At 73.6% G+C, this 904,639-nt stretch carries 782 protein-coding genes, 3 tRNA genes, 3 rRNA genes, 35 pseudogenes and 3 riboswitches (1 of these 826 only partly in view); of the genes and pseudogenes, 376 read left to right on the forward strand and 447 right to left on the reverse strand.

The features are described from left to right. From ACGRHY_RS00440 to ACGRHY_RS00470, 7 genes and pseudogenes are all read right to left on the reverse strand, one after another. Window positions 1-6,559: pseudogene (locus ACGRHY_RS00440) on the reverse strand (amino acid adenylation domain-containing protein); its annotated part reaches 749 nt to the left of the window's first position; the annotation flags it as partial. A gap of 66 nt (window positions 6,560-6,625) precedes the next feature. Then, on the reverse strand, window positions 6,626-13,000 hold the full coding sequence (locus ACGRHY_RS00445) for an amino acid adenylation domain-containing protein (RefSeq protein WP_394633379.1): 6,375 nt from the start codon (window positions 12,998-13,000) through the stop codon (window positions 6,626-6,628). A gap of 196 nt (window positions 13,001-13,196) precedes the next feature. Beyond that, window positions 13,197-15,485 carry a lantibiotic dehydratase gene (locus ACGRHY_RS00450; RefSeq protein ID WP_394633380.1) on the reverse strand — a complete coding sequence of 763 codons (2,289 nt, stop codon included), beginning with the start codon at window positions 15,483-15,485 and terminating at the stop codon, window positions 13,197-13,199. A gap of 10 nt (window positions 15,486-15,495) precedes the next feature. Further along, on the reverse strand, window positions 15,496-15,768 hold the full coding sequence (locus tag ACGRHY_RS00455; protein ID WP_394633381.1) for an acyl carrier protein: 273 nt from the start codon (window positions 15,766-15,768) through the stop codon (window positions 15,496-15,498). Further along, window positions 15,765-16,709 carry a threonine ammonia-lyase gene (locus ACGRHY_RS00460; protein ID WP_394633382.1) on the reverse strand — a complete coding sequence of 315 codons (945 nt, stop codon included), beginning with the start codon at window positions 16,707-16,709 and terminating at the stop codon, window positions 15,765-15,767. Before ACGRHY_RS00460 ends, ACGRHY_RS00455 begins: the two co-directional genes overlap by 4 nt. Further along, on the reverse strand, window positions 16,706-18,235 hold the full coding sequence (locus tag ACGRHY_RS00465) for an amino acid adenylation domain-containing protein (protein ID WP_394633383.1): 1,530 nt from the start codon (window positions 18,233-18,235) through the stop codon (window positions 16,706-16,708). Before ACGRHY_RS00465 ends, ACGRHY_RS00460 begins: the two co-directional genes overlap by 4 nt. Then, window positions 18,235-20,601 carry a lantibiotic dehydratase gene (locus ACGRHY_RS00470; RefSeq protein ID WP_394633384.1) on the reverse strand — a complete coding sequence of 789 codons (2,367 nt, stop codon included), beginning with the start codon at window positions 20,599-20,601 and terminating at the stop codon, window positions 18,235-18,237. The genes ACGRHY_RS00465 and ACGRHY_RS00470 overlap by 1 nt, the downstream gene beginning before the upstream one ends. Before the next feature lie 210 nt (window positions 20,602-20,811). On the opposite strand from ACGRHY_RS00470, the gene ACGRHY_RS00475 reads away from it, so the two are divergent. The 7 genes from ACGRHY_RS00475 to ACGRHY_RS00505 all read left to right on the forward strand — a co-directional run bounded on the left by ACGRHY_RS00475 (window position 20,812) and on the right by ACGRHY_RS00505 (window position 28,350). Then, entirely contained in the window at window positions 20,812-21,012 is a 201-nt protein-coding gene (locus ACGRHY_RS00475; RefSeq protein WP_394633385.1) for an MbtH family protein, read from the forward strand. A 1,240-nt stretch (window positions 21,013-22,252) separates the two neighbouring features. Continuing rightward, entirely contained in the window at window positions 22,253-23,806 is a 1,554-nt protein-coding gene (locus ACGRHY_RS00480) for a pectate lyase family protein (RefSeq protein WP_394633386.1), read from the forward strand. 264 nt (window positions 23,807-24,070) lie between these two features. After that, window positions 24,071-24,670 (forward strand): transcriptional regulator, encoded by a 600-nt coding sequence (locus ACGRHY_RS00485; RefSeq protein WP_394633387.1) that lies wholly within the window; start codon window positions 24,071-24,073, stop codon window positions 24,668-24,670. Between the two features lie 50 nt (window positions 24,671-24,720). Then, the gene (locus ACGRHY_RS00490) at window positions 24,721-25,272 is read left to right on the forward strand and encodes a toxin-antitoxin system, toxin component (protein ID WP_394633388.1); all 552 of its coding nucleotides are present in this window, start codon (window positions 24,721-24,723) and stop codon (window positions 25,270-25,272) included. Between the two features lie 16 nt (window positions 25,273-25,288). Then, window positions 25,289-26,536, forward strand: coding sequence for an MAB_1171c family putative transporter (locus ACGRHY_RS00495; RefSeq protein ID WP_394633389.1), 1,248 nt, complete (start codon window positions 25,289-25,291; stop codon window positions 26,534-26,536). Next, the gene (locus tag ACGRHY_RS00500) at window positions 26,533-27,948 is read left to right on the forward strand and encodes an FAD-dependent oxidoreductase (protein ID WP_394633390.1); all 1,416 of its coding nucleotides are present in this window, start codon (window positions 26,533-26,535) and stop codon (window positions 27,946-27,948) included. Before ACGRHY_RS00495 ends, ACGRHY_RS00500 begins: the two co-directional genes overlap by 4 nt. A 177-nt stretch (window positions 27,949-28,125) precedes the next feature. After that, a complete protein-coding gene (locus ACGRHY_RS00505; RefSeq protein WP_394633391.1) occupies window positions 28,126-28,350 on the forward strand; it encodes a hypothetical protein in 225 nt (74 codons plus the stop codon). Window positions 28,351-28,611: 261 nt separating this feature from the next. Here the strand turns inward: ACGRHY_RS00505 and ACGRHY_RS00510 are convergent, their stop codons facing one another. The 5 genes from ACGRHY_RS00510 to ACGRHY_RS00530 all read right to left on the reverse strand — a co-directional run bounded on the left by ACGRHY_RS00510 (window position 28,612) and on the right by ACGRHY_RS00530 (window position 36,916). Continuing rightward, on the reverse strand, window positions 28,612-30,201 hold the full coding sequence (locus tag ACGRHY_RS00510; protein ID WP_394633392.1) for a right-handed parallel beta-helix repeat-containing protein: 1,590 nt from the start codon (window positions 30,199-30,201) through the stop codon (window positions 28,612-28,614). 151 nt (window positions 30,202-30,352) lie between these two features. Further along, the gene (locus ACGRHY_RS00515; RefSeq protein ID WP_394633393.1) at window positions 30,353-31,009 is read right to left on the reverse strand and encodes an FHA domain-containing protein; all 657 of its coding nucleotides are present in this window, start codon (window positions 31,007-31,009) and stop codon (window positions 30,353-30,355) included. After that, entirely contained in the window at window positions 30,999-32,993 is a 1,995-nt protein-coding gene (locus ACGRHY_RS00520) for an AAA family ATPase (protein WP_394633394.1), read from the reverse strand. Before ACGRHY_RS00520 ends, ACGRHY_RS00515 begins: the two co-directional genes overlap by 11 nt. A 33-nt stretch (window positions 32,994-33,026) precedes the next feature. Then, window positions 33,027-34,607: a hypothetical protein gene (locus tag ACGRHY_RS00525; protein WP_394633395.1), complete on the reverse strand. Its 1,581-nt coding sequence runs from the start codon at window positions 34,605-34,607 to the stop codon at window positions 33,027-33,029. Continuing rightward, on the reverse strand, window positions 34,604-36,916 hold the full coding sequence (locus ACGRHY_RS00530; protein WP_394633396.1) for a serine/threonine protein kinase: 2,313 nt from the start codon (window positions 36,914-36,916) through the stop codon (window positions 34,604-34,606). Before ACGRHY_RS00530 ends, ACGRHY_RS00525 begins: the two co-directional genes overlap by 4 nt. A gap of 189 nt (window positions 36,917-37,105) precedes the next feature. On the opposite strand from ACGRHY_RS00530, the gene ACGRHY_RS00535 reads away from it, so the two are divergent. Beyond that, window positions 37,106-38,251, forward strand: coding sequence for a macro domain-containing protein (locus ACGRHY_RS00535; RefSeq protein WP_394633397.1), 1,146 nt, complete (start codon window positions 37,106-37,108; stop codon window positions 38,249-38,251). Here the strand turns inward: ACGRHY_RS00535 and ACGRHY_RS00540 are convergent. After that, complete coding sequence (locus tag ACGRHY_RS00540; RefSeq protein ID WP_394633398.1) at window positions 38,226-38,906, reverse strand: 4Fe-4S single cluster domain-containing protein; 681 nt, start codon at window positions 38,904-38,906, stop codon at window positions 38,226-38,228. The genes ACGRHY_RS00535 and ACGRHY_RS00540 overlap by 26 nt on opposite strands. 239 nt (window positions 38,907-39,145) lie before the next feature. On the opposite strand from ACGRHY_RS00540, the gene ACGRHY_RS00545 reads away from it, so the two are divergent. From ACGRHY_RS00545 to ACGRHY_RS00555, 3 genes are read left to right on the forward strand one after another with little or no spacing between them, the layout of a single operon-like run. After that, the gene (locus tag ACGRHY_RS00545; RefSeq protein WP_394633399.1) at window positions 39,146-39,850 is read left to right on the forward strand and encodes a hypothetical protein; all 705 of its coding nucleotides are present in this window, start codon (window positions 39,146-39,148) and stop codon (window positions 39,848-39,850) included. Then, window positions 39,847-40,632, forward strand: coding sequence for a hypothetical protein (locus ACGRHY_RS00550; protein ID WP_394633400.1), 786 nt, complete (start codon window positions 39,847-39,849; stop codon window positions 40,630-40,632). The genes ACGRHY_RS00545 and ACGRHY_RS00550 overlap by 4 nt, the downstream gene beginning before the upstream one ends. Further along, on the forward strand, window positions 40,610-42,172 hold the full coding sequence (locus ACGRHY_RS00555; RefSeq protein WP_394633401.1) for a hypothetical protein: 1,563 nt from the start codon (window positions 40,610-40,612) through the stop codon (window positions 42,170-42,172). Before ACGRHY_RS00550 ends, ACGRHY_RS00555 begins: the two co-directional genes overlap by 23 nt. A 104-nt stretch (window positions 42,173-42,276) precedes the next feature. Here the strand turns inward: ACGRHY_RS00555 and ACGRHY_RS00560 are convergent, their stop codons facing one another. Genes ACGRHY_RS00560 through ACGRHY_RS00570 form a run of 3 tightly spaced genes read right to left on the reverse strand, consistent with a single transcriptional unit; the run spans window position 42,277 to window position 47,170 of the window. Then, entirely contained in the window at window positions 42,277-42,945 is a 669-nt protein-coding gene (locus ACGRHY_RS00560) for an RES family NAD+ phosphorylase (protein WP_394633402.1), read from the reverse strand. Beyond that, window positions 42,945-43,622 (reverse strand): hypothetical protein, encoded by a 678-nt coding sequence (locus ACGRHY_RS00565; RefSeq protein WP_394633403.1) that lies wholly within the window; start codon window positions 43,620-43,622, stop codon window positions 42,945-42,947. Before ACGRHY_RS00565 ends, ACGRHY_RS00560 begins: the two co-directional genes overlap by 1 nt. Further along, the gene (locus tag ACGRHY_RS00570) at window positions 43,619-47,170 is read right to left on the reverse strand and encodes a CHAT domain-containing protein (protein ID WP_394633404.1); all 3,552 of its coding nucleotides are present in this window, start codon (window positions 47,168-47,170) and stop codon (window positions 43,619-43,621) included. Before ACGRHY_RS00570 ends, ACGRHY_RS00565 begins: the two co-directional genes overlap by 4 nt. 247 nt (window positions 47,171-47,417) lie before the next feature. Here ACGRHY_RS00570 and ACGRHY_RS00575 point away from each other — a divergent pair, with 247 nt between their 5' ends. After that, window positions 47,418-47,750 carry a hypothetical protein gene (locus ACGRHY_RS00575; RefSeq protein WP_394633405.1) on the forward strand — a complete coding sequence of 111 codons (333 nt, stop codon included), beginning with the start codon at window positions 47,418-47,420 and terminating at the stop codon, window positions 47,748-47,750. After that, on the forward strand, window positions 47,747-48,394 hold the full coding sequence (locus ACGRHY_RS00580) for a hypothetical protein (RefSeq protein ID WP_394633406.1): 648 nt from the start codon (window positions 47,747-47,749) through the stop codon (window positions 48,392-48,394). Before ACGRHY_RS00575 ends, ACGRHY_RS00580 begins: the two co-directional genes overlap by 4 nt. Window positions 48,395-48,491: 97 nt before the next feature. Here ACGRHY_RS00580 and ACGRHY_RS00585 read toward each other — a convergent pair whose 3' ends face one another. The 6 genes from ACGRHY_RS00585 to ACGRHY_RS00610 all read right to left on the reverse strand — a co-directional run bounded on the left by ACGRHY_RS00585 (window position 48,492) and on the right by ACGRHY_RS00610 (window position 57,447). Continuing rightward, a complete protein-coding gene (locus ACGRHY_RS00585; protein WP_394633407.1) occupies window positions 48,492-49,937 on the reverse strand; it encodes a glyceraldehyde-3-phosphate dehydrogenase in 1,446 nt (481 codons plus the stop codon). A gap of 153 nt (window positions 49,938-50,090) precedes the next feature. Continuing rightward, window positions 50,091-52,937: a hypothetical protein gene (locus ACGRHY_RS00590; protein ID WP_394637868.1), complete on the reverse strand. Its 2,847-nt coding sequence runs from the start codon at window positions 52,935-52,937 to the stop codon at window positions 50,091-50,093. 44 nt (window positions 52,938-52,981) lie between these two features. After that, entirely contained in the window at window positions 52,982-54,094 is a 1,113-nt protein-coding gene (locus tag ACGRHY_RS00595; protein ID WP_394633408.1) for an ATP-binding protein, read from the reverse strand. A gap of 13 nt (window positions 54,095-54,107) precedes the next feature. Then, window positions 54,108-55,544 carry a VWA domain-containing protein gene (locus ACGRHY_RS00600; RefSeq protein WP_394633409.1) on the reverse strand — a complete coding sequence of 479 codons (1,437 nt, stop codon included), beginning with the start codon at window positions 55,542-55,544 and terminating at the stop codon, window positions 54,108-54,110. After that, window positions 55,541-56,959, reverse strand: coding sequence for a hypothetical protein (locus ACGRHY_RS00605; RefSeq protein WP_394637869.1), 1,419 nt, complete (start codon window positions 56,957-56,959; stop codon window positions 55,541-55,543). The genes ACGRHY_RS00600 and ACGRHY_RS00605 overlap by 4 nt, the downstream gene beginning before the upstream one ends. Next, window positions 56,929-57,447, reverse strand: coding sequence for a hypothetical protein (locus tag ACGRHY_RS00610; protein ID WP_394633410.1), 519 nt, complete (start codon window positions 57,445-57,447; stop codon window positions 56,929-56,931). Before ACGRHY_RS00610 ends, ACGRHY_RS00605 begins: the two co-directional genes overlap by 31 nt. 358 nt (window positions 57,448-57,805) lie before the next feature. Here ACGRHY_RS00610 and ACGRHY_RS00615 point away from each other — a divergent pair, with 358 nt between their 5' ends. After that, window positions 57,806-58,009: a cold-shock protein gene (locus ACGRHY_RS00615; RefSeq protein WP_394633411.1), complete on the forward strand. Its 204-nt coding sequence runs from the start codon at window positions 57,806-57,808 to the stop codon at window positions 58,007-58,009. A 77-nt stretch (window positions 58,010-58,086) separates the two neighbouring features. Here ACGRHY_RS00615 and glgC read toward each other — a convergent pair whose 3' ends face one another. Both glgC and ACGRHY_RS00625 read right to left on the reverse strand, forming a co-directional pair. Next, entirely contained in the window at window positions 58,087-59,307 is a 1,221-nt protein-coding gene (gene glgC, locus ACGRHY_RS00620) for a glucose-1-phosphate adenylyltransferase (protein WP_394633412.1), read from the reverse strand. Window positions 59,308-59,595: 288 nt separating this feature from the next. Continuing rightward, window positions 59,596-59,973 (reverse strand): ASCH domain-containing protein, encoded by a 378-nt coding sequence (locus ACGRHY_RS00625; protein WP_394633413.1) that lies wholly within the window; start codon window positions 59,971-59,973, stop codon window positions 59,596-59,598. Window positions 59,974-60,475: 502 nt separating this feature from the next. Between ACGRHY_RS00625 and ACGRHY_RS00630 the strand changes: the two genes are divergently transcribed. Then, complete coding sequence (locus ACGRHY_RS00630; protein WP_394633414.1) at window positions 60,476-61,156, forward strand: hypothetical protein; 681 nt, start codon at window positions 60,476-60,478, stop codon at window positions 61,154-61,156. 31 nt (window positions 61,157-61,187) lie between these two features. Here the strand turns inward: ACGRHY_RS00630 and bla are convergent, their stop codons facing one another. After that, window positions 61,188-62,129 (reverse strand): class A beta-lactamase, encoded by a 942-nt coding sequence (gene bla / locus ACGRHY_RS00635; RefSeq protein ID WP_394633415.1) that lies wholly within the window; start codon window positions 62,127-62,129, stop codon window positions 61,188-61,190. A gap of 185 nt (window positions 62,130-62,314) precedes the next feature. Beyond that, entirely contained in the window at window positions 62,315-63,367 is a 1,053-nt protein-coding gene (locus ACGRHY_RS00640) for a sodium:calcium antiporter (RefSeq protein ID WP_394633416.1), read from the reverse strand. A 508-nt stretch (window positions 63,368-63,875) separates the two neighbouring features. On the opposite strand from ACGRHY_RS00640, the gene ACGRHY_RS00645 reads away from it, so the two are divergent. Further along, complete coding sequence (locus ACGRHY_RS00645) at window positions 63,876-64,097, forward strand: hypothetical protein (RefSeq protein WP_394633417.1); 222 nt, start codon at window positions 63,876-63,878, stop codon at window positions 64,095-64,097. A gap of 127 nt (window positions 64,098-64,224) precedes the next feature. After that, complete coding sequence (locus tag ACGRHY_RS00650; protein ID WP_394633418.1) at window positions 64,225-65,220, forward strand: sporulation protein; 996 nt, start codon at window positions 64,225-64,227, stop codon at window positions 65,218-65,220. A gap of 101 nt (window positions 65,221-65,321) precedes the next feature. On the opposite strand, the gene ACGRHY_RS00655 is transcribed toward ACGRHY_RS00650, so the two are convergent. Both ACGRHY_RS00655 and ACGRHY_RS00660 read right to left on the reverse strand, forming a co-directional pair. Beyond that, window positions 65,322-66,263, reverse strand: a complete 942-nt coding sequence (locus ACGRHY_RS00655; RefSeq protein ID WP_394633419.1) for a M56 family metallopeptidase — start codon at window positions 66,261-66,263, stop codon at window positions 65,322-65,324. Window positions 66,264-66,270: 7 nt separating this feature from the next. Next, window positions 66,271-66,675 carry a BlaI/MecI/CopY family transcriptional regulator gene (locus ACGRHY_RS00660; RefSeq protein WP_394633420.1) on the reverse strand — a complete coding sequence of 135 codons (405 nt, stop codon included), beginning with the start codon at window positions 66,673-66,675 and terminating at the stop codon, window positions 66,271-66,273. Window positions 66,676-67,135: 460 nt separating this feature from the next. Between ACGRHY_RS00660 and ACGRHY_RS00665 the strand changes: the two genes are divergently transcribed. Together ACGRHY_RS00665 and ACGRHY_RS00670 are read left to right on the forward strand one after the other, a co-directional pair. Then, window positions 67,136-67,780, forward strand: a complete 645-nt coding sequence (locus ACGRHY_RS00665) for a helix-turn-helix domain-containing protein (protein ID WP_394633421.1) — start codon at window positions 67,136-67,138, stop codon at window positions 67,778-67,780. Beyond that, the gene (locus ACGRHY_RS00670) at window positions 67,770-67,910 is read left to right on the forward strand and encodes a DUF6126 family protein (protein ID WP_394633422.1); all 141 of its coding nucleotides are present in this window, start codon (window positions 67,770-67,772) and stop codon (window positions 67,908-67,910) included. The genes ACGRHY_RS00665 and ACGRHY_RS00670 overlap by 11 nt, the downstream gene beginning before the upstream one ends. Before the next feature lie 81 nt (window positions 67,911-67,991). Here the strand turns inward: ACGRHY_RS00670 and ACGRHY_RS00675 are convergent, their stop codons facing one another. Further along, window positions 67,992-68,801 (reverse strand): ABC transporter permease, encoded by an 810-nt coding sequence (locus ACGRHY_RS00675; protein ID WP_394633423.1) that lies wholly within the window; start codon window positions 68,799-68,801, stop codon window positions 67,992-67,994. Then, on the reverse strand, window positions 68,798-69,808 hold the full coding sequence (locus ACGRHY_RS00680) for an ATP-binding cassette domain-containing protein (protein ID WP_394633424.1): 1,011 nt from the start codon (window positions 69,806-69,808) through the stop codon (window positions 68,798-68,800). Before ACGRHY_RS00680 ends, ACGRHY_RS00675 begins: the two co-directional genes overlap by 4 nt. Window positions 69,809-69,940: 132 nt before the next feature. Between ACGRHY_RS00680 and ACGRHY_RS00685 the strand changes: the two genes are divergently transcribed. Together ACGRHY_RS00685 and ACGRHY_RS00690 are read left to right on the forward strand one after the other, a co-directional pair. Beyond that, entirely contained in the window at window positions 69,941-70,561 is a 621-nt protein-coding gene (locus tag ACGRHY_RS00685) for an L-threonylcarbamoyladenylate synthase (RefSeq protein WP_394633425.1), read from the forward strand. 54 nt (window positions 70,562-70,615) lie between these two features. Next, complete coding sequence (locus ACGRHY_RS00690) at window positions 70,616-71,584, forward strand: pyridoxal-phosphate dependent enzyme (RefSeq protein WP_394633426.1); 969 nt, start codon at window positions 70,616-70,618, stop codon at window positions 71,582-71,584. Window positions 71,585-72,509: 925 nt separating this feature from the next. Here the strand turns inward: ACGRHY_RS00690 and ACGRHY_RS00695 are convergent. Together ACGRHY_RS00695 and ACGRHY_RS00700 are read right to left on the reverse strand one after the other, a co-directional pair. Continuing rightward, window positions 72,510-72,854: an STAS domain-containing protein gene (locus tag ACGRHY_RS00695; protein WP_394633427.1), complete on the reverse strand. Its 345-nt coding sequence runs from the start codon at window positions 72,852-72,854 to the stop codon at window positions 72,510-72,512. A 148-nt stretch (window positions 72,855-73,002) separates the two neighbouring features. After that, a pseudogene (locus ACGRHY_RS00700) lies at window positions 73,003-73,234 on the reverse strand (arsenic resistance protein); the annotation flags it as partial. On the opposite strand from ACGRHY_RS00700, the gene ACGRHY_RS00705 reads away from it, so the two are divergent. Further along, window positions 73,215-73,409: a hypothetical protein gene (locus ACGRHY_RS00705; protein ID WP_394638209.1), complete on the forward strand. Its 195-nt coding sequence runs from the start codon at window positions 73,215-73,217 to the stop codon at window positions 73,407-73,409. The pseudogene ACGRHY_RS00700 and the gene ACGRHY_RS00705 sit on opposite strands and share 20 nt — an antisense overlap. 20 nt (window positions 73,410-73,429) lie before the next feature. Here the strand turns inward: ACGRHY_RS00705 and ACGRHY_RS00710 are convergent, their stop codons facing one another. Then, complete coding sequence (locus tag ACGRHY_RS00710) at window positions 73,430-74,491, reverse strand: Ppx/GppA family phosphatase (protein WP_394633428.1); 1,062 nt, start codon at window positions 74,489-74,491, stop codon at window positions 73,430-73,432. Between the two features lie 164 nt (window positions 74,492-74,655). Between ACGRHY_RS00710 and ACGRHY_RS00715 the strand changes: the two genes are divergently transcribed. Further along, entirely contained in the window at window positions 74,656-75,072 is a 417-nt protein-coding gene (locus ACGRHY_RS00715; protein WP_394633429.1) for an ATP-binding protein, read from the forward strand. A gap of 45 nt (window positions 75,073-75,117) precedes the next feature. Here ACGRHY_RS00715 and ACGRHY_RS00720 read toward each other — a convergent pair whose 3' ends face one another. Next, the gene (locus ACGRHY_RS00720) at window positions 75,118-76,758 is read right to left on the reverse strand and encodes an FAD-dependent oxidoreductase (protein WP_394633430.1); all 1,641 of its coding nucleotides are present in this window, start codon (window positions 76,756-76,758) and stop codon (window positions 75,118-75,120) included. Between the two features lie 218 nt (window positions 76,759-76,976). Between ACGRHY_RS00720 and ACGRHY_RS00725 the strand changes: the two genes are divergently transcribed. The 10 genes and pseudogenes from ACGRHY_RS00725 to ACGRHY_RS00770 all read left to right on the forward strand — a co-directional run bounded on the left by ACGRHY_RS00725 (window position 76,977) and on the right by ACGRHY_RS00770 (window position 84,344). After that, window positions 76,977-78,119: a SchA/CurD-like domain-containing protein gene (locus ACGRHY_RS00725; protein WP_394633431.1), complete on the forward strand. Its 1,143-nt coding sequence runs from the start codon at window positions 76,977-76,979 to the stop codon at window positions 78,117-78,119. 77 nt (window positions 78,120-78,196) lie between these two features. Then, window positions 78,197-78,637 carry a cupin domain-containing protein gene (locus tag ACGRHY_RS00730; protein WP_394633432.1) on the forward strand — a complete coding sequence of 147 codons (441 nt, stop codon included), beginning with the start codon at window positions 78,197-78,199 and terminating at the stop codon, window positions 78,635-78,637. Beyond that, window positions 78,634-79,902, forward strand: coding sequence for a beta-ketoacyl-[acyl-carrier-protein] synthase family protein (locus ACGRHY_RS00735; RefSeq protein WP_394633433.1), 1,269 nt, complete (start codon window positions 78,634-78,636; stop codon window positions 79,900-79,902). Before ACGRHY_RS00730 ends, ACGRHY_RS00735 begins: the two co-directional genes overlap by 4 nt. Further along, window positions 79,899-81,167 carry a beta-ketoacyl synthase N-terminal-like domain-containing protein gene (locus ACGRHY_RS00740; protein ID WP_394633434.1) on the forward strand — a complete coding sequence of 423 codons (1,269 nt, stop codon included), beginning with the start codon at window positions 79,899-79,901 and terminating at the stop codon, window positions 81,165-81,167. Before ACGRHY_RS00735 ends, ACGRHY_RS00740 begins: the two co-directional genes overlap by 4 nt. Beyond that, entirely contained in the window at window positions 81,164-81,433 is a 270-nt protein-coding gene (locus ACGRHY_RS00745) for an acyl carrier protein (RefSeq protein ID WP_394633435.1), read from the forward strand. The genes ACGRHY_RS00740 and ACGRHY_RS00745 overlap by 4 nt, the downstream gene beginning before the upstream one ends. Before the next feature lies 1 nt (window position 81,434). After that, window positions 81,435-81,914, forward strand: a complete 480-nt coding sequence (locus ACGRHY_RS00750; RefSeq protein ID WP_394633436.1) for an SRPBCC family protein — start codon at window positions 81,435-81,437, stop codon at window positions 81,912-81,914. Window positions 81,915-81,929: 15 nt separating this feature from the next. Next, a complete protein-coding gene (locus ACGRHY_RS00755; protein ID WP_394633437.1) occupies window positions 81,930-82,274 on the forward strand; it encodes a TcmI family type II polyketide cyclase in 345 nt (114 codons plus the stop codon). Window positions 82,275-83,100: 826 nt separating this feature from the next. After that, complete coding sequence (locus tag ACGRHY_RS00760; RefSeq protein ID WP_394633438.1) at window positions 83,101-83,295, forward strand: hypothetical protein; 195 nt, start codon at window positions 83,101-83,103, stop codon at window positions 83,293-83,295. 43 nt (window positions 83,296-83,338) lie between these two features. Beyond that, window positions 83,339-83,482: pseudogene (locus ACGRHY_RS00765) on the forward strand (CstA-like transporter-associated (seleno)protein); the annotation flags it as partial. Window positions 83,483-83,612: 130 nt separating this feature from the next. Next, on the forward strand, window positions 83,613-84,344 hold the full coding sequence (locus ACGRHY_RS00770) for a hypothetical protein (protein WP_394633439.1): 732 nt from the start codon (window positions 83,613-83,615) through the stop codon (window positions 84,342-84,344). A 144-nt stretch (window positions 84,345-84,488) separates the two neighbouring features. Here the strand turns inward: ACGRHY_RS00770 and ACGRHY_RS00775 are convergent, their stop codons facing one another. The 6 genes from ACGRHY_RS00775 to ACGRHY_RS00800 all read right to left on the reverse strand — a co-directional run bounded on the left by ACGRHY_RS00775 (window position 84,489) and on the right by ACGRHY_RS00800 (window position 91,693). Beyond that, a complete protein-coding gene (locus tag ACGRHY_RS00775) occupies window positions 84,489-84,911 on the reverse strand; it encodes a DUF3662 domain-containing protein (RefSeq protein ID WP_394633440.1) in 423 nt (140 codons plus the stop codon). A gap of 400 nt (window positions 84,912-85,311) precedes the next feature. After that, the gene (locus ACGRHY_RS00780) at window positions 85,312-85,518 is read right to left on the reverse strand and encodes a hypothetical protein (protein ID WP_394633441.1); all 207 of its coding nucleotides are present in this window, start codon (window positions 85,516-85,518) and stop codon (window positions 85,312-85,314) included. 108 nt (window positions 85,519-85,626) lie between these two features. Further along, window positions 85,627-86,634: a magnesium and cobalt transport protein CorA gene (locus ACGRHY_RS00785; protein ID WP_394633442.1), complete on the reverse strand. Its 1,008-nt coding sequence runs from the start codon at window positions 86,632-86,634 to the stop codon at window positions 85,627-85,629. A gap of 1 nt (window position 86,635) precedes the next feature. After that, window positions 86,636-88,966 carry a terpene synthase family protein gene (locus ACGRHY_RS00790; protein WP_394633443.1) on the reverse strand — a complete coding sequence of 777 codons (2,331 nt, stop codon included), beginning with the start codon at window positions 88,964-88,966 and terminating at the stop codon, window positions 86,636-86,638. A gap of 38 nt (window positions 88,967-89,004) precedes the next feature. Beyond that, complete coding sequence (locus tag ACGRHY_RS00795) at window positions 89,005-90,411, reverse strand: family 2B encapsulin nanocompartment shell protein (RefSeq protein WP_394633444.1); 1,407 nt, start codon at window positions 90,409-90,411, stop codon at window positions 89,005-89,007. A 376-nt stretch (window positions 90,412-90,787) separates the two neighbouring features. Continuing rightward, a complete protein-coding gene (locus tag ACGRHY_RS00800; RefSeq protein ID WP_394633445.1) occupies window positions 90,788-91,693 on the reverse strand; it encodes an SCO6745 family protein in 906 nt (301 codons plus the stop codon). Window positions 91,694-92,183: 490 nt separating this feature from the next. On the opposite strand from ACGRHY_RS00800, the gene ACGRHY_RS00805 reads away from it, so the two are divergent. The 3 genes from ACGRHY_RS00805 (at window position 92,184) to ACGRHY_RS00815 (ending at window position 95,362) form a co-directional block, all read left to right on the forward strand. Next, window positions 92,184-93,344: a DUF6421 family protein gene (locus ACGRHY_RS00805; protein ID WP_394633446.1), complete on the forward strand. Its 1,161-nt coding sequence runs from the start codon at window positions 92,184-92,186 to the stop codon at window positions 93,342-93,344. A gap of 128 nt (window positions 93,345-93,472) precedes the next feature. Then, on the forward strand, window positions 93,473-94,291 hold the full coding sequence (locus ACGRHY_RS00810; RefSeq protein ID WP_394633447.1) for a DUF6202 family protein: 819 nt from the start codon (window positions 93,473-93,475) through the stop codon (window positions 94,289-94,291). Between the two features lie 99 nt (window positions 94,292-94,390). After that, window positions 94,391-95,362, forward strand: coding sequence for a GNAT family N-acetyltransferase (locus ACGRHY_RS00815; protein WP_394633448.1), 972 nt, complete (start codon window positions 94,391-94,393; stop codon window positions 95,360-95,362). 25 nt (window positions 95,363-95,387) lie between these two features. On the opposite strand, the gene ACGRHY_RS00820 is transcribed toward ACGRHY_RS00815, so the two are convergent. Then, entirely contained in the window at window positions 95,388-96,485 is a 1,098-nt protein-coding gene (locus ACGRHY_RS00820) for an aldo/keto reductase (protein ID WP_394633449.1), read from the reverse strand. Between the two features lie 73 nt (window positions 96,486-96,558). Beyond that, on the reverse strand, window positions 96,559-97,458 hold the full coding sequence (locus tag ACGRHY_RS00825; RefSeq protein ID WP_394633450.1) for an ATP-grasp domain-containing protein: 900 nt from the start codon (window positions 97,456-97,458) through the stop codon (window positions 96,559-96,561). A 281-nt stretch (window positions 97,459-97,739) separates the two neighbouring features. Between ACGRHY_RS00825 and ACGRHY_RS00830 the strand changes: the two genes are divergently transcribed. From ACGRHY_RS00830 to ACGRHY_RS00860, 7 genes are all read left to right on the forward strand, one after another. Beyond that, window positions 97,740-99,398 carry an AMP-binding protein gene (locus ACGRHY_RS00830; protein ID WP_394633451.1) on the forward strand — a complete coding sequence of 553 codons (1,659 nt, stop codon included), beginning with the start codon at window positions 97,740-97,742 and terminating at the stop codon, window positions 99,396-99,398. Beyond that, entirely contained in the window at window positions 99,395-100,873 is a 1,479-nt protein-coding gene (locus tag ACGRHY_RS00835) for an MFS transporter (protein ID WP_394633452.1), read from the forward strand. The genes ACGRHY_RS00830 and ACGRHY_RS00835 overlap by 4 nt, the downstream gene beginning before the upstream one ends. After that, window positions 100,870-101,982 carry an NAD(P)/FAD-dependent oxidoreductase gene (locus ACGRHY_RS00840; protein WP_394633453.1) on the forward strand — a complete coding sequence of 371 codons (1,113 nt, stop codon included), beginning with the start codon at window positions 100,870-100,872 and terminating at the stop codon, window positions 101,980-101,982. The genes ACGRHY_RS00835 and ACGRHY_RS00840 overlap by 4 nt, the downstream gene beginning before the upstream one ends. 55 nt (window positions 101,983-102,037) lie before the next feature. After that, window positions 102,038-105,118, forward strand: coding sequence for a non-ribosomal peptide synthetase (locus tag ACGRHY_RS00845; RefSeq protein ID WP_394633454.1), 3,081 nt, complete (start codon window positions 102,038-102,040; stop codon window positions 105,116-105,118). Window positions 105,119-105,198: 80 nt separating this feature from the next. Continuing rightward, entirely contained in the window at window positions 105,199-106,182 is a 984-nt protein-coding gene (locus ACGRHY_RS00850) for an aldo/keto reductase (RefSeq protein WP_394633455.1), read from the forward strand. Then, window positions 106,179-106,898, forward strand: coding sequence for a sulfotransferase-like domain-containing protein (locus ACGRHY_RS00855; RefSeq protein ID WP_394633456.1), 720 nt, complete (start codon window positions 106,179-106,181; stop codon window positions 106,896-106,898). Before ACGRHY_RS00850 ends, ACGRHY_RS00855 begins: the two co-directional genes overlap by 4 nt. A 58-nt stretch (window positions 106,899-106,956) precedes the next feature. Continuing rightward, window positions 106,957-107,826: a family 3 encapsulin nanocompartment shell protein gene (locus ACGRHY_RS00860; RefSeq protein ID WP_394633457.1), complete on the forward strand. Its 870-nt coding sequence runs from the start codon at window positions 106,957-106,959 to the stop codon at window positions 107,824-107,826. A gap of 47 nt (window positions 107,827-107,873) precedes the next feature. On the opposite strand, the pseudogene ACGRHY_RS00865 reads toward ACGRHY_RS00860, so the two are convergent. Further along, a pseudogene (locus ACGRHY_RS00865) lies at window positions 107,874-108,316 on the reverse strand (TspO/MBR family protein). Between the two features lie 291 nt (window positions 108,317-108,607). Here ACGRHY_RS00865 and ACGRHY_RS00870 point away from each other — a divergent pair. The 3 genes from ACGRHY_RS00870 to ACGRHY_RS00880 all read left to right on the forward strand — a co-directional run bounded on the left by ACGRHY_RS00870 (window position 108,608) and on the right by ACGRHY_RS00880 (window position 110,469). Continuing rightward, complete coding sequence (locus ACGRHY_RS00870; RefSeq protein ID WP_394633458.1) at window positions 108,608-108,832, forward strand: hypothetical protein; 225 nt, start codon at window positions 108,608-108,610, stop codon at window positions 108,830-108,832. A gap of 107 nt (window positions 108,833-108,939) precedes the next feature. Then, window positions 108,940-109,830, forward strand: a complete 891-nt coding sequence (locus ACGRHY_RS00875; RefSeq protein ID WP_394633459.1) for a universal stress protein — start codon at window positions 108,940-108,942, stop codon at window positions 109,828-109,830. Between the two features lie 213 nt (window positions 109,831-110,043). Further along, window positions 110,044-110,469, forward strand: coding sequence for a CBS domain-containing protein (locus tag ACGRHY_RS00880; protein ID WP_394633460.1), 426 nt, complete (start codon window positions 110,044-110,046; stop codon window positions 110,467-110,469). A 110-nt stretch (window positions 110,470-110,579) separates the two neighbouring features. Here ACGRHY_RS00880 and ACGRHY_RS00885 read toward each other — a convergent pair whose 3' ends face one another. Next, a complete protein-coding gene (locus ACGRHY_RS00885) occupies window positions 110,580-111,344 on the reverse strand; it encodes a YqjF family protein (protein WP_394633461.1) in 765 nt (254 codons plus the stop codon). A gap of 93 nt (window positions 111,345-111,437) precedes the next feature. On the opposite strand from ACGRHY_RS00885, the gene ACGRHY_RS00890 reads away from it, so the two are divergent. Next, window positions 111,438-111,968, forward strand: coding sequence for a 2'-5' RNA ligase family protein (locus ACGRHY_RS00890; protein WP_394633462.1), 531 nt, complete (start codon window positions 111,438-111,440; stop codon window positions 111,966-111,968). A gap of 26 nt (window positions 111,969-111,994) precedes the next feature. Here ACGRHY_RS00890 and ACGRHY_RS00895 read toward each other — a convergent pair whose 3' ends face one another. Beyond that, on the reverse strand, window positions 111,995-112,390 hold the full coding sequence (locus ACGRHY_RS00895) for a VOC family protein (protein WP_394633463.1): 396 nt from the start codon (window positions 112,388-112,390) through the stop codon (window positions 111,995-111,997). A gap of 255 nt (window positions 112,391-112,645) precedes the next feature. Between ACGRHY_RS00895 and ACGRHY_RS00900 the strand changes: the two genes are divergently transcribed. The 3 genes from ACGRHY_RS00900 (at window position 112,646) to ACGRHY_RS00910 (ending at window position 113,675) form a co-directional block, all read left to right on the forward strand. Next, window positions 112,646-112,861: a hypothetical protein gene (locus ACGRHY_RS00900; protein ID WP_394633464.1), complete on the forward strand. Its 216-nt coding sequence runs from the start codon at window positions 112,646-112,648 to the stop codon at window positions 112,859-112,861. Window positions 112,862-113,104: 243 nt separating this feature from the next. Further along, a complete protein-coding gene (locus ACGRHY_RS00905; protein WP_394633465.1) occupies window positions 113,105-113,338 on the forward strand; it encodes a hypervirulence associated TUDOR domain-containing protein in 234 nt (77 codons plus the stop codon). Beyond that, a complete protein-coding gene (locus ACGRHY_RS00910) occupies window positions 113,331-113,675 on the forward strand; it encodes a DUF3140 domain-containing protein (RefSeq protein ID WP_394633466.1) in 345 nt (114 codons plus the stop codon). Before ACGRHY_RS00905 ends, ACGRHY_RS00910 begins: the two co-directional genes overlap by 8 nt. Before the next feature lie 18 nt (window positions 113,676-113,693). Here the strand turns inward: ACGRHY_RS00910 and ACGRHY_RS00915 are convergent, their stop codons facing one another. Together ACGRHY_RS00915 and ACGRHY_RS00920 are read right to left on the reverse strand one after the other, a co-directional pair. After that, on the reverse strand, window positions 113,694-113,834 hold the full coding sequence (locus ACGRHY_RS00915) for a hypothetical protein (RefSeq protein ID WP_175540920.1): 141 nt from the start codon (window positions 113,832-113,834) through the stop codon (window positions 113,694-113,696). Window positions 113,835-114,085: 251 nt separating this feature from the next. Further along, window positions 114,086-115,321 (reverse strand): MFS transporter, encoded by a 1,236-nt coding sequence (locus tag ACGRHY_RS00920; RefSeq protein WP_394633467.1) that lies wholly within the window; start codon window positions 115,319-115,321, stop codon window positions 114,086-114,088. A gap of 74 nt (window positions 115,322-115,395) precedes the next feature. On the opposite strand from ACGRHY_RS00920, the gene ACGRHY_RS00925 reads away from it, so the two are divergent. Further along, entirely contained in the window at window positions 115,396-116,154 is a 759-nt protein-coding gene (locus tag ACGRHY_RS00925; RefSeq protein WP_394633468.1) for a DeoR/GlpR family DNA-binding transcription regulator, read from the forward strand. Window positions 116,155-116,195: 41 nt separating this feature from the next. Here ACGRHY_RS00925 and ACGRHY_RS00930 read toward each other — a convergent pair whose 3' ends face one another. From ACGRHY_RS00930 to hypA, 8 genes are all read right to left on the reverse strand, one after another. Continuing rightward, window positions 116,196-116,633 carry an SRPBCC family protein gene (locus tag ACGRHY_RS00930; RefSeq protein ID WP_394633469.1) on the reverse strand — a complete coding sequence of 146 codons (438 nt, stop codon included), beginning with the start codon at window positions 116,631-116,633 and terminating at the stop codon, window positions 116,196-116,198. A 107-nt stretch (window positions 116,634-116,740) separates the two neighbouring features. Beyond that, window positions 116,741-117,520 carry a sigma 54 modulation/S30EA ribosomal C-terminal domain-containing protein gene (locus ACGRHY_RS00935; protein ID WP_394633470.1) on the reverse strand — a complete coding sequence of 260 codons (780 nt, stop codon included), beginning with the start codon at window positions 117,518-117,520 and terminating at the stop codon, window positions 116,741-116,743. 187 nt (window positions 117,521-117,707) lie between these two features. Next, window positions 117,708-118,787, reverse strand: a complete 1,080-nt coding sequence (gene hypE, locus ACGRHY_RS00940) for a hydrogenase expression/formation protein HypE (RefSeq protein WP_394633471.1) — start codon at window positions 118,785-118,787, stop codon at window positions 117,708-117,710. After that, the gene (gene hypD, locus ACGRHY_RS00945) at window positions 118,780-119,916 is read right to left on the reverse strand and encodes a hydrogenase formation protein HypD (RefSeq protein WP_394633472.1); all 1,137 of its coding nucleotides are present in this window, start codon (window positions 119,914-119,916) and stop codon (window positions 118,780-118,782) included. The genes hypE and hypD overlap by 8 nt, the downstream gene beginning before the upstream one ends. Next, on the reverse strand, window positions 119,913-120,224 hold the full coding sequence (locus ACGRHY_RS00950) for a HypC/HybG/HupF family hydrogenase formation chaperone (protein ID WP_394633473.1): 312 nt from the start codon (window positions 120,222-120,224) through the stop codon (window positions 119,913-119,915). Before ACGRHY_RS00950 ends, hypD begins: the two co-directional genes overlap by 4 nt. Beyond that, window positions 120,197-122,698, reverse strand: coding sequence for a carbamoyltransferase HypF (gene hypF / locus ACGRHY_RS00955; RefSeq protein ID WP_394633474.1), 2,502 nt, complete (start codon window positions 122,696-122,698; stop codon window positions 120,197-120,199). The genes ACGRHY_RS00950 and hypF overlap by 28 nt, the downstream gene beginning before the upstream one ends. Window positions 122,699-122,729: 31 nt before the next feature. Next, window positions 122,730-123,545 (reverse strand): hydrogenase nickel incorporation protein HypB, encoded by an 816-nt coding sequence (gene hypB, locus ACGRHY_RS00960; protein WP_394633475.1) that lies wholly within the window; start codon window positions 123,543-123,545, stop codon window positions 122,730-122,732. Next, a complete protein-coding gene (gene hypA / locus ACGRHY_RS00965) occupies window positions 123,545-123,952 on the reverse strand; it encodes a hydrogenase maturation nickel metallochaperone HypA (RefSeq protein WP_394633476.1) in 408 nt (135 codons plus the stop codon). The genes hypB and hypA overlap by 1 nt, the downstream gene beginning before the upstream one ends. A gap of 278 nt (window positions 123,953-124,230) precedes the next feature. Between hypA and ACGRHY_RS00970 the strand changes: the two genes are divergently transcribed. The 10 genes from ACGRHY_RS00970 (at window position 124,231) to ACGRHY_RS01015 (ending at window position 132,509) form a co-directional block, all read left to right on the forward strand. Next, window positions 124,231-125,283: an NADH-quinone oxidoreductase subunit B family protein gene (locus ACGRHY_RS00970; protein WP_394633477.1), complete on the forward strand. Its 1,053-nt coding sequence runs from the start codon at window positions 124,231-124,233 to the stop codon at window positions 125,281-125,283. 55 nt (window positions 125,284-125,338) lie between these two features. Then, the gene (locus tag ACGRHY_RS00975; protein ID WP_394633478.1) at window positions 125,339-127,126 is read left to right on the forward strand and encodes a nickel-dependent hydrogenase large subunit; all 1,788 of its coding nucleotides are present in this window, start codon (window positions 125,339-125,341) and stop codon (window positions 127,124-127,126) included. A gap of 13 nt (window positions 127,127-127,139) precedes the next feature. Continuing rightward, window positions 127,140-127,715 carry a NifU-related iron-sulfur-binding protein gene (locus ACGRHY_RS00980; protein WP_394633479.1) on the forward strand — a complete coding sequence of 192 codons (576 nt, stop codon included), beginning with the start codon at window positions 127,140-127,142 and terminating at the stop codon, window positions 127,713-127,715. Window positions 127,716-127,721: 6 nt separating this feature from the next. Further along, window positions 127,722-128,432 carry a DUF5947 family protein gene (locus ACGRHY_RS00985; protein WP_394633480.1) on the forward strand — a complete coding sequence of 237 codons (711 nt, stop codon included), beginning with the start codon at window positions 127,722-127,724 and terminating at the stop codon, window positions 128,430-128,432. A gap of 10 nt (window positions 128,433-128,442) precedes the next feature. Further along, window positions 128,443-128,652, forward strand: coding sequence for a hypothetical protein (locus ACGRHY_RS00990; protein WP_394633481.1), 210 nt, complete (start codon window positions 128,443-128,445; stop codon window positions 128,650-128,652). Further along, window positions 128,649-129,413, forward strand: a complete 765-nt coding sequence (locus ACGRHY_RS00995; protein WP_394633482.1) for a DUF6084 family protein — start codon at window positions 128,649-128,651, stop codon at window positions 129,411-129,413. Before ACGRHY_RS00990 ends, ACGRHY_RS00995 begins: the two co-directional genes overlap by 4 nt. Next, window positions 129,401-130,531: a hypothetical protein gene (locus tag ACGRHY_RS01000; protein ID WP_394633483.1), complete on the forward strand. Its 1,131-nt coding sequence runs from the start codon at window positions 129,401-129,403 to the stop codon at window positions 130,529-130,531. The genes ACGRHY_RS00995 and ACGRHY_RS01000 overlap by 13 nt, the downstream gene beginning before the upstream one ends. After that, a complete protein-coding gene (locus ACGRHY_RS01005; RefSeq protein WP_394633484.1) occupies window positions 130,528-131,328 on the forward strand; it encodes a hydrogenase maturation protease in 801 nt (266 codons plus the stop codon). The genes ACGRHY_RS01000 and ACGRHY_RS01005 overlap by 4 nt, the downstream gene beginning before the upstream one ends. Beyond that, window positions 131,325-131,456, forward strand: coding sequence for a DUF6893 family small protein (locus tag ACGRHY_RS01010; protein ID WP_394633485.1), 132 nt, complete (start codon window positions 131,325-131,327; stop codon window positions 131,454-131,456). Before ACGRHY_RS01005 ends, ACGRHY_RS01010 begins: the two co-directional genes overlap by 4 nt. A gap of 123 nt (window positions 131,457-131,579) precedes the next feature. Next, a complete protein-coding gene (locus ACGRHY_RS01015; RefSeq protein ID WP_394633486.1) occupies window positions 131,580-132,509 on the forward strand; it encodes a pentapeptide repeat-containing protein in 930 nt (309 codons plus the stop codon). Window positions 132,510-132,777: 268 nt separating this feature from the next. Here the strand turns inward: ACGRHY_RS01015 and ACGRHY_RS30235 are convergent. Together ACGRHY_RS30235 and ACGRHY_RS01025 are read right to left on the reverse strand one after the other, a co-directional pair. Beyond that, window positions 132,778-132,931, reverse strand: a pseudogene (locus tag ACGRHY_RS30235) (GNAT family N-acetyltransferase); the annotation flags it as partial. Between the two features lie 112 nt (window positions 132,932-133,043). Further along, window positions 133,044-133,979 (reverse strand): PP2C family protein-serine/threonine phosphatase, encoded by a 936-nt coding sequence (locus ACGRHY_RS01025; RefSeq protein WP_394633488.1) that lies wholly within the window; start codon window positions 133,977-133,979, stop codon window positions 133,044-133,046. A 524-nt stretch (window positions 133,980-134,503) separates the two neighbouring features. On the opposite strand from ACGRHY_RS01025, the gene ACGRHY_RS01030 reads away from it, so the two are divergent. From ACGRHY_RS01030 to ACGRHY_RS01040, 3 genes are all read left to right on the forward strand, one after another. Further along, complete coding sequence (locus ACGRHY_RS01030; RefSeq protein WP_394633489.1) at window positions 134,504-135,565, forward strand: P1 family peptidase; 1,062 nt, start codon at window positions 134,504-134,506, stop codon at window positions 135,563-135,565. Between the two features lie 683 nt (window positions 135,566-136,248). Then, entirely contained in the window at window positions 136,249-136,464 is a 216-nt protein-coding gene (locus tag ACGRHY_RS01035) for a hypothetical protein (RefSeq protein ID WP_394633490.1), read from the forward strand. Between the two features lie 146 nt (window positions 136,465-136,610). Further along, complete coding sequence (locus ACGRHY_RS01040; RefSeq protein ID WP_394633491.1) at window positions 136,611-137,240, forward strand: acetoacetate decarboxylase family protein; 630 nt, start codon at window positions 136,611-136,613, stop codon at window positions 137,238-137,240. A gap of 367 nt (window positions 137,241-137,607) precedes the next feature. On the opposite strand, the gene ACGRHY_RS01045 is transcribed toward ACGRHY_RS01040, so the two are convergent. Further along, complete coding sequence (locus ACGRHY_RS01045) at window positions 137,608-138,297, reverse strand: HAD family hydrolase (RefSeq protein WP_394633492.1); 690 nt, start codon at window positions 138,295-138,297, stop codon at window positions 137,608-137,610. A gap of 80 nt (window positions 138,298-138,377) precedes the next feature. Beyond that, entirely contained in the window at window positions 138,378-139,358 is a 981-nt protein-coding gene (locus ACGRHY_RS01050; RefSeq protein ID WP_394633493.1) for an RluA family pseudouridine synthase, read from the reverse strand. Window positions 139,359-139,485: 127 nt separating this feature from the next. On the opposite strand from ACGRHY_RS01050, the gene ACGRHY_RS01055 reads away from it, so the two are divergent. After that, window positions 139,486-140,037, forward strand: coding sequence for a cupin domain-containing protein (locus ACGRHY_RS01055; RefSeq protein ID WP_394633494.1), 552 nt, complete (start codon window positions 139,486-139,488; stop codon window positions 140,035-140,037). 233 nt (window positions 140,038-140,270) lie between these two features. Here ACGRHY_RS01055 and ACGRHY_RS01060 read toward each other — a convergent pair whose 3' ends face one another. Together ACGRHY_RS01060 and ACGRHY_RS01065 are read right to left on the reverse strand one after the other, a co-directional pair. Further along, entirely contained in the window at window positions 140,271-140,681 is a 411-nt protein-coding gene (locus tag ACGRHY_RS01060) for a DUF2267 domain-containing protein (protein ID WP_394637870.1), read from the reverse strand. 135 nt (window positions 140,682-140,816) lie between these two features. Continuing rightward, complete coding sequence (locus tag ACGRHY_RS01065) at window positions 140,817-142,970, reverse strand: glycoside hydrolase family 3 N-terminal domain-containing protein (protein WP_394637871.1); 2,154 nt, start codon at window positions 142,968-142,970, stop codon at window positions 140,817-140,819. 564 nt (window positions 142,971-143,534) lie between these two features. On the opposite strand from ACGRHY_RS01065, the gene ACGRHY_RS01070 reads away from it, so the two are divergent. The 9 genes from ACGRHY_RS01070 to ACGRHY_RS01110 all read left to right on the forward strand — a co-directional run bounded on the left by ACGRHY_RS01070 (window position 143,535) and on the right by ACGRHY_RS01110 (window position 151,941). Then, a complete protein-coding gene (locus ACGRHY_RS01070; RefSeq protein WP_394633495.1) occupies window positions 143,535-143,909 on the forward strand; it encodes an RNA-binding S4 domain-containing protein in 375 nt (124 codons plus the stop codon). Between the two features lie 321 nt (window positions 143,910-144,230). Then, on the forward strand, window positions 144,231-146,798 hold the full coding sequence (locus tag ACGRHY_RS01075) for a sensor histidine kinase (protein ID WP_394633496.1): 2,568 nt from the start codon (window positions 144,231-144,233) through the stop codon (window positions 146,796-146,798). Beyond that, window positions 146,795-147,229: a roadblock/LC7 domain-containing protein gene (locus ACGRHY_RS01080; RefSeq protein WP_394633497.1), complete on the forward strand. Its 435-nt coding sequence runs from the start codon at window positions 146,795-146,797 to the stop codon at window positions 147,227-147,229. The genes ACGRHY_RS01075 and ACGRHY_RS01080 overlap by 4 nt, the downstream gene beginning before the upstream one ends. Continuing rightward, the gene (locus ACGRHY_RS01085) at window positions 147,226-147,618 is read left to right on the forward strand and encodes a DUF742 domain-containing protein (RefSeq protein WP_394633498.1); all 393 of its coding nucleotides are present in this window, start codon (window positions 147,226-147,228) and stop codon (window positions 147,616-147,618) included. Before ACGRHY_RS01080 ends, ACGRHY_RS01085 begins: the two co-directional genes overlap by 4 nt. Beyond that, window positions 147,599-148,192 (forward strand): GTP-binding protein, encoded by a 594-nt coding sequence (locus ACGRHY_RS01090; protein WP_394633499.1) that lies wholly within the window; start codon window positions 147,599-147,601, stop codon window positions 148,190-148,192. Before ACGRHY_RS01085 ends, ACGRHY_RS01090 begins: the two co-directional genes overlap by 20 nt. A 419-nt stretch (window positions 148,193-148,611) precedes the next feature. Beyond that, on the forward strand, window positions 148,612-149,517 hold the full coding sequence (locus tag ACGRHY_RS01095) for a LysR family transcriptional regulator (protein ID WP_394633500.1): 906 nt from the start codon (window positions 148,612-148,614) through the stop codon (window positions 149,515-149,517). A gap of 120 nt (window positions 149,518-149,637) precedes the next feature. After that, on the forward strand, window positions 149,638-150,243 hold the full coding sequence (locus ACGRHY_RS01100; protein ID WP_394633501.1) for a cysteine dioxygenase family protein: 606 nt from the start codon (window positions 149,638-149,640) through the stop codon (window positions 150,241-150,243). Further along, window positions 150,243-151,352 (forward strand): YeiH family protein, encoded by a 1,110-nt coding sequence (locus ACGRHY_RS01105; protein WP_394633502.1) that lies wholly within the window; start codon window positions 150,243-150,245, stop codon window positions 151,350-151,352. The genes ACGRHY_RS01100 and ACGRHY_RS01105 overlap by 1 nt, the downstream gene beginning before the upstream one ends. A gap of 97 nt (window positions 151,353-151,449) precedes the next feature. Next, window positions 151,450-151,941 carry a YflT domain-containing protein gene (locus tag ACGRHY_RS01110; protein WP_394633503.1) on the forward strand — a complete coding sequence of 164 codons (492 nt, stop codon included), beginning with the start codon at window positions 151,450-151,452 and terminating at the stop codon, window positions 151,939-151,941. Between the two features lie 324 nt (window positions 151,942-152,265). Here ACGRHY_RS01110 and ACGRHY_RS01115 read toward each other — a convergent pair whose 3' ends face one another. Beyond that, window positions 152,266-152,862 carry a TIGR03086 family metal-binding protein gene (locus ACGRHY_RS01115; protein ID WP_394633504.1) on the reverse strand — a complete coding sequence of 199 codons (597 nt, stop codon included), beginning with the start codon at window positions 152,860-152,862 and terminating at the stop codon, window positions 152,266-152,268. A 297-nt stretch (window positions 152,863-153,159) separates the two neighbouring features. Between ACGRHY_RS01115 and ACGRHY_RS01120 the strand changes: the two genes are divergently transcribed. Beyond that, window positions 153,160-153,330: a hypothetical protein gene (locus tag ACGRHY_RS01120; protein ID WP_394633505.1), complete on the forward strand. Its 171-nt coding sequence runs from the start codon at window positions 153,160-153,162 to the stop codon at window positions 153,328-153,330. A 53-nt stretch (window positions 153,331-153,383) separates the two neighbouring features. Here the strand turns inward: ACGRHY_RS01120 and ACGRHY_RS01125 are convergent, their stop codons facing one another. Next, complete coding sequence (locus ACGRHY_RS01125; protein ID WP_394633506.1) at window positions 153,384-153,749, reverse strand: hypothetical protein; 366 nt, start codon at window positions 153,747-153,749, stop codon at window positions 153,384-153,386. Window positions 153,750-154,136: 387 nt separating this feature from the next. Here ACGRHY_RS01125 and ACGRHY_RS01130 point away from each other — a divergent pair, with 387 nt between their 5' ends. Then, the gene (locus tag ACGRHY_RS01130) at window positions 154,137-155,504 is read left to right on the forward strand and encodes a hypothetical protein (protein WP_394633507.1); all 1,368 of its coding nucleotides are present in this window, start codon (window positions 154,137-154,139) and stop codon (window positions 155,502-155,504) included. A gap of 116 nt (window positions 155,505-155,620) precedes the next feature. Here ACGRHY_RS01130 and ACGRHY_RS01135 read toward each other — a convergent pair whose 3' ends face one another. After that, window positions 155,621-157,276, reverse strand: coding sequence for a glycoside hydrolase family 13 protein (locus ACGRHY_RS01135; protein WP_394633508.1), 1,656 nt, complete (start codon window positions 157,274-157,276; stop codon window positions 155,621-155,623). 233 nt (window positions 157,277-157,509) lie between these two features. On the opposite strand from ACGRHY_RS01135, the gene ACGRHY_RS01140 reads away from it, so the two are divergent. After that, on the forward strand, window positions 157,510-158,142 hold the full coding sequence (locus tag ACGRHY_RS01140; protein WP_394633509.1) for a DedA family protein: 633 nt from the start codon (window positions 157,510-157,512) through the stop codon (window positions 158,140-158,142). Window positions 158,143-158,148: 6 nt separating this feature from the next. Here ACGRHY_RS01140 and ACGRHY_RS01145 read toward each other — a convergent pair whose 3' ends face one another. The 3 genes from ACGRHY_RS01145 to ACGRHY_RS01155 form a co-directional block, all read right to left on the reverse strand. Further along, complete coding sequence (locus tag ACGRHY_RS01145; protein WP_394633510.1) at window positions 158,149-158,631, reverse strand: phosphatase domain-containing protein; 483 nt, start codon at window positions 158,629-158,631, stop codon at window positions 158,149-158,151. A gap of 57 nt (window positions 158,632-158,688) precedes the next feature. After that, window positions 158,689-159,507 (reverse strand): ArsR/SmtB family transcription factor, encoded by an 819-nt coding sequence (locus tag ACGRHY_RS01150; protein WP_394633511.1) that lies wholly within the window; start codon window positions 159,505-159,507, stop codon window positions 158,689-158,691. Between the two features lie 91 nt (window positions 159,508-159,598). After that, on the reverse strand, window positions 159,599-160,372 hold the full coding sequence (locus tag ACGRHY_RS01155) for an alpha/beta hydrolase (RefSeq protein WP_394633512.1): 774 nt from the start codon (window positions 160,370-160,372) through the stop codon (window positions 159,599-159,601). Between the two features lie 111 nt (window positions 160,373-160,483). On the opposite strand from ACGRHY_RS01155, the gene ACGRHY_RS01160 reads away from it, so the two are divergent. Beyond that, entirely contained in the window at window positions 160,484-161,725 is a 1,242-nt protein-coding gene (locus ACGRHY_RS01160; protein ID WP_394633513.1) for a cytochrome P450, read from the forward strand. 37 nt (window positions 161,726-161,762) lie between these two features. Here the strand turns inward: ACGRHY_RS01160 and ACGRHY_RS01165 are convergent, their stop codons facing one another. From ACGRHY_RS01165 to ACGRHY_RS01185, 5 genes are all read right to left on the reverse strand, one after another. After that, window positions 161,763-162,239: an AAA family ATPase gene (locus tag ACGRHY_RS01165; RefSeq protein WP_394633514.1), complete on the reverse strand. Its 477-nt coding sequence runs from the start codon at window positions 162,237-162,239 to the stop codon at window positions 161,763-161,765. 72 nt (window positions 162,240-162,311) lie between these two features. Further along, window positions 162,312-162,848, reverse strand: coding sequence for a DUF1360 domain-containing protein (locus ACGRHY_RS01170; protein ID WP_394633515.1), 537 nt, complete (start codon window positions 162,846-162,848; stop codon window positions 162,312-162,314). A 74-nt stretch (window positions 162,849-162,922) separates the two neighbouring features. After that, window positions 162,923-163,228, reverse strand: coding sequence for a hypothetical protein (locus tag ACGRHY_RS01175; protein ID WP_394633516.1), 306 nt, complete (start codon window positions 163,226-163,228; stop codon window positions 162,923-162,925). Window positions 163,229-163,371: 143 nt separating this feature from the next. Beyond that, window positions 163,372-163,785, reverse strand: coding sequence for a site-specific integrase (locus ACGRHY_RS01180; protein WP_394633517.1), 414 nt, complete (start codon window positions 163,783-163,785; stop codon window positions 163,372-163,374). A gap of 160 nt (window positions 163,786-163,945) precedes the next feature. Then, on the reverse strand, window positions 163,946-164,842 hold the full coding sequence (locus tag ACGRHY_RS01185; protein ID WP_394637872.1) for a glycoside hydrolase family 19 protein: 897 nt from the start codon (window positions 164,840-164,842) through the stop codon (window positions 163,946-163,948). 360 nt (window positions 164,843-165,202) lie between these two features. Between ACGRHY_RS01185 and ACGRHY_RS01190 the strand changes: the two genes are divergently transcribed. Continuing rightward, on the forward strand, window positions 165,203-166,183 hold the full coding sequence (locus tag ACGRHY_RS01190) for a DUF2637 domain-containing protein (RefSeq protein WP_394633518.1): 981 nt from the start codon (window positions 165,203-165,205) through the stop codon (window positions 166,181-166,183). A gap of 75 nt (window positions 166,184-166,258) precedes the next feature. On the opposite strand, the pseudogene ACGRHY_RS01195 reads toward ACGRHY_RS01190, so the two are convergent. The 4 genes and pseudogenes from ACGRHY_RS01195 to ACGRHY_RS01210 all read right to left on the reverse strand — a co-directional run. Further along, window positions 166,259-166,678: pseudogene (locus ACGRHY_RS01195) on the reverse strand (glycosyl hydrolase 115 family protein); the annotation flags it as partial. A 356-nt stretch (window positions 166,679-167,034) separates the two neighbouring features. Continuing rightward, window positions 167,035-167,307, reverse strand: a complete 273-nt coding sequence (locus tag ACGRHY_RS01200) for a DUF4235 domain-containing protein (protein WP_394633519.1) — start codon at window positions 167,305-167,307, stop codon at window positions 167,035-167,037. Window positions 167,308-167,422: 115 nt separating this feature from the next. Beyond that, complete coding sequence (locus tag ACGRHY_RS01205) at window positions 167,423-169,066, reverse strand: catalase (RefSeq protein WP_394633520.1); 1,644 nt, start codon at window positions 169,064-169,066, stop codon at window positions 167,423-167,425. A 224-nt stretch (window positions 169,067-169,290) separates the two neighbouring features. Next, window positions 169,291-169,929 carry a hypothetical protein gene (locus tag ACGRHY_RS01210; protein ID WP_394633521.1) on the reverse strand — a complete coding sequence of 213 codons (639 nt, stop codon included), beginning with the start codon at window positions 169,927-169,929 and terminating at the stop codon, window positions 169,291-169,293. Window positions 169,930-170,152: 223 nt separating this feature from the next. On the opposite strand from ACGRHY_RS01210, the gene ACGRHY_RS01215 reads away from it, so the two are divergent. Further along, window positions 170,153-170,593, forward strand: coding sequence for a hypothetical protein (locus ACGRHY_RS01215; RefSeq protein WP_394633522.1), 441 nt, complete (start codon window positions 170,153-170,155; stop codon window positions 170,591-170,593). Between the two features lie 29 nt (window positions 170,594-170,622). Here ACGRHY_RS01215 and ACGRHY_RS01220 read toward each other — a convergent pair whose 3' ends face one another. After that, window positions 170,623-171,702 (reverse strand): glutamate--cysteine ligase, encoded by a 1,080-nt coding sequence (locus tag ACGRHY_RS01220; RefSeq protein ID WP_394633523.1) that lies wholly within the window; start codon window positions 171,700-171,702, stop codon window positions 170,623-170,625. A 334-nt stretch (window positions 171,703-172,036) separates the two neighbouring features. Between ACGRHY_RS01220 and ACGRHY_RS01225 the strand changes: the two genes are divergently transcribed. After that, window positions 172,037-172,345 carry a hypothetical protein gene (locus ACGRHY_RS01225; RefSeq protein ID WP_394637873.1) on the forward strand — a complete coding sequence of 103 codons (309 nt, stop codon included), beginning with the start codon at window positions 172,037-172,039 and terminating at the stop codon, window positions 172,343-172,345. A gap of 27 nt (window positions 172,346-172,372) precedes the next feature. Here ACGRHY_RS01225 and ACGRHY_RS01230 read toward each other — a convergent pair whose 3' ends face one another. After that, the gene (locus tag ACGRHY_RS01230; RefSeq protein WP_394633524.1) at window positions 172,373-173,596 is read right to left on the reverse strand and encodes a hypothetical protein; all 1,224 of its coding nucleotides are present in this window, start codon (window positions 173,594-173,596) and stop codon (window positions 172,373-172,375) included. A 161-nt stretch (window positions 173,597-173,757) separates the two neighbouring features. Beyond that, complete coding sequence (locus tag ACGRHY_RS01235) at window positions 173,758-174,615, reverse strand: Sco1979 family transcriptional regulator (protein WP_394633525.1); 858 nt, start codon at window positions 174,613-174,615, stop codon at window positions 173,758-173,760. Between the two features lie 393 nt (window positions 174,616-175,008). Between ACGRHY_RS01235 and ACGRHY_RS01240 the strand changes: the two genes are divergently transcribed. After that, window positions 175,009-175,443: an ATP-binding protein gene (locus ACGRHY_RS01240; protein WP_394633526.1), complete on the forward strand. Its 435-nt coding sequence runs from the start codon at window positions 175,009-175,011 to the stop codon at window positions 175,441-175,443. A gap of 31 nt (window positions 175,444-175,474) precedes the next feature. Here ACGRHY_RS01240 and ACGRHY_RS01245 read toward each other — a convergent pair whose 3' ends face one another. From ACGRHY_RS01245 to ACGRHY_RS01265, 5 genes are all read right to left on the reverse strand, one after another. Further along, complete coding sequence (locus ACGRHY_RS01245) at window positions 175,475-176,890, reverse strand: NADP-dependent succinic semialdehyde dehydrogenase (RefSeq protein WP_394633527.1); 1,416 nt, start codon at window positions 176,888-176,890, stop codon at window positions 175,475-175,477. A 164-nt stretch (window positions 176,891-177,054) separates the two neighbouring features. After that, window positions 177,055-177,450, reverse strand: coding sequence for a hypothetical protein (locus tag ACGRHY_RS01250; protein ID WP_394633528.1), 396 nt, complete (start codon window positions 177,448-177,450; stop codon window positions 177,055-177,057). Window positions 177,451-177,744: 294 nt separating this feature from the next. After that, window positions 177,745-178,746: an NAD-dependent epimerase/dehydratase family protein gene (locus ACGRHY_RS01255; protein WP_394633529.1), complete on the reverse strand. Its 1,002-nt coding sequence runs from the start codon at window positions 178,744-178,746 to the stop codon at window positions 177,745-177,747. Between the two features lie 119 nt (window positions 178,747-178,865). Continuing rightward, window positions 178,866-179,339 (reverse strand): C40 family peptidase, encoded by a 474-nt coding sequence (locus tag ACGRHY_RS01260; RefSeq protein ID WP_394633530.1) that lies wholly within the window; start codon window positions 179,337-179,339, stop codon window positions 178,866-178,868. Window positions 179,340-179,342: 3 nt separating this feature from the next. Beyond that, window positions 179,343-179,499, reverse strand: a riboswitch (cyclic di-AMP (ydaO/yuaA leader). A gap of 403 nt (window positions 179,500-179,902) precedes the next feature. Continuing rightward, window positions 179,903-181,138 (reverse strand): acyl-CoA dehydrogenase family protein, encoded by a 1,236-nt coding sequence (locus ACGRHY_RS01265; RefSeq protein ID WP_394633531.1) that lies wholly within the window; start codon window positions 181,136-181,138, stop codon window positions 179,903-179,905. Between the two features lie 161 nt (window positions 181,139-181,299). Between ACGRHY_RS01265 and ACGRHY_RS01270 the strand changes: the two genes are divergently transcribed. Next, window positions 181,300-181,941, forward strand: a complete 642-nt coding sequence (locus ACGRHY_RS01270; protein ID WP_394633532.1) for a TetR/AcrR family transcriptional regulator — start codon at window positions 181,300-181,302, stop codon at window positions 181,939-181,941. A gap of 45 nt (window positions 181,942-181,986) precedes the next feature. On the opposite strand, the gene def is transcribed toward ACGRHY_RS01270, so the two are convergent. Next, complete coding sequence (gene def, locus ACGRHY_RS01275; RefSeq protein WP_394633533.1) at window positions 181,987-182,544, reverse strand: peptide deformylase; 558 nt, start codon at window positions 182,542-182,544, stop codon at window positions 181,987-181,989. A 108-nt stretch (window positions 182,545-182,652) separates the two neighbouring features. On the opposite strand from def, the gene ACGRHY_RS01280 reads away from it, so the two are divergent. From ACGRHY_RS01280 to ACGRHY_RS01295, 4 genes are all read left to right on the forward strand, one after another. Beyond that, window positions 182,653-183,891 carry a MurT ligase domain-containing protein gene (locus ACGRHY_RS01280; protein WP_394633534.1) on the forward strand — a complete coding sequence of 413 codons (1,239 nt, stop codon included), beginning with the start codon at window positions 182,653-182,655 and terminating at the stop codon, window positions 183,889-183,891. A gap of 92 nt (window positions 183,892-183,983) precedes the next feature. Beyond that, window positions 183,984-184,712: a type 1 glutamine amidotransferase gene (locus ACGRHY_RS01285; RefSeq protein WP_394633535.1), complete on the forward strand. Its 729-nt coding sequence runs from the start codon at window positions 183,984-183,986 to the stop codon at window positions 184,710-184,712. 125 nt (window positions 184,713-184,837) lie between these two features. Then, the gene (locus tag ACGRHY_RS01290) at window positions 184,838-185,788 is read left to right on the forward strand and encodes a cytochrome c oxidase assembly protein (RefSeq protein ID WP_394633536.1); all 951 of its coding nucleotides are present in this window, start codon (window positions 184,838-184,840) and stop codon (window positions 185,786-185,788) included. 104 nt (window positions 185,789-185,892) lie between these two features. After that, a complete protein-coding gene (locus ACGRHY_RS01295; protein WP_394633537.1) occupies window positions 185,893-186,051 on the forward strand; it encodes a hypothetical protein in 159 nt (52 codons plus the stop codon). 85 nt (window positions 186,052-186,136) lie between these two features. Here the strand turns inward: ACGRHY_RS01295 and ACGRHY_RS01300 are convergent, their stop codons facing one another. Next, window positions 186,137-186,553, reverse strand: coding sequence for an SSI family serine proteinase inhibitor (locus ACGRHY_RS01300; protein ID WP_394633538.1), 417 nt, complete (start codon window positions 186,551-186,553; stop codon window positions 186,137-186,139). A gap of 206 nt (window positions 186,554-186,759) precedes the next feature. On the opposite strand from ACGRHY_RS01300, the gene argG reads away from it, so the two are divergent. From argG to ACGRHY_RS01315, 3 genes are all read left to right on the forward strand, one after another. Beyond that, on the forward strand, window positions 186,760-188,184 hold the full coding sequence (gene argG / locus ACGRHY_RS01305) for an argininosuccinate synthase (RefSeq protein WP_394633539.1): 1,425 nt from the start codon (window positions 186,760-186,762) through the stop codon (window positions 188,182-188,184). A 265-nt stretch (window positions 188,185-188,449) separates the two neighbouring features. Further along, window positions 188,450-189,181, forward strand: coding sequence for a lysophospholipid acyltransferase family protein (locus tag ACGRHY_RS01310; RefSeq protein WP_394633540.1), 732 nt, complete (start codon window positions 188,450-188,452; stop codon window positions 189,179-189,181). A 129-nt stretch (window positions 189,182-189,310) separates the two neighbouring features. After that, window positions 189,311-189,829 (forward strand): DUF6328 family protein, encoded by a 519-nt coding sequence (locus ACGRHY_RS01315; RefSeq protein WP_394633541.1) that lies wholly within the window; start codon window positions 189,311-189,313, stop codon window positions 189,827-189,829. A gap of 48 nt (window positions 189,830-189,877) precedes the next feature. Here the strand turns inward: ACGRHY_RS01315 and ACGRHY_RS01320 are convergent, their stop codons facing one another. Continuing rightward, window positions 189,878-191,050: an 8-amino-7-oxononanoate synthase gene (locus tag ACGRHY_RS01320; protein WP_394633542.1), complete on the reverse strand. Its 1,173-nt coding sequence runs from the start codon at window positions 191,048-191,050 to the stop codon at window positions 189,878-189,880. 150 nt (window positions 191,051-191,200) lie between these two features. Here ACGRHY_RS01320 and bioB point away from each other — a divergent pair, with 150 nt between their 5' ends. From bioB to ACGRHY_RS01350, 6 genes and pseudogenes are all read left to right on the forward strand, one after another. Continuing rightward, window positions 191,201-192,412 carry a biotin synthase BioB gene (gene bioB, locus ACGRHY_RS01325; RefSeq protein ID WP_394633543.1) on the forward strand — a complete coding sequence of 404 codons (1,212 nt, stop codon included), beginning with the start codon at window positions 191,201-191,203 and terminating at the stop codon, window positions 192,410-192,412. Next, entirely contained in the window at window positions 192,405-193,760 is a 1,356-nt protein-coding gene (locus ACGRHY_RS01330; protein ID WP_394633544.1) for an adenosylmethionine--8-amino-7-oxononanoate transaminase, read from the forward strand. Before bioB ends, ACGRHY_RS01330 begins: the two co-directional genes overlap by 8 nt. Window positions 193,761-193,824: 64 nt before the next feature. Further along, window positions 193,825-194,559 (forward strand): dethiobiotin synthase, encoded by a 735-nt coding sequence (gene bioD / locus ACGRHY_RS01335; RefSeq protein WP_394633545.1) that lies wholly within the window; start codon window positions 193,825-193,827, stop codon window positions 194,557-194,559. A 22-nt stretch (window positions 194,560-194,581) separates the two neighbouring features. Next, the gene (locus ACGRHY_RS01340) at window positions 194,582-195,244 is read left to right on the forward strand and encodes a class I SAM-dependent methyltransferase (protein WP_394633546.1); all 663 of its coding nucleotides are present in this window, start codon (window positions 194,582-194,584) and stop codon (window positions 195,242-195,244) included. 144 nt (window positions 195,245-195,388) lie between these two features. After that, the gene (locus ACGRHY_RS01345) at window positions 195,389-196,168 is read left to right on the forward strand and encodes an ABC transporter ATP-binding protein (protein ID WP_394633547.1); all 780 of its coding nucleotides are present in this window, start codon (window positions 195,389-195,391) and stop codon (window positions 196,166-196,168) included. A 286-nt stretch (window positions 196,169-196,454) separates the two neighbouring features. Next, a pseudogene (locus ACGRHY_RS01350) lies at window positions 196,455-196,664 on the forward strand (GNAT family N-acetyltransferase); the annotation flags it as partial. 163 nt (window positions 196,665-196,827) lie between these two features. Here ACGRHY_RS01350 and ACGRHY_RS01355 read toward each other — a convergent pair. Next, window positions 196,828-197,976 carry an RNA-guided endonuclease InsQ/TnpB family protein gene (locus ACGRHY_RS01355; RefSeq protein ID WP_394637874.1) on the reverse strand — a complete coding sequence of 383 codons (1,149 nt, stop codon included), beginning with the start codon at window positions 197,974-197,976 and terminating at the stop codon, window positions 196,828-196,830. Window positions 197,977-198,013: 37 nt separating this feature from the next. On the opposite strand from ACGRHY_RS01355, the gene ACGRHY_RS01360 reads away from it, so the two are divergent. The 8 genes and pseudogenes from ACGRHY_RS01360 (at window position 198,014) to ACGRHY_RS01395 (ending at window position 205,523) form a co-directional block, all read left to right on the forward strand. Continuing rightward, window positions 198,014-198,163, forward strand: coding sequence for an Arc family DNA-binding protein (locus ACGRHY_RS01360; RefSeq protein ID WP_394633548.1), 150 nt, complete (start codon window positions 198,014-198,016; stop codon window positions 198,161-198,163). Window positions 198,164-198,248: 85 nt separating this feature from the next. Continuing rightward, a pseudogene (locus tag ACGRHY_RS01365) lies at window positions 198,249-198,488 on the forward strand (GNAT family N-acetyltransferase); the annotation flags it as partial. A 273-nt stretch (window positions 198,489-198,761) separates the two neighbouring features. Beyond that, on the forward strand, window positions 198,762-200,216 hold the full coding sequence (locus tag ACGRHY_RS01370) for a hemolysin family protein (RefSeq protein ID WP_394633549.1): 1,455 nt from the start codon (window positions 198,762-198,764) through the stop codon (window positions 200,214-200,216). Continuing rightward, the gene (locus ACGRHY_RS01375; protein ID WP_394633550.1) at window positions 200,213-201,220 is read left to right on the forward strand and encodes a hemolysin family protein; all 1,008 of its coding nucleotides are present in this window, start codon (window positions 200,213-200,215) and stop codon (window positions 201,218-201,220) included. The genes ACGRHY_RS01370 and ACGRHY_RS01375 overlap by 4 nt, the downstream gene beginning before the upstream one ends. Before the next feature lie 80 nt (window positions 201,221-201,300). Then, entirely contained in the window at window positions 201,301-202,152 is an 852-nt protein-coding gene (locus ACGRHY_RS01380) for an SGNH/GDSL hydrolase family protein (RefSeq protein ID WP_394633551.1), read from the forward strand. Window positions 202,153-202,163: 11 nt separating this feature from the next. After that, window positions 202,164-203,594 carry an adenylosuccinate lyase gene (gene purB / locus ACGRHY_RS01385; protein ID WP_394633552.1) on the forward strand — a complete coding sequence of 477 codons (1,431 nt, stop codon included), beginning with the start codon at window positions 202,164-202,166 and terminating at the stop codon, window positions 203,592-203,594. A gap of 138 nt (window positions 203,595-203,732) precedes the next feature. After that, a complete protein-coding gene (mug, locus tag ACGRHY_RS01390; RefSeq protein ID WP_394637875.1) occupies window positions 203,733-204,263 on the forward strand; it encodes a G/U mismatch-specific DNA glycosylase in 531 nt (176 codons plus the stop codon). 105 nt (window positions 204,264-204,368) lie between these two features. Then, the gene (locus ACGRHY_RS01395) at window positions 204,369-205,523 is read left to right on the forward strand and encodes an ROK family transcriptional regulator (RefSeq protein ID WP_394633553.1); all 1,155 of its coding nucleotides are present in this window, start codon (window positions 204,369-204,371) and stop codon (window positions 205,521-205,523) included. Between the two features lie 33 nt (window positions 205,524-205,556). On the opposite strand, the gene ACGRHY_RS01400 is transcribed toward ACGRHY_RS01395, so the two are convergent. Further along, on the reverse strand, window positions 205,557-206,300 hold the full coding sequence (locus ACGRHY_RS01400; RefSeq protein ID WP_394633554.1) for a GntR family transcriptional regulator: 744 nt from the start codon (window positions 206,298-206,300) through the stop codon (window positions 205,557-205,559). A 188-nt stretch (window positions 206,301-206,488) separates the two neighbouring features. On the opposite strand from ACGRHY_RS01400, the gene ACGRHY_RS01405 reads away from it, so the two are divergent. Continuing rightward, window positions 206,489-207,238: an SDR family NAD(P)-dependent oxidoreductase gene (locus ACGRHY_RS01405; protein ID WP_394633555.1), complete on the forward strand. Its 750-nt coding sequence runs from the start codon at window positions 206,489-206,491 to the stop codon at window positions 207,236-207,238. Here ACGRHY_RS01405 and ACGRHY_RS01410 read toward each other — a convergent pair. Next, window positions 207,235-208,278 (reverse strand): EamA family transporter, encoded by a 1,044-nt coding sequence (locus tag ACGRHY_RS01410; RefSeq protein WP_394633556.1) that lies wholly within the window; start codon window positions 208,276-208,278, stop codon window positions 207,235-207,237. The two genes, ACGRHY_RS01405 and ACGRHY_RS01410, sit on opposite strands and share 4 nt — an antisense overlap. Before the next feature lie 47 nt (window positions 208,279-208,325). Here ACGRHY_RS01410 and pdxR point away from each other — a divergent pair, with 47 nt between their 5' ends. Then, complete coding sequence (gene pdxR, locus ACGRHY_RS01415) at window positions 208,326-209,873, forward strand: MocR-like pyridoxine biosynthesis transcription factor PdxR (RefSeq protein WP_394633557.1); 1,548 nt, start codon at window positions 208,326-208,328, stop codon at window positions 209,871-209,873. A 27-nt stretch (window positions 209,874-209,900) separates the two neighbouring features. Here the strand turns inward: pdxR and ACGRHY_RS01420 are convergent, their stop codons facing one another. The 4 genes from ACGRHY_RS01420 to ACGRHY_RS01435 form a co-directional block, all read right to left on the reverse strand. Then, a complete protein-coding gene (locus ACGRHY_RS01420; protein ID WP_394633558.1) occupies window positions 209,901-210,275 on the reverse strand; it encodes a hypothetical protein in 375 nt (124 codons plus the stop codon). Between the two features lie 136 nt (window positions 210,276-210,411). After that, on the reverse strand, window positions 210,412-210,846 hold the full coding sequence (locus ACGRHY_RS01425; protein WP_394633559.1) for a roadblock/LC7 domain-containing protein: 435 nt from the start codon (window positions 210,844-210,846) through the stop codon (window positions 210,412-210,414). 37 nt (window positions 210,847-210,883) lie between these two features. Then, window positions 210,884-211,681 carry a transcriptional regulator gene (locus tag ACGRHY_RS01430; protein ID WP_394637876.1) on the reverse strand — a complete coding sequence of 266 codons (798 nt, stop codon included), beginning with the start codon at window positions 211,679-211,681 and terminating at the stop codon, window positions 210,884-210,886. A gap of 17 nt (window positions 211,682-211,698) precedes the next feature. Then, the gene (locus ACGRHY_RS01435; protein ID WP_394633560.1) at window positions 211,699-212,133 is read right to left on the reverse strand and encodes a roadblock/LC7 domain-containing protein; all 435 of its coding nucleotides are present in this window, start codon (window positions 212,131-212,133) and stop codon (window positions 211,699-211,701) included. Window positions 212,134-212,481: 348 nt separating this feature from the next. On the opposite strand from ACGRHY_RS01435, the gene ACGRHY_RS01440 reads away from it, so the two are divergent. After that, window positions 212,482-213,048, forward strand: coding sequence for a DUF1990 domain-containing protein (locus ACGRHY_RS01440; RefSeq protein ID WP_394633561.1), 567 nt, complete (start codon window positions 212,482-212,484; stop codon window positions 213,046-213,048). A gap of 116 nt (window positions 213,049-213,164) precedes the next feature. Beyond that, complete coding sequence (locus ACGRHY_RS01445; RefSeq protein WP_394633562.1) at window positions 213,165-214,634, forward strand: GNAT family N-acetyltransferase; 1,470 nt, start codon at window positions 213,165-213,167, stop codon at window positions 214,632-214,634. Here the strand turns inward: ACGRHY_RS01445 and ACGRHY_RS01450 are convergent. Continuing rightward, complete coding sequence (locus ACGRHY_RS01450) at window positions 214,582-215,853, reverse strand: trans-sulfuration enzyme family protein (protein WP_394633563.1); 1,272 nt, start codon at window positions 215,851-215,853, stop codon at window positions 214,582-214,584. The two genes, ACGRHY_RS01445 and ACGRHY_RS01450, sit on opposite strands and share 53 nt — an antisense overlap. Before the next feature lie 59 nt (window positions 215,854-215,912). On the opposite strand from ACGRHY_RS01450, the gene ACGRHY_RS01455 reads away from it, so the two are divergent. Further along, window positions 215,913-216,395, forward strand: a complete 483-nt coding sequence (locus tag ACGRHY_RS01455) for an Lrp/AsnC family transcriptional regulator (RefSeq protein ID WP_394633564.1) — start codon at window positions 215,913-215,915, stop codon at window positions 216,393-216,395. Between the two features lie 63 nt (window positions 216,396-216,458). After that, window positions 216,459-218,177, forward strand: a complete 1,719-nt coding sequence (locus ACGRHY_RS01460) for a DUF885 domain-containing protein (protein ID WP_394633565.1) — start codon at window positions 216,459-216,461, stop codon at window positions 218,175-218,177. 161 nt (window positions 218,178-218,338) lie between these two features. Here ACGRHY_RS01460 and ACGRHY_RS01465 read toward each other — a convergent pair whose 3' ends face one another. The 3 genes and pseudogenes from ACGRHY_RS01465 to ACGRHY_RS01475 all read right to left on the reverse strand — a co-directional run. Then, on the reverse strand, window positions 218,339-221,389 hold the full coding sequence (locus tag ACGRHY_RS01465) for an AAA family ATPase (RefSeq protein ID WP_394633566.1): 3,051 nt from the start codon (window positions 221,387-221,389) through the stop codon (window positions 218,339-218,341). Next, complete coding sequence (locus ACGRHY_RS01470; protein ID WP_394637877.1) at window positions 221,386-222,552, reverse strand: exonuclease SbcCD subunit D; 1,167 nt, start codon at window positions 222,550-222,552, stop codon at window positions 221,386-221,388. The genes ACGRHY_RS01465 and ACGRHY_RS01470 overlap by 4 nt, the downstream gene beginning before the upstream one ends. A 105-nt stretch (window positions 222,553-222,657) precedes the next feature. Then, window positions 222,658-223,851, reverse strand: a pseudogene (locus ACGRHY_RS01475) (RNA-guided endonuclease InsQ/TnpB family protein); the annotation flags it as partial. Between the two features lie 343 nt (window positions 223,852-224,194). Here ACGRHY_RS01475 and ACGRHY_RS01480 point away from each other — a divergent pair. Next, complete coding sequence (locus tag ACGRHY_RS01480; RefSeq protein ID WP_394633567.1) at window positions 224,195-224,926, forward strand: CDP-alcohol phosphatidyltransferase family protein; 732 nt, start codon at window positions 224,195-224,197, stop codon at window positions 224,924-224,926. Window positions 224,927-224,987: 61 nt separating this feature from the next. Here ACGRHY_RS01480 and ACGRHY_RS01485 read toward each other — a convergent pair whose 3' ends face one another. From ACGRHY_RS01485 to ACGRHY_RS01505, 5 genes are all read right to left on the reverse strand, one after another. After that, a complete protein-coding gene (locus ACGRHY_RS01485) occupies window positions 224,988-225,416 on the reverse strand; it encodes an FAD synthase family protein (RefSeq protein ID WP_394633568.1) in 429 nt (142 codons plus the stop codon). 25 nt (window positions 225,417-225,441) lie between these two features. Further along, entirely contained in the window at window positions 225,442-226,980 is a 1,539-nt protein-coding gene (locus ACGRHY_RS01490) for a fibronectin type III domain-containing protein (protein WP_394633569.1), read from the reverse strand. A gap of 93 nt (window positions 226,981-227,073) precedes the next feature. Beyond that, window positions 227,074-228,672 carry a lipopolysaccharide biosynthesis protein gene (locus ACGRHY_RS01495; protein WP_394633570.1) on the reverse strand — a complete coding sequence of 533 codons (1,599 nt, stop codon included), beginning with the start codon at window positions 228,670-228,672 and terminating at the stop codon, window positions 227,074-227,076. Next, window positions 228,669-230,420: a lipopolysaccharide biosynthesis protein gene (locus ACGRHY_RS01500; protein ID WP_394633571.1), complete on the reverse strand. Its 1,752-nt coding sequence runs from the start codon at window positions 230,418-230,420 to the stop codon at window positions 228,669-228,671. Before ACGRHY_RS01500 ends, ACGRHY_RS01495 begins: the two co-directional genes overlap by 4 nt. Continuing rightward, window positions 230,417-231,970: a hypothetical protein gene (locus ACGRHY_RS01505; protein ID WP_394633572.1), complete on the reverse strand. Its 1,554-nt coding sequence runs from the start codon at window positions 231,968-231,970 to the stop codon at window positions 230,417-230,419. Before ACGRHY_RS01505 ends, ACGRHY_RS01500 begins: the two co-directional genes overlap by 4 nt. 183 nt (window positions 231,971-232,153) lie before the next feature. Here ACGRHY_RS01505 and ACGRHY_RS01510 point away from each other — a divergent pair, with 183 nt between their 5' ends. Continuing rightward, window positions 232,154-233,407, forward strand: coding sequence for a glycosyltransferase (locus ACGRHY_RS01510; RefSeq protein WP_394637878.1), 1,254 nt, complete (start codon window positions 232,154-232,156; stop codon window positions 233,405-233,407). A 56-nt stretch (window positions 233,408-233,463) separates the two neighbouring features. Here ACGRHY_RS01510 and ACGRHY_RS01515 read toward each other — a convergent pair whose 3' ends face one another. The 3 genes from ACGRHY_RS01515 to gmd are packed head-to-tail and all read right to left on the reverse strand — an operon-like array spanning window position 233,464 to window position 236,167. Further along, window positions 233,464-234,624 (reverse strand): glycosyltransferase, encoded by a 1,161-nt coding sequence (locus ACGRHY_RS01515; RefSeq protein ID WP_394633573.1) that lies wholly within the window; start codon window positions 234,622-234,624, stop codon window positions 233,464-233,466. Next, window positions 234,621-235,157 (reverse strand): LbetaH domain-containing protein, encoded by a 537-nt coding sequence (locus ACGRHY_RS01520; RefSeq protein WP_394633574.1) that lies wholly within the window; start codon window positions 235,155-235,157, stop codon window positions 234,621-234,623. The genes ACGRHY_RS01515 and ACGRHY_RS01520 overlap by 4 nt, the downstream gene beginning before the upstream one ends. Next, entirely contained in the window at window positions 235,154-236,167 is a 1,014-nt protein-coding gene (gmd, locus tag ACGRHY_RS01525; RefSeq protein WP_394633575.1) for a GDP-mannose 4,6-dehydratase, read from the reverse strand. The genes ACGRHY_RS01520 and gmd overlap by 4 nt, the downstream gene beginning before the upstream one ends. A gap of 137 nt (window positions 236,168-236,304) precedes the next feature. Between gmd and ACGRHY_RS01530 the strand changes: the two genes are divergently transcribed. Further along, window positions 236,305-237,249 carry a GDP-L-fucose synthase family protein gene (locus tag ACGRHY_RS01530; protein ID WP_394633576.1) on the forward strand — a complete coding sequence of 315 codons (945 nt, stop codon included), beginning with the start codon at window positions 236,305-236,307 and terminating at the stop codon, window positions 237,247-237,249. 40 nt (window positions 237,250-237,289) lie between these two features. Here the strand turns inward: ACGRHY_RS01530 and ACGRHY_RS01535 are convergent, their stop codons facing one another. Together ACGRHY_RS01535 and ACGRHY_RS01540 are read right to left on the reverse strand one after the other, a co-directional pair. Beyond that, window positions 237,290-238,531, reverse strand: coding sequence for a sugar transferase (locus tag ACGRHY_RS01535; protein WP_394633577.1), 1,242 nt, complete (start codon window positions 238,529-238,531; stop codon window positions 237,290-237,292). Between the two features lie 376 nt (window positions 238,532-238,907). Further along, window positions 238,908-239,561 carry a YigZ family protein gene (locus ACGRHY_RS01540; protein ID WP_394633578.1) on the reverse strand — a complete coding sequence of 218 codons (654 nt, stop codon included), beginning with the start codon at window positions 239,559-239,561 and terminating at the stop codon, window positions 238,908-238,910. Between the two features lie 61 nt (window positions 239,562-239,622). Between ACGRHY_RS01540 and ACGRHY_RS01545 the strand changes: the two genes are divergently transcribed. Next, window positions 239,623-240,030, forward strand: a complete 408-nt coding sequence (locus ACGRHY_RS01545) for a CoA-binding protein (protein ID WP_394633579.1) — start codon at window positions 239,623-239,625, stop codon at window positions 240,028-240,030. Between the two features lie 67 nt (window positions 240,031-240,097). Here the strand turns inward: ACGRHY_RS01545 and ACGRHY_RS01550 are convergent, their stop codons facing one another. The 6 genes from ACGRHY_RS01550 to ACGRHY_RS01575 form a co-directional block, all read right to left on the reverse strand. Continuing rightward, window positions 240,098-241,105 (reverse strand): NADP-dependent oxidoreductase, encoded by a 1,008-nt coding sequence (locus tag ACGRHY_RS01550; RefSeq protein WP_394633580.1) that lies wholly within the window; start codon window positions 241,103-241,105, stop codon window positions 240,098-240,100. 117 nt (window positions 241,106-241,222) lie between these two features. Then, window positions 241,223-241,471: a WhiB family transcriptional regulator gene (locus tag ACGRHY_RS01555; protein WP_394633581.1), complete on the reverse strand. Its 249-nt coding sequence runs from the start codon at window positions 241,469-241,471 to the stop codon at window positions 241,223-241,225. Window positions 241,472-241,682: 211 nt separating this feature from the next. Further along, window positions 241,683-242,084: an SRPBCC family protein gene (locus ACGRHY_RS01560; protein ID WP_394633582.1), complete on the reverse strand. Its 402-nt coding sequence runs from the start codon at window positions 242,082-242,084 to the stop codon at window positions 241,683-241,685. Between the two features lie 60 nt (window positions 242,085-242,144). Next, window positions 242,145-242,516 (reverse strand): GvpU-like protein, encoded by a 372-nt coding sequence (locus ACGRHY_RS01565; protein ID WP_394633583.1) that lies wholly within the window; start codon window positions 242,514-242,516, stop codon window positions 242,145-242,147. Between the two features lie 28 nt (window positions 242,517-242,544). Next, window positions 242,545-243,108, reverse strand: a complete 564-nt coding sequence (locus ACGRHY_RS01570) for a YbaK/EbsC family protein (RefSeq protein ID WP_394633584.1) — start codon at window positions 243,106-243,108, stop codon at window positions 242,545-242,547. Window positions 243,109-243,277: 169 nt separating this feature from the next. Continuing rightward, window positions 243,278-244,129: an acyltransferase gene (locus ACGRHY_RS01575; protein ID WP_394633585.1), complete on the reverse strand. Its 852-nt coding sequence runs from the start codon at window positions 244,127-244,129 to the stop codon at window positions 243,278-243,280. Between the two features lie 139 nt (window positions 244,130-244,268). On the opposite strand from ACGRHY_RS01575, the gene ACGRHY_RS01580 reads away from it, so the two are divergent. The 3 genes and pseudogenes from ACGRHY_RS01580 to ACGRHY_RS01590 form a co-directional block, all read left to right on the forward strand. Beyond that, a complete protein-coding gene (locus tag ACGRHY_RS01580) occupies window positions 244,269-244,817 on the forward strand; it encodes a gamma carbonic anhydrase family protein (protein ID WP_394633586.1) in 549 nt (182 codons plus the stop codon). A gap of 112 nt (window positions 244,818-244,929) precedes the next feature. Continuing rightward, window positions 244,930-245,997 (forward strand): DUF8017 domain-containing protein, encoded by a 1,068-nt coding sequence (locus ACGRHY_RS01585; protein ID WP_394633587.1) that lies wholly within the window; start codon window positions 244,930-244,932, stop codon window positions 245,995-245,997. Next, window positions 245,994-246,149: pseudogene (locus ACGRHY_RS01590) on the forward strand (MFS transporter); the annotation flags it as partial. The gene ACGRHY_RS01585 and the pseudogene ACGRHY_RS01590, both read left to right, overlap by 4 nt. Window positions 246,150-246,270: 121 nt before the next feature. On the opposite strand, the gene ACGRHY_RS01595 reads toward ACGRHY_RS01590, so the two are convergent. Beyond that, entirely contained in the window at window positions 246,271-247,170 is a 900-nt protein-coding gene (locus ACGRHY_RS01595) for a spermidine synthase (RefSeq protein ID WP_394633588.1), read from the reverse strand. Here ACGRHY_RS01595 and ACGRHY_RS01600 point away from each other — a divergent pair. Together ACGRHY_RS01600 and ACGRHY_RS01605 are read left to right on the forward strand one after the other, a co-directional pair. Beyond that, window positions 247,169-248,137: a TVP38/TMEM64 family protein gene (locus tag ACGRHY_RS01600; RefSeq protein WP_394633589.1), complete on the forward strand. Its 969-nt coding sequence runs from the start codon at window positions 247,169-247,171 to the stop codon at window positions 248,135-248,137. The genes ACGRHY_RS01595 and ACGRHY_RS01600 overlap by 2 nt on opposite strands. A gap of 52 nt (window positions 248,138-248,189) precedes the next feature. After that, complete coding sequence (locus ACGRHY_RS01605) at window positions 248,190-249,062, forward strand: undecaprenyl-diphosphate phosphatase (RefSeq protein WP_394633590.1); 873 nt, start codon at window positions 248,190-248,192, stop codon at window positions 249,060-249,062. A gap of 36 nt (window positions 249,063-249,098) precedes the next feature. Here ACGRHY_RS01605 and ACGRHY_RS01610 read toward each other — a convergent pair whose 3' ends face one another. Then, on the reverse strand, window positions 249,099-250,235 hold the full coding sequence (locus tag ACGRHY_RS01610) for a CapA family protein (protein ID WP_394637879.1): 1,137 nt from the start codon (window positions 250,233-250,235) through the stop codon (window positions 249,099-249,101). A 539-nt stretch (window positions 250,236-250,774) separates the two neighbouring features. Here ACGRHY_RS01610 and ACGRHY_RS01615 point away from each other — a divergent pair. Next, window positions 250,775-251,773, forward strand: a complete 999-nt coding sequence (locus tag ACGRHY_RS01615; RefSeq protein WP_394637880.1) for a PP2C family protein-serine/threonine phosphatase — start codon at window positions 250,775-250,777, stop codon at window positions 251,771-251,773. 122 nt (window positions 251,774-251,895) lie between these two features. Continuing rightward, a complete protein-coding gene (locus tag ACGRHY_RS01620; protein ID WP_394633591.1) occupies window positions 251,896-252,216 on the forward strand; it encodes a hypothetical protein in 321 nt (106 codons plus the stop codon). A gap of 16 nt (window positions 252,217-252,232) precedes the next feature. Here ACGRHY_RS01620 and ACGRHY_RS01625 read toward each other — a convergent pair whose 3' ends face one another. From ACGRHY_RS01625 to ACGRHY_RS01635, 3 genes are read right to left on the reverse strand one after another with little or no spacing between them, the layout of a single operon-like run. Continuing rightward, complete coding sequence (locus ACGRHY_RS01625) at window positions 252,233-254,710, reverse strand: glycoside hydrolase family 65 protein (RefSeq protein ID WP_491630968.1); 2,478 nt, start codon at window positions 254,708-254,710, stop codon at window positions 252,233-252,235. 5 nt (window positions 254,711-254,715) lie between these two features. Beyond that, complete coding sequence (locus tag ACGRHY_RS01630) at window positions 254,716-255,579, reverse strand: HAD family hydrolase (protein WP_394633592.1); 864 nt, start codon at window positions 255,577-255,579, stop codon at window positions 254,716-254,718. Window positions 255,580-255,617: 38 nt separating this feature from the next. After that, window positions 255,618-256,454: a universal stress protein gene (locus ACGRHY_RS01635; protein WP_394633593.1), complete on the reverse strand. Its 837-nt coding sequence runs from the start codon at window positions 256,452-256,454 to the stop codon at window positions 255,618-255,620. Between the two features lie 254 nt (window positions 256,455-256,708). On the opposite strand from ACGRHY_RS01635, the gene lnt reads away from it, so the two are divergent. Continuing rightward, window positions 256,709-258,256: an apolipoprotein N-acyltransferase gene (gene lnt, locus ACGRHY_RS01640; protein ID WP_394633594.1), complete on the forward strand. Its 1,548-nt coding sequence runs from the start codon at window positions 256,709-256,711 to the stop codon at window positions 258,254-258,256. Here the strand turns inward: lnt and ACGRHY_RS01645 are convergent. Next, window positions 258,228-259,133 carry a Gfo/Idh/MocA family protein gene (locus tag ACGRHY_RS01645; protein ID WP_394633595.1) on the reverse strand — a complete coding sequence of 302 codons (906 nt, stop codon included), beginning with the start codon at window positions 259,131-259,133 and terminating at the stop codon, window positions 258,228-258,230. The two genes, lnt and ACGRHY_RS01645, sit on opposite strands and share 29 nt — an antisense overlap. A 335-nt stretch (window positions 259,134-259,468) precedes the next feature. Between ACGRHY_RS01645 and ACGRHY_RS01650 the strand changes: the two genes are divergently transcribed. Beyond that, a complete protein-coding gene (locus ACGRHY_RS01650; protein WP_394633596.1) occupies window positions 259,469-259,933 on the forward strand; it encodes a hypothetical protein in 465 nt (154 codons plus the stop codon). Here ACGRHY_RS01650 and ACGRHY_RS01655 read toward each other — a convergent pair. Then, a complete protein-coding gene (locus ACGRHY_RS01655) occupies window positions 259,921-260,427 on the reverse strand; it encodes a hypothetical protein (RefSeq protein WP_394633597.1) in 507 nt (168 codons plus the stop codon). The genes ACGRHY_RS01650 and ACGRHY_RS01655 overlap by 13 nt on opposite strands. A 92-nt stretch (window positions 260,428-260,519) precedes the next feature. After that, window positions 260,520-261,539: a helix-turn-helix transcriptional regulator gene (locus tag ACGRHY_RS01660; RefSeq protein WP_394633598.1), complete on the reverse strand. Its 1,020-nt coding sequence runs from the start codon at window positions 261,537-261,539 to the stop codon at window positions 260,520-260,522. A 105-nt stretch (window positions 261,540-261,644) separates the two neighbouring features. Here ACGRHY_RS01660 and ACGRHY_RS01665 point away from each other — a divergent pair, with 105 nt between their 5' ends. Continuing rightward, a complete protein-coding gene (locus ACGRHY_RS01665; RefSeq protein WP_394633599.1) occupies window positions 261,645-262,085 on the forward strand; it encodes a DUF3224 domain-containing protein in 441 nt (146 codons plus the stop codon). A 40-nt stretch (window positions 262,086-262,125) separates the two neighbouring features. Here ACGRHY_RS01665 and ACGRHY_RS01670 read toward each other — a convergent pair whose 3' ends face one another. The 10 genes from ACGRHY_RS01670 to ACGRHY_RS01715 all read right to left on the reverse strand — a co-directional run bounded on the left by ACGRHY_RS01670 (window position 262,126) and on the right by ACGRHY_RS01715 (window position 275,071). Beyond that, complete coding sequence (locus ACGRHY_RS01670; RefSeq protein WP_394637882.1) at window positions 262,126-262,797, reverse strand: uracil-DNA glycosylase; 672 nt, start codon at window positions 262,795-262,797, stop codon at window positions 262,126-262,128. Window positions 262,798-262,947: 150 nt separating this feature from the next. Then, entirely contained in the window at window positions 262,948-264,528 is a 1,581-nt protein-coding gene (locus tag ACGRHY_RS01675; RefSeq protein ID WP_394633600.1) for an ABC transporter substrate-binding protein, read from the reverse strand. A gap of 376 nt (window positions 264,529-264,904) precedes the next feature. Further along, window positions 264,905-265,660, reverse strand: a complete 756-nt coding sequence (locus ACGRHY_RS01680; RefSeq protein ID WP_394633601.1) for an SDR family oxidoreductase — start codon at window positions 265,658-265,660, stop codon at window positions 264,905-264,907. Between the two features lie 49 nt (window positions 265,661-265,709). Next, entirely contained in the window at window positions 265,710-266,471 is a 762-nt protein-coding gene (fabG, locus tag ACGRHY_RS01685; protein WP_394633602.1) for a 3-oxoacyl-ACP reductase FabG, read from the reverse strand. Window positions 266,472-266,644: 173 nt separating this feature from the next. After that, window positions 266,645-267,040 carry a DUF3037 domain-containing protein gene (locus tag ACGRHY_RS01690; protein ID WP_394633603.1) on the reverse strand — a complete coding sequence of 132 codons (396 nt, stop codon included), beginning with the start codon at window positions 267,038-267,040 and terminating at the stop codon, window positions 266,645-266,647. Further along, window positions 267,037-267,882 carry a HipA family kinase gene (locus ACGRHY_RS01695; RefSeq protein WP_394633604.1) on the reverse strand — a complete coding sequence of 282 codons (846 nt, stop codon included), beginning with the start codon at window positions 267,880-267,882 and terminating at the stop codon, window positions 267,037-267,039. The genes ACGRHY_RS01690 and ACGRHY_RS01695 overlap by 4 nt, the downstream gene beginning before the upstream one ends. Before the next feature lie 116 nt (window positions 267,883-267,998). Continuing rightward, window positions 267,999-269,039 carry a tyrosine-type recombinase/integrase gene (locus ACGRHY_RS01700; RefSeq protein ID WP_394633605.1) on the reverse strand — a complete coding sequence of 347 codons (1,041 nt, stop codon included), beginning with the start codon at window positions 269,037-269,039 and terminating at the stop codon, window positions 267,999-268,001. A 254-nt stretch (window positions 269,040-269,293) separates the two neighbouring features. Next, window positions 269,294-269,602, reverse strand: a complete 309-nt coding sequence (locus ACGRHY_RS01705; protein WP_394633606.1) for a helix-turn-helix domain-containing protein — start codon at window positions 269,600-269,602, stop codon at window positions 269,294-269,296. Window positions 269,603-270,184: 582 nt separating this feature from the next. Next, window positions 270,185-271,426 carry an IS701 family transposase gene (locus ACGRHY_RS01710; RefSeq protein WP_394633607.1) on the reverse strand — a complete coding sequence of 414 codons (1,242 nt, stop codon included), beginning with the start codon at window positions 271,424-271,426 and terminating at the stop codon, window positions 270,185-270,187. 513 nt (window positions 271,427-271,939) lie between these two features. After that, window positions 271,940-275,071 (reverse strand): FG-GAP-like repeat-containing protein, encoded by a 3,132-nt coding sequence (locus tag ACGRHY_RS01715; RefSeq protein ID WP_394637883.1) that lies wholly within the window; start codon window positions 275,069-275,071, stop codon window positions 271,940-271,942. Between the two features lie 458 nt (window positions 275,072-275,529). On the opposite strand from ACGRHY_RS01715, the gene ACGRHY_RS01720 reads away from it, so the two are divergent. From ACGRHY_RS01720 to ACGRHY_RS01730, 3 genes and pseudogenes are all read left to right on the forward strand, one after another. After that, the gene (locus ACGRHY_RS01720) at window positions 275,530-281,805 is read left to right on the forward strand and encodes an RHS repeat domain-containing protein (protein WP_394633608.1); all 6,276 of its coding nucleotides are present in this window, start codon (window positions 275,530-275,532) and stop codon (window positions 281,803-281,805) included. Between the two features lie 961 nt (window positions 281,806-282,766). Continuing rightward, a pseudogene (locus ACGRHY_RS01725) lies at window positions 282,767-282,958 on the forward strand (helix-turn-helix domain-containing protein); the annotation flags it as partial. Between the two features lie 217 nt (window positions 282,959-283,175). After that, window positions 283,176-283,475 (forward strand): transposase, encoded by a 300-nt coding sequence (locus ACGRHY_RS01730; RefSeq protein WP_394633609.1) that lies wholly within the window; start codon window positions 283,176-283,178, stop codon window positions 283,473-283,475. 181 nt (window positions 283,476-283,656) lie between these two features. On the opposite strand, the gene ACGRHY_RS01735 is transcribed toward ACGRHY_RS01730, so the two are convergent. The 4 genes and pseudogenes from ACGRHY_RS01735 to ACGRHY_RS01750 form a co-directional block, all read right to left on the reverse strand. Continuing rightward, window positions 283,657-285,189, reverse strand: coding sequence for an ISL3 family transposase (locus ACGRHY_RS01735; RefSeq protein WP_491630950.1), 1,533 nt, complete (start codon window positions 285,187-285,189; stop codon window positions 283,657-283,659). A 1,246-nt stretch (window positions 285,190-286,435) separates the two neighbouring features. After that, a pseudogene (locus tag ACGRHY_RS01740) lies at window positions 286,436-286,540 on the reverse strand (HipA family kinase); the annotation flags it as partial. Window positions 286,541-286,828: 288 nt separating this feature from the next. Next, window positions 286,829-287,539, reverse strand: a complete 711-nt coding sequence (locus tag ACGRHY_RS01745; RefSeq protein ID WP_394633611.1) for a GntR family transcriptional regulator — start codon at window positions 287,537-287,539, stop codon at window positions 286,829-286,831. A gap of 127 nt (window positions 287,540-287,666) precedes the next feature. Further along, on the reverse strand, window positions 287,667-288,551 hold the full coding sequence (locus tag ACGRHY_RS01750; RefSeq protein ID WP_394633612.1) for an IS5 family transposase: 885 nt from the start codon (window positions 288,549-288,551) through the stop codon (window positions 287,667-287,669). 234 nt (window positions 288,552-288,785) lie between these two features. Between ACGRHY_RS01750 and ACGRHY_RS01755 the strand changes: the two genes are divergently transcribed. Further along, window positions 288,786-290,915 (forward strand): prolyl oligopeptidase family serine peptidase, encoded by a 2,130-nt coding sequence (locus ACGRHY_RS01755; RefSeq protein ID WP_394633613.1) that lies wholly within the window; start codon window positions 288,786-288,788, stop codon window positions 290,913-290,915. Window positions 290,916-290,938: 23 nt separating this feature from the next. Here ACGRHY_RS01755 and ACGRHY_RS01760 read toward each other — a convergent pair whose 3' ends face one another. Continuing rightward, the gene (locus ACGRHY_RS01760; protein WP_394633614.1) at window positions 290,939-291,844 is read right to left on the reverse strand and encodes a LysR family transcriptional regulator; all 906 of its coding nucleotides are present in this window, start codon (window positions 291,842-291,844) and stop codon (window positions 290,939-290,941) included. A 73-nt stretch (window positions 291,845-291,917) separates the two neighbouring features. Between ACGRHY_RS01760 and ACGRHY_RS01765 the strand changes: the two genes are divergently transcribed. Further along, entirely contained in the window at window positions 291,918-292,907 is a 990-nt protein-coding gene (locus ACGRHY_RS01765; RefSeq protein ID WP_394633615.1) for a DMT family transporter, read from the forward strand. A gap of 13 nt (window positions 292,908-292,920) precedes the next feature. Here ACGRHY_RS01765 and ACGRHY_RS01770 read toward each other — a convergent pair whose 3' ends face one another. Then, complete coding sequence (locus tag ACGRHY_RS01770) at window positions 292,921-294,261, reverse strand: aminotransferase class I/II-fold pyridoxal phosphate-dependent enzyme (RefSeq protein WP_394633616.1); 1,341 nt, start codon at window positions 294,259-294,261, stop codon at window positions 292,921-292,923. A 77-nt stretch (window positions 294,262-294,338) separates the two neighbouring features. Here ACGRHY_RS01770 and ACGRHY_RS01775 point away from each other — a divergent pair, with 77 nt between their 5' ends. After that, window positions 294,339-295,019: a pyridoxamine 5'-phosphate oxidase family protein gene (locus ACGRHY_RS01775; protein WP_394633617.1), complete on the forward strand. Its 681-nt coding sequence runs from the start codon at window positions 294,339-294,341 to the stop codon at window positions 295,017-295,019. A 90-nt stretch (window positions 295,020-295,109) separates the two neighbouring features. On the opposite strand, the gene ACGRHY_RS01780 is transcribed toward ACGRHY_RS01775, so the two are convergent. Further along, window positions 295,110-296,132, reverse strand: coding sequence for a DMT family transporter (locus ACGRHY_RS01780; protein WP_394637884.1), 1,023 nt, complete (start codon window positions 296,130-296,132; stop codon window positions 295,110-295,112). A gap of 523 nt (window positions 296,133-296,655) precedes the next feature. On the opposite strand from ACGRHY_RS01780, the gene ACGRHY_RS01785 reads away from it, so the two are divergent. The 3 genes from ACGRHY_RS01785 (at window position 296,656) to fdh (ending at window position 302,257) form a co-directional block, all read left to right on the forward strand. Beyond that, on the forward strand, window positions 296,656-297,714 hold the full coding sequence (locus ACGRHY_RS01785; RefSeq protein WP_394633618.1) for a 4Fe-4S dicluster domain-containing protein: 1,059 nt from the start codon (window positions 296,656-296,658) through the stop codon (window positions 297,712-297,714). Then, complete coding sequence (gene nrfD / locus ACGRHY_RS01790) at window positions 297,711-298,838, forward strand: NrfD/PsrC family molybdoenzyme membrane anchor subunit (protein WP_394633619.1); 1,128 nt, start codon at window positions 297,711-297,713, stop codon at window positions 298,836-298,838. Before ACGRHY_RS01785 ends, nrfD begins: the two co-directional genes overlap by 4 nt. A gap of 134 nt (window positions 298,839-298,972) precedes the next feature. Further along, complete coding sequence (gene fdh, locus ACGRHY_RS01795; protein ID WP_394633620.1) at window positions 298,973-302,257, forward strand: formate dehydrogenase; 3,285 nt, start codon at window positions 298,973-298,975, stop codon at window positions 302,255-302,257. A 72-nt stretch (window positions 302,258-302,329) separates the two neighbouring features. Here the strand turns inward: fdh and selD are convergent, their stop codons facing one another. Continuing rightward, complete coding sequence (gene selD, locus ACGRHY_RS01800; protein WP_394637885.1) at window positions 302,330-303,340, reverse strand: selenide, water dikinase SelD; 1,011 nt, start codon at window positions 303,338-303,340, stop codon at window positions 302,330-302,332. 194 nt (window positions 303,341-303,534) lie between these two features. On the opposite strand from selD, the gene ACGRHY_RS01805 reads away from it, so the two are divergent. After that, window positions 303,535-303,627, forward strand: a tRNA-Sec gene (locus tag ACGRHY_RS01805). A gap of 52 nt (window positions 303,628-303,679) precedes the next feature. On the opposite strand, the gene ACGRHY_RS01810 is transcribed toward ACGRHY_RS01805, so the two are convergent. The 4 genes from ACGRHY_RS01810 to selA form a co-directional block, all read right to left on the reverse strand. Next, a complete protein-coding gene (locus ACGRHY_RS01810) occupies window positions 303,680-304,234 on the reverse strand; it encodes a DoxX family protein (protein WP_394637886.1) in 555 nt (184 codons plus the stop codon). Between the two features lie 109 nt (window positions 304,235-304,343). Further along, a complete protein-coding gene (locus ACGRHY_RS01815; protein ID WP_394633621.1) occupies window positions 304,344-304,763 on the reverse strand; it encodes a hypothetical protein in 420 nt (139 codons plus the stop codon). A 78-nt stretch (window positions 304,764-304,841) separates the two neighbouring features. Continuing rightward, the gene (gene selB, locus ACGRHY_RS01820; protein WP_394637887.1) at window positions 304,842-306,647 is read right to left on the reverse strand and encodes a selenocysteine-specific translation elongation factor; all 1,806 of its coding nucleotides are present in this window, start codon (window positions 306,645-306,647) and stop codon (window positions 304,842-304,844) included. An 8-nt stretch (window positions 306,648-306,655) separates the two neighbouring features. Beyond that, window positions 306,656-308,047, reverse strand: a complete 1,392-nt coding sequence (gene selA, locus ACGRHY_RS01825) for an L-seryl-tRNA(Sec) selenium transferase (RefSeq protein WP_394633622.1) — start codon at window positions 308,045-308,047, stop codon at window positions 306,656-306,658. Between the two features lie 294 nt (window positions 308,048-308,341). Between selA and ACGRHY_RS01830 the strand changes: the two genes are divergently transcribed. Continuing rightward, window positions 308,342-309,172 carry a PhzF family phenazine biosynthesis protein gene (locus tag ACGRHY_RS01830; RefSeq protein ID WP_394633623.1) on the forward strand — a complete coding sequence of 277 codons (831 nt, stop codon included), beginning with the start codon at window positions 308,342-308,344 and terminating at the stop codon, window positions 309,170-309,172. 50 nt (window positions 309,173-309,222) lie between these two features. On the opposite strand, the gene ACGRHY_RS01835 is transcribed toward ACGRHY_RS01830, so the two are convergent. Both ACGRHY_RS01835 and ACGRHY_RS01840 read right to left on the reverse strand, forming a co-directional pair. Beyond that, window positions 309,223-309,993 (reverse strand): CPBP family intramembrane glutamic endopeptidase, encoded by a 771-nt coding sequence (locus ACGRHY_RS01835; RefSeq protein WP_394637888.1) that lies wholly within the window; start codon window positions 309,991-309,993, stop codon window positions 309,223-309,225. A gap of 269 nt (window positions 309,994-310,262) precedes the next feature. Beyond that, a complete protein-coding gene (locus tag ACGRHY_RS01840; RefSeq protein WP_394633624.1) occupies window positions 310,263-311,759 on the reverse strand; it encodes a glutamate-cysteine ligase family protein in 1,497 nt (498 codons plus the stop codon). Window positions 311,760-312,288: 529 nt separating this feature from the next. On the opposite strand from ACGRHY_RS01840, the gene ACGRHY_RS01845 reads away from it, so the two are divergent. Both ACGRHY_RS01845 and ACGRHY_RS01850 read left to right on the forward strand, forming a co-directional pair. Then, window positions 312,289-312,879, forward strand: a complete 591-nt coding sequence (locus tag ACGRHY_RS01845) for a hypothetical protein (RefSeq protein ID WP_394633625.1) — start codon at window positions 312,289-312,291, stop codon at window positions 312,877-312,879. A gap of 322 nt (window positions 312,880-313,201) precedes the next feature. Then, window positions 313,202-313,408, forward strand: a complete 207-nt coding sequence (locus ACGRHY_RS01850) for a DUF5999 family protein (protein ID WP_394637889.1) — start codon at window positions 313,202-313,204, stop codon at window positions 313,406-313,408. A gap of 87 nt (window positions 313,409-313,495) precedes the next feature. Here the strand turns inward: ACGRHY_RS01850 and gcvP are convergent, their stop codons facing one another. Next, window positions 313,496-316,402 carry an aminomethyl-transferring glycine dehydrogenase gene (gene gcvP / locus ACGRHY_RS01855; protein ID WP_394633626.1) on the reverse strand — a complete coding sequence of 969 codons (2,907 nt, stop codon included), beginning with the start codon at window positions 316,400-316,402 and terminating at the stop codon, window positions 313,496-313,498. 183 nt (window positions 316,403-316,585) lie between these two features. Further along, window positions 316,586-316,683: riboswitch (glycine riboswitch) on the reverse strand. Window positions 316,684-316,842: 159 nt separating this feature from the next. On the opposite strand from gcvP, the gene ACGRHY_RS01860 reads away from it, so the two are divergent. Continuing rightward, complete coding sequence (locus tag ACGRHY_RS01860) at window positions 316,843-317,220, forward strand: PRC-barrel domain-containing protein (RefSeq protein ID WP_394633627.1); 378 nt, start codon at window positions 316,843-316,845, stop codon at window positions 317,218-317,220. Here the strand turns inward: ACGRHY_RS01860 and ACGRHY_RS01865 are convergent. The 13 genes from ACGRHY_RS01865 to ACGRHY_RS01925 form a co-directional block, all read right to left on the reverse strand. Beyond that, a complete protein-coding gene (locus ACGRHY_RS01865) occupies window positions 317,136-318,587 on the reverse strand; it encodes a DNA polymerase IV (protein WP_394633628.1) in 1,452 nt (483 codons plus the stop codon). The genes ACGRHY_RS01860 and ACGRHY_RS01865 overlap by 85 nt on opposite strands. Window positions 318,588-318,684: 97 nt before the next feature. Beyond that, window positions 318,685-319,284, reverse strand: coding sequence for a MerR family transcriptional regulator (locus ACGRHY_RS01870; RefSeq protein WP_394633629.1), 600 nt, complete (start codon window positions 319,282-319,284; stop codon window positions 318,685-318,687). A gap of 184 nt (window positions 319,285-319,468) precedes the next feature. Next, window positions 319,469-319,942 (reverse strand): bifunctional nuclease family protein, encoded by a 474-nt coding sequence (locus ACGRHY_RS01875; protein WP_093658537.1) that lies wholly within the window; start codon window positions 319,940-319,942, stop codon window positions 319,469-319,471. A 75-nt stretch (window positions 319,943-320,017) separates the two neighbouring features. Then, window positions 320,018-320,818 carry a transcriptional regulator FtsR gene (ftsR, locus tag ACGRHY_RS01880; protein ID WP_394633630.1) on the reverse strand — a complete coding sequence of 267 codons (801 nt, stop codon included), beginning with the start codon at window positions 320,816-320,818 and terminating at the stop codon, window positions 320,018-320,020. A gap of 21 nt (window positions 320,819-320,839) precedes the next feature. Further along, window positions 320,840-321,649: a double zinc ribbon and FHA domain-containing protein gene (locus ACGRHY_RS01885; RefSeq protein ID WP_394637890.1), complete on the reverse strand. Its 810-nt coding sequence runs from the start codon at window positions 321,647-321,649 to the stop codon at window positions 320,840-320,842. Between the two features lie 123 nt (window positions 321,650-321,772). Beyond that, window positions 321,773-322,609 carry a DUF881 domain-containing protein gene (locus ACGRHY_RS01890; RefSeq protein ID WP_394633631.1) on the reverse strand — a complete coding sequence of 279 codons (837 nt, stop codon included), beginning with the start codon at window positions 322,607-322,609 and terminating at the stop codon, window positions 321,773-321,775. 7 nt (window positions 322,610-322,616) lie between these two features. Beyond that, entirely contained in the window at window positions 322,617-322,949 is a 333-nt protein-coding gene (locus ACGRHY_RS01895) for a small basic family protein (RefSeq protein ID WP_093658545.1), read from the reverse strand. Further along, window positions 322,946-323,854: a DUF881 domain-containing protein gene (locus ACGRHY_RS01900; protein ID WP_394633632.1), complete on the reverse strand. Its 909-nt coding sequence runs from the start codon at window positions 323,852-323,854 to the stop codon at window positions 322,946-322,948. Before ACGRHY_RS01900 ends, ACGRHY_RS01895 begins: the two co-directional genes overlap by 4 nt. Window positions 323,855-323,974: 120 nt before the next feature. Beyond that, a complete protein-coding gene (locus tag ACGRHY_RS01905) occupies window positions 323,975-326,470 on the reverse strand; it encodes a sugar phosphate nucleotidyltransferase (protein WP_394633633.1) in 2,496 nt (831 codons plus the stop codon). A gap of 115 nt (window positions 326,471-326,585) precedes the next feature. Continuing rightward, complete coding sequence (gene clsA, locus ACGRHY_RS01910) at window positions 326,586-327,194, reverse strand: cardiolipin synthase ClsA (protein ID WP_394637891.1); 609 nt, start codon at window positions 327,192-327,194, stop codon at window positions 326,586-326,588. 142 nt (window positions 327,195-327,336) lie between these two features. Further along, window positions 327,337-327,453, reverse strand: a 5S ribosomal RNA gene (rrf, locus tag ACGRHY_RS01915). A 74-nt stretch (window positions 327,454-327,527) separates the two neighbouring features. Continuing rightward, window positions 327,528-330,646, reverse strand: a 23S ribosomal RNA gene (locus ACGRHY_RS01920). Window positions 330,647-330,974: 328 nt separating this feature from the next. Next, a 16S ribosomal RNA gene (locus ACGRHY_RS01925) occupies window positions 330,975-332,502 on the reverse strand. Together the 16S, 23S and 5S rRNA genes form the textbook arrangement of a ribosomal RNA operon. Before the next feature lie 560 nt (window positions 332,503-333,062). On the opposite strand from ACGRHY_RS01925, the gene ACGRHY_RS01930 reads away from it, so the two are divergent. After that, a complete protein-coding gene (locus tag ACGRHY_RS01930; RefSeq protein ID WP_394633634.1) occupies window positions 333,063-333,512 on the forward strand; it encodes a PTS sugar transporter subunit IIA in 450 nt (149 codons plus the stop codon). A gap of 110 nt (window positions 333,513-333,622) precedes the next feature. Then, the gene (ptsP, locus tag ACGRHY_RS01935) at window positions 333,623-335,293 is read left to right on the forward strand and encodes a phosphoenolpyruvate--protein phosphotransferase (RefSeq protein WP_394633635.1); all 1,671 of its coding nucleotides are present in this window, start codon (window positions 333,623-333,625) and stop codon (window positions 335,291-335,293) included. Between the two features lie 68 nt (window positions 335,294-335,361). Here the strand turns inward: ptsP and ACGRHY_RS01940 are convergent, their stop codons facing one another. Then, the gene (locus tag ACGRHY_RS01940) at window positions 335,362-336,288 is read right to left on the reverse strand and encodes a DUF8829 domain-containing protein (RefSeq protein ID WP_394633636.1); all 927 of its coding nucleotides are present in this window, start codon (window positions 336,286-336,288) and stop codon (window positions 335,362-335,364) included. Between the two features lie 77 nt (window positions 336,289-336,365). Further along, on the reverse strand, window positions 336,366-338,399 hold the full coding sequence (locus ACGRHY_RS01945) for an acetoacetate--CoA ligase (RefSeq protein WP_394633637.1): 2,034 nt from the start codon (window positions 338,397-338,399) through the stop codon (window positions 336,366-336,368). Window positions 338,400-338,651: 252 nt separating this feature from the next. Between ACGRHY_RS01945 and ACGRHY_RS01950 the strand changes: the two genes are divergently transcribed. The 5 genes from ACGRHY_RS01950 to glpK all read left to right on the forward strand — a co-directional run bounded on the left by ACGRHY_RS01950 (window position 338,652) and on the right by glpK (window position 345,325). Beyond that, on the forward strand, window positions 338,652-341,033 hold the full coding sequence (locus ACGRHY_RS01950; RefSeq protein ID WP_394633638.1) for a glycoside hydrolase family 31 protein: 2,382 nt from the start codon (window positions 338,652-338,654) through the stop codon (window positions 341,031-341,033). A 90-nt stretch (window positions 341,034-341,123) separates the two neighbouring features. Then, on the forward strand, window positions 341,124-341,984 hold the full coding sequence (locus ACGRHY_RS01955; RefSeq protein ID WP_394633639.1) for a M15 family metallopeptidase: 861 nt from the start codon (window positions 341,124-341,126) through the stop codon (window positions 341,982-341,984). A gap of 344 nt (window positions 341,985-342,328) precedes the next feature. Continuing rightward, on the forward strand, window positions 342,329-342,601 hold the full coding sequence (locus ACGRHY_RS01960; protein WP_394633640.1) for a hypothetical protein: 273 nt from the start codon (window positions 342,329-342,331) through the stop codon (window positions 342,599-342,601). A gap of 360 nt (window positions 342,602-342,961) precedes the next feature. Then, window positions 342,962-343,696 (forward strand): MIP/aquaporin family protein, encoded by a 735-nt coding sequence (locus tag ACGRHY_RS01965; RefSeq protein ID WP_394633641.1) that lies wholly within the window; start codon window positions 342,962-342,964, stop codon window positions 343,694-343,696. 108 nt (window positions 343,697-343,804) lie between these two features. After that, on the forward strand, window positions 343,805-345,325 hold the full coding sequence (gene glpK / locus ACGRHY_RS01970; RefSeq protein ID WP_394633642.1) for a glycerol kinase GlpK: 1,521 nt from the start codon (window positions 343,805-343,807) through the stop codon (window positions 345,323-345,325). A 62-nt stretch (window positions 345,326-345,387) separates the two neighbouring features. On the opposite strand, the gene ACGRHY_RS01975 is transcribed toward glpK, so the two are convergent. Then, on the reverse strand, window positions 345,388-346,038 hold the full coding sequence (locus ACGRHY_RS01975; RefSeq protein ID WP_394633643.1) for a GTP-binding protein: 651 nt from the start codon (window positions 346,036-346,038) through the stop codon (window positions 345,388-345,390). Window positions 346,039-346,246: 208 nt separating this feature from the next. Between ACGRHY_RS01975 and ACGRHY_RS01980 the strand changes: the two genes are divergently transcribed. Continuing rightward, window positions 346,247-347,227: a Rieske (2Fe-2S) protein gene (locus tag ACGRHY_RS01980; protein ID WP_394633644.1), complete on the forward strand. Its 981-nt coding sequence runs from the start codon at window positions 346,247-346,249 to the stop codon at window positions 347,225-347,227. 61 nt (window positions 347,228-347,288) lie between these two features. On the opposite strand, the gene ACGRHY_RS01985 is transcribed toward ACGRHY_RS01980, so the two are convergent. Together ACGRHY_RS01985 and ACGRHY_RS01990 are read right to left on the reverse strand one after the other, a co-directional pair. After that, on the reverse strand, window positions 347,289-347,765 hold the full coding sequence (locus ACGRHY_RS01985; protein ID WP_394633645.1) for a DUF742 domain-containing protein: 477 nt from the start codon (window positions 347,763-347,765) through the stop codon (window positions 347,289-347,291). Between the two features lie 62 nt (window positions 347,766-347,827). Continuing rightward, window positions 347,828-350,380: a sensor histidine kinase gene (locus ACGRHY_RS01990; protein WP_394633646.1), complete on the reverse strand. Its 2,553-nt coding sequence runs from the start codon at window positions 350,378-350,380 to the stop codon at window positions 347,828-347,830. Window positions 350,381-350,616: 236 nt separating this feature from the next. On the opposite strand from ACGRHY_RS01990, the gene ACGRHY_RS01995 reads away from it, so the two are divergent. After that, a complete protein-coding gene (locus ACGRHY_RS01995; RefSeq protein ID WP_394633647.1) occupies window positions 350,617-350,931 on the forward strand; it encodes a hypothetical protein in 315 nt (104 codons plus the stop codon). 35 nt (window positions 350,932-350,966) lie between these two features. Here the strand turns inward: ACGRHY_RS01995 and ACGRHY_RS02000 are convergent, their stop codons facing one another. From ACGRHY_RS02000 to ACGRHY_RS02025, 6 genes are all read right to left on the reverse strand, one after another. Beyond that, window positions 350,967-355,709, reverse strand: a complete 4,743-nt coding sequence (locus ACGRHY_RS02000) for a coiled-coil domain-containing protein (RefSeq protein ID WP_394633648.1) — start codon at window positions 355,707-355,709, stop codon at window positions 350,967-350,969. 43 nt (window positions 355,710-355,752) lie between these two features. Then, complete coding sequence (locus ACGRHY_RS02005) at window positions 355,753-356,733, reverse strand: hypothetical protein (protein ID WP_394633649.1); 981 nt, start codon at window positions 356,731-356,733, stop codon at window positions 355,753-355,755. Then, window positions 356,730-358,253, reverse strand: a complete 1,524-nt coding sequence (locus tag ACGRHY_RS02010; RefSeq protein WP_394633650.1) for a hypothetical protein — start codon at window positions 358,251-358,253, stop codon at window positions 356,730-356,732. The genes ACGRHY_RS02005 and ACGRHY_RS02010 overlap by 4 nt, the downstream gene beginning before the upstream one ends. A gap of 372 nt (window positions 358,254-358,625) precedes the next feature. Further along, window positions 358,626-359,759 (reverse strand): glycosyltransferase family 4 protein, encoded by a 1,134-nt coding sequence (locus tag ACGRHY_RS02015; RefSeq protein WP_394637892.1) that lies wholly within the window; start codon window positions 359,757-359,759, stop codon window positions 358,626-358,628. 140 nt (window positions 359,760-359,899) lie between these two features. Next, complete coding sequence (locus tag ACGRHY_RS02020; RefSeq protein WP_394633651.1) at window positions 359,900-361,429, reverse strand: HEAT repeat domain-containing protein; 1,530 nt, start codon at window positions 361,427-361,429, stop codon at window positions 359,900-359,902. Window positions 361,430-361,693: 264 nt separating this feature from the next. Then, a complete protein-coding gene (locus ACGRHY_RS02025; RefSeq protein ID WP_394633652.1) occupies window positions 361,694-363,202 on the reverse strand; it encodes a DNA-binding protein NsdB in 1,509 nt (502 codons plus the stop codon). Window positions 363,203-363,448: 246 nt separating this feature from the next. On the opposite strand from ACGRHY_RS02025, the gene ACGRHY_RS02030 reads away from it, so the two are divergent. After that, window positions 363,449-364,564: an aminoglycoside phosphotransferase family protein gene (locus tag ACGRHY_RS02030; protein ID WP_394633653.1), complete on the forward strand. Its 1,116-nt coding sequence runs from the start codon at window positions 363,449-363,451 to the stop codon at window positions 364,562-364,564. Window positions 364,565-364,909: 345 nt separating this feature from the next. Beyond that, a complete protein-coding gene (locus tag ACGRHY_RS02035; RefSeq protein ID WP_394637893.1) occupies window positions 364,910-366,847 on the forward strand; it encodes an N-acetylmuramoyl-L-alanine amidase in 1,938 nt (645 codons plus the stop codon). 104 nt (window positions 366,848-366,951) lie between these two features. Here the strand turns inward: ACGRHY_RS02035 and ACGRHY_RS02040 are convergent, their stop codons facing one another. Continuing rightward, a complete protein-coding gene (locus tag ACGRHY_RS02040) occupies window positions 366,952-367,449 on the reverse strand; it encodes a glycosyltransferase family protein (RefSeq protein WP_394633654.1) in 498 nt (165 codons plus the stop codon). Window positions 367,450-367,580: 131 nt separating this feature from the next. Continuing rightward, window positions 367,581-368,309: a hypothetical protein gene (locus ACGRHY_RS02045; protein WP_394633655.1), complete on the reverse strand. Its 729-nt coding sequence runs from the start codon at window positions 368,307-368,309 to the stop codon at window positions 367,581-367,583. 265 nt (window positions 368,310-368,574) lie between these two features. Between ACGRHY_RS02045 and ACGRHY_RS02050 the strand changes: the two genes are divergently transcribed. Both ACGRHY_RS02050 and ACGRHY_RS02055 read left to right on the forward strand, forming a co-directional pair. After that, window positions 368,575-369,315 carry a leucine-rich repeat domain-containing protein gene (locus tag ACGRHY_RS02050; protein WP_394633656.1) on the forward strand — a complete coding sequence of 247 codons (741 nt, stop codon included), beginning with the start codon at window positions 368,575-368,577 and terminating at the stop codon, window positions 369,313-369,315. A gap of 109 nt (window positions 369,316-369,424) precedes the next feature. Then, window positions 369,425-371,317 carry a serine hydrolase domain-containing protein gene (locus tag ACGRHY_RS02055; protein WP_394633657.1) on the forward strand — a complete coding sequence of 631 codons (1,893 nt, stop codon included), beginning with the start codon at window positions 369,425-369,427 and terminating at the stop codon, window positions 371,315-371,317. A gap of 60 nt (window positions 371,318-371,377) precedes the next feature. On the opposite strand, the gene ACGRHY_RS02060 is transcribed toward ACGRHY_RS02055, so the two are convergent. Then, window positions 371,378-371,677, reverse strand: a complete 300-nt coding sequence (locus ACGRHY_RS02060) for an STAS domain-containing protein (protein ID WP_394633658.1) — start codon at window positions 371,675-371,677, stop codon at window positions 371,378-371,380. Next, the gene (locus tag ACGRHY_RS02065) at window positions 371,674-375,819 is read right to left on the reverse strand and encodes a SpoIIE family protein phosphatase (protein ID WP_394633659.1); all 4,146 of its coding nucleotides are present in this window, start codon (window positions 375,817-375,819) and stop codon (window positions 371,674-371,676) included. Before ACGRHY_RS02065 ends, ACGRHY_RS02060 begins: the two co-directional genes overlap by 4 nt. 294 nt (window positions 375,820-376,113) lie before the next feature. On the opposite strand from ACGRHY_RS02065, the gene ACGRHY_RS02070 reads away from it, so the two are divergent. Further along, window positions 376,114-376,470 (forward strand): STAS domain-containing protein, encoded by a 357-nt coding sequence (locus ACGRHY_RS02070; protein ID WP_394633660.1) that lies wholly within the window; start codon window positions 376,114-376,116, stop codon window positions 376,468-376,470. On the opposite strand, the pseudogene ACGRHY_RS02075 reads toward ACGRHY_RS02070, so the two are convergent. Continuing rightward, window positions 376,467-377,525: pseudogene (locus tag ACGRHY_RS02075) on the reverse strand (serine/threonine-protein kinase); the annotation flags it as partial. The gene ACGRHY_RS02070 and the pseudogene ACGRHY_RS02075 sit on opposite strands and share 4 nt — an antisense overlap. Window positions 377,526-377,769: 244 nt before the next feature. On the opposite strand from ACGRHY_RS02075, the gene ACGRHY_RS02080 reads away from it, so the two are divergent. The 4 genes from ACGRHY_RS02080 to ACGRHY_RS02095 all read left to right on the forward strand — a co-directional run bounded on the left by ACGRHY_RS02080 (window position 377,770) and on the right by ACGRHY_RS02095 (window position 380,296). Further along, complete coding sequence (locus ACGRHY_RS02080; protein ID WP_394633661.1) at window positions 377,770-378,471, forward strand: phosphodiesterase; 702 nt, start codon at window positions 377,770-377,772, stop codon at window positions 378,469-378,471. An 84-nt stretch (window positions 378,472-378,555) separates the two neighbouring features. Continuing rightward, window positions 378,556-379,011, forward strand: coding sequence for a DUF4383 domain-containing protein (locus ACGRHY_RS02085; protein ID WP_394633662.1), 456 nt, complete (start codon window positions 378,556-378,558; stop codon window positions 379,009-379,011). Between the two features lie 44 nt (window positions 379,012-379,055). Next, window positions 379,056-379,910, forward strand: a complete 855-nt coding sequence (locus ACGRHY_RS02090) for an MBL fold metallo-hydrolase (protein ID WP_394633663.1) — start codon at window positions 379,056-379,058, stop codon at window positions 379,908-379,910. 122 nt (window positions 379,911-380,032) lie between these two features. Beyond that, entirely contained in the window at window positions 380,033-380,296 is a 264-nt protein-coding gene (locus tag ACGRHY_RS02095; RefSeq protein WP_394633664.1) for a hypothetical protein, read from the forward strand. A 32-nt stretch (window positions 380,297-380,328) separates the two neighbouring features. On the opposite strand, the gene ACGRHY_RS02100 is transcribed toward ACGRHY_RS02095, so the two are convergent. From ACGRHY_RS02100 to ACGRHY_RS02125, 6 genes are all read right to left on the reverse strand, one after another. Further along, window positions 380,329-381,618 (reverse strand): PP2C family protein-serine/threonine phosphatase, encoded by a 1,290-nt coding sequence (locus ACGRHY_RS02100; RefSeq protein WP_394633665.1) that lies wholly within the window; start codon window positions 381,616-381,618, stop codon window positions 380,329-380,331. Window positions 381,619-381,625: 7 nt separating this feature from the next. Beyond that, a complete protein-coding gene (locus tag ACGRHY_RS02105; RefSeq protein ID WP_394633666.1) occupies window positions 381,626-382,648 on the reverse strand; it encodes a SpoIIE family protein phosphatase in 1,023 nt (340 codons plus the stop codon). After that, complete coding sequence (locus tag ACGRHY_RS02110) at window positions 382,633-383,076, reverse strand: anti-sigma regulatory factor (protein ID WP_394633667.1); 444 nt, start codon at window positions 383,074-383,076, stop codon at window positions 382,633-382,635. Before ACGRHY_RS02110 ends, ACGRHY_RS02105 begins: the two co-directional genes overlap by 16 nt. 7 nt (window positions 383,077-383,083) lie before the next feature. Further along, a complete protein-coding gene (locus ACGRHY_RS02115; RefSeq protein WP_394633668.1) occupies window positions 383,084-383,497 on the reverse strand; it encodes an STAS domain-containing protein in 414 nt (137 codons plus the stop codon). After that, the gene (locus tag ACGRHY_RS02120) at window positions 383,494-384,366 is read right to left on the reverse strand and encodes an STAS domain-containing protein (protein WP_394633669.1); all 873 of its coding nucleotides are present in this window, start codon (window positions 384,364-384,366) and stop codon (window positions 383,494-383,496) included. The genes ACGRHY_RS02115 and ACGRHY_RS02120 overlap by 4 nt, the downstream gene beginning before the upstream one ends. Window positions 384,367-384,774: 408 nt before the next feature. Next, window positions 384,775-385,281, reverse strand: coding sequence for a MarR family winged helix-turn-helix transcriptional regulator (locus ACGRHY_RS02125; RefSeq protein WP_394633670.1), 507 nt, complete (start codon window positions 385,279-385,281; stop codon window positions 384,775-384,777). A gap of 101 nt (window positions 385,282-385,382) precedes the next feature. On the opposite strand from ACGRHY_RS02125, the gene ACGRHY_RS02130 reads away from it, so the two are divergent. The 8 genes from ACGRHY_RS02130 to ACGRHY_RS02165 all read left to right on the forward strand — a co-directional run bounded on the left by ACGRHY_RS02130 (window position 385,383) and on the right by ACGRHY_RS02165 (window position 392,343). Next, window positions 385,383-386,552, forward strand: a complete 1,170-nt coding sequence (locus ACGRHY_RS02130) for a PP2C family protein-serine/threonine phosphatase (RefSeq protein WP_394633671.1) — start codon at window positions 385,383-385,385, stop codon at window positions 386,550-386,552. A 386-nt stretch (window positions 386,553-386,938) separates the two neighbouring features. Beyond that, window positions 386,939-387,907, forward strand: coding sequence for an anti-sigma factor RsbA family regulatory protein (locus ACGRHY_RS02135; protein ID WP_394633672.1), 969 nt, complete (start codon window positions 386,939-386,941; stop codon window positions 387,905-387,907). Between the two features lie 319 nt (window positions 387,908-388,226). Then, on the forward strand, window positions 388,227-388,583 hold the full coding sequence (locus tag ACGRHY_RS02140; RefSeq protein ID WP_394633673.1) for a rhodanese-like domain-containing protein: 357 nt from the start codon (window positions 388,227-388,229) through the stop codon (window positions 388,581-388,583). After that, on the forward strand, window positions 388,580-389,959 hold the full coding sequence (locus tag ACGRHY_RS02145; protein ID WP_394633674.1) for an MBL fold metallo-hydrolase: 1,380 nt from the start codon (window positions 388,580-388,582) through the stop codon (window positions 389,957-389,959). The genes ACGRHY_RS02140 and ACGRHY_RS02145 overlap by 4 nt, the downstream gene beginning before the upstream one ends. 46 nt (window positions 389,960-390,005) lie before the next feature. Further along, window positions 390,006-390,587, forward strand: coding sequence for a rhodanese-like domain-containing protein (locus ACGRHY_RS02150; protein ID WP_394633675.1), 582 nt, complete (start codon window positions 390,006-390,008; stop codon window positions 390,585-390,587). Between the two features lie 5 nt (window positions 390,588-390,592). Next, on the forward strand, window positions 390,593-391,453 hold the full coding sequence (locus ACGRHY_RS02155) for a sulfite exporter TauE/SafE family protein (protein ID WP_394633676.1): 861 nt from the start codon (window positions 390,593-390,595) through the stop codon (window positions 391,451-391,453). Window positions 391,454-391,657: 204 nt separating this feature from the next. Next, the gene (gene trxA, locus ACGRHY_RS02160; protein ID WP_394633677.1) at window positions 391,658-392,038 is read left to right on the forward strand and encodes a thioredoxin; all 381 of its coding nucleotides are present in this window, start codon (window positions 391,658-391,660) and stop codon (window positions 392,036-392,038) included. Between the two features lie 38 nt (window positions 392,039-392,076). Next, a complete protein-coding gene (locus ACGRHY_RS02165; protein ID WP_394633678.1) occupies window positions 392,077-392,343 on the forward strand; it encodes a metal-sensitive transcriptional regulator in 267 nt (88 codons plus the stop codon). Window positions 392,344-392,525: 182 nt separating this feature from the next. Here ACGRHY_RS02165 and mnhG (ACGRHY_RS02170) read toward each other — a convergent pair whose 3' ends face one another. From mnhG (ACGRHY_RS02170) to ACGRHY_RS02200, 7 genes are read right to left on the reverse strand one after another with little or no spacing between them, the layout of a single operon-like run. Then, on the reverse strand, window positions 392,526-392,879 hold the full coding sequence (gene mnhG / locus ACGRHY_RS02170; RefSeq protein ID WP_394633679.1) for a monovalent cation/H(+) antiporter subunit G: 354 nt from the start codon (window positions 392,877-392,879) through the stop codon (window positions 392,526-392,528). Then, on the reverse strand, window positions 392,867-393,124 hold the full coding sequence (locus ACGRHY_RS02175) for an MrpF/PhaF family protein (protein WP_394633680.1): 258 nt from the start codon (window positions 393,122-393,124) through the stop codon (window positions 392,867-392,869). Before ACGRHY_RS02175 ends, mnhG (ACGRHY_RS02170) begins: the two co-directional genes overlap by 13 nt. Beyond that, entirely contained in the window at window positions 393,121-393,531 is a 411-nt protein-coding gene (locus tag ACGRHY_RS02180) for a Na+/H+ antiporter subunit E (protein ID WP_394633681.1), read from the reverse strand. Before ACGRHY_RS02180 ends, ACGRHY_RS02175 begins: the two co-directional genes overlap by 4 nt. Beyond that, the gene (locus ACGRHY_RS02185) at window positions 393,528-395,000 is read right to left on the reverse strand and encodes a monovalent cation/H+ antiporter subunit D family protein (RefSeq protein ID WP_394633682.1); all 1,473 of its coding nucleotides are present in this window, start codon (window positions 394,998-395,000) and stop codon (window positions 393,528-393,530) included. Before ACGRHY_RS02185 ends, ACGRHY_RS02180 begins: the two co-directional genes overlap by 4 nt. After that, the gene (locus ACGRHY_RS02190; protein ID WP_394633683.1) at window positions 394,997-395,341 is read right to left on the reverse strand and encodes a sodium:proton antiporter; all 345 of its coding nucleotides are present in this window, start codon (window positions 395,339-395,341) and stop codon (window positions 394,997-394,999) included. Before ACGRHY_RS02190 ends, ACGRHY_RS02185 begins: the two co-directional genes overlap by 4 nt. After that, complete coding sequence (mbhE, locus tag ACGRHY_RS02195) at window positions 395,338-398,058, reverse strand: hydrogen gas-evolving membrane-bound hydrogenase subunit E (protein ID WP_394633684.1); 2,721 nt, start codon at window positions 398,056-398,058, stop codon at window positions 395,338-395,340. The genes ACGRHY_RS02190 and mbhE overlap by 4 nt, the downstream gene beginning before the upstream one ends. Then, window positions 398,055-398,681, reverse strand: a complete 627-nt coding sequence (locus ACGRHY_RS02200) for a universal stress protein (protein WP_394633685.1) — start codon at window positions 398,679-398,681, stop codon at window positions 398,055-398,057. Before ACGRHY_RS02200 ends, mbhE begins: the two co-directional genes overlap by 4 nt. A gap of 90 nt (window positions 398,682-398,771) precedes the next feature. Between ACGRHY_RS02200 and ACGRHY_RS02205 the strand changes: the two genes are divergently transcribed. After that, the gene (locus ACGRHY_RS02205) at window positions 398,772-399,449 is read left to right on the forward strand and encodes a CBS domain-containing protein (protein WP_394633686.1); all 678 of its coding nucleotides are present in this window, start codon (window positions 398,772-398,774) and stop codon (window positions 399,447-399,449) included. A 52-nt stretch (window positions 399,450-399,501) separates the two neighbouring features. Here the strand turns inward: ACGRHY_RS02205 and ACGRHY_RS02210 are convergent, their stop codons facing one another. Together ACGRHY_RS02210 and ACGRHY_RS02215 are read right to left on the reverse strand one after the other, a co-directional pair. Continuing rightward, the gene (locus ACGRHY_RS02210) at window positions 399,502-402,246 is read right to left on the reverse strand and encodes an HAD-IC family P-type ATPase (protein ID WP_394633687.1); all 2,745 of its coding nucleotides are present in this window, start codon (window positions 402,244-402,246) and stop codon (window positions 399,502-399,504) included. A gap of 4 nt (window positions 402,247-402,250) precedes the next feature. Continuing rightward, complete coding sequence (locus ACGRHY_RS02215) at window positions 402,251-403,144, reverse strand: universal stress protein (protein WP_394633688.1); 894 nt, start codon at window positions 403,142-403,144, stop codon at window positions 402,251-402,253. A gap of 441 nt (window positions 403,145-403,585) precedes the next feature. Here ACGRHY_RS02215 and ACGRHY_RS02220 point away from each other — a divergent pair, with 441 nt between their 5' ends. The 7 genes from ACGRHY_RS02220 to ACGRHY_RS02250 all read left to right on the forward strand — a co-directional run bounded on the left by ACGRHY_RS02220 (window position 403,586) and on the right by ACGRHY_RS02250 (window position 413,057). Continuing rightward, entirely contained in the window at window positions 403,586-403,834 is a 249-nt protein-coding gene (locus ACGRHY_RS02220) for an SHOCT domain-containing protein (protein ID WP_394633689.1), read from the forward strand. Further along, window positions 403,834-405,339, forward strand: coding sequence for a multicopper oxidase family protein (locus ACGRHY_RS02225; RefSeq protein WP_394633690.1), 1,506 nt, complete (start codon window positions 403,834-403,836; stop codon window positions 405,337-405,339). The genes ACGRHY_RS02220 and ACGRHY_RS02225 overlap by 1 nt, the downstream gene beginning before the upstream one ends. 558 nt (window positions 405,340-405,897) lie before the next feature. After that, a complete protein-coding gene (locus ACGRHY_RS02230; RefSeq protein WP_394633691.1) occupies window positions 405,898-408,741 on the forward strand; it encodes a heavy metal translocating P-type ATPase in 2,844 nt (947 codons plus the stop codon). 772 nt (window positions 408,742-409,513) lie between these two features. After that, complete coding sequence (dhaK, locus tag ACGRHY_RS02235; RefSeq protein ID WP_394633692.1) at window positions 409,514-410,506, forward strand: dihydroxyacetone kinase subunit DhaK; 993 nt, start codon at window positions 409,514-409,516, stop codon at window positions 410,504-410,506. A 107-nt stretch (window positions 410,507-410,613) separates the two neighbouring features. Then, a complete protein-coding gene (gene dhaL, locus ACGRHY_RS02240) occupies window positions 410,614-411,213 on the forward strand; it encodes a dihydroxyacetone kinase subunit DhaL (protein ID WP_394637894.1) in 600 nt (199 codons plus the stop codon). Beyond that, window positions 411,210-411,620 carry a PTS-dependent dihydroxyacetone kinase phosphotransferase subunit DhaM gene (locus ACGRHY_RS02245; protein WP_394633693.1) on the forward strand — a complete coding sequence of 137 codons (411 nt, stop codon included), beginning with the start codon at window positions 411,210-411,212 and terminating at the stop codon, window positions 411,618-411,620. The genes dhaL and ACGRHY_RS02245 overlap by 4 nt, the downstream gene beginning before the upstream one ends. 279 nt (window positions 411,621-411,899) lie before the next feature. After that, complete coding sequence (locus ACGRHY_RS02250) at window positions 411,900-413,057, forward strand: 1-acyl-sn-glycerol-3-phosphate acyltransferase (RefSeq protein WP_394633694.1); 1,158 nt, start codon at window positions 411,900-411,902, stop codon at window positions 413,055-413,057. Window positions 413,058-413,551: 494 nt separating this feature from the next. Here the strand turns inward: ACGRHY_RS02250 and ACGRHY_RS02255 are convergent, their stop codons facing one another. The 3 genes from ACGRHY_RS02255 to ACGRHY_RS02265 form a co-directional block, all read right to left on the reverse strand. Further along, window positions 413,552-413,833 (reverse strand): GlsB/YeaQ/YmgE family stress response membrane protein, encoded by a 282-nt coding sequence (locus ACGRHY_RS02255; protein ID WP_394633695.1) that lies wholly within the window; start codon window positions 413,831-413,833, stop codon window positions 413,552-413,554. Window positions 413,834-414,013: 180 nt separating this feature from the next. After that, on the reverse strand, window positions 414,014-415,480 hold the full coding sequence (locus ACGRHY_RS02260; protein ID WP_394633696.1) for an MFS transporter: 1,467 nt from the start codon (window positions 415,478-415,480) through the stop codon (window positions 414,014-414,016). Between the two features lie 42 nt (window positions 415,481-415,522). Further along, window positions 415,523-415,924 carry a DUF3291 domain-containing protein gene (locus ACGRHY_RS02265; protein WP_394633697.1) on the reverse strand — a complete coding sequence of 134 codons (402 nt, stop codon included), beginning with the start codon at window positions 415,922-415,924 and terminating at the stop codon, window positions 415,523-415,525. 152 nt (window positions 415,925-416,076) lie between these two features. On the opposite strand from ACGRHY_RS02265, the gene ACGRHY_RS02270 reads away from it, so the two are divergent. Beyond that, window positions 416,077-416,721, forward strand: a complete 645-nt coding sequence (locus tag ACGRHY_RS02270) for a MerR family transcriptional regulator (protein WP_394633698.1) — start codon at window positions 416,077-416,079, stop codon at window positions 416,719-416,721. Between the two features lies 1 nt (window position 416,722). On the opposite strand, the gene ACGRHY_RS02275 is transcribed toward ACGRHY_RS02270, so the two are convergent. The 10 genes from ACGRHY_RS02275 to ACGRHY_RS02320 form a co-directional block, all read right to left on the reverse strand. Further along, complete coding sequence (locus ACGRHY_RS02275; protein WP_394633699.1) at window positions 416,723-417,469, reverse strand: 4'-phosphopantetheinyl transferase family protein; 747 nt, start codon at window positions 417,467-417,469, stop codon at window positions 416,723-416,725. Next, on the reverse strand, window positions 417,466-419,250 hold the full coding sequence (locus ACGRHY_RS02280; RefSeq protein WP_394633700.1) for an acyl-CoA dehydrogenase family protein: 1,785 nt from the start codon (window positions 419,248-419,250) through the stop codon (window positions 417,466-417,468). Before ACGRHY_RS02280 ends, ACGRHY_RS02275 begins: the two co-directional genes overlap by 4 nt. 25 nt (window positions 419,251-419,275) lie before the next feature. Continuing rightward, window positions 419,276-421,042 (reverse strand): acyl-CoA dehydrogenase family protein, encoded by a 1,767-nt coding sequence (locus ACGRHY_RS02285; RefSeq protein ID WP_394633701.1) that lies wholly within the window; start codon window positions 421,040-421,042, stop codon window positions 419,276-419,278. Then, window positions 421,039-422,646: a PfaD family polyunsaturated fatty acid/polyketide biosynthesis protein gene (locus ACGRHY_RS02290; RefSeq protein WP_394633702.1), complete on the reverse strand. Its 1,608-nt coding sequence runs from the start codon at window positions 422,644-422,646 to the stop codon at window positions 421,039-421,041. Before ACGRHY_RS02290 ends, ACGRHY_RS02285 begins: the two co-directional genes overlap by 4 nt. After that, window positions 422,643-429,932: a beta-ketoacyl synthase N-terminal-like domain-containing protein gene (locus ACGRHY_RS02295; RefSeq protein ID WP_394633703.1), complete on the reverse strand. Its 7,290-nt coding sequence runs from the start codon at window positions 429,930-429,932 to the stop codon at window positions 422,643-422,645. The genes ACGRHY_RS02290 and ACGRHY_RS02295 overlap by 4 nt, the downstream gene beginning before the upstream one ends. Window positions 429,933-430,052: 120 nt before the next feature. Then, entirely contained in the window at window positions 430,053-432,155 is a 2,103-nt protein-coding gene (locus ACGRHY_RS02300) for an SDR family NAD(P)-dependent oxidoreductase (protein ID WP_394633704.1), read from the reverse strand. A 209-nt stretch (window positions 432,156-432,364) separates the two neighbouring features. After that, window positions 432,365-436,183 (reverse strand): beta-ketoacyl synthase N-terminal-like domain-containing protein, encoded by a 3,819-nt coding sequence (locus ACGRHY_RS02305; protein ID WP_394633705.1) that lies wholly within the window; start codon window positions 436,181-436,183, stop codon window positions 432,365-432,367. A gap of 59 nt (window positions 436,184-436,242) precedes the next feature. Next, window positions 436,243-437,142: a thioesterase domain-containing protein gene (locus ACGRHY_RS02310; RefSeq protein ID WP_394633706.1), complete on the reverse strand. Its 900-nt coding sequence runs from the start codon at window positions 437,140-437,142 to the stop codon at window positions 436,243-436,245. Continuing rightward, the gene (locus ACGRHY_RS02315) at window positions 437,132-437,431 is read right to left on the reverse strand and encodes an acyl carrier protein (RefSeq protein ID WP_394633707.1); all 300 of its coding nucleotides are present in this window, start codon (window positions 437,429-437,431) and stop codon (window positions 437,132-437,134) included. The genes ACGRHY_RS02310 and ACGRHY_RS02315 overlap by 11 nt, the downstream gene beginning before the upstream one ends. Before the next feature lie 151 nt (window positions 437,432-437,582). Further along, a complete protein-coding gene (locus ACGRHY_RS02320; protein WP_394633708.1) occupies window positions 437,583-438,893 on the reverse strand; it encodes an NAD(P)/FAD-dependent oxidoreductase in 1,311 nt (436 codons plus the stop codon). A gap of 1,245 nt (window positions 438,894-440,138) precedes the next feature. Here ACGRHY_RS02320 and ACGRHY_RS02325 point away from each other — a divergent pair. The 5 genes from ACGRHY_RS02325 (at window position 440,139) to ACGRHY_RS02345 (ending at window position 444,511) form a co-directional block, all read left to right on the forward strand. Next, window positions 440,139-441,518: an FAD-binding oxidoreductase gene (locus ACGRHY_RS02325; RefSeq protein ID WP_394633709.1), complete on the forward strand. Its 1,380-nt coding sequence runs from the start codon at window positions 440,139-440,141 to the stop codon at window positions 441,516-441,518. Between the two features lie 175 nt (window positions 441,519-441,693). Then, window positions 441,694-442,137 carry a DUF6153 family protein gene (locus tag ACGRHY_RS02330; RefSeq protein WP_394633710.1) on the forward strand — a complete coding sequence of 148 codons (444 nt, stop codon included), beginning with the start codon at window positions 441,694-441,696 and terminating at the stop codon, window positions 442,135-442,137. A gap of 110 nt (window positions 442,138-442,247) precedes the next feature. Beyond that, entirely contained in the window at window positions 442,248-442,898 is a 651-nt protein-coding gene (locus ACGRHY_RS02335; protein ID WP_394633711.1) for a DUF305 domain-containing protein, read from the forward strand. Between the two features lie 166 nt (window positions 442,899-443,064). Next, on the forward strand, window positions 443,065-443,463 hold the full coding sequence (locus tag ACGRHY_RS02340; RefSeq protein ID WP_394637895.1) for a four-helix bundle copper-binding protein: 399 nt from the start codon (window positions 443,065-443,067) through the stop codon (window positions 443,461-443,463). Between the two features lie 157 nt (window positions 443,464-443,620). Continuing rightward, window positions 443,621-444,511 carry a F510_1955 family glycosylhydrolase gene (locus tag ACGRHY_RS02345; protein WP_394633712.1) on the forward strand — a complete coding sequence of 297 codons (891 nt, stop codon included), beginning with the start codon at window positions 443,621-443,623 and terminating at the stop codon, window positions 444,509-444,511. A gap of 250 nt (window positions 444,512-444,761) precedes the next feature. On the opposite strand, the gene ACGRHY_RS02350 is transcribed toward ACGRHY_RS02345, so the two are convergent. Continuing rightward, on the reverse strand, window positions 444,762-445,769 hold the full coding sequence (locus ACGRHY_RS02350) for an ion channel (protein WP_394633713.1): 1,008 nt from the start codon (window positions 445,767-445,769) through the stop codon (window positions 444,762-444,764). Further along, entirely contained in the window at window positions 445,766-447,031 is a 1,266-nt protein-coding gene (locus tag ACGRHY_RS02355) for a cation:proton antiporter domain-containing protein (RefSeq protein ID WP_394633714.1), read from the reverse strand. The genes ACGRHY_RS02350 and ACGRHY_RS02355 overlap by 4 nt, the downstream gene beginning before the upstream one ends. Window positions 447,032-447,998: 967 nt before the next feature. On the opposite strand from ACGRHY_RS02355, the gene ACGRHY_RS02360 reads away from it, so the two are divergent. After that, a complete protein-coding gene (locus ACGRHY_RS02360; protein ID WP_394633715.1) occupies window positions 447,999-448,709 on the forward strand; it encodes a hypothetical protein in 711 nt (236 codons plus the stop codon). A gap of 163 nt (window positions 448,710-448,872) precedes the next feature. Here the strand turns inward: ACGRHY_RS02360 and ACGRHY_RS02365 are convergent, their stop codons facing one another. The 4 genes from ACGRHY_RS02365 to ACGRHY_RS02380 form a co-directional block, all read right to left on the reverse strand. Further along, a complete protein-coding gene (locus ACGRHY_RS02365; protein WP_394633716.1) occupies window positions 448,873-449,325 on the reverse strand; it encodes an SPW repeat domain-containing protein in 453 nt (150 codons plus the stop codon). A 104-nt stretch (window positions 449,326-449,429) separates the two neighbouring features. Continuing rightward, complete coding sequence (locus ACGRHY_RS02370) at window positions 449,430-449,960, reverse strand: DUF421 domain-containing protein (protein WP_394633717.1); 531 nt, start codon at window positions 449,958-449,960, stop codon at window positions 449,430-449,432. A gap of 74 nt (window positions 449,961-450,034) precedes the next feature. After that, complete coding sequence (locus ACGRHY_RS02375) at window positions 450,035-450,280, reverse strand: hypothetical protein (RefSeq protein WP_394633718.1); 246 nt, start codon at window positions 450,278-450,280, stop codon at window positions 450,035-450,037. Further along, the gene (locus tag ACGRHY_RS02380) at window positions 450,277-450,693 is read right to left on the reverse strand and encodes a DUF1622 domain-containing protein (protein WP_394633719.1); all 417 of its coding nucleotides are present in this window, start codon (window positions 450,691-450,693) and stop codon (window positions 450,277-450,279) included. Before ACGRHY_RS02380 ends, ACGRHY_RS02375 begins: the two co-directional genes overlap by 4 nt. 355 nt (window positions 450,694-451,048) lie before the next feature. On the opposite strand from ACGRHY_RS02380, the gene ACGRHY_RS02385 reads away from it, so the two are divergent. From ACGRHY_RS02385 to ACGRHY_RS02395, 3 genes are all read left to right on the forward strand, one after another. After that, window positions 451,049-451,654: a TetR/AcrR family transcriptional regulator gene (locus ACGRHY_RS02385; protein ID WP_394633720.1), complete on the forward strand. Its 606-nt coding sequence runs from the start codon at window positions 451,049-451,051 to the stop codon at window positions 451,652-451,654. Window positions 451,655-452,022: 368 nt separating this feature from the next. Beyond that, the gene (locus tag ACGRHY_RS02390) at window positions 452,023-452,775 is read left to right on the forward strand and encodes an SDR family oxidoreductase (protein ID WP_394633721.1); all 753 of its coding nucleotides are present in this window, start codon (window positions 452,023-452,025) and stop codon (window positions 452,773-452,775) included. A 125-nt stretch (window positions 452,776-452,900) separates the two neighbouring features. Then, entirely contained in the window at window positions 452,901-453,587 is a 687-nt protein-coding gene (locus tag ACGRHY_RS02395) for a histidine phosphatase family protein (protein ID WP_394633722.1), read from the forward strand. A 168-nt stretch (window positions 453,588-453,755) separates the two neighbouring features. Here the strand turns inward: ACGRHY_RS02395 and ACGRHY_RS02400 are convergent, their stop codons facing one another. The 4 genes and pseudogenes from ACGRHY_RS02400 to ACGRHY_RS02410 all read right to left on the reverse strand — a co-directional run bounded on the left by ACGRHY_RS02400 (window position 453,756) and on the right by ACGRHY_RS02410 (window position 458,508). Then, complete coding sequence (locus ACGRHY_RS02400) at window positions 453,756-455,975, reverse strand: NADP-dependent isocitrate dehydrogenase (protein ID WP_394633723.1); 2,220 nt, start codon at window positions 455,973-455,975, stop codon at window positions 453,756-453,758. 145 nt (window positions 455,976-456,120) lie between these two features. Then, window positions 456,121-456,870, reverse strand: a complete 750-nt coding sequence (locus ACGRHY_RS02405; protein WP_491630969.1) for a transglycosylase SLT domain-containing protein — start codon at window positions 456,868-456,870, stop codon at window positions 456,121-456,123. A gap of 3 nt (window positions 456,871-456,873) precedes the next feature. Then, a pseudogene (locus ACGRHY_RS30240) lies at window positions 456,874-457,173 on the reverse strand (transglycosylase family protein); the annotation flags it as partial. 4 nt (window positions 457,174-457,177) lie between these two features. Next, window positions 457,178-457,355: riboswitch (cyclic di-AMP (ydaO/yuaA leader) on the reverse strand. Between the two features lie 577 nt (window positions 457,356-457,932). Continuing rightward, complete coding sequence (locus tag ACGRHY_RS02410) at window positions 457,933-458,508, reverse strand: DM13 domain-containing protein (RefSeq protein WP_394633725.1); 576 nt, start codon at window positions 458,506-458,508, stop codon at window positions 457,933-457,935. A gap of 153 nt (window positions 458,509-458,661) precedes the next feature. On the opposite strand from ACGRHY_RS02410, the pseudogene ACGRHY_RS02415 reads away from it, so the two are divergent. Then, window positions 458,662-459,234 (forward strand): annotated as a pseudogene (locus tag ACGRHY_RS02415) (site-specific integrase); the annotation flags it as partial. Window positions 459,235-459,736: 502 nt separating this feature from the next. Here the strand turns inward: ACGRHY_RS02415 and ACGRHY_RS02420 are convergent. The 3 genes from ACGRHY_RS02420 to ACGRHY_RS02430 all read right to left on the reverse strand — a co-directional run bounded on the left by ACGRHY_RS02420 (window position 459,737) and on the right by ACGRHY_RS02430 (window position 460,887). Continuing rightward, complete coding sequence (locus tag ACGRHY_RS02420; protein ID WP_394633726.1) at window positions 459,737-460,099, reverse strand: hypothetical protein; 363 nt, start codon at window positions 460,097-460,099, stop codon at window positions 459,737-459,739. A gap of 122 nt (window positions 460,100-460,221) precedes the next feature. Further along, the gene (locus tag ACGRHY_RS02425; protein ID WP_394633727.1) at window positions 460,222-460,638 is read right to left on the reverse strand and encodes a type II toxin-antitoxin system VapC family toxin; all 417 of its coding nucleotides are present in this window, start codon (window positions 460,636-460,638) and stop codon (window positions 460,222-460,224) included. Window positions 460,639-460,647: 9 nt separating this feature from the next. After that, window positions 460,648-460,887: a hypothetical protein gene (locus ACGRHY_RS02430; protein WP_394633728.1), complete on the reverse strand. Its 240-nt coding sequence runs from the start codon at window positions 460,885-460,887 to the stop codon at window positions 460,648-460,650. Window positions 460,888-461,151: 264 nt separating this feature from the next. Here ACGRHY_RS02430 and ACGRHY_RS02435 point away from each other — a divergent pair. Further along, a pseudogene (locus ACGRHY_RS02435) lies at window positions 461,152-461,424 on the forward strand (tyrosine-type recombinase/integrase); the annotation flags it as partial. A gap of 98 nt (window positions 461,425-461,522) precedes the next feature. Here ACGRHY_RS02435 and ACGRHY_RS02440 read toward each other — a convergent pair. Further along, on the reverse strand, window positions 461,523-461,864 hold the full coding sequence (locus ACGRHY_RS02440; RefSeq protein ID WP_394633729.1) for a hypothetical protein: 342 nt from the start codon (window positions 461,862-461,864) through the stop codon (window positions 461,523-461,525). Between the two features lie 425 nt (window positions 461,865-462,289). On the opposite strand from ACGRHY_RS02440, the gene ACGRHY_RS02445 reads away from it, so the two are divergent. Then, complete coding sequence (locus tag ACGRHY_RS02445) at window positions 462,290-463,057, forward strand: IS5 family transposase (RefSeq protein ID WP_394633730.1); 768 nt, start codon at window positions 462,290-462,292, stop codon at window positions 463,055-463,057. Between the two features lie 150 nt (window positions 463,058-463,207). Here ACGRHY_RS02445 and ACGRHY_RS02450 read toward each other — a convergent pair whose 3' ends face one another. Next, window positions 463,208-463,771 carry a Uma2 family endonuclease gene (locus ACGRHY_RS02450; RefSeq protein ID WP_394633731.1) on the reverse strand — a complete coding sequence of 188 codons (564 nt, stop codon included), beginning with the start codon at window positions 463,769-463,771 and terminating at the stop codon, window positions 463,208-463,210. 315 nt (window positions 463,772-464,086) lie between these two features. On the opposite strand from ACGRHY_RS02450, the pseudogene ACGRHY_RS02455 reads away from it, so the two are divergent. Continuing rightward, a pseudogene (locus tag ACGRHY_RS02455) lies at window positions 464,087-464,338 on the forward strand (tyrosine-type recombinase/integrase); the annotation flags it as partial. 742 nt (window positions 464,339-465,080) lie between these two features. On the opposite strand, the pseudogene ACGRHY_RS02460 reads toward ACGRHY_RS02455, so the two are convergent. The 10 genes and pseudogenes from ACGRHY_RS02460 to ACGRHY_RS02505 all read right to left on the reverse strand — a co-directional run. Next, a pseudogene (locus ACGRHY_RS02460) lies at window positions 465,081-465,551 on the reverse strand (polymorphic toxin-type HINT domain-containing protein); the annotation flags it as partial. Window positions 465,552-465,874: 323 nt separating this feature from the next. Further along, window positions 465,875-466,054, reverse strand: a complete 180-nt coding sequence (locus ACGRHY_RS02465; protein WP_394633732.1) for a hypothetical protein — start codon at window positions 466,052-466,054, stop codon at window positions 465,875-465,877. A 172-nt stretch (window positions 466,055-466,226) separates the two neighbouring features. Further along, a complete protein-coding gene (locus ACGRHY_RS02470) occupies window positions 466,227-467,654 on the reverse strand; it encodes an IS1380 family transposase (protein ID WP_394633733.1) in 1,428 nt (475 codons plus the stop codon). 270 nt (window positions 467,655-467,924) lie between these two features. Beyond that, complete coding sequence (locus tag ACGRHY_RS02475; protein ID WP_394633734.1) at window positions 467,925-468,125, reverse strand: hypothetical protein; 201 nt, start codon at window positions 468,123-468,125, stop codon at window positions 467,925-467,927. A 260-nt stretch (window positions 468,126-468,385) separates the two neighbouring features. Further along, entirely contained in the window at window positions 468,386-469,750 is a 1,365-nt protein-coding gene (locus ACGRHY_RS02480; protein WP_394633735.1) for a dihydrolipoyl dehydrogenase family protein, read from the reverse strand. 143 nt (window positions 469,751-469,893) lie between these two features. Next, the gene (locus ACGRHY_RS02485) at window positions 469,894-471,762 is read right to left on the reverse strand and encodes a glycoside hydrolase family 15 protein (RefSeq protein ID WP_394633736.1); all 1,869 of its coding nucleotides are present in this window, start codon (window positions 471,760-471,762) and stop codon (window positions 469,894-469,896) included. Between the two features lie 218 nt (window positions 471,763-471,980). Then, window positions 471,981-472,658, reverse strand: a complete 678-nt coding sequence (locus tag ACGRHY_RS02490) for a haloacid dehalogenase type II (RefSeq protein WP_394633737.1) — start codon at window positions 472,656-472,658, stop codon at window positions 471,981-471,983. Window positions 472,659-472,793: 135 nt separating this feature from the next. After that, complete coding sequence (locus ACGRHY_RS02495) at window positions 472,794-472,931, reverse strand: hypothetical protein (protein WP_394633738.1); 138 nt, start codon at window positions 472,929-472,931, stop codon at window positions 472,794-472,796. Window positions 472,932-473,446: 515 nt separating this feature from the next. Next, entirely contained in the window at window positions 473,447-473,725 is a 279-nt protein-coding gene (locus ACGRHY_RS02500) for an anti-sigma factor family protein (RefSeq protein WP_394633739.1), read from the reverse strand. A gap of 38 nt (window positions 473,726-473,763) precedes the next feature. Then, entirely contained in the window at window positions 473,764-474,321 is a 558-nt protein-coding gene (locus tag ACGRHY_RS02505; protein ID WP_394633740.1) for an RNA polymerase sigma factor, read from the reverse strand. A 145-nt stretch (window positions 474,322-474,466) separates the two neighbouring features. Here ACGRHY_RS02505 and ACGRHY_RS30245 point away from each other — a divergent pair, with 145 nt between their 5' ends. After that, window positions 474,467-474,778 (forward strand): anti-sigma factor family protein, encoded by a 312-nt coding sequence (locus ACGRHY_RS30245; RefSeq protein WP_491630951.1) that lies wholly within the window; start codon window positions 474,467-474,469, stop codon window positions 474,776-474,778. Window positions 474,779-474,827: 49 nt separating this feature from the next. Here ACGRHY_RS30245 and ACGRHY_RS02510 read toward each other — a convergent pair whose 3' ends face one another. Then, window positions 474,828-475,907 (reverse strand): methyltransferase domain-containing protein, encoded by a 1,080-nt coding sequence (locus tag ACGRHY_RS02510; protein WP_394633741.1) that lies wholly within the window; start codon window positions 475,905-475,907, stop codon window positions 474,828-474,830. Window positions 475,908-476,265: 358 nt separating this feature from the next. Then, window positions 476,266-476,457, reverse strand: coding sequence for a hypothetical protein (locus tag ACGRHY_RS02515; protein ID WP_394633742.1), 192 nt, complete (start codon window positions 476,455-476,457; stop codon window positions 476,266-476,268). Between the two features lie 184 nt (window positions 476,458-476,641). Between ACGRHY_RS02515 and ACGRHY_RS02520 the strand changes: the two genes are divergently transcribed. Further along, the gene (locus ACGRHY_RS02520) at window positions 476,642-478,060 is read left to right on the forward strand and encodes an MFS transporter (protein ID WP_394633743.1); all 1,419 of its coding nucleotides are present in this window, start codon (window positions 476,642-476,644) and stop codon (window positions 478,058-478,060) included. A 48-nt stretch (window positions 478,061-478,108) separates the two neighbouring features. Here the strand turns inward: ACGRHY_RS02520 and ACGRHY_RS02525 are convergent, their stop codons facing one another. The 3 genes from ACGRHY_RS02525 to ACGRHY_RS02535 all read right to left on the reverse strand — a co-directional run bounded on the left by ACGRHY_RS02525 (window position 478,109) and on the right by ACGRHY_RS02535 (window position 481,530). After that, window positions 478,109-480,055 (reverse strand): helix-turn-helix domain-containing protein, encoded by a 1,947-nt coding sequence (locus tag ACGRHY_RS02525; protein ID WP_394633744.1) that lies wholly within the window; start codon window positions 480,053-480,055, stop codon window positions 478,109-478,111. Between the two features lie 103 nt (window positions 480,056-480,158). Further along, window positions 480,159-480,995 carry a 3-hydroxybutyrate dehydrogenase gene (locus ACGRHY_RS02530; RefSeq protein WP_394633745.1) on the reverse strand — a complete coding sequence of 279 codons (837 nt, stop codon included), beginning with the start codon at window positions 480,993-480,995 and terminating at the stop codon, window positions 480,159-480,161. Between the two features lie 55 nt (window positions 480,996-481,050). Next, window positions 481,051-481,530: an NUDIX hydrolase gene (locus ACGRHY_RS02535; protein WP_394633746.1), complete on the reverse strand. Its 480-nt coding sequence runs from the start codon at window positions 481,528-481,530 to the stop codon at window positions 481,051-481,053. Window positions 481,531-481,774: 244 nt separating this feature from the next. On the opposite strand from ACGRHY_RS02535, the gene ACGRHY_RS02540 reads away from it, so the two are divergent. Continuing rightward, window positions 481,775-482,752, forward strand: a complete 978-nt coding sequence (locus tag ACGRHY_RS02540) for an O-antigen ligase family protein (RefSeq protein WP_394633747.1) — start codon at window positions 481,775-481,777, stop codon at window positions 482,750-482,752. Between the two features lie 48 nt (window positions 482,753-482,800). On the opposite strand, the gene ACGRHY_RS02545 is transcribed toward ACGRHY_RS02540, so the two are convergent. Both ACGRHY_RS02545 and ACGRHY_RS02550 read right to left on the reverse strand, forming a co-directional pair. Next, window positions 482,801-483,592 (reverse strand): glutamate racemase, encoded by a 792-nt coding sequence (locus ACGRHY_RS02545; protein WP_394633748.1) that lies wholly within the window; start codon window positions 483,590-483,592, stop codon window positions 482,801-482,803. A gap of 85 nt (window positions 483,593-483,677) precedes the next feature. After that, entirely contained in the window at window positions 483,678-484,928 is a 1,251-nt protein-coding gene (locus ACGRHY_RS02550; protein WP_394637896.1) for a TerD family protein, read from the reverse strand. A 192-nt stretch (window positions 484,929-485,120) separates the two neighbouring features. On the opposite strand from ACGRHY_RS02550, the gene ACGRHY_RS02555 reads away from it, so the two are divergent. Beyond that, window positions 485,121-485,585 (forward strand): DUF6643 family protein, encoded by a 465-nt coding sequence (locus tag ACGRHY_RS02555; protein ID WP_394633749.1) that lies wholly within the window; start codon window positions 485,121-485,123, stop codon window positions 485,583-485,585. A gap of 37 nt (window positions 485,586-485,622) precedes the next feature. Beyond that, complete coding sequence (locus tag ACGRHY_RS02560) at window positions 485,623-486,450, forward strand: MOSC domain-containing protein (protein ID WP_394633750.1); 828 nt, start codon at window positions 485,623-485,625, stop codon at window positions 486,448-486,450. Window positions 486,451-486,795: 345 nt separating this feature from the next. Here the strand turns inward: ACGRHY_RS02560 and ACGRHY_RS02565 are convergent, their stop codons facing one another. Beyond that, window positions 486,796-488,115, reverse strand: coding sequence for a helix-turn-helix domain-containing protein (locus tag ACGRHY_RS02565; RefSeq protein ID WP_394633751.1), 1,320 nt, complete (start codon window positions 488,113-488,115; stop codon window positions 486,796-486,798). Window positions 488,116-488,372: 257 nt separating this feature from the next. On the opposite strand from ACGRHY_RS02565, the gene ACGRHY_RS02570 reads away from it, so the two are divergent. Beyond that, complete coding sequence (locus ACGRHY_RS02570; protein WP_394633752.1) at window positions 488,373-490,751, forward strand: phosphoketolase family protein; 2,379 nt, start codon at window positions 488,373-488,375, stop codon at window positions 490,749-490,751. A 32-nt stretch (window positions 490,752-490,783) separates the two neighbouring features. Here the strand turns inward: ACGRHY_RS02570 and ACGRHY_RS02575 are convergent, their stop codons facing one another. After that, a complete protein-coding gene (locus ACGRHY_RS02575; protein WP_394633753.1) occupies window positions 490,784-491,704 on the reverse strand; it encodes a universal stress protein in 921 nt (306 codons plus the stop codon). Between the two features lie 350 nt (window positions 491,705-492,054). On the opposite strand from ACGRHY_RS02575, the gene ACGRHY_RS02580 reads away from it, so the two are divergent. Both ACGRHY_RS02580 and ACGRHY_RS02585 read left to right on the forward strand, forming a co-directional pair. Further along, window positions 492,055-492,639, forward strand: a complete 585-nt coding sequence (locus tag ACGRHY_RS02580; RefSeq protein WP_394633754.1) for an Rv1733c family protein — start codon at window positions 492,055-492,057, stop codon at window positions 492,637-492,639. A gap of 165 nt (window positions 492,640-492,804) precedes the next feature. Beyond that, window positions 492,805-495,267, forward strand: a complete 2,463-nt coding sequence (locus tag ACGRHY_RS02585; protein ID WP_394633755.1) for a right-handed parallel beta-helix repeat-containing protein — start codon at window positions 492,805-492,807, stop codon at window positions 495,265-495,267. Between the two features lie 33 nt (window positions 495,268-495,300). Here the strand turns inward: ACGRHY_RS02585 and ACGRHY_RS02590 are convergent, their stop codons facing one another. Next, a complete protein-coding gene (locus ACGRHY_RS02590; protein WP_394633756.1) occupies window positions 495,301-497,766 on the reverse strand; it encodes a hypothetical protein in 2,466 nt (821 codons plus the stop codon). A 247-nt stretch (window positions 497,767-498,013) separates the two neighbouring features. Between ACGRHY_RS02590 and ACGRHY_RS02595 the strand changes: the two genes are divergently transcribed. The 4 genes from ACGRHY_RS02595 to ACGRHY_RS02610 all read left to right on the forward strand — a co-directional run bounded on the left by ACGRHY_RS02595 (window position 498,014) and on the right by ACGRHY_RS02610 (window position 500,545). Then, entirely contained in the window at window positions 498,014-498,892 is an 879-nt protein-coding gene (locus ACGRHY_RS02595; RefSeq protein ID WP_394637897.1) for a DeoR/GlpR family DNA-binding transcription regulator, read from the forward strand. Then, complete coding sequence (locus tag ACGRHY_RS02600; RefSeq protein WP_394633757.1) at window positions 498,889-499,359, forward strand: SRPBCC family protein; 471 nt, start codon at window positions 498,889-498,891, stop codon at window positions 499,357-499,359. Before ACGRHY_RS02595 ends, ACGRHY_RS02600 begins: the two co-directional genes overlap by 4 nt. A gap of 199 nt (window positions 499,360-499,558) precedes the next feature. Next, window positions 499,559-499,918, forward strand: a complete 360-nt coding sequence (locus ACGRHY_RS02605) for a hypothetical protein (protein WP_394633758.1) — start codon at window positions 499,559-499,561, stop codon at window positions 499,916-499,918. A 177-nt stretch (window positions 499,919-500,095) separates the two neighbouring features. After that, window positions 500,096-500,545 (forward strand): ATP-binding protein, encoded by a 450-nt coding sequence (locus tag ACGRHY_RS02610; protein WP_394633759.1) that lies wholly within the window; start codon window positions 500,096-500,098, stop codon window positions 500,543-500,545. A 42-nt stretch (window positions 500,546-500,587) separates the two neighbouring features. Here the strand turns inward: ACGRHY_RS02610 and ACGRHY_RS02615 are convergent, their stop codons facing one another. After that, the gene (locus ACGRHY_RS02615; RefSeq protein ID WP_394633760.1) at window positions 500,588-501,820 is read right to left on the reverse strand and encodes an ROK family protein; all 1,233 of its coding nucleotides are present in this window, start codon (window positions 501,818-501,820) and stop codon (window positions 500,588-500,590) included. Window positions 501,821-502,176: 356 nt separating this feature from the next. Between ACGRHY_RS02615 and ACGRHY_RS02620 the strand changes: the two genes are divergently transcribed. Beyond that, window positions 502,177-502,965 carry an AfsR/SARP family transcriptional regulator gene (locus ACGRHY_RS02620; protein ID WP_394633761.1) on the forward strand — a complete coding sequence of 263 codons (789 nt, stop codon included), beginning with the start codon at window positions 502,177-502,179 and terminating at the stop codon, window positions 502,963-502,965. 109 nt (window positions 502,966-503,074) lie between these two features. On the opposite strand, the gene ACGRHY_RS02625 is transcribed toward ACGRHY_RS02620, so the two are convergent. Then, the gene (locus ACGRHY_RS02625; RefSeq protein ID WP_394637898.1) at window positions 503,075-504,241 is read right to left on the reverse strand and encodes a geranylgeranyl reductase family protein; all 1,167 of its coding nucleotides are present in this window, start codon (window positions 504,239-504,241) and stop codon (window positions 503,075-503,077) included. A gap of 211 nt (window positions 504,242-504,452) precedes the next feature. Here ACGRHY_RS02625 and ACGRHY_RS02630 point away from each other — a divergent pair, with 211 nt between their 5' ends. Continuing rightward, the gene (locus ACGRHY_RS02630; RefSeq protein WP_394633762.1) at window positions 504,453-505,817 is read left to right on the forward strand and encodes a dipeptidase; all 1,365 of its coding nucleotides are present in this window, start codon (window positions 504,453-504,455) and stop codon (window positions 505,815-505,817) included. A 7-nt stretch (window positions 505,818-505,824) separates the two neighbouring features. Here the strand turns inward: ACGRHY_RS02630 and ACGRHY_RS02635 are convergent, their stop codons facing one another. Further along, window positions 505,825-506,880: an NUDIX hydrolase gene (locus tag ACGRHY_RS02635; protein ID WP_394637899.1), complete on the reverse strand. Its 1,056-nt coding sequence runs from the start codon at window positions 506,878-506,880 to the stop codon at window positions 505,825-505,827. 92 nt (window positions 506,881-506,972) lie between these two features. Next, complete coding sequence (locus tag ACGRHY_RS02640) at window positions 506,973-507,914, reverse strand: ROK family protein (RefSeq protein WP_394633763.1); 942 nt, start codon at window positions 507,912-507,914, stop codon at window positions 506,973-506,975. A gap of 195 nt (window positions 507,915-508,109) precedes the next feature. Between ACGRHY_RS02640 and ACGRHY_RS02645 the strand changes: the two genes are divergently transcribed. Next, window positions 508,110-509,108: a LacI family DNA-binding transcriptional regulator gene (locus tag ACGRHY_RS02645; RefSeq protein WP_394637900.1), complete on the forward strand. Its 999-nt coding sequence runs from the start codon at window positions 508,110-508,112 to the stop codon at window positions 509,106-509,108. Between the two features lie 93 nt (window positions 509,109-509,201). On the opposite strand, the gene ACGRHY_RS02650 is transcribed toward ACGRHY_RS02645, so the two are convergent. The 4 genes from ACGRHY_RS02650 to ACGRHY_RS02665 form a co-directional block, all read right to left on the reverse strand. Beyond that, window positions 509,202-510,164, reverse strand: a complete 963-nt coding sequence (locus tag ACGRHY_RS02650) for an electron transfer flavoprotein subunit alpha/FixB family protein (RefSeq protein WP_394633764.1) — start codon at window positions 510,162-510,164, stop codon at window positions 509,202-509,204. A gap of 66 nt (window positions 510,165-510,230) precedes the next feature. Beyond that, the gene (locus ACGRHY_RS02655) at window positions 510,231-511,028 is read right to left on the reverse strand and encodes an electron transfer flavoprotein subunit beta/FixA family protein (RefSeq protein WP_394633765.1); all 798 of its coding nucleotides are present in this window, start codon (window positions 511,026-511,028) and stop codon (window positions 510,231-510,233) included. 177 nt (window positions 511,029-511,205) lie between these two features. After that, entirely contained in the window at window positions 511,206-511,721 is a 516-nt protein-coding gene (locus ACGRHY_RS02660) for a flavin reductase family protein (protein WP_394637901.1), read from the reverse strand. A gap of 145 nt (window positions 511,722-511,866) precedes the next feature. Continuing rightward, window positions 511,867-512,283 (reverse strand): TlpA family protein disulfide reductase, encoded by a 417-nt coding sequence (locus tag ACGRHY_RS02665; protein WP_394637902.1) that lies wholly within the window; start codon window positions 512,281-512,283, stop codon window positions 511,867-511,869. Between the two features lie 143 nt (window positions 512,284-512,426). Between ACGRHY_RS02665 and ACGRHY_RS02670 the strand changes: the two genes are divergently transcribed. Further along, on the forward strand, window positions 512,427-512,858 hold the full coding sequence (locus ACGRHY_RS02670; RefSeq protein WP_394633766.1) for a DUF4395 domain-containing protein: 432 nt from the start codon (window positions 512,427-512,429) through the stop codon (window positions 512,856-512,858). Window positions 512,859-512,967: 109 nt separating this feature from the next. Beyond that, complete coding sequence (locus ACGRHY_RS02675; protein WP_394633767.1) at window positions 512,968-513,687, forward strand: lysophospholipid acyltransferase family protein; 720 nt, start codon at window positions 512,968-512,970, stop codon at window positions 513,685-513,687. A gap of 166 nt (window positions 513,688-513,853) precedes the next feature. Here ACGRHY_RS02675 and ACGRHY_RS02680 read toward each other — a convergent pair whose 3' ends face one another. From ACGRHY_RS02680 to ACGRHY_RS02690, 3 genes are read right to left on the reverse strand one after another with little or no spacing between them, the layout of a single operon-like run. Next, window positions 513,854-514,978 (reverse strand): threonine aldolase family protein, encoded by a 1,125-nt coding sequence (locus tag ACGRHY_RS02680; protein WP_394633768.1) that lies wholly within the window; start codon window positions 514,976-514,978, stop codon window positions 513,854-513,856. Next, window positions 514,957-515,727 carry an SDR family NAD(P)-dependent oxidoreductase gene (locus tag ACGRHY_RS02685; RefSeq protein WP_394633769.1) on the reverse strand — a complete coding sequence of 257 codons (771 nt, stop codon included), beginning with the start codon at window positions 515,725-515,727 and terminating at the stop codon, window positions 514,957-514,959. Before ACGRHY_RS02685 ends, ACGRHY_RS02680 begins: the two co-directional genes overlap by 22 nt. 29 nt (window positions 515,728-515,756) lie before the next feature. After that, on the reverse strand, window positions 515,757-517,169 hold the full coding sequence (locus ACGRHY_RS02690; RefSeq protein ID WP_394633770.1) for a DUF6421 family protein: 1,413 nt from the start codon (window positions 517,167-517,169) through the stop codon (window positions 515,757-515,759). 300 nt (window positions 517,170-517,469) lie between these two features. Between ACGRHY_RS02690 and ACGRHY_RS02695 the strand changes: the two genes are divergently transcribed. Further along, window positions 517,470-518,153, forward strand: a complete 684-nt coding sequence (locus ACGRHY_RS02695) for a glycerophosphodiester phosphodiesterase (RefSeq protein WP_394633771.1) — start codon at window positions 517,470-517,472, stop codon at window positions 518,151-518,153. Here the strand turns inward: ACGRHY_RS02695 and ACGRHY_RS02700 are convergent. Next, window positions 518,125-518,742, reverse strand: coding sequence for a GNAT family N-acetyltransferase (locus tag ACGRHY_RS02700; RefSeq protein ID WP_394633772.1), 618 nt, complete (start codon window positions 518,740-518,742; stop codon window positions 518,125-518,127). The two genes, ACGRHY_RS02695 and ACGRHY_RS02700, sit on opposite strands and share 29 nt — an antisense overlap. Window positions 518,743-518,830: 88 nt before the next feature. Between ACGRHY_RS02700 and ACGRHY_RS02705 the strand changes: the two genes are divergently transcribed. From ACGRHY_RS02705 to ACGRHY_RS02730, 6 genes are all read left to right on the forward strand, one after another. After that, a complete protein-coding gene (locus ACGRHY_RS02705) occupies window positions 518,831-519,223 on the forward strand; it encodes a VOC family protein (protein ID WP_394633773.1) in 393 nt (130 codons plus the stop codon). A 165-nt stretch (window positions 519,224-519,388) separates the two neighbouring features. Then, entirely contained in the window at window positions 519,389-519,982 is a 594-nt protein-coding gene (locus ACGRHY_RS02710; RefSeq protein ID WP_394633774.1) for a DUF5134 domain-containing protein, read from the forward strand. Window positions 519,983-520,094: 112 nt separating this feature from the next. After that, entirely contained in the window at window positions 520,095-521,039 is a 945-nt protein-coding gene (locus tag ACGRHY_RS02715; RefSeq protein WP_394633775.1) for a M56 family metallopeptidase, read from the forward strand. 88 nt (window positions 521,040-521,127) lie between these two features. Then, window positions 521,128-521,844, forward strand: coding sequence for a phosphatase PAP2 family protein (locus ACGRHY_RS02720; protein WP_394633776.1), 717 nt, complete (start codon window positions 521,128-521,130; stop codon window positions 521,842-521,844). Then, window positions 521,838-521,963 carry a hypothetical protein gene (locus ACGRHY_RS02725; RefSeq protein ID WP_394633777.1) on the forward strand — a complete coding sequence of 42 codons (126 nt, stop codon included), beginning with the start codon at window positions 521,838-521,840 and terminating at the stop codon, window positions 521,961-521,963. Before ACGRHY_RS02720 ends, ACGRHY_RS02725 begins: the two co-directional genes overlap by 7 nt. Before the next feature lie 171 nt (window positions 521,964-522,134). Further along, window positions 522,135-522,794, forward strand: coding sequence for a TetR/AcrR family transcriptional regulator (locus ACGRHY_RS02730; RefSeq protein ID WP_394633778.1), 660 nt, complete (start codon window positions 522,135-522,137; stop codon window positions 522,792-522,794). Window positions 522,795-522,885: 91 nt separating this feature from the next. Here ACGRHY_RS02730 and ACGRHY_RS02735 read toward each other — a convergent pair whose 3' ends face one another. After that, a complete protein-coding gene (locus ACGRHY_RS02735; protein ID WP_394633779.1) occupies window positions 522,886-524,370 on the reverse strand; it encodes an LVIVD repeat-containing protein in 1,485 nt (494 codons plus the stop codon). Window positions 524,371-524,569: 199 nt separating this feature from the next. On the opposite strand from ACGRHY_RS02735, the gene ACGRHY_RS02740 reads away from it, so the two are divergent. Beyond that, window positions 524,570-525,256, forward strand: coding sequence for a DUF305 domain-containing protein (locus tag ACGRHY_RS02740; RefSeq protein ID WP_394633780.1), 687 nt, complete (start codon window positions 524,570-524,572; stop codon window positions 525,254-525,256). Window positions 525,257-525,355: 99 nt separating this feature from the next. Here the strand turns inward: ACGRHY_RS02740 and ACGRHY_RS02745 are convergent, their stop codons facing one another. Next, window positions 525,356-525,715: an ArsR/SmtB family transcription factor gene (locus ACGRHY_RS02745; protein ID WP_394633781.1), complete on the reverse strand. Its 360-nt coding sequence runs from the start codon at window positions 525,713-525,715 to the stop codon at window positions 525,356-525,358. A gap of 138 nt (window positions 525,716-525,853) precedes the next feature. Between ACGRHY_RS02745 and ACGRHY_RS02750 the strand changes: the two genes are divergently transcribed. From ACGRHY_RS02750 to ACGRHY_RS02785, 8 genes are all read left to right on the forward strand, one after another. Further along, window positions 525,854-526,942, forward strand: a complete 1,089-nt coding sequence (locus ACGRHY_RS02750; RefSeq protein WP_394633782.1) for an NADH:flavin oxidoreductase/NADH oxidase — start codon at window positions 525,854-525,856, stop codon at window positions 526,940-526,942. 141 nt (window positions 526,943-527,083) lie between these two features. Continuing rightward, entirely contained in the window at window positions 527,084-527,425 is a 342-nt protein-coding gene (locus ACGRHY_RS02755) for a GntR family transcriptional regulator (protein ID WP_394637903.1), read from the forward strand. Between the two features lie 121 nt (window positions 527,426-527,546). Then, a complete protein-coding gene (locus tag ACGRHY_RS02760) occupies window positions 527,547-527,798 on the forward strand; it encodes a hypothetical protein (RefSeq protein ID WP_394633783.1) in 252 nt (83 codons plus the stop codon). A gap of 15 nt (window positions 527,799-527,813) precedes the next feature. Continuing rightward, window positions 527,814-527,993 (forward strand): hypothetical protein, encoded by a 180-nt coding sequence (locus ACGRHY_RS02765; protein WP_394633784.1) that lies wholly within the window; start codon window positions 527,814-527,816, stop codon window positions 527,991-527,993. Window positions 527,994-528,071: 78 nt separating this feature from the next. Continuing rightward, window positions 528,072-529,556 (forward strand): transposase, encoded by a 1,485-nt coding sequence (locus ACGRHY_RS02770; RefSeq protein ID WP_394633785.1) that lies wholly within the window; start codon window positions 528,072-528,074, stop codon window positions 529,554-529,556. Next, window positions 529,553-530,230, forward strand: a complete 678-nt coding sequence (locus tag ACGRHY_RS02775; protein ID WP_394633786.1) for a uracil-DNA glycosylase — start codon at window positions 529,553-529,555, stop codon at window positions 530,228-530,230. The genes ACGRHY_RS02770 and ACGRHY_RS02775 overlap by 4 nt, the downstream gene beginning before the upstream one ends. Continuing rightward, the gene (locus ACGRHY_RS02780) at window positions 530,227-531,228 is read left to right on the forward strand and encodes an N-acetylglucosamine kinase (RefSeq protein WP_394633787.1); all 1,002 of its coding nucleotides are present in this window, start codon (window positions 530,227-530,229) and stop codon (window positions 531,226-531,228) included. Before ACGRHY_RS02775 ends, ACGRHY_RS02780 begins: the two co-directional genes overlap by 4 nt. 153 nt (window positions 531,229-531,381) lie before the next feature. Continuing rightward, on the forward strand, window positions 531,382-532,374 hold the full coding sequence (locus tag ACGRHY_RS02785; RefSeq protein WP_394633788.1) for a sirohydrochlorin chelatase family protein: 993 nt from the start codon (window positions 531,382-531,384) through the stop codon (window positions 532,372-532,374). An 82-nt stretch (window positions 532,375-532,456) separates the two neighbouring features. On the opposite strand, the gene ACGRHY_RS02790 is transcribed toward ACGRHY_RS02785, so the two are convergent. Then, window positions 532,457-533,512 carry a lactonase family protein gene (locus ACGRHY_RS02790; RefSeq protein WP_394633789.1) on the reverse strand — a complete coding sequence of 352 codons (1,056 nt, stop codon included), beginning with the start codon at window positions 533,510-533,512 and terminating at the stop codon, window positions 532,457-532,459. A gap of 155 nt (window positions 533,513-533,667) precedes the next feature. Further along, window positions 533,668-534,090 (reverse strand): secondary thiamine-phosphate synthase enzyme YjbQ, encoded by a 423-nt coding sequence (locus tag ACGRHY_RS02795; protein WP_394633790.1) that lies wholly within the window; start codon window positions 534,088-534,090, stop codon window positions 533,668-533,670. A gap of 64 nt (window positions 534,091-534,154) precedes the next feature. Here ACGRHY_RS02795 and ACGRHY_RS02800 point away from each other — a divergent pair, with 64 nt between their 5' ends. Then, entirely contained in the window at window positions 534,155-535,282 is a 1,128-nt protein-coding gene (locus ACGRHY_RS02800) for an FAD-dependent oxidoreductase (protein ID WP_394633791.1), read from the forward strand. A gap of 228 nt (window positions 535,283-535,510) precedes the next feature. On the opposite strand, the pseudogene ACGRHY_RS02805 reads toward ACGRHY_RS02800, so the two are convergent. After that, window positions 535,511-536,532: pseudogene (locus ACGRHY_RS02805) on the reverse strand (LacI family DNA-binding transcriptional regulator). 159 nt (window positions 536,533-536,691) lie between these two features. Here ACGRHY_RS02805 and ACGRHY_RS02810 point away from each other — a divergent pair. The 3 genes and pseudogenes from ACGRHY_RS02810 to ACGRHY_RS02820 form a co-directional block, all read left to right on the forward strand. After that, a pseudogene (locus tag ACGRHY_RS02810) lies at window positions 536,692-537,362 on the forward strand (SDR family oxidoreductase); the annotation flags it as partial. 95 nt (window positions 537,363-537,457) lie between these two features. After that, window positions 537,458-538,954, forward strand: coding sequence for a rhamnulokinase (locus ACGRHY_RS02815; protein ID WP_394633792.1), 1,497 nt, complete (start codon window positions 537,458-537,460; stop codon window positions 538,952-538,954). Between the two features lie 385 nt (window positions 538,955-539,339). Then, a complete protein-coding gene (locus ACGRHY_RS02820) occupies window positions 539,340-540,629 on the forward strand; it encodes an exo-beta-N-acetylmuramidase NamZ family protein (RefSeq protein ID WP_394633793.1) in 1,290 nt (429 codons plus the stop codon). 56 nt (window positions 540,630-540,685) lie between these two features. On the opposite strand, the gene ACGRHY_RS02825 is transcribed toward ACGRHY_RS02820, so the two are convergent. Together ACGRHY_RS02825 and ACGRHY_RS02830 are read right to left on the reverse strand one after the other, a co-directional pair. Beyond that, window positions 540,686-541,195 carry an O-acetyl-ADP-ribose deacetylase gene (locus ACGRHY_RS02825; protein WP_394633794.1) on the reverse strand — a complete coding sequence of 170 codons (510 nt, stop codon included), beginning with the start codon at window positions 541,193-541,195 and terminating at the stop codon, window positions 540,686-540,688. Window positions 541,196-541,230: 35 nt separating this feature from the next. Next, entirely contained in the window at window positions 541,231-541,896 is a 666-nt protein-coding gene (locus ACGRHY_RS02830) for a ThuA domain-containing protein (protein ID WP_394633795.1), read from the reverse strand. Between the two features lie 49 nt (window positions 541,897-541,945). On the opposite strand from ACGRHY_RS02830, the gene ACGRHY_RS02835 reads away from it, so the two are divergent. The 3 genes from ACGRHY_RS02835 (at window position 541,946) to ACGRHY_RS02845 (ending at window position 543,245) form a co-directional block, all read left to right on the forward strand. Next, window positions 541,946-542,329, forward strand: coding sequence for a VOC family protein (locus ACGRHY_RS02835; RefSeq protein WP_394633796.1), 384 nt, complete (start codon window positions 541,946-541,948; stop codon window positions 542,327-542,329). An 86-nt stretch (window positions 542,330-542,415) separates the two neighbouring features. Next, entirely contained in the window at window positions 542,416-542,769 is a 354-nt protein-coding gene (locus ACGRHY_RS02840) for an NUDIX hydrolase (protein WP_394637904.1), read from the forward strand. Next, entirely contained in the window at window positions 542,766-543,245 is a 480-nt protein-coding gene (locus ACGRHY_RS02845; RefSeq protein WP_394633797.1) for a GNAT family N-acetyltransferase, read from the forward strand. Before ACGRHY_RS02840 ends, ACGRHY_RS02845 begins: the two co-directional genes overlap by 4 nt. A gap of 7 nt (window positions 543,246-543,252) precedes the next feature. On the opposite strand, the gene ACGRHY_RS02850 is transcribed toward ACGRHY_RS02845, so the two are convergent. Both ACGRHY_RS02850 and ACGRHY_RS02855 read right to left on the reverse strand, forming a co-directional pair. Next, window positions 543,253-545,199 carry an ABC transporter ATP-binding protein gene (locus ACGRHY_RS02850; RefSeq protein WP_394633798.1) on the reverse strand — a complete coding sequence of 649 codons (1,947 nt, stop codon included), beginning with the start codon at window positions 545,197-545,199 and terminating at the stop codon, window positions 543,253-543,255. 197 nt (window positions 545,200-545,396) lie between these two features. Further along, window positions 545,397-546,164 (reverse strand): L,D-transpeptidase family protein, encoded by a 768-nt coding sequence (locus ACGRHY_RS02855; protein WP_394633799.1) that lies wholly within the window; start codon window positions 546,162-546,164, stop codon window positions 545,397-545,399. Window positions 546,165-546,278: 114 nt separating this feature from the next. On the opposite strand from ACGRHY_RS02855, the gene ACGRHY_RS02860 reads away from it, so the two are divergent. Further along, window positions 546,279-548,126 carry an ABC transporter transmembrane domain-containing protein gene (locus tag ACGRHY_RS02860; protein ID WP_394633800.1) on the forward strand — a complete coding sequence of 616 codons (1,848 nt, stop codon included), beginning with the start codon at window positions 546,279-546,281 and terminating at the stop codon, window positions 548,124-548,126. Continuing rightward, a complete protein-coding gene (locus ACGRHY_RS02865; protein WP_394633801.1) occupies window positions 548,123-549,904 on the forward strand; it encodes an ABC transporter ATP-binding protein in 1,782 nt (593 codons plus the stop codon). The genes ACGRHY_RS02860 and ACGRHY_RS02865 overlap by 4 nt, the downstream gene beginning before the upstream one ends. A 92-nt stretch (window positions 549,905-549,996) precedes the next feature. Here the strand turns inward: ACGRHY_RS02865 and ACGRHY_RS02870 are convergent, their stop codons facing one another. Continuing rightward, a complete protein-coding gene (locus ACGRHY_RS02870; protein WP_394633802.1) occupies window positions 549,997-550,791 on the reverse strand; it encodes a metal-dependent hydrolase in 795 nt (264 codons plus the stop codon). A 121-nt stretch (window positions 550,792-550,912) separates the two neighbouring features. Between ACGRHY_RS02870 and ACGRHY_RS02875 the strand changes: the two genes are divergently transcribed. Then, window positions 550,913-553,426 carry a DEAD/DEAH box helicase gene (locus ACGRHY_RS02875; RefSeq protein WP_394633803.1) on the forward strand — a complete coding sequence of 838 codons (2,514 nt, stop codon included), beginning with the start codon at window positions 550,913-550,915 and terminating at the stop codon, window positions 553,424-553,426. Here ACGRHY_RS02875 and ACGRHY_RS02880 read toward each other — a convergent pair. Both ACGRHY_RS02880 and ACGRHY_RS02885 read right to left on the reverse strand, forming a co-directional pair. Further along, window positions 553,404-554,384, reverse strand: a complete 981-nt coding sequence (locus ACGRHY_RS02880; RefSeq protein WP_394633804.1) for a DUF6397 family protein — start codon at window positions 554,382-554,384, stop codon at window positions 553,404-553,406. The two genes, ACGRHY_RS02875 and ACGRHY_RS02880, sit on opposite strands and share 23 nt — an antisense overlap. 166 nt (window positions 554,385-554,550) lie before the next feature. Next, window positions 554,551-554,943, reverse strand: a complete 393-nt coding sequence (locus ACGRHY_RS02885) for a roadblock/LC7 domain-containing protein (protein WP_394633805.1) — start codon at window positions 554,941-554,943, stop codon at window positions 554,551-554,553. Window positions 554,944-555,115: 172 nt separating this feature from the next. On the opposite strand from ACGRHY_RS02885, the gene ACGRHY_RS02890 reads away from it, so the two are divergent. Both ACGRHY_RS02890 and ACGRHY_RS02895 read left to right on the forward strand, forming a co-directional pair. Continuing rightward, on the forward strand, window positions 555,116-555,715 hold the full coding sequence (locus ACGRHY_RS02890; protein WP_394633806.1) for a class I SAM-dependent methyltransferase: 600 nt from the start codon (window positions 555,116-555,118) through the stop codon (window positions 555,713-555,715). A gap of 102 nt (window positions 555,716-555,817) precedes the next feature. After that, window positions 555,818-556,657 (forward strand): hypothetical protein, encoded by an 840-nt coding sequence (locus tag ACGRHY_RS02895; RefSeq protein ID WP_394633807.1) that lies wholly within the window; start codon window positions 555,818-555,820, stop codon window positions 556,655-556,657. A gap of 39 nt (window positions 556,658-556,696) precedes the next feature. Here ACGRHY_RS02895 and ACGRHY_RS02900 read toward each other — a convergent pair whose 3' ends face one another. The 3 genes from ACGRHY_RS02900 to ACGRHY_RS02910 all read right to left on the reverse strand — a co-directional run bounded on the left by ACGRHY_RS02900 (window position 556,697) and on the right by ACGRHY_RS02910 (window position 558,803). Next, entirely contained in the window at window positions 556,697-556,882 is a 186-nt protein-coding gene (locus tag ACGRHY_RS02900) for a tail-anchor membrane protein (protein ID WP_394633808.1), read from the reverse strand. A gap of 188 nt (window positions 556,883-557,070) precedes the next feature. Beyond that, entirely contained in the window at window positions 557,071-557,877 is an 807-nt protein-coding gene (locus ACGRHY_RS02905; RefSeq protein ID WP_394633809.1) for an SGNH/GDSL hydrolase family protein, read from the reverse strand. A gap of 161 nt (window positions 557,878-558,038) precedes the next feature. Then, window positions 558,039-558,803, reverse strand: coding sequence for a DUF6745 domain-containing protein (locus ACGRHY_RS02910; protein ID WP_394633810.1), 765 nt, complete (start codon window positions 558,801-558,803; stop codon window positions 558,039-558,041). A 217-nt stretch (window positions 558,804-559,020) separates the two neighbouring features. On the opposite strand from ACGRHY_RS02910, the gene ACGRHY_RS02915 reads away from it, so the two are divergent. The 5 genes from ACGRHY_RS02915 to ACGRHY_RS02935 are packed head-to-tail and all read left to right on the forward strand — an operon-like array spanning window position 559,021 to window position 564,345. Beyond that, window positions 559,021-559,992 carry an STM4015 family protein gene (locus tag ACGRHY_RS02915; protein WP_394633811.1) on the forward strand — a complete coding sequence of 324 codons (972 nt, stop codon included), beginning with the start codon at window positions 559,021-559,023 and terminating at the stop codon, window positions 559,990-559,992. Next, the gene (locus tag ACGRHY_RS02920; protein ID WP_394633812.1) at window positions 559,973-561,193 is read left to right on the forward strand and encodes an STM4014 family protein; all 1,221 of its coding nucleotides are present in this window, start codon (window positions 559,973-559,975) and stop codon (window positions 561,191-561,193) included. Before ACGRHY_RS02915 ends, ACGRHY_RS02920 begins: the two co-directional genes overlap by 20 nt. A 31-nt stretch (window positions 561,194-561,224) precedes the next feature. After that, entirely contained in the window at window positions 561,225-562,037 is an 813-nt protein-coding gene (locus tag ACGRHY_RS02925; protein WP_394637905.1) for an STM4013/SEN3800 family hydrolase, read from the forward strand. Further along, window positions 562,034-563,443: an STM4012 family radical SAM protein gene (locus ACGRHY_RS02930; RefSeq protein ID WP_394633813.1), complete on the forward strand. Its 1,410-nt coding sequence runs from the start codon at window positions 562,034-562,036 to the stop codon at window positions 563,441-563,443. The genes ACGRHY_RS02925 and ACGRHY_RS02930 overlap by 4 nt, the downstream gene beginning before the upstream one ends. Window positions 563,444-563,454: 11 nt before the next feature. After that, window positions 563,455-564,345, forward strand: a complete 891-nt coding sequence (locus tag ACGRHY_RS02935; protein WP_394633814.1) for an STM4011 family radical SAM protein — start codon at window positions 563,455-563,457, stop codon at window positions 564,343-564,345. Here ACGRHY_RS02935 and ACGRHY_RS02940 read toward each other — a convergent pair. The 3 genes from ACGRHY_RS02940 to ACGRHY_RS02950 are packed head-to-tail and all read right to left on the reverse strand — an operon-like array spanning window position 564,318 to window position 566,369. Beyond that, window positions 564,318-565,157 (reverse strand): SAM-dependent methyltransferase, encoded by an 840-nt coding sequence (locus ACGRHY_RS02940; RefSeq protein WP_394633815.1) that lies wholly within the window; start codon window positions 565,155-565,157, stop codon window positions 564,318-564,320. The genes ACGRHY_RS02935 and ACGRHY_RS02940 overlap by 28 nt on opposite strands. Before the next feature lie 34 nt (window positions 565,158-565,191). Next, complete coding sequence (locus ACGRHY_RS02945) at window positions 565,192-565,494, reverse strand: DUF397 domain-containing protein (RefSeq protein WP_394633816.1); 303 nt, start codon at window positions 565,492-565,494, stop codon at window positions 565,192-565,194. Window positions 565,495-565,502: 8 nt separating this feature from the next. After that, a complete protein-coding gene (locus ACGRHY_RS02950) occupies window positions 565,503-566,369 on the reverse strand; it encodes a Sco1979 family transcriptional regulator (protein ID WP_394633817.1) in 867 nt (288 codons plus the stop codon). A 143-nt stretch (window positions 566,370-566,512) separates the two neighbouring features. Here ACGRHY_RS02950 and ACGRHY_RS02955 point away from each other — a divergent pair, with 143 nt between their 5' ends. From ACGRHY_RS02955 to ACGRHY_RS02965, 3 genes are all read left to right on the forward strand, one after another. Beyond that, window positions 566,513-566,992, forward strand: a complete 480-nt coding sequence (locus tag ACGRHY_RS02955; protein WP_394633818.1) for an ATP-binding protein — start codon at window positions 566,513-566,515, stop codon at window positions 566,990-566,992. Between the two features lie 225 nt (window positions 566,993-567,217). Then, window positions 567,218-569,551, forward strand: coding sequence for a glycoside hydrolase family 95 protein (locus tag ACGRHY_RS02960; RefSeq protein WP_394633819.1), 2,334 nt, complete (start codon window positions 567,218-567,220; stop codon window positions 569,549-569,551). A gap of 88 nt (window positions 569,552-569,639) precedes the next feature. Continuing rightward, window positions 569,640-569,909 carry an SGM_3592 family protein gene (locus tag ACGRHY_RS02965; RefSeq protein ID WP_394633820.1) on the forward strand — a complete coding sequence of 90 codons (270 nt, stop codon included), beginning with the start codon at window positions 569,640-569,642 and terminating at the stop codon, window positions 569,907-569,909. A gap of 102 nt (window positions 569,910-570,011) precedes the next feature. Here ACGRHY_RS02965 and xylA read toward each other — a convergent pair whose 3' ends face one another. After that, window positions 570,012-571,184 carry a xylose isomerase gene (xylA, locus tag ACGRHY_RS02970; RefSeq protein ID WP_394633821.1) on the reverse strand — a complete coding sequence of 391 codons (1,173 nt, stop codon included), beginning with the start codon at window positions 571,182-571,184 and terminating at the stop codon, window positions 570,012-570,014. Window positions 571,185-571,262: 78 nt separating this feature from the next. Between xylA and xylB the strand changes: the two genes are divergently transcribed. The 5 genes from xylB (at window position 571,263) to ACGRHY_RS02995 (ending at window position 578,548) form a co-directional block, all read left to right on the forward strand. Further along, on the forward strand, window positions 571,263-572,690 hold the full coding sequence (gene xylB / locus ACGRHY_RS02975) for a xylulokinase (RefSeq protein ID WP_394633822.1): 1,428 nt from the start codon (window positions 571,263-571,265) through the stop codon (window positions 572,688-572,690). Between the two features lie 112 nt (window positions 572,691-572,802). Then, a complete protein-coding gene (locus tag ACGRHY_RS02980) occupies window positions 572,803-574,023 on the forward strand; it encodes an ROK family protein (RefSeq protein WP_394633823.1) in 1,221 nt (406 codons plus the stop codon). A gap of 844 nt (window positions 574,024-574,867) precedes the next feature. Then, the gene (locus tag ACGRHY_RS02985) at window positions 574,868-575,635 is read left to right on the forward strand and encodes a bestrophin-like domain (RefSeq protein WP_394633824.1); all 768 of its coding nucleotides are present in this window, start codon (window positions 574,868-574,870) and stop codon (window positions 575,633-575,635) included. A gap of 92 nt (window positions 575,636-575,727) precedes the next feature. Further along, the gene (locus ACGRHY_RS02990) at window positions 575,728-577,188 is read left to right on the forward strand and encodes an acyl-CoA synthetase (protein WP_394633825.1); all 1,461 of its coding nucleotides are present in this window, start codon (window positions 575,728-575,730) and stop codon (window positions 577,186-577,188) included. Beyond that, complete coding sequence (locus ACGRHY_RS02995) at window positions 577,181-578,548, forward strand: carboxyl transferase domain-containing protein (protein WP_394633826.1); 1,368 nt, start codon at window positions 577,181-577,183, stop codon at window positions 578,546-578,548. The genes ACGRHY_RS02990 and ACGRHY_RS02995 overlap by 8 nt, the downstream gene beginning before the upstream one ends. Window positions 578,549-578,690: 142 nt before the next feature. Here ACGRHY_RS02995 and ACGRHY_RS03000 read toward each other — a convergent pair whose 3' ends face one another. Both ACGRHY_RS03000 and ACGRHY_RS03005 read right to left on the reverse strand, forming a co-directional pair. Next, complete coding sequence (locus tag ACGRHY_RS03000) at window positions 578,691-578,855, reverse strand: hypothetical protein (protein WP_394633827.1); 165 nt, start codon at window positions 578,853-578,855, stop codon at window positions 578,691-578,693. A gap of 2 nt (window positions 578,856-578,857) precedes the next feature. Then, entirely contained in the window at window positions 578,858-578,959 is a 102-nt protein-coding gene (locus ACGRHY_RS03005) for a LysR family transcriptional regulator (protein ID WP_394633828.1), read from the reverse strand. 70 nt (window positions 578,960-579,029) lie between these two features. Here ACGRHY_RS03005 and ACGRHY_RS03010 point away from each other — a divergent pair, with 70 nt between their 5' ends. Then, window positions 579,030-579,626, forward strand: coding sequence for a LysE/ArgO family amino acid transporter (locus ACGRHY_RS03010; protein WP_394633829.1), 597 nt, complete (start codon window positions 579,030-579,032; stop codon window positions 579,624-579,626). Window positions 579,627-579,680: 54 nt separating this feature from the next. On the opposite strand, the gene ACGRHY_RS03015 is transcribed toward ACGRHY_RS03010, so the two are convergent. The 3 genes and pseudogenes from ACGRHY_RS03015 to ACGRHY_RS03025 all read right to left on the reverse strand — a co-directional run bounded on the left by ACGRHY_RS03015 (window position 579,681) and on the right by ACGRHY_RS03025 (window position 581,535). Further along, on the reverse strand, window positions 579,681-580,190 hold the full coding sequence (locus ACGRHY_RS03015; protein ID WP_394633830.1) for an ATP-binding cassette domain-containing protein: 510 nt from the start codon (window positions 580,188-580,190) through the stop codon (window positions 579,681-579,683). After that, the gene (locus ACGRHY_RS03020) at window positions 580,183-580,341 is read right to left on the reverse strand and encodes a hypothetical protein (RefSeq protein WP_394633831.1); all 159 of its coding nucleotides are present in this window, start codon (window positions 580,339-580,341) and stop codon (window positions 580,183-580,185) included. Before ACGRHY_RS03020 ends, ACGRHY_RS03015 begins: the two co-directional genes overlap by 8 nt. Next, window positions 580,338-581,535 (reverse strand): annotated as a pseudogene (locus tag ACGRHY_RS03025) (ABC transporter substrate-binding protein). Before ACGRHY_RS03025 ends, ACGRHY_RS03020 begins: the two are co-directional and overlap by 4 nt. 231 nt (window positions 581,536-581,766) lie before the next feature. Here ACGRHY_RS03025 and ACGRHY_RS03030 point away from each other — a divergent pair. Continuing rightward, on the forward strand, window positions 581,767-583,032 hold the full coding sequence (locus ACGRHY_RS03030) for a sugar ABC transporter substrate-binding protein (RefSeq protein WP_394633832.1): 1,266 nt from the start codon (window positions 581,767-581,769) through the stop codon (window positions 583,030-583,032). 48 nt (window positions 583,033-583,080) lie between these two features. Here ACGRHY_RS03030 and ACGRHY_RS03035 read toward each other — a convergent pair whose 3' ends face one another. Further along, window positions 583,081-584,061: an acetylxylan esterase gene (locus ACGRHY_RS03035; protein WP_394633833.1), complete on the reverse strand. Its 981-nt coding sequence runs from the start codon at window positions 584,059-584,061 to the stop codon at window positions 583,081-583,083. Window positions 584,062-584,240: 179 nt separating this feature from the next. On the opposite strand from ACGRHY_RS03035, the gene ACGRHY_RS03040 reads away from it, so the two are divergent. Beyond that, a complete protein-coding gene (locus ACGRHY_RS03040) occupies window positions 584,241-585,641 on the forward strand; it encodes a hypothetical protein (protein ID WP_394633834.1) in 1,401 nt (466 codons plus the stop codon). Between the two features lie 55 nt (window positions 585,642-585,696). Here the strand turns inward: ACGRHY_RS03040 and ACGRHY_RS03045 are convergent, their stop codons facing one another. From ACGRHY_RS03045 to ACGRHY_RS03060, 4 genes are all read right to left on the reverse strand, one after another. Then, on the reverse strand, window positions 585,697-586,533 hold the full coding sequence (locus ACGRHY_RS03045; protein ID WP_394633835.1) for a methyltransferase domain-containing protein: 837 nt from the start codon (window positions 586,531-586,533) through the stop codon (window positions 585,697-585,699). Next, window positions 586,530-587,150 (reverse strand): TIGR04282 family arsenosugar biosynthesis glycosyltransferase, encoded by a 621-nt coding sequence (locus ACGRHY_RS03050; protein ID WP_394637906.1) that lies wholly within the window; start codon window positions 587,148-587,150, stop codon window positions 586,530-586,532. Before ACGRHY_RS03050 ends, ACGRHY_RS03045 begins: the two co-directional genes overlap by 4 nt. Before the next feature lie 62 nt (window positions 587,151-587,212). After that, window positions 587,213-587,878 carry a glycosyltransferase family 2 protein gene (locus ACGRHY_RS03055; RefSeq protein WP_394633836.1) on the reverse strand — a complete coding sequence of 222 codons (666 nt, stop codon included), beginning with the start codon at window positions 587,876-587,878 and terminating at the stop codon, window positions 587,213-587,215. 120 nt (window positions 587,879-587,998) lie between these two features. Further along, window positions 587,999-589,075 (reverse strand): NAD-dependent epimerase/dehydratase family protein, encoded by a 1,077-nt coding sequence (locus tag ACGRHY_RS03060; RefSeq protein ID WP_394633837.1) that lies wholly within the window; start codon window positions 589,073-589,075, stop codon window positions 587,999-588,001. Between the two features lie 172 nt (window positions 589,076-589,247). Between ACGRHY_RS03060 and ACGRHY_RS03065 the strand changes: the two genes are divergently transcribed. Beyond that, window positions 589,248-590,444 (forward strand): thiolase family protein, encoded by a 1,197-nt coding sequence (locus ACGRHY_RS03065; protein ID WP_394633838.1) that lies wholly within the window; start codon window positions 589,248-589,250, stop codon window positions 590,442-590,444. Window positions 590,445-590,540: 96 nt separating this feature from the next. Next, a complete protein-coding gene (locus ACGRHY_RS03070) occupies window positions 590,541-591,992 on the forward strand; it encodes a lipase maturation factor family protein (protein ID WP_394633839.1) in 1,452 nt (483 codons plus the stop codon). Window positions 591,993-592,001: 9 nt separating this feature from the next. Here ACGRHY_RS03070 and ACGRHY_RS03075 read toward each other — a convergent pair whose 3' ends face one another. Continuing rightward, window positions 592,002-593,321, reverse strand: coding sequence for an NAD(P)/FAD-dependent oxidoreductase (locus ACGRHY_RS03075; protein WP_394633840.1), 1,320 nt, complete (start codon window positions 593,319-593,321; stop codon window positions 592,002-592,004). Between the two features lie 334 nt (window positions 593,322-593,655). On the opposite strand from ACGRHY_RS03075, the gene ACGRHY_RS03080 reads away from it, so the two are divergent. Next, window positions 593,656-593,729 (forward strand) — tRNA-Pro (locus ACGRHY_RS03080). Between the two features lie 103 nt (window positions 593,730-593,832). Here ACGRHY_RS03080 and ACGRHY_RS03085 read toward each other — a convergent pair. The 8 genes from ACGRHY_RS03085 to ACGRHY_RS03120 form a co-directional block, all read right to left on the reverse strand. Next, window positions 593,833-594,126 (reverse strand): tyrosine-type recombinase/integrase, encoded by a 294-nt coding sequence (locus ACGRHY_RS03085; RefSeq protein WP_394633841.1) that lies wholly within the window; start codon window positions 594,124-594,126, stop codon window positions 593,833-593,835. Between the two features lie 23 nt (window positions 594,127-594,149). Next, entirely contained in the window at window positions 594,150-594,842 is a 693-nt protein-coding gene (locus ACGRHY_RS03090; protein WP_394633842.1) for a formyltransferase family protein, read from the reverse strand. Window positions 594,843-594,958: 116 nt separating this feature from the next. Continuing rightward, on the reverse strand, window positions 594,959-595,156 hold the full coding sequence (locus tag ACGRHY_RS03095) for an MbtH family NRPS accessory protein (protein WP_394633843.1): 198 nt from the start codon (window positions 595,154-595,156) through the stop codon (window positions 594,959-594,961). Further along, window positions 595,156-596,394, reverse strand: a complete 1,239-nt coding sequence (locus ACGRHY_RS03100) for a cytochrome P450 (protein WP_394633844.1) — start codon at window positions 596,392-596,394, stop codon at window positions 595,156-595,158. Before ACGRHY_RS03100 ends, ACGRHY_RS03095 begins: the two co-directional genes overlap by 1 nt. Beyond that, window positions 596,391-598,175: a beta-ketoacyl synthase N-terminal-like domain-containing protein gene (locus tag ACGRHY_RS03105; protein WP_394633845.1), complete on the reverse strand. Its 1,785-nt coding sequence runs from the start codon at window positions 598,173-598,175 to the stop codon at window positions 596,391-596,393. Before ACGRHY_RS03105 ends, ACGRHY_RS03100 begins: the two co-directional genes overlap by 4 nt. Window positions 598,176-598,209: 34 nt before the next feature. Further along, complete coding sequence (locus ACGRHY_RS03110) at window positions 598,210-600,039, reverse strand: non-ribosomal peptide synthetase (RefSeq protein ID WP_394633846.1); 1,830 nt, start codon at window positions 600,037-600,039, stop codon at window positions 598,210-598,212. Beyond that, on the reverse strand, window positions 600,036-606,014 hold the full coding sequence (locus ACGRHY_RS03115; RefSeq protein WP_394633847.1) for an acyltransferase domain-containing protein: 5,979 nt from the start codon (window positions 606,012-606,014) through the stop codon (window positions 600,036-600,038). The genes ACGRHY_RS03110 and ACGRHY_RS03115 overlap by 4 nt, the downstream gene beginning before the upstream one ends. A 462-nt stretch (window positions 606,015-606,476) precedes the next feature. Further along, window positions 606,477-606,635, reverse strand: a complete 159-nt coding sequence (locus ACGRHY_RS03120; RefSeq protein WP_394633848.1) for a hypothetical protein — start codon at window positions 606,633-606,635, stop codon at window positions 606,477-606,479. Window positions 606,636-607,436: 801 nt separating this feature from the next. On the opposite strand from ACGRHY_RS03120, the gene ACGRHY_RS03125 reads away from it, so the two are divergent. Beyond that, complete coding sequence (locus tag ACGRHY_RS03125) at window positions 607,437-608,795, forward strand: MFS transporter (protein WP_394633849.1); 1,359 nt, start codon at window positions 607,437-607,439, stop codon at window positions 608,793-608,795. A 260-nt stretch (window positions 608,796-609,055) separates the two neighbouring features. On the opposite strand, the pseudogene ACGRHY_RS03130 reads toward ACGRHY_RS03125, so the two are convergent. From ACGRHY_RS03130 to ACGRHY_RS03145, 4 genes and pseudogenes are all read right to left on the reverse strand, one after another. After that, a pseudogene (locus ACGRHY_RS03130) lies at window positions 609,056-609,463 on the reverse strand (transposase family protein); the annotation flags it as partial. A gap of 759 nt (window positions 609,464-610,222) precedes the next feature. Beyond that, window positions 610,223-610,552, reverse strand: a complete 330-nt coding sequence (trxA, locus tag ACGRHY_RS03135) for a thioredoxin (protein ID WP_394637907.1) — start codon at window positions 610,550-610,552, stop codon at window positions 610,223-610,225. Between the two features lie 31 nt (window positions 610,553-610,583). After that, a complete protein-coding gene (trxB, locus tag ACGRHY_RS03140) occupies window positions 610,584-611,591 on the reverse strand; it encodes a thioredoxin-disulfide reductase (RefSeq protein WP_394633850.1) in 1,008 nt (335 codons plus the stop codon). A 5-nt stretch (window positions 611,592-611,596) separates the two neighbouring features. Next, the gene (locus ACGRHY_RS03145; protein WP_394633851.1) at window positions 611,597-612,010 is read right to left on the reverse strand and encodes an arsenate reductase ArsC; all 414 of its coding nucleotides are present in this window, start codon (window positions 612,008-612,010) and stop codon (window positions 611,597-611,599) included. A 69-nt stretch (window positions 612,011-612,079) separates the two neighbouring features. On the opposite strand from ACGRHY_RS03145, the gene ACGRHY_RS03150 reads away from it, so the two are divergent. From ACGRHY_RS03150 to ACGRHY_RS03160, 3 genes are read left to right on the forward strand one after another with little or no spacing between them, the layout of a single operon-like run. Continuing rightward, window positions 612,080-612,394, forward strand: a complete 315-nt coding sequence (locus ACGRHY_RS03150; protein ID WP_093658086.1) for an ArsR/SmtB family transcription factor — start codon at window positions 612,080-612,082, stop codon at window positions 612,392-612,394. Continuing rightward, on the forward strand, window positions 612,391-613,503 hold the full coding sequence (arsB, locus tag ACGRHY_RS03155; RefSeq protein WP_394633852.1) for an ACR3 family arsenite efflux transporter: 1,113 nt from the start codon (window positions 612,391-612,393) through the stop codon (window positions 613,501-613,503). Before ACGRHY_RS03150 ends, arsB begins: the two co-directional genes overlap by 4 nt. Next, a complete protein-coding gene (locus ACGRHY_RS03160; protein ID WP_394633853.1) occupies window positions 613,500-614,558 on the forward strand; it encodes an ArsO family NAD(P)H-dependent flavin-containing monooxygenase in 1,059 nt (352 codons plus the stop codon). Before arsB ends, ACGRHY_RS03160 begins: the two co-directional genes overlap by 4 nt. Window positions 614,559-614,840: 282 nt before the next feature. On the opposite strand, the gene ACGRHY_RS03165 is transcribed toward ACGRHY_RS03160, so the two are convergent. Further along, window positions 614,841-615,356 (reverse strand): GNAT family N-acetyltransferase, encoded by a 516-nt coding sequence (locus ACGRHY_RS03165; RefSeq protein WP_394633854.1) that lies wholly within the window; start codon window positions 615,354-615,356, stop codon window positions 614,841-614,843. A 28-nt stretch (window positions 615,357-615,384) separates the two neighbouring features. After that, the gene (locus ACGRHY_RS03170) at window positions 615,385-615,753 is read right to left on the reverse strand and encodes an ArsR/SmtB family transcription factor (RefSeq protein ID WP_394633855.1); all 369 of its coding nucleotides are present in this window, start codon (window positions 615,751-615,753) and stop codon (window positions 615,385-615,387) included. Between the two features lie 480 nt (window positions 615,754-616,233). On the opposite strand from ACGRHY_RS03170, the gene ACGRHY_RS03175 reads away from it, so the two are divergent. The 3 genes and pseudogenes from ACGRHY_RS03175 to ACGRHY_RS03185 all read left to right on the forward strand — a co-directional run bounded on the left by ACGRHY_RS03175 (window position 616,234) and on the right by ACGRHY_RS03185 (window position 620,635). Continuing rightward, window positions 616,234-617,757 (forward strand): FAD-dependent oxidoreductase, encoded by a 1,524-nt coding sequence (locus ACGRHY_RS03175; protein WP_394633856.1) that lies wholly within the window; start codon window positions 616,234-616,236, stop codon window positions 617,755-617,757. Further along, window positions 617,754-618,994, forward strand: a pseudogene (locus tag ACGRHY_RS03180) (MFS transporter). Before ACGRHY_RS03175 ends, ACGRHY_RS03180 begins: the two are co-directional and overlap by 4 nt. An 882-nt stretch (window positions 618,995-619,876) precedes the next feature. Further along, complete coding sequence (locus ACGRHY_RS03185) at window positions 619,877-620,635, forward strand: class I SAM-dependent methyltransferase (RefSeq protein ID WP_394633857.1); 759 nt, start codon at window positions 619,877-619,879, stop codon at window positions 620,633-620,635. 231 nt (window positions 620,636-620,866) lie between these two features. Here the strand turns inward: ACGRHY_RS03185 and ACGRHY_RS03190 are convergent, their stop codons facing one another. The 7 genes from ACGRHY_RS03190 to ACGRHY_RS03220 are packed head-to-tail and all read right to left on the reverse strand — an operon-like array spanning window position 620,867 to window position 628,889. Further along, complete coding sequence (locus ACGRHY_RS03190) at window positions 620,867-622,072, reverse strand: Rossmann-fold NAD(P)-binding domain-containing protein (RefSeq protein WP_394633858.1); 1,206 nt, start codon at window positions 622,070-622,072, stop codon at window positions 620,867-620,869. 23 nt (window positions 622,073-622,095) lie between these two features. After that, entirely contained in the window at window positions 622,096-623,772 is a 1,677-nt protein-coding gene (locus tag ACGRHY_RS03195; RefSeq protein WP_394633859.1) for a radical SAM protein, read from the reverse strand. Between the two features lie 36 nt (window positions 623,773-623,808). Further along, window positions 623,809-624,534, reverse strand: a complete 726-nt coding sequence (locus tag ACGRHY_RS03200) for a TIGR04283 family arsenosugar biosynthesis glycosyltransferase (protein WP_394633860.1) — start codon at window positions 624,532-624,534, stop codon at window positions 623,809-623,811. After that, a complete protein-coding gene (locus ACGRHY_RS03205; protein ID WP_394633861.1) occupies window positions 624,531-625,193 on the reverse strand; it encodes a TIGR04282 family arsenosugar biosynthesis glycosyltransferase in 663 nt (220 codons plus the stop codon). Before ACGRHY_RS03205 ends, ACGRHY_RS03200 begins: the two co-directional genes overlap by 4 nt. Further along, window positions 625,190-625,984, reverse strand: a complete 795-nt coding sequence (locus tag ACGRHY_RS03210) for an MTAP family purine nucleoside phosphorylase (RefSeq protein ID WP_394633862.1) — start codon at window positions 625,982-625,984, stop codon at window positions 625,190-625,192. The genes ACGRHY_RS03205 and ACGRHY_RS03210 overlap by 4 nt, the downstream gene beginning before the upstream one ends. A gap of 3 nt (window positions 625,985-625,987) precedes the next feature. Then, window positions 625,988-627,430: a radical SAM protein gene (locus tag ACGRHY_RS03215; protein WP_394633863.1), complete on the reverse strand. Its 1,443-nt coding sequence runs from the start codon at window positions 627,428-627,430 to the stop codon at window positions 625,988-625,990. 49 nt (window positions 627,431-627,479) lie between these two features. After that, window positions 627,480-628,889 carry a dihydrolipoyl dehydrogenase family protein gene (locus tag ACGRHY_RS03220; RefSeq protein ID WP_394633864.1) on the reverse strand — a complete coding sequence of 470 codons (1,410 nt, stop codon included), beginning with the start codon at window positions 628,887-628,889 and terminating at the stop codon, window positions 627,480-627,482. Between the two features lie 479 nt (window positions 628,890-629,368). On the opposite strand from ACGRHY_RS03220, the gene ACGRHY_RS03225 reads away from it, so the two are divergent. Beyond that, window positions 629,369-630,274, forward strand: coding sequence for a TVP38/TMEM64 family protein (locus ACGRHY_RS03225; RefSeq protein WP_394633865.1), 906 nt, complete (start codon window positions 629,369-629,371; stop codon window positions 630,272-630,274). 105 nt (window positions 630,275-630,379) lie between these two features. Continuing rightward, window positions 630,380-630,994 (forward strand): annotated as a pseudogene (locus tag ACGRHY_RS03230) (cytochrome c oxidase subunit I); the annotation flags it as partial. Here the strand turns inward: ACGRHY_RS03230 and ACGRHY_RS03235 are convergent. The 4 genes and pseudogenes from ACGRHY_RS03235 to ACGRHY_RS03250 all read right to left on the reverse strand — a co-directional run. After that, window positions 630,937-631,710 (reverse strand): annotated as a pseudogene (locus ACGRHY_RS03235) (cytochrome b); the annotation flags it as partial. The pseudogenes ACGRHY_RS03230 and ACGRHY_RS03235 overlap by 58 nt on opposite strands. A gap of 172 nt (window positions 631,711-631,882) precedes the next feature. Then, window positions 631,883-633,742 (reverse strand): thiamine pyrophosphate-requiring protein, encoded by a 1,860-nt coding sequence (locus ACGRHY_RS03240; RefSeq protein ID WP_394633866.1) that lies wholly within the window; start codon window positions 633,740-633,742, stop codon window positions 631,883-631,885. Between the two features lie 253 nt (window positions 633,743-633,995). Further along, window positions 633,996-634,817: a hypothetical protein gene (locus tag ACGRHY_RS03245; RefSeq protein WP_394633867.1), complete on the reverse strand. Its 822-nt coding sequence runs from the start codon at window positions 634,815-634,817 to the stop codon at window positions 633,996-633,998. Beyond that, window positions 634,817-636,088: a VWA domain-containing protein gene (locus ACGRHY_RS03250; RefSeq protein WP_394633868.1), complete on the reverse strand. Its 1,272-nt coding sequence runs from the start codon at window positions 636,086-636,088 to the stop codon at window positions 634,817-634,819. Before ACGRHY_RS03250 ends, ACGRHY_RS03245 begins: the two co-directional genes overlap by 1 nt. Window positions 636,089-636,475: 387 nt before the next feature. On the opposite strand from ACGRHY_RS03250, the gene ACGRHY_RS03255 reads away from it, so the two are divergent. Then, on the forward strand, window positions 636,476-637,813 hold the full coding sequence (locus tag ACGRHY_RS03255; protein ID WP_394633869.1) for a hemolysin family protein: 1,338 nt from the start codon (window positions 636,476-636,478) through the stop codon (window positions 637,811-637,813). 68 nt (window positions 637,814-637,881) lie between these two features. Here ACGRHY_RS03255 and ACGRHY_RS03260 read toward each other — a convergent pair whose 3' ends face one another. The 3 genes from ACGRHY_RS03260 to ACGRHY_RS03270 all read right to left on the reverse strand — a co-directional run bounded on the left by ACGRHY_RS03260 (window position 637,882) and on the right by ACGRHY_RS03270 (window position 640,671). After that, a complete protein-coding gene (locus ACGRHY_RS03260; protein WP_394633870.1) occupies window positions 637,882-638,895 on the reverse strand; it encodes a hemolysin family protein in 1,014 nt (337 codons plus the stop codon). After that, window positions 638,892-640,238, reverse strand: coding sequence for a hemolysin family protein (locus ACGRHY_RS03265; RefSeq protein ID WP_394633871.1), 1,347 nt, complete (start codon window positions 640,236-640,238; stop codon window positions 638,892-638,894). The genes ACGRHY_RS03260 and ACGRHY_RS03265 overlap by 4 nt, the downstream gene beginning before the upstream one ends. Before the next feature lie 289 nt (window positions 640,239-640,527). Then, window positions 640,528-640,671, reverse strand: a complete 144-nt coding sequence (locus tag ACGRHY_RS03270) for a hypothetical protein (RefSeq protein ID WP_394633872.1) — start codon at window positions 640,669-640,671, stop codon at window positions 640,528-640,530. A gap of 209 nt (window positions 640,672-640,880) precedes the next feature. On the opposite strand from ACGRHY_RS03270, the gene ACGRHY_RS03275 reads away from it, so the two are divergent. From ACGRHY_RS03275 to tatA, 3 genes and pseudogenes are all read left to right on the forward strand, one after another. Beyond that, window positions 640,881-641,336, forward strand: coding sequence for a tellurite resistance TerB family protein (locus tag ACGRHY_RS03275; protein ID WP_394633873.1), 456 nt, complete (start codon window positions 640,881-640,883; stop codon window positions 641,334-641,336). Between the two features lie 82 nt (window positions 641,337-641,418). Continuing rightward, a pseudogene (locus ACGRHY_RS03280) lies at window positions 641,419-641,678 on the forward strand (GlsB/YeaQ/YmgE family stress response membrane protein). Between the two features lie 312 nt (window positions 641,679-641,990). Further along, entirely contained in the window at window positions 641,991-642,242 is a 252-nt protein-coding gene (gene tatA / locus ACGRHY_RS03285) for a Sec-independent protein translocase subunit TatA (RefSeq protein WP_394633874.1), read from the forward strand. 66 nt (window positions 642,243-642,308) lie between these two features. Here the strand turns inward: tatA and ACGRHY_RS03290 are convergent, their stop codons facing one another. The 12 genes from ACGRHY_RS03290 to ACGRHY_RS03345 all read right to left on the reverse strand — a co-directional run bounded on the left by ACGRHY_RS03290 (window position 642,309) and on the right by ACGRHY_RS03345 (window position 654,417). Then, complete coding sequence (locus ACGRHY_RS03290; protein WP_491630970.1) at window positions 642,309-643,061, reverse strand: cation efflux transmembrane domain-containing protein; 753 nt, start codon at window positions 643,059-643,061, stop codon at window positions 642,309-642,311. Continuing rightward, entirely contained in the window at window positions 643,055-643,390 is a 336-nt protein-coding gene (locus ACGRHY_RS03295; RefSeq protein ID WP_394633875.1) for an ArsR/SmtB family transcription factor, read from the reverse strand. Before ACGRHY_RS03295 ends, ACGRHY_RS03290 begins: the two co-directional genes overlap by 7 nt. Before the next feature lie 211 nt (window positions 643,391-643,601). Continuing rightward, entirely contained in the window at window positions 643,602-645,065 is a 1,464-nt protein-coding gene (locus tag ACGRHY_RS03300) for an NADH-quinone oxidoreductase subunit N (RefSeq protein WP_394637909.1), read from the reverse strand. 60 nt (window positions 645,066-645,125) lie between these two features. After that, entirely contained in the window at window positions 645,126-646,613 is a 1,488-nt protein-coding gene (locus ACGRHY_RS03305; RefSeq protein ID WP_394633876.1) for a complex I subunit 4 family protein, read from the reverse strand. Between the two features lie 2 nt (window positions 646,614-646,615). Continuing rightward, window positions 646,616-648,580 (reverse strand): proton-conducting transporter transmembrane domain-containing protein, encoded by a 1,965-nt coding sequence (locus ACGRHY_RS03310; protein WP_394633877.1) that lies wholly within the window; start codon window positions 648,578-648,580, stop codon window positions 646,616-646,618. After that, a complete protein-coding gene (locus ACGRHY_RS03315; RefSeq protein WP_394633878.1) occupies window positions 648,577-648,882 on the reverse strand; it encodes an NADH-quinone oxidoreductase subunit NuoK in 306 nt (101 codons plus the stop codon). Before ACGRHY_RS03315 ends, ACGRHY_RS03310 begins: the two co-directional genes overlap by 4 nt. Then, window positions 648,879-649,520: an NADH-quinone oxidoreductase subunit J gene (locus ACGRHY_RS03320; protein ID WP_394633879.1), complete on the reverse strand. Its 642-nt coding sequence runs from the start codon at window positions 649,518-649,520 to the stop codon at window positions 648,879-648,881. Before ACGRHY_RS03320 ends, ACGRHY_RS03315 begins: the two co-directional genes overlap by 4 nt. 6 nt (window positions 649,521-649,526) lie before the next feature. Continuing rightward, window positions 649,527-650,474, reverse strand: coding sequence for a complex I subunit 1 family protein (locus ACGRHY_RS03325; protein WP_394633880.1), 948 nt, complete (start codon window positions 650,472-650,474; stop codon window positions 649,527-649,529). Beyond that, the gene (locus tag ACGRHY_RS03330; protein ID WP_394633881.1) at window positions 650,471-651,814 is read right to left on the reverse strand and encodes a hypothetical protein; all 1,344 of its coding nucleotides are present in this window, start codon (window positions 651,812-651,814) and stop codon (window positions 650,471-650,473) included. The genes ACGRHY_RS03325 and ACGRHY_RS03330 overlap by 4 nt, the downstream gene beginning before the upstream one ends. Continuing rightward, window positions 651,805-652,155, reverse strand: coding sequence for an NADH-quinone oxidoreductase subunit A (locus tag ACGRHY_RS03335; RefSeq protein WP_394633882.1), 351 nt, complete (start codon window positions 652,153-652,155; stop codon window positions 651,805-651,807). The genes ACGRHY_RS03330 and ACGRHY_RS03335 overlap by 10 nt, the downstream gene beginning before the upstream one ends. Before the next feature lie 344 nt (window positions 652,156-652,499). Continuing rightward, window positions 652,500-652,784: an SHOCT domain-containing protein gene (locus tag ACGRHY_RS03340; protein ID WP_394633883.1), complete on the reverse strand. Its 285-nt coding sequence runs from the start codon at window positions 652,782-652,784 to the stop codon at window positions 652,500-652,502. Between the two features lie 649 nt (window positions 652,785-653,433). Next, window positions 653,434-654,417, reverse strand: a complete 984-nt coding sequence (locus tag ACGRHY_RS03345) for a DUF8832 domain-containing protein (protein ID WP_394633884.1) — start codon at window positions 654,415-654,417, stop codon at window positions 653,434-653,436. A 180-nt stretch (window positions 654,418-654,597) separates the two neighbouring features. Here ACGRHY_RS03345 and ACGRHY_RS03350 point away from each other — a divergent pair, with 180 nt between their 5' ends. Together ACGRHY_RS03350 and ACGRHY_RS03355 are read left to right on the forward strand one after the other, a co-directional pair. After that, window positions 654,598-654,879 (forward strand): heavy-metal-associated domain-containing protein, encoded by a 282-nt coding sequence (locus ACGRHY_RS03350; protein ID WP_394633885.1) that lies wholly within the window; start codon window positions 654,598-654,600, stop codon window positions 654,877-654,879. 199 nt (window positions 654,880-655,078) lie between these two features. Further along, on the forward strand, window positions 655,079-657,343 hold the full coding sequence (locus ACGRHY_RS03355) for a heavy metal translocating P-type ATPase (RefSeq protein ID WP_394633886.1): 2,265 nt from the start codon (window positions 655,079-655,081) through the stop codon (window positions 657,341-657,343). A gap of 272 nt (window positions 657,344-657,615) precedes the next feature. On the opposite strand, the gene ACGRHY_RS03360 is transcribed toward ACGRHY_RS03355, so the two are convergent. Beyond that, complete coding sequence (locus ACGRHY_RS03360) at window positions 657,616-658,278, reverse strand: flavodoxin family protein (RefSeq protein ID WP_394633887.1); 663 nt, start codon at window positions 658,276-658,278, stop codon at window positions 657,616-657,618. Between the two features lie 77 nt (window positions 658,279-658,355). Here ACGRHY_RS03360 and ACGRHY_RS03365 point away from each other — a divergent pair. Beyond that, window positions 658,356-659,426, forward strand: a pseudogene (locus tag ACGRHY_RS03365) (HAD-IC family P-type ATPase); the annotation flags it as partial. 170 nt (window positions 659,427-659,596) lie between these two features. On the opposite strand, the gene rpsN reads toward ACGRHY_RS03365, so the two are convergent. Both rpsN and rpmB read right to left on the reverse strand, forming a co-directional pair. Further along, entirely contained in the window at window positions 659,597-659,902 is a 306-nt protein-coding gene (rpsN, locus tag ACGRHY_RS03370; protein WP_394633888.1) for a 30S ribosomal protein S14, read from the reverse strand. 2 nt (window positions 659,903-659,904) lie between these two features. Next, window positions 659,905-660,138 (reverse strand): annotated as a pseudogene (gene rpmB, locus ACGRHY_RS03375) (50S ribosomal protein L28); the annotation flags it as partial. Window positions 660,139-660,208: 70 nt separating this feature from the next. Between rpmB and rpmG the strand changes: the two are divergent. The 4 genes and pseudogenes from rpmG to rpsR all read left to right on the forward strand — a co-directional run bounded on the left by rpmG (window position 660,209) and on the right by rpsR (window position 662,105). Continuing rightward, on the forward strand, window positions 660,209-660,373 hold the full coding sequence (gene rpmG, locus ACGRHY_RS03380; protein WP_093655888.1) for a 50S ribosomal protein L33: 165 nt from the start codon (window positions 660,209-660,211) through the stop codon (window positions 660,371-660,373). A gap of 45 nt (window positions 660,374-660,418) precedes the next feature. Then, window positions 660,419-660,673: a type B 50S ribosomal protein L31 gene (locus tag ACGRHY_RS03385; RefSeq protein ID WP_394633889.1), complete on the forward strand. Its 255-nt coding sequence runs from the start codon at window positions 660,419-660,421 to the stop codon at window positions 660,671-660,673. Continuing rightward, window positions 660,670-661,823: pseudogene (locus ACGRHY_RS03390) on the forward strand (CobW family GTP-binding protein). The gene ACGRHY_RS03385 and the pseudogene ACGRHY_RS03390 overlap by 4 nt, the downstream one beginning before the upstream one ends. 45 nt (window positions 661,824-661,868) lie before the next feature. Next, window positions 661,869-662,105 (forward strand): 30S ribosomal protein S18, encoded by a 237-nt coding sequence (rpsR, locus tag ACGRHY_RS03395; protein WP_394633890.1) that lies wholly within the window; start codon window positions 661,869-661,871, stop codon window positions 662,103-662,105. A gap of 167 nt (window positions 662,106-662,272) precedes the next feature. Here the strand turns inward: rpsR and ACGRHY_RS03400 are convergent, their stop codons facing one another. The 11 genes from ACGRHY_RS03400 to ACGRHY_RS03450 all read right to left on the reverse strand — a co-directional run bounded on the left by ACGRHY_RS03400 (window position 662,273) and on the right by ACGRHY_RS03450 (window position 674,912). After that, window positions 662,273-664,042: an ABC transporter ATP-binding protein gene (locus tag ACGRHY_RS03400; RefSeq protein WP_394633891.1), complete on the reverse strand. Its 1,770-nt coding sequence runs from the start codon at window positions 664,040-664,042 to the stop codon at window positions 662,273-662,275. Continuing rightward, a complete protein-coding gene (locus ACGRHY_RS03405; RefSeq protein ID WP_394633892.1) occupies window positions 664,039-665,805 on the reverse strand; it encodes an ABC transporter ATP-binding protein/permease in 1,767 nt (588 codons plus the stop codon). The genes ACGRHY_RS03400 and ACGRHY_RS03405 overlap by 4 nt, the downstream gene beginning before the upstream one ends. Then, window positions 665,802-666,917, reverse strand: a complete 1,116-nt coding sequence (locus ACGRHY_RS03410; RefSeq protein WP_394633893.1) for a SagB/ThcOx family dehydrogenase — start codon at window positions 666,915-666,917, stop codon at window positions 665,802-665,804. The genes ACGRHY_RS03405 and ACGRHY_RS03410 overlap by 4 nt, the downstream gene beginning before the upstream one ends. A 26-nt stretch (window positions 666,918-666,943) precedes the next feature. Beyond that, entirely contained in the window at window positions 666,944-668,323 is a 1,380-nt protein-coding gene (locus ACGRHY_RS03415; protein ID WP_394633894.1) for a YcaO-like family protein, read from the reverse strand. Next, the gene (locus tag ACGRHY_RS03420; RefSeq protein WP_394633895.1) at window positions 668,320-669,801 is read right to left on the reverse strand and encodes a CocE/NonD family hydrolase; all 1,482 of its coding nucleotides are present in this window, start codon (window positions 669,799-669,801) and stop codon (window positions 668,320-668,322) included. Before ACGRHY_RS03420 ends, ACGRHY_RS03415 begins: the two co-directional genes overlap by 4 nt. Further along, window positions 669,798-670,667 (reverse strand): hypothetical protein, encoded by an 870-nt coding sequence (locus ACGRHY_RS03425; RefSeq protein ID WP_394633896.1) that lies wholly within the window; start codon window positions 670,665-670,667, stop codon window positions 669,798-669,800. Before ACGRHY_RS03425 ends, ACGRHY_RS03420 begins: the two co-directional genes overlap by 4 nt. Before the next feature lie 125 nt (window positions 670,668-670,792). Beyond that, on the reverse strand, window positions 670,793-670,906 hold the full coding sequence (amiA, locus tag ACGRHY_RS03430) for a streptamidine family RiPP (RefSeq protein ID WP_240958231.1): 114 nt from the start codon (window positions 670,904-670,906) through the stop codon (window positions 670,793-670,795). A gap of 57 nt (window positions 670,907-670,963) precedes the next feature. Further along, entirely contained in the window at window positions 670,964-671,791 is an 828-nt protein-coding gene (locus tag ACGRHY_RS03435) for an ABC transporter ATP-binding protein (protein WP_394633897.1), read from the reverse strand. An 18-nt stretch (window positions 671,792-671,809) separates the two neighbouring features. Next, window positions 671,810-672,817, reverse strand: coding sequence for a FecCD family ABC transporter permease (locus ACGRHY_RS03440; RefSeq protein ID WP_394637910.1), 1,008 nt, complete (start codon window positions 672,815-672,817; stop codon window positions 671,810-671,812). After that, window positions 672,814-673,830: an iron ABC transporter permease gene (locus ACGRHY_RS03445; RefSeq protein ID WP_394633898.1), complete on the reverse strand. Its 1,017-nt coding sequence runs from the start codon at window positions 673,828-673,830 to the stop codon at window positions 672,814-672,816. Before ACGRHY_RS03445 ends, ACGRHY_RS03440 begins: the two co-directional genes overlap by 4 nt. Before the next feature lie 104 nt (window positions 673,831-673,934). Further along, on the reverse strand, window positions 673,935-674,912 hold the full coding sequence (locus ACGRHY_RS03450) for an ABC transporter substrate-binding protein (RefSeq protein WP_394633899.1): 978 nt from the start codon (window positions 674,910-674,912) through the stop codon (window positions 673,935-673,937). Between the two features lie 89 nt (window positions 674,913-675,001). On the opposite strand from ACGRHY_RS03450, the gene ACGRHY_RS03455 reads away from it, so the two are divergent. Then, a complete protein-coding gene (locus tag ACGRHY_RS03455) occupies window positions 675,002-676,210 on the forward strand; it encodes a hypothetical protein (protein ID WP_394633900.1) in 1,209 nt (402 codons plus the stop codon). 250 nt (window positions 676,211-676,460) lie between these two features. Here ACGRHY_RS03455 and ACGRHY_RS03460 read toward each other — a convergent pair whose 3' ends face one another. From ACGRHY_RS03460 to ectA, 3 genes are all read right to left on the reverse strand, one after another. After that, on the reverse strand, window positions 676,461-678,587 hold the full coding sequence (locus tag ACGRHY_RS03460; RefSeq protein ID WP_394633901.1) for a SpoIIE family protein phosphatase: 2,127 nt from the start codon (window positions 678,585-678,587) through the stop codon (window positions 676,461-676,463). 307 nt (window positions 678,588-678,894) lie between these two features. Then, a complete protein-coding gene (ectB, locus tag ACGRHY_RS03465; protein WP_394633902.1) occupies window positions 678,895-680,160 on the reverse strand; it encodes a diaminobutyrate--2-oxoglutarate transaminase in 1,266 nt (421 codons plus the stop codon). An 82-nt stretch (window positions 680,161-680,242) separates the two neighbouring features. After that, window positions 680,243-680,752, reverse strand: a complete 510-nt coding sequence (gene ectA / locus ACGRHY_RS03470) for a diaminobutyrate acetyltransferase (protein ID WP_394633903.1) — start codon at window positions 680,750-680,752, stop codon at window positions 680,243-680,245. A 671-nt stretch (window positions 680,753-681,423) separates the two neighbouring features. On the opposite strand from ectA, the gene ACGRHY_RS03475 reads away from it, so the two are divergent. Continuing rightward, window positions 681,424-682,302: a lysozyme gene (locus ACGRHY_RS03475; protein ID WP_394633904.1), complete on the forward strand. Its 879-nt coding sequence runs from the start codon at window positions 681,424-681,426 to the stop codon at window positions 682,300-682,302. A 79-nt stretch (window positions 682,303-682,381) separates the two neighbouring features. After that, window positions 682,382-683,035, forward strand: a complete 654-nt coding sequence (locus ACGRHY_RS03480) for a peptidoglycan recognition protein family protein (protein WP_394633905.1) — start codon at window positions 682,382-682,384, stop codon at window positions 683,033-683,035. Window positions 683,036-683,130: 95 nt separating this feature from the next. On the opposite strand, the gene ACGRHY_RS03485 is transcribed toward ACGRHY_RS03480, so the two are convergent. After that, window positions 683,131-684,288, reverse strand: a complete 1,158-nt coding sequence (locus ACGRHY_RS03485; protein ID WP_394633906.1) for a glycoside hydrolase family 12 protein — start codon at window positions 684,286-684,288, stop codon at window positions 683,131-683,133. A gap of 573 nt (window positions 684,289-684,861) precedes the next feature. On the opposite strand from ACGRHY_RS03485, the gene ACGRHY_RS03490 reads away from it, so the two are divergent. The 5 genes and pseudogenes from ACGRHY_RS03490 to ACGRHY_RS03510 all read left to right on the forward strand — a co-directional run bounded on the left by ACGRHY_RS03490 (window position 684,862) and on the right by ACGRHY_RS03510 (window position 688,601). Next, window positions 684,862-685,173: an STAS domain-containing protein gene (locus tag ACGRHY_RS03490; RefSeq protein ID WP_394633907.1), complete on the forward strand. Its 312-nt coding sequence runs from the start codon at window positions 684,862-684,864 to the stop codon at window positions 685,171-685,173. A 137-nt stretch (window positions 685,174-685,310) separates the two neighbouring features. Continuing rightward, window positions 685,311-685,727 carry an ATP-binding protein gene (locus ACGRHY_RS03495; protein WP_394633908.1) on the forward strand — a complete coding sequence of 139 codons (417 nt, stop codon included), beginning with the start codon at window positions 685,311-685,313 and terminating at the stop codon, window positions 685,725-685,727. Between the two features lie 194 nt (window positions 685,728-685,921). Continuing rightward, window positions 685,922-686,300 (forward strand): annotated as a pseudogene (locus ACGRHY_RS03500) (cupin domain-containing protein). Window positions 686,301-686,319: 19 nt separating this feature from the next. After that, window positions 686,320-686,613 carry a hypothetical protein gene (locus ACGRHY_RS03505; RefSeq protein WP_394633909.1) on the forward strand — a complete coding sequence of 98 codons (294 nt, stop codon included), beginning with the start codon at window positions 686,320-686,322 and terminating at the stop codon, window positions 686,611-686,613. A 203-nt stretch (window positions 686,614-686,816) separates the two neighbouring features. Further along, window positions 686,817-688,601, forward strand: a complete 1,785-nt coding sequence (locus ACGRHY_RS03510) for a multicopper oxidase family protein (RefSeq protein ID WP_394633910.1) — start codon at window positions 686,817-686,819, stop codon at window positions 688,599-688,601. Between the two features lie 76 nt (window positions 688,602-688,677). Here the strand turns inward: ACGRHY_RS03510 and ACGRHY_RS03515 are convergent, their stop codons facing one another. After that, a complete protein-coding gene (locus tag ACGRHY_RS03515) occupies window positions 688,678-689,238 on the reverse strand; it encodes an NAD(P)H-dependent oxidoreductase (protein ID WP_394633911.1) in 561 nt (186 codons plus the stop codon). 115 nt (window positions 689,239-689,353) lie between these two features. Between ACGRHY_RS03515 and ACGRHY_RS03520 the strand changes: the two genes are divergently transcribed. Continuing rightward, window positions 689,354-690,004, forward strand: coding sequence for a TetR/AcrR family transcriptional regulator (locus tag ACGRHY_RS03520; RefSeq protein ID WP_394633912.1), 651 nt, complete (start codon window positions 689,354-689,356; stop codon window positions 690,002-690,004). A gap of 50 nt (window positions 690,005-690,054) precedes the next feature. On the opposite strand, the gene ACGRHY_RS03525 is transcribed toward ACGRHY_RS03520, so the two are convergent. Beyond that, window positions 690,055-690,687 (reverse strand): MBL fold metallo-hydrolase, encoded by a 633-nt coding sequence (locus tag ACGRHY_RS03525; protein ID WP_394633913.1) that lies wholly within the window; start codon window positions 690,685-690,687, stop codon window positions 690,055-690,057. Continuing rightward, window positions 690,684-691,769 (reverse strand): S-(hydroxymethyl)mycothiol dehydrogenase, encoded by a 1,086-nt coding sequence (locus ACGRHY_RS03530; protein WP_394633914.1) that lies wholly within the window; start codon window positions 691,767-691,769, stop codon window positions 690,684-690,686. The genes ACGRHY_RS03525 and ACGRHY_RS03530 overlap by 4 nt, the downstream gene beginning before the upstream one ends. A 223-nt stretch (window positions 691,770-691,992) precedes the next feature. On the opposite strand from ACGRHY_RS03530, the gene ACGRHY_RS03535 reads away from it, so the two are divergent. Together ACGRHY_RS03535 and ACGRHY_RS03540 are read left to right on the forward strand one after the other, a co-directional pair. After that, entirely contained in the window at window positions 691,993-692,139 is a 147-nt protein-coding gene (locus tag ACGRHY_RS03535) for a hypothetical protein (RefSeq protein ID WP_394633915.1), read from the forward strand. A 152-nt stretch (window positions 692,140-692,291) separates the two neighbouring features. Next, window positions 692,292-693,128 (forward strand): putative protein N(5)-glutamine methyltransferase, encoded by an 837-nt coding sequence (locus ACGRHY_RS03540; protein WP_394633916.1) that lies wholly within the window; start codon window positions 692,292-692,294, stop codon window positions 693,126-693,128. A gap of 78 nt (window positions 693,129-693,206) precedes the next feature. Here ACGRHY_RS03540 and ACGRHY_RS03545 read toward each other — a convergent pair whose 3' ends face one another. The 3 genes from ACGRHY_RS03545 to ACGRHY_RS03555 form a co-directional block, all read right to left on the reverse strand. After that, window positions 693,207-695,816, reverse strand: a complete 2,610-nt coding sequence (locus tag ACGRHY_RS03545; protein WP_394633917.1) for a glycoside hydrolase family 9 protein — start codon at window positions 695,814-695,816, stop codon at window positions 693,207-693,209. Between the two features lie 286 nt (window positions 695,817-696,102). Continuing rightward, on the reverse strand, window positions 696,103-697,365 hold the full coding sequence (locus ACGRHY_RS03550; protein ID WP_394633918.1) for an FAD-dependent oxidoreductase: 1,263 nt from the start codon (window positions 697,363-697,365) through the stop codon (window positions 696,103-696,105). Between the two features lie 31 nt (window positions 697,366-697,396). Then, window positions 697,397-698,866: a carboxylate--amine ligase gene (locus ACGRHY_RS03555; protein ID WP_394633919.1), complete on the reverse strand. Its 1,470-nt coding sequence runs from the start codon at window positions 698,864-698,866 to the stop codon at window positions 697,397-697,399. A gap of 293 nt (window positions 698,867-699,159) precedes the next feature. Here ACGRHY_RS03555 and ACGRHY_RS03560 point away from each other — a divergent pair, with 293 nt between their 5' ends. Beyond that, window positions 699,160-700,329: a glycoside hydrolase family 26 protein gene (locus ACGRHY_RS03560; protein WP_394633920.1), complete on the forward strand. Its 1,170-nt coding sequence runs from the start codon at window positions 699,160-699,162 to the stop codon at window positions 700,327-700,329. Window positions 700,330-700,430: 101 nt separating this feature from the next. On the opposite strand, the gene ACGRHY_RS03565 is transcribed toward ACGRHY_RS03560, so the two are convergent. The 8 genes from ACGRHY_RS03565 to ACGRHY_RS03600 form a co-directional block, all read right to left on the reverse strand. Beyond that, window positions 700,431-701,348 (reverse strand): YveK family protein, encoded by a 918-nt coding sequence (locus ACGRHY_RS03565; protein WP_394633921.1) that lies wholly within the window; start codon window positions 701,346-701,348, stop codon window positions 700,431-700,433. Window positions 701,349-701,354: 6 nt separating this feature from the next. Beyond that, window positions 701,355-702,581, reverse strand: a complete 1,227-nt coding sequence (locus ACGRHY_RS03570; protein WP_394633922.1) for a glycosyltransferase — start codon at window positions 702,579-702,581, stop codon at window positions 701,355-701,357. A gap of 76 nt (window positions 702,582-702,657) precedes the next feature. After that, window positions 702,658-703,485, reverse strand: coding sequence for a polysaccharide deacetylase family protein (locus ACGRHY_RS03575; RefSeq protein ID WP_394633923.1), 828 nt, complete (start codon window positions 703,483-703,485; stop codon window positions 702,658-702,660). Next, window positions 703,475-705,178: a lipid II flippase MurJ gene (locus ACGRHY_RS03580; protein ID WP_394633924.1), complete on the reverse strand. Its 1,704-nt coding sequence runs from the start codon at window positions 705,176-705,178 to the stop codon at window positions 703,475-703,477. Before ACGRHY_RS03580 ends, ACGRHY_RS03575 begins: the two co-directional genes overlap by 11 nt. Next, window positions 705,175-706,551, reverse strand: a complete 1,377-nt coding sequence (locus ACGRHY_RS03585; protein ID WP_394637911.1) for an O-antigen ligase family protein — start codon at window positions 706,549-706,551, stop codon at window positions 705,175-705,177. Before ACGRHY_RS03585 ends, ACGRHY_RS03580 begins: the two co-directional genes overlap by 4 nt. Before the next feature lie 85 nt (window positions 706,552-706,636). Further along, complete coding sequence (locus ACGRHY_RS03590; protein ID WP_394633925.1) at window positions 706,637-708,196, reverse strand: exopolysaccharide biosynthesis polyprenyl glycosylphosphotransferase; 1,560 nt, start codon at window positions 708,194-708,196, stop codon at window positions 706,637-706,639. Next, window positions 708,193-709,476 carry a glycosyltransferase gene (locus ACGRHY_RS03595; RefSeq protein ID WP_394633926.1) on the reverse strand — a complete coding sequence of 428 codons (1,284 nt, stop codon included), beginning with the start codon at window positions 709,474-709,476 and terminating at the stop codon, window positions 708,193-708,195. Before ACGRHY_RS03595 ends, ACGRHY_RS03590 begins: the two co-directional genes overlap by 4 nt. 62 nt (window positions 709,477-709,538) lie before the next feature. Further along, entirely contained in the window at window positions 709,539-710,591 is a 1,053-nt protein-coding gene (locus ACGRHY_RS03600) for a DUF3344 domain-containing protein (protein ID WP_394633927.1), read from the reverse strand. Window positions 710,592-710,930: 339 nt separating this feature from the next. Here ACGRHY_RS03600 and ACGRHY_RS03605 point away from each other — a divergent pair, with 339 nt between their 5' ends. After that, a complete protein-coding gene (locus ACGRHY_RS03605) occupies window positions 710,931-711,344 on the forward strand; it encodes a chaplin (protein WP_394633928.1) in 414 nt (137 codons plus the stop codon). 81 nt (window positions 711,345-711,425) lie between these two features. Here ACGRHY_RS03605 and ACGRHY_RS03610 read toward each other — a convergent pair whose 3' ends face one another. Continuing rightward, the gene (locus tag ACGRHY_RS03610; protein ID WP_394633929.1) at window positions 711,426-711,836 is read right to left on the reverse strand and encodes a hypothetical protein; all 411 of its coding nucleotides are present in this window, start codon (window positions 711,834-711,836) and stop codon (window positions 711,426-711,428) included. Between the two features lie 123 nt (window positions 711,837-711,959). On the opposite strand from ACGRHY_RS03610, the gene ACGRHY_RS03615 reads away from it, so the two are divergent. From ACGRHY_RS03615 to ACGRHY_RS03625, 3 genes are all read left to right on the forward strand, one after another. Further along, window positions 711,960-712,841, forward strand: coding sequence for a DUF72 domain-containing protein (locus ACGRHY_RS03615; protein WP_394633930.1), 882 nt, complete (start codon window positions 711,960-711,962; stop codon window positions 712,839-712,841). Window positions 712,842-712,847: 6 nt separating this feature from the next. Beyond that, complete coding sequence (locus tag ACGRHY_RS03620) at window positions 712,848-713,537, forward strand: HhH-GDP family DNA glycosylase (RefSeq protein ID WP_394633931.1); 690 nt, start codon at window positions 712,848-712,850, stop codon at window positions 713,535-713,537. A gap of 187 nt (window positions 713,538-713,724) precedes the next feature. Then, window positions 713,725-715,059: a transglycosylase family protein gene (locus tag ACGRHY_RS03625; protein WP_394633932.1), complete on the forward strand. Its 1,335-nt coding sequence runs from the start codon at window positions 713,725-713,727 to the stop codon at window positions 715,057-715,059. 84 nt (window positions 715,060-715,143) lie between these two features. On the opposite strand, the gene ACGRHY_RS03630 is transcribed toward ACGRHY_RS03625, so the two are convergent. Then, window positions 715,144-716,685, reverse strand: coding sequence for an FAD-dependent oxidoreductase (locus ACGRHY_RS03630; RefSeq protein WP_394633933.1), 1,542 nt, complete (start codon window positions 716,683-716,685; stop codon window positions 715,144-715,146). Then, window positions 716,682-717,344: a hypothetical protein gene (locus tag ACGRHY_RS03635; RefSeq protein ID WP_394633934.1), complete on the reverse strand. Its 663-nt coding sequence runs from the start codon at window positions 717,342-717,344 to the stop codon at window positions 716,682-716,684. The genes ACGRHY_RS03630 and ACGRHY_RS03635 overlap by 4 nt, the downstream gene beginning before the upstream one ends. A 318-nt stretch (window positions 717,345-717,662) precedes the next feature. Between ACGRHY_RS03635 and ACGRHY_RS03640 the strand changes: the two genes are divergently transcribed. Both ACGRHY_RS03640 and ACGRHY_RS03645 read left to right on the forward strand, forming a co-directional pair. Next, complete coding sequence (locus ACGRHY_RS03640; RefSeq protein WP_394633935.1) at window positions 717,663-718,799, forward strand: carboxylate-amine ligase; 1,137 nt, start codon at window positions 717,663-717,665, stop codon at window positions 718,797-718,799. After that, window positions 718,796-719,866 (forward strand): iron-containing redox enzyme family protein, encoded by a 1,071-nt coding sequence (locus ACGRHY_RS03645; RefSeq protein ID WP_394633936.1) that lies wholly within the window; start codon window positions 718,796-718,798, stop codon window positions 719,864-719,866. Before ACGRHY_RS03640 ends, ACGRHY_RS03645 begins: the two co-directional genes overlap by 4 nt. A gap of 56 nt (window positions 719,867-719,922) precedes the next feature. Here the strand turns inward: ACGRHY_RS03645 and ACGRHY_RS03650 are convergent, their stop codons facing one another. Then, window positions 719,923-720,150, reverse strand: a complete 228-nt coding sequence (locus ACGRHY_RS03650; protein WP_394633937.1) for a CDGSH iron-sulfur domain-containing protein — start codon at window positions 720,148-720,150, stop codon at window positions 719,923-719,925. 28 nt (window positions 720,151-720,178) lie between these two features. Beyond that, window positions 720,179-720,844, reverse strand: coding sequence for a HemK2/MTQ2 family protein methyltransferase (locus ACGRHY_RS03655; protein WP_394633938.1), 666 nt, complete (start codon window positions 720,842-720,844; stop codon window positions 720,179-720,181). Between the two features lie 118 nt (window positions 720,845-720,962). On the opposite strand from ACGRHY_RS03655, the gene ACGRHY_RS03660 reads away from it, so the two are divergent. Then, window positions 720,963-722,144: a zinc-dependent alcohol dehydrogenase gene (locus tag ACGRHY_RS03660; RefSeq protein WP_394633939.1), complete on the forward strand. Its 1,182-nt coding sequence runs from the start codon at window positions 720,963-720,965 to the stop codon at window positions 722,142-722,144. 64 nt (window positions 722,145-722,208) lie between these two features. Here ACGRHY_RS03660 and ACGRHY_RS03665 read toward each other — a convergent pair whose 3' ends face one another. Then, window positions 722,209-722,508 carry a DUF6343 family protein gene (locus ACGRHY_RS03665; protein WP_394633940.1) on the reverse strand — a complete coding sequence of 100 codons (300 nt, stop codon included), beginning with the start codon at window positions 722,506-722,508 and terminating at the stop codon, window positions 722,209-722,211. 476 nt (window positions 722,509-722,984) lie between these two features. On the opposite strand from ACGRHY_RS03665, the pseudogene ACGRHY_RS03670 reads away from it, so the two are divergent. Then, window positions 722,985-723,752, forward strand: a pseudogene (locus tag ACGRHY_RS03670) (gamma-glutamyltransferase); the annotation flags it as partial. Window positions 723,753-723,767: 15 nt separating this feature from the next. Here the strand turns inward: ACGRHY_RS03670 and mnhG (ACGRHY_RS03675) are convergent. From mnhG (ACGRHY_RS03675) to ACGRHY_RS03710, 8 genes are all read right to left on the reverse strand, one after another. Further along, window positions 723,768-724,166 (reverse strand): monovalent cation/H(+) antiporter subunit G, encoded by a 399-nt coding sequence (mnhG, locus tag ACGRHY_RS03675; protein ID WP_394633941.1) that lies wholly within the window; start codon window positions 724,164-724,166, stop codon window positions 723,768-723,770. Beyond that, window positions 724,163-724,429, reverse strand: a complete 267-nt coding sequence (locus tag ACGRHY_RS03680) for an MrpF/PhaF family protein (RefSeq protein WP_394633942.1) — start codon at window positions 724,427-724,429, stop codon at window positions 724,163-724,165. The genes mnhG (ACGRHY_RS03675) and ACGRHY_RS03680 overlap by 4 nt, the downstream gene beginning before the upstream one ends. Further along, window positions 724,426-725,046, reverse strand: a complete 621-nt coding sequence (locus tag ACGRHY_RS03685) for a Na+/H+ antiporter subunit E (protein WP_394633943.1) — start codon at window positions 725,044-725,046, stop codon at window positions 724,426-724,428. The genes ACGRHY_RS03680 and ACGRHY_RS03685 overlap by 4 nt, the downstream gene beginning before the upstream one ends. Next, a complete protein-coding gene (locus tag ACGRHY_RS03690; RefSeq protein WP_394633944.1) occupies window positions 725,043-726,557 on the reverse strand; it encodes a Na+/H+ antiporter subunit D in 1,515 nt (504 codons plus the stop codon). Before ACGRHY_RS03690 ends, ACGRHY_RS03685 begins: the two co-directional genes overlap by 4 nt. Beyond that, window positions 726,554-726,925: a Na(+)/H(+) antiporter subunit C gene (locus ACGRHY_RS03695; RefSeq protein WP_394633945.1), complete on the reverse strand. Its 372-nt coding sequence runs from the start codon at window positions 726,923-726,925 to the stop codon at window positions 726,554-726,556. Before ACGRHY_RS03695 ends, ACGRHY_RS03690 begins: the two co-directional genes overlap by 4 nt. Next, on the reverse strand, window positions 726,925-729,816 hold the full coding sequence (locus tag ACGRHY_RS03700; protein ID WP_394633946.1) for a Na+/H+ antiporter subunit A: 2,892 nt from the start codon (window positions 729,814-729,816) through the stop codon (window positions 726,925-726,927). Before ACGRHY_RS03700 ends, ACGRHY_RS03695 begins: the two co-directional genes overlap by 1 nt. Window positions 729,817-729,951: 135 nt before the next feature. Then, a complete protein-coding gene (locus ACGRHY_RS03705) occupies window positions 729,952-730,152 on the reverse strand; it encodes a DUF2180 family protein (protein ID WP_394633947.1) in 201 nt (66 codons plus the stop codon). Next, window positions 730,149-730,532, reverse strand: a complete 384-nt coding sequence (locus tag ACGRHY_RS03710) for a hypothetical protein (protein ID WP_394633948.1) — start codon at window positions 730,530-730,532, stop codon at window positions 730,149-730,151. The genes ACGRHY_RS03705 and ACGRHY_RS03710 overlap by 4 nt, the downstream gene beginning before the upstream one ends. A gap of 182 nt (window positions 730,533-730,714) precedes the next feature. Between ACGRHY_RS03710 and ACGRHY_RS03715 the strand changes: the two genes are divergently transcribed. Both ACGRHY_RS03715 and ACGRHY_RS03720 read left to right on the forward strand, forming a co-directional pair. Beyond that, the gene (locus ACGRHY_RS03715) at window positions 730,715-731,314 is read left to right on the forward strand and encodes a hemerythrin domain-containing protein (RefSeq protein WP_394633949.1); all 600 of its coding nucleotides are present in this window, start codon (window positions 730,715-730,717) and stop codon (window positions 731,312-731,314) included. After that, window positions 731,311-732,462 carry an NAD-dependent epimerase/dehydratase family protein gene (locus tag ACGRHY_RS03720; protein ID WP_394633950.1) on the forward strand — a complete coding sequence of 384 codons (1,152 nt, stop codon included), beginning with the start codon at window positions 731,311-731,313 and terminating at the stop codon, window positions 732,460-732,462. Before ACGRHY_RS03715 ends, ACGRHY_RS03720 begins: the two co-directional genes overlap by 4 nt. A 39-nt stretch (window positions 732,463-732,501) precedes the next feature. On the opposite strand, the gene ACGRHY_RS03725 is transcribed toward ACGRHY_RS03720, so the two are convergent. Then, window positions 732,502-733,530, reverse strand: a complete 1,029-nt coding sequence (locus tag ACGRHY_RS03725) for a polysaccharide pyruvyl transferase family protein (RefSeq protein WP_394633951.1) — start codon at window positions 733,528-733,530, stop codon at window positions 732,502-732,504. Window positions 733,531-733,544: 14 nt separating this feature from the next. Further along, on the reverse strand, window positions 733,545-733,772 hold the full coding sequence (locus ACGRHY_RS03730) for a DUF6480 family protein (RefSeq protein WP_394633952.1): 228 nt from the start codon (window positions 733,770-733,772) through the stop codon (window positions 733,545-733,547). Between the two features lie 83 nt (window positions 733,773-733,855). On the opposite strand from ACGRHY_RS03730, the gene ACGRHY_RS03735 reads away from it, so the two are divergent. The 12 genes from ACGRHY_RS03735 (at window position 733,856) to ACGRHY_RS03790 (ending at window position 746,869) form a co-directional block, all read left to right on the forward strand. Then, window positions 733,856-734,821: an NAD-dependent epimerase/dehydratase family protein gene (locus ACGRHY_RS03735; RefSeq protein WP_394637912.1), complete on the forward strand. Its 966-nt coding sequence runs from the start codon at window positions 733,856-733,858 to the stop codon at window positions 734,819-734,821. Between the two features lie 252 nt (window positions 734,822-735,073). Continuing rightward, entirely contained in the window at window positions 735,074-736,711 is a 1,638-nt protein-coding gene (locus ACGRHY_RS03740) for a carbamoyltransferase family protein (protein WP_394633953.1), read from the forward strand. Continuing rightward, window positions 736,708-737,754: a glycosyltransferase family 2 protein gene (locus tag ACGRHY_RS03745; RefSeq protein WP_394633954.1), complete on the forward strand. Its 1,047-nt coding sequence runs from the start codon at window positions 736,708-736,710 to the stop codon at window positions 737,752-737,754. The genes ACGRHY_RS03740 and ACGRHY_RS03745 overlap by 4 nt, the downstream gene beginning before the upstream one ends. Continuing rightward, entirely contained in the window at window positions 737,751-738,464 is a 714-nt protein-coding gene (locus ACGRHY_RS03750; protein ID WP_394633955.1) for a D-glycero-alpha-D-manno-heptose-1,7-bisphosphate 7-phosphatase, read from the forward strand. The genes ACGRHY_RS03745 and ACGRHY_RS03750 overlap by 4 nt, the downstream gene beginning before the upstream one ends. After that, window positions 738,461-739,510, forward strand: a complete 1,050-nt coding sequence (locus tag ACGRHY_RS03755) for a glycosyltransferase family 9 protein (protein WP_394633956.1) — start codon at window positions 738,461-738,463, stop codon at window positions 739,508-739,510. Before ACGRHY_RS03750 ends, ACGRHY_RS03755 begins: the two co-directional genes overlap by 4 nt. Further along, window positions 739,507-740,472, forward strand: coding sequence for a glycosyltransferase (locus tag ACGRHY_RS03760; RefSeq protein WP_394633957.1), 966 nt, complete (start codon window positions 739,507-739,509; stop codon window positions 740,470-740,472). Before ACGRHY_RS03755 ends, ACGRHY_RS03760 begins: the two co-directional genes overlap by 4 nt. After that, window positions 740,469-741,689, forward strand: a complete 1,221-nt coding sequence (locus ACGRHY_RS03765) for a glycosyltransferase (RefSeq protein ID WP_394633958.1) — start codon at window positions 740,469-740,471, stop codon at window positions 741,687-741,689. The genes ACGRHY_RS03760 and ACGRHY_RS03765 overlap by 4 nt, the downstream gene beginning before the upstream one ends. Window positions 741,690-741,847: 158 nt before the next feature. Beyond that, window positions 741,848-742,420 (forward strand): D-sedoheptulose-7-phosphate isomerase, encoded by a 573-nt coding sequence (locus ACGRHY_RS03770; protein WP_394637913.1) that lies wholly within the window; start codon window positions 741,848-741,850, stop codon window positions 742,418-742,420. Beyond that, the gene (gene rfaE2, locus ACGRHY_RS03775; RefSeq protein WP_394633959.1) at window positions 742,413-744,020 is read left to right on the forward strand and encodes a D-glycero-beta-D-manno-heptose 1-phosphate adenylyltransferase; all 1,608 of its coding nucleotides are present in this window, start codon (window positions 742,413-742,415) and stop codon (window positions 744,018-744,020) included. The genes ACGRHY_RS03770 and rfaE2 overlap by 8 nt, the downstream gene beginning before the upstream one ends. 44 nt (window positions 744,021-744,064) lie before the next feature. After that, complete coding sequence (locus ACGRHY_RS03780; protein WP_394637914.1) at window positions 744,065-745,024, forward strand: glycosyltransferase family 9 protein; 960 nt, start codon at window positions 744,065-744,067, stop codon at window positions 745,022-745,024. Then, a complete protein-coding gene (locus ACGRHY_RS03785; protein WP_394633960.1) occupies window positions 745,021-745,893 on the forward strand; it encodes a glycosyltransferase family 2 protein in 873 nt (290 codons plus the stop codon). Before ACGRHY_RS03780 ends, ACGRHY_RS03785 begins: the two co-directional genes overlap by 4 nt. Before the next feature lie 103 nt (window positions 745,894-745,996). Beyond that, window positions 745,997-746,869 carry a glycosyltransferase family 2 protein gene (locus tag ACGRHY_RS03790; RefSeq protein ID WP_394637915.1) on the forward strand — a complete coding sequence of 291 codons (873 nt, stop codon included), beginning with the start codon at window positions 745,997-745,999 and terminating at the stop codon, window positions 746,867-746,869. A 58-nt stretch (window positions 746,870-746,927) separates the two neighbouring features. Here ACGRHY_RS03790 and ACGRHY_RS03795 read toward each other — a convergent pair whose 3' ends face one another. After that, a complete protein-coding gene (locus ACGRHY_RS03795; RefSeq protein ID WP_394633961.1) occupies window positions 746,928-747,329 on the reverse strand; it encodes a ChaB family protein in 402 nt (133 codons plus the stop codon). A 154-nt stretch (window positions 747,330-747,483) separates the two neighbouring features. On the opposite strand from ACGRHY_RS03795, the gene ACGRHY_RS03800 reads away from it, so the two are divergent. Beyond that, window positions 747,484-747,918: a DUF2267 domain-containing protein gene (locus ACGRHY_RS03800; protein ID WP_394633962.1), complete on the forward strand. Its 435-nt coding sequence runs from the start codon at window positions 747,484-747,486 to the stop codon at window positions 747,916-747,918. Between the two features lie 144 nt (window positions 747,919-748,062). On the opposite strand, the gene ACGRHY_RS03805 is transcribed toward ACGRHY_RS03800, so the two are convergent. Beyond that, window positions 748,063-748,413 carry a DUF8129 domain-containing protein gene (locus ACGRHY_RS03805; protein ID WP_394633963.1) on the reverse strand — a complete coding sequence of 117 codons (351 nt, stop codon included), beginning with the start codon at window positions 748,411-748,413 and terminating at the stop codon, window positions 748,063-748,065. 192 nt (window positions 748,414-748,605) lie between these two features. Between ACGRHY_RS03805 and ACGRHY_RS03810 the strand changes: the two genes are divergently transcribed. Further along, window positions 748,606-749,421, forward strand: coding sequence for an SAM-dependent methyltransferase (locus ACGRHY_RS03810; RefSeq protein WP_394633964.1), 816 nt, complete (start codon window positions 748,606-748,608; stop codon window positions 749,419-749,421). Further along, on the forward strand, window positions 749,418-751,613 hold the full coding sequence (locus tag ACGRHY_RS03815) for a putative bifunctional diguanylate cyclase/phosphodiesterase (protein ID WP_394633965.1): 2,196 nt from the start codon (window positions 749,418-749,420) through the stop codon (window positions 751,611-751,613). The genes ACGRHY_RS03810 and ACGRHY_RS03815 overlap by 4 nt, the downstream gene beginning before the upstream one ends. Window positions 751,614-751,697: 84 nt before the next feature. Here the strand turns inward: ACGRHY_RS03815 and ACGRHY_RS03820 are convergent, their stop codons facing one another. Both ACGRHY_RS03820 and soxR read right to left on the reverse strand, forming a co-directional pair. Then, window positions 751,698-752,042: a DUF3140 domain-containing protein gene (locus ACGRHY_RS03820; RefSeq protein WP_394633966.1), complete on the reverse strand. Its 345-nt coding sequence runs from the start codon at window positions 752,040-752,042 to the stop codon at window positions 751,698-751,700. A 133-nt stretch (window positions 752,043-752,175) separates the two neighbouring features. Further along, window positions 752,176-752,637: a redox-sensitive transcriptional activator SoxR gene (gene soxR / locus ACGRHY_RS03825; protein WP_394633967.1), complete on the reverse strand. Its 462-nt coding sequence runs from the start codon at window positions 752,635-752,637 to the stop codon at window positions 752,176-752,178. A 54-nt stretch (window positions 752,638-752,691) separates the two neighbouring features. Between soxR and ACGRHY_RS03830 the strand changes: the two genes are divergently transcribed. Together ACGRHY_RS03830 and ACGRHY_RS03835 are read left to right on the forward strand one after the other, a co-directional pair. Then, a complete protein-coding gene (locus ACGRHY_RS03830; RefSeq protein WP_394633968.1) occupies window positions 752,692-753,432 on the forward strand; it encodes a thiamine pyrophosphate-binding protein in 741 nt (246 codons plus the stop codon). Between the two features lie 31 nt (window positions 753,433-753,463). After that, entirely contained in the window at window positions 753,464-754,393 is a 930-nt protein-coding gene (locus tag ACGRHY_RS03835) for a transketolase family protein (RefSeq protein ID WP_394633969.1), read from the forward strand. Window positions 754,394-754,454: 61 nt separating this feature from the next. On the opposite strand, the gene ACGRHY_RS03840 is transcribed toward ACGRHY_RS03835, so the two are convergent. Continuing rightward, window positions 754,455-755,375 (reverse strand): alpha/beta fold hydrolase, encoded by a 921-nt coding sequence (locus tag ACGRHY_RS03840; RefSeq protein WP_394633970.1) that lies wholly within the window; start codon window positions 755,373-755,375, stop codon window positions 754,455-754,457. Between the two features lie 423 nt (window positions 755,376-755,798). On the opposite strand from ACGRHY_RS03840, the gene ACGRHY_RS03845 reads away from it, so the two are divergent. Then, window positions 755,799-757,148, forward strand: a complete 1,350-nt coding sequence (locus tag ACGRHY_RS03845) for an acyl-CoA dehydrogenase family protein (protein WP_394633971.1) — start codon at window positions 755,799-755,801, stop codon at window positions 757,146-757,148. A gap of 86 nt (window positions 757,149-757,234) precedes the next feature. Here ACGRHY_RS03845 and ACGRHY_RS03850 read toward each other — a convergent pair whose 3' ends face one another. The 6 genes from ACGRHY_RS03850 to ACGRHY_RS03875 form a co-directional block, all read right to left on the reverse strand. Continuing rightward, window positions 757,235-757,807: a GAF domain-containing protein gene (locus ACGRHY_RS03850; protein WP_394633972.1), complete on the reverse strand. Its 573-nt coding sequence runs from the start codon at window positions 757,805-757,807 to the stop codon at window positions 757,235-757,237. After that, window positions 757,788-758,378, reverse strand: coding sequence for a GTP-binding protein (locus ACGRHY_RS03855; protein ID WP_394633973.1), 591 nt, complete (start codon window positions 758,376-758,378; stop codon window positions 757,788-757,790). Before ACGRHY_RS03855 ends, ACGRHY_RS03850 begins: the two co-directional genes overlap by 20 nt. After that, window positions 758,356-758,730, reverse strand: coding sequence for a DUF742 domain-containing protein (locus tag ACGRHY_RS03860; protein ID WP_394633974.1), 375 nt, complete (start codon window positions 758,728-758,730; stop codon window positions 758,356-758,358). The genes ACGRHY_RS03855 and ACGRHY_RS03860 overlap by 23 nt, the downstream gene beginning before the upstream one ends. Window positions 758,731-758,733: 3 nt before the next feature. Further along, window positions 758,734-759,150, reverse strand: coding sequence for a roadblock/LC7 domain-containing protein (locus ACGRHY_RS03865; RefSeq protein ID WP_394633975.1), 417 nt, complete (start codon window positions 759,148-759,150; stop codon window positions 758,734-758,736). 41 nt (window positions 759,151-759,191) lie between these two features. Beyond that, the gene (locus ACGRHY_RS03870) at window positions 759,192-761,102 is read right to left on the reverse strand and encodes a sensor histidine kinase (RefSeq protein WP_491630952.1); all 1,911 of its coding nucleotides are present in this window, start codon (window positions 761,100-761,102) and stop codon (window positions 759,192-759,194) included. 262 nt (window positions 761,103-761,364) lie between these two features. Then, entirely contained in the window at window positions 761,365-762,006 is a 642-nt protein-coding gene (locus ACGRHY_RS03875) for an alpha-ketoglutarate-dependent dioxygenase AlkB (RefSeq protein ID WP_394633977.1), read from the reverse strand. A gap of 213 nt (window positions 762,007-762,219) precedes the next feature. On the opposite strand from ACGRHY_RS03875, the gene ACGRHY_RS03880 reads away from it, so the two are divergent. Beyond that, window positions 762,220-763,014 carry a tyrosine-protein phosphatase gene (locus ACGRHY_RS03880; protein WP_394633978.1) on the forward strand — a complete coding sequence of 265 codons (795 nt, stop codon included), beginning with the start codon at window positions 762,220-762,222 and terminating at the stop codon, window positions 763,012-763,014. Between the two features lie 78 nt (window positions 763,015-763,092). Here ACGRHY_RS03880 and ACGRHY_RS03885 read toward each other — a convergent pair whose 3' ends face one another. From ACGRHY_RS03885 to ACGRHY_RS03905, 5 genes are all read right to left on the reverse strand, one after another. Further along, window positions 763,093-764,175, reverse strand: coding sequence for a polyprenyl synthetase family protein (locus ACGRHY_RS03885; protein WP_394633979.1), 1,083 nt, complete (start codon window positions 764,173-764,175; stop codon window positions 763,093-763,095). Window positions 764,176-764,203: 28 nt separating this feature from the next. Continuing rightward, window positions 764,204-765,667 carry a hydroxysqualene dehydroxylase HpnE gene (hpnE, locus tag ACGRHY_RS03890; protein WP_394633980.1) on the reverse strand — a complete coding sequence of 488 codons (1,464 nt, stop codon included), beginning with the start codon at window positions 765,665-765,667 and terminating at the stop codon, window positions 764,204-764,206. After that, entirely contained in the window at window positions 765,664-766,635 is a 972-nt protein-coding gene (gene hpnD, locus ACGRHY_RS03895) for a presqualene diphosphate synthase HpnD (RefSeq protein WP_394633981.1), read from the reverse strand. The genes hpnE and hpnD overlap by 4 nt, the downstream gene beginning before the upstream one ends. A 5-nt stretch (window positions 766,636-766,640) precedes the next feature. Next, entirely contained in the window at window positions 766,641-767,564 is a 924-nt protein-coding gene (gene hpnC, locus ACGRHY_RS03900; protein WP_394633982.1) for a squalene synthase HpnC, read from the reverse strand. Window positions 767,565-767,831: 267 nt separating this feature from the next. Next, window positions 767,832-768,494 (reverse strand): TetR/AcrR family transcriptional regulator, encoded by a 663-nt coding sequence (locus ACGRHY_RS03905; RefSeq protein WP_394633983.1) that lies wholly within the window; start codon window positions 768,492-768,494, stop codon window positions 767,832-767,834. A gap of 106 nt (window positions 768,495-768,600) precedes the next feature. Between ACGRHY_RS03905 and ACGRHY_RS03910 the strand changes: the two genes are divergently transcribed. Beyond that, window positions 768,601-770,817, forward strand: a complete 2,217-nt coding sequence (locus ACGRHY_RS03910) for an MMPL family transporter (protein WP_394633984.1) — start codon at window positions 768,601-768,603, stop codon at window positions 770,815-770,817. Between the two features lie 93 nt (window positions 770,818-770,910). On the opposite strand, the gene ACGRHY_RS03915 is transcribed toward ACGRHY_RS03910, so the two are convergent. From ACGRHY_RS03915 to ACGRHY_RS03945, 7 genes are all read right to left on the reverse strand, one after another. Beyond that, a complete protein-coding gene (locus ACGRHY_RS03915; protein ID WP_394633985.1) occupies window positions 770,911-771,732 on the reverse strand; it encodes an ABC transporter ATP-binding protein in 822 nt (273 codons plus the stop codon). After that, a complete protein-coding gene (locus ACGRHY_RS03920; protein WP_394633986.1) occupies window positions 771,719-772,666 on the reverse strand; it encodes an ABC transporter permease in 948 nt (315 codons plus the stop codon). The genes ACGRHY_RS03915 and ACGRHY_RS03920 overlap by 14 nt, the downstream gene beginning before the upstream one ends. Window positions 772,667-772,765: 99 nt before the next feature. Further along, the gene (locus ACGRHY_RS03925) at window positions 772,766-773,674 is read right to left on the reverse strand and encodes a glycosyltransferase family 2 protein (RefSeq protein ID WP_394637916.1); all 909 of its coding nucleotides are present in this window, start codon (window positions 773,672-773,674) and stop codon (window positions 772,766-772,768) included. Between the two features lie 14 nt (window positions 773,675-773,688). Continuing rightward, complete coding sequence (locus ACGRHY_RS03930) at window positions 773,689-774,474, reverse strand: CDP-alcohol phosphatidyltransferase family protein (protein ID WP_394633987.1); 786 nt, start codon at window positions 774,472-774,474, stop codon at window positions 773,689-773,691. Then, on the reverse strand, window positions 774,452-775,513 hold the full coding sequence (locus tag ACGRHY_RS03935; RefSeq protein ID WP_394633988.1) for an iron-containing alcohol dehydrogenase family protein: 1,062 nt from the start codon (window positions 775,511-775,513) through the stop codon (window positions 774,452-774,454). Before ACGRHY_RS03935 ends, ACGRHY_RS03930 begins: the two co-directional genes overlap by 23 nt. Continuing rightward, on the reverse strand, window positions 775,501-776,250 hold the full coding sequence (locus tag ACGRHY_RS03940; protein ID WP_394633989.1) for a phosphocholine cytidylyltransferase family protein: 750 nt from the start codon (window positions 776,248-776,250) through the stop codon (window positions 775,501-775,503). The genes ACGRHY_RS03935 and ACGRHY_RS03940 overlap by 13 nt, the downstream gene beginning before the upstream one ends. Next, window positions 776,247-778,157 (reverse strand): DUF5941 domain-containing protein, encoded by a 1,911-nt coding sequence (locus ACGRHY_RS03945; RefSeq protein ID WP_394633990.1) that lies wholly within the window; start codon window positions 778,155-778,157, stop codon window positions 776,247-776,249. Before ACGRHY_RS03945 ends, ACGRHY_RS03940 begins: the two co-directional genes overlap by 4 nt. A gap of 288 nt (window positions 778,158-778,445) precedes the next feature. Here ACGRHY_RS03945 and galE point away from each other — a divergent pair, with 288 nt between their 5' ends. The 3 genes from galE to idi all read left to right on the forward strand — a co-directional run bounded on the left by galE (window position 778,446) and on the right by idi (window position 781,272). Beyond that, the gene (gene galE, locus ACGRHY_RS03950; RefSeq protein ID WP_394633991.1) at window positions 778,446-779,453 is read left to right on the forward strand and encodes a UDP-glucose 4-epimerase GalE; all 1,008 of its coding nucleotides are present in this window, start codon (window positions 778,446-778,448) and stop codon (window positions 779,451-779,453) included. 177 nt (window positions 779,454-779,630) lie between these two features. After that, entirely contained in the window at window positions 779,631-780,569 is a 939-nt protein-coding gene (locus ACGRHY_RS03955) for a cation diffusion facilitator family transporter (RefSeq protein ID WP_394633992.1), read from the forward strand. Window positions 780,570-780,711: 142 nt separating this feature from the next. Beyond that, on the forward strand, window positions 780,712-781,272 hold the full coding sequence (gene idi / locus ACGRHY_RS03960) for an isopentenyl-diphosphate Delta-isomerase (protein ID WP_394633993.1): 561 nt from the start codon (window positions 780,712-780,714) through the stop codon (window positions 781,270-781,272). Between the two features lie 18 nt (window positions 781,273-781,290). Here idi and ACGRHY_RS03965 read toward each other — a convergent pair whose 3' ends face one another. Continuing rightward, window positions 781,291-781,863, reverse strand: coding sequence for an ATP-binding protein (locus ACGRHY_RS03965; protein WP_394633994.1), 573 nt, complete (start codon window positions 781,861-781,863; stop codon window positions 781,291-781,293). A 251-nt stretch (window positions 781,864-782,114) separates the two neighbouring features. On the opposite strand from ACGRHY_RS03965, the gene ACGRHY_RS03970 reads away from it, so the two are divergent. The 5 genes from ACGRHY_RS03970 (at window position 782,115) to ACGRHY_RS03990 (ending at window position 787,749) form a co-directional block, all read left to right on the forward strand. After that, window positions 782,115-782,909: an enoyl-CoA hydratase/isomerase family protein gene (locus ACGRHY_RS03970; protein ID WP_394633995.1), complete on the forward strand. Its 795-nt coding sequence runs from the start codon at window positions 782,115-782,117 to the stop codon at window positions 782,907-782,909. Window positions 782,910-782,918: 9 nt separating this feature from the next. Continuing rightward, window positions 782,919-783,782, forward strand: coding sequence for an SCO6745 family protein (locus ACGRHY_RS03975; RefSeq protein WP_394633996.1), 864 nt, complete (start codon window positions 782,919-782,921; stop codon window positions 783,780-783,782). Window positions 783,783-783,885: 103 nt separating this feature from the next. Then, entirely contained in the window at window positions 783,886-784,011 is a 126-nt protein-coding gene (locus ACGRHY_RS03980; RefSeq protein ID WP_394633997.1) for an LPFR motif small protein, read from the forward strand. A gap of 90 nt (window positions 784,012-784,101) precedes the next feature. Further along, entirely contained in the window at window positions 784,102-786,546 is a 2,445-nt protein-coding gene (locus ACGRHY_RS03985; RefSeq protein WP_394637917.1) for a Tex family protein, read from the forward strand. Window positions 786,547-786,768: 222 nt separating this feature from the next. Beyond that, on the forward strand, window positions 786,769-787,749 hold the full coding sequence (locus ACGRHY_RS03990) for an acyl-ACP desaturase (RefSeq protein ID WP_394633998.1): 981 nt from the start codon (window positions 786,769-786,771) through the stop codon (window positions 787,747-787,749). Window positions 787,750-787,921: 172 nt separating this feature from the next. Here ACGRHY_RS03990 and ACGRHY_RS03995 read toward each other — a convergent pair whose 3' ends face one another. Then, entirely contained in the window at window positions 787,922-788,617 is a 696-nt protein-coding gene (locus ACGRHY_RS03995) for an ester cyclase (RefSeq protein WP_394633999.1), read from the reverse strand. A gap of 59 nt (window positions 788,618-788,676) precedes the next feature. Then, window positions 788,677-789,195, reverse strand: coding sequence for a DUF2199 domain-containing protein (locus ACGRHY_RS04000; RefSeq protein WP_394637918.1), 519 nt, complete (start codon window positions 789,193-789,195; stop codon window positions 788,677-788,679). A gap of 314 nt (window positions 789,196-789,509) precedes the next feature. On the opposite strand from ACGRHY_RS04000, the gene ACGRHY_RS04005 reads away from it, so the two are divergent. The 5 genes from ACGRHY_RS04005 to ACGRHY_RS04025 all read left to right on the forward strand — a co-directional run bounded on the left by ACGRHY_RS04005 (window position 789,510) and on the right by ACGRHY_RS04025 (window position 793,858). Further along, window positions 789,510-790,271, forward strand: coding sequence for a DUF1206 domain-containing protein (locus tag ACGRHY_RS04005; protein WP_394634000.1), 762 nt, complete (start codon window positions 789,510-789,512; stop codon window positions 790,269-790,271). 94 nt (window positions 790,272-790,365) lie between these two features. Then, window positions 790,366-790,740: a glycosyl hydrolase family 18 protein gene (locus tag ACGRHY_RS04010; protein ID WP_394634001.1), complete on the forward strand. Its 375-nt coding sequence runs from the start codon at window positions 790,366-790,368 to the stop codon at window positions 790,738-790,740. Window positions 790,741-791,004: 264 nt separating this feature from the next. Beyond that, a complete protein-coding gene (locus tag ACGRHY_RS04015) occupies window positions 791,005-791,448 on the forward strand; it encodes a hypothetical protein (RefSeq protein ID WP_394634002.1) in 444 nt (147 codons plus the stop codon). A gap of 2 nt (window positions 791,449-791,450) precedes the next feature. Further along, entirely contained in the window at window positions 791,451-793,250 is a 1,800-nt protein-coding gene (locus tag ACGRHY_RS04020) for an alpha/beta hydrolase (RefSeq protein WP_394634003.1), read from the forward strand. Between the two features lie 26 nt (window positions 793,251-793,276). Next, window positions 793,277-793,858 carry a hypothetical protein gene (locus ACGRHY_RS04025; RefSeq protein WP_394634004.1) on the forward strand — a complete coding sequence of 194 codons (582 nt, stop codon included), beginning with the start codon at window positions 793,277-793,279 and terminating at the stop codon, window positions 793,856-793,858. 33 nt (window positions 793,859-793,891) lie between these two features. On the opposite strand, the gene ACGRHY_RS04030 is transcribed toward ACGRHY_RS04025, so the two are convergent. Both ACGRHY_RS04030 and ACGRHY_RS04035 read right to left on the reverse strand, forming a co-directional pair. After that, window positions 793,892-794,542, reverse strand: coding sequence for a nucleoside/nucleotide kinase family protein (locus tag ACGRHY_RS04030; RefSeq protein ID WP_394634005.1), 651 nt, complete (start codon window positions 794,540-794,542; stop codon window positions 793,892-793,894). Then, the gene (locus tag ACGRHY_RS04035) at window positions 794,539-795,225 is read right to left on the reverse strand and encodes a nitroreductase family protein (protein WP_394634006.1); all 687 of its coding nucleotides are present in this window, start codon (window positions 795,223-795,225) and stop codon (window positions 794,539-794,541) included. Before ACGRHY_RS04035 ends, ACGRHY_RS04030 begins: the two co-directional genes overlap by 4 nt. Window positions 795,226-795,643: 418 nt before the next feature. Here ACGRHY_RS04035 and ACGRHY_RS04040 point away from each other — a divergent pair, with 418 nt between their 5' ends. Beyond that, the gene (locus ACGRHY_RS04040) at window positions 795,644-797,275 is read left to right on the forward strand and encodes an ABC-F family ATP-binding cassette domain-containing protein (protein WP_394634007.1); all 1,632 of its coding nucleotides are present in this window, start codon (window positions 795,644-795,646) and stop codon (window positions 797,273-797,275) included. 86 nt (window positions 797,276-797,361) lie between these two features. Further along, window positions 797,362-798,084 carry a MerR family transcriptional regulator gene (locus tag ACGRHY_RS04045; protein WP_394634008.1) on the forward strand — a complete coding sequence of 241 codons (723 nt, stop codon included), beginning with the start codon at window positions 797,362-797,364 and terminating at the stop codon, window positions 798,082-798,084. 196 nt (window positions 798,085-798,280) lie between these two features. Here ACGRHY_RS04045 and ACGRHY_RS04050 read toward each other — a convergent pair whose 3' ends face one another. The 4 genes from ACGRHY_RS04050 to ACGRHY_RS04065 all read right to left on the reverse strand — a co-directional run bounded on the left by ACGRHY_RS04050 (window position 798,281) and on the right by ACGRHY_RS04065 (window position 804,086). Next, window positions 798,281-800,464 carry a 3-hydroxyacyl-CoA dehydrogenase NAD-binding domain-containing protein gene (locus ACGRHY_RS04050; protein ID WP_394634009.1) on the reverse strand — a complete coding sequence of 728 codons (2,184 nt, stop codon included), beginning with the start codon at window positions 800,462-800,464 and terminating at the stop codon, window positions 798,281-798,283. Between the two features lie 72 nt (window positions 800,465-800,536). Next, window positions 800,537-801,763, reverse strand: a complete 1,227-nt coding sequence (locus ACGRHY_RS04055; protein ID WP_394634010.1) for an acetyl-CoA C-acetyltransferase — start codon at window positions 801,761-801,763, stop codon at window positions 800,537-800,539. Between the two features lie 29 nt (window positions 801,764-801,792). Beyond that, window positions 801,793-802,935 (reverse strand): acyl-CoA dehydrogenase family protein, encoded by a 1,143-nt coding sequence (locus tag ACGRHY_RS04060; RefSeq protein WP_394634011.1) that lies wholly within the window; start codon window positions 802,933-802,935, stop codon window positions 801,793-801,795. After that, window positions 802,932-804,086: a CaiB/BaiF CoA transferase family protein gene (locus ACGRHY_RS04065; RefSeq protein ID WP_394634012.1), complete on the reverse strand. Its 1,155-nt coding sequence runs from the start codon at window positions 804,084-804,086 to the stop codon at window positions 802,932-802,934. Before ACGRHY_RS04065 ends, ACGRHY_RS04060 begins: the two co-directional genes overlap by 4 nt. Before the next feature lie 331 nt (window positions 804,087-804,417). Here ACGRHY_RS04065 and ACGRHY_RS04070 point away from each other — a divergent pair, with 331 nt between their 5' ends. The 3 genes from ACGRHY_RS04070 (at window position 804,418) to ACGRHY_RS04080 (ending at window position 806,595) form a co-directional block, all read left to right on the forward strand. Next, window positions 804,418-805,062, forward strand: a complete 645-nt coding sequence (locus ACGRHY_RS04070; RefSeq protein WP_394634013.1) for a dihydrofolate reductase family protein — start codon at window positions 804,418-804,420, stop codon at window positions 805,060-805,062. A gap of 415 nt (window positions 805,063-805,477) precedes the next feature. Next, on the forward strand, window positions 805,478-806,353 hold the full coding sequence (locus ACGRHY_RS04075; RefSeq protein ID WP_394634014.1) for a helix-turn-helix domain-containing protein: 876 nt from the start codon (window positions 805,478-805,480) through the stop codon (window positions 806,351-806,353). After that, window positions 806,350-806,595, forward strand: coding sequence for a DUF397 domain-containing protein (locus ACGRHY_RS04080; protein ID WP_394634015.1), 246 nt, complete (start codon window positions 806,350-806,352; stop codon window positions 806,593-806,595). The genes ACGRHY_RS04075 and ACGRHY_RS04080 overlap by 4 nt, the downstream gene beginning before the upstream one ends. Before the next feature lie 75 nt (window positions 806,596-806,670). Here ACGRHY_RS04080 and ACGRHY_RS04085 read toward each other — a convergent pair whose 3' ends face one another. Beyond that, complete coding sequence (locus ACGRHY_RS04085) at window positions 806,671-807,087, reverse strand: MmcQ/YjbR family DNA-binding protein (protein WP_394634016.1); 417 nt, start codon at window positions 807,085-807,087, stop codon at window positions 806,671-806,673. A gap of 29 nt (window positions 807,088-807,116) precedes the next feature. Here ACGRHY_RS04085 and ACGRHY_RS04090 point away from each other — a divergent pair, with 29 nt between their 5' ends. Further along, window positions 807,117-808,349, forward strand: a complete 1,233-nt coding sequence (locus ACGRHY_RS04090) for a saccharopine dehydrogenase family protein (protein ID WP_394634017.1) — start codon at window positions 807,117-807,119, stop codon at window positions 808,347-808,349. Window positions 808,350-808,401: 52 nt separating this feature from the next. Here the strand turns inward: ACGRHY_RS04090 and mmpA are convergent, their stop codons facing one another. Then, window positions 808,402-808,566, reverse strand: a complete 165-nt coding sequence (mmpA, locus tag ACGRHY_RS04095) for a morphogenic membrane protein MmpA (RefSeq protein WP_394634018.1) — start codon at window positions 808,564-808,566, stop codon at window positions 808,402-808,404. Window positions 808,567-808,702: 136 nt separating this feature from the next. Here mmpA and ACGRHY_RS04100 point away from each other — a divergent pair, with 136 nt between their 5' ends. Next, window positions 808,703-810,154 (forward strand): CoA transferase, encoded by a 1,452-nt coding sequence (locus tag ACGRHY_RS04100; protein ID WP_394634019.1) that lies wholly within the window; start codon window positions 808,703-808,705, stop codon window positions 810,152-810,154. Window positions 810,155-810,166: 12 nt separating this feature from the next. Here ACGRHY_RS04100 and ACGRHY_RS04105 read toward each other — a convergent pair whose 3' ends face one another. After that, on the reverse strand, window positions 810,167-810,868 hold the full coding sequence (locus ACGRHY_RS04105; protein ID WP_394634020.1) for a DUF1707 SHOCT-like domain-containing protein: 702 nt from the start codon (window positions 810,866-810,868) through the stop codon (window positions 810,167-810,169). Window positions 810,869-810,901: 33 nt separating this feature from the next. Further along, window positions 810,902-812,401 carry a glycine hydroxymethyltransferase gene (locus ACGRHY_RS04110; protein ID WP_394634021.1) on the reverse strand — a complete coding sequence of 500 codons (1,500 nt, stop codon included), beginning with the start codon at window positions 812,399-812,401 and terminating at the stop codon, window positions 810,902-810,904. A gap of 221 nt (window positions 812,402-812,622) precedes the next feature. Between ACGRHY_RS04110 and ACGRHY_RS04115 the strand changes: the two genes are divergently transcribed. Together ACGRHY_RS04115 and ACGRHY_RS04120 are read left to right on the forward strand one after the other, a co-directional pair. Beyond that, window positions 812,623-812,838, forward strand: coding sequence for a dodecin (locus ACGRHY_RS04115; protein WP_394634022.1), 216 nt, complete (start codon window positions 812,623-812,625; stop codon window positions 812,836-812,838). 178 nt (window positions 812,839-813,016) lie between these two features. After that, entirely contained in the window at window positions 813,017-813,385 is a 369-nt protein-coding gene (locus tag ACGRHY_RS04120) for a GNAT family N-acetyltransferase (protein WP_394634023.1), read from the forward strand. A 51-nt stretch (window positions 813,386-813,436) separates the two neighbouring features. On the opposite strand, the gene ACGRHY_RS04125 is transcribed toward ACGRHY_RS04120, so the two are convergent. After that, on the reverse strand, window positions 813,437-814,768 hold the full coding sequence (locus tag ACGRHY_RS04125; protein ID WP_394634024.1) for a ricin-type beta-trefoil lectin domain protein: 1,332 nt from the start codon (window positions 814,766-814,768) through the stop codon (window positions 813,437-813,439). A gap of 419 nt (window positions 814,769-815,187) precedes the next feature. Here ACGRHY_RS04125 and ACGRHY_RS04130 point away from each other — a divergent pair, with 419 nt between their 5' ends. From ACGRHY_RS04130 to ACGRHY_RS04160, 7 genes are all read left to right on the forward strand, one after another. Beyond that, window positions 815,188-815,427, forward strand: coding sequence for a LacI family DNA-binding transcriptional regulator (locus ACGRHY_RS04130; protein WP_394634025.1), 240 nt, complete (start codon window positions 815,188-815,190; stop codon window positions 815,425-815,427). Window positions 815,428-815,563: 136 nt separating this feature from the next. Next, entirely contained in the window at window positions 815,564-817,240 is a 1,677-nt protein-coding gene (locus ACGRHY_RS04135) for an ABC transporter substrate-binding protein (protein ID WP_394634026.1), read from the forward strand. Window positions 817,241-817,413: 173 nt separating this feature from the next. Next, on the forward strand, window positions 817,414-818,556 hold the full coding sequence (locus ACGRHY_RS04140; protein WP_394634027.1) for an ABC transporter ATP-binding protein: 1,143 nt from the start codon (window positions 817,414-817,416) through the stop codon (window positions 818,554-818,556). Then, on the forward strand, window positions 818,553-819,533 hold the full coding sequence (locus ACGRHY_RS04145; RefSeq protein WP_394634028.1) for an ABC transporter permease: 981 nt from the start codon (window positions 818,553-818,555) through the stop codon (window positions 819,531-819,533). The genes ACGRHY_RS04140 and ACGRHY_RS04145 overlap by 4 nt, the downstream gene beginning before the upstream one ends. Before the next feature lie 3 nt (window positions 819,534-819,536). Next, on the forward strand, window positions 819,537-820,556 hold the full coding sequence (locus tag ACGRHY_RS04150; protein WP_394634029.1) for an ABC transporter permease: 1,020 nt from the start codon (window positions 819,537-819,539) through the stop codon (window positions 820,554-820,556). Continuing rightward, window positions 820,553-821,656, forward strand: coding sequence for an ABC transporter ATP-binding protein (locus ACGRHY_RS04155; protein ID WP_394634030.1), 1,104 nt, complete (start codon window positions 820,553-820,555; stop codon window positions 821,654-821,656). Before ACGRHY_RS04150 ends, ACGRHY_RS04155 begins: the two co-directional genes overlap by 4 nt. Next, window positions 821,653-823,119: a GH1 family beta-glucosidase gene (locus ACGRHY_RS04160; protein WP_394634031.1), complete on the forward strand. Its 1,467-nt coding sequence runs from the start codon at window positions 821,653-821,655 to the stop codon at window positions 823,117-823,119. Before ACGRHY_RS04155 ends, ACGRHY_RS04160 begins: the two co-directional genes overlap by 4 nt. On the opposite strand, the gene ACGRHY_RS04165 is transcribed toward ACGRHY_RS04160, so the two are convergent. Together ACGRHY_RS04165 and ACGRHY_RS04170 are read right to left on the reverse strand one after the other, a co-directional pair. Next, the gene (locus ACGRHY_RS04165; RefSeq protein WP_394634032.1) at window positions 823,101-824,069 is read right to left on the reverse strand and encodes a lysophospholipid acyltransferase family protein; all 969 of its coding nucleotides are present in this window, start codon (window positions 824,067-824,069) and stop codon (window positions 823,101-823,103) included. The genes ACGRHY_RS04160 and ACGRHY_RS04165 overlap by 19 nt on opposite strands. Window positions 824,070-824,133: 64 nt before the next feature. Continuing rightward, window positions 824,134-825,006, reverse strand: a complete 873-nt coding sequence (locus tag ACGRHY_RS04170) for a GNAT family N-acetyltransferase (RefSeq protein ID WP_394634033.1) — start codon at window positions 825,004-825,006, stop codon at window positions 824,134-824,136. Between the two features lie 297 nt (window positions 825,007-825,303). Here ACGRHY_RS04170 and ACGRHY_RS04175 point away from each other — a divergent pair, with 297 nt between their 5' ends. After that, window positions 825,304-826,332, forward strand: a complete 1,029-nt coding sequence (locus tag ACGRHY_RS04175; RefSeq protein ID WP_394634034.1) for a DUF3048 domain-containing protein — start codon at window positions 825,304-825,306, stop codon at window positions 826,330-826,332. Between the two features lie 450 nt (window positions 826,333-826,782). On the opposite strand, the gene ACGRHY_RS04180 is transcribed toward ACGRHY_RS04175, so the two are convergent. Continuing rightward, the gene (locus ACGRHY_RS04180) at window positions 826,783-827,592 is read right to left on the reverse strand and encodes a PaaX family transcriptional regulator C-terminal domain-containing protein (RefSeq protein ID WP_394634035.1); all 810 of its coding nucleotides are present in this window, start codon (window positions 827,590-827,592) and stop codon (window positions 826,783-826,785) included. 113 nt (window positions 827,593-827,705) lie between these two features. Here ACGRHY_RS04180 and ACGRHY_RS04185 point away from each other — a divergent pair, with 113 nt between their 5' ends. From ACGRHY_RS04185 to ACGRHY_RS04195, 3 genes are all read left to right on the forward strand, one after another. After that, window positions 827,706-829,343, forward strand: coding sequence for an acyl-CoA dehydrogenase family protein (locus ACGRHY_RS04185; RefSeq protein WP_394634036.1), 1,638 nt, complete (start codon window positions 827,706-827,708; stop codon window positions 829,341-829,343). Window positions 829,344-829,592: 249 nt separating this feature from the next. Then, complete coding sequence (locus ACGRHY_RS04190) at window positions 829,593-830,168, forward strand: hypothetical protein (protein ID WP_394634037.1); 576 nt, start codon at window positions 829,593-829,595, stop codon at window positions 830,166-830,168. After that, entirely contained in the window at window positions 830,165-831,355 is a 1,191-nt protein-coding gene (locus tag ACGRHY_RS04195) for an MAB_1171c family putative transporter (protein ID WP_394634038.1), read from the forward strand. The genes ACGRHY_RS04190 and ACGRHY_RS04195 overlap by 4 nt, the downstream gene beginning before the upstream one ends. Before the next feature lie 202 nt (window positions 831,356-831,557). Here ACGRHY_RS04195 and ACGRHY_RS04200 read toward each other — a convergent pair whose 3' ends face one another. The 4 genes from ACGRHY_RS04200 to ACGRHY_RS04215 all read right to left on the reverse strand — a co-directional run bounded on the left by ACGRHY_RS04200 (window position 831,558) and on the right by ACGRHY_RS04215 (window position 834,689). Continuing rightward, a complete protein-coding gene (locus ACGRHY_RS04200) occupies window positions 831,558-831,806 on the reverse strand; it encodes a WhiB family transcriptional regulator (protein ID WP_093656188.1) in 249 nt (82 codons plus the stop codon). A gap of 432 nt (window positions 831,807-832,238) precedes the next feature. Continuing rightward, window positions 832,239-832,754 carry a hemerythrin domain-containing protein gene (locus ACGRHY_RS04205; RefSeq protein ID WP_394634039.1) on the reverse strand — a complete coding sequence of 172 codons (516 nt, stop codon included), beginning with the start codon at window positions 832,752-832,754 and terminating at the stop codon, window positions 832,239-832,241. A gap of 112 nt (window positions 832,755-832,866) precedes the next feature. Further along, window positions 832,867-833,718 (reverse strand): ABC transporter permease, encoded by an 852-nt coding sequence (locus ACGRHY_RS04210; protein ID WP_394634040.1) that lies wholly within the window; start codon window positions 833,716-833,718, stop codon window positions 832,867-832,869. Beyond that, complete coding sequence (locus ACGRHY_RS04215; RefSeq protein WP_394634041.1) at window positions 833,715-834,689, reverse strand: ABC transporter ATP-binding protein; 975 nt, start codon at window positions 834,687-834,689, stop codon at window positions 833,715-833,717. The genes ACGRHY_RS04210 and ACGRHY_RS04215 overlap by 4 nt, the downstream gene beginning before the upstream one ends. Before the next feature lie 314 nt (window positions 834,690-835,003). On the opposite strand from ACGRHY_RS04215, the gene ACGRHY_RS04220 reads away from it, so the two are divergent. Next, window positions 835,004-836,098 carry a calcium/sodium antiporter gene (locus ACGRHY_RS04220; protein WP_394634042.1) on the forward strand — a complete coding sequence of 365 codons (1,095 nt, stop codon included), beginning with the start codon at window positions 835,004-835,006 and terminating at the stop codon, window positions 836,096-836,098. A 26-nt stretch (window positions 836,099-836,124) separates the two neighbouring features. On the opposite strand, the gene ACGRHY_RS04225 is transcribed toward ACGRHY_RS04220, so the two are convergent. Then, window positions 836,125-837,159 carry a saccharopine dehydrogenase family protein gene (locus ACGRHY_RS04225; RefSeq protein WP_394634043.1) on the reverse strand — a complete coding sequence of 345 codons (1,035 nt, stop codon included), beginning with the start codon at window positions 837,157-837,159 and terminating at the stop codon, window positions 836,125-836,127. 111 nt (window positions 837,160-837,270) lie between these two features. On the opposite strand from ACGRHY_RS04225, the pseudogene ACGRHY_RS04230 reads away from it, so the two are divergent. Further along, a pseudogene (locus ACGRHY_RS04230) lies at window positions 837,271-838,116 on the forward strand (DJ-1/PfpI family protein); the annotation flags it as partial. Here the strand turns inward: ACGRHY_RS04230 and ACGRHY_RS04235 are convergent. The 3 genes and pseudogenes from ACGRHY_RS04235 to ACGRHY_RS04245 form a co-directional block, all read right to left on the reverse strand. Next, window positions 838,107-838,430 (reverse strand): annotated as a pseudogene (locus tag ACGRHY_RS04235) (GNAT family N-acetyltransferase); the annotation flags it as partial. The pseudogenes ACGRHY_RS04230 and ACGRHY_RS04235 overlap by 10 nt on opposite strands. Window positions 838,431-838,499: 69 nt before the next feature. After that, window positions 838,500-838,916 (reverse strand): hypothetical protein, encoded by a 417-nt coding sequence (locus ACGRHY_RS04240; protein ID WP_394634045.1) that lies wholly within the window; start codon window positions 838,914-838,916, stop codon window positions 838,500-838,502. 72 nt (window positions 838,917-838,988) lie between these two features. Then, window positions 838,989-841,121: a tetratricopeptide repeat protein gene (locus ACGRHY_RS04245; protein ID WP_394634046.1), complete on the reverse strand. Its 2,133-nt coding sequence runs from the start codon at window positions 841,119-841,121 to the stop codon at window positions 838,989-838,991. Window positions 841,122-841,558: 437 nt separating this feature from the next. Here ACGRHY_RS04245 and ACGRHY_RS04250 point away from each other — a divergent pair, with 437 nt between their 5' ends. Together ACGRHY_RS04250 and ACGRHY_RS04255 are read left to right on the forward strand one after the other, a co-directional pair. Then, on the forward strand, window positions 841,559-841,828 hold the full coding sequence (locus tag ACGRHY_RS04250) for a hypothetical protein (RefSeq protein WP_093656776.1): 270 nt from the start codon (window positions 841,559-841,561) through the stop codon (window positions 841,826-841,828). Beyond that, window positions 841,821-842,462 (forward strand): DUF6879 family protein, encoded by a 642-nt coding sequence (locus tag ACGRHY_RS04255; protein ID WP_394634047.1) that lies wholly within the window; start codon window positions 841,821-841,823, stop codon window positions 842,460-842,462. The genes ACGRHY_RS04250 and ACGRHY_RS04255 overlap by 8 nt, the downstream gene beginning before the upstream one ends. Here the strand turns inward: ACGRHY_RS04255 and ACGRHY_RS04260 are convergent. Beyond that, window positions 842,431-842,731 (reverse strand): annotated as a pseudogene (locus ACGRHY_RS04260) (hypothetical protein); the annotation flags it as partial. The gene ACGRHY_RS04255 and the pseudogene ACGRHY_RS04260 sit on opposite strands and share 32 nt — an antisense overlap. A gap of 209 nt (window positions 842,732-842,940) precedes the next feature. Here ACGRHY_RS04260 and ACGRHY_RS04265 point away from each other — a divergent pair. Both ACGRHY_RS04265 and ACGRHY_RS04270 read left to right on the forward strand, forming a co-directional pair. Beyond that, window positions 842,941-843,867 carry a carbohydrate kinase family protein gene (locus ACGRHY_RS04265; protein WP_394634048.1) on the forward strand — a complete coding sequence of 309 codons (927 nt, stop codon included), beginning with the start codon at window positions 842,941-842,943 and terminating at the stop codon, window positions 843,865-843,867. Between the two features lie 300 nt (window positions 843,868-844,167). Then, window positions 844,168-846,255, forward strand: coding sequence for an N-6 DNA methylase (locus tag ACGRHY_RS04270; protein WP_394634049.1), 2,088 nt, complete (start codon window positions 844,168-844,170; stop codon window positions 846,253-846,255). 52 nt (window positions 846,256-846,307) lie between these two features. Here the strand turns inward: ACGRHY_RS04270 and ACGRHY_RS04275 are convergent, their stop codons facing one another. Further along, complete coding sequence (locus ACGRHY_RS04275) at window positions 846,308-847,063, reverse strand: ThuA domain-containing protein (protein WP_394634050.1); 756 nt, start codon at window positions 847,061-847,063, stop codon at window positions 846,308-846,310. An 83-nt stretch (window positions 847,064-847,146) separates the two neighbouring features. Beyond that, window positions 847,147-848,139 (reverse strand): L-glyceraldehyde 3-phosphate reductase, encoded by a 993-nt coding sequence (gene mgrA / locus ACGRHY_RS04280; protein ID WP_394634051.1) that lies wholly within the window; start codon window positions 848,137-848,139, stop codon window positions 847,147-847,149. Window positions 848,140-849,489: 1,350 nt separating this feature from the next. On the opposite strand from mgrA, the gene ACGRHY_RS04285 reads away from it, so the two are divergent. Continuing rightward, the gene (locus ACGRHY_RS04285; protein ID WP_394634052.1) at window positions 849,490-850,764 is read left to right on the forward strand and encodes a cellulase family glycosylhydrolase; all 1,275 of its coding nucleotides are present in this window, start codon (window positions 849,490-849,492) and stop codon (window positions 850,762-850,764) included. A gap of 105 nt (window positions 850,765-850,869) precedes the next feature. Here the strand turns inward: ACGRHY_RS04285 and ACGRHY_RS04290 are convergent, their stop codons facing one another. Further along, a complete protein-coding gene (locus ACGRHY_RS04290; RefSeq protein WP_394634053.1) occupies window positions 850,870-852,129 on the reverse strand; it encodes a right-handed parallel beta-helix repeat-containing protein in 1,260 nt (419 codons plus the stop codon). Window positions 852,130-852,595: 466 nt separating this feature from the next. On the opposite strand from ACGRHY_RS04290, the gene ACGRHY_RS04295 reads away from it, so the two are divergent. Both ACGRHY_RS04295 and ACGRHY_RS04300 read left to right on the forward strand, forming a co-directional pair. Beyond that, window positions 852,596-853,363, forward strand: a complete 768-nt coding sequence (locus ACGRHY_RS04295; protein ID WP_394633730.1) for an IS5 family transposase — start codon at window positions 852,596-852,598, stop codon at window positions 853,361-853,363. A 326-nt stretch (window positions 853,364-853,689) separates the two neighbouring features. Continuing rightward, window positions 853,690-856,089 carry an AAA family ATPase gene (locus tag ACGRHY_RS04300; protein WP_394634054.1) on the forward strand — a complete coding sequence of 800 codons (2,400 nt, stop codon included), beginning with the start codon at window positions 853,690-853,692 and terminating at the stop codon, window positions 856,087-856,089. Between the two features lie 64 nt (window positions 856,090-856,153). Here ACGRHY_RS04300 and htpG read toward each other — a convergent pair whose 3' ends face one another. Further along, the gene (htpG, locus tag ACGRHY_RS04305) at window positions 856,154-858,109 is read right to left on the reverse strand and encodes a molecular chaperone HtpG (protein WP_394634055.1); all 1,956 of its coding nucleotides are present in this window, start codon (window positions 858,107-858,109) and stop codon (window positions 856,154-856,156) included. A 204-nt stretch (window positions 858,110-858,313) separates the two neighbouring features. Beyond that, window positions 858,314-858,712 (reverse strand): annotated as a pseudogene (locus ACGRHY_RS04310) (methyltransferase domain-containing protein); the annotation flags it as partial. Between the two features lie 241 nt (window positions 858,713-858,953). On the opposite strand from ACGRHY_RS04310, the gene ACGRHY_RS04315 reads away from it, so the two are divergent. Then, complete coding sequence (locus tag ACGRHY_RS04315; protein ID WP_394634056.1) at window positions 858,954-859,844, forward strand: Scr1 family TA system antitoxin-like transcriptional regulator; 891 nt, start codon at window positions 858,954-858,956, stop codon at window positions 859,842-859,844. A 154-nt stretch (window positions 859,845-859,998) separates the two neighbouring features. Here ACGRHY_RS04315 and ACGRHY_RS04320 read toward each other — a convergent pair whose 3' ends face one another. The 3 genes from ACGRHY_RS04320 to ACGRHY_RS04330 all read right to left on the reverse strand — a co-directional run bounded on the left by ACGRHY_RS04320 (window position 859,999) and on the right by ACGRHY_RS04330 (window position 862,109). Next, window positions 859,999-860,559 (reverse strand): mycothiol transferase, encoded by a 561-nt coding sequence (locus ACGRHY_RS04320; RefSeq protein ID WP_394634057.1) that lies wholly within the window; start codon window positions 860,557-860,559, stop codon window positions 859,999-860,001. A gap of 113 nt (window positions 860,560-860,672) precedes the next feature. Next, window positions 860,673-861,065 (reverse strand): restriction endonuclease, encoded by a 393-nt coding sequence (locus ACGRHY_RS04325; protein ID WP_394634058.1) that lies wholly within the window; start codon window positions 861,063-861,065, stop codon window positions 860,673-860,675. Between the two features lie 156 nt (window positions 861,066-861,221). Beyond that, window positions 861,222-862,109 carry a sigma-70 family RNA polymerase sigma factor gene (locus tag ACGRHY_RS04330; RefSeq protein WP_394634059.1) on the reverse strand — a complete coding sequence of 296 codons (888 nt, stop codon included), beginning with the start codon at window positions 862,107-862,109 and terminating at the stop codon, window positions 861,222-861,224. Between the two features lie 83 nt (window positions 862,110-862,192). Here ACGRHY_RS04330 and ACGRHY_RS04335 point away from each other — a divergent pair, with 83 nt between their 5' ends. The 3 genes from ACGRHY_RS04335 to ACGRHY_RS04345 all read left to right on the forward strand — a co-directional run bounded on the left by ACGRHY_RS04335 (window position 862,193) and on the right by ACGRHY_RS04345 (window position 866,684). Beyond that, window positions 862,193-862,642 carry a carboxymuconolactone decarboxylase family protein gene (locus ACGRHY_RS04335; RefSeq protein WP_394634060.1) on the forward strand — a complete coding sequence of 150 codons (450 nt, stop codon included), beginning with the start codon at window positions 862,193-862,195 and terminating at the stop codon, window positions 862,640-862,642. Window positions 862,643-862,968: 326 nt separating this feature from the next. After that, window positions 862,969-866,061 carry a glycosyl hydrolase gene (locus tag ACGRHY_RS04340; RefSeq protein WP_394634061.1) on the forward strand — a complete coding sequence of 1,031 codons (3,093 nt, stop codon included), beginning with the start codon at window positions 862,969-862,971 and terminating at the stop codon, window positions 866,059-866,061. Window positions 866,062-866,333: 272 nt separating this feature from the next. Beyond that, a complete protein-coding gene (locus ACGRHY_RS04345) occupies window positions 866,334-866,684 on the forward strand; it encodes a hypothetical protein (protein WP_394634062.1) in 351 nt (116 codons plus the stop codon). A gap of 306 nt (window positions 866,685-866,990) precedes the next feature. Here ACGRHY_RS04345 and ACGRHY_RS04350 read toward each other — a convergent pair. Both ACGRHY_RS04350 and ACGRHY_RS04355 read right to left on the reverse strand, forming a co-directional pair. Next, a tRNA-Leu gene (locus ACGRHY_RS04350) sits at window positions 866,991-867,075 on the reverse strand. 135 nt (window positions 867,076-867,210) lie between these two features. After that, window positions 867,211-867,891: an SDR family NAD(P)-dependent oxidoreductase gene (locus ACGRHY_RS04355; protein ID WP_394634063.1), complete on the reverse strand. Its 681-nt coding sequence runs from the start codon at window positions 867,889-867,891 to the stop codon at window positions 867,211-867,213. Window positions 867,892-868,070: 179 nt separating this feature from the next. Here ACGRHY_RS04355 and fdhD point away from each other — a divergent pair, with 179 nt between their 5' ends. The 8 genes from fdhD to ACGRHY_RS04395 all read left to right on the forward strand — a co-directional run bounded on the left by fdhD (window position 868,071) and on the right by ACGRHY_RS04395 (window position 877,682). Further along, window positions 868,071-868,946, forward strand: coding sequence for a formate dehydrogenase accessory sulfurtransferase FdhD (gene fdhD, locus ACGRHY_RS04360; protein ID WP_394634064.1), 876 nt, complete (start codon window positions 868,071-868,073; stop codon window positions 868,944-868,946). Window positions 868,947-869,205: 259 nt separating this feature from the next. Continuing rightward, window positions 869,206-871,032: an AMP-dependent synthetase/ligase gene (locus tag ACGRHY_RS04365; protein ID WP_394637919.1), complete on the forward strand. Its 1,827-nt coding sequence runs from the start codon at window positions 869,206-869,208 to the stop codon at window positions 871,030-871,032. A gap of 128 nt (window positions 871,033-871,160) precedes the next feature. Then, window positions 871,161-871,988 carry an aldo/keto reductase gene (locus ACGRHY_RS04370; RefSeq protein ID WP_394634065.1) on the forward strand — a complete coding sequence of 276 codons (828 nt, stop codon included), beginning with the start codon at window positions 871,161-871,163 and terminating at the stop codon, window positions 871,986-871,988. A gap of 278 nt (window positions 871,989-872,266) precedes the next feature. Continuing rightward, complete coding sequence (locus tag ACGRHY_RS04375) at window positions 872,267-872,854, forward strand: sigma-70 family RNA polymerase sigma factor (protein WP_394634066.1); 588 nt, start codon at window positions 872,267-872,269, stop codon at window positions 872,852-872,854. Further along, entirely contained in the window at window positions 872,851-873,624 is a 774-nt protein-coding gene (locus tag ACGRHY_RS04380; protein ID WP_394634067.1) for an anti-sigma factor, read from the forward strand. The genes ACGRHY_RS04375 and ACGRHY_RS04380 overlap by 4 nt, the downstream gene beginning before the upstream one ends. A gap of 16 nt (window positions 873,625-873,640) precedes the next feature. Then, window positions 873,641-875,047: a cryptochrome/photolyase family protein gene (locus tag ACGRHY_RS04385; RefSeq protein ID WP_394634068.1), complete on the forward strand. Its 1,407-nt coding sequence runs from the start codon at window positions 873,641-873,643 to the stop codon at window positions 875,045-875,047. Between the two features lie 271 nt (window positions 875,048-875,318). Next, complete coding sequence (locus ACGRHY_RS04390; RefSeq protein WP_491630971.1) at window positions 875,319-876,881, forward strand: molybdopterin-dependent oxidoreductase; 1,563 nt, start codon at window positions 875,319-875,321, stop codon at window positions 876,879-876,881. Window positions 876,882-877,007: 126 nt separating this feature from the next. Next, on the forward strand, window positions 877,008-877,682 hold the full coding sequence (locus ACGRHY_RS04395) for a fasciclin domain-containing protein (protein WP_394634070.1): 675 nt from the start codon (window positions 877,008-877,010) through the stop codon (window positions 877,680-877,682). Between the two features lie 56 nt (window positions 877,683-877,738). Here ACGRHY_RS04395 and ACGRHY_RS04400 read toward each other — a convergent pair whose 3' ends face one another. Further along, window positions 877,739-878,047, reverse strand: a complete 309-nt coding sequence (locus ACGRHY_RS04400; protein WP_394634071.1) for a 4a-hydroxytetrahydrobiopterin dehydratase — start codon at window positions 878,045-878,047, stop codon at window positions 877,739-877,741. A 51-nt stretch (window positions 878,048-878,098) separates the two neighbouring features. Here ACGRHY_RS04400 and ACGRHY_RS04405 point away from each other — a divergent pair, with 51 nt between their 5' ends. Continuing rightward, window positions 878,099-878,983 carry a helix-turn-helix domain-containing protein gene (locus ACGRHY_RS04405; RefSeq protein WP_394634072.1) on the forward strand — a complete coding sequence of 295 codons (885 nt, stop codon included), beginning with the start codon at window positions 878,099-878,101 and terminating at the stop codon, window positions 878,981-878,983. Window positions 878,984-879,102: 119 nt separating this feature from the next. Here the strand turns inward: ACGRHY_RS04405 and ACGRHY_RS04410 are convergent, their stop codons facing one another. After that, entirely contained in the window at window positions 879,103-881,181 is a 2,079-nt protein-coding gene (locus ACGRHY_RS04410) for a phage holin family protein (protein ID WP_394637920.1), read from the reverse strand. 306 nt (window positions 881,182-881,487) lie between these two features. Between ACGRHY_RS04410 and ACGRHY_RS04415 the strand changes: the two genes are divergently transcribed. Both ACGRHY_RS04415 and ACGRHY_RS04420 read left to right on the forward strand, forming a co-directional pair. Further along, a complete protein-coding gene (locus ACGRHY_RS04415; RefSeq protein WP_394634073.1) occupies window positions 881,488-882,264 on the forward strand; it encodes an MBL fold metallo-hydrolase in 777 nt (258 codons plus the stop codon). Then, window positions 882,264-882,896, forward strand: a complete 633-nt coding sequence (locus ACGRHY_RS04420; RefSeq protein WP_394637921.1) for a DedA family protein — start codon at window positions 882,264-882,266, stop codon at window positions 882,894-882,896. The genes ACGRHY_RS04415 and ACGRHY_RS04420 overlap by 1 nt, the downstream gene beginning before the upstream one ends. Here ACGRHY_RS04420 and ACGRHY_RS04425 read toward each other — a convergent pair. From ACGRHY_RS04425 to ACGRHY_RS04435, 3 genes are all read right to left on the reverse strand, one after another. Then, window positions 882,893-883,987, reverse strand: a complete 1,095-nt coding sequence (locus tag ACGRHY_RS04425; protein WP_394634074.1) for an MBL fold metallo-hydrolase — start codon at window positions 883,985-883,987, stop codon at window positions 882,893-882,895. The two genes, ACGRHY_RS04420 and ACGRHY_RS04425, sit on opposite strands and share 4 nt — an antisense overlap. Continuing rightward, window positions 883,984-885,363, reverse strand: a complete 1,380-nt coding sequence (locus tag ACGRHY_RS04430; protein WP_394634075.1) for a hypothetical protein — start codon at window positions 885,361-885,363, stop codon at window positions 883,984-883,986. The genes ACGRHY_RS04425 and ACGRHY_RS04430 overlap by 4 nt, the downstream gene beginning before the upstream one ends. Window positions 885,364-885,448: 85 nt before the next feature. Further along, on the reverse strand, window positions 885,449-886,204 hold the full coding sequence (locus ACGRHY_RS04435) for an ANTAR domain-containing response regulator (protein ID WP_394634076.1): 756 nt from the start codon (window positions 886,202-886,204) through the stop codon (window positions 885,449-885,451). Between the two features lie 256 nt (window positions 886,205-886,460). On the opposite strand from ACGRHY_RS04435, the gene ACGRHY_RS04440 reads away from it, so the two are divergent. Further along, on the forward strand, window positions 886,461-887,618 hold the full coding sequence (locus ACGRHY_RS04440) for a PAS domain-containing protein (protein ID WP_394634077.1): 1,158 nt from the start codon (window positions 886,461-886,463) through the stop codon (window positions 887,616-887,618). Window positions 887,619-887,646: 28 nt separating this feature from the next. Here the strand turns inward: ACGRHY_RS04440 and ACGRHY_RS04445 are convergent, their stop codons facing one another. Then, window positions 887,647-888,510: a SigB/SigF/SigG family RNA polymerase sigma factor gene (locus ACGRHY_RS04445; RefSeq protein ID WP_394634078.1), complete on the reverse strand. Its 864-nt coding sequence runs from the start codon at window positions 888,508-888,510 to the stop codon at window positions 887,647-887,649. Between the two features lie 236 nt (window positions 888,511-888,746). Here ACGRHY_RS04445 and ACGRHY_RS04450 point away from each other — a divergent pair, with 236 nt between their 5' ends. Then, window positions 888,747-889,718 (forward strand): TIGR03557 family F420-dependent LLM class oxidoreductase, encoded by a 972-nt coding sequence (locus ACGRHY_RS04450; protein WP_394634079.1) that lies wholly within the window; start codon window positions 888,747-888,749, stop codon window positions 889,716-889,718. A gap of 92 nt (window positions 889,719-889,810) precedes the next feature. Here the strand turns inward: ACGRHY_RS04450 and ACGRHY_RS04455 are convergent, their stop codons facing one another. Next, the gene (locus tag ACGRHY_RS04455) at window positions 889,811-890,329 is read right to left on the reverse strand and encodes a ribonuclease FAU-1 family protein (RefSeq protein WP_394634080.1); all 519 of its coding nucleotides are present in this window, start codon (window positions 890,327-890,329) and stop codon (window positions 889,811-889,813) included. Window positions 890,330-890,717: 388 nt separating this feature from the next. Further along, complete coding sequence (locus ACGRHY_RS04460; protein ID WP_241715065.1) at window positions 890,718-890,945, reverse strand: DUF6158 family protein; 228 nt, start codon at window positions 890,943-890,945, stop codon at window positions 890,718-890,720. A 98-nt stretch (window positions 890,946-891,043) separates the two neighbouring features. On the opposite strand from ACGRHY_RS04460, the gene ACGRHY_RS04465 reads away from it, so the two are divergent. From ACGRHY_RS04465 to ACGRHY_RS04475, 3 genes are all read left to right on the forward strand, one after another. After that, complete coding sequence (locus tag ACGRHY_RS04465) at window positions 891,044-892,243, forward strand: baeRF2 domain-containing protein (RefSeq protein WP_394634081.1); 1,200 nt, start codon at window positions 891,044-891,046, stop codon at window positions 892,241-892,243. Window positions 892,244-892,334: 91 nt separating this feature from the next. Next, entirely contained in the window at window positions 892,335-893,144 is an 810-nt protein-coding gene (locus ACGRHY_RS04470) for a methyltransferase domain-containing protein (protein WP_394634082.1), read from the forward strand. 89 nt (window positions 893,145-893,233) lie between these two features. After that, window positions 893,234-893,596, forward strand: coding sequence for a VOC family protein (locus ACGRHY_RS04475; RefSeq protein ID WP_394634083.1), 363 nt, complete (start codon window positions 893,234-893,236; stop codon window positions 893,594-893,596). A gap of 82 nt (window positions 893,597-893,678) precedes the next feature. Here the strand turns inward: ACGRHY_RS04475 and ACGRHY_RS04480 are convergent, their stop codons facing one another. The 4 genes from ACGRHY_RS04480 to ACGRHY_RS04495 form a co-directional block, all read right to left on the reverse strand. Beyond that, entirely contained in the window at window positions 893,679-894,602 is a 924-nt protein-coding gene (locus tag ACGRHY_RS04480; RefSeq protein ID WP_394634084.1) for an NADP-dependent oxidoreductase, read from the reverse strand. 81 nt (window positions 894,603-894,683) lie between these two features. Continuing rightward, window positions 894,684-894,914, reverse strand: coding sequence for a LapA family protein (locus ACGRHY_RS04485; RefSeq protein WP_394634085.1), 231 nt, complete (start codon window positions 894,912-894,914; stop codon window positions 894,684-894,686). A gap of 47 nt (window positions 894,915-894,961) precedes the next feature. Next, a complete protein-coding gene (locus tag ACGRHY_RS04490) occupies window positions 894,962-895,606 on the reverse strand; it encodes a 4'-phosphopantetheinyl transferase family protein (RefSeq protein WP_394634086.1) in 645 nt (214 codons plus the stop codon). Between the two features lie 28 nt (window positions 895,607-895,634). After that, entirely contained in the window at window positions 895,635-896,342 is a 708-nt protein-coding gene (locus ACGRHY_RS04495) for a class I SAM-dependent methyltransferase (RefSeq protein ID WP_394634087.1), read from the reverse strand. 64 nt (window positions 896,343-896,406) lie between these two features. Between ACGRHY_RS04495 and ACGRHY_RS04500 the strand changes: the two genes are divergently transcribed. Then, window positions 896,407-896,571, forward strand: a complete 165-nt coding sequence (locus ACGRHY_RS04500; RefSeq protein WP_394634088.1) for a hypothetical protein — start codon at window positions 896,407-896,409, stop codon at window positions 896,569-896,571. Between the two features lie 20 nt (window positions 896,572-896,591). Here the strand turns inward: ACGRHY_RS04500 and ACGRHY_RS04505 are convergent, their stop codons facing one another. The 7 genes from ACGRHY_RS04505 to ACGRHY_RS04535 form a co-directional block, all read right to left on the reverse strand. Then, on the reverse strand, window positions 896,592-897,119 hold the full coding sequence (locus ACGRHY_RS04505) for a DinB family protein (protein ID WP_394634089.1): 528 nt from the start codon (window positions 897,117-897,119) through the stop codon (window positions 896,592-896,594). Then, window positions 897,116-898,066: a S66 peptidase family protein gene (locus ACGRHY_RS04510; RefSeq protein ID WP_394634090.1), complete on the reverse strand. Its 951-nt coding sequence runs from the start codon at window positions 898,064-898,066 to the stop codon at window positions 897,116-897,118. The genes ACGRHY_RS04505 and ACGRHY_RS04510 overlap by 4 nt, the downstream gene beginning before the upstream one ends. After that, window positions 898,063-900,102, reverse strand: a complete 2,040-nt coding sequence (locus ACGRHY_RS04515) for a S9 family peptidase (protein WP_394634091.1) — start codon at window positions 900,100-900,102, stop codon at window positions 898,063-898,065. Before ACGRHY_RS04515 ends, ACGRHY_RS04510 begins: the two co-directional genes overlap by 4 nt. A 65-nt stretch (window positions 900,103-900,167) precedes the next feature. After that, the gene (locus ACGRHY_RS04520) at window positions 900,168-901,496 is read right to left on the reverse strand and encodes a M20/M25/M40 family metallo-hydrolase (RefSeq protein ID WP_394634092.1); all 1,329 of its coding nucleotides are present in this window, start codon (window positions 901,494-901,496) and stop codon (window positions 900,168-900,170) included. Next, window positions 901,489-902,325 carry a M55 family metallopeptidase gene (locus ACGRHY_RS04525; RefSeq protein ID WP_394634093.1) on the reverse strand — a complete coding sequence of 279 codons (837 nt, stop codon included), beginning with the start codon at window positions 902,323-902,325 and terminating at the stop codon, window positions 901,489-901,491. Before ACGRHY_RS04525 ends, ACGRHY_RS04520 begins: the two co-directional genes overlap by 8 nt. Window positions 902,326-902,410: 85 nt before the next feature. Beyond that, a complete protein-coding gene (locus ACGRHY_RS04530; RefSeq protein ID WP_394634094.1) occupies window positions 902,411-903,184 on the reverse strand; it encodes an SAM-dependent methyltransferase in 774 nt (257 codons plus the stop codon). A 151-nt stretch (window positions 903,185-903,335) separates the two neighbouring features. Beyond that, window positions 903,336-903,794: an SRPBCC family protein gene (locus ACGRHY_RS04535; RefSeq protein WP_394634095.1), complete on the reverse strand. Its 459-nt coding sequence runs from the start codon at window positions 903,792-903,794 to the stop codon at window positions 903,336-903,338. Between the two features lie 518 nt (window positions 903,795-904,312). On the opposite strand from ACGRHY_RS04535, the gene ACGRHY_RS04540 reads away from it, so the two are divergent. Next, window positions 904,313-904,552 carry a hypothetical protein gene (locus tag ACGRHY_RS04540; RefSeq protein WP_394634096.1) on the forward strand — a complete coding sequence of 80 codons (240 nt, stop codon included), beginning with the start codon at window positions 904,313-904,315 and terminating at the stop codon, window positions 904,550-904,552. Window positions 904,553-904,639: the final 87 nt, after the last annotated feature.

Here is a 904,639-nt window from a genome sequence, read left to right on the forward strand (position 1 = left end):
CGCTGCCGCCGGTGGGATGCACGCACCACAGCGGGGCTCCGGCGCCCTCCCGCAGTGTGACCTCGGAGCGGACGGCGGCGGCCACCGTGCCCGCCTTCCCGGCCGACTCCTCGGCCCGGACGGCGAGCTGGGCGAGGGTGGGCCGCTCGATCAGGTCGCGCACCGAGACCGGCAGGCCGCGCTCGGCGGCCAGGGCGGCCACCCGCACGGTGGACAGCGAACTGCCGCCGATACGGAAGAAGTCGTCGTGCACGCCGATCAGGGACAGGCCCAGTACCTCGCGCCACACCTCGGCGAGCAGTCTCTCGGCGTCGGTGGCGGGCGCGACGTAGCCGGTGCCGTTCTCGGCGCGTTCGGCCGAAGGCAGCGGCAGCGCCCGTTTGTCGATCTTTCCGCTGCGGTTGACGGGCATCTCGTCGAGGAAGACGAACCGGGCGGGCACCATGTAGGCGGGCATGCCGGCACGCAGTGCCCGCGCCAGTTCCCCGACGGAGGTCCGAGCGCCGTCGCGCAGGACCAGATAGGCGACCAGTGCCGCCTCGCCCGGCAGGTCGGTGCGGTGCAGCACCACCGCCTGCCGCACCTGGGGCAGCGCGCGCAGGGCGTGCTCGACCTCGCCCAGCTCGATCCGGAAGCCGCGCAGCTTGACCTGGGTGTCGCGGCGGCCCAGCCACTCCAGCGCGCCGTCGGGCCGGTGGGTGCCCAGGTCACCGGTGCGGCAGGTGCGGGAGCCGGGCGGGCCGTACGGGTCGGGGACGAAGGTGGCGGCGGTCAGCGCGGGCCGGTTCAGGTAGCAGCGGCCGACGGCCCGCCCGCCCAGGTGGATCTCGCCGGGCACCCCGGTGGGCACGGGTTGCATGTCCTCGTCGAGCACCCGGGCGCTGGTGTTGCGCATCGGGACGCCGATCGGCGGGCGCCCCGCACCGGGATCCAGTTCGGCGGCGACGGACCACACCGACGTCTCGGTCAGACCGTAGACGTTGTGGAAGCGGCGCCCGCGCGACCAGGTCCGGGCCAGCTCGGCGGGACACGCCTCTCCGGCCACCTGCAGCACCCTCAGTTCGGGGAAGCGGTCCTCGCCCAGGACCGCCAGGGCGCTGGGCGGCAGCATGGCGCCGGTGACACGGTGGGTGAGCAGGGTGCGGGCCAGGTCGGGGCCGGGACGCAGCGCCTCCCGGGGTGCGGTGACCAGCCGTCCGCCGTTCGCCAGCGACCAGGTCAGCTCCAGGACGGAGGCGTCGAAGCCGAAGGAGGCGAACTGGAGGATCCGGTCGCCGGGGGCCGGGCGGATCAGGTCGCGCTGCCCTTCCAGCATGTTGATCAGACCGTCGTGGGGGACCGCGACGCCCTTGGGGGTGCCGGTGGAGCCGGAGGTGTAGATGATGTACGCCAGGTTGCCGGCGCTCACCACGGCGTCCGGCGGCGTGCGGGGAGCGGTGGGTCCGTTCGGCGCGCCGGGCTCGTCCAGGGCCAGGACCGGGCCGTCGAAGGGCACCGCCGAAGCAAGCGCGGTCTGGGTCAGCAGGACCCGCATGCCGCTGTCGGACGCCATGAACTCCAGTCGTGCGGTGGGGTGCTGGGGGTCCAGGGGAAGGAACGCGCCTCCGGCCCGCAGGACGCCGAGGGTGGCGCGCACCATGTCCGGGCCCCGGTCGACACAGATGCCGACCACCGTCTCGGGACCGACGCCCAGCGCGTGCAGCCGAGCGGCGATCCGGGCCGCGTCCGCGTCCAGTTCGGCGTAGGTGACCTCCTGCCCGCCGTGGACGACGGCGATCGCGTCCGGGGTCCGCTCGGCGTGCGCGGCGACCAGTTCGTGGAACATCAGGGGGCCGTTGTCCCGGTCCGGGCCGCTTCCCCACTCCTTCAGTGCCGTGGTGCGGGCGGCTCCGGTCAACGCCGGACGGGTCACCGGGGCGTGCGGGTCGGCGACCATCGCCTCGATCCGCTCGCACAGCACGTCGGCGAGCTGCTCGGCGGTGGCCTCGGCGACGTACTCGGGGTCCGCGTCGAGGGTGAAGCCGTTCACGCTCGCGTTGACCAGCAGCGGGAACATGGTCCTGGCGATCTCCAGGGACTCGTCCCAGGTGTCGTGGGAGAGCCGGTGGAAGTTGACGTAGTTGAAGACCGCCTCGACCGGGTTCGGCTCACCGGGCCTCAGCTGCGCCATCCTCGCCAGCGGCATCCGGCGGTGGGGCAGCATCTCCTGTTCCGCGGCGAACACCGCGCGCAGGTACTCCAGCCAGCTCCCCCGCGGGCGTTCGACGCCGAAGGGCACGGTGTTGAGGAACAGCCCGCGCATCCGGTCCGCGCCGGGCACCTCGGGCCGGCCGTTGGTGACCAGGCCGACCGAGTGTCCCGCGGCGGCCTCGTCCCGTTCGGCGAACAGGCTCATGGTGTGGTGGAAGGCCGTGATCAGGACGGTGCGCCGGGGCACCCCGGCCGCCTGGGCCAGCCGTCCGATCGGCTCGGCCAGCGCCGCCCAGGAGCGCCGCACCTCGTGGACGGGCCTCCCCCCGTGCCCGTCTCCGTCGCCGCCTCCGTCGCCGCGCCGGGGGAAGCGGACGGGGCGGAGTTCGGCCAGCGCCGAGCGCCAGTAGTCCAGCGCCTCCTCGCCGCGCAGCGCGGCCCGCTCCAGGGCCACGTACTCGGCGAAGGCGGGCGCGGGCGGAAGTTCGGGGGGCCGGCCGTCGGCCACCGCGCGTCGGTGCAGGTCGAGCAGGTCCGCCACGAGGGAGGTCAGGCTCCAGCCGTCCAGTACGACATGGCAGTCGGTGAGGACCAGCCGCAGCTCGTGGTCGCCCGTGTGGTGCAGGTGGATGCGGACCAGCGGCGCGGCGGCCAGGTCGAAACGGCGCTCGAACTCCTCGGCCACGAAGCGGCGGACGGCGTCGCGCCGCTCCTGGCGGGACAGTCCGCGCAGATCGGTGTAGCCGACCGGAAGCTTGGCGGTGCGGTGCACCAGCTGGAGTGGTTCACGGTAGGAGGTCAGGTCGATGGAGGAGCGGAGGATGCCGTGGCCGCGCACCACGGTGTCCACGGCGGCCTGGAAGGCGCCGAGGTCGAAGCCCTCCGGGACGGTGATCTTCAGATCGGTGACGTTGTGGTACGCGCCGCGCCGCGGGTCGGCGAGCATCTCGTGGAGCATGCCGGCCTGGAGCATGGTGAGCGGGTAGGCGTCCTCCAGTCCGTCGGGCAGCCGGGCCGCGTCGGCCGCGTCCAGCTGGGAGAACGGCTCGACGGGGGCGGGCGCGTGGCCGGCCTTGCCGGCACGGCGGGCGAGGTCGGCCAGGGTGCGGGCCCGGAAGAGATCGGCCACGGTCAGGGCGAGGCCTGCCGAGCGGGCCAGACCGATCACCCGCAGGGCCAGGATGGAATCGCCTCCGAGGTCGAAGAATCCGGCCGTACGGCCGACTCGTTCGACGCCCAGGACCTCCGCCCAGATGCGGGCCAGGGCCACCTCGGTCGCGCCGGAGGGCGGGACGTGGCCGGCCGGGTCCGGTGCGCCCTCGTCCGCGACCGCCGTCAGGGCGGCGCGGTCGACCTTGCCGTTGGCGGTGACCGGCAGCCTGGGGTGGCGTGTGAACAGTGCCGGCACCATGTAGTCGGGCAGTGTCAGGCGCAGCCTCTCGCGCAGCGCCGGCGCGTCCAGCGGACGGCCCTCGGTCATGACGACGTGGGCGACCAGCCGGGCGCCGCCGTGCGGCCCGGGGCGGGCCACCACCGCGGCGTCGGTCACTCCGGGCTGGGCGCGCAGGGCGGTCTCGATCTCGCCGGGCTCGATGCGGTAGCCGCGGATCTTGACCTGGTGGTCGGCGCGGCCGACGTAGGCGAGCTGCCCGTCGGGCAGGACGCGCACCAGGTCGCCGGTGCGGTACATCCGGGCGCCGGGCGGGCCGAAGGGGTCGGTGGGGAAGCGTTCGGCGGTCAGTTCGGGGCGGCCCCGGTAGCCGCGCGCGACGCCGCCGCCGGCGACGTACAGCTCGCCCACCGTGCCCTGCGGCACCAGGCGCCCGCGCCCGTACCGGTCCAGGACGTAGCCGTGCTGGCCGGTCAGCGGCCGGCCGATCGGCGAGCGTGCCGGGGCGTGGGTGTCGGCGGCGGTCAGCGGCCGGTGGGTGACGTGCACGGTGGTCTCGGTGATGCCGTACATGTTCACCAGCTCGGGCCGGCGGTCGGCGGGCGTGTCGAACCAGTCGCGGTAGTCGCGCACGTCGAGGGCGTCGCCGCCGAAGACGACGGTGCGCAGCGCGAGGTCCGCGAAGTCCCGCCCGCTGTGGTCCAGATGGGTGCGCAGTCCCTTGAATGCGGCGGGTGTCTGGCTGAGGACGGTGACCTTCTCGTCGCGCAGGACGGCCAGGATCGCGGCGGGGTCGCGGACCTGCTCCTCGGTGAGCACCACGACGCGGCCGCCGCTGGTGAGCGGCCCCCACAGTTCCCACACGGAGAAGTCGAAGGCCGGTGAGTGCGCCAGGGTCCACACGTCGCGCGGGCCGAAGTCGAAGTGGCGGTCGGCCGCGCCGAGCAGCCAGGCGAGGTTGGCGTGGGTGATCTCCACGCCCTTGGGGCGGCCGGTGGAGCCGGAGGTGTAGATGACGTAGGCGAGGTCCTCCGGCGCGGGGCGGGCGTCACCGGTGTCGGAGACCGGTCCGGCGGCGGAGACGGCCGCGTCGGCGGCGCCGTCGAGGGGGATCACGTCGACCGGCAGTCCCTGGACCGCAGCGCGGCCGGTGGCGTCGGCGACGACGAAGGAGACGCCGGCGTCGGTGAGGGTGAACTCGCGGCGGGCGCGCGGATGGGAGGGGTCCAGCGGCAGGTAGGCCGCACCGGCCCGCCACACCCCGAGCAGTGCCACGGCCAGGTCGGCCGAGCGGTCGAGGCAGACCCCGACCAGCGACTCGCGCCCGATGCCGGCCGCGCGCAGCCGGCGGGCCAGGGCGGAGGCCGCGGCGTCGAGCCGCGCGTAGGTCAGCGTCCGGCCGCCGCCGACGGCGGCAGGTGCGTCCGGGGTACGCGCGATGTGCTCCGCCAGGCGCTCGGGCGCGGTGCGCGGGGCGGTCCCGCCCGGCCGTACGGGGCAGGCCGGACCGCCTGGGCCGAGCAGGGCGGCGCGCTCGGCGCCGGTCAGCGGGTCGGCGGTGCTCAGCGGGGCGTCGGGCGTCTCGGTGAAGGTGCGCAGCAGGGCAACGGTGTGCGCGGCCAGCCGGGCCACGGACTCCTCTTCGAACAGGTCGGGGCGGTAGACGAAGACCAGTTCGCGGCGGGCGCCGTCCTCGCGCAGCTCCAGGGCCAGGTCGAACTTGGCGGTGGTGTGGTCGATGCGGAAGGGCGTGCCCGTGGCCCCGCCGAGCCCGAAGGCCCCCTGCCCCGCCGGGGCCTGGGTGAACAGCACCTGGAACAGCGGGTTGCGGGTCAGGTCGCGCTCCGGGCTCAGCTCGTCGACGACGCGCTCGAAGGGCAGGCCCTGGTGGGACAGCGCGCCCAGGACGCTCTCGCGGGTGCGGGCGAGCAGCAGGTCCGGGGTGGGATCGTCGGAGAGGTCGGCGCGCATGACGAGGGTGTTGACGAAGAACCCGGCCAGTTGCTCGGTCTCGGGCCGCTCCCGGTTGGCGACGACCGTGCCGATGGCGATGTCGTCCTGGCCGCTGTGCAGGGCCAGCGCCGCCTGGAACGCCGCCATCACCGCCATGTACGAGGTGGTGTCGGTGCGCCGCCCCAGTTCGTTCAGCGCCGCCGACAGCCTGCCGGGCAGCTCGGCGGTGTACACGGCACCGGTGTGGCGGGGGGTACCGGTGCGCGGGTGGTCGGCGGGCAGCTCCAGCGGGGTCAGGCCGGCCAGCCGGGTGCGCCAGTAGCCGAGGTCGGCGGCCTCGTCGGCGCCACGCTGCCAGACCGCGTAGTCGGTGTAGTCGATCGGCAGTTCGGGCAGTTCGGCCGGGCCGCCCTCGACCCTGGCGCGGTACAGTTCGCGCAGGTCGCGCACGAGGATCTCCAGCGACCAGCCGTCGGAGACGATGTGGTGCATGGCGAGGACCAGGACGTGGTCGTCGTCGGCGGCCCTCAGCAGGGTGGCCCGGAAGGGCGTCTCGGCCGCCAGGTCGAAGGGGCGCGTCGCCACCTCCCGTACGGCCTCGTCCAGGGTCCGCCCGGGGAAGGCCGCCAGGTCCGCCGTCTCCAGACGGGACCGGCCCGCGGGGTGGACGCGCTGGTGCGGGACGCCGTCGTGGGCGGGGAAGGTCACCCGCAGCTGCTCGTGGCGGGCGACGAGGTCGCGGACGGCCGCGTCGAGCGCGGCGGTGTCCACCGGACCGGTCAGCCGCCAGGCGGCGGGCATCAGGTAGGTGGTGGCGCCGGGATCGAGCTGGTCGAGGAAGTACAGGCGCTGCTGCGCGGCGGACAGGGGCGCGCGGTCGGGGCGCGGGGAGAGCCGGGGTATGGCGGCCGGGGCGGTTCCGGCCAGTCCGCGCAGCCGCTGCTCCAGCAGCCGCCGGGCGGCGGGCGACAGTGCGGGGCGCGCTGTCCGGGGCCGGGACTCGGGGCGGGCGCCGGTCCGGGCATCGGGCCGGATCTCGGGCTGGATCTCGGGCTGGATCTCCGAAGTGGTCATGGCGCGTTCCGTCCAATCTCAGTCTTGGTGGTCCACCGTCAGGGACAGGTCGATCTCGTCGTCGCTCATCGCGGAGATCAGTTCGACGAGCTGCCGCTCCACCTCGGCGGCGAGCAACTCGACGGTGGGGTGCTCGAACAGGTCGCGGACCTGGACGGGGCAGTCGAAGGCGGCCCGCAGGCGGGACGCGGCGGCCACGGCGCGCAGCGAGTGCCCTCCCAGTGCGAAGAAGTCGTCGTGCACGCCGACCCTGGGCACCCCCAGCACCTCGGCCCAGATCTGCGCCGTCACCGTCTCGGTGGGGGTCCTCGGCGGTGCGAACCGGATGGGGGCGGGGAGTTCGGGCTCGGGCAGGGCGGCGGTGTCGAGCTTGCCCTGCACGGTCAGCGGCAGGGCGTCGAGCAAGGCGAAGGCGGCCGGCACCTGATAGGCGGGCAGATGGGCGCGGCAGTGGGCGGCCAGGGCCTCGGCACTGAGGCCTCGGCCCGCGGCGTAGCCCACCAGGGAGCGTTCGCCGCGCAGATCGCGGACCACGACGGCGGCCGAGTGGACGCCGGGGTGGCGGCGCAGCACGGCCTCGGTCTCGCCCGGCTCGACGCGGAAGCCGCGGATCTTGACCTGGTCGTCGCTCCGGCCGGTGAACTCCAGTTCGCCCGAGGGCAGTCGGCGCACCATGTCGCCGGTGCGGTAGAGCCGGCCGCCGCCGGAGGCGAAGGAGTCGGGCACGAACCGCTCCGCGGTCAGCGCCGGCCGCCCCAGATAGCCGCGCGCCAGCTCCGGCCCGCCGACGAGCAGTTCGCCGGGGACACCGAGCGGGGCGAGGTTCCCGTGGGGATCCACCACGTAGACCCGGCGCGAGCCCAGCGGGCGGCCGATCGGCACCCGGCCCTCCACCGGTCCGGTGACCGGGTGGGCCGTGGCGGAGACGACCGACTCGGTGGGCCCGTAGGTGTTGACGACGGGGACACCGGGCAGATGGGCGAACCATCGCTCCAGCGGCCCCGAGGGCAGCTCCTCTCCCCCGGTGACCAGCAGGCGCAGGCTCGCGAGGTCGTCCGCGACCGTCTCCAGCCCGGCGACCACCTCCTCCCAGTAGGAGGGGGTGAGTTCCATGACGGTGATCCCCCCGTCGCGTACCCGTGCGGCCAGCTCCTCCACCGACCACACCTCGTCGGGGCGGACGACCACGGTCGCGCCGCACGTCAGCGCGGGCAGGATCTGCTCCAGGGAGGCGTCGAAGGAGAAGGAGGCGAAGGCCAGCACCCGGTCCTCTGCGGTGATCGCGAACAGTTCGCGGGCGGCGGCGACATGGGCGGCCAGGGCGTGGTGCTCCACACCGACCGCCTTGGGCCGGCCGGTGGAACCGGAGGTGAAGATGGTGTACGCCAGGTCGCGCGGGTCCGGGACGCGGCGCGGACCACCGGGATCGGGGCGTACCTCGTCGGCCGGTACGGCGGGGAGTGCGAGCGCGTCGCAGACACCCGCGGTCGCCGCGTCCGCGACGACGCAGTCCACCCCCGCCTCGGCCGCCATGAACCGCAGCCGCTCAAGCGGAAGATCGGGATCGAGGGGCACATACACCCCACCGGCCCGCCACACCGCCGCCATCGCCACCACCGAACCGATCCCGCGCCGCAGCAGGACACCCACCGCACTCCCCCGGCCCACCCCGGCCTCCACCAGCGCCACCGCCAGCCCACCGGACAACCCGTCCAGCTCGCCATAGGTCACCGACCGCCCCCCGCACACCAGCGCCACCGCACCCGGCTCACCCCCCACAGCGACAGCGGCGAACGAATCCGGCCCGGCCTCGGGCCCGTCCGCCCCCGCGGTGGCGACCAGGTGCGCGTGTTCGGCGGGGGAGAGCAGGTCCACCCGGTGGACGGGGATGTCCGGGTCGGCCGTGACGGCGGCCAGTACCCGTCCCACGTGTTCGGCCAGCCGGGTGACGGTGGCGGCGTCGAAGAGGTCGGCCGCGTACTCGACGTTGAGTGCGAACCGGTCGGGATAGAGGAGGAAGGTGGTGGTCAGGTCGAACTTGGCCGACGCCCACGGCAGGTCGAAGCCGGTCGCCTCCAGGCCCTCGATGTCCGGCCCCGCCGCGGGACTCTCCTGGACGTCGACCATCACCTGGAACAGGGGGTTGCGGGACAGGTCGCGCTCGGGCCGCAGCCGTTCCACCAGCTTCTCGAAGGGCACGTCCTGGTGGTCGAAGGCGCCCAGCACGGTCGCGCGGACCCTTCCGAGCAGTTCGGCGAAGGTGGGGGAGCCGGACAGGTCGGTGCGCAGGACGACGGTGTTGACGAAGAATCCGACCAGCCGCTCCAGCTCCGTCCGGCCGCGGCCGGCGACGGGGGTGCCCACCGGCACGTCGTCCTGCCCGGACCAGCGGGCCAGCACCGTCTGCACCGCGGCCAGGAGCACCATGAAGCGCGTCGCCCCCTGCTCGCGGGCGAAGGCGTCCAGCCGGGCGGCCAGTTCGGACGGCAGTCCCACCTCGACCGCGCCGCCCCGGCCCGACCAGGCCGCGGGGCGGGGGCGGTCGGTGGGCAGCCGCAGCGCCGGGAGGCCCTTGAGCTCCTCCTCCCAGTAGTCCAGCCGGCCCTCCAGCGTCCCGTCCCCGGCCCGGTCGCGCTGCCACACCGCGAAGTCGCCGTACTGCACGGGCGGTTCGGGCAGCGTCGGGGCCCGGCCCGCCAGGCGCGCCCGGTAGCAGGCCGCCAGTTCCTCGGTGAAGACGTCCTTGGACCAGCCGTCGGTGGCCACGTGGTGGAAGGCGAGGACGGCGACGTGGTCGCGCGGTTCCAGCTCCCACACCCCGGCGCGCAGCATCGGCGGGCGGTCCAGGTCGAAGCGGCGGGTGGCGAGCGCGTGGGCCTGCTCCCGCACCGCTTCCAGCCGGGCCGCCTCGTCCTCGCCACCGGGGGCGTGCCGCCACTCCAGCGGTACGCCCGCCGGGTCGCAGACCTGCTGTGCGGGACGGCCGTCCACCTCGACCAGCGCGGTGCGCAGCACCTCGTGCCGGGCCGTCATGTCGTCCAGTGCGGTCTGCCAGGCATCGCGGTCCAGGCCGCCGCGCAGGCGCCAGGAGAACCACAGGACGTACTCGTCGCCCGCCTCGGAGGTGCGGTCCAGGAACCACAGCCGCTCCTGGGCGAAGGACATCGGCAGCGGGCCGGAGCGGTCCACGGGGGTGACGGCGTTCCCGGCGGCCCGCCGCGCGGCGGCCACCGCCGGACCGAACTCCCGGATGCGGGGGTTCTCGAACAGGGTGCGCAGCTCGATGTCGCGGCCCAGGCGCTCGGCGACGCGGGAGACCGCCATCGTGGCGAGCAGTGAGTGACCGCCCAGGTCGAAGAAGCCGTCGTCGATGCCGACCCGTTCGGCACCGAGGACGTCCGCCCAGACGGACGCGATGATCCGCTCGCTCTCGTCGCGGGGCGCGGTGTAGGCGACACGGCCGGTGGCCCGGTCGGGGCGGGCGTCGGGCAGCGCGGCCCGGTCGAGCTTGCCCGAGGCGTTGGCGGGGAGCGCGTCGAGGAGCACGAAGTCGGAGGGCACCGCGTAGTGCGGCAACCGCTCGGTGCACCAGGCCCGCAGCGCGGCCGGCTCGGCGGCGCCGCCGGTGCCGTCCGTCACGACGTAGCCGATCAGGGTCTGGCCGGTACCGGTGTCGGGTCGCACGGCGGCTGCGGCCACCCGGGGGCACTCGCGCAGGACCGCCTCGACCTCGCCGAGCTCGACGCGGAAGCCGCGGATCTTGACCTGGTCGTCGCTCCGGCCGAGGAACTCCAGGTCCCCGGACGGCAGCCACCGGACGACGTCGCCGGTGCGGTAGAGCCGGCCGCCGCCGGAGGCGAAGGGATCGGGCACGAACCGTTCCGCGGTCAGCGCCGGCCGCCCCAGATAGCCGCGCGCCAGCTCCGGCCCGCCGACGAGCAGTTCGCCGGGGACACCGACGTCCACGGGCCGGTCGTGCGCGTCCACCACGTACACCCGGCGCGAGCCCAGCGGGCGGCCGATCGGCACCCGGCCCTCCACCGGTCCGGTGACCTCGTACGTGGTGGAGGTGACGGTCGTCTCGGTCGGCCCGTAGGCGTTGCAGACCCGCACGTGGGGCACCTCGGCCCGCCAGGCGGCCAGCGCGCCGGCCGGTACGGACTCACCGCCCAGGATCAGCAGCCGCAGACCGGCCAGTTTCGCGGCGGCACGGCGGTCGAGGGAGAACGCCAGCTCGGTCCAGTAGGTGGGCGGGAGGTTCACGACGGTGACGCCGTGCCGCTCGACCACCTCGGGCACCTGGGTCGGCAGCCAGGGTTCGTCCGGGCGGACGACCACCTGTGCGCCGCACGTCAGCGCGGGCAGCACCTGGTCCAGGGAGGCGTCGAAGGAGAAGGAGGCGAAGGCCAGCACCCGGTCCTCTGCGGTGATGCCGTAGCGGTCGCGGGCGGCGGCGACATGGGCGGCCAGGGCGTGGTGCTCCACACCGACCGCCTTGGGCCGGCCGGTGGAACCGGAGGTGAAGATGACATGCGCCAGGTCGCGCGGGTCCGGGACGCGGCGCGGACCACCGGGATCGGGGGCAGCGGTGTCGGCCCGTACCACGACCGCACCCAGCCCGGCGGCCGTATCCGCGGTCGCCGCGTCCGCGACGACGCAGTCCACCCCCGCCTCGGCCGCCATGAACCGCAGCCGCTCAAGCGGAAGATCGGGATCGAGGGGCACATACACCCCACCGGCCCGCCACACCGCCGCCATCGCCACCACCGAACCGATCCCGCGCCGCAGCAGGACACCCACCGCACTCCCCCGGCCCACCCCGGCCTCCACCAGCGCCACCGCCAGCCCACCGGACAACCCGTCCAGCTCGCCATAGGTCACCGACCGCCCCCCGCACACCAGCGCCACCGCACCCGGCTCACCCCCCACAGCGACAGCGGGCGCGGGACCGGCCGGACGGTCGGGGGCGGTGCTCCACCGCGCCTGGGGCCGGACGCCCGCCGTGTGCGGTGCGGACCCGTCCGGCACGGACCCGTCCGGCAGTGGCTCGCCGTGCGGGGACTCGCCCCGCAGGGGCTCCAGCCGCCGGGCGAGCTCTGCCACCGGGGTCCGCGGCTCGTCCAGGACCGCGCGCAGCAGCCCTGTGTAGGCGGAGGCGAACCGGCGCATGGTCCCGGCGTCGAACAGGGCGGTGGCGTACTGCAGCCGGGCGGCGATGCCGCCGTCCGCGCGCAGACCGAGGTCGAGGAAGACGTCCATCGTGGTGCCGGTGAGTGGCGGCGCCACCAGCTCCGCCTCCAGCCCCGGCAGGAGGACGGGCCGGTGGGCGGTGTTGAGCAGGGTGAACGACGCCTGGGCCAGCGGGTGGCGGGACAGGTCGCGTTCGCCGCCCACCGCGCGCACCACGTGGTCGAACGGAGCGTCGGCGTGCGAGAGGTCCTTCAGGACGCCGGTGCGGACCCGCTCCAGGAGGGCTCCGAAGGCGGGCTCGCCGGACAGGTCGGTGCGCAGGACGACGGTGTTGACGAACGGGCCGATCAGATCCGCCGTTCCCGCGTGGCCGCGGTCGGCCATCGTGGTGCACACCGCGATGTCGGTACGGTCCGTGCATCGGGCCAGCAGGGCCTGGTAGACGGCGAGCAGCAGCATGTAGCGGGTCGAGCGGTGCTCGCGGGCGACCCTGTCGACGTCGGCCACCAGGTCGGCGGGCAGGGTGAAGCGGACGACGTCGCCGGAGCCGTCCCAGAACCGGGGGCGCGGCCGGTCGGTCGGCAGGTCCAGGGGGGTGGTGCCGCGCAGCCGGTCGCGCCAGTAGCCGAGCAGGCGTTCCATGCGCGGACCGCTCAGCCGCTCGGCCTGGGCACGGGCGAAATCGGCGTACCGCAGGGCCGGCGGGGCCACGGCCTCACCCCGGTAGCCCGCGGCCAGCTCGCGCAGCAGCACGTCCCACGACCAGCCGTCGACGGCGATGTGGTGCACCACCAGGAGCAGCAGGTGGTCGTCGGGTGCCAGACGGGCGAGGACCGCCCGCATCGGGTGCTGCGTCGCCAGGTCCAGCGGACGGCCCAGCTCGCGGGCGAACAGTTCCTCGGCGCTGCCGGCCTCGGTCCGCTCCAGCACCGCACCGCCCGGGCCGTCCACCCGCGGGACGGGCTCGCCGTCGACGGCGGTGAACCGGGTGCGCAGCACCTCGTGCCGGTCCACGACGCCCGCCAGCGACCTCTCCAGCGCCGGCACGTCGAGCGGGCCCCGGACGCGCAGCGCCAGGGGGAGCAGGGAGTCGGAGGAGTCTCGGGCGAGCTGGTCCAGGAACCACAGCCGCCGCTGAGCGAAGGATGCCGTGCGGTCGTCGTCACCGTGCCTCGCCCCGTGGGGGGCAGTTCCTGTTGTCACTGTGGCCTCCATGCGGTGTTTTCCCGAAGACTGCCGCCGCCGGGAGGCCTCCCGACAGGGAAGAAGGCGCAGCCCCGTGCGCAGCGCGGCCTGCGCGTCCGTCCCTTCGCGCGGACACGGGCGCGCGGCGGTCCGTCCGGATGGTCCGGAGGGACCGCCGCACGGCCCGGGTTCGGAGCCGGGAGCGGGGCCGGGGCTACACCTCCCCCGTGTCGGCCACGGCGACGAAGCGCAGCTCGGAGGTGTAGGAGCGGCCCTCGTCATCGGTCAGCCAGGTCTGCTCGGGAGTGGGCAGCATCTCGGTGACGACGATCTGCCCGTCCGGGTCCTTGCGGGCCAGCCGGCGCAGCGCCTTGGCCAGGACGTTCACGTAGACCGGGCTGTCGAAGTCGACGTAGAACGGGCGGGGTTCGGCCGGCGAGGTGACGAACACGAAACGCGGCAGACCGGTTTCCCCCCGCCAGTGGCGGGCCCGCAGGAATCTGCGCGCCTCGCCCTTCTCGGCGGCGAAGTCCGCCGCGCCCGCGGGGATCCGCCAGGTCTCCCTGGCCACCACGAGCCGGTCGACCGTGATCCGCGGCGAGTGGGCGGTCTCGGGCAGGACCCGGAACAGATCCATCGCCAGGGTGGTCAGGACGTGCGAGAACACGTCCACGGCCGCGAACTGCGCGCCGTCGGGCAGGACGACCGCCAGTTCTCCGTCGTCCCGCTCGCGCACCGCGACGTCCGCGCTGTTGACGGTGCGCGGCCGGCCGGGGTCGGCGGTGAAGTCGAGCAGGGCGACCTGGTGGTCCCGCGGCCGGACCAGGGCGTGCCGGATGCGGGCCGACAGGCGGGACCGGTGCTCCTTGGGCAGCAGCGGCATCAGGCGCGGACCGGGGTGGTCGCGGTCGGTGAGCGCGGTCAGTTCGCCGGGGTCGGGGTGCTGGTGGACGAAGAGGGAGGCGCCCAGGGTGTTGGCCGCCAGGTGCAGCTCCCCCAGGACGAGTTCGAAGTCGCCGCGTGCGACGGCCTCCGCCCCGTCGGCGGCGATCATGATGTCGGGGCTGATGTAGCGTGCCGCCGTCCAGCCGCCGCCCGGCCCGCCGAACCGCTCGCGCACCGGGCCCGCGACGCTCTCCAGCGGCAGCCGCACCCGGCGGGCTCCCGTCGGGGGTCGGAGGATCTCCTTCCAGCGGTTCTGGAAGTCGCGCTGGATCCCGGCCGCCGCCGCGGGTGCGTCGCCGTGCAGGACCGGCATGCAGGCGAACCAGAACGCGGCCAGATCGACCGGCCCGTGCGCGGCCAGGCCGCGGTACACCTCCTTGGCCCGCTTCATCACCTCGTCGGCCAGCCGGGCGGTGAGCCAGCCGGCGCTGGTCAGCAGCGGTTCCAGCGGAGCGAGGGCGTCGCGCACGGCGGGGCCGAGGCGGGCGGTGGCGGCGCGACGGCAGTCGGAGTACACCAGGGCGCGGCACGGTGCCGTCCCGGCCGACTTCTCCCGCACGGCGGCGGTCTCGGTCAGAGCGGTGAACTCCTCCTCCAGCTCCGTCAGAGCCTTCACCAGCGCGTCCGCGCCCCTCGCGTCCCGTACCCGGGCGCGGTGCCGTTCCAGGGCATCCAGCGCGCCCAGCGAGCGCCTTCGCGCCTCCGTGTCGCCCACCCGTTCCAGCCAGGCCCGCAGGGAGCGTTCGGGGTGGGCACCGGCGGGCACCTCCACGCGCCACACCGCCCAGCGCCGCGCGACCAGGTCCTCCAGCACGGCGGGCACGTCGGTGCGGGGCAGGGCGGCGGCGATCTCCCGCGCGGTCCGCACGCCGTCGCACCGCGCCAGGACGGCGGCGGTGGCCTCGCCGACGGTCTGCGGCGGCCGGCCCGGCACCGTGACCCGGGTGCCGTCCAGGCGGACGAAGGGAACGCGCCGGGGGGCCGTCCACTCCCGCAGCGCGGGGTCGGCGCCGATCGTCGCGGCGAGGGCGTCGACGGCCCAGCCGGCCCAGTAGACCTCGGAGTCGGCGACCAGGCCGCGGCCGGTGTCCACCTCCACCCCGTCGGTGTGCGGATCCCAGCGGCCCCAGCCGACGGGGCCGAAGAAGCCGATGGTGTCGTTCTTGACGCAGAAGCGCTGCCAGTAGTGCGCCACCAGCTCCTCGCGCTGGCGCGGCATGCTGGTACGTCCGGCCGCGGTCGGCGTCCAGTTCAAGAACGGTTTGAGGCCCGAGTCGAGCACCGGCCGGTTCTGCCAGGCCACGGCCTCGCGGAAGGCCGGGGTGCGGGCGATGTCCTGGAGGGCGCGGGCGGTCTCCACCGCGGCATCGGCGCACAGGCGGGCGAAGTCGTCCCACCGCTCACCGGTCGGCAGCTCTCCGGGGGAGAACTTGTCGGCGGCGGCGGCCAGTCCGGGCGGGGCCAGTCTCAGCACTCCCCCGGCGGGGAACCCGGGGCCGCGCAGCGCGAACTGCTCCCACAGCCGCCAGCGTCCGCCGGGCAGACGGGTGTCGGTCACGGTCTTCTCCTCACACCTGGACGAAGTCGGAGTCGACGACGGACGCGAGGTCGGCGGGCGTGGGGTAGGCGAAGACGAGCGAGACCGGTACCTCCACCCCCAGGGCCTCCTGGATCCTGCCGGTGATCTGGAAGGCGGTCAGGGAGTCGCCGCCGACCTCGTAGAAGTCGCTGTCGCGGTCGAGGCCGGCCACGCCGAGGGTCTCCCGGTAGACGGCGACCAGCAGATCGACGGTGGCGGTGGCAGTGGCGGTGGGGGTGGTGGTGTGATCGGTGGCGGTCATGGGATCTCCTCCAGGTGGTGTCGGGCGGTGGCGGCCCTCAGGGCCGCGGTGGTGTTGCCGCCGGAGACGACGGCGACGGATCTGCCGCGCCTGCGCTCGCGCAGCGCGCCGGCCAGTGCGACTGCTCCGCTGGGTTCGGCCCTGATCCCGCGGCGGTTGAGCAGGTCCACCGCGGCCAGGACGTCGGTGTCGGACACCGTGACCATGTCGTCGACGCGGTCGCGGACGATCGGGTAGGGCACCGCACCCGGCCGCTGGCACCGCAGCCCGTCGGCGACGGTGTCGCGGGATGGCAGGCACAGGGGGCGGCCGGCCGCCAGGGAGCGGGCGTAGCGGGGCATGGTGGCGGGTTCGACGCCGACCACCCGTACCGGGTGGTCCCGGGCGGCCAGGCAGACCCCGGCCAGCAGTCCGCCGCCGCCGGTGGGGACGTAGAGGGCGACGGCGTCGGGCACATCGGCGAGGATCTCGGCCCCGACCGTCCCCTGGCCCGCGACGACGAGCGGATGGTCGGAGGAGGGCACGAACACCGCGCCGGTCTCCGCGGCCAGGGCGCGGGCCGCCGCGTCCCGTTCGCCGACCCCTCCCGCCGCACCGATCGTGTCGGCGCCCAGGGAGCGGATCAGGGCGGCCTTGGCCTGGTTCGCGCCGGCCGCGAGCACCACGGTCAAACGGATGCCCAGTTGTGCGGCGAGCCCGGCCAGCGCGATCCCGTGGTTGCCGGAGGAACCGGTGACGATGCGGCGGGCCTGCAGTCCGAGGACGGCGTTGGCGGCCCCGCGCATCTTGAAAGAGCCTCCGTACTGGAGGTGTTCGGCCTTCAGCAGCACCTCCGGCGCCACAGCCGGCATCCGCAGCAGCGGAGTGCGCCGGATGTGCGCGGCGATACGCCGGGCGGCGAGGTACAGGTCGATGGGTCCCGGTTCGACGGCGGTGGTCACGGGGCGCCTCCCGCACGGGATCCCGTGCCCGGCCCCGTTCCCGCCAGAGTGCGGCGGTCGGCCTTGCCGCCGCGGGTGGTGGGCAGCTCGTCGAGCCGTACGAACCGGCGGGGCATCAGATGCGGCGGCAGGGTGCGCCCGAGGTGCACGCGCAGCGCCGCGTCGGTGACGTCCGCCAGATCACCCGTGATGTGGGCGGTGAGGTGGCCGCGTCCGAGGTCGTCGGTGCCGGCGGTGACCACCGCCTGTGCCACCCGGGCGTGGGCCAGCAGGGCGCCCTCGACCTCGGCGGGATCGACGCGGTGGCCGCGGATCTTGACCTGACGGTCGTTCCGGCCGAGATAGCGCAGCCCGCCGGGCCCCGCCTCGGCCAGGTCTCCGGTGCGGTACAGCCGGGCGCCGGGCGGGCCGAAGGGGTCGGGGACGAAGCGTTCGGCGGTGCGGGCGGGCAGGCCGCGGTAACCGCGGGCCACGCCGACTCCGCCGATGCACACCTCGCCCACGGCCCCTCGGGGCACCGGCTCCAGAGCGTCGTCGAGCAGCCGCACCACGACGCCGTCGATGGGTGTGCCCACGATGTCGGCGGTGATGTCGGGCTCGGCGGGGACGGCGTGGCGGGTGGAGGTCATGGTGCACTCCGTCGGGCCGTACTGGTTGACCAGGGTGCCCCGGATCAGGGCGCGCCCTCCGGCGGCGAGGAAGGGCCGCAGCGACTCGCCGCTGGAGACGACCAGTTCGAGCCCGGCGAACAGCCGCCGCGCGTCGGGCCTCCCGGCCAGGAAGGTCAGGAAGGAGGGGGTCACACTCAGCAACGTGGTCACCGAATGGGCGCGTACGGCGGCGCCGAACGACTCGGGCCGCAGCAGCTCCGCGCGGGGCAGCAGGACCAGTCGGCCGCCGGCCAGCAGCGGCGCGAAGGTGTCGCGGATGGAGGCGTCGTAGCCCGGCGGCGCGGTCTGGAGCGCCACGGTGGCGGGTCCCAGTCCGTAGTCGCGGGCGATGAAGCGCAGGTAGGAGTCCAGGCTCCCGTGCTCGACCAGCACGGCGCCGGGCTCGCCGGTGGTCCCGGAGGTGTGGCTGACGTAGGCGAGCGCGCGGGGATCGGGCGGTGCCGCCCGGGTGGCGGCGGTCGCGGCGTCGGCGGTGAGGCGATCCGTCAGCACCGGCCGGCCGGGCACGGGCAGGTCGAGGCGACCGGCCAGGTCGGAGGTGGTCAGCAACAGGTCGGCGCCGCCGCTGCGGACGAGCGCGGCCAGCCGCGCGGAGGGCTGTTCGACGTCGAGGGTGAGGAAGGCCGCCCCGCAGCGTACGGCTGCGGCCACGGCCACCACGGCGTCCGCGCCGCGCGGCACGGCCACCGCGCAGACCGTCTCCGCACCGGCGCCCCGCTCCAGCAGGACGGAGGCCAGCGCGTCGATCCGGTGGGCGAGTCGGGCGTAGGTCAGATCACCGCCGGGGGTGGTGAGCGCGATCCGTCGGGGGGCGCGGGCGGCGTGCCCGGCGATGTCGTCGACGAAGGTGCGCATCACGCCCCCCCGCCCGTGCGGGCGGCCGCCGGGTCGGTGACCGTGCGGTCGACGGCGACGAAGCGCAGTTCGGACGTGTAGGCGTTGCCCTCGTCGTCGGTCAGCCAGGCCTGTTCGGGGGTGGGCAGCATCTCGCTCACCTTCACCCGGGCCCCGGGGTCCTTGCGGGCCAGCCGGCGCAGCGCCTTGGCCAGGATGGTCACGTAGACCGGGCTGTCGAAGTCGACGTAGAACGGACGGGGTTCGGCCGGGGAGACCACGAACACGAAGCGGGGCAGGTCGTGTTCGCGCCGCCACTGCCTGGCCCGTACGAAGCGTCCGGCCTCGGTCTTCTCCTCGGCGAAGGCGAGGGAGGCCACCGGGAACGCCCACGTCTCACGGGCCACGATCATCCTGTCGATGGTGACCCGCGGGGTGTGCTCCCCATCGGGACGCAGGGTGAAGCGGTCCATCACGCGCTGTGTGAGGGTGTTGGCGAAGACGTCCAGGAGGGGGAACTCGGCGCCGTCCGGCAGTACGGCGACCAGCCGGCCGCCACGCTCCTCGACCGCGACGTCGGCGCCGAGGACCGTGCGCGGCCGGTGCGGGTCGCCGGTCTGGTCGACCAGGGCGACGCAGTAGTCCTCGGGCCGTTCCAGGGAGGGTCTGCTGCGCGCGGACCACTTCAGCGGCAGCTCCTTGGCCAGCATCGGCAGCAGCCTCGGCCCGGGGAAGTCGCGTGTGGTCTCGGCCACCAGTTCGGCCGGATCGGGGTGCTGGTGCACGAAGAGCGAGGCGCCCATCGTGTTGAGGGCGCAGTGCATCTCGCCCAGGACCAGTTCGAAGTCCCCGCGCCCGAGCGCCTCGCGGTCCTCGGCCAGGATCAGTACGTCGGGGCTGACGTAGCGTGCCAGCGACCATCCCGCGCCCGGCTCACCGAACTCCTCGCGCACCCGCGCGGCGATGTCCTCGCCGGCCAGCCGCACCCGGCGCGCGCCCCGCGGCGCCTCCAGGACGCGGGCCCACTTCGCCCGCAGCTCGGCCTGGATCGCGTCGATGTCACCGGCCGCCTTCGGATGCGGTGAGGGCAGGCACTCCAGCCACAGCGTGCCCAGGTCCACCACTCCCCCGCTCCCCCCGGCGTCTTTGTCCGCCGCCTGTGCCCTCAGCCGGTCGTACACCTCCCGGATACGGGCGCCGACCGCCTCGGCGAAGCGGTTGGTCATCCAGCGCGCCGCGGTCAGGCACAGTTCCAGCGGCGCCAGCTCCGCCAGCAGGGCCGCACCGGCGGTGGCGGTGGCCGCGCGCCGGGCGTCGGAGTAGACCAGGCCCCGGCAGGGCGCGGTCCGCTCGCCCTTGGCGCGCTGGGCGGCGGTGGCGGTCAGTGCGGCGAAGTCGGCTTCCAGGGCCCCGATGGCGGTGGTGAGGGCGTCGGCGTCCGTCCCCGCGGCCTGCACCGCGTCGCGTCCGCGCTCCAGCACGGCCAGCTTCTCCAGGGCCCGCTCACGCGCCCGCCGGTCTCCGACGCGCTCGAGCACGGCACGCAGCGCACGTTCCGGGTGGGTGCTCGAGGGCACGTCCAGCCGCCAGTGCGCCCACCGCTTCCCGGTGAGCAGGCGCACGGTCCCGGCCGCCTCCCTCTCCCCGATCCCCGCCTCCGCGGCGATCTCGGCGACCGTCCGTCTGCCGTCGCACAGGTCCAGTACGGTGCGCTCGGTCTCGGTGATCCGCTGGGGTGGCCGGCCCGGCAGCCGCACGGCCCCGTCCGCGACGCGTACGAACGACACCCGGCACGGGGGTATCCACGCCATCAGGGCGGGGTCCTCTCCGAGCGACCTGGCCAGTGCGTCGACGGCCCAGCTCGCGAAGTACACCCGTGAGCCGGCCAGGAACCCCTCGCCGGGATCGACGGTGACGCCCCGTGCCGAGAGGTCCCAGCGGCCCCAGCCGACGGGGCCGAAGAAGCCGATGGTGTCGTTCTTGACGCAGAAGCGCTGCCAGTAGTGCGCCACCAGCTCCTCGCGCTGGCGCGGCATGCTGGTACGTCCGGCCGCGGTCGGCGTCCAGTTCAGAAACGGTGCGATACCGGTGCGCAGCACGGCCGGGTTCTGCCAGGCCACCGCCGCTCTGAATCGGGGCATGGCGGCGATCCGCTGGAGCAGCTCGGCGGTGTGCACGGCGGCGGCGGAGAACGCCTCGGTGAAGGCCTCCCACTCGGACCCGTCGCGTTCCTGCCCGGGGCCGAACTTGTCTGCCGCCAGGGCCAGTCCGGGCGGGGCCAGTCTCAGTACTCCCCCGGCGGGGAATCCGGGGCCGCGCAGCGCGAAGTGCTCCCACAGCCGCCATCCCCCGGCGGGGAGACGCACGTTCTCCGGGACGTCCGACATGGCGGAGCTCCTTCCAGGGGGTTCGGCGGGCTCGGGAGGGTTCGGCCCTGTCCGGCCGTCCAGCACACTGCCGGGGTGCACGGCGGGGGCACCAGAGAAGAACCGGCGGCGACGCGTGCGGACACCGCCGCGCGTTCGTCCCTGTGGAGGTTCCGCGGCTCCGGGCACGCTGTGCCCGTGGACCGAGCGAGTGCGAGAGGACGTGACGCGATGAGCGACAGCCACGAGGCCGGCTATCTGGTCGTCCGCAACCACGAGGAGCAGTACTCCATCTGGCGGGCGGACCGCGAACTGCCCGACGGGTGGTCCGCCGAGGGCACCGGTGGGACCAGGCAGCAGTGCCTGGACCACATCGACCGCGTGTGGACGGACATGCGGCCTCTGAGCCTGCGGCAGGCGGCCGGAGTCTGAAGGGCATGCGGGCGGGGCGGGGTGTGGGACACCCCGCCCCGCCCGCACTGATACCGGAAACCCGCTCGACGGGATCCGGACGGCGTCCTCCACCGCCCGGGGCCCCCGCGGCGCGTACCGGGACGCTTCTCCCGCGGGCCTCGCCACGCCCCCGCCCCCCGTACGCCGGGCGCGGTGGTCACCACCCGGTCCGGCCCGCCCGGCCGCTTCCATGACCGGCGCACGGCAGACGGCCGCCGGCGAATCGACGCGGACCGGCGCGGCCGGGGGCGCCCGTACCGACCTCGCCGGCGAACGCCCGGGCGGTCACGCACCGGACGTCACGGCCCCCTCCGCGTCTGCCCCCCCTGACACGCGGTCGCCGCACGGAGGATCCACGCCGGGTCCGCCCACCGGACACGCCCCGGCCCGGAACGAGCACGCCGGTTCCCTCCCGCCCCTCAGGGAGTACGCGGCAGCGGTGTGACGGCACGCCGCCCCCACCGCCTCACGGTGATCCCTCCCACGGGGGCGGAACTCGCGGATGCGGGCCCGTACGCCGGGACCGGCGTACGGCTGAAGCCCCTGACCCCCTTGCTCCGCAAAGCGGTTGGCGGCCCCGGCGCCGCACCCGCGCCCGCGGGTCGCGCCACGTACAAGATCCCGGCCGGCCCTTCGGCGGTGGCCACGGGCGACGGCCGCCGGATGAGACGGAAGGGTGTACTCCGCAACCTTCCGGAGCCTTGCCATTCCAGCGGACGTCACCCTATTCTCACCGAAAGAAAGCGCTTTCCCGCCCGTGAGGACTGCTCCACCGGAAGGCGGCCACCACGGCACCTGCCGCGACCTCGCATGCAGGCCGCCGCCGGTCCGCCGCGAAGGCTTTACCCGGGATGTCGACGTGCAACGAATCGAAAGGGCATACGCCACAATGAAGACGCATCGCGCCGTTCACGGCGACTTCGACGGCGACGGCCTCACGTAACGGATGGCGGACCACACCGCCGGCTCGGACAGCCACCCCGCGGGCGGCGGCACCGCGCCCGCGCCCTCCGGCGGGGCGGGCGGAAGCCCGGCCACGGCGACCCCCAAGGCCCACCGCCCGCGGCGAACCACCGAAACCACCCACACCAAGGAGAGGATCCGCTCCCGGGCCGATCACCGGCCTGCCCGGCGGCAGGCCGACAGACCGACAGTTGAATGTCATGCGCACGACATTAAGTAACACCGCTCAGTGTTCGAAGAGGAAATGGGAGACGAGATGAGACGAGCAGTCGCACTGCGGCTCTACGCGGGATTGGCCACGATGGCACTCGCGACCGCGACCGGTGTGGTCCTGACGATGCCCGCGGCATCGGCGGCGCCCAGCGGTCCCACCGGCTACGCGACCCAGAACGGCGGAACCACCGGCGGCGCGGGCGGGCAGACCGTCCGTGCCACCACGGGGACAGCGATCCACCAGGCCCTGTGCAGCCGGGCCAGCAGCAGCACCCCGATCACCATCCAGGTCGAGGGCACCATCAACCACGGCAACACCAGCAAGGTGTCGGGCGACAGCTGCAACACCGACGACGACAGGATCGAACTCAAGCAGATCAGCAACGTCACGATCGTCGGGGTCGGCGGTGGAGCCGTCTTCGACCAGGTGGGCATCCACATCCGCGAGGCCAGCAACATCGTCATCCAGAACGTGACGGTCAAGAACGTCAAGAAGTCGGGCTCGCCCACGTCCAACGGCGGTGACGCCATCGGCATGGAGAGCGGCGTCCGCAACATCTGGGTCGACCACGTCACCCTGGAGGCGTCGGGTGGCGAGTCGGAGGGGTTCGACGGCCTCTTCGACATGAAGGACGACACCAAGTACGTGACCCTGTCCTACAGCATCCTGCGCAACTCCGGCCGCGGCGGCCTGGTCGGCTCCAGCGAGAGCGACCGCTCCAACGGCTTCATCACCTACCACCACAACCTGTACGAGAACATCGACTCCCGCGTCCCCCTGCTGCGCGGCGGCATAGCCCACATCTACAACAACCACTACGTGGACATCCACAAGTCCGGCATCAACTCCCGTGCCGGAGCCCGCGCAAAGGTGGACAACAACTACTTCGAGGACTCCAAGGACGTCCTGGGCACCTTCTACACCGACGAGGCCGGCTACTGGCAGGTCGGCGGCAACGTCTTCGACAACGTGACCTGGTCCAGCCGCAGCAGCGAGAACAACCCCGCCGGGCCGAACCCGCAGTCCAACACCACCGTCGGCATCCCCTACTCCTACGACCTCGACGGCGCCGACTGCGTGCCGAGTGTCGTGAGCCAGACGGCGGGGGCGGGCAAGGGCCTGAAGGTGTCGGACGGAAGCTGCTCGCCGCAGACGCCGGACCCGACCCCGACGCCGACCGACCCCACGCCGACCCCGACCGACCCCACGCCGACGCCGTCCCAGCCCAGCGGAACCAACCTCAGCATCGGGGCCGGCTCCGACGGTTCCAGCAAGGCCAGCGGAACGAGCTACGGCAACGTGCGCGACGGTGACATGAGTTCCTACTGGTCGCCCACCGGATCGACCGGATCGATCTCGATCAAGTGGGGCTCCGCCACCACAGTATCCAAGATCAACATCCGGGAGGCGGCGGGCTCCGAGGGCAACATCGGTTCCTGGCGGGTCCTCGACCACGACACCGGCGCCGTCCTGAAGTCGGGCAGCGGAGCGGGTGTCATCACCTTCCCGCAGATCTCGCTGCGCAAGATCACCTTCGAGATCACCGGTTCGTCCGGCACGCCGAAGGTCGCCGAGTACGAGACCTACGCCGGATAACGGCACGACCCGCCGCCCGTCCGGCACCGGTATTCTCCGGGCCCGGACGGGCGGCGGCACGTCCGGGCCCGGTTCGCCCCGGTCGCCGTCCGCCGAGGCGTCCGCCCACCCGCGCGGACGGCGGCACGGACGCCAACGTCAGTTCTCCGTCCGGCAACGATCGTTCCGGAGAATGGCCCTGGCCGCGACACAGGCCGTAGTCTCGGCTTACCATCGGGTGACGACCGTTCGGAGGGTATGGTGACCGAGGCCTCTCACAACTCCTTGAACGAGGTTCTGGAGCGCCTGGACGCTCTGTCGGAGAGCAGGGGACTCACCCGCGACGACGTCCTGGACCTCGGTGAGCTGTCGGCCGCCACCGGCCTCGGTACGAGAGAGATCCGCACCCTGCTGAGGGGCGGGAGGGTGCGGGAGCGCAAGGTGGGGGAGACCGCTCCCCGGCGGGTGAACTTCCTGTACGAGCGGCGCCTGAGGCAGAGCGGAAGGAGACCGGCCGACATCGTCGGCGAGGTGGCGGCCCGCCTGGGAGTGACCGGCGCCTGGGCGCGCAGTCTCCTCCAGGGCGGGAAGTGCCCCAATGTGCCGCATCTCGCCGCGCTGGCCGACTACTTCGGGGTACCGCTGACGTTCTTCACCGACCCTCCCCACGACGCGCTGACCCGTGAACTCCGCCCGTTCGTGGGCCGGTTGGAGTCGGAACCGGCCGGGAAGAGGCACGACGACCCCCTGGCCGCTCTCGTCGGGGAGCACGGCGCCAGGGCGATCGCCGCCCGCGGCGGCGGGCCCGCCCTCACCCGTGCTCAGCGGGAGGCCATCGCCAGGTTCGTCGTCGATTTCGTCACGGACTCGGAGCCCGGACGATGATGAGGGAGGGCCGAGGACGCAGGGGCATCGGCAGGAGCACCCGGAAGGCCATGGACGAGCTCGTCCGCCGGCTCATGGACGGTCTCAGCCGCGACCCCGGACTGCAGGTGCCGACGGACGCGGAGTCACTGTGCCGGGCGCTGTGCCGGGAGATGAGTGCGCTCCGGGGCCGCCCTCTCGAGCTGAGGGTCGAGGAACTGCCGCGCGAGGCGGGCGGCATCACCGGACTGATGCTGTCCCTGGAGGAGCGGGACGTGATCCTCGTCGAACGCAGGGTGGAGGCCCCGCAGAAACCGATCATCGTGGGCCACGAGCTGTGGCACCTGCACCAGGGCCACAGCAGTTACCTGAGCCATGTGGAAGGCGGCACCGCCGCCGCCCGCATGCTGTCCCCCGCGGACGGCCCCGGCGACGGCGCGGTGCTGTACGCCGCGGCGCGCAGCCACTGCGACGCCCGGGAGGAGGGGGAGGCCGAGGCGTTCGGCGTGCGCCTGTACAGGGATTTCCGCAGATGGCTCGTGGACGACCCGCTGGCCGTCCCCCGCCCTGCCCGTACCGACGCGGTGGTGACCCGGCTGCGGACCACTCTCGGTCCCCGGTGAGACGGCCGGACCGCCCATGGACGCCTCCGAAGACGTCATCCCCCACATCTACTACCTCGCGGCGGTCGTGGCGCTGCTGCCCCTGTTCCTCAAGATGCGGTCCACCATCCGCGCGCGGCGCGAATCGCTGCTCCGCGTGGCGAGTCTCCTGCTGGTCATGGCCTTTCTCGTCCTCGCCTCCGCGGCCCCCCAGAGCATCGCACTGATCAACCGGACCACGGGCGTGACCAACATCGCGGCGCCCTGGGTCTACAGCCTGCTCACCGCGTTCAGCGCCTGCTGCCTGCTGATGCTCACCGCGTGGCGGGACGGGATCACTCCGTCGGCCAGCCGCGTGATGCGATGGGTCATCGCCGTGTACTCGCTGGTCATCGTCGCGCTGTGGGTGCTCTTCGCCCTCGGTGATCCCGCCGTCGAGCGCCTGCGCGACTTCGACACGTACTACGCCGACGAGCCGTACCTGCGCGAGATGATCACGCTCTACATCGTGGCCCACACCGTCGCCAACACCGTCAACTTCGTGCTGCTGTGGTCATGGGAACGCCGGGTGCGCCGCGTCGACGCATGGCTCCGTACCGGACTGCTGCTCATGGGCACCGGTTACATCGCCACCCTCTCCTTCAACGGCTTCAAGCTCACCGCGGTCGTCGGCCGGTGGAGCGGCCATGATCTGGACTGGCTCAGCACCCAGGCCGCCCCGCTGGCCGGCGCCATCGGTTCCATCCTGGTCGGCGCGGGCTTCCTGGTCCCTCACGCGGGCCAGGCGGCCTACGAGTTCTGGCGGGCCGGCCTGCGCCACCGCAGGCTCCTGCCCCTGTGCCGGCTGCTGAAGGAGCACGTCCCGGCCGGGCCCTCCACGCTCGTCGGCAAGCCGGACATCCACACGTCCCTGACGATCCGGGAGAAGGAGATACGGGACAGCCTCTACACCCTGGCCCCGTATCTGGACCGCGAGCTGCACCGCCGGGCCCGCCGGGCGGTCCTCGACCCCGGTCCCGTGCTCGGTGAGGTGCTGGGCCGGCGGCTCACCCCCCGGGAGGCCGAGGGCGTCGCCGGTGCCGTGGCCGTCGCCGCCGCCATCGCCGCCCGCGCGGAGGACCCGGGCAGGGGCGCCGAGTGGAGGAGTCCCGACAGCCTGCTCCGCGACGTCGAGGCCGTCTCCGTGGCACTGCGCCACCCCGGCATCGTCGAGGCGGTCCGCCGCAGTTCGGCCGTCAGGCCGGAGAGCACACCCGCCGCACGGAACGACACCCCCGCCCCATGAGATCCGCGAGGTCCGCGATAGTCCTCGGCGGCAGCCTGGCCGGCATGCTCGCGGCCCGCGCCCTGGCCGACTTCGCGACCGTCACCGTCGTGGAGCGCGACACCCTGCCCGAAGGGCCCGGGCCCCGCAGGGGGCTGCCCCAGGCGCAGCACACCCACGTGCTGTGGTCCGGCGGCGCCAGGGCCGTCGAGGAATTGCTGCCCGGCACCGCCGGTCTGCTCAGGGGGCGCGGAGCGCACTACGTGCCGGTGCCCACCGACATGGTCGTCCTCAGCCCGCGGGGGTGGTTCCGCCGCTGGGAGGAGTCCCACCACACACTTCTGTGCAGCCGTGAGCTGCTCGACTGGACCGTTCGCCGGCAGGTCCTCGGCCATGAAAGGGTCACCGTCCTGGAGAACACCACGGCCGGCGGTCTGCTCGGCGACGCGACCGCAGTCACCGGCGTCCGCGTCCGCCGGACCGACGGCACCGAGGACCGGCTCGCCGCGGACCTGGTCCTCGACGCCACCGGCCGCGCCTCGCGCGCGTCCTCCTGGCTGCGGGACCTGGGGCTGCCCGCTCCGGCCGAGCGGAGGATCGACCCGGGCCTCGTCTACGCCAGCCGTGTCTTCCGGGCCCCCGCCGCCGTGCGTGCCCTGGGGCGTTTCCCCACCGTCATCGTCCAGGCCGACCCCCGGCAGGCCCCCGGACGGGGCGCCTCGCTCATCATGATCGAGGACGGGCGCTGGATCGTGACCCTCTTCGGAACCCGCGGAGGCGAACCGGCCGAGGACGGCGGCGCTTTCATGGACTTCGCCCTGGAAGCACCCCGGCATCCGGTCGTCGGCAGGCTCATCGCGGACGCCGAACCCCTGACCGAGGTCACCCGCACCCGAAGTACCGCCAACTACCGCCGCTACTACGAGCGGATGCGCCGCTGGCCCGAGGGGTTCGCCGTCCTCGGCGACGCCCTGGCGGCCTACAACCCCAGTTACGGGCACGGGATGTCCACCGCGGCCCAGAGCGCCGTCGCCCTGCGGAACACGGTCGGGCGCCGCGGATGGGACACCCCGGGACTGGCGCGGCACGTCCAGAGGGCCGTGGCCGGGCCGGTGGACGCCGCGTGGATCCTGGCGGTCGGTCAGGACGTGCTCTACCCGGGCGCCACCGAGCACGGTCCCACCCTCCGGGACAAGGTCGCGTCCGCCTATGTCAACAGGCTGCTCCACACCGCGACCGGCAACGGCTGGGTGGCCCGCCGCATCACCGATGTCACCTCCCTCGAACGCCCGGCGTCCGTCCTGGGCGACCCCCGCCTGTCCCTCGCCGCGCTCCGCGGGCCCCGCCGTCCGAAACTCGACGGACCTCCCCTCACCAGGGAGGAGATGGCCGCCGCCGGTCTGTCCGCCTCGTCCGTCACCGCCTCGGACTGACCGGTCGCCGAACGCCCCGGCCCGGAACCGGGCGCGGATCTCGCGGATGGCCGCCCGCGAGGGCCCGGGCCGCACTGGGACTCCAGGTGGCGCGTCGGCAGCCACGACGCCCACCGGCCCACCGCCCTGGCCTGCGGGCACGGCGGGCCGGCCTCGCAGGACGCCGCGGCCGAAGGCGTGACGCACGCGAACTTGGTCGAGGGCCCGGGCATCGGCGACCGGGCGGTCATCGGCGAGGTGGCCGCGGCGGGCCGGCCTCCCCTCGGCGCGGAGTTGCTGGACGGCGACGCGGGCGAGGTCCTCGTGCACGAGCCGCTGTTCCGGGGCGAGGCCCGGGTGTGCGCACCTCGCCCACCGTCGCCGTGGGCGGCCGGGCGCCCAGTCGCCGGAGGCGATCGCTGACTTCCTGCGAGGCGGCGAGCGCGAGCGCTCCGTCCCCGCCGAGGTCGGGCGGATGCGGTGGACCGAGTCTCTGAGGATCAGCGCGACCCGCCGGCAGCCGTGGTGATACCGCTTCCGCTGTTGGAGGAGTTCGGCGAGGACCGCGGGGTCCGGCCGCCGGCCGCCCGGAGAGGCAGGTCCTGCGGCCGGCCGTGCGCCCACGGCCGGCCGCAGGGCTCCGCCGGCGGGGGCTACGCCCTCATCCCGGCCGACTGGCAGCGGTCACGGCGTCGCCGTCCTGCCGCCGAAGGACACGACGAGGCGTCCGTCGGAGGCGAAGGACCAGCTCATGGCACCGGCGTACGAGGAGCACCGGGAGCCGTTCGAGCCGGACCAGAACTGGTTCGAGCCGTCGGCGTCGCCGACGGTCTTGTCGTTGGACCCGCTGCCGCTGCGGCACGAGACGTTGTTCCGGAACACCGAGGTGCCGGCGTCGAAGGAGTAGTTGCGCTGGGCGTTGTCGATGCTGATGTTGTCCGACATCGTCATCCTGCCGGGGTTCCTGTTGTAGGTGAACCCGTGCTTGCCGTTGTCATAGGCGATGCTGCGCCGGATGACGTGGTCGACCCCGATGTCCTCGCCGCCGAGCTTGTAGCCGTTGCGGTCGCCGCTGGGGTTCTGGGTGCCGTCGCTGAGGGTGCCGTTCTCGTAGGCGAGGGAGTCCTCGATGGTCACCGCGCCGATGGGCCCGGTCTCGTCCTTGGTGTAGAGGTCCCAGCCGTCGTCGATGTTGTTGTGGGCCACCGCGTGACGGAAGACGTTCCCGGGGCCGGAGGTGAGCTTGGCGGCGAAGCCGTCGGCGTCCTCGCCGTCGGAGTCGGCGTTGTCGTACGACTCCGCGCTCAGGATGAGGTTGTGGGAGGGCCACCGGTCGCGGGGGGTGGAGGAGGACATCCGCGAAAGCTGCAGACCCGTGTCGCGGTTGAAGCGCGTCACCGTGCGCTCGATGACGTTGTTGCTGCCGCCGACGAAGATCCCGTTGTCACCGGCCCGCTCGACGACGATGCCCTTGACGTGCCAGTACGACCCGTTGACGGCGAGTCCGCGGTTCGACGAACCCTCGCTCTGCGCCGAGAAGTCCAGCACCGGCCTCTCGCCCGGGTAGGCGGACAGCTCCGTACGGTCGCCCGGTGTGCCGTCGTTGCCCTGCGGGATGGTGACCGTCTGCGAGAAGCGGTAGGTGCCGCCGCGCAGATGGATCGTCCCGCCGGGGGTGACGCGGCTGATCGCCGAGGTGAGCGTCGTCGGATCGGACTCCGTCCCGGAAGCGCCGGCGCTGCCGTTCGGCGCCACGTACAGCGCGGAGCCGGAGGGCGGCGGTGTGGTGCCGCCGCCGTCCACCTCGGCGTCGAGGTGGTCGACGTTGGGCAGGCCACCCGTGCCGGTGGGGCTGAACCGGATGGTGTTGGCACCCTGCCTCACCGGCACCGTGAGCGTCTTCGTCTTCCATCCGGTCCACACGCCGGTGCTCTCGAACGAAGCCGACGCGGCCGCCGAGCCGTTCACCGCGACGTCCGCGGACCGTGCGGCGGTGGTTCCGTTGGCGAAGCGGACCGACAGCGTCGCGGTGCCGGTCTGCGGGGCGTCCACCGTGAACTGGGCGGCCGCGCCCACGGCGTTCCGGCCGTTGCAGAAGCCCGTTCCGGAGTAGCCGGCGTGTTCGGAGTCGATGGTGCCGTCGCAGGTGGCGGGGGCGCGCTCGGCTTCGTAGCGGACCGGCGCGGCCGTCGCCGTGGCACCCGGCATGGCCACGGCGGCGCCGGCCGCCAGGGTGGCACAGGCCAGTAAGGACAGCGGGGTTCTCGACCTCATCGGGACATCGCCCTTCTGTGGGGGGTGCCTGCGCGGCAGGCATGGCGGTGTGACTTTCGGCACGAGAGGCAGAAAGCGCTTGCCACGCTAAGAGCACGTCACCGACAGGTCAATAGAAGGAACAAGGGGAGGACATTCGACAAACGATTGCTCAGAACCGGATCCATCCGTCGGAGTCGGGCTCGGTGTGGGTGTGCGCCGTGTTGTGCACCGCGCCGGAAGACCGGGCATCCGCCGGGTCTCCCCCTGGAGCGCCAGGATCCCGCGGCTGTTCCTCCCCGGCGGTGCCGCGCCGCGGGGCCGGCCCCCGGACCAGGAAGCCGGCCCGGGGGCCGAGCCCCACCGTGTCCCCCTCGCTCAGCCGCTCCCGGACCCCCGGGACCAGTACCCGGCCGTTGACCAGGGTGCCGTTGCTGGCTCCCTCCCGCACCTCGGTCACCCAGGCGGTGCCGTCCCCGGCGTGTTCGACGTACGCGTGCCGCCCCGAGACCGTGGTCTCCTCCGCGAGGATGCCGGACGCCCTCGGCGCCCACTCCTCGCTGCGGCCCAGACGCACCGTCTCCCCCCTCTCGACGTCCAGGTACCGTCCCATCTCCTGGAAGACCAGCCGCAGTCCGCCACCGGCCGGCTGCGCCGGGGCGGGACGGGGGCCGCCGTCGGCGCGGGCGCCGCACGACGGGCAGGCGGAGAGCCCGGAGGGCTGGGGCTTGGCGCAGTGCGGGCAGGGAGGGAGGACGGGACCGGTACACAGGGGCGCAGCCCCGTCGGGCGGGACGGGAATCCAGTCCCGGTCCCCATCAGAGTGCACGTCCAACGCCCGTCTCCCCCTTCTCGAAGTCGACGGCGAGTTCGACCCGGCCGTCCGCTGCCTGCTTGACGCCAGAGACCAGGACGGTCGTGCCCGCAGCGAGGTCGGGCGCGGCGAACAGGACCCGGGCCAGCGGGTTGATCAGATGGGTCTCCAGGACCATGCCGATGCCCCGTCCTCCGTTCCACTGGTCCGCCGTGCAGTGGCCCAGGAGGACGGCGCGCGCGTCCTGTGTGAGTTCGAGGTCGACGCGGTGCCCGGCCGCCAACTGCCGCCGGATGTTCCGCAGCTGCAGATCGAAGATCTTCTCCGCCACCTCGGGGGAGATGAAGTCGAAGACGACCACGTTGCCGCCGATGCGGTTCATCAGCTCCGGACGGCCGATGACCTGCTCGAAGTGCTCCTTGACGTTCTTCCTGACCGTCGCTTCGAGTTCGGGGTAGGGCGTGCTGGGGGTGACGATCCACTGCCGCGCCTGGGTCCCCGGATCGGTGCGCTGGACACCCAGGTTGGAGGTGAAGATCAGGACGCACTCGCTGAAGTAGGTGGTGACGCCCTGGCCATCCGTGAGCCGACCGTCCTCCAGGACCTGGAGGAACTTGTCGAGCACTCCCTTGTCCGCCTTCTCGATCTCGTCGAAGAGGATGACCCGGAACGGGTTCTGCCGCACCGCCGCGGTCAGCTCTCCACCCGCCTCGTATCCGACGTAGCCCGGCGGCGCCCCGACGAGCCGGTCGGCCGCGTGCGCGGAGGAGAACTCGCTCATGTCGAAGCGCAGGTAGGCCTGGTCGCTGTCGAAGAGGACGGAGGCGACCGCCTTGGCCAGTTCGGTCTTGCCCGTGCCGGTGGGACCCGCGAAGAAGAGCACCCCACGGGGACGGTGCCCGGGGCTGGTCGCCTGGGCGCCGGACAGTCCCAGCGCGGCGCGTTTGAGAATGTCCAGGGTCATCGACACGGCGGCCTCCTGGCCGAGCACCCGCCGGGAGACGGATCTCTCGTCGTCCGGGTCCTCGCCCTTCAGGACACGCTGCCGGATCTCCTGACGGCTCCAGGGGTTCTTCTCCACTCCGAGCCGGTAGATCCGGACCGCGTCGGGCATCGAGCCGAAGGGGATTCCGCGCGCCGCCGCCAGGCCGGCGCTCTCGCGCATGGCCATCAGCGTCATGCCCGCGGCCGCCCGGGCGAAGGCGCTCACGGCCTCCTCGTCCTTCGGTGTCACCACTCCGGCCTGGAGGGATGTGGGGGCGGCCCGCTCCCGGTCGTCCCGCAGGAGCCGGCGGGCCATCCGCCGCCGCTCGTCCGCATCGGGTTCCGGGACGGCCACCGCGCGGATCCGTTCACTGCCGGCGACCAGCCAGCCGGGAAGGTCCCGCTCCCCCTCGGCCAGCCAGATCACCGGGTTGAACAGAGCGGTGGCGTGCCGGGCCCTGGGTGCGGCCCCGGGCTTCGGCACCGGCTGCGCCCGGTCGGCCAGTTGCAGGCAGGCCAGAAAGAAGTCCCGTTCGTCGGTGGTGAGCCGGGTGACGTCCTGCACCAGACGCGAGGCATGCTCGACCACCAGCGCCACACGCAGCGGCGGCGGTTCGGCATGGTCGGGACGGGCCTTGCGGCGTTTCTCCGCCCAGCCCGAGGTGATGTCCCACAACTGCTCGGTCGCCTTCCGCTGCTGGGCGGGGCTCACTCCGGGGAACCCGCAGGGCTGCAACAGGGTCTGCGCCGCCTCCGCCACCTCGGGGTCCGCGTACATCAGGCGGAAGCCGTGGATCTGGTCGCAGGCCACGAGTACCTGGTAGCCCAGCCGGTGAAGCGGGTTCCACAGCACCTCCAGGAGCGGGCGGTAGTGGTCCCGGCCGTTCCTGTGCACCAGATGGAGGTCGTGGATGTTGCCGTGCAGCACATACTGCGAGTGCACGCTGAGTGTGCCGGTCAGTTCCTCGACGAACAGCGGATGCCGGTCGCCCTCGTGCGGTTCCGCGGGTGCCATCACAGGTCCTTGTCCTCATCGGGGCACAGGCGGTCAGCGCCGGCCGTCGCCGTCGACCGTCCGGTGCCCGGGGCGGGCGTGGTCGTCGGGACGGGCGCGTTCACCGAAGCGGGCGGCGAGCGGGGTTCCGGCCACCGCGCCGTGGGTGCGCTCCATCTCGAACCGCACGGTGAGACCGAGTTCCCGGGCCAGTTCTCCGAACCGCGCCAGCCGTTCCTGGGCCTGGGCGCACCTGAGGTCGTCCAGCGCCTTCTCCTCGGGGAGCCGTTCCGTGCCCGTCCCGGCGTGCATGGTGACCACCCGGAAGGCGTCTCCCGTCAGGGTCGCCCTCAGCCAGTGCTCCGGGCTCCAGTCCTCGGGGGCCCACTCCAGCGTCACAGTGCCGTTTCTCGTGCGGTCGACATGGACTTCCCCATCCGCGTCCCGGGCCAGCCGGTTCAGAACGTCGGCGCACCGGTCGCGTACGTAGAGGGCTTCGAGGGCGCTGTGCCGCTCCGCGACCCGCTGCCGCACTCTCTCCTGCTGCCGGGGGCTGAGCGGGACACCCTCCTCCAGGAACCCCCGAAGGGCGTCCTCCGCCTCCGGGTCCCGGCCGGGCAGGTGCTGGTCCTCGGGCAGGGACATGGTCAGGAAGCCGAGCTGTACGGCAGCGCGTTCCCCGTCCTGCCGTAGCCTCCAGGCCTTCTGGTTCGCGCGTTCGGCGAACCTGCGGGCCTCCTTGAGATGGAGGCGGGCGCGGCGCGGGTTGGTGGCGGCGTGGCGGGTGGCGTTCCCCACCGCCTCCGCGGCCAGCTCGGCGATCCGCGGATCGGCCCGCGGGTCCAGAGCGGCCAGGATTCCGGCGCCCCGCTCCAGGAAGGCCGCCGTGTCCGCCTCGTCGCCGAGCCGGGCGGACCGGGGCACCGGGGGCGGCGAGTCCCGTCGGCCGACCGCCGCGGCACGTTCGCGGTGCTCCCGCAGCATGGCGTCCCGGCGGACCCGCATGGCGTCCTGCCAGTCGTCCGCGCCGTCCGTGCGGCGCAGCGAGGCCGTGAGCGCTTCGGCCTCCCATGCCTCCTGCGCCGCCTCGGCACTCTCCAACGCCCTCTCGAAGCAGGCCAGTTCGCCGCGGAAGTCGCCGAGGGCGGAGCCGGCCGGATTCAGCGGCGGCGGCAGGCCGGGACGAGGTGGAGGGTCGCCCGGCGCGGTCCGGGCGACCCGTGAGGCACGGGCCAGCAGTGCGGTCCTGCGGGCGTTGGCCCGGGCGGCGGCGAACGCCGCGTCCCGCCACTGCTCCGCGGCCAGCGCGGAGAGTTCCTCCTGGCGCTCCAGGCAGCGCTGCTCCCCGGCCGCCCGTACCGCGGCGGAGGCCAGCACCCGGGTGGTCGCGAGCGCGGCGCGGCCGGCCAGCAGCGCCCCGCTGAGCGTGCCGAGTACGGTCAGGGCCGCGTCGGCCGCCTGCTGCAGCGCCTCGCCGGCCGCTTCCGCCAGCTGCGCGGACGCCTCGTCGGCCGTTTCGTTCAGATGGACCGCCCCGGTGTGTGGGGTGGCGCCCAGTTCCACCGACGGTGGCGGGGCGAAGGCCGCATCGGGCGCCACCAGATCCACCATGGGCAGGGCGAGGCCCGCGCTCATACATCGGCTCCTGTCGTATGTGTCGTGTGTGCCGTGCCGACCGTTCCCCTCCGGCCCGGGGTCCGAAGTCCCGGGACCGGGCGGCGCCGGCGCTCCCGCCTCTCCACGCGCCACCGGTGGCACCGGTACAGGCTCCAGCCGGCGAGCGCCGCCACCGTCGCCGCCGGCCAGAGCCACGGAACGGCGGTGAGCGCCTCGAATCCGAGCAGGAAGAGGGCGGTCAGGCACAGGGCGGCCAGGATGCGGGCACGCCATCCTCCGAGGGCGGCGGTCGCGGGCCGTTCGGCGGTACGGACGAGCAGGCCCGCCAGGGACCGGTGGGGATGGTAGGCGGGCGGGCCGATGTAGACCGCGGTGAGCAGTTCCGCGGCGAAGACGGCCGCGGCTCCGGGGAGCGCGAGAAGCCAGCCGATGACGACCGCCTCCTGCGGAGCCCGGCCGAGTACGTCCGCCAGTCCGATGAGGAAGCACCACGGGGCGGTGAGCAGCGTCGCTCCCACCAGCGCCCAGCCCAGGGTGGGCAGCCGGTCCAGGCGCCGCATGACGGCGATCACCCCGTCCTGGTCCTCCTCCATCAGCCGCTCGGCCTCCTCCTCCAGGATCCGGGCGTGGCGGGCGTTCGCCTCCCGGACGGCCGCCGGCGCGAGGAGCCGGGCGGCGAGCAGCCGCAGGGGGTCGCCGGGGACGGTCAGCAGCCGCTGGAACCAGGGGACGACCACCGGAAGACCGTCCCGCAGCGCAAGGGTCTCGGTGGCCAGCCGGGCGGCCGTCCGCTCGGGCTCGCGGGCAAGCTCCAGGAGTCCGGCGTCGAGGGCGGCCGTCTGCCTCAGGACGTGCCGGACCCTGTGCAGGCGGTTGACCTCCTGGTCACGGCGGATCTCCCGGACCAGGTGCGGCCAGCGGCGCCGATGGGTCAGCCAGCGTTCGGCGACCGCGTCCAGCCCCTGGCCAGAGGGGCGTTCGGCCAAAGCGGTCAGGATCTCCGGGTGATCGCGCAGGTGCTCGACCAGTTCCAGGGCGCCCGAGTCGCCCCGCTGGGCCAGTTCGCTCAGCTCCCGTATGCCGCGGACGGTCAGCGGCATGCTCCAGCAGGTGGCTTCGAGCCGGGGTCCCAGCCAGTTGACCAGACGGACGACGAGTTCGGGCGTGGGCGGGCCGGCCAGCCTCTCCCGCAGTGCCGCGAGGGCGCCGCGCCCGGAGTCGTGCGCACCGGCAGTCTCGAACTGCCCCAGCCACCGCGCCAGTACCGCGCGGTTCTCCGGTTCGGCCAGCATCCGGCGGGTGGCCTCGTGATAGAGGTCGAGTGCCCGTGCCAGGTCCTCCCGCCGGGTGAACTCCTCGCCGACGAAGGTGAACGGGCGGACGTCGGGCCCGGGCCTGGACGCGGACGGCGTGCCGAAGCCGCGCGGCGCGGTCGCCGGTGATCCGCCGTCCAGCCAGTCCGCCACCTCCACCGCTCCCCAGCGGTGTTCCGGGTCGCGGGTCAGCAGTCCTTCGCAGAGCATGCGGACACGCCGGTCCCCGATTCCCCTCAGGTCGACGTCACGGGTGGCGAGCGCGTTGAGCACCGCCTCGTCCTCGCGCTCGTCCATCGGGTGCCGTCCCAGGGCGAGTTGCGCGGTGACCATGCCCACCGACCACCAGTCCATGGCCTCCGAGACGCTCTGGAGGCGCGACCCGGCCTCCGGAGCCAGGTAGAGCGGCTTGCCTCTCCAGTCGATCCACCGTATCCCGTCGTCGGGCCGGTGCACTGCCGCCCCGAAGTCGATCAGCACGACTTCGACGGTGTCCGCGTGGCCCTCGGCCATGATGTTGTCCGGCGTGATGTCCCGGTGCACGATCTCCCGCTCGTGCAGGAACGACACGGCGGCATGCAACTGGCGCACGAGCCGCGTCAGCCGGCGGGCCGGCATGGCGCCGGGGTGCTGTCGCTGATGGTCGCCGAGGTGGGTCTCCCCGTGTGAACGGCAGAGCTGGTACGGATGCCCGTCACTGCTGCCAGCCTCCAGAACCCTCTCGATGTGCGGCCACTCCCCCTCCCGCAGCGCCCGGCTCACCTCCCGGTCCGGCGCGTGCATGCGGTGGTACCACTTGAGCACCAGCGGCACATCGGGCGTGGCGCTCTCCAGATCCTTGACCCGCAGCACCACGGCCTGGGCGGGCGTCTCCGCCTCCCGGAGAACCCGCAGCAGGGAGAACCTGCGCGCCAGTCCCGGGGGAACGGCGGCGGTGAAATCCCTGGTCTCCTTCAGGCGGGCATCGGTGAAACCACCGTCCTCGGAGGACAGGAAATCAGTGGGAAGGGTCATCGACACCGTCCCCCTTCCGGGAATTCCGCCCGTTCTCCGATCGCTGATCGGCACGGAGCGCCAGAGCGTATCCGAGGTTCCCACCCCTCTGCACCCTCTTTCGAATTGCGTGCGAACAAAGGGAACAGACATTCTTTACTTCCAAGCCGGCCCTCCCCCCGTTTCCACCGCCGGATTACCATGCACCCCATGCATCCCACACCCGCCCTGCCGCCGCACCGGGACCTGGTCGACGAACTGAGGCACCTCAGACAGCGCGGACTGCCCCGGCTTCGCCACTGCCCCCGGCAGGCCCTGCGCCGGGTCGCGGCCGCGGCCGGCCTCTGCACCGGGGCGGACGACGAACTCGAGGGTGTGGAGATGCTGCTGGGCGCGGCCGTCCGGCGGCTTGCGGGCGGAGGGCCGCTGCGCGACACCGCCGAGTGCGACCCGCTGGCCCGTGCCGCCGCGCACTCCTTCGGCCTGTTCGCCGAGCGCCGGGGCGTGGCGGCGGCCGACCGGCGGAAGGCCGCCGCGGCCGTCTACGGCGTGAGCACCGAGCGCTTCCGCAAGAGCCAGGAGCGCGAGGTGGTGGACGGACTCGCCTCGGCCCTGCTCGCCCTGGCCCGCGAAGTCGGCCGGCCCGCGGGGCCCGGCACCACGGCGGGCATCGCACCGCCGGCTCCCGCCGCCGGTGCGATGCCGCCCGAGCCACCTTCCTCTCCCGGCCTCCCGCGCGGTGTGCAGGAGCGGATCACGGTTCTGGCGAGCCCGATCGAACTCGCCGGCGACATCGACATCCTCGTCTCCTCGGAGAACGTGTACCTGGAGATGTCGAAGACCTTCCGGCCCACGGTGTCCGGGGCTCTCCGCAGGGCCGCCGCGATCCGGGACTCCTCCGGGGAGATCGTGGACGACGTCCTCACCCGGGAACTGGCCGTATGGCTGCGAATAAACGGCCGGACCGGGCTGCCCGTACGGCCGGGCACGGTGGTGGGCACCTCGGCGGGCGCGCTCGCCCGGCGCGGGATACGCCGTGTCCACCACGCGGCCGTGGCGACACCGGTCGAGGGCAGCGATCACTACCATGTCGCCCCCGCCACGGTCGCGGAAGCGGTACGGGCCTCGTTCACCCTGGCCAGACAGGAGAGCCAGACCCTGGGGCTGTCCCTGTCCAGCATCTGCTTCCCCCTGCTGGGCTCCGGACGCGGCGGGCTGCCCGCCGGTACGGCCGCGCGCTGGCTGCTCTGGGCGGTGCGGGAGGAACTGCGGCGCGATCCGGGCTGGTCGGTGTACCTGGCGGCCCCGCACCCCGAGCACGCCACGCTGCTCACGGCCGCCAACTCGGCCTCCTGAGCGTCACTCCGGCCTCCTTCAGACCGCGCTCCACCCTCCGCAGCTCCCCTCTCAGCGGCACGCCGTAGAGCCGCACCCCGCAGCCCTCCCCGGCGTTCACCACCGCCTGAAGCCGTGCTCCGGTGCTCTCCCTGGTCAGGTGAGGCGCGTAGCGCGCCTTTCCCAGGGGCGTCAGCGGCCTCAGCCGTTGGTTGGCCGAGCCCCGCCAGACCAGCCGGGTCGGTTGCCCGGCCCGGTACCGCCCGGTGATCAGCGCGTCGGCATGGCGCAGCGCGCGCCGACGGCCGGACGTCAGCTCCGCGGGTTCGTAACCGGTGTAGACGAGCAGGTCCGGCATGTCCCCGGATCCGTTCCTCCTCCGGCAGGCCAGGTCCCGCAACCGGGAAGCGCCGGACAGCAGTTCGGCCAGCGCACCGGCCTGCTCCAGGGGCTCGCCTCCGCTGACGGTGAGCCCCCCGGCCCCTCCACCGAGCGCCGCCTCCCACAGTTCCAGCAGGTCGGGGATCCTCTCCGCCCGCCCCCCGCCGGCATCCCAGGTGTGCCGCGACATGCACCCCGCACAGGCCAGCGAACACCCCTGGAACCAGATACCGAGGCGCCGTCCGGGGCCGAGGGTCTCCAGGGGGAAATGCGTTGCGCTGATCCTGGCCTCCATCACATCTCCTCAGTCGCTTCGGGAAGGAGTATCGAGGGCGCGGCCGTCCCGCCGCAATCGCGGTAACGCCGATAACCGGGCGCCGCCCGGGCGAAGTCCGGGCGTTTTCCGGGAACACCCCCTGGAACGATCTGTTCCGCCCCTCTTCCACCCTCGCGCCCCGCCTCCCCTGGGCTACTCTCTCCACCATCACAACGGATCTCATCCGAACTCCCCGCATGGATAGGGAGGTTTCTCGCGTGAAAGAATCCGGCCGGATAGCAGGCCGCATCCGCGGAACGGGAATCGGGCCCCTCTCCGCGCCTCTCGCCCGCCACCACGGCAGACGGGATGCCGCGGACCTGGAGACCGTCCTGGCCGAGGCCCGGGCGGCAGACACCCCGCCCGAACCGCCCCTGCCTCCGTACGTACTGGGCCTCCGGGCCCGGGCCGACCGCGGCAACGCACGGCTGCGGGCACGCATGCTGGCTGCCAACCGCGGTCTGAGCACACGCATCCAGGCCGAATCGGTGTGCATCGTCATCCAGTACTCCGAGCGCGGCCGGCCGGCCCCCGCCGCACTGGCGCGGTACGGCGAGATGGTAGCCCGCTGGCGCAGTACGGCGGCCGTCCACCGCGTCATGGCACAGGAACTCGTCGACCGGGCCAACTGGCTGCTCGCCTGCTACTGGGACTCCGCCTGGCAGCGGGCCCGCAGACAGGCGCAGGAGGGCGTGACGGCCGGTTCGGCGGAGCGCCGCCCCACCCGGTGGCTTCCCGGCCGGATCCGTCTGGACCCCACCTGGCACCGGGTCGACGACTGGCTGGACACCGACTGCTGGTACGAGCAGCCCGAAAGCGCCCCGGCCGCACAGCGGCCGGCCCTCCGGCAGGCGCTGGCCATCCTCGACGGCCAGAAGGCCGGCGCCGACCGCACCCGCACGCATCGAGACAGGCGGGGATGACAGCCCCGCCGAACAGTGAGGTCACCGTGCACAGCTCAGTCCACGCCGGCCGGCGCCGGCACCGCGCCCGCCGCACGGCCGCCCTGGTTCCCGCGCTGGGGCTGCTCACCGTCCTGGTCTCCTGCACCTCCCAGCCCGATCCCCTCACCACCCCGTGCGGAGTGGTGATCGACGGGTCGGGATCGGGCGCCTCGAACGAGAAGGGGTTCGACGCGGAGGCCAAGCTGAAGAGCACCCTTCTGCCCTTCCTCGAGGAACAGGGCTGCGGCGCCGTCGAGTTCGCCCCCATCACACGGTCGTCGCAGAGTTCATCCTGCCGGGTGGAGCGCGTCGATCTCGACCCTCCGCGCAAGGAGACCACCGACCGGGAGAGCCGGCGCGGCCGCGCACGCACCACGGCGGCGAGCCGTGCCCTCGAAGAGCTCCAGTGCGCGCGTACGCAGGGCGGGTCCGATGTGTGGGGCGCTCTGGACCGCATCGGCGAGGAGATGCCCACGAAGGGGCCCGCGGCCAAGCTGCTGGTGGTGAGCGACTTCGCCCAGACCGACCCCGACTTCAGGATCTCGCAGGCGGATCTCTCCACCGCCCGGCGGCGGGAGGAGACCATCGACTCCCTGGTGGAGGAGCGGGGGATGCCCGCCATAAAGGGCATGGACGTCTACCCGGTCGGCCTCGGCATGCATTACGACTCCCGCCCGGGCGAGGCCGAGGACTTCCAGGCCTTCTGGACGGAGGTTCTCGAAGGGAGGGCCAAGGCCCGTGTCCACTACGACTACAAGTGAGCCGCCCCGGCCGAGGAGGCGGCGGCTTCCGGCCCTGTCCGCCGCCGGCCGCCGGAACCAGTCCCGCACCCCGCACTTCCGCGGCGCCCCCTCGGCGCCGAGCTCCGGGCGCCCCCTGGTGCTGGACGGCCGCGCCGAGCAGAAGCTCCTGGAAGCCTCCCGCCGACGTGGCCGCAAGGCCGCCGGGCACGGAGCGCTGGACCCCCTGGTGCTCCACGGCGACGACCGAATCCCCCACTTCGCCGAACTGGCGTCGGTGCGGGACCGGGTCATCCGGGAGATCGCCGAAAAGGCGCACCATGCCGAGGAACAAGGCAGGTTCGACGACGCACACGCGCAGGCCGAGGCCGAGCGGTTGCGCCGGGAGACCGAGCTGATCGACCGGCGGCTGGCCGAGACACAGGAACAGATCGCCACCACCACGAGGCAGCTGGACCTGCTGGCGATGCGCGCGTCCCGGTGGAGCCGCTTCCGGGACTCCGTCCGCACCCGGCTCGAGGAGCGGTGGATCCGCGCCCGTTTCCCCGACCCCTCCACACAGGTCCCCGCCCCCCAGGGGTCCGGCGACGGCGCCGCACCGGACCCCGGTGAAGCCCGGCAGGCGAACACCGATCCCGACTGGGTCACCCTGCACGGAGCGCCCGAACCGCCACGGCGCTCCGATCCCCCGGGGAACACCCCGGACACGGACGAGGCGGGCCTGGCCCGCGCCTGGGAGGGCCTTCACAAGCGGCCCGGCATCCCAGGCTGGATGACCTGGGCCCTGCTCGGCGTGATCCTCGCGGTCGAGGTGCCCATCTACTGGGTCGCCTACCAGCCCTTCCACGGCATCGGCAGCATCAGCGCGGACGCCCAGACGGGCATGCTCGCCGTCTCCTCCGCGATCCTGATGGTGCTCCTGCCGCATCTGGCGGGACACGTCCTGCGGCGGCGCCCGGAGACCGGGGCCGTCCGGCAGGCCTGGGTTCCGGCGTTCCTCCTGCTGGCCGTGTGGGCCGCGCTGGCCTCCCTGCTGGGCACGGTTCGCGCCAGGTACGTGATGCAGACCGAGGAGGACACCGAGGCACCCCGGGTTCCCGAGGGCTTCACCGCTCCCGGCGCCGACGGCGCGGCGTCCACCAGCCTGATCGACCGGCTGGACCTGGCGCCGCAGACCGTCACCTGGCTCTTCGTCGCCCTGCTCCTGCTCTCGGGCGGTATCGGCTTCCTGCTGGGGCTGTGCAGGGAACACCCCCACCTCAACGCGTACCGCACCGCGGTGGAACGCCGTGCCGGACTGCTGCGGGAGCGCGAACTGAGCGTGGTGGAGGCGGAGCTGGCGCAGAGCACGGCGGACACGGCCGAGGCCCGGCGGGAGGAGCGCAGAGCCGCGGCCGAGGACCGCGCCCGGGCGGTCCGCGACCTCTACGAGGCCGCCGCGCACGCCTATCTGGACGGGGTGAGCCTGGAAGCCGCGGATCCCGCGGTGACCGAGGCGGCCATGCGCCTGTCCGGCATGTGGCCTCTGCTGCCGGCGACCCGGCAGGAGCCGGCCTTCTAGAGAAGGCTCCCCCGGGGAGAGGGAGAGGACGAGACGACCGGCACCCGCCCCACCGCGCCCCGGATCCGAAGGGGCGCGGCGGAGCGGGTGCCGCGCCACGCCCGTCAGCCTCCGAGGCCCTCGGGCACGGAGACCTGCGCGCGCAGCGGCCCCAGCAGCCGGTTGACCTCCTTGAGGTCGGTGGCGGAGTCCAGGCGGTAGCTCTCCTCCGGGGCCCGGGTCAGTGCCCCGGGTACGCAGCGGTCACCGAACAACTGCAGGGCCCTGCGGGGCCGACAGCGCTTGGAGGTCCAGCACAGGCCCTGGGCCGCGGCGCTGTGCCCGCGGATCAGCTGCACCCAGTAGCGCGTCTTGCCGTACTCCCGCTCCTCGCAGTCCACCAGCCACTCGTCCTGCCACACCGCGGCCAGCCCCTCGGCCGTGGTGAGGTCGACAAGGGTGATGTCGGCCGCGGTGCGTACGGCCGAGAGGCGGTACTGCGACGCCTGCGCCCAGGGGATCATCCGGACGGCGGTCCGGTTCTCGAATTCCCTGGACCGCAGGAAGACCTCGGCCAGGGCGGCCACCGGTTCGAGGGCCGCGTAGAGGTAGGGGTATCCGTCCGGCTCCATGGCATCGAAGCGGTTGCCCTTGAAGTAGCCGTGCGCGAGGCGGGGGTTGAACTCGGCGGGACCGTAACGGCCGCTGTGGAGGCGCCACAGGGGGGTGCCGGCCGGCAGCACGGTGAGGACCGGCTCCATGGTGACTCCGTCGGGCGGGATCTGCAGCGCCATCAGCCGGCCTCCACCAGTTCGGTGGCGGCGAGTTCGATCTCCGCGTCGGGCAGATCCCCCAGCAGTTCGGCCGGGACGCCCCGGAGCCAGCTGTTTCCGCCCAGCCACCAGTCAGCGGCCCCCCAGGGATCCACGTCGGCGCGCAGGATCCCGTTGACGCGCAGCACGACGGGCAGTGGTTCGAGCGTGCCGGGCCGGAACTGGAAACGCGGGTAGCGCGGGCCGGAGCGTGGATCGGGCAGCCGGATCAGGCCGGCGTCGCCCCGCTCTCCGGTGAGGAGTCCGCGGCGCTCCCGCCCGGTGAGGGCGGGAGCCGCGAGCAGGCGCTCCCTGGCCAGTCTCAGCAGTTGTTCGGGGCCCGAATCCGCGGGAGGGCCGTCGAGCAGGTCCAGCAGCGTGTCGACGGCGGCGGGGGCGGGCAGCTCCCGGCCGCCGGCGCCGCCGGCGTAGCGGTGGCCCACCAGCACTTCGCAGAGCGGGTGTTCGGGTGGGAGGGCGGACAGCGCCCTGCGCAGCCGGCGGGCGGCGCGGGCCGCCCGGGCGGCGTGGCCGTCGCCCGCCGCCGCCCGCAGTTCGCGCAGAGCGCCGGCGACCTCCTCCCGTTCGTCGTACCGGAGTACCGCGGCCACGGACTCGCCATGGGCCAGCAGCAGCGCGATCAGTTCCTTCGGTGTCACGGCCTGGCTCCTCCCGCCGGGTTGCCGTGGTGGACGAACGCGGCCCAGGTGTCCGTGTCCCGGAAGTCCCTGGTCCACCGGGTGGGGCGGACCTTCTCCAGGGCGCGGACGGGGAACCGGCAGCCGGGCTCGGTGAGCATCCAGCGCTGGGCGGCACGCAGCGCGTCCGGCGGCGCCAGCCCCGCGGTGATCCGGTCGTGCAGCACCAGCATCAGGATCTCCGACTCCCCGTCGTCCACCGCCCAGCGGGCACCGACGGCATCGGCCGCGAGCCGGTGGACCAGGACGGAGGTGACGGTGAGGGCCTCGTCGTGGTCACGGGTGGTGAGGTCGGTCTCGCAGGCCCCGCACACCACCAGGGGGCCGCGGGAGCGGTAGGCCTCACCGTCGTGCGGGGCCTCCAGCAGGGTGGCCAGGGTGAGTGGCCGGTCCGTCTCCCCGCTCTCCTCGGCGGGGGCCAGTCTCAGCGCCGAGGTCGTCGGGTCCGGGCCGGCGACGCCGTGGCAGGAGAGGTGGACCATGGAGGCGGGCGCCTCGGCACGGCCGCCGAGCAGCGACAGAACCGCTTCGGGCGTCGCCGGCCCGGCAGCGCCGTCCTCGTCCAGGTAGCGGTCCGCCCGGGAGTAGTAGACCTGGTGCAGAAGCCCGACCTCCTCCTCGGCCCAGGCCAGCCTGTCGTCGCCGTGGTAGACCAGCGCGGGCCGCTCTCCCGGACTCATGCGGCTCCTGGCCGAGGAGCGGAGGAACTCGCGGCCGGAGGCGGCATGGGAGATCACGGCGATCTCGCACGCCCGCACCGTGTCCGGGCCGGCGAGTCCGGACGGCGGGCGCAGCACCGCCGCCGGCCAGGGCACCACGCCGAGGTCCCCGCACGGGACCAGGACGAGGCGCACCGCTTCGGGCTCCGTCCCGCCGCCGCCCGGTTCCGCGCCCAGTCCCGATTCGGCCAGAGCGCGCTCCCACAGCCCGAGGGCGTCCAGCAGGGGGGACAGCACCTCCCCCGCCCACCGGCACACCTCCTCGAATGCCTGGTGACGGCGTCTGTCGGCCCGCTTCCGTTCCTGCGGCGACACCGCATCGAACGGCGTGTCGAGCAGACGCTGCCGCTCCGCTCCGGTCCGGACGAAGACGTCGACCACTTCGCGCCCCTCTTCCGAGAGCGCGGGCAGGGACACGGCCCGGACGGGCCCGGCGGCGGTGGTGACGACAAGCGCGCCGTTCTCCGTGCCGGTTCCCGGAAGCAGGTGCACGAGGGCGTCGACGCCCGTCCGCGCCAGACCGGCGCGCAGCCCGGCGACCGTTTCGGACGGCGGCTGCTCGTCGGCGAGGCCCTCCCGCCCGCGCAGCAGTTCCAGGGCGCGGGCGCGGACGTCGCCGGGGAGCCCCGGGGCGCCGCCGGTGAGCGCGTACAGGACATCCAGGGGCGACTCGGTCTCCTCCCGCCGGACGGACTGCGGCGGAGCGGCATCGCGCCACTGCGCGGCGAGGTCGGCCGCGCCGAGGGCGTCGAGCCGGTCGGCGACCCCCCTGGACTCGGCTGCGGCTCCCAGCACCAGCGAACGGCCGGCCTCCAGGCAGGCGACCGCCTCGTCCACCTGGCCCGCGCGCAGCGCCCAGGAGGCGGCGGTGCAGCCGTGGTCGGCACCCTGGCGTGCCACGCGCAGTCCGTGCCGCACGCCCAGCTGCAGCAGCACGTCGGCGGCGGTCGCACGCAGCGAGTCGCGGGCGGCGGCCACGGCGGCCAGCAGATCCCCGTCCGCCTCCGGTGCGCCGGGGCGGGTGGCCGCCCGGTCGGCGTGCAGTGACGCGAGGTCCCAGTACAGGGACGCGCTGCCGGGCGCGCCCTCGGGCGGGAGGACGGCCAGGGCCTTGCGCAGCTCCCCGGCGGCCTCGTCGAGGGCCGCGGTGTCGCCGGTGAGGCGGTACAGCGAGTTCAGTCCGATCGCCACCGCGCTACGGGTTCTGGCCTCGAAGTCGAAGGTGATCCCGGCTCTTCCCAGCACGGACCGGGTACGCCGGACCCCCTCGGCGATCCGGCCGGGATCGGACTCGAGTGCGCCGCTGAGGGAGAACGCCGCCGCCCAGCCCGAGTCCAGCAGATCGCGGAGGGCCGGGACCTCCACCGGGGCCTCCAGGGCTTCCTCCATGTGAACCCCGGCCTTGCGGGCGTCGTACACGTCCCCGGTGAGGAAGGCACGGGTCAGATGGGCCAATCCCAGCATGAACGGGATGAGGGCGCCGCCCCAGACCGACCGCTCGGGAAGCTCGTGTTCCAGATCGAGGAGTTCCTCGATCAGCGTGTCCACGGCCCCGACGTCCCGGCTCTCCTGCGCGGCGGTCAGACCGTTCCTGATTCGCAGACAGGCGGCCCCGACCCTCATCTGGGTCAGCTCGGGGCTGTCCGGAGCGGCCCGGGAGAGCATCCTCTCCATGAGGGCCATGGCGGCTTCCTCGTCCTGGAGGCTGCCGCCCGTCGCCGCGGCCACCTCCAATGTGCCCGCGGTGACGGCCCGGAGCCACTCCCTGTCGGCCGGCTCCCGCAGTTCGCCCGCCTCGTCGAGCTGCCGCAGGATGCGCAGCGACGAGCGGAACGCGTCCCTGTCACGGGTGCGCATCCCCTCCGCGATGTGGAGCATGGCGGCGAGCATGCGCGAGGACGGCGGAGCCTCCGGTCCGCCGCCCAGTTGCTCGATGACCTTCCGCAGTTCCCCACTGCCGACCGATCCGGGGTCCGACACCCCGACCGTCGCCATGAGCTGCAGCGCGGTCTGCGCAAGGTCGCCGGACAGGCTCCCGGGTCGCTCGGGCACATCCGGCTCCGCCGGGTGGCCGGAGAAGACGTCCAGCATCGAGAGGGCCCCATCCAGCAGAGGACGCAGCGGCTGCGGAAGCAGACCGGCGCTCCTGCGCACCACCTCCGCCGCTTCGGCCACCGCGCCGGGGTCTTCGACTTTCTCCGGATCCGTGACGAAACCGGCGAGCTGCAGGATGTCCTCCTGGGGAAACGGGGCTTCGGCCAGCAGGCCGCCCTCGGCCCCCAACCGCAGCAGCAGCTGCATGTCCTCCAGCGTCCCGTCGCCTCCCCGGTCTTCCGGAAGACCCGCTCCCGCCATCGCCCTGACCAGGTCCACGGTCAGTCCCCCGCCTCCGTCCATGGCCTGCTTCAGGGGGGCCGCCCGGAAGGCGAGCAGCAGCATCAGACTCCTGGAGGCGGCCGTGCGCTCCTCGGTAGAGAGCCGTTCCGAGACCCGGGCCTCCTGCAGCAGGGCCAGGGCGGACTCCCGGTCCTCCGGGGCTCCCTCCAGGACGAATCTGACGGACCGGAGCGTCCCGAGTCTGGCCCTCAGGCGGGCCCCGGTCGCGCCGGACTCCGGCAGCTCCTCCAGGAGGGACTCCAACCCGGCCACCTCGGCGTCGAGTTCGGCGTCCCGTATGCCCTGGTAAGGGGTTTTCCGGAAGGCTTGCGGCGGCGGGACCGCGCAGTCGGCGGTGCGGGCCAGGGCGGCCGCGGCCCGGACGGACGGTGATTCGGCGTCGGCATCGCTCATGAGTCATCCCTCCTCGGTCATCATGCCCACCTCCCGGCCGCCGCACGGGCCGATGCGCGGATGCGGGCGGCGACGTCCGGAATCCGCCCCGTTTCCGCCCGGAACACGCCCGGCCGGGGTGTCGCGAGCGCGCGGCCGGGCGTGTTCCGGGCACGGTACGCCGCACCGGCCGAACCCCCGTGCGCCGCAGCGGTTCCGCGGGCATGCTGGTGGCTCCCGCCGGACGGACCGGCTCAAGGGGGTGGGCATGGCCGACGGAACACCGGGCCCGGACGGAACGGGCTCGGACGGACCGGTGCCGTACCGCGAGGAGACCGAGGACCGTTATGCGGACGACTACGCGAGCGGCCTGCGGGTCCTGTCCGCGGACAACGAGTCGGTGGTGCTCAGCGGGCGCTGCCCCCGGTGCGGGTGTGCCTGCACCTATCTGCACGTCCGCCGCGTCTTCCGTCGGATACGGAGGGAGCCGCGCGAGCGGTGGGTCCCGGTGATGTGCACCTGCGCCGCCGACCACCCCGGGCGCCCGGCCGGCGAAGAGGGCTGCGGCGCCTACTGGAACGTGGTACTGGAATGGCGGTGACCGCCGGGGTCCCGCAGGTCTCGCCCGGCCCTCCTGCGGCCCCGGCGGACCGCGAGGCAGCACGCCGGGCACGGCATTCGCTGGCCGAGGAGCTGCCGCGGGTGCGGGAGGCGGCCCTGGCGTGGCGCAACGGTCTGGCCGGGCTGTTCGTGGGGCTACTGAGCTTCGGGCTGGTCAAGGGCCGCACGGACGTGGGCGAGCTGGCCTCCCCTTATGACGCGATGGTGGGCGGACTGCTGCTGCTCTCACTGGTGTGCGGCGCGATGGGCGCGCTGTTCCTGCTGCGTGCCGCGCACGGTGCGCCGGTGGCCCGGCCGCTGGTCCCGAGGACGGGCGATGCCGCTGCGGCACTGTACGCCGCGGACCACCTGGAGACGATGCGGGCGGTACGGTCGCTGCGCCACGGGGTGGCGCTGACCATGGTGTGCGCCGTACTGCTGATCACGGGCGTGGCACTCACCTGGTACGGGCCCGGCAAGGAGAAACCGCGGCTGCTGGTCCGGACTCCCTCGGGAACGGAGTGCGGTGAGCCGCGGCGTGCCGGGGACGGGGTGCTGGTGCTGAGGACGCGGACCGGCGAGGTGCGGGTGCCGTTGTCCGATGTCACGGGTCTCGGCGCAGTGGATTCCTGTCCGGCGCCGTAGGCGCGTCCGGTCCCTCTTTCCGTACGGAGAGGACCGGCACCGCGCCCCGCCCGCCGGGAGACCGGATCGGACGGGGCGCGAAGGCCGGACCACCGGGTCAGACCGCCGGGGCGGGGTAGGTGGGGTACTCGACCCCGGAGACGTGCTGGACGACGCGGACGACCTGACAGGAGTAGCCGAACTCGTTGTCGTACCACAGGTAGAGGATCGCGTTGTCGCCCTCGACCTTGGTGGCGCCGGCGTCGACGATCGAGGCGTTGCGCGAGCCGATGAAGTCGCTGGAGACCGCGTCGGGGGCGCTGATGAAGTCGATCTGGCGCTTGAGCGGCGAGGTCAGCGACACGTTGCGGAGGTGGTCGAGGACCTCCTCGCGGGTGGTCTCGCGGGCGAGCTGCAAGTTGAGGATCGCGATCGAGACGTCCGGCACGGGGACGCGGATCGAGCTGCCGGTGATCTTCGCCTCGAGGCCGGGCAGCGCCTTGGCGACGGCGGACGCGGCGCCGGTCTCGGTGATGACCATGTTGAGTGGCGCCGAGCGGCCGCGACGGTCGGACTTGTGGTAGTTGTCCAGCAGATTCTGGTCGTTGGTGAACGAGTGGACGGTCTCGACGTGGCCGCGCAGGACGCCGTACTCGTCGGCCATCGCCTTCAGCGGCGGCACGATCGCGTTGGTGGTGCAGGACGCACAGGACAGGATCCGCTCGTCCGGCTTGATCGTCTCGTGGTTGACGCCGTGGACGATGTTGGGGACGTCGCCCTTGCCCGGCGCGGTCAGGACGACCTTGTCGACGCCGGGGCGCAGGTGCTTGGACAGGCCCTCCCGGTCGCGCCACCTGCCGGTGTTGTCGATGAGGATGGCGTTCTTGATGCCGTACGCCGTGTAGTCCACCGCCGTCGGGTCGTCGGAGTAGATCACCTGGATCTCGTTGCCGTTGGCGATGATCTTGTTGTTCGCCTCGTCGACGGTGATCGTGCCCTGGAACTGGCCGTGGATGGAGTCGCGGCGCAGCAGGGACGCGCGCTTGACGAGGTCCGGGCCGGCGGCCTTGCGAACGACGATGGCGCGCAGCCGCAGCCCGTTCCCGGAGCCGGTCTTCTCTATGAGCAGACGGGCGAGGAGGCGGCCGATGCGGCCGAAGCCGTAGAGGACCACATCGCGCGGTTCGCGGCACTTGATCTTGTTGTCGCCCGTGGCACCGGCGACGGCCTCGGCGGTGAACTCCTCCACCGACAAGCCGCGGTCGTCGGCCCTGTACGTCGCGGCGAGCATGCCGATGTCGATCTGGGAGGGACCGAGGTCGAGCGTGGCGAGAGCCCGCAGGAACGGCAGCGTCTCGGTGACCGAGAGCTCCTCACCGGCGATCTGCCGGGCGAACCGGTGGGTCTTGAGGATGCTGACCACCGACTTGTTCACCAGGGAGCGGCTGTGGAGCAGGATCGTGACGTCCCGCTCCCGGTGCAGCTTCCCGATGATCGGGATCATCGACTCCGCGATCTCCTCGCGGTTCTTCCAGTTGGTGAACGAGTCCACGGTGGTAGTCACAAGTTCATCTTTCGAGCTAGGCGGTGCTCATATGTTAAACACCCCCTATTTTGATCACCCACGCGGTACCGCCCTAACCGGGGTGCGACGACGGCGTCCGGAAGCACGGCCGCCACGGGAGCCGGCACTGGTGAGGAGCCGGCTCCCGTGGCGTCATGAACCGGCCAGCAGCGCCTCCAGCGCCGCCGCCGTCCGCGGGTGGCGGCCGGCCGGTGCCACGCCCGGCGGGGCGGGCTCCGCACTCTGCCATGTGCCGTCGCAGCCCAGCAGGCCGGCCACCGCGTCGCACGTCGCGGGGTGGGCGGTGAGCAGCGCTGCGCCGTGCCCGCCGCCCGCTCGCCGCACCGGACGTACGGCTTCCGGCTCCGGTCGCGCCCGCCACGGCGGCACCCACTCATCCAGCGCCGCGAGCCGCCCGGGGAAGGTCCGCCCGGCCTCGCGGACCAGCAGCGGGGCCAGTTCGGCGCCGTCCGAGCGCAAGGTGGTGATCAGGGTCGGCAGCCACGGCAGGAGCACCCGGTCCGGCAGCCGCGCGAACGCGTTCGACACCGCCTCCACCACGAAGTCGGCCAGACCGGGGACGGGTTCCAGCGCGTGCAGGAAGCCGCTGAGATAGCGCGGGTAGGCGGGAACCACCATGGGATTGCCGAGCATCTCGTCGCACCTGGCCCGCAGCTCCGCACGGGTCAGTTGCCCGAGCCGCGTGCGGGCCGCCCACAGCAGCGCCGTCTTCGGCGGGTCCTTCGGGTGCGACTGGGCGAGGGCCAGTTCCAGTTGGGTGCGGTCGCACCCCAGCGACAGCGCCAGGCCCTCCATGTCGAACAGGAAGCCCAGCATCGCCGCCACCTGGCGGACGCCCGCGTCGTCATCGGTGAACGCCGTGGGCAGCAGGGTGCAGTAGTGGGCGTAACCCGTTTTGACGAAGGACTCGATCCAGGGCGGCAGCACCGGTTCACCGGTGCGGTAGTACGCCAGCAGCCGCCGCACCCGGCGCAGCACCTCCGGAGCGCCGTCCACGCCGCGCTCGGCCGACAACACCTTCAGTGCGTGGTCGCCCAGCTCACCGGCGAGGCGGCGGCTGCGCAGATACAGCGTCGCGTCCTCGACGGTCTCAAGGACGGCCGCCGCGGTGGCCCGCGGGTCGTACGCGGTGCGGCGCAGGCGCTGCTCCAGCACCTGCTCGATGCTGACGCCCTCGTAGCCCAGCTCGATGAGAGCGCGCTGGTGGGTGCCCAGCGCCAGGTCCCAGGACTCCTGGATCGGGCGCTCCCCCAGCTTCCGCTCCCCCATGATCGGCCGTGCGGCGCCGTGCGGCATCAGGTACCGCAGCATCCACAGCACGTCGGAGCAGCTCTCCAGTTCCGGCCGGGCGGCTATGTCCAGCAGTGCTCGCCGCACGCCGCGCTGCTGGAGCTTCAGACCCAGCGGCGCGAGCCGGTCGTGGACGTCGCGGGCCAGGGGCGGCAGCGCGTCGTAGCCGACCCGGCCGACCCGGTCGCCGCCCATCATGGTCTCCACCAGGCGGCGCACATCGCGCCGGCCGGGCACGGTGTCCTTCTCGATGCAGGTGACGGCCGCGTCCTGGAAGTCGTACGGCGTCGGCCTGGCCCGGTCGCGCATCCCGGCCAACAGGATCGACGTCTCGAACACCGCGATGGCGTCGGCGGTGGAGGCCAGGTAGCCGCTCCGGCGCGCGGCGCGCACGATCTCCACCGACCAGCCCAGCAGTTCGGCCTCGTCCAGCCGGTCCAGCGCGGGCGGCTGCTCCAGGAAGCCGGTCAGCCTGTCCGGGGGCGGGCTCTGAGCCGTGGGGGCCGCCGCTGCCGCGGTCCCCGGCATCTTCGGCTGCCCCGTCCCCGCCTGCCCCGTCTGCCCCGCCAGGCGGTACGGCTTCACACGGGTGCGTTTGAGGTTCTTCGCCCAGAGCGTCGCGGCGATCGACACCGAGCCGGCGGCCAGGCCGAACTGAGACTCGATCGCCGCGTGGCTGGAGGGGATCAGCCCGTACTGCCACCTGGTGGCGGTGCGCGGGCCGATCTCGAAGGTGTCGGCGCCCAGGAGGCCGAACTCGACCACGCGGCTGGCCGCGTGGAAGGCACCGCAGACGTAGAGGCAGTCCGCGGGGTCGGCGCCGGTCTCGGCGAGGTGCCGGCGCATCCTGGTCCACATGTGGCGCTCGCGGTCCTCGTCCACACGCACCCGGTGGGGATCGCCGGGGGCCAGGCGCCTGAAGAGGCTGCCGATCAGGAACATGACCTGGCGATAGGTGTCGTGGTCGCCGTCCCCGAGCGGCAGTTCGACGTACTGGTGCCACCATTCCGACCAGTGCCGCACCCTGCCGTGGCGCAGCAGGTGCTCCTCCAGTTCGGCGAAGCGGGGACGCAGGTCGCCGATCTCCACGCCGACCGCGTCGCCGTGCAGCGCGGCATCCTCCTCCCCGGCCGGCGCTCCGTCCGGTACCGCGTCGGGCACCCCGGGTCCGGAGCCGGGTGCGGGGAAGCGCTCCCCTCGCGCGTCCCACTGGAAGACGTGATCGCTGGAGCGGTCGACGAGGACCAGTTCGACGCCCGGCGTCTCCAGCGCGTAGGCGATCACCTGGTACTCGGCGGAGGCCTCGGTGACCGGCGCGACCACCGACAGCGGCGACCACTGGGCGGGAAAGCCGTCGGCCTCGGCCGCGAACGCCTGGAGTGCCACGGGGAGCCGGCAGTTGCGCAGCTCGGTCAGCAGTGGTGCCATGTCCTCGCACAGCTCCAGGTACACCACCTTCGGCCGCTTCTCGCGCAGGCGGCGTGCCATCGCGGTGGCCGAGGCGGGCGAGTGGTGGCAGACGGGGAAGATCTCCAGCGGCTCACGTATCGCGCGGTCGACGTCGTCGACGATGCCCAGCAGGATGTCCTCCAGGGCGTCTGGCCCGCCGGCGAACGCCGCGGCGGCTTCCCGCAGTTGTGTGCGCAGCGCGGTGAAGGTACTGCCGTCCGCGGCGCCGTCGGCGGTGATCCCGTCCACGGCGTTCTCGTCCGGGGTGTCCCTGTTCACGGCCCTCATGACAGGGTGGCGATGGCGTCGCGGCCGCCCTCGAGGAACTCCGGCCAGGATCCGCCCTCTTCCCTGCCGCGCGGCTCGACGACGCCGTGCAGGTACTTGTTGAGGATGGCCAGGTCCTCCGGCTCGCGCCGGGCCAGCGACCCGACCAGCGAGGAGGCCAGGGTACGGGCGGTCAGGGCGTGCTCGCCGAAGAAGTTGCCGTGCAGGATCGCGTCCTCGAGCACACCGATCTGCTCGGCGGTGGACAGCGCCGACTCCAGCCTCTCGTCGTCGCTGCCGGCCGCCGCCGAGGAGGCGCGCAGATCCGCGAAGCTCCGCAGCAGCACGTCCAGGAGCGTGGGCGGCACGTCCAGCTCGATCCGGTGGCGGCGCAGCAGTTCCTCGGTGCGGAAGCGGACGATCTCCGCCTCGCTCCTCTTGTTCGTCACCACCGGGACGCGGACGAAGTTGAAGCGGCGCTTGAGCGCGGAGGACAGGTCGTTGACACCCCGGTCGCGGCTGTTGGCGGTGGCGATGACCGAGAAGCCGGGTTTGGCGAAGACGATGCCCTCGTCGTCCAGTTCGGGGACCGAGACGTACTTCTCCGACAGGATCGAGATGAGCGCGTCCTGGACATCGCTGGTGGCGCGGGTGAGTTCCTCGAAACGGCCGATCGCACCGGTCTCCATAGCGGTCATGATCGGGGAGGGGATCATCGACTCGCGCGACTGGCCCTTGGCGATGACCATCGACACGTTCCAGGAGTACTTGATGTGGTCCTCGGTGGTGCCGGCGGTGCCCTGGACGACCAGGGTGGAGTTGCGGCAGATCGCGGCGGACAGCAGCTCTGCCAGCCAGCTCTTGCCGGTGCCCGGATCGCCGATGAGCAGCAGACCGCGGTCGGAGGCGAGCGTGACGATCGACCGCTCGACGAAGCTCCGGTCACCGAACCACTTCTGCGGGATCTCCCTGTCCAGGCCGTCGGACCGCTCGGAGCCGAGGATGAACAGGCGGACCATCTTCGGTGACAGGCGCCAGGAGAACGGCTTGGGGTTGTCGTCGACGGACTCCAGCCAGTCGAGCTCCTCGGCGTACTTGATCTCGGCGGGGGCGCGCAGCAGGTCGGACATGTCGGTGGCCTTTCTAGGCGAGGAAGGTCTTGAGTTCGTGGACGAGCTTGCGGATGTGGCCGGAGACCACCGGTGTGCCGAGATCCTTGAACCGCTCCCGGAACCACGGGTTGACGCTGCCGCGTCCGGAGCTGGTCACCGATCCGACCGGGATGAACCTGGCTCCCGAGCGGTGCACGGCGGCCATGGACTCGAACAGTTGCTCGTGCCGCCATTCGTAGAAGTCGGAGATCCACACCACGACGGTGTTGCGGGGCTCGGCGATCTTCGGCTGGGCCAGCGCCATCGCGACCGTGCCGTCGGTGCCGCCTCCGAGAGTGGTGCGCAGCAGGGTCTCGAAGGGGTCGTGCACCCAGGGCGTGAGGTCGAGTGCCTGCGTGTCGTACGCGATCAGGTGGACGTCCACCTTCGGCAGTCCGGCGAAGATCGACGCGAGGATGGTGCAGTTGACCATGGAGTCGACCATGGAGCCGGACTGGTCCACCACCACGACCAGCCGCTGGGGCGTGGTCCTGCGGGCGGTGTGCCGGTAGTAGAGGCGGTCGACGTACAGCCGCTCCTCCTCCGGGTCCCAGTTGGTGAGGTTCTTCCAGACCGTGCGGTCGAGATCGAGGTTGCGGAACACCCTCTTGGGCGGGACGGAGCGGTCCAGGACTCCGGCCGCCGCCTTGGCCACCTGGGTACGCAGCACTTCGGCGACCTCGTCGACGAAGCGGCGGATGAGCGCCTTGGCATTGGCCAGGGCCACGCCCGAGAGGTTGTTCTTGTCACGCAGCAACTGCTCGATCAGGGACATGCTGGGAGTCAGCCGCGCGGCGAGCCGAGGGTCCGCCAGCACCTCGCGCAGATGCATCCGCCTGACCAGGTCGGCCTCGATGGCCCCGAGTTCCGGGCCGATCTCCGGGATCAGCCGGCCGAGGCCGGGGGCCGTGCCCCGGCCGCCGGTACCGGCCGGACCGGCGGCCGCACCGGGGCGGCCGCCGCGCAGTCCGCCGGGCTCGCAGCCGAGCGCGCGTTCCAGCCAGCCCGCGTCGGACTGCCATCGCGCCAGTTGCCCGGCGGTGACCGTGCCGGAGCCCGCGGCGAAGACGCCCAGCAGCAGCTTCGACGCCAGCGCCGCGCGCCGTACCTCGGCGGCCCGGTCGCGTGCGCCGCCGTCGGTTCCGGGATCGGGATCGGGTGCCATCAGGCCGTCGAACTCGGCGGCCAGCTCCGGGTGTCGCTGCACGACCGAGTCGACGGAGGCGTGCGGATCCAGCAGCGCGGGCGGCAGGCCGATGTCCTCGACCACGGCGAGGCTCGCCGATTCCAGCGCGGTCTGTTCCTCGTGGTCGAACAGACGGGCCAGAAGCCGCCAGTACAGCACCTGCCTGCGGTTGGCGAGGGGGTCCGTCCCGGTGTCCGGTACGGGCGCGTGCCCGGGCGGGGGCGTGGTGGTGTGTTCGGTCATGTCCGCAGCAGCCTCCCGGCCCGCTCCCGCAGCACGGCCACGGCTGCGGTGGCTGCCTTCTCGGCCCTGATCCCGGCCTTGTCCGTCGTGCCCGCGGCCCACCCTCCGGCGTGGAGCGGGACGGTCTTCTTCCGCAGGGTCGTCTCGACGGCCAGGGGCTGGACGCGGTACGTCCCGGCGTCCCAGCGCAGGAGTCCGATGCACGCGCCGGACGCCGCGACGGCCTCGGGGGTGAGGGGGCCCGCGGCCGGGATGCGGTCGGTGTCGACGGCCAGCGGATGCCCGGCGACGGTGAACGTCAGTGTGCCCCCGTCCTCCCGCGCGGTGTAGCCCTCCAGGAAGACGGGGACGGCGATGCGCGCCGGGTGCCGGTCCAGCGGCGCGGTCTCCGCGTCGGCCGCGGCCTGCAGGGCGACGCGGGCGGTGGCGAAGGCGTCGGCGGGCTCGCCCGGGCGGGCGTGCCCGTCGTCCCAGACCAGGTCGCCGCCGGCGGTGACCGGCATGTCGGTGAGATCCATCGAGCGGCCTTCCCCGGTGGCGGCCAGCAGCGACATGTGGGGGCGCAGCAGCTGCCACAGACCGGCCCCGACGACCGTGTCGGGCTTGGGCGCCGACACACCGGCCCGCACCAGGCGGGACGTGGAGCCGTCCGCCGGCTCGAACACGGCGTGGACCTGTGCCTGCACGGCGGTCGCGTGCTCGTGCACGTCGACGCCGAGCGGCAGCAGGCGGCCCGTGGCCGTACCGGCCGCGGGCGTGTCCGCCGCGCCGGGCAGTGTCAGCAGCGTCGCGCGCGACCACAGATCGGCCCAGCGCCTCGCCGGGACGCGCTCCAGGGCCGCGCCGGGACAGGACGCGGCGAGCTCGGCGGCGAAGCCGTCCAGGAGTACGGCCAACCGGCGCAGGGACGGATCCGGGAGCATCGCGGAGACCACCTGAGCCGATGCGGAGACCAGCTCGTGGCCGATGCCCTGCCACCCCGCGCGGGCCAGATCGGCCAGCCAAGAGCGGGCGGCGGCCGGCAGGTTCGTCTCCTGCCGGACACCGGGCGCGGGCGCCGTCTCCTCGGCGCGGGCCCGGCCGGTCGCCTCCCGCAGACGGGCCGTCAGCGCGTCGTGGACGGACCCGAGCAGCGCGGCGCGGGCGGCGGCGAGCGCGGTGAGGTGCTCCTCGCCCGCGGCCCCGGCCGTCGTCTTCTCGGCCGCCTCCGCGACCCTGGCGGCCAGCGGGGTCCCCGCGACCGCGTCGGCGAGCCCGGCCAGACCCGCGGCCTGGGCGGGCCGGGGCCGGAGCAGACCGGCCACGAGGGTCCGGTCGAAGGCGTCGACCGCCGCCAGGGCTTCGCCGAGCCCGTCGACGGGCTCGGCGAGCAGGTCGGCGCGCATCACGCCACCGCCCTGGTCGGCGGGAACCAGTGCATCTCCGGCAGCGGCACGGTGGTCGGGGCGAGCTCCAGATAGGCCAGGTGGCGCAGGAACCGGCTGAAGACGGGTGCGGCGGTCCCTGTGTCACCCTGCGGCGGACGCGTGCCCGCCATGGCGGTGGTGATGGCCGGTGCGTCCGGCCCCTCCTCCGCGGTCTCGACCCTCAGGTAGCGGGCGACGCGCTCGGCTCCGTACTGCAGCACCGCCTCGCCGACCAGGGCGCGGATGTGGTTGCAGAACGAGCCCCGCGCGCCGCCGCACGGCCGGTTGTTGTTGGTGCTGCAGGCGAACGCGTAGTCGCCGGCCGCGACCGACGAGACGTAGACCCGTGCGACGTCCGAACCGCTGGACACCACTCCCTGCAGCCGTCCGTCGGCCAGTTCGACGAACGGGACCTTGGCGAGTTTGCGCGGCCGTGCGGGTGGCACCACCCGTGCCGTACTCGATCTCTCCCAGTCTGACAACGCACCGTCTCCCATGCCTCAGAGGACCGTCCACGCCGCGGCGGCGGGACACGGCTGAAACATAGGTGCGATCACTGACAACGCCCCGCCGGCGGACGCCGGACGCCGCGGACGCCGGGGCCGGGCGACCGGGCCGTGAGTCCCCAGGCGGCCGGGCCGGTCCGTGCGGCCCATCGGGGCACGCCCGGCCGCGTCGGTAGCGGCCGCCGACCGTGCGGTGTAGCGTCGTGAACAGCAGTCGTGGTTCCGAAGTCTCGTTCGCCCGTGGTCACGATCACGGGCGTTCTCGCTGTTCAGCTCATCTCCGGACCAGGGCGATCACCTCCCGGGCCCACAGGGTGGGCCCGGTCCCCCAAAGGAGAAGGAGACGGTCATGGCCAAGGGCACCGTGAAGTGGTTCAACAGTGAGAAGGGCTTCGGCTTCATCGAGCAGGAGGGCGGCGGCCCCGACGTCTTCGCCCACTACTCCAACATCGCGGCACAGGGTTACCGCGAGCTGCACGAGGGCCAGGAGGTCGAGTTCGACGTCACCCAGGGCCAGAAGGGCCCGCAGGCGGAGAACATCCGCCCGGCCTGACCCCGGCGCGTCCACGGGTCCGGTACCCCGCCTCGGTCGGGTGCCGGGCCCGGGCCGGGGGCGGGGCGCCGCACGTCTCACAGGACGCGCTGCCCCTTGCCCAGCGCCACCACACCGTTCTCCGAGACGGAGTACAGCTCCCGGTCGCGCTGCTCGTTGACCCCGACCGCGGCGCCGGGCGGCACCTCTATGTGCTTGTCCAGGATCGCGCCCCTGACGATCGCGCCGCGCCCCACGCGCACGTTGTCGTGGAGGACGGAGTCCTGCACCACCGCTCCCTCCTCGACCACCACACCGGGTGAGAGGACCGACCGGGTCACCTGGCCGCGGATCAGGCAGCCCGCGCTGACGATGGACTCCCCCGCGATGCCCCCGGCGTTGAACCGGGCGGGCGACAGCTGGGAGGAGTGGGTGTAGACCGGCCAGTCGCGGTTGTACAGGTTGAAGGCCGGGCGCTCGGCGATCAGATCCATGTGGGCGTCGTAGTACGCGTCGAGGGTGCCCACGTCACGCCAGTACCCCTGGTCGCGGGCGGTCTCGCCGGGCACGTGGTTGGTGTTGAAGTCGTACAGCTGCGCCTCGCCGCTCTCGGTGAGGATGGGGAGGATGGAGCCGCCCATGTCGTGCGCGGAGTTCTCGTCCTCGGCGTCCTTGAACAGGGACTCCACCAGCGCCCTGGTGGTGAAGACGTAGTTACCCATGGAGGCGAGGACGGAGTCGGGGTCGTCCTCCAGGCCGGGCGGGTCGGTGGGCTTCTCCAGGAAGCCCTCGACCGTCCGGCCGTCCGGACCGGGTTTGATGACGCCGAAGGCGGAGGACTCCGCGCGCGGCACCCGGATGCCTGCGACGGTGACCCCGGCGCCGCCGTCGATGTGCTGCCGAAGCATCTGCCGCGGGTCCATGCGGTAGACGTGATCGGCGCCGAAGACCGCGATGTGGTCGGGGCGCTCGTCCTGGACCAGGTTCAGCGACTGGAGGATGGCGTCGGCGCTGCCCAGGTACCAGTGGGGACCGAGGCGCTGCTGGGCGGGCACGGGCGTGACGTAGTTGCCCAGCAGGCTCGACATCCGCCAGGTGGTGGTGATGTGCCGGTCCAGCGAGTGCGACTTGTACTGGGTCAGGACGCAGATCCGCAGGATGTCGCCGTTGACCAGGTTGGACAGCACGAAGTCGACCAGGCGGTACGTCCCGCCGAAGACGACCGCGGGCTTGGCCCGGTCGGCCGTGAGCGGCATCAGCCGCTTGCCCGCTCCGCCGGCCAGCACGATTCCCAGTACCGAAGGTCCGCCGCGTCGCATCGCAGCTCCTCTCTCGCCTCCGCGCCGCCCCGGCCGCGTGCGCCGGAGCGGGTGAGCCGCTTCGGCTCGCGGGCGAGGGGCTCGGCACGGGCGCCCGCACCGCCATGGGCGCCGGCGGAAACTCCACGGCGGTCGGGCCCGCCCTCACGCGGCCCCGTCCCTCGAACGTCCTGTTCCAGGGTCGCTCACCCGTCGCGGTTGCGAAAGTCGATCTCCCGGGACGCCCGCGGCTCCGCCCTCCCGCGGCGTTCGGCCAAGCGGGCGGCCGGGAGCCGTACACCGGGCCCGTCAGCCCTCCTCCGCGAGCCGGAAGGCCAGGCAGGCCACGAGGGTGCGGTCGGTGACCGGGGTGCCGATGCGCTCCCAGAACCGGCGGTGGCCCTCGCGCCACTCCTCGGGGGAGGCGTCCCCCTCCCCCTCGGCGGCGGCGTGCTCCCAGGTCACCTCACCGAAGGGCCTGACCTCGACACCGGTGATCTCGACGGTGGCCACGCGTCGGCCGTGGTCGTCCAGCAGCGCCAGCCTCTCACCCGCGTACTCCAGGCCCTCCGCCTCCTGCGCGTACTCCTGGAGCAGACCGGTCGTGGTGGTCTTCGTCCCCGCGAGGACGAGCGCGTTCAGCCTGGTCCGTAGGCTCCCCGGCGTGCCCAGTTCCAGAGCGCGCATGCCGTCCACCCGGGGCCACATCGGTCCACCACCTCGTCCCTCCATCGCCTGGCACGTCCGCTGTTCCGTGCGGCGTCCTCGCGTGATCGTACGCCCCCGGGCGGGCCGGACCCGGTGTCGGTGCGGCGTGGCATTCTGGCACCGGACCGATCACAGCCAACCGGAGCGGGAGCACGGCATGATCTTTCGCCGTACCGAAGAGCGCGTCGCCGTGCGTTGCGGCACCTGCCCCGGCATGCCCCTCCTCCCCACTCCCTGCGACATCGACACCGGAAAGTGCCTGCGCTGCCAGGACAGGAGCCGTCCCCTGCCCGTCCCCCATCCCGAAGACCACCTGTGCGACGTGTGCCGCCGCGAGTGCCCCGGCTGCAGCGCTCCCTCCGCGCAGGGCGGCCGGTGCCGGTCCTGCCGCGGCCTGTGCCGCACCTGCCACGCACCGCTCCCCGCCCGTCCGGGGGACGGAGCGGGGAGCGGGAAGTCCGGGCCGCGGAGTCCGGAGAAGGTGAGCAGGCCGGGCGAGGGGGCCGCGCGGCGGGAACGGGTCTACTTCCCCAGGACCTGGCTGGACGGCCAGTGCGACGCCTGCCGGAACGCCCCGGGTTCCGCCGACCCGGTCCGCGCGGTCCTCGCCGCCCTGCCGGACAAGGTCGTCCGTGCCTGCGGGGGCACCGCTCCTCCCGCTGTCATCGACACCATCCGCGCCGAACTGCGGTACCACACCGTCGCCCAGCTCACCGCCCGCATCGACCGCCGCTGGTGGGGAGGCTGGGCCTCCCGCCCCCTGAGCAGAGAGGCGGACGAGCACGGGGGCGGCCACCGGCCCGACCACGTCGCCGTATGGCTGCTGGCGCCCGGCGGCTGCCCGGCCCGCTGCGACGACGGCTGGACCCCCGGCGACCCCGACCTGCCCTGCCCCCACTGCGGCAGTCGGCCCCGGACCCGGCCCGTCGAGGACGGCGACGACCGGGAGGCTCCCGCCGCCACACCCGCGGACCGCACCCCGGCCGAAGCCGTCACCCACCGGCCCATGCCCGAATGCGAGGGGCGCAACGGCACCTGCGGCGTTCCCGTCGCCGCCCCGTACACCATGTGCCCGTCCTGCCTGGACTGGCCCCGGTGCGCGTGCGGCCGCCGCTACGATCCGCAGCGTGCCACCGCGTGCACCGCCTGCGCGACGGGCTGAGACCCCTGTCGGGGCACCCGTTCACCCGCCGTCACGCCAGCGTGTCGGCGACCACCGACGCCGCTTTCGCGATCAGTTCGTCGTCGTGGCCTGCGTCCTCCTCGCCTCGGTTCGACATGATCGCCACGACGATGGGAGCGGCGTCGGGCGGCCACACCACGGCGATGTCGTTGCGTACCCCGTAGCCGCTGCCGGTCCCGGTCTTGTCGCCGACCACCCAGTCCTCGGGCATGCCGGCCCTGATGAGCCCGGCTCCGGTGACGTTGGTCCGCAGCCACTTCGCCAGCTGTGCGCGTTCGCCCTCGCCGAGGACGTCTCCGAGGACGAACGCGCGCAGGTTCGCGGCGAACGCGCGCGGCGTGCTCGTGTCCCGTGTGTCGCCCGGGGCCCACCGGCTCAGCTCCGGCTCCCGGCGTTCCATCCGGGTGACGTCGTCACCGGTCTCCTCCAGCACGGCGTCCAGCCCCCTGGGGCCGCCCACCGCGTCGAACAACAGGTTGGCCGCGGTGTTGTCGCTGAAGCGGACGGCGGCCTCGCACAGTTCACGCAGGGTCATCCCGGTCCGGACGTGCTTCTCGGTCACCGGGGAGTGGGCGATCAGGTCGTCCTCGGAGTACTCGATCACCTTCTCCATTCCGTCCGGCGAGTGCTTCCGCAGCACGGCGCCGGCGGCCAGCACCTTGAACGTGGAGGCGTACGCGAAGCGTTCGCCGTCGTTGTAGGCCACCTCGTGTCCGGTGCCGGTGTCCACGGCGTAGACGCCCAGCCGCGCGTCGAACTCGCGCTCCAGCTTCCCCAGGTCACGGACGAACGGCTTCGCGGCCGCGGTCGGTTCCGCCGGCGCGTCCGGCTCCGCGTCGGTGACCGACGGGGACGGCACGGCCGGGGGTGCGTCCGGTCCGCACGCGACGAGCGGAACGAGGGTGAGCGCGGTGAGCGCGCCGAGGGCGCGCCGGACACGGATGCGCCGCATGGGCTGGACCTCCTGTGCGTCCCGTCCACGGGGCGTGTGACGGAAGGGGGCGGTGCGGCGCCCTATTGTGGTGCACGGCCCTGCGGCCCGGTGCGCTGACGCGCCGTCCTGCGCCGAACCGGCACAGGGGCAGGTCTTGGCGCGGAAGGCCGCGCGGGCGGTCCGCCGCGCCCGGGGCCACTCTGTCAGAGGGCGAGGACGGCCGCGCTTCCCAGATAGACGGAGAGCAGCATTATGCCGTCGAATCCGAGCCGCAGCCAGCCACGCTTCTGCCGCACCAGCATGCCTCCCAGCAGCACGGTGGTCATCAGCAGAGCGGCGCCGGTGAGGAAGAGCTGGTCGGAGCCGGCCGCGTGGTAGAGGGAGCCACCGCGGAAGAAGAGGTCGCCGATGGCGAGGTTGAGCACGTCCAGGCAGTTGCCGCCCACGATGGCCGCTATCGCCAGGGTCACCGCCCCGCGCCGTACCGCCGCGACCGCCGTCACCGTCTCCGGCAGCGCGTTGACCCCGCCCATCAGGACCGCGCCGACGAAGCCCGCGTTCATGCCGGTCACGTCCAGCAGGCTGCCGGCCGCCCGCGCCACGGCCCAGCCGCCCAGCGCGACCAGGGCCGCGACCGCCAGGAACTCCCCCCACAGACCGCGGCTGCCCCGTCCGGCGAAACGTTCCTCGTCGGGCGTGTCGGGGACGGTCTCGCGGGTGCGGACCGCCCGCCACATCGGCTCCTCCTGATCACGGATCAGCCGGATCCCGCCCCAGTAGAAGGCCGCCAGCACCAGCGAGGCCGGGTGCACTCCCAGCACCGTGGCCTCGGGGCCGAAGGAGGCCATCAGCGCCAGGCCGAGCAGTGCGATGAGCAGGCAGCCGAACAGCACGTTGGGCAGAGACGCCGCGGCGTGTTCCAGATTGACCCGCCGGTAGGAGGCGTCGGCGACCACCACCGCCAGGGTCTGCGCCGCGATACCGCCCACCGCGTTGCCGTACGCCAGGGTGGGTTGGCCGTCCGCCGCGCTGACCGCGGTCATCACGATGCCCGACAGGGAGGTGATCAGCCCGAAGAAGACCGCGCCGAACAGCGCCTCGCCCCAGCCCGTCCGGTCGGCGAGGGTGTCGCCCAGCGCCGCGAGCCGGACACTGCACACCACGGTGACGGCCGCGGCCACCAGAAAGATCGCGGTGCTCCAGCCCAGGCTCCACGATCCGGTCCAGGCTGCGAGCATCCGCACTCTCCTCGTCATGCGCGTCGGGGTCCTCTGCCGCATGCCCAGACCACCGGCGAACAGACCACCGGAGGTGGCCGAATGCGAGGGTGACACTCATCTCCTCATCACTCGCTCCCGCCGGCCCGCTCCCTCCCGGAACGGCACCGGCCAGGGACGAACGGTGGGCGGACAGGGAGGTGACGCCCGTTCAGGGGCCTGTTTCCGGCCTTTCCCGCTCCGATCGCCTCGGTGCGCCCCGATCAGGTGCCGGCACCCCCTATCCTTCTACAGTCATGTAGAAAACACGAGGAGGTCGTGTGCGCCACCCGCTGCCCGCGCGCATTCCGCCAGGGCGCAGTGCGGCGATCCACGGCCCGCGGGACCGGGCAGCGGGACCGGTCGGTCAACGCACGGACCGGCCGGTGTGGTTCCGGCGAAGGATGTGGCGCTCCGCGTCCGGTGGCGCGCCTTTGGACGCCGTTCCGCTCGCACCGCGGTCCGCTCCCGAACCTCACTCACACACCGTCAGCCTGGGAGGGCGCAAGTGGCTTCGATCGACCTGGACAAGGTGCTGGACAAGGCGTGGGCGGACAAGGCCCTGCCGGAGATACTCCAGGCGCCGGTCTCCGCCCTGAAGGGTGTCTCCGACCGTGACGGCGAGCTGCTGGACGAGGCGTTCGGCGTGAGGACCGTGGCCGACCTGGCCGGGTTGAAGTACGTCCGCTGGGCCCAGGCCCTGGCCGCGCTGGACACCACCGCCAAGTAACCCCCGAGGGCCGCTCGGCGCCGTACGCGGCACGGCCTCCGCTCCTCCGCCGCGGCGCCGAGCGCCTCCACACGCACAGACACACGCACACGCACACGCACACGCACACGCAAGGGAGGACGCCGCGATGGTGTTCAAACGGCTGCTCGGCTCGCTCGGTGTGGGCGGCCCCACGGTGGACACGGTCCTGGACCCGGGCGCGGCCCTGCCGGGCGGCCCTCTGTCCGGGCAGGTCCATCTCAAGGGCGGCAACGCCGACTTCGACATCGAGCACATCACCCTGGAGCTGATCGCCCGCGTCGAGGCCGAGCACGAGGAGGGCGAGTCCGAGGGCGGGATCGCCTTCGAGCGCTTCACCGTCGCCGGCGGTTTCCGCCTGGCCGAGGGCGAGGAGCGCGCCGTTCCGTTCACGGTGACGCTGCCGTGGGAGACTCCGGTCACAGAGCTGTACGGCCAGCCCCTGGGCATCGTCCTCGGAGTGCGCACCGAACTGTCCGTGGCCGGCGCGAAGGACAAGGGCGACCTCGACCCGCTGTCGGTGCGTCCGCTGCCCGTGCAGGAGGCGATCCTGCAGGCTCTGGGACAGCTCGGGTTCGGCTTCAAGTCCGCCGACCTGGAGTACGGTCGCATCCACGGCACCGGCCAGACCCTGCCCTTCTACCAGGAGATCGAGCTCACCCCCGCTGCGCAGTACGCGCACGCGGTCAACGAGATCGAGGTGACCTTCCTGGCCCACCCCGGCGGCGTGGAGGTGGTGCTGGAGGCCGACAAGCGCGGCGGCCTGCTCTCCGGCGGGCACGACGTCCTCACCCGTTTCACCGTCGGCCACCAGGACGTCCGCGACTGGAACACCGAGGTCGACGGCTGGGTCCGGCAGCTCGTCGAGCACCGCGCCGCACACACCGCGCACGTCGGGTACGGCCATGCCGACCCCTACGGCGGCCACCACCACGTCGAACATCACGACGGCCACCGCTCCGGCCCCGGCATGGGGACCGCCGTCGCCGCGGGCGCGGCCGGACTCGCGGTGGGCGTCGCCGGCGGAATGGTCGCGGCCGAGGTCGTCGACGAGATCGGCGACGCCTTCGAGGACGATGACGAGGGCGGCGAGGACGAAGGCTGACCCGCACGATCCCTGTCCGGGCCGCGGTGGTGCGGCCCGGACACCTCCCCCACCGCCCCCGCGGTGCGGGAGGTGTCCGCGAGGTCCGCCGCGCCCTGGGCCTACAGCGGGGTGGCCGCCTTCAGCACGAGGAACAGGGTGACGGCGGAGTTCGCCGACGACAGCGCCGAGACGGTCGTTCCCGCCGCGGCCGTCCAGACCGCCAGCCCTGCCGTGGTGAACACCGGCGGCCAGCTGCGCACCACCGGAGCCGGCTCCAGCAGGGCGGCCACCCGCCGCGGCACCGGTCCGGCCGCGGCGAAGTGGGCGAGTACCGCGGCCGGACCGGTGCCGCGGGAGACCAGCGCGGCCTTGCCCACCGCCCGGGCCACCGCCCGCCGGCTGCCGACCGCCTCCGCCGCCTCCTCGTCCGCCCACCGCTCCGCCGTGTAGGACACCGCCTCCCGCAGCGGCCGCAGGAAGGGGTTCGCCCGCGCGGCCAGGTGCACCGCCAGCAGGTACCGGTGGTGCCGGCCGGCCAGATGCGCCCGCTCGTGCGCGAACAGCGCCCGCCGCTCGCCGCCTTCCAGGCACGACAGCATCGCCGTGGACACCACCACCCGTCCCCGCCGGCCCGCGCCGGCGGGCAGGGCGTACGCGTACGGCTCGCCGTCGGGCAGCACCGCCACCGAGCGGCCGCGTGCGCCCGTCAGCGCCCGCGCCGCCCGGTGCCGCACCCGGTGGTGCACCCACACCGTCCGCGCGCAGGCCGCCACGACCGCCAGGAGTGCGGGGATGGCCACCCGGCCCGCGACCTCGTCGTAGGGGACGGCCTCACGCACTTCCTCGTCGGACCAGCCGTCCGGCAGCGGGTTGCCCGGCAGTTGCGCGGTGCCCACCACCATCAGCAGCACCAGGCACACCGTGCTGCACACCGCCAGCACACCGGCCGCCACCGACAGCAGCACCGTGGCGGTGCGCGGGTGCAGATGCTGCTCGGCCAGGCGCGCGATCGGCCAGGCCGTCAGCGGCAGCACCAGGGGCAGGAAGACGAAGACCCCCACAACCGCCTCATTCCCCCGGCTCTTCGGCCCGTTCCAGCAGCTCCCGCAGCAGCCGCTCGTCCCCCGGCGGCAACGAGGTCACGAAGCTCGCCAGCACCGCCTGACGGTCGCTCTCCCCGTCCAGCACCCGCCGCATGCGCAGCGCCGCCAGCCCCGCCTCGTCCGCCGTCGGCGACCACACGAACGAGCGTCCGGTCTTCTCCCGCGCCACCGCGCCCTTGGCCAGCAGCCGGGTCAGAATGGTGATCACGGTGGTGTACGCCAGATCACCGCCGAGCCGTTCCCGCACCCAGGCGGTGTCCACCGGCCCCGGGGCCTGGCGCAGCGCCGCCAGCACCTGCACCTCCAGCTCTCCCTGGCCGCGCCGGCGCGCACGGGGCCGCCGGTGCTGCCCGGTCCTCTCCTGGTCCACCCTGCCGTCTCCTTCCAGCCATGCCCCCGTCACCCCGGCCGGGTCGGCCGTACATCGTAGGCGAGCGGTGGCCGGACCAGCACTCCGAAACGTCCGCACTTCCGTAGATCCGTAGGTTCCCGGCGGGACGCGAAACCCCCGCCCCGGCTCCGGGCCACCGCACCGGGGCGGGACCGTGCGGCAGGCAGGGGCCGGGGCAGAACACGGCAGGGCGACCGCGTACGACGTCCGGGAGGCCGGCCGCCCCTTGCCGGCCCGACCCGACGGCCGCCCGGGGTTCACGGCGTCGGCAGGATCCTCGTGGAATCCCCCGGGGTGGCGCGATCCGCCTCCTCGCGCTGAAATCAGGATGGAAAGCGGCTTTCGCCCCATTCGGCCTTGCCTTCAAGGCAAAAAACTTGCCCGACAGGAAAGAGCATGGCTCAATGGGTGCATGGGCCGAAGAACTCCCGATACGGGCATGGGCCTGCCCAGTGTCGCGCCCCGCCTGCGCGACCTTCGCAGGCGGGGTGGACTCACCCTGGAGGCCGCCGCCGAGCGGCTCGACCTGTCCCCCGCGCACCTGTCCCGTCTGGAAACCGGGCAGCGCCAGCCGTCGCTGCCGCTCCTCCTGGCCCTCGCCCGGACCTACGGCACCACGGTCGCGGACCTGCTGGGCGAGACTCCCCCCGACCGGGACCCGGTCATCCGGGCCGGGCGGGTGGAACCGGTCGAGGCCGGCGGCTGGGTCTACCGGCAGGCCGGCGGGTCACGACGGGCCATGCAGGCGCTGCGCGTGCACATCCCCCCGGACACCCAGAACGACCTGGTCCGGACCCACGCCGGAGAGGAGTGGCTGTACGTCCTCACCGGCCGCCTCCGCCTCGTCCTGGGAAGCGACGAACACCTTCTCGGCCCCGGCGACTCGGCCCACTACGACAGTGGGACCCCCCACCGGATCACCGCCGTCCCCCCGGCGGGGGCCGACCTGCTCTTCGTCCACACGCTGCTGCAGAGCCACATCGGCGATCTGTGTCCGGGCGGCGGGGAACGACCCGTCCGGCAAGGTGCCCGGCGACACACCGACTCATCGCGATCTTCGGAAGGTGGCACCCATGCAGAGTGAAGACACCGGCGTCGAGCGCGGCGAAGGCCGCTTCCCCCGCGGGCTCGTCCTCCGCCTGTTCGCCTACATAGTCGCGGGCCACCTCTTCGCGTTCTTCCTCTACCTGCTGTTCACGCTCGGAGGAGAGTAACCCCGTCCCGGTCCACGCGGCGCCGGTGACGGCCCAAAACGGCCGTGCACCGGCGCCGGGCGGGAAGGGCAGCCCGTCTCCTCAGGCCTTGGCCCGGTAGGCCCTCATCGCCAGCGGATAGAAGACCGCCGCTATCCCCGCCGCCCAGACCAGCGACCACAGCAGCGGCGGACCCACCTCGCCGCCCAGCAGCAGACCGCGGTACGCGTCCGACAGATGGGTGACCGGGTTGACGTCCGCCCAGGCCTGGAGCCAGCCGGGCATGGTGTCGACGAGGACGAAGGCGCTGCTGGTGAAGGTGATGGGGAAGATCAGGGTGAAGCCGAACGCCTGGACCTTCTCCGCGTCACCCGCCAGCATGCCGATCAGCACCGCGCACCAGGACACCGCCGCCGCGAAGACGACGAGCAGCAGCGCACCCGCCAGGAAACCGCCGAAGCCGCCGGTGATGCGGAAACCGAGCGCCAGGCCGAGGGCGATCATCAGGAGCATCGCCCACACGTGCTTGGCCAGGTCGGCGGTGATCCGGCCGATCAGCGGGGCGGAACGGGCTATCGGCAGGCTGCGCAGCCGGTCGAAGACGCCCTTGGTGAGGTCGGTGTTGAGGGCCAGCGCCGTGTAGGTGGTCATGAACAGGGTGTTCTGGACGATGATCCCCGGCAGGGCGTACGTCAGGTAGACATCGGGCGACCCGGCCATCTGGCCACCGAGCACATAGGTGAAGAGGAAGACGAACATGATCGGCGTGATGCTGTAGTCGACGAGTTCGAGCGGGTTGTGCTTGATGGCGACGAGGCTCCGCCACGCCATGGTGGCGGTCTGCCGCAGCCCGGCGTCCGGGCGGACCCTGCCGCCGGCCGTGACGGGGGTGCCGGCTGTCGTGTCGGTCATGACGCGCTCACCGCCCTCTCCTCGCTCTGCTCACCGGAGCGGGCGTCCGCCCCCCGCCGTCCTCCGTCCGGCCCGGCACGGTGGCCGGTCAGCGCGAGGAAGACCTCGTCCAGCGACGAGCGGCGCAGGGTCAGCTCGCCGACCGCGATACCGGCTCCGTCCAGACTGCGGACCACCGCGGGCATCAGCTCCGGACCGCCGACCGGCGCCGTGACCGCCTCCCCCTCGATCCGGGTCTGCGGCCCGGCCGCCCGCGCCACCAGGGAGTGCGCGGCCGCCAGGTCGTGCTCCCGCACCGGCCTCACCTGGAGCACCTGGCCGCCCACCTGCGATTTCAGATCGTCGGGGGTTCCCTCGGCGATGACCCTGCCCTTGTCGATCACAACGATCCGGTCGGCGAGCAGATCCGCCTCGTTCAGGTACTGCGTGGTCAGCAGTGCGGTCACGCCCTCGGCGACCAGGCCGCGCAGCATGTCCCACAGTTCCCCCCGGCTGCGCGGGTCGAGGCCGGTCGTCGGCTCGTCCAGGAAGAGGATGCTGGGCCGGCCCACCAGGCTGGCCGCCAGGTCCAGCCTGCGCCTCATGCCTCCCGAGAACGTCTTCACCGCGCGCCCGGACGCCCCCGTCAGCCCGAAGCGTTCCAGCAGCTCGGCCGCCCGGGCCTTGGCCTGGCGCCTCGGTGTCCCCAGCAGCCGTCCGATCAGCAGCAGGTTCTCCGTGCCGGTGAGGTTCTCGTCGACCGCCGCGTACTGGCCGGTCAGACCGACCAGGGAGCGCACGACTCCCGCCTCCCGCACCACGTCGTGGCCGGCGACCTCGGCCCGCCCCGCGTCCGGCTGGAGCAGGGTGGCGAAGATCCGCACGGCGGTGGTCTTGCCCGCTCCGTTCGGCCCGAGCAGTCCCAGTACCGTCCCGGTGCGGGCCTCCAGATCCACACCGTCCAGCGCCCGGGTGTCCTTGAAGTGTTTGGCCAGGCCCTCGGCCTGGATCGCGTACGCGCGTGCCATGGGACCGCCTCCTCGAACCGAGGTCGCGCTCGGATGCCGCCTCCGGCCCCGGCCCGGGAGCGGCCCTATGGACAACTGTGACGCACACCACTGACAGCCGCAGCGGTGGCCCGATCACGTAGGGTCGGCGGGATGGCGAGGTATTTCGACGTGCACCCCGACAACCCCCAGCAGCGCACCATCGGCACCGTGGTGGACGGCATCCGCTCCGACGGGCTCGTCGCGTACCCCACGGACTCCTGCTTCGCGCTGGGGTGCCGGCTGGGCAACCGCGACGGCATCGCCCGGATCAGGTCGATCAGGAACCTCGACGACCGTCACCACTTCACCCTGGTGTGCCGGGACTTCGCGCAGATGAGCCGGTTCGTGCGCATCGACAACGACGTGTTCCGCGCGATCAAGGCGGCCACGCCCGGCAGCTACACCTTCATCCTTCCCGCGACGAAGGAGGTGCCGCGCCAGCTGCTGCACCCGAGGAAGAAGACGGTCGGGGTCCGGATCCCCGACCATGCCGTCACCCGTGCCCTGCTCGACGAGCTCGGCGAGCCGCTGCTGTCCAGCACCCTGCTCCTGCCCGGCGAGGAGGAGCCCCTGACGCAGGGCTGGGAGATCAAGGAGCGGCTCGACCACGTGGTCGACGCCGTGCTGGACTCGGGCGACTGCGGCACCGAGCCGACCACGGTCGTCGACTTCTCCGGGGGCGGGGTGGAGATCGTACGCCGGGGAGCGGGCGACACCTCACGGTTCGAGTAGACGCGCCGACGCCCCGGCACCCCCTTGCCCCGAAACCCCTGAGGGAGCATCGACATGACGAGCACACCGCCGGTCACGCTGGAGGACGTCCGCGACGCCGCCGCGCGGATCGAGGGCGTCGCCCACCGCACTCCCGTGCTGCGCTCACGCACCCTGGACTCCCTCGTCGGCGCGGAGGTCTTCCTCAAGTGCGAGAACCTCCAGCGCGTCGGGGCCTTCAAGTTCCGCGGCGCCTACAACGCCGCCTCGCGCCTGTCGTCCGAGCAGCTGGCCCGGGGCATCGCCGCCTACTCCTCGGGCAACCACGCACAGGCCGTCGCCCTGGCAGCGCGGGAGCTGGGCACCACCGCGGTGATCCTGATGCCCGAGGACACCCCCCGCTCCAAGCTGGAGGCCACCGCCGGATACGGCGCGGAGATCGCCACCTACGACCGCTACACCGGCGACCGGGTCGCCCTGGGCGGGGCGCTGGCCGCCGAGCGCGGGCTGACTCTGATCCCGCCCTACGAACACCCGCACATCATCGCCGGCCAGGGCACCGCCGCGCTGGAACTGATCGAGGAGGTGGGCGAGCTCGACGCCCTGGTGGCTCCGGTCGGCGGCGGCGGACTGATCGCCGGCAGCGCCACGGCCGCCAAGGGCCTGCTGCCCGGGATCCGGGTGATCGGCGTCGAGCCTGAGGCCGGGGACGACACCCGGCGGTCGCTGGAGGCGGGAGGGCGTGTCTCGATCCCCGTGCCGCGCACCATCGCCGACGGTCTGGCCGCGGAGACGCCCGGGGAGCTGACCTTCTCCGTCAACCGCAGGCTGGTCGACGAGATCGTCCTGGTCGACGACGGCCGGATCCGCGACGCGATGCGGCTGGCCTTCGAACGGCTGAAAACGGTCGTCGAGCCCAGTGGCGCCGCCGCCCTGGCGGCCGTGCTCACCGGACGCCTGGCCCCCCTCCCGCCCCGCATCGGCGTCATCGTCTCCGGCGGCAACGTCGGCGCGCAGCGCTTCGCCGAGCTCCTCGGAAGCTGATCCGCCCCGGGGACACCGCCCACCGCGCTCCAGGCCCGCCGTGCACCGCCCGGCCGGCGTACGGCGGGGCCCTGCGTGCCCTGGTGGCCGGAGTGGCCGTGGTCGTCGCCCTGCGGTGGGCGGAGGGAAGCGCCCCGCACGGTGCCGGAGAACTGCCCGGCCGCGCCGTTCCGGGCTCTCTCGGGCCACACGAGCACCTGGTAGCCGACGGCCACGATGTCGGGCACGGCCCAGGCGCTCAGTTCCGTCGCGCTCCCGCCCGGCGCCAGCTCGCCCTCGAACCCGCCGTCGTCGGCGGCCTTCCGGGCCATGCCGCCGATCTCGACCCCCACCCACTGGACCTCGACCGCGTCCAGGTCGAGGGACGCGTCGCCGTCGTTGGTCAGCTTCACGCGCAGCCCCGGCGGTTCGCCGCTCCGCCCCAGCAGCTTCTCGCGGGCCCCGGCCAGCCGCTTGCCGTCCACCGTGCCGCCCCGGACGTCCGCCGTGTGGCCGGCCGGACGCAGCCTTCCCAGCACCGTCGCCGTCGCCTTCAGGCCGTCCGGCCAGGCGAAGGTCTTCCCCGTCGGTACCGCCGACGGCCCGGCGGACGCCGCCTTCGAGGGGTGCGCGGTTCCCGAGGCGGAGGGGTCGGGGGCGGCCGACGGGGCCGGCTCACCGCCCGCACCGCATCCGGTGAGGGTCAGGGACAAGGACATCGGAACCGCTGCGAGCACGGTTCGGCGCGTGGGGGCTCCAGCGGGCGGCGTCGGGCTGACAACGGCGAGGCCGCCGGTAGCGTCCCGCCCGCGGCCCGTAAAGATCGGCGGCCCTGCCGGCACGAGGGGGAGCGGGCCCGCCTCGGCCGCCCCGTCCGCTTCGCAGCCCGCGTGCGCTTCCTGGTCCGGGCGCCGGTGCGGGGCGCGTCCGGGCGGGACGCACGCTGTCACTCCTCGATCACCGCGACCGCGTCCAGGCCGACGTCGTGCAGGGTCCGCCGGAGGGTCCGGCCGGCTCCGCGGACGGTCAGTACGGCGTTCTCCGGCCGTCCGGTGGCCGCGCGGAGCAGGGCGTAGGCACACGCCAGGTCGAGGTGGTCCAGATCGCCCATCTCCAGCACCACTTCGTGGGCACCGAGCAGCCGCGGGTCAACGAGCCGCTCCTCCAGCTCACCGAGTGTTCCGGAGTCCAGTCGGCCGGAGAAGGCGAGTACGGCGCGGCTGCGCCCGGCCTCGGTGATCGCCATGGCCGGGCGGTGTGCCCGTGCGGTGGGTTGCGGCTCGGGTGCCATGGCGACCTCCTCCGTATGCCGGCCGGCGGTGGTTGCGCGTTTGTGTTCGTCCTCTCCCTCCAGCCTCTCACCCTGCCCGGACCGGCGGCCGCCGGTCCGGGCAGGGTGAGAGGCCCTTCTCCATGGCCGGAGAAGGGCGCGTGTGGCGTCAGACCCCCGTGTCCCGCGCGCCGGGGCCGGGCTGTCCGGCGGTGGACTCCTTGCGCAGGGTGAGGGCGACGTGGACCAGGGCGATGAGGACGGGGACCTCGATGAGGGGGCCGACGACGCCGGCCAGGGCCTGGCCGGAGGTGACGCCGAAGGTGGCGACGGCGACGGCCGGTTCGAAGTCGTCGCCGGCGGGCGGTGAAGGTCAGGGTGGTGGTGCGCTCGCAGGCCAGGGCGGACGTCACGGCCGGACAGGGAGTGGCGGCCGTCCGCCCCGTCCGGGACGAGATCCGCGAGCGGATCGGGAACCTGATCACCGAGATCGAGACATCCTGGGGGCCGGCGGGCCCGGTCCCCGGGATCACGGACCCTCCGTCGTCAGTGTGGTGCCGACTGCCCTCCCCGTGAGCCCGGCCGGAGACCGGCCCTCAACCTTCCCGGACCACAACGTCCTTGACCACCCGTTCACCGGGCCGGCCGCGGCGGCCGGACGGAGACCGGGTCGGGGACGGCGCCGCGCCGGACGGGTCCCTCCGGCGCACGTCCGCCGGGGCCTCGTGCCACAGCGGGGCCTGCTCCCGGATCTGCCTGAGCATGACACCCTCGCGCAGACCCCACGGGGAGAGCGTGACGGTCTCCATCTCCATGCACCGCATGGCCGTGTGCGCTATCACGGCTCCGGCCAGGGACTGCCGGGCGCGGGCGGGGGAGATACCGGGCAGCTCCGCGCGGGCGGCCGCGGGCAGCGAGGCCAGCCGCTCCACGGCCGCCTTGAGGTCCCCGCGCTCGATGCGGCGTGTGACGAAGGGCCCCAGCTTCCCGGGTGGGGCCCCGCACAGCCGGGCCAACTGCTGGAAGGTGCGCGAGACGGCCACGGCGGTACGGGGGCGCTCCCAGTGGATCCGGACCGCCACGTCCCGCAGCTCGTGGCGTACGCGGCGTCTCAGCGCCCTGATCGCGCCGGCCGGCGGAGGGTCCGCCTCCCCGAAGTACTCGCGCGTCATCCGTCCCGCGCCCAGTGGAAGGGAGGCCACGAAGCCGGGGGTCCTGTCCCGGCCGAAGGCCACCTCCAGCGAGCCGCCGCCGATGTCCAGCAGCACCATCGGGCCGGCCTGCCAGCCCATCCACTGCCGGGCCGCCAGGAACGACAACTCCCCTTCCGTCACACCCGACATGACGCACAGGGGCACCCCGGCCCCGCTGTGGACGGCCTCCAGGACCTGGTGGCGGTTGGGCGCGTCCCGGATGACCGCGGTGGCGAAGGCGGAGGGCTGCTCCACCCCCCAGCGGGCGGACTCCTCCCTCGCCTCGGCGACCGCGGCCACCACGGCGTCCACCGCCCGCTCGCCGAGCCGTCCGTCCGGCTCCACGTGCTCGGCCAGCCTCAGGCGCCGCTTGGCCGTGTGCACCGGCAGCGGTATGTCACCGCCGCAGTCGGCCACCACCAGCCGCACCGTCTTGGATCCCACGTCCACAACCGCCAAACGCATGGAGGGCTCGTGCCCCCCGGCACCGCGCGACATGCCATCACCTCCCGGGCGCAGGCGCAGACCGGCCATGTCCCGCCGATGTACCGCCGGTGCCGCGCGCACCGCGCCATTGCACCGGCCCGCCGGGGGTAGAAGTCCCGCAGCGAGCAGGGAGGTGGGCCGTCGTGTGCGAGTCGTCGCTGCGGGCCGTTGGGTGGGCGCGGTCACTGCCGGTGGCCAGCGGGGTGAAGGCCGCGCGGGAATGGGCGCGCGGTCATCTGGAGTCGCTGGGATGGACGGAATCGGCTCCGGAGACGGTGGACGCGGTGCTGCTGACCGTCTCGGAACTGGTGACCAACGCGCACGTGCACGCGCACAGCACCGCCCAGTTGGTGCTGACGTGGGACAACCGGTGCCTGCACGTGAGCGTGCGCGACTCCTGCGCCGCCCTCCCCGCGCCCCGCTCCCCCAGTGCCGAACGGACGTCGGGGCGCGGCATGTTCCTCGTCGACGCTCTGGCCGACGAGTGGGAGGCCCGCACCTGCACGGGCGGCAAGGCCGTCACCGCCTGCTTCCGCCGGCCCGGCCGGCCCACCGGGTGATCCCCGCGGGCCGGCCGGGCGGAGGAGCCCAGCGGCCGGGGGCCGTCAGTCCAGCGCCAGCACCGTCGAGACGGCCCGGCGCAGCATCTCCTCCGGTTCCGGGACCGGCCCGGCCGAACGCCACGCCACGAACCCGTCGGGACGCACCAGTACCGCGCCGTCCGGCTCCGTGCCGTGGGTACGCGCCCAGTCCGCGCCCTCCTCGGGTACGAGGTCGGCATCCGCCCCGGCTCCGATCCGGTACGGCGTCAGCGGCACGGACAGCTTCTCGGCGACCCGGCCGGCCGCCTCGTACCACCCGGCCGCCGTACCGGCTCCGGTGATCAGGACCAGGGAACGCTCGTACAGGTCCAGGGTCGAGATCCGCTCCCCGGCGCGGCTCAGCCACATGTGGGGTGCCCGGCTGCCCGGCTCGCCCGTCAGCCGCAGGTCCCCGGGGACGGGTGGCGCGTCGGGTTCGGCGCCCACGACGGCGCCCCGCGGGTAGCGGTATCCGACGGCCACGGCGAGGATGCCGCCCTGCGGACCGCGGCCCTCCGTGCCGGGGGCCGGGGTGTAGCCGGGGTGCTTGTGCTCCGCGGAACGCGCCGAGGCGCGGGCGGCGGTGGCCTGTGCGACCGGGCGGCGCTCGGCGTCGTAGGTCTCCAGCAGGCCCGGTCCGGCCCAGCCCCCGAGCACGGCGGCCAGCTTCCACGCCAGGTTGTGCGCGTCCTGGATGCCGGTGTTGGAGCCGAAGGCGCCGGTGGGGGACATCTCGTGGGCCGAGTCGCCGGCCAGGAGGACGCGGCCGGCTCCGTACCGCAGGGCCACCCGTTCCGCCGCGTGCCACGGCGCCCTTCCGGTGATCTCCACGTCGAGCCCGGGCACGCCGACCGCGCGGCGGATGTGCTCGGCGCACCGCTCGTCGGTGAACTCCTCCAGCGTCTCGCCGTTCTCGGGGTGCCAGGGCGTGTGGAAGACCCAGTGCTCCCGGTTGTCGACCGGCAGCAGCGCCCCGTCCGCGCCGGGGCCGGTCAGGTAGCACATGACGAAGCGCCGGTCGCCCACCACGTCGGCGAGCCCGCGGGAGCGGAAGGTGACGCTGACGTTGTGGAACAGGTCGCCGGGGCCGCTGTGGCCGATGCCGAGGCTCTCGCGCACCGGGCTGCGCGGGCCGTCCGCGGCGACGAGGTAGTCGGCGCGGACGGTGGTGTGCTCCCCGGTCTCCCTGCTCCTGACCACGGCCGTGACTCCGTCCGGGTCCGGCTCGAACGTCATCAGCTCGGTGGAGAATCGCAGGTCACCGCCGAGTTCGCGGGCGCGCTCCAGCAGGACCGGTTCGAGGTCGTTCTGGCTGCACAGGCACCACGCGCTGGGGCTGACGCGGGCGAGCGCGCCGTCCGGATCGATCTCCTGGAAGAGCCACCGGCCCTCGTCCCCGGTCAGCGAGGGGGTCTGGAGGATGCCGTGGTTGCCGGACAGGGCCGACGCCGCCTCCTTGATCCCCGGCTCGACGCCCGCCACCCGGAACAGTTCCATCGTCCGTACGTTGTTGCCGCGTCCCCGCGGGTGGGTCGAGGTCCCCGCATGCCGTTCGACAAGTGTGTGCCGCACACCGAGGCGGCCGAGGAACAGCGAGGCGGACAGGCCCACCAGGGAACCACCGACGATGAGGACGGGAGTCCTGTGGTCGGCTTCTTCGTTCATGTCTTTCCTCCAGCACATCGATTCCACCGGTACGCGCACACGCACGCCCCGGACGGTTATGGATGCCACCGAGGTGTCCCTTTCGCCCGCCCTTCACCCGGTTGATTCCGACGGTTTGCGAGTCCGGAAAGGGCATCACATGATCAGTTCTCATGACGACTGACGCCGAGTCAACGCTCTCGGCAGTCCCATCGTTCGCCAACGGAAAGGTTCACAGGATGGCGGTCTCGGATCGCGCGCCCCAGGTGCCGGGCCGTGTCTCCCAGTCGGTGTTCGACGGCTCCCGGCTCCGGGCCGTCCTGCTGGTGGACCTTCAGGAGGGAGCCCAGCAGCGCTTCCTCGACGCCTACGAACGCATGTGCGCCCAGGTGGCCTCCGTGCCCGGTCACATCAGCGACCAGCTCTGCCAGTCCATCGAGAACCCGTCCCAGTGGCTCATCACCAGCGAGTGGGAGAGCGCACCGCCCTTCCTCGCCTGGGTGAACAGCGAGGAGCACCTGGAGACGGTCAGACCGCTGCGCGCCTGCGTCCGCACCATGCGGCCGCTGCGTTTCGGCATCCTCAGGGAAACCCGCGGCGGGCACACCGCGGCCGCTCCGGGCGGGGAGCGGCCGCGGCCGCCCGTCCGCCTGGGCGACGGCACGGTGCACCACGCCCTGACCTACACCGTCCGGCCCGGCAGCGAGTCCAAGGTCGCGGAGATCCTGTCCGGCTTCGCCCCGCCCGGCCCCGGGGTGGACGACGCCACCCGGCTGCTGCGCACCTCGGTGTTCCTGTACGGCAACAGGGTCGTGCAGACCGTCGAGGTGCGAGGCGACCTGTCGGCCGCGCTCGGCCACGCCATCGGCCGGCCCGAGGTCCGTGCGGTCGAGGAGGCCCTCGCCCCCCACCTGGAGCGGGAGCGGGACCTCGGCGATCCGCAGTCCGCCCGGGTCTTCCTCACCCGTGCGGCGATGCCGGCCGTGCACCGCACCGCGTCCGGCGGGCCGGGATCGCCCCGGGCGCGGCGGCACGCTCTGTGCTACCCGGCCCGGGAGGGCCGCGGCACGGACCTGGCGCGGCTGATCGCCCGGCAGGAGGAGACAGCCGCGGACGACCCGCACGACCCGGTCCGCGCCGTCACCGTCTTCCAGCGCGACGACATCGTCGTACGGATGGTCGAGGCGGATGCCGAACCGGACTCCGCTCCCGCCCGGGTCCTCGGTCTCGGGGAACCCGGCGCCCTCACCGAGGCCGCCGGCCTGCTCGACCTCGGGGCGCTCGGCCTCGACCACCCCCCGGCGGACGAGCGCGACCTCCTGCGCCTGCTGGCGCACGCCGGCATGCGCCTGCTCGCCGACCGGAGAGCACCGCACTCCTGACCCCCGCCGGCCGCAGCGCCGGCCGGTCCCGCCCGCACACCGCCCGCCCCCTTTCCACTCCCACGGAGCGAACGACCATGACCCAGCAGTCCCCACGCATCGTCGACCTCTCGGAGACCACGCCCAACCGCAGGCGCGGAGGCGACCTGCGCGCCATGCTCACCCCCACCACCGTCGGCTCCACCAGCGGCTTCATGGGCCTGGCCATCGTGGAGCCCGGCGACCGCATCGGCGAGCACTACCACCCGTACTCCGAGGAGTTCGTGTACGTCGTCAGCGGCCGCCTCGAGGTGGATCTGGACGGGGAACCCCACCCTCTCGCCCCCGACCAGGGCCTGATGATCCCCGCGTACACGCGGCACCGGTTCCGCAACGTCGGCGACACCGAGGCCCGCCTCGTCTTCCACCTGGGACCGCTGGCCCCCCGTCCGGAGCTCGGACATGTCGACACCGAGGAGACCGCGGCCGGCCAGGCCGCCGGCGACCGGGCGGCGCAGCCCACCGGAGCGTCCTCGTGACGCGACGCGTGGCCGTCACCGGCCTGGGCGTGGTGGCACCGGGCGGTATCGGCGTCCCGGCGTTCTGGGACCTCCTGGCGAACGGTCGTACCGCGACCCGGGGCATCACCCTCTTCGACCCCGCGGGCCTGCGCTCACGGATCGCCGCGGAGTGCGATTTCGAGCCACTGGCGCACGGCCTGACGGTGGAGCAGGCCGAGCGCTGCGACCGCTACGCGCAGTTCGCGCTGGTCGCCGCGGCGGAGGCGGTCGGCGACGCCGGTCTGGAGACGGAGCGCGAGGACCCCTGGCGTCTGGGTGTCAGCCTGGGCACCGCGGTCGGCGGCACCACCCGTCTGGAGCACGACTACGTCCTGGTCAGCGAGCGCGGTTCCCGCTGGGACGTCGGCCACCGGCAGGCCGGCCCGCATCTGCACCGCGCGTTCTCGCCCAGCACGCTCGCCTCGGCGGTCGCCGAGGAGTTCGGCGCACGCGGCCCGGTGCAGACCGTCTCCACCGGCTGCACCTCCGGGCTGGACGCCCTCGGTTACGCCTTCCACGCCATCGGGGAGGGCCGCATGGACGTCTGCCTCGCCGGCGCGGCGGACTCCCCGATCTCGCCGATCAGCATGGCCTGCTTCGACGCCATCAAGGCCACCTCCCCGAACAACGACGACCCCGCGCACGCGTCCCGGCCGTTCGACGCCGACCGCGACGGCTTCGTGATGGGAGAGGGCGGCGCGGTGCTGGTGCTGGAGGAACTGGAGCACGCCCGGGCCCGCGGCGCGCGCGTGTACTGCGAGGTCATCGGCTACGCCACCTACGGCAACGCCTACCACATGACCGGGCTGACCAGCGAAGGTCTGGAGATGGCGAGGGCGATCGACACCGCTCTGGACCACGCCCGCCTGGACGGCTCGGACATCGACTACGTCAACGCGCACGGCTCGGGCACCCGGCAGAACGACCGCCACGAGACCGCGGCGGTCAAGCGGTCCCTGGGCTCCCACGCCTACGACACACCCATGAGCTCGATCAAATCCATGGTGGGCCACTCCCTCGGCGCCATCGGCTCCATCGAGGTGGCCGCCTGCGTCCTGGCCCTGGACCGCCAGGTGGTACCGCCCACCGCGAACTACGAGACCCCGGACCCCGAGTGCGACCTGGACTACGTGCCGCGCGCGGCACGTGAGCGGAGGCTGCGGAACGTGCTGTCGGTGGGCAGCGGCTTCGGCGGCTTCCAGTCCGCGGTGGTACTGAGCGGGCCGGGCGGGAGGGCATCATGAAACCGCGAGGCGTCCGGCACGCGGTCGTCACCGGCATCGGAGTCGTGTCACCGGGCGGAGTCGGCGCGGAGGCCTTCTGGAAGTCGGCCGCGGAGGGCCACAGCCTCCTGGACCGCGTCTCCCGGGAGGGCTGCGGCCATCTGCCGCTTAAGGTCGCGGGCGAGGTCCGGGGCTTCGATCCGGCCGCCGTGATCGAGGGCAGCCACCTCGTCCAGACCGACCGGTTCACCCACTTCGCGATGGCCGCCACCTCGCTCGCCCTGGAGGACGCCCGGCTCGGCCGCGCCGACATCGGCTCCCCGTACTCGGTGGGCGTGGTCACCGCCGCGGGTTCCGGCGGTGGCGAGTTCGGGCAGCGCGAGCTGCAGAAGCTGTGGGGGCGGGGATCTCGCCACGTCGGCCCGTACCAGTCCATCGCCTGGTTCTACGCGGCCAGCACCGGCCAGATCTCCATCCGCGGCGGCTTCAAGGGGCCCTGCGGCGTGGTGGCCGCCGACGAGTCGGGCGGTCTGGACGCCCTGGCGCACGCCGCCCGCGCCGTGGCGCGCGGCACCGACACCGTCGTCGCCGGTGCGGCCGAGGCGCCGCTGGCCCCGTACTCGATGGTCTGCCAGCTGGGCTACCCCGAGCTCAGCACCGAGGGCGACCCCGAACGCGCCTACCGCCCCTTCACCGCGGCCGCCCGCGGCTTCGTTCCCGCCGAGGGCGGGGCGATGCTCGTGCTGGAGGAGGAGGGCGCGGCCCTCGACCGCGGTGCCGAGCCCCGGGCCGCGGTGGCCGGCCACGCCGCCACCTTCACCGGAGCGTCACGCTGGGGGGAGTCCCGCGAGGGGCTGGCCCGGGCGATCGGCGCCGCGCTGGCGGAGGCGGGCTGCGCGCCCGAGGAGGTCGACGTCGTGTTCGCCGACGCCCTCGGTACGGCCGAGGCCGACCGGGCCGAGGCACTGGCGATCACCGACGCCCTGGGCCCGCACGGCCGGCGCGTGCCCGTCACCGCTCCGAAGACGGGGACCGGCCGCGCCTACTGCGGGGCGCCCGTGCTGGACGCCGCGGCGGCCGTGCTCGCCATGGAGCACGGCCTGGTACCCCCCACACCCAACGTCCTCGACGTCTGCCATGACCTGGATCTGGTGACCGGCCGGGCGCGCTCCGCGGAGCTGCGCACCGCCCTGGTCCTCAGCCGGGGGCTCATGGGATCGAACGCGGCGCTCGTGCTGCGGCGCGGCGCCGGACACCCCACCGATCGAAGGAGTGCATCCGCATGACCGACCAGATGACGGGCCAGGTGACCGTCGAAGAACTGACCGCGCTGATGAAGCAGACGGCGGGCGTCGCCGTCGACCCCGATGACCTGCGGCAACGGGCCGGCTCCGGTTTCGACGCCTTCGGTCTCGACTCGCTCGGGCTGCTGGGCGTCGTGGGCGAGCTGGAGAAGCGCTACGGCCGGGACATGCCGGAGCGGGCCGAGCAGTGCAGGACTCCCCGCGAGTTCCTCGACTTCGTCAACGGCGTCCTGACAGCGGAGGCGTGAGATGGCCGGGCACACCGAGAACGAGATCGTCATCGCCGCGCCCCTGGACCTCGTCTGGGACATGACCAACGACATCGAGAACTGGCCGCGGCTGTTCAGCGAGTACGCCTCCGTCGAGATCCTCTCCCGCGACGGCGACACCACCACCTTCCGCCTGACCATGCACCCGGACGAGAACGGCACGGTGTGGAGCTGGGTGTCGGAGCGGACCGCCGACCGCGACGCCCTCACCGTGCGGGCCCACCGCGTGGAGACGGGCCCCTTCCAGTACATGGACATCCGCTGGGAGTACACGCAGGTCCCCGAGGGAGTGCGCATGCGCTGGACGCAGGACTTCGCGATGAAGCCGGACGCACCGGTCGACGACACGTGGATGACGCGGAACATCAACCGCAACTCCCGCGTCCAGATGGCCCTCATCCGGGACCGGATCGAGCAGCGCGCCCGGCAAGCAGGCGAACCCGCGGCGATGGCCGACTGAGAAGGGACCCCTTTCGTGCACCACACCCTGATCGTCGCCCGGATGGAACCGGGGGCGGCGCCGGACATCGCGAAGGTGTTCGACGAGTCCGACCGCGGCGAGCTGCCGCACCTGGTGGGCGTCGCCCGGCGCAGCCTCTTCCAGTTCGGCGACGTGTACATGCACCTCATCGAGAGCGAGCGGGATCCCGGACCGGCCATCGCCCGGGCCGTGGACCATCCGGAGTTCCGCGCCGTCAGCGAGCGGCTGACGGCGTACGTCCGGCCGTACGACCCGGAGACCTGGCGTGGCCCGAAGGACGCCATGGCGCGGTGCTTCTACCGCTGGGAGCGTGACGGCGCGCCTGTGGCGCCGCGCTGACCGGCCTGCCCCGCCGCAGGAACCGAGTCGGTGCGTGAACCGGTGGAACCGCTCCCCGCCGCCCGTGCGGCGGCGGGAGGGCGGCGCCGGGAACCTCCCGGGGCGGAACGGCGACGGCACCCGCAGGACACCGTCGGCGACCTCCTCGACGCGGTTCACCGCAGCGACGGACCCGGCGCTCCTCTTCTCGGCACCGGAGGTGCCGGGCACACCGGGCGCAGCATGGCCGAGCGGCTGACCGGAGTCTGTCCGGCCACCGGTCCCGTCCGCCCGGTCGACCCGTATCCGCACTCCTTCGAATGCGCCGTCCCCGGAGACGGGCCGGCCCGCGCCGCCGGGGCGTGACGGCCCGGTGCCGCCCGCCCGTTGCGGGCCGGCCGGGGGCGGTGACGGACGCGGTGGAGGACGGCCTGTGAGCCGTCCCCCGCCGCGTACCGGTCCGCCCCCGCCCGGACGGGGGGGCGGAGGAGGTCGGGAGGCGATCTCCAGCCCGCCGCACTCCACGGGGAACATCACGGCCACGCGCCGCAGGGAGTGCGGCGGACGGTGCAGGATCAGCCGGCGGCCCCGCCCGCGCCGCGACGGCCGCGGTGTCCAGGAAGTCGGTGCCGGACAGGTCCAGGCGCACCACCGGACCGGGCAGGCGGGCCAGGGCCCTCAGTGCCGCCTCCAGGACGGCGCGGGTGTCGGTGTCGGCTCCGCTGCGGCCGTCGCCGTCGCCGAAGACCGTCCCGCGTTCGGCGGGTGCCTGGTTGAGGAGCCACACGCCGATCGGGTCGGCCACCGCGACGGCCAGGTTCTGGCTCCGGCCAAGAACATGGACGGCGTGATCACAGCGCTGTTCCTGCTGGTGGTCGCCACGGTGATGGCCAACGCGGCCGTGGTGTGCGTGCGGTCCGCCGGACCGCTGCCGACCGCCGAGGCGCCCTGCGTCGAGTCCCGGATCGAGGCCCCGGCCTCGTGGTCGTCGGGCGCGGGGAGGGAGAAGGGCAGGGAGCCGGTGGGGGCGGGCGAGCGATGACGGCCACGATGCTCGGCGGGGTGGCCCGGCTGCTGCGGGTGTCCGCCGGTATCTGCGCGAGTTCTCCGGTGAGGCGGACTACGGGCGTTTCCGCCTCAGGCACCTGCGCGAGCACCCGGACGAGCCGGTCTCCTCCCGGCGCGACTACGAGCGGCGGCGCGCCCGGCACCGGGAGGAGCACCCGCACAGCCGCTGCTGCCGACGCCTCCGGGCCGCCCTCCGCCGACGCCGGCGGAGGGCTTCCGCGGCGTCTGCCCGGATACTGGTCCCCACGGGCTCACCCGCGCCGGGCGGGGAAGCCCGCGGGGAGGTGTGCGGTGTCGCAGCGGTCGACGGCGAAGTCCCTCACCCCCGCGCAGCGGCGGGCGGTCCTGGCCTCCGATCCCACGACGGGAGAGCTGGCGGGGAGTCCGGCGACGGGTGCCGCGCTGCGGGGCAGGGGCCTGGCCGTGTCGTACGGCCCGGCGGGCAGGTACTACCTGACCGAGGCGGGGCGGGCGGTGCGCGAGGAGTTGCGCGAGGAGTCGGTTCCGGCCGTGTCCGAGCCTCCGGCCGCCCCGCCCGCTCCCGCCGGGCAGGCCGGGCCCGCGGGTTCCGGCGCGTTCGCCGCGGCGACCGGCGACGGACCGCCGGAGGAGGAGGCCCCCGGGCGGCGCGCCGCCGCCGTGGCCCGCGCCTGGGCCGGGGTGCTGGAGATACGCCGTGTCACGGACGGCTCCGCCGGTACCGGTCCGGGCGCCCCGGCGCCCTGGGAGCGGACGCGGATGGTCTGGGCGGTGTCCCTGGCCCTGGAGGCCGCGGGCGTAACGCCGTCGGCGGTGGACGCGGGCGGACGCCGAACCCGGGCGGGGTACCGCGTCATCGACTCCGGTGAACCGGGCGCGGTACGCGTGGAATGGCGGGGCCCCGCCGCCTGCGCCGGACGCGAGCGGGCCGAAAGGGAGCTGAGGGTGTGTGCGGAGCATCTGACCGGGTGCGGCTGGGAGGCACTGCTCTACTGGGGGGCTCGCCGCACCCCTTTCCTGCTTGTCACACCCGGCGTGCCGTGAGGTTCAGGGCGTGCGGGGACGCCTCACCGCGAGGCCGTCCGACCACCGTCCTCCCATACGCGGTTGCGCCGGTAGTCCGGTTCCGGTGCCGGTGAACGGCCGGGGAGCGCAGGCTCTGTGCCGGGAGGCGCGACGGGTACGCGGTCAGCGTGCCGGGGCGGAGGCCGGATCTCCGTGCCCGGTGAACGCGTCGGCGCGGACGTTGGGCGTGGGGCTGCCGGTCACGCGGTAGCGGCCGTTGGGCAGGTCGTCGCAGACGGTGACGCGGACGGTGAGCGGGCCGGCCCACTCGTATCCCTTCCTCTCCCCGTGGCGTGCCAGACTGTCCGCCAGGAGCTGGCCTATCTGGCCGCCACGCCGGACCAGTTTCCCGTGCGCCGCGACGGAGAGCTCGACCTCGTAGGCGTTGGGAACCACCACACGGCTGTGGCTGCACACCACGGCGTGGCCGTCGCACTCGCGCCGCAGTGCGTCGAGGAGCTCGACCGGTTCCCTGCGGAACATCCTGGCCAGCAGTGAGTGCTCCCAGGTCTCGACCTTGCGTTCCCAACGGTTCAGTGTTCCCATGACAGACCGCGTGCCCGGGGCGGATCGCCACATGCGCCCCGAACGACCGGATCCTTCCGCCTCGGGCCTCCGCACGCCCACTGCCCGCCGCTGCCCCGGCCTCCCGGCGCTCCTTCGGCGTCCGCTCGCGGACGCCGCGGGGCTCGACACACGGCCCAACCTGAGCGTATGACCGCCCGCACGCGCGGGAAACGGCGTCTCCCCGGTCCGCGGCGGTCGCCCGGGGGATCCGGGGCCGGGGCCGGGGCCGAGAGGCGCGCCGCGGAACGGAACAAGGCCGCCGCTTCCCGGGAAGCGGCGGCCTTGTTCCGGCACGGATCGCCCGGCGGTTCGGCCGGCCGGCTCGCGCCGGTACGGGGGCGGGGTCCGGCAGGGTTCCCGGTCCCGCAGTGGCCGCGTCTCACGCGGCGCGCTCGTCCTCGCGCGGGGCGGCGGAACGCGACGGCTCGCGTTCCGGAAAGTCCGGCACGGCCCGCAGGTGGCGTTCGCGCGGGGCCCCGGCGGCGAGCTCCGGATCGGCCTCGCCCAGCATGCGCTCCTCGTACCGCCCGAGGGCCAGCATCACGCACAGCAGCAGAGGAGGTATCACAAAGGCGGTGACAGCCACGGGGACTCCTTTTGGGGAAGGGTTCGACTCTGTTCCGCGTTGCCTCCCTCACTGGACGAAAACCCTGCAAGACCCCTTTCGGGGCGTTCGGGTGGCCCGTACCGGCCGTCACAGCCATCCGTTGCGGCGGAAGGCCCGGTACAGGAAGCCGGAGGCGGCGGCCATCGCGGCCACGGCCAGCGGATAGCCGAAGTCCCATTCCAGTTCCGGCATGTGCTCGAAGTTCATGCCGTACAGGCCGGCGACCATGGTGGGGATCGCGAGGATCGCCGCCCATGCCGAGATGCGGCGCATGTCGTCGTTCTGCCAGGTGCCCACCCTGGCCAAGTGGGCGTCGAGCACGGAGTTGAGCAGCTCGTCCAGGGACCGGACCTCGGTGTCGGTGCGGTGCAGGTGGTCGGCCACGTCCCGGAAGTAGGGCAGCGCCCCCTGCGGCCACCGCGACCGCGGCTCGGCGGCGAACTCCTGCGCCACCGGGACCAGGGGCCGGACGGCGTCGCGGAACTCCAGGACCTCCCGTTTGAGCGAGTAGATCTCCTCGGTCAGGTCGTCGCGGGAGGGGGAGAAGACGCAGCGCTCCAACCGGGTGAGGTCGTTGCGCACCCTGCCGGCGGCGTCGCCGTAGGCGTCCACCACCACGTCCAGGACGGCGTGCAGGACCGAGGCGGGGCCGAAACGCAGCGTCGCCGGGCCGGCGGCCAGCCGGCGGGCGGCCTCGGCGGCCGGGTCGGCCGGCCCGTGGCGGACGGTCATCACGAAGCGGGGGCCGAGGAAGACCATCACCTCCCCCGTCTCCACTTCCCCCGTCTCCGCCTCCGGCCCCTTCCCGATGTACCACAGCGTCCTCAGCGCCACCGCGTGCACATCACCGTACCGCTCGTGCTTGGGGCGCTGGCGCGCGTGGACCGCGTCCTCCACCGCCAGCGGGTGCAGCCCCAGCTCGGCGGTCAGCTCGGCCACCTCGCGCCCGGTGGGGGAGTCAAGGCGCACCCAGCCGAACTCCCCCTCACCCAGATCGCGCAGGTGCTTGAGCACCTTCCGCCCCGCTTCGTCGGGCCGCTCGCAGCCGACCCGCCGGGCCGTGCCGTCCTCTTCCCGGTAAATCACGCACTCCATGTCACACGGATGCTTCACCCGCCTCGTTCCATGCGTGGCCGCCCCACGGCTCCGGCACCCGCACCGCCTCGCGGGCCCTGCCGAACACCGCCGCGACACGGGCGGCCGAGGTGCCCGGGCCGGTGGGCCCGTGAGGGAGGCGCGGCGGCCCTCCCACCGGGCGGCGCAGCTCGGACTCCGTGTAGCGTCGGCATCCCTGGTGCCAGACGAGGATGCCAGCCATCCAGTGCTGGAGCTCCCGCGCGTAGCCTGTGAGCGTGGCGCGGACCTCGGCGTCGAGGGCGAGGTCCTCGAACATCCGGGGCAGCTCGGTGGAGACGACGCGCTCGAACTCCCGCATCCGGGAGTCGACCAGATCCCCGACGATCTTCAGGGCCTCGGCGGTGCCGCAGTCGAAGAAGTTCCGCACGACGAACACGCAGTTGTGGATCTCGCCCTCGAACTCGATCTCCTTCCGGTAGGAGAACAGGTCGTTGAGCAGGCCCGCGTAGTCCCCCGCCGCGTGCTCCATCGCCATGACCGGACGGGTCCGGTAGATCTCGGCCGGCACCGTTCTGCCGTGGGAGAGCCTGGACAGGCTCATCGTGAACTCCGCGCCGAACGTCTTCCTGCGCATCTCCACGTAGTCGACCGGGTCCGGGACCCGGTGCGCCGCCTGGTTGGCGAGCTCCCACAGCCAGCTGCCGGTCATCTCCTCGATGGTGCCGCGGAAGGCGTGGCGGGCGTCCACGGCCATCGGGCCCGTCGTTCGGGCCCACAGGTCGGCCAGGCCCCGTTCCAGCGCGTTCTCCGGCGCCGGGATGTCACCGGAATCCACCGGCATGAAGGAAGACAGACGCGCGGTGCACACCTTGGCGCCCGCCATGTCGCCGGTGCGTCCGAAGACGACCGGGTAGTAGTCGTCGCCGTAGGTGCCCCAGGTGAGCCAGCCCGTGGTCAGGTCCAGTTGCACGGGCGAGGCGTCGGGGTGGATCCCGGCCGAGCAGAGGGCGAAATCGAAGGCCCGCAGCTTGTGCTCGTCCCAGATGCCGGAGAAGGGGACACCGGGCACGGCGTCCAGCATCCCCATCCGGTCCGCCCAGCCCACGACGTTCTCACGGGAAGCCTCCAGATGAGGGCTGAGCCGGGCGGTGTACGGCATGCGCGGCTTGGGCACGCGCACCGGCCCGACCCTCTCGTACGGAGGGTACGCATGGCTTCTGAGTCTGGCCGGCAGGGTGGACGCCACCGAGGCTGCGATGCGGGCGGCCGAGGTGCCCGGGCCGGTGGGCCCGTGAGGGAGGCCCGCCCCGCCCGGCAAGGGGGCGCCGCGCTCACCGGCCGGGCCGTCGTTCATGTAACGACTGGAGCGCATGTGCCACTCGTGGCCGCCCGCCTGCCAGTCCTGGAGGCCCTTGGCGTACGCGAGTACGCAGGCGCGGGACGTGTGGTCCAGACCGTGTTCGGCGAACAACGGCGGCAGTTCGGTGAGGACCGTGTGCTCGAACTGGTGGAGCCGGGAGGTGATCAGGTCGTTGACGGCGTCGGCGGCCTGCTGGGTGCCGCAGCCGAGGAACGTCTCGAAGACCAGGACGCCGTTGGAGAGTTCGCCCTCGTCCTCGACCTCACGCCGGTAGGAGAACAGGTCGTTGCGCAGGTGCACCGCGTCGGAGAAGGCGTCCCTGAGCACCCGGACCGGGCGGCTCGCCGCGACCGCCCCGGGCACCTCGGCTTCCGCCGCGAACTCCACCAGGCCCGCCGACCAGGGAGCACCGCCGACCTTGCGGCGCATCTCGATGTACTCCAGGGGGTTGGCGATCCGCCCCTCGCTGATGTTGGCCAGCTCCCACATGCTCTCCTCGAGCAGATGGCGGGTGGCCTGCGCGAACCGGCGGCGCCAGCCTTCCGACATGGCCGGGACCGTACGGGTCCACAGGTCGGCCAGCCCCCGCCCCACCGCGTTCTCCGGCGCGCCGGGGATGTCGGCGCCCCGGGCCGTCCCGCCGGGGCCGACCGGCATGAAGGCCCGCAGCCTCTCCAGGTACTCCCTGGCACCCGCGGTGTCCCGGTCGCGTTTGAAGCTCTCCAGGAAGTGGTCGTCGAAGAAGAACACCCATACATACCAGTCGGTCACCGTGGCCAGCCGATCGGCGGACGCGTCCGGGTGGGTGTACGCGCACAGCAGGGCGTAGTCATGGGAGTCGTAGTCGTCCTCGTCCCAGATCCCGGAGCCCTCGATCATCCCCATCCGCCGGGCCCACTGCTTGGAGTGTGTCCTGGCCGACTCCAGGTGGGGGTTCAGCCGCGCCGGGTACGGCTCGTAGAAGTCCGGCAGTTCGAAGGGCCGCGGCATGCGCGCCTCGCTCTCCCCGTGTCGTCCCGGAACGCCCCTCACTCCCCTTCGCGGGCGATCTCGACGTTCTCCAGGACGCCGAGCGCGTCGGGCACGAGCACCGCGGCGGAGTAGTAGGCCGTGACGAGGTAGGAGATGATCGCCTTCTCGTCGATGCCCATGAACCTCACCGACAGGCCGGGCTCGTACTCGTCGGGGATCCCGGTCTGGTGCAGGCCGATGACGCCCTGGTCGTCCTCCCCCGTACGCATGACGATGACGGAGCTGGTGCGCTCTTTGGTCACGGGGATCTTGTTGCACGGCAGGATCGGCACGCCCCGCCAGGCCGGGACGTGGTTGCCCATCAGGTCCACGTGGTCGGGATAGAGGCCGCGGGCGTTCATCTCGCGGCCGATGGCGGCGATGGTTCGCGGGTGGGCCAGGAGGAATTTCGAGCCGCGGCGGCGGCTGAGCAGCTCGTCCAGGTCGTCCGGGGTCGGCGGTCCGGAGTGGGTCTGGATCCGCTGGCTGTACTCGGCGTTGTGCAGCAGGCCGAACTCGGGGTTGTTGATCAGCTCGTGCTCCTGCCGCTCGCGCAGCGCCTCGACGGTGAGCCGCAACTGCTGTTCGGTCTGGTTCATCGGCTTGTTGTAGAGGTCCGCCACGCGGGTGTGGACGCGCAGCACGGTCTGGGCGACGCTGAGTTCGTACTCGCGCGGACGGAGTTCGTAGTCCACGAACGTACCGGGCAGTTCGGGCTCTCCGCTGTGGCCGGACGCCACGGCGATCTCGGCCTCGCCCCGTTCGTTCTGCCGCTGCCGGGGGAGGGCGGCGAACTGCGCGACGTGGTCACGCAGGGCGGTCGAGCTCTCCATGACGGAGGTGAACTCCCGCCGCTGCAGGGTGAGGAGGGTGCCACCGGTCACGGCCTTGGCGGTGTACTCCCAGACCGCCTCGCCGTCGAGCAGGCCCTGCTCGCCGAAACGGTCCCCGTCGCCGAGCACGCCCAGGCGGGTGGGCTCGCCGTACGGGCCGCTGCCGGTCTTCAGCACCTTGCCGTGCGCGATCAGGCAGATGTGGTCGGCCGCGGCGCCCTCCTCCGCGAGCACCTCGCCCGCCTCGAATTCGCGCTGGACGAAGCGGTTGGCCAGGGCCGTCAGCACACCCACGTCCCCGAAGCCGCGCAGTACCGCGAGTTCGCCCAGCTCCCGCGGGATGACCTGGACTCGGGAGCCGGTCTTCACGAACTCGATGCGGCCGTCACCGACTGTGTAGGTCAGGCGGCGGTTGACACGGTAGACACCGCCCTCGGTCTGCACCCAGGGGAGTACCTTGAGCAGCCAGCGCGAGGTGATCCCCTGCATCTGGGGGACGGACTTGGTGGTGGTGGCGAGGTTCCGCGCGGCGGCGGTGCCGAGGCTGTGGCTCTGGTCCTGCCGCGCTTCACCGGCTGCTTCTACCGACATCGGCCGTGTCTCCTTCGGGTGGGCGTGTGCGGGGTACGGCATACGGCGAGGGCCCGGCTCCCCGGCGTGGGGACGCGGGACCCTCGGTGGTCGAGCAGCACGCTAGGCGGGCACCGGGGGCGGGGACCATGGCGGTCCGGTTCTTCCCACACCATCGGATGCTCTTGACCGCCAGGTGTTTAGCGATCTTGAATCCGGGGCCGCGGTCTCGCCCCGGTCGGGTCTCCAGACCCGTCCCCGGTGTCCTGCGCCGAGATCGGTGGTGCACCACCGGCCGTCGTACGGCGGGGCCGGAAAGGGACCTGGCCGGGGCCGGGAGGAAGGCCGTGGAGCGCCTGCGCGAGCCGACCGCGCACAGCGCGCCCGGCCGTGCGCGCTATGCGCCCCGGCCCCTTCCGGGCACTTCGGGGCCGGAGGCGTCCGTCATCTCCCCTTCCGGCGCCGGAAGCCCCATCGGGTTGGGGAACCGCAGCGCCGCGGCGCTCGCGCGGGCCAGGGGGGTGAGCAGCCGGCGCAGCCGGTCCCGCGCGGCCCCGTCCAGCCCCTGCCAGGGACGCGCGGCGGCACGGTCGGTCGCCTCCTCGACGGCGCGGTGGGCCCGCCGCCCCTCCGTCGTCGCCCCGCCCCCGGGGTCCAGCAGACCCCGGGCGGCCAGCCGGCGCCCGGCGGCCAGCCACGCGTCGTCGCTCCAGCCCCGGTAGGGCTGGAGCTCGGCGCGGGGGAGGTCGATGCCCGCCCGCAGGACGAGGATCTCGCAGCCGTCGAACCCCGCGGCGACCAGGGCTGCGGCATGTCCGTCACCGCGGTGCTCGCGCAGTACGGTCGCCACGTGCCACAGGCGCTCCACCGGGTCCGGCGGGACGGACAGCGCCCGGTTGGCCGCGGCCAGCACCCGCCCGGCGCAGTCCAGATCCCGGACCACGGGCAGCAGGAGGCCGGCTGCCTCCTGCGCCTCACGGCCGTACCCGGACAGCAGGCGCCGCAGCGCCGCACCGGCTCCGGTCCGCCGCGCCTCCAGGGCTCGTTCGGGCGTCACCGCCCCCCAGAGACCGGGCAGGGCCCGGGCGACCATGGCCGGGGCGAAGCCGAAGAACGCGGCCGTGGCCGGTTCCGGCCCGGTCTCCCCCAGCGGCGCGGCGCGTCCGGCGAAGTAGCCGCGCCAGAAGCCGCGCAGCCCCGCGTCCTCGAATGCCTGCCGGGCCTCCGGCGCGAAGTAGGTCACCGCGTGGAGCGGTTCGAGCAGGGCCCACAGCGCGCGTGCGGTGTGCGGCGGGTCCTCCACCCCCCTCCTCTCCCCTCCCCTTCCACGGCCCACCGGGTGTTGCTTCCCGCCCGGCGGCCGGTTCATCGGGCACCCCGGTGCCCTGTTCCGCCTTGCCCGGCCCGGAAACCGACTCCTTGTCATGGTTACCCGCCATGGGCTCCCCGTCCCGGGAAGAACGCCCGCACTCACGGGATCGAACGTCTGGTCAGGCCACATGATCGTGGCTACGCTCCTGCGTGGCCACCGGCCCCCGGTGGCCAACGCGGCCCCGTGTCCTGCTCGGGCGCCGTACCGTGCATGTACCCGAACACCCGAACACCTGAACACCTGCGAGGAAAGGAATCGGCGGCGCCGGAGCGCCCCCGGTTCAATTCAACGCGCGTCGACCGGCGTCGTCACCCGACGGTCCGGTCGGCCGGACCGTCCCCCGGCCGGACCCCACCGGTCCGCCTCGGGAGTTCGATCAGCGACTCGTGCCGGCTTCGATCGTCGGCGCCCGGGAGGCTGTGTGAGGCACGACAACGGCAGGAACGAGGAGAGCGGCGGGAGGATCCCGGACGACGGGACGGGGGCGGTGTTCACGGAGGTGGACGCGATCCGCCGGGAGCTGCCGGACCGCTCGTCGTTCCGCGAGAGGGACACGCTCAAGGTCCTGGCCGAACGGATCGAGGGATCCCCGGAACTGTCCCGCAGGCCCGTGGTGCGGGCCCTCCTGGAGGACATCGGCTCCTTCGCCCCCGGCGACCGGCTGGACGCCGTCAAGGGCCACATCAACGGCCGCCGCGACAACCACCTCTTCTCACTCTTCGACGCCTCGTACTTCCCCAAGCTGTCGCTGGACTACCTCACCTACGAGGAACTGCCCGCCGATCCCCACCTGGCCGAGCGCTACGCCAGTCCGACTGCACCGGTCGTCATCACCGGTCGGTCGCAGGGCTTCACCTCGCGCGTGGTGGTGGCGCTCTTCCCGGAGAACCACATCGACGGCCTCCAGCGGCCGGACGACCTGATCTTCTACTTCATCGACAAGTTCGTCGAACGGCACAACCGCATCACCCGGAAGATGATCGACGCCGTGATGGCCGAGAACAGCTTCCCGCGCCTCCGGGGCGCGCCGGACGGGCGGATACGGCAGGCCTCGTCCTGGTGGGTTCGGCTGCACGAGTACCACCACCGGCAGGGCGACATGCCCATCCCCGAGTTCCTCCCGGCCAAGAAGTACAAGCCGCTGGCGGGCCTGGAGGAGCTGCGCGTGGACGTCTCCGCCATGCTGGCCCTGCTGAACGACCGCGCACTGCCGCGCGAGGAGGCGCACACCGCCTACGAGTACATCCTGGCGGAGCGGCTGCTGCGCTACGCCGTGGAGGGCATCCCGCGTCCCAACTACGACGCGGTGGCCTCCCAGTTGCTCTTCGGCTACCTGAGCGAGCACGGCGGCATCCGCCTCAGGGACGGCGTGATCGAACTCGGTGCGGCGGTCCCCACGGCCCTGGCCGAGTTCCTCGGCGAGATCCAGCGCATCGAGGCCGCGATCCACCGGGAGCCGGTGGAGGCCGTCCGCAAGCGGCTGCTGGAGTTCACCAACCGGTACACCGACTACGACCCGGTGGCCCGGGACTACCGGTACGTGCCGTTCTTCTCCGAGGTGAAGAAGCGGCTGGGCGTCTAGGCCCGGCCCCGGCCACCGAGACCCGGCTCCCCCGGCGGGCCCTGCGGTGGGACCCTGCGCCGTCCGTGTCCGAGCACCCCCTCCCGTGCACCACTCGTACACCACCCGTCGGACCCCCTGGAGTGATCGTGACCATTGCCCCGGAGTTCTCGCCCGCCGACCGCGGCACGCTCGACGAGCGGATCGAGGAGGAGATCGACAAGGCGCGCCTGCGGCGCGCGGACAACGGCTTCTTCGGCACCGCGCGGAGCGTCGAGGCCGTCAGCCCGCAGGCCGGGCTCGCCGTCGCCGAGTGGTGGCGCGCGATGACCAAGGGCTTCATGTTCACCACCCTGGCCGGGCTGGGGGTGATGGCCCGCTCCTTCGCGGGCGAGAACCCCTCCCGCGAGGTCCTGGGCGCCTTCCAGACGGTGTACCAGGTCATCGGCGACGACCTGGACAACGCGGCCCCGGAGTTCCGTGCGGTGGCGCCGCGCGGGCCGGCCGGCATCCACTACGTGTGGTGGGAGGACACCGTCATCGCCCCGCTGCTGCCGCATGTGTCCGAGGACGGGCGGCGGGCCGCCGCCGAGCTCCCCGCCCCCGTGCGGGATCTGCTGGAGAACATGGACCGCCTGGCGGCCTCGCCGCTGGGCGCGGCGGTGCAACTGCGGGTCGTGGAGACCATCGCCCTGGACATCGCGGTGGGCTTCCGCCGCATGTACGCCAAGGTCCTGGCCGACGGCCAGCAGATCTTCACCGAGAAGGACCAGTTCGCCTGGATCGACGCCCACATCAAGGCGGAGACCGTCCACGCCCAGCAGGTCAGCGACGACGAGACCGGTATGACGAGCCTGGTCGACGACGGCGCGCGGGCGGCCGAGTTCGTGGAGCTGGTCAGCGAGTACGCGGGCAACTGGTCCCGCGCGCTGGAGTGCTTCGGGGACCGCGTGGCCCAGGGGGCCTGAGCGGCCCGGAGAGGGGCAGTGCGCCGTGCCGGTCCCCCGGACCCGGGAGGACCGGCACGGCGCCCGGCAGCAGCCAACCGTCCGGCCCGGGAGTGGTGCATGGAGATCGTGGACAGATACGGCCTGTCGCTCGCTCTGATCGAGCCGCACGAGCTGGCCGCCGAGCCCTGGACCGCGGCGGCCGGGCGGGCCGCGGACGCAGGCGTGGATGTGGATGTGGATGTGGTCAGGATGGAGTGCCCGCCCGCCGGGCTGTGGGACGAGCTGGCCGGGCGGGGCTTCCTGCGCAAGCCCGCCACCATCACCTGGGTGGCCGAACTGGGCTCCGGAGAGGAGGAGTTCCTGGCCCGGCTGGACACCAAGGCGCGGCAGGACGTACGGCGCGCCCGGCGCCGGGCTCAGGCGGCCGGGCTGCGCGAGGTGGTCGAGGAACCGGTGTCGGAGCGGACTCTGGAGGCGTTCCTCGCCCTCTACGAGGAACGTGTGGCCCGGATGCGCTTCGGCGTCCCCTTCGCCCTCGGGTACCGGGACGCCGTGCTGCACGGACCGGAGAAGTTCTGCGGGGTCTTCGCGTACGCCGGGGACGAGCTGGCCGGCGGCTGCCTGGTACTGGAGCCGCCCGGGAGGGACGCCGCGGTGGTGCGCTTCTCCGCGGTCAGTGCCGAGTGGCGCAGGCACAGTCTGGCCCGCGCCCTGTACTTCTCCGCGATGCGGGTCGCGCGAGCCAAGGGCTACACCCGGGTGACGCTGGGGAACGAGCCGAACCTGCTGGGCCACCTCACCCGGCCGGGCCTTTTCCACTTCAAGACCGGTATGGGTTTCAGGGCTGTCCCCTCCCAGCAGTTCGGCGACCCGGACGGCCACGACGAGGCGGACCTCGTGCGCTCCCTGCGCACCCTGGGCGACCCCGCCCTCGTCCTGGCCTACGCCGGCCCCGGAACGGACCCGGAGCATCCGCTCGCGGCACGTCTGATCAGCGGCTCCCCGGTTTCCACCGCGCCGTACCGGGCGCCGTTCCTGGCGGAGGTGACCCGGTCCGCCCCCCGCTCCGGGAGGCGGACCGGTGCCTGAGCCGACACCTCCGCCGGGCTCGTCCCTAGGCCACGGGGACGGCGCGGGCGGTCACCCGGTCCGGGTCTCCGCCGAGCACGGACTCGCGCACCAGTGCGTTGATCTCGTGCGGCGTGCCGAGCGGTATCTCGCCGGCCTCGTCCAGGCGGCGCGTCTGCCCGTCGGTGAGCGCGATGTCGAGCGCCGCGAGGTAGTCCTCGAGCTGGGCGGCGCTGCGCGGGCCGATGACGGGGACGAGCGCGGTGGTGGAGCGCGCGGCGCGGGCACGCAGCCAGGCGAGCGCGATCCGGGCGGGCGGGGTGCCCGCCTCGTCGGCCACCTCCCGTACGGCGCCGACGACGGCCGCGATCCGGTCGGTGTTGTTCCGGGGGTGGCGGCGCTTCTCGTCACTGACCCAGCCGGCCTCGGTGCGGCGGTACTTGCCGGTCAGAAGCCCGCCGCCCAGCGGCGACCACAGGGCCGCCCCGAGGCCGAGCCCCTCGGCCATGGGCAGCAGCTCACGCTCGGCGGTGCGGTTGACCAGGCTGTACTCGGTCTGGATGCCGATGACCGGCGACCAGCCGCGCAGTTCGGCGATGGTGACGGCGCGGGAGGTGCGCCAGGCGGGGAAGTTCGACAGCCCGGCGTAGAGGATCTTGCCGCTGCGCACCAGGTGGTCGACGGCGGCCAGGATCTCCTCGGTGGGGGTGAGGGTGTCGGGGAAGTGGGCCCAGTACAGGTCGATGTGGTCGGTGTTCAGGCGGCGCAGGCTGCCCTCGACCGAGCGGATCATGTTCTTGCGGCTGTTGCCGGTGTCGGAGATCCCCGGATTCCGGGAGTCCCCACCGCTGTACTTCGAGGCCAGGACGAAGTGGTCCCGGTCGGTGGCGAGGAACTCGCCCAGCAGGCGTTCGGCCTGGCCGAAGTGGTAGCAGTCGGCGGTGTCTACCAGGGTGCCGCCGGCCTCGGCGAAGCGCTCGAAGATCTCGCGGGCCTCCTCCCGCTCGGCGCCGTCGCCCCGTCTGCTCCACATCAGGTCGGCGCCGCCGGGGTTGCTGCCGTAGGCGGCGCCGAAGTTGGCGGTGCCAAGGGCGAACTCCGAGACCCGCAGTCCCGTGTTCCGTCCGAAGGTCGTGTAGCGCATGACTCTCCCGGTGCTCGGTGTCGTACGGCCGGCGCTCCGGACGGCGGCCGGAGCGGGGTTCGGCGGTCCGCCGTCAGACGGAGGGGCCCTCCTGGACCTTCCGCTCCACCCAGTCGTAGACGCCGCCCAGCACCTGTCGGTGCTGTTCCGCGCCCAGGACGCTCAGAAAACCGGGAACGGGATTGACCTCGAGAATCATGTAACCGCCCTCATGGGGAAGTACGTCGAGTCCCGAGAGGGTCATTCCCAGGGTCCGGGCGGCGCGGACCGACAGGTCGACCAGTTCGTCCGGCGCGTCGATCCTCTCGAAACTCGCGCCTTCCAACGTCTTGCAGCGCCAGGAACCGACGGGAGGGAGCTTGAGCATGTTTATCGGCGTGACATCGCCTGCCACGCTGATACGGTATTCACCGCCCTCGGTCGGGTAGTACGGCTGGCAGAGGACGGTGGGGGAGCGCGTCAGCAGGCCCTCTGCCAATTCTTTCTGCTTCCCGAAATCACGGATGCGTTCGACATCCTGCCCTCGGTATCCGTAGGAGGGTTTGATGATGATGTCGCCCCACTCCTCGAAAGCTGTCTCCACATCCGTGAGCGACACCGCCGAGCGCATCGGCGGGACAGGCAGTCCGGCGGCGGCCAGTTTCTGCGCCATAAGGAACTTGCTGTAGCCCGTCAGCCATACGCCCACAGGGTCGAACAGCATCGGACCTGGGACGTTGCTCAACATGGCCAGTCGCTCGACCCGGTCGCGCCAATCGTCTCCGTAGAGTTTCGAGCGGTTGATCACCGCGTCGAAAGAAGCGGCCGGCTCCCCCTTCAGCGTCAACTCGACCCCCTGCGGGCCGGGGCGGTACGTAATTTCCTCGAGCGTGAAGAAGAAGGTCTCATGACCGCGCTCCCGCCCGTATTCGACCAGACTCGTTCCATCAGGGTCGATCCCGGAATAGTCCCACCCGAGCAGGCCAATTTTCACGGTGCCTCCAGAAGCGCTCGTGTGCGCTGCGGACAGTATCGGACGCACGGCGCAGCCTGACTCTGCCACTTCCCATCCGTCAAGGCAACAAATCCTCTGACACAGGGAAAGCCCGTTGCTCCCCGATAGGCCGCCATGCCCGCTCCTGTCGCTTTTGCGGCACGTTTAAGCGAATTACGTGACCGCCGAACAGAATGTTATTCGAAGGGGGTACCGCGACCCCTGCCCGGTCCTCTAGGCTCGGCGGCCGGATTCGTGCTCGAGTACGAGAGGGACCACTTGTGGGCGACTGGGAGACGCTGGTCAGGCCGAAACCCGAGCAGGCCGCCGGGTACCGGGCCGCGGGCTGGTGGCGCGAGGAGACGTTCCTCGACGACCTCGACGAGGCGGCGCGCCTCAGGGGCGAGCACCCCGCGATCATCGCCTACGAGGGCCGGGACCACTCGCGCACCATCGGCTACGCCGAGCTCCGGCGCCTGGTCGAGCGCTTCGCCGCCGCCCTGGCCGAACTCGGCGTGGGACGCGGGGACGTGGTCGCCCTCTACCTGCCGAACCGCTGGATGCTCACCCCCCTGTACCTGGCGTGCCACCGTGTCGGTGCCGTCGGCTGCCCGGTCATCCCCGCGCTCGACGTACGGGAGCTGTCGGACGTGCTCACCCGCAGCGCGGCGAAGGTCTGCGTGACCGCCGACCGCATCGACGGGACTGACTACGGCGCCCGTCTGGCCGAGGCCGCGCCCGGCTCCCTCAAGCACCGGGTGGTCGTCGGCGACGCCGCCGCGACCGGCGCGGTCGACTTCGAGGAATTCTTCGTCCGCACGCCCTGGGAGGAGCGCCGCACCGTCGGGGAGGCCGACCGGCTGGGGCCCGACGACCCGTCGCTGCTGCTGTACACCTCGGGCACCACCGGCCGGATGAAGGGCGTGGTGCACAGTCAGAACACCCTGTACGCGGCCGTGCTGGCGGTCTCCGTACCGCACCGGCTCACCACGGACGACGTCATCTCCATCCCCAACTACGCCACCCACATGGCCGGGCTGACCTACGCCTGCTACATGCCGCTGCTGCTGCGCGCCACCTGCGTGATGCAGGAGGCGGGCCGCGACATGGAGCTGCTGCTGGACCTGACGTCCAGGCACCGGGTCACCTGGGCGTACGTGCCGCCGGCGTTCCTGGTGTCGATGCTGGAGGCGCAGCGCGAGAAGCCGCGCGACACCTCCAGCGTGAGGCAGGTCGTCTCCGGCTCGGCGCCGATCGCGCCCCGGCTGATCGCCGAGATGCGGGAGGTCTTCGGCATCCCGGTGCGCGCCCTGTGGGGCATGACGGAGAACGGCGCGGTCACCGTCACCCGTGCGGACGACCCGGAGGGCTGGGCGGCGCACAGCGACGGGCGCCCCGAGCCGTCGATGGAGATACGCGTCGACACCGGGCCCGGCGACGACACCGGCCGGCTGCTGGTGCGCGGCGCCTCCCAGTGCCTGGGCTACCTCGGCCAGCGCGAGGTCTACGAGGCATGCCTGGACGAGGAGGGCTGGTTCGACACCACCGACCTGGCCCGCGACGACGGGCGCGGCGGCATCCGCATCACCGGCCGCACCGTCGACCAGATCATCCGGGCCAACGGTATGAAGGTCTCCACCCTGTACGTGGAGTCCGTGCTGGTGCGGCACCCCCTGGTCAAGGAGGCCGCCCTGGTGGGCTACCCGGACCCGGAGGTGCCCGGCGCGGAACTGGTGTGCGCCGTGGTGGTGCCGGGCGAGGAGCCGCCCACCCTCGGGGCGCTGCACGCACTGCTGGCCGAGGAGAAGGTGGCCGAGGTCCTGTGGCCGGACCGGGTGCAGTTCGTGTGGGAGCTGCCCAGGAACTCGCTGGGCAAGATCCTGCGCCACCCGCTGCGCCGCCGTCTGGAGATCGAGCACGAACGCGCCGCGCGCCGATGACCGCGCCCCCGCAGGCCGCGGCGGACACCCCGGAGCGCGGGCGGACACCCCGCCGACGGCCGGCCGCGCTGGCGGTGATCTCCGCGGCGCAGCTGATGTTCCTGCTGGACGCCACCATCGTCAACGTCGCGCTGCCGAGCATCCAGCGCTCCCTGGAACTGGACGGCGCGGGGCTGGAGTGGGTCGTCGCCTCGTACTCCATCGCCTTCGGCGGTCTGCTGATGCTGGGCGGGCGGGCCGGGGACATCCTGGGTCGGCGGCGGATGTTCGCGGCCGGACTGACGCTGTTCACCTGTGCTTCGCTGCTGGGCGGCCTCGCCTCCGAACCGTGGCTGCTGGTGGCGTGCCGCGCAGCGCAGGGCGCGGGCGCCGCCGCGGCCTCGCCCGCCGCGCTGTCGCTGATCGCCGTGACGTTCCCGCAGGGGCCGGAACGCGACCGGGCGATCGGCTGGTACACGGCCGTCGCCACGGCCGGCGGCGGCCTCGGTCTGCTGGCGGGCGGCGTGATCACCGCCTGGCTCTCCTGGCGCTGGGTGATGTTCGTCAACGTGCCGATCGGGGTGGTGCTCCTGGCCGTCACCCGCTGGGTGCTGCCCGGGACGCCCCGGCGACACGGGGTGTTCGACGCCTCCGGCGCCGTCACCGGCACCCTGGCGGCGCTGCTGCTGGTGTACGGACTGGTCTCCGCCTCCTCCGGGCACGGCGGCCGGACGCGGCCGGAGGTGCTCGTCGCACTGGGCGCCGCGGCCGTGCTGCTGGCGATCTTCGTGGCGGTCGAGCGGCGCGGGACGCAACCGCTGGTCCCGCTGCGGCTGTTCACCGGCGGGCGGCGGGCGGGCGTCCACGCGGTGCTGGCGCTGACCAGCACCGCCATGTTCGGCGTATTCTTCTTCCTCACCCTCTTCCTCAGCCGGGTGTGGGGGTACAGCGCCCTGCGGATCGCGGTCGTCTACCTCCCGCTGACCTGCCTGCTGGTCGCCGGGGCCAGGGTCGGCCCGCGTCTGGTGGCCCTGCTGGGGGCCCGTGCGCTGGTGTGCTGCGGTCTGCTGACCGCCGCGGCCGGAATGGCGTGGCTGTCGCGCATCGGGGAGTCCGGCGGCTACGCCGCCGGGATGCTCGTGCCGACCGTGCTGGTCTACGCGGGGCTCGGAGTCACCGGCGTCCCCCTGACCCTGGCCGCCCTGGCGGACGTGGCCGACGAGGACTCCGGCGCCGCGTCGGGCCTGCTCACCATGGCACGGCAGATCGGCGGTGCGACGGGGCTGGCCGTACTCGGCGCCGTCGTCTGGGGGGCGGCCGGCGCCGCCGGGCACACGGGAGCCAAGGCCTCGGGCGCGGCGCTGTCCTCGGGGATCGCCCACGGCTTCCTCGCGGCGGCCGCGGTCACCGCGCTGTCGCTGCTGCCGGCGGCCGTCTCCGTGCCCGGGAAACCGTCCTCGAACACCCCGAGCGCCGCAGGACCGGACGAGGGGTGATCGGTGTGGACGACTTCCTGGTGATCGGCGGCGGCATCGCGGGCGCCGCGGCCGGCTGGTTCCTCGCCCGGCACGGCCGGGTGACGCTGCTGGAGGCCGAAGGCGTACCGGGTGCGCACTCGACCGGGCGGTCCGCCGCGGTGTTCTCCGAGTACTACGGCGGCCCGGCGGTGCGGGCCCTGACCGCGGCCGCCCGCGCCTTCTACACCGGGCCCCCCGAGGGCTTCTCCCCCACCGCCTTGCTGCGCCCGCGCGGCGTCCTGGCCCTGGAGACCCCGGGGGGCCCCGGCCTGTTCGAGCAGGCCCTGGCGGCGGGGGCGGACGCTCCCGAACCGGCCGTCGAGATCGACCGGTCCCGTGCCCTGGGGCTGTGTCCGGTGCTGCGTCCGGAGTCCTTCGGCCGGGTCCTGTACCGGCCGGGGGTGTGCGACATCGACGTGGACGCCGCTCACCAGGGCTTCCTGCGCGGTCTGCGCGCGGCGGGCGGAACCGTCGTGACCGGGGCCCGGGCCGGCTCCCTGGAGCGGCGGCGGGGCCGCTGGTACGCGGCCACGACGGCCGGGGAGTTCTCCGCTCCGGTCGTGGTCGACGCCGCCGGGGCCTGGGCCGACGAGGTGGCCCGGCTGGCGGGCGCGGCACCGGCGGGACTGGTGCCGCGCCGCCGCACCGCCGCCGTCGCCGAGCTGCCGCCCGGTCTCGACGTGTCGGGCTGGCCGATGGTCTGCGACGTGGCGGACACCTTCTACGCCAGACCGGAGTCGGGTGGGCTGCTGCTGTCCCCGGTGGACTCGGCCCCCGCCCCGCCCGGCGACGTACGGCCCGACGACCTCGACGTGGCCGTCGCCGTCCACCGCTTCGAGGCGGTGGCCGCCCTCCGCGTCCGGCGCATCAGGCACGCCTGGGCCGGACTGCGGACCTCGCCCGGCGACGACGTGCCCGTCATCGGCCCGGACCCCGGCGTACCCGGATTCCACTGGCTCGCCGGGCTGGGCGGATACGGGATCCAGACAGCCCCCGCGGCGGGCTCCCTGCTCGCCGCCCTCGCCGTGGGGGACAGGCCGCCACCCGCGCTCGCCCCCCTGGTCCCGGACCTGACCCCCCGTCCGTGACCCGCACGGCTCCCCTCCAGCGCGCCGTCCCGTCACCAGCAGGGAGTGCACAGATATGTCGACAGATACGTCGGACAACCTCCGGCTTTCCGCCGGCGACAGCGTCGACCACGGTCCCTACCGGCCCGTGACCGCGCTCATCGAGGAACAGACCGACCGGACCCCCGACCGCCCCGCCCTGATCTGGCGGGGGGCGCGGGAGGAGAGGACCCTGACGTACGCGGAGTTCGACGCGCTCGCCAACGGGCTCGCCGAGCGGTTGTCGGCGGCCGGTGCGGGCCCCGGCTCGGTGGTGCCCGTGGTGGTGGGCAACAGCGTCGAACTTCCCCTGTGCATGATGGCGTTGATGAAGACCGGCGCGGCGTTCGCGCTGTGCGACCCGGTGTGGCCGGAGGAGCGGCTGCGCTCGGTGCTGAGGACGCTGGACCCGCCGCTCGTCCTGACCTCCGGGCCGCCGGTGTGCGCCGGCCGGCCGGCGACGGTCGTACGTGCGGCCGGGATCGCGCCGAGCACCGAGCGTCCCGGCGTCCCGCCCGGCCCCGGCGACATCGCCTACGGGGTGTTCACCTCCGGCACGACCGGCGACCCCAAGTGCGCCCTCAACCTGCACGGCGGCCTGGCCAACCGGTTCCGCTTCATGACCCGCCACTTCCGCGCCACCGGGCGGGAGGTGGTGCTCCAGAACAGCCGCCACACCTTCGACTCGGCCATCTGGCAGTTGCTGTGGCCGCTGACCACCGGCGGGCGGGCGGTCGTCCCCGAGCAAGGCGAGTTCCTCGACCTGGAGCGGACGGTGGAGACCATCGACCGCCACCGGGTCACGGTCACCGACTTCGTCCCGGCGATCCTGGGCATGCTCGTGGCCCTGCTGGAGTCCGACCCCGCGGCCGTGCGCGGGGTCTCCTCCCTGCGGCATCTGGTGGTCGGCGGCGAGGAGATCGTGCCGCGCGCCGTCCACCGGCTGCGGGAGATGGTCCCCGGCCTGGAGATCGACAACGGGTACGGGCCCTCGGAGACCGCCATCGGCATGGTCTTCCACCGCGTCCGGGGCGACGAGGGCGACCACATACCGCTCGGACGTCCCATCGACAACTGCCACGCCCTCGTCGTCGACGACACGCTGCGGCCCCTGCCCGCGGGCGCCACCGGCGAGATCCTGGTCGGCGGCGCCTGTGTGGGGGCGGGCTATCTGGGCGATCCGGGGCGCACCGAGCGCGCGTTCGTGCCCAATCCCTTTCCCTCCGTCCCCGGCGAGCGGCTGTACCGCACCGGTGATCTGGGCTGGTACGACGAGCGGGGGCTGCTGCGCTTCGCCGGGCGGCGCGACCGGCAGGCCAAGGTGGACGGGGTTCGCGTCGAGCCGGCCGAGATCGAGACCGCCGCCGAGGGCTGCCGCGGTGTCGTCCAGGCCAAGGCCATGACGGTGCGGCGGGCCGGGCGCACCCGGCTGGTGGTCGCGGCGGCGGCCGAGCCGGGCACCACTCCGGCGGCGCTCCGCGCCCATCTGTCGTCCGTGCTGCCCCGCATCCAGGTGCCGCGCCACTGCTTCGTGCTCCAGGCCCTGCCGCTGACGGACAACGGCAAGGTGGACCTGTGCGCGCTGCGCGCGATCGTGGAGGACAAGCTGGAGTCCGGGGCGAGACCGGCCGTGCGCGGGCGGGCGGACGCACGGACCCCCGCCCAGCGCATCGCGTACGTGATGGGCTCGGTGCTCGGCCTGCCCGACTTCCGGACCGGCGACGACTTCCTGGCGCGCGGCGGCGACTCGCTGTCCGCCATGAGCGCGACGCTGCGCATCCGGGAGTCCGTGGGCGCCTCTGTGAGCCTGTCCGACGTCTACGAGCACCGCACGCCCGAGCGGCTCGCCGCGATCCTGGGCGGACCCGGCGCACACGGCGGCGGAAAGCCCGGGGCGCCCACCGGGAACGAGGCACGCTCGATGGAGCGCGACGCACGGCTCCCGGCGGACCTGACCCGCCTGGCGCGGGGGGCGGCGGGCGCGGACCCGGCCGCGCCGCCGCGCACCGTCCTGGTCACCGGGGCCACCGGCTTCGTCGGGACCCGGACCGTGCACCGGCTGGTGACGTCGACCGGGGCGCGCGCGGTGTGCCTGGTACGCGCCCGCGACGACGCGCACGCCCGGGAGCGGCTGGCGCGCGCCCTGCGCTCGCAGGGGTTGTGGGACGCGGACGTCGCCGCGCGTGTCGAGGCCCGCCGCGGCGACCTGGAACGGCCCCGCTTCGGCTGGCCGCGCCCGGAGTGGGAGCCCCTCACCGCCGAGTGCGACGCCGTGCTGCACATCGGAGGGCTGGTCAACTTCCTGCTGGACTACCGCTCCCACTGCCCGGCCAATGTCGCCGGCACGGCCGAGGTGCTGCGTTTCGCCCTGTCGGGGCGGCCCAAGCCGCTGCACCACATCTCCACCCTCGGCGTCCTGGACCGGCATGCGGCCGGTGCGGCGGAGCCGGTGGGCGAGGACTTCGACCCCCGTGACGCGGCCCTGCCGGCCAGCGGCTACAGCCGGTCCAAGTGGGTGGCCGAGCGCATGGTGCTCGCGGCGCGGAGGCTGGGCGCGCCGGTGGTGGTGCACCGGCTGGGCGAGGTGATGCCGGCGGCCGACAACGGCGTGCCCAATCCCGCGGCGCTCACCCACCTGCTGCTGTCCGCCTTCCTCCAGCTGGGCGTGCGGCCCGGTGTGCCGATGGTCTCCGACTACACACCCGTGGACGAGACGGCCGCCCGGCTGGTCGCCGCGCTCACCGAGCCGCCGCCCGGGCCGTCCGGCCACGGCGTTTACCACGTCTTCCGCCCCGGCGGTGTGGACTTCGCCGCACTCGATCTGGCCGCTCCGGGCGGTGCGCGCGCCCTGCGCACGGTGTCCGGGGAGGAGTTCGCGGCGGCACTGCGGGACGCGGCGGACCGCGACAGGGACTCGGCCGCGGCCGTGCTGCACGCCCTGCTGACGGCCCTGCCGTCGGCCGCGCCCGGCGGACCACCGGACTTCCGGCACCTGCTGTCGGACAATCCCGGCCTGTTCACCAGGGACGCGTGCGCCGCCCTCGACGCCCGCCACGGTCTGCGCCAGGGGCCGCTGGAGGCGGCGGTCGCCGCCTACCGCACCACGCTCACCGCCTGAACGGCGCGGCGGGCGGTCAGGCACCCGACACACACCGAAACACACCGAGAGATCCGAGAGAACGAACCGAAAGGACGACAGTGCACTACAGGAGCATGGGCCGGCTCGGCTGGGACGTCAGCGAGATCGGCTACGGCATGTGGGGCATCGGAGGCGGCCCCGGGGGCTTCACCGGCTGGGACTACGACACGGCGCCGGACTGCCTGGACCTGGCGGTCGAGCTCGGCTGCACGTTCTTCGACACCGCCTGGGTCTACGGCCGCGGTGTCAGCGAGCGGATGCTGGGCGACCTGCTGCGCAGGCACCCCGGCCGCCGGCTGTACGTCGCCACCAAGGTCCCGCCGCTGAACCGGCAGTGGCCGCCACGCCCCGGCGACACCCTCGACGACGTCTTCCCGCCCGGCCATGTGCGCGAGTACGTCCACCGCAGCCTGGAGAACCTCGGCACCGACCGCATCGACCTGCTGCAGTTCCACGTCTGGGAGGACCGGTGGAGCGATGACGAGCGCTGGCAGCGGGTGATCTCCGATCTCAAGGCCGAGGGCGTGGTCGAGGGGTTCGGCATCAGCGTCAACCGCTGGGAGCCGGAGAACTGCCTGCGGGCGATCGACACCGGCCTGGTCGACGTCGTCCAGGTCATCCACAACATCTTCGACCAGGCCCCCGAGGACGAGCTGTTCGAACGCGCGCTGCTCGACGACATCGGCATCATCGCCCGCGTCCCCTTCGACGAGGGCGGTCTCACCGGAAAGCTCACCCACGACACCGTCTTCCCCGAGGAGGACTGGCGGGCGGTCTACTTCGGCCCCGAGAACCTGGGCCGGACGGTCGAACGCGCCGAGCGGCTGAAGAAGGTGCTGCCCGAGGGCATGACACTGCCCGAGCTGTCGCTGCGCTTCATCCTCCATCACCCGGCCGTCAGCACCGTCATCCCCGGCATGCGCAGACCGGAGCACGTCCGCGCCAACCTGGCCGTCTCCGACGGCCGGCGGCTGGACCGCGCCCTGCTCGACGAGTTGCGCGGCCACCGCTGGGACCGCCGCCCGACGGAGTGGTCGATGTGACCGTCATAGCCATGTGGGCGCACCCCCGGGCGGTCTCCACCGCCTTCCTGCGCATGATGGCCGAACGCGGCGACGTGACCGTGGTGCACGAGCCGCTGGTGCTGCTCACCGACCACGGCGAGGTGTCCGTACCCGCCCCGGACGGGGGCACGGTCGTGCTCCGCTCCCCCGGCGATCTGCTGGCCCACCTCGCGGCGCTGGGCGAGGAGCGGCCGGTGTTCTTCAAGGACACCCTGGAGTACCACCACCAGTACCTGTTCGACCATCCGGAACGGATCGCAGACTTCCGGCACACCTTCATCGTCCGCGATCCGGCGCGCGCCATCGCCTCGCACCACGCGGTCAAACCCGAGGTGACCTGCTCCGAGATCGGCTACGAGCACCAGTGGGGCCTGTTCGAACTCGCCTGGAAGACCACCGGCGAGCGCCCGGTGGTGATCCGCGCCGAACGGCTGCTGGCCGATCCGGCGGAGGTGGTCTCGGCGTACTGCGAGCGGGTCGGACTGCCCCACGTCCCCGAGGCCCTGAACTGGCGGCCGGGCGAGCGCGCCGAGTGGCGGCCGAACCGGCGCTGGCACCTGGACGTCATGGCCAGCTCGGCCTTCCGGGCGCCGGAGCGGGAGTACGCCGTCACCGTCGACAACGACGAGCGGCTGCGCTCCTTCCACGAGCACCACCTGCCGTACTACGAACGGCTGATCGAGCACGCCCTGTGAGACGACCTGTGACACGCCCCGTGAACCCGGCGGACCCAGTAGCAGGAAGGACCGGACCATGAACGCCACCGCGACCGCCACCGAGCCGGGCGGCCCGCCGCCCGCCGCGACCGCGCCGGCCGCCGCACCCTCGCCGGGCGAGGAGTTCGCCCGGGCCTTCACCGAGTCGCCGGACAGGGCCGAGGTCCGCTTCGGCTTCACCGTCACCGACGCCTTCCGGCCGGGGAAGGAGAGGCACCGGCTGACGGCCCGCCACCTGTTCCGCAGGCAGCGGGCCGGCTCCGGCACGGTGCGCACCTGGTTCGAGACCAGGCCGCCCGGGGAGGCGCCGGTCCGCGAGGGCCGACTGCGCGAGGACTCGTTCCTGTTCGCCCAGGCCGACCACCACGTCGCACCGGTCACCGCCTGGGTGCAGATCCCCGACGGGCTCGCCGGGGACCCGGCGGCGCTGGCCGCCTTCGTGGACCGGCGGCTGATGGTCCGGCTGGGCACCGCGGAGAACCGGGCGCTCACCCATGACGTGCTGCGCCATCCGGACGTGGCGTCCCTGCCCTACCGGGGCTCGTACACCGCCGGTCTGCTCACCGCCTTCGACGAGATCGAGCAGACCGGCGGGACCGGGCACGCGGTGATGGTCAACCCCCGTGACTACTACGGGCAGTTGGTCGGCTCCGGCAGCCTGCTGGCCGACCTCGCCCGCGAGGGCGTCATGGTCTGCCGCCACCGGCAGGTGGCGCCCGGCTGCGCGCTGGTCGGCGACTTCGCCATGGCCGCCGTGCTCCTGGACGCCGAGCACTCGGTGATCAAGGTCGCGGAGCCGCCGCCGGGGATCTTCGACGAGCCCGGGGGCACGGCGGTGTGCGCGGTGGTCCACGAGTCCGTCGCCGTCCAGCTCCCGACCCACTTCTTCCACGTGGTGCCGGGCTGACCCGCGCAGGTGCGGGCAACTGACGGGCCGGCGCGTGCGCCGGCCCGTCAGGTCTCGGCCAGCCAGATGCTCAGGTTGAGCGCGGCGGCGAACGCCGTCCACAGCGGATAGGGCGCCAGCAGGTATCCCGCCACCGGGCGGACGCGGTGGAACGCCACCGCCGTCGCACCGGCGGCGGCGAGCAGCAGGCGGATGTCGGCGAAGGCGAGCCCGTACCGCCGGGCGCCGAAGAACGGCGGGATCCACACCGCGTCGAGCAGCAGTTGGACGCCCCACAGCCCCGGCTCGGCACGGGCCCGCACTCCCCCGGCGCACCAGACCGGCCAGGCGGAGACGCCGATGGGCGCGTGGAGCACCCCCACACCGGGCCGAAGAGCCAGGGCGGCGGCGCCCGGGCGGGACGGTCCAGGGACTCGTAGACGCTGCCGGCGTTCGCGGAGGCGACGGCTCCCACCGCCGCGGCGGTGGAGGCGAGACCGGTGAACAGCACCAGGGACGGCCAGGACGCCCGCTCCCCGCGTCGCGGTCCTCCTCACGGGTCGCCCGCCCCTTCCCGCACCGCCTACCCCCTCGGTGCCGGTTCACCGGACCGGCTCACCGGACCGGCTCACCGGACCGGCCGGAGTCCTCCGCCGGCGCGCGGGCCGGAGCAGACTGGAAGAGGATGGCCCGGAGGAGGCGGCCACGGGCCGACCGGTGCCCCGGGAGGCCCGCGCCGGTCCGGACGCCGGCGGTCGGCCGCCGGACGATCCTCGGGGTCCGACGGACGAAAGGTGCCGACATGACCGCGAACAGCCCGTACGAGCAGCCCTCGGGCCACGGCCCGCAGAGTTCGCAGGAGGCCCGGGTGCAGGCGCTGGAGACACAGGTGCAGGCACTGGCCGAGGCGGTCCGGGCACTCGCCCGGGGCCTGGAGCAGCCCCCTTCCCGGGACACCTCGCTGCCCGAGGAGGCGGCCCGCGGGGCCAGGCTGGCGCACGAGATCCTGCTGGCCCAGGGCTTGTAGGGGACGTCTTCGGCAGTTCGCGGCCCGCCCCGCCCGGCGGGCGCGGCCGGCGGGGCGCTGACAGACTGGGGCTGCGAGGGGGGCGAGAGACTACCCCGGAGGCGGCTATGACGAGTTCACAGGGTCGTCGGCCGATCGTGGTGGGCGTGGATCCCGATCCCTCCCGGCGGTCGGCCCTCGCCTGGGCCGCGGACGAGGCCGCCCGGCGAGGGCTGCCGCTGCGCGTGGTGCACGCCCAGGGCGTGCCCACCGGCGGCTACTGGTCGTCGGAGCTGCGGCCGTCCTGGGAGCAGTGGAACGAGGCACTGCACGAGACCGGCGAGCGGGTACTCGGGGGCGCGGTCGCCTTCGCCGAGGAGCGGCAGCCGCGGGTGGAGGTCTCCTGGCTGCTGGCGGAGGGGCATCCCGCCTGGGTGCTGCGTGAGGAGACGCGGAACGCGGCGATGGCCGTGGTGGGCTCCTGGCACCTGTCCTCCGCGCAGGAGCTGTTCGGCTCCACCGCGGTGGGCCTGCCGCTCACCGCCCACGCCACGTGCCCGGTGGTGGTCCTGCGGGAGCCGGAGCACCTCACCCGGCAGCCGCCGTACCTCGTGGTGGGGGTCGACGGCAGTCCGGACTCCGCCGCGGCCGTCGACTTCGCCTTCGAGGAGGCCTCGCTGCGCGGCGCCGCGCTGCGGGCGCTGTACGTGTGGCATCCGCCGCTGCTGGGTTCCCTGGACGAGGGCGCGGCGGAGCAGGAGGCCCGCCGGCTGCTGTCGGAGTCGGTCGCGGGCCGTACCGCCGCGTATCCGGAGGTGGACCTGCGCCACGAGTTCGTGCGGGGGCATCCGGTACAGGTCCTGGCCGAGGCGTCCGAGCAGGCTCTCGGCCTGGTCGTGGGCACCCGGGGCCGCGGGGGCTTCACCGGGATGCTGCTGGGTTCGGTGAGCCAGGGCGTGCTACACCACGCGCACTGCCCGGTCTTCACCGTCCCCGCCGCGGGCGGGCGCACCGCCTGACGCGGCGTACCCGCCGTCCGGATGCGGGACGGGGCGGAGCGGACCAGAATGGACTACCGGTCCAGGCGTCCGGAGACGCCCAGGTCCCCAGGCGCCCGGGGCATCTCCGCGGAGCCGGGTTCACCGCGTTCACCGGATCGGCCGGACTCGCCGAACCCACCGGACCCGCCGAATCCACGGCATTCACCGCATTTCTGACGCGAGGAGACTGTCATGACCACTGCCCGGGACATCATGCACACCGGCGCGGAGTGCGTCGGGGAGCACGAGACACTGGACGCCGCGGCACGGCGTATGCGCGACCTCGACGTGGGCGCGCTGCCGATATGCGGCGACGACGACAAGCTGCACGGAATCATCACCGACCGCGACATCGTGGTGAAGTGCCTGGCCGCAGGCGGCGACCCGACCAGGACGACCGCCGGAGAGCTGGCCCAGGGGCGGATGTTCACGGTGGCCGCCGACACGGACGTCGGGAAGGTGCTGGACACGATGGAGAAGCACCAGATCCGCCGGGTGCCGATCATCGACGAGGAGAAGCGGCTGGTCGGCATGGTCAGCGAAGCCGACCTGGCGCGCAACCTCCCCGAGGCCGAGGTCGGCCGGTTCGTCGAGGCCGTGGTGGCCAACCAGACGTGACCACCGTCCTCGCGGGGCCGGGGCCCCGGCCCCGCGAGGACGCCGCCCGGCGGCGCGGGGCCCGGGCGGGGGCGGCGCGAAGGAGGCCGGCGCGAGGGACCGCGGGCGCGTCAGCGGCCGCCCACCAGGGGCGGGCCGAAGCGGACGTCCACGCGCGGCGCGTACAGCACGCTGAGCGGCGCTCCCCCGGGGGCGGGCAGCCCGCAGGCGGCGACGAGGTCCTCCTCGCACTCCAGGAGCTCGGCGCGGTGCAGGGGCCAGGTCTCGTGGACGTTGGGCAGGTACACCGTCCTGCCGCCGTACCAGGCCGTGTGCAGACCCCAGCGGGCCGTCAGGAAGTGTTCCAGGGCGGTGGGCCCGGCGATCCGCTCCCGCACCCGCACCCGGATCCGGGTGACCGGGCGGCCCCGGCCGCGCGACCCGAACCTGGTACTGGTCCACAGCAGGTCGCCGCCGCTCCCGGTGCGGCGGCGCATGGAGGCCCAGCGGTAAGGCAGGCGCACCGCGGCCCGTGCCCCGAGCACCGGCAGCAGCCGCGCGCACTCCAGCGTCAGGAACACCACCCCGCGCCGCCCGCGCCGGTCCACGCCGTACACGCGCACGTTCGTCTCCGGGAAGCTCCCCAGGTACGGCAGCCCCGGCCCGCGGCCGAAGCCCAGGCCGTGCATCCGGAAGGGCACCAGCCCCACATGGGCGGTACCGTCGTGGACATCGGGGCGGACCCCGGCGGGCAGCAGCGGGGCGACCGCCGCCGGGGCCACCGGCCAGTGCAGGAAGGTCACATCGCGCCAGGACTGGGTCAGCAGCGCCCGCCGGACCGGGCGCGGGCTGACCGCCGTGACGGGCTCGGCCGCCCTGTGTCCCCGCTGGCTCATGGGCGCTTCCCCTCACTCCCGGCCGTCCGCGTGGTCCGCGCGGTTCACCGCACAGTACTGCGGTGGGCCCGGCCTCGCCGTAGGCTGGCCCGTGTGCGCACCGTGGAGCTGCTTTTGGACGGCGCCGCCGACCTGGCCGTGCTCCGGGCGTGGCGTCATCTGGCCGAGGCGGGGATGCCCAGCCAGGAGGCGCACGCCCATCCGACCAACCGCCCCCACCTCACCCTGGCCGCCGTCGGCGCGCTCCCGGACACGGCGCGCGACGGGGTGGCCGAGGCCCTGGCCGCCCTGCCGCTGGAGCTGTGTCTGGACGGGCTGCTGCGCTTCACGGGGCGTACGCACGTCCTGGCCTGGGCCGTACGGCCGGATCCGGAGCTGCTGCGGCTGCACGGGGCGGTCTGGCGGGCACTGGCCGCCTCCCCGGAGGCCGGGGGGACGAATCCGCTGCACGCCCCCGGCCGGTGGATTCCGCACGTCACCCTCGGACGCAGCCGCCGACCGGCCTGGGGCCGGCCGGACGCGGAGCTGCTGCCCGCCGGGCTGCGAGGGCCGGTACGGGGCCGTCTGATCGGTGCCCGCAGTTACGACTCGGCCACCCGCACCACCGAGGTCCTCGCGCCGTAGGAGGCGCGCCCGGCCTCCGCCGTGCGTCAGTCGGCCGTACGGCCTTCCCGGGCCACCAGCGTGAAGGTGTGCCCGGCCGGGTCGGAGTACAGGCGCACGTCGCGCGGACCTCCGTTGTCCTTGGTGTCGACCGGGCGCGCCCCGTGCCCGACCGCCTCGCGTTCGGCCTCGTCCATGGCGTCCTGCGGAACCAGGATGTGCAGGCGCGCCTGGAGCGAGTCGTCCGGGCGGGGCCGGCTCGGCGGGGGGAAGCCGTGGTCGCGCCGGGCCGCCAGGCGGATCCCCTCCGCTCCGGTCACCTCGATGAAGTCCGGGTCCACCCCCCGGCGCACCTCGGCGCCCAGGAGGTTCGCGTAGAACTCCGCCAGCGCCTCGGGTTCGGCGCAGTCCAGCACCAGCACGCTCGTCTTGTGCACGGGCACGGGTCACCCCCACGGGTCGTCGTCGGCCGTCCGCCGTCCGCCGTCCGTCGGGGCCCGTATACCCCCGAATCGCCGGAGCAGCGACCCGAACCTCCAACTCCTTTGATTCGCAAGTTGGTTCGCGGTTCCGGCCACCCGTGCGCCCGCGTGCGCACGGCCGCCGCGCGGGGCCCCGGGCCGACACGGAGCGGATCGGCACAGAACGGACACACCCGGCGAAGGCTGCCGCACCGAGTCCGTGGGTAGGTTCCGTGCATGACTGATGTCGTGGACGCAGACGAACTCCTCCGTCGTATTCGGGTCGCACGCGACTGGGCGGCCGATAGGGAGGCCGGGGCGGGTGGCGGCCTGCCCGGCCCCGGCGAGAGCGCCGATCCCACGGCGGCCGGCATCGACCGTGTCGTATTCTCGGTGGTCCGCGAGGTGCTGGACGAGATCATCAACCCGGGGACCCACTCCCGCCGGGAGTAGGCCTCTCCCGGGCTCGGCGGCAGGAGCCCGGGCCGTGGTGCGGCGACGCAGGCATCGCCTCCTTCCGGGACGCCGATGACATGCCGGCGGCCCCCGCCGGCGCCCGCCGCGCGGCGATCCGGCGCCCCCGTGCGGGCAGGCCCTCACCGCCGCCCGTGGCTTCGCGGTGAGGGAACACCGCCGCACCGGTACCATGAGGACGAACGGGGCTTTTCATCCGTCCACTCCCCGCGGGAGGGGAAGATGACGAAGAAGGACAGGAAGTTCCGCAAGGGAGACGGGGTTTCCTGGAAGAGCCACGGAAGCGAGGCCGTCGGCAAGGTCGAGAAGGAGATCACCTCCCGTACCGAGGCCGGCGGGCGTACCGTGGACGCCTCTCCCGACGATCCCCAGTACCAGGTCCGCAGCGAGAAGTCCGGCGGCCGGGCGGTCCACCGCCCCGACGCCCTCCGCGAGAAGGAGACCGGGGATGACTGAACACCGCGACGACCGCGACGGGACCGTCACCGAGTTCGGGAAACTGGTCAACCTCACGCCCGGGCAGCTCCGGGACTGGCTGGAGCGGGACGAGTCCAAGGCCGCCGGGCAGCACAGGGGCGGCGGGGAGAGCACCGGTCACGCCTCGGGCCGCCGCATCGCCGAGCTGCTGCGGACCTCGAAGTCCGACCTCAGCGACGACGACGTGGCCCACATGCGCAAGGTCAACGGCTACATCAAGCGACACCTGGCCCAGCGGCCCTCCGGCGACGTCACCGACACCACCTGGCGGCGCTCCCTGATGAACTGGGGGCACGACCCTCTCAAGGACGGCTGACGCCGCCGCCCGCCCGCGTCAACGCTCGGGCTCACCCTCGTCCACCCGGTAGGCCCTGCTCCAGGTGGCCCCGCACCGGCAGCGGGACAGCTCGATCAGCTCGCCCTCCTCGGACACTTCCAGTCCGTGGTTGAGGCGAACGTGCACATGCTCTGCCATGACGGACCGACTCCCGGTCGACGAGGGCTGCCCGGCCCTGCGGCCGGCGGGGACGCCCTCATCATCCACGCCCGCCGTGCCGGCGGAAATGGCGCGGGTCACTCCTTTGAACGGTCCGCGCCGACCGCCGGGTGCCGGTGCGCCTGACCCGGGAGGCCGCACGGAAGGCGGGCCTCCGCCCGTGTGCGCTCCATGAGGCACTCGGGCCCCGCACGCTGCCGGCCGTTCCGCGACGGCTGTCGGCCGGCCCGTCAGTCGGCCGGCCCGGCGGCCTCGGAGACCTCCGCCCGCCGACGGGCGGACTCCCCTCCGCCGGCGGCCCGGGGCTCGGCCCGCAGGATCCCGGCGGCCCCGGCCGCCACTGCGCACAGGGCCACGGGCAGCAGGAAGGCGACGTTCAGTGGCACGAGATGGGTGAGCGGCCCGATGACGGCCGGCCCGGCGAGCATGCCGAGGTAACCGAGCCCCGCCACTCGTGAGACGTTGGCCCCGGCGGCTTCCGGGTCGGCGTGGCCCGCGGCGCTGAAGAGCTGGGGCACGCAGCCGGACAGTCCCATGCCGAAGACCGCCCAGCCCGCCAGGGCCAGGGGGATCCAGGGCGAGACCACCACCGCCGACAGGCCGATCGCGGCCAGGAGGGCGCCGTGGCGGACGATCGCGACCGGGCCGAAGCGCGCGGCCATCCGGTCGGTGAGCAGGCGCCCGACGGTCATGGCGGTGGCGAAGGCCCCGTAGGCGAGGGCCGCCGTGGCGGCGGGCGCGCCCAGGACGTCCCGCAGGGCGAGCACGCTCCAGTCGCCCGCGACGCCCTCGGCGAGCATCAGCATCAGCGCGAGGGCGGCCAGCGCCCAGATCCGCGCGGGTGTCCCGGTCCCGGTCCCGTCGGACGGCCGCGGGCCCCCCTCCGCGGGACCTGTGGACCCGGCGGGCTCGGGGCGCAGCAGCGCGGGGGCCGCCAGGAGGGCGACCAGGAGTCCGGCGGCGCCCACCCCGGCAAGGGTCGCGGCAGCGCTCCGGTCCCAGCTGAGGGTCCGGGCGCCGACCAGGGCCGCGAGCACACCTCCGACGGAGAACACCGCGTGGAAGGCGGACATGACGGGCCGCCGGTAGCCGCGCTCGACCTGGACGGCGTGGGTGTTCATGGCGACATCCAGACAGCCGTTGCCGAAGCCGAACACCAGCAGGGCCGCGCCCAGGGTCCAGGCCCCCTCGGCCAGTCCGGGAAGCGCCAGGGACGCGCTGCACAGCACCGCGCTCAGCGGCACCACCACGCGGGCGCCGAAGCGGTCGGCCAGCGGCCCGGTCAGCCGCATGCCCGCGAAAGCGCCGCCTCCGAGCAGGAGCAGCAGCCAGCCCAGAACGGCGTGGCTGACCCCGGCACGGTCCTCCACCATCGGGATGTGGACGACCCACACGCCCATCAGGAAGCCGTTGAGGCCGAAGTAGGCGAAGGTGGCCAGCCGTGCGAGCCGCAGCGTTCTCTCCATGTTCCAGAATTTAACAAACAAGAATACTGTTCGAAAGGTTGAGTTTCGAACATAACTCATGTTCAATTTCCGCCGTGGCGAGTGCGGAACGACTGAGACGGATCACCGAGGCCGTGCGTGAGGCCGGGCAGTTGAGCGTGGCGGAACTGGCCGGGCTCACCGGCGCCTCGGAGATGACCATCCGGCGTGATCTGGAGGTCCTGGCGGGCCGGGGAGTCCTGGAGCGCTATCGCGGCGGGGCCAGCAGCCTGCTGCTGCGCGGCGAGGAGCCCCCGTTCGGGCTGAGGGAGCTGGAGAGACCTCACGCCAAGCGGCGGATCGCCGCCGAGGTGGCCTCGCTGATCGCCGACGGCGAGTCGGTCGTCCTCGACAGCGGCACGACCTGCCTGGAGGTGGCCCGCGCCCTGGCCGACCGACGGCTGACCGTCATGCCGCTGTCCCTGCACGCCGCCAACGCCCTCACCGGCACCCCCCGGCTGAAGCTGCTGCTGCCCGGCGGGGAGCCGCGCCCGGGCGAACTGGCGCTGACCGGCCCGCTGACCGAGGCGTCCCTGGCCGCGCTGCGCTTCGACACCGCCGTCATCGGCTGCTGCGGACTGAACGCGGCGGACGGGCTGACCGCGTACGACCTGGCCGACGCCGCCGTCAAGCGCGCCGCGATCGCCTCGGCCCGCCGGGTGGTCGCGGTCGCCGACGCGGGCAAGTTCTCCCGCACCGCCCTCGCCTCCGTCGCGCCTGCCTCGGCGCTCGACGCGGTGGTGACGGAGGAGGGAGCCCCCGACGACGAGACCGGCGCGCTGACCGCGGCCGGCGTGACCGTGCGGAAGGTGTGAGCCGCGGTGCCCCGGCCCGCAGGCGGGCCGGGGCACCGCGGTCATCGCTCCTTCAGCAGCCCCGCGACCACCCGGCCGAACAGCAGACGGGCCGCCCAGGCCGTCGGCGGGTCCAGCAGGCGCGGCAGTCCCCGTACGCGCACCTCCTCGCGCCAGACGGTCAGCGACCCCCCGTCGGCGGGGACCACCTCCGCCTCGGCCCAGCCGAGCACGGCCCTCCCCCGCTTCTCCACACGGCAGCGGCCGGGCCGGCCTCCGGCCGGCGGTTCCCAGCGAACGACCTCCATGGGATCGTCGAACCCGGCGCGCTCGGTGCCCGTACGCGCCGTGAAACGCGTGCCGACGCGGGTGGGCGGCGCGGTGGTGACCGTGATCGCGGTGAACGGGACATGGCGGGCGTGGTTTTCCCAGGTGGTCAGCCGGCGCCACGCCTCCCCGGCCGGGAGACGCGTGCGGTGCTCGATCCGGATGAGGGGCATACCGCGACGGTAGGCACCGCGCGCCCGCACGTCCGGCCGACCCGCCGAACACCGCCTCGGGTGATGTCCGCCGGCCGGGACCGGGGTCCCGGCCGGCGGACGCCGGATCACTCGGCCGGGGCCACCAGCCCGTAGAGGCCGTCGCGGCGGCGGTGGAGCAGGGCCCCGCGCTCGGTGGCGGTGTCGACGAAGAACACGAACGGCAGACCGGTGGTCTCCAGTCGCCACACCGCCTGCTCGACCCCCATGCGGGGTGCCGGGATCCCGCTGACCCCCAGCGGGACGGCCGGCGGGACGGCCGGCGGGACGGCCGGCGGGAGGCCCGACGGCGCCGGCGCGGACACGTCCCCACGGGCGCGGGCCAGCCGGTGGCCGCCCCCGGCGCCCCGGTAGACCACGCTGTCGACGCCCGAGACGGCGTCGGTGAACAGGTGGAAGCCGTACCCCAGGTCTTCCATCCGGCGCACCGCCTGGGCGGGGGTCATCCGGGCGGGGCCGTGGGCACGGCGGCGCACGACCGGGCGTCCCTGCCCGATGTGCGAGCCGGGGCGCGGCCCGCCGCCGTGGTGTCCGCGGCGGCGGACGCGGGACAGCCGGCCCGCCAGCCGGTCGCGCAGCAGGTCGATCGCCTCGGGCATGGTGTCGGCGGTGACACGGGCCCGCACCGGGCGGCCGTTGACGTCCACGTTCACCTGGGCGTGCGCCGGGTGCCGAACGGAGGCACCCGCCGCCTGGCTCAGCTTCACCCTGGTGCCCAGGACCGGCTCCCCGACCTTGCCCAGGGCCGCCAGCACCTTGGTCCGCGCGTACTCGGCCGCGTCCCCGGGCACCTCGCCCCGGACCTCGACCCTGATCTCCGGGAGGGGACGGATCTGCGAACGGTTCATGGTTTCCTCCTGCCGTCGTGGCACCTTCACACTCCTCCCGGGCCGGTCTTCCCGGCAGGGCCGAAGGTCCCCGGGGCCGGTGCCGTCCGTACCCCGTCAGGAGGGGAGGTACGGCCCGGGCCGGCCCCGGACGGCCGGTGCGCCGGCCGTGAGGTGGCGCACCGCGAGCGGAAGTCGCCCCTGGCGGTCAGCAGATGCGGGGCAGTTGCTCGCCCAGCGGCAGGTCCACCACACGGGTGCCGCCGAATCCGGTGCGGGCCACGACCATGCCCGGGTGATCTTCCACGCACTCCCCGACGACCACCGCCCCGGCGCCCTGGGGGTGCGCCCGCATCGCGGCGAGCACGGCGTCGGCCCGCCCGCGCGGGACGAAGGCGACCAGGCGGCCCTCGTTGGCCACGTACAGCGGGTCCAGACCGAGAAAGCCGCAGGCGGCCGCCACGGCTTCCGGAACGGGCAGGGCCCGCTCGTTCAGCACGACGCCGGTGCCGGAGGCGGCGGCGATCTCGTTCAGCGCCGTGCCCAGTCCGCCGCGGGTGGGGTCGCGCAGCGCGTGGAGGTCCGGGGCGGCCGCGAGCATCGTCTGCACCAGGCCGGCCAGGGGCGCGGTGTCGCTGCACACCTCCACCCCGAACTCCAGCCCCTCGCGGACGCTCAAGATGGCCACTCCGTGCATCCCGATCGGCCCGCTGACGATCACCACGTCACCGGGTTCGGCGCGCTGCGGGCGGATGTCGACGCCTTCGGGGATCAGCCCGATGCCGGCGGTGTTGACGAAGATCCCGTCGCCGTGACCGGCGTCGACCACCTTGGTGTCACCGGTGGCTACGGTGACACCGGCCGCCGCGGCGGCCGTGCCGACCGCCTGGGCGACCCGCCGGACCACCGACAGCTCGGTGCCCTCCTCGATGATGAAGGCACACGACAGGTACGCGGCCCGCGCTCCGCTCATGGCCAGATCGTTGACGGTGCCGTTGACGGCCAGGTCGCCGATGCAGCCGCCGGGGAAGAACAGCGGGCGCACCACGTAGGAGTCGGTGGAGAACGCCAGACGCGCGCCGCCCAGCGACAGCGCGGCGGAGTCGGCGAGCCCGGCCAGCGTCTCGTTGCCGTAGGCGGGGACGAAGAGGTGCTCCACCAGTTCGGCGGAGAGGGCCCCGCCGCCGCCGTGCCCCATGACGACCACCGAGTGGTCGCGCAACGGGGCCGGACAGGTCCACTCGGCGGGGTCCACGGGTTCGGCGGCCGTGCCGGTGGTGTCAGCCAACGGAGGTCGCCTCCCTCGCCGGCTCGGAACCGCGCGCCGGGCCGCCCAGGCGCCGGTAGAGGTGGTAGGCGGCGCAGGCGCCCTCGCTGGAGACCATGGTGGCGCCCAGCGGGTTGCGGGGGGTGCAGGTGGTGCCGAATGCCTCGCACTCGTTCGGTTTGATCAGCCCCTGGAGCACCTCGCCGCTGCGGCACACCCCGGACTCGCGCGTCGTGATGCCGCCGACCTCGAAGCGGTGCTCGGCGTCGTACTCGCGGAACGACTCCGACAGCCGCCAGCCGCTGGCCGGGATCACCCCGATGCCCCGCCAGGCGCGGTCGGTGACCTCGAAGACCTCCTCCAGCATCCGCCGGGCGGCGGGGTTGCCCTCCTCCCGCACCGCCCGGGGGTAGGCGTTCTCCACCCGGTGCTCACCGCTCTCGAGCTGGCGGACGGTGCGGCGCACGCCTTCGAGGATGTCCAGCGGTTCGAAGCCGGTGACCACGACGGGCACGCCGAAGCGGTCGGCCAGTTCCGGGTACTCGGCCGTCCCCATCACGCTGCACACGTGGCCGGCGGCCAGGAACGCCTGGACCCGGCAGCGCGGCGCCCGCATGATCGCCTCGATGGCGGGCGGTACGCGCACGTGTGAGATCAGCATGCTGTAGTTGCGGACGCCGCGCCGCCGCGCCTCGTGGACGGTCATCGCGTTGGCCGGCGCGGTGGTCTCGAAGCCGACGCCGAAGAAGACCACCTCGCGGTCGGGGTGGCGCTGCGCGATCTCCAGGGCGTCCAGCGGCGAGTACACCACTCGTACGTCCCCGCCGGTGCTCTTGATCCGGAACAGGTCGCGGTCGGTGCCGGGGACCCGGAGCATGTCGCCGAAGGAGCAGAAGACCACCTCGGGGCGGGAGGCGATCTCCAGTGCCTTGTCGATCATCTCCAGGGGGGTGACGCACACCGGGCAGCCGGGGCCGTGGATGAGCTCGATGTGCTCGGGCAGCAGCTGGTCGATACCGTGCCGGATGATCGAGTGGGTCTGGCCGCCGCAGACCTCCATCATGGTCCAGGGGCGGGTGGCGGTGGCGTGGATGTCCTCCAGCAGCCGCCGCGCCAGCTCCGGGTCGTTGAACTCTTCGACGTACTTCACCTGGTGACCTCCTCTGCCGCGGCCGGCCGGTCCTGTCCGGCCTCGGCCGCCGCCCGCTCCCACGCGTCGCCGAACTCCTCGTCCAGCAGACCCAGTTGCTCGAACAGCTCCAGCGATGCCCTGGCCGACTCCTCGTCCAGCCGCTGCAGCGCGAAGCCGACGTGGACGATCACGTACTCGCCGACCTCCGCGTCGGGCAGGTAGGCCAGGCACACGTCCTTGACCACCCCGCCGAAGTCGACGCGCGCCATGCGCGTGCCGTCCCGTTCCTCGATCCCGGTCACTCTGCCGGGCACCGCCAGGCACATGTGTGTTCTCCGTCCGTCGCCGGTCCGTTCGCTGATGGGTCGTGCGGTTTCGCCGAGGCCCGTCGGGGAGCCCCGGCGCGGGCCGCCACGAGCAGCTGGCCGAGGGCCAGGCCTCCGTCGCCGGGCGGCACGCGGTGGTGGCGCAGTACCGTGAACCCGGCGGTGTTCAGGCGCCGTTCGCACTCCTCGTCCAGCAGGGCGTTGGCGAACACCCCTCCGGACAGGGCGACCGCGGCCGTCCCGGTGTCCCGGCGCGCCCGGTGGCAGATCTCCTCCACCGCTCCGGCCACGGCCCGGTGGAACCGCGCGGCGACGACCGGGGCGGGGGCGCCGGAGCGCAGGTCGCGGACGGCCTCGCGCAGGACGGGTGCGGGGTCGAGCACCGTCGCGCCCGTGCCGCCCGGGGCCGGCCGGCGCAGGGCGAAGGCGTATCCGGGTCCGCCCTCCTGCCACGCCGCCGCGGCCGCGGCCTCCAGTTCGACGGCGGCCTGCCCCTCGTACCCGGCCCGGTGGCACACCCCGGCCAGCGAGGACACCGCGTCGAACAGCCGCCCCATGCTGGAGGTGGGCACGCAGACCAGTGAGCGCTCCAGCTGGCGCTCCAGCACACGCCGTTCCTCCGGCGGGCAGGCGGCGGCGCACGGCAGGTCCGGATCCCAGGGGATCCCCGCGGAGCGCAGGTGGGACAGCGCCGTCCGGCAGGGGTTGCCCACCCCGGCGTCACCGCCGGGCAGGGGTACGTACGCCAGGTGCGCCAGCCGCCGGTAGCCGCCGTAGCCGGCGAGCAGCACCTCGCCGCCCCACACGGCCCCGTCGTCGCCGTAGCCGGTGCCGTCGAAGGCGACGCCGATGACCGGGGCGCTGCCGTCCAGTCCGTTCTCGGCCATGGCCGAGGCGATGTGCGCGTGGTGGTGCTGCACCAGGCGCAGGGGTCTGCCTCCGGCGCGGTCGCGGGCCCACCGTGCGGAGCGGTAGCCGGGGTGGCGGTCGGCGGCCAGCAGCCGGGGCGTGACGCCGGTGAGGGCGCGCAGGCGCTCCTCCGCACCGTCCAGCGCACGCAGGGCGGCCAGGTCGTCCAGGTCCCCGATGTGGGGGGAGAACCAGGCGGAGTGCCCTTCGGCTACGCAGATCGCGTTCTTCAGGTCCGCGCCGGCGGCCAGGGAGGGTTCCACCGGCACGGGGAGCTCGACGGGGGCGGGGACGTGGCCGCGCGAGCGTCGCAGGACGACCTCGCTCCCGTCAGCGCGCACCCGTACCACCGAGTCGTCGCAGGGCGCCGCGATGGGCCTGTCGTGCCACAGCCAGGCGTCGGCCAGCCCCGCCAGCCGGGTCATGGCCTCGCGGTCGTCGGTCACGATGGGCTCACCCGAGCGGTTGCCGCTGGTCATCACCAGTACCTCGGGGCCGGGAGGGTCGCCGGGCAGGCCGAACAGCAGCCGGTGCAGCGGGGTGTAGGGCAGCAGCACCCCCACGTCCGGGCTGCCCGGGCAGACGCCGTCCGCCAGCGGGTCGTCCCACCGCTCGCCGGGCCGGTGGCGGCGCAGCAGCACGATGGGGCGCGGCCGCCCGGTCAGCGCCCGGTGCTCGGCGGGTCCGACGCGGCCGAGCCGCGCGGCGGCCTGTGCGTCGGGACACATCACCGCGAAGGGCTTGGTGCCGCGGGCCTTGCGCTCGCGCAGGGCGGCGACGGCGGCGGGGCCGGTCGCGTCGCAGGCCAGGTGGTAGCCACCGATGCCCTTGACCGCCACGACCGCGCCCCCGGCCAGCAGCCGGCGGGCCCCGGCCAGCGCGTCCTCGCCCGTGACCGCACCCGTGCCCGCCCCCGCGCCGCGGGCACGGGTGAGCCTCAGCCGGGGGCCGCAGTCGTGGCAGGCGACCGGCTGGGCGTGGAAGCGGCGGTCGGCGGGGTCGGCGTACTCCCGTGCGCAGGCCGGACACAGGGGGAAGGCGGCCATGGTCGTGGTCGCGCGGTCGTAGGGCAGCGCGGTGGCGATGGTGAACCGCGGGCCGCAGTGGGTGCAGGTGACGAACGGGTGCCGGTGACGGCGGTCGGCGGGGTCGGCCAGCTCCCGCAGGCAGTCGTCGCAGGTGGCGGTGTCGGGCGGGATCAGGGTGCGGCCCCCGCCTCGCTCGGATGGGCGGATGACGAACCCCGCGCCGTCCGGGCCGGTGTCCGAGCCGGCACCCAGCGGTGGGATGTCCTCGGCAGCCACCGAGGAGACGGCCGCCAGAGGCGGCGCCTGCTCCACCAGCCCCCGGCAGAACGCCTCCACCGCCGCGGGCGCACCCTCGACCTCGGCGACCACCCCGCCGGCGTTGTTCAGCGCATGGCCGGACAGCCCCAGCCGTGAGGCCAGTGCGTGGACGAAGGGGCGGAAGCCCACGCCCTGCACGGTGCCGCGCACGGTCAGACGACGCCGTACGCGGTCCGCCCCGGAGCCCGGCCCCGGCCGGGCTTCGACGGTGGCCGTCATGACGCTCCTCCCTGCCCTTCCCTGCCCGCCGCTACCGCGCGGACAGGCCGGCACCGGGGATCGCGCCTTCCCCGCCGGGGTGCGCGTGCGGGTGCTCGTGGTCGCGGGGGTGCCCGTGCGGGTGCTCATGGCCGTGCTCATGGCGGTGTTCGCGCAGGTGCCGCCCGGCGAGCGGGGGCCGGTGGGGGCGGGCGCCCTCGCGCACGGCCAGCACCCTGTCCAGGAGCGCGTCGACGCCCTGTCCGGTGCGGGCGGAGGTGTGCAGCACCCCTACCCCGGGGTTGACCCGCTCGACGCTCTCGGCGAAGGCGTCGCCGTCGAATCCGGCGGCCTCGCCGAGGTCGGTCTTGCTCAGCACCACCAGGTTCGCCAGACCGAAGGCGGTGGGGTACTTCACCGGCTTGTCCTCGCCCTCGGTGACCGACATCAGCACCACCCGCAGCGTCTCGCCCAGATCGTAGGCGGCGGGGCAGACCAGGTTGCCCACGTTCTCCACGAACAGCACCCGGGTGCCCTCGGGCGGCCAGCCCTCCAGATGGCCGCGCATCTGGGCGGCCTCCAGGTGGCACAGCCCGCCGGTGAGGACCTGCCTGACGGGCGCGCCGGACCTGGCCAGCCGCCGTGCGTCGTTCTCGGTGGCCAGGTCGGCGGTGAGGGCCGCCGCCGGCACCCCGCGCCCGGCGGCTCGGGTCAGGAGGAGTTCCAGCAGGGCGGTCTTGCCGCTGCCCGGGCTGGACAGCAGGTTGACGGCGGTGATCCCCCGGCCGTCCAGTTCGCGGCGCAGCCCGGCCGCCAGTCCGTCGTTCCTGGCCAGTACGGCCTGCCGCACGTCCACGACCCGGCACATCACGCGACTCCTCCCTGTCGTTCCCCCTGTGGCGCCGAACCGCCGTCGCAGGACGCGCCGGTCAGTGGGAGCGTGACGTCGACGACCTCCAGCTCCCGTCCGGCCACCAGTTCCGTCGCGCCCTCCCCGCACTCCGGGCACCACAGCCGCAGCGGGGCGCCGGGGGCGAACTCCAGCGCACAGGCCGTGCAGCGGGCGCGGGCGGGGACGTCCTCGATGACGAGTTCGGCGCCGGCGAGCTCCGTGCCCTCGGTGACGACCTCGAAGGAGAACCGCAGCGCGTCGGCGACCACACCGGACAGTTCGCCCACGCGCAGCCGTACCGCCTCCACCGAGGAGGCGCCGTGGCGGCGGGCGGTGTCCTGTGCGCTCTCCACCACGGCGGCGGCGATCGACAGCTCGTGCATGGGGGGTCACGCTAGCCATCCGCTCCGGCTCCCCGGGGGCCGCCGGTCCGGGTTACGGGCGAGTTCCCCCGTACAGCCCAGGCACGGCGGCGGCGGGCGCCCTCGGGAGGCGAGGGCGCGTCCGGAGGAGGCGCTTCCCCGGTACGGCACGTTTGAGTTGTAGGGGTTTGTTGGAAATGTCACGCTTCGTGGAACGGTCGGCGGCCCGGGACGGGCGGCGAGCCGTCCGTCCCGGGCCCGGACTCCGGTCCCCGCCACCCGCAGGGAAGGAAGGCTCCATGAGCACCGACACGCTGGCCCCCGGCGGCGTCGACGAGGTCCACATCCTGTGGACCTCCGAGGGCATGAGCTGCGACGGCGACACGGTCTCGGTCACCGCCGCGACGCTGCCGAGTCTGGAGGACGTCGTTCTCGGGGCGATCCCCGGCATCCCCAAGGTCCACCTGCACAACAAGGTGCTGGCCTACGAGACCGGCGAGGACTTCACCCGCGCCTTCCGCCGGGCGGCCGAGGACGAGCTGGGGCCGTTCGTCCTGGTGGTCGAGGGCTCCGTCCCCAACGAGAACATCAACGGGGACGGCTACTGGACGTCGATGGGCAACGACCCCGACACCGGCGAGCCGATCACCCTCAACCAGTGGATCGACCGCCTGGCGCACAAGGCGTACGCGGTGGTGGCCATCGGCACCTGCGCCACCTACGGCGGCATCCACGCCATGGCGGGCAACCCGACCGGCTGCATGGGCCTGGCCGACTACCTGGGCTGGGACTTCCGCTCCGCGGGCGGGCTGCCGATCGTCAACGTGCCCGGCTGCCCGGTGCAGCCGGACAACTTCATGGAGACCCTGCTGTGGGTCCTGCACCAGGCGGCCGGGCTCGCGCCGCCGATCCCGCTGGACGACCAACTGCGGCCGACCTGGCTGTTCGGCAAGACCGTCCACGAGGGCTGCGACCGGGCGGCCTACTACGAGCAGGGCGACTTCGCGCTGGACTACAACTCCCCCAAGTGCCAGGTGAAGATCGGCTGCTGGGGCCCGGTGGTGAACTGCAACGTCCCCAAGCGCGGCTGGATGGACGGCGTCGGCGGCTGCCCCAACGTCGGCGGCATCTGCATCGCCTGCACCATGCCGGGTTTCCCCGACAAGTTCATGCCCTTCATGGACGAGCCCCCCGGGGGCAGCGTCTCCTCCGGGCTGCTGAGCCGGAGCTACGGGCCGCTGGTTCGCTCCCTGCGCGCCATCACCAACCGCACGGTGAACAAGGAGCCCAGGTGGCGCCACAACCGCGCCGAGCTGACCTCCGGCTACGACCCCCGGTGGTCGGGCCGGTGACGACGAACCGCACACCAGCGCCGAAGACGCCGAAGAGGCTCGAAAGGACCGCTCCGTGACGACCAGCCAGACCGTCCCGGTCGAGCAGCGCACCCTCACCGAGGTGGCGTTCGACCCCATCACCAGGATCATCGGCAACCTGGGCATCTACACCAAGATCGACTTCCCCAACCGGGAGGTCGTCGAGTGCCGGAGCACGTCCTCGATCTTCCGCGGCTACAGCGTCTTCATGAAGGGCAAGGACCCCCGCGACGCGCACTTCATCACCAGCCGTATCTGCGGCATCTGCGGCGACAACCACGCGGTGTGCTCGATCTACGCGCAGAACATGGCGTACGGGGTGAAGACGCCGCCCCTGGGCGAGTGGATCATCAACCTCGGCGAGGCCGCCGAGTACATGTTCGACCACACGATCTTCCAGGACAACATGGTCTTCGTCGACTACTGCGAGCGCATGGTCAAGGAGACCAACCCGTCCGTCCTGGAGCGCGCCGAGCGGACCGCGGCCCCGCGCGGCGACGTGCACGGCCACCGCACGATCGCCGACATCATGCGCTCCTACAACCCCTTCGAGGGCGCCACCTACAAGGAAGCCCTCACCATGAGCCGTCTCACCCGCGAGATGTGCTGCCTGATGGAGGGCCGGCACGTCCACCCCTCCACGCTCTACCCCGGCGGCGTCGGCACCGTGGCCACCCCTCAGGTCTTCACCGACTACCTGGTGCGGCTGATGCGCTGCATGGACTTCGTCAAGCGGGCCGTTGCCATGAACGACGACGTCTTCGACTTCTTCTACGAGGCGCTGCCCGGCTACGAGGAGGTCGGCCGCCGCCGCACGCTGCTGGGCTGCTGGGGCGCATTCCAGGACCCGGAGGTGGTCGACTACGACTACCGGACGATGAACGAGTGGGGCAACGCCATGTTCGTCACCCCCGGCATCGTCGTGGACGGCGAACTGGTCACCACCGACCTGGTCGACATCAACCTGGGCATGCGGATCCTGCTGGGCAGCTCCTACTACGAGGACTGGATCGGCGAGGACACCTACGTCGAGAAAGACCCCCTGGGCAACCCGGTCGACCCCCGCCACCCGTGGAACCAGACCACCCTGCCCGCCCCCCAGAAGCGCGACCTGGACGGCGGCAGGTACAGCTGGGTGATGAGCCCCCGCTGGTACGACAGGCGGACCAGCGACTTCCTCGCCCTGGACACCGGCGGCGGCCCGATCGCCCGGCTGTGGGCCACCGCCCTGGCCGGGAAGGTGCGCACCCCCTATGTCCGCTCCACCGGGCGCAGCGTCGAGATCGACCTGCCGAAGACCCCGGCCATGCCGGAGACGCGGCTGGAGTGGACCCCGCCGCCCTTCCCCAACACCATCGAACGCAACCGGGCGCGGATGTACTTCGTCGCCTACGCCGCCGCGATGGCCCTGCACTTCGTCGACAAGGCGATGGAGGAGGTGCGGGCCGGGCGCACCAGGGTCTTCCAGGAGTTCGACGTCCCCGAGGAGGGCATCGGCGTGGGCTTCCACGAGGCCGTGCGCGGCGTCCTCTCCCACCACCTGGTGATCCGCGACAAGAAGATCGCCAACTACCACCCCTACCCCCCGACCCCCTGGAACGCCAGCCCCCGCGACTTCTACGGCACGCCCGGCCCGTACGAGGACGCCGTCCAGGGCTGCCCCCTGTTCGAGGAGAACGGGCCGGACAATTTCAAGGGCATCGACATCATGCGCACCGTGCGCAGCTTCGACCCCTGCCTGCCGTGCGGCGTCCACATGTACCTCGGCGGCGGGCGCACCCTGCGCCAGACCCACTCGCCGACCTTCGGCCAGGTCTCGTAGCGGGCGGCCGGACATGCCCTGGGACGACGAGTACGCGCGCGGGCAGGCGGCCCGCGCCGAGGAACTGCTGTCCGCGCTGGAGTCGCTGCCGGACAGCGCGGCGGCCGCCCGCGCCACCGACACCGTCCAGACCCTGGTCGGCCTCTACGGAGACTGCCTGGCCCGGATCATGGATCACCTGAGCCGAGAGGAGGGGGGCGGCGGCGACGCGGTGCGCCGGCTGGCCGGCGACGAGTTGGTCGGCCATCTGCTGCTGGTGCACGGCCTCCACCCCGACACGGCCGAGACCCGGGTGCGCCGCGCCCTGGCCGGCCTGCGGTCGCGGCGGCGGCTCGGGGAGGACGAGGTGGGACTGACCGGGATCTCGCAGACGGCGGCGCACATCCGGCTCGGCGCCACCGGGCGCGGCTGCTCCTCCTCCCCGCAGGCCCTGGAGCAGGCGGTGCGCGAGGCGGTGGCCGCCGCGGCGCCCGAGATCGAACAGGTGGAGGTGGATGTCGAGACCGCCCCGGACCGGGCGCCCACCGCCCTCATCCCGGTGGACGACCTCTTCCGCCGCCCCGCCCTCGCCACCGAACGAGACGGGTGAGCCGACGTGCCCGCCCCCATCACCACACCCCGGCTGCGGCGGCTGGCCCACCGCCCGGCCCGTCTTCGCGGACCGGGAGCGGACGGCGGCCCGCCCGGGCAGGAGCGGTGCGACCTGTGCTCCGAGCCGCTGCCCGCGGGGCACCGCCACCTGCTGGACGTCCGCGCCGGCGAGGTCCACTGCGCCTGCCGCGCCTGCTCCCTGCTGTTCGACCGCAAGGAGGCCGGAGGCGCCCACTACCGGCTGCTGCCGCTGTGCAGAACCCGGCTGGACGAGGACGGGGCCGACGACGCGCTGTGGGACCTGCTCGGCGTCCCGGTCGGCCTGGCGTTCTTCACCCGCGACGGTGAGAGCGGCGAGGTCACGGCCGGCTACCCCAGTCCGCTGGGTCTGCTGCGCTCCACCGTCGAGGCGGAACGCTGGCGCGCGGTCCAGGCGTCCGCCCCGGCCGTCGCGGCGATGGCCGACGATGTCGAGGCACTCCTGGTCAACCTGGCGAACGGCGCGCGGGAGCGGTGGATCGTCCCCCTGGACGACTGCTACCGCCTGGCGGCCGTCGTACGCACCCACTGGAAGGGGCTGGGCGGCGGGCCCGAGGTCTGGCGGCACGTCGGGGACTTCTTCCGAAGCCTCTCCCCCGACCCACCCCCCGGCCTCTCCCCGCACACCGGCCCGACCACCGACCCGACCACCACCGACCTCCCGTCCACCACCTGAAGGAGGCGTCATGGCCCGTATCGCCGTAGGCAAGGCCGATGTGAGGCCCGACAGGGCGGCCCACGTCAAGGGCACCAGGCAGGGCAACCAGAAGGGCTCCTACCGGAAGACCCCCGGGCTCCTGCCCGGTGACCGCTCCACGGCCCGCCGGTCGACGGGCGTCAACGCCGGGCACCGCGACCCGTTGATGCCCGGGATGCCGAACCTCTCCCCGTCATGACGGCGCCGCACGCGAAGCCGGCCGGCGCTCCGTTCCGGCACGCCATCCCGGCCCTCTCCTTCGATGTCGCAGCAGCGGAGCCCGAGCGCCACGCCGCCGTGCCCACAATCCGGTTCGACGTGGGGATCACCCGTACCGGCGGCGGCCCGGTCCGCTCGGTCAGCCTGACGACCGCGATCAGGATCGACGTCACCCGCCGCCGCTACGACCAGAGGGCGCGGGCGGCCCTGGCCGAGCTGTTCGGCGAGCCGGAGCGATGGGCCACCACCCTGCGCCCGCTGGCCTGGACCCGGACCACGGCGGTGGTCCCCCCGTTCGACGAGACCACCACGATCGGCCTGACGGTGCCGTGCACCTGCGACGCCGAACTGGCCGTCACCAAGTACCTGCGCGCCGTCCCCGACGGGGAGGTGCCGCTTGACTTCCTCTTCAGCGGCACGGTCTTCTTCGACGGCGGTCAGGGCCGTCTGAGAACGGCCCAGATCTCCTGGGCCGAGGACGCCGGCTACCGGTTGCCCGCCACCCTGTGGCACACACTGGTCGACCGCTACAGCGGCGGCAGCCCCTGGCTGCGGCTGTCCCGCGAGACCCACGACCGGCTCGACGCCTATCGCGCCCGCCTGACGCTGGGCACCCTGGACGACGCCGTCGGCGCCCTGTTGGACCGGGTGGACGGCCTGCGCGCCCCCTGCCCCGCCGCTTCGGACGCCCCCGGCACCCCCAGAACACCCGAGACCACCGGAGCACCATGGACGACGTGACACCGGCGGAGCGCACGGCCGAGCCCGCGGGGAAGGCCGAGAAGATCGTGCGCACCTGCCTGTACGAGGGCTACCTGCTCTGGCCGTACCGCAGATCCGCGCTGAAGAACACCAAACGCTGGACCTTCGGCGGGGTCTTCCCCCGATCGTGCGCCGACACCCTGGGCGAGGCGTACCGGATGCGAACCCAGGTGCTGCTCGAAACCGGCGGCCGCCCCGCCGACCGCACCGAGGTGTCGGTGCGCGTACGGTTCCTGCACGTCGTCGACCGCGGTGTGGTCAGACAGGGTCCGGACGGGCCCGAAGCCGTGGACGAACTGACGGTGGACGGCGAGCGCCACCTCGCCTGGCAGGAGGCGACCGAACGCGAGGTGTCCGTGCCCGTGCGGCTGGACGCCGTCCTCGGCCGAACGGTGCGCGCCCCCGTCGCCGTCCCCGCCGGCACCGACCGCGAACCGGTCCTGGACGCGTCGGGCCGCACCGCCGGCGCCCTCGTCCGCCGGTGGAACGCGCTGAGCGGCATGGTCGAGGTCGGCGCCGAGCCCGTCGCGGACGGCGTGTTCCGGCTGACCGTGCGCGTCGAGAACACCACACCGTGCCCGGCGCCCGACCCCGTGGACCGGGGCGCGCGGGAGGCGGCCTGCGCCTACGCCTTCGTCTCCACCCACACCGTGCTGCACAGCCGAACCGGGCGCTTCGTCTCGCTCCTGGACCCGCCCGGGCGGCTGCGGGAGGCGGTCTCGGCGTGCGAGAACCAGGGCACCTGGCCGGTCCTCGTGGACGACGACACCGGCACCGGTGACGGCGCCGACGGCGGCAGCGCGTACGGCGCGGGTGACGGGTCGTCCGCCCACACCGTCCTGTCCTCCCCCGTCACCCTGTACGACTTCCCCGAGGTGGCCCCCGAGAGCCCCGGCGACCTGTTCGACGGCACCGAGATCGACCGGCTGCTGATCCTCGGCGTGATGAGTCTGACCGAGGAGGAGAAGCGGGAGGCGCGGGCCTGCGACCCCAGGGCCCGGGAGATCCTGGACCGCTGTGCGGGCCTGGGCCCCGACGAACTGCTCGCCCTGCACGGCACCATCCGCGAGTTCCGGCCCGTCGGGGAGGAGGCGTGAGGGACAGGACGGTACTGGTCGGCGGGGTGCGGCTGGGGCGGGGCGGCCGGGTACGGCTGCGCCCCTCCCCCGGCGCCGACATCCTCGACCTCGCCCTCACCGGGCGCACCGCCGAGATCGACGCGGTCGAGGAGGACATGGAGGGCCGCACCCACGTCGCGGTGGTCCTCGACGACGACCCGGCGGGGATCGACTTCGGTACCAGCGGGCAGATGGGACACCGCTTCTTCTTCTCCCCCGAGGAGCTGGAACCGGCCGGACCGCCCGGGGAACCGGCCGCGCCCCCCGACCGGATCCTGGTGGCCGGAATCGGCAACGTCTTCCTCGCCGACGACGGGTTCGGCCCCGCGGTGGCCGAAGCGCTGCGCGACCGGCCCCTGCCCGACGGCGTCCACGTCGCGGACTTCGGCATCCGCGGGATGGACCTGGCCTACCGGCTGCTGGAGGGGTACGGAACGGCTGTACTGGTCGACGCCGCGCCCCACGGGCAGCCGCCCGGCACGGTGTCGGTCATCGAGCCGGACGCCGACGCCCTCGACGACGCCAACGCCGCGCCCGAGGTCCACGCCATGGACCCGGTCAGGACGCTGGCCCTGGCCCGGCGGCTCGCGTCCGACGGCGCCGCGCTGCCGCGCGTCCTGGTCGTCGGCTGCGAACCGCTGGTGCGCATGCGCGGAGACGAGCCGGACGTCGCCGTCGGGCTCAGCGAACCAGTGCGGCGGGCGGTCGGCGAGGCCGTCGGGCTGGTGGAGTCCCTGGTGGGGGAACTGCTCGCGGGGAAGGAGGTGACCCGATGAGGAACGGTGTCTTCGTTCCCGCCGCCGTGGTGCGCATCGCTGTGGGCGTCCTGCTGGCCGCCGCCGCGGCGACCGCGGTTGCGGAAGCGCCCTCCCTGGTGCGGTACATGCGGATCAGGGCGATGTGACGGACGCGGCGGATGTGCCTGCGTGTCCGCCCCTCCCGCGGTGCCCCTGCCGGTGGTGGACAATGGTGGCCGCTCCAGGGCCCGGCAGGCGGCGCCCTCCCGTACGGCAGGAGAAGGCACCCGGTGTCCCCCAGAACCCCTACCGGGCGACAGCAGTCGCCCGCAGCCGGCCGGGACCGCGCGGGGCGGCGGCCCGCGCCGCACCGCGCTCCGGCCTCCGCCCCGGATCCGGAACTGCGGTCCGACTGCGCCTCCTGCTTCGCGCTGTGCTGCGTCGCACTGCCCTTCGCCCCCTCGGCGGACTTCGCCGTCGGCAAGGACGCCGGGCAGCCGTGCGGGAACCTGCGGGAGGACTTCCGCTGCGGCATCCACTCCCGGCTGCGGCAGGAGGGCTTCTCCGGCTGCACCGTCTTCGAGTGCTTCGGCGCGGGCCAGAAGGTCTCCCAGGTCACCTTCGGCGGCCGGCACTGGCGCGGGGACCCCCGCACCGCCCGGCGGATGTTCGAGGTCTTCCCCGTCATGCGGCAGCTCCACGAGTTCCTGTGGTACCTGTCCGAGGCGCTGGAACTGCCGCCGGCCCGCCCGCTGCGCCGCGAACTGCGCCGGACGCTGGACGAGGTCGGCCGCCTCACCCGCGCCGACGCGAGCGAGCTCGCGCACCTGGACGTGGCGGGGATCCGCCGCGGGGTCGACGAACTGCTGCTGCGCACCAGCGAACTGGTGCGGGCCACCGTCCCCGGCCACCGCGGGAGCCGCCGAAGCCACCGCCGGGCCGATCTGATGGGGGCCCGTCTCAAGGGCGCCGACCTGCGCGGCGCCGACCTGCGCGGGGCGTACCTCATCGCCGCCGATCTGCGCGGCGCCGACCTGCGTACGGCGGACCTGATCGGCGCGGACCTGCGGGACGCCGACCTCCGGGGAGCCGATCTGACCGGCAGCGTCTTCCTCACCCAGCCGCAGGTCGACGCGGCCCGGGGAGACGCCCGGACCAGGCTGCCCCGGCGGCTCTCCCGTCCCGCGCACTGGCAGTCCGCCGCGCGGGGCGGGAGCTGAGGACCCCACGCCTACGACTCTCAGCCGCGAACGAGCGGTTTGACCATGACATGCTCCCGACGGCCGTCGGGCAGCTCGTCGCCGACCGGACCCACGTCCTCGAAACCATGGCGGTGGCAGAGGGCCGCGGCGTGCGCGTCGCCCGCGCCCCGGCCCCGCGCACCCGGGCCGACCCACATAGAGACCGGCTCGGCCGCGCTCCCGCCCGGTTCCGCGACACCGCCTGCCTGCCCGACCGGCCGGCCCTCCGGCAGAGCGGCGAAGTGCGCGCCGGGGACGGCCACCCACGTCTCACCAAGCGGTACGACCACCTCCCGGAACCAGGCCCTCACCTGCTCGTCATCGTGCGCCCGGCGGACGCCGGGAAGCGCCGCGGTGAAGGAACGCAGCCACACCTCGGCCACCGCGGCGGACGGCTCCAGGACGACGTGACCGTCCTGCTGTGCGAGTGGCTCGGCCCCCGCCCCGACGCCGCCGGCCCGGCCGCGGCCCGGGCCGGCCTGCACACCGCCTAACGGGAACCGGCGGCCGGGGTCAGGGCCCGCCGCCGCCGGAGGAGGAGGAAGCCTCGCGGTCCGGCGCCGGCGGCGCGCTCCTGCGCAGGACCAGAAGGGCGATGTCGTCCGCCGGGCTGCCCCCGGTGTGGACCACCAACTGGTCCAGCAGGCCCGCGGCCACCTCGCGGGGAGAGGCGTCCACCCACCCGGCCAGGCGTTCCTCCAGGGGGAAGAAGGAACCGGAGGAGTCGCGCGCCTCGGTGACGCCGTCCGTGCAGAGCAGCAGCATGGCGTCGGGCGGAAGACCGAACCGTTCGACGGCTCGGGACTTCGGCGCGAGGGAGCCCAGGCCGAGGGGCACCCCGGAGTTCCGCAGCGGGACCGGCCGGACCGACGGCCCGGTCCGCTCCCGGCCCAGCAGGTACGGCGGGATGTGGCCGCAGTCCACCACCCGGACGTCCCTGCCGCCGTCGGCGTTCAGGACGAGGGCGGTGACGAAGCGTTCGGGCTCCCCGGTACGCGCCTCGAAGGCGTTGTGCCGGACGACCGCGTCCTCCAGGGCCTCCACGACCGCGGTGAGTTCCGGCTCCCGGCCGGCGGCCTCCCGGAACGCGCCCAGTACCGCGAAGGCCGTCCCGATGGCGGGCAGCCCCTTGCCCTGGACGTCGGCGATGAGCACCCGGGTGCCGTACGGCGAGGCCATGACCTCGTAGATGTCGCCGCCGCCCCTGCTGTCCTCCTCCACCGGCTCGTACACGCCGTCGGCCAGGAGCCGGTCGGTGAGCAGTGGGAGAGGGCGCAGGATCTGGCGCTGCAGCGCGGCGGCGGCCGAACGCAGCCGGGTGATCTCCGCGTCCCTGCGGCCGCGCTGCCAGGCCCCGGTGACGCTCAGTCCGCCCAGCACCGCGGTGAAGGCGACCACCACGAGGTTGGCGGAGACCGTCTGGAACGGGTCGTAGACCAGCAGCCCCACCAGGACGAGAACGACCCACGCGGCGGCGACGGCGGTCTGCCGCGCCGTACCGCGGCCCGCGACGAAGGCGGGCAGGAAGATCAGCAGGGGGCCAGACCGAGACCCCGGTCGGTCAGGTAGTCGGACACCACCACCAGCAGCGTCACGACGACGAGCAGCGCCGCCAGCGTCCGGGAACCGAGGCTCGGAGGGGCGTACCCCCTCCTCCGGGTCCCGGCCGACCGCGCTCCGCCGGGGGATCAGGGCCGCGCACCGTTGCTTCCCGTACCTCTCGTGCTCGGGTTCCACCGGAAGGGTCCGTGCCGCGCGGGACGGACCCGGTCTCCCCACCCTGCCCCATCTCCCGGCCGCACCGGGCCATTCGCACACCGCGTCACCCGTGCGCACGCGCGCCGTACCCCGACACGCCGGGGCGTGAGGCCGCGGGCCGGGGAACCGCTGACGCACGCGGTGGTCCTCCGGATGGGACCCTGATCGCCGCGGACACTGGGTCCTGCGGCGGGAGACGATCGGAAGGGCGGCGCATGGCACACTATTCCCGACGGGCGCGGGAGCTGGGGATCGTGGCGGACGGCGACGAACCCGGCCCGTACAACGCGATCACCGACGTGCCCGGCGTCGCCGTCGGGCACACCACCGTCCGCAGGCCGCCCGATGTGCACACCGGGGTGACCGCGGTCGTCCCGGCGGGCATCGGGCCCCACCCCGGCGGCACCGCACTGCCCGCCGCGCTGTTCACCGCGAACGGCTACGGCAAGCTGGTCGGCGCCACTCAGCTCGCCGAGCTGGGGCAGTTGGAGTCGCCGGTCGTCCTCACCTCCACCCTCTGTGCCTTCCGCGCCGCGGACGCCGTGGTGAGCTGGATGCTCGCCCGCCCCGAGCACTCCGGGGTGCTCTCCTTCAACCCGGTGGTCGGCGAGTGCAACGACGGGTACCTCTCCGACATCAGGTCCCGGCCGGTGCGCGAGGAGCACGTGCTGGCCGCGATCGAGGGGGCCGCGGGCGGGCCGGTGGCCGAAGGGTGCGTCGGCGCGGGAACGGGCACCTGCGCGCTGGGGTTCAAGGCGGGGGTCGGCACCGCCTCCCGGCGGGTCGCGCTGGAGTCGGCGGGCCAGGCCTGGGTGGGCGTGCTGACACAGGCCAACTTCGGCGGCACGCTGCGGATCTCCGGTGCCGCCGTCCTTCCGGCCCCCTCCGGCCCGCCCACGGACCCGGGGCCCGGTGAGGACGGCTCGTGCATGGTGGTCGTCGCGACCGACGCCACGCTGGACGCACGGCAGTTGGGCCGGCTGGCCCGGCGCGCGGTGTTCGCCCTGGGCCGGGTGGGCGCCTCCTACGGCCACGGCAGCGGGGACTACGGACTCGCGTTCAGCACCTCCCCCCTGCGCGGCGGCGTACCGGCGGCGGTGCCCGACCGCTGCCTCGACCCGCTGTTCGGTGCGGTCCTGCGGGCGGTCGAGGAGTCGGTGCTCAACGCCCTGTGCGCGGCGGTCACCACGACCGGCCGGCTGGGCCGTACGGTGCCCGCGGTGCCGTTGGACCGGCTGCGCGGGCTCGCCGGGAGGGCTCCTTCGTCCGGCGCGTGACGGCCGGCGTGCGGCGTGCGGCGGCCCGGGGCAGCACGGGAAAAGGGGGGCACGCGTCCCGGGCACGCCGCCCCCGGAGAGGTCAGCACACCACGACGACCGAACCGGCCCCGCACCGCGACGGTGTGAACCGCCGCCCGGGCGGGGCCCGTACCGCCTGCTCGGCATGGGGCGCCGTCTTCATGCGTGCCGCCGTGAACGGCGGGTACGCGAAGGACACAACCCGCAAGGGAGTCACAGCGGTCAGCGGGGTTCCGCGCGCTGACGCCGCCGGCGGCCGGGTGTCCCTCCCCCGCACAGACCGGCCACCGGCTCCTCCCTTCCCCGGCCGGCCCCCAAACGAGCCGAGACACCCCGACTCCGGCTCGCCTTGGACGAGGAAGCCGGGCCCGGGGGGAGGACGCGCCGCCCGGCGGGCCCGCCAGGGACCCGCACGAGGCGGCCGCCGTCCGTCCGGTGCCGGGGACGATCCCCGGCCTCCGGAAGGTCTTGCGGACCGCGCCCCGGGCGACGCTCCGGACCGCACTCCAAACAGCCCTCCGCAGGAAGACAGGGCGATGTGACGACAGATCGACAAATTCCCGCGGGTGACGTGGGAGGCCGAATGCAGCAGGCCGCCGCGCGGCCGGGCCGCGCCGGGGGCACGGTGGAAGTCCCCCAACGTCTCGAAGGAGATTGATCCCATGCGTCGTCTTGTCCGCATGTCCGCGGTCGGTGCCGGTCTCTGCTGCGCCCTGTTCACCGCCGCCCCCACCGCCACCGCCGCCTCGGCCAGCCCCGAGTCGGGCGTCCAGATGTGCTCCGAGCACGTCAACCCCGGCCTGCTGGGCGGTCTGCTCCCGAGTGCGGGCAGCCAGACCAAGGGCTGCATGACCAGCAACGCCACCATGACGGAGTAATCACTCGACGGCATCCCGGGTGGGTGCCCCGCGGCCGGGCCGCGGGGCACCCACCCGCCGTTGTGGGCCCGCCCCTCCCGCATGCCCCGACGCGCACGGGGTACCGTCCCCGCACCGCCGGCCGTGCCAGGAAGGAGCCGTGGAACATGCCGGATTCCGCCCCCGCCCCGGGTGGGCCGCTCCCCCCGTACTCTCCCGCCCCCTGGACCTTCCGGGGGCGTCTGTGGGCGGCGCTCCTGCCGGTACGCGGCCGGCTGCCCGTGCCGCCGGACCTCCGCCCGCCGGCCGGCGCCTCCCTGCTGGCGGTCGGGCTCGTCCGCTACCGGGAGGGCACCCTGGTCTACGACGAACTGGCCATGGGGCCCCTGGTCCGGCGCGGCCGCCGCGCCGGGCTGCTGATCGACCGCATCTGGGTCAGCGACGCCGCGTCGGTGCGGGGCGGCCGGGAGATCTGGGGCCTGCCCAAGCAGCTCGCCTCGTTCACATGGACGGACCGCTCGGTGTACGTCACCGACCACGAAGGCCCGGTCGCCGGGCTGGCCTTCACCCCGGGAAGGCTCCGGTTCCCGGCCTTCCCGCTGCCCCTGCCGGGCTTCTCCGGCTCGGCCGGGCGACGGCTGTTCATTCCGGCCCGCCTGGTGGGATCCCCGCGCCCCGGGAAGTTGGCGGTCACCTCGTGGTCGGACCGGCTTCCGCCCCTGGAGCGCACCACAGCCCGGATCTCGTTGGCCGTACGCCCCTTCCGCATGACCGTCCCCGGACCGGTGCGCTGCTGACCGCCGGTCACGGCGGCTGCTTGCCCGACGCCTTCACCAGGGCGGTCGGCCCACGCTGGACGGCAGGGCCGTCGCAGGCCCGGTGGATCCTGCGCAGGGCGGGCCGCTGGGGGCATCGTCCGGTCGCCCGGGCTCCGGCGGGGGTCGCGCCTCGCACGGCGGGAAGCGGCGGCGCCGCGCCGGACAGGACGCGGGCGGGGTGCGGCTGACGGGGACCGCGGCCCTCCCCGCCATCATCGGGGTCGGGGTTCCGGTCACCGGGGACAGCGGTGGACGGGTGCCCTTCCCCGGGAGCGGCGGAGAACCTCCGGCGGCCTCTGCGGGGACTCCGCTTCCGGGTTTTGCGGAAGCGGGAAGCGGACGGGGCTCAGCCCCTGCGGGACCGGCGGGCGAGCAGGGCGGCGTCGAGGTGGGCCAGCAGGTCCGCGGGGTTCTCGTAGACCTCCGCCGCGCCCGCCTCCTCCAGCTCCCGCCGGGTGATGCCGCCCGAGAGCACTCCCACGCAGGGCACGCCCGCCCGCCGGCACGCCGCCACGTCCCACACGGTGTCGCCGACGAAGACGGCCCGGTCCGGGGCGACCTGTGCCTGGTCGAGCGCGGAGCGCACCAGGTCGGGCGCGGGTTTGCTGGCCTCCACGTCGTCGGAGCTGGTAGCGGCGGTCACCGCCTCGTCCGCGCCCACAGCGCGCCGCATCGCCTCCAGTTCGTCGCCGCGCGCGGAGCTGGCCAGCACGACCGTCCAGCCGCGGTCGGCGCAGGCCCTCAGCAGTTCGGCGGCTCCGTCCAGCGGGGCCAGCCGCGGCCAGTACTCGGCGTACAGGGTGTGGTGGGCGGCGCTGACGGAGGCGGCCTCATCCGGATCGTGGTCCTCGCCGAGGAAACGGGCGAGGAGCTGGTCGCTTCCCATGCCGATGGTCCGGTGGATCTCCGACATCGGCACCCGGCGGCCCGCCTGCCGCAGCGCCTCCCACCAGGCCACGGTGTGCAGGTAGGTGGTGTCCACCAAAGTGCCGTCCACGTCGAAGAGCACGGCCCTTCCCGTTCCGTCGCCGCTCATCCGCAGCCCCTTTCCACCGGTTCGCCTTCCGGGACCGTCTTCCCGGTCGGCCCGGAACTCCCCGGCCGCGGGACGTGCGATCACCCGGACGGACGTGCGCCGCCCGCCTCCCGGGCTCCGCCCCCGGCGGCCCACTCCTGGTGGGAGTCCCAGGCGGACAGCCGGCGGTGGCTGGTGAAGCGGCGCGCGCGGCCGGTGACCGGGTCGGTGAACTCCAGCGATCTGGAAAGCAGTTGGAGGGGACGGCCGAAATCGTCCGGGGCGGGGTCGGTGACCGCCGGGTAGACCGGATCGCCCAGGAGGGGGACGCCCAGGGAACTCATGTGCAGGCGCAGCTGGTGGGTGCGGCCGGTCATCGGCACCAGCCGGTAGCGGCCGAGTCCGCCGCGGTGCTCGACCAGCTCGATGCGACTGGCGCTGTCGGGCTCGCCCGGCACCTCCCGCGCGGCGATGACCCCGCGCTCCTTGACGATCCGGCTGCGCACCGTGCGCGGCAGCTCCAGGCCCGGGTCGTGGGGCGCCACGGCCTCGTACTCCTTGTGCACCCGCCGGTCCTGGAAGAGGCCCTGGTAGGCGGCACGGTGCTCGGGGCGGACGGTGAACATCACCACGCCCGCGGTGAGCCGGTCCAGCCGGTGGGCCGGGCTGAGCTCGGGCAGTCCCAGGTCGCGGCGGAGCCGGGCCAGCGCGGTCTCGGTGACGTGCCGGCCGCGCGGTGTGGTGGCCAGGAAGTGCGGCTTGTCCGCGACGACCAGGACGTCGTCGCGGTACAGCACCTCCACCGCGTACGGCACCGGCACCTCGTCGGGCAGCTCCCGGTGGAACCACAGGTAGGCCCCCGGCCGGTACGGGGCGCCGGGCGCCAGCGGGCCGTCCGCGCACCAGACGGCGCCCTCGCGCAGCATGGTGTCGACCAGGGCCGGCTCCACCGCGGACAGGCGGTCGACCAGGTGGTCACGGACCGTCTCCCAGCGGTCGTCCTCGGGCAGCCTGAGGCGGACGGGGTCGATCCCGTGGCGCTGCGGCAGGGGGGAGGGCGGCACGGTGCGTCTGCGTCTCATCTCGGGGGCAAGCCTAGTGCCGCGCACCACCGGGGCGGGTGCCCGGCCGCCGGGACGGGACCGGAGCGGGCGGGCGGGGCCGCCGTAGGATCGGGGCTCCCGTCCACGCCCCTTCCCGGAGGTGCCGGTGTCCCCCCACGAGACCCCCCGTGTCCTGACCGACCTCGACGACCGCATCACGCGGGCGGCCCCGGACGAGGGCGGGGCACTGTGGCGGCTGGCCGAGTCCGGACGGCAGCTCGACGCGAATCTGGTGCGTCTGCCGCCGGGTGCGTCCGTCGGCGAGCACGCCGAGAACGATCTGGACGTGCTGCTACTGGTGGTCGCCGGCGGCGGGGAGGTGGAGGACGGCTCCGGCGGACGCCGGGCGCTCGCGCCCAAAGCCCTGGTGTGGCTGCCGCGCACCTCTCGGCGAGCCCTGCGGGCGGGCCCTGAGGGCCTGGTCTACCTGACCGTCCACCGCCGGCGGCCCGGTATGACCGTCGGCGCGCGCCCGCCCTCCGCGGAGCGCGCCGCTCCCGGCGGGGACGAGGACCGTGGCGAGATCCGCGACGAGGGCGGTGAGGGCCCGTGCATGCTGGACCGGGTCTGCCCCGCGTGCGGCCGGATGAACGAGCGGGCGGGCTCGGACGTATGCGAACAGTGCGGCGAGCCGCTGCCGTCGCCGGGGACCGCATAGGCGCTCCCGGGCCCGGAACACCCCTTCCGCGGCTCCGCTTCGGCGGTCAGCGCCCCCGGCAGCCGTAGAGCAGCAGGAGCAGAAGGGCCGTACCGGCCAGGCTGACCAGCAGGGAGCCCAGGCACCCGGTGCGGTTGGAGAAGAAGACGAACACGGTCACCGTCTCAGGGGTCGTCGTGCGGGCGCCCCGGCGGGTGCCGCCGCGCCGGGCCGGTGACCCGCACCACCCCTGCTCACGTGTGCCCCGAGCTGCCCGAGAAAAGCACCCGGGCGAGTTCGTCGTCCAGGGAGGGGCGGATCTTCGCCGAGCACGCCCCGCCGGTGGCCTCGTCGACCACCTCGATCACGCAGCGGGCCTCGTGCATCGCCTTGGGGCGGTCGGCCGAGGCGCGCTGTGCGACGCGGTCGAAGAACTCCTGGCTGCTCATCCGCATGCCCGAGACCGGCTCGTCGGGCGCGTACGCGACCCTGCGCAGATGCTCGCCGATCTCGCGCGGAAGCTGGGCGGCCAGCTTCTCCGCGACCGTGGCCGGGACGCGCTCCGCGAGCGTCTCAAGGCTGGCCCGGGTGGCGGTCTCGGCCGCGCCGGGGTTGTCCAGCCGGGCACGTGCCTGTACCTGTCCGAGGAAGGTGTCGTACCGCATGGTCACCTCGTCCCTTCTTCGATGACCCGGCTCCGGTACCCGGACCAAACAGGAGAAAACACCCGATCGGCGGCTCCGGCCCGAACCCTGTGACGGCGGGTTCGGACCGGAGCCGGACCGGTACGGGCGGCCGTGTCAGGGGCCGGCGCAGACGGTGTCCGGTACGGCCGGGGAACCGGTGGCCGTGAAGCCGAACGTCGCCGAGCCGTCGGGAGCCAGCCGCGCGTTCCAGTCCACGCCGGTGGCGACCACGGTGTCGCCGGAGCGGGCGAGCGTGGCGTTCCAGACGCTGCCGACCGTGGACCCGCCCTGCGGGGTCCAGCGCACCTGCCAGCCGTCGACGGGGGCGGAGCCGTTGTTGCGCACCGTCACCTCGGCCTGGAAGCCGCCGGACCACTGGTTGACGACCCGGTAGTCGGCGGTGCACGGCGCCTGCCCGGGGACGTCCGGCTCCTCGGGCTCCTCCGGCCCGCCGGGATCCTGCGGACCGGAGTCGGTGTAGGTGAGCCCGTGGCCGTAGGGGAACAGCGCGTCCTTGCCGTCGCCGTCGTTGACCGGCTGCTGGCTCGCGGACCGCATCCAGGTCACCGGGAGCTTCCCCGTCGGCGCGTGGTCGCCGTAGAGCACGTCGGCCACCCCCGAGCCCTCGGTGCCCGGCAGCCAGGAGGCGAGCAGCGCGTCCCAGCCGCCGAGCTGCCCCGCGATGTCCAGCGGACGGCCGGAGACGAGCACGACCACGACCGGCACCCCGGAGGCCCTCAGCCGCGAGAGGGTGGCCAGGTCCTCCTGGTCCAGGCCCATCGAGCCGGGCCGGTCGCCCTCCATCTCCGCGTACGGCCTCTCGCCCACGACGGCCACGGCCACGTCGTAGGAGCCGTCGATGCCGTTGCCGTGGCGGTCGTGGGCGACCTTCGAGGGATCCGAGGCCGCGGCCCGCATGCCCTCCACGATGGTGGTGCCCGGTGTGACGTCACCGCTGGAACCCTGCCAGGTGATGGTCCAGCCACCGCTCTGGTTGCCGATGTCGTCGGCGTTCTTCCCCGCCACGAAGACCTTCGCCGACTCGGCCAGCGGCAGCAGTCCGCCGGAGTTCTTCAGCAGCACCTGGGACTTGCGCACCGCCTCCCGGGCGAGTTCGCGGTGGGCGGCGGAGCCGATCGTGGAGGTGTAGGAGCGGTCGGTGTAGGGGTTCTCGAACAGACCCAGCTCGAACTTCTTCGCCAGGATGCGGCGGTTGGCGTCGTCGACGCGCTCCATCGGCACCCGTCCGGCCTGTACCTCGCCGCGCAGCAGCTCGATGAACCTGCGGTAGTCGTGGGGCACCATCACCATGTCGATGCCGGCGTTCACCGCGTCGCGGACCTCGGAGGCGGTGAAGCCCTCCCGTCCGTCGAGCTGGTCCACACCCGCCCAGTCGGACACCACGAAGCCGGTGAAGCCCAGCTCGCCCTTGAGGACATCGGTGATCAGATAGCGGTGGCCGTGCAGCTTCGCACCGTTCCAGCTGCTGTAGGAGACCATCACCGAGCCCACGCCCCGCTCCACCGCCTCGCGGAACGGCGGCAGATGGACCGCGCGCAGCTCGGCCTCGCTCAGCTCGGTGTCTCCCTGATCGTCGCCGCCGGTGGTGCCGCCGTCGCCGATGTAGTGCTTGGCGGTGGCCAGGACCGAACCGGGGGCGCCGAGTGAATCTCCCTGGAGGCCGTCGATCAGCGATGTCATCGCACCGGGCAGTTCGGGTGTCTCGCCGAAGGACTCGTAGGTGCGTCCCCAGCGGTCGTCGCGGGCCACGCACAGGCAGGGCGCGAAGGTCCAGTCGATGCCGGTGCCGGAGACCTCCTCGGCCGTGGCCCGCCCGATCCGCTCCACCAGTTCGGGGTCGCGGGCGGCCCCGAGCCCGATGTTGTGGGGGAAGATCGTCGCGCCCCGTACGTTGTTGTGACCGTGGACGGCGTCCACGCCGTAGATCATGGGGATGCCCAGCGGGGTGGACAGGGCGGAGCGCTGGAGGGAGTCGTACATCTCCGCCCACGCCCGGGGGGTGTTGGGTGTGGGGGCGGAGCCGCCGCCGGACAGGACGGAGCCGATGCGGTAAGCCGCCAGGTCGTCCGGCCGCGTCTCCAGCGCGCTCCGGTCGACCTGTGTCATCTGGCCGATCTTGTCGTCGAGGGACATGCGGGACAGCAGGTCCTCGACGCGGTCGCCCACCGGCAGGGCCGGGTCCTCGTAGGCGGGCGGCGCGTCGGCCGACGCCGCGGCGGGTGTGCCGTTCAGGCTGCAGGCCACCATCAGGCTCACGGCCGCTCCCGCGGTCAGCCGCCGGAGCCGGCTGCGCAGCGCGGTGCCGGCCGGTGTCCGGCCCGTTCTCCGCCCGGGGGTTCCTCTCGTCGTCCGTCTCATCGCGATGTCGTCCTTCCGGTGGGGCCGCGCTCTCGGCGTGCGGCCTGTGGGGGGCTCCGGCCCCGGTGTCTCCTCCTCCGGGGCCGGGCGTCCGGCCCCGGAGGAGGAGACACCGGGGCCGGACGCGGAACCGGTCCGGCGGAGCGCCCTCATCGCGCCGCCGGGCCGGGGGTTCCCGACCGGCACTCCAGGCGCGGGGAGCATCCGGGCGGGTGGTCGCGGTTCCGGCGGAGCGCTCCCCCGCGGCACGGCTCGCCGCTTCATGGGAGCGCTCCCATGTTTGCTGCCAGACCTTCCTCCCGTCAGCGCCGCCCGTCAAGACCTCCCGCCCGGGTTTTCCGCGGCGCCCGCCGCGCCCCGCGCGCCGCCGCCGGGGGCCGCCGTTGCGGAGGTGAAGGGCGAAGGAGGCGACAGGCCCCCCACCGCGCGGCGCGCTCCTCTAGAGTCGGAGACATGGCTGCAGACGAGGGGAGCGTACGGATCGACATCTGGATCTGGTCCGTCCGGCTCACCAAGACACGTTCGATGGCCGCCGCCGCCTGCCGCGGGGGCCATGTCCGCATCAACGGCGACCGCGTCAAGGCCTCCCACCCGGTTCGCCCCGGCGACGAGGTGCGGCTGCGCCACCTGGGACGCGACCGGATCGTCGTCGTCACGCGCCTGGTGCGCAAGCGGGTCGGCGCCGCCGTCGCGGCGGAGTGCTTCGTCGACAACAGCCCGCCCCCGCCCCCGCGCGAGTACACCGCCCCGGCGGCCCGGCGCGACCGCGGCGCCGGCCGCCCGACCAAGCGGGAGCGGCGCGAGATGGAGCGGCTGCGCGGCCGCTGACCTCCACCGGCGCGCGAATCCGGGCGGTCGTACGCCGGTGACGTACGACCGCCCGGATTCGCGGTGGGGAACCCCCCGGGACCGGCTCTCCGCTCCCGCTCCCGCATCGTCGTCCGGCTTACGGCTTCCGGCCGTTCACCGGACACCGCCGTCCGCGGACCGCGGCGAGGCGGGGACGAGGGCTCGGCCGGACGCGCTGTCAGGTGATGCGAAGTACGCCCCCACCTGTTTTCTTTTGACACCGCGTATGACTAACATCGCTCCGTCCTTCGCCGCTCCCACCAGCGGCGATCCGTCACCGTGAACCACTGCTGGGGAGAGATGGCACTGCGCACCCGTGTGCCGAGACGGCGGGGGCGGTCGGCGAGCGAAACGTTCCGCCTGAGTTCGCTGCGTCCGAACTCGGTCCGTGCGGCCGTGCTCGTCCTGGCCGTCGTGCCCAGCCTCGCCATGGTCGCCCTGTGGGGTGTCAGCACCACCCAGTGGGCACGGGAGTGGGAGGTGCAGAAGGACGAGAAGGCCCTCGCCGCCCGTGCCGGTACTCCGGCCAACGCCGTCTACTTCAACCTCCAGGAGGAGCGGCGGCTCAGCGCCGAGATGCTGGCCGATCCCGAGGGGCCGACCCGCACCGCGCTGCGCGAGCAGCGTGCCCGGACGGACGAGGCCCTGCGCGCCTTCCGTTCGCTGTCCGGCATCGACGCCTCCAACGCACCCGAGGACCTGCGGGAGATCGTCGAGCTGACCCGCTCGGACATGCTCCGCATCGACCGCATCCGCCAGAGCGTGGACAACGGGGTCGCGGGCCAGGCCGACGTCTTCCGCTACTTCACCGAGCTGATCGCCGTCGACCTGCGGCTCTTCGAGGCCCTGAGCCGTTCGCAGAACAGCGAGGTGACGGCCCGCGCCAGGGTCCTGGTCGACCTGTTCTGGGCCAAGGAGATGCTCTCCCGCGAGGACGCCCTGCTCGCCCGCGCCTGGGGCGCCCGCCGGATCACCGACGGCGATCACTCCAACCTGACCGAGTGGATCGGCGCCCAGCAGTTCCTGCTGGAGAGCCGGATCGCGCCCCACCTGCCGCACGAGGACCTCCTGCTCTACCGCCAGATGACCACCAGCAGCAACTGGCTGGGCAAGGCCGAGACGGAGCGGGTGCTGCTGGGCTCGCACTCCCACAACGGGGAGTCCGGCATCCCCCTGCCCGCCTCCGAGGCCGAGTGGCGGAAGTCGGTGGACGCGCTCACCCCGCAGTTCCAGAAGCTGATCACGAACCGGACCTTGGACATCGACCAGGTCGGCGACGAGGCGGTGGCGGCCTTGGAGCGCCGCATGACGATCGTCGGCGCCATCAGCCTGGCAGCGGTCCTCCTGGTCGTCACGCTCAGCCTGCGGATCGCGGGCATACTGCGGCGGCGTATCACATCCCTGCGCCAGGAGGCTCTGGAGCTGGAGGGGAAGCTGCCGGACGTCGTCGAGCGGCTGCGCCGCGGCGAGGTGGTCGACACAGAGACCGAGGTGCCCCGGGTCGGTCACGAGAACGACGAGCTGGGGCGGCTGGGCCAGGCCCTCAACCTCGCGGGCCGCAGCGCCGTCGAGACCGCCGTACGGGAGGTCGAGCAGCACCGCGGCTTCGAGCGCCTGCTCCAGCGCATCGCCCGCCGCACCCAGCTGCTCATCGGTCTCCAGATGAAGAAGCTCGACGAGATGGAGCGCCGCCACGAGGACCCGGAGGTGCTGGAGGGCCTGTTCGACCTCGACCACCTGACGGCCCGTCTGCGCCGTTACGAGGAGAATCTGGTCATCCTCGGCGGCGGCCAGCCGCAGCGGCGCTGGCGCAAGCCGGTGAAGATGCTGGACGTGCTGCGCGCCGCGCTGGGCGAGGTGCAGGACTACCGCCGCATCCAGGTCGAGGTCGAGGGCCGGCCCTGGCTGACCGGCCGCGCCGTGGGCCCGGTGGTGCACGTGCTGGCCGAGCTGATGGAGAACGCCGCCGCGTTCTCCAAGCCGCCCACCCCCGTGGAGGTGCGGGCCGGCATGGTCGGGCGTGGCCTGGCCGTGGAGATCGAGGACCGCGGCTTGGGCATGGAGCCGGACGAGTACGAACGGGTCAACCGGCTCATCGCCGACCCGCCCCGCGCCGACATGCTCTCCCGCGCCGGCGACGTCCGGCTGGGCCTGTACGTGGTCGCGCGGCTCGCCTCCGGGCTGGGCCTGGGGGTCGAGTTCCGTCCGTCGGTGTTCGGCGGCACCCGGGTGATCGTCCACATCCCCGGGGAACTGGTCGCGGACAGGCCCGCCGACGACGCCCCCCGGAGGGCCGGTGCGCGCCGGGAGGCGGACGCCGTATGCGAGAGCGCCGGTGGCCGGGAGAGCGCGCCGTCCGGTGACGGGTCTCCCGCGCCGCTGCCCGTGCGGTCCCGCGGCCGGGCGATGTCCGCGGTCGTCCCCGCTCAGGCGGGCCCGTCGTCCGCCGAAACGGGCCGGACCACCGAGGACGCCGGGAACGCCCAGGAGGCCGGGGACAGCGAGGGCACCGGGAACGCCGGGGCCGCCGGGGACAGCGAGAAGGCGCGGCACGACGGCACCGGTGCGGCCGGCGACGCGGAGAGGGCCTCGGAGCACCCCGACGGCGCGGTGGACAAGCCGCTGCCCAAGCGGGTCCGCCGGGCCAGCCTCGCCCCCGAGCTGCGGAAGCCGGCCGTCCGGAAAGCTCCCGGCCCCGATGGGGACACGCTCGCCCTGCGCCCGGAGCCCGCCCGTTCCGGCGCCGCCATCGGCGCCTTCCAGCGGCAGTCCCGCATCGCCAGGCAGCAGGCCGCCCCCGACGACCCCTCCACGACCGGCGGCAGCACGCCGGGTCGGAGCCGACCCAAGACGGAAGACCGAACATGACACAGCGAACCACCGCCACCAACCAGGACCTGGACTGGCTGCTGGACGGTCTGGTCGAGCAGGTGCCGGGCACCCGGCACGCCGTCGTCCTGTCGGACGACGGGCTGGTGATCAGCCAGTCGGGCACCATCGAACGCACCGCCGCCGAGCGGCTGGCCGCCGTGGCCACCGGCCAGCAGAGCCTGGCCCGCGGTGTCGACGAGCTGTTCGACGGCGGCCCGGTGCAGCAGGTCATCGTGGAGCTGGCCAATCTGTGGCTGTTCGTCACCGCGGCCGGCAAGGGCACGCACCTGGCCGTCGTCGCCTCCCAGGACGTGGACGCGGAGGTGATGGCCGTGGCCATGCACACCCTCGTCCAGCAGGTCGGCCAGAAGCTCGGCACCGAGACCCGGTCCGACGCCCCGGCCCCCGGCAGGGGTGGACGTGGGTGAACCACTGGACGGACAGCCTGGAGTCCGACGACGGGGAAGAGGACTCACTGGTCCGGCCGTACACCATCACCCGCGGCCGCACCGCTCCGCAGCGCGACGACCTCACCCTGATCACGGTGGTGACGACGGCCGGGCCCGAGGAGGGCGGACCCGCCGGGCGGCGGCTGGAGCCGGAGCACCGGGCCATCGTCGAGCAGTGCCGCGAGCCGGCCGCGGTGGCGGAGATCGCCGCTGAGCTGGACCTGCCCGTGTCGGTGACGAAGATCCTGATCGGCGATCTCGTGGAGCTCGGCAGAGTGACGACCCGGCCGCCGCCGGCGGCCGGGAGAAGTGGTGGACCGAACGTGGAAATTCTTCAGGCGGTGAGGGATGGGCTCCAGAGAATCTGACGGTACGACGGGCCCCCTGGCCGTCAAGATCCTCGTCGCCGGAGGCTTCGGGGTGGGCAAGACGACGATGGTGGGGGCGGTCAGCGAGGTGGCCCCCCTGCGAACCGAGGAGTATCTGACCGAGGCCAGCGTCGGGGTGGACGACACCGGCGGTCTCGCGGAGAAGACCACCACCACGGTGGCGCTCGACTTCGGCCGGATCACCGTCAACCCCGAGCTGGTGGTCTACCTCTTCGGCACCCCGGGCCAGGAGCGCTTCTGGTTCATGTGGAACGACCTGGTCAACGGCGCCCTGGGCGCGGTCGTCCTGGTCGACACCCGGCGGCTGGACGTCAGCTTCGCCTCCATCGACTTCTTCGAGAGCCGGGGCATCCCCTTCGTGGTGGGTGTCAACTGCTTCCACGGCCGCCGCGACCGCACCGAGCAGGAGGTGCGCGACGCCCTCGACCTCGACCCGGGCGTCCCGCTGCTGATGGGAGACGTACGGCGGCCCGAGGCCGGCCGCGATCTGCTGGTCGCCCTGATCGACCTGCTGATGGCCCGGTCCGCGCCGGTCCGCGAACCGGCCGGCTGACCGGCGCCGGAGGCCGCTTCTCCCCCGCCCGCGGAGCGTGGAGCGCACCGACCCGGCCCACGGCGGCCCTGCCCGCATCGCGGGCTGACGCCCAGGGGACGCGGCCAACGCCTGACCGCCCGCCCTCGTCCCGGCCGAGCTGCTCACCGGCGGCGCCGACCGGGACGAGGCGGCCCTGGCCGCCCACCGGGAGCGCCGCACGCCGCGGGTGCGCACGGTCGTGGAGAACACCGTGCGGCTGGGGCCCGGCCGATGGGGGTGCGGGACACGGACGTGTCCGGACTGGTCGGCCGGATCATGACGGTGCTCGGCGAGCGCCCTCGGGCAGTGCCCTCGACGGTGCCTGGCGGGCCGTGAACGCTCCGTCGAAGGCTCGTAACGGCCTCTCGACACCCCCAAAATCCGTTTATCGTTCCGGCATGTTCGACTCGCGGCACATCAGGACCTTCCACGAGGTGGTCCGCACCGGTTCGTACTCGGCGGCGGCCCGGTCCCTGGGATACACACAGCCTGCGATCACCCAGCAGATGAAGGCTCTGGAGCGGAGCGTGGGCACTCCGCTGTTCCTGCGGGCCGGCCGGCGGATGCGGCTCACCGAGGCGGGCGAGGCCCTGTCCCGGCACGCCGGCGTGATCCTGGGCAGCATGGAGGCCGCCCAGCGGCAGATGACGGCGCTGACCGGGCTGCGTGCGGGACGGGTACGGGTGTGCGCGTTCCCCAGCGCCGGTGCCACTCTGGTTCCGGAGGCGCTGGCACGGCTGGCGGCCGACCACCCCGGGGTGCGGGTGGAGCTCCAGGAGAGCGAGCCGCCGGAGTCGCTGGACCGCGTGGTGCGCGGCGAGTGCGACATCACCCTGGCCTTCACCTACCCCGGGCTGCGCGAACAGGTGCCCGGCGAACTGGTGGAGATACCGCTGCTGGAGGACCAGCTCACCGTGCTGCTGCCCACCGGGCATCCGATGGCGCGGCGGCGGGCGGTACGGCTGGCGGAGCTGGCGGACGAGCGGTGGATCGCCGGGTGCCTGCGCTGCCGCACCAACTTCCTGCACGAGTGCGCCGAGCTGGGTTTCGCCCCCGACATCGTCTTCACCACCGACGACAATCTGGTGGTGCAGAGCCTGGTCGCCGAAGGGCTGGGCATCGCCATGATGCCGGGACTGGTGCTGTCCTTCCTGGTCCACCGGAAGGTCACCGGGCGCGCCCTGGACCCGGCCGCCCGGCGGCAGGTCTCGGCATACGTGCTCCGCGAGCACCTGCGGATACCGGCCACCGCGCTGGTGCTCCAGGAACTGCAGGCGGTGGCGGCGAACCGCACCGGCTGCTGAGGACGGCCGCCGAGCGGCCCGTCCTCTCCCCGTTTCCCACGGTCTTCCATAAGCGGAGTTTTGAGAACGGCGAAGAAACCCTCGCTGGACGTGATGGGCGATCGGCGCGACGCTGCGGACATGGCCGCTTCGCTCTCCTCCACCGCACACACCGCCGCCCGCCCGGCCGCCCGCGCCGCCGGCCCGCGGACGACCGACCGCCTCGCCGCCCTCGTCGCGGACATCCGCGCGGCCGTGGGGCGGGGCCTGCCGCCGGACCCGACCGCGCACCTGGTCGGCGAGAAGCTGGCGCCCCATCTGGGCGCCCCGGGCCTGCTCACCCCCGAGCAGCGCGAGGGCGACCCCGAGCGCTACCGCCAGCACCTGCTGCACGCCGAGGCCGACGGCGGTTTCTCGGTCGTGGCCCTCGTCTGGCTGCCGGGCCAGCACACCTCCGTGCACGACCACGTCTCCTGGTGCGTCACCGGAGTCCACGCGGGCGAGGAGCGCGAGCGCCGCTACCGGCTGCTGCCCGCCGACTCCCCCGGCGGCCGGGCACGGCTGGTCGCCACCGAGGACGTGGTCAACCCGCAGGGCTCGGTGTGCGGATTCGCGCCCCCCGGCGACATCCACCGGGTCTGGAACGGCGGCTCGGACAGAGCCGTGTCCATCCATGTCTACGGAGCCGACATCTCCCGGCTGGGCAGCAGCGTCCGCCGGGTCTACGACCTCCCCGCCGACCGCTGATGGCGCTGCTCGGGCAGCGTCCGCGACGGCACACCGGCAAGCACGGCGAAGGCGAACGCAACCCGGCCCGTCCGGCCGGGCCGGGCCCCCGGAGCCGGGACGCGCCGGGCCCGCTGCCCGGTCTCGCCCTCGCAGCGGGCGGCACGGCGCTGGCCTGGGCCGTGCACCGGCTGCTGCCGGGGGTGCCGATGCTGACCGCGGCGGTCGTGCTGGGCGTCGCAGCCGCCCACCTCCCCGGAGTGGGCCGGTTCGCGTCCGGCACCGGCCGGCCCGGGCTCTCCCTGGCCGGAAAGCGGCTGATGCGCGCCGGTGTGGTGCTGCTGGGCCTGGAGCTGAGCCTGGGCGACGTACTGGGGCTGGGCTGGGCTACCGTCGGCATGGTGCTGGCGGTGGTGGCCTCGACCTTCTTCGGCACCCTGTGGCTGGGCCGCCGGCTCGGGCTGCGCGGGGACCAGCCGCTGCTGGTCGCCACCGGCTACTCGATCTGCGGGGCCTCCGCGATCGGCGCGGTCGGCGAGGCGCGCGGCAGCGACGAGCGGGACACGGCCGCCTCCGTGACCCTGGTGACCCTGTGCGGCACGCTGGCCATCGTCGTCCTGCCGCTGCTGCACCATCCCCTCGGCCTGGACAGTGCCCAGTTCGGGCGCTGGGTCGGCGCCGGTGTGCACGACGTGGGCCAGGTGGTGGCGGCCGCCCAGACCGCGGGCGAGGCGGCGCTGGGCGAGGCGGTGCTGGTGAAGCTGATTCGGGTACTGCTGCTGGCTCCGCTGGTCGCGGCGGTTGCCGTCTCGGCGGTACGGCGCGGCCGGGGCGGCCGGGACTCCGGTGACGGGGAGCCGGGCGACAGACGGCCGCCGCTGGTTCCGCTGTTCGTGGCCGGGTTCCTGGCGGCGGTGGCCGTACGCACCACCGGAACCGTCCCGGCCGGCGCGCTGGAGGCCGCCGCGACCGTCCGGGAGTTCGTCCTCGCCGCCGCGCTCGTCGGCCTGGGCAGCGCCGTCCATCTGCCCGCCCTGGCGCGGACCGGCATGCGGCTGGCCGTACTCGGGGCCTGCTCGTGGGTGGTCATCGCCGGGGTCTCCTACGCGGGCGTACTGCTCACCGCCTGACGCCCGCGGGCGGCCGTCCGCCTTCCCCGGCACCCATGAAGGGAAAGCCGCCGGGGAAGGCGGGCCGTAACGGACATCCCGACAAGGAGAGCACGAGATGGCCAGCATCGAACCGAACCCCGTGAACCCGGTCAGCGACGCCTGGAACACGGTGGCCGGCTACTCCTCCTACGAGGAGGCCCAGACCGCCGTGGACCGCCTCTCCGACGAGAAGTTCCCCGTGGAGCACATCGACATCGTCGGCTCCGGCCTGCGCCTGGTCGAGCACGTCACCGGGCGGATGACCAAGGGCCGGGCGGCCGCCATGGGGGCCGCCAGCGGCGCCTGGTTCGGCCTCTTCATCGGTCTGCTGGTGGGGCTGTTCACCACCGGCGGGGCCTGGCTCGGGCTGATCCTCGGCGGCATCCTCATCGGTGCGCTGTGGGGGGCGGTCTTCGGGTTCGTCGGCCACTCCGCGACCGGTGGGAAGCGCGACTTCTCCTCCACCCGGTCCCTGGCCGCCGCCCGCTACGACGTCATCGTGCGCGGCGGGCACGCCGACCGGGCGCGGGGCATCCTCCAGCGCGAGGGGCTGTCCGGCACGGCGTGACCGCGGCGCGGTAGCGGTGCGGCAGCGCCCGCTCCGCCGCCGTCCACGCCGTGATCGTGGCCAGGCAGGGCCCGGCGGCCGGCGGGACGAACGCGGCGGTCGCCGGGGTGCCGAAGGAGAGCAGTGGCAGGAGCCCCGCCGGGCCCGGCGCTCCGGGCAGCTCCACCCGGTGCGCCGCCGCGCGCCCGCCGGTACGTCCAGGCCGCCACCGCGGCGATCACCGCGAACAGGCCGAGGCGCACCAGCCCCTGCGGGCCGGACACCCCGCGGGCAGCCCGCCGCCGCGGGCGGGCCGGAGGCCCGTCGGAAGCCTCAGCAGCGCCGTCAGCGCCGGGGGGACCAGGAGGGCTCCCTGCCGCTGAGGCCGACGGCGCGGTCCAGCAGCGGGGAGCCGTCGGGGACCTCGACGACGGGGCCGAACATGCCCGCCCTCTCCGCCTCGTCCGTCGACTGCGACAGCAGGTCGACCGACACCCGCAGGCTCGTCTCGTCGCAGTCGTACTCCTGGCCGGTGGCGCGGGCGATGTCCCAGCCGTGGATGAGAAGCTCGTTCAGGGCGACACGGCCCGCCACCTCGGCCGGCAGTGTGACGCCACCCGCCTGGGTGGTCCCCTCCCACGCCGCGGGTTCCCGCCATGCCGCGACGAGTCCGTCCAGGGCTCGGGGGACGGTGTCGCGCCAGTCGGCGGGCAGCAGCGCGGCGGAGGGCCGGGAGGCGGAGGGATCGGTCCGTGTCGCGGGCCCCGGGTCCTTGCGGGCGGCGTCCCGGAAGGCGATGCTCAGGCCGAGCACATGGTGGATCAGGTCGCCGACGGTGCTCTCCTCGCACGGGGTCGGCGCGGAAAGCCGCTCGTCGGCGACGCTCTCCAGCACCAGGGCCATTCGCCGTGCCGGGGGTTCCAGATCGGGCATCGCGGTCATCTCGCGTTCCTTCCTGCCGCGGGTGTGCCGGTTCGCGCGGCACCGTACGGGCGCACACGCGTGGAGACCGGCGCGGCGCGGGGAACTCGTCGCCGCCGCGGCGGGTGGCGCAGGTCTCCCCTGCTCGGGGCATGACCGCCGTCGCCACGGGTGGCCGCCCGCCAGTCCGCAACCGTACCGCGATCCCGGGCGCGGCGGCGGGCGCGCGACCGGTACGTGAAACGATCTGGAGCGCGGCGAACGGCCGCACCACGGGTCGCTCACGGCACCCGTGACACGACAGAGAGGATCCGCACCATGGCGACCACCGCGACCCGGACCGAGCACCCGCCGATCTACGAGGGCCTGCTGGAGGAGCTCGGGGACATCCCCACCGAGACGCGCGAGGCGGCCGAGCGAATACTGCGCGAGACCCGTGAGGTCCTGGACTGGAGAGAGCTGGGCGAGGCGCACCGCCGACCCGAATGACCCGGGGCCGCCCGGTCCGCGCCTGATCGAGGGCGGGGCGCCGGGCGGTGCCGTCAGGCAGTGGCCGGGAGTGGCACCAGGGAGAACTCCCGGCCGTCACGCCCGACCACGCGCACCGGGTTCGGGGGCAGCGCGTCGAAGACGGCCGCCGCCACGGTCTCCGGCGCGTCCTCGGCGGTGATCGGCGGCCCGAGGGCCGCGCGGATCGCCTTCCGGGACGTGGGCGAGGGGCACTTGCGCCCGGCGAGCGCGGCGCACTCGTCGATCTGCTCGTCACTCAGGTCCGGCCCGTATCCCCCGCGGCGCGCCTCGGCGGCCACCACCGTGGCCAGTGCCGCGCGGTTGTGGTCGCGGCAGACGTCCCCGGGTGTCCCCGCGGGGTGGAAGTGACGGGCGGTTCCGATCGAGATCGAGGACAACGCGGCCTCCGCGCGGAGCTGGAGTCCTTGCAGGGGTGGAAGAGGAGGGGCGGGCCGGCCCCCTCCGGGCGGCCGGGGCGTCTTCCACGGTACGGCCGCGCCCCGGCGGCTCCCGGTCCCGAGGCACCTCCCGGAAGGAAAGGCCCCCGCGTGCGGGGAAGGCCCCGGCCGAGACGGGGGAGAACTGGACCGGAGCGGGTTGAGAGGCGTGCGCCCGGATGGCGGCGCCCGGGGGAAGAGGCGCGTTCGCGTCCACCGGCACCCACGTCCGACTCAACCGTAAACCACTCTGGGGCGCTGCCGTACACCGGGCCCCGTTCCCGCACCTCCGCGCACTTTCCCCCGGCGTTCCCGGGTGACCGGACGACGGCTGGGTAGCGGAACACCATGAGGACAAACCGCCCCATCTCTCGCATACTCCGGGGGCGGCGGGCGACTCTGCTCTGGGCCGTCCTGCTCGCCCTCGCCACCGCCCTCCTCACCCCCGCGGGCGGCGCCCGGGCGGCCACCGGCCTCGACGAGGTCGCCGCCGCGCTGCGGGACGATCCCGTCTACGTCGATCCGGCCGCGTCGGACAAGCTCTCCGAGTCCGGGGCCGACCGGCTCGCCGAGCAGATCCGGGCCGGTGACGTCCCCGTCTACATCGCCGTCCTGCCCGCCGACTCCTCCTACGGAGGCGACGCCGTCTTCGACCGGCTGCGCTCGGAGGTGGGACGCCCCGGCGTGTACGCCGTCGCGCTGGGCTCGCAGTTCGGCGCGGCCTCGGACGCCGGCGTGCTGGCCGGTTCGACGGCCGGTGAGCTGGCCCAGCGCAACCTGCGGGAGCACTCCGGTGAACCGGACCGGATCCTCAGCGGCTTCGTCACCGACGTGCAGTCGGCCGCGCGCACCGACGGCGGCACCGGCGGTTACGGCGACCGGGACACCACCGGCGGCACCGGCGGCACCGGCGTCCTGGTGGGCTTCCTGGCCGTGCTGGCGGTTCTCGCGGCCGGCGGCCTGTTCGTGACACGGCGCTCGCGCAAGCGGCGGCAGGAGGAGGAGCGGGCCGAACTGGAGCAGGTGCGGGCGGCGGTCCAGGAGGACATCACCTCCTACGGCGAGGCCCTGGACCGGCTGGACTTCTCCCCCTCCGCCCCCGGTGTCACCCCGGAGATGCTCGACGACTACCGGCGGGCCCTGGACGCGTACGAGAAGGCCAAGGACGCCTCCGGCGCGGCCCGCCGCCCCGGCGACGTGCGGGCGGTCTCCGAGGCGCTGGAGGACGGCCGGTTCGCCCTGGCGGTGCTGGGCGCCCGGCGGGAGGGGCGGGAGCCGCCCCAGCGGCGGCCGCCGTGCTTCTTCGACCCCCGGCACGGGCCGTCGGCGCGCGATGTGGAGTGGGCGCCCCCGGGCGGCTCGCCCCGCGAGGTGCCGGTCTGCGCGGCCGACGCGGCCCGGATCGACGACGGCCTGGACCCGGCGGTGCGGACCGTGCCGACGGCGACCGGTGAGCGGGTGCCCTACTGGGACGCGGGGCCGGCCTACGGTCCGTGGATGGGCGGCTACTACGGCGGCTACGGCTCGATGCTGCTGCCGGGCCTGCTCTTCGGAACCGTCCTGGGCAGCAGCATGGGCGGCTGGGGCTACGGCTACGGGCCCGGCTGGGGGTACGGCGGCGAGGACGGCGGAGGTGACTTCGGCGGCGGCTTCGGGGGCGGAGGCGACTTCGGCGGCGGCTTCGGCGGTGGCTTCGGGGGTGGGGGCGACTTCTGAGGGCCCGCTCCTCCTGCGGGCTCCTGCGGCCCGGCACCGCCGCCGGCCGGGCACGGCGGGCCGCTGACGCGCGGCGGCGTCAGCGGCCCGGCGGTGCCCGCCGCCGGGGCCGTCGGTCAGCGCGGCCGGGCGTCCAGCCAGACGGCGGTGTCCGGCGGCAGCGTCCGCCCGTCGCACGCGCCGCTGGCCAGCAGCGGCGCGGCCGCGGACGGCGGCAGGGACAGCGGGGTACCGGAGAGGTTGACCCGGCACTCCAGGGCCCCCTTGCGGAAGGCCAGCTCGCCGTCCCGGGCGGGCAGCCAGGTGAAGCTCTCGTCCCCGGTGAAGGAGCGCCGGGTCTTCAGAGCCGTCCGGTACAGCTCCAGGAAGGAGTCCGGCCGACCGGTCTGGGCCTCGACCGAGTACTCGCCCCAGCCGTCGGGCTGCGGCAGCCAGCTCCCGCCCGGACCGAACCCGCGGGAGGGGCCCGAGCGCTCCCAGGGCAGCGGTACGCGGCAGCCGTCGCGGCCCTTGCGGGCGTTCCCGGTCCGCTCCCACATCGGGTCGCACAGCGCCTCGCGCGGCAGGTCGGCCACCTCTACCAGGCCCAGTTCCTCGCCCTGGTAGAGGTACGCGGTACCGGGCAGCGCCAGGGTGAGCAGAGCGGCGGCGCGGGCCCGGCGGCGGCCCGTCTCCTCGTCGGCGGCCGGCTCGCGGCCGTCCGACATCAGCCAGGCGACGGTGTCGGTGCCGGCGGGCAGGGCCTGGCGGCTGAGGTGGCGCACCACGTCGTGGTTGGACAGCACCCAGGTGGGCAGCGAGCCGACCGAGCGGGCGCCCTCCAGCGAGGAGTCGATGACCTCGCGGTAGGCGTCGGCGTCCCAGGGGCAGCGCAGATAGGGGAAGTTGAACGCCTGGTGGAGTTCGTCGGGCCGGGTGTACAGCGGCAGCCGCGCCTGGCCGACGCCCGCCTCGGCGACGGCGATCCGGGGCGGGGTGTACTCGTCGAGGATCTTCCGCCAGGCCCGGTGGATGTCGTGGACCTCGTCGCGGTCCCAGAAGGGGTGGTCGTGCCCTTCTGGCGGCGCGTTGAGAGGGGCGGAGTCCGATCCGTTGGTGTCGCGCAGCGGCAGGGCGAGGTCCTTGCACATGCCGTGCGCCACGTCGATGCGGAAACCGTCGACGCCCAGTTCCAGCCAGAACCGCAGGATGTTCTCGAACTCGGCTGCGACCTCGGGGTTCTCCCAGTTCAGGTCGGGCTGCTCGGCGGCGAAGATGTGCATGTACCACTGGCCGTCCGGCACCCGGGTCCACACCCCGCCACCGAACTTGGACTGCCAGTCCGAGGGCGGCTCGCCGCCGTCCGGGCCGCGGCCGTCCATGAAGACGAAGCGGTCGCGGGCGGGTGAGCCGGGCGGGGAGGCCAGCGCCTCGGCGAACCAGGGGTGCTCGCTGGAGCAGTGGTTGGGGACGATGTCGACGATGACCTTCAGCCCCAGGGCGTGGGCCCTCTCCAGAAGCTCGCGGAAGTCGTCCAGAGTGCCGTGGCGGGGGTCGACGTCGCGGTGGTCGCTGACGTCGTAGCCGCCGTCGGCCCAGGGAGAGCGGTAGAAGGGGGTGAGCCACACCGCGTCCGCGCCCAGCTCGGCGACGTGGCCGAGCCGGTCGGTGACCCCCTTCAGGTCGCCCATGCCGTCCCCGTCGGCGTCGGCGAAGCTGGGCACGTATATCTGGTAGACGACGGACTCCCGCCACCAGTCGGCGTCGTCGCCTCGGGACGTGCTCTGTGTCACGGCTGCCTCTCGGATCCGGCGTGCAGGACAAGCCGAATTATTGGGCCGTAACTTGGCTCACGGTCAAGAAATGCCCGCGATACGAGCGCGTGACATATGCCATGTCCGGTGATGTCCGGACTCACCGCTCAGGTTCGCCCGCCGCCGTCACGCGGTTCGCCCCGGAGGGTCCGGGTAGCCGTCCTCACACCGTCCGTGCCCACCCCACAGCGCCGGGTCGCATGAGGAGAGACATGTCCGCAGCACAGCAGACCGATGGCCTGGTGAACTGGGCCACCGGCCTGATGGAAACCCTCGGCGCCCCCGGGGCGGGTCTGGCCATCGCCCTGGAGAACCTCTTCCCCCCACTGCCGAGCGAGGTGATCCTGCCGCTGGCCGGGTTCACCGCCAGCCGCGGCGACATCAGCCTGTTCGCCGCCCTGCTGTGGACCACGCTCGGCTCGGTGGCCGGGGCGTTCCTGCTGTACTGGGCGGGCGCGCTCCTGGGCCGGGAGCGCGCCCTGGCCGTCACACGGAGGATCCCGCTGCTGAAGCCGTCGGACATCGAGCGGACCGAGGCGTGGTTCGCCAGGCACGGCACCAAGGCGGTCTTCTTCGGGCGGATGGTCCCGGTCTTCCGCAGCCTGATCTCGGTGCCCGCCGGCGTCGAACGCATGCCCGCGGCGACGTTCCTGACGCTGACCACGCTCGGCAGCCTGCTGTGGAACACCCTCTTCGTGCTGACCGGGTACGCGCTCGGGGAGAACTGGCACGCCGTGTCGGGCTATGTCTCGATGTACTCCAGGGCCGTGGTGGCCGTCATCGCCGTGGTCGTCGTGGGTTTCGTCGCCGTCCGCGCGGTCAGGTACCGCCGCGGCGACGGGTAGGGCGCCTCAGGTGCGCCCCTCGTCCTCCTGAGCCTTCTCAAGGGCGGGTTCGGCCGTCATCCAGCCGGCCCGCACCACCGTGAAACCGTCCGCCTCGTAGGCGTCGCAGACCTGGTGGTCGTCGTCGACCACCACAGCGACGGTGCGCTCCCGCGCCAGGCCCCGCAGCAGTTCGGGCTTGGTGACGCGGGCCGGGCGGCGGTCCCGCCCGGCCCGCATCAGCAGCGGCCCGTCCGGCAGGCCGTGCCGGGCCAGCCACCGGAGGGTGTCGCGGCGGCACCGCTCCTCCGGCCTCCCGGTCACGTACGCGATCTCGTGCTCCCCGGCGGCGGTCAGGGCCAGTTCGACGCTCTCGGCCAGCGGCGGGTCGCCGGGCGCGGCGGCGAAGAAGGCCTCCCAGTCGCGGCGCCCGTCGAGGAAGTGCAGGCGGTGCCGGACATCGGCGAGCGTTCCGTCCAGGTCGAACACGGCCAGCGAGCGGGACGCCATCGGTCACCTCCGGGTGCGGTACGGCAGTGGCACTCGCGCCATGCTCGCACCCGCCGGTCACGGCCGTGCGGCCGGTTCCCCCTTCTCCGGAACGGTCTTCAGGGCGGAGAGGATCATCACCCAGCCACCGCTGGTGCCCTCCAGCATCCTGCCGTCGGGGCTGGTGAAGCCGTCGTGGGTGATGGTGAGCTTGCTGCCGGGTTCGGGGACCTCGGCGGGCTCGATGCCGAAGGCGACCCTGCTGCGCTCCTCGCAGGCCTTCGTGAACTCCTCGTCGGAGTCGAACAGCGCGCGGTGCGTCGGCTGGAGGGTGTGCCAGGTGTACGACAGCCGCCGGCCGGGCTCGGCCTCCAGCACCCGCTGCCCCAGTTCCTCGAACTCGCCGTCCGGTGCGCTCTTCCAGCGCACCGGCGATCCGACCTCCCAGTCCGGCTCGGGCCCCGTTCCGCCCGTGTAGACCCTGGTGAACGCGGGGTCGGTGAGCGCCTGGTAGATCTTCCCGGGCGTGGCCCGAATGTAGATCACGTACACGAACTCGGGCTTGTCCATCGCGTCCTTCGCCTCCATCGCGGGGCCCTCCAGGGATCGCTTCGGCTGTGTGAGCGCGGCCATGCGCCCTCGCTCGTATTTGCCGATCCAGCGGTCGGCGACCTCGCGGATCGGCACGGGGTCGAGGTAGTGGAGCTTCTCCCGGCCGCGGCGCACCGCGGTGACCAGGCGGGCCTCCTCCAGGACCGCCAGGTGCTTGCTCACCGCCTGTCTGCTCATCTCCAGGCCTTCGCCCAGCTCCCGCAGGCTCTGCCCGCCCCGGACGTGGAGCCGGTCGAGCAACTGCCTGCGACTCGCATCGGGGAGAGCCCTGAACACCGCGTCCATGCCTCATCGCCTGTCATCGGACAGGAGGCAACCATTTGGTTGCGCGTCAATGCCGGGCGCGTCCGCCCTCCGGTCGGCGGACGAGCGCCCCTCAGGCCGGTCGCGGGCCGTCCACCCACCAGCGCAGCGCCTCCGTGGCCAGTTCGGGCGGCACCTCGTGGCCACCGCCGAACTCCCGGTAGGTGACCGCGTAACCGGACCGCACCAGTTCCGGGACGAGGCGGCGGCTGCACGCGCCGACCGGCAGGACGGGGTCGTCCCGGCCGTGGGAGACGAAGATCCGGGGGTGTCCGTGGTGGACCATCGGCGCCATGAACCCCGGCGAGAAGGCCAGCACCGCACCGAACAGGTCCCCGTTGCCCAGACCCAGCGAGAGCGCGTAGGAGGCTCCGTCGGAGAAGCCCGCCACCGCCACTCCCGCCGGGTCCACGGGGAAGCGCCGGAAGACACCGTGCAGCGCGGCGTCCAGCCGGGCCACGTCCGGGCCGCGGCCGCCGACGACATCCCAGGTGGAGTCGGCCGCCCGGGGCGCGAGCAGCAGCAGCCGGCCGGACCCGGCCTGCGGAAGCAGCCAGGTCAGCGCCTGCTCCGCCGTTCCCCCCGCTCCGTGCAGCACCACCACCAGCCAGTACGGCCGCGCCGGCGCGGCGGCCTGCGAAGGCGGCGGAACGCGCAGCAGCGCTCGTCCCTCCAGCCGGTGTGTGCCCGGGCTCCCCTTTCCGGGAGCGGGCGGGTACACCGGGGGCGGGGAGACGGAGGGCCGGGCGGACAGTCGGCCGTGCGGCACGTCGTTCCCGGCCTCCGGGTGGGGGCGGGCCCGCTCCGGCGGGCCACCCGCGCCCTCTCCCGCGTCCGTCCGGGTCATTTCCGTTCCCCTCTCCTGCCGCACTCCGGCGGGCACTCGGCCGCCGCCCGGCGCCGTGGTACCCCCGGCGGCACGGCGCATGCCCGCGTCCCCCGGGGGTACGCAACTCGCATGGCCGGCAAAAAGGACACGAGCGGGAGCGCGGACAGGGACACACCGTCGAAGTGGACCCCGGACGACGACAGGGTCCAGGAGATCCGGGAGGCCGAACGCGAACGCGGCCGGACCCGCCCGTTCGACTATCCCTACGACGAACGCCATGTACACCGCGGACCGGCCCTTCCCGAACCGGTGAAGAGCACCCTGTTCGGGCACGGCGCGGTGCACACCCTCGACGGTGAGGCGCACCGCGTACGCAAGGCGATGTTCCTGTCGCTGCTGGCGTCCCCGCAGAACATCGCCGGCCTGGTCGGCCATGCCACCGCGGCGTGGGACGAGGCGGCCGCCCGGTGGGCGGAGCGGGACCGGGTGGTGCTGTTCGACGAGGCGGGCCGGGTACTGGCCGGTGCGGTCTGCCGGTGGGCCGGGGTACCGCTGAAGGAGGGGGAGGCGGAGGCCGTCGCCCGCGACCTGGTGGCCATGGTCGACGGCTTCGCCACCCCGGGCCCGCGCCACTGGCGCGCCCGGTCGGCACGCCGCCGCCGCGAGGTGTGGCTGGCGCACCTCGTGGAAGGGGTGCGCGACGGCACGGCGAGCGTGCCGGAGGGTTCGGTGGTGGAGGTGGTGGCGCGGCACGTCGGCGCGGACGGCGAGCGGCTCGACACGCGGACGGCCGCGGTGGAGATCCTCAACGTGCTGCGCCCCACCGTCGCGGTCTGCTGGTTCGCCGCCTTCGCCGCGCACGCCCTGCACCGGTGGCCGCAGCACCGGGCCCGGCTGGCCGAGGAGGCGCGTACGGGCACCGGGCACGGTTTCGGGGGCGCGTACGCGGTGGCGTTCGCCCATGAGGTGCGCCGATTCTATCCGTTCGCGCCGTTCATCGGCGGCCTCGCCGCCGGCGATCTGACGTGGCGGGGCGAGGCGGTGCCCCGGGGCGCTCTCGTCCTGCTCGACATCCACGGGCAGGACCACGACCCCGCCCTGTGGGAGGACCCGTACTCCTTCGACCCGCGGCGCTTCCTCGACCGCCCTCCGGAGCGGGACGAGCTGATCCCGCAGGGCGGCGGCGACCCGGCCGCGGGCCACCGCTGCCCCGGCGAGGACGTCACCGTGGCACTGCTGACGGCCCTGTCGGCGCGGCTGTCCCTGCTGGAGTACGAGGTGCCCGAGCAGGACCTGCGGATTCCGCTGCGCCGCGTACCCTCCCGTCCGCGCAGCGGCTTCGTCGTCGCGAACGTGCGTCCGTCCGGCTGACCCGACCCCGCGGTCGCCGGGCCACCGACGGGCCCCGTCAGCCCTCCCCGCCCGGCCGTACGCCCGGCACGTCCGGCACGTCTCGTACGTCGAACCCGCCGCGGCCGTCGGTGCGCACCTCCCGCACCGCGTCGAAGCCGTCCGACCGGCGGGGTTCGCGCAGCCGCCGGAGGGTGTCGAAGAAACCCGCCTCGGGCACGCGTTCCCCGCCCTGGCGCGCGGCGTTGCGCGCCAGGGCGTTCGGCACGTCCGGCGGGAACCAGTACGCCACCACCCGCGCCCCGCGGGCGCGCCCCGCGGCGACCAGGGGAGCCCACTCCAGCGGTGAGGGGTTGGTGTTGTCCACGACCACCGGCCGCCCCCGCTCCAGCGCCTCCTCCACCAGGCGCATCTGCCGCCGCTGCCGGTGCCGGGCGGAGCGCGGGAAGAGGTCCTTGCTGACCACGGTGTACCCGGCGGGAAAGCGGCGTGCGCGGAAGGTCGTCTTACCCGAGCCCTGGAGGCCCACCAGCACGGCCAGTTCCGGCGGGGCCCGCGCCCCCTCTCCCGGGGCCGGGCTCGTTGGCGGGGCCGCCGCCACGGCCTCTCAGCCCTCGCCCTCGGCCCTCTGCTGTGTCAGGCTCCAGGCGTACTGCAGCCAGTCGGAGAGCGCCACGCTGCTCAGGCAGGAGGTGACCAGGCGGGTGACGCGCGGAGCCGTGGCGTAGCCCGCCGTCAGGCCGCCCGCGATCCACATCGACACGCAGAAGGGGCAGGCCAGCAGTTCGCCCACGGACCGGTGCAGCCCGTGTCCGCGGGGCACGTCCATGACCTCGGCGCCGTGGAGACTGCCGGTGCGGCGCGTGAAGGGGGCCCGCAGGAAGCTGGTGACCTTGTCCTTGGTGAGCAGCCGGGAGCTGCGGTAGGTGGCGACCCCCATCAGGAGCAGGTCCAGCGGGGGAATCCGCTCGGGCAGTCGCCGGCCCGATGCCCTCACGCGCCAGGCGAACACCCCCGCACCGGTCGCGTAGACGCCCGCCAGCGTGGCGAGTCCGCGCAGGGAGACCTCCCCCTCCTCGGAGTACTCGTCCGCGCCGGTGACCCGGCCCACCGTCTCGGCGGCCTGCTCCATGGCCCCACTCATTCGGCTCCTCCTCTTCACCGGTCCGGAAAAGGACCTCGTGCCCCGTGCCCGGAATTCCGCACCTCGCGCCCGGGTCAGGGCCCGGGGTCGGTACGCCGCCACCGGGGGCGTGCGTCGGCTGCTCTCCGCCCCGCGGGCGAGGCGCACCGCGGGCACGGCCGCCGTACGCGGTCGGCCGCGCCGCCCGACTCGGGGATGGCGTCGGTCCACGCCACGTGCGGGAAGCGGTCGAGTCGCGAGCGGCTGAAGGACAGCCCGCACACGGTCTGGTTCATGCCCTGCTCCCAGGCGTGCGCCTCGCCCGCGGGCAGCCGGACACCGTCCTCCTCGCCGGTCCACCGGCCCGACGCGGCCACGGCGTATCGCTTGCGTGCTGACACGGGTACACAGGTTTCCCCGAGTGCCGCCCCCACACCCCTTCTCGCCGGTTTCCGCAGCTCCCGGGGCTCCGCGCCCGCCGCTCGGCCCCTCCCCTCCTTCGGCCGCGGCCCCGCCCACCGCTCACGCGGCACGGCGTCCGCGCCTACTCGGAGACCGCCGCCGGCTCCTCCCGGCGGTGGAGCCGGCCTCCCGCGCGGAACTCGTGAACGGCGTGGCCCTGTTCTCCCGCGGCAAGCATCACCTGCTCCCAGCCCAGCGCGCGGTTTCCCGCGGCGAACAGCGGGCCGCTCTCCCGGTCGCCGACCACCGCGCGCAGCAGCTCGGCCGCCCGCTCGCTGATGTCCCCCTCGCCCTCGGGCACCGCCCGGCCGCACACCCCGGTCACCCGCCTCGACCGGAGGTCCACGTCCTGGATCCCCAGGGAGAGCAGGTCCAGCACCCGCAGGTCTCCCTCCCACAGCAGCAGCCACAGGGCCCGGTGCGCCATGTCGATGGAGTCGTCGGCGAGCAGTTCCTCAAGCCGTTCGGCGGTGATGCGTTCGTCCGTGAGCGTCATGGCCCGGCAGTATTCCGGCCGGAAACGTCCGCGGGTAGGGGTGAGAAGGACCCTTCCTGTGAAGGCCGTACCGCGAAAGCCCCGTGCCGCCGCCCGCGACGAGGGCGGTGACGGGCGGCGGCGGAGGGCCGCACTGCGGCTCTCCGCCGCAACTCCCTTGTCAGCAGGTGAGGTTGTCGCCCGGTGTGGTACCCAGGGTCTGGACGAACCGCCGGTAGTTGTCGATCCGGCTCTGCACCTGGGCCGGATTGCGCCCGCCGCACTCCAGGGAGCCGTTGATGCTGCGGATGGTCTCGCCGAAACCGTGCCCGCCCACCATCGCGTCGTGCGGGGTCATGGTGCCCGGTCCGCTCTGGGTGTTCCAATACCACAGGGCGGTCTTCCAGGCGACCGCCGCGTCCCGCTCCACCAGGTGGGGATCGCGCAGCAGGTCGATGCCCAGCGCGTCGCCCGCCGCTTTGTAGTTGAAGTTCCAGCTGAGCTGGATCGGGCCGCGCCCGTAGTAGGCGGCCTGGCCGGCGGGGCAGCCGTACGGCTGCCCGCTGTCGCAGTAGTGCGGGTGGTTGGCGGTGTTCTGCTCCACTATGTGGACCAGGCCGCCGGTCTCGTGGCCGACGTTGGCGAGGAAGGCGGCCGCCTCCCGCTTCCTCACCGTGTCGCCGCCGGTGCCCGCGAAGGCCGGATAGGCACTCAGGGCCGCCTGAAGGCCCTGGTAGGTGTAGAAGGGGTTCCGGTTCGGGAACATCTGGTTGAACTGCGCCTCACCGACCACGAATCCGGACGGATCCGGGTCCGCGGGCGGCGGGGTCGCACCGCCGCCGCAGGAGCCCTGGTCGTTCCAGACGCCGGAGGTTCCGGGCGGCGCCTCGTTCTGGGTCCACCAACGGGCGGTCCAGTTGTGGCCGCCGTGGGAGACGGCCGTCCCGCCGAGGTAGACCGCCGAGGAGTTCCACGGGGTCGCGCACTCGGCGGCGGAGGCGGAGGTCGCGGGCACGGCGACCGCCAGGGCGCCTGCGAGGGCGGAGGCGGCGAGGCCCGCCAGGAGGCGTTTTCTCAGCACTTGAGGTTCCGTTCGGAGGCGGGGGGGTGGGCCGGGAACACTCAAGCGCCTTGGTATGTACCAGTCAAGGTATGGACCAGGATGCGCTTCCACGGAGGTGCGCGGCGGCTCCACCCGGAGCACCCTTCTCCGGTCGGTCCGGTCGGTCCGGTCGACGCCCCCCTCCCCGGCCCCCTGGAGGCCGGGCCCGGAAACAGGTGATCTAGGATGAGAAGAAGGTCGTTCACCGTGATCGTACGAATTGAGACTTCACCCGAATGCCGGTCATCCGGTCGGGTCCCGCCTTCGTTGTTGTGGACGTGACTCCACCAGATCCGCTTTCCACGTCCGCGGCCCGCCTTCCCGGATCGAGCTGCCGTGAGTGACCAGGGCCCGCACTTCGATCCGTACGGCACGCCTGCGGGCCCGGACCCCGACCGGTACCGCGCCGGTGTCCATCCGGACTTCGACCCGTGGTTCGTACCGGAGCGGCGAGCCCCCGCACCACCCGATGTGGACGTCATCGATCCGTCCTGGGACTTCGAGGCCGAACTCGCCAAGCTGCTGCAGGACTCCGGCCACGCGCCGCACCTGCCCCACGGCCGGGAGCACGATCCGCCCCATGCCCGGCCCCGGCCTTCCGAGCAGGCCCGGGGCGTGGCGCACACCGGCCCGGAACCGCCGGCGGACGAGACCACCCGGGTGCTGCGCCGCCTCGACGCCGGGGAGACGGGAGAGGCGGGTCACCCCGGCGGCGACCGCGCTCCCGCCCGGCGGGCGGGGCGCTCGGCCGCCGAACGCCGCCACCGGCGCAGGCGCCGGACGCCACACCGGCCGGAGCTGTCGCTGCTGCACGTGTTCAGCTACGCCGTGGCGGCGCTGACCGCCGGCATCGTGGCGATGGTCAGCGTGCTGGGCGGACTGGTCTCCTACGACCCCCTGCGCCTGCTGGCCGGGCCCGCCGTGCCCGCCGACCTGGCACGGTGGTGGCCCCTGCTGATCTACGGACCCTGGCTCGCCGGCTCGCTGTCGATCCTGCGCGCCACCGTGCTGCGGCGCCGGGTCCGGCACTCCTGGGCGGTGGTGATCCTCTTCTCGGCCGTGGCGGTGGTCCTGTGCGTGGCCCATGCCCCCAAGACCCTGACCGGGGTGGCGGCCGCCGGCCTCCCCCCGATCACCGCCCTGGCCTGCTTCCACCAGCTGGTGGGGCAGATCACCCTCACCCAGCCCCGGCACGCCCTGCCCCGCAGGCCCGCGCCGCCGCCGCAGCGTGGTCCGCTCCCCCGAAGGCGGACCACGTACCGCGAGGACGGCCCGGGGCGCCCGTCTCCGGAAGGACGTCCCGGGCCCAGCCGCTGAAGCGGGTGGGAACCGAGCCTGCCGGACGGCCCTCGCGGACCGCCCGGCAGGCTCGTCATGGTGCGGCACCGCTCATCAGCGGCCGGCCCGCCGGCTCTCCGGCGGTCCCGGGTAGCCCGGCCGCAGGCCGCCGGTGTCCACGACGATGCGGTGCACGATGACCGTCGGATCGACCATCCACGGCTTCAGGACATGGACACCCGGCCGCCCGATCGTGTGCCGGGTGACGGTGCGGTTGACGTTGTCGGAGGTGTTCCTCGCCCACCGCCTGTTCATGTGGGTGTCGTCGGCGCCGGTGGCGGTGGTGACATTCACCGTCCGCGGTTCGGCGTCGTCGACCGGGACGGCGTACCGCGGCCCCCGGGCCGGCAGGACGTCGTTGCTCGGCGACGGGTGGACCCACACGTCGGCCTCCCCGGCCGTGGTGAGCGTCATCTCGCACTCCAGGCGCGGCCCGAGGCCGCCGGGTTCCCGGCTGGGCGCGGTGACGGGGTAGGGCTCCGTCCCGTCCTACGCCCGACCGAGGTCCGGCAGCCGCTTCCGGAGGAACGTCCGCCGGCTGGCGTTCCCGGGGGCCTGTGGACCGGCGTCGGGCCGTCTCATCGCTCAATCTCCGCACGTCATGGACGGGAGGGGGGCTGAAGGGGCTGAGGAGGAAACACACGCCGATAGTTCCGGAACATTTCCGGAAAGGAAATCATCACGGCACATCCGACGCTGTGGCACCTCCCTCGGGCGGGTACAGCACCGCGTGTCCGCACGGCCGTCCCGCCGGCGGCAGCCGGCGGCCCCAAAAGCTCCGGAGCCGCCCCGCCGCCGTGGTGCGCCGCCCGCCGGGGCGGCCGCCGGGCTCAGCCCGGCCAGGTACCCGTCACCTTGCGGACGGCGACGGCACCGCCGCGGTCCACCGCCGCCCTGACCACCGAGAAGATCACACCCTGGATCGCGGCGGCCAGCAGGATCTCGCCCAGCTTGCGGTCCTCGTCCCCGGGGTCGGGGGCGTCGTCCTCGTCGCTGATCGCCTTCCAGGCCTTCTTGAAGGCGGTACTCGCGATCACGCCGCCCAGGGTACCGAGCGCGAACCCCACCGGCCTGTACACCAGCTTCTGCTTTCTCTTCTTCATGACCGGGCTCTCCTAGCGGATCTGCGGGAATGTTCCGGGGCACCCCGTGCGGAGGCGTCCCGGGGTCTTCCCACGGATTCCCCGCACGCGCCCCGCCACACGGCGTACGCGCCGGTCAGCGGGTCACCACATGCCGCTCGTCGGGGACGCAGTGGGTCATCGTCAGACCCTCGACGTCCCGCGGCGGGTTCTTGCCGAGATTCGCCAGGCGCTCGCGGTCCTCGACGGTGAGCCGCTGGTTCGGCAGCGGCTCCAGGTTCACCACGTCCTGCGGGGAGATGCCGAGCCCCTCGCCCACCCGCAGTCCGAGGTCGTTCTCCACGAGCAGGAGGTGCCACACCATCCGCTCCCGGATGTGCCTGGGGCACTGCTTGAACTGGTCGGTGAAGTTGGCGACCAGGTCCTCGCGCTCCCAGTCCTCCATCAGCAGGTAGCGCTGCCCGGCCTGCAGGTAGTCGTTGGTGCGGGGGATGCGGCTGCGGGTCAGCCTGCCGCTGAGCTCCGGCCCCTGCTCGCCGTAGCCCGGCCCCTCGGCCTCCTGGAGTCCGCCGAGAGAGGAGGGCTCGTAGTTGACGTGCCGGTTCTCGCCCCGGGGGTCGACCTCGTAGGCCATGGGGCCGCCGTTCTGGTTGGTATGGACCGGCGCCTGGGCCCGGTTCACCGGCAACTGCAGGTAGTTGGGTCCCACCCGGTAGCGCTGGGTGTCGCTGTAGGAGAAGGTGCGGCCGACCAGCATCTTGTCGTCGGAGAAGTCCAGGCCGTCGACCAGCACTCCGGTGCCGAAGGCGATCTGCTCGTTCTGGGTGAAGAAGTCGTCCGGCATCCGGTTGAGGACCATGCGGCCCACCGGCTTGGGCGGGAACTCCTGCTCCGGCCAGGTCTTGGTGTCGTCCAGCGGGTCGAAGTCCAGTTCCGGGTGCTCGTGGTCCTCCATCATCTGCACCAGGAGTTCCCACTCGGGGTACTCGCCCCGCTCAACGGCCTCGTACAGGTCCTTGGTGGCGTGGCCGAGGTTGTCGGCCTGGACGTTCGCGGCGTCCTCCTCGGTCATGGAGCGCACGCCCTGCTTGGGCATCCAGTGGTACTTGACCAGCATGGTGCGGCCGTCGGAGTTCTCCCACTTGTAGGTGTTGACCCCGAAGCCCTGCATGTGCCGGTAGCCGGCGGGGATGCCGCGCGGGCTGAAGAGGTTGACCAGCATGTGCATGGACTCGGGTGTCTGCGACATGAAGTCGAAGATCCGCTCGGGCCGCTGCTCGAAGGTCACCGGGTCGGGCTTGAGGGCGTGGATGACGTCGGGGAACTTGATGGCGTCCCGGATGAAGAAGACGCCCAGGTTGTTGCCGACGAGGTCCCAGTTGCCCTCCTCGGTGTAGAACTTCACCGCGAAACCGCGGGGGTCGCGGGCCGCCTCGGAGGAGTCGCGCCCGCCGATGACCGTGGAGAAGCGGACGGCCACGTCGGTGCGCTTGCCCCGTTCCTGGAACAGCTTGGCGCGGGTGTACCGCGCGATGGGCTCGTCGCCCCAGGAGCCGTACGCCTCGAAGTAACCCAAGGCCGTCACACCACGCGCGTGCACCACCCGCTCGGGGATGCGCTCGCGGTCGAAGTGGCTGATCTTCTCGAGGAAGTGGTAGTTCTCCAGCGTGGCGGGACCCCGGGCGCCGACCGTGCGCTGGTTCTGGTTGTCGTGGATCGGGTGGCCCTGCCGGTTCGTGAGCACCGGCCGGTCGTCGCGCTGCCTGGCTGTCTCGGTCACCTACTGGTCTCCTTCGAACGAGGGTTCGCGCGGCGGAGGCGTCCGGAACCCGCCGTGCGCGTGTGCCTGTACCCCGATCCGTCCCTTTCGTACCTTCACATCGGCCATCGGTGCGCGCGAGGAGCGAGCGGACCGAACACGCCGGCTGGCCGTTTCCCCCGCGGGGGAAACGGCCAGCCGGCGTGCGGGCGGACGTGCGTGCCGTGTGCCGGCCCCGTCCGGGGTCAGCGCTCCAGATCGCCGCGCATGGCGACGAACAGCCTCCCGGCCTCGTCGAGGGTGCTGTCGGGGAACAGTGCAACCGCGGCGGTGCTCTCGTCCGCCCAGCCGCAGATCACCTGGCCGTTCTCGGCGAGAGAGGCGAGCAGACACTCCACCGAGCCGCCCAGCGGTCCCGGGTCGGCCACCGGCCGAGCCCGGGGCTGCCCCGGCTCCGGATCCCATTCGAGGTACTCCAGCATGCCGCGGAAGAGGTGCTCACGGCGTTTGCTCGTGTCCTCGGGGACGTTGTCGACGCCCTCGAAGAGGATCGGGTCGCCGCCGTCCGGGCCGGCGAAGTGGCTGACGACCAGTCGCATGCCGTCCCGCGTCTCCCCCGGGTCGACCGGTACGTCCGCGACGGCGCCGTCCCCGGTGTGCTTGCGCAGGCCCCCCGCCTCCGACGCGTCCACCAGGAACCGCTTCCCACCCGGCGTGGCCGGCCGCGACGCGCCCGGGGAGGCGGACGCCGACGCACCCGGGGAAGCGGACGGCGAGACGTCGTCCACCGGCAGGTCCTCCGGCCGGCAGGCGGTCAGCGCCGCAACTGCCGCGACCGCGATGACCGCTGCCCGGCGCAGCGCTCCCCGTGATGTCCGAAACACAGTGGTGTACCCACCTGTCCGAGGCCGCCCGACCGACGGCCGCGACCACTGGACGCGCAGGTGGGGAGGAGCAGGTTCCCGCATCCCGGCCGCTGCCGGAGGAGGGTCGGCGCGCCCGCGAGGCTGGCCCGAAGTCACACTGTCCCCGCAGGGCGATCCGGGGTACGCATGACGGGGGCCGCAGAGCGGAAGGCCGCTCCCCCGTGTGGAGAGGAGGCGCCCCGTGCCCACCGAGACGGACACCGGCCGGGAGCGCGGCGCCCCGCCCGGCTCCTCGCACCCCGAGCCGCCCGCGAAGCCGCCGGAACAGGCGGAGGACGGCTGGTGCGCGTGGGTCGTCGGCGACTGCTGGCTGTGGTGTCTGCGCGGCGGCACGGCGGTGACCTGGCTGGGACCGGTGGTCTCCTGGGGCACCCACGCCCCGCTGTACGCCTGCGAGGACTGCATCAGCCGGCTGGAGGAGCAGGTGGAGAGCCCCGCCCCCGCCGGCCGGGACTCCGTGTGCTGGTTGTGGTGCGGGCGGGACGACGTGCCGCTGAGCCCTCTCGCGGAGGTCGGGTACCGCGGGAGGACGACCGTGTTCTCCGCGTGCGAGGACTGCGTCGCCCGGCTCAAGCAGAGGGTGCTGGCCGCGGCGATGGTCAAGGACGCGGCCAGTCGCTGAGCCCCCGCCCGTGCGGGCGGGGGCTCGGTTCAGGCCACGGTCCTGCGCACCGCTTCGGCCACGACGGCGCTCAGGTCGCCTCCCGTCTCCTCGAGGACGGCGCGCTGGGCGGTGGCGCCGTTGCCACGCCGGAAGAGGCCCTCGACCCCCTCCTTGGCCAGGGACAGGTCGCCGGTGTCCGACAGGGCCGGGGCGGTGTGGTCGAGCAGGGCGCCCACGACGCTCTCCGCGGGTGCCGGCTCGAAGGCCACCGGGTGCACCAGCTCTCCGGAGAGCCCGGAGCGGCCCGCCCGCCATGCAGCCAGGCGCAGCAGGCCGACGTCCACCGGCCTGGGCGGTTCGCCCGCGCGCCACTGGCGGGCCGCGGTCTCCACCAGCGCGCGGACCAGCGCCGCGAGCAGCACCGTGTCGCGGGCGTCGAGGCACACGTCGGCGACCCGCACCTCGACCGTGGGATAGTTCCGCGCCAGCCGGGCGTCGAAGTAGATCATCCCCTCGTCCAGCAGCGCTCCCGTCCGGATCATCGAACGCACCCGCTCGCGGTAGTTCCCGGCCGAGCCGAATACCTCCACCGGCCCCGCCGACGGCCACCGGCCCCACACCCGGTTCCGGTAGCTGGCGTATCCGCTGTCCTCCCCCTGCCAGAAGGGGGAGTTGGCGCTCATCGCCAGCAGCGGGGCCAGCCACGGCCGGATCCGGTCCAGGACGGCGACCCCCTCCTCGTCGGACTCCACGCTCACATGGACGTGGAGCCCGCAGGTGAGCTGCTCCTGGGCGGTCAGCCCGTACTCCCGGGCCATCCGCAGATAGCGTTCGCCGGGACTGAGCGAGGGGTCGACCGCCTGCGGCGAGGTGGCCAGCGCCGCGACCTCCGCCCCGACCGCGCGCGCCCGCTGCGACGCAGCGCCGCGCCACCGGCGCACCTCCACGGCCAGATCCACCATCTGCGTGCGCGGGCGGGTACCGGTCTCCAGCTGCTCCTCCTGGAGCTCCTTCTCCAGCTCCTCGTCCTTGCCCACGGAGGCCAGCACCGCTCCCGAGACGGCCTGCGGCTCACCACTGTCCGCACTCACCAGGAGCAGTTCTTCCTCGACACCGACGCTTCTCATCGCCACAGCCTCCTCAGGCGGTCGTCCGGTCCAGCGACTTCCCCGACCGGGCGCGAGTACGCGCGGCGATTCGGTCACACGACCGGGCGAGGCGAAGAGGTCGCGAAAGGGCCGAAAGGGGGGAATGAGCACCGGCGCACCGCCCGCGCGGCGGTGCGCCGGCCCCGGGAGATCCCGGAAGCCCACCTGAGAGAGGCCGGGAGGACTCTCCCGCGTCTGCGCCACACCCGGCCCGGGCCCCTGCTGCACCCGCAGACGCCGCGGCCGCGGCTTCCGCCACGACGCCGGGGGCCGGCCGCTGCGCGATCCGGCGGAACCGGAGCGGACCAGGCCCCTGGTCATTCAGCCGGCCTGGACGGACGTGTGGATCCGCCCCGGGCCCAACGGCCACCTCCGGGCCGGAACCGGGCGGGGCGGACATCGCCACCGAGGACTTCCGCGCCCGGCACGCCACCGTGCCGGCCTCCGCGGCACTGGCCGTCTCGCGGTTCGCCGACCGCGGCCGACCGCCCGCCGCCGTGCGGTCGCCCGCGCCGTCAGGGAGGTCCGCGAGCGAGCCGCCTTCGGGATCCCCGCGGCCCGGGGGGCGATCGAGGAGGCGGTGCTGCGGATGCCGCGCACCGGCCGCCCTTCCCGGGGCTGAGGCCGAACGGCCCGGTGCGGGAGCGGCTCAGGTCCGCAAGGCCGCCAGGCACTCCCCCCGCCCGGTCCACTCCTCGACCGGCTTGCTGCGGTCGTAGGGGTCCCTCTCCCGGCCCGTGGCGGGATTGGCGTACCGGTCGGCGACGAACTGCGGGTGGATGAAGCCGTCGTGCTCGTCACAGGTGTCGTTGGCGATGTCCCCGTTGTAGCCGTACATCCACAGCGTGCCCTCGGTGTGCTCCCACCGCGGCCCGTGCAGCACGTCGACGTCGAGTACGCGGCGCACGACGGTGCGGGCCACCTCGTCGCCTCCCTCCGCGCGGGCGAGGGGGTAGACGAAGGTGTAGTCGGCGCGGATGCGCGGCACCCCCTGCTCGTCCTCGGTCACCTCCATCCGGCCGCGGACCTTGACCACATCGCCGGCGAGGCGGACCTCGTCCCGGTCGAAGCGGGTGAACAGCCAGACGGGGTCGTCCTCCTCGGTGGGCTTGTCCAGGGACTTCCTGATCCGGTCGACGGTCCTGCCCATCAGCGGGTCCAGCAGGGCCAGGGCTTCGGCCGGCTCGGCGCCGTACAGCACGTCGCGGTCGAGGTTGGCTGCGACCAGGAACTCCTTGGTCCGCTCCAGGGCGGCCCGGATCTCGGCGGCCGGCACACCGCCGACCGCGGCGGCCTTCGGCACCTCGATGGCGTCCGCGCCCTCGGCCCACCGCTTGGCGGGCGAGCCGGCGAACGGCTGCTTCACCGTGGGCTGATCGGGTAGGGGGTCCTCCTGAGGCGCGGCGGCGGGCGCCGCGGTCTCCGCGGGCAGGGGGGCGGCCGATCCGGTGCCCTCGGCGCCGGCGGGCAGCCAGGAGCGCACAAGCGACGGGTTGAGCGCGTAGAGCAGGGCCAGCGCGGTCACACCGGCGCCGAGCGCCATGCCGACCCGGCCCGGACGCCCGCCGCGTCCGCGCCGACCGCCCTCCATCTCCTGCCAGGCGGGGCCGGTGCGCCAGCCCTCGGGCTGCCACGGTTCGGGCTGCCGCTTCCTGCCCCAGCGCCGGGTCCGCTTCCCTGCGGCGGCTTCCTCGTCGGCCTTCCGGAGGCGTTCGGTCACCATCCGCGCCCGGGCGGACGGCTCCTTGGGAGCGGAGCCCGGCGAGGTCTCGCACTCGCCGACGAAACGCTCCCACATCTCGTCGGGTATGTCCGGACGCCCGCCCTCCGGTTCGTTCGCGTCGTTTCCGGGGGTGGGCGGCTGGACAGACATGACGTGCTCTTCCTTGTCTCTTCCGATCACGTGCCGACGTGAAGCGATCATCAGGAAGGGCCATTCCTACATGTCCGCGCGCCGCCCGCACAACGGTTGCACGGAAGGGGGCGGCCGCCCTGTGACCTCGGCCACACCGGGCGCGGAGGGGCGAGCCGGCCTCAGAAGGCGTCGCGCAGTTCGAGCAGCGTCCGCTCGGTCTCCTGGACCGGCAGGGCCTGGGTGACCATGCGGTCGAGGGCTTCCAGATAGGTGGTGACCTCCGGGCGTTCGTCGATGTAGACGGCGCCGGTCAGGCTCTCGGTGTAGACGATGTCCGGCAGCTCCGGATAGCTGAACCGGAAGAGCTGGAAGGGGCCGAACATCCCCGGGTGGGGCCCTGCCCTGAAGGGCATGATCTGCAGGCTGATCCCGGGCCTGGCGCAGACCTCGGCCAGTCGGTCGATCTGCGCCCTCATGACGCCGGCGCCGCCGACCGGTCTGCGCAGCACCTGCTCGTCCAGCACCACCCACAGGCGCGGCGCGGCGGGCTTGGCCAGGAGCTGCTGCCGTCCCATGCGCAGGGCGACCCGCCGGTCGAGCTCGTCCTCGTCCGCCCGGGGGAAGCCGGTCCGCAGCAGGGCGCGGGCGTACTCCTCGGTCTGGAGCAGCCCCGGAACGCAGTGGGGCTCGTAGGAGCGGATGAGGTCGGCCTCGCTCTCCAGGCTGACGTAGAGGCTGAACCAGTCGGGCAGGACGCTGCGGAAGCGGTGCCACCAGCCCGGCCTGTTGGCTTTCTCCACCAGCGCGAGAAAGGCGTCGGTCTCTTCCGCCCCGACGCCGTAGCTCTCCAGCAGCGCCTTGACGTACAGCGGGCGCAGGCCCACCTCGGCCTTCTCCATGCGGCGGACCGTGGATGTGGTGACGCTCAGGACCCGGGCGGCTTCCTCGAACGACTTCCCGGCGCGTTCCCGCAGGTCACGCAGGCGTAGCCCCAGGACGATCTGCCCCACGGTCGGTGCCGACCGGGACTCGCCCATGGTCTCTTCCTCTCCACTCGCGCCTCACCGGCAGAGCAGTGTGCCACGGCCCCGGTGATGCAGCCATGCTGTCGTTTAAATCTTGCAATTTGCAGAACTCTTCTTGCCTTTTGCTGACACCAATGAGCATAGTAGCCGGGTGATCCAGTTCACGGCGCGGTCACACCGGCGTCGAACCGTCCCGGTACACGGGCCCTCCCACCCCTTCCGCGGGCCCCGTGCCCTCGCCGTCCCTCCCCACCGTGGCGCACCGGACGCGGTGGCCGGTCAGCAGGCGTTCCCGCGCACCGGCCCCTCGCACGGGCCGGGCCCCGCGCACGGCGCACCGGCCCCGACGCCCACCGGCGCACGAAAGGCGAGCCACTGATGGCTCTTCTCCCCCGCTCAGCGCACATGGCACCCATGCTGCCGGCCGTCCACCCCCAGCGATCGCGACAACGGGCGGAGTTCGAAGTGCCCGCCCAGGGCTCCTCCGTGTGCGTGGCCCGGCATCTGCTCGTGGAGTGGCTGCACCGCTGGCACTGCCCGCAGAGCGTGGTCGACACGGCACAGCTGGTCGTGTCCGAGTTCGTCACCAACGCCATGGTCCACACCGTCAGCGACAGAATCGCCTGTCTTCTCCAGCACGGCGACCGGCGGCTGCGCATAGAGGTACGCGACCAGGGCACCGGCGCGTGCGGACTCGCGGCCCGTTCGGCGGACGTCGAGGCGACCAGCGGGCGCGGACTCCAGCTCGTCGACGCCCTCGCCGAGTCCTGGGGGGACATACCCGCCGCCCAGGCGAGGGGACGCGTCGTATGGGCGGAACTGAGGCTCGACGACGGGTGACGGACCCCGTCCGTCGCACGCCCGCCGCGCGTCACTCGGCGGTGGGGACGTCCGGGGGCGTGCCGTGCCAGACCGTGGTGACGTTGCAGAACTCGCGGATGCCGTGCCCCGACAGCTCCCGGCCGTAGCCGGAGCGCTTGATCCCGCCGAAGGGCATCGCCGGGTGCGAGGCGGTCATGCCGTTGAAGTAGACACCACCCGCCCGCAGGTCGCGTACGCAGCGGTCCTGTTCCTCCCGGTCGCGGGTCCAGACGTTGGAGCTCAGGCCGAAGGGGGTGTCGTTGGCCACCTCGATCGCCTCGTCCAGGTCCGCCGCCCGGTAGAGGGTCGCCACCGGACCGAAGGTCTCCTCACGGTGGACGCGCATCCCGGGCGTGACATCCGCCAGGACGGTGGGCTCGTAGAACCAGCCGGCCGGGTGGGCCGCGGGCCGCCGTCCGCCGCACAGCACGGTGGCGCCGCGCTCGCGGGCGTCCTCGACCAGTTCCTCCAGGTCGGCCCGGCCCCTCTCACTGGCCAGCGGCCCGACCTGGGTGGACTCGTCCATCGGGTCGCCCACCTTCAGGGCCTTCATGCCGTCCACGAACAACCGGGCGAAATCCCCGTACACGTCCTGGTGCACGATGAAACGCTTGGCCGCGATGCAGGACTGGCCGTTGTTCTGGGTCCGCGCGGTCACCGCGACCTCGGCCGCCTTCACCACGTCCGCCGAGGGCAGGACGAGGTAGGGGTCGCTGCCGCCCAGTTCCAGAACGGTCTTCTTGATCTCGTCACCGGCGGCCGAGGCCACCGAGCGCCCGGCGGGTTCGCTGCCGGTGAGCGTCGCGGCGGCCACACGGTCGTCGCGCAGGACGCCCTCCACCGCGCCGGAGCCGATCAGCAGGGTCTGGAAGCAGCCCCGCGGATAGCCCGCGCGGCGGAAGAGGTCCTCCAGGTACAGCGCGGTCCGCGGCACGTTCGAGGCATGCTTGAGCAGGCCGGTGTTGCCCGCCATCAGGGCGGGGGCCGCGAAGCGGATCACCTGCCACAGCGGGAAGTTCCAGGGCATCACCGCCAGGACCGGGCCCAGCGGGCGGTAGCGCACGTACGCCGTGCTGCCGCCGCTGTCCTCCACGTCCGCCGGTGAGGGGTGGTCGTCGGCCAGCAGTTCCCCGGCGTGGTCGGCGTACCAGCGCATCGCCTTCACGCACTTGGCGGCCTCGGCGCGGGCCGCGGTGACGGGCTTGCCCATCTCGGTGGTCAGGGTGCGGGCGATGTCGTCCCGCTCCTTCTCCAGCAGGTCGGCCGCCCGGCGCAGCAGTTCGGCACGCTCGGCGAAGCCGGTGGTGCGGTACTCCTCGAAGGCGGCGCGGGCGCGCTCCAGCCGCTCCCCGGTCTCCTCCGCGCCCAGTGCATCGAAGGTCTGCAGGGTCTCGCCGGTGGCCGGGTTGGTGGTCGAGATGGGCATGGGTCCCTCCCGGGGGTGCTCGGAGACGGCGCGGCCCGCCGGCCGGGAGCGCCGGCCGGCGCTCCCCGCTCCCGCTCGTCCTCGCTGGCTTCCGTTCGCGGGGGCGCGTACCCGCCCGCGGCGGTCTCAGTCGGCGAACGGCGCCACCGGCCGCGGGCCGGTCATCAGCGCTGGGCGAGCCTCAGCCGCACCTCCACCTCCTGGTCGCCCGAGATCCGGGGCTCGGCCGTCACGTCGTAGAAGCCCGCGAGGGCGTCCTGGACCTGCCGTACCGCGTCGGGGCCGCCGCTGAGGTCCGCCTCGACCGGCTCCCCGAGTTCCAGGGTGCACTCCACCTCACCGTGTGTGCGGACGTCGACCGTGCCCAGCCAGAACTTCCGCTGCTCGCCGTCCGCCCCGGGCCCGCCCCCGCCGTTGCCGTCACCCAGCTCGGGCGACCCGGGGAACGCCGACCTCAGGACGGCGAAGACGGCCGCCGCGTTCGAAGCGGTGCAGTGGGGCAGCTCGATCTCGACGAGGCACGCCCCTTCCTTGGTCTGTCCGGTCTGTTCAGTACTCATGCCCCCACCTGTACCCCGGTGCGGGCGATGGTCACAGGCCGTTCCGGGCGTCGCGCAGTGGTCGTCCTCCACCGAAGCCGGATGAGCCGGAGGAGCCGGAGGCTGTCCCTCCGGGGTGTGCTCGTACCAGCCGTACCGCTCGGAGGCGCCCTTGGCGCTGTCGTTCAGCACCAGCGTGGCCCCGGTGCCCGCCACCCCGAGCACCGCCCACCCGGCTGCCAGTACCTGCTTCGCCCGGCACGACGCCATGGCGGACTCGCCTTCGCGGAACGACGGCCATCACCACTCCGGTGATCAACCCCCCGCCGTACGGAGGATCTCAGCCTCCTTCCCGGGCGCCAGTCCCACCCGGGGACGGTCGGGACGGAGGGGCGGCTCGCCGCCCAGGGCGCACAGCCAGGCCCAGGTGTCGGCCACGGTCCGCTCCACGGGGCGGCAGCGCAGTCCCGCCGCGACGGCCCGGGAGACGTCCCCTCGGTGCATGGCGCCGTGGAACTCGCCCGGCGGGATCCACACCGGCAGGTCCGTCCACGGCCGCACCCCCGCCGCGAGGATCGGCCCGGGGTCGGTCCACCGCAGCCGCGCGCCGGAACCGGTGACGCGTACGCAGCTCTCCAGCAGCCCGCCCATGGTGGCGTGGCCGGGCGGGCTCACCAGGTTGTACGGGCCGCCCAGTCCGCGCCCGGCGGCCTCCAGCGTCCAGACGGCGAGGTCGCGCGCGTCCACGTACTGCAGGGGGAGGTCCCGGGGACCGGGCGCCAGCACCTCACCGCCCCGGGAGACGCGCAGCAGCCACCACGGCAGCCGCCCGATGTTCTCGTACGGGCCCAGGATCAGACCCGCACGCACCAGCAGGCCCCGGTCGCCGAAAGCCGCCTCGACGGCCATCTCCCCTCCCCGCTTGGCCCCGGCGTAGTCGGCGGCGGCTTCGTCGTCGGGCGAGGCGTCGACGAGCGGGCCCGTCTCGTCCAGGCCGGCCGGGGGCGGGTAGGTGTACACCGAGCGGCTGGAGACGTACGCGTAGCACCCCGCCCGCCGCGCCAGCACGACGGCGGCGTCGCGTACCGCGGCGGGCGCCCCGGACCAGGTGTCGACCACGATGTCCCAGCCGCCGGCCGTTTCCTTCAGGGCTGCGAGCCCGCCGTCGGCCGTGCGGTCGCCCCGCAGCGCGGTGGCACCGGGCGGCGGGGCGTGGCGGCCCCGGTTGAAGACGGTCACCTCCCAGCCGCGCGCCAGCGCCTCCTCGGCGACCGCACGGCCGACGAACTCCGTTCCGCCCATTACCAGAAGTCTCATGGGCCGAGCGTGCCCGCCGGCGCGGCCGGGCGGAGCGGCTTCACGCCCGTGGCGTAATCGCCACAAGCCGAACCGGGCCGGGCCCTTGCGGGGCCCGGCCCGGTTCGGGTGCCGCCGTGTCACCTCACGCGCCCGTAGCGCACGCTCTTGGTCCAGATCCTCTCCTTGCGGACGGTCTTGCCCGGCTTCGGTGAGTGCCAGATCCGTCCCTCGCCGGCATAGACGCCGACGTGGTAGACACTGCCGCCCGAGTGGAAGAAGACCAGGTCGCCCTTCTTGCGCGACCTGGCGGAGACCTTCTTCGAGCGGTTGTACTGGGCCGCCGCGGTGCGCGGCAGTTTCTTGCCCGCCTTCTTGTACGAGTACTGGGTGAGTCCCGAGCAGTCGAACCGGCTGGGGCCGGCGGCGCCGTAGCTGTAAGGGGCGCCCTCCTTGGAGGCCGCGACCCTGAGTGCCCTGTTCGCGGAGGTGGCCGCCTCGGCCTCGGGCGCGGCGGACGGGATGAGCATCGTCCCCGCCAGGGTGGCGGCGGTGACGGCGGTGGTGATGCCCGCCCGGGACACCGGTGCCGGTATGCGTGCGTGCGCAGACATGAGTGAACCCTTCGTCATACGCCTGCGAAAGATGACCTGTCGGGTTCGGGCCGGCGAAGTTGCCCGGCCACGCGCGGCGTGGCTTCACCCCAAGGGCCGCGTCGTGCGCGGCCCGCCTTGCTCGGGTCTCCCGCTCCTGCCGTCTCGTCATGGTCCGTTTCTCACCCGGACGGCGGCAGGATTGGGCGTCCGGCCGGGCGGCCCCGCCCTGCGGCGGGGACTTGCGGTCTCCTACGGATAGTGCGTCAGAAAGACTCCCAATCGGTCGATCGGAGATGTTTTGTGAACATGCTCACTGTCGGTCCGCCGAGGGACGGGGCCCTGTTCCGGCAGACTGACCGAAGCGCCAAGAGCCCTGTCAGCAAGGCTTGTTGACCCCTCCTGGGGGTGGTTGACCGGCGCGGCGACCGGTTCGCGGGCCGGTGCGGCGTGCCGCCCGGATCAGCCCGAATGGCTGCGGTCGTGTCGGGTGAACGCGGCGGGTCGCGGGGCGGCCGGAAGGCCGGCCGGGGCGTACGGCAGGGCCGCCGCACGGCCGGCGGCTCGCCCGGCGGGGCGGGAGGTCAGCGGACGTGCACGCCCGAGACGGTGCGGGCGATGACCAGGCGCTGGATCTCACTGGTGCCCTCGAAGATCGTGTAGATCGCCGCGTCCCGGTGCATGCGCTCCACCGGGTACTCCCGGGTGTAGCCGTTGCCGCCGAGGATCTGCATCGCCTGGGCGGTGACGCCCTTGGCGGTCTCCCCGGCGAACAGCTTGGACATCGAGCCCTCGGCGCCCTCGAAGGGCCTGCCCGCCGCCGCCATCCACGAGGCCCGCCACACCAGCAGCCGGGCGGCGTCGACGCGGGTGCGCATGTCGGCGAGCTGGAAGGCGATGCCCTGGTTGTCGATGATCGGGCGGCCGAACTGCACACGGGTCCCGGCGTAGTCCAGGGCGACCTCGTAGGCCGCGCGGGCGATGCCGACGGCCTGGGCGCCCACGGCGGGGCGGGAGGCCTCGAAGGTGGCCATCGCGGCGTTCTTCACACGCTCGCCGCCCTTCTTCGCCTCCTTCGCACGCTCGCGGGCGCGGGCGAGGCGCTCGTCGAGCTTCTCCTTGCCGCCCAGCAGGCAGTGGCCGGGCACGCGGACGTCCTCGAGGACCACCTCGGCGGTGTGGGAGGCGCGGATGCCGTGCTTCTTGAACTTCTGCCCCTGGGACAGGCCGGGGGTGTCCGGCGGGATCACGAAGGAGGCGTGCCCCTTGGAGCCGAGCCCGGGGTCGACGACGGCGACGACGACATGGACGTTGGCGATGCCGCCGTTGGTGGCCCAGGTCTTGGTGCCGTTGAGCACCCACTCGTCCCTGGCCTCGTCGTAGACCGCGCGGGTGCGCATGGCCGAGACGTCCGATCCGGCATCGGGCTCGGAGGAGCAGAAGGCGGCGACCTTCACGTCGTTCGCGTCGCCGTACATCTGGGGGATCCAGGTGCCGATCTGCTCCTCGGTCCCGTTGGCGAGCACTCCGACGGCCGCCAGCGCGGTGCCGACGATCGACAGGCCGATGCCCGCGTCGCCCCAGAACAGCTCCTCCATGACCATGGGGATGCTCAGGCCGGTGGGGTCGAAGTACTGCTGGGCGTAGAAGTCGAGCGAGTACAGGCCGATCTTGGCGGCCTCCTCGATGATGGGCCAGGGCGTCTCCTCGCGCTCGTCCCACTCCGCGGCGGCGGGGCGCATGACGTCGGCCGCGAAGCCGTGGATCCATTCCCGTACGGCCTTCTGGTCGTCGTTGAGGTCGAGTGCGAACTCCGCCATGGAAGCCCCTCCATCCGTTGTTACTAGCGGTAACGTGAATACGTTACCGGTCAGTGCGATGTCAACCTCCACCGTCGGCACTCTCGCGTGCGCTCCGCGGGTGTTACGTTGCGCTCAGGCGGCACCGAGGTGTCACAGCAGGGTCGGGGAGGCCGAGGAACATGGAGACCACACATCGGGAGGACCAGCGCAGCGCCACCGAGCGCCGCCGCCGGGAACTCCTGGAGGCCGCCGAGCGCGTGGTGCTGCGCGACGGCCCGGGCGCCTCGATGAACGCCATCGCCGCCGAGGCGGGCATCACCAAGCCCATCCTCTACCGGCACTTCGGCGACAAGGGCGGGCTCTACCGCGCTCTGGCGGTGCGGCACACCGACGCCCTGGTGGACGCGCTGCGGGCCGCCCTGGACGCGCCCACCGACCGGCGCGAGCGTGTGGAGGCCGCACTCGACACGTATCTGGCCGCCATCGAGGCCAGGCCCCAGGTCTACCGCTTCCTGATGCACCCGGCCGAGGAGCCCGGAGGCGAGCGCGGCTTCGACGTCGGCCAGTACTCGGCCCCGCTGCTGCGCAGGCTCGGCGAGGAGCTGGCCACGGTGATCGCCGAACGCGTCGACCTCGGCGCCGACCGCGAGGAGCGGGCCCGGGTGTGGGGGCACGGGGTCGTCGGCATGATGCACGCGGCGGGCGACTGGTGGCTGGGCGATCGGCCCTGCCCCCGGAAGCGGCTGGTGCGGCACCTGGCCGATCTGCTGTGGGGAGGCCTGGCCACGGCGGAGGACCTGGCCGGCGGTCCTGGGCTGTGAACACCGCGGAGCGCCGGACACGCCCTCGGGGGGCAGGCCCTGGGCCTACCCCCCGAGGGCCCGCGCCCCGGACCGCGCGGCCCGGCGCACCGCGCGCAGCGCCCTGCGGCGGCGCAGCCCCGTGAGGCGGTCGGTGTACACGCCGCCGTCGAGGTGGTCGCACTCGTGCTGCAGGCAGCGGGCGAAGAAGCCGGTGCCCTCGATCCGCACCGGCGCCCCCGTCCTGTCCCACCCCTCCACCACGGCGCGGTCGTGGCGCTCCACGGCGGCCTCCGCGCCGGGCAGGGACAGACAGCTCTCCGGACCGCGTACGATGACGCCGCCGGTCTCCACCAGGCCCGGGTTGACCACGTGACCCAGGTGGCGGCGGTCCTCGTCGTCGGGGCAGTCGTAGACGAACACCCGCACGGGGGCGCCGACCTGGTTGGCCGCCAGCCCCACGCCGTGCGCGGCGTACATCGACGCGAACAGGTCCTCCACCAGGCGGGCCAGCTCCGCGCCGTAGGACACCACCTCGGCGCACCGCGCGCGCAGGGCCGGGTCGGCCAACGGCCGCAGGGGATGGACAGAACCGGAACTTCCGGGAATGGCGCCGCGGTGCATGGGTGTCACCCTACGCCGTGTTGATCATCCAGGGGTGGCGCGGTTCGGGGCCGGGAGCGGACCTCGGTAGGCTGATCCCCGACCCAGGGGCAAGGAGGGACAAGGACGATGGCAGGCAACACGGAGCCGCTGCCGCCGCGGGCCAAACTGGCCGTGACGGCGGGCAAGGCAGCCGCGGCGGTGTCACGGGCCGCGGGCCGTGGCAGCGGGTCGGTGATCGGCGGACGGGTGGCACTCAGGCTCGACCCCGACCTGCTGGCCAAACTCGCCCAGAACCTGGACGTCGTCCTGGTTTCGGCGACCAACGGCAAGACCACGACGACCCGGCTGATCGCCGAGGCCCTGCGGGCCGCCGGGCCGGTCGTCTCCAACGCGCTGGGCGCCAACATGCCCGCGGGCATCACCGCGGCGCTCGCCGGGAGCGGCGAGGCGCGCTACGGCGTCATCGAGGTGGACGAGAAGTACCTCGCCGCGGTCGCCCGCGACGTGACGCCCAAGGCGATCGCCCTGCTGAACCTCTCCCGCGACCAGCTCGACCGCGCGGCCGAGACCCGGATGCTCGCCGAGCGCTGGCGCGAGGGACTGTCCGGCTCCAAGGCCGTGATCGTGGCGAACGCCGACGACCCGCTGGTGGTGTGGGCCGCCTCCTCCTCCCCCAACGTGGTGTGGGTGGCCGCGGGCCAGGAGTGGAAGGACGACGCCTGGTCCTGCCCGGCCTGCGGCGGCGTGATGCAGCGCCCCGGGGACGACTGGTTCTGCGGCGAGTGCGGCTTCCGCCGCCCCACCCCGAGCTGGGCGCTGTCGGGCGACCACGTGCTGGATCCGCACGGATCGGCCTGGCCGATCCGCCTCCAGCTCCCCGGCCGCGCCAACAAGGCCAACGCCACCACCTCCGCGGCCGTCGCCGCCGCCTTCGGGGTGCCGCCCCAGGCGGCGCTGGAGCGGATGTACTCGGTGACCGCGGTGGCCGGCCGCTACGACGTGGTGTCCTTCCAGGGCCGCGATATCCGGTTGCTGCTGGCGAAGAACCCGGCCGGCTGGCTGGAGACCTTCTCCCTGATCGACGGCCCGCCGGCGCCCGTGATCCTGTCGGTCAACGCGCGCGGCGCGGACGGCACCGACACCTCCTGGCTGTGGGACGTGGACTACTCCCGGCTGGCCGGGCACCCCATCTGCGTGATCGGCGACCGCAAGCTGGACCTGGCGGTCCGGCTGGAGGTCGCAGGGGTCGACTTCCAGGTCTGCGAGAACGCCGCCGAGGCGGTGCGGCAGTGCCCGCCCGGCCGGATCGAGGCGATCGCCAACTACACCGCCTTCCAGGATCTGCGCCGCATCGTCGGCAACTGATCCCGGGCCCTTCGGACCGCCGGCCGGAGTGAGACGGCCGAAGACGCAAAGACGCCAAAGACGCCGAGGACACGACGAGGATGCGAGCGAGCATGAGTGAGAGCGGCCTGCGCGTGGTGTGGGTCTACCCGGACCTGCTGAGCACCTACGGCGACCAGGGCAACGTACTGGTGGTGGAGCGGCGTGCCCGGCAGCGCGGGCTGGGCGTGCAGCGGATCGACGTCCGCTCCGACCAGCCGATCCCCACCTCCGGGGACATCTACCTGGTCGGCGGCGGCGAGGACCGGCCGCAGCGGCTGGCGGCCGAGCGGCTGCGCCGCGACAGCGGGCTGACGCGGGCCGTGGACAACGGCGCCATCGTCTTCTCGGTGTGCGCCGGCTACCAGATCCTGGGGCACGAGTTCATCAACGACCTCGGGCAGCGCGAGCCGGGCCTGGGCCTGCTGGACGTCACCAGCGCCCGAGGTGAGGGCGAGCGGTGCGTCGGCGACGTACTGGCCGACATGGACGAGCGGCTGGGGCTGCCCCAGCTGACGGGTTTCGAGAACCACCAGGGTGTCACGCACCTGGGCCCGACCGCGCGGCCGCTGGCCCGGGTGCGGCTGGGCAGGGGCAACGGGACCGGCGACGGCACCGAGGGCGCCTGGAACGACACCGTCTTCGGCACCTACATGCACGGTCCGGTGCTGGCCAGGAACCCGCAGATCGCGGACCTGCTGCTCAAGCTGGCCCTGGACGTGAACGCGCTGCCGCCGGTGGACGACCGGTGGTACGAGGCACTGCGCGCCGAGCGGATCGCGGCGGCCACCCAGCCCGCCTGACACCCCCGCCCGGGCGTCCGCCGAGACCGTACGGCGTCCGCCCGGGACCGCCCCCGGCCGGAGCTCCGGCCGGGGGCGGTCCTAATCTGGTCCGAGCGGATCGGCACGAATCGGGAGAGCTGCGGATGGATCACGACGGACACGGCACGATGGCGGATCTGCCGCCGTTCACTCCCGGACGCGGTCTGGAGCTCTCCCCCGAGCCGTTCTTCCTGGTGAGCTGCCTGCTGGCGCTGACGCTCTACGGCTGGGGCGTTCTGCGGCTGCGGCAGCGCGGCGACACCTGGCAGGCCGGCCGCACGGTCTCCTTCGTACTGGGCGTGCTGACGGTCGCGCTGGTGACGTGCACCAAGCTCAACGACTACGGCATGGTGCTGTTCAGCGTGCACATGGTGCAGCACATGGTGATCAGCATGCTGTCGCCGATCCTGGTGCTGCTGGGTGCCCCCGTGACGCTGGCGCTCCGCGCGCTCCCGGCCGCCGGACGCGGCCGCGGGGGACCGCGCGAGATCCTGGTGGCGGTGCTGCACAGCCGGTACATGCGGGTGGTCACGCACCCGGGGTTCACCATCCCGATGTTCATCGCGAGCCTGTACGCGCTGTACTTCACACCGCTGTTCGACTTCCTGATGGAGTCGAAGGCCGGGCACATCGGGATGATGGTGCACTTCCTGGCGGTCGGGCTGGTCTTCTTCTGGCCGATCATGGGCGTGGACCCGGGGCCGCACCGTCCCGGCTACGTGATGCGGATGCTGGAGCTGTTCGCGGGCATGCCCTTCCACGCCTTCTTCGGCATCGCGCTGATGATGGCCGGCGAGCCGATGGTCGGAACGTACGCGATGCCGCCCGCCTCGCTCGGGGTCACCGCACTGTCCGACCAGAACGCCGCGGGCGGCATCGCGTGGGCGTTCAGCGAGATTCCCACGGTCATCGTGCTGATTGCACTCGTCTTCCAGTGGTACTTCTCCGAACAACGGCAGGCTCGGCGCAGCGACCGGGCCGCTGACCGCAACGGCGACCAGGATCTGACCGCGTACAACGCCTACCTGGCGTCACTGCAGGCCCGCGGCCAGTAGCGCACCGGGCCGGGGCCGGACAGGACGGGGCCCGGGCCACGGCGATGTGCCGGCCGCGCGGCCGGCGGTCCCGCTCCGACCGACTCGGGAGGAAGGTGTGAGCGATGCCGGAGACGGCGAAGGCCATGACCGTCACCACGGTGGCGGCCCTGATACTGGTGACCGCCTACTCGGTCGCGCTGGGCGGCAGCGGCTGGCTGTGGTTCGCGTGGGTGGTCCTGGGGCTGGTGACCCTGGGCGTGGTGACGTCGCGGGAGCGGTGAGCCGCTGCGCGGAGCGAACGCCCCGGCCCGTCCGGACAGGCGTGTGGGCCCCGGTCCGGACCGGGGCCCACACGCCTGTCCGGACTCAGAAGTCGAACACCGCTCCGGTCTGCCCGAGGAGGGCGCAGGCGTTGGGGAACTCCGACCGCCAGTGGATCCGGCTCCCCCGCCAGATGCCCGTGACCTCGGCCACCACGGGCCGGTGCTCGTTGGTGCAGTCGCGCTGACGGCCGGAGAGCCGGCGCAGCTCACCCCCGGAGCGGTCGATGTCGCGGCAGGCCTCGGCCGCGCGGGGGTGGGGGCCGCCCCCTTCGTCCGGGCAGATCAGCATCACGCCGCGCGTCCAGGTGTCCTCGGCGTCGGAGACGGTCAGGAAGACCTCGCCGCGGGCCTGCTCGGGCCCGGGGACCTCGGCGTGGACGGCGGACGCCGGGGCGAGGAGCGCGGCGACGGCAGCGGCGGCGAGGGCCGCGACGGCGGTGGTGCGGGGGCGCGGGAACATGCGGGCCTCCAGAGTGCTGGGCACGATTGCGCGCCCAAGACCACCGTGGCGGAGCATCCCGGGCAAGGACCCTCGCCCGGCCCTTCACCCGGCCGGCGGACACCGCTCCCCCGGGCGGGGCCCGGAACCGTCGTCCGGCCTCCGCACCCGGGCCGCTTCCCCGGCGCGGACGACGGGTCCGCGGTACACGGGTCTAGGATGCATACATGTCGAAGGTACTGAATAAACTTCCAGTCGGTGAGCGCATCGGCATCGCGTTCTCGGGCGGTTTGGACACCTCTGTCGCGGTGGCGTGGATGCGCGAGCGCGGCGCCGTCCCCTATGCCTATACGGCCGACGTCGGCCAGTACGACGAGCCCGATCTGGCCGACGTGCCGCAGCGGGGCCTGGCCTACGGTGCCGAGCGGGCGCGGCTCGTCGACTGCCGCGACGCCCTGGTCGAGGAGGGGCTGGCCGCCCTGGCGTGCGGCGCCTTCCACATCCGCTCGGCCGCGCAGACCTACTTCAACACCACCCCGCTCGGCCGCGCGGTGGTGGGCACCCTGCTGGTGCGGGCGATGCGCGAGGACGACGTCTTCATCTGGGGGGACGGGTCCACCTACAAGGGCAACGACATCGAGCGGTTCTACCGGTACGGTCTGCTCGCCAATCCCGGTCTGCGGATCTACAAGCCCTGGCTGGACCGGGCGTTCGTGGCCGAACTCGGCGGGCGGCACGAGATGTCCGCCTGGCTGTCGCAGCGCGACCTGCCCTACCGCGACTCGGCCGAGAAGGCGTACTCCACCGACGCGAACATCTGGGGCGCCACGCACGAGGCCAAGCGCCTGGAGTACCTCGACACCCCGATGGAGATCGTGGCCCCGATCATGGGCGTCCCCTTCTGGGATCCCGGGGTCGACATCCCGGCCGAGGACGTCACCGTGGAGTTCGAGCACGGGCGCCCCGTACGGATCAACGGCCGCGGGTTCCCCGGAGCGGTCGAACTGGTGCGGGAGGCCAATCTCATCGGCGGCCGGCACGGCCTGGGGATGTCCGACCAGATCGAGAACCGCATCATCGAGGCCAAGAGCCGCGGCGTCTACGAGGCCCCCGGCATGGCACTGCTGCACGTGGCCTACGAACGGCTGCTGAGCGCCATCCACAACGAGGACACCGTGGCCATGTACCACGTGGAGGGGCGCCGGCTCGGGCGGCTGCTCTACGAGGGCCGCTGGTTCGACCCGCAGGCGCTCATGCTCCGCGAGAGCCTCCAGCGCTGGGTCGGCCGTCCGGTCACCGGCAGCGTCACGGTGCGGCTCCGCCGCGGCCAGGACTACTCCGTCCTCGACACCCAGGGCCCGCACCTGAGCTACCACCCCGAGAAGCTGTCCATGGAGCGCAGCCACGACCCCGCGTTCGTCCCGGACGACCGCATCGGGCAGCTGACCATGCGCAACCTCGACATCGCCGACTCCCGGAGCAAGCTGGAGCAGTACGCCGCCCACGGCCAGCTCGCGGCATGGGGCGGGCTCATCGGCGAACTGCCCCCGGGCGGCGCCGAGGCCATCTCGGCGGGCAGCCACGAGGGAGGGGAGACACCGGTGGAATCCGACGCGCTCGACCACGCGGCGATCGAGTCGGGTACGGACTGAGGCCCGGGCGGCCGCCCGGGCCGTGCGGCCCCGGCGGGGCGCCCCGCACGCGGCGCGGGCCGCAACCGGGCGGCCCCGGAAGCGGGTTGGCGGGAGCCGGGCCGTCACGGGGGCCGGCGGGCACGGGCACCGGCGGTGGTCGCACACCGCGGTGCCCGCACATACACTGAACCCTCCCCGACCGACTCTCCGGCGGCCCCAGGCCGCTTCCCGGCCGGGGGAGAAGCAGCTCGCAGGTCCGTCCGGTGCGGTAGGGAGCCACCCCGTGTTCTACTACGTGCTCAAGTACGTCCTGCTGGGCCCGGTGCTTCGACTGCTGTTCAGGCCGCGGATCGAGGGGCTGGAGAACGTCCCGGACGAGGGCGCGGCGATCATCGCCGGAAACCACCTGTCGTTCTCCGACCACTTCCTGATGCCCGCGATCCTGCACCGGCGCATCACGTTCCTGGCCAAGGCGGAGTACTTCACGGGGCCGGGTATGAAGGGCAGGCTGACCGCCGCCTTCTTCCGCAGCGTGGGGCAGATCCCGGTCGACCGCTCGGGCCGCGGCGCCGGGCAGGCGGCGGTCGAGGAGGGGCTGCGGGTGCTGCGCCGGGGGGAGCTGCTCGGCATCTACCCCGAGGGCACCCGGTCGCACGACGGACGGCTCTACCGGGGACGGGTCGGCGTCGCCTCCATGACCCTCAGGGCGGGAGTGCCGGTGGTCCCGTGCGCCATGGTGGGCACCTTCGAGCTCCAGCCGCCGGGCAGGGTGCTGCCGAAGGTCGGACGGGTGACCATCCGCTTCGGCGAGCCGCTGGACTTCTCGCGCTTCACCGACCAGCACGGCGAGCGGACGGTGCTGCGCGCGGTCACCGACGAGATCATGTACACGATCATGAACCTGTCCGGCCAGGAGTACGTGGACCTGTACGCGCCCGACGCCAAGGCCGCGCAGGCCAAGGCGCGCGGGGGCGGCGACGACGCGGACCCGGCTCCGGGGAACGCCGCGCCGTAGGCCTGCCGCCGCCGGGCGCCCGCTCCCGGGAGCCGAGAGGCCGGCCGGTGCGGGCTCCGGGGCCCGTACGGCCGGAGCCCACCGGGTCGGCGGCGAGTGGCGCACCCCCGGGCGGCAACACCGGACCGCATGACCGATCGCCACGAGACACCCCTGGAACGCGCCGACCGCAACTTCGTCGAGCTGCTGCAGGAGCTGAGGGTCACCCAGACGGGCGTGCAGATCCTCTTCGCCTTCCTCCTCACCCTCGCCTTCACCCAGCGCTTCACCGGCCTGGACTCGGTGCAGCGCGGCACCTACGTCACCACGCTGCTGCTGGCCTGCGCCGCCGCCATCCTCTTCACGGCCCCGGCCGCCCTGCACCGGGCGCTGTTCCGGCGCGGGGCCAAGCGGCTGCTCGTCGACGTGTCCTCACGGCTGGCCGGAGCCGGGCTGGTCCTCCTCGCCCTGGCGCTGACCGGGGCCGTGCTGCTCGTGGTGGACGTGGTGCTGGGGAGGGCCGCGGGGGTCGCGGTGGCGGCGTGCGTGCTGGCGTTCTGCGCGGCGGTGTGGGCGCTGCTGCCCTTCGGACTGCGCCGGAAGGCCGCCGCGGCGCGGCGAGGCCCTGCCGCGGGCCCGCCCCCGAAGCGGCCGGCGGACCCCGGGTGAGCGGGCGGGTGGGGGGCGTGCCGACCGTACGGCGGGGCGGGCGTCCGGTCAGAGGTCCGGCTGTACGGGCGGTGCGGTGCGCGTGACGATGGCCGCGGCCGCGTCCAGCTCGGCCTCCGTCAGATCGGCGCGGGCGGTCAGCCTCAGCCGGGAGACCCCGTCGGGGACCGACGGGGGCCGGAAGCAGCCCGCGGCCAGCCCGGCGCCGCGGCAGTCGGCGGCCCAGCGCACGGCCGCCTCCGGGGAGGGCGCGCGCACCGACACCACGGCGGCGTCCGGGCGGGTGGCGTACAGGCCGGCGTCCGCCAGCCGCTCGTGCAGCCCCGTCGCGACCTCGCGGACGCGGGCGGCCCGGCCGGGCTCGGCCCGCAGCAGCCGCAGTGCGGCGAGCGCGGCTCCGGCGGCGGCCGGGGCGAGCCCGGTGTCGAAGACGAAGGTGCGGGCGGTGTTGACCAGATGGCCGATCACCCGGGCCGGGCCGAGGACGGCGCCCCCCTGGCTGCCGAGCGACTTCGACAGCGTGACGGTGGCCACCACGTCCGGGTCCCCCGCCAGGCCCGCCGCGTAAAGGGCGCCCCGGCCGCCGTCGCCCAGGACGCCCAGTCCGTGCGCGTCGTCCACCAGCAGCGCGGCCCCGTGACCGCGGCAGACGGCGGCCAGCCCGGCCAGCGGCGCGGCGTCGCCGTCGACGGAGAAGACGGCGTCGGTGACGACCACGGCGCGGCCGGCGAAACCGTCGAGCGCCTTGCGCACGGCACCGGGCTCGGCGTGCGGTACGACGGCGGTCTCCGCCCGGGACAGCCGGCAGCCGTCGATCAGGGAGGCGTGGTTGGCGGCGTCGGAGACCACCAGCGTGCCGCGGTCGGTCAGGGCGGTGACCGCGGCGAGGTTGGCGGCGTAGCCGGAGGAGAACACCAGGGCGGCCTCGAAGCCGCAGAAGCCGGCGAGCTCCGCCTCCAGTTCGGTGTGCAACTCGGTGGTGCCGGTGACCAGTCGGGAGCCGGTCGAGCCCGCACCCCAGCGTCGGGCGGCGGCCGAGGCCGCGGCGACGACCTCCGGATGCCGGGCCAGGCCCAGGTAGTCGTTGCCGGCGAGGTCGAGCAGGGGGGAGTCGGCGGGCCGGGGGCGCAGGGAGCGCACCAGGCCCGCGCGGCGGCGCAGTTCGGCGTGCTCGTCGATCCAGTCGAACGGGTCCGGGGTGCTGCGGTGCTCCTGCGGCATGGCGGGCCGTCCCTCGCCTTCTGTCGGTTCCGCCCAAAGGTAGTGGCGGACGGACCCGCACAGGGTGTGGCGATACACACACCTTCCGCCCGCCCGGTTGTGGGGGTTCGTCCTTGGCCGCGGGCGGGCGCGTAGGCGAGGATCAACGCCATGGACCTGCTGAAGACGCTGGTGGACAAGGGGCTGCGGCGCGAGCTGCCCACGCGCGACGAAGCGCTGGCCGTACTGGCCACCTCCGACGACGAACTCCTCGATGTGGTGGCCGCGGCCGGGAGGGTGCGGCGCCAGTGGTTCGGGCGGCGGGTGAAGCTCAACTACCTGGTCAACCTGAAGTCCGGGCTGTGCCCGGAGGACTGCTCGTACTGCTCGCAGCGGCTGGGCTCGAAGGCCGACATCCTCAAGTACACCTGGCTGAAGCCCCAGGAGGCCGCGGCGGCGGCCGGCGCGGGCGTGGCCGGTGGCGCCAAGCGGGTGTGCCTGGTGGCCAGCGGGCGCGGTCCCACCGACCGGGACGTGGACCGGGTCTCGAAGACCATCGCCGCCATCAAGGAGCAGAACGAGGGCGTGGAGGTGTGCGCCTGCCTCGGCCTGCTCTCCGGAGGCCAGGCCGAGCGGCTGCGCGAGGCGGGCGCGGACGCCTACAACCACAACCTCAACACCTCCGAGGCGACGTACGGGGAGATCACCACCACCCACACCTACGCCGACCGTGTGGAGACGGTCCACCAGGCGCAGGCGGCCGGGCTGTCGGCCTGCTCGGGGCTGATCGCGGGCATGGGCGAGTCGGATACGGACCTGGTGGACGTGGTCTTCTCGCTGCGCGAACTGGACCCGGACTCGGTGCCGGTGAACTTCCTCATCCCCTTCGAGGGGACTCCGCTGGCGAAGGAGTGGAACCTCACGCCGCAGCGCTGCCTGCGCATCCTGGCGATGGTCCGCTTCGTCTGCCCCGATGTGGAGGTCCGGCTGGCCGGCGGACGCGAGGTGCACCTGCGGTCGATGCAGCCGCTTGCCCTGCATCTGGCCAACTCCATCTTCCTGGGCGACTACCTCACCAGCGAGGGCCAGGCGGGCAGGGCCGACCTGGAGATGATCGCCGACGCCGGTTTCGAGGTGGAGGGCGCCGGGGAGCAGACGCTGCCGGAGCACCGGGCGGACGCGCTCGCCGGCTGCGGACCCTGCGGCGGTGGCGCGAACACGGCGGACACGGCCGCCACCGCGGGCGGACCGGCCTCGGATGCGGCCGGGGAGGCGGGGATCACCGGGGGCGCGGACGCCGCGGCGGCGTCCGGACGGTCCCGCACCGATCTGGTGGCGGTACGGCGGCGGGGCACGGGTACGGAGCTGCCGCCCAATGCCTGACGCCGACGCCCCTCTCCCCCTCTTCCCCGCCCCCTCCCGCCCTCCTTCCCCCGGCCTCCCGCCCGAGGAACTGGCCGAGCTCGACCGCCGGCACGTCTGGCACCCTTACGGCCCGATGCCCGGCCGCTCCGAGCCGCTGGTCGTCGCCTCCGCCTCCGGGGTGCGGCTGCGGCTGGCACGGCCGGCCTGGGGCAGCGAGGAGCTGGTCGACGGGATGTCGTCGTGGTGGTCGGCGATCCACGGCTACAACCACCCGGTGCTCAACGACGCGGCGGGTGCCCAGCTGGAGCGGATGAGCCATGTGATGTTCGGCGGGCTCACGCACGAGCCGGCCGTACGGCTGGCCAAACGACTGGTGGACATCACCCCGGAGGGGCTGGAGCACGTCTTCCTCGCCGACTCCGGTTCGGTGTCGGTCGAGGTCGCCGTCAAGATGTGCCTGCAGTACTGGCGCTCGCTGGGACGGCCGGGCAAGCGGCGGCTGCTGACCTGGCGCGGCGGCTACCACGGGGACACCTGGCAGCCCATGTCGGTGTGCGACCCCGAGGGCGGCATGCACCACCTGTGGTCCGGGACACTGTCCGAGCAGGTGTTCGCGGACGCCCCGCCGGACGACTTCGGCGCCGGCCCCGACCCGGCCTACGAGGCGCACCTGCGGGCGACGGTCGCCTCCCACGCCGATGAGCTGGCCGCGGTGATCGTGGAGCCCGTGGTGCAGGGCGCGGGCGGGATGCGCTTCCACTCCCCCGCCTATCTGCGGGTGCTGCGCGAGGCGTGCGACGAACACGGCGTGCTGCTGGTGTTCGACGAGATCGCCACCGGTTTCGGCCGTACCGGCTCCCTGTTCGCGGCCGGCCACGCGGGGGTGACCCCCGATGTGATGTGCGTCGGCAAGGCGCTGACCGGCGGTTATCTGACGATGGCCGCGACCTTGTGCACCACGCGGGTGGCGGAGGGCATCTCGCGCGGTGAGGTGCCGGTGCTGGCCCACGGTCCCACCTTCATGGGCAACCCACTGGCGGCGGCGATCGCGGGGGCCTCCCTGGACCTGCTGCTCGCCCAGGACTGGGCGGGCGAGGTGAGGCGGATCGAGGCCGGGCTGCGCGCCGGGCTCGCCGGGGCCGCCGCGCTGCCGGGAGTGCGGGACGTGCGCGTGCTGGGGGCGATCGGAGTGGTCCAGCTCGACCACGAGGTGGACATGGCGGCGGCCACCGAGGCGGCGGTGCGCGCCGGCGTGTGGCTGCGGCCGTTCCGCGACCTGGTGTACACGATGCCTCCCTACGTCACCGGCGACGAGGACGTGGCGCGGATCGCGGACGCGGTGTGCGCGGCGGCGCGCGCGGGCTGATCAGGCGGGGCGGAAACGGGCCGGGAACGTCCCGGTGTCCGAAGGAGCGAGGAGAGGCGCGAACATGTCGGTGCTGGTCGTCACCGGGACGGGCACGGAGGTCGGCAAGACCGTGGTCACGGCGGCGCTGGCCGCCGCGGCGGTGGCGGCGGGCCGCTCGGTGGCCGTGCTCAAGCCCGCGCAGACCGGGGTGGCCGAGGGCGAGCCGGGGGACGCGGCCGAGGTGCGGCGTCTGGCGGGCCCGGACGTGACCGCCGTGGAACTCGCCCGCTATCCCGAGCCGCTGGCCCCCGAGACGGCGGCGCGCCGGGCCGGTCTGCCCGGGGTGCGTCCCGAGGCGGTGGCGGAGACGGCGCGGGCGCTGGAGGAGGAGCACGGCCTGGTGCTGGTCGAGGGCGCGGGCGGGCTGCTGGTGCGCTTCGACGAGCGGGGGTCGACCCTCGCCGACGCCGCGCGGCTGCTGGGCGCCCCGGTGCTGGTGGTCGCCGCGGCCGGACTTGGCACCCTGAACGCGACGGCGCTGACGGCCGAGGCGCTGCGCTCCAGGGGCCTGGAATGCGCCGGGGTGGTGGTCGGCGGCTGGCCGCGTGAGCCGGATCTCGCGGCCCGCTGCAATCTGGCGGACCTCCCGGTGGCGGCGGGCGCCCCGCTGGCGGGGCTGCTGCCGCAGGGGGTGGGCTCACTGGAGCCGCCGGTGTTCCGCAGGCGGGCGACGGGCTGGATCTCCCCGCGGCTGGGCGGCTCCTGGGAGGGTGAGACCCGGCCTGCGGGGAGAGAATGGGAGACCGCACCGAGGTGACCGCCCCTCCCGGAGGACGTCCATGGCCCCCCGCCGCAGGTCCGCGACCGACGCCGTGCACCACCCCGTCTTCGCCCGCTACTACGCCCGTTTCGCCCCGGCGGTGGACGAGCGGGCCGGAATCGGCGCACACCGTGCCGAGCTGCTGGCCGGACTGTCCGGCCGGGTGGTCGAGGTCGGAGCGGGCAGCGGCCTGAACTTCGGCCGCTACCCGGCCGCCGTGCGCGAGGTGGTGGCGGTGGAGCCGGAGCCGCTGCTGCGGCGGGCGGCGGAGGACGCCGCGGCGCACGCCGCCGTCCCCGTCCGTGTGGTCCCCGGCGTCGCGGAGGATCTCCCGCTGGACAGCGGGGCGTTCGACGCGGCCGTGGTGTCGCTGGTGCTGTGCTCGGTACGGGATCCCGGCCGCGCCCTGGCCGAGATCCGCCGGGTGCTGCGGCCGGGCGGACGGCTGTGCTTCTACGAGCACGTCCGGGCCGACGGCACCGCCATGGCCCTCGTCCAGCGGACGCTGGACCGCACCGTGTGGCCGCACCTGTTCGGCGGCTGCCACACCGCACGGGACACCGTGGCCGCGATCGGGGCGACGGGCTTCACCGAGGTGTCCCTGCGGCGGCTGCGGGTTCCGGAGAAGGGCGTTGCGACACCGGTCTCGGCGCACGTCCTGGGCAGTGCGCGGCGGCCGTGACGCCGCCGGGGCGGCCGGGCGCGGACGGCGACCCCGGTTTTCGGGGTGGTCCCGCCGCCTTGTGGATGGATGGTCCCGCACCGGGTACGGACCTGTCAGTCCCGGCTCCCGTGAGGGAGCCGTCCGTCCGAGCCGGGAGGTGCGGTGTCCACTGACGCGCGGAAGGCGAGCGAGGCGCCGCGGGCGGGGCGGTCCGCCGCCCGGGCCCGCGTGCTGACCAAGACCTACGGCAGCGGCGAGACGGCCGTGGTGGCACTCGACTCGGTGGACGTCGACATCGCCGAGGGCCGGTTCACCGCGGTGATGGGCCCGTCCGGCTCGGGGAAGTCGACGCTGATGTACTGCCTGGCCGGGCTGGACACCGTCACCGGGGGGAGGGTGTGGATCGGCGACACCGAGATCACCGGGCTGGGGGACGCGGAGCTGACGCGGCTGCGGCGGGACGAGATCGGCTTCGTGTTCCAGTCCTTCAACCTGCTGCCCACCCTGACGGCCCTGGAGAACATCACGCTGCCCATGGACATCGGGGGCCGCAGGCCGGACCGGCGGTGGCTGGACACGGTGATCGACACACTCCGGCTGCGGGACCGCCTCGGCCACCGGCCCGCCCAGCTCTCCGGCGGCCAGCAGCAGCGGGTGGCGTGCGCCCGCGCGCTGGCCTCCCGCCCGAGGCTGGTCTTCGCCGACGAACCGACCGGGAACCTCGACTCCCGCTCCGGGCTGGAGCTGCTGGACTTCCTGCGCCGGGCGGTCGACGACCTGGGGCAGACAGTGGTGATGGTGACCCACGACCCGGGTGCCGCGGCCCACGCCGACCATGTGCTCTTCCTGGCCGACGGGCGGATCGTCGACGAGATGCCGCGCCCCAGCGCCGGGGCCGTCCTGGAGCGGATGAAGCGGTTCGACCCCGTGCGGCAGTACTGACCCGGCCCGCCACGCCGCCTCCGGAACGCCTCCGGGGCGCGGCCGGGCGCCCTGATGACGCGTCCCCGGCCCCGCCCGGGGCCCGATCCCCGCGCAGCCCGGACCGTGAGGAGAGCCGCTTGACACGACCGTTCCGCTTCGGCGTCAGCCTGGCAACCCCCGGCTCCCGCGACGCCTGGCGCGCCAAGTGCCGCCGCGCCGAGGAGTCGCGGGGCAGTTAGGCCCCCGGATGACCACATGCCGAAACACCGCGCGTACGCCGCCCGGCCGGTGCTGGGATGCCGCCATGGACGATCTTGTGAACGACTTCGGTCTCCGTATCCGGACCGCCCTCGCCTCGGACGTCGACGCCGTCCTGGCCTTCTGGGCCCAGGCCGCGGAGGGGACGAGCATCAGCGACGATCGTGCGGGAGTGGCCCGGCTGATCGACCGGGACCCGGACGCGCTGCTGCTGGCGGTGCCCGGCGGGGGCCTTGGGGAGCCCGCGGCCGCCGGGGCGCCTGCCGCCGGGCCGGTGATCGGCTCGGTGTTGACGCTCTCCCCCGTGAACGGGGGAGATTCCCACCGTGCCGCCGCTGTTGCCAGCACGTGCGTGGTGGTTCCTGCTTCATCACCCACCGCCCGGCTTGCCGGGTCTTACACGGGCTCCACGAGGCGTTTTACGTGTCCGGGCGTCCCTCGGCCACAATGCCCCGCCCTTCGCGGCGGATGTTGAGTTCGGCGTTCTCGCCCCGGTCGTGGACGGCTCCGCAGGAGCACGTCCACTTCCGGATCTTGAGTCTTTCCAGTCCCTTCGGTCCTTCGATCGACCCGCAGGACGAGCACAGTTGGGTGCTCGGGAACCAGCGGGACACCTTGGCGAAGTCACGGCCGTACCGGGCGCACTTCGCTTCGAGGGTACGGGCGAACCTTCCCAAGGACTGGTCGTGGACGGACTTGGCGCGCTCTCCCTTGGCCATGCCCTTCACGTTCAGGTCCTCCAGGTAGACCGCTTGGCTCTCACGGCCGATCTGGGTGGTTTCCTGCTCGATGAAGTCGCGCCGCTGGTCGGCTATGCGCGCATGGATCTTGGCTACGGCGAGCTTGGCCTTGCGCCGGTTGTTGCTGCCTTTCTCGCACCTGCTCAGCTTGCGCTGAGCATGGCGAAGCTTCTTCTCCTGGCGCCGGAAGAACTTCGGGCTGGCGATCTTCCGGCCCCGCAGCACCGCGTACGACGAGAGTCCGAGGTCGATTCCGGTTTCTGTCTCGTCCAGGTCCATTTCCGGGAGCAGCCTGTCTTCGGCCTCCACGACGAACGAGGCGAAGTACCTTCCTGAGGCGTCCTTGATGACCGTCACGGACGACGGCTCGGACGGAATTTCCCGGGACCAGCGGACCTTGACGTCACCGATCTTCGGAAGGCGCAGCGCGCCTTCCTCGGTGATGGAGAACCGTGCGGCCTTGGTAAACCTGACGGCCTGGCGGCTGGTCTTCTTCTTGAACTTCGGCGGTCCCATCCTCGGGCCCTTGCGGGTGCCGTTCTTCGAGGCGAAGAAGTTGGAGTACGCCGTCCCCAGGTCCCGTAGGGAGGACTGGAGTATGACCGCAGAGACCTCGCCGAGCCATGCCCGGTCTTCGGTCTTCTTCGCCTCGGTGATGACCAGCTTGGCCAGCGCGACGATCGACGGAACCGGCTTGCCTTGCTTGTAGGCGTCCTGTCGGATACGCAAGGCGTCGTTCCAGACGACGCGAGCGCATCCGAACGCCCTGGCCAGTTGGTTCCTCTGCGGGGCGCTCGGGTACAGCCGGAACTGGTACCTGAGCTTCATGTCGATCACGATATCACCGTAGGTCTACGATGAATTCATGAAGCACTTCTCACTCAGGCTCCCCGAAGCCCTCCACGAACGGCTTCTCGCTCAGGCCGACACCGACCGGCGGTCCCTCAACTCTGAAATCATCCACCTGCTTGAGGTTGCTCTCACCACCGTGGGTGGAGACGGCGAATCGCCCTGACGGCGATGCGCCTTTCCCTGCCCCGCTACGCGGGAAAGGCGGCTACACCCTCCCCGTAAACAGGGAGGTACTGCCGCCGCTCCGGATAGCGGGCTTCGACGGCTGGCGCTGCCATCTGTACCGGCTCGCGGTCCATCCGGCGCACCGCCGCCGCGGTGTGGCCTCCGCCCTCCTGGCGGCGGCCGAGGCGCGGTTCGCCGCGCTGGGCGGGCGCCGGGGCGACGCCATGGTGCTCGACCGCAACGCCTCCGCCCACCACGCCTGGCGTGCGGCGGGCTACGCGCCCCAGCCGCAGTGGAGCCGCTGGGTGAAGCCGCTGGACTGACGGGCGCGGCCCGGTGGCGGACCGGTGGCCCCGGGGAGCGTGCGGCGGCTCGCATACGATGGACTGCCCATCGCGCGCTCGAGCCGTGTACCGCGGCCGCCGTGTCCACGGCGCGCGCCCCGGAGAAACATCCCAGAGAAAGGTGTGTGAGCGTCCGCCCATGGGCGAGCCTCCCAGTAGTACCGGCAGCAGAACCGGCAGTGGAACCGACCGCGAACACGGCCGTCGAGCGGCTCTCTCCGTCCCGCCGGACCAGGGGACGGGGGTGACCCGGTGACCGAAGTGCTCCTCCTGCTCCTGGCACTGCTGCTGACCCTCGCCTGTGCCGTGTTCGTCGCGGCGGAGTTCTCGCTGACCACCGTCGAGCGCGGCGACCTGGAACGGGCCGCTGAGCGCGGCGAGCCGGGTGCCGACAGCGCTCTGAAGGCGGTGCGGTCCCTCACCTTCCAGCTCTCCGGCGCCCAGCTCGGCATCACCGTGACCGGCCTGATCATCGGCATGCTCTCCGAGCCCTCGACCGCGCGGCTGCTGTCCGGCCCGCTGCGGGCGGCCGGACTGCCCCCCTCGGCGGCTTCCTCGGTGGCGCTGGTGGCGGGCACGGTGCTGTCCACGGTCGTGCTGATGGTCGTCGGCGAGCTGGTGCCGAAGAACTGGGCGATCTCCCGGCCGCTGCCGGTCGCCCGCCGGGTCGGCGGCCTGCAGCGCGGCTTCAGCGCCGCCTTCCGGCCGTTGATCACCCATCTGAACAACACCGCCAACCGCGTCCTCCACCGGCTCGGCCTGGAGCCCACCGAGGAACTGGCCTCGGCCCGCTCCCCGCAGGAGCTGGTCGCGCTCGCGCGCCACTCGGCGAAGGAGGGCGCCCTGGAGGCGGACACCGCGGAACTGTTCGTCCGCACCATCCGGCTCTCCGAGCTGACCGCGCAGAGCGTGATGACGCCGCGCGTCCAGGTCATCGCGCTGGAGGAGACCACATCCGCCCAGGACGTGGTCAACGCCGCCCGGGCGACGGGCCTGTCCCGCTTCCCGGTCTACCGCGGCAACCTCGACACCGTGGTCGGCGTCGCCCACGTCAAGGACGTGATCGCCGTCCCCGCCGGCCGCCGCGCCGGCTACCCGGTCACCGGGCTGCTGCGCGAGCCGGTGCCCGTACCGGAGTCGCTGACCGTGGACCGGCTGCTGGACCGGCTGTCGGGGAAGCAGGGAAGGAACAGCATGGCGGTGGTGATCGACGAGTACGGCGGCACCGCCGGGGTCGTCACCCTGGAGGACATCATCGAGGAGGTCGTGGGCGAGGTCCGCGACGAGCACGACCCGCTCCAGACCCCCGATCTGGTCCCGGCGGGCGCGGACGGGGAGGGCCGTACCGTCTACGACGCGGACGGCGCGGCCCGCACCGACCGGCTGGAGGAGATCGGCCTGCGCGCCCCGGACGGCCCGTACGAGACCCTGGCCGGGCTGATCGCCACCGAGCTGGGCCGCATCCCGGTCGTGGGCGACGTCCTGGAGGTCGCCGGCTGGCGGCTGGAGGTCGTGGACGCGACCGGGCGGCGGGCCGCCGGGGTGCGGCTGACCGCTCCGCCCGACCCCGGTGACGCGGACGCGGAAGACCGCGACGGCGGCCGGGACGACCACGACCGGGCCTGCCGCGGCCACGGCGACCCCGGGGACGCCGACGGGCGCCGCGGGGCCCGTGTCGGCGCCCGGAGCGGGGAGGCGGACCGATGACCGCCGTCCAACTGCTGATCGGCCTGCTGACCCTGGTCGCCAACGCCTTCTTCGTGGGGGCGGAGTTCGCGATGATCTCGGTGCGCCGCAGCCAGGTCGAACCGCTCGCCGAGCGCGGCGAGAAGCGGGCGCGCGGTGTGGTGTGGGGTCTGGAGCACGTGTCGGCCCTGATGGCCACCGCCCAGCTGGGCATCACCCTGTGCACCCTGGTGCTGGGCGTGGTCGCCGAGCCCGCGATCGCGCACCTGCTGGAGCCGGTGTTCCAGCTCGCCGGCGTGCCGGAGGGCCTGGTCCATCCGATCGCCTTCGTGATCGCGCTGGCGGTGGCGACGTATCTGCACATGCTGTTCGGCGAGATGGTGCCGAAGAACATCGCGCTGGCGGCGCCTGAGCGCGCGGCGCTGCTGCTGGGGCCGCCGCTGGTCGCCCTCACCCGGGCCCTGCGACCGGTGATCTTCGGCATCAACACCCTGGCCAACGGCCTGCTGAAGCTGCTGCGGGTGGAGCCCAAGGACGAGGTCTCGGCGACCTACTCCGACGACGAGCTGGCCCGTCTGGTGGCCGACTCCAGTGAGGCCGGGCTGCTGGACGAGCGTGCCACGGAGCGGCTGCGCGACGCGCTGGAACTGGGCCGCCGCCCGGTCGAGGACGTCGTGCGGCCCACCGACCGCGTGGTCTTCGCCCCGTTCGGCGTCACTCCCGAAGGGCTGGAGCAGCTCTCCGCGCGCAGCGGGTTCTCCCGCTTCCCCGTGGTGGACGACCGGGGCAGGGCGCTGGGTTACCTGCACGTCAAGGACGCGCTCGACGCCGTGCACCGCGATGCGCCGTTCCCCGTCGCGGCGCTGCGGCCGATCGCCCGGGTCCGGGCGACGACGCCGCTGGACGACGTGCTGGGCGCGATGCGCGGCAGCGCCACCCACCTCGCGGCGGTGATCGGCACGGACGGGCGCGCGGTCGGACTGGTCACCATGGAGGACGTGCTGCGCGAGCTGGTGGGCCGCTGACGGCGGGGCGGGGCGTCCCCGGAGGAGACGTGTACCGGGAGAAGGCGCGTACCGAGCGGTCGGTTACCATGTTCCGCGCCATGGACAGTGCAACCGACTCGCCCGCCCCGCCCGCCGTCACCAGCTTCGCCGCCCTCGGTGACTCCTTCACCGAGGGCATGTCGGATCTGCTGCCGGACGGCGGTTACCGCGGCTGGGCCGATCTCCTCGCCGCCCGTCTCGCCGCGCGCACCGACGGCTTCCGCTACGCCAACCTGGCGGTGCGCGGCAAGCTGATCCAGCAGATCGCCGAGGAACAGGTGGACGTGGCCGCCGCCATGGGCGCGGATCTGGTGGCGCTGGTCGGCGGCCTCAACGACGTACTGCGTCCGAAGTGCGACATGGGCCGGGTGTGCGGTCTGCTGGAGGAGTCGGTCGCCAAGCTCGCCCCCGAGTGCCGCCATCTGGTGCTGATGCGCAGCCCCGGGCGGCGCGGGCCGGTGCTGGAGCGCTACCGGGCGCGCATGGAGCACCTCTTCGACTTCATCGACGGTCTCGCCGAGCGGCACGGCGCCCTGGTGGTGGACCTGTACGGCTGCGACGCGCTGGGCGATCCGCGGATGTGGGCCGACGACCGGCTGCATCTGACCGCCGAGGGGCACGAGCGGGTGGCCGAGGCCGTCTGGCAGCGGCTGGGGCACGAGCCCGAGGCCGACTGGCACGCGGCCCTGCCGCCCGCCGCCCCGCCCGGCTGGTACGCGCGCCGCGTCGCCGACCTGCGCTTCACCCGCCGTCATCTGCTCCCGTGGATCGGCCGGCGGCTGACCGGGCGCTCCTCGGGCGACGGGCTGGTGCCCAAGCGGCCCGACCTGGCACCGCTGGACCCGGCCGTGGACCGGAGCCGGTACCCCGCTGCCGACCTGGCACCGCTGGCCTGCGACGACACCCCGTAGAATCCCCGGGTGTGACTGACAAGCCGCGCATCCCGAACGTCCTGGCAGGCCGCTACGCCTCCGCGGAGCTGGCCCGACTGTGGTCCCCCGAGCACAAGGTGGTACTGGAGCGGCGGCTGTGGCTCGCCGTGCTGCGGGCCCAGAAGGACCTGGGCGTCGAGGTGCCGGAGCAGGCCCTGGCCGACTACGAGCGGGTGCTTCAGGACGTCGATCTCGCCTCGATCGCCGAGCGGGAGAAGGTCACGCGCCACGATGTGAAGGCGCGGATCGAGGAGTTCAACGCGCTGGCCGGGCACGAGCACGTGCACAAGGGCATGACCTCCCGGGATCTGACCGAGAACGTCGAGCAGCTCCAGGTCCGGCTGTCGCTGGAGCTGGTGCGCGACCGCGCGGTGGCCGCGCTGGCGCGGCTGGGCCGGCTGGCGGCCGAGCACTGTGAGCTGGTGATGGCGGGACGCTCGCACAACGTCGCCGCGCAGGCCACGACGCTGGGCAAGCGCTTCGCGACCGCCGCCGACGAACTGCTGGTGGCGTACGCGCGCCTGGAGGAACTGCTGTCGCGCTACCCGCTGCGCGGCGTCAAGGGGCCGGTGGGCACCTCCCAGGACATGCTGGACCTGCTGGGCGGGGACGGAAGCGGGCTGGCCGAGCTGGAGGAGCGGATCGCCTCCCACCTCGGCTTCGGCCACACCTTCACCTCCGTCGGCCAGGTCTATCCGCGCTCGCTGGACTACGAGGTGGTCACCGCGTTGGTCCAGCTGGCCGCCGCGCCCTCCTCCCTGGCCAAGACCATCCGGCTGATGGCCGGGCACGAGCTGGTGACCGAGGGCTTCAAGCCGGGCCAGGTCGGCTCCTCGGCGATGCCGCACAAGATGAACACCCGCTCCTGCGAGCGCGTCAACGGCTTCGCCGTCATCCTGCGCGGCTACGCCTCGATGGTCGGTGAGCTCGCGGGCGACCAGTGGAACGAGGGCGACGTCTCCTGCTCGGTGGTGCGCCGTGTCGCGCTGCCGGACGCCTTCTTCGCCCTCGACGGCCTGCTGGAGACCTTCCTGACGGTCCTGGAGGAGTTCGGCGCGTTCCCCGCGGTGGTCGCCCGCGAACTGGACCGCTATCTGCCGTTCCTGGCCACCACCAAGGTACTGATGGGCGCGGTGCGGGCCGGCGTCGGCCGGGAGGCGGCCCACGAGGCCATCAAGGAGCACGCGGTGGCCTCGGCGCTGGCGCTGCGCGAGGGTGCCGAGCGCAACGAGCTGCTGGACCGGCTGGCCGCGGACGAGCGCATCCCGCTGGACCGGGAGCGGCTGGACGCCCTGCTGGCCGACCGGCTGTCCTTCACCGGCGCGGCGGGCGACCAGGTCGCCTCGGTGGTGACCCGGATCGGGGAGATCACGAAGCGCCACCCGGAGGCAGCCTCCTACGCCCCGGGCGCGATCCTCTGACCGCCTCCCCGACTGCCCGGGGTCCTTCCGGGAAGGAGGACCCCGGAAGGACCGCCAGGGAAGGCCATGACCAGGAGGACCGCACCCGAGGAGACCCCCGGCAGGGGGGCGTCCGGCACGGGGACGACCGGGGACGAGATGGAGGCGTTGCGCGCCCGCACCGTCCCCGACGTGGTGGCCGAGGGGCTGCACGTGCTGTTCTGCGGGATCAACCCCGGCCTGACGACCGCCAGGCTGGGCCACCACTTCGCCCACCCCGGCAACCGCTTCTGGCCGGTGCTGCACGCCTCCGGTTTCACCCCCAGGCGGCTGAGGCCCTCGGAGCAGCGTGAGCTGCTGTCGTACGGCCTGGGCATCACCAACATCTCGCCCCGCCCCACCGCCCGTGCCGACGAGCTGACGCCCGAGGAGTACCGCACGGGCGGGTGTGTGCTGGCCGGGAAGGTGACGCGGCTGCGCCCCGGGTGGCTCGCGGTGGTCGGTGTGACCGCCTACCGGGCCGCCTTCGGGAACCGGAAGGCCCGGACCGGCCCTCAGGAGGCGGCGATCGGCGGCGCCCGGGTGTGGGTGCTGCCCAACCCCAGCGGGCTCAACGCCCACTGGACGCTGGAGACGATGGCCGAGGAGTACGGCCGACTGCGCGCCGCCGCGCTCGACGGCCCGCCCTGACGGCCGGCCGCAGGGACGCTCCGGGACGCCTCACCCGGCTCTCGCTCCCCGTGCGCTCACCGGATACGATCCGGCCACACATGCGCACTTCCCAGGAGGCGGACGTTGGGACGGCTCACCGGCAGGGATCCCTCCCTGCTGCGCAGGATCAACTCCGCCGTCGTCCTGCGCGCGCTGCGCGCCGCCGACGGCCCACCGACGCTGTCCGACCTGGCCCAGGCCGCGGAGTTGTCCCGGCCGACGGTGGAGGGCGTGGTGGAGCAACTGGTGGAGGCCGGTCTGGCGGCCGAGGCCGCCGTCGGGCCCGGTGACGTCCGGCGGCAGGGGCGGCCCGCGCGCCGCTACCGCTTTCGGGCCGAGGCCGGTCATCTGCTCGGCATCGAGATCGGCCCGCACCGGGTGGCCGCCGTCCTCTCCGACTTGCGCGGACGGCGGCTGGGCACGGTCGGGCGCACGGTCTCCGAGCAGGCGACGGCCGACGAGCGGCTGGAGCGGGCGCGCGCGGTGGTCGCCGAACTGCTGCGCACCTGTGAGGTGCCGCGCAGCACCCTGCGCGCGGTGGGGGCGGGCAGTCCGGGGATCGTGGAGGCCGACGGCATGGTGCGGCTGTGCACGGCGCTGCCGGGCTGGACCGGTCTGCCGCTGGGCGAGCGGCTTCGGCGGTCTTTCCGCTGCCCGGTGCTGGTGGAGAACGACGCCAACGCCGCCGCGCTGGCCGAGCACTGGAAGGGCGCGGCCACCGGGGTCGACGACATGGTGTTCGTCCTGGCCGGGCTGAGCCCGGGCGCCGGCTCGCTGATCGGCGGGCGGCTGCACCGCGGGTTCGGCGGTGCGGCCGGGGAGATCGGCGCACTGCATCTGCTGGGGCGGGAGGCCACCCCCGAGCACCTGCTGTCCACGACCGGCGAGCCGCTGCACCCGCTGGACGAGGCGGCGGTGGCGCGGGTCTTCACGCTGGCGCGCGAGGGGGACGAGCGTGCGCGGCAGGCCGTCGAGCGGTTCATACGGCGCCTGGTGCACGATGTGGCCGCGCTGGTGCTGGCCCTGGACCCGGAGCTGGTGGTCGTCGGCGGGTGGGCCACCGGGCTGGACGGGGTGCTGGACCCGCTCCGCCGTGAGCTGGAGCGCTACTGCCTGCGGCCGCCGCGGGTCGCGCTGTCCCTGCTGGGCGGGGAGGCGATCGCGACCGGCGCGCTGCGGCTGGCGCTCGACCATGTCGAGGAGGAGCTGTTCACCGTGGAGGGCGCCGTCGCCCGCTGACGCCCCGTCGTCACCGGGCGCGTGGCGCGCGGTTCAGCTCGCCAGCAGCGAGACCCCGGCGGAGTCGCCGAAGGTGAGGCGGCAGGTGTCGGCCCGGTAGGTGGAGAGCGCGACCGCGGCGGTGCCGCCCGCGGCGAGGTAGCGGGTGGTGACGACGAGGACGGGCGCGCCGGGCAGCCGGTCGAGCCGCCTGGCGTCCTCCGCCCGGGCGGAGCCGAGTTCCACGGCCCTTTCCTGGCCGCCCAGTTCGAGGCGGTTCAGCTCGCGGAGGACGGCACGGCCGCGGGCGGCTCCCGCCTCGGTCTCGATGCCGGACATCCCGGGCACCGACGCGGCCGGTACGTACAGCGTCTCGGTGGCGACCGCCTGACCGTGGGCCATACGGACGCGTTGGACGGCGTACACCGGCCGGCCGGTGTCCGTGCCGAGCGTCCTGGCCAACGCGGCGGGCGGTACGGCCTCCTCGCAGTCCTCGGTCTGCCAGGCGTCCCCCGGGGCGCCGGGCCAGCTGTGCCGGGCGGGGTTCACGTCGACGCCGACGCGCGGCGGGGCGACGGTGGTACCCACCCCGCGGCGACGCTGGAGGCGCCCCTCCAGCTCCAGTTGCTCCAGGGCCTGACGGAGCGTGGCGCGGGCGACGCCGAAACGCGCTGCCAGGTCCCGTTCGTTCGGCAGGATCTCCCCCACCGCGAACTCCGAGTCGAGCGCCTCCGACAGCACGGTCCTGAGGTGCCGGTACTTCGGTTCCGGCACCGTCTCCAGTCGCGTGGTCCCCACCCTTTGCCTCCGCAGTCGCCGTGTCCCGCCGGGATTTATGCGCGCTTCTTTTTTAAAGGTTGTTGCGTATGCCGACCTTAGGGAGCGGCGACCCGCTTGGTCAAGACCAATCCGGCCCGCCAGCGTGCCGAAGCAGGAAGGCGGGCCGCCGGGAAGCGGCCGCGCGAGCGGCAGGATGGCGAGGGGGCATGGAGCATCGGGTAACGGTCGTCACCGGCGGCAGCCGAGGTATCGGGGCGGCGGTCGCCCGGCGGCTGGCGCGGGCCGGGCACCGTGTCGCGGTCGGCTGCCGGCACTCCCGCGAGGCGGCCGAGGAGACGGCGCGGGCGGTGCGCGCCGCGGGCGCCGAGGCGGTCGCCGTGCGGCTGGACACCCGTGTGGAGAGCGAGGTCGACGCCCTCGTCGAGGAGGCGGCCCGGAAGCTGGGCGCGGTCACGGGCGCGGTCCTGAGCGCCAGGATCACCGGCCCGCTGGGCCGGTTCACCGAGACCTCCACCGAGGTGATGCGCCGTGTGGTGGACGTCAACGTCATGGGCACTCTGCTGTGCGCCCGGCGCGCGGCCCCGGCGATGTCCACGCGGCACGGCGGCTTCGGCGGCTCGATCGTCACCGTCTCCTCGTGCGCGGCCACGCTCGGCAGCCCCGGCGAGTACGTCCACTACGCCGCGACCAAGGCGGCGCTGGACGCCATGACCGTCGGGCTCTCCAAGGAGCTGGGGCCCGACGGGGTGCGGGTGAACTCCGTACAGCCCGGGGCGGTTCTCACCGACATGCACGCCGCGATGGGGGATCCGCATCGGCCCTGGCGCAAGGCCGAGGTGATCCCGATGGGCCGCCCCGGGGAGCCGGAGGAGGTGGCGGGCGCGGTCGCCTGGCTGATGTCCCCGGAGGCGTCCTACACCACCGGGGCCGTGCTGCGGGTGAGCGGCTGCCTTTAGCACGGTCCCCGGGCGGCGGAATCCGGGGACCGCAGGGCGGCGGCCCGCTCCGGCGCGGGTACGCAGCCCTCCGGTGCCTCCGGCGGCCTCGGTGCCCCCGCCGTCCCGGACGGTTCCGGTGACTCCGCCGCTCCGGGCGCGGCCCGGCGGCGGGCCCGGGTGCCCGCGCCCAGCGCCACGCCCGCCCCGACCAGCAGGCTGCCGCCCGCCTGCGCCCAGCCGTAGGAGCCGGTGGCCACCAGGGGGGCGGTCAGCGCCGCGCAGACCGGGACGAGCCCGGAGAAGAGCGTGGCCCGCTCCGCGCCGATGCGGCGGACGGCCGCGTACCAGCAGACGAAACCGACCACTGTGACGACGACCGCCTGCCACAGCAGTGCCGCCGCCTCGGCCGGGTCCGGCATCCGCAGCCAGGCCCGGCCGTCGAGCACCGCTCCGAGCAGCGCGGCCTCCACCGCCGCCAGGGCGCAGGCCGCCGTGGACAGCAGGCGTGCGCCCAGCGGACGCACCAGGGGGACGGCGATCACCGCGAACCCCACCTCGCCCGCCAGCGCGGCGGCCGACCACAGCAGTCCGGCGGCGTCGGTACGTCCCCAGCCCTGGACGGCCACGGCCCCGGCCGCCACCAGCAGTGCCCCGTACACCACCGGACGTGCGGGCCGGCGGCCGTCCAGGGCCGGGACGACCACGGCCACGACGACCGGCGCACAGCCGACCAGTACGCCGGGCACCGCGGGTTCGGCGGTCCGCTCGGCGGCCAGTACGGCGAGGTTGAAGCCGACCATGCCCACGGCGGCGAGCAGGGCGAGGCGCGCCCACTGGCGCGCGGTCAGCAGGCGCAGGGGCGCGAGCGCCCCGCGCCCGAGCAACGGCAGGAGCAGCAGGCACGCCAGGCCGTAGCGAAGGGCCTGGCCGCCGGCGTGGGGATAGTCGCCGAGCACGCTGTTGGCGGTGAAGGAGGCGCCGACCAGACAGCAGGCGACGGCGGCGAGCAGGGCGCCGCGGCGGTGCTCGGCCCGGGAAGGGCCGGGGGAGGAGGTCATGGGGCCGACGCCAGGAAGGAGCGCGGACCGGTTTAAGGTCCACTTCCATGGCGGTTACGGGGACCACTTCCGGCGCAGGCGCAGGTGAAGGTGGCGGCGGAGACGTGGGAGGGCCGGGTGCGGAGCCGGGCGCCGGGCCCGGCGGCAGCGCGGCGTGGGGGCTGCTGCTGCCCGTCTGCGCGGCCCCGCCCCGGCAGCGCGGCCGCGCCCTGCAGACCGGCCTGCGCGAGGCGGTGCGCTCGGGCCGGCTGGCACCCGGCAGCCGACTGCCCTCCAGCCGCGAACTCGCCGCCGACCTGGGGGTTTCCCGGGGCCTGGTCACGGAGGCGTACGAGCAGCTGACCGCCGAGGGCTATCTCACCAGCAGCCGGGGCTCGGGCACCTGGGTGGGCAGCACCGCGCGCGACGCGCCGGTGGGCGCCGCACCCGCCGGGGAGCGTACGACCGCGCCCGCCGTGGACTTCCGGCCCGGCTCCCCCGACCCGGCGCTGTTCCCGCGTACCGCCTGGGCCGCCGCCCACCGCAGGGCTCTGGCCGCCCTGCCGCACCACGCCCTCGGCTACCCCGATCCGCGCGGGCTGTCCGAACTGCGTTCCGCGGTGGCCGCCCTGCTGACGCGGCGGCGCGGGGTGGCCGCCGATCCCGGACGGGTGGTGATCTGCTCGGGTGTGGCGCAGGCGATGACGCTGCTGGCCCTCACCCTGAACGGGCGTGAGAACCGGACGGTGGCGGTGGAGTCTCCGGGGAGCTTCGAACACGCGGCGCTGTTCTCGGCGGCCGGGCTGCGCACCGCGCCGGTCGGCCTGGACTCGGAGGGCCTGCTCCCCGGGGAACTGGCGGCCTCGGGGGCGCGGGCCGCGGTGCTCACCCCCTCGCACCAGTTCCCGTCCGGCATCGCATACTCCGCGGCGCGCCGCTCGGCGCTGCTGGCCTGGGCCCGCGACGCGGACGGTCTGCTGGTCGAGGACGACTACGACGGCGACTTCCGCTACGACCGGGCGCCCGTCGGCTCGCTCCAGGGGCTCGACCCCCGGCGGGTGGCCTACACCGGGTCGGTCAGCAAATCCCTCGTGCCGGGGCTCCGGCTGGGCTGGCTGGTGGCGCCGGACGAGCTGGCGGGGGAGATCGTGGAACGCAAGCGGACCATGGATCTGGGCCATCCGGTCCTGGACCAGGCGCTGCTGGCCGACTTCATCGCCCGCGGCGAGTACGACCGGCAGTTGCGGCGCTGCGGACGCGCCTACCGGCAGCGGCGCGACGCACTGCTGCGGGCGCTGGCGGAGCACATCGGGGGCACGGAGGCGTCGGGGATCGCCGCGGGGCTCCACGTCATCGCCGCGCTGCCGCCGCGGTGCGGCCCGCAGGACCGCCTCCTGGCCCGTGCGGCCCGGACGGGGGTGGCGGTGCGGCCGCTGTCCGACTACGTGCCGCCGCGTCCGCCGTCGCCGCCGTCCTCGTCCTCGCCGCCATGGAGCGACGGCGAGGACGGTGAGAACGGCGGGCGCGTACGGCTGGTGCTGGGCTACGCCCATCCGACGCCGAGCCGGATCGCGCACGGCGTACGGCTGCTGGCCGAGGCGGCCCGGCGTCCGTGAGGGGAGCGGGGAGGGCCCGCCGCCGCGTCAGATCTCCAGCTCCGCCTCGATCCTGCGCAGCTGGTGCCGGGCCATGGCGAGGTTCGCCCGCGCCTTGTCCAGGGCCAGGTAGAGGAAGAGGCCGTTGTTGCCGCGCCCCCTCAGCAGCCGGATCAGGTGGTACTGCCCGCCGAGGGTGATCAGGATGTCCTCGATCTCGTCCTTCAGGCCCAGCATCTCCATGGTGCGCACCTTGGCGCGGACCACGTCGGTGTTGCCGGCCGCGGCGACGTTCAGATCGAGGTCCTTGCCTCCTCCGACGGTGCCGAGCGCCATACCGCTGGTGTAGTCGACGAGGGCGGCCCCGAGGGAGCCCTCGACGGCGGTCATCGCTTCCTTGAGGGAGGTTTCGACGTTGGCCATGGCTGTCGCACTTCCTTTCCGTGTGCACCGCGGTGCACGTTCCGTTGTTTCTCTGACATATCGGTTGGCGGCGGGTTGACTCGCCCGCGACGCGGGCCCCGGGGAGGCAGGGCACTGCCGGTGGTCCCGGCTCGGCTCAGCCGTCCTTCGGCCCCTCGTCCGCGCCCGCGGCCAGGCGGGCGATGCGGGCTCCGGTCCGGCGGGCCTCCAGATGGATGCGGCCCACGTTGGCGCGTGGCTCCGCCAGGACGGCCAGGAAGGCGGCGGGGCCCGCCGCGTAGGCCGCGACGTAGCCCCTCTCCCCCCGCACCAGCAGTTCGCGGAAGCGGCCCCGGTCGGCGGTCTCCGCCAGCCGCAGCGCGTCGGCGAGGGCGGTGGCGGTGAGCCCCGCCAGGGCGCCGGCCTGCGTTCCGGGGGCGTCCTCCGCGAGCAGGACGCCCCCGGCGCCGACCGCGAGGGCACCGGTCAGATGGGGGACGCGGGACCGCAGCATGCGCAGCTCTCGCAGCACTTCCGGGTCGGCCGCGGCGGGCTGCCGCACTCCGGCGAACTGCTTCAGTGCGCGCCTCACGGCAGGCCTCCGGGGCCGGCGGGAACGGTTCGGTGCATCACAGGCGCGCCTCCAGGGCATCGCGGATCCGGAGCAGCAGGGCGATGTCCGGGTCGGTGGACACCTCCGGGCCCCGCGCGTCGGACGCGGGGGGCGGGTGCGGGACGGCCCCGGACGCCGGGGGCTCCGGGGGGGCCGGGGCCCGGGAGGAGGGTGCCGGTCCGGGCGCGGGTGTCCGGATGTACCCGGCGGCGGCCAGCCGCCGTACGTCGATCAGCACGTGGAAGGCCGGGCGGCCGAGCCGTCGCGCGATGTCGGCGGGGGTGCGCACCCCGTCCGCCAGTTCCAGGAGGGCACGCTGCCTGCGGGTCGGGGCGGGGAAGCCGGTCTCCTGACCTCGGACCACCGGGGCGGCGTCCACCCCCGGGTGCGGCCACAGGTCCTCCAGCAGCCTTCTGCGGCGCAGGACCTCGCGTTGCAGGTCCCCCGCCGGAACCGGCCGGACGGGCCCCAGCCAGTGGGAGAGGCCGCTGCGGAACCGGGCCGGTCCGCTGCCGGGGGCGAGGGCGAAGAAGGCCGCGTCGTACAGCGCGCCCAGGTGGTAGACCTCCAGCTCGCCCCGGGTCAGCCGGCCGTTGTCGACCAGGAAGCGCGCGACCTGCCGACGGGCCCCGGCCCGCTCCACGGCCTCCCGCCAGCCCTCGGCGGGGAGTCTGCCGCCGAGGGTGAGCAGCACGTCCAGTCCCGGGGAGACGGGGCTCTCCGCGTGGACGATCTCGCCGTCGCGCAGATAGAGCGTCCCATTGCCGCGCAGCAGCGCCCCGGTGGCCCGCCGCGCAGCGAGATGGCCGAGCATCGGGGAGAGGGCGGCCCTCACCCGAGCACCAGCCGCTCGGACAGGTGGCGCAGGCGGATGCGGGCGAGGGCGAGGTTGCCGTCCTCCCGGTCGAGCCACAGGTGGATGAAGAGGCTCCCGTCGAAGACCTGCCCGACGAAGCGCAGCAGGTGATAGCCGTCGCGGGTGGTGACGATGAGGTCCTCGACGGGCTCTACCCCGCCGGGCCCCGGCTCCTGCTCGGCCTCCCCGCCGTCGCTTCCGCGTCCGGAGCCGGCGGGCGCGGCGAACGCGGTGTGCTCGGCGGCCGTGCGGGCGAGTTCGGCCGTCTGGGCGGCGGTCGTCTCGTGGTCGCCGCACGACGGCTCGCCCACCGCACCGAGCGCGAGCCCACTGGTCCAGTCGACCACGGCGGCGCCGCGGGCACCGGGCAGCGTCATGGCTTCGAGCAGGCATTCGTCGATTCCGGGCATGCGCAACCCCCCTCCTGCTCGACGTGTGGACGCACCCACCGGTGGTGCGGAAGTGACGATTAGGTTACGCATCGTGTCACCCGTTGCGGGCACATTTGAACGATTCCGACCGAGGAAGCGGCGTACTGTTCGATTGGCAAATGAACTTGTCATTTTCACGTCGCTCTCCGCCCGCCTGTCCCGGCGTCCGTCCCGGCTCGGCGGCTCTGATGCGGCGGGCACCGCCGCGTCCACCCGGAACGGGTCCGCACGCGGCGGCGCGGCGCTGTTCACCGAGGTGCTGCGCCCCGGTCCCGTGGGGCGGCGGGCGGCCGGGCGTCCATGGGTCCGGCGCAATACGCTGCTCCCATGGACGCGAGTGACGACCGCACGGACGATCCCGCGGCCGGTCTGACGTATGCCGGGGCGGGCGTCACCCGGGAGGGGTCCCTGCCCGGCCGTCCGCCGGGCTTCGGACGGCTGCGGGTACGCACCCGCCTCGGCGTGGGCCGGGAGGTCTTCCGAACCGCCGGACGGGCCGTACTGACCTGGCGGATGCACCGGGCCATGGGCGTGGAGATGGCCACCGGCTCCCCGCGTGCCGAGCCCGGGGTGCGCGTGGTGGTGGGCCTGGGCGCCGGACGGCTGAGGATCCACGCGCCGTGCCGGGTGGTGTGGACGGCGGACGGCGAGCGACGGGCGGGCTTCGGCTACGGGACGCTGCCGGGGCATCCGGAGCGTGGCGAGGAGGCGTTCGTCGTGGAGCTGGACGACGACGGGGCGGTCTGGCTGGAGGTGCGGGCCTTCAGCCGCCCCGAGGTGTGGTGGGTGCGGGCCGCCGGGCCGCTCGTGCCGCTGTTCCAGCGGCTGTACGCCCGGCGGTGCGGGGCGGTGCTGCGGCGACTCTCCCGCGCCTCCCGCGCTTCCCGCGCATGACGAAGCGCCCGGCGGGGAGGGCGCCCGGCAAAAAGGGCATGGTTCCCAGAAGGCCCTTAACCCATCGGTCACAAACCGTTCGTGATCACGCAACACCGGTCGGTGAGAGTGGCCGCATGACAGGATCCTCCGCGCACCGTGCAGACCGCCGCACCGCTCGACGCGCCGCCCGCCGCAAGGCCGCCGGCCCGCACCACTGGCGGCACGATCTGGTCGAGCTGGCGGCGCTGTTCACGGCCGTGACCGTGGCCGACAGCATCGCCAAGACGGTGGCGCACGGACCCGACGGCCCCGTGCTGCTGGTGCTGTCGGCCGCCGCACTGCTGGCCACGGCCGGGATCCACACCTGGTGGGCGCGGCGGCGCCACCACCCGCCGCCCGATCCCGGCGGCGGTCCGGCCGCCGTGGGCTCCGCGCAGGGGCCGCCGGTGCTGTGGCGGCTGCGCACCACCGTGCGGGAGGAGCCCGGATCGCTCGCCGCGCTGTGCGCCGTCCTGGCGGAGCTGCGGGTGGACGTCATCGGCCTCCAGACGCACCCGCTGGGCGAGATGACGGTGGACGAGTTCCTGCTGCGGGCGCCCCGCGCGCTGGAGGCCGCCGAGCTGGGCCGGGCGGCGGCCGCGGCGGGCGGGCGGGACACCTGGCTGGAGCGGGCCGACGCCCACGATCTGGTGGACACCCCCACCCGAGTGCTGGGCCTGGCCACCCGTACCGCGCTGGACAGCGCCGAACTTCCGCTGGCACTGCGCCAGTTGCTCGGCCGCTGCACGATCCGCTCGGTGCCCTCCCGGGCAGCGGCCGGGCAGCCGGGCGAAGAGCCGCGCGGGGAACCGCACGGGGAGGACCTCCCCGAGGACGGTGTGCTGGAAGGGGCGGTGATCCGGATGCACGATCCGCGCGGCGGGACGATCGTCGTGGAGCGCCCCCACCTGCCCTTCACCCCGACCGAGTTCGCCCGGGCCCGTGCCCTGGTCGAGCTGGACGCCCGGCTGGACGCCCAGCCGGCCCCCCGCCCGGCCGGGGCCGCCGGGTCCGGCCCCGGGGAGGGGCCGGCGGGCCGGATGCCGCGCCGCCGCGAGACGCTCACGCTCCCGGAGGGGAACGAGATCACCGTACGGCGGGCGGACACCTGCGACCTCGAGGCCGCACGCGCGATGCACCGGCGCTGTTCGGCGCACACCCTGGCCGCGCGCTACCACGGCCCGGTCAGGGACGTCGACCGTTATCTGGACCACCTGCTCAGCCCGCGCTTCGGCCGCACCCTGGCGGCAGAGACGGCGTCGGGGAAGCTGGTGGCGCTCGGCCATCTGATGTGGGACGGCGACGAGACGGAGGTGGCCCTCCTCGTCGAGGACGTCTGGCAACGCCGCGGCATCGGCGCCGAACTGCTGCGCCGTCTGGTGGCGATGGCCGCCGAGGCGCGCTGCGAGAGCGTCTACGCCGTGACGCAGTCGCACAACACCGGCATGGTGGCGGCCATGCGCGGCCTGGGGCTGCCGCTGGACTACCAGGTCGAGGAGGGCACCTTGGTGATCACCGCCCGGCTCGTCCCGGTTCCGGCAGCCGCCGAGACGGGGCCGCGCTGACGCCCACGGCATCCCCTGCGGCGCTCCCGGCGCGTCGCCCGGCCCCGCTCCCGGCTCCCCGGGCGGAACCGAGCGCCGCGTCGAGGTCGTTCCACAGGTCCTCGACGTCCTCCAGGCCGACCGACATCCGCAGCAGCCTCTCGCCGATCCCTCCGGTGCGGCGGTCGTCCTCGCAGACGATGCGGTGGCTGATGGACCCGGGGTGCTGGATGAGGGTGTCCACGCTGCCGAGGCTGACCGCCGGGGTGATCAGCCGCACCCCCGCGATCACCTCGTGCGGTTCCCCCTCCACCTCGAAGGAGACCATGGCACCGCCCAGCCTCGGGTAGTACACCCGGGCGATCCGCGGGTCGTCCGCCAGGCGCCGGGCCAGTTCCGCGGCCGTGGCCGACTGCGCCCGCACCCGCACCGGCAGCGTGGACAGGCCGCGCAGCAGCAGATAGCCGGCGAGCGGGTGGAGTACGCCGCCGGTGGCGAAGCGCACCTTCCGCAGCTCGCGGGCCGTCTCCTCGTCGCAGGCGACGGCGCCGCCGAGGACGTCGCCGTGACCGCCCAGGTACTTGGTGGCGCTGTGCAGCACGATGCGTGCGCCGTGCTCGACCGGCCGCTGCAGCACGGGGGTGGCGAAGGTGTTGTCGACCAGCAGCGGCACGGAACCGCAGGAGTGCGCCACGGCCTTCAGGTCGATTTCGGCCAGAGTGGGATTGGCCGGTGTCTCCACCATCACCAGGCCGGTGTCGGGACGTATGGCGTCGGCGATGCCCGCCGGGTCGGTCCAGGTCACCTCGGTGCCCAGCAGTCCGCTGCTGAGCAGGTGGTCACTGCAGCCGTACAGCGGCCGGACCGCGACGACGTGCCGCAGCCCCTGGGCGGCGCGCACCAGGAGCACGGCGGTCAGGGCCGCCATGCCGCTGGCGAAGGCCACGCCCGCCTCGGCGCCCTCCAGCCGGGCCAGGGCCGTCTCGAAACGTGCCACGGTGGGGTTGTCGAGCCGGGCGTAGACCGGCGGGCCCTGCAGCTGGGCGCCGGTGGCGGCGAACTCGTCCAGCCGGGCGGCCTCGGCCCGGCTGTCGTGGGAGGGGTAGGTGGTGGACAGGTCCAGGGGGGCGGCGTGCAGGCCGAGCGCCGCGAGGTCCTCGCGTCCGGCGTGCACGGCCTCGGTGGCCAGCGTCCGGGTGGCGGCCGACGGTGTCGTGTCCATGCTGTCCTGGTGGGTCATGCCGCGATGCTGAACAACTACCGGCGTGTAGCGGAAATCAGCCGTGCTATGTTCGGAGAATGTCCGATTCAGTCGTTCTCGACCCGGTCGACCTGGAGATTCTGCGCCTTCTGCAGAACGACGCCCGGACCACCTACCGCGATCTCGCCGCCGCCGTCGGCGTGGCCCCTTCGACCTGTCTGGACCGAGTGGCGCGACTGCGTCGCGGCGGGGTGATCCTCGGCCACGCGCTACGACTGGATCCGGCCAAACTCGGAAGGCCCCTGGAAGCTCTTCTTTCGGTACAGGTCCGGCCTCACAGAAGGGAGCTGATCGGCCCGTTCGTGGAACGCGTCCGAGCGCTGCCGGAGTCGCGGGCGCTGTTCCACCTGACCGGTCCCGACGACTACCTCGTCCATGTCGCGGTCGCCGGGACCACAGATCTGCAGCGACTGGTGCTGGACGAGTTCACCTCGCGCCGGGAGGTCGCCCGGGTCGAGACGCGGCTGATCTTCCAGCAGTGGACGTGCGGCCCGCTGCTGCCTGCCGAGCGGCCCGGCTGACCCGCGGCGCCCCGGTGGCCTCCCCCGTGACTCGGCGGGCGCCGCCGTACCAGGATGAGGCCCATGTCCGATGCCACGAACACCTCGCCCGACACCGCGCACGGCGCCGAACCCCTGCCCCGCCGGGTCGCCGACGCCTATGTCGACGACCTGGTCGCACTCGATCCGATCCTCGGCACCTACCTCGGTCTCCCCGGCGGCTCGAAGGAACTGCCCGACTTCTCCCCCGACGGCCAGGAGGCCCAGGCCGCCCTGGACCGCGCCACTCTGGAGCGGCTCGCAGAGGCCGAGCGGCGGCCCGGAGGGGACGGCGACGCCGAGCGGCGCTGCGCGCGGCTGCTGCGCGAGCGGCTGACCGCGGGGCTCGCCGTGCACGAGGCGGGCGAGGGGCTGCGCGCCGTCAGCAACCTCCACTCCCCGGTGCACTCGGTACGCAGTGTGTTCACGCTCATGCCGACCGCGACCGACGAGGACTGGGCGGCCGTCGCCCGGCGGATGACAGCCGTGCCGGCGGCCCTGGAGGGCTACCGCGCCTCGCTGGCCAAGGGCCTGGCCGGCGGGCTTCCGGCCGGTCCGCGCCAGGTGGACACCGTGATCGGACAGCTCGGCGAGTGGCTGGGCGAGAACGGCGGCGGAAACTGGTTCGCGTCCTTCGCCGCCGGCGGCCCCGAGTCCCTGCGCGCCGAGCTGGACAGGGGCGCCACCGCGGCCGCCGGCGCGGTGGCCGTTCTGCGCGACTGGCTGCGGGACACCTGCGCCCCGGCCGTCCACGGGGCCCCGGACACCATGGGCCGCGAGCGGTACCGGCGGTGGGCGCGCTACTGGAACGGCACCGACCTGGACCTGGCGGAGGCGTACGCCTACGGCTGGGAGGAGTACCACCGCGTCCACGCCGAGATGCGCTCCGAGGCCGGGAAGGTCCTGCCGGGTGCCGCGACCCCGTGGGAGGCGCTGCACCACCTCGACACGCACGGCCGGGCGATCGAGGGCGTGGAGGAGACCCGGGTGTGGCTCCAGGAGCTGATGGACGAGGCGGTCGAGAAGCTGGACGGCACGCACTTCGACCTGGCCGGGCCGGTCCGGCGCGTGGAGTCCATGATCGCCCCGCCGGGCAGCGCCGCCGCGCCGTACTACACCGAGCCGTCGCTGGACTTCTCCCGGCCCGGCCGCACCTGGCTGCCGGCGATGGGACGGACCCGCTTCCCCCTCTACGAGCTGGTCACCACCTGGTACCACGAGGGCGTCCCCGGCCACCACCTCCAGCTCGCCCAGTGGACGTACGTCGCCGACCGGCTCTCGCGCTACCAGACATCGGTGGGGATGGTCAGCGCCAACGCCGAGGGCTGGGCGCTGTACGCGGAGCGGCTGATGGACGAGCTCGGCTTCCTGCGCGACGCCGAGCTGCGGCTGGGCTATCTGGACGCGCAGATGATGCGCTCCATCCGGGTCATCGTGGACATCGGCATGCACCTGGGGCTGGAGATCCCGGGCCACTCCCCCTTCCGCCCCGGAGAGCGGTGGACACCACGGCTGGCCCAGGAGTTCTTCGGCATGCACAGCGGCCTCCCCGCCGACCACGTCGAGAGCGAGCTGGTGCGCTACCTGGGCATGCCGGGCCAGGCGATCGGCTACAAGCTGGGCGAACGCGCCTGGCTGAAGGGGCGTGCGGCCGCCCGTACTGCGCACGGCGACGCGTTCGACGCCAGGAGGTGGCACATGGGCGCGCTGTCCCTGGGCTCGCTGGGCCTGGACGACCTGGTGGCGGAGCTCTCCGCGCTCTGAGCCGCGCGCCGAGCCGCACTCCGGGTGCCGTACGACGCTCCGCAGGGCGCGCGGACCTCTGCCGCGCGCCCTGCCGGGGCCGGGCGGAGGGCGCCGGGGACCGTGTCGGGGGCGCGCCGGGGGCCGTGATCCGTCATCCTCGCGGCGCGCCGCGGTGGCCGTCACCCGGTTTTCGGCACCCGGTGGCGAACGGCGGAGCCGGAGCGGGTCTTGACCACTTCCAGCTGCGCCGGGATGCGCCGGCGCAGATCGGCGACGTGGCTGACGATGCCGACGCTGCGGTCGCGTTCGCGCAGGGAGTCCAGGACGTCCAGCACCTCGTCGAGGGTCTGGTCGTCCAGACTGCCGAACCCCTCGTCGATGAAGAGGGTGTCCAGGCGCAGTCCGCCCGCCTCCTCGGATACGACGTCGGCGAGGCCGAGGGCGAGGGCGAGGGAGGCGAAGAAGGACTCGCCGCCGGAGAGGGTGGCGGTGTCGCGCTCGTTGCCCGTCCAGGCGTCGATCACGTGCAGGCCGAGCCCGGAACGGCCGCGGCCGAAGGCGCGCGCGTCGGAGTGGACGAGGGTGTAGCGGCCCGCGGACATGTGCGCCAGGCGGGCGCTGGCCGCGGCGGCGACCTGCTCCAGACGGGCGGCCAGCACATAGGACTCCAGACGCATCCGGTGCTCGTTCTCCGCCGACGTGCCGGCGGTGAGAGCCGCCAGCCGGGCGACGCGGTCGTACTCCTCGCGCAGCGGGGCGAGTTCCCGGGCGTCGGCCAGGGCGCGGGCGGAGAGCCGGTCGAGCTGCTCACAGCGGGTGCGGGCCTCGGCGTGGGCGGCGGAGGCGTCGTTCAGCCGTGCCACGGCCGCCGCCGGAGCGGCCTCGACCCCGGCGGTGCCGGCTGATCCGGCGCCGGCCGGTTCGAGGTCCGCCGGTGTGAAGTCCGCGAGTTCGGGGGCGGCCAGTTCGGCCGCGACGGCCGCCTCCTCGGCCTGCCGGGCGTCGATGCGGCGTTGCAGCAGGCGCTGCTCGTCGCCGCTGAGCCGGGCGCAGGCGGCGGCCCGCGGAGTGTCGAACCCGGCGCGCCAGGCGGCGTCCGCGAGCCGGGCGTCGGCCTCCTTCAGCCGCAGCGCGGCGGCCGCGGCGGCGGCCGCGGCCTCGGCGGCACCGGCCAGCCGCCGTGCCAGGCGCCCCAGTTCGGCCGCCCGGTGGGCGACGGAGGGGGCCTCGCCCCGGGCGCGGGCCACCTGTTCCTCCAGCTCGGCCCGCTCCCCCAGCAGCGCCTCGCGCAGGGAGAAGCGGGAGGCCACCCTCCGTTCGGCCTCCCGCCGGACGGCCAGGCGGGTGTCGTGCTCGCGGACGGCGCGTTGCAGGGCCGCTCGGGCGTCCTGCGTGCCGGCCGCCGCCTGCCGGGCGGCGTCGTGGTCGCCCTCCAGCACGGCGACCCGCCCGGCGAGTTCGGCGGCGGGCGTCGCGCCCGCCTCCTCGACCGCCGCGGCCAGCCGGTCGCGTATGGAGTCCAGCCGCCGCTCGGCCCGCCGCCGTGCGTCCTCGGCCCGCTGGTAGCCGGCCAGAGCGCTCTCCTCGGCGCCCCGGTCGACGTGCCCGTTCCCGGGGCGTGCCGGGTCGGGGTGCTCGCGGGAGCCGCACACCGTGCACGGCGCGCCCTCCTCCAGTCCGGCGGCGAGTTCGGCCGCGATGCCGCGCAGGCGTCGCTCCTTGGCCTCCAGCCAGTGCTCCCTGGCGGTCAGAGCCCGCTCAAGGGCGGCCGACAGCTCGGCGCCGGCCGCTTCCCGCTCGGTGGCGAGGGTGTCGCGGCGGCGGGCGGCGTCCAGGGTGCGCCGCATGCCGTCCAGCCGCCGGGCGAGCTGCTCGGCGCGGGGCGCGGCCTCCGCGGCGGCGTCCACGTGCCGCTGGTGGGCGGCGCGGGTGGCCTCCCACCCCTCCAGCCACTCCTCCGCCTCGCGCAGCAGTTCCTCGTCCGAGCCCGACTCCCGCTCCAGCGAGGCGAGTTCGGCGTTGAGACGGGCGACGCGCTCCTCGGCGCGCCGGGCGGCCTCCAGTGCGCCCAGCTCCTGGCGGGTGGCGCGTTCCAGGTCCGCCAGGCGCTCGGCGGGGGCCTGGGCCGCCTCGCCGGGCAGTTCGGCGCGGGCCCGCTCCTCGGCGTACGCGGCGTCGCGGCCCTCGCTCGCGGTCTCGTCCCGCAGGGCGAGGGCGGGGGCGACGGTGTCGGCGGCGCGGGCCCGCTCCAGCCGGGCGCGGTCGGCGCGGTGCTCCTCCTCCCGCGCGGCCAGCTCCCCGGCGCGCCGCCGGGCCTGTGCGTACCGCCTGCGGCGCCGTTCCAGCTCGCGCGCCTCGTCCAGCCGCCGCCGGGCGTCGGTGTGGGCCCGCTCGGCCAGGCTCAGGGCCGAGGCCGTCGCGTCCAGCCGTTCGCGGGCCAGGGCGCGGGCGGGCGCGGCCCACCCGAGTACGGCGTCGGCCAGACCGAGGTCGCCGGGCGAGAGACCGGCGAGGGGATCGCCGTCCGGTCCCTCACCCGGCTCGGTGGCGCCCCCCGACGCCTGCCACATGCGGTGGGCCAGGGCGAGCAGCCGCTCGTCGCCGTCGCGCACCCGGCGCTGCGCGGCGGCGCGCAGCTCGGCCAGGTGCTGTTCGACGGCGGCGAAGCGGCGGGTGTCGAAGAGACGGCCCAGCAGTTTCGCGCGCTCCTCCGCACCGGCCCGCAGGAAGCGCGCGAAGTCGCCCTGCGGCAGCAGCACCACCTGGCAGAACTGCTCGCGGCTCATGCCCAGCAACTGGGCCAGTTCCTCGCCGATCTCCTGGTGGGAGCGGCTGAGCGCCTTCCAGGTGCCGGTCGCGGCGTCGTACTCGCGCAGCCAGGACCGGGCCTTGTCGGTGGTCGTGCCGGTGCCGCGCTTCTTGGGGCGCCGCTGCTCGGGCTGCCGGGTGACCTCCAGCCGCCGTCCGCCGACGGTCAGGTCCAGGACCACCTCGGTGCGGGTGCCGGGGCCGGCGTGGTCGCTGCGCAGTCTGGTGGGGCCGGAGGTCTGGCGGGCGCCGGGCACCCCGCCGTACAGGGCGTAGCAGACGGCGTCCAGCACGGAGGTCTTGCCCGCGCCGGTGGGTCCGTGCAGCAGGAACAGCCCGGCGGCGGACAGCTCGCCGAAGTCCACCTCCTGGGTGTCGCCGAAGGGGCCGAAGGCGGTGACGGCGAGCCGGTGCAGTCTCATCGGGGCGCCTCCGTGCGAGCCGCCTCGGCGCGTACGGCGTCCAGGGCGGCGCCCAGCAGGGCCCGTTCGCTCCCGTCGGGCCCCGATCCGCCGCGGACGTGGGCGACGAAGTCCTCGGCGATCTCCTGGTCGGTGCGGTCGCGCAGCCGGCGCCCGTAGGAGGCGAGGGGGTCCCGCTCTGCGCGCTCGGGGTCGAAGACGAGGGTGAGGACGTGGGGGAAACGGGCGGCGAGCCGGGCCATCGGCTCGCGCGGGCGGACGGGGTCGGTGAGGGTGGCCTCGACCCAGGCCTGCTCGTGGCGCTCCAGTGCGGGGTCGGCGAGCAGTTCCTCCAGCGTCCCGCGGACACGCGCCAGCGGGCGCGGCACCGGGCAGTCGATCCGCTCGGCCGCCACCTCCCCGCGCGGCCCGAGGTCGACCAGCCACATCGACTTGCGGTGGTGGGTCTCGGAGAAGGAGTAGGCCAGCGGCGACCCGGAGTAGCGGATCCGCCCGGTGAGGGTCTGGCAGCCGTGGAGGTGGCCCAGCGCCGCGTAGTCGGCGCCCCCGAAGACGGAGGCCGGGACGGAGGCGACACCGCCGACGGTGATGTCGCGCTCGCTGTCGGACGGCTCGCCCCCGGTGACGAAGGCGTGGGCGAGGACGACCGAGCGGGTTCCGGCGGGGCGGGCGGCCAGGTCGGCGCGCACCCGGTCCATGGCGGCGCCCAGCACCGTCGCGTGCCCGGCCCGCTCCACCCCGAAGTGGTCCTTGACCAGGGCCGGCTCCAGGTAGGGCAGGCCGTAGAACGCCACCTCGCCATGGGCGTCGGACAGCAGGACGGGGGTGGCGCAGCCGACGGGGTCGGTGCGCAGATGGACACCCGCCCGCTCGATGAGCCCGGCGGCCACCCCCAGCCGGCGGGCCGAGTCGTGGTTGCCGGAGATCATGACCGTCGGCACGCCGAGATCCGCCAGGCGGTGCAGGGTGTCGTCGAAGAGTTCGACGGCGGCCAGCGGCGGCACCGCCCGGTCGTAGACGTCCCCGGCGACGAGGACGGCGTCGACGCGCTCGGTGCGCGCCACCTCCACCAGGTGGTCGACGAAGGCCTCCTGGGCGGACAGGAGGCTCACCCGGTGGAAGCTCCGGCCCAGGTGCCAGTCGGAGGTGTGCAGCAGTCTCAAGATCCGGCTCCGCCCCGCAACGTCTGCCCCTCTCCTCGCCCCCGTCGGCCGCCCTCCGGATTCTCGCTTGACTTCCTCCCCCCTCCTGAAGGAGGGGGATTCCCACGGCTCGCGCCGTAGGGGTTTCTGCTTCATCGCCGACTGCCCGCCCGGAGTACTCCGTTTAGGTCTTACACCAGCTCCACAGACAGAGGCCGTCAGCCCGACGGCCGGGATGTTCTTCGCTGTGTTCACGTCCCGGTCGTGGGTCGTCCCACAATCGCACGTCCACGTCCGGACGTTCAGCGGCATCTTATCCCGCAAGGTGCCGCAGACGGAGCAAAGCTCGGAGGAGGGGAACCAGCGGTCGATCGCGATCACTTCGCGGCCGTACCACTGGGCCTTGTACTCCAGCATGCTCCGGAACTCCGACCAGGCCGCGTCACTGATGGCACGGGCCAGGCTGCCGTTCTTCACCATGTTCCGAACGGCAAGGTCCTCGATCACGATCGTTTGGTTTTCACGAACGAGCCGAGTGGTGAGCTTGTGCAGGTGGTCACGCCTGCGGTCGGTGATGCGGGCGTAGACCTTGGCGACCTTCCGGCGGGCCTTGGCCCGGTTGGTGCCGTCGCCCTTGGCCTTGCGGGCAAGCTGCCGCTGGGCCTTGGCGAGGCGAGTACGGTCACGCCGCTCATGCCGGGGGTTGGAGACCTTCTCACCGGTCGGAAGGGTCAGCAGGTGGTCGAGGCCGACGTCGATACCGACGGCCGCGCTGGTGGCGAGCAGCGGCCTAACGGAGGGATCCTCGCACAGCAGGGACACGTACCAGCGTCCGGCCGCGTCCTGGGAGACGGTCACCGTGGACGGCGACGCGCCCTCGGGCAGTGGACGGGACCATACGATGTCGAGCGGTTCCGCCATCTTCGCCAGTGTCAGCTTCCCGTCCCGGAACCGGAACGCGCTGATGGTGTACTCCGCCGACTTCCGCGACTTCTTCCGCGACTTGAAACGCGGGTACTTCGCCCGCTTGCCGAAGAAGTTCGTGAACGCCGTCTGGAGATGGCGCAGGGCCTGCTGGAGCGGGACGGAAGAGACCTCGTTGAGGTACGCGAGTTCATCGGTCTTCTTCCAGGCCGTCAGCATCGCCGACGTCTGGTTGTAGTTCACCCGCTCCTGCCGCGTCCACGCCTCGGTGCGTGCGGCCAGGGCCAGGTTGTAGACCTTCCGCACGCAGCCGAACGTGCGGGACAGCTCGGCTGCCTGCTCGTCGGTGGGGTGGAAGCGGTACTTGAACGCCCGCTTCACGTGGGTGGTCTTCACAGCTCACACACTGCCCCGTCAGCTTGTGACGTGGTGCGGGCGATTGCGGGTATACGGCGGTCCGCTCCGACGGCGAACCGGCTTTCTCTGCCCTGCTCCGCAGGAGCTTCGTTTCCTCCCCCGACTGAAGCCGGGGGTATCCACGAAGGAAGGGCCCGATGATCCGTTCGGCGAAATGCCCCGGACGGGCGAATCGGGCGGCTCGGGGCGCCCGGCGGCCGGACGGCCGACGAACCGCACCCGGCTCGCGGTGCCGGGGAGCCCGCGGGGGCCGCCTGTCATGATGTGCTCCTTCGCGCTTGCTTGCGTGCTTCGAGTGGGGGATCCGAGTGGGGGGAGAGGAATGAGCCGGTTCCGTTACGCGGTGGGGGAGTTGGCGACGGCGCAGAAGTCGGCCAAGGGGGTGTCGCTGTACTCGCGGTACGTCAACCGGCCGGCCGGCCGGTTACTGGCCGCCGCGGCCTACGGCGCGCGGATGTCGCCCAACCAGGTCACGGCGGTCAGCGCGGTGTTCACGTTCACGGGGGTGGCACTGATCGCCCTGCTGCCGCCCTCACACGGTCTGGCGCTGGGGGTGTTCGCCGCACTGGTGACCGGCTTCGCGCTGGACTCGGCCGACGGGCAGCTCGCCCGGCTGACGCGGCGGGGCAGCCCGGCCGGGGAGTGGCTGGACCATGTGGTGGACTGCGCGAAGATGCTCGCGCTCCACACGGCGGTGCTCGTCTGCTTCCACCGCCACTTCGGCTTCTCCGATCCGGTGTACCTGCTCATCCCCCTGGCCTTCCAGTTCGCCACCGTGACGGTCTTCTTCGGGGGCGTCCTCACCGAGCAGCTGAAGCGGAACGCGGCAGGCACCGGGGCGCGCGTGCCCGCGGCCCCGCCCCCCGCGCCCTCCGCGCTGCGCTCGGTGGCACTGCTGCCGGTGGACTACGGGCTGCTGTGCGCGGTGTTCCTCTTCCTGGGCAGCCGCGAGCTGTTCCTGGTGCTGTACTGCTCGCTGCTCGCCGCCCATCTGCTGTTCCTGCCGGCGTTCCTGGCGAAGTGGTACCGCGAGCTGTCCGTCCCCGCCCGCTGACCGGCCGCCCCGCCCTCCCGCCGCCCCGCGCGCCGGGGCGGCGGGGCGGCGCGCGGCCGGCTCAGGCCGACTCGGCCAGCCCGTCGAGCGCCCGTCTCAGCAGCGTGCTGGAGGTGTGGACGGTGTAGGGGAAGTACACGACCTCGACTCCGACACCGGCGAAGTCGCGTTCCAGCTTCTGCCCCTTCTCCGTGCCCCGCCAGTCGTCGCCCTTGAAGATGACGTCGAAGCGCACCTGCCGCCAGGTCTCCACTTTGTCGGGCACCGTCTCCACGAACGCGGCGTCCACGAAGCGGATGCTGCGTACGATCTCCAGCCGCTCGGTGAGCGGCACGACCGGCGACCTGCCCTTGGCCTGCCGGGCCATCTCGTCGGACACCACCCCGGCCACCAGGTAGTCGCAGCGACTCCTGGCGTGCCGCAGGATGTTCAGGTGCCCGACGTGGAACAAGTCGTACACCCCGGGCGCGTAGCCCACTCGGTGCGTCATCCGCTCTCCTCGACGTACGGTCGGGTCAGCTGCCGGCTGTCACGTACACGGGGCCGTTGCGCCCCGAGAGGTTGGTGCCGTCGGTGACCTCCAGCGAGTAGCGGTGGGTGGCGCCGGGTTCCACGGTGTCGGTGTAGCCCATCATGGGCCGGTCCCAGTAGCGGGAGTCCTGCTCGATGGAGGTCAGGAAGACGCCGTCCCGGTAGAGCAGATAGGTCAGGACACCGTCGTCCCGGTCCCAGGATGCCTTCCAGCTCAATTCGATCTTCCCCGTGGCTCCGGTGGCGCCGCTCATCAGCGGCACCTGGGGCGCTCCGGTGTCCGGTCCGGCCGCGAAGCGGGTCAGTCCCTGCTGCGGCTTCTCGTTGACGGTGGTGAACTCTCCGCCCGTCCACAGGATTCCGTCGGCCACGACCATGGCGCGCGGGCCGATCTGCTCGCCGATGCCGTCGTTGGTGTCGGGGAACCACGGCAGGATCGTCTCGTCGGAGATCGACTGGGCCAGCAGGTGCTGGCGGTTGCGGTGCTCGGGGAAGCCTCCGGGGGTGTCGCCGCAGTTGTGCGCGTGCGAGCCGCTGTAGAGCACGCCCTGGTAGGGCACCACGGCCTGGGTGGCGCCCAGGCAGGTGTCCTTCCACAGCATCGCCCCGTCCGCGAGCCGTCCGGCCGCACGGCCGTCGAAGACCCCGCCGCCGGTGCCCTCGGCGCCCAGATAGAAGTTGGTGCCATCGTTGACCAGGGATTTCACCGCCGACTTGCTCGGGATCCAGCCGGTGAAGCGGTTGACGATCCGCCCGGTGGTCGCGTCCAGGCCGACCAGTGCGTGCACGCTGTTCAGCAGACTGCCGTTGATGGAGGTGAACCGGCCGCCGATGATGACCTTGTTCAGGTGCGGGGCGACGGTGATGGCGTTGACACCCGGGATGGGGTCGTTGGGGATCGACGATCCCCGGACGGTGACGTTGAAGGGCAGCAGGGTGCTGTCGGGGGCCAGGGCCGCGACGCGCTCGCGTGTCTGCCCCTGGACGGTGGTGAACTGGCCGCCGATGTAGACGGTGCCGTCGGTGACGTCGATGGCCCGCACCGTCGAGGAGACCACCGGCTTCCAGTCGGAGCCGATGGTGCAGTCGCCGGTGTTCAGGGCTGCGGTGTTGGAGCGTCCCACTCCCCCGGCGCTGCCGAAGGAGCCGCCGATGTAGAGCAGCGAGCCGTCGGGCGACGGTTTCAGGGCCCGTACGGTTTCCACCCCGCCGGTGAACTCCGGCGCGCACGGAAGGGGCTCTCCGGTCGCCGCGTCGAAGGCGGCGAAGTTCTTCCGCGGCAGTTCACCGGTGCCGGCGGCGGCCCCGGGCGGGCGGATGTGCTCGAAGGAGCCTCCCGCGTAGACGACGCCCCGTGCGTAGGCCAGGGCCCAGACGATGCCGTCGGTCTGCCAGGTCTCCAGCGGATCGGCGGTCAGTGTGGTCTCGCCGGCGGCCTGGGCCGGCCCGGCCCCTAACGCCGTGGACGACAGGCCGAGCAGAGCGGCGGCGAGCAGGGTCGTGACGGTTCTTCTTCTGCGCATGGATTCCCCCTGGAAACGCATGAGCGCGGACGGAACGAGCCGGGGCGGGGAGGGCGTCCGCGCCGGGCGGCGCACGCGGAGGCCACCCCTTGTTCAGCTTGATCGGCGCGACTTCCCCTCGCTGCCCTTTCGCAGCGTCCGGAGGAACTCCCCCACCCCCAGCGGCACACGATAGCGCCACACGGCCGCGCAGAACCCGCAGACGGCGAAAGCACCGCCCAGCGCAGCGCCCCACGGGGTGTCCCCCCACAGCAGGCGGGCGGTGAGCGCCGGCGGCGCGACGGCGGCGACGGCCACGGCCGCGGCGTGGAGGTAGCCGCGGTCGGCGGTACGGAAGCCCAGCCGCCGCACCAGCAGCGCCGAGGCGGTGTTGTCCACCACGATCGCCAGCCCCCATGCCAGGGCCGCACCCGTCACCCCGTAACGCGGTGCGAGCCAGATCCCGGCGCCGAGCTGGACGGCGAAGCCCGCACCGGCCGTCGCCAGGTTCCAGGTGCTTCGGCCGGCCATCAGGACGACCGTCTGCGCGTTGCCGACCCCGACGTTGACCACGCAGGCCGCCGACAGCACCACCAGCGCGGCGGCACCCTGGCCGAAGCCGGGCCCGAACAGGGAGAGCACGGTGGCGGGGAAGGCCGCGAGCATCACGAACAGGGGCCAGGAGAACAGCACGATCCACCGGGTCGACAGCCGGTGCAGATGCTCCGCCTCCCGCTCCGGGCCGGCCGCCAGCAGTCTGCTGATCTGCGCGGCCACTGCGAGGCGCACCGCGAGCTGGAGCAGGGTGCCGGCGGTCACCAGCCGGCCGACGGCCGTGTAGACCCCGGCCTCTGCGCCGGTGCCCAGCGCCGACAGCAGGATCACCCCGATCCACACCGCGGCGATGTCGAAGACCGAGGACAGTGCGCGGGGGCCGGCGAAGGACCAGAACTCACCGGGACCGGCGGGCCGTTCCTCCCCCGGTCCGCCCGCACCGCCGCGCCGTGCCGCGCGGGAGCGGCGCAGCGAGACCCAGGCCGCCGCCGCACCCAGCAGGGCGGGGGCCAGCCAGGCCGCGGACAGCGCGAGCACGCTCGGCGCGAGCAGGACCAGAGGCAGCGCGAGCACCACCCGCAGTACGGGTTTGCCGATCTGCTCCACGCCCACGAACGGGACCACCGAGCCGTATCCGCGGGTGGCTCCCAGCAGCACCAGGGAGACGGTCGCCACCGGCAGGAAGAGCGCGAACAGCCGTACCACCGCCAGGGCCTGCCCGGCGGGGAGGCCGGGCAGCAGCCAGGTGGCCAGGGCGGGGGAGAGGAACAGCGGCGCCGCACACGCCGTGCTCGCCGCCAGGGCGGGCGGCACGGCGGTGCGCAGCAGCGCCGGTACGCCGGCCCCTCCGGTGAGCTCCAGATCGCGGGAGACGAAGCGCACCAGCGCGGTGTCGGCGCCCAGCTTGCAGGCGTTGCTCACGATGGTGAACGCGGCGACGGCCGCGAAGACCGCACCGGCCCCGTGCGCGCCGAGCCCGCGGGTGACGACGGCGACCAGGAGGAAGCCGAACAGCGCGTTGACGGCGGAGCCCGCGAAGCCGAACCAGCCGCCGCGTACGGTCGCGGTGACCCCCCGGGCGCGTGCCCCGGCCGCCGCGCCGGATGCCGCCCCGTCCGCCGTGCCGCCGCCGTGCGCGGCGGGCCGTATGCCGGTCACGGGCGCGGGGTGGTGCCGTCGCCGGTGCGCCGGTACCGGCCGTACGAGCCGTAGGCGGTGTCCGGACGGGCGTCGGACGGCTCCGGTTCGAACCGCTTGAGCGTCACGGTGTCCTCTCCCGTGCCGCCGGAGCCGGGGCCGTTTGCGCTGCCCCCGCCGGAGCCGGGACCGCCGCCCGTCCCGGCGTCCCCGGCAGGCGAGGCGGGTTCGGCGGGCGCGGCGGGAGAGGGGCTCCGGCGGCGCCTGCGGCCGCCCCCGTACAGCACCGCGCCCAGGAGGTGCCCGCCGACGGAGGTGACCAGGTCCCGTACCCGGTCCAGGTCGTCCCTGAGCGTGGTGTCCGGGTCGCAGACCACCAGCACCCCGCGCGTCAGTCCGGCGACGGCCGTACCGTCCGCGTGGGACAGCAGTGGTGCGGTGACGGCCACGACGTACTCGCCCCGCTCGGCCGCTCCGCTCAGCAGCCCCGTGAAACCCGGTGAGTTCAGTGCCCGGGCGGCGTCGGGCACCCGGCACCCGGGGACGAGTTCGAGGTATCCGGCGGTACCGGCGTCCACGGTGGCCCGCGCGCCGTCCGGCCAGCGGCCCGGCACGGGCTCGCGGGCGGCGCCGCGCACGGGGAGTTCCCCGGCCAGGCGCGGCGTACGCGGATCGGCCTCGACCAGCAGTACGTCGCGGCCGGTCTCGGCCAGGGCCGCGGCGAGGTTGACCGCGGCGGGCAGGGTTCCGGGGTGTTCCCGGGCGGACACGACCAGCAGGCCGCCGGGCTCCGCCAGGCGCGGGTGGCGCAGCGCGCGCAGGGCGATCGTGCGGAACTCCTCGGCCCGCTCCCCGCCGTGGGAGGGGCCGACCTCCAGGATCCCCGCGCCGTCGCGCCGCGGCGGCAGGGTGCCGAGCACGGGCGCGCGCAGGGCGGCGCGCACCTCGTCGGCCGAGCGCGCCCGCGGGTCCAGCAGGGAGCGGATCCAGGCGGCGAGCAGTCCGCCGGCCAGGCCGGCGACCGCTCCGACCGGTACGAGTACCACGATCCCGGGGCCGGAGGGCGCGTCGGGCGCCTCGCCCCGGCGCACCACGTCGCCGGGCGAGGTGTCCAGGGTCTTCAGAGCGGTGACGCGTCCCTGGAGGTCGGTTATGCGTGCGGCGAGGTTCGCGCGTTCGGACTCGGCGGTCTGCCGGGCGGACTCGGTGGACGCGCCGGCGATCCTCTCGTCCAGTTCCTCGCGCTGGTCCACCAGGGGCTGGAGTTCCTCGTTCAGTTCGGCGACGGTGTTGTCGATGCGCCGGACGACGGCTGCCTCGCGGTGGTGCAGATAGGCACGTACGAAGGCGTTGACGCGTTCGGCCGCCTCCCGCGGCGAGCCGGCCGTGTACTCGAACTCCAGGATCTGCGTGTCGGGAGGGTTGCTCACCCGCAGACCTCGCTGGAGCTGTGCCGGGTCGGCTCTCCCGCCCAGTTCCTCGGCGGCGCGTCCGGCGACCGCGGCGCTCCGCGCGATCTGCCGCTCGGTGCCCATGCTGATCTGCTTGTCGGCCGAGACCCCGCCGGCCTCGAACGGCGCGGTGCTGATGGCCTGTACGACGACCTCGCCGGTGGCCGTGTAATCCGCGCCGCCACCGGCGGACACGGCGCCGCCGCAGGCGGCGCCCAGCAGCAGGCCGGAGGCGATGACGGCGCGGTGGCGGAAGAGCCGGCGAAGCTGGTCGCGGAGCTGGTCGGGCTCCCGCGAGGACGGATCGTAGGCGCTCACGTGCGTGCTTCTCCTGTGGAGGTGGTCGAGAGGGCGGTACGGTGTGCGGTGCCTGCGGGCGCGGGGCCGGGTGCCGTCGCCGTGCCCGTCGGCGGCCCGGGGGACGGCGGCTCGGAGTGTGCCCGCCCGGGCGCCGTCCGGCCCGGCCTTCCGGTGATCAGCACGGGTGTCAGGAGCAGCAGGGTGAGCGGTCCCGTCACGAACAGCAGGCTGCCTCGCAGCAGGATGATCTGGTAGAAGCCGAACGCGGTCACGGCCAGGGCCGCGAGCGTACCGCCGTGTCCGCGCAGCCGGTGCCGCACGCCGTCGATGCGCCGTCCCGCCGCTCCGAACAGGGCGAAGACCGCGACGACCCCGGGGATGCCGGCCCACATGTAACTCTCGATCCACAGCGGCGCGGAGAGGTTCTCGAAGGAGTAGCCGGCGTGCCGGGCCAGGGCGATGCCCGCGTCGTCGGGCTTGCCGGGCCAGACGGCGCGCGGCACGAAGAACAGCGGCGGCCCGAGCGCGTCCCGCAGCTCGTGGCCGTTCTCCCGTACGTGGTCGACACCGGTCGCGATCTGCTGGAAGGCGTCGTAGTCGCCGTTGGAGGTGAACTGCTCGGCGAGCGAGACGACCTCGACCGGCTCGCGCCTGTCGTGGCGGAAGTAGTCGCTGTAGGGGAACACCAGCAGCACCATGGCGGTGACGGTGGCCGCCCCCGCCCGGAAGGCCCGCGGCCGGCGCAGCGCGGGAGCGGCGAAGACGAGCGTCAGCAGCACCGTCCCGGCCCAGAAGCGCGGCTGGCTCACGGGGTTGTTCACCACGGCGTTCACCGCGGCCAGCACGGGCAGCAGGATCCACCGCGCTCCGCGCAGGGTCCGGTCGCCGCCCGGTGTGCGGGGTACGTACAGCAGCGCGAGAAGCGCCCAGAAGGCCGGCACCGACAGGCTCCAGGCGGCCAGGGCCTGGTCCGCGGCCCCGCCCGGATCACCCTGCGCGGTGGCCTCGTTGACGGCCTGGCGGCTCTGGAAGAACGCCGCCGGGCCGCCCTGGGCGGGGACCAGCACGGCCGCCAGCGCCAGGGACAGTCCGCACAGCAGCAGGGTGCGCACAGGGGTGATCCGGCGGGCGAGCAGCGGTTCGAGCACGGGGGAGCCGCGGGGCGTCCGCCGTCCCGCCAGCGCCGATCCGGCGCTGTAGGCGAGCAGTCCGGTCTCCACCAGGACCGCCGAGGTGAAGGCGGTGCCGGCGTCGACGGCGAAACCCCAGGGGTAGGAGTCGGTCGCCAGCATGGCCAGCGGCGCCAGGCCCAGCCAGACGTAGCAGAAGAGCCAGAATCCGAAGCCGACCACCCGTATCAGGGGATCGGTCAGCACCCGCGCCAGCGCCCCTCCGGTGTGGGCCACCACCACGCACTGCACCGCGAACGCGGCGCCGGTGCGCACGTCCTGCCCGTACAGCGCCAGAGCGGGCAGCAGCAGGACGAGCAGGACGGTGCCCAGGCACAGCGCGGGGACGCTGCGCCGCCCGGCCCGCTCCGCCGCCGGGAACGGTTCCCTCACGGGCATGACCCGTTCTCCTCCTCCCGTTCCGCGCCGGCCCCGGTCCGGTGCGGCACGGGCGGGTTCGTACGCCTGGTCAGGATTGGATTGCTCGAATTTCTTGCTTTTATCGTCTTTTCCAATTTTCTGGCTGCGAATGGATGCGTATGCCCCTACGATGACCGCGTCTTCGAAGGGGGGACGGCTGTGCTGGACTCGTTCGCGGGCCGCTGCGTGCTCGTGGTCTCGACCAACTACGCGCCGGAGCACGCCGGCATCGGACCGTACTCGGCGCAGATCGCCGAGCACCTGGCCGCGCTGGGCGCCGACATCCACGTGCTCGCCGGGATGCCGCACTACCCGGCGTGGCGGGTGCACGAGGAGTACCGCGGCAGGTGGCGGGTGCGCGAGGCGCGCGAGGGCGTCACCGTCCACCGCCGCAGGCACACCGTGCCGCGGCGTCAGACGGCACTGCGCCGGGGGCTGTTCGAGGCCAGTGTCCTGGCGCACGGCGTCGCGGCGCCGCCGCTCGTCCGCCCGGACGTGGTGCTCTCCCAGATGCCCAGCCTGGCCGGAGGTGTGCTCGGCGCCCGCATCGCCCGGCGCGCCGGGGCGCCGCACGCGGTGGTCGTCCAGGATCTGATGGGCGCGGCGGCCGGGCAGAGCGGGATGAGCGGCGGCGGCCGGGTCGCCTCGTTCGCCGGGGGCGTGGAGGGCCGGGTGCTGCGCTCGGCGGCACTGGTGGGGGTGGTGCACGAGTCGTTCACCGACCGGGTGGCGGCCATGGGCGTGCCGCGCGAGCGGGTGCGGGTGGTGCCCAACTGGACGCATGTGCGCGCCCCCGGTGGCGACCGCGCGCGGACCCGGGCCCGGCTGGGCTGGCCCGAGGACGCCACCGTGGTGCTGCACTCGGGGAACATGGGCCTCAAGCAGGGGCTGGAGGTGCTGGTGGAGACCGCCCGCCTCGCCGACCGGGACGGCGGCCCGGGGCCGGGCCGCCCGGTGCGGGTGGTGCTGATGGGCGAGGGGCACAGGCGCGAGCGTCTGCGGAAGCTGGCCCGGGGGGTGGAATCGCTGGACTTCCTCCCGCCCGCGGGCACGGAGGAGTTCCCCGAGGTCCTGGCCGCGGCGGACGTACTGGCCGTCACGCAGCGGGCGTCGGTGCTGGACATGAGCCTGCCGTCCAAGCTGACCTCGTACTTCACGGCCGGACGCCCGGTGGTCGCGTCCGTCGCGGCCGGCAGCGGCACCGCACGGGAGGTCGAGCGCTCCGGAGCCGGGGTGGTGGTGCCTGCGGAGGACCCGAAGGCCCTGCTGGAGGCGGTCCGACGGCTGGCCGGCGATCCCGGGCGGTGCGCCGAACTGGGCGCGCGGGGGCACGAGTACGTCGAGCGGCGGCTCAGCCGCCGGGCCGGTCTGGAGCGGGTCACCGCCCTGCTGCGGGAGGTGTCGGCCGCCGGATGACGGACGGACACGGCGCGCGGGGCGGTTCGGGGGCGGTGCGGACCGCATGCGGTGCCTCACCGCGCTCCGGGCCGGACGGCGCGGGCGGCGGCCCCGTACAGCCTCTCCAGCCGGTCGGCCACGGCCGCCACCGAGAACCGCTCCCGTACCGCCGCGCGGCCCGCCGCGGCGGTGCGCTCGCGCAGTGACCGGTCCTCCAGCAGGCTCAGCACCGCGCCGGCCAGCTCCCCGGGGGAGCCGTCGGTGACCAGGGCGGCCCCGCGCCGCTCCAGCTCGGCGGCGATCCCGCAACTGTCGGTGCAGACCACGGGGGTACCCGCGGCCAGCGCCTCCAGCACGCTCATCGGGAACGGCTCGTCCACGCTGGGCAGGACGTACACGGTGGCGCGGGCGATGCGCCGTACCGCGGCGGCGTGGTCCAGCGGCCCGCCGTACTCCACCGCCTCCCGCAGCCCCTCCCCGGCGATCAGCCCGCGCACCGGGGCCAGCCGGCCCTCGTCGGCCCCGTGCAGGGTGAAGCAGGCCCCGGGGTGCTCGGCGCGCACCAGCGCGGCCATGCGCACGAACGCCTCGGGGCGCTTGCGCCGGTGGAGCCGGGCGAGGAAGAGCACGTCCGGCCGGTCCTGCGGCCCGGCCTCCCCCTGCGGACGGCCCTCGGGCCCTTCCCCGGGCGGCCTCACTCCGTTGGGCAGGCGGACCGTCGGCGGGCCGCCCGGCCGCAGCACCCTGCGCAGACCGGTCTCCTCGGCCTCGGTGAGCACCAGCGCGGCGCACGCCCTGCGCAGCAGGGGCACGTAGCAGCGGTCGAAGAGGCGGACGGCCGCCGAGCGGCGCGGCTGGACCATGCCGTGGGTCTGGACGACGAAGGGGCGGCGGCGCAGTACGGCGGCGGCCAGCGCCGCGAGGGAGACCAGATCGCGCCCGGCGTGGACGTGCAGCACGTCGGCCCGGCCCGCCAGCCGCCACAGGGTGAGGGCCAGCCGGGGGTGGAACAGGCCGAGGAACCCCCGGCCGGGCACCAGCGTGCGGGCCCGGTGGGCGCGCAGCGGCACACCGTCCAGGGTGCGCGGCGGCGCGGCGCGACCGCGCCACAGGGAGACCAGTACGACCTCGTGGCCGCGTGCGGCGAGCTCCGCGAGCTGTCCGGTGGCCACGCTCACCGGGCCGCCGTAGGCCCCGTCGTCGCCGGTGAGGGTGACAGTGTGGACGATCCTCATCGCGCGCCTCCGGCGGTGTGCACGGCTCCCGGTGCCAGGTCCCGGTGGGCGACCGCCCCGGCCCCGACGACCGCGCCCGCGCCGACGGTGACGCCGCGCAGCACCATGGCCCGGGCGGCCACCCAGCAGCCGCGTTCCAGGCGGACGGGAGCGTTGTCGAACTCGAAGGTGGGCGAGTGCCGCCGGTGGCTGCCGGTGCACAGCACCGCCTCCTGGGAGACGCACACATCGCTCTCGACGGTGATCGGCTCCAGATTGATCAGCCAGGCGCCCTCGCCGATCCACACGTCGTCGCCGACGGCCAGCTTCCAGGGCCACTGCACGCGCACCCGGTGCCGGATGAGGACCCGCTCCCCCACGCGCGCGCCGAAGGCCCGCAGCAGCGCAGGGCGCCAGCGCGGCGGGAACCACCACTTGACGAAGAGCAGGTTGAGCGCGGCGAACCAGGCGGCCTGGACCAGCAGACCGCGCTGCTTGTCGTAGCCGGCGCCGGTGAAGCCGCGCAGCCGGCGCCCAGCGGCCGGGGCGCTCAACGGTCCACCCGCACACGGCGGCCGGACAGTTCGGCCTCCAGTTGCGCCACATCGGCCTCGACCATGATCCGGGCCAGCTCGCCGTAGTGCACCTCGGGGGACCAGTCCAGCAGCTTCCGCGCCTTGGAGGCGTCTCCGATCAGGGCGTCCACCTCGGTGGGGCGCTCGTACTTGGGGTCGAAGCGCACATGGCGCTCCCAGTCCAGCCCCGCGGCGCCGAAGGCGGCGGTGAGGAAGTCGCGGACGGTCGCGGCCACTCCGGTGGCCACCACGTAGTCGTCGGGCTCGTCGCGCTGGAGCATGCGCCACATGGCCTCGACGTACTCGGGCGCGTAGCCCCAGTCGCGGACGGCGTCGAGGTTGCCCAGGTAGAGGTGCTCCTGCAGCCCCGCCCGGATCCGGGCCACGGCACGGGTGATCTTGCGGGTGACGAAGGTCTCGCCGCGGCGCGGACTCTCGTGGTTGAAGAGGATGCCGTTGACGGCGTGGAGGCCGTACGCCTCGCGGTAGTTGACGGTGGCCCAGTACGCCATGACCTTGGCGCAGCCGTACGGGCTGCGCGGGTGGAAGGGCGTGGTCTCGTTCTGCGGTGGCGGGGTGGAGCCGAACATCTCCGAGGAGGAGGCCTGGTACAGCCTGGTCTCCACGCCGCCGGCCCGGATGGCCTCAAGCAGCCGTAAGGCGCCGAGCCCGGTCACGTCGCCGGTGTACAGGGGCGCGTCGAAGGAGACGCGGACGTGGGACTGGGCTCCCAGGTTGTACACCTCGTCCGGCCGGATGTCGCGCAGCAGGTTGACCAGCGCCACCCCGTCGGAGAGGTCGGCGTGGTGCAGGACGAGCCTGCGGCCGGGGGTGTGCGGGTCCTGGTAGATGTGGTCGATGCGCTCGGTGTTGAAGCTGGACGAGCGTCTCGTCAGACCGTGCACGGTGTAGCCCTTGTCCAGCAGCAGCTCGGCCAGATAGGAGCCGTCCTGCCCGGTGATGCCCGTGATCACAGCGGTACGCGGCATGGTGTTCCCCCCACAGGTGGTCTGGTGTCGGCCCGTGTCCGGCCGGTCGCCGGGGCGGGACGGGACCCCGGCGACAACCGGCCATGTTTCAGCAGAAGTCGGGAGAAAGTAAGCCTCTCCCTGACAGAATGCGCGCCATGGACGACCTGCTGCCCCCGCCCGCCCGCGTCTTCGTCGCGGGACACCGCGGCCTGGTCGGCTCCGCCGTCGCCCGGCGCCTGTCCGCCCGGGGCTACGAGGTGCTGACCCGCACCCGCGCCGAACTCGATCTGCGCGACGGCGCCGCCACCGCCGCGTACCTGCACGACGCCCGGCCCGACGCCGTGGTCCTGGCCGCCGCGAAGGTGGGCGGGATCATGGCCAACAGCACCTGTCCCGTGCAGTTCCTGGAGGACAACCTCCGCATCCAGCTCGGTGTGGTCGGCGGCGCCCATGCCGCCGGGGTGCGCAGACTGCTCTTCCTTGGGTCGAGCTGCATCTACCCCAGGCACGCCGAGCAGCCGATCACCGAGAGCGCCCTGCTGACCGGCCCGCTGGAGCCGACGAACCGGGCGTACGCCGTCGCCAAGATCGCCGGGATCGTCCAGGTCCAGTCCTACCGGCGGCAGTTCGGCGCCTCCTACATATCGGCGATGCCCACCAACCTCTACGGGCCCGGCGACAACTTCGACCCCGAGACCTCGCACGTCCTGCCCGCGCTCATCCGCCGCTTCCACGAGGCGCGCGAGAAGGGCGCGAAGGAGGTGGTGCTGTGGGGTACCGGCAGCCCCCGCCGCGAGTTCCTGCACGTGGACGATCTGGCCGCCGCCTGCGAGGTGCTGCTGCGCCGCTACGACGGCGACGAGCCGGTCAACGTCGGCTGCGGCGAGGATCTGACGATCCGCGAACTGGCCGCGCTGGTCGCCTCGGTGGTGGGTTACGAGGGCCGGATCGCGTTCGATTCCGCCAGGCCGGACGGCACCCCGCGCAAGCTGCTCGATGCCGGCCGGATGCGGGCGCTGGGCTGGTCCCCCTCGATCGGCCTGGCCGAGGGGGTCGCCGCCACCCACCGCGCCTGGATCGGCGCGGCCGAGCCGGTCTGACCCGGCCGCGCCGCCCGCCCCGGCGCCCGCCCGGCCGCTCCTAGTACGCGCCACGGGCGCTCGCCACGGCGCGGAAGGTGCGGGCCAGGACGCCGACGTCAGCGGCGTAGGACCAGTTGTCCACGTACCTCAGGTCGAGCGCGACGGTCTCGTCCCACGACAGGTCGGACCGTCCGCTGACCTGCCACAGCCCGGTGATCCCCGGCTTGACCGACAGTCTGCGCAGCTCGGTCCCGTCGTAGCCCTCCACCTCCTCGGGCAGCGGCGGACGCGGTCCCACCAGTGACATGTGGCCGGCCAGCACGTTGAACAGCTGGGGCAGCTCGTCCAGGGAGTAGCGGCGCAGAACGCGGCCCAGCCGGGTCACCCGGGGGTCCTCGCGGATCTTGAACATCGCCCCGTCGTGCTCGTTCGCCGCCTCCAGCGCCGGGCGCATCCGGTCCGCGGCCTCCACCATCGTGCGGAACTTCCACATCGAAAACGGCCGCCGCCCCTGTCCGAGGCGGACCTGCCGGTAGAGCACCGGCCCCGGCGACGACAGGCGCACCGCCGCCGCCACGCCCAGCAGGACGGGTGAGAGCACCACGGCCAGCAGCAGCGCACCCGCTCCGTCGGTGATCCGCTTGAGCAGCACCGGCAGTCCCCGCCGGGGCGCCGGCTCCACATGGAGCACGGTCATCCCCGCGGCCCGGGCCAGCCGCAGCCGGTGCCGTGAGACGTCGACGAGGCCGGGCACGACGGCCAGGCTCCGGCCGTCGTCGTACAGGGCCCAGGCCAGACGGCGCAGCCCCTCCCCCGTCGTCCACCGCCCGGGGACTACGAAGACCGTGTCGGCACCGAGTTCCGACGCGCGCCCGAGGACCGCGGCGGTGTCCACGGCGTCCACGGCCTCTCCGGCGCCCCCGGGCACGCAGCCGCCGACCACCACGTACTCGTCGTCGGTGCGGGCGCCCATCCGGGCCATCAAACCGTCCGCGGCTCCCGCCTCCCCCACCACCAGCACCCGCCGCAGTCCCCGCGCCTGGCGCCGCAGCGCCAGGGTGCGCCGGTACGCCAGCCTGCGGTGGGCGGAGGTCAGTGCCAGGCAGGGAAGGAGCGCGGGCAGCCACGCTCCGGCCGACACCTCCAGCCGCACCGCGACACACACCGTGGCGAGCAGGCCCAGCATCGCCAGCCAGTCGCGGAGCACCGGCAGTACGGCTGCGCTCTCCCCCGCCGCGTAGCGGCCCCTCAGTGCCGCGATCAGCGGCCACGCCACGCCGACGACCGCAGCGGCCGGCAACGGCCCCGGCCCTCCCTCCGCGGCGCCCAGCGCGCCGGCCGGCAACGCGGCACCCAGCACATCCACCGCCAGGGCCGGTGGAAGACGCCGGCCCGCCTCCGGTCTCCCCCTCGTCTTCCGTCTCCCGTCCCGCGCGCGGACGCGTAACGGCTCGGCTAAGCCCGCGGGCGCTTCGGCGACCCGCGTTCCGGCAGCCTCGAACAAGGTCCTGCCCCCCTACTCGGTCGGCGTCCCCTTCCCCCGCTCGGCCGGCTGGTGCCGGCTCCGCACTCGCCTCCGTACCGAGTGTGAAGACTAGAACACACTTGCCGATTTTCGCGGCTGTTCACCCAAGTTGTCGATGTCTGCGACTTCGGGTTCACAAGGCGCCCGGGGATCATCCGCGGGTGTTCGGTCGTGTTCCCCGCCCGGCCCCGTACGCCTCGCCGCCCAGCTCCAGCCGGGCGGTACCCGCGGTGGCGTCGGCGAGCCAGGATCGGAAGGCTGCGACCTCGGCCTCGGGCAGCCCGATCTCGATGGCGACCTCGGCGCCGTAGTGCACGCCGCGCACATCCCGGCCACCGGTGCGCAGATCGTTCTCGACCCGGCCCGCCCGCCGGTGGTCCACCGTGACCGTGGCCAGCCGCATCCGCCGCCGGGTGACGGTGCCCAGCGCGTCGAGGGCCTCGCCGACCGCACCGCCGTAGGCCCGGATCAGCCCGCCGGCGCCCAGCTTCACCCCGCCGAAGTAGCGGGTGACGACCGCGACGGCGCAGCGGACCTCGCGGCGCAGCAGCATCTGGAGCATGGGCACGCCGGCCGTGCCGCCGGGCTCCCCGTCGTCACTCGCCTTCTGCACACCGGCGTCGGCGCCGATGACGTAGGCCCAGCAGTTGTGGGTGGCGTCCGCGTGCCGCTCGCGGACCCGGGCGACGAACGCCCGCGCCTCCTCCTCGGTGGCGGCGGGTGCGAGCGCGCAGATGAAGCGCGACCTGTTCACCTCGGTCTCGTGCACGCCCTCGCCCGCGACCGTCACGTACTGCTCCCGCATTCCGCCCACCCTACGGTCCGCCGCGGGGAATGGCCCGGCCGGGCCTCCGGTTGGCAGGAGCATGTACGGAGACTCAGAGACAGTCCGCAGGATCCTGACCGAGGCCGGCGACACCTGGGCGGTGGTCGGCCTGTCGTCCAGCCGCGGCCGCGCCGCCTGGGGCGTGGCCGCCGCGCTCCAGCGGTTCGGCAAGCGGATCGTGCCCGTCCACCCGAAGGCGGAGACGGTGCACGGCGAGCGGGGCTACGCCTCCCTGGCCGAGATCCCCTTCCCCGTCGACGTCGTGGACGTGTTCGTCAACTCCTCGCTGGCCGGCGGCATCGCGGACGAGGCTGTGGCGGCCGGGTCGAAGGCCGTCTGGTTCCAGCTCGGCGTGGTCGACGAGGCGGCCTACGCGCGAACCCGCGCGGCGGGTCTGGAGATGGTGATGGACCGCTGCCCGGCCATCGAGATCCCGCGCCTGGGCTGAGCGCCCTCCCCGGGGCGCGACCCGCCCGGGGGCGGGGCGCGACCCGGAGTCGGGGACAGGGCCGGGGTCAGGCCAGTTCCAGCACCAGCTTGCCGATGTTCTCCCCCCGGAAGAGCATCTGCAGCGTCTCGGGGAAGTCGTCCACGGTGCCCCTGACCACGTGCTCCTTGACCTTGACGCGACCCTCGCCGATCCAGCCGGCGATCTCCTGCGCGGCCTGCCCGTAGCGCTCGGCGTAGTCGAAGACCACGAAGCCCTCCATCCGGGCCCGGCGGACCAGCAGGGACAGGTAGTTCGACGGGCCCTTGACCGGGGTGGCGTTGTTGTACTGGCTGATCGCGCCGCAGATCACCACGCGGGCGTGCATCGCCAGGCGGGCGAGGGCGGCGTCCAGGATGTCGCCCCCGACGTTGTCGAAGTAGACGTCGATGCCGTCCGGCGCGTGCTCGCGCAGCGCCTTGCGCACGTCCTGCGCCCGGTAGTCGATCGCCGCGTCGAAGCCCAGCTCATCGGTGAGCATGGCGCACTTGCGCGGCCCTCCGGCGATGCCCACGACCCGGCAGCCCTTCGCCTTGGCGATCTGCCCGGCGATGGTGCCCACCGCGCCCGCGGCACCGGAGACCACCACGGTCTCGCCATCCTCGAGCGCCCCGACGTCCAGCAGGCCGAAGTACGCCGTCATGCCGGGCATGCCCAGCGCGCCCAGATACGTCGAGGGCGGGGCGAGCGCGGTGTCGACCTTCATCGCGCCCCTGCCGTCGGAGACGACGTGCTCCTGGACGCCGAACGTGCCCACCACATGGTCGCCGGGCCGGTAGTCGGGGTGGTTCGACGCGGTGACCTCCACGACCGACCCCGCGCGCATCACCTCGCCGATGCCGACGGGCGGCAGGTAGGAGGGGCGGTCGTCGAGCCATCCCCGCATGGCGGGGTCCAGCGAGATGACACGGGTGCGGCCCGCGAAGCGGCCCGGCCCGGGATCCTCCACGGGCACCGAGCGGTGCTCCCAGTCCTCGGGCTTCACCTCTCCGGCGGGACGGGCCGCCAGGCGGATCTGGTGGTTGGTCGCTGGCATGGGGCCTCCTGCTCGATCGAGACTCCCTGTACCGTACCGACCGGTAGGTACGAGGTCGATGTGATCTGCGACACCATCGACCCCGGAGCGGCCCGGAGCGGCCCCGGCCGTCAACCGTCAGCCGTCGGGCAGCCGGCCCACGAAGCGGCGTCTGATCAGCCGCCGCTCGGCCGCGGTGGTGCCGCCCCACACCCCCTCGGTCTCGCCGTTCCTGACGGCCCAGTCCCTGCACTGGGGCATGACGGGGCAGCCGAGGCAGACGGCCCGCGCCCGCGCCGTCTGCCGCTCCGCCAGGCCGCCGTCGCCGATGGGGAAGAAAAGCTCGGGATCCTCGCCGCGGCACGCCGCGGACTCACGCCAGCCCATGTCAGCGCAGCGGCCGCCGGGAGCGGGGAAGCCGCCGGGAGACCGCCCGGCACGCGCGGAAGGGGAAGAAGTCGGAAACGCTCACCGGAACCTCCGAGGAATCGGGGCGGCCCGCAGGCGGGCAGCCCGAAGACCCCCGCGGCGCGCTGGTGCGCCGCAGAGCCCGGCAGGGGCGTTGATGTCCAAATATAAAGGAATGTTCCGGTAAAGGTCATGTTCCGGTTTCGCCCCTCACCAGGCGGTGCAGGGCGAGCCGGGCCGGACCCGCGTAGAGGACGAGCGCCGGCAGCGGCCCCTCCATGCGCAGCTCGGTGCCGGTGCGCCCGCCGGGCAGGACGGCGACCGCGTGGTGCAGGCGCATCCGCACGGGCCCGGCCTTCACCCGCCAGGCCCACCGCCGCCGCACCTCATCGACCTCCTCGACCGTGAAGGCGACAGGCACCCCCGGCAGCGAGACGACCTCGCCCTCCATCCCGGACGCGATGCGGTCGCCGCGCACGCGCACGGACCGGATCTGCGGGGACCAGGTGGGCCACAGCTCAGGCCGCGCGTAACGTTCCCACACGTCCTCGGCCGGGGCCCGCCCGATCGCCCGCAGGGTCATCCGTGCCATGTCGGTCGGCTCCTCGTCACGGAGGGGCGGCCGGGCACGGCATGCGCCGGGCCGTTCCCCTCACCCGTCGGAGTAACTGAGTTCCCCCAGGGTCCAACTGCTCACCTCGCCGATGGCGACGCGGTACATGCCGCCGGTGTCGGGGAGGCCGTAGCTTCCCTGGAGGATGCGTGCGACGTGCAGGTGCAGATGGGTGGGCCTGCCGCCGCCGTGCGGGCCTTCCTCCCCGGACGGCCCGAACAGCTCGGCGAACGGCTTCAGACGCTCGGAGTCCCGCAGGACCTCGGCGACCCGCGCCTTCCAGACGGTCTCGGGCGCCAGCCTGCCGGTGATGACCGCGCCGGGGACCACCACGGTGAGGGGCATCTGGTTGCTCCGCTCGGACTCCACCTTCTCGGCGATGGAGACGAGCAGGTCATCGTGGTTCGACATGCGGGCAGAGTAACGCCCGCGGCGGTGGTCAGTCGCCGGTGCGGGCGGTGTGGAGGCCCAGACCGCCGAGCACCCGCGCGCCGGGCAGGCCGGCCAGGACCTCGCCGGGCACCAGCAGTTTGCCGCGGCGGCACCCGGAGCCGACGACGGCGTACGGGGTGTCGGCGACCGCCGCGTCCACCAGCAGGGGCCAGCCCCGGGGCAGGCCGATCGGGGTGATGCCGCCGTACTCCATGCCGGACTCGCCGACGGCCGTCTCCACGGACGCGAACGAGGCCTTTCGAGCGCCCAGTTCGCGCCGGACGGTGCGGTTGACGTCGGCGCGGGTGCAGGCGAGGACGACGCAGGCGGCCAGGGTGGTCTCCTGGCCGCGGCGGGCCGCGACGACCACGCAGTTGGCGGACTGCTCGGGCGGGATGCCGTGGACCTCGCCGAAGCGGGCGGTGTCGGCGTCGTCCGGGTCGCTGTCGACGTAGACGATCCCGTCGGCCGGCACGGGGCCGCGCAGCGCGGCGGCGACCGGCGGGGCCAGCAGGCCGAGTTTTTCGGTGACCGGCCAGGCGCCGGTGAAGTTCCCGATGGGGGCGCGCATGGCGTGTACGGTAGCAGCCGCCCGCGCGCCCTCCGCGCGGGACGGAACCGAGGGCGGAGCGAGCCGCGCGGTGGGGGTCAGAGCCAGTGGTTGCGGGCCACGTACAGCAGCAGTGCCAGGCCGTGCAGGGCGACGGCGAGGAGCAGCAGCAGGCGCAGGGTCCGGTCGTTCATGGCGTACGCATCCCGTCGGTGCTTCCTGTCCGGTCGGCGGGCGGGGCCGGGACCGTTCCGTGACCGGCCGCCCGGTCCAGCCTGCCCGCTTCCGGCCCGGGGGTCTCCGGCCCGGGGGTCTCCAGGCCGGCCAGCGCCGCCAGCTGCCCGGGGGTGACGCCCTCGGGAACCGGCACCGGCGGCGGGGTGCGCAGCGGGGGCAGCCAGCCCTCCCGCGGGTCCCAGCGCCGTACGACCCTGGCGGGCGCGCCCGCGACCACGGCGTGGTCGGGCACCTCGCCCCGGACGACCGAACCGGCCGCCACCACCGTGTTCCGCCCCAGCCGCGCGCCCGGCAGCACCACCGCTCCCGTGCCCAGCCAGCTGCCCGCGCCAATCTCCACCGGCGCCGAGCGCGGCCACTGCCTGCCGATCGGCTGGTGGGGGTCGTCGTAGGAATGGTTGGTGGAGGTGATGTAGACGTACGGGCCGCAGAAGACGTCGTTCCCGATCGTCACGCCCGCTCCCGCTCCGTGGGCGACCACATGGCTGCCCCGGCCCAGGACCACCCCGTCGCCCAGCCTCAGCACCGTGTCCGGTCCTAGGTCGAGGTCCGGCATCATCCCGGCGGTCAGCGTGACCTCGGCGCCGACGACGCAGTACGCGCCCAGCTCGATCCACTCGGTGCCGAACAGCGTGCCCTGCGGGAAGGCCAGCCGGGTCCCCTCCCCGATGCCGCGAAAGGCGTACGGTCCGGGGTGCTCGGCCGAGACGGCGCCCGCCCGCTGCGCGTGACGCCACAGCCCGTGCACGGCGCGGGAGGTCGCGCGGGACAGCAGGGAGGAGAACACGTTCCTGTTCTTGGGCACCCGATCACGTTAGACGCCCGGGCGGGCGGCACACCGCCCGCCGTGCTGTGATTCCCGCCCCACCCATCCCTTACGGTGCCGTTGGAGAAGGTGATCGGCACACGGCCGTGCGCGGCACGGCGGGCGGAAGAGGACACGGATGGAACGGCGGGCGATGATCGCGGGCGTGGTGGGCAGGGAGCCCGGGATCGATCCGGAGGCGTACGTCGCCCCGACGGCCGTGGTGGTCGGCCAGGTGTCGCTGGGGCCCGGCGCGAGCGTCTGGTACAACGCGGTGCTGCGCGGCGACTGCGACGCGATCACCGTCGGCACGGACAGCAACGTGCAGGACAACTGCACCGTCCACGCCGACCCGGGCTTCCCCGTGGTCGTGGGCGATCGCGTCTCGGTGGGGCACAACGCGGTGCTGCACGGCTGCACGATCGGGGACGAGGTCCTGGTCGGGATGGGCGCGACGGTGCTCAACGGGGCCCGGGTGGGCGCCGGTTCGCTGGTGGCGGCCCACGCCCTGGTCCCGCAGGGCATGGAGGTCCCGCCCGGTTCCCTGGTCGCCGGGGTGCCCGCCCGCGTCAGACGGGAGCTGACCGAGGAGGAGCGGGAGGGCGTCCGCGTCAACGCCGCGGCGTACCGGGGGCTGGCCGGCGCGCACCGGGAGACGCTGGTCGTCCTGGAGGACGGCGAGGGCTGAGACCGCGGTACGCGCCCGGTACACGGAGCCCCGCGGGGCTCCGTGTACCGGGCGCGTACCGAAGCGGGGGCGGCCGTGATCCGGCCGCGGCGGCGGCTCTAGTGTTCTCGCCATGTGGCCAGGACAGCAGCCGCCCGGGGGCGAGCAGAACCCGCGGGACCCGCACAACCAGCAGCCCAACCCGTACCGGACGCCGGGTTACCAGGCTCCGAACCCCTATCAGACGCCGGGGTACCAGGCGCCCAACCCCTACCAGGGACCGGGCTACCAGGGCCCTGGCTACCAGGGACAGCCCGGCGGCCAGTGGGGGCAGCCGGGCGTACCCGGCGCACCGCAGCCGCCGCAGGGCGGCGGCAAGGGCGGAAAGAGGGGCCGGAACGCGGCGGTCGCCATCGTCGCGGCCGTCGCGGTGATCGCCGCGGCCGTGGTGACGGGCGTCCTCGTCCTCGCCGACGACGACAAGGGTGAGAAGGCCGCGGAACCCGGCGCCGGCGTCTCGCCGAGCCCCGAGCCCTCCGCCTCCGGGCAGGACGAGGACTCCGGGGCCGAGCGGGACGATCCGACCAATCCGCGCGACGGGGTCGCCCCGGAGAAGCCCGGCCCGGTGGTCTCCGGCTGGAAGGTCGTCACCAACGCCAAGCACCACAACGCCTTCGACGTGCCCGCCGACTGGAAGCTCGGCAAGGAGACGACGATCATCGGCTACGGGCAGAAGGACGAGGACGACCCCTTCTCCGGACCCCAGGTCGCCTTCAGCGCACCGGCCTTCCACAAGGAGGGCTGGTGCGAGGCCGGCAACAGCAAGTACACCCGGGCCACCGTCGGCAGCAAGGGCGGCCAGGGCTCCCGCAACACCGCCGAGGGCGCCGAGATCGCCGCGAAGAACTTCGCCTACTTCGCGTACGGCGAGCAGAAGGACACCGTCGAGCTGACGAAGGCGAAGAAGTTCTCCAACGAGCACGGCATCACCGGCCACACGGCGAGCGCCACGGCCACCGGGGTCGAGAAGGGGAACAAGTGTGACTCCGACGGCAGGGTCGTGACCGTCTCCTGGATCGACGGCAGCAACGACCTGCGCATCTGGCTCCTGATCACCGACGCCGGGGTCGACGACGAGGTGTCCCAGGACACCATCGACAAGATGACCGGCAGCCTGCGGCCGTACGCGGAGGAGGACTGACCGGCGAAGGGCCCGCCGGGGGCGGGGCGGTCCGGCGGCCGTCCCGCCCCGCCCGGGCGGGCCGCGACTACACGCTGCTGACGGCCGCCGCCGTGCTCGCCCTGGGCGGCGACGGCACCGACGCGGGCCTGGTCACCGCCGCCCGCACCGTCTGGGCCGGCCGGCGGCGCCGTGGGGCTGCTCGGTGCTGGTCGCGTTGCTGACGGCCGCGGTGCTGTGCGTGCCGGGAGTCCGCGGCCTGACCCGGCGGGACGGGACCGCGGCGGTCGGCGGTCAGCCGACGGTGAAGGAGCCCTCCGGCGGCTCGGGCGAGGGTGCCGCCTCGCTCTCCTGAACGGGGCGCGCGTTCGCGGTCAGCCGCTCCAGCGCGGTCCCGTGCACCACCCGGGCCGGAAACGGGTCGCCGGCCGCCAGCCGCGCCAGCCGCTCCACGGGCAGTCCGGCGCGGGATGCGGCCAGCACGGTGTTGCCGAACCGGCGGCCGCGCAGCACGGCGGGCTCGGCGATCAGGCACAGCCGCCCGGGTTCCTCGCCGAAGACCGTGCGGAAGCCGGCCAGTTGGGAGCGGAGAAAGCCGAAGGGCGCGGCGTCGGCGAGGTTGACGACGTAGACGCCGTCCGGCCGCAGCACCCCGGCCACGGCCCGGGCGTACGCCAGGGTGGTCAGGTGGGCCGGGACGCGGGAGCCGCCGAAGACGTCGGCGACCAGGACGTCCGCCGAGCCCGGGGGCCTGTCCCGCAGCGCGGTGAGGGCGTCCTCGGCCCGCACCCCGATGCCGCCGCCGGACGGCAGCGGCAGGTGCTCGGCGACCAGGCCGAGCAGAGCCCGGTCGGCGTCCACCACCTCCTGGCGGGAGCCGGGACGGGCGGCGGCGAGGTAGCGCGGCAGGGTCATGGCACCGCCGCCCAGGTGGAGGACGTCCAGCGGTGCGCCCGGGGCGGCGGCGCAGTCCAGGACGTGGGCGATCCGGCGCACGTACTCGAACTCCAGGTGCGCCGGATCGCCGAGGTCCACGTACGACTGGGGGGCGTCGTCGACGGTGAGCAGCCAGGCGCGCGGCCGGTCCACGTCCGGCAGCAGCCGGGCGGTGCCCTGGTCCACGGCCCGGCGTACGGGCACCGGCTCCCCTGCCGTCCGGTCGTCCGCCGTCCGGCCCTCCACTGCCTTGTCCATGGTCCCATTGTCCCGGCGTCCCGGCCGGCCGTTGGGCGGGGTGGGCGGCGGCGCCGGGCAGCGGGCGGGTCGCGGACCTCACAGCGGGCAGACCGGGACGTATGTCACCCGTGTCGGTTACGCTCGCCCGGTGCCCGTCCCCGCTCCCCGGCCCGTCGGACCCGCCGCCCGGTGCTCCGCGGTGCTGTTCTCCCCATGGTCCCGCCTGTCCTTCCTCACCGTGCTGCTGGCCGCCGCCGCCACGACGGTGGCCCTCCACGAACCCCAGCAGCTTCTCGCCCGGGGTTGGCGTCCCCCGCTGACCGGAGGGGGCGCGCTGGCGCTGTTCGCCCTCGCGTACGGTCTGGGCACCGCGGCCCTCGTGCCCAGACCGGTGCTGAACCTGGCCTCGGGCGCCCTTTTCGGCGCAGCCCTGGGCACCGCCGCGGCGGTGGCCGGGACGGTGCTGGGGGCGGGGCTGGCCTTCGGACTGGGACGGCTGCTGGGGCAGGACGCCCTGCGCCCGCTGCTGCGCGGCCGCTGGCTGGCGGCCGGGGACCGGCAGCTCAGCCGCCGGGGCTTCCGCTCGATGCTGGTGCTGCGGGTGCTGCCGGGGGTCCCGTTCGCCGTCTCCAACTACGGCGCCTCCGTCAGCCGGATGCGCTGGTCCGCCTTCCTGTCGGCCACTGCGCTGGGCTGTGTGCCCAACACCGCCGCGTACGCCGTGGCGGGCAGCCAGGCCTCCACTCCGACCTCGCCCGTCTTCCTGGTCGCGTCCGCCTTCATCGCCGTTCCCGGAATGGCCGCCGCGGTCGTCGCCTGGCGCAGACGCGCCCGGCTGCGCGGGTCCGGGGCGCCGGCCGAGACCGCTGACGAGGCTGTGGGTCAGGCCGCGGCCGAGGCGCCGGGCCGGGCGGTCACCGAGCCGGTACGCGCGAACCCGCGACGTTCGCCCGTCGTTTCCCTCCCCGTTCCCGACCGGCCATAGCATCTGCCCGACCTGACCGATGATCACGAAATAGGGACGAGCACACCCCGACATGTCTTGGTTCGAAGCGTTCATCCTCGGGCTCGTCCAGGGGCTGACCGAGTTCCTTCCCATATCCTCCAGCGCCCATCTGCGGCTGACCGCGGTCTTCGCGGGATGGGAGGACCCCGGAGCGGCCTTCACCGCCGTCACCCAGATCGGCACCGAGGCGGCGGTGCTGATCTACTTCCGCAAGGACATCGCGCGGATCGTCTCCGCCTGGTTCCGCTCGCTGTACGACAGGGAGGCGCGCCGCGAGCACGACGCGAAGCTGGGCTGGCTGGTGGTCGTCGGCTCCATACCGATCGGCGTCCTCGGCCTGACCCTCAAGGACTACATCGAGGGCCCCTTCCGCGATCTGCGGCTGATCGCCACGACCCTGATCGTGCTGGGCGTCGTCCTGGGCGTGGCCGACCGGCTCGCGTCCCGTGACGCCTCCGGCGGGCGCCACCGTGCCGTGCGGGAGCGCAAGTCGCTGGAGGGGCTGACCGTGCGCGACGGCCTGCTGTACGGCATGGCCCAGGCGATGGCGCTGGTCCCCGGGGTGTCCCGCTCGGGCGCGACGATCAGCGGCGGCCTGTTCATGGGCTACTCCCGGGAGGCCGCCGCCCGCTACTCCTTCCTGCTGGCCATCCCGGCCGTCCTCGCCTCCGGCCTGTTCGAGCTGACGGAGATCGGCGAGGGGCACGTCTCCTGGGCGCCGACGCTCTTCGCGACCGCGCTGTCCTTCCTCGTGGCCTACGCGGTCATCGCCTGGTTCATGAAGTTCATCTCCACCAGGAGCTTCATGCCGTTCGTGGTCTACCGGATACTGCTGGGCCTGCTGATCTTCGCCCTGATCGCGGCCGGGGTGATCTCCCCGCACGCGGGCGAGGCGGCGGGCTGACGCCCGAAGGGGGCGTCCGCCGGGCCGCCCCCGGTCTCACCGGCCCTCGGTGAGACCGTCCTCGTCCGCGCCCCGGCTCAGCACCGCCTCACGCACCCGCCTGTGCACCTCCGGGAAGTTCTCCCCGGTGGCGCGCACCACGCGGAAGGGCGGGCCCATGTCGGAGTGTCCGACCAGGAACTCGGCCCCCGTGACGGTCCAGCGCCCCTTCTCGGGGCTGAAGGTGAAGCGGGCCATGGAGCCCTCGTTGCCGCTGCGCTTGTCCTCGGGGACGAAGCTGGCGATCTGGTCGCCCAGACCGTAGACCACCCAGGTGCCGTTCACCTTCTCGTACGGCTGGGGCACGTGGTTGTGGGTGCCGATCAGCAGGTCGACGTCCGCGTGTCCGCCGGTGCGCGCGGCGGTGAGCCTGCGGGCCAGCTCCTTCTGCGTCGCGTCGGGCGCCTGCTGCCACTCCGTTCCCCAGTGCAGGCTGACGATCACCACGTCGGCCCCGGCGCGGCGGGCGGCGCGGGCGTCGGCGAGCACGCGCTCCGGCTCCAGCAGGCTCACCGCCCACGGCCGGTCCTCGGGGAGCGGGATGCCGTTGGTGCCGTAGGTGTACGACAGATGGGCGATCCGGGCGCCGCCGGCCTCCAGCAGTGCCGGGCGGGCGGCCTCCGCCGAGTCGCGGGCGGTGCCCGTGTGCTGCACTCCCGCCGCGTCCAGCGCGTCGAGGGTGCGGCGCACGCCCTCGACGCCGTCGTCGAGGCTGTGGTTGGAGGCGGTCGAGCAACTGTCGTAGCCGGTGGCCCGCAGGGCCTTCGCGAGCTGGGGCGGGGAGCGGAACAGCGGATAGCCGGTGAAGGGGCCGTCCTCGTCGCCGTAGGGCGTCTCCATGTGGCACAGCGCGATGTCGGCGGGTTCGACCACCGGTTCCACGCCCGCGAGGATGCGGGTGAAGTCGTGCCCGGCGCCACCCGCGTCACGCCGGGCCTGCTCGACGATCGACGGGTACGGGATGATGTCGCCGGTCGCCACCACGGTGAACGGCCTGCCCTCGTCCGCCCGTGCGGCCCGGTCCTCCCCCGGGGCGCCGCCGGACGCGGTGCACGAGGCGGGTGCGGCGAGCGCCAGTACGGCGGCGGCCGTGGTCACGAGGCGTATCCGACGGCTCCGGCGTATCCGGTGCACCGCCTCGCCCTCGCCCGTACGCCCGGCCGTCCGCCGCGCGCTCCGTCCGGCCGCCGTCCCCGCTGGTGCGATCCGGCGCATTCTTCGCCTCCCGTGCGTCCTGGCACGCCGCCTCGGGGCGGTCGCGCCGTCCTCCTCTCCGGCAGCGTGGGCGGCGGCGGGGTGTGCGGCACCTTCGGCGGCCGTCCGCTGCTCCGGCCGGGCGAAGGGATCGCGCGGCTGCCGGAACGAGGGGCGTGACGGGCGACATGAGGGGCAGGGGCGGCACGCGCCGGGAAGACGGCCGCCCGTCGCCGGCGGTGGGCCGGCCGGTCATGACGGCGCCGAGACCGCGCCGCGGGGGCCGTCCGGGTGGTCCGGGCGGCCCGTACGGGCCGCCCGGGAAACGGCGCGACCGCGCGGGTCGCTTTCCCGCGCCGCCCCGGCCTGGGAAGCTGTTCCCAGACAACCGCGGGGCATCCGCACCGGATCCGGAGTTCACCTTGGCCGAGCGCGACGACGACAGCTACCGACTCCTGGCCGGGCTGCCCTTCGCGGCAATGACCGTCGTCGCCCTGGTGGACGTGACCGCCGGCCCGGGTGTGGGGTTCCTGCCGCTGCTGTCGCTCGGTCCCGCCTTCGCCAGCCTGGTCGGCGGCATGCGCCGCACCGCGCTGATCGGGCTGCTGGCCCTGTTCCTGTGCTTCTGCCTGGCCTCCTACGACGGTCTGCTGGGGACCACGCGCGGCTACACGGCGCTTCTGTCGGTGGCCGGGGTGTCGGCGGCCGGCCTGGTCGCGGCCGCCATCCGCCAGCGGCACGAGGCCGAGCTGGCGAACGTGCGGTCCATCGCCGAGGTGGCCCAGCGGGTGCTGCTGCGCCCGGTGCCCCGGGCCGCGGGGCACCTGCGGATCGCGGTGTCCTACACCTCCGCGGTGGCCGAGGCCCGGATCGGGGGCGACCTGTACGAGGTCGTCAACTCGCCCTCGGGGGTGCGGGTGATCGTGGGCGATGTCCAGGGCAAGGGGCTGGAGGCGGTGGAGACGGCCGCGGTCGTCCTGGCCGCGTTCCGGGAGGCTGCGTACGACGAGCCGGACCTGGCGGCGGTGAGCGCCCGGCTGGAGCGTTCGGTCAACCGGCACATGACGCAGGAGCGGTTCGTCACGGCCGTCCTGGCCGAGACGCACGAGGACCGTTCGGTGACACTGCTCAACCACGGCCACCCCTCACCGCTGGTCGTCCGCGCGGACGGGACGGCCCATCTCGCGGAGCCGCCGGAGACCGCTCCGCCCCTGGGCATGGGCTTCGACCTCAAGCCCCCGGAGCCGTACGGGCTGTCGCTCGCCCCCGGCGAGCAGATGCTGCTGTACACCGACGGTGTGACCGAGGCACGCGACCCGGACGACCGCTTCTACCCGCTGGTCCGGCGGGCCTTCCTGCTGCGGGAGGCGAACCCGGACATAGGTCTGGAGTCGCTGTGCCGGGATCTGGTGACCCATGTCGGCGGACCGCTGCAGGACGACGCGGCGATGCTGCTCCTGCGGTACCGCGAGGGGTGATCCGGACCGGCACCGGCCGGATCATCGGCCCGGATCGCCGGACTTCGGAAGGTTCACCCGCTCGGAGGGGGTACTCGACAGCCGACCGCCGCAGTCCGCACCGACCGAGCTGGGCCGAGACCATGAACGAATCCCGCCGCCTCACCCTCCGAGAACTCCGCATCCTGCACGAGACCGAACGGGCGCTGCTGCATGACGCCCGCCTCGCCGCCCTGTTCCGGGGGTTCGGCGAGACGGAGCGCGAAGCGGCGGGCGGGCCGGCGACACCGTCCCGCCTGTGGCTGCTCGTCGGCGTCTGCCTCTTCCTGGTTCCCGCGCTGATGGTCCTGCACCCGGTGGTCGGCGTGCTGGTGCTCCTCTCCGCCGTGGTCCTGGGAGCGACCTTCCGGGCCGGCCGTCACCCGGGCCCCCGTACCGGACGGCGGGGGCCGGGCTCCGGCTGAGCGGTCCGGCCGGCCGTCACCGGTCGGCCAGGTCCAGCCAGGCCGACTCGCCGGGCTCGATGGTGACGGTCCGGTCGGGCAGCACCAGGCGTACGGGACCCTCGGCCGATCCGGGCAGGCTGACGCGCATCCCGTCCGAGCGCGTCCGCACGCCCACCCCCCAGTGGTGCCGGTAGCGCATGGTGAAGCAGAACTCCGACAGTTCCGGGAGCGGCGCGGGGTCAAGCCGCAGAGCACCCCCGCGGGTCTCCAGACCGGTCAGCCCGCGCTGCACGAGGTCCAGTGTCCCGGCCATGGCACCCAGGTGGATGCCCTCGGCCGTCGTGCCGCCCTGGATGTCGGCGATGTCGCTGACCAGTGCCTCCTGCACGTAGCGCCAGGCGTCGGGACGCCGCACCCGGGCCAGCACCCACCCGTGGACCAGGGAGCTGAGGGTGGAGCCGTGGCTGGTGCGGTGCAGGTAGTAGTCGACCGTGCGCCGCCACAGCTCGTCGTCGAGGGTGTGGCCGAGCCGCTCGAACAGGCCCGCCAGTTCGGCGGGCTGGAACAGGTAGCCGAGCATCAGCGCGTCGGCCTGCTTGGAGGCCTGGTAGCGGTTGACGGTGTCGCCCTCGGCCTCCAGGATCCGGTCCAGCCGGCGGATGTCCCCGTACTTGCGGCGGTAGCCCTCCCAGTCCAGTTCGGCCAGTTCCCCGTAACCGTCGAACTGGCTGATGACGCCCTCGTGGAAGGGCACCCGCAGCCGCCGGGAGACGTCGTCCCAGCGTTCCAGCGTCTCCCCGTCCAGGGCGAGTTTCAGGCACAGCTCCTCGCACAGCGGTTCGGGGACGGTCTCGAGCGTCTCCAGGGCCCGGCCGAGCACCCAGGCGGCGGTGACGTTGGTGTAGGCGTTGTCGTCCAGGCCGGGCCGCTCCCTGCCCGGGTAGGCCTCGTGGTACTCGTCGGGGCCGACCACGCCGAGGATGCGGTAGCGCCCGAGATCCGCGTCGTAGCGCGCGGCGCTCCCCCAGAACTGGGCGATCCGCAGCAGCGTCTCGGCGCCCCGGGTGTGCATGAAGTCGATGTCGCCGCTGGCCTGCCAGTACTGCCAGATGTTGTAGGCGATCGCCGAGCCCACGTGGTGCTGGAGGCGGGAGTGGTCCGGCAGCCAGCGGCCCGAGCGCGGGTTCAGGTGCAGGGTCTGGGTCTCCTCGCGCCCGTCGCTGCCGCTCTGCCAGGGGAACATCGCGCCTTCGTAGCCGCTGTCCCGCGCGGCCCGGACGGCCTCGGGCAACCGCCGGTGCCGGTAGGCCAGCAGGGCGCGGGAGACCTCGGGGAAGTGGACGTTGAGATAGGGCAGCACGAACAGCTCGTCCCAGAAGACGTGCCCCCGGTACGCCTCCCCGTGCAGCCCGCGCGCCGGGACCCCGACGTCCAGGTCGGTGATGTGCGGGGAGAGTGTCTGCAGGACGTGGAAGAGGTGGACCCGCAGGATGCGGCCCGCCTCGCCTGGCACCTCCAGTTCGGCGTGCCGCCACAGTTCGTCCCAGGCGGCGCGGTGCGTGTCGAGCAGGTCGGGGAAGCCGGGCGCGTAGTCGATGTCCTCCAGCGCGGCGTGCAGGGGCTCGCTGACCGCGATGTCGTGCGAGGTGTGCAGGGACACGGTCTTGACGACGGTGACGGGCCGCCCGGGCCGGACGGCGACGGTCAGCCGCCGCGCGGGCCGCAGTCCGCCCAGGTCGGTGTGCGCCGAGACGGCCTCTCCGCTCTCCAGGCGGGTGCGGGCGGCCAGGGCCACCCCGATCTCCGAGTTCGTGGTGCGACAGCGCACCCAGACGGTGTCCGGCGCCGTCGATCCGGTGCTGTGGCCGGTCAGATGGCGGCCGTTCAGGGCGCGGTAGCGCTCCACTCCCTCGTTGGCGACGTCGCCGTCGAGGGCGGACTCGACCTCCAGCGTGCCGGTCCAGTTCTCCGCGGTGAAGACGGTGCGCAGCGCGGCCAGGTGCGGCTGCCCCATGTGGACCAGCCGGTGCTGCTCGACGCGCAGCCGCCGGCCGGCGGTGTCCTCCAGGCGCAGGGTCCGGTGCAGGACGCCGTGCCTGAGGTCCAGCCGCTGCCGGTACTCCAGCAGCCCGTCTTCGTCGGGGGTCCACCAGGTCGGGGCGGGTCCGTTCGCGGGGCTGTTCACGGGGCCGCCGCCGGGAGGAGCGCCGGGAGGGCCGTCGAGGGCCCCGCCGAGGACACGGAAGCGCAGGGGCAGCCAGTTGGGCAGGTTGACCATGTCCTCGTTCTCGACGTCCCTGGGCTCGCTCTCCCCCACGGTGGACACCAGCCGGTTGTAGCAGCCCGCCGCGTACGTGCCCGGGTAGTGGGGCCCTCCGGCATCCGTCTCGGGAGCCGCGCCGCGGGTCGCGAAGTAGCCGTTGCCCAGGGTGCACAGGGCCTCGCGCAGCCGCTCCTCCCCCGGCTCGTAGCCCGCGTAGGCCCATTCCCACCGCTCCACGGTCCCCTCCACCACTGTCAGTCCTCCTCGTCGTGCCGGCCGGCGCGGGGACCGTGCGGCAGCAGATCGGCCAGGTCGGTCACGACCACGTCGGCCCCGTGCTCGCGCAGGTCCCGCGCGCTGGTGGGACCGGCCGTCCGGTCCACCCCGACGACCAGTCCGAAGCCGCCCCGGCGGCCCGCCTCGACACCGGCCAGCGCGTCCTCGACGACGGCCGCCTCCCCCGGAGGCACCCCCAGCCGCCGGGCGGCCTCCAGGAACACCGCGGGGTCCGGTTTGCCGGGCAGGTCCAGGCGGGCCGCCTCGTGGCCGTCCACCACGGCGTCGAACATCTCCAGCACTCCTGCTCCGGAGAGCAACTCCCTCGCATGCCGGGAGGCGGATATCACCGCCATGGGCACCCCTCCGCGGCGCAGGGCGTGCAGCAGCCGCAGCGTGCCGGGCCAGGCCTCGACGGCGTCCTGCCGCAGGGCGGCGGTGAACAGCCGCTCCTTGCGTGCGGCGACGGCCCGGACGGTGCCGTTGCCGGGCGGGTCTCCCGGCTCTCCGGGCGGCAGGTCCAGCCCCCTTGACCTGAGGAAGGCCGCGGCGCCGTCCAGGCGGGATCTGCCGTCGACGTACCGCCGGTAGTCCTCCTGGACGTCGAACGGGCGGAACCGGTCCCCCGGATCCTCCTGCGGCTGTCCGCCGCCGCGCTCGCACCACTCGCGCAGGCAGTCGTCGAAGGCTTCCTTCCAGGCCGCTGCGTGGACCCGGGCGGAGTCGGTGATCACCCCGTCGGTGTCGAACACCACGGCCCTCAGGCCGTCCGGGCGGTCCGGGCGGTGTGCCGGGGCGGCGGCCTCCTCCGGGTCCCGGGCTGCGGCTGCGGCAGACGGCATGATCGCTCCATCCAGTGGGGTCGCCGGGGCGGTCGGGATCAGATGTGCTCCGGTACGAGGGCCACGGGGCAGTCGGCGTGGTGGATGACGGTGTGGTCGACCACCCCGAGCTGGAGGCCGAGGCGGCCCTGCCGGCGGTGGGCGCCGATCACCAGCAGGTCCGCCCGGCGCGACTCCTCCAGCAGCACCGCGCGGGTGGGGCCCTCCACGGCGTGCAGGTGCAGGTCGATCCCGGAGTACTCGCGGGCCGCGGCCCGCAGGGCGCCGTCCAGGTGGTCCATCGCCTCCCGGTGGCGGGCTCCGGCCGGACTGCCCTGGATCGGCGGATGGTTCTCCGCCGTGTGGGTGGGCCGGCGCCACGCCCGTACGGCGTGCAGTTCGCAGTGCCTGGCGGCGGCCTCGCGGAAGGCGAAGTGGGCGGCGGGCGAACCGTCCACCCTGTCCCCGACGCCCAGGACGACCCGGCCGTGGCCGCCGGCGCGGGCGTTCTCACCACCGCGTACGACGACCACCGGGCAGTCGGCCCGGCCGGCCGCCTCCAACCCCACCGAACCCAGCAGCAGGCCCGCGATCCCGCCCCGGCCCCGTGAGCCGACGACGAGGCCGAACGCGTTGCGGCCGGCGTGGACCAGCGCGGCTCCGGGTGCCTCGTCGAGGACGACGGTGGTCACCCGTACGCCGGGGGCGTGCCGGCGGACGCGTTCGGTCGCGGCGGACATCAGCTCCTCCGGTTCCGGGTCGTCCTCCCCGCGGTCCTCGACGCCGTGGACCAGACACAGGGGTACCGAGTGCCGGACCGCCGCGTCCGCGGCCCAGTCCACCGCGAGCAGGCTGGGCCCGGATCCGTCGACGCCCACCAGCAGGGGGAGCTCCACCGCCGCCACCTCCTTGTCCCGGCCTCCCGCGTTCTCCCGGCCCCGGGCCGACCGTTCCGGCCGGCGGGTCACCGTTCCCAGGAACCGGCGGGCCGCAGGTTCACCCGCCGGTTCCTGGGAACGGTGACCCGCATACGGGCCGGTGAAACCCCGGCGGGCGGTTCTCGGCCGCCTGCCCCGCGGCACGGCCCCGCCCGGCCCTCCGGCACGGCGGGGTCCGCACACCTGCCCGGCCGAGGCGAGGGAGGCGCGGCATGCGGGTGTCCGCAGGATCCGGGTGGCGGCGCGGGGTGCTCGCGTTGGCGGCGGGCGCGCTGCCCGCCCTTTCCTTTCCCGCGCCGTCGCTGTGGTGGTGGGCCTACGCAGCGCTGATCCCGTGGCTGCTGCTGCTCCGTACGGCGGACAGCGGGCGGCGTGCCGCCCTGGAGGGCTGGCTGGGCGGCACCGGTTTCCTGCTGGCCACCCATCACTGGCTGGCGCCGAGCCTGCACGCCTTCATCGTGGTGGTGGCGGCCGTGATGGGGCTGCTGTGGGCTCCGTGGGGCCAGCTGGTGAGACGGCTGCTGGCGGGCGAGCCGGCTCCGGGCCGGGCGGTGGCGGCGGTGGTGCTGGTGCCGTCGGCGTGGCTGATGATCGAGCTGGTGCGCTCCTGGGAGTACCTGGGCGGGCCGTGGGCGCTGCTGGGGGCGAGCCAGTGGCAGGTGCCGCCCGCGCTGCGGCTGGCCTCGCTGGGCGGGGTGTGGCTGGTCACCATATGGGTGGTGGCGGCGAACACCGCGCTGGCGGTGCTGGTCGCCGTGCCCGGTGCGCGGCGGGCCGCCGCGGCCGCGGCTGCGGTGTGCGTGCTGGTCCCGGCCGCGGCCTGGGCGTGGGCGCCGCTGCCGCGGCCGTCGGGCACGGTCCGCGTCGCGGTGGTGCAGCCGGGTGTGGTCGCCGGGGCCGAGGCGCGCTTCGACACCGGGGAGCGGCTCACCCGCGGCCTGGCGGGCCGGGGCGTGGACCTGGTGGTGTGGGGCGAGAGCAGCGTCGGCTACGACCTGGAGGCCCGCCCGGACCTGCGGGAGCGGTTGGCGGCGCTGTCCTCGCGGGTCGGGGCGCCGCTGCTGGTGAACGTGGACGCCCGGCGCCCGGACGGGCCGGGGATCTTCAAGAGCTCCGTGGCGGTGGGCCCGCGGGGGACCACCGGGGAGCGCTACGACAAGATGCGGCTGGTGCCGTTCGGCGAGTACGTGCCGGCCCGTTCCCTGCTGGGCTGGGCGACGGCGGTGGGCGAGGCGGCCGAGGAGGACCGCGGGCGCGGGGACGCACCGGTGGTGATGGACACCCTGGGGGTGCGCACCGGTCCGCTGGTGTGTTTCGAGTCCGCCTTCCCCGACGCGAGCCGGGCGCTGGCGCGCGACGGCGCCGAGCTGCTCGTCGCCCAGTCGGCGACCTCCACCTTCCAGGACAGCTGGGCGCCGTCCCAGCACGCCTCCCTGGCGGCGCTGCGGGCCGCGGAGAGCGGGCGGCCGATGGTGCACGCCACGCTGACGGGGGTGAGCGCGGTGTACGGCCCGCGCGGCGAACCGGTGGGCGAGCGGATGGGCACCGAGCACAGCGGGGCCGCCGTCCACGAGGTGCCGCTCGCCTCGGGCACCACCGCCTACGTCCGGTTCGGCGACTGGGCCGTCGCCGCCGCGCTGGGTTCACTGCTCTCGGCGGCGGCCGTGGCGGCGGTGCGCCGGTTCCGGCGCGGGCGGTACGGGAAGCGGCGGCCCGGGGCGCGGAAGGGGGCTACCCGGCCTGCTCAAGCGCGGCGATGACGACCCGTTCGCACAACTCGTGGGTGCGCAGGGCGTCCTCGGCCTCCAGGTGCCGCCCGGCGCGCACGGCGTCGAGGAAGGCCAGCGCGGCCTGCTCGATGCCGCGCTGGCGGGCCACCGGCACCCAGTCCCCGCGGCGGCGGACGCTGGGCTGGCCCTTGTGGTCGACGATCTCGGCGAGGTTGAACACCTGGCGCCTGGCGTCCCGCCCGGAGACCTCCAGGATCTCCTCGGCGCTGCCGCTCATCCGGTTCATGACACCGATCGCGGTGAAGCCGTCGCCCGACATCTGGAGCACCACATGGTGCAGGAGCCCGTCCCTGACCCGGGCGCGGATATCGATGTGCCCGGCCGGCCCGGGCAGCAGGAAGCGGAGGGTGTCCACTACGTGGATGAAGTCGTCGTAGACCACCTCGCGCGGGTCGGCGGCCAGTCCGACGCGGTTCTTCTGCATCAGGATCAGGTCGCGCGGGTGTTCCAGGCACTGGGCGTAACCGGGTGCGTGGCGGCGGTTGAAGCCGACGGCGAGCGGAACGCGCCGCCGGCCGGCCAGGCGCACCAGGCGCTCGGACTCGGCCAGGGTGTGAGCGAGCGGCTTGTCGACGTAGGTGGGCACCCCGGCCTCCAGCAGCCGGGCGACGATCGCGGGGTGCTCGGCCGTCGGAGCGTGGACGAAGGCCGCGTCGGGGGCGGTCCCGATCAGCCCGTCGAGATCCGTGTGCCGCTGCGGGCCGGGGATCCGGTGGGCCTCGGCCGTCCGTTCCAGAGTGCCGCGGGTGCGGGTGTGCAGGTGGAGCTCCAGCCCCGGCCGGGCGGTGAGCACCGGCAGGTACGCCTTCTGCGCGATGTCGCCGAGTCCGATCACTGCGATCCTCACGGAACCCCCTTGGTCTCGCCGTCTTCCGGTGCCGTCCGTTGCCGCCCGGGGCTGCTCGGGGGCGCTCGGAGCCGTTCGGGGCGCGGCCGCTCCGCCGTCCCGTGTTCCCCGCGGACCGGCAGCATACGCGGTGAGCGGCGGCTCACGGACGGCGCGTGCCGCCGCCGGTCGCCCGGTGCGACGGGGCCAGTGCTCTCAGGCGTTCTCTGACGCCCTCCGGGCGTCCTCGGCGGCCCTCACCACCGGTCACGTGGACCACAGGTAACCCACGGGGCCACCCGCATCACCCCTGCGGGGAGTTCCCGGCGGCCGTGAGGTGCAGCAGAGTAGGCCGGGTGCGACATGTGCGAAGCGCCCTGCTCCTGGCCGGAGCCGCCCTGGCCGCCGTCTCGGGGTGCGTCACGGTGGCGGGCGGCCAGCGGCCGGAGGAGAGCGGACCGCCTCCCCCGCCCAGCGGCCCCGCCCTGCCCCGGCGGGACACCGAGCCGCCGCGGACCCCCGGCCCGGCGCGGGAGACCCTCGCCAGGGTGGACGACGGTCCGGAAACCCCTGGCGCCTCCTCCCCGCCCCACTCCGTTCCGCCCTCCGCGTCCTCCCCCGCCCACCGGCCCACCGCGCGCCCGGCGCCCCGCCGGCCGCGAAGCGAACACCCCCCTTCCGGCTCGGCCCGGCCGGGGCGCGCCTCCGGCAGCACTCCCCGGTGGCCCGGCCCGGGTGTGTGCGGGCTCGGTGAGGCGTACGGCGGCTGGACCGCGGACGGCGAACCGGCCCGGACCTGCCGGCAGGTCTACGGCGACTGATCCGGCGGCCCGCCGGCGGCCGCCAGCCGCCGCGCCAGGTTCCCGATGGCGGTCCTGACGCCCGCACCGTACGCGTCGTCGGGCAGCTCCTCCGCCGCACTGCGGGCCCGGGCCAGCTCACGCCGGGCGGCGGCGTGGTCGCCGAGACCGGCGTGAGCGGCGGCCAGGCTCAGATGGAGCGAGGGGAGCAGGGACCGCACGGCCGCGAAGGCCCCGGCCGGGGCCTTCGCGGCGGCCAGCGCGCGCCGGCCCCACTCGAGTCCGGCCACGGGATCGTCCTGGGTGCCGGCCAGGTAGTGGGCGATGGTGCACCGGTGGAAGGGGTCGCCGTCCTCGCACGCCTCCTCCCACAGGCCCGCCAGCCGGTTGCGCGCCTCCTCCCGGTCCCCGCCCCGGTGCAGGATGACCGCCTGACCGATCCTGGTCGGCAGCGGCTCGCCCGCCGCGCGCCCCTCCTCTCCCGCCGCTCCCGTCTCCTGCCGATGCTCCGCCACGGGCTCTCCTGTGTGGTGGTGTCGGTACCGGCGGCGCGGACGCCCTTCCCGCACCGTTCTCCGACGCTAACCGCCGGGGGCTGCCGCAGCGCTCAGGCGCTCTCGCCGGTGCCCCGTCCGTACCTGCTCGCCAGCGTCCGCACCTCCCGCGCCACCGCCGCGCGCAGCCCGGCCGGGCCGAGCACCTCCGCCTCCGCACCGAGCCGGAGCAGATCGCCCACCGCCACGGGGAGGCTCTCCACGGGGAGGAGCACCCGCAGCCAGCCGTCCCCGTCCGGCCCGTCCGCCTCCCGCGCCGCCCGCGCACCCACCGCGCCGAACAGCATGGGCAGCAGCCGCAGGCCGCGTGGGGAGAGCCGCAGCAGCGCCTCGTCCCGCAGGCGGCCGGCCTCCAGACGGCCCGTGGCCTCGGCCCAGTACGCCGCGAGGCCGAAGCCGGCGGGCCGCTCGAAACGCTCGCCCGGCATGTCGAGGGCGAGGACGCGCGAGACCCGGTAGGTACGCACGTCCTCTCCCGTACGGGCTTCGCCGCCGTCGTCCGGGCCGGGAGCGGACCGGGCGACGAGATACCAGACGCCGCCCTTGAGGACGAGCCCGAGCGGATGCAGCTCGCGGCGCACCTCGCCCTTCCAGCGGCGGTAGCGCACGCGCAGCGTCCGCTGCTCCCAGACGGCCTCGGCCACGCGCGCCAGGTGCGGTACGGGGTCGGCGTCCCGGAACCAGGCCGGGGCGTCGAGGTGGAAGCGCTCAGAGACGCGCCGGGTGCGCTCGGCGAGCTGTGCGGGGAGCGCGGCGCGCAGCTTGAGCTGGGCGGTCGCCAGTTCGGCGCCCAGTCCCAGTTCGGCCGCGGCGCCCGGCATCCCGGCGAGCCACAGGGAGTCGGCCTCCTCACCGGTGAGGCCGGTCAGCCGGGTGCGGTAGCCCTCCATCAGGCGGTAGCCACCCTCCGGTCCCCGCTCGGCGGTCAGCGGCACGCCGGAGGTGATGAGCGCCTCGGCGTCGCGGTAGACGGTGCGGACCGAGACCTCCAGCTCGGCGGCGAGTTCCGGTGCGGTCATCCGGCCCCGGTTCTGGAGCAGCAGGAGCATCTGCAGAAGGCGGTCGGCGCGCATGGCGACAGTCTGCCGCCCGTACCTGACAGGGGATGTCAGGTACGGGCGGGACAGTGGTGGCGGCCGGCGCGGGAAGGGCCCGTGCCACCGCCTGTGAGGAGACCCATGACCACGCACACCACCGGCAGCTTCACCTTCGCCGACTGGCAGGAGAAGGTCATCGCCGAAGCCGGCGGCGGTGACGGCGAAGGTGCCGGCGGCGGCCCGAAGCTGGCCTCCGCCGTCGTCACCAACCACTTCACCGGTGGTATCGAGGCCACCGGGACCTCGTGCGCGTACACCATCGCCTACACCGCGGGAGAGCCCGGCTCCGCCGGGAGCTTCACCGGCCACGAGCTGCTCTCCGGCACCCTCGACGGACGCGTGGGCTCCTTCGTGCTCGCCGAGCGCGGCACCTTCGACGAGAAGGGCACCGTGCACTGCGTCTTCGAGGTGGTGCCCGGCTCGGCCACCGGCGAGCTGGCCGGGCTGCGGGGGACGGGTGGCTTCACCGCCGTGCACGGCGAGCCGTCCGTCGCGTACGCCTTCGACTACGAACTGGGCTGAGTCGGCCCGGTCGCGCTGTCCGGGCCGGCCGGGAAGCGGCTCAGGAGCCGAGGCTGGGGACGCACCAGTCGACCGGCGTGTGCCCCTGCGCCGCGATCGCCTCGTCGATCCGGCTGAAGGGGCGTGATCCGAAGAACTTCTTCGCCGACAGCGGCGAGGGGTGCGCGCCCTGGACCACCGTGTGCCGCTCGGTGTCGATCAGCGGCAGCTTCTTCTTCGCGTAGTTGCCCCACAGCACGAAGACGGCCGGGTCGGGTCGGGCGCCCACGGCGTGGATCACCGCGTCCGTGAACTTCTCCCAGCCCTTGCCCTTGTGGGAGTTGGCCTCCCCGGCCCGGACCGTCAGCACCGCGTTGAGCAGGAGCACGCCCTGCTTCGCCCACGGCATCAGATAGCCGTTGTCCGGGACGGGGCAGCCCAGGTCCGCCTGCAGCTCCTTGTAGATGTTCCGCAGGGACGGCGGAATCCTCACCCCGGGCCGCACCGAGAACGCCAGCCCGTGGCCCTGCCCCTCGCCGTGGTACGGGTCCTGTCCGAGGACGAGCACCTTGACCTGCTCGTACGGAGTGGCGTCCAGCGCCGCGAAGACCTCTTCCCGGGGCGGGTAGACCGGCCCGCGTGCCCGCTCCTCCTCGACGAACTCGGTGAGCTCCTTGAAGTAGGGCTTCTCCAGCTCGTCGCCGAGGACCTTCTGCCAGGACTCGGGCAGCATGGCGTTCACGTGAGACAGACCTCCGGTGTCGGTTCCGCGCGCCTCACCCGGGCGCGTACCCCAAGAACGTACCGGTGACCTCTGACAGCCGCGCCGCGCGGGCCGGGCGCGGCTGTCGGAGGTCACCGGCGGCCACCCCGCTCCCTCAGGTCACCAGCTCTTCTTGCGGTCGAGCTCCCACAGCCGCATGATCGTCGAGGAGTCGATGCTCCACTCCACGCCGGCGATGTCGTTGTGCGCGGCGATGTAGAGCTTGCCCTGCCACAGGGGCAGCAGCCGGGCGTCCTCGGCCAGGATCTTCTGCGCCTGCGTGAAGGCGGCGCTGGCCGCACCCCGGTCGCTCTCCTTGCGGGACTTGGGCAGCAGCGTGCCGGTCAGCGTCTCGTCCTCGTACGGCGTGCCCAGGGCGTTCTCCTTGCCGACGAACGGCGAGATGTAGTTGTCCGCGTCCGGGAAGTCGGGGAACCAGCCGCGGCCGAACACCGGGTACTCCCCCTCGGTGATGCCTTTCTGGAACTCGCGCCACTCGCGGCCCTCCAGGGTGACCTCGAACAGCCCGGACGCCTCCAGCTGCCGCTTGATCTCGGCGAACTCCTCGGCGGTCGTCGCACCGTAGCGGTCGGTGGTGTACCAGAGGGTCAGCTCCACCTTCTCGTCGACCCCGGCCTGGTTCAGCGTGGTGCGGGCCTTCTCCACGCTGGGCTCGCCGTACTCCTCGTAGAAGGCGCTGGTGTGGCCGGTGATCCCGCCGGGGACCATGGAGTACAGCGGGGCGGCGGTGCGCTTGTAGACGTTGCGGACCAGGGCCTTGCGGTCGATGACCTGGGCGACCGCCCTGCGGACGGCGGGCTCGGCGGCCGACTCGTGCCGCGGGTTGAACACCAGGTAGCGGATCTCGGTGCCGTAGACCTCGTTGAGCTTGATGTCCGGGTGGTCGCTGCGGTTCTTCCCGAAGTCGTCGATCTGCTCGGGGGTCAGGCCGCGGTAGGTGAGGTCGACCTCGCCGCTCTTGAGCTGCTCGACCATCCTGGCCGAGTCCTTGAAGTAGCGGACGGTCACGGCGTTGTTCTTGACCTCCGCGGAACCCTTGTACTTCTGGTTCCTGACCAGCTCGGCCCGCTCGTCCTCCTTGTAGCCGTCGAGCAGGTACGGTCCGGATCCGCTGATCTTGTCCGACTCCAGCAGCTGGTCGGCCGGGTAGGCGGCGGGGTCGACGATGGACGCGGCCGGGGTGGCCAGGACCAGCGGGAAGGTCGCGTCCGGCCGCTTGAGGTGGAATATGATCGTCCGCTCACCGGACGTCTCGATGCGGTCGATGCTCTGCAGCAGCTGGGCGGGACCGGTGGGCGCCTTGATCCCCAGGGTGCGCTCGATGGAGTACTTGACCGCCTCCGCGTCCAGCGCGTTGCCGTTGGAGAACGTCAGGTTCTTCTTCAGGACGCACCGGTAGACGCTGCTGACGGTGTCGGTGAAACCGCAGCGCTGGGCGGCGTCGGGCTCCGGGGTGCCGCTGGAGCTCGGGAAGTGCAGCAGGGTCTGGTAGATGTTCCGGTACAGCTCCCACGAACCGTCCCAGGCACCGGCCGGGTCGAGGACACTCGGCGTGCTCGTGGTGCCGACCACGATCACCTCCTCGTTCTCGCCGTCACCGAGCAGCGAGCCGCATCCGGCGAGCAGGGTCGCTGTCACCAGCACGACTGCGCCCTTCAGAGGCTTGTTCTGGCTGAACACTTGCACGCTCCTCGGTCGGCGATGCCACTAACGCCACTAGGTACAGCTACTGCCTGGGTTGCTGTGGGGGAATCCATCGGCTGACGGGCCGGAGCGCGCACCGCGGTGCGGAGCGCGTGCCACCACCCGTACGGCAGGGTCTCAACGGGCCTGTCGTGCCGAGGACGTGGCAGACCTTACCGCAGCATATGACGAGGCTGACAGGCTTCTGGACCGGGCAAGATCAGGACTTCGGCCGCAGCGGACCGGTTGGTCGCGCAGAGTACGGGAGCCGTACCAGGACGCGCACCGGCGCCGCGCCGTCCCGTCGGGGGCGGCGCGGCGCCGGCGCGGTGCGGCCCCCGGCGCACCGTTGCGGTGTGCCGGGGCCCGGAGGTCACTCGACCCCGGCGTTGAGGAAGATCCCGCCGTCGACCACGAGGGTCTGACCGGTGATCCAGCCGGAGTCGTCGGAGGTGAGGAAGGCCGCCGCTCCCCCGATGTCCTCGGGAGTGCCCAGCCGCCCCATCGGGTAGCGCCTGGCCACCTCCTCCTCGCGCCCCTCGTAGAGCGCGGCGGCGAACTTCGTCTTGACCACGGCCGGGGCGATGGCGTTGACCCGCACGCCCGGCGACAGCTCGTGGGCGAGCTGGAGGGTGAGGTTGACCATCGCGGCCTTGCTGATGCCGTAGGCGCCGATGAAGGGCGAGGCGGACAGCCCGGCGACGGAGGCGATGTTGACGATGGTGCCGCCGTGCTCCTTCTGCCAGGCAGCCCAGGTGCGCTGGGCGAACCCGAGCGCGGAGAGGACGTTGGTGTCGAAGACCTTGCGGGCGACGTTCAGGTCCAGTTCCGCGATGGGCCCGAAGACCGGGTTGGTGCCCGCGTTGTTGACCAGGTGGTCGACACGGCCGAACGCCTCCATGGCGCGTTCGACGGCCTCCGCCTGGTGGGCCTCGTCGTGGGCCTTCCCGGCGACGCCGATGGCCCGGTCCGCGCCGAGCCGCTCGACCGCCTCCGCGAGGGCGTCCTCGTTGCGGCCGGTGATGCACACCCGGTCACCGCGGGCCACGAGCGCCTCGGCGATGCCGTAGCCGATGCCGCGGCTCGCTCCGGTGATCAGGGCGACCCTGCCGCTGTCCTGCACTGCCATGAGCTCTTCTTTCCGTTCCGTCGTTTTACGGTGCGGCCGTCGGCGGCCGTCAGTTGAGCGGGCCGCCGGCCACGTACAGCACCTGGCCGGAGACGAAACCGGCCTCCTCGCCGGTGAAGAACGCGATGGCGTTCGCGATGTCCCCGGGCCTGCCCACGCGCTGGACGGGGATCTGGGAGGCGGCGGCCTTCTGGAAGTCCTCGAAGCCCATGCCGACGCGGGCGGCGGTGGCGGCGGTCATGTCGGTGACGATGAAGCCGGGGGCCACGGCGTTGGCGGTGATGCCGAACTTGCCCAGCTCCTTGGCGAGGGTCTTGGTGAAGCCCTGCAGGCCGGCCTTGGCGGCGGCGTAGTTGGCCTGCCCGCGGTTGCCGAGCGCGGAGCTGGAGGAGAGGTTGACGATCCGGCCGAAACCGGCGTCGACCATGTGCTTCTGGCAGGCCCGGGACATCAGGAAGGCACCGCGCAGGTGCACGTTCATGACGGTGTCCCAGTCGGAGTCGCCCATCTTGAACAGCAGGTTGTCGCGGAGCACTCCGGCGTTGTTGACCAGGACGGTCGGCGCGCCCAGCTCCTCGGCGACCCGTGCGACGGCGGCCTCCACCCGCTCGGTGTCCGACACGTCGCAGCCGACCGCCAGCGCCCTGCCGCCCGCCGCGGTGATCTCCTCCACGACGTCCGCGCAGGCCGACTCGTCCAGGTCGAGCACGGCGACGGCCCGGCCCTCGGCGGCGAGCCGGACGGCGGTGGCGGCGCCGATCCCCCGGGCTCCGCCCGTGACGATCGCGACACGCTGCTCGGTGGTGGACATGCTGGTCTCCTCGCACTCGAATGGGTGAGCAACCGCTTAGTACCTTCGGCAGACGTGACGCTAGAAGCACGGACACGCTGTGTCAACGGCCACCGGTGCGGTGAGGCCCAGCCCACGTCCGGGCCGCCGTCTCCGCGGTGTGCCGGGCACGCCGAGGGCGTCCGGTGCGCCCCTCAGCGCACCAGCACCTCCAGCAGCCGCTCGGTCTCCGCCTCGGGGTCGGCGGTCAGCCCGGTGTGCACCGGACCCGGCTGGAGCACGGTGGAGCGGGGGGCGACCAGCCACCGGAAACGCCGCCCGGGGTCGTCGGCCGCGGCCTGCCCGGCCTCCGCCCCGCCGCGGCACAGGCACTCCACTGCGTGCAGGGCCGCCCGCACCCCCTCGACGTCGGCATGCGGATCGAGCGCCCGCAGCCGTTCGACGTCCAGGTGGGTGCGGGCCGCGACGAAGGACCGGGCGCGGCAGTAGACGACGACCCCGGCGTTGATCATCTCACCGCGCTCCACCCGGGGGACGACGCGCAGCACCGCGTACTCGAAGATGTCGCGTCCACCGAACTGTCCGCTCACCGCGCCCCTCCGCCCTTGTTCAGTCCGCTGACGGCGTCCGCCCAGCCCTTCAGCCAACCGGGCGCCCTGGAGGGCCCGTCCTGGCTCGGGGCGCCGACTGTGATCCGCTCGTGGACCGTACCGGCCCGGGCGGCCAGCACCTCGGTGTAGGCGCGGCGCAGCGCGTTCGGTGTGTCGAAGCCGGGCCCGCCGGCCAGCCACTCGTCGGGGATGTCGGCCGCGCACTCGGCCAGCAGTTCCTCCGTCACCCGCGGCGCCAGTTCGGCGGCGGCCGAGGCGATGTCCGGGCCCATGGGCGCCAGGGCGTGGTCGGAGGCGTCGTACGGCTTGTCGGCCGCCTTGGCCGCGGTGGTCCAGTTGTGGTGCCAGATCAGGCTGGCGCCGTGGTCGATGAGCCACAGGTCGCCGTGCCAGACCAGCATGTTGGGGTTGCGCCAGGAACGGTCGACGTTGCCCGTCAGGGCGTCGAACCACACCACGCGTCCGGCCTCCCGCGCGTCCACCCGGTAGGCGAGCGGGTCGAAGCCCATCGAGCCGGGCAGGAAGTCCATCCCCAGATTCAGCCCGCCGCTGGCCTTGAGCAGTTCCTGCACCTCCTGGTCGGGCTCGCCCAGGCCGATCACCGGGTCCAGTCCGACGCGCACCAGGTCGGGCACGCGCAGGCCGAGCCGCTGGGCGAGCCGCCCGCACAGCACCTCGGCCACCAGGGCCTTGCGGCCCTGCCCGGCTCCGGTGAACTTCACGACATAGGTGCCCAGGTCGTCGGCCTCGACGATGCCGGGCAGCGATCCGCCCTCGCGCAGGGGCGTCACATAGCGCGTGGCGGTGACTTCGGGAAGCATTTTCCCAGGCTATCGGACCTACCGGCCTTGCAATCCACGGTCGGCCCCAGAAGCCCCCGGAGCGGCGGTCCCGCCGGAACCACTCCCGAACCACCCTGGGGAGAATCTGGGGAGTCTCAGCCGCCGCCCGGCTTCCCCCGCCTGCCCAGCAGTCCGTCCATGACGGTGCGCCCCTTGCTCCCGGCCTCCGGCATGAAGTGAGCGCAGTAACCGAGCGTGACGGCCGGCGAGGAGTGCCCGAGCCACCGCGCCAGGGTCACCACGGACTCGCCCGCCTCCAACATGACCGAGGCGTAGGTGTGCCGCAGCACATGGAAGCCGTCCCGCGGCGCCGCCTCCCACTGCCACTGCTTCGCGCCCTCGGCGCGCGGCGGGATGACGCCGGCCTTGGCCAGCGCGGGCTTCCACGTGTAGGTGTTCCATGTGTTCACGGCCACGGCGTTGCCGAACCGCGTGGTGAGCAGGAGGGGGAACTTCCTTCGCGGTCTGTCCTCCCCCGGCCTTCCCCAGGGAAGCTCCACCTCCACCGGCGGGAACACCTCGATGTGGCGCTTCAACGCCTCGGCGACCGAGCCGGGCATGTCCACGGTGCGGGTCTTCGCTCCCTTGGGCAGGGCGAAGAACAGCCTGCCGTTGACCGTCTGCACCTGGCGGCGGACGTGGAGGGCACCTCGCGCGTAGTCGATGTCCTCCGGACTCAGTCCGAACACTTCGCCCTGACGGAGCCCGCATCCCAGCCCGAGCACCACGGCTATGCGGTGCCGGGGGCTGATCACGTCACGAACCCGGAGTGCGGTCTCCAGCGACCACGCCTCTCGCCGCTCCCGGGACGCCTTGGGCCAGCGCACGGATTTTGCGCGCATGGGGTTCCTGGCGAGCCGCCTGTCGTCGACGGCCGCTTCCAGAATGCCGGACAACTCGGACAGGATCCCGCGCCGGTAGTCGACCGAGGAGACGGATTCCTCCAGCTTCGCCGTATACGCGCGCAGCGTCGTCGCCGTGATGCTCCGGAGCGGAAGCCGCCCCAGGTGCGGAATGATGTGAAGCCGCGCTTTACGTTCCTGATCCTGCTGGGTCTTGGGAGCTCCCCTCCTGCCCGGCGCCCAGTACAGCTCGATGTAATCGGCCAGCGTGATGGACCCGTCACGCGGGTCCACGAACTCCCCGCGTTCCTCATCCGTGGCAGACCGGCGAAGCCACGCCTTGGCGTCCTCCAGAGTGTCGAAAGACCGATCACGAACCCCGGGGACACCAGCGACCTTGTATCTCCTCCCCTTACCGTAGCGAGGAGTCCGCGCCCTCTTCCCGGTTACCGGATCTCTCTTCTTCTTGATCCAGCGGTCCTCTATGTAGCCGGCCAGGTGATACTCCTTATCGGCGAAAGAAACGGTGTTCTACAGCGTCTGGCCCGTCAGTCTCCGAAAGTGCGGCCGGACCGGTGCTGTGGAGCAAATGCCAGAGGGTCCAGGGCCGGGTTGGATCGGGAGTCGACCTCCTCCTGTTCCCGAATCCAGGTTTCGAGAGCGTCCCGCCGATACACCACTCGACCGCGACGCCCCATGCAGAAACTCGGCGGCCCCTGCCGTCGATGTCGCCAGACATACAGCGTGTGCGGCGAGAGGCCGAGATACTCGGCAGCGTCCTTGACGGTCAGGAAGGCCGCGTGAACGGCCCCAACGGCAGAGGATGCCGAGGAGGCAGGAAGCGACTTTTCGGGCATGAAGGGACTTCCATGGGAGGCGAGGGACGTCGAGCGCGAGCGCCGTCAATGATCGCCGTCATCGCCGGTTTGGATAACCGGCGATGACGGCCTATGTTTCGCCTTCTCCATACAGTCGACACGCACGCGAGCATCACCCATCGGACTCCACCGAGAAACGAGCAAGGGGGGGGAAGAACTTGAGTAGGAAGAGGCATGCGCGTTGACGTAAGGAAATCCTCATCGTGTCACCCGGTCGATCGTCCGTTGGCCGTTCGCTTCCAAGGTGTTGTACCTTGACATAGCCGTGAAGAGGATTCCAGTCTTCCTGGGCCACTCCCCGTCTGCCGTGAGCGAATGAAGTACCAGAACTCAACCTTCGTACTTCTCTCACCCCTGCTTCACGCGGGGAAACGACAACCAGGTTTTCTCGGTAAACCGGTGAGCGCCCCATGGATCGGACATGGAGCCAAGTCGTTCGAGCACCAGCTCCGTCGGCGCGCGGACTGTTTCGCCACTACGCCCCTGGCATCATTGCCGGGTTCGGGAAAAATCCGGTCAGCTGGCCCGTGCTCCTACTACTCCAGCTGTAGATCGTGATCTTCATGTCTGGGATGCGGCTTGCCGCCGGTAGTGACTGGTGCGTGATCGTGCCTGGTGGCGGCGGCGCCAGTCGGACCAGGCAAGCCGGTGGGCCGCGTCGCGGACGGGCCGGACGACGAGCGTGATGAACAGGCGGCAGATCTCGTTGCAGGACAGCGGGATCAGGTCGTCCGGCGTGGGTCGGTGTGTGTGTTCGTCGGCGCGGACGACGGCGAGGAAGGCGTGGGCCAGCATCGCGAGGGTGACCCAGCGGGCCCAGGAGGGGTAGCGGCGGACCTGGTGCTCGTCCAGCCCGGCCAGTCCCTTCTCGGTTTGGAAGGTCTCCTCCACCCGCCATCTGGAACCTGCGACCTTGACCAGGGTGGCCAGGGATGCCGGCGTGGTGGAGTGGCAGCGGTAGTAGGCGAGTTCGCCAGTGGTTCGGTTGCGGCGGATCAGGAGCTGGTGGCGGCCCGGTGCCGTTTCGGTGAGGTCGATGACGGCCCAGTCGTAGAACCGCTGTCCCTTCGCGCCGCGTCCGGCCGAGAGCTTCTGCCAGGCCCGCTTCGGCACCTTCTTCGCCGGGGCATCGGCGCGGAACTTGCCCGCGCTGGTCGGCAGTTCGGCCGAGCAGGCCACCGCGAGGACATAGCCGATGCCGTGTTCCTCCAGCGCCGTCCGCAGTTTCGGGTTGCCGCCGTAGACCTCGTCCCCGGTGGCCCAGCCCACGTGGTGTCCGGCGTCCAGGAAGCGTTCGATCATCGTGCGGGCCAGTTCCGGCTTGGTTGCGAAGACGGTGTCCTCGCCGAGCCCCGCCGCCCGGCAGCGGTCCGGGTCGGACGTCCAGGAGCGCGGGATGTACAGCTCCCGGTCCACCGCCGCGTGTCCCCGCTCGCCGGCGTAGACGAGGTACACGGCGACCTGGGAGTTTTCGATTCGTCCGGCCGTTCCGGTGTACTGGCGCTGGACCCCGACCGTGTCGGTGCCCTTCTTCACATCGCCGGTCTCGTCGACCACCAGCACCGCTGCTGCCTCGTCGTGGAGGTGCTCGACGACGTATTCGCGCACGTCATCGCGGACGGCGTCGGCATCCCAGACGGCCCGGCACAGCAGATGCTGCATGCCGTGCGGGCTGGCCTCCCCGGCCCACTCCGCGATCGTCCAGCAGTTCTTCCTCGGCAGATCCGACAGCAGACCCAGCACCAACCGTGCAGTCCGCAACCGTGGTTCGACCCGGCTGAACCGGCCCGCGATCCGGTCCATGGTCACCTCGAACGCCTCCCGCCAACGGACGGGATCTATGCTGTGACCTGCGGCCACCGTCTCATCGTTACTCCACACAAGTCACGATGATCAACGGTGGCCGCACCCGTCTCCGCACCGGCCCCGACCAGCAAGATCACGATCTACAGCTGGAGTACTAGATTGACATGCCTCTGCCTCATTGGCCAGTCGTCCTTGGGCTTTCTGCCCCCGGCGAACTGCAATGACACTCTCGCTACTGCAACCTGTTCGGGATCTTCTGCAGACGAACGGCTACAGCGTCAAGTCACGGGTGAAGAGTGACCCAGCGTTGACTGAGCCCGACACCAAGGTCATGAAAAAAGCCCCGCTGCCGCACTCCGAAGGTCAGAGCAGGGCTCAGCAGTCTGGGCTGGCCCGCGTGTCCTTTCCCCGAATAAATCGGGGAAAGGACACGCGGGACGGTCACCTTGCGACCAGGGCACCGATTTCTTCGCCAGAAGTAACGGATGTTACTCAGCGAGGCACTAGATACTAGCTGATGGCTTGATACGTCTCGAAGCCTGTCGCTGCTTGCTTATATGTGGTGTGCCCGGTGTCAGCCTCGTGGTCTCCGAGGAATCTGAGGGTTCCGGAGTTGGAACTTGTGGCCCAGAAGTCGAGGCTGTTGCCGTTGTTGTTAGCGTCGGGCGTGGTGGTGAACAGCGGAACGTGGTTGGTGCCCCAGTTCCAGCCAATCCGTGTGCGGTTATTGAGGCTGATGTCGTAGTCGCCCCAGTCATTCTCCCCTCCATGGAAGACGAACAGTCCGCCGACATCAGAACGGTCGTACCGTACGACCAGGTCGAGTTTCCCATCCTCGTTCCAGTCGCCGGGGGCACCCAAGGTGACTTCGTTGATTGTCGAGATGCCACCAGCTATCGGGGCTTCGGGGCCGGCGAGCAGTACCGGGTCCTGGTAGGAGTCGAGGCGGTGGTCAGGGTTCCCGTAGTACAGCCAGATGAAGGTGCCGTCGTTGACGAGGAGATCTGGGTGACCGGGGATGTCCTCTTGACCGTCACCGTCAGCGTCCAGGCCACCATCGACATCGCCGATGGCCAGGATCTGCTTGACGCCGTCCTTCCAGTGGTTGTTGGCGGGGTCATAGACGGTGAGTTCTTGGCGCTGAACTCCGTTGGTGCAAGCAGTGCAGGCAAATCCATAACCGTTGTTGGGGTGCAACCATAGCGTGTGGGTGTTCTGCTCTACGTCGTGCCGCAGTGCGATGAGGTCTTCGTAACCATCGTCATTCCAGTCCCCGCGGTGGGTGATACCGACGCCGTTCCAGTGGGTGTTGCTTGCTTTAGCGGTGGCATCGGTCACAGTGCCGTCACCTGCTCCGTAAAAGCGGTGCAGGTCGCCGGCGGCGTCGATGGCCCACATGTCAGGGTTGCCGTCACCGTTGATGTCGCCGGGTCGGTCCGGTGTTGTGGGGCCGTTGGCGTAGAACAGGTAGACGCGAGTGTCGGAAGGATTGTTCGCCTTGTCGTAGCTTTTGACGTACACCATGTTGGCCCCGGTTGTGGTCGGGGTCAGTTTGATGTCGACGGACCCTCCGGCGGAGGCTGGCGTCTTGTCCTTACGTTCGGTGTCCCAACTGGTCCAGTATTGGTACCTCGCCACGTCGGTGACTCCGCCGTTGGAGAGGGTGAAGGTGCCCTCAGTGCGCACGGCCCCAGTGCCGGCCGGCCAGCCGCTGTCTCCGTCGGGGAACTCCGCCGACGCCACGCCGGGCGGTGTGGCGGGGCGATTGGGGTCGAAGACGAAGCGGCAGCCGGGGGCCCCCAGAGTAGGGTTCCAGTCACTGGTGAGTGATCCGTCGCTTGCCTTGACCTTCCAGGAGAAGTTACCGTTCGCGGTCCCCAGGTGTGGTGTCAGATCAGCTTTAGTGATCTTTATTTTGGCAACGGACCCTGAACTGACCGAGACGGTCTTGTTGATGATGAGGCCGTTGCCATTGTCGTTGTGACCGGTGGGCCATAGATGAAACTTAGCCTGGACAGTTCCGCCGTCGGGGTCAGAGACTTTAGCCTGCAGATAGAAGTCGGTGTTTCCGATGTACTGATAGGGAGCCTTGTCACCGCACCCGTACTGATTGTTGGTGGATACTGGGTAGGTGTCCAGTCCGCTGGGCACCCTCGGCCGAGTGTTGTATCGAGTAGAGAGAACTGCGCTTTGGGCGTCGAACTTCTTCCAGCCGTAGACATCGGTCTCGTCAGTCGCCTTTAGCGCGAAGGTAACCGTGTTCCAATTATTGCCCTGAGAGTCTTTGGCGGCCTTGGTAGCATTGAAGGCGAGGTTACCCGCAGGGCAACTGCTACTGTACCCCTTAGCCTCACTGATGGTATCCAGCGTTTCTCGCTTGGCGGGCTGATTACTCCAGGTATGACTGGAAGTAAGGTACGCCGTACGCCACAACTCGACACTGCGGTGGGTACATGACCACGACCACTTGTTCTTGATCCTGAACGTCGAGGAGCTGATGACTTTTGCATCATCCTGCAGGTTCTTGGTGTTCATGCGAAAGTAGGAACGAGCGGTTCCATCGGTGTGGTTCTCGAACCCCACACGCGCGTCCGTGGTGCCGAATGATCCGTCACTGTTCTTCCAGTTACTTCCGTTGAAGTAACTCTTATCTGGGTACTTCTTGTAAACGATCGACCAGGAATGCCGCGACCCTACCGCCTCGTAACTGGGGTCAATGAAAACGGGATACTGAGTTTCCGGACTACTCAGGAAGGTGCTGTCCGGGATGAGCGACAGGGTGTCGTCAGTGAGTTCGACGTCGAGGTCGGACTGCTGGGCTCCCATGCCGCGTTCGAAGGGATCCGACTCTGTCTGCAGCAGAGCGGCGTTCTGTGTCGGGTCCCCAGCCAGCTGAGTACTGTCCCACATGACGGGGGTGGGGGCTCCGAAGACGGTTTGCCCTGCGGGGTTTACCGCACTGAGGTTGTCGTCCTGATCTTTCCTGAGCTCCAGGCCGTCGGTAGCGAAGCCGAAGTTGATGCGTTCCAGCTCGGGGTTGGCCGCAGCCTCGGCGTCCTTGACGACGAGCACGTGCCCGAAGCCACTGTTGCGGGCACGTAGCTGCAAGTCGACTCCGTCCAGCACCTTCGGATAGGTGATGGTGTCCTTGTCGACCACTGGCGTCGGCAGTGGTTCGGACCAGTTGAGCGAGAGGGAGCGTCCGTGCCGGGACATGGTGACGAGGGGCGCGTCCCCACCTCCGGAGAAGGTCAGGCCGACCTCGGTGGCCTTGGTGGAGAACGTACCGTCGTCGTTCTTGGCGAGGTCCTCGTCCACAGCGACGAGCTTGTTGCTCTTGCGGATCCACTGCGGTGTGGCATAGGAGTCCTGGACGAAGTCTCCTTCAGGGGTGGCGAAGACCTGCGAGGTCTCGGTGCGCTGCGAGAGGACTTCGACCTGCTCGCCTGTATCGGCGGCCTGTTCCAGAGCGCGCGCCTCTTCGGGTGTGTACCGGTCGACTCCGACTGCCTCGTCGGCAGATGCTGTGCCAGCCGGCAGTACGACAACCAGCGGCGCCGCTACGGCCGCGGCAAGGATCGCACCGAGCCGTCTGTGCCGTGCCTGCCAGACGCTCCTTGAGCGCCTGCGAGGGACCTTCATCACGTCTCCTTTTCCTTTCACTCACAGGGTCGCGCAGCCAATCGATGCCGCAGACCGCCATGGATCATAAAAGGTTGTACACGAAAACCATTTAGCAAAGATGGCCCACCCATTGGAGTTTCAAGGGACTTCCTGCTCTTTTGGGTCACCTCAACACATCTTCGACCAGGAGGTGTTCTCCCAGGTGAATGGGGGCGCCTTGAGAAAAATGAACACCATTTGGAGGGTTTGATTGGCGAGACGGGGTCGCTTTTCGGTCAGCCCTGGCCGGATTCACTATGAAGGCGTAACGGGTTGATTACTTGATCCAGAGGCTTGCACTCCACCCCCGATCTCGGTGTTAGATTTCCCGTTAATTTTGCGCCTGTGAAGATCATGTGGGGGTTGTGGGTATGGCGTGGGGCGCGCAAGGCGGCGACAGACGCGGTCCTGGCTGGGCGCGCGTCACAAGCGTGGCCATGGCCGGGCTGCTTCTCTCCAGTCTGCTGGGCGGCCCGGTGGCCGCCGCCGCGGAACTGGAACTGCGGAAGGCCAAGGACCAGGCCCCGGTTCCCACCGAGAGGGTGACGGCCGGGAAGCGGAACCTGCCTGATGAGACGGCAGGCCGGGGCTGGAAGCCGACGGGCACCGCATGGCCGAAGCCCGGCACCGGACAGGCCCGCATTCCCACCGGGAAGGCGAAGCCGGTGGGCGTTACGGCCGGGTCGCTACCGGTGAAGCTCTCCCGAGGCCAGAGCAAGGGCGCCGAGCGGGCCCAGGTTCAGGTCCTGGGCCGTTCGGCGGCCGAGACGGTCGGGGTGGACGGCGTTCTCCTGGCCGTGCGCGGCTACGGCCAGGAGAACGCCAAGGGCCGGGTCGCCGTGGAACTGGACTACTCCGGTTTCCGCGACGTCTACGGCGGCAACTGGGCGTCCCGCCTGACCCTGCGCGAGATCCCCCACTGCGCGCTGACCACACCGGGCAGGAAGGGTTGCACCCTCGGCAAGGTGCTGAAGACCCGTAACGACACCCGGGCGGGAACCCTCACCGCTCAGATTGTCCTGGAAGCAGCAGATGCGGGACAGGCCACAGGTGGCAAGCCGGTGGAGTCCTCCCCGGCGATGCGCAGCTCGGCCACCCGCATGGCCGCCTCTCAGGACACGGTCCTGCTGGCTGCGACCGCCGCACCTGCCGGCTCGGCCGGCAGCTTCACCGCCACTTCCCTGTCCCCGTCGGGGAAGTGGACGGCGGGTGGCTCGGCCGGCGGCTTCTCCTGGTCCTACGACCTGCAAACCCCCTCGGTACCGGGCGGCCTGACCCCCGAGGTGTCGCTGGCCTACTCCTCGCAGTCCGTCGACGGCCGGACCGCAGCCACCAACAACCAGGCCAACTGGGCGGGGGATGGCTGGTCACTGTCCCCCGGCTTCATCGAACGCCGCTATGTCTCCTGCGAGGACGACAAGAAGGACGGCAACAACACCGTCCGCGTCGGCGACCAATGCTGGAAGAAGCACAACGCCACCCTCTCCCTGAACGGCTCCTCTAGCGAACTGATCCGGGTAGGCACCACCAACGAGTGGCGCAAGGAGGACGACGACGGCACCCGCGTCACCCTGCTGACCAGCAGCAACCGCGGCAACGGAGATGACAACGGCGAGTACTGGCGAGTGACCACCCCCAACGGCACCCGCTACTACTTCGGCTACAACCGCCTCCCCGGCTGGGCCGAGGGCAAGCCGGAGACCAACTCCACCTGGACGGTGCCGGTCTACGGCAACCACACCGGCGAACCCTGCCACGCCAGCGCCTTCAAGGACTCCTGGTGCCAGCAGGCCTGGCGGTGGAACCTCGACTACGTCGTCGACACCCACTCCAACGCCATGGCCTACTACTGGAACAAGGAGACCAACCACTACGGTCGCAACACCGATCCGGCCACCGGCAAGGGCACTCCGACCGCCTACACCCGTGGCGGCCACCTGGACCGAGTCGAGTACGGGTTGCGTTCGAACCGGATGTTCGCCGACAAGGCCGCGGCAAAGGTCGACTTCACCGTCTCCGAGCGCTGCCTGCCCACCGACACCTTCGACTGCGCCACCGACAAGTTCACCGATACCAACGCCGCCAAGTGGCCGGACGTCCCCTTCGACCAGTACTGCAAGTCCGGTGACACCTGTGAGAGCAACGCCTCACCCTCGTACTGGACCCGCAAGCGACTGACCGGGATCACCACCTCATCCCTGGTCGACGGCGCGTACCAGAAGGTCGACTCCTGGAAGCTGGAGCACTCCTTCCCCTCCACCGGAGACGGCAACGACCCACCGCTGTGGCTGAAGTCCATCACCCGCACCGGACACACCGGTGACACCCCCATCGCTCTGCCTCCGGTGTCGTTCCGGGGCGTGCAGATGCCCAACCGCGTCTCGGGTGCCGTCGACCCGATCCCGGCCTACAACCGCTACCGCGTCTACGCCATCGACACCGAGTCCGGCGGCACAGTCGGTGTCACCTACTCGGCCACCGACTGCACGGCCGGGGCCCTCCCGCAGCCGGAGACCAACACCAAGCGCTGCTACCCGGTGATCTGGTCGCCGCCCGAAGCCCCCGCACCGGACTACGAGCCCTACCAGGACTGGTTCCACTCCTACGTGGTCACCCAGGTCCTGGAGATCGACCACACCGGCGGAGCCCCCGCCAAGCAGACGGCCTACAAGTACCTCGGCGGCCTGGCCTGGGCCAAGAACGAGGACGAGTTCACCAAGACCGAACACCGTGCCTACGGCGATCGCCGAGGATACGGCCGCGTCCAGGCCATCGTCGGCGCCACCGACGATCAGCAGACCCTGACCGAGAGCCGCTACTTCCGCGGTATCGACGGTGCCCAGGTCGCCGACTCCGAAGGCGCCGAGGTCACCGACCGCAAGGCATTCGCCGGGATGACCCGGGAGACGGCCACCTACGACGGCGTCGGCGGCGACCTGGTGACAGCCACCAGCTACACCCCCTGGCGCTCGGCACCGACCGCGACCCGGACTCGCAGCGGCCTGACCGATCTCGAAGCCCGGTACACCGGGACCAAGGAGGAGGAGACCCGCACCGCCGTCAGCGGGGACAAACTGAGCCGCACCGGTATCGCCCGCACCTTCGACTCTCACGGCATGGTCTCCACCACCTCAGAAACCGGTGACAAGGCCAAGGCCGACGACGAGCGCTGCACCACTACCACCTACGCCCGCAACACCACCGCGAACATCCTCACCCCGGTCGCCGAGACCAGGACCGTCGCGGTTTCCTGCTCCTCCACCCCCGACCTGCCCGGGGACCTGATCTCCGCCGAGCGCCACTACTACGACGGTTCGACCGACCTGGGCACCGCCCCGACCAAGGGCGACATCACCCGCACCGACGAGAACGACGCAGCCGGCACCGGCCACATCACCGTCAACACCGCCACCTACGACCAGTACGGGCGCCAGTTGACCGCTACCGATGCCACGGGCGAGACGACCAGTACCGCCTATACTCCGGCCACCGGCCAGGCACCGCACACCACCACCGCGACCAACGCCCTCGGCCACACCGAGACCACCCACACCGATCCCCGGCGTGCAGTGACCACCGCGGTCGTCGACGCCAACGGCAAGCGCACCGACCTCGCCTACGACGCGCTCGGGCGCCTGACCAAGGCATGGGAACCGGGCTGGTCCAAGGCCGACCACGAGACCAAACCGGCCGTCGAGTTCGCCTATCGCGTCAGCAGGACCGATCCGACCGTGGTGACGACCAAAACCCTGCGCAACGACGGCTCGTACGCCACCGCCCACACCTTCTACGACGGGCTGCTACGCGAGCGTGAAACCCAGTCCCCCGCGGTCGGCGTCACCAACGGCAAGGTCGTCACCGAGAAGCTCTACGACACCCTCGGCCGGGTCTGGAAGAACTACAGCCCCTACTACGCCAGCGGCGCACCCTCCACCACCCTGGTGACCGGCGACGACACCAAGGTCCCGGCCGCCACCGAGACCCGCTTCGACGGTGCCGGGCGCCCGGTGGCGGCGATCTCTCTGAAGTTCGGCGACGAGACCAAGCGCACCACCACCACCTACACCGGCGACCGCACCACCGTCATCCCGCCCGCCGGCGGCACCGCGCAGACCACCGTCACCGACGCCCTCGGCCGAGTGATCGAGCGGCTGTCCTATACAAACGCCGACCGCACGGCCTATGTCAAGGCCACCTACGCCTACGACCAGCGCGGCGAGCTGAACAAGATGACCGATGCGGCCGGCAACACCTGGACCTGGGACTTCGACGCGCGCGGACGCCAGACCAAGGCCGAAGACCCGGACAAGGGCACCACGACCACGGTCTACGACGACCTGGACCGACCGGTGAAGACCACCGACGCCCGCGGCGTGGCCCTTGCGACGTCCTACGACGCGCTCGGGCGCAAGACCGAACTCAAGCAGGGCGACGAACTGCTCGCCCGGTGGACCTACGACGCCCTGGCCAAGGGACAGCCCGTCACTGACACCCGCTACGAGGACGGGCACGCCTACACCACGGAGATCGGCGGCTACAACGACCGCTACCAGCCCACCTCCTCCACCATCATCCTGCCCGACTCCGCAGGCGCACTGGCCGGCTCCTACCGCTGGTCGTACGGGTACAACCAGTACACCGGCACCCAGGAATGGATCAGCCAGCCCGCCATGGGCGGCTTCCCCTCGGAACGCGTCACCACCATCCACAACACGGACAACCTCCCCACCCGCACCGTCGCCGGCCGCCAGACCCTGGTCAACGCCGTCACCTACGACCAGCTCTCCCGCCCGATCCGCACCGAGTACGGCATCCTCGGCCGCAAGGTCTACGAAACCCGCGACTGGGACGAGCACACCGGTGAGCTGACACGCCGCACCCTGGATGGTGACGTGGCACTGCGGATCGAGGACACCCGCTACACCCACGATGACGCGGGCAACATCACCCGCATCTCCTCCACATCAGGCCAGGACGACGGAGCCGTCACCGACAACCAGTGCTTCGCCACCGACGCCCTGCGCCGCATGACCCAGGCATGGACGACGAAGACCGCCGCGGACAACTGTGCCGCCGGCCCGTCGTCGGCCACCGTCGGCGGCCCCGACGCCTACTGGCACACATACAGCTACGACGTCACCGGCAACCGCACCAAGGAGATCCGCCACGCGACTCTGTCCGGTGACGAGGACATCACCCGCACTTACGCCTACGGCCAGCCCGGTCAGGACGCCCCGCACGCCCTGCGCTCGGTGACCACCACCGGTGGCACCCCTGACGGGCAGCAGGAAACCTTCGCCTACGACGCGGCCGGCAACACCATCACTCGCGCTGGCGGCACCCGCGGCCAGGAACTGACCTGGGACGCCGAAGGCCATCTGGCCACCGTTACCGAGGACGGCAAAACCACCGCCTACCTCTACGATGCGAGCGGCAACCGTCTGATCGCCCGCAACGCCGACGGCTCCACAACCGCCTACCTGCCCGGCGGCAACGAACTCAAGGCCGCCGGCAGCACGATCACCGGCACCCGCTACTACAGCCACGGTGACCAAAACGTCGCGGTGCGCACCAGCGACGGCGCCGTCACCTTCCTCTTCCCCGACCACCACGGCACCGCCCTCGTCGCCGTCGGCTGGGGTGTCGGCCAGGCCGTCACCCGCCGCAAGCAACTCCCCTTCGGTGGGCCTCGGTCATCCTCCGGAAGCTGGCCCGGCGACCGCGGCTTCCTGTCCGGTACCACCGATCCCACCGGCACCACTCACCTCGGTGCCCGCGAGTACGACCCGCAGCTGGGCCGCTTCCTGTCCGTCGACCCCCTCCTCATTCCCGAGGATCAGCGGCAGCACAATCCCTACCAGTACGGCAACAACAACCCCGCCACCTTCTCCGACCCCACCGGCATGGTGCTCTACGACGACATCACCGGCCTGGGCTACGGCAACACCACGGCCCTGAAGAACAACTACAAGAAACAGGGCTACATCGACAGCAAGGGAAACACCACCCAGAAGTACCACGACAAGCTCTCCAACATGCAGAAGAGCTTCCAGGAATACTGGAACACCTGCGGCATGGACCCCGAATGCAACGGAACCGCCGCCGCCGAACGCCGCGCCGCCGAGATCAGAGCTGAACGGAAGTCCGCCGAAGCACAACGCGAGAGGAACGGAAAGGACGAAAGTTTCTGGAGTGACCTCTGGAGCGGCGACCTAATGGGAGCAGCATCAAAGGCATGGAATTATAGCAAAAGCACTCTCTCGGCTACCTGGAACGGCGCCAAAGACTGGGCTTCCGATTGGCGCAACTGGGCTGACGTTGCGGCTTTTGGCGCATGTTTCATTTCACTTGGAGTGTGCGCTGTGGCTGTTGTCGGCGTGATCACTCTTAAAGCTGTAGCAGACATTCACGAAGGGGGCCTCGACCACGCTTCGGAAAACTTTGCTTACAACTTGAGGTACGGTGCGATAGGGCTGGGGATCGCTAAGGGAGTGGGCCTCTTCTGGAACGCTGGAGTAAATAGCGGACGGATTCCCCAGTACATGCCTATGGGGCGACACAGGAGGACGAGCAGCGGAAGACACGCAAAGATGTCCGGTCGGCATGCGCTCAGAAGCGACCCTTACGTCAAAACCACAGACTTTGTCATCGGGGGAAGTTTCGGATTGGCCAGCTGTGCAGTACCGTCGATCGTGGATCCGGGATACTGCTGAGACATAAAAAGGACGGAATGATTGAATTCAGAAAATAATACAGAATACCCTGCTTACGATTTTGTGGCCGCTGCAGCTTTCGAGCAGGCCGAAAGTCGGGGAATCCTGAAGGGAACCCTGTCCCCCGAGGTGGACGTCCGAAAAGCTATGTGGTGGCGCGTGCGCAGCCTACAGCGCATAGGGTACATTCCGCCCCTTTTGGGAGTTCTAGGACTAGACGCGGCAGCGATTCTCACGAAAATTCAGTACTTTCAAAGACCAGTCCCCTTTTGGATTTTTCTACTATTTCCCTTGACGGCTGTCGCAGTGATTGTGGCAATATTCACCTCTAAACACGCTTGGACCCTGGCAAGAGTTGCCAGATCAGAATCCGGGCTACATGTCCGCTATGCATTGCTACACAGTTACACTTCGGCAGCACCCTGGCTAGTTTTCTTTCCAGAAGGAGGCAATGGAGAAGCAACTCCAATAGGAGCCCTGAAGTTGTCATATGGCCCTGTCCGAAACTACTATCGCAACCTCCCAAAGCCTACCGGAAGGGCTTTGGTGAAGGGAGAAATGAGCGACGGTTCGATTATTGTGCCGTGGGTGGACGGGCAGGCAGTATGGCCTGCCGAGGGCTTCAAGGGGCCCGACCAGAAAGGCTGCGACTGGATAAAATTTATTTCCGAACTCACAGAACCGAAGCCCTTTTCTTAGTAATTTTTCACCCGCTTATTGATCCGAAACGCTTTGGGTTCGGGATCGTTGTCGGTGTGTGAGTGATCTGGTGGGGGACGCGCGGACCTGGTCGCCGGACGCGCAGGGGCTGTGCGGTTGCCGGCGGTGTCCGCACTGGTGGAGGGCCGGGACCGGGCAGAGGTCGCGGCCCTGTTCAGGGCGTCGGTCCGGGCCGTGGACATCTGGTGACTGGGACGCACCGCCGTCCCAACCGCGCGGACGCCAGGCTGGCGAGCACCAGATGCTGCCCGAGGCCAAGCAGTCCGCCGTCCGCCAGGCCGTCCTCGATCACACCCCCCCCAACCTGGTTCTTTCGGGTCAGATATGGACACGAGGGCTGATCGGCGATCTGATCTTCACGCTGTACCGGATCCGCTTCACCGAGCCCGGAGTAGGCACGTACCTCAAGCTGCAGGGGCTGACCTTCCGGCGACCGGACAAGCGGGCCGTTGAGCAGAACGCGGAAGCGGTCCGCCACTGGCGTGAGGAGACCTGGCCGGCATCCGGGCCAGAGCGAAGGCGGAGAGAGGCGAAGTCCTCTTCGCCGACCAGGTCGGCATCCGCTCGGACCAGGTCACCGGCCACATCTGGGGCGAGCAGGGGCGGACCTCGGTCGTCCGCCGCACCGGGAACCGGTCTCAGTGAACGCGATGTCTGCGATCAGCACGAAAGGGCGAGCACACTTCATGGTCTCCGCCGAGACCTTCGACGCGCAGGTCACGTGCCGCTTCCTGGACCGGCTCGTCGGACACTTCGACCACAAGGTCCACCTGATCGTCGACCGGCACTCGGCCCACCTCTCGAAGACCGTCCGGACCTGGCTCGCCGACCGCAGGGACCAGATCGAGCTGCGCTTCCTGCCCTCGTACTCGCCCGAGCTGAACCCGGACGAGCTGGCGGGCACCGCCCTCAAGCACAGCCTGCCCAGGCAGCCCCGGGCCCGCGATTAGGCTGGACTCGCCGCCAAGGCCCGCCTCTTCTTCCTCCGACGCCAACGTCAGCCACACATCGTCCGCAGCTACTTCGGCGGCCCCACCGCCCGTCACCTCCTGGACGAGAACCCCATAAGTTTCTGAGGGACTGTAAAACGTTTGGCTCTGGCCCGTAGTCGGTGGTGACACCGGGTAGCTGTCAGGACAGGAGGATGCGGTGCCGGAGGAGGTCGAATCCGGCGCGTCCGTGCATCTGTCTCATGATCCTCTTGGTGCGGGTGTTGGCGCCTTCGGTGCGGCCATTGTGGTAGGGCAAGGTGAGGCCGGCGTTCACGGCGGGCCGGTCGATCTCGAGCCCGTTGGCGAGACTGCACAGGTGAGGCAGGGCGACGGCGCGGGCGGCTGTGATCCACTCGGTGAGTTTCGTGTCGTTGCCCACGGCTGGTTTCAGCAGAGCGGCGAAGTCGCGTATGAGATCGGCGAGTGCGGTCATCTCCGGGCAGGCTGCGGCGATCTTCTCCAGCAGGGCCGTTTCCTTCGGGCGCAGATTCTCGGGGTCGGTGAGCAGGAGGCGGCCGGCGTGACGCACCGTGGTGACGGGGCGGTCGCCTTCGGCGCGGCCCTGGTTGAGGTAGCGGACCAGGAGGTTTGCGCTGCCGGTGTAGCCCAGCTCCCGGATCTCCTCGAGGAGGTGGGTGACCGGGACGGCTGGTTCTTCGGCACGGCGCCGGCGCAGGTGCTCGCGGTAGGGGTCGACGAGGGTGGGCCGGTAGGCAGGGGTGAGGCGCAGGGTCTGGGGTTTGGGCATGCGGGCGTAGCGTTTGACGGTGTTCAGGGCCAGGCCCAGGCGGCGAGAGCAGTCGAGCAGGCCGACACCTTGGCCGAGGAGATCATGGATCTTGTTCCAGCGTTCGCGGGTGGTCTGCTCGCGTACTCCGCCGGGGCGGGGCGGGTTGATGGTGGCCCAGCAGCCGGCGTGCGCGCGGACCTCGAGCTGGGCTTTGTCGCAGAGGTTGCGCCAGAGGTGCCATCTGTCGCTGACCTGCACCGCGTCGGGCAGGGCGCGGCGGACGGCCTCGGCGTAGGTGGCCGAGCCGTCCCGGCACACGACCTCGGCACCGGGATGCTCGCGCAGCCAGGACTCCAGGGTGGCCATCTCTCGGTTGGGCAGGACCGCGATGCGTCGGCCGGTCTCGGCATCCGTGACGATCGTGGCATAGCGGTGGCGGCGGCGCAGGGCGAAATCGTCCACGCCGATCACCCGCGGGATGGCCTGCTTGGGCAGCGGCAGGCGCCGCAGATGGCGCAGTGCGGTGCTGCGGGAGACGGGCACGGCCAGCAGGGCGGCCAGGCGTGCGGCCGCCCGGCCGCATAACTCCCGTGCCACCTGCGATATCTGCCCGGCGAGACGCACAGTGCGGCGCTGATGACGCTTCAGCAGTCCGGGAATCTGCTCGCGGAAGGTCTGCCGCCCGCATCCCCGGACAGGGCAGACCAGCCTTCGTACGCGCAGGTGGAGGACGACCGGGCGGCCGTCGACCGGCACGTCCCGCACCGTCCGGCGGTGGTACCCGTGCACCCTCGCCGCCGGCGTTCGGCACACCGGACACGGGACCGCCACATCCCGGGTGCGGGCCGTGACCACCACCATGTCGCCGGCGTCCGCAATGTCCTCGACGACCAGTGCCGACAGCCCGGAAAACACCGTCCCGATAAGAAAATTGACATCCATCACGAGATCATCGCGGATGGCTACTCGGCGTCACCACCGACTACGGGCCAGAGCCAAAACGTTGGCTCTGTCTCACTTCCGGTGGTGACGGAACGCAAGAGTTGAGCGGCGCTGCTTGCAGAGAGTGCGGCCGACGCTCTGACCTCGACAGTTCGAACGGATGGCAGCGCACCGAGACCACTGGGCCTGTCGCGCCATACTCTCGCGGACAGGTGCCGGGCCGGTCAGCCGGTACCGAAGAACGACCGCCACGGTCCGCTGACCTTCGGATTCTGGTCTACGACCTGCCCAACATTACTGTCACTTTCCGTCACCACCGGAAGTGAGACAGAGCCAACGTTTTGACAGACCCCGCCGATCACGGACCGCAAGCGAGCGCAATTCCCTTGGTGTGCGGCTCCTGCGACAGCCTGCAGCTCGCACGGACATCAGGCCGTTCGCTGTAAGGCATCGGAACGCGCCTCCGCCCTGTGGAACCGCACCACCCGACGCCTGCCGCCGAAAGCGCAGTGCCGGCGGATACCGCCTGGTCGCCACTACCTGTAAACGCCGGGTCGTCAGGATGACGGCCATGCCGAAAGTAGAAGCGGCTGGCCTCGGTGACCTCCGCACACATCTCCCCGCCACGGCGCCTGACGTTCAGAAGCCCACGGTTGCGTAGAGCATAGGCAGACCGCCAGTCACCCGGATCCCAGGCCGCGGGATCTTCACCGGCCGCGAGCCGTTCGAGAAGCGCGCGTTGCAGTTCGTTCAGGGCGGACCACCGATGCACAGACACCAGCCCACACCGCGCCCGAAGCCCTGCATGGAGCCGAAAAAATGGCTGCGGGTAGTGGAGGTTCTCTGGGACTTTTCTGGGACTTCCGGCTGCATCAACGGATACGAGCGTGAAACTTCCGAAAGGCCATTCGCGCAGGTCAGCGACCTGCGACCGCATGTCGCCGCAGGTCACCGCATCCGCTGGTCTCTTCCGCGGCAACTGATCACCTCAAGGCTGGCCGGCGGAACGCCCGCCCGCGGCAGTCACTCAGCGTGCCTGCGGCAGCGGCGGTTCTCGTCTCACTCATGCCTGTGACGACGGCACTCCCTGGGGAGAATCTGGGGAGTATCGGCGGCGCTGGGGAGCGCCTGGGGAGAATCGACCGTGCAGCGCGACACGGCCCGGAAAGACGCCGAAAGACTCATCCGCGCAGGTCAGCCATGGGCTTGGCCACATCACCGCAGGTCAGCGCCGCCGGGTGAGCAACTTCACGACATAGGTGCCCAGGTCGTCGGCCTCGACGATGCCGGGCAGCGATCCGCCCTCGCGCAGGGGCGTCACATAGCGCGTGGCGGTGACTTCGGGAAGCATTTTCCCAGGCTATCGGAAGCGCTGACCTTACAATCCACGGTCGGCCCCAGAAGCCCCCGGACCGGCGGTCCCGCCGGAACCACTCCTGAGCCCCCGGGAAGAATCCGGGGAGTTTCGGTCGGCGCCCGGCTTCCTCCGCATCTCCAGCGGTCCGGCCGGTCGGCCGGGGGCAGGTTCCTCCGGTTTCGCCGTGTACGCGCGCAGCGCAGCCGCCGCATGGACGGGCACGCCGCTTCGGGGAGACGGAGCCCGCCTTCCACCTGATGGGGCTGTGCCGGTTCCGTGAGGTCAGGGGGTACCCGGTTTCCGTGCCGGGCGCTTGCGCCCGCCGTCCTGCTCACTCGCGGCCCACCTGGAGCGCACGCGCGCCAGGTGGTGGCGCATGTGTTCCTCGGCTGCCGCGGCGTCGCCGGCCAGCATGAGGTCCAGCAGTTCGGCGTGCTCCTGCGCGGAGGCCACCAGCGTTCCTGCTTCCGCGAGCCCGGCGGGTCCGTGGAGCCGGGAGCGCTTGCGCAGATCGCCCACCGTCTCGGCGAGACGTGAGTTGCCGGCCAGGGCGAGCAGGCCGAGATGGAAGCGGCGGTCCGCCTCCAGGTAGCCGATGAGATCACCGGCACGCGCGGCCGCCACGGTCTCCTCGGCCGTGGGGCGCAGGGCCTCCAACTGCTCCCGCGTGGCCGATCCGGTCACACGGCCGACGGTCGGGACCTCGATCAGGGCGCGGATCTCGGTGAACTCGTCCAGGTCGCGCTCGGACAACTCGGTTACGCGGAAGCCCTTGTTGCGCACCGGCTCGACCAGCCCCTCGCGCACCAGGTCCAGCATGGCCTCACGGACGGGGGTGGCGGATACACCGTACTCGGCGGCGAGGGTGGGGGCCGAGTAGGTCGCCCCGGGCTCCAGTCCGCCTGCGATCAGTGCGTTACGGAGGGCGTTGGCCACCTGGTCGCGCAGGCGCTCCGGCACCGAAACGAGCTTCCGGGGTTTCGGCTCGCTCATGGATCCCCCTCCGTGGATTTGCGATCTCACTATAAAATGTCACGTTGCGCCGCACTCACGCCGTGCCCGGTGCGACCTGCGGCCCCCACCGGGCAGCGGGCTCAGAAAGTGTTGGGTAACTGGCTGGTCACTCGTTCTTGAGGTCTTCGGCGAGGCGTCGGGCGGCCTCGGTCTCGATCGGGCCGTGCGGTTCGACGTCCTCGCCGGCCAGCCGGGCGGCCATGAGCCGGATCATGGCCACCTTGATCATCGCTTCGGCGTGCGCGGTCTTGCGCTCGTAGTCCCGGGCCAACCTTCTGCACCGTCCCAGCCAGGAAAATGTCCGCTCCACCACCCACCTGCGGGGCAGCACCTGGAAGCCTTTCACGTCCGCGTTGCGCGGCACGACCACCACTTCCAGGTTCTCCCGCTCGGCGGCCCAGCCCACCAGCCGGGCGTCGACGGCGTTGACATAGCCACCGTCCACCCACACCAGCCCCAGCAGCGGAAAGCGCCGGTGGATGCCGCCGAGCACCAGCTTGGCCCCGGCCCGGTCCCGGACGGAGGCCGAGTGCACCACCGCCCGCAGCACCAGACCACAGGTGTCCACCAGCAGATGACGCTTGCGCCCGCGCACCCGCTTGCCCGCGTCGAACCCGACCGACTCACCACCCTCGCTGGTCCGGACGGACTGCGAGTCCAGCACGGCCGCCGAGGGCTGCGGATCCCGCCCGTCGGCGACCCGCAGCCTCTCCCGCAGCGCGTCGTGGACGCGGTCCCAGGTGCCGTCCGCCGTCCAGGCGCGGAACCACCGGTAGGCGGCGTCCCAGGGGGCCAGGTCGTGCGGCACCAGCCGCCACGCACAGCCGGTGCCCAGCACGTACAGGATCGTGTCCAGGACCTGCCGGCGCGGGAACTTCAACGGCCGCCCGCCCCGGCGCGGGTCCCGCCGGGGCAGCAACGGCTCGATCACCGCCCACTGCGCATCGGTCAGTGAGGTGTCATAGGCGGGCTTGCAGACACAGACACACATGACGGTGATCCTGGCGGGTGGCCCACCCGCGGCCAGCACCGCCCAGCGACCACACCCCGCCTTTGATCAGTTACCCAACACTTTCTCAGCCCGACGGCTGTTGAACACGCCCTCGCCCTCGTCGAGTTCGTCGCCGAGGACCGGCAGGGAGACCGGGACGGCGCCGGGGTGGCCCCCGGGCGGCCGTCCGCACCGGATACGACGGTGCGGACGGCCGTCTGCTATTCCTGCCCCATGTCCTCCACCACCGCGACCCCCGACGAAGTACCCCTTCCCGGACAATCCCTCTTCCCGGGGCAGTTGGCCCGTACCCGCCGCTTCTCGCTCGGTGTCCCCCGGCATCCGGCGGTGTCCCCGGACGGTGCGCGGGTGCTGTTCGTCCGCACCGGAGGCGGGGACGACCACGTCGGGCGGCTGTGGCTGTGGGAGGACGGCGAGGAACGGCTGCTGGCCTCCCCGCACGGCGCGGACGGCCGCACACGCCCGGTCCCGCCCGAGGAGCGGGCGCGGCGTGAACGGACCCGCGAGCGTTCAACGGGCGTGGTGGCGTACGCGGCCGACCGGGAGCTGCGGCGTGCGGTGTACGCGCTCGGCGGTGCGCTGTGGGCGGTGGACACCGGCGGTGGCGCGCCGTTCCCCGTGCCGGCGGCCGGCCCCGTGGTGGATCCGCGGCCTTCCCCGGACGGAGAGCTGGTCGCCTACGTCACCGGTGGCGCACTGCACGTCACCGGCTTCGGCGGCGGTTTCGGCGGCGACCGGTGCCTGGCCGCCCCCGAGGGACCTCGGGTGGCGTACGGGCTTACCGACCATGTGTCGGCCGAGTCGATGGGGCGGCTGCGCGGCCACTGGTGGGCGCCCGACGGCGAGGCCCTGCTGGCGGCGCGGGTGGACACCTCCGCGGTGCGGCGGCGGTGGGTCTGCGATCCGGCGCGTCCCGAACTCCCGCCGCGCCCCATGGCCTACCCGGCCGCGGGCACGCCCAACGCCGACGTCTCCCTGCATCTGCTCTGCCTCGACGGCGGCCGTACCGAGGTCGTCTGGGACCGCGCGGCCTTCGAGTACGTGGTGACCGCCGACTGGGACGCCCACGGTCCACTGGTCACCGTGCAGAGCCGCGACCAGCGCGTGCTGCGGGTCCTGGCGGTCGATCCCGCCACGGGCGACACCCGCGTCCTGCACGAGCAGCGCGACCGGCACTGGGTGGAGCTGGTGCCGGGCGCGCCGTGCCGCACCGCCTCGGGGCTGCTGGTGAGGACCGAGGAGTCGGCCGGAACCCGGCGACTGCGTGTCGGCGACGCCCTCACCCCGGCGGGTCTCCAGGTCACCGAAGTGCTGGGCGCGGACGGCGACGAGGTGCTGTTCACCGGGTGCGGGGACCCGGCCGAGGAGCATGTGTGGGCCGTGGGACCGGGGCCGGACTGCCGCCGTGTCAGCGACGGGCCCGGGGTGCACTCGGCCGCCGCGGCGGGCGGCACCGTGGTGCTCGACAGCCTGACCCCGGACGGGCACACGGTCACCGTCCTGCGCGGCGGGACGGCGGCGGGGCGGATCGTCTCCCTGGCCGAGGAGCCCGTCGTGACGCCCTGCCCCCTCTTCCCCGTACACGGCACCCGGCGGCTGCGCAGCGCGCTGTTCCTGCCCTCGGGGTACGACCCGGGGGCTCCGGACGCCCGTCCTCTGCCCGTCCTGCTCAGTCCCTACGCCGGGCCGGGGATGCGACTGGTGGTGCGGGCCCGGACATGGCGGGCTTGTGTGGCCCAGTGGTTCGCCGAGCAGGGCTTCGCCGTGCTGGTCACCGACGGGCGCGGCACTCCGGGGCGGGGGCCGGCGTGGGAGAAGGAGATCCGCGGCGACCAGCTCACCCCCGCGCTGGAGGACCAGATCGACGCCCTGCACGCGGCGGTGGCCGAGCATCCGTACCTGGACGCGGGCCGGGTGGCGATCCGCGGCTGGTCCTTCGGGGGCACGCTCGCCGCCGCGGCCGTGCTGCGCCACCCGGAGGTCTTCCACGCCGCGGTCGCCGGAGCGGCCCCCGCCGACCAGCGGATGTACGACACGCACTGGAAGGAGCGCTATCTGGGCCATCCGGATCGGGAGCCGGAGAACTACGAGCGCTCCTCGCTGCTGCGCGACGCCCCCCGGCTGCGCCGTCCGCTGCTGCTGGTGCACGGCACCTCCGACGACAACGTGGCCTTCGCGCACACGTTGCGGCTGTCGGCGGCGCTGCTGGCCGCCGGGCGCGAGCACACGGTGCTGCCGCTGTCCGGCGCGGGGCACACCGGCGGCGACGGGACGGTCGCCGAGCGGCTGCTCGGTTTCGAGCTCGGCTTCCTGCGCAACGCGCTCGGGACCGGGACCGGGTGACGGTCGGGCGGGCGGCCTCCGCGTCAGCCGCCGATACCGTCCGCGGCCGTGCGCAGCGCCTCCACCGCCGCCCGGATGGACGGCCTGCGGTCGGCGTCCTCCCGCCAGACCGCGTAGACGTGCCGCTTCATCGGGTGCCGCACGGGGGCGACGGCCACTCCCCCGGGCAGCGGTCCGCGGCCGAGGCGGGGTGCGACGGCGACCCCGAGCCCGGCACCGACCAGGGCGAGCTGGGTGTGGTGCTCACCGGCCGTGTGGCACAGTCTGGGTTCGATGCCCTGGCCGCGCAGGGTGAACAGCAGCCAGTCGTGGCAGAACTCGCCCCCGGGCCAGGAGATCCACTCGTCGTCCGCGAAGTCCGCCAGCTCCACCCACCGGGCCCCGGCGCGGGGGTGTCCGGCGGGCATCGCCACATCGGCCGGGTCGTCCAGGAGCGGTTCCTTGGCCAGTCCGCCGGGCAGGGACAGAGGTCGGTTGTACCAGTCCAGGACGACCGCGAGGTCGATGTCCCCGCGCACCAGTGCCCGCACCGACTCCTCGGGCTCCATCTCCCGCATCCGGGGGCGCAGTTGGGGATGGTCGGCGCGCAGCGCGGCCAGGGCGGCGGGGAACAGCCCCCGGGCGGCGGTGGGGAAGGCGCCGAGCAGCAGTTCGCCGACGGCCCGGCCGAGGTGCGCCTCCAGTTCGGCTTCGGCGAGTTCGAGCTGGGACAGCACGCGCCGGGCGTGCTCGGCGAGCAGGCGGCCGGCGTCGGTGAGCCGGATGCCGCGGCCGTTCCTGGCGAGCAGCTGCTGACCGGTCTCGCGCTCCAGTTTGGCCATCTGCTGGGAGACGGCCGAGGTGGTGACGTGCAGCCCCTCGGCCGCGCCGCTCACCGAGCCGTGACGGGCGACGGCATGGAGGATGCGGAGCCGGTCCAGATTCAACATGTAAGCGATGCTAAGCGATCCACTCCAGGACTTCTCGCTTGTCCTTAATCGTTGAAGGCGCGATCGTTGGCGTATGTCCGCCTCCGCTCCCGCCGGCGCCGTGCCGGTCCCCGGCTCCCCCGGCCCCACCGCCCCGGTCGCCGGGACTGCCCCGGGTCTCCCGTCCGCCCGCCGTCCGCCCGCGGTCGACTGGCGCATCCGCTTCGCCGCCCTGAGCCTGATCTGGGGCTTCAGCTTCCTGCTGATCAAGGTCGGCACCCACGGCTTCGCCCCGCTCCAGGTCACCCTCGGACGCCTGGTGTTCGGCACTGCCGTCCTGGGCGCGGTGCTGCTGGTACGGCGTGAGCGGCTGCCGCGGGGCCCGCGCACCTGGGGGCATCTGGCGGTCGCGGCGTTCCTGCTGAACGCGCTGCCCTTCACTCTCTTCTCCTACGCCGAGCTGACCATCTCCTCCACCCTGGCGGGCATCTGCAACGCCACCACTCCGCTGTGGGGCATGCTGCTCTCCCTGGCCGCCCTCTCCGACGACCGGCCCACCCGGCGCCGGGTCGCCGGGCTCGGCATCGGCTTCGCGGGCGTCCTGACCGTGCTCGGCGCCTGGCAGGGCTTCAGCGGTCAGGATCCCGCCGGCACGGCCATGGCGCTGGTCGCCGCGCTCAGCTACGCGGTCGGCTGGGTGTACGTGCGGCGCACGCTGTCGGGCACGGACGGCTCCAACGTGGCGATGGCCGGCTCCCAGCTCCTGCTCGGCACTCTCCAACTGGCCGTGGTCACCCCGCTGTTCACCTCCTTCCCGGCCTCGTTCCCCACCGGGCCGCTGCTGGCGGTCGCGGCACTGGGCGCACTGGGCACCGGGGTCGCCTTCCTGCTGCAGTACGGGCTGGTGGCGGAGGTGGGGCCGACCACGGCCACCTTGGTGACGTACTTCATCCCCGTGATCGCCACGGCGGCCGGAGTGGCACTGCTGGACGAGCACCTGGCCTGGAGCACCCCCGCCGGCGCGCTGATCGTGCTCGTCGGCGCGGCCCTCACGCAGAGCCGGACGCGGAGCGCACGGCCGTGACAGGCGGTACGGTTCAGCCGTACCGCCGCGCCTCGCCGGGCCGGACCGCCGCCGCCACCGCGTCGGCGACCGGCCCGGCCTCGTCCTCGGACAGGGCCGAGACGGTCAGCCGGACGCCGGGCGGTGAGGCGATCCGGAAGCGGGCCCCGGGGGCGACGGCCCAGCCGGCCCGCAGCAGCCGGGCGACCGGGCCGGTCTCGTCGGGCACCGGCACCCACACGTTCATCCCGCTGCGGCCGTGCGCCTCGATCCCGCGCGCGGAGAGCGCGTCGAGCAGCGCGGTGCGGCGGCGGCCGTAGGAGCCGGCCACCTCGGCGGGGTCGATGGCCCGGCTCTCCCACAGGGAGGTGACGGTGTGCTGGAGCAGATGGCTGACCCAGCCGGGCCCCAGCCGCTGCCGTCCGCGCACCCGGTCGACGGTGACCGCGTCACCGGTCAGCACGGCCAGCCTCAGGTCGGGGCCGTACGCCTTGGCAGTGGAGCGCACCAGCACCCAGTGGTCGGTCGGGCCGTCCCCGCCCGCCAGCGGATGCAGGGGCAGGTCGACGATGCCGTGCCCGTGGTCGTCCTCGATCAGCAGTACGCGGGGGTGTGCGGCCAGGACGCGGCGCAGTTCGCGGGCGCGCGGCGCGGAGACGGCGGCGCCGGTGGGGTTGTGGGCCCGGTCGGTGACGATCAGAGCCCGCGCGCCCTGCCGCAGCGCCCGTTCGACCGACCGGGGCAGCGGGCCGTCGTCGTCCAGGGCGACCGGGAGCGTCCGCAGGCCCAGCGCCGGAACGAGGTCGAGCAGGCTTCCCCACCCCGGGTCCTCCACGGCGACCGCGTCGCCGGGCTTCAGATGGGCCGCCAGCACCCGTTCGACGGCGTCCAGCGATCCGGAGGTCGCGGCGACGGGGCCGGGCGGCACCGCGTCGGCGTCGAAGGCCGCACGCGCCAGCCGGAGCAGGTCGTCGGTGAGCCCTGGGGCGCCGTAGAGCGTCGGGTGCCGCTCGTGGCGCCGTGCGGCGGCGGCGAGCGCGGCGTTCAGCGCGGGCAGCAGCGCCGGGTCCGGGTCGCCCGTGGAGATGTCGCGCACGCCCTCGGGCGCCTCGACGCCGATCGCCTCGCGGGCGGTGGTGGCCGGGCGCGGGCGCACCCGGCTGCCGCGCCGTCCGGCCGTCTCGATCACCCCGCGCTCGCGCAGGGTGCGGTAGGCGGCGGCGACCGTGTTGGGGTTCACACCCAGCTCCGCCGCCAGCCCCCGCATGGGAGGCAGCAGTCCGCCCGGCTCCAACTCCCCCGAGCCGACCCCTCGTTCCACACTGGCGGCGATCTCGGCCGCACGCCGCCCCTCGATCCGATATTCTCCTAGCACAAAGCACACTATGAACTAGTGCAATAAAGGGAGCAAGTCGGCGTCCCGCCGCCACGGACGAGAGAGAGTCGAACACCATGTCCACCACCGCCCCCAGGGACGCGTACACCCCGACCGAGCGCACCGTTCCCACCCGCAGCCGCGAGCGCGCGGCGTACGACCGCGAACTGGTGCACGCGATCCTCGACGACGGCTGCCTGTGCCACCTCGGTTTCGTCCGCGACGGCGCACCGGTCGTCCTGCCGACGCTCTACGCCCGGGTCGGCGAGCGCCTGTACGTCCACGGCTCCACCGGCTCCCGGCCGCTGCGGGCTGCGGGCTCCTCCGACGCGGGGCTGCCCGTCTGCCTGACGGTGACGCATCTGGACGGCCTGGTGCTGGCCCGCTCCGCCTTCCACCACTCGGTCAACTACCGCTCGGTGGTGGTGCACGGAACCGCGCACCGGGTGGACGACCCCGCCGAGCGGTCCACCGCCCTCGACGCCATCGTCGAGCAGGCCGTCCCCGGCCGCTCGGCCGACTCGCGTCCGGCCGACGCGCGGGAGTTGGCCGCCACCGCCGTCATCGCCCTGGACCTGGAGGAGGTCTCGGCGAAGGTCCGCACCGGCGGCCCGATCGACGAGCCGGAGGACCTCTCCCTCCCCCACTGGAGCGGTGTGGTGCCGGTGCGCAGGACCTACGGCACTCCCGCGCCGGCCGGGGACATGGCCGCGGGCGCCGCCGTGCCCGGCTATCTCACCGCGCTCACCGCGCTCTGACGGGTCGGCTGACGGGCCGAAGCGGGCGGAGTGCGCGCAGGCGGGCGCGGGCGGAGGGACCGCCCGCGCCCGCCTCTCACCCTCCGGCTCTCACGCCCCGGCTCCGCCCCCGATGCCTCCGGTCCCCCCGGCACCCGCGCCCGAGGCGGCCGTGCGGCGCGCCCCGGAGGCCAGCCGCGCCTCGGCGATCGCCAGCCCCGTCACGGCTGTGAGCAGCAGCGCGGTGCCCGCGACGGTCGCCGAGGTCAGCCGCTCGCCCAGCAGCACGACGGCGATCACGGCCGCGCTCACCGGCTCGATGAGCATGATCACCGAGGCGGTCGCCGACCGTACTACCGCCGCCCCCGCGAAGTACAGCGCGTACGCCAGCGCCGTCGGCACCGCGGCGGTGTACACCAGCAGGAGCAGCACCCGCAGCGGGTCCTCGGCCGTGTGCGGCAGCAGCCCCTCGGCCAGCCCCAGCGGCAGCAGGCACACCGCGCCGACGCCGAACGCCCAGGTAGTGGTGGAGTACGGGTCGCCGCCCGCGCCGTCGCGACCCATCCACCGGGTCAGCAGGGTGATGGCGGCGTAGCCGGAGGCGGACAGCAGCGCGAGGCCGACGCCCGGCGGCCGCACCGTGGTCTCGTCGCCGCCCAGGTACAGCACCGTCAGACCGGCCAGCGCGCCGGCCACGGCCGCCAGGCCGCCGCGCCCCAGCCGCTCGCCCATCGTCAGCCGGGCGCCGAGCGCGATCAGCACGGGCCCGGCGCCGAGGGTGACGACCGTGCCGACGGCGAGGCCGGTGGCCTGGACCGCCGCGAAGTAGGCCGTCTGGAAGAGCGTCAGGCCCAGTCCGGTGGCGACGACCCGCCCCACCCGGCGGCGCCGCGGCTCGGGCGCGGCCGGGGCCGCACGGCCCCGGCGGGCCAGGCGGCCCGGGCGGGCGGCGCGGGCGGTGCGGCGCAGGGGGAGGAACGCCAGCAGCAGGGCGATACCGCCGACGTAGCGCCAGAAGGACAGGGCGATCGGCCCCAGATCGCTGGCGCGGTACAGCAGGGCGGCCCCGGCTCCGGCGGTGCCCCAGGCGACTCCGGCGACGATCAGATAAATCAGCCCGCGACCGACGGACAGTCCGTCGGCCGGAGCGGGACCGCTTGCGGAATAACCCCTTCCGCCGGTGGGCGCGGCAGCGGACAGGGCGGGAGTGGGTTTCGACACGTGTGAGTTCTCCGCGTATGTCGGGAAGCTGTCTTGTGGTCCCGTACGCGGGCAGCGATGACCTGCGCGGCGGCGCTGACGCCCCGGCGCGGTTCTCCTCGGCGGCCCGCCCTAGGCGGCGGGCGGGGGAAGCACGGTCGAATGCATGCCCGCACCCTACGGCGCGGGCACGTCCTGCGACAACCGCTCCCCGCGCGCCCTCCCTCACCCCCGGGAGTGGCGCGCAGCGGGTCGAGCCCGGCATTGACCAGCGGCTTCGCCGCCGGGCCGGATGCGCCGGAGGCGACCGCGGAGACGAGGGCGAGAGTGGGGCCGGCGCCCAGCGTCTCCTTCCTCGGGCGGAGGAGCGGACGGCCCCGTTTCGTCCGGCCGTCTCCCGGGGACTCGTGGACAGCACAGCCGCCGACGGGCGCACCGGAAGGGAGACAGGGGCTCCATGACCGACACCGCCGCACAGACCGGGGACACCGGGCCGTCCACCTCGGGGGGTCTGCTCCACGGCGCGCAGCCGGACGTGGCGGGCGCCGCGGGCCACCGCGACCACCCGCAGCGCGTGGGCTTCTTCACCGACACCTCGGTCTGCATCGGCTGCAAGGCGTGCGAGGTGGCGTGCAAGGAGTGGAACGCCGTGCCCGAGGACGGCCTGGAGCTGACCGGGATGTCCTACGACAACTCCCAGGGGCTGGGCGCCTCCACCTGGCGGCATGTGGCCTTCATCGAACAGCGCAAGCCCCTGGGGGGCCAGGAACCGGGCGTGGCGCACGGTCCCGTGAGCGGTGCCGGCGGCGCGGAAGGCATGGGTGACTTCGACGTCTTCGCCGCCGCCGGGCACCTGGGCACCACGGCCCCCGAGCCGGGCGCCCCGGCCGGGGACGGGTCCGGCGCCCCCGCCGGCGAGATCTCCCCGATCGCGCCCGACGGACGCACCGAGCTGCGCTGGCTGATGGCCTCGGACGTGTGCAAGCACTGCACCCACGCGGCCTGCCTGGACGTGTGCCCCACGGGCTCGCTGTTCCGCACCGAGTTCGGCACCGTCGTCGTCCAGGAGGACATCTGCAACGGCTGCGGCTACTGCGTCCCGGCCTGCCCCTACGGGGTGATCGACCAGCGCGAGGGCGACGGCCGCGCCTGGAAGTGCACCCTGTGCTACGACCGGCTGGGCGCGGGGATGGAGCCGGCCTGCGCCAAGGCGTGCCCGACCGACTCCATCCAGTTCGGTCCGCTGGACGAGCTGCGGGAGCGGGCCGCCGACCGGGTCGCGCAGTTGCACGCCGCGGGCGTGCCCGACGCCCGGCTGTACGGCGAGGACCCCCACGACGGCGTCGGCGGCGACGGCGCCTTCTTCCTGCTGCTGGACGAACCGGAGGCCTACGGCCTGCCGCCCGATCCGGTGGTGACCACCCGTGACCTGCCGTCGATGTGGCGGCACGCGGCGGTCGCGGCGGCGGCGATGGCCGCCGGGGTGGCCGCCTGCTTCGCGGGGAGGCACCGGTGAGCACCCCCGAGCCGAACGTGCCGGGCCCGGTCGCCCCGGGCGGCCCCGGCGGGGCAGAGGCGGACGGCGAGCACCCCGGCAGGACGGCCGCGACCGGCCAGGGCGGCGGCAGGCACCGGCGCAGGCGCCGGCGCGGGGAGCGGCCGGTCGTCCCCGAGGCCGAGTTCACCTCGTACTACGGCATGCCGATCCTCAACCGGCCCACCTGGAAGGCCCTCGACATCGCGGGCTACCTCTTCCTGGGCGGCCTGGCCGGCGGCTCCTCGCTGCTGGCCGCCGGGGCACACGCCACCGGGCGCCGCGCCCTGGCCCGGTCGGCGAAGATCGGGGCGCTGGGGGCCGTCTCCGCCTCCACGGTGGCGCTGATCCACGACCTGGGCCGCCCCGGGCGCTTCTACAACATGCTGCGGGTCGCCAAGCCCACCTCGCCCATGAGCATGGGGTCCTGGCTCCTGGCCGCCTACGGCCCGCTCGCCGGGGTGTCCGCCGTCACCGATGTGGCCGGCCTGTTCCGGCGCTCCGGTGCGGCGGCCACCGTCGGCGCGGCGGTGCTGGGCCCGGCCGTCGCCTCCTACACGGCCGTGCTGATCGCCGACACGGCCGTACCGTCCTGGCACGAGGGCTACCGCGAGCTGCCCTTCGCCTTCACCGGCTCGGGGGCAGCGGCGGCCGCCGGGCTGGGCATGCTCGCCGCTCCCGTGGAGCAGGCCGGCCCGGCCCGCCGGGCCGCCGTCTTCGGGGCCGCGCTCGAACTGGGGGCCACGGCGGTGATGACCCGCCGCATGGGCCTGGCCGCCGAGCCGCTGGAGCGCGGCAGGCCAGGAGCCCTGATGCGCGCCTCGAAGGTCCTCACCGCGGCCGGCGCGGCCGCCGGGCTGCTGGCCGGACGGCGCAGCCGGACGGCCGCGGCGCTCTCGGGCGCGGCCCTCCTGGCCGGTTCGGCGGCCCTGCGGTTCGGTGTCTTCACCGCGGGCGTGACGTCCGCGGAGGATCCGAGGTACACCGTCCTGCCCCAGCGCGAACGGCTGCGCGCCCGCGCCCGGGCGCGCCGCCGCGAGCACGCCGGCGGCGGCACGGGCGGCGGGGACAGCGCGGACGGCGGAGGCGGTGGACCGGCGGGGTGAACGCCGGTTTGGCGGGCACGGCCCCGGGTACCCCGGAAAACCGGTGACAGGGTGACCCGTGCCGCCCCCGTCGGGGGGCGGCACGGGCGGTCGCACCACAGACCAGCGGCACGAGTTCAGCGAGGACGGCAGTCGTGGGCATCCGAACCTGGATCGACTCCTGGCCGGTCTACCGGCAGCTCACCGGTGACGACCCGCTGGGCCGCGGCGCCGCGGCGGGCAGCGGGCACACCGCGAACCTGACACCGCGAGTGGAGACCGCCGACAGGGTGGTGAAGTCCGTCTGCCCCTACTGCGCGGTCGGCTGCGGTCAGGACGTATACGTCGAGGACGGGAAGGTCACCCAGATCGAGGGGGACCCCGACTCCCCGGTCTCGCGGGGCCGCCTTTGTCCCAAGGGCGCGGCCAGCCTCCAGCTGACCACCGGCTCGGCCCGCGCCCGGCAGGTGCTCTACCGGCGGCCGTACGGCACCGAGTGGGAGCGGCTGGACCTGGACACGGCGATGGACATGGTCGCCGACCGGGTGATCGAGTCGCGCCGGTCGGGCTGGGAGGAGGAGCACGGCGGCAAGCGGGTGCGGCGCACCATGGGCTTCGCGAGCCTGGGCGGCGCCACGCTGGACAACGAGGAGAACTACCTGATCAAGAAGCTGTTCACGGCGCTGGGCGCCGTACAGATCGAGAATCAGGCACGTATTTGACACTCCTCCACGGTCCCCGGTCTGGGGACCTCGTTCGGCCGCGGCGGCGCGACCACCTTCCAGCAGGACCTGCAGAACTCGGACTGCATCGTCATCCAGGGCTCGAACATGGCCGAGTGCCACCCGGTCGGGTTCCAGTGGGTGATGGAGGCCAAGGCCCGGGGCGCGAAGGTGATCCATGTCGACCCGCGGTTCACCCGCACCAGCGCGCTGGCCGACATCCACGTGCCGCTGCGCGCGGGCAGTGACATCGCGTTCCTCGGCGCGATCGTCAACCACGTCCTGAGCGAGGAGAAGTACTTCCGCGACTATCTGCTGGCGTACACCAACGCACCGGTGATCCTGCGCGAGGACTTCAAGGACACCGAGGACCTCGACGGCGTCTTCTCCGGACTGGACGCGGAGCACCGCACGTACGACGCGAGCACCTGGCAGTACGAGGGGATGCGGGCACAGGCGGCCTCGGGACACCGGGAGCAGAGCTATCCGGACACCGGCGAGAAGCACGGGGCGTCCTCCGACGAGAGCGTCGACGAGCTCTCGGAGGAGGCCCGCGGCGAGTCCCACGGCTCCGGCGGCGCCGACCTGGGCGAGGGGAAGCCCCGGCGGGACGAGACGCTCAACGACCCGCGCTGCGTCTTCCAGGTGCTCAAGCGGCACTTCGACCGGTACACGCCGGAGCTGGTCGAGGAGGTCTGCGGCGTACCGCGCGATCTGTTCGAGAAGGTCTGCGGGCTGATCACCGGGAACTCCGGCCGGGACCGCACCACGGCGCTCGCCTACGCCGTCGGCTGGACCCAGCACACGGTCGGCGTGCAGTACATCCGGACCGCCGCGATCCTCCAGACCCTGCTGGGCAACATCGGGCGCCCGGGCGGTGGAATCCTCGCCCTGCGCGGGCACGCCTCGATCCAGGGATCGACCGACATCCCGACGCTGTTCAACCTGCTGCCCGGCTACATCCCCATGCCGCACGCCCACACCGGCACCGACCTCGGAACCTTCGTCGACGCCGAGGCGGGCAAGCGGGGGTACTGGGGCAACATGCGCGACTACCTGGTGAGCCTGCTCAAGGCGTACTGGGGGCCGGCCGCCACTCAGGAGAACGACTTCTGCTTCGGCTACCTGCCGCGCCTGACCGGCTCGCACGACACCTACACCACCGTGCAGAACCAGCTGGACGGGGTCTGCAAGGGCTACTTCCTGATGGGCGAGAACCCCGCCGTCGGCTCCGCCAACGGCCGGATGCAGCGCCTGGGCATGGCGAACCTGGACTGGCTGGTGGTGCGTGACCTCTCCCTGATCGAGAGCGCCACGTGGTGGAAGGACGGCCCCGAGACCGAGTCGGGCGAGCTGCGCACCGAGGACATCCGCACCGAGGTGTTCTTCCTGCCGGCGGCCTCGCACACCGAGAAGGACGGCAGCTTCACCAACACCCAGCGCATGCTCCAGTGGCGCCACAAGGCGGTGGAGCCGTCCGGGGACGCGCGCAGCGACCTGTGGTTCATGTACCACCTCGGGCGGATCATCCGGGAGAAGCTGGCCGGCTCCACCGACGAGCGGGACCGTCCCGTCCTGGATCTGACCTGGGACTACCCGGTCCACGGCGACAGCGCCGAACCGGAGGCCGAGGCCGTCCTCGCCGAGATCAACGGCTTCGACGCCGAGGGCGGGCCGCTGTCCTCCTACACCCAGCTCAAGGGCGACGGCTCGACGGCGTGCGGTTGCTGGATCTACTGCGGCGTCCGCGCCGGCGGCGTCAACCAGGCGGCGCGCCGCAAACCGGGAGAGCAGCAGAACTGGGTGGCCCCCGAGTGGGGCTGGGCCTGGCCCGCCAACCGCAGGATCCTGTACAACCGGGCGTCGGCGGACCCCGACGGCAGGCCGTGGAGCGAGCGCAAGGCGCTGGTGTGGTGGGACGAGGAACAGGGGCAGTGGACCGGGCACGACGTCCCGGACTTCCCGAAGAAGCGGCGCCCGGACCACGTACCGGCCGAAGACGCCGAGGGCCCCGACGCCCTGTCGGGCACCGACGCCTTCATCATGCAGGCCGACGGCAAGGCCTGGCTGTACGTGCCGGCCGGCCTGCTCGACGGGCCGCTGCCGACGCACTACGAACCTCAGGAGACGCCGTTCACCAATCCGCTCCACCGCCAGCAGCGCAACCCCGTCCGGGTGCTGGGGAAGCCGCACCCGGTCAACCGGTACCAGCCCAGCGGCGCGGAACCGGGCTCGGAGGTGTTCCCGTACGTGGCGACCACCTACCGGCTCACCGAGCACCACACCGCGGGCGGCATGTCGCGGTGGCAGCCCTACCTGTCCGAACTCCAGCCGGAGTTCTTCTGCGAGGTCTCGCCGGAACTGGCGGCCGAGCGGGGACTGGAGCACATGGGCTGGGCCACGGTGATCAGTGCCCGCTCCGCGATCGAGGCCAGGGTGATGGTCACAGACCGGGTGTCACCGATCACCGTTCAGGGCCGGACCCTGCACCAGGTCGGGCTCCCCTATCACTGGGGCCCCAACGGCTACTCGCGCGGGGACTCGGCGAACGAGCTGCTCCACGTGTCGCTGGACCCGAACGTGCACATCCAGGAGACCAAGGCTCTGGCGTGCGACATCCGGCCGGGGCGGCGGCCGCGCGGGCCGGAACTGCTGGACCTGGTGCGCGAGTACCGGGTGCGGTCGGGGATCACCGGGGAGACGGGCCGGGACATGTGACGGCCCGCCGCGGGCGGCGGGCGCCCCCGTGCCGCCCGCGGCGGGATCCGCCCGTACCCCGGCGGCGCCCCGTCAGCGGATCACCAGGGCGTGCTCCCCGGCCGCGGTCAGTTCGCCGATCACGGGCGCGCCGGGGACCTCCCCGGCCACCAGCAGGCCGCCGGAGGTCTGGGCGTCGGCCAGCAGCAGCCGGATGTACTCGTCCGCGGAGCCGAAGTCGGTGTGCGGGGCGACCCAGTCGAGGTTGCGGCGGGTGCCGCCGCTGACGTAGCCGTCGCGGACCGCCTCCCGCGCGCCGTCCAGGTAGGGGACGGCCGATGAGTCCACCACTGCGGTCACCCCCGATGCGCGCGCCATCTTGTACAGGTGGCCCAGCAGCCCGAAGCCGGTGACGTCCGTGGCGCACCGCGCGCCCGCCGCCAGGGCCGCCTGCGCCGCCTCCCGGTTGAGGGCCGCCATGGTCTCCACCGCGTGCGCGAAGAACTCGCCGGTGGCCTTGTGCCGGTTGTTGAGCACGCCCAGGCCCAGCGGCTTGGTCAGTGACAGCGGCACCCCCGGCCGCCCGGCGTCGTTGCGCAGCAGTCTGTCCGGGTCGGCGATCCCGGTGACGGCCATGCCGTACTTGGGCTCGACGTCGTCGACGCTGTGGCCGCCGCCGACGTGGCAGCCCGCCCGACCGGCGACCTCCAGCCCGCCGCGCAGCACCTCCCGCGCCAGTTCGAACGGCAGCTTCCCGCGCGGCCAGCCCAGCAGGTTCACCGCCACCAGGGGGCGGCCGCCCATGGCGTACACGTCCGACAGCGCGTTGGCGGCTGCGATGCGCCCCCAGTGGTAGGGGTCGTCCACCACGGGGGTGAAGAAGTCGGCGGTGGCGACGACGGCGGGGCCGCCCTCCGGCCCGGGCAGGCGTACGGCGGCCGCGTCGTCGCCGGTGTCCAGTCCGACCAGCAGCTCGCCGGCGGGCTCTACGGCGGGCGAAACCCCTGTCAGCCCGGCCACGGCCTCCTCCAGTTCGCCGGGCGGGATCTTGCAGGCGCAGCCGCCGCCGTGCGCGTACCGGGTCAGCCGTACGGGCGTGTCCACCGCACCGCTGTCCCGGTGGCCGTCCGTCTCGTTCCGGGTGTACAACGCGATCCCCTCTCACCGCCCCCCGTGCCGGATGTCGGGGCACTGACTGCCCCGCGGTCACCGGCCGAAACGCCGCGGGAGGAGATTGACTCCCCCCGAGCGGCGGCGTTTGGATGATCCACGTCCGGGCACGAGTGCCCCGGCGGCATGGAGGCGTAAGGGTGCCTGGTGGCCCTCCCGGTCTTCAAAACCGAGGTGCCCGAGGATCTCGGGCAGGTGGGTTCGATTCCCATCCGCCTCCGCCGGCCGCCCGGATCCGTGGAGCGGCACGCGCCGTCGGTCCGGGAGGCGCCGTCAGTCCGGGACGGGACCCGCGCCGGGAGGCGTCGCCTGCTCCGGTCCGCTGCCGAGCGCGCCCGCCCGGCGGCGCAGGACCGCGGCGGCGGCCGCGGTGCTCGCCGCGAAGGCGGCCGCCATCACCCAGGGGCGGTTGAGGCGGTGGCCCAGCGCATGGTCCAGGGAGTGGCGCCCCGGGCCGGTGACACTCAGACAGGTGGCGACGAACCCCAGGAAGGCCGGGTACTCGTAGCCGCCCTCGGTGACGAAGAAGCCCGCCGGGGCGTGGACCGACACAGCCCCCGTCATGGTGCCCGCGACCGCCGCTCCCGCCGCCGGCGTGGCCAGGCCCAGCGCCAGCAGCACACCGCCGCCGGTCTCGGCCAGCCCGGCGGCGAGCGCGCTCGTCCTGCCGGGTGTGAAGCCCATGTACTCCATCGCCTCCCGGGTGCCCTCCAGACCGTGTCCGCCGAACCGGCCGAAGAGCTTCTGGGCGCCGTGCGCGAACAGGACACCGCCCGTGCCCGCTCTGAGGACGAGCAGTCCCAGGTCGCCGCGGTCGATCGGGGGCATGGGCATGAAGGTCACCTCTTCGGGGCGCGCCGTGCTCTGAACCCAGCCTCGCCGATGCCCCGCGCCCCCACCACTTCCCGGGCCCGTTCGGGGCAGCCGCGGCCCGGGTTCAGAGCACGGCGCGCCACAGGGCGAGGACGGCGGCGGCCACCGCGGCGACCACCGAGGCGGCCAGGACCAGCAGCAGGAGCAGGAACGTCCCCGCCAGGACGCCCTCGAGCGCACGGGTGGCACGGCTGCGCTCCGAGTGGGCCGAGCGGGTGCGCTCCATACGCCCGTCGTGTCCCCCGCGCCGTACTGGCCGGCCGCGGTCGCCGTGCTCGTCGCACACGGCGACGGCCAGGGCCGCGAGGTAGCGCAGCCGCTCCGGAGGGAGCGGCTCGACCAGTTCCGGGCCCAGTTGCCGTTCGACCGCCTCCACGCGCGGGTCCCCGTCGTTGATGAGCCCGCGCGCACGCGTACCGGTACTCGCGCCGATCGCGTCACCGGACCGATCGCCGAAGTGGCGGTCGGGGTGGTGGTCGGACATCGGCAAGCCCCCTTCTCGCGCTGATACTTCGCGCAGGGAGCGTAGTGGGCCGGTGCGGCCGGCGCACCGGACGGCGCGTCAGCCGTCCGGTGCGCCGGCCGCCTGTCCGGACGGCTGTTCGCAGCGGCGCCGGGTGTTGTCCAGGCGGACCGTCAGACCGCGTGCGTCCAGGTGCTCCAGCAGGGGGATCACGACCCGGCGCGTGGTGTCCAGGGCGCGGCGCGCCTCGCTGGTGGTGAAGGGCTGCTCCAGCCGGGCCAGCAGTCCGGCGGCCCGGTCGCCGGCGCCGGGCAGCAGCACGATCCCGTCGCCGATCCGGAGCAGCTCGCCCGCGGCGACGGCCGCGGCGACCGCGTTCGGGCCGAGGCCGAGCTCCGCCAGCCGGTGCGCCTCCGGGGCGCGGAAGGGCGCGGCGCGCAGCTCGTCGCGCACGGCGTCCACCGCCTTCCGCACCCGGGGCGGCAGCCGGGGCCGTGCGGTGCTGCCGTAGACCCGGCCGTCGCGGTGTTCCAGGGACGGCCGGGACTCCGCGTCCACCAGAGCCCGGACGAGGGCGCGTTCGGGCAGGCCGAGGGCGCGGCGGGCGGCCTCGGCGGGCAGTCCCGGGTCCATCGGGTGGCGGGCCGCGTGCTCCTCCACGGCCCGCTCCAGCCCGCGCCGCAGCCCGGCCCAGTGTCCGGGGTCGGCGATCCAGTCCCCGGTGACGGGTTCGTACGGGGGCCGCACCCCCATCGCCAGCAGTTCGGTGCGCCGTACCAGCCCCCGGCTCCGCACCTGGGCCGCGCCGTCCGGTGCGCCGGCCACCGTCTCCAGCTCGCGGGCCCTGGCCCGTCCCGCGCCGCGCCGTTCCAGCCGGGGCGGGCGGACGTCGAGCACGGTGATCCCGGCGGGGATCCGGTGCCGCCCGGGGTCCCGCAGCAGCGCCACGTCGCCCACCCGCAGCGGCAGCGGGCGCTCCAGGGTCAGGCGGGCGGTGTCCGTCCCCAGCGGCCGTACGGTGGCGGGAACGGCGGCGGAGCCGGCGTGCAGCACCGGTTTCCGGGGCAGGTCGGCCGCCGGGTCGCCGTGCAGCCGTACGTCCAGCAGGCCGGTGGCAAGCCAGCGGCCGGGGGTGAGCAGGGCGTCGCCGCGCCGCGGCGTGTCGGCTCCGGCGCCGTGCACGTTGACCGCGACGCGGGCGACCGCGCCCACCTCGTCGCGGTCCTCCTTGAGGGACTGCAGCCCGCGTACGCGGACCACCGCCCGGCCGTCGGAGGCGAGGGCGAGGCGGTCGCCGGTGCGGACGGTGCCCGCGGCGAGTGTGCCGGTCACCACGGTGCCGCGGCCGCGCACGGTGAAGGAGCGGTCCACCCACAGCCGTACGTCGGCGGCCCGGTCGGGCTCGGGCAGAGCGGCGGTCAGCCGGACCAGGGCGGCGCGCAGCCGGTCCAGTCCCGCGCCGGTGACGGCGCTGACGGGCACGGCCTCGACCTTCCCCAGCGAGGTCTCGGCGATCCTGGCGAGCGCGTCGTCGCGGACCGGCCCGGGGTCGGCGAGATCGGCGCGGGTGACGGCGAGGACGCCGTGCCGCACCCGCAGCGCGTCCAGGACGGCGAGATGCTCCCCGGACTGCGGCTGCCAGCCCTGGTCGGCGGCGACGGCGATCAGGACCGCGGGCACGGGCCCGACCCCGGCCAGCATGTTGCCGACCAGCTTCTCGTGACCGGGCACGTCGACGAAGGCGACCTGTCCGGCGTCGGGCAGGGACGTCCACACGAAGCCCAGGTCGAGGGTGAGGCCGCGGCGGCGCTCCTCCTCCCAGCGGTCGGGTTCCATGCCGGTCAGGGCGCGGACGAGGGTGGACTTGCCGTGGTCGACGTGGCCGGCGGTGGCGATGACGTGCACGTCCCCCCTCACCTCCGCTCCCGGCCGCTCGCGGCGGTCTTGGCCGCCCGCCGTACGGCCTGCGCCACATCCGCGTCCCGCTCCGGCGGGACGGTGCGCAGGTCGATCAGGCACCGCCCGCCCTCCACCCGTCCCAGGACGGCGGGCTCGCCCAGCCGCAGGGGGGCGGCGTACTCCTCGGGCAGCGCCACCGCCGCGCTGGGCAGTGCGACGCCGGGGGCCCCTCCCCCGCCGACGGCGGCCTCGCTGTCCGCGGCGCGGGCGTCGACGTCCGCGCCGCGCAGTTCGGCGGCGAGGTGCTCGGCACGTGCCCGCAGACCCTCCGGATCGGCGTGGAGCATGGTGTGGACGGGGGCGGCGGGGCCTCGCAGCGTGGCCTCCAGCGCCGCCAGTGTCAGCTTGTCCACGCGCAGCGCGCGGGCCAGCGGATGGCGGGCCAGACTCCGTACGAGGCCGGCCCGGCCCAGGAGCAGGCCGCACTGCGGACCGCCGAGCAGTTTGTCGCCGCTGGCGGTGACCAGGGACGCGCCCGCGCGCAGCCAGCCGGAGGCGTCCGGCTCGTCCGGCAGCGCCAGCTCCGGGCGCAGCAGCCCGGAGCCGATGTCGGCGACGACGGGGACGCCGGGAGGACAGAGCCGGGCCAGTTCGGCGACGGAGGCCGAGCGGGTGAAGCCGGTGATGCGGAAGTTGGAGGGGTGGACCTTCAGCACGAAGCCGGTGCCGGGCCCGATCGCCGCCGCGTAGTCCTCGGGCGAGGTGCGGTTGGTGGTGCCGACCTCACGCAGCCGGGCGCCGGTGGACACCAGCAGGTCGGGCAGGCGGAAGCCGTCGCCGATCTCCACCATCTCGCCCCGGCTGACGACGATCTCCTTCCCCGTCGCGAGCGCGGTCGCGGCCAGGACGAGGGCGGCCGCGCCGTTGCCCACCACATGGGCGGCCTCGGCGTACGGCACCGCCTCGCGCAGGGCCTCCAGGGCGGAGGCGCCGCGCCGGGAGCGGGCACCGGTGGCCAGGTCGAGTTCCACGTCGGTGGGGCCGCAGGCGGCGTCCACCGCCTCCCGGGCGGCCCGCGACAGCGGAGCCCGGCCCAGGTTGGTGTGGAGCAGCACGCCGGTGGCGTTGACCACCGGCCGCAGTCCTCCGGCCGTCGGAGGCAGCGCCCCGGCCGCGGCGTCGGCGACGGACTCCGGGGGGATCTCGCCGGCCCGGGCGCGCTCCAGGGCCCGGACCGCCTCGGACTTCACCCGGGCACGGCCCAGGCGCCGGGCGGCCTCGGCCAGCCGGGGGTCGGCGAGCACCGCGTCCGTACGGGGGAGCCTGCGCCGCACGTCGGCCGGGGGGGCCTTCCCGGTCCGCGTGTCCGCGGCCTGTACGTCCTCCGTCGCGGTGTCGCGGTCCATCCGGTGGCCTCCTGGTGGGACACGGTGCGGGTACGGCCGACCGCCGTCGCCCGCCCGCCCCACCGTCCGTCCGGCGCGGCTGCGGACGGGTGACGGCGGCTGTCGGCGTGGCGCGGGGCGTCGGCCAGGATAGGCGCGCGGTGGCCCGGCACCGTGGCGCCGCACCGCCGTGCGCCGCGTTCCGGCACGTGCCCGCACCTCGCCCGGTCAGTCCCCGCCACCCGGGCTCCTTTCGGACCACCCGACCGCCATTGGCCGTGGCCGGTGCCGCTCGGGCCTTCTAGGCTGCCGATCATGAGGATTCGTATCGTCGACGCCTTCACCGACCGGCCCTTCGCGGGCAACCCCGCCGCCGTCGTACTCCTGGACTCCGGGCCGTTCCCCGGCGATGACCGGCTCCAGAGACTCGCCGCCGAGGTCAACCTCTCCGAGACCGCCTACGCCCGCCCGCTGCCCGAGAGCTCCGAGGCCGACTGGGCGCTGCGCTGGTTCACCCCCGTCACCGAGGTCAACCTCTGCGGCCACGCCACGCTCGCCACCGCCCATGTACTGCGCTCCACCGGTGCGGCCGCCGGCACCATCCGGTTCGCCACCCGCAGTGGCATCCTCACCGCCGAGACGGCCGCCGACGGCTCGATCACCCTGGACTTCCCCACCGCCCCGCTCACCGAACTCCCCGTGAACGAGGACGTCCACGCCGCCCTGGGCGCCGATGTGCTCTGCGCCCATGACACCGGTCCCAACGTCGGCGATCTGCTGGTCGAACTGGCCGACGAGAAGACCGTGCGCACCCTGACCCCCGATCTCGCCGCCGTGGCGCGGCTGAGCCACCGGGGTGTCATCGTCACCGCGCAGGCCTCGGGCGAGGGCGGGGGCCAGGGTGCGTACGACTACGTGTCGCGCTTCTTCGGTCCGGCCGTCGGTGTGGACGAGGACCCGGTCACCGGCAGCGCCCACACCGCGCTCGCGCCCCTGTGGTCGGGTCGGCTGGGCCGGGAATCCCTCACCGGTCTCCAGGCGTCGGCCCGCACCGGCCTGGTGCGCACCACTGTGCGCGGTGACCGCACCCTGCTGACGGGTGACGCCGTGACCGTCATCGACGGGGAGCTGCTGGCCGGGCCGTGAGCCGGTGCTCTCATCACCGCACCACCGGACGGGGGCGGGCCAGGGGGTCGTCAGCCCGTGGGCAGCCAGCCCACCCGGCCCGCCAGCAGCGCGTACCCGACGAACGCCACGATGTCGATCAGGGCGTGCGCGGCGACCAGCGGCCCGACCCGCCCCCACCGCCGGTACAGCCATACGAAGATCACACCCATCACCACGTTGCCGACGAACCCGCCGATCCCCTGGTAGAGGTGGTACGTCCCGCGCAGCAGCGAACTGGCCGCCAGTGCCGCCGCCGGGCTCCAGCCCAACCGGTCGAGCCTGCGCAGCAGGTAACCGACGACGATGACCTCCTCCACCACGGAGTTCTGGATCGCCGAGGCGATCAGCACCGGGATCTTCCACCACACGTCCGGCAGCGATTCGGGCACCACCGTGAGGTTGAGGCCGCTCGCCCGCGCGCCCAGGTAGAGCAGCAGACCGCTGCCCCCGATCCCCGCCGCGACCACCGCACCCCGTCCCAGGTCGGACCAGGGGCGGCGCAGGTCGAAGCCGATCCCGCCCAGTCCCGGCCCGCTTGCGGCGCCGCCTGCGGGCCTTTCCGGTCTCTCGCGTGTCAGGAGGTGGGCGACGAGCAGGACCGGAACCAGGGCCGTGGCGATGCCGAACAGCTGCCACGCCAGGTCCAGCCAGGGCCGGTCGGGGGCGTACGAGCCGTTGAGCCGGGCCGCCTGGTCCTTCAGGCCGCCGGGCCTGGTCAGCGAGCCGACGAAGCTGATGAGCGCCGACAGGGCGCTCGCACCCAGCGACAGCGCCAGCACGAGCAGCGTCTCACGGCCCAGCGTCCGCCGCTCCGCCGCTCCGCCCCCGCTCCCCGGCTCCCGCTCCCGTCCGCGCCCCGGTCCGTGTCCCGGTCCGTGTCCCTCGTCGCGCACGCCCGCTCGCACTTGCGCCTCCTGCTCCTGCTTGGCTGTTCGTCCGTCCCCGGACATGGAACGACACAGCTTGCCCCACCGCTCCCGCTCTTCGGCGGCGGGCCCGGCAAAGGGTGGGGAGAGGGGTCACGGGGTCACGGAGGCCGGCCCGGAGTCGCTCCGGGCCGGCCGCGTTCTCACGGGCCGGCCGGCCAGCCGTGCACCGGCTCCCCGGTGCGCACCAGCTCGCAGTAGCGCCGCACCGTCGCCGCCAGCGCCTTCTCCCGGTCCAGTCCGCCCTCCAGGGCCCGGTGGTAGGCCTCGACCTGCCAGGACGCCCCGTTGACCCGGTGGCGGCAGCGCTCCTCGATGACCGACAGGTAGCGGTCCCGGTCGCCGGGCTCGATGCCCCAGACGCCCAGGCCCCGGGCGGCCATCGGCAGCAGTTCCTCCAGCACCAGCCGGTCCACGGGCACGGCCGACAGTTCTCCGCCGCGGCCGGGGCGGGGCCACCAGAGCCTGGCGTCCATGCCGTGGCGGCAGGCGGCGTCGAAGTTCTCGGCGGCGGCGGAGAACGGCATCCGGTTCCACACCGGGCGCGGGTCGTCGGCCAGCGCGCGCACCAGGCCGTAGTAGAGGGCGGTGTTGGCCAGCACGTCGGTGACGGTGGGGCCGGCGGGCAGCACCCGGTTCTCCACGCGCAGATGCGGCACCCCGTCGACGACGCCGTACACGGGCCGGTTCCAGCGGTAGACGGTGCCGTTGAGCAGCGTCATCTCGGCCAGCGAGGGGACGCCGCCGGCCTCCAGCACCTCCAGCGGTTCCTCGTCCTCGCGGATGGGCAGCAGCGGCGGGAAGTAGCGGCTGTTCTCCTCGAACAGCTCGTACGCCGAGGAGATCCACCGCTCGCCGAACCAGGTCCGCGGCCGCACCCCCTGGGCGATCAGCTCGGGCTGCCTGGTGTCGGTCGCCTGGAGGAAGAGCGGGGGGCGGGACTCCCGCCACAGCTCGCGGCCGAAGAGGAAGGGCGAGTTGGCGCCCACGGCGACCTGGACGGCCGAGACGGCCTGGGCGGCGTTCCACACATCGGCGAAGCGGCCGGGAGTGACCTGCAGATGGAGCTGCACGGAGGTGCAGGCGGCCTCCGGGGCGATGGAGGACGAGGCGTACCTCAAGTGCTCCACACCCTCGATGTCCAGGACGACCTCCTCACCCCGGGCGGTCATGATCTGGTCGTTCAGCAGGGTGTAGCGGTCCGCGGCGGTGAGGTTCGCCGACACCAGGTCGTCTCCGGTGAGGGTCGGCAGAATACCAATCATCACAATGCGGGCGTCGACCTCTGCGGCTTTGCGGTCGGCATAGGCCAGACCGGTGCGCAGCTCCTCGGCGAGCTGGTCCAGCACCCGGCCGGACAACCGGTGCGGAAGAATGTTCACTTCGAGATTGAACTGCCCCAATTCCGTCTGGAAATCCCGGCTCGCAATGCGCTCCAGCACCTGTGCGTTCATCATCCGGGGCATCCCCTCGGCATCCGCGAGGTTCAGCTCGATCTCCAGTCCCATGAGATCGCGGGGGCGGTCGAAGCGCTGCTCGTCCAGCAGTCGCCGCAGCCCCTGGAGACACCGCTGGAGCTTGTCCCGGTATAGCCGGTGGTCGGACAGGGCGAACCCGCCGGCCTCGACCTTCTCGCCCATCGACGCGTCCCTCCTCGAGTGAACCGTGACCGGATGATGCCCCGCGGATGCGGGAGATAACGCCCCGTGCGACAGTGAAGGTCCGGTAAGCTGGATTCAGGCTTTCGCGGGGCACATTCCCATGTCATACGTCAGGGATACGCCACTACCCTCGGTTCGTTGACATCCACCCGCTGACATCGGGCCTGCGGGCCTCGTCCGCAGGGAATAGCGAAGAGATACGGACGACCGCATAGTCAGCCGCTTTCCAGGTCAGCGGTCGGGCAGCCAAGGACTCGCAGACGAAACGCTGCCGAAAAATGTCCGGATGACCTCTTGCCGGTAACATGCGGGACGGCTAGCCGAAACACCGGTTGAACAATCTTCGTATAAACTCCACGAAAGCGGCTGAGACGCGACCCGACGATGGGCGCGCATCCGCCGTCTCCCTCCCCTCCCCGGCCTTCTTCACGGCCCTTCCGTACGCCGACAGCGCCGTCCGCGCCAGCGACTGAGTACCACTGTGTCTCCGATCGAGAGGCGACCCACCATGCCCCTGCGTGTACAACCGGCCCCGGCACCCGCTCTGCGCAGTGTGCACGCGGCCCTCGGTTCCCCCGCCGGCCTCCGAGGCGACGCCGCCCCTCCCGGCCTCCGGGCCCGGACGGGCCCGGTGCATCCGGACCTCTCCCTGCCGCTCCACGTGCTGAGCGGGATCACCGCGTCCGCAGGGCCGCCCCGCACCAGGCTGGCGGGCTGGCGCTTCCTGCTGCGGGACGCGCACGGCGTGGTGGGCGCCGCCGACGCGATGCTCACCGCGGACGGCTGGACGTTCTCCCACTTCTGCGAGGGACCGTTCGTCGCCTCGGCCGAGAGCGCCCTGCGCCGCGCCGAGACGCTACCGGTGGCGTACCGGCCGCGCCTGCTGTCGGTGCCGGAGCTCTACATGCTGACGCTGTGGCTGCACGGTGACACGGAGGCCGACGCCGCCGACGGCTCGCCCGCCCCGGCGGATCTGCTGGTGCCGCTCGCTCCGGCCCCGCCCGGGATCGCGGCGCACCGGCCGCACCGTGTCGACGGCCTGCTGCCGCTGCTGACCCGGCGGCTGGCGCCCCCGCCCCTGCTGGGCACGCCCGTCTGACCCCCGGCGGCACGGCCCGGCGACGGGCCCGGAAGCGACAGTGGTGCCCCGCGGCCGACCGGCCGCGGGGCACCACTGTCGCTTCCGCCCTCCCGAATGACTAGTCATCCACGACTGCGATATCACCCGAACGGATGGTTCTGGTCCGGGCAACAGCACTCCGGAAGGGCGCGTCATCAGAACGTGGGGGGAGTCGCGGCGAAATCCCTGCGGAATTCCGGCCGCGGGACAACACTGGGGGGACCGACCGAGAGACACGGGGGCGGTCATGAACCACGCATCCAACCGCAGCACCACCACATCGCAGCGAAAGAACTCCACCATGTGTCAGCACCAGCCGTCCTGCCCGTCAGCCGACTCCGCCGACCGGGAGGCCGCCCACCTCGTGGCGCACCATCCGGAGCAGGGCTGGAGCCTGCTGTGCAACGGCGTCCTGCTCTTCGAGGACACCGGTGAACTGCTGCCCGACGGGCAGGTCGTCGCGCCGCACCGGCCGCTCGGCGCCGGGCACGTGACGACCGCCGCCTGACGGCGGGCGGCGCCGCCCCACCACAGGGGACGGGCCCCCGCCCGCACGGCGGGGGCCCGTCCCCTGCCGGCTCCGGCCGGCCGCGGCTCAGCCGTCGTAGTCGTCCATCGGAGGGCACGAGCAGACCAGGTTGCGGTCGCCGTAGGCGCCGTCGATGCGCCGTACCGGCGGCCAGTACTTGTCCGCGGCCACGACGCCGGCCGGGAACGCCGCCTCCTCGCGCCCGTAGGAGTGCTCCCACCCGCCGGCGAGCTGCGCGGCGGTGTGCGGGGCGTTGCGCAGCGGGTTGTCCTGCGCGCTCCACTCCCCCGAGGCGACCTTCTCGATCTCGGCACGGATCGCGATCATCGCGTCGCAGAAGCGGTCCAGCTCCGCCAGGTCCTCGCTCTCGGTGGGCTCGATCATCAGCGTCCCCGCCACGGGGAAGGACATCGTCGGGGCGTGGAAGCCGTAGTCGATCAGCCGCTTGGCCACGTCGTCGATACTGACGCCGGTGGCCTTGGTCAGCGGACGGACGTCGATGATGCACTCGTGCGCCACCAGACCGCCCGGACCGGTGTAGAGCACCGGGTAGTGCGGCTCCAGCCGCTTGGCGATGTAGTTGGCCCCGAGCACGGCCACCTGGGTGGCGCGGCGCAGCCCCTCCGCGCCCATCAGCCGCACGTACGCCCACGAGATGGGCAGGATGCCCGCCGAACCCCAGGGCGCCGCCGAGATCGGCCCCACGCCCGTCTCGGGACCGGCGGCGGGCTGGAGCGGGTGGTTGGGCAGGTACGGCGCGAGGTGGGAGCGGACGGCCACCGGGCCGACGCCCGGGCCGCCGCCGCCGTGCGGGATGCAGAAGGTCTTGTGCAGGTTCAGGTGGGAGACGTCCGCGCCGAACTTGCCCGGCTTGGCCAGGCCCACCAGCGCGTTGAGGTTGGCCCCGTCCACGTAGACCTGTCCGCCCGCCTCGTGCACGGCCGCGCAGACGTCGGTGATGTGCTCCTCGAACACGCCGTGGGTGGAGGGGTAGGTGACCATCAGCACCGCCAGCTCCTCGCGGTGCTTGTCGATCTTGGCCCGCAGGTCCTCGACGTCCACGTCGCCGTTCTCACCGGTCCCGACGACGACGACCCTCATCCCGGCCATCACGGCGCTCGCGGCGTTGGTGCCGTGCGCGGAGGACGGAATCAGGCAGACGGTGCGGCCGGCCTCGCCGTTCGCCCGGTGGTACGCCCGTACCGCCAGCAGGCCCGCCAGCTCGCCCTGGGAGCCGGCGTTGGGCTGAACGGAGACCTTGTCGTAACCGGTGACCTCGGCCAGCCGCTCCTCCAGCTCGCGGATCAGCGTCAGATAGCCCTCGGCCTGCTCGGCGGGCGCGAAGGGGTGCAGCGCGCCGAACTCCGGCCAGGTGACCGGCTCCATCTCGGTGGTGGCGTTGAGCTTCATGGTGCACGAGCCCAGCGGGATCATGCCGCGGTCCAGCGCGTAGTCCCGGTCGGCCAGCCGGCGCAGGTAGCGCAGCATCGACGTCTCGGAGCGGTGCCGGTGGAAGACCGGGTGGGTCAGGTACTCGTCGGTGCGCAGCAGGGAGGCGGGCAGCACCTCGCCGACGGCCTCGTCCAGCGCCTCGGCGTCCCCGGCCCCGGAATCCACGCCGAAGGCGCTCCACACGGCGGCGAGCTGCGCGCGTCCGGTGGTCTCGTCGCAGGCGACGCCGACGTGGTCGGCATCGGTCAGCCGCAGGTTGACCCCGGCCTCGCGGGCGGCGGCGACGACCTCGGCGGCCCGGCCGGGCACCCGCGCGGTGACGGTGTCGAAGAACGTGTCGTGGACGATCCCGACCCCGCCCTCGCGCAGCCCCTGGGCGAGGACGGCGGCGTAGCGGTGGGTGCGGCGGGCGATGGCGGCCAGCCCGTCGGGGCCGTGGTGGACGGCGTACATCCCCGCCATCACAGCGAGCAGCACCTGGGCGGTGCAGATGTTGCTGGTGGCCTTCTCCCGGCGGATGTGCTGCTCCCGGGTCTGCAGGGCCAGGCGGTAGGCCCTGGCCCCGTCGGCGTCCACCGAGACGCCCACAAGACGGCCGGGCAGGTTGCGCGCGAACTTCTCCCGCACCGCCATGAACCCGGCGTGCGGCCCGCCGAAGCCCATCGGCACACCGAAGCGCTGACTGGAGCCCACCGCGATGTCGGCGCCCAGCTCGCCGGGGGAGGTCAGCAGGGTGAGGGCGAGCAGGTCGGCGGCGACGGTGACGACAGCGCCCAGCCCGTGCGCCTCCTCGATCACGCCGCGCAGATCGCGCACGGCGCCGGAGGCGCCCGGGTACTGCAGCAGCACGCCGAAGACACCGCGTTCGGCGGCCTCGGCGGGGATGCCGCCGGACAGGTCGGCGACGACGACCTCCACCCCGGTGGGCTCGGCGCGCGTCTCGATCACGGCGATCGTCTGCGGCAGGCAGTCGGCGTCGACCAGGAAGACGCCCTGCTTGACCTTGCCGACGCGCCGGGACAGCGCCATGGCCTCGGCCGCCGCGGTGCCCTCGTCCAGCAGCGAGGCCCCGGAGGTCGGCAGCCCGGTCAGGTCCGCGACCACGGTCTGGAAGTTCAGCAGCGCCTCCAGACGCCCCTGCGATATCTCCGGCTGGTAGGGGGTGTAGGCCGTGTACCAGGCGGGGTTCTCCATGACGTTGCGCAGGATGACCGGCGGCGTGAAGGTGCCGTGGTAGCCCAGGCCGATCATGGAGTCCAGCACCTGGTTGCGCCCCGCCAGGGAACGCAGCTCCGCCAGGGCTTCCGCCTCGCCGCGGGCCGCGGGCAGGTCCAGCGCCTCGGTGCTCCTGATCACCTCTGGTACGGCGGCGGCGGCCAGCTCGTCCAGCGATCCGTAGCCGACCTGGGCGAGCATCTTGGCCTGCTCACCGGCGTCGGGGCCGATGTGGCGCTCCTCGAAGGGAGTGCCCCGCTCCAGCTCCGCGAGGGAGACGGCGGGAGGAGTGCGGTCTGCTGTCATCTGGAGGCCTCCTGGTCTGCGCGACCTGCGAGGGGCACCGCGGCGCGGGTGCCCCGACGGCCTCCCCCTCTGTCATCGCGACCTGAGAGCTTCACCGGCCCGCGTTCGCGGCCCGGTTTTCACCGTCGGTGAGGAGGGGCTGCGGCGTCGTCCGTCGTGGCCCGCCCTGCTTTCCAGAGTGACCTCACCCGCGCGGTACGTGAGCCTGAGAGATTCCGGGGAGGATTTGCTCCTTCGGCGCCCCCGGCACTGTCACCGGAGGACTCTCCCGCTCGGGGTCGACAGCCACTTCAGAGCCTACCAGCGCCCGATGGCAGCAGCCCGGCCTCGGCTCTCGACGTCCTGCCCGAGTGGCCGGTGGGCCGAATGTGCCGTTTCGTTGTTTGTGGCGACTGTTTGCGAGCAGGCGCCTCTTCGTGCGAGGAGTTGGAGGGACCGCCGTGCAGACCGACATCGACCCGCGGAATCTGATAGGCCTCAAGGCGTTCGACAGCACCGGACAGAAGATAGGGACCGTGGACGAGGTGTACCTCGACGACGCCACCGGCGTCCCCGAGTGGGCGGCTGTGCGCACCGGGTTCTTCAGCCGCGACGCCTTCGTCCCACTGGAGCCCAGCGAGGTGGTGGACGGGACGCTGAAGGTGCCCTTCGAGCGCTCCCTGGTGAAGGAGGCGCCGGACTTCGGCGTGGGCCGCCACCTCTCCCCCGAACAGGAACTGCAGCTCTACCACCACTACGGGCTGGGTGTACCCGGCGACGCCGCGCCCGCCTCCGACGAGGACATGACGTTCGGGCGGATCGCGGGCTCCGAGGCCTGACCGCCCCACGGCGGGAGCGGCTCGGAGGGCTCCAGCTCCGGATCGTCCACCGCGAAGGTCCGCACCCGGCCCGGCGGCGATCCGGGCCGCTCGAACCGCACCGTGACCCGCCCCAGACCACTGCCCTGCACCCACCCCGGCCCGTACCGCGCGTGCCGTATGTCCAGACCGGGCAGCCAGTGCCGTACCGCCTCCGTTTCCCTCCCGGCCGCCGCTCCGCCCGCCTCGGGCGGAGCGGCGGCCGGCGGCCGGCCCACGTCGGAGGGCCCGGCGGTCCGGGCGCCGGCCTGGGCGAACAGGTCCTCCTGGGTGAAGTCGGCCAGCCCGCTCACCCCGACCCCCAGCAGCCGCACCCCGGCGGTGGTGTCCACGCCCTCGACGAGCCGGGCGGCGGCCTCCCTCACCACCGCCGGGTCGTCGGTCGGTCCGCGCAGCGTCTCGGAGCGGGTGAGCGTGGAGAAGTCGTAGCTGCGGATCTTGACCACCACCGTGCGCCCGGAGCGCCCCGCCGCCCGCAGTCGCGCGGCGCAGCGGTCGGCGAGCCGTGCGATCTCGGCCCGGATCCGGGCGCGGTCGGTGAGGTCGGTGTCGAAGGTGTCCTCGACCGAGACCGACTTGGCGTCGCGCTCGGCGACCACCGGCCGTTCGTCGGTCCCCCGCGTCATCGCGTACAGCGCAGCGCCGTGCGCCCGGCCCAGCAGCCGCACCAGCTCCGCCTCCCCCGCCTCGGCGATCTCACCGACGGTGGCTATCCCCGCCCGGCGCAGGGTCTGGGCGGTGGCGGGCCCGACGCCGGGCAGCGTGCGCACCGGCATCGGCGCCAGCAGCGCCCGCTCGGTGCCCGGCGGGATCACCACCAGCCCGTCGGGCTTGGCCTGCTCCGAGGCGATCTTGGCAAGCATCTTGGAACCCGCCAGCCCCACCGAGCCGCTGAGCCCGGTTGCGGCACGGATGTCCCGGCGCAGCCGTTCGCCCACGGCACGGGCGGCGTCGGCAGACCACCGCCCCGTCTCTCCCGCCGCCCCGCCCGCCTGGAGGTCGACGAACGCCTCGTCCAGGCTGAGCGGCTCCACCAGCGGCGACAGCTCGCGCAGCAGTCCCATCACCACCTCGCTGACCTGGCGATAGAGCCCGAAACGGGGAGTGAGGTAGGCGGCGTTCGGGCACAGCCGGCGGGCCTGGGCCATCGGCATCGCCGAGTGCACCCCGAAGGCCCGGGCCTCGTAGGAGGCGGTGGCGACCACCCCGCGCGGCCCGAGGCCACCGACGATCACGGGCTTTCCGCGCAGACTGGGCTTGGCCGCCTGCTCCACGGCGGCGTAGAAGGCGTCCATGTCCAGGTGCAGGACCGTCGGTGTCCCTCTCACACCTGTGATGCTGCCCTACGCCACTGACAGGGGCGACCGCGGCATCCGCCGGCTCCGCCCCACCGGGCCGTACCGGTGGTCCGGCCGTCGCGCCGGGTCATCCCGCCCGGTTGCGGCGGCGCGCCAGCTCGTCGGCCGGATTGTCCCCGACGATCGTCTCCCCGGTGTCGACCCGCTCGGCGTGCAGTCGGGACAGGGCGGCCTCGACGTCCCGCCACACCACGCCGACCGCGATTCCGAAGATCCCCTGACCGCCCTGGAGGAGGTCGACGACCTCGTCGGGCGATGAGCACTCGTAGACCGTCGCGCCGTCGCTCATGAGCGTCATCCGCTCCAGGTCCCCGGCCCCGCGCGAGCGCAGGTGCCTCACGGCGGTACGGATGTTCTGCAGTGACACCCCGGCGTCCAGAAGGCGCTTGACGATCTTCAGTACGACCACGTCGCGGAGGCTGTAGAGCCGCTGGGTGCCCGAGCCGTACGCCGGGCGGACGCTGGGCTCGACCAGGCCTGTACGGGCCCAGTAGTCGAGCTGCCGGTAGGTGATGCCCGCGGCCGCGCACGCCGTCGGGCCACGGTAGCCGACCAGTTCGGGTGCGGGGCCCTGCGCGGCGGGGGCGGACCGGGCGGTAGGCCGTATGGAGGATCCGCGCAACGGATACGGATCGCCCGCCGCCCTGCTGTCGCCGGTGCTTCTCACGCCGACCCTCCGTCCTTCACGTCCCGCGGATATGCCCGGGACCTGCCCAATCGACGGTAGGCAGTCACTCGGGGTGCGTCAACGATCGCCACACTCGGCACGCCGAGTGATAATCACCCAAGGAGTGGTTTCGCGTGTCCCCGTCGCGGGAATAGGTGCCGGAATGGCCTGGCGCCGACGGCGCTCACTGGTTGCTGGTGCCGAAGTCCTCCGGGGAGATCTGGTCGAGGAACTCGCGGAACTTCTCCACCTCGTCCTCCTGCTCGTCCGGGATCGCGATCCCGGCGTCGTCCAGCACACCGTCGCTGCCGTAGATCGGCGTACCGGTGCGCAGGGCCAGCGCTATGGCGTCGGACGGGCGGGCGCTCACCTCCACACCACTGGCGAAGACCAGCTCGGCATAGAAGACGCCCTCTCTGAGGTCGGTGATCCGCACAGCGGTGAGCTCCTGGCCGACCGCCTCCAGGACGTCCTTGAACAGGTCATGGGTCAGCGGGCGGGCGGGCGTCATACCCTGCTGGGCGAAGGCGATCGCGGTCGCCTCCCCCGGACCGATCCAGATGGGAAGGTACCGGTCGCCTCCCACCTCTCGCAGGAGAACGATCGGCTGGTTGGAGGGCATTTCGACCCGGACACCCACAACGTCGAGCTCGTTCACACAGCAACCCTAGGACGTGCGTGCCCCCTTTGGGTAGTCGGGCGCCCCATGACCCCGCCCGTCGTCGGCACGGCGTCAGCGCGGCCGCGCCTTCAGCGCCGACCGCACCAGGGCGGCGTGCAGCCGTACGGCCAGCGTCGCCAGCTCCCGCGCGGTGGTCTCCGCGTGCGCCCTGGTCTGGGGATTGCGGTGCCGCCTCAGTGGTGCCACCACCTGCTCGACCAGCCCGGCCTCCCGCTCCGCGGAGGCCTTCACCACCCGCAGATGCCGCGGCTCCAGACCGTACCGGCCCAGGTCCGCGACGATCCGGGCGATGGCGACGGCCTCGGCCTCGTACCCGCCGTCCCCTCCCGGGCCGATCAGGCCGTACGACTCCCACTCGGCGAGCTGCTCCTCCTCCGCCTCCGCGGCGGCCAGGAGCTCCGCGCGCCCCACACGCGCCGTGCGGGGGCCCTCCGGGCCGGCGGAGCCGTCCGGGCCGTGGTCCTGCGGGGCGGCGGCCGAGACCGGGTCCCCCTCCGGCGAGTCGAAAGGATCGATGACGTCGGACGGCCTCGCCGGACCGGGCAGGGCCGCCTCCTCGCCGCGGTCGAGCGCTTCGAGGTGCTCCTTGATGACCCGCAGCGGCAGGTAGTGGTCCCGCTGCATCCGCAGCACCCGGCTCAGCCGCTCCACATCCGCCGCGGTGAACTTGCGGTACCCCGAGGGAGTCCGCTGCGGCTCCACCAACCCCTCGGACTCCAGGAAGCGGATCTTGGAGATGGTCACCTCGGGGAACTCGTCCCGCAGCAGGTTGAGCACGGCGCCGATGCTCATCGGAGCGGACTTCCCGGCGGCGGTGCCCCTGCGGGCACCGCCGGACCGTGGTTGCAGCATGGACGCCCCCGGGGCGGTGGGTCAGACGGTGCGCTGGCTGGCGAAGAAGACCAGCCGGTACTTGCCGATCTGGACCTCGTCACCGTTGTTGAGCAGGACCGAGTCGATCCGCTCGCGGTTGACATACGTGCCGTTGAGGCTGCCGACGTCGGCGACGGTGAACCGGCCGTCCGGGCCGCGCCGGAACTCCACGTGGCGGCGGGAGACGGTCACGTCGTCCAGGAAGATGTCGCTCTCGGGGTGTCGCCCCGCCGTCGTCAGCTCGCTGTCCAGCAGGAAGCGGCTGCCGGAGTTCGGCCCCCGGCGCACCACCAGCAGCGCCGAGCCCATAGGCAGCGCGTCCACGGCCGCCTGGGCCTCGGGGGACAGCGACGGCAGGGCCGTCTGTCCCGTCATCTCCGCGTCGTAGGCCTCGATGCCCGAGATCGAGATGGTGGAGGTCGTCTCCGAGGAACGTTCGGGTGCGGCACCGCCTCGCAGCGGTGCTCCGCAGTTGGAGCAGAACCGGCTCGCCTCGGCGGCGCGGTTCCCGCACCTCGCACAGACCGGCAAGTCAGATCCTCCACCCGTACTCGAGGCTGATGGTGCCTCGGAACCTATGCGGCCGGACGTTCCCCGGTCAACAGGGACAGGGCCGTGACCACCCGAATTGTCGCCGGGCGCGACCTCGTCACGGAAGAGCGGACGTTCCGTCCCCTCCGCCGCGGGCTCGCCGCCGCGCGGCGCACGGTGCCGGGCTCCGTCCCCGGCTCCCTGACGCTTACCGAACAACTTCCCAAGAAAACTCACGGGCGATTCCCCTCGCACGAAACAGACCCGCCCGTGGGGCAGGACAGACCCTCGATGCTCACGGTGGCCGAACCGGACGCCCTCACAACGTCCCTGGCCTTCGGACAGTTTCCCTTACCCGCAGGCCGGCAAGCGCGCCGACCCCCGGTTTCTTCACGCGTCGGCTCACTGCGATGACGACCGAGCGTAGTCAGGCCGCTTCGCCGATCGCAAGGCATCCACGACGATCTTCTCTGAACGGGTTATGGACACGGTGGCCTGCTCCTTCTCCAGGGACTGGACGACACCGCCCGGGATGTTGAGCGCGGGCTCGAGGTCCTGCGGCTCGCCGATGACCTCGAAACGGTAGGGCGAGGCCACCTTGCGGCCGTCGATCCTGATGCCGCCGCCACTGCCGGTGAAGTGGGTGCTCGTCACCACCCGTACGCCGTTGACCTCGATGGCCTCGGCGCCCGCGGCGCGCAGTTCCTGGATGGCGTCCAGCAGCATGTGGGCCTCGACCGTGCCCGCGGCGTCGTCCACCGTCATCCGGACACCCGGCCCCTCGGCCGCGACCGTACCTGCCAGCACACCCAGCTGCCGTGCCCTCTCCTCGGTCTGCCGTCGTGCCTCCTCCGCCTGGTCCGAACTGTTCTCCAGTTCGGACTTCTGGTTCTCCAGCGTCCTCTTCTCCTCCTCCAGCCGCTGGGTGCGGCTGTCGAGCTCGTCGAGGATCCGCACCAGGTCCTCCTGCCGCGCGCCGCGCAGCGGGCTGTTCTCGCTGGTGGAGCGGACCTGGATGGCGAGCCCCAGTCCGAGGACGAACAGCAGCAGCGCCACGGTGAGTTGGTTGCGGTTCACCCGCGGTGGCCACAGCCCGCGGAGCAGCCGTTCACGCCCGCTCGGAGAGGGCCTCTCGCCGGCCGGGGCGGCGGCCCTCGCCGATTCCCCGGGCCCCGCGGCAGCCTCGTTCCACTTCTCCTCCGGGACCTTGCCCGGCGGTGTCGTCCTGTCGTCGCTCATCGCTCACTCACGCCCGGAACACATGCCGCCGGATGGCGGCGGCATTGGAGAAGATACGGATGCCCAGCACCACCACGACGCCCGTCGACAGCTGCGCACCGACGCCGAGTTTGTCGCCGAGGAAGACGATCAGGGCCGCCACCACCACGTTCGACAGGAAGGACACCACGAAGACCTTGTCGTCGAAGATGCCGTCCAGCATCGCGCGCAGTCCGCCGAAGACCGCGTCCAGCGCCGCCACGACGGCGATCGGCAGATAGGGCTCGACGACCGTCGGCACCACGGGACGGACCAGGAGTCCGGCCACGACTCCCACGATGAGGCCCAGAACGGCGATCACGATGTGCTGCCCTTTCCTGTCTTCACGGGCTCTGCCGTACGAACGGTGAGGCTGGGCGCAGCCGGCAGCCGCACCCTGTCCTGGACGGAGATGCCGGTGCGGATGCCGTAGTTGTCCTGGAGCACGTCCAGGTACAGGCCGTCGCTGCTGTCCTGGAAGGCTTCGCTCAGGTCCTCGCCGTCGCCCACCGCGAGCAGGGTGTACGGCGGCACCAGCGGTTTGTTGTCGACGAGTATGGCGTCGCCGGCCGCGCGGATGGCGGACAGGGCCGTCAGCCGCTGCCCGTTGACCGAGATCGCCTCCGCCCCCGACTCCCACAGCCCGTTGACGACCCGCTGCAGGTCCCTGTCCCGTACCCGCCCGGTGTCGGCGAAGCCGGTGCTCTGGCGCGGTCCCCCGCCCCCGCCCGGTCCGGAGTCCTCGGCGTCGTCGACGATGAGCCTGATCCCGGGCCCCTCGACCGGCACCGCCCCGGCCAGCAGCGCGACCACTTCGCCGCGGTCGCCGCCGTGTTCCTGGAGCGCCTCGCGCTGCATCGCCGCGACCTCCTCGCGGAGGCCGTCCACACTGCTCTGCAGGCCGTCGGCGTCCCGGCTGCCGTCCTCGATCCGGTCGATCAGCTCCTGCCGCTCCCGCGCCTCCGTGGGCGCCTCGAACCGCGCCTGGGCGGCCCCCAGCGTGACCACCAGCGCGGCCAGGACGAGACCGGCGGCCAGGACGAGCTTCCCTCGCAGCGTGCGGGGCGGCCCGGACCGGCCCTCGGCGCCCCTTCGGGCCGCCGCTTCCGCGTAGCCGTCGTCGAGGCTGTGCTCCATCACATTGGTGAGCAGCGACATGGAGGCGTCGGGTCGCGCAGGCCTCGGGGGAGTACTCCGTACGGGGTGCTGCTGCGACATGCCGCACATCGTCGCACGTCGAGGGCCGTACCGCCGAACGGGGCCTCCACAGCGCCGGAGCGCGTCCGTTCGGCGGTACGGTACCGCGGTGTGCCGGGCCCCGGGTTGCCTCCGGGAACCGTCGAGCCGTCAGCGTCCGGCGCTGTCGACCACCGCCGACCACTCGTCGAGCAGCGCCTGCGCGGAAGCGTCGTCAGGCCCCTCGGCCCACAGATGGGTGACCGCCTCGGCCGGGTCCGGCAGCACCATGACCCAGCGCCCGTCGGACTCCACCACGCGCACGCCGTCGGTCGTGTCGACGAAACGTTCCCCCGCGGCCTCCACGACCCGGCGCATGACCAGGCCCTTGACCGCCCAGGGGGTGGCCAGGTCGCGGCGCAGCACATGGGCCTGCGGGATACGGGCGTCGATCTGGCTCAGGGTGAGCTGGGTGCGGGCCACGAGTCCGAGCAGGCGCGCGAAGGCCGCCGTGCCGTCGAAGACGCTGCTGAACTCCGGCACGATGAACCCGCCCCGGCCGTCGCCGCCGAAGACGGTGGCCTCGTCCCGTCCGACCCTGGTGAGATCGTCCGGCGAGGTCGTGGTCCACTCCACCTGGGTGCCGTGGTAGGCGGCCACCTGCTCGGCGATGCGGGTCGTGGTCACCGGCAGGGCGACCTTCCCGCTGCGCCGCTCCGCGGCGATCAGGTCGAGCATCACCAGCAGCGCCCGCTGGTCCTCGATGATCGTGCCGCGCTCGTCCACCAGGGAGATCTTCTCGCCCACGGGATCGAACCGGACACCGAAGGCCGCCCGGGCCGACGCCACGATCTCCCCCAGCCGCACCAGCCCGGCACGACGGGTGTCCACGGTCTCGGTCGGCCGCGACTCGTCCAGACCCGGATTGATCGTCAGCGAGTCGACGCCGAGCCGGCCGAGCAGACTGGGCAGGACGAGGCCGGCGCTTCCGTTGGAGGCGTCCACGACGACCTTGAGACCGGACTCGGCGACACCGGTGGTGTCCACCGCCCGCAGCAGCGTCCCCGTGTAGGAGTCGAACACGCTGGCCGGGAAGCTCAGGTCTCCGATCTCTCCGGGGAACGCCCTGCGGTACTCCTGGCGGGCGTAGACGCGGTCCAGTTTGCGCTGCCCCGCCTGTGACAGGTCGGCGCCCCGCTCGTCGAAGAACATGATGTCGACGGAATCGGGGACGCCCGGCGTCGTACGGATCATGATGCCGCCGGCGCTGCCTCTCGCGGTCTGCTGCCGCGCCACCGGCAGCGGCACGTTCTCCAGGTCCCGCACGTCGATGGCGCTCGCCTGGAGGGCGGAGATCACCGCGCGCTTCAGGGCGCGCGCGCCTCGTGAGTGGTCGCGGGCCGTGGTGACCGTCGACCCCTTCTTCAGCGTCGTGGCGTATGCTCCGGCCAGCCGTACGGCCAACTCCGGCGTGATCTCCACGTTGAGGATGCCGGAGACGCCGCGGGCGCCGAACAGATGGGCCTGGCCTCGCGACTCCCAGATGACCGACGTGTTGACGAAGGCGCCGGCCTCGACCGTCTTGAAGGGATAGACCCGGACGTTGCCCTGGACGATGGACTCCTCGCCCACCAGGCACTCGTCACCGATGACCGCGCCGTCCTCGATCCGGGCGGCTCGCATCACGTCGGTGTTCTTGCCGATGACGCAACCGCGGAGGTTGGACTGCGGACCGATGTAGACGTTGTCGTGGACGACGGCCCTGTGCAGGAACGCGCCGCTCTTGACCACCACGTTGGAGCCGATGACCGTGTGCTCCCGTAGTTCGGCGCCGGCTTCCACCTTGGCGTAGTCGCCCACGTACAGCGGTCCGCGCAGCACCGCGTCGGGGTGGACCTCCGCGCCTTCCGCGATCCAGACTCCAGGGGAGATCTCGAACCCGTCGATCTCGACGTCGACCTTCCCCTCGAGAACGTCGGCCTGTGCCTTCACATAGCTCTCGTGGGTGCCGACATCCTCCCAGTAGCCCTCGGCGACATAGCCGTAGACCGGCTTGCCCTCCTTCATGAGCTGCGGAAAGACGTCGCCGGACCAGTCCACGGGGACATCGGGGTCGACGTAGTCGAAGACCTCCGGCTCCATGACGTAGATGCCGGTGTTCACTGTGTCGGAGAAGACCTGGCCCCAGGTGGGCTTCTCCAGGAACCGCTCGACCTTCCCGTCGTCGTCGACGATGGTGATGCCGAACTCGAGCGGGTTGGGCACCCTCGTGAGACACACGGTCACCATCGCGCCGCGTTCCCGGTGGAAATTGATGAGTTCGGTCAGATCGAAGTCGGTGAGAGCGTCACCGGAAATGACGAGGAAGGAGTCGTCCTTGAGGGCTTCCTCTGCGTTCTTGACGCTGCCTGCGGTGCCCAGAGGCTTTTCCTCATTGGCGTAGGTGAGCTCCATTCCGAGCTCCTCACCGTCACCGAAATAGTTCTTGACCAGGGAGGCCAGAAACTGTACGGTCACCACGGTCTCGGTGAGACCGTGCCGCTTGAGCAGCCGCAGCACATGCTCCATGATGGGTCTGTTGGCCACTGGCAGCAGCGGCTTGGGCATACTCGCGGTCATCGGACGAAGGCGGGTGCCCTCGCCACCGGCCATTACGACGGCCTTCATGTCGGAAGCGTCCTCCTTGAAGAGACGACATACATGCCGACTGTGCCCGGCCGAAGAGACCCGTGAATCTTTAAAGGGCCACTCGGATCTCGCAGCCCCCGACGAGAGTCAGGGCCTAGTCGACTGCGGCGTCCGCCTTGACAAGTCGGCGGACTTGAACCACATAGAGGATCCCTGCCCACCAGTACAGGGTTGTACCCCAGCCCGCGAACGCCCATCCGAAAATAGCAGCCAGTGACGGAAGCCATCCGCTTCCGTCACTGAGCAGCAGCAGCGGGAAGGCGTACATCAGGTTGAAGGTGGCGGCTTTCCCCAGGAAGTTGACCTGTGGTGGTGCATACCCGTGGCGGTCGAGGACCCAGACGGCGACCAGCAGCATGAGCTCGCGTGCCAGGAGCAGCCCGGTGAGCCAGAGCGGCAGGATACCGCGCCACGTCAGCCCGACCAGAGTGGAGAGCACGTACAGCCGGTCGGCAGCCGGATCGAGAATGCGGCCGAGGCCGCTGATCTGGTTCCAGCGCCGGGCGAGTTTGCCGTCCAGGTAGTCGCTGACGCCGCTGAGCGCGAGCACGAGCAGCGCCCAGCCGTCGGCGTTGGGACCCCCGAGCTCCGGCCAGAGGATCAGCCACAGGAAGAGCGGCACCCCTACGAGCCGCGCCATGCTGAGGATGTTGGGGATGGTGAGGACACGGTCCGTCTGGACGCGTGTCTCCTGGGCCTCCACCCAAGACCTCCTGTGAGTCCGTGCCAACGATGCCTCCCGACCTTACCCGCAGCGCGAGACCAGGGACGAAAGGGGGCCCGAAGACGAGCCACAACGCGAGAATGCCCTGCCGGGAACCCGGCAGGGCATTCTCACAACACTTGTTCGGCGGCGTCCTACTCTCCCACACGGTCCCCCGTGCAGTACCATCGGCGCTGAAAGGCTTAGCTTCCGGGTTCGGAATGTAACCGGGCGTTTCCCTCTCGCTCTGACCACCGAAACACCATGACACACACGCAACCGCCGGCCAGACGGGTCGTGGTCTCAGAACCCACACAGTGGACGCGAACATCTACGGACAAGCCCTCGGCCTATTAGTACCGGTCAACTCCACCCCTTGCGGAGCTTCCATCTCCGGCCTATCAACCCGGTCGTCTCCCGGGAGCCTTACCCCCTCCAGGGGGTGGGAGCCCTCATCTCGAAGCAGGCTTCCCGCTTAGATGCTTTCAGCGGTTATCCCTCCCGAACGTAGCCAACCAGCCATGCCCTTGGCAGAACAACTGGCACACCAGAGGTTCGTCCGTCCCGGTCCTCTCGTACTAGGGACAGCCCTTCTCAAGACTCCTGCGCGCGCAGCGGATAGGGACCGAACTGTCTCACGACGTTCTAAACCCAGCTCGCGTACCGCTTTAATGGGCGAACAGCCCAACCCTTGGGACCGACTCCAGCCCCAGGATGCGACGAGCCGACATCGAGGTGCCAAACCATCCCGTCGATATGGACTCTTGGGGAAGATCAGCCTGTTATCCCCGGGGTACCTTTTATCCGTTGAGCGACGGCGCTTCCACCAGCCACCGCCGGATCACTAGTCCCGACTTTCGTCCCTGCTCGACCCGTCAGTCTCACAGTCAAGCTCCCTTGTGCACTTACACTCACCACCTGATGACCAACCAGGCTGAGGGAACCTTTGGGCGCCTCCGTTACCCTTTGGGAGGCAACCGCCCCAGTTAAACTACCCACCAGACACTGTCCCCGATCCGGATCACGGACCCGGGTTAGACATCCAGCACGACCAGAGTGGTATTTCAACAACGCCTCCACACACACTGGCGTGCATGCTTCACCGGCTCCCACCTATCCTACACAAGCCGAACCGAACACCAATATCAAGCTGTAGTAAAGGTCCCGGGGTCTTTCCGTCCTGCTGCGCGAAACGAGCATCTTTACTCGTAGTGCAATTTCACCGGGCCTATGGTTGAGACAGTCGAGAAGTCGTTACGCCATTCGTGCAGGTCGGAACTTACCCGACAAGGAATTTCGCTACCTTAGGATGGTTATAGTTACCACCGCCGTTTACTGGCGCTTAAGTTCTCAGCTTCGCCACCCCGAAGGATGACTGACCGGTCCCCTTAACGTTCCAGCACCGGGCAGGCGTCAGTCCGTATACCTCGCCTTACGGCTTCGCACGGACCTGTGTTTTTAGTAAACAGTCGCTTCTCGCTGGTCTCTGCGGCCACCCCCGGCTCACACCGCACGGGCGATCACCGGATGTGGCCCCCTTCTCCCGAAGTTACGGGGGCATTTTGCCGAGTTCCTTAACCATAGTTCACCCGAACGCCTCGGTATTCTCTACCAGACCACCTGAGTCGGTTTGGGGTACGGGCCGCCGTGCAACTCGCTAGAGGCTTTTCTCGACAGCATAGGATCATCCACTTCGCCACCATCGGCTCGGCATCAGGTCTCAGGCCTCGTGCCAGACGGATTTACCTGCCTGGCGCCCTACACCCTTACCCCGGGACAACCACCGCCCGGGCTGGACTACCTTCCTGCGTCACCCCATCACTCACCTACTACCGGATCGGGCCGTCGGCTCCACCGGCACCGCACCCCGAAGGGCACGGGCGGCTTCACGGACTTAGCATCACCGGGCTCGGCCCTTGCGCTCCACAGCGGGTACCGGAATATCAACCGGTTATCCATCGACTACGCCTGTCGGCCTCGCCTTAGGCCCCGACTTACCCTGGGCAGATCAGCTTGACCCAGGAACCCTTGGTCAATCGGCGCAGGAGTTTCCCACTCCTGTATCGCTACTCATGCCTGCATTCTCACTCGTGAACCGTCCACCACTGCCTTCCGGCGCGGCTTCACCCGGCACACGACGCTCCCCTACCCATCGACACCCCCGTTGGAGGTTGATGTGCCGATGACACGACGTCGGCGGTGTGCTTGAGCCCCGCTACATTGTCGGCGCAGAATCACTTGACCAGTGAGCTATTACGCACTCTTTCAAGGATGGCTGCTTCTAAGCCAACCTCCTGGTTGTCTCTGCGACTCCACATCCTTTCCCACTTAGCACACGCTTGGGGGCCTTAGTCGATGCTCTGGGCTGTTTCCCTCTCGACCATGGAGCTTATCCCCCACAGTCTCACTGCCGCGCTCTGACTTGCCGGCATTCGGAGTTTGGCTAAGGTCAGTAACCCGGTAGGGCCCATCGCCTATCCAGTGCTCTACCTCCGGCAAGCAACACGCGACGCTGCACCTAAATGCATTTCGGGGAGAACCAGCTATCACGGAGTTTGATTGGCCTTTCACCCCTAACCACAGGTCATCCCCCAGGTTTTCAACCCTGGTGGGTTCGGGCCTCCACGACCTCTTACAGCCGCTTCACCCTGCCCATGGCTAGATCACTCCGCTTCGGGTCTTGGGCACGCTACTACGGTCGCCCTGTTCGGACTCGCTTTCGCTACGGCTTCCCCACACGGGTTAACCTCGCAACGCACCGCAAACTCGCAGGCTCATTCTTCAAAAGGCACGCAGTCACGACACGCCGGCAAACCGGCGTGCGACGCTCCCACGGCTTGTAGGCACACGGTTTCAGGTACTATTTCACTCCGCTCCCGCGGTACTTTTCACCATTCCCTCACGGTACTCTCCGCTATCGGTCACCAGGGAATATTTAGGCTTAACGGGTGGTCCCGCCAGATTCACACGGGATTTCTCGGGCCCCGTGCTACTTGGGTGGTCCTCAAACGAGCCGCAGAGATTTCGGCTACGGGGGTCTTACCCTCTACGCCGGGCCTTTCGCATGCCCTTCGCCTATCCCTACGGTTTCTGACTCGCCCAGCCGCCGGCAGACGACTGCAGAGAACTCCCACAACCCCGCCCACGCAACCCCTGCCGGGTCTCACACGTGTACGGTTTGGCCTCATCCGGTTTCGCTCGCCACTACTCCCGGAATCACGGTTGTTTTCTCTTCCTGCGGGTACTGAGATGTTTCACTTCCCCGCGTTCCCTCCACACTGCCTATGTGTTCAGCAGCGGGTGACAGCCCATGACGACTGCCGGGTTTCCCCATTCGGACACCCCCGGATCACAGCTCGGTTGACAGCTCCCCGGGGCCTATCGCGGCCTCCCACGTCCTTCATCGGTTCCTGGTGCCAAGGCATCCACCGTGCGCCCTTAAAAACTTGGCCTATAGATGCTCGCGTCCACTGTGCAGTTCTCAAACAACGACCAGCCACCCGCCACCCCGCCCGTGCTCGGGCGAGTACACCGGGGCCGGCACCGAAGACCTCGACCGCGATGCGGCCGTGCCCTCAGACACCCAACAGCGCGCCCGACCCGACCCGCCCGGCACAACCCGCGTTCCCCACCCCGAGGGGCAGTACTAGCGGCCGTACCCGGCCGATCGCGCCGACTAGTCAACGTTCCACCCATGAGCAACCAGCACCGGACGTGCGCCGGTGTTCTGGCCCCTGGCCGGCCCCCCAAGCGGGGACACCGGCAAGAAGTGCTCCTTAGAAAGGAGGTGATCCAGCCGCACCTTCCGGTACGGCTACCTTGTTACGACTTCGTCCCAATCGCCAGTCCCACCTTCGACGATTCCCTCCCACAAGGGGTTGGGCCACCGGCTTCGGGTGTTACCGACTTTCGTGACGTGACGGGCGGTGTGTACAAGGCCCGGGAACGTATTCACCGCAGCAATGCTGATCTGCGATTACTAGCGACTCCGACTTCATGGGGTCGAGTTGCAGACCCCAATCCGAACTGAGACCGGCTTTTTGAGATTCGCTCCACCTCACGGCATCGCAGCTCATTGTACCGGCCATTGTAGCACGTGTGCAGCCCAAGACATAAGGGGCATGATGACTTGACGTCGTCCCCACCTTCCTCCGAGTTGACCCCGGCAGTCTCCTGTGAGTCCCCGTCACCCCGAAGGGCACGCTGGCAACACAGAACAAGGGTTGCGCTCGTTGCGGGACTTAACCCAACATCTCACGACACGAGCTGACGACAGCCATGCACCACCTGTACACCGACCACAAGGGGGCGACCATCTCTGGCCGTTTCCGGTGTATGTCAAGCCTTGGTAAGGTTCTTCGCGTTGCGTCGAATTAAGCCACATGCTCCGCCGCTTGTGCGGGCCCCCGTCAATTCCTTTGAGTTTTAGCCTTGCGGCCGTACTCCCCAGGCGGGGCACTTAATGCGTTAGCTGCGGCACGGACGACGTGGAATGCCGCCCACACCTAGTGCCCAACGTTTACGGCGTGGACTACCAGGGTATCTAATCCTGTTCGCTCCCCACGCTTTCGCTCCTCAGCGTCAGTATCGGCCCAGAGATCCGCCTTCGCCACCGGTGTTCCTCCTGATATCTGCGCATTTCACCGCTACACCAGGAATTCCGATCTCCCCTACCGAACTCTAGCCTGCCCGTATCGAATGCCGACCCGGGGTTAAGCCCCGGGCTTTCACATCCGACGCGACAGGCCGCCTACGAGCTCTTTACGCCCAATAATTCCGGACAACGCTCGCACCCTACGTATTACCGCGGCTGCTGGCACGTAGTTAGCCGGTGCTTCTTCTGCAGGTACCGTCACTTCCGCTTCTTCCCTGCTGAAAGAGGTTTACAACCCGAAGGCCGTCATCCCTCACGCGGCGTCGCTGCATCAGGCTTGCGCCCATTGTGCAATATTCCCCACTGCTGCCTCCCGTAGGAGTCTGGGCCGTGTCTCAGTCCCAGTGTGGCCGGTCGCCCTCTCAGGCCGGCTACCCGTCGTCGCCTTGGTAGGCCATCACCCCACCAACCAGCTGATAGGCCGCGGGCTCATCCTGCACCGCCGGAGCTTTCCACCCCCCAGGATGCCCTGGAGAGTCGTATCCGGTATTAGCTCCGGTTTCCCGGAGTTGTCCCAGAGTGCAGGGCAGATTGCCCACGTGTTACTCACCCGTTCGCCACTCTTCCCCTCCCGGAGGAGGTTCATCGTTCGACTTGCATGTGTTAAGCACGCCGCCAGCGTTCGTCCTGAGCCAGGATCAAACTCTCCGTGAATGCTTCCGGGTACTCCCGGTCACACATCCGCGCAGAGCGGCACCACCGGAAGGAATGATTCCGGCGGGTGCGCAGCGTCCTCGCTGTGTGTTTCAAAGGAACCTCGCCCCCGGACGACCCTGCGGTCCCGGGAACGGGGCATCAACATATCTGGCGTTGACTTTTGGCACGCTGTTGAGTTCTCAAGGAACGGACGCTTCCTTCGGCACCCCTTCCGGGGCCCCTCCGGGCGCTTCCCTTCGGTGTCCCCGACACTATCAGTCTCTTCTCCGAATTCCGAAATCCGGTCTTCTCTGCGAGCGTGCAGAACCGAACCGGATTCTCAGAGGGAGATTGAGGTCGGACGTCACTGGCACCACGGGTGCCGGACGGAGGTATGAGAGTACAGGCGGGTTGGTGCAGAGGCAAATCGGTTCGGCGGGCCCGGACAGGCCGCCACGGGCGCGCTCACCGGAACCGACGGTTCCCATGTCATACGCTTCTGGTCAGCTCGCCGATTCAGGACAACTCGGGACACACGACGGCGGTGACCGCTCGGTCTCCGCGCCTGGGAGGCTTCCATGACCACCGTGACGTCCCCGCTGGCCGGACGTGCCATCGGCCTCGCGGCCGTGCCGGATCCGGTTTTCTCCGGGGTGATGGTGGGGCCCGGTACCGCCGTCGACCCGGTCCGTGGACCGTCCGTCGCCGCGGCCCCGGTCGACGGCATCGTCGTCTCGTTGCACGCGCACGCCTTCGTCGTCGTGGACGGTGAGGGGCACGGGGTGCTGACGCATCTGGGTATCGACACCGTGCAGCTGAACGGCCAGGGCTTCGAGCTTCTGGCGGCCAAGGGCGACACCGTGCGGCGCGGTGACCCGATCGTCCGCTGGAACCCGGTCGAGGTGGAGGCCGCGGGGAAGTCCCCGGTGTGTCCGGTCGTCGCGCTGGAGGCCACCCCCGACGCACTCGCCGACGTGGCGGAGGGCATCGACGTGCCCTCCGGCGGCACGCTGTTCACCTGGCGGTGATCAACCGCCCCTCGCCGGCCCCGGGGTGTTCGCGGGCGGCGGGCAGGAGGCGGACGCGTCCCGCCTACGAGACGGAACCGGCCGGAGATCCGGAGACGGGTGAGGGTGAGATGGAGACAACGCTTCGAGGGATCGGGGTCAGCCACGGGGTGGTGATCGGCGAAGTGCGGCACATGGGCACCGCCGAACTGGAGCCGCCGACCCGGCAGACCACTCGGGACGAGGTGCCTCACGAACGCAGGAGAGCGCGTCAGGCGGTGGAGGCCGTGGCCGCCGACCTGACCGCACGGGGCAACCTTGCGGGCGGTGAGGCCCAGGCCGTGCTGGAGGCACAGGCCATGATGGCCCGGGATCCGGAGCTGATCGCCGATGTCGAACGACGCATCGCCGTGGGCAGCACCGCCGAGCGTGCGGTGTACGACGCCCTCGCCGCCTATCGGGCGCTGCTCGCGGGAGCCGGCGACTATCTCGCCGGGCGGGTCGCGGACCTGGACGACGTGCGGAACCGGATCGTCGCCCGGCTGCTCGGGGTCCCGATGCCGGGAGTACCGGACAGCGACAGGCCCTATGTGCTGGTCGCGCGTGATCTGGCGCCTGCGGACACCGCGCTGCTGGATCCGTCGCTCGTCCTCTGTTTCGTGACCGAGGAGGGCGGCCCCACCAGCCACAGCGCCATTCTGGCCCGGGCGCTGGGGGTGCCCGCGGTGGTGGCCCTGCGGGGCGCCGTCGAACTGGCCGAGGGGACGGTCGTCGCGGTGGACGGCAGTACGGGTGTGGTCACCGTGGATCCGGACCCGGAGCAGCGGGAGGAGATGCTCAGGGCCGCCGAGGAGCGCAGGGCCGCGCTCGCCTCCGCCACCGGCCCGGGTGCGACCTCCGACGGGCACAAGGTGCCGCTGCTGGCGAACATCGGCGGTCCGGCGGACGTGGCGGCCGCGGTGGAGGCGGGCGCCGAGGGTGTCGGCCTGTTCCGTACCGAGTTCCTGTTCCTGGACTCCGGTGGGAAGGCGCCGTCGGAGAAGAAGCAGGTAGAGGCGTACCGGCAGGTGCTGGAGGCATTCCCGGAGGGGCGTGTCGTGGTGCGGGTGCTGGACGCGGGCGCGGACAAGCCGCTGGAGTTCCTCACCCCTGCCGAGGAGCCCAACCCCGCGCTGGGCGTACGCGGGCTGCGTACGCTGCTCGGTCATCCCGAGGTGCTGCGCACCCAGTTGCGGGCGCTCGCCAGGGCCGCCGAGGGGCTGCCTGTGTACCTGGAGGTCATGGCGCCGATGGTCGCCGACCGGGCCGATGCCAGGGCGTTCGCCGACGCCTGCCGGGAAGCGGGTTTGCGGGCGAAGTTCGGCGTGATGGTGGAGGTCCCCTCGGCCGCGCTGAGGGCCCGGTCGGTGCTCCAGGAGGTGGAGTTCCTGTCGCTGGGCACCAACGACCTGGCGCAGTACACCTTCGCGGCGGACCGGCAGGTGGGCGCGCTGGCCCGTTACCAGGATCCGTGGCAGCCGGCGCTGCTGGACCTGGTGGCCCTGTCCGCGGAGGCGGCCGGCGCCGAGGGCAAGAGCTGCGGTGTCTGCGGTGAGGCCGCCTCCGATCCGCTGCTCGCGTGTGTGCTGGTCGGGCTGGGTGTCACAAGCCTGTCCATGGGGGCGAAGGCCATTCCCTACGTACGTGCGGAGCTGTCCAGGCGGACCATGGCCCAGTGCGAGCGCGCGGCGTCCGCCGCGCGTGCCTCGGACGGCGGTGAGCAGGCGCGGGCGGCCGCGCAGTCGGTGCTCTCCGGGGAGTGAGTGCTGCCCGTCGGCCTGTGGGGTCCCGGCCGTTCCGCGGTGGGACGGCCGGGACCGGAGGGCGGGAGTCAGCGGTCGTCCTCCCGCCGCACGTGCCGTAGGTCCTCCGCCGGGTGCTCCGGCAGCGGGAAGCCGGCCCGGTAGGCGAGGCCGGGCTCCGGCGGGACCGGGCCTCCCGTACGGGTGTCGGTGCAGTAGGCGGAGAAGACCTCCGCCTCGGTGAGCGGGCGGAGGCGGCCGTCGTTCAGGCTCCAGCCGCGCACCTCCTCGTTCCCGTCGCGGATGGTGCGCATCACCACTCCCCCGGGCCGTCCGGTGGCCAGTCCCGCGGCGAGCACCGTGCGGAAGGCCGACTCCTCGGCGGCGGCCGGCCTCGTCCCGCCGAGCGGTGTGCGCTCGGTGTGGAGGACGGCGACCAGGGGCCCGGTGGCCCCGGTGACACTGCACACCAGGTGGTGGACGCCCGGGCCGGCCCCGGCGGTGAGCCGGTCCAGGATGCCGGCGGCGGCGTCGAGGGCCTCCTGCCCGAGGTCCTTTCCACAGCCGGGGCAGGGGTCGAGGCCGGTGAGGGCGTCGCTGGCGCGTTCCCCGGCCTCCTGGCGCTCCCAGCCGTCGAGCAGCAGGGGCAGCAGCAGGTCCAGGGGCTGGCCGCGGTAGCGGACGGTGGCGCCGGTCGCGGCGATCTCGGCCACGTAGCGTGCACGGCTGTCGGGGGTGTCGGGGTCGATCCTTTCCTGGGCGCAGAAGTGCGCGTAGTCGTCCGGTTCGAAGAGGCCGACGCGGGTGTGGACGCCCCGGGTGGTGAGCGAGCGCAGCAGTCCTTCCGTCTGCCGCAGGTAGCAGCGGTGGTCGTCGAAGGTGAACGTGGTGTAGCGGCGCATGACCGCGAAGCCGGCCGGATCGGCCACGACGGCGACCGTGCTGGGTGCCTCGCGGCGCAGGGCCCGTCGCGCCGTCTGCGGCCCGCGGCGGCCGCGCCTTCCGTGGTGTGCCATGTCGTCTCCCCCTCGGTGGTGCGTTCATCCGGTGACTCACCGTAATCGAGGGGGCTGACAACGGGCCTCCGGGAGGCTCAGGGGGTGCGGCGTTCCCGGGCCAGGCGCTCGTAGAAGCGCAGGAGTGCGACGTCGTCGACCGAGCCGGGATTGACCGCCTTGTCGAGTTCGGCGCCCTGGAGGAGGCGTTTGACCGGGACTTCCAGCCGCTTGCCGGTGAGGGTGTGGGGGACGCCCTCGACCTCGATGACCTCGTCGGGGACGTGCCGGGGTGAGAGCTGTTCGCGGATGGCCCGCTTGATCCGGTCGCGCAGGGCGTCGTCGAGGCGGGCGCCCTCGGCGAGGTGGACGAACAGGGGCATCCAGTAGCCGCCGTCGGGCTGTTCCGCACCGATGACGAGGGACTCGCGGATCTCCGGGAGGCGTTCGACGACCTCGTAGATGTCGGCCGAGCCCATGCGGACGCCCTGTCGGTTGAGGGTGGAGTCGGAGCGGCCGTGGATGACGACGGTGCCGCGCGAGGTGAGGGTGGTCCAGTCGCCGTGCCGCCACACGCCGGGGAACATCTCGAAGTAGCTGTCGCGGTAGCGGGAGCCGTCCGCGTCGTTCCAGAAACGGATCGGCATGGACGGCATGGGGCGGGTGACGACCAGTTCGCCGACCTCGTCGACCAGCGGCCTGCCGTGCGGGTCCCAGGACTGCAGGTCGGTGCCCAGGCCGGGGGCCTGGAGTTCGCCGATGTGGACGGGGAGGGTGGGGACGGCGCCGGCGAAGCAGCTGCACACGTCGGTGCCGCCGCTGACGGAGGCGATCCACATGTCCTGGGCGACCTCGCCGTGGATCCAGCGGAATCCGTCGGGCGGGAGGGGGGAGCCGGTGGTGGCGACGCACCTGACGCGGGAGAGGTCGAGGTCGCGGCCGGGGTGGACGTCGGCCTTGCGGCAGGCCATGACGTAGGCGGCGGAGGTGCCGTAGAAGGTGGCGCCGGTGCGTTCGGCCACACGCCACTGGGCGTCGGTGCCGGGGTGGCCGGGGCTGCCGTCGTAGAGGACGACGGTGGTGCCGGTGAGCAGGCCGGAGACGAGGAAGTTCCACATCATCCAGCCGGTGGAGGTGTACCAGAAGAAGCGGTCGCCGGGGCCGAGGTCGCAGTGGAGGCCGAGCTGCTTGAGATGCTCGACCAGGATGCCGCCCTGGGACTGGACGATGGCCTTGGGCAGTCCGGTGGTGCCGGAGGAGTACAGCACCCACAGCGGGTGGTCGAAGGGGACGTGTTCGAAGACCGGTTCGGCCGACGTGCCGTCGGCGGCCGTCAGGGCGTCCCACTCCAGGGCGCCTTCGGGGGCCGGGGTGCCGAGCAGCGGGATGTGGACGACGGCGCGCAGGGACGGCAGTTCGCGGCACAGTTCGGCGACGGTGTCGGTGCGGTCGTGCTGCTTGCCGCCGTAGCGGTAGCCGTCGACGGTGAACAGGACGACCGGCTCGACCTGCTGGAAGCGGTCCAGGACGCTGCGGGCGCCGAAGTCGGGGGCGCAGGAGGTCCACACGCCGCCGACGGCGGCGGTGGCCAGCAGGGCGACGGCGGCCTGGGGGATGTTGGGCAGGTAGCCGCTGACGCGGTCGCCGGGGCGCACCCCGAGGCGGCGCAGTTCGGCGGCGAGCGAGCCGACCTGGCGGCGCAGTTCCGCCCAGGTGACGGGGACCGGCTCGTGGCTCTCGTCGACGTACAGCAGGGCGGGGGTGTCGGCGCGGGCCGGGTCCTCGCCGGCGCGCAGGGCGTGTTCGGCGTAGTTGAGGGTGGCACCGGGGAACCAGCGGGCGCCGGGCATGGCGGGGTCGGCGAGGACCGTCTCGTACGGGGTGGCGAAGCGTACGTCGAACCACTCGGCGACCGCCTGCCAGAAGGCCGCGAGTTCCTCGACGGACCAGCGGTGCAGCGCGGCGTAGCTCGCGGCCGGGTCTTGGGGGACGGCGGCCGGGGCCTGGAAGCGTTCGGCGGCCCATGCCTGGAATCGGGTGATCCGGGCGCCCTCGATCCGGTCGGGGCCGGGGCTCCACAGGGGCTCCGGCTGGTCTGCGGTCGTCGGTGCGGCGCTGTGCGCGGCGGTCATGGCGGCTCCCGGGCTGTTTTCCACGCTTCGTGTGCGTTCGCCTCCCCGCGCCGCTCGGCCCCTGGGGTGGTGGCCGGGGGCGTGCGGGTGCGCGGCGGCTGTGCAGGACTGTGCCATGTGATCGGTTTCCGCACCAGGGCCGGTCCCCCATACCGGGGGGCAGGACGGTGTGGCTCAACCACGGGGGGACGTCCGGTGAACGGCGATTGAACGCGGCACCGGCCGCTCGCCGGTGATGGCACTCTGAGCAGCATGGATGCACGTGGCCTGGTGCGGTCGGTGAGGTTGGTCGGTGCGGCGCAGGGGTTGCGTGCGGCGCGGTCCGCGTGGCGGGGGCGGCGCGTGGACGCCCGGGCCCTGGCGCGCGGCGGCCGGGAGCGTGCGCGGGTACCGGGTCCGGCGCGGGGGGCCGAGCCGCGGCCGGGCGGTGGCGTGGTGCACTTCGAGCGGTCGTCGCTGCGGGTGCGGGTGACGGCGGGCGGGACGGTGTTCTGCGGATGGGACGGTGCGGCGCCCGAGCCGTCGTACGCGCTGGCGGGCGCGTACCCGCAGGCGGATCCGCGGGCGGTGCTGGAGCCGGACAAGGACGGCGGCTGGCGGGTGGTCTCCGAGCGGGTGCTGGTGACGGTGACCCGGCTGGGTGCGGTGGAGGTGCGCACCCCCGGCGGTGTGGTGCTGCGCCGTGACCTGCCGCCGCGCTGGTGGGAGCCGGCGGACGGGGCGGAGGGCGGTTCGGGGGGTGGCGCGGGGAGCCGCTGGACACAGCGCTCGGAGGTGCCGGCGGACGCGCGGTTCTTCGGCCTGGGCGGGCAGACGCCGGGACCGAGGCTGCGCGGCGGTCCGTACCGGTTGTGGAACGCGGGTCCGGTTCCGTTCCGGGCGGGGCGCGGCACGCGGTCGCTGACGATGCCGGTGCTGTGGGTGGTGGCGGACGCGGGCGGCCACCTGCTCTTCCACGACAATTCCTGGGACGGCCTGGTGACGCTGCGCGAGGGCCTGGAGGGTGCGGGCTCCGGCCATGACCGGCCGGGCCGGTGCGAGGTGAGGATGTCGGGCGGTCCGCTGCGCTACTGGGTGCTGACGGGTGCGCCCTCGCGGGTGCTGCACGGCTGGCGGGCGCTGACGGGGGCGCCCGCGCTGCCGCCGCGGTGGGCGATGGGTCACCAGGCGGGCCTGTGGGGGGCGGGGGGCGAGCGCGAGGTACGGCGGGTGGTGGCGGGGTACGCCGAGCGGGGGCTGCCGCTGAGTGCCGTGCATCTGGGGGCGGGCCACCACCGGGGGCGGCGGGGGTTCACGGTGGACTCCGGGCGGTTTCCGGACCTGCCGGCCCTGGCGGCCTCGCTGCGCGGGCCGGACGGGGGCGGAGTGCGGCTGGTGTCGTGCGCCGACCCCGCGGTGCGTGCGGAGCCGGGGGAGGCGGTGTACGACGGCGGGCTGGACGAGGACGCCTTCGTCAGGGATCCGCTGGGCCGGCCGGTGCGCGGGGTGGGCCCGGCGGGTGAGGTGGTGTACCCGGACTTCACCGATCCGCGGGTGCGCAAGTGGTGGGGAGGTCTGTACTCCGAGCGACTGGCGCGGGGGTTCGCCGGGTTCTGCCACGAGATGAACGATCCGGTCTCCCTCGCGGCCTTCGGTGATCCGACGCTGCCGCGGTCGGCCGGGCACTGCCTGGAGTCGCGCGGCGGCGACCACCGGGAGGCGCACAACGTCTACGCCCTGGCGATGGCCCGCGCGGGCTTCGAGGGACTGCGGGGTCTGCGGCCCCGCGAGCGGCCGTTGCTGCTGTCGCGCTCGGGCTGGGCTGGTCTGCAGCGCTACGGCGGCACCTGGACGGACCAGACGTCGGCCGGCTGGGAGGGGCTGCGGGACGCGCTCGCCCAGGTGATCGGCCTGGGGCTGTGCGGGGTGCCGTACTGCGGTGCGGACGTCGGGGGCCCGGCGGGGTCGCCGCGGCCGTCGCCGGAGCTGTATCTGCGCTGGTTCCAGCTGGCCGCGTACCTGCCGCTGTTCCGCACTCCCGCCGTGCCGGGCTCCGGGCGGCTGGAGCCGTGGGAGTTCGGCCCGAAGGTGCTGGAGCACGCGCGGGCGGCGCTGCGCGAGCGGGAGCGGCTGCTGCCGTACTTCGCGACGCTGGCCCGGCTGGCGCACCGCTCGGGGGCTCCGTACGTGCGCCCGCTGTGGTGGGCCGCGCCGAAGGACCGGGCGCTGCGGGAGTGCGAGGACGCGTTCCTGCTGGGGGACGCGCTGCTGGTGGCGCCGGTGCTGGAGCCGGGGTTGGTGCGCCGTACCGTGCGGCTGCCGCGCGGGTGGTGGTACGACACGGCCACGGAGCGGGTGCACAGGGGCCCGGGCCGGGTGGTCGTCGAGGCTCCGCGGGCGCGGGTCCCGGTGCTGGTCCGGGCGGGTTCGGTGGTGCCGGTGGCCGGGCCGGAGGGCGGGGTCGAGCTGGAGGTGTGGGCTCCGCCGCCCGGGCGTACGGGCGGCGGAGTGGTGGCCGCGGATCCGGGGGACGGCTTCGGGCGGGTGGAGCTGGAGCGGTTCTCGGTGCGGACGCTGGGCCGGGAGGTGGTGGTGGCGCGGGAGGGAGCCGCTGAAGCGGGGTACCCGGTGCGGGTGCGCGGCTCGGGGGCGTGAGCGCACGGAGGGCGCGGGGCGTACGCGCGGGCGCGTGGGCGCTTGAGCGGTCTTCCGAGATGTGCCGGGCACCTGGTGGACGGAGGGGTCATGCCGATCAGGGAACCGATCACTTCACCGTCCGCGCGACCGGACGGGAAACCCTTCGCGCGCGGGCCCGGGGCGCGCTCCCCGGTGGCCGCGGTCCTCCTCGTGCTCGCCGTGCTCGTCACCACGGCGCCGCCCGCGCGGGCCGAGCCGGAGCCGAAGGCGCCGCCTCGGTTCGTGGCGCTCTACGAGGTGGATCCGACGATCCTCCAGGAGATCCGCTACACCACCGCGCACAACTTCGTGGGCGATCCCGTCGACGGGTACCGCAAGCCGGTGTGCCTGCTGACCCGCGACGCCGCCGAGGCGCTGCGCCGGGCGCAGTGGAAGCTGCTGTGGCGGGGGTACGCGCTGAAGGTCTACGACTGCTACCGCCCGCAGCGGGCCGTGGACCACTTCGTGGCGTGGGCGCAGGACCTCGGCGACCAGCGGATGAAGGAGGAGTTCTACCCCCGGGTGGACAAGACGCGGCTGTTCTCGGACGGGTACATCGCCGAACACTCCGGGCACAGCCGGGGCAGCAGCGTCGATCTGACCCTGGTGCGGCTGCCCGCCTGGCCGACCCGGCCGTATGTGCCGGGTGAGCCGCTGACGCCGTGCTTCGCGCCGCGGGAGGAGCGGTTCCCGGACAACTCGGTGGACATGGGGACGGGCTACGACTGCTTCGACACCCTGTCGCACACGATGGACCCGCGGATCACCGGTGAGCAACGGGCCAACCGGCTGCTGCTGAAGGAGGCTCTGGAGGAGGTGGGCTTCGTGAACTACGAGGCCGAGTGGTGGCACTACACCTTCCGGCGGGAGCTGTTCCCCGACACCTACTTCGACTTCCCCGTGCATCCCGGGTCGCTCACCGGACGCTGAGCGGCCCCCGTCGGTGCGCGCCCCGGCGCGCGCTGTGCCGGAGCGGAGCGGCGGTACGGCGCCACCCCCGTGGGTCCCGTACCGCCGTCGTCCGGTGGTGGGACGCGGCCCGCTCCGCGACGGTTCTGGAGCCGGTGCGCTGTCACCCGTTCGCGGCATTTCCCGGACCTTCCGCCTGCGTACGGGGCGGTGGGCCCGCGGCGCGGAAACGCTCGTGAACTCTGCGCGAACACCCCCTCCGGGCGCCTTCGGCGGCGGCATGCCGGTGCCGTGCGTGCCCGGACGAGCCGGCTCCGATTCGCCCACCAGCCGGTCGTGGGCCTCGGGACCGGTTCCTGCCGGCCGTGTCGGGCCGGTACGGCCACGCCCTGTCCGCCGGCCGGCCCGCGGTCCGGCCGGTGGTCCGGGTGGGCGCGACCGCCTGGGAGGTGCTCGACGTGGTGGCCTCCGGGGACAGCGGCCGTACGGCCGGCGACGTGGCGGTCGTGGACGAGGCGGGGCGCTGCGTGGGAGTGGTGCGGCTGGCCGAGGTGGTCGGGGCGCTGGCCGACAGCCGTATGGAGGACGCTCCGGGACTGGAGCGGCTCACCCGGATGCCCCGCCCGGGCGCGTGCTGAGCCGCGTCCGGGCGGGGTGCCGGGCCGTGGGGCCCGCCCGGCCGGAGAGGCCGGTGGCCCGCACCGTCCGCCCTTGAGGGGCGCTGTGGGATGCGGGGCGGAAAGGGCCGCCTCGCTCTGCGGGTTGCCTTGACGGTCCTCCTCACCGGGTGAACACTTCCGATTATCAGACGGTATCGCCGCACGTCGGTCTCCATGACCGGATGCTCCCCGGGGCGGTTCCGCTGGACACGCACGCTCGTCGCGGACCCGGCGGCACGGTGCGGCCGCACCGTGCCGCCGGGTCCGCCCGCACCGCACGACGCACCCCGCAGGGACACCCGGGGCCGCTGCCCGGGGTGAGGGCACGGAGGAGCGGCAATGAACCTTCCCAACAGCGATATCTTCTTCGGCGAGATCATCGGAACGGCACTCCTGGTCCTCTTCGGCGCGGGAGTCAACGCCGCCATCACGCTCAACCGTTCCAAGGCGCAGAACGCGGGCTGGGTCGTCATCGCCTTCGGATGGGGCTTCGGTGTGCTCACGGGCGCCTACACCGCGGCGCCGCTGTCCGGGGGACACATCAACCCCGCCGTGACCATCGGCATCGCCACCCAGACGGGTGAGAACTGGGACAAGGTCCCGGTCTACATCGCCGGGCAGATCATCGGCGCGTTCCTCGGCGCCGTGCTGGCCTGGCTGGTCTACTACTCGCAGTTCGCGCTGAACCGCGACAAGGAGACCGCGATGCCGACCCTCGGCATCTTCTCGACGATTCCGGAGATCCGCAGCCCGGCGGCCAACCTGGTCACCGAGATCATCGCGACCTTCGCCCTGGTACTGCCGATCCTGGCCTTCGGCCTGACCGAGGGGCTGGGCGAGTCCGGCACCGCACTCCTCATCGTCGCGCTGCTGGTCGTCGGGATCGGCCTGTCCCTCGGCGGCCCCACCGGTTACGCCATCAACCCGGCCCGTGACCTGGGCCCCCGCATCGCCCACACGCTGCTGCCCATCTCCAACAAGGGCAGCTCCGACTGGGGGTACTCCTGGGTTCCGGTGGTGGGGCCGGCCATCGGCGGTGTCCTCGGGGCACTCGTCTACAACCTCGCTTTCTGACCCGGACCGCGAGAACCGGACCGCCAGAGCCGGGACAAGGACGGAGAGGAACCGGGAAGAGCGGGAAGTACCGAGGACGACCAGCACAAGGGGACCGGAGGAACCGCCATGACGGACACCGCAGCCACCTACGTCGCCGCGATCGACCAGGGCACCACGTCGAGCCGCTGCATCATCTTCGACCACGACGGCGCGATCGTCGCCGTCGACCAGCGCGAGCACCGGCAGATCTTCCCCAAGCCCGGCTGGGTGGAGCACGACGCCACCGAGATCTGGTCCAAGGTCCAGGCCGTGGTCGCGGGGGCGCTCGCCAAGGCGGGGCTGCGCGGCCGCGACCTGAGCGCGCTGGGCATCACCAACCAGCGCGAGACGACCGTGCTGTGGGACCGCGCCACCGGGAGGCCCGTTCACAACGCCATCGTCTGGCAGGACACCCGCACCTCCGCGCTCTGCCGGGAACTGGGCGGCGACATGGGGCAGGACCGGTTCCGCGACCGGACCGGGCTCCCGCTGGCCAGCTACTTCTCCGGGCCGAAGGCCGCCTGGCTGCTGGAACACGTGCCCGGGCTGCGCGAGCGCGCCGCCGCGGGCGAGATCGCGTTCGGCACCATGGACTCCTGGCTGATCTGGAACCTCACCGGCGGCACGGAGGGCGGCGTACATGTCACGGACGTCACCAACGCCAGCCGGACCATGCTGATGAACCTGGAGACCCTCCAGTGGGACTCCTCGATCCTGGACGCCATGGGCATCCCCGAGGCGATGCTGCCGGAAATCCGCTCCTCGGCCGAGGTGTACGGCACCACTGCGGTGGGGACGAGCACCGGGGTACCGGTGGCCTCCGCGCTCGGCGACCAGCAGGCGGCCATCTTCGGCCAGACCTGCTACGAAGTCGGCGACGCCAAGAACACCTACGGCACCGGCTCGTTCCTGCTGCTGAACACCGGCCACCGCCCGGTGACGTCCAAGAGCGGACTGGTGACCACGGTGGGTTACCAGCTCGGCGGCGAGCGGCCCGTCTACTGCCTGGAGGGCTCGATCGCCGTCACCGGCGCCCTGGTGCAGTGGTTCCGCGACCAGCTCGGGATCATCCGGGAGGCCGCCGAGATCGAGCCCCTGGCCGCGAGCGTGGAGGACAACGGCGGCGCGTACATCGTCCCGGCCTTCTCCGGCCTGTTCGCCCCCTACTGGCGCTCGGACGCACGCGGCGTCATCACCGGTCTGACCCGCTACGTCACCAAGGCGCACCTGGCACGGGCCGTGCTGGAGGCGACGAGCTGGCAGACGCGCGAGGTCGTCGACGCGATGTACCAGGACTCCGGGGTGGAGATCACCAGCCTCAAGGTGGACGGCGGCATGACCGCCAACGGACTGCTGATGCAGCACCAGGCGGATGTGCTCGGGGTACCGGTGATCCGGCCGGTGGTCTCCGAGACCACCTGTCTGGGCGCGGCGTACGCGGCCGGTCTGGCCACCGGGGTCTGGTCGGACCTGGAGGAGCTCAAGGCGCACTGGAGGAAGGACGCCGAGTGGACCCCGCGGATGGACGCGGAGGTCCGTGAGCGGGAGCACCGCAACTGGCGCAAGGCCGTCGAGCGCAGCTTCGGCTGGGAGGAGGACGGCGACTGAGCGGCCCTCTGCGGTGGGCCCGGCTCCAGGGCCGGGCCCACCGGGCGCCGGGGCGCGTGAGGTCAGGGGGCGCTCCCGCGGTACCGGGGAGCGCCGGCGGCCATGGCGTGCTCGACGACCGAGGCCAGCATCTCGCGCACGGAGCCGCGGTCGCGCACGTCGCACCGCAGGACCGGCACCGCCGCGTCCAGCCCCAGCGCGGCGCGCACCGCCTCCTTCGGAGGCCGGCGGGCGCCGTCGGAGCGGTTGACGGCCACGGCGTACGGGACGGCGTGCCGCTGAAGGCGGTCGAGCGCGCCGAGGCAGTCCCGCGGGCGGCCGGGGTCGGCGAGGAGCACCGCGCCGAGCGCCCCCTGGGCCAGCTCGTCCCACAGTGGCCGAAACCGCTCCTGCCCCGGGGCCGCGAGGAGGCAGAGGGTCAGCCGTTCGCTCAGTGTGATGCGGCCGAAGTCCATGGCGACGGTGGCGGCTCTCCGCTCGTCGGATCCCTCCGCTTCCGCCGCTCCCCGTGCCCGCCCGGGTCCGCCGGACGGGGGGCGGGCCTCTGCCAGGAACTCCTCGGTGCGCAGCGGCCCGACCTCGCTGGCGGAGCCGACCAGGGTGGTCTTGCCCGCTCCCGGTCCGCCCGCCACCAGCACCTTCAGCGCCACCGGCGAGGCAGCGGCGGCGCTCCCCCGGTGCTTCCGGCAGGAGCCGGAGTCCGCGAAGACCATCGGTTCTTCCTCCGCATCTCGCAGTGCGGCCCGCACTCCGCGGTGCCGCCCGTCGGAGCAAGAGATCGTTCCGTACCGGCGCGGTGACGACAAGTCCCCGGAGCGGCCGGGACGTGATCCGGCCAAGTGCCGCCCAAGGCCGCCGAGTACGGCTCCGTGCCACCTCCATGGGTCGTTTACGGCCGGTATCGCCAGGGAACTGGGCGGTATGCCTGTTTCTCAGAACGTCCGCACAGCCTTCTCCGCGGTCCGGTCCGCCGCCCGTTCCGCGCTTCCGGATCCCGAGCGTCCGGGGCGGGTCCTGACCGCGGTGGAGAAGCTGGAGAGCACTCCGCGTCTCGACGCCGCGCTCGGACCGCTGCGGCGCGCCGTGCGCGCACTCCCGCTGGGCGGCGCGCGCGACGCCCTGCACGGCCGCTGGCTGGGTCACGCGGTGCACCCGCTGACGGTGCAGGTTCCCATCGGGACCTGGATGTCCGCCGCCGTGCTCGACCTGCTGCCCGGGCAGCGCCGCGGCGCCGACGTCCTGGTGGGAGTCGGCCTGGCGGCCGCCGCCCCGGCAGCCCTGACGGGCTGGGTGGACTGGGCCGAGCTGCGCAAGCCGCAGATGCGGGTCGGCCTGGTGCACGCCGCGGCGAACGCAGCGGCCGTGGGCCTGTACTCGGCCTCGCTGGGCGCCCGGCTGCGCGGCAGGCGGGCCCGGGGCCGCCTGCTGGGGTTCGCGGGGCTGGTCACGGTGAGCGCAGGAGGGGCTCTGGGCGGCCACCTGGCCTACCGGCAGGCCGCCGCCGTCAACCACGCCGAGCAGGTGCCCGCCGTGGTCGGGCCCGGCTGGCACCCCATCGGTGACATGGCGGACCTGCCGGTCGGCGAGCCGGTCCGGCGGTACGTGGGCGAGACACCGGTGGTCGTCGTCCGTGAGACCGGCGGGCAGGTGCACGCCCTGGCCGACCGGTGCAGTCACATGGCCGGGCCGCTGTCGCAGGGCACGGTCGCCGACGGATGCGTGCGGTGCCCCTGGCACGGCAGTGTCTTCCGCCTGGCGGACGGCTGGAACGTACGGGGTCCCGCGACCTCCCCCCAGCCGGTCTTCGAGACCCGGCTGGTGGACGGACGGGTGGAGGCGCGCCTGGTCCTGGACCCGGTCCAGGCGCACCGCCCCGTGGCCGGATCGGCCGGACCGGCCTGAGCGGCCTGAGCGGGCCGCCCACGGCCGCTGGAGACGCCCGGGGCGCCCGGAAGGAACTCGGTCAGAGCGCCCGCAGGCCGTTGATCACATCACGCAGGATGCGCTCGTCCGGCAGTTCGGCCGGGGGCACGGGACGGGTCACGCGGACCAGCTCGGCCTCGACGAGATCTCCGACCAGGACGCGTACGACGCCCACCGGCAGGTCCAGTACGGCCGCCAGTTCGGCGACCGGCTGAGGGGCCCGGCGGCACCGGGCGACGATGTCGAGGTGCTCCGGGCCGAGTATGCCGGTGCCGCCCGCGGCACCGGCCGTGCGGGCACCCCCGGGCAAGGCCGGGGGCCGGGCTTCGGAGGCGCCGGCCGGTCCGGCGTCCGGGAGCGACTCCGGGGGTGCGTCCGGGACGCCGTCCGGCGTCTCGGCGACCACCAGCGCGACCGGGTCGATACGACTCCCGGTCGCGCTGCGGGTGCGGCCGCGCGTCATGGCGTACGGCCGTACCACCGGTCCGGCGGCGTCGTCGAACCAACGGTCCGTCACGGCGGGCTCACCCCGTACCGGTCGCGTCGTGCCGGGGCAGACCGTCCGGGAGCCGGTCCGGCTCACCCCTCACCCGGATGGCGCCCTCCCCCGTGCCGTGCACTGCGGTCATCGGCCGTCCCCCTCCAGTGTGTCGGTCGCGGTGCCGTGTCGTGCGAACCGGTCCCACCGTCCGAGCCGTTCCCGTCCTCCGAGCCGTCCACACCCGCGCCGCCGGGGGAGTTCACGCTCTGCTGCCGGCCGCGCCGCAGTCCGTGCTGGAGCGAGGCCATCCTGGCGCGCGCCCGGTCGGCGTCCCGTCCCCGCTCCCTGCTCCCGTCCTGACCGTGGTCCTGGTCACGGTCCTGGGTGCGGTCTCCGTCCGGGGCCCGGTGGGTGCCGGACCAAAGTTCCCCGACGAACCCGGCACCGCCGCCCTCGCCGGACGGGCGGCGGGAGGGGGGCCGCGGTGCCGGTTCGCCGCGGTGGCCGGCGGCGTGCCCGCGCAGAAGGGTCCCGACCTCCGCCCCGGCCCCCTCGGACCCCCCGGCCGGACCGCCCCGGCCCGCTCCGATGGCGGGCCGGGCGCCGCGCAGCGGAAGTCCCGCGGTGGTCCGGGCGTGGTCCCCGGCGCGGTGCTCGGCGGTGTCCGCCTCCTCCCCCGCCGCCACGGCGGTCCGGGAGGCGCGGGGGATCTCGGTGAGCAGCGCACCGGGGACGAGTACGACCGCAGTGGTGCCGCCGTAGGGCGAGGGCTGCAGGGAGACGCGGACGTTCTGGCGCCGGCCGAGCCGGGAGACGACGAACAGGCCGAGCCGGTCGGTGTCGGAGAGCCGGAAGTCGGGCGTCTCGGAGAGCCGGAGGTTGGCCTCCAGCAGCGCCTCCGGGGACATGCCCAGGCCACGGTCGTGGATCTCCAGGGCGAAGCCGCTGGGGACCCGCTCGCCGAGCACCTGGACCGCGGTGTGCGGTGGCGAGAACACCGTCGCGTTCTCCAGGAGTTCGGCGACGAGGTGGGTCAGGTCGGCGATGGCGGCGCCGTCGACCGCGAGCGGGGGCAGCCGTCGCACCTCGATGCGCTCGTAGTCCTCCACCTCGGAGACGGCGGCACGGACGACGTCCATCAACGGGATGGGCTTGCGCCACTGGCGGGAGGGCGTGGCGCCGGAGAGGATGACCAGGCCCTCCGCGTGGCGGCGCATACGGGTGGTGAGGTGGTCGAGCCGGAAGAGGTCGGCCAGTTCCCCGGGATCCTCGGTACGCCGCTCCATCGCGTCCAGCAGGGTGAGCTGGCGGTGGAGCAGCACCTGGCTGCGGCGGGCGAGGTTGACGAAGACCTCGGAGACACCGCGGCGCATGTCCGCCTGTCTGACTGCGGCCTCGACGGCGGCCCGCTGGAGGGTGTCGAGTGCCTGTCCGACCTGCCCGATCTCGTCGCGTCCGTACTCCAGGCGCGGTGCCTCGGTCTCCACGTCGACCTGCTCGCCCGCGGCGAGCCGCCGCATGACCCCGGGCAGCCGTACGCCCGCCGCCTCCCCCGCCTCCCTGCGCAGGGCGCCGAGGTCGCGGACCAGGCCGCGGCCGATGCGCAGGGAGACGGCCACGGAGACGACGACGGCCGCGAAGCCCAGGATCCCGACGACGGCGGCGCGCAGCAGCACGGAGGCGGCCTCCGGTCCGACTCGCCGGTGGTAGCGCTCGCCGGTCTCCCGGTCCATGCGCCGCAGCTCCTCCAGGACGGTGCCGGAGGTCTTCTGCCAGCGCTCCGCGTCGAAGGCCCTCACCGCTCCCGCGGCGCCGGCACCGATGATCTCGTCCTCGGCCGCGCGCAGGGTCCGGCCGTCGGTGCCGGACCAGAACTTCTGATACCTCTCCCGGTCCTCGGCGGGCAGCACCGACAGATGCGTGCGGTAGGTGAGTTCGCGTTCGGCCACCCGGTCGGAGACGGCCCGCAGCTGGTCCCCGGTCATCCGGCCGGCGGTGAACGCGGCGGCCAGCAGGGCGTCTTGGCGGGAGAGGTACTCGCGGGCGCGGGAGAGGCCGATGAGGGCGCGGCCCTCCCTCTCCAGCCGGACGTCGTCGACGCCACGCATGCCGGTGAGGAAGGTGTGGCACGGGTCGACGAGGGCGTTGTACGCGTCGTAGGCGTCCCGGCGTTCGACGGTGTTGTCCGCGACCCGGGCACGCACCTTCTCCAGCCGGTCGAGCGCGGCGAGGAGTTCGTCCAGGCGCCTGCGGGGATCGTTGTCCAGCTCGCCGCGGATCTCCTCGCCTCCGGCCCGGGCGCGCAGGGCCGTCACCGCCTCGTCGGTGGCGCGCTGCCCGTCGCGCAGGGCGGTCAGGGAGTCGGAGCGGCGCGGGTCGGCGAGGTGGACGAGGGTGTGGCGGCGCTCGGTCTGGAGGGCGCGGACGGTCTCCTGGACCGGTTCGCCGAGCTCGCCCATGACGGCCGCGGCGTCGAGCAGCCGGTCCGCCTCACGGCCGGTGATCACAGTGGCGAACGCCCAGATCGAGGTGAGCGCCACCAGGGGGACCAGCAGCAGCGCCACGATCTTCCGCCGGATCGACTTGCCGCGAAAGCGCATGGCCTCCCCTGTGTCCATCCCGTCGAACGGGAGCATGGGTTCCCTCAGCAAACGGCGCGAGCCTACTACTGGCGACGGGCGGGCCGTGGTCGCGTCCGGGACATCGGGCATCAGTGCGGGCGCCTGTCGTGCGCTGTTGTGACGCTGTGTTGTGATACGCCGGATGCCGCACGGTGTGCGGGGAACACGCGCACGACAGGGCACGGGGAGACCGCATGGGGCTGAGCAGGGCCGACTGGGGACCGGGTGGATTCGATCAGTTTCGATCGGACCGGGATGAGGACGAGGTGTACGAGGAGAGTGGAGATCATGTGGACGCCGGATCGGGGCTGCCCGACCCGGTGCGGGCGGCGGCCGTGCGCGCGGTCGTCCTCGTGGCCGTGACCCTGGTACTGGTGATGGTCGCCGTCCTGTGCTCCCTGGCGCAGGTGTGGCTGGCCCTTCCCATGGTGCTCGTGGCCGTGGCGGGCACGGTGGTCACCACCTGGGGGGTGCTGGACGTGTGGATCACCCAGCAGATGTGGAACCAGCGCAACGGGGTGGTCTCCACGCCGAGCAGCGTGGCGCGCGAACGCGGTGCCTTCCGCCGAAGACACGGCTGACGGCCACCGGAGAGCCGGGCCCCTGGCCCGGGACCTCAGCCGGAGGTGCCCGCCGCGGCGGTCTCCTCGCCGGGGGCGGTCGGCGCCGGGACGGAGGGCGGCGTGTCCCGCGCCCGGCCGGCGCCGTCGGGGCGGCGGAACATCCGGGTGGCGGTGATCTCGCCGTGGACCGGCTCCGATTCCGGATCCTGCCCGGGCAGCCCGGGCCGCAGGTGCTCCTCGACGCTGATGTACTTCAGCCCCGCCCTCAGATCGGCGTCGTTGCGCAGCCGGATGACCAGCGGGAACTCCGCCAGCGCCGTGGTGTCGAACAGACCGGTGGTGTAGATGAGCTGGACGCCCAGCGCGTCGGCCACCGCGCGCTGGAGTTCCAGCAGATAGGTGGCGTTGGCCCGGCCGATGGGGTTGTCCAGGAAGAGCGTGCCCGCGTGCCGGTGCCGGTCGCGGCCCCGGTCGTTGCTGCGCAGCGCGGCCATCGTGCAGTACAGGGCGATGGCCGCGGTCAGCAGCTGGCCGCCGGAGAAGACGTCCCCCATCTGCCCGACCGGCACCCGTTCGGCGCGCAGCACCGCGTCGGGCTTGAGGATCTCCACCGACACCCCGCGCGGCCGGAGGGCGGCGTGGACGCCCCGCAGCAGCAGCGTCATGCCGTCCCGGCGCAGGTCGGAGTTGCGGCGGACGGCCGCCCGGGTGGCCTCGTCGATGACTTCTCCCAGCCACTCGGTGAGGGCGGCCTGGTCGGGGTCCTCGAAGCGGATGCGCAGGAACTCCTGGCCGGACCACTCCCCCAGCCCGCCGGGGAGCCGGGACAGGCGCTGTGCGGAGCGGAGGGTGGCCAGCGAGGACTCCACCAGGCCGCGCAGCCGGTCCACGATGCTGTTCCGGTTGCGTTCCAGTTGCTCCAGCTCGTCGGTCAGGACGCGCAGCCGGGGCTCGAAGGCTGCGGCCCAGGAGGCGGCGTGGTCGGGCAGGGCGGCGGCCGGCAGTTCGCGGATCTGCTGGCGGGCGGGGGTGCGCACCTGCTCGTAGCGGGTGGAGTTGGCGTGCCGCACCAGCACGTCGCCCGCCTCGCGCACGGCCGACTCGGCGGCGGTGAGGTCGGCGGCGCAGCCGCGCAGGGAGCGGCGGGCCTCGGCGGCCGCCTGCCGGGCCCGGTCGAGGGCGCCGGCGTACGGCTCGGGCCGCTCCCCGCCCTCCTCCGGGCCCGTACCGCCCGCACCGTGCGGGTCGCGCAGCAGGTCGCGGAGCATGGCGGCCAGTTCGTCGAAGGTCCCGGCGGCGTCCTCGGCGGCGCGCTGGGCGCGCAGCAGGTCGGCGTGGGCGGCGCGGGCGGCCTCCAGTTCGCCGGTGCGGGCGGCCAGTTCGGTGTTGGCGCCGCGCAGCAGGGTCTGGGCCTGCTCGGCGTCGGCGGGGACCAGGTCCTGCGGCAGTTCGGTGTAGGCGTCCCGGTCCTCGCCGGGGGCCAGTCGTTCGGCCTCGCCGCGCAGCCGGCCGAGCTGCTCGCTGGCGGCCGAGGCGCGGGACTCCAGCATCTGGACCAGGGCCTCGGCGCGGGCCGCGGCGGCCTGCCGGGAGGGGCCGTCGGCGCCGTCGGGGCCCTCCAGGAGCTGGGCGGCGCGGATGCGGACCTTGTTGGTGAGCCGGTCCAGGGCGGCGCGCGCGGCGCTCTCGTCTCCCTCGGCCCGTGCCTGCTCGGCGCGCAGATCGGCCCCGACCCCGACCTTCTCGTAGAGCTGGGAGGCCGCACGGTACGCCTCGCGCAGGGCGGGCAGGGACGCGGGGGGACCGGCGGACGGTGCAGCGGTGTCCGGGCCGTCGAACGTGTCGGGGGCGCCCGCGATCTCGGCGCGCTCGGCGCGCAGCGCGCGGGCGGTACGGCGCGCGTCGTCGGCGGCGCGCTGGGCTGCACGCCGGTCCTCGTCGGCGGCGCGGGCCCGCTCCAGGCAGGCGCCGGCCCGGACCTCGGCCTCGGTCGTCTCGTCGGCCAGCTCCCGCAGCCGGGCCTGCCACTTGGCGCGCTCGCGCAGCCGGAAGGCGAGTCCGGCCAGGGCGTCGGCGGAACGGCGGGCCTGCTGGGCGCGCTCCTGCCTCTCCTCGCGTACGCGGGCGGCCTCGGCCGCGCTCTCCTCGGCCTCGGCCGCGGCGGCGCGGGTCTCCTCCAGGTGCTGCCGGGCGGTCTCGGCGGTCTCGGCGGCGGCCCGGGCACCGGCTGCCAGCTCGGCCAGACGTCCGGGCGGGCAGCCGGTGCGCCAGGAGGCGATCCGCGCGGCCAGGGAGCGGTCGGCGGACAGCCGTGCGGCCAGGGAGCGGATCTCCTCGTCACGGGCGGTGGCGCGCTCGCGCAGCCGGCTGCGCTCGTCGTCGGCCGCGTGCTCGTCGTGCATGGCCGGGTTGGGCGGTACGAGGAACACGCCGGAGCCGTCGATGGCTTCGGCCCTCTCGCCGCCGGGCGCGGGGACGGGTGCCAGCAGCGCGGCGGCGGTGCCGACGGCGACGGCCGAGCGGGGCAGCAGGGCCGCGCCCGCCAGGACCTCCCGGGCGCGGGCGTGGCTTTCGGGATCGGTGATGACGACACCGTCGACCAGCTCGGGCCGGGCGGCCAGGACGGCGGCGTGATCGGCCGGGTCCACGGACTGGGCGAGGTAGCGCCAGCCGGGCAGGGCGGGGATGCCGTGCTCGCCCAGGTACTCGACGGTGGCCAGGACGTCGGGGCCGGGCGGCAGCAGTCCGCCGTCACCGAGGGCGCCGAGGATGCGGGAGTCGTCGGCGGCGGCCGTGCGCAGGTCGAACAGCTGGCGCTCGGCGGTGGCGACCGACTCCTCCAGCAGTTCGCGCAGGGTCTCGGCGTTGCGGTCCAGCTCCCCGGCGTCCAGCGCGCCGCAGGGGCCGGACCGGGCCGGGCCGGGCTCCGGGGAAGCCGCCGGCCGTTCCCCGCCGGGCAGTCCCAGCAGCTCGGCCAGCCGTTCCTCGGCGCCCAGGGCCTCGGCGGTGCGCCGCTCGGCGGTATACGCGCTCCCGGCCGCCTCGGCGGCGTCGGCGGCGCGGGCCGCGGCCAACTCGGCGCGGGAGCGGGCCGCGGCGGTCTCCCGGGCGCGGTCGGCGGCGCGGCGGGCGCTCTCGCGCGCGCTCTCCCAGGCGGCGACGGCGGCCTTCTCCGCGTCACTGGCGGCCAGGGCGGCGCGAGCCGGGTCGGCGTCGGGCGAGGAGCCGTCCAGCCATCCGGCGCGTACGGCCTCGGCCGTCTCCTGCTCGACCTCGGCCAGGCGCTGTCGCAGGTGCTCGCCCTCGCTGCGGGCGCGCTGGGCCTCGGTGGCGGCGGCGGTGGCGTCCCGGTGGGCGGTCTCGCCCTCGCCCTGCAGGGCTGTGGAGCGCTCCTCCTCCTCGGCCGCGAGGTGCTCGGCCTTCTCCGCGGCGGCGTGCAGGGCGCACACCAGATCGGTGGCGGCCCGGGCACGGGCGGCCAGCGCGGGGGCGGCGTCGCGCTCGGCCTCCTGGATGGCCGCGGCGACCCGGGCGGCGCGGTCGGCGGCGGCGCGGTGCGCCAGCACCGTCTCGGCCGCCTGCCAGGCGGCGTGCAGGGTGCGGGCGTCGCTCAGCTCACGGCGCTGGGCGGCGGCGCTCCTCTCGCCGGCGGCGAGCGCCAGAGAGGCGTGGCGGTAGGCGAGTTCGGCCGCGATGAGCGCGGCGCGCTCGCGTTCGCGTTCGGCCTCGGCGGCGGAACGGGCTGCGTGGTCGGCCCGCTCGGCGAGTTCGGCGGCGCGGCCGCGCTCCTCGGTACCGCGGGCGGACAGCCGCCGGGCCAGGGTGCGGGTGCGCTGCTCGGCTCCGGCGTGGACGGCGCGGGCCTGCTCGCGGTGCCGGGCGGCCTCGTCGATGCGGCGCAGCAGGTCCAGCGACCCGGCGGTGAAGTCCTTCTCGGCGGTGAGTTCGGCACGGCGGCCGAGCTTGTGGGCGAAGCCGTGCACCAGGTCGGCCAGCCCGTCGGTGTCGCGGGTGTCGGTGACGGCGCGCAGCAGCAGATCGGTGAAGTCGGAGTCGTTCTTGACGGCGAACAGGCCGGCGGCCTCGCCCTCGTCGGCGTTCATCTCCCGCTGGTAGCGGAAGAGTTCGGGGTCGAGGCCGAGGTGGCCCAGATGCTCGTTCCAGCGTTCGTGGACCTCCTCCCAGACCACGTCGAGGTTCGGGTAGGCCTTGCCCGCGTCCACCAGGACGTCGCGGAAGCCCTTCATGGTGCGGCGCCGGCCGCGGGCGGCGGAGGCGCCCTCGGCGACGGGCCGCAGCGCGGTGGACTCGGCCACCGGCAGGGAGTCCAGGTTCATGCCCGGGCCGGGCCGGAAGCTGTACCAGGCCTCGGCGAACTTCCGCGGGTCGCTGGAGACCTGGCGGCCGCGCCACTCGCTGACCTTGCCGACGACGACGGTCTCCCCGGTGAGGGTGTGCTGCCACTCCAGGGCGACGTGCCCGCAGTCGTCGGCCAGCAGGAACTTGCGCAGCACGCCGGAGCTGGCGCCGCCGAGGGTGTTGCGGTGGCCGGGCAGCATCACCGAGAAGATCAGCTTGAGCAGGACGGACTTGCCGCCGCCGTTCTCCAGGAAGAGCACGCCGGCGGGCGCGGGGCGGCGCGGCGGGCCGATCGGCTCGTCCTCGAAGAAGTCCGCCTGGGCGGGGGCGGGGCTGGGCACCGGCTCGCCGACCCCGCGCAGGTCCAGCACGGTGTCGGCGTAGCGCGCACCGGCGGGCCCGATGGAGTAGAGGCGGATCCGGGACAGCTCGTACATGGCGGCGGGGCTCTCGTTGCTCTGGCGTCGCTGGGGACGGGTTTCAGCTGTGGAAGGGCAGTCCGGCGTCGGCGGCCGGCTCCGGGGCGTCGGGGTCGGGGGGCGGCAGCAGGGTGGCGCTGCCGTCGCCGACGGGCACCACGCCCAGCTCCAGCAGCTCGGTCATGGCGGCGCTGCCCGCCATGTCGCGCACCTGGAGCTGGTAGCGGGCGGTGGTGCGGTAGGTGCCCCCGGCGTCGTCGCCGGTGCGCTGGAGGAAGCCGGAGTCGGCGAGGAAGGCGGCGGCCTTGGCGACGATCCCGGTGGTGGAACCGGCCAGCCGACGGGAGTCCTTGGTGGCCCCGGTGGCGCTGCGCCGGGTGTACACCCGCCAGGCTGCCTCCAGCCCGGGCGCGTCGCTGGCCGGGTCGGTGTTCTCGCCCTCCCGCTCGGCGCGCTCCTCCAGTCTCCGGCAGGCCTGGCGGACGAAGGCGTCCACGCCGTTGACGGAGACCCTGCCGACGTAGCCGTCGTCGGCAAGATCCTCGGGACGGGGGAAGGCCAGGGCCGCGATGGCCAGATGGGCCAGGCCGTGCAGGAAGCGGTCGGTGGAGTCGGAGGTGGCGCGACGGGCGTAGTCGCCCATGCGTACGGCGAAGACGGAGTCCTCGGCGGCGGTGACGGCCATCCCCGCGCGCGGGGAGACCTCCAGCACGACCAGCCCGAGGCCGGTGGCGACGGCGTCGGCGAGCCGGGCGAAGGCGGGCTCCTCCCGGTAGCGGCGCAGCAGTTCCGCGTACTCGGCGTCACGGGCGGGCAGCAGCTTGGGCTGGAGGCCGAAGGAGACCAGCCGGGCGGCGTCGGCGGCGTCCGGCGGGGTGAGGGAGGCGGAGGAGCCAAGGGGGGCGGCCCTTCCGGACGCGGCGTGGGCGCCGGGCCGCTCACCGGGCTCCGGGGCGGGCTCCGTCCCGGGCCCGCCGTATCCGCCCGGCGCCTCCTGCTCACCGTAACCGTCATGACCGCCGTACGGGCCGTACTCGTTCACGATGCCACCTCCTCGCGGTCGGCCGCCATGCCCGCGGCGTCCAGCAGGGCCGTCCCCACGACGAGGTCGGCGCCGCCGAACTCCGGATCGTCCAGTTCCGTGCCGTCGTCCACGGCGAACAGCAGGCGCCGCTCGCCCTGCCGGTAGGCGGTGCCGACCGGCGGGCTGGCGGCGTGCACCGCCAGCAGGGCCACCAGATAGGGCAGGTCCGGGTCGCGGCGGCGGGCCTCGGCCAGCAGGCCCGACAGCCGGCGCGGAGCGTCGGCGGGCAGTTCCAGCAGCTGCCGGGCGGTCTCCATCTGCTCCTCGCTGAACCGGCTGTCGTCGGGTGTGGCGACCAGATCCGGCTCGGGCATCTCGGCGCCCAGGTGCTCGCGGGGCGCGGGCGGGGTGAGCAGCATCTCGGCCAGGTCCCCCAGCCGTACGGCCGCCGGGGTGCGCAGCCCGGTGCCGCGGGCGAAGAAGGCGTCGGTGACCTTGGTGGCCCGCTCCACCGGCAGCGGCAGCAGGGGCGCCAGCAGCTGCCCGTACAGGTCGAGGCCGGTGACGGCGGCGGGCGGGGCGAACGCCTGCCGGTCCTGCTCGGCGCGGAAGAGCGGTCCGGCCTCCAGCAGCCGGTACTGGAGCTGGGTGTGGCGCCGGATGCAGTCCTTGACGATGTCGACCAGTTCGGCGGCGCGCAGCTTGTGGTCGGGGTTCTTGTCGGCCGGGGCCTCGTCCCGCGCCCTGCGGATGTTGGTGAGGATGGCGTTCTCGTGGCGGTAGCGGTCGGCGACGTGGTCGAGCGCCTCGGCGATCATGTCGGGGACGTCGTTGAGCCAGTCGACCGCGCGGACGTTGCGCCGGGTGGCCTCCAGGGTGCGGCGCAGCGTCTCGGCGTACTGCACGGTGCGGTAGCGGGCCTGCTCGGCGGCGAGCTGGGCGTCGGCCAGGCGGCCCCGGCTGACCAGCACCTCCAGTTTGACCTCGGCTGCGATCTGCGCGCTGGTGACGTCGGTGTCCAGGGCGCCGACCAGGACGTTGACCGCCTCGTCGGTGGTGCGCAGATACACGCCTCCGCCCGGCCCCGGCACCTCCTCGACCAGCTTGAAGTCGTAGTCGCGCCGCACGTACTCGCCGTCGGGGCCGAAGGTGCCGTAGACGGCGCGGAAGCCCCGGTCGACACTGCCGACGTTGATCAGGTTCTCCAGGACCCAGCGGGCGACCCGCTCGTGCTCGGCGGCGGGCCGCCGCGGGGCCTGGGCCGCGACCCGCGGCAGCAGCCGGGCCACTATCTCCTCGTGGTCGGCGCCGGTGTCGAAGTCCATGTGCAGGGTGACCAGGTCGATGGCGGCCAGCGCCACCTCCGCCATCGAGTACGTGCCGTACTCCCCGGCCAGGTTGGCCTTGCGGGCGTCCAGGTCGTGCAGGGGCGCGGTGCAGGCCAGTGCCCGCAGGCGCCTGGCCAGACCCTCGTCGGCGGCCGGGCCGGGCGCGGGTCGACCGGCGCCGGGGGATGGGGCGGATACTGCTGTGGTCACACGGCACAGATTAGGCGCTGGCACTGACAAAGATCGAAACGGCGGGAGCGCCCGTACCCGCCGGGGCCGGGACGCGGGGCCGGCGCGCCCTGGCACCGGTCCACCGCAGGGTCGTGCGGTCGCACACCTCCGGCCGGCAGTCGCTCCGGGCGGTGCCGGTCGGCCAGGACACGGTGGCCGCCGGGGACGGGAGCCGGGAGGGTGACGCCCCGGCCCCGGGGGTGTGCTCGTCGCGGGGTCCCGGGCCCGGCACGACCAGCACAGGCCGGTGCCCGGCGGCGCGGTGGCCCTCGCCCGGCTCGCGCGGGGCGGTGCGGGGCCCGCCCGGGGCGGGGGTGACGAAGTTGGCCGGTCCGACGGTCCGCGGTCCGCTCACGCCGCGGCTCCCAGCCGGGTCGCCCGGGCGGCGAGGGCATCGGCGTAGTGCTCCAGGAGCCGGTCGCCGACGGCCTCCCAGGTGCGTGCGGCCACCGCCGCCCGCCCCGCCGACGCCAGCCGGGCGCGCAGTGCGGGGTCGGCCGCGAGGGTGCGCGCCGCCTCCGTCACGGCGTCGGCGTCGCCCGCAGGCACCGGGAGTCCGGTGCGGCCGTGCTCGACGAGGTCCAGCGGCCCGCCCGCGGCGGGGGTGACCACGGGGACACCGCCGGCCTGCGCCTCCTGCACGGTCTGGCAGAAGGTCTCGAACGGGCCGGTGTGCACGAAGACGTCCGGGCAGGCGAAGAGCCGGGCGAGATCGTCGCCGGTGCGGCGGCCGAGGAAGAGCGCGCCGGGCATCGCCTGCCGCAGCGCGGGCTCGCTCGGCCCGTCGCCGATCACCACGGTGCGCACGCCGGGCAGGGCGGCGGCCCCGGCCAGGAGGTCGACGCTCTTCTCGGGGGCCAGCCGCCCGACGTATCCGACGAGCACCTCGCCGCCGGGCGCCAGGGCGCGGCGCAGCCCGTCGTCGCGCAGCGCGGGGTCGAAGCGCCCGGTGTCCACCCCGCGCGACCACAGCCGTACGCGCGGCACGCCCCGGTCGGCCAGCTCGCGTGCGGAGACGGTGGACGGGGCGAGGGTGAGGTCGGCGGCGGTGTGCACGGCGCGTATCCGGCGCCAGGCGGCACCCTCCCCGGCGCCGAGGTAGGTGCGGGCGTATCCGGCCAGGTCGGTCTGGTAGACGGCCACGGCGGGCACGCCCAGGCGTGCGGCGGCGGCCATGCCCCGTACGCCGAGGACGAAGGGCCCCGCGAGGTGGACCACGTCGGGACGGTGCGCGCCCAGGGCCGCCCCCAGCCGCCGGCTGGGCAGGGCGACGCGCACCTGCGGGTAGCCGGGCAGGGGCAGGGAGGGCACGTGGACGACGGGTGCCGGACCGTCGGCGGGGACGCGGACGCCGTTGGGCGGCGCGGGGGCGACCACCAGCGGCCGGTGGCCGCGCCGGGCGAGGTGGACGGCGGTCTGCCAGGCGCAGTGGGCCACACCGTTGACGTCGGGAGGGTAGGACTCGGTGACGATGGCGACTTTCAGCCGGGTTCTCATACGTCGGTTCTGGCCACTGTTTGCGTGCCCACGACAACGTCCGCGTGTCCGCCGGGGGAATGTCCCGTGAGCGGTTGCCGGCCCCGCCCCGAGGCGGACACGGGCACGGACCGGCGCCGCGGGCGGGGTCAGCGGGCCGCGGCGCCGTCGGAGCCGAGCCGGCCCCGCACCGCGCTCTGCACGCCCTCCTCCTCGGCGGGATCGGCGGCCAGCCGGCGCAGCCGCTCGACGACCCGGGTGTCGCCGGTGGCGGCGTGGCGGGCGGCGATCTCGCGGGTGGACTCCTCGCAGTCCCACAGGCACTCGATGGCGAAACCCGCCGCGAAGGCGGGGTCGGTGGCGGCCAGGGCGCGGGCCGCCCGGCCGCGGAGCTGGGAGGAGGAGGTCTCGCGGTAGAGATGCCGCAGGAGGGGGGCGGCGCGGTGCACGGCCAGTCGGCCGGTGCCGTCGACCAGCGGCCACAGGCCGTCGGAGTCGGGCCCCTCGGCGCGCACGGTGCGGCGCAGCGCGGCCAGCACCAGGGGGGCGTCCGGCTCAGTGCCGTGGCAGGCCAGCAGCGCGGCGGCCGCCGTGCCCAGGGCGTCCTCGCGCCGCGCCCACCGGCGGGCGCGTTCCAGCGCGGCGGCACCGCGCATCCGGGCGAGGGCGTCCAGCGCGGCCCGGGCGGCGGCGCCGAAGGGACCGCCCTCGGAGCCGGGGGCGGCCGGGTCCACCGCGGCGGCCTCGATCAGGTCGAGTGCGGCGGGGTCGCCGCGCTCGGCGAGGTGGCGCAGGGCGACGGCGCGCGCGATGTCGGGGCCGGACCGGGCGGCGTCGAGCAGTTCGGGGCGGTCCTCGGGCCCGGCGACGGCGGCCAGGCAGCGGGCCGCGGCGGCCTCGCGGTGCCGCGGGTCGCGGCCCGCAGACGCTCCGGGCCCCGCGGGCGCGGAGGCGAGCGGTCCGCCGGCGGTGGAGAGGAGCGGGTCGCCTTCCTGGGCCCAGTCGAGCACCGCGCGCACACTCCAGCCGAGGCGCGGCCCGGCCGGCCTCATCTGGCGCTGCCAGCGACCGAAAGAGCCCTGCTCACGGGCGCGCCCGAGGCGTTCGCCCTGTTCGGGACGGGCCGGGTCCTCGGCCCACAGCCGCCAGGGCCTGGGCTCGAAGGCGTCGCGGACGGCCGCCGCGAGTTCGGCGTCGCCCTCGGGGGTGCGCGGGAAGCGCGCCAGGACGGCGGGGCCCAGCGGACGCAGTCCGGCGTCGTCGTCGCGGACGGCCAGTTCGTCCAGGGCCCAGCGCCAGTTGGCGCCGCGCGAGGCGTAGCGGCGCAGCAGCAGCAGCGCGCCGCAGTCGCCGTAGGAGGCCAGGTGCCCGAGGACGGAGAGGGCCAGTCCGGTGCGTTCCTCGCCGGTGTCGGTGAGGTCGTCGGGGCCGAACAGGTGCTCCTCGACGTCGTCGAGCCCGGCGTCCAGCTCCACGTGGAGCCGTGCGTAGAACAGGGAGCGGTGCTCGAGCCGCCAGTCGCGCCGGGGGTCACGGCGCAGGCAGTGGCTCAGCGCGGCGAGCGCTTCGGCACGCGGGGCCGCGAGAGCGTGCAGCGTGCCGTCGCCACGGCCCCTCTGGAGGAGGCCGAGCAGCGTACCGCTGGGCGCTATGTCGGAATCGACGGAATCGGCGAACATAAGGTCAGCATCCGGTGCGGGGCGAGGGACTGGCAACGGGATTTCCGCTCTCCGGCGTTCCGGCCGGTCACCGCGGGTTCGTCCCCCGTTCGTCCCGGGTCCTCCTGCGGGTTCCCGGCGCCTTGCGGAAAGCGGTCACTCCGGCCGCCGAAGGATACCGGGACAGCGGCGCCGCGCCGAGTCCGCGCGCACAGGCGGTGCGAAGACGGCGGCCCCGGGCGCCCGCGGCCGCAGGACGGCCGGGCGCCCGGGGCCCGTCCGCCGCTACACCGCCGCGCCGTCCCCGGCCCACCGGGGTGCGGGCACCGCGGCTCCCGTACCGGGGGACCCGGGAGCCGCGGGCAGGGCGAGTGCGATCTCCTCGCGCAGGTCCTCGACCTTCGGGTACCCGGCGTACCGTCCGGTGAGCCGGTACATCTCCCGCAGCCGGTCCCAGGTGCGGTGGGAGGAGGTGTTGCCGATGGTGACCAGGGCCAGTCGCGCGTAGCGGTCCGCCTGCTCGGGGTCGTCGGCGATGAAGCAGGCCGAGGCGAGTGAGATGTAGTCGAGGATCTTGGACCGCTCGCGCCCCTTCTCCCTCAGCCGCAGCGCCTCCTTGGCGTGCTTCTCGGCCGTCCTCGCGGCCGAGGGCTCGCGCTCGGCCAGGGTGCGGTACGCCAGCGCCTGCATCCCGTGCAGATCGGCCTCGTCGAACAGTTGCATCCAGCTGGGCGGCGGCACGTCCCCCCGGTCGGAGACGAACAGGTCCTCGGCCCGGCCGAGGGTGTGCCGCATCGCATGGCCGCGCCCCATCGAGGCGTGGGCCCACGCCTCGATGGTGTGCAGCATCGCGCGGGTGCGCGGCAGGGTCTCCTCGCCGCAGCCGGCCCCGGCCAGCTTCATCAGGTCCAGGGCCTCGTCGGGTTTGCCCAGGTGCACCATCTGGCGTGCGGCCCGGGAGACGGCCTCCCCGGCGCGGGGCCGGTCGCCGCCCTCGCGGGCCGCGTGCGCGGCGATGACGAAGTACTTCTGGGCGGTGGGCTCCAGGCCGACGTCGTGGGACATCCAGCCGGCGAGCACCGCCAGGTTGGCCGCCACCCCCCACAGCCGCCGCTGGATGTGCTGCGGGTGGCGGTAGGCGAGCATGCCGCCCACCTCGTTGAGCTGGCCCACCACCGCCTTGCGCTGGAGGCCGCCGCCGCGTGCCGCGTCCCAGGCGCGGAAGACCTCAACGGAGTGCTCCAGGGACTCGACCTCCTGCGAGCCGACGGGCACGGCCTCGTAGCGGTCGAAGGAGGCGGGGACGGCGGGCGGGGAGCCGTCGGGCCGGAGGGCGCCCGCCGGAGCCGGGTCGGTGCGGAGCCAGTCGTACAGAGCGCTGCTGAGCGCCGGTCCTGCGGTGAGCGCGGCGCCCGCGCCCACCAAGCCGCGTCGGTTGAGCATGAGGTCCATTCCCGTGAATTCGGTGAGGACCGCGGCGGTCTGCTCGGGGGCCCACGGCAGTCCGTGGACGGGCTGCCGTCCGCCTGCCTGCCCCGATCGGCTGAACCCGAGGTCCTCGATGGTCACGACACGGCCGAGTCGCTCGGTGAACAGGGTCGCCAGCACCTTCGGCACCGGGTCGCGCGGGGTCTCCCCCATGTCGATCCAGCGCCTCACCCGGGAGGTGTCGGTCGCCAGCTGCGGGTGGCCCATGGCCGCCGCCTGCCGGTTCACGCGCCGGGCGAGTTCGCCCTTGGACCAGCCGGTGAGGCCGAACAGGTCCGCGAGGCGGGTGTTGGGTCCCTTGGTCACGTCGAAGCCCCCAGGTTCTCGGCTGTGTCGACAGTAGCCCGCGCGGACCGCCCCCGAAGGGGCGCGCGGGCATTCGCCAGGGTTCGCCAGGGTCCGCCAGATGGTGTGCCACCCGGGCCCGGGTGTGCTGTAGGAACGCGCCACCCCGTCCGGCCGCCGGGCTTCCGCATTCCCCAGGGTGCGGCACGCCCCGGCCGGCCGGGTGGCGCGGCAAACCGTCGGCGCACGAAGGGATCCGGCTCGTCCATGAATCCAACACCGTCTCCCGTGCCGGCCCCGGTCCGGCCGCGTCCGCGACCGCGGTACGGCATGGTCCGCCCCGAGCCGGTGCGCGCACCGGCCGCGGTCGCCGGTCCGCGCCGGGCGCCCGGCGCGGGGGGCCCGCCGGCCGCCGGGAGGCTTGACCCGTCCGGCCCGCAGGACGGGCGGCTGCGCACCGCCATCGCCTCGGTGCACCGGGTCTGCCCGGAGTTCCAGCCGGTGCAGGTGCTGCGCCGCGGCGGGCGCTCGGTGCTGCTGGCGGGCACCGTCGGCCGCGGCACCGCGGTCGCCAAGTGCCTGCTGGACCACTCGCCCGCGCGCATCGAGCGGTTCCGGCACGAGATAGCGGTCTACCGCGCCTTCGTGCGCCACCGGCCGCCGGTACGGGTGCCCCGGCTCATCGCCGCCGACCCCGACGGCTGCGTGCTGGTCGCCGAGCGGGCTCCGGGCCGTCCGATGGCATTCCAGCGGCATCCGCTGGAACCCCCGTCGCCGGCCGACCTGCGCGCGGTACTGGGCGCGGTGTGCCGGGTGAACGCCTGGCAGCCGCCCGAGGGCCGTTTCGGGGCTCCGGTCGACTACGGTGTGCGGATCGCCCGCTACCACGGGCTGGGGCTGCTGACGGACCGCGACCTGGGCGATCTGCGGAAGCTGCTCCACGGTCTGGCGCGCGGTGGCGGCCGCGCGCAGTTCTGCCACGGTGACGCCCTGCCGGCGAACGTGCTGCTTTCCCCGGCCGGCCCGGTGCTGCTGGACTGGGAGCACGCTGGCTGGTACCTGCCGGGCTACGATCTGGCCACCCTGTGGTCGGTGCTGGGCGACAGCCCGACGGCCCGCCGCCGGATCAGCCGGCTCGCCCATGCCGGGGGCCGCGACGCGCGGGACGCCTTCCTGGTGAACCTGATGCTCGTCCTCACCCGGGAGGTCCGTGCCTGCGAGACGGCCGTGCGGCGCGCCATGCGGGACCCTGGACCGGCCCCGGGCTGCGACCGGACCGGTCTGCTGAGCGCCGGCGAGGAGCAGCGGTTGCTGCTGCGCCGTCTGCACGACGACTGCGCGATGGCCCGGCGTGCGGTGCGGGCGGCGGTGGGCACCCGCTGACGTCCCGGCCCGCGCGGCGCCGCGCGGGCCGGGACCGGTCCGGCTTCGATCCGGTGGCGATCCGGTGACAGGGCGGCGCGGGGCGTCACCGGGCTGGACCTGTGACGCCGCGCAGGTCCGGGCGCGCCTCGGGGTGAAGACTCCTCCGTATGGCCTCTGAAGTGGGGAAACCCGTCAGCGATCCCCTGTTTCCCGGTCGTTGACGGATCGCCGGCCGGCCGATACCCCTGTGGGCAGTCCCGTGCCGCGCCGACGCGGCGTACCCCTCAGGAGGCCGTCTTGCCAGGACCCGTCCCCGTCCGCCCGCCGGCGCCCCCGCGCGGTTCCGTCCGCCGGCGACTGCGGGTGCTCACCGCGGCCTCGGTCGCCGCGCTGCTGCTGCCCCTCCTCCCGGCCACCGCCGACGCCGGCGGGCGGGAGCCGGATTCACTGCAGGAGGCGTTCACCCGCGCCGCCGACCGCTACCAGGTGCCCGAGAGCGTGCTGCTGGGGGTGTCGTACCTGCAGTCCCGCTGGGACGGCCACCGCGGCGCGCCCAGCGTCTCGGGCGGTTACGGTCCGATGCACCTGACCGACGCGCGCACCGCCCTGGCCGAGGACCCCCACCACAGCCACGGCACGGAGGACGCGCGCGGCGACACCGCCCGCGGAACCAGGCGGGTCGGCGACGCGCCGCCCGGTCCCGCCGTGCTGCCCGCCCGGCTGCGCACCCTGGAGCGGGCGGCCGAGCTGACCGGGCTGGACGGGGAGGAGCTGCGGCGGGATCCGGCGGCCAACGTCGCCGGCGGCGCGGCACTGCTGGCCGCGGCCCAGCGGGAGCTGGGGCTGCCACTGAGCGACGACCCCGCCCAGTGGTACGGGGCCGTGGCACGCTACCCGGGCTCCGGGGACGCGCGGGCGGCCGGGGTCTTCGCCGACGAGGTCTTCGACGTGATCCGCGAGGGCGAGCGGCGCACCACCGACTCCGGCCAGCGCGTGGTGCTGGAGGGCGACCCGGCCCTGGCCCCGGACACCACTCAGCTGGACGGCCCGGGGCTGCGCCCGGCGTCCCCGGCGCGCGACGAGCGCGTGGAGTGCCCGAAGTCCGTCTCGTGCGAGTGGATCCCGGCACCGTACGAGGAGTACGCCAACCCCGACGGCTCGCCGAACTACGGCAACCACGACAAGGCCGACCGCCCCGCGTCGCAGAAGATCGACTACATCGTGGTGCACGACACCGAGGCGACCTGGGACACCACCCTGCGCCTGGTGCAGAACCCGAAGTACGTCTCCTGGCACTACTCCCTGCGCGCCTTCGACGGCCACATCGCCCAGCACGTCCCCACAAAGGACGTGGGCTGGCACGCGGGCAACTGGTACGTCAACGCCAAGTCGGTCGGCCTGGAGCACGAGGGCTTCCTGACCGCTCCCGACGCCTGGTACACCGAGGCGATGTACCGCACCTCGGCGCGGCTGGTGCGGTATCTGGCCCAGCGGTACGACATCCCGCTGGACCGGCAGCACATCATCGGGCACGACAACGTGCCGGGCGTGACGTCCGCCCACATCCCCGGGATGCACACCGATCCGGGGCCCTACTGGGACTGGCAGCACTACTTCACGCTGCTGGGCGCGCCCTTCCACCCCACGGCCGGGCCGGGCTCGGAACTGGTGACCGTCCGGCCCGACTACGACGAGCACAGGCCGCTCTACACCCGCTGCGACGGCTCCGGACAGCCCTGCCCGCCGCACGGTTCGGGCGCGGTGCGGCTGCACACCGGGCCGAGCACCGACGCACCGCTGGTGAAGGACGCCGGACTGCGGCCGGGCGGCGGTGACTCCACCACCGGTGTCAACGACACCGGCGCCCGCGCCTCGACCGGCCAGCGGTACGCGGTGGCCGAGCGCCGGGGCGAGTGGACGGCGATCTGGTATCTCGGGCAGAAGGCGTGGTTCCACAACCCCGCCGGCGCCCCGACCGCGGTGCCCTCCCGGGGCCTGGTCGTCACCCCGAAGGAGGGCGTGGGGCCGGTGCCCGTCTACGGCCGCGCCTATCCGGAGGCCTCCGCCTACCCCGAGGGGATCCCGGCCCAGGCGGTCTCGCCGCTGCCGTACACGGTGGAGGCGGGCCAGGCGTACGCGCTGGGGCTGCGGACGAAGGGCGAGTACTACTACGCCAAGACCTTCGACCCCGCGAACCACGTGGTGGTCCGCGGCGAGGAGGAGTACTACCAGATCCAGCTCGGGCACCGGGTGGCCTTCGTCAAGGCCGCCGATGTCACGGTGCGGCCCGCCCGGCGGTGAGGTGACGCGGCGACGCACGGCAAGCACGGCGAAGGGGAGGGGCGCCCCACAGCGCCCCTCCCCTGGTGTCCCTCATGCCCTCGGCCGTCCGCGCCGCCGGCGCGTCAGCGCTGGAACAGCTCCGCGGGCAGCGGCTTCAGCAACTGGTAGAGGTCCTCGGTGATCGGCCGGTCCCAGCTTGCGATGGTGACCAGCACGCCGTCGCTGCGGTCGAACTGGACGCAGGAGATCCGGCTCTCCGAGCAGATGATCCGCCGGACGATCAGGAGGTTGTCGTCCAGCATCACCGGGCTCTCCTCCGTCCCGGTGACGGTGACCTCCTCGTCGTTCTCCAGCGCCGCCAGCAACTGCGCGACCTCGAACGGGATCTGCCCCTCGGCCGCCTCGCGGGCCGGGGAGCCTTCCGGAAGGTTCCCGATGACCATGGCCGGTCCGCGCCCGCCGAACAGGTCGTAGCGCAGGAAGACGCCCTGGCAGCTTCCGTCCGGCGCGGGCAGCAGCCCGGCCCCGAGGTTGCCCGGCCAGTCCCCCGGGTCCATGGCCAGCACGTCGAAGTCGGGTCCGGCGGGTGTGGCGGCACTGCGGCGGCGGAGAAAGGACATGCCGCCATGGTACGGGCCCGGTACCGTCGCGGGGCTCCGGCCCGCACCCCTCCCGCCCGGCGGCGCGGCAGGCCTTCCGGCCCTCTTCCGGGGCCGCCTCTTCCGGGGCCGCCGGGGATTCGGCGGCTGCCCTACCGCCGTCCGAAGGCCCGCGCCGGCCCTTCCCGGCCGGTGCCGGGTTCGCGGTGGACCGGCGGCGGCAGCCGGGTGACGGCCTGCCCCGGGGCGCCCGTCCCGCAGGCGGTGACGGACCGGGCGGGGAGGGTGGAGCAGGCCAGCTCGTGGAGGACGGCGGCCCTCTCCTTCGGCCCCGGCGGCTCGCGCAGGGCGCGTTCCAGGCATCGCCGGGCCGCCTCGAAGGCTCCGGCGCCCAGGTACTCGGCGGCGGCCTCGCGCAGGGTGGCGACGACGGCGGGGTCGCCTTCGGGGTGGACTTCCAGCAGATGGCGCGCGGCGGCCGTGGGCCCGTGACCCGCGCCGGCGACGACAGCGGCGGCCTGGCCGTGGAAGGCGGCACGCAGGGCGGGCGGGATGGACCGGTGGACGGCGGTGGCGGTCAGCGGGTGGAAGAAGCGCAGCGGCCGCCCCTCCTCACCGCCGGCGAGGACGCGGGCGGCGGTCAGCCGGGCACGGGCCTCGGCCGCCTCCTTCGGCTCCAGGGCGGCGACGTCCGCGGCGAGCGAGGGGGCCGCCTCGGTGCCGAGCACCGCGGCGGCCCAGGCCAGCCGTACGGCGGAGGTTCCCAGGCGTTCCAGGTGTTCGGTGAGTCCGCCGTCCCGGTCGGCGGCGGCCGGTTCGCGCGGCTCGGCGGTGTCCTCCCGCCGGGGTTCGAGCCTGGGTTCGAACTCTCTGTCGGACATCGCCCGCTGCATGCGCCCCTGCTCTTCGTCCGCCGCCACGGCTGCCGCTTCACCGGTTCCGCGGCAGGTGGTGGAGAGCGTACGCCGGTGTGAACCGGGTGCGGTGTTCTTGGCCGATTTCCCTCCCGGTGGAACGCCGTTTCGGGTAGTGCCGCCTGCGCCCCCCTCCCGTACGGGAGGGGGGCGCGGGTGTCCCCGGCACTCTTGGCCGGCAACCGCCCTTGCAGCACGGGGCAGGGGCCGGAGTCGCGGGTACGGTGCGGTCGTGACGGAGCAGACGGACAGCGGTACGACGGTCGACCTCTGGCGCGCGGGCCTGACCCGCGTCCCCGAACAGGTGTGGGAGCGACGGGAGTCGCGTGTGGTGATCCTCGCGGACAACGCGCTCACCGGCCTCCCGCCGCAGATCGGCCGGCTGCGTCGCCTGCGCACTCTCGACCTCGGCCACAACGCGCTCACCTCCCTGCCCGAGGAGATCGGGGAGCTGACGGGCCTGGACGGCTGCCTCTACCTCCACGACAACCGGCTCACCGCGCTGCCGCGCTCGCTGGGGCGGCTGCGCTCACTGACGTATCTGAACATCGGCGACAACCCGCTGGGCGCGCTGCCGCAGGAGATCGGCGGCATGGCGGGGCTGGTGGAACTGCGGGCCCAGCGGTGCGGACTGCGGGAGCTGCCCGCCTCACTCGGGCGGCTCACCGCGCTGCGGGAGCTCTGGCTGCGCGGCAACGCCCTGGCCTCGCTGCCCGTCGCCGTCTCCGGGCTGCGGGAGCTGCGCGAGGTGGAACTGCGCGAGAACGCGCTGGAAGAGGTTCCCGAGGCCCTGCGCGGCCTGCCGCTTCTGCGCCGCCTGGATCTGCGGGGCAACCGGCTGCGCACGGTGCCGCACTGGCTGGGACGGGAGCTGCCCGCGCTGGAGAAGCTGGACCTGCGCTGGAACGGGACGGCTGTCGCGCCAGGGCCGCTGGAGGAGTTGCGGCGGCGCGGTTGCGTGGTGCTCCGTTAGGCGGGCGGCCCGCCCGCCGTGCCGCGCGGGTTGACGGATGGCACGCTCGGGAAGAAGGTTTCAGCGTTCTCCCGATCCGCTGAAAGATATCTCCCCCAGGGGGCACGGTATGACAGGTTCGGCACGGAATCGCGCACCGGGCCCGGCGCCCGCGTCCGGCCCCGCCGCGGGCGAGGGGGTCGGCCGGCGGCAGCTCGGACTGAGGGCACTCGCGCTCGGCGGCGGTCTGGTGCTGGCTTCGGCGCCCGTCGCGGCGGCCCGCGCCCGGGGCGGGCACGCCTTCGCCGCCGACGGCCGCGCGCCCGTCCTGCACCGCGGCTCCGCACGGCGCGCCGGACTGCTGGAGCCACATCTGCGGCACCTGGTGGAGGACGCACGGGCCTTCCTGGGCCCTTCCCCCGAGCACCCCTGGTACGCGGGCGCGGTCCTGCTGGCCGGACGCGGCGGCACCGTCGCCCTCCACGAGGCCATCGGCCACGCGGTGCGCTACTCGGCCTACGACGAGGCCACCGGCACCGGCGTCGAACTCCCCGCCGGCGAACAGGTCCCCGCCACTCCTGAGACCGTCTACGACCTCGCCTCCGTCTCGAAGCTGTTCACCGCGATCCTGGCGGTGCGGCAGATGGAGCGCGGCGCCCTGGAGCTGGAAGGCACGGTCGCCTCCTACCTGCCGGAGTTCGGCGCGGCGGGCAAGGACGGGATCACGGTGCTGCACCTGCTCACCCACACCTCGGGGCTGGCCGCCTGGCTCCCGCTGTACGCCGAGCCCACCCGGGAGGACCGGCTGCGGCGGCTGTGGCGCGAGGAGCCCCTGGATGCGCCGGGCACGGTCTACCGCTACTCCGACCTCAACCTGATCACCCTTCAGCTCGTACTGGAGCGGGTCACCGGCAAGGGGCTGGACACGCTGCTGCGCGAGGACGTCACCGGGCCGCTGGGCATGCGCCGGACCCGCTACAACCCGCCCGTCTCCTGGAGACCGCGCATCGCCGCCACGGAGGACGCCCGCCGCCCCTGGTCGGGCCTGGACCGGGGCATGGTGCACGGCGAGGTCCACGACGAGAACGCCCACGCCTTCGGCGGTGTGGCCGGCCACGCCGGGGTCTTCTCCTGCGCCTGGGACCTGGCCGTGCTGTGCCGCGCCCTGCTGAACGGCGGCGTGTACGGCGGCGTCCGCCTCCTGCGGCCGGAGTCGGTGGACCTGCTCTTCCGCGACTTCAACACCGCCTTCCCCGGCGACGAGCACGGCCTGGGATTCGAGCTCTACCAGCACTGGTTCATGGGGGCCATGGCGACCCCCCGCACGGCCGGGCACACCGGCTTCACCGGCACCTGCCTGGTGCTGGACCCGACCACCGACACCTTCCTGGTGCTGCTGGGCAACTCCGTCCACCCGGTGCGCACCTGGCGCTCCGGCAGCGCACCGCGCGTGGCCGCCGCCACCCGTCTGGCCCGGGCCGTGCCGGTGCGCCCCGCCGACGGGCGCGAGGCCTGGTTCTCGGGGATGGCGAGCGGCGCCTCGGCGGTGCTCACCCTGCCCGGGGTGGTTCTCGGCGGGAGCGGCGGCGCGGAAGGCGTGACGGAGGACGGCGCGGGCGGAGCGGACGGCGGTACGGGCGCCCGGCTGCGCTTCTCGGTGTGGTGGGACACCGAGCGGGCCTTCGACGTCCTGCGCCTGGAGGCGTCCGGCGACGGCGGCACGTGGGAACCGGTGCCGTTCACCACCTCCCGCCCCGGCCGGGCCCCGGTGGAGCACCCGGAGGGGGCACTGCACGGCTTCTCCGGGCGGGTCTGGCACCGGGCTCTGGCGGACCTGGACGCCTGGCGCGGCCGGACGGTGCGGCTGCGCTGGCGGTACACCACCGACGCACGCTACGTGGGGCGCGGCGCGTACGTCGACGGCGTCCGGATCGAGGACGGCGGGCGCACGGTGTTCGACGACTCGCGGCGCCGGGACGCCGGCCGTGTCACGGCCGACGGCTGGTCGCTCTCGTCCGACTGACGCGCCGTCACCGACGGGATCCGCCCGGCGGTGACGGCGGCCCGGCGGCCCGGCGGCCCGTCAGGTGATGCGCACGGTGGCCAGGTCGGCGAGCCCCGAGACGGTGAGGACCGGGTCCAGCAGCGGCGGGGCGATCAGCTCCAGGCGGTCGGCATGGGCGAACAGTGCCGCCAGCCCGGCACTGTCCAGGTAGTCCACGGCGGTGAGGTCCACCACCAGCCGTCCGCCGCCGGCGGTGGCGGCCCGGTCCACCGCGGTCCGGAACTCGCCGACGTTGCTCATGTCGATCTCGCCCTCGGCCACCAGGACCGGGGTGCCGTCGGAACGCCGTTGGTCGGTGAGTGTCAGGGGGGTGGTCAACGTGTGATCCTCACATGCATGTCTACGGTGGTTCCGGTGCCGTCGGTGACGATGTCGACCTGGTCCATGAGCGCGTGGATCAGGATCAGGCCGCGGCCCCGGTGGGCGTTGGCCTCGGGCTGCGGGAGCTTCCAGCTCCCGGTGTCGGTGACGGTCAGGTGGAGGTCGTCCGCGGTGGCCCGGGCCCTCAGGCGCACGGTGCGGCCGGGATTGTGGCGGTGGCCGTGCTCGATGGCGTTGGCGCAGGCCTCCCCCGCCGCGACCAGGACCGCCTGCGTCAGACGCGGTCCGACGTCCAGTCGTTCCAGCCAGTCGCGCAGGGCGCCGCGGACGCGGGCGAGCCGGGCGGACTCGGCGGGGAAGGCCACCTCCAGGGGCGCGGGGTGGCGGTAGAGCAGCAGCGCCATGTCGTCGTCGTAGCCGCCGGCCGGTTCCAGACCGGTGCGGATGTCGTCGGCCAGCTTCTCCAGGTCCGCGTCGCGTCCCCGCCGGGCGGCGGCCGAGGCCTCGGCGATGCCCGCGTACAGCGGGCGGCTGCGGCGTTCGATCAGGCCGTCGGTGTACAGCAGCAGGACGGAGGCCGGCGGCATGGTGTGCGTTCCCGTGGGCCTGGGACGGCCCGGCTGCACCGCCAGGGGGATGGAGCGGCCCTGGTCGAGCAGTTCGGTGGCGCCGTCCGGATGGGTCAGGATGCCCGGCGGATGGCCGGCGCTGCTGTAGGTCAGCCGGCCGGTCGCGGGGTCGAGCACACCGCAGAAGACGGTGGCGCACAGCGCGCCGGGTATCAGGGCCGCGAACCGGTCGAGCGCGGTCAGCACCTGGGCCGGGTCGGCGAACTGCAGCAGCAGGGCCCGGCAGGCGCTGCGCAACTGGCCCATGACGGTGGCGGCCTCCAGGCCGCGGCCGACGCAGTCGCCCACGACGATGCCGATACGGCCGTCGGGCAGCTCGGCGGTGTCGTACCAGTCCCCGCCGACCTCCAGAGGCCGGGCTGCGGGCTCGTAGCGGACGGCGAACCCCCGCGGAAGGCGGTCGGGGCCGAGAATGGCCCGTTGGAGGGCCAGGGCGGTCTCGCGCTGCCGCTCGAAGGCGTGGACGCGTTGCAGCATCTGCCCGAGGTAGCCGCCCAGCACGGCCAGCAGGGTGTGGTCCTCACCGATGAAGGGCCGCTCCTCACTGGCCTCGACCCACAGCGCCAGCGGCCCGCCTGGATGCTCCAGGGTGACGCCGAGCCCGGCCGGGCCACCCGTGGCCACCGGGTGCAGGGGGTTGCGGCCGCGCAGATCCCCGAGGGCCTCCCGCACCGGGTCGCCCGGCTCCCCCCACGCGGTGCCGGGCACCGCGGCGACCAGCCGGGGCACCTGGTCCGGGCCGTCCCAGGTCACGGCCAGGGCGCGGGGGGCCCGCCACACCCCGCGCAGTTCGTCCAGCGCGGCCCGCAGTGCCTCGGGGACGCTCCCGGCCTCGGACAGCCGCACGCTCAGCGCCGCCAGGGCGGTCTCGCGCTGGGCGGTGAGGCGTTCGGCGGTGACGTCCCGGAAGGTGCCCACCACCATGCGCCTGCCGGTGTCGGGGTCGCGGACCTCGTTGAAGGAGGCGTACACCCACAGCCGGTGCCCGTCGCGGTGCCTGACAGGGGTGATGTAGTTGCCCTTCCTATCGCCCACGACCTGGGCGAAGGCCTGCTCGATGGCCCGGTGGGCCTCGGGATCGGTGCTCTCGTCCGGCCACCAGGGGTGCTTGGGCCGGTAGGGGAGGCCCTCCGGGCCGTAGCCGAGGATGTCGGTGAAGGAGGAGTTGATCTCGACGACGGCGCCCTCCTCGTCGCAGACGAAGAACGCCTCCTGGAGCGAGTCGACCAGGGCGGTGCGCCACTGCGCGTGGTGGTTGCGCAGCCGCGACAGCTTCACGGCGGCCCGTACCCGTGCCAGCAGCTCCGCGGCGGAGAACGGCTTGACCAGGTAGTCGTCGGCGCCCGCCTCCAGTCCTTCGATGGACGCCTCCTGACCGGCCCGGGCCGACAGCAGCAGCACCGGCACCCCGGCGGTGCGGGAGTCGGCGCGCAGCGCCGCCACCAGTTCCAGGCCGCCCATCCGGGGCATCATCACATCGCTGACGACCATGTCCGGGGCATCGGCGCGGACCGCCTCCAGGGCGGCCCGCCCGTCGGCGACCGTCGTCACCCGGTAGCCGGGGGCCAGGATCCGCCGCAGGTACTCGCGCATGTCGGCGTTGTCGTCGGCGACCAGTACCCGGGCCCGCACCGCCCCGGGGGCCGGCGGCGCGGACTCCGCCCGCCCGGCGGCCGGCGCCCCCGGTTGCTCCCCTTTGGTGTCCTCTCCCCCGCCCGGCAGCCACCGCAGCGCCTCCTGGAGATACGGGTCGGCGGCGGACACCGGGAACGGCTCGGCCCCCCGGGACACCGAACCGGCCGGCAGATGGGCCGTCCCGAAGGGCAGGCGGACGGTGAGGACGGTGCCCTCGCCCGCGGTGCTGTCGGCGGTGATGGTGCCGCCGTGCAGGCCGACCAGCTCCTTCACCAGGGCCAGTCCGATGCCGCTGCCCTCGTTCGAGCGCGCGCGGGCGTTCTCGATGCGGTGGAACCGCTCGAACAGCCGCGGCAACTCACCCGGGGGCACCCCGATGCCGGTGTCGGACACGCGCAGTACCGCCCGTCCGCCCTCGGCGCGCAGCGTCACGCCGATGGAGCCGTCGAAGGTGAACTTCAGCGCGTTGCTCAGCAGGTTGAGGACCACCTTCTCCCACATGTCGCGGTCGATGTGGACCGGTTCGGGCAGCGCTGGGCAGTCCACCTCGAAGGCCAGGCCGGCCCGCTCCACCGCCGAGCGGAAGACGCTGGCGAGTTCCGCGGTGACGGCCGCCAGGTCCACCGGCTCGAAGCGGGCCCGCATCCGCCCGGCCTCGATGCGGGAGAAGTCCAGCAGGGTGTTGACGAGCTTGCCCATGCGCAGCCCGTTGCGGCGGATGACCTCCAGCTCCTCGCGGACCCGCTCACCGGCTCCGGCGAGTTGCCCGCGCAGTTCCTCCAGCGGGCCCATGATCAGGGTCAGCGGGGTGCGGAACTCGTGGCTGATGTTGGAGAAGAACGCGGTCTTGACGCGGTCCAGCTCGGCGAGCTCCTCGGCCCTGCGCTGCTGGACCTCGTACGCCACGGCTCCGTTGACCAGCGCGGCGGTCTGCCGGGCCACCAGGTCCAGAAAGGCCCGGTAGCCGTCGTCCAGGACACGTCCGGCACTGACGGCGAGGACGATCGCCCCGACCGGCCCCGCTCCGGTCTCGCCCGGCAGCGGCAGGACCACAGCCTGGGTGGGAGGCCTCTCCCACCCTCCGGACGGCAGCCGCCCGAACCGGCCCACGACATCCTCCACGACCACCGGCTCGCCGGTGGTCAGCGCCCGCTCCAACGGCCAGTCGCCGCCGCGGCCCGGCGGGGGACCGGGGACGGCGCCGGGCGGGCTGACGGCGGCCGGTACCAGCCCGCCGCCGGGGTCCCGCAGATGGACCGCGGCGAACGGCACGTCCCGCTGCGCGCGGCCCAGCACCCGGGCGACCAGCCGGCACGCCTCCCCCACGCTGCGGGCGGTGCCCGCCTGGGCGCCCAGGTCCTGCAGCACGGCGAGCCGCCGCTCGCCCACGACGCGCTCGGTGGTCTCGTTGCACGCGGTGAACACCCCCCGCACCCGGCCTTCGTCGTCGTGCAGAGGGCTGTAGGAGTACGTCCAGTACGTCTCCTCCAGGTAGCCGTGCCGCTCCATCCTCAGCAGCAGGTCCTCCGACCAGGTGGCCTGTCCGGTCTCCGTCACCGACCGCAGCATCGGGCCGATGACGTCCCAGATCTCACCCCACACCTGTCGGCCCGGCCGGGCCAGCGCGGGATGCTTGTTGCCCAGCAGGTGCTGGTAGGCGTCGTTGTACAGCAGCCGCAGGTCCTCGCCCCACCACAGGAACATGGGGTAGCGGGAGGTCAGGCAGATGCGGCAGGCCGTGCGAAGGCTCGCCGGCCAGCCGGCCGGGTCGCCCATCGGGGTGCCCGCCCAGTCGAAGGCGCGCATCCTCCCGGCCATCTCGCTCTGCCCGGGGAAGAGCAGTTCCAGCGGCTCGGCCCCGTCGGCGTCGCCCATCGCCTCTGCCCTCCTCACCCACCGCGCGTCCCGCGGTCCCGCGGTCACGCGTCACCGATGCGCATATCCACTGGCACGGCGACAATGCACCACAACCGGTCCCGTAGGATAAACGCGGCCGGCCACGGCCTGCGGTGCGGTCGGCCCGCGGGGTTCACCCGCTCCGGGAGCGGGCAGTCGATCAGCGTCCCCGCGGATCACGCCCCCGGGGGTTCCGCCTCCGGCCCCGGCGCCGTCCCGCCTCTCAGGCCGTGCCGGGGGCGACCGGATCGACCAGCGCGTACAGGAGAACGGGTGCCCGACCGAGATCTGACCGTCACACTGCGCTCCCACTCCGCGGGCCCCTTCCTGCTGGAGGTGTCCGGCGAGCTGGACCACCACACCGTGGACCGGATGCGCCGGGCGCTGAACGAGCTGCCCCGCGACCGCGGGACCGCGGTCGTCATCGACCTGTCCGGCCTGATCTACTGCGACTCCAGCGGCATCACCGTCCTGATCACGGCCTACCACCTCACCCAGTCCGTGGGCGGCTGCCTGGCACTGGCCGGTCTGGACGACGACATCATGCGCGTCTTCGGGATCGTCGGGCTGGACCAGATCTTCGACTTCTACGGCAGCGTCGAGGAGGCGGTGGCGGCCCTCACCGGCTGATCCCCGCCCCGCCCGGCATCGGCTCCGGGGCCGGTCCACGGGCCGCTGAGCACCCCCGGATAACCGGAGAGCGGTGAAGGACCGGGACGTGGCGGCCGGCCGGCGACGGCCCTGGCGCCGACACCCATGCCGTGGGTCCACACCGGGAGCCGCACGGGGGGACCGGACCGCTCCCGGAGCGGGACCCGCTGCCCTCCAGGGCTCCCCGCGCGGCGTGCCTCGGCGGTACGGCGGCCGAGTTCCGCCGCGTTTGCGGGCCGCTCGTCCGGCTCCTTGGCCAGCAGGTCGAGGATGATCCGCTCCAGGTTCCCGGGCAGGTCGGGGCGGAGTTCGCGCGGCGGCCGGGGAGCGGTCTCGCGATGGCCGACGAGGATGCCCCAGGTGTCCTCCAGGTCGAAGGGCGGGGCGCCGGTGGCCATCTCGTACAGCAAGCAGCCGAGCGAGTACAGGTCGCTGCGGTGGTCGAGGTGGGCTCCGGCTATCTGCTCGGGCGACATGTAGTGCGGGGTGCCCATGGGGAAGCCGCCGTTGGTCCCGGCGGCCGGGCCCGTGCCGCGGTCGGGCCGGGCGATGCCGAAGTCGCAGATCTTCACGGTGCCGTCGGCGGTGCGCATCACGTTGGCGGGTTTGAGGTCGCGGTGGACGATGCCCCGGTCGTGGGTGTAGGCGAGGGCGGCGGCTATCTGCTCGGCGATGTCGAGGAGATCGGGCACGGGCAGCGGCCGCCGCCCGCCCAGTTCCAGGAGCCGGCCGAGGTCGTGCCCGTTCAGCAGCTCCATCACCAGGTAGAGAACCCCGTCGTACTCTCCGAAGTCGTGGACGACGGTCACGCCGCGGTGCTGGAGCGAGGCGGCGACGCGCGCCTCGCGGCGGAAGCGCTCACGCAGCGCACCGATCGAGCGCGGGTCGTCCTGGCCGCCCAGCGGCTTGAGGCACTTGACGGCGACCTCGCGGTCCAGCGACTCGTCGTGCGACCGCCACACCTGCCCCATGCCGCCGCGCCCGACGAGGTCCAGCAACCGGTAACGGCCCTGGATCAGTGTGCTCTGCCTCATCGCGCGCCGCCGCCCCCTCTCACCCGTGCCGCCCCCGGCCCGTCCAGTATGGGCCCTTCCCCGGCCGGGCGGTAAGGCGGTGGTCCGGTGCCGGGGCCGTGGTCCGGCACCGGGGCGTGCCGGAGCAATGCCGCGGGGCCGCGCCGGGGTTTCGGCACGGACGGTGCGGCAACTGCGGACCGGGACGGTTCGCCCGGAACGCGCCGGCGAATCCGGCCTGTCCGCCCGGTACCAGGAGGCGCCGATGTCCCGACCCGTGCCCCTGCGTGTACACGGCGCCCGGGCGGGCTTCCGGCGGCTCGCCCGGCTGCGCCACGCCCCCGCCTTCCACCCCGACGGCCTGACCTGCGCCGGTGAGCTGGTGATGCCCGGCCTTACGGGGACCGCCTGGGGTGTCCCCTGGCTGGACGGACTGGGCCGGTACGAGTGCCTGGTACGGCTGTCCCGGGGCGCCGGTCTGCCGCGGCCGCTGCCCGACTGGCTCGGACTCGCCGTCCGGGCGCTGGACGCGGGCGGCCCCGGCCGGCCCGTCGACCTGCTGCTGACCAGCAGCGCCCGGCCTCCCGTACTGCGCCGGCTGCCCCTGCCGCGCGGCGACGCGCTGGGCGGCCCGTACAGCAGTCTGCTCGCCTACCGGGTCGGCGGGCGCGGCATGGTGCTGGCCGCCTTCCCGCGCCGCCGGCTGCGTCCGGTCCACGGCAGCCCTCCCGACCTGCGGCGGGCGCTCGCCGGCGGTCCGCTGGTGTTCGACCTGCGGGCGGCCGAGCCGCTGGGCCGGTGGCGGACCTTCGCGGTACTCACCGTCCGCTCGCCGCTGCGGGAACCGCCCCGCTCCACCCCGGGCTTCGACGTCCACCGCAACAGCCTGCCGGGACTGGCGCCGGGCACGGCCTTCGCGACGGTGCGGCCCGCCGCGTACGAGGGGTCCCGGGCGGGCCGCGCCTGAAGAAGCGTCACCGCACCGTTTCCGCCCGGGAGGCGGGGGTACTCCGTACCGGCCGCTACCCGACCCCGAGTGGAGATGATGACGATGGCCAGCACAGGTCCGAGGGCGGCGAGCACGGCGCGTCGCGCTCCGGTGAGCACCGCGGCCGTGGCGGTGTCGTTGGTCTTCCTGCTGGTGGGAGTCCTGGGGTTCATCCCGGGCGTCACCACGGACTACGGCGAGATGCAGTTCGCGGGACACGAGTCGCAGGCCCAGCTGCTCGGTGTCTTCCAGGTGTCGATCCTGCACAACCTGGTGCACCTCACCTTCGGCGTCGCCGGCCTGGCCATGGCCCGAAGCGTCGCCGGAGCCAAGGCGTTCCTGATCGGCGGCGGTGTGATCTACCTGCTGCTGTGGCTCTACGGGCTGATCGTGGACGAGGACAGCGGCGCGAACTTCGTGCCCCTGAACTCCGCCGACGACTGGCTCCACCTCGTGCTGGGCGCGGGCATGATCGTCCTCGGCGCGGTCCTGGGCGGCCGCCGCACCACGACCGCCTGACCCCGGCCCACCGGAAACGATGAAGAAGGCGAGGAGGCTCCACCATGCAGCCCGCGCCGCCCCCGGGAGCCGCCGAGCTCCTCTTCGTCGGCAACGCCACCCTCCTGATCCGCTACGGCGAGCTGACACTGCTGACCGATCCCAACTTCCTCCACCGCGGCCAGTACGCCTATATGGGCAAGGGGCTGCTGTCCCGGCGGCTGAGGGAGCCGGCCCTGCGGGTGGGAGACCTCCCGCCGGGTCTGGACGCGGTGGTGCTGTCCCATCTGCACGGTGACCACTGGGACCGGGCCGCCCGCCGCGACCTGCCCCGCTCCCTGCCCATCGTCACCACCCCGCACGCCTCACGGCGGTTGCAGGGGCTGCACGGGTTCAGCCGCGCCACGGGCCTGCCCACCTGGCACGACCACGTCCTGGTGCGCGGCGGCAGCCAGGTGCGGATCACGGCGCTGCCCGGCCGCCACGGCCCCGGTCCGGTGGACTTCCTGCTGCCCCCGGTGATGGGCAGCCTGCTGGAGTTCGGCGACCAGGGAGGGACGGTGCGGCTGCGGCTGTACGTCTCCGGCGACACCCTGATGTTCCCCGGCGTCCACGAGATCGCGCGCCTGTGCCCGGACATCCACCTGGCCGTGGTCCATCTGGGCGGCACCACGCTCCCCGGAGGACTGCTGGTGACCATGGACGCCCTCCAGGGCGCCGAACTCGTCTCCGCGCTGCGTCCGCGCCGCGTACTGCCGGTGCACTACGACGACTACACCGTCATGAAGTCCCCGCTGTCGGACTTCCTCGGGGAGGCGGAGCGGCCCGGTTTCCCCTCCGGCGTACTGCACTGTCCCCGGGGGGAGCGGGTGACCGTCGACGCCGCCGGGCCGGTCGAGGCCGGCCCGGCTCGGCCCTGAGACTCCCGGTCTCCGCCCCCGCTGCAGCGGGGGCGGAGACCGGGAGGACCCGAAGGCCCCGGGAGACCGGGTGAACCGAGAGGACCGAGAGGACCGAGAGGACCGAGAGGGAGGCCCACAAGGTGCCGAGCACGAACACGATCACAGCCCAGCACGTACGGGAGCTGCTCAGCTCCTCCGACCCCGATCCCCGGCTGGTCCTCCTGGAGGGCCGCCCGCGGGTGGTACCCGCCGCCGAGGCGGGCGCCGGCCGCTACAGCGGAGCCGTGGAGGTCGTATCCCGCGACGATCTCACCGCCCGGACCGGCCCGGGAACGCCCTCGGAGCAGGAACTGGAGGCGCTGGCCTCCAGGCTGCAGGCCGTGGTCTCCGAGCTGGGGGGCTGAGGTGCCCCGCCCGTGCGCGTCCCGCCCGCCGCTCAGACGGGCGGGACGCGCACGGCCAGCGCCAGTGTGTCGTCGGGGTGCAGGATGACCGTGTGCATGTCCTCGGCGATGGCGCCGGGAACCTCCGCGATGGGCCTGTCCGCGTGGCGGCGGGACGACTCGATCAGCCGCTTCTCGCCCTCGCGCGGGTCCTTGCGGCTCTCGGTGAGACCGTCGGTGTAGAGGATGAGCATGTCCCCGGGCCCCATCCGGGTGTGCAGCAGGCGCTCGCTGCCCGGCAGCGGGTAGCCGATGCCGCGGCCGCGCACCTCCAGGTACTCGGGCTCGCCTCCGGCCGGCAGCAGCAGCGCGGGCGGGTGGCTGCCGTTGGCCAGGAACAGATCGCCGGTGGCCGGGTTGAGCCGGGCGAGCAGCACGGTGGACATCAGCTCGCTGTCGAAGGGCATCAGGATCTCGGCGGTACGGGCGATGATCGACTCCAGCGGATGCCCCTCCAGCGCCAGGGTCCGCACCGCGTGGGTGACGTTGAGTGCGCCGCGCGTGCTGGTCACGCCGTGGCCGAGGGCGTCGACGACGGTGATGTGGACGGTGCCGTCGGGAAGCTGGAGCCAGTCGTACAGGTCGCCGCCGGTGGGCGCGTCGGTGCCGGCCGGTGCGTAGTGGACGGCCATCTCCAGGCCGTCGGCCTCGATCGGAGCCGGCCGCAGCGCGTCCTCCAGCTCGCGCAGGGTCTGGCCGTGGGCCTTGCGCAGTTGCTCGTCGCGCTCCTCGAGCTGGACGTAGAGGGCGAGGGTGCCCCGGTTGGTCTCGGCGATCTCGTGCTTGAGCCGCCGGTGCTCGGCGGTGAGGGTGTCCAGGCGGGCCAGCGCCGCGCGCAGTTCCTGCTCCACCGCGTGGATCTCCGACGTGGGGCAGCCGCCCCCGGCCTCCGGTCCGCCGCCGTTCCGGGCGGGCGGTACCGTGCCCGCGTCGCCGCCGTCACCGCGCTGCCCGGGCAGCGGCATGCGCCAGGTGACCGAGCCTCCGGAGGCGAACTGGGCGGGGAGGGGGAGGTCGGCGATGCCTTCGCGGTCGGCCGTCAGGTCGCTGAGGGTGTCGAGCGTGACGACGAGCTGCCCGGCCGGTCCGCCGCTGGGCGGCTCGGCGCACACCTCCAGCCGTACCGGCCGTCCCGCCGCGATCTCGGTGCGCGCCAGCTCCACCGCGGACATCACCAGCCGGGCCCTGGTCTCCACCGGCAGCCGGTAAACACGTGCGATCCCGCGTACCGCGTGCCGCAGGCTCGGCAGTGTGTGGTGGTGGGAAGTGTTGTTGTCGGTCATGGAACCTCTACGCCGCTTGGACGGTGAGCACGGTGGCGTCGTCGCGGACGCGCCGGTGCCCGTGGGCCAGGACCGCCGCCAGCAGGGGCGGCGGGAGCCGCAGCAGAAAGGTGGGCGGACTGTGCGACCAGCGGGACTCGATGCCGTCGCTGTGCAGGACGACCGCCGCCCCCCGTGCCAGGGGCACGGTGCGTGGCCGGGGGGTGGGGACGTTCCAGCCCACGATGCCGGGCTGGCCGGCCATCCGGTGGGCCACCTCGCCGCCCGAGAGCACCGTGGCGCGGATGTTTCCCGTGCCGCAGTACTCGGCGCGGTCGGGGTGTATCCGCACCACGCCCGTCGCTGCGCCACGGGTGTGGCGCAGCGAGCGGTGCATCGAGGTCAGGATGTCGGCCAGGGGACGGTCGGGGGCGGTACGGAAGGCCCGCAGGGCCGAACGGGCCGCCTCGGCGGCCGCGGCGCCGTGTCCCAGGCCGTCGACGACGAGGCCGGTGAGGGCGTCGCCGGTGTCGGCCACGGTACAGGCGTCGCCGCAGTGCTTCTCGCCGTGGGCGGGCAGACACACCGATCCGACACCGTACCGGGTCTTCGGCTGCCCGCCGGGAGCGGACAGCCGGGCGTTGACCAGGGTGCCCGAGCCCGGCTGGGTGCGGATGGTGAAACCGGTGGCGATCCGGCGGACCGCTCCCAGCCCCGCTCCGAGGGAGCCGGTTGTGGTGTAGCCGTCGGCCATCGAGCGGTCCAGGTCGCGGATGCCGGGGCCGCGGTCGACGGCGGTGATCTCCACTCCGTCGCCCTGGAGCGTCGGCTGTACGTACACCGTTCCGTCGGCGGCGTGCTTGACCTGGTTGCTGGCCAGCTCGCTGGCGACGACGGCCGCCTGGTCGGGTATGGCCCCGGGCAGCCCGCACCGCTGTGCGCAGCCGCGCGCGACCGAGGCCGCTACGTGGATCGCGCTCTCGTGGTCGATGCGGATCTCCTGGGTCAGGCCCTCCCCGGCGGGGGACGGCCGGCTCACTGGGTGTTCCATCGGGTCACGCTGATGGTGGTGCCCCGGCCCGGTTCGCTGTGCACCTCGAAATCGTGCATGAGGCGGCGAGCGCCTCCCAGGCCGTGCCCCAGGCCGGAGCCGGTGGTGAAGCCGTCGGCCAGCGCCGCCTCCAGGTCGGGGATGCCGGGCCCCTCGTCCCTGACGGTCAGCCGCACGCCCCGGCGTCCCGCGTTCCTGGGGAACTCGATGGTCACCGTGCCGCCTCCGCCGTGGATGTAGGCGTTGCGCGCCAGTTCGCTGGCGGCGGTGACGACGCGGGTCTGGTCGACGAGTCCGAAGCCGGTCTCGACGGTGGCGGCCCGTACCGCGTGCCGGACCGTGATGAGGTCCTCGTCGGTACGGACCGGATAGGTGGCCCGGGCGCTCGCCCCGCCGCCTCCCCCGGCGGGGGCCGACGGGGGCCCCATCGTCCTTTTACCCGAGAGTTTCACGCCGGGTCCCCCCTTCCGGGGGCCGCGGGGCGTGGTGCCAGCCCAGTGCGGCCATCCCCTGCTCCGCGTTGAGCGCGGTCTCCACTCCGGTGAGCTGCAGGCCCAGCTCGACGAGGGTGATCGCCACGGGCGGCCGCATACCGGCCACGATCACCCGGGCGCCCAGCAGCCGGGCCATGGTGCTCAGCTCGGTCAGGGTGCGCGCCACGAAGGAGTCGATGATCTCCAGCCGGGAGATGTCGATGAGGACGCCCGTGGCCCGCTCGGTGGCGATGCGCTCGGTCAGCTCGTCGGCGAAGACGGTGGCCGTCTTGTCGTCGAGCTCGTTGATGAGCCCGGTGACCAGTACGTCACCGAGCCTGAGGATGGGGATGTCCATGGACTGGCGGCCGGTCATCGGTTCGTCGGCGCTCCGGTGGCCGGTGAGTCCTGTCCCGTCATGTCGACCGCCGCGGCCAGGGCGTCGGCGAGGGTGGCGCGGGTGAGAATGGTGGACAGGTCGATGCCCAGCTGGGCGATGGTCTGCGCGATGGAGGGCCGCACGCCGCTGATGAAGCAGTCGGCGCCCATCAGGCGTACCGCGTTGACGGTCTGCATCAGGTGCTGGGCGACGGCGGTGTCGACCGTGGGCACACCGGTGATGTCGATGATCGCCACCCGGGCGTCGTGGGTCTGGATGGACTGCAGGAGGTTCTCCATCACCACCTGGGTGCGCGCGGTGTCCAGGGTGCCGATCAGCGGCACGGCCAGGATCCGCTTCCACAGGTGGACCACGGGGGTGGACAGTTCCAGCAGCTGGCGGCTCTGCCGCTGGATGATCTCCTCGCGGCGCTCCACGTAGGCGTTGAAGGACAGGGCGGCGGCCTCGTCCAGCAGCCGGTTGATCGTCAGGGCCGCCGGGAACAGCTCCCGGGGGTCGTGGTTGTCGCGCTCCACGGCCTCCAGCAGGGCGTCCTTGAGCGCCAGGATGGCCAGGGACGTGGCGGTGGGGGTCGCGCCGCTGCGCTCCCTGCGCAGCGACAGCTCCATCACCGCGCCGCGCAGGTCCTGGTGGGCGTCGACGACGCTCTCCATACCGTGGTCGCTGTTGAGGGCCCCGCCCAGCAGGACGAGGAGCGCGTCGGCCTCCTCACGCAGTTCGCCTTCGTCTATCCCGATCGCCGCACGTTCCTGCTGCAACTGCACCCACCGGTCGGCGATCTCGTCGCCGCGCTCGCGGATTGCGGTTGTCAACCGGTCTCGTACGGCTGCGTCGCTGGCGTTCACTGACAAGCCCTCTCACAGTCGTTCGTCGCCGGCCCACGCCCGTGACGTCGGCATCCGGCTGGGTGTGCGGGGTTGCGGGACAGCACCGTTCACCCCTTTTGTTGCCGTCCGGCAAATGTTAGCAGCGGCCGCGAAGCCTGTCCGCCCCAACTGACGCCGCATCAGGGCACGGTGGGACCCACCGGCCCCTGACGGGACCTTCCCGGAAACCGGCCTCCAATGCGTCCCGATCGATTGTTTCCATTTGACAACTGTGTACGCGGCACAACAATCTTTCCCTGTCGCACCCGCCCCGACCGGCCCTCACGCCAGGACTCCCCCGCGGTGCGGCGCTCCGCGGCGGCCACGAGGTGTGTGATGTATCGGTGAGGCAGAATGGCGATGCACATGCCATCCAGGACGGCGGTCTCACGCCGATCTCACGCCTCCGCCCGCTCCGGCCTCCCGGCGCCCGGGCAGCGTCTCCTCCACCGCCGCGCGGAATCCCCGGAGCCCCTCGGCGAGCGCCTTGCGCGCCGCGGGCGACATCGCCGCCATGGCCGCAGCCAGCACCTCCTCCCGCAGGTCCCGCAGATCTCGCAGATATGTCCTGCCCCGGCCGGTCAGCCTCAGCTCCAGCTCCCTCCGGCTCGCCGGACTGGGAGCGCGTTCCACGAACCCGACCGCCTGCAGCCGGTCGCACAGCCGGCTGACCGACGACGGGGCGGAACCCAGCGTCTCGCTGAGCGTGCGCAGGTTGATGCCCTCATCGCGGTCGAGGGTGTACAGAACCCTCAGCTGGGAGGCGGAGACGGGCGCGGGCGACGCGGCCTCCCGGCCCCGCTCCCACAGCACCTCCAGGAGCTCTATCACCTCGGATGCGGCATGGGCCGCCGCTGCGGAGTGGCGCTGGGAGGGTCCGGGATTCACGACCATAACTGTGACACTCCGCGTCTGTATTGTCAGCCCGAGCTCCGAACGGCACTTAACTTCCAATATCGGAATTTTCTGCGGAAACAGAAAGTAGTTGTGACACGGTGGACAGATTCACGGCCGTGGAGCGCGCCCTGCGCGACGCCGCTCCCCACGCACTGCTCGACGCGCTCCGCACCTCACTGACACAGCACTTCGGGGCGATCACCGCGGACCTGCTGATGGCCGACTACGGAACGACCATACTCCAGCCGGTCGGCCCTCTTCCTTGCCCGACGGAGTCCGTTCCGGTCCACTCCACCGAAGCCGGAAGGGCGTTCGGCTCCCAGCAGCCCCTCCTCTCCTCCGACGAGCACTCGGACACCGTCACCGCGCACCTGCCAGTCACCGTCCGCGGCGACCGGCTGGGCGTGCTGTCGGTGACCCTCCCCGGCGAGGGGGCCTCACCCGAGGCGCTGGGAGAGCTGCGGCAGTTGTGCGAGGCGCTCGGCCGGGAGATCCTCGTCGCCGACCACAGCACCGACGTCTACCTGAAGGCCCGGCGGGCCGAGCGCCTCACCCTCGCCGCCGAGATGCAGTGGCAACTGCTGCCCGGCCGGTCCTGCTCCGGCCCCGAGTACGAACTCGGCGCCCAGCTCGAACCCGCCTACGCCGTCTTCGGGGACAACTTCGACTGGTCCGTCTCGGCCGACCACCTCACCGTGACCCTGACCGACGGAATGGGCGAGGGCATCGACGCGGCCCTCCTGACCAACCTCGCCCTCAGCGCGCTGCGCAACGCCCGCCGGGCCGGGCTGGACCTGGTCGGCCAAGCGGTCCTGGCCGACCAGGCGATCTACGGGCAGCACCGCGGGGCCGCCCATGTCTCCGTCCTGCTGCTGCGCATCCATCTGGCCACCGGTCGGCTGGAAGCCGTCGATGCCGGGTCGCCGCGCATCTGGCGGCTGCGCGGCGGCGGCGTCGAGCCGGTCGAGCTGGAGGCGCAGCTCCCGCTGGGGATGTTCGAGGACACTCCCTACGCCGTCCAGCACTTCCGGATCGAGGTCGGGGACCGCCTGCTGTTCGCCAGCGACGGGGTCTACGAGGTGGCCTCGCTGTCGGGCGAGCGGTTCGGCGAGCGGGCCCTGGCCCGCGCCATGACCAGCACCCGGCTCCTTCCCTCGTCCCAGGTGCCGCGGGCGGTGCTCGCCGAGCTCGCCCGGCACCGCGGCGAGCCGCCCGCGGACGACGACGCCATGGTCGTGTGCCTGGACTGGCACGGCAGGAGGAACTGACCGGCCGGACCCGCCACCCGCCCGGGCCCTGCTCCGGAGCCGCTGTACCCTTCCTCCGTATCCCCCCGTAGCCTCACGCCCCGGGAGCGCGCCCGTCTCCGCGCGGCGCGTCCGGCCCGGCCCCGGCCCGTGTCACAGAACGAGAACGCCCGGTGTGCGCCGGGCACCACAGGGCACGCGGGCTCGTGGAGCAGAGCCGAGGACCGAGCGGAGGTGTTCGCCGACGTGCCGATACCGGCACCGGGCCGGTGGTTCCGGCGCGTCCCCTCCCGGGTGGCCGCATCGGCGTCCGCCCGCCCACGCGGGTCCGCGGCCGGCTTCCGGCCGCGGACCCGCGTGGCCGGTCCTCTCCCGCACGTCCCCGCCACGCCAGAGGTGGTCCTCCCGTGACCAGAAGCGAAAACGCCCTCGTCGAACGGGGGAGTCCGGACCCCTTCGTCCATCCCGCGCTGTTCTACCGGAATCCCGGGGAGTACCTCGCCGGGGTGGGCGGGTTCGTCGACGGCGCGCTGGAGGCCGGCGACCCCGTTCTCGTCGCCGTCCCCGGCCCCCGGCTGGAGATGCTGCGCGAGCACCTGGGGGACACCGCAGCGTCGGACCGCCTCACTCTGGTGGACATGACCGGGTTCGGCCGCAACCCCGGCCGCGGCCTCTCGGGTCTGTGCGACTTCGCCGACCGGCACCCCGGCCGGACCACCCGCATCGTCGGGGAGCCGATCTGGGCGCGGCGCTCCCCCGCCGAGCTGGTGGAGGCCACCCGGCACGAGGCGCTGATCAACGCGGCCTTCACCGGCCGCGACGCGACCGTCCTGTGCCCCTACGACGTCCGCGGCCTCCCCCCGCTGGTGTGCGCCGACGCCCGCCGCACCCATCCGGTGCTGTGGGAGGACGGCCGGGAGCGGCCCAGCCCGCACTACACCGATCCCCGGGCCCTCAGTGCCGAGTGCGACACCCTCCCGCTGGCTCCCCCGCCCGCGCACCCCCGGGCCCTGCCGTTCGCCACCGGAGACCTCGGCGAGGTCCGCCACCACGCGGACGCCTGGGCCGGCGCGACCGGGCTCGGCATGCCCCGGCGCGGTGACTTCGTCCTGGCCGTGGCGGAGGCCGCGGCCAACTCCATCGCCCACGGCGGCGGGAGCGGCACCCTGCGCCTGTGGTCCGACGGCCTCTCCTGCGTGGCCGAGATCCGCGACGGCGGACACCTCACCGATCCGCTGGCCGGCCGCCGCCGCCCGACGCTGGACTCCGCCAACGGTGGGCGCGGGCTGTGGATGATGCACCAGTTGTGCGATCTGGTCGAGACCCGCGCCACACCCGCCGGGCTGACCGTACGGCTGCACATGGACCACTCGTAGGGCCGCCCACGGGCCCCCTCTCACCCCTCCCCCGTCGCCCCCGGCTCTCGCGCCGTAGGCGGGCCTGCGCGCCCGTGAGCGCGAACGGCCTCCCCCGACCCGGGCCCCGGCCGCCGCGTTTCCCCAGCGGCCGCCGCGGTGGCCTCCCGTCCCGCTCCAGGGCCTTCGAGGATCGCTCCGGCAGCTCCCACAGACCTCCAGACTGTGATCCACATCACTCCCGGATACCCCCGGGGGCATAATGCGGATCCTGTTACGGTTGTCTTCAGGCATACCCCCCCAGGTATTTCACGAAGGCAAGCGAGCAGGAGTCCCCCGCATGGTTCCCGAGATCGACCAGCAGCGGTTCGCCGAGGCGCACGTGGCCGGCGCCCTCGTCGTCGACGTCCGTGGCAGCGGCGAATACCGCACCGGTCACGTCCCCGGCGCCCGGTCGGCGCCGCTCAGCCTGCTCCCCCTGAAGCTGGCCGAGCTGCCCAAGGACCACCCGGTCTACGTGATCTGCCAGAGCGGCGGCCGCAGCGCGCAGGCGACCGCACTGCTGCGCGACGTGGGCTACGACGCCCACAGCGTCAGCGGCGGCACCGCTGCCTGGATCGACGCGGGCCGGCCCGTGGCCACCGGCGACGAACCCGGCACCCCCCACGTCACCGCCACCACCGAGGAGACCCGATGATCACCGTTCTGCCCATCGAGACCCCCGGCCTGGGCGACCGCACCTACCTCGCCCACGACGGCTCCACCGCTCTGGTGGTCGACCCGCAGCGCGACTACGACCGCGTCACGGCGCTGGCCGAGGCCGCGGGCGTGCGGATCACCCACGTCTTCGAGACCCACATCCACAACGACTACGTGACCGGCGGTCTGGCCCTGGCCCGGGAGGTCGGCGCGCAGTACCTGGTCAACGCCGACGACGAGGTCTCCTACGAGCGCACCGGCGTCCGCGACGGCGATGTCGTCGAGGTCGGCACCATGCGCGTACGGGTGATCCACACACCGGGTCACACCCACACCCACCTCTCCTTCGCCCTGGAGACCGACGGCGGGCAGATCGCGGTGTTCACCGGCGGATCGCTGCTGTACGGCTCCACCGGACGCCCCGACCTGCTCGGCCCCGACCACACCGACACCCTGGTGCGGGCCCAGTGGCGCTCGGCGCACCGGCTGGCGGAGGAGCTGCCCGACTCCACCGCCGTCTACCCCACCCACGGTTTCGGCTCGTTCTGCTCCGCGACCCAGTCCGCCGGCCTGTCCAGCACCATCGGCGAGGAGAAGAGGACCAACACCGCCCTGACCGCCGACGAGGAGGCCTACGTCGCGCAGCTCCTGGCGGGCCTGGACGCCTACCCCGCCTACTACGCCCACATGGGCCCGGCCAACTCCGGCGGGCCCGGCAAGCCGGACCTGTCGGCGCCCTCCGTCGCCGACCCGGCCGAGCTGCGCCGCCGCATCGAGGCCGGCGAGTGGGTGGTCGACCTGCGCGACCGCACCGCCTTCGCCGCGGGGCACCTGGCCGGCAGCCTCAACTTCGGCCTGGACGGCCAGTTCATCACCTACCTGGGCTGGCTGATCCCGTGGGGCACCCCGGTCACCCTGCTCGGCGAGACCGCCGAGGACGTGGCCGAGGCCCAGCGCGAGATGGTCCGCATCGGCATCGACCGCCCGGCCGCCATGGCCACCGGCGGCCCCGAGGACTGGGCCGGCGGCGAGCCCCTGGCCGCCTACGAGCGCGCCACCTTCGACGACCTCAAGACCGCCCTGGACAAGGGCCCGGTCGGCGAGGAGGAGTTCGTCGTCCTCGACGTGCGCCGCAACCAGGAGCGCGACGAGGCGCACATCCCCGGCTCGGTGCACATCCCCGTCCACGAGGTGCCGGACCGCATCGGGGAGATCCCCGCGGGCCGGATCTGGGTGCACTGCGCCGGCGGCTACCGCGCGGGGGTCGTCGCCGCCCTGCTCGACGCCCGCGGCCGCGACGTCGTCGCCGTCGACGACAACTTCGACAACGCCCGCGACCTGGGCCTGTGCCCCGCCCCCACCCGGGCCCCCTGACCCCCGGCAACCTCCGGAAACCCGAATTCCCACAGGAGAGCAGTACATGACCACCTCCACCACTCCCCGCAGCCTGACCACCGAGGAACTGCGCGCCAAGCTCGACTCGGAGCACCCGCCGCGGCTGCTCGACGTCCGCTCCCCCGCCGAGTTCGAGGCCGCGCACATCCCCGGCTCCTACAACGTCCCGCTGGACACCCTGCGCGAACACCGCGAGGAGCTGACGAAGCACCTGGACACCGACGTGGTGCTGGTGTGCCGCTCCGGGCAGCGGGCCGGGCAGGCCGAGCGCGCCCTCGCCGAGGCAGGGCTGCCCGGACTGAGCGTCCTGTCGGGCGGCATGACCTCCTGGGAGAAGTCCGGCGCCCCGACCAACTACGGACAGGAGCGCTGGGACATGGAGCGCCAGGTCCGCCTGGTGGCCGGCTCCCTCGTCCTGGTCGGCGCCCTGGGCAGCTTCGTGGTGCCCGGGCTGCAGGCCCTGTCCGCGTTCGTCGGCGGCGGCCTGGCCTTCGCCGCCATCAGCAACACCTGCGCCATGGGCGTGCTGCTGTCGCGGATGCCGTGGAACCGCACGCCGTCCTTCGACCCGCGCAAGGCCGTCGCGCAGCTCGCCGGCGGCAGGTGACCACCATGACGCTGACGCTCGTCCTGATCCTCGCGCTGCTGGTCGGCGTCTCCCTCGGGCTCCTCGGGGGAGGCGGGTCGATCCTGACCGTGCCGCTGCTGGTCTACGTCGCGGGCATGGACGCCAAGGAGGCCATCGCCACCTCCCTGTTCGTCGTCGGCGTCACCTCCGCCGTGGGCATGGTCAACCATGCCCGCGGCGGGCGGGTCCGCTGGCGCACCGGTTTGCTGTTCGGAGCGGCGGGCATGGCCGGGGCCTACGCCGGCGGGCTCATCGGCGGCAGCATCCCCGACGTCGTCCTGCTGATCGCCTTCGCGGTCATGATGATCGTCACCGCCGCCGCCATGCTCCGGGGCCGCCGCAACGTCGACCCCGGCAAGGCCCACAAGCAGCTCCCGGTGGGGCGGGTGCTGCTGGACGGAGCGGCCGTCGGCCTGGCCACCGGCCTGGTCGGCGCGGGCGGAGGCTTCCTGGTCGTGCCCGCCCTGGCCCTGCTGGGCGGACTGCCCATGCCGGTGGCCGTCGGCACCTCGTTGCTGGTCATCGCGATGAAGTCCGCCGCCGGGTTCGCCGGCTACCTTTCCACCATCCAGATCGACTGGTCCCTGACCCTGGCCGTCACCGGCTCCGCGATCGTCGGCAGCCTCGCCGGGGCCAGGCTGGCCGGACGCGTCCCCGCGGACGTCCTCTCCCGGCTGTTCGCCTGGTTCGTGCTGGCCATGGGCACCTTCGTCCTGGTCCAGCAGGCCCCCGCCGACATACGTCTGCCGATCCTCGCCGTCGTCGCCTCGCTCGGCGCCGGAGCGGGTGTCTGCTACGGCTTCGTCGACCGCTGTCCGCTGCGGCGAGCGGTGCACAGTACCTGACAGCCCCGCTCCCGGACCCGGTACCCCGGCCCGCCGCCCCGTCGGTGCGCCGGGGTACCGGCGTACCGGGACACTGGTGTACCGGTGCCGCCCGTCACACGACAGGCACCGGAACGCCGGCGGAATGTTCCGCCCCATCCCGGCGTTGACTACCCCAGGGGGTATCAACCGCCATCACCCCGGTGAAACGGAAGGAACCACCACATGAGCACCGTCACCCTCACCGCCGCCGACTTCGAGAAGACCGTCACCGGCAACGACATCGTCCTGGTCGACTTCTGGGCATCCTGGTGCGGCCCGTGCCGCATGTTCGCCCCGGTCTACGAGAAGGCCTCCGAGGCCAACCCCGACATCGTCTTCGGCAAGGTCGACACCGAGGCCGAGCAGGCCCTGGCGGCCGCCGCCGACATCAGCTCCATCCCCACCCTGATGGCCTTCCGCGAGGGCGTCCTCGTCTTCTCCCAGCCCGGCGCACTGCCGGCCCAGGCCCTGGACCAGGTGATCACCGCCGTGCGCGGACTCGACATGGACGAGGTGCACGCCTCCGTCGCCGCCCAGGAACCCGGCTCCGGCCCGCGCGGCTGAGCCCGCCCAGCGCAGAGCGAACGAAAGGATCCACCGCCGTGGTCCAGCTTCCTCCCGAGGACGTGCGATCGGCCGTCAACCGCCTCAAGCGCGCCCAGGGCCAGCTCGCCGGCGTCCTGCGCATGCTGGAGGAAGGACGCGACTGCGAGGACGTCGTCACCCAGCTCGCCGCGGTCAACCGCGCACTGGACCGGGCGGGATTCTCCGTCGTGGCCAGCGGCCTCAAGCAGTGCATGGCCCAGGAGGGCGGCGCCGACAGCCTCGACGCCCAGAAGATGGAGAAGCTCTTCCTCTCCCTGTCCTGAGGGCTCCCGGCCGCTCCGGCCCGCCCGGAGCGGCCGGTCACCCACACGTGTGCCGCGCCACGGCCGGGCGCCGGTGCCGGGCGTTACGGCGGGCGGCCACCCCGGTGGTCTCCTCCTCCACGCCGCCGGCCGTCGGTCCGGCCGCGGAGACGGCGCCGCTCCGGGCTGGGACGGGCCGGGGCTCACCACCCTCCGTCGCGCGGGACGCCGCCGAGGTCGTCGCGGTATGTGGCCCGGGCCAGCGGGGCGCCCGAGCGGTGCGCCGAGCGCCCCACCGCATACGCCGCGAACGGGGTGGTCAGCAGTTGCAGCAGCACCCCGAGGACGACGACGACACCCGTGAACACGCCGGGCATCAGCAGGAAGACGCCCAGCAGCACACACACCACGCCCAGCGTCGCCGCCTTGGTCACCGCGTTGGCACGGTTGTAGGCGTCGGGCAGGCGGACCAGGCCCAGTGCGGCGACGGCCATCAGGGCGGTGCCGGTGGTCGCGAGGACGTGGCCGAGCAGTTCCAGGACGGTCACGACGACCACCGCTCCAGCAGATGGGCCACCGCGATGGTGGCCAGGAAGCCGAGCAGTGTCGCGGCGAGGACCAGGATCAGCACCGCGGGGGTGTCCAGCCGTACCGCCAGCAGGGCGACGGCAGCCACGAACACCACGAAGCCGAGGTCCACCGCGATCACCCGGTCGGCCTCCGTGGGCCCCGCCGCCATGCGCCACACGGCCACGGCCATCACCACCGCGAGCACGCCGAGCAGGACTGCGGTCATCGTCATGGGTTCCCCTCCTGTCTCCCGGTGTTCTGCGGACCCCGGGGTTCCGGGGCCCGCAGAACCGTCAGCAGCCGGCCCTCCAGATCGCCGAGTTCGCCGAGGAAGCGGTCGGTGTCGGCCGCGTGCATTCCATGGACGAACAGGGTCGGCGGCTCCGTGCGAACCTCCAGCGCGAGCGTTCCCGGCGTCAGCGTGATCAGGTGCGCGAGGGCGACCGTCTCCGTCGGGGTACGGCAGCGCAGCCGCATCTCGACCACGGCGGGCGCCAGTCCGCTGCCCGGTGTCAGGATCTCCCGGGCCACGGTCACGTTGGCGTGCAGGAACCGCACCCCGTAGTGGCCGAGGAAGACCGCCGCCCGCGCGCAGCGGACGGCCGTGCGTCGCAGCCGGGCCGGCGGGCGCGCGCTCACCGCGTCACCGCCCGTACGTAGAGGGAGGCGTCCAGCAGCCCGCCGGCCGCCTGCGCCGCCGCGGTGAGCAGCGGCTGCGCCGCGACGCCCAGCACCACCGAGGGCGCGGCGAGCACCAGCGCGGGCACGGTGAGCGCCGGCCGGACGGTGGTGCGGGCCATCAGCCGGAGCAGGGACTCCTCCCTGGACGGGTCCTCCCCGCCCCAGAAGGCGGCGGCCCAGATCTTGACCATGGAGACCAGGGTGAGGAAGCTGACCCCGACGGCGACCCCGACGGCCAGGTGGTCGGACTCGGTCGCGGCGGCGTCGACCAGGCCCAGCTTGGCGACGAATCCGGACAGCGGCGGCAGCCCGGCCAGGGAGAGCGCCGAGACCAGGAACACGGTGGCGATCAGGGGCTCGCGGCGGGCGAGCGAGCCGACCCGGTCGGTGCCGTAGGCGGTCTCCACGGCGCCCGCGCACATCAGGAGCGCGGCTTTCACCAGCACGTACTGCACCAGGAAGAAGACCGCGGCGGTGAGTCCGGCGCGGGTGAACAGTGCCACGCCGAGCAGAACGTATCCGATCTGGCTCACCATGTGGAACGTCAGGATGCTCCGCATACCCCGCTCCCCGACGGCGCCCAGCACCCCCACCACCATGGTCAGCAGGGCCGCGGCCATCACCGGCCAGCGCAGCCCCGTCCCCTCGTGGACGACCGCGTAGACCCGGAGGATCCCGTACACCCCGACCTTGGTCAGCAGCCCGGAGAACAGCACGGTGACCGCGGGCGGGGCCTCGGGGTAGGCGCGCGGCAGCCAGCCGTGCAGCGGCACGACCGCCGCCTTGGCCGCCAGGGCGAGGAGCACCACGCCGACGGCCAGGGCCACGGCGGTGCTCTGCCGTGCCGCCCCCGCCAGCTCCCCCAGGTTCACGGTGCCGGTGACTCCGTAGACCAGGCCGACACCGGCGAGCAGGAGGGTGGAGGCCAGCAGGCTGAAGGTGAGGTAGATCCGTCCGGCGGCGGTCCGGGCGCGGCCGCCGCTCATCGTCAGCAGCGCGTACGACGGCACGAGCATGACCTCGACGAAGACGAAGAGGTTGAACAGGTCCGCGGTCAGGAGGGCTCCGTACACCCCCGCCGAGAGGATCATCGCCAGCGGGGCGAACCATGGGCTCTCGTCGTCCCCCGTCGCGGCGGCGAAGGCGAGGGAGGCCAGCACCAGGGCGGCGCTGACACACAGCATGAGCGCGCTGAGCGCGTCGGCTGCGAACACGATCGCGAAACCGGGCGGCCAACCGCCCATGTTCAGACTCCGGAGCGTGCCGTCCAGGCTGTCGGCGAGCAGGACCGCGGACAGCAGCAGGACTCCGGCGCTGACCGCCGACGTGACCAGCCGTTGCGCCCGCCGGTCGCCGGGGTACGCCACGAGCACACCGGCCGCCAGCAGCGGAACGGCCACCGGGAGGGCGAGCACCAGGCCGCTCACCGCGGAGGCTCCACGGGCGCGGGGGGCCGGCCGGCCCCGTGGCCGGAGCGGCCGGCGAGGTGTTCGGCGCGGGCCAGGCCCAGCAGGTACACGGTGATGCCGAAGGTGATGACGACGGCGGTGAGCACGAAGGCCTGCGGCAGCGGATCGGCCATCTCGGCCGGGTCGCCGTCGCCGATCAGCGGGGGGTCCCGGCGCTCCGGCCCCCCGGCCGCCAGCAGCAGGACGTTCGCCGCGTGGCCCAGCAGCACGAACCCGAACGTGATCCGGACCAGGCCGGGCCGCAGGAGCAGGAAGACCCCTCCGGCCGTCAGGACGCCGACGGCGATCGCCGCCGTCACCGGTGCTCCTCCCGGCCGGCGCCGAGCCGGTCCACCACCGTGACCACCAGCCCGAGGACCATCAGGTAGACGGCGGCGTCGAACAGCAGCGGCGAGGACAGCCCGCCACCGGGCACCGCGATGGTGAAGGGGGTCAGGAAGGGGTCCCCGAGCACCATGGCGGCCAGTCCCACGGCCGCGCCGAGCACCAGCCCCGCGGCCAGCAGCGGCCGCGGGCTCAGCCACCGCGTGCCGGTGCGGCCCGCCAGGTAGCCGAAGGCGACCGCGGTGCCCGCGACGAGCGCGGCGCTGAATCCCCCGCCCGGCTCGTTGTGCCCGCGCAGGAACAGGTACGCCGACAACCCCGCGATGCCCGGGAGCAGCAGACTGTGGGCCGGGCCGAGCACCCGGCCGTACGGCGCCCGCGGCCCGTCGGCGGCCGTTTCGTCCGGTTGCCCGGGCAGCAGCAGGAGCAGACCGAGCGCGGCGGCGGCCAGTACGCTCGCCTCGCCGAGGGTGTCCAGGCCGCGGAAGTCCACCAGGATCGTGTTGACCACGTTGCGCCCGCCGGTCTCCGGCTCGGCCGCTTCGAGGAAGTACGCGCCCGCGGGCGACAGCCCCCGCCCTCCGGTCAGCGCCAGTGTGCCCAGCGCGGCGACGAGTCCGGCCGCCACGGCCAGTGCCGCCGCGGCCCCGGCGCCGCGGCGGGGCCGCGGAAAGCGGGGCGACAGGCCGCTCAGGACGAACGCCGCGGTCATCGAGGTCAGCACCTCCACCAGGAGCAGTGTCAGCGCCACGTCCGGCGCTCCGACCAGCAGGAACCACACGGCCACGATCAGTCCGACCGCTCCCAGCAGCGCCAGGGCGGCCAGCGCCGACCGCGTCCGCGCCAGGGCGGCCACCGCCACCGCCAGCAGCGTGAGCACGCTCCAGGCCACCGGGTCCGACAGCGTCCCGGCGCGGATCCCCGGCCCGTCGGCCGCGAACACCCCCACGCAGCCGAGGACCACCAGGGCGGCCACCGGACGGGCCAGGAACGCCGCCGTGGAGTCGCTGCGGTCGGGCCGGCCCACCACCGCGCCCGCGCCCAGTACGGCCGAGTGAATCCGGTCGAAGGCGGCCGCGCCGTCCGGCCGGGGCAGCCGCTGCAGCGTCCGGTCCACCCGGTCACGTGCCGAGAACAGCACCAGACCGCTCGCGATGGTGAGGGCGGACAGGAACAGTTCGGGGCTGAGCCCGTGCCAGAAGGCGAAGTAAGGCGGCACGGCCCACGGCTCGGCGTTCCGGACGGCCTGGCGCATCAGCGGGTCGAGGACGGACACCGCGGGGCCGAGCACCGCTCCGGCGACCGCCGCCACGGCGGCCGGGGCGATGAACGCCCAGGAGGGCTCGTGCAGCCGCCGCTGCAGCATGGGCCCGGCGAACGCGCCGTAGAAGATCCGCATGCCGTAGGCGAAGGTCAGCACCGAGGCGGTGACCGCGAGCGCCGCGGCCACCACCCCCGCTCCGGGGAAGACGTCCGCGCCCGCGAAGCCCTGGAAGAGCGACTCCTTGCTGACGAAGCCGATCATCGGCAGGACACCGGCCATCGACAGGCCCGCCAGACCGGCCAGCGTGGCGGTGACCGGCATGATCCGCATCAGACCGGACAGCTCCCGGATGTCGCGGCTGCCCGCCTGCCGGTCGATGACACCGACGATCATGAAGAGGGTCGCCTTGAACAGCGCGTGCGCGAAGGTGTGCAGGATGGCGGCGGCCAGCGCGACGGTCGTCCCCACCCCGATGGCGGCGACCAACAGGCCGAGCTGACTGACCGTGGAGTGGGCCAGCATGGCCTTGAGGTCGTGCTCGCGCAGCGCCTGGGCGGCACCCAGCACCGCGGTGAGCAGCCCGACCCCCATCAGACAGACCGACCACCCGGTCTGTCCGGAGTACAGAGCCGAGAACCGCAGCAACAGGTAGATGCCCGCCTTCACCATGGTGGCCGCGTGCAGATAGGCGCTCACCGGTGTGATCGCCACCATGGCCCCGGGCAGCCAGAACTGGAACGGCACCTGCGCCGACTTGGTGAAGGCCGCGAGGATGAGCAGGGCCGCTACGGCGGGCGACAGCGGGGAGTCGAGCACCTCCTCCCGCGACCTCAGCACGCCGGCCAGGTCGGTGCTGCCCGCGGCGATACCGAGAAGCACCATCGCCACCAGCAGGGCCAGTCCGCCCAGGCCCGTCACCAGCAGGGCGCGCACCGCCGGCTTGGCCGCCTTGGCGCCGCCGGTCCCGATCAGGAAGAAGGAGGCGACCGTGGTCATCTCCCAGAACACGAACAGCAGCAGCAGGTCGCCGGCGAGGACCAGCCCCAGCATCGCGCCGCCGAAGAGGGTGAGCAGGAGGTAGGTCCTGCCGTGCTTCCCGGTGGCGGGCAGGTAGCGCGGGCAGTACGCCATGATCAGTGCGCCGACCCCGAGGACCAGCAGGCAGAACAGCGTCGTCAGCCCGTCCATGCGGAGTGTGAAGGAGACCGAGATCCCGGGCGAGTCGATCCAGGTGCGGGAGAAGGTGACGGCGCCGCCGTCCAGCGCCGTCGAGGCCGCCGGGGTGAGTACCGCCGCCACCACGAGGAAGCCGACCGCGAGCGCATAACCCGTGTCGCGCCCCAGCCGGCGGTCCAGGACGATTGCGAGCAGGGCCAGCGCACCCATCGAGAGCAGCGCGGCGACCAGCGCACCCCCCTCGCCGTTCATCGCCCGGACACACCGCGGGGCCCACCGGCCACCAGGACCGGCACCGATCCGTCGCGCAGCAGTTCCTGGGCCACGTTGCCCAGCAGCCGTTTGGACAGCCCGTGGCCGTGCCTGCCCACGACCACCAGGTCGATCCCGTTCTCACCGGCGAACCGAGCCAGTGCGGCCGCGGGCGGGCCCGCCAGGATCTCGCACGCGGTCACCTGTCCGCCGGCCTCCTGCGCCACGGCACTGAGGCGGCCCTTGGCCTCCACGATCCGCCCCCGCCAGTCGAGTTCCGCGGCGTCGTAGTCCACGACCTGGGCGGCCACCAGCGTCTGCGTGTACGGCCCGAGCAGGCCGACCGCGAGCCTGAGTGCCACCTCGGACTCCGGTGACCCGTCCACGCCGACCAGCACCCGCAGCCGGCCGGGGCCGCGGGGGCCCGCCTCGGTCCGCGCGACCGTCGTCGGCTGGCGCCGGACGCGCTCGCCGGCGACCAGGGCCAGGATGGGGCCGAAGACGACGCCCATGAACAGCCAGCCCGGACCGCCATGTCCCCGGCGTGCCATCCACCAGACGGCCAGGAGCCCGGCCGCGACCCATACGACGACGGCGATCAGCACGAACCAGAGGTCACCCATATAGACCCTTTTGCCGATTTCAGGCAGATTTTGGGAGGATTATGTCATTCAAGGTGAGGTGATCCGGCGACGACACCCGCGGGAGCTCCGATGAGGCAGTGGCACGTACGCGACCTGATGACCGCCGACGTGGTCTCGGTGCGCGAGGACGCCCGGTACCGGGAGATCCTCGACGCACTGGACCGCAACCGCGTCAGCGCCCTCCCCGTCGTCGACGCGGAGGGCCGGGTGGCCGGCGTGGTCTCCGAGGCCGACCTGCTGCGGGCCGAGGGGCACCCCGGGGACAGGCCGCGCCTCCTCCCCCGGCTCCCCGGGCCCCCGCGCCCCCCGGACCGGACCGGGACCGCACGGGAGCTGATGACCGCGCCGGCGGTGACGATCGGACCGGACGAGCCGGTGAACCGGGCAGCCAGGCTGATCGAGGGCAGGAGGGTCAAGCGGCTGCCGGTCGTCGACGGCGAGCGGCGCCTGCTCGGCATCCTCTCGCGCCGCGACCTGGTGCGGATGCACATGCGCCCGGACGCCGACATCCGCGCGGACATCGTGGACGGGGTGCTCAAACACACGCTGTGGATCACCCCTTCCCAGGTGGACGTCGGCGTCGGCGACGGCGTGGTCGAACTGCGCGGCCGGGTCGACCGGCGCACCACGGCCGCGTCCGCCGTACGCCTGGCCGAACAGGTCCCCGGCGTGGTGAGGGTGGTGGACCGCCTCGCCTGGGACGAGGACGGCCCCACGACGCCGGGCGTGGTCGTGCACCTTCCCTAGTCGGGGAGGAACGGACGGCGGTGCGACGCCCTCGCCCCGCGCCGCCCGCCGCTCACACCAGCTGCCGGCGAAGCCGCTTGTCGACGGCGACCGCGAGAGAGGCGAGCAGCGCGAACCCGAGGATCCGCAGCCATGCCCCCCCGTCGATCGGAGCGGTGCGGAACAGCCCGTTCATGGCCGGCAGGTAGGTGATGGCGAGCTGGCCGGCCGTCTGGGCGAGCACTCCCCCGATGATCCACCGGTTGCCGAAGACCCCGGCACTCCACGCGGAGCGGGTGAGCGAACGGCAGCTGAACAGGTAGAACAGCTCGACGGCGACGACCAGGTTGACCGCGGCGGTACGCGCCTCGGCCAGGCCCGCGCCCTCCGCCCGCTCCCAGGTGAACAGCCACCAGGCCCCGCCGACGATCAGCGCGGAGACCAGCAGGACGCGGAAGGCCAGAGCCGTCGTCAGCAGAGCCCTGCCGGGATCACGGGGCGGCCGCCGCATGATCCCCTCCTCCTTCGGCTCGAAGGCGAGCATCAGCCCGAGCGCGACGGCGGTGGTCATGTTGATCCACAGGATCTGGGTGGGCAGGACCGGCAGCGTGGCACCGAACAGGATCGCCACCAGGACGAGCATCCCCTGGCCCAGGCTCGTCGGCAGCACCCACACGATGAACTTGACGAGGTTGTCGAAGACGCCGCGGCCCTCCTCGACCGCGGCCTCGATGGTGGCGAAGTCGTCGTCGGTGAGCACCATGTCGGCGGCGTCCTTGGCCACCTCGGTACCGCCCCGGCCCATGGCGACACCGATGTTCGCCCGCCGCAGCGCCGGGGCGTCGTTGACCCCGTCCCCGGTCATGGCCACCACCTGGCCCCGCGCCTGGAGCGCCTCGACCAGCCGGAGCTTCTGCTCCGGGGACACCCGGGCGAACACCCGGGCCCGCTCCACCGCGTCCGGGTACTCCTGCGCCGGCAGCGCGTCCAGATCGGCCCCGGTGAGCACCTCCCCCTCACGCCGCTCGGTCAGCAGACCGATCCGGGCGGCGACGGCGGTGGCGGTGGCCGCGTGGTCACCCGTGATCATCTTGATCCCGATCCCGGCCGTGCGGCACGCCCTCACCGCGTCGACCGCGGCGGCACGGGGCGGATCGAGCATGGCCTGCAGCCCGGTGAACACCATGGAGCCCGCCGGCGCCCCCTCCCCGAGGCCCTCCGGCTCCGCCCCCGGCAATTCGGCGGTCGCCAGGACACGCAGCCCCCGGCCGGCCAGCTCGTCGGCGGCGCGCAGGACCGCCTCGGCATCCAGCGGCCGGACGGAGCCGTCGGCACCCATCGCGGCCGAGCACAGCTCCACGACCTGCTCGACGGCGCCCTTGACCAGCAGGAGGTGGCCGCCCGCCTCCCCGTCCCGGTGCACAGTGGCCATGTACCGCCGCTCGGAGCTGAAGGGCACGGCGCCGACACGGGGGAACGCCGCGGTGGCATCCGGGCCCAGACCCCCCTTGACCGCCGCGGCCAGCAGCGCCCCCTCGGTGGGATCGCCCGTCAGGCTCCACCGGACCCCCCCGCCGGCCTTCGGGGTCCCGCCGGCGAGGACGGCGTCGTTGCACAGGGCCCCGGCCAGCAGGCACCGGTACAGCGCCCGGTCCGCCGCTACGGGGACGACGCCGCCGTCCCCGCGGCGGAACTCGCCGTCCGGGGCGTACCCCGAACCGCTGACGGAGAACTCACCGTCCGGTGTCCGCACCGCCCGCACCGTCATCTGGTTCTCGGTCAGCGTCCCCGTCTTGTCCGAGCAGATGACGGTGGTGCTGCCGAGCGTCTCCACCGCCGGCAGCCTGCGGATCACCGCCCGTCGGCGCGCCATCCGCGCCACACCGATGGCCAGGGTGATCGTGACCACCGCGGGCAGCCCCTCGGGAATGGCGCCCACCGCCAGGGCCACCGCCGCGGTGAACGTGTCCGACGCGCCCTGCCCACGGGCCAGGCCGATCACGAAGGTCACCGCCGCCAGCACCAGGATGACCACCGTCAGCACCCTGCTGAACCTGGCGAGCTTCTCCGTCAGCGGCGTGGTCAGCACCTCCGCGGCGCCCACCAGCCGGTGGATCTCCCCCAGCTCGGTGCCGGCCCCGGTGGCCACCGCGACACCCGCCCCGCGCCCGGCCGTCACCAGCGTGCCGGAGTGGAGCGTGTTGCGCCGGTCGGCGACCGGCGTCAGCGGATCCAGCAGCACCTCGTCCTTGGCCACCGGGACGGACTCGCCGGTCAGCGCCGACTCGTCCGCCCGCAGCTCCGCGGCCCGCAGCAGGCGTACGTCGGCCGGCACCTTGTCACCGGCCTCCACCAGCACCAGGTCGCCGGGGACGAGTTCCTCCGAGGGCACCGCACGCTCACGCCCGTCCCGCACCGCCCTCGCCGTGGTGCGCGCCATCGACCGCAGGCTGTCCAGCGCGGCCTCGGCCTTCGACTCCTGCACGAAGCCGACGAACGCGTTGATCAGCACGACCGCGAAGATCACCGCGGAGTCCACGGACTCGCCCAGCGCGGCGGTGACCGCGCCCGCGGCGATCAGGATGTAGATCAGCGGATGGTGGAACTGGCGCAGGGCCCGCAGCAGCGGCCCGCCGCGCGCCGCGGCGGGAAGCGTGTTGGGCCCGAAGCGATCCAGCCGCCGCGCCGCCTCGTCCCCCGACAGACCGCGGTCGGGGTCGGTCTCCAGCAGCAGCACGACCTCGTGGACGGGCAGCCCGTGGTGGGCTTCGCCGGCGGGGAGGACGGATGCCGCGGGGGAGTCCGGACGGCGCGGCACCGCCTCACCCCTTCCTGTCCGCTCCGGACGCGCGCACCACGGCGACGGGGCAGTGCGCGTGGTGCAGGGCGGCCTGGCTGACCGAGCCCAGCAGCAGACCGGAGAAACCGCCCCGGCCGCGCGCCCCGACCACCAGCAGCTGGGCGCTGCCGCTGGCCTCGATCAGCGCCTGGCGGGCGCCCCCCTGGACCAACTGCCGGTGCACGGTGACGTCGGGGTACTTCGCCTGCCAGCCCGACAGCGCCTCGGCCATCACCCGCTCCTCCTCGTCCCGGAGCATGTCCACGTCGTAGACCAGGGGCAGCGGTTCGGCGGGGCCGCCGGAGACCGGGCCGGTCCAGTTGCTCCAGGTGTGCATCGCGACCAGAGCCGCGCCCCGCGCCGAGGCCTCGGCGAACGCGAACCCGATCGCGGCCTCGCCGGACGCCGAGCCGTCCACGCCCAGCAGCACGTGTCCCGTCGGGTCCGGCCTGCCGCGTACCACCAGGACCGGGCAGCGGCTGTGCGCGGACAGGTGCACGGCGGTGGAGCCCAGCAGCAGTCCGGTGAAACCGCCCAGGCCCCGGCTGCCGACCACGACCAGCGACGCGGCCTGCGACCGGGCCTCCAGCACCGTCAGCGGCTCGCCGACGACGACCTCGCCCTCGACCTCGATCCCGGCCTCCGCGCCGCGCGCGTGCTCGACCGCCTGCGCCACCAGCTGGTCGGCCATGTTGCGCAGCCCGCCCTCGGGCGGGCCCATCGGGGACGGTCCCAGCGGCACGTGCAGGACCGGCCACAGGAACGCGTGCACCACCCGCAGCCCCACACCGCGCAGCCGGGCCTCGTGTACCGCGGCGGCCACCGCGTCCAGGCTCGACGGCGAGCCGTCCACTCCCACCACGACCGGTCCGTTCATCTTCCCTCTCCCAACTCCGCGGGGGTCGCGGCCATGTCCATGCTGCCCGCTCCGCTTCTCCGCACCGTGCTCCGTTGTGCACTGATCACACTGATCTTCTCCCATGCTCCTCCATAGGGCCGTACGGCCGGAGGGTGGGGGCCCACACGTCCCTCGTTCCGTTCCGAATTCACCCGGTGACCGTTCGATGACCGCCGATGATCGCTCGGTAACCGCTTGGCATACTTTTCCTGGTTCTTCGGAGTCGGCCGAAGGGGGAAATTCGCGCCGCCCGAGGGCCGGGAGTCCGCCCGATCGGCTCGACGGGCACCGAGAGAGGTCACTCACTGTGGCGCACCGGTCCGGTGGCCGCCCCGCGCTCGTCCGGGTTCGCGGCGCGCGGACCGGGAGTCGGGTGTACGGGCAGGGGTATACGCCCGGCCGGCCGGGAAGGAGGCGGGAATGGACGGTATGGGCGGAATGATGTGGCTCTATGGGTTCCTGATGCTCGCCGGCCTGGTGCTGCTGGGCGTGCTCGCGGTGCGGCTCGCCGGCGGAGGCGTACGCGGTGACGGGGCCCGGGGGGCTTCCCGGGGTGGCGGGAGCGGCAGGAGTCCGGCCCGGCGCAGGCTCGACGATCGGTACGCGAACGGGGAGCTGACCACCGAGGAGTACCGCGAGCGCGTGCGCGAACTGGAGGAAGGCGCCTGATGCGGCCCGTCAGCCGGCGCGACGCGCTGATCCTGGGCGGTCTGGGCCTGCTCGGCACGGCCACGGGTGCGTTCGGGCTGTACCGGCAGATGGGGACGCCCTCCGGCCTCGCCCCCCGGACCGGTGCCGGATTCTCCGAGCCGGAGACACTGCGGAGCCGGGGCGGACGGCTGGATGTGCGCCTCAGGGCGTCCCGGAGCAGGCACCTGCTCGTCGGCCGGGAGGCGACCACGCTCGGCTACAACGGCGGGGTCCCGGGTCCGACCCTGCGGCTGCGCCCCGGCGACCGGCTGCGGATCGACCTGGTCAACGGCCTGGAGGAGTCCACCAACCTGCACGTACACGGCCTTCACGTCTCCCCGGAGGGCAACGGCGACAACGTCTTCGTCGAGGTGGGGCCCGGCACCTCGTTCTCCTACGAGTACCGGCTGCCGGACGACCACCCGCCGGGCTTGTACTGGTACCACCCGCATCACCACGGCACGGTGGCCGACCAGGTCTTCGCCGGTCTCTACGGGGCGATCGTCGTCGAGGAGACCGAGCCGGTGCCGGTGACGCGCGAGCGGGTGCTGATCGTCTCCGACATCACCCTGAGCGGTTCCGGGGAGGTCGTCGCCCCCACGGTCATGGAGCAGATGATGGGCCGCGAGGGCGACCTGGTCATGGTCAACGGCCAGGCCGATCCCGTGCTGACCGCGCGCCCGGGAGAACGCGAACGCTGGCGGGTGGTCAACGCCTGTACCTCCCGCTTCCTGTCCCTGCGGATGGACGGGCGGCGGATACGGGTCCTGGGCGTGGACTCCGGCCGCTTCGCCGAACCCCGGCCGCTGGAGGGCGAGAACGCCGTCCTCGCTCCGGGCAACCGCGCCGACCTGCTGGTCACCGCCGGCCGCGGCGGCGGCGACCTGCGCACCCTGCCCTACGACCGGGGTGGGATGCCGGGCGGAATGGGCGGGATGGCCGACCAGATGCCTGGTGGCGGACCGATGCCGGGGGACGGGGAACCGGTCCGACTCGCCCGCCTGGATGTCACCGGCCCGGCCGGGGAGGACCTGCCCGAGGCGCCCGCGGCGGCGGCCTCGCGTGATCTGCGGGGCGCCGAGCCCGTCCGGCGCCGCCGGCTGGTGTTCGCAATGGGCGTGGGGGGCATGACACGCGGGGGCGACGGGCCCGGAATGAGCTTCACCATCGACGGCCGGGAGTTCGACGCCGACCGCGTCGACCAGCGGGTCGGGTTCGGCACCGTCGAGGAGTGGACGATCGGCAACGACAGCCCCATGGACCACCCCTTCCACCTCCACGTGTGGCCGGTGCAGGTCGTGCGGCGCGGCGGCCGGCGGGTGCCGGGCGAGCCGCTGTGGCGGGACGTGGTCGGCATCCCCGCCCGCGGCGAGGTGACGGTGCGCGTCGCGTTCGACGACTTCGGCGGCCGCACCGTCTACCACTGCCACATCCTCGACCACGAGGACCGCGGCATGATGGGCGTGGTCCGCGCCGGCCGCTGAGCGATCCGGGCGGACCTGACGCGCACCCTCCCCGGCGGCGTCCGCGGGCCGATCGGGTGGTCGGGCCAGGAGAGGGATTTACAGGGCGGAGCGCCACGGCAGGGATGGCCCGCCTTTCCAGCCGCTGCCCACCTCCCGGTGGCGTACCGGTTCGGGGAGACCCTGGCCCGGCTCAGCGGGGCCGGGCCGGCGCCGGCACTCCTCCGCGTCGCTCTCTCCACGGTCCGCCGTGCGTGGAGGATGCCCTCCGGCGCGGGCGCGATCGGAGCGGGGGTTTCCGTGGCACCGGCCGAAGACGGGGGCGAGCAGCACGACGGCTGTGGTAACCGCCGTCCGGAACAGCGTCATGCCGACCGGTGTCCCGGACCGGTCCCGCCCGTTGACGCCTTGGGTGTACCGGAGCCTCGTCACCGCCCGTCCGTTTCCACCGTGCCCGGCTTTCAGGGCGCGGACGGGCGCCGGGGAACTCCGATCCCGCGCCTTCGCCGTCCGGCCCTTACACGGCGGGGTGTCCGGGTGCAGGCTTGAGGGTGAGTCGGTGAGGGAGGCGAGAAGCCCATGGACGCCGTCGATACCGTGGTCGTCCTTGCCTCGGCCGTGCTGGTCGCCGTGCTGGGCTGGTACTTCTTCGGACCGCGCCGGGTCGGCGCCGCCCGGGTGGAAGGCGGCGTACAGCGGGTGGAGGTCAGGGTGCGGGGCGGTTACAGCCCCGACGTGATAAGGGTCCGCCGGGGCACACCGGTGGAGTTGGTCTTCGACCGGCAGGAGGCCGGCGAGTGCACCTCCCGGGTGGTCTTCCCCGATCTCAGGATCGGCGCGGGTCTGCCTGCCCACACCCGCACCACGGTGCGGATCGATCCCGACCGGCCGGGCTCCTTCGGCTTCGCATGCGGCATGAACATGATCCACGGCACGTTGCTCGTCGAACCTGTGGAGGACGCCGCACCACCCGCCACGGGCGGCGGTGACGGCGCCGCGGCCACTTCCCCGCCTTCCCCGCCCGCTCCGGCCGCTCCGGCCGCTTCTGCCGCTTCTGCCGGCACTCTCCCGGCGGAGGGCGAGGGCCGGTCGGCGGCCGAGGCGGAGAGCGGGGAGACCGCCGAACGGCAGGCGGAGATCGAGGACCTCACGCGCAGGGTGACGGTCGGCTCGGTGTTCACCGCACCGGTGCTGTTCGCCGTGATGGCGCACGAGCTGTTCGGTGCCGACTGGGTGCCCGGCTGGATGCTGAACCACTGGCTGCAGCTGGTGCTGATCACGCCGGTGATGTTCTACACCGGGTGGCCGATCCACGCGACGGGCTGGCTGACCCTGCGCCACCGGGCCGCCGACATGAACTCCCTGATCACCCTCGGCACGAGCGCCGCCTACGGCTACAGCCTGCTGGTCACCTTCGCCCCAGCGCTGCTGCCCGAGGACGTTCGCGAGGTCTACTTCGAGGCCGTCGGTGTCATCCTCACGCTGATCCTGCTCGGAAGGCTGCTGGAGGCCCGCGCGAAGGCCGGCACCGGCGAGGCCATCCGGGCTCTGCTGGGCCTGCGGGCCCGCACCGCCCGCGTCGTGCGGGAGGGAACCGAACGTGAGGTCCTCGTCGAGGACGTGGTGATCGGAGACGAGATCGTCATCCGCCCGGGGGAGAAGATCCCCGTCGACGCCGAGGTCGTCTCCGGCTCCTCCGCCGTCGACGAGTCCATGATCACCGGCGAGCCGATGCCCGCCACCAAGCACGCCGGGGACATGGTCGTCGGAGCCACCGTCAACGGCACCGGATCACTGCGGGTGCGGGCTGCCAAGGTCGGCGCGGACACGGTGCTCGCCCAGATCATCCGCCTGGTGCGGCAGGCCCAGGCGTCCAAGGCCCCCATCCAGCGGCTCGCCGACGCCATATCGGCGTACTTCGTGCCCACGGTCATCGCCATCGCGATCGGCGCCTTCGCCGCCTGGTTCACCCTGGGACCACCTCCCGCGCTGACCCTGGCGCTGGTCTCGGCGGTCGCCGTGCTGATCATCGCCTGCCCGTGCGCGCTGGGCCTGGCCACTCCGCTGTCGGTGATGGTCGGCACCGGCAAAGGCGCCCGGGCCGGCATCCTGATCCGCTCCGCCGAGGCCCTGGAGACCGCGCACAGGCTGGACACCGTGGTCCTGGACAAGACCGGCACCATCACCGAGGGCAAACCCGTCCTGACCGACGTCCACCCCGTCGGCGGATTCGACGAGACCCGGCTGCTGCCACTGGTGGCCGCTGCCGAGGCCGACAGCGAACACCCGCTCGCGCAGGCCGTCGTCACCGGCGTCCGGGCACGCGGCCTGGACCGGCCGACCGCGACGGGTTTCGACTCGGCCACCGGCAAGGGCGTGCGGGCCACCGTGGAGGGCCGCGCCATCCTGGTGGGCACCGCCCGGCTCCTGGAGGACGCCGGCATCGACACCTCCGGCCTGTCCGCCGTCGCGGCCGGGTTCTCGGCCGCGGGCAGGACACCGGTCCTGACCGCGGTCGACGGGCGGCCCGCAGGCGTCCTCGCGGTCGCCGACACCGTCAAGGACGACTCCGCCGCCGCCATCGCCGCCCTGCGGCGCCTGGGCATCGATGTCGTCATGCTCACCGGCGACAACGCCCGCACCGCAGCCGCCATCGCCGCCCAGGTGGGCGTGGACCGAGTGCTGGCCGAGGTGCTCCCCGAGCACAAGGCCGAGGAGATCCGCCGCCTGCAAGGTGAGGGCCGCACTGTCGGCATGGTCGGTGACGGCATCAACGACGCCCCCGCCCTGGCCGCCGCCGACATCGGTCTGGCCATCGGCACCGGCACCGATGTCGCCATCGAGGCCGCCGACATCACCCTGATCTCCGGCTCGCTCGGCGGGGTGGTCACCGCCGTCCGGCTGTCGCGGGCCACGATGCGCAACATCCGGCAGAACCTGTTCTTCGCTCTGGTCTACAACGCCGTCGGCGTCCCCCTCGCCGCAGGTGCGCTCTACCCGCTGTGGGGCATCCGGCTCAGCCCGATCATCGCCGCCGCGGCCATGGCGCTCAGCTCGCTGTCGGTCGTCACCAATGCCTCCCGGCTGCGCCGCTGGCACCCCGCCCCACTGCCACCTGCCGGGCCCGTGCTCATCCGGCCCCGCGTCGAGTCCGCCGCCGGCCTGGTCCCGGCCGACGGCACGGTGGCCCGGGAAGGTCATGAACACCACCGCTCCGACTCCCGGAACGACAGCGACACCGTGGTCACGGATCCGGTGTGCGGCATGCGGATGACCGAGGCGACCGCCGCCGAACACCGGCAGGCCGAGCACGGGATCCATCACTTCTGCTCCCCCCGGTGCGCCGCCGCGTTCGACGCCGCCCCGGACCGCCACACCGCCCCGGCGGCCGACAGGTCCCCCGGGGAAGGCGAACGCCGGTGACTCCTGCTGCGGCCATCCCGCACCACACCCACGGGCGCACCCGGGCACATCGGCGGAAGGCCTGCCGCCCGGTCCGTCCGAGCGGCGAGACCGGCCGGGGAAGCCCCGGCTCCGCGCTTCCCCGGACCACCCACGGTCCGTACCGGTGGACACGGCCTGTCTCCTGCCTCCCGGCCCGGACCCACGGCCCGGTTCGCCGGGTCCCCCCGGCACCGGAAAGCCTCACCGGCACACCCGTCGTCGACCGGTTCGTTTGGGCCCTCGCCGGCACGCCCGGTAGCGCCGTGACACGGAGAGGTCCGTGACGGCCCCGGGATCCGCCGAGCGCCGGTTCCGTACCTGGCGGACGCGGGACCGGATGCCGCCCGGGGGTCCTGGCCCCGGGTCCTGGACACGAGGTCAAGGCCCCCTCCCCATGGAAACAGACACCACCCGGTTGCCTCCGATCCGCACTCCGGGGCCGAAGCCGCGGGTCTCCCGGTCCTGTCGCCATGAGCAGTTCTCCTTCGCCGACTCGCTCGGGATGGCGGCTCACGTGACCTTCACAGCCGCAAGGCCGATACTGCCTCCGTAGGACTCCGAGCGGCATGTCGTCGACCCGTCGCAGAAATCCGGCACGGCGTCACCAAAGTCAGCATTGAGTCGGCGCCAGTACCGCCACAGCCCGCTTCCGGCCGCTACGGGCCGCCAGGACCGAGAACTACCCGAACCCGATCTGACCAGCAGAAATGCGGGCAGACGACTCACCCGCCAAGCTTATTGGGAGGCACCTGTGAAGATGCTGATCAACGTGCCGGAGACGGTGGTGGCCGACGCTCTTCGCGGCATGGCCGCCGCCCATCCGGAGCTGTCGGTCGACGTCGAGAACCGAGTGGTGGTCCGCCGGGACGCACCGGTCGCGGACAAGGTGGGGCTGGTCTCCGGCGGCGGCTCGGGGCACGAGCCGCTGCACGGCGGGTTCGTCGGCCCCGGGATGCTGGACGCGGCCTGTCCCGGCGAGGTGTTCACCTCCCCCGTGCCGGACCAGATGGCGCGGGCCGCGGCCGCCGTGGACAGCGGCCGGGGGGTGCTGTTCGTGGTGAAGAACTACACCGGCGACGTACTCAACTTCGACATGGCCGCCGAGCTGGCCGAGGACGAGGGTGTGCAGGTCGCCAGGGTGCTGGTCGACGACGATGTGGCGGTGGTCGACAGCACCTACACCGCCGGCCGGCGTGGCACCGGCGCCACGCTGTTCGTGGAGAAGCTGGCGGGCGCGGCGGCCGAGGCGGGCGCGCCGCTGGAGCGGGTGGAGGCAGTGGCCCGGCAGGTGGTGGAGTCCTCCCGCAGCTTCGGCGTGGCGCTGAGCGCCTGCACGACTCCGGCACGGGGCCTGCCCACCTTCGACCTGCCGCCCGGCGAGCTGGAGCTGGGCGTCGGCATCCACGGGGAGCCGGGCCGCGAGCGGCGGGGGATGATGACCTCCGGCGAGATCGCGGACACGGCGGTGGACGCGGTGCTGGACGACCTGCGCCCGGACCGCCCCGTACTGGCGCTGGTCAACGGCATGGGCGGTACCCCGCTGCTGGAGCTGTACGGCTTCGCCGCCGAGGTCCACCGCGTGCTCGGCGAGCGCCGCGTGGCCGTGGCCCGCACCCTCGTCGGCGGCTACGTCACCTCGCTCGACATGGCGGGCTGCTCCGTCACCCTGTGCCAGGCGGACGAGGAGCTGCTGCGGCTGTGGGACGCGCCGGTGCGCACCCCCGCTCTGCGCTGGGGCATGTGACCTCGGAGGGCCGGGCAGGGAACCGGACGCAGTACCCGCAGGCACCGTCCGCAGACAAGGAGACCGTGGTGACCGTCGCACTGGACGCCGACTTCTTCCGCCGCTGGATGTCCGCTGTATCGGCCGCCGTGGACCGGGAGGCGGACAGGCTGACCGAGCTGGACTCCGCCATCGGCGACGCCGACCACGGCGCCAATATGCGGCGCGGTCTGACCGCCGCGGTCGACTCCCTGGAGAAGGAGGTCCCCTCCTCCCCCGGCGCGGTGCTCACCCTCGCCGGGCGCCGGCTGATCTCCACCGTCGGCGGCGCCTCGGGCCCGCTGTACGGGACGCTGCTGCGCCGCGCGGGCAAGACACTGGGCACGGAGGGCAGCGTGGATCCCGGGCGGCTGCGGGAGGCGCTGCGCGCCGGGGTGGAGGCGGTGGCGCAGCTGGGTTCCGCGGCGCGGGGTGACAAGACGATGCTGGACGCGCTGTACCCGGCCGTGGAGGCGCTGGGCGATTCGGGCGGCGACTTCGAGGCGGCACGCAGGGCCGCCGAGGAGGGGGCCGCGGCCACCGTGCCGATGCGGGCGCGCAGGGGCCGGGCAAGCTATCTGGGCGAGCGCAGCGTCGGGCACCAGGACCCCGGCGCCACCTCCTCGGCGCTGTTCTTCGCCGCACTCGCCGACACCGCCGGCACCGCCGCGACCGGGGAGTCCGCATGAGCGGCGTGAGCGGGCGGGTCGGCGTCGTGCTGGTCTCGCACAGCAGGCAGGTGGCCGAGTCCGTCGCCCATATGGCGCTCGGACTGGCGGGCGGCGCCGCCGTCCCGGTCGCGCCCGCCGGCGGCGCCGGGGACGGCGGGCTGGGCACCAGTTCGGAGCTGATCACCGAGGCGGCCCGCCGGGTCGACCGGGGCGCGGGCGTGGCGGTGCTGGTGGACCTGGGCAGCGCGGTGCTGACGGTGCGCACGCTCCTCGCCGAGGAGGGCGAACTGCCCCCGGACACCCGCCTGGTGGACGCGCCCTTCGTGGAGGGCGCGGTCGCGGCCGTGGTCACCGCCTCCACCGGCGCGGGCCTGGACGCGGTCGCGGCGGCCGCGGCGGAGGCGTACGGCTACCGCAAGGTCTGACCGGAGCCCGTGCCCGCACGGACGCCCCGAGTCCGTGCGGGCCCGCCGAAGGGAGGCGGCGCTGCGCCGTCCCGTCGGCCCGCCGCAGGTCACGCGGGCCCGGGCCGACCGGTGGAGCCGGCCCTCGACGGCGAGCACCTCGCGGGCGACGGCCACGTGGTCCGCGGGCGGGCCCTGGATGCCGGGCCCGTCCGTCACGGGGGGCGGACTCCTCCGTGGCGGGTGCGGCGGCCCGGGAGGCGGGGGCCGCCGGCCGACCACCGCATCCTGGGGGACGCCGTGGAGACGGCCCGCACGAAGCTGCAGTTCACGACCATCGCCACCGGCTTCTGCCCGCCGGAGTTCACGATCGGCCAGCTGCGCGCGGTCTACGAGGCGGTCCGGGGCACCACGCTGGACGCGCCCGACTTCCACCGCAAGGTGACCGAGGCCGGGGGTTCCTCGCCAGGACGGGACGCCGCAGGCACTCACGGGGCGGACGTCCGGCCACGCTGTACCGCGCGGGCCCGCGACGAAACTCACTCCGCCGATGATGCGCCCCGCACCCCGCCCCTCCTCCTGAGCGGGCCGCGGGCCGGCCGCCGGTGGTCCCCGCCGCCCGTGCTCCGGGACGACACCTGCAGGCGGATGAGTACGGCTACTCAGGCGCCGCCGGGCGCGCCCGGCGAGGATGAGGTCCGCCGCCCCTCCGACGTCCGGCATCCGGCGTCCGGCGGACGCACCGGAACCGCACAGGAGCACCCAGAGGAGTCCGCCGTGCTCAGCACCGTCGCCCGTACCGTCGTACCCGCTCTCGGCCGTCTGCGGGTCACCCGCGACCCCGGCGCCGACCTCGCGCCCGGCAGCATCGTCGCCGCCAACCACACCTCCCTGGTCGACCCCGGCGTGGTCCTGGCGGCCCTGCACCGCCTGGACACCAGGCCCGTGGTGCTGGCGACCGCCGGGCTGTGGCGGATACCCGGTCTGCGCCAGGCTCTCGTCCGCGACGGGCACGTACCGGTGCACCGGGGCACCGAGCGGGCCGCCGCCTCGCTGGAGGGCGCCGCCGCCGCGCTCGCGGCGGGGCGGGTCGTGCTCATCTACGGTGAGGGCGGTCTGCCGCGCCGCTCGGACTCCGGCGAGGCCGAACCAGGCCCGTTCCGCAGCGGGCTGGCCCGGCTGGCGCTGGCCACCGGCGCTCCGGTGGTCCCCCTCGGGCAGGCCGGTTCCCGCCGGATCAGCTCCGGGTCCACCGCCAAGCAGGTCGCCGGGTTCGTCACCGCCCCGCTGCGCCGACCCGGCGTACACGTCCACGTCGGCGAGCCGGTCCGGCTGTCGGGCGACGTGGTCACGGCCACCGCCGGCGCCCGCCGGGCGGTCGTCGCCGCCTGGCGGGTCGCGGCGGAGCGGGCCGGTCACCCCGTCCGCTCACGCGGGGACTTCTCGGCGACCGCCTGAGCCGCGCCCGGCTCCGGTGAGGGGCGGGGCCGGTTCGTCCGGCGGCCCCGGCCCGGGGGTCTCGCCGCAGTCCTCGTCGTCGCCGGTGACGCGCGGCCGGTTGACCACCGCCTCCACCGCGGACGGCAGCCGGGGGGGCGCACTGCCCCGGCGCGGTATTCCCCGGGCGATGGTCACGCGCCGGACAATTCGTCGGCCGGCACGGGTGACGCCCGAGAGGGAAAAGCACTTGGCACTCCGAACCACCCGGCCGGGTTCACCTTTTCCGCCCTCCCGCTCCGGCGGGTTCCGACCGGGATCGGGGGCGCGCCGAGAGTGTGCGGTGACGGTTTCGGCCGTGTGATCGCATGTCCGCCCCCGCGCACGGCGCGCCCCCGGCGGCCCGCTCTGGTGAGGGGGCCGCCGGGGGCGCGCCGTGCGCGGGTCGGCCGACGGGACCCGTGCGGCTACGAGCCGGTCCCCGGCCACCGCGTGTCCGGAAGACCCGTACCGGGTCAGGCGTGGACGTGGCGGCGGTTGCCGCGACCGGTCACGGCCCGGTAGACGGCCAGAACGATGACCGAGCCGACGATGGCGGCGATCCAGGTGGAGAGGTCGAAGAACCCGTCGATCGAATCGACGCCGAATATCACCTTGCCGAGGAAACCGCCGAGAAGGCCGCCCACGATACCGATCAGCATCGTGACGAGGATGCCGCCCGGGTCCTTGCCCGGCATGAGGACTTTGGCGATCGCTCCGGCGAGCAGACCGATGAGAATCCACGCGATGATGCCCATGTCTGGGTACCTCCTTTTCGTCTTCACAGAACCGCATTGCCATGAACTCGCCAGCCAAACAAGGGAGTTCTCCGGAGTTCCGTAAAAGACGCGCGGAGCAGGGGTTTTCCTTTCCGTCCCGGCCGCTCCCCGCCGCACGGCACCGGTCGCGCACCGGTGCCGTGCGGGCCGTGCACCCGGTCAGGCCACCTGCCGCATCTCCCTCGTGCCCGGAGCGGCCGGTCCGGTGTCCCCGCCGTCCGGTTCCGGGGACGCGGCCTGCTGCCTGGGAATGGCGAAGGCCACCAGGCCGCCGAGCGCGGTGACCGCCGCTCCGATCCACAGCGCGGGCCGCACACCGTCCACGAAGTCCTGCGGGGAGAGGTAGCCGCCGTGAGCCGCGAAAACCGTGCCCAGGACCGCCACTCCCAGGGCGCCTCCGATCTCCCGGGCGGTGCTGTTGGCACCGGAGGCCTTGCCGTGCTCCGTCTTGCGCACGGAGGACAGCACCACCGTGGCGGCGGGCGCGAAGGTCAGCCCCATGCCGATACCGGCGAGGACCATCGGCGCCACCAGGCGGGCGTAGGGGGTGTCGGTGGTCGCCACCAGATTGATCCAGACCAGACCGCCCGCCTGAAGCAGCAGACCCAGGCCCATCAGGCGTCCGCCGCCCACCCGCGCGGTGAGCATGCCGGCCAGCGGCGCCACGAACATCGGCATCAGAGTCCAGGACAGGGTGAGCACACCGGCGTGCAGCGGGGTGCGCGGAGGCGCGATCTGCAGGTACTGCGCCAGCAGGAAGATGGATCCGAAGACCCCGAAGTACATGGCCGCGGAGACGAGGTTGGTGAGGGTGAAGGCGCGGATCCGGTAGAAGCGCAGCGGCAGCAGCGGATCCCTGGTGCGCCGCTCCCAGAGGGTGAACAGCGCGAGCAGCACCACGCCTCCGGCCAGGGCGAGCAGCACCCGGCCGTCGCTCCAGCCGCGGGTCTCGCCGTTGACGATGCCCCAGACCAGGGCGAGCAGACCGGCGGTGACCAGCAGCATGCCCTCGACGTCGATACGGGCCCGCTCCCCGCGGCTCTCCTTGAGGACGAGCAGCGCCAGCGGCACCGCGACCAGACCGACCGGCACGTTGATCCAGAAGATCCACTGCCAGTCGAGTCCGTCCACGACCGCGCCGCCCACCACCGGGCCGAGCGCGACGGCGGTGCCGCTGACCGCGCTCCACAGCCCCACGGCCAGGCCGCGCAGCCGGTCCGGGACCGCTGCGGAGAGCAGGGTCAGCGACAGGGGCATGACCGCGGCCGCGCCCAGGCCCTGAAGGGCCCGGAAGGCGATGAGCTGGCCGCTGGTTTCGGAGAGACCGCAGCCGACGGAGGCCAGTGTGAAGACGACGATGCCCAGGACGAAGAAACGGCGGCGGCCGTAGCGGTCACCCAGGCCCGCGCAGACCAGCAGGAAGCAGGCGAAGCCCAGGGTGTAGGCGTTGACGAACCACTGCAGGTCCTGAGCGCTGGCCGAGAGGTCCTGCTGGAGGGTCCGCAGCGCGGTGGAGACCACCAGGTTGTCCAGGGCGGTCATGAACATCGGCAGGGAACAGGCGATGATCGCCAGCCACAGCGGTGCGCGTCCGGCGCCCGGCGCGGGTGGTGCGGCGGTGGACATGGGGTTCTCCCGTCAGAATGGTCGGTCGGGGGCGGGCGGGGGTCAGGACTGCCGGGCCCGTTCCTCCGACAGGCGGGCTCGGGCGTCCTCCCAGGAGATGGGAAGCCGCTCGGCGGGAACGGTCCAGAAGACGAAGTGCGACTCGCGCATGGTGGGCCTCAGCCGCTTCATGATCGAGTTGTGCGGCTCGGCCTTGGCGTAGGCGTACAGCGCCTCCTTGCTCTCCCAGGCCGAGAGGGTCCAGAAAACGCCGCGGCCGAGCTGGGCGATGAGCGCGACCCCGAAGGCCCCTTGCGAGCGGCGGACCTGGCGCCACGAGACCAGGGAGAGCCAGAAGAAGCGGGGGACGTGCCGCAGGGAGCGGACCTCAAGCCGGGAGGCCATGACAACGGCCTCGGCTGCGGGGGCGGCGGGGTTGACCTTGGTCCAGGGGAGCTTCGGCATGGCGCGGGTCCTTGACTGGCGGGCAGGGCGCGGGGCGTCACCTGCTAACGGACGATAGTGACACTATCCACTATCGATAGTGGCACGTTACACTTGCCATGTCCATATGCGGCGTACGCCGCCCCCGCCGCAGAATCGAGAACTCCGTGAGGATGTCCGAGCTGAGCCGCCGCAGCGGTGTCCCCGTCCCGACGATCAAGTTCTATCTGCGGGAGGGGCTGCTGCCGCCCGGCCGGGCGACCGCCAGCAACCAGGCCGAGTACGACGAGGAGCATCTGCGCCGGCTGCGCCTGGTCAGAGCTCTGATCACGCTCGGCGGACTCTCGGTGGCCGCCACCAGGGAGGTCCTGGAAGCCGTCGCCGAACCGCTCGGCCGGTACGAGACCCTCGGCGTCACGCACTACGCCCTCCGGTCCCCGGTGGCCACTGCGCCGGACGGGGAGGGTTCGGACGGCTGCGCGGCCGAGGTGGAGCGGCTCATCGAGCGGATGGGCTGGACCGTCACCGAGCAGTCGCCGCTGCGCGGGGCGCTGGCCGCCGGTCTGCGGGCACTGCGCGAGGTCGGCGCCGGCCACGACGCCGACGAACTGGCACCGTACGCCGAGCTGGCCGCCGCCACCGCCCGGGTGGACCTGGACCGGCTCGCCGGACTCGAGGACCGGATCGACATCGCCGAACGGGCCCTGGCGCTGACCGTCCTGATGGAGCCGGTCCTGGCCACCCTGCGCCGGATGGCGCAGGAGAACGAGGCGGCGCTGCGGTACGCCGGCGAGGGCGGGGACCGCGTCGGCCGGTGAGTCACCGGCCGGCACCGGCCACCACCGTGCGCGGATCGAGGTACCGCGGCCGGGGAGCGGACCACGGGGTGTCCCCGGCACCGTCCCGCCGCACCGCCACCGCCAGCCGGTGCCCCCCGGACACCGACAGCAGGGCGAAGCGCCAGCGCGAAACGTCCTCCGGTGGCACCGACGGGTCCTCCAGCACGATCCGGCCGTGCTCGTCCGGACCGAGCCGGAACCCGTCGAAGCGGTGCTGGAACCCCGTCCCCAGGGCCTTGGTGTACGCCTCCTTCAGCACCCACAGGTCGGTGAACGACCTCGCCCGCCGTCCGGGAGCGAGCGCCGACAGCCGCGCCCGCTCCGCGGGGGCCAGCCACCGCTCCCCGTGACGGACCACCGGCTCGGCCGCCACCGCCTGCTCCACGTCCAGCCCGCACGGACCGTCCCAGCTCACCAGGCAGCCGACGAGACCGCGGGTGTGGGACACGCTGAACCGCACCCCCCACGGGTTGGGATCCAGCTCCGGCCGGCCCAGCCCGCCGCGGACGAACCGCAGCGCCGCCGGGGGCCGGCCCAGCAGCTCCCCCAGCACCGTGCGGCACAGCAGCCGCGCTCCGAGGAAGCGGCGCCGCCCGTCCGGCGGACGGAGCCGCTCCAGCCGGCGCCGCTCGTCGGTGGAGAGCAGCCCGGCGGCGTACCGCGCCACCTCCGCCTCCACCGACTCCTCGGCCAGCAGCCACAACTGGGCCCCGGGCGGCGCGGTCATTCGGACGCCGGCGCGGAGGCCCGGACAGGAACGGGCCGGGCGGAGAAGAGCCGGGGCTCGGTGTGCAGGGCGCGCAGCACCTCCATCACCCGGTCCACGACCTCCGGGTCGGTCACCGTCTCGGTGGGGTGGAGCAGACGCCACACCCTCTCCAGGGAGAGCAGCAGCACCGCGCCGTCGGGGAACCCCTCTCCGAACACCCGGGCCGAGCCTGCGGCCAACTGCACCGAGGCGGCGGCCGCGTGCAGGGCGCAGTAACGCTCGGCCAGCCGGAACAGCTCGGCCGAGGACCCGTACCCGCGGCCCTGGGCCCGCTTCAGCAGGTCCAGTTCGGCCCGCAGCCGGGCGAACTCCCCCGACAGCCGCACCGCCAGGTCCGCCGCGCGGCCCAGCCACTCCCGCTGGCGCTCGTCGCCGTGCCGGGCCGCCATCGCCCGCAGCCGCTCCACGGCCACCGGCAGTGAGACCACCGTGTCGTCGCGGCCGCGGCTGACCAGCAGTTGCCGGTGCGGCTCCCAGACCGGCAGCGGCGCGTCCGCGTCGTACACCGCGGACACGCGGTCCGCGGCCTCGTCGCGGGCCGCGCGGTCCGAGGAGACCGCCGCCGTCAGCAGGCCGTCGAGCTGGGCGCCCACGCTCTTGAGGTTCACCACCGTGTTGCCGTCGACGAAGTGCACCGCGAGCAGGTCGCGCAGCATCTTCTGGTAGACGCCGTAGTGCGGGTGGTCGCGCAGGTACTGGCGGGCGCCCAGCACCACCGACAGCTGCGCCATCGTGCGGTCCAGCAGCGTGGGCACGAAGTACTTCACCACCGAGGAGAAGACACTGGTCTGCTCCGGGACCACCTGCAGGGAGCGGACCGCCGCCGCGGAGACCGCGTCGGCCAGCATCAGATCGGCGAAGGACTCGGCGAGCTGCCGCCGCGAGTAGGGGATGTCGGCGACCTTCCGGCCGAAGATCCTGCGCTGCTCGGCGAAGTCCAGGGTCACCCGCAGCGCGGTGTCCACCGCGCCCAGTGCGATCGCGCAGATCACCGTGCGGGCCACCTGGGCTCCCTGGAGGGCCAGTTCGAGCCCCTGCCCCTCGGCCCCGATCCGGCACTCCTCGGGCACGAACACCCCGTCCAGCCGGATGCCGCTCATGTCGATGGCCCGCAGCCCGTGGAGGCGCTCGGCGGGCAGCGGCATCACCGAACCGGCCGGACAGCGCCGCTTGTCCACCGCGAAGACCGACCACCCGCCCGGTCCGCCCCGCGGGTCGGTGCGTGCCTGGACGCTGACCACGTCGGCCACCGTGGCATTGCCGATCAGCCACTTCTCGCCGGTCAGCACATAACCGCCGGGGACCTTCTCGGCGCGCATCTCGTTGGCGAGGATGTCGCTGCCGTGGTCGCGCTCGGTCAGCCCCCAGGCCATCCGCCCGCCGTGGTTGATCGCGTCGACGGCGGCGCGGCCCTGCTCGTCGGTGGCGGCGATCCAGGTCGGCATGAACGCCACGTTGGTGATCATCAGCGCGGTGGCGGTGGTCGGGTCCCGGCGGGCCACCAGCCGCACGAGCTGGAAGCCCACCTCCACGTCGCCGGCCCGCCCGCCCCACCGCTCGGGCAGGCAGTAGTGGTGCAGACCCCAGTCCTGCAGCAGGCTCACCATCTGGTGGGGGTACTGCTCCCGCTCGTCGTGCTCCAGGATCCGGGCGAACGGCATCCGCGAGCGGTCGTCGTGCGGATCACCCAGATAGTCCTCCAACTCCCCGGCCAGGGAAGTCATTTTGCCCACGTTCATGCCACTGCTCCTTCCACAGGACCGGTCATGCGGACGCTCCTCGCGCCGGCGCGGGCCCGCCGTGCGCCAGGGGCAGGGCCGCCAGGGAGAACAGCCGGTCGGCCTCGTGCAGCGGCAGCACGGCGGCCAGGACCGCCTCCGCGTCCTCCTCGGGCAGCGGGCCCGGGCGGCCGGCCGCCCGGGCCGTCAGTACCGTCAGGGCTGCGGTGAGCCAGCCGGGGTCGCCCGCGGGCGCGCCGCACAGCCGGCGGTCGCGGTTGTGCCACCACAGCAGCAGGCAGCTCGCGGCGGCGTGCACCCAGCACAGCCGCGCGGCCAGATCCTGGTCGCGCAGCGGGTCGGCGCCCCGGCGGGCGCGCAGGGCGTGCGCAAGCCAGGAGACCGCCCGCTCCAGCCGGGTGACGGCCCGTGCGGCCCGTCGCTCGCCCGCCTTCTCCAGTACCTCCCGGGCGTCGGCGGCCACCGCCGGCACCGCGCTCAGCACCGGGTCGGCGCCCCGGTCGGACAGCTCCAGGCGGTCCAGGCGCGGTTCGGGCAGCGGGCTGTCCAGCGTGCACGTCCGGGCCAGGGCCTCGGGGAGCGCGTCCGCCCCGCCGGGGTCCGCGTCCGTCGCGGACGGCGCGGCGGCCAGCCGGGCGAAGTGGGCGGCCACCAGGCGCAGGTTGGCGGTGGGGCTGGTGTCGATGTGGCGGACGACGGCGTTGTCCCGCCGCAGCGTGTCGAAGGCGGCGTACGGCCCGTCGCGCAGCACCCCGCGGCTGCCGAGCACGTCCGCGCAGCGCGCCAGTGCCTCCTCGGAGGTGTCGGTGAGGACCTTCTTGGCCACGCTCGACCACAGGCTCTGGGCGGCGGGCAGGGTGTGCAGACCGCGCGCGGTGGTCAGGGCCACCGCGTCCCCGGCCAGCAGCAGAGCCGCCGCGGTGGCCAGTTCGCGCCGGGTGCCCGGGTGCGCCAGCACCTCGCGGCCGGCCGCCCGGTGGGCGGCCGCGAAGTCCACCGCCAGACGCAGGCCGGTGTCGGCGCAGGCCAGACTGGCCGCCGTGCTCATGGTGCGGACCACCTGCATGGCCTTCATCGCGGTCTCCAGCCCCCGGCCCACCCCGCCGACCAGCGCATCGCGCGGCACGGTGAGGCCGTCGAAGCGGAAACCGGCCAGGTCGGCGCCGCGCATACCCGTCGGACGGCGGGTGCCGCGGCGGGCCGCGGCGGCCTGCTCACCGTCCAGCAGCAGCGCGGAGAAGGCGGCCGGGCCGCGTCCGCCGGTGCGGGCCACCACCAACAGCCCGTCGCATCCTCCGCCGAGCCCGACCAGCCACTTCTCGCCGGTCAGCGCGTAGCCTCCGGCTACCTCCTCGGCGCGCGTGTCGTTGGCCAGCAGATCGCTGCCGTGGTCGGCCTCGGAGAGGGCGAAGCCGAGCGAGCCGCCCTGGCGCAGCAGGCGTACGACATGCTCGCGCTGCCCGGGGGAGCCGGCGATCAGCACACAGGTGGCCGCGGTGATGCCGAACATGGTGGCGGGCATGATCGCCGCGTCCCGGCGGGCGGCTGTCCTCACCAGCATCAGCGTGGCGTCCAGCGCCTCCATGGTGCCGCCGAGGGCGGCCGGGACGAACGCGGTGCGCAGTCTCGGCCCGGCCTGCGCGGCCAGGGCGTGCGGGCGGGACTCGTCGGCGTCCCGGCCGGCCGCGGCGGCGAACCCGAGGGGGTTGCGCGCGTCGCGCGGGTCGCCCAGTTCCCGCTCCAGGGCGGTGGCGGCGGCGTACCGCGGCCACCGTTCCGTGTCCGCCGTCATCGCCGGTCCCCTTCCGCCGCCGGCGCGGGCCGGTACTCGGCGCAGGAGCGCGGCAGCCGCACCCCGGCGAGGGCGAGCTGGTGCACCCGGGCGGTGTAGGCGGCGCCGCGCAGCAGGTGCCCGGCGACGTCGGCCACCCGCCGGTTCTCCGGGGCCGCCAGGTAGGTGCCGCGCGCCCACGAGTTGAAGGCGCCCATGGCCGGACCGCACCACACCTGGAAGTCGGCGGTGCGGTCCGCCTCACCGGTCACCGCCCAGCGCGAGGCCATCCCCAGGTACCAGCGGAACAGCAGCGCCATCCGGCGGCGCGGGACGGCCGCCGCGCGCCGCAGCTGGTCGGGGTCGCGGCGGGCGAAGTACGCCTCCACCTCCTGCCAGACCTCTTCCACCGGGCGGCGGAAGACCTGCTTCTCCAGGCGGCGCAGTTCCTCCTGAGGAAGCGCCTCGATGCCGTCGTGGCGCTGGTACAGCTCGTACAGGCGCTTGGCCCGCATCGGGAAGAGCGTGCCCTTCTTCAGCACCTGGAGCTCCACCCCGAGCTCGAACATGTCCGCGGCCGGGGCCATCTCGCAGTCGGCCAGTCCCGCCTCGGCCAGCAGCCGCCGGGCGGGCTCGGAGGTGCCGGACTCCAGGCACGACTGGTGCACCGAGCCCACCACCACGTAGTCGGCCCCCATGGCGTAGGCGGCGGCGGCCGCGTGCGGGGTGCCGATGCCGCCGCCCGCGCCGAGACCGACCGGTACCGGGTAGCGCAGTTCGCGCTGGACGGCGTCGCGCGTCTCCAGCAGCGCCGGGAAGAGCGCGGTCAGCGGGCGCCGGTCGGTGTGCCCGCCGGAGTCCGCCTCGGCGGTGATGTCGTCGGCCAGCGGCACGTACCGCGCCAGCTCCGCCTGTTCGGCGGTGATCAGCCCGCGGGCCAGCAGGTCGGCGGTGATCGCCGGCGGGGCGGGGCGTATGAACCGCTCGGCCACCTCCGGACGCGACACCTTGGCGATGAGCCGGTTGGCGGCCACCACCCGGCCGTCGCGGCCCCGGTGCAGCCCGGCCACCCGGTAGCGCACCACGTGCGGGGTGAGGTCCAGGTAGGCCGAGGCCTCTACACACCGCACCCCGTGTCTGAGCAGCAGCTCCACCCCGTCGCGTTCCAGTGCGTCCTCGCTGGGGCTGTGGATGAGGTTGACCGCCCAGGGCAGGCCCGGGAGTTCGGCCGTGAAGCGGCGCAGCGCGCTGTCGATGCGCTCGGGCAGCAGCCCGGCCGCGCCGAAGGAGCCCAGGCAGCCGGCGCGGGCGAGGGCGATCACCAGTTCCTCGGAGGCGATGCCGCCCGCCATGGCACCGCCCAGGTAGGCCAGCCGGACTCCGTGGCGCTCGCGGAAGGCGCGGGACCCCAGGCGCTCGGGCGGCAGCGGACCGAGTGCTGCCAGGACCCGGGCGCCGGGCCCGGGCCGGGCGGTGGTGGCGCCGGGGCCGTGGCCGGTGTCGACGATGTAGCAGGGCTCCTCCAGCCGCCCCAGGACTTCCTGGACGCCGGCCGGGTCGGTGCGGGGCGCGTGCGGGGCGGTGCGGGCCCGGTGGTGGGCGCCGCCCGTCGCGGGGGTGGTCATGCTCCGGTCTCCTTGTCCGTGTCGTCCTGGCCGCTCGGGCCGTTCCGCGGGCCGGTCCGTCCCGCACTCGGGTCGGGTACGGCCTCCACGGCCACGTCGGTGAGCTCGTAGATGCGCAGGCCCGGCTTCCAGACGGCGGCGTCGGCGACGACGACGAGGCGTCCGTCGTCCCGCCGGACCTCCTTGATGTGGGTCTCGAAGGTCATCTCGCCGTCGCCGCGCAGGATCTGGCCGCGGTACTTCCAGCCCATGGCGACGTCCAGGGGCACCCCGAACCGCAGCGGCCCCATGCCGTCCGCGAGGCCGGAGTCGATGACGTGGACCTGGAGCGCCTGGATGACCGCCTCCACCCCCAGCGAGCCGGGCATCACCGGGTCGCGGTGGAAGTGGCAGTCGAAGTACCAGTCGTCGTCGGCCACGGTGCGGCGGCCGAAGAGGTACCCCTGGCCGTGGGTACCGCCGCCGTCCACCACGGTCACCTCGTCGACCATCCGCAGGTGGTCGTCGGCCAGGTGCAGTCCGGTGCCGGGCCGGGGCCGGAACCAGCGGTCGTCGGAGCGGACGGCCATCGTCCGCGTCCGGGCCGGGTCGATGCCGGCCCGCTCGGCCTCCAGCCACGGCGGGACGTAACTGCCGGAGTCCAGTCCGACCTGGTTGGCGAGGGCCTTTTCGGTGAAGTACCCGAAGAGCGACTCGCCCTCGTAGAACACCTCGTCGTCGGCGAGCAGCCGGTAGCGGAAGTTCTGGAGGGTCGCGCCGGGCACGGACTGGCTGGACAGCAGCTCCGACTCGTGGCGGATGGTCTTCCCCGCCAGCTCGGGGCGGCGGACGAATCGGGCGCGGCCGTCCAGGTTCCGGATCGACAGCTCCTCGTCCGGACTGGCCAGGGTGGCCCCCAGGTAGTAACCGAGCAGGATGGCCGCCTGCAGGGAGGTCTCCATCACCACGCAGTTGGGCATCTCCGGCCCGGCGGTGTCGCGGTAGTACCAGGCCTCCGGCGGGGAGTCGTACTCGGTGGCCATGGTGGCGCCGGGACGCAGCTCGCCGCGGGTGCCGTCCAGCCGCATGATGCGGTCCACGAACTGGAAGTCGCCGTTGGGGATGTAGGGGGCGCGCCGGTCGGCGTAGATCTCGAACTCCGTGCCCATCGCCGTGCCGAGGTCGCCCTTGGCGGCGTGGGCGAGGTGGAGCTCGTTGATGAAGGCCGCCTCGCCGCGCTCGTTGCGGCGGCCGAGGAACGCCGGAAGACCGCCCGTCCCGGGCCGGTAGGGGGCGTCCGGCTTCTCCTGCACCCGCACCCCGAAGTTCCGCATGGCGACGATGGGCTTGTCACCGTCGTAGACGGTGATGTCGGCGACGACGGTGGGCCGCGGCAGCATGGTCAGATCGATGATCTCCACCTCGTAGCGGACCTCGCGGGTCCGCGGGGTGATCTGGCCGCGTACCTTGACCTCGGTCTCGAGGCCCGGCACCGCCTGGAACTCGGCGTCCGGGAAGACCATGTGCATTCCCAGGTACATGGCGTACGTCTGCAGCAGCTGCACCCCGCCCTCGGCGATGAGGGAGCCGGCCAGCACCGGGTCCCCGGTGAAGTGGCAGCGGAAGTACCAGCCGTCGGGGTCCAGCCGCTTGACGGCGGTGAGCGCGCCGAGCCGGCGCGGTCCGCCGAGCCGGTCGACGACCGGGATCTCGTCGATCATGCGCAGCATGTCGCCGGGCAGGCGCAGCGAGCGGTTGCAGCCGTCGGCGCTCTGGTCCCAGCGCGGGCCGAACACCTCGCCCGGGCGGCCGGCGGCCAGCAGCTCCAGGTCGTCCCCGGTGAGGGAGGTGCGGTCGGTGCGGGCCAGCGGTTTGAACCAGGCGGGCTCCATCGCCGCGCGCCGCCTGCGGTCCGCGGCGCTGTCCACCACGCCGAGGGAGTCGGCGAGCTCGGCGGGGGTGAAGAACCCGGCACAGGCGTCCAGGAGCTCCAGGATCAGCTCCCCGTCGGCGTAGCAGCGGTAGTTGAAGAAGAACAGCAGATTGTCGCCGTTCCACACGAAGCGGTCGATGCGGATGTCGTAGCGGAGTGTCTGCCCCTCGCGGGGCAGGCCGCCGTGGAAGACCAGGCGGCTGTCCAGCAGCCGGTAGACGCGTTCGCCGCGGGTGCGGAAGTCGATGCCCAGGTAGGCGATCAGCAGCATGTCGCACTGGCCGGCCTCGATGGTCACCGCGCACGGGACCAGGCCGTCCACCGTGTACCAGGCGCCGACCGGGATGTCGTACTCGGTGGTGATCTCGGCGGGCTCGAAGCGGCCCGTCTCACCGGTGATACGGGTGACCCGGCTGACGAAGAGGTAGGGCGGCTCGGGCAGGCGGCAGCGGCGCGGGTAGGTGTCGACCTCGGCGAAGGCCGGGCCGAAGACCGGCGCGACCCGGCCGCGCGCGAACTCCAGCAGGTCCTGCTCGTTCCACAGCACGGACCGCTCCCGCCCGGCGGGAGCGGCGGTCGCTCCGGCCGGCCCCGTCGCGGGCGCCGCGGTGGGTGCGGCGCCGGCCTCCAGGGCCCGCAGCGCGTTCTCGGTGAGCGCGTCCTGCGCGCGCAGCGCGGCGCGGTGCGCACGGGCGACGGTCGCAGCCATCACCCGCAGCGGAGGCGCGGCGGGGCGGGCCAGGGCCGCCGGGCGGTACCGCCCGGGGGCGGAGTGCGGCAGCGGCTCGGGCAGGTGGACGAACGGCTCCTCCTCGATGACGATCCGCTCCGCGGCGGGGGCGGTGTCGTGGGCGGGGGCGGGGGCGGGGGCGGGCTCCGGGGCGGAGGGCGCCGTCGCCGGTGATGCGGGCGGCATGGCCGGGGTCACCTCACTGGACTGGGTATCCGGACCGGGCTGGGTGTCCGGAGCGGCTGGGGGGTGCGCGGAGTGCGCGGGCAGGACCTCGGGCGGGTCGGGGGTGAGAACGGCGGCGGCCGCCCGTGCCGTCCGGTCGGCGATCGGCTCGCCGCCGCACGGCACGGAGAGCACCGGCCCGGCCGGCGCGACCGCCTGCGGCGGCGCCAGTTCCTCCAGGCCGACGGTGAGTCCGTGTGCGACCAGCCGGGCCAGTGCCTGGGCGAGCGCGGTGGCGGCCTTGGCCCCGCGCCGGTCCACCGAGACCGCCACGTGGTCGCGCCCCTTGAGCGTCTCGCCGATCCACCGGGTGCAGGTGGCGCCCGGACCGACCTCGACGAAGTAGCGGTAGCCGCGCTCGTGGGCGGTCTCGGTGAGCCGGACGAAGTCGATGGTGCTGCGCAGGGTGAACGCGATGCGACGGGCGATCAGGTCCCGGTCGGTGGTGTCCACCCGGTCGTAGTCGTAGGCGGACAGCAGTTCCAGGCCGGGGTCCGGGGTGCCGAGCGGGTAGTCGTTGAGCGCGGCCAGCGCGTCGAGTTCGGGATCGACGACCGGGCAGTGCATGACGTGGTTGGCGGGCGCCTTGGCCGCCTGGCAGCCCACCTTCTCGATCACCTGGGCGACCTGCTTGGGATCGCCGGCGATCACCACCTCTCGCGGGGTGTTGACATGGGTGAGGAAGACCCGTTCCAGGCCGGCCATGGCCGGGCGCACCGCGTCCGGCCCGGCGAGCAGCACCCGGGTCGCCCACACCTGCCCGTCCGGCACGGAGCCGGGAATGTCCCATGCCTCGCGCACGCGCAGCTTCGGGCCGCGCAGCCGGTCGCGGAAGAGCGGGGTGGCCGCCAGCGCCGCGTCGTCCCGCGCCGCGTCGGCCCACACCCCGCCGGCGAAGAGCATGCTGGACTCGCCCAGGCTGTATCCGAAGCCGCCGTCGGGGCGCAGGCCCAGCACATCGCGCAGCAGCCGGGTGTGCAGGACCGCGAAGTTGGTGCCCGCGGCGAGCATCACGGGGATGTCGTCGATCAGGCGCTCCTCGTGGCGCATCAGGTCCCGGCGGGCGAGCGGGCCCCGGGCACGGGGGTGCAGAGCGCGGTGTTTGAACCGCCGGGCGGGGTGGTCCGCCTCCTGCTCGAAACCGTCCAGAAGGCCGGGGAAGAGGCGGAACAGGTCGCGGCCGGCGCCGGGGTAGGTGGTGAACGCTCCCGGGTAGACGAAGGCGACCCGGCCGTCGGGCCCCAGCGGGCGCGCGGTGCAGTAGCTCCCGGAGGGCGTGGACCACTCGCCGCCCTCGGCGATGACGCGCGGCAGATCGCGTTCGGCGGCGGCCAGTTCGCCGACGAGCCGGTCGGCGTCGGCGGCGACCAGGACGGCGGTGTGGCGGGCGCGGCGGGCCGACAGGTCCCGTACGGCCCGGTGGGTCACCGCCCGCGGCCCTCTCTCGGCGAGTTCGGCGGCGGCGGCGCGGGCCGCCGCGGCCAGTCCGGGGCCGTCGTCCGCCGTGAGCGGCAGCATCAGCACGCCGGGACCGTCGCGCCAGTCGGCGGCGGGCCGCGCCGGACCGGTGCCCTGCGGTGTGCCGCGCAGCACCACGTGGGCGGCGGTGGAGCCGGCCGGGCCGGTGTCGCCGAGCAGGCTGAGCGCCGCGACGCGGGCGGCGCCCCGGCGGCGGACCGGCCAGGGCTGCGGCTCGCCCAGTACGGTGAAGCAGGAGCCCTCGAAGGCGGTGTCCTCCGGGTCGGGCAGCAGGCCGTCCGGAGCAGCGGGGAAGTCGGCGTGGTGCAGGGCCAGTGCGGCCGCGGCCAGTGCGGCCAGCGGCGCCGCGCGCTGGGTGTCGCCCACCAGCACTCCCGTGCTCCCCAGCACGCAGCCGTAGGGGTCGCCCGCGCCGGCCTCAGGGTCGGCCTCCGGGTCGGGCCGGTAGACGGTGGCGAGGGCCGCCGCCTCACCGTGACGGGCGGCGGAGGTGGCACCGCCGAGCTCCAGGTACTCGACGTCGCCCGGGGAGACCTGGGCGTCTGCGAGGGCGGCGCGGGCGGCGGCGGCCACGGCCGCGTCCCGGTCGTCGGCGCCGCTGTGCACCCGCAGGGCGTCCACCGTCGCGTACTCCCTGCGGCCGCTCTCCCCGGTCCGGGTGACGACCACGGCCGCCGCCCCGTCGCCGAGCGACGGCGGCTCCTGGCCGTCGCGGGCGGCCAGCCGGGCCCGGGCACGGGTGTTCTCCGCCCCGGCGGCCAGGTCCACCCCGCCCACCAGCACAGCCTCGACGGTCTCGTCCAGCAGCAGCAGGCCGGCCACCTCCAGTGCCCGGGCTCCGGCCGTCCCGTCCGCCGCGACGGTGAAGGACGGTCCGGTCAGGTTGCGCGACGAGGACAGCCGTGCGGCCATGATGTTGCCGATGTAGCTGAGCACCTCGTTGGCGCCGATCGGTTCGTGCACGGCGCCGCGCACCGCCTCCTCCAGGCGGCTCAGCTCCTCCTCCCCCAGGTGCATCCCGGCCCGCTCGCACTCCGCCCGCACATGGGCGCCGATGTCGAAGCGCGCGCGGTGGGTGTGTGTGCGCGGTTCCATCTCCATCGCGATCACCACGCCGACCCGCCGCTCGGGCAGTGCGTCGGCCTTGGTGCCGGGCGGCGGTGCGGGGTAGCCGGCGTCGGCGAGGGCCTGTTCGGCGGCCTCGAACAGTGCGAGGTGCTGGGGGTTGGCCTGGGCCAGCTCGTTGGGCGGGATGCGGTAGGTGCGGGGGTGGACGTCGATGCGGTCCAGGTAGCCGCCCGGTGCGGCGGAGCCCTCGGCGGGTGTGCCGGACAGCGGGCCGTGGGCGAGTGCGTCCGCGCCGTACCAGCGGTGCGGCGGGCGCTCGACGAGGGTGGGCCGGCCCGGCCGTGCGGCGCGGTGCAGCGCACCGGTACCGGCCAGCGGGCCGAGCCGGACGCCCAGGCCGGTCACCGCGAGTCCGGCGAGCGGCCGTGGTGCGCGGGCTTCGGCCGGGGCTTCGGCGGGTGCTGAGACGGGTGCCGGGGCGGGGCCGCCCGAAGCCGCGGCCTCGGCGGCTTCGGGGCCGGCCAGGACCAGATGGGCGTTGGTGCCGCCGAAGCCGAACGCGGAGACCGCCGCGCGGCGCGGCCCCTCTCCCCGGGGCCAGGGCGTGTTCTCGCGCACGATCCGCTCGGCGGCCGCCTCGCCGCCCGCCGGGCGGAGCGGGTCGGCCACGCCCGGGGTCGCGGGGACGGTGCCGTGCCGCAGCGCGAGAACGGCCTTCAGCAGACTGGTGAAGCCCGCCACGGTCAGCAGGTGCCCCACGTTGCCCTTGACCGATCCCAGCAGCGGCGGAACGCCGCCGTGCCCGGCGAAGAAGGTGCTCAGCCCGCGCAGTTCGGTGGCGTCGCCCAGCGGGGTGCCGGTGGCGTGGCATTCGATGTAGTCCACGGTGGCCGGGTCGATCCCGGCGTACGCCTGACGGTAGGCGGCGAGCTGCCCGGATTCGTTGGGGCTCAGCGGATGGCGGCCGGCGCCGTCGTTGCCCAGGCCCACGGCTTCCAGCACCGCGTACACCCGGTCGCCGTCGCGCAGCGCGTCGCGGAGCCGCTTCAGGACGACCACCCCGGCGCCCTGGCCGGTGACGATGCCGGTCGAGCGGCCGTCGAACGGCTGGCTGACGCCGTTGTCCGGGTAGGCGTGCAGATCGGAGAAGGACAGGTGGATCAGCAGCGGGTCGGGGACGCAGACCGCTCCGGCGACCATGGTGTCGGCCCGGCCGGTGGCCAGGTAGTCCCGGGCCAGGGAGATTCCGTAGAGAGCGGAGGAGCAGGCCGCGTCCAGGGCCAGCCGGGGGCCGCCGAGGCCGAGGGCGTCGGCGGTGGTCACCGCGGGCCCCCCGAACGGCCACAGGTTCTCGGGGTCGGGCTCGCCGTCCGTGCCGGCCGGGTCCGCGGGCAGCGGCAGTCCGGCGCGGGAGAGACCCTCGGTGACGGCCTGCCGCACCGGCGGAACGCACAGCCGCACCGACTGCTCGGTGGGGAAGGCGTAGTTGCCCAGGACCAGGCCGGTGCGCGCCAGGGCGCCGGAGTGGGCGTCCAGCCCGGCGTCGGCGAGTGCCCGGCGCACGGTGTGCACCGACCAGCGGACCACTCGGTCCAGACCGGCCAGCCGGTCGGCGGGCAGGCGCAGACCCTCCAGGTCGATCGCGGGTTCGGTGACGAAACCGCCGCGTACGGCGGTGACGTGGTGGTCCGGGTCGCCCCAGCCGCCGGGCACGTCGGGGCTGGTTCCGAAGACCTCCGGGCCGCCTTCGGTGCGGTGGTCCGCCCCGTCGAGCAGTCCGGTCCAGAACTCCTCGGGGCTGTGGGCGCCCGGGAGCAGGCAGGCCGTGCCGACGATGGCGACCGGCTCGTCCCGGCGAGGTGAACGCGACATTTCTCTCCGTGTCTTCCGCTCGGTGGTTGGTTCTGGGGCGGGAGGGATACCGGCCGACGGCCGGCCCGGCGGTGCGGGAGGGGGGCGCCCTCCCGCACCGCCGGCCGTGCGGTCACGCACTCATCCGGACGCGGGACGGAACTTCGCGTCGAGGCCGGGTGCGTGGACGGCCTCGACACCGCGGAACTCCAGCAGGACACGTCCTCGCGGGGTGCACGCGGTGACGGTGCAGCGGATACCGCCCGCGGTCTCCGCCACCTCGTCCACGACCACCAGGAACGCCTCCCCGTCGGGCAGTTCGGCGTGGCGCAGCACCTCGCCGATCGCGCTGGGCAGCACCGCCTGGCCGCGGTGCAGCCGGGCCCAGACCAGCACCGCCTGGAGCAGCAGGTCGGCCAGGACCGGGCTGTACCCGGGTGCCTGCCAGGCCCCGTCGGCGATGGTCAGCTCGGACAGCCGGCACGCCAGCACCAGTCGCCGCCCGTCGTCCAGGACCTCGGTCAGGCCGCGCAGCCGGGGACCGTGGAAGAGGGTGCCGTCGGTGTACGCGGTGACCGGGCGCCCGGTGCCGGGGGCCGGCAGGCCGGCCGGGGCGGGCGCGGGCACCGGCTCGCCGCTCTCGACCCTTGCCCGGTAACGGGGCCGGCCCTCGCTGTCCTGGATCGCGACATCCCAGGCCTGCGGCGTACCGGAGGGCCTGACCGCCAGCCGGAGCCCCGCCGGCCGGTCGTCGTCCAGGACCAGGCCCTTGTGCACCGCGAAGCCGGTCACCCGGTCCGTGGAGATGCCGGGCAGCACCTGGTGGACGGCGTTGAGGACCGCGCCCAGCGCCGCCGTGGCGGGCAGCACCGGGTGGCCGCCGATGGCGTGGTCGGCGAGCACCGGGTCGTCGGTCAGGGGCGCCAGGGAGCGGTGGAGTTCCACTCCCTTGGCCGGCGGCCCGGCGGGCTCCGGCTCGGACAGCGGAGTCACCGGTCCGACCACGCACACCGTGTCGCCGCCGTGGTCGGCGCCGAACTGCTCGGTGAAGTACCGGACCCCCTCCTCCAGGGGGATCAGCGGCACACCGCGCTCGGCGAACATCCGCTCCAGCTCCGGGGTGACCATGCCGCCCGCCCAGGCGCCCCAGTTGACGGAGGTGATCCGGGCCCGGGGCGTCTCCCGGCGCAGCGCGCAGGCGAGCTGGTTGAGCGCCTCGTTGGCCATGGCGTAGTCGGACTGGCCTCGGTTGCCGAAGAAACCGGCGACCGAGGAGAACAGCAGCAGGTGCCGCAGTCTCCCGGCGGGCAGCGCCTCCAGCACATGGCGCAGTCCGGCCAGCTTGGTGCGCAGCACCCCGTCCACGTCCTCGCCGCGCTTGGCGGTGACCAGTGCGTCGGCGAGCACCCCGGCCCCGTGCACCACTCCGGTGACGCGGTCGGCGTACGGGGCGAGGACCCGGGCCACGGCCTCGGGGTCGGTGATGTCCACCGCGGCGTACTCGGCCCGCGACCCGGCCTCCTCCAGCTCCGCCAGGGTGCGGCGGATCTCCCGCTGTCCGGTCAGGTCCCGGGCGATGCGCCCGACCTCGCGCGGGGTGGGCTTGTGCCCGGCCCGCTTCAGCTCCGCCGCGGCGGCGGCCCGCAGCCCGGCCTCCGGTACGTCCCGGGCCCAGCCGGGCTCGTCGGCCAGTTCGGTGCGGCCGAGCAGCAGCAGCCCGGGACGGTGGGCACGGGCCAGGCCGACGGCGCAGGCCGCGGTGACCCCGCGCGCCCCGCCGGTGACCACCAGCAGGTCCTGCGGGCCCGGTTCGGGGGCGCCGGGCTCGCCGGGCAGGTCGCCGGGCGTCTCGGCCAGGTCCAGAGTGCGGCGGACGCCGTCGGCGGCGAGGCCGACCTGGACGGTGCCCGTGCAGGCATCGTGCACCTCGGCCAGCAGCAGCTCCGCGCACCGGTCGGCGGGCAGGTCCGGGTCCAGGTCGACCGCGCGGCACAGCAGTGCCGGGGCCTCGATGGCGAGGGTCTTCACCAGCCCGGGAGCACCGCCCAGGACGGCCCGGTCCACCCCGGCGGCGCCGGTCAGGCCCATCCGGCCGTCGAGCCTGGTGACGGTGAGGAACGCCGCCCGGCCGCCGTCGGCCGCGCTCCGCTCCAGCAGGGGCTGGACGGAGCCGGCCAGCAGCAGGGTGTCCCGCAGCGCGGTGGCCGCTGCCTCCTGCCCGTCGGCCTCGACCTCGGCGACCACCAGGTCCAGCCGGTCGTCGTCCCCGGAGGGGCCGGTACCGGTGCGGACCGTCCAGCCGCGGGCGCGCAGCGCGTCCGCGAGAGCCGCCAGCGGACCGCTGCCGGTGTCACCGGCCAGGAGCGCGCACGGAGCGTCCCGGTAGGCGTCCGGCAGGAGGTCGGGGGCGGGCAGGGAACGCAGCCGGGCGTGCCGCCGTCCCAGGCCCGGACTCAGGCTTTTGGGGCGGACATCGCCTCCTCCGCGCCGGCGGCTGCACCGGAGACGAAGGCGATGATGTCGTCCAGGGTGCGCAGTTCGGCGAGCTTCTCGGGGTCGGCGGAGGCCGACCCGGGGAAGCGGTCGCGGAGCGCGCCCATGATCTCGACCCGCTTGATGGAGTCGATGCCCAGGTCGGCCTCGACGTCCATGGAGGTCTCCAGCATGTCCACCGGATAGCCGGTCTTCTCGGCGACGCTCTCCAGCAGCGCCTTGCGGACGTCGTCCTCGGTGACGGGGGCGGACGCGGTGGGCTCCGGGGCCGGAGCGGGAGCCGGGGCAGGGGCCGGAGCCGAGGCCGAGGCAGGAGCCGGAGCCGAGGCCGAGGCAGGAGCCGGAGCCGGAGCGGGGGCGGGGGCGGGGGCGGGGGCGGACTGCTCCCGGTGAGCCGGCTCGGGGGTGTACGGAGGTGCCGGCTGCTCGGGCGCGGCGGGGGCCGCCGGCAGGGCCGGGGCCCACTGCTGGGCCGGGGCCTGCACGGGGGCGGGCGCCGGAGCCCAGTCCTGGGCCGGGGGGTAGGCGTGGGGCTCGGCGGGGGCGGGCGCGATACCGCTCTCCAGCATCGCGAAGCTGCGCAGCACCTCACTGGCCTGGGCGTGGCTCTGCCCGATCGCCACACCCTGCTGGCTGATGGCGGTGATACCGGTGAGGACGTTGTCGTCGGGGGAGCTGTCCAGCAGGTTGGTCAGCCGCTCGGCCACCCGGAGCTGGCTGCCCAGGTACTCGCGGTGCATGGACAGGTGCTCCCACGCGACCGCGCCGGTGCCCGGAAGGCCGGCGGCCCGGGGTATGCCGCCCTGCGGGACGGCGGCCGGCGGGGCCGCGGCGGCCTGGGTCTCCTGCGGCACGGCGGGTCCGGCGCCGGCCGGCGGAGTGTTCGCGGTGCCTTCGGCGCCTTCGGCGCGGTAGCCGTTCTCCAGGGCCTCCTGGTAGGCCTGCCTGCGCTGCTCGGAAACGTGGTTCACACCGTTCAACGGAATCGTCATCCCCTCTGCCGGACGGACCGGCTCGATGTCAGCGGTGTAGCGGTTGCAGTCGGTCAGGGGCGCGCCGAGCACGAGGAGCCGTGCGGCGAGCTGCTTGAGCGCGCGGTCGCCGTCCCCCTTGGGGCCGGGGTCCGCGCTGAGGACGACGACGTCCTCTCGGTCGGCGAGGGTGCGGCGCACCAGGCCGGAGAGCACCGACTTGGGTCCGAACTCCACGAAGACCCGGAAGCCGTCCCGGTACATCTCGTCGACCCGCGGGGCGAAGTGGACCGGTGCGGTGAGCTGGCCGACCAGCACCTCCCGGTTGCCCGCGATGCGCCGTCCGTAGGAGGCGCCGGGCGCGTCGGCGTACACCGGGAACGCCGGCGGGCGCACCCGGGTGGCCTCCACGGCCTCCTTGAAGGTGTCCACCGCGTGGGCGACGTAGCGGGTGTGGAAAGCGGCGGCGACGGGCAGCTCGCGGGCGGTCACCCCCTCCTGGCCGCAGTCCTCGGCGAAGGCGCGCACCGCCTCGGTGCCGCCGCCCACGACCACCTGGTCGGGGGCGTTGACGTTGCACACCTCGACGTCCTCGTGGCGGGCGGCGATCTTCTCCACCGTCTCCAGGTCCGCGGAGACCGCGGCCATGGTGCCGGGGTCCTCCGCTCCCTCGGGCCGCATCGCCATCGCGCGGCCCCGGGCCCGGGCCAGGCGGTGGAGGTCCCGGTCGCCGAGGCTGCCGGCCGCCCAGAGCGCGGTCAGTTCGCCGAAGCTGTGGCCGAGCGCGCCGTCGGGGGTGAAACCCAGCTCGCGCAGGTAGCGGTACTGGCCGGCCGAGAGCGCGCCGATGGCGGGCTGGGCGTAGTCGGTGCGGCGCAGCGCGGCCTCCTGCGCCGCACGGGTGTCGTCGTCGAAGGCCGGCGGCGGGAAGACGGTGCGGCCCAGCGGCTCGGCGCCGGCGAACTCGGCGGCGGCCGTGTCGTAGGCAGCGCGCACCGGGGGCACGGCCATGGCAGTGCGCGCGCCCATGCGCGGGTACTGGCTGCCCTGTCCGGCGAAGAGCGCGGCCACCTTCACCGGCCGGGCGTCCCCCGCGGCGCCGTCCTTGCCGCCCAGGAGCGCGTCGCGCCGGTAGTAGGCGCCGCGGGGCAGGGCGAACTCCGGTGTGTCCGGCCGGGTGCGCAGCTCCCGGGCGGCGGCGGCGCGCAGTTCGGCCGCCTCCTCGTCTCCCGAGGCCACCAGCGCCAGCCGGGCGTGGCCGGCCGGGACCGGTTCGGTGCCGTCGGCGGGTGCCGCGTCCGACTCCAGCAGGTCCAGCAGTGCCGCCGGCTCCTCGGCGTGCCACAGGTGGACACGGGCGGCGGGTGCGAGGACGGCGAGTCCCTTGCCGTCCGGGTCGTTTTCCTCCAGCACGCAGTGGAAGTTGGTGCCGCCGAAGCCGAAGGAGGAGACGGCCGCGCGGCGGCGCTCGCGCGCCGGGTCGGCGATCCACGGCTGGGCGAGGGTGTTGACGTAGAAGGGCGAGTTGGGGAAGTCGACCGCCTCACGCGGCCGTTCGACGTTGATGGTGGGCGGGAGCACCTTCTGGTGCAGCGCGAGGGAGAGCTTGATCAGCCCGGCCGCGCCGGCGGCCGCCTTGGTGTGCCCGATCTGCGACTTGACGCTGCCCACCGCGGCGAACTGCCGTTCCTCGGTCGCCTCGGCGTACACCTCGCGCAGCGCCGTCAGCTCGGTGAGGTCGCCGACCGAGGTCCCTGTGCCGTGGCATTCGACCAGGCCGACCTGCTCGGGGCCGAACCCGGCGTCGTCGTAGGCTCTGCGCAGCGCGGTGACCTGGCCCTCCCGCCGGGGGGCGTAGATGGACTTGAAGCGGCCGTCGCTGGATGTGCCGATGCCGCGCAGCACGGAGTAGATCCGGTCGCCGTCGCGCTCGGCGTCCGCCAGACGCTTGAGGGCCAGCATCCCCAGCCCCTCGCCGATGAGGGTGCCGTCGCTGTCCTCGTCGAAGGGCCGGATGCGGCCCGACCGGGAGAAGGCCGGAGTCTTGGAGAAACACATGTACATCAAGATCGTGTTCTCCGCGTCGCAGCCGCCGGTGAGCATCAGGTCGGCGCGGCCGGACACCAGTTCGGAGACGGCCATCCGCACGGCGGCCAGCGAACTGGCGCAGGCCGCGTCCACGGTGCAGTTGGTGCCGCCGAGGTCGAAGCGGTTGGCGATGCGCCCGGCGACGACGTTGCCGAGCATCCCGGGGAAGGAGTTCTCCTCCCAGGGGGCGAAGGCCTTGGTGAACTTGTCGGCGATCTCCTCCGCGTCCCGTTCACTCAGGCCACAGCTGCGCACCACTTCCCTGAGCACGGGTGTCTGCAGACGGGCGGCCAGGGGCTGCGTGAGGGAGTTCGCCCCGGTGATGCCCAGGACGCAGCCGGTCCGGGAGGGGTCGTACCAGCCGGATTCGGGCGCCCCGGTGTCCCTGAGGGTCTGCTTGGCCACCATCAGGCTGAGCAGCTGGAGGACGTCGGTGACCTCCAGGGTGTTCGGCGGCAGGCCGAACTCCATCGGGGAGAACGGGACGGTGGGCACGAAACCGCCGTGCTTGGCGTAGGTCTTGTCCGGTGCGGACGGATCGGGGTCGTAGTAGTCGGAGATCTTCCAGTGGGACTCGGGTACCTCCTCGATGCAGTCATTGCCCTCGGCGATGTTCTTCCAGAACTCGTTCAGGTCACCGGAGCGCGGGTAGAGCGCGCCCAGGCCTACGACGGCTATCGGGGTGTCGGAAAGTTTCCTGGGGGGAGGTTGCTGAACCATGGGGACTCCAACCGGTGTCGGGGAGGGCTCCTGTGTGATGTGCCGCGGCGGGGCGCCCGTCATCCCGGGGCGGGGGCCGCCTCGGGGACCGCCGCGGCGGCGATGTGCCGCAGGGCTTCCGGGTCGCGCAGCATCGAGTAGTGGTCCCCGGGGGTCTGCCCGGTGCTCAGGTCGTCGCAGAGCTCGGACCAGCCCAGTGGATCGGGGGTGGCGAGAAGACCACGCTCGGGGCGCAGCAGGACCAGGGGCGGACCGGCGGGGCGCGGTCGGTGCGCGGCGGCCAGCCGGTTGTTGCGCCGCAGGCCGTCGAGGTAGGTGTCGTAGACCTTGCGCAGACCGGGGAGGGTGGTGCCGGGCCGCAGGACGCCGCTGTCCAGCCCGGCGCGCAGCACCCGCTCCAGCGCCGCGTCCGGCTTGCCGTCCGGGCCGTCCGGGCCGTCCGGGAAGTCGGTGGGCAGGGAGTCCGGACCGCCGCCGCGCTTGGCGGCCAGGTACATGCAGAACCAGGGCAGGGCCAGGCCGTGCCCGATGGCCTCCTCGGGCTGCACATAGCCGGGCACGGGCGCGATGCTGTCCAGCAGCACCAGCCGGCGAGGCCGTTCGCCCTGCTCCAGCAGGCCGGCGAGCGCGTGCCCGACCACACCGCCGAAGGACCAGCCCAGCAGGGTCCAGGGCCCCGACAGCAGTCCCCGGGAACGCAGTGCCTCGGCGGCGCGGGAGGCCAGGAGGTCGATCGAGGTGGTGACGCGTCCGCTGTCCAGCGCGGCCCGGAAGTACTCCGGGACCTGTTCGAGGTCCACCACGTGCAGCCCGGTGCCCGGCGGAAGCGCTTCGGCCAGATCCGCGTAGTGGGCGGCGGGCACGGCGCCCGGGTGGATCACCAGTACCCGGGCGGCCTCCGGTCCGCCGTCGCCTCCGAAGGTACGGACGATTTCGGGCCGAGTGCGCTCAGGCCGCATGCTCGGCCTGCTTCTCGGCGATGTACCGGGCCAGCTGCGCGATGGTCGGGTGATACCACAGCGCTGTGGTCTCCAGCTCGAACCCCAGCCAGTCCTCCAGTTCCCCGGAGAGGACCAGCGCTTCGGTGGAGTCCAGGTCGAACTCGTCGAAGTACTGCTCGGGGTCGACCTCCGCGGGCTTGACGCCCAGCTTGTGGGCGACCTTCTCCAGCAGCCACTTCTGGACGGCCTCGGCGGTGAGCGGTTCCGAGTTGGCGCGGGCGGTCTCGGCGGACGAGGTGTCGGACACGTGTTCTCTCTTTCTGGGAGGCTTCGGGGGCCGGTACACGGCCGCGGGGTCCGCGGCCTGGATTCCGAGCATCTGGGTCAGTTCCGTCACCAGCCACGCGGCGGCAGGGCGAGCGGAGGTCCAGCGGTACACGTGCGGTGCCGGAACGACGTCAGGGGGCCGCGTCGCGGGACCTGTGCAGCGCTTCGCGGATCGCCTCGGCCGCCGCGAGACCGGAGTCGAACGCGGACTCGTGCAGACCGATGACGTCCGGGCCGAGTTTGCGCGAGTGGAAGTAGGAACCGGCGAACATCAGGCGCTCGGCGGGGTCGTTGAGGGAGTAGATCTCGCTCTGGAGTCTGCGGGCCTCCAGGGTGAAGACCGGGTGCCGGTAGGCGATCTCCTCGATGACGTGCTCGTCGCGGATGTCCACTCCGGAGTCCAGGGTGAGGAAGTAGTCCCTGGTGCCCTCCAGGCACTGGAGGTCGTTGAGGTAGTAGTTCACCCAGGAGGCCTGTTCGCCGTCGAGGTCCCTGCGGCCGTAGTTCCAGCTCCGCCAGGCGGTCCGGTCCTCCGGCATCACCGACGGGTCGGTGTGCAGGGTGGCGCGGGTGGGGTGGTAGGCGAAGGCCTCCAGCATCCGCTGCCGCGGGGTGGGGTTCTCCAGCATCGCCAGGGAGTCGTCGGCGTGGGTGGCCAGGACCGCGTAGTCGAAGCGCTCGGCCCCTGCCGCGGTCCGCACCACGACACCGTCCGGCTCCTGCCGCACGCCCAGCACGGGGGTGGCCGGCCGTATCCGTGCGCGGGCCGCGCGCAGCCGGGCGGCGGCGGCGCGGACGTAGGAGACGCTGCCGCCGGTCACCGTTCGCCAGGGTGCTGTGCGTCCTCCCAGTCCCTCGGCGCCGTGCGCGAAGAAGAAGGCGATCACCGTGGAGGCGGGCATGTCCCAGATGCGGTCGGCGGGCACCGACCAGGCCGCCGTGGAGATCAGCACGATGAAGCCGTACCGGAACTCCTCGGAGTAGCCGTGCCGGTCGAGGTACTCCCCCAGCGGGACGTCGGCCTGCTTGCGTACGAAGTGCCTGGGCGACTCGGTGAGGAACCGCCGGGCCTCCTGCCACAGCCGGACGAACTCGTCCGGGTACCGTTCCCGCACCTCCTCCTCAGGCCGCTCGAAGTCGTCGGACACGTAGGCGCTCTTGGCGTCCAGGTCGAAGAAGCAGAACTTCCCCGGGTGGCTCTGCGTCGCCACGCCCAGGTCGGCGAAGAAGCGGGTGATCTTCGGGTAGTGCGGCTCGTTGTAGACGATGAAGGCGGTGTCCAGTCCGAAGGTGCGGCCGGCGTCCTCCACCTCGACCGTGTAGGCGTGCCCGCCCAGCCGCGGTTCGGACTCGAACAGTGTCACCTGGGCGTCCTCGCACAGCCCACAGGCTGCCGAGATGCCTGCCGCCCCGCCCCCTATGACGGCGACCTGCGGTTTCATCGGCTCCTCCTCATGGAATTCGCGGGCCCCGGTGTGGTTCCCCGGGCTCCGGGGGTCAGGGTGAACACAGCGCTCTCCGTTTGCTTGTGGCCACGTCTCCACATGGACGCGGGCGAGCAGGCAAGGTGTTTCGAACCGTCCGGCATGGGCCGACGACTCTCATCTGAATTCATTTCCGGTGAGGCGAGATTTTTCGGGCATAGGCGGCCGAGATCGCCAATTCACCTTCCATGCTTCAGGCCAGGAGAATTGAGCAACGACCGGTGTCACATCAGAGAAACCAGAAAACTACCTGCTTGGAAACCCCTCTCAAGCACTTGGTGAAAGCAGTGGGCAACACGGGTTGCGACGAGGAGACAGGCCGCGCCGGCGAAGGCCCGGGCCCGCCCCGAGACCGGCGGACGCAGGTGACCCGCAGCGGGACGGGGAAGCTTGGAGGAGGCTTCCGGCCAAGGCCCCGAAGGCTCCGGGAGGAAGGCGCCGACCGCCGGGCCACGACCTCGCGGCCATCGTCGGCAGGACAGGTCCGTCTCCCTGACTAACCTTCTACGTAAGGCAGTTGAGGCGTCACAGTCGATGCGCGAGCCACGCACCGCCACCCCGTGGAAGACCGGACTCCCCTGGCCGCTTGCCGGATGTCCGGCACGCGTTGCCGGAGGCCGAAGCAGCCTGCGCGCCCGGCGGGCACGGCACCGCGCCCACGCTCGGCGGCGCTACTCGGCCGACGCCGCAGAGCCGCACCCCCCGACCGCCCCGGCACCAACCGGGGAGGGAGGCCGGTCCACTGCTAACAAACTGCTCGGTGCGAACCCTTCGGAAGTTCCTGCGAACACACCGGCAATCACAGATCGCCACCCCCGCGCTTTCAAGGCGAAAGACGTCCGAGCCCCCGCTGCGTCTCGGAACGGGCATGACCTTAGCAGGGTGCGCGCGCCCCCTGCATTAACGGGGCACATCTTTTTCACACGCTCCGGAGAATTCGACATGACGTCAATATGGGACCGTGCAGGTACCCCGTGGGGCATCCCGGCCTGGGATTATGCGGCGAATGGGTGAGCGCACCGGTGTTCACCTCCCTTCCCCTCCCGCTGTCGCACTGCATACGGCCCCGGGCCGGGTGTCACCGCACGGGCCCCTCCTCCGACGGCCGCGCAGGGGTGCCCGGCGGTACGGGTGCCGCCGGGTCCGGAGCGGAGCTACGGTGGAGGAAGAGCCCTACCAGTGCCCCGGGAAGGGGGCGGCACGGTGACCCGCAGTGTGGACGGAACGCCCCTCACCGACCTCCGCGCCGGCTTCGCCGGCGATGTCATCACCCCCGGCGACGCGCCCTACGACGAGGCCCGCACGGTCTTCAACGCGATGATCGACCGGCGCCCCGCCGTCATCGCCCAGTGCGAGAACGAGCACGACGTGGCCGAGGCGATCCGGTTCGGGCGGGAGAACGGCCTGGAGATCGCGGTCCGCGGCGGCGGGCACAGCGTCGCGGGCATGGCCCTGACCGAGGGCGGCATCGTCATCGACCTGCGGCGCATGCACACGGTCGCGGTGGACCCCGGCCGGCGCACCGCGCGGGTCGGCGGCGGCGCCGTCATGAGCCATCTGGACCGGGCCACCGAACCGTACGGTCTGGCGACGACCGGCGGCCGGGTCTCCACCACCGGGGTGGGCGGGTTCGTACTGGGCGGCGGAGCGGGCTGGCTGGACCGCAGGTTCGGGCTGGCGAGCGACAACCTGCTGTCCGCCGAGCTGGTCACAGCGGACGGCCGCACCGTGCGCGCGAGCGAGGACGAGAACCCGGAGCTGTTCTGGGCACTGCACGGCGGTGGCGGCAACTTCGGCGTGGCCACCTCGCTCACCCTGCGACTGCATCCGCTTCCGGAGGTGACCGCGGCCCTGCTGATATGGCGGCCCGACGCGGGCCCGGAAGTGGCACGTGTCTACCGCGGCTTCCTCGAGTCCGCCCCGGACGAGGTCGGCGGGGGGCTCATCTACCTGACCGCGCCGCCCGAGGAATTCGTCCCCCGGGACATGACCGGGAAGCTCGCCTGCGCGGTACTGATCACCTACGCGGGCGGCATGCAGGAGATGCGCGATGTCGCCGAGCCCGTGCTCGACATGGACCACGACGCCGAGATGATCACCGAGCTGTCCTACGCCGACCTGCAGTGCATGCTCGACGACCCGCCCGGTTACCGGAACTACTGGTCCGCCGAGTACCTGGCCTCCTTCCCGGACCCGGCCGTGGACGCCTTCTGCGCCCGCGCCGCCGATCTGCTCGTGCCCTCGCCCTCCCAGCACGTGCTCTTCCCACAGGGCGGCGCGGTCGCGCGGGACCCGGCGGACCACCCGACCCCCTGGCGGCGGGCGCCGTGGGTGGTCCACCCCTTCGGGCTGTGGGAGGACCCGGCCGACGACGAGCGCGTCAGGCGGTGGGCCCACGACGTGCGTGCCGACGTCAGGCCCTGGTCGACCGGCGCGGTCTACCTCAACTTCATCGGGGACGAGGGCGAGGACCGCGTCGTCGCCGGTTTCGGGCCGGACAACCACCGGCGGCTGGCCGCGGTCAAGGCCGAGTACGACCCCGGCAACGTCTTCCGGCTCAACCACAACGTCAGGCCCCGCTGACGCCGCGCCCGCACGGCGTGGCGGGGGCCGGGACGACGGCGGTGGAGGCCGCCGGCACCGACGACGCACCGGCCGGGCGGCGGCATGACCGTACGCCGGGCCGGCCGAGGCCTCGATGTGACGCCCGGTCACCCCGCTCCTGGTTACCGTGACGACGCGTCCGTAGAATGCCTGTGTGAACCGGCGACCGCACACACCGATCCGCCTCCACCGGGCCCGGGTCCGCATGGTGCTGCTGGTCCTGGCGGTGCTGACCGGGATGGTGGCCATGCACGGCCTGGGTCCGGTCGGTACGGCCGCCCCGTCGGGCGCTCCCCGTGGCGCGTTCGCGGCCGGTCACGCGATGCACGCGAGCGCGGACACCGCCGCGTACGGCTCCCCCGGCACCGTCGCGGGCGACGCCTGCGCGCACCCGGACCACGGGACGAACGGGCACCTGGACCACGCCGACGCCATCTGCGCGGCCGTGGGCGTCCCCGGCCCGCCCGTCCTGCCGACGCTCCTCGCCTCCGTCGTCGCCCCGGCGACGGAGGCGGCCGCTGCGGGACAGGCGCCCTCGGCGGCCCTCTCCTGCCGCGCTCCTCCGTCACTGAGCGCACTGCAGCTCCTGCTCATATAGGCGCGCCTCCGCGCGCCGCCGCTCCTCCCGGGGACCGGCGGCCACGCGCGACGCGCCCTTGTCCCGCCCCGCCCTCGGGGTTTCCCTCCCACAGCAGGAGCCGTATCACCATGACCGCACACCGCTTCGTCCTGCGCCGCGCCGCCCTCGCTGCGACCGCCGCGACCGCCGCCGCCGTCCTGGCCGCCTGCGGTTCCCAGGAGCCCTCTCCCGCGGACCGCGGCGGCCACGACGACAAGCCCGCCGCGGGTTCCTCCGCCCCGGCATCGGCCGGCTCCCACAACGCCGCCGACGTCTCCTTCGCACAGGGGATGATCCCCCACCACCGGCAGGCGGTGGTGATGGCCGAGCTGGCCGGGACCCGGGCCGCCTCACAGGAGGTCAAGGACCTGGCGGCCGAGATCAAGAAGGCTCAGGACCCGGAGATCGAGACCATGTCCGAGTGGCTGGAGTCCTGGGGCGAGCCGGTGCCCCCGGAGACGGAGGACATCGCCGGGACGGACCACTCCGGCCACGGCTCCCACGGAATGCCCGGGATGATGGACCCCGAGGAGATGGCGGAGCTGGAGAAGTCCTCCGGCGAGGCGTTCGACACCGCCTTCCTGAAGATGATGATCGAGCACCACGAGGGTGCGGTGGCCATGGCCGAGGAAGAGAAGGAGAACGGTTCCCACGGCCCGGCGAAGGCCATGGCGGACGACATCATCACCGCCCAGAACGCCGAGATCGACACGATGGACGAGCTGCTCGGCCACAGGTAGGGCCGCCGCCGGAGACCGGGGTCCGCATGACGCGGACCCCGGTCTCCGGTTTATGCACCGCTTTCGGGTGTTACCCGTTCGCGCGGCACCGCGGGCCCTGCCCCACGCCCGGGCAGAGCCCGCGGGATCGAACGAAACAGCGTGAAAGGGGACAACCGTGACGACGATGGTCAGCGAGATGCTGCGCACCTACCCGGCCGACCTCGGCGGTGTGAACCGCGAGGCCATGGAGCGCTGCATCGCCGAGTGCTTCGACTGCTCGCAGGCCTGTACGGCGTGCGCGGACGCCTGCCTGTCGGAGGACATGGTCGCCGAGCTGCGCAAGTGCATCCGCACCAACCTGGACTGCTCGGACATCTGCGAGGCCACCGGCAAGATCCTGTCCCGGCACACCGGATACGACGCCAACATCACCCGCACCCAGCTCCAGGCCTGCTCCATGGTCTGCAAGTCCTGCGCGGAGGAGTGCGAGCGCCACGCCGACATGCACGAGCACTGCCGCATCTGCGCCGAGGCCTGCCGCCGCTGCGAGCAGGCCTGCAACGAGCTGCTGGCGACCCTCTGAGACCGGGGACCGCTGTCCTCCGCCGCCCCGGCCCCGGCCGGGGCGGCGCCGCGTACGGGCACGGGCGGGGCCGGGGCGGCACCCTCCCCGCCGGGTCCGGTGGCGGGCGGCGTAGATTGGCGGTTGGCACAGCACCGTACCGACGCGAGGATCTCCGATGCCCGCTCGTCTCCGCTCCCGTTCCCGCTCCCTGGCCGCCGTGACGGCCCTGCTGGCGGCCGTCACGGCCGGCTGCTCGGGCGACCAGGACGGTCACCGGGACTCCTCCGCCGGGCACTCCCGCGACGGCGGAACCGGCATCGACCACATCCACGGCCTGGGCGTCAACCCCGGGGACGGAAAGCTCTACGTCGCCACCCACCGCGGCGTCCTCGCCGTCGACGGCGACGGCTCCGCGAAGCGCGTGAGCGACATCGCCGACTACATGGGCTTCACCGTCGCCGGACCGGACACCTTCCTCGGCAGCGGCCACCCGCCCGAGGGCAGCGACGAGCCCGCCAACCGCGGCCTGATCGAAAGCACCGACGCGGGAAAGACCTGGAAGACCCTCTCCCTGGCCGGCGAGGTCGACTTCCACGCCCTGGAACAGGCCGGCGGCACCGTCTACGGCTACGACAGCACGAACGGGATGCTGCGCGTCAGCGAGGACGGCGAGAACTGGGACGAGCGGGCGAGGCTGGCCGCCCTGGACATCGCCGTCGGCCCCGCCGGCACCGACACCGTCCTGGCCACCACCCGGCAGGGCGTCGCCCGCAGCACCGACGCGGGCGAGACCTTCGCCGGCGCCGCCGGACCGGTGCTGGCGTACCTGTCCTGGGCCGGCGGGGACGGACTGTACGGGATCGGCCCCCGGGGCACGGTCCACCGCAGCACCGACGGCGGCGGAAGCTGGACGGAGACCGGCACGGTGCCCGGCGGGCAGGCCCAGGCGCTCACCGCGGTCACCCCCGACCACGTCCTGGCCGCCACCGCCGACGGCGTCTACGAATCCACCGACGGCGGCAAGACCTTCACCCGGCGCCTGGAGACATCGGCGGGCGGCCACTAGTGCCGCGTCAGCCGAGGTTCGCCCGGTGGCGAGGCTCCCCCGGCCCCCGGCCGGGGATGCCCCCGGGCGCGTGCGACCGCAAGGCGGCCGGAAGCCGCATGCGGTCGGTCCCGCCCGGACTTTCGGCCAACGCGGCATGGGGGCGCCCCGGCCGGATGCCGGGGGACGCGGCGAGCGGGGTGGACCTGGCTGACGCGGCTCCGGGTCCGGCCCCGGAGCACTCCCGGCCCCGAAACCGGCGGGAAAAGCATCAGTCCTTGTCCTCGTGCCATCCGTCGCTGTGCAGGAACCCCTGGAGGGCGCGCCGCCGTCCGGTGTGCTCGCGGACGCGGGCCGCGTACTCCTCCTCGTCGACGACGGGGACGCCCGTCTCCCTCAGCACCGACAGCGCGGGCGCGGGGCGTTCCCGCTCGGCCCGGGAGAAGAACTGGCCGCGCAGGGTGTCCAGTACCTGGTCCAGGGCCGACCACAGGGGTTCGGTGGCCGCCGGGTCGGGCCGGCTCCCGGGGGCGACGCCGGCGCGGAGCAGCAGCAGGGCGTCGTCGAGGGCGGCCAGCGCGCGGGCGGGGGCCTTGTTCCGCCGGGTCGAGTGGAAGCAGTGGACGACCGGGTAGGCCAGATGCTGCTCGCCCAGGCGCAGCAGCGGCTCGGTCAGGGAGACGAGCTGCTGGTTGAACATGGAGCTGAAACCGCTCCCGGTCCACCCCACGGCGACGATGCCGGCGGCGTCCTGCCCCAGGGAGTGGATCTGCTGGGCGAGCACGCGCTTGTGAACCACCGCCTGCACCACCTGCACCAGGTAGGTGAGGGAGAGCGTGACGAGGAAGAGTCCCGTCAGGGAGGCGGCGGCGGTGGCCACCTGGGCCCAGGCGGTGTCCGGCACGTAGTCGCCGATGCCCAGGGTGAAGACCGTGTAGCCCGTGAAGTACACACGGTCCCACCCGCCGGCTGGCTCGGAGGTGCGGGAGGCGACGACGGAAGCCGTGTCGGAGCTGAAGACCAGCCACCACCCGGCCCACAGCAGCACCGCCCACGTCGCGAAGGTGATCAGCAGGGTGCACGTTCCGCTCCACTTCAGGAAGGCCGAGCCGCGCCCCGCCCGGGCGTTGAGCGCCAGGAACACCCGCCACACCGTCCTGGCCACCCGGCCGCTGACCGGACCGGTGACCGTGACCATCGACAGCGCGGTGACCGCCGCGTCGGCCAGCGTCAGAATCACCAGGGCGCAGCCGGCGATCGCCGCCGGCACGCTCGTCACGCCGCCTCCTTCCGCGTGTCGCCCCGCCGCTCCCCGGCCCTGCGGTAGGCGGTCAGACCGGGGGTGGTGGTGATGCCGTGCACGACGGTGCTGGAGGCGATGACCAGCGTCCCGGCTGCCAGTACCGGCGGATCGGCGCCGAGCCGGTGGGCCTCCATCGTCAGGTAGAACAGGGCCGAGACGCCGATGGGGCCGAACCAGCCCATGAAGAGGGTGTCCCGCCAGTTCAGGGACAGCGGCCGTTTCAGCGCCAGCAGGACCGGCAGACGGCGCAGCAGCAGTACGCCCAGGACCAGCAGGGCGCCGCGCCACCAGCCCAACTCGCCCCACTCGCGCCAGGGGATCACGGCGCCGAGCACGACGAACAGCGGCAGGACGAGGAAGCGGTTGACCGCCTCGTCGTTCTTGTCCTCGTCGGCGCGCTCGCGGACCGAGCTCGTCGCGTTGAAGGCGAGCCCGCTGACGAAGACGGCCAGGACACCGTCGAGGCGCAACAGCCCGGCCGCCCCCAGGACGAAGAAGGCCAGCAGCAGGGTGTAGACGAGCAGGGGGCCGGACTGGACGGTCCGGTGCTCCTCCGCCTTGCGCAGCGCCCGGCCGCCCAGCACGCCCGCCACCGCTCCGAGGACGACCGCGCCCAGCACCTGCCACAGGGACTCCAGCAGTGCGTCACCGCCGCTGAGGGTTCCGGCGATCGCCACCGCGGCCAGCACCAGGGGCAGGGCGAGACCGTCGTTGGCACCCGACTCCAGGGAAAGCAGCTGCCGGGTGCGGGCGGTGATCGTCTTCTCGGCCGGCTCGCCGGTGACCACGCTGGAGGCGAGCACCGGGTCGGTGGGGCACAGGGCCGCGCCCAGCAGCGCCGCCGCGCCGAGGCCGACCCCGAGGACGGCGGCCGACAGGGCCGTGGTGATCAGCGCCATCCCCAGCATGGCCGCCAGCAGCAGGACGGTCAGGGGCTTGGCCCTGGACCGCACGTCGTGGAACGGGTAGCGCAGGGCGATCGCCATCACCGACACCGCCAGGAGCAGGCGGGACGCCTCGTGCAGCTCCTTGTGCCCCTCCACCACGGTGGGCAGATCGAGGACACCCAGCACCTCCGGGCCGAGGACGATCCCGGCCAGCAGCGCCAGCAGCGGCCCGCTCAGCGGGGCGCGCTGGATACGCGCGGAGAGGACTGCGACCACCAGGGCGAGGGCCGCGGTGACGGTCAGGAGTTTGTCCAGCATGTCCGTGCGGCTGCCCTGCTCCGTTCTTGTCATGCACCGATAGCCGGCCCGGCCACCCGGCGGGCGGGGCGTCCGGGTGACGTGGACGGCCCGAGCGGCCGGGCGGGTGCGTCGGCCGGGCCCCGGAGCGGGAGCAGCCGCTCCGGGTACCTACAAACGTTCGCTTCCGGCACGGAGGAGCAGCACCATCCCATCCGAAGGGGTGGTGTCAGACGCTCTCCGGCTCAGCCCGGTGTTCTGACGGACCGTCAGCGGAAATCCGGCCCGTCAGGAAGCCGCGACGGCGGGTCGCACTGAGGAGAGGAGAAACCCTTGAGGGCAGCCGACTCGAGTGATCGCGCCGCTCATCGGGGTCGCCGCATCCCACGGCAGCGCCGGGGCCCCGGCGGGCCTCGCACGGCCGCCTGCCCGCTCCGGCGGGAGCGGGCACGCCACCGGGAAGACCGGCTCCTGCCCCGGCGGGCCGAGATGTAGGAGGTGCCCGGCACGAGAGAACACCACTGCGAGCGACACGCCCCCGAGGAAGCGGGCGGGGCCCGGCCACCGGACCCCGCCCGCACGTGTGCCCGGCGGGCTCCCACTTCCAGGGGACGGCGTGCCAGGGCCCGGCCGGGTCGGTGGACAGGACCCGGCGGGCGGCCGGCATCTCATGGCACCAGTGGCCGGACTCCTCGTCGTCGTCGGAGTCGTCGAAGCGCAGGCAGCGGCCGAGGACGCAGCCGGCCGTCCGCACGGGCGGGCCGTGCCTCCACAGAGCGGTTGGGGGCAGGCGTCACCATGGAGGGCCCCCGGTTTTCGCGTGTCTCCCCCGATCCGGGACGTGAGAAGTCACCGAATGCGCTCCGCCCGTCACAACCGCTTCGCCGCAAGCGGTTCGACCGGTTCCGCCTCCGGCCCGCGGCCGGGCCCGGCGGCCTGCGCGACGGTGTGCGGGGGGATGTGGCGCGGCGGGCGCGCAGGCGGCGTGCGTGCCCGGCCGTACAGGGGGAAGGGCTGCGGTGTGCCTGCTCTGCCTGCCCGCCCTTCCCACCGCACCCGTTCCGAACGCGAGCGGCTCGCCCAGGAGCTGCTGGACCGCGCGACTCCGGTGATGAGCGCGCTGGGCGTGCTGTTCCTGCTGCTCGTGCTCGGCGAGCGGCTGGCCCGGCCCGGCAGTGCGCTGAGCACGGTCATGGCCGTGGCCGGCTGGCTGCTGTGGGCGGTGTTCGCCGCGGAGTTCCTCGCCCGTCTGCTCATCGCTCCCGACACCAGAGCCTTCTGGCGGCGCAACTGGTGGCAGCTCCTCTTCCTGGTGCTGCCCTTCCTCCGGGTGCTGCGGCTGGCGCACTCGGTGCGGATGCTGCGCACCGGCCGGGTGCTCTCCTCGGTGGTGCGCTCCTCCCGCTCGGCGCGCCGGGTACTCGGCGGCCGGATCGGCTGGCTGGCGGCCGTCTCGGCGATCATCGTCCTGGGCAGCGGGGAGCTGGTGTACGAGTTCGGCTCCTACCGTTCCCTGGGCGAGGCGCTGCACGCCACCGCGCTGGCCACCGTCACCGGGGAGCCGCTGGACCGGCCCGGTGCCTTCCCCAAGGTCCTGGAGATCGTGCTGGCGGTCTACTCGGTCGCCGTCTTCGCCACCCTCGCGGGCAGCCTGGGGGCCTACTTCCTGGAGTCGCGCACCGCCGGGGATCATCGGGTCGGGGTCGGCAGCGGAGGGGGCGGGGATCCCTGATCACAGGTGGGTGTCCGGGCAGGGTCCGCGTGGTCGGCGAACCGGCGTCCTCGAAGCCGAGGGCCGCCCGCACGAAGTCACCGCCCCGCCCTCGACCGCTTCGCCGCCCTGTCCCACGGTCCCGGCGAACGCCGCCGCTGCCGCATCCCGCGCGGCATTCCGCTCATCCGGCCTCCTGCGGACTCATGCGCCGGGCCCGGAACAGCAGCAGCATGCTCACCAGGGCCAGCACCACGAGCACGACGCCCATGACGACCTCGTTGACCTGGGCCGCCTCGGGGGTGTTCTCCGGGCCGCCGTAGTCGATCAGGGCGGGCGCGACCAGCAGCCACACGCCGAGGAGCAGGACGATCAGGTCCGACAGCCACCCGCGCGGGCGTACGATCCGGGCGAAGGCGATGAGCAGCAGCACGATGCCGACGCCGGTCTCGTTGCGCTGGGCGTCGACCGCGGCGTCGTCGAAGGGGTACCTGAGGAACCACGAGGCCAGGACCAGCCAGATGCCGGCCAGCATCATCAGGCCGGTCACGAGCTGGTCCCGCACCCCGGAGGGACCGGGCGTGGACGCGGCGTCCCGGGCGGCTGCCCGTCCGCGCGGGGAGGAATGACGAGTCATGAGAACTCCTTACGGGATCTTCCCGACCATCTTCGTGCCGTTTGCGGCGGTTCGCCCAGTGCGCACCCCCGTCCCGGTCCCTTCCGGCGCCCTCCGCCCCCGGATCACCCTTCCGGCCGTACTCCGGCCGCTCCCCCGACGTTCGCCAGGGAACTGCCCGAGCCGGCCTGGGAGCGGGTGATCACACTGAACTTGCCGTCGGTCTCCAGCACCACCGCGGCGACCTCCTCGACCGAGCCGACCCCCTGGGAGCGGATCGCCTGAAGCACCTCGCTCCCGGTGACGCGCTGCCGGGCCATCGCCTCGTCGAGCATGCGTCCGTCGGTCAGCAGCAGAGTCGGATCGGCCTTGACCAGCCGCCGGAAGCGGCGGGACCGCACCGCCGCCCGGGCACTGGCGAACTGGAGGGTCACCAGCAGGGCCAGTGCGAGCACTCCCTCGGCGAGGGAGACGGTCGCGTTGAGCAGGATGGTGGCCAGCGTCGACCCCAGGGCCACGGTGACCACCAGGTCGAACGCGTTCATCTTCGCCAGCGTGCGCTTGCCCGAGAGCCGCACCGCCGTGATCAGGGCCGCATAGGAGCACGCGGTCATGACGGCCACGCGCAGCAGGTCGTATCCGGTGTCGAAGAACATCGGGCACGACTACCCCGCGACTCCGTTCCGCAACATGTCCGCGCTTCCCTGTGACCGGCCCGGTACCCGCACCTTCAGCGGGGCCGCGCGGCGTGCAGACCGGCGGTGACCAGCTTGCGGATGGCGATCACGGCGGCGGCCGCCGCGATGGTGCTCCAGTTCGGGTCGCCGGCCAGGCGCAGCAGTCCCGCCGCGGTCAGGAAGTCCAGGAGGACCGCCAGCGTGGGCGCGAGCCGCCTCGCCGCCGCGAGCACCACCGCGGCGGCCACCAGCCCGAAGGCGGTGGTGGCCAGCGCCGCCAGGTTCAGGGCGGTGGTCATACCGGTTCCGCCCGGGCCCGGGGGCCGTCCCCCTCCTTGCGGCGCTCGCGTTCGATCTCGGCGCGCTCGGCGGCGATCTCCCGGCCGAGGAAGAAGTTCAGGGCGGTGCGGATCGCCGCGATCGCGGCGAGTTGCCCGATCTCGGTGAAGCTCGGCGCGACGGCCGTGCGCAGTACGTCTCCGGCGAGCTGGAACTCCAGGCCCAGCGCCAGGAAACGCCCCAGGGTGAGCCGGATCCTGTTGAACCTGCGGTCCGGGCCGCCCCCGCGCACCATGGTCAGCAGGAAGCGCCCGAACGCCCAGACGGCGCCCACGAAGATGATCAGTGCGCCCGCCGCCTCCACCAGCCTGACCAGAAGGTCGACTGCTTCCCTGAGCGCGGACTCGGGCAGCACTTCGGCGGTCGTGTTCACGATCGGCGAGTACCCGCACCGGTCCGCTCATTCCGCGGACGGCCGGTGTGAGGCGTCTCACCGGATTTCATCCGGATTCATTCGACCCGGTGCGGAATGTCCGCGGTGGCCGGACGGTTGTACTCGTCGCGGGTGCCGGAGGGCGGGACAGTGTCCCCGGGCCTCACAACACCGCCTGCGAGGACGATCGTCCGGCTGAAGCCTCGCAGTGCCACTCGCCGCGAAGGCGACCGCCGCCCCCGGCACCCGCATGTCAGGCCGGCGCCGGCCAGGTTCCCCCCGTCCTGGCCGGCGCCTCCCATACCCGCGTGCCGGGCGTTTGCCGGGCGTCCGGCGGCAAGTTACCGTCACCCGCATGACAGCCGATCCCGTCCGCGCCCGGGTGCGCCTGAGCGCCGAGGACCGGCGCGGGCAGTTGATCGCCATCGGGCTGAGGCTGCTGGTCAGCCGCCCCATCCACGAGCTGTCGATCCACGAGGTGGCGGCCGAGGCGGGTATCTCGCGCGGTCTGCTGTTCCACTACTTCCCGACCAAGCGCGACTACTACGCCGCGGTGGTCCGGGCCGCCGGGCAGCGGCTGCTGCGGCACACGCGCCTGCCGGACGAGGGCGGGCGCGAGGAGCGGGTGCGCGCCGTGGTCGGGGGTTTCACCGGCTTCGTGCGGCGCCGCCGCGCCAACTACGTGGCCCTGGTGCGCGCCGGAGCCGGCGGGGACGAACTGGTGGTGGAGGTGTTCGAGGGCATCCGCGCCACGCTGGCCGAGCGGATCCTGACGGCGCTGGGCGAGCCCTCCCCCGATCCGCTGGTGCGGCTCGCGGTGCGCGGCTGGCTGGCGATGGCGGAGGAGATGGCGATCGAGGCCGGGGAGGAGGTGGCGGCCGAGGAACTGGTGGGCTTCCTCGTCGACGGTCTCGGCCGGCTGCTGGCGCCCCTGGGCGCACCACTCGCCCCGCCGCGCTGACCTACCCGAGCCCGCCGGCAGGCGAGGGTGATCCGGACCACCCCGCACCCACGCTATTGAGCACTGGTCAGTATGTTGGCTACGCTCGCCGTCGCGACGACGCCGCCGTGGGCGGGCGCCCCGGACGTCGGACGTCCCCCGGCGAGGAAACCGGCCGTGGACTTCGCCCGTTCACCGCGGGCCCGTGAGCACGCCCAACGCGTCACCGGGTTCGCCGGCACCTCGCCGGTACCGGGACCGTCTCCCGCGGGGGCGCGCGCCTCGGCGCCCCCGCGCGGCCGGGCCGAAGGCGGGGCGGTCCCGCCGCCGGCCGCGGGGACTGCGGCGACAGGGCAGGAAACACGACGGAAGACACAGGAGCACACGGCATGAGCACCCGTCAGAACATCCTCATCACCGGGGCCAGCGCCGGGCTGGGCGAGCAGATGGCCCGCGAGTTCGCAGCCAGGGGGCGCGACCTCGCCCTGTGCGCCCGCCGCACCGACCGCCTGGAGCGGCTGCGCGAGGAGCTGCTGGCCGCCCACCCCGGCATCACGGTCTCGGTACGCGCGCTGGACGTCAACGACCACGGCGCCGTCTTCGAGGTCTTCCGCGCCTTCCGTGCCGACCTGGGCTCGCTGGACCGGGTCGTGGTCAACGCCGGACTGGGCAAGGGCCAACCGGTCGGCACCGGCCGCTTCGACGCCAACCTCCAGACCGCGCGGACCAACTTCACCGCCGCCCTCGCCCAGTGCGAGGCCGCCGTGGAGGTCTTCCGCGACCAGGGGGCGGGCCACCTGGTCGTCGTCTCCTCCATGAGCGCCATGCGCGGCCTACCCCGCAACCTCACCACGTACGCGGCCAGCAAGGCCGGCGTCGCGGCCCTCGCCGAGGGCATCCGCGCCGAGCTGCTGCGCACCCCGGTCAAGGTCACCACCCTCTTCCCCGGCTACATCGCCTCCGAGATGAGCGGACCGGCCGGCCGGACGCCGCTGATGGTCTCCACCGAGAAGGGGGTGCGCGCCATGGTGAAGGCCATCGAGGCCGAACGCGCCCAGGCGAAGGTGCCCGCCTGGCCCTGGGTACCCATGGGCTTCGCCATGCGCCGGCTGCCCCTGGGCGTCGTGGCGAGGATGAGCTGAGAAGACCCGCTCCCCCGGCCTTCCCCGGGCCCCGGCTTCGCCCGCCTCCCCGGGCGGCGCGGCGGCAGCGCCGGCCCCGACAGCCCGGAAAGCACCGACAGCACTTCGACGACAGGAGGGCAGCGATGCCGGTCATCCATCTGGTCCGCCACGGCCAGGCCACGTTCGGCGCCGACACGGCCGAGGGGTACGACGCGCTGTCGGACCTCGGACGCGGACAGGCCGAGGTCGCCGGGGCCGAACTGGCCCGGCGTGCGCCGCGCGACCCGGTCGTAGTCTGCGGCACCCTGGCCCGGCAGCGCGACACCGCGGAGATCATCGCGAGGACCGCCGGGCTGCCCGGGGCGCCGCGCACCGATGCGCGGTGGAACGAGTACGACCACATCGACCTCGTCGAGCGCTACGGCGGCTCCGCGCCGCAGGACGCCCCCGCCGGCGCATCCGCCGACACCTCCGCCGGCTCACGTGGCGTCCAGGCGGTCCTCGACCGGGCTCTCGAGGCGTGGATGGCCGACACCGGCGAGGGCGGCTGGCAGCGGTTCGCCTCCGGCGCCGCCGACGCGCTGCGGGGACTGGCCGACGGACTCCGGCCCGGGAGCGACGCGGTGGTGGTCACCTCCGGCGGGGTGCTGGCGGCCCTGTGCGGAGGGCTGCTGTCCGCTCCGCCGGCCGGAATCGTGGCACTGAACCGGGTAACCGTCAACGCCGCGATCACCACCCTCGTCGCGGGTTCCTCCGGCATCAGCCTGCTGGCCTTCAACGACCACGCGCACTTCGCCGGGGAACGGCGTGCGCTGCTCACCTACCGCTGACCCGGCCGCTCGCCGCCGTCCGCCCCTGCGGAGCGGTCCCCGCCCCCGTGCGCGCGGTGCGGGCGGCCGCACGCGAGCCGTCCCGGCCGAACGGGGAGTCCGGGCCGGGACGGCGTCACGGAACGGACGCGGGCGGGTGCGCGGGAACGTCCCCCCGTGCCCGCCGTGTCAGGACAGGCTCGCCAGCGCCCGGTTGAGGGTCTGCGACGGACGCATGACGGCCGAGGCCTTGGCGTCGTCGGGCCGGTAGTAGCCGCCGATGTCGGCCGGGGAGCCCTGGACCGCGGCCAGCTCGCCGACGATCGTCTGCTCCTGCTCGGACAGCTCCTGCGCCAGCGGGCCGAAGGCCTGCGCGAGCTCGGCGTCGTCGGTCTGCTTCGCCAGCTCCTGCGCCCAGTACAGCGCCAGGTAGAAGTGGCTGCCGCGGTTGTCGATGCCGCCGATGCGGCGGGTGGGCGACTTGTCCTCGTTGAGGAAGGTGGCCGTGGCCCGGTCGAGGGTGTCGGCCAGCACCCGGGCCTTGGCGTTGCCCGTGGTCTGCGCCAGGTGCTCGAAGCTGACCGCCAGGGCCAGGAACTCGCCCAGGCTGTCCCAGCGCAGGTAGTTCTCCTTGACCAGCTGCTGGACGTGCTTGGGCGCGGAGCCGCCGGCGCCGGTCTCGAACAGGCCGCCGCCGTTCATCAGCGGGACGACGGAGAGCATCTTGGCGCTCGTGCCCAGCTCGAGGATCGGGAACAGGTCGGTGAGGTAGTCGCGCAGCACGTTGCCGGTGACCGAGATGGTGTCCTCGCCGCGTCGGATGCGCTCCAGGGAGAACTTCGTGGCCTCCGCCGGCGCCATGATCTCGATCCGCAGGCCCTCGGTGTCGTGCTCGGCCAGGTAGGTGCGGACCTTCTCGATCAGCCTGGCGTCGTGGGCGCGGGTCTCGTCCAGCCAGAACACCGCCGGGGCGCCGGTGGCGCGGGCGCGGGTGACGGCCAGCTTGACCCAGTCCCTGATCGGGGCGTCCTTGGTCTGGCACATGCGGAAGATGTCGCCGGCGCCGACCGTCTGTTCCAGCACGACGTTGCCGTCGCCGTCGGTCACCCGGACGGTGCCGGTGGCGGGGATCTCGAAGGTCTTGTCGTGGCTGCCGTACTCCTCGGCCTTCTGCGCCATCAGGCCGACGTTGGGCACCGAGCCCATGGTGGCCGGGTCGAAGGCGCCGTTGGCGCGGCAGTCGTCGATGACGGCCTGGTAGATGCCGGAGTAGGAGCTGTCGGGCAGGACCGCGAGGGTGTCGTGCTCCTGGCCGTCGGGGCCCCACATGTGGCCGGAGGTCCGGATCATGGCCGGCATGGAGGCGTCGACGATGACGTCGCTGGGCACGTGCAGGTTGGTGATGCCGCGGTCGGAGTCGACCATGGCCAGCTCGGGGCCCTCGGCCAGCTCGGCCTCGAAGGACTCCTTGATCTTCGCGCCCTCGGGCAGCGACTCCAGGCCCTTGAGGATGCCGCCGAGCCCGTCGTTCGGGGTGAGGCCGGAGGCGGCGAGGGTACGGCCGTACTCGGCGAAGGTCTTCGGGAAGAAGGCGCGCACCACGTGGCCGAAGATGATCGGGTCGGAGACCTTCATCATGGTGGCCTTCAGGTGGACCGAGAACAGCACGCCCTCGGCCTTGGCGCGGGTGATCTGGTTCCCCAGGAACTCGCGCAGTGCGGCCACCCGCATGACGGCCGCGTCCACGACCTCGTCGGCGAGCACGGGCACGGACTCGCGCAGCACGGTGGTGGAGCCGTCGTCGCCCACCAGCTCGATGCGGAGCGCGTCGTCCTTGGCGAGGACCGCGGACTTCTCGGTGGAGCGGAAGTCGTCCACGCCCATGGTCGCCACGTTCGTCCTGGACTCGGGGGTCCAGGCCCCCATGCGGTGCGGGTGGGTCTTGGCGTAGTTCTTCACCGAGGCGGGGGCGCGGCGGTCGGAGTTGCCCTCGCGCAGCACCGGGTTGACGGCGCTGCCCTTGACCTTGTCGTAGCGGGCGCGGATCTCCCGCTCCTCGTCGGTCCTGGGGGCGTCGGGGTAGTCCGGGAGCGCGTAGCCCTTCTCCTGGAGCTCGGCGATGACGGCCTTGAGCTGCGGGATGGAGGCCGAGATGTTCGGCAGCTTGATGATGTTGGCCTGGGGGGTCTTGGCCAGCTCGCCGAGCTCGGCGAGCGCGTCACCGATGCGCTGGTCCTCCTTGAGGTACTCGGGGAAGACCGCGATGATCCGCCCCGCCAGGGAGATGTCACGGCTCTCCACGGCGACGCCCGCCTTGGCTGCGTAGGCCCTGACCACCGGCAGGAAAGAGTACGTCGCCAGGGCCGGGGCCTCGTCGGTCTGTGTGTAGATGATGGTCGAGTCAGTCACCGGGTGCTCCGCTCCACGTCTGCAACATTGCTCGACATCAAGATATCCCGTGGAGGGCCTTCCCCCGAAAGTGCCCCGCCCCCGGCGGCGGCGCGTTCGCGCCGCCGCCGGGGGCGGGGTTGCGGGGGCCGCGGGCCCGGCCGTCTCAGTAGGGCCCGTTGACGTTGTCGATCGAGCCGTAGCGGTCGGCCGCGTAGTTGCAGGCGGCGACGATGTTGGCGACCGGGTCGTACTGGCTGTTCGCCGTGCCCGGGACGTGGTAGGCGTCGAAGGTCGGCTTGATCACCTGGAGCAGGCCGATCGAGGGGGTGCCGCGCTGGGCGTTGATGTCCCAGTTGTTGATCGCGTTCGGGTTGCCACTGGACTCACGCATGATGTTGCGGTGGATGCCCTCGTAGGTGCCGGGGATGCCGTTGGCCCGCATGATGTCCAGGGCCTCGCGGATCCAGCCGTCCAGGTTGTCCGCGTAGGCCTTCGGTGAGGCCTGGGGCGCGGTCTTCTCTGCGGCCGGGCGGGCCTCTGTCCGGCTCGCGCGCTCCGGAGCGCGCTTCGGTCCTCCGCCGGAGGACCGGGCGGCCAGGGTCAGCTCCTGGCCGGGGAAGATCAGGTGCGGATCGTCGCCGACGGTCTCGCGGTTGGCTTCGTAGACCGCCTGCCAGCCGCCCTCGACACCGTGGGCGGTGGCGATCCGGTGGAGGGTGTCGCCGGAGGTGACGGTGTGGGAGTCGGCCGCGGGCTTGCGCTCGGCCCCGGTCCTCACCTCGGACTCGCCGCCCGTCTGAGTGACGGGGACTCTGTCGGGGGTGCCGGAGCCCCGGGAGAGGCCGGCCGTCGGCCCGCAGGTGGGCCAGGCTCCCGGCCCCTGGAGTTCGAGCAGCTTCTCACCGGCGGCGATCTGCTCCTGCTTGGTGGCCAGATCGGCGCGCGGCGCGTACTCGGTGCCGTCGGCCGCCTCCCAGCTGGACTGCGAGAACTGCAGTCCGCCGTAGTAGCCGTTGCCGGTGTTGATGGACCAGTTGCCGCTGCTCTCGCATTCGGCGACCTTCTCCCACACCGCGGTGGAAGCCGCGCTCGCGCTGCCTGCGGCGACCATGGGTGCGGCGATTCCCGCACCACCGGCGGTGAGGGCGAGGGAGACACGCGAGAACTGACGGGATATCAAAGGTGTGCGGGGGCGGCGGTGACGACCACGGGACATGGGTGTGCTTCCTCTCCCACGCCTGCGAGGTTAGCTGTCGGATTCGGGCCGGAGTTGCCCGGCCCATTCCCTTCGCGTCAGGGGACGTCGGGAATGGGCTTCACCCCAAGCCGGGCCGCCGAAGGCGCGGCACGGCGCGTATGTGGTTTCCCCGCTCCTGCCATGGTCAGCTGTTGCCTCTCCCCGGCCGGGCGGCAGGACTCGGCGTCCCGGCGGTGGAGCCCCCACCAAGGACGGTGAAGGCCAGGACACATAAACACAGGCAATTCACGGAAGACAAGACGTCGGAAATCCGACGGCCTATCACTTTGTCACCGAGCCGACAAACACGGCCGCCATGCGTGTCCGGCCACCGGCCGGTCACGGGAGCCCGCGGGGCGGCACACACCTCAAAACGCCTCCGGGCCAGGAATTTCAGCCGCCGGCGTCCAAGGAACCCGGCGGCGGGCACACGAAGGGCGCGGCAGTGTGATTCCCGGCACACCATTCGAACGGCCGGGCCATTATGGGGCGTTGCTCACGACAGGAGCCTTTGAGGAACATAGGGGCCGTAAGGTCACGACTGATCCCTTCCTTCCCAATGACCCACTGTTCACCGCATAGGCGTTTTGCCGGTTTTCCGGTGCAGTCGCGGAGGCGAACGGCGGAAGCGGCCCCTCGCGCACGTTCACGCGAGGGGCCGCACCGCGCGGCCCGGACTCCGGCCGCCTCAGGACCTGCCGCCCGGTTCGTTGCGCCGGGCCCGGACCCGGCCCCGGTTCAGACGCGCTTCAGCTCCGCCGCTCCGAACGAGACGTCGAAGCGGTCGCACCAGATGCTCACACTGGTGAAAGCGTCCGGGTCGACATCGGCGGGCAGCGCGTAGTTCTGGTCCCCCTTGTTGCCCTTCAGCTTGCCGAGGCTGACGTACTCCCCGTCGTCGAAGACGCCCCAGCCGGCCCGGCCCTCCTTGACCGGCGCGTCGGTCAGCCAGACGTACAGGTCGGGCCCGTTGCTGGTGTCGAGGTCCTCCAGGCGCACGACGTGGGAGCCGTCGGCCAGCCGGACCAGCCGCACCGTTCCCGATGTGGCGTGCTCATGGGAGATCAGGTCGCCGCCGGCCAGCGTCCGCGGTCCGGCCTGCGCGGTCGGCGTCGCGGAGGCGGTCTCCCGGTCGGCCGCCGACGGGGCGGGCGCGCTCGGGGCCGCGGGCAGCGACTCCCGCACGGTCTCGTCCTGCCACAGCTTCCACGGCTGGAACCAGTACAGCCCTACACCGGCCGCCACCACGGCCACCACCGCGACCGCCACGACCAGCGGCCTGCCCACCACAGCGCGCAAAGCGCCCACCCCCATCCACTCGGAAAGTCAGCCGCCCCCATTCAACGCCAACAGCGGCGCCGGCGCACCATCCGGTACGTGGACGACCCACCCAGCCGCGCCGCGGCGCGCCGCCCGCATGGGCACGGGCCCTCCCGGTCCATGCGGCCGGGTGTCACCGGCGGTTCAGGCGAACTCCTCGGCCTCCACTGGGAAGACCTCACCACCGGAACGGCCAGCATCCGGCGCTCGCTCCAGCGCACTCGCACCGGCGGCCTCACATATCTCCCCACCAAGGCCCGGGCATCCGAGCGCCGTATCGCGCTCCCGACCGAATGTATCCACTCCCTCAAGGAGCACAAACAGCAGTAGGACACGGAGCGCGAGACCGCAGGGTCAGCCTGGCAGGACAGTGGCCTCGTCTTCACCACCCCTACCGGCCGGCCTCTCGCCCCGGCCAACATCACTCGCCGCTTCCACAGCTTCCTTGACCGGGCCGGCCTCCGTCGCATCCGCTTCCACGACCTCCGGCACTCGACTGCGACCCTGCTCCTGGAACAGGGCGTCGAACTCGTCGTGATCAAGGAACTCCTCGGCCACGCCCACATCGGCGTCACCGCCGACGTCTACGCCCACGTCCGCCTCCGCCTCCAGCGTGACGCCATTGACGCCCTCGGCACCGCACTCGGCAGCCCGGAGACCACCGAGAGGGCGCGCTCCGACGGCGATGAACCGCCACCCTGCGCAGCCCCCGTCCGCTGACGTTGCCGTCAACTACTGCCGTCAGACCGCGCAGAAGCCCCGTCAGGACACACCTGACGGGGCTTCGCTTTACTTGCGCGAACCTTCAACGACTATTCGAATAGCTCCGTCTCAAGGCGATATTCGCGCCTCAAGTCCTCCACCAGGCGCCTACGCGCAAATTTCACCACGCCGCGCGCCCACCAGGATTCCTCAGGGATCCTTGGAAACGCATCCGGAATTAGGAGTGCACGGAATCTTGAGTCTACCGCTTCCACTTCTGCGCGAAGTGGCACAAGCTCGGGAAAGCTTTGCAGTTCCGCAGAATCCATGGCCCTCGCCAGAGAATCCCTCGATGTCAGATCATTGAAGTAGTCTTCGGCGTCACCCCGATAGCCCTGTTCGCACTCTTCGACGAACGTCCTCCAGCGAGACAGGAGCGCCTCCGGTTCGACGTCACGCCACCGACCAGACTCTCTGACAAAGCTAGAGAACGCGTCGCGGAAGTTCTCAGTACCGTGAGTCATCGGGCCGCCTCCCGCTGGAAGTACGCGAGCGGATCGTCTGGCCGGAAATAGGTAGTGATGGTATTTCCGTTCCTCATTCCTATTCTTCCCTGGGAATCCATTCGAATGATGACGCCATCACTTCTAACAGCTTCACGAGCGGCGGCAGGGCAGCTACCGGGACACATCAGCGCCTGCGCGTCCGCGACGTACCTTTCAAACCCATCATCCGTTTCATATTCCGGCATATCAGGCCTACGGGTGGGGTTTCCGGAATCATCGAGACCCAGGACATGCTTGTCGTACTTCTCGTCCGCAGCACCAATCTTGAAGTCGCAGTTGCTGTTGTGAACCAGGACCGGCGTGGCCCCCGCCAGCACATAGTACGTGTGCTGGGCAGGGCCTATTCACCTGCATTTGCGCAGGTCAGCGCCGATTCGCCTGTCCGTGGAAGTCCGTCGGCGTCCGCCGTTGGCGGGCCCGGTTGCCGTCAGCGTTGCCGTCAGACGCGTCCGTCTTCGACGCCGAGGATCCGCAGGCCGTGATAGCGGCGGAAGTCCTCGAAGTCCTTGAGGTTGAGGGTGGCGAGCGGGAGGTCGTAGGTGAGGGCGGTGGCGGCGATCCACATGTCGTTGGTGGGGCGGGGCCGACCGCGCTGTATCCCTGCCGCCGAGAGCCGTCCCCACGTTGCGGCGACGGCCTCGTCGCCGGGCAGGACCGGGATGTCGGACAGCCAGTCGGCGAGTTCCTGGCGGCTTCGGGCACCCCAGTGGCGGATCTCCATCCACTTGGTGAGCTCGCCGTGGGTGACGAAGGTGATCAGCGGCTTACGGCCGATGAGCCGGGTCGCCAGCGGGCTGGTCAGCTTGCGCTTGTGCAGCCGAGAGGCGACATCGGTGTCGAGGATGACGGGTTGCACCGGGCCGCCTCAGGCCGCGTCGCGGTGACGCTCGGCGTACGTGAACGCAAGGAACTCCTCCAGTTCCTCGTCCGACTCGAAGGTGTCGGCGGCGAGGTCGTCCAGGGAGCGGATCGGCTGTGTGTTCTTCGCTGCCAGAAGCTCCTCGAGCGACAGGCGCGGCCTGGGCTGCGGATAGCTGAAGTCTTCGGGGGCGGGCGTGCTCATCAGGACCTCCAGCAGTGCGGGAAACGGCTGCATGGCCAGCATACGGGCGCTCCCACCTGCTGACACGAGGGTCCGCCAGCACGAGCGGGACCTCGAACACACATGCCGTAAACCCCTTGGTCCTGCTGTGGCGTGGGCGCCTGGTTGATCTGGGCTGCCGAGTGCCGGGGCATCGGAAGACCGTGCGGCCTGTAGGCCGTTCCGGGGTGCTGTCTGTGCGCGGCCAGGGGCCGGGTTCGGGTGGCGGGGCGGCGCCGTAGCGGCCGGGCCCGTGACCCGGCCGCGCGCGGGTCCGCGTCAGCGGGCAACCGGGCCGGCCTCCGCCGCATCCGCTTCCACGACCTCCGCCACTCCACCGCCACCCTGCTCCTGGAACAAGGCGTCGACCTCGTCGTCATCAAAGAGCTGCTGGGCCACGCCCACATCGGCGTCACCGCAGGCGTCTACGCCCACGTCCGACTCCGACTCCAACACGACGCCATCGACACCCTCAGCACCGCGCTCAACGACCCGGCGATCACCGGGACGGCCAACGGCGACGGCGATGAACCGCCACCCTGCGCCGCCTCCGTCCGCTGACGTTGCCGTCAACTACTGCCGTCACCCCACGCTGAAGCCCCGCCAGGCAGTGCCTGGCGGGGCTTCAGATTTGCAACCGCATACGATGGGAGGGCTGGCTAGCCGTCGATCAACGACCGTGCGGCTTCATCCCCTGCTTCCGTATTGGCGATCCATGCGCGACTGCCCAGCTGAGGTTCCCAGGAAAGGCGCTCAAGGTCATCGAGCACCAACTGGACAACTTCACCAGCATCTCCCCTCCACGGCGAGAACCCCTCTGCGACAAGTTCACCAATCTGGACCAGGCCATTCTCGAGCAGGAAGTGCAGAAGCTCGACGAAGAGGTCCTTCCACGAAGATTCCTTCCCAGCTTCCCGCGCCGCCCAGATGAGCTGATCGATGGGAACCCAGTCGTCCAGTCCCTCGATCAGCACGTCAGCGAACACGCGTCTGTCGATCATGGCAAGTGAACCTTCAATGGCTTTCCACCGCTACCAGGCTGAATATATACTGTCGCCCCACCGGAAGCAGACGCTGTTCTCCACTGGATCACCGTGCCATCTTCAAGTCGATACACCTCGGGAATCTTTGGGCCCCGCGCTGGGAGTTGCTCAGCGACAGCAGTCCAGCGCTCGAAGGCATCGCGCATCGTCTGCTCATCAGGCATCTCCCGAACATGCCCTTGCCTTCCCTTCGGTAGATTGTCGAACTCGGACTGCCATACGCCACAAGATCCGTTGCTGTTGTGAACGAGAATCGGCGTCTGACCAGCGAGTGAGCCCGTTCCAACCTGGCCGCCGGGCAGGTCCGTTGGGATGACAGACAGGTGAAGCCCCTGGCAGATGGGTTTTCGACCAAGAAGAACCGTCTCCACCAGAGGCTTCGTGTGCTTGTCTACCCGTCCGGCGTCGACGTGTCCAGCTCTGCCCTGCGCTTCCTGTCCGCCAAGCTCCGTCAGCGCCGCCGGGAGCTCGGCACCCGGTGGCGGCGTCTGAGTCCGGGCCGGCAGGCCCTGCTCACACTCGCCCATCTCCGCAACGGCCACCCGTACGCCCAGCTCGCAGCCGGATTCGGTATCGGGACCACCACCGCCTACCGGTACGTCACCGAGGCCGTCGAGCTCCTGGCCGCGCTCGCCCCGACTCTTGCGGAGGCGGCCCGGACGGCATCGTCGAAGGCGTTCGTGCTGCTGGACGGCACCCTGCTGCCGATCGACCGCGTCGCCGCGGACCGCCCCTTCTACTCCGGGAAGCACAAGGGGCACGGGATGAACGTGCAGATCCTGGCCGATCCCACCGGTCGGCTGCTGTGGACCTCACCGGCTCTGCCCGGAGCCGTCCACGACGTCCGGGCCGCCCGCGAGCACGGCATCATCGCCGCTCTCACGGCCACCGGCATCACCTGCTGGGCCGACAAGGGCTACCGAGGCGCCGGAGGCACGGTCCGTGTCCCGTACTGGGGACGCTGGGAGACGCTCTCCCAAGGCCAGAAGGCCGTCAACCGGTCCCACGCCAAGATCCGGGCCCTGGTTGAGCAGGCCGTCGCCACCCTCAAGTCCTGGCGGCTCCTCCGCAAACTGCGCTGCTCGACCACCCGCATCACAAGCCTCGTCCAAGCCGTCCTGACCCTGCATCTGGCCAGCTCAGACCGATGATGGAAAGAGCTCAGTACATAGTACGTGTGCTGGGCAGGGCCTATTCACCTGCATTTGCGCAGGTCAGCGCCGATTCGCCTGTCCGTGGAGGTCCGTCGGCGGCCGCCGTTGGCGGGCCCGGTTGCCGTCAGCGTTGCCGTCAGGCGGCAACTACTGCCGGGAAAGTCCGGCCGGATCGATTGCAACAGGGAACGGGGCATCCAGGCGGGTGGTCGCGCCCGCGAGTGCGGTCGTCCGCTCCATGTACCGGCCGCCTTCCAGCTCATAGACGACGAGCATCGGATCCGGGTCGAACTCAAGCCGCCAGAAGTATGGGATGGCGGCCTCGGCGTAGAGCATCGGCTTGAACTTGCGGTCCACAGTGCGGTTGCCGGGAGAGACGAGCTCGGCCACAAGCTGTACGCCGTCGGCATCGACACTGACGCCGTCCTCGGCGGTCGCGCCGGCATCGGTCACAACGAGATCAGGGACGACGAGGCCCGAGGGCAGGATGACGTTGATGGCCTCCAGCACCTCGACCGGCGCCTCGGCGGCCTGGGCTGCCGCGTGGAGGATCATGGCGAGCCGGAGCGAGGCGCGCTGGTGGCGGATGCCGGGTGCGGGGGACATTACGAGTGACTCCCCCAGCAGTTCATAGCGGGTGGTGCGGTCTTCGGGCAGGGCGAGGACGTCAGCAACGGTCCAGGGCCCTGTGTGGTCGATGGCAACGCTCATATCCCCTTCACCTCCTCGTCCGCCCGGCAGCCGCGGGATGCATCGGCAGGCGGTACACGGCCAGCATACGGGCGCTCCCACCTGCTGACACGAGGATTCGCCAGCACGAGCGGGACCTCGAATGCGCGTGCCCAATTCCTTGGACACCAGGCGCTCCGGCATGGGCGCCCTTGGCTTGACCTGGGATGCGGGTGCTGGCATGGGTCGGTCGTCCTGCGGTCTACCGGCCGTTCCGGGGTGCTGTCTGTGCGCGGCCAGGGGCTCGGGGGCGGGCGGCGGGGCGGCGCCGTAGCGGCCGGGCCCGCGTCAGCGGGCAACCGGGCCGGACTCCGGCGCATCCGCTTCCACGACCTCAGACACTCCACGGCCACCCTGCTCCTGGAACAGGGCGTCGAACTCGTCGTGATCAAGGAACTCCTCGGCCACGCACACATCGGTGTCACCGCCGACGTCTACGCCCACGTACGACTCCGCCTCCAACGTGAAGCCATCGACACCCTTGGCAACGCCCTCAGCCAGACCGACGACGAACCCGAAGATCCACCCGCCTCAGCCGTCGTCCGCTGACGTTGCCGTCACCGTTGCCGTCAAACGCCCTGGAGGCCCGGTCGGAATCTCCTCCGTCCGAGCCTCCAGGCTTTTGTGTAAGCGGAGCGCTATGCATGTTCCATTCGGCTAATCCATCGCTGACATACGTCAACGGTGATCGGCTCGAACAATTCAGGGCTCGACACCTCGAAGAGGAATTGAGTCAGCAAATCGTTGTCGCTTTCATCGATCTCAACACGCTCCAGCATGTGAACTATCCCAGCCCATCGCGGCAAATCTAGAACGTTCACTTCTCCGGAAATGCATCGCTGGAGTACCTGCCTTACCGCTTCGCGCTCCAGGCGCACGGAAGGCCCTTCATGTCGATCGCATCGGTTGGCGGCGTCGATCAGTCCGTCCAGCGGGGCTTCCCATCGAATCAGGCTGGCCAGAGCCTGACAAGCATTCGACTCCACAATCCTCACCCTCACTTGAACTTGATATGCGCGATGCTGCCGTCGGGGAGGAAAGTCGTCTTGTAAGCCAACTCCGTTGCTCCTTCAGCATCTACCCGCTTCCGATACACCGCGTACGACCCCGGAACCCTTCCAGGGACCTTGTAGCTGAACTCCGCACCACCTCCGGGGAGCCGAATGATCTGCGGAATCTCGGCATCCCCAGGACTCTTCTTCATGAAGCCAGTGAGGTTCTTACGCAAGGCTGGCGAAAGGTCATCGACACCCGCAGCAGCAGCAACCTTTTCACCTCGTGTCAGGTTTGTACCGCAAGGCCCATTGGAGTTATGAACCAGGACCGGTGTCTCGCCAGCCAGCACATAGTACGTGTGGAGGTTGCTGATGGTGAGGTTGTGGACGGTGGCGTGCCGGGTCCAGCGCTTGACGGCGCTGATCTGAACGTGAGTTCCGGCGCCGGTCTTGAGCCACTGGCCGGGGTGGAGGTCGGTGGCGTCGAGCCATTCGCCCAGCTCGGGGACCCAGAAGGGGTGGCCGTCGGTCGCGGTGACCGAGGCGGTCCTGTCGCCATTCTCTCCGTCGAGGTCGATGGTGATCTCAACGAGGTTTTTGGCTCCCGAGCCGGTGATCTCGGCGGTGACCGTTTCTACGTGGGTCCGGCCGGTTTCCGGGTCGGTGGCCACGACCTTGTCGCCGAGTTCGACGTCCTCGATGGGCTTGGTGGTTCCGTCGGCCATCAGCACCTGGGTGCCGGGGACGAAACTGTTCGCGGTGGGACAGTTGCCGATTTCTGTCTGAGGTGATGGTGAGCCGATGGCCGGCAGCGGCACGCAGATGTTGCCCGGTGTCGCCTCCGCTCCTGGGTTGCAGTAGACCGTGCCGGACTCCGGATCGAGGAGATTACCGTTCCCTGTGCACTGGAAGCCGAGCATGCCCCCTTCGCAGACGCCGGTATCACTGGGGAAGTACTTGAAGTACTCGCCGGTTTCGTCGAGTGGGATGCTGAACTCGCGGAGTGAACGGGTCAGCGAATCGTCGACGAACTGCTCGCGCTCACGGCCGATCGTGGTGCCGGAGACCGGGCGGGGGTGTTTCTTATTGATCACCTTGTCCAGTATTTGCGGCCACTTCGGACGGCGTCCTTCAACAGGACAGCGCCGTTGGGTCCGAGTTCCGGGGTGAGCCCGTCCAGGGTGAGCGGGAACGTCCACTCGCGCGGCGCGGCGGGGGTGTTGAGGACGATCGTTTCCTTGAGTGACCGGCGGCCCGCCTGCAGGGCCAACCTCGATTTGTCAGCGGTGATTGCTGCTTGTTGAGGTGGCGGCTTCGCCTCGTTTGTGCCGCTGGTGGGCGGGTGGGACCGTCGCGTGTCGCTGCGGCTGCGCCGGGTTCCACTGGCCCGGAGGCTGAGGGTGCTCTCCTTCCTGATGCTCGTGGGATCGCTTCTGTGCTGGTCAAGTGGCCTGTAGGCCGGTGAGCCGGTCCCAGGCGAGGGTGAAGGCGGCCGACCAGGGCCATGACGCGTCGAGGCGGAGGTACCGGATTCGGGCGTGTCGGGTGAGGCGGCCGGCCTGGTGGTAGATCCGCATGCGCATGGTCTGGGGTTCGGCGCCGGCCAGGTCGTCCTGGTCGTGGAGGACGAGGAGTCGGAGCCAGGCGTCGAGGTCGGCCGCGACGTTCGCGGCGAGCGTCCAGCCGCGGTTGGCCTTCCAGGACTTGGCGGGCAGGTTATGCAGGCCCATGGCCTTGTTGGTGCGGACGCGGTCCTCGACGACGGCGTGGTGCCGGTGCAGGGCGTCGATCCACTGGATTTGGTGCGAGCCCGGTATGCCCCAGAGTTTGGTGATGTTGGTGGCGGTGATCGAGTACTTCCAGCCGGTCTTCTTCTCGAGGTCGGTGAGGTTCTCGGTGTGCCGGCCGGACGGGCGGACGCGGCGGACGATCAGCCGCATGCCCGCCGGCCAGCCCTCCCGTTTGTTGAGGCCGGTCAACTCCGCGACTCCGCTGTGATCGTCGTCGTGCGGGTCGCCGTTCTGCTTCAGGCTGGATTCCCAGGCGTGTTCGGGGAGCTCGGCGATGGCGGCCTCGTCGGCGGCGGTGATCTTCCAGCCGGTGGTGAAGCGGACCCGGCGCCGGGTGGTGGTCAGCTTCTCCATGTGTTTGTGCAGGTCGTGGGTGGCTCCGGCGCCGTCCAGCCGGACCAGGATCTTCGCGCTGGAGGAGCCGGGGATCTGTGTGAGGGCCTCGTCCAGGACGGCGATGTGGTCCGCGGCGGTGTTTGAGCCGGCGCTGCCGGTCCGCAGCAGCATGGCCAGGCACTCCTGCGTGTTCGCGCACCACGCGGCCAGCGGATGGAACCCGAACGTGCGCTTGAAGGTGGCCGAGGCGCCCTCCTTCTTGGAGGCGGCGGTGATGATCGTGGCGTCGATGTCGACGATCACCCAGCTCTGAAGGCGTTTCCCGGCGACGGTCAGCCAGGGGAAGCCCTCCGGCCGCAGTGCCAGCCAGGTCCAGACGATCCGGCGGACCCGCGCACGAGCCCGGGCCACAGCGGCCAACGTGGTGTCGTCGAGGCCGGCGAGCAGTCGGCGGATCGTGGAGTCCGAGGCGGGCGGCCCGAACACCCGGTGCTGGTGGAGGGCCAGTTGCTCGGCCTCGAGAACGCTGCGGGCGCCGAGCGCGATCGATATCGCAAGATGGACGAACACCACGGCCCGGTCCCGCCACCCGCTGCCGCCCGTCGGAAACACCCTGGTCAACGCGGTGATCAGTCCACTCCGGTCCGCCAGGCGGCGCAGGAGGACGGCTCCGCTGTGACCGATGATGCCCGTGCCGTCGGCCCCGACCCGCAGGCCGTGGTCCCACGCGGTAGTGTTGCGCACCAGAAAGGTGTCCTGACGTCTGCACCGGATATGACTTAGACACTCACATCCTTGCAGGTCACGGGCATCTTTCTGCTGTCAGGGCGTCAGCTCAGCGAATTCAGCTGAACAGTCGAGGCCAAGGCTGCGGCGTTCCGCAGGAGTGGGACGAGAAGCAGGGCGAACCCCATACCGAAGGCGAGAGAGGCCCATGTGGACGATCAGTCCCAGGATCGCCTCGTTCGCGTTGGCCGCCGGTGCGTCCGAGGCGTGGAAGGCCGTGGACCTCGCTTACAGCGGCGCGATTCCCGGCATGCCATGGCTCACGGCATACCACATGTTCGCCAGCAGGAACCCGGTCCCGGCGAACACTCCGGCCGCTGCCCCGCGGGCAAGCAGCCCGCCCAGGTCGAGCGGTCGGAGTTCCGGCCCGCTGATCACGTGAGGCATGTGCATGTGCGGTGCGTGGGACCGCTCTTTCATCATCGTCATGCCCGCTCACCTTCTCGTCGGAAGGGGAGGATGAATCCTGTCATCCGTGGCCACGGCCATGGCTGCCCGCGAGATGCGGTGGCACGCAGCCGGTTCCCCACCGCACTCCCTTGACTCCTCCCCGGCGGAACGGGGCCGGCCTGCTGCCGCGTCACCACCGGTCGCAGGGCAGACACGGGCCTGTCGAATGCCTGACCGCGTCGGCGGAGTGGCGGGCCCGGGGTGCACCCATACGGGGACACTCCGCGTGCTTGGGTGCGTCAGCTGGAGCGCAGTGCCGCGAGCGCGTCCTCCACGGCGCGGTGGAAGGTGGGGTAGGCGTACATCATGTGCCGCAGCCGGTCGACGGGGACCTCGGCCTGGACCGCCACCACGAGGCCGTAGAGGACCTCCCCGCCCACGGGACCCACGGAGGTGGCGCCGACCAACACCCCGCGGTCCACGTCCTCGACGAGTTTGATCAGGCCCTCGTTGCCTGCCTTGTGGATCCAGCCGCGCGTCGATGACGGCACCTGAGCGGTGCCGGCGCGTACCCGCAGACCCCTCTCACGCGCCTGTGCCTCGGTCAGCCCCACGGAGCCGACCTCGGGGTCGGTGAAGGTGACCCGGGGCAGGGCGCGGTAGTCAGCGCCGGGGCCGGGTGTGCCGAGGAGCGCACGGACCGCGATCTCGGCCTGGTACATCGAGACGTGCGTGAAGGCTCCGCGCCCGGTGACGTCTCCCACGCCCCACAGCCCCGGAGCGGCTCGCAGGTGCTCGTCCACTTCCAGGGCGCGGGCATCCGGGTCGAGGCCCACCGTCTCCAGTCCGAGCTCCGTCAGGGCCGCGCGCCGCCCGGTGGCGACCAGCAGGCGCTTCGCGGTGAGTTCCTCGCCGCCGTCGAGGGTGACGGTGAGGGTGTCGCCATCGTGGCGCGCGTGGGCGGCCCGCGCCCCGGTGCGTACGGTGACTCCCTCGGCGGTCAGGACCTCGGCGACCAAGGCGCCTGTCTCGGGTTCCTCCCCCGGCAGCAGTCGCTCGGCCGCCTCGACAATGGTGACCGCCGTGCCGAAACGGGCGAAAGCCTGGGCCAGCTCGACTCCCACCGCCCCTCCGCCCAGCACCATGAGCGAGTGCGGGCTCTCCTTGGTGGCGATCGCGTCGCGGTTCGTCCAGTACGGCACCGTGTCCAGGCCCGGCACCGGCGGAATCTGCGGACGGCTGCCGGTGGCGAGTACCACCCCGCGCCGCGCGGTGAACTCACGCCCGTCGGTCTCCACCCGTCCCGGCCCCGCCAGCCGGGCTCGCCCCCGGACGAAGTGCCCGCCCTCGCCGGTGAACCGATCCACGGCCACCTGATCGTTCCAGTCGTCGGTGGCCTCCTCACGGATCCGGGCGGCCACCGTTGCGAAATCCGGTGTGACCTGCGCCTGCCCTGCCATACCGGGGACGCGGCGGGCCTCCGCGAGCAGGTTCCCGCCGCGGATCATCATCTTGCTCGGGATACAGGCCCAGTACGGGCACTCCCCACCGACCAGCTCGGCCTCGATCCCGACGACCTCCAGTCCGTTCCCGGCCAGGCGCTGGGCGACATGCTCGCCGCCCACGCCCATCCCGATGACCACGACATCGGCCTCCTGCGCCATGTCCGTCTCCTCACTGAGGCGCTGATATCCCTGTTCCGGTTCATACCGGGAAATCGGTGAATGTCTTCCGCTCTCTCTTCCCGGTCCCCCGTGCGGCGACGCAAGAGCACCTCGAATGCGTTCTTTTGCGGTCGGTGCGGTATTCAGCGCGCCAGGCCGACATCGTGGCCGGGCAGCGCGCCGCCGGCCCGGTCGATGGCCGCAGCCGCGTTGATCAGCCCCACGTGGCTGAACGCCTGTGGGAAGTTGCCGAGCAGCTCACCGGTTCGCGGGTCGATCTCCTCGGCGAGTAGCCCCAGGTCGTTGGCGAAGCCGGTGACGCGGTCGAAGAGGTCCTGGGCCCGGTCGGGGCGGCCGGCCTGGGCGAGGGCGGAGGCGAGCCAGAACGAGCAGAGCACGAAGGCCCCCTCGCTGCCTTCGAGCCCGTCGGTGTTCCGGTCACCGGTCAGCCGGTAGCGCAGCACCAGTCCGTCGTCGGTGAGCTCGCGGGCGATCGCCTCGATGGTCGCCTCCATGCGCGCGTCGGTGGCGGGCAGGAAGCCGTACAGCGGCATGAGGAGGGCGGCGGCGTCGAGTTCGCCGGAGTCGAACGCCTGCGTGTAGGCCCCGCGTCGTTCGCTCCAGCCTCGTTCGAGCACCGCCTGACGAATGCGGTCCCGCTCGACCGCCCATGCTTCGGTACGCGCGTGCCCGCCCAGGCGCGGGGCAAGTTTCACCGCGCGGTCCAACGCCACCCAGCACAGCACCTTCGACGACAGGTGGTGGCGCGGTTCGCCTCGCATCTCCCACATACCGGCGTCGGGCTCCCGCCAGCGGCGCGCCGCCGCGTCCGCCAGCCCGGCGGCGAAGCGCTGGATCTCCGGATGCAGCTCTCCGAGCCGCTCCTGGTACAGGTGCAGCGCGTTCAGCAGTTCTCCGTAGACGTCGAGCTGTGTCTGCGCCCACGCCTCGTTGCCGGCCCTGACCGGGCGGGAGTCCCGCCACCCGCGCAAGTGCGGCAGCAGGCGCTCGCTCAGGTCATGCTCGCCGCCGATGCCGTACATGATCTGCAGGGATGAGTCCGCACCGGCGGTCCCGCCGGCGGAGCTGGTCATGAAGGAGACGAAGTCGGCCGCCTCCTCCGGGCAGGTGCCGTGGTAGAGGGCTTCCAGGGTCAGGCTGGCGTCGCGGATCCAGGCATAGCGGTAGTCCCAGTTGCGCGTGCCTCCCACCGTCTCGGGAAGGGAGGTCGTCGGCGCGGCGACGATGGCCCCGGTCGGCCGGTAGGTGAGTCCCTTGAGGACCCGGGACGACAGCAGTACCAGGTCGCGGTGCGGGCCGTCGTAGATGTCGTGCTCGGCCTCCCAGGACCGCCACGCTTCGACGGTGTCGTCGATCCGCTCCGCCACCCGCTCCGGAGCGGTCGGCTCAGGCGGCGCCACTTCCGGGGGCGCCCACACCAGGGAGAAGCCGAACCATTGCGCGGCCGCCACGCGTACTTCCGCCCGTACGCACGCCTCGTCGGTCTCCAGCGGAACGGGAGCGCGGACGGCGATCTGGTTCGGGCCGCCGAAGGTACGCATCCCCCCGTCGGTGAGGCGTAGAAGTGGCCGCACCAGCCCGTATTCGGGGCGGGGCACGAGCTCGACGTCGAACGTGACCTCGCCGTGTACTCCCTCGATCCCACGCAGCAGCTCGTGCGGCGGCGACAGGCCGAGTTCGTGGCCGCGCTGTCCCTCGGGAACGGCGAGCGCGTCGCGCAGCCGCGCCACGCCGGACGCGGTGGTGAACGTCGTTTCGATGACCAGGGTGCCCGGCAGGTAGCGGCGCGTCGTCTCGAAGTGGCCGACTGGTGTGATCGACCAGTACCCGGCCTCGGGGTCGAGCAGCCGTGCGAACAGCGCGGGGCTGTCGAAGCGCGGTACGCACATCCAGTCGATCGCCCCCCGGCGGTCGACCAGGGCGGCGGAGCTGCCATCGGCGACCATCCCGTAATCGGCGATCCGCGAGGACATGGCTACGTGACCTTCCATTCGGACCAGCCTATGCCGCCCGGGAAACGCCGCGCCCGGTCGGGCAGGCCGCTTGGGCGACCGGGCGCCGCAGAGGTGTACTGCGCGGCGGGCCGAAGACGGCCGTACCCGTGACAACGACGTGGACGACCATGCCGATCGGGCGCGCCCGGCGTTCGTCTCCGCTAGTCATAGTGAAAGCGCCGCACATCGGCGGCGAACAACGGGGGTGGAGCCGGCTATGCGAGGGCGTCCGCAAGTTCCCGGATATTTTCGACCGTACAGGTGGGAGGCAGCATGACCTCCGGGTATTCCGCCCCTTCCCGCCGCAGCCATGCGCCGCCGAGTCCGGCACGCTGTGCACCGTCGACGTCCCACGGGTGCACAGCCACCAGCACTGCCTCGTGCGGGCGTACTCCCGCCTGCTCCACGACGTACTGGTAGGCGGCTCGGGCCGGCTTCCAGCGCCGTGGCCCACTCACGTCCAGATGGTTCTCGAAGCAGTCCGCGAGCCCAGCCCGGCCGAGGAGCCGCTCGCTGAGCTCCGAACTGCCGTTGGTCATGGTCACCAGCCGGAATCCGCTCTCGTGAAGAGCGCGGATGCCGTCGGGAACATCCGGGTGCACCTCAAGACCGGAGAGTCCGTCCAGTACGCGACCGGCCGCCTGTTCGATATCGCCGGACCATCCGGGCACGCTGGGGAGCAACGCCCGCAGTCCCTCTCGGGCTACGGCTGAGAAGGGCGCAAAAGATCCTGCAGCGGTGAGTGCGAAGCCATCCCGCAGTACGCCCGCGAACCAGAGGCGGAACATGTGAGGCGGGGCGCCGATCTCCGTGAACCGGCTCTGCAGCGGGCTCATGTCGCTGAGGGTCTCGTTGACGTCGAATACGAGCAGGGACGTGTTCTGGCGCGGCACGGTGTCCTCCAGGAGTCGGGCGTACGAACAGCCAGTTGCCTTGACGGAGCCCTTGGTGCCCTGCACCGACCGTACGCGCGTGGCGGGGCACCGGCTCCCCTCCCACCGCCTTCCGGCTGACCCCATAGCCTGGTCTCAGGCGCGGTCCCGTGCGCGATGGCGGAGTCGGTCGACGACCAGGGGTTCGAGTCGGCCGTGGCCCATCCGCGGCAGGCCCCGCCGCTCGAAGTCCTTGATCACCCGGTTCACCGTCTGACGGCGCATTCCCGGCATCGCGGCCGAGGTTCAGGGCATCGACGGCCGGACGGCGGACGGCTGCCCGGGCAGTCGACGGTCCAGGCTGCCGTCCGCTGTGTCGCAGAGCCCGCGACGGTCACTCCGTGGTGCGCACTGCATCCGATGCGTCACTTCCCCGACCATGCCTTCGCTTGTCCGGCGGGCTCAGCGGTTGGGCGCCGACCGCGGGGAACGTGCAGGTGGCAGTGACGGGGGGCAGCTGCCGCGCCGCACTGCATAGAGGCGTCTCTTACGCGAGACCGTCTTCTGTGCCGAGCCACGCTCGGCGCCGCCGCCCCTACTGGCCGTCGTCGGCGCGTCCGGCACCTCCTCCGCAGCCCGGCAGCATGGGGCTTCGGCGGCCCCGGTGACCTCGGAGCACCGGGGCGGAGACCGGCTGCGACCGCGACTGTGACGGGCACAGCTCGTACCCGTACGGGGCCCACCACGATGGCGGCCTCGGCCTGCTCGGCCGGATTCCCTGAGCTCCCCCTCTCCCCGAAGAGGAATCTCTAGGCGCCGGCCGGGGGCGTCGTACCGTGTTCCGTGTCGTCGTCCCCGGCGGGTGGGTCGCTCAGGAGCGACGCGCCGAACGCCCGCAACCGCTCCACCGTTCCACCGTCCGGCTCGGCCCGGCGGGCCAGCGCGTTGTGAATCTCCTGGTAGACGGACGCCTCCAGGCCGCAGCGCCGGCAGTCCTCCAGGTGTGCCGCGACCCGGCGCGCGGTCACCTCGTCCGTTTCGCCGTCGAGGTAGGACTGCAGCACGCGGCCGGCCTTCATGCAGTTCATCCGGCGCTCCGCCGCTGGGCGCCGCCGCCATGGCCTCTTCACATCACACCTCGCTTGGGCGCCAGTCCTGCCGTGGCCAGCCGTGCGCGTATCCGTTTGCGCGCCCGATGCAGTCGGCTCATCACGGTCCCCTCCGGGACATCCAGCAGGTTGGCGGCCTCCGCGTAGGTGAGGCCGTCGATGTCCACGAGCTGTACCACCTGGCGGTGCTTTTCCGGCAGCGCGCACAGGGCCTCGTCCACCACCTCGTCGAACGCCTCGCCCACCACGATCTCTTCCGCCGAGCCGCTGGGACCCGTGGAGCTGAGCCTGTCCAGATCGGCGTCCGGGTCGTCCAGGAGGTGCGGACGGCGGCGACGGTGCCGGTTGATCTCGGCACGTCGCATGATCGTCAGCAGCCACGCCCGCGGATGTTTCCCGTCGAAGCCGTCGACGGCCCGGTAGGCGCGCAGCAGGGTGTCCTGCACGAGGTCCTCGGCGTCCGCGTGCTGCGCGGTCAGCGTCATCGCCACGCGCAGCAGCACCTCCACCTCCGGCAGCACGTAGGCGGCGAACGCCTGACCCCGTGGGTCCGCCAGGTCCGGTGGCGCTGTCACTTCGTCTTCCACGCAGCAGAAACCCTTCCTTCCTGAGCTTGCATTCCATCCTTCTTCCTTCCACCCGCCGGTGTGCCGGGCCGGCGGGTACGGCGAGAGCCTTGCGGGTGGGAATGCGGCGTACTGCGGGGCGGGTTTCCGCCGCATGAAGAGGCAGTGCCTACCCGGGCCGGGGCGAGTACGGGCCGAGTGCCGGGAGAAGATACGGCATGTGCGGCTGCGCGGTGACGTGGAAGCGTATGCCGACGGACAGCTCACCGGCGCGCACCGCATGCGGGTGGCCGCCCACATCGCCTGCTGCTGGGCATGCAGCGGCAGTCTGCAACTGCTGCGGTTGATAAAGACGTCCCTCCGGCACAGCCCCCAGCGGACGCCCCCTTCCCTGGCCTCGGCCCGGGTACGGCGCTTCGTTCAGCATCTGACGACGCCGCCGCGCCCTGACCGGTCTCGCCGTTGAGGGGTGCCTCCCTGTCGAGCCGGGTGTGGGGGCCGGTCTCCCCTGCTGGTCAGCAACAGCCCGACGGAGCGCCTGGTCCCGTGGGGGCTGCCCCGTCCACGGGAGCGCAGGGGAACAGGCCGAAGTGGTGGCTCTTGTCGCCGGTGACGGTGAAGTGGGCCGCGTAGCGGGTGGCGCTCAGCATGTCGGCGGTGTTGCCGCAGACGAGCACCGGTTTGCCGGTGGGGAAGCGGTGGTGATCATCCAGGTCGAAGGCGTGCGGGTGCTCGGCGATGGTGCCGCGGTAGACGGCGACCTGGCCGTAGTCCTCGCAGCAATCCTCCAGCGGCAGCTTGAAGGCCCGGACGGTGCGGGAGGTGAAGGTGGCGAAGCCGATCTTCCGCTCGATGTCCGGGTCGCTGATCGTCACCGGGGAGGCGGTGACGGTGCGGGCGTCCGGGCAGCCGGCGCGTTCCAGGACGCGGCGGAAGTCCTCGGTGTACAGGGCGCCGGCTAGGCACTCTCCGACGAGTACGGGATCGTCGAGAAGGGCGGCGGGCAGGCGGCGGTCGGCGAAGATGTCCGAGAAGTACAGCTCGCCACCGGGCTTGAGGACGCGGAAGACCTCGGACAGAACGCGCGGTTTGTCCGGGGAGAGGTTCACCACGCAGTTGGAGACCACGACGTCCACAGAAGCAGCCGGGATGCCGGCCGCGGCCAGGTCCTCGATGTAGCCGTGGCGGAAGTCGGTGTTGGCGTGGCCGAACCGCTCGGCGTGCCAGTCCTGGTGGCGGCGGGCCACGGCAAGCTGTTCCTCGGTCATGTCGACGCCGATCACCCGGCCGGTGGGACCGACCAGTTGCGACAGCACGTAGACGTCCCGACCGGTGCCGCAGCCGAGATCGAGCACGGTGGCGCCCTCCAGCGCGGGCGGGATGGGCGAACCGCAGCCGTAGAAGCGCTCCATGACCTCGTCGTGGACCTCGGCGAGAGTCGCGGCGACGTGGGGTGGCGGTGCCACGTCCGTACAGCAGGCCGAGGTCTTCAGGTCCGCGGAGGAGGCGAGGGTCTTCCCGTAGTAGTCCCTGACCGATTCCGCGATGGACGTGTCGGGCGTCCGCCGGCCTGTGGATACGCCGATCGTCGTCATGTCTCTCCCTGATGCGTGAGTGCTCGGGCACCGGACCGGTGGGTCGCCGGGGCCGCGACGGAAACCCGCCGTGCAGCAGTGGCCATTCCCCGCCTGCCGGCACGTGATCCGGGCGGCCCCAGGGCAGCACGGACGGCCGTCGGCCGGTGTGCGAGGAGGACATGCCGCCGGACGTGCTCGGCGGGCGTGCGGGAGGAGAGGCTGCCGGGAATCACCGCTGGGTTGCAGCCGCTGTCCCTGACGGGCTGACGGTCCGGACGGCAGCCGGTCCGCCGGGCACGGGCCGACGCCGATGGCGCGGGCAGCTTGCGCCACGTCAGTGCCGCCCTTCTTGCCTCCGGCCCTCTCATCGGTGACGTCACCGCGGCCCCTGGGTCGTCCACCGGCTGCCGGCGGCTGCGCTGACCGCGTGTGCCGGGAGCGGATCAGCCGTGGCGCCCACCACCCGTACCAACGGCCCGCGCCCCCGCCGTGCCGCTTCGGCGAGTTCCGCCGCCGACAGGTCGATGCCGATCCAGTCGGCGACACCCGAGCGGGACGACTCGGACACCCTCCCGCCCGGCCTCGCCGGCCCCTCACGGGGGCGGTGACCGCGCGCCCGCCCCGCGGTATGGCGGGCGCGCGCACCGCGGCGCGCGGAACTGTGGTGTCCCACCACATACGCCCGCGACCTGCCCTTCCCTACGGTGTGGCGGCACACGAACGTCCCCGTCGAGTGTCAGGAAGTGGTGCCGATGCCGTCGCCCGCAAGCGCCCCGCCCGCTCCTTCCAACCTCAGGCGCGTGGTCACCGCGTCCCTGATCGGCACCACCATCGAGTGGTACGACTTCTTCCTCTACGGCTCCGCCGCCGCGCTCGTCTTCGACAAGCTGTTCTTCCCCGAGTCCGACCCGCTGGTCGGCACGCTGCTGGCCTTTTTGACGTACGCGGTCGGCTTCGTCGCCCGCCCCGTCGGCGCGCTGGTCTTCGGCCACTACGGCGACCGGCTCGGCCGCAAGAAGCTGCTGGTGATCAGTCTGCTGCTGATGGGCGGCGCGACCTTCGCCATCGGGCTGCTGCCCACCCACGCCCAGCTCGGCTCCGCGGCGGCCGTCCTGCTGACCGTGCTGCGGCTGGTGCAGGGTTTCGCGCTCGGTGGTGAGTGGGGCGGCGCGGTGCTGCTGGTGTCGGAGCACGGTGACGCGCGCCGGCGCGGCTTCTGGGCGTCCTGGCCGCAGACCGGCGCTCCGGCGGGCCAGTTGCTGGCCACCGCCGTACTGGCGGTGCTGACGGCGGTGCTGTCGGAGGACGCCTTCCTCTCCTGGGGGTGGCGCGTGCCGTTCCTGCTTTCCGGGGTGCTGGTCCTGGTCGGCCTGTGGATCCGGCTGTCGGTCGACGAGTCGCCGGTCTTCAAGGCCGCGCTGGCGAAGGCCGAGGCCCGCAGGGCCGCCGAGAAAGCCGGGGCCGCCGAGGCGGAGACCATGCCACTGCTGACCGTGCTGCGCCACCACTGGCGCGATGTGCTGATCGCGATGGGCGCGCGGATGGCGGAGAACATCAGTTACTACGTCATCACCGCCTTCGTCCTGGTCTACGGCACCAAACACCTGGACATGGACAGGCAGACGGTACTCAACGCGGTACTGATCGCCTCCGCCGTCCACTTCGCGGCGATCCCGGTGTGGGGCGCGCTGTCGGACCGGTGGGGCCGCAAGCCGGTCTACCTGCTGGGCGCGGCGGGGGTCGGCCTGTGGGCCTTCCCGTTCTTCTGGCTGATCGACACCGAGAGCTTCGGCGCGGTGCTGCTGGCGGTGACGGTCGGGCTGGTTCTCCACGGCGCGATGTACGCCCCGCAGGCGGCGTTCTTCTCCGAGCTGTTCGCGACCCGGGTGCGCTACTCCGGGGCCTCGATCGGCGCGCAGTTCTCGTCGGTCGTCGCCGGCGCCCCGGCCCCGCTGATCGCCACCGCCCTGCTGGCGGACTTCGGCGGCTCGGCGCCGGTGTCGCTGTACGTGATCGCCGCCGCGCTGCTCACAATGCTCGCGGTCGGGGTGGCCAAGGAGACCCGGATGCGGGATCTGGAGCGGATCGGCGAACCCGGTGAGCCGGGGAAGCCGGAGGGCCCGGGGAGGGTGCCGCTCCCGCGCGACACCTCCTCCGCGGACGGCCGCTGAGCGGCGCCGACCGCTGGCCGCCCGTTGACCGCCCGTCCCTCCGGACGGTCAGCGGGCGACGGCGGCGGACATCCGGTACAGCCGCAGCGCGAGCTGCACCTCCAGGGCCCTCTCCGGGCACTGCCATTCGCTCCCCAGCAGTCGTCCGACCCGCTCCAGCCGCTGGGCCACGGTGTTGACGTGGACGTGGAGCACGTCCTTGGTGCGGGCCGGGCTGGAGCCGGAGGCGAAGTACGCCTCCAGGGTGCCCACCAGGTCCGTGCCGCGGCGCTCGTCGTACTCCAGGAGCGGGCCGAGGGTGCGGCGGACGAAGCCGTCGACGTCCCGGCCGTCGGCCAGCAGCAGCCCGAGGAAGCCCAGGTCCCCGGCCGCCGCGCCCTCCCCGAAGCGGCCCAGCAGCCGGAGGGTGTCCAGGCAGCGGCGGGCCTCGTCGCAGGCCGCGGCCACCGCCGCCGGGTCGGCGGCGGGCGCGGGTACCGGCGGGGAGGCGCCGACGGTGACGGAGGCGTGGACGGCCGCACCGAGCTGGGCGGCGACCTGCCGGGCCGTGCCACCGGGATCTCCCGGAACCCCGGGCCCCCCGGCGCCCTCCCCGCCGGCCAGCGGCAGCAGCAGGACGGTGCCGCCCTCGCGGGCGGCGGCCAGTCCGCGCCGGGTGGCGGCCAGATGGGAGGCGGCCGACCACAGCCGCTGCCGGTCGGTGGTCTCCCGCTGCCCCGTGCCGCCGTCGGCGTCCAGCCGGGCTGCGAGGACGACGTGGGGGACGTCGAGGTCGGCTCCGAGCCTGGCGGCGCGCTCGCGCAGCAGCCGGGGGTCGCGGTCGGCGGCGTCCAGCAGGTCGTCCAGGAGTTCGCCGCGCACCCGCTGCTCGGCCTCGCCCGCCGAGCGGCGGGCCAGCAGCAGCAGCGAGGTGACCATGGCGGCGCGTTCGAAGGTTCGCTGGTCCATGGGATCGAGTTCGCGGTGGCCGCGCAGCACCAGCGCGCCCAGCAGCTCGCCGCCCGCGGAGACGGCCGCCACCCAGGCGTCGCCGTCGCGCACCGCGTGGCCGTCGCGGCGGGAGCGCTCGACGGCCCGGGCGGGCGCGCTCCCTCCCCCTTCGGAGATCTCCGCGAACTCCACTCCGCCGTCCAGGACCTCGGAGACGGCGGCGGCCACGTCGTCCACGCCTCCGCCGCGCAGGACAAGTTCGGCGAGCCGGTCGTGGACCTCCGAGGAGCGTTCGATGGCGGCGCTGCGGTCTCGGATGATGGCGTTGGCGGCCTCCAGTTCGGCCATCGCCTCGCGGGTCTCGGCAAGCAGCCGGGCGGTGTCGATGGCGACGGCCGCGTGGGCGGCGAAGGAGGCCAGTAGCGCGACCTGCTCGCGGTCGAAGACACGGGGGCGGCGGTCGGCCGCGAAGAGCACGCCGATCACCTCGCGGCCGAGCATCAGCGGCACCCCGAGGATCGCCACCAGGCCCTCGTCCCCGACCCCGGAGTCGATGTTGCGGGTGTGCAGGAAGCGCTCGTCGCGCATGTAGTCGTCGGTGACGTAGGGCCGGGCGGTCTGGGCGACCAGTCCGCCCAGGCCCTCCCCCATACCCAGGCGGAGCTGCTGGAAGTCCGCGGAGACCGATCCCTCGGTGACGCGCATGTAGGTGTCGCCGGCCTCGGGGTCGTTGATGGTCATGTAGGCGACCTCGGTCCCCAGCAGGGAGCGGGCGCGCTGGACGATGGCCCGCAGCACGTCGTCCAGCTCCCGCACCCCCGCCAGGTCGTGCGCCGTGGCGAACAGCGCCGTCAGCTCCGCCTCGCGCCTGCGGCGCCCCTCCAGTTCGGAGCGCACTCTCAGGGCGAGGAGCCGGGCGCGGTCAGCCGCGGGGGAGCCTTCCGGCCGCCCGGGCCGCTCGTACTCCTCGGCGGGCGCACCGCGGGCGAGGAGTTCCAGGAACGCCAGGGGCGCGGATTCGGCGGCGGGCTCGTCGGCGGGCTCGGCTGCGTGGTGCTCGGGCATGGGCACAGGGATACCTGCCGGTGGTACGGGCGCGCCAGGGTCGGTGCGCGGGCGTGTGCGCCCGGCGCGCCGGATCGCGGGTCGGTTGCGCCGGGAGTGCGGGTCAGTGTGCCGTCCAGCCGCCGTCCATCACCAGGGACGCGCCGGTGACGAAGGACGCCTGCGGGCCGCACAGGTAGGCGACGGCCTCGGCGACCTCCTCCGGCTCGATCAGCCGCTTGACGGCGGCGTCGGCGAGCATCACCTCGGAGACCACGCGGTCGGCGGGGATGCCGTGCGCCTCGGACTGGTCGGCGATCTGCCGCTCCACCAGTGGGGTGCGCACATAGGCGGGGTTGACGCAGTTGGAGGTGACGCCGTGCGCGGCTCCCTCCAGGGCGACGACCTTGGACAGTCCCTCCAGCCCGTGCTTGGCGCTGACGTAGGCGGACTTGTAGGCGGAGGCACGCAGCCCGTGGACCGAGGAGATGTTGACGATCCGGCCCCAGCCCCGGCCGTACATGTGCGGCAGGGCGCCGCGCACCAGGCGGAAGGGGGCCTCCAGCATCACCGTCAGCACGGTGCGGAAGACCTCCGGCGGGAACTCCTGCACGGGGCGCACCAGTTGAAGCCCGGCGTTGTTGACCAGCACATCGGTGCCGGCGGCGGCCCGCTCGGCGGCGTCGAGGTCGGTGAGGTCGAGGTGGACCGGCTCCAGGGCGCCGGGCAGGCCCTCCGCCCGCTCGGCCAGCCTTCGCAGTCCTTCGGTGTCCCGGTCCACCGCACGGACCTCGGCGCCCGCGGCGGCCAGCCGCAGGGCGCAGGCCCTGCCGATGCCCCCGGCCGCGCCGGTGACCAGGGCGGTGCGCCCGGCGAGGTCGAGCGGCACGGCGAGGGCGCCCGGGGCCGGTCCGGAGACGGAGGACGGGGGGACGGTACGCGGGGTTCGCGGCGCGGTCATGGCCAGCACCCTAGGCAGCGGCCGCTCCCCCACCGATGTGCGTCGCACCCATACTTCACTCCCCCGTGGTGGTCTGGAACCACGTGGGAGCGTCCCTCCCCGCCCGTTCGATGCGCGTCAGCGCGAACTCCTCCAGCGGGGGCAGTTCGTCCGGGCCGAACCACCCCACTTCCAGGGACTCCTCGTCGTTGACCCGCGCCCGGCCGCCCACCGCCCGGCAGCGGAAGGACATGTCCACGAACTGGCAGACGTCGCCGTTGGGATAGCGGACCGGGGCCAGCGTCTGCACCAGCACCAGCCGCTCGGGCACGGCCCGCACCGCGGTCTCCTCGTACACCTCGCGCACCACGGCGTCGGCGGGCTGCTCACCGGGCTCGGGGATGCCTCCGACGATCGACCAGTGGCCGGTGTCGGCCCGCCGCCCGAGCAGGACGCGGCCCTCGCCGTCGAAGACGACCGCGCTGACGCCGGGGAGGAAGAGCAGTCGCCGCCCCACGCCGGCGCGCAGGTCGCGGATGAAATCGGGAGTCGCCATACCGCGAGCCTACGGACCCGTCGCCGCCGCCCGCGGACGGCCGTGCGGGCACGCGGCGGACGCGTTCTTCCCGGGGCGTATCCCGGCATCGGTCCCAGGGGCTACGGTGTCCCCCACGTCACGGCCCGCGGCTGGTGCCCGGAGGACCTCCGGGCCCGGCGCGGCGGCCGTATGTCTCGGGGGGTCGCAGACGATGGCTTCACCGGCGCTCGGATCACTGTCCGCCGCACCGGAGCGAAGCGGCGTGCCGGACGCCGCCGGCGCCGCGTTACTGGGCTGCTGCGCCGGCTGGGCGCTGCTGTGCGCGGCCGGGCGGGACGCCCGGCCGGAGGGGGTGCTGCTGGCGGTGCTGGCGGTGGCGGCCGGGTACGCCTGCGGGCGGATCGGGGGTTCCCTGCTGCCGACCGCCGCGCCCGCCGGGGCGGCACTGGCCGGGCTGGGCTCGCTCCTCCTCTCCCCCGCCTTCCCCCTGCCGGATCCGTCGGCCAGCGTGTCGGCCGGGCGGGTGGGCGCCGAGGCCGCGCTGGCGGTACTGGCGTCGGGCGCGGCGTGCTGCGCCGCGTGGGCGGCCAAGAACGCGCGGTCGCGGCGGCTGCTGCACGCGCTGGTCCCGGCGGTCGCGGCGGCGGCTCTGGCGACCGGATCGCCCGCCGGGTGCGCCGCGGCGCTCGGGGTGCTGCTGTGCTCGCTGGCCGCGGGCCGGGTGCGCCGCAGGCTGCCGGTGCTGGCCGCACTGGCGGCGGCAGCCGCGGCCGTGGTGGGCGCCGTCTGGGCGGTGGCCGGCGGCGCGCTGCCTGCGGCGCTGGAGAGACCGCTGCAGGAGCCGCTCACCTCGCAGCGGATCGTGCTGTGGCGGGAGGCCGTGGCGCTCGCGGCGGAGCATCCGGTGCGCGGCGCGGGGCCCGACCGGTTCGGCGCGCTGAACCGGGCCGCCGAGCAGGGTGCCGCCCCGGACGGCAAGCCGCACTCGGCACCGCTGCAGACGGCGGCCGAGCAGGGGGTGCCCGGTGTGCTGCTGCTGGGCGCCGCCTTCGGCTGGGTGCTGCTCGCGCTGTACCGGTCGCCGCGCCCGACACCGGTGGTGCTGGCGGCGGGCGCGGCGCTCACGGGGCTGGCCGCGGTGGCGAGTGTGGGCAGCGCCCTGAGCTTCAACCAGATCACCATGGGCGCGGGGCTGCTGGTGGGGCTGGCGACCGCCGGGGAAGGCTGGGACGTCCCGTAGGGGCCGCGCGGCGGGCCGGGTGGGCGGCCGGGCGTTCAGCCGTCCCGCTCAGCCGGTCCGTACGACGCGTTCCGCAGCCAGCAGCCGCCCCTCGGCGTAGCCGCGCGCGGGGCCGGACAGTCCGGTGGGCCTGCCGCTGTGGAGGACGGTCAGAGCGCCGGTGGAGGGCGCCTCCGGGTCCGGTTCCGCACCGATGCGCCGCAGTGCCTGGGCGGCGACCGCGGCGGCCGAGCCGTACAGCACCGGCTCGGGGGCCGCCGGGGAGCGGACGGCGGCGCGGATGCGCTCGGCGACCAGTTCGTAGTGGGTGCAGCCCAGCACCACGGACCGCACCGTGCGCGGGGTGAGGGCGGCGGCCGCGGCGACGGCCGCGTCGACGGCGGCCTCGTCGCCCTTCTCCACGGCGTCGGCCAGCCCGTGGCAGGGCACCTCGGTGATCTCGGCGCCGTTTCCGAACCGAGCGATGAGGCGGCGCTGGTAGGGGCTGCCGGTGGTGGCGGGGGTGGCCCAGACGGCCAGGGGACCGCCCGCGGCGGCGGCCGGCTTGACGGCGGGCACCGTGCCGACGACCGGCACCGCCGGCTCCAGCTCGGCGCGCAGCACCTGCAGGGCGTGCACGGAGGCGGTGTTGCAGGCGACGATCAGCGCGTCGGGCCCGTACGCGGCGGCCGCCCGCGCGCAGTCCAGGGCGCGGGCGGTGATGTCGTCGGCGGTCCGCGGTCCCCAGGGCATGCTGTCGGGGGCGGACGACAGGACGAGGTCGGCGTCGGGTCTCGTACGCCGTACCGCGGCCGCGGCGGCCAGCAACCCGATACCGGAGTCCAGAAGCGCGATTCTCACGGAGCACAGCGTACGGGCACGGGCGCACGCGGCGCCCGCCGGACGGTCCGGCCGGCCCCGCGTGCGGGAGGCCGCCCGGGGGAGGTCACTTGCGGCCGGGTGTCCACCGCATGCCCCAGCCGTAGGCCCGGTCCACCGCCCGCTGCGGGCTCATCCCGCGCTCGGGCACCAGGAAGCGCGACTCGCGCCGGACGACGAGGTCGCCTCCGTCGTTGGTGATCAGCGCCAGGGCGCAGACGGTGGAGGGGAGGGTGCACTCGTCGAGGGAGAAGCCGACGGGGGCGCCGTGCCGCGGTGTGAGCGTCACCGCGGCGTGGAGACCGGCGAAGCTGCGGGCTCCCTCATAGATCGTGACGAAGATCAGGATCCGCCGGAACCTCTCCCTGTGGTCGAGGTTGATCGTGAGGTTCTCGCCCGTCTCCACGGCGCCGGTGCGGTCGTCGCCGTCGAGGTGGACGTACGGCGGCCGGTGCAGCGCGCCGAAGGTGTTGCCGAGGGCCTGGACGACCCCCTTGCTGCCGTCTGTGAGCTCGTACAGGGCGCACAGGTCCAGGTCGAGGCCGGTCTGCGGCACCAGGGCCCGGCCCAGTCTGCTCCCCCAGCCCCCGGGCTGCCTGCGCGTCTGCCAGTCGAGGTTGACCCGCATCGTGCCGGAGGTGCCGCCCTGCTTGGCCAGGGAGACCGTGGGCGCCTCCTTGGTCAGGGTGACCTTGCTCAGCCGCACCGGCCGCGGCGCCGACTGTGGTGAGGGGTGTGATGACGGGGTGGCGGCGGGGACCGCCGGCGCGGGGGCGGAGGGGGGCGGCGGCGCCTGCGGCTCGTCGACGGTGATCCCGAAGTCGGTGGCGAGGCCGGCCAGTCCGCTGTCGTACCCCTGCCCGACGGCACGGAACTTCCAGGCTCCCTGCCTGCGGTAGAGCTCGCCGAGCACGAAGGCGGTCTCGACAGTTGCGTCCCGGCTGTCGAACCGGGCGAGTTCGGCTCCGCTGCCCGCGTCGAGCACCCGTATGCGCAGCCCCGGCACCCGGCCGAAGTTCCCGCCGTCCGCGGAGGCGGCGACGACGACCTTCTCGACGGCGGGCTCGACCCGGGCGAGGTCCACGGCGAGGGTGTCGGTCACGGCGCCGCCCGCGGGGTGCTTGCCCTCGTGCCGCACGGCGCCCGAGGTGTGCCGCGCCTGGTTGTAGAAGACGAGGTCACCGTCCGAGCGGACCCTGCCAGAGGAGGCCAGCAGCAGCGCCGAGGCGTCCACGTCCGGCACCTCCGGCCCGGTGCTCCACCCCACCTCGACCCTGACCGAGTCCGCTGGAACCGGGACGTTGGCGCCTTTGAGCATGGTCATTCTTCCCTCTCCGTGACCGGGCCGTCCGCGCCCGCCGCGCTCCGCCGGCCTCCCCGCTTCCGGACGGGCGGGATGGCCGTTTTCTTCATTTTTGGCCGCAGCCGCGGCCGATGACCGCGGAGAGCCCGTCAAATGACCTTCTTCTCACTCTCCCCAACCAGCACATCGTGGGCTTAACTTATGAGTATGACGTCCCCCCGCAGCACCTACGGCGGTGGCTACTACAGCGCGCCGTCCTTCGCTGACACCCCGATCTACGACAGCCTGGTCGCCGAGCGGGGCACCCCTCAGATCGCGCCCATACGCGTCCCGGCGTCCCCGTACGAGACCTCGGACCACCTGCCCGCCCTCCCGGCCGCGCTGCCCGCGCTGCCGTCGGGGCCCTCCTACCAGCCGCAGCCGGCGCGGGGCTACCCGGCCCCGGCCCACCAGCAGCCCGCACCGGTCCAGCAGCCGGCGCCGCTGCAGCAGGCTCCCGCGCCTTACATCCCGCAGCAGGCTCCCGCGCCGCGCGGCGGGTACGGCTACCCGCAGCAGCCGCAGCCCCAGCAGATGCGTCCGGTCGCCGCCCGCCCGGTGCCCGCCCAGAGCCCGTACCCCGGCTCCTACGAGGAGCCCTACGGCCACTCGTACCAGGGGCGTGGTTACTGACCCGCCGACCGTCCGGCCCGGGTGGCAGGATGGGCGCATGACCACGTCCGCACTGGCCGCGCTCAACCTCTACCCGGTGAAGTCGTTCGCGGGTGCCGGCACCGCCCGTGCCGTCGTGGAGCCATGGGGACTGTCGGGGGACCGGCGCTGGATGGCGGCCGGTCCCGACGGCGCGCCACTCACCCAGCGCGGGCATCCGCGCCTCGCGCTGGCCGCCGCCGAGCCGCTGCCCGGCGGCGGCCTGCGGCTGTCCGCCCCCGGGATGCCGCCGCTGACCGTCGAGGTGCCGGACCCGGCCTCGGGCACCGATGTGTTCGAGGTATGGAACACCAAGGTCGAGGCCGTGCCCGCGTCCGGCGAGGCGCACGACTGGCTGACGGCGTACCTGGGGGCACGGGCGCGGCTGGTCCACATGGACGCGCCCGAGCACCGGCGCCCGGTCATCTCCCCGCACGGCCGCCCGGGTGAAACGGTGAGTCTCGCCGACGGGTTCCCGGTGCTGCTCGCCACGGTTTCGTCGCTGGACGCCCTCAACCTGCTGATAGAGCAGGGGGATCACCCGGACGAGGGCCCGCTGCCGATGGACCGCTTCCGGCCCAACGTGGTCGTCGAGGGCACCGCCCCCTGGTCCGAGGACGGCTGGCGCCGCATCCGGATCGGCGAGGTGTCCTTCCGGGTGGCAAAGCCCTGCGGCCGCTGCGTGGTGACCACGACCGACCAGGCCACGGGCGAGCGGGGCAAGGAGCCGCTGCGCACCCTGGCGAGGCACCGCCGCTTCGGCGACCGGCTGCTGTTCGGGCAGCTTCTCGTCCCCGAGAACACCGGCACCCTGCGCACGGGCGACCCCTTCGAGGTCCTGGACTGACGGGTGCGGGCGGCACGGCGGGGCGGGATGAGGCCCCGCATCCGCGGGGTCCCCACCGGACACCGTTCGTCCTGCTCACCGTCAAGCAGGTCGTGCGGCCCCGCCGTGCCACCCTGGCCGTCCGGGAGGGGAGCGCCGCTCCACACCCCTACTCCCGGTTGCGCACCGCCCCAGCGGGCGGCCCCTCCCGGCGCCGGCGGCCACGGGGCGATCGGCCCGGGCAGGGCCCGGACGCCGCCGGGCGGCCGGGAGCCTTTCCGAAGGCGTCCCCATGGAACGGAACACGGAGGCTCCGCCGCACCGGTCCACCCGTGGGCGGCCGAACGGCGAAGGCGCGGCGCCACGTTAGGCAACGGGGGGTTGCGAGAACGTTGCGCCGGGGCGGCGCGGGGCGTCCGGCCCCCGCGGAGGGGAGATCCCGTAGGCGTCGCGCAGAGCTCGCAGCCGGGCGCCGGACACCGCCCCGGCGGCCGGGGGCAGCGCGCCGACCAGGGCCTCCAAGGCCTCCAGATCGTCCTCCCCCCAGGGCGTGCGCACCCAGGTGTCCAGCAGTTCCGGATCCCGGCGGGCGAGCAGTGCCCGCCGCAGCCTGTCCTCCAGCATCCGTCGCGTCCGCACCACCCCGGGCGCCTCGGACAGCGGCAGCAGCGGACCGCGGTAGGCGGCCAGCGCGGTGGACAGGTCACCGGCCCCCAGCGCCTCGGTGACCGTGTCGCAGTCGGTGCGCACCCGGGCTGTCAGACGGTACGGGCGGGAGGCCAGCAGCGGACCCAGCACCCCGCGCAGCCGGGACAGTTCGGCGCGCAGGGTGACGGGGCTGACATCGCGTTCGCCGTACAGCTCCAGGGCGAGCCGGCCGCCGGAGAGCCCGCCGGGGTGGGAGGCGAGCAGCAGCACGATCTCGCTGTGCCGCGCTCCCAGCCGTACCGGCGCCCCGGAGCGGCCGGTGTGGAGCAGGGCGCCGTCGCGGCCCAGGACTTCCAGGAGGCGGGCCGGAGCGGCGGCCGGGGCGAGGGAGGCGAGTTGGGCCTCGGCCGCCCGGGCGGTGGCCTGGACGAGGGCGAGGCTGTGCGGTGAGGCGAGGTGGTCGCCGCCGGTGATGTCCACGGCACCCAGCACCCGGCGGGTGCGCGGATCACGGACGGGGGCGGCGGCGCAGGTCCAGGGCTGGGCGGGGCGGCAGTAGTGCTCGGCGGCGAAGATCTGCACCGGGTGTCCGAGGGCGAGCGCGGTGCCGGGGGCGTTGGTCCCGGCATGGGGCTCGGACCAGCGTGCGCCGGGGACGAAGTTCACCCGCTCCGCACGCCGTCTGACACCGGCGTGGCCCTCCACCCACAGCATCCGGCCCTGCTCGTCGCAGACCGACAGCAGATGGGCGCCGTCCTCGGCGATACCGCCCAGCAGCTCCCGGAACAGCGGCATGACCCGGCCCAGGGGGTGCTCCCGGCGGCGGGCGGCGAGGTCGTCGTCGGTGAGGTCCACGGGAACCACGCGGTCCACCCCGACCGACGCTCTGGCCGAACGCCGCCAGGAGTCGGCTATCAGACCGCGCACGGACGCGCCGACCGCTTCCCCGGTCAGGAATGCCTCGTGGGCGCGGCGCACCGCTCCGGCCCGTTCGGCCGGGTCCGCACCCGCCTCCAGCGACAGCCATTGTCTGAACACGCCGCCATCGTGCTGCCGGGGAGGGCGCCGCGGCAACCGGGCGGCGGGACGCGGAGTGTCGCGTGCGAGGGCTCGTCGCGGCGTGCGGCCCCCACCCGGGCGGCGCGTACGGGTGTGGCCGACCGCGTGCAGGGGACACGGGCCACGGGCGCCGCATGTCCCGGAGGGCCCCGGGGCCCCGAGGACCGGCCGAGCCGCGGGCCGAGCGGCGGCCCGATTGACGACCGAGCCACGACCGAGCCACGACCGGAGGTTCCATGCAGACGCACCCCCCACTCGCCGACCGCGAGTGCGCCGAGCTGGACGCACACTGGCGCGCCCTGAACTACCTGGCCGCGGGCCAGCTCTACCTCCGGGGCAACCCGCTGCTGCGCGAGGAGCTGCGGCCCGAGCACGTCAAACCGCGGCTGCTGGGCCACTGGGGCACCTGTCCGGGCCTGGCCCTGGTCTACACCCATCTGAACCGGGTGATCGGTGCCCGCGACCTGGACGCCCTGTGCGTGTGGGGGCCGGGCCACGGCGCGCCCGCGGTGCTGGCGGGGAGCTGGCTGGAGGGCACCTTCGGGGAGCGGTGGCCCGGCATGGGGCGCGACGAGGCGGGGATGGCGCGGTTGTTCGAGCAGTTCTCCGCCCCCGGCGGGCTGCCCAGCCACACCTCCCCGGTGGTGCCCGGCTCGATCCAGGAGGGCGGGGAGCTGGGCCACTCCCTGTCCCACGCCTACGGGGCCGCCCTCGACAACCCGGACCTGGTGGCCGTCTGCGTCGTCGGGGACGGCGAGGCGGAGACGGGACCGCTGGCCGCCTCCTGGCACTCGAACAAGTTCCTGGACCCGGTGCACGACGGCGCGGTGCTCCCGATCCTGCACCTCAACGGCTACAAGATCGCCAACCCGACCGTCCTGTCCCGCATCCCCCACGAGGAGCTGGACGCCCTGCTGCGCGGCTACGGCCACGAGCCGCTGTATGTGACGGCCGCCCCGGACACCGCCGCGGCCGAGGTCCACCGCGCCCTGGCCGCAGCCCTGGACACGGCGCTGGACGAGATCGCCGCGATCCGGCGGGCGGCGCGTGAGGAGGGGGCGGCAGGACGGCCCCGCTGGCCGGCGATCGTGCTGCGCACCCCCAAGGGCTGGACCGGACCGCGGGAGGTGGACGGCGACCCGGTGGAGGACACCTGGCGCTCCCACCAGATCCCGGTGAAGGGCGTGCGCGACGATCCCGGCCGACTGCGTGTGCTGGATCGGTGGCTGCGCTCCTACCGGCCCGGGGAGCTGTTCGACGGCTCCGGCCGCCCCCTGCCCGGTGTGCTGGCGCACGTACCGCGCGGGGAGCGGCGGCTGGGGGCCTCCGAACACGCCGACGGCGGCCGGCTGCGGCGACCGCTGCCGCTGCGCGGCCCGGAGGCCTTCGCGGTGCCGGTGGACGGGCCCGGCGCGTCCTCCCACGAGCCGACCCGGGTGCTGGGCGGCATGCTGCGGCAGGTCTTCGAGGACACCGCCGAACGGCGCGACTTCCGGCTGACTGCCCCGGACGAGGCCGAGTCCAACCACCTCCAGGACGTCCTGGAGGCAACGCCCCGCGCGTGGCAGGGCACCTCGCTCGCGACGGACCGGAACCTCGGCGGCCACGGCCGGGTGATGGAGGTGCTCTCCGAGCATCTGTGCCAGGGCTGGCTGGAGGGCTACACCCTCACCGGACGGCACGGGCTGTTCACCTCCTACGAGGGGTTCTCCACCATCGTGGCGAGCATGGTCACCCAGCACGCCAAGTGGCTGCAGAGCGCCCGCGAGGTGCCCTGGCGGGCTCCCGTCCCGAGTCTGAACTACCTGCTGACCTCGCATGTGTGGCGCCAGGACCACAACGGCTTCTCCCACCAGGACCCCGGTTTCGTCGACCATGTGCTCACCAAGAGTCCCGGCGTGGTGCGCGCCTACTTCCCCCCGGACGCCAACACCCTGCTGTGCGTGGCCGACCACGTGCTGCGGACGACGGACACGGTGAACGTGGTCGTCGCCGGCAAGCAGCCCTGCTTCGACTGGCTCGGACCGGAGCAGGCCCGCGACCACTGCGAGCGCGGCGCCGGGGTATGGGAGTGGGCCGGGACCGAGCGGCCGGGACGGGAGCCGGACGTGGTGCTGGCCTGCGCCGGGGACGTGCCCACCCAGGAGGCGCTGGCCGCGGCCTCGCTGCTGCGCGAGCATCTGCCCGGTCTGGCGCTGCGGGTGGTGAACGTCGTGGACATCGCCCGGCTGATGCCCGCCTCACGGCATCCGCACGGGCTGCCGGACGCGGAGTTCGACGCGCTGTTCACCCGCGACCGGCCGGTGGTCTTCGCGTATCACGGCTATCCGTGGCTGGTCCACCGGATCGCCCACCGCCCCGGCCTCCACGACCGGCTGCACGTGCGCGGTTACCGGGAGAGCGGGGCGACCACCACCCCGTTCGACATGGTGGTCCGCAACGGCCTGGACCGCTACCGGCTGGTCATGGACGTGACCGACCGGGCACCGGGGTTCGCGGAGCGGGCCGGAGGACTGCGCGGGTCGGTGCGGGAGGCGCGCGAGCGGCACCACGGCTGGATCCGCGAGCACGGCACCGATCTGCCCGAGGTCGCCGACTGGCGCTGGCCGGGCTGACGGGCCGGACCGGCCCGAGCGGAGCAGAGCGGTCAGGCGGCCGTGGGGACGAGAACCACGGGGCAGTGGGCGTGGTGCAGCACCGCGTGGGTGACCGGGCCCAGACGCATGCCGAAGAGGCGGTGGCGGCGGTGCGCGGCCAGAACGACCAGGTCGGCGGCCGCGCTGGCCTCGACCAGCGCGTGGCCGGGCCCGGCGTACACCGTCTCGACCCGGGCGTCGACGTTCGGGTGCGCCTCGCGCAGCCCGGCGACGGCGTCCATCGGCACGCTCTCCTCGTAGCGGGCCTGCTCCTCGGCGATCTCCTCGAGCACCCGGGTCGGCGGCGGCACCATGACGCCGGGGTAGACCGGCAGCTCCCAGGCGTGCAGGACGAGCAGTGCCGTCGCCCGCCGTCCGGCCTCCTCGAAGCCGTAGCGCGCCGCGTCGGTGTCCGCCCCGTACTCCACCCCGACGACCACGGTGTGCCGGGGGCGCTCGTTGTCGCCGCGCACGACCATCAGGGGGCCCTCGATGTGCGCCGCCACCCGCAGGCTCACCGAGCCCAGCAGCAGCCCGGTGAAGCCGCCGTGGCCGCGGGTGCCGACCACGGTGAGCGCGGCCCGGCGCCCGGCGCGCACCAGCGCGGCGACGGCGTTCTCACCCGCCGCCGACGGCCTGACATCCAGCCCCGGAGCGCTCTCCCTGGCCCGTTCGGCGGCCGACTCGGCGATCTGCCGGGACTGCCGGGCGAGCGCCCGCCGGTGCTCCTCGTCGGCCGGGCGGACCGCCTCGGCCTCCCCGGCGGCGCCGGGAGCGCCGTCGGACGCGCGCCGGTGGGCGGACGCGCCGCACAGGACCTCCAGGGGCGCGCCCCGCAGCACGGCCTCCTCCACCGCCCGGTCCAGAGCGCGCAGGGAGTGGTCCGAGCCGTCGACGCCGACCACGACGGGAAGCTGGGCGGAACGGTTCACTGTCCTCACTTCTCCACGGGCGGGCGGTCCGCTCGGACCGCGGCGGGTGTGCGGGTCCCGGTCCACCGCCACGGGCGGACCGGGCCCCCGGTGTCCCCGAAAGGCGCCTTGCCGGACCGGGGGGCGCCCGAGTACCCTCCCCACCTCCTCCTTTCACTCCTTCCGGGCCTGTTGAGCGGCTGTGCAGTGCGCTCCGGTGCCGATAAGGTCGGTCGTGGAAGCGAGAGAGGACGCCACCGGTCGTCCCGGCCTCCGGCCTGCGCGGTTCCGCGCCGTCGTCCTCTCCCCGTCCGCCCGCTCCCGTGCGAGACCGGGCGGGCGGCGACCGGCGGCGAGGGGGGTGAGCGATCGTGCGAGCGATCGCCGGGCTGTGGCGGTGGCGGGGCAACCCGCTGCGCCGGACCACCGACCGTGTGGAGGGCTGGCTGGCGCTGGCCGCCGTCCTGCTGATGGCCCTGGGCACACCCGCCGTCGCGCTGTGGGGCACCCGGACGGCGCACGAGACGCTGACGGGCGTCGTGCGCGAGCAGCAGCGGCAGCGGCACCAGGTGTGGGCGACGGTGGCCCAGAGCACTCCGCCCGTGGCCGACCGCCCCGAGGCCGGGTCCGGCCACCGGGTGAACGCCACCTGGACCGCGGTCGACGGCCGTACCCACTCGGGCACGGTCGTCGCCGACCGCCCGACCGAGCCCGGTGACCGGCTGCGCGTGTGGGTGGACGCCCGCGGCGAGATCGCCGCGCGTCCGATGGACGCCGCCACCGCTTCCTCGCACGCCGCCCTGGCCGGATTCGGCACGGCGGTGGCCGCGGCCGGTCTGGTGGAGACCGTACGGCGGCTGCTGGTGCGGCGGCTGCTGGCCCGGCGCTACGCGCGCTGGGCGCAGGAGTGGGCCCGGGTGGGCCCCGACTGGGGTCGTGCCGGACGGTCGAACTGACCCGAATACGGCCCGAATCAGGCCAGGGCAGGCATGCGGAGGGCCTGCCTCCGCCGTGGCGGGCGGACCGGTCATCCCATCGGCCCGGCACACGCTACGGTGGTGCATCCGGATGCGCGCGGCAGCGCGATCGAGGTTCGCACGAGGTTTGAGGCAAGGCGGTCCATGGCACAGGGCTTGGTCCAGGTGACGCACACCAGCTCGTCGCGGTGGCGGCGCCGAACGGGAGACTACGCCACCATCTCCGCCGCCCTCTGTGCCGCCGGCGACGGCGATGTGCTGACCGTCGCCCCCGGCACCTACCGCGAGAACCTGGTGATCGAACACGCCGTCACCCTGCGCGGCCCCGAGCGCTCCGACGTCGGCTCGGTGCGTCTGGCCCCCGCCGACGGGGTGGCGCTGACCGTACGCGCCGCGGCGGTCGTACGCGATCTCCAGATCGAGGGCCAGGACGCCGCGGCGCCCGCGCTGCTGGTCGAGGACTGCGTGGCCGAGCTCTCCGGGCTGCGGGTGGTGACGCGGTCGGCCTCCGGCATCGAGGTGCGCTCCGGGGCCCGGCCGACCCTGCGCCGCTGCACGGTGGACAACCCGGCCGGGGTGGGCATCGGCGTCGGCGGGGGCGCGGGCGGGCTGTTCGAGGAGTGCGAGGTGGTCGCGGCCGGGCAGGCGGGCATCGCGGTGCACGAGGGCGCCCATCCCCGGCTGGAGCGCTGCCGGGTCCACCACGCCTCGGGCGCGGGGCTCTCGCTGTCCGGGGAGGGCAGCGCGGTGGACGCCGTGGGCTGCGAGGTGTACGAGATCAAGGGCGCGGGGGTGCGGGTCGCCTCCCGGGCGGTCGGAAACCTCACCGAGTGCCGGGTGCACCGCACCTCCGCCGACGGCGTCACCCTCGACACCGACGCGGTGCTCACCCTCGCCGACTGCGAGATCCACGACATCCCGGAGAACGCGGTCGACCTGCGCTCGCGCTCGGTGCTGACGCTGACCCGCTCCACGGTGCGCCGCTTCGGCCGCAACGGCCTGTCGGTGTGGGATCCGGGCACCCGTGTGGACGCCAACGGGTGCGAGATCCAGGAGAGTACGGGCGACTATCCGGCGGTGTGGGTCAGCGACGGCGCATCGGCGCTGCTGGACTCCTGCCGGGTCCACGACGTGCCGGACGCGCTGTTCGTCCTGGACCGGGGCTCGCGGGCCGACGTCCTCGACAGCGATCTGGCGCAGGTGCGCAACACGGCGGTGTCGGTGAGCGACGGCGGGACGGTCCAGCTGGACGACTGCCGCATCCGGGAGGCCGCCACCGGTGCCTGGTTCCGCGACCACGGCAGCGGCGGCGCTCTGGCCAACTGCACGATCGACGCCACCGGGACGGGCGTGATCGTCACCAAGGGCGCCGATCCGGAGATCGACCGCTGCACCGTGACCGATCCGGCCGAGGCGGGCTTCTACGTCTCCGCCGAGGGGCGCGGCACCTTCTCGAACTGCCGGGTGACCGGCTCCAGCGGCTACGGCTTCCATGTGATCGACGGCTGCCGCACCACGCTGAGCCGCTGCCGCACCGAGCGCTGTGCGCGCGGGGGCTACGAGTTCGCCGACGGGGGACCCGCCGTCGAGGACTGCACCAGCGATCGGAGTTCCGCGCCGGTCACGTCCGAGCCCGGGCCCCCCGTCTCCCCCGCCGTCCAGACCGCGGGCCTGCTGGGCGGCATACCCCAGCAGTCGGCCGCCACGGCGCCCCCCGCCGTGTCAGCCCCTGTGCCCGCGTCCGGGGGGTCCCCCGCCGGCGAGGCCTCCGGCGGACCGGCCAAGGAGGCGCGGCCGGCGAAGGAGGTGCTGGGCGAACTCGACGCGCTGGTCGGCCTGGAGAGCGTCAAGCGGGAGGTGCGGGCCCTCATCGACATGATCGAGGTGGGCCGCAGGCGCCGCGAGGCCGGTCTCAAGGCGGCCTCAGCGCGCAGGCACCTGGTGTTCACCGGGTCCCCCGGCACCGGCAAGACCACGGTCGCCCGGCTCTACGGGGAGATCCTGCACTCCCTCGGGGTGCTGGAGCGCGGTCATCTGGTGGAGGTCTCCCGGGTGGATCTGGTCGGCGAACACATCGGCTCGACGGCGATCCGCACCCAGGAGGCGTTCGACCGGGCGCGCGGCGGCGTGCTGTTCATCGACGAGGCGTACGCCCTCTCGCCCGAGGACTCCGGCCGGGACTTCGGCCGGGAGGCGATCGACACCCTGGTGAAGCTGATGGAGGACCACCGCGACGAGGTGGTCGTCATCGTCGCCGGCTACACCGCGGAGATGAAGCGCTTCCTGGAGACCAACCCCGGTGTCGCATCCCGCTTCTCACGCACCATCACCTTCGGCGACTACACGCCCGAGGAGTTGCTGCGGATCGTCGGGCAGCAGGCCGAGGAGCACGAGTACCAGCTCGCCGAGGGCACGGCCGAGATGCTGCTGGGGTACTTCGCCGAGCTTCCCAAGGGGCCGACGTTCGGCAACGGCCGTACCGCGCGGCAGACCTTCGAGGCCATGGTCGAGCGGCACGCGGGCCGGGTCGCCCAGCTCGACGACCCGGACACCGACGATCTGACGCTGCTCCACCCCGAGGACCTGCCTCGGGAGCCGCGGCACTGACCGTCCCGCCGGCCCGGTGGCGGGCCGATACGGCTAGCCCGCCGCCGGGCCGGCTCCGGTGCGGCCCTCGGGCCGCTGTCCGGGCTGGGCCGGTACACAGGGCGCCTCACGCCCCTCGGCCAGCCGTTCCAACCGGTCCAGCAGCGCCGCGCGCTCGGCGTCGAAGGCGGGGTCGGCCTGGTAGTCGCCATGGCCCAGGATCGGCGCGGGCAGCGGGTGCTCCGGGGTGCGGCCGTAGTGCAGCGGATCCCTCAGCGGGCCGCGGTCCACGTCCTGTCCCCCGTCCTCGCCCGCCATCACCGGGCCGCCGATCGGATCGGTCAGGCGCCACAGGTTCCGCCAGCAGTCCACCTCCTCGCTCAGCGCGCGCATCGGAGCGGGCCCGAAGCAGGCCGGGAACCAGCGCCCGTAGAGCCGCTCCAGCGGGGAGCCGTAGGTGAGCAGCGCGACCCGCCCGCGGGTGTCGGGGTCGAGCTGCCAGACGGCGGCGGCGGCCAGCACGCTGCCCTGGGAGTGCCCGGAGATCACCAGCCGGCCGCCGGTGCGCGCGGTCCAGGTGCACATCCGCCAGGTGAGGTCCGGCACCGCTCGCTCGGCGTAGCAGGGCGGCGCGAAGGGGTGGGCGGCGCGCGGCCAGAAGGTGCCCACGTCCCACAGGATGCCGACGGTGCGGCGGGCCGCGGCGTCACGGTAGGCGCGGCGGCCCATCGCCACCAGCAGCACCACCATCGCGCCCATCAGCCAGGAGCCGAGCCCCTGGACCGTCTGGGCCAGAGCGGGCAGCGGGCCGGGCCAGGAGGCCGCGGCCGGCCCAGGGGGGAGTCCGGTGCGGGCCGCGCCCGCCAGGGCGCCGGCGCCCAGCAGCACGGTGGCGACGGTGACGGAGGCGATCAGGGCCGGCGCGGAGTCGGTCAGCCGGGCCCAGGCGACGACGCGGGCGATCCGGCGGCTGCGGGACTCCAGCTCGCGGGGCTCGCCCTCGTAGGAGTCGACGATCCGGGGGGTGAGCCGCCTGCGCGTTCGCCCCGCCCGTACCGCGGCGCCCAGCGTGAAGGCCGCCACGACCAGCAGCAGGACGGGGATCGCCGCGGCCTGCCAGCTCAGCAGCACCGGCGGCCCCGCTATGGCGCCGCCGGCCACGCCCGGGGTGCCGTCCTTGTCCAGCCAGTCCGCCACGCGCTGGGCCACGCCGCCGGTGAGGACCCCGCCGAGCGCGCAGGCCAGTAAGGCGACCGCGGCGCCGCCCAGCCCGCCCATGGCACACCGTCCGGCGCACGAGCCCGGGGGTGAGGCCCGGTGCAGGGCGTACGCGGTGACGGCGATGGCGGCGGCCAGCGCGCCCTGGAGGAGCACGAGCCAGGCGAACACGCCGGTGCCCGGCAACTGGGCGGAGGAGGTCCAGCCGGGTCGCGGCCAGGCGGCGTACACGGCGGTCAGCGCCAGCGCGCCCAGCGCGGCGCCCGGCAGGGCCCTGGAGGCCCACCGGTCGATCCGCTCGTCCGGCTCGGACTCGGTGCGGCCCTTGCGGACCGTGACCAGCACGGTCGCCGCCCAGCCCGCCGCGAGGACGGCGGCCAGCACCTGTCCCGGGAGCTGCGGCGCGGTGCCGCCTGCGGGGCGCAGATCGTGGGCGGCGGCCGCGGTCAGCAGGGCGGTGGCGATCGTGAGCAGTCCGGCAGCGGTGTGGGCGGCGCGCAACCGGGAGACCAGGCGGCGGCCGTACCAGAAGCCCGGCAGGGAGAGCGCGGGCCGCTCCCCGCCGGGCAGCGGCCGGGCGTGACCCGGCGGGCGCGGGGGCGGCGAGGCGGACTCGTAGGCGCTCCAGGTGCGGTGCGACAGCCACCACAGCAGAGCGGTCAACGCGGCGGGCACCAGCGCGGCCAGGACCAGGCGGCGGCCGGGCGGCGCCCACCAGCCCTCGGTGAGCGGTCCGAGCCAGGACTTGCCGCGTGCGCAGCGTTCGGAGGCGGCGCACTGCCAGGCCACCAGGTCGAGTGCGACCTCGCAGGCCGCGGCGGTGAGCAGCACGGTCAGGGAGAGCGCCACCAGCCGCACCAGGACGTCGTAGACCCGCTGGCCGCGGTGGCGGGCGGGAGCGGCCGGGCGCATCCAGTGGGCGAGGTTGGCGACCATGAACGGCAGCAGGAGCAGCCACAGGGCGCGGGCGCCGTTGCCGGAGGTGAGGTTGGACCAGCAGTACGCCTCGGGGATCGGCCGCCGCGGGGCGCGGTCGGCCGACGGCCCGGTGCGGGGGTCGGCCGACCGGTCGGCGGTCAGGCCGCCGGAGTACCCGTACTCCCCGAAGCGGCTCTCGGCGTCCGCGTCGTCGGTGCGGCGGTGGATGCCGGCGGTGTCGTCGCCGGTGATCCGCACCGTGCGCGGGTCACCGAGCATCTCCTGCGGTGTGGTGCCGCCGACTCCGTGCACCAGGAGTTCCAGTGCCGGTTCCCCCTGGACTCCGCGCTGTCCCGCCGGCGGCGCCGGCCGGTTCTCGGGCATGCTGCGCTCCCCCGATCCGGTGTGTGTCCCCGTTTCCCGCGGGGTTCCCCGCGGCGGCATCCAGGATGGCGGCTGCGGGGCCGTGTGCGCAGCACCACCGCCCTGCCGGGGCGTCACGATCGTGCTCCGGAGGGCGCCGCGGTCACGTGGAAGGATGGGGGCCGAACAGATGCCCGTATCCGCGCACACGGCCGCGCGGGCGATCGCGCGTACGGCCGCCGGTGGACGAGAAGGGACGGACCAGCAGGTGGGCGACAACCAGAACCTCCTGGCGGAGCAGCGGCGCGCGCTCATCCTGGAGGAGGTCAGGCGCCGCGGCGGGGCGCGGGTCAACGAGCTGACCCGCAGGCTCAACGTCTCGGACATGACCGTGCGCCGCGATCTGGACGCGCTGGCGCGGCAGGGCGTGCTGGAGAAGGTGCACGGCGGGGCGGTGCCGGTGTCGGGGACGAGCACGCACGAGCCGGGTTTCGAGGCGAAGTCGTCACTGGAGCAGGGTGCCAAGGAGGACATCGCGCGGGCCGCGGCGGCGATGGCGGCCCCGGGCGGCGCGATCGCGCTCTCCGGGGGCACGACGACGTACGCGCTGGCCCGGTGCCTGCTGAACGTGCCGGATCTGACGGTGGTGACCAACTCGCTGCGGGTCGCGGACGTCTTCCACGCCGCGCAGCGCGCGGACGCCTCGCGGGGCGGCTCCCCGGGGGCGGCGGTGGTGGTGCTCACCGGCGGGGTGCGCACCCCGTCGGACTCCCTGGTGGGACCGGTGGCGGACGCGGCGATCGGCTCGCTCCACTTCGATGTGCTCTTCCTCGGCGTGCACGGCATATCCGCGGAGGCCGGGCTGTCCACGCCCAACCTGGCCGAGGCGGAGACCAACCGCCGTCTGGTCCGCTCCGCGCGGCGGGTGGTGGTCGTCGCCGACCACACCAAGTGGGGGACGGTAGGCCTGAGTTCGTTCGCCTCCCTGGCCGAGGTGGACACGCTGGTGACCGACGGCGGCATGCCGGAGCGGACGCGTGCGGAGATCCGCGAGGCGCTGCCGGAGCTGGATCTGGTGGTGGCGGGCGGAGGGTCCGGCGAGCGGGACGGGCACCATGGTGGGAACCTGCGGAAGGAGCGCCTATGACACGCGGGCTGGAGCAGGTCGGTGCCGGCTTCGTCCGTACCGCCCCCGTGCGGCTGGTGTTCGCCGCGCGGGCCGCCGCGCCGCCGGAGGCCGTCTACGCCGCGCTGGCCGACACCGAGGGCTGGCCGCGGTGGTTCGGGGCGGTGACCGGCGCCCGGCCGACCGCGGACGGCCTCGGCCGGAGGATCACGCTGCGCGGCGGCGGCCACTTCCTGGAGACGATCGTGGCCGCCGAGCCCGCCGAGCGCTACGCCTACCGCGTCGACGGGACCAACGTCCCCGGTGTGCGGGCGATGCTGGAGGAATGGCTGCTGACGCCGGAGGGCGCCGGCACCCGGGTTCGGTACACGATGGCGGCCGACGGCACCCCCGTCTTCCGCGCCGTGCTGCGGCTCGCGGGACCGGCCGTCGGACGCTCGTTCCGCGGCGCGGTGCGCGGACTGGACCGGCAGAGCGGCCGCGCGTAGCACTTCCGGGGCGCGTGCGCCGCGTCGCGCGTACCGCAGTGCGCGTAGTGCGGTACGCGCACCCTGGCGTGTCGGGCCCGGCGGGTGCAGACTTCATGACAGGACAGGACAGGACGGACAGGGCAGCACCCGGTGGGGGTGGCGCCGGTGACGGCCGTGGCGGCGGGCCGGCGGTGACGAAGGTGGGAGGCGTTGCGCTGTGGCGGAGCCCGAGTTCAGTGCCACCGGGGTGCGGATAGCACGGTGGTTGCGGTCCCTCACCCGGGCCGGGCAGGTCGTCGTCCGCGACGGGCGGCTGGTGCTGCTGACCAGTTACGGCCGGGAGATCGACAGCGCGCCGGTGGAGCAGGTCCGCGTCAGCGAGCCGTGGTACGCCGCGCGCGGGCGGGCCCTGGCGGCGGTCAACGGCACCTGGTACGCGCTGCGCATGAAGGGGCAGACGAGTGACGGCCTGGTGGCCGCGCTGCGCGGTGCCCGCTCCCGGACGGGCGGGGCGCCGGGGAGGTCCGGCGCCGCGAAGATCGCGGCGGAGCGGCGTGCGGCCCCGGCCGACGGCTGAGGCGCCCGGGGTCCGGTGCGAGTCCGCCGGGACACACCCACCCGGAAAGATTGTCTGATTTGCACCTTTTCGCTGCCTGAATCACGCTGATGTCTGTGCCGTAACGACCGTCGGTGCGCATGGCGCTCTCTCCCCCGCCGTCCGGACACCCCCACCTCTCACCAGGGAGCCGCAGTCGTGATCAGTCACCCCAGCACGTCCGGCCGGCAGCGGACGGTGGAGTTCCAGGCCCTCCCCTCCCGGGCCGGCCAGATCCGCCGCATCGTGTCGGCCCTGCTGCGTTACTGGAAACTGGACCCGCTCGTCGGTCCGGCGGCCGACGGCGTCGCCGAGCTGCTGGCGGGAGCCCGCCGGCAGGCGGGCCCGGACGGGCGCTGCACCGTGGAGATCGCACTGCGGCTCGACCGGTTGACGATCTCCGTGCGCGACCACCCCCCGCAGCCTTCCCCCGCCCACGCCATGGGGGCACTCCTGGCAGGCGGGCCACAGCCGACGCCGCGCGGCCTCGCCGCCGACGGCGGGACGGCGCGGATCACCCTGCCGGTACCGGCGCCCGCCGCACCGGCCCAGAAGGCGGCCCTCCCGCCGGGCCCCCCGGCACGGCCCGAGCCCCTGCAGCACGTCTGACGGGCGCCGGGTCCGGAGCCGGCACCCGGGCCGGGGCACGGATCAGCCCGGCGCCACCGTCATGGGGTCGTCCAGGACCGGCTGCCAGGCCAGTTCGGCGGCGCCCACCAGGCCGCTGTAGTCCAGTTCGCAGGCGAGCACCGGCACTTTGCCGCTGCGTCCCCACAGACTGCGCTCGGCGATGACGTTCCGCAGCCGCTCGGCGTCCGCCTCCAGCAGGGCGCGGTGCAGCCCGCCGAGGATGATCCGGTCCGGATCGAGGATGTTGACCAGGCCGGCCAGGCCCAGACCGAGCCGGTCGATGAGCAGATGCGCCGCGTCGCGCACGGCCGGGTCGGTGGCGTACTCCGTGCGCAGCAACTCCAGGGCGCGCTTGAGCAGGCCGGTCTCCGGGCCGGGCTCCCGGCCGGCGGCCTCCAGGAAGGCCAGCGGGTCGGTCTCCACGTCCAGGCAGCCGCGCCCGCCGCAGTGGCAGGGCCTGCCGTCCGGGTCCACGGTCAGATGGCCGACCTCCAGGGCCAGCCCCGAACTGCCGGTGTGCAGACGGCCGTCGAGGACGAGCGCGCCGCCGACGCCGCGGTGCCCGGTGGCCACGCACAGCAGGTCGCGGGCGCCGCGGCCCGCGCCGTGGCGGTGCTCGGCCAGGGCCACGAGGTTGACGTCGTTGGCGACGAAACCGGTCGCCGGCGCATCGCCGGACGGTCCGGTGACACCGGCCTCGGCCAGGCAGCGGGCGAAGATCTCCCGCACCGGCGCTCCCGGGGGCCAGGCCAGGTGCAGCGGATTGAGGGCGGTGCCCTCCGGCTCGGCGACGGCGGAGGGCACCGCCAGGCCGGCGCCCAGGCAGCGCCGCCCGGTCTCGCGCAGCAGCCCGGCTCCGGCGCCGACGACCTCGGTGAGGACCTGGGCCGGGTCGGCCTCCACGGTCACGGCGCCGGGCACGGTGGCGACTATCCGGCCGCCGAGCCCGACGAGGGCGGCGCGGAACCCGTCCGCGTGCACCTGGGCCGCCAGGACGACCGGGCCCTCGGGGTCGACCGACAGCCGGTGGGAGGGGCGGCCCTGGGAGCCGGCGGCGACGGCCGGCCGGGAGTCGACGGTGATCAGCCCGAGCGCCTCCAGCTCCGCGGCCACGGCTCCGGCGGTCGCCCGGGTCACACCGAGCTCCGCGGTGAGCACGGCGCGGGTGGGCGCGCGTCCGGTGTGCACGAGTTCCAGCGCCGGGCCGAGGGCGCCGCGGCCTCTCTCCAGCTTTGTTGTACGCGTCGGGGTCACCGTCCCATTCTGGCTTTGTATCCACCACGAACAAAGCGGGGTGGCCCGACCGCCCCGAACGGGCCGGAGCGCACCCTGGCACACTGCCTCCAGCCGGGTGCGTTCCGCCCGCCCCCGCGTCCCGCGGGCGGCGGCGCGGGGGGTTCGCCCCGTGGCCCTCCGCCTCTCCCGGGGCCGCCGGTGGTGAGCCGGCCGCCGTACGGGGAGCGGGTCGCCGCCGGGGAAGGCGGGACTCGCCCCCCGCGGTACACCGGCCCCGCCCTCCGGTGGGGCGACGCGGACCACCGGCCTTCGCGGGAAGATCCACTGGAACGCCGTCCAGGACGTAGGCTCACTGGGGCGGTGAGGGAGGGCACATGGCTGAGGGTCTGCGATTCGAACTGCTCGGTCCGCTGCGAGCCTTGCGCGAGGGGAACGAGGTGCCGCTGGGACCGCCCCGGCAGCAGGCGGTGCTCGCCGTCCTGCTGCTGCAGGAGGGGCGGCCGATGTCTTACGACGCGCTGGTGAGCGCGGTCTGGGGCGGCGAACCGCCGTCGCACGTACGGAACCTGGCCCAGAAGTACGTCTCCGGTCTGCGCCGGGCCTTCGCGGCGGCGGGCGGGGGCGGCTCGTCCCCGGAACTGGTGTGGACCGGCAGCGGCTACCGGCTGGAGAACGCCCGGATCGACGATCTGGCGGAACGGCGGACGCTGCTGCGCGAGGCGCTGTCCGCGCGCGAGTCGGGCGACCTGCGCCGGGCGGGCGCACTGGCGATGGAGGCCGAGGAGCTGTGGCGCGGTGAGTTCGCCGAGGGTCTGGCCGGCCCCTACCTGGACGGTGAGAGGCGCCGCTGGGCGGAGAAGCGGCTGATGGTGCTGGAGACCCGGCTGGAGGGCGACCTGGAGCTGGGCCGGTACCGCGAGTGCGTCAACGAGCTGGCGCGGCAGGTGGCCCTGCACCCGCTGCGCGAACGGCTGGTGGGACTTCTGATGCTGGCGCTGTACCGCTGCGGCCGTCCCGCGGACGCGCTGGCGGCCTACGAGGAGGCCCGTCGCCGGCTCGTGGACGAGCGGGGGGCGGAGCCCGGCCCCGCGCTGCGGGAACTGCACGCACGGATCGTGCGCCAGGACCCCTCGCTGCTGCCGGAGTCGGCGCTGGCGTCCTGAGACCGGCGCACGGACCGGCGCCCCCGTCCTCCGGACTCCCCGTTCGAGCGGTCCGGAGGACGGAGGCGGAGGGCGGGGAGCGGAGGACGGGGGCGCCGGAAAAGGACGTTCAGCGGTCCATTCTCTCCAGGGCCCGCTGGGCCAGGGGGTGGGTCCGGACGAGCTCTCCGAGGGTGGTCGTCCCCCGGGTGATCCTCGCGAAGGCGTTCCACGCCGGGCGGAAGCCGGTGAGCACCGCGTGCAGCAGCTTCGGACGGCGGGCGAAGACGGCGTGCATCCGGTTACCCACACCCATCTCCACACCCAGCCCCGACTTGACGGCGAAGGCGTAGTTGAGGGCCTGGCGGCGGGCTTCCACCGCGTCGTGCGCCTCGGCGACCCGCACCGCCCACTCCCCCGCCAGCCGCCCGGAGCGCAGGGCGAAGGAGATGCCCTCGCGCGTCCAGGGCTCCAGCAGCCCGGCCGCGTCGCCGCAGACCAGGACCCGGCCCCGGGTCAGCGGGGAGTCCGCCGAACGGCAGCGGGTGAGGTGGCCCGAGGAGATCGCGGGCTCGAAGCCGGCCAGCCCGAGACGGGCGATGAAGTCCTCCAGATAGCGCTTGGTGGCCGCACCCTCGCCGCGGGCGGAGATCACCCCCACCGTGAGCGTGTCGCCCTTGGGGAACACCCAGCCGTAACTGCCGGGCAGCGGACCCCAGTCGATGAGGACGCGGCCCGACCAGTCCTCGGCCACCGGCGGCGGCACCGGGATCTCGGCCTCCAGCCCCAGGTCCACCTGATCGACCTTCACCCCGACATGGGCTCCTATCCGGCTGGCGCTGCCGTCCGCGCCGACCACGGCGCGGGCCAGGACGGTGCGGCCGTCGGAGAGGACCACGGCCACGGTGCGCCGGTCGGGGACGGCGGGGCCGTGCTGCTCGACGCGGGTGACGGTGGCGCCCGTCCACAGCTCCGCGCCGGCCTTCTGCGCGGACTCCACCAGCGCGTGGTCGAACTCGGGCCGGTTGACCAGCCCGAACAGCATGTTCCGGGAACGCCGGGTACGGGCGAACCTGCCGTCCAGCGAGAAGGTCACCGCGTACACCCGGTCACGCAGGGGCAGTTCGAAGCCGGGCGGCAGGGCGTCCCTGGAGGGCCCGATGATGCCTCCGCCGCAGGTCTTGTAGCGGGGGAGTTCCGCCTTCTCCAGGAGCAGGACCCGGCGTCCGGTGACGGCCGCGGCGTACGCCGCGGAGGCTCCGGCCGGCCCCCCTCCCACCACCACCACATCCCACACCGGGTCCTGCCGGTCCGTGCCCTCGGCGCCCTCGGCGCTTTCCCTGCTCACGTGTGTTACCGCTCCCGCTCGGCCGTTTCCGGTTATCGCCGCATCCTAGTGCCGCGCCCGCCCGGATCCCCTGTGGGATCATCGGCACCACGCATCCGCCTGCACGTACGGTGATCCCGCCCACAGGCACACAACGCAGCACCACGAAGGAGCGTTCCCCATGGCGCACGACGCATTGGCAGCCACCGTAGCCTCGCTGATGCCCCGGGCCCGTACCGAGCTCGGCGAGCTGGTGGCCTTCAAATCGGTCGCCGACCCGGCCCAGTTCCCGCCCGAGGAGTGCGCGGGAGCGGCCCGGTGGGTGGCGGACGCGCTGCGCGCCGAGGGCTTCACCGACGTGGCCCTGCTGGACACCCCGGACGGCACGCAGTCGGTCTACGGCTTCCTGCCCGGCCCGGCCGGCGCCCCCACCGTGCTGCTGTACGCCCACTACGACGTGCAGCCGCCGCTGGACGAGGCGGCCTGGCTCTCCCCGCCGTTCACACTGACCGAGCGCGACGGGCGGTGGTACGGGCGCGGCGCCGCCGACTGCAAGGGCGGCTTCATCATGCACCTGCTCGCACTGCGCGCCCTGCAGGCCGACGGCGGAGTGCCGGTGAACGTCAAGGTGATCGCCGAGGGCTCCGAGGAGATGGGCATGGGAGGCCTGGAGCTCTACGCCGAGGCCCACCCGGAGCTGCTGACCGCCGACGCCGTCGTCATCGGGGACTCCGGGAACTTCCGCGCCGGCCTGCCGACCGTCACCGCGACGCTGCGCGGGATGACCATGCTGAAGGTCCGGGTGGACACCCTGGGGGGCAATCTGCACTCCGGGCAGTTCGGCGGCGCCGCCCCGGACGCGCTCGCCGCGCTCATCCGGATGCTGGACTCGCTGCGCGCCGGGGACGGCTCGACGACCGTCGACGGGCTGTCCTCGGACGCCTCCTGGGAGGGCCTGCAGTACCCGGAGGAGGACTTCCGCAGGGACGCCAGGGTGCTCGACGGGGTGGAGCTGATCGGCTCGGGCACCGTAGCCGACCGCATCTGGGCCCGCCCCGCCGTCACCGTCCTGGGCATAGACTGCCCGCCCGTGGTCGGCGCCACCCCGTCGGTGCAGGCGAGTGCCCAGGCGCTGATCAGTCTGCGGGTGCCGCCGGGCACGGACGCCGCCGAGGCCACCGGGCTGCTCACCGCCCATCTGGAGTCCCACGTTCCCTGGGGCGCGCGGCTGGCCGTGGAGCAGGTGGGTCAGGGCCAGCCGTTCAGCGCGGACACCACCAGCCCGGCGTACACCGCGATGGCCGAGGCGATGCGCGAGGCGTACGACGGCGCCGAGATGGCCACCGCCGGCATGGGCGGCTCGATCCCGCTGTGCAACACCCTGGGCAGGCTCTACCCCAAGGCGGAGATCCTGCTGATCGGGCTGAGCGAGCCCGAGGCTCAGATACACGCGGTCAACGAGAGCGTCTCCCCGGACGAGCTGCGGCGGCTGTCGGTGGCCGAGGCGCTGTTCCTGCGCAAGTACGCCGAGGCCGCGCTCGGCTGACAGGCCGTCACGCGCCGACCGGTGTGCCCGCCTCCAGGTTGAGCGTGACGCCCCGCTCGCGCGCCCGCAGCGCCCAGCGCAGCCGCTCCATCCGCACCGGGGGCAGCATTCCGGCGGCCTCCCGCTCGGTGGCGAAGCTCCAGCCGCGCAGTTCCGAGCCGGGCAGCAGCAGCTCGCGGGCGGCCGCGGTGGTCAGCCGGCCGCCGTCGAAGAGCAGTCGCAGGCCGCCGTAGCCGGGCGGCCGGGGCGGCTCCCAGTCGACGACGAGCAGCCGGAGCGCGGTGTCCAGCCGCAGCCCCAGTTCCTCGGCCACCTCGCGCAGCCCGGCGCGGGCGGGCGGCTCACCGGGTTCGACCACGCCGCCGGGGAACTCCCAGCCGGGCTTGTAGGTCGGGTCGACCAGCAGCACCCGGTCCGCCTCGTCGAAGAGGAGGACCCCGGCCGCCACGGTCTCCGCGGTCGGCTCCGGGGTCTGCACGATGTCGCAGGCGCCTTCCCCGGCGCGTATCGCCTCGACCACCTTCTCGGCGGTCTGCCGGGGGGTGAGGAGGGTGGCGTCAACGGTGTGCGCATCGGCTCGCAGCCAGTCCGGCACCCGGTGGTGGGCCGCCGGGTGCCGGGCCGGCTCCGGGCACCGGTGGCCCGCCGCGGTGCCGCAGGCGCCGTCCCCGGATGTCTCCCCGGCCTCCCCGCGCCGGGCGGCACGCTCTCGGAGGATCGTTTCCCCGATGTCCAGGAGCACATGCCGCACGGGGATGCGGCGGGCCGCCAGCCCGCCGAAGACCTCGTCGCGGTACTCCTGCCGCAGCAGCGTCATCGGCACCACCAGGGTGCCGCCCACCTCACCGTGGACGGCGGCGGCCGTGTCCACCACCAGCCGGCGCCAGGCGGGCAGGTCCTGGCAGTCCGGCACCTCGTCCAGGCGTTTGCGCGGCAGGAGCGCGCGCAGCCCCGCGCCGATCAGGCCGGGGTCGAAGAGGTTGCTGTCCGGGAGCAGCTCGACCAGCTCACGGGCCGTCGTGGTCTTGCCCGAGCCGAAGGCGCCGTTCAACCAGACGATCACGGTTCCCCCCATTCCGTCGTCCCCGGTTCACTGCCCGCTCCACCCCGCTCCGGAAACGCGCCCCCGCGCCCCGCCCCGCGGCGCCGGGGCTCTCACACGGGCCGGCCCAGCGCCTCCCGGCAGGCCGCCGCGGCCCCGACGAGACCGGCTCCGGTGCCCGTACCGGCGGGGACGACCTCCAGCCCCCGGACGAAGGAGAGCGTGGCGTACTCCTTCAGTGCCCCGCGCAGCGGCGCGAACAGCACCTCGCCGGCCTGGGCCACCCCTCCTCCGATCACCGCAATCTCGATCTCGGTCAGGGTCGCGGTCGCGGCGATCCCGGCCGCCAGCGCCCGTGCGGCGCGTTCGAAGGAGGCCATGGCCACCGGATCCCCCGCCCGCGCGGCGGCGGCCACCCCGCGGGCGCTGGCGTCGCCGTCCGGCCCGGGCCGCCAGCCGTCCGCCAGGGCCCGGCGGGCGATGTTGGGTCCGCTGGCCAGGCCCTCCACACAGCCGCGCGACCCGCACGGGCAGGGGTCGCCGTCGATGTCCACGCTGATGTGACCGATGTGGCCGGCGTTGCCGGTCGGCCCGGGATGCAGTCCGCCGTCCAGGACCAGCCCGCCACCCACACCGGTGGAGACGACCATGCACAGTGCGTTGTCCCGGCCGCGCGCCGCGCCCTGCCAGTGCTCGGCGGCGGTGATCGCCACACCGTCGCCCACCAGGGTCACGGGCATCCCCCCGACGACGGCGCGCACCCCGTCCACCAGCGGGTAGTCCCGCCAGCCGGGGATGTTGACCGGGCTGACCGTGCCCCGCCGGGCGTTCACCGGCCCGGCGCTGCCGATTCCCAGGGCGGCCACACGCGGCCACTGGGCCGCCGCCCGCAGTTCGCCGAGCACCTCGGCCACCGTCCGCATCACGCCGTCGCCCGGCTCCCGCGCCGGGGTCGGCCGCTGGGTCCGCAGCAGCAGCCGCCCGCCGCCGTCCACCAGCGCGCCTGCGATCTTGGTTCCGCCGATATCGAGGGCGGCGAGAAGATCCTGGTCCATGGGCGGAGAGTCTCACCTATTCTTGACAACGTTGTCCACTCCATTGGCCGGCTCTATGCTCTGAGGCCATCGACGCGCGGGGACATGCCGCGTGCGACCGTGTCACCGCCCGCCGACGACAGGACGAGACCTCAAGTGGCCGACACCGCCCGCCCCGCCCGCAACCCCCGGCGCCGCTACGGGCTGCGGCCGACGATGAAGGACGTGGCCGCCCGCGCCGGGGTCGGCCTCAAGACCGTCTCCCGGGTCGTCAACGGCGAACCAGGCGTCACCCCCGACACCGAACGCAGGGTGCGGGAGGCCATCACCGCCCTCGGCTTCCGCCGCAACGACAGCGCCCGCATCCTGCGCAAGGGCCGTACCGCGAGCGTCGGACTGGTCCTGGAGGACCTCGCCGACCCCTTCTACGCCCCCCTCAGCCGCGCCGTCGAGGAGGTCGCCCGGGCGCACGGCGCGCTGCTGATCAACGGCTCCAGCGCCGAGGACGGCGAGCGCGAGAGGGAGCTGGCACTGGCCCTGTGCGCCCGGCGCGTGGACGGACTGGTGATCATCCCGGCCGGCGACGACCACCGCTATCTGGAGCCGGAGATCTCCGCCGGGATCGCCACCGTCTTCGTGGACCGCCCCGCCGCCCGCATCGAAGCCGACGCGGTGCTCTCCGACAGCTTCACGGGCGCGCGCGAAGGCGTCGCCCACCTCATCGCCCACGGTCACCGCAGGATCGGCTTCATCGGCGACCTGCCGCGCATCCACACCACCGCCGAGCGGCTGCGCGGCTACCGGGCCGCGATGGCGGAGGCCGGGCTTCCGGTGGACGACTCCTGGGTCGCGCTCGGCCCCACCGACCCCGGACGCGTACGGACCGACGCCGAGCGCATGCTGGCGGGGCAGGAGCCGGCCGCGGGACCGGTCACCGCGCTGCTGACGGGCAACAACCGGGTGACCGTCACCGTGGTACGGGTACTGGCGGGCCTGGAACGGCGCGTGGCGCTGGTGGGCTTCGACGACTTCGAGCTGGCCGATCTGCTGACCCCGCCGGTCACCGTCATCGCGCAGGAACCCGCGCTGCTGGGCCGCAGAGCCGGCGAGCTGCTGTTCCGCCGGCTGGAGGGCGCCGACCACGCGGCGCGGCGCGTGGTGCTGCCCACCCGGCTGATCCCGCGCGGCTCGGGGGAGGTCCCCCCGCACTCCTGAACCCGCCCGGAGCCGGTGCGGACAGCGGCCGGGGCCGCGCGGTCGTGAACCGACCCGCGCGGCCCCGGCCGCTGTCCGCCTTCCGCGGGGGTGTCAGCCCTTGCGGGCCCTGACCTCCTCGGTGAGCTTCGGGAGGACCTCGAAGAGGTCGCCGACCACGCCGTAGTCGACCAGGTCGAAGATCGGGGCCTCCTCGTCCTTGTTGACGGCCACGATGGTCTTCGAGGTCTGCATGCCGGCCCGGTGCTGGATGGCGCCGGAGATGCCCGCCGCGATGTACAGCTGCGGCGAGACGGACTTGCCGGTCTGGCCGACCTGGTGGGTGTGCGGGTACCAGCCCGCGTCCACCGCGGCGCGCGAGGCGCCGACGGCCGCGCCGAGGGAGTCGGCGAGGTTCTCGACGACGGAGAAGTTCTCGGCGCCGTTGACACCGCGGCCGCCGGAGACCACGATCGCGGCCTCGGTCAGCTCCGGGCGGCCGGTCGACTCGCGCGGGGTGCGGGAGACGACCTTGGTGCCGGTGGACTTCTCGCCGAAGGCCACCGAGAGCTGCTCGACCGTACCCGCGGCCGGGGCGGCCTCGGGGGCGGCGGAGTTGGGCTTGACGGTGATGACCGGGGTGCCCTTGGTGACGCGGGACTTGGTGGTGAAGGCCGCGGCGAAGACCGACTGGGTCGCCACCGGGCCGGAGTCTCCGGCCTCCAGGTCGACGGCGTCGGTGATGACGCCCGAGCCGATGCGCAGCGCCAGGCGGGCCGCGATCTCCTTGCCCTCCGCGGAGGAGGGGACCAGCACGGCGGACGGGGAAACGGCCTCGTGGGCGGCCTGGAGCGCGTCCACCTTCGGTACGACGAGGTAGTCGGCGAACTCGGGGGCGTCCGCGGCGAGGACCTTCACCGCGCCGTACTCGGCCAGCGTGGCGGCGGCGCTGTCGGCGCCGGCGCCCAGGTGCACGGCGACCGGGTCGCCGATGCGGCGGGCCAGGGTCAGCAGTTCGAGGGTGGGCTTGCGGACGGCGCCGTCCACGTGGTCGACGTAGACAAGGACTTCAGCCATGGGAGTTGCTCTCCTGCGAGGATTGCGAGGGCGGAAAGGAGTGAGGGGTGCGACGGGCCTTCGGGCTCAGATGAACTTCTGGCCCGCGAGGAACTCGGCGAGCTGCTTGGCGCCCTCGCCCTCGTCCTTGACGATCGTGCCCGCGGTGCGGGCCGGGCGCTCGGCGGCCTCGTCGACCTTGGTCCAGGAGCCCTCGAGGCCGACCTCGTCGGCGTCGATGTCCAGATCGTCCAGGTCCAGGGACTCGACCGGCTTCTTCTTGGCGGCCATGATGCCCTTGAAGGAGGGGTAGCGCGCCTCGCCGGACTGGTCGGTCACGGACACGACGGCCGGGAGCGCGGCCTCGAGCTGCTCGGTCGCGGTGTCGCCGTCGCGGCGGCCGGTGACCTTGCCGTCCTCCACGGAGACCTCGGACAGCAGCGTGACCTGCGGCACGCCCAGGCGCTCGGACAGCAGCGCGGGCAGCACGCCCATGCTGCCGTCGGTGGAGGCCATGCCGCAGACGACCAGGTCGTAGCCGGTCTTCTCGACGGCCTTGGCCAGCACCAGGGAGGTGCCGATCGCGTCGGTGCCGTGCAGGTCGTCGTCCTCCACGTGCACGGCCTTGTCCGCGCCCATGGACAGCGCCTTGCGCAGCGCGTCCTTGGCGTCCTCGGGGCCGACGGTCAGCACGGTGACCTCGGCTTCGTCCCCGCTCTGCCGGCGGCCTTCGGCGATCTGCAGGGCCTGCTCGACGGCGTACTCGTCGAGCTCCGACAGCAGACCGTCCACGTCCTCGCGGTCGACGGTCAGGTCATCGGCGAAGTGCCGGTCGCCGGTGGCGTCGGGCACGTACTTCACACAGACAACGATCCTCAAGCTCACGCCGGCTCTCCTACATGCGTCGTCATTACTGGCTGCCTCGTCTCACAGGCAGCATAGGCGCCTGATCGGGCGGAATCCGGTCCGGTGGGGCCGGCTCTCCATCCAGGATATTACTCGTCAGTACACCCAGGCCCCTACCCGGAGGCAAGGCCGGTGAACTGTGACCTTTCCAACGGCTCAGGAGGGCACTGTGCCCTCGCTCAGCGCGTTGTAACGCCCCGCGTGGTACAGCAGCGGGCGGCCCGTGCCGGAGGGGTCCCCGGTCACCACCTCCGCCAGGACCACCCGGTGGTCGCCGGTCGGCACCCGGGCCACCACCCCGCACACCGTCCAGGCGAGCACGCCCTCCAGCACCGGCACCCCGTGCGGCCCCCGGCGCCAGCGGGTGGGCGGCGCGAAGCGGTCCGCCCCGGGACGGGCGAAGGTGGCGGCCAGTTCGCGCTGGTGCTCGCCCAGTATGTGCACTCCCACGTGCTCCGCCTCGGCGACCGCCGGCCACACCGAGGAGGCCGTGGCGATGTTGAAGGAGATCAGCGGCGGCTCGGCGGCGACGGAGGCCAGTGAGGTCACGGTGAACCCGGCGGGGCGGCCCCGCCCGTGGGCGGTGATCACGGCGACTCCGGCGGCGTGCCGCCGGAAGACGGCGCGCAGCAGGGCGGGGCCGGTCTCGGCCGCCTCCGGTGCCCGCTGAATGCCGTTCGGTGCGCTCGTATGAGATCCCCTGCCCACGGCAGGCCAGGCTGTCCACCACGGGCGGTCCGCGTCAAGTTCGCCCCCGCGGATGGGACCAGGGTCACGCGGCCGCTGCCCCTTCCGGCCGCTGCGGTCCTCCCGGTCCTCACACGGCCTCTCCGAGCGCGGCGATGACATCGGCCCTGCGCGGCTGCCCGCTCGCCCGCCGCGCGATCCGGCCCCGTGCGTCCAGCACCAGGACGGTGGGGGTGCGCATGATCCCCAGCCGCCGCACCAGATCCAGCCGGCACTCGGCGTCCACCTCCACGTGGACGACGCCCTCCACCATCTCCGCCACCTCCGCCAGGATCCGCCGGGTGGCCCGGCAGGGCTGGCAGAAGGCGCTGGAGAACTGCACCAGCGTGGCACGCTCCCCCAGCCGCTCCGCACCCACCTCCTCGGCGGTCAGCCTCTCGTCCGCGTCCCGTGCGCGCACCGTCGTCCTTCCCCTCCGTCTGCCGTGCGCCATCCCGAAGGCGCCGGCCAGCGCCGACGCCGCCAGACACACGGCCGGTCCCGTCATCCCTGTCGTACCCGCCATACCGGCCGTCCCGTCGCCCGTCGCCTCTCGTCGCTTCCCGCATCGTCTCCCACAGCGCCGGGGGCCATGCCGCCGATTCCCGCATCCGGCCGCCATCGCCCCCCTGGGTGCGGAATGCTGTCGCCGTGAGGGCCGACATACGGGAAACGCGGTTCTCCGCCGCCGTGACCACCGCGGTCCTGGCCGCGGTGCCGGTCAGCGGGAGCTCCTGGCCGCTGGCCGCGCAGGCGCTGGTGTTCGCGGCCGGGGCGGGGCTCGGCACGGCGCGCTTGCCGTACGGACTGGTCTTCCGCCACCTGGTCCGGCCCCGGCTGGGACCGCCGGCCGGAACCGAGGACGCGGCGCCGCCCCGTTCCGCACACGGCGTGGGCCCGTTCTTCGCCCTGGCGGGTCTGGTGGGGTACGGCGCGGGGCTCCCGTGGCTGGGCACGGCGGCGACCGCGTGCGCGCTCGCGGCGGCCTTCCTCAACGCCGCCTCCGGCTACTGCCTGGGCTGCGAGATGCACCTGGCGCTGCGCCGGGTACCGGGGCGGGGCGCCGGAGGCGCCCGAACGTGACGAGGATCTCCCGCCCCCGGAACTGGCCAGGGAAGTTACGGCCACGTAGGTTCGGGTAGACCCGCCGGGAGAACCCTCCCCAGGCAGCCTCCCAGAAGGGTCCTCCCAGATGGCAGAACTGGTGTATCCGCCCGTGATCGGCGCAGCCCGCACCCTGTTCAGGGCACTCGACCTGCGTTTCGACATCGACGGAACCGAGCACGTCCCGCGGCGCGGCGGTGCCGTGCTGGTCAGCAACCACATCGGCTACCTCGACTTCGTCTTCGCCGGACTGACCGCCCGGCCCGCCAAGCGGCTGGTGCGCTTCATGGCGAAGGAGTCGGTCTTCCGGCACAAGGTCTCGGGACCGCTGATGCGCGCGATGAAGCACATACCGGTGGACCGCTCGCAGGGCGAGCACGCCTACCGCCACGCGCTGAAGGCGCTGCGCTCGGGTGAGATCATCGGCGTCTTCCCCGAGGCCACGATCTCGCAGTCGTTCACCCTGAAGAACTTCAAGACGGGTGCGGCCCGGATGGCGCAGGACGCGGGCGTACCGCTGCTGCCCGTCGCGCTGTGGGGCACACAGCGGCTGTGGACCAAGGGCCACAAGCGGGACTTCGGCCGCAACCACTTCCCGATCACCATCCGGGTGGGCGAACCGATACGGCCCGCCGAGGGCGAGTCTGCGGCCGGGCTCACCGGGCGGCTGCGCGACCGCGTGCAGGAGCTGCTGGAGGCGGCCCAGCGGGCGTACCCGGTGCGGCCCATGGGGCCGGACGACACCTGGTGGATCCCCTCGCACCTGGGCGGCACCGCCCCGACCCCGGCCGAGGCGGGTTCCCTGTAGGCCGGGGGCGGCGGGTGCCACGGCCCCTGGGGCAGCGGCCGCCTGCGGCCTCGCGCGGTCCCCGGCCCGCCTCCTGCTTCCGGCTCCATGCCCCGGAAGCCCGGGAAAGGAGGGGCAGGCGGCCCGCCCCTCTTCCGGTCTTCCGGCAGGCGGGCCGCCCGAGCGGTCAGCGGGCCATCTCCTCCCCCAGCGCGGCGACGAAACCGTCGACGTCCTCCTCGGTGGTGTCGAAGGAGCACACCCATCGCACGTCGCCGGCGGCCTCGTCCCAGAAGTAGAAGCGGTGGCGCTTGCGCAGCCGCTCGCTCACGTCGTGGGGAAGCCGGGCGAAGACGGCGTTGGCCTGGACGGGGTGGAGGATCTCCACCCCGTCGACGGTGCGCGCGCCCTCCGCCAGCCGCCTGGCCATGGCGTTGGCGTGGGAGGCGCTGCGCAGCCACAGGTCTCCGGCGAGCAGCGCCTCGAACTGCACGGAGACGAACCGCATCTTGGACGCCAGCTGCATCGACAGCTTCCGCAGATGCTTCATCGCCCGCACCGCCCCGGGGTTCAGCACGACCACGGCCTCGCCGAAGACCATGCCGTTCTTGGTGCCGCCGAAGGAGAGCACGTCCACACCCGCGTCCGTGGTGAACGCCCGCAGCGGCACGCCCAGCGCGGCCGCCGCGTTGGCGATGCGGGCGCCGTCCAGGTAGACGGCCATGCCGCGCTCGTGGGCCGTCTCGCAGATCGCCCGGATCTCCTCGGGCGTGTAGACGGTGCCCAGTTCGGTGTTCTGGGTGATCGAGACCACCTGCGGCATCGCCCGGTGCTCGTCGTCGAAGCCGTACGCCTCGCGCTCGACCAGTTCGGGGGTGAGCTTGCCGTGCTCGGTGGGCACGGCCAGCAGCTTCAGTCCGCCGACCCGTTCGGGCGCGCCGCACTCGTCCACGTTGATGTGGGCGCTCTCGGCGGTGACGACCGCGCCCCAGCGGTCGGTGAGGGCCTGGAGGGCCACGACGTTGGCGCCGGTGCCGTTGAAGACCGGGAAGACCTCCGCCGCCGGTCCGAGGTGGGCGCGGAAGACCTCCTGGAGGTGGGCGGTGTACTCGTCCTCGCCGTAGGCGGTCTGGTGACCGCCGTTGGCGAGGGCGAGCGCCGCCAGGATCTCCGGGTGCGCGCCCGCGTAGTTGTCGCTGGCGAAGCCGCGCGCCCGCGGGTCGTGGCGGCGCCGGGCATCCGTCGACGGGGATACCGGGGGCGCCGGGGGTGCCTCGGTCGGGTGGGCCTCTACGGTTGCGGGGTCAGCCACAGGCGGTGTCCGTTCACTTCCTCGGCGGGCTTGTCCCAGACACCGGCGATGGCCTCGGCCAGCTCTCCGACGTCGGTGAAGCCCGCGAACTTGGCGTTCGGGCGCTCGGCGCGCATCGCGTCGTTGACCAGCGCCTTGACCACCAGGATGGCAGCCGCGGCCGGCAGTCCCGCGTCCGCCCCCTTGCCCGCCTTGCGGAAGGCGTCGGCCAGGGCCAGGGTCCAGGCCTCGGCGGCGGCCTTGGCGGCGGAGTAGGCGGCGTTGCCGGCGGTGGGGCGGGTGGCGCCGGCTGCGCTGATCAGGACATAGCGGCCGTTTCCGCTGCGGCGCAGGGCTCCCTCGAAGGCCAGGGAGGTGTGCTGCACAGTGCGTACCAGCAGCTTCTCCAGCAGCTCCCAGTGGGACAGATCGGTCTCGGCGAAGGCCGCCGAGCCGCGCCAGCCGCCGACCAGGTGCACCAGCCCGTCGACGCGGCCGTACTCCTTCTCGGTGCGGGTGGCCCACTCGCGGGTGGCCTCCAGATCGAGCAGGTCGACGGTGTCGCCGGTGACGGCGGCGCCGCCGTGCGCGAAACGGGCCCTGTCGACGGCCTCGGCCAGCCGCTCGGCGTCCGCGTCGGCGGCGACGACGGTGGCGCCCCGTTCGGCCAGGCTCAGCAGCGCGGCCTGGCCGGCGGGCCCCGCCGCGCCGGCGACGGCGACGACGGCGCCGTCCAGGGGGCCGCCGTTGCCGTTGGGTGTGCTGGTCATGGTGATCGCCTCTCTGTGACGTCCGGTGGTCACGCCGCGGCCGGGACGGCGGACTCGGCGGTGATGCCCTTGGTCGATGCGATCACGTTACGCAGCTTCTTGGCGAGGGCCTCGTAGAACATGCTCAGCGGGAACTCGTCGGGGAGTACGTCGTCCACCAGCTTGCGCGGCGGCAGGCTCAGGTCCAGGGCGTCGGGACCCTTGGCCCAGGTCGAGCCGGGGTGCGGGGCGAGGTAGGTGGAGACCAGCTCGTAGGCCTTGAACCAGTGGACCAGCTTCGGGCGGTCGATGCCCTCGCGGTAGAGGGTCTCGATCTCCTCGCGCAGGTGCACGGTCACCTCGCGGGCTCGCTGCCAGTCGATGCTGAGCCTGTTGTCCGTCCAGCGCAGGGCGTCGTGCTTGTGGAGGTAGGCGAACAGCAGCTGGCCGCCCAGCCCGTCGTAGTTGCGGCTGCGCTCACCGGTGACGGGGAAGCGGAACAGGCGCTCCAGCAGCACGGCGTACTGCACGTCGCGGCCCTGCTCGAAGCCGTCGGCCTCCAGCTTCACGGCCTCGTGGAAGGCGGTGAGGTCGCAGCGCAGCTCCTCCAGGCCGTACATCCAGAACGGCTGGCGCTGCTTGATCATGAACGGGTCGAAGGGCAGGTCGCCGTGGCTGTGGGTGCGGTCGTGGACCATGTCCCACAGCACGAAGGTCTGCTGGGCGCGCTTCTGGTCGGTGAGCAGCCCCCGGGCGTCCTCGGGCAGCTCCAGCTCGGTGACCTCGCAGGCGGCGTCGACGACGCGGCGGAAGCGGGCGGCCTCGCGGTCGCAGAAGATCCCTCCCCAGGAGAACCGCTCGGGCGCCTCGCGCACGGCGACGGTCTCGGGGAAGAGGACCGCGGAGTGGGTGTCGTAGCCGCTGGTGAAGTCCTCGAAGGTGATGCCGAGGAAGAGCGGGTTGTCGTAGCGGGTGCGCTCCAGCTCGGCCAGCCAGTCCGGCCAGACCACGCGCAGGACGACGGCCTCCAGATTGCGGTCGGGGTTGCCGTTCTGCGTGTACATGGGGAAGACGACCAGGTGCTGGATCCCGTCGGCGCGGCGGGAGGCGGGCTGGAAGGCCAGCAGGGAGTCCAGGAAGTCGGGGACACCGAAGCCGCTCCCGGCCCAGCTGCGCAGGTCGGCCACCAGGGCGCGGTGGTACGCCTCGTTGTGCGGGAGCAGCGGCGCGAGTTCCTCGACACAGGCCACGACCCGCTCGACGTGCCGCTCGACCTCGGCCCGCGCGGGGGCGCCCTCGGCCTCGAAGTCGATGGAGCCGTCCTTGGACTGGGCGGGGCGGACGGCCTCGACGGCCTCCTTCAGCACCGCCCAGGCGGGGTGCTCCACCACACGGCCGGTGAACGGGCCGCCGGCGGTCGGAGCACCACCCGTCATCACCGCGGGCGAAAGGATTTCCGTCATTGCTACCCCTCCACAGAAGAAACTCTCGTACCAGCACCGTAGCTGCGCAGACTTCCCCGATCAACCCGAGGAGGAGAAAGTTCTTCTGTCGAGCACCCGCTGTACGGATGTTTTTCCTGCGAGTACCCCCTGAAACGGAAGAGAAGGCCGTATGTGCGCCGAGGACGCCGGTCCGGCGCGCTCCGTGCCCGGCCACCGGGGCCGCCGCCGCCCCGCGCCCCGGGCGGTGATCGTCCGCGGCTACTCTTGCCGCGCGTACGCACCGCCGCTTCGGACACCGCAGGAAAGCGAGAACGCGCCGTGCCACTGCTGACCGTCGGGCACCGCGGGGTGATGGGCGTCGAGCCCGAGAACACCCTGCGCTCCTTCGTCCGGGCCGACCGCGAGGGCTTCGACGTCATCGAACTGGACCTCCACCTGAGCCGGGACGGCGCACTGGTGGTGATGCACGACGCCGACGTGGACCGCACCACCGACGGCTCCGGTCCGGTCGTGGACAAGACCCTCGCCGAGCTGCGCGAGCTGGACGCCGGCCGGGGCGAGCGCGTCCCGGTCTTCGAGGAGGTCGTGGAGGCGGTCTCCGCGCCGCTCCAGGCCGAGATCAAGGACCGCGCCGCGGCGCGGGTGCTGGCGGAGACCGTCGAGAGGCTCGGCCTTCACCGGCGGGTCACGGTGATCTCGTTCCACGACGACGCCCTGCGCGAGACCCGCAAGCTACTGCCGGACATCCCCATCGCGCTGGTCACCGGCAGGTCCACGCCCACCGCCCCCGAGCGCGCCGTGGACCTGGGGGCCTCGACGGTCTCCTGCGAGCTGCGCCGGCTGGACGCGGAGGTGGTCGGGCGCTGCCGCGCCGCGGGGCTGAAGGTGATCTCCTGGACGGTCAACACCGACCGGGACCTGGCCCGCGTCCGCGAGCTGGGGCTGGACGGCGTGGTAACCGACCTGCCCGACGTCAGGAGGGCGGTCGGCGAAGCGGCTTGACCAGCAGCTCGAACTCCAGGTCGTCGCGGAGCGGGACGCCGAAACGCTCGTCGCCGTACGGGAAGGCACTGGTGTGACCGGTGCGGGCGTAACCGCGGCGCTCGTACCAGGCGATCAGGTCCGCCCGGGCGGTGATCACCGTCATGTGCATCTCGCGGGCGCCCCAGCGCTCCCGCACCATCCGCTCGGCCTCCGCCAGAACCGACCTGCCCAGCCCGCCGCCCTGGAGGACCGGCCGGACGGCGAACATCCCGAAATACGCGACGGCCTCCCCCGCACCGCCCTCGCGGCGCTCCAGCTGGCAGCAGGCGACCGGCTCCCCGTCCCGCTCGGCGACCAGCATCAGGCTGCCGGGGGCACGGACGACGCCGGCGACGCCCTCGGGGTCGGTGCGCTGCCCGTCCAGCAGGTCCGCCTCGGTGGTCCAGCCCGCCCGACTGGCCTCGCCCCGGTACGCCGACTCCACCAGGGCGACCAGCGCGGGGACGTCGCCCTCGCCCGCGGTCCTGAAGCTCAGGCCGGAGGCGGTCCCGGAGACGGTGTCAGGGACTGGGGAGGCGGGGTCGTTCACGGTGTTCGGGGCGTTCATGGGGCCGAGCCTAACCCTCCGTCCGCGCGACCCGGCCGCTCGGCCCGTATGCCGGACAGCGCCCCGGTCACGGCCTAGGCTCGGTGCCATGGTTCACGTACTGAGCAGCCGGGTCCTGCTGCGCCCCACCGACCCGGACCGTTCGCGGGCCTTCTACGGCGGCGCCCTGGGGCTGGCCGTGTACCGGGAGTTCGGCACCGGGCCGGAGCGCGGGACCGTCTACTTCCTGGGCGGCGGTTTCCTGGAGGTCTCCGGCCGCTCCGACGTCCCGCCCGCGCCCGGCCTGCGGCTGTGGCTCCAGGTCGCCGACGCGGCCGGGGCCCGTCAGGAGCTCACCGCACGCGGCGTGGAGGTGCTGCGGGAGCCCAGGCGCGAGCCGTGGGGGCTGGTGGAGATGTGGATCAGCGATCCGGACGGGGTGCCGATCGTCCTCGTCGAGGTCCCCGAGGACCATCCGCTGCGGTACCGGCCCGGTATCTGAGGTCTCCCGCACGGGCCCCGGGCACGGTGCTGCGGCACCAGGGGTATGCGCTCCGGCCTCGCTCCCCCACTGCCTCCGCGCGCTCCCGTACACGCGTCCGGCACCGGGCATCCTCACCGCGGAACCGGCCGGAGCGGCCGGCCGGGAAAGCGGCGGGGAGGCGGGGTGTACGGACCGGAACCGGTCGGCTGGATGCTGGTGGCCCTGTGCGGCGCCGTGGGCACGTACTGCCTGCGGCGAACGCGCGGCGGCACGCCCGGGCAGCGGCGGGAGGCCGCCGGCGAGGCGGTGATGGGACTGGGTATGGCCGTGATGGCGCTGCCCGCCTCGGCGGTGGACCCGCCGCCGCCGGCGGTCTTCACGGCGCTCTTCGGCGCCGCCGCGGTGTACGGGCTGGCGCTGGTCCTGTTCGACGGGGAGCACCGGCTCCCCCATCTGCACCACACCGTCGGCGCCCTGGCCATGCTCCACATGGCACTCGCCATGGCCGCCGCCCCCGCCCACGGGCACCATGCGGCGCCGGCCGCGCACCCGGTCCCCGCGGCGGCGGCGACCGGGGCGCTGCTGGTCTATTTCGCGCTGTACGCGCTGCTCGCGGGGGCACGGCTGGTGCCCGCGCCGGGCTCCCTCCGCCTCCCGGCCGCCGCCTCCGGTGCCCGCGGCGGCCCGGTGCTACGGCCGCCGCGGGCACCGGAGGCGGCCGCGGCCTGCCGACTGGCCATGGGCATCGGGATGTTCACGATGCTGCTCACTGTCTGATGGCCCCGCGAAGGCCCCTGGCGGTCCGGTGAAACACCGGGCCGGTGAGGCGTGCGTCACTTCCCGTTTACGACCGGCCGCGGGGCGGCCGCCGCCTCATAGGCTGTTCCCCATGATGGTCGCGCTCACACTGATCGTCCTGGGCGCACTGATCGCGGCGACGGCGCCGCGCGTACTGGCCCGCGGCTCCTGGCCGGACCGCGAGCCGGTGCTGGCGCTGCTGGTGTGGCAGTGCGTGGTGGTCGCCGTGCTGCTGTGCTGCGTGCTCGCCATGGCCCTGTCCGGCGCGGCGGCCTGGCAGGCCGTGCGGGGCCACGTCTTCGCCCCGGCCCCGAGCCGGGTCGTCGAGGCGTACGGGCTCAGCGCGTTCGGCGAGTCCTGGCCCGCGGTGGTGGCGGTGGTGCTCGCCTGCGGCGGCGTGTGGACCGCCGCGATGCTCACCCGGGAGATCCGCCACGCGCGCGCCCGGCGGCACGCCCGGCACACCGAACTCCTCACCCGCGCCCCGCTGCTGCCCGGCGAGGAACCGGTCTCCGGGGAGCGGCTGGTGGTGCTGGAGAGCGAGCGCCCGGACGCCTGGTGGCTGCCGGGGCGCACGCCCCGGCTCGTGGTCACCACCGCGGCGCTGCGCCGCCTGGGGGGACGCAGGCTCGACGCCGTCCTCGCCCATGAGCAGGGCCATCTGCGGGCCCGTCACGACTGGCTGCTGAACTGCTCGTCCGCGCTCGCCGCCGGCTTCCCACGGGTGCCGGTCTTCCGCGCGTTCCGGGACCAGGTGCACCGGCTGGTGGAGCTGGCGGCCGACGATGTTGCCTCACGGCGCTGCGGACGGCTGGCGGTGGCTCTGGCACTGGTCGAACTCAACGAGGAGCGCGGGGTCTTCGACCCGTACGCCTCGCACCCCGGCGCACAGGTGCCGCAGCGGGTCGACCGGCTGCTGAGGGCCGCCCCCCGGCTGACGGTGGTCCGGCGGCTGCGGACGACCGCGCTGGCGGCCCTGGTGCTGATGGTGCCGCTGCTGGTGGCCTTCGCCCCCGGGCTCAGGGCGCTGGGCTGACATCCGCGCGCCGCCATGCGCGCCCCCTTGACCGGCCAACCCGCCGACCGGACGGTTGGACCGCCGTCCAGCGGCGATTCTCTCCACCATGGCCCCCTCCTCCAGGCGCTCCTCCCCACGCTCCTTTCCGCGTTCTTTTCCGTGCCTCGCCGCCCCGCTGTGCACCGCTGCCGCCGCCGTACTCACCGTGCTCGTCCTGGCGGGGTGGGACCCGCTGCTGGACCTCGACGCGCGCGTCACGGCCGAACTGCACCGCACAGCGGTCGACGAGCCGGGCTGGACGCGGCTCAACCGGGTGCTGACCGACTGGGTCTGGGATCCGTGGACGATGCGGGCCGTGCTGGTGGTGACGGTCGTGTGGCTGGTGCTGCGCGGCGTGCGCCGGCCGGCGCTCTGGCTCTCGGCCGCCGCGATCGCCGGCACCGCCCTCCAGCAGGCCCTGAAGGCTCTGCTCGACCGCGACCGCCCGCGCTGGAGTGATCCGGTGGACTCCGCGGGCTTCGCGGCCCTGCCCTCCGGCCACGCCATGACGGCGGCGCTCACCTGCGGTCTGCTGCTGTGGCTGGCGCAGTTGCGCGGAGCGGGCCGCCCCGTGCGCCTGGCCGTTGCGTGGGTGGGCGCGGTGAGCGTCACCGGAGTGGGCTTCACACGGGTCTACCTGGGTGTGCACTGGCCCACCGACGTGGTCGTCGGCTGGCTGCTGGGCTTCGCCGTGGCCGCCGCCGCGGCGGCGCTGTGGAGCGGACGCGGTCCCCGGCCCCCTCGACCGGAGCGACGCGGACCGGGAGGATCGGACCCATGGTGATCAGAGGCGTCCTCTTCGGCTTCTCCGGGAAACCGCCGCGTGCCGTGCCCGGCGAGGCGGGCCCCACCCTGCCCGGCGGGCTGCTGCCGGTCCCGGACCTGGTGGGCCGTACGGCTTGAGCGGCCCGGCCGGGCGGAGACGGGCGAAGGCACCTGAGGAAGGCCGATCTCGGGCGATCCCCCGCGTCGCCCGAGATCGGCGTCCGACCGGACACCGCCGTACTCACAGGTCGGCGTCCGGAGACCGCTGAGTATATTGGCCCTGAGCCAGTCAACGCAGGAGTTAACAGGATGTCCCCTCGCAGCGCATCGGTCAATGAGGAGTTGCGCCGGCGATCCCGCGAGCGGCTGCTGCAGGCGACGGTGGAACTCGTCGACGAGCGCGGATACGAGGCGACGACCCTGGGGGACATCGCGGACCGGGCCGGGGCCGCACGGGGTCTGGTGTCGTACTACTTCCCGGGCAAACGCCAACTGCTCCAGTCCGCCGTCCACCGGCTGATGCACCTCACCCTGGCCGGGGCGCTGGAGCGCGAGCCGCGGCCCGTGGGCCCGGACGCCGGGCGGGAGACGCTGGCCCGCGCGATCGACGCGATCCTGGGTCTCGCCCGCGACCGGCCGACGCTGATGCGCACGCACATGGCCGGGATCCTGCAGCACGAGGGCTTCGTCCGGTGCGACGAGCAGCAGCGGCTGGCCGGACTGCTGCGCGACACCGTCGCCGGCTACGGCTCGCACGACCCGGACACCGACTATCCGCTGCTGCGCGCACTTCTCATGGGGGCGGTGGTGGCCGTGCTGCTGCCCGGGGCGCCGATGCCGCCGGCGAGACTGCGCGCCGAGTTGTTCGCACGGTACGGACTGGACTGGGAGCTGGGATTCCCGCCCGACATCTCCCGGAAGGAGCAGCCCGGGCAGGTCCCGCTGCTGCCGCTGTCGGGCCCGCTCTGACGGCCCCGCGCCCGGGGGAGGAACGGACGGGGGCCCCGGCGGCACGGCCGCCGGGGCCCGGTGTTCAGCGGTTCGGGCCGGCTCGGCCGGCTCAGCGGTAGTCGGGCTGGGTCTGCGGGTTGAGCTCGTCCAGCCGGACGCGCTCGGCGCCGGCTGTGCGACGGTCCCGGATCCGCAGGACGTCGAGGCCCATCTGGATGTCGTTCGAGTAGACGTGGCCGTTGTAGTAGTACGCCGACCACGAGCCGCCGATGGTGTCGGGGTCGGAGTACGGGCCGCGCTCGAAGTACCCGATCTCCCGGGGCCTGGTGGAGTCGGTGAAGTCCCAGAAGGAGACACCGCCCTGGTACCAGGCCTGCACCATGATGTCCCGGCCCTCGACCGGGATCAGCGAGCCGTTGTGGGCCACGCAGTTCTCGGTGTCGGCCTGGTGCCGGGGGATCTTGAAGTAGCTCTTGAGGACCAGCTTGCGCTGATCGCCCTTGCCGGTGATGTGGTAGATGCCGTTCGCGCCGCGCTTGTCGCCGACCTCCGCGTTGCAGGTGGCGCCGACGCCGCCGCCGAGCTCGTCGGTGAAGACGACCTTCCGGCCGTTCTCGTTGAAGGTCGCCGAGTGCCAGAACGCGAAGTTCTCGTTGTCCTGGACACGGTCGATGACGCGGGGCGCGGCCGGATCCGAGATGTCCATCAGGACGCCGTCGCCCATGCACGCGCCCGCGGCGAGCCTCGGCTCGGGGAACGCGGTGATGTCATGGCAGCCGGTGGTGGGCACCGTGGCGACCGGGTTCTCCGGCGGACCCGGGTTGCCGCCGTCCGGGAAGAGGACGGGGAAGTCGACCACCGACGCTTCCCCGGGTGCCTCGCGCGGCACCTTCACGATGGAGATCCCGTCGTGCGGAGGCCGGCAGTCGGGGAAGGACTCGTCCGGGAAGTAGGACGAGACGTAGACGTAGACGTCCCCGCGGTCGGGCACCAGCGTGTGGGTGTGCGAGCCGCAGGCGGTCTCGACGGCCGCGACGTACTGCGGGTTCCGCTTGTCGCTGATGTCGAAGACCTTGATGCCCTCCCAGGAACTCTTCTCCGTGGGCGACCGGGTGGTGCTGTTGCAGGAGTCGTCGCTGCGCGAGGAGTCCGTGGACAGGAAGAGCAGGTCCCCGGAGACGGAGATGTCGTTCTGGCCGCCCGGGCACAGGACCTGGCTGACGACCTTGGGGGACTTCGGGCGGCTGATGTCGTAGACGGTGAATCCGTCGTAGTTGCCGGCGAAGGCGTAGCGGCCCTGGAAGGCCAGGTCGGTGTTGCGGCTCTTGAGCGCCCCCTTGGGCAGGTTGGTCAGATGGGAGACGTTCCTGCTGTGGACGACCTCGTCCACACCGGGTGTCCCGCCGCTTTCGATGGCGGCTTCGGCTTCCGTGCGCTCCTGCTTCGAAACCTTCCCGGACGTGGCCGGCGAGTCACCGGAGTCGGAAATCGCCGCCGCCGGTCCGGCGGCCGGGAGCGTGGACAGCAGGCCGAGTACGGCCGCGGCCGCGCCGAGGTGCCTGCGCCGTGCACGGGGTCTGGGCAACGACGTCACTGCTTCCTCCCTGTCGATCCGCCTGGCGCCGACCCGGGTTGGGCGGCTCACGGACTCGGGCAGTATGGCTCCTCACGCCCCCGCGTCGACAGGGGGATACGAACACGGTGCCGGGCCCCTCCGTGTCAGGATTCGGACGTGCCGGAGCGTCCCGTGCCAGGACCGGGGAAGCGGCACACCCCGTGCCACAGGAGGAAAAGTGACAGACCGTCACAGGTTCCGGTTCTCCGCCCGCGTGCTCCCGTCCGCGCTGGCGGCGCTGGCGGCGCTGGCGGCGCTGACGGCGCTGACGGCGCTGACCGGCTGCGAGGACGGCTCCGACGAGGCGGCCCCCGGCGGCGGCCCCTCCGTGATCGCACCCGGCAGGCCGGGCGAGGCCGCCGAGACGCTCTCCGCCGAAGAGGCGCGGAAGGCGGGGGAGGCACGCAGGGGCGAACCGAACGCCGCGGACTTCTCCTACGTCACACGGATGATCGAGCATCATCGGCAGGCGCTGGTGATGACCGACCTGGCCGAGGAGCACGCGGAATCGGGCAAGGTGCGCCGGCTCGCCGACCGCATCGCCGCGGCCCAGGGGCCGGAGATCTCGGCGATGCGGTCCTGGCTCAAGCGCAACGGCCAGGGGGGCCGCGCGGACCACGAAGACCACGGCGGCGCACCGATGCCCGGCATGGCGACCGAGGAGCAGCTCGACGAGTTGCGGCAGGCCCGCGGCGAGGACTTCGACCGGCTCTTCCTGAAGCTGATGACCGCCCACCACCGGGGCGCCGTGACGATGGCCAAGGACGTGGCGGCCGACGGCCGTGACATCCAGGTCCAGGAGATGGCCGGGGACGTGGCCGTCCAGCAGACGGCCGAGATCAACCGGATGCGCTCGATGCCCTGACGGACCGCGTCGAGCGGGGGGCGTCACGGAGCGCGCGGGCCGGGGTCCGGGCGCCCCGTCCCGTCGTCCGCCCGCTCCCGGGACACGGCGGGGAGGTGCTCAGCCGTCCCGCCCCTCCTCCTGGCGGGCCGCCGCGGCGAGCACGCTGTCCAGCAGCCCGGGGAAAAGCCGCTCCAGGTCGTCACGGCGCAGGGCGTTCATCTTCGCGGTGCCCCGGTAGTTCTGGCTGATCAGGCCGCTCTCGCGCAGCACTCGGAAGTGGTGTGTGGTCGTCGACTTGCTGACCGGCAGGTCGAAGAGCGAGCACGCCATCTCCTCACCGCCAGCCGCCAGGGCGCGGACGACCCGCAGGCGCACGGGGTCGGCGAGTGCGTGCAGGACCTCTTCCAGCCGGATCTCCCGCGCGGCCGGATGCTCCAGCTCTCGGGCGGTGTTCGGGGTCTGGGCTCGGGGTGTCACGACTCCATACTACGAAGGGCATCGTAGTTTGACACACGACGTACTACGACGTCTATCGTATAAGCCTGTTCGGCCAGGTGCCCGCGCCCAGGGCCCCGGCCGGCCCCGAACCGACCCCGAACCGACGAGGAGCCTTCCGTGAGCGCCCTGTTCGAGCCGTACACCCTGCGTTCGCTGACCGTGCCCAACCGCGTCTGGATGTCTCCGATGTGCCAGTACAGCGCCGAGTCCACCGGACCGGACGCGGGCGTCGCGGGCGTCGCGGGCGACTGGCACCTGGCCCACTACGCGGCCCGGGCGGCCGGCGGCACCGGGCTGATCATGGTGGAGGCCACGGCCGTCTCCCCCGAAGGCCGGATCACCCCCGGCGACCTGGGGTTGTGGAACGACCGGCAGGCCCAGGCGCTGCGGCGGATCACGGACTTCGTGAAGGAGCGGGGCGCCGTGGCCGGCGTCCAGCTCGCCCACGCCGGCCGCAAGGCGTCCACCGACGCCCCCTGGCGCGGCGGCGCCCCGCTGGACGCCGGCCACGGCGGCTGGCAGGCGGTCGCCCCCAGTGCGCTGCCCTTCGCGGAGGACCGTCCGGCGCCTCGGGAGATGACTTTGGAGCAGATCGACGAGGTGGTCGGCCGGTTCGCCGACGCGGCACGGCGGGCGCTGGCGGCCGGGTTCCAGGTCGCCGAGATCCACGGCGCGCACGGCTATCTGGTCCACGAGTTCCTCTCCCCGCTCTCCAACCGGCGCACGGACGCCTACGGCGGGAGCCTCGAGAACCGCACACGCCTGGCCCTGCGGATCACGGACGCGGTGCGGCAGGTGTGGCCCGAGGACCTGCCGCTGTTCTTCCGGGTCTCGGCGACCGACTGGACGGAGGGCGGCTGGAGCCCCGAGGAGACCGTGCGTCTGGCCGCACTGCTGCGCGAGCACGGTGTGGACCTGCTCGACGTCTCCAGCGGAGGCGCCGTGCCGGGGGCGCGCATCCCCGTCGGCCCCGGCTACCAGATTCCCCTGGCCGCCCGCGTCAGGGCCGGGGCGGGGCTGCCGGTGGCTGCGGTGGGCCTGATCACCGAACCGGGGCAGGCCGAGAAGGCCGTCGCGAACGGCGAGGCGGACGCGGTCTTCCTCGGCCGGGAGCTGCTGCGCGACCCGCACTGGGCGCTCCGCGCCGCACGAATGCTCGGTGCCGGGTCCGTACACCTGCCCGACCAGTACGCCTGGGCCGTTTGACGCCCGGTCACCGTGGCGGCCCGCGCGGGCGGCGGCCGGTGGACACGACCGGCTGAGAGGCGTCGGGCCGACACAGTAGAGTGACCGCCCACATGGGCACCCTTCCTCAAGTGTCATCCGTTTTCAGTTCACGCTGGTCGCCTGAACAGCACAAACACCAAAAGCCCCCGAGATCCGGGGGCTCTTTGCTTTCCCAGGGAGGGGACATGGCTTCAGGGCCGGAGCACTACAAGAAGGCCGAGAAGCTGCTTCGCCGCATCGAGCGCCCGTACGCCGTCGAGGGCACCGAGGCCCCGCAAGCCGCCGTGCCGGCAGCTTGCGGGGACCATCCGTGCCCGCATCGAACGCGGGGACTGGAAAGTCAACCGCCCGATCGCAAGCGGATCCAGGCTGGTGGACGAGTTCGGCCTGTCCAGGCCCACGGTCCGCAGGGCCATCGCTCTGCTGGTCGAACAGGGCTTCCTGTTCGTCGTGCCCCAGTAGGGCACCTACACGGCCGAGAGGCCAGAGGAAGCATCGGAGCGTAGCCGGCGGTACGGCCGCCCGCGAAGCCAGGCAGGGACCGGCCTGGGACTCCAGGACCGGCAAGGGGCGGGGCCGCTTCATGCTGGCCCCGCCCCTGCACACGCCGCGGGACTCCTGGAACCACTGGCGGGACACCGTCCCGGTCGGTGAGGAGGACTTCGCCGACCTCGGCCAGGCCGTAGCCGACTGGACTCCGCGGGACATCGAGCCCGTGTGCGTCTGCGGCCTCAAGGGCACGGTGGCCTGTCGCCTCTGCGGCGCCGAGATGGAGCGCCACTGCCGCCGGCACAACAAGGGAGCACCAGCGCACACCCGTGCGCGCACAGCATGAAAGGGGGCGGTCGCCGTGCAGGACGGCTCCACCGGGGGAGAAGAGGCAGCCATATGGCTGCGTGAGCACTTCAAGGACGACCCCGCGCCGCGGGCCGAGATCGGCCGGACGCAGTCGAAGGCGCCGGACGACGATGCCTACCACAGACTCCTGGAGATCCTGTTCTCGCCCCACGGGTCGCAGCCGGCGGCCTAGGATGCCGGGCGACAGGTGACCCCGGCGGCGTGGCTGCGCCCCGGGGCCCGGCCAGCCTGACCAGGAGAGCAGACCGACGTGAGCAATACTCTCATGATGGCCGTTGAGAGCGCCCGCCGTGCGGGCGGCGGCCGGCCGCCGGTCGTGATGTACGCACGGGTGAGCACTGAAGACCAGAGGCGCGGCTTCGGGATCGCCCACACCCTCAAGAAGATGGAGCGGTATCTCGCCAGAAAAGACTGTGCCCCTGTCGGAGTCTTCAGGGACGAGGGGTACTCGGGCTCACTGGACCGTACGCAGCGCCCCGTCCTGAAGCGCCTGATGGAACTCGCCCGGCGGGGCGAGCTTCCCGGCGTCGCGGTCTGCGTCTGGGAGGAGCGGGCCATCGGCCGGCGGGACGGGGCCTTCTGGCCCTGGGTGTGGGAGATGGTGAGCGTCGAGCTGGGTCGGGCCTTCAGCGAAGAGGGAGTAACCCGACTGAACGCGGCCCTGGCCCGCACCGCCAGGCGGCGCTTCAAGAGGAGCGGTGTTCACCCGCTGAGCAAGAGGCTCTACTACTGGCAGTGCGGCAAGCACTACACGGGAGTGAACCGCACCGATCGGGTTGACCTGGCATACCGGTGCTCAGGGAAGGTGGAGAAGCACGCAGGCGCCGGGCGGTGCTCATGCCCTCAGGTGGACGCAGCCTCCATCGAGCGGCTGGTCCGGTCCGAGGTGTGCACACTCCTGGGAGACCCCGACAGGCTTCAGTCCATGTCGGAGGACTGGGTGAACATGGCCGCGGACAGCCGCGTTGACTACGCCGCCGGAATCGAAGACCTGGAGCGGAAGATCGACGCGCAGAACAAGGCCATTGCCGCCGTGATGGCGGCAGCCGCCAAGCAGGCGGCCCTGTCCGGCCAGGGCCCGGCCGACGCCATCGCCGGGGCCATCGCCCCGTTGAACGAAGAACTGGCCCAAGTCACCAAGCTGAAGTCGGAGGCCGAAGCCTGGGCCGAGGACGCCAAGCAGGCTCAGGCCAGAGCCCACGACCTGAGGGGGCTGGCGAAGGTCGCGCGTACCCGACTGGCCGACATGCAGCCGGCACAGCAGGCTGAGGTACTGGACCTGCTGGATGTACGCGTGACCATCACCGGAGAGGTGAAGCACAAGACCCGCAAGGATGACCGGCTGGCCCGGTGGTTCCGTTCCCGCGGCAGGAAGGTCCCCTTCCTGACCGACGAGGGATGGGAGCGCGTCGAACCGCTGTTCACCGTGCCCCGGGCCGGTCGCCCCAGTGCCTCCCCCCGGAGGCACCTGGAGGCGATGCTCCACAAGGTGCGCGAGAGTGTTCCGTGGCCGGAACTGCCGGACTCCTACGACTCCCCGGGGTCGGTCGCCACCAGCGCCGCGCGCTGGCCGGCCTCGGGCCTGTGGGACGAGATCATGGAGCGTCTGGCAGACCTTCCGGGCAGCGACCTGCCGGAGAACGGGATCGCCCTTCCACCCCTCCAGGTGGAAGGGCGGATCGATCCCCGACTTCTGATTTACACACAGCCGACACCCGGGAGTGACCGCCCATGACAGCACGACCGTTGAGCGAACTTGTCGAACCGGGCTGGGCCAAGGCGCTGGAGCCGGTGGCCGGACGCATCGCCGCGATGGGCGACTTCCTGCGCGCGGAGATCGCCGCGGGGCGCACCTATCTGCCCGCGGGGCCGAACGTGCTGCGCGCCTTCCAGCAGCCCTTCGACGACGTACGGGTCCTCATCGTGGGCCAGGACCCCTACCCCACACCGGGCCACGCCGTCGGGCTGAGCTTCTCGGTCGCCCCCGACGTGCGCCCGCTGCCCGGCAGCCTGGAGAACGTCTTCCGGGAACTGCAGGCCGACCTCGGACTGCCCAGGCCCTCGAACGGCGATCTCACCCCGTGGACACGGCAGGGCGTCCTGCTGCTCAACAGGGCGCTGACCACCGCGCCGCGCCGGCCCGCGGCGCACCGCGGCAAGGGCTGGGAGGAGGTCACCGAGCAGTCGATCCGGGCGCTTGCCGCGCGCGGCAAGCCGCTGGTGGCCGTTCTGTGGGGTCGGGACGCCCGGAATCTTCGACCGCTGCTGGAGGCGTACCCGGCAGTGGAGTCGGCCCATCCCTCCCCCATGTCGGCGGACCGCGGCTTCTTCGGTTCGCGCCCGTTCAGCCGGGCCAACGAGCTGCTGGTGCGGCAGGGCGGGGAGCCTGTCGACTGGCGCCTGCCGTGACGGACCGCCCGGCCCCCTGGATCCTGGGGATCGACTCGGGCGGGTCCGGACTGCGCGTCGCCCTGGCCCGGACCGGCGGCGCCGGCCGCGCGGCGGCGCCGGCCCCGGTGGGCACCGCCTCGTCCGGCCGTCCGGTACGCACCGGTCCCGCGGGCATCGACGCGGCCCACCTGCTGGAACTGGCGCTGCCCCGGGTCCGCTCCCTGCTGGCCGCCGCCGGGGCGGACCCGGCCGAACTCCGGATCGACACCGTGTGCGTGGGGGCGGCGGGCATGGCGACGCTCGGCGGCGAACTGCGCGCCGTTCTGCCGGAGGCGTTCGCCCGGGAACTGGGCGCCCGGCGCGTGGCGCTGGCCGCCGACGCCGTGACCGCGTACGCCGGCGCGCTGGGCGAGCGGCCCGGCGCCGTGGTGGCCGCCGGGACCGGGGTGATCGCGACGGGTACGGACCTGTGTTCCTGGCGGCGGGCCGACGGCTGGGGCCATCTGCTGGGCGACTGCGGCGGCGGCGCCTGGATCGGCCGGGCCGGTCTGGAGGCGGCGATGCGCGCCCATGACGGCCGGCCGGGCGGCTCGGCCGCGCTGCTCGCCCGCGCCGAGGCCGTCTTCGGCCCGGTGGCCTCCCTGCCGGAGAAGCTGTATCCGCGTACCGACCGCCCGGCGGTGCTCGCCTCGTTCGCCCCGGAGGTGGCCGGATGCGCCGACCGGGATCCGGTGGCGGCGCGCGTCGTCGAGGAGGCGGCCGTCCACATCGCCGAGAGCGCCACCGCCGTCTGCCCCGGGTCCGAGGGCAGCCTCGTCGCCCTGACCGGCGGGCTCTTCAAGGCCGGCGAGCCGCTGCTCGCCCCCCTGCGCCGGGAGCTGGCCGTACGACTGCCGCACACCCGGACCGTCCCGGCGGCGGGAGACCCCCTGGCCGGAGCCCTGCTCCTGGCCGGCCGGCTGGCCCGGGACGCGCTGCGGCTGCCGCGGGACCCGGCTCTCCTCCACATCCGGTGAGGCGGGTGCGGGAGCGGGCGCATCGGCCGGCACGGTCCGGTGACGCAGTGGAACGGGTCCGTCACCGCGACGCGCGGGAGAAAAAGGGACAGACCGGCACTCGTCCGCCCCGCCCGAACAGCCAAACCCGCCAAGGCATTAGCATGCGGCGCCATGAGCACCCCCACTGGCCCCGCAAACGGCCTGCCTGTACGAATGCCGCGTCCCCGACAGCCCGGACGGCACCGCCGGCCTCAGCCCGCCATAGCACCTGACGGTGCGCCCGCTCTGGTGCTGGCCGTCCCCGGGGTTCCCTCCGGCACCTCCCGGAGCCTCGCCGAGGAGATCCTGAGCATCGCCCGCTCCGAGCTGCCGGGGCTCGACGCCCGGGTCGGTTTCGTGGACGGCGACGACGGTGAGTTCCCCGCCCTCCGGAGCGTGCTGACGCGGGCCGCGGCCGACCGCGCCTCCCGCGCCGCCGCGGCGACGGCCGCGGTCCAGGCCGCTGCCGCCGAGGCGGTGGAGGCGGGCGCGGAGGCCGCCGAGGTGGAGGCCGAGGCAGAGGCCGCCCGCCGCCGGATCGAGGAGGCCCCGCTCGCGGTGGTCGTCCCCCTGCTGGCCGGGCCCGACGGAGCGCAGATGCGCCGGATACGCCAGGCCGTGCTCGAGAGCGGCTCCGGTGCCGAGCTGACCGACGTACTCGGCCCGCACCCGCTGCTGGCCGAGGCCGTCCACGTCAAGCTCTCGGAGGCGGGGCTGGCCCGGGCGGACCGCGCCCGGCTGTTCACCGTGGCGACCGCCGCCGACGGCATCATCCTGGCCGCCATGGGCGGCGAGGAGGCCGTGCAGGCCGCCGGGATCACCGGAATGCTGCTGGCCGCGCGCCTGGCGGTGCCGGTGCTGTCCGCGGGGCTGGACGAGGAGGGCGCCGTCACCCGCGCCGCCGAGCAACTGCGCGAGGCCGGTTCCCGGCAGCTCGCCCTGGCACCCTGCCTGATCGGCCCCGAGATCCCCGAGGGCCTGCTGGAGTCCGCGGTGCGGGAGGCCGACTGCCAGGCCGCCGAGCCGCTGGGCTCCTACACGGCGGTGGGCAGGCTGGCGGCCTCCACCTACGCCGCGAAGCTCGGCATCGCCCAGCGGTCGCCGCAGGGGGCGCAGGCCCACTGACCCGGGCCCTTCCCCCCCTGCGGCCCGCCGGGTCGCAGGGCCGCGCGGCGGGCCGAGCCCGGCCGACCTCTCAGCCGGCCCCTCAGCCGAGGACGACACAGGTGGCGGCCGGAGCCTGGACCGAGCCCGCCCGGTGCGGCACCCCGGTGTCCGGATCGAGTTCGAACCAGGTCACGTCGCCCGAACGCTCGTTGGCGGCGTAGAGCCTGCGCCCGGCCGGGTCCAGGGCCAGGTCGCGCGGCCAGTGCCCGCCGCAGGGGACGGTGGTGACCAGCTCCATACCCTCGCCGTACGGCTCCAGGGCCAGTACGGCGATGCTGTCGTGTCCGCGGTTGGCCGCCCAGGCCCAGCGGCCGTCGGCGGAGACCACCAGCTCCGAGGGGTAGCTCCCCCCTTCCGCCCCGGAACCCGCCGGCAGCGTGCCGACCTCCCCCGCGGGCTCCAGAACGCCGCTCGCCCGGTCCCACCGGCAGCAGACCACGGTGGAGACCAGTTCATTGACGACGTACGCCCGGTCGCCGCGCGGATGGAAGGCCAGGTGCCGGGGTCCGCTGCCGGGCCGCAGCGGTGTCCGCCCGTGCGGGCGGAGCGCGGCCGCGGCGTGGTCGAGCCGGTAGACCCACACCGAGTCGGCGCCGAGATCGACCGCCAGCAGCCAGCGCCACGAGGCGTCGGCGACCACGGCGTGGGCGTGCGGCCCCTCCTGCCGCCCGCCTACCGGCCCGCGGCCGCTGTGGGACAGTACGGCCGGCTGCGCGCCGAGGGTTCCGTCGGGCCGCAGCGGCAGCGAACTGACGCTCCCAGACGTGTAGTTGGCGGTGATCAGCTGCCCGGCCGCGCAGGTCAGATGGGCGGGACCGGCGCCTTCGACGGACACCGGCGCCCCGGCGGGGCTCGGCCGGTCGGGGTCGGCCAGGGACAGCGCGGCGGCGCGGCCGTCCTCGGTCTCGCTCACCGCGTAGAGCATCCCCCCGCCCGGCCCCGGCACGAGGTAGGAGGGGTCGGGTACCGCGTCCGTGTGGTGCAGCACCGTCAGTGCCCCGGTGTCCGGATCGACGGCGGCCGTGGTGATGCCGCGTCCGCCCGCCGAGGTGTAGGACCCGATGTACGCCCGCCGTCCGCCGCCCGCACCGTCCACTGTGCCGCCCCTCTCCCGTTCGATCCCGCTCGGTTCCGCTCGAGTCGCTGCCCCCGTTCCGGGCACCGGGGGCGACCGTAGCATTGGCCTGGACCAGACTGGGAGGGCTCCCAGGCCCTCCCCGATCCGGCCCGCTCTCCGGCACGGCGACGCGGCTAGCCGAGGAAGGACAGCCGCACCCGCCGGTCGGGGTTGTCGCCGTTGGTGTCCACCAGGCAGACCGACTGCCAGGTGCCCAGCTCCAGCCGCCCGCCGACCACCGGCAGGGTGGCGTGCGGCGGGACGAGGGCCGGCAGGACGTGGTCGCGGCCGTGGCCGGGGCTGCCGTGCCGGTGGCTCCACCGGCCGTCGGCGGGCAGCAGGTCGCGCAGTGCGGCGAGCAGGTCGTCGTCGCTGCCCGCCCCGGTCTCGATGATCGCGATGCCGGCGGTGGCATGGGGGACGAAGACGTTGAGCAGCCCGTCGCGGCCGCCGGCGACTTCGGCCAGGAAGCCCTCGCATTCGCGGGTGAGGTCGGCGACGGTCTCGTCCGAGCCGGTGGTGACGTGGAGGGTACGGGTGCTGAAGTGATCGCTCATTGCTCCATCCTGGGGCCTGCCTCCGCTCCGGGAAGCATCCGGCCCCGCCCGTGGTTGGCCGGTCATGGAGTTCTCCGAGGTGGAGGTCGTGGTCGTGGGCGCCGGGCAGGCGGGCCTGTCGAGCGCCTACCACCTGCGGCGCGCCGGGTACGAGCCCGGCCGGGACTTCGTCGTCCTGGACCGCTCCCCGCGTCCTGGCGGGGCCTGGCAGTTCCGCTGGCCCACCCTGACCTACGGCCGGGTGCACGGGATGCACTCCCTGCCCGGCATGGAGCTGACCGGCGCCGATCCCCACCGCCCCTCCGCCGAGGTGATCGGCGGATACTTCGCCGGCTACGAGCGCGCCTTCGGCCTGCGGGTGCGGCGCCCGGTGCGGGTGCGCGCGGTGCGCGAGGCCGGGGACGGACGGCTGCTGGTGGAGACCGGCGCCGGGGTGTGGGCCACCCGGGTGCTGATCAACGCCACCGGCACCTGGGACCGCCCCTACTGGCCCCGGGTGCGCGGTCAGGAGTCCTTCGCCGGCCGCCAGCTCCACACCTCCCGCTACCCCGGGCCGGGCCCCTTCGCGGGCGAGCGCGTGGTGGTCGTGGGCGGCGGCACCTCCGCCGTGCAGCACCTGCTGGAGATCGCACCGGTCGCCGCCGCCACGGCCTGGGTGACCCGCCGCGAGCCGGTCTTCACCGAGGGACCGTTCGACGCCGGGCGCGGACGGTCGGCGGTCGCCCTGGTCGAGGAGCGCGTACGCGACGGGCTGCCGCCGCGCAGCGTGGTCTCCGTGACGGGACTGCCCATGACCGAGGAGATGTGGCGCGCCCGGGACAGCGGAGTGCTGCGGCGCCTGCCGATGTTCGACCGGATCACGCCCGGCGGCGTGGAGTGGGACGACGGGCGCTCCGTCGCGGCGGACAGCATCGTGTGGGCCACCGGCTTCCGTCCCGCGCTCGGCCATCTGGCGCCGCTGCGGCTGCGCGAGCCGGGCGGCGGCATCCGCATGGACGGCACCCGCGTGGTGCGCGATCCGCGGATCCATCTGGTCGGCTACGGCCCCTCGGCGAGCACCGTCGGCGCAGGCCGCGCGGGCCGGGCCGCGGTCCGTGCGGTGCGGGACCTCCTCGGCCACCCCTCCGGGAGCGAACAGAGCCCCGGGGAGTCACCCGTAAACGTGATGGCGGAGAAAACGGCTGCGCGGTGACCGCGGGACGCGTGGTGCACACGTTGTGCGGGTGACGCGCCGCGGAGCTTCACCGCTCCTCCGGCCCGGAGTCCCACCGGGAGACGGAGGGGTCTGTCCCGACACGCACAAGGGGAAAGTTCCCGACGGACCTCATCACCGGCCTGCTCGCCGGCCTCGTCCACTTCGTCGGCCGGCTCGTCCGACCGAACGGCGGGCGACGCCCCGGCGACGCCCCGGCGGCGCGGCTCAGTGGTGCGGCGCGGAGACGCTGGAGTCGCGGACGACCAGTTCTGGCTGGAGCACGATCCGCTGGTGCCGGTGCCCGGCGGCCGTCTCCCCGGTCTCCTCGATGAGCAGCTCGGCGGCCGTGCGTCCCATCCGGAAGGCGGGCTGCCGCATCGAGGTCGGGGGAACGGCCGCCGCCGCGGCGAACTCGATGTCGTCGTAGCCGACCAGTGCGATGTCCTCCGGCGCCGAGACCCCGGCAGCGAACAGCGCCTGGAGCACCCCCAGCGCGAGCAGGTCGTTGGCGCAGAACACCGCGCCGTCGGCCTGGGCGTCGTCCCCAGCAGCCTGGCGCCGGCGTCCCGCCCCGCGGTCACGTCCAGCCGCTCGCCCTCGATCCGCCGCAGCGCGCTGTGGGGCAGCCCCGCCTCCCGCAGGGCCGCCAGCGCGCCGGTGTGCCGGTCGCGGCACTGCGACAGATGCATCGGCCCGCTCACGTAGACCAGTTCCCGGTGGCCCTGGGCCAGCAGGTGCCGGGCGGCCAGCGATCCGCCCGTGATGTCGTCGACGGAGACCGAGCAGCCCTCGTCGGCGCTGTCCAGCACCCGGTCCACCACGACGTAGGGGATGTCGTGGCGGCGGAAGTCGGCCGGGTTCCGGCCGGAGGTGCCGGCCGGGGTGACCAGGACGCCGCGCACCCGCTGCTCGGCGAAGAGGGAGAGGTAGTCGGCCTCCTCCGCGGGGCTCTGAGCGCTGTTGCACAGCATCGCCCCGAGCCCCTCCTCCCGCGCCGCCCGCTCGGCACCGGAGACGACATCGGCGAAGAAGGGGTTGGCCATGTCCAGCACGAGCAGGGCGAGGATCCTGCTGCGACCCGCCCGCAGGTGCCGCGCCGACTCGCTTCGCACATAGCCGAGTTGCGCTATCACCGCCTGCACCCGGGTCCTGGTCTCCTCGGCGACCATCTCCGGCCGGTTGATGACGTTGGAGACGGTGCCCACCGACACCCCCGCCTGACGTGCCACGTCCTTGATACCCACCATGCGCGCCACGAGCCCGACCGTCTCCCGTTTCCTGCTGTCCGCGGCGCCCGGCCCGGAGCCGCGCGCCCATGCTACGCACCTGTTCCGGGGCCGCAGGCACACCGGATCCCGCAGGGCGCCCGTCCGCACCGAGGGCCGCGGCGGCCCTCCCGTCGCGCGGCCGAGGCCGTCGCGGAGGAACTGGGCGGCCCGGGCCGGGCCGTGGCCGTCACCGTCGACGTCACCGACGAGGCGGCCGTCAGGTCGGCCCTGACCGAGGCCGCCTTGGCCTTCGGCGGCGTGGACCTGGTGGTCAACAACGCCGGGATCCCCGTCTCCAGGCCGCTGCTGGAGACCACCGCCGAGGACTGGGACCGCCAGCACGCCATCACGGCCCGCGGCTCCTTCCTGGTCTCTCGCGAGGCGGCCGGTTGATGGCCGCCCAGGGCATGGGCGGCGACATCGTCTACATCGCCTCCAAGAACGCCGTGTTCGCGGGCCCGAACAACGTCGCCTACGGCGCGGCCAAGGCCGACCAGGCGCACCAGGTGCGGCTGCCGGCGGCCGAGCTGGGTGAGTCGGGCATCCGCGTCAACGGCGTCAACCCCGACGGGGTGGTGCGCGGTTCCGGCATCTTCGCGGGCGGCTGGGGCGCCCGGCGCGCGGCGGTGTACGGGGTGCCGGAGGAGAAGCTGGGCGAGTTCCACGCCCAGCGCACCCTCCTCAAGCGCGAGGTACTGCCCGAGCACGTGGCGAACGCGGTGTTCGCGCTGACGGGCGGCGAGCTGAGCCACACCACCGGGCTGCTCGTGCCCGTCGACGCGGGCGTCGCCGCGGCATTCCTGCGCTGACGCCCTCCCTCATCACCTGCCCGGCCTTCGTGTGAACCGGTCGTGCCACCGCGGTGGCCGGGCAGGCCCGACTCCCTTTCCCGCGGGGTCCCGCCGTGTCCCCTGCCCCACCGTCGCACTCCTCCCCGTCCTTCGCCGCCGTCGATCTGGGTGCCTCCAGCGGGCGCGTCATGGTGGGCACGGCCGGGCCGGGCGTTCTGGAACTGCGCGAGGCGCACCGCTTCCCCAACCGCCCCGTCCGTGCCGGCGGCACCCTGCACTGGGACGTCCTCGGCCTGTACCGGGGCGTGCTGGACGGGCTGCGGGAGGCGGGCCGGGCCGCGCCGCGGGGGCGCCTGGCCTCGGTCGGCGTCGACTCCTGGGCCGTGGACTACGGGCTGCTGGACGCCTCGGGCGCGCTGCTGGGCAATCCGGTGCACTACCGCGACGGCCGTACGGCGGGGGCCGCCGGCCGGGCCGCGGCCGTGATGCCGCCCGAGGAGCTGTACGCCGCCACGGGCCTGCAGTACCAGCCGTTCAACACCCTCCACCAACTGGTGGCGGCCCGCGGTACGCCCGCGCCGGAGGCCGCCCGGCGCCTGCTGCTGATCCCGGACCTGATCGCGTACTGGCTGACGGGCGAGACGGGCACCGAGCTGACCAACGCCTCCACCACCCAGCTCGTCGATCCGCGCACCGGTGACTGGGCGCGCCCGGTGGCGAAGGCGTTCGGCGTCGACCTGTCGCTGTTCCCGCCACTGCGGCGGCCGGGGGATCCGGTGGGCGAACTGCTGGGCGAGGTGCTGGAGGAGTGCGGGCTGGCCGGGCCGGTGCCGGTGACGACCGTCGGCTCGCACGACACCGCCTCCGCCGTGGCCGGAGTCCCGGCGGAGAGCGGGCGGGCGTTCGCGTACATCGCCACGGGCACCTGGTCGCTGGGTGGTGTGGAGCTGGAGGCCCCGGTGCTCACCGAGGAGTCGCGCGCCGCGAACTTCACCAACGAGCTGGGCGTGGACGGCACGGTCCGCTATCTGCGCAACATCATGGGTCTGTGGCTTCTCCAGGAGTGTCTGCGCTCCTGGGAGGCCGAAGGGCTCGCGCCCGGCCTGGAGGTGCTGCTGCGCGAGGCCGCGAAGGCACCCGCGCTGCGCTCGGTGGTGAACGCCGGCGATCCGGCCTTCCTGGCGCCGGGGCGGATGCCCGCGCGGATCGCCGAGGCGTGCCGGCGCACCGGCCGGCCGGTCCCCCGCGATCCGGCCGAGACGGTCCGCTGCGTGCTGGACTCCCTGGCCCTGGCCCACCGCCGGGCGGTCGCCGACGCCCAGCGGCTGTCGGGGCGGGAGGTGGAGGTGGTGCACATCGTCGGCGGCGGGGCACGCAACGAGCTGCTGTGCCGGCTGACGGCCGACGCCTGCGGACTGCCGGTGGTGGCGGGCCCGGCCGAGGCGGCGGCCTTCGGCAACGTGCTGGTCCAGGCGCGCGCGGCCGGCGCCGTACGCGGTGACCTGGCGGCGCTGCGCTCCCTGCTGCGTGCCACCCGGCCGCTGCGGCGCCATGAGCCCAGGGGCGACCGGGCAGCCTGGCGTCGGGCGGAGGCCGCGGTACACGGGTAGCGCTGTTCGTGACGTGTGTGACCGACACGCTCCGCCCTGGCACAGGGCGGGCCGCTCCCGCCGTACCGGAGAGGCCGGGGGCGGAAGCGGTGTGCGCGGTGGACAACCCCTGCCCGGTGCACATCGGCGGCGCCCTGGCACGGCGGGGTTCGGCCGTGTGGAGGGCGCCCACGGCCCGCGCGCCCTGGAGGCGGTCCTCGTCGAGGATCCCGCCCCCGGCGGCCGAGCCGCCGGGGGCGGGAGGGGGACCGTGGGAGCGGGCCGGGAGGTGAGGCGCCGACGGGCGCAACCGGGGCTGCTCCGTCGGGGCGCCGCCATTGCTCTGTACCTCTGTCACCGTGCGTGGCCTCTTGTCGCTCAGCGCGCCCGCGACTAGCTTCCCGGCATGCCTTCCCGCCGTTCCCTCCTCGCCGGCGGCGCGGCGGCCGCGCTGGCCGCCCCGCTCCTGCCCTCCGCCACCGCCACCGCCGCGCCCGGCAACCGCTCCGGCGGCCGGGGCGTCGTCCCCGGCGCCGATGCCGCGGCCGCCCGCGGCTGGTCCATGCTGCGCGGCCGCAGGGTCGGCGTGATCAGCAATCCGACCGGCGTACTGCGCGACGCCGGGCACATCGTGGACTCCATGGCCGCGCGCAGCGAGCTGGAGATCGTCGGGGTGTTCGGCCCCGAGCACGGTTTCCGGGGCAGCGCGCAGGCGGGCTCCTCCGAGCCGGAGTTCACCGACCCGCGCACCGGTCTGACGGTGTACGACGCGTACGGTGCGGGCGCGGCGAAGCTGGCCGAGCTGTTCACCAGGGCCGGGGCGGACACGATCGTCTTCGACATCCAGGACGTCGGCGTCCGCTTCTACACCTACATCTGGACCATGTACAGCGCGATGGTCGCCGCCCGCTCCACCGGCGCCCGCTTCGTGGTGCTGGACCGCCCCAACCCGATCGGTCGGCGGGCCGACGGCCCGCTGATGACCGAGGAGTTCACCTCGGGCGTCGGCGCCGAGGTGATCATCCAGCAGCACGGGATGACGGTGGGCGAGCTGGCCCGCTACTTCAACGGCGAACTGCTGCCGGAGGAGGGCGGGGGCGGGAAGGTGGCGGAGCTGGAGGTCGTGCCGGTACGCGGCTGGGACCCGTACTCCACCGCGCACGGCAGCGGCCTGCCCTGGGTACCGCCCTCCCCGAACATGCCGACCGCGGACACCGCCGTGGTCTACGCCGGGACCGGTTACTTCGAGGGCACCAACCTCTCGGAGGGGCGCGGCACCACTCGCCCGTTCGAGTTCGTCGGCGCGCCGTACCTGGACCACCGCTACAGCGACCGGCTGAACGCGCGGAGGCTGCCGGGGGTGCGGTTCCGCGAGGGCTACTTCGTGCCGACGTTCGGCAAGCACACCGGCACCACCTGCGCGGGCGTCCAGGTCCACGTCACCGATCCGCTCCGCTACGAGCCGATCCCCACGGCGGTGGCGATGCTGGTGGAGGCGCGCCGCCACGACGACTTCGCCTGGCGCCGGGACTCCTGGGACACCAGGCGCCCGTTCTGGATCGACAAGCTATCCGGCTCCCCCAGGCTGCGGGAGATGATCGACGCGGGCAAGGACGTGGAGGAGATCACGGCCGCCTGGCGTGAGGAGGTACGCGCCTTCGAGCGGGCGCGGCGCCCGTACCTGCTCTACACCTGAGACTCCCCGCGAGGCTGGAGACGGCCGGTCCGGTGCCGAGGCGCCGGACCGGCCGTTCAGCGCAGCCGCTCGGCGAACGCCCGGTACGCCCGCTCGCCGAGGAGGACGAAACGGACCTCCTCGACCGATGTCCGCGTCGACCGGACCGTCTCCACGGCGATGCGCGCGGCGTCCTCCAGGGGCCAGCCGTAGACACCGGTCGAGACGGCCGGGAAAGCGACCGTCCGCGCTCCGAGCCCGTCGGCGGCCCGGAGGGACTCGCGGTGGCAGGAGGCGAGCAGTTCCGAGCGGTCCTCCTCCCGGCTGAAGACCGGTCCCACGGTGTGGATCACCCAGCGTGCGGGCAGCCGTCCGGCGGTGGTGGCCACCGCACGGCCGGTCGGCAGGCCCTTGCCGTAGCGGGAGGCGCGCAGGGACCGGCACTCCGCGAGGATCTCCGGACCTCCCCTGCGGTGGATCGCCCCGTCGACGCCTCCTCCGCCCAGCAGGGAGGAGTTGGCGGCGTTGACCACCGCGTCGACGGACTGCTCGGTGATGTCGCCCTGGACCATCCGGATCGTGACCATGGGTCCATCCTGCCCGGTGCCGGGACGGGACGGTGTCAGGGCAGGGGGAGTCCGGCCGCCCAGGCCAGGCCACCCAGCAGATGGCGCCGGAAGGCGGGATCGTCGTAGGCCCCGGGGCTGTGGCCGAGCGCGGTGTAGAAGGAGCGGCCCCCGGTGTTCTCGTGGCACCACGCCAGCGGATGGTCCTCCCCCATCCCGCCGCCCTCGTAGGTGGACTCGTCGGCGCGGACCAGTACCCGCACCCGGCCGCGCGGGCTGACCCGGAAGTCGTACCACTCGTCCGTGAACGGCCATGCGGCGTCCAGGTGCGCAGTGGCCGGGTGGTCGCGGTCCTCCACCACCGCCACGCCCGGCTGGAGTTCGGGATGCCTCTCGAAGCGCGCGCCGAGCAGTTCGCCGTACCAGGGCCAGTCGTACTCGGTGGTGGCCGCGGCGTGCACGCCGGCGAAGGCGCCGCCCGCGGCGGCGTACGCCCGCAGCGCCTCGCGGCTTTCGGGGGTCAGCACCTCGCCGCTGGTGGAGAGGAAGACCACCGCGCGGCAGCCGCCCAGGGCGGCGGCGAGGACACCGGGTTCCTCGGTGGCCTCGACGGTGAGGCCCAGGCGTCCGCCGAGATCACGGAAGGCCTCGAACCCGTGCGGGATGGAGTCGTGCCGGTAGCCGGTGGTCCGGGTGAAGACGAGGATCCGTTCAGTGCTCATGGCTCCATGGTCCCCCGCCCCCGCACCGCGGCGGACTACTCTCGTCGGCATGCCAGCACGTATCAAGGACCTGGTCGTGGACGCCGCGGACCACCAGGCGCTCGCCGACTGGTGGTGTGCCGCGCTGGGGTACGAACGCCGCAGACCGCTGGGTCATCCTCCCCCGCCGGCGGAGTGGGCGGTGGCCATCCACCACCCGCAGGACGCCGGGCCGGTGATCTGGTTCAGTCCGGTGCCGGGCCCCGAGGCCGGCCGGAACCGGGTGCGCTTCGACGTGTGGGGCGACACCGGCGACCTCCTCTCGCTCGGCGCCACCCTGGTGCGGCGGCATGACAGGGACGCCGGGTGGGACGTCCTGGCCGACCCGGAGGGCAACGAGTTCGGCGTGTTCGCCCCGGGCTTCCGTACTCCGGGCGGGGGGACCACCCGGTGACGGGCGCCGCCGGCCCCGTACCCGGTGTGTCCGGCCCCGTGCGGAGGCTCATCGACACGGTGGCGTGGGTGCATCTGCGCGACGGCATGGTCCTGGGCGCCCGTACGCGAGGCAGGGACCTCTTCTACGTCCCGGGCGGCAAGCGCCACACCGGGGAGAGCGACGAGCAGACCCTGCTGCGGGAGGTCGCGGAGGAGCTGACCGTGGCGATCGTGCCGGGCACGGTCGCCCACGTGGGCACGTACGAGGCTCCGGTGGACGCGGACACCCCGGATGTGGTGGTGCGGATGGCCTGCTACACCGGCGACTACCGCGGCACGCTCGCCGCCGACGGCGAGATCGAGGAGATCCGCTGGCTGGCGTACGCCGACCGCGCCCTGGTACCGCCGGTGGACCGGCTGGTCTTCGACGAACTGCACGCCGGAGGGAGGCTGTCGTGACCGGTCCGGCCGTGGAACTGCGCGGGACCGTGCCCGGCGACCTGCCCTCCCTCTTCCGCCTCCAGCTCGATCCGCAGGCCAACCGGATGGCGGCCTTCACCGTCGCCGACCCCTCGGACCGCGCCGCCTTCGACGCCCGCTGGGAGCGGCTCCTCGGTGACCCCGGGAACGTGAACCGGACGGTGCTCATCGGCGGCGAGGTCGTCGGCAGCGCCATGGTCTACGGAGGTCCGGGGGAGCGCGAGGTCACTTACTGGATCGCCCGCGAGCACTGGGGCCGGGGCATCGCGGGGCGTGCGCTGGCGGCCCTTGTGACCGAACACCCGCACCGCCCGCTGTACGCCCGCGCGGCCAAGGACAACCACGGCTCGCTGCGGGTCCTGGAGAAGTGCGGCTTCGTGCGCTGCGGCGAGGACGCCGGATACGCGGCGGCCCGCGGGGAGACGGTGGAGGAGTACCTGCTGGTGCTGCGCTGACGGTGGTTCAGGCGGGGGCGGTCTCGACCGCTCCGGGGCCGGAGCCGGCCGGTCCGGCCGCCCCGGGTCCGGCCGCCCCGGGTCCGGCCGCCCCGGGTCCTGTCGGCTCGGGTCCTGTCGGCTCGGGCCTCCCCGATTCGGCCCCCGCCGATTCGGGGAGGACGGCGTCGCGCCGCAGCAGGGCCGCGTAGCGCCCGTCGCGCGCGATGAGTTCGTCATGGGTGCCGCGCTCGGCGATCCGGCCGCCGTCGAGGACGACGATCTGGTCGGCGTCGCGGATGGTCGACAGACGGTGGGCGATCGTCAGCGTGGTGCGGCCCGCGGCCAGCGCGTCGACGGCCCGCTGGACCGCCTGCTCGGTGCGGGTGTCCAGGGCGCTGGTGGCCTCGTCGAGGATGAGGACGGGCGGGTCGCGCAGAATGGTGCGGGCGAGGGCCAGTCGCTGCTTCTCGCCTCCGGAGAAGCGGTATCCGCGCTCGCCGACGAGGGTGTCGTAGCCCTCGGGCAACGAGGCGATGTGGTCGTGGATCTGGGCGGCGCGGGCCGCGGCCTCGATCTCGGCGTCGGTGGCGCCGGGGCGGGCGAAGCGGAGGTTGTCGGCGACGGAGGCGTGGAAGAGATAGGTCTCCTGCGACACCACGCCCACCGTCCGGGCCAGGGAGTCGAAGTCCAGCTCCCGTACGTCGATCCCGTCGATGGTGACCCGGCCCCCGGTGACGTCGTACAGCCTCGGCACCAGATAGCTCAGTGTGCTCTTGCCGGAACCGGTGGCGCCGACGACGGCGAGGCTGCTGCCCGCCGGGACGTTCAGGTCGATGCCGCTGAGCGTGGGGGTGGCCGAGCCCGGATCGTAGGAGAAGACGACGTCCTCGAAGCGGATCTCGCCGCGCGCCCGCTCCAGCCTCACGGGCCGGGCGGGTTCGGTGATGTCCACCGGCAGGTCCAGGTACTCGAAGATGCGCTGGAAGAGGGCGAGCGAGGTCTGCACCTGTACGCCGGTGCTCAGCAGTGAGACGGTCGGGCGCAGCAGGCCCTGCTGGAGGGTGACGAAGGCGACCAGGGTGCCGATGGAGAAGGCCGGGCCGCCGAGGTGGAGGAGCAGCCCGGCCGCCCAGTACAGCAGCGCCGGGATGGCCGCCATGATGATGCCGATGACCGACATCCGCCAGCGTCCGGCCATGTTGGAGCGGATCTCAAGGTCCGCCAGCCGCTCCGACTCCCCGGCGAAGGAGCGGGTGAGGGAGTCGGCGCGGCCCATGGTGCGGCCCAGCAGGATGCCGCTGACCGACAGCGACTCGGTCACCATCGCCGACATCGCCGCCATCTGCTTCTGCCGCCGGGTGGCGATCTTCTTGCGCTCCCGGCCCACCCGGCGGCTTATCCAGACGAACAGCGGCATCAGCAGCAGGGAGACGAGGGTGAGCCGCCAGTCCAGCACCAGCATGGCCACGATCGTCGCCACCACGCTGGTGAGGTTGGAGACCAGGGAGGTCGCGGTGGAGGTGACCGTGGCCTGCATTCCGCCGATGTCGTTGGCGATGCGGGACTGGACCTCGCCGGTGCGGGTGCGGGTGAAGAACGCCAGGGGCATCCGCTGGAGCTTGGCGTAGACCCCGGTGCGCAGGTCGTGCATGACGTGCTGGCCGACGGTGGTGCTGATCAGCGTCTGGAGTACGTTGAAGACACTGGTCAGCACCGCCGTGGCGATCATGCCCAGGGCGAGCAGGGACAGCAGGCCGGTGCGCTGCTCGGGGATGGCCACGTCGAGGATCTCGCGCAGCAGGAACGGCGAGGCGACCGACACCAGCGAGGAGGCGCCGACCAGCAGTCCGACCACGGCCAGCCGTCCGCGGTAGGGGCGGAAGAGGCGCAGGATGCGGCGGATCTGGGCGGGCGGCTGCGGCTCGCCCTTCTCACTCCGCGGTGGGGTCCAGTCGGGTTCGTCGCGGTGCAATGCGCTCCTTCGGCGGTCGGCGGAGGTCGGCGGGACCGCCCGCGGGGGGCCGGTCCCGGCTCACCAGCCTACGGTCGCCCGCCCGCCGGGCGCCCGTCCGCGCCGCCCGCCCGGGCGCCGCCGTGCCCGGGTGGACGATCGGAGGGCAGCCGTCCGGAAGCCCGCCCGGGCGGGCTTCCGGACGGGCGGGCTTCCGATCAGGAGGCGAGGCTCCGCCTGTCGCCCATCACGATGACCGGGTGCCGCGCCGGGTCGAGGGTGCGCAGCAGGTACTCCATTCCGGCCCTGGAGAGGCTGACGCAGCCGGAGGTCCCGCTGCCGTGGTCCATGTGCAGCCAGATGCTGCCGCCCTTCTCCTGCCCCAGGGGACGGGCCGGGTGGTTGGGCGGGGTGCCCCTGACGCGGTTGTAGTCGATGGCGATCACGTAGTCGAAGTCGTGCCGGTACGCCATGGGCCAGTGGCGCGGCGCGGCGAAGGCGTCGGAGCGGGTGTACGGCAGCTTCGCCCCGGGATCGGGGAGGACGCCGCCGGCGTCGGAGAGGGTGAAGACGCCGACCGGGCTGCGCTTGTCGTTCTCGCGGTGGTCCGGCGTCCAGCCCCGCCTGCCGTTGTGGGCGGGCCAGCGGCGCTCGCGTGTCCAGGTCTCGCCGTTCCGGGTGTACAGGACGACCGTGGCGTCCCCGGAATCCCCACCCGCGCCGTAGACGGCGACGACCTGCCGGGCCGAGTCGGGGATCTCGGCGTGGAGGCGCTCACCGACACCGGGGATGCGGTGGGATCCGGCTCCGGGTGGGGAGGGCGGCTGCGGCGCCCCCTGCCGGGGCCGGGGGGAAGGGGAGGATCCGGCCCCGGCCGTGCCCCCGCCGCCACAGCCCGCGAGCAGAAGGAGCGCCGTCGCGGCGGCGCAGATCGCCGGCGCCGTGCGCCGGACACCGGGTCCGAACCGTGTACCGGTCCTGCTCATGCCGTACATCGTCCCATCCGCCGCACGGAAAACCCTTTGCCCTCCCGCCGGGGTGGCGGAAGGCTTGCACGGTCGCTTCCGCTTCTCCGCCATCGAGACCGTTTCCGGGACGTCATGCGCATTCGCGATCTTCCATACCCTGATCCCGGCGACCCCGACGTACGGTCCGGGTTCCGCCTCATGCTCTGGCTGTGGCGCTCACAGCTGGGCGGCCAGTCGAAGGCGCTGGCCTGGGGGACGCTCCACATGGCGGCGGTCGCCTCCTTCCCCCTGGCCGTGGGCATGGCCGTACAGGCCGCCACCGAGCGCTCCGGGGACCGGCTGGTCCTCGCGGGCGCCCTGACGGTGGTGCTGGGTCTGGCGGTCACCGTCGGGGACACCATGCTGCACCGCGCCGCCGTCACCAACTGGATCACCGCCGCGGCCCGGGTGCAGCAGTTGCTGGCCCGGCGGACCGCCGGGCTGGGGGCCGCGCTGACCCGGCGGGTGGCGGCCGGCGAAGTGGTGGCCGTCTCCACCGGGGACATCGAGAAGATCGGCTGGTTCGTCGAGGCCGTCTCCCGCTTCGGCGCCGCTTCGCTGACCACGGCCGGGGTGTGTGCGGCTCTGGTGGTGTACGAGCCGCTGCTGGGTGCCGTGGTGACACTGGGCGTGCTGGCGCTGGTGGCCGCCGTACTGCCGCTGCTGCCGCCGGCGACCCGCCGGGCCGACACGCAGCGGGCGAAGGCCGGGCGGGCCACCGAGCTGGCCGCCGACACCGTGGCCGGGCTGCGGGTGCTGCGCGGCGTCGGAGGCGAGGAGTTGTTCCTCGGCAGGTACCGCAGGGCCTCGCAGGAGGTGCGGCGGGCGGCGGTGCGGACCGCGCGGATGTGGTCGCTGATCGATGCCGTGCAGGTGGTGCTGCCGGGGGTGCTGCTGATCGCGGTGGTCTGGCTGGGGGCGCGGCTGGCGCTGGACGGCACGGTCGCCGTGGGTGAACTGGTGACGGTGTACGGCGCGGTGACCTTCCTGCTCTTCCCCTTGAGGCTCTTCCAGGAGATCGCCATGGCCTACTCCTTCTCCCGCCCTTCGGCCGAGCGGGCCGCCCGGGTCCTGGCGCTGAGCCGTGGGACGCGGGCGGACGCCACGGGGGCGCGTGGGGGCGCGCAGACGCCGGCCGGCGACCTGTACGACCCGGTGAGCGGGCTGCTGGCACCGGCCGGGGGCCTGACGGCGGTGGTGTGCGGCGACCCCGACGCGGCCGGCCGGCTCGCCGAACGGCTGGGCGGGCACGGCACCGGATCCGGAACGGAGGAGCCGTCGGTGCTGCTGGGCGGGGTCGCCCTGGACGGTGTGCCGCTGGAGACGGCCCGTACCGCCGTGCTGGTCCAGGACAAGGACCCGGTGCTGCTGTCGGGCACCCTGGGGGAACTGCTCGACGTGCCGTCGTCCGGCGCGGTCGCGCCCGGACGGGCGCTGGACGCGGCCCAGTGCGGCGATGTGCTCGCCGCGCTGGCGCGCGCCGGGGGCGCCCCGGACGGTGACCCGATGCGGGCCCGGATCACCGAGCGCGGCAGATCGCTGTCGGGCGGCCAGCGCCAGCGGCTGGCGCTGGCGCGGTCGCTGATCGCCGATCCGCAGGTGCTGGTGCTGGACGAGCCGACCAGCGCCGTCGACTCGCACACCGAGGCACGTGTCGCCGACGCGCTGCGCCGGCTGCGCGCCGGCCGCACCACGGTGGTGTTCTCCTCCAGTCCGCTGCTGCTGGACCGGGCCGACCGGGTGGTGTTCTTCTCCGGCGGCGAGGTGGCCGCCGTGGGCACGCACCGGGGGCTGCTGGCGAACGAGCCGGGGTACCGCGCTGTGGTCACCCGCGAGGCCGGCGGCGATGACGAACACGACACCGGCGAGGGCGGGCCCGGGGCCGGAGCGGCCGGAGGCCGGGGGCCGCTGCGGCACGAGCAGATGGAGGAGAGCGCATGATCGGCGTCGCACCGCCCGCCCACGATCCCGCCGCGTCCGAGTCGGCCGCGGCCCTGCCGGTCGGTGCGCCGGGGACCGTGCGTGCCTACGTCGGCGAACTGGTCCGGCGGCACCGCGGGGCCTTCACCGTACTGGTGTCGGTGAACGCCGTCGCGGTACTGGCCTCCATGGCCGGCCCCTACCTGCTGGGGCGGGTGGTGGAGGACCTCGCGGCGGGGGCCCGCGATCTGCACCTGGAGCGCACCGTCGTCCTGTTCGCCACCGCTCTGGTCGTCCAGACGGTCTTCGTCCAGCAGGTACGGCTGCGCGGAGCGGTGCTGGGCGAGCGGATGCTGGCGGATCTGCGCGAGGACTTCCTGGTCCGCTCGGTGCGGCTGCCGCCGGGTGTGCTGGAGCGGGCCGGTACGGGTGACCTGCTGTCCAGGATCACCACCGACATCGACCGGCTGGCGGGCGCCATGCGCGAGGCGGTGCCCCAGTTGTCGATCGGCGTCGTCTGGGCCGCGCTGCTGCTGGGCGCGCTCACGGCCACCGCGCCGCCGCTTGCGCTGTCCGTCGTGATCGCCCTGCCGGTGCTGCTGGCGGGCTGCCGCTGGTACTACCGGCGAGCGCCCGGCGCCTACCGTTCCGAGGCGGCGGGGTACGCCGCCGTCGCCGCCGCCCTGGCCGAGACCGTGGACGCCGGCCGGACGGTGGAGGCCCACCGGCTGGGCCCGCGCCGGATCGCCCTGTCCGAGCAGCGCATCGGCCGGTGGACGGCGTGGGAGCGGTACACACTGTGGTTGCGCACCGTCCTCTTCCCCGTCGTCAACGGCACCCATGTGCTGATCCTCGGCTCGGTGCTGATGCTCGGCGGGTTCTTCGTACTGCGGGGCTGGATCTCGGTCGGTGAGCTGACGACGGGCGCACTGCTGGCGCAGATGCTGGTCGAACCGATCGGCCTGATCCTGCGCTGGTACGACGAGCTCCAGACCGCCCAGGTGTCCCTGGCCCGGCTGGTCGGGGTACGGGAGATCGAGCCGGAATCGGGCGACGGCGCACTGCTCCCGGACGGCCGCGAGGTGCGGGCCGACGAGGTGCGGTTCGGCTACAACGCGGGCGGCGACGTGCTGCACGGGGTGTCGCTGGACGTCACGCCCGGTACGCGGGTCGCGCTGGTGGGGCCCTCGGGTGCGGGCAAGTCCACGCTGGGCCGGCTGCTGGCGGGGATCTACGCGCCGCGGGCGGGCGAGGTCACGCTCGGCGGGGCCGAGCTGGCCCGGATGCCCGCGGAGCGGGTGCGCGAACACGTGGCGCTGGTCAACCAGGAGCACCACGTCTTCGTCGGTTCGCTGCGCGACAACCTGCTGCTGGCGAACGCGGACGCCGGCGACGCCGAGCTGTGGGCCGCCCTCGCCGCGGTGGACGCCGAAGGCTGGGCCCGGAAGCTGGCCGACGGCCTGGACAGCGAGGTCGGCTCGGGCGGGGAGGCGATCACCCCGGCCCAGGCCCAGCAGATCGCGCTGGCCCGGCTGGTGCTGGCCGATCCGCACACCCTGGTCCTGGACGAGGCGACGTCCCTGCTGGACCCGCGTGCCGCCCGGCATCTGGAGCACTCGCTGGCGCGGGTGCTCCAGGGGCGGACCGTGGTGGCGATCGCGCACCGGCTGCACACCGCGCACGACGCGGATGTGATCGCGGTCGTGGAGGACGGCCGGATCAGCGAGCTGGGAAGCCACGGTGAGCTGGTCGCCGCCGACGGCGCCTACGCCGCGCTGTGGCGGTCCTGGCACGGCTGACCCGGTCCCCCTTGCCTTCCGGCCCGGAGCGCTCCGGGCCGGAAGGCAAGGGGTCGGGGCGTGCGCCCGGGGGCGGCTCGGCCGACGAGGGCTCAGCCGAGGAAACCCACGGCCCACAGCCCGCTCAGCCCACCGGCCAGCATGAAGCCGGGCATCAGGACCTGCACCTCGACCCAGCTGCCGGCCTTGAACCGCATGGGCTTGGGCGTGCCCAGCGGGTACCAGCGCTTGCTTCCCAACGGAATCGGCCACAGGACCGGGCAGCCGGAGACGGTGATGGCGTCGCCGAGGTCGTGGACCAGGGCGCCCAGCACGATCGGCAGTCCCAGCCACAGGTACTCCTGGCCAGGTGCGGTGAACAGCCAGTCCGCCCCGTTTCCGGGTTTGTTCAGGATGTCCGCCAGGATCCACGCGCTGGTCGCCCCCAGCAGCCACACCAGAACGTCGCTGGAGACCCGCGCCGCCCGCCACAGCAGGCCCTCGACGGCCAGCACCATGTGGACGAAGAGGATGCCCAGCACCGCCCAGCGTCCGCCGAGCATCGCGAAGGCCGAGAAGCCGGCACCCATCGCCACCGCCCACAGCCAGGTGTGGGTGAGGGTGCGGTGGCCTCCCGCGCGGCGCGGGTCGCCGGACTTGCGGGTGGCCTTGTAGACCGCGCACGAGAGTTTCTCGATCACCATGCACAGCCATCTGGAGAGCGGGCCGAAGGCACGGGAGATCGTCGCCGACTTGTGGTCCAGATCGGGTGCGAGGGCCGCACCCGCGCAGATCAGGGCACCGGCCACCAGGACCGGCCACGGCATCGGCCGGTCCAGGGCGTCCGCCACCGCTCCCACCCCCAGCCACGCCGCCGCCCCCGACAGTGAATGCGCCGGTCCCATCATGTGCGTCCCCACCCCATCGCGTTCGCTCCGCCGTTGTGCCGGTGGCACAGCGTAGTGCCGATGATCTTCGTGCGGTCGGCCGGTTCCCACCGGAGGCACCGCGGCAGGCAGTATGGAGGGCGTGACCCTTATCGATCAGATGCCGAGCACCGCAGACCCCGACACTCTCTACGAAGCCTTCTCCGGCTGGGCCGAGGGACGGGGCATCACGCTCTATCCCGCTCAGGAGGAGGCGCTGATCGAGGTGGTCTCCGGGGCGAACGTCATCCTGTCCACACCGACCGGGTCCGGCAAGAGCCTGGTCGCGGCCGGGGCGCACTTCGCCGCGCTCGCCCAGGACAAGGTCACCTTCTACACCGCCCCCATCAAGGCCCTGGTGTCGGAGAAGTTCTTCGACCTGTGCAAGATCTTCGGCACCGAGAACGTCGGCATGCTCACCGGCGACGCCTCGGTCAACGCCGACGCGCCCGTCATCTGCTGCACCGCCGAGGTGCTCGCCTCCATCGCGCTGCGCGACGGCACGGACGCCGACATCGGCCAGGTCGTGATGGACGAGTTCCACTTCTACGCCGAACCGGACCGCGGCTGGGCCTGGCAGATCCCGCTGCTGGAGCTGCCCCAGGCGCAGTTCGTCCTGATGTCGGCGACGCTCGGCGACGTGAGCAGGTTCGAGAAGGACCTGACGCGGCGCACCGGGCGTCCGACCGCCGTGGTGCGCTCCGCCACCCGGCCGGTGCCGCTGAGCTACGAGTACCGCATGACCGGCCTGACCGAGACGCTGACCGAACTGCTCGAAACCCACCAGGCGCCGGTCTACATCGTGCACTTCACCCAGGCCCAGGCGGTGGAGCGCGCTCAGGCACTGATGAGCATCAACATGTGCTCGCGTGCCGAGAAGGACGAGATCGCCAAGCTGATCGGCAACTTCCGTTTCACCACCAAGTTCGGGCGGAACCTCTCGCGCTACGTCCGGCACGGCATCGGGGTGCACCACGCCGGAATGCTGCCCAAGTACCGTCGCCTGGTGGAGAGGCTGGCCCAGGCGGGCCTGCTGAAGGTGATCTGCGGTACCGACACCCTCGGGGTGGGAGTCAACGTGCCCATCCGCACAGTGCTGTTCACCGCGCTGGCCAAGTACGACGGCAACCGGGTGCGGGTACTGCGGGCACGGGAGTTCCACCAGATCGCGGGCCGTGCCGGCCGGGCCGGCTTCGACACGGCGGGCCTGGTCGTGGCCCAGGCCCCCGAGCACGTCATCGAGAACGAGAAGGCCCTCGCCAAGGCGGGTGACGACCCGAAGAAGCGGCGCAAGGTGGTGCGGAAGAAGGCCCCGGAGGGCTTCGTCAACTGGAGTGAGCAGACCTTCGAGAAGCTGATCGCCTCCGACCCGGAACCGCTCACCTCCCGCTTCAGGGTGACCCACGCGATGCTGCTGTCCGTCGTCGCCCGGCCCGGTGACGCCTTCGCCGCGATGCGCAAGCTGCTGGAGGACAACCACGAGGACCGGCGCAGCCAGCTGCGCCACATCCGGCGGGCGATCGCCATCTACCGCTCCCTCCTGGACGGCGGGGTCGTCGAGCGGCTGGACGCACCCGATGCCGAGGGGCGCCGCATCCGGCTGACCGTGGACCTCCAGCAGGACTTCGCGCTCAGCCAGCCTCTGTCGACCTTCGCGCTCGCCGCGTTCGAGCTGCTGGACCTCGAGTCCCCCTCGTACGCGCTGGACATGGTCTCCGTGGTGGAGTCCACGCTGGACGACCCTCGGCAGATCCTGGCCGCCCAGCAGAACAAGGCCAGGGGCGAGGCCGTCGCGCAGATGAAGGCCGACGGCGTCGAGTACGAGGAACGCATGGAGCGGCTGGCGGACATCGGCTACCCCAAGCCGCTGGAAGAGCTGCTCTTCCATGCCTACGGCGTCTACCGCAAGAGCCACCCGTGGGTCGGCGACCATCCCCTGTCCCCCAAGTCCGTGATCCGCGACATGTACGAAAGGGCCATGACCTTCGGGGAGTTCGTCTCCCACTACGAGCTGGCCCGCACCGAGGGCATCGTCCTGCGCTACCTGGCCAGTGCCTACAAGGCGCTGGAGCACACCGTGCCCGACGACCGGAAGTCCGAGGACTTCCAGGACATCGTCGAGTGGCTGGGCGAGATGGTGCGCCAGGTCGACTCCAGCCTGCTGGACGAGTGGGAGCAGTTGGCCAACCCCGAGGACGAGACGGCCGAGGAGGCCCAGGACCGCGCCGACCAGGTCAAGCCCGTCACCGCCAACGCCCGCGCCTTCCGAGTGCTGGTGCGCAACGCGATGTTCCGGCGGGTGGAGCTGGCCGCCCTGGACAAGGTCGAGGAGCTGGGCGAGCTGGACGCCGACGCCGGCTGGGACGCCGACGCCTGGGCCGAGGCCATGGACGCGTACTGGGAGGAGTACGACGAGCTGGGCACCGGACCGGACGCCCGCGGCCCGAAGCTGCTGCGGATCGAGGAGCGCCCCGAGGACGGCCTGTGGCGGGTGCGGCAGACGTTCGCCGACCCCGACGGCGACCACGACTGGGGGATCACCGCGGAGGTCGACCTCACGGCCTCCGACGAGGAGGGCCGAGCGGTGATCAAGGTCATCGACGTGGGGCAGCTCTGACGGCGGCCGCGGGCTCGCGCGAGGACGGATCCACGGCCGGCGGGGGCGGCTGCCGGTCTCCGCAACGCGGGAGGGGTTCTCCCGAAGGAAGCAGAACCGATCCCCCTCGGCCGGCTCCTCCGGCTTCCTCGCTCCCGGCCGGCCGGGGCTCCCGCTCCGGCCGGCACAGGGGGCGGGCCGACCGCGCCGTGCTCAGCGCCAGCGTCAGACCCAGCCGGTGCCAGAGGACCTCCTCCTCGCCGTCGGCGGTGAGCAGCCCCCGCACGACCCTCCTGGCCGCGAAGGACTCCGGCCGGGCGGTGGTCAGCTCCGGCCGCAGTCGCGCGAGCCTGGCCCGTTCGACCGGATCCGGTACGGCCTCCTCCAGTACCTCTGGTGTGAGTACCGCGGCGTGGGCGGCGGCGGCCGCCCACGGATCGTCCGTCCGGCGGACCGCCTGGGCGATCCGCCGGTTGCGCCAGTGGCGCGGACGCCAGTCCTCGCCCTCGGCCAGGATGCGCAGCAGCCCCTCGGGCAGCGGGCCGCGGAGCAGCGCCGACTGGTGCTCGGCGATGTCCCGCAGCTCGCTGGCGAGGTAGAACCAGACCACCGCCCGGTACCGGTTGAGGGAGAAACGCACCGGTCCGAAGCAGCCGGCCCGGGCCAGCCGCGTGAAGCGCACCGCGGTGACGCCCAGCAGCCCGGCGCCCTCCCGTGCACCGACCAGACGCAACCGCTCACGCAAAGTGGCCGGAAATCCCTCCTCCGCGCGCACCCGGGCCAGCTCGGCCACCGGCACCCGGCGGCGATGGCTCTCCCGCCGCGGCGCCACCGTCGCCAGCGCGCCCAGCTCGACGGCCAGTTCCAGTTCCCTCGGCCTGATCCCCAGCATCCGGTGCGCCTCGCCCATCGGCACGGCCTCCACCGCGTCCCTCTCCCGTGTACAGGCCTTCTCCGTCCGTACCAGTCCGACCGGCATGGTGATCCCCCTGCGCATCTCGACGACTACCGTGTGCGACGAAGGTAGTCCGCCGTCGAACCGCTCCGGGGGAGCCTGTGGAAAACCCGGAGAAAGCCCCGGTGGGGCTGTGTCCGGTGGTACGGCCCGCGATGGCTCGGCGAGGCGGCCGGCCCCGGGCCGTCACTCAGCGGCCGTTGCGCATGGCCACTCCCAGGTGCTCACCGACCCGGTTCACCAGCAGGGTCGTCTCGTAGGCGATCTGCCCCATGTCGGCCTCCGCCTCGGCCAGCACGCACAGACAGCTGCCGTCTCCGGCGGCCGTCACGAAGAGCATCCCCTCGTCGAACTCGATCATCGTCTGCCGCGCCCGGCCCACGTGGAAGTGTTCTCCCGTGCCTCTGGCCAGGCTGTGCAGCCCGGACGCGACGGCGGCCAGGTGTTCGGCCTCGCTCCGCTCCAGGCTCTGGGCGGCACCGGTGACCAGCCCGTCGTTCGAGAGCACCAGCGCATGCCGAACCGAAGGCATCCGCTGCGTCAGATCGTCCAGCAGCCAGTCCAGCTCACTGCTCAGGGCCATCCCCGATTCCCCCTTCTCATGGTCACGCGGTGCCAGCCTTACCCACGACGGGCCCCGGAGCAACCACCGATCTCGGCCGCCCACCACCCGGCCGGAACCGGAAGGAAAACGGAAGCAGGGGTACCGGGATCGGTCACCGGGAAAAGCACCGGTAGTGGACGATGACGACCGTATGACGGAGTACGACGGGACACGCGTGCTGGAGTTCTTCACCGAGCGGGCCGCCGGCTGGGACGCCCGCTTCCCCGACGACGGCCCCGCCTATGACGCCGCCGTGGCCGAGCTGGGCCTGTTCCCCGGTGACACGGTGCTGGACGCCGGCTGCGGCACCGGACGCGCGCTGCCCGCGCTGCGCGCGGCGGTCGGCAGACAGGGCACGGTGGTGGGCGTCGATCTCGCCCCGGCGATGCTGGAGGTCGCCGTCCTGGCCGGACGGCACCGCGGCGCACTGCTGACCGTCGCCGACGCCGCCCGGCTGCCGCTGCACGACGGAGTGCTGGACGCGGTGTTCGCGGCCGGCCTGGTGTCGCATCTGCCCGACCTGGCCGCCGGCCTGCGGGAGCTGGCCCGAGTGGTCCGGCCCGGCGGCCGTCTCGCGCTGTTCCATCCGGTCGGGCGCGCCACTCTCGCCGCCCGGCACGGGCGCCCGCTCGGGCCCGACGACCCCCGGGCCGAGCCGAACCTCCGCCCCCTGCTGGCGGCCGCGGGCTGGCGCCTGGCCTCCTGCACCGACGAGGATCACCGCTACCTCGCACTGGCCGTACGCGACTGAGCGCCGCGCGGCCCCCGGGGGGCGTACGGGCCGCGGAAGGCAACCCGGTGTGTCCCCGGTCTCTCGACGCCACCCCCCTGACATGGCTAGGGTGCGCGGACGATGTCCGGAGGGTCCGGGGAGGAGGCCGACGTGGCAGAGGCACAGGACGCGCGCAGCGGGAGCGACGACGCGCTGTACGTGCTGACCGCGGCGCTGCTCACCCCCGCGCAGTTCCCGAGCGTCCTCGGCGACGACTACCCCGAGGCGTGCGCCGCCCTGGGGCTGGAGCCGTACGCGGAGGGCCACGGCCTCGTCCTCGGCCAGGACGGACAGGGCGCGCGCTGGACCGTCGTCACGGAGGACGTGTCCCTCGTGGCGTGCGCGATCGCAGCCTGGGACTGCGGTATGGAGTACGACCTGTCCCCGGACGAGCGGACGATCGCCGCCGTGCTGCCCGGCTGGCCACTGGCGCTGGCGGTGGCCGCACCCGGTGTCCCCGCCCCCCACGACCCGGAGCCCGATCCGGAGCTGGACGGCGGCCGGGCCCCGCTGTCCCCGCCGGACACCTCGCGCTGGGGCCCGGCGCAGCGGCGGCTGGGCGCGGACGAGATCGCACTGCAGTGGGCGGACTGGCGCGCCCGGGTCGACGCGGACGTGACGTTCGTCGAGCCGGGCGAGAACCCCAACAGCAGGGTGCGGCGCGTTCTGGAGGAGGCCCGCGGCTACGTGCACTCCCCGCCGCCGCCCGGCCGGATCCGTTCCGCCTTCGCCACCGAGGAGGCCCGGACCCTGCGCGCGGACGGGCCCGGCTGGAGCCTGGTGGCGCGGACCGACGACATCGCGTTCGTCCTGCTGGACGACGAGCCCGGCGAGGTGCTCCCGGTGGGCCGCGGTTCGGAGCTGCCGGGGCTGCTCAGAGCCCTGGACGAACTGGCGGTGCGGCCGGACACGGCGGCCTGAGCCCCGGCCGGCCCGCGCGGTCCGGCGGTCGCGCCCGGGTCAGCGCCCGAGCTCCTTGCGGCCCACTCGCCGCACCCTGCGCCGCTGCGAGGGGTCGAGGGCCAGGTAGGCGACCGCCGGCACACCGACCACCACCGCCAGTGCTATCAGAAAACTGCCCGTGATCGTCCACAGCAGCAGCCCCACCGCCACACCGCCGACGGCGATCTTTCCACGGTTGGTCATCTTCCACGCCTCCTACGGCGGCGGTGCGGCCGCCGCTCACTTCGGAGAACGTACGTACGGGCCGCCTTGTTCCGCACTTCCACCGCCACCGGGCCGAAAAGCGGAGGGCGGCGCCGGTGGCGGCCCGCGGAAACCGCGGGCCGCCACCGTTCCGGCCGGGCTTCCGGCCGGGCTGTGCCAGGGGGGCGTCAGGCCAGGCCCTCCATGACGGGGTAGTAGCCCCCGGCCTGGCCGGCCGCCGTGGGGTGGTACGAGTTGGTGATGTTGAACCAGTCGACGCTGTGCAGCCACGAGTCGCCGGAGCAGATCTCGTGACCGGTGAACCTGCCGCGGACGTCGCCGAAGGTGAAGCCGTGGTTGGCGACGCGCTTGGCGATGGTGTCGCTCAGGTGGTCGGCCGCGTCGTTGATGGCCGCGCGCGAGGTCTCGCTGAGTCCCACCCAGCAGCTGCCGTTGAGCTTGTAGAAGCGGGGGTAGTTGAGGACGACGACCCGGGCGTTGGGCGCCTTGCTCCGGATGGCGTTGTAGACCGCGTCGAGCTTCCCGGGAAGGGTGTTGGAGATGTAGGCGCGCGCCTCGTTGATCCGCGCGAGGCACGCGTTGGTGCCCTGCAGGACGCAGGTGGTCATGGCGTCGGCGAAGCCGGCGTCGTTGCCGCCGACGGAGATGCTCACCAGGGTGGTGCCCGACGTCAGGGGGCCGAGCTGGTTGTTGATGACGTCGCCGGTCTTGGCGCCGGAGCAGGCGGTGAAGTGGAAGGAGGCGGGTGCGTTCGCGTTCTTCCACAGCACCGGATACGCCTTGGCGCTGCGCTTGCAGGATCCGCTGGAACTGTAGTAGCTGCCGGCGCCGACTCCGGAGGAGTAGGAGTCGCCGAGCGCGACGTAGGAGGTGGCCGCGGCTTCCTGGGCGGATGCCACGCCCGCGCCGCCGAGTCCGAGTCCGACGAGGGCGGCGAGGGTGGCCGCCACGGACGCGAGACGGGACAACTTCATGGAGTCTCCTGGGTGTGGAGGGAAGAGGGGGAGAGGTGCGCCTACTACGTAGTAGCAGCACGGAGCGTTTTCAGGAAGTGTTCATGCCAAAACTGATCCGATGTCAGCCTGAACAACCGCCCCGCACCGCCGCAGGTAACAGCCCTTTTCCCGACAAACAATCAACTGCGCGGTCCCGGCGGCGCCGAGGGCCCGCCGGAGCGCCGCCCCGTGAAGGAGCACCTCGTGAGGGAGGCTCCGGCCCGTCGTCTCCGTCGGCTCCGGTCGGCTGAAGCCCGCCGGACGCCGGGTCGGAGTGCCCGCGCCTGAGTACGCACCCTCCGGCGGCCGGTACTCGGTGCCCGGCGGCCGAGTCCGGTCGGAACACGAGTACTCCGTCCGCCGGGAGCCGTCGCGGGCACGGGCGGGAACGTCAGGTCCGCGCCGAACGGAGCCGGGGCGTTCCCCGGCCACGCCCCGCCGCGGTGGAGTTCCGGGGGACACTCGGCGACGACCGCCACCCGCTCGTAGGGCCACCACCAGCCCGCGGCGCGGGCCACCGCCGCGAGCCCTCCCGGCGGACCGGTCCCGTCCCCGCGGGCGAGGACGCCGACTCCGCGACGACACCGGTGCGTACGCGTTCCGCCAGGAGCGCGGTGGTCTCCCACAGCGGTGCGCCGGTGCGCGCCCAGTGCTCCGCCCCCCGCACCGGGACCAGCCTCCCGTGCAGCCGTTCCCGTTCCGCCGCCCACGGCAGGGTGCGGACCCCCGCCGTACGCTGCGGCCCGGCCCGCTCCGTGCAGGGACCGTACGGCGGCGGTGAACGGAAAGCCGGGGCAGGGGTCTGCCAGGTCGATCCGGAGGGCCCGGGCCCGTACCGGGCACGGCTGCTGGGGTGCCTTCCCAGCCGGAGGTGAGGCGCCGGCCGGGTGGCGCAGACAGGACATCGAGGGGGCTTCTGGCCAAGCTCCTATCAGTTCGTGTTCCGCCCGGCCGGAGCCTTGGGGGACAGGTCCCGGCGGCCGGACGGAACAGCGGGAGGACAGTCCGGCAGGACGTCGTTCAGCGGCCGAGCCACGACCACCAGAACCTGCGTACCACTATCAATGTCAGCGGCGGTTGATAGAACCTTCCGTACTGTCGGCACGCGTTCGGGGGAGTCCCATGACCGTCAACGAGCACCTGCGGGAGCTGCACGCCCTGCCCGCCCACACCTACATGCCGCCCGGCGCGGACGGCCGCCCGGCGGACCCCCTGCCCGCGGCCGCGTCCGTGGCCTGGCGCCTGTTCTACGACTCCTACGACGAGGACTTCCCGGCCGAGGACTTCGAGGACGTCTGGCGCGGCTTCCTGGCGGCCGTGGACACCACGGCCGTCCGCGCCCTGATCATCGGCCAGTGGGGCGAGTGCTACGAGAGGGACTCCGGCTTCGTCGTCGAGCTGCTCACCTCGAACGCGGACCGGTTCCCCGCCCTGGAAGCCGTGTTCATCGGCGATCTGGTGGCGGAGGAGGCGGAGATCTCCTGGATCGAGCAGGCCGATGTCACCCCGGTCCTGGAGGCCTACCCCCGGCTGCGCGGGTTCGGGGTGCGCGGTGGTTCCGGCCTGACGCTCCGCCCTCTGCGCCACGAGCACCTGCGCACCCTGGTGTTCGAGGCGGGCGGACTGCCCGGCAGCGTCGTGCGTGCGGTCGCCGGAAGCGACCTGCCCGCGCTGAGCCGGCTCGAGCTGTGGCTCGGCGTCAGCGAGTACGGGGGCGACGCCACCGCGGAGGACCTGGCTCCGATCCTGGCCGGGGAACGCTTCCCCGCACTGCGCAGCCTGGGGCTGATGAACAGCGAGCTGCAGGACGAGATCGCCGCGGCCGCGGCCGGCGCGCCCGTGGTGGCGCGGCTGCGCGCCCTGGACCTGTCCATGGGCACCCTCACCGACAGCGGTGCCGAGGCGCTGCTGAGCGGGCAGCCGCTCACCCACCTGGCACGGCTCGATCTCGCCCACCACTTCCTGAGCGACGCCATGATGGAGCGGCTGCGCGAGGAACTGGGGAGCGCCGGAGTCGACATGGACCTCTCCGACCAGGAGAAGCCGGACGAGTACCGCGGCGAGGTCTGGCGCTATGTCGCCGTCTCCGAGTGATCCCGGCGGCAGCGGCCCCGGCGGCGGGACGCCGCGGTTCGCCGTCGTCGGCAACCCCGGAAGCCGCCGGGTGGAGTCGTTCGCGGCGGCCGTCACCGGCGCGGGGCTGCCCGCGCCCCGCCTGCTGCCGTGGGCCGAGGTGCTGGCCGGCGGCGAGCGGTTCGCGGCGGGCGAGACCGTGCGGATCGACTCGCCCGGCGAGGACCCGCTGGTCGAGCGTCTGCTGCGCGGGGTGGACGATCCCGCGCGGGTGGAGGGCACGGCCCGCTGGTACGCGAACTTCACCGCGGCCGTACACCGTGTCGCCGGGGCCGCCCGGTCCGCCCGGTGCGTACTGCTGGACAGCCCGGAGAACCTGGCGGTGCTCTTCGACAAACGGCTGTGTCACGGAGTGCTGGCCGAGGCGGGTGTCCCGGTGCCCCCCTCGCCGACCTCCGGCCCCGGCGCCGCGCCGGTGACGGGCTGGGACGACGTGCGCGCGATGATGCGCGATACGGAGATGCGCCGGGTCTTCGTCAAACTCGCCCACGCATCCTCCGCCTCCGGGGTGCTGGCCGTCGAGTCCGGCGGGCGCGGCCGGTGGCGCGCGACCACCTCCGTCGAACGCGCCCCGGACGGAGACCTGTTCAACTCCCTGCGGGTGCGGCGCTACGACGGCGAGTCCGACATCGCCGCCGTGGTCGACGCCCTGGCACCGGACGGCCTGCACATCGAGCGCTGGCTGCCCAAGGCGTCCCAGCACGGCAGGGCGGCCGACCTGCGGGTGGTCGTGGTGGCCGGGGAGGCGACTCACGCCCTGGTGCGCACCAGCCACTCCCCCATGACCAACCTCCACCTCGGCGGTGTCCGCGGCGACCTGACCGCTGCCCGCACCGCGGCGGAGGCGGCCGGAGTGCCCTGGGCGCGGGTGCTGGAGGTGTGCGAACGGGCCGCGGTCTGCTTCCCCGCCACCCTGTGCGTCGGTGTGGACCTGCTGCCCGCCACCGGCTGGCGGCGTTTCGCCGTCGGAGAGGTGAACGCCTTCGGTGACCTGCTGCCCCGGCTGACCGGTCTGGCCGGCGGCCGGGCCGAGGGGCGGGACACCTACGCGGCACAGGTCGACGCCGTTGTGCGCGGTGCGGTACCGGGCGGACCGGCTGCCGGCCGGTCGGCGGCCGGAGGAGCCGGGGGACAGGGGGAGGCCCGCCGTGCAGCGCCCTGAGGACACCGGAGCCCGCGCCGACGTCCCGGACATGAACCGGATCGTCGGCAGCCACGACCTGTTGCTGGTCACCCTGGACACCCTGCGCCACGACGTGGCCCGCGATCTGGCGGCCGAGGGCGCCATCCCCAACCTGGCCCGGCACCTGCCGGACGGGCGATGGGAGGAGAGGCACTCCCCCGGCAGCTTCACCTACGCCTCCCACCAGGCGTTCTTCGCGGGTTTCCTGCCCACTCCCGCCACCCCGGGGCCGCATCCGCGGCTGTTCGCGGCGCGTTTCGAGGGCAGCGAGAGTACCGCGGGGGGCACCTGGGTCTTCGACTCGCCGGATCTGGTGACCGGGCTGGCACGGGCCGGCTACCACACGGCGTGCATCGGAGGCGTGGGGTTCTTCAACAAGCGCGGCGCGCTCGGCTCGGTGCTGCCCGGTCTGTTCGCCGAGAGCCACTGGGAGCCGGAGTTCTCCGTCGCCTCCCCCACCTCCTTCGAGGCGCAGGTCGCCCGCGCCGAGGAGGTGGTGGCCGCGCTCCCGGCCGGGAGGCGGCTGTTCCTGTTCGTCAACGTCTCGGCGCTGCACCAGCCCAACTGGTTCCACCTCCCGGGCGCCACGGCCGGAGCCGGGGACTCCCGGGCCACCCACGCGGCGGCGCTGCGCTACGTGGACCGGCACATCGGGCGCCTGTTCGCCGCCGCGAGCAGCCGCCGACCGTGCTTCACCGTCGTCTGCTCCGACCACGGCACGGCCTACGGGGAGGACGGCCACACCGGCCACCGGATAGGCCACGATGTCGTCTGGACGGTGCCGTACGCCCATTTCACCCTCGACGCCTGCGAGCCGCGATGAGCACCACGACCGTTTCCGCCGCCGGTCCGTTCCCGGACGGTGTCCCGGGCCCGTACCGGAGCCCGTACCAGAGCTATGTGTACGCCTATCCGCACAAGACGGCCTACCGGCGGCTGCCGGAGCGGCCGGCGCTGCGCGGGCTGTGGGCCCGGGAGAGGACCGACGCGCTCTCGCTCTACCTGCACATCCCCTTCTGCGAGGTGCGCTGCGGCTTCTGCAACCTCTTCACCCGCATCGGTGCGCCCGGCGGGCTGACCGGCGCCTATCTCGACGCGCTGGAACGGCAGGCGGGTCCGGTGCGCGAGGCGCTGGGCGAGGGCGCCCGGTTCGCCGCCGCGGCCTTCGGCGGCGGCACCCCCACCTTCCTGACCGCTGCCGAACTGGAGCGGCTCTGCGACATCGCCGAGGAACGGATGGGAGCGGACCTGCGCGCGGTGCCCCTGTCGGTGGAGGCGTCCCCGTCGACCGCCACCGCCGACCGGCTGGCCGTCCTGGCCGGACGCGGCACCACGCGGCTGAGCATCGGTGTGCAGAGCTTCGTCGACGCCGAGGCACGGGCCGCGGTGCGCCCCCAGCGGCGCTCGGACGTCGAGGCCGCTCTGGGCCGCGTCCGGGACGCGGGCATCCCGGTGCTCAACATCGACCTGATCTACGGAATCGAGGGGCAGACCACCACCACCTGGCAGCGATCCCTGGACGCCGCGCTCGCCTGGGAACCGGAGGAGCTCTACCTCTATCCGCTCTACGTCCGCCCGCTGACCGGTCTGGGACGCACCGCCGCGGACCCCGGCGGCACCACCGTGCCCGACCCCCGGTGGGACGCGCAGCGGCTGGCCCTGTACCGCCACGGCCGCGACCATCTGCTGGCCCACGGCTACGAGCAGGTGTCGATGCGGATGTTCCGCCGCGCCTGCGCGACGGCCGCCGCGGAGGCGGGCGGGGACACGGCCGGCCACGCCTGCCAGACCGACGGCATGGTGGGCCTGGGCTGCGGCGCCCGGTCCTACACCTCCGCCCTGCACTACTCCTTCGACTACGCCGTGGGGATGCGCCGGATACGCTCCATCGTCGACGACTACGTCTCCCGAACGGCCGAGTCCTTCGCCCACGCGGAGGTCGGCCGGTGGATGGACGCCGACGAGGCCCGCCGCAGGCACCTGCTCCAGGCCCTGCTCCAGGCCGAGGGTATGGAGACGGCGGAGTACACGGACCGGTTCGGCGCGGCGCCCGCCGAGCACTTCCCCACCGAACTGGCCGCCTTCGCCGGGTGCGGCTGGCTGGACGAGGGCGGGGCCGCCGGGCGGCTGCGGCTGTCGGCGGAGGGCCTGGCCCACTCCGACGCGGTCGGCCCGGCCCTGTTCTCCCCGTCCGTGCGCGCCGCGATGGCCGCGTACGACCCGAGGTAGCGGAGGCCGCCGTGGACCTGACCCTGCTCTACCGCGGGCCGCTGGCCTCGTGCGACTACGACTGCCCGTACTGCCCGTTCGCCAAGCGGCGCGACTCCCGCGAGCAGCTGCGCGCCGACCGGGAGGCGTTGGAGCGCTTCGCCGGCTGGGTGGCAAAGCAGCGCGAGGACCGGCTTTCGGTGCTGTTCACCCCGTGGGGCGAGGGTCTGGTGCGGTCGTGGTACCGGCACACCCTGGCCGGGCTGAGCCGGCTGCCGCACGTGGCGCGGGTGGCGATCCAGACCAACCTGAGCTGCCGCACCGGCTGGCTGGACGACGCCGACGCGGACACCCTCGCCCTGTGGTGCACCTACCACCCCGGCCAGACTCCCTACGGGCGTTTCCTGGCCAGGTGCCGCGAACTGGCGGACAGGGGCGTGCGCCACAGCGTCGGAATCGTCGGCCTGCCCGGCCATCTGGACCATGCCCGGCGGCTCCGCGCCGACCTGCCCGAGCATGTGTACCTGTGGGTCAACGCGGCCGAGGGCCGTGTCTACACGGACGAGGAGGCCGACCGCTGGACGGCGGTCGACCCCCTCTTCCCGTACAGCCGCCACCCCCACCGCAGCGCCGGGCTCCCCTGCCGCACCGGTGAGTCCGTGGTCTCGGTGGACGGCGCCGGTACGGTGCGGCGCTGCCACTTCGTCCCGGCGCCGCTGGGAAACCTCTACGACGGCTCCTGGCGCGCGGCACTGCGGCCCAGGCCCTGCCCGCTGGCCGTCTGCGACTGCCACATCGGATACGTGCACCTGGAGTCGCTGCCGCTGTACGACGTCTTCGCGGGCGGTGTCCTGGAGCGGATACCGGCCTCCTGGCCGGGCGCGGGCACGCCGGCTCAGCGCTTGACGCCGACCCCGCCGTAGAGCGCCACGCGACGCAGTTCGCCGGGCTCGGGTACCGGTCCGTCCGGCCGCCACAGCGGGAGCTGCACCAGTCCGGGGTCGGTGAGGTCCCAGCCGTCGAAGAACGACAGGACCTCGGCGTGGCTGCGCAGGCTGACCTGGGCGGTGGCGTTCCGGTAGACGTCGGTGCCCTCCTCCACCCGTTGCTTCTCGTGGAAGTCCGGGGTGCCGTGGGTGAGGACGAGGCAGCTTCCGGGGGGCAGTGCGCCGCCGAGCGCGGCCACGAGTCCGGCGGGGTCCTCCTCGTCCTTGACGAAGTGCAGGACGGCGACGAGGAGCAGGGCCACCGGCCGGCCGAAGTCGATCAGTTCCCGGACGGCCGGATGCTCGGTGACGGCCTCGGGCCTGCGGGCGTCGGCCAGGACGAACTCGGCGTTGCCCGCGCCGGTCAGCTTGGCGTCGGCGTGGACGGAGACGATGGGGTCGTTGTCGACGTACACCACACGGGTGTCGGGGGCAGCGGCCCGGGCCAGTTCGTGGGTGTTGGGCGAGGTGGGGATACCGGTGCCGATGTCGATGATCTGGCGGATGCCCAGCTCTCCCACCACCGTCCGCACCGCGCGGCCGAGGAAGTCCCGGTTGGCGCGGGCGCTCACCCGCACGTCCGGGGCTATCCTCATCAGGCGTTCGGCGGCCTCGCGGTCCACCTCGTAGTTGTCGCTTCCGCCCAGGTAGTAGTCGTACATGCGGGCCGGGTGCGGCCTGCTGGTGTCGATCTGCTCGGGCGTGAAGCCCTCGTGCGCCTGGTGGATCCGGTGGGGCTGATCGGTCATGCCGTCGCCGTCCTCGTCATGGTCTCTTCGGTCCTCAACACGGTTTCTGCGCGGGGTGTGCGGAGTGCGCGGGCCGCGGTGCGGGGCGTACGGGCTCGGGGGCGAGCAGGAAGTCGGCCTCCCCCGCCTTGACGCTCTGGATGAACCCCGCCATCGCGTGGCGGGCGTATATCAGAGCGGGTCCGTCGGGGTCGGTGGACTGGCGCAGCGCCACCCTTCCGTCCGCGAGCTGCATGGCCTCCACACAGCTCCCCCCGTTGCCGCCGCTCCACGGCTTGTGCCAACCCTCGCTCCCCAACTGCCAGGCGGGCATGCCGTTGTAGACGCGTTTCCTCATGGGGTGGTTCACAGCTCCTTGCGCAGGCCGTCCAGGACGGCCTCGGTCCGTCGCACCGGCGCCGCCTGTGCGCACATCCGGTCCAGCGCCTCCTGGAACGCCGAGACGTCGTCGCGCTGGTCGAAGTAGACGGCGCCCACCAGGCTCTCGCTGTAGGCGACGTCGGGCAGTTCCGGGATGGGGAACCGGAAGATGTGGAAGGGCCCGTACATGGCAGGGTGCGGCCCGGCGTCGAAGGGCATGACCTGCAGGCGCACCGTCGGCATCGAGCACACCTCGACCAGCCGGGAGATCTGTCCGCGCATGACCTCGGGCCCGCCGATGGGCCTGCGCAGCACGGTCTCGTCCATCACCACCCACAGCAGGGGCGGTTCGTCACGCGTGAGCAGCCGCTGGCGTTCCAGCCGCAGTGCGATGCCGCGCTCGATCTCCTCCTCACGGGCGTGCGGCATGCCCGCGCGCAGCACGGCGCGGGCGTACTCCTCGGTCTGGAGGAGTCCGGGCACGTAGTGCGGCTCGTAGGCGCGGATGACGTGGGACTCGCTCTCCAGGCTGACGAAGGCGCTGAACCAGTCGGGCAGCACATCGCGGTAACGGTGCCACCAGCCGGGCCGGTTGGCCTCGCGGGCGAGCGAGAGAAAGCTGTCGATCTCCGACTGCTCGGTGATGCCGTAGGTGCGCAGCAGCTTCTCGACGTAGGGGATCTTCAGGCCGACCTCGGCCCGCTCCATACGGCGGATCGTGGCGTGTGTGACGTCGAGCGCCTCGGCGGCCCGCTCGTAGGTCAGTCCCGCCCGCCGCCGCAGGTCGCCCAGCCGCCGGCCGAGCACCACCCGCAGAACCGTGGGGGCGCCGCCCGCCCTGGTGTCAGCCACCGCACCCCTCCCGCGCTCCAACTCTCTTGCCGGTAGCGGCAGTTTGTCATGCCGCCGAATCTTCCCGACAGGTGGCATGCACATTTCTGCAAACAACAGATTGATCCTTGCCAGATGTTGCTCACGCCCTTCACACTGAGGACGTGGCTTACTTTTCCGATGTTCGCCCGCTGGAGCGCGCCGGAGGGTCCGTCGAGAGGCCCCTGCGGGACGTGTTCCGCCTCCCGGCCATAGGCGTCTCCGTGGCCGAGGCCCGCAGGAGGGTCCTCGCCCGGCTGACGGAGTGGGACATCGGGACGGTGGTCCGCGACGACGCGCAACTGGTCGTCTCCGAACTCTTCACCAACGCCGTGCGGCACACCGACAGCGAGAGGGTCGACTGCGAGCTGCGCGTCACGGGCGTACGGCTGCGGCTGGCGGTCACCGACCAGGGCTCCGGCCCTGCCCGGCACACCGGGGACGCGACGGGGGTCTGCCCGGAGACCGGCTGCGCGGAGGGGGAGAACGGACGCGGACTGCTGCTGGTCAGCGCACTGGCCGAGGCCTGGGGGGTACGGCCGGGCGCCGGCGGAAGGGGCCACACGGTCTGGGCGGAACTGGGCTTCGGTCCCTCCGCCCCGTGATGCGGGACCGCCCGGCCTTGGCGGGGGAGGCCGGGCGGTCCCGCCTCGAACGCGGCGCCGCCGTGCGGGAGAACGCGCCGCGGCCCGCGGACGGCCGCGGCGAACCTCCCCCGGACCGGTGAGGACGGGCGGGGAGCGCCGCGGACGACCGCGGGCCGCGCCACAGGTGTACGGTAAGCGCTTGCCAGACCGCGCCCGTCCCGCCTCCCCGTTCTGGAGCCGCAAGTGAGCACGGACCACCTCCCCGGCAGCCCGGCCCCCGGCGAGCTGCGCCTGTGGTACCCACGCCCCGCCGCCGAATGGCTCCAGGCCCTGCCGGTGGGCAACGGCCGCCTGGGAGCCATGGTGTTCGGCGGCGCGGACGGCGAACGGCTCCAGCTCAACGAGGACACCCTGTGGGCCGGCGGCCCGCACGACTACGACAACCCCCGGGCCCTCGCCTCCCTCCCCGAGGTCCGCCGGCGGGTGTTCGAGGGGCGGTGGGACGAGGCCCAGGCCCTGGTGGACTCCGATTTGATGGGCGTCCCCGTCAAGCAGCTCCAGTACCAGACCGCCGGCGAGCTGCGCCTGTCCTTCCCCGCGGACGGCGAGATCACCGGCTACCGTCGCGAACTGGATCTCGCCACCGCCGTCGCCTCGGTGGAGTACGCGCGCGGCGGGGTGCGCCACCGCCGCGAGGTGTTCGCCAGCGCGCCGGACCAGGTGATCGTGGTCCGGCTGACCGCCGACGCCCCCGGTGCGATCTCCTTCACGGCCCGCCTCGACAGCCCGCTGCGCTCCGCCGCCTCCTCCCCCGTTCCCCGCACCATCGCCCTGGACGGCGCCGGTGACGACGCCCAGGGCATCGCGGGCGTGCTGCGCTTCCGCTGCCTGGTACGGGCGGTCGCCGAGGGGGGCGCCGTGCGATCGGCGGACGGGGAGCTGCACGTCGAGGGGGCGACAGCCGTCACCCTGCTGGTCTCGGCGGCAACCAACCACCGCGACTGGCGCGGCGCGGAGGAGGATCCCGATGCGGCGGCCCACCGTGCCGCCGCCCCGGTGGAGGCGGCGGCCGCCCGGCCCTACACCGAGCTGCGCGCCCGTCATATCCGCGACCACGCCGGGCTGTTCGACCGCGTACGGCTGGAAGTGCCGCCCACGCCCGCCGCCGCGCTCCCGACCGACGAGCGGGTGGCGCGCTTCGCGCGCGGCGAGGACCCGCACCTGGTGGCGCTGTACTTCGCCTACGGCCGCTACCTGCTCATCGCCTGCTCCCGTCCCGGCACCCAGCCCGCGAACCTCCAGGGGCTGTGGAACGACCTGACCGATCCGCCGTGGGGCGGCAAGTACACCATCAACATCAACACCGAGATGAACTACTGGCCGGCCGCTCCCGCCAACCTCCTGGAGTGCTGGGAGCCGCTGTTCGGCCTGCTGGACGATCTGGCCGCCGCCGGCGCCCGAACCGCCCGGGCCATGTACGGCGCGCGCGGCTGGGTCGCCCACCACAACACCGACCTGTGGCGCGGCACCGCGCCGGTGGACGGGGCGTTCTGGGGGATGTGGCCCACCGGCGGCGCCTGGCTGGCGCTGTCGGTCTGGGAGCACCACCGCTTCACCGGCGACGAGACGAAGCTGCGGGAGCGCTATCCGGTGCTGGCCGGCGCGGCGCGTTTCTTCCTGGACTGCCTGGTGGAGGATCCGGAGACGAAGGAGCTGGTCACCTGCCCGTCGATCTCCCCCGAGAACGCCCACCACCCCGGCCCCGGCGGCTCGCTGTGCGCGGGCCCGGCCATGGACAACCAGATCCTGCGCGACCTGTTCGAGGCCACCGCCGCGAGCGCCGAACTGCTGGGGGTGGACGAGGAGCTGGCGAAGGAGGCACGGGCGGCGCGCGAACGGCTGGCCCCGCTGCGGATCGGGGAGCTGGGGCAGCTCCAGGAGTGGCGCGAGGACTGGGACGCGATCGCGCCCGAGCGCGGTCACCGGCACGTCTCGCACCTGTACGCGCTGCACCCGGGCGGCCGGATCACCCGGCGCGGCGCTCCCGAGCTGTTCGAGGCGGCGCGCACCACGCTGGAACTGCGGGGCGACGCGGGCACGGGCTGGTCGCTCGGCTGGAAGATCAACTTCTGGGCGCGGCTGGAGGACGGCGCGCGCTCCCACAAACTGCTGACCGACCAGCTCACCCCCGGGCGCACCGCCCCGAACCTCTTCGATCTGCACCCGCCCTTCCAGATCGACGGCAACTTCGGCGCCACCGCGGGGATCTGCGAGTGGCTGGTGCAGAGCCACGCCGGCGAGATCCATCTGCTGCCCGCCCTGCCGCCCGCGCTGCCCGAGGGCGCGGTGCGGGGGCTGCTGGCGCGCGGCGGTTTCGAGGTGGGCCTCGCCTGGCGCGGCGGCGCGCTGACCGGAGCCGAGCTGCTCTCCCGCACCGGGCACCGGGCGCGGGTGCGCACGGCCGGTGAGGTCGCGGTGTCCTGCGAGGGGCGGCCGGTGGAGACCGTACGGCCGGGGTGCGGGGTCGTGGAGTTCGAGACGGCGCCCGGGCGCGTCTACCGGCTGTCCCCGGCCTGAAGAACGCCTGGGCGGGCGGGCCCGCCCGCCCGGGCGGCGGGAACTTTCCGGGGGCCGTCATCCGTTCCCGGTAACCAGGAGGTGCGCTGTGGGCACTGGACACGCACGACGGGGAGAGGGCGGCGAAGGCGAAGGCGCCGGAAGAGACGCCTGGGACGACATCGTGCTCGACGAGGACTTCATACGCGGCGCCGAGGTGAGCGAGCCCGCCGCGCGTACGCGCATGCTGCGGGCCCGCTGGCGGGACAACCCGCCCGAGCCTCAGCCGTGGCGGGCGGACGAGCCCCCGGCCGGGTGGTTCTGGAGCAGGGGCCGCCGCAAGGGGCGCCGGTGGCGCCGCCGCCGCAAGGACGGCTGACACCGCCGGCCGTGCCGCCCCTCGCCGCGGCAGCGGGCCGTGCGGGGGCGCGGACCGCCACCCGCGCGCCCGCACGGAGCCCCGACGGCCGGGTCGGCCGTTTCAGCCGCGGACGCCCAGCAGGTGCTCCAGCGCCAGCTGGTCCAGCCGCTCGAAGGCCATGCCGCGTCCGGCCGCGGCGTCCGCGTCGAACTCCTCGAAGGCGGCGGTGTCGGCCAGGAGGTCGGCGGCGGTCTCGCCCTCGTTCAGGGTCGGCCGCGCCAGCTCGTCCAGGCGCGAGGCGCTCAGTGCCTCCCGGACCTCGGGGTCGGCGCGGAAGGCGGCGGCCTTCTCCTTGAGGATCAGGTAGTTGCGCATGCAGCCGGCCGCCGACGCCCACACACCGTCGAAGTCCTCCGTGCGCGGCGGCTTGAAGTCGAAGTGCCGCGGCCCCTCGTAGCCGGCCGACTCCAGCAGGTCCACCAGCCAGAACGCCTGGCGGAGGTCACCCGCGCCGAAGCGGAAGTCCTGGTCGTACTTGATGCCGGACTGGCCGTTGAGGTCGATGTGGAAGAGCTTGCCGTGCCACAGCGCCTGGGCGATGCCGTGCGGGAAGTTCAGTCCGGCCATCTGCTCGTGGCCGACCTCGGGGTTGAGACCGACGCGGTCGGCGTGCTCCAGTTCGCCGATGAACGCCAGCGCGTGGCCGACGGTGGGCAGCAGGATGTCGCCGCGCGGCTCGTTGGGCTTGGGCTCGATGGCGAAGCGCAGGTCGTAGCCCTGGGAGGCGACGTAGTCGCCGAGGATGTCGAAGGCCTCCTTCAGGCGGTCCAGCGCGACCCGCACGTCCTTGGCGGCGCCCGACTCCGCGCCCTCGCGGCCGCCCCAGGCGACGTAGGTGGTGGCGCCCAGTTCGGCGGCCAGGTCGATGTTGCGGATGGTCTTGCGCAGCGCGTAGCGGCGCACGTCCCGGTCGTTGGCGGTGAAGGCGCCGTCCTTGAAGACCGGGTGGGTGAAGAGGTTGGTGGTGGCCATCGGCACCTTCATGCCGGTGGCGTCCAGCGCCTGGCGGAAGCGCTTGACGATGCCCTCCCGCTCGGCGCCGGAGGAGCCGGAGGGGATCAGGTCGTCGTCGTGGAAGGTGACGCCGTGGGCTCCCAGCCCGGAGAGCCTGTGCACCGCCTCGACCGGATCCAGGGCCGGTCGGGTGGCGTCGCCGAAGGGGTCGCGGCCCTGCCAGCCCACGGTCCACAGACCGAAGGTGAACTTGTGCTCGGGTGCAGGCTCGTAGCTCATGTCATGCCTCTCGAGTATTTCGTCAGACCCATTGACAAATTAGTATGCGCCCAGAAGCCCCAGAGAGGAAGAGACGACATGGCCGCACCCGAAGGTCCGCTCGTTGTCGGTGTGGACAGCTCGACGCAGTCCACCAAAGTGCTGGTCGTCGACGCCGCCACCGGCGAGGTGGTCGCGCGCGGCCAGGCGCCCCACACCGTCTCGCCCGACCACGAGAGCGATCCGGAGCAGTGGTGGCAGGCGTTGCGGCAGGCGCTGGAGCAGTGCGGGCCGGCCGTCCACCGGACCGCCGCGGTCTCGGTCGGCGGCCAGCAGCACGGGCTGGTGACGCTGGACGGCCGGGGCCGCCCGGTCCGTCCCGCCCTGCTGTGGAACGACGTGCGCTCGGCTCCGCAGCGCGATCGCCTGGTGACCGGGCTGGGTGGGCCGAAGGCATGGGCCGAGCGCCTCGGCAGCGTCCCGGCGGCCTCCTTCACCGTCACCAAGTGGCAGTGGCTGCGCGAGAACGAGCCCGAGGCCGCCGCCGCGGTGAAGGCGGTACGGCTGCCGCACGACTACCTCACCGAGCGCCTGACCGGCCAGGGCACCACCGACCGGGGCGACGCCTCGGGCACCGGCTGGTGGTCGACGGCCGACCAGGCCTATGACGAGGAGATCCTGGAGCGGGTCGGCCTCTCCCCCGAACTGCTGCCCCGCGTGCTGGGCCACGGCGAGGCGGCCGGCACGGTACGGCCGCGGGAGGGGCTGCCGCTGCCCCGGGGCGCGCTGGTGGCCACCGGCACCGGCGACAACATGGCCGCCGCCCTCGGCCTGGGCCTGCGGCCGGGCCGGCCGGTGCTGAGCCTGGGCACCTCCGGCACCGTCTACGCCGTCTCCACGCGCCGCCCCGCCGACCCCACCGGCACCGTCGCCGGCTTCGCCGACGCCCGCACCGACTGGCTGCCGCTGGCCTGCACCCTCAACTGCACCCTTGCCGTGGACCGCATCGCGGCCCTGTTCGGCCTGGACCGCGAGGCCGTCCAGCCGGGCGGCGGCGTGACCGTCCTGCCCTTCCTGGACGGCGAGCGCACCCCCGACCTCCCCTACGCCTCCGGCACCCTGACCGGCCTGCGGCACGGCACCACCGCGGGTCAGGTCCTGCAGGCCGCCTACGACGGCGCGGTCCACTCGCTGCTGGCCGCCCTGGACCTGGTGCTGGACGACGACGCCGAGCCGGACGCCCCCATCCTGCTGATCGGCGGCGGCGCGAAGGGCACCGCGTGGCGCGAGACGGTGCGGCGCCTGTCGGGGCGGCCGGTGGTCGTGCCGGGCGCGCAGGAACTGGTCGCGCTCGGCGCGGCGGCGCAGGCCGCGGCCCTGATGCTGGGCGAGGACGCGGCGGCGGTCGCCCGCCGCTGGTCCACCGCCGAGGGCCCGTCGTACGAGGCGGTGGAGCGCGACGAGGAGGCGCTGACCCGCCTGGCGGCCACCCTGAACGACGCCGATACGCTGCTGCGGCGGCGCTGACCGGCGGTACCGTCCCGCGGCCCGCCGGCACAGCCCCGCCGCACAGGCCCCGCCGCACAGGTCCCCTCCCGCGGCACCACCGTCCGCACAGCCTTTGAGGAGCACGCCACCGATGGCAGCACCCGCGCCCAACACCCAGCAGGAGATGCGGCGGCGGAATCTGGCGCGCGTACTGCACGCGGTGGCCGACGGCGGCCCCCGGTCGCGGGCCGCCGTCGCGGCGCGGATCGGGCTCACCCGCACCGCCGTCTCCACCCTCGTGGACGAACTCCTGGGCGCCGGGCTGCTGGTGGAGCTGGGGCCGGGCCGATCCGGCGCGGTCGGGCGGCCGGGCACCGCGCTGGCGCTCAGCGACAGCGGCCCCTGCGGGATCGGCGCCGAGATCGGCGTCGACCACCTCGCCGTGTGCGCCGTCGACCTGCGCGGCGAGGTCCGCGCCCGGACGGCGCTGGACGCGGCCAACCGCGACAGCGACCCCGGCCCGGTGCTGGAACAACTGGCCTGTCTGGTCGGGGAGGTCGCGGGCGAGGCCCGCGGGCTGGGGCTGCGCCCGGCCGGGCTGGCCGTGGCCGTGCCCGGCCTGGTCGCCCGCGGCACCACCACCGTCGTCCGGGCCCCCAACCTCGGCTGGACGAACCTCGAGCTGGGGCCCCGTCTGGCCGAGAAGGCGCTCGGCACCGGCAGCGGCACGGCCGTGTGCTCCATCGACAACGAGGCCAGCCTCGGCGCCCTGGCGGAGCTGTGGCTGGGCGGCCACACTCCGCCGCCCGGTGACTTCGTGCACGTCTCGGCCGAGATCGGTATCGGTGCCGCGATCGTGGTGGACGGGGAACTCCTGCGCGGCACCCGTGGGTTCGCCGGCGAGTTGGGCCATGTGCCGGTGCACCCGGAGGGCCGCCCGTGCGCCTGTGGCGGCATCGGCTGCCTGGAGCAGTACGCCGGCGAGGAGGCCGTCCTGCGGGCCGCCGGACTCGACCCGCGCGCGACCGCCGCCGAGCACCCCGGCCCCGGCGCCCGTATCGATCTGCTCGCCACCCGCGCCCAGGGCGGCGACCGCGCGGTGCTGGGGGCGCTGGCCGAAGCCGGAAGCGCGCTGGGCACCGCTCTGACCGGCGCGGTCAACCTGCTCGACCCGCAGACCGTGGTCCTCGGCGGCGCCCTCGCCCGGCTGGCGCCCTGGCTGTTGCCCTCCCTGGAGCACGAACTGGGCCGCCGTCTGGCCGGTCCCCCGCCGGTGTCGGTCTCCCGACTCGGCCCCGACGGCCCGCTACTGGGCGCGGCCCACTCCGTCGTCCGCGCGGTCCTGGACGATCCGCTGGCCCACCGCGTCTGACGGCACGCGCCCGAGAGGGCGGCCGTACGCGGTGGCCCGTGCTCATCGGCGTCAACGTCGGCGTCCGTCGTTCATCACTTCGGGGCGTCCGGTGTCCGTTTCACCATGACGGCGGTTCCGCCTGCGCAGAGAACCCCTCGTGTACCGAAGGCACAGCAGGTGGGGAGCGGGAGCGGGGGCGGTCGCCCTGGTGCTCGCCGCGGCGGGCGGGGCCCGCGCCGACGGGACGGCCGTTCCGCGGCCCTCCTTTCCGGCACCCGTCCCGGGTATCGAGATCCGAACCGGCGGCGGGACCGAGATACGGCTGACCGGCGGTGACGCGTCGGTGGCGGTCGTGGAGCGCCCCGACTGCCCGGGTCTGTCCGTGGTGATCACGGCCGGCGGCGATCCCGGCATGCGGCTCGACGCCTTCCTGGGGCGCCCGTGCCCGCCCGCCCCTCCCCCTCCCACTCCCCCGGCCCCCACGCCCGCGCCACCACCTCGGGTGTCGCCGTCGCCCGCGCCGCCCACGACTCCTGCGCCACCGCCCGTCCGGCCTCCCGCGAAGCCGCGCCCGACGACCACGGCCATCGTCGCGCCGACCGTCCCCGTGACCCGCGGACCGGTGCCTGCGCCGTCTTTGCGGGAGAGCACGTCGCCGAAGCGCCCCTCCCCGCCTCCGAGCGCCTCCCCCCTGCCCGCACCCCGCCCCGGGGCCCGGCGCCACCGGTCCGACACGAGGCTGCCGCTGACCGGGCGCGCCCTGCTGATCGTCGCCCCGGCGGTACTGGCCGCCGCCGCGCTGCGCCCGCGTTCCGGTTCCCGATCCCGCTGACCTCGAGGCCGAAGGCCCGAAGGAGTCCCCGTGACCGATTGGCTCCTCCTGTTCCTCGCCGTCGCCGTCTCCTGTGCGGCCGTCGTGACAGTCATCCTGCTGCGGCGGCGCCGGGCGGGCGAGGACGACGACCCCTCCGAGACGCCCGACGTCATCGAGTACATGACGATGATGATCGGCGTGGTGTACGCGATCGTCCTCGGCCTGGCCATCGCGGGTGTCTGGGAGGGGCGCTCCGCCGCCGAGGAGTGGACGCGCCAGGAGGCCCAGGCCCTGTACGAGGTGCGCGAACGCGCCCGGGTCTACCCCGCCGCGGTCCGCGACCGCGTCCGCGACGGCGTCGACGCGTACGTCCGCCACACGGTCGCGGTGGAGTGGCCCCACATGGCCGAGCACGGCGGGACGACCGAACGGGGCGCGGTGCTCCTGGCGGACCTGCGGCGGGCCGTCACCGGCCACGAACCGGTCACCGTGCGCGAGGCGCAGACGTACCAGGCCCTGGTGGACCAGGTCGCCCTGGCCGGCGAGGCCCGCACCGCCCGGGTGCAGGGCGCCGAACCGACGCTGCCCGGTGTGGTGTGGCTCGGACTGGTGTCGGGCGCGGTGATCGCGGTGGGCATGGTGTTCGCCCTGCAGATCCAGCGCTCGGGCCGGGAACTGGTGCTGGCCGGCCTGTTCACCGCACTGATCGCGTTCCTCCTGTTCCTGGTGTGGTACTTCGACTCGCCGTTCATCCGCGGGTTCGCGGATCCGGCCGAGGCGTTCACCACGCTCTTCCCCGGCGCTGCGGGCGACTGAGATCACACCACGCACTCCGGGCTGCGCGCGGCCGGATGGGTAGGCACCCTGGAGACCGACCGCACGGCCGTGAACCAGACGAGGAGCCCCGGGTGCCCGCACTCTTCCCCAGCCTTCACCAGGCGCCGGACAAACCCGCGCTGCGCTTCGGCGACCGGGTGATCGACTACGGCCGGCTGGCCGGGGCCGCGCACGCGCTCGCCCTGGAGATCGCCGACGCCGGCCGGGTGGCGGTGTGGGCGACCCCCTCGCCGCACACCTGCGTCGGCGTCCTGGCCGCCCTGCTGGCCGGAGTCCCCGCCGTCCCCGTCAACCCGCGCACCGGCGAGGAGGAGCTGGCCCACATCCTCACCGACAGCACGCCCACCCGGGTGCTGGCCGCGTCCGGCGACGAGCTGCCCCCGGCACTGGACGCGCTGCCGCGCACCGACGTCGCGCTGGAGCCGGAGGCCGACCCCCGCCCCGACGGCACCACGTCGGCGCCCGACGAGAACGGCCCGGCGCTGATCGTCTACACCTCCGGCACCACCGGACCGCCCAAGGGCGTGGTGGTGCCGCGCCGTGCGATCGCGAGCACCCTGGACGACCTGGCCGCCGTCTGGCGGTGGAGCGGCGACGACGTACTGGTGCACGCGCTGCCGCTGTTCCATGTGCACGGGCTGGTCCTGGGTGTGCTGGGTCCGCTGCGGCGCGGCGGCACGCTGCGCCACCTGGGCCGCTTCTCGCCCGGGGCCGTCGCGGCGGCGCTGGAGGAGGGCGGCACCATGATGTTCGGGGTGCCGACGATGTACCACCGGCTGGCCGAGGCCCTGGAGAGCGGCGGCGAGGACGGCGGCCGGCTGGCCGCGGCCCTGCGCGGGGCCCGGCTGCTGGTGTCCGGCTCGGCCGCGCTGCCCCTGCACGACCACGAGCGGATCACGGCCGCGACCGGACAGCGCGTCGTCGAGCGCTACGGGATGACCGAGACCCTGATGATCACCAGCGTCCGGGCGGACGGCGAGCGCCGCGCCGGCACGGTGGGCGTCCCGCTGCCCAGCGTGGACGTACGGCTGGTGGACGACGAGGGGCGGCGCATCGAGGGCGGCGACGGCGAGACCGTCGGCGAGGTCCAGGTGCGCGGGCCCAACCTGTTCACCGAGTACCTGCACCGGCCGGACGCCACCGCGCAGGCCTTCGCGGGCGGCTGGTTCCGCACCGGCGACATGGCCACCCGGGATGCCGACGGCTTCTACCGGATCGTGGGCCGCAGGGCGACGGACCTGATCAAGAGCGGCGGTTACCGGATCGGCGCAGGGGAGATCGAGAACTGCCTGCTGGGCCATCCCGGCGTCGCCGAGGCGGCGGTCGTCGGCGAGCCCGACCCGGACCTGGGCGAGCGGATCGCGGCGTGGGTGGTGCCGGCCGGCGGGCAGCCGCCCACCGAGCAGGAGCTGATCGACCATGTGGCGCGGCGGCTCACGCCGCACAAGCGGCCCCGGGTCGTGCGGTTCACCGACGGCCTGCCCCGCAACGACATGGGCAAGGTCATGAAGCGGGAGCTGGGCCGTGGCTGAGGGACCGGGCGGACGGCTGCCGGTCCGTGCGGTGATCGACGCGGTGGCCGGCGGCTTCACGGAGCTGCCCGGGGCCGGCGGGAACGACGCCGATGCGTACGGGGACGGACCGATCGCCTGGAAGGGCTACGGCCGGGCGCTCGCCCGCGCGCACGAGCGCACCGGCGAGCACGAGTCGGTGGTGTGCGGCACCGGCACGGTCGGCGGCGTCCCGGCGGTCCTTATCGCCTTCGAGTTCGCCTTCCTCGGCGGCTCCCTCGGGCAGCGCACCGGCGACCGCGTAGAGGCCGCCCACCGGCACGCCCGCGACGCCCGGCTGCCGGTGGTGTCCCTGACGGCGACCGGCGGCAGCCGTATGCAGGAGGGCATGCGGGCCCTGGTCCAGCTCCAGCGCGTGGCGCGGCAGTCGGCGCTGACCCGGGCGGCGGGCCTGCCGCAGATCGCCGTCGTGCGGGACCCGACGACCGGCGGCGGCTGGGCGACGCTGGGTGCGGGCTCCGACGTGGTGCTGGCCCTGCCGGGCGCCCAGGTCGCCTTCGCCGGCTCCCGGGTGCGCCCGCCGGAAGCCGATCCGGCCGCGTACGGCGCCGGGGAGAAGCTGGCGGCCGGACAGGTCGACCGGATCGTGGCGCCAGAGGAGCTGTCCGGCGTCCTGGGCCGCTGGCTGTCCCTGCTCTCCTCCCCCGATGGCGCCCCCGGCACCGCCGGCGGTCCCGCCGAGCCGCCGCGCGTGGCGGGCGGTGCGGGCCTGCCGGAGACGGGCTGGGAGGCGGTGGAGCGGGCCCGCTCCCCGCGGCGTCCACGCGCGGACGCCTATCTGGACGCGTACTTCGAGGTCCGCGAGGAGGTGTCCGGCGACCGCTGCGGCGGCACCGACCCGGGGATGCGCTGCGGTTTCGGACGCAGGGACGGCCGCACCATCGCCTACGCCGCCCAGTGCGGCACGCCGACCCTGCCCGCGGGCTTCCGCACCGCCACCCGGCTGATCCGGCTGGCCGACCGGCTGGGAATCCCGGTGCTCACCCTGGTGGACACCCCGGGTGCGGCCAACGACGAGGCGGCGGAGCGCTCCGGCGCGGGAGCGGCCATCGCGGACCTCTTCGCGGCGGTGGCCGAGGCCCGGGTCCCGGTGACGACCCTGGTGATCGGCGAGGGCGGCTCGGGCGGCGCCCTGGCGCTGGCGGCGCCGGAGGACACCTGGGTCACCCCGGACTGCTACTTCTCCGTCATCGCCCCGGAGTCGGCCGCGGCCATCCTCAAGCGCGGCCCGGAGCACGTCCGCGAGACGGCCGGCGACCTGCGGCTGCGCCCGCAGGACCTGGTGGATCTGGGTGTGGCGCGCGGCATCGTGCCGGGGTAGCGCGGCGCGGGCTCCACGGCGCGCCTTCCCCCTTCGGCCGGCCGGTCTGCGCCCCGCCCGCCCGCACCCCGGGCCGGATGTCCTGAAACCGCACCGGGCGGGGCGTCCGGTCTCCGTCACGCGCCTCCGGGCGTGCCGCCGGTCATGGCCTTCCCGACGCGGTCGTCCGCTTGTCCTGCCGGGTGGCGCGCAACTGTCGCCGGCCGGCCTCGCGGACGGCCGCGGTGACGCGGCTCAGCCGTTCGGGCTCCAGCGGCCAGGTCTGCCGGTGGAGGGCGACGTCGCGGTGGGCCCGGTCCTCGAGCATGATCAGCGTACGGCCGGGGGGCTGACCTTGAGCAGGTCCGCGGCGGCCTCGAAGGTTCCCTCGTCGCTGATCGCGGCCAGGGCACGCAGATGCTCCAAGTTCATGAAGTAAATCTAATGCATCCATCATTCTTTTCATTTGTCTGCATGCAGCGGGCTGGCTACCGTCAGGGCCGTGTGGGGTACCTGGGGTGCCGGGCTGGTGGCCGGCCTGGCTTTGATCATCGCCATCGGCGCGCAGAACGCGTTCGTGCTGCGGCAGGGCATCCGCCGGGAGCACGTCGGGGCTGTGGTGCTGCTGTGCACGGCCGGTGACGTCGTGCTGATCCTCGGCGGCACCGCGGGGATCGGGGCGCTGGTGTCCCGGTTCCCCGATGCCCTGGAGGTACTGCGGTGGGCGGGAGCCGCCTACCTGGCGTGGTGGGCGGTGCGCTCCTTCGTCTCCGCGGTGAAACCGGCCTCCCTGAACGCCGGAGCCGCACGGTCGCGGAGATCGGTGATCACCACCACCCTGGCCCTGACCTTCCTGAACCCCCATGTCTACCTCGACACCGTGGTGCTGCTGGGCAGCCTCGCCAGTCAGCAGGGCCCCGACGCCCGGTGGGTCTTCGCCACCGGGGCGGTGACGGGCAGCGTGGTGTGGTTCTCCGCTCTCGGCTACGGCGCCCGGGCGCTGTCGGGCGCGCTCGGCAGTACGCGCACCTGGCGGGCGGTGGACCTGGTGATCGGTGTCGTGATGCTCGCCCTGGCGGTCAGCCTGGTCCTGGGGTGACCCCGCCGCGGCGCACAGCCGCGGCACCCGGCGAGCCGCCCCGCCCGCAGTGCGTCACCGTCGCGGGAGGGCTTCGAGATCCACCGTCCTGCCGCACCAGCGCTCCAGCAGCACCCGGTCGTGTCCGACCGCGAGCAGTGCCGTGCCGTGTTCGCGGCGGTACTCCTCCACGGCGGCGACGAGGGCGGCGGCGGTGGAGGCGTCGAGCATGGCGGTCATCTCGTCGCAGACCAGCAGACGGGGGCGCAGGACGAGTGCGCGGGCCAGACAGGCGCGCTGGAGCTGGCCGTCGCTGACCTCGTGGGGGCGGCGGGCGAGCAGGTCGCCGCCGAGACCGACGGAGGCGGCCAGCGCGGCCAGCCGTACGGTGCCCGCCTGCGGCCGGTGGAGCAGGGCGGCGACGCGGGCGAGGGTGGACTTGCCGCAGCCGCTGGGGCCGAGCAGCCCGACGGCCTCACCGTCGCCCACGGCCAGGGACACCCCGTGCAGTACGGGTGCGCGGCGGTCGTATCCGGCGGTGATGCCGCGCAGTTCCAGCGCGGGTCCGGGCGTCGGTTCAGGCATCGTCGTTCTCCGGGGTGTGGCGGTGCGCGTGGTGGCAGGCCACCGCCCCGGCCCGGGCTCCGGCCAGGACGGGCACGGCGGCCAGCGCCCGCCGTCCCGCCAGCCGCGCCATCGGGGCCCAGGGCGGCCCTGTGCGCGGTGCCGTCCTCACTTCTCGGGCCGCCAGTCCTCGACGTTCCACCAGGGGCCCGCGCCCAGGCCGTGGTCGTGGGGCTCGACCTGGGTGGTGACGTTCTGCCAGGCGTCGTCCATCACGTACACGTGGTCGATGTGGGTGAGGAAGGTGTAGCCGGGGTCCCGGGCCAGTTCGCGCTGGACGGTGGCGTACGCCTCGGCGCGGGCGGCGCGGTCGTTCGTGCGGCGGGCCTCCTCCAGGGCGCGGTCGGCGTCCGGGGCGTCGCAGGCGGCCATGTTGTTGAAGCCGTCCAGGGCGAGGGAGGAGTGCAGCAGGGGGTAGAGGTCGAAGTCGGGGTCGGCCGGGCTGCCGCCGCCGGAGAGGACGGCATCGTCCTTCATGCGCGGCTCGATGGCCTCCCAGGTACCGGACTCGACGGTGATGTCGATGCCGATCTCCTTGGCGTCGGCGGCGTAGGCGAGGGCGTGCTCCTGGCGGAGCCGGTCGCCGGAGCGCAGCCGGGTGGCGCGTATGTCGTCGTCCTTGATGACGGCCATGGTGAGCTTCTCCACCTCGGGCGCGCCGCCCCAGTAGCCGGGGTTGGCCTCGAAGGTGAGCTTCTCGCCGCGGCTCCAGCCGGTGAGGACGTAGGGACCGGTGCCGACCGGCTCGGTGTTGCAGGGACCGGTGTTGACGTCCTGTCCGGCGGCGGCCTCCTTGGAGGCGATGGGCAGCACGGTGCGCTCGGCGAAGGCGGCGTAGGGGCACTTGAGGCGGAAGACGACGGTGTCCTCGCCCCTGGCGGTGACGCTGTCGAGGGCGTCCAGTTCGCCCTTGGACGGGTTGTTGGTCTTCTCGTCGAGGATGGTCTCGTAGGTGAAGACCACGTCCTCGGCGTCGAGGGCGGTGCCGTCGCTGAAGGCAACCCCCTCGCGCAGGGTGTAGGTGTACGTCCGGCCGCCGTCGCCGATCCCGGGGAGCTCCCCGGCGAGGGCGGGGCGCAGTTCCATGCCGGCGTCGTGCCGCAGCAGCCCGTCGAAGATCCTTTAGTTGCCGTCCTTGCCGTAGCCGAGCAGGGGGCTGAGGGTGTCCGGTTCCCGGGCGATGCCCACGACCAGGGAGTCGCCCGTACCGCCTTTCCCGCCTGCCGGCGCGGAGCAGGCCGCCGCTCCGCGCCGGCACCGCGCCGGCCGTCATGGCGGCGGCCGTCCGTATCACCCGCAGACGCATGCCACCCCACCCCCGCCCCCTCCCCGGCCGAACTCGGCGCTCAGTGCTCGGCATTCGGCGCTTCGATCAACCTCCGGTCACCCCGAGATCACGAAAGGCCTTCCGAACCGGTTTATCCCGGGCTTCCGTGGACTAGACCTTGACTCCCTGATTGGTCTGTGCCAAACCTGTGCAGACCCCACACTCGCTCCCCCCACGCCCGTACCGTCGGCAACCTCCCAGGGGACAGCCATGCCCGTCCGTCGCCCTTTCCGCCTCCTCCCGTCCGCCCTGTCCGCCGCACTGCTGCTGAGCGGATGCGGTGCCTTCGCCGACACCGGCGACCAGGACCGGGACCGGACCCTCGATGTCTGGCTGATGCGGGGCAGCCTCTCCGGCGAACTCACCGACGCCGCCGTGCGGGACTTCGAGCGGCGCAACCCCGGCGTGGAGGTGAAGGTCACCGTCCAGGACTGGCCGGGGATCGACAAGAAGGTCACAGCGGCCCTCGGGTCCGGCGACGCGCCGGACGTGGTCGAGGTGGGCAACACCCAGGTCGCCCAGTACGTGGAGGCCGGCGGGGTCTCCAACCTCACCATCAAGGTCTTCGACCTCGGCGGTGACCACTGGGTCCCGGGTCTGGAGGAGCCGGGGAAGATCGACGGCTACCAGTACGGCGTCCCCTTCTACGCCGCCAACCGCGTCGTCATCTACCGCAAGGACCTCTTCGAGCACGCCGGGATCACCGAGCCGCCCACCACCCGCGAGGAGTGGATCGAGGCCACCTCCCAGCTCAACCAGCCCGGACGGCAGGGCATCTACCTGCCGGGGCAGAACTGGTACGTACTGGCGGGCTTCATCTGGGACGAGGGCGGCGACCTCGCCGTCGAGCGCAGCGGGCGGTGGGCCGGCACCCTCGACACCCCCGAGGCGCTGCGCGGGATGGAGTTCTACAAGGAGCTCCAGTCCTATGGCCAGGGCCCCGTCGACTCCGACGAGTCCAGGCCGGAGCAGCGCGAGTTCTTCGCCGGGAACGAGATCGCCCAGATCATCGACGTGCCCGGCGCGGCGGAGCTGATCGTCGAGGAGAACCCGGCGCTGGCGGACAAGCTCGGCTTCTTCCCGATCCCCGGCAAGGACGAGGAGGAGCCGGGCGCGGTCTTCACCGGCGGTTCGGTGCTGATCATCCCCGAGCGGGCCGCCGAGCCGGACGCGGCCTACTCCTTCGTCAAGCTGCTGACCGGCGAGAAGTGGCAGCGGAAGCTGGCCCAGACGATGAGCGTGGTGCCCAACAGCACCGAACTGGCCGACGCGCTGGAGGACGACCCCGGCGCCGCCGCGATGGCCGAGGGTGCCCGCAACGGGCGCGCCACCCCCAACTCGCCGCGGTGGGGCCGCCTGGAGGCGGACAACCCGATCAAGGCGTACCAGACTCGGGTGCTGCGCGGCGCCGACCCGAAGGCGGCGGCGCACGAGGCCTCCCGGCTGATCACCGCGATCCTGAGCGGGCGCGGCTGACGTGCGGCCGGCGCCCCGGCGCCGCGGCTTCGGGGACGGAGCGCCGGGTCAGGAGGGCGCCGGGCCGCGCCCGCGCAGCCACAGCAGTTGCTCCTGCTGCTGCGAGGAGCGGCCTCCGGCGTGGTCGCCGAAGTGCCACACCCTGATGTCCTTGTCCTCCCCCGCGTAGCGGTGGTAGGCGGCGAAGACCGTCGACGGCGGGCAGACCGGGTCCATCAGGCCGACGCTGAACAGCGCGGGAGCGGTGGCGCGGCGCGCGAAGTGCAGGCCGTCGAAGTAGTTCAGCGTGGCGAAGACGGCCTCGGGGTCGGTGCGCTGGTGCACCCCGAGGTAGTGGGCGATCTCCGGGTACGGGCCGGCCGCGGCCAGTTCTGCGCCGCGCCGGAAGTGGCACAGGAAGGGCACGTCGACCAGCGCCGCCGCCACCTTCCCCGGCGCCAGCCCGGCCACGGCCAGGGCCAGTCCGCCTCCCTGGCTGCCGCCCGCGACCACCACCCGGTCCGGGTCCACCGCCGGATGCTCGCGCACGGCGTCCACGGCGCGCACACAGTCGGCCATCAGCCGCCGGTAGTAGTGGTGGGCGGGGTCGTCCAGGCCGCGGGTCATGAAGCCGCCGACGTACTGCGGAGTGGTGTCCGGATCCGGGTCGGGGGTGTCGTGGCCCTGCCCCCGGCTGTCGACGACGAGGGTGGCGCAGCCGGCCGCGCTCCACAGCAGGTGCTCGATGTACAGGCCTCGGCCGCCGCTGTAGCCGATGTAGTTGACCACGGCGGGCAGCGGCCCGTCCGCGCCGCGCGGCAGGATCAGCCAGGCCGCGACGGGCTGGCCGTCCCAGCCGGGGAAGCGGACGTCGAACACCTCCACGGTGCTCAGCGGCGCGTCCTCGACCCGCCGGTACTGCGCCGGTCCGGACGCCGCCGCGCGGGCGGCGGTGAGCGTCTTGGACCAGAAGGCGTCGAAGTCCACGGGCTCGGCCACCTCGGGCCGGTAGGCGCGCAGTTCCTCCAGCGGAAGATCGGTCAGCGGCATGCGGATGTCCGTCCCCTCGTAGCGACAGGCGATAGAAAGCGCTTTCTCCGGGAAACCTACGTTCCACCGGGGCCCCGGTCAACGGTATCCGCCGCACCGTGGGCCGGACGGGTCCGGCCCACGGTGCCGTCCGGCCGCGACACGGCCCCGGACGCCCGGCCCGGCCTAGCGTGGCCCGGGTGAGCACCCCTCCCACCCGTCCGGAACACGCTCCCCCGCCTGGTGCCCCGGTTTCGGTTCCCTACCCGGACCCGCCCCGGCCCCCGTCCCCGCGCCCCGGAGCACGCGGCCCGCGCCGGGACCTGTACGCGGCCGGCGCCGCCGCGGCCCTGTTCGTCCTGGCCGCGCTCGTCGGCCACCTCCTGTACGACTCCGAGGTCCTGCGGCTGCGGTGGCCTCCGCTGTACGCGCGCTGGCTGCCCCACACCGGTCCCGGCACTCCCGCCGCCCTCTGCTTCGCCGTCCTCACCGTCGCGTACGGCCCGCCGCTGGCCCACCGGCTGCCCTGGCGGCGCCTGCTGTTCACCGCCTGGGGCGGTGCGATGGCCTGGGCGTGGTCGCTGGCGCTGGTCGACGGCTGGGACCGGGGGGCGGCCGGGCGGCTGACGACGAAGTACGAGTACCTCCGATCCGTCGGCGACGTCCACGACATCGGCTTGGCGCTGCGCACCTTCACCGACCACATCCTGATGGACTCCCCGGGCAACTGGCCCGCCCATGTCGCCGGCCATCCCCCGGGCGCGCTGCTGACCTTCGTCGGGCTGGACCGGATCGGGCTCGGCGGCGGCGCCTGGGCGGCGCTCTGGTGCGTCACGCTCGGCGCGTCGGCCGCGGCGGCGGTGCTGGTGACGCTGCGGGCGCTGTGCGGGGAGGGGACGGCCCGGCGTGCGGCGCCCTTCCTGGTGCTCGCCCCGTCCGCCGTGTGGACGGCCGTCTCGGCGGACGGCTACTTCACCGCCGTCGCCGCCTGGGCCGTCGCCCTGCTGGCCCTGTCGGCCACCGGCGCCTGCCGCGCACCGCGCGCCGCCGCACTGGGCTCGGGTGCGCTGTTCGGCTGGCTGGTCTACCTCTCCTACGGACTGACGCTGATGGCGGCGGTCGCGCTGGCCGTACTGGCCGCGGCCCGCACCGCGCGGCCCGTGCCGTACGTCCTGCTGGGCATGGCCCCCTGCGCGGTCGCCTTCACCGCCGCGGGCTTCTGGTGGTACGAGGGCTACACCACGCTGGTCGAGCGCTACTACCAGGGCGCGGCGGGAGTCCGGCCGTACGCCTACTACGTGTGGGCCAACCTCGCGGCGCAGGTTCCGGTGGTGGGACTCGCCGCGGTGGCCGGGCTGCGGCGGGCCGCCGAGCTGCGGCGCGGCGCGCTGGTGGTGCTGCTGGCGGGCGCGGTGTGCGCGGTGCTGGTGGCGAATCTGTCGGGGATGAGCAAGGCCGAGACCGAGCGCATCTGGCTGCCGTTCGCTCTGTGGCTGCTGCCGGCCGCCGCACTGCTGCCCGCCTCCGGCCGCCGCTGGTGGCTGGCGGCCCAGGCGGCCGTGGCCCTGGCCGTCAACCACCTCCTCCTCACCGGCTGGTGACGCCGCGGGCCCTGCGCCCGGCCCCGGTCACGCCGCCGGCGCCGCCCCGGCCGCCCTACGCACCGCCGCCCGGCCGCGGGCGCTCGGCCCCGCTCCCGGCGGCGGGGGCGGAGGCTGCGACGGGGGCCCGGGCAGTGGCGCGCAGGCCGAGGAAGAAGCGGCCGCCGGCGTTCCACTCCTCCTCCACCGTCCAGCCCTCCTCCTCCGCGCGGGCCCGCAGGGCTCTCCGCCCCAGCCGGGCCCAGGGGAAGGAGGGCACGGACCGCCCGGGGTACGTCCGTCCGCCGTCGTCCAGGCGCGCCTGGAACCGCTCCTCGACATCCGCCGAGGCCGCCTCGGCCAGCAGCAGCCCGCCGGGAGCCAGCAGTTCGCGCACCCGGGCCAGGAGGGCGGCCGGGTCTCCGCCCACGCCGATGTTGCCGTCGACCAGCAGGGCACTGCCCCAGCGCCCCTCGCCCGGCAACGGGTCGAACACCGAGCGGCACAGTGCGCTCCCGCCCCGCTCGCGGGTGCGGCCGACGGCGGCGGGCGCGGTGTCGACGCCCATGGCCGGCCGGCCCAGCCCGGTCAGGGCGGCGACCAGCCTTCCCGGCCCGCAGCCGATGTCGAGCACGGCGCCGGTGCAGCGCCGCAGCACCGTCCAGTCGGCCTCGTCCGCCCGGGCACACCAGCGTTCGACGTCCAGCGGCAACCGCCGGCCGCCGGGGCCGCGCAGGAAGAGGGGACCGCGTCCGGTGCGCAGCGCGCGGGTGTACGGGTCGGCGTGCCAGGGGTGCCGGGCCGGCGGGGCCGCGGCGGACTCGGCCGGTTCCGCGGCCCGAGCGACCTGCTCGGGCCGCGGATGCGAGGAAGGAAGGGCCGCGGGGGTCGGAGGAGTCGGGGAGGCGGTCACCGGGCCACCGCCTGCCGCAGCCGGGCGTGTTCGGCGGCGAAGCGGCCCCGGGTGCGGGCCGCGACCTCTGCGGCGTCCTCGGCGGTGTCCACGTCCCGCAGCACCGGCAGGTCGCGTACGGCCAGCCCGGCCTCCAGCAGCCGCCGCCGCTGGAGCGCACCGGTGCGGCCGGTGGACATCGGCACGCCGCGCACCAGCGCGGGGTCGGGATCGGCCAGTCCCAGCGCCCAGAAGCCGCCGTCGGCGGCCGGGCCGAACCAGGCGGCGCGGTGCTCCCAGGCGTCCGGCACGAGCGCCGGGGCCAGCAGGCCGGCGGTGAGCTGCGGAGTGTCCATGCCCACCAGCAGGGCGGGTCCGTCGCACGCCCCGAAGGCCGCCGCGATCCGTTCGTCCAGCCCGCCCGAGCACTGCGGCAGCACCTCGTAGCCGTCCGGCAGCCAGGGGCCGGGACGGCCGTCCAGCACCAGCACCCGGCGGCGGGCGGGCAGAGCCGCCACCACCGTCAGGGTGTCGGCGAGCGCCGCCTCGGCCAGCCGGGCCGCCTCGACGGGGGTGAAGGGCGGGGTGAGCCGGGTCTTGACCCGGCCCGGCACCGGCTCCTTCGCGATCACCAGCAGCGTCGTACCCTCTTCCGGAGCGCGGCGGGGAGGACTCACCGGGCTCACCGGGGGCGCCGGGCTCACCGCAGCACCTTCCGCATGTCGTGGACGGCCTGCCAGGTGCCGCGCCAGGTGCCGGTGACCTTCGAGCGGCCCGTACGCGGGCGGTAGGGCACCTCCGTCTCCCGCACCCGCCATCCGGCGTCGGCCGCGTGCACCACCATCTGCAGGGGATAGCCGCTGCGCCGGTCGGTCAGGCCCAGTTCCAGCAGGGCGCGGCGCCGGGCCGCCCGCAGCGGGCCCAGGTCGCGGAGCCGAAGTCCCGTGCGCCGGCGCACCATCCGGGCCAGCGCCAGGTTTCCGGCCCGTGCGTGCAGCGGCCAGGCGCCGCGTCCGACGGGTCTGCGGCGGGCCAGGACGAGGTCGGCCTCGCCCTTCCGTACGGGGGCGGCGATCCGTTCGGCCGCGCCGGGGTCGAGTGAGGCATCGCAGTCGCAGAAGGCGACGATCTCGGCCTCGGCGGCGAGCAGTCCGGTGTGGCAGGCGGCGCCGAAGCCGCGGCGCGGCTCGTGCACCACGCGGGCTCCGAGCTCGCGTGCGATACCGGCCGAGCCGTCCGTCGAGCCGTTGTCGACGACGACGGCCCGCCAGCCGTGGGGGATCCGGGACAGCACCCAGGGCAGTGCCCGGGCCTCGTTCAGACAGGGCAGCACGATCTCCCCGCGAAGAGCTGTGGGGTGGGTCATCCACCTCACCTTACGAGAGCGATACGGTCATTCCGGGCATCAGGCCCGGTGAAACGCGGCTGCCGCCCACCACCGCACCGCGCGCTCGCCGACGGCCCGGCGATCACCGCCTCGGGGAGGTCATCGTGCCGGCCGCGGCAGCCCCGGCATCCGCTCCGACGGCTCTCCCGACGGCCCTCGCAGCGGCTCCTTCGCGAAGCGCGCCATCCCCTCGGCGAAACCCACCTCCGGCTTCCAGCCCAGCTCCCGGCACAGCCGCTCGGAGGAGGCGGTGATGTGCCGCACGTCCCCCAGCCGGTACTGCCCCGTCACCACCGGCTCGGGCCCGCCGAAGGCGGCCGCCAGCGCACGGGCGGCCTCGCCTACGGTGTGCGGTTCGCCGCTGCCGGTGTTGTACGCGCGCAGCGACCCCTCCGGCCGCCGGCCGAGCGTCTCCAGGGCCGCGGTGTTGGCCGCCGCGACATCGCGGACGTGGACGAAGTCCCGGCGCTGCGCACCGTCCTCGTACACCCTGGGCGGCTCGCCGCGCTCGAGCGCGGAGCGGAAGAAGGAGGCCACCCCCGCGTAGGGGGTGTCGCGGGGCATCCCGTCGCCGTAGACGTTGTGGTAGCGCAGGCTGACGGCCCGTCCGCCGGTGGCGCGGGCCCAGACCGCCGCGAGGTGCTCCTGCGCCAGCTTGGTGGCGGCGTAGACGTTGCGCGGGTCGGCGGGGGCGTCCTCGCCGACCAGGCCGGGCTCCAGGGCGGCGCCGCACTCCGGGCAGGGCGGCTCGAATCGCCCCGCCTCCAGGTCGCGCCGCGGGCGGGGGCCGGGCCGCACCTCCCCGTGGCGGGGGCAGACGTACCGCCCCTCCCCGTACACCACCATCGACCCGGCCAGCACCAGGCGCCCCACCCCGGCCCGGGCCATCTCCGCCAGCAGGACGGCGGTGCCCAGGTCGTTGGCGCCCACGTACGCGGGGGCGTCGGCGAAGTCCCTGCCCAGGCCGACCATCGCGGCCTGGTGGCAGACCGCGTCCACCCCGCGCAGGGCCCGCGCCACCGCCTCCGCGTCGCGGACGTCCGCCTTCACCCCGCTCCCGCCGGCGGCGGTGCCGGCCGCGGTGTCGAACACCACGGCCTCGTGGCCCGCGTCCCGCAGGGCCTCGACAACGTGCGAGCCGATGAAGCCGGCTCCTCCGGTGACCAGTACGCGCATGAGGGCACGCTAGGACCGTTCGGGGCGCGGCGCCCGTCACCGGCCGGGCGCGTCAGCGATCCGCGGGAGAGACGGTGCCCATGCCCACCCGTCCGGAGCAACCGGTGTGTGATCGGCCATGCCCGCCGACCGCTTCTGGCCATCCGGGTGCGGTCCTGCCAGGATCCCTGCCATGGCCAACGATCCCCTGCGTGATGTGTATGTCGTCGATGCGGTACGCACCCCGGTCGGCCGGTACGGCGGAGCACTGGCCCGGGTCCGCCCCGACGACCTGGCCGCCCACGTCGTCCGCGCCCTGGTCGACCGCACCCCCGACCTCGACCCCGCCCGCGTCGACGACGTCGTCTTCGGCAACGCCAACGGTGCCGGCGAGGAGAACCGCAACGTCGCCCGCATGGCCGCCCTCCTGGCCGGCCTCCCCGTCACCGTCCCCGGTGTGACCGTCAACCGGCTGTGCGCCTCCGGCCTCGAAGCCGTCCTCCACGCGGCCCGCACCATCGCCTGCGGCGACGCGTCCGTCGCCATCGCCGGCGGCGTGGAGTCCATGTCCCGGGCCCCCTGGGTGCTGCCCAAGCCCGAACGCGGCTTCCCGGCAGGGCACCAGCAGATGTACTCCACCACCCTGGGCTGGCGCATGACCAACCCCGCCATGCCCCCCGAGTGGACCGTCTCCCTGGGCGAGGGCGCCGAGCAGGTCGCCGGCAGACACGCCATCTCCCGCGAGGCCCAGGACGCCTACGCGCTGGCCAGCCACCACAAGGCCGCAGCCGCCTGGGCCGAGGGCGCCCACGACGCCCAGACCGTGCCCGTCCCCGGCACCGACCTGGCCCGCGACGAGTCCATCCGCGACACCACGTCGATGGAGGCGCTGGCCGAGCTCAAGCCCGCCTTCCGCACCGACGGCGGCACCGTCACCGCCGGCAACTCCTCCCCCCTCAACGACGGCGCCGCCGCCCTCCTGCTCACCGACGAGGCCGGCCTGAAAGCCACCGGCCGCCCTCCCCTGGCCCGCATCGGCGCCTCCGCCACCACCGCCCTCGAACCCAACCTCTTCGGCCTCGGCCCCGTCCAGGCCGTGACCCGCGCGCTGGACAGGGCCGGCCGCACCTTCTCCGACCTGGACGTCGCCGAACTCAACGAGGCCTTCGCCGCCCAGGTCCTGGGCTGCCTGGCCGAATGGCCCGACCTCGACCCCGCCGTCGTCAACCCCCATGGCGGCGCCATCGCGATCGGCCACCCGCTGGGCGCCTCCGGCGCCCGCCTGGCCGGCGCCGTCGCCCACCACCTCGCCGCCACCGGCGCCCGCACCGGTCTCGCAGCCCTGTGCATCGGCGTCGGCCAGGGGCAGGCCCTCGTGCTGGAGCGCTGAGCGGGCCCGTACGGCCGTTGTGCCCTCGTACGCCCACCCGCGCGACCACCGGGGCCCGCCGCATGACGGCGGGCCCCGGTGGTACACGTCTGCGCCATGGAGTGGGAATGGTTCGCGGCACCCGACTACTGGCTGAGCCGCCTGGTCCTCCAACGGGGTCTGGCCGCCGTCTACCTCGTCGCCTTCGTCTCGGCAGCGCTGCAGTTCCGGGCGCTGATCGGCGAGCGGGGTCTGACCCCGGTCCCGGACTTCCTGCGCCGGGTGTCCTTGCGCGCCTCGCCCAGTCTGTTCCACCTGCGCTACTCCGACCGCCTCTTCGCCCTCGCGGCCTGGCTGGGAGCGGCACTGTCGGCGGCGGTGCTGCTGGGCGCCGCCGACCGGGTGCCGCTGACGGTGTCCATGGCGATGTGGGCACTGCTGTGGGTGCTGTACCTGTCGATCGTGAACGTCGGGCAGACCTGGTACGCGTTCGGCTGGGAGTCGCTGCTGCTGGAGGCCGGCTTCCTGGCCGCCTTCCTCGGCAACGCCGACGTCGCCCCGCCGCTGCTCATCCTTCTCCTGCTGCGCTGGCTGCTGTTCCGGGTGGAGTTCGGCGCGGGACTGATCAAGTGGCGCGGCGACCTGTGCTGGCGCAGGCTGACCTGCCTGGAGTACCACCACGAGACCCAGCCGATGCCGGGTCCGCTGAGCTGGTTCTTCCACCGTCTGCCACGCCCGCTGCACCGGGTGGAGGCGGCCGCCAACCACGTCACCCAGCTCGTCGTCCCCTTCCTGCTGTTCTTCCCGCAACCGGTGGCGGGCGCCGCCGGGCTGGCCGTGATCGTCACCCAGCTGTGGCTGGTGGCGTCCGGCAACTTCTCCTGGCTCAACTGGCTGACGGTTTTGCTGGCCTTCTCCGCCGTCGACGGCTCCGCGGTCGCCGGCGCGCCCGCCCACGGCCCCACGCCCCTGTGGTTCGGTGTCGCCGTCATCGCCGTGACCGTGCTGGTGGCGGGGCTCAGCTACCGGCCGGCGCGCAATCTGCTCTCACGCGGCCAGCGGATGAACACCTCCTTCGACCGGCTCCACCTGGTCAACGCCTACGGCGCGTTCGGCAGTGTGACGCGCGTTCGGCACGAGGTGGTGATCGAGGGCACCGACGAGGAGCGGATCACCGGCGCCACGCGCTGGCGGGAGTACGGCTTCAGGGGCAAACCGGGGGACGTGCGCCGGCTGCCGCGCCAGTACGCGCCGTACCACCTGAGGCTGGACTGGCTGATGTGGTTCGCCGCACTCTCGCCCTCCTACGCGGCGCCCTGGTTCACCCGGCTGCTGCGCAGGCTGCTGGAGAACGACCCCGACACCCTGCGGCTGCTGCGCGCCAACCCCTTCCCCGGCGCCCCGCCCGCCCACGTACGGGCCCTGCTGTACCGCTACCGCTTCACCACCTGGCGGGAACTGCGCTCAACCGGCGCGTGGTGGGACCGCGAGCTGATCGGCCCCTACGGGCCACCGGTCTCCCGGCGGCCCGCCGGCACGGACGCGGACACGGACACGGACACACCGTGAGGGAAGCCGTCAGCCGCGCAGCCGGGCCGTCTCGGGCGAGGCGGTGTCCAGCGGCACAGACCAGGCGTCCAGCACGCCGAGCTGGACGGCCTGCCGCCGCAGTACGGCGTCCAGCGCCCAGTCGGCGGCCACCCGGATCCGGTTGCCCGGCATCGCGGCGAGGTGGTAACCGCGGGTGACGAGGTTGGCGACCGGGCCGGACAGCGGGACGCCGAAGGGGTTGGCCGCGGCCTGCACCCCGCCCAGGTCGACGACGAAGCCGAGGTCGCTGTGCTTGTACGGGCGGCGGGCGCCGACCCCGTAGGAGGCCAGGATGTTGTTCGCGGCCGTCTTGCCCTGCCGGTGCGCGTGCTGGGCGGTCATCGCCGTGTACTGGCCGGGGTTGGTCAGGTCCGGCACCGCAGCGGCGTCGCCGCAGGCGAACACGTCGGAGCGGCCGGGGACGTTCAGATACTCGTCGACGATCAGCCGCCCCTTCTCGGTCGGCAGGCCGAGCTGCTCCACCAGCGGGTCGGGCCGCACCCCGACACACCAGATCAGCGAGCGGGTGGGAACGAACTCCCCGGTGTCCAGGAGGACACCGTCCTTGGTTGCCTCCTTCACCGAGGTGCCCGTCCGCACCTCCACCCCGCGTTTGCGCAGCACCCGGTCGGTGGTCTGCGCCAGCCTCTCGTCCAGGCCCGGCAGCACCCGGTCCGCGATGTCCAGCAGCATCCAGCGGGGCCGGGCGTCGGCTCGCATCCCTCCGGCGCTGCGGGCGTGCTGGCGGGCGAGGGAGTCGGTGAACATCTTGCCGTGGGCGGCCACCTCGGTACCGGTGTAGCCCGCGCCGACGACCACGAAGGTGGTACGCGCCCGGCACTCCTCCGGGTCCTCGGCGTTGGCGGCGAGGGCGACCTGCCGGCTGATGTGGTCGCGCAGGTACAGCGCCTCCGGCATGCCCCGGAACCCGACCGCGTGCTCGGCCACCCCGGGGATGGGCAGCAGCTTGTTCACGCTTCCGACGGTGAGGACGAGCCGGTCGTAGCCCAGGCTCTTCTCGGTCCCCTCGGGGTCCGTGTAGGTGATCGAGCGCCCGTCGAGGTCCACGCCTTGGACCTCTCCCAGCACCAGCCGCACCTTCGGCAGCGTCCCGGCCAGCGACACCGAGACCCGGCGGGCCTCCAGGATCCCGGCCGACACCTCGGGCAGCAGCGGCAGGTACAGGAAGTAGTCGTTCGGGTTCACCAGCACGATCTCGGCCGCCCCGCGAAGCTTCCGCGACAGCGTCCTGGCGGTCTGGTAACCGGCGAACCCGGCTCCGACGATCACAATCCGGGAACGGCTCACGTGCGACTCCAGTCCTCGGGACAAACGACCAGGGCAACCGCGTTTCCCGACCGCGTCCCGGCAAACCCGTCCCGGCTCCTGCCGCGGCCTTCCGCCGCCACCCCTCCCCCGCCGTCGGCGGCCGTGCCCTCGCACGGACCCGCCGACCGTCGCCCCTGGCCGACGGGGTGCGCCACCGCACACGGTGGGTGACGGGCCGCCTCCCGGGGGCTCGGCCGGGGAGCGAAGGTGATCTTCCGTCCCGGCCCCTGGGAGGTGAGCGAGCAGTCCCCGGAATGCGGTATGGTTTCTGTGCGCGAACGGCGAGGGACAAGGTCCCGAGCCGGGAGAGCATCGGGACGTGGCGCAGCTTGGTAGCGCACTTGACTGGGGGTCAAGGGGTCGCAGGTTCAAATCCTGTCGTCCCGACACTGTGACCAGCGGGTCTGCCGGATACGGCGGACCCGCTGTTTCACGTTCGAGTGACGGTGATGCCCGGGTGATGCCACCGCCCGGGCCGACCGGTCACCCGTCACCGCCCGGCACCGCGGCTCACGCGGCCCGGACCGCTCCGGCCGGCCCGTGGTCGCGGTCGGCGCGCTCCGGTGCGCGGCCCACGGGCCCGCACCGCGTCCCGGGCGGCGTGGGGCGGCAGGTGGCCGTAGAGGTTGACCGCGGTGGACAGCGTCGAGTGCCGCAGTGTCTTGGAGACCACCGCCGGCGGTACACCGGAGCTGATCATGATCGTGACGGCCGTGTGCCGCAGGTCGTGCACCCCGATCCTGGGCAGACCGATCTCCCCGGCCCGGCGGCCCGGGCACGGCACCTTTCCGCGCGGTGGGCACTTCACTACTCGTGAAGTGCCCACCTGCTGCTATCGACGGACACCGTTCCGGGCAGCGCGGTGAGTTCGGGCTTGAACAGCGGTGGCGCGTCCATCGCAGGCTCCCAGGTCGCCATCTTCTCGTCCTGCGGGACCTCGATCCGCCTGCCCGCGGCGAGGTCGGCGACCACCTTCAACAGCAACCGCACCCCGAGCGGGGCCAGGTGCTCGCGCCACAGGCTCTGCGCGGTCGAGTCCGGGGGTACGAACAGGTGCTCCTGGGCGGCGAGCGGGCCGGCGTCGGTACGCTCGGTGAGGTGGTAGACGGTCCCGCCCGTCACCTTGTCACCGTCTCGGATCGTCCATCGGATCGCGTCCCGGCCGCGGTGCAACGGCAGCAGGCTGGGATGGTAACCGATGGTGGCGACGGCGGCCCTGGCACGCGTCCGGCGGCCGAGGAAGGCGTGTGAATGCGCGGCGACGATGATGTCCACCCCGTCCGGGACATGCGTCGCGCGCAGTTCGGCCGAGTCCGTCCATGGGACGCTTCTGGGGTACGCCCAGGAGCGCAGGCGGTCCCAGGACAACGCATTGCTCTCGTCGGACTGCCCCTTGCGCAGCCGGGGGGCGGCCACGCCGGCGATCTTGTGCCCTTCGTCCAGCAGGGCCTCCGCGACCTGTACCGCGAACGCCCCTCGTCCTGAAATGTAGATGTTCATCACTCGCACTTCCTCCGGTCGCTGGCCTGATGTCTGTTCAGTAGGGGTAAGAACGCTCCGCCGAAACGCGAGGCCAGTTGAAAGCGGTTCCGGTGCCGAGCACCAGCGTGCAGTGGTCAGGTCGTCGGCGTTTCCACCGCCGCGGTGAGGTTCCGCTCGGCATACCCGAGGGCACCGTCACGATCCGGGCAGGAGCAGACGACCCGACGGCCCTTCGGCACGTCCGGGTACGGCCGCCACAGCGCGTACTGCCTGCCGGCGTTCGCCACGACCAGCCGGCCGGCCTCGCCGCCGATGAAGGGATCACCGCTCATCAATCGACCTCCCTCAGTCCGGAGTGATCGGGCCAAAACCGCACCGGCAGCGTGGAGAAGCCGGTCAGGAAGTTGGACCGGATGCGCAGCGGCTCGTCGGTCTGCTCGAATCCGGTGGTGAAGTCCCGCAGGGCCATCAGCAGCTCGAAGATCTCCACCTTGGCCAGGTACGAGCCGACGCAGAAGTGCGGGCCGTAGCCGAAGGCCATGTGCTTGTTGGGAGCGCGGCCGAGGTCGAACTCCCCGGGCCGCTCGAAGGCCCGTTCGTCCCGGTTGCCGGAGGCGTGCCAGAGCGTGACGATCTCGCCCGGCCGCAGTCGTACGCCGTGCAGTTCGGTCTCGTGGACGACACTGCGCCCGAAGTGCATGGTGGGTGACGCCCAGCGCAGCACCTCGTCCACAGCGGTCTCGACGGCGACCTCACCCTGCTTGAGCCGCCGCCACTGCTCGGGGTGGGTCACGAGCGTGTGGATGCAATCGATCATCGTGAGCCGACTGGTCTCGTCGCCCCCGATGATCAGGCTGTAGCAGTTGAGCACGACGTCCTCGTCGGACAGTGGCACGCCGTCGATGGAGCTGCCGACCAACATGCTGATCACGTCGTCGCCCGGGGACTCGCGCCGCTCCTCGACGATGTCCATGAAGTACATCAGGATCTCGTTGCGGGCCATCTCGGAGGCGACCTCGTCGACGTCCTCGTCGTCGGTCGACAGCGCGGTCTTGGTCTGGGTGAGAAGGAAGTCCCGGTCCTGCTCGGGCACGCCGAGCAGGTTCGAGATCGTGGTCATCGGGATCCGGCTGGCGATCTGTTCGGCGAAGTCGCAGCCGCCGGACTCGACCGCCCTGCGGATCAGCTGCCGGGTGTTGCCCCGCACCGTCCGCGCAACCTCGTTGAGCACCCTCGGCGAGAGCACCCGGTGAAGGATCTTGCGCAACTCGTGGTGCCGGTGCCCGTCGGTGACGGCCAGCATCCGGCCGGCACCGGCGTCACCTCCGTCCAGCAGCGTGACGAGCACGTTGCCGCGCTCGGACGTGAAGTTCACGTTGTCGCGGTAGGTGGCCATGATGTCGTCGTAGCGGGAAAGCACCCAGAACCCCCGGCGGCCGTCGACCGGAGGGTTCCAGTACACCGGTGCGGTATCCCGCAGGGTGCGCCAGAACTCGTCGAGGTCGTGGTCCGCGAAGGTCTTCGGATCGCCCAGGTCCACGGTGTCCGGTGCCGGTGTGCCCACGGTCACCAGTCCGTACGCCAGAACCGGCGCGGCCGGAACGGGTAGGTGGGCAGCGGCACGCGGTGGCTGGCCTCCCCCGCGTGCAGGGAGTCGAAGTCCACCTGCTGGCCGTTGACCCAGGCGGCGGCCAGATCGGACAGCGCCTGTGCGTCCGTCCCGGACTGAACGATCCCGTTGTCGCTGCGGGGGAAGGAATCGACGGCCACCCGCGGTGCGGCAGCGGTCTCGGTGGCCAGGCCGCTCGGGGAGTCGCCGGACAGCGCCGCGATCAGCTCCGCACGGCTGCGGACCACGGCCGCCCACCGACGGGCCATCACCTTGCGGCCCAGGTTGAGGCTGAAGCAGATGTCGTCCAGGCGCAGGCCGGGGCTGGCCTCCAGCCAGTCCTTCAACCTCACGCGCTGACGGGCCAGCGCCTCGTCGTCCAGGGCGGACAGCGTGGCCAGTCGCGGCCTGCCGACGGCCTCGGGGGTGCGTTCGGCGGCCGTCGGCGGCTCCTCCAGCACCAGGTGCGCGTTGTAACCGCCACCGCCGATCGAGGTGACGCCCGCGCGGCGGATCCCGGACTCCGGCTCCCAGTCCGCCGTCTCCAGCTGCGGTACGAACGGGGTACTGGGGAAGTCGAGATCCTGGTTGACCTCCGTCAGGTTGATCGTCGCCGCCAGCTTCTTGTGGTGCAGGGCCATCAGGGCCTTCACCGCGCCGAAGCCGCCCGACACCACACCGCCGTGGCCCACGTTGCCCTTGACCCCTCCGATGGAGGTGGTGCCGGTCTGCTTGCCGAACGCCATGCTCGCCGCGTGCACCTCGAGCTCGTCGGTCACCGGCATACCGAGACCGTTGGCCTCGTACATGGACACGGTGTCCGGGGTGACGCCGCCGACCTCCATGGCGTTGGCGATGCACGCGCTCAGCCGCTCCGGCTGCGCCAGACCGTAGGCCACCGCGCTGACACCGTTGTTGTTGACGGCCGAGCCCTTGACCACGGCGTAGATGTGGTCGCGGTCGGCGACGGCCTCCGCCAGCGGCTTGAGCAGCACCGTGACGACACCGCTGGACAGCGCGGTGCCGGTGCCGTTGGCGTCGAACGGGCGGCAGTGGCCGTCCCTCGACAGGATGCGGTTCTCCTCCCACAGGTGGCCGCGGGGGTGCGGCAGACGGACCATCGCGCCGCCGGCGATCGCCATGTCGGTCTGGCCGAGCAGCAGCGACTGGCAGGCCAGGTGCACCGCGTAGTGAAAGCCGGCGCAGACGGCGGCGACGGTGACGGCCTCTCCGGTCAGCCCCATGTAGTACAGCGCGTTGGATGTCATGGTGTCCGGCGACCACGCCAGGCTGGCCTCGATCGCCTCGGGGCCGACCGACACCCGGTCCGGCGGGGAACTGTAGAGCGCGGCGGTTTGCGGGTTGTTGGCGCCGTAGACGCCCACCTCGCCCCTGATCCGGTCCGGGTCGTAGCCGCCGTCCTCGAGCGTCTCCCACGCGCTCTCCAGAAACAGCCGGTTCTCCGGGGTCATCGCGGCCGCCATCCGGTCGCTGATGCCGAACACCGCCGGATCGAACTTGTCGTAGGTGTCGAGCACGCCGCAGGCCCGCACGTAGAACGGGCTGTGGATCAGGGTCTCGTCGACGTGGATGTCGTCCTTGGCCAGGAACGACACGGACTCTCTGCCGTGCACGAGGTTGTCCCAGAACTGTTCCTTGGTGCGGGCTCCGGGCGACCTGAGGGACATGCCGATGACGGCCACGTCACCCAGGTCGTAGTTCTGCTCGGGGCTGTCGGTCACGGGAAGGCTCCTGCCTCGAATCGAATGGGGGGGCTCAGCTGCCGGCGGAGGTGCCGCGGCCGCGCAGCACGGCGCGGCGGGTGCCGGCACGGCGGCGGGCCGACTGAACCGCCTCGGGGGTGGCGCCGCTCTCCTCGTCGAGCCACTGGCCGAGGGAGGAGATGTCGCGGAAGCTGAAGAGGTCGGGCACGCGAACGCGGCGGTCGAACCGCCTGGTCATCAGCCTGGCCAGCCGGATGAGCAGCAGCGAGTCGCCGCCGAGGTCGTAGAAGGTGGCCCGGACGTCGATGCTCGCCGGTTCGAGGTCGAGCAGCTGGCCCCAGATCTCCGACAGCGCCACCTCGGTCGGCGTGCCGGCGGCCGTCAGGGGCCCTGCGGCGGCGGTGGCGGTCGGCGGCTCGGGAAGCGCGGCGCGGTCGAGCTTTCCGCCCGGCCCCAGCGGGAGTGCGGCCAGGAACACGACCGTCGCCGGCACCATGTAGTCGGGCAGCTCGGCGGCGAGCTTGCCGGTGATGGCGCTCTGGAGTCCGGCGTCCAGCCGGGCGCCCTCCCGCGGGTGGCCGTCGCCCTCGGGCACGACGTAGCCGACGAGCCTGTCGCCCTGTACGGCGGCGGCGGCTTCCCTGACCTCGGGGCAGCCGGTCAGCCGGGCCTCGACCTCCTCCAGCTCGATGCGGTAGCCGCGCAGCTTGACCTGGTGGTCGGTGCGACCGACGAACCGGAGCTCCCCATCGGCGGTGAACTGGACGACGTCACCGGTGCGGTACATGAGTTCGCCGTCCAGGAACGGGTCGGGCACGAACCGCTCGGCCGTGGTGTGCGGCCGGTTGACGTAGCCGTGGGCGAGGCCGGCGCCGCCGAGGTAGAGCTCACCGGGCTCGCCGGCCGGCAGGTGCCTCAGCTTCTCGTCGAGCACGTAGACGCGGGCACTGGCCGACGGCCTGCCGATCGTCGGCTCGCCGGTTCCGTCCCGCGGTACCAGCCCGAACGAACAGAAGACGGTTCCTTCGGTGGGGCCGTAGGCGTTGAAGACCCGGTCGGCGTTGGTCTCCCGGTACGCCCGGTCCACCAGCTTGCGCCGCAGTGCCTCGCCACCGAACACGACCGTGCGCACGTTCGGGGGCAGAACACCGGCGTCGAGCAGACCGTTCATCACCGACGGGACGACGTTGAGGTGGGTGATCTTGTCGACGTACCGGCTCTCCGGCAGGTGGAGGGCGCTCTCCACCAACACGACGGCGCCGCCGCGACACAGCGCGGCGAAGATCTCCATCACGGACATGTCGAAGCAGACCGAACTCGCCGCCGATACACCGCTCAGGTCGCAGCCCTCGAAGATCCGGTCCATTTCGGCCAGCATGGCGATGCAACCGCTGTGCCGGACGGCCACGCCCTTCGGCGTGCCGGTGGATCCCGACGTGTAGATGACGTACGCGGTGTCGCCGGGCACGACCGGCACGGGCTTCGCACCGGGCTCGGTCGCCACGGTCTCCCCCAGCACGACCACGGTCGGGCCGGCCGGGCAGTGGGCGCGGGACGCGGGCGTGGTCAACAGCAAGCGGGTCCCGCTGTCGCGGACCATGAAGTCCAGCCGCTCGGCCGGGTAATTCGGGTCCAGCGGTACGTAGCAGGACCCTGCGCGCAGCGCGGCCAGGATGCCGACGAGCAGGTCGGGAGTGCGCTCGACGCAGATACCGACCGGGACACCGGGACCGGCGCCGTCGGCGACAAGCCGTTCGGCCAGCCCGCGGGACCGCTCGTCCAGCTCGCCATAGGTCAGGACGCCGGCGTCGAAGTAGACCGCGGGCGCGTCGGGGTTCTTGGCCGCTTGTTCGACGAACTCGGAGTGCAGGGTTTCGGTCACTGGTCCGTCTCCTCGGGGAGGCCGCTCGGCGCGAGTCCTTCGAGTGCCAGGTCGGGTTGGGCGATCGATTCGAAGAGCACGGTGCGGTAGAGCGCGAGCAGTGCCGTCACGGTCTGCCTCTCCAGGTAGCTCGGTTTGTACTGGACGTGGCCGACGACCTCGCCGTCGATGTCGGCCATCGATATCTCAAGGTCGAACTTGGCCAGGTGCCTGCGCACCTGAAGCGGTTCGAGCGGCAGGGCGCCGTCGGGCGCGATGGTCTCGCCGATGCCGTGGAAGAGCTTGACGGACCGGGGGAAAGCCTCCGAAGACAGCCAGTTCACCACCACGTCGGACCACGGTGAGCGGCCCTCGGCCCTGGGCGGCTTCAGGGCGGACGCCAACAGGTCGAGGGGGTAGCTCATGTGCTCGAGCAGGCCGAGCGAGAAGGCGTGGACCTCGCCCAGCAGGTCTCGGAAGCTGCGGTCGCCGGCCGGTTTCGCCCGCACCAGCACCGTGTTGAGGTAGTAGCCGATGGCGCATTCCCAGCCCGGTTCGGCGCGTTGGGCGATGGCGGTGGCCAGTACGGAGTCCTCGGTCCCGGCCGCGCGGTTGAGCGTGGCGAAGAAACCGGCCAGTACGACGGTGCTGATCGACACGCCTTCGCGCACCGCGAATTCCCTGAGCAGGCGGGTTTCCTCGGCGCACCAGCGGAACGCGAGGTCGCAGCCCTCGTAGGTGACGCCGGGAGGTCGCACCTTGGTGGACAGGTCGGGGCGGGCGGGCGGGTCGGCCAGTTTCTCCGACCACCAGGTCAGCGCCGCGTCCGCCGCCGGGCCGGCCAGCCACTGCCGCTCCCACTCGACGAACTCGGTGTAGGGGGGGACCGGCGCGCTGTCGGCGAGGTCCGCGCCCTCGTAGTACTCCTGGAGTTCGCGGATCATCACATCGGCCGACGCCGCGTCCGACGCGATGTGGTGCACGAGTACCAGCAGGTAGTGGTCCGCCGGTCCGCGCGTCATCAGCACCACTCGTACGAGCGGCCCGTTGTCCAGGTCGAGCGGCAGGTGCCCGTGCCCGGCCAGTTCCTCGCGGGCCTGTTCGTCGTCGAGGCCTGTGCTGTCCACCACGACGAACTCGTACACCGGTTCGTCCAGGACGACCTGATACGGGCGCCCACCGGCCTCGACGAAGACCGTGCGCAGCGCGGGATGCCGCTCCATCACGGTCCGTACGGCGCGGTCGAGGGCCTTCTCGTCGACCGCGGTCCGGATCCGGGCGGCCACCATGAAGTTGTAGGGCACGGCGTCCGGCGCGACCATCTGCATGAACCACAGGGAGGTCTGGCCGTGCGAGGCCGGGGCCACTTCGAAACCCAGACCGCCGGCGCGCAGCTGGTCGAACGCCGGTGCGTCGGTGGGGTCCAGCAGGCCGCGCTCGGCCAGTTCGTCCACCAGCTCCTCGGCGTCCAGCTCGGACAGGTCGTCGAGGAACGTCGGGGCCGGTTCGGCCCTGGGCGCCGGTGCGGCCGTCACCTCCAGCGGCAACCGCGACGTCCGGTCCGGCTTCGCCTCCGCGGTCGGGGCCGGCTGCGCCGCCACGGAGGCGGTCGACCCGCCGATGACCTCGACGACGTGGCCGACGGCTTCGGATATGGTCCGGCCGTCCAGGAACACCACCGGCGACACCCGCTGCCCGGACAACGCCTGCAGTCTGTTGACGAGGCGGATCGCCAGCATCGAGTCAAGGCCGAAGTCGCGCAGGCCGACGCCTTCGTCGAATTTGCTCACCGGCACGCCCAGCACGTCGGCGATCTCGCCGAGGACGACTTCCTCCGGCGGCCTGTTCCCCGCGGTCTCGGCAACGGGCTCGGCCGCAGCCGTGACCACGGCCCCGGCCACGGTTTCGGGGACCGGTGCCGACGCGACGTGGGGGCGGGGCGTGGTGTCCAGCCAGTAGCGGTCCTTCTGCCACTGTACGAGCGGGGTTTCCACAACCTCGACGTCCTCGGCGAACAGTGAGTCGAAGATCAGTGGGAGGCCCCTGACGTACAGCGACGCGGCGGCCCCCAGCAAACAGCGGACGTCGCTTCCGTTGCGCCGCAGAGAGTTGATCGCGTGCACCTGGACCCCACGGGTCAGCGCGATCTCCTCGACCGCGCCGCGCAGCGTCTCGTGCGGGCCGATCTCGATGAAAGTGCCGACGCCTTCGTCGACCAGCGCACCGATCGTCTCGGCGAACCGGACCCGATTGCGCAGGTTGTGCACCCAGTAGTCGACATCGGCGACCGGGTTCACCACGGCGGCCAGTGCCGTGGAACGGAATTCGATGGTGTTCGTCAGCGGGACGATGCCGTCGATGCGTTCGCGCAACGGCTGGATCAGCGGATCCATGCCGGGACTGTGCACCGGCCGTTCGACCCGAATCCTCCGGGTCGAGACCCCGGCCCGCTGAAGATCGGCCTCCAGGGCGCTGATGGCGTCGGGCGAGCCGGACACCGCCGCGCTGGTGGGGCTGTTCACCACGGCGATGGCCACATGCTCGGCGTACGGGGCGATCTTCGGCAGCAACTCCCGCTCCGGCAGGTCGACCGAGATCATGGCGCCGGAAGCCGCTTTCCGTTCGAGCAGATGCGACCGGGCCACCACGACACGGGCGGCGTCGTCCAGCGACAGCGCGCCGGCGACACAGGCGGCCGCGATCTCACCCAGGCTGTGACCGACGACGGCGGTCGGCTGGATGCCGAGTTCGAGCCAGACCTTCGCCAGCGAGACCTGCAAGGCGAACAGAACGGGCTGTTGGAAGTCCATCTCCTCGAACCTGGTCTGGTCGGCCGGGGCGGCGAGCTCGTCGAGCACCGAGCAGCCGCCGGCCATGCGCACGGCGGCGTCGCAGGCGTGCATCCACGTGCGGAAGCCCGCGTGCGAGCGCATGAGTTCCCGGCCCATGCCGACCCACTGCGTTCCGCCGCCGGAGAACACCAGCGCCACCCGCCGGTCGCTGTTGCCCGCGACCGTGCCCGTGACGACATCGGGGTGCGGCTGACCGGCGGCGACCCGGGCAAGTCCGTCCAGGACTTCCTGGCGGTTGCGGGCGAACAGCGCTATCCGCCGGCTGTGGTGGGTACGCCTGGTCGCGAGCGTGTAGGCGAGGTCGGAAACCCGCAGGCCCGTGTCGCGTTCGACATGGTTGGACAGCGCGCGGCAGGTGTCGGCCAGCGCACCCGCCGTGTGCGCCGTGACGGGTACGAGGTGCACCTGCTCGTCGGCCGCGACGTCGCCCTGGCTCGGCGTGACGTGTCGTCCCCGGTCACCCGCGATGAACGGTCCGGGGACGACGGAGAGACCGGCGGTGTACAGCGCGCCGAGTGAGCCGAGCAGGGTCGCGGCCTCGTCGGCGCCACGACGGAGCGAGGGCAGTGTGGTCGCTGTCAGGATCTCAGACACGGACTTGAGCAGCACGGGGTGCGGACTGAGTTCGATCACCGCGTCGATGTCGTGGTCGCGCAGGTTCGTCAGGGCGTCGACCATCCGGATCTCCTGGCGCAGGTTGTTCGCCCAGTAGTCCGGCCCGAGCTCCGCGCCGTCGACAAGTCCGCCCGTGACCGTCGAGATCATCGGGATGCGCGTGGTCCGGGGCCTGATGTCGTCGAGTTCGGCCCGCAGTGGGGCGAGGACGTGGTCGACCAGCGGCGAGTGCGGTGCGTGGCCCATCCGCACCCGGTGGTTCGTGATGCCCTCGTCGGTGAGTCGCTGGATCAGTTCGTCGATCTCCTGCGGTGTGCCGGTGACCAGGGTGGAGTTCAGGCCGTTGTGGCCGGAAACGGTGAGCTGACCGGTCAGGTGCTGCTTGACGACGTCCGCACCGGTCATGACCACGATGCCGTCGCCGCGTCCGACGGCCAGCTGCTGGAGGAGCCTGCCGTGGTGGGCGGCCAAACGGGAGGCGTCCTCGAAGTCGAGTGCACTGGCGATGTGCGAGGCGGCGAACTCCCCGACGCTCTGTCCCACGACGACGTCCGGCTCCACCCCCAGCGAGCGCCACGCGTCGGCCAGGGCGACCTGCATGGAGAACAACAGCGGTTGGAAGACGTCCATGTCGTCGATACGGCCGTCGGGGGCCAGCATCTGGTCGATGAGGGAGAAGCCCAGCAGGTCCCGCATCCGCTTGTCGGACCTCATCATGGACCGGCGGAACACGGGCATACCGGCGAGCAGCTGCCTGCCCATGCCCAACCACTGCGAGCCGTTGCCCGAGAACAGGAACGCCACCCGCGGTTTGCGTTCGGCGATCTCCCCGACGCTCAGCCCGGCGGCCGTTGCTCCGGTGCCGAAGGCCTCCAGCTGTGCCCTGAGCTCGGTCATGTCGTGGGCAGTGGCCGCGAGCCGGAAACTGCCGTCGCCGGGCGTCCGGCTGCATACCGCCCGCAGGTCGTTCTCCTCGCGCAGCGCCAGGGCCCGCTCGGCCAGCGCCTCCTGGGAGTCCGCGGCCAGCAGGAGGAGTGAGCTCTCGGGGCGCGGCAGCTCCTCGACGGCTACGTGACAGATCGCGCCGCCGAATCCGAACGAGCTGACGCCACCGCGGCGCGCGTCGGACCGGCGCGGCCACGCCGTCAGCCGGTCCTGGACGGTGAGGTTGTACTCGTCAAACATGATCTGCGGATTCGGGGCGGTGTAGTGCAGGCTCGGCGGAAGCACGCCGTTGCGCATCGACAGCGCGAGTTTGACCAAGCCGACGATGCCGGCTGCCGCCTCCAGGTGCCCGACGTTGGACTTGACGGAGCCAAGCCGCAGCGGCTCCGCGCGGTCGCCTCCCAGGACGGCGCCGATGGCATTGGCCTCGATCGGGTCGCCGAGGGGCGTTGCGGAGCCGTGGCACTCAATGTAGTCCACGAGGGACGGTTCGATGCCGGCCCGCTGGTACGCGGTGCGGAGCATCTTCTCCTGCGCTTGGGGGTTCGGCGCGGTCATGCCGTTGCTCAGGCCGTCGTTGTTGGACGAGCTGCCCTTGATCAGGCAGTACACCGGAAGATCGCGTTCGAGCGCCACACTCAGCGGGGCGAGTACGACGACCCCGGCACCCTCACCGCGGACGTAGCCGTTGGCGCGGGCGTCGAACGACTTGCAGCGGCCGTCCGGGGCGAGCGCGCCCATCGCGTCCATGGCGGTGTAGTAGTCGGAGACGAAGCTCAGGTTCACGCCGCCGGACAGCACCAGCTCGCTCTCGCCCATCCAGATCGACTGGCATCCGACGTGTACCGAGACCAGCGATCCGGCGCAGGCGGCGTCGATGGCCATGCTCGGGCCCTGCAGGCCGAGGATGTAGGAGACGCGGTTGGCGATGATGCCGTCGTGCATGCCGGTCGCGGTGTGCGGGGTGATCTGGCTGTCGGGACCGCGATAGTGCGCCAGAGCCGCGTAGTCGCCCCAGCAGGAGGCCATGAACACGCCGGTGTCGCTGCCGACGAGGCTGTGGGGTGTGACACCCGCGTCCTCCAGGGCCTCCCAGGCCAGTTCCAGGATCAGCCGCTGCTGCGGGTCCATCTGGACGGCCTCGCGGGGTGAGATGCCGAAGAACAGCGGATCGAACTGGTCGATGTCGTCGATGAACCCGCCCCACCGCACCTTGTCGTTCAGGAGGTCGCGTCGCCCGGCCGGCACCGGGCCGACGGCTTCGCGGCCCTCGGCCAGCAGCTGCCAGAACGAGGACGGGTCCGGTCCTCCGGGGAACCGGCAGCCGATGCCCACGATCGCGATGGGCTCGTGCGATGCCGTACGACGAGCACTGCTCGGGGCAACGGTCCCTGCGGCACGCGGACCATCGGCGAGCGCGCGGGACAGCTCGTCGATGGTCGGGTACTGCCACATCCAGGTGACCGGAACTTTCCAGTCGAGGAATTCGGACAACGAGGCGGCAAGGGTGGACAACTTCAACGAGTCCAGGCCGTACCGGTGCATCGGTGTCCAGCGGTCCACCGCGTCCTTGGGAAAGTCCATCAGCTCGACAACGCGAGAAAGCAGAAACTCTGTTATGGCATGCGAATCTCGTGCTGCGCGCTCTTGGGGCATCTCGGCTCCTCAGCAGGGCGGATGGAATAGACCGACGGAGGCCGCGGCCGACTGTAAAGGGCCCGGAAACTCCATCAGCCATGTAATGGCAGCAGGTTTGAGGGAAAGCGCGGCACACGTAAGGCCGATTCGATGAACGCGGCAGAGCCAACGGCTCTCACAACGATGGGTCAGCGCTCGGGCAGCCGACCTTGGGAATGGCTCATGACACGGGAGCTTCGCTTCGCCGCATCGAGTGCCGCAGGGGAGTCAAACGCATGGAAGCCCTGCCCGGGTAAAGGAACCCGTATCCTGCCGGGCGGGTTGTTCCATCCCGGGCGGGGAGGCATGACCGTGGAAATGCTGGCACCTGTACCGCAAACTCGCCCCCGTTGAGTCTTCTCGGCTGAATCAGATCGCGGCCTGATCCAGGATCGCTACCCGGCAGTCCAGCCACTGGCGTTCATCGTCCGCCTCCTGGTGACACTGGTCCGCGACTGCACTGTCTTCGGGGACGTGCACGCGGAACTCTTCATCTGCATGATCACTACCGACGAGCGTCACGATCATTCGGCCAGGCCAATGGTTATGTGGACTGACATGGCCGCGTTACGAGGTACTCACCCGGCCGACTTCAGACTGCCACCCTGCAAATGATGAAACAAGTGTGCTTCCTGAGCCGGGGGTGCAGTGGCGTGATCTGACCCCTGAAGTGACTGGTTCATTCTCTTCTCGCCCAATGGCCGCGAGGCGGTTCGGACGTCATGGGCAACAGGGGGCATCCGCATCAAATGCGGGTCAACTCCGGCGCACCACCGGCCCTATATCGGTAACCCATTGCAGTCGCCGGCAGCGTAAGCCGGCGGTGTTCCTTCCCCGGGGGAACCCCTGATTCCAGAGGAGGCGGGGACCCATGGGGACTCCGCCAGCACTCAGACCGGGCGTGAGGAGACATGCCCCGTCGGCATATGGGCGGGTCCGGTCTGGACAACAGGCGGACGGCACTGCAAGGCTGCTCGGCATGAGGATCATGAACCACGAACCGACGTCGGCTGACGCCCATGTCCTGGTGGCGGGCACCGGGCGGATGGAACTCACCACAACGCAGCGGCAGCCCGCGGCTCGTGCCGACAGCGCCCTGCCCCAATGTTCCCCACATCGTCTCGCGGCCGCGCCACCCGGCACACCCGCAGCGGTCGTGGGTGACGTGTCCGCCCGATTACGGCTCGGCCGCCATCTCCTTCGGACAGCCTCCGTCGGCCGGATGCACGACGGCGGGTCGGCCGCCGTGTCGTCAGGCTCCGGCAGCGGCGTCCGGGTACGCCTCGGCAACCGTCAGCCGGTCGGCTGCGAGTTCCTCGAGAGTCCCGCATGACCAGTACCGAGGTGAGGTCACGGCACAGGCCAGGACTGGCACTCGGGGTGCTGGCCGGGGCGCTCGCACTGGATGTGAGCGGTCTCGGGGTGCTCAATGCCGCTCTGCCGTCCGTCGGAGCACGTTTCGACCTGGACGACACCACGCTCCAGTGGGTCATGATTGCTTACGCCGTAACGTTCGCCGGCTTCCTGCTGGTAGGCGGCCGCCTGGCCGATGTGTTCGGCCATCGGCGGGTGTTCGAATTCGGTGTCGCCCTGTTCGCGGTGGCCGCTCTGGCCGGAGCCGTGGCGCCGGACGCCTGGGTGTTGTTCGGTGCGCGGGCGGTCCAGGGCGTCGGCGCGGCCCTGTCGGGCCCGGCCGCACTGGCCCTGCTGGCCGAGGTGTTTCCGGCCGGCCCGGCCCGCAACCGAGCACTCAGTGTGTACGCGGCAGTCGGCGCGGCGAGCTTCAGCGGCGGGGTGCTGCTGGGCGGTGTACTGACCCAGCTCCTCGGCTGGCGGTCGGTGCTGTGGTTCTCGGTGGTGGTGGGGGCGGCCGTGCTGGCCATGACGCGCGCCGGGCTGCCCGGCAGTACCGGGCGCGGCGGCCGGCTGGACCTGCCCGGTGCGTTCCTGGGCACGATCGGCCTCACCCTGCTGGTCGTCGGCGCGAGCACCAGCGGCGCGTTGGCATGGGGTTCGTTCTGCGCCGCAGTGTTGTTCCTGCTGCTCTTCGTCGTGCACGAGCGCCGCACCGCCGACCCGGTGCTTCCTCTCGGCCTCTTCCGGATCACCTCGGTACGGGCGGCGAGCCTGGCGGCGTTCCTCCAGTACACGGCCTCGGTCGGGATGCTGTTCTTCGCGCCGCTGTATCTGCAGGGGATGCTGGAGTACTCTCCGCTCGAATCCGGTCTCGCGCTGGTACCGATGTCGGCGGGCGTGTTCCTCACCGCCAACTTCGTCACCGGACGCCTGCTTGCCAAGTACACGCCGCGCACGCTGATGGTCGTCGGGCTCGTCCTGATCGGCGGCGGAACAGCGTTGTGGATGAGCACACCGCACCAGGGCAGCTATCTGCTGCATGTGCTGCCCGGCCTGGTGATCAGCGGCATCGGCCAGGGGCTGAACTTCCCCTCTATGACGTCCGCCGCGCTCACCGGCGTCGAGCCGGAACGGCATGCGGTCGCCGGGGCGGTGAATGTCGTGACACAGCAGATCGGCGCCAGCGTCGGAGTGGCGGTCATGGTTCTGGTCGCAGCGACCAGCGACGACGAGCTCACCGGTTACCACCTCGCCTACCTCGCGGCCGGCATCGGCTGTGCGCTCGGAGCGGTGGTCATCGCCATGGCGGGTCGTCGGCCAAGCACGGCCTGAAGGGCCTCTCATGGGGGAACGGTTCGGTGGGACGGCGATACACCCGGCGTGGTCGTCCCGCGAAACGCCGCTCGTCGCGGAGGTCTCCGGGTGCCGTGGGGCACCGGGGCCAGCCGCACGCGGCCAGCGGTACACACCCGGGGCGACCGGGACCGGGACCTCGCGTCCCGGTGTCCGTGGGACGGCTGCCCCGGGCTTTCGCCGGCCCGACCGGCCGTGGCCTGTGTGCTGCGGCTCCTGCTCATCGAGGTTTTCCATCCTCAGTCCGGGCCGACCGGATGAGGGCAGGGGACAGCCCGGACGAGGCCGGTGATCCGGGTGGCCGAACAGCGGGTCCTGCGCAGGGGCCGCTAGGACATGAGCGCGGCGACGACCCTGCTCGGCGAGGGCACGGATCTTCGCGTGGGCTCGGTTGACCGTCTGCTGACCGGCGGAGAGGGCCCTCCAGCGTCGCCCGCAGGGGGTTCGGACGGCGCCCCCGGCACCGCGGTACGCCGTGTCCGCCCAGTAGGGGATACCCGCTGGGCGGACACGGCGTCGGCGATGCTGTCGCGGGCCGCGCGGAGGTCGTGGACGGCGCCGGGCGGGGCCGGTGAGGCCCACAGCAGCCGACCGAAGGGGTCCACGATGAACTGCACATTCGTTCCGTGCTTCGTACGTTTGGAGGATTCATGCCGGGTGTCGACGTGGGCTTCTCTCGTACGGCAGTTCCTCGGGGACCGGCAGGGGACCACACGGGGTGCGCGAACCCGAACGACCAGGGCACCCCTCACGCAGTGCCTGGTCGAAAAGCGCCAATTGCCCATGAAAGAAGGTTCCTTGGCCGGACCGGGGCCAAGGGGTCGCAGGTTCAAATCCTGTCGTCCCGACCAGCGGTATCGCAGGTCGCAGGGCCGCTTCCGCCGGACGGCGGCAGTGGCCTTCACCGTTTTCGGGGCCTGGCGGCCGCGGAGTGACCGCATCACCCGCGCCGCTTCCCCGGCCGCCGGCCGGCCGGGGCGCCCGCTCGGCGGATCGGTGCCGACCGGTCCTGGGTCCATGGTGGTCGACAGGGCGGAGTGCCGCAGCGTCTTGGACACCACCACCAACGGCGCCCCGCCGGTGAGGGAGATCGTCGTGGTCAGGCGCCCCCTGCCGAGGCGACAGGGACAGAGCTGAGCCGGGGACCCGCGTCCGAGCGGCCGGACGTCAGGCGGACAGGCCCGTCGAAGCGGGTGCGCCCGTCCGCGGCTGCGACACACGGCGCGGGCCCGGTTTACTTGAGGCGGACAGGTTTTGCTGTACAGGAGCGAGTACCGGTACCCGGGACCGGTCAGGGACGCTGAACAGACCCGGTGCTTCACGTCGCCCGCCGAAATTCAGCCGGGGCCAGTTCACGACGGAGCTGGAGTACTCGGCCAGTTGCACCCCGCAACCGGCGCTTGGATTCAGCCGATGAAGTCGGTCAGGTCGCGTTCGATGGCGGCCTTGGGCTTGGCGCCGACGATGGTCTTCACGACCTCGCCGCCCCGGTAGACGTTCATCGTCGGAATGGACATGATCCCGTACTTGGCGGCCGTCGCCGGGTTCTCGTCGATGTTGAGCTTGACGACGGTGAGCTTGTCGGCCTGCTCCTCCGAGATCGCCTCCAGCGACGGGGCGATCTGGCGGCACGGACCGCACCAGGCCGCCCAGAAGTCGACCAGGACCGGCTTGTCGCTCTTGAGGACGACTTCCTCGAAGGTGGCGTCGGTGGCGGTCACGGTGGCCATGGTGATCTCCTTGTTCCTCGGGGTGGGGATGGTGGGCTCAGAGGGCGGCGGCGGCCGCGGCCTCGTCGGTCTTCTCCGGCTCGGCGTGGTGCTTCTCGGGGGCGTCGACCAGGGCGGCCAGGTAGCGCTCGGCGTCCAGGGCGGCCGAGCAGCCGGTGCCGGCGGCGGTGATGGCCTGGCGGTAGGTGTGGTCGACCACGTCGCCGGCGGCGAAGACACCGGGGATGTTGGTGCGGGTGCTCGGCGCGTCGACGGTCAGGTAGCCCTCGCCGTCCAGGGTGAGCTGGCCGCCGAACAGCTCGGTGCGCGGATCGTGGCCGATGGCGATGAACAGCCCGGTCACCGGCAGGCGGGAGGAGGCGCCGGTGACGGTGTCGCGCAGGGTCAGCCCGGACAGCTTGCCGCCGTCGGCGTGCAGCTCGGCGACCTCGCTGTTCCAGAGGAACTCGATCTTGTCGTCGGCGAAGGCCCGCTCCTGCATCGCCTTGGACGCCCGCAGGGTGTCGCGGCGGTGGACGACGGTGACCCTCTCGGCGAAGCGGGACAGGAAGGTGGCCTCCTCCATGGCGGTGTCGCCGCCGCCGACCACCGCGATGTGCTGGCCCTTGAAGAAGAACCCGTCGCAGGTGGCGCACCAGGACACGCCGCGGCCGGACAGCTCCTCCTCCCGGGGCAGGCCGAGCCGGCGGTAGGCCGAGCCGGTGGCGACGATGACCGTCCTCGCCCGGTGCACGGTGCCGGCCGTGTCGGTCACGCTCTTGATCTCGCCCTCGAGGTCGACGGCGGTGATGTCGTCGGGAAGGAGTTCGGCGCCGAACCGCTCGGCCTGGGCGCGCATGTTGTCCATCAGGTCCGGGCCCATGACGCCGTCGCGGAAGCCGGGGAAGTTCTCCACCTCGGTGGTGTTCATCAGCGCGCCGCCGGCGGTCACCGAGCCCTCGAAGACCAGCGGCTTCAGGGCGGCGCGGGCGGTGTAGAGCGCTGCGGTGTATCCCGCCGGCCCGGAGCCGATGATGATCACGTTGCGGATGCCGTTGTCCGTCATGGCGTTCACGCCTTCCGCTCGGTGTCGATCTCGGCGATCAGGGCCTCGATCCGCTCGCGGATCTCGTCGCGGATGGGGCGGACGGCGTCCACGCCCTGCCCGGCCGGGTCCTCCAGCTTCCAGTCCAGGTACTTCTTGCCGGGGAAGACCGGACAGGTGTCGCCGCAGCCCATGGTGATGACGTAGTCGGATGCCTGGACGGCCTCGGCGGTCAGCACCTTGGGCACCTCGGCCGACATGTCGACGCCGGCCTCGCGCATGGCCTCGACGGCGGCCGGGTTGACCTGGTCGGCCGGGGCGGACCCGGCGGAGCGGACCTCCACTCGGCCGCCGGCCAGGTGGGTCAGCCAGGCGGCGGCCATCTGGGAACGGCCGGCGTTGTGGACGCAGACGAACAGCACGGACGGCTTATCGGACATGAGGGCTCTCTCTTGTCTCACGGCGGGACCGGGTGGCATCACCCCTGGCTGATGTGACAGTATCAGCCCATGCTGACGTCAGTCGACACTGACCTGATTCGGGTGCTCGCCGATCCGCTCAGGATGCGCATCGTGACCCTGCTGGCCACCGAAACCCTGTGCACCACCCACCTGGTCGCCGAGACCGGGGCCAAGCAGACCAACCTCTCCAACCACCTGCGCGTGCTGCGCGAGGCCGGAGTCGTGGAGACCGAACCCTGCGGCCGCTACACCTACTACCGCCTGCGCCCGGACGTCATCGAGCACCTGGGCCGCTCCTTCACCGAGCTGGCCCGAACCGCCCGCACCACCCGCGCCGCCGAAACCCGAAGGGCCTGCCCGTGACCGCGACCGAACCCGCCTCCCAGCCCCCCGCCGGAGGGCCCGACGCCGGGGACGACTCGATCGTCGGAAAACTCTCCACCCTCGACCGCTTCCTGGCGGTGTGGATCCTGGCCGCCATGGCCGCCGGCCTGGGTCTGGGCCGGCTGATCCCCGGCCTGAACGACGCCCTGAGCAAGGTCGAGATCGGCGGCATCTCGCTGCCCATCGCGCTCGGCCTGCTGATCATGATGTACCCGGTGCTGGCCAAGGTCCGCTACGACCGCCTCGACACCGTCACCGGCGACCGCAGGCTCCTGGTCTCCTCCCTGGTGATCAACTGGCTGGTCGGACCGGCCGTGATGTTCGCCCTGGCCTGGATCTTCCTGCCCGACCTGCCCGAGTACCGCACCGGCCTGATCATCGTCGGGCTCGCCCGCTGCATCGCCATGGTCATCATCTGGAACGACCTGGCCTGCGGCGACCGCGAGGCCGCCGCCGTCCTGGTCGCCCTCAACTCCGTCTTCCAGGTCCTCGCCTTCGGCCTGCTGGGCTGGTTCTACCTCGACCTGCTGCCCGGCTGGCTCGGCCTGGGCGACGGCGCGGCCCTGGACATCTCCGCCTGGGAGATCGCCGCCAACGTCGCCGTCTTCCTCGGCGTCCCCCTGCTGGCCGGCTACCTCACCCGCCGCATCGGCGAGCAGAAGATGGGCCGCACGGCATACGAGCAGCGCCTCCTGCCCAGGATCGGCCCCTGGGCGCTGTACGGGCTGCTGTTCACCATCGTCATCCTCTTCGCCCTCCAGGGAAGGACCATCACCTCCCAGCCATGGGACGTCGCCCGCATCGCACTGCCGCTGCTGGTCTACTTCGCGCTGATGTTCTTCGGCACCTTCGCCCTGGGCCAGGCCATCGGCCTGGCCTACGAGCGCACCACCACCCTGGCCTTCACCGCCGCCGGCAACAACTTCGAACTGGCCATCGCGGTCGCCATCGCCACCTTCGGCGTCACCTCCGGCCAGGCCCTGGCCGGTGTCGTCGGCCCCCTCATCGAGGTCCCCGTCCTCATCGCCCTGGTCTACGTCGCCCTCGCCTGGCGCAAGAAGTTCACCGCGGCGCGGCCGGGGTCATGACGCGGCGCACGGACGTGGTGGTGGTCGGCGGCGGCCAGGCCGGGCTCGCCGCCGGCTACCACCTGCGCCGTCAGGGCCTGGACTTCACCGTCCTCGACGCCCAGGACGCGCCCGGTGGCGCCTGGCGGCACGCCTGGAACTCCCTGCGCCTGTTCTCCCCCGCCGCCCACTCCTCGCTGCCCGGGCGGCCCATGCCCGCACAGCCCGGCGAGACCTACCCGGACGCCGACCACGTCGTCGGCTACCTCTCCGACTACGAGAAGCGCTACGACCTGCCCGTGCTGCGCGGTGTCCGCGTCCGTGCCGTCCGCCGCGACGGTGCGTTCCTGCGGGCCGAGACCGGCGAGGGAGCCTGGCGGGCCCGCGCGGTCGTCAGCGCCACCGGTACCTGGTGGCGCCCCTTCCTGCCCGCCGTCCCCGGGCGGGAGGCGTTCCGGGGCGGGCAGCTGCACACCACCGGCTACCGGGATCCCGGACAGTTCGCCGGCCGGCGCGTCATCGTGGCCGGGGGCGGCAACTCCGGGGCGCAGATCGCCGCCGACCTCGCACTGGCCGACGTGGACCTGACGTGGGTGACCGCTCGACCGCCGAGGTTCCTGGCCGACGACATCGACGGCCGGGCCCTGTTCGACGCCGCCACCGCACGGCGCCGCGCTCTGGACGAAGGCCGTGCCGACACCGGCGGGGTGGCCTCTCTCGGCGACATCGTCGCCGTGCCGCCCGTGCGCGAGGCCAGGGACGCCGGGCTGCTCAAGGCGTCCCCGATGTTCGTCCGCCTCACCGCCGACGGTGCCGCCTGGGCCGACGGCACGACCACCGGCGCGGACACGGTCATCTGGTGCACCGGCTTCCGGCCCGCCCTGTCCCACCTCTCGCCGCTCGCCCTGCGCGGAACGCGCGGCCACATCATCACCGACGGCACCCGGGCGACGGCGGAACCACGCCTGCACCTGCTCGGTTACGGCGACTGGACCGGGCCCGCCTCGGCCACCCTCATCGGCGTCGGGCGCCCGGCACGGGAAGCGGCGCGGCAGATCGCGGACCTGCTGCGCTGACCTCCCTCACCGGTACTTGCGGTTCAAAGGAACCGTGCTCCTCCAGTCGGGCGGCACCCGGTCGAGGATCTCCTCCACCACGTAGGCACCGGCGAGATGTCGTTCCGCGGCCCGCGATTGGACAGGCTGCTGCTGAGGACGGTCATGCCGGGCGGGTCGGGCGGCCGGCACAGCCCGGTCGGTTTCAGGAAATGAGCGGGCTCGCCGCGCACCCGGCCGATGCCGATGCTCATCACGCCGTCGTCCCGGCCCCCACTGTCACCGCGTCCGCCTCTTCCTGCCTCAGGTGACGGCCCGGCTGCGACGTTCGAGGAGGACGACGTCGCGCCAGGCGCCGTGGTGACGACCGATGCGCTCGCGGGTGCCGATGACACGGAATCCGGCCCGCTCGTGGGCTGCGAGGCTGGCGGTGTTCTCGGGGAAGACCCCGGACTGGATGGTCCAGATCCCGGCCGTCTCGGTGGAGTCGATCAGCGCCTTCAGCAGGGCGGAGGCGATACCGCGGCCGCGGGCGGCGGGGTGGACGTAGACGGAGTGCTCGACCACGCCCGCGTACGCGCACCGGTCCGAGACCCTGCTCGCGGCGACCCAGCCCAGCACCGACCCGTCCGCGTCCAGGGCGGCGAAGCGGTGCTCGGGCAGTTTCGCGGTGTCGAAGGCTTCCCAGGTCGGTGCGCCGGTCTCGAAGGTGGCGTTGCCCTCGTCGATGCCCGCCTGGTAGATCGCCAGAACCTGCTCGGCGTACACGGCGGTCAGTGGCACGATCCTCGCGCTCGACGCGGTGGTGCGGCTGGTCACGGTGCTGTTTCCCCCTTGCCGAAGACGGTCAGGCCACCGCGGACGCGTTCGCCAGGAGCCGGCTCATCGCGGCGAGCACGGACGGCTCGACACGGTAGTAGACCCAGGTGCCGCGCCGCTCGGAGGTGAGCAGACCGGCTTCCCTGAGCTTCTTCAGGTGGTGGGAGACGGTCGGCTGGGAGACGCCGACATCGGAGATGTCGCACACGCACGCCTCCTCGCCCGGGTGGGAGGCGACCGCGGAGAACAGCCGCAACCGGACCGGGTCGCCCAACGCCTTGAACATCCTGGCCGCGCGCTCGGCCTCCTCGGCGGTGAAGGGGCGTTCGGTCAGCGGCGGGCAGCACGGCTCCACGGAACCGGTCTCCAGCAGCGGCAGCACCTTCGCGTTCGACATACATCTATGTTGACATATATCGAACCAGAGGTCGAGGGACCGCCGGGACATCCCCTCGCCCGGCAGGTCAGAGCCCGGCCGCGACTGCCGGCCCATGCGGCCGCGTGGACCGGCGGCCGGTCACGAGCAGTACCACACCGACGTTCTCCCGCGCGCCGTCGGCCGTGCGGACGCCGAAGCCGGCGCCGCCACCCCCGACCGCCTCGACCCGCACGCGGGCGCGGATCCCGGTCCCCGGGTGCCGCGCGTACCGGGTCGGGCGGCCGACGGCTTCGCCGCGATGCGGGCGACGGCCGCCGTCCCCGCGGAACGGCAGGCCCGGCAGCGCGCTGAACCGAGTGGGCGAGAACATGGGGAGACCGCCCCAGCGGCGCGGCCACGACCCGTCGGCCCGCCCCGGTCACCACAGCGTCGGAGCACTCCGCGAACACCTCCCCGTTTCGATAACCATCTATGTTGACGTCCGTCGAATCAAGTGTCATGCTGATCGCGCAAGCCATCGACAGATGTCGAAACACCCGAGGAGTCGCCGTGAACTCGCCCACCAACGCCGAGCTGCCCGTCGCCGTGATCGGAGCCGGTCCCGTCGGCCTGGCCGCCGCCGCCCATCTGACCGAACGCGGCCTTGATCCGCTGGTCCTGGAGGCCGGACCGGCCGCGGGCAGCGCGGTGCGGCAGTGGAGCCACGTGCGGCTGTTCTCCCCCTGGGGCGAGGTCGTCGACCCGGCCGCCGAGAAGCTGCTGGCCCCCACCGGCTGGGTCCGGCCCGACCCGGTCGGCTACCCCTCCGGCGGCGACTGGGCCGAGCACTACCTCCAGCCGCTCGCCGACGCCCTCGCCGACCGGGTGCGCTACGGCGCCACCGTCACCGGCGTCTCCCGCACCGGCCGCGACCGCGTCGTGGACGCCGACCGCGCCGGCCAGCCCTTCACCGTGCACGTCCGGTACGCCGACGGGCGCGAGGAGCGGATCCTGGCCCGCGCCGTCATCGACGCCTCCGGCACCTGGACCACCCCCGGCCCGGCCGGCGGCGACGGCCTGCCCGCCCTCGGCGAGCACGCCGCGGCCGACCGCATCACCTACCGCGTCCCCGACCTCACCGACCCGGCCGTCCGCGCCCGTCACGCCGGCCGCCGCACCGCTGTCATCGGCTCCGGCGCCTCCGCCTTCACCGCGCTGGCCTACCTGGCCGACCTCGCCCGCTCCGACGACGGAGAAGGCACCCACGCCACCTGGATCCTGCGCCGCGGCATCTCCGGCTCCACCTTCGGCGGCGGCGAGGCCGACCAGCTCCCCGCCCGCGGCGCCCTGGGTCTGGCCGCCAAGGCCGCCGTCGACGACGGGTACGCCGACGCCGTCACCGGCTTCCGCACCCAGGCCATCGAGCGCGACGGCCACGGACGCCTGATCCTGGTCGGCGAGGACGGGCGGCGGCTGGAACCGGTCGACCAGCTCATCGTCCTCACCGGCTTCCGCCCCGACCTGTCCTTCCTGTCCGAACTGCGCCTGGGCCTGGACGAGCGCCTCCAGGCACCGGTGGCACTCGCCCCGCTGATCGACCCCAACGTCCACTCCTGCGGCACCGTCTACCCCCACGGCCACCGCGAGCTGTCCCACCCCGAACCCGGCGTCCACCTGGTGGGCATGAAGTCCTACGGCCGCGCCCCGACCTTCCTGGCCATGACCGGCTACGAGCAGGTCCGCTCCACCGCCGCCGCCCTCGCCGGAGACCTGGAGTCGGCCGACCGCGTGGAGCTGACCCTGCCCGAGACCGGAGTGTGCGGCGGCGCCGGACTCTTCGACACCCCCGAGACGGCCGAAGGCAGCGACCAGACCGGCGGGGGCTGCTGCGGCGCCCCGGCACCCGAACCGCAGCCCGTCCAGCTCACCACCCCCGCAACAGCCACCCCCGCACCGGCCACGACCCCGGCCGCACAGACCGCACAGACCGACCGGACCACACCCGCCGACCAGGCCCCGGCCGGCGGCTGCTGCGGCGCGTGACCACCCCTCACAGCAGCGGGGTCGCGACCGGATCGGGGGACCGGTCGCGACCCCGCGCCACCCTCCCCGCCCTCTGCGCCACCCAGATCACCGGCTGGGGAATCGTCTACTACGCCTTCCCGTGCTGAACCCGAGGATCACCACGGCCACCGGCTGGCCGACCGGGGCGACAACGGCCGCGTTCTCCCTCGCCCTGCTCGTCTCCGCCCTCGCCGGGATCCGTGTCGGCCGGATCATCGACCACCGCGGACCACGCACCGTCATGACCGCCGGCTCGGTCCTCGGCACGGTCAGTCTCCTGGTCATCGCCGCCGCTCCGAACCCGGCCGTGTTCTTCACCGGGTGGCTGCTGGCCGGAGGGGCGATGGCGGCCACCTTCTACCAGCCCGCCTTCGCCGCCCTGACCCGCTGGTGGGCCCCCGACCACATCCGCGCCCTGACCGCCGTCACCCTCGCCGGCGGGCTGGCCTCCACCGTCTTCGCGCCCCTCACCGCGGTGCTGGCCGACCACCTTTCCTGGCGCGCCACCTACGCCGTCCTCGCGGCGGTCCTCGCCGCCGTCACCATCCCCGCCCATGCCCTCGCCCTGCGCGCGCCCTGGCCCGCGGTCCCCTCCGAGTCCGCCCGTACCACCGGCAACGTCGCCGCGGCGGCGCGCACCCGGCCGTTCCGGATGCTGGCGATCTCCCTGACTCTTTCGGCCCTCGCCGTCTCCGCCGTCGTCATCGCCCTCGTCCCCCTCCTGGTCGAACGCGGCTACACCACCACTCAGGCCGCCTGGGCCCTGGGCCTGGGCGGCGCCGGACAGACCGCCGGCCGCGCCCTGTACGCCGCCCTCGCCCGCCGCACCACCGTGACCGCACGCACCACGTCGCTGGTCGCACTCGGCGGCGCCACCACCGCCGCCCTCGCGCTCGTCCCGGGCCCCTACGGCCTGCTGCTCACCCTGTCCGCCGCCGCCGGCATGGTCCGCGGAAACCTCACCCTGTTGCAGGCCACCGCCGTCACCGACCGGTGGGGCACCAGCCACTACGGCCGTCTCTCCGGGCTCCTCGCGGCCCCCACCACCACGGCGTCCGCTCTCGCTCCTTTCGCCGGAGCAGCCCTGGCCGCACCACTGGGCGGCTACCCCCACATGCTCACCGTCCTCGCCGTCGTCTCCTTCGTGGCGGCCCTCGGTGCGCTCGGCACCAAACCCCGCACCGTCCGCGGCGATGGAGGGCGCCATGCCGCCTGAACTCGCTCCGTTGACGCGCATACGAGTCGGCGCCGCCCGGACCAGGGAGCCCTTGTGGGCATCGGGCAGGAGAGCGCACGACGGAGATACGGGCAGGCCCATGCTTCCCGGGCGGGTTCACGGGGGCCGTCCGGGGACCACACGGGGTGCGCGCATCCGAGCGACCCGGGCGTTCTCCACGCGGCGACGGACCGGGAAGCACCGATCGCCCCTGGAACAGCGGCCTCCGGCCGCTGGGGTCAAGGTGTCGCATGTTCGGGTCCTGTCCCCCCGACCAGCGGTTTCGCAGGTCGCAGGGCCGCTTCTACCGGACGGCGGCAGTGGCCTTCACCGTTTTCGGGGCCTGGCGGCCGCGGAGTGACCGCATCACCCGCGCCGCTTCCCCGGCCGCCGGCCGGCCAGGGCGCCCGCTCGGCGGATCGGTGCCGACCGGTCCTGGGTCCATGGTGGTCGCGGGGTGGCCGCGCTCGGCCGTCGGCGCGGTGGAGCGCCACTCCACCGGTGACCGCTGCGCGGGCCCGGCGTTTCGGAACTTCCGCGCCCCGGCCGGAGGGCATGACGCGAATCCATCACTCCGCAGGATCGTCTCTGCCCGAACTGAGGCGTGGGCGCCGTGGTCGGAAGGTGCCCGGCCGCGGAAGCGGGACGGCTGTTTGGCGGTGGACCCTCCGGGGACCCGGGGCCCGTGGTGCACAGGTATCCACGCTCTCGTGCGTTTTCACCGCCGAGGGCCCGGCTGCCCGGCACGGACGGCTGCGAAGGCGGGTCGGTCCCGCCCTCGTGCGCGAGGGTCCGGGCCGTGGGGCCGGCCGGGTGAAGCCGCGTCCGCACCCCGGCGGGGGCGGTCCCCCGATCCGGCCGGCACACGGAGGCACGATCACCATGACCTGGCCGGACGGCTACCTCGCCGAGTTCCACCGCGAGCGCTCCGGGATCACCGAGGCGGTGCTGACCCGCACCGCCCACCGCGACGGCCGCACCACCCCGTACGAGTGGCTGCTCGACGCCGTCCCTCCGCAAGGCGGGGTCCTGGATCTGGCCTGCGGCAGTGCCCCGATGTGGCCCGCCCTGCGGGAGCGGCCGTACGTCGGGGTCGACACCTCCCCTGCGGAACTGGCCCTGGCGCGGGACAGAGGGGCCGGCCCGCTGCTGCTCGCGGACGCCGGCGCCCTGCCGCTCGCCACCGGCAGCACGGACACAGTGGTGTGCGCGATGGCCCTGCAGATCATGACCCCGCTGCCCGGCGTGCTGGCCGAGGCCGGCCGGGTCCTTCCGCCGGGCGGCCGTCTGGTGGCACTCGTGCCGGACCGGGGGCCCCTGCGGGGCGCCGACCCGCTGTGGCTGGCCGGCCTGCTGGCCGCGCTCGGCCGCACCATCGGCTACCCCAACGATGCCGCGCTGCGGCGCCCGCTGCCCCGTCTCCTGGGCGCGGCCGGGCTGCGCCTGGCCGACGACCGGCGGCGCCGCTTCATCTACCGACCGGCCGGGCCCGCGGACGCCGACCTGTTCCTGTCCTCGCTCTACCTGCCCGGTCTGCCGGCGTGGCGGCTGCGGGCGGCTCGCCGGTGGCTGCGCGTGGCGGCCCGCGTGCACGCCGGCCTGCCGGTACCGCTGCGCCGCATCACCGCCGTACGGAAGTGACACGGCGGCCGCCCGGCCGCCGCACACGCCGCCGGAACAGGGGGCGGCTTCCGCCTCACCGTGCCCGTGGAACTCGCCGCGCCGCCTCGCCGGGAGCGCGCGTCAGCGGCTCGTGCTCCGCGCACCGGGTACTGCCGTGCCATGGCACGGCAGTACCCGGTCGACCATGTACCGGACAGGCTGCTGACGTCCGAAGACGCCGAACCTCGGGGCGGGGCGGGCAGTGGCCGCTCACGGTACGGCGCGTGCCCGCCCGGGCGTACGGGACTGCGGCGCGTATGCGCCGGCGATCTCGTCGACCTGCTGGTATCCGGCGCGCAGCAGGAAGGTGTTCAGGCGGCCGTAGGACTTGGCGCCGAGGACGAAGAAGTGCGGTTCGGGGGTGCGCAGGATCTCGATCCCGGTGGACGGCTGGGCCAGGCAGTCGCCACCGGCCGAGCCGAGCAGGGCGGCGGAGAGGTTCATGGGGGCGGCGGTGGCGTAGCACTCGTGGATCTGGAGCTGCCGGTGGAGGGAGGCGTCGCCGCTGTACCCGGTCAGCGCCACGATGTGGTCGCAGACGATCTCGCGCGGGCCGTGCCCGGTGGCGAGGTCCGCGCGGATCCGGTCGCCGTCGGAGCTCAGGGCCCGGACGTGGGCGCCGGTGTGCACGGTGACGCGGTCGCAGGAGCCGTCGGCCAGGGCCCGTGAGGTGTCGACGAGCCGGCGGCGGCCCGGCAGCGTGTCGCCGGGGACGGCGCCCCAGTCGGGCGAGGGGCCGCGCACCACCCATTCCAGACGGGTACCGGGCAGGCGGGCCAGGGCGTCGGCGGCGGTCTGGGCGGACTTCCCGGCGCCGACGAGGAGGACGGTGCCCGCCCAGCGGTCCGGGTCGCCGGTGGGTGGGATGGTGCGGGTGATGCGGTGGTCCAGGGCCCGCTCGCCGGGGGCGGGGATGCCGCCGGCGCCGAGGGGGTTGGGGTGGGAGTAGGTGCCGGTGCAGTCCAGGACGAGGCCGGCCTCGGCGGTCTCCTCCGCGCGAGCGGGGTCGCCAGGGGTGTCGAGGAGGAGGGTGAAGGGCGCGGCGGCGCGGACGCCGGTGCCGATCTGTTCGTGTTTGAGCAGGCCGGTACGGGCGAGGGCGGCGACCCGGGTGCGCAGCCGGACGCGGCCCTCGAGTACGGGCAGCGCGGCGATCGGGTCGAGCAGGCGGTCGGCGAGTTCGGCTCCGGTGGGGCAGTCGTCGCCGGCCGGGGCGTTCGGCAGGTGGCGGCGCATCCGGTGGGAGACGTTGAGGTCCCAGGGGGTGAACAGGCGCACGTGCCCCCAGGTCCGTACATGGGCGGCGGTGGTGCCGCCCGCCTCGTAGACGGTGAACGGCCATCCGGCGTCGGCGCAGGCGAGTGCGGCGTCGAGGCCGACGGGCCCGGCGCCGAGGATCGCGACGTGTCGTTGCATGGTGACTCCCTCCTGCCCGCGGGTCAGACGGCGCAGTGAACGGGGCGGGGCAGGCTGCCGTCGGTGAGGCGGGCGGTGAAGAACCGCTCGGTCACCCGCTGTTTGCCGGTCTCCAGGGGGGTTCCGGCGGGGGCGAGGTGCAGGTCGGGGCTGGTGGCCAGGTCGGCTCCGGCGGGGTGCCAGTGCAGTCCGTCGGCGGTGACGGCCAGTTCCGGGATGCTGGAGTCCTCGCCGATCTCGACCCCGCTCTCGGAGAAGCCGCGGCGCAGCAGCGGGCGTACGGCGAAGTGGTCGGCGGGCAGGCCGAGTGAGGCCAGCAGTTCGGCGACCGCGGGGATCTCGCGGGTGTTGTCCGGGGTTTCGGTGAGGGCGACGCGCGGGGGCAGGCCGAGGTCGATCAGGCGGCGGATGCCGTCCAGGGTCCGCCGCCAGGAGCCGGAGCCGCGGTGCGCGTCGTGGGTGTGGGCGGTTGCACCGTCCAGGGAGGTCTGGACGGTGAGCTTGCGGCCGGCCAGGTCGGCCAGTCCGTCGGCGCGGCGGCCGCGCAGCAGCATGGCGTTGGTCATGACGACGGTGGGCAGCCGCGTGGAGGCGTGGTCGAGGATCTCGACGATGTCGGGGTGGAGGAAGGGCTCGCCGCCGGTGAGGTACAGCTCGGTGAACCCGGCCCCGACGGCCTCGTCGGCCAGGGCTCGGACGGTGTCGGCGGGCAGGGTGCGGGGGTCCGCCTTCGGCGAGGAGGCCACCGCGCAGTAGTCGCAGGCCAGGTTGCAGTGGAAGTTGGTGTAGAGCCACAGCCGGGACGGGAAGTACGCGGTGCCGAACAGCGGCACCACCGGGCGGTCGCCGTGCGGGTCCGGTTCGGCGGACGGCCCCCAGCGGTCCTCGGCGGGTGTGAAACCGGCGGGCAGGGTGGAGCGGTAGAGATGGTAGCGGCCCCGGGAGCGCTCGGGTGGGGGCAGGACCTCCAGGCAGGTGGTCCACCAGCCGGTCTCGATGGTCTCGGCGAACACCTCGGGCAGCCCGGCGGCGCGCATCGACCGGGCCTGGGCCCGCCAGTCGTAGGCGAGGGGGACCAGTTCCGCGGACACGCACCCGCCGTCGAGGTCGAGGACGGCGTACCGGACCTCGCGGCGGCCGTCGTTGGCCGGTTTGCCGAGCACTCCGACGTTGACCACCAGCGTGTCGCCGACGCGCCGCTGCCAGGGCAGGCCGCTGTGGGTGCACAGCACCACGTCCGCGCCGGACGCCTCGGCGCGCAGGCGGTGCTGGTCCTCGGGAAGCGACTCCCACCAGAAGTCGTTCAGCGCCAGGGTGGAGCCGTGGACCATGTGGACGTCCGTGCCGTCGATGGTCTCGCGGTGTTCGGTGGGCAGGGTGCCCATCCAGGCGGCGAAGTCGCGGCCGGTGGTGGCCAGGGTGTGGTCGTAGATCAGCTGGGCGTACTCGTTGTCCTTCGGGTCGCGGTAGCCGCAGCCGCAGTCGGTGTCGCCGCGGGCGACGGCCACGTCGTAGTTACCCGCGACGCACTCGACGGCGTTGTCGGTCAGGATCGGCCACAGGGCGTCGACCTCGGCTCCGAACCCGCCGAGGTCGCCCAGGCAGAAAAGCCGCTCGCAGCCTCGGGCGCGGGCGTCGTCGACGAAGGCCGCCAGGGCGTACGGATTGCCGTAGGGGCCTCCGCATACCGCGATGCGCATGGGGTTTCTCCAGGGTCGGGAAGGTGGTGCGGGGTGTCAGGGGTTCCGCGAGGCCGGTCGGAACCGTTCGCGGCACAGGAGGAGTCCGGGGCCCGCGGCGTAGCGGGCGCGGATGGATTCGGGGTCGACGCCCGCGAAGTACAGCAGTTTCAGGTACTGCATGAAGGCGATCATGCGCCAGGTGCCATGGGCGGTCAGGCGGCGGGAGGAGGCCGTCGAGGTGGCGGGCAGCAGGCGCAGCCGGCCGCGCCGGTGCAGACGCCGCGACATCTCCAGGTCCTCCATGATGGCCAGGTCCGGGAAGCCGCCGAGGTCGTCGAAGACGGTGCGGCGGACGAACATGGCCTGGTCGCCGAAGACATGGTGCAGGCGGCGGGCCCTTATGTTGGACGTCCGGGCCAGGTAGTCCAGGCCGGGGGTCCTGCGGTCGAAGCGGAGGGTCAGCCCTCCCCCGACCACCCGCGGGTCGGTGAGGCAGGCGCGGATCTGGCCGAGGGCGGCCGGGTCGATCGCGGTGTCGGCGTGGACGAACCACAGCACCTCGCCATGGGCGTGGCGGGCGCCTTCGTTCATCTGCCGGGCGCGACCGCGGGCACCGCGCACCACCGTCGCGTGGGGGGCGGCGAGGGCGGCGGTGGCGTCGGTGGAACCGCCGTCGACGACGATCAGCTCGCAGTCGGGGAAGTCCCGGCGCAGGCGGCCCAGCGCGGCCTGGATCGTGTCCTCCTCGTCGAGGACGGGGACGATGACCGACACCTTCACGTGTTCTCCTCGGGCCGGAGCAGGGCGGCGATCCGGGGCGGCAGCAGCGGATCCCGCAGGAGTGCGGCGGCGTCCCCGGGAGTGTCCAGGTCCCGCAGGGGGGAGAGGAGTTCGGTGCGCAGCCCCTGGCCGGCGGCGAGCGCGAGGGTGGCGGCCAGCACCTTGTCCGTGCTCCACCACGCCGGGTCGAGACCGAAGAGCCGGGGGTGCGGGGCGTGTGTGCCGATCAGGTAGTAGCCGCCGTCCAGCGCCGGCCCCAGCACCACGTCCCGGCCGTCCAGGGCCGTGAGGGCGGCGGCCAGCAGGTCACCGGTCAGGGTGGGTGCGTCGGTTCCGATGACCAGCAGCGGTCCGGCTCCGTCGGCGAACGCCTCCCCCGTCGCGGCCGCCAGCCGCCGCCCGAGGTCCCCGCCGCGCTGGGTGAGCATGCGGACGGCGGGGGGCGCCGGGTCGCGGGCGGCGGCCGGGCCGTCGCCCGTGGTGTACGCCAGGTAGGTGCGCAGACCGAGCGACGCCACCGTCTCCAGGGCGTGCCGGATGAGTTCGGCCTGCAACCCGGCGCAGCGTGCGGGGCCGAGCAGCGGATGCAGCCGGGTCTTGACCGTGCCCGGCCGGGGTTCCTTGGCCATCACCAGGACGGCGGGGGTTCCCGTGCTCACGAGCCGAACCGGTGGACGACCCCAGCGGGTGTCACCGGCTGCGCGTCCAGCAGGGGCAGGGCGTGCCCGACCAGGTCGGCCAGGACCTTCCGGCTCGCCGCCATCCGTTCCAGCAGTGCCTCGACCGGCTCGGGCACGGGTGCGACGCCGTTGGCGTGGTCGGTGACGAACCCGACCAGGGCCAGGGGCAGTTCGGCCTCTCCGGCGAGAACCGCCTCCGGACCCGCGGTCTGGCTGACGGCGGTGACGCCCGCGGCGGCCAGGGCCGCGATCTCGGGGCGGCTGTTGAACCGGGGGCCGTCCACGTGCCCGTACACCCCGCCGGGGACGACGGGCACCCCGGTGTGCCCGGCGGCGGTGACCAGTGCCTGGCGCAGCGGTTCGCTGAAGGGCCTCTCGAAGATCCAGTGACCGCGGCCGGCCTCGCCGGGGGTGTCGTACCAGGTGCACAGGCTGCCGTCGGGCAGCCGGTTGGCGGGGAAGTACAGGTCGTCGAAGACCACCAGCGAGCCGGGCCGGACGGCCGCGTCCACGGATCCGCAGACGGTGAGGGACACCACGGCCTCGACCTTGCGGTCGAGCAGGGCGGCGAGGTTGGCCTTGTGGTCGACCTGGCCGGACAGCCGGTGGTGGCCCTCGCCGTGCCGGGACAGCTGCACGATCTCCCCGCCGGGCAGACGGCCCTCGGTGACCGTGACCGTTCCGTGGCCGGTGGTGACGGCCTGCTCGGCGGCGTCGTGCAGGTGGGGCCAGCGGTAGCTGCCCGAGCCGGTGATGACTCCGATGCGCATGGGCTACTTCTCCTCGTTGTCCTCGGCGGTGGAGGGTCCGGGGCGGGTGGTGCGGTCGCGGACCCCGACGACCGGCAGCAGGGTGCGCAGCGCCGCGTTCTCGCCCGGGTCGAGGACGGAGTGCTGGACGCAGGCGGGCACCAGGGTGCCGTCCTCGGGGTGGGCCATGGCGTAGTGGCAGGCGGACAGCCGCTCCTGGGTCTCGCGCAGCCTCGGGTCCTCGCTCGTCTCGCCGCGCCGCATCAGCTCCCAGGCCGGGGCGACGTCCTCGGCGTCCATGAACTGGTGCATCACGAACGTCACCGGCCGTACCCGCAGGCGGTTGCGGAGCAGCCCGCCGACGCCCACGCGGCGCACCGTGCGCACCAGCCAGCCCAGCGCCGTGGTGACGGCGGCCGGGTGCCGGACGACGACGCGCAGCACTCTGGCGGCGAGCAGGGCGGGCGGGGTGCCGGTGAAGTTGACCTTCCCGAAGTGGCGGAAGAAGGCGTCGCGCACCGCCAGGTCGCGGGGGTCGTCCCCGTCCAGGAAGGGGAACCACCGCTCGCCGGCGTAGAAGCCGTAGGCGGTGCGGTTGCAGCGCACGTCGCCGTTGTGGAACACGTCGTGGTCCAGCCGGGCACCGGCGCCGCGCTCGATCTCCGCCCACACCGCGTCCGGGGTCGCCTCGCGGTAGTCCTCCTTCCAGCGCCGCTCGTCGCCGACGAAGGCGGCCGGCTGGAAGGAGAACATGCCGAACCCCATGGCGTGGCAGTCGCGGATGACGTCCGCGACCTCCTCCAGGTTGCCGGGGGTGACGGTCATGTTGTGGGCGAGGAAGGAGCGTACGCCGTGTTCGCGGCGGAGCCTGGCGAACATGTGGGTGAAGCGCCGGCGGTAGGGGTTCAGCGCCCTCTCGCTCGGCGGGCGTTCGATGCCGCGCCGCCCGTACATGAGCTTGTCGAAGTGCGCGGCGAAGGAGAGCCGGCCGAAACGCCTCCTGCCGTCGGGTCCCAGCGCCAGCCGCACCAGGTGGTCGTAGTCGAAGTCGCCATGGGTGAAGCTCATCGGCTCGCGGCCGTGCTCACGCATGATCTCCAGGGCGGCTGCGTGGTCGTCGGGCGGCAGCAGGCTGACCTCGCCACCGATGAGCTGGGCGTGGGCGCGCGGGCCGCGCAGCCTGCGCAGCAGGCCCATCTGGGCGGCGACCTGCTCACGGGTGTGGGGGCCGTCGACGCGGACGGCGTTGGCGTCGCGGGAGTGGTAGCAGGGGGTGCACTTCAGGTTGCACCTGGGGAAGACGCCGTGGGTGCCCTCGCACCCCACGGCGTGCCGGCCGATGACCTGGGCGGGTGTTCTGGCCGACTGCGGCAGTTCGGCCCAGCGGCGCTCCATCGCCGCCACGAACTCCGGGTCGTAGGGGCGGGTGGCACGTTCCAGGGCGCGCAGCGACGCCATCAGTCCCATCGGGTGTTCTCCTGCTCTGTGCGTGGGGTGCCGGGTACCGGCCGGGGGATCACCGCCGTACCTTCCTGCGCAGGGTGAGCAGCGCGCCGGTGGCCCGGCTGCCGCGGGCCAGGCGGGCGTGGACGTCGGCCAGGGCTGCGTGCCAGGGGCCGTCGGCGTAGGTCGGGTAGGGGTGCACGGTCCGGGCGTACTCGGACGCGGTCCAGCCCAGCCGGACCGCGGAGGCCAGGTGCGCGATCGTCTCCCCGGCCCGCGGCGCGACGACCGTGGCGCCGACGACTCGGCCGCGCGGGCCCAGCACCAGGGTGGTGAGGCCCTCGGTACGGCCGTCGGCGACGGCCCGGTCGACCCGGTCGTGGTCCAGGGAGCGCACCCGTACCGCGTCGCCGAACCTCTCGCGCGCCTCGTCGGCGGTCAGCCCCACGCGAGCGATCTCGGGGTCGGTGTACGTCACCTGCGGCACGGCGTCGTAGCCGATCCGGCGCCGCACCCCGAGCAGGGCGTCCGTGGCGGCGGCCGCCCCCTGCACGCCGCCCAGATGGGTGAAGGCCGAGCGGCCGGTGACGTCCCCGGCGGCGTAGACGCGCGGGTTGGCGGTACGCAGCCGGTCGTCCACCCGGACGTGTCCGCGCCCGGTCAGCTCCACCCCGGCCGACTCCAGGCCGAGCCCGGCGGTGCCGGCGCTGCGGCCGGTGACGGCCAGCAGGACGTCGTACGGCAGGGGTCCGCCCGGGCCGTACAGCGCCCCGCCGTCGGCCTTCTCGGCCCGGTGGCCGGTCAGGACTGTGAGCCCTTCGGACTCAAGCCGCTCCCGCAGCACCCGGGAGGCGCGCGGCTCCTCACGGGGCATCAGCCGGTCCGCCGCCTCCACGATCGTCACCTGCGAGCCGAGGCGTGCGAACGCCTGGCCCAGCTCGCATCCGATGGGTCCGCCGCCCAGCACGACCAGGCGCGCCGGCAGCTCGGCCAGGTCCCAGACGGTGTCGCTGGTCAGCGGATCCGCCTCGGCCAGACCGGGGACCGGGGGCAGGGCCGGGGACGAGCCGGTGGCGATCACCGCGTACCGGAAGGACACCTCCCGCCCGTCGACGGCGAGGGTGCGCGGCCCGGTGAAGACGGCACGGCCGTGCGCCGTCTTCACACCGAGCGAACCGAGCGCCTCGGCCGAGTCGTGCGGCTCGATCGCGGCGATCGCCCGTCTGATGCGCCCCATCACCGCAGCCAGATCGGCGGGGCCGGCAGGGGCGGACAGACCGTGGTCCCCGGCACGGCGGGCGGCCGCCACCTCGGCGGCCGCGTGCAGCAGCGCCTTGCTGGGCACGCATCCCGTCCACAGGCAGTCCCCGCCCAGCCGGTTCCGCTCCACCAGCAGGGTCCGGGCGCCGAACCGCCCGGCGGTGCGGGCCGCCGTCAGTCCGGCACTTCCGCCGCCGATGACCACCAGGTCGTAGACGCTCATGGTGCAGTCCTTCTCCAGCTCTCCGGGCGGGTACGGCGGTTCGGCCGCGGTCAGCGGCGCGGGAGGGTAACCCGCCGGGACAACTCCAGCCTTCCCTCCGCACACAGGTTTCCGGCGGTGGCGCCCCGGACCGGTCCTCCGGTCCGGCGTGTCGCGGATGGAACGGCATGGACGGAATGGCGTGGCGGCCGACCGGGTTCCCGGTGAGGCCGCGGAGCGCGGCAGGTCCGCCGACAGGCGCGTACCGGCCCCGCGGAACCCTGCGGCGCATACGGCACGAGCGGTACCGGACCGGGAAGGGCGGCCCGATGGGCGGGCGGGGGGCGGGCGCCGTCGCGTCACCGCCTGCCACGGCTCCCCGCCCCGGCCTCACCGCACGGCCCCGCCCGGCCGAGCGGCCCCGCCCGGCGTCCGGAACCGCCGCCGTGCCGGGTCGCGGCCGAAACGCTGACCGCCCACGACACCTCGCAGGAGTACATGTGATTCGCCGAGCCGTACCGTCCGAGCCCGCCGCGCCGCCGTCCGGGCGGGAGCGCGGGGTGCGTCCGCCGGTCCGGGGGGCGACGATCCGGCTGGCCGTGTTCGTGGTGCTGCTGGCCGTTCTGGGAAGCTGGGCCGCGCTGGACGGTGGCGGGCTGCCGGGCGACATCCGCCGGTGGGTCGACTCGCTCGGCGTCTGGGGACCGCTGGTCTTCGCCGTCTGCTACGCGCTGGCGGTGACCGCGCTGCTGCCCGGGTCGGTGCTGACCGCCTCCGCGGGTGCTCTCTTCGGCCTCCCGCTGGGTGCGGCGGCGGTGCTGGCGGGGGCGACCGCGGGCGCGGCGCTCTCGTTCGGGCTGGCGCGGTGGCTGGGGCGTCCGGCGGTGGCCCGGTACGCGGGGGCGGGGCGGCTGGCGCGCCTCGACGCGTATCTGTCCCGCCGCGGCTTCGCGGCCGTGCTGGTCCTGCGCCTGGTGCCGCTGTTTCCCTTCAACATGGTCAACTACGGGGCGGGGGTGGCGGGTGTCCGGTTCGCTCCCTACGTGGCGGCCACCGCGCTGGGCATCGTTCCCGGCACGCTCGTCTACACCGGCCTCGGCGGGGCCCTGCGCGATCCGGACTCCCCCGTGCTGTGGGCCGCGCCGGCCGCACTGCTGCTGCTGAGCGCGGGTGGCTGGTGGGCGGCGCGGGCCGTCCGCTCCCGCACCGGGGGTCCGGTCCGCCCGACAGTGGCCGGTGAGGCGCCGGCGGGCCGCGGGGAGGGAATGCTCCGACCGGCACGGCGGGTTCCCGTCCCGCCCCCGTCCGTACCCGGGGGCGTCCCGGTGGCAGACGGCCATGGCGCGGTGCCGGCAAACGGGTCGGCGCCGTCCTTCCGCCCCGGCCCCGGGCGCCCCCGGCGCTGAGCGGGCGGCCCGCCTCGGTGTCCGGACGCGGGTCCGGACGCGGACAGCGCCGGGTGGTGGCCGGCGATCGGTGCCCGGCCCGGCGTCTCAGGACCTGTTGCCCGGTTCGTGGCGCCGATGCTGTGGGCGATCGGTTCCCTGGTCACCTTCCTGCTCGGCGGGATCACCGGTGTCATCCTGGCCTCCCCGCCGATGGACTGGCATGTGACCGACTCCTACTTCGTGGTGGCGCACCTGCACTACGTGCTGTTCGGCACGGTCGTCTTCGCGATGTTCGGCGGTTTCTACTTCTGGTGGCCGAAGTTCACCGGGAGGATGCTCGACGAGCGGCTGGGGAGGATCCACTTCGCGCTGACCCTGGTCGGGTTCCAGGTCACCTTCCTGGTCCAGCACTGGCTCGGCCAGTTCGGCATGCCGCGCCGCTACGCCGACTACCTGGCGGCCGACGGCTACACCGCCCTCCATCTCGTCTCCACGGCCGGCTCGATGATCCTGGGGATCTCGACGCTGGTGTTCCTGTACAACCTCTGGTGGACCGCCCGGTACGGGAAGAAGGCCGAGGGGAACGACCCGTGGGGTTACGGCCGCTCGCTGGAGTGGGCGACCTCCTGTCCGCCGCCACGGCACAACTTCACCGCCCTGCCGCGCATCCGGAACGAGGGCCCCGCCTTGTTGCGGTTGGTGCGGCCCGGCGAGGCCCACTGGGTGTGCCTGTGGTAGAAGACCAGGAACAGGTGGAGCACGATCAGGCCGACCAGCAGCCCCGGCACCAGCAGGATGTGCAGCGAGTACAGCCGGGGGACGATGTCCTCGCCCGGGTACTCGCCGCCGAGGACGAGGAAGGCGAGATGGGTGCCGACCACCGGGACGGACAGCATGATGCCCTCGGTGATCCGCAGTCCCGTCCCCGACAGCAGGTCGTCGGGGAGCGAGTAGCCGCTGAACCCCTCCAGCGTAGCCAGCAGGAACAGGGTGACCCCGACCATCCAGTTGGCCTCGCGCGGCCTGCGGAACGCCCCGGTGAAGAAGATCCGCAGCATGTGCACGGCGATCGCGGCGAGGAACACCAGCGCCGTCCAGTGGTGGGTCTGGCGGACCAGCAGACCGCCGCGCACGTCGAAGCTGATCTCCAGGGTGGAGGCGTACGCCTCGGACACCGGCACCCCGCGCAGCGGCGCGTACGAGCCGGTGTAAACCGTCTGGGCCATGCTCGGTTCGAAGAACAGCGTCAGGTAGACACCGGTCAGCAGCAGTACCGCGAAGCTGTACAGGGCCAGCTCGCCCAGCAGGAACGACCAGTGGTCGGGAAACACCTTGCGCAGCAGTCCGCGGCCCGCCTCGGAGACCGGCAGCCGCCGGTCCAGCGTACGGTAGCCGTAACGCGCCGCCTCCCCCGCCTCGTTCCTCCACCGCGCTCGTCTTCTCGACAGCAACATCGGCGCCCTTTCTCGCCTTCACCACGCGAAGCACGCCAGTGCCCGCCGAGCGGTGTGCCAAACGCCGGACGCCCGGCGTTTGGCGGTAGGGAGGGCGCGATCTCGGCGGACGGGGCGTCCGGGAGACCGCCGGTCGGGGTGCCGGTGCCGTGGAGTGCGGTGGGCAGGGCGCTCACCCGCCCTGCTCCCCCTCGGGACGCTTGCCGCCGGGCAGGAACTCCTGAACCTTGGCCTTGACCCCCTGCCGGACCATCGAGCCCCGGTCGCTGTCACCGCGCAGGATGGCGGATGCGGTGGCCTCCATCTGGTCCCGGGTGGCGTGCGGGGGGATCGGCGGCACGGCGGGGTCGGTGCGCACGTCGATGACGAAGGGACGGTCGGCCGCCAGCGCCCGCTCCCAGGCGGGCCGGACGTCGTCCGGCTTCTCCACACGAACCCCGTCCAGGCCGAACCGGGTGGCGATCTCGGCGTAGGGCAGGTCGGGAATGTGCTGGGACTCCTCGAACTGCGGAGCGCCGCTCATCGACCGCATCTCCCAGGTGACCTGGTTGAGGTCCCGGTTGTTCAGCACGCACACGACCAGCCGCGGATCGGACCACCGGGAGTGGTACTTGGCGGCGGTGACCATCTCCATCAGGCCGTTCATCTGCATCGCCCCGTCGCCGACCAGGGCGACGACCGGCCGGTCGGGGTGGGCGAACTTCGCCCCGATGGCGTAGGGCACACCCGGCCCCATGGTCGCCAGCGTGCCCGACAGCGAACCGCGCATCTCGCCCCTGAACCGCAGGTGGCGGGCGTACCAGTTGGCGGACGAGCCGGAGTCGGCGGTGACGATGGCGTTCTCGGGCAGCAGGCCGTCCAGCGCGTGCACCACGTACTCGGGGTTGACCGGGTCGGCGTCCAGCGCGGCGCGCCGCTGCATCACCTCCCACCAGCGGGAGACGTTCTCCTCGACGGTGTGCCGCCAGGAGCGGTCCTCCTTGCGGTGCAGCAGCGGCAGCAGCCGCTCCAGGGTGACGCGCGCGTCGCCGACGAGGTTCACCTCGAAGGGGTAGCGCATCCCAAGCATGTGCGGGTCGATGTCGATCTGCACCGCGCGTGCCTGGTCGAGGTCGGGCATGAACTGGGTGTACGGGAAGTTGGAGCCGACCACCAGCAGGGTGTCGCAGTCGCGCATCAGCTCGTAGCTGGGCCGGGTGCCGAGCAGGCCGATGGCACCGGTGACGTAGGGCAGCGTGTCGGGCAGGACGTCCTTGCCCAGCAGCGCCTTGGCCACTCCGGCGCCGAGCACGTCGGCGGTCTGCTCGACCTCGCTCCGCGCGCCCCGGGCGCCCTGGCCGATCAGCACGGCGACCTTCTCGCCGGCGTTGAGCACCTGCGCCGCCCGCGTGATGTCCTCGTCCGCGGGGACCGGGGCGGACCTGCCCAGCCCGAGGCTGGAGGGCACCATCTTGAACTCGTGGGCGGGCGGGGTGTAGTCCAGCTCCTGCACGTCGGCCGGGAGGATGATCGCGGTCACCGTGCGACGCCCGTAGGCGGTGCGGATCGCCCGGTCGATGAGGTTGGGCAACTGCTCGGGCACCGTCGCCATCTCGCAGAAGTCGGAGGCGACGTCCTTGTACAGGCTGTTCAGATCGACTTCCTGCTGATAGGAGCCGCCCATCGCGCTGCGGTCGGTCTGGCCGACGATCGCCACCACCGGGACATGGTCGAGCTTGGCGTCGTACAGGCCGTTGAGCAGGTGGATCGCCCCGGGGCCGGAGGTCGCCGCGCACACCCCCACCTTGCCGGAGAACTTCGCGTACCCCACAGCCTGGAAGGCCGACATCTCCTCGTGCCGGGACTGGACGAACTTCGGCTCGTCCCCCGCCCGGCCCCACGCGGCCAGCAGACCGTTGATGCCGTCTCCCGCGTACCCGAAGACGTGGTCCACTCCCCACTCGCGCAACCGCCGCAGAACGTAGTCGGCCACCTTCGTGTTCGCCACTCGTCTCTCCGTTCCCTGTGTCCTGGAAGTGCCCGGCCGCCGCATCGCTGTGGGGCCTTTCCTCCGCGGTCGGCGGCGGGCCCAGCACCTGTCCGTTCCCTGGGCGGCGGGCCGTCGCATGGGTAACCGTGCCGCCCGGTGCGAAACATCGCCCGGTACCGGTGGCACGGCCGGAGAGGAGCCGTACGGCAGCCGGTACGGGCCGGGAACGCGTCGGCGTGTCAGGCGACGGAACGCTCGCCGGACAACCGCGGGAAGGGCCCGCCGCGTGAGCGACGGGCCCCAGGCGGCCTCGGCCTCAGGCGTTCGGCGGCACGTGCCGCGGGCGCCACGAGCCCCGCGTCAGCGCGTATCCCCCGATGCCCGCGAGCGCGGCCAGCACCGCGCCGGACGCCGTCCACACCCAGCGGTCGGACCACCGGCCCGACGACCAGCCGTCGTCCGGCTCGATGCCCGACAGCACCGCCGCCACCCCGGAGTCGCCCTCGTCGTCGTCCTCGTCCTCGTCCTGCCGCTGCGCCATCGCGACGCCCGGTATCAGCGGCTCGGCCAGCCGGCCGTCCACGGCCGCCGCCCCGCCCATGTCCCTGGACTCCACCCGCACCTCGGCGGCCACCGGCTGCCCGAGGTCGGCCGTCCGTACTCCCACCGCCGTCAGCCGGAGGTAGTAAGTGCCCGGCAGCGGATCGTCGGCCCACGGCTCCGACCAGGCCCGCACCGTGCGCAGCACGCACGCCAACTCCACCGACTCGGTGCCCGGGGCGGCCGTGCGGGTCTGCGCGCCGTACTGGCAGGCCTGCCGGCGCCTCAGGCCGTCGTAGACGTCGATCTGCCAGGTCTGCGCCGCGTGTTCCGCCGGGAGCTTCACCGTCGCCCTCACCGTGGGGCGTTGGCCGGTGTCGGCCGGGAACGACCAGTACAGGTAGTCACCGGCCGAGGCGTTCGCCGTCGCCGTCCGCCCCTGGTCGACCTCCGTCGCCGTGCGGAACGACGTGCCCGCCGACGTGGGCGCCGCGCTGTCGTCGGACGGGCCGGGGGACGGGGTCGAGTCGGCCGCGGCGGGCCCGGCCGCGAGGCCGAGCGTCAGCAGCGCGGCACTCACCACGCGTGTGATCCACATCAGTTGGTCCTCCACACCGCGACACGCCAACGCGACAGCCAGCCCCACACCATGCCCGCGAGGAAGCCGGTCACCACCAGGACACCGAGCAGCCACCAGCCGCGGCCGAGCCCGAGGGAGGCCACATCAGCGGCCTGCGACGGACCGTCGACCACGTCCACGGTCAGCTCCAGCGGCATACCGGGGCTGGTCTTGACTCCGGACGCCGCCGAGAAGGAGTTCGTCACCCACAGGCACACCGTCTCCGCCGCGGTCCCCGCCGCCTCCTCGCCGTCGCCGTCCGACTTCGGGTAGCGCAGGCCCGTGGAGATCACGTCGGTGCGGCCGTTGCCGGCCGCCTCGCCGCGCACGATCTCCCGGCCGTGCACCGTGACCGCACGCAGCAGCACCCCGTAGTCCGGGTTCACCGCCCGGTCCGCCGCCACGCTCACCGAGGCGCGCAGCTCCTGTCCGGGCGCCACGTCCACCCGGTACCAGCGCTCCTGGCCGAACTCCTCGCGGTCGGTGTACAGGCCGGACTCCAGGGGCGGCGCGTCGGCGCACCGCTCCGCGCCCTCCACGGCCACCGGCGTCACCACAGGATCGGCCGCCCGTTCCACCAGCTGGTTGACCTTCTCGGTGAGCTCGTCGGTGTGCTCCACCGAGGTGTAGGTGCCGCCGGTGGCCTCGGCGATGCAGCTCAGCTGCCGCCGCATCTTCGTGTTCGGCACCAGGCCGAGGGTGTCGATGGTCAGGCCGATGCCCTTGGCCGCGATCTCCCGGGCGACCTCGCACGGGTCGAGCGGGGCGCAGGTGTCCTCGCCGTCGCTGATCAGCACGATCCGCTTGGAGCCGGTGCCGCCGTCGAGGTCGTCGGCCGCCTTCAGCAGGGCCGGCCCGATCGGTGTCCAGCCGGTCGGCGTCAGCGTGGCCACCGCCGTCTTGGCCTCGGTGCGGTCCAGCGGGCCGACCGGGTACAGCTGCGCGGTGTCCCTGCAGCCGGTCCTGCGGTCGTCGCCGGGGTAGTCGGCGCCGAGTGTGCGGATACCGAGCCGCACCTCCTCGGGGGTGGCGTCCAGTACCTCGTTGAACGCCTGCTTGGCCGCGGCCATCCGCGACTGTCCGTCGATGTCCCGCTCGCGCATCGAACCGCTGACGTCGATCACCAGGTTGACCTTCGGCGCGTCCGCGGTGGTCTCGTCGGCGGCCGCACCGGCCGGGAACGCGAGCCCGGCGGCGAGCACGGCGAGCAGAGCGCCGAGACCCATCGCCGGCCATTGTTTTCTGATCATCGGCGGATCCTATTGACCCCCGCCGCCGCGATCCAAAACGGGCTGGGAGCGCAGCAGTTCGGGCAGCACCTCCCACCGGCCACAGGGATCCCGGCGACCCGGCCGCACGGCCTTCGGCGCCTGGACGCCCCACGGACCGGCCCTGCCCGTACGGGCGTGTCACCATCGTCGACGATGTACGCGTGACCAACCGCGGCGTCACGCCGGCCTCGGCCTTCGGCGTTCTCGTCGGCGTGACGCTCCTGATCACCGGTATGGGGGTACCGGGCGGGGATCTCCGTCCGCCCCGGCGCGGCCCGGCCCGGCCCGGTCGGCGCCTCCGCCCGGCTCGGCCCCATGGGCGACCCGAGCGGCCCGGGCAGGGCCTTCCGAGGCGACACTGGATCTATGGACGGCTACTGGTCCGATCTGATCCTCATCGCCATTCTGCTGGTGCTGAACGCACTGTTCGCCGGGGCGGAGATCGCCCTGATCTCCCTGCGGGAGAGCCAGCTGCGCCGCCTGCGCCGCCACGGCGGGAAGCGGGCGGCCCGCCTCGCCCGGCTGATCGAGGACCCGAACCGGTTCCTCGCCACCATCCAGATCGGGATCACGCTGGCGGGCTTCCTGGCATCGGCGACAGCGGCGGTGTCGCTGGCGGAACCTCTGGTCCCCCTGCTGTCGTTCGCCGGCGGGGCGGCCGAACCACTGGCCGTCGCGCTGGTCACGCTGGTTCTGACCTTCGTGACGCTGGTGGTGGGCGAGCTGGCCCCCAAGCGGCTGGCCATGCAGTTCGGGGAGCGGTGGGCCCTGCTCGCGGCCACACCGCTGAGCTTCCTGGCCGCCGCGTCACGGCCCGCCGTATGGGCTCTGGGCCGGTCGACGGACCTGCTCGTCCGGCTGCTCGGCGGGAACCCGAAGGAGAGCAGCCGGCCCCCCGGCCCCGACGAGATCCGCGAGCTGGTGAGCGGTCACCGCGGCCTGACGGCCGAGCAGCGCACGATCATCTCCAGTACCCTGGAGATCCACGAGCTGACCCTGCGTACGGCCCTCGTCCCCCGCCGTGCGGTGTTCAGGCTGCCCGGTGACATGTCCGCAAGCAGGGCGCGGGCCGCGCTGGCCGCTTCCGGACACTCCCGCGCCCCGGTCACGTCCTCGGGAAGCCTGGACGATGTCGTCGGCGTCGTCCACCTGCGCGATCTGGTCGGCTGCGGGAACGGCGACACCACCGTGGGGGAACTGGCCCGGCCGGCTGTGTACCTGTTCGAGTTCATGAGGCTGTCGGAGTCCCTGAAGCGCCTGATGGCCGCCCGTGAACAGTTCGCCCTGGTCATCGACGAGCACGGGGTGGTGGACGGGATCGTGACCATCGAGGATCTGCTGGAGGAGATCGTCGGGGAGATCTACGACGAGACCGACCGCGACGTGGCGACGGTGCGTACCGAGCCGGACGGGGCCCTGCTGCTCCCCGGGACCTTCCCCGTCCACGACCTGCCGGACGTCGGCGTCGGCATCGGTGACCGGGCCGACGGCCGGTACACCACCGTCGCCGGGCTCGTTCTGGCGGAGCTGGGGCACGTTCCGCAGCGGCCCGGGGAGCGCGTCGCGGTCGCCGGATGGGTCGTCGAGGTCGCCGATGTCGACCATCACGCCATCACCGCGGTCCGGATCAGGCCCGCCGTCGGTGGACGGGCCGCCGGGGAGGCGGAGTCCGGCGACGGGCGGGTGCCCGGCTCCGGGGGGTAGCCGCCCGTCCGGCACCGTCCCGGGGTCGCCTCACGGCCAAGGCTCCGGCCGTGAGGCGACCGACGTGGTCACGCCGCGTGGGTCAGGCGGGCGATCAGGTCGTCCAGGCTCACGATCCCGGACAGGTTTCCCCCCTCGCCCCGGAGGACGGCGAGGGTCGCGCGGCGCTGCCTGAGCAGTTCGATGCCGTCCGCGACGGTGTCGTGCGGCTTCAGTTCCGGAACCGGGCGGGCCAGGGCGCGAGCGGTGGCCGCACGGCCGCGGGTCCGGGCGACCAGCACGTCGCGGGCGTGGACCGAGCCGACGACCCGGGCGCCGTCCAGCACCAGCAGCCGGGTGCGGTCGTGCCGGGAGGCGGTGGCCAGGATGGTGTCCGCGTCCGCGTCGGCGGGGACGGTGATGACGCGGCCGGCGGGGACCATCAGTGGGCCGACCGGCTCCTGCGGTGCGGTGAGCGAGCGGGTCAGCAGGCCGGATTCGCTCTTGGTGATCAGGCCCAGGCGCTGGGACTCGGTGATGAGGTGGGTGAGCTGCTCGCGGTTGTGGACCGAGGTCAGCTCCTCGCGCGGGGTGACCCGGAACAGTCTGACCAGTCCGTTGCTGATCTTGTTGAGGACCCAGAGCAGCGGCCGTACGAGCAGCGTGATGCCGCGGAACGCCGGGGCGAGCAGCATCGCGGACTGCTCCGGGTGCGCGATCGCCCAGGACTTGGGGGCCATCTCGCCGACGACCATGTGGAGGAAGACGACGATCGTCATGGCGAAGAGGAAGGCGATGGCGTAGGACAGCTCGCTGGGCAGGCCGACGGCCTCCAGCAGGGGCTCGACCTGGTAGGAGATGGCCGGTTTGGAGATGCTGCCCAGGCCGAGGGTGGCCACGGTGATGCCCAGCTGGGCACCGGCGAGCATCAGGGACAGCTCCCGCATCCCGGCGAGTGCCGGCTTCGCTCCTCTGCGGCCCTGCTCCGCGTAACGCTCCATGCGGTGGTGCTTGGCCGCGACGAGGGCGAACTCGGCTGCGACGAAGAATCCGCTGGCCGCGAGCAGCAGGACGGTGACCAGCGCGGCGGTCCATGGGCTCATGCGTTCTCCTCCCGTCCGGTGCGGTCGGTCTCGGTGGTGGTGCGGGCCAGCCGTACGCGCTTGGGTACGTGCCGGTCCAGGGACAGCACTTCAATGGCCGCGTGCCCGTCCTGTGTGGGCAGGGCGAGGGTGATGCGGTCACCGACGGTGGGGAAGCGGCCGAGGCGGTCGATGACCAGACCGGCGACCGTCTCGTAGTCCTCGGCCTCGGGCAGGTGGATGCCGGTGGCCTGGGCGACCTCGTCCAGCCGGCGGCCGGCGTCGACCCGCCAGCCGTCGCCGTCTGGCACCGCCGTCCGGGCCAGGCGGTCGGTCTCGTCGGCGATCTCGCCGACCAGTTCCTCCGCGATGTCCTCGAAGGTGATGATCCCGGCGAGGCCGCCGTGCTCGTCCAGGACGACGGCGAACTCCTCGTCCCGCTCGCGCATCCGGTCGATCGCGTCCGGCAGTGGCTGCGTCTCGGGCAGCAGCAGGGCGGAGCGGGCCAGTTCCCCGGCGGTCGCCGTCGCAATGGAGGCAGCGTCCCGCCGCATGAGTTCACGCACGCCGACGACACCCACAACGTCGTCGGGGCGGTCGCCGAGCACGGGGTAGGTGGAGTGGCCGTGGGCCGCGATCAGCTCGATGATCTCGGTCGCCGGGGCGCTCGCCGCGACGAAGGTGGTCTCCACGCGGGGCACCATGACCGTGCCGGTGTTGCGGTCGCCGAACTCCAGGGCGTGATCGATGAGGTCGGCCGTGTGCCGCGGAAGGTGGCCCTCCTCGTGCGCGGCCTCGATGAGGTGCCCGACCTCCTCCAGCGTCGCACCGTGGTGGAGTTCCTCCACCGGCTCGATTCCGACCCGTCGCAGCAGCTTGTTCGCGGTGCTGTCGAAGACGTGGATCAGCGGACCGGTCACCTTCAGGTAGGCCAGCGTGGAGGAGGCCAGGGACTTGGCCAGCCGGTCCGGGACGGCCAGGGCCAGGTTCTTGGGCGCGAGTTCGCCGATGACCATCTGCAGTGCGGTGGCCAGGATGAACGCGACCGTCAGCGCCACCCCGCCCACGGCGGCCTCCGGCACCCCGGCGCCCGTCAGTACCGGGCGCAGCAGCTCGGCGAGCGCCGGTTCCGCGAGGAAGCCGACGACCAGGCCGGTGACGGTGATGCCCAGTTGGGCCCCGGAGAGCATGAACGACAGTCGGCCCAGCACCTTCACGGCCCGGGCGGCGCGTTTGTCACCGGCGGCGGCCTCCCGTTCCAGCGCGAGCCGGTCGGCGGCGACGTAGGCGAACTCCTGGGCGACGAAGTACCCGGTGCCGAAGGTGAGCACGAGGACGGCGAGCAGGCCGAGCCAGGCGGTCACCGCTCACCACCCCCCGGGCGGATGGCGGGGCGGGGAAGGCTGACCTCGCCCTGTGAACGGGCCGGCAAGAATGACTCCTCGGTTGGGTGGACTGTGCGCCAGACGATACGGCCATGCTCCGCGGTCGGCGTGCGGGCGGGGACGCGCATGCCCCACCGGCGGGCCCGGTAACCCGTCGCGCCGCACGGCTCGCGGCTCCCGCGCAGGTGACAACTGCCGTCCGGTCCGTCGGGTTCCCTCGGTTCGGCGTGTGTTCACCCGGGTGCTTTCCGTCACGGCCGCGGTCCGGTCACGTTCTCCGTCTCTCCCAGCCGCATACCAGGCCGACGGCGAGCAACACGGCCGCCACGACCAGCAGCCGGCCCGGTGTGGGCACCGTCCGGCCGAGCACCGCGAGTACGACCGCCACCAGCAGGACCGCTGCCCACACCACGCCTTGCCTCCCCGGCACTCCACACCTCCCCCTCCCCCGTCCGCGTGGAAGAGGGTGGTCGGGCCGTCTTCCCGCTTCGTTCGTCCGGGCGGAAACACGTGGGAGGCCCGGCAACGCCGCCCGCCCTTTGTTTCTACAGGCACGTAGAAGATAGCCTGGTTCCGGGCCGCGCCTCCGCGGTCCGGATCTCGGCGACGGATGGAGTGGCCATGGCCCTGTGGGACCGCATCAAGGAATCCGCCCAGACCATGCAGGCTCAACTGGAAGCAAGGAAGAACGACCTCAAAAGCGGCGCGTTCCGCGACGCGTCCATGGCGATGTGCGCTCTCGTCGCGGCGGCCGACGGCACGATCGACCCGGCCGAGCGCCGGCGCGCCGCCCATCTGATCGCCCACAACGAGGTACTGAAGAACTTCCCCGCCGACGATCTGCACCGTCGCTTCGAGGCACACCTGGACACGCTGACCGCCGATTTCGAACTGGGCAAGGTGAGCGTGATGCAGGAGGTCGCCAAGGCGAGGAAGAAACCCGCCGAGGCCCGCGCCGTGGTCCAGATCGGCATCGTCATCGGGGGCGCCGACGGCGACTTCGACGCAACCGAGCGGGCTCTGGTGCGCGAGGCCTGCTACGCACTCGAACTGCCGCCCCACGAGTTCGACCTGTGATCCTCCTTCCGCCTCCCGGCCGGACACGTCGGCACACCGGGAGCGGCGTCCGCACGGCGAACCGCACCCCGGAAGGGACGGCATGGAGATCTCCGGGCCCATCAGCGCGGTGGTGATCGGCATCGCCATCGGCGTCCTGGGGCGGTTGGCCCCGCCCGGCCGCCAACGCACCGGGGTACCGCCGGCCACAGGGACCGCCATCCTGGCCGCCCTTGTCGGCACCACCATCACCACAGGGCGGGAGCGGCGGACACCGGCGGTGTCGACCGGGCCGAAATGGCCATTCAGATCGCTCTGGCCGCCGGCGGTGTCGCGGCCGTCGAACACGTCGAGGGCTGCTGAACCCACCCCGCCGCGCCGGCCGTACGTCCCGGGTGAGCGGTGGCCTGAACGGCACCGCACATCTCCTACACGGCACACGGCGGCCCTCGTCCCTCGGCCTCGATCGCATGGTCCACCTTTCCGTCCCGTACCGGCCGAGGGGAGGGAACCGCACGTGACGGTCAACCTGTCCGAGGGACGGGCGGTCAGCCTCCGGGGCACGGCGGCCGGCGGCCGCGGCCTCCAAGGATCTGGCGCCCTCGGTCACGCCCTCCCGCAGGAGGGCGTGACCGCGAGTGGCCCCCATACCGCACGAATTTCCGGAAAGGATCCATGGTGCTCGGGATCAGCGAGACAGCCATCCTCATCATCGTCGCCATCGTCGTCTTCGGCGCCAAGAAGCTCCCCGAACTCGCCCGTTCCGCCGGGAAATCCGCTCGCATCCTCAAGAGCGAGGTCAAAGCGATGAAGTCCGACTCCTCTCCTGGACAGAGCGCGTCGGCACCCCATGTCATCAAGCGCATGGAAAGCGGTCCGTCCTCCGCCGGAACGGACGACGATTCCGGCAGCGGAACCCCGCGCTGACATCGACGGCACTCGCCGAGCGGCGCCGGCAAGGCCAGGGCTGCCGGATCGCGGCCCGCGGAGCCGTCAGGACCCGCCCGCGAAGACTCCGGTCGCCCCGGACGGCGAGGGTGGGCAGCCGCCGCAGCCGTCCTTCCCGGTCCCGGCCGGTCCGGGGGCTGCCGCGGCGGCGTTCGGCGCGCAGCAGCCCCTGCCCTGCCAGGCGTCGCGGCCTTCCCTGACGGCGACGGCTGCGATGACCAGGGCGGCGACCGGGTCGGCCCAGGACCAGCCGAGGGCGGCGTTGAGGACCAGGCCGGTCAGCAGCACGGCCGAGAGGTAGGTGCACAGCAGGGTCTGTTTGGAGTCCGCCACCGCGCTGGCCGAGCCCAGTTCGCGTCCGGCCCGGCGCTGGGCGAGGGAGAGGAACGGCATGACCGCCAGGGAAAGGGCGGCCAGCACGATGCCGGGGACGGAGGATTCCGCCTCCCCGCCGCCGGTCAGCGCCCGGACGGCGTCGACGGTGACGTAGGCGGCCAGCGCGAAGAAGGAGACGGCGGTGATCCGCAGGGCGCGTTGCTCGCGTGCCTCGCGGACGGCGTGGTCGGCGGCGGAGAACTGCCAGGCGACCGCGGCGGCCGAGGACACCTCGACGACCGAGTCCAGGCCGAAGCCGATCAGCGCGGCCGAGGAGGCGGTCGTCCCGGCGGCGAGGGCGACGACCGCCTCGACGACGTTGTAGGCGATGGTGGCCGCGACCAGCAGCCGTATCCGGCGGACGAGGGCTCCGCGGCGGGCGGGGGACGGGGATATCGGCACCTCGGCGGTCACGGTCAGCAGCACCCCTTCTCCGCGGTGTCCGGGCAGGTGCGGTCGGCGGCGACGGCCACCACCGCGGTGCGCAGGTCGTCCAGCGCGTGGCCCAGGCGGGGGTCGGCCAGCTCGTAGCGGGTGCGCCGGCCCTCGGGAGCGGCGACGGCCAGACCGCAGTCACGCAGGCACGCCAGGTGGTTCGACAGGCGCGTACGGGAGATGCCCAGCGCGTCGGCGAGATCGGCCGGGTAGGCGGGGGCGTCGCGCAGCGCGAGCAGGATGCGGCAGCGGACCGGGTCGGCCAGGGCCCGGCCGAACCGGGTCAGGGCGTCGAGATCGGTGGCGAGGGTCAGCACGACCAGGACGATACATGAAATCGTGAATTCATATAATCGTGAACCCCGAAGGAGAATCGCCCGTGCCCCGCGCACCCGGCCCCGAACCGGGCCGAACACGTCCGCGCCCGTCCCCGTCGGTCCCGGCGCGCCGCCGAGGCCGGCCGGCGTACAGCCGACGGCGCGGAGGAGTGACGGGCCGCGGGTACCGCGGTCGTGCCTTCCGGCCGCCTCACCGTACGAGGGTGTCGGAGAGGACGCCGAGCACCCATCCCGCGCCCGCGCCGAGCACCAGGGTGGCCGACGCGGCGGTGACCGCCGTGCCCGCCGCCCAGCGCTCGGGCTCGGCCGTGGCCGCCGTCTCCGCCTGCCGCTCCCCGTCCCCGCCGGACGGCCCGGTTTCCCGCGGGGCCGGACCGGGACGGCGGATCGACAGGGCCGGCGCGATCCAGCGCAGGTAGTAGAAGAGGCTGGCGACGGTGTTGACGGCGGCGACGACGGCCAGCCAGGCCATGCCCCCGTCCCAGGTGGCGGAGAAGACCGTCAGCTTGCCCATGAACACCGCCGTGGGCGGGGTGCCCACCAGGCCCAGGAGGCAGACGGTGAGCGCGGCGGCGAGCAGGGGCCGGCTCCGCCCCAGACCGCGGTACGCCTCCAGGGTGCGCGATTCGGGCAGCGCGGCGGCGACGGCGAACGCGCCGGGGTTGGTGACGGCGTAGGCCGCGAGGTAGAGCAGCAGGGAGCGCAGGGCCTCGGCGCGCCCCGCGACGGCGACCGCCATCAGCAGGTAGCCGGCCTGGCTGATGGTGGAGTAGCCCAGCAGCCGCAGCGGATCGGTCTGCGCGAAGGCCGCCAGATTGCCCAGCGTCATGGTCGCCACCGCCAGAACGGCGAGCAGCACCCGCCACTCCAGGACCTGTTCGGGAAGGACGGTGAGCACCCGGTACAGGGCGACCAGCGCGCCGATCTTGGGAACCGTGGTGAGGAACGCGGCGGCCGGCACCGTCGCCCCCGACGCGGCGTCGGGCACCCAGAAGTGGGCGGGGACCGCACCGGCCTTGAACAGCGGGCCGGCCAGCAGCGCCACCGTCCCCACCGCGAGGGCCGCCCTGGGCGCGCCGGAGAGCCCGTCGGCCAGGGCCGCGTAGTCGGTGGCGCCTCCCAGCCCGTACAGGACGGCGGTGCCCAGCAGCATGGTGATGCCCAGCAGCACACCGAGCAGGTAGAGCTTCAGCGCGGCCTCGGCGCCGCGCGCGTCGCGCCCCCAGCCGGCCAGCGCGTACAGGGGGATGGAGGCCAGCAGGTAGGCGACGGCCAGGAGCAACAGGTCGGAGGCGCCCGCCAGGAGCACGGCGCCGAGCGAGCCCAGCAGCACCAGGACGCAGAACTCGGTCTCGCGCCGGTCGCCGTGCACCCGCTCCGAGGCCAGCGCCAGAACGGTGAGGGCCGCGGCGGGGACGATGACGCGGACCGCGTCGGTGGCGCCGTCCAGGGCGTAGGTGCCGGCGTAGACGGTGCGGTCGTCCCCGGGCGCCGAGTACACCGCGGCTGCGAGGGAGGCCGCGAGCGCGGCGGCGGCCCCGGCGCGGGCGGCCCACTGGCGCCGGCGCGGCAGGAAGGAGCCGGCCAGCAGCGTGGCGACGGCGCCGAGCAGCAGCAGGATCTCCGGGAGGAGAGCCATCGGATCCTTGTGCATGTCAGCCACCGTCACCTCCCGGGAGCACCGCGCCCGGGGATCCCGTCCGCTCCATGCCGCTCACCGGGAGACCAGGCCGACGACCGCGCGGGCGGCGGGCTCGACCGTGTCCAGCAGCCACCGGGGCAGGACGCCGATGAGCAGGGACAGCGCCAGCAGCGGCGCCACGGACAGCAGTTCGGCCGGACGCAGGTCCGCACCGGCCGGCTTCGGTTCACGCCGGGCCCCGAGGAAGAGCCGGTGCAGCGCCCACAGGAACAGTCCGGCGGTGACCAGGATGCCCAGCAGGGCCAGGGCGGTGGCCACCGGTACGGCGCCCAGGCTCCCGGCGAAGATCTGGAACTCGGCGATGAAACCGCTGAAGCCGGGCAGGCCCAGGCCCGCGAAGGCCGCTACGGCCGTCAGGGCCGCGAACCGCGGCATGGGCCCGGCCATCCCGCCCCAGGCGTCCATCTCGTAGGTGCCGCCGCGGTCCATCAGAACTCCGGCCAGCAGGAACAGGGCCCCGGTGATCAGCCCGTGACTGACCATCTGGACGACCGCCCCGGTGACGGCGGTGGAGCGGGCGGCCTCGTCGGTGCCGGCGATGAACCCGGCCGCGCCCAGGGCCAGCAGGACGTAGCCCATGTGGTTGACGCTGGTGTAGGCGACCATCCGCTTGAAGCTGCTCTGCGCCAGGGCGACCAGGGCTCCGTAGAGGGCGGACACGACGCCGACGGCGACGGCGACCATCGCGTAGGCGCGCCAGTCCTCCGGCAGGATCGGCATGGCGATGCGCACGAAGCCGTAGGTGCCCATCTTCAGCAGGATCGCCGCCAGGACGGCCGATCCGGCGGCGGGCGCGTCGGTGTGGGCCGGGGGCAGCCAGGTGTGGAAGGGGAAGGTGGGTGTCTTGACCGCCAGGCCGACCGCGATGGCCAGCAGCACCAGCGGGCCCGCCGCTCCGCTGCCCTGGAGCGGCGGGTCGGCGGTCAGTTCGGTGATGTCGAAGGTGTGCGGGTCGGAGGCCGCGTACAGGCCGATGAAGCCCAGCAGCAGTGCGAGCGAGCCGACGAAGGTGTAGAGGAAGAACTTCAGCGCCGAGCGGGCGGCCTGCTCCCCGTGGCCCCAGCCGGCGATGACGAGGTACATGCCGACGATGGACAGGTCGAAGAAGAGGAAGAACAGGATCAGGTCCAGGGCGGCGAACAGGCCCAGGCAGGTGGTCTCGAGGGCCAGGAAGAGCGCGGCGAAGCGGCGGATGTCGCGCTGACCGCGCAGCGAGTACACCGCGCAGGCGAGGAAGACGGTCGCGGTCAGGGCGAGCAGCGGCAGGGAGAGCCCGTCGACGCCGATGTGGTAGCCCGCGCCCGCGCCCGGGATCCACGGCCGGTCGGTCTCGTGGCCGATGCCCGGACCGTCGTACGCCGCCCACAGCACGGCCACCAGTGCCAGCTCCACTCCCGAGACCGCCACCCACAGCCACCGCACGGCCGCGTCGGGCAGACCGCGCCAGGCCAGCAGGACCAGGGCGGCGGCCAGCGGGAGGAAGACGGTCAGCGAGAGCATGCTCACCTCAGCAGCAGGAGCAGGACGACGGCCGCGGTCAGCAGGACCAGGGCCTGGGCGTAGTACTGGTGGAGCTGTCCGGTCTGCGGGCGGCGCGCCAGCTCGCCCAGGTACCGGGCACCGCCGGCGACGCCCCGGACGGCCCGGTCCACCCCCGAGCGGTCGGCGGCCGACGCCCAGGACGCCATACGCCGCACCGCGGTGGCGGCACCGGTGGCGGCGCGGTCCAGGTGCGCGTCGTCGAACCGGGCCAGCCCCCGGCCGAACCGGCGGACGGCCGCGGGGAGCCTCGCGGCGCCCCGGTCCAGCACCGCGTCGTCGAACCGGGCCAGCCCCCGGCCGAGGGCGAGGACCGGCCGTACGGCGACGGTGTGCGCGGCCGTCTCCAGGTGCAGCCAGGCGCGGGCCCAGGCCGGCTCCGGCAGCCGGGGTGCCCGGATGGCCGCGAGGGCGGTGGCGGCCAGGGCGAGGACGGCGGTGGCGACCATGGTGGCCGCACCGGCCGAGGGCTCACCGGGTGCCCCGACCGCCTGCTTCAACCGGCCGGTCAGCGGGGGCAGGGCCAGGGCGCCGAGCACGGCGGCTCCCGCGGCGAGGACCGCCAAAGGCGCGGTCCGAAGCGGGCCGGCCGTCCCCTCCCGCGGTCCCCGTCCGGCCGTGGCGGACTGTCCGGGGGCCAGCAGGAGTCCGAGCGCCTTCCCTGCGTAGAGGGCCGACAGGACGGCGGCGGCCAGCACCACCCCGTACAGGGCCGGGGAGTCCACGGCGGCCAGGATCTCGTCCTTGGTGGCCCACAGCGACAGCGGCGGCACCCCTGCCAGGGCGAGCGCGCCCACCGCGAACGGCAGGCCGACCGACCGGCCCCGGCGGGCGGCCCCGCGCAGGGCGCCCAGGTCCTCGGTGCCCAGCGCCGCCAGCCACACGCCCGCCGCCAGGAAGAGCAGCGACTTTACGGCCGCGTGGGCGACGAGGTGGGCGGTGCCGCCCGTGACGCTCCCGGCTCCGGCGGCCAGCACGACGAAGCCGAGCTGGGCGGCGGTGGACGCGGCCAGGAGCTGTTTGAGTTCGCGCTGGGCCAGGGCGACCGCGCCCAGGGCGAGCGCGGTGAGCGCACCGACCCAGGCGGCGGCCGCCGCCGCCCAGCCGGCGGACTCCAGCAGCGGACGCAGCCGCAGCAGCAGATAGCCCCCCATGGCCACCATGGCGGCCGAGTGCAGCAGGGCGCTGACCGGGCTCGGGCCGAGCATCGCCCTGGACAGCCAGAAGGAGAAGGGCAGTTGGGCGGCCTTGCCGAAGGCGGCCAGCAGCACCCCGGCGGCGGCCAGATGCAGCCAGGCGCCGTCCAGGCCGGCCAGTGCGCCCAGGGCGAGCCGGTCAGCGGCGCCGGTCCCCGCGGCGAGGGCGGCGCCTGCCGCCAGGTACAGCCCGAGATCGCCCGCACGGGTGGTGAGGAAGGCGGTCGTCCCGGCCGCCGCGGGGGCGTCCTCGCGCCAGCGGAAGGCGATCAGCGCGTAGGAGGTGGCGCCCATGACCTCCCAGGCCAGCAGCAGGGCGGTCAGGGTGGTGGCGGTGGCGGTGACCAGGACGGCGGCGACGAACAGCAGCATCAGGCCGAAGAAGCGGGGCCTCTCGGCACGGACGCCGGCCGCGGCGAAGACCAGCACGAGCAGACCGACCGCCGCCACCGTCACGACCACCACGGCCGACAGCCCGTCCACCGCCAGTTCCAGCGGCCCGCCCGCCACGAAGCCGGCTCGCGCGGTGGGCCGGACGAGGGCGGCGGCGACCGCCAGGGCGAGGGTGGCCGCCGCGACGGCCACCGCGGCGGCGGGCGCGGCACGGCCGGTGCCGCCGGGCCGGTCGTAGGTCCCGGCGGTGCGGCGTCCGCCGCCGGACAGGGCGAGGAGGCCCCCGGTCGCGGCGGGCAGCAGGACCAGGGACCACAGCAGCGCGCTCGTCCCGCTCACCGCTTCAGCTCCGCGGCCATGTCGGTCATGTCGGCGTCCCTCGCGCGGAACAGCAGTGTCACCACGGCGAAGCCCATGGCCATGTCGACGGTCATGGCCGCGATGACCACCAGCACCAGGACCTGTCCGTCCGGGGCCGCCGGGGCGAGGAAGTACCAGAAGGCCGCCGCCGCCACGATGACGCCGTTGACCATCAGTTCCAGGCCCATCATCACCATCACCACGGACTGCTGGCTCAGCGCCCCGTACGTCCCGACGGCGAACAGGGCCGAGGCCAGCAACAGGAACAGCTCCAGCGTCACGTGGCGTCCCCCTGCGGTGAGGAGGGGGCGGCGTGCGTGCCGTGGCCCCCGTGGTCTGTGTGCGTGTCGTGGCCGCCGCCGTGTCCGTTGTGCGGGCCGCGGCTTTCGCGGTGTCCGTACTCCGCGCCGTCGCCGTCGCCGTCGCCGTACCGGCCGCGGGCGACGGCCAGGACGAGGGCCGCCACGACGGTGGCGAACAGCACCGCGCTGACACCGATCATCACCAGCATCTTCGAGCCCATGATCGCCTCGCCCGCCGCCCGGGTCGGATCGGCGGGCGTGGCGCCGCGCCGGTCCGGCCATGGGACGAGCAGCGCCACAGCGCCCAGGGCCAGGAAGACTCCGCCGGAGATGGCCAGCGCTCCGCGCTTGTTGTGCAGCATCGACATCGGCATGAGACCGGCCGGATTCATCATGAACATGACCATGAAGACGGCCATGATCGCCATCTCCATCACCATCATCAGCACCGTCACCACACCGAGGTAGGCCAGGTCCAGCAGCAGGAGCGAGACGCCGACCGCGACGAACGACAGGGCCAGGGCGTAGGTGGCCCGGGCCATGGAGTCCACCGTGAACACCGCGGCCGCCGAAGCGACGGCCACCACGGCCAGCACACAGAACAGCACGGTCTGCACTCCGGCTCACCCCTTCGCCACCATGACCGCGGACACCACCAGGACCTGCAGCAGCACCGCCGGGAGCGCCACCAGCCAGCCGATCCGGACGATCCGCTCGGGGCGCAGCACCGGCAGCCGGCGGTGGAGCACCACCAGGACCGTGAGAACGGCCAGCGTCTTGAGCAGCGACCACAGCCAGCCCGGCAGCCACGGCCCCGCGCCGCCGCCCAGGAACAGCGCGACCGCCATCCCCGACCCGGCCGCCAGCAGCGCGTACCGCCCGGCCAGCAGCAGCAGCCGGTCCACCCCGGCCGCCTCCGCGAGCACTCCCCCGGCCGCGTCGCGGCCCACCGGGGAGGAGAACGGCCCCCACATGCCGAAGGCGGCCACAGCCCCCAGGAACACCACGAACGCCACCGGCATCCACACCACGAACCACAGCCCCTGCTGGGCCCGGACCACCTCGCCCACCCGCAGGCTCTCCGCCGCCACCGCCGGGGCGGTCAGCGCGAACATCAGCGGCAGTTCGTAGCCGAGCGCCTGGGCGACGAACCGGTAGCCGCCGACCAGTGGATACACGCTGTTCGGCCCCCAGCCCGCCAGCCACACGGCCGCCCAGAGGGTGACGTCCACCGCGTTGAACCAGACGACGCCCACCGGCAGGTCGGCCACCACCGTCCCGCCCACGGGCACCACCGCCGCCATCAGCAGGGCCGCCACCAGCGGCCCCGCCGTGCCGGTCCGCCACAGCAGCCGGTCCGGTGCCACCGTGGTCCGGCCGCGCTGCCGCATCAGCCGCGCCGACTCGGCCAGCGGGCGGGACCACCTGCGGCCGCGCGCCGCCGCTGCCGTTCCGCCGCCGGCCGCCGGCGTGTCCAGGAGCGCGTCGAGCACGGCGGCGGCCAGCGCCAGCGCCAGCAGCACCCCGGCCGCGGGCACCACCGCCCAGGCCGGCGCTCCGGTGACGGTCACTGCTCACCGCCCCCTCCGCCACCGCGGCCGTGCCCGTCGCGGCCGTGTCGGTCCCGGTGCGGGCCCTTCTCCGTCTCCTCGTCCCGTGCCCCGTCCTCCGCCTCCCCCTGCTCCGGCCCGGCCAGTTCGTCCGGGTCGGGGTCGAGGCTCGCAACCAGCAGCCGGGCGGCGGACAGTTCCAGCCCCGGCATCAGTTCGACGGCCGCGTCCAGCAGGCCGCGCGAGGGAGGGGAGCCGTCCGGCGCCCGGTGGCCGCGCGGACCTCCGTCGGGCACCTGCCCGCCGGCCAGCGCCTCGTCCGCCTCCACAAGCCACCGCAGCCACCGCGCGGTCGCGTCGTGGGGCGGCCGGGTCCGTACGGCGGAACCGCTCACACCCAGCCGTACCGCGTCGGCCGGAGCGAGCACGCCGATGCCGTCCGTCGCCCACCGCAGCGTGCGCGAGCGCTCCACCCGCCGCCGCCACGGCCCCAGGTCCGCGCGGACCGCGTCCGCCGGCTCGCCTGCGAGCAGCCGGTCGCGCAGCCGGCGGGCCCCGGCCGCGGCGTCCTCCCAGCCGGTCAGGGCGAGCAGTCGTCCCAGCGAGTCCAGATGGCAGGCTGCCGTACGGGCCCCGGGAGCGACGGGGTGATCGTCTTCGGCGTGCCAGAACAGCGGACCGCCCGGCCCCGCGGAGGGGAGCGCCCGCCCCTCGGCCCGCTGTACGACATCCCCTTGCAGGACGGTGCCGACGACCAGGCCGGCGGGCCAGTCGGGCAGCACCGGCCCCAGCGGTACGTTCAGCACGTCCAGTTTCAGGCCGTCGCGGTCCTCGGCGCGGCCGGCCATCATCAGTCCGCCGGGCATCCGCATCCCGCCGTGGTCTCCGTGGCCGCCGCCGTGTTCGTCCCCGTGTTCACCGCCACCACCGCCGTGGTCCCCTTGGCCGCCCTCTCGGCCGTCTTCGTGGCCGTCCCCTCCCCCGTCCCGCCCCCACTCGTCGTCCCGCCGGGCGGCCTCCGCCTCCTGCCCGGGACCGGCGAGCGCGGGCAGGAGGCCGCGCAGTACCGCCTCGGCGTCCCGGGGCCGCGTCGCTTCCGCCCGCACCCGCGGCTCCGGCATCTGCCCCCACACGGTGTCGATGGCGGCCCGCATCTCCTCGGACGCTTCTCCCGCCACGAGCAGGACGTCCGCCTCCGTGGGCGAGTCGGCCGGGCGCCCGCCGAGTCCGGCCACGGCCGCCTCCGCCGCCAGCCGTACGGCCGTGGCCCCGGGGCACGTCACCAGCAGGACCCGGGGCCCACCGGCGGCAGGCGCGGCCAGGCGCTCCGTCAGGTTCCGCAGAGCGGCGCTCAGGCCCATCGCAGGGCCCCTTCGCGCCAGGCGTACACCACACCGCACATCAGCAGGCCGAGGAAGACGAACATCTCCACCACTGCCGCCATCCCGACCTCCGCGACGACGACCGCCCAGGGGTACATGAAGAGCATCTCGACGTCGAAGGCGAGGAACAGCAGCGTCAGCGCGTACCAGCGGGCGTGGAAGCGCGACAGCGCGTGCTCGTCGGGGATGTTCCCGGAAAGGAGGGGCGCGGCGAGCAGCGGCTCTCCCCGGACAGCGGTCAGCCGGTGGAGCAGACGCAGTCCGGCGACCGCGCCTGCCGCGAGCAGCAGCATCGCCCCCAGGTCCAGGAACTCGCGCATGTTCTCCTCGCGTAACGTCCGTCCGGAGTCGTCCGCCCCGGCTCACACGGGGGCGTCCGCCCGCCGGTACCCCGCGAGGAGTGATTCATTCCATACGGCGACCGCTCCCGCACGGCCGGTGGCCGGTGGCCGTGCGGGAGCCGTTGGTGTCAGCGGTTCCGCCCGGAGAGCCGGGCGCGGCCGACGGACAGCCGCACGATCCCTTGCCCCGGCGGGCTCCCGGCAATCCCCTTCACTCCCCCGGCCGCCCGTTCGGCCCCCGTGCTCCACTCCGCCGGACCGGCCGGCGGCGGTTCTCCGGCCGTGCTGCGGGCCGGGATCCGGGGAGCAGGTCACCACCCCGGTCAGGATCCGGCGGATGGGCCGGAGGAGTGCAGGACGGCCAGACGGCCCCGGTACTCCTCCTCGTCGATCTCGCCGCGGGCGAACCGCTCGGCCAGAAGCCGCTCGGCGGAGGACCCCTCGGGTGTGCGGGGGCCCTCATGTGCGCGGGGGCGCTCCCGGGGTCGGTCCAGGGCACGGAAGAGCAGGACCGCCGCGGTGATGACCAGCACCCAGAACAGGATCATGCCGGCCGACATCGCGAACCACCCCCAGCCGCTGACACCGTGGCCGTTCCAGAACATCATCGTCCGTCACCTCCCGGCCGGCCGGCGCGGCCGTCGCGCCCGCCCCGGCGTTCCGCCTACTGCCAGGATGCCTCCGCGCCGGCCGCGGCGCAGGGGCCGGTGGTCCCCGCCGCCGTGTCCGGTCGGCCCATGGCCGGACCGCAGGCGATGAACAGTGGCAGCGGCATGCCCCCGAGGGAGCCGGCGGCGGTAACGAGCCGCGTCACGCGGTGCGGCCCCGCTTCGGGAAAGAGGAGCCGGTACAGGCAGACCACCGCGCCGGATCCTCCCGCGCCGAAGACCGCCCTAGGCGTCCGGCCCGCCGCGACCTCGTACACGGCGGCTGCCAGGGCCTCCCGGGAATGGTGGCGCAGTGCCCGTCCGCGGTCGTCTCCAGCAGCAGAGCGGCCTGCTCCCGCGCGTGCCGGGCGAACGGGAGTTTCGGAGAGGCCCGCTCGAACGCCTCCATCGCCGCGCGGCAGGGGCGGCGGACAGCATCCCGACGCTGAAGTTGCGCGCCCCGAGGACCGGACCGACGACCCGGGCAGCCAGCCCGAAGGTTCCGGACAGGTGCTGGGCCAGACCGGAACCGCCGAGCGGCGGACCCGGTGCCGCACCGATGAGCCCGCCGCTGCCCGGCGAGAGGCCGCCCGCAGCCGGAAGCACCGGTTCAGTGCTGATGTGCGCCGTCCTCGTGGTCCGCACCTCCGTCGCCCTTCTCCTCCTCGGCCTTCGCCGCGCCGTCGGCGGTGACGGTGAAGGCGGCGGTGCGGACCTTCCCGTCGTGCTTGAAGTCCAGGAACAGACGGTAGGAGCCGCTGCTGGGGGCTGTGGTGGCGAAGGAGACGGTGGGACCGGTTTCGGTGGCGCCGTCGCCGGGCTCGCCGCCGGGGTGGACGTGGAGGTAGGCGAGGTCGCCGGCGCGCAGGGCGACCAGATGACCGTAGGCGCCGAGGTAGGGCTGGAGGTCGGTGACGGGACGGCCGTCCCTGGCGACCTTCAGATCGAGGGTTGCGGCCGCACCGGGGCGCAGGGAACCGTCGAGGGTGACGGTGTAGTCGTCGACGGTGGCGGTGCGGGACGGCTCGGGGAGACCCTTCGGCTCGTACGCGCCCACGGCGGCGAGGTCGGCGCCCAGAGTGAGGGGCTTCGCGCCCTCGACGGCCGGGGCGAAGTCGGCGAAGACTCGGTAGTCGCCGGCGGCGGGGAGGTTCACCGGGATGCTCCAGGAGCCGTCGGCCGCCCGCTTCGGGTGCAGATGGCGGTAGACGGCCAGGTCCCGTGAGGCCAGGAGCAGATGGAGCTGCTTGCCGTGCTCGGTGCGGTAGGAGGTGAGCGGTCGCCCGTCCTCGCCCCGGACGGCGAAGCTCAGCTCCGTCTCCTCACCCGCCTTCACTCGCGAGGTGTCCAGGTCCAGGGTGTAGCCGCCTTCGGAGATCTGCAGGCCGCCGGCCTGCGCCTCCCCGTGACCGCCCTCCCCTCCCCCGCGCCCCGGTGCGTCGTCCTCGTGGCCCGCGCCCGCTCCGTGATCGGCGTGCGCCGCGGGGGCGGGTTCGGTGGCGACGGGGTCCACGGCGTTCCCCACCCCGTACGCGGTCCCGAACGCGGCCGCGAGCGCGGCGGTGAACGCAGTGATCTTCAGTGCGGTGTTCATGGTGTTCTCACCCTCCTTGAACGTGCCCTGCCCAAACAGGTTCCGACACGGAAGCATATACCCCCTAGGGGTATATGCAAGCGAGCGTCGAGGACTTGCCAAGCATAGGGGAGGGGGGTATACATGACGACATCAGATATACCCCACTGGGGTATTAAAGAGATCTCTCGGAGGAACACCATGTCGTCCTGCTGCACCCCTGACGGAAGCTGCTCGACCGGCACCACCCGGACCGCCACCGTCGAGGGCACCACCACGGTCTACGCGGTCGCCGGCATGACCTGCGGCCACTGCAAGGCCACCCTCACCAAGGCCATCGGAGACCTCGACGGCGTACTGGCCGTCGAGGTCGACGTCACGGCCGGCCGTGTCACCGTCACCGCCGCCGGCGCGCCCGACGACGCCCGGATCGCCGAGATCGTCGACGAGGCCGGATACGAGCTCACCGGCCGGGCCGCCTGACCCGCCCTCTCCGCACCCCTCCCCCGTGCCGGGCCCCCCGTCCGGCGGGCCCGGCGCCCGCCCCTCCCGCACGGCGGGACCGAGGAGTACGACCGCGGCCGGTGGAATCACCGGCGGCGGACTCCCGGTCGAGCCGCCCGGCCTCTCTTCCGCCCCCGCACCGCACCCAGCACCTGACACTTCTGTCCGAGGAGCAGTGATGACCACCACCGCCAGCGAAGCAGCCGAGGTCGAACTCGCAATCGGCGGCATGACCTGCGCCTCCTGTGCCGCCCGCATCGAGAAGAAGCTCAACCGCATGGACGGTGTGAGCGCCACCGTCAACTACGCCACCGAGAAGGCCAGGGTCTCCTTCGGCGAGGGCGTCGGTGTGGAGGACCTGATCGCCACCGTCGAGGCCACCGGCTACACCGCCGCGCCCCCCGCCCCCGAGCGCGGGACGGCCGGCGACGGCTCCGGCGGGGCGGCCCCCGCTGCGGACGAGGAGGACGAGCTGCGGCCGCTGCGGCAGCGCCTGGCCACGGCCGTGATCCTGGCCGTGCCCGTCATCGCGATGGCCATGGTCCCGGCCTGGCAGTTCACCTACTGGCAGTGGCTGTCGCTGACCCTGGCCGCCCCGGTGATCACCTACGCCGCCTGGCCCTTCCACAAGGCGGCCTTCACCAACGCCCGGCACGGCGCGGCCACCATGGACACCCTGATCTCGGTGGGCACCTCGGCCGCTTTCCTCTGGTCCCTGTGGGCGCTGTTCCTCGGCACCGCCGGAACACCCGGCATGACCCACCCCTTCGAGCTGACCATCGCCCGGACCGACGGTGCCGCCAACATCTATCTGGAGGCAGCCGCGGGAGTGACCGCCTTCATCCTGGCCGGCCGCTACTTCGAGGCCCGCTCCAAGCGCAAGGCCGGCGCCGCCCTGCGCACCCTGCTGGAGCTGGGCGCCAAGGAGGTCACCGTCCTGCGGGGAGGGCGTGAGGAGCTCGTCCCCGTCGCCGAGCTGGCCGTCGGGGACCGCTTCCTGGTCCGCCCCGGCGAGAAGGTCGCCACCGACGGCACCGTCGTCGAGGGCTCCTCGGCCGTGGACGCCTCGATGCTGACCGGCGAATCCGTCCCCGTCGAGGTCGGCGTGGGCGACGCGGTCACCGGCGCGACCGTCAACGCCGGCGGCCGACTGGTCGTGCGGGCCACCCGCGTCGGCTCCGACACCCAGCTCGCCCGGATGGCCAGGCTGGTCGAGGACGCCCAGAACGGCAAGGCCGCCGCCCAGCGCCTGGCCGACCGCATCTCCGCCGTCTTCGTCCCCGTCGTCATCACTCTCGCCCTGGCCACCCTGGGCTTCTGGCTCGGCAACGGGGCGGGGCCGGCCGCGGCCTTCACCGCGGCCGTCGCCGTCCTGATCATCGCCTGCCCCTGCGCCCTGGGCCTGGCCACCCCCACCGCCCTGATGGTCGGCACCGGACGCGGCGCCCAGCTCGGCATCCTCATCAAGGGCCCCGAGGTCCTGGAGACCACCCGGCGCGCGGACACCGTCGTCCTGGACAAGACCGGCACCGTCACCACCGGGAAGATGACACTCCTGGCCGTCCACACCGCCGGGGGCGAGGACGACGGCGAGGTGCTGCGCCTGGCCGGCGCCCTGGAACACGCCTCCGAACACCCCATCGCCCGGGCGATCGCCACCGGCGCCGCCGAGCGCGTCGGCACCCTGCCCGCAGTGGAGGACTTCGCGAACATTCCCGGCCTCGGCGTCCAGGGCACCGTCGAGGGTCACGCCGTCCTCGTCGGCCGCACCCAGCTCCTGGACCAGTGGGCCATCGACCTGCCCGCCGACCTCGCCCGCGCCCAAAGCGACGCCGAGGCCTCCGGCCGCACCGCCATCACCGTCGCCTGGGACGGAGCCGCCCGCGCCGTGCTGGCGGTGGCGGACGCGGTCAAGCCCACCAGCGCCGAGGCCATCACCCGGCTGCGCGCCCTCGGGCTCACCCCGGTGCTGCTGACCGGCGACAACCGGGCGGTGGCCGAGGCCGTCGCCCGCGAGGTCGGGATCGACGAGGTGATCGCCGAGGTCATGCCCCAGGACAAGGTCGACACCGTCAAGCGCCTCCAGAACGAGGGCCGCTCCGTGGCCATGGTCGGCGACGGCGTCAACGACGCGGCCGCCCTCGCCCAGGCCGACCTCGGCCTGGCCATGGGCACCGGCACCGACGCCGCCATCGAGGCCGGCGACCTCACCCTGGTCCGCGGCGACCTGCGGGTCGCCGCCGACGCCATCCGGCTGTCGCGCCGCACCCTGGCCACCATCAAGGGCAACCTGTTCTGGGCCTTCGGCTACAACGTCGCCGCCCTGCCACTGGCCGCGGCCGGACTGCTCAACCCGATGATCGCGGGAGCGGCGATGGCCTTCTCCTCCGTCTTCGTCGTCGGCAACAGCCTCCGGCTGCGCGCCTTCCGCGCCCAGAGCTGACGACCCCGTCCAGCGGTCGCGGAAACCGCACCGCCTTCGGGCCGGGGCACACCGCCCCGGCCCCCTCCTCTCTCCTGTGCCCTCCACCGCCGGATCCCCAGGGGACAAGGCGACGGCGAACACGCAGATCACCGTGGTGCACACGGGGTCGATCAGGGACGCGCGGCAGCGCCGTCTGCGACAGCACCAGGCCGCCCACCCCGGGAACACCGCGAACGCCGAGCGCACCACGGTGACGGCCGCACGGAGGGTGCGGCCGGCGCGTCCGGTGGTCAGGCGGCGAGGCCCTTCTTGAGCGCGGAGGCGATGCGTACGACGCGCTCGGCCTGTACGCGGGCGGCGGTGCGGGTGGTGTCGTCGACGGGGTTGTCGCCCTGGGCGTCCACATGGGAGGTGCCGTAGGGGTTGCCGTCGGCGAACTTGGCGGGGTCGGTGTAGCCGGGGGCCACGAGGATGCCGCCGAAGTGGTGGATGGTGTTGTACAGCGCCAGCAGGGTGGACTCCTGGCCGCCGTGGGCGGTGGCCGAGGAGGTGAAGCCGCTGTAGACCTTGTCGGCGAGCTTGCCCTGGGCCCACAGGCCGCCGAGGGTGTCGATGAACCGCTTGAGCTGGCTGGCGATGTTGCCGTAGCGGGTGGGAGAGCCGAAGATCACCGCGTCGGCCCACTCCATGTCCTCGGGGGTGGCGTGGGGGATGTCGGCGGTGGCCGCCGCGTTGGCGGCCCAGGCGGGGTTGGAGTCGATCGCGGCCTGGGGGGCGAGTTCGTCGGCCTTGAGCAGCCGGACCTCGGCGCTGGCCTTCTCGGCGGCCTCGGTGATCTCCTTGGCGATCGTGGCGATCGTGGCGATCGTGGCGATCGTGGCGATCGTGGCGATCGTGGCGATCGTGGCGGTGGATGAGTAGTAGACGACGGCGAGCCTGACGGTGGTGCTCACGGTTGCGGTCCCCTTTTCGTCGGTTCCGTGTGCGGTCGCGGCCGAAGGCGCCCATGCCGGGTCTCGCCTCTGTGCCGGAGGAGACCGTTCCGGCCGCGGAACTGGCGGTCGCCGACACCGTCCTGGTCCGCCCCGGAGAGCGGGTCGGCGCCGACGGCGTGGTCGTCACCGGCGAGAGCGAGGTGGACCAGGCCACCATCACCGGCGAACCGCTGCCGGCCACCAAGCGGCCCGGGAACGAGGTGTTCGCCGGTACGGTGAACGGCACGGGCGCCCTCACCGTGCGGGTGGCGCGGGACCCTTCGGAGACGGTGATCGCCCGGATCGTGGCGATGGTCGAGGAGGCCTCCGAGACCAAGGCCCCCACCCAGTTGTTCATCGAGAAGATCGAGCAGCGGTACTCCCTCGGCATGGTGGTCGCGACCCTGGCGGTCTTCGCCGTTCCGCTCGCCTTCGGCGACGAGCTGCGGTCGGCGCTGCTGCGCGCCATGACGGTCATGATCGTGGCCTCACCCTGCGCGGTGGTGCTCTCCACGATGCCGCCGCTGCTGTCGGCCATCGCCAACGCGGGCCGCCACGGCGCGCTCGCCAAGTCCGCCGTCGTCATGGAGCGCCTCGGGCAGATCGACACGGTCGCCCTCGACAAGACCGGCACCCTCACCGAGGGCACCCCGCGCCTCACCGACCTGCGCCCGCTGCCCGGCAGCGGGTTGACCGGCGACGAGTTGCTGGCCCTGGCCGCCGCGGCCGAGCACCCCAGCGAGCACCCGCTGGCCCGCGCCGTCGTCGACGCCGCCCGCGAGCGCGGCCTCCCCCTCGCCGGTGCGTCCGGCTTCGCCTCCGCCCCCGGCCGGGGCGTGAGCGCCACCGTCGGCGGCCGTACCGTCCAGGTCGGCTCCCCGGGCCGTCTCCTGCCCGATGACTCCGGCCAGATCCGCTCCGTGGCAGGGGAGTTGGAGGACGCCGGGCACACCGCCGTCGTGGTGCTCCGTGACGGGACCCCGGTCGGCGCACTGGGCATCGCCGACCGGCTGCGGCCGGACGCCGCCGCCACCGTCGCCGCCCTGACCCGGCTGACCGGCCGGCAGCCGGTACTGCTGACCGACGTCACCGCACGGGCCGGGCGGGGCGGCCCCGGCGTCACCGACCCGCCCGACATCCTCGGTCTCCGCGCCTTCACCCCCTCCCGCCGGATACGCGGCCAGGGGGAGGGGTGAGTCCCTCCCCATCCCCCTCCACCCCGCACCGCCGCGGTCGCCTCCCCGGCCGGCCCGTTCGGGGTGGAGGCGATCGGCCGCTTCCACCCCGAAGAAGTCCGTCAACAGGAGGACTCGGTGACTCCGGGCAGGAATCCGGCGTGGGCCTGCTGCCGCATCCGCACCCGGGAGAGCCCGAACTTGCGCAGGTGACCGCGCGGGCGGCCGTCCACTGCGTCGCGGTTGCGCACCCTGGTGGCGCTGGCGTCACGCGGCTGGCGCCGCAACTCCGCCAGCACGGCGGCTCGTTCGTCCTCGGTGGAGGCCGGGCGGCGGATGATCCCCTTCAGCTCCGCGCGCCGGGCCGCGTACCGCTCGACGATCTCCCGTCGCCTGCCGTTCTTGGCGATCTTGCTCTTCCCGGCCATCGGACCTTTCCTCCCCGCGCCCGGATGCGGGCCACGGCGGCCTCGATCCCGATGGCATCGACGGTCTTGACCCCCTTCGCGCTGAGGGTGAGGCGGACGTGGCGCCCCTCACTGGGCAGCCAGTAGCGCTTGCGCTGGATGTTGGGGTCGAAGCGGCGGGAGGTGCGCCGGTGGGAGTGGGAGATGCTCTTGCCGAAGCCCGGCTTGGCGCCGGTCAGTTGGCAGTGGGCGGACAAGGAGGTTCCTTCCTCTCGGTACGGACGGCTCCCTTTTCGAAAATGGAAACCATTGTCATATACTGGCGCCATGGCACGCAGTGAACTCCGCCCGGTCATCAAGCTCCGCTCCACCGCGGGGACCGGCTACACCTACGTCACCCGCAAGAACCGCCGCAACGACCCCGACCGCATGGTCCTGCGCAAGTACGACCCCCTCGCCCGCCGGCACGTCGACTTCCGCGAGGAGCGCTGACCCTCATCGGCCCCGACCCCGACCGCACGGCCTGAGGACACAATCGTGAAACCCGGAATCCACCCCCCGTACCGCCCCGTCGTCTTCCGCGACAAGAGCGCCGGCTTCGCCTTCCTCACCCGCTCCACCATGACCGGCGACAAGACCATCGAGTGGGAGGACGGCAACACCTACCCGGTGGTCGACGTCGAGATCTCATCGGCGAGCCACCCCTTCTACACCGGCGCCCAGCGGGCCCTGGACACCGCCGGGCGCGTGGAGCGCTTCGAGCGCCGCTACGGCTCGCGCGGGGCCCGCTGACGGCCGGGGAGCCCCGGCTGCCCGTCGTGGTCGTCGCCGGGCTGCACGCCGACGCCCGACACGAGGTCGTGGAGCGGCTGCTGCACTCCGTGCCGGGCGGCGTGGCCCTCCACCACGACCTGTCCGGCGCCGCGGACGGCACGGTGCCGCGCACCGTGCGCACCGCCTCGGGCGAGCTGTCCCGCGGCGAGGCGCCCCTGGCCAACGACTGCGCCTGCTGCGCACTGCGCGAGGACCTGATCCCGGAACTGGAGCGGCTGGCCACCGGCGGCTCCGCCCGGCTGGCGGTCGTCGAGCTGTGGGACTCCGTCGAGCCCATGTGCATGGCCGACGTCATCGCCGCCCACGGCCGCGACGCACTGGAGCTGACCGGCGTCGTCACCGCCGTCGACCCCGCCCTCGTCCTGCCCCGGCTGGCGAACGGCGACGACCTGGCCGAGGCCGGCCTCGCCACGGCCGCCACCGACCAGCGCACGGTCGCCGACACCTGGGCGCGGCAACTGGAGTACGCCCCGTACTCGCCCTCGTCGACAGCCCCGAGGCCGACGAGACCGACCACGCGCTCCTGGCCCAGCTCCACCCGGCCGCGCGCCGGGTGCGAGCCGCCTCCGGGGAACTGGCCGAGGCCGCGCTCGCCGGCTTCGACGCGGCGATGGCCGCCACCGCCCAGCATCCGGCCTGTTCCCGGCTGCCGCAGGAGGCGGACGAGGCCGGGGTGACCACCCCGGTCTGGCGCCGCCACCGCCCCTTCCATCCCGGACGGCTCTACGAGGCCCTGGAGGACCTCGCCTGCGCCGCCGCCCGCAGCCGCGGCCGCTTCCGGCTCGCCGACCGGCCCGACAACCTGCTGGCCCGGGACTGCGCCGGCGGTGCGCTCTGCGTCGAGAGCGCCGGCCCCTGGCCGGCGTCGCTTCCCGACGCCGCCTGGGAGACGGTGGACCCCGTCCGCCGGGCGGCCGCCGCGCTGGACTGGCATCCCGAGCACGGCGACCGCTGCCAGCACCTGGTCTTCACCTCCCCCGGCCTGGACCGCGAGGGCCTGGTGGGCCTGCTCGGCTCCTGCCTGCTCACCGACGCCGAGTACGCCGCGGGCCGGGAGGCGTGGAAACGCCTCCCGGCCGCCTTCGCCCCCCTGCCGGACGCCGCCTGAGCCGGTCCGGCGCCCCGACCCGCGAGAACCGGGGAGCACTCCCCCATGCCACGCCCCACCGGCCCCCTCAGGAACGCCAAGCCCCGCCCCAACCCCCTGGATGCCGCCGGGATCACCTACACCGACTACAAGGACACCGGCCTGTTGCGGAAGTTCGTCTCCGACCGGGGCAAGATCCGCGGCCGCCGCGTCACCCGCGTCACCGCCCAGCAGCAGCGGCAGCTCGCCCGCGCGCTCAAGAACGCCCGTGGGATGGCCCTGATGCCCTACGGCGGTCGATAGCGGGCGCCCCTCCCCTCCGGGGGCGCCCCTCCACCGGCTTCGGGCCGGCACCCGCTCCCCCGGGTGCCGGCCCGGTGCCGTACCGGGCAGCCGTATCGGCGCCGGGTCGTCCGGATACGACGTGCCTCCCCCACCGGGTTCCGGCGGGGGAGGCACGTCGCGGAAGCTCAGGGCGCGTTGGCGGCGAGGCTGCGGCTGAGCGCGCTGCCCGGACGTGCGGTGAGCTCCTCCCAGGTGCCCTCCTCGGCGATGCGTCCGGCTTCGAGGACGGCGATGCGGCCGGCCCGGCGGATGGTGGCGCGGCGGTGCGCGATGACGATCGTGGTGCGGCCCTCCTCCTCCAGCGCGGCGGCGAGCCGGGCGTCGCCGGCGTTGTCCAGATGGGCAGTGGACTCGTCGAGCACCAGGACCCTGGGCCGGGCCAGGAGCGCGCGGGCCAGGGCGATGCGGGCCCGCTGGCCGCCCGACAGGGTGGAGCCCCGTTCGCCGACCGGTGTGTCCATCGGGGCGATCCGGTCCACGCCGCACAGCCGGGCCGTCTCGGCGAGGAGGCCGTCGTCCGCATCGGGGGCGGCGAGCCGCAGGTTCTCCGCGAGGGTGCCGTGGAAGAGGGGCGTCTCCTGGCCCACCAGCGCGACGGCGCGACGGAGTTCGGCGTCGTCCACCTCGCGCATGTCGACGGGGTGGCCGTCGGCGGGTATCAGCTGGACCTTCCCCTCGGAAGGGTCCCAGAACCGGGCCAGCAGATGGGCGCAGGTCGACTTGCCGGCCCCCGAGGCGCCGACCAGCGCGAGGGTCTGCCCCGGGCGGACGGTCAACTCGACGCCGTCCAGCACCGGCCCGCCGCCGTAGTCGAACCTCACCCGGTGCAGTCGGACGCCCAGCGGACCGGGGGGCAGCGGGCGGGGTGCGGCGGGCGGCGGGGCGAGGGCGGGGGCCCCCACCGCCGCGCCGACCCGGGCGGCCGCCGCGCGCAGCGCCACGGCCTGGCTCAGCGTCCTGGCCGACTCCGCGACGGGGCCCAGGATCGACAGGGCCAGCGCCATCGCCGCCGGGGCCCACGCCCCGTGCAGCCGTCCCGAGATCACCGACTGCGCCGCCGCGGCGACCACGCCGAGGACCGCCACCACGATGAGGAGGTCGCGGACCGCGGCGGCGGCGGCCTCCCCGGTGGCCTCGGCGCGCTGGGCCTCGCCCATCTGCCGTCCTCTCCCGGCCAGCAGGCGGCGGCGTTCGGCCAGGGCGCCGAAGGCGAGCAGTTCGCGCAGTCCGTCGACGGTCTCCACCGTGTCGGCCGACAGCCGCGCGGCGGCCGCCCGGGTGCGGCCGCCGCGCGCAGCGCGTTCGCGCGCGTCGGCGAAGGGCGCGGCGGCGAGCAGTGCCGCGACCGGCAGTACGGCCGCCGGCAGCCACGGCTCCACCGCGGCGAGGACCACCGTGCCACCGGTGAAGACCGTCCCCGCCGCCAGGAGCTGGGCGGTGGTGTGGGCGTAGAAGAACTCCAGCGCCTCCACGTCCGCCATGGCGGTCGCGGCGAGGTCCCCGCTGCGCCGGCCGGCGACGCGGGCGGGGGCGCTGCGGGCGAATCCGTCGAAGACACGTACGCGCAGTGCGGCCAGCACCCGGTAGGCCAGGTCGTGCGAGAGGTCCATCTCGCGCCAGGTGGCCAGGGCGCGTACGAGGACGAGGACTGCGAGCGCGGTGACGGTGGCGGCCGAGGGGGCGCGTCCTTCGATGACGGCCGCCCCCACGGTGTGCGCGGCCAGCGTCAGCAGCACGACGAGGGAGCCCTGTTCGACGAGCGCGGCGGCGCAGGTTCGCACCGCCGTGGCGCGGTGCCCGGCGAGGGCCGGGAGCAGGGCGCGCAGCGATCCACGAGCGGGCGCGTCCGCGCCGGTGGTGGTGTCGGTGTGGACGGTGTCGGTGGCGGTGCTCATGCGGCGACTCCTCCCCGGTGGACGCGGCCCGCCTCGACCAGGGCCGCGTAGACGCCTCCGGCCCCGGCCAGGCCGGTGTGCTCGCCGACGGCGTCCACCCGGCCCCGGTCGAGGACGACGATGCGGTCGGCGTGCCGGACGGCCGAGAGCCGGTGGGCGACCACCAGGACGGTCCGGCCGCTCGCGGCGTTCAGCAGTTCGCGGACGATCTCCTCCTCCCGTCGTTCGTCGACCGAGCTGGTGGCCTCGTCGAGGACGAGTACGGGCGCGTCGGCCAGCAGGGCCCGTGCGAGGGCGAGCCGCTGGCGCTGTCCGCCGGACAGGGTGGCGCCGCGCTCCCCGAGGACGGTGGCGTAGCCGTCGGGGAGGGCCGCGATCTCGTCGTGGACGCCGGCGGCGCGCGCCGCGTCCGCCAGTTCGCCGTCCGTGGCGTCCGGCCGGGCCAGGCGCAGGTTGTCGGCGATGGTGGCGTGGAAGAGGTAGGTCTCCTGGGAGACGACGGCGATGCCCTGACGCAGCGAGTCCAGGGCATACCCGGTCGTGGGAGTCCCGTCGAGGGTGATCCGGCCCTCCTGCGGGTCGTGGTGGCGCAGGAGCAGGGCCAGGAGCGTGGACTTGCCAGCACCGGACGGGCCGACGATCGCGGTGGTCTGTCCGGCCCGCGCGGTGAAGGAGACACCGCGAAGGACGGGATCCTTCGCGCCCTCATAGGTGAACTCGACTTCCTCGAAGCGCAGTTCGGGAGGTCCCGGCCAGTGCGCGGGCGCCGTTCCGGTGTCGCGGACGGCGGGTTCGGCGGTGCGCAGCGCCGCGATCCCGTCCGCGGCCGACGCCCCCAGGTATCCGGCGTGCCAGTCGCGGGCCAGGTCCCGCACCGGCCGGAAGCACTCGGAGGCCAGCAGCAGCGTCAGATAGGTGCCGGTCGCCGCGGTGGTCCCGGTGACGGCCGACCAGCACGCCAGGAGCGCGGCGGCCGCGGTGCCGCCCTGGACGGCGAGGTCGGTGATGCCGGTGTCCACCAGGGACACCCGCAGCTTGGCGACCGTCGCCCGGTGCAGCGCCGCCGAGCGCCTCTCGAGTCGTTCGCGGGTGCGGCCGACCGCGCCGGCGGCGCGCAGGGCGGGCATGCCCTGGAGGGCCTCCAGGTAGTCGGCGCCCAGCCCTTCGTAGGTGTCCCAGTGCTCCCTGCCGCGCCTGGTCAGCAGCCGGTCCCAGGCCCGCGGCCCGCACAGGGCGAGCAGCAGGGCGGGGACGAGGCCGAGGAGCGCCGCCGGTTCCACGGCGGCCAGGACGGCGAGCACCAGGAGCGGCACGGTGAGGGCGACCAGGAGCTGGGGCAGATAGCGGGAGACGTACGCGTCGACGCCCTCCACCCCGTCGACGACGGTGGTGCGCACGGCCCCGGCGCGCGCCGGGGCTCCCCCGGGCCGGAGGCCGGACGAGGCAAGGTGCGCGGGCCCCAGACGGCCGAGGCGGACCAGGAGTTCGTCCCGCAGGGCCACCCTGACCCGGGCTCCGGCGCGGGTGGCGGTGCGCCGCTGCCGGACGGCGAGTACGGCGCGGACGGCGACGGCGGCGAGTACGGCGGCCAGCAGCCACGGGAGCCGGCCGGTGTCGCCGCGGGCCAGGTCGGCGAGCGCGACGGCCAGCAGCGCGGCCTGTGCCAGGTGGGTGAGGGTGACGGCGCCCTGTAGGAGGGTGGCCGCCAGCAGGGGGCGCCGTGCGCGCAGCGCGGCGCGGCGCAGTTCGGGGTGGACGATCACGTGGTGTTCTCCTCGTCGGCGTGGAGGGTGCCGAGGGCCAGTCCGTGGACGATCCAGTCCCGGCCCGGCGCGCCGCCGAGGGCGGCGCCGAGGTCCGCCTGCTGCCAGGAGCCGACGGGCCGGGCGGCCAGACCGTGGCGCAGGGCGGCGAGGTGGGCCAGGTGGACGGCGAATCCGGCCCGCAGGTGGGTGCGGCGGATGTGCGGCGCGCCGGAGTCCGCGGGGCAGCCGTGGGCGAGCAGGACGGCGCCGGAGTCCGCGATCCACGCCTGGCCCGCGGCCCAGGCCGCCAGCGTCGGGCGGGCATCGCCCGCGGCGTACCGGCGCAGTGCCGTGCCGTCGGCGGCCGGCTCGACCAGGCCGGGGTGCGGTGGGCCGACGGCGGCGCACCAGCGCAGTCCGCCGGCACCCGCCCGTGCGGCGGTGGCCAGGACGGCCCGCAGCGCGCCGGGGGGCGGGGTGCCCTGCAGCGGCGGCGGGACGCTGCGGCGGGCCTGAAGCTCGGCGGGGGCGGGTGTGCCCCGCGGCGGTGGTGTACCGCCGGGCGGGGGGATGCGCACCGCCGCCAGTGGATTCCCGGCGAGTCCGTCCAGGTGGACTTCGGACCCGCCCGTGCCCAGCGCGCGGGCGGCGAGGAACAGCGCCGCGGCGGCGTGCCCGGTGTCCAGCAGCAGCAGCGGCCAGGCGCGACGGCCGTAGTGGGAGACCGTGCGCCGGGCGGTGACGGACAGTTCGGCGGTCACGCCCGGTGGGGTGCCATCGGGCCGCCGGCCGAGGCGGTGCACGCGGTGGCGCAGCGGGTCGTAGCCGTAGCGGCCGGGGGGCAGGGAGCAGCCGGCTCCCACGACCAGTTCGGCGTCCACCGGGTGCAGTGCGCCGGCGGAAGGAGCGGGCCGCAGTCGCCCGGAGCCGTCCGAGGCCGCCAGTGACAGGCGCAGCACGGCCCCCAGGTCTGTCTCCCCCACGGCCGCGTCCGGGATGGGGAGCGATGGTCCCGGCCAGTCGCGGACGGCGGGCCCGGCGGGCGTGCCGGGCCCGGGGCGCTCCGGGGAGCGGGCGAGGGCGAGGGCTGCGACGAGGTCCACCGGGCGGTTCTCGGAGGCGTGTTTCACGGAGGTGTGTTCCACGGGGGCGGCCCTCACATGTGGGGCGGGGGCGCCAGCGTGAAGTCCCCCGGTGTGGTGGGGGCGGCCGTACGCCAGCCCCGCCCGACGGCGGCCTCGGCCAGGCGCGGGCAGCCGAAGTACCCGAAGGCGGCGGGGGCGTTGGGCAGGAGCCCGGAGACCAGGACGCGGGCGACGCGCAGCGGGGTCTCGGCCACGTCCTCGGTGGTGAGGTCGAACGTCATGACGCGGTGGCCGCGTTCGCGCAGCGCGCGCTCCAGCCTCTCCCGGCTGCCGGGCTCGACCGCGTCCACGGGTACGGTCCCGTGTGCGGGGTCGGTGAAGCGCCGGGCCTCGGGGGCCATCCGTTCGTCCAGCCACACCTGTACGTGCGCTCCCAGGTCACGCACGTGCTCGAACCGCTCGCCGCACGCGTCGAGGTAGCGGCGGTCGGCTCGGTGGTCCAGGTAGAGCCCGCGGGCGAGCAGACCGGCCTCCACGGCCTGGAACACCCAGCCGCCGGGGTCGGTCAGGCCCTGGGTGAAGACCCAGGTGTGCACGGCCTCCAGCACGGCCTTGCGGGCGGCCTCGGCCGGGTCGTACTTGCAGGCGAATCCGGCCGCGTACAGGCCGAGGCGGGGGTCGTGGACGAGCGCGGCCACGCAGGGGGCGAACTCCGAGGGCATCTCGACGAGGTGGAGGTCGAGCACGGATCCGGCGAGGTCACCGGTGAGGCCGGGCACGCTGGCCGGGTCGATGCCGCGCGCCGGCCCGTCGAGGTGCCACCACAGCTCCAGGGCGTCGCGCTCGACGATCTCCAGCAGGCCGCGTTCGGCCGCGTCGTCCAGGCCCTGACCGGTGGCGATGCCCGCGTAGTTGAGGTGGTGGGTGCGGGGCAGGGTGCGCAGTTCGCCCTGGCGCCAGTTGAGGTGGGTGAGCGCGACGGGAGCCCAGACCTCGGCGGTCGTGCCGTCGGGCAGGTGCTCGGTGCCGCGCGTCCACAGGGCCGGGGTGTCGGCGGTGAGGGGACGGTAGGGGAACCTCTCCCGGTCGTACTGCCACGGCGCGTAGGCCGGCAGGTCGCCCGGTCCGTACAACCGCATTCCCCTCCCGGCCAGTTCGGCGGCCGTGGCGCGCAGCGGGGCGTCCGGGTGGCCGGGCGGCGGTACGCGGTTGCCGCAGTAACGTTCCACTCCCTCCGCCACCGCGGCGAGGTGGGCCTGCCCGGGGTCGCCGAAGGTGGTGCCGAGGGAGACCCGGTCGGCGGGCCACAGACCGAGTCTGCGCGCGTCGGATATCTCGGCCGTGAACGCGGTGTAGCGGGGCGGCGCGCCCGCGGGGTGTTCGACGGGCTTGACCTTGCGGACGATGCCGCAGACGGGGTCGACCAGGGCTTCCATTGGCAGCGCGGTCATCGCGGGATCTCCTCGGCGGGTTCGGTGGGAGTGGGGCGGGACGGCAGTACGTGCAGCGTCAGCGCCACGCTGCCGGGGTCGACCTCCCGCCGGGAGGCGAGCAGCCGGCCGGCGCTCATCGGGTCCTCCCCGGTGTGCGGGTTGCGGGCGTGGGCCGGGAAGTGGTGTCCGGCGATCTCCAGGCGCAGCCGGGTGCCAGCCCGCAGCCGGCGCGCGAGGCGGCCCAGACCGATGGTGAACCCGGCTGCCCGGCCGGGGGGTTCCTCGCGCCGGACGATCCCGGTGGCCAGCCGCTCGGCCCGACCGTCCGGAGTGAGGGCGACGAGCCGGGCGGCCCAGTCGGCGGACGGGGTGTCTGCCGTGGCCCGCAGCCGTACCCGCGCGGGGCCGACCGCGTCGAGCGGGCGGGGCAGCGGCGCGGTGGCCAGCAGGCACCGGTCGGGCGTTCCGGCGGTGGGGACGGCGAGGTCGTCCGAGCGGACGGGGCGTTCGGGGTCGGCGGTGAAGGCGCGGCCGTGCAGGAGCCGCAGCCGCTGTGCGCGCGCCTCGCCTCCGGCTCCGGCGGGCAGCCACAGGCCGGCGCCGCCCAGTGCCATCGCGCCGCGGCGGCCGGGGGCGAGTTCGCCCGCGAGGGCGCGGCGGGCCCAGCCGGCGTACAGCTCACCGAGGTCGACCCGGTGGGCGGGTCCGGCGCCGGGACCGGGCGCGGCGGTGAGGCCGTGTCCCCAGGGGCCCGTCAGCAGCCGCGCCGAGGGGCCGCCCCAGGCGTGCCACAGGGCGGTGGTGTCGTCGGCGAAGGGGTCGTGGAGGCCGCCCGCCGCGAGCAGGGGCACCGTGGCGTGTTCCGCCCGCGACACGAGGCGGCCGCGGTCGCGGTGCCGCCACAGGCCCGCCCAGGAGGGCATGTCCCGCCCCAGCCGTTCGGGCAGGCCGGTCAGCGGCAGGTGGTTGAGCAGGCCGGGGTCGGCGGCGAGGGCCCTGTCCAGGGCGCCTTCGTCGGAGTCGCTCCGGTCGCCGTGGGCGGCCCACCATCCGGCGCGGGCCAGCAGCCTCTCCACGCCGGAGGGTTCGCGCGCCGTCTCGGCGGCGCCGAGGGCGGGCACGGCGGCGAGGACGGCGTCGGGCCGGGCGTCCCCGGGTGCGTCGAGGGCGAGGACGAGGGCGCAGTGGGCGGCGTAGGAGGCGCCGGCGGCCAGCAGCCGGCCGTCGCTCCACGGCTGCCGCCGGATCCAGCGGGCGGCCGCCGCCCCGTCGGCGGCCTCGTTCTCGTACGGTCGCCACCGCCCCGGCGACGCGAACCGGCCGCGTACGTCCTGGACGACGGCGGCGAATCCGCGGCGGGCCCAGCCGCTCGCCTCGGCCCGGTGCCGCACGCGGTCGTAGGGGGTGCGCAGGAGGACGGCGGGGAAGGGACCGCGACCCGCGGGGAGATGGACGTCGGTGGCCAGTCCCCCGACGGTGGCGCCGGACGGCGTCATCCGTTCTTCGCGGGTGTCGGAGCGGCCTTCGGCATCGGGGCGACCGCGGGCACGGGGAGGACTGGGTGCTCGGTGACCGTCAGGGTGCGCAGGTCCACACGCCTGAGCCGGCGCCGCGCCGGGAGGCCGGTCTCTTCGGGGGCACCGGTGGCCCACCGCAGGAGATCGTCGGCGAGCAGTGCCGCGAGCAGGCCGGCGGCGTGAGGGGTGAGCCGTCCCGGTGCTCCGGACGTACGGGGTCCGCTCCAGTAGGCGGCCAGCTCCCGGTGGGCGGGGGTGGCGGCGAGCCGGCGGGCCCTGACATGGGCCGAGGTGACGTCTCCTGGGGCGGCGGCGGGCGGCTCGACGTAGGCCTGCCGGCCCTCGCGGTGGCAGCGCAGCCAGGCGACGCCGTGCGCGGGCAGCCGGTCCGCGGTGTCCCACAGCCCGTCGGGTACGGGTCCGTCCAGACACCACACGACGGCGGCGGGGTCTTCGCGGAGCAGGTCGCCGAGACCGCCCGGCGACGCGCCGGGAGCGGGCGCGGAGGCGGTGCGCGGCCGGGCGCCCAGGGCGGTCAGATGGGCGGCGAGCGGTTCGGTCAGCACCGGGTCGCCCAGCAGGCGGATGTTCCGCCGGGCGGCGGGCCACTCCGGGCTCGGCGGGCCGTCCGCCAGATAGCCGGCGTCCTCGAACGCCCTGATGACGCGGCGCTGTTCCTCGTCCGGCGGGGTCCCGGCGGTGCCGGAGAGCAGGGAGAGCAGCGCGCTCTCGTCCGTGCCCCGTGTCCCGACGCCGAGGAACTCACCCTCGGGGGTGCGGACGGCGAGGCCTCGCCCGGGCACGGCGACGACCTCGACACCGGGTGCGAGCTGTCTGCGGGACACGGTGATCCTCCTGCGGGCGGATTGGCGGCGGGCTGGCGGCGGGACCCGGGGCGGGCCCGGGACGGGCGTGGGCCCACCCGGATGGCGCCGGGCGGACCCACGGTCGAGAGCGGTCGGGCCCTCGCTTACTCCTCGGTGTCCTCGAAGGGGTTCTCGACGAGGGCGTTGGAGTGGGAGGCCGAGTCGTGGGCCAGCTGGCCCGGGTCGGCGATCGGCGTGAAGACCTGCTCGTTGTCCATGAACTCTCCTTGTTCGTAAGGGAGATACGGCGTTCGGGTGAGCGCCGCGATCACACTCTAGTGAATATGATTTTCATATTCCACACCTGGGAGAGGGTGATCCGGGTAACACACCGGCCATCCCCCCTCGGGGTCCCGGCCGACCCGGCCGGCCACCCTCAGCACATCCGCCAGCAACCCCGGCGTGACCACCTCCTTCGGTGTCCCGTCGGCCACCACGCGACCGTCCCGCAGCGCGACGATCCGCTCGGCGAACCGGGCCGCGTGGGCCAGGTCGTGCAGCACCATCACCACCGTGAGCCCGCGTTCCTCGCGCAGCCGGACCACAGTCCGCAGCACGTCGAGCTGGTGGTGCAGGTCCAGATAGGTGGTCGGCTCGTCCAGCAGCAGGACGCGGGTGTCCTGGGCGAGCGCCATCGCCAGTCGCACCCGCTGCCGCTCGCCCCCCGACAGCGCGTCGACGTCGCGGTCGGCCCACTGCTCCACGCCCACGTCCCGCAGCGCCCGGCGCACGACGGGGTCGTCGCCCTCGCGCAGCATGCCCAGCGGGCCACGGGCCGCGTACCGCCCCTGCCGCACCAGATGGCGCACCGTCATCCCCGGCACGGCGGGCGCGGACTGGTGCAGCAGCGCCACCTTCCGGGCCGTGGCGCGCCGGGACAGCCGGGCGAGGTCGTCCCCGCCGAGCAGTACCCGCCCCTCGTCCGGCCGCAGCAGCCCGGCGGCCAGCCGCAGCAGGGTCGACTTGCCGCAGCCGTTGAGCCCGACGAGGGCGGTCAGCTCGCCCGGCCGGACGGTCATGCCGACGCCCCGCAGCACGGGCCGCGCCGGATATCCGAAGCTGACCCCCTCGATACGGATTCCCACGGAGTCGGAGTCGGTCAACAGGCTTCTCCTTCGGCTTCAGAACGTACGGCCCGGCGTGCGGCGCACGACGGCCAGCAGCAGTGCGGCACCGAGGCAGGCGGTGAGTGCTCCGACCGGCAGCGTGAGCCGTCCGGAGTCCAGCGCCACCGCCAGCAGCCGCGAGGAGAGCTGCGCCGCCGCGTCCGCCCCGCACACCACGACCGCGCCCACCGCGGCGGCGCCGGGAAGGCCCACCCGCAGGTCGGCGCCGAAGAGGGCCACGGCCAGGTGCGGGACGAGCAGCCCCACGAAGCCCAGTGCGCCGACGGCGGCCACCGCGCCCGCGGTCAGCGCCACCGCGCACAGCAGGGTCAGGGTCCGGGCCAGCCGGGCGGGAAGTCCGGCGGCCGAGGCGATGTCGTCCCCGCAGCGCAGCAGGGTCAGCGGTCCCGCCAGCAGCCAGGCGGCCGTCCCCCAGGCCAGCGCCCACGGCCACAGCAGGTGCCAGTGCTGCCACACCCGGCCCTCCGTGGTGCCCACCAGCCACTGCACGACGCTGCCGAGTTCGCCCGGCTCCGCGAGGAGCACCATGGCGGTGAGCCCGCCGAGCACCGCCGACACCAGCACCCCGTGCACGGCGGTCTGCGCGGGGTCGCCGCGGCCGCGTCCGGCCAGCAGCCACAGCAGCGCCGCCCCGGCGCATCCGCCCGCGCACGCGGCGATGACGACGGCCGGCGGGGAGTCCCGCCCGGCCAGCCCCAGGGCCGTGGCGGTGACGGCCCCGAGCACCGCTCCCGGTGTCACACCCGTCACCTCGGGCCCGGCCAGGGGGTTGCGCAGCGCGGACTGCAGGACCAGACCCGCCACGGCGAGGCTCGCGCCCGCGCAGAGGGCCACCAGCAGCCTGGGCAGGCGCAGTCGCAGGAGGATGTGGCGCTCCGTCGCGTCACCGCCTCCGCCGAGGACCTCCCATGCCGTGGCCGGGGACATGCCGCGCCCGGCCACCAGTTCCACCGCGGCGCACACCGCGGCCAGCGCCGCGAGCGCCGCGAAACGCCGGCTCACCACACGCCCTCCGCTCCGGCCTTCCCCCGCCGGGAGAAGCCACGGCCGCGACCGCCCGACCGCGTCAGGACGACCCCGGCCGGCACACCCAGCAGAGCCGTCCAGGCGCCGACCGGGGTCTCCACGGGCGCCAGCGCCAGCCGGGCCGGGACATCGGCGACGGCGACGACGGCGGCGCCCCACGCGGCGGACCAGGGCAGCCAGCGCACCGCCCCGGCCGCGGGGGCGAACCACCGGGCCAGATGCGGGGCGAGGAAGCCCACCCACGCCACGGGCCCGCACACGGCCGTCACGGGTGCGATCAGCACCACGGCGACGGCCAGCGCGGCCAGCCGTGCCCGCTGGGCGCGCACGCCCAGCGCCTCGGCGTCCTCGTCGCCCAGCCGCATCACCGAGAGCACCGGTGCGCACAGCACGAGGGCGGGGGCCACGACGAGCAGCCACGGCCACAGGCCCGCGACGTCGTCCCAGGTCCGGGCGGACAGGGAGCCGAGCAGGTAGCGGTAGACGAGCTGGAGGTCGAGCTGGTCGGCCATGACCATCAGGACGAGCAGCGCGGCCTGCAGCGCGGCCGCGACCGACGCGCCGGTCAGCAGCACCGCGGACGGACCACGGCCCAGCCCGGCGGCGAACAGTGTGAGCCCGCCGCCGAGCGCGGCGCCGCCGATGGCCGCCAGGGGCTGGACGGCCGCGGGCAGGGACACCGCCAGCACCAGGGGCGCGGCCACCCCCAGCGCGGCCCCGGAGGAGACGCCCAGCATCTCCGGCACCGCCAGGGGGTTGCGCAGCGCCTCCTGGAGCACGAGCCCCGCCGCCCCCAGGCAGGCACCGGCGACGAGCGCCAGCACCAGGCGGGGTACGCGCAGTTCGGTGACGACGATCCCGGCGAGCGTGGTGTCACCCTCCAGCACCGCACCGGCGAGCCGGTGCGGCGGGACGTAGGGGGTGCCGAGGCTCAGCGCGCAGACCGAGGAGACGGCCAGCAGCACGGCCACCAGGAGCGGTTGCCGCACCCGTGCCAGGGGAGGGGGGCGCCGGGCCCCCGCCGCCGCGCCTCCCGCACCGGTGCCCCCCGCCCCGGTTCCCTCTGCCGCGGTGGGCGCGGCGACGGGCGCCCTCACCGCAGCGCGGCCGTGGCCTCGTCGAGGACGATGCCCAGCGAACGGGTGCCGCGACCCTTGGCCCACACCTCCGGGTCGACCTCGTGGACGTCGCCGCCGCGCACCGCGGGGATCTTCCCCCACAGGGGGTTCTCCGCCAGCTTCTCCGAGAGTCTGCCGTCCGCGTCGCCGAAGCTCATCGTCTCGACGAAGAGCACGTCGACACCCTCGGCGAGGATCTCTTCGAGGCTGTAACTGCCCTCCACACCACGGGACTTCCATGGATAGTCGGCGATCTTGGGGAACAGGCTGGCGGCCACGTCGGTCTCCGGGGTGGCGACGCCGAAGTTCTCGTCGCTGCCGTAGACGACGAGCGCGGTCTTCCCACTCGGGGTCTTCTCGGCCTCGGCGAGCTTGGTCCGGAAGGTCTTCTCGGCCTTCTCCCCCTCGTCGGTGCGGCCGGTGAGCGCGGCGACGTCGCGCAGATAGCCGACGCTGTCCTCCCACGTCTCGGGCTGCATGGCCCAGAACGTGGTGGCGCCCTTCAGCGCCGGGGCGAGCTTGCCGTGGGTGTCCCCCAGTCCGATCACGAGGTCGGGCTTGTGGTAGAGGATCGCCTCGACCTCCGGGGCTATGAAACCGCCGGGGATGACGTCGACCTCCTTCGCCTTCTCCTCCCCCAGGAAGCCGGGGTGGGCCAGCAGCGCGCTGTTGGTGGCCGCCGGGACGATGCCCAGCTCGGTCAGGATGTCGTCGCACAGGGCGAACAGGCAGACGATCCGCTCCGGTTCACCGTCCAGGGAGATTTCGGTGCCGTTCACGTCGGTCAACTCCGCGGCGGCCTTGATGGGTTCGACGGTGACCTCGGTCCTCGCCGTGGGCCCGGCCCTGCCGTCCGCGGGCTCGCCCGGCGGTGAGCCGCAGCCGGCCAGAACGGAACCCAGCACCGCTGCGGTGATCCAGCCGCGGGCGGATCTCGACGGTGAACGCAGCATTGACGCCCTCGTTTCTTCTCGGGGAGAGCCGGAACACGCCGAAGATACATGATAATCGTTTTCATGATGTCGGTTCTCCGGAGGACTCCATGCCCAGCACCGCTCCCACGCTGCTCGTCTCCGACCACGTGGAAGGCTCCCTGTACGCACTGACCGTGCCGGACGGCACCGTCACGGGCCGTCTGACCGGCCGGCACCTGTCGGAGCACGCCGGGTTCCTGGCGCTGCCGGGGGGACGGGTGGCCTGCGTCGACGACCGCAGGGGGGAGTTGCTGGTGCTCGACCCCTTCGGTGACGAACTGGTGAAACTCGCGGTCCCGGTGGCCGTACCGGCCGAGCACCTCGCCTGCGACCCGTCCGGCCGCCGGCTGGCCGTCACCACCGGACTGGGGAGGAACACCGGGCCGTGGTCGGACCTGCTGACGGTCGTCGACCTCGCCACGGGAGAGGCCTCCCGGGTGCGCACGCGCGCCGGCGAACCGGGGGTGACGGTGCCGGGCGGCGGCGATCCGCTGGTCGTGCTGCGGCACCGGGAGCCCGGTGCGCTGGCCGTCCACCGGTTCGCGGACCTTCTCGCGGCGCCGCCCGGCTGCCCGCCGGTCACGCCTCACACGCTCCTGCCGCTGCCGGACGACGGACACGGGGACGCGTACGCGCCCGGCCCGGGGCATGTGCTGGCGGCCACGGGCGAGGGAGTGCACCGGGCCCGGAGGTCGGGCGGCGGACTCGTGGCCGAGGCGGTGATTCCATGGGGGTCGCCCGCCCAGGGCTGGTACCTGCGCCTGGACACCCGCCGGCAGGCGCTGTGGAGCACGCTGCGCGGTGGCGCGCCGGACCCGTCGGGATGGCCGGAGTGGGCCAACCAGGCGTGGCGCCACGACCTGGACACGGGCCGCACGCACCGCACGGAACTCGGCCCCGGTCTGGTCTTCCGCCTGGCCCTCGCCCGGCGCCACGCGGCCTTCGCCCGCGTCCACCCCGACGGCGACGAGCTGGTCCTCCTGGACGCGGACGCCCCGGAGGGCACCGTCCGCCGCCTCCCCCTCCCCGCCATGGACGGCGCCCCGCGCCGCGGCGGCACCCCCTGGGAGGGGGTCCAGCGCAGAGCGGTGGCCGCCTCACCCGGCTCCGACTGGGTCGCCGTCACCCGCGGCGGCCATGGCGAGGTGCACATCGTCGACGCGCGGACGGGCGGCGAAGCGGCCCGACCACGGCTGGACACGCCGCTGCACCACGGCGGTCACATGGTGCTGCGCACACGGGACGACGGCGCCGAGGGTGATCCCGTGGGCCGCTGACCCGGGCGGAAGGGGCGGAGCGACGGGCGGCCCCTCCCGGCATGGCACGATGTGACCGGCTGGCAAAGGGCCGCCTCTTTGCCGGAATCCGGCCGGAGACTTCCGGGTGGTGAGGGCCCGGGCGGCGGACTCCGCCGCGGTTTCCACCGCTCCGCCCGCCCGTGCCGGCGCACCCCCACGACCCCGGCGTGCTTCGGTGGGCGCGCGTTCTCCGTGCCTCGGCCCGGCCGCCCGGGCCCCGGCTCTCCGCTCACTCCTCGCCGAACACCGTCCGCAGCAGGAGCAGGGCGATGTCGTCGGTGCGCTGCCGGGCGGGGCGGGCCCTCCGGATGACGGTGTCGATGAGATGCTCCAGATCCCCGTCGGGGGCGCCGGCGAGCTGTCGGGCGAGACCGGCGGTCGCCTCGTCGGGATCGACGCCCGGGGTCTCCACCAGGCCGTCGGTGTAGAGGGCGAGGATCGCGCCCGCCGGCAGGGGGGTGTCGAAGACCTGGTAGCCGGCGTCCGGTTCGACGCCCAGCAGCAGGCCGGGCGGGACGTCCAGGGGGCGGGTACGGCCGTCGGGCAGGCGCAGGAGCGGGGAGGGATGCCCGGCGCTGGCGATGCCCGCGCACCGCCGGGCGAGATCGAGGTGGACGTAGAGGCAACTGGTGAACAGCCCGGGATCGAGGTCGCTCAGGAGCCGGTTGGTGCGCGCGAGCACCTGGTCCGGGGGGACTCCGGCGGTGGCGTGGGCGCGGATGGCGGTGCGGACCTGGCCCATGAGGGCGGCGGCGGCGACGTTGTGCCCCTGGACGTCGCCGATGACGGCGGCCGCGGTGCTGTCGCTGAGGCGGACCAGGTCATAGAAGTCGCCGCCGATCTCCATGCCCCGGGTGGCCGGCAGATAGCGGGCGGCCACCCGCAGTCCGGGGACGGCGGGAAGGGTGTGGGGCAGCAGTGCCTGCTGCAGACCGTGGGCGAGCCGGTGCTTGGTGTCGTACAGGCGCGCCCTGTCCAGCGCCTGGGCGATGAGCCCGGCCAGGGAGGTGAGCACCGCGCGCTCCTCGGCGGCGAAGACGTGGGGCCGGTCGTAGGACAGGGTGCAGCAGCCCACAGGCCGCCCCGAGACGCTCAGCGGCAGATACGCCCACGCCTGCTTCTCCGTCATCCGCGGCAGGCCGGGGTAGTCGCGCTCCATCTCCTCCGGGGAGGAGTAGAACAGCGGTGCGCCCTCGACGATCACCTGCCCGGCCGGGGTGAGGGCGGTCTCCGGCGACGCCTCCTCAAGCCAGTCGATGGCCGCCCCGGAGTAGCCGCGGTGGCCGATGATGCGCAGCCGGCCGGCGTCCAGGGTGGACAGGACCACCCCCTTGGCGTCGAAGGCGGGCATGATCTGGTCGGCGATGAGATCCACCACGTCCTGCACCCCGACGGTCTCTGTCAGGGCCGCGGCCAGGTGCAGCAGCTGGTAGAGCTGCCCGGCCCTCGCCGGAGCGGCCCTCTCGGCCCGCTCGCCGTGGACCGGTGCGGGGCGGGGGCCGGTGCCCGCGGGTTCGATGCGTACGCTGATGCCGCTGGCGTCCGGGTAGAGCCTGAAGTCGAGCCACTGGCCGGGCGGCCGGTGCACGGTGTAGGCGACGGGCTCGCGGCTGACGATCGCGGCCCGGTAGCGGTCCTCGTAGACCGGGTCGTCCAGCCAGGGCAGCGAGTGCCAGGGGCGGGTGCCCAGCAACTCGGCGGCGCCGCGGCCCAGCAGCTCGGCGGCACCCGAGGTGAGGAAGGTGAACCGGCCTTCCAGGTCCAGCGCGCAGCAGCCGCCGGGCAGGCGCTCGGCGAAGTCCTCGGCGGCCAGCGCCGACTGCGACCTGCCGGTGCGCACGGTGTCGGCGCTCAGCACCCGCGGCCGGGCCGGTGTCCCGACCGGCCGGCCCGCGTCGTCCTCCTCCTCCATCAGCCGCGTCAGCCGACGGCAGTTGGAGACGATGTTGTCGCGTCGCCGCCGGGTGATCCGCGATGCATGGGTGCCGGGCCACAGCAGCAGCAGTGCGCCCCGGGCGCGGTCCGCGCCGACGGGGACGGCGGCCAGGGCGAAGTGGTAGGGCAGTGCCACCGCCGTGCGCGGATAGGCGCGGGCCATGTCCTCCTGGCCCCCCACCCACACCAGGCGGTTCTCGCGGACCGCGTCCGCGACCGGGATGGGTGCGGCCAGCCCGACCCTCACCCACGGTTCGATGAAGTCGAGCGGCGCCCCGAACAGCATCGCGAGGCGCAGTACGTCCTCCTCCGGGGCCAGCAGGTACAGGGCGGCGGTGGATGCGCCGGTGTTGCGCGCCACCTCCAGGAACCCTGTCTCCAGCCGGTCGTACGCGGCCGCCGTGTCACCGTTCCCGGTCACCGTGCGCTCCTCGCCGACCCCGCCGGAGGGGGCCGGCCTCCGGGCGGGGTCCGGCCGCTCTGCCCGCGGCGCCGGACGCCGTACGGCACCGGTGCGCCGCCCCCGTCCGTCCCGGTGGCGGCACCCCACGACAGACATGCCACATATATTCCATACAAGAAGATTATGACGCTTTCGGAACAGCGGCGCGTTGTCGCACCGGTACGGGCGGGGCGTGAGGCCGCCTTCCCGGGCCGCTCGGCGGGAAGGCGGCCTCACGCCCCGCCCGGAAGTCCCGGACGTGCGGCGCACCGCTCACGGCATGCGGTCAGGCGGTCTCGTCGACGGCACGGGCCAGGGTACGCAGCCCCTCGTCCAGCTCGTCCGGGGTCGCGGTGAGCGGCGGGAGCAGCTTGACGACCTCGTTCTCGGGGCCGGAGGTCTCGACCAGCAGCCCCAGTTCGAAGGCGCGGGCACACACCCGGGTGGCGCGTCCCGTGTCGGCGAAGGTCAGCCCCCAGGCCAGGCCGCGACCCCGGTGTCCGGCCCCGCTCCGGCGGTGCTCGCGGGCGATCTCGCGCAGGGCGGCCTCGGCCTGCTCGCCGCGGGCGAGCGTCTGCTTCTCCGTTCCGCTGTCGGCCCAGTAGGTATTCAGGGTGGCCGCGGCGGTGACGAAGGCGGGGTTGTTGCCGCGGAAGGTGCCGTTGTGCTCGCCGGGCTCCCAGACGTCCAGCTCGGGCCGGAACAGGGTCAGCGCCATCGGCATTCCGTAGCCGCTGACGGACTTGGACAGAGTGATGACGTCGGGGGTGATCCCGGCCTCCTCGAAGGAGAAGAAGGCGCCGGTCCGGCCGCAGCCCATCTGGACGTCGTCGACGATCAGCAGCATGTCCCAGCGGCGGCACAGCTCGGCCAGGGCGCGCAGCCACTCGGCCCGGGCGACGTTGACGCCGCCCTCGCCCTGCACCGTCTCGACGATCACGGCGGCCGGCCGGTTCAGGCCGGAGCCGCGGTCCTCCAGCAGCCGCTCGAACCACGCGAAGCCCTGGTCGTCGTCCAGGTACCGGTCGAACGGCATGGGCACTCCGTGCACCAGGGGAACGCCGGCGCCGGCGCGCTTGAAGGCGTTGCCGGTCACCGCCAGTGCTCCGAGCGACATGCCGTGGAAGGCGTTGGTGAAGGACACCACCGTCTCGCGCCTTTTGACCTTGCGGGCCAGTTTCAGGGCCGCCTCGACGGCGTTGGTCCCGGTCGGGCCCGGGAACATCACTTTGTGGTCCAGGCCGCGCGGTCGCAGGACGAGGTCGCGGAAGGCCTCCAGGAAGTCCCGCTTGGCCGTGGTGGACATGTCCAGGCCGTGGGTGACGCCGTCGCGCTCCAGGTAGTCCAGCAGGGCGCGTTTGAGGACCGGGGGGTTGTGGCCGTAGTTGAGTGCGCCCGCACCGGCGAAGAAGTCCAGGTACACATGGCCGTCCTCGTCCTGGAGACGGCAGCCGTGCGCGTACTCGAAGACCCTCGGCCAGCCGCGGCAGTAGCTGCGCACCTCCGACTCCAGGGTGTCGAAGACGGAGGTCTCGGCTTCGGTGATGGTCATGATGGTGTGCTCCTCGGTGGGTGTGGTGCCGGGCGGACGGCGGCGTGCCGTCCGCCCGCTGCGGGCCGGGACGGGCGGCGGGTCAGGGCCGGGGCGCGCGGGGCAGCGGCCCGATGCGGTACAGCACCTCGGGGCCGTGGCCGTCCGGGAAGAGTTCCGCGCCGAACAGCGCCTCGCGCTCCAGCGCCGCGCCGTGCCGCCGGGCGAAGAGCGTGAACAGCCGGTCGGAAGCGGTGTTCCCCGGCGCGACGGTGGCCTCCAGACGCCGGATCCCCCGCGGAGCCGGCCGGGCGGCCAGATGGTCCAGCATGGCGCCGGCCAGTCCGCGCCCGCGGTGGTCCTCGTCCACCGCTACCTGCCAGACGACCAGCGTGCCGGGCCTCTCCGGACGCAGGTAGCCGGTGACGAAGCCGACGGGCGCACCGTGCTCGCCGCGCGCCACCGCGGAGGTCCGGGCGAAGTCCCGGAACCACAGCAGGTAGCTGTAGGAGGAGTTGAGGTCGAGCACACGGGAGTCGCGGGCGATGCGCCACACGGCGGCACCGTCCTCGACACCGGGCGTCTCGATCAGTGGTTCCGTCTGCGTCGCCATGGCTTCACCTCCACCGCGGCCTGCGTCAGGTCTCCCGGCGGCTTCCGCCTGACGGGATCGGCCGGCAGGAGCCCGGGACTGCCGGGCGCGGATTTCGCGGAGTAATCACCTGCGTTGCCGGACGGCCTTTCCGGTACGCCGGGCAACTGGCCGGATCGCCGGTCCTGTTCGGCAGGTTTCCCGCGCTTGTCGACACCCATCGAAAACTACTCCGGTGGCTTCCGGGCTGCTACCGCAGGATTTCCCGCCTTTTCCCGCGCAGCGTCGGATGAGGCGGGAAAACACCGGAAAGGCCCGCCCGACCGGTCCCGAAGCCCAGCCCAAAGGTCACCCGAACGGCGGAATGCGCGGCACCGCGGCGCGGGCCTTCCGAACCCCGGGCAACCCTCCGGGGACGGCCTCCGGGGACGGCCTCCGCTTTCGCACCGTGAAAGTTTCCGCCGGGCGCGTCCCGTCGGCGCAGTTCGCACCCCCCGACAGAGGTCGAGACCACAGAGGGTGCCTGGAGCGTCTTTACAGAGCGACCGGCCACATGCGTCACTTATGACGCGTCCACGTCAACAAAGTCGCGCCGGCACGGCCGCGTCGGCGCGCTCGTCGGCACCGACGGCATCACCCAGCACCTCCTCCCCTCCCCCACTCCCGCCTTCACCGAGCGCCAGGAGGAAGCCATGCCGCACAGACCCCTGCCCCCCCACCGCCGGCTGAGAACCGCCGTGGTCGGCGTGCTCGCCGCCGTGCTCGCCCTGCTGACGGCCACGGCGGGCACGGCCGCGGCGGCGCCGCCGCCCGCCAAGGAGCGCCTCAAGCCCGGCACCGCGTTCATGGGCGCCGGCCACCGGCTCCACGAGGGCACCGACGCGCGGGAGGAACCGCCGCTGGGAGCGACGTCCCACACCAGCGGCGTGCAGGGGATCGACGTCTCGCACTGGCAGGGCGCCATCAACTGGACCTCGGTGCGGAACTCGGGCATCCAGTTCGCCTGGATCAAGGCGACCGAGGGCACCAGCTTCAAGGACTCGCGGTTCAACACCAACTACGTGGCGGCGTACAACGCCGGGGTCATCCGCGGCGCCTACCACTTCGCGCGCCCCGACGTCTCCGGCGGCTCGACCCAGGCGGCCTACTTCGCCTCCAACGGCGGCGCGTGGTCGAGGGACAACATGACCCTGCCGGGCGTCCTGGACATCGAGCACAACCCCTACGGGGCGATGTGCTACGGCCTGTCCACCACTCAGATGCGAGCCTGGATAACCGACTTCTACAACACCTACAAGTCGCGCACCACGCGCGACGTGGTGATCTACACGACCGCGGGCTGGTGGAACACCTGCACCGGCAACTGGACGGGCATGTACTACAAGAGCCCGCTGTGGGTGGCCCACTGGACCTCCAGCGAGACCCCGACCATCCCCAGCGGCTTCCCCACCTGGACGGTGTGGCAGTACACCAGCACCGGCTCGGTCGGCGGCGTCTCCGGGAACGTCGACCGCAACAAGTTCAACGGCTCCAGGGACCGGCTCCTCGCCCTGGCCAACAACACGCCCTAGCCCTCCGGACCGGCGACCCCGCCCCGCCCGCCGCCCCATCTCCGCACCCGCGTCCCACGCGGCCTTCCGAGGAGCGACCGTGAACGCCGAGAAACCACTGCGCCGCCGTCTGCTGATCACCGGTACCGCCGGGCTCGTCGCCGCCGGCGCGCTGACGGGCACCGCCCGGGCGTCGGGCACCGTCGAACCCGACATCGACAGCACCTCGGAGTGGAACGCGCGGCCGCCCCGGGGGAACGTCACCGTCCTCGGGTACCGCCCGGACCGGATCATCGTCCACCACACGGTGAGCGCGAACACCTCCGACCTCTCCCGCGCCCAGGCCCACGCACACGCCCACTGGGTTCAGGACCTGCACATGGACGACAACGGCTGGATCGACACCGGCTACCACTTCGCCGTCAGCCGGGGAGGCTGGATCACCGAGGGCCGGCACGACAGCCTGCGGACCCTCACCGGCGGCACCTCCTTCGTGCTCGGCGCGCACACCTACGGGCAGAACGACCGGGCCGTCGGCATCGCCTGCGAGGGCGCGTACCACGCGGGCGCGGTACCGCCGCAGGCCCAGTGGGAGGTGCTGGTGATCCTGTGCGCGTACGTGTGCGAGAGGTACGGCATCGCGCCCGCGCGAATGTACGGCCACAAGGACTACAACGCGGGCACGCTGTGCCCCGGAGTGATCCACGACATGCTGCCGCGGCTGCGCGACGAGGTGGCGGCGCGGCTGGGCTGAGGACGGCCGGGCCGGGCGCGGCGCGGGGCCCGGACCGCGCAGGGGCGGGGGCGGTCCGGGCTCCGCGCCGCTCTACCGTGCCCGCCGTGCGCGGCTCACTTCACCGTGCAGACGGTGCCGTTGAGGGTGAACCGGGCCGGCTCGCCGAGCGTGCCCCCCGGGTGGGTTCCCTGGAAGCCGAACGACTGGGTGCCGCCCGGCTCGATGTTCCTGTTGTGCTCGACCGGACGGGCCGTCACCGTGCCCGCGGCGGAGGAGAGTGTGGCGTTCCAGGCACTGGTGACCGACTGGCCGTCGGGCAGGGCGAAGCTCATCTCCCAGCCGCTGATCGCGGTGGAGCCGGTGTTCCTGATACCGACGTCGGCGGTGAAGCCGTTCGTCCAGGAGTTGGTGGTGTAGGTGACCTCGCAGGCGCCCGGCTCACCGTCGTCACCACCGCCGTCACCACCGCCGGTGCCGACGGACGCGGAGAAGGAGTCGACGGCGAGACCGGCGCCGTTCTGCCACGGCTCGAAACCTGCCTGGACGCTCGTCAGGTACCACGAGGGCTGGGCCATGCCGCGGGCGACCGTCTCGTCGACGAAGTCCATGACGTCGAAGCTCATGCTCGTGATCGCCGAGGGGGCGATGAAGGAGATGACGTCGTTGGAGCCGTTGCTGCCGGTCCACACCTCCCAGCTTCGGCCGCCGACGTTCGCCGTGCCGACGCGGGAGCCGATGGGCTGGATCGGGCCCACGCGGTTGAGCCAGATCATGATCTCGGTCCGGTTGACCCCGTCCCTCTTCGGTGTCGGGTCGAGCCAGATGTCGTACGAGGCGTTGTAGACGGCGTTGTCGACGTAGGTGTAAGAGACGCTGCTGGGCGCACTGCCGATCGAGCCGACCTGCATCGGCAGGTTGGTGCCCGGGGAGCAGTTGGTGTAGTGGCAGCCGTAGTAGACCGAGGGGTAGGACTTGGGCGCACCGTTGGTCGGGACGGAACCGTCGGCCCGGGTGAGCCGGAACCCGGTGCTCGTCACGTCGATGCACTGGGTGGCACCGGTGCCCCAGCGGTTGTTCTGCACCACGTACTTGCCCTGGATGGTGGTGGTCCCGTACTGGTCGCAGATCTGCTCGTCGGCGCGGGCGGTCTGCGCCGTGGTGGTCAGGGCCGCCAGAGCCCCCGCGAGCAGCAGGAGCGCCAGCAGCGCGGCACGCATCCGGGGCAGGGAACGGGATGGCGTACGCAGGGGGGTACGCAGGGGGGAAGCCATGCTGTCCTTTCGGCAGGAGCGGGGCGGGGAACCTCTGGGAGCGCTCCCATCACTGCGTGGCGGACTCTATGGCCACATCAGGGGACATGACAAGACAGACGGCACCCTCGACTTCCCTCACCACCCCCGGATCTACGCATCTCTTCACTTGTCGCGACCAGTCGGGCATTACGCCTCCTTCGGGCCCCGCCGGAGCCGGCCGGCCCACAGCCCGCGGACGACGCGGGCCGGACCGCCCACCGCGACGGCGTTCGCGGGCGGATCCCGGGGGGACGACGGTCCCGGCCATGGTGTTCTCACCGGCGGTCACACCGGGGCGGACGATGACGCCGACGGCGACCGGCTCGGCCGACTCCCGTCCCGCCCGGCTCCCCCGGACGTGCGCACGGGCCGGGATTTGGGACAACGATGGTGGCGCGGCGGCTCCAGGTGTGTGACGGTGGGGGGAGCCGCCCCGCCGTCTGGCCGGGGAGGCTCCTCCGCCCGCACCGGCCGGGTACCACCCAACCGCCCGATCCGGAGAACGCCTCGGCCGGCACGAGCCGATCCACCCCGGAAGGGGGCCGAAGGGCCATGCACACCCTGTCCGTCGCCATCACCCGCCAACACGACACCGTCGTCCTGCACCCCCGGGGTGACGTCGACCACGACAGCGCGCCGGCCCTGACGCGCGCCCTGGAGGAACTCGACCAGCCGTGGCGGGGCCTGGCCGTGGACCTGTCGAGCGTCCCCTTCATGGACTCCGCCGGTCTGCACGCCCTGCTCTCCCTGGAGCGCCGCTGCCGGGACCGCGGGGTCCCCCTGACCCTGAGCGGCGTCGGCGAGCAGCCCGGCAGACTGCTGGAACTGGTGGGTCTGGCAGGGTTCTTCACCGTCGCCCGCTGACCACTCCTCCCCTTCAGGGCCCTGCCCGGGCCGCCCGCGGCAGTGGGTGCGGCAAGGCGGGGCGACACCGGCGTATGGTGTGGGCAACAGCGGGAAGACGCACCATGGATACCGCTGTGTTGACTGGGGGACCGGCGATGGAATTGCTGAGCGAGGGTTTGGGGGCTCCCCATTTGCGCGCCGACTTCGACGGCCACTCCGGCACCATCGCCCGGGCCCGCGACGCCGCCGACGCCTTCCTGACGACACTGTCGGACACCGAGCCGCCCGCCGGGGACCGCTCGCACGACGACGTGCTGCTGGTCGTCTCCGAACTGGTCACCAACGCCGTACGCCACGCTCCCGGCCCGCTCACCCTGTACCTGGCGTTCGCCGGGAGCCGCGTACAGGTCACCGTCCGCGACGGCGACCCGGCCCCGCCCAGCCCCCGCCCGGCCGATCCGAACAGCGGCGGGGGCGGTTTCGGCTGGTCCATCGTCGAGCGGATCGCCGACCGGCTCAGCGTCCACCCGCTGCCGGACGGCAAGGAGATCCACGCCTTCCTGCCGTGGTGAGACCGGCCCGTGCCGCCCGGGGCCGGACCCCGGACGGTTCTCCGGTCCCCTGACCGGGCCTCCGCACACGGCCGTCCACGGCACCGCCGGGCCCGGGCGCTCCGCCGAATCCTCAAAATCCCCGCTCCCCGCCGTTTCCCTGCCGCGTCTCACGCGCGCATCATGGACATATGGCGTGAAACGGAGGTCCGGCCATGCTGGAAGTCAAGACCGTCGAGAAGCCGGACGAGCGGCGCGACTTCCCCCGCGGCCACCTCGAAGCCCTCCACCACCTCACCGGGCCGGATTTCGCCGCGGCCACGTCCGAGCCCGGCCGGCGCTGGTCGGAGTCGGTGGGCCCGATCGCCAAGACGGACAGTTGCCGGACCCACCACAACGGCTACGTGGTGCGTGGGCGGCTGCGGCTGCGGCTGCGGCTGCGCATGGACGACGGCCGGGAGGCCGAGGCCGGGCCGGGCGACGTGTTCGCCTGCCCGCCGGGGCACGACGCCCTGGGCCGTCGGCGACGAGGCGGTCGTGGCGCACGACTTCGCCGGCGCCACGGCGGAGGAGTACGCCAGGGACCGGAAGTGACCGTCACAGGAGGAGTCCCATGACATTCGTACAGCTCATCGAGTACGAGACGACGCACGACAAGGAGATGATGGATCTCTGGGACCAGTGGATGCGGATGACGGAGGGCAAGCGGACCCTCTCCCGTGAGATCCACGGGCGGGACCGCGACGACTCCACGCACTACGTGGACATCGTCGAGTTCCCCTCCTACGAGCAGGCGATGAGGAACAGCGAGATGCCCGAGACGCAGCGCGTCTCCGAGCAGATCCGGGGGCTGTGCAGCAAGGAGCCCCGTTTCGTGAACCTGGAGGTGGTCGGCGAGATGTCCTGACCGCACCGCCGGCGGGCCCCGGGCCCGCCGGTTCTCCGCGTCCGCGCCCTCCCGGAGCCGCGCGGGCACACAGGGGTAAGCCCCTTGTGGACGCCGTGCGGCGAATCCCGTATTTTTACCCGAACAGTCCATATACCGGTCCTTCCTTCCCGGAGAGGATCACGGGTGCCCAGCCATCCGCGACCCCGAGGGAAGTACAGACCGTGGACAGAAGACGTTTCATCCAGGCGAGTTCGCTGACCGGGGGCGCACTGCTCCTGCCCGGGCTCGGTACGGCGCCGCCCGCCGCCGCCCGGGAGGCCGCCGCGCTGCCGCCCCTCGACGACCCTCTCTACCGCGAACCGGTCGCCGACCCAGCCGCCGTCCCCCGGTTCACCGACCCGCTGCCCCGCCCGTCGCGCGTCGACGCGCTGGGCGGCGGCGACCGCACCCTCGTGATGGGTCCGACGCGCCAGGACCTCCTCGGCGGCGGGCTGGGCCTCACCACGCCGGTGTGGGGGTTCGGGGTGCGCGGGCGCCACGGCGGCGGCCTCGCGTCCGCGGGCCCGGTGCGGATGTCCTTTCCCGGCCCCACCCTCGTGGCCCGCCGGGACCGGCCCGTACGGGTGCACTGGATCAACGACCTGCCCCACCGGCATCTGCTGCCGGTGGATCCCACGGTCCACTGGGCCTTCGCCGGCACCGGCCACACCATCGAGCGCGACGGCGTGCCGGCCGTGGTGCACCTGCACGGCGGGCACACCGATCCGGACAGCGACGGCCACCCCGACGCGTGGTACACCCCCGGCGGCGCCGTCGGGCCGCGCTTCGGCGGCACGCGGTTCCACTACGACAACAGCCAGGAGGCCGCCACCCTCTGGTACCACGACCACACCCTCGGCATCACCCGGCTCAACGTCTACGCCGGGCTGGCCGGCTTCTACCTCCTGCGCGACCCGCACGAGCTCTCGCTCATCGAGGACCACCGCCTGCCCGGCGGGCCGTACGAGCTGGAACTGGTGGTCCAGGACCGCATGTTCCACCCGGACGGGCGGCTGGCCTACCCGGACGTCCCCGCCGACTCCCCCGACTGGCCGGGCGGGCCGTCGGTGCAGCCCGAGTTCTTCGGGCAGGTCATCCTGGTCAACGGCAAGGCGTGGCCGTATCTGGACGTGGAGCCGCGCCAGTACCGGCTGCGGCTGCTCAACGGATCGAACTCGCGCTTCTACCGGCTGTCGGCCGGCGGAGGGTGGCCGTTCCCCGTCACCCTGATCGGAACCGAGCTCGGCTTCCTCCACCGGCCGCACCCGCTGGACGGGCCGCTGGTGATCGCCCCCGGCGAACGGGTGGACCTGGTCGTCGACTTCCGGGGGCTGGAGGGCGAGGCCCACACCCTCACCAACGACGCGCCCACGCCCTTCCCCCACGGCGACCCCGTGGCCCCGCCCGCCGACCAGGTGATGCGGTTCCGGGTGAACCGGCCCTGCGACGAGCGGGTCCCCGAGCCCCGGCTGCCGCGGACGCTGCGCCGCGCCCCCTTCCGGATCACCAGGCCCCCGGCCCGGACCCGCCGGCTGCTGCTGTCCGAGGGCACCGACGAGTTCGGCAGGCTGAAGCCGCTGCTGGGCACCGTGGAACACGGCCCGCTGGAGTGGTCCGAACCGGTCACCGAGGACCCCGGAGTGCACACCACCGAGATCTGGGAGGTCTTCAACGCCACACCCGACACCCACCCGGTCCATCTGCATCTGGTGCGGTTCCAGGTGCTGGACCGGGCGCCGTTCACCGCCGACCGGGACCCGGAGAGCGGGGCGCTGTCCAACATCGGGATCGGGCGGCCGCAGCCGCCGGACGCCACCGAGCGGGGCCCGAAGGACACCGTGTCGGCGCCACCCGGCCGGGTCACCCGGATCAAGGCGTTCTTCGACAGGCGCGGCCTGTACGTCTGGCACTGCCACATCCTCGAGCACGAGGACCACGAGATGATGCGGAACTACCGGGTCCGCTGAGCCGCGGGGCAGTGCGGGAGGGGCCCCTCCGGGCTTGGGAGGACCCCTCCCGCACTGCCGTGCTGACGCGGTCCGGTCAGGCGGCGGACGGCGCGGCGGCTGCCGAGACCCTGCCGAGGACCTCCACGAGCTGCCCGGTGATCTCGGCGTCGTCGGCCGGGTGGACCTCGGCGAAGCGCACGACCGAGTTGGGGATGGAGAGCTTCACGTCCTCCAGGACGGTGGCGCCCGCGATGCCCGCGGCCTTGCGGGCCTCGTCCTGCGCCCACACGCCGCCGTACTGCCCGAAGGCGGTGCCGACGACGGCGACCGGCTTGCCGGACAGGGCGCCGGCGCCGTAGGGGCGGGAGAGCCAGTCGATCGCGTTCTTCAGCACGGCCGGGATGGTGCCGTTGTACTCGGGCGAGAACAGCAGGAGGGCGTCGGCTCCGCCGGCCACCTCGCGCAGCCGCGCGGCCTCGGCGGGCACGGAGTCCTCCACGTCGACGTCCTCGTTGTAGAAGGGCAGGTCGCCCAGGCCCTCGTGGACGACGATCTCGACGCCCTCGGGGGCGTGCTTAACGGCGGCCTCGGCGAGCCGGCGGTTGTGCGAGCCGGAGCGGAGGCTGCCGACGAGGGCGAGGATGCGGACGGACATGGCGTCTCCTGTGGAGGTCGGGGGCGGAGCGGTAAACGGACCGTGGTCCGAATGCTTTCTAGCACGCCAACCGGACCGTGGTCCATTTTCTTCCCGCGGAGGTACGCTGAGGTTCGTGACTCCGACCGCGCCGCCCGACGAAGAACAGGGCCAGCCCGAGCAGACAGCCGAGCAGCCGCTGCTGCCGCTGGCCGGCCAGACGCCTCCCCTGCGCGCGGACGCGGCCCGCAACCGGACGCGTCTGCTGGAGGCCGCCGCCCGGCTGGTGGCCGAGCGCGGTCCGGAGCACCTGACCATGGAGGCCGTCGCGACGGCCGCCTCGGTCGGCAAGGGGACCGTCTTCCGGCGCTTCGGCGACCGGGGCGGTCTGCTCATGGCCCTCCTCGACCACTCCGAACGCCTCTACCAGGAGTCCTTCCTCACCGGCCCCCCGCCGCTGGGGCCCGGGGCGCCCCCCGTGCGGCGGCTGGAGGAGTTCGGTGTCGCCACGCTCAGGCACCTGGCCGCCCACCGCGCCCTGCTGCTGGCCGCCGAGCCGGAGGCGTGCAGGCGCTTCGAACCCCCGCCCCGCCGCCTGGTCCTCACCCACCTCGCCACGCTGCTGCGCGAGGCCGACGTCGGCGGCGACGCCGAACTGCTGGCCCACACCCTGGCAGGCCACCTGGACGTCGCGCTCCTGCACCACCTCACCCAGCGGCGCGGCATACCGCTGGAGCGCCTGGAGGCCGGCTGGCTCGATCTGGTCGCCCGTGTCACCCGGACCTGACCCGCCGGGCCTGACCTGCCGCACCGCCCCGGCCCGCACCGGTCACGGGCTCAGTGTCCCCGGTCGATCCACTCCCGCAGATGCGGCGCCTCGGCGCCGATGGTGGTGGACCCGCCGTGGCCGGTGCGCACCACCGTCTCCGGCGGGAGGGTGAGCAGCCTGTCGCGGATGGAGTCGATGATGGTCGGGAAGTGGGAGAAGGACCGCCCCGTGGCCCCGGGGCCGCCGGCGAAGAGGGTGTCACCGGTGAAGACCGTGCCCAGCGCCGGGGCGTACAGGCAGACCGCGCCGGGCGCGTGGCCGGGGGTGTGCAGCACCGTCAGCCCGGTCCCGGCGGCGGTGAGCGTCTGGCCGTCGGCCAGTTCCCCGTCCGGTGCCCGGCCGGGATGGGTCAGGTCCCACAGCGGCCGGTCGTCGGGGTGGAGGAGGACGGGCGCGCCGGTGGCCTCGGCCAGGGCCGGGGCGGCGTCGATGTGGTCGTCGTGGGCGTGGGTGCACACGATGGCGGTCAGCCGTCGGCCGTCCAGCGCGCGGGCGATGGCGTCGGCGTCGTGGGCGGCGTCGACGACCAGCGCCTCGTCCTCGTCGCCGACGATCCATACGTTGTTGTCCACCTCCCAGGTGCCGCCGTCCAGGGAGAAGGTGCCGGAGGTGGTCAGACCGTCGACGCGCACGGTGCTCACAGGACCACCACCGAGCGCAGCACGTCGCCGGCCACCATGCGGCCGAACGCCTCCTCCACGCCGTCCAGCGCGATGGTCTCGCTGACGAACGCGTCCAGGTCCAGACGGCCCTGGAGGCAGAGGTCGATGAGCATGGGGAAGTCGCGTGAGGGCAGGCAGTCGCCGTACCAGGAGGACTTCAGCGCCCCGCCGCGGCCGAAGACGTCCAGCAGCGGCAGCTCCAGCCTCATCTCGGGGGTGGGCACCCCCACCAGCACCACCGTCCCGGCCAGGTCCCGGGCGTAGAAGGCCTGCCGGTAGGTCTCGGGGACGCCGACGGCGTCGATGACCACGTCCGCGCCGAACCCTCCGGTCAGCTCACGCACCGCCTCCACCGGGTCGTTCTCGCGGGAGTCGACGGTGTGGGTGGCGCCCAGCTTCCGGGCGGTGGCCAGCTTGCGCTCGTCGATGTCGACGGCGATGACCCGCGAGGCCCCGGCCAGGTCGGCGCCCATCACCGCCGCCCCGCCCACCCCGCCGCAGCCGATGACGGCCACACTGTCGCCGCGCTGGACGTTCCCGGTGTTCAGCGCGGCACCGAGGCCGGCCATCACACCGCAGCCCAGCAGGCCGGCGACGGCCGGGGAGGCGGCCGGGTCGACCTTGGTGCACTGCCCGGCGTGGACCAGGGTCTTGTCCGCGAACGCCCCGATGCCCAGCGCGGCGGTCAGCTCGGCGCCCCCCTCCAGCGTCATCCTCTGCGCGGCGTTGTGGGTGGCGAAGCAGTACCAGGGCCGTCCGCGGCGGCAGGCGCGGCACTGCCCGCACACCGCCCGCCAGTTCAGGACCACGAAGTCGCCGGGCTCCACCTCGGTCACGCCCTCGCCGACCGACTCCACCACGCCCGCGGCCTCGTGGCCCAGCATGAACGGGAAGTCGTCGGAGATGCCGCCCCGGCGGTAGTGCAGGTCGGTGTGGCACACCCCGCACGCCTGCACCTTCACCACCGCCTCGCCGGGGCCGGGGTCGGGCACCACGACCGTCTCGACGGTGACCGGCTCGTTCTTCCGCCGGGCGATGACCGCCCGCACCCTCTGTGACACGTCTTCGCAGCCTCTCCTGTGCTCAGGAAGTCCTCCGGCCCGCCGCGGCGGCGGGCCCGAGTCCACCGCTACCCCGAACCTCCCCCGCCGACCCGCCGACCCGCCGCACGACCGGGGATACCCCCGTGGCCGGACCGCGACCGGCGAGAGTCACGGGGACCCGGAAGGCATCCGCGCGACGGCGGTTACACGCGCCCGGGGCCGCGGCGGGGACGGCACCGGCATGTCCATCCACCGTTCGGTGGAGTACCGGGGCGGCCCGCAGGAAGGGGCGGCGCGCCGGATCGAGGGCCGCGCCTCGGTCCTCGGCGACCGCGGCGTCGACTGCTCGGTGAGCTACACCGCCGGACGCCCGGCTCCGGTCCTGTAGTGTTGCCGCTCCGCAGCACAGCGCGACGCGAGGAGGTGAGACCGGTCGACGCCAGGTCAGGCAGGGCTCTCTCGTCCCGCGGTCCCGCGAAGGCGCCGGTCTCCCGGCGCGGGTGACCGCGAGAGCGCCCTTCGGTATTCCGAAAGGCCCTCATGTCTCATTCCTTCTCCGCTCCTTCCGCTCCTTCCGCCCTGTCCGCCGTCACCGCCCGGCTCCGGGCCGCGGGCTGCGTCTTCGCCGAGGACGAGGCGCGGCTGATGCTGTCCGCCGCCCGTGACGCCGGTGAACTCGCCGCCATGGTGGAGCGCCGGGCGGGCGGTCTGCCACTCGAACACGTCCTGGGCTGGGCGGAGTTCTGCGGTCTTCGGGTGACCGTGGAGCCCGGGGTCTTCGTGCCCCGCCGCCGTACCGAGTTCCTCGCCCGGCGGGCCGCGGCGCTCGCCCGGCGGCGGCGCGGCGCCGTCGTCGTCGTCGACATGTGCTGCGGTTCGGGCGCGGTGGGCGCCGCGGTGGCGGCGGCCGCGGAAGGGGTGGAACTCCACGCCGCCGACGTCGATCCCGTTGCGGTGCGCTGCGCGCGCCGCAACGTCGCCCCCGCCGGGGGCCGGGTGTACGAGGGCGACCTGTACGTCCCGCTGCCCGCGGCGCTGCGCGGCCGCGTCGACGTGCTGGTGGCCAACGCGCCCTATGTGCCCACCGGCGAGATGGGGCTGCTGCCGGCGGAGGCCCGTGAGCACGAGCCGCCGGTGGCGCTCGACGGCGGGCCGGACGGGCTGGGCGTCCAGCGGCGGGTGATCGAGGAGGCGCCGCGGTGGCTGGCGCCGGGCGGGCACCTGCTGGTGGAGACGGGCGGGCACCAGGCGCCGCGGACGGCCGAGGCCGTCGCCCGGGCCGGGCTGGTGCCGGAGACGGCCGTCTGCGAGGAGCTGTACGCCACCGTCGTCGTCGGCTCCCCGGCCACCACCGGCGACGGGTCGCGGCGGGACTGACGGCGGAGGGCCGGGGCGCCCCGGTGCGGGGTGCCCCGGCCCTCCGGTCGGGTGGCGCGCGGTCGGTGGTGTGTCAGGTCACTTGACCGTGCACGCCTTCCCGTTCAGGGAGACGGCGTCCGGGTCGGCCGCCTGGCCGCCGGAGGTTCCGTTGAAGCCGAAGCTCACGGAGCCGTTCGCCGGGATGGTGTTGTTCCACTGCGCCGGCTTGGCGACGACGTCCCGCCCGGTCTGGACGACCTGGGCGTTCCACGCCTGGGTGATCCTCTGGTCGTCGTCGAAGGACCAGGTCAGCTCCCAGCCGCTGAGTGTGTCGGTGCCGGTGTTCTTCACCGTGACGTTGGTGCTGAAGCCGCTGTTCCACCGGTTGGAGGAGTAGGTCACCTCGCAGGAGGGCGTCTCGTCCGGGTCCTCACCGCCCGGGTCCTCGCCGTTGTCGCCGCCCTGGCCGAGGTCGTCGAGGTAGGAGGCGATCCAGGCCAGCGGGGCGTTCCAGTTGATGGTGATCTCGTTGGTGGCCCAGGACTCGATGTGGTCGATGTAGCACATCGCCGGGGCGCAGCCCTGGAGCTTGTCCTGGGCGATCGGGTCCTGGATCTCGACGTTCGGGCCGCCCGCGACGGAGCCGGGGGCCGGGTTGGGCAGGTCCGGGTCGAGCTGGTTGGCCCAGAACCGGTGGTGCTGGTTGTGCGAATCGCGCTCGCCGTAGCCGGTGACGTAGGACTGGTTGAGCGGGTTGCGGCCCAGCAGGTAGTCCATGCCGCGCAGTACCGCGTCGCGGTAGGCGGTCTCGCCGGTCAGGTCGTGCGCGGTGGCCAGGACCACCATGTTGTTGAGGACCTGGCTGTTGGAGCCCCACACGTAGTGGTTGTCCTCCGGGGCGTAGGGCACGCCGTAGGCGGCGCCGCGGGAGTCGGCGGCGTAGCGGTCGGCGGCCTCGGTGACCGTGGCGCGTACGCCCTGGAGCTGGGCTTCGGTCATCTCGTTGGGCACGGTGGCCAGGCTGAGCGCGCCCAGTCCGGCGGTGGCGCCCCAGGACATGCCGCCGCGCGGGAAGACGGCGTCGGTGTCGCCGTGCAGCGGGGAGTTCACGACCTCCTGGCGGTAGGTCTCGTTGCCGGTGGTGACGAAGAGTTCGGCCGCGGCCCAGTAGAACTCGTCGGTCACGTCGTTGTCGCTGTAGGCGCCGCCGCCGGTGCCGTCGTTCGGGTCGGCGAGCATGTCCGGGTGCGCCTTGGCGGCGGCCCAGGCGGTCTCGGCCGCGTCCAGGCAGCGGTCGGCGAAGTCCGCGTCGTAGGGCTCGAACAGGCGGGCGCACTGGGCGGCGGTGGCGGCCACGTTGAGGGTGGCCGCGGTGGACGGCGCGTGCAGCTCGCGCGGCTGCGGGTCCTGGTGCGGCAGCAGCGGCAGTCCGGTCCACTCCCGGTCGTGGATCTTGTGGTGGGCCATGCCGGCCAGCTCCTCGCCGGCGGGCACCATCATCCGCATCAGGAAGTCGAGCTGCCAGCGGGCCTCGTCCAGGATGTCCGGCACGCCGTTGCCGCGCTCGGGGACACGCAGCTTCCCGTCGCCCAGCGCGGCACCGTCGGCGCCCTCGGCGGTGAGGGTGCGCTCGTAGTTGGACATCACCTGGGCGGCGGAGATGCCGCCGTTGACGACGTACTTGCCGTGGTCACCGGCGTCGTACCAGCCGCCGGAGACGTCCAGGGTGTAGTCGCACAGACCCTCCTGGCACGGAACCTCGGTGTCGCCCTGGTTGGGCGCGGCGCCGACGTGCCCGGCGGGCCGGGCGTACTCGGTGCCCACCAGATCGGCGTCGATCTCGATGCCGCTGCGGTTGTGGTAGAAGTACGCCAGCGCGTCCGAGCGCAGCGAGGAGTACAGGTCGTCGCCGATGTCGAACGGCTCGCTGGTCTCCCCGTCGATGGTGACGGTGTAGCCCTCGCCCGCCTCGGTGAAGCCGCCGAAGTCGAAGGTGTGGACGTTCTGGCGCGAGGTGGGGTCGGTGCCCTCGGGGGTGGTGGTGCCGGACGCCTTCCCGGTGCCGTCGGCGTCCCTGAGCGTCCAGGTCAGGGGCGAGGTCTTGTCGGTGACGAAGGTGCCGCTCTTGGGGCCGTCGGTGAGGTAGCCGACCTGGTTGACGCGCACCGGCGAGCCGGTGTCGGGCTCGTACGCGGGCGGTTCGGCGCCGCCGGTGAGCGAGACGTCGTCCACGCAGAAGGTGTACGGCTGTTCGCTGCCGCCGAGCTGGAAGGCGAGCTGGGCGGCCTCGTGGTCGGCGCCCGCGGTGAAGGCGTGGGTGAAGGTCTGCGCCTCGGCGGTGACCTGGTCGGCCGAGGCGTGCTCGGTGGCCCAGGGCTCCACGGCCATCTGGATGTTGGTGCGGACGGTGATCGGCTCGGTGGCACTGGCGGTGAAGCTCAGCTCGTAGCCCTCGCCCGCGGTGAGCGGAATGCGGTCCTGTCCGACGATGGCGTCCCAGGGGTTCTCCGTGCCGGCGGGCACCTCGGCGCACAGACGGCCGTCCACGACCCGGCCGGGGCTGTTCTCCGTCCACCACCAGCCGGTGGTGCCGTTAGAGAAGTCGCCGTTGGTGATCAGTTCGGGCCCGTCCGCGGCCTCGGCGGCGAGAGCGGGGGCGGTCAGGGCGCCGGCCAGCAGTCCGGCGGCGGCCACGGCGCCCAGCACGCGGCGCCTGCCGCGGCGCGGGCGGCCCGTCGCCCGGGGCTGAGGGGGCGGATGAGGTGTCACAGTTCGGTCCTTCCGGCGTGGGGGAATCGGACGAGGGCGACGCGACGGCATGACGAGACGCACCCCACAATTCCTGGGAGCGCTCCCATAGATCGTGGGGTGCATGACGGACAGCGTCAAGACGTCGGACGCCACCAACGGATTCCCGCAACCGGACGGACCGCCGGCCGGCCGCGGCGCGTGCTCCCGGGCCCGCGGCGGCGCGGACCCGGGAAGGCGCGGCTCAGCCCAGGGTCACCGTGGCCCGGGAGCCGGCCGAGCGCCGGCTGCCGGGCACCGGGGCACCGCGGCGCCCGCCCAGCCGGCGCCGGACCCCGCGCACCAGCCGCTCCGCCGTGAAACCGGCCCCGTAGACGAACCGCATGGACGGGCCGAAGGACGGCGCCGTCAGCAGCCCGGCGAAGAACAGGCCCGGAACCGAGGACTCGAACCGGCCGTCCACCTCGGGCGCCCGGCCGGCCCCCGCCAGCCGCAGGCGGTTGCGCACGTACGGGTCCAGCAGGCCCAGCCGCCCGATGTCGGGAACGAATCCGGTGGCGGCCACCACATGGTCGGTCTCCAGGGTCGTCGCCACCCCCTCGGCCGTCTCCAGGCTCAGCCGTACTCCCCCGCCCGCCGGGACGGCCGCCCGCAGCCGCTGGCCGAGCAGTACCGGGATCCGGCTCTCCACGCGGTCGCGCAGCCACCAGGCCCCGGCCGGGCCCAGCGCCCGGTCCGCGATCCGCGTCCGCAGCGCGCCGGGCAGGCGGCGGACCACCCAGGGTGTCTCGGACCACACCCAACTGGGCCAGCCCGTGCCCAGCCCGCAGTGCGGGTCGGTCAGGGAGCGCAGCGCGGAGCGCTCCAGGGGCTGGGGCGGGGTGTTCCAGGCGACGCGGCCGGCGCGGGCCACCACCCGGGGGTGGGCGCCGCACTCGGCCAGCAGCGCGGCGGTCTCCAGAGCTGCCTGCCCGGCGCCGATCACCGTGATGTCCCTGCCGCGGAAGCGCGACAGGTCCCGGTGGTGACTGCTGTGTGTGACGAGTTCGCGGGGCAGGGCCCGCAGCGGCTCGGGGCGGTGGACGAAAGGCATCACGCCGACCGCCAGGGCCACGGTCCGCGTCAGGATCGCTTCGCCTCCCCCGGTCTCCACCAGGAAGCCCTCCGTCCGGGGGCGCACGGAGACGACCGTCTCCTCCTCGACCGACGGCACGGCCGAACGTCCGAACCACAGTCCGTACTCGGTGAAGACGCCGATCGGCAGCGGGGTGCCGTGCTCGGCGCGCAGCCCCCGGGAGGCGCAGTAGGCGGCCAGGGTGTGCTCTCCGGAGGGGTCGGACAGGTTCGAGGACCAGGGCTCGGACTTGAGGAACATCCCCTCGGGCATGTGGTCCCGCCAGGAGGCCATCGGGCGGCCGAGGACGCGCACCCCGATCCCGGCCGCCGCCGCGTGGGACGCGATCGACAGTCCGTAGGGGCCCGCGCCCACCACTACCAGGTCGTACATGGTCGGTCACCGTTCTCTCGTCGTGGAGTTGTCATGCCGTCGGGTGTTCGGTGGTGCGCAGGTCCGCCGGGGTCCGGGGCGCACCGAGGGACGCCGCGGCTCCGCCGGCCCGGCCGATCCGGCGGCTCCTGCCGCCCGTGCCTTCCGGTGCCGGCTCGCGGACCGCCGGCCCTCCCGGACGCAGCAGGCGCCGCCCCAGGCGCACCGCGGCCTTGCGCCCGCCCTGCCCGAGCCAGGCCGTGGCCATGGCGAGGAAGGGTGCCGGGTCGTCCGCGGCGAACCATGCGGTCTCCGTCTCCCGCGGCTCCTTCCTCCCTTCCCCCGCGTCACTCCCGTCGCCCGCGGCGGGCCCGCGGGCGCGCCGGGCGGCGGCGAGCGGCAGGCCCTCGGAGGGCAGTGCCGCCAGCGAGGACAGCAGGGCGTAGTTCTCCGCGACGAAGAGGCGGCCCGGTACGGGATCGGCCGGGGCGGCGGTGCGGCCGGTGAGGTCCAGGTGCAGGGCCCGTACGACGTCCAGCCCCGAGCGGTCGGTGAACAGCCGGAACTGCGCGCCGGGACGGGGGTTGAAGTCCAGCAGCTGGTAGGTGTCGGTGGCGGCGTCGAACCGGAAGTCCAGGTCGAGGACGCCCCGGTAGTCCAGGTGCTCGGCCAGCAGCCGTGCCGCGCTCTCGACTTCGGGGTTCGGCAGCCAGCGGCCGACCGCCGTGAGGCCGGCGCCCACCGGCCAGGACCGTTCCTTGCGCCCGGCCCCTCCGGCCAGGCGGACCGCGCCGCCGGTGAAGCAGCCGTGGAAGAACCAGTCGGTGTTCCGGCCGCCGGGCACGAGCCGCTGGAGCAGCAGCCGGCTGCCGGCCTCGCCGCTGCGCCGGTACAGGGCGCGTGCCTGGTCCTCCGTGGTGACCACGGTGGTGCTGCGCAGCGCGCCGCCCTGGGGCAGCAGCCAGGGGCGGCTCCACTTGGCGATCAGAGGCAGGCCCAGCTCCCGGGCCGCGGCGGCGGTCTCACCGGCGCTGCGCGGGCTCAGGGTCGGCGGGTGCGGGATGCCCAGCTCACCGCACATGGCGGCCAGACGGGCCTTGTCGGCCACCCGCTGCGGCAGGTCGGGCGGCTGCTCGGGCAGCAGGAACCGTCCGGTGAGCCGGCCGGCGAACCGGGCCGCGGCGATGGCCCCCATGTCGTCCATGGGGATCAGTACGGCAGGTCGTCCGATGCGGTCGGAGATCTGACGGAGCATCCGCTCCAGCCGGTCGTCCGACGCGCCGCCGGCGTCGATGGTCTCTCCTGTCCGGTGGGTGCCGCGGACCCCGTCCGCCGGCAGTTGGTGCCCCTGCCGCAGGTAGCGGGAGCGGCCGATGGGGCAGTGCGGCGACTCGACGACGGCGTGGACCTCGACACCGGCGCGCCCCAGGGACCTGATGGCCCCCAGGGTTCCGTGGTGGAAGGGGTTCCGGTCGATTCTCAGCAGCAGTACGGGTACCTCGGTGTCGAACGGTGGCGACATGATGCGGAATCCTCGGTGTTCCTCGGGGGGGGGTTCCTTGCGGTGTTCTCCGGCGTTCTCCGGCGTTCTCCGGCGTTCCGCCGACGGTCTTACCGGGTGCCGGCTCCCCGGCGTCCTCGGCGCCCCCGAATTCCTCCCGGCGCTGGGCCGGGCGAGCGACGAAAACAGCGAACGGGTTATCAGAAAGCAGCCCTGCGGATCATTTGAGGGATTCTCCGATTAGTGTCTCGGAAAAGACGTGCAGGGCCGGGGAGGACGAGCGGACGGTTCTGGCGACGCAGCAAGGAGGCACGATGCTCCATCGACACCCCCGACCGGCAAGGATCGGTCGGCACCGGAAGCCCGCGTCGCCCACTCGGCGCCGCAGACTGACAACCGCGTGCGCCGGGGCCGTCGTCGCCGGAGCACTCGTCGCGGGCGGCGCCGTGGCGACCGGCACGTTCGGGGACGTCGACGGGCCCCGGCCACCGGGTGCGGCGGACTCCGCCGTGGCCGTCGGCGCCTTCCTCGGGTCGGGTTCGGACGGTGTGCGGCGGATCGCGGGGCTGCGGGAGTGGCTCGGCGGTGCGGACCTGCGGGTGGGCCACACCTACCTGCCGGGCGACACCTGGGAGCGCATCGAGAGCGACCCGTACTTCCTGCGTCCCTGGGCCGAGTGGCGGCGTGCCGACCCCGACCGGCTGTTCGTGCTCAACGTGCCGATGCAGGCGCGCAACGAGGCCGGTGTACCCGACCACGAGGTGCGCGAACTGCTCGCCCGGGGTGCCCGGGGCCGCTTCGACCACCACTTCCGCACCCTGGCCGGGCATCTGGTCTCCGCGGGGGTGCCCGACACGGTGATCGTGCTGGGCTGGGAGATGAACGGCACCACCTACACCCACCGCTGCGCTCCGGATCCGCAGGCGTGGAAGGCGTACTGGAGGCGCATCGTCACCGCCATGCGGTCGGTGGACGGGCAGAGGTTCCGCTTCGATTTCGCACCCAGCCGGGGAAGGGACGCGATCGGCTGGACCGAGTGCTACCCGGGCGACGACGTGGTCGACATCATCGGAATGGACTCCTACGACCAGCCGCCCGGCGAGACGTTCGACGACCAGGTGAACCAGCCCTACGGCCTGCGGCACCAGGTGGATTTCGCCGCCGCGCGCGGAAAGCAGATCTCCTACCCCGAGTGGGGCCTTTTCCGCAGGGGCGACAACGCCGAGTACGTGCGCCGCATGCTGGACTGGATCGACGAGCGGAAACCGCTCTACCACACCATCAGCGACTACTGTCCGCACGGCGTGTGGCGGTGCGAGGAGAACCCGGAGTCCTCCGCGGTCTTCCGGGCGAGGATGACGCCCGGCGCCTCGCGCCCCGGACGGAACCGGCCGGAGTTCTGCGTGGATCTGGGCGACTGGCTGGGCGGCTGGTTCGGCGGCCGGCGGCTGTGCGTCACCCTCTCCTGGGCGAGGAGGCCCTAGGCGGCCGGGCCCTGGGCGGCCGGCCGCCGGGGCGCACACCCCGTGCCGCGCCCCGGCCGGGGTGTCCGCCGGCCGGGGCGCGGCACGGGGTGTGCGGCGGATCACCGGGCGGACCGCCGGCCCGGCTTCCGCCGGTCTTCCGGCGTTCCGTCCCCGGCCGCGTCCTTGCCGGAGGGCGCGGAGACGGACGCCACCGCTGCGGCCGCCGCCTTGGCGGCGGCCTTGACCGCGGGTGCGGGGACTCCGGAGCCCGCGGCGGGCGCGGCCTGGGCGGGAGGCGCGGGCGCCGCGGCGGAGGGCTTCGCAGGGGCGGGCGCGTCGGCGGCCGGCGCCGGGCGCTCGGCACGGGTGCTCCGGTCCGCGGCCCCGGCGGGGGCCGGTACGCCGGCGAGGGCCGGGGCCCGGCGGCCCCGGGGAGCGGCCAGGAGCACGAGGCCGCCGACGAGCCCGCCCGCGCAGACGCCCACCGCGACGGCGAGCGGTACCGAGGGCGAGGCGGGCTCGGTGGGGTCGAACGCCGGGGCGAACAGCGACAGCCGCACCCCGGTACTGTTCGTGGCCTGGTTCCCGGTCCTGGTCAGGGCGTTGGCCACCGCGTTGGAGGCGGTTGCGGCCAGGCCGGGGCTGGATGCGGTCCCGGTGATCTCCACCATGGGCGCGTCCGGGGAGGTGGCCGACCGCACGGTGTCGCGCAGTTCCTCCACCGGCATCCTCGCCGCCGTCCTCGCCTCGGCGAGGACGGCGCTGTCGGTGGCGACGCGGCCGTACGCCTGGGCGAAGCCGAGGGCGGTCGCCGAGTCCGCCCCGGGGCCGGGTACCACGACCACGTAACTGGTCGCGGTGTAGCGGGGCGTGGCGAGCAGGCCGTACGCCGCCCCGCCGACCAGTCCCAGCAGGACTCCCAGGGCCAGCGGCCACCAGGCGGGCAGGGCGGACGTCCGCCACGGCGGCGAGAGGCGGGTGAGCGGGCGGGTGCGGCGCGGCGGTGCGGGCGGTGCGGTTGTGCGCGGCTCGGTCAAGGCGGGCTACCTCTTCGTAGTCGGGGCGGTCGGGACGGTCGGGACGGCGGGGGCGGTCGGGACGGACAGGGGCGGCGCGGGCATCGCGGCGACCGCGGGGCCGCGACCGTGGAGCTCCTCGTACAGAGCCATGAGCCGGTCCGCGCCGCGGGCCACGTCGTAGCGGCGCACGGCCTCGCAGACCGGGGCCCGGCGTCTGCCGGGCGGCACCGACGACGGCTCGCGCAGCGCCGCGACCAGGCTCGCGACCCCCGGTTCGACGCGGTGCGCACCGGGGGCGTGGGAGCGCGGCAGTTCGTCGATGGCCGGGCAGGTCACATGGAGCACGGGCAGCCCGGCCGCCAGCGCCTCCAGCACGGCCAGCCCGAAGGCCTCCTCGGCCGACGGCGAGACGAACACGTCCATGGCGCTGAGCAGCCCGGGGATGTCCGGGCGGCCCTCGCGCCCGCCCGGCTCGCCCCCCACCGCTCCCCCGCACTCCCCCAGCAGCCGTACGCGGTCGGCGACGCCGAGCCCGGCGGCCAGTTCGCGCAGCCTGCCGCGTTCCGGCCCGTCCCCGGCCAGGACCAGGTGGGCCCCGGGTAGCTGGGCGACGGCCCGCACCGCGATGTCGAAGCGCTTGCCGGGCACCAGCCGTCCGACGCCGCCGACCACCAGGGCGTGCGCCGGCAGTCCCAGGCGGGTGCGCACCGACGCGCGCACCACGGGGTCGAAGCGGAACCGGGCCGCGTCGATGCCGTTGGGGATGACCCGGATGCGGGAGCCGGGCACGCCCCAGCGGCGCAGCCGGGAGGCGACGGTGGTGGAGACCGCGACGGTCGCGGTGCCCATGCGCTCGGTCGCCAGGTACAGGGCGCGGGCGCCCTGGGTGAGCGGACGGCCCTCGATCCGCCGCTCGCCCAGGGAGTGCTCGGTGGCGACCACCGTGCGCGTCCCGGCCAGCCGCGCCGCGATCCGCCCGTAGACGCAGGCCCGGTACAGATGGGTGTGGACGATGTCGTAGCGCCCGGCGCGGACGGTGTCCACCAGCCGAGGCAGGGCGGACAGGTCGCGGTTGCCGCGCATCCCCAGATGGGTGACGGCGGTGCCGTCGGCCTCGATGCCGTCGGCGACCGCGCCGGGGTTGGTCAGGGTGACGACGTCGCAGCACAGCGGCAGATGGCGCAGCAGCAGCCGCAGTTGCTGCTCGGCGCCGCCCGCGCCGAGGCCGGTGATGACGTGCAGCACTCTCATCGGTCCTCCTCTCCCCCGCTCCGGTTCAGGTTGCGGATCCGCCTTTCGGCCGGACGGCCTTCCGCGGGCGCCGCCCTCACCGTCCGGCCCCGGTGAGGGATCCGGCGGCCGGTGCGGTGGGGCCGCTGGGCAGGGCCCGGCGGCGCAGGGGGTGCAGCAGTCTCTTGGCGTACAGCCGCGGCGAGGTGTCCTCCTCGCCGATGTGGACGCGGGGCAGGGCGTGGAGGCCGGTCAGCGGGCCGGGGTCGATGGCACAGGCGTACGCGTAGCCCGCCGCGCGCACCGCCCGCACCGCACGGTGGTCGACCGTGCCGTAGGGGTAGCAGAAGCCCTCCGCCCGGCGTCCGGTGACCTCCTCCAGCAGCAGGCGGCTGCCCTCGGTCTCCCGGCGCAGGGTCTCGTCGTCGGCCGCCGTCAGGTCGAGATGGAGCAGCCCGTGGGAGCCGACCTCCATGCCGGCGCCGGCCGCGGCACGGATCCCCGCCTCGGTCAGCAGTGGCTTGCGGGGGCCCAGCGGGTCCCACTCGTTGCCACCGCCCAGCCTGCCGGGCAGGACGAACACGGTCGCGGTGCAGCCGTGGCGGCGCAGCAGCGGCACGGCCTCCCCGATGAAGTCGGCGTACCCGTCGTCGAAGGTCAGGCCCACCAGACCCGCGCCCCGCCCGGCCGCTCTCTCCCGCAGCAGCTCGCCCACACCCACGCCGCGCAGGCCGCGCCGCCGCAGCCAGTGCAGCTGGCGGTCCAGGCGGCCCGGCGAGACGGTGACGTTGTAGGGGTCCTCGGTGTGCTCGGCCACCGAGTGGTACATCAGCACCCAGGGGCGCACCGGCCGCAGCCGCGGCAGTGAGGCGGCGGGGGCCGCGGTGGGGGCGGGGGCGGTTGTGCGTGCCGGATCAGCGGACATGGCGGAACCTTCGTGTGACGGCGGTGAGGAGCTGCGGTACTTCGGGCGCCCGGACTGCGAGCGCGGCGGCGGTGAAGGCGGCCGGGACGGCCAGCGTCCCGGCCAGGGCGGTGGGGAGCGGGGAGGGCAGGAGCGGTGCGGCTGCGAGACCGGCCGCGGTGGCCGCGGCCGCGGCCAGGGCCAGCCGGCCCAGACCGGCCGCCACCGCGCGCACCCGGACGGGCAGGACGCGGGTGCGCAGGCCGCACAGGAGCAGCAGCGCGGTGGTGGTGATCCCGGCGGCGTTGGCCGCGGCGATGCCGTGGACGCCCCAGCGGGGGGCGGCCAGGGCGCCGGCCGCGACGGTGAGCAGCAGGCCGACGGCCATCGCGGCGGCCGGGTACCAGGTGGGCCGGGCGGTGGCGAAGAACGGCCGCACCAGGGCGCCGGCCAGGCAGTGGCCGAGCAGCCCGGTGGCGTAGACGCGCATGACCGAGGCGGTGGCGGCGGTGTCCGCGGCGCCGAAGGCGCCCCGCTCGAAGAGGAGCTGGACGATCTGGGGGGCGTAGGCGATCACGTACGCGGCCCCCAGCAGCACCACCGTCGCGGCCAGCACCAGATCGCGCTCCACGCGCCGCCGGGCGCGCTCGGTCCGGCCGTCGGCCATGGCCCGGGCGACCAGGGGGAAGGTGACCGTGCACAGCAGCAGGGAGAATGTCATGGGCAGTTGGGCGATCTTCTGCGCGTAGTTCAGGTGCGAGATCGCGCCGGGCGGCAGCTCGGAGGCCAGGAAGCGCTCGACGAGCACCTGCGACTGGCGGGAGAGGGCGAAGACGGCCACCGGCGCGACCACGCCCCAGCCCACCAGCGCCGCGGTGCGCCGGGCGCGGACGGCGCGGACGCCCCGGCGCGCGCGTACGGTCCTGACGATGCGGAGGGGCAGGCGCCGCCAGAACGCCGGGAGCTGGACCAGGACCATCGCCAGGCTGCCCGCGGCCACCCCGAACGCGGCGGCGCGCACCCCCCACCGGGTGTGCAGGCCCAGCACCACGGCGATGACGGCGATGTTGTACGCGCAGTAGATCGCCGCCGGGGGCGCGAAGCTGCGGTGGGCGCGCAGGGCCGCGCTGAAGTACCCGGCGGTTCCGAAGCCCAGCACGGTGGCGGCCGTCAGCCGGGTGCAGTCCACCGCCAGGCCGGGGTCGGCCAGGCCGGGCGCGAGGGCGCCCACCAGCAGCGGCGCCAGGAGCGCCACGGCCGCGGCGGCGCACACCAGTGCCAGGAGCAGCCGGGGAAGCGTGGCCGCCAGCAGGGCGCGCACCGGGTCGGCGGGGCCCGCCGGGTTCTCCGGGAGGGCGCCGGGGCACTCCTTCCCGGTCCCGCGGACGGCGGCGCGGCGTGACAGCGCGAGGCTGAACGCCGGGACCAGCACCAGCGCCATGGCGTCCTCGATGAGGATCGTCGAGGCGAACTCGGGGATGGTCCAGGACACCAGGAACGCGTCCGTCTCGCTGCCCGCGCCGAACAGGTGGGCGATGGTCTGGTCCCGCACCAGGCCGAAGAAGGAACCGGCGGCGGTCAGGACGGCGGTCGCCGCGGCGGCCCGGGCGACGAACCGCCTGCCCGGCGCGGAGCCGGGTGCGGGTGCGGCCGGGGGCGCGGAGGGGCCGGAGGGCGGCGGGGGCGCGGTGGGCGCGCCGGTCGCGGTGCTCACCGTGCGACCGCCTCCTTCGCACCCTGTGCGCGGCCGGTGGCCGCGCCGCCGGTCACCGTCGCGGGCGCCAGCGCCCACCAGGCGGCCAGGCCGAGTGCCACGGCGGTCAGCACCGTGGAGGGCCCTCCGATGTCGGCGTAGAGGAAGTCGACGCAGACCAGGACGAGCAGGCCGATCGCGGCCGGTCCGCAGTCGGCGCCCCGTCCCGCCGCCCGCGCCCGCCGCGCCCGCCGCAGCCGCCGCACGCCCAGCACCAGCAGCGCGGCCCAGCCGCCGGTGACGGTGACGGCGCCCGCCAGCCCCTGCTCGGCCAGGAGGAGCAGGTACATGTTGTGCGGGGACAGCAGGGGCTGGCGGTGGAAGTCCTGGCCGGCCCCGGCGGTGTCGCTCGCCGAGGACAGCCCGAGGGAGGCGTGGGAGTCGCGGTGTTCGGCGAAGCCCCCGGGGCCCACTCCGGTCAGCGGGTCCTCGCGCCAGATCCCGGCGGCGGCGGCCCACATGGTGTAGCGGTCGGTCACGGAACGGTCGGGCTCCGCGGCGACCTCGGTGATGCTGGCGGCGCGCTCGGCGACGAGGTCTCCGCCCACGCCGAATCCACCGACCAGGACCACCGCGGCGGCCAGAACGACCGCCAGGGTGCGCAGGGCGGTACCCAGGCCCGTCAGGAGCAGAACCGCCGCACAGGCGGCGGCGGTGGAGATCCACGCCCCCCGGCTGAAGGAAAGGACCAGCGGCACCAGGAGCGCGGCGGCGGTGCCCAGCGCCGCGGGCCGCAGCCACCGGGGGGATCCGGCGGGCGGGTCGAGCCCCGCGGCCAGGGCGAGGACGACGCCGCAGGAGACGGCGGAGGCCATCCCCATGACGTCCGTCGGGCCGAAGGTGCCCACCGCCCGGACGTCCTCCCCCTGGTACGAGGCGCCGGTGCCGGTGAGGTACTGGTGGACGCCGACCGCGCCCTGCACCACGGCGACCGCCACCAGCGAGGCGGCGACCAGCCGGGTGTGCCGCGGCGAGCGCAGCGTGAGCACCAGGGCGGCCGGCACCAGGACGAACACCTGGAGCAGGCGGACGAAGCCGGTGAGGCCGGCCGCGGGGTCCTGGGCCGTTACGGCCGCCAGCGCCAGACCGGCGGCCGGGGCCGCCAGGACGGCGGCGGCCGTGGCGTCCAGCGGGCGTGCGCGGGCGCGCAGCGCCCACGCGGCGCAGCACACGACCAGGGCGCCCGAGGCGGCGTCGGCGAGGGTGGGGCCCGCGCCGGGCCCGCGGTACGTGGGCACGCACACCAGCAGGACGGTGGCGAGCGCGGGCAGCGCCGGCCGGTGGGCGGCCGCCGCTTCCAGGAGGCGGGCCCTGCGGGGCCCGGGGTGCGGGATCTCCGCGGAGGCCGCAGGCTGTACGGGCTCCGCGGGCCGCACACCGACCGCGGCGGCCGTGGTGACCGTGGTGGCCGTCGTCACCTCAGCTGCCCCCGAGCCGGAGGACGGAGCCCGCGGTGCGCAGCAGGATCGAGATGTCCTGCCACAGCGACCAGGTCTCGATGTAGTGGTTGTCGAACCGCGCCCGGTCCTCGATGGAGGTGTCGCCGCGCAGTCCGTGCACCTGGGCCAGCCCGGTGATCCCGGCGGGCATCCGGTGGCGGGCCGCGTAGCCGGGGTGGAGCCGGCTGAACCGCTGGACGAAGTAGGGGCGTTCGGGCCGCGGCCCGACCAGGCTCATGTCACCGCGCAGCACGTTCCACAACTGGGGCAGCTCGTCGAGCGAGGTGCGGCGCAGCACATGGCCGACCGTGCTCATCCGGCGGTCGTCGGCGACGTTCCAGCGCGTCGCCGACTCGTGCTCGTCGCGGGGTCGCAGGGTGCGGAACTTCAGGACGGTGAACGGACGCCCGCCCAGGCCGATCCGTTCCTGACGGAAGATCACCCCGGGCCCGTCGGTGACCCGGACGGCGAGCGCGCAGGCCAGCAGCACCGGTGCGGCGGCCGCCAGCGCCACGGCTGCGACCGTGACGTCCAGGGCCCGCTTGCCGCGCGGTCCGGCCCGGTGGTGCCGGGGGCGCGGGTCCAGGCGGCGGCAGGGGAAGCCCCACAGGTGCTCGTCCGTACGTCCGGCGCCGCGGGTGCGGGGGACGGCGGCGGCCGGGTGCGCGGCCGGGGACGTCGCGCCGACCACCCACACGGTGCAGTCCAGGTCCGTGAAGAGCGGCACGAGCGCCGCGGCCGCCGGGTCCGAGCCGGGGTCGCGGGTGAACACCGCGTCGCGCACGGCGTTCTGGATGGCGGCGCGGACGATGTCCTCGCGTCCGGTGAGCACCGGCACCGAGACGCCCTCGGCCAGTGCCGCGTCGGCCGGTTCTCCTCCCGGCTCGACCACCCCGACCGGGCGCATCCCGTACTCGGGGTGCTCGTACAGGGCGGCGGTGATCCGCCGTCCCGCCTCTCCGGCGCCGACCACCAGGGCGGAGCGCGGTCTGCGGCGTCCGGCACGGCGGTGCGCCAGGTGGACGGCGCCGCGTGCGGTGCAGGCCAGGGCCGTGTGCGCGGCCACCGCGGCCGCCAGGACCGTCAAGCCCGGGGCACTGCCCTCCCAGGCCGCGGCGGGCAGCACGGCGGCCGCGCACCAGGCGGCGGCCGTACGGCCGAGCAGGGCGGGCAGCTCGCCGAGCGCGGTCGGCGCCAGGGCGGTGCGGTAGAGACCGGCACGGGCGTTGAGCGGCATCAGGACGGCCAGCAGGACGGCGCACAGCACCGCGGCCGCGAGCGCCCCTTCGCCTCCGCCCGTTCCGGGGACCGCTGTCGCCGCGGTCGCGGCGGCGGCCGCCGCGACCGCGGCGAGGCAGTCGGCGGCCGTGAGGAGGGCGGCGGCGCGGCGGCGGCGCGGGTTACCGCGCGGACTCGCCGGCAGCGGCCGGCGCGCCGGTCCGCGCGGCGGGCCGACGTGGGCCGACGTGGTGCGGGCCTTGGGCTCCGGCAGGGGCAGGACCCGGCTCGGGTTGGATGTCCCGGTGTTGTCCGTGGTCATCGCCTGATGTGCTCCCTGGTATCGGGGTGGGGATCGGGATGGGAACGGGGTGGGAGTCCGTCGGCCGGCCGGGGAAGGGGACCGGTCGCGGCGGGGGCCGGCGGCCGCCTCCGCCCGCGGGCGGAGGCGGCGGACCGCTCGGCCAGCACCTCGGCGTACAGCCGCGCGACCCGCTCGGCCGTGTGCCGTACGTCATGGAAGGCCCGGACGTGTTCGGCGGCCAGCAGCCCCAGGTCGTGCCGGAGCGGCGGGTCGGCCAGCAGCGAGGCCAGCGCGCGGGCCAGGGCGTGGGGGTCTTCCGGCGGGACCAGGAAGTCGGCGGCGCGGCCCGGCGGGATGCTCTCGGCCGCACCGGTCACCGCGGTCGCCACCACCGGGCGGCCGCAGGCCATCGCCTCCAGCGGGACCAGTGCCATCCCCTCCCAGCGGGAGGGCAGCACCACGGCGTCGGCCGCCGCGTACCAGGCCGCCGTGTCCTGTGCCGCCCCGGCGAACAGCACCCCCGTGGGCGCCGCCCCGGTCAGTTCCCGGCGCGACGGGCCGTCGCCGACCAGGACCAGCCGGGCTCCGGGTACGCGGGCGGCGACCTCGGGCCAGGCGCGCAGCAGCACGTCCTGGCCCTTCTGCCGGCACAGCCTGCCGACGCAGACGGCCAGGGGAGCGTGCGGCGGCACCCCGGCGAGCGCGGGCAGGGTGGTGCGCGCGCGGGCGCGGGCGGCTTCGTCCGCCGGGCGGAAGCGGCGGGTGTCCACGCCGTTGTGGACCACCGCCCAGTGGGCGCGCACCCCCGACGCCTCGCCGTGCCGCAGCTCGTCGTCGGCCACGCACAGCACGCGGTCCGCCCAGCGGGCCGCCAGCCGCTCCCAGTACAGGGCCAGCCGGGCGGTCGCCCCGCCGACGGCGTCGAAGGACCAGGCGTGCGGCTGGTGGACGGTGGGGACGCGGCCCCGCAGGGCGAGCCGCAGGGCCAGCCCCGCCTTGGCGCTGTGCGTGTGCACCAGATCGGGGCGGACGCGCCGCACCAGCCGGGCGGCCCGTACGGCCTCGCCGTGTAGGCCCGGTCCCGGTTCGCGCCGCGCGGGCCAGTCGGCCACCTCCGCGCCGGACGCGGCCGCGTCCCGGCCCAGCGCGCCGCCGGGCGGGCAGGCCACCACGGCGCGCGCTCCCGCCGCGGTCTGGGCGCGGACCAGGTCGGTGACGACCCTGGCCACCCCGCCGTCCACGGGTTGGGACAGGTGCAGCACCGTCACGGGAACCGCTTTCTGGTCGTTGTGGGACACGTGTGGACTCCCCGTCCGCCGAACCGTTCTGACGTCGCGCCGAAGGCGCCGGCACGCGGCCCTCAGCGACGCGCGCCGACCTGCAGGAAGAGCGCGCCGAGCTGGTAGCCCTCGTCACGGGTGGTGAAGCGGAACGTGAGCGAGTCGCCGCCGCGCACCAGCGCGGGGGTGATGCCGTGGACGTCGGAGTCGTAGCCCAGCGTGTCGGGGTACGCGGGCACACGGCGGGGCGCCGGGCGGCCGTGGTCGGTGATCGTGGAGTTCATGGGGTCGTCGGCGGGGTTGGCCGCGTCGCGCACCCGGTGGGCGGGTGCGGTCCCGGTGCCCACCGTCAGCGTCTCCCCGCCCCGGCCGCGGTCGCCGTCGTAGGCCACCACGCCCACGGCACCGGACGCCCCGGGCGGCACCCGCAGGGCCTCGGCGGTGATGTCGAGGACCTCCCGGGAGGGGGTCATGGCCTCGTAGCCGTCCATGAGCACCAGGTGGCGCAGCGGCTCCTTCGGATGGGCGTAGGCGGCCACCAGCGTCCAGCCGCCCCAGGCGCCGGCGGGCGAGCGGCCCGCGGCGACGTTGAGCTGGGCGACGGTGTAGGAGCCGCCGCCGGAGCGCGCGACCAGGCCGGTGACGTCGGCCGAGGCGGTGTACCCGTCCATGACGCCGGTGCGGCGGTGGCCGACGACGGTGTCGGCGAGGACCTCCTTGTACCGGCCGCCCGGCTCGGCGATCAGCACCCGTCCGTTGTCCTCCGGGGGCTTCTGCTCGCCGACCCGGAGGTTGCCGCCCCAGTAGAGCCGGGCGTAGGTGACGCGTGCCCCGGCGGGCAGGCTCAGCTCCGCGCTGCTGGAGTTGTAGGTGTTGGGGTCGTCGTCGATGTCGGTGTAGGTCATCTCGTAGTCGCCGTTGTTCCCCTCCGCCGTCCCCTCCCGGGCCCGCGCGCACGGCGGTGCGCCGGTGGCGGCGGGGGTGAGGCAGGTGACCGCCGAGTTGGCGGCGCGCACGATGCCGCCGTGCTGGGTGGCTCGGTACCGCTCCCCGAACGGGATGCGCGGCGCCTCGCCGGGCGCGGGCGCGGCCGCGGTCGGCGGCAGTGCCATCGCCAGGGCCGCGGCTGCCATTGCGCACAGCACTCCTCGGCTGGTGAGCCCCAGGGAAACACGCATGGACTTTCTCCGATCGATACCGTTCAAATCGGAGCAAACCATGGCAGACGTGTGCACCTCCCTCGGAGGTGACGCGCGGGGGTTGCGCCGAGCGTGTGATCGCCCGGATCAGCATCCGGCGCTCATGGCATCCGCTTGCGGCGGTACGGCCCACAGGAGAGCACCGGAACGGTGATCCCGCTGGGCCCTCCGGGTGGTCCCGCGCATCATCCCTGTTGGGCCGCCGCCGGGCCGGACAACCCATTCACAGCCCGGATCGACCACGGTTCGAAGAATCCCGAAAGGAGAACGGCGATGATCCGTATCGCCAAGACCGCCGCGATCGCCGCGGCCGCCTGCGCCCTGGTTCTCGGCGGCGCGGGAGCCGCGTCTGCCTGCGGAGACCAGCCCGGCGGTCACAAGGGCGGCCACCAGCAGGGCCACCACGGCGACGATCACAAGAAGGACCGGAAGAAGGACGACGGAAAGGGCCGCGGTAAGGGGCACGAGAAGAAGGACCACCGCAAGGGCGGGGACGACCACCGCGGAGGCGGTCACGGCGGAGGCTACGGCGCCTACGCCGGGGCGGTGGCCTTCGGGTCCCCCGGCGTCCTCAGCGGCAACGTGGTCCAGTTCCCGGTCGACTTCGACCTCAACTTCTGCGGCAACCAGCTCACCGTCCTCGGCGCGCTGAACTCGTCCTCCGGGAACGTCTGCGTCAACAAGTGACCCGGCGCCTCCGCCCCGCCCCGCAGGCGGGGCGGGGGCCGTTCCGGCTCCGAAAGCGGCGGACCGCACCCCCGAGGGTGCTCAGGGACCACCCTCCTCCTCCTGCCCGCGGACCGCGTCCCGCTCCCCCGCCGCGTCACGGGGCAGGTTGCGGCCGCCCGGCGGGTCCACCTCCACCGGCGGGGTCCAGGGGCCGCGCTCCACGGTCTCGCCCGGCTGCATCCCCGGGGTCGGCCCCGCGGCGATCTCGGGCTGCTCCATGTCGTCGGCGGCCACGGCGTGCACATCGCCCTTGCCCAGCGGGGAGGCTCCCGGTTCCTCCTCACCGCCGGGCTCCCAGTGGTCCTCGCCCGTGCCCGTGTCCTCGCCGCTCCGGGGCAGTTCCTCGCCCGGGCCGTACGTGGCGTTGCCCGGGTTCCGCGTCCGCTCGGCCTCCTCGGCGATCTCACGCGCGCGCCGCTCCCTGTCCGTGCCCTCGTCCTCACCGGACATGGTCTCGCTCCTCTCCACGGAGCCCGGGGCACCCGGGGCTCGCCGCGCGCCCCGGGTGCCCCGAGCACCCCGAATACTTCCCGACGGCGGATCTCGCCGACGCGGCGCGGGTACCCGGCGGCCATGGGAAACATTCTGGTCGGCACCTGCTCGTGGACGGATCCCGCGCTGGTCGGCAGCGGGTGGTACCCCCCGTCGGCCAGGGGGGCGGAGGGGCGGCTGCGGCACTACGCCGGGCGCTTCGGCCTGGTCGAGGTGGATTCGGCGTACTACGGGCTGCCCAGCACGCGCAACAGCCGGCTGTGGGCCGAGCGCACCCCCGGCGGGTTCGTCTTCGACGTCAAGGCGTTCTCCCTGCTCACCGGCCACTCCACCCGGGTCGGCGCGCTCCCGGCGGAGCTGCGCCCGGTCGGTGCCCCCGCGGGCGCCCGGGTGCGGGCCGGCGCGCTGGGGCCGGCGGCCGTGGAGGAGGTGTGGCGGCGCTTCGACGGCGCGCTGGAGCCGCTGCGCGCGGCCGGGCGGCTGGGCGCGGTGCTGATGCAGTTCCCGCCGTCACTGCGGCCCGGGCCCGACGCGGAGGCGTTCCTGGAACGGTGCCTGGGGCGCGCGAGCGCACTGGGGTGGCGCACGGCGGTGGAGTTCCGCGACCCGCGCTGGTACGCGCCCGAGCGCTCCGCGGACACGGCCGGCCTCGCCAAGCGTCACGGCGCGGCGCTGGTCGCGGTGGACACCGCGCAGGGCCTGCCCGCGTCCGTGCCGCCGGTCGCCGCCGCGACCGCGCCGGAGTTGTCGGTGGTCCGTTTCCACGGCCGCAGCCCGCACTGGGGCACGGGTTCCAAGGAGGACTCCTACCGGCACCGCTACACCGGGGCGGAGCTGGCCGAGTGGGTTCCGCGGATACGGGCACTGGCGGAGCGGACCGACCGGGCGCACGTCCTGTTCAACAACTGCTGCGGCGACGCGGCCGTCCGCGCCGCCGAGTCGATGAGCGACCTGCTGGGGTGATGCGGCATGACCGAGCCGGACGGGGAGAGGGGCACGGGCGCGGGCCGGCGCGCGGGGTCGCGGGAGCGCGACGGCGCCGTGGTGCGCGCGCTGCTGGAGCTCCACGGCCGCACGTACGCGCGGGAGGCGGGAATCCGGCTGCGCAACACCCCCGTGCCGCTGTACCGGCTGCTGGTGCTCTCACTGCTGCTGAGCGCCCGCATCCGCGCGGACACCGCGGTGTCCGCGGCCCGCGCACTGTTCGACGCCGGGCTGGGCGACGTACGGAACATGGCCGAGTCGGCCTGGCAGCGGCGGGTGGACGCGCTGGGCGCGGGTGGCTACCGGCGGTACGACGAGCGTACGGCCACCCAGCTCGGTGACGGCGCGGAACTGCTGCTCCAGCGCTACCGGGGGGACCTGCGCGGGCTGCGGGAGGAGAGCGGGGTGAGCGGGCGGCTCCAGCGCTTCCCCGGCATCGGGCCGACCGGTGCCGACATCTTCCTGCGCGAGGCGCAGGGTGTCTGGCCGGAGTTCGCCCCCTACCTCGACCGCAGGACGCGCGAGGGCGCGGAGCGGCTGGGGCTGCCCACCTCGTCCCGGGAGCTGGCACGGCTGGTGCCGGGGGAGGAACTGCCGCGGCTGGCCGCGGGGCTGGTGCGCGTCGCCCTCGACCGGGAGGCCGCCGACGAGGTGCTCGCCGCGGCGGAGGCGTGAGTTCGTTCCCCGTTTCCGCGCCGTTGTGCGCGGCACCGCGCCGTGTCCGGGGTTTTCGCGGTGGGCACCGAAGGCGGGCTCTTGCCGTCATACGGAAAGCGCGTCTATCTTTGGCGCGCTCGCCAACGGAATTGCGTGAGAGTTCAACTGACGGACCGCCGGATACGGCGTAGGGGAGGGACCGGCTGTGGCCGGAAGAGGGCGTCATCGCCGTTACAAGCCCAACGCGGTTTCCCGCGCGTCGCTGACCGTTACCGCGGGAGGGGCCGGAATCGCCATCCCGCTGATCGGGGCCACCGCCGCCCACGCCGCGCCCGAGGAGATCTGGAACAAGGTCGCCGCGTGCGAGAGCAGCGGAAACTGGAATACCAACTCCGGTAACGGTTTTTACGGCGGATTACAGTTCAAGCAGAGCACCTGGCAGGAATTCGGCGGTACCGCCTACGCCCCGCGCGCCGATCTCGCCACCAGGGACGAGCAGATAGCCGTCGCCGAGCGGGTGCTCGACGGGCAGGGCCCGGCCGCCTGGCCGGTGTGCTCGCCCCGGGCCGGTCTGACCTGGGAGTACCAGGGCTCCGGCGCCACCGCGGAGACCGCGGCCGAGAGCGCCTCCGGGCCGGAGGGCAACCGGCCCAGCGTCCAGACGGGGGCGCAGACCGGGACCCGTCGCTCCACCGCTCCGGCCGAGGCCGGAAAGCCCGGTGACAAGCCCTCCGACAGCGGCCGGACGCATGTGGTGGCCGGCGGTGACACACTCTCCGGGATCGCCGACGAGCACGATGTGCGCGGCGGCTGGCAGGCGCTGTACGAGCGCAACCGCACGGTCGTGGGCGGCGACCCGGACCTGATCTTCCCCGGGCAGCGGCTCAGCCTCCAGCAGGGCGGCGCGGCCCGGACGCGGCAGGACGACGCACCCGGCCGGAGCACCACCGTGCCCCGGCAGAAGGACGCGCCGAAGGCCGAGGAGAAGCCGGAGAAGCGGGAGGGAACGGAGGAGCAGGCCGGGCCCGAGAAGAATGCCGGGCCCAAGGAGGAGGCCGAGCCGCGGGAGAAGATCAAGGCGCAGGCCGAGCCCGAGCGGACCGAGCGCAAGAGCTCCAAGGCGCAGACCTCCCCCGGCTACGCCGCGCCCGTCAGCGGCGTCTCCCCCACCACCGTCTACCGCCAGTCGGGCAGCGGCTGGTCCAGCGGCTACCACACCGGTGTCGACTTCCCCGTCTCCACGGGCACCTCGGTGCAGTCCGTCAGCCGAGGGCAGGTCGTCTCGGCCGGCTGGGGCGGCGCGTACGGCTACCAGGTGGTCGTCCGGCACTCCGACGGCCGCTACAGCCAGTACGCCCATCTGTCGGCGATCTCCGTGCGCTCCGGCCAGCAGGTCAACGCCGGCCAGCGGATCGGGCGTTCGGGATCCACCGGCAACAGCACCGGCCCCCATCTGCACTTCGAGATCCGCACCGGCCCCGGCTACGGCTCCGACATCGACCCGCTGGCCTATCTGCGCGCCAACGGCGTGCGGATCTGATCCCGTCCCGCTCCGCCCCGCCCCGTCCCGCCCCGTTCCCGGCGCCGTGCCGGGAACGGGACGGGGCGGGGCGGGAGGCGGCCGTCACTCGATGTCGCGCCGCTCCAGCGGGTGGGTCGCGGGGCCCTGGATCACCGAGCCGTCCGTGGCGAAGCGCGAGCCGTGGCACGGGCACTCCCAGGCCAGTTCCGCGTCGTTGAAGTGGACCAGGCAGCCCAGGTGCGTGCAACGGGCCGAGACGGCGTGCAATTGCCCGTCGGCGTCGCGGTGGACGGCGCAGCGGCTCCCGCCGATCCGTACGACCGCGCCGCCGCCTGGGGCGATCTCGTCGACGGAGTCGGCGTGGGAGGGGCGCAGCCGGTCGCCGACGAAGTGCTTGGCGACGCCTGCCTGCAGGCCCAGCAGCGAGGGCGCGTCGCGGAAGCCGGGCAGCCGCCGGGGGTCGTACAGCTTCGCCCAGGCCGGCAGGCCCCCGCCGGTGACGTACCGGGCGAGCAGTCGGCCCGCCAGCACCCCGCTCGCCATCCCCCAGCCGCCGAAGCCGGTGGCCACGTAGGTGTGGCGCGCGCCGGGGTGGAACGGCCCGATGTAAGGCACCCGGTCGGTGGAGCCGTTGTCCTGGGTGGCCCAGCGGTGGACGATCCGGGCGCCGGGGAAGCGCTCGCGTGTCCAGGCCTCCAGCCTGCCGAAGCGCTCGGGGACGTCGGCCGTGCCCGGCAGGAACTTCTCGCCGGTGACGATGAGGAGCCGCTGCCCCTCCCCGTAGGGCGCGGTGCGCACCGAGCGGGTGTCGTTCTCGGGGGTCAGGTACATCCCGGCCGGGTCCTGCTCGGCGGGGATCGCGGCGGCGACGACCAGTTCGCGGTGCGGTTCCAGCCGGGAGAACAGCAGCGCGCGGTCGAAGACGGGGTAGTGGGTGGCCACGACGACGGCGTTCGCGGTGACCGTGGCGCCGTTCTCGGCGGTCACCGTGCACGGCTCGCCCTCCTTCAGGCCCACCACCCGGGTGCGCTCGGCGATCCGCCCGCCGCGCCGCACCAGGTCCCCCGCGAGTGCCAGGAGGAACTTGCGCGGGTGGAACTGCGCCTGGTCGGCCACGCGTACCGCGCCCCGGACGGGGAAGGGCAGACCGGTCTCGGTGACGTAGGCGGCGGGCAGGCCGGCCTCGGCGGCGGCCTCGGCCTCGGCCCGCAGCTTCTCGGCAGTCTCCTCGGACTCGGCCCAGGTGTAGGCGGGCATGCGCTCCAGCTCACAGTCCACGTCCAGCTCGGCGGCGGTCGCGGCCAGGTGCCCGATCGCGTCCTGCTGGGAGAGCGCGTACATCCGGGCGCCGTCCGCGCCGTGCCTGCTCCGCAGTTCGTCGTAGACCATGCCGTGCAGGGCGCTGACCTTGGCGGTGGTGTGGCCCGTGACCCCGGCGGCGATCCGGTCGGCCTCCACTACGGTGACCTGGCGGCCGGCGCGGGCGAGCTCCCAGGCGGTGCACAGGCCCGCGATGCCGCCGCCGACCACCACGACGTCGGTGTCGGTCCCGCTGCCGGGCTCCAGCGGCGGGTGGGTGGCCCCGGGGGTGACGGGCGCGGTCGCCAGCCAGTACGACTCGTTGTCGGCGGGGGACGCGCTCATGGCCGGCGGCTCCTTCCGGGCTCGGGCCGTACGCCGGTCCCCTCGCCCTCGCCGGACGGGCCGACCTCGCCCACGCCTTCGGGCGGGCCGGTCCGCCCGGTGTCCTCCTCGCCCCTGAGCTGGCCGACGTCGCGGTCCTCCTCGACGGTGTGGACGGCCGACTCCTCCGGGGACAGCCCCTCGGCCGCGGACTCGTGGGAGAACACGTCCTGGTTGGCGGGCCGCTCCCCGAGCGGGTCGTCGCTGAGCTGGCCGGTCCCGTCCTCCGGAGGACCGGAGGCCCGGGAGGTCTCCCCCACGTCGGGCTCCTCCTCGGCCAGCCGGTCGCCCAGTGGTTTGCCCTCCACCTGCTCGGAGTAGGTGGTGCCCCACTCCTCGGCGGCCACCGGGCGCTCGCCGGGGACGGGCATCTGCTGCGGGTCGTTCGCCCGCTCCTGCCCGGGCATGCCGTTCTGCAGGTCGGGGATGCCCTCGTCCTCGGGGCGGCCGCCCGGGTCGTAGGGGGCCTCCAGTGCCGAGTCGCCGGGGCTGGGACCGGTGGCGGGCTCCTCCTCGGGAGGCAGGCCGGGGGTCTCGTCGTCGTTGACGGTGGCGTCCTCCGCCGCCAGCTCGGGCCTGCTCTCGTCGCCCGCCGCGGTGGGCTCGTTCTCGTCAGCCATGGTCGGTCTCCCTCCGGGTCCCGGTGTCGGTCAGGGGCGCGCACGCGTCGGTGATCCGGTCGGCTCTCATCGACCCGCCCGGTACCCGCCGGTACCGGGCGGAAACGCATGGTGTGCCCCGGCTGCGCACCGATCGCGCTGTTTCCGGGGCCAGGGCGCGGGTACCCCGGCGCATCGCGTCCGATGCGGGAGACGGGAAGCGCCCAGGGGGCTGCGGGAAGCCGCGGCGGCGCCGGCGCGAACGGTCGCGGTACCCGTGGCCCACCCCGGAAAACCCCCCTCCGTTTCGCCGGGCGGGCCGGGGGTACCCACACTGCCGTGACCAGGGATGGAACCGCCGGGGGACTGACCATGGGGGTCGAGGAGGAGTTCCTCCTGGCCGACCCGACGACCGCCCGCACCGTGCCCGGTGCCCAGGCGGTACTGCGCCGCGCCCACCACGAGGCGTCCACCACCGACGGCTCCGGTTACAAGGCGGAGTTCCTCTCCAGCCAGGTGGAGTCCGCCACCGGTGTGTGCACCTCACTGGAGGAGGTCCGCAGGGATCTGGCGGAGGACCGCGCCCGGCTGGTGGACGCCGCCCGGGAGGAGGGTCTGCTGCTGCTGTCCTCCGGGGCCGCCGTGCTGAGCGACGGGCGCCCTCCGGTGGCAGAGGGGGAGCGCTTCCGCCGTATCTCGGAACTCTTCGCCGACATCGTGGACGACTACCAGGTGTGCGGCTGCCACGTCCATGTGGGCGTGCCGGACCGGGAGAGCGCGGTGGCCGTGGTCAACCGGGTGCGCCGCTGGCTGCCGACGCTGCTGGCGCTGTCGGTCAACTCCCCCTTCTGCGGGGGCCGCGACCGCGGCTACGCCAGCTGGCGCATGATGGAGCAGTTGCGCTTCCCCGCCTCGGGAATGCCTCCCCGCTTCCCCGACGCCGCCTTCCACGACGCCGAGGTGGAGCGGCTGGTGTCCTACGGCGCGCTGATCGACGACCGGATGAGCTTCTGGCTGATGCGCCCCTCGCCGTGGCTGCCCACGGTCGAGTTCCGGGTGGCGGACGCGGCTGCGACCGTCGACGACGCGGTGCTCCAGGCCGCGCTGGGGCGGGCCCTGGTGCGCCGGGCCCTGGCCGAGCTGGAGGCGGGGGTGCCGGAGCCGGAACTCGACGACCGGGCGGCCAGGGCCGCGGTGTGGGCGGCGGCGCGCTACGGACTGCGGGGCGACGGCGTCGATCCGGTCACCCGCGCACGCATGCCGGCCGGCGAACTGCTGGAGGCGCTGCTGCGGCACGTCGCGCCCGCCCTGGATGAGAGCGGCGACACCGAGGCCGTACGGCGGCTGCTGGAGGCGGTGCGCGAGGACGGCACCGGGGCCGAGCGGCAGCGGCGTGCCTGGGCGCGGGGCGGCCCCCGGGCGGTGGTGGAACTGCTGGCCGCCCAGACCGACGCGAGGGAACACAGGCGAGTATGACGACCACCACCGGTACGGCCGGCCCCGCCACCGGCGCCCCCTCGGGCGCCGTCACAGCGGAACTCCCCTCCCCGCGCGGTGCGTTGAGCGCAGCGGTGCTGGAGGCCCTGACCGCGCCGCCGCCCGCACGGCTGCCGTCGTCCCTCGGGGCGGCGGTGGGGAGGGCCGACCCGTACGGCGAGGACCTGCAACTGGCCCTGTACGTCTGCTACGAGCTGCACTACCGGGGCTTCGCGGGCGTGTCGGCCGAGTGGGAGTGGGATCCGGACCTGCTGCGGCTGCGCGCCGGTCTGGAGCGGGTCTTCCTGGCCGCCCTGCGCCGCGACACCCTCACCCGCGCCGATTCCGGCGCGGCCTCCGACACGGACGTGACCGCCGCGCTGGAGCCGCTGCTGGTGGAGCCGGCCGAGGGCGGCGGGGTGTCGGACTTCCTGCTGCACGAGGGCGAGTGGTGGCAGATGCGCGAGTACATCGCGCACCGCTCGGTCTACCACCTCAAGGAGGCCGACCCGCACGCCTGGGTCATCCCCCGCCTCGACGGCCAGGCCAAGGCGTCGCTGGTGGCGGTGGAGTACGACGAGTTCGGCGGGGGCCGCGGGGAGCGGGTGCACGCGCGGCTGTTCGCGGACCTGATGGCGGGCGCGGGCCTGGACCCGTCGTATCTGCGCTACCTCGACGATGTGCCCGCCCCGATCGTCGCGGGGGTGAACCTGATGTCGCTGTGCGGGCTGCACCGGGCCCTGCGCGGCGCGCTGGTGGGCCACTTCGCGGCGGCCGAGATCAGCACCGCGCCCGGCGCCCGGAAGATGGCCAGGGCGCTGGAGCGGATGGGCGCGGCGCCCGAGTGCGTGCTGTTCTTCACCGAGCACATCGAGGCGGACGCCGTGCACGAGCAGGTGATGCGCCGGGACGTCATCGGCGACCTGCTGGAGCGCGAGCCGGGGCTGGCCGCCGACGTCGTGTTCGGCGTCCGTGCCACCGAGCTGCTGGAGGAGCGTCTGGCGGACCATCTGCTGGGCGCCTGGCGGGCCGGCACCACCTCGCTGCGGCGCCCGCTGGACATCTGAGACCCGGTCGGGCGGGGTCCGGGAAGGGCCGAGGCGGGTCCGGGGGCGGCCGGCGGTCAGCCCCGGCCCTCCTCCGGGTCCGGGTCCTCCCCCGGGGCCGTGTCCGCGGGCCTCGGGCGGCGCTCCTTGCGGCGGTGGCCGGTGTCGCACCACGGGTAGCGGTGGCTGCGGCGGCAGGTGCACAGGGCGACCGTGAAGCGGTCCGAACGGGCGATACGGCCGTCCGGGAGGACGACCTCCACCGGACCCTCCACCAGCACCGGGCCCTCGGGGTCGATCACCACGCGCCGGGCGCGGCTCCCACCCGCGGGTTCAGGGGCGGTCGGCACGGACCACCACCAGTTCCTCGGTGCGCTGCCCCGGGGCGATCAGGCCCCGCTCCTCCAGCCAGGCGGCGCGCTCGCGCAGCACCGGGCCGAACGGGATGGTGGTGCGGGCCACCACCGAGGACTTCAGCCCCTGCTCACGCAGCAGACCCAGCGTCGCCCCGGTGCCGCACAGCCGGGAGTGGACCATCAGTATGGTGCCGCCCGGCGCCAGCAGCGAGGGCGCGTACCCGCACAGCCGGTCCAGCACCGCGCGGCCGTCCGGCCCGCCGTCCCAGCACATCGCCGCGCCCCTGCGGGGCAGTTCGCGCCGCGGGGAGGGCACGTACGGCGGGTTGGTGAGGACCAGGTCGAAGGGGCGCCCGTGCTCCGCCTCGGCCAGGGCGTCGGCGAGGTCGCCGCGCCGCACCGCCAGCGGCAGCCGGTGCAGCCAGGCGTTGCAGCGGGCGGCGAGCACGGCCCGGGGCGAGGCGTCCAGCGCCACCGCTTCGGCCGCGCCCATCCGCAGGGCGGTCATGGCGAGCACTCCGGTGCCCGTGCAGAGGTCCAGGACGCGGGCTCCGGGGGCGAGCGCGGCGTCGTGCAGCGCCTGCCCGAGCAGCCGGGTGTCGTCCTGCGGCGCGTACACCCCGGGGGGCCTGAGCAGCAGCATGAACACCGGATACCTCGTTCGCCGCTCCCCTAACGCGCCTGTCCGGGCGGCGGGCCGGGGACTGGTGCGACCCGAACCGGGGTACCCGGCCGTTCCCCTACGGAAGAGGTGAGGACCGATGAAGGCAGTGGTCTGGCACGGCCGGCGCGACGTACGGGTGGACGAGGTCCCAGACCCGGCGGTCCGCGAGCCGACGGACGCGGTGGTGCGGATCACGTCGAGCGGGCTGTGCGGCTCGGACCTGCACCTGTACGACGTACTGACCCCGTTCATGACGGAGGGTGACATCCTCGGGCACGAGCCGATGGGCATCGTGGAGGAGGTCGGTCCCGAGGTGCCGGACCTCTCCCCCGGCGACCGCGTGGTGATGCCGTTCCAGATCGCCTGCGGTACCTGCTTCATGTGCTCGCAGAACCTCCAGACCCAGTGCGAGACCACCCAGAACCGCAAGTTCGGCACCGGTGGCTCGCTCTTCGGCTACACCAAGCTCTACGGGCAGGTGCCCGGCGGCCAGGCCCAGTACCTGCGGGTGCCGCAGGCGCACTACGGGCCGGTCAAGGTACCCGAGGGGCCCGCTGACGACCGCTATCTGTACCTGTCGGACGTGCTGCCGACGGCCTGGCAGGCGGTGGCGTACGCGGACGCGCCCAAGGGCGGCTCGCTGGCCGTGCTGGGCCTGGGCCCCATCGGCGACATGGCGTGCCGGATCGCGCTGCATCTGGGTGTGGAGAAGGTGATCGGCGTCGACCTGGTACCCGAGCGGCTGGAGCGGGCCCGGGCGCGCGGTGTGGACGTGCTGGACCTCACCGAGCACGACGACGTCGCCGACGTCATCCGGGAGAAGACCGGCGGGCGCGGCGCGGACGCGGTCATCGACGCGGTGGGCATGGAGGCCCACGGCAGCGCGGTCGCCGAGGTGGCGCAGAAGTCGGCCGGGCTGCTGCCGAAGAAGATCGCCGAGAAGCTGATGACCACGGCGGGCGTGGACCGGCTGGCCGCCCTCCAGCTCGCCATCGACGCCGTGCGGCGCGGCGGAACCATCTCGATCAGCGGCGTCTACGGGGGGATGACCGACCCGCTGCCGATGCTCACCCTGTTCGACAAGCAGATCCAACTGCGTATGGGGCAGGCCAACGTCCGGCACTGGATCCCGGAGATCCTGCCGCTGCTGACGGACGAGGACGTGCTGGGCGTGGACGACTTCGCCACCCACCACGTGCCGCTGGAGAAGGCCCCCCAGGCGTACGAGATGTTCCGGAAGAAGGCCGACGGGGCGGTGAAGATCGTCCTGCGGCCGTAGGGCCCGACCCCTCCCCGCCCCCGGGTCCTCCCGGCGGGGCGGCGCGGGCCGGAGAACCGCATCCTCACGGCCCGCGCCGCCCTCCTCCCGCACTCCCCTCGCGCTCGCGCCTGCGGCGCACCAGGACGACGACCAGGTCGATCAGCCCCACCACCGCCAGCGCGGCGCAGATCCAGGCGATGGTGCGCAGCGAGTCCGCGCTGGGGCTGTCGCCCGGGCCCGAGTCCGCCGCCCAGAGGGCGAAGAACACCGTCCCGGCCAGGAAGACCGGGATGTACAGGACGGACAGCAGCAGCCGCAGTCCCAGCGCGCTGCGGGCCGTCACGGGTTCGGTGCCGGTACGCGACCGGCCGGGGATCCGCATGCGGGTGCACCTCCTCGGCTCCGGTTTCTCCGGGGTCCTCCGGCCGCGGCGGGTACCCGCCGCCGCTCCCGGCCATGCCGCCGCAGCGGGCGGCGCGGGGGACGGCGCGGCGCCGTTGCCGCGAGTCTCCGCCCGCTGACAGGGTTTCCGGAGTCCGAGCGTCCCCGGGATACCACGGAGGCTCCATGCCCGTCCGCGATGTCCGCCGCGCCCGTCGTCCCCGCTCCCCGCGCTCCCCGTTCCGCCGCCGCGCCGGTACCGCGGCGGCTCTGGTCCTGTCGTTGGCACTGGCGCTGCCGGCACCGCCGGCGGCTCTCTCGGCCTCCGCGGCGCAGACCGCCGGCACCGTCCGCGAGCCGCCGGCGAAGCGGCCCGTCGCCACCGGGTACGGCGGCGCGGTCTCCAGCGTCGACCCGTACGCCTCCCGCGCCGGTCTGGAGGTGCTGCGCGCGGGCGGCAACGCGGTGGACGCCGCCGTGGCCACCGAGGAGCTGCTGTCGGAGCGCTTCGCCGAGGAGCGGGCCTGCCTGATCGACCCGGGCCGGGCGCTGAACGGTCCACCGGCACCCGCCGACCCGCGCGACCCGGACTCGTGGGGCTGCTCCGCGGGCCAGGGCGGCGGCGAGGACCACGAGGGCCCGTCCACCACCCATCTGGTCACCGCCGACCGCTGGGGCGACGTGGTGTCGTACACGCTCACCATCGAGCGGACCGGCGGCTCGGCCATCACCGTGCCCGGCCGGGGCTTCCTGCTCAACAACGAGCTGACGGACTTCGACTTCACCCCTGTGCCGGGGGAGGTGGCGGGCCCGAACCTGCCCGGTCCGGGCAAGCGGCCGCGCAGCAGCATGGCGCCCACGATCGTGCTGGAGGACGGCCGTCCGCTGCTGGCGCTGGGCTCGCCGGGCGGCTCCACCATCATCACCACCGTGCTGCAGACCCTCGTCAACCGGATCGACCTGGGCATGACGCTGCCCGAGGCGGTCGCCGCGCCACGGCTGTCGCAGCGCAACACCACGGCCACGCTGGCGGAGCCGGCCTTCCTGGAGTACGCCGCCGAGCGGGCGCCGCTGGAGCGGCTGGGCCACCGGTTCGCCCTTCCGCCGCCGGCGTTCACCCCGTCGCCGGAGATCGGCGCGGTCGCCGCGCTGGAGGTCCTGCCCGACGGGCGGGTGCGGGCCGTCGCCGAGCCGGAGCGGCGCGGCGGGGGTTCGGCGATGGTGGTGCGCCCCTCCCGCCGTTAGCGGCCCCGGCACCGGTCAGGTCCCGCGCCCCCGTCCGCTCCCGCCCTCCTCGGCGTCCGGGGCGTCCGGGGGCGCGAGCCGCTCGGCCAGTTCGTCCACCGTGAGGGTGTGCCGTTCCACCGCGCCGGTGCGGTAGGCGACCCGGCCGACGACCTGCCCGAGGACGGGCACGGTGAGCAGCTGGAAGACCGCGATGAGCAGCAGCAGTCCGGCGTACGGCAGGGGCACCCGCAGGGCCGCCCCGATCAGGATGAGCAGCAGGCCCAGGTTCTGTGCCTTGGCCGCCGCCTGGAGCCGGGTGACGGTGTCCGGAAAGCGCACCAGTCCGACGGCCCCCAGCAGGCAGAAGGCGGCGCCGCCCAGCAGCAGGACGGCCGTGACGGCCTCCAGGACCGTGTCCACGAAGGCTTTCACCGCATGTCCTCCCGTTCCTCGGCGAGCCGCGCCGCCGTCACCGACCCGATGAAGCCGAGCAGTGCCAGCACGAGCAGGACGAGTACGGCCGAGGTGTACTCCCACACCGCCACGGCCACGGCGGCCCCGGCGACGATCGTCGTCACCAGGATCTCCACCGCCACGACCCGGTCCAGTGCGTGCGGGCCGCGCACCAGGCGGTGGACCACCAGCACCCCGGTGACCGAGAGCAGTGCCAGGGCCACGGTCGCGACCACGCTCACCCCGGCTCCTCCCCTCGCCCGTGTCCCCTCTCCCGCCGGTCCGGTTCCTTCCGCGTCCCGGCCGGGCCGATGGTCCGCACCACCCACCGTTCGGCCACCACGACCTCTTCGCGGCGGCGTTCCACCTCCAGGGCGTCGCGGGCGGGCAGCGCGTGGACGTACAGCCGCCGCCGGTCGCGGTCGATCTCCAGTACGAGGGTGCCCGGCGTCAGCGAGGCCATGTTGGCGGTGGCGGCGATCATCAGGTCGCTCTCCGACCGCAGCGGGACCTCCAGCACCGCCGCCCGCACCCGCGGGCCGCGCCGCACCGCCTCCAGTGCCACGGCGACGGCCGAACCGACCAGTCCGGCCAGCAGGTGCGCGGGGAGGAGGAGCAGCCACAGCGGGTGGAACCTCGCCCGCCGGGCGATCGCAGGCAGCGGGAAGAGGACCGCCACCAGCAGGGCCACCACAGCCCCGCCCACCAGCACGACCGGGCCCACCGATCCCCACAGCACGGTCCACAGCACCCACAGCCACAGGGCCAGGAGCCACTGCCGGGAGGTCCGGCGCGGAGGCCCGTCCCGGCCCCCCGGGGTGTTCGCGGTCCCGTCCGCCTGGTTGTCCGCCGGGCTCATCCGCCCCTCCTGTCCGGACCGCCGAGTACGGCCTCCTGGTACGTGCTGCGCTCCAGGAGGTCCACCGCGGCCCGTTCGCCGAGCCGTGCCAGCGGCCCGGCTCCCGCCGCCACCACCACGCCGATCAGCACGGCGCCGACCGTGGCTCCGAGCATCATCCGCACCCCGTCCATGCGCCCCCGCGCGGGAGGCGGGCGTTCCCCGCCGGCGGCGAACGCGGCCCGCCACACCCGGGCCATCACGTACAGGGTGAGGAGACTGGTGACCAGGGCGGCGGCCAGCAGGGCCAGAACGGCCGCGCCGCCCTGCGCCACTCCGGCCTGGAGCAGGGTGAGTTTGGCCACGAAGCCGGACAGCGGCGGAATCCCGGCCAGGCTGAGGGCGGCGAGCGCGAACAACCCGGCCAGCAGCCCGGGCGGCGGTGCCGCCCGGGCCAGCCGGGACAGCGCGGCGCTGCCGCTCCAGCTCACCACCAGGCCGGCGATCAGGAACAGCGCGGCCTGGGCCGCGATGTGGTGGACGGCGTACAGGACGGTCCCGGTGAGTCCGTCGACGGTGTACAGCGACAGCCCGAAGAGCATGAACCCGATGTGGCTGACCAGCACGAAGGACAGCAGCCGGTTGACGTCGTGCTGGGCGACGGCGCCCACGATGCCGACCAGGAGCGTCAGCGCCGCCGCGACCAGCAGCGGGGTCCAGGTCTCCGAGCGCGGGAAGAGCAGGGTCTGGGTGCGCACCATGGCGTACAGGCCGACCTTGGTCAGCAGTGCCGCGAGCACGGCGGTGATCGGCGCCGGGGCGGTCGGATAGCTGTCCGGCAGCCAGAAGTGGAGCGGGACCACGGCGGCCTTGATGCCGAAGACGATCAGCAGCAGCAGGCTGAGCACGCTGCGGATCCCCTCGGGGAGCCCGGGGACGCGGTCACCGAGGTCGGCCAGGTTGACCGTGCCGGTGGCCGCGTAGATCAGCCCGATCGCGGTGAGGAACAGCAGCGAGGACAGCAGGCTGGTGATGGTGTACGTCATCCCGGCCCGGATGCGGCCCGCCCCGGCACCCAGGTTGATCAGTACGTAGGAGGAGGCGAGCATCAGCTCGAAGGCCACGAACAGGTTGAACAGATCGCCGGTGAGGAACGCCAGCGCGACCCCGGCCACCAGCAGCAGGTACGCCGGGTGGAAGGGTGTGCGGGGCAGGTCGCCCTCGGCGGTGCCCTGGCCGATGGCGAAGACCAGCACGGCCAGCGCCACCGCCAGCGCCACCAGCAGCAGCAGCGCCGACAGCCGGTCCGCGACCAGGGAGATCCCGGCCGGTGCCGGCCAGCCTCCCACGGAGAGCACCAGCGGACCGCGCCGGTCGGCGAGCACCAGCAGTACGGCGGAGACGGCCAGCACCCCCGCCAGGGTGCCGCCGCCCAGCAGCCGCTGGGCGGCGGCGCTGCGCCACACGGCCAGGGACAGGCCCGCGGCCAGCACGGGCAGCAGTACGGGGGCGATCAGCAGCCAGTCGGTCACGACTCCAGCACCTCCTCCCCCACCCTGCGGTCCTCGACGTCGTCGCGGACCTCGTCGTGCCCCTGAAGCCGCCAGCTTCGGTAGACGAGCGCGAGCAGCAGGACGGTGACGCCGAAGGTGATGACGATGGCGGTGAGCGCCATGGCCTGCGGCAGCGGGTCGGCGAACGTCTCCGGCGCGTTCCCCTCCCCGGTGATGGGGGGATCGCCCGGCGGGCCCGCGGCCAGCAGCACCAGCAGGTTGGTGCTGTGGCCCAGCACCAGGAAGCCGAACAGCAGGCGCATCAGGGAGCGTTGCAGCAGCAGGTGGAAGCCGATGGCGAACAGGCCGCCCACCACCAGGGCCGTCGTCAGGTCGAGTGCTCTCATCAGGCGTGGCTCCCGGTCGCGTTGGCTGGGGTGTCGGGTGTGCCGCCGGGCTCCGCGGCGGCTTCCTCGGGCATCTCCTGCGCGGGGCCGACCGCGGACAGCAGTTTCAGGCAGACGCCGGTGACCAGCAGGTACACCCCGGTGTCGAAGACCAGGGTGGTGGTCGCCTCCAGGTGACCGAGTACCGGCAGCGTCACGCTCACGAGCGCGCCGCCCAGCGGTTCGCCGCCGAAGGCCAGCGGAGCCAGTCCGGCGGTCGCCGCGAGGGCCAGCCCGCCGCCGGCCACCAGCCGGGGGTCGAGCGGGACGGCGAACGCGCTGTCGGCGCGACCGCCCACCAGGTAGCGCAGGGTGAACGCCTGTCCGGCCACCAGCCCTCCGGCGAAACCGCCGCCGGGGCGCAGGTGCCCGGAGTAGAGCAGGTAGAGCGAGAGCACCATGACGGACGGGAACAGCAGCCGGGTCAGGACCTCCAGCAGCAGAGAACGGTCGTGGGCGGGCAGTTCCCGTGCCTCGGGCAGCCACTGCTCGTGCGGCAGGGACCACCGGGCGGTGGGCTCGTGGCGGTCCGCGGCCGACGGCCGGGCCCGGATGGTCACGGCCCTGCCCCCCAGCACCCCGATCAGGGCGCCCACCCCGATCGCCGTCACCAGCAGCACGGCGATCTCACCGAGGGTGTCCAGGGCACGGAAGTCCACGATGATGGCGTTGACGACGTTGTGGGCCCCGGCCTCCTTCACGTGGTCGGTGTAGAACCCGGACACGGCCGGCTCCCGGCGAACGGTGGAGACGGCCAGGGCGAGGATCGCGACGAGCGTGCCGGCGGCCGTGGCCACCGCCAGGCGCAGCCGGCGTACGCGGTACGAACCGGTCCGGGCGCCGAGTTCGGCGGGCAGTCCGCGCAGCACCAGCACGATGATCACCAGGGTCAGCGTCTCGATGAGGAACTGGGTGAGCGCCAGATCCGGGGCGCCCTGGACCAGGAACAGCCCGGCGACCCCGTAACCGACCGCGCCGGCCAGCAGGGTGGCCGCCAACCGGTGCCGGGCGGCCGCGAGCGCCAGTGCCGTGATCAGTACGACGACCGCCAGCGGCACCTGGACTGCCGAGCTCCACAGCGGCGGGGCGGGCAGTGGGACGTCTCTCAGCAGCAGGGCGGCCCCGGGCACCAGCAGCACGGTCACCAGCAGCACGGTGAGGTAGACCGGCAGGGAGCCGACCTGGGTGCGGCGGGTCAGCCACACGGCCGCCCTGTCGAGGCCGCGCACCGTGCGCCGATAGCCCTCCTGCGCGTCGGGGGCGCGGGGCGCGCGGTCGCGGAGCGCGGCCAGGGCGGGGCGCAGGCGGTACAGCAGGACGCCCGCGATCTGCGCGGCGACGGACAGCGCGAGGGCGGCACTCGGCCCGTGCCAGAGCGCGAGGTGGTACGGGGCCAGGTACAGCGGCAGTTGCGCCGCGTAGAACTCGGTCAGGATCTCGGTGCCCTGGTACCACACGCCCAGGACCAGGGTGGCCGCCACCAGGGCGGCGGCGGGCACGGCCATGCCGAGCGCCCGGTCGCCGGGATCCTCCTGCGGTGTCGGCTCCGCGCCGGCCCGGCTCGCGAAGGCCCCCCACAGATAGTGGACGGCGTAGGCCACGGTGAGCGCGGAGCCGGCCACCAGGGCGGCCAGCACCCACTCCTCGCCCGCACCCGAACCGTACCGGGCCGCCTTCCAGAAGGTGTCCAGGTACGCCTCGTGGCCCAGGTAGCCGGCCAGCGGCGGCAGTCCGGCCATGGAGGCGGCTGCGAGGGCGGCCAGTGCCAGCAGGACCGGCCTGCGGCGGCCCAGGCCGGAGAGCCGGCCGATCTCGCGGGTGCCGGTGTGGTGCTCGACCAGGCCGGTGATCAGGAACAGCGACGCCTTGAAGGTGGCGTGCGCCAGCAGCATCACCTCGCCGGCCAGCGCGGAGTTGCGGGTGCCGTAGCCGAACAGTGCGATGAGCAGCCCGAGTTCGCTGATGGTGCCGTAGGCCAGGACGCGCTTGAGGTCGCTCTCCCACAGTGCCCGCCAGGCGCCGACGACCAGCGACAGCAGGCCGACGGTCAGCACCAGGGGGCGCCAGGGCTCGGTGTCGGCGAAGCCGGGCGCCAGCCGGGCCGTCAGATACACGCCGGCCTTGACCATGGCGGCTGCGTGCAGGTAGGCGCTCACGGTGGTGGGCGCGACCATCGCGGCGGGCAGCCAGCCGTGCAGGGGGAACTGCGCCGACTTGGTGAAGACGCCCACCAGCACGAGCACCAGCGCGGCGGGGACGTATCCGCCGTCCGGCGGGTCGGCGACCAGTTCGGAGATCCGGTAGGTGCCGGCCGTCTCCCCCAGCATCACGAAGCCGAGCAGCATCGCCAGACCTCCGCCGGTGGTGACGACCAGGGCCTGCTGGGCCGCCTCGCGGTGCTCCCGCGTCCTGCCCCGGCCCGCGATGAGCAGGAACGACACCACGGTGGTGAGTTCCCAGAAGACGTACAGGACCAGCAGGTTGTCGGCGGTGACCAGGCCGAGCATGACGCCGGCGAAGGCGAGCAGCAGCGCGGACTCGCGGCCGTGTCCCTCGGAGGTGTAGCGGGCGCCGTAGATCAGGACGGCGGCTCCGACGCCGCTGACGATCAGCGTCATCAGCAGCGAGAGCGCGTCCAGCCGCAGGACGACCTCCAGGCCCAGCGAGGGCGCCCAGCCGAAGTGCTCCACGGGCGCCTCCCCGTCGAGCACGGAGGGGGCGAGCGCCGCCGCCCAGACCAGCGTGGCCAGCGGCACCGGGGCGGCCACCCACCACACGGCACGTCCGGCACGCGGCGCGAGGGCGGGAAGGACGGCGGCCACGGCGGCGTGGGCGGCGATCAGAACCAGCAAGGGCACTCCCGGATGAACCGCGCATGGGCGAACAGAGCGTACATAAAGGGACGTGTACCGCGTGGCTGTACACCCGTTCGCGGCGCGGTCGCGCCGGGGGCCCGGGCCGGGAGTGCGGGGCCGGGTGGCGCGGTGTCAGCCCTCGGCCCGCGCACACACCTCGCACAGCGCCCGGCGGGCCTCCGGCGTCTGGGTGACCTGGCCCATCCCCCGCGGCTCGCTGACGAGCTCGGACTCGATCCGCAGGTGTTCGGGGCACAGGCCCAAATGGCAGCGTGAGCACACCGCGACGGCGGTGGTGGTGCGGTCCCGTGTCAGGCACTCGTAGCAATTCATGGCCTCGGTCCGTTCTCGTCCAGTACGTGGCCGCGCAGCCCCAGCGACTCCTCCAGTTCACGGATTCGCGCGTCCAGCCGTTCGGCCCGGCCGGCGCGCTCGTAGGGGGTGGGCGGAGGCCTCCCCGTGATCACCAGTGCGGCGCAGCGGTAGAAGAGGTACGCCGGTACGACGACCGGCCAGGCCGCGCCGTACAGGAACGCCGTCGACGCGGTGGCCGACTGGCACTGCCGCCGGAACCGCTCGACCGGGTCCTCGTCGGTGTGCCAGTCGCGCTCCAGCTCGATGGCCCGGGCCCGTTCGATGCCGTACGCCACACGGGCCGCCAGAAGGGCGACCGACACACAGACCGTTAAAAGCAGCAGCAGGCCGACCAGCACGCCGCACCATCCCTCCTTCCGCACTTCGCGCAGTACCCGGGGCGAAGGGACGGAAACACCGGGTGTGTACCGGTTCCGGACTTCCGGCGGGCGGGGCGGGAGGGGAGGAGCCCGGCCGTTTCCCCCCGGAGGGTGCGGGTACTCCGCGCCGGGCCACAGCGCATGCCGTGAGGAGGAGCGAGATGGCTGGACGGGGCACATCGCCCGGCGCCGTCGCGGAGGAGGACGTGGTGGCCCTGCTGACGCGTCGGCACGACGAGATCCGGGAGCTGTTCGACGCGGTGGAGAACGCCGCCGCCGGCGACGACAGCGGCGGCGGGTGCCGGGCGGCGTTCCGGCGGCTGGTACGGCTGCTGACCGCGCACGAGACCGCCGAGGAGGAGATCGTCCACCCGTACGCGCGCGGCGCCGTCGAGGGCGGCGAGGAGATCGTCGCGGCGCGCCTGGCGGAGGAGCGGCGGACCGGGCGGGCGCTGCTGCGGCTGGAGTCGGTGGACTGCGCGGGCCCCGGCCGGGCGGCCTTCCTGCGGGAGTTCGCGGCGCTGCGCGAGGAGGCGGAGGCCCACGCGCGCGCCGAGGAGCGGTACGAGTTCCTCCCCCTGGCTGCCGGGAGCGACCCCGAGTGGCGCAGGGCTATGGCCCGGGCCGTGCTGGCCGCGGAGTCGGTGGCGCCCGCACGCCCGTACCCGGCCGCGGTCCCGGGCGGCGAGGACTCCGCGGAGGGCCCGTTCGCCGCGGTGGTGGACCGGGCCCGGGACGCGCTGCGCCGGGAGGAGCGGTGACCGGGGCGCCGGCCGGGACCGGCGCGGGCGCAGGCGCGGACCGCCGCGCGGAGGACGGTCTGCGCGTGGTCGTCCTGGGCGCGACCGGCAATGTGGGCACCTCGGTGGTGCGGGCCCTGGGCGACGACCCGCGGATCGGCTCGGTGCTCGGCGTCGCCCGCCGCACGCCGCTGTGGACGCCGCCGAAGACCGGGTGGGCGAGTGCGGACATCGGAGCCGGCGGCGACGGCGAGGACCCGGCCGGGCTGGCCGCCGAGGAGCGGCTGACGGACCTGTTCCGGGGCGCCGACGCCGTGGTCCACCTGGCCTGGCTGATCCAGCCCACCCACGATCCGCTGGTCACCTGGCGCACCAACGTGCTGGGCACCGCCCGGGTGCTGCGCGCGATGTCGGCGGCCGAGGTGCCCGCGCTGGTGTACGCCTCCTCGGTGGGCGCCTACTCCCCCGGTCCCTCCCGCCGCGCGGTGGACGAGACCTGGCCGACCCACGGCGGCCGGCCGGACGCCGCGTACTGCCGGGAGAAGGCGTACGTGGAGCGGCTGCTGGATGGTTTCGAGCGCGACCACCCCCGGGTGCGCGTGGTGCGGATGCGGCCGGGTTTCCTCTTCAAGCGGGAGGCCGCGAGCGAGCAGCGCCGGCTGTTCGCCGGCCCGTTCCTGCCGCAGCGGCTGGCCGGACTCGGCGCGGTGCCGGCCGTACCCGCCCTCCCGGGGATGCGCTTCCAGGTGCTGCACACCGACGACGCCGCCGAGGCGTACCGGCGCGCCGTCCTGAAGCCGGTGCACGGCGCCTTCAACCTGGCCGCCGGACCGGTGGTGGACGCCTCCGTACTGGCCGGCGTGCTGGGCGCCCGCGTCGTACGGGTGCCGCTGGGGCCGGTGCGGGCCGCGGTGGGCGCGGCGTGGCGGCTGCGGCTGGTGCCCGCGCCGCCGGAGCTGCTGGACGCGTTCCTGCGGCTGCCGGTGATGGACTGCGAACGGGCGGCCGGGGAGCTGGGCTGGCGGCCCCGGCTGTCGGCGCAGGAGGCGCTGCGGGAGCTGCTGCACGGGATGCGCGAGGTGGCGGGGGCGCCCACCGCTCCGCTGGCGCCCGTCGTGGCGGGCGGGCGCCGGCACGAGATCGCCACCGGGGTGGGCGGCCGGGCCTGACCCGGCCCGCCCGCCCCCGGCCACCGCCGCGGGCTGCCGTCACCCGCCCCGCCGTACGCGCCCGGCACCGGTGCCGGACACCGCCGGCGCGGTTCCGGCCTCCGGCCGCAAAAGCCGCGCCAGTGCGCCGCCCTGGTCCCGGTCGGGGGCGCGTCCGAAGGCGTGCCCCCGACGCCGGGCGGCGGCCCGGCCCTCGGTCAGGCACCACCGCCACCAGCGGTCCAGCTCCTCCGGGGTCAGCCGCTCGGCCGGGACCAGGGCGGGCCACCGGTGCACCCGAGCCTGGGCGGTCACCTTCGCGCCCCCGGCCACCGGGTCGACGGCCAGGGCCGGGGCCCCGGCCCGCAGGGCGAGCACCAGGCCGTGCAGCCGGTCGGTGACCACGACGTCGAGCCGGGCCAGTACGGACTGGAGCTGGGCGGAGGTGCCGCACAGTCGCCAGTCGCCGTCCGCCAGACGGGTGTCCAGCTCCACCCGGGCGCAGTCGGTCCGCGCCAGCCACCCGGTCACCCGGCCGGCGACCTCCTCGTGGCGGCGGCGCCCGCCGTACTCCCCCTGCCCGCGGGTGAGGATCACGCCGGCCACCGGGGCGGCGGGCGCCGCGGGCGCGGCGGCGGCCAGATCGGCGGTGGGCCGCACCCCCTCGGCGTCGCGCGGCAGCACATGGTGGAAGCCGCGCACGGCGGGATCACGGGGGTCGATGACCGACACGCCCACGGCGACGCGCACGCAGTCCGGGTAGCGCTCGTGGAGCCGTGCGACCTGTGGTCCGTGCAGCGGGCCGCAGACGAAGACCACATGGGTGTACCGCGCCGGGTCCGCGTCCTCCAGGTGCGGCCCGTCCGGACGGAAGCCCGGGCTCCAGGCGGTGTCGTGGGGTATGCCGGAGCGGTCCAGGACCTCGCGGACGCGCTCCAGTGCCAGCACGTCACCGGCCGTGACCTCGCCGTGCAGGAAGGAGAACCAGCCGGTGAGCAGTACTCTGGGCGCCCCCGCCGCCCCGGCTGTTCCGGTCGCTCCGGGTGTTCCGGGTGTTCCGGGTGTTCCGGGTGTTTTCGGTGCCTTCATCCGGGGACCCGGGGTCACAGCGCCACTGCGTAGGCGATGAAGAACCCCGCGACGACCACGGCCAGGATCAGCAGCAGGGTCAGTGGCACCGGACCCCATCCGCTGGGTGTGTTGGCGTTCTGGTCCGGGGCGCCCGCGGACGTGCTGCTCTCGCCGGGCGGCGTCTCGCCCGGCGGCACTCCGCCGCCGCTCTCGAGGCCGGCCGACCGCCTGGGGTCCGGATCCGGGTGCGTTTCGCTCATGGTCTCCGAGTACGCAGCGGGCCGTCCCCTTACACCGGCTCCGGGGGACAAAAGCGGGGAACGAGAGGAAGAGGTTGCCGATGATGGGTGAACGTGACCGGCGGCGGGCCGTGGTGACCGGCGGTGCCGGGTTCGTGGGCTCGCACCTGTGCGAACGCCTGCTGGACGACGGCCTGGCGGTGACGGCCGTGGACAACCTGCTCTCGGGGTCCGAGGGCAACCTCGCACACCTGCTCGGCCGGGACGGATTCGCCTTCGTGCGGCGCGACGCCTGCGCGCCGCACGCCCTGGCGGACCTGCCCGGCGGGCCTTTCGACCTGGTCTTCCACCTGGCCTGCCCCGCCTCGCCCGCGGACTACCTGCGGCTTCCGCTGGAGACCCTGGAGACGGGCAGCAGCGGCACCCGCAACGCCCTGGAGCTGGCCGCGCGCGACGGTGCGCGGATGGTGCTGGCCTCCACCTCCGAGGTCTACGGCGACCCGCGCGAGCACCCGCAGCGCGAGGACTACTGGGGGCATGTCAACCCCGTCGGCCCGCGCAGTGTCTACGACGAGGCCAAGCGGTACGCCGAGGCGCTGGTCACCGCCCACCGGGGGGCGCGCGGCACGGACACCGCGATCGTGCGGATCTTCAACTCCTACGGCCCCCGGATGCGCGCCGGGGACGGCCGCGCCGTGCCGACCTTCGTACGGCAGGCCCTGGCGGGCGAACCGCTGACGGTGGCCGGGGACGGCAGCCAGACCCGTTCGCTGTGCTACGTCGACGACACCGTGGCGGGCATCGTCGCACTCGCCGGGAGCGGCCTGCCAGGGCCGGTCAACATCGGCGGTGAGGAGGAGACCACCGTCCTGGACATCGCCCGCCGGATCGTCAAGCTCACCGGCTCGGCCTCACCGGTCGCCTTCGTCGAGCGGCCCGGTGACGATCCCGCCCGGCGCTGCCCGGACACCTCCCTGGCCAGGCAGAAGCTGGGCTGGACACCGCGCGTGGGCTGGCAGGAAGGGCTGGAGCGGACCATCGACTGGTTCGCCCGCCGGGCCGCCGTCTGAGCCGCCGTCTGAGCCGCCGCCCGCGCCGGGGCCCGAACCGCGGCCGGGCGCCGTCCCGTCCTCCCGGGCCGGACCGCGCCCGGCCCTTCTCCGCGCTCTTCCCGGGCGCGTCTCCGTCACCCGTTGGAGTCAGTTCCCCCGTACAGAGTCGACCTGCGGCGTTTGGCATCAACGCCGGCGGTAACCACGGACGCCACGGCATCCCCAGGGGCGTCCGGACGCACCGGGGCCGACATCACGGAGGCACCCCTCATGCGCATCCTCGGCATCAACGCCGTCTTCCACGACCCGGCGGCGGCACTGGTGATCGACGGCCGCACCGTCGCGGCGGCGGAGGAGGAGCGGTTCAGCCGGCGCAAGCACGGCAAGCGGCCGGTGCCGTTCTCCGCCTGGGAGATGCCCGGGCTGTCGGCGGCCTGGTGCCTGAGGCAGGCCGGCCTCGCCCCCGCCGACCTGGACGCGGTCGCCTACTCCTTCGACCCCGCCCTGGCGGCCCCCGCCGAGTCCCTGGGCCTGGACGACCCCTGGGACCACCTGCGCCGGGAGTACGCCCGACGCGCCCCGTCCTTCCTGGCCGAGGCGCTGCCGGGCCTGGACCCCTCCGTCGTCCGCTTCGTGCCGCACCACATGGCGCACGCCGCGTCCGCCGGAATCGCCGGGCCGCACCGCGACAGCGCGGTCCTGGTCCTCGACGGGCGCGGCGAGTGCGCCTCCCACCTGTCCGGCCGCTACCACGGCGACCGGCTGGAGGTGCTGGCCACGCAGAGGCTGCCGCACTCGCTCGGCCTGGTCTACGAGGAGCTGACCGGGCACCTGGGGTTCCTGCGCTCCAGCGACGAGTACAAGGTCATGGCGATGGCCTCCTACGGCAAGCCGCGTTTCCTGCCCCAGCTGCGCCAGTGGGTACACAGCGACGGCACGGGCGGCTTCACCGCCCACGGGGTGGAGTGGGCGGCGCTGGCCCCCGCCCGCGAGGCGGACGCCGAGTGGAACCAGGACCACGCCGACCTGGCCGCCAGTGCCCAGGCCGTGCTGGAGGAGACGCTGCTGGACCTGGCGAGCTGGCTGCACGCCGAGGGCGGCGGCCGGGAGCTGACCCTGGCCGGCGGGGTGGCGCTCAACTGCGTGGCCAACTCCCGGCTGGCCGCCGAGGGCCCCTTCGAGCGGGTGTGGGTGCAGCCCGCGGCCGGCGACGCGGGCACCGCGCTGGGCGCGGCCCTGCACCTGGCCGCCGCGCACGACGACTCCCCGCTGCCGATGCCGGGCGCGGACCTGGGCCGCGGCTGGTCGGACGAGGAGATCGAGGACTTCCTCGGGAGCGCGGCCGTCCCCTACGAGCGGCCCGCCGACATCGCCGAGACCGTCGCCGAGACGCTGGCCGGCGACGGGATCGTGGCCTGGTTCCAGGGCCGTGCCGAGTACGGCCCGCGCGCCCTGGGCCACCGCTCGCTGCTGGCCCACCCGGGCCGGGCGGAGAACCTGGACCGGCTCAACCGGGTGAAGGGCCGCGAGGAGTTCCGCCCGGTGGCGCCCATGGTCGCCGAGGAACGCGCCGCGGAGATCTTCGAAGGGCCGCTGCCCAGCCCGTACATGCTGTTCGTGCACGACGTGGCCGGGCCGTGGCGCGACCGCATCCCCGCGGTGGTGCACGTGGACGGCACCGCCCGCATCCAGACGGTCGACCCCGGCGACGAACCGCTGGTGGCACGGATGCTGGACGCCTTCGAGCGCCGCACCGGGCTGCCGGTGGTGGTCAACACCAGCCTCAACACCGCAGGACGCCCGATGGTGGACTCCCCGCGCGACGCGCTGGAGTGCTTCGGCTCCTCCCCCGTGGACCTGCTGGCCATCGGACCGTTCGCGGTCCGCCGCGGAAGGTTCTTCGCATGAGCTCCCCGAACCGGGCCGCCGTCGACTACTCGGTGGTCGTACCCACCGTCGGCCGCCCCTGCCTGGCCGACTGTCTGACGTCACTGGGCGGGTCGGCCGGCCCCGAGCCGCGCGAGATCGTGATCGTGGACGACCGGCCGCAGCCCGAGCCGCTCCGCGAGGACCTGCCGCTGCACGCGCTGGGACCGCTGCGCGAGCGCGCCACCGTGGTGCAGACCGGCGGCCGGGGCCCGGCCGGCGCCCGCAACATCGGCTGGCAGCTGGTCACCGCCCCCTGGGTGGCCTTCCTCGACGACGACGTACGCGTGGGCGCCCGCTGGCGCGAGGCCCTGGCCCGCGACCTGGGCGAGGCCGACCCCACCGTCGCCGGGGTGCAGGGCGTACTGGACGTACCGCTGCCCACCGGGCGGCACCCCACCGACTGGGAGCGCAACACCGCCGGACTGGCCCGTGCCCAGTGGGCGACGGCCGACATGGCGTACCGCACCGAGGCGCTCAAGACGGTCGGCGGTTTCGACGAGCGCTTCCCGCGCGCCTTCCGCGAGGACGCCGACCTGGCGCTGCGGGTGCTGGACGACGGCTGGCGCATCCGGCGCGGCGGCCGGCTGACCACGCATCCGGTGCGGCCCGCCGACCGATGGGTGTCGCTGCGCATGCAGCGCGGCAACGCCGACGACGCGCTGATGCTGCGGCTGCACGGCCCCGCCTGGTGGCGGCGGGCCGCGGCCCCCCGGGGGCTCATCCGCCGCCACGCGTCGGTCACCGCCGCCGGTCTCACGGCGCTCGTCCTGGCCGCGGTGGGACGGCGGGGGGCCGCGGCCCTGGCCGGGACGGGCTGGCTGCTGGGCACGGCCGAGTTCGCCCGTGCCCGCATCGCGCCCGGGCCCCGCACCCGCGAGGAGGTCACGACCGTACTGGTGACCAGTGCGCTCATACCGCCGCTGGCGGTGTACCACCGGCTGGCCGGGACGCTGCGCCACCGCGCCGCCGCCCCCTGGGGAGCGGACCCGGACGGCGGGCCCGGCGGGGGAGGCACGGCGTGACGGCGGTACGCGCGGTGCTCCTCGACCGGGACGGGACCCTCGTGGAGGACGTCCCCTACAACGGCGATCCGGCGCTGGTGCGCCCGATGCCGGGCGCCGCCGGGGCGATGGCGCTGCTGCGCTCCCGCGGTGTGCCGGCCGCGGTGGTCACCAACCAGTCCGGCATCGCGCGCGGTCTGATCGGCTGGGACGACATGGGCCGGGTGCACGCCCGGATCGACGAACTGCTGGGCCCCTTCCACGCCTGGGCCGTCTGCCCGCACGGCCCGGACGGCGGCTGCGCCTGCCGCAAACCCGCCCCCGCCCTGGTGCTGGACGCGGCCCGGCGGCTGGGCGCGGCCCCCGCCGAGTGCGTGGTGATCGGGGACATCGGCTCCGACATGGACGCCGCGCGTGCCGCCGGCGCCCGCGGCATCCTCGTTCCCACCCCCGTGACCCTTCCGGAGGAGGTGCGGGCGGCTCCGGCGATCGCCCCCGACCTGCTCGCCGCGGTGCGCGCCGCGCTGGACGGGCCGTGGCCCGGCCCCGCCGGCGCGGACGGCCGCGCTGCGTCGCGGGCGCCCGCGCACACCGGCCGGCTCACCACCCGGCACACCGCCCAGCACACCGGCCGGGCCGTACCCGCCGCCCAGTCCGCCCGGACCTCCGGGCCCGCCCGTACCGCCGCCCGCGCAACCACCCGCACAGCCACCGCCCGGAGGCCGTCATGAGAGCGCTCGTCGTACGTCTGGACAGCTTCGGGGACGTGCTGCTGGCAGGACCTGCGGTACGGGCCGTGGCCGCGCGCGCCGACCATGTGACGCTGCTGTGCGGCCCGCGCGGCGCGCCCGCGGGGCGGATGCTGCCCGGAGTGGACGAGGTCGCCGTCTGGGACGCCCCCTGGGCCGGCCTCGACCCGCCCCCCACCGTGCGGGACGGCATCGAGGAGGCCGTGGAGCTGATCGCCGGGCGGCGCTGCGACACCGCCCTGATCCTGGCCTCGGCCCGCCAAAGTCCCCTGCCGACCGCTCTGGTGCTGCGGATGGCGGGCGTGTCCCGGATCGCCGCCGACAGCGTCCACTACCCCGGCTCGCTGCTGGACGTACGCCACCGGCGCGAGGAGCACGCGCACGAGGCGGAAGCCGCCCTGGCGCTGGCCGAGGCGGCCGGCTTCCCCCTGCCCGACGGCGACGACGGGGGGCTGCGGGTACTGCCGCCGCCCGGAGTGGAGGAGCTGGCCGGGCCACCGGGCTATGCCGTACTGCACCCGGGGGCGAGCGTTCCCGCCCGCCGCTGGAGCCCGAAGCTGTCGGCCGAGGCCGTCGAGGCCCTGGCGGAGGCCGGGCACCGGGTGGTGGTCACCGGCGTGCCCGAGGAGCGCGGGCTGACCTCGTACGTGGCCGGCCGCACGGGGCTGGACCTGGGCGGGCGGACCTCTCCCGCCGAGCTGGCCGGGGTGCTGGCGGGCGCGGCGGCCGTGGTCACCGGGAACACCGGCCCGGCCCATCTGGCCGCCGCGGTGGGCGCGCCGGTGGTCTCGCTCTTCTCGCCGGTCGTCCCGGCCGAGCGCTGGGCCCCCTTCCGCGTGCCCCTGGTGCTGCTGGGTGACCAACAGGCCCCGTGCGCCGGGACCAGGGCCCGCGTCTGCCCGGTCCCCGGACACCCCTGTCTGGACCGCGTGACGCCGCAGGACGTGGTCACCGCCGTGGAGAAGGCCGCTGCCGAAGGCGGTCGGCGGAGTACGGCCGCCGAGGGCGGCCGGGAGGGAGCCGCATGAGGATCCTGCTGTGGCACGTGCACGGCTCCTGGACCACCGCGTTCGTCCGGGGCCCGCACACCTATCTCGTGCCCGTCACCCCCGGCCGGGGTCCCGACGGGCTCGGCCGCGCCGTCACCTTCGACTGGCCGGACAGCGTGGTGGAGCTGACCCCGGAGGAGTTGCGGGAGACGGACGTCGACCTGGTGGTGCTCCAGCGCCCCCACGAACTCGGTCTCGCCGAGCAGTGGCTGGGCGGCCGGCTGCCGGGCCGCGATGTGCCGGCCGTCTACCTGGAGCACAACGCGCCGGACGGGAACGTGCCCGACACCCGCCACCCGATGGCCGGGCAGCCGGGCCTGCCGATCGTCCACGTCACCCACTTCAACCGGCTGTTCTGGGACTGCGGACCCTCCCCCACCGCCGTCGTCGAACACGGCATCGTCGACCCCGGGCCGCTGTACACCGGCGATCTGGAGCGGGCGGCGGCGGTGGTCAACGAGCCGCTGCGCCGGGGCCGCGCCACCGGCACCGACCTGCTGCCGCGCTTCGCGGAGGCCGCGCCGCTGGACGTCTTCGGCATGCGGACGCGGGGCCTGGCCGGACGGCTGGGCGTCCCGGAGGACCGCTGCCGCTCCCACGAACTCCCCCAGCGGGAGCTGCACCGGGCCATGGCCCGGCGGCGGGTGTACGTGCACCCGGTCCGCTGGACCTCGCTCGGCCTGTCCCTGCTGGAGGCCATGCACCTGGGCATGCCCGTGGTCGCGCTGGACACCACCGAGGCGTCCGCGGCCGTGCCCGAGGGGGCGGGAGTGCTCTCCAACCGGCTCGACGTCCTGATCGACGCCGTCCGCGGTTTCCTCGCCGACCCGGCGTACGCGCGCCACATCGGCGAGCAGGCGCGTACGGCCGCACTGGCCCGTTACGGGCTGCCGCGGTTCCTGGAGGACTGGGAGCGGCTGATCAAGGAGGTGGCCCGATGAGGATCGCCGTGGTGTCCGAGCACGCGAGTCCGCTCGCCGCGCTCGGCGGCCCCGACGCCGGAGGCCAGAACGTGTACGTCGCGCAGTTGTCGAAGGAGCTGGCGCGGCGCGGCCACCAGGTCACCGTCCACACCCGCCGGGACTCCCCCGAGCCGCCCGACCGGGTGCCGCTGGCGCCGGGGGTGACCGTCGAACACGTATCGGCCGGGCCGCCCCGGCCCGTGCCCAAGGACGATCTGCTGCCGCACATGACCGCCTTCGGCGACCACTTGGCGCGCCGCTGGGAGGCACGGCGGCCGGACGTGGCGCACGCGCACTTCTGGATGTCGGGCACGGCCGCGATGCTCGGCGCGAAGGGCCGGGGCGTCCCGGTCGTGCAGACCTTCCACGCGCTGGGCACCGTCAAGCGGCGCCACCAGGGCGCGGACGACACCAGCCCGCCCGAGCGGATCGAGGCGGAGCGGCGGATCGGCCGCGAGTGCGCCCGTGTCCTGGCGACCTGTGCCGACGAGGTGTTCGAGCTGGCCGCGATGGGCGTGCCGCCGGAGCGGACGTCGGTGGTGCCGTGCGGTGTGGACCCCCTGGAGTTCGGCCCGGCGGACCCCGCCGGGCGGGGTGCCCGCCGCGACGGCCCGCACCGGCTGCTGGCGATCGGCCGCCTGGTGCCGCGCAAGGGCTTCGATCAGGCGATCGCGGCGCTGGCCCAGGCCCCCGGCGCGGAGCTGCTGATCGCCGGCGGGCCCGAACCCGCGCTGCTGGAGACCGACCCCGAGGCGGTTCGGCTGCGGCGGCTGGCCGGGGGGCTGGGGGTGGCGGACCGGGTGCGGCTGCTGGGCGCCGTACCGCACGAGCGGATGCCCGAACTGATCCGCGGCGCCGACCTGGTGCTGTCCACGCCGCGCTACGAGCCGTTCGGCATCGTCCCGCTGGAGGCCATGGCCTGCGGGGTGCCGATCGTGGCCACCGGCGTCGGCGGCCATCTGGACTCGGTCGCCGACCGTGTCACCGGGCGGCTGGTGCCGCCGGACGACCCCGGCGCGCTCGCCCGCGCCGTCAACGAACTGACCGGTTCCCCCGAGCTGCTGCGCCGCTACGGCGAGGCCGGTCGTGAGCGCGTCCTGGCCCGCTTCTCCTGGGAGCGGGTCGCCGACGGCGCCGAGCAGGTGTACGCCCAGGTGGTCGCGCGCCACCGCGTTCCGACGGGGGCGATCCGTTGACGACACCCAGGACCACCGCGAAGAACGGCTCCAAGTCCGCTGCCAAGTCCGCTGCCAGGACCACCGCCGGGGCCGCTGCCGGGAACGGCGCGAAGGTCCGCCGCGTCCGGGCGGCCCCCGCCCCGGCGACGGAGCCGGTCGCCGGCCACTGCGACGAGCTGCTGCACGCGCTGACGCCCTTCCGCGACCAGGCCGGCACGGCCCAGAGCTGGGGCGAGCGCCTGGCGCGGGTGCTGTCCGGCGGCGGACGGCTGCTGGCGGCCGGGAACGGCGGCAGCGCCGCCCAGGCCCAGCATCTGACGGCCGAGCTGGTGGGCCGCTACCGCGACGACCGTCCGCCCTTCTCCGCCATCGCCCTGCACGCCGACACCTCCTCCACCACCGCGATCGCCAACGACTACGGCGTGGACGAGGTGTTCGCCCGGCAGGTGCGGGCGCACGGGCGCGAGGGCGATGTGCTGATGCTGCTGTCGACCAGCGGCGCCAGCGCCAACCTGCTGTCGGCCGCCGAGGCCGGGCGCGAGGCGGGGATGCCGGTGTGGGCGCTGACCGGGCCCGCGCCCAACCCGCTGGCCGCGGGCAGCGACGAGTCACTGTGCGTACGAGCGGGCTCCACCGCGACGGTGCAGGAACTCCACCTGGTGACGGTGCACATGGTGTGCGCCTCGTTCGACGCCGCCCTGGAGGACGTCCTGGAAGGGAGGAGCGCGGACGATGCCGCCGATGCCTGACCCGATGCCCGATCCGGTCTCCGGCCCGCTGCCCGGTTCGCTGTACGGCCCGGCGCCCGGCGCCCCCGCCGGGCCGGGCGGCACCGCCGCGCCGCTGGTCGTGGTCGGCGACGCCCTTCTCGACCGCGATCTGGTCGGCCGCGCGGACCGCCTGGCACCGGACGCGCCGGTGCCGGTGCTGGAGGACTGCGAGGAGCGGCTGCGTCCGGGCGGCGCCGCCCTGGCCGCCTATGTGGCGGCGCTCGGCGGCCGCCCGGTCACCCTGGTGACCGCCCTGGGAGAGGACCCGGCGAGCGCGCGGCTGCGCGAACTGCTGGCCCCCTGGGTGTCGGTGACCGCACTGCCCCTGGACGGCGCCCTGTCGGAGAAGACGAGGGTGCTGGCCGGCGGCCGCCCGGTGGTCCGGATGGACCGGGGCGGCGGCCGGGCCCCCTCCGGCGGGGACGGGACCGTGCCCGGGGAGGTCCGCGAGGCGATCGCCTCGGCACCGGCCCTGCTGGTCTCCGACTACGGCCGGGGCACGGCGGACGCCGTGCGCGGGCTGCTGGCGGAGCGGGCCGCCCGGGTGCCCCTGGTGTGGGATCCGCATCCGCGCGGCCGCGAGCCGGTCCCGGGCGCCCGTCTGGTGACCCCGACGGCGGCCGAGGCCCGGCTGTTCGCCGGGCGGCTGGAGGGCGGTTCCGGCGGTTCGTCCGGCCCGACGGCCGGCGCGGCCCCGGCGAGGTCCCCCGGGACTTCGGAGCCCCCGAAGACCGCGCGGGCGGAGGGGCCGGCGAAGCAGTCCGGCGAGCCGGAGAGCCTGCACACGGCGGCCCACCACGCCCGGGCGCTGGCCGAAGCCTGGGGCGCGGCCTCGGTGGCCATCACCCTCGGCGACCGCGGCGCGCTGCTGTCCTACGGCGACCATCCCCTGCTGGTGCCCGCACCAGCGCGGCACAGCGGCGACTCCTGCGGCGCCGGCGACCGGTTCGCGGCCGCCGCGGCCGGTCTGCTGGCCGACGGCGCGCTGCCGGAGACCGCCGTACGGGGCGCGGTGGAGGCCGCCACCGGCTTTGTGGCGGCCGGGGGTGCGGCGGCGCTGGCCTTCCCCGACCGGGCCGCGCCCCGGCCCTCCTCGGCCGCCCGCGGCGAGGACGCGGAGCGGCTGGCGGCCCGGGTCCGGGCTGCGGGCGGCACCGTGGTGGCCACCGGTGGCTGCTTCGACCTGCTGCACGCCGGCCACGTCGGGCTGCTCCAGGCGGCCCGCCGCACCGGCGACTGCCTGGTGGTCTGCCTGAACTCGGACGACTCGGTGCGCCGCCGCAAGGGACCGGGCCGGCCCATCAACCCGCTGGCCGACCGCGTCCGGGTGCTGCGCGCCCTGGAGTGCGTGGACTCGGTGGCGGTCTTCGACGAGGACACCCCCGAGGAGCTGCTGGAGCGGCTGCGCCCGGACGTGTGGGTCAAGGGCGGCGACTACGCGCTGGGCGACCTGCCCGAGGCCGCGCTGGTGGGGAGCTGGGGCGGGCAGGCGGTGCTGCTGCCGTACCTCGACGGCCGCTCCAGCAGCCGTATCGCCGAGCGTGCGGCGGTGTCCGTGTCCCGGAACGGGGCGCGGTGAACGGCCCGGAACGGGGTGCGGCGGGCGCCCGGCCGGGCACCCTCGTGAACGGCTGCGCGGGCGCCCCGCGCCGGCCCCGGCTGCTGGTGCTGCGCGCGCTGGGCCTGGGCGATCTGCTGGCCGGGGTGCCCGCGCTGCGGGCGCTGCGCCGGGCGTTCCCGGGCCACGAGACCGTACTCGCCGCACCGGCGGAGCTGGCCCCTCTCGTCCGCGCGAGCGGCGCGGTGGACACCCTGCTGCCCGCCTCGGCGCCGGGCCGCGCCGTGCCCCGGATCACCGGCTGGCACGGGCCGCCGCCCCGGGTCGCCGTCGATCTGCACGGAAAGGGGCCGGAGAGCATGCGGGCGCTGGCGGCGCTGAGCCCCGGGCGCCTGCTGGCCTTCGCCACGGGGGACGGTCCGCGGTGGTACGCCGAGGAGCACGAACGCGACCGCTGGTGCCGCTTCCTGGCCTGGTACGGCATCCCCGCCGACCCGGCCGACCTCCGTCTGCCGCCGCCCGCGGCGGTCTGCCCCGCCCCGGGCGCGGTGCTGCTGCATCCGGGCGCGGGCTCCCCGTCGCGCTGCTGGCCCATCGAGCGGTACGCGGCCGTGGCCGCCGAGCTGCGGCGTGCCGGACGCCGTGTGGTGGTCACCGGCGGCGCCCACGAGTACGACCTGCTGGCGCGGCTGGCCAAGTCGGCCGGCCTGCCCGACGCCGACGTCCACGGCGAGCCGCCGCCGGAGCGGCTGGCCGCGCTGGTCGCGGGCGCCTCGGCCGTGGTGAGCGGCGACACCGGCGCGGCCCATCTGGCGGTGGCCCACGGCACTCCGTCGGTGACCCTGTTCGGGCCGGTGCCGCCCGCCCTGTGGGGTCCGCCGCCGCTGGAGCGCCACCGGGCGCTGTGGCACCCGGGCCCGCCCGGCGACCCCCACGGCCGCCGCCCCGATCCCCTGCTGCTGCGCATCCGGCCCCAGGAGGTACTGGAGGCGCTGTCCCTGCTGCCGGAGGTGCGTACCGCTTGAACGGCTCGACGATCGGCGTGGTCATCGCCACCCGCGACCGCGGCGACAGCCTCGCGCGCACGCTGCGCGCGCTGACCGGGCTGCCCGGGCCCCCGCCGGTGCTGGTGGTCGACAACGCCTCCGCCGACCACACCCGCACCATGGTCTCGGCCCTCTTCCCCCGGGTGTCGCTGATGCCGCTGCCCGAGAACCGCGGGGCCATCGCCCGCAACCTGGGCGTGGCGGCGATGGACACGCCGTACGTGGCCTTCAGTGACGACGACTCCTGGTGGGAGCCCGGAGCACTGGAGAAGGCCGTCTCGCTGCTGGACGCCCATCCGCGGCTGGGGCTGATCGCCGCCCGGACCCTGGTGGGTCCCGAAGAGGATCCCGACCCCCTGGACGATCTGCTGGCCGGCTCCCCGCTGGGCACTGCCAGGGATCTGCCGTGCCCGCAGGTGCTGGGTTTCCTGGGGTGCGCCTCGGTGGTGCGGCGGTCGGCGTTCCTGGACGCCGGGGGATTCCATCCGCTGCTGTTCTTCGGCGCCGAGGAGACCCTGCTCGCCTACGACCTGGCCGCCCGGGGCTGGGGGGTCGCCCACTGCCCGGAGGTCGTCGCCCACCACCATCCGGATCCTTCGCCGCGCTCCGGGCGCGGCTCCCGGGTGCTGCGCAACGAACTGCTCACCGCCTGGCTGCGCCGGCCGCTGCCGCTGGCCGCGCACCGCACCGGGGCGCTGGCCGCGCGGGCCCGCCGCGATCCGGAGGCCCGCCGCGCCCTGCTCGGCGCGCTGGCCCGGCTGCCGTCGGCGGTGCGCGCCCGCAGGCCCCTGCCGCCGTACACCGAGGAAGCGGTACGCCGTGTGGAAGGACAGCACCGTGGCCCCTGAGCCCGCCGGATCCGCCAGGACCACCGAAACCTCCGGGGCCGTCCGGCCCGCCGGGCACGCCGGCGCGGCCGCGGCCCGGGACGCCGGCTCCCGGGTCTCGGTCGTGGTGATCACCCACAACCGCCGCGAGGAACTGCTGCGCACCCTGGGCCGGCTGGCCGGACTGCCCGAGCGCCCGCCGGTGTTCGTCGTCGACAACGCCTCGGAGGACGGCACCGCCGAGACCGTCGCACGTGCCCATCCGTGGGTGCGGCTGCTGCGGGCGGAGCGGAACCTGGGGGCGGTGGGACGCAATGTCGCCGTCGAGCGCGTGACCACGCCGTACGTGGCCTTCTGCGACGACGACTCCTGGTGGGAGCCGGGCTCGCTGGCGAGCGCCGCCGGTCTGCTCGACGCCCGTCCTCGCCTGGCGGCGGTCACCGCGCGCATCGTGGTGGAGCCCGGCGGCGCCGAGGACCCGGTCGTCGCCGAACTGCGCGACTCGCCCGTCCCCGGCCCCGAATGGCTGCCCGGCCCGGCCCTGGGGTCGTTCCTGGCCGCGGCCACGGTGCTGCGCGCCGGAGCCTTCCGGGAAGCGGGCGGTTTCTCGCCCCGGCTGTGGCTGGGCGGCGAGGAGGAACTGCTGGCCACCGATCTGATGGTGCGTGGCTGGTGGCTGGCCTACGCCGAGGAGCTGACGGTCCACCACGCGCCCTCGGCGGTGAGGGACGCGACCGCGCGCCGGGAGGACGGACTGCGCAACACGCTGTGGTTCGGCTGGCTGCGCCGGCCGCTGCCCGCGGCGCTGCGCCGCACCTGGCAGCTGGCACGCACGGTGCCGCGCGACGCGGCGTCGGCGCGGGCGTTCGGCCGGGCGCTGGCCGGACTGCCGTGGGTGCTGCGTGAACGCCGGGCGGTGCCGGAGGAGGTCGAGGAGCGGCTGCGGCTGCTGGAGGAGGAGCAGCGCCGCTCCGCCGCCCGCCGCTACGTCGGCTGAGGCGGGCGCGGGGGCCGAGGCGGACGCCGGAAGGGCCGGCGCACCGGCCGGGGCGGCTCTAGGACCGTGCCTCGCGGGTCTTCGAGCGGTTGGCCTTGCGGATGGCCCGCAGCAGCTCGTCCTTGTTCATCCGGGAGCGCCCGTTGACGTCCAGCCGCTGCGCGATGGAGTACAGGTGCTCCTTGCTGGCGTTCTCGTCGACGCCCTCGCCGCTGCGTCCGCCCCTGCCGCGCGGGCGGGCGGCCCGCGTATCGGAGGGCCCCTTGCGGCCGCCCTCCTTGCGCTCCCAGTGGTCGCCCACCTTCTCGAACTTGTGCTTCAGGGCGCTGTAGGCGGTCTGGTGTGCGCGCCGGCCCTCTCCGTACTCCTCCACGGCGGAGTCGTGGGCCTTGATCCAGGTGCGCTGCGCCTCCCGGGGGGAGCGCTCCAGGGTCGACGGAAGCTCCTTCCGTGCGGGCACGTTCCTCACCTCCGATCGGTCGGGTCCGTTACGGGTTCCCGGCCGCAGGTCACGGAAACGGCAGGTGTCGACGCGCACCGGCAGGGTCACCCGCCCCCGAGGGGCCGCGGGTCCCCTGTGAGATCCCGACGAGACGCCGAGAGGGGTGCCGACCATGCGGTACGAGGAGCTCACCGGCCAGGTGCAGGCGCACGCGGACCTGCCGGACCGGCAGACGGCCGAGCGGGCCCTGCGGGCCACGCTGGAGACGCTGGCGGAGCGGATACCGGACGGCGTGGCCGACCATCTGGCCGCCCAGCTGCCCGGCGAGGCGGCGGAGTCGCTGCGCCGGGTGGTGGCCGGGCACGAGACCTCGCCGCAGCGGCGGGCCGACGCCCGCACCCACGGCGAGCCGTTCGACCTGACCACCTTCGCCGGGCGGGTGGCCTGGCGGTCCCACGCGACGGAGGACACCGCGGTGCGGGAGGCCACGGCGGTGCTGGAGGTGCTGGACGCGGCGGTCTCGCCCGAGCTGATGACCAAGGTGGGTCACGTCCTGCCGCCGGACATCCGCGAGCTGCTGCCGTCCACCCGCGCCGAGGAACCCTGAACCCCCCTGCCCGCGTCCGGCCGCCCGTCGGAGGGCGGCCGGACGCGGGCAGGGGGGCTGGGCAGAGGGGGTGCGGGCGGGGGTGCGGGCAGGGCCCCCGGGGGCGGGGACAGGCTCCCGGGGGCCCTGCCCGCGGGGCGGCCTCTACCGGAAGCGGTTGCCCACCGGCTTGGCGCGCTGGTCGGGGGTGCCGTGCGGGGGCGGGTTGTACGGCTCCGGCGAGGTCGCCGGGCTGACGGGGGACCCCCCGGGCTCGCCCTGCGGCCCCGAGGGCGGCTCGGCGCCGCCCGGAGAGCGCGGGCTGCCCTCCTCCAGCTGGTGCATACGGGCCGTCAGCAGCGCGATCACATGGGTACGGCCGGCGTGTTCGCGCTCGTAGTGGAGCAGCTGCTCCAGGTCGCCGTGCGACAGGGCCCGGATCCGGTGCTCCAGCTCGCCCGCGGAGAGGTGATCGTAGTCGGGGAACGGGAGTTCGTCGTGATCGGTGATACTCATCCGTTCCGGGTGTCCGGGCCGGGGGCGCGAAAACCCGGTTGCCGCCACGATTATCCCGATGGAGGAACCGGGGCAAGCTATACGTAGCGGGCCGGTGCCGGGACGTCGGCGTTCCGGATCCGTGTACCTGTCAGCCTGGGATCAGTAGCCTCAGGAGTCGCTGTCATATTCACCAACCGGTTGGAGACTTTGATGGAGCGTCCCGCCTGGGCTCCACAGGACATAGATCTGTCCGTACCGAGCGTTTCCCGCATCTACGACTACTACCTGGGCGGTTCGCACAACTTCGAGGCCGACCGGGAGGCCGCCCGGCGGGCCATCGAGGTGTTCCCGGGGCTGCCGAAGATCATGCAGGCCAACCGCGCGTTCATGCGCCGGACCGTCCGCTTCGCCGCGCGGCAGGGCATCACCCAGTTCCTCGACATCGGCTCGGGCATCCCGACCTTCGGCAACGTCCACGAGGTCGCGCAGGCCGCCACACCGGAGGCGAGGGTGGTCTACGTCGACAACGACCCCGTCGCCGTCGCCCACAGCCGGGCCGTGCTGGAGGGCCAGGAGGAGCGCACCGGCGTCGTGGCCGCCGACTTCCGCAAGCCCGAGGACATCCTCGGCAGCCCGGAGTTGGGCCGGCTGCTCGACCTGGAGCGCCCGGTGGCCCTGCTGCTGGTGGCGCTGCTGCACTTCCTGGAGGACGGCGACGACCCGTGGGCGATGGTGGCCGAGCTGCGCGATGCGCTCGCCCCCGGCAGCCTGCTGGTCCTCACCCACGCCTCGGTCGAGGGCGGCCCGCGCAGGCCCGAGCAGGGGGACGAGGTGGAGGGCGTCTACCGCAGCATCGGCTCGCCGCTGATCATGCGCTCGCGCTCCGAGGTGGAACGCTTCTTCGACGGCTTCGAGATGGTCGAGCCCGGTCTGGTCTCCATGCCGAACTGGCGCCCGGACGGACCGGTGGACCAGGAGGACCCCGTGATCTTCACCGGCTTCGGTGGAGTGGGACGCAAGGCGTGAGCCCCACTCCACGGGGGCCCGCCGCCTCCGGCCGCCCCCTCGCGCCGGAGGCCCCCGGCGACCCTCACGACGGATACCGCCGCTTCGCCCGGATCTGGGGCCGTGCGGTCTACCCCGCCACGGCCACCTCCATGACCCGCACCGAGTTCGAGGACTACCTCCTCCCCCTGGCACGCACCCTCGGCGAGGCGCTGCACGCCCGGCCCTTCGACCCCTCACCGGGGCGCGAGGTGGGGGCGGCGCTCGTCGAGGCGCACTGCACCGCGCCCGAGGCGCTGCCGCAGGTGCTCGGCGTGGTGGACGCCTACCTGCTGCTGTACTGCAGCGATCCGGCGGTGCTTCCGACCGAGGAGGGGCGGGCCCGCTGCGCCCGCCTCCAGCACGCCGTCTCGGCCGGGTTCGCCCGCGCGCTGCAGGAGCGCACCCGCTCCGAGCAGGAGGCGCTGGCCCGGTCCGCGCTCGCGGCGCGGGAGAGCGCCGAGAAGGCCCTCCACGAGAGCGAGACCCGCTTCCGGGCGGTCTTCGAGGGCGCCACGGTCGGCATCGGGGTCGCCGACATGGACGGGACCATCCTGGACATCAACAGCGCGCTCGCGAAGATGTTCGGCGGCTCGGAACAGCATGTGCGCAGCCGCCGCGTCTCCGACTGGGTCCACCCCGACGACGCCCCGGGTGTCTGGCGGGTCCACGACGAACTGGTGCGCGGCGAGCGAGACCACTACCGCGTGGAGAAGCCGTACACGCGCAGCGACGGCACCGTGCTGTGGACCAATCTGACCGTCTCGCTGCTGCGCGGCCCCGACGGCGAGCCGCGTTACATGCTGGCGCTGATGGAGGACATCACCGAGCGGCGTCTGCTGAACCTGCGGCTGCGCTACGAGGCCACCCACGACGCGCTGACCGACCTGCCCAACCGCACCCTGTTCTTCGAGCGGCTGGAGCACGTCCTGTCCCCCGGCTCCGGCATCGCCCGGATCGGCCTGTGCTACCTGGACCTGGACGGCTTCAAGACGGTCAACGACAGCCTGGGCCACGCGGTCGGCGACCAGTTGCTGGTGAACGTGGCCGAGCGGCTGCAGAGCTGTGTGGCCTCGCCGCGCCACATGGTCGCGCGGATCGGCGGCGACGAGTTCGTGGCCCTGGTCAGCGACCCCGCCTCGCGCTCGGAGGTGACGGACCTGGCCCGGCGGGCGCTGGAGGCGCTGTCCTGCCCGATCCCGCTGGCCGGCCGGGAGCTGCCGGTGCGCGCCAGCATCGGCGTCATCGAGGGCCCGGTCGGGGAGCTGACGCCGGCGGAGGTGCTGCGCAGCGCCGACATCACCATGTACCGGGCCAAGGCCCGGGGCGGCAACCGCTACGAGCTGGCCGACCCCGACTGCGACGCCCGCACCATCAGCCGCCACATGCTGACCACCCATCTGCCCGCCGCGCTGGAGGGAGAGGAGTTCTTCATCGAGTACCAGCCGCTGGTACGGATGGAGGACGGCAGCGTGGAGGGCGCCGAGGCCCTGGTGCGCTGGGCGCACCCGCTCCACGGGGTGCTGGGCCCGGACCGCTTCATCCCGCTGGCCGAGCACACCGGGCTGATCGTGCCGCTGGGCCGCTGGGTGCTGGAGCAGGCGGTGCGGCAGGCGTGCGAGTGGCAGGTGCGCGGCATCGGCGGCACCCAGCCGCTGCGGGTGAACGTCAACCTATCACCGCGGCAGCTGCACCACCCGGAGCTGGTCCCCGAGACCGTGGCGGTGCTGGAGGACGCCGGGCTGGACCCGGCCTCGCTCTGCCTGGAGGTCACCGAGAGCGCCCTGATCCGCGCCGACGACGCGGAGCTGAAGCCTTTACGCCGGCTCGCCGACCTGGGGGTGCGGATCGCCCTGGACGACTTCGGCACCGGCTACTCGAACCTGGCCAGTCTGCGCAGACTGCCCGCGACCACCCTGAAGCTGGACCGCTCCTTCACCCGGGGCCTCCAGCAGGATCCGGCCGACCCGGTCGACCTCAAGGTCGTCGAGGGGATCGTCTCGCTGGCGCACGCCCTGGAACTGGCCGTGACCGTCGAGGGCGTGGAGACGGCGGCCCAGGCCGACCAGTTGCGGAAGCTGGGCTGCGACTCCGCCCAGGGCTGGTACTACGCCCGGCCCGGCCCGCCCGAGCGACTGTCGTCACGGGCACTGCCGCTGGCCGCGGGGCAGTGACGGGCAGGCGGACCGGACGGACGGGCCGGGCGGGCGGCACGGGACGGGTGCGCGGCCAGCGGCAGTGCCCGGCGCGCACCGCGGTCAGGACGCCCTGACGGGGTCGTGGCCCAGCGACATCATCCGGTGGCGCCAGTCCGAGTCCCGTACCGCCTCGGCGACGTGCACCCGCTCGCGTTCGGCACCGACGGTGTCGACGACCTCGCGCATCACCGCGACGTCGTCGTCGGTGAGGTCCGTGCGACGCTTGCGCAGGATCGCCAGCACCTGCCGTCCCCGCTCCGATCCGGCCTGCTCGGGCAGCTCCTCGGTCCGCTCGCCGGCGACACTCGTCCTCAGCCATGCCTCCAGTTCGTTCGACGTCATGTTCACCACGGCGTGGAACTCGTCCCACAGAGCGTCCAGCTCCAGCTCGGAGATGTCGGCCATCGTCAACCTCCCGGGTCTCTCGCGCCGCGCGAGTGCCCGCGTCCGGCCCGGAGAAACCCGGGCCGGACGCGGGCACTCCCGTGACGGACGCGCAGCTCGCGCACCGGCGCGTCCCCCGGGTCTCCCCGGCCTCTCAGGTCTCCGGCAGGGGATCCCCCTCCAGGTAGCGGGCGCCGGGGCCCTGTGAACCCGCGAGGTCGTCCGGGTTGTACAGGCCGCATCTGCGCAGGCTGAGGCAGCCGCAGCCGATGCACCCGGTCAGCCGCTCCTTCAGCCGCTCCAGCTCGCCGATGCGCGCGTCGATCCGCCGCTGCCAGGTACGGGCCACGGCGTTCCACTCGGTGGCTGTGGGCGCCCGGTCCACGGGCAGCCGGTCCAGCGCGGTGCGGGCCTCCTCCAGGGACAGGCCGACCCGCTGGGCGGCCCGTACGAAGGCGACCCGGCGCAGGGCGGTGCGCGGGTAGCGCCGCTGGTTGCCCGTGGTCCGCTCGGAGTGGATCAGGCCCATCTCCTCGTAGTAGCGCAGCGCGGAGGGCGCGAGCCCGGAGCGGGCGGCCAGTTCCCCGATGGCGAGGCGTCCGTCTCGGTCGGTCATGGCGGCGAGCATACCGCTTGACCTCAAGTCTCCTTGAGATTGCAGCCTCTTGGCATGACGACCGTGACACCACCGCACACATCCGGCCCCGTGCCCGCCCCCGAACCGCGGGAGGGCCTCGGATTCGAGGGCCTCCCGGCGCTGATGTCCCTGATGACCGGCGATGAGAAGCACGACGCCGCCGCCACCTCCACCCTGGACGTCCTGTGGGTCCTCTACGACCGGGTGCTGCGCGTCTCCCCCGACCGCCCCGGCGACCCCGGCCGGGACCGCTTCCTGCTGTCCAAGGGGCACGGCCCGATGGCGTACTACGCCGTGCTCGCCGCCCGGGGCTTCTTCCCCACCGGCTGGCTGCCGGGCTTCGGCTCCTACGACTCGCCGCTGGGGCACCACCCGGACCGCACACTGGTCCCCGGCGTGGAGATCGGCAGCGGCTCGCTCGGTCACGGGCTGCCGCTGGCCGTGGGAACCGCCCTCGGACTGCGCGCCCGGAAGCTGACCGGGCCGCGGGTGTGGGTGCTGGTCGGGGACGCCGAGCTGGACGAGGGCAGCAACCACGAGGCCATCGACTTCGCGGGCGCCGCCGGACTCGACCGCCTGCACACCCTGGTGGTCGACAACTCCTCCGCCTCCCACCCCCTGCCCGGCGGCATCGCCTCCCGCTTCACGGCCGCGGGCTGGTCGGCGCTGACCGTCGACGGCCGCGACCACGAGGCGCTGTACGCGGCGTACACCCGCCCGCACCCCGGGCGTCCGCACGCCGTGATCGCCCGTGTCGAACCCAAGCACGCCTGACCCGCACGGAAGCACAAGGAGAACCCGACCCGTGGACACCATGCGCGAACGCTTCGCCTCCGTCGTCTCCCACCTGCTGGACGAGGACCCGCGTCTGGCGGTCGTCCTCGCCGAGATCGGCGCGGACGGCTTCCGCCGGGCCGCCGGGCGCCACCCGGACCGGGTGGTGAACGTCGGCATCCGCGAGCAGCTCCTGGTCGGGGTGGGCGGCGGGCTGGCCCTCACCGGGATGCGCCCGGTGCTGCACACCTTCGCGTCATTCCTGGTGGAGCGGCCCTTCGAGCAGCTGAAGCTGGACTTCGGGCACCAGGGGACGGGCGGGGTGCTGGTGAGCGCCGGAGGCTCCTACGACTGGCCGGCCGGGGGCTTCACCCACATGGCGCCCGGCGACATGGCGCTGCTGGACACCCTGGACGGCTGGACCGTCCACGTCCCCGGCCACCCGGACGAGGCCGAGACGCTGCTGCGCCGCGCCTGCGCGGGCGGGAGCGGTGACGGGGAGGACCGGGTGTACGTCCGGCTGTCGGGGCAGGCCAACGCCCGCCCCCGGCCGGTCACCGGCGAGGGCTTCCTCACCGTGCGGCGCGGCGGGCCCGGGGCACCGGCGGTCGTCGCGGTCGGCCCGCTGCTCGACTCCGTCCTCGCCGCCGTACGGGAGCTGGACGCGACGGTCCTGTACGCCGCCACCGTCCGTCCCTTCGACGCGGCCGCGCTGCGCGCGGCCGTCGCCGGCTCCGGCGCCCCCGAGGTCGTCCTGGTCGAGCCGTACCTGGCCGGCACCTCCACGGCCGCCGCCACCGAGGCCCTGGCCGGCGTGCCGCACCGGATCCTCCCACTGGGGACGGCGCGTGCCGAGCTGCGCCGCTACGGCACGCCCGCCGAGCACCTGGCGGCCCACGGCCTGGACCCGCGCTCGCTGCGGGAGCGGATCACCGGTTTCACGGCCCGCGCCGCGGCCTGACGGCGCGGTGCGGAGGGCCGGGGCGCGGTGCGAGGGCCCGCGCCCCGGCCCTCCGCGCCGCTCACACGCGGCCGTCGAGCCAGGCCAGCAGGTCCGCCTGGACCTCGTCGCGGTTGGTCTCGTTGAGGATCTCGTGCCGGGCGCCCTCGTAGGCCCGCCAGGTCAGATCGCGCGATCCCAGGTAGCGGAAGTCCTCCAGCAGCTCGTACACCAGCGTCATGCCCTGATGGCAGGGGTCCCGGTCGCCGACCGCGATGTGCACCGGCAGGTCGCGCGGCACGCGGCCGAGCTGCCGCGGGTCGTTGGCCTTGCGCACCCCCAGCACCCAGTCCAGCGCCAGGCCGGCGCTGAAGGGGAAGCCGCAGCGCTCATCGGCGACGTACCGGTCGACCTCCGACTCGTCACGGGAGAGCCACTCGAATCCGGTGCGGTGCTCGTAGGGATCGTTGAAGGAGCCGAAGAGGGCGGGTACGAAGTCCGAGGGCGCGGCGCGGCCGCCGCGGTCGATCTCCTCTCGCAGCCGCTCCACCGCCCCCTGCGGCTCCGCGCAGGGCAGCGAGCGGAAGGTGCCCGACAGGACGAGCCCGGCCAGCTCGCCGCCGTACTCCTGGGCGAAGTCGCGGGCGAGCTGGGAGCCCATGCTGTGCCCGAACAGGACGTGGGGCACACCGGGCACCTCCGCGCGCAGCCGGTCGCCGACCGCCTTCAGGTCCTCCACCACGGCCCGCCAGCCGCTCTCCCCCACCACCCCGTATCCGCCGGTGTGTTCGGCGGTGGCACCGTGGCCGCGGTGGTCGGAGGCGACGACCGCGCAGCCGTGTCCGGTCAGGAAGCGGGCGAGCCGGTCGTAGCGCAGGGCGTGTTCGGCCGCGCCGTGCGCTATCCGCACCAGCGCGCGGGGCGTTCCCTCCGCCGGGAACCAGGTGTAGGTGGCGACGGGCAGCCCGTCCTGGGCCCGGGTGGTGTCCGCTCGCAGGGTCACGTTCTCTCACTCCTCGGTGTCGGCGGGTCGGGAGGACCCTTCCCCCCGCGGCTCCGGCCGAACGGGGCCTGTCCGGTCGCAGCGCCGATAGCATGACGGACCGTCCGGCCGCACGGGGTCGGCGGGACAGGTCGTGTGACGTCGGTTACACGGGAGGGTTGTGTAGCCGGGCTATGCCCCTGGGTATTGCTCCCGGGTAATCCGCTCAGGGCTCATTGTGTTCAGATCAACCCACCACCCCCCGCGAAAGGCACTCTGCATGACCTGCTGGCATATTTTCGGCCAGAGTCATGGAGTGATCTTGAAATGATCCGCACGCCGGAGACGATGTTGGTGGTGTCGGCCGAACGGGGCGGGACCGCCGCAGACGCTCCACCCCCGCCTGACAGGCAAGCGGGGGCGTACCGCAGAAGAGGGCTCGTCATGGATGGTTACTTCGCCGACCAGCGGCACAAGGACCTGCGCCTGCAGGTGAGGGAGTTCGCGGAACGGGAGGTCCGGCCGCGGACAGCCGAGATGGAGGCGTCACGAACGGTCTCCCACGAGCTGTCCAGGCTGATCGCCCGCCAGGGGTGGATAGGTGTGACCGTTCCCCGTGAGTACGGCGGCATGGGGGCGGGCCACCTCGCCAAGACGATCGTCATCGAGGAACTCGCCCGGGTGAGCGGGGCCATGGGCGCCATGGTCCAGGCATCGCAGCTCGGCGTCGCCAAGATCCTCCACTTCGGCAGCGAGGAGCAGAAGAAGCGGTGGCTGCCCGCGGTCGCCTCCGGCGACTGCCTGCCGACGATCGCCGTCACCGAGCCGGAGTCCGGCGGCCACGTCCTCGGCATGACCAGCAGCGCCGTACGCGACGGCGACGACTACGTCCTCAACGGCCGCAAGGTCTTCGTCGGCAACAGCCACGTCGGCGATCTGCACGGCGTCGTGGTGCGCACCGGACCCGGCTCCAAGGGGCTGTCCGCCTTCCTGGTGGAGTCCGACCGGCCCGGCTTCTCCCTGGCCCCGCAGAAGCCCTCTATGGGGCTGCACGGCTTCAGCTTCGGCGAGTTGGTCTTCGACGACTGCCGTGTCCCGGCGGCCAACCGGCTCGGCGAGGAGGGCGACGGCCTGTCCGTGGCCTACTCCTCCAGCGTGCTGTACGGGCGCGCCAACCTCACCGCCGTGTCCCTCGGCATCCACCAGGCCGTCCTGGAGGAGACGACGGAGTTCTGCGCCGAACGGCAGCGCTACGGCGCCCCCCTGGGCGATCTGGGCTCCATCAAGCTGAAGCTGGGGCAGATGCAGTCACGGCTGATGACGGCCCGGCTGGCCGCCTACCACGCGGTGCACCTGCTGGACCGCGGTATGACCTGCGACGCGGAGCTGATGAACGCCAAGCTGGTGAACGTGGAGTACGCCCTGGACTCCGCACGCGAGGCCATGGAGATCCACGCCGCCGCGGGCCTGTTCACCGACCGGCCCATCGAACGCTATCTGCGCGACGCCCACCACATCTTCGCCCCCGCCGGGACCTCGGACATCCAGCGGCTGCGGCTGGGCGAGGTGGCGCTGGGCACGGCGAAGGGCGAGTGGTCGGAGCGGCTGTCGGACCTGGTGCGGACGGACCCCGCCGACACCGCGGGCCTTACGGCCACCGCGGACCTCACGGCCGGGATCCCCCCGCAGGCCGCGGAGACCCCGGACACCCTGCCCGAACTGTTCCCCGAGACCGCCCCCAAGGAGCCCGCGCGCCGCACGGGACTGCTGGAGGCACTGCTCAACAGGCGCTGAACGGCGCGGGCGCGGAGCGGCCGGCCACCCGGCCGCCGGGCGAATCCGTTCCGTGGGTGCCTGAGCACTCACGGAACGGACATCGCTCAGGCGCCCTGCTCACGCCGGTGGATCTGCTCCACCAGCTCGGCGGCCATCGACTTGATGGTCTCCAGCCCCTGCCGCCCCCACGGGCGCGGCTCCTGCGCCACCACGCAGACCGTTCCCAGCGCCATGCCGGTGCGGTCGATGAGCGGCGCGCCCAGGTAGGAGCGGATGCCGATCTCGTCCACGACCGGGTTCCCGGCGAAGCGGGGGTAGTCGCAGACGTCCTCCAGGACCAGCGCCTTGCGCCGCACGACGACATGCGGGCAGTAGCCGTGGTCGCGGGCCATCACCCGGCCGACCTGGGGGGAACTCTGCGCCGGCCCCAGCTCCACGGCCCGGTCGGAGCCCGGCGCGTACAGGCCCGCGAAGTACTGGCGGTGCTCGTCTATGAAGTTGACCATCGCGTAAGGGGCGCCGGTGGTCTGCGCCAGCCTGCGGGCGAAGTCGTCGAACTCCGGGATCGGTGCCTCTCCGATGCCCAGTTCACGCAGCCGCGTCACCCGCGCCGGGGCCTCCCTGTCCTCGGGGGTGAGGAGCAGATGGCTGGTGGGGTCATACGACGTGGGGGACATGGCCACTCCTTGAGTCGATCAGGTGCTGGACAAGGGATACGAGGATCTGCGTGCCGGAACTGGCGTGCCGCGCGTCGCACATCATCACCGGCACCTCGGGCTTGAGGTCGAGGGCGACCCGGACCTCGTCGGGGTGGTAACGGTGGGCGCCGTCGAACTCGTTGACCGCGACGATGAACCCCATGCCGCGCCGCTCGAAGTAGTCCACGGCCGCGAAGCACTGGTCCAGGCGCCGGGTGTCGGCGAGCACCACGGCGCCGAGCGCGCCGCTGGACAGCTCGTCCCACATGAACCAGAAGCGCTCCTGGCCGGGAGTGCCGAACAGGTAGAGCACATGCCGGGCGCTGAGGGTGATCCGCCCGAAGTCCATCGCGACGGTGGTGGTCGTCTTGTCCTCCACCCCCTCCAGGCTGTCCGTGGCGGCGCTGACCTGGGTGAGCAGTTCCTCCGTGCTCAACGGCTCGATCTCGCTGACGGCTCCCACGAAGGTCGTCTTGCCGACCCCGAACCCGCCCGCGACCAGGATCTTCAGGGCGGTCGGAAACGGATCAGAGTCGTTTACGGAGTCCATGCAGCACCGCCTCCAGCAGTTCTCGGTCGGTCGGGTCCGCCCCCATCTGCATGGGGGCCCGTGTGGTCACCGCGCCGCAGTCCACCAGGTCGGAGAGCAGCACCTTGGTCACCACGGCGGGCAGCCGCACATGGGCGGCGATCTCGGCGACGGTCATCGGTCCGTCGCACAAACTCAGCACCTGGGCGTGGTCGGGGCCCAGATAGCTCTGCGGCTTGGTCCCGGTGGACCGCACCATCGTCAGCAGGTTGAAGTCGGCCGTCGGGCGCGTACGTCCGTTGCTGACGGTGTACGGCCGGACCAGGCGTCCGGCCGCGTCGTCCAACCACAGGCCCTCCTCGGGTTCCGGCATCCGTCAGTGCCCCGCCGGCTGCCGTGCCGGTGTGGCCAGATACGGACGGACGCTCTTGACCAGCATCGCCATCTCGTATCCGAGGACGGCCACGTCCGCCTCGCTCTCGGCGAGGACCGCCAGGCACGCGCCGGAGCCCGCGGTCGAGACGAACAGCAGCGCGGTGTCGAGTTCGACGACCACCTGCCGAACCTCTCCGCCGCTGCCGAAGCGGATGCCGGCGCTGCGGGCCAGCGAGTACAGACCCGAGGCCAGCGCCGCCAGATGGTCGGCGGTGTCGGTGTCCAGACCGTGGGCGGCCTTCACCAGGCCGTCGGAGGACAGCAGCAGTGCGCTGCGGGTGTTCGGGACGCGCTGGACGAGACCGGTCAGCAGCCAGGACAGGTCGTTCGTCTGGCCGATGGGGGCATCGCTCACCATGATCGCGTTCTTCTCCTTGGGGGTGAGAGCCGTGCGCGGGACTAGCTGGGCTGGCTGGGGGTGCTGTCGTCGGTTCCCTCCGCGAGGCTGGCGCCCCGGCGGAAGGCGGCCATCAGGCCGGGAGTGTGCTCGGCCTCGGGCTCGTCCGACGCCCCCGGGCCCCGCGGGGACTGGCGCAGTTCGGGAACAAGGTGTTCCTGGCGGCGGCGGCGCGGGAGCTGCGGACGGTCACCGCCCCCCGTGCCCTGCGGCCCGCCGGGCACCTCCGGGAGCGGCGGCGCCGGTACGGCCCGGGAGGTGTGGGCGGACTGCGGCGCGTGGGCGGCGGGCTCCGCCGCGGAGGACTGGTAGTGGGGCCGGGACGGGGCCGGGCCGTACTCCGCGGGCGCCGCCGGAGCTGTGGGAGGCAGGGGCCGGGCCGCCTCCTGCTCGTACGCCTGCTGCCCGTAGGCGTGCTGCCCGTGGTCCTGCTGACCGTGGGCCCGCTGACCGGGCGCCTGCTGGTGAGGCATCTCCTGACGGGCCGTCTCCTGGCGGGGCGTCTCCTGACGGGGGGCATCGGAGGGCAGCGGCCGGTGCCCGCCCGCGTCCGCCTCCGCCACGGCACGCCGCCGCGCCTCCTCCCGCTCGTCGCCCAGGACCGCGTCCGGTACGACGAGCACCGCCTGGGTGCCGCCGTAGATGTTGCTCTGAAGCTGCACGGTGACGCCGTGCCGCCGGGCGAGCGAGGAGACCACGAAGAGCCCGATGCGGCCGTCCTGCAGCAGTTCGGCGACATCGATCCCGTCGGGGTCGGCCAGCAGTCCGTTCATCCGGTGCTGCTCGGCGGCCGTCATGCCCAGTCCGCGGTCCTCGACCTCGACGGCGAGGCCGGCGGTGACGCGCTGGGCGCGCAGCAGGACCTGGGTGTTGGGAGCGGAGAACACCGTGGCGTTCTCGACCAGTTCGGCGAGCAGGTGGATGACGTCGGCGACGGCGTGGCCGCGCAGGGTGCCCTCGATCGGCGGCACCAGCTTGACGCGGGAGTACTGCTCGACCTCGGCGATGGCCGAGCGCAGCACCTCGGTCAGGGTGACCGGGCGGCTCCACTGCCGGCGGGAGACCGCGCCGCCGAGGACGGCGAGGTTCTCCGCGTGCCGCCGGATGCGGGTGGCCAGGTGGTCGACGTGGAAGAGGCCCTTGAGCAGGTCGGGGTCCTCGACCTCGTTCTCCAGCTCGTCCAGCAGCTCGATCTCGCGGTGCACCAGGGACTGGAGCCTGCGGGCGAGGTTGACGAAGACCTCGACCTTCTCCTCGCTGCCGCTGGCGTTGCTGCGCACCAGCGCGACCGCCTGGACCAGTGCCAGTTCGGCGGCACGCTGGGCCTGGCCGACGTCGTGGGCGACGAGGCCGAGCGAGTCGCCCTCCGGCTCGGGCAGCGGACCGTGCACGGGCGGCCGCAGCCACTCGCCCCTCTCCAGGCGGCGGAGCATCGACTGGAGTTCGCTCTGGCTGTGGGCCGCGCCCTGCCGCAGCCGGGCGTGGCGCTCGGCGGTGGAACGCGCCTCGGAGGAGGCGGAGAGCGCGGCACCGACCACCACGGCGCAGCCGAGCAGCAGCGCGCCGCCGAGCACACCCCAGACGGTGGCGCTGTCGGGCCCGGCGGAGACCCCGTCCCGCACGCCGTCGAGCGCTCGCAGCACGTAGGCGACGACCGCCGCGGCGATGACCGCGATCAGGGCCGCGGGCAGGACGGCGAGGCGGATCACGCGGTGCCGCAGGGCGGTGTCGGCAGCGGTGTCGCGGGCGGGGCCCCTGCGATGCCCGGTGTCGTGTGGGGCGCCCGCGCCCCTCTTCCTCCTGCGCCTTCCCGGTGCGGGCGGGGTGCTCGGGGCACCACCGTACGCGGGAGGGGCCGGGCGGCCGGGAGGAGAGGGAGCGGAGGGCGGGGAGGGCGGGGAAGCGACGGACATGGGAGCGGAACTTCCCCTTCCTTGTTGCACCGCGCGGCTCGGGGGCTCAGGCATCGCAGTCCTCGGAACGTTGAGGTCGTCTCAGCGGGCCGGTGCGCTCACCGGCTCTCGTGGCACCGCCGCAACGCTAATCGTCACCCGGCGGGGGCGCGGACGAAGTCGGCTTGTTCGCCACCCTTCGCCAGCCCCCAACGAGTGAAAGCATCGTCGCGCCCCGTGGGGAAGGGCGGCACGATCATAACCCTCGTTTGCCAGGGGCAAGTTACCGTGCCCGGACCGTCACGTTAACCCGCCCCCGCAGCCCGGTTCCAAGCGGTGCCGTGTCCGGGCGGACGCGTGGGACGCCGTGATAGGCCAGTCTGGAGGGACCTCCGAACACGAAGGCGTCACCGCTGCGCAACTCGACGTCGGTCCACGGCCGGCCGCGGCCGGCCGGATTCCCGAACCGGAAGACGCAGGTGTCGCCGAGGCTGAACGAGACCACGGGGGCGCGGGACCGCTCGTCGCTGTCACGGTGCATCCCCATACGGGCCTTTTCCCGGTAGAAGTTGACCAGCGCGATCTCGTACGGGACCGTACATCGTCCCTCCCCGTACGCCTCCTCCACCGCCCGCCGCGCCCACCGCCCCAGCCAGGCCGGGAACGGCTTGACCGGCGCCCCGTCGCCGTCCACCGCGGTGCGGGCGTAGCCGTACGGGTACCAGTGCAGGCCCAGGCCGACCTGGCGCACCGACATCTCGCCGCCCCGGGGCATGCGCACGGTGCGCAGCCCGGCGGGCGGGCGGGCCCAGGCCCGGCAGGCGTCCAGCAGCTCGCGCTGCGCGGCCCCGTCCAGGTGGCCGGGCAGGTGCACCGCACCCGGCGCCACCTCGACCGCCGGCGGCCGGAACAGTCCGTCGTCCACACCTCTCACCCCACCTCCCGGCGCCAGACCGACACCGGATCCGGCACCACTGTTCCACCGGATCTCCACGCTTCCGCCCCATCCTCGTACGGACCCGGCCCTCCGGCGCCCCATGCCGTAGGGTCGCAGTGGCCGGTGCGGGACTGCGCGGCGGGCGGTGCGCCGACCCCGCCGTCCCGGCCGCCCGGAGCGAGGCCGGAGCAAGGAGTGCCCATGACATCCGAAACCGTGGAGCCCACGCTGACGGGAGTGCGCAACTTCCGTGACGTCGGCGGTCTGCCGACCACCGGCGGCCGGCGGGTGCGCCAGGGCGTGCTCTACCGCAGCGGGCACCTGGCACACGCCACCGAGGAGGACGCCGCCTTCCTCACCCGGCTCGGCCTGCACACGGTCTTCGACTTCCGCAACTCCGCCGACCAGGCCCTGGAGGGCCCTGACGTGGAACTGCCGGGTGTGCGGAACGTGAACATCCCGCTGTCGGACCCGGCCGAGGGCGCCGAGTTCTGGACGATGGTGCGCGAGGGCGACCTGGCTCTGCTGCGGTCCCTGCTCGGCGACGGGCAGGCCGAGGCCCGGATGGTGGCCTCGTACCGGCTGATGGTCCGGCGGCGCACCGCCGAGCACGGCCGGCTGCTGCGGGAGCTGGCCGAGGAGAGCGTGCCCGCCCTGATGCACTGCGCGGCGGGCAAGGACCGGGCCGGGCTGTCGATCGCGGTGGCGCTGCTGGCGCTGGACGTGGAGCAGGACGCGATCGAGGCCGACTACCTGGAGTCCAACGCCCCGCACCGCCGCTACCGGATCCACCGCTCACCGGACGCGGGCGGCGGGATGTCGCCCGAGGTCAGAGAGCTGATCGCGCCCCTCTTCGAGGTCCGCCCCGCCTATCTGCACGCGGCGTTCGACACCATCACCGACACCTGGGGAGGGGTGGATTCCTACCTCTGCGAGGGGCTCGGCCTCACTCCCGGTCTGCGCGAGCGGCTGCGAGGCCGCCTGCTGGAGCTCTGACCGCCGAAGTCTCCCGGCTTCCCGGCTCCTCCGGCGGCCGTCGGTCCCCACTGCGGAGCCGGCCCCCCGCGGACGGGATCAGCCCTCGCGGACGACGACGAAGTCCGCGAGGGCCGTGAACTGCTCGCGCACCCGGTCCGGCATGTCCACGCCGTCCAGGGCGGCGATGGCGGTGGCGTGCCGGCGGCGGGCCTCCTGGGAGGTCCACTCGCGGCCGCCGGCCTCCTCGATCAGCCCGGCGCGGGTCGCGAACTCCTCCTCGCTGAAGTCCTCGAAATCCCGCTGGCTCTTGGTGGCGTCCGCGGCCAGCAGCTCCCCGAGCCGCTCGGCGGCCGGCCCGCCCTCGGCCAGGGCTGCGACCACCGGCAGGGACTTCTTGCGCTGCCGCAGGTCGCTCCAGGGCAGCTTGCCGGTCGCCGCCGGATCGCCCCAGATGCCCAGCAGGTCGTCGACGGCCTGGAAGGCCAGGCCCAGGTGGTGGCCGTACGCCTCCAGTGCGTCGGCGGCGGCCTCGTCGGCACCGCCGAGGACCGCGCCGATGGAGGTGGCGCAGGCCAGCAGCGCACCGGTCTTGTTGCCCTCCATCTCCAGGCACTCGGCGACGGTGACCTTCTCCCGGTGCTCGTAGGAGATGTCCTGCGCCTGCCCGTCGATGAGCTTGCGGGTGGCCAGGGTCAGGCGGCGGGTGGCGTGCGCGGCCTCGGCGGTGCCCAGTTCCAGCAGCACCTCGCCCGCCAGCGCGAACAGGGCGTCGCCGACGAGGATGGCCTGTGCCGGACCGTGCACCTTCCACACGGTGTCGCGGTGACGGCGCTGCTCGTCGCCGTCCATCAGGTCGTCGTGGAGCAGGGAGAAGTTGTGGACCAGCTCCACGGCCACCGCCCCGGGGACGCCGGTGGCGGGCTCGGCGCCCGCGGCCTCGGCCGACAGCAGGGCCAGCGCCGGGCGCACCGCCTTGCCGCCGTCGCCGCGGGCCGGGTTGCCCTGTGCGTCGATCCAGCCGAAGTGGTAGGCGGCGACGGAGTCCATGGGCGGCGCGAGCCGCGCCACGGCGGCGCGCAGCATCGGCGTGGCGAGGGTCCGGCCGCGCTCCAGCAACTCGATGACGCTCGCGGTGTCGACGGCTGTGTCCGTCAGGGGCCTCGGGGTCGCCGGGGTCACGGGGTCTCCTCTGCGTTCGGTGTCGTGCTCACGCCGCCTCCTGGAAGACGTCGTCGTGCGGGCGGCCGAGAGCGGCCAGCGCTTCCCGGGCGGCGGTCAGCCCGCTGCGCACGGCTCCCTCCATCGTCGCGGGCCATCCGGTGGCGGTCCACGCCCCGGCCAGCCACAGCCCCGGCGCACCGGTGCGGGCGGCGGGGCGCAGTCGTCCGACACCGGGTACGGGCGCGAAGGTGGCGGTGCGCTCGCGGGTGACGAAGAAGTCGCGCACCCGCGCCTCCCGGGCGGCCGGCAGCAGCCGGGCCAGTTCGGGAAGGTAGCGGTCGCGCAGGGCGGCGACCGGCAGGCCGATCTCGTCCTGCGCGGCGGACTGGGAGACCGCGATGTACTGGCTCGCCGCCCCTCCGGGCGCGTTCCGCAGCCCGGAGGCGGCGGTGCGGTCGAAGACCCACTGCACGGGGGTGCCGAGAGCGGCGAGGAAGGGGCGGTGGAGCACCTTTCGGTCGTAGACCACGTGGACGTTGAGGATCGGCGCGTCGCCGATGCGCAGCAGCCGCCCCGGTTCCTCCAGGGCGCCCTCGGGCAGCAGCCGGTGGGCCTCGCGCTGGGGTACGGCGAGGACGACCGTGCCGGCCCGCAGCACCTCTCCGGACCGGCCGGACCGGTCCGGCCGGTCGCCCTCCGCCGGCCGGCTCGTGCCGGTGTCCACCGCGACCCGCCAGGTGCCGTCCGTCTCACGGGTCAGTTCACGTGCCCGGCCCTGCCGGACCACGCGTACGCCCGCCTTCTCCAGCACGGCGGCGGCGAGTGTGTCGTGCAGGTGCCCCAGCGGGACGCGGGACCAGCCGATGTCGGCCGCGCCGGGGTCGCCGAGCAGGCCGGTGCTGAGGACCATCGCGGCCAGTCCGAGCGAGACGTCCGGTGCGCGGGCGTTGAGGGTGGCGACGCCGACGAGGTCCCACAGCGCCCGTACCGCACGCGGGGACTGGCCGTGGCGGCGCAGCCAGCTTCCGAAGTCCTGGCCGTCCAGGGCCGGGTCGGAGGGGTCGACACTGCCCAGGCGCCCGAGCGCCAGCGCGGCCCGCCCCACGCGCAGCCGCTCGGCCGGGGAGAGGTGGGGATAGCGCGCCAGGGAGGCGCCCAGGTGCAGCGGCGCGGGCAGGGCCGCGCGCCGCAGCCGGCCCAGCCTGCGGCGCGCGGCGTCGTAGACGGGGATGTCCAGGCGGGGCTGGAGGGGGGCGAGCGTGCTCGCGCCGATACGCTCCAGGAACCAGCGGTAGGCGGTGCAGCACCGTAGATGGACGTGGTGGCCGTTGTCGACGGTCAGCTCGCCGGCCGCGCCGGAGCGGCGGAAGGAGAAGGCGAGCCCGCCCAGCCTGGGCCTGCTCTCCACCAGGGTGGTGGCCACCCCGGCGTCGGCCAGGCGCAGCGCGGCGGCGGTGCCCGCCAGCCCTCCACCGACGACGACGGCGCGCGGATCGGGTGCGCCGGTCACGTCGTGCCCCCTCCGGGGGCCGCGCGGGCGGCCAGCCGGGCGTCGAGCCCGGACAGGCCGCGCAGGGCGACGTAGGCCTTCTCACGTACCGGCAGGGAGACCCGGCCGCGCAGTACGGCGTGTGGGTCGCGGGCGATGCGGGCCAGCAGGCGGTGGTAGATCCCCGCCATGGCCGCCACACAGGCGGCCGAGCGGCGGTCGAGCAGCGGCAGCAGCCTCAGACCCTCGGCGAACAGCGCGCGGGCACGGCCCACCTCGAAGCGCACCAGCCCGGCGAAGTCCCCGCCTGCGGGGGGCACGTGGCGGTCCAGCGAGGTGTCGCAGCCGAACGCGGCCAGATCCTCGCGGGGCAGATAGGTGCGGCCCTCCGCGGCGTCCTCGCGCACATCGCGCAGGATGTTGGTCAGCTGCAGGGCGAGGCCGAGGGTGTCGGCGTAGTGGGGGGCGCGGCCGGCGTCCGGGGCTCCCGGCACGGTGCCGAAGACCCCCAGGGAGAGCCGTCCGATGGCGCCTGCCACGCAGCGGCAGTACTCCTCCAGCTCGTCCCAGGTCTCGTAGGCGCGGCCCCGGACGTCCATCAGGACACCGTCGATCAGCTCGTCGAGCCCGCCCAGCGGGATCGGGAAGCGCTCCGCGGCGTCGGCCAGGGCGACGGCGACCGGGTCGGTGGCGTCGTCGGGCACCTTTCCGGCACGGACGAGGTCGAGCAGGTCGCGGGTCTCCTCCAGCCGGGCGCGCTTGACCTCCGCCTCCAGCGGGCCGTCGCCGATGTCGTCCACGCGCCGCGAGAAGGCGTACAGGGCGGACATCGCCCGGCGCTGCGCGGTGGGCAGCAGCCGGATGCCGTAGGCGAAGTTGCGGGCCTGCCGTCCGGTGACGGCCTCGCAGTAGCGGTAGGCGGCGAAGCCCTGCGGGGAGGGCGGTGCCTGCCGCGCGGACCGCTCCGCGTCCTCGTTCCGCCCGGCCACCGGGCTCACCTCGCCCGTCCCAGGACGGCCGCGGTCTCGCGCAGCACACCGGCCGTCCCGGGGCGCGGAGCGCCGCCCAGGACGTCGTACCGGGCGGAACGCAGGGCGCGCAGGGCCGCCCGCCCGCCGCCGGTGAATCCGGCGATGAGGATCTTCGGTATGCCGGGGACGCTGGCCACCAGCGGGACTCCTTCGTTCAGCAGTTCGTGTGCGCGCCGCGCCTCCCGGGCGACCAGGGCGCGCACCGAGGCGTTCGCGGTGGGCGCGGCGAGATCGGCCTCGGTGACACGGAAGCGCTCCAGGTCCTCGGCGGGGAGGTAGATCCGGTCGCGCAGCGCGAGGTCCTCGGCGACGTCCTGGAGGTGCTCGATGATCTGCAGCGCGGTGCAGACCGCGTCGGAGCGGCGGACGCGCTCGGGGGTCGTGGTGCCGGTGACGGCCAGGACGAGCCGCCCGACGGGGTTGGCGGACAGCTCGCAGTAGTCCAGCAGTTCCTCCCAGGTGCCGTACCGGCGGACCTTCTGGTCCAGCCGGTTGGCCTCGACCAGGGCGAGGAACGGCTCTGGGGTCAGCACGTGGCGGCGCACGGTCGGCACCAGGGCGTACAGCAGGGGGTGGCGGGGGACGTCCCGGCCCGCGCCGCCCGGGGCCCGGGCGGCGCGGAAGACCCGGTGCAGCTCGGTCTCGAAGGCGTCCAGGAGCGCACCGCGGTCGTCGGCCCGGCCGGGATCCACTCCCAGCAGCGCGGCGTCGGCGCCGCCGGGCGGCAGGTCCCCGTCACCGATGTCGTCCAGGAGGCGGACGCACCCGTACACGGCCATCAGGTCGTCCCGCCAGGCGCGGGGCAGGAAGCGGGGCGCCACGGGAAAGTTCTCACGTGCCGCCTTGTCCAGGACGGCACGGCTGCGCGCGTCCCGCGCGGGGGTCACCGGGAGCCGCCCGCTGCCATCGTCGTCACCTTTCCGTCCTTCCGCCCGACAGCACCCGGGCGTCGGCACCGCCTCGTCGTCTGCTCCTGGCCGCCGGTTGCTGCCCGCCGCAGGAACATCATATTTCGGGCACGCCCCGGCGTCGGTCCGGTACTCGGCCGACCGGGTGCCGGACCACCCGGTGCGTCGTCGGCCAGGACCGGCCCAGCTTACGTCGTGGGCGGGGGCGTTCCTCGCCGCGGGTCGGGCGGGGCGGGTCGCGGGCCGTCACTCCGGCGCGGTGAAGCCCCGGATGACCGTGGCCAGGGCACCGGCGGCGAAGGCGTCGCGCTGCTCCGGCGCGAGCCGGCCCAGCGGGCCGTCCAGCAGCAGAACCGCCAGGCCGTGCACCGCGGCCCAGGCGGTGATCTCGGCACCGGGACGCCGTCCGGCGGGCATCCGGCCGGTGTCGACGAGCCCGTCCAGGGCCTCGGCCAGCAGCCGGAAGGAGCGGTACATCCAGCGGGACGGGTCTTCCTCCGAGCCGGGTCCGAAGTCGCCGTCCGGCGTCTCGGGGGTGCGGCAGAAGGCCGTGCGGAACAGGCCGGGTTCGGCCAGCGCGAACTCGATGTAGCCGACGCCGAGCGCCCTGACCCGCTCCTCGGCCGCACTTCCGGCGCTCCGCACCCCGCCACCGGCGTCGGCGGACCGCTCCATCGTCTCCGCCAGCCCCCGCTGTCCCCGCTCCTTGACCGCCATCAGCAGGTCGCCCTGACCGGTGAAGTGACGGTAGGCGGCCGTCGGTGAGACCCCGACCCGGCGGGCGGCGGCCCGCAGCACGACGGCCTCGGGCCCGCCGTCGCGCGCGAGGTCCGTCGCCGCCTCGATGAGCGCGTTGCGCAGATCTCCGTGGTGGTAGCCGCTCTTTCCAGTGCCTTCGGTCCGCATCATTCGATACTGCCTGATGTTGACATCATTAACATCCCTCTGACAAAGTCGAAGTTAACGCCGTAAACATCTTATGGCGAGCGCCCGCAAGTGAGCGAGAGGGAAGACCATGCTGTCGTGGATCGCCGATCTGGTATTGCGCCGCCCCCGAACGGTGCTGGTGGCCGCACTCGTCTCCGTGCTGGCCATGGCGGCCGTCGGGATCGGGGCGTTCGGCAAGCTCCAGAGCGGCGGTTTCAGGGACCCCGACGCGCCCTCCAGCCGGGCCGCCGTCCTGCTCGACGAGAAGTTCGGCGGTGAGACCAACCTCGTCCTCCTGGTACGGGCGGACGACGGCGGCCGGCTGGACTCCCCCGAAGCCGAGCGGGCCGGGCGGGAGGTCGCCGCCGGGCTGAAGGACGAACCGGGCGTGTCGGGCGTCGTCTCCTACTGGGACACGGGCAACGAAGCGCTCACATCACGCGACGGCGACCAGGCGCTGGTCCTCGCCCACATCGAGGGCGACAGCACCGAGAGCACCGACCGCGCCGACGAGCTCTCCGAGAAGTGGTCCGGCGACCGGGGTGCCGTCACCGTGCGTACCGGCGGTCAGGCGGCCGTCGCCAGCGACATCACCTCCCAGATCTCCAAGGACCTGGCGATCGCCGAGGCGATCGCCGTCCCCATCACCCTGATCCTGCTGGTGATCGCCTTCGGCAGCGTCGTGGCCGCGCTGCTGCCGCTGGCCATCGGACTGATCGCGGTCATGGGCACCTTCGCCGAGCTCTACGTGCTCGGCAGCATCACCGACGTCTCGATCTTCTCGGTCAACCTCACCACCGCCCTCGGCCTCGGCCTCGGCATCGACTACGGCCTGCTGCTGGTCAGCCGCTTCCGCGAACGGCTGACCGAAGGCGACGACGTGCCGGACGCGCTGCGCACCACCGTGGCCACCGCGGGCCGCACCATCGCCTTCTCCGCCGCCACCGTCGTCGCCGCGCTCGCCGCACTGCTGCTCTTCCCGCCGTTCTTCCTCCGCTCCTTCGCCTACGCCGGGATCGGTGTCGTCGCGATCGCCGCGATCGGCGCACTGGTGGTCGTCCCCGCCCTGCTGGCAGTGCTGGGCCACCGCGTCAACAACGGCCGGCTGCCCTGGGCGGACGCCGTACGCCGCCCCGACGCCCCGGTGTGGGGCCGCCTGGCCTCCGTGGTGATGCGCCGTCCCGCGCTCACCGCGCTGCCCGTCCTGGCCGTTCTGCTGCTCGTCGCGAGCCCGCTGCTGGGCGCGTCCTTCGGCAACCCCGACGAGCGGGTGCTGCCCGAGGACGCACCCAGCCGCCAAGTGGCCACCGCCATCGACGAGGACTTCGGCCGCGACGACACCTCGGCCGTCCAGATCGTCACCACCGGTCCGATGGACGCCGCCGAGCTGGACGCCTACGCCACCGCGGTCTCCCGCCTCGACGGCGTCACCCGCGTCCAGGCCTCCTCCGGCACCTACCAGGACGGCGAGGCCGCCCCGCCCGGCCCGGTCAGCGCCACTCTCGGCCGGGACGACGCCCAGCGGCTGACCGTCACCACCGACGCGGATTCCGGGCCCGACACGGCCGAGGACCTGGTGCACGACATCCGCGCGGTGCCCGTCCCCGGTGAAGTGGAGGCCCTGGTCGGAGGCTCGGACGCGGAGCTGGCCGACACCAAGGCCGCCATCGGCGACCGACTGCCCTTCGCGATCGCCTGGGTCGCGCTGACCACCTTCGCCCTGCTGTTCCTGTTCACCGGCAGCATCGTGCAGCCGCTGCGCGCGCTGGTGCTCAACACCATCAGCCTCACCGCGGCGATCGGCGCGATGGTGTGGGTCTTCCAGGAAGGGAACCTGTCCTCGGTGCTGGGCTTCACCCCGATGCCGATGAACACCTCGATGACCGTGCTGCTGTTCTGCATCGTCTTCGGGCTGTCGATGGACTACGAGGTCTTCGTCACCAGCCGGATCAAGGAGCTGCACGACGCGGGCGAGGACACCGCGACCGCCGTCACCCACGGGCTGTCGCGCACCGGGCGGATCGTCACCATGGCCGCCGGCCTGCTGGCGGTGAGCCTGTTCGCCTTCACCACCAGCGAGATCAGCTTCATCCAGATGTTCGGCCTCGGCAGCGGGCTGGCCATCCTGATCGACGCGGTCGCGGTGCGCGGCGTACTCGTCCCGGCCGCGATGCGGCTGCTGGGCCGCGGCGCCTGGTACGCCCCGAAGGCACTGCGCCGGCTGCACGGCCGGGTGGGACTGTCCGAGGACGCCGCCCCCCCGAAGGCCCCCGCCGAGCCGCCGCGCGAGCCGGCCGGGATCTGATCCGGCCTCCCGGCGGACCGCCCGGACGCGGACCGGCCCCGCCCCTCGCGAGGGGCGGGGCCGGTCCGCGTCCGGGCGCGGCGGCACGAGCGGCTACTTGCGGGTGAACTCCTCGTAAGCCCTCATCACGTCCTCGGTCGGGCCGTCCATGCGCAGCTCGCCGCTCTCCAGCCACAGCACCCGGTCGCAGGTGTCCCGGATGGACTTGTTGTTGTGGCTGACCAGGAAGACCGTCCCGGCCTCCTCGCGCAGCTCGCGGATGCGGGCCTCCGAGCGCTTCTGGAACTTCTTGTCGCCCGTCGCCAGCGCCTCGTCGATCATCAGCACGTCGTGGTCCTTGGCGGCGGCGATGGAGAACCGCAGCCGGGCCGCCATGCCGGAGGAGTAGGTCCGCATCGGCAGGCTGATGAAATCGCCCTTGTCATTGATGCCGGAGAAGTCGACGATGCCCTGGTAGCGCTCCTGGATCTGGGCCTTGGACATACCCATCGCCAGTCCGCCCAGTATGACGTTGCGCTCACCGGTCAGATCGTTCATCAGCGCGGCGTTGACACCCAGCAGCGAGGGCTGGCCGTCGGTGTAGACCCTGCCGCGCTCGGCCGGCAGCAGGCCCGCGATGGCGCGCAGCAGCGTGGACTTGCCCGAGCCGTTGGATCCGATCAGGCCGATCGCCTCGCCGCGGTAGGCGGTGAAGCTGACACCCTTGACCGCGTGCACCTCGCGCACGTTGCCGCCCGGCTTGCGGCGGATGATCCGGTTGAGGGCCGCCGTGGCGCTGCCCCTGCCCCGGGCACCGCCGTTGACGCGGTAGACGATGTGCAGGCCGTCGGCGATGACGGTCGGCCGGCGGTCGGCGGCGGTCTCCTCGCCCTTGTCCGCCGACGCGGCGGCTGCGCTCTTCTCAGCCACGGCCATAACGCTCCTCCGCCTTCCAGAAGTACACGAATCCACCGGCGCCGATCACCACGGCCCAACCCGCGGCCAGGGCCCAGGCGTACGGCGGAAGGTCTGCGGCGGTGTAGCCGTCGATGAGCGCGAAGCGCATGAGGTCCATGTAGACGGCCGCGGGGTTGCCCCGGGCCGCGGAGACCAGCCACTCCGGAGCACCGGTGCGCTCCCTGATCATGTACTCCAGGGAGAACATCACGCCGGACGCGTACATCCAGGTACGCATCACGAAGGGCATGAGCTGGGCGAGGTCCGGGGTCTTGCTCCCCAGCCGGGCCATGATCATCGCCAGACCGGTGTTGAAGACCAGTTGCAGGGCCAGGACCGGCACCACCAGCAGCCAGGTCCACTCCGGATAGTGCCCGAAGCCGAGGAGGATGGCCCCCAGGACGATCATCGAGTAGAGCAGTTGCTGGAGCTGCTGCAGCGAGAAGGAGACGGGCAGTGAGGCCCTCGGGAAGTGCAGGGCCCGCACCAGGCCGAGGTTGCCGGAGATGGACCGGACACCCGACATCACCGAGGTCTGCGTGAAGGTGAAGACGAAGACGCCCGTGACCAGGAAGGGGACGTAGTTCCCCTTGCCGCCCGGCACTCCCTCGCGGCCGCCCAGCAGGACACCGAAGACGAAGAAGTACACCGCCGCGTTCAGCAGCGGCGTGGCCACCTGCCACAGCTGGCCCAGCTTGGCCTGGCTGTACTGGGCCATGAGTTTCGCCCGGGAGAAGGCGAGGATGAAGTGCCGCCGCGCCCACAGCTGCCGGACGTACTCCGTCAGGGAGGGCCGGGCACCGCTGACCGTCAGCCCGTACCTGGCGGCGAGTTCGGCCGGGGACAGGCCGTCGTCTGGTGAACGCGGGGGCTCGCCCGTCGCGATCGCACCACCGTGCGTTGTCTCGCTCACGTTGAAACTTTCGTCCTCACAGTGCGCAGCCGGGATGGGAATGAGCGCAGCGGGGCCCCGGCTCCTGTCACCGGACCCGATGCTCTCAGACAGAGCTTGTCAGATGACGGGAGGGCGGCCCAGCCGGGTCAGACGCCACACCGTACGCCACTTCATGGGGCGGCGGGTGCCGCACGGGGTCGTCCAGCCCTCCCGGAAACCGCCCAGCCAGGCGCGCAGCGCGGGGCGCGAGGGGCGCCTGGCGAGGGTCAGCAGCAGCCATACGCCCAGGTAGGGGGGGACCAGCGGCAGCGGCAGGTTGCGCCGGGCCAGCCACACGCGGTTGCGGGCGACCATGCGGTGGTAGACCGCGTGGCGGCTGGGGAGGGTGGTGGGGTGGTGGAGCACCATGTCCGCGCGGTAGTCGATCATCCACCCCGCGTCCAGCGCCCGCCAGGCCAGGTCGGTCTCCTCGTGCGCGTAGAAGAACTCGTCCGGCAGCCCGCCGACCTCCTGGAGGACCGCGGTGCGCACCGCGTTGGCGCCACCGAGGAAGGTCGTCACGCGCGAGGAGCGCATCGGGTCCGAGGCGCGCAGCCGCGGTACGTGGCGGCGCTGGGTGACCCCGGTGTCCGGGTCGGCGATGCGGAAGCTGATGATGCCCAGCTCCGGGTCGGCGGTGAACGCCTGCCGGACCAGTTCGGCGGTGTCGGTGTTCGGCAGCAGCCCGTCGTCGTCGAGGAAGAGCAGGGCGTCCACCTCGCTCCCGCCGGGCCCGAACGCCTCGATGCCGACGTTGCGGCCGCCGGGGATGCCCAGGTTCTCCGGGAGCTCCACCGTCCGCACCCCCTCCGGGAGCTCCGGCAGCGGGGCGCCGTTGCCGACGACCACCACCTGGACCGGGTCGCCGTCCTGCTTGGCGACCGAGTCCAGCAGGGCGCGCAGTTCCTCGGGGCGGTTGCCCATGGTGAGGACGACCGCGCCCAGCGTCAGGGGCCTGCCGGAGGCGGCCTTTGCGCCCTCGGTCATGTCGTTCACCGCCCTCACCGCAGCCGGCTCGACGCCAGGATGGACACCAGGTGCAGCAGCGTCTGCAGGACCGCGATGGCCGCCAGGACGGCGACGCCCAGCCGGGTGAAGAACAGGCCGCCGCGCGCTGCGTCCGCCACCGCCACCAGCAGGATCACCAAGGACGCCTCGACACCGCCGACCAGCCGGTGGAACTTCAGCGCCGCGGCCGCCCGGCGGGCCAGCGCCAGCCCCGAGGAGCGGGGCACGGCCGCCTCGTCCCTGACGGCGGGCAGGCCGCTGCGGGAGCGGGCCACGTCCACCAGATCGGTCTCGGCCTTGATCAGGATCGCGCCCAGTGCGGCCACGGTCCCCAGAAAGGCCCACAGCCAGTTCGCGGGGGCCCCCTCGGCGCGGAAGACGTCCGCGGCCCGCACCCCGAAGCCGACCAGCAGCGCCGCCTCGGCCAGGTAGTGGCCCACCCGGTCGAGGTAGACGCCGGTGATGGAGGTCTGCTTCCGCCAGCGGGCGACCTCGCCGTCCACGCAGTCCAGCAGCAGGTAGAACTGGATCAGCAGAGCGGCGAGGACGGCCCCGGCCAGACCCGGCACCAGTAGTACGGCGCCGGCCGCCACGCCGGCGACGACCATCAGATGGGTGAGCTGGTTGGGCGTTATCCGGGTGTTCACCAGATGCCGGGTCCAGCGCAGCGAGATCTCCCGCATGTACAGGCGCCCGGCCCAGTGCTCACCGCTGCGCCGGTCCTTCACCCCGGCGGGGTGGACGACCGGGCGGAGTTCAGCTACTGACGGCTTTGACATAGTCGGCGTACGCGTCCCTGATCTGGTCGGTGGACAGGTCCAGGTGCTCGATGATCGTGTAGCGCCCGGGCCGGGTCTGCGGCGCGTACTCCACCGCGCGCACGAACTCGTCCTCGTTGAAGCCGATCTCGCCGGGCAGTACGGGCAGGCCGTGGCGGCGCAGCACGTCGACGATCAGCTGTGTCTGCTCCTCCGCTCCGCGCAGGTGCATCGCGAAGGCGGCGCCGAGCCCGCACTGCTCGCCGTGGGCGGCGGCGCGCCTGGGGTAGAGCAGGTCGAAGGCGTGGTTGATCTCGTGGCAGGCGCCGGAGGCGGGACGGCTGTCACCGGCGACCGACATGGAGATCCCGGTGAGCACCAGCCCCTCGGCCAGCACGGTGAGGAACTCGTCGTCGCCGCAGCCGCCCGGGTGGCGCAGCACCGCCTCGCCGGCCTGGCGGGCCATGGCGGCGGCCAGGCCGTCGATCGACTCGCCGGTGACCTTGTGGGAGAGCTCCCAGTCGGCGACGGCGGAGATGTTGGAGATCACGTCGCCGACACCGGAGCGCACGAAGCGGATCGGGGCCTCGCGGATGACGTCGAGGTCGATCACGATCGCGATCGGGTTCGGCACTCCGTACGAGCCGCGGCCGGCGTCGTTGTCGAGCGTGGCGACCGGGGAGCACAGGCCGTCGTGGCTGAGGTTGGTGGCGACGGCGACCAGCGGCAGGCCGATGCGCGCGGCGGCGAACTTGGCGCAGTCGATGATCTTTCCGCCGCCCATGCCGACGACCGCGTCGTAGTGGCCGGACTTCATCGCGTCGGCCAGCTTGATCGCGTCGTCCAGCGTCCCGCCGCCGACCTCGTACCAGTCGGCGCCCGGCAGGGCGGGCGCGAACCGCTCGCGCAGGGCCGCGCCCGAGCCGCCGCTGATGGCGATGGCGAGCTTGCCGGAGGCCGAGATGCGCTGGTCGACCAGGAGGCCGGCCAGGCCGTCCAGCGCACCGGGCCTGATGTCGACGACGACCGGCGACGGAATGAGCCGGGTCAGTACTGGCACGCGATCTCCCGCGCCTTGTTCAGGTCGTCGTGGTTGTCGATCTCGACCCACCTGACGTCGCCGATGGCGGCGGTGTCGATGGTGAGGCCGCGGTCGACCATCTCCTGGTAGCCGTCCTCGTAGTACAGCTGCGGGTCGCGCTCGTAGGTGGCCTTCAGCGCGTCGGCCAGGTCGGCGGCGGCGTCGCCCTCGATGAGGGTCACGCCGATGTACTCGCCGGTGGCCTCGGCCGGGTCCATCAGCTTGGTGATGCGGCGCACGCCCTTGCCGGGCTCGGTGACGACCTTCATCTCCTCGTCGGCCAGCTTCTTGACCGTGTCGAGGGCGAGGATGATCCGCTGCCCCCTGCCGCGGGCCTGAAGCAGCGTCTGTTCGACGGAGACGGGGTGGACGGTGTCGCCGTTGGCCAGGATCACGCCCTCCTTGATGACGTCGCGGGCGCACCACAGGGAGTAGGCGTTGTTCCACTCCTCGGCCTTGTCGTTGTCCACCAGGTGGAGCTTGACGCCGTACTTCTTCTCCAGGGCGGCCCTGCGCTCGTAGACGGCCTCCTTGCGGTAGCCCACGACCACGGCGGCGTCGGTGAGGCCGACCTCGCGGAAGTTGCCGAGGGTGAGGTCCAGCACGGTGGTGGTGCCCTCACCCGCCGGGTCCACCGGCACCAGAGCCTTGGGAAGGGTGTCGGTGTAGGGGCGCAGACGCCGTCCGGCGCCGGCGGCCAGCACGAGGCCGATCATGCGGGTTCTCCTGTTTCGTCGTGTACGGCGGGTGCGTGTGAGGACACCCAGAAACGGACGCTCTCGGTGAGCACCGTGAGCGCCAGGGCCCCGGCCAGGGCCGTGAGCGCGATCGTGAAGCCCTGCCCGGCGGTCCAGAGGACGGCGGCGGCCGTGACCGCCACCGCGCGTCCCTCGTGCCCACCGATCGCCCGCACCAGCCGGTGCGGTGGGGCGCCGGTGCCGCCGCGGATGCGGTACACCGTGTCGTAGTGATGGTAGGCGACCGCCGCGACCAGCCCGAACGCGGCGGGCAGGGCCCCGTCCGCGTCCGACCGGGCGGCCAGCGCCAGGACCGTGGTGTACTCCGCCGCGCGGAAGAGGGGCGGCACCAGCCAGTCCAGCGCGCCCGTGAGCGGGCGGGCGACGGCCAGCCCGGACAGGACCGCGTAGCCGAGCGCGGCGGCCGGCGGCCAGGGCCCGGCCGGGGCCCACAGCGCGGCGGCCACCAGGGCGGCCGAGCCGAGCAGGGCGAGGGCCGGGGCGGCGAACGCGGACGACCGCGACCCGCGCGTCCGGGACGCGGCGGCACGGGCCACGCCTTCGGCCAGCGGCCCGGAGTCGGCCAGCTCGGCCAGGGCCCGCGCGGCGCGGTCGGTGCGCACGCCCTTCCGGGTGAGGGAGCGCAGCACTCGACCGGCGGTGGTGTAGCAGGCGGCGAACGCGCAGCCGGCCAGCAGCACGGTGAAGGTGGTGCGGGGGGTCGTGAACGCGGTGAGGACTGCGATCAGCGCCCAGCGTTCGCCGATCGGCAGCACGATCATGCGGCGGGCCCACACCGTCCAGCCGACCCGGTCGAGTCTCCCCGACAGGGCGGCGGCGGGGTTGGCGTTTCCGGTCCCGGGCTCCCCCGTGTGCTGCTTCCCGTCTCCTCCCGCGCTCCCCTTCTCGTAGTGGTCTGCCTCGTTGAAGGAGAAGTCCACCACGTGGCGGCAGGTCTGGAGCACCATCGCGCCCAGCGCCAGGGCCCACACGTCGTCACCGCCGCGGGCCGCGCCGAGGGCGAGGCCCGCGTAGTAGGCGTACTCCTTCGCCCGGTCGAAGGTGGCGTCGAGCCAGGCCCCGAGCGTGGAGTACTTCAGCGCGTAGCGGGCGAGCTGCCCGTCGGTGCAGTCCAGCACGAACGAGGCGATCAGCAGCACTCCGGCCGCGGCGAAGCCGCCGCGGGTGCCGGTGGCCGCGCAGGCGGCGGCGACCAGCGCGGTGAGCAGCGAGGCCGTGGTCACCTGGTTGGGGGTGAGTCCGCGCCGGGCGCACCAGCGGGCGAGGTAACGGGAGTAGGGGCTGACGAGGAAGGTGGTGAAGAAGCCGTCGCGGGACTTCACCGCCGAGCGCAGCCGCACCCGTTCCTCGTCGACGGCCGCCACGGCCCGCTCGGCCTCGGCGCGCTCCGCTCCGTCGGCGGGTACCTCGGCGACGAGGGCGCCCAGCTCGGGCCGGTGCACGGCGGGTGCCCGGCCGTCCTCCTCCAGGGCCGCGACCGCCCGGTCGGGCAGGCCGGCGGGCTCCCGGGCTGTGGTGTGCGCCGTCCCTCCCGCGGCGGCCGGCGCGGACGGGGCCGCGGCCGTGGGCACCGCGGCGGACACGGCGCGGGCCAGGGCTGCGCGTGCCCCGGGCTGGACGGCCAGTGCGCCGGGCACCGCGGCGGCGGGGAAGCGCGGGTCGGTCAGGGCCAGCCGCAGGCTGTGCGTGTGCCCGACGAAGCGGGGATCGACGAGGGCTACGAGCTCACCGGCCGGGACGGCCGCCAGTGCCGCCTCCACCCCGGTGGCGTCCTCCGCCACCCGGACGTCGAAACCCAGCGACCGCAGACCGCCCTCCAGGGGCGACCCCGCGACCGGCGGACCGGTGAGAATGGCGGTCGACAAGAACGAACTCACTCCTTGGAAGCCGTACCGTCCGCGGCGCGGTCCGTAACGAGCGGCATCCGGGCAGCGGTCACAGTGCGCCGTCACCCGTTCGGGGCAGGCAGCACGTGGCCAGAGGTTATCGGATAGGTGGAAGCGTCCGTTCACCCCGCATTCACCGGGCGGGAACACCCCGTCGTCACGAAAGGTGACAGAACGCCACGGACCGCGTTCAAGGATCCTCGATCCCGGCGACTCGCACAAGGAGCGCGTCCGCGACCGTCCGCGGCCGGTGGTTAGGCTGCGGCCATGACGTGGCTGGTGACCGGAGGAATCGGATACGTCGGCGCACATGTGGCGCGGGCGATGGCGGAGGCCGGCGAGGCGGTCGTCGTGCTCGACGACCTCTCCAGCGGCCTGCCCGAACGGCTGCCGCCCGGCGTGCCCCTGGTGCGCGGCCCGGTCGCCGACCGCGGGCTGCTCGACCGTACGATCGCCGGGCACGGTGTCACGGGCGTGGTGCATCTGGCGGCGAAGAAGCAGGTGGGCGAGTCGGTGGAACAGCCGCTGACGTACTACCGGGAGAACCTGCACGGGCTCACGGTGCTGCTGGAGGCCGTGGTCGCGGCCGGGGTGCGGCGCTTCCTGTTCTCCTCCTCCGCCGCCGTCTACGGCGTGCCGGACGTGGACCTGGTCACCGAGGACACCCCCTGCACCCCGCTGAGCCCCTACGGCGAGACGAAGCTGGCGGGCGAGTGGCTGGTGCGCGCCGCCGGACGGGCGCACGGGCTGTCCACCGCCTGCCTGCGCTACTTCAACGTGGCGGGGGCCGCGCGGCCGGAGCTGGCCGACGTCGGGGTGTTCAACGTCATCCCGATGTTCTTCGACGCCCTCACGCGCGGTGAGGCCCCGCGGATCTTCGGCGACGACTACCCCACCCCCGACGGCACCTGCGTCCGCGACTACATCCACGTCGCCGATCTGGCCGAGGCGCATCTGGCCGCCGCCCGCCGTCTGGCCGAGCGTCCGGCCGGCGGTGACCTGACGGTGAACGTGGGCACCGGCGAGGGCGTGTCGGTGCGGGAGCTGGCCGGTCTCGTCGCCGAGACCACCGGCATCCGCGAGCCCGCCCCGGTGGTCGTCCCGCGCCGCCCGGGGGATCCCGCGCGGGTGGTCGCCTCGGCCCGGCGGATCGGCGGGGAGCTGGGCTGGGCGCCGCGGCACGGGGTGGGCGAGATGGTGGCCTCGGCCTGGGAGGGCTGGTGTCTGCGCCGCACCGACGGCCTCCGGCGGGACGCGGCCGCACTCCCCGAGTGATCCGGGCCGGTCCCCCGGACGAGCGGGCACCATCCGCCAGGTGACTGGAAAGCGCAGGTCAGAGGGGATGACAACGGTGTTCAGTGCCGCATTGCCCCATACCCCCCGCCCGTAGTTCACTGGGATCGTCCGCACCGGTCGTACGCGGCACCGGCCACCATACGGGAGGCATCATCCATGGGCGCAGGGCACAACCACGGCGGGCCGCGGCCGGCCGGGCCGGGTACGGCGGGAGCCGCGTATCGGGGTCGGCTGCGCGCGGCCCTGGCCATCGCGGTCGTCCTGCTGCTCGCCGAGCTCGCGGGCGCCGCGCTGACCGGTTCGCTGGCACTGCTGGCGGACGCCGGTCATGTGGCAACCGACGCGGTCGGCATCGGGATGGCGCTGCTGGCGATCCACGTCGCCAACCGGCCCGGCAGCGAGCGGCGCACCTTCGGCCTCGCCCGGGCCGAGATCCTCGCCGCGCTGCTCAACGCCCTGCTGCTGCTCGGTGTGGGCGGCTACATCCTGGTGGAGGCCGTCGAGCGGCTGCGCCATCCCCAGGAGGTTCCCGGCGGCCTGACGGTCCTGTTCGGCGTCGTCGGCCTGGCCCTCAACGGTCTGTCCCTGGCCCTGCTGATGCGCGGGCAGCGGGAGAGCCTGAACGTGCGGGGCGCCTTCCTGGAAGTGGCGGCGGACGCCCTGGGCTCCGTGGCGGTGATCGCCGCCGCGCTGGTGATCATGTTCACCGGCTGGCGGCAGGCCGATCCCGTCGCCTCGCTGCTGATCGCGGTGCTGATCGTGCCGCGGACGGTGAGGCTGGCGCGCGAGGCGATCGACGTCCTGCTGGAGGCCGCGCCCCGGCATGTGGACATGGCCGGGGTGCGGGCGCACATCCTGGGAGTGCCCGGGGTGGAGGACCTGCACGACCTGCACGTGTGGACCATCACCTCCGGCATGCCGGTGCTCTCCGCGCACGTGGTGGTCGGCCGGGAGGCGCTGGAGGCCGAGGGGGGCCACGACAGGATCCTTCGGGACCTCCACAGCTGCCTGGGCCGGCACTTCGACGTCGAGCACTGCACCTTCCAGCTGGAGCCGCACGGGCACGCGGCGCGCGAGGGACGGCTGTGCCACTGACGCCGCCGGGTCACCGCCGGCGCCCCGGGGGCTCCGTACCGCCCGCCCGGCGAGCGGCCCCCGTCCGGGTACGGCACACTGGAGCGGACGGTCGGAACATAGGGGAAACGCCGTTCCGACACATGCACGGTGAAGGGCGGACATGACCAACGGCACGGCGGACCCGATCATGCTCGAACTGGTCGACGAGGACGGCAGAACGATCGGGACCGCGGAGAAGCTCTCCGCCCACCAGGCCCCGGGCCGGCTGCACCGGGCCTTCTCCGTCTTCCTCTTCGACGACATGGGCCGGCTGCTGCTCCAGCGCAGGGCGCTGGGCAAGTACCACTCTCCCGGTGTGTGGTCCAACACCTGCTGCGGCCACCCCTACCCCGGCGAGCGGCCCTTCGCCGCCGCCGCGCGGCGGGTCGGCGAGGAGCTGGGCGTGGCCCCCTGCCTGATGCGGGAGGCTGGGACGGTGCGCTACAACCACCCGGACCCGGCCTCCGGCCTGGTCGAGCAGGAGTACAACCACCTCTTCGCGGGGCTGGTGCGGGACACGCTCCGGCCGGATCCGGAGGAGATCGCCGAGACGGCGTTCGTGACGCCCGCGGAGCTGCTCAAGCGACACGAGGCGGAGCCGTTCTCGGCCTGGTTCATGACGGTGCTGGACGCGGCGAGGGGCGGCATCCGCGAGGTGGCCGGGGTCTCGGCTGGCTGGTGACGCACGCGGCACCGCGGTTCAGCGGGCCGGCGGCACGGGCGGCGGCTGCGCCGAAGGCGGCGGTGACGGCTGCGGCAGGGCGGCCAGCGGCAGGGCGGCCCGGACCACCTTGCCGCCGGAGGCGGTCCGCTCGGACTCACAGGAACCGCCGGCCTCGACGACGACGGCCTTGACCAGGAGCAGCCCCCGTCCTCCGGTGTGCTCCCGCCCCGGGGCGGCGGCCAGCGCCGCGGGGCGGTAGGGGTGGCCGTCCTCGATCCCCAGGCCTACCCGGCCGGCGCCGAGGGAGATCTCGACGCCGATCTCCGTGGAGAGCAGGGCCGCGTGCCGCACGGCGTTGGTGACCAGCTCGGAGAGGACCAGCAGCAGGCCGTCCATCAGCCCGCCGGTGACCGGGGCCCCTGTGCGGCGGAGGAGGTCCCGCACGGCGTGGCGCGCCCGGGGCACGGAGGACTCGTGCACCGGGACGGTGAAGCGCCAGGTGCCCTCGTACGGCCGGAGGCGGGGTCGCGACGGTACGGACGGCCGGTCCGGCGCCGCCACCGGCGTCCGTCCGTCCCGGTCGGGGGGAAAGCCCCCGCGGATGTCCATCTGCCGCACCCCGCTCTCGGCTCTCGCCGGCCGCTTCCGTCCGGCCCCGTTCCGGGTCGCTCCCGGACCGGCTCTTCCGACGAGTGTTGGCCCGCGGTGCGCGCGATCCGGCCCTGTGACTGCAAGTCGGCACTTATCGATGGCAATTGACAGAAGACTTACGCGCCGTTCGCGGCTGCGACCGGCCCTGCGCGATCGTCTCCGCGGCCCCCGTCGCGGCCGCCGCGCCCCCTGCCGTTACGATCCGGCCCATGTCCGCGCACACCCCGCCGGCCGGCGGCCCGGCCCTGGCGGTCTCCGTCCAGGACGGCGTCGCCACCCTCACCATCGACAATCCGGCCAAGCGCAACGCGATGACACCGGACATGTGGCGGCGGATGCCCGCCGTGCTGGAGCGGCTCGCCGCCGATCCCGCCGTACGCGTACTGGTCCTCACCGGCGGGGGCGGCACCTTCTGCGCCGGTGCCGACATCTCCGCCCTGCGCGAGGGCGACGAGGAGTCCCGCCGCCTGGCGGTGACCGCCGAGGAGACGCTGGCGGCCTTCCCGCGGCCCACGCTCGCGGCCGTGCGTGGGCACTGCGTGGGCGGCGGCTGCCAGCTCGCCGTCGCCTGCGACCTGCGTTTCGCCGCCGAGGGAGCCCTGTTCGGCATCACCCCGGCGAAGCTCGGCATCGTCTACGGCGCCTCCTCCACCCGGCGCCTGGTCTCCCTGGTCGGCCCGGCCACCGCCAAGTACCTTCTGTTCTCCGGTGAGTTGATCGGCACCGAGCGGGCCCTGCGTGCCGGGCTGGTCGACGAGGTGCACCCGGAAGGCGAACTGGATGGGCGGGTCGCGTCGTTCGCACGGCTGCTCGTCTCGCGCTCGCAGCTCACCCAGGCGGCCGCCAAGGAGTTCGCGAACGGCACCGGGGCCGGTCCCGCACCGCCGGAGCGGATCGCGTACTGGGAGGAGCGCGCCCGGGAGAGCAGCGAGCGGGCCGAGGGGGTGGCCGCCTTCCTGGAACGACGCCCTCCGGTCTTCACCTGGCCACTTACCGACGGGTAGCGTTCGGGTATGACGTCCCTCCCCGCCAAAGCCGGACGGCACTGCCACAGCGCCGTCAACCCGCTGCACTCGGCTCTCTACTTCGCCCCCGACCTGGCCCGCGAGCTGGCCCCCTACGGCATCGAGGACCCCTCCGCGGTCTACTTCGCAGGCCGTGCCGCGGCGCTGGGCCGGGTCGGGCCCGGGGTCGTCACCGCGACCTTCCACGGCTTCCACCACGCCCTCGTCGCCCGCCACCTGCCGGCCGTGTGGGAGCTGGCCGCCCCCGAGACCGTGCTCGCCGCCCGGCTGCGCGCCGCCGACTCCATGCTGCGGCGTCTGCTGGGCGAGGAGGCGGTGGCGTCGAAGGAGATGGCCGAGGCCGCCGAACTGGCGCTGCGCGCCGCCGGGGGATGCACCCGCCCGGGCCGCCCGATGTACGCGGCGCTCGCCGACCTTCCCGTGCCCGAGGCACCGCACCTGGCGCTGTGGCACGGCGCCTCGCTGCTGCGCGAGCACCGCGGCGACGCCCATGTCGCCGTCCTCCAGCACGCCGGACTGGACCCGATGGAGGCGCTGGTCAGCCACACCGCCAGCGGCCGCGGCATGAGCCCGAAGTGGGCGCTGGCCACCCGCGGCTGGAGCCGCCGGGACTGGGAGGAGGCCCAGGAGCGGCTGCGCGGACGCGGACTGCTGGACGGCGACGGCGAGTTGACCGAGGCCGGCACCGCCCTGCGCAAGGGGCTGGAGGAGGAGACCGACCGCCTCGACGCCGCGCCGTACGAGCACCTGGGTGCGGCGGGCACCGAGCGGCTGACCGAGCTGTGCGGCGCCTTCACCGGCGCGGCCCTCGCCTCGGGCGCCTTCCCCGCGGACCTGTTCGGCAAGGGCTGAGCGGTTCCCGGAGGGGCCCCGGGGAGAGGTGCCGGGGAGGCGGAAACCGGCCGGACCGGACGGAAGGCCGTTTGTCCGGCGCGTGAGCGGTCACGCGTATGGCATGTTCCGAGCCATAGCAGATGCACTCCGTACCGTCGGCGGCGCCATCGCGACCGTGGTGACGCTGCCCTTCCGCCTCCTGGCCCGCCTCTTCGGCGGGGCTTCGCGCGCAGGACGCCGCGCCTGACCGTCCGCCTGTCGGTGCGGCCTGTAACAATGCGGGCTACCGGGGGAGCACCCAGCACCGAGTAAGGCGGAACGGATCGTGACACAGTCCATCGGAGAGACGCCCGTCGAGGGCGCGGCACCGGCCGGCACGTCCGGCGCGGCGTCCGTCGAGGGCAGGATCGCCGAGGAACTCGGCGTACGGGAACGGCAGGTCAGGGCCGCCGTCGAACTGCTCGACGGCGGCTCGACCGTGCCGTTCGTCGCGCGCTACCGCAAGGAGGCCACCGGCGGCCTGGACGACGCGCAGCTGCGCGCCCTGGAGGAGCGGCTGCGCTACCTGCGGGAGCTGGAGGAGCGGCGGGCGGCGATCCTGGAGTCCGTGCGCTCCCAGGGCAAGCTCGACGCCGAGCTGGAGGCCCGCATCCGGGCCGCCGACTCCAAGGCGCGACTGGAGGACGTCTACCTGCCCTACAAGCCCAAGCGGCGCACCAAGGCGCAGATCGCCCGCGAAGCGGGCCTGGAGCCGCTGGCCGACGGCCTGCTCGCCGACCCGTCCGTGGAACCGAACGCCGCAGCTGCGGCGTTCGTCGCCCCGGACAGGGGGGTGGCCGACACCTCCGCCGCGCTGGAGGGCGCCCGCGCGATCCTGGCCGAGCGCTTCGGCGAGGACGCCGACCTGATCGGCGAGCTGCGCGAGACGATGTGGCGGCGCGGCCGGCTCGCGGCGAAGGTGCGCGAGGGCAGGCAGGAGCAGGGCGCCAAGTTCGCCGACTACTTCGACTTCTCCGAGCCCTTCACCGAGCTGCCCTCGCACCGGGTGCTGGCGATGCTGCGCGGTGAGAAGGAGGATGTCCTCGACCTCGCCCTGGAGCCGGAGCCGGAGCCCGCCGGGGAGGCCGCGGAGGGCGGGGCCCTGCGCGAGAGCACCGGCCCCTCCGACTACGAGCGGGCGATCGCACGCCGGTTCGGTGTCGAGGACCGCGGCCGCCCGGCCGACCGCTGGCTGGCCGACACCGTGCGCTGGGCCTGGCGCACCCGCATCCTGGTGCACCTGGGCATCGACCTGCGGCTGCGGCTGCGCACCGCCGCCGAGGACGATGCGGTCGCGGTGTTCGCGGCCAACCTGCGCGACCTGCTGCTGGCCGCTCCCGCCGGTACCCGCGCCACCATGGGGCTGGACCCGGGCTTCCGCACGGGTGTGAAGGTCGCCGTCGTCGACGCCACCGGCAAGGTCGCCGCCACCGAGACGATCTACCCGCACGTCCCGCAGAACCGCTGGAAGGAGTCGCTGGCGACGCTGGCGCGGCTGGCGCGGGAGCACCGGGTGGAGCTGATCGCCGTCGGCAACGGCACCGCCTCCCGCGAGACCGACCGGCTGGCCGCCGAACTGTGCGCGGCGCAACCGGAGTCGAAGCTGACCAAGGTGATGGTCTCGGAGGCGGGCGCGTCGGTGTACTCCGCCTCCGCCTTCGCCTCCCGCGAGCTGCCGGAGCTGGACGTATCACTGCGCGGCGCGGTCTCCATCGCCCGGCGCCTGCAGGACCCGCTGGCCGAACTGGTCAAGATCGACCCCAAGTCGATCGGAGTGGGCCAGTACCAGCACGACGTCTCCGAGGTGAAGCTGTCGCGTTCGCTGGACGCGGTGGTGGAGGACTGCGTCAACGGAGTCGGCGTGGACGTCAACACCGCCTCGGCGCCGCTGCTTTCGCGGGTTTCGGGCATCGGCGCGGGCCTGGCGGAGAACATCGTCGCCCACCGCGACGCCAACGGCCCCTTCCACAGCCGCAAGGGTCTCAAGGACGTCCCCCGGCTCGGCCCCAAGGCTTACGAGCAGTGTGCGGGCTTCCTGCGCATCCGCGGCGGGGACGACCCGCTGGACGCCTCCGCCGTCCACCCCGAGGCGTACCCGGTGGTGCGCCGGATGGTGAGGACGACGGGCAGCGACGTCGCGGCGCTGATCGGCAACACCAAGGTGCTGCGCGGCCTGCGGCCGCAGGAGTTCGTGGACGACACCTTCGGTCTGCCGACGGTGACCGACATCCTCAAGGAGCTGGAGAAGCCCGGCCGCGATCCGCGTCCGGCGTTCCGGACGGCCACCTTCAGGGAGGGCGTGGAGAAGATCGGCGACCTGGAGCCGGACATGGTCCTGGAGGGCGTGGTCACCAACGTCGCCGCGTTCGGCGCCTTCGTGGACGTCGGCGTCCACCAGGACGGCCTGGTCCACGTCTCGGCGATGTCGAGGACGTTCGTGAAGGACCCGCGCGAGGTGGTGAAGTCCGGCGACGTGGTGAGGGTCAAGGTGCTGGACGTGGACGTGCCGCGCAAGCGGATCTCGCTGACGCTGCGGCTGGACGACGAGACCGGTCCCGGCACGGGTGGCGGCGGACGCCCGGCGCGCGGGCAGCGCGGAGGCGGGCAGCGCGAGGGCGGCCGGCGCGCCTCCGCTCCGCGCCCGCGCCAGGGCGACCGGCGGGGCGGGGGCGGGCGGGGCCGTGACGCGGCTCCGGCCAACAGCGAGATGGCCGAGGCCCTGCGCCGCGCCGGCCTGCTCTGACGTCCGGACGGCTCCGCGGAGGCGGGGGCGGCGCTGTGCGCCGCCCCCGCCTCCGCCGTTCTCCGTCCCCCTCCCCCGCGGCTCCCGCTGTCCCCCGCCCTCGGGCACGCACCGTCCACGCCTGCTCACGGAACCGATATTGCCTTTTGTGGATCCATTAACCTACGGTTTCGTAACCTACGACCTCGTAGGTACTGTTTCCCCCTTCCCCGTGGAGCCTTGATGACCCTCGCCACCTCGTACGCCCCCGGCTCGGAGCAGTGGACGGACGCCCGTCTGCTCTACGCCCTGGAAGAGGTGGTGGAGAAGGAGCTCAACCGTCATCTGAAGGTCGCCAGGGACTGGATGCCGCACGAGTACGTCCCCTGGAGCGACGGCCGCAACTTCGACGGCCCGCTCGGCGGCGACCCCTGGAAACCGGAGCAGTCCAAGGTCACCGACATCGGCCGCACCGCCCTGGTGGTCAACCTGCTCACCGAGGACAACCTCCCCAGCTACCACCACGAGATCGCCACCCTCTTCGGCCGCGACGGCGCCTGGGGCACGTGGGTGCACCGCTGGACCGCCGAGGAGGGGCGGCACGGCATCGTGATGCGCGACTACCTGCTGACCTCCCGCGCCGTGGACCCGGTGAAGCTGGAGGAGTTCCGGATGGCGCACATGTCGGAGGGCTTCGAATCCGACAACCGGCACTCGATGCTCCACTCCGTGGCCTACGTCGCCTTCCAGGAGCTGGCCACCCGCATCTCCCACCGCAACACCGGCCACCAGTCCGGCGATCCGGTCTGCGACCGGATGCTCGCCCGCATCGCCACCGACGAGAACCTGCACATGGTCTTCTACCGCAACCTGCTGCGGGCGGCCTTCGAACTGGCCCCGGACCAAACGATGTCGGCGGTGCGCGACGTGGTGGTCGACTTCCGGATGCCCGGTCACGGCATCCCCGGCTTCGAGCGGGCCGCGGCGCAGATGGCGATCGGCGGGATCTACAACCTGCGCATCCACCACGACGACGTGCTCCAGCCGGTGCTGCGCCATCTGAAGGTCATGGAGATCGGCGGGCTCGGCCCGGAGGGCCTGATGGCCCAGGAGGAGCTGGGCCGGTACCTGGACGGCCTGGACGGCGAGGCCAGCAGGCTCGACGAGCGCCTGGCCGCCCGCCGCGCCCGTATCGAGGCCCGCAAGGCGGCCGCCGGCTCCTGAACCGCCCTTTCCGGGCCGGTCTCTCCCGTCTCTCCCCCGAGCGGAGAACGGCCCGGAGGCGCCACCCCGTGGCGTCCCCGGGCCGTCCTGTCGGCGCGGCACCGCCGGCCGGCCCTGACCGACCCCGTTCCCCTCCGGCCCGGGGCCCGGCCGGGTCAGGTGCCTGGCCGGCTCAGGTGCCCGCGGCGCCGATCTGCCGCAGCACCCCGAGGTCGTCCCAGTTCCACCAGCTCTCCGCGATCTTCCCGTCCTCGAGGCGGAAGGTGGCGTGGCCGGTGGTCGAGACCTCCCTGCCGGTGGGTTCCAGTCCCTGGTAGGCACCCGAGTGGCGACCGGTGTAGGACAGCCGCGCGCACACCCGGTCGCCCTCGGCGACCAGGTCCTCGACGGCCACCATCGGCTCGAACGCCTCGAAGGCCCGCGCGTTCTCCTCCTTGGCACGTGCGAGCCCGAGGTCGTAGGAGGTCAGCGCGGGGTCGTGGTGCGTGTAACCGTCGGTGCACAGTCCGTCGGCCGCATCGAGGTTCCGCCCGTTGATCACTTCCTCGACGAAGGTGCGGACCATACCGGTGTTGAGCTGCTCGTCCCGGGAGACCTCGAGATCGGTGAAGGTCGGCTCCCCGTCGCAGGCCGCCACCAGCCGGTGGAAGATCTGGTCGGTCTCGGGCAGGTGGGAGTTGCGCATCGCCTCCTCGTAGGAGGGGAACTCCACGATCTCCACCACGTGGTCGGGGTCGGAGCGGTCACGTGCGACGACCGAGTGGGTGGCCGTCCGCTTGCCCTGGGTCGCCTGGACCCAGTCGTCCATCAGCCGGTCCACCTCGTCGGCGCGGTGGGTCTTGCAGTCGATGACCTGGATGAATGTCATGGGGCCGCCTCCACCATCGGAGAAATCGGGACACTCCCAGGCTATCGCCGCCATATGGGCTATGTCCGCCTTGCCCCGTCCTCCTTTCCGGGCGCGGACCCGGTTCGTAAGGCCTCTCGGGCATCGAGGCGGCCGGGGTGCAGAACGATCTCGGCGATCTCCCTCACCCGGTCCGGGGTGATGCCGGTGCGCTGCTCGACGGCGAGGGGGTGGGCAGTGGGTTCCAGCTCGACGAGGGGGCGCACACCGACCGCGCGGGTGTGGACGTTCGTCCTCAGATCGACGGTGCTGGGCGAGTAGAGGGCCAGCTCGGTGCTCAGCCGGCCGAAGCACGGGGCCTCGCTCTCCCTGCCGGGGGTGTCCCACAACTTCGCGGTGCGGGCGAAGCTCTCCCTGCTCAGCGAGACCCACACACCCCAGGAGAAGGGCTCCTCACTGCCGGCCACGGGTATCTCGATCAGCCCTTTGACGAAGAAGTGCTCCCCCTTGATCACGCACTGGTCGGCCGATAACAGGCTGTCGGGATCGTCGGCGAGGCTCTCGCTCCAGAAGTCCGGGGCCACGGCGGAGTAGCCCATCGGGAGATCCGGGTGGTGTTCGCCGCAGCACGAGCAGGTGAAACCGGGTTCGTTCATCACGCCGCGAGCCTAACGGCCGCCTCCGACAACGCCGTTCGACCGCGGGCTGTCCCGGCCGCGTACGGAATCCGTCCGTCCGGGGACCCCCGGCCGCCGGGGCCGGACACCGGCGGGCGGCTTCCCGGTCCCCGTCCGTGTGCGTCGGCGCGCCGGCCGGGGGCAGACGACTCGGTATGAGGACATCGACGAGGACATCCGCACCGGCACCGGCGTCGATACGCGGAGGTGCCAGACGGGCGGCGCACAGCTCCGTCATGACAACGGCCGCCCGCTGGGGGCTGGTCGCCTACGGCGTGGTCTACCTGCTGATCGGTCTGCTGGCCCTGCGGATCGCCTTCGGCGACCGGGAGAGCCAGGCCGACAGCGGCGGCGCGCTGCGGGAGCTGGCCCAGCAGCCGTTCGGGCGGATGCTGGTGTGGGCGGTCGGCATCGGGCTCGCCGGGCTGGCCCTGTGGCGGCTGTCGGAAGCCCTGCTGGGCGCGGCGCGCCCGGACGGGCACACACCGAAGGAGCGGCTGCGCTCGGCCGCGCGGTGCGCGGTGCTCGCCGTGCTGTCGGCCTCCGCGATCGCCTTCGCCGCGGGGAGCGCGGACGGCGGATCGAGCGACCGGCAGTCCCAGGACGTCACCTCCCGGGTGCTCGACCTGCCGGCCGGGCGCTGGCTGGTGGGCGCACTCGGTCTGGCGGTCGTCGGGATCGGCGTGTGGAGCGCTTTGCGGGCGCTGCGGCACGAGTTCCGCAAGGAACTGGGTCCGGTGCCGGCTCATCTGCGCCGCACCGTGGACGTGCTGGGTGTGGCCGGCGGCCTCGCGCGCGGGCTGGTCTTCGCGGTGGCGGGCGGCTTCGCCGTCCTGGCGGCCGTGCGGTACGACCCGGACAGCGCGAAGGGCCTGGACGACTCCCTGCGCGCCCTCGCCGCCGCTCCGGCCGGCCCGTGGCTGCTGGCGGCGGTCGCCACGGGGCTGGCCCTGTACGGGCTGTTCCTCTTCGCGCTGGCCCGCTGGCACAAGAGCTGAAACACGGCCCAGGGGGCGGGCCGGGTCCGAACCGGCGTCCTCCGCGCCAGGGACGGGCGCGACTGCCTCCGCGCTGCGTCCGGCCATCGGGCGGATGCCATCACCCGCCCGGCGGGTCCCGGCCGGCGGGGCGGCGTACGGCGGGCGGCTGAGTGCCGGACAGGCGGCCCGCGCCTATGTGGCACAGGGCGTGCCCGCGTGGAAGGTGTTGCCGGGCGTCCCGTTCTACGGCTGGAAGGACGTGCCGCCGGACGGCCACGGGCTGCCCCGGCCGACCGGGGTGGTGTGGAAGTACGACGCGGGCAGCCGGACGTTCTGGACGTTCGACGACGCCTCGGTGGTGCGGGCCAAGGCCGCCTTCGTCCGCGAACACGGCCTCGGGGGCGTGATGGTGTGGCCGCTGGACGGCGACGACGCACGCGGAACACTGCTGTCCGCTCTCGACGCGGACCTGCGGAAGGGAAGTTGACCGCACAGCCGCGCCGGGCCGGTGGCCGGCGTCCGGCCACCACCGGCGGCCGGGTGGGCTTCCGGCGGGTCGGCCGGGCGCGGCAGGCGGGTCGCCCGAACGGGTGGAGATGAGTACGTGTACTCATGAGGCGGCACCGCACAGCCACCATGCTGGCCACCGGAATCGGATGTGTCCGGCACGCCCGCGCCGCCCTTCTGCACTTCCGCGCGGCGCGGGGGCAGGGCAGCATGACCTCGGTGATCGCACGGAGCGGGGCACGGAATGGCGGAAGATCGGCAGTCGGATGTCTGGCAGCGGTTGCTCGAGCTCGCGGAGAGACCCAGGGGCACGGGTTCTCCTGCTGCCGGCAGTCCCCGCACGACGCCGGCGTCCACCGACGCCCCGGGCCCCGGTCACGGCGGCACGGGCAACCTCAAGCAGAGCAACGGCCCGTGGACGTCGGCCGCCGGTGTGGCCGACGATCTCGCGGGCAGCATGCAGACGGCGAAGAACCGGCTCGGGACCTCCCACGGCGATGTGGGTGCCGAGGGGGCCGGGCTGGCGAGCATCGCGGCCCTGCACACCGTCCGCCGGTCGTGGGAGCGGCGCCTGGGGGACGCCCGTAAGGAGTGCGAGAGCCTCGGCGGGAAACTGCGGCAGGTCGCCAAGGAGCACGACGAGAACGAGACAGCCACCAAGTCGTCCTTCGAGCGGCTCGGAAGGTGACGGTGGCGAGCGCACTGACCTGGCAGCAGCTCCGCGACTTGGACATCGCCGGAATCGAGGACGCCGCCGACGGCTGGGCCGGGGCGAGCAACCGGTCGGGATCGGCCCGCGACCGGGTCGACAGCGAGATGCTGGCCAAACTGAAGGACTCGCAGGAGGGGGAGGGCGCACGGGCCGCGGTCCGGCGACTGGACCGGCTGGGCGAGAACTTCCACTACATCCATGTGGAGTGCGGACTCGCACGCACTGCCCTGGACGGCTTGGCACACGAATTCAAGGGGTTTCAGAAGAATTTGAGAGACGCCCTCGACGACGCCGGGGTCCTGAGGTTCACCGTCCACGCCGACGGCACCGTCAGTTACCCCTCAGCGGGGGAGGAAGTGGGCGGTGTCAGACCGCCGGGCGGGACCGTCACCGGCTCGCACGACCTGCTGAAGCCCACCACCGACCCGTCCCTGAAACTGCCCGGCCGCAATCCGAACCGTGCCAAGGCCCAGGAGATCGCCGACCGGATCGCGCGCGTCATGCGGGACGCGCGAACCGCTGACGGCGACTACGCGGAGACGATCAGGAGGCTGAGGACCAAGCCCGGGGTCGACGTCAGCGACGCCATGTGGGCCGACGCCCACCGCGATTCCGCCACCGCGCGCGACGCGGCCTACGACTACCTCGGCAAGGAGATCCCCCGCGACCTCTCCCCGGCCCAGCGCAAGGAGTGGTGGGACGAGCTCGGCAAGGAGGAGCGGGAGCACTACCTGACCCTCTACCCCCGTGAGATCGGCTCCCTGGACGGCATCCCCGCGGAGGCCCGCGACAGCGCCAACCGGACCTACCTGCCGCTACTGATGGGCAAACTGGAAGGCGAGGGGACGGAGAGCGCGGCCACCAAGCTCCAGGGACTCCAGGTCATCGACCGGAAGTTGAACGAGGACAGCGAGCCGCCGATGTTCCTGCTCGGCATCGGGGACGAGGGCAACGGGCGCGCGATCGTCAGCTACGGAAACCCGGACACGTCGAAGAACGTGTCCGCGTACGTTCCCGGACTGGGAACCGCTCTGGACGAGGATTTCGCCAACAACGACCTGGAGCGAGCGCGGGACACCGCACTCTCGGCCCAGAAGTACGATCCCTCGAGCGCGTCGATCGTCTGGCTCGGCTACGACGCACCACAGCTTCCGGCCGAGGAGTGGATGGACAACGCCGATGTCATGAGCAAGAGCCACGCTGCCACCGGTGCACCGGCGTACAACGAGTTCATGGGCGGTCTGGCCGCGACCAACCGGCACTCCGACCCCCATCTCACCACGATCGGCCACTCCTACGGCTCGCTCACCGTCGGCCTGGCAGCTCAGGAGTCGGGCGGGACTCCCGGCACCGACGACATCATCCTGCTGGGAAGCCCGGGAGTGGACGCGGAAAGAGCCGAGGAACTCGGGGTGGGCGAAGGGCACGTCCACGTCGGGGCGGCGGAAAACGATCCGGTGACGAAGCTTCCCTCGAAGAAGGAGACTCTGAGTGGTGCACTCGGCCTCAGCATGGGACCACTGGGTGGGTATCTGAGTTCGGAACTGGCGGATGTCGGGGACGACGACATCTGGTTCGGCAAGGATCCCGCCGGCGAAGCATTCGGCGCCAACCGATTCAGAGTGGACGACGGCCCACGCCCCTTCATCGACGGCGAGGGCCCCACCCCGGCCCACTCCAACTACTTCAATCCCAAGAAAGATCCGGAATCAACCGCCAACATCGGTGCCATCGTCGCCGGTCGGCGCGACCTAGTCACTTCCGAGGAGCATCGGTGAGAGCCCGATCGGCAGCGACAGCACTAATGGTGCTGGCCGTCTCCGGCTGCGGGATCGCAAAGGAAACGGGGAAGACCGTGGAAGAACCGGCCATGAGCATGCAGGAAGCGGCCGAAGAAGCCGACAAGATCATCAGCAGCACCATGCGGGCCGTCAAGCCGCCCATCACATGGGCTCACAGTGTTTCATCCGAAAGCTCTTGCGGAACCTCTGGCGAGGACATCGGGACAGGAGCCGTCACCCGGCGCGCAGCCGTTCTGACCGTCATTTCCGGCGAGCGGAGAGGAAGCTTCCTCGGCGTCCTGGAACGCCACTGGAAGAAGAGCGGATACGAGATCACCAACGTACGGAACCACCCTGACAACCCGGCGATGTTCGCGGCGACTCCGGACGATTTCCGTATGTCCATGGAAGTCGGCTACAAGGGCCAGGCCTTCCTCGATGTCACGACTCCTTGCATGACGGAGTCCGAGGTGGCACCACCCAGGCCGGCGCCCAGCGGGCCGGAGTACACAGGGGAGAAACCGCCGCTCCCCGACAGGCACTCCGACTTCTGGTCCGCGCGGGCCCCTGTGCCGTCCGGCGGGCCGGAGGCAGACGGGAGCTGAAAGGGAACCCCGCCCGTGTCGCCCGGGGCCGGCTCAGCCGGTCCAGGCCGGGTGGCGGGGGTCGTCGGCGCGGACGACCACGTCGGCCGCCTGTCCCGGCCGCACCTCCTCCTCGTAGCGGGCGAAGGCCGGCAGCGTCCAGTGCTCCCCGGCCGGGGTGCGGCGGGCCAGCGCGGCCGGGGTGAGCAGCAGCTGGACCGCCAGGTCGAAGGGGAAGCCGCGGCCGAGCAGCAGCGGGCCGTCCATCACCAGCACGCCGCCGGGCGGCAGTTCGGTGTAAGGGCTGCGGGTGGCGCGGTCGGTGGCCGGATCCCACAGGTCGGGCAGCACACGGCCGCTGCCGCCGGGGCCAAGCGGGCCGAACACCTCCCGCCACAGGGCGCCGTCGTCCAGCCACAGGTCGTAGTACGCGTCCGGGTCCCGGTGTCCGTACTCCAGGCGCAGGGAGGCGGGCCGCAGGAAGCCGGCCGCGCTCACCCGGTGCACCGGCCGGCCGCGCAGCCGCAGCGCCTCGGCCAGGTCGTCCGCCCACTCCCGTGGGCCGGCGACCGGGGCGCCGTCCACGGCGGCGCGCAGCCAGGGCGAGCCGTCGGCGGCCTCGGCGGCGGCGAGGCGGTCGGCGAGACCGCCGACCGCCCGCTCCCGGGTGACGGGCGTGAACGCGCCGCGGCCCGCGGGTGTCAAAGCCGCACCATGACCTGCTCCAGGTCCTTGCGGCGGATGTCGGGAACCCGTGCGCCGTCGGCCGGGTAGCCGACCGGGATGACGTACGCGGCGCGCTCCTCGGGCGGGCGGTCGCACACCTCGTTGAGGAAGCGCATCGGACTGGGGGTGTGGGTGAGGGTGGCCAGGCCCGCCTGGTGGAGGGTGGCCAGCAACAGGCCGACGGCGATGCCGACCGACTCCTTGGTGTAGTACGGGCGCGGGGAGTCGGGCCCCTTGTGGACCTCGAAGACCACGATCACCGCGGGCGCGGTCTCCAGGAACGGCTTACGCCAGTCGGTGCCCAGGGGCCCCAGGGCCTTGAGCCACTCGGCGGAGGCGCGGCGGCCGTAGAACTCCCGCTCCTCGGCCTCGGCGGCCTCGCGCAGCCTCGCCCTGCGTTCGGGGTCGGTGAGGACGACGAAGCGCCACGGCTGGACGTTCGCCCCGCTGGGCGCGGTGGCGGCGGCGCGGATGGCCCACTCCAGGACGCCGTCGGGCAGGGGGCGGCCGGAGAAGTCGCGCACGGTCCGGCGGCGGGCCATCACGTCGTGGAAGGCGCGGGCACGGCTCTCCGCCTCCTCGGCGGGGACGTGCGGCGGCCGGTGCGGGACGGTGGGGTACGCGGCGGGCGGCTCGTCGGGGAGCCCATTGGTACGGTCCATACGCCGCAGCACAGCACACCCGCGGACGGCGGTAAACACCGCGGCACGTCCGGTCGCGTGCCCGCTCGCGCGTCCGGTGACACAAGGCGGCGCACCGGCGGCACACCGGCGGAAAAACGTTTGCGGCCCCGCCTCACCCGTCCTAACGTTCTTCCCGGCCCTGTCGTCGTCGATCGGAGAAGGCCGTTGCTCGTCTGAGGTCATGAGGCACCGGATCGCGGGACGCCTGTCCGTCCGCGCGGCATCCGCATGTGCGACGACCTCGGGCTGTGAGCCGCCCTCCGGTCCGACCGGACCGTCCCCGTCCGGGGCTCCGGTTCCGCGCTTACACGCGCTCTCCCCATCGTCGTACGGCGCTCCCTCCCGGTACCTCCCGCATGTCGCTCCCTTTCCACACCGAGAGCAGCAGGAGGCCAGCATGGCGCTTTCCCCTTCCCACTCCCCCGCACCGTCCACTCCGTCCGTCGTCTGTACCGGGGTGCGCTTCGCCTGGCCGGACGGCACCCCCGTGCTGGAGGACTTCCAGTTCTCCGCGGGTCCCGGCCGCACCGGGCTGGTCGGCCTCAACGGCGCCGGCAAGTCCACGCTGCTGAAGCTGATCGCGGGCGAGCTGGCCCCGGCCAGGGGGTCGGTACGCACCACGGGCGGGGTGGGCTGTCTTCCCCAGACCGTCCACCTGGACACCGCGCTGCGCGTGGACCGGGTCCTGGGCGTCGCGGAGACCCGCGCCGCGCTGCACGCCATCGAGGCCGGGGACGCGAGCGAGGAGAACTTCACGGCCGTCGGCGACGACTGGGACGTGGAGGAACGCGCCCGTGCCGTCCTCGACCAGCTCGGTCTGGGGCACATCGGTCTGGACCGCACCATCGGCGAGGTCTCGGGCGGCGAGGCGGTCCTGCTGCGGCTAGCCGCGCTGCTGCTGGCCCGGCCGGAGATCCTGCTGCTGGACGAGCCGACGAACAACCTCGACATCACCGCGCGCGGGCGGCTGTACGAGGCCGTCCGCTCCTGGAACGGGGTGCTGCTGGTGGTCAGCCACGACCGCGAGCTGCTGCGGCACATGGACCGGATCGCCGATCTGCGCGACGGCGGGGTCCAGTGGTACGGCGGGAACGTCGATGCCTACGAGAAGGCCCTGGCCACGGAGCAGGAGGCGGCCGAGCGGGCGGTCCGTGCGGCGAGGGCGGACGTCAGGCGGCAGAAGCGCGACCTGGTCGACGCGCACGACAAGCTCGCCGGGCGGATGCGCCAGGGCCGCAAGGCCGCCGCCACCGCGGGCCTGCCGAAGATCGTGGCGGGAGCGCGCAAGCGCGCGGCGCAGGTCTCGGCGGGCAAGCACCGCATCCTGCACGAGGAGCGGCTGGAGGAGGCGCGGGAGCGGCTGGACGAGGCCGCCGAGGCGGTGCGGGACGACGACGAGATCCGCGTCGACCTGCCGTGCACCGCCGTGCCGCGCGGCCGTACCGTCCTGACCCTGCGCGGTCTGGAGCTGCGCTGCGGGGCCCGTGCGGAGCTGGAGTTGCGCGGGCCGGAGCGGGTGGCGCTGGTCGGGCGCAACGGCGCGGGCAAGACCACGCTTCTGCGCACGGTCGCCGGGGAGCTGGAGCCGGCGGCGGGCGAGGCGGTGGCGCACGCGCCGGTGCGGTACCTGCCGCAGCGTCTGGACGTTCTGGACGACGCGCTGTCGGTCGCGGCGAACGTGGCGCGCTTCGCGCCGGGGGCGACCGACAACCGGGTCCGGGCGCGGCTGGCGCGCTTCCTGTTCCGGGGCGCGCGGGCGGACCGCCCGGCCGGGACGCTGTCGGGCGGCGAGCGGTTCCGGGCGGCGCTGGCGGCGTTGATGCTGGCCGAGCCGGCGCCCCAGTTGCTGATGCTGGACGAGCCGACGAACAACCTCGACATGGCGAGCGTGCGGCAGCTCACCGGCGCGCTGGAGGGGTACAAGGGCGCGCTGGTCGTGGCCGGCCACGACGTGGCTTTCCTGCGGGAGATCGGGATCACCCGCTGGCTGGTGCTGGACGGGGAGCTGTCCGACACCGATCCGCTGTAGCCGCCCGCCCCATGGGGCGGGAAAGGGGGCGGGAGAGAGACCGGGGGAGGTTTCACAACTGTGGTGAGACAGCAATACTGTCCGGCATGGATCCGGCTGCCTCCCTGACCGTCGACGAGCTGGCCGCGCGCGCCGGCGTCACCGTCCGCACGATCCGCTTCTACTCCACCCGGGGCCTGCTGCCGCCGCCGGAGATCGGACCGCGGCGGGTGGGGCGGTACGGGCCCGGCCATCTGTCGCGGCTCGCGCTGATCGAGGAGTTGCAGCACCAGGGGATGACTCTGGCGGCCATCGAGCGCTATCTGCGCCAGCTGCCCCCCGGTCTCAGCCCCGAGGACCTGGCGCTGCACCGGGCCCTGGTGGCCTCCTGGGCGCCGGACGCCGAGGCGGAGGCCACCAGGGAGAAGCTGGAGCGGCGGGCCGGGCGGCATCTGGCGGAGGACGACCTCGACCGGCTGGCGGCGATGAACGTCCTGGCCCGGACCGACGACCCGGACGTCTTCCGGATCGACCCGGTGATCCTGCACCTGGGGGTGCGGCTGCTGGATGTGCCCGTCTCGCTGAAGACGCTGCTGGCGGCGCGCGAGGTCGTCCTGGAGCACAGCCGTGAGGCGGCCCGCGAGCTGAGCAGGATGTTCAAGGAGGAGGTCTGGGAGCCCTACCGCCGGCGGGAGTCCGACCCCGAGCAGGTGGAGACGATGCGGACGCTGTCGGCCCATATGCAGCCCATGATCGTGCAGGCACTGGTGACGGCCTTCCAGCGTTCCATGCGCGAGGAGCTGAAGGCGTCCTTTCCCGACGAGGGGTGACCCGCGCGCGGCGCGGGATGTGCCCTCCAGCGGCCCGGGGCGGTTGCTCCGGCCCCGGACCGGAGCCGGGGTGTGCGGGGAGCCGACGACGGGCGTCCGCCGCCGGCTCCCCGGCGTGCGCCGGAGGACGGGCACGGGAGCGGACGCCCGGCGCGCACCGGGCGGGGGCAGTGAGGGCGCTCCCGCCCGGCAGGGTCTACGCGGCGGGCGTGTCGGTGAAGGTCTCGCCCTTCGCCGCCTTCTCCACCAGCAGCGCGGGCGGCGCGAACCGGTCGCCGTAGAGCGCCTGGAGCTCGCGGGCGCGCGCCACGAAGCCGGGCAGGCCGCCTTCGTAGCCGTTGATGTACTGGAGTACGCCGCCGGTCCAGCCGGGGAAGCCGATGCCCAGGATGGAGCCGATGTTGGCGTCAGCGACCGAGGTCAGCACGCCCTCCTGAAGGCAGCGCACGCTGTCGAGCGCCTCGGAGAAGAGCATCCGCTCCTTCATGTCCGTCAAGGGCACGGACACGTCGGGGCGGGTGAAGTGCTCGCGCAGCCCCGGCCACAGGCCCGCGCGCCGGCCGTCCGCGTCGTACTCGTAGAAGCCGGCGCCGCCGCTGCGGCCGGTGCGGCCGAACTCGTCGACCATGCGGTCGATGACCGCGTCGGCCGGGTGCGGCTCCCAGGTGCCGCCCGTGGCCTCCACCGCGCGCCGCGCCTCGTCGCGGATCTTCCTCGGCAGGGTCAGGGTCAGCTCGTCCATCAGGGAGAGCACCTTGGCGGGGTAGCCGGCCTGGGCGGCGGCCTGCTCCACGGAGGCCGGGTCCACGCCCTCGGCGACCAGCGCCACGCCCTCGTTGATGAACCGGCCGATCACGCGGGAGGTGAAGAAGCCGCGCGAGTCGCCCACCACGACCGGGGTCTTGTCGATCTGCCGCACCAGGTCGAAGGCACGGGCGGTGGCCTCGTCGCCGGTGTGCTCGCCGCGGATGATCTCCACCAGCGGCATCCTGTCGACGGGCGAGAAGAAGTGCAGTCCGATGAACTCCCGCTGCCGCTTGACGCCCTCGGCCAGCGAGGTGATCGGAATGGTGGAGGTGTTGGAGCACAGCAGCGCGTCGGGGGCGACGACGTCCTGGATCTCGGCGAACACCTTGTGCTTGAGGTCGGTGTCCTCGAAGACGGCCTCGATCACCGCGTCGCATCCGGCGAGGTCGGCGGCCTCGGCGGTGGGGGTGATGCGGGCCAGCAGCGCGTCGCGCTTCTCGGGGGTGGTACGTCCCTTGGCCAGCGCTTTGTCCAGCAGGCCGGCGGAGTACGCCTTGCCCTTCTCGGCGGCCTCGGCGCTCACGTCCTTGAGCACGACCTCGATGCCGGCCTTCGCGCAGGCGTAGGCGATGCCCGCGCCCATCATGCCGGCGCCGAGCACGGCGACCCTGCTCACCTTGCGGGGCTCGGTGCCCCGGGGGCGGCTGCGGCCGGAGTTGACGGCCTGGAGGTCGAAGAAGAACGCCTGGATCATGTTCTTGGCGGTCTGCCCGGTCGCCAGCTCGGTGAAGTAGCGCGACTCGATCGCCTGGGCGGTCTCGAAGTCGACCTGGGCGCCCTCGACGGCGGCGGCCAGGATGTTGCGCTGGGCCGGGTAGGGGGCGCCGCCGAGCTGCTTGGCGAGGTTGGCGGGGAAGGCGGGGAGATTGGCGGCGAACTTCGGGTGGGCGGGGGTGCCGCCGGGGATCCTGTACCCCTTGACGTCCCAGGGCTGGACGGAGGAGGGATTGGCGTCGATGAACGCCCGCGCCCTGGCCAGCATCTCCTCCGGGGTGTCGACGACCTCGTGGACCAGGCCCTTGTCCATGGCCTGGCGGGGGCGGTACTGCCTGCCCTGGAGGAGGACGTTCAGCAGGGCGTCGGCGATACCCAGCAGCCGCACGGTGCGCACCACTCCCCCGCCGCCGGGCAGCAGGCCGAGGGTGGCCTCGGGCAGGCCGATCCTGGAGCCCGGGGCGTCGAGTGCGACGCGGTGGTGGCAGGCCAGCGCGATCTCCAGGCCGCCGCCGAGGGCCGCGCCGTTGATCGCGGCGACGACGGGCACGCCGAGGGTCTCGACGCGGCGCAGGTCGCGCTTCATGGCCATGCCGCGCTCGTAGAGCTCGCGGGCCTGCCCGGGCCGCACCGCCAGCAGGTCGTTGAGGTCGCCGCCGGCGAAGAAGGTCTTCTTGGCGGAGGCGACGACGACGCCGCGGACACTCCCGCGTTCGGTCTCAAGGCGGTCGGCGACGTCCGCGAGCGAGGCGGCGAACGCGGCGTTCATGGTGTTGGCGGACTGACCGGGGTCGTCCAGGGTGAGGGTGACGACACCGGTGTCGTCCTGCTCCCAGCGGATGGTGGAGGGGGCTGCCATGGTGGGTTTCGGTCTCCGTTGAGGTCTGGCTGCGTCGGTGGGTTCGGGGGGCGCGGGGCCGGTCGGAGCCGGTCAGAGCCGTTCGACGACGGTGGCGGCGCCCATGCCGCCGCCGACGCAGAGGGTGGCCAGGCCGTAGCGCTTGTCGCGGCGCTCCAGCTCGTCGACGAGGGTGCCCAGGATCATCGCGCCGGTGGCGCCCAGCGGGTGGCCCATGGCGATGGCGCCGCCGTTGACGTTGACCTTCTCCATGGGCAGGCCCATGTCGCGTACGAAGCGCAGGACGACGGCCGCGAACGCCTCGTTGATCTCCACCAGGTCCAGGTCCTCGACGGTCAGCCCCGCCTTGGCCAGCGCCTTGCGGGAGGCGGGGGCCGGGCCGGTGAGCATGATCGTCGGCTCGGAGCCGGAGACGGCGGCCGAGACGATCCGGGCGCGGGGGGTGAGGCCGTGGCGCTCGCCGATCTCGCGGCTGCCGACGGCCACCAGCGCGGAGCCGTCCACGATGCCGGAGGAGTTGCCCGCGTGGTGTACGTGGTCGATCTCCTCCACCCAGTGGTACTTCTGCAGCGCCACCGCGTCGAAGCCGCCCGCCTCGCCGATGGTGGCGAAGGAGGGCTTGAGGGAGGCGAGGGAGTCGGCCGTGGTGCCCGGGCGCATGTGCTCGTCGCGGTCGAGGACGACCAGGCCGTTGCGGTCGGTGACGGGGACGACCGAGCGGTCGAAGCGGCCCTCCTTCCAGGCGGTGGCCGCGCGCTCCTGCGACATCGCGGCGTACTCGTCCACGTCGCGGCGGGAGAAGCCCTCGATGGTGGCGATGAGGTCGGCGCCGATGCCCTGGGGGACGAAGGAGGTCTCGAAGCTGGTCATCGGGTCCATGGCCCAGGCGCCGCCGTCGGAGCCCATCGGCACCCGGGACATCGACTCCACGCCGCCGGCCAGGACCAGGTCCTCCCAGCCGGAGCGGACCTTGGCGGCGGCCAGGTTGACGGCCTCCAGTCCCGAGGCGCAGAAGCGGTTCTCCTGGACGCCGGCGACGGTGTCGGGCAGTCCGGCGGCGATGGCGGCGGTGCGGGCGATGTCGGCGCCCTGGTCGCCGAGGGGGGTGACGACGCCGAGCACGACGTCGTCGATGGCGGCCGGGTCCAGGCCGGGGAAGCGGCGGCGCAGCTCGTGGATCAGGCCGACGACCAGGTCGATCGGCTTGGTGCCGTGCAGGGCGCCGCCGGCCTTGCCGCGCCCGCGCGGGGTGCGGATGGCGTCGTAGATGTACGCGTCGTTGCTCGCGTGGGTCGTCACGGTCGAAGATGCCTTCCGGGGAGGGTGGGTCAGGAGAGCAGGGAGCGGCCGATGATCTCCTTCATGATCTCGGTCGTGCCGCCGTAGATGGTCTGGATGCGCCCGTCGGTGAACGCCCTGGCGACGGGGTACTCGGCCATGTAGCCGTAGCCTCCGTGGAGCTGGAGGCAGCGGTCGGCGGTGCGTTTTTGCAGTTCGGTCGCCCACCACTTGGCCATCGAGGCGTGGACGGCGTCCAGCTCGCCGCGGACGTGCTCCTCGATGCAGCGGTCGGCGAAGGCGCGGGTGACGGCGCACTCGGTGGCCATCTCCGCTATCTCGAAGCGTATGTGCTGGAGCCGGGCGAGCGGCCGGCCGAACGCCTCGCGCCCGGTGACGTACTCGCGGGTGATCCGAAGCAGGTGCTCGGCGCCGGCGACGGCGGCCACCGCGATGGCCAGCCGCTCCTGGGCGAGCTGCGTCATCAGGTGGACGAAGGCGCCGTCTCGCTCGCCCAGCAGGTTCTCCTTGGGCACGCGCACGTCGTGGAAGAACAGCTCGGCGGTGTCCTGGGACTTCTGGCCGATCTTGTCGAGGTTGCGGCCGCGCTCGAAGCCGGCCGTGCCGCGCTCGACGACCAGCAGGCTCAGCCCCTTGGCGCCGCCCTCGGGGGTCGTCCTGGCGACGACGATCACCAGATCGGCCAGGATGCCGTTGGAGATGAAGGTCTTGGAGCCGTTCAGCACCCAGTGGTCGCCGCGGTCCTCGGCCGCGGTGCGGATGCCCTGGAGATCGGAGCCCGCGCCGGGCTCGGTCATGGCGATGGCGGTGATCGTCTCGCCGGAGCAGAAGCCGGGCAGCCAGCGCTGCTTCTGCTCCTCGGTGGCCAGCGAGGTCAGATACGGGCCGATGATGTCGTTGTGCAGGCCGATCGCCAGGCCGGGCGTGCCGGCCTTGGTGAACTCCTCGGCCAGTACGGCGCCGTAGCGGAAGTCGTCCTGCCCGCCGCCTCCGTACTCCTCGGGGACGGCCACCCCCAGCAGGCCCTGGCGCCCGGCGGCGCGCCACACGTCGCGGTCGACGGCGCCCTCGCGCTCCCAGCGCTCGTAGTGCGGCAGCACCTCCCGTTCCAGGAAGGCCCGGACCGTCCGCCGGAAGGCCTCGTGGTCCTCGGTGAAGATCTTCCGCTTCATCGTGAGCCTTCCTGTCGTGGGCCGGGCGCGGGGGCGGGCAGGTGCCATTCGCGGGCCACCTCGGCGGCGTCCGCGCCGGGGACGGCGGGCGGGCGGCGCAGCGCGCCGGGGGTGGTGGAGAAGCGGGGGGCGGGGGCGGGCTGGACGACTCCCGCGTACTCGGTGTAGGTGCCGCGGGCGGCCAGGTGGGGGTGGGCGGGGGCCTCGCGCAGGGAGAGCACGGGGGCCACGCAGGCGTCGGTGTCCTCGAAGACCCCCGTCCACTCCCGGCGGGTGCGGGTGCGGAAGCGGGCTGCGACGGCCCGGCGCAGCCCGTCCCAGCGGGCGGGGTCGTCCCGGTCGGCGGCGGCCTGCTCGTCCAGGTCGATCAGGCGGACGAACTCGTCGTAGAACGGCCGCTCCAGCGCGCCGACCGCCATCCAGCCGCCGTCCTCGGTCTCGTAGACGCCGTAGAAGGGGCAGCCGCCGTCCAGCAGGTTGGCGCCCCGGCGGTCCTGCCAGGCCCCGGCGGCCAGCATGCCGTGGATCATCGCGGTCAGATGACTGGTCCCGTCCACGACGGCCGCGTCCACGACCTGGCCGCTCCCGCCCTCGGCGCGGGTGTGGTGGAGGGCGGCGAGGACGCCGACGACGAGGTAGAGGGAGCCGCCGGCGTAGTCGCCCAGCAGGTTGGCGGGGATCGCGGGCGGTCCGGCGGCCGGGCCGATCATGCCCAGTGCGCCGGTGACGGCGGTGTAGCCGATGTCGTGCCCGGCGCTGGCCGCCAGGGGGCCGTCCTGGCCCCAGCCGGTCATCCGCCCGTAGACCAGCTTCGGGTTGCGGGCCAGGCACGGCGCGGGACCGACGCCCAGGCGTTCGGCGACGCCGGGACGCCAGCCCTCGATCAGCACGTCGGCGCGTTCGGCGAGGTCGAGTACGGCGTCGGGGCCGCCGTCCGCCTTGAGGTCGACGATCACCGAGCGCTTGTTGCGGCCGGTGACGTCGAGGGCGGGGTCGATGCCCAGCGGCTGTCCGCCGGGCCGGTCGACGCGGACGACATCGGCGCCGAGGTCGGCCAGGAGCATCGCGGCGAACGGGCCCGGGCCGATGCCCGCCAGCTCCACCACCCGCACTCCGGCCAGCGGTCCGGGGCCTGCGCCTGCCGCTGCCATCCGGTCTCCAGACTTCCGGGCCGCCGCGCCGCGACCGCATGACACCAATGATGTAACACCGGTGATGCTAAGAACGCGGTCCGCTTTCCACAACCCCCGCGGAACGGCAGGTGCGCCACTCCGGTAGCCCAGCCGGGGTCCTCCCACGGGCGCCCGCCCCCCCCAGGGCCGGATATTCGCTCCGGGGTCGCCGACAGCGGCCTCGTCGCCGTAGACCCTCACGGCGGGTTCCGGCCGGCGAGTACGAAGCCGGACGCCGTCGCGGCGATGAGTCTGCCGCCGCCCACGGGTCTGCCTTCCGACCGGAACAACCAACTCATCGGAAGTGGACATGGGCCTCATCCACATCGAACTGTTCGTGACCCTCGACCTCGTCGGCCAGTCACCCGGCAGCCCCGACGAGGACCCGGTGGGGTTCCCGTTCGGCGGCTGGCAGGCACCCCTTATGGACGAGGTCACCGGGGCACAGGTCGGTGCCGCGTACGAGGGCACGGACGCGCTCCTGCTCGGTCGGCGGACGTATGACATCTTCGCCGCCTACTGGCCGTACCAGGAGGGCGGCGAGGACAACACGATCGCCACGCTTTTCAACAGCGTCCCTAAGTACGTCGCCTCCCGCGGCAGGCCCGACCTCTCGTGGGCCGGGTCCACTCGACTCGGCCCGGATCTGGCCCGCGCGGTGCGCGAGATCCGGGACCGGCACGAGCACGTGAAGGTCGTCGGGAGCCTGAACCTGGTGCAGACCCTCCTGCGCGAGAAACTCTTCGACCGTCTCGACCTCTGGGTGCACCCGATCGTGCTCGGCCTCGGGAAGAAGGTGTTCGACGGCGGCGCGGTGCCCACGAACGTCACACTCCTCGAACCGCCGGCAGTCGGCCCGAAGGGCACCGTGTACCTGCGCTACGGGCTCGCCGACGGCACGCCCGGGACGGGGGACATGAGCGCACCCGATCGAGGCGCCGGGCGCGACGGCTGATGCCGTCCCGCACCAGGTGAAGCCGGCTTCGGCGTGGACGGTCCTGCCGACCGGTTCGCGGTCCAGCGCCCCCCACCGGGAGGCCGGCGCATAGACGAGGAGCAGCCCCCGGCCACTGCCTGCATCGGTCAGGGCCGCACGGGAAGCCCCGGTCGTGCTGCCGGCGCAGGGTCAGGTGCCGGGCGAGCCGGGCGCCCAGCGGGATGGAGCTGAACCGCTGGATGAACACACTTGCGGTAGCTGCCCCTTGAGGGGGGGAACGGGTTGCGCCCCGGCCTCGATCCGGCCTGGTCAGAGGGGTTCGACCGGTTCCGCTGCCTTACGCGGAGTCGGCGTACGAGTACGCGGAAGGGGCCATGCGAGTTACCTTCCGTGACGGCGGATCAGCCGGTCGGACATACGGGAGAGATCGGCGATGACAGCGAACGGCACGGGCGGGAACGGCGGCATGGCGGCTTTCCCCCAGGAGGACGGCGACCACACCGAGCCGGAGAGGCTGGACAGCCTCAGAGCGTTCGGCGAGGTCGTCGGGGCGTTCCGCAAGCGGGCGGGTCTGACCCAGGAGTCGCTGGCCCCGAAGGTGCGGTACTCACCGGAGACGGTCGCCTCCATCGAGCAGGGTCGCCGCTTTCCGCCACGGGACTTCGTCGAAAGCGCCGAGGATGTCCTGGACGCGTTCGGCACGGTCAAGGGCGCGGCCCGCCATCTGACCCGGCGGCCGGGGCCGGCCGACTGGTTCCACCAGTGGGCCCAGTTGGAGACGGAGGCGATCAACCTCTACACGTACGAGTGCCGCCTGATCCCGGGCCTGCTCCAGACCGAGGCCTACGCGCGCACGCTCTTCGTGAACCAGCTTCCGCTGCTGAGTGACGACCAGATCGAGGCCCAGTGGGCGGCGCGGGCCGAGAGGCAGCGTCTGCTGCGCGAACGCCCCGGCACCACGTTCGGCTTCGTTCTGGAAGAGCACCTGTTCCTGCGGCAGACGGGCGGCCCGGAGGTGACGCGTGAGCTGATCGACCACGTGCTGGAGATCTCGAAGCTGCGGAACGTGGAGGTGCAGATCATGCCGCTGGTGCGCGGGAACCATGCGGGTCTGGACGGCTCAATGCAGCTTCTGGAGACTCCAGACAACCGATGGTTCGCCTACAACGAAGGCCAGCGGGGTGGGTTGTTCATCAGCGACCACAGGGAGCTGAGCATTCTCCGGATGCGGTATGCCAGGACGCGTTCGCAGGCTCTTGCTCCCGAAGACTCCGTGAGCCTGTTGCGGCGGATGCGAGGAGCAGCATGAGCAGCACGGAACTGTCCTGGTTCAAGAGCAGCTACAGCAGCGGCTCCGGCGGTGACTGCGTCGAGGTCGCCCTCTCCTGGCACAAGTCCAGCCACAGCAGTGGTGGAGACGGCGACTGCGTGAAGGTCGCCTCCTGCCCCGGCACCGTCCATGTGCGGGACTCCAAGGACAAGGACGGCCCTCAGCTCGCCATCACCCCGGAGGCGTGGAGCGGCTTCCTCGCCTACGCGGCCCGGAGCTGACCGCTCACGCAGCCGAACGCCTCGCACCGGAACGCCTCCGGTGCGGGGCGTTCCGCCCGGGGCGGCGGCGGGCCGTCAGCCGGCCGCTCGCGCGTCGAGCTCCGCCACCAGCCGCTTGGGCGCGATGGTGCGGTAGCTCTCCTCGAGCCACTCCCGCAGCAGCTCCGCGTCCGGGGCGTCCGGCTCTCCCAGCGGGATGGTCACCCAGCCCGCCCGGCCGAGTCCGTAGCCGGTGGGGACGGCGCCGGGGGCGGACATCGCGTGGGCGTGTGCCTCGGGGTCGGTGAGCTTGACGGTGACGGTGGGCGGGGAGTCGCCCCGCCCCGCCACGAGGTGCCCGAGGAAGAGGAAGACGAAGATCTTCCGATTCACCTTGACCACGGGCTCCCCCCAGGGGAAGTCCTCGTAGGCGCCGGGCAGTTCGAGGGCGAACTCACGCACCCGCTCCCGTACCGCCCGCGCGTCGCCGCGCCCCTTCGCACGCTCGTCCATGCCCCCACCGTAGGGTCGGGCACCGACAGATGGTTCCGTCCACCGCCCCTCTCACCCCCAGGAGGTCAGGAGTGCCCCGCAACGACCGCGAGTACGACGTGGTGCTGTTCGGTGCGACCGGTTTCACCGGCGGGCTGACGGCCGAGTACCTGGCCGCCCACGCCCCCGGCGAATGCCGCTGGGCGCTGGCCGGGCGCAACCGCGACAAGCTGCTGCGGCTGCGCGAGCGGCTGGCGCGGATCAACCCGGCCTGCGCCGAACTGCCGCTGCTGCACGCCGATGTCACCGATCCCGGCTCGCTGCGCGCGGTCGCGGAGAGCACCGCGGTGGTGGCCACCACCGTCGGCCCGTACGTCGAGTACGGGGAGCCGCTGGTGGCCGCGTGCGCCGAGGCCGGGACGGACTACGCCGACCTCACCGGCGAGCCGGAGTTCGTCGACATGATGTACCTGCGCCACCACGACCGGGCCCGCCGTACCGGGGCTCGGCTGGTGCACGCCTGCGGTTTCGACTCGGTGCCGCACGACCTGGGCGTGCTGTACACCGTCGAGCGTCTTCCCGAGGGGGTGCCGCTGCGGATCGACGGCTATGTGCGGGCGTCGGGCGCCTTCTCCGGGGGGACGTTCGCCTCCGCGCTGACGGCGTTCTCCCGGGGCCGGCAGATGCGGGCCGCGGCGCTGGAGCGGCGGCGGGTGGAGTCCCGTCCGGCCGGGCGCCGGGTCAGCGCGCCGCTGGACCGGCCGCGCCGCAGCGGGAAGGCGGGGGTGTGGGCGGTGCCGCTGCCGACGGTCGATCCGCGGATCGTGGCCCGGTCGGCGGCCGCCCTGGAGCGTTACGGCCCGGACTTCCGCTACCGGCACTACGCGGCCGTCCGCAGGCTGCCCGTGGCCGTGGGCGGCATCGCGGGCCTGGGCGCGCTCTTCGCCGCCGCGCAGCTCCCGGCCGCGCGCCGCGCGCTGTCGGCCCGGCTGGCTCCGGGCGACGGGCCGAGTCCGCGCAAGCGGGCGGAGAGCTGGTTCAAGGTCCGCTTCTTCGGGGAGGGCGGCGGCCGTCGGGTGGTGACGGAGGTGTCCGGTGGCGATCCGGGCTACGACGAGACCGCGAAGATGCTGGCCGAGTCGGCGCTCTGTCTGGCGCTGGACGACCTGCCGCAGACCTCGGGCCAGGTCACCACGGCCGTGGCGATGGGGAACGCGCTGATCGACCGGCTGGTGCGGGCCGGGATGGGCTTCCGGGTGGCCTCCTCCACGGAGCGCCGCTGAGCGTCGCGGGCGGGCCGGGACCGGCCGGTACCAGGGGCCGGGTGGCGGGCGGTCAGCCCGTCACCCAGGAGGCTATGACGCAGAGCATGGCTATCACCCAGCCCACGGCGAGCGTGCCCGCCAGGGCGAGCGCCAGGACGGGGCCGCGCCCGAGGTCCGGGGCCAGGGAAGGGGACATTTCGGGGGTTCCGTGCACGTTCTCCATGATCCGCTCCATGCACTCAGAGTGCCGTCTCACCACGGCTTCCAAACATCCGTACGCGTACTCATCCGCGTAAGGGATCAAGCTAGGTGCGGGGACTGACAACGCGATCTCCGCGCGGGGTCGCGGGGTCGCGGGGCACAATGCGTGCATGGATCAACGGTCTTGGGCCCGGGTGTGGGCCGCACTCGGCGGCGATCCCGGTCTGTGCGAACGTGTCCGTCTCGTCCCCCGAGTCCTCCCTGACGGAACCGGCGGTGTGCTGCCCGCCCGGCTGCCGGTGCGGGAGCTGGCGCGTTCCACCGTGGCGGTGTGCGCGCTGGCGGCGGCCGAGTTCGGGACCCGCTCCGTCACGGGGAGTACGGGGACGGCCGTGCCCGGGGTCGGGGTGGACGACGGGGCGGTGGCCACCGCGTTCGTCAGCGAGCGCCATCTGCGGATCGACGGGCGCGCGCCGGCCACGTTCGCGCCGCTGTCGCGTTTCTGGCGCACCGGCGGCGGTTGGCTGCGCACTCACGCCAACTACCCGCATCACCGCGCCCGGTTGCTGTCCGCGCTCGGTGCACCGGACGGCGGCGGGGCACCGGCCGACGAGGCGCTGGCCGCCCGGGTCGCCGCCGTGCTGGCGGAGCGCCGCGCCGAGGAGGTCGAGGAGGCGGTGTACGCGGCGGGCGGTCTGGCCGTCGCCGTCCGTACGCCCGGGCAGTGGTCGGCGCATCCGCAGGGCGCGGCCGTGGCCCGGCTCCCGCTGGTGGGGATGGAGCGGCTGGACGACGCGCCGGCACTGCCGCTGCCCTCCCCCGGCTCGGGATCGGGTTCCGGCGCCGGGCTGCGCGTGCTGGACCTCACCCGTGTCATCGCCGGTCCCGTGGCCACCCGCACCCTCGCCCTGCTGGGCGCCGACGTGCTGCGGATCGACCCGCCGCACCTGCCCGAGAGCGCGGACGCGCACGCCGACAGCGGGTTCGGCAAGCGGTCGGCCCTGCTGGACCTGGCGTCCCGCTCAGGCCGCGCCTCCTTCGAGGAGTTGCTGGGAAAGGCCCATGTGGTGGTGACCGGCTACCGTCCGGGCGTGCTGGACCGCTTCGGGCTGTCGGCCGGGGAGCTGGCCGGGCGGCGGCCGGGTGCGGTGGTGGCTCAGCTGAGCGCCTGGGGCGGGCCCGGCACCGGTCCGTGGGGCGGCAGGCGGGGTTTCGACAGCCTGGTGCAGGCGGCGAGCGGCATCGCCGTGACCGAGGGCGGGCCGGACGGCGAACCGGGTGTGCTGCCCGCGCAGGCCCTGGACCACGGCACGGGTTACCTGCTGGCCGCCGCCGTGCTGCGCTCGCTCACCGACCAGCGCGACGGCGGGGGTTCGCGGCGCGTACGGCTCGCGCTGGCGCGGACCGCGCACTGGCTGCAGCACGAGTTGGAGGGAGCGCGGGAGCCGGAGGAACCGGACGAGGTGCGGGAGCCGTACGACCCGGCCGGCTGGCTCGTCGAGACGGGCGGCCCGCCGGGCCGGCTGCGCCACGCCGTCTCCCCGGTGGCCTACGACGGCGGGCCGGAGGGCTGGGCCCGGCCGCCGGGGCGGCCGGGCGGGGACGAGCCGGTGTGGGGGTGAGGGGGCGGCGGGTCAGCCGTCCGGGTCCTCACGCCTCCGGTCATGGCCGTGCCCGTGGCCGTACGTGTGGCCGTGGTCGTGCCCGCCGTCCAGTCGCTTGCGCTCCCGGCGTTCCGCGCGCCTGCGCTTGCGCTCGACCCCGACGCCGCCCCAGAAGGCGAAGCCGCTGACCACCACGCGCGGTGCGCCCGGCTCCCCCCGGCCCGCGGCGCTGTGGTCGAAGCCGCCCATGACACCGATGCCGCGTACGTCGACCTCGGCCTCCTCCGGGGCGATCACGTTGACGCCGCCCATGATCGCGAAGCAGCGGATCTCCACCTCACGGTCCTCGAAGTACGCCTCACGCAGGTCGATCTCCCCGCCGCCCCAGAAGGCGAAGCAGGTGAAGCGGCGGGGAGCGGTCCACGGCCCCTTGCGTACGAAGCCGCCCATGATCGCCACTGCGCCGCGGGAGGTGGCGCTGCCGCCGAAGCGGTCGGCCCAGCCGCGGCCGGCCCGGGCGGGCTCGGCCGGGGTGGTGGGGGCGGTTGTCCGGGGCAGGTCCTTGATCAGGGGGGCCAGTTCGCCCTGGGTGCGCGCGGCATAGGCGGAGTCCAGCCGTTGCTGGAACTCCTCCATGTCGAGGCGCCCTTCGGCCACCGCCTCGCGCAGCACCTCGGCCACCCGCTCCCGGTCGGTGTCGGAGGCCCTCATCTCGGGCAGATCGTCGGTCATGGCGGCAGGCTACCGGCCGGGCCCGGCCGGCCGTCAGGCCAGGTCGATGCCGGGGTAGAGCGGGTGCCCGGCCAGCAGGTCGGCGGCGCGTCCGGCGACGGCCTCGGCGATCTTCGGCTCCAGCAGGTACCGGGCCCTGGAGGTGGCGCCGGCCGCGGTGGTGCCCGGCTCGGCGGCGGTGAGGGTGGTGTGGATCAGGTCGGCGACCTCGTCCATCTCGGCCGTTCCCAGCCCGCGCGTGGTCAGGGCGGGGGTGCCGATGCGGATGCCGGAGGTGTACCAGGCGCCGTTGGGGTCGCGCGGAACGGCGTTGCGGTTGGTGACGATGCCGGCGTCCAGCAGCGCGTCCTCGGCCTGGCGGCCGGTGAGGCCGTAGCCGGCGACGTCCACCAGGGCCAGGTGGTTGTCGGTGCCGCCCGTGACCAGGCGCGCGCCGCGGCGCATCAGCCCCTCGGCGAGGGCCGCGGCGTTGTCCACCACCTGCTGCGCGTAGGTGCGGAAGGCGGGCTGCCGGGCCTCGGCCAGCGCCACGGCCTTGGCGGCCATGACGTGGGGCAGCGGGCCGCCGAGGACCATCGGGCAGCCGCGGTCCACGTGCTCGGCCAGCGCCTCGTCGCACAGCACCATGCCGCCGCGCGGGCCGCGCAGGGACTTGTGGGTGGTGGTGGTGACGATGTTGGCGTGCGGCACGGGGTCGAAGTCGCCGGTGAAGACCTTGCCGGCGACCAGTCCGGCGAAGTGGGCCATGTCGACCACCAGGGTGGCGCCGACCTCGTCGGCGATCTCCCGCATGATCCGGAAGTTCACCTTCCGCGGGTAGGCGGAGTAGCCGGCGATCAGGATGAGGGGGCGGAACTCGCGGGCGGCGGCGCGCACCGCGTCGTAGTCCAGCAGGCCGGTGGCCGGGGCGGTGCCGTAGCTGCGCCGGGCGAACATCTTGCCGGAGATGTTGGGGCGGAAGCCGTGGGTGAGGTGGCCGCCGGCGTCCAGGGACATGCCCAGCATCCGCTGGTCGCCCAGCGCGCGCCGCAGCTCGGCCCAGTCCTGCTCCGACAGGTCGTTGACGTGCCTGGCCCCGGCGCGCTCCAGGGCGGGGCTCTCCACGCGCTGGGCCAGGACGGACCAGAAGGCGACGAGGTTGGCGTCGATGCCCGAGTGCGGCTGGACGTAGGCGTGGTCGGCGCCGAACAGCTCGCGGGCGTGCTCGGCGGCCAGCGCCTCGACGGTGTCGACGTTGCGGCACCCGGCGTAGAAGCGGCGGCCGACGGTGCCCTCGGCGTACTTGTCGCTGAGCCAGTTGCCCATGGCCAGCAGCACGGCCGGGGAGGCGTAGTTCTCGCTGGCGATCAGCTTGAGGGAGGCGCGCTGGTCGGTGATCTCGGCGCCGATGGCGTCGGCGACGCGCGGCTCGACGGCGCGGATCACGTCCAGGGCGCTGCCGAAGGCGGTGGACGCGGTGGCGGCGGTGCTCGCCGTGTTCCCGGCTGCGCTCCGGGCGGCGGCGCCGGTGTGCGGGGTGGGTGCGGTGGCCATGGGCCTCCTCCTTGACGTCCTCGACGACGGTGCGGGCGGCCCAGGCACGCGGCTCTTCGGCGCGGCGGGCTCGTCACCCGGCGCGCGGGCCGCTCCCCGATGGTCGATCCCATCCCTACGCGCCAGTCACGGCCCGTCCGGAGCCTAGCACTCGCGGACCGCACGGCTCTGGGGCACCGTGGAGACGAGAACCGATCGCCCCACCCTTCGCAGGAGGCACCATGTCCAGCCACACCTACCGGGTGACCGAGATCGTCGGCACCTCGCACGAGGGTGTCGACCAGGCGATCCGCAACGGGGTCGCCCGCGCCTCGGAGACACTGCGGCACCTGGACTGGTTCGAGGTGACGCAGGTCCGCGGCAACATCTCGAACGGCCAGGTCGACCACTACCAGGTGGGACTGAAGGTCGGGTTCCGCCTGGAGGGCGAGGCGTAGGCGAGGAGCGGGGAACGGGACCGCCGCGGCAAGCACCCGCCGGAGTGCCCTTCCCACCCGGTTCACCCTTCTCGCCGGGCCGGGAGGGATAGGAACGCCGTCGCGTGGCACTCGGACGCCCGGAAAGACGCCCCTTGCCACTTTCCGGGCGATTCGGTCATTCCGAGAGGAACGCGGTATGCCCACGGCAGCCACCAACAGCCAGGTCACGATCACCGACGCCCCGGCCCACGGCCGGTTCGAGGCCAGGATCGGCGCGACCCTCACCGGCTTCGCCGACTACGTACGCGACGACGGCCTGGTGACCTATCCGCGGGTGGTGGTGTCCCGGCCCTTCCGCGGCCGGGGCATCGGCGACCGGCTGGTGCGGACCGCGCTGGACGACGCGCGGCGGCGCGGCCTGCGGGTCCGGCCGGCCTGCTCCTTCGTCGAGCAGTGGCTCGTCATGCACCCCGGGTACCGGGACCTCGTGGCAGAGGAGGCCGGGGAGGCCGGGGAGGCCGGGGAGGCCGGGGAGGCCGGGGAGGCCGGGGAGGCCGGCGGGTAGCGCGGGGCGCCGCCCGCCGGGCACCCCCTCAGGCCCTGGACGAAGCCGGGATCAGGGCGTGTTCCACTTCTGATTGGCGTTGCCCGAACAGGTCCAGATCTGCGTCTTCGTGCCGTTGGCGGAGTTGTTGTCCCTCACGTCCAGGCACTTGTCGGAGTTGGGATTGACGATGTCCCGGGCTTCGGTGACGACCCACTGCTGGGCGGCCGTGCCGTTGCAGTCCCAGATCTGGACGGCTGTGCCGTCCGCCGTGCCCGCGCCGGAGACGTCCAGGCACTTGCCGAGCGCCCGTATGGTGCCGTCCGTGCCGACGGTCCACTGCTGGGCGGCGTTTCCGTTGCAGTCGTGGATCTGCACCGGGGTTCCGTTGGCGGTGTCCGCCCAGGCCACGTCCAGGCACTTGCCCGCCAGACCGGTGATGGTGCCGGTGCGCTCCCCCCCACCACCGTCGCCGCTGGTGACGCGGACGTAGTCGACGACGAGCTTCTGCGGGAAGACGGTGCTCGAGTCCGGCGGACCCGGCCAGTCGCCGCCCACCGCGAGGTTGAGGATCAGGAAGAACGGCTTGTCGAACACCCAGCGGTCGCCGCCCAGATCGGCCGGGGTGCGGCGCTGGTAGACCTGGCCGTCGACCGACCAGGTGATGGAGTTCGGGGACCAGTCGACGGCGAAGGTGTGGAAGTCGTCGGCGAACGCCCGGCCGCCGGAGAGGGTGTAGCCGGCGCCGACGCCCTCGCCGCCGGAGTAGCCGGGGCCGTGCAGGGTGCCGTGCACGGTGCCGGGCTCGTAGCCGACGTTCTCCATGACGTCGATCTCGCCGCTGTCGGGCCAGCCGACGCTGCCGATGTCGTGGCCGAGCATCCAGAACGCCGGCCACATGCCCTGGCCGCGCGGGAGCTTCATCCGGGCCTCGATGTGGCCGTAGGTGGTGGTGAACTTCCCGGCGGTGTTCATCCGGGCCGAGGTGTACTCGCAACGCCCGTACCAGCACTGGTAGTCACCCGGGTTCTCCTTGCGGGCGGTGATCACCAGACTGCCGTTGCCGTCGAGCGCGGCGTTGGCGTTGCCCGGGGTGTAGTACTGCCGCTCGTGGTTGTTGCCGCTGTTGTCGCCGGTCTCCAGCTGCCATCTGCGGCCGTCGACCGCCGATCCGGCGGGTCCGTCGAAGTTCTCCTCGAACAGCACCGCCGCCGGGGCCGCTTCGGTCTTCTGGACGGCCTTCCGGGCGGTCTCGCCCGCCGGGCCGGCGGCCGCGGTGCCGGTGACCGCCAGGGTCGCGGCCAGCGCCAGCAGTGTCGCCGCCGCCCCGCGTCGGGACCGTCGGGGCCGGCTGCTCCTGCCGCGGGGAGGGTCGTGGGGAGGGTGGGGGGTTGTTGGGTGCATGACCATCACATCCGTCTGTCGTCCGGAGGATCCGGCGGTGGGGGCCGCTCCCTCCGTGTACGGGCCGCGGGCGTGTGACCGCACGGCGGCCGCGGGGCATGGAGCCGCCTCGTGCACGGTGAGGGCGCGGTGCGGACGGGAGCGGGCGGGCAGCGCTCGGCGTACCGACCGCCCGCGTTCCGGGCTTGCTTCGGGCAGTGAGTCAACTCCCGGGGAAACCTGGCCGTCAAGAGCTTGAACGAGACCAATCAGCTTCAAGAAATGAATGAGAGAGCGCTCTTGAGAGCGTTCTCAAACAGTGACACCCATTTTTGACGTGAAGTCTTGACGCCCTTGCTCGCTGCCGTTTGACTCCGTGCCCATGCCCGGCACCGGTCCCGGAACCGGTGCCGCCGAACCGAGCCGCCGGAGGAGTGCCCATGCGCCTCACCACCGCCGACGTCGCCCGCGCGGCCGGCGTCAGCGGGTCGGCCGTCTCCCGGGCACTCAACGCCGAGGGCGGGGTGGACGGCCGCGTCCGCCACCCGGGGTTCCCCTCCGTCGCCACCACCAACGCCCTCGGCGACGGGCAGGCGGCACACCGGCTGCCGGGCCTCGGGCGCCGCAGACCGCTGGCGGCCACCGGCCCGGTCCTCGCACCCCAGAAACCCCGCCCCTGACCCGCACCGCTGCGGAACCCTGATGAGAGCGCTCTCAAGCGCAGGCACCCAACCATTTTGAGAGCGCTCTCATAACCAGCCGGGATCGCTCCCTCACCCAAAGCGATCGAACAGGAAAGACCCAGGAGGAGACACCATGAGAGTCCGAGCCCGGACCAGAACCGCCGTCGCGGTGGCCCTCGCCGCCACTGCCCTGCTCGCCGGCTGCACAGCGGGCGCCCCCGGTGCGGGCGGTGGGCAGGCCAAGGGCGACAAGGGCGTGCTCACCGTCGGCATGCCCAACGGCCCGCAGACCGACAACAGCAACCCGTTCCTGGGCACCTCCGCGGGCGCCTCCCTGGGCTACCGCCACATGATCTACGAGCCGCTGGTGATGGTGAACGGCGTCCGACCCGCCGACAAGGGCACGCCCTGGCTGGCCAGCGAGTGGAAGTGGTCGGACAACTACAGGAAGCTCACCCTGACCGTGCAGGACGGACCCACCTGGTCCGACGGGAAGGAGTTCGGCGCGGGGGACGTGGAGTTCACCTTCCGGCTGCTGAAGGGGAACGAGGCGCTCAACACCAACGCCGTCCCCTACGACGGCATCAGCCGCGAGGGCGACACCGTCGAGCTGACCTTCCCCGAGTCGCAGTTCGTCAACCAGAGCAAGATCCTGACCACCTTCGTCGTGCCCGAGCACATCTGGTCCGAGGTGGAGAATCCCGAGACCTGGCCCAACAAGAAGCCCGTGGGCACCGGCCCGTACACGCTCAAGACCTTCACGCCGCAGACCATCACCCTCACCGCCCGCGACACCTACTGGCAGGGCAGGCCCAAGGTCGAGGAGTTGCGCTACACCTCCTACAACGACAACAACGCGCAGACCACGGCCCTGGCCAACGGCACCTGCGAGTGGTCCTTCGTCTTCACTCCCGACTACGAGAAGATCTACGTCGCCAAGGACCCCGAGCACCACAAGCTCTGGTTCCCCTCCGGACTGGGCGTCCACGGCCTGTGGTTCAACACCGCCAGGAAGCCCTTCGACGACCCGGCGCTGCGCCGCGCCATCAACCACGTCGTCGACCGCGAGGCCATCCACGTCCGGGCGCAGGCCACGCTCTACCCGGAGATCGAGAGCGTGACGGGCATCCCGCTGCCCGCCGGCGAGCCCTTCGTCGCGCCCGAGTACAAGGGCGAGAAGCACAAGGTGGACGTCGAGGCCGCCAGGAAGGAGCTGAAGAAGGCCGGTTACACCCTGGCCGGAGGCGTTCTGAAGGACCCCTCGGGCAAGCCGGTGACGATGACGCTCACCGACCCGGCCGGCTGGTCGGACTACCTCACCGGCCTGTCGATCATCAAGGACAACGTCAAGAAGATCGGCATCGAGGCCAAGGTGAAGACCCAGACCGTCGACGCCTGGACCACCGCGATGAACGAGGGCGACTTCGACGCCAGCCTGCACTGGACCAACAGCGGCGCCACCCCGTACGACATGTACCAGCACGTGATGGACGGCGAGCTGTACCAGCCGGTCGGCAAGGCCTCCCCCGGCGGCAACTTCGGCCGCTTCCGCGACAAGGCGGCCACCGAGGCGCTCAAGGAGTACGCCAACGCCGGTGACGAGGGCACCCGCACCGAGGCGCTGAACGAGCTCCAGCGGATCATGGTCGAGGAAGTGCCGCTCATCGCCACCGCCGCCGCTCCCATCGGTGCCGAGTACAGCACCCGCAACTGGGTCGGCTGGCCCTCGGAGTCCGACCCGTACGCGCCGCCGCAGCCCACCCAGCCCAACTCCCTGGACGTCGTCCTGCACCTGCGCCCCGCCTCCTGACGGCACGCGGGCGCCGGACGCCGGGCGGGCCGCCCGCCCCGCCGCACACCCCATCCCATCCCCGCACCGCGGCGGGGCGGGCCCCGTCCGGCACCTCCGGCTTCCCCGCGCACACGGCACAGGCGGCACAGGCGGCACGAACAGCCATGACCACAGGGACGACAGGAAGAGTCATGTCCGAAGAACGCTCCGAAGAACACGCCGCACCACCACCCGACCGCGCCCCCGGACCCGACGGGCGCGTGGTGCTGGAGGCCGAGGGGGTGAGCAAGCACTTCCCGGTGCGGCGCGGTGCCCGCGCGCTGCTGGGCGGGAAGCGCCGGGCCGTCCACGCGGTGGACGACGTGTCGCTGCGGCTGCGCCGCGGTTCGGTGACCGCGCTGGTGGGCGAGTCCGGGTCGGGCAAGTCCACAGTCGCCCGGCTGCTCGCCCAGCTCCATCCCGCGACCGCCGGGGAGATCCGGCTGGACGGGAGACCGGTGCGGACCGGGCGGGGGCGGGCGTTCCGCGCGTACTGCCGGCACGTCCAGCTGATCTTCCAGGACCCGTTCGCCTCGCTCAACCCGGTGCACACCGTCCGCTACCACCTCACCCGCGCGCTGCGTATCCACGGCCGGGCCGGCAGCGGTGCGGCGGAGCTGGAGAAGGCGCTGGCCGCCCTGCTGGAACGGGTGCAGCTCACCCCGGCCTCCCGCTATCTGGACGCCTTCCCGCACGAGCTGTCCGGCGGGCAGCGCCAGCGGGTGGCCATCGCCCGCGCCCTGGCCGCCGATCCGCGGGTGCTGCTGGCCGACGAGCCGGTCTCGATGCTGGACGTCTCCATCCGCCTGGGCGTGCTCAACCTGCTGCGCGACCTGAGGGAGCGGCTGGACCTGGCCATCCTCTACATCACCCATGACATCGCCTCCGCCCGCTACTTCGCGGACGAGACGCTGGTGATGTACGCGGGGAGGATGGTCGAGGGCGGCGACAGCGAGACCGTCACCCAGCGCCCCGCCCACCCCTACACCCGGCTGCTGCTGGCCTCCGCTCCCGACCCGGACCGGGTCACCGGGGGCGGCGAGGGCGGCGGAGACGGCGGGGAGACCGCGGACCCGTCGGCGAGCGAGCCGCCCAGCCTGATCTCGCCGCCCGCCGGCTGCCGCTTCCACCCGCGCTGTCCACTGGCGATGGAGCGCTGCCGCGACCGGACCCCGCCGCGTTTCGACCTCGACGGCGGCCAGTGGGCGGCCTGCTGGCTGTACGACACCTCTGCGGACGCCCCGCCCGCCGGGAACGCGTCGACCACCGGGGCCGGGCGGGGGGCCGCGTCGTGAAGTTCGTCCTCCAGCGCCTGGCGTTCTACCTGCTGACCGCCTGGGCGGCCATCACCATCAACTTCCTCATCCCCCGGCTGATGCCCGGCGACCCGGTGCAGTCGCTGCTCGCCCGCTACCGGGGCCAGCTCTCCAGCAAGTCCATCGCCTCCCTGGAGACCCTCTTCGGGCTCGACCGGGACAGCTCGCTGTGGCGGCAGTACACCGACTACTGGGCCAGTCTGGCCCGCGGGGACCTGGGGACGTCGTTCACCTACTTCCCCACCCCCGTCTCGGAGGTGATCTCCCAGAGCCTGCCGTGGACGCTGGCCCTGGTCGGCACCACGACCCTGATCAGCTTCCTGCTCGGCACCGGCATCGGCGTCTTCGCCGGCTGGAAGCGCGGCTCCTGGCTGGACGGGCTGCTGCCGGTGACCACCTTCATCTCGGCCATCCCGTACTTCTGGCTGGGGCTGATCGCCATCGCGGTGTTCGCCGTGCAGTGGCCGCTCTTCCCCGCCTCCGGCGGCTACGACGCCTCCCTGGTGCCCTCCCTCGGCGGGGCGTTCGTCTCCAGCGCGCTGTACCACGCGGTGCTGCCGGGCGTGACCGTCGTGCTCAGCGCGATGGCCGGCTGGGTGCTGGGGATGCGGAACATGATGGTGACCGTCTCCTCCGAGGACTACGTGATGGTCGCCCAGGCCAAGGGGCTGCCCGAGCGCCGGGTGATGTTCTCCTACGCAGCCCGCAACGCGATCCTGCCCAACGTCTCCGGCTTCGCCCTCTCGCTGGGCTTCATCGTCGGCGGCACGCTGCTGGTGGAGATGGTCTTCTCCTATCCCGGCATCGGCTACGTCCTCTTCCAGGGCGTCGGCGCCAAGGACTACCCGCTGATGCAGGGCGTCTTCCTGATCATCACCCTGGCCGTGCTGGCCGCCAACCTCCTGGCCGACCTGCTCTACATGATCCTCGACCCGCGCACCCGGAAGGAGGGCTGACCCATGGCCGTCCAGGCGTCCGAAAGCAGCGCCGTCGTCCCTGCCGCCGCCCCGCCCGCGGCCCGCCGCGACCGGCTGCGTTTCCTGCGCAACGGCAAGACCGCGACCGGGCTGGCGATCCTGGGCCTGTTCGTACTGCTCGCCGTCGCCGGGGAGTGGCTGGCCCCCCACGACCCGTCCGCGATGAGCGACGACGTGCTCCGACCGCCCTCCTGGGAGCATCCGTTCGGCACGACGCAGACCGGCCAGGACATCTTCTCCCAGGTACTGGTGGGCACCCGCGGGGTACTCGTGGTGGGCTTCGTCGCGGGCTTCTTCGCGACACTGCTGTCGGTGCTGGTCGGGGTGAGCTCCGGCTTCCTGTCCGGCATCGGCGACGAGGTGCTCTCCGCGCTCACCAACATCTTCCTCGTCCTGCCCGGGCTGCCGCTGATCATCATCATCGCCAGCTTCCTGCCGGACTCCGGCGACGTGATCATCGCGGTGGTCATCAGCCTCACCGCGTGGGCCTGGGGAGCCCGGGTGCTGCGTGCGCAGACCATGTCGCTGCGCGCGCGGGACTACGTCCAGGCCGCACGGGCCACGGGCGAGTCCACCTGGCGGATCATCGTCTTCGAGATCCTGCCGAACCTGACCGCCGTCATCGCCTCCGGATTCGTCGGAACGGTGATCTTCGCGGTGCTGTCGGAGATCACCCTGGCGTTCATCGGCGTGGCCGACATCTCCCACTGGAACTGGGGGACCATCCTGTTCTGGGCGCAGAGCAACCAGGCCCTCGGCCAGGGCGCGTGGTGGTGGTTCGTGCCCGCCGGGCTGTGCATCGCGCTGCTGGGCACGGCGCTGACACTGATCAACTTCGGCATCGACGAGTTCGTCAACCCCAGGCTGCGCACCGCCGTCCGCGTCCGCGGCGGGGCCCGGATGCGGGTCGGCTTCACCCCCGTCGCCCGCGCCCCGCGCGGCGGGGCGGAGCCCGAGAGGGGCGCGGGCGGGGCACGCGAGACCGAGGAGACCCCCGTATGAGCACATCGGCCACCTCCCCCGTGAGCACCCCGCCGCACGCCGCGACGCGGCCGCCCGTGCTGGAGATCGGCGGCCTGTCCGTCGACTACGGCGTCGGTGACGGCGCGGTGCGGGCCCTGCACGACGTGGACCTGACCCTGCGCCGCGGCGAGGTGCTGGGTCTGGCCGGCGAGTCCGGCTCGGGCAAGTCCACCCTGGCATACGCCGTCACCCGGCTGCTCTCCCCGCCCGGGGTGATCACCGGCGGGGACGTGCGCTACCACCCGCGCGAGGGGGAGCCGGTGGACGTGCTGGCCATGGCCCCGCGGGAGCTGCGGGCGTTCCGCTGGCAGGAGGTCTCCATCGTCTTCCAGGGGGCGATGAACTCCCTCAACCCCGTCCACACCGTCCGCGCCCAGCTCACCGACGTGCTGAAGGCCCACCGGCCGCAGATGTCCCGGGAGGAGCGCACCGGACGGGCGCGGGAGCTCGTGTCGCTGGTGGGTATCTCCCCCGACCGGCTGGGCGCCTATCCGCACCAGCTCTCGGGCGGGATGCGGCAGCGGGTGATGATCGCGATGGCACTGGCCCTGGAGCCGGAGATCGTCGTCATGGACGAGCCGACCACCGCGCTGGACGTGGTGATGCAGCGCCAGATCCTGCGGCAGCTCGTACGGCTGCGCGAGGAGCTGGACTTCTCGGTCGTCTTCATCACCCACGACATCTCGCTGCTGATCGAGTTCTCCGACCGGATCGCCATCATGTACGGCGGCCGGGTCGTGGAGCAGGCCGGGGCCGCCGACATCTACCGCGACCCCCGCCACCCGTACAGCCACGGGCTGCTGCACTCCTTCCCCGCGCTGCACGGCCCGCGCCGGGAACTGACCGGCATACCCGGCTCACCGCCGGACCTGCGGGCCATGCCGTCCGGCTGCGCCTTCCACCCCCGCTGCCCGAAGGCCTTCGAGCCCTGCGGCCTGCGCACGCCCCGCCTCACGCCCGTGTCCGACACCGGTAACGGCACAGCCCCGGACAAGGACACAGCCCCGGGCACTGACAAGGACACCGGCCGCAGCGTCGCCTGCTGGCTGAACGACGACCGCCGATCTGGAGAATCATGACCACCACCACTTCCGCGTCGCCCTCGACCGCCACCTCCCCCGCCGCAGAGCCGGTCGCCGGTCTGCCGGCGGACTTCCGCTGGGGGGTGGCCACCTCCTCGTACCAGATCGAGGGCGCGGTCGACGAGGACGGTCGCACCCCCTCCATCTGGGACACCTTCTGCCGCGTGCCCGGAGCCGTGGCCGGCGGCGAGAACGGCGACACCGCCTGCGACCACTACCACCGGATGCCGCAGGACGTGGAGCTGATCGCCTCCCTCGGCGTGGACACCTACCGCTTCTCGCTGGCGTGGCCGCGCATCCAGCCGGGTGGGCGCGGGAAGGGCAACCCGCGCGGCATCGCCTTCTACGACCGGCTGGTCGACGAGCTGCTGGAGCGCGGCGTCACCCCGTGGGTCACCCTCTACCACTGGGACCTGCCGCAGGAGTTGGAGGACGCCGGCGGCTGGCCGGAGCGCGACACCGCGTACCGGTTCGCCGACTACGCCGAGATCGCCCACGGCGCCCTCGGCGACCGCGTCCGGCACTGGACGACGCTGAACGAGCCGTGGTGCTCGGCGGTGCTCGGCTACGACCAGGGGGTGCACGCGCCCGGCCGCCGCGACTTCGGCGACTCCATGCGGGCCGTCCACCATCTGCTGCTCGGCCACGGGCTGGCCGCCCGGCGGCTGCGCGCCGCCGGGAGCCCGCCGCAGGAGCTGGGCATCACCCTCAACCTGGGGACCGCCACCCCGGCGAGCGACAGCGAGGCGGACCGCGCCGCCGCGCGCCGCGCCGACGGCATGGGCGCCCGGCTCTACCTGGACCCGCTGGTGCACGGGCGCTATCCGCGGGACGTGGTGGAGGACCTGGCCGCCAGAGGAGTGACCCTGCCCGTGGAGGAGGGCGACATGGAGACGGTCTCCGCACCGCTGGACGTGCTCGGCGTCAACTTCTACTCCGGCCACGTCTTCTCCGGCACCGCCGAGGACGGCTCCACCACCGGCGGGGACGGGCTGCCGGTGACACGGGTCGTCCCACAGGGCCGGCCGCGCACGGCGATGGACTGGGAGATCGTCCCCGAACGCCTGGCCGAGCTGCTGGTGCGGCTGCACAAGGACTACGGGCTGCCGACAGTGATCACCGAGAACGGCGCGGCCTTCGACGACGAGCCGGCGGCCGACGGCGCGGTGCACGACGACGACCGCACCGCCTATCTCGCCGACCACATCCACGCGGTGGCGGCGGCCCGGAACGCCGGGGCGGACGTACGCGGCTACTTCGCCTGGTCGCTGATGGACAACTTCGAGTGGGCCTACGGGTACGCCAAGCGGTTCGGTCTGGTCCACGTCGACTACGAGTCCCAGCGCCGGACCGTCAAGGACAGCGGGCTGTGGTACCGGGACACGGTACGGCTGACCCGACGGGCCGCGGACCGGGCGGCCCGGGGGCGGACTGCTGGAGGTCAGGCCGCCGCGGGCTGATGCCCGGCAGGGCCGCCGCCTTCCGTGCCGGGGCCGGCCTCGGGAGTCGGTGGCGGGCAGCGGTCCGCGCCCGCCACCGACTCCCGCGCGACCGTGCCCAGGACCGCCTCCACCGCCTCCCGCGCGGCGGCGGCCAGCGCGCGGCGGTCGGGGTGGGCGCCGGGCGGCAGCGGCGGCAGTACGGTCACCTCGGCGACCAGGCCCCGGGCGGCGACCACCCGGCGCAGCGAGGCGGCCAGTGTGTCGTCGCCGACGAAGGCGGCCCGCGTGTCCACCGCCCCGGCCGTGTCCATGGTGCCCGTCCCCTCCGCCGCGCCGCGCACCCGGTAGCGGATCGCCACCGGCTGGATGGGGACCCCGGCGTCCAGCGCGGCCTGGAACAGCGCCCTGCGGAACGGCCCGCGCTCCCTGCCGCACCGGGTGCTGCCCTCGGGGAAGGCCACCACGGTCGAGCCCGCGCGCAGGGCGGAGGCGATCTCCGCGACCGTATCCGGCAGGGACCGCAGCCGCTCGCGATCGATGAACAGGGTGCCGCCACGGGCGGCCGGCCGGCCCAGCACCGGGTACAGCCCGACCTCCCGCTTGGCCACCATCCGGCCGGGCGCCACGGCGGCCAGCAGCGGTACGTCCAGCCAGGAGACGTGGTTGGCCACCACCAGCGACGGTCCGGCGACGGGCCGGCCCGTGACGCGGACCCGCACCCCCAGCGCGGCGGCGATCGCCCCGCACCACCACCGCACCAGCACCGCGCGGCGGGCCGGGGCGAGGCGGCGCACCACGGGTGACAGCGCCACCCCCGCCGGCAGGACGGCGGCCAGGGCCGCCCAGCGCGCCGACCGCCGCACCGCCCCGGCGGCCGCCGGGCGGCGGGGCAGGCAGCCGACCACGGTGCACGGCGAGAACGGGAACCACAAATTCACCCGGGGGTCCGCCCGGTCCGGTGCGCCCATCGCCCCTCCTCCCTCCCTCGCCCTGTCCCGCTCTCCGCCACAGGCCTCTCCGCCACCGGTTCCGTCAGGCCGGGAGGAGGGAGAGGAAGTGGCGCAGGTAGCGCGGGTTGGTGTCGCGCAGCGACAGCAGCACGTACAGGTCGGCGACGCCGAAGTCCGGGTCGTGGGCGGGCTCTCCGCAGACCTTGGCGCCCAGGCGCAGGTAGCCGCGCAGCAGTGGCGGCAGCGCGGTGCGGGAGGCGGCGCGCGGGGTGCTCCCGGCCGTGGCGCCCGGCACCGGCTGCGCGCCCCCGGCGCGCCAGGGCAGCCGGGGGCGCACCCGGTGCTCGGCGGGGGCCATGTGCCGTTCGGCGACCGCCGCCCACACGGCTGCGGCCGTCGCCCCGCCGTCGGCCAGCGGCAGGGAGCAGCAGCCGCCGAGCCAGTTGTGGCCGGTGCGCTTGAGATAGCGGGCTATGCCCGCCCACATAAGGGCGATGACGGCGCCGTCGCGGTGTCCGGGGTGGACGCAGGAGCGGCCCGCCTCCACCAGATCGCCGCGCAGGCCGGCGCCGTCCAGCAGCCCGTCGAGTTCGAACTCGCCCTCGGCGTAAAGCCGTCCGGCCACGCGCGCCCGCTCCGGCGGCAGCAGCCGGTAGGTGCCCACCACCTCTCCGGTCGCCCGCTCCCGCACCAGGAGGTGGTCGCAGTAGGCGTCGAAGGGGTCGGTGTCCAGACCCGGTTCGGGGCCGGCCAGGCGGGCGCCCAGCTCCCCGGCGAAGACCTCGTACCGCAGGCGCTGCGCGGCCCGTACGTCCGCCTCGTCGCGGGCGAGGGAGACGGTGTAGCCGTCACCGGGAGGTGCGGAGGCCGACACGGGGGCCGGTGCGGGTGCGGAGGGCTGGGTGGGGATGCCGGGGAGGCCGGGAAGGGCGTCGGGCACGGGTATGGCTGGCACGGCGGAAGCGGACACGGCGGGTCCTCCTGGTCCGGGCGGCGGCGGATCGCCGGTTCCGCCGTGCGGCGGGACCGGCTCTCCCTCCTTCTTCGCCGGGCCGGCTGGACTCCGCGTGACCGCTCCGGGGAGTGGGGGTGTGCACCGATTGAACACACGCCCCCGGCGCGCACGGACCGCGGGCGGCGCCGCCGTCACCCGCGCGGGGCAGAGGGACATGAAACCGCCCGTCCCGGTCAAGGGATGGAGTGAGATGTAACCAGGCGGCGCGGCGGCGCCCGGCCGGAGGGACGGCGAGCGATGCGGACGATGCGGGCGGGGCAGGCGGGGCGGACCGCGGACGGCGGACCGGGGGCCGGGCCGCGGGCCGTACGGGCGCGGGTACGGGCGCTGGCGGTGCTCGTGGCGTGCGCCGCGCTGCTGACGGGCTGCCCGGGCGCGGGAGACGGCGACGGGGAGCAGGAGGGCCGCTCCCCGTTCACCGGGGAGAGCGTGCCGGACGTCTCGGCGCCGGTGCTCGCCGTGAAGATCGACAACGTGGCGGCCGCGCGTCCCCAGACGGGACTGGAACGGGCCGACATCGTCTATGTGGAGCAGGTCGAGTCGGGGCTGACCCGGCTGCTGGCCGTGTACTCCTCCGACCTGCCGCCCTCCGTGGGCCCGGTGCGCAGCGCCCGGGAGTCCGACATCGAGCTGCTGCGGCAGTTCGGCGAACCGGCGCTGGCCTACTCCGGGGCGCAGTCGAGCCTGGTACCGGTACTGGAGGCGTCCCCGCTCCGCCTGGTGCCGCCCGGCGAGGCACCCGGCGCCTACTCGCGCAGTGCGGAGCGCTCCGCCCCGCACAACATGTACCTGGATCCCCGGGCCGCTCTGCGCGAGGCACCCGGCGGGGTGAGCGGCGCCTCCGACATCGGCTTCCGCTTCGGCACGGCACCGGGGGGCGGACGGGCCGACACCGAGGAGGCCGTCCGCTTCCCGGCCGTCCGGTACACCTTCACCTGGTCGGCCGAGTTCGACCGCTGGCTGGTGTCCGTCGACGGCGAGGAGGCGACCACCGCCGACGGCGACCGGCTCGGGGCCCCCACGGTCGTCGTCCAGCGCGTGGAGATCCGCGACTCCCGCTTCCGGGACCGCGGCGGCAGCGTCAGCCCGTACTCGGAGACCGTCGGCTCCGGCGAGGCGACGGTGCTGCGCGGCGGGCGGGCGTACGAGGCGCGCTGGTCGCGGCCGTCGGCGGAGAGCGGCACGGAGTTCACCACGTCGGAGGGCGATCCGGTGACCTTCGCCCGGGGGCAGGTGTGGGTGGTGCTCGCCCCGCGGTCAACCTGACCCGGTCCCGAAGAGCCGGGCTCGGAGGCGGCGCCCCCGGCTGGCCGCCGGGTGGGCTCCTCAGCCCAGACACCCTGTCGTGGGGTGGCGGGGACGCGTGGCTCGCGCCCCGCGGTCCACACGTCCCCGCCCCTTCGGGCGGGGACGTACGCGGGTGTCGGCCGCCCAGCAGGTGTCGACCAGCGCCCGGTGGGGGCCGGAGCGGATCAGGTGGACGTTGGTGCGCGTGTGTCCCCACGGCCCCGGGCCGTACACGCCCGGGGCGATCTCCCGCGCCCTCGGCGCGGGTCCGGTACTGCGCCGGCGTGTCATCGCACACCGCCCCGTGTGGCCGGTCGGGACTCCACGGGGATTCCGGCGGAAGGTCCGCCGTGGGAGGTCCGCGCGGGGCGGGTGCCCGCCCGCCGCGCCACCCGATCCTCCTGCGCCGTGCCCTCCGGTCCGGCGCGGTCAGTCCGGGGCGGTGTGGCGCCGCAGGACTGCGCGGAGGTCTGCCTCGAAGGCGTCGTAGCGGGCGCGCAGTGCCGCGCCCGGCCAGTCGCCGGGCAGCAGCGCGGCCGGGAGCAGCGGGTCGGCGAGCAGATGGCGCAGGACGGCGGCCGAGACGGTGAAGCGCCGGGCCGGGTCGCCGGCCGACGCCGCGGCGTCGGCGGCGGCCGCCAGGGCGCGGGCCCGTGCCGCCCAGCCGTCCAGATCCCACAGAGCGGCGGCCAGTCCGGCCGGATCGCCGTCGGGGGCGCCGGTCAGCAGGGTGCACTGCTCGCCGACGACGGGCGGGCGGGGCCGCAGCAGGTTGGCGGGGCGCAGCCAGGTGCCCTCGCGCAGTTCGGCCAGGCGCAGGGCGGCCATGGCCTGGCGCAGGGCGCCCCGGTCGGCCGCGTCCCGGCGCTCGGCGGTGACGACGGCGATCTCCCACTCCCCCCGCCAGTGGCGGGTGCGGGGCGCGCGGCTGTCGTCCTGGCGTGCCTGGCGCTCCAGCAGGCGCGCGGTGAGGCCGTACGCGCCGTCGGCGCGCTGGGCCAGTTCCCCGGCCGCGACCATCCGCGACAGCGCCACCCGTACCGTGCCCTCCGCGATTCCGAAGAGTTCGCCGACCCGCACCAGGGCTCTGGCGGGCAGGGCGGGCGGGTGGTGGCCGAGCAGAGTACTGAGCACGACCGAGCGGGCCGTCAGGGGGCGCAGGGCGAGCGCCCGGGCGCCGCCGTCACCGTCTGCCCCGCCTGTCCCGTCCGGATCGTCTGTCCCGTCTGTGCTGTTCATGGGCAGTGCAATCCTAGCCTCCTTCGCTATTACAGTCTTTCACCACGCACATGAGGTCTGTAATGTCGGAGCACGGGCACCGCCGCCCGCCGCCGTCCCCGCCGGAGGTCGCCGTGAGCGCCACCCATGAAGTGATCAACCAGCCCCCGCCGCTGACCGGATTCACCGCCGCGGACGATCCCGCCGTGTTCGAGGCCCTGCGCCGCCACGGCGCGCAGTGGGGCGAGGCGGAGGTGCGGGAGCTGGGCGCGCTGGCCGGCACCCCCGAGGTGCAGGACTGGGCCCGGATGGCGGAGGAGGTCCCGCCCCGCCTGCACACCCACGACCGCTACGGCCACCGCGTGGACGAGGTGGAGTTCCACCCCGCCTGGCACCGTCTGATGGCCACCGCCGTCGAGCGCGGGCTGCACGCCGCGCCCTGGACCGACGGCCGCCCCGGCGCCCATCTGGTGCGCGCCGCCAAGTTCTACCTGTGGTCCCAGGCCGAGGCCGGGCACGGCTGCCCGGTCTCCATGACGTACGCGGCCGTCCCCGCCCTGCGCGCCCAACCGGAGCTGGCCGCCGCCTACGAGCCGCTGCTGACCGCCCGCTCCTACGACTTCGGGCTGCGGCCCCCGCTGGGCAAGTCCGGGCTGATCGCGGGCATGTCGATGACCGAGAAGCAGGGCGGCTCGGATGTGCGGGCCAACACCACCGGGGCCGTCCCCGACGGTGACGGCGGCTACCGGCTCACCGGCCACAAGTGGTTCACCTCCGCGCCGATGAGCGACGTCTTCCTGGTACTGGCCCAGGCCCCCGAGGGACTGACCTGCTTGCTGCTGCCGCGCGTGCTGCCCGACGGCACCCGCAACGCCATGCGTCTGCAGCGTCTGAAGGACAAGCTGGGCAACCGCTCCAACGCCTCCTCCGAGGTCGAGTACGACCGGGCCGTGGCCTGGCCGGTCGGCGAGGCGGGCCGCGGGGTGCGCACCATCGTGGAGATGGTCAACATGACCCGCCTGGACTGCGTCCTGGGCACGGCCGCCGGCATGCGCGCCGGGCTGCGGCAGGCCCTGCACCACACCGCCCACCGGCGGGCCTTCGGCGCCAGGCTGGCCGACCAGCCGCTGATGCGCTCGGTCCTGGCCGACCTGGCGGTCGAGTCGGAGGCCGCCACCGTGCTCGGGCTGCGGCTGGCGGCGGCCGTGGACGCCGCGCACGCCGGGGACGAGCGGGAGGCGGCCTTCCGCCGCCTGGCCCTGGCCGTGTCCAAGTACTGGGTGTGCAAGCGCGGCAGCGCGCACGCCGCCGAGGCGCTGGAGTGCCTGGGCGGCAACGGCTACGTCGAGGAGTCGGGCATGCCGCGCCTGTACCGCGAGGCGCCGCTGCTGTCGATCTGGGAGGGCTCGGGCAACGTCGCCGCCCTGGACGTGCTGCGCGCCCTGGCCAGGGAGCCGGCCGGCCTGGACGCCGTCCTGGCGGAGGTGGACGCCGCCGCCGGTGCCGACGCCCGTCTGGACGCGGCCGCCGCCGGGGTACGGGCCATGCTGCCGGAGCTGAAGGACCCGGCCGGCGCGCAGTTGCGCGCCCGGCTCTTCGCCGAGCGCCTGGCCCTCGTCCTCCAGGGCAGCCTGCTGGTGCGCCACAGCCACCCGGCCGTCGCCGACGCGTTCTGCGCCTCCCGGCTGGGCGGGGAGTGGGGGCACGCCTTCGGCACGCTCCCGGCGGCCGCCGACCTCGGCGCGATCCTGGACCGCGCCCGGACGCGGTGACCGGGCCCGCGGCTCCGGTCCCGTCGCGGCACACCGCCCCCGTCGCTGGACTCTCGACCCCTCTTCCTGCCAACCTCTGTGCCGACGGCGGCAGTTGCCGCCGATCAGTCGGCTGTCCAGGCTGGACGGCGCACGGGGAGGCGGGAGGCGGTGCCGGGCTCCGGTGGACGGCCGACACCGCTCCGGCCCGGTTCCGGCACGACCCTCGCCGTACCGGAGCCGCGGCCGCGACCGCCCACGAGGGACGAGGTGGACCGCTCAGTGAAGGAACGGGAACTGCGCCGGCAGTGCAGACGGCTGCTCAACGAACTGGACATCCGGCCGCCCCTGGACGTGGCCGAACTCTGCCGCCGCGTGGAGCGCCGGCGCGGCAGGCCCCTGAGACTCGTCCCCCACCCGATCCCCGTTCCGGGCCCGTTCGGCATGTGGATCGGCGCACCCGCGACCGACTACATCGTCTACCAGCGGGAGACCAGCGGCGCCCACCAGCGCCACATCATCCTGCACGAACTCGGCCACATGCTGGCCGACCACCACGGCGACCGCGCCGACAGCCACGAGGAGGAGCTGCTGACCGCGCTGCGCCGCGGCACCGAGCACCTCGCACCCGGCGAGATTCCCGACCTCGACCTCGACCCGGAATCGGTACGGCGGGCGCTGCGGCGCACCGCCTACGACAGCGCGCAGGAGCGGGAGGCCGAGACGGTGGCCACGATCATCCTGGAGTGGGCCTCGGTACTGGACCAGGTGGCCCCGCTGCCGTCCGCCGACGCCGCCGCCGACCGCATGGGCACCGCCCTCGGCGACCGGCTGGGGTGGCTGTGAGCCTGCTGCTGACCCTGTACGGAGTGGGCTCGTTCCTGGTGCTGGCCTGGATGGCCCACCGGCTGACACGGGCGCCGCGCGACGTGCCTCTGTGGGCGGTGACCGGGCTGATCGCCTGCTGGGCCGCAGCGTATCCCTTCGGGCTGGCCGCGGACAGCGAAGAGGTCTTCCTGGGGCTGGCGCCCATGACGTCCCGGCTGGTCCAGCACATCCTGGTGCTGGCCGCGGTCAACTGCATGGTCTGCTTCTACCTCTTCTCCGCGCTGGAGCCCGCCCGGGCCCGCAGGCGCGCCGGCTGGTACGCGCTGGCGCTGATGGGCGCGGTGGCCGTCCTCATCGCCGCGGTGGCGGCCACCCCCGAGGGCACCCGAACCCGGGACCACACCGTCACCGGCGTGGCGGTGTTCTTCGTGACGGCCGACCTGTACCTCGCCGTCGGCTTCGCCCTGGGCTGGATGTGGTCCCGGCGCTACGCCCGCATCGCCGAGCCCCGGCTGGCGCGCGGGCTGCGCATCACCTCGCTCGGCATGGCCGCGATCGTCGTGGCCGACGCCCTGTTCGTCCCGGCGGTGCTGATGCGCTGGGCGGGCGGCGACGGCGCGCCCGCCTCGCTGGACACCGCGGGCGCCGCCGAGACGGCACTGGGCTGGTTCGGAGCGGTGTTCTTCCTGCTGCCGGGCATCGTGCTGATCCTGGTCGGCGTCACCTACCCGGCCGCGGTGATGCGGCTGACCGCGCTGCGCGTGTGGTGGCGGCACCTGCGGGCGTACCACGGGCTGGAGCCGCTGTGGACGGCGCTGCACCGGCGGTTCCCCGAGGACGCGCTGCACCGGGTGCCGGTGCGGCCCTGGCGCGACGCGCTGAGCCCGCGCGGGGTGCACCGGCGCTACTACCGGCGGGCCGTCGAGTGCCGCGACGGCCTGGTGCGCGTCAGCCCCTATCTCGCCGCGCTCGACGGCGGCAGCGGCGGAGACGGCGCCGGGACGGAGGGCGCGGTGCCACCGGAGCGGCTGGCGCCGAGGCTGCGGGAGGCGCTGAGGGCGCATGCCGCGGGCCGCCCGGTGTCCACCTCCGCGGTGCCCGTGGCCGTGCCGGCCGAGGGCGGTCTGGACGCCGACGTGGAGCGGCTGCTGGCACTGTCGCGGGCACTGCGGGACGTGGAGCGCGGCGGGCGGGGCGCGGTGTGAGGGGGCGCGCGGCGCACCGCGGACAACGGCTTTCCGGGACGCCGGCCGGCCGCCCCGCTCCGACCGCCCCGCCAGGGTTTCCCCATCGCGGCGACGCACCTCGTGGTGGGAGGCGTGGCGCGGCGCCTGGCGCGCCCCCACACCGCGTCGGACACCGCGCCGCTCCTCCCCCGTCCCCCCGGCCCCCCGTTCCGCGCGGACGTCAGGCGCTGCGCCTGAGTCTGCGCCGCTCCTCCTCCGACAACCCGCCCCACACCCCGTAGCGCTCGTCGTTGGCGAGGGCGTACTCCAGGCACTCGATGCGCCCCTCGCACGACTGACAGATCTTCTTGGCGTCCACGGGTGTCCTGCCCGGCTCCGGGAAGAAGGGCTCGGAGCCGATCTGCGCGCACAGCGCGCGCTCCCACCATCCGGTCAGCTGCCCGACCGGACCGGAGTAATCAATTGCCATGCCGAGGAGCCTGCCCGGCATCGATCAACGTTCCGTCAACGTCCGATCAACGCGCGCCGACCAGCCCCCGCCGACTCCCACCCTCCCAGCCCCGCGCACGCACGCCCCAGGGTTCGCGCACCGGGCGTGTCCGCGTGCCGAGGTGTCGGGTACGGGCAGGTCCGGGTTCTGTACGGGTGCGGTGCCGTGACCGGTGAGTCTCCTCGCGGCTGGTCCCGGTGGACCCCGACCGCGAGGGGGCACGCACCGACGGCCGGCGGGCGACGGCCGCGACAGGACATCACCGGCCCTCATCGAGCGCGCGGCGGGAGAAGCATGAGTGCCGACCTGACCTGGTAAAAGAGCAGCCACAGCGGCACCGGTGCCGGCGGGGCGGGGGGGCTTCCGGCCGGGCGGCCGGGCGGGTGGCCTCCCCCTCCCCCGGCCCCGGGTTCAGGCGTCGCGCCCCGGCGGGACGCCCAGCAGGCTCTCGGCCGTACCCGCCTCGGCCGGCAGGGAGTCGAGGGCTTCGGCGATCCGCCGCTCCTCGAAGGAGAAGTGTGATTCGAGGATGGCGGTCAGTCCGTCCAGTTCGCCCTTCACCCGCCTGGCCTCGGCCTCGTCCGGCTCGTCCGTGATGCCGTCGAGGAGTTCCTCCAGATTGCGCAGAAGCGAGCTCACCAGTCGGTGGTCTTCTTCCATCTTGGCGAGGACGGGCCGGATTTCGGGGAAACGCTCGGCCAGCCGCGGAAACGCTCCGGTGTCCTCGCCGGTGTGGTGCCGGGTCAGCGCGGAGCAGAACGCCAGGCAGTGGGCCCGCAGTTCCCGCGGCCGGTCGCCGCGTCCGTCCAGGTAGGCGTCGAGGTCCAGGCGGATCCGCTTCAGTTCCGCGCGCAGCCAGGAGTGGATCTCGACCAGTTCGCCGCCGAGCGCCCCGAGGCGGTCGCCGGAACCGGTGGGAGTGAACATGCCCGGCATCCTAGTGCCCGGCCCACCGATCCCGGACGTCCTCCGCGCAACGCCGCCCGGCCGGGAACCGGCCCGGCGTACCCGGGCGGAGCCGGGCCGGTGGGGTGCCCCGTCAGACGACCCGCTGCATCGCCTTGCGGTGCCGCTCGGCCATCGCCGCCCCGGACTCGCGGCGGGCCATCCTGCGCAGGACGGGCGGCGCGAGGAGCAGCCCGGCGACCGCCCATGCACCCAGTACGCCCACCGTCTCCAGGTACCGCCAGGACTCGCCGATCTCGGCCGCGACCGCCCCGGCCGGCAGCAGTGCGGCACGGAGGCCGAGGCCGAGCCAGTACACGGGGAAGACCTGTGCGACCAGTCGCAGCCACTCGGGCAGCTCCGACAGGGGGAAGTAGATCCCGGAGATCACCACCAGCCCCATCACCGGGAGCATCAGCAGCCCGATGGTACGCGGGCTGGTGACGAGCGAGCCGATGACGGCGCCCATGGGCAGGGTCGCCAGGAGGCCCAGCGGCACCACCCACACCAGCGTCAGCAGCGCGGCCCCGCCCCGCTGGGCGACTCCGTCGACCATGAACACACCGACGGCGAAGGGGAGCAGCATGGAGACCAGGGCCGTGCCCGAGACCATGACGACCTTGCCGACCAGATGGCCGACCATGCCGTGGGGCACGGCCTTGGCGCGCAGCAGCGTGCCGTCCTCGCGCTCGGTCGCCAGGAGCTGCGCCGTGGTCATCATCCCGGTGAAGGCGAGCGTCATCCCCAGCATGCTCGGCAGCATGAACGCGCCCGCCGAGATGCCCGCGCCTTCCAGCGCCTCGTCCCCGACCAGGAACAGCGGCACGATGAGCAGGACGGTCCAGAGCACGTAGCCGAACACGTCCTGGCCGCTGGTGAAGGTCTGCTTGAACTCCGTCCAGCCGCGCCGCAGCCCCGTCCTGGCCGCGTACCACACCGGGTTCATCGCGCTCCCTCCCCGAAGGCGTGTGCCACCCGTCCGCCGGCGGGGCTCCCCGCCTCCAGCTCCCGCACCATCGTCAGATAGGTGTCCTCCAGGCTCGCCCGGCGCACCTCCAGTGCGCCGATCGCGTCGCCGTGCTCCTCGAACAGCCGGCGGACGAACCGGGTGGGCTCGGCCGTCGCCTGCTCGAAGGGCCGTCCGTCCCGCGTCCAGCGCACGGTGGCCTCGGCCGACGCCTGCCGGGACAGCTCCGCGGCCGGACCGTCGGCCACGATCCGGCCGCCGGCCAGGATGAGGATCCGGTCGGCGAGCTTCTCCGCCTCGGCGAGGTCGTGCGTGGTCATCAGGACGGTGGTGTTCTCGTCCGCGAGCCCGCGCACCAGGCCGTGGAACTCGTTCCTGGCCTCCGGGTCCAGGCCGGCCGTCGGCTCGTCCAGGAACAGCAGCTCGGGTCTGCCCACGATGCCGACGGCCACGTCGAGGCGTCTGCGCTGCCCGCCCGACAGGGTCGCGACCCGCTTGTGCGCCTGCTCGGTCAGGCCGACGGCCGCGATGAGCCCGCCCGTGTCCCAGGGCCGCCGGACGAGGTCGGTGGAGTACGGCGCGTAGTAGGCGCCCAGGTGCTCCAGCAGCTCCCGCACCCGCCATTTGCCGTGGTCGCGCCAGGACTGCAGGACGATGCCCAGGCGTGCGCGCCACCGCTCGTCCCCGTGGGCCGGGTCGGTGCCCAGGACGGTCACGTCACCGGCCGAGCGCATCCGGAAGCCCTCCAGGACCTCGATCGTGGTCGTCTTGCCCGCGCCGTTCGGGCCGAGAAGTACGACGACCTCACCCCGGCGGGCGGTGAACCCCACCCCCCTGAGCACGTCCTGGGTGCGGTAGCGCATCCGCAGGTCGCGCACGTCGATGACCGTGTCGCTCTCCGGCGGGCTGCCTCCGGACCCGGCTTCGGATATGGCGTGGTCGGCCGTCATCGGCTCTCCCCCGTCTCTTTCGCGGTCCACTCTGCGGGGCCGGGGCCGGAGGCTGTGCCCGCGTCCGTGGTCATGGGACGCGTCCCGCGGCTCTGCGGCCGCCACCGCCGTACGGCGGCTGCCCGTCCGGCCCTCCCCGGACGGGTACCCTAGCGAACCGGCCCGGCCGCGCATCCCGGCGAGCGGTGCGGCCATACGCGCATGCCGCGGGCGGGCGGGCCGGTCACGACGAGTGGGTGAGTTCGGCCCGGCACAGGGGCGGCACGGCGGCCGGCAGCACGGCGGCTCGCCGTCGGCTGCCTACGCTGCGGTATGTGGATATCGTCGAGGTTCTGCTGGTGGCGGGCGGACTGGTCGTGCTCGTCGGCGGCGGGGAGCTGCTGGTCCGCGGGGCCTCCGGGCTGGCGGCACGACTCGGTCTCTCGCCGCTCGTCATCGGTCTGACGGTGGTGGCGTTCGCCACCTCGGCGCCGGAGCTGGCGGTCACCCTCGGTGCGGCGCTGAGCGGCGAGCCCGACCTCGCCGTCGGCAACGTGGTGGGCAGCAACATGGTCAACGTGCTTCTCATCCTCGGCGCGTCGGCGATCGTGCTGCCGCTGACCGTCAGGTCCCAGTTGGTGCGTCTGGACCTGCCCATCCTCGTCGGGGTGTCCGTGCTGCTGCTCGCCCTGTCAGCGGACGGCGCCGTCAGCGCGGGCGACGGTGCGCTGCTGCTGCTCATCGTCGTCGGCTACACGGCGCTGACCCTGGTCATGGGCCGTCGGCAGGCCGGCCCCGGGCCCTCCGGCACGGCAGCCGGACAGGGCGCGGAGCGGCCGCTCTGGATACAGCTCGCGGCGGTGGCCGGCGGCGTGGGCCTGCTGGCCGTCGGTGCCCGCATGCTCGTCGACGGGGCGGTCGGGATCGCGACCGGGTTCGGGGTGAGCAGTCTGGTCATCGGGCTCACCGTGGTGGCGGTGGGCACCTCGCTGCCCGAGCTGGCCACATCGCTGATCGCTGCCCGGCGCGGAGAGCGCGACCTGGCGGTGGGCAACATCGTGGGCAGCTGCATCTTCAACATCTGTGTGGTGCTGGGCCTGGCCGGCGTGATCGCCGCGGGCGGGGTGCCGGTGGCGTCGGCCGCGGTCGCCCTCGACATCCCGCTCATGATCGCCACCTCGGTCGCGCTGCTGCCGGTCGCGTTCACCGGGCTCGCGATCGCCCGGTGGGAGGGCGCGCTGTTCCTGGCCCTCTACGCCGCCTACACGGCTTACGTGCTGCTCGCGGCCACCGAGCACGACGCGCTCGAGGGGTTCACCACCGTCATGCTGTGGTTCACCCTCCCGCTCGTCGCGCTCGCCCTCATCGTCCTCGCCTCCTTCGAGGCCGGCCGGCGACGCGGTGGCGGGCATCCGATCGTGCCGCGGTAGCCCGGACCGGCCGCGCGGCCCGCCCGTCACCGGCGCGGGTCCAGGGTGATGTGCGGGAACAGCGCGCGCAGGAAGTCGGGCGCGTCGAAGACCGCTCCGGCGGAGACGACACCGACCGTCCCGGTCCGCCCCGTGAGGATGCGGTCGACCGCTTCCACGGCGAGCGGCGCGGTGACGGCGTAGATGTCCCGGCCCCTGGCCACGGCGCGCCGTTCGCCGCCGCCGGAGCGCACGACGGCGTCGACGAGGAAGGTCTGCGCGGACCGCCCGCGCTCGTCGGCCGCGGTCGGCGCGGGGGTGTCGGGAGCCGACACGTCCCTGGCCGCCTCGACGGTCATGTACGTGCGCACCTCGGGGACGGACAGATGGCTGGGAACGGTGACGACGTCGGCCATCGTGAACTCCCCGATGACGGCCCGGGTGCCCATCGGCTCGGGGAAGGGCCACTCCAGGGTGGGCGGGTCGTCATGGCGGTACTCCAGCCGCCCGTTCGCGTAGCGGACGCGTCGGCCGCCGCGCCGCTGCCTGGAGACCGTGCCCGCGGCGCGCGTCCCGGCGGTGGGGTGCCAACCACTGAGCCCGTACGCGATGTGCACCTCGTCGGCCGCCGCCCAGTCGCCCATCGCGGCGGTGACCAGCAGGTCGCCGAGGCCGCCGTAGAAGGCCATCGCGGGGACGATCACCGCTCCCGCGGCGCGGGCGCGCTCGGTGAAGTGCGCGAACGTGTCGGCGTTGGCCTCGATCTCGGCCGCCACGTCCACATACGGGATCCCGGCGCGCAGCGCCGCCTCGATCACGGGAGCGGCCGTCGTGGCGAAGGGTCCGGCGCAGTTGATCACGGCCGCCGCGCCGGCCAGCGCGCGGTCGAGCGAGACCGGGTCGTCGACCGAGGCGGTGCGGGCGTCCGGTCCGGATCCGGACTCCGTCGCCATCGTCTTCAGCCTGCCGGCGTCACGGCCGGAGAGGACCGGGACGAACCCGCGCTCGCGCAGCCGCTCCACCACAAAGCGTCCGGTGTGCCCGTACGCGCCGTACACCGACACCTCGGGTCCCGGTCCCATGGGTCCCCCCCCTGTACTCGAATGATCCGTCGTGTTCCGTCGTGGAGATCCTGTCGGGGGCGGACACTCCACACGAGTGTCCGGAACGACATACCCCGTACAATTCCGGACGTGGACACTGTCGCGCTGGCCGTCACCGACGGGATGCTTCACTTCGAACTGGCCCTGGCGTACGAGGTCTTCGAGGCCGCTCCGGCCGGTGTGGCGGGCCCCTGGTACGACCTCGTCGTCTGCGGACCGGGCCCGGCGCGGGCCGGCCGGTTCCTGCTCTCGCCCGACCACGGCCTCGACCGGCTCCCCCGCGCCGACACCGTGATCGTCCCGGGCTGGGCCGACGTCGACGAGGCCCCGCCCGCCGACCTGGTCGACGCGGTGCGTGCGGCCCACGAGGCGGGCGCGCGCCTGGTCTCACTGTGCACCGGTGCCTTCGTGCTGGCCGCCGCCGGTCTGCTGGACGGGCTGCGCGCGACCACGCACTGGGCCCACACCCGGGCTCTGGCCGCCCGCTACCCGCAGGTCGAGGTGGACCCGGACGTCCTATACGTGGACAACGGCAGCGTGCTCACCTCCGCCGGCAAGGCGGCCGCCATGGACCTGTGCCTGCACCTGGTCCGCCTCGACCGCGGCTCGACGGTCGCCAACGCGGTCGCCCGCCGTCTGGTCGTGCCGCCGCAACGGGACGGTGGACAGGCCCAGTTCGTCACCACCCCGGTGCCCGCTCCGGCGCACCACCCGCTCGGCGCTCTGCTTCCCTGGGTGCTCGAACGGCTCGACCGGCCGCTGGCCGTGGAGGACCTCGCCCGCCGGGCGCGGATGAGTTCGCGCAACCTGGGCCGCCACTTCAGGGCCGCGACCGGCACCACCCCGCTGCAGTGGCTGCTGACCCAGCGGATCCGCCGGGCCCAGGAGTTGCTGGAGACGACCGACGAGAGCATCGAGGCCATCGCGGCAGCCACCGCCTGGACCGCGAAGCGGCCGTAGCCGCGGCCCTGCTCTCCGGCCGCGATGTTCAGGCGCCACAGGCCCGAGCGGATGTCGGCGCCGGTGCCGTCCCCGGCGAAGTCGATGTCGAAGAAGGCCATCAGGAAGCCGACGGGTCGGTCATCGTCGAGGATGAGCCGGGGCCAGGCGACGCCTGGATGCACATACGCCTCGGCGAGGGATGTGACGACCGGGGCGACCAGGTGGTCCTGGTCGGGACGTACTTTCAGGGCGATCGCCGCTTCGGGGTTGCCGGGAGTGATCTTCTCCAAGCGGGGCGAGGTGGGCATGCACGAACCCTAATCGCGATCCCGCGTGAGGGCCCGCCAATAAACACGGGCCCTCACGCGGGATCGAGTTCAGGGTTCAGTGATGTGCTGGTCGCGGCCGGCCATGTAGATCCGCGCGGAGTCGCGGGCCTCGGCCCGCATGACCACTGTGCGGGTCCGGTCCTGTTCCTCAGGGGGCAGGGCGGGAGTCAGGTGCTCGTCCAGCAGCCGCCGCAGTTCGGTGGCCAGTTCCGGTTCCTCCTCCAGGAGTTGCCGAAGCCGCAGCCGCCAGGCGCCTGTCAGTGCCTGCTCGGTGTCCCGGTCCTCTTCCCGGCGTGCTGTCAGCACCCGGCCGCGCAGTGCTTCCAGTTCCGAGCACACCTCCTCGGCCCGCTCCGGTCGGTGGCGCCGCCACCAGGCCACCACCGCGTCCCGCGCGTGCTGCCAGCCATCGGTGGCCATCGCGCTGACCATCGCCGCACCGGCCGCTGCCACGATCGGATCCATCTCCCGCCCTCCCCCTGCCAGGTGTTCCGTCTTCTGCTTTGTCCGGGCCCACGGGTTGCCGAAGCTTCCTCATCATGTCTGGCCGGGCTCACCGTCCGCTCTGAGTTCGCCCAGTAGTCCACGGCTCGCCACGGTGAAGGGATGGTCGGCTCCGAGCGCGCGTTCGCGTCTGGCCACGACATCGGCCATGAGGGCGATCCCCTCGTCCCGGTGGCCCAGTGCGGCCCGGGTCCGGGCAAGGAGCTGCCGCGCCGACAGTGCGATCGGGTAGTCGGGGCCGAAGCGGCGGTCGTACGCCTCGGCGACCGACCGGATCTCCTCGTCGGCTGCCTCGAGACGGCCCAGGACATACAACGCCCAGGCGTGGTTGTGCCTGGCGCTCAGGGTGACGGTGTGATCGGGGCCGAGGTGTCGCACGCATTCCTCGGGCAGGGAGAGCAGGGTGCCGCCGTCCTCGGTCTCGAGGTCGGGCGCCGGCAGGATCACCAGGAGGCTGGCGCGGGAGCGCAGGGTCAGCGGATGTGCCGGGCCCAGTGCCGTACGCCGGCCCGGCACCGTCCGTCGCAGGAGAGCCAGCGCCTCATCACGTCTGCCGAGGTTGCCGAGGACGAGTTGGAGGCCGTGGCAGGTTTCCAGGGTGTCCGGATCGTCGGGGCCGAAGAGCCTTTCCTGTGCCTGGCGTACACGGCTCAGCAGGGATTCCGCCTCGGTGTACCGGCCCAGCCGGAAGAGCGCGCGGCCCTCCCTGGAACGCGCGGCCAGTACGAGGCGGTGCTCGGGCCCGAGAAGCGGTTCCGTGAGGGTCGCCGCGGTACGGACGGTCTCCCAGGCGGACAGATAGTCCCCGGTGCGGTGCAGGGCGACGGCCAGCCGTGCCGCGACGGCCAACGCGTCGGGCGCCACCGGGGAATCCGCGACACGCCGCAGCAGGACGAGGACGTGGGGGACGAGCAGCCGTAACCGCGGCTCGTACGGTCCGGCGTCCGGGACCGCGGGCACGGCTGCGTCGAGCAGTCCAACAGCTGTCGAGTCGATGACCGCGGCCTCCGCGCGGGGGGTGGCGGCGGCGACGCTGTCGAGCAGTACGCCGTGGCTCTGTACGCAGCGCACACCGGTGTCGACCAGTTCGGCCAGCGAGTGGTCGAGGAGTGCCCGCAGCGCCGTCTCGGTGCGAGCGCGGGGAAGGACTTCCTCGATCTCCGGGCGGTTCAACACGGACAGGGGAAGAGGCTCGGGCGCCATCCGGGCCAGGAGCCTCAGCAGGGCCACGGCGTCGGTCAGGCCCCGGGCCTCGAACGTGTCGAGGGTCAGCTGCCATGTCCGGCCCACCAACTGCCGGGGATCCTCCTCCTCCAAGGCATCAGCCCCCTGGTCTATGAGTGCCACTCGTTCACCCTCGTCGAGACGGTGTCCGTAGACCTCCATCGACCAGGGGTCGATCACCTGGTGGGAAAGGAAGCCACCCGCGAGTGTGAGCGCCAGCGGCAGACGTCCCAGCCGGTCGGCGATCTCGGCCGCCTGCTCCATTGTGCCGCTGCGAGGTGCGAGATCACAGAGTACGCGCGCGGCGTCCTCACGTGGCAGGACCCCGATGTGCTGCAACTGCGCTCCCGGCCACCAACGTGCGGCGGCCCGGCGGGTGGTGACCACAACGGTGCCGCGCGGGCTGGTGCGCAGCCAACTGCCGTCCCGGAGAATCGCGGGATCGTCGGCGTTGTCGAGCACCAGCAGCCAGGGCCCTGCGGACCGGTCGAGGTACTCCCACACCAGATCGGCGGCGGACCGGAACCCGTTGCGCACCGCCAGCAGTTCGCTGTCCGCGGCCCCCCGGTCGGAGGCGACGGCGAGCATTCCGGCGCGCAGGCTCGCGCGGTCGGAGGCGTTGACCCACAGACCGGCCAGACCGAGTTCCCCTGTGGCGGACCGGAAGAAGTCGTGGGCGACGGCCGTCTTGCCACAGCCACCCAGGCCGTGGAGAACGTGGATGTCGCAGCCGCGACCGGAGACGGCGCTCTCCCTCAGGCGCTCCAGCACTTCGAGGCGGTCGCGCAGGACCACCGGCGGACGGCCGATCGCCGGGTGACGGACGGAGTCCGGGGTGTCCGGCCCGGACTCCCCGCCGCCGTGGTGATGGTGGTGCTCACTGATGTGCTGGTCGCCCGAAGCCTGGTAGACACGGCCCTCGCCCTCGGCGCGGCCGTCCATCGGCCCCCTCACCACTGCCCGGCGGCGTGGTCCTGCCGGGTCCGCCTCCGTCGGGAATCCGCCGTCATCGGAGTGGTCGGCGGTGTCTGCGTGCTCTGTGTGCTCTGTGTGCGTACAGGTACCTTTGAACTCACGAACCCCCCAGCCGTTTCCCGGCACTCACTCCGGCCAACGATTACAGCTATTATGACTTAAGTATCAGCATATAGCGTTAGAAGTCATTCTTTCGATCGATTATCAATGCACCGAACATCTCAGGACCGGCGAACACCCGCCACCGATGCCGCCTCGCGGCAGTCAACCGCATATGCCAATCATCCACCACCCCCGGTTTGACTCGAAAAAGCACCCTCAGGCCTTCACCGGAGCGGTACAGTAGTAACATTTCGGCCGATCGAAATGGCCGGGCGACAGGCCCGACCAGAGGGGTGGTGGCTGTGGGCAGACCGTGGGAAGCCGACGCCGAGACCGGCTTCAGCAGGAGACTGGGTAAAACTCCACAGGAATTAGGGGTGACCACGGACAATCCCGACTGCCCGGACATCTGGGAGCTCGGGAACGGGGACATCGCCGTCATAGGGCGGGACCTCACGGAATCACTCGGAAAGAACCTGCCGGCCGGTGTGTCGATCGGAGCCGACGAGCGGCTGGTGGTTATCCCTAGGAGCATGATGATCGCGGCGAAGCCGGATATCCCCAATGTTTGACTCGTTCCCGGCAGGTGAATCAGTGCGCCTCGACCGGAAGAAGTACCACGAGGACTTCTTCCGCGTCTTCGAGAGCGGAATCCGGCAGCTGAGGAAGCTTGAGCGCGGCCAGCACTTCAGGGAGCGCGGCTTCCCGAGCTGGGAGGCCTTCGACTCCGGGGAGTGGGAGAAGGCCCTCTCGCTCGTCGAGGAGAAGCGCGAGGTCTACGCGCGGCAGTTCCGGGACGCGGCGCGCCTCGGGGTCCGACAGCGCCGTCTTCGGGTGGTGGAGTTCCCCGTCACGCCGTATGTGCAGTGGGAGTTCTTCGTCCTCCGTCTGCGGGTGGAACTGGGTGATGAGATCAGGGCGATCGACGCCCGCGCCATCGCGGAGGCCGAGCGCGAGCGGCCCGTGCCCGAGGTCGTGATCCTCGGGGACCGGGCCATGTACGAGGTGGTCTACGAGGACGGGGACGCGGCGGGTGCCAGGCGTTACGCCGATCCGGCGCTGATCGCCGAGACGGCGGCCGGTTTCGACGCGCTCTACGACCGCGGGGAGGACTTCACGGAGTTCTTCGGGCGGGAGATCGCCCCGCTGCCCCCGCCCTCCGTGGGGCGGCGCGTCACCGTGGGGCACGGAGCGTCCCGGACCTGATCCGCTGCCGCCCCGCCCAGGCGTCCAGCCGGGTGAAGGCGTCGTCCTGCGCGCAGGAGGCGAAGACGTGACCGAGCCCCGGGCGGATCTCCGTGTGGAGGCGGCTCTCCGCGTGCTGGGAACGCCAGACGGCGCGCAGCTTGCGGTACGCCGTCTCCACCCCGGCGGCGGTGAACAGGGGGGGCAGCCGCACCGCCGGTGAGGTGGAACGGTTTGGGCGCGGCGATGCTCGCCACGTCGGGGATGTCCAGGTGGCGTGCCAGGCCGGGGGGAGGTCAGTTCGCTCTTCGGGCGCTCGTGGAAGACCGGCAGACCTCCCTCCGTCACGGTCGGGACTCGTAGCCGGAGGGGGCGGAGCAGTGGGCTCCGAGGCGGCGGGCTCCACCGACAGCCCGGCCGGCGCGAGCGCGGGACCGGCCCGGGCAGCCGCACCGCCTCGCTCATACTGGGAGGACGGCACAGACGGGGAGGCGCAGCGATGACCGGTCGGCACACGGCTTACGACGTCCTGGTGGTCGGGGGCGGCGGGGTGGACACCGTCGTCCGTGTCGGCTCCCTGCCGGTCCCGCTCGCCGACTCCGTCCACGTCGGCCCCGTCGAGGAGCACCCCGGCCACACCGGCGGATACGTTGCCCTGGGTGCCCGGGCACTCGGCCTGCGGACCGCGTTCGTGGACTTCGTCGGCGAAGACTGGCCCGGCACCCTGGTGCGCGAGCGGATGGCCGAGGGGGGCGTGGAGTTCTTCCCGCTGATCTCCCCCGCCGGTACCCGCCGCGCGGTGAACCTGGTCGACGCCGCCGGCCGCCGCATGTCCTTCTACGACGGCCGCGACCCGGCGGGCCTGCGCATGCCGCGCGATTTCCACCTCCCCCACCTGCGGCGCGCCCGCCACGTCCATCTGAGCATCGTGGACTTCGCGCGCTTCCTCTACGACGACATCGAGGCCCTCGGCGTCCCCGTCTCCACCGATCTGCACGACTGGGACGGGCTGGCCGACCATCACCGGGAGTTCGCCCTCCGCTCCGACCTCGTCTTCCTCAGTGCGGCGGGCGCGGGCGAGGGGACGCCCGCCCTGATGCGGGAGATCCTGCGCGAGGGCCGCGCCGAGGCGGTGGTCGCCACGGCGGGCGCGGAGGGCGCCTACGTCCTCGCCCGGGACACCGGGCCCGACCCGCACCACGTCCCGGCGGCCGTACCGCCGGCGCCGGTGGTGGACTCCAACGGCGCGGGCGACGCGTTCGCCTGTGGCTTCCTGTACGGCCGCCTCGCCGGGCGTGACGTGCTGGAGTGCGCCCGCCTGGGCACGGTGGCCGGCGCCCATGCCTGCACGGCCCCCGGCTCGGCCGCCCTCATCGGCGAGGAGACACTCCTGGCGGCGGCGGGGGTACGCGGCGGCGGTTCGTAGCCCTGCCGGCGGAGGGGCGGCGTCTGCGACGCCTCCGCCGCGCGCGTCGGCCCCGCAGTGCTCCTCGGCGATGCGGACTGCGACGCGGGCGCCCGCTTCACCGTGCCGGAGCTGCGGCTGCCTCGCACCACCGCAGCCGCCGCAGCTGTCGCGGTCGGCGCCTCGTTCTGTGAACGGTGTCAAACGCCGTAGTAACCTGCCCGGTGACACCGATTGTTCGATTCTCAGCGCCCTCATCGGAGCTTTGAATTCGAACAGTTGCCTGCAGCAGCCCCGACCGACCCGACTCCGGAGATCTCGATGCCTTCAACACGCGCAGTCCCGGTCACCCTCGCGGAGATCGCACGGATCGCCGGGGTGGGGCGGGCGGCCGTCAGCAACTGGCGGCGCCGCCACGACACCTTCCCCGCCCGGATCGGCGGCACCGACGCCAGCCCCCAGTTCTCCCTCGCCGAGATCGAGCAGTGGCTGCGGGAGAACGACAAGCTCAAGGAGATCGGGGGACGCGAACTGCTCTGGCCCGGTTTCGAGGCCCTCGGCAACCGGGACGAGACGGGTCTGGCCATCGCCGAGGCCGGACGGCGGATGCGTGATGGCAAGGCCCCCGCGCCCGCCGCGCCCCTGTCCGAGCAGGCCGGGGAACTGGTCGGCGAGGCCGTGGCGCTGGGACGGCGCGAGGGGATGCGGGAGATCTTCGAGTTCCTGTTGCAGCGCTGGCTGGACGCCCATGTCCGCCAGGTCAGCGCCAGCCCCCGCCCCCTGGCGGATCTGATGGCCGAGGTCGCCCTGGCGGCGCGCCCGGCCCCGGCCGCGGACGGCGAGGCGACCGTGCTCGACCCGGCCTGCGGCGCGGGCCATCTGCTGGACGCTGCGGCACGGGCCCGGGTGAGTGCGGGGGCGGCACGCGTCACCCTGCTGGGCTGCGACAGCGATCCGGCCCTCGCCGCGCTGGCCGCCGCGCGGCTGGCGTTCGTCGTCGACGAGGCGGGCGCGGCCGGGAAGGCGGGGAAGACCGGCAAGGCCGGCAAGGGCAGTACGAGCGGGGTGCGGGTGACGGCGGACGTACGGAAGGGCGACTCCCTGCGCGACGACCCCCACGAGCGGGCCGCCGCGGACGTCGTCCTGTGCAACCCACCCTTCAACGAACGCGACTGGGGCTACGAGGAGCTCTCCACCGACCGGCGCTGGGTGCACGGCCTGCCCCCGCGCACCGAGTCCGAGCTCGCCTGGGTGCAGCACGCCCTGGCCCGGCTGCGGCCGGGCGGCACCGCCGTGCTGCTGCTGCCGCCCGCCGTCGCCTCCCGCCGGGCCGGCCGCAGGATCCGCGGCGCGCTGCTGCGCGCCGGGCTGCTGCGCGCCGTCATCGCCCTGCCCCCCGGCTGCGCGCAGCCGCACAGCGTCTCGCTGCACCTGTGGCTGCTGCGCGCCCCCGAGGGCACCGGCCCCGCCGAGGACAACGGGGTCCTGCTCGCCGACGCGGCGGCCTCCCGGCGGGCGGCGGCCGGGCGCGAGACCGGGGTGGACTGGGACGCGCTGGGCGACTTCGTACGGACCGCACTGGGCGCCTACGGCAGCGGGGCGGCCGAACTGCCGGACTTCGCCCGGCGTATGGCCGTCATCGAGCTGCTGGACGACGAGGTCGACCTCACCCCCGGGCGCCACGTCTCCCCCGCCCCGGGCGGCGAGGCACTCGACCTGGAGGACGCCTGGAGCGGATTCGGCGAGGCCCTGGCCGGACTGCGCGCCGCCGGACGGGCGCTTTCCGCCCTGGAACCGGCCGGGGACGGCGGAGGCGGGCAGCCGAGGACGACCGTGGGCGACCTGGCCCGGGCCGGGACGCTGACCCTGCGCGGCGGCCAGCAGCCGCCGGACGGGACGGTCCGGAGCGGTGAGCCCGGCGAGGGCGGCCTGCCCCTGCTGACCGTGCCGGACCTGCTCCAGGGCAGCGGGCCGGCGAACTGGCTGCACCCCTCGGACGTCTCCGACCGCGGGGCGCTGGTGGCCGTGCCGGGCGACGTGGTGGTGGCCGGGGTGATCCGCGCCTTCGACGCCTGGGTGCACCAGGGTCCGCCCACCGTGCTCGGCGCCCAGTTGTACGCGCTGCGTGTGGATCCGCAGAAGATGGACGCCTGGTTCCTCGCGGGCTGCCTGCGCGCACCGTCCAACGGCCGCCAGGCGGGCACCCACGCCTCCAGCGCCTCCCGGGTGGACGTGCGCAGACTCCAGGTTCTCCAGCTCCCGCTGGCCGAGCAGTCGCGCTACAGCGAGGTGTTCCGGCGGCTGACCGGTTTCGAGGAGTACCGCGGACGCCTGGACGAGCTGGCCTCGCGCCTGTCGCGGGACATCAGCGACGGTCTGGCGACGGGCCGGCTTTCGGCCGGGCGCTGAGGCCCGGTGCGGGATCGCGGCGGGGCGGGATCGCTCCGGTCCGCCCCGCCCGTCACCGCTCGTACCAGCCCCTCTCCCGCGGCCGCGACGTCCAGGGCACCGGCGGCTTCGCCGGGGCGTAGGCGCTCCTCCCGGCCGGACCCGCCGAACCGGCCGCCCAGAAGGCCGCGTTGGCCAGGACGGTGCGGACGTCCTCGCGGCGGTAGACCGGGTACTCCTCGTGGCCGGGACCGAAGTAGAAGACCCTGCCGAGCCCGCGGCGCCAGGCCATCCCGCTGCGGAAGACCTCCCCGCCCGCGAAGGAGGAGACGAAGACCAGGTCGTCGGGCGCGGGCACGTCGAACGGCTCGGCGTACATCTCCTGTTCGCCGATGACCATCGGCTGCGGCACCCCTGCGGCGACCGGGTGCGTGACATCGACCGTCCAGACCACCTCGCGGTCGCCGTGGCGCCAGCCGGAGATCCGGCCGCTGGTGCCCGTCAGGGCGCGGAAGACCTTCGACTCCGCACCGGAGTGGAGGGCGACCAGCCCCATGCCCTCCAGTACCCGGTCGTGCACCCGCGCCACGACCTCGTGGTCCACCTCGCCGTGCCGTTTGTGGCCCCACCAGAACAGGACGTCGGTCCCGTCCAGCGCCGTGCCGCCGAGCCCGTGGTGCTCCTCGTCCATGGTGGCCGTGCGCGCGCGCAGCTCCTCGTGGGGGGCGAGCGCGCCGGCGATGGCTTTGTGCATTCCCTCCGGGTAGACGGCGGCGACCTCCGCGTCGTCCGGCCCGCACTCGGTCCACACCGTCACGGAGACGGCCATACCCCGCTCCTCTCTCCGGCTCCCCCGGCCGTCCGGTTCCCCGGACCGCCGACGAGAGCCCGGGTTTCCCGGGGCGGCCCGGCCTAACGGGCGAGGTGGGCCTCGATCCCGGCGAGCTCGTCGTCGGTGAAGTCGAGGTTGCCTGCGGCCGCGACGTTGTCCTCGAGCTGCTTCACGCTGCTGGCGCCGACGAGCGCGGAGGTCACACGCCCGCCGCGCAGGACCCAGGCGATGGCCGTCTGCGCCAGGGTCTGCCCGCGCCGCCGCGCGACCTCGTCGAGCGCGCGGACCGTGGCGAGGGTCTCCTCGGTGATGCCCTCGGCGGTCAGGAACGGGCTGGCGCCCGCGGCCCGGGACCCGGTGGGGATGCCGGACAGGTAGCGGTCGGTGAGCAGGCCCTGGGCCAGCGGGGAGAAAGCGATCGACCCGGCGCCCACCTCGTCGAGGGCGTCGAGCAGGCCGTCCTCGACCCAGCGGTTGAACATCGAGTACGAGGGCTGGTGGATCAGCAGCGGAGTGCCGAGGCCGGCCAGGATGCAGGCGGCCTCGCGGGTCTGCTCGGGGCTGTAGTTGGAGATGCCCACGTAGAGCGCCTTGCCCTGGTGGACGGCGGACGCAAGCGCGCCCATCGTCTCCTCCAGGGGCGTGTCGGGGTCGTAGCGGTGCGAGTAGAAGACGTCGACGTACTCCAGGCCCGTCCGCCTCAGGCTCTGGTCCAGGCTGGACAGCAGGTACTTGCGCGAGCCCCACTCGCCGTACGGCCCGGGGTGCATCAGGTAGCCCGCCTTGGTGGAGATCACCAGCTCGTCGCGGTAGGGGCGGAAGTCCCGGGCGAGGTGGCGGCCGAAGTTGGCCTCGGCCGCTCCGGGCGGCGGGCCGTAGTTGTTGGCCAGGTCGAAGTGTGTGACCCCCAGGTCGAAGGCGCGGCGCAGGATCGCCCGCTGGGTGTCCAGCGGCTTGTCGTCGCCAAAGTTGTGCCACAGTCCCAGCGAGATCGCCGGCAGTTTCAGCCCGCTGCGTCCGACACGTCGGTAGGGCATGGCGTCGTAGCGCGCGTCCGCGGCGGTGTGGGTCACGGTGCTCCTCTGCTGGGACGGGCCGGGGGACGGCAGGTGGTCCGGCCGCGGCAACGTTACACCGCGCTCCGGCCGGCTCGGCCCGCCGTTGTCACCGCCGGGACCGGGACGGGAACGGGCGGGGACGGCCGTGCCTCCCCGGCTGGGGGGGAGAGCCGGGGAGGCACGGTGCGGGCCGCCGGGGGTGGACGCCGGCCCGCCGGTCCGGACCCCTCAACGCGCGGGGCCCGGGGGATCAGGGTTTTCCGGCCCCCACGCCGGACCGGACGCGGCTCCTGGCCGTGGTGGCGGACTCCATGGGGCGGACGCGCGGGCTGCGGATCCTGCCGCCGCCGAGAGTCCGGCCGGGCCCGGCCGGACTCAGGCCCGCCACGGACGTGCCGAGAACAGCCCCGGCCACGATCCTCTTTCCGCCCCTCCGATCCGGAGGGACAGGAGCACGGCGCATTCGTTTCTCCTTCAATCAATCAGGAGAGCATTCACCCTGCCGCACCGACCTGCGGTCAAGTGATTCCCCACGTCGATGCAAATTTGACAGAAAGCGCTTTCTCTCAAGAAGCCAGCGCGACCCTAACATTCACCTAACGTGCCGTCAAGCCTTCGCTTGCAATCCTCTGACGCCGAACGACACCAACCCCCTCTGAACGCCCCTCCGAGCCTCACCTGGCACTGGAGAACGCGACGGGGCGACACAGCACCAGGCCTCGGGTAGTTGAAATAAATACTAGAAAACGCTTGCTTGAGCGGCGACACAGCCATTGACTCGACAGAAAGTCTCCGGGCACACGGAAGGGCGGTGCCCCGCATCACCGGCGGAGTGCGGGACGGCGTCGCCGTCTCACGACGCGAATTCCGGTTTTCCTCCGGGCCGACCACTGACACACCGTCGGCCTCCGCCGAGCGATGGAAGCGGTTGCCGCGGTGCCCTCACCGGACTTCCGGGAGGGCACCGCCCTCTTCGCCCCGCCCGGCGGAACGGAAAACCGGCTGCACGGACATTGACATGGCAGGAACATGCAGGGCGTCATATGGGGGCGGTGTTCGTCGCCCCGTCGACCCGCGCGAGGACATCTCCGCCGAACGGCGGGGGCCGGTGCCGCATTCGGAACGATGCACGCGGATGCGGTCCGACAACGTTGTCAAGCATCGCGACAACGTTGTCTCACCGGCCTCCCGGCCTTTCCGCGGGATCCCCGGCGGGGCGCCGCACCCGTGCGGGGTTCCGGAATCGGCCGACCGCCGCCCGGAGCCTCCGCTCCGGCCCGCGACCACGGCCCGGGTCCCCCCAGGGGCCCGTCCCCCATGGGGCCCCTGGGGGCCGGCACCACCGAGGAAAGACCGAGGAGAGACATGAGGAAACGACCCAGAAGAAAACTGGCGGCGGCCGTCACCGCGGCACTCGCCGGCCTGGCCGGCATGCTGCTGCCCGTGTTCGGCCCGGCCGACGAGGCCGAGGCCGCCACCGGCATCCGCGTCAGCGACGGCCGCGTGTACGAGGCGAACGGCAACGAGTTCGTGATGCGCGGCGTCAACCACGCCCACGCCTGGTACCCGGACAGAACCAGTTCCATCGCCGACATCAAGGCCAAGGACGCCAACACCGTCCGGGTGGTCCTCGCCAACGGCGACCGGTGGGCCCGCACCAGCGCCTCCGAGGTCTCCTCGATCATCGGCCAGTGCAAGCAGAACAGGCTGATCTGCGTGCTGGAGGTGCACGACACCACCGGCTACGGCGAGGACGGCGCCGCCACCTCCCTGGACCGGGCGGCCGACTACTGGATCGGCGTCAAGAGCGCGCTGGAGGGCCAGGAGAACCACGTCGTCATCAACATCGGCAACGAGCCGTTCGGCAACAACGGCTACGACCGCTGGACGGCCGACACCAGCGCCGCCGTCCAGAAGCTGCGGAACGCCGGCTTCGACCACGCGCTGATGGTCGACGCGCCCAACTGGGGCCAGGACTGGTCGAACACCATGCGGAACAACGCCTCGACGGTGTTCAACTCCGACCCCGACCGCAACACGATCTTCTCCATCCACATGTACGGGGTCTACAACACCGCTTCCAAGGTCCAGTCCTACCTGAACCACTTCGTCGACAACCGCCTGCCGATCGTGGTGGGCGAGTTCGGCCACAACCACGGTGACGGCGACCCGGACGAGAACGCGATCATGGCGACCGCGCAGTCGCTCCGGGTGGGCTACCTGGGCTGGTCCTGGAGCGGCAACGGCAGCGGTGTCGAGTACCTGGACATGGTCAACGGTTTCGACCCGAACTCCCTGACCAGTTGGGGTCAGCGCTTCTTCAACGGCACCGACGGCATCTCCGCCACCTCCCGGGAGGCGACCGTCTACGGGGGCGGCTCCGGCGGGACCGCGCCGAACGGCTACCCGTACTGCACCGGCGGCAGCGCCTCCGACCCCGACGGCGACGGCTGGGGCTGGGAGAACGAGCGCTCCTGCGTCGTACGCGGCGGCGCGGCCGACGGCGGCGACTCCGGCGGCACGGCCCCCAACGGCTACCCGTACTGCACCGGCGGCAGCGCCTCCGACCCCGACGGCGACGGCTGGGGCTGGGAGGACAACCGCTCCTGCGTCGTACGCGGCGGCGCGGCCGACGGCTGACGGCTGACGGCTGACGGCTGACGGCCCGCACGCAAGCGGTGTCCTCCCGCCCCGCCTCCGGGGCGGGAGGACACCGCGCGGTCCCTTACCGCGGACCCCGTCCGCTCAGCAGGTGTTCCGACTGGTGTTGTCGAGGGTGAGGTTGCGGTAGGTGATGTTCGTACCGCAGGGGCTCTCCCTGAGTGAGGTGTTGCTCAGCGTCAGGTTCTGCAGGGTGATGTCCCTGTTGCCCGGGAACTCACTGCGGGCCGCCAGCCTGACCTCCCCGCCGCCGCTGACCGTGCCGCCCTGGGATGCAACAGTCACGTTGTAGCAGTTCTCGATCAGAATGGCGTTGTTGCCGGTGTTGGTCAGCGTCACCCGGTCGATGACGGCGCCGCCGCTCTCGGAGACGCAGAAGACCCCGCGCCCGCCGCCGCGGGCGATGACCTCGCCGACGCGGATGTTGGTCGGATAGCTGCCGCCGATCCGGCCGTTGCGGTTGGCCATCCTGAACGCCGCGTAGCCGGTGCCGGTGGCGGTGTTGTCGGCGTCGACCTTCCCCACCGTGGCGTTGACCGTGTCGTTGAGCAGCAGCCCGGAGTGGCCGACGTCGCGGGCGGTCACCGTCCCGATCGTCAGCCCGTCCACCCCGTAGGTCTCCACACCGTGGTTGCCGGTACCCGAGACGTAGACGTCGTCGATGCGGATGTTGCGCGAGCGCGACGAGCGATCGCCGTGGTTGTCGATCCGGATGCCCAGACCGCCGGATACCCGCATGTCGATCCGGCCGAGCACCACGTTGCTGACGTTGCGCATGAAGATGCCGTACAGCGGGCGACCGGTGACGGTCAGATGCCCGACCTCGACGTTCGTCGTGCCGCGGGAGTAGATCGGCGCCTGGTCGCCGGAGCCGGAGCCGGTGACGTCGATGGTGCCGCACACGTCGATGGCGGTGTTGCTCGGCAGCGACACCCTGGTCCCGGCGCTGATCGAGCCCGAACCCCGCACCACCACGCGCTCCTTGGAGGAGCGGTTGGGTGTCAGGCTGCCGATCGCGGCCTGCATCGCGTCGCGCATGCTGCCGCCGGTGTAGACGGTGCTGCCGCCCCGGCTCGCGGTCCAGGTGCTTCCGCTGCGCACGGCTTCGGCCTGGTACGAGCCCTCGCCGCAGGCGGCCGCGGCGGCCGGCGCCGCCTGGGCGGGACGGGACTTCTGCGCGGCCCCGGCCGCCTGTGCCGCCTGCCCGGAACGGCCGGTCCCGGCCCGGGCCTCCGCGGCCCCGACCGCGGGCGCCACCGTCGCCAGCATGGCCGCCGTCAGGGCGCCGGCCGCGACCGCGGCGAGCCTGCGCCTCCTGGCGGAGGGGGTGACTCCGCTTCTCATCGTGGACTCCTTCCGTGGGGGGACGCCCACCGCACTCGGCACGGGGCCGCTCGCACCGGGCCACAGGAGGCCACCCGGTGGGGGGATTTCGCGAGAAAAGTACAGTAAGCGCTTTCCGAGTCCAGGAGTATTGCAACGCTTCATTCAGGAGGTCAAGAGGCGTGCGACCGCCCCCGGAAACGGGCGAAATGCGGCCTTCCCCATGGACCGCGCCGCCCAATCCCCCAAGAACCGCACCTGACCTGCGATCCTTCCCCTCCCTCGATCGGCCTCCGCTCCCGGGATCCCGTACTTCCGGAATGTCTGCACCGAATAGCGAGCAGATACAGGCGCCCAGGGCAGGCTTTCCGGCCACTGAGCCCGTTCCAACCTGGCCGCCGGGCAGGTCAGTTGGGATGACAGACAGGTGAAGCCCCTGGTAGATGGGTTTTCGACCAAGAAGAACCGTCTCCACCAGAGGCTTCGTGTGCTTGTCTACCCGTCCGGCGTCGACGTGTCCAGCTCTGCCCTGCGCTTCCTGTCCGCCAAGCTCCGTCAGCGCCGCCGGGAGCTCGGCACCCGGTGGCGGCGTCTGAGTCCGGGCCGGCAGGCCCTGCTCACACTCGCCCATCTCCGCAACGGCCACCCGTACGCCCAGCTCGCAGCCGGATTCGGTATCGGGACCACCACCGCCTACCGGTACGTCACCGAGGCCGTCGAGCTCCTGGCCGCGCTCGCCCCGACTCTTGCGGAGGCGGCCCGGACGGCATCGTCGAAGGCGTTCGTGCTGCTGGACGGCACCCTGCTGCCGATCGACCGCGTCGCCGCGGACCGCCCCTTCTACTCCGGGAAGCACAAGGGGCACGGGATGAACGTGCAGATCCTGGCCGATCCCACCGGTCGGCTGCTGTGGACCTCACCGGCTCTGCCCGGAGCCGTCCACGACGTCCGGGCCGCCCGCGAGCACGGCATCATCGCCGCTCTCACGGCCACCGGCATCACCTGCTGGGCCGACAAGGGCTACCGAGGCGCCGGAGGCACGGTCCGTGTCCCGTACTGGGGACGCTGGGAGACGCTCTCCCAAGGCCAGAAGGCCGTCAACCGGTCCCACGCCAAGATCCGGGCCCTGGTTGAGCAGGCCGTCGCCACCCTCAAGTCCTGGCGGCTCCTCCGCAAACTGCGCTGCTCGACCACCCGCATCACAAGCCTCGTCCAAGCCGTCCTGACCCTGCATCTGGCCAGCTCAGACCGATGATGGAAAGAGCTCACTGCCTATATACCTTACTCGCTTCAGCGCCTCCCGGGTCGACCAGACCCCTGGGTTCTGGCCTGGCCCCCCTTCCTCAGGGCTTATCACTCTTCCCAGGCTTTGGACTTCTGAGGTGCAAGGGTCCTCGTGTGCCGTGAACCGGCCCGGGGCGCGCCCGTACCGGGAAACCGGCGTACAGGAGACCCCCGGCCGCAACACGCCGAGTCGCGGAACCCCTCACTCCGGATCAGACTTGGCCGTGGCCGGGCCGTGCCCCCCTGTCCCCGGCCCCTGCCCCTGCTCCCGACCCCGGCGCCGCCCAGGTGATCTCCATGCCGATGACCGTGTTCGGACCGCAGGACCCGTTCGCCGAACCGCTCAACCGCCTTTTCGGCTCCGGACCCCGGACCCCGGACCCGACCGGCCGGCCCGCGTCCGCAGAGGCGCTCCCGGACGAGTCCGCCCGGGAACTGCTGTCCCTGGCCGCCGGGCGCTCGGCCAGGGACGGCGGCGAGCTGGACACCGGCCACCTGCTGTGGGCCGCCACCCGGGTGGGCTCCTCGCGCCGTGTTCTGGAGGATGCCGGGGTAGGCCCGGACCGGCTCGCCTCCCACCTGCTCCGGGCCCTCGCCAGGAGCGCCGGCGGTGCCGGGCCCTCCCTGACGCCCGCGGCCGAACGCGCCCTGCTGGCGGCCCGTGCGGGCGCCCGTGCCGTCGGCGCGGCCCGGTTCGGCCCCGAGCACGTTCTGGCCGCCCTGCTGGACGACCCCCACAGCGGCGCCGGCCAGGCGCTGCGCGCCGCGGGCGCCGCGCGCGAGCCGGTCCGCAGGGCCGCCTCCCGCCCGTCCGGTCCGTCCGGCTCCACCCCTGTACTGGACCGCTACGGCCGCGATCTGACCGCACACTCCCGCGAAGGCCGGCTGGACCCGGTGGTGGGACGCGCGGAGGAGATCGACCAGACCATCGAGGTGCTCTCCCGCCGGACACGGAACAACCCCGCCCTGATCGGCGAGCCGGGCGTCGGCAAGACCGCGGTCGTCGAGGGCCTGGCCCGGCGGATCGCGGTCGGCGAGGTGCCCCCGGAGCTGCGCGGCCGCAGGATCGTCGGCCTGGACCTGCCCGCACTGGTGGCCGGCGCCCGCTACCGGGAGGAGGTCGAGGAGCGGCTGCGCGCGATCGTCGGGGAGGTCACCTCCGACGAACGGATCATCCTCTTCCTCGACGAGTTGCACACCCTCGTCGGCGCGGACGCGGGCACGGAGGGCTTCCCCGACCTCGGCGGCGTCCTGCGGGCCGCGCTCGCCCGCGGCGGGCTGCGTGTCGTGGGCGCCACCACCATCGACGAGTACCGCCGCCATGTGGAGCGGGACATCGCCCTGCACCACCGCTTCCAGCCGGTGCTGGTGCCCGAGCCGACCGTCGAGGAGACCGTGCGCATCCTGGAGGGTCTGCGCGGCTCCTACGAGGCCCACCACCAGGTCCGCTTCTCCGACGAGGCGCTGCGGGCCGCCGCCGAGCTCTCCGCCCGCCATCTGCCCGAGAGCTTCCTGCCCGCCAAGGCCGTCTCCCTGCTCGACCAGGCCGGCGCCCGGGTGCGGCTGCGCGGTCTCGGCCGCAGCGGTGAGGCCCTGGAGGTCGAGGACCGCCGCGACCTGCTGCGGCGCGAACTCGACCAGGCCCTGGCCCAGGAGGACCTGGAGCGGGCCGCGACACTGCGGGAGGGCATGCGGGAGCTGGAGCTGGAGCGGGCCGCCGTCGCCGAGAAGCGCGAGACCGCCGCCCGGGTGACCGTGGAGGACATCGCCGGCGCCGTCTCCCGGCGCACCGGCATCCCCGCCGGCCGGCTGGCCCGCGACGAGCGCGAGCATCTGCGGCATCTGGAGGAGAGGCTGCGCGACCGTGTGACCGGCCAGGCCGAGGCCGTCTCCGCGGTGGCACGGGCGGTACGCCGGGCGCGGGCGGGGATGAGCGCCCCCGGGCGGCCCGCCGCGGTCCTGCTGTTCGCCGGACCGCCCGGGGTGGGCAAGACCGAACTGGCCAGGGCCCTGGCCGCCGAACTCCTCGGCGACGCGGGCCGCCTGGTGCGCTTCGGCACGGGCGCCCTGCGGGAGGGACGGGGGGAGGCGGGCCGGCTGGACGAAGTGGTACGGCGCGGGCCGCGCTCCGTCGTCCTGCTCGACGGGATCGACCGGGCCCACCCGGACGTCCTCGACCCGCTGGCACGACTGCTGGAAGGCGCCCGGCCGACCGGTGCCCGGAGCCCTGCCGCCGGCCTCGGCGAGACGGTGGTCGTCCTCACCGTCACCGTCGACCCGCGCAGCGTGCTGGCCCACTCCGGCGACCCCGGCGCGCTCCGCGAGGAGACCATGGCGCATCTGCGCGACCGGGTACGGCCGGAACTGCTGGAGCGCGTCGACGAGACCGTCTTCTTCCACCCACTGACCCGCGAGGACCTGCTGCGCGTCGTCGGGCTGCTGCTGGAGGACAGCCGCCGGCTGCTGGGGGCCCAGGGCATCGGCCTGGAGGTCGACCGCAGCGCCCGCGAGTGGCTGATCAACCAGGGCTACCAGCCCGACTCCGGCGCCCATCCGCTGCGCCGCACCGTCCGCACCCACCTGGACGACCGCCTCGCCGACCTGATCCTCGACGGCTCCCTGCGCGCGGGCGACACGGTGCTGGTGGGCATCGACGAACACGGTCTGACCTTCGAGGTCGCCGGCCGGCAGGGGTGAGGGTGCCGTGGCCGGGAGGGCGTGGGGCCGCCCCGGCCACGGCACCCGGGCCGTCAGCGGCGGGTCACAGGGAGCGCTCCAGGCGCTCGGCCATCAGCCGGGTGAAGCGGGCCGGGTCGCCGGGCATGCCGCCCTCCGCCAGCAGCGCCATGCCGTGGACGAGTTCGGCCATGCCCTCCAGGCCCGGGGCGGACGCGTTCTCCGCGTGCGTCTTGCGCAGGCCCGTGATCAGCGGGTGGCCGGGGTTGATCTCCAGAATGCGCTTGCTCTCGGGCACCTCCTGGCCCATGGCGCGGAACATGCTGCGCAGACCGGGCGTCATGTCGTCGGTGTCCGAGACGACGCAGGCCGGCGAGACGGTCAGCCGGGAGGACAGCCGCACCTCCTTGACCTCGTCGCCGAGCCGCTCGGTCATCCACTCCAGCAGAGCGGCGTACTCCTCGCGCTGCCGCTCCCGCTCCGCCTCGGCCCGCTCCTTCTCCTCCTCGGTGCCGAGTTCGGCCTCGCCCTTGGCGATGGAGAGCAGCTTCTTCCCCTGGAAGTCGGGCACCGCGTCGACCCACACCTCGTCGACCGGGTCGGTCAGGACGAGCACCTCCAGGCCCTTGTCCCGGAAGGCCTCCATGTGCGGCGAGCTCTCCACCGCGCTCCGGGACGGGCCGGTGAGGTAGTAGATGTGCTCCTGGCCCTCCTTCATCCGCTCCACGTACTCCTGGAGCGTCGTCGCCTTCTCCGCGTCGTGGGTGGAGTCGAAGGAGGAGGCCGCCAGGACCGCGTCGCGGTTGTCTGGGTCGTTGATCAGCCCCTCCTTGACGACCGCGCCGAACTCCCGCCAGAAGTCCGCGTACTTCTCCGGCTTGGCGGTCCTCATCTCCTTGAGGGTGGACAGCACCTTCTTCGCCAGCCGCCGGCGCATCAGCTGGATGTGGCGGTCCTGCTGGAGGATCTCGCGGGAGATGTTCAGCGACAGGTCCTGGGCGTCGACCACACCCTTGACGAAGCGCAGGTAGGCCGGGACGAGTTCCTCGCACTCCTCCATGATCAGGACGCGCTTGACGTAGAGCTGCACACCGCGCCGGTCCTGGGAGAGGACGCCCTGCGGCGGCCGCGCGGGCAGGAAGAGCAGCGCCTGGTACTCGAAGGTGCCCTCCGCCTGGATGCGGATGGTCTCCAGCGGATCGGTCCAGTCGTGGCTGATGTGCTTGTAGAGCTCGTGGTACTCCTCGTCGGAGACCTCGCCGCGGGGCCGGGCCCACAGGGCCTTGCGGGAGTTGATCGTCTCCGGCCCGGGCTTTCCGCCGTCCTCGCCCTCGCTCTCGCCGCCCCCGTCCTCCGCGGCCGCCTCGGCGCCCGCCTCGACCAGGCGGATGGGCCAGGTGATGAAGTCGGAATAGCGCTTGACGATCTCCCGGATCTTCCAGGGGGCCGTGTAGTCGTAGAGGCGGTCGTCGGTGTCCTCGGGCTTGAGCTTCAGGATGACCGACGTGCCCTGGGGCGCGTCGTCGACCGTCTCGATCGTGTACGTGCCCTCGCCGGTGGAGGTCCAGCGGGTTCCCGCCTCCTCCCCGGCGCGGCGGGTCAGCAGCGTGACGTCGTCGGCCACCATGAAGGCCGAGTAGAAGCCGACGCCGAACTGCCCGATCAGTGCCTCCGCGGCCGCCGGATTCCCGGCCTCCCCGGCCTTCTGGGCCTCCTCCAGCTTCCGGACGAACTCCGCGGTGCCGGACTTGGCGATCGTCCCGATGAGCCCCACGACCTCCTCGCGCGACATCCCGATGCCGTTGTCGCGCACGGTCAGCGTGCGGGCGTCCTTGTCGGTCTCGATCTCGATGTGCAGGTCGGAGACATCGGCCCCCAGCGAGTCGTCGCGCAGCGCCTCGATACGGAGCTTGTCGATCGCGTCGGAGGCGTTGGAGACCAACTCCCTCAGGAACACGTCCTTGTTCGAGTAGATCGAGTGAACCATCATCCGCAGGAGGCGGCTGGCCTCCACCTGGAACTCGAACGTCTCGGCCGTCATCGTCGTGGATTCCCCCACCAGTCGTCGTCCGTGCCCGGCAGGGCACGCATCGCCGGGCGGTGCGTGTCCTGCCGGGAATACCTTTCCCGGTGATGTTATGCCGGACGGGCGTCCGTCCCGGCACGTACGCCCGGGTACGGCCGCGCCGCCCGGCGGTGCCCGCCCGTCCGCCGGGGAGCGGACGGGCGGGGTGGCGCGTTCCGCTCACACCGGCCAGGAGTCGGCCGGGTCGTCCAGCCAGGCCCGCTGACCCTGCGGCGTGACGGTCGGGCCGAACCGCTCGTACCCCGGCCCGCCCCGCTCCCGCCACCAGCGGTGGGCGGACCCGACCTCGTCCCACAGCCGGCGGGGCCCAGACTGCCACACGCGTGCCGCCTTCCCGTCGCGGAACATCGCGCAGGCCCAGGAGCGGTCGGTCAGCCCGTACCACCACACCGGCCGGGCCCCGTCGCGCTTGCCGGCGACGACGCACCGGCAGTGCGGCACCCGGAGCCCGAGCGCGAAGTGCCGCGGCTCGAACCGTTCCCCGGTGAACTCTCCTTCCGGCAGCACGGTGGAGGACTCCTCGCCGTCGGCCACGCTGCCCGTGACGTACCCGGAGTGGGCAGGCACTCCCACTCCCGGCCCCCACCGGGCGGGCGGAGGAAGTACCGTCCGCCGCTCCTGCCCATCAGCTCGCCGATCCGGTCGCGTGTGGTGTCCACGAGGTACGTCGCCATGCCTGCTCCCGTGCCGCGTGCGGTGACTTTCCGTATCCGCCCACTCGCAGAGTGCTGCCGTGGCGGTACGCTCAACAGGGCTTCCAGTTCTCCAGAGAGAGCTGGAGAGAAGGGATGTTGGGCACATGCGACGCGGCGGCGGGATCGACCGTCCTTACTCGCCACAGGAGTTCTACGGTTTCTCCGCAGGTGCGCACGCGCTGCTGGAGAGCATGGTCACCCTCATGCGGTTCACCGACGCCCCTCCGGTGGCCTGCGTTGAAGGCCTGCGCACCGAGCGTGTCATGGATGACCCGGACATGGTCGAGACCTGTCAGTCGGCCTACGACCTCGCCCTGGGCGATGCCTTGTCGTCGGAGGAGTCACCGGCCCCACCCGCCGACGCACCCGCGAGGCAGGTCCTGTTGCCGTTCACCAATCATGATGTGAGCATGACTTTGCTTGATGGCCGTCGCAGCCGGTGGGGCGGCGCGCTGATCGGCCGGTCCCTGCCGCTGCACTCTATACAAGGAGCCCGTCACATGAAGCGATCGAGGATCCGTACAGCCGTCACGGCGGTGGCCGGCGCGGCAGCGCTCGCCTTGGGCGGCCTGGCCGCCGCACCCGCGGGAGCCGCGACCTCCGCCGCGCCTTCGGCACAGAAGAGCGTGACGGCGGCTTCGGGTTTCTGGGCGTGCACCGTCCCGGCCGGAAAGACCTACAGCGACACCGACCGCACCTACCGCGGCAGCTGCAACCCCAGCGGTTGGGGAACCAGCTATTACGTCGTCGACCCGGCCGACGGTGTCTGGGCGTGCACCGTCCCCTCGGGCTACACCTATACCGACACCGACCGCACCTACCGCGGCAACTGCAACCCGCAGGACTGGGGAACCGCCTACCTGCTCGCCGTACCCCGCACCGGCATCTGGGCGTGCACCATCCCGCCCGGCTTCTCCTACACAGACACCGACCGCCGCTACCGCGGCAACTGCAACCCGCAGGACTGGGGGACCGCCTACCTGCTGGTGGGCTGACCGACCCGCGTTCATGCCCCCGCGGGGCGGCCTCCCGGCACGGTGCCCGTAGGGGACGGCGGGGACTCCGGCGGCCCGGCGCCGGTCCTCCCGGCACTGGCGTGGAGCGCGTTCACGGCGGAGGCGGGCCGTATCGGCCCGCCTCCGCCCCACATCACTGCCCCACCCGGCCGTCGACGCACTCGCGCAGCAGGTCCGCGTGCCCGCAGTGGCGGGCGCACTCCTCGATCCCGTGCACCATCGGCTCCCGGATCGTGACCCCGTCCTTTCCCACGCGCTCGCCCAGGTCCGGGTGCCGGGCCAACGCGGCGTCGGTGGAGGCCTGTTCGCGCTCCAGGTCGGCGTACGCGGCGTCGGCCACGGCCCGGTCGGCGACGGCTCCGCCGAAGTCCGCGTCCTTCTCGCCGTACAGCTTCGGCAGCGGTTCGTCGTCGCCGATCCAGCTGCGCCAGTCGCGTTCCACCTCGGCGAGGTGCCGGAGGAGGCCGAGCAGCGACATCGTCGACGGCGGGACCGAACGGCGGGCCAGTTGCTCCGCGTTCAGGCCCTCGCACTTCATCCGCAGGGAGGTGCGGTAGTCCTTCAGGAACTCCCGCAGTGTCGCGAGCTCGCCCTCCGGGCCGGGGCCTTCTCTGTCGCGGGGGTCGTCGTCCGGGTCGGTCCACATGTCGGGGTGGACGGTCGCCCCGGTCCATCGCGCGGGTCGGTCGCTCATGCGCCCATGCTCGTCCGCAACAGCCCGTGCCCGCCACCGAGTTCTCCTGGGGGCAGCGTCCTGGCCCGCCGGGCCAGGACGCTGCCGCCACCCGCCGCCGGGTCCCTCGCGCGCTACCTCCCGTAAGTCTCCTTCCAGCGTGCGCGGTGTTCCCGGTCGCCCTGGCCCGCGCCGTTGACGTCGGCCGGGGTGGGCAGGGAGGCGCCGTTGTCCCACAGGCCCAGGTGGTCGCGGTGCACGGCGAGGATTCCGTGCCGCACCGCCGGCGCCCGGGACGGCCGGCTGAAGCGTGAAGTCGTCGCGAAGACGGCCACGTCGGCCCCGAAGTGCACCTTCGCTCCCATCAGGTCGCGCATCTCGCGGCTGGCGATGGCGCGGGTCGGCGCGTACCGCTTGCACTGGACGACCATCGTGCGGACGTCCGGGAGCCGCCCGACCACGTCCGCGCCGAGCCGCCGAGCCACGTCCGGGTCCCCTACGACCTCCACGGCTTCCGCGACTCCCACGCCCTCTACCGCCTCCACGACGAGCAGCCATCCCGACCCCCTCTCCCCCACGATCCGTGCAGCAGTCCGGGCAGGAGGGGGCGGGCGTGGAAGGGCGCCCGTCGGCCATGGCCGGAAACCATGCGGCGGCCGGGACCGACGCCACCGCGGACAGGCTCACCCCGGTTCCGGCAGGTCCATCGACGCGAGCCCGGCCGGGTCGGACACGACCGAGATGCCGGTGATCCGGCCGCCCTCGACGGTGAACGCCAGGACCGAGAGCGGGGATCCGTCCTCGCGCCAGGAGACGGTCCCGGGAAGGCCGTCGACCAGCGCCGTCCGCGTCCGCGCGGCCGCTTCGCCGGCCAGTCGCGCGCCCGCGGCGACCTCGGTGGCGCCGAGGGTGACGACCCTGCCGCCGGGGGTGTCGGCCGTCAGCCTCACCTCGGGGTCGAGCACGCGCAGCAGTCCTTCGAAGTCTCCGCGGCGGGCCGCGGCCAGGAAGGCCCGGACCACCTCCCGCTGCTCCCGTCCGGCACCGGCCGGCCGCTCGGCCTCCCGCACCTTCCCGCGGGCGCGGCTGGCGAGCATCTTGGCGGCGCCGGTGGACTTGCCGAGGATGCGGCCGATCTCGTCGAACGGCACCGCGAACAGGTCGTGCAGTACGAACGCCAGCCGCTCGCTCGGCCTGAGCGACTCCAGGACGACCAGGAGCGCGAGTCCGACCGAGTCGGTGAGCGCCGCGTCGTCCTCCGGTGTGGGGCCCTCGTCGACCGTCACCGTGAACTCGGGCGGCCGGTCGCCGTAGGAGGCCTCGGGGCGGGACCGGCGCGAGCGCAGGATGTCGAGGCTGATCCGGCCGACCACCGTGGTCAGCCAGCCGGCGAGGTTGTCGATGGCCGCCGTGTCCTGGCGGGAGAGCCGCAGCCATGCCTCCTGGACCACGTCCTCGGCGTCGGCGTGCGATCCGAGCATGCGGTGGGCGACCGCGCGCAGCCGGTCGCGCTGGGTCTCGAACGCCTGGGCCACCGGGTCCGCCGGGCCCGCCGGGCTGGTGCCGGACATGTTGTTACCTCCCTCGGGTGTGCTCCGTCATGGGGGTGACGGGCCCGGAAGGGGCTCGGGTAACCGATGAGGGAGCCGAAGTGATGGAAGCACGTATGAAGAGCCCGGCGGACCCCGAGCTGGTCGGCGCGATCCAGCAGATCGTCAAGGCGGCTCACTCCGGTGGTGTCGATGCGCGGCTGCTGGAGCTGGTCCATCTGCGGGCCAGCCAGATCAACGGCTGCAGCCCGTGCGTGTTCGCCGGTGTGCGGTCGGCGAAGAAGTGCGGGGAGACCGACGAGCGGCTGCACAACGTGGTCGCCTGGCGTGAGACGGCTCTCTTCACCGAGGATGAGCGGGCGGCGCTCGCGCTGGCCGAGGCCGCCACCCGGATACAGGACGGCGCGCCGGGCGTGACCGACGAGATCTGGGAGGCCGCGGCGGCCCGCTTCGACGAGAAGCAGCTCTCCTCGATCATTCTGTACATCGCGATCACCAACTTCTTCAACCGGATCAACCACACGGTCCGGGAGCAGGCCGGCAAGACCTGGTGAGCCGGGCGGGCGCGGGTGCGTTCGCGTCGGAGGGCAGGGGGCGCGCCCCCTGCCCTCCGACGGGCCGGAGACGGAGCGGACGCTTCGGCCGGGGCGGGCGGGCTCGGTGCCCGTTCGCCCCGGCCGGCTCGGTTCACCGCGCGAACGCGCCGGTCACGCGCGCGGCGGGCCGGGCGGACGTTCCCGCGCGGCACCGTCGGGAAGTGGTCAACCTCTGAATCGCACGCGCCTTCCCCGAAGTTCCATGGTTTCAAGTATTGACCATGAACTGTCAGGAATCTACGTTGTCGCCACTCCTTGAGAGCGCTCTCAGAGAAGGGCTGTCCATGAGATTCCACAGACGCATCGCCCTGCTTTCGGCGGCCGCCGTGGCCGCCGCGGGCCTGGCGACGACCACCGGTGCCGGCGTGGCCCACGCCGCCACCATCGAGGTGGGCAAGGGCAGTTACAGCGACGTCCGCCCGGCGGGGAGGCAGGGACCCTCCGACAGCGGCGGCCAGGCCGTCAAGCCGAAGGTCACCCCGGCCATGGCGGACGAGCCGGTGCCGACCAACGACTGGTGGTCCTCGCTGGTCTTCCAGCGGTTCTCCGCCAACCCGTACTCCGAGAACATGTACGGCCACCCCCTCACGTACAAGGCCGTCTCCGGCGGCCTGGAGGTCGGCTACCCGACCACCCACCAGATCGTGGGCGGCGGGCGCCAGTACGAGTTCCCGCACAAGGCGGACCTGACCCTCGGCCTCGCCGGCCTCGACTCCCCCGACGCCAAGGCGGACGGGTGGAGCGACTGGACCGTCACCCCCTACTGGTCCGACGGCTCCCGCACCCTGCGGACCACCATCGGCCACGGCCTGCCGTACGTGTACGCACAGGGCAGCGGCGGCGCGGCGCAGATCACCGCGGCGGACGCGCCCACCGTCTTCGCCGACGACGGCAACGTGCTCGGCGTGACCGTCTCCGGCCACCACTACGCGCTGTTCGCCCCCTCCGGCAGCGACTGGACCGTCTCCGGCAGCCAGATCCGCGCCGACCTGGGCTCGAAGGACTACTTCTCGCTCGCGGTGCTGCCCAGCCGGGGCGCGCTGGCGACGTACGAGAAGTACGCCTTCAGCTTCGTCACCGGCTCGAGGGTGGACTGGAGCTACGACGAGGGCGCCGGCGAGGTGAGGGCGACCTACTCGCTGACCACCGAGGCGATGGAGGGCACCGAGACCGGCACCCTCCAGGCGCTCTACCGCCACCAGTGGCTGAACACCACCGACGACCTCACCGCCCACGGCTACGTCTCCTCGCGCGGTGAGATGAAGGTCCGCGAGGGCACCTCGTTCACCACCGTCCAGAAGGTCAACGGCGTCCTGCCGGGGCTGCCCGCCGCCCCGGGTGTCGACGAGGCCAGGCTGAAGACGTACATCAACGACGTGCTGACGCAGGGCGACCCGTTCAGCGGCGCCATCGACACCTACTGGACCGGCAAGGCGCTGGGCAAGCTGGCCCAACTGGTGCCGATCGCCGACCAGATCGGCGAGACCGCCAACCGCGACAAGCTCCTGGACCTGATCAAGGGACGCATGGAGGAGTGGTTCACCGTCGGCGGCCCGTCGGAGTTCTCCTACGACAAGGACTGGCGCACCCTCATCGGCTACCCCGCCTCATACGGCAGCGACCAGGAGCTGAACGACCACCACTTCCACTACTCGTACTACGTGATGGCCGCGGCCATCGTGGCGCAGTACGACCCGCAGTGGGCCGCCGACTCCGAGTGGGGCGGCATGGTCAAGGAGCTCATCGGGGACGCCGCCAACCCGGCCAGGGACGACACCAAGTACCCGTTCCTGCGCGGCTTCGACGTCTACGCCGGCCACAGCTGGGCCGCCGGCCACTCGGCCTTCGCCGCCGGCAACAACCAGGAGTCGTCCTCGGAGTCGATCAACCTCAGCGCGGGGCTGATCCTGTGGGGCTCCGCCATGGGCGACAAGGCACTGCGCGACCAGGGCGTCTACATGATGATGACCGAGTCGGAGTCGATCGCGCAGTACTGGTTCGACGCCGACCAGGAGGTCTACCCCGAGGACTTCACCCACGACATCGTGGGCATGGTCTGGAGCAGCGGCGGCGCCTACGCCACCTGGTGGACGGCCAACCCCGAGGAGATCCACGGCATCAACTTCCTTCCCGTGACCGGTGGTTCGCTGCACCTGGCCCGTGAGAAGGAGATGCTGCGCCGCAGCGTGGCCGAGATGGAGGAGGAGAACGGCGGCCCGGCCGTCGAGTGGCGGGACGTCTTCTGGGAGGTCCAGGCGCTCTACGACCCGGCCGGGGCCATGCAGTACTGGAACCAGTGGAACGGCGGCTACGTCCCCGAGGCCGGCGAGACCAAGGCCCACACCTACCACTGGGTCGCCACGATGGACTCCATCGGCGCGCCGGACATGACCGTCACCGCCAACACGCCCACCGCCGTGGCCTTCGAGAAGAACGGCACCAGGACGTACGCCGCGCACAACCACGGCGAGCAGGAGTGCTCGGTGAAGTTCTCCGACGGCGGCGTCCTGAACGTCCCGGCGAAGTCCACCGCGTCCGGGGCGGGCGACGACACGCTGCTCGAAACGCTGTGCGGCGACGACGACGGCACCCCGCCGCCGCCGGACGACGACAAGCCCGGCGCGCCCGGCACCCCGGAGGCGAGCGACGTCACCGACGGCTCGGTCACGCTGAACTGGGCCGCCGCGACCGACGACAACGGCGTCAGGAACTACGACGTCCTGCGCGACGGCGCCAGGGTCGCCACGGTCACCGGGACCACGTACACCGACACCGGGCTGACCTCCGGCACGGAGTACACCTACAGCGTCAGGGCGCGCGACACCGCGGGCCAGACCGGTCCGGCGAGCGGGACCGTGACCGTCACCACCACCGGCACCCCGCCCCCGCCGTACGTCGAGGCGGACACCTTCTATCTGCGGTCGGGCGGTGAGCTCGCCGTCGAGGCGGCCCCGACGTCCTCCGCCGACACCATCGAGTCGGCCGGCGGGACGAACAACGACGGCACGCCGAAGAACCCGCTCGTCTACGAGGTGGAGAACGTCAGGGGCACCCTGAAGCCGGGCTCGGCCACGGCCTTCACCTTCAACGTGGACGCCGGCACCGCCGTCGGGCACGCCCAGCAGGCCAGGGTCTCCTACGACCTGACCGGCGACGGCACGTTCGACCGCGTCGAGACGTTCCGCTACTTCGCCACCGACCCGATCCCCGGCTGGGAGGAGTACTCCTCCGCCCGGCAGGGGCTGCACTCCTCCTCGGGCGAACTGGGCGAACTGGACGGCGGGACCGTCCGCGTCGAGGTCTGGAGCGCGCTGGGCAACGGCCCGTCCACCATCCAGGTGGGCTCGGGCTCCGTCCTGACCATCCCCTTCGCCTGACCGCTGACCGGGCGCCCGGTGGCGCGGCGCATCCCTCACGCGCCGTACCACCGGGCATCCGCCGGCACCGGCTTACGGTCCTCCCGCCTCCCGTGCCGCCGGAGCCCGACCGCCCCCGCGTCCGGCGTGCCGGACGCGGGGGCGGTCGGCTTCCACCGCTCTGCCGCCGGGGGCGCATCGTGATCCTTACGGTATCCAGCCGAGCTGTTACCGCGGGCCCGCCGGTGCGACGGTGGCCGGACTGCGCTCCCCACCGACGTCGGAGGCCCGCCATGTCCGGTCTGCCGTTCCTCGCCCCCTGGCTGGTGCTGGTCTCCGTGCTCTGGGCAGTGCCGCCCCTCCTCTGCCCCCGGCAGCGGCGGACGGGCATCGTCATCGCTGTCTCGCACCTCGTCGGGACGCTGACGATCACACGGCCCTGGACCGAGAACTGGTACTGGGATGCCGGATGGTGGCTGATCCTCGTCTTCGGGCAGGGCACCCTCGTCGCGCTGGGGCGGTTGGCCTTCGAACTCAGCCCGCTCGGTGCCCGTCGCCACCGCGTGGCGCCCCGGCCCCCGGGCAGCGACCCGGCGACGGCCCAGCCCCACAGGGTGGGGCCGTCGGCCGTCCGTGGTGGGTGAAGAGGCCGGCCGGGCGTGCCGGGGCAGTGCCGCTGCGCCGGTGCTCCTCTGCGCCGATCACGACAGCTCACCTCCCCGCATTTCGCCCTCCGCCGGGACGGTCTTGCCCGGCCCGTCCCGGCGCGGGTGTCGGTGACCTCGACGCGCAAGGTGCGGTCGCCGGCCGGTGCGTGCAGGCGGCGGGACGTCTGACACCCGACAGGCCCGCGAGAGCCCTGTGCCGTCCCTTCCTGGGCGGCGGGGCTCCGGCGTGCCCGTGAACGCGAGAATCCCGCGGCCTCGACGAGGCCGCGGGATTCTGTGCTGTGTCCGAGGGGGGACTTGAACCCCCACGCCCGATAAAGGGCACTAGCACCTCAAGCTAGCGCGTCTGCCATTCCGCCACCCGGACCGGTGTGTGACCAGCGGCCTTCCGGCCGCGGCGACGGGGAACACCATACCAAGTTTTCGCGGTGCCTCTCACCCGCATAAGCCGTGGTCCGGTGGGGTGCCGGAGCGGTCGGACCGCACTGGGCAGGGCCGCCGTTCAGGTGCCGGGCGGTTCGGGGTGGAAGGCCGCGACGATCTTCCCGACGGTCTCCTCCAGCGGCGCGGCGCGCGGCAGGGGCGGCGGGCTGCCCGCGACCGCGCGCCCGGCCAGACCGGTGTCGGTGTGCGGCAGGTGGAGGTCGGCCACCGACAGGCCGGTGCGGCGCCGCTCGGCGGCGACCGCCGTCAGCCAGGCGGACAACGCCGCCTTGGAGGCACTGTAGGCGGCCATCCGCGGCTGCGGGCGGACGGCGACCACGCCGGTGGTGGCGGCCAGGGTGCCGGGCGGGTCCAGCAGGGGCAGCGCGGCGGACAGCACCGCGATGGGCGCCAGGGTGTTGACGGCGAACAGGTGCTCGGTGACGGCCGTGCCGGTCTCCTCGGCCGGACCGAAGGCGACCGCGCCGATCGCCGTCAGTACGCCGTCCAGACCGCCCATCGCCTCGGCGGCCAGACGGGGCAGGGCGGCCATGCCGTCCAGGTCGTAGGCGTCGCAGGGGGCGGAGGCGGCCTTGAGGCGCCGCGCCGCCGACGCCAGCCGCTCCCGGTCGCGGCCGGCGAGGAGGAGCGCATCACCCCGGCGGGCCAGGGCGTCGGCGGTGGCGCCACCGAGGACTCCGGTGGCGCCGACGACCAGCAGGCGCAGCGGCGCGTTCGATGCATCGGATACGTCCGGCATGTCCTCATTGTGGGTCCCTGGGCCGGATCCGGCAGCCCGGCGGCCCGCACCCCCTCGCGCGGGTGGGCGGCCGGGCGGCGGGTGAGCGTACGACGGAAGCGGGGCACCAGCACAATGGGACAGCCGCGGCGGAGGGCGCCACGGCCGTGAAGCGTCGACCGAGGCAGGGCTGATCTTCCATGGGCCGAGTCACCGAACGCCGCCGCGTCGTCCGTCTGCGCGACGGTGCGGTGAGCGAGCGCCCGGACACCCTGGTGGCCGAGGAGCCGCTGGAGATCCGCCTGAACGGCAAACCGCTGGCGGTCACCATGCGCACGCCCGGCGACGACTTCGCCCTGGCCGCCGGCTTCCTGGTCAGCGAGGGCGTGCTGGGCCGCCCGGAGGATCTGGCGAACATCGTCTACTGCGCCGGCGCCACCGAGCAGGCCGACGGCACCACCCGCAACAGCTACAACGTCGTCGACGTGCGCCTGGCCCCCGGGGTGCCCGTCCCCGACATCACCCTGGAGCGCAACGTCTACACCACCTCCTCGTGCGGGCTGTGCGGCAAGGCCAGCCTGGACGCGGTGCGCACCACCGCCCGCTGGCCCGTCGGAGGCGGGGACGGGAGCGGGGACGGCGGGGGCTTTCCCCCGCTGGAGCCGGAGGTGCTCGCCGCGCTGCCCGACCGGCTGCGCGCGGCCCAGAGGGTGTTCGACCGCACCGGCGGTCTGCACGCGGCCGCCCTGTTCTCCCCGGAGGGGGAGTTGCTGGACCTGCGCGAGGACGTCGGCCGCCACAACGCCGTCGACAAGCTCGTCGGACGCGCCCTGACCCGGGGGGACCTGCCGCTGTCGCGCGCGGTGCTGCTGGTCTCGGGGCGTGCCTCGTTCGAGCTGGCGCAGAAGGCGGTGATGGCCGGTGTGCCCGTGCTGGCGGCCGTCTCCGCGCCGTCCTCCCTGGCCGTCGACCTGGCCGCCGAGACGGGACTGACACTGGTCGGCTTCCTGCGGGGGGCGTCGATGAACGTCTACGCCGGCGAGCACCGCGTGGCGCTCGGCGCGCGGCGGGCCTGAGGGCGGCGGAACCGGGCGCGGGACGGGCGCGGAAACCGGCGTCCCGGCCACCACACGTCCCACCGCGGAAGAGGGCGCGCCGCGCTGCGGATTCGGTGGAGACGACCGGGATAAACGGTGACGGCCCGGCACGGGCGTCCCGAAGTGGCCGCATTTACCCCGCAGAGCCGCATCACATCCCTTCCTGGGCGCCCCGCGGATCCGATACGGTCGCCTCGCTGTGCGTCCCCCCATGCCACAGCGCGACGAGGAGCGGCACGTGCGCGAGTTCACCGTCCCGGCCCTGGCGACGGAGCCTCAGACCGGAGGGCTGGCCGACGCCGTCTTCGACCGTGCCGACGCCGACCCGCGCCAGGTGGTGATGACGCGCAAGGACGCCTCGGGCGTGTGGCGGGACGTGACCGCCGCGGAGTTCCGCGACCAGGTGCTGGCGCTGGCCAGGGGACTGCTCGCCGAGGGCGTGCGCTTCGGCGACCGGGTGGCGATCATGTCCCGCACCCGCTACGAGTGGACGCTGTTCGACTTCGCCCTGTGGTCCGTCGGTGCCCAGCCGGTGCCGGTATACCCCACCTCCTCGGCCGAGCAGGTCCACTGGATGCTGCACGACGCGGAGGTGACGGCCGCCGTCGTGGAGCACGAGGACCACGCGATGACCGTCGGCTCGGTCATCGGCCGGCTGCCGCGCCTGAAGCGGCTGTGGCAGCTCGACTCCGACGCCGAGGGAGCGCTGGCCGCCGCCGGGGCACACCTCCACGCCGACGTGGTGCACCGGCACCGGCTCGCGCTGACCCCGGACACCCCCGCCACCGTCCTGTACACCTCCGGCACCACCGGCCGCCCCAAGGGGTGTGTGCTGACCCACGGCAACTTCATGGCCGAGTGCGACAACATCGTCCGGCGCTACGAGGCCCTCTTCCCCTCCGGGGACGGGAAGCAGGCCTCCACCCTGCTCTTCCTCCCCCTCGCGCACGTCTTCGGGCGGATGATCGAGGTCGGGGCGGTGCGCGCCGGGGTCAGGCTCGGCCACCAGCCCGACATGACCGCCGCCGCCCTCCTGCCCGATCTGGCGGCCTTCCGGCCCACCTTCGTGCTGGCCGTGCCCTACATCTTCGAGCGGATCTTCCACGCCGCGCGGCGCAGGGCCGAGGCGGAGGGGAGGCTGGAGGTGTTCGACAAGGCGGTGGACGTCGCCGTCCGCTACGCCGAGGCGATGGAGGAGAAGGCGTTCGGGACCGGGCGCGGCCCCGGCCCGGCCCTGCGGATGCGGCACGGCTTCTTCGACAAGACCGTCTACTCCCGGCTGCGCGCCGCCCTCGGCGGCCGCTGCCGGTACGCGATGTCGGGCGGTTCGGCGATGGAGCGGCGCCTGGGGCTGTTCTACGACGGCGCCGGTATCCGCGTCTTCGAGGGGTACGGGCTGACGGAGACCACCGCCGCGGCCACCGCCAACCCGCCCGAGCAGACACGTTTCGGCACCGTCGGCGTCCCCGTCCCGGGCACCACGGTGCACATCGCCGAGGACGGCGAGGTGTGGCTGCGCGGCGGCCAGGTCTTCGCCGGCTACCTGAACGACGCCCGCGCCACCGGCGAGGTGCTGCACAACGGCTGGCTGGCCACCGGCGACCTCGGCTCGCTGGACGAGGACGGCTATCTGACGCTCACCGGGCGGAAGAAGGACGTCCTGGTGACCTCCGGCGGCAACACCGTCTCGCCGACGGTGCTGGAGGACCGGGTGCGGGCACACCCGCTGGTGGCGCAGTGCGTCGTGGTCGGCAACGACCGGCCCTACGTCGCCGCGCTGGTCACCCTCGACGAGGACGCCGTGCACCACTGGCTGACCATGCGCAACAAGCCGCACCCGGGCCCGGCCGAGCTGGTGCGCGACCCCGATCTGGAGGCCGAGGTCGGACGGGCGGTGGTGGCCGCCAACACGCGGGTCTCCCAGGCCGAGTCGATCCGCACCTTCCGGATACTGGGATCGCGGTTCACCGAGGAGGAAGGGCTGCTCACCCCCTCGATGAAGCTGAGACGCAAGGCCGTGGAGAAGACGTACGCGGTCGAGATCGACGCCCTCTACCGGGGCTGAGCGGGCCGGGCACGAAAACGCGCGGCGAGGTGGGACGGGGTGCGGCGAGGCGGGACCGGCAACGCTGCCATGATCGTTGGGACTCCGGGTACACGGGTCGCCAACCGACTGACAAGGACCGATCGCTCGTGAGCAACGTTCCCAGCATCATCCTCAACAACGGCGTCCGGATGCCGCAGCTCGGCTTCGGCGTGTGGCAGGTGCCGGACGAGGAGGCCGCCGCCACCGTCGGGCACGCACTCGCCTCGGGCTACCGCAGCATCGACACGGCCGCGATCTACGAGAACGAGAAGGGCACCGGGAAGGCCGTCGCCGAGTCCGGGCTGCCGCGCGAAGAGCTCTTCGTGACCACCAAGGTCTGGAACGGCGACCACGGCCGCGACGCCGCGCTGCGCGCCTTCGACGCCTCGCTGGAGCGGCTGGGCCTGGACTACGTGGACCTCTATCTCATCCACTGGCCCGCGCCGGGGCAGGACAGGTACGTCGAGACGTGGAAGGCACTGGAGGAGATCCACGCCGACGGCCGCGCCAAGGCCATCGGCGTGTCCAACTTCAAGCCCACCCACCTGCGGCGGCTGATGGAGGAGACCGAGATCGTCCCCGCCGTCAACCAGATCGAGCTGCACCCCAACTTCCCGCAGGCCGAGTCACGCGCCTTCCACTCCGAGCACGGCATCGCCACCGAGGCCTGGTCGCCGCTGGGCCAGGGCAGGGGCCTGCTGGAGGACCCGGTGATCGCCGAGATCGCCCGCAGGCACGGCCGTACCCCCGCCCAGGTGGTGCTGCGCTGGCACCTCCAGACGGGGAACGTGGTGATCCCCAAGTCCGCCACCCCCTCCCGGATCGAGGAGAACATCGATGTCTTCTCCTTCGTCCTGGACGACGACGACATGACGGGCCTGTCCACCCTGGACAACGGCACCCGGCTGGGCCCCGACCCCGACGCGATGGGCTGACCCGGGCCGGCACCGGCACGCGCACGCGCGGCGCGCCTCGGTGGGCGCGCCGCGCGTGCGCGCTTCCTCCTCCCTCCCCCGCGCGGCGGGACACGGGGCAGGTGGCGGGCGGCGGCCGCAGCGCCCGCGAATCCGGTCCGGCCCCGGCCAATCCGCCGCGCCGGCGGCCACGAACACCGGGTGAGGACCGTCTCGCGGGAGGAACACATGCCACACGTGCCACAGCCACCAGGGACGCCGGAGACGCCGGAGACGCCGCACGCGGAAGGTGCGCCCGGGTGAAGGAGACCGTGCGTATCACCGGGCCCGCCGACGAGCCGGACCCCACTCTGGACGAGCTGCTGGTCGAGGTCGCCCGCGGTGACCAGGACGCCTTCGCCTCCGTGTACGACGCGGTGTGCGGCCCCGTACTGGGGCTGGTGCGCAGCGTGCTGCGCGACCCGGCCCAGTCGGAGGAGGTCGCCCAGGAGGTGCTGGTGGAGGTGTGGCGGACCGCCACGCGCTTCCGGCCCGACAGGGGCGGCGCCATGGCCTGGGTGCTGACCCTCGCCCACCGGCGGGCCGTGGACCGGGTGCGCTCCGCGCAGGCCGCCTCCGACCGCGAGCGGCGGGCCGCCCTGCTGGACCACACCCCCGCGTTCGACTCCGTCACCGAGCAGGTCGAGGCCCGGCTGGAGCGCGAGCAGGTGCGCCGCTGCATGGGCGGCCTCACCGAGGTGCAGCGCCAGTCGGTGACCCTGGCCTACTACCGGGGGCTGACCTACCGGGAGGTCGCCGAACTGCTGTCACTGCCGCTGGGCACCGCCAAGACACGGCTGCGCGACGGCCTCATCCGACTCCGCGACTGCCTGGGGGTGGCCTCGTGAGCGTCGCCGACCTGCACACCCTGACCGGCGCCTACGCCGTCGACGCGCTGGACGGGCCCGAGCGCGGGGACTTCGAGCGGCACCTGGCCGTCTGCGCACCGTGCCGCGAGGAGGTCCGGGAGCTGACCGCGACCGCCGCCCGGCTGGGGCTGGCGGCCTCGGCCGCGCCCCCGCCGGGCATGCGGGAGGAGGTCCTGCGCCGTGTCGCGGCGGTGCGTCAGGAGCCGCCCCGCGCCCGGCCGGCGGGCGGCTCCCCGGGCTCCCCCGGTTCCTCCGGCGGGGCCGGGCGCCCGCGGCGGCTGCCGCGCCTGGTGCTCGCCGCCTGCCTGGCCTCCGCCGTCGCCCTGGGCGCAGTAGCGGTATGGCAGTACGACCGGGCCCGCGACGCCCGGCAGCTCGCCGAGCAGGCCCAGCGGCGGGCGGACGAGCTGACCCGGCTGCTCGCCGCGCCGGACACGCGGATCGCCGCCGGGGAACTGCCCGGCGGGGGGAGCGCCACCGTGGTGGTCTCCCGCAGTCGCGACCGGGCGGCGTTCCTGGCGTCGAGGCTGCCCGAGCCACCCGCGGGCAAGGTCTACCAGCTGTGGTTCGACGACGAGGGCGCCATGCGGCCGGCCGGTGTGGTGGACGCCTCGGGCGGGCGGGCGGCGGTCATGATGGACGGGCCCGTCGCGGGCGCGGACGGCATGGGCGTGACCGTGGAACCGGAGGGCGGCTCGGCGCAGCCCACCTCCGAGCCGCTGGCGGTGATGGAGTTCCCGGCCGCGTGAGGGCGAGGAGGCGGAGATGAGCGTGTCGGTGGTGCTGTTCACCGGTGACCTGCGGCTGCACGACCACCCGCCGCTGCGCGCCGCCCTGGCCGGGGCGGACGAGGTGGTGCCGCTGTTCGTGGTGGACTCCGGCATCCGGGCCGCGGGCTTCGGCACCCCCAACCGCCTGGCGTTCCTGGCCGACTGCCTGGCCGACCTCGACGGGCGGCTGCGCGAACGCGGCGGGCGTCTGGTGGTGCGCGGCGGCGCGGTGGCCCGGGAGGTGCGCCGGGTGGTCGGGGAGACCGGGGCCGGCTGTGTGCACCTGTCGGCCGGGAGCAGCCGCTACGCGCGGCGGCGGGAGGAGAACCTGCGCGGCGCCCTGGCCGGCACGGGGTGCGCGCTGGAGGTCCACGACGCGGTGACCACCGTCCTCGCGCCCGGCGCGGTGACCCCCACCGGGCGCGGCCGGGACCACTTCGCGGTGTTCACCCCGTATCTGCGGCGCTGGACGGCGGCGGGGGCGCGCACCCCGCTGGCCGCGCCCCGGTCCGTGCCCGTGCCCGCAGGCGTGCGCGGCGGGGAGGTGCCCTCCCGGGCCCGGGTGGCGGGCGTCTCGCCGGGACTGGCGGCGGGCGGCGAGAGCGAGGCCCGCAGGCGGTTCTCCCGCTGGTCGGCGCGGAGGCTGGACTCCTACGCGGAGCTCGGCGACGACCTGGCGGCGGACGCCACCTCCCGCCTCTCGCCCCATCTGCACTTCGGCTGCCTGTCCCCCGCGGAGGTGGTCCACCGGGCCCGGCGGCGCGGCGGCGCGGGCGCCGACGCCTTCGTACGGCAGTTGGCCTGGCGGGACTTCCACCACCAGGTGCTGGCCGCGCGGCCCGACGCCGCCGTACGCGACTACCGGCCGCGCGGCGACCGCTGGCACACCGACGAGCGGGAGGTCGCCGCCTGGCGCGAGGGCCGCACCGGCTTCCCCGTCGTGGACGCCGCCATGCGGCAGTTGCGCCACGAGGGCTGGATGCCGGGACGGGGACGGCTGCTGGCCGCGGGCTTCCTGGCCAAGACGCTCTACGCGAACTGGCGGGTGGGCGCGGCCCACTTCCTGGACCTGCTGGTGGACGGCGACATCGCCGCCAACCAGCTCAACTGGCAGTGGGTGGCGGGCACCGGCAACGACACCCGTCCGGGCCGTGTCCTCAACCCCCTCTCCCAGGCGCGGCGTTTCGACCCGCGGGGCGACTACGTGCGCCGCTGGGTGCCCGAACTGGCCGGAATCGAAGGCGCGGCCGTCCACACGCCCTGGACACTGCCCGCACCGGAGCGGGCCCGCACGGGCTACCCGGCGCCGATCGTCGACCCGGCCGACACCGCCTCCCGCTTCAGGCGGGGCCGCGGCCCGGACCGGACCGGCCCGAACGGCCCCTCAGGGGGCGACGCCTGACCAGGCGCCCGATCCGGAACACGGCCGGGCGGCGTGTTGGCCCGGAGCCGGCGGCCTCATGGATCGGCGCCGACCCGAGGAAAGCCGGCAGAGAATCTTTTCTCACTGAATCGGGTGACATACCAATCCGCCGGACGGCCCGCCCCGAATACGGGATGTGAGCGACGACAGGCAGACCACAGCGGCGGCACCCGGTACCGCCGCGCCCGGACGGAACGGCCGGGCGCGGTACGGGCGGCTCGTCCGCCCCGTCCTGGGCGCGACGGCCGGGCTGCTGTCCGGAGCCCTGGCGCTGGCCGTCGCCGAGCTGGCGGCAGCCGCCGTGACCGGCCCGGAGGCCGGACCGGTCACGGCGGTGGGCGGTGCGGTCGTCGACCGCACCCCGGCCTGGCTGAAGGACTTCGCCGTCCGCACCTTCGGTGACGACGACAAGCTGGTGCTGCGGCTGGGCATCCTGGTGCTGCTGGCCCTGTTCGCCATCGCCCTGGGCCTGCTGGCCCTGCGCCGGCGCAGGGCCGCAGCCGCGGGGGCGCTGCTCCTCGGCGCGGCCGGCGCGGCGGCCGCGGCAGCCCGCCCCGACATCGGCGGCGCGGGCGCACTGCCCTCGGTGGCGGGAGCGGCCGCCGGAGCAGGGGTCCTGTACCTGCTGGCCGGGCGGCCGGCCCCGACCGGGGACGCACGGACCGCCGGTGGCGGCGCACCCGGGGCAGGGCCGGAGCCCGGTACGGACGGCGGCGGCACGTCGTTCGACCGGCGCGGGTTCGTCCTCGCCGCCACCGGCACCGCCGCCGCCACGGCCACCGCCGGGCTGCTCGCCCGCGTCCTGACCGCGTCGGGCACCGCCAGGGCCGCCGCCTCCCGCGAATCGGTGGCCCTGCCCGCCCCCGCCTCCAAGGCCCCGCCGGTGCCGCCCGGCGCCGATCTGCGGCTGCCCGGCATGAAACCCTTCATCACCCCCAACGACGCCTTCTACCGCGTCGACACCGCGCTGACCGTCCCCCGCCTGGACGCCGGCGCCTGGCGGCTGCGCCTCCACGGCCTCGGGGTGGCCCGCCCGCTGACCCTGGACTTCCGCGAGCTGCTGGAACGCCCGCTCGTCGAGCGCGACATCACCCTCACCTGCGTGTCCAACCAGGTCGGCGGCCCCTATGTCGGCACCGCCCGATGGCTGGGCGTACCCCTGGCCGAGCTGCTGCGCGAGGCCGGGATCAGGCCGCCTTCCCGGGGCGGGCCGGCCGATCAGCTGGTGTCACGCTCGGTGGACGGCATGACGCTGGGCACCCCGGTGGAGACGGTCATGGACGGCCGGGACGCGCTGCTGGCGGTCGGCATGAACGGCGAGCCGCTCCCCTTCGACCACGGCTTCCCCCTACGCATGGTGGTGCCCGGCCTGTACGGCTACGTCTCGGCCTGCAAGTGGCTGACGGAGCTGGAGCTGACCACCTTCGACGCCTACGACGCGTACTGGGTCCGCCGCGACTGGGCGGCCGAGGCACCGGTCAAGACCCAGTCGCGCATCGACACCCCCAAACCCCTCGCCTCCCTGGGGGCGGGGACCGTCGCCGTCGGCGGCGTGGCCTGGGCCCAGCACACCGGGATCGACCGCGTCGAGGTGCGCGTCGACGACGGGCCCTGGCGCACCGCCCGCCTGGCCGCGGAGGACAGCGCGGACACCTGGCGGCAGTGGACGTGGCGCTGGCGGGCCACGCCCGGCTCGCACCGGCTGGAGGTCCGCGCCACCGACCGCGGCGGACGCGTGCAGACCGCCGAGCGCGCCGGAACCCTGCCCGACGGCGCGACCGGACGGCACTCGGTGGTGGTCAACGTGACCTGACCGTCCGCCGCGCCCCCGCGCGCCTCCCGGGACCGGCCGCGTCCGTCCGGCCGGAGCATCCGAACGAAGCCATCCGAACGAGGCCTTCGGGCCCACGCATCCGAACCGACAGGAGATCCACACCACATGAGCGCCACCCGTACCCGCCGCATCCGCCGCATCGCCCTCGCCGCCACCGCCGCGGTGGTGCTGCCGCTGTCGGTCACCGCCTGCTCCTCCGAGGACGGCGGCGACGGTGCGGCCGACTCGCAGTCCGCCGCACCGGGCGGGTCCATGCCCGCCGACGGGTCGCAGGAGGAGTCCGAGGACATGGCCGCGACCGACACCTCCAAGCCGTTCGGCCCCGGCTGCCAGGCCGTCCCCGAGGACGGCGAGGGCAGCTTCGACGGCATGGCCGACGACCCGGTCGCCACCGCCGCGTCCAACAACCCCGCACTGTCCACCCTGGTGAGCGCGGTGCAGAAGGCCGGCCTGGTCGACACCCTCAACAGCGCCGAGAACATCACGGTGTTCGCGCCCACCGACGACGCCTTCGCCGAGATCCCGGAGAAGGACCTCAACGCCGTTCTGGAGGACGAGGAGGCGCTCACCGAGATCCTCACCTACCACGTCGTCGGCGAGCGGCTGACGCCCGAGGACCTGGAGGACGGCTCCTACCCGACGCTGCTGGAGAAGAAGGAGCTGACCGTCTCCGGCTCCGGGGGCTCCTACACGGTCAACGACGACTCCGAGGTCGTCTGTGGCAACGTTCCGACCTCCAACGCCACCGTCTACATCGTCGACACCGTGCTGATGCCGTAGTGACCCGCTGAGCGAGGGCCGCGGCCCGCGGTATCCGGTCCGCCGGACGCCGCGGGCTACGGGCGTGCGCCGTGGGACGGGGCGATCTCCTCGATCCGCCGCGCCAGGCTCACGTCCGGCTCCGTCACCTTCCCGCCCACGCTGTGGGTGTTCACCGACACCCCCACCGCGTCATAGCCCAGCAGCAGATCCGCGTGGTGGTTCATCTCCTCCTGGATCTGCGCGACGTGGAGCACCATCGCCGCGGCCGGAAAGTGCCCGGCGAAGGAGTACGTCCTCCTCAGCCGGTCCTCCGCGAACTCCCAGCCGGGCAGTTCCGCCAGCGCGGCGTCGATCTCCTGCGAGGTCAGCGGTCGAGGTGGCATGGCGCGCGATCTCACTTTCCGTGGACGACCCTCCCAGCCTAGGGTCGCGGAATGGAATCCGCTGCGGCCGACGCGAGCACGGGGACGAACGGGGCGGCCGACGGGGTGACGGGCGGGGCCGGCCCCCTGCTGCGGCACTGGCGGGAGCGCGCCGGGCTCAGCCAGCTCGAACTGGCCCTGCTCGCCGACTCCTCGGCCCGGCACATCAGTTTCGTCGAGACCGGGCGCTCCCGCCCCAGCCCGCGGATGGTGCTCCGCCTGGCCGAGCACCTCGATGTCCCCGTACGCGAGCGCAACGCGCTGCTGCTGGCCGCCGGGCACGCCCCGCACTACCCCGAAACCCCCGTGGACGCCCCCTCGCTGGCCGCCCTGCGCGGCGGCCTGGAGCGGATGCTGACGGCGTACGAGCCCTTCCCCGCCCTGGTGGTCGACGGCCGGTACGAGGTGGTGGCCGCCAACCGCGGCGTCGCCGCCCTGCTGGAGGGCGTGGCCGGGCACCTCCTGCGCCCCCCTCTGAACGCCATGCGCCTGACCCTCCACCCCGAGGGCCTGGCCCCGCGCATCCACAACCTCCCCCAGTGGCGCGGGCATCTGCTGGAGCAGATGCGGCGGCAGCTCGCACCACTGCGGTCGGCGCCGCTGCGCGAGCTGTACGAGGAGGTCGCCGCCTATCCGCCGCCCCGGCCGGACACCGGGCACACGGAGCACACCGGGCTCACCGGGCTCACCGAAGGGCGCGGCGCCGCAGGCCCCTGCGACCCGGGCCCCTTCGCCCTGCCGCTGGTGATCGGGCACCGGGGGCACGCCCTGTCGTTCTTCTCCACCATCACGACCTTCAACACCCCCATGGACGTGACCGTCTCCGAGCTGGCCATGGAGACCTTCGTCCCGGCCGACCCGAGGACGGCGGCCCTGCTGCCGGAGTTGCTCGGCTAGCACGGGCCGGAAAGGCCGCTTCCGCGATCTGGCTCCCGGCCCTGTGCCCGGCCCGCCGGAAAGGCGCCTGGCACACTTTTCACGGAGTCGGCGCGCCCGGGCCGGCACAGTGCCCCGGATCAGCGCAGGGGGGCGCGGGCCGGGACGAAGGGTGTGGTCACGGCCGGAGCGGCCTCCGCCTCGCGCAGCCAGCCGCGCAGCACCCGGTGGACCTGCTCGGCGCCGACCGGCTCGCCGTCCCTGTCCGGCGGGGACAGCAGGCGCGGGTAGAGCAGGAACGCCCGGGACTGCTCTCCTCCCAGGCCGCCGTGGGAACCGATCTGCTCCTCGAAGGCGTGAACGGCGCCGGTGGCCGGATCGAGGGCCGAGTTGACCATGATGTCGGCAGCGTGCGGGAAGCGCGCGGTGCGCCGCACGAGGGCGGCGGCGCGGGGCCCGTAGGGCCTCAGGGGGTCCTCGCCGGTGATCTCGCCGGTGTCCAGGCGGTGTTCGCTGTCACCGGGGCCGAGCACCACCGGCCCGCGGTGCTCGGTGTCCACCAGCAGGAATCCGATGCCGGGGTGGTTGGCGAGGGTGCGCAGCAGGGCGGGGTGGCTGCGGTCGATCTCCTCGCGGGTGGCCCGCCCGGGGATGCCGGGGAAGGAGATCAGCCCGAGGTTGCCCGAGCCCAGCACCACCGGGTCGGAGGTGGGGGCGGGCCAGTGGGGTTCGGCGCCGTGCCCGTCCTCGGGCCGGTGCAGGGCGGCGCGGGCGGCGGCGCGGGCCTCGGCGCCGCTGGCCGTGTGCCTGGCCCGCCGGGAGACCGGCAGCCCGCATCCGGCGCGGACCAGGTCCTCCAGGGTCAGCCCGTAGTGGGAGGCGAAGGTCTCGCCGGGGCTCTGCCCGTGGTCGGACAGGAGCACCAGGCGGTAGGGCCGGGAGGCCTGGGCGGCCACCTTGGCGATCAGGGCGACGGACCGGTCCAGCCGCCGCAGCACCTGGTGGGTGTCGCGGCCGCGCGGCCCGGAGTGGTGGGCCACCTCGTCGTAGGCGACGAGGTCGGCGTAGACGGCGGTGCGCCCGCTGAGGATGTCGCCGAGGACGGAGGCGACCACCACGTCCCGCTGGACGACGGTGGCGAAGGCCCGGATGAACGGGTAGAGCCCGCCGCGCGGCACCCGCGGGCTGTCCCCGCGCAGCCTGGCGCGGGTGGACTGGACGATCTCGCGGACCACCTCGGCGGCGAAGGAGGCGGCCGTGCGGGTGGCGTTGGCCGGGTCGGAGAAGTACGCGAAGTACCCGGCGCGCGACCGGTTGTGCCGGCCGCGCCGGGCGGAGACGGAGAGCACCAGGGCGGCCTGGGCGGCTCCGCCGCTGAAGAGGTTGCCGCGACTGGCGCCGTCGTGGGCGAGCAGTCCGGGCTCGCCGCTGTGTTCGGCGGCGCGGCGCTGGAGCCGGGCGGCGCTGGAGGGCCGGTTGCTGGTCACCACCTCGCCGGTCTCCTTCTCGTACCAGCGGAAGGCGGGCACGTCCTCGTTGGAGCCGTGCAGGATGCCGAGCTGGCTGGCGCCGGTCTGGCTGGACCAGTCGGTGTGCCAGGGGACGAGGCGGTGGGTGCTGCGGAGCATGGCGGCGATGCCCGGCATCAGCGGTTCGCCGCCGGCGGGGGCGGTGGCCGCGTCGCGCAGCGTGTCGTGGCCGATCCCGTCGAGCTGGAGGAAGACGGTACCGGGGGTGGCGGGCATCCGCCGCCGCCCGGAGCGGCGCCAGCGGCGGTCGGCGAGCCGGGCCAGGCGCCGCCGGTAGGCCCGGTCGTCGCGGACGGCCAGGAAGGTGTTGGCCGCCGAGGAGGCGGCGGACATCGCGGCGGCGACGACCACGGCGGTCTGCGGATCGGTCTCGCCCCGGTAGTCGGGCAGGAGGGCGAGTGCCAGCCACAGCAGGGAGCCGTTGAGGAAGAACACCAGCATGCCCAGCACCAGGGCGGGCACCAGCAGCAGGGCTCTGACCAGCAGGGGCCACACCAGGGCGCTGAGCAGGCCGAAGGCGCCGGCCCCGAGGGCGGCGGTGACCCCGATGCTGGTGGCGCTGTCACCGTCGGGGGACTGGAGCCGGAAGTCGGGGAGCACACCGGCCAGCACCAGCATGGTGAGGGTACTCACCGCCCACACGACCAGGACGCGCAGCACCGCGCCGCCCGCCCTGCGCCAGGCCGCCATCCGCACGCCGTCCGCCTTTCCTCCTCCGGGCCCCGGGCCGGCACCCGCCGGCCCTCGCCCTCCGCGTTCTCCGCGCCGGGGACGTCCATGCTTCCCGCGTGCCGGTGCTTTCGCGTGCCGGTGTCCGGCACGCGTCCGCCGCCGGGTGCCGGACACCGCCGTACCCGGCCCGGCACGTACCACTTTTCCACAGCGCCTCCCCCTGCCGGAGGTGTGTCCGGTCTCTTTCCGGAGGCTCCCGGGAGCGCGGGGGTGTGATGAGAGGATCGGTACGGGGAAGGGGCGAGCGGATGGAAGGAGGGTCCGGTGCCTGCGGAGGTCACTTGGTGGGGCCATGCCACGACGACGGTGCGCGACCGCGGCGTGACGGTGCTCACCGACCCGGTGTTCGTCCGGCGGCTGGCCCATCTGCGCAGACGGCGCGGACAGCCGCCGCCGGAGTCGGCGGCGCGGGTGGATCTGGCGGTGGTCTCCCATCTGCACGCCGACCATCTGCATCTGCCCTCCCTGGCCCGCCTCCCGCCCGGCACCCGTGTGGTGGTGCCGCGCGGCGCGCTCGCCTCGGTGGCGGGGCTGCGGCGGCTGGCGGGGCGGCTGCGGATCGAGGAGGTCGACGTGGGTGAGCGCGTGCGGGCCGGGGACGTGACCGTCCGCGCGGTACCCGCGGAGCACGACGGGCGGCGGCTGCCGTACGGGCCGCATCTGGCGCCCGCCCTGGGCTATGTGGTCGAGGGGGAGTCCAGGACGTACTTCGCCGGTGACACGGGGCTTTTCGACTCCATGGCGGAGGCGGTCGGTCCCGTGGACGCGGCGCTGCTGCCCGTCGGCGGCTGGGGGCCGAAGCTGGGCGACGGGCACATGAACGCGCGCCGGGCGGCCGAGGCGCTGGCCCGGCTGGGGGCGCCGCTGGCGGTGCCGGTGCACTACGGGACGTACTGGCCGATCGGTCTGGACGCGGTCCGGCCGCACGAGTTCCACTCCCCCGGCGACGAGTTCGCGCGGCTGGCGGCGCGCTCGGCCCCCGCCGCGGCGGTGCACCGGCTTGGGCACGGGGAGAGCGTGCGGCTGGAGGCGGCGGGGTGATGGAGGCACTGCTGGGCACGGTGCGGGAGATACCGGGGCAGGTGGCGCCCGGCGCGGTGGGCTATCCGTCGCTGTTCCTGCTGGTGGCCTTCGGCGCGCTGGTGCCGGTGGTGCCGACGGGGGCACTGGTCAGCGCGGCGTCGGCGGTGGCCTTCCACCGCAGTCCTCCGGCCCTTCCGCTGCTGCTGGTGTTCGCCGTCGCTGCGCTGGCCGCGTTCCTGGGCGATCTGCTGCTGTACTGGCTCGGGCAGCGCGGCGGCCGCTCCAGGAGCGGCTCGCGCTGGCTGGAGCGGATGCGCGAGCGGGCCGAGCCGGACCGGCTGGAGGCCGCGCGGCGGAGGCTGGACGAGCACGGCGTGACGGTACTGGTCGTCTCCCGGCTGGTGCCGGCCGGGCGGATCCCGGTGATGGTGGCCTGCCTGCTGTCGCGGGTGCCGGTGCGCCGGTTCGTGCGCGGCGCCGCTCCGGCCTGCCTGGTGTGGACGGCGACCTACCAGCTGATCGGAATCCTGGGCGGGTCGCTGTTTCCCGAGCCGTGGCAGGGCGTGGCCGCGGCGGTCGGCCTGACGCTGCTGGTCGGCACGGTGCCCTCGGCGTGGCGGCGGCTGCGCCCGGCGGAGGTCCCGCGTTAGGGGGGCCGGGGGCCGGGGCCTGGGTGCGGGTCCGGCTGTCCCAGGATCCTGGAGGCCCCGATCGGCATGTCCCACAGGTCCTCGCGCGGCCGGCCGGCCGCTGCCCACGCGGCCCGTACCCGGCTCAGCGGCTCCAGCGGCGGCTCGGCCGAGAGCAGGAAGGTGGCCCAGTGCATGGGGGCCATACGGCGGGCGCCGAGGTCCAGGCAGGCCTGTACGGCCTCCTCCGGGTCGGTGTGCACCGGGCGGAGCATCCAGCGCGGCGCGTACGCGCCGATCGGCAGCAGCGCGAGGTCGATGCCGGGGTAGCGGTGGCCGATCTCGGTGAACCAGTGGCCGTAACCGGTGTCGCCGGCGAAGTGGATCCGCTGCCCGTGGCGGTCGGTGAGCACCCAGCCGCCCCACAGCGAGCGGCAGGTGTCGGTGAGGGTGCGCCGGGACCAGTGGTGGGCGGGGACGAAGTCGAAGCGCACGGTGCCGCCGCCCGGGGAGGGCAGTTCGGCCGCCTCCCACCAGTCCAGTTCGGTGACGGAGGTGAAGCGGCGCCTGCGGCACCAGGCGCCGAGCCCGGCGGGGACGAACAGGGGGGTGTCGCGCGGCAGGCGCCTGAGGGTGGGGGCGTCGAGGTGGTCGTAGTGGTTGTGCGAGATCACCACGGCGTCGACGGGCGGCAGGTCCTCCCAGGGGACTCCGACCGGGGTGACCCGTGCCGGAGTGCCCAGGATCCGGCGGGACCAGACGGGATCGGTCAGGACCGTGAGGCCGCCGATGCGCACCACCCAGCTGGCGTGCCCGGCCCAGGTGACGGCGGCGGCGGTGGCGTCGACGGGCGGCAGGGGGGCCGGTTCGCGGGGCAGCAGGGGGACCTCGCGCAGCGTCGCGGGGTCGGGGCGCGTGCTGCCCTCCCTGGCTATGCGGGACAGGGAGCGCAGCCCGGGCAGGGGTTCGGTGAGCCGGTCGGCGAAGGTGCCCGGCCAGGTGCGCCGCTCGCCCAGCGGGCGGGGGGCGGCCAGGGCGGGGGGCCGCCGGGGGGAACCGGCCGCGGGGGCGTCGAGGACGGCCTGTGCGGGCTTCTCCGTCTGCTCGGTCATGCGGGGCTCCCATCTGCGTCCGGGATCTTCACGGGGCGCCGGGCCGGCGGGCCGGCGGCCGTCAGCTCCCGCAGGACCGACTCCAGCGACGCACGCGCCCCGGCGGAGCCGTCGGCCGTCGCGCCGGTGGACGGCACGTCGGTGGACGGCACGTCGGTCGACAGACGCACCCGCAGGGCGCGCGGATCGTCGCCGAAGCGGTGGCCGCCCAGCGCGTACGGGCCCAGCCGCCGCACCAGTTCCGCCTCCAGCCGGGGGGCGTCCTCGATGCCGCGGGCGGCCAGCGCGGGGCGCAGTGCCTCGAAGTCGGGGTAGATGTGGCGTCCGGCGTGCGGCGGCCGGCAGACCGCGCCGGCGCCGGTCAGGATCCGGTGGAGCGCGGCGGCACGTGCGGCGTGGGCGCGGTTGCCGGCGGCGCGGTGCTCTCGCAGCGGCTCCGCCTCGCCCAGCGCCTCGGCGGCGGCGGTGGCGTCGCGGCCGCGGGGGCGGGCGTGCAGGGCGGCCAGGACGGCGCGGACGCGCTCGCCCGTCTCCCGCCCGCGCACGGTGGCCGGCAGACGGGCCGCGCCCATGGCGGTGCCCGGCCCGAAGGTGTGCTCCGGGTCGGCGCCGAGGTCGACGAGGACCACGACGCAGTCGTGGTCCCCGCCCTCGCCGGCGCCTTCGGGTACGCGGCCGTGTGAGCCCCGTGCAGCGTCGGTGTCCGCGCGGGCGTGGGCGTGAAGGGCGTGGGTGCCGGCGCCGGTGTGGCGGGCGGACCGGTGCAGGATCTCGGCGGGGCTGACGATCATCGTGTCGTGGGGATCGTGGGAGGTGTCGCGCCAGCTCTCGTCGCTGATGATCAGCAGGTCCGCCTGGACGGCCGCCTCGCACACCTCGTGCAGCAGCTCGGGCGGCGCCGCCGTCCCGGTCAGCCCGTCGGCCACGGACAGCAGCAGCACCCGCGGGTCACCGCCGGCGGCTCGGGCCCGGCCCACGGTCTCCAGCAGCGCGAAGGGGTCGGGCACCCCGCCGCACTCGGCCGGCACGGGCACGGTGTGCAGCGGCCGGCCGAGCAGCCGTGCCTGGCCGGCGTGCCAGGCCGGGCCCGGCCTGGGCAGCACCACCCCGCCGCCGTCCGTGTCGCCCTCCCCTCCCCCGTGCCCGGGTTCGGCCGCGGCGAGCAGTGCCAGCAGGAGCAGGGGCGCGGTGGGGGCCGACACGACCTGTCCGGGCTCGGTGGGCAGGCCGCGCCGCCCCCAGTAACCGCAGGCCGCCTCGGCCACGGCGCCGTAAGCGCCCCGGCCGTATCCGCCGTCCCCGGTGTCCCCGGCGCCGAGCGGATCCGGTACGGGGACGGCCGCGGATGCGGGGCCGTCGGGTCGGGTCTGCTGCATCCGTGCCTCCGCCGTGTCCGGGGACGGCCCGCCGACCGCCCTGTCTGGTTCCGCCGCTGGCTCCCGGCTCCTCCCGCCGGACCGGTCAGGGCCGCCGGGACCGCTCCCGGAAGCGCTGGAGCTCCTGCTCCATGCCGTGGCCCCGGGTGCGCACCAGGGCGCCGGCCAGGTCGGAGAGCTTGCGATTGGTGTGCTGCGAGATCCCGCGCAGCAGGGTGAACGCCTCCTGCGCGTCGCAGCCGAGCACGTACATCACGATCCCGCACGCCTGGTCGACGACGGGTCTGCTGCGCAGCGCGCCCCTGAGCTGCTCCGTCTCCGCCAGCGCCGCGCGGTGGCGGCGGTCGCGGGCCAGCCCGGTGGCGGCCAGGTCGCCCAGGAGCGCCGCCGGGCAGCGGACGGTCTCCTCCAGCGGGCGGGGGCGGAAGCCGTGGACGGTGACGGTGAGGGTGAGGTCGCCCCGGCGGTAGGGCAGGGCGGCGCCGGAGCGAAGCCCCATCTCCAGCGCCCTGGCGCGGTAGCCGGGCCATCGGTCGTCCAGCAGCAGGTCGTCGGAGCCGGCGGGGCGTCCGGTGCGCAGGGCCTGCGGCACGGGACCGTCTCCGGCCTCCCACTGGACGTCGACGAGCGCGGACAGGTCCGGATGGGTGACGGCGGTGGTGCCCTCGGCCGGGTCGCCGCCGGTGTGGGCGGTGGCGGTGGCGCCGCAGCAGCCGGGGGTGGAGCGGACGACCTGTTCGGCCAGCCGGGCGAGGCTCCGGGCGGGCGAGGCGGCGTCGAGCGCCGGCTCCGTCTGGGTCGGAGCGGACTCGAACGGCATCGCGTCGCATCGGTCCGGCATGGCGCTGTCCGGTCCTTTCCCTGTTCTCCGGCCGGTTCCGGCCGGCTCCTCGAGCGTCCGGTTCCGTGGGATCGGCTGCCCCGCGCGGCGGCCGGGAAACGGCCGGCGCGCCGAGCCGCCCCGGGCGGTCACGGGCCGCCCGGGATCACTCCCGCGCAACCTCTTCCACCATCATCATCCCAATAAAGAGTGATGAGTAATATTTTTTCCGTGCGACTGACAGGACCTCCGGCTGCCCGCGGGTTACGTTGAGGACATGGCGCAGGCGGAGGAGTTCGGAACCGAGCTGGCGGACTTCCGCCGACGGGTGGAGGAACTGCTGTCGGCACGTGCCCTCCCGGAGGCCGACCGGCTCCCCGCCCTGGAGGCCGCTCTCCTGGAGCTCCGGCACGCGGCCGAGGTGCTGTGGCCGCGCTGCGAGGAACTGGCCGCCGAACGGCACCGCGACGGCCGGGAGGAGCACCACGAGCACCAACTGCTGCGCACCCTGTTCCAGCGGTTGCCGGTGGCGGTGGCCCTGCTGGACCGGGACACGGTGGTGCGGCGGTGCAACCCCGCCGCCGGGCAGGTGCTGGGGATGCGCGCCGGGTACGCCACCGGCCGGGCGCTGACCGGTTCCCTGGCCCACGGCTCCCGGGCGGCCTTCCGCTCCCAGGTGGCGGCCGTCGCCCGCGGCGAGGGCGACCGCGGCCTGGCCGTCCGCCTGCCGGGCCCACCGCGGCACGGCGGCGCCGCGCTGCGGGCCACCCTGACGGCGCTGCGCCCCCCGAACGAGCCGGGCGCGATCGTCCTGGCCGTCTTCCAGCCGGCCGGGCCAGGCGCGCCCGCCGGCGCCGGTGCGGGCCCTGCCGGGCCGGCCGCGGCGGTGGAGCACGGGACATCCCGCCCCAACCCGTCCGAGGCCGCCCGCGGCGCCGAACTGATGGATCTGCTGGACGAGACGACGACGGCACTGCTCGGGGCCGACTCCCCCAAGGAGGTGCCGCAGCGGGCGGCGGAGGCGCTCCACGGCCGGTTCGCCGACTGGGTCGTCGTCGATGCCGCCGTGCCCGGCGGCGCGCTGCGCCGGGCTGCCGTCCTGGCCTCGGCCGGACGGCTGCGCGACGCGGTCGCCGGGCAGGACCCGTCCTCCTGGCCGCCTGTGGTGGACGCGGTGCGGCACGGCGGCACGACGCTGCGGGTGCGGCCGGAGGACCCCGGGCTGCTGGGCCGGGACGCCGCCGGGACCCCCGTTCTGGTACGGGCCGAGGTCGGCTCGCTGCTGTGTGTGCCGCTGTCCGACGGCGCGGGGGGCCCGGTGCTCGGCGCGCTGACGCTGCTGCGCACCGGCGGCCGCCGGGCCTTCGGGCTGGCGGAGGCCGGCGCCGTGGAGCGGATCGCACGGCATGTCGCCCTCGCCCTGCGTGGTCTGTGAGGCGCTCCACGGGCCGGCCGGTGGCGCGTCAGGCGGCCCGGGAACCCGCGTAGGCGTGTTCGCGCTCCCGCTCCGGGGCGGCCTGCTCCCGCTCCAGATCCGCCTCGACCTCGGCGTGCAGGCGGTTGCAGGTGCGGCTGATCAGCCGGGAGACGTGCATCTGGGAGATGCCGAGCTGCTCGGCGATCCGGCTCTGGGTCATGTCGCAGAAGAATCGCAGGTAGAGGATCTTGCGCTCGCGCTCTGGCAGGTTGCGCAGCCGGGGCTTGAGCGACTCGCGGTAGACGACGAGGTCGAAGCCGGGCTCGGCGCTGCCGAGGGTGTCCACCAGTGCGTAGCCGTCGTCGGCACCGGGCAGCTCCGCGTCCAGGGACAGGGTGCTGTAGCTCTCCAGGGCCTCGGAGCCGATGCGCACCTCCTCCTCCGTCAGGCCGCTGTGTTCCGCTATCTCCCTGACGCCGGGGGTGCGGCCGTCGAGGGAGTGGCTGAGCTGGCGGCTGGAGGCGCGTACGCGGTTGCGCAGCTCCTGCACCCGGCGCGGCACGTGCAGGCCCCACATGTGGTCGCGGAAGTGCCGCTTGATCTCGCCGACGATGGTCGGCACCGCGAAGCTCTCGAACGCGCTGCCGCGCGCCGGGTCGTAGCGGGCGACCGCCTTCACCAGGCCGAGGGCGGCGACCTGCTCCAGGTCCTCCAGGGACTCGCCGCGGTTGCGGAAGTGCCGGGCGAGGCGCTCGGCCATCGGCATCCAGGCCCGCACGACCCGCTGCCGCAGTTCCTCCCGCTCCGGGCCGTCCGGAAGCTCGGCGATGCGCTGGAACTCGGCCGTGGTGTCAGGGGCGTCGTCGTGCGGGTGCCGCGCGTGCTTTGCTCGTGCTCGTACGGGGGTCATGTGCGGTCTCTCCCGAACTGTGGACTGTGGCTCTGTGGGGGTTACCGCGGGACCGGGCACAGGGGGACCGGGGCCGAAACACCCGGGGCGGGGAATGCCACCGCTCCCGCGGATGTGCCTGCGGTCCGAAGCACGAGGGTTCGGATGCCCGGGGCCCACCCCTTCAAACGATGTTTTTCACACCGGCACCCGGTTACCCGGCGCCCGCACCGCCGGACCTGTGGAGGACTGCCCCGATGACCGAGTACGGCTACTTCCTGGCCTGCGAGGACCACGGACCGAACGAACTGGTGGAGCAGGCCCGGATGGCCGAGCAGGCGGGATTCACCTCACTGTGGATCTCCGACCACTACCACCCCTGGAACGGCGTCCAGGGGCACAGTCCGTTCGTGTGGTCCGTCATCGGCGCGATCTCCCGGGCGACCTCGCTGCCCGTCCAGACGGCGGTCACCTGCCCGACCGTGCGCGTCCACCCGGCGGTGGTCGCCCAGGCCGCCGCCACCAGCGCGGTGATGCTGGAGGGGCGCTTCCGGCTGGGCGTGGGCACCGGCGAGGCGCTCAACGAGCACATCCTGGGCGACCGCTGGCCCCAGGCGTCGGTGCGGATGGAGATGCTGGAGGAGGCCATAGGCGTCATCCGGCACCTGCTGGCCGGTGAGGAGGTCAGCCACCACGGCAGGCACTACACCGTGGAGAACGCGCGGCTGTACGACGTGCCCGACCGGCCGGTGCCGGTCGACGTCTCCGGTTTCGGCCCGGCCGCCATCGAACTGGCCGGGCGGGTGGGCGACGGGTTCATCACCACCATGCCGGACGTGGAGGGCCTGGATCGCTTCCGCCGCAGCGGTGGGGGCCGCGGCTCGGGGCAGGGACCGGCCTTCGCGGGGACGAAGGTCTGCTACGGCACCGACCGCGGCGAGGCCGTGCGCACCGTCCACCGCCACTGGCCCAACCTGTTCCTGCCCGGCGAGCTGGGGCAGGTCCTGCCCACCCCGGCCCACTTCGAGCAGGCCTCGCGGCTGGTGACGGAGGAGATGGCGGCCGGCTCCGGGCTGCCGTGCGGCGACGACCCCGACGAGCACGTACGCGCCCTGCGGGAGTTCGCCGACTCCGGGTTCGACGTGGTGCACGTCAGCCAGATCGGGCCCGATCTGCGGGGCTTCTTCGACTTCTACCGGACCGACGTCCTGCCGCGGCTGAAGGACTGAACCGGCCGGCCGCCGGGGCCCATGGGCGGGGGTGTGGAGAGGGTGCGGCTCTCCACACCTCCTTGGCCCGCCCCGGGATCCGGGATCCCGGATCAGTCCAGCAGGGCGTCGAAACCGCCCTCCCGGGCGAGTCGTTCGAGCCCGTCCAGCGCGCGGCGGGCCCTGCCGGCCGTCTCCGGGTCGCTCTCGGGCAGCCCGCTCTCGGCGAACTCGTCCTCGTCCAGGCGCAGCACGGCGGACCGGTCGGACGACACCCACAGGTCCAGCTCCAGGTCCCATGTGGTCAGCGTGCCCTCCGTGACGGCGGCGGGGCGGGTGACGTCGCAGTACCAGCCCTTGAGGGCGCCGTCCGGGCCGCGCACCTCCTTCACCGAGAACCAGCGGTCGCGCCAGTAGTGCTCGGTGAACACGTCGCCGCTCTCGAAGCGCACGAAGCCGAAGTCCCGTACCGGCGGGCCGGCCCAGGGCGCCCGCACGACGGCGTGGACGCCGTCGTCGCGCTCCACCGTCGCCGGGTAACGGACCTTTCGGCCATGGGACTTGTGCAGGACGACGGTCACCTTGTCGTCCGGTGCCAGGGTGGTTCCGGGGTGGGTGTGCGCATCACTCATGGGCCCACCCTCCCCCGGCGGGCGAGGGGGGCGCACCCGGTTTTCGGGTGCGCCCCTCGTATGTCTCCGCGGCGGTGCCGCCGTGCGTACCGCGCCCGCCGTGCCCGTGCGTTCCCCGTGCTCGTGAGCCCCGTCGCCCGCGCGCCGCGGGCACCACCCGGAGCAGGGCGGTGCCCGGGTCGGGGAGCGGCCCCGGGCGCGGTCCCTGACCTCCGCACCCGGGGCCTTCTCACTCCCCCACAGGGCCGCTCGCTCGGCCGCGGTCCGGGTGCCCCCGCCTCCGGGGGGCAAACACCCGCTCACCCGGCCGTCACAGCATCGCCACCGTGCCGCCACCGCCGCACCGCCGCACCGCCGCGGCTGCCCGCTCTCCGGCGCGCCCCTCGCCTCACTCGGTGCGCGCCCGGGCGCCCTCCCTCGTGCGGCCCGCCGAGACGGCCCGGCCGGGGTGGCGCCGCAGGTACTCGCCCTCCAGTTCGGCTGTGCGCCGGGTGTGCGCGGCGAGCGCGTCCGACGAGCCGTGCAGCAGGGTGTCGTGGCGGGTCCGGTGCAGGGACTCCAGTTCCTCGATCAGCGCGGTCTCGGACAGCTTCTCCGGGTCGACTCCCATGCCCATGGTTCGATCGCCTCCTTCGTCGGCGTTCTCCGGCCTCGCCCCGTGTCTTTCGCACCGGTTCGGGTACCCGCAAACAGGCGATTCCAAGGAGGGAGCCCATGGAACTCGGATTCCTGAGCCCGATCTTCGACCGTCCCGGCCCCTGGGCCTCGGTCTACTTCGACACCTCGTGGCTGACCGAGGACGCGGCGGCCCGCCACGAACTCGCCGCCCGCGAGGTCCACGATCTGCTGAGGAGCCAGGGAGCGGACGAGCTCACCCGCAAAGCGGTGTACGACGCCCTTCTGGCACTGCCGCGCAGTTCGGTCTCGCCGGGGCGGGCGCTGTTCGCCACCGCGGGCGAGGTGGTGCTCGACCCCGCGCTGGCCCGGGCGCCGAGCGGCGGCCCGCACGCCACCTGGGGGCCGCTGCCGCACACCACGCCGCTGCTGGAGCTGATGGACACCGCCCCCACCTGCCTGCTGGCCCGCATCGACCGCACCGGTGCGGATCTGGAGCTGCGGGGCCCGTTCGGCAGGCACGAGGCCGGCCAGATCCGGGGCGAGGAGTGGCCGGTGCACCGCACCCCGAACGCCGACTGGTCCGAGCGGCGGTTCCAGAACTCGGTGGAGAACACCTGGGAGCACAACGCCGCCCTCATCGCGGAGAACCTGAAGGCGCGCCGGAACGAGACGGGCGCGGAGGTGCTGGTCCTGGCCGGCGACACCCGCGAGTGCCACGCCGTGCACGACCGGCTGGCCCCCGACTTCCATGGGATGGCCGTCGTCGCCGAGCACGGGGTGCGCGCCCCGGGCCGCAACGCGGCGGCCGGTGAGGAGAAGCTGGAGAAGGAGGTGGAAGAGGCCCGCGCCTCGTATGTACACCGCCACGCCGCCGAGGCCATGGAGAGGTTCCAGGCCGGGCGGGTGCCGACCGACGACGGGAGGGTGGGCGCCACCGAGGGGGTGCCCGCGCTGGTGGACGCCGCCCGGGAGCACCGCATCTCCGCTCTGCTGGTCCGTCCCGACGGGCCCGATCTGCACCGCGAGGTGTGGGTGGGCGACGAGCCGGACCAGGTGTCGGTGCGCCGAACCGACATGCAGTACCTGGGCGAGACCCGTCCCGTCAGCGCCCGCGCGGACGACGCGCTGCTTCGGTCGGCGGTGGCCACCGGCGCCGAGGTGATCTCCGTGGGGCCGCTCGCGGAGGAGCCCGGCACCCCCGGGGGACTGCCCGTGGGCGGGCTCGGCGCGCTGCTGCGCTGGCCCTACGGCGGGCCGCCGGCCGAGGGGTCGACTGGTGGTTCGGCCCCGGCCTAGCGCACCGGCCCGGCGGGCGGCACACACCACCGGTTTCCACATCTCGGAATCATCTTGCTCATATAGCGAGATGACGCGATACGGTGCGCGCATGTCGAGACCCAACGCCGTGTACACCCACGGCCACCACGAGTCCGTCCTGCGCTCCCACCGGTGGCGTACCGCCGCCAACTCCGCCGCCTACCTCCTGCCCGCCCTGGCCCCGGGCCTGTCGGTGCTGGACGTGGGCTGCGGCCCGGGCACCATCACCGCGGACCTGGCCGCCCTGGTCGCACCCGGGGAGGTGGTGGGGGTGGACCGGGCCGAGGACGTCCTGGCCGAGGCCCGGTCCACCGCCGCCGACCGCGGCCTGGGAAACGTCCGCTTCGCACGGGCGGACGTCCTCACCCTGGACTTCCCCGACGACTCCTTCGACGTCGTCCACGCCCACCAGGTCCTCCAGCACATCGGCGACCCGGTGGCGGCGCTGCGCGAGATGCGCCGGGTGTGCCGCCCGGGCGGAGTGGTCGCCGTCCGCGACGCCGACTACGCGACGATGGCCTGGTACCCGCTGGTGCCCGGCCTGGAGGACTGGCTCGGTCTGTACCGCCGGGTGGCCCGGGCGGGCGGCGGCGAACCGGACGCGGGCCGCCGGCTGCTCTCCTGGGCCCGCGAGGCCGGCTTCACGGACGTCACCGCGGGCGCGGACATCTGGTGCTACGCCACGGAGGCGGACCGCGCCTGGTGGAGCGCTCTGTGGGCGGAGCGCACCACCGGCTCCGACTACGCCCGCCTCGCCGTCGAGGGCGGGCACACGGACCGGGCGGAGCTGGAGCGGATCGCCGCCGCCTGGCGCGAGTGGGGCGGGCGCCCCGACGGCTGGTTCTCGGTGCCGCACGGGGAGATCCTGTGCCGGGCCTGAGACGGTCCTGACCCGAACCTGACACGGGCCTGCGCCGGGGCGGCGGGGCGCGCCTGACACCGTACGCGCCCCCAACTAGGCTCCTCGGCATGGAGATTCTGGGTACTGCGCTGCGTGTGTGTGTCAACGACCTGGACGCGGCGGCGGGCGTGTACGAACGGCTCACCGGTGCCGAGGCCATGCGGTTCGCGCAGGGCCCCGTCTCGGCGGCCGCGGTCGGCCCCTTCCTGCTGATGAGCGGCCCGCCCGGGCCGATGGAGGTTCTCAGCAAGGTCGCCGCCACGCTGGCGGTGCGGGACGTGGAGGAGGCGGCGGCCGATCTGCGGGCCGTCGGCGCCGAGATCATCGCCGGCCCGCAGTCCACACCCGTCGGCCGGAACCTGGTGGCCCGCCACCCCGACGGCTCGGTGTTCGAGTACGTCGACCGCCGGGAGGCGGACGGAGAGAGGTAGACCGCCGGGAGGCGGACGGAGGGAACCGGGGAAACGGAGGGAGGGCCCGCCGGGAGGCGGGCCCTCCCTCCGGGGAGCCGTGTCAGGAGACGTCGATGACGACCTTCCCCCTGGTCCGCCCGGACTGGCTGAGCCGCCACGCCTCGGCGGTCTCGGCCAGCGGCACCACCCGGTCGACGCCGACCGTCAGTTTCCCGGCATCGGCCAGGTCCGCCAGGGCCGCGAGATCGGCCGGGTCGGGCCGTACGAACAGGTAGTGGCCGCCTTTGGCCATCACCTCGGCGTCGACGACCGACAGCACCCGCGAGGAGTCCTCGAGCACCTGCTGCGACACGTCGATCGACTCGCCGCCGACGAAGTCGAAGGCCGCGTCCACCCCGCCGGTCGCCAGCCCGCGCACCCGGTCGGCCAGCCCCTCGCCGTAGGTGACCGGCTCGGCGCCCAGCTCCCGCAGGAAGTCGTGGTTGCGCTCGCTGGCGGTGCCGATGACCCGCGCGCCCCACGCGGCCGCGATCTGCACCGCCAGCGAGCCGACGCCGCCGGCCGCGGCGTGGACCAGCACCGTGTCGCCCTCGCCCACGCCCAGCCGCCTCAGCGACTGGTACGCGGTGAGCCCGGCCAGCGGCAGCCCCGCCGCCTGCTGCCAGCTCAGAGCGGCGGGCTTGCGGGCCAGGGTGCGCACGGGCGCGGAGACCAGCTCGGCGTAGGTGCCGTTCTGCGCCCAGTCCTTGCGGACGTACCCGATCACCTCGTCGCCGGGGGAGAACTCCTTCGCGTCCGGGCCGGTGCTCTCCACCACGCCCGCCACGTCCCAGCCGGGTACCAGCGGGAAGCGGGCGTCGAGGACCGGGTCGAGGTAGCCCGCCCCGACCTTCCAGTCCACCGGGTTCACCCCGGCCGCCCTCACCCGCACCAGGACCGCGTCGGGCCCCACTTTGGGATCGGGAAGCTCGGTGAGGGTCAGGTCGTCGGGTCCGCCGTACTCGTTCAAAGCGATTGCCTTCATACCCCGTACGACTTCCCCCCCTGAGACGATCATCCCCCCGCCCTCGACGCAGGCGCGCGAACGGCGGCACCGCGCCGTCCCCTATCTGCGCCGCACCAGATACATCCCGGACAGCAGCCCGATCACACCCGGGATCAGCAGCGCCACCCACAGCGGCATGGTGACGATGGGGAACAGCAGCCTGACCTCGGTCTGCTCGGTGTTCTGGAAGACGAAGACCAGAGTGGCGGCCAGCAGCAGCAGCACCAGCACCCTGCCCGGGGTCAGAAAGCCGCGCGCGCCCCCGTCGCCCGTTCTCCTGTGTGTACTCATGCCATCACCATGGGCGCGGGGGTCGCCGCCCGCCCGCCGGGCCGTCCCTACGGAGCGCCTCCCTCCCCCGTACGGGCGACGGCGACCGCCACGGCCGCCGCGTAGCCCCCCGGCGCGGCCACGTCGGTGAGCTCCCAGCCGGGGACCTCGGCGGGGGTCGCGAGGCTGCCGACGTAGGTGGTGTCCGGGCTCTCGCCCAGGCCGGTGCCGGTGCCCTTGAGGTACGCCTCCTTCCTCGTCCAGCAGCGGGCGAAGGCGGCCGGCCGGTCGGCCGGGGCCAGCCTGCCGATCTCGGCGCGCTCGCGCGGGTGGAGGGCGGAGACGGTCTCCGCGACGGTGGCGGCCGTGGGGCAGGCCTCCACGTCGGCGCCGACGGGCGCGTCGTCGAGGACGATCAGCGCCACGTCGCCGGCGTGCGACAGCGAGAAGTGCACCGGGTTGCCGGGGACGGCCGGGCGACCGTGCGGCCCGCCGCACAGCGGGCACGGCTCGCGGGTGAGGGGGACGGCGGCGGGCTCGGTGCCCAGGACCGCGGCCAGCTCCAGGCGCAGGGCCGTGTGGGCGACCCGGTAGCGGTCGCGGTCGGCCTCGCGGACGAACGCCGCGCAGCGGGCGCGCTCCTCCTCCGACAGCACCGCGCCGTCACGTACGCCGGCCGCGTGCTCGGACACTCGCAGTAGGTGCAGCTTCAACCCGCCTCCTTGGATTCGGCGCCGCCCGTCAGGGACGTCTGACGCAGGTGTAGGCGCCGAAGAGGCGCCTTTCGTACTCCGCCTCCACTATCTCGAATCCGGCGGCCTCCAGCATCGGTTCCAGCAACCAGCGAAAGGTGCTGTACTCGGTGCGCAGGTGCTCGGCGTAGTCCCGGTGGGTGTAGCCGAGCGCGGGATCGGCGGCCGCGCCCGCCATCCACGCCTCCAGGACCTCCCCGGCCTCGTGCGGCCGGAAGTCGAGGACGAGGTCGCGCAGGCGGAGCACACCGCCGGGCCGCAGCATGCGGGCGATGCGGTCCAGCGCCAACGCCTTGAAGAAATCCGGCAGTTGGTGGAGGGCGTGCCGGGTGTGCACGGCGTCGGCGGGCTGCCCGGTGTGCTCGTAGGTGAGGAAACCGGCCCGGACACACTCCACGTTCGCCGCCCCCTCCCGCCCGGCCCGCGCCCGCAGATGCTCCAGCATCGCGGGCGAGACGTCCACGGCCACCACCCGGGTGAACCCACGGGCCGCCGCCAGCGCGAACCGCCCGGTCCCGGCGCCCAGATCGACCACGGTGGCGTCCCGCCCCACTGCGTGGCGGCGCAGCGCGTCGACGTCCGGCGCCGGGTCGGGATGCCCCTGCTTGCGGTCGAAGCCCGCCACGAAGGCCGGGTCCAGATGCTCGGGACCGGCGTGGGCGAGTTCGTCGATCATCCAGGGCTCGGCGGCTGTCACGGCCCGATCGTGACACGCGGGACGCACCGTCCGCCCGGGGTTTTCACCATGTGCCGCCGGGCGCGTGGCGGGCGGTGTGCTCGGCGAGGACGCGGGGCGGCTGATGGCGTGGGCGGTGGCCCGCCGCGTGGAGTCGGCACTGTGGGCCGTGGCCGAGGGCGGCGATCTGGCGGCGGGCACCGCGATGATGGTCCAGGTGCGCACCCTGGCGGATCTGGCGGGCCTGTAGCTCCCCGGGCAGACGAGGGGCTACTCGCCCGTGGCGCCGTCCGCCAGTTCCCGCACGATGTCGAGGTGGCCCGCGTGGCGGGCGTACTCCTGCAGGACGTGGAAGAGGATCCAGGCCAGGGTCGGGGCCTGCGCCTCGTCCGCGAAGCGGCCCCCGACCGCCGCGCGGTCGGTGAAGGTGGCACCGGCGGCGATCTCGCGGGAGCGGGCGCACTCGGCGCGGAAGCGCGCCACCACGTCCTCCACCGCCATGTGGCCGGGCACGCGCCAGCGGTCCGCCTCGTCATGGTCGGCCCAGGGGTCCTGGAGCGGCTCGGCGGTGAACCCCCAGCGGAACCATCTGCGTTCGACGCAGGCCAGGTGCCACAGGAGTTCCAGCGGGCTCCAGCCCGACGGCAGTCGGCTGCCGCGCAGTTCGGCCTCGGACAGCCCGTCGAGCTTGCGCAGGACGGTGTCGCGGTAGTGGTCGAGGTAGGCCGAGGCCATCGTGTGCGGGTCTGGCGGGGTGGAGCGCGGGGGCTCGGGCAGCGGGGCGGCGGTGTCCGTCATACGAGGGCCGGCTCCTGGAGTGTGAGCGTGCAGGTGTCGGCGTCCAGGGTGGCACGGACCCCCAGCGGCACGGTCAGGGTCGCCGGGCCGTGTCCGAAGCCCAGCTCCTCCACCACCGGCACGCCCAGCGGGGCGAGCCGGTCCAGCAGTACTTCGCGGACCTTCTCGTACGGGCCGCAGTCGTGCCAGGAGCCGAGCACCACGCCCGCCACCCCGTCCAGTTCGCCGGAGCGCAGCAGATGGGTGAGGTAGCCGTCGAGGCGGTACGGCGGCTCGCCGACGTCCTCCAGCAGCAGGATGCCGCCGTCCGGGCGGGCGAGGTCCCGGCCCGGAACGCCGGTCTGGCCGGCCAGCAGCGACAGGCAGCCGCCGTAGGTGGTGCCAAAGGCCCGGCCGGGCACCAGCGTGCGGGCGGTCGGGGAGGCGATCGCCGTGACCGTCTCCGGGGCGAAGAGGGTGGCGCGCAGATGCTCCTGGGTGGGGCCGTCCTTGAGGAAGGAGACGGTGGCGGGCATCGGACCGTGCAGGGTGGCCAGGCCCAGCCGGGCCGCGAACGCCTCGTGCAGCACGGTCAGGTCGCTGTAGCCGACGAAGGGTTTGGGGCCGGCCGCGCGCATCGCCTCCCAGTCGGCCAGGTCCACCATCCGCTGGACGCCGTAGCCGCCGCGGGCGGCGAGGACGGCCGCGACGGACGGGTCGCACCAGGCGTCGGTCAGGTCGCGGGCGCGGTCGGCGTCGGTGCCGGCCAGATGGTCCAGGCGCGGGTGGACGTCCAGGGCGTGCGGCATCACCCGCGGGTCCAGATCCCAGCCGCGCAGCACGTCCACCCCGGCGTCCAGCCACTCGCGCTCCACCGGTCCGCTGGGCGCCACGATCGCCACCCGGTCGCCGGGGCGCAGCCGCCGGGGCCGGGTGAGGGCGGGCCGGGCGGACGGGGTGCAGGTCATGTGGTGAGCTCCAGCCTGGGGACGTCCGGGCGGTCGAAGCCGAAGACCTGTGCGTACAGGGAGAGTTCGGCCTCCACGGCCCGGGTGATGGTCTCCGCCCTGCGGAAGCCGTGGCTCTCGCCCTCGAAGGCGAGGTAGGCGTGCGGCACCCCGCGGCCCGAGACCTCGGCCAGGAAGCGGTCGCACTGGGCGGGCGGGCAGATCACGTCGTCCAGGCCCTGGAGCAGCAGGAAGGGTGCGGTGACGCGGTCGGCGTGGTGGACGGGCGAGCGGTCGCGGTAGCGCTCGGGGTACTCCTCGGCGCGGCCGACGAGGGAGACCAGGTACTGCGACTCGAAGTCGTGCGTCTCGCCGGTCGCCCAGCCGGCCAGGTCGAGGATGGGGTAGCTGATGGTCCCGCAGGCGTACAGGCCCTCGGTCAGCGGCGAGGTGAGGGAGACGGCGGTGGTCCAGCCGCCCGCGCTGCCGCCGCGTATGGCGAGCCGGGCGGGGTCGGCGGTGCCCTCGGCGGCCAGGGTGCGGGCGACGGCGGCGCAGTCCTCGACGTCGACCACGCCCCAGCTCTCCCGCAGCCGCTCGCGGTAGGCGCGGCCGTAGCCCGCCGAGCCGCCGTAGTTCACCTCCGCCACGCCGATGCCGCGCGAGGTGAAGTAGGCGATCTCCAGGTCCAGTACGAGGGGCGCGCGCCCGGTGGGCCCGCCGTGTGCCCACACCACGTACGGCGGCAGCTCGCCGTCGGGGGCCGCGGCGGCGGGGTGGCGCGGGGGGTACAGGTGGGCGTGGATCTCGCGGCCGTCCGGGCCGCGGAAGACTCGCTCGGCGGGGTCGGGGTAGTACGCCGGGTCGACCAGGTCGGTGTGGGCGGAGCCGATGACCAGGGCGTGCCCGGTACCGGTGTCCAGCTCCACGACCTCGTACGCGCCGCGCGGGCTCGCGGCGATGCCGATGACACGGGTGCCCGCGGCGGCCAGGGACGGGGCCCACTCCGTCCACGGGCCGGGGGCGTCGGCCAGTTCGCCGGTGGCCGGGTCCAGGATGCCCAGGCGCAGGGAGCCGCGGCCGTGCAGGACGGCGACCGTGCCGTCCTCCAGCGGCTGGAACCACTGGTGGCCGATCTTCCACAGCGGTCCGCCGAACTCCTCCTCGCGCGGGCACAGGGGGGTGGCCGCGCCCGTCCCGCCGACCCCGCCGGTGTCGGTGTCGGTGTCGGTGTCGGTGTCCAGGCGGTACAGGTTCCACCAGCCGCTCGCGTCGCCGGTGTACAGCAGCGAGCCGTCCGCCGCCCAGCCGGCCTGCGCCACCGACTCCCGGGTGCCGCCCGCGACGGCGCGGATGTTCGCGAAGGCGCCCTCGGCGGTGACGTCGGCGAGGCGGACGACCGTGCCGTCCCAGGGCATCCGGGGGTGGTCCCAGACCAGCCACGCCGCCCGCCTCCCGTCCGGGGAGAGTCGGGGGCCGGTGGTGAACCGGTCGGTGTCGCCGGTCAGTTCGCGGACCCGGGAGCGGTCGGAGGCCGCCGAGCCGTCCAGGGGCACGGCCGCGATCACCCGGCGCACGTCGGTGGGCCGCTGTCCGGTGAACTCCTCCAGTACGCACCACACCTCGCCCCGGTCGGCCAGCACCACCGGGTCGGCCCAGCGCAGGCCCTCGCCGAGAGCCGGGACGGGGGTGAGGGGGCGCGGCCGGGCGCGGGGGGCGTCCGGTTCGAAGGCGTACATCCGCTGGTCGGCGTGGTGGACGAAGACGACCAGCGGTCCGCCCTCCTCGCGTGCGGCCCCGGCCCACGGGCGCCCGCCGTACTCGATCACCCGGCTGCGGACGTTCCACGGCCCGGGCAGCACCGACTCCGCGGGGCCGGACCCGTCGGGGCGCAGCCGCATCAGCGCCCGCCGCCCGCCCTCGGCGGGGCGGGGCTCGGTCCACCACACCTCCGCGCCGACGGTGCCCGCGTACTCGGGGCGGCCGTCGTGCGCGGCGACCAGGCGGGCGTCGACCGGTGACTCCCAGGTGCCGTACGGGGCGGTGGCGTACGTCATCGTGCGCGGCTCCTCGCGGGCTCGGCGGGTTCTTCGGAAAGGGTGCGGCCGGGGCGGCCCGGGGCTCAGAGGGCGAACAGGGCGCGGTCCATGACCCGGACGCCGAAGTGGAGGGCGTCCACGGGGACGCGCTCGTCGACGCCGTGGAACATCGCCTGGTAGTTCAGCCCCTCGGGCAGCCTCAGCGGGGTGAAGCCGTAGCCCACGATGCCCAGTTCCGCGAACTGCTTGGCGTCGGTGCCGCCGGTCATGCAGAACGGGATGACGTGGGCTTCGGGATCGAAGTGCTCCAGGGACTCGCGCAGCACGGCGAAGGTGCGCGAGTCGACCGGCGCCTGGAGGGCCGGGCCGCGGTGGTAGAACTCCCAGTCCACGTCCGGGCCGGTGAGCTCGTCCATGGTGGCGGTGAACTCCTCCTCGGTGCCGGGGAGCATCCGCCCGTCCACATGCGCCTCGGCGGCGCCGGGGATGACGTTGATCTTGTACCCGGCCTTGAGCCCGGTGGGGTTGGTGCTGTTGCGCACGGTGGCCTCGACCAGCTTGGCGGACGGGCCCAGCTTGGCCAGCAGGGCGTCCACGTCGAAGTCGGGGGCGTCGAAGTCCGGGGCGTTCAGCCCGTGGAGTCGGGACAGCTCGGTGAGGGCGGCGCGCACCGTCTTCGACAGCCGCACCGGCCAGGCGTGCTCGCCGACGCGGTGCACCGCGGCGGCCAGCCGGCTCACCGCGTTGGCGCGGTTGACCTTGGAGCCGTGTCCGGCCCGGCCGGTGGCGGTCAGCTCCATCCAGGCCGTGCCGCGCTCGCCCGCCGCGATCGGGTAGAGCTGCAGGCCTCCGCCGGCGTGGAAGGTGTAGGCGCCGGACTCGCTTATGCCCTCGGTGCAGCCCTCGAACAGCTCGGGGTGCTCGCGGGCGAGGAAGTCGGCACCGTACTGGCCGGTGTCCTCCTCGTCGGCGGTGAAGGCGAGGACGATGTCGCGGCGGGGGCGCACCCCGGCTCTGGCCCAGGCGCGGACGACCGCGAGGACCATCGCGTCGGCGTTCTTCATGTCGACCGCGCCGCGGCCCCAGACCACGTCGTCGCGGACCTCGCCGGAGAAGGGGTGGACGGTCCAGTCGGCGGGCTCGGCGGGCACCACGTCCAGATGGCCGTGGACGAGCAGCGCGTCGGCGGACGGGTCGGTGCCCTCGATGCGGGCGACGACGTTGGTGCGGCCGCGGACCTTCTCCAGCACCACCGGCTCGATCCCGGCGTCGGACAGCTTCCCGGCGACGTACTCGGCGGCCTTGCGCTCGGTGCCGTCGCCGTTGCCGAGGTTGACGGAGTCGATGTGGATCAGCTCGGAGGTGAAGGCGACCGCCTCGTCGAGTGCCTGGTTGTCGATGCGCTCAGCCATACTGCTCCTCCACTGCGGCAGAGACGACCGTGGTGACCGCCTTGAAGGTGCGGATCCCCTCGTACATGGACGGCGATGTGTACGCCACCCGGCGCTCACCCGTCTGCTCCACACCGGGCACGACGGTGGCCGCGCCGGCCAGGTGCTCGGCGTCGAACTCGATCTCGACCGTGCGGGGCCGGGGGCCGGCGGGCTCGTGGCGCACGGCCAGCGCGACCGCCTCCTTCGCCGCCGCGCGGATGTCGGCGGCGGCGCGGGCGGGGGTGCGGCAGACGGCGGCGTAGCGGGAGACGTAGTCCTTGACGGCGACGCCGCGCGCGGCGGGGGCGTAGCCGCGGGCGTCGGCGCAGGTGCGGTCGTCGCCGGTGACCAGGACGACGGGGACGCCGTACTCGGCCACCACCGCGGCGTTGAGGCGGCCCTCACTGGCCCGCTCCCCGTCCAGCCACACGCCGGTGAGGGAGTTGGCGAGGTAGGTGTGGGCCAGGACGCCCTCGGCTCCGGCGCCGGTGTGGTAGCCGACGAAGGCGATGCCGTCGACGCCGCCGTGCTGGACGCCCTCGACCATGCTGAGCGACTTGTGGCGGCCGGTGAGCATCTGGGCGCGGTCGTCCAGCTTCTCCAGCAGCAGGTTGCGCATCGTCCAGTGCGCCTCGTTGACCAGCACCTCGTCCGCGCCGCCGTCGAGGAAGCCGGCGATCGCCGCGTTCACGTCGGAGGTGAACATCGGGCGGCAGCGTTCCCACTGCGGGGTCCCGGGCAGGACGTCGGCGGGCCAGGTCACCCCCGTGGCGCCCTCCATGTCGGCGCTGATCAGGATCTTCGTCATGGAAGGCCACGTTACGCCCAGCCCGGGCGGCGTCAAAGACCAGGGTGGGCCGCCTGGCCGGTGTCACCGGTCCACGTCTTTGGCGTCAGTCACCCCGGCCCACCACCAGCCAGTTCGACGGGAGGTCGAGGCGTGAGCCGTCCGGTTCGAAGCCGGTCGTGGACAGCGGGAGCGAGCCGCCGGCGAGCACCCGCAGCCCGGCCGCGGTGAACGGTCCGGCCCGTTCCGCGAGTTCGGCAGGTACGACGGGTACGACGGGTTCGACGGGTTCCGCCGGTTCCCGCCCGGGGGCCTGTGGGGCGCCCGGCGTGTGCGGCAGGCCGGGGAGACCGGGGGTGTCGGAGGAGCCGGGCAGTTCGGCGGGGTGGGCGGCGCCCGCCCCCTGCGCCAGGGCCGCGTCGGCCTCGGGCGCGGCCTCCACCACGAAGGCGCGGCCGCGCTCACCCACCAGCGCCGCGACGGACTCGGCGACGCGGGCGCGGCCGGCGGGTCCGCTGCGCCGGAGGACGCCGCGCAGGTAGACGTTGGCGTCGCCCAGTTCGTCGCGCAGCCGCCGCATCGCGGCGGGGTCGGCGGCGTCGAGCTGCCGGAAGTCGGGCGCGGAGCGCCCGCCGGCCCCCTCCCCCACCGCCGTCCGGGCGCGCTCCAGGACGGCGGCCGAGCGGTCGACTCCGACGCAGGGGTGGAAGCGCCCGGCCAGGAAGACCGTCTGGGCCCCGTTGCCGCAGTCGGCGTCGACCAGCGGCAGGTCCGGGGCGAAGTACTTCTCGAAGATCGGCATGTGCACGGCGGCCGTGATCGCGGGATCGGTGCTCCGGATGCCCTGCGGGGAGCCGCCGTCTTCGAGTGTGGCGTTCACGGGATCTCTCCCTCGTCCGTCTGCGGGCCGCGGGTACGGCCGCCGGGAGAGCCCGCCTACCCCGTCCGGCGCGGTTCGTGCATCCGGGCGCGCCCCTGTCCGGCCGGGGGTGCTGCGGGGCGGAACGCCGCAGGTCGGGCGCGGTGGACGGTCAGGCGCCCGCGCGGCCCTCGGTCTCGGCGGCGAGGTTGGCGAGCAGCTCGTCGTAGACGCGGGCGAGCCCCTTGGGAGCGAAGGCGCGCTCGAAGAAACCGCCGACGCCGCCCGCGCCCTTCCATGCGGTGGTGACGGTGACCCGCGAGGTGCCCTCGGCCGAGCCCGGGGTGACGGTCCAGGTGGTGACCATCGAGGAGTTGCGGTCGCGTTCGACCAGCTGCCCCTCCATGGGCTCGTCCACCTCCATCAGGCAGTCGCGGACCCGCTTGGAGGTCGCCCGGAGCTTCCAGTGGACGAGCGTGCCCTTGCCGTCGCCGCCCTCGCGCACCTCGTACTCACCGAACTGCCCGGGCAGCAGCCTGCCCCGGGTCCCGCTGTAGTCGGCGAGCGCGTCGAACACGTCCTCCGGGCCGGCCGCGATCTCGCGCTGCGTGGTGGATTCGACCTGCGCCATGACTGCTCCCCTGGTGGTCCTGGTGGCCCCGCGGCCCCGGCGGTCCGACGGCCGGCCGTCGCGGCGGCCTCTGACGCCACCCAACCACCCGCGACGCGCCCGCCCAAATCGGAGTCACCCCCGACGGGAACCGGTGTTCCGTTCCTGTGCGAGCCGAACCGGGAGGTCGCGTGCGCTGGGACGGACCGGGCGCGAGCGGCGCCGCCGCCCTCCTCGGCTCCGACGTGGTCATACGCGTACGGGCTCCCGTCCGTTCACCATCGCCCCCTCGCCTCCCGTTCCGTTTCCCCGTTCGGACGCCTCCGCCGGGGCGCGAGGAGATGATGCAACCCTCCCCCTGCGTTAGAGTAAAACCGCTCGCCGACATGGTCGGCCTGCTTCCACGCCACCTCCGGGGCCACCGCTCCGTCGTCGTCCGGAGCCTCGGGGGTGGCCGCCCCCAACCGCACCGCAGACACCGGAAGACCCGCGGTCCGCCGCCACCGTACGGCGGTCCCGCCGGGGGAAAGGCATCAGGGATGGCCGTCTTCAAGCTGCAACTCACGGATGGCCGGGAGAGACTGGTCGAGGCCGGACGCGCCGGACGCACCGCCGACGGCCAGATCGTCATCGAGGACACCGACTCCCTGGGCGTGTGGGACTGCCTGGAGGAGTACCCGGCCGACCGCGTGAAGGGGGTGTGGCGGCGCGGCCCCGCCGAGAGCGGCATCTACACCTGGATCCCGCAGCCCTCCGAGGGGAGCTGGTGGAGCTACTGACGGCCTGCGCGGCCGGCTGTTCGGCCGGGGCCGCGGAGCCGCGCCGGGCGTCTGGAGCGTGCCCCACGCTCCCCCGCCTCCGCCTTC

Source organism: Streptomyces shinuiensis (genome assembly GCF_043660855.1).
Lineage (GTDB): Bacteria > Actinomycetota > Actinomycetes > Streptomycetales > Streptomycetaceae > Streptomyces.

What these genes read in the sequence shown, in the direction of transcription:
- ACGRHY_RS00455 (WP_394633381.1), bottom strand. Translation starts at nt 15,768, where the DNA reads ATGACCGCCACCGATCACACCACCACCCCCACCGCCACTGCCACCGCC.
- ACGRHY_RS00465 (WP_394633383.1), bottom strand. Translation starts at nt 18,235, where the DNA reads ATGCGCACCTTCGTCGACGACATCGCCGGGCACGCCGCCCGCGCCCCC.
- ACGRHY_RS00470 (WP_394633384.1), bottom strand. Translation starts at nt 20,601, where the DNA reads ATGTCGGACGTCCCGGAGAACGTGCGTCTCCCCGCCGGGGGATGGCGG.
- ACGRHY_RS00475 (WP_394633385.1), top strand. Translation starts at nt 20,812, where the DNA reads ATGAGCGACAGCCACGAGGCCGGCTATCTGGTCGTCCGCAACCACGAG.
- ACGRHY_RS00480 (WP_394633386.1), top strand. Translation starts at nt 22,253, where the DNA reads ATGAGACGAGCAGTCGCACTGCGGCTCTACGCGGGATTGGCCACGATG.
- ACGRHY_RS00490 (WP_394633388.1), top strand. Translation starts at nt 24,721, where the DNA reads ATGGACGAGCTCGTCCGCCGGCTCATGGACGGTCTCAGCCGCGACCCC.
- ACGRHY_RS00495 (WP_394633389.1), top strand. Translation starts at nt 25,289, where the DNA reads ATGGACGCCTCCGAAGACGTCATCCCCCACATCTACTACCTCGCGGCG.
- ACGRHY_RS00500 (WP_394633390.1), top strand. Translation starts at nt 26,533, where the DNA reads ATGAGATCCGCGAGGTCCGCGATAGTCCTCGGCGGCAGCCTGGCCGGC.
- ACGRHY_RS00510 (WP_394633392.1), bottom strand. Translation starts at nt 30,201, where the DNA reads ATGAGGTCGAGAACCCCGCTGTCCTTACTGGCCTGTGCCACCCTGGCG.
- ACGRHY_RS00520 (WP_394633394.1), bottom strand. Translation starts at nt 32,993, where the DNA reads ATGGCACCCGCGGAACCGCACGAGGGCGACCGGCATCCGCTGTTCGTC.
- ACGRHY_RS00525 (WP_394633395.1), bottom strand. Translation starts at nt 34,607, where the DNA reads ATGAGCGCGGGCCTCGCCCTGCCCATGGTGGATCTGGTGGCGCCCGAT.
- ACGRHY_RS00530 (WP_394633396.1), bottom strand. Translation starts at nt 36,916, where the DNA reads ATGACCCTTCCCACTGATTTCCTGTCCTCCGAGGACGGTGGTTTCACC.
- ACGRHY_RS00535 (WP_394633397.1), top strand. Translation starts at nt 37,106, where the DNA reads ATGCATCCCACACCCGCCCTGCCGCCGCACCGGGACCTGGTCGACGAA.
- ACGRHY_RS00540 (WP_394633398.1), bottom strand. Translation starts at nt 38,906, where the DNA reads ATGGAGGCCAGGATCAGCGCAACGCATTTCCCCCTGGAGACCCTCGGC.
- ACGRHY_RS00550 (WP_394633400.1), top strand. Translation starts at nt 39,847, where the DNA reads ATGACAGCCCCGCCGAACAGTGAGGTCACCGTGCACAGCTCAGTCCAC.
- ACGRHY_RS00560 (WP_394633402.1), bottom strand. Translation starts at nt 42,945, where the DNA reads ATGGCGCTGCAGATCCCGCCCGACGGAGTCACCATGGAGCCGGTCCTC.
- ACGRHY_RS00570 (WP_394633404.1), bottom strand. Translation starts at nt 47,170, where the DNA reads ATGAGCGATGCCGACGCCGAATCACCGTCCGTCCGGGCCGCGGCCGCC.
- ACGRHY_RS00575 (WP_394633405.1), top strand. Translation starts at nt 47,418, where the DNA reads ATGGCCGACGGAACACCGGGCCCGGACGGAACGGGCTCGGACGGACCG.
- ACGRHY_RS00595 (WP_394633408.1), bottom strand. Translation starts at nt 54,094, where the DNA reads ATGTCCGACCTGCTGCGCGCCCCCGCCGAGATCAAGTACGCCGAGGAG.
- ACGRHY_RS00600 (WP_394633409.1), bottom strand. Translation starts at nt 55,544, where the DNA reads ATGACCGAACACACCACCACGCCCCCGCCCGGGCACGCGCCCGTACCG.
- ACGRHY_RS00610 (WP_394633410.1), bottom strand. Translation starts at nt 57,447, where the DNA reads ATGGGAGACGGTGCGTTGTCAGACTGGGAGAGATCGAGTACGGCACGG.
- ACGRHY_RS00615 (WP_394633411.1), top strand. Translation starts at nt 57,806, where the DNA reads ATGGCCAAGGGCACCGTGAAGTGGTTCAACAGTGAGAAGGGCTTCGGC.
- glgC (WP_394633412.1), bottom strand. Translation starts at nt 59,307, where the DNA reads ATGCGACGCGGCGGACCTTCGGTACTGGGAATCGTGCTGGCCGGCGGA.
- ACGRHY_RS00625 (WP_394633413.1), bottom strand. Translation starts at nt 59,973, where the DNA reads ATGCGCGCTCTGGAACTGGGCACGCCGGGGAGCCTACGGACCAGGCTG.
- bla (WP_394633415.1), bottom strand. Translation starts at nt 62,129, where the DNA reads ATGCGGCGCATCCGTGTCCGGCGCGCCCTCGGCGCGCTCACCGCGCTC.
- ACGRHY_RS00640 (WP_394633416.1), bottom strand. Translation starts at nt 63,367, where the DNA reads ATGACGAGGAGAGTGCGGATGCTCGCAGCCTGGACCGGATCGTGGAGC.
- ACGRHY_RS00650 (WP_394633418.1), top strand. Translation starts at nt 64,225, where the DNA reads ATGGTGTTCAAACGGCTGCTCGGCTCGCTCGGTGTGGGCGGCCCCACG.
- ACGRHY_RS00665 (WP_394633421.1), top strand. Translation starts at nt 67,136, where the DNA reads ATGGGCCTGCCCAGTGTCGCGCCCCGCCTGCGCGACCTTCGCAGGCGG.
- ACGRHY_RS00670 (WP_394633422.1), top strand. Translation starts at nt 67,770, where the DNA reads ATGCAGAGTGAAGACACCGGCGTCGAGCGCGGCGAAGGCCGCTTCCCC.
- ACGRHY_RS00675 (WP_394633423.1), bottom strand. Translation starts at nt 68,801, where the DNA reads ATGACCGACACGACAGCCGGCACCCCCGTCACGGCCGGCGGCAGGGTC.
- ACGRHY_RS00680 (WP_394633424.1), bottom strand. Translation starts at nt 69,808, where the DNA reads ATGGCACGCGCGTACGCGATCCAGGCCGAGGGCCTGGCCAAACACTTC.
- ACGRHY_RS00685 (WP_394633425.1), top strand. Translation starts at nt 69,941, where the DNA reads ATGGCGAGGTATTTCGACGTGCACCCCGACAACCCCCAGCAGCGCACC.
- ACGRHY_RS00690 (WP_394633426.1), top strand. Translation starts at nt 70,616, where the DNA reads ATGACGAGCACACCGCCGGTCACGCTGGAGGACGTCCGCGACGCCGCC.
- ACGRHY_RS00695 (WP_394633427.1), bottom strand. Translation starts at nt 72,854, where the DNA reads ATGGCACCCGAGCCGCAACCCACCGCACGGGCACACCGCCCGGCCATG.
- ACGRHY_RS00710 (WP_394633428.1), bottom strand. Translation starts at nt 74,491, where the DNA reads ATGCGTTTGGCGGTTGTGGACGTGGGATCCAAGACGGTGCGGCTGGTG.
- ACGRHY_RS00720 (WP_394633430.1), bottom strand. Translation starts at nt 76,758, where the DNA reads ATGAACGAAGAAGCCGACCACAGGACTCCCGTCCTCATCGTCGGTGGT.
- ACGRHY_RS00725 (WP_394633431.1), top strand. Translation starts at nt 76,977, where the DNA reads ATGGCGGTCTCGGATCGCGCGCCCCAGGTGCCGGGCCGTGTCTCCCAG.
- ACGRHY_RS00730 (WP_394633432.1), top strand. Translation starts at nt 78,197, where the DNA reads ATGACCCAGCAGTCCCCACGCATCGTCGACCTCTCGGAGACCACGCCC.
- ACGRHY_RS00740 (WP_394633434.1), top strand. Translation starts at nt 79,899, where the DNA reads ATGAAACCGCGAGGCGTCCGGCACGCGGTCGTCACCGGCATCGGAGTC.
- ACGRHY_RS00745 (WP_394633435.1), top strand. Translation starts at nt 81,164, where the DNA reads ATGACCGACCAGATGACGGGCCAGGTGACCGTCGAAGAACTGACCGCG.
- ACGRHY_RS00750 (WP_394633436.1), top strand. Translation starts at nt 81,435, where the DNA reads ATGGCCGGGCACACCGAGAACGAGATCGTCATCGCCGCGCCCCTGGAC.
- ACGRHY_RS00775 (WP_394633440.1), bottom strand. Translation starts at nt 84,911, where the DNA reads ATGGGAACACTGAACCGTTGGGAACGCAAGGTCGAGACCTGGGAGCAC.
- ACGRHY_RS00785 (WP_394633442.1), bottom strand. Translation starts at nt 86,634, where the DNA reads ATGGAGTGCGTGATTTACCGGGAAGAGGACGGCACGGCCCGGCGGGTC.
- ACGRHY_RS00790 (WP_394633443.1), bottom strand. Translation starts at nt 88,966, where the DNA reads ATGCCGCGGCCCTTCGAACTGCCGGACTTCTACGAGCCGTACCCGGCG.
- ACGRHY_RS00795 (WP_394633444.1), bottom strand. Translation starts at nt 90,411, where the DNA reads ATGTCGGTAGAAGCAGCCGGTGAAGCGCGGCAGGACCAGAGCCACAGC.
- ACGRHY_RS00815 (WP_394633448.1), top strand. Translation starts at nt 94,391, where the DNA reads ATGGAGATCGTGGACAGATACGGCCTGTCGCTCGCTCTGATCGAGCCG.
- ACGRHY_RS00820 (WP_394633449.1), bottom strand. Translation starts at nt 96,485, where the DNA reads ATGCGCTACACGACCTTCGGACGGAACACGGGACTGCGGGTCTCGGAG.
- ACGRHY_RS00835 (WP_394633452.1), top strand. Translation starts at nt 99,395, where the DNA reads ATGACCGCGCCCCCGCAGGCCGCGGCGGACACCCCGGAGCGCGGGCGG.
- ACGRHY_RS00845 (WP_394633454.1), top strand. Translation starts at nt 102,038, where the DNA reads ATGTCGACAGATACGTCGGACAACCTCCGGCTTTCCGCCGGCGACAGC.
- ACGRHY_RS00860 (WP_394633457.1), top strand. Translation starts at nt 106,957, where the DNA reads ATGAACGCCACCGCGACCGCCACCGAGCCGGGCGGCCCGCCGCCCGCC.
- ACGRHY_RS00870 (WP_394633458.1), top strand. Translation starts at nt 108,608, where the DNA reads ATGACCGCGAACAGCCCGTACGAGCAGCCCTCGGGCCACGGCCCGCAG.
- ACGRHY_RS00875 (WP_394633459.1), top strand. Translation starts at nt 108,940, where the DNA reads ATGACGAGTTCACAGGGTCGTCGGCCGATCGTGGTGGGCGTGGATCCC.
- ACGRHY_RS00880 (WP_394633460.1), top strand. Translation starts at nt 110,044, where the DNA reads ATGACCACTGCCCGGGACATCATGCACACCGGCGCGGAGTGCGTCGGG.
- ACGRHY_RS00885 (WP_394633461.1), bottom strand. Translation starts at nt 111,344, where the DNA reads ATGAGCCAGCGGGGACACAGGGCGGCCGAGCCCGTCACGGCGGTCAGC.
- ACGRHY_RS00900 (WP_394633464.1), top strand. Translation starts at nt 112,646, where the DNA reads ATGACTGATGTCGTGGACGCAGACGAACTCCTCCGTCGTATTCGGGTC.
- ACGRHY_RS00905 (WP_394633465.1), top strand. Translation starts at nt 113,105, where the DNA reads ATGACGAAGAAGGACAGGAAGTTCCGCAAGGGAGACGGGGTTTCCTGG.
- ACGRHY_RS00910 (WP_394633466.1), top strand. Translation starts at nt 113,331, where the DNA reads ATGACTGAACACCGCGACGACCGCGACGGGACCGTCACCGAGTTCGGG.
- ACGRHY_RS00915 (WP_175540920.1), bottom strand. Translation starts at nt 113,834, where the DNA reads ATGGCAGAGCATGTGCACGTTCGCCTCAACCACGGACTGGAAGTGTCC.
- ACGRHY_RS00920 (WP_394633467.1), bottom strand. Translation starts at nt 115,321, where the DNA reads ATGGAGAGAACGCTGCGGCTCGCACGGCTGGCCACCTTCGCCTACTTC.
- ACGRHY_RS00930 (WP_394633469.1), bottom strand. Translation starts at nt 116,633, where the DNA reads ATGCCCCTCATCCGGATCGAGCACCGCACGCGTCTCCCGGCCGGGGAG.
- ACGRHY_RS00935 (WP_394633470.1), bottom strand. Translation starts at nt 117,520, where the DNA reads ATGAACCGTTCGCAGATCCGTCCCCTCCCGGAGATCAGGGTCGAGGTC.
- ACGRHY_RS00950 (WP_394633473.1), bottom strand. Translation starts at nt 120,224, where the DNA reads ATGTGCCTGGCGGTGCCCGGCAGAGTGACCGGGATCGAGGAACGGGAC.
- hypF (WP_394633474.1), bottom strand. Translation starts at nt 122,698, where the DNA reads ATGACGGCCACCGTCGAAGCCCGGCCGGGGCCGGGCTCCGGGGCGGAC.
- hypB (WP_394633475.1), bottom strand. Translation starts at nt 123,545, where the DNA reads ATGTGCCGGGTCGTGGACGTGCGGCAGGCCGTACTGGCCAGGAACGAC.
- hypA (WP_394633476.1), bottom strand. Translation starts at nt 123,952, where the DNA reads ATGCACGAGCTGTCGATCGCCGCCGCCGTGGTGGAGAGCGCACAGGAC.
- ACGRHY_RS00970 (WP_394633477.1), top strand. Translation starts at nt 124,231, where the DNA reads ATGAGCACCGACACGCTGGCCCCCGGCGGCGTCGACGAGGTCCACATC.
- ACGRHY_RS00980 (WP_394633479.1), top strand. Translation starts at nt 127,140, where the DNA reads ATGCCCTGGGACGACGAGTACGCGCGCGGGCAGGCGGCCCGCGCCGAG.
- ACGRHY_RS00990 (WP_394633481.1), top strand. Translation starts at nt 128,443, where the DNA reads ATGGCCCGTATCGCCGTAGGCAAGGCCGATGTGAGGCCCGACAGGGCG.
- ACGRHY_RS00995 (WP_394633482.1), top strand. Translation starts at nt 128,649, where the DNA reads ATGACGGCGCCGCACGCGAAGCCGGCCGGCGCTCCGTTCCGGCACGCC.
- ACGRHY_RS01000 (WP_394633483.1), top strand. Translation starts at nt 129,401, where the DNA reads ATGGACGACGTGACACCGGCGGAGCGCACGGCCGAGCCCGCGGGGAAG.
- ACGRHY_RS01010 (WP_394633485.1), top strand. Translation starts at nt 131,325, where the DNA reads ATGAGGAACGGTGTCTTCGTTCCCGCCGCCGTGGTGCGCATCGCTGTG.
- ACGRHY_RS01030 (WP_394633489.1), top strand. Translation starts at nt 134,504, where the DNA reads ATGGCACACTATTCCCGACGGGCGCGGGAGCTGGGGATCGTGGCGGAC.
- ACGRHY_RS01035 (WP_394633490.1), top strand. Translation starts at nt 136,249, where the DNA reads ATGCGTCGTCTTGTCCGCATGTCCGCGGTCGGTGCCGGTCTCTGCTGC.
- ACGRHY_RS01040 (WP_394633491.1), top strand. Translation starts at nt 136,611, where the DNA reads ATGCCGGATTCCGCCCCCGCCCCGGGTGGGCCGCTCCCCCCGTACTCT.
- ACGRHY_RS01045 (WP_394633492.1), bottom strand. Translation starts at nt 138,297, where the DNA reads ATGAGCGGCGACGGAACGGGAAGGGCCGTGCTCTTCGACGTGGACGGC.
- ACGRHY_RS01050 (WP_394633493.1), bottom strand. Translation starts at nt 139,358, where the DNA reads ATGAGACGCAGACGCACCGTGCCGCCCTCCCCCCTGCCGCAGCGCCAC.
- ACGRHY_RS01060 (WP_394637870.1), bottom strand. Translation starts at nt 140,681, where the DNA reads ATGCGGTACGACACCTTCCTCGGACAGGTACAGGCACGTGCCCGGCTG.
- ACGRHY_RS01065 (WP_394637871.1), bottom strand. Translation starts at nt 142,970, where the DNA reads ATGGTGGCCTGCAGCCTGAACGGCACACCCGCCGCGGCGTCGGCCGAC.
- ACGRHY_RS01070 (WP_394633495.1), top strand. Translation starts at nt 143,535, where the DNA reads ATGGCTGCAGACGAGGGGAGCGTACGGATCGACATCTGGATCTGGTCC.
- ACGRHY_RS01075 (WP_394633496.1), top strand. Translation starts at nt 144,231, where the DNA reads ATGGCACTGCGCACCCGTGTGCCGAGACGGCGGGGGCGGTCGGCGAGC.
- ACGRHY_RS01080 (WP_394633497.1), top strand. Translation starts at nt 146,795, where the DNA reads ATGACACAGCGAACCACCGCCACCAACCAGGACCTGGACTGGCTGCTG.
- ACGRHY_RS01090 (WP_394633499.1), top strand. Translation starts at nt 147,599, where the DNA reads ATGGGCTCCAGAGAATCTGACGGTACGACGGGCCCCCTGGCCGTCAAG.
- ACGRHY_RS01095 (WP_394633500.1), top strand. Translation starts at nt 148,612, where the DNA reads ATGTTCGACTCGCGGCACATCAGGACCTTCCACGAGGTGGTCCGCACC.
- ACGRHY_RS01100 (WP_394633501.1), top strand. Translation starts at nt 149,638, where the DNA reads ATGGCCGCTTCGCTCTCCTCCACCGCACACACCGCCGCCCGCCCGGCC.
- ACGRHY_RS01105 (WP_394633502.1), top strand. Translation starts at nt 150,243, where the DNA reads ATGGCGCTGCTCGGGCAGCGTCCGCGACGGCACACCGGCAAGCACGGC.
- ACGRHY_RS01110 (WP_394633503.1), top strand. Translation starts at nt 151,450, where the DNA reads ATGGCCAGCATCGAACCGAACCCCGTGAACCCGGTCAGCGACGCCTGG.
- ACGRHY_RS01115 (WP_394633504.1), bottom strand. Translation starts at nt 152,862, where the DNA reads ATGACCGCGATGCCCGATCTGGAACCCCCGGCACGGCGAATGGCCCTG.
- ACGRHY_RS01120 (WP_394633505.1), top strand. Translation starts at nt 153,160, where the DNA reads ATGGCGACCACCGCGACCCGGACCGAGCACCCGCCGATCTACGAGGGC.
- ACGRHY_RS01130 (WP_394633507.1), top strand. Translation starts at nt 154,137, where the DNA reads ATGAGGACAAACCGCCCCATCTCTCGCATACTCCGGGGGCGGCGGGCG.
- ACGRHY_RS01140 (WP_394633509.1), top strand. Translation starts at nt 157,510, where the DNA reads ATGTCCGCAGCACAGCAGACCGATGGCCTGGTGAACTGGGCCACCGGC.
- ACGRHY_RS01145 (WP_394633510.1), bottom strand. Translation starts at nt 158,631, where the DNA reads ATGGCGTCCCGCTCGCTGGCCGTGTTCGACCTGGACGGAACGCTCGCC.
- ACGRHY_RS01150 (WP_394633511.1), bottom strand. Translation starts at nt 159,507, where the DNA reads ATGGACGCGGTGTTCAGGGCTCTCCCCGATGCGAGTCGCAGGCAGTTG.
- ACGRHY_RS01155 (WP_394633512.1), bottom strand. Translation starts at nt 160,372, where the DNA reads ATGACCCGGACGGACGCGGGAGAGGGCGCGGGTGGCCCGCCGGAGCGG.
- ACGRHY_RS01160 (WP_394633513.1), top strand. Translation starts at nt 160,484, where the DNA reads ATGGCCGGCAAAAAGGACACGAGCGGGAGCGCGGACAGGGACACACCG.
- ACGRHY_RS01170 (WP_394633515.1), bottom strand. Translation starts at nt 162,848, where the DNA reads ATGAGTGGGGCCATGGAGCAGGCCGCCGAGACGGTGGGCCGGGTCACC.
- ACGRHY_RS01180 (WP_394633517.1), bottom strand. Translation starts at nt 163,785, where the DNA reads ATGACGCTCACGGACGAACGCATCACCGCCGAACGGCTTGAGGAACTG.
- ACGRHY_RS01200 (WP_394633519.1), bottom strand. Translation starts at nt 167,307, where the DNA reads ATGAAGAAGAGAAAGCAGAAGCTGGTGTACAGGCCGGTGGGGTTCGCG.
- ACGRHY_RS01220 (WP_394633523.1), bottom strand. Translation starts at nt 171,702, where the DNA reads ATGAGAAGCGTCGGTGTCGAGGAAGAACTGCTCCTGGTGAGTGCGGAC.
- ACGRHY_RS01230 (WP_394633524.1), bottom strand. Translation starts at nt 173,596, where the DNA reads ATGTCTGTCCAGCCGCCCACCCCCGGAAACGACGCGAACGAACCGGAG.
- ACGRHY_RS01235 (WP_394633525.1), bottom strand. Translation starts at nt 174,615, where the DNA reads ATGGGCGAGTCCCGGTCGGCACCGACCGTGGGGCAGATCGTCCTGGGG.
- ACGRHY_RS01240 (WP_394633526.1), top strand. Translation starts at nt 175,009, where the DNA reads ATGGCACCCATGCTGCCGGCCGTCCACCCCCAGCGATCGCGACAACGG.
- ACGRHY_RS01245 (WP_394633527.1), bottom strand. Translation starts at nt 176,890, where the DNA reads ATGCCCATCTCGACCACCAACCCGGCCACCGGCGAGACCCTGCAGACC.
- ACGRHY_RS01250 (WP_394633528.1), bottom strand. Translation starts at nt 177,450, where the DNA reads ATGAGTACTGAACAGACCGGACAGACCAAGGAAGGGGCGTGCCTCGTC.
- ACGRHY_RS01255 (WP_394633529.1), bottom strand. Translation starts at nt 178,746, where the DNA reads ATGAGACTTCTGGTAATGGGCGGAACGGAGTTCGTCGGCCGTGCGGTC.
- ACGRHY_RS01260 (WP_394633530.1), bottom strand. Translation starts at nt 179,339, where the DNA reads ATGTCTGCGCACGCACGCATACCGGCACCGGTGTCCCGGGCGGGCATC.
- ACGRHY_RS01265 (WP_394633531.1), bottom strand. Translation starts at nt 181,138, where the DNA reads ATGGCGGAGTTCGCACTCGACCTCAACGACGACCAGAAGGCCGTACGG.
- ACGRHY_RS01270 (WP_394633532.1), top strand. Translation starts at nt 181,300, where the DNA reads ATGGAGACCACACATCGGGAGGACCAGCGCAGCGCCACCGAGCGCCGC.
- def (WP_394633533.1), bottom strand. Translation starts at nt 182,544, where the DNA reads ATGCACCGCGGCGCCATTCCCGGAAGTTCCGGTTCTGTCCATCCCCTG.
- ACGRHY_RS01280 (WP_394633534.1), top strand. Translation starts at nt 182,653, where the DNA reads ATGGCAGGCAACACGGAGCCGCTGCCGCCGCGGGCCAAACTGGCCGTG.
- ACGRHY_RS01285 (WP_394633535.1), top strand. Translation starts at nt 183,984, where the DNA reads ATGAGTGAGAGCGGCCTGCGCGTGGTGTGGGTCTACCCGGACCTGCTG.
- ACGRHY_RS01290 (WP_394633536.1), top strand. Translation starts at nt 184,838, where the DNA reads ATGGATCACGACGGACACGGCACGATGGCGGATCTGCCGCCGTTCACT.
- ACGRHY_RS01295 (WP_394633537.1), top strand. Translation starts at nt 185,893, where the DNA reads ATGCCGGAGACGGCGAAGGCCATGACCGTCACCACGGTGGCGGCCCTG.
- ACGRHY_RS01300 (WP_394633538.1), bottom strand. Translation starts at nt 186,553, where the DNA reads ATGTTCCCGCGCCCCCGCACCACCGCCGTCGCGGCCCTCGCCGCCGCT.
- argG (WP_394633539.1), top strand. Translation starts at nt 186,760, where the DNA reads ATGTCGAAGGTACTGAATAAACTTCCAGTCGGTGAGCGCATCGGCATC.
- ACGRHY_RS01315 (WP_394633541.1), top strand. Translation starts at nt 189,311, where the DNA reads ATGACCGATCGCCACGAGACACCCCTGGAACGCGCCGACCGCAACTTC.
- ACGRHY_RS01320 (WP_394633542.1), bottom strand. Translation starts at nt 191,050, where the DNA reads ATGCCGCAGGAGCACCGCAGCACCCCGGACCCGTTCGACTGGATCGAC.
- bioB (WP_394633543.1), top strand. Translation starts at nt 191,201, where the DNA reads ATGGACCTGCTGAAGACGCTGGTGGACAAGGGGCTGCGGCGCGAGCTG.
- ACGRHY_RS01330 (WP_394633544.1), top strand. Translation starts at nt 192,405, where the DNA reads ATGCCTGACGCCGACGCCCCTCTCCCCCTCTTCCCCGCCCCCTCCCGC.
- bioD (WP_394633545.1), top strand. Translation starts at nt 193,825, where the DNA reads ATGTCGGTGCTGGTCGTCACCGGGACGGGCACGGAGGTCGGCAAGACC.
- ACGRHY_RS01340 (WP_394633546.1), top strand. Translation starts at nt 194,582, where the DNA reads ATGGCCCCCCGCCGCAGGTCCGCGACCGACGCCGTGCACCACCCCGTC.
- ACGRHY_RS01355 (WP_394637874.1), bottom strand. Translation starts at nt 197,976, where the DNA reads ATGAAGCTCAGGTACCAGTTCCGGCTGTACCCGAGCGCCCCGCAGAGG.
- ACGRHY_RS01360 (WP_394633548.1), top strand. Translation starts at nt 198,014, where the DNA reads ATGAAGCACTTCTCACTCAGGCTCCCCGAAGCCCTCCACGAACGGCTT.
- ACGRHY_RS01375 (WP_394633550.1), top strand. Translation starts at nt 200,213, where the DNA reads ATGACCGCCGTCCAACTGCTGATCGGCCTGCTGACCCTGGTCGCCAAC.
- ACGRHY_RS01380 (WP_394633551.1), top strand. Translation starts at nt 201,301, where the DNA reads ATGGACAGTGCAACCGACTCGCCCGCCCCGCCCGCCGTCACCAGCTTC.
- mug (WP_394637875.1), top strand. Translation starts at nt 203,733, where the DNA reads ATGGAGGCGTTGCGCGCCCGCACCGTCCCCGACGTGGTGGCCGAGGGG.
- ACGRHY_RS01405 (WP_394633555.1), top strand. Translation starts at nt 206,489, where the DNA reads ATGGAGCATCGGGTAACGGTCGTCACCGGCGGCAGCCGAGGTATCGGG.
- ACGRHY_RS01410 (WP_394633556.1), bottom strand. Translation starts at nt 208,278, where the DNA reads ATGACCTCCTCCCCCGGCCCTTCCCGGGCCGAGCACCGCCGCGGCGCC.
- pdxR (WP_394633557.1), top strand. Translation starts at nt 208,326, where the DNA reads ATGGCGGTTACGGGGACCACTTCCGGCGCAGGCGCAGGTGAAGGTGGC.
- ACGRHY_RS01420 (WP_394633558.1), bottom strand. Translation starts at nt 210,275, where the DNA reads ATGGCCAACGTCGAAACCTCCCTCAAGGAAGCGATGACCGCCGTCGAG.
- ACGRHY_RS01430 (WP_394637876.1), bottom strand. Translation starts at nt 211,681, where the DNA reads ATGCTCGGCCATCTCGCTGCGCGGCGGGCCACCGGGGCGCTGCTGCGC.
- ACGRHY_RS01435 (WP_394633560.1), bottom strand. Translation starts at nt 212,133, where the DNA reads ATGCCCGGAATCGACGAATGCCTGCTCGAAGCCATGACGCTGCCCGGT.
- ACGRHY_RS01440 (WP_394633561.1), top strand. Translation starts at nt 212,482, where the DNA reads ATGGACGCGAGTGACGACCGCACGGACGATCCCGCGGCCGGTCTGACG.
- ACGRHY_RS01445 (WP_394633562.1), top strand. Translation starts at nt 213,165, where the DNA reads ATGACAGGATCCTCCGCGCACCGTGCAGACCGCCGCACCGCTCGACGC.
- ACGRHY_RS01450 (WP_394633563.1), bottom strand. Translation starts at nt 215,853, where the DNA reads ATGACCCACCAGGACAGCATGGACACGACACCGTCGGCCGCCACCCGG.
- ACGRHY_RS01455 (WP_394633564.1), top strand. Translation starts at nt 215,913, where the DNA reads ATGTCCGATTCAGTCGTTCTCGACCCGGTCGACCTGGAGATTCTGCGC.
- ACGRHY_RS01460 (WP_394633565.1), top strand. Translation starts at nt 216,459, where the DNA reads ATGTCCGATGCCACGAACACCTCGCCCGACACCGCGCACGGCGCCGAA.
- ACGRHY_RS01465 (WP_394633566.1), bottom strand. Translation starts at nt 221,389, where the DNA reads ATGAGACTGCACCGGCTCGCCGTCACCGCCTTCGGCCCCTTCGGCGAC.
- ACGRHY_RS01480 (WP_394633567.1), top strand. Translation starts at nt 224,195, where the DNA reads ATGAGCCGGTTCCGTTACGCGGTGGGGGAGTTGGCGACGGCGCAGAAG.
- ACGRHY_RS01485 (WP_394633568.1), bottom strand. Translation starts at nt 225,416, where the DNA reads ATGACGCACCGAGTGGGCTACGCGCCCGGGGTGTACGACTTGTTCCAC.
- ACGRHY_RS01490 (WP_394633569.1), bottom strand. Translation starts at nt 226,980, where the DNA reads ATGCGCAGAAGAAGAACCGTCACGACCCTGCTCGCCGCCGCTCTGCTC.
- ACGRHY_RS01505 (WP_394633572.1), bottom strand. Translation starts at nt 231,970, where the DNA reads ATGCCCGTGAGGGAACCGTTCCCGGCGGCGGAGCGGGCCGGGCGGCGC.
- ACGRHY_RS01515 (WP_394633573.1), bottom strand. Translation starts at nt 234,624, where the DNA reads ATGAGGATCGTCCACACTGTCACCCTCACCGGCGACGACGGGGCCTAC.
- gmd (WP_394633575.1), bottom strand. Translation starts at nt 236,167, where the DNA reads ATGCCGCGTACCGCTGTGATCACGGGCATCACCGGGCAGGACGGCTCC.
- ACGRHY_RS01530 (WP_394633576.1), top strand. Translation starts at nt 236,305, where the DNA reads ATGGACGACCTGCTGCCCCCGCCCGCCCGCGTCTTCGTCGCGGGACAC.
- ACGRHY_RS01540 (WP_394633578.1), bottom strand. Translation starts at nt 239,561, where the DNA reads ATGCGGGAGCAGTACGTGACGGTCGCGGGCGAGGGCGTGCACGAGACC.
- ACGRHY_RS01545 (WP_394633579.1), top strand. Translation starts at nt 239,623, where the DNA reads ATGTACGGAGACTCAGAGACAGTCCGCAGGATCCTGACCGAGGCCGGC.
- ACGRHY_RS01550 (WP_394633580.1), bottom strand. Translation starts at nt 241,105, where the DNA reads ATGCCAGCGACCAACCACCAGATCCGCCTGGCGGCCCGTCCCGCCGGA.
- ACGRHY_RS01555 (WP_394633581.1), bottom strand. Translation starts at nt 241,471, where the DNA reads ATGGGCTGGCGTGAGTCCGCGGCGTGCCGCGGCGAGGATCCCGAGCTT.
- ACGRHY_RS01560 (WP_394633582.1), bottom strand. Translation starts at nt 242,084, where the DNA reads ATGGCACGGATGACCCTGCGGGCGATCGGGCGGGCCCCGGCCGAGGAC.
- ACGRHY_RS01565 (WP_394633583.1), bottom strand. Translation starts at nt 242,516, where the DNA reads ATGTCGAACCACGATGACCTGCTCGTCTCCATCGCCGAGAAGGTGGAG.
- ACGRHY_RS01570 (WP_394633584.1), bottom strand. Translation starts at nt 243,108, where the DNA reads ATGCGCGCCCCCATCGGGAACTTCACCGGCGCCTGGCCGGTCACCGAA.
- ACGRHY_RS01580 (WP_394633586.1), top strand. Translation starts at nt 244,269, where the DNA reads ATGGAACGGCGGGCGATGATCGCGGGCGTGGTGGGCAGGGAGCCCGGG.
- ACGRHY_RS01585 (WP_394633587.1), top strand. Translation starts at nt 244,930, where the DNA reads ATGTGGCCAGGACAGCAGCCGCCCGGGGGCGAGCAGAACCCGCGGGAC.
- ACGRHY_RS01600 (WP_394633589.1), top strand. Translation starts at nt 247,169, where the DNA reads ATGGTCCCATTGTCCCGGCGTCCCGGCCGGCCGTTGGGCGGGGTGGGC.
- ACGRHY_RS01595 (WP_394633588.1), bottom strand. Translation starts at nt 247,170, where the DNA reads ATGGACAAGGCAGTGGAGGGCCGGACGGCGGACGACCGGACGGCAGGG.
- ACGRHY_RS01605 (WP_394633590.1), top strand. Translation starts at nt 248,190, where the DNA reads ATGTCTTGGTTCGAAGCGTTCATCCTCGGGCTCGTCCAGGGGCTGACC.
- ACGRHY_RS01615 (WP_394637880.1), top strand. Translation starts at nt 250,775, where the DNA reads ATGACCGTCGTCGCCCTGGTGGACGTGACCGCCGGCCCGGGTGTGGGG.
- ACGRHY_RS01620 (WP_394633591.1), top strand. Translation starts at nt 251,896, where the DNA reads ATGAACGAATCCCGCCGCCTCACCCTCCGAGAACTCCGCATCCTGCAC.
- ACGRHY_RS01630 (WP_394633592.1), bottom strand. Translation starts at nt 255,579, where the DNA reads ATGCCGTCTGCCGCAGCCGCAGCCCGGGACCCGGAGGAGGCCGCCGCC.
- lnt (WP_394633594.1), top strand. Translation starts at nt 256,709, where the DNA reads ATGCGGGTGTCCGCAGGATCCGGGTGGCGGCGCGGGGTGCTCGCGTTG.
- ACGRHY_RS01660 (WP_394633598.1), bottom strand. Translation starts at nt 261,539, where the DNA reads ATGCGCGCCGACCGCCTTCTGCAGATGCTCCTGCTGCTCCAGAACCGG.
- ACGRHY_RS01665 (WP_394633599.1), top strand. Translation starts at nt 261,645, where the DNA reads ATGACCACGCACACCACCGGCAGCTTCACCTTCGCCGACTGGCAGGAG.
- ACGRHY_RS01670 (WP_394637882.1), bottom strand. Translation starts at nt 262,797, where the DNA reads ATGCTGCCCGAGTCCTGGCAGAAGGTCCTCGGCGACGAGCTGGAGAAG.
- ACGRHY_RS01680 (WP_394633601.1), bottom strand. Translation starts at nt 265,660, where the DNA reads ATGGCAGTGCAGGACAGCGGCAGGGTCGCCCTGATCACCGGAGCGAGC.
- fabG (WP_394633602.1), bottom strand. Translation starts at nt 266,471, where the DNA reads ATGTCCACCACCGAGCAGCGTGTCGCGATCGTCACGGGCGGAGCCCGG.
- ACGRHY_RS01695 (WP_394633604.1), bottom strand. Translation starts at nt 267,882, where the DNA reads ATGCTTCCCGAAGTCACCGCCACGCGCTATGTGACGCCCCTGCGCGAG.
- ACGRHY_RS01705 (WP_394633606.1), bottom strand. Translation starts at nt 269,602, where the DNA reads ATGCCCGAAAAGTCGCTTCCTGCCTCCTCGGCATCCTCTGCCGTTGGG.
- ACGRHY_RS01710 (WP_394633607.1), bottom strand. Translation starts at nt 271,426, where the DNA reads ATGGACCGGATCGCGGGCCGGTTCAGCCGGGTCGAACCACGGTTGCGG.
- ACGRHY_RS01715 (WP_394637883.1), bottom strand. Translation starts at nt 275,071, where the DNA reads ATGAAGGTCCCTCGCAGGCGCTCAAGGAGCGTCTGGCAGGCACGGCAC.
- ACGRHY_RS01720 (WP_394633608.1), top strand. Translation starts at nt 275,530, where the DNA reads ATGGCCGGGCTGCTTCTCTCCAGTCTGCTGGGCGGCCCGGTGGCCGCC.
- ACGRHY_RS01730 (WP_394633609.1), top strand. Translation starts at nt 283,176, where the DNA reads ATGTCTGCGATCAGCACGAAAGGGCGAGCACACTTCATGGTCTCCGCC.
- ACGRHY_RS01735 (WP_491630950.1), bottom strand. Translation starts at nt 285,189, where the DNA reads ATGGATGTCAATTTTCTTATCGGGACGGTGTTTTCCGGGCTGTCGGCA.
- ACGRHY_RS01745 (WP_394633611.1), bottom strand. Translation starts at nt 287,539, where the DNA reads ATGAGCGAGCCGAAACCCCGGAAGCTCGTTTCGGTGCCGGAGCGCCTG.
- ACGRHY_RS01750 (WP_394633612.1), bottom strand. Translation starts at nt 288,551, where the DNA reads ATGTGTGTCTGTGTCTGCAAGCCCGCCTATGACACCTCACTGACCGAT.
- ACGRHY_RS01755 (WP_394633613.1), top strand. Translation starts at nt 288,786, where the DNA reads ATGTCCTCCACCACCGCGACCCCCGACGAAGTACCCCTTCCCGGACAA.
- ACGRHY_RS01760 (WP_394633614.1), bottom strand. Translation starts at nt 291,844, where the DNA reads ATGTTGAATCTGGACCGGCTCCGCATCCTCCATGCCGTCGCCCGTCAC.
- ACGRHY_RS01765 (WP_394633615.1), top strand. Translation starts at nt 291,918, where the DNA reads ATGTCCGCCTCCGCTCCCGCCGGCGCCGTGCCGGTCCCCGGCTCCCCC.
- ACGRHY_RS01775 (WP_394633617.1), top strand. Translation starts at nt 294,339, where the DNA reads ATGTCCACCACCGCCCCCAGGGACGCGTACACCCCGACCGAGCGCACC.
- ACGRHY_RS01785 (WP_394633618.1), top strand. Translation starts at nt 296,656, where the DNA reads ATGACCGACACCGCCGCACAGACCGGGGACACCGGGCCGTCCACCTCG.
- ACGRHY_RS01810 (WP_394637886.1), bottom strand. Translation starts at nt 304,234, where the DNA reads ATGCCCCCGATCGACCGCGGCGACCTGGGACTGCTCGTCCTCAGAGCG.
- ACGRHY_RS01815 (WP_394633621.1), bottom strand. Translation starts at nt 304,763, where the DNA reads ATGTCCGACCACCACCCCGACCGCCACTTCGGCGATCGGTCCGGTGAC.
- selA (WP_394633622.1), bottom strand. Translation starts at nt 308,047, where the DNA reads ATGGACCGCGACACCGCGACGGAGGACGTACAGGCCGCGGACACGCGG.
- ACGRHY_RS01830 (WP_394633623.1), top strand. Translation starts at nt 308,342, where the DNA reads ATGAGGATTCGTATCGTCGACGCCTTCACCGACCGGCCCTTCGCGGGC.
- ACGRHY_RS01840 (WP_394633624.1), bottom strand. Translation starts at nt 311,759, where the DNA reads ATGGGCGAGAAGGTCGAGGCCGGCGGGTTCGCCCTGTCCGACCACCGG.
- ACGRHY_RS01845 (WP_394633625.1), top strand. Translation starts at nt 312,289, where the DNA reads ATGCCCCTGCGTGTACAACCGGCCCCGGCACCCGCTCTGCGCAGTGTG.
- ACGRHY_RS01850 (WP_394637889.1), top strand. Translation starts at nt 313,202, where the DNA reads ATGTGTCAGCACCAGCCGTCCTGCCCGTCAGCCGACTCCGCCGACCGG.
- gcvP (WP_394633626.1), bottom strand. Translation starts at nt 316,402, where the DNA reads ATGACAGCAGACCGCACTCCTCCCGCCGTCTCCCTCGCGGAGCTGGAG.
- ftsR (WP_394633630.1), bottom strand. Translation starts at nt 320,818, where the DNA reads ATGCTGCAACCACGGTCCGGCGGTGCCCGCAGGGGCACCGCCGCCGGG.
- ACGRHY_RS01890 (WP_394633631.1), bottom strand. Translation starts at nt 322,609, where the DNA reads ATGAGCGACGACAGGACGACACCGCCGGGCAAGGTCCCGGAGGAGAAG.
- ACGRHY_RS01900 (WP_394633632.1), bottom strand. Translation starts at nt 323,854, where the DNA reads ATGTGCGGCATGTCGCAGCAGCACCCCGTACGGAGTACTCCCCCGAGG.
- ACGRHY_RS01905 (WP_394633633.1), bottom strand. Translation starts at nt 326,470, where the DNA reads ATGAAGGCCGTCGTAATGGCCGGTGGCGAGGGCACCCGCCTTCGTCCG.
- ACGRHY_RS01930 (WP_394633634.1), top strand. Translation starts at nt 333,063, where the DNA reads ATGACCACCGTGACGTCCCCGCTGGCCGGACGTGCCATCGGCCTCGCG.
- ptsP (WP_394633635.1), top strand. Translation starts at nt 333,623, where the DNA reads ATGGAGACAACGCTTCGAGGGATCGGGGTCAGCCACGGGGTGGTGATC.
- ACGRHY_RS01940 (WP_394633636.1), bottom strand. Translation starts at nt 336,288, where the DNA reads ATGGCACACCACGGAAGGCGCGGCCGCCGCGGGCCGCAGACGGCGCGA.
- ACGRHY_RS01945 (WP_394633637.1), bottom strand. Translation starts at nt 338,399, where the DNA reads ATGACCGCCGCGCACAGCGCCGCACCGACGACCGCAGACCAGCCGGAG.
- ACGRHY_RS01950 (WP_394633638.1), top strand. Translation starts at nt 338,652, where the DNA reads ATGGATGCACGTGGCCTGGTGCGGTCGGTGAGGTTGGTCGGTGCGGCG.
- ACGRHY_RS01955 (WP_394633639.1), top strand. Translation starts at nt 341,124, where the DNA reads ATGCCGATCAGGGAACCGATCACTTCACCGTCCGCGCGACCGGACGGG.
- ACGRHY_RS01965 (WP_394633641.1), top strand. Translation starts at nt 342,962, where the DNA reads ATGAACCTTCCCAACAGCGATATCTTCTTCGGCGAGATCATCGGAACG.
- glpK (WP_394633642.1), top strand. Translation starts at nt 343,805, where the DNA reads ATGACGGACACCGCAGCCACCTACGTCGCCGCGATCGACCAGGGCACC.
- ACGRHY_RS01975 (WP_394633643.1), bottom strand. Translation starts at nt 346,038, where the DNA reads ATGGTCTTCGCGGACTCCGGCTCCTGCCGGAAGCACCGGGGGAGCGCC.
- ACGRHY_RS01980 (WP_394633644.1), top strand. Translation starts at nt 346,247, where the DNA reads ATGCCTGTTTCTCAGAACGTCCGCACAGCCTTCTCCGCGGTCCGGTCC.
- ACGRHY_RS02000 (WP_394633648.1), bottom strand. Translation starts at nt 355,709, where the DNA reads ATGTACGAGCTGTCCCGGATCCGCCTCTACTCCATCGGGCCCGCCGGT.
- ACGRHY_RS02020 (WP_394633651.1), bottom strand. Translation starts at nt 361,429, where the DNA reads ATGTTCGCCGATTCCGTCGATTCCGACATAGCGCCCAGCGGTACGCTG.
- ACGRHY_RS02030 (WP_394633653.1), top strand. Translation starts at nt 363,449, where the DNA reads ATGAATCCAACACCGTCTCCCGTGCCGGCCCCGGTCCGGCCGCGTCCG.
- ACGRHY_RS02040 (WP_394633654.1), bottom strand. Translation starts at nt 367,449, where the DNA reads ATGTCCTTTCTCCGCCGCCGCAGTGCCGCCACACCCGCCGGACCCGAC.
- ACGRHY_RS02045 (WP_394633655.1), bottom strand. Translation starts at nt 368,309, where the DNA reads ATGTCCGACAGAGAGTTCGAACCCAGGCTCGAACCCCGGCGGGAGGAC.
- ACGRHY_RS02055 (WP_394633657.1), top strand. Translation starts at nt 369,425, where the DNA reads ATGACAGGTTCGGCACGGAATCGCGCACCGGGCCCGGCGCCCGCGTCC.
- ACGRHY_RS02065 (WP_394633659.1), bottom strand. Translation starts at nt 375,819, where the DNA reads ATGGGCGACGCCGACGGGGCCGAGCCGCTGGAACTGCTCTTCCCCGGG.
- ACGRHY_RS02080 (WP_394633661.1), top strand. Translation starts at nt 377,770, where the DNA reads ATGTCCCGACCCGTGCCCCTGCGTGTACACGGCGCCCGGGCGGGCTTC.
- ACGRHY_RS02085 (WP_394633662.1), top strand. Translation starts at nt 378,556, where the DNA reads ATGGCCAGCACAGGTCCGAGGGCGGCGAGCACGGCGCGTCGCGCTCCG.
- ACGRHY_RS02090 (WP_394633663.1), top strand. Translation starts at nt 379,056, where the DNA reads ATGCAGCCCGCGCCGCCCCCGGGAGCCGCCGAGCTCCTCTTCGTCGGC.
- ACGRHY_RS02100 (WP_394633665.1), bottom strand. Translation starts at nt 381,618, where the DNA reads ATGACCGACAACAACACTTCCCACCACCACACACTGCCGAGCCTGCGG.
- ACGRHY_RS02105 (WP_394633666.1), bottom strand. Translation starts at nt 382,648, where the DNA reads ATGGAACACCCAGTGAGCCGGCCGTCCCCCGCCGGGGAGGGCCTGACC.
- ACGRHY_RS02110 (WP_394633667.1), bottom strand. Translation starts at nt 383,076, where the DNA reads ATGGGGCCCCCGTCGGCCCCCGCCGGGGGAGGCGGCGGGGCGAGCGCC.
- ACGRHY_RS02115 (WP_394633668.1), bottom strand. Translation starts at nt 383,497, where the DNA reads ATGACCGGCCGCCAGTCCATGGACATCCCCATCCTCAGGCTCGGTGAC.
- ACGRHY_RS02125 (WP_394633670.1), bottom strand. Translation starts at nt 385,281, where the DNA reads ATGGTCGTGAATCCCGGACCCTCCCAGCGCCACTCCGCAGCGGCGGCC.
- ACGRHY_RS02140 (WP_394633673.1), top strand. Translation starts at nt 388,227, where the DNA reads ATGGTTCCCGAGATCGACCAGCAGCGGTTCGCCGAGGCGCACGTGGCC.
- ACGRHY_RS02145 (WP_394633674.1), top strand. Translation starts at nt 388,580, where the DNA reads ATGATCACCGTTCTGCCCATCGAGACCCCCGGCCTGGGCGACCGCACC.
- ACGRHY_RS02150 (WP_394633675.1), top strand. Translation starts at nt 390,006, where the DNA reads ATGACCACCTCCACCACTCCCCGCAGCCTGACCACCGAGGAACTGCGC.
- ACGRHY_RS02155 (WP_394633676.1), top strand. Translation starts at nt 390,593, where the DNA reads ATGACGCTGACGCTCGTCCTGATCCTCGCGCTGCTGGTCGGCGTCTCC.
- trxA (WP_394633677.1), top strand. Translation starts at nt 391,658, where the DNA reads ATGAGCACCGTCACCCTCACCGCCGCCGACTTCGAGAAGACCGTCACC.
- ACGRHY_RS02175 (WP_394633680.1), bottom strand. Translation starts at nt 393,124, where the DNA reads ATGACGATGACCGCAGTCCTGCTCGGCGTGCTCGCGGTGGTGATGGCC.
- mbhE (WP_394633684.1), bottom strand. Translation starts at nt 398,058, where the DNA reads ATGAACGGCGAGGGGGGTGCGCTGGTCGCCGCGCTGCTCTCGATGGGT.
- ACGRHY_RS02200 (WP_394633685.1), bottom strand. Translation starts at nt 398,681, where the DNA reads ATGGGTGACCTCTGGTTCGTGCTGATCGCCGTCGTCGTATGGGTCGCG.
- ACGRHY_RS02205 (WP_394633686.1), top strand. Translation starts at nt 398,772, where the DNA reads ATGAGGCAGTGGCACGTACGCGACCTGATGACCGCCGACGTGGTCTCG.
- ACGRHY_RS02215 (WP_394633688.1), bottom strand. Translation starts at nt 403,144, where the DNA reads ATGAACGGACCGGTCGTGGTGGGAGTGGACGGCTCGCCGTCGAGCCTG.
- ACGRHY_RS02220 (WP_394633689.1), top strand. Translation starts at nt 403,586, where the DNA reads ATGGACGGTATGGGCGGAATGATGTGGCTCTATGGGTTCCTGATGCTC.
- ACGRHY_RS02225 (WP_394633690.1), top strand. Translation starts at nt 403,834, where the DNA reads ATGCGGCCCGTCAGCCGGCGCGACGCGCTGATCCTGGGCGGTCTGGGC.
- ACGRHY_RS02230 (WP_394633691.1), top strand. Translation starts at nt 405,898, where the DNA reads ATGGACGCCGTCGATACCGTGGTCGTCCTTGCCTCGGCCGTGCTGGTC.
- dhaL (WP_394637894.1), top strand. Translation starts at nt 410,614, where the DNA reads ATGTCCGCTGTATCGGCCGCCGTGGACCGGGAGGCGGACAGGCTGACC.
- ACGRHY_RS02245 (WP_394633693.1), top strand. Translation starts at nt 411,210, where the DNA reads ATGAGCGGCGTGAGCGGGCGGGTCGGCGTCGTGCTGGTCTCGCACAGC.
- ACGRHY_RS02255 (WP_394633695.1), bottom strand. Translation starts at nt 413,833, where the DNA reads ATGGGCATCATCGCGTGGATTCTCATCGGTCTGCTCGCCGGAGCGATC.
- ACGRHY_RS02260 (WP_394633696.1), bottom strand. Translation starts at nt 415,480, where the DNA reads ATGTCCACCGCCGCACCACCCGCGCCGGGCGCCGGACGCGCACCGCTG.
- ACGRHY_RS02265 (WP_394633697.1), bottom strand. Translation starts at nt 415,924, where the DNA reads ATGCCGAAGCTCCCCTGGACCAAGGTCAACCCCGCCGCCCCCGCAGCC.
- ACGRHY_RS02270 (WP_394633698.1), top strand. Translation starts at nt 416,077, where the DNA reads ATGTCCGAGCTGAGCCGCCGCAGCGGTGTCCCCGTCCCGACGATCAAG.
- ACGRHY_RS02275 (WP_394633699.1), bottom strand. Translation starts at nt 417,469, where the DNA reads ATGACCGCGCCGCCCGGGGCCCAGTTGTGGCTGCTGGCCGAGGAGTCG.
- ACGRHY_RS02280 (WP_394633700.1), bottom strand. Translation starts at nt 419,250, where the DNA reads ATGAACGTGGGCAAAATGACTTCCCTGGCCGGGGAGTTGGAGGACTAT.
- ACGRHY_RS02285 (WP_394633701.1), bottom strand. Translation starts at nt 421,042, where the DNA reads ATGACGGCGGACACGGAACGGTGGCCGCGGTACGCCGCCGCCACCGCC.
- ACGRHY_RS02290 (WP_394633702.1), bottom strand. Translation starts at nt 422,646, where the DNA reads ATGACCACCCCCGCGACGGGCGGCGCCCACCACCGGGCCCGCACCGCC.
- ACGRHY_RS02295 (WP_394633703.1), bottom strand. Translation starts at nt 429,932, where the DNA reads ATGTCGCGTTCACCTCGCCGGGACGAGCCGGTCGCCATCGTCGGCACG.
- ACGRHY_RS02305 (WP_394633705.1), bottom strand. Translation starts at nt 436,183, where the DNA reads ATGGTTCAGCAACCTCCCCCCAGGAAACTTTCCGACACCCCGATAGCC.
- ACGRHY_RS02310 (WP_394633706.1), bottom strand. Translation starts at nt 437,142, where the DNA reads ATGCGGCCTGAGCGCACTCGGCCCGAAATCGTCCGTACCTTCGGAGGC.
- ACGRHY_RS02320 (WP_394633708.1), bottom strand. Translation starts at nt 438,893, where the DNA reads ATGAAACCGCAGGTCGCCGTCATAGGGGGCGGGGCGGCAGGCATCTCG.
- ACGRHY_RS02335 (WP_394633711.1), top strand. Translation starts at nt 442,248, where the DNA reads ATGACCGCACACCGCTTCGTCCTGCGCCGCGCCGCCCTCGCTGCGACC.
- ACGRHY_RS02340 (WP_394637895.1), top strand. Translation starts at nt 443,065, where the DNA reads ATGGTCAGCGAGATGCTGCGCACCTACCCGGCCGACCTCGGCGGTGTG.
- ACGRHY_RS02345 (WP_394633712.1), top strand. Translation starts at nt 443,621, where the DNA reads ATGCCCGCTCGTCTCCGCTCCCGTTCCCGCTCCCTGGCCGCCGTGACG.
- ACGRHY_RS02355 (WP_394633714.1), bottom strand. Translation starts at nt 447,031, where the DNA reads ATGACAAGAACGGAGCAGGGCAGCCGCACGGACATGCTGGACAAACTC.
- ACGRHY_RS02365 (WP_394633716.1), bottom strand. Translation starts at nt 449,325, where the DNA reads ATGACTCGTCATTCCTCCCCGCGCGGACGGGCAGCCGCCCGGGACGCC.
- ACGRHY_RS02370 (WP_394633717.1), bottom strand. Translation starts at nt 449,960, where the DNA reads ATGTTCTTCGACACCGGATACGACCTGCTGCGCGTGGCCGTCATGACC.
- ACGRHY_RS02375 (WP_394633718.1), bottom strand. Translation starts at nt 450,280, where the DNA reads ATGACCACCGCCCTGAACCTGGCGGCGCTGGCCACCACCGCCTTCGGG.
- ACGRHY_RS02385 (WP_394633720.1), top strand. Translation starts at nt 451,049, where the DNA reads ATGACAGCCGATCCCGTCCGCGCCCGGGTGCGCCTGAGCGCCGAGGAC.
- ACGRHY_RS02390 (WP_394633721.1), top strand. Translation starts at nt 452,023, where the DNA reads ATGAGCACCCGTCAGAACATCCTCATCACCGGGGCCAGCGCCGGGCTG.
- ACGRHY_RS02395 (WP_394633722.1), top strand. Translation starts at nt 452,901, where the DNA reads ATGCCGGTCATCCATCTGGTCCGCCACGGCCAGGCCACGTTCGGCGCC.
- ACGRHY_RS02410 (WP_394633725.1), bottom strand. Translation starts at nt 458,508, where the DNA reads ATGGGGGTGGGCGCTTTGCGCGCTGTGGTGGGCAGGCCGCTGGTCGTG.
- ACGRHY_RS02430 (WP_394633728.1), bottom strand. Translation starts at nt 460,887, where the DNA reads ATGCTGGCCATGCAGCCGTTTCCCGCACTGCTGGAGGTCCTGATGAGC.
- ACGRHY_RS02440 (WP_394633729.1), bottom strand. Translation starts at nt 461,864, where the DNA reads ATGATCGACAGACGCGTGTTCGCTGACGTGCTGATCGAGGGACTGGAC.
- ACGRHY_RS02450 (WP_394633731.1), bottom strand. Translation starts at nt 463,771, where the DNA reads ATGAGCGTTGCCATCGACCACACAGGGCCCTGGACCGTTGCTGACGTC.
- ACGRHY_RS02475 (WP_394633734.1), bottom strand. Translation starts at nt 468,125, where the DNA reads ATGACGATGATGAAAGAGCGGTCCCACGCACCGCACATGCACATGCCT.
- ACGRHY_RS02480 (WP_394633735.1), bottom strand. Translation starts at nt 469,750, where the DNA reads ATGGCGCAGGAGGCCGATGTCGTGGTCATCGGGATGGGCGTGGGCGGC.
- ACGRHY_RS02485 (WP_394633736.1), bottom strand. Translation starts at nt 471,762, where the DNA reads ATGGAAGGTCACGTAGCCATGTCCTCGCGGATCGCCGATTACGGGATG.
- ACGRHY_RS02495 (WP_394633738.1), bottom strand. Translation starts at nt 472,931, where the DNA reads ATGCCGGGAATGCGCCGTCAGACGGTGAACCGGGTGATCAAGGACTTC.
- ACGRHY_RS02500 (WP_394633739.1), bottom strand. Translation starts at nt 473,725, where the DNA reads ATGAACTGCATGAAGGCCGGCCGCGTGCTGCAGTCCTACCTCGACGGC.
- ACGRHY_RS30245 (WP_491630951.1), top strand. Translation starts at nt 474,467, where the DNA reads ATGAAGAGGCAGTGCCTACCCGGGCCGGGGCGAGTACGGGCCGAGTGC.
- ACGRHY_RS02510 (WP_394633741.1), bottom strand. Translation starts at nt 475,907, where the DNA reads ATGACGACGATCGGCGTATCCACAGGCCGGCGGACGCCCGACACGTCC.
- ACGRHY_RS02520 (WP_394633743.1), top strand. Translation starts at nt 476,642, where the DNA reads ATGCCGTCGCCCGCAAGCGCCCCGCCCGCTCCTTCCAACCTCAGGCGC.
- ACGRHY_RS02525 (WP_394633744.1), bottom strand. Translation starts at nt 480,055, where the DNA reads ATGCCCGAGCACCACGCAGCCGAGCCCGCCGACGAGCCCGCCGCCGAA.
- ACGRHY_RS02530 (WP_394633745.1), bottom strand. Translation starts at nt 480,995, where the DNA reads ATGACCGCGCCGCGAACCCCGCGTACCGTCCCCCCGTCCTCCGTCTCC.
- ACGRHY_RS02535 (WP_394633746.1), bottom strand. Translation starts at nt 481,530, where the DNA reads ATGGCGACTCCCGATTTCATCCGCGACCTGCGCGCCGGCGTGGGGCGG.
- ACGRHY_RS02550 (WP_394637896.1), bottom strand. Translation starts at nt 484,928, where the DNA reads ATGCTCAAAGGCGCCAACGTCCCGGTTCCAGCGGACTCGGTCAGGGTC.
- ACGRHY_RS02555 (WP_394633749.1), top strand. Translation starts at nt 485,121, where the DNA reads ATGACGTCCCCCCGCAGCACCTACGGCGGTGGCTACTACAGCGCGCCG.
- ACGRHY_RS02560 (WP_394633750.1), top strand. Translation starts at nt 485,623, where the DNA reads ATGACCACGTCCGCACTGGCCGCGCTCAACCTCTACCCGGTGAAGTCG.
- ACGRHY_RS02570 (WP_394633752.1), top strand. Translation starts at nt 488,373, where the DNA reads ATGCAGACGCACCCCCCACTCGCCGACCGCGAGTGCGCCGAGCTGGAC.
- ACGRHY_RS02585 (WP_394633755.1), top strand. Translation starts at nt 492,805, where the DNA reads ATGGCACAGGGCTTGGTCCAGGTGACGCACACCAGCTCGTCGCGGTGG.
- ACGRHY_RS02590 (WP_394633756.1), bottom strand. Translation starts at nt 497,766, where the DNA reads ATGCCCGAGAACCGGCCGGCGCCGCCGGCGGGACAGCGCGGAGTCCAG.
- ACGRHY_RS02600 (WP_394633757.1), top strand. Translation starts at nt 498,889, where the DNA reads ATGACACGCGGGCTGGAGCAGGTCGGTGCCGGCTTCGTCCGTACCGCC.
- ACGRHY_RS02620 (WP_394633761.1), top strand. Translation starts at nt 502,177, where the DNA reads ATGGCTGAGGGTCTGCGATTCGAACTGCTCGGTCCGCTGCGAGCCTTG.
- ACGRHY_RS02630 (WP_394633762.1), top strand. Translation starts at nt 504,453, where the DNA reads ATGGCGCACGACGCATTGGCAGCCACCGTAGCCTCGCTGATGCCCCGG.
- ACGRHY_RS02640 (WP_394633763.1), bottom strand. Translation starts at nt 507,914, where the DNA reads ATGGACCAGGATCTTCTCGCCGCCCTCGATATCGGCGGAACCAAGATC.
- ACGRHY_RS02645 (WP_394637900.1), top strand. Translation starts at nt 508,110, where the DNA reads ATGAAGGACGTGGCCGCCCGCGCCGGGGTCGGCCTCAAGACCGTCTCC.
- ACGRHY_RS02650 (WP_394633764.1), bottom strand. Translation starts at nt 510,164, where the DNA reads ATGGCTGAAGTCCTTGTCTACGTCGACCACGTGGACGGCGCCGTCCGC.
- ACGRHY_RS02665 (WP_394637902.1), bottom strand. Translation starts at nt 512,283, where the DNA reads ATGACGGGACCGGCCGTGTGTCTGGCGGCGTCGGCGCTGGCCGGCGCC.
- ACGRHY_RS02675 (WP_394633767.1), top strand. Translation starts at nt 512,968, where the DNA reads ATGGCAGAACTGGTGTATCCGCCCGTGATCGGCGCAGCCCGCACCCTG.
- ACGRHY_RS02685 (WP_394633769.1), bottom strand. Translation starts at nt 515,727, where the DNA reads ATGACCAGCACACCCAACGGCAACGGCGGCCCCCTGGACGGCGCCGTC.
- ACGRHY_RS02690 (WP_394633770.1), bottom strand. Translation starts at nt 517,169, where the DNA reads ATGACGGAAATCCTTTCGCCCGCGGTGATGACGGGTGGTGCTCCGACC.
- ACGRHY_RS02700 (WP_394633772.1), bottom strand. Translation starts at nt 518,742, where the DNA reads ATGAACGCCCCGAACACCGTGAACGACCCCGCCTCCCCAGTCCCTGAC.
- ACGRHY_RS02705 (WP_394633773.1), top strand. Translation starts at nt 518,831, where the DNA reads ATGGTTCACGTACTGAGCAGCCGGGTCCTGCTGCGCCCCACCGACCCG.
- ACGRHY_RS02715 (WP_394633775.1), top strand. Translation starts at nt 520,095, where the DNA reads ATGATGGTCGCGCTCACACTGATCGTCCTGGGCGCACTGATCGCGGCG.
- ACGRHY_RS02720 (WP_394633776.1), top strand. Translation starts at nt 521,128, where the DNA reads ATGGCCCCCTCCTCCAGGCGCTCCTCCCCACGCTCCTTTCCGCGTTCT.
- ACGRHY_RS02725 (WP_394633777.1), top strand. Translation starts at nt 521,838, where the DNA reads ATGGTGATCAGAGGCGTCCTCTTCGGCTTCTCCGGGAAACCGCCGCGT.
- ACGRHY_RS02730 (WP_394633778.1), top strand. Translation starts at nt 522,135, where the DNA reads ATGTCCCCTCGCAGCGCATCGGTCAATGAGGAGTTGCGCCGGCGATCC.
- ACGRHY_RS02760 (WP_394633783.1), top strand. Translation starts at nt 527,547, where the DNA reads ATGCTGGCCCCGCCCCTGCACACGCCGCGGGACTCCTGGAACCACTGG.
- ACGRHY_RS02775 (WP_394633786.1), top strand. Translation starts at nt 529,553, where the DNA reads ATGACAGCACGACCGTTGAGCGAACTTGTCGAACCGGGCTGGGCCAAG.
- ACGRHY_RS02785 (WP_394633788.1), top strand. Translation starts at nt 531,382, where the DNA reads ATGAGCACCCCCACTGGCCCCGCAAACGGCCTGCCTGTACGAATGCCG.
- ACGRHY_RS02795 (WP_394633790.1), bottom strand. Translation starts at nt 534,090, where the DNA reads ATGAGCGATCACTTCAGCACCCGTACCCTCCACGTCACCACCGGCTCG.
- ACGRHY_RS02800 (WP_394633791.1), top strand. Translation starts at nt 534,155, where the DNA reads ATGGAGTTCTCCGAGGTGGAGGTCGTGGTCGTGGGCGCCGGGCAGGCG.
- ACGRHY_RS02820 (WP_394633793.1), top strand. Translation starts at nt 539,340, where the DNA reads ATGCCTTCCCGCCGTTCCCTCCTCGCCGGCGGCGCGGCGGCCGCGCTG.
- ACGRHY_RS02825 (WP_394633794.1), bottom strand. Translation starts at nt 541,195, where the DNA reads ATGGTCACGATCCGGATGGTCCAGGGCGACATCACCGAGCAGTCCGTC.
- ACGRHY_RS02830 (WP_394633795.1), bottom strand. Translation starts at nt 541,896, where the DNA reads ATGAGCACTGAACGGATCCTCGTCTTCACCCGGACCACCGGCTACCGG.
- ACGRHY_RS02835 (WP_394633796.1), top strand. Translation starts at nt 541,946, where the DNA reads ATGCCAGCACGTATCAAGGACCTGGTCGTGGACGCCGCGGACCACCAG.
- ACGRHY_RS02840 (WP_394637904.1), top strand. Translation starts at nt 542,416, where the DNA reads ATGGTCCTGGGCGCCCGTACGCGAGGCAGGGACCTCTTCTACGTCCCG.
- ACGRHY_RS02855 (WP_394633799.1), bottom strand. Translation starts at nt 546,164, where the DNA reads ATGAGCAGGACCGGTACACGGTTCGGACCCGGTGTCCGGCGCACGGCG.
- ACGRHY_RS02860 (WP_394633800.1), top strand. Translation starts at nt 546,279, where the DNA reads ATGCGCATTCGCGATCTTCCATACCCTGATCCCGGCGACCCCGACGTA.
- ACGRHY_RS02865 (WP_394633801.1), top strand. Translation starts at nt 548,123, where the DNA reads ATGATCGGCGTCGCACCGCCCGCCCACGATCCCGCCGCGTCCGAGTCG.
- ACGRHY_RS02870 (WP_394633802.1), bottom strand. Translation starts at nt 550,791, where the DNA reads ATGATGGGACCGGCGCATTCACTGTCGGGGGCGGCGGCGTGGCTGGGG.
- ACGRHY_RS02880 (WP_394633804.1), bottom strand. Translation starts at nt 554,384, where the DNA reads ATGCCGGTCGGACTGGTACGGACGGAGAAGGCCTGTACACGGGAGAGG.
- ACGRHY_RS02885 (WP_394633805.1), bottom strand. Translation starts at nt 554,943, where the DNA reads ATGGCCCTGAGCAGTGAGCTGGACTGGCTGCTGGACGATCTGACGCAG.
- ACGRHY_RS02890 (WP_394633806.1), top strand. Translation starts at nt 555,116, where the DNA reads ATGACGGAGTACGACGGGACACGCGTGCTGGAGTTCTTCACCGAGCGG.
- ACGRHY_RS02895 (WP_394633807.1), top strand. Translation starts at nt 555,818, where the DNA reads ATGTCCGGAGGGTCCGGGGAGGAGGCCGACGTGGCAGAGGCACAGGAC.
- ACGRHY_RS02900 (WP_394633808.1), bottom strand. Translation starts at nt 556,882, where the DNA reads ATGACCAACCGTGGAAAGATCGCCGTCGGCGGTGTGGCGGTGGGGCTG.
- ACGRHY_RS02905 (WP_394633809.1), bottom strand. Translation starts at nt 557,877, where the DNA reads ATGAAGTTGTCCCGTCTCGCGTCCGTGGCGGCCACCCTCGCCGCCCTC.
- ACGRHY_RS02910 (WP_394633810.1), bottom strand. Translation starts at nt 558,803, where the DNA reads ATGTCCTGTCTGCGCCACCCGGCCGGCGCCTCACCTCCGGCTGGGAAG.
- ACGRHY_RS02915 (WP_394633811.1), top strand. Translation starts at nt 559,021, where the DNA reads ATGACCGTCAACGAGCACCTGCGGGAGCTGCACGCCCTGCCCGCCCAC.
- ACGRHY_RS02920 (WP_394633812.1), top strand. Translation starts at nt 559,973, where the DNA reads ATGTCGCCGTCTCCGAGTGATCCCGGCGGCAGCGGCCCCGGCGGCGGG.
- ACGRHY_RS02925 (WP_394637905.1), top strand. Translation starts at nt 561,225, where the DNA reads ATGAACCGGATCGTCGGCAGCCACGACCTGTTGCTGGTCACCCTGGAC.
- ACGRHY_RS02930 (WP_394633813.1), top strand. Translation starts at nt 562,034, where the DNA reads ATGAGCACCACGACCGTTTCCGCCGCCGGTCCGTTCCCGGACGGTGTC.
- ACGRHY_RS02940 (WP_394633815.1), bottom strand. Translation starts at nt 565,157, where the DNA reads ATGACCGATCAGCCCCACCGGATCCACCAGGCGCACGAGGGCTTCACG.
- ACGRHY_RS02945 (WP_394633816.1), bottom strand. Translation starts at nt 565,494, where the DNA reads ATGAGGAAACGCGTCTACAACGGCATGCCCGCCTGGCAGTTGGGGAGC.
- xylA (WP_394633821.1), bottom strand. Translation starts at nt 571,184, where the DNA reads ATGAGCTACGAGCCTGCACCCGAGCACAAGTTCACCTTCGGTCTGTGG.
- xylB (WP_394633822.1), top strand. Translation starts at nt 571,263, where the DNA reads ATGGCCGCACCCGAAGGTCCGCTCGTTGTCGGTGTGGACAGCTCGACG.
- ACGRHY_RS02980 (WP_394633823.1), top strand. Translation starts at nt 572,803, where the DNA reads ATGGCAGCACCCGCGCCCAACACCCAGCAGGAGATGCGGCGGCGGAAT.
- ACGRHY_RS03000 (WP_394633827.1), bottom strand. Translation starts at nt 578,855, where the DNA reads ATGCTCGAGGACCGGGCCCACCGCGACGTCGCCCTCCACCGGCAGACC.
- ACGRHY_RS03005 (WP_394633828.1), bottom strand. Translation starts at nt 578,959, where the DNA reads ATGAACTTGGAGCATCTGCGTGCCCTGGCCGCGATCAGCGACGAGGGA.
- ACGRHY_RS03015 (WP_394633830.1), bottom strand. Translation starts at nt 580,190, where the DNA reads ATGCCTGAACCGACGCCCGGACCCGCGCTGGAACTGCGCGGCATCACC.
- ACGRHY_RS03030 (WP_394633832.1), top strand. Translation starts at nt 581,767, where the DNA reads ATGCCCGTCCGTCGCCCTTTCCGCCTCCTCCCGTCCGCCCTGTCCGCC.
- ACGRHY_RS03035 (WP_394633833.1), bottom strand. Translation starts at nt 584,061, where the DNA reads ATGCCGCTGACCGATCTTCCGCTGGAGGAACTGCGCGCCTACCGGCCC.
- ACGRHY_RS03055 (WP_394633836.1), bottom strand. Translation starts at nt 587,878, where the DNA reads ATGACCCACCCCACAGCTCTTCGCGGGGAGATCGTGCTGCCCTGTCTG.
- ACGRHY_RS03060 (WP_394633837.1), bottom strand. Translation starts at nt 589,075, where the DNA reads ATGCGCGTACTGGTCACCGGAGGAGCCGGCTTCATCGGCTCGCACGTT.
- ACGRHY_RS03065 (WP_394633838.1), top strand. Translation starts at nt 589,248, where the DNA reads ATGGCCAACGATCCCCTGCGTGATGTGTATGTCGTCGATGCGGTACGC.
- ACGRHY_RS03070 (WP_394633839.1), top strand. Translation starts at nt 590,541, where the DNA reads ATGGAGTGGGAATGGTTCGCGGCACCCGACTACTGGCTGAGCCGCCTG.
- ACGRHY_RS03090 (WP_394633842.1), bottom strand. Translation starts at nt 594,842, where the DNA reads ATGAACATCTACATTTCAGGACGAGGGGCGTTCGCGGTACAGGTCGCG.
- ACGRHY_RS03095 (WP_394633843.1), bottom strand. Translation starts at nt 595,156, where the DNA reads ATGAGCGGTGATCCCTTCATCGGCGGCGAGGCCGGCCGGCTGGTCGTG.
- ACGRHY_RS03115 (WP_394633847.1), bottom strand. Translation starts at nt 606,014, where the DNA reads ATGGACTTTCCCAAGGACGCGGTGGACCGCTGGACACCGATGCACCGG.
- ACGRHY_RS03120 (WP_394633848.1), bottom strand. Translation starts at nt 606,635, where the DNA reads ATGATCGTGACGCTCGTCGGTAGTGATCATGCAGATGAAGAGTTCCGC.
- ACGRHY_RS03125 (WP_394633849.1), top strand. Translation starts at nt 607,437, where the DNA reads ATGACCAGTACCGAGGTGAGGTCACGGCACAGGCCAGGACTGGCACTC.
- trxB (WP_394633850.1), bottom strand. Translation starts at nt 611,591, where the DNA reads ATGACGGACAACGGCATCCGCAACGTGATCATCATCGGCTCCGGGCCG.
- ACGRHY_RS03145 (WP_394633851.1), bottom strand. Translation starts at nt 612,010, where the DNA reads ATGTCCGATAAGCCGTCCGTGCTGTTCGTCTGCGTCCACAACGCCGGC.
- ACGRHY_RS03150 (WP_093658086.1), top strand. Translation starts at nt 612,080, where the DNA reads ATGCTGACGTCAGTCGACACTGACCTGATTCGGGTGCTCGCCGATCCG.
- ACGRHY_RS03160 (WP_394633853.1), top strand. Translation starts at nt 613,500, where the DNA reads ATGACGCGGCGCACGGACGTGGTGGTGGTCGGCGGCGGCCAGGCCGGG.
- ACGRHY_RS03170 (WP_394633855.1), bottom strand. Translation starts at nt 615,753, where the DNA reads ATGTCGAACGCGAAGGTGCTGCCGCTGCTGGAGACCGGTTCCGTGGAG.
- ACGRHY_RS03175 (WP_394633856.1), top strand. Translation starts at nt 616,234, where the DNA reads ATGCTGATCGCGCAAGCCATCGACAGATGTCGAAACACCCGAGGAGTC.
- ACGRHY_RS03185 (WP_394633857.1), top strand. Translation starts at nt 619,877, where the DNA reads ATGACCTGGCCGGACGGCTACCTCGCCGAGTTCCACCGCGAGCGCTCC.
- ACGRHY_RS03190 (WP_394633858.1), bottom strand. Translation starts at nt 622,072, where the DNA reads ATGCAACGACACGTCGCGATCCTCGGCGCCGGGCCCGTCGGCCTCGAC.
- ACGRHY_RS03195 (WP_394633859.1), bottom strand. Translation starts at nt 623,772, where the DNA reads ATGCGCATCGCGGTATGCGGAGGCCCCTACGGCAATCCGTACGCCCTG.
- ACGRHY_RS03210 (WP_394633862.1), bottom strand. Translation starts at nt 625,984, where the DNA reads ATGCGCATCGGAGTCATCACCGGCTCGGGCAGCTACCGCTGGCCCCAC.
- ACGRHY_RS03215 (WP_394633863.1), bottom strand. Translation starts at nt 627,430, where the DNA reads ATGGGACTGATGGCGTCGCTGCGCGCCCTGGAACGTGCCACCCGCCCC.
- ACGRHY_RS03220 (WP_394633864.1), bottom strand. Translation starts at nt 628,889, where the DNA reads ATGAGCGTCTACGACCTGGTGGTCATCGGCGGCGGAAGTGCCGGACTG.
- ACGRHY_RS03240 (WP_394633866.1), bottom strand. Translation starts at nt 633,742, where the DNA reads ATGCGGCGGCCGGGCACTTCCAGGACACAGGGAACGGAGAGACGAGTG.
- ACGRHY_RS03245 (WP_394633867.1), bottom strand. Translation starts at nt 634,817, where the DNA reads ATGTGGATCACACGCGTGGTGAGTGCCGCGCTGCTGACGCTCGGCCTC.
- ACGRHY_RS03250 (WP_394633868.1), bottom strand. Translation starts at nt 636,088, where the DNA reads ATGATCAGAAAACAATGGCCGGCGATGGGTCTCGGCGCTCTGCTCGCC.
- ACGRHY_RS03255 (WP_394633869.1), top strand. Translation starts at nt 636,476, where the DNA reads ATGGACGGCTACTGGTCCGATCTGATCCTCATCGCCATTCTGCTGGTG.
- ACGRHY_RS03260 (WP_394633870.1), bottom strand. Translation starts at nt 638,895, where the DNA reads ATGAGCCCATGGACCGCCGCGCTGGTCACCGTCCTGCTGCTCGCGGCC.
- ACGRHY_RS03275 (WP_394633873.1), top strand. Translation starts at nt 640,881, where the DNA reads ATGGCCCTGTGGGACCGCATCAAGGAATCCGCCCAGACCATGCAGGCT.
- tatA (WP_394633874.1), top strand. Translation starts at nt 641,991, where the DNA reads ATGGTGCTCGGGATCAGCGAGACAGCCATCCTCATCATCGTCGCCATC.
- ACGRHY_RS03300 (WP_394637909.1), bottom strand. Translation starts at nt 645,065, where the DNA reads ATGCACAAGGATCCGATGGCTCTCCTCCCGGAGATCCTGCTGCTGCTC.
- ACGRHY_RS03305 (WP_394633876.1), bottom strand. Translation starts at nt 646,613, where the DNA reads ATGCTCTCGCTGACCGTCTTCCTCCCGCTGGCCGCCGCCCTGGTCCTG.
- ACGRHY_RS03330 (WP_394633881.1), bottom strand. Translation starts at nt 651,814, where the DNA reads ATGGGCCTGAGCGCCGCTCTGCGGAACCTGACGGAGCGCCTGGCCGCG.
- ACGRHY_RS03335 (WP_394633882.1), bottom strand. Translation starts at nt 652,155, where the DNA reads ATGCGCGAGTTCCTGGACCTGGGGGCGATGCTGCTGCTCGCGGCAGGC.
- ACGRHY_RS03340 (WP_394633883.1), bottom strand. Translation starts at nt 652,784, where the DNA reads ATGATGTTCTGGAACGGCCACGGTGTCAGCGGCTGGGGGTGGTTCGCG.
- ACGRHY_RS03345 (WP_394633884.1), bottom strand. Translation starts at nt 654,417, where the DNA reads ATGAACACCGCACTGAAGATCACTGCGTTCACCGCCGCGCTCGCGGCC.
- ACGRHY_RS03350 (WP_394633885.1), top strand. Translation starts at nt 654,598, where the DNA reads ATGTCGTCCTGCTGCACCCCTGACGGAAGCTGCTCGACCGGCACCACC.
- ACGRHY_RS03355 (WP_394633886.1), top strand. Translation starts at nt 655,079, where the DNA reads ATGACCACCACCGCCAGCGAAGCAGCCGAGGTCGAACTCGCAATCGGC.
- rpsN (WP_394633888.1), bottom strand. Translation starts at nt 659,902, where the DNA reads ATGGCCGGGAAGAGCAAGATCGCCAAGAACGGCAGGCGACGGGAGATC.
- rpmG (WP_093655888.1), top strand. Translation starts at nt 660,209, where the DNA reads ATGGCACGCAGTGAACTCCGCCCGGTCATCAAGCTCCGCTCCACCGCG.
- rpsR (WP_394633890.1), top strand. Translation starts at nt 661,869, where the DNA reads ATGCCACGCCCCACCGGCCCCCTCAGGAACGCCAAGCCCCGCCCCAAC.
- ACGRHY_RS03400 (WP_394633891.1), bottom strand. Translation starts at nt 664,042, where the DNA reads ATGAGCACCGCCACCGACACCGTCCACACCGACACCACCACCGGCGCG.
- ACGRHY_RS03415 (WP_394633894.1), bottom strand. Translation starts at nt 668,323, where the DNA reads ATGACCGCGCTGCCAATGGAAGCCCTGGTCGACCCCGTCTGCGGCATC.
- ACGRHY_RS03420 (WP_394633895.1), bottom strand. Translation starts at nt 669,801, where the DNA reads ATGACGCCGTCCGGCGCCACCGTCGGGGGACTGGCCACCGACGTCCAT.
- amiA (WP_240958231.1), bottom strand. Translation starts at nt 670,906, where the DNA reads ATGGACAACGAGCAGGTCTTCACGCCGATCGCCGACCCGGGCCAGCTG.
- ACGRHY_RS03450 (WP_394633899.1), bottom strand. Translation starts at nt 674,912, where the DNA reads ATGCTGCGTTCACCGTCGAGATCCGCCCGCGGCTGGATCACCGCAGCG.
- ACGRHY_RS03455 (WP_394633900.1), top strand. Translation starts at nt 675,002, where the DNA reads ATGCCCAGCACCGCTCCCACGCTGCTCGTCTCCGACCACGTGGAAGGC.
- ectB (WP_394633902.1), bottom strand. Translation starts at nt 680,160, where the DNA reads ATGACCATCACCGAAGCCGAGACCTCCGTCTTCGACACCCTGGAGTCG.
- ectA (WP_394633903.1), bottom strand. Translation starts at nt 680,752, where the DNA reads ATGGCGACGCAGACGGAACCACTGATCGAGACGCCCGGTGTCGAGGAC.
- ACGRHY_RS03475 (WP_394633904.1), top strand. Translation starts at nt 681,424, where the DNA reads ATGCCGCACAGACCCCTGCCCCCCCACCGCCGGCTGAGAACCGCCGTG.
- ACGRHY_RS03485 (WP_394633906.1), bottom strand. Translation starts at nt 684,288, where the DNA reads ATGGCTTCCCCCCTGCGTACCCCCCTGCGTACGCCATCCCGTTCCCTG.
- ACGRHY_RS03490 (WP_394633907.1), top strand. Translation starts at nt 684,862, where the DNA reads ATGCACACCCTGTCCGTCGCCATCACCCGCCAACACGACACCGTCGTC.
- ACGRHY_RS03495 (WP_394633908.1), top strand. Translation starts at nt 685,311, where the DNA reads ATGGAATTGCTGAGCGAGGGTTTGGGGGCTCCCCATTTGCGCGCCGAC.
- ACGRHY_RS03505 (WP_394633909.1), top strand. Translation starts at nt 686,320, where the DNA reads ATGACATTCGTACAGCTCATCGAGTACGAGACGACGCACGACAAGGAG.
- ACGRHY_RS03515 (WP_394633911.1), bottom strand. Translation starts at nt 689,238, where the DNA reads ATGTCCGTCCGCATCCTCGCCCTCGTCGGCAGCCTCCGCTCCGGCTCG.
- ACGRHY_RS03535 (WP_394633915.1), top strand. Translation starts at nt 691,993, where the DNA reads ATGTCCATCCACCGTTCGGTGGAGTACCGGGGCGGCCCGCAGGAAGGG.
- ACGRHY_RS03540 (WP_394633916.1), top strand. Translation starts at nt 692,292, where the DNA reads ATGTCTCATTCCTTCTCCGCTCCTTCCGCTCCTTCCGCCCTGTCCGCC.
- ACGRHY_RS03550 (WP_394633918.1), bottom strand. Translation starts at nt 697,365, where the DNA reads ATGTACGACCTGGTAGTGGTGGGCGCGGGCCCCTACGGACTGTCGATC.
- ACGRHY_RS03555 (WP_394633919.1), bottom strand. Translation starts at nt 698,866, where the DNA reads ATGTCGCCACCGTTCGACACCGAGGTACCCGTACTGCTGCTGAGAATC.
- ACGRHY_RS03560 (WP_394633920.1), top strand. Translation starts at nt 699,160, where the DNA reads ATGCTCCATCGACACCCCCGACCGGCAAGGATCGGTCGGCACCGGAAG.
- ACGRHY_RS03570 (WP_394633922.1), bottom strand. Translation starts at nt 702,581, where the DNA reads ATGAGAGTGCTGCACGTCATCACCGGCCTCGGCGCGGGCGGCGCCGAG.
- ACGRHY_RS03575 (WP_394633923.1), bottom strand. Translation starts at nt 703,485, where the DNA reads ATGTCCGCTGATCCGGCACGCACAACCGCCCCCGCCCCCACCGCGGCC.
- ACGRHY_RS03590 (WP_394633925.1), bottom strand. Translation starts at nt 708,196, where the DNA reads ATGACCACGGACAACACCGGGACATCCAACCCGAGCCGGGTCCTGCCC.
- ACGRHY_RS03600 (WP_394633927.1), bottom strand. Translation starts at nt 710,591, where the DNA reads ATGGCAGCCGCGGCCCTGGCGATGGCACTGCCGCCGACCGCGGCCGCG.
- ACGRHY_RS03605 (WP_394633928.1), top strand. Translation starts at nt 710,931, where the DNA reads ATGATCCGTATCGCCAAGACCGCCGCGATCGCCGCGGCCGCCTGCGCC.
- ACGRHY_RS03610 (WP_394633929.1), bottom strand. Translation starts at nt 711,836, where the DNA reads ATGTCCGGTGAGGACGAGGGCACGGACAGGGAGCGGCGCGCGCGTGAG.
- ACGRHY_RS03615 (WP_394633930.1), top strand. Translation starts at nt 711,960, where the DNA reads ATGGGAAACATTCTGGTCGGCACCTGCTCGTGGACGGATCCCGCGCTG.
- ACGRHY_RS03620 (WP_394633931.1), top strand. Translation starts at nt 712,848, where the DNA reads ATGACCGAGCCGGACGGGGAGAGGGGCACGGGCGCGGGCCGGCGCGCG.
- ACGRHY_RS03630 (WP_394633933.1), bottom strand. Translation starts at nt 716,685, where the DNA reads ATGAGCGCGTCCCCCGCCGACAACGAGTCGTACTGGCTGGCGACCGCG.
- ACGRHY_RS03635 (WP_394633934.1), bottom strand. Translation starts at nt 717,344, where the DNA reads ATGGCTGACGAGAACGAGCCCACCGCGGCGGGCGACGAGAGCAGGCCC.
- ACGRHY_RS03645 (WP_394633936.1), top strand. Translation starts at nt 718,796, where the DNA reads ATGACGACCACCACCGGTACGGCCGGCCCCGCCACCGGCGCCCCCTCG.
- ACGRHY_RS03655 (WP_394633938.1), bottom strand. Translation starts at nt 720,844, where the DNA reads ATGCTGCTGCTCAGGCCCCCCGGGGTGTACGCGCCGCAGGACGACACC.
- ACGRHY_RS03660 (WP_394633939.1), top strand. Translation starts at nt 720,963, where the DNA reads ATGAAGGCAGTGGTCTGGCACGGCCGGCGCGACGTACGGGTGGACGAG.
- ACGRHY_RS03665 (WP_394633940.1), bottom strand. Translation starts at nt 722,508, where the DNA reads ATGCGGATCCCCGGCCGGTCGCGTACCGGCACCGAACCCGTGACGGCC.
- ACGRHY_RS03685 (WP_394633943.1), bottom strand. Translation starts at nt 725,046, where the DNA reads ATGAGCCCGGCGGACAACCAGGCGGACGGGACCGCGAACACCCCGGGG.
- ACGRHY_RS03695 (WP_394633945.1), bottom strand. Translation starts at nt 726,925, where the DNA reads ATGAGAGCACTCGACCTGACGACGGCCCTGGTGGTGGGCGGCCTGTTC.
- ACGRHY_RS03705 (WP_394633947.1), bottom strand. Translation starts at nt 730,152, where the DNA reads ATGAATTGCTACGAGTGCCTGACACGGGACCGCACCACCACCGCCGTC.
- ACGRHY_RS03715 (WP_394633949.1), top strand. Translation starts at nt 730,715, where the DNA reads ATGGCTGGACGGGGCACATCGCCCGGCGCCGTCGCGGAGGAGGACGTG.
- ACGRHY_RS03725 (WP_394633951.1), bottom strand. Translation starts at nt 733,530, where the DNA reads ATGAAGGCACCGAAAACACCCGGAACACCCGGAACACCCGGAACACCC.
- ACGRHY_RS03730 (WP_394633952.1), bottom strand. Translation starts at nt 733,772, where the DNA reads ATGAGCGAAACGCACCCGGATCCGGACCCCAGGCGGTCGGCCGGCCTC.
- ACGRHY_RS03735 (WP_394637912.1), top strand. Translation starts at nt 733,856, where the DNA reads ATGGGTGAACGTGACCGGCGGCGGGCCGTGGTGACCGGCGGTGCCGGG.
- ACGRHY_RS03740 (WP_394633953.1), top strand. Translation starts at nt 735,074, where the DNA reads ATGCGCATCCTCGGCATCAACGCCGTCTTCCACGACCCGGCGGCGGCA.
- ACGRHY_RS03745 (WP_394633954.1), top strand. Translation starts at nt 736,708, where the DNA reads ATGAGCTCCCCGAACCGGGCCGCCGTCGACTACTCGGTGGTCGTACCC.
- ACGRHY_RS03755 (WP_394633956.1), top strand. Translation starts at nt 738,461, where the DNA reads ATGAGAGCGCTCGTCGTACGTCTGGACAGCTTCGGGGACGTGCTGCTG.
- ACGRHY_RS03760 (WP_394633957.1), top strand. Translation starts at nt 739,507, where the DNA reads ATGAGGATCCTGCTGTGGCACGTGCACGGCTCCTGGACCACCGCGTTC.
- ACGRHY_RS03765 (WP_394633958.1), top strand. Translation starts at nt 740,469, where the DNA reads ATGAGGATCGCCGTGGTGTCCGAGCACGCGAGTCCGCTCGCCGCGCTC.
- rfaE2 (WP_394633959.1), top strand. Translation starts at nt 742,413, where the DNA reads ATGCCTGACCCGATGCCCGATCCGGTCTCCGGCCCGCTGCCCGGTTCG.
- ACGRHY_RS03800 (WP_394633962.1), top strand. Translation starts at nt 747,484, where the DNA reads ATGCGGTACGAGGAGCTCACCGGCCAGGTGCAGGCGCACGCGGACCTG.
- ACGRHY_RS03805 (WP_394633963.1), bottom strand. Translation starts at nt 748,413, where the DNA reads ATGAGTATCACCGATCACGACGAACTCCCGTTCCCCGACTACGATCAC.
- ACGRHY_RS03810 (WP_394633964.1), top strand. Translation starts at nt 748,606, where the DNA reads ATGGAGCGTCCCGCCTGGGCTCCACAGGACATAGATCTGTCCGTACCG.
- ACGRHY_RS03820 (WP_394633966.1), bottom strand. Translation starts at nt 752,042, where the DNA reads ATGGCCGACATCTCCGAGCTGGAGCTGGACGCTCTGTGGGACGAGTTC.
- soxR (WP_394633967.1), bottom strand. Translation starts at nt 752,637, where the DNA reads ATGACCGACCGAGACGGACGCCTCGCCATCGGGGAACTGGCCGCCCGC.
- ACGRHY_RS03830 (WP_394633968.1), top strand. Translation starts at nt 752,692, where the DNA reads ATGACGACCGTGACACCACCGCACACATCCGGCCCCGTGCCCGCCCCC.
- ACGRHY_RS03845 (WP_394633971.1), top strand. Translation starts at nt 755,799, where the DNA reads ATGGATGGTTACTTCGCCGACCAGCGGCACAAGGACCTGCGCCTGCAG.
- ACGRHY_RS03850 (WP_394633972.1), bottom strand. Translation starts at nt 757,807, where the DNA reads ATGTCCCCCACGTCGTATGACCCCACCAGCCATCTGCTCCTCACCCCC.
- ACGRHY_RS03855 (WP_394633973.1), bottom strand. Translation starts at nt 758,378, where the DNA reads ATGGACTCCGTAAACGACTCTGATCCGTTTCCGACCGCCCTGAAGATC.
- ACGRHY_RS03860 (WP_394633974.1), bottom strand. Translation starts at nt 758,730, where the DNA reads ATGCCGGAACCCGAGGAGGGCCTGTGGTTGGACGACGCGGCCGGACGC.
- ACGRHY_RS03865 (WP_394633975.1), bottom strand. Translation starts at nt 759,150, where the DNA reads ATGGTGAGCGATGCCCCCATCGGCCAGACGAACGACCTGTCCTGGCTG.
- ACGRHY_RS03870 (WP_491630952.1), bottom strand. Translation starts at nt 761,102, where the DNA reads ATGTCCGTCGCTTCCCCGCCCTCCCCGCCCTCCGCTCCCTCTCCTCCC.
- ACGRHY_RS03880 (WP_394633978.1), top strand. Translation starts at nt 762,220, where the DNA reads ATGACATCCGAAACCGTGGAGCCCACGCTGACGGGAGTGCGCAACTTC.
- ACGRHY_RS03905 (WP_394633983.1), bottom strand. Translation starts at nt 768,494, where the DNA reads ATGATGCGGACCGAAGGCACTGGAAAGAGCGGCTACCACCACGGAGAT.
- ACGRHY_RS03910 (WP_394633984.1), top strand. Translation starts at nt 768,601, where the DNA reads ATGCTGTCGTGGATCGCCGATCTGGTATTGCGCCGCCCCCGAACGGTG.
- ACGRHY_RS03915 (WP_394633985.1), bottom strand. Translation starts at nt 771,732, where the DNA reads ATGGCCGTGGCTGAGAAGAGCGCAGCCGCCGCGTCGGCGGACAAGGGC.
- ACGRHY_RS03925 (WP_394637916.1), bottom strand. Translation starts at nt 773,674, where the DNA reads ATGACCGAGGGCGCAAAGGCCGCCTCCGGCAGGCCCCTGACGCTGGGC.
- ACGRHY_RS03930 (WP_394633987.1), bottom strand. Translation starts at nt 774,474, where the DNA reads ATGTCAAAGCCGTCAGTAGCTGAACTCCGCCCGGTCGTCCACCCCGCC.
- ACGRHY_RS03940 (WP_394633989.1), bottom strand. Translation starts at nt 776,250, where the DNA reads ATGATCGGCCTCGTGCTGGCCGCCGGCGCCGGACGGCGTCTGCGCCCC.
- galE (WP_394633991.1), top strand. Translation starts at nt 778,446, where the DNA reads ATGACGTGGCTGGTGACCGGAGGAATCGGATACGTCGGCGCACATGTG.
- ACGRHY_RS03955 (WP_394633992.1), top strand. Translation starts at nt 779,631, where the DNA reads ATGGGCGCAGGGCACAACCACGGCGGGCCGCGGCCGGCCGGGCCGGGT.
- idi (WP_394633993.1), top strand. Translation starts at nt 780,712, where the DNA reads ATGACCAACGGCACGGCGGACCCGATCATGCTCGAACTGGTCGACGAG.
- ACGRHY_RS03965 (WP_394633994.1), bottom strand. Translation starts at nt 781,863, where the DNA reads ATGGACATCCGCGGGGGCTTTCCCCCCGACCGGGACGGACGGACGCCG.
- ACGRHY_RS03970 (WP_394633995.1), top strand. Translation starts at nt 782,115, where the DNA reads ATGTCCGCGCACACCCCGCCGGCCGGCGGCCCGGCCCTGGCGGTCTCC.
- ACGRHY_RS03975 (WP_394633996.1), top strand. Translation starts at nt 782,919, where the DNA reads ATGACGTCCCTCCCCGCCAAAGCCGGACGGCACTGCCACAGCGCCGTC.
- ACGRHY_RS03980 (WP_394633997.1), top strand. Translation starts at nt 783,886, where the DNA reads ATGTTCCGAGCCATAGCAGATGCACTCCGTACCGTCGGCGGCGCCATC.
- ACGRHY_RS03990 (WP_394633998.1), top strand. Translation starts at nt 786,769, where the DNA reads ATGACCCTCGCCACCTCGTACGCCCCCGGCTCGGAGCAGTGGACGGAC.
- ACGRHY_RS03995 (WP_394633999.1), bottom strand. Translation starts at nt 788,617, where the DNA reads ATGACATTCATCCAGGTCATCGACTGCAAGACCCACCGCGCCGACGAG.
- ACGRHY_RS04000 (WP_394637918.1), bottom strand. Translation starts at nt 789,195, where the DNA reads ATGGGCTACTCCGCCGTGGCCCCGGACTTCTGGAGCGAGAGCCTCGCC.
- ACGRHY_RS04005 (WP_394634000.1), top strand. Translation starts at nt 789,510, where the DNA reads ATGACAACGGCCGCCCGCTGGGGGCTGGTCGCCTACGGCGTGGTCTAC.
- ACGRHY_RS04010 (WP_394634001.1), top strand. Translation starts at nt 790,366, where the DNA reads ATGCCATCACCCGCCCGGCGGGTCCCGGCCGGCGGGGCGGCGTACGGC.
- ACGRHY_RS04015 (WP_394634002.1), top strand. Translation starts at nt 791,005, where the DNA reads ATGGCGGAAGATCGGCAGTCGGATGTCTGGCAGCGGTTGCTCGAGCTC.
- ACGRHY_RS04025 (WP_394634004.1), top strand. Translation starts at nt 793,277, where the DNA reads ATGGTGCTGGCCGTCTCCGGCTGCGGGATCGCAAAGGAAACGGGGAAG.
- ACGRHY_RS04035 (WP_394634006.1), bottom strand. Translation starts at nt 795,225, where the DNA reads ATGGACCGTACCAATGGGCTCCCCGACGAGCCGCCCGCCGCGTACCCC.
- ACGRHY_RS04040 (WP_394634007.1), top strand. Translation starts at nt 795,644, where the DNA reads ATGGCGCTTTCCCCTTCCCACTCCCCCGCACCGTCCACTCCGTCCGTC.
- ACGRHY_RS04045 (WP_394634008.1), top strand. Translation starts at nt 797,362, where the DNA reads ATGGATCCGGCTGCCTCCCTGACCGTCGACGAGCTGGCCGCGCGCGCC.
- ACGRHY_RS04050 (WP_394634009.1), bottom strand. Translation starts at nt 800,464, where the DNA reads ATGGCAGCCCCCTCCACCATCCGCTGGGAGCAGGACGACACCGGTGTC.
- ACGRHY_RS04060 (WP_394634011.1), bottom strand. Translation starts at nt 802,935, where the DNA reads ATGAAGCGGAAGATCTTCACCGAGGACCACGAGGCCTTCCGGCGGACG.
- ACGRHY_RS04065 (WP_394634012.1), bottom strand. Translation starts at nt 804,086, where the DNA reads ATGGCAGCGGCAGGCGCAGGCCCCGGACCGCTGGCCGGAGTGCGGGTG.
- ACGRHY_RS04070 (WP_394634013.1), top strand. Translation starts at nt 804,418, where the DNA reads ATGGGCCTCATCCACATCGAACTGTTCGTGACCCTCGACCTCGTCGGC.
- ACGRHY_RS04075 (WP_394634014.1), top strand. Translation starts at nt 805,478, where the DNA reads ATGACAGCGAACGGCACGGGCGGGAACGGCGGCATGGCGGCTTTCCCC.
- ACGRHY_RS04080 (WP_394634015.1), top strand. Translation starts at nt 806,350, where the DNA reads ATGAGCAGCACGGAACTGTCCTGGTTCAAGAGCAGCTACAGCAGCGGC.
- ACGRHY_RS04085 (WP_394634016.1), bottom strand. Translation starts at nt 807,087, where the DNA reads ATGGACGAGCGTGCGAAGGGGCGCGGCGACGCGCGGGCGGTACGGGAG.
- ACGRHY_RS04090 (WP_394634017.1), top strand. Translation starts at nt 807,117, where the DNA reads ATGGTTCCGTCCACCGCCCCTCTCACCCCCAGGAGGTCAGGAGTGCCC.
- mmpA (WP_394634018.1), bottom strand. Translation starts at nt 808,566, where the DNA reads ATGGAGCGGATCATGGAGAACGTGCACGGAACCCCCGAAATGTCCCCT.
- ACGRHY_RS04100 (WP_394634019.1), top strand. Translation starts at nt 808,703, where the DNA reads ATGGATCAACGGTCTTGGGCCCGGGTGTGGGCCGCACTCGGCGGCGAT.
- ACGRHY_RS04105 (WP_394634020.1), bottom strand. Translation starts at nt 810,868, where the DNA reads ATGACCGACGATCTGCCCGAGATGAGGGCCTCCGACACCGACCGGGAG.
- ACGRHY_RS04110 (WP_394634021.1), bottom strand. Translation starts at nt 812,401, where the DNA reads ATGGCCACCGCACCCACCCCGCACACCGGCGCCGCCGCCCGGAGCGCA.
- ACGRHY_RS04115 (WP_394634022.1), top strand. Translation starts at nt 812,623, where the DNA reads ATGTCCAGCCACACCTACCGGGTGACCGAGATCGTCGGCACCTCGCAC.
- ACGRHY_RS04120 (WP_394634023.1), top strand. Translation starts at nt 813,017, where the DNA reads ATGCCCACGGCAGCCACCAACAGCCAGGTCACGATCACCGACGCCCCG.
- ACGRHY_RS04125 (WP_394634024.1), bottom strand. Translation starts at nt 814,768, where the DNA reads ATGCACCCAACAACCCCCCACCCTCCCCACGACCCTCCCCGCGGCAGG.
- ACGRHY_RS04130 (WP_394634025.1), top strand. Translation starts at nt 815,188, where the DNA reads ATGCGCCTCACCACCGCCGACGTCGCCCGCGCGGCCGGCGTCAGCGGG.
- ACGRHY_RS04135 (WP_394634026.1), top strand. Translation starts at nt 815,564, where the DNA reads ATGAGAGTCCGAGCCCGGACCAGAACCGCCGTCGCGGTGGCCCTCGCC.
- ACGRHY_RS04140 (WP_394634027.1), top strand. Translation starts at nt 817,414, where the DNA reads ATGTCCGAAGAACGCTCCGAAGAACACGCCGCACCACCACCCGACCGC.
- ACGRHY_RS04150 (WP_394634029.1), top strand. Translation starts at nt 819,537, where the DNA reads ATGGCCGTCCAGGCGTCCGAAAGCAGCGCCGTCGTCCCTGCCGCCGCC.
- ACGRHY_RS04155 (WP_394634030.1), top strand. Translation starts at nt 820,553, where the DNA reads ATGAGCACATCGGCCACCTCCCCCGTGAGCACCCCGCCGCACGCCGCG.
- ACGRHY_RS04160 (WP_394634031.1), top strand. Translation starts at nt 821,653, where the DNA reads ATGACCACCACCACTTCCGCGTCGCCCTCGACCGCCACCTCCCCCGCC.
- ACGRHY_RS04165 (WP_394634032.1), bottom strand. Translation starts at nt 824,069, where the DNA reads ATGGGCGCACCGGACCGGGCGGACCCCCGGGTGAATTTGTGGTTCCCG.
- ACGRHY_RS04175 (WP_394634034.1), top strand. Translation starts at nt 825,304, where the DNA reads ATGCGGACGATGCGGGCGGGGCAGGCGGGGCGGACCGCGGACGGCGGA.
- ACGRHY_RS04180 (WP_394634035.1), bottom strand. Translation starts at nt 827,592, where the DNA reads ATGAACAGCACAGACGGGACAGACGATCCGGACGGGACAGGCGGGGCA.
- ACGRHY_RS04200 (WP_093656188.1), bottom strand. Translation starts at nt 831,806, where the DNA reads ATGGCAATTGATTACTCCGGTCCGGTCGGGCAGCTGACCGGATGGTGG.
- ACGRHY_RS04205 (WP_394634039.1), bottom strand. Translation starts at nt 832,754, where the DNA reads ATGTTCACTCCCACCGGTTCCGGCGACCGCCTCGGGGCGCTCGGCGGC.
- ACGRHY_RS04210 (WP_394634040.1), bottom strand. Translation starts at nt 833,718, where the DNA reads ATGAACCCGGTGTGGTACGCGGCCAGGACGGGGCTGCGGCGCGGCTGG.
- ACGRHY_RS04215 (WP_394634041.1), bottom strand. Translation starts at nt 834,689, where the DNA reads ATGACGGCCGACCACGCCATATCCGAAGCCGGGTCCGGAGGCAGCCCG.
- ACGRHY_RS04225 (WP_394634043.1), bottom strand. Translation starts at nt 837,159, where the DNA reads ATGGGACCGGGACCCGAGGTGTCGGTGTACGGCGCGTACGGGCACACC.
- ACGRHY_RS04240 (WP_394634045.1), bottom strand. Translation starts at nt 838,916, where the DNA reads ATGGATCCGATCGTGGCAGCGGCCGGTGCGGCGATGGTCAGCGCGATG.
- ACGRHY_RS04245 (WP_394634046.1), bottom strand. Translation starts at nt 841,121, where the DNA reads ATGGACGGCCGCGCCGAGGGCGAGGGCCGTGTCTACCAGGCTTCGGGC.
- ACGRHY_RS04255 (WP_394634047.1), top strand. Translation starts at nt 841,821, where the DNA reads ATGTTTGACTCGTTCCCGGCAGGTGAATCAGTGCGCCTCGACCGGAAG.
- ACGRHY_RS04265 (WP_394634048.1), top strand. Translation starts at nt 842,941, where the DNA reads ATGACCGGTCGGCACACGGCTTACGACGTCCTGGTGGTCGGGGGCGGC.
- ACGRHY_RS04270 (WP_394634049.1), top strand. Translation starts at nt 844,168, where the DNA reads ATGCCTTCAACACGCGCAGTCCCGGTCACCCTCGCGGAGATCGCACGG.
- ACGRHY_RS04275 (WP_394634050.1), bottom strand. Translation starts at nt 847,063, where the DNA reads ATGGCCGTCTCCGTGACGGTGTGGACCGAGTGCGGGCCGGACGACGCG.
- ACGRHY_RS04285 (WP_394634052.1), top strand. Translation starts at nt 849,490, where the DNA reads ATGAGGAAACGACCCAGAAGAAAACTGGCGGCGGCCGTCACCGCGGCA.
- ACGRHY_RS04290 (WP_394634053.1), bottom strand. Translation starts at nt 852,129, where the DNA reads ATGAGAAGCGGAGTCACCCCCTCCGCCAGGAGGCGCAGGCTCGCCGCG.
- ACGRHY_RS04300 (WP_394634054.1), top strand. Translation starts at nt 853,690, where the DNA reads ATGCCGATGACCGTGTTCGGACCGCAGGACCCGTTCGCCGAACCGCTC.
- htpG (WP_394634055.1), bottom strand. Translation starts at nt 858,109, where the DNA reads ATGACGGCCGAGACGTTCGAGTTCCAGGTGGAGGCCAGCCGCCTCCTG.
- ACGRHY_RS04315 (WP_394634056.1), top strand. Translation starts at nt 858,954, where the DNA reads ATGCGACGCGGCGGCGGGATCGACCGTCCTTACTCGCCACAGGAGTTC.
- ACGRHY_RS04320 (WP_394634057.1), bottom strand. Translation starts at nt 860,559, where the DNA reads ATGAGCGACCGACCCGCGCGATGGACCGGGGCGACCGTCCACCCCGAC.
- ACGRHY_RS04330 (WP_394634059.1), bottom strand. Translation starts at nt 862,109, where the DNA reads ATGTCCGGCACCAGCCCGGCGGGCCCGGCGGACCCGGTGGCCCAGGCG.
- ACGRHY_RS04335 (WP_394634060.1), top strand. Translation starts at nt 862,193, where the DNA reads ATGGAAGCACGTATGAAGAGCCCGGCGGACCCCGAGCTGGTCGGCGCG.
- ACGRHY_RS04340 (WP_394634061.1), top strand. Translation starts at nt 862,969, where the DNA reads ATGAGATTCCACAGACGCATCGCCCTGCTTTCGGCGGCCGCCGTGGCC.
- ACGRHY_RS04345 (WP_394634062.1), top strand. Translation starts at nt 866,334, where the DNA reads ATGTCCGGTCTGCCGTTCCTCGCCCCCTGGCTGGTGCTGGTCTCCGTG.
- ACGRHY_RS04355 (WP_394634063.1), bottom strand. Translation starts at nt 867,891, where the DNA reads ATGCCGGACGTATCCGATGCATCGAACGCGCCGCTGCGCCTGCTGGTC.
- fdhD (WP_394634064.1), top strand. Translation starts at nt 868,071, where the DNA reads ATGGGCCGAGTCACCGAACGCCGCCGCGTCGTCCGTCTGCGCGACGGT.
- ACGRHY_RS04385 (WP_394634068.1), top strand. Translation starts at nt 873,641, where the DNA reads ATGAGCGTGTCGGTGGTGCTGTTCACCGGTGACCTGCGGCTGCACGAC.
- ACGRHY_RS04395 (WP_394634070.1), top strand. Translation starts at nt 877,008, where the DNA reads ATGAGCGCCACCCGTACCCGCCGCATCCGCCGCATCGCCCTCGCCGCC.
- ACGRHY_RS04400 (WP_394634071.1), bottom strand. Translation starts at nt 878,047, where the DNA reads ATGCCACCTCGACCGCTGACCTCGCAGGAGATCGACGCCGCGCTGGCG.
- ACGRHY_RS04405 (WP_394634072.1), top strand. Translation starts at nt 878,099, where the DNA reads ATGGAATCCGCTGCGGCCGACGCGAGCACGGGGACGAACGGGGCGGCC.
- ACGRHY_RS04410 (WP_394637920.1), bottom strand. Translation starts at nt 881,181, where the DNA reads ATGGCGGCCTGGCGCAGGGCGGGCGGCGCGGTGCTGCGCGTCCTGGTC.
- ACGRHY_RS04420 (WP_394637921.1), top strand. Translation starts at nt 882,264, where the DNA reads ATGGAGGCACTGCTGGGCACGGTGCGGGAGATACCGGGGCAGGTGGCG.
- ACGRHY_RS04425 (WP_394634074.1), bottom strand. Translation starts at nt 883,987, where the DNA reads ATGACCGAGCAGACGGAGAAGCCCGCACAGGCCGTCCTCGACGCCCCC.
- ACGRHY_RS04430 (WP_394634075.1), bottom strand. Translation starts at nt 885,363, where the DNA reads ATGCAGCAGACCCGACCCGACGGCCCCGCATCCGCGGCCGTCCCCGTA.
- ACGRHY_RS04435 (WP_394634076.1), bottom strand. Translation starts at nt 886,204, where the DNA reads ATGCCGGACCGATGCGACGCGATGCCGTTCGAGTCCGCTCCGACCCAG.
- ACGRHY_RS04440 (WP_394634077.1), top strand. Translation starts at nt 886,461, where the DNA reads ATGGCGCAGGCGGAGGAGTTCGGAACCGAGCTGGCGGACTTCCGCCGA.
- ACGRHY_RS04445 (WP_394634078.1), bottom strand. Translation starts at nt 888,510, where the DNA reads ATGACCCCCGTACGAGCACGAGCAAAGCACGCGCGGCACCCGCACGAC.
- ACGRHY_RS04450 (WP_394634079.1), top strand. Translation starts at nt 888,747, where the DNA reads ATGACCGAGTACGGCTACTTCCTGGCCTGCGAGGACCACGGACCGAAC.
- ACGRHY_RS04455 (WP_394634080.1), bottom strand. Translation starts at nt 890,329, where the DNA reads ATGAGTGATGCGCACACCCACCCCGGAACCACCCTGGCACCGGACGAC.
- ACGRHY_RS04460 (WP_241715065.1), bottom strand. Translation starts at nt 890,945, where the DNA reads ATGGGCATGGGAGTCGACCCGGAGAAGCTGTCCGAGACCGCGCTGATC.
- ACGRHY_RS04465 (WP_394634081.1), top strand. Translation starts at nt 891,044, where the DNA reads ATGGAACTCGGATTCCTGAGCCCGATCTTCGACCGTCCCGGCCCCTGG.
- ACGRHY_RS04470 (WP_394634082.1), top strand. Translation starts at nt 892,335, where the DNA reads ATGTCGAGACCCAACGCCGTGTACACCCACGGCCACCACGAGTCCGTC.
- ACGRHY_RS04475 (WP_394634083.1), top strand. Translation starts at nt 893,234, where the DNA reads ATGGAGATTCTGGGTACTGCGCTGCGTGTGTGTGTCAACGACCTGGAC.
- ACGRHY_RS04480 (WP_394634084.1), bottom strand. Translation starts at nt 894,602, where the DNA reads ATGAAGGCAATCGCTTTGAACGAGTACGGCGGACCCGACGACCTGACC.
- ACGRHY_RS04485 (WP_394634085.1), bottom strand. Translation starts at nt 894,914, where the DNA reads ATGAGTACACACAGGAGAACGGGCGACGGGGGCGCGCGCGGCTTTCTG.
- ACGRHY_RS04505 (WP_394634089.1), bottom strand. Translation starts at nt 897,119, where the DNA reads ATGACGGACACCGCCGCCCCGCTGCCCGAGCCCCCGCGCTCCACCCCG.
- ACGRHY_RS04510 (WP_394634090.1), bottom strand. Translation starts at nt 898,066, where the DNA reads ATGACCTGCACCCCGTCCGCCCGGCCCGCCCTCACCCGGCCCCGGCGG.
- ACGRHY_RS04515 (WP_394634091.1), bottom strand. Translation starts at nt 900,102, where the DNA reads ATGACGTACGCCACCGCCCCGTACGGCACCTGGGAGTCACCGGTCGAC.
- ACGRHY_RS04520 (WP_394634092.1), bottom strand. Translation starts at nt 901,496, where the DNA reads ATGGCTGAGCGCATCGACAACCAGGCACTCGACGAGGCGGTCGCCTTC.
- ACGRHY_RS04525 (WP_394634093.1), bottom strand. Translation starts at nt 902,325, where the DNA reads ATGACGAAGATCCTGATCAGCGCCGACATGGAGGGCGCCACGGGGGTG.
- ACGRHY_RS04535 (WP_394634095.1), bottom strand. Translation starts at nt 903,794, where the DNA reads ATGGCGCAGGTCGAATCCACCACGCAGCGCGAGATCGCGGCCGGCCCG.
- ACGRHY_RS04540 (WP_394634096.1), top strand. Translation starts at nt 904,313, where the DNA reads ATGGCCGTCTTCAAGCTGCAACTCACGGATGGCCGGGAGAGACTGGTC.